The 922,746-nt window shown below is 63.7% G+C and carries 810 protein-coding genes, 10 tRNA genes, 3 rRNA genes, 2 other RNA genes, 10 pseudogenes and 1 riboswitch (2 of these 836 cut by a window edge); of the genes and pseudogenes, 491 read left to right on the top strand and 344 right to left on the bottom strand.

Features of this window, described 5'->3' with window-relative positions:
* A protein-coding gene (locus J3485_RS13870) for a LysR substrate-binding domain-containing protein (protein WP_206953265.1) crosses the window boundary here: on the bottom strand, window positions 1-341 show its beginning. It extends 574 nt beyond the left edge of the window; 341 of the gene's 915 nt are visible here — the first part of the coding sequence; the start codon lies at window positions 339-341; the stop codon falls past the left edge of the window.
* 173 nt (window positions 342-514) lie between these two features.
* Here J3485_RS13870 and J3485_RS13865 point away from each other — a divergent pair, with 173 nt between their 5' ends.
* The 8 genes from J3485_RS13865 to J3485_RS13830 all read left to right on the top strand — a co-directional run bounded on the left by J3485_RS13865 (window position 515) and on the right by J3485_RS13830 (window position 8,671).
* Window positions 515-1,843 carry an MFS transporter gene (locus J3485_RS13865; protein WP_206953264.1) on the top strand — a complete coding sequence of 443 codons (1,329 nt, stop codon included), beginning with the start codon at window positions 515-517 and terminating at the stop codon, window positions 1,841-1,843.
* A 60-nt stretch (window positions 1,844-1,903) separates the two neighbouring features.
* Window positions 1,904-3,163, top strand: coding sequence for a CaiB/BaiF CoA transferase family protein (locus tag J3485_RS13860; RefSeq protein ID WP_206953262.1), 1,260 nt, complete (start codon window positions 1,904-1,906; stop codon window positions 3,161-3,163).
* Between the two features lie 40 nt (window positions 3,164-3,203).
* Window positions 3,204-4,004 carry a methylmalonyl-CoA decarboxylase gene (gene scpB / locus J3485_RS13855; protein WP_206953260.1) on the top strand — a complete coding sequence of 267 codons (801 nt, stop codon included), beginning with the start codon at window positions 3,204-3,206 and terminating at the stop codon, window positions 4,002-4,004.
* A 168-nt stretch (window positions 4,005-4,172) separates the two neighbouring features.
* A complete protein-coding gene (locus J3485_RS13850) occupies window positions 4,173-4,310 on the top strand; it encodes an entericidin A/B family lipoprotein (protein WP_206953258.1) in 138 nt (45 codons plus the stop codon).
* A 118-nt stretch (window positions 4,311-4,428) separates the two neighbouring features.
* The gene (locus tag J3485_RS13845) at window positions 4,429-5,403 is read left to right on the top strand and encodes a class I SAM-dependent methyltransferase (RefSeq protein ID WP_206953256.1); all 975 of its coding nucleotides are present in this window, start codon (window positions 4,429-4,431) and stop codon (window positions 5,401-5,403) included.
* A 238-nt stretch (window positions 5,404-5,641) separates the two neighbouring features.
* On the top strand, window positions 5,642-5,884 hold the full coding sequence (locus J3485_RS13840; protein ID WP_206953255.1) for a DUF3311 domain-containing protein: 243 nt from the start codon (window positions 5,642-5,644) through the stop codon (window positions 5,882-5,884).
* Complete coding sequence (gene mctP / locus J3485_RS13835) at window positions 5,881-7,431, top strand: monocarboxylate uptake permease MctP (protein ID WP_206953248.1); 1,551 nt, start codon at window positions 5,881-5,883, stop codon at window positions 7,429-7,431. The genes J3485_RS13840 and mctP overlap by 4 nt, the downstream gene beginning before the upstream one ends.
* A 121-nt stretch (window positions 7,432-7,552) precedes the next feature.
* Window positions 7,553-8,671 (top strand): FUSC family protein, encoded by a 1,119-nt coding sequence (locus tag J3485_RS13830; RefSeq protein ID WP_309477015.1) that lies wholly within the window; start codon window positions 7,553-7,555, stop codon window positions 8,669-8,671.
* A 26-nt stretch (window positions 8,672-8,697) separates the two neighbouring features.
* Here J3485_RS13830 and yjdN read toward each other — a convergent pair whose 3' ends face one another.
* The 6 genes from yjdN to J3485_RS13800 form a co-directional block, all read right to left on the bottom strand.
* Window positions 8,698-9,117 carry a VOC family metalloprotein YjdN gene (gene yjdN / locus J3485_RS13825; protein WP_206953247.1) on the bottom strand — a complete coding sequence of 140 codons (420 nt, stop codon included), beginning with the start codon at window positions 9,115-9,117 and terminating at the stop codon, window positions 8,698-8,700.
* Between the two features lie 31 nt (window positions 9,118-9,148).
* Window positions 9,149-10,099: a transaldolase gene (gene tal / locus J3485_RS13820; protein ID WP_206953245.1), complete on the bottom strand. Its 951-nt coding sequence runs from the start codon at window positions 10,097-10,099 to the stop codon at window positions 9,149-9,151.
* 167 nt (window positions 10,100-10,266) lie between these two features.
* A complete protein-coding gene (locus J3485_RS13815; protein WP_206953243.1) occupies window positions 10,267-11,490 on the bottom strand; it encodes a benzoate/H(+) symporter BenE family transporter in 1,224 nt (407 codons plus the stop codon).
* Between the two features lie 5 nt (window positions 11,491-11,495).
* Window positions 11,496-12,671: a vWA domain-containing protein gene (locus J3485_RS13810; RefSeq protein ID WP_206953241.1), complete on the bottom strand. Its 1,176-nt coding sequence runs from the start codon at window positions 12,669-12,671 to the stop codon at window positions 11,496-11,498.
* 34 nt (window positions 12,672-12,705) lie between these two features.
* A complete protein-coding gene (locus J3485_RS13805) occupies window positions 12,706-13,296 on the bottom strand; it encodes a GNAT family N-acetyltransferase (RefSeq protein WP_206953239.1) in 591 nt (196 codons plus the stop codon).
* 62 nt (window positions 13,297-13,358) lie between these two features.
* Window positions 13,359-14,201, bottom strand: coding sequence for an AAA family ATPase (locus tag J3485_RS13800; RefSeq protein ID WP_206953237.1), 843 nt, complete (start codon window positions 14,199-14,201; stop codon window positions 13,359-13,361).
* Between the two features lie 256 nt (window positions 14,202-14,457).
* Between J3485_RS13800 and J3485_RS13795 the strand changes: the two genes are divergently transcribed.
* Window positions 14,458-14,826 carry a c-type cytochrome gene (locus J3485_RS13795; protein WP_206953235.1) on the top strand — a complete coding sequence of 123 codons (369 nt, stop codon included), beginning with the start codon at window positions 14,458-14,460 and terminating at the stop codon, window positions 14,824-14,826.
* A 51-nt stretch (window positions 14,827-14,877) separates the two neighbouring features.
* On the top strand, window positions 14,878-15,258 hold the full coding sequence (locus tag J3485_RS13790) for a c-type cytochrome (protein WP_206953234.1): 381 nt from the start codon (window positions 14,878-14,880) through the stop codon (window positions 15,256-15,258).
* A 183-nt stretch (window positions 15,259-15,441) separates the two neighbouring features.
* Here the strand turns inward: J3485_RS13790 and J3485_RS13785 are convergent, their stop codons facing one another.
* Complete coding sequence (locus J3485_RS13785) at window positions 15,442-15,873, bottom strand: DUF1841 family protein (RefSeq protein ID WP_206953232.1); 432 nt, start codon at window positions 15,871-15,873, stop codon at window positions 15,442-15,444.
* A gap of 229 nt (window positions 15,874-16,102) precedes the next feature.
* Between J3485_RS13785 and J3485_RS13780 the strand changes: the two genes are divergently transcribed.
* On the top strand, window positions 16,103-17,035 hold the full coding sequence (locus J3485_RS13780) for a DMT family transporter (protein ID WP_206953230.1): 933 nt from the start codon (window positions 16,103-16,105) through the stop codon (window positions 17,033-17,035).
* Between the two features lie 85 nt (window positions 17,036-17,120).
* On the opposite strand, the gene nth is transcribed toward J3485_RS13780, so the two are convergent.
* Both nth and rsxB read right to left on the bottom strand, forming a co-directional pair.
* A complete protein-coding gene (gene nth, locus J3485_RS13775; protein ID WP_206953228.1) occupies window positions 17,121-17,765 on the bottom strand; it encodes an endonuclease III in 645 nt (214 codons plus the stop codon).
* 28 nt (window positions 17,766-17,793) lie between these two features.
* Window positions 17,794-18,729, bottom strand: a complete 936-nt coding sequence (gene rsxB, locus J3485_RS13770; protein WP_206953226.1) for an electron transport complex subunit RsxB — start codon at window positions 18,727-18,729, stop codon at window positions 17,794-17,796.
* 269 nt (window positions 18,730-18,998) lie between these two features.
* Between rsxB and J3485_RS13765 the strand changes: the two genes are divergently transcribed.
* On the top strand, window positions 18,999-19,631 hold the full coding sequence (locus tag J3485_RS13765) for a TetR/AcrR family transcriptional regulator (protein ID WP_206953224.1): 633 nt from the start codon (window positions 18,999-19,001) through the stop codon (window positions 19,629-19,631).
* 40 nt (window positions 19,632-19,671) lie between these two features.
* On the opposite strand, the gene J3485_RS13760 is transcribed toward J3485_RS13765, so the two are convergent.
* Complete coding sequence (locus J3485_RS13760) at window positions 19,672-20,949, bottom strand: polyhydroxyalkanoate depolymerase (RefSeq protein ID WP_206953222.1); 1,278 nt, start codon at window positions 20,947-20,949, stop codon at window positions 19,672-19,674.
* 242 nt (window positions 20,950-21,191) lie between these two features.
* Window positions 21,192-23,069 carry a glycoside hydrolase family 15 protein gene (locus J3485_RS13755; RefSeq protein ID WP_206953220.1) on the bottom strand — a complete coding sequence of 626 codons (1,878 nt, stop codon included), beginning with the start codon at window positions 23,067-23,069 and terminating at the stop codon, window positions 21,192-21,194.
* A gap of 285 nt (window positions 23,070-23,354) precedes the next feature.
* Between J3485_RS13755 and J3485_RS13750 the strand changes: the two genes are divergently transcribed.
* The gene (locus J3485_RS13750; RefSeq protein ID WP_206953218.1) at window positions 23,355-23,600 is read left to right on the top strand and encodes a hypothetical protein; all 246 of its coding nucleotides are present in this window, start codon (window positions 23,355-23,357) and stop codon (window positions 23,598-23,600) included.
* 25 nt (window positions 23,601-23,625) lie between these two features.
* Here J3485_RS13750 and J3485_RS13745 read toward each other — a convergent pair whose 3' ends face one another.
* The 3 genes from J3485_RS13745 to J3485_RS13735 all read right to left on the bottom strand — a co-directional run bounded on the left by J3485_RS13745 (window position 23,626) and on the right by J3485_RS13735 (window position 28,250).
* Complete coding sequence (locus J3485_RS13745) at window positions 23,626-23,784, bottom strand: DUF3096 domain-containing protein (RefSeq protein ID WP_206953216.1); 159 nt, start codon at window positions 23,782-23,784, stop codon at window positions 23,626-23,628.
* A 515-nt stretch (window positions 23,785-24,299) separates the two neighbouring features.
* Entirely contained in the window at window positions 24,300-27,668 is a 3,369-nt protein-coding gene (locus J3485_RS29690) for a DNA translocase FtsK (RefSeq protein WP_242538568.1), read from the bottom strand.
* 42 nt (window positions 27,669-27,710) lie between these two features.
* On the bottom strand, window positions 27,711-28,250 hold the full coding sequence (locus tag J3485_RS13735; RefSeq protein WP_206953214.1) for an META domain-containing protein: 540 nt from the start codon (window positions 28,248-28,250) through the stop codon (window positions 27,711-27,713).
* A gap of 172 nt (window positions 28,251-28,422) precedes the next feature.
* Here J3485_RS13735 and purT point away from each other — a divergent pair, with 172 nt between their 5' ends.
* Entirely contained in the window at window positions 28,423-29,643 is a 1,221-nt protein-coding gene (gene purT, locus J3485_RS13730) for a formate-dependent phosphoribosylglycinamide formyltransferase (protein WP_206953212.1), read from the top strand.
* A 323-nt stretch (window positions 29,644-29,966) separates the two neighbouring features.
* Entirely contained in the window at window positions 29,967-31,406 is a 1,440-nt protein-coding gene (locus J3485_RS13725; protein ID WP_206953205.1) for a DEAD/DEAH box helicase, read from the top strand.
* A gap of 118 nt (window positions 31,407-31,524) precedes the next feature.
* Here the strand turns inward: J3485_RS13725 and J3485_RS13720 are convergent, their stop codons facing one another.
* Window positions 31,525-32,052 carry a hypothetical protein gene (locus tag J3485_RS13720; protein WP_206953196.1) on the bottom strand — a complete coding sequence of 176 codons (528 nt, stop codon included), beginning with the start codon at window positions 32,050-32,052 and terminating at the stop codon, window positions 31,525-31,527.
* Window positions 32,053-32,511: 459 nt separating this feature from the next.
* Window positions 32,512-33,093, bottom strand: coding sequence for an Lrp/AsnC family transcriptional regulator (locus J3485_RS13715; protein WP_206953193.1), 582 nt, complete (start codon window positions 33,091-33,093; stop codon window positions 32,512-32,514).
* Between the two features lie 192 nt (window positions 33,094-33,285).
* On the opposite strand from J3485_RS13715, the gene J3485_RS13710 reads away from it, so the two are divergent.
* Window positions 33,286-34,302: a 1-aminocyclopropane-1-carboxylate deaminase gene (locus J3485_RS13710; protein ID WP_206953191.1), complete on the top strand. Its 1,017-nt coding sequence runs from the start codon at window positions 33,286-33,288 to the stop codon at window positions 34,300-34,302.
* A 96-nt stretch (window positions 34,303-34,398) separates the two neighbouring features.
* Here J3485_RS13710 and gluQRS read toward each other — a convergent pair whose 3' ends face one another.
* On the bottom strand, window positions 34,399-35,418 hold the full coding sequence (gluQRS, locus tag J3485_RS13705; protein WP_242538567.1) for a tRNA glutamyl-Q(34) synthetase GluQRS: 1,020 nt from the start codon (window positions 35,416-35,418) through the stop codon (window positions 34,399-34,401).
* On the bottom strand, window positions 35,382-36,245 hold the full coding sequence (locus J3485_RS13700; protein ID WP_206953187.1) for a sulfurtransferase: 864 nt from the start codon (window positions 36,243-36,245) through the stop codon (window positions 35,382-35,384). Before J3485_RS13700 ends, gluQRS begins: the two co-directional genes overlap by 37 nt.
* Before the next feature lie 341 nt (window positions 36,246-36,586).
* Between J3485_RS13700 and dnaE the strand changes: the two genes are divergently transcribed.
* From dnaE to J3485_RS13675, 5 genes are all read left to right on the top strand, one after another.
* Entirely contained in the window at window positions 36,587-40,159 is a 3,573-nt protein-coding gene (dnaE, locus tag J3485_RS13695) for a DNA polymerase III subunit alpha (protein WP_206955808.1), read from the top strand.
* A 71-nt stretch (window positions 40,160-40,230) separates the two neighbouring features.
* Window positions 40,231-41,226, top strand: a complete 996-nt coding sequence (locus J3485_RS13690; protein WP_206953185.1) for a glycosyltransferase family 2 protein — start codon at window positions 40,231-40,233, stop codon at window positions 41,224-41,226.
* Window positions 41,223-41,621, top strand: coding sequence for a GtrA family protein (locus J3485_RS13685; protein WP_206953183.1), 399 nt, complete (start codon window positions 41,223-41,225; stop codon window positions 41,619-41,621). Before J3485_RS13690 ends, J3485_RS13685 begins: the two co-directional genes overlap by 4 nt.
* A gap of 94 nt (window positions 41,622-41,715) precedes the next feature.
* Entirely contained in the window at window positions 41,716-43,137 is a 1,422-nt protein-coding gene (locus J3485_RS13680; protein WP_206953181.1) for an ArnT family glycosyltransferase, read from the top strand.
* 39 nt (window positions 43,138-43,176) lie between these two features.
* Window positions 43,177-44,382, top strand: coding sequence for a glycosyltransferase family 9 protein (locus J3485_RS13675; protein WP_206953179.1), 1,206 nt, complete (start codon window positions 43,177-43,179; stop codon window positions 44,380-44,382).
* Between the two features lie 18 nt (window positions 44,383-44,400).
* Here J3485_RS13675 and J3485_RS13670 read toward each other — a convergent pair whose 3' ends face one another.
* From J3485_RS13670 to J3485_RS13660, 3 genes are all read right to left on the bottom strand, one after another.
* On the bottom strand, window positions 44,401-45,693 hold the full coding sequence (locus tag J3485_RS13670; RefSeq protein WP_242538565.1) for an O-antigen ligase family protein: 1,293 nt from the start codon (window positions 45,691-45,693) through the stop codon (window positions 44,401-44,403).
* 118 nt (window positions 45,694-45,811) lie between these two features.
* A complete protein-coding gene (locus tag J3485_RS13665) occupies window positions 45,812-46,645 on the bottom strand; it encodes a glycosyltransferase family 2 protein (protein ID WP_206953172.1) in 834 nt (277 codons plus the stop codon).
* Entirely contained in the window at window positions 46,635-47,468 is an 834-nt protein-coding gene (locus J3485_RS13660) for a glycosyltransferase family 2 protein (RefSeq protein ID WP_206953170.1), read from the bottom strand. The genes J3485_RS13665 and J3485_RS13660 overlap by 11 nt, the downstream gene beginning before the upstream one ends.
* 330 nt (window positions 47,469-47,798) lie before the next feature.
* Here J3485_RS13660 and msbA point away from each other — a divergent pair, with 330 nt between their 5' ends.
* Window positions 47,799-49,580, top strand: coding sequence for a lipid A export permease/ATP-binding protein MsbA (msbA, locus tag J3485_RS13655; protein ID WP_206953163.1), 1,782 nt, complete (start codon window positions 47,799-47,801; stop codon window positions 49,578-49,580).
* A 156-nt stretch (window positions 49,581-49,736) separates the two neighbouring features.
* Here msbA and J3485_RS13650 read toward each other — a convergent pair whose 3' ends face one another.
* Both J3485_RS13650 and J3485_RS13645 read right to left on the bottom strand, forming a co-directional pair.
* Entirely contained in the window at window positions 49,737-50,051 is a 315-nt protein-coding gene (locus J3485_RS13650) for a hypothetical protein (RefSeq protein ID WP_206953161.1), read from the bottom strand.
* Window positions 50,052-50,130: 79 nt separating this feature from the next.
* Window positions 50,131-50,289: a hypothetical protein gene (locus J3485_RS13645; RefSeq protein ID WP_206953160.1), complete on the bottom strand. Its 159-nt coding sequence runs from the start codon at window positions 50,287-50,289 to the stop codon at window positions 50,131-50,133.
* Window positions 50,290-50,524: 235 nt separating this feature from the next.
* Here J3485_RS13645 and J3485_RS13640 point away from each other — a divergent pair, with 235 nt between their 5' ends.
* A complete protein-coding gene (locus tag J3485_RS13640) occupies window positions 50,525-50,740 on the top strand; it encodes a hypothetical protein (protein WP_206953158.1) in 216 nt (71 codons plus the stop codon).
* A gap of 88 nt (window positions 50,741-50,828) precedes the next feature.
* On the opposite strand, the gene rng is transcribed toward J3485_RS13640, so the two are convergent.
* The 10 genes from rng to upp form a co-directional block, all read right to left on the bottom strand.
* Window positions 50,829-52,292: a ribonuclease G gene (gene rng / locus J3485_RS13635; protein ID WP_206953155.1), complete on the bottom strand. Its 1,464-nt coding sequence runs from the start codon at window positions 52,290-52,292 to the stop codon at window positions 50,829-50,831.
* Window positions 52,293-52,310: 18 nt separating this feature from the next.
* A complete protein-coding gene (locus J3485_RS13630; protein WP_206953153.1) occupies window positions 52,311-52,946 on the bottom strand; it encodes a Maf family protein in 636 nt (211 codons plus the stop codon).
* Between the two features lie 50 nt (window positions 52,947-52,996).
* Window positions 52,997-53,467 carry a 23S rRNA (pseudouridine(1915)-N(3))-methyltransferase RlmH gene (gene rlmH / locus J3485_RS13625; protein ID WP_206953151.1) on the bottom strand — a complete coding sequence of 157 codons (471 nt, stop codon included), beginning with the start codon at window positions 53,465-53,467 and terminating at the stop codon, window positions 52,997-52,999.
* 206 nt (window positions 53,468-53,673) lie between these two features.
* Complete coding sequence (gene rsfS / locus J3485_RS13620; protein ID WP_206953149.1) at window positions 53,674-54,156, bottom strand: ribosome silencing factor; 483 nt, start codon at window positions 54,154-54,156, stop codon at window positions 53,674-53,676.
* Window positions 54,157-54,159: 3 nt separating this feature from the next.
* On the bottom strand, window positions 54,160-54,864 hold the full coding sequence (locus tag J3485_RS13615) for a nicotinate-nucleotide adenylyltransferase (protein ID WP_206953140.1): 705 nt from the start codon (window positions 54,862-54,864) through the stop codon (window positions 54,160-54,162).
* Window positions 54,865-54,947: 83 nt separating this feature from the next.
* Complete coding sequence (gene hemF / locus J3485_RS13610; protein ID WP_206953138.1) at window positions 54,948-55,871, bottom strand: oxygen-dependent coproporphyrinogen oxidase; 924 nt, start codon at window positions 55,869-55,871, stop codon at window positions 54,948-54,950.
* Between the two features lie 98 nt (window positions 55,872-55,969).
* Entirely contained in the window at window positions 55,970-57,244 is a 1,275-nt protein-coding gene (gene purD, locus J3485_RS13605) for a phosphoribosylamine--glycine ligase (protein WP_206953137.1), read from the bottom strand.
* A 117-nt stretch (window positions 57,245-57,361) separates the two neighbouring features.
* Complete coding sequence (locus J3485_RS13600) at window positions 57,362-58,090, bottom strand: YebC/PmpR family DNA-binding transcriptional regulator (protein WP_206953135.1); 729 nt, start codon at window positions 58,088-58,090, stop codon at window positions 57,362-57,364.
* Between the two features lie 249 nt (window positions 58,091-58,339).
* Entirely contained in the window at window positions 58,340-60,466 is a 2,127-nt protein-coding gene (locus J3485_RS13595; protein WP_206953133.1) for a putative bifunctional diguanylate cyclase/phosphodiesterase, read from the bottom strand.
* Between the two features lie 198 nt (window positions 60,467-60,664).
* Window positions 60,665-61,315, bottom strand: coding sequence for a uracil phosphoribosyltransferase (gene upp, locus J3485_RS13590; protein ID WP_206953117.1), 651 nt, complete (start codon window positions 61,313-61,315; stop codon window positions 60,665-60,667).
* A 133-nt stretch (window positions 61,316-61,448) separates the two neighbouring features.
* Here upp and J3485_RS13585 point away from each other — a divergent pair, with 133 nt between their 5' ends.
* From J3485_RS13585 to J3485_RS13545, 9 genes are all read left to right on the top strand, one after another.
* Complete coding sequence (locus tag J3485_RS13585) at window positions 61,449-62,228, top strand: SDR family oxidoreductase (protein WP_206953114.1); 780 nt, start codon at window positions 61,449-61,451, stop codon at window positions 62,226-62,228.
* Between the two features lie 109 nt (window positions 62,229-62,337).
* Window positions 62,338-62,724 carry a methylglyoxal synthase gene (locus J3485_RS13580; RefSeq protein ID WP_206953112.1) on the top strand — a complete coding sequence of 129 codons (387 nt, stop codon included), beginning with the start codon at window positions 62,338-62,340 and terminating at the stop codon, window positions 62,722-62,724.
* Window positions 62,725-62,857: 133 nt separating this feature from the next.
* Window positions 62,858-63,832, top strand: coding sequence for a quinone oxidoreductase family protein (locus J3485_RS13575; protein ID WP_206953110.1), 975 nt, complete (start codon window positions 62,858-62,860; stop codon window positions 63,830-63,832).
* A gap of 37 nt (window positions 63,833-63,869) precedes the next feature.
* The gene (gene kdpE / locus J3485_RS13570; protein WP_206953109.1) at window positions 63,870-64,568 is read left to right on the top strand and encodes a two-component system response regulator KdpE; all 699 of its coding nucleotides are present in this window, start codon (window positions 63,870-63,872) and stop codon (window positions 64,566-64,568) included.
* A gap of 153 nt (window positions 64,569-64,721) precedes the next feature.
* Entirely contained in the window at window positions 64,722-65,339 is a 618-nt protein-coding gene (locus tag J3485_RS13565; protein ID WP_206953107.1) for a DUF4126 domain-containing protein, read from the top strand.
* 71 nt (window positions 65,340-65,410) lie between these two features.
* Window positions 65,411-67,930: an ABC transporter permease gene (locus J3485_RS13560; RefSeq protein WP_206955806.1), complete on the top strand. Its 2,520-nt coding sequence runs from the start codon at window positions 65,411-65,413 to the stop codon at window positions 67,928-67,930.
* A gap of 96 nt (window positions 67,931-68,026) precedes the next feature.
* Window positions 68,027-68,494, top strand: coding sequence for a group II truncated hemoglobin (locus J3485_RS13555; RefSeq protein ID WP_206953104.1), 468 nt, complete (start codon window positions 68,027-68,029; stop codon window positions 68,492-68,494).
* Window positions 68,495-68,672: 178 nt separating this feature from the next.
* Window positions 68,673-69,404 (top strand): alanyl-tRNA editing protein, encoded by a 732-nt coding sequence (locus tag J3485_RS13550; RefSeq protein ID WP_206953102.1) that lies wholly within the window; start codon window positions 68,673-68,675, stop codon window positions 69,402-69,404.
* Window positions 69,404-70,099, top strand: a complete 696-nt coding sequence (locus tag J3485_RS13545) for a DUF924 family protein (RefSeq protein ID WP_206953100.1) — start codon at window positions 69,404-69,406, stop codon at window positions 70,097-70,099. The genes J3485_RS13550 and J3485_RS13545 overlap by 1 nt, the downstream gene beginning before the upstream one ends.
* On the opposite strand, the gene J3485_RS13540 is transcribed toward J3485_RS13545, so the two are convergent.
* From J3485_RS13540 to J3485_RS13495, 10 genes and pseudogenes are all read right to left on the bottom strand, one after another.
* Complete coding sequence (locus J3485_RS13540) at window positions 70,100-70,855, bottom strand: SDR family oxidoreductase (RefSeq protein ID WP_206953098.1); 756 nt, start codon at window positions 70,853-70,855, stop codon at window positions 70,100-70,102.
* Between the two features lie 79 nt (window positions 70,856-70,934).
* Complete coding sequence (locus tag J3485_RS13535) at window positions 70,935-71,519, bottom strand: LOG family protein (protein WP_206953096.1); 585 nt, start codon at window positions 71,517-71,519, stop codon at window positions 70,935-70,937.
* A gap of 50 nt (window positions 71,520-71,569) precedes the next feature.
* Window positions 71,570-72,298 (bottom strand): TetR/AcrR family transcriptional regulator, encoded by a 729-nt coding sequence (locus tag J3485_RS13530; protein ID WP_206953094.1) that lies wholly within the window; start codon window positions 72,296-72,298, stop codon window positions 71,570-71,572.
* A 156-nt stretch (window positions 72,299-72,454) separates the two neighbouring features.
* Window positions 72,455-72,970, bottom strand: a complete 516-nt coding sequence (locus J3485_RS13525) for a diacylglycerol kinase (RefSeq protein ID WP_206953092.1) — start codon at window positions 72,968-72,970, stop codon at window positions 72,455-72,457.
* Entirely contained in the window at window positions 72,967-73,998 is a 1,032-nt protein-coding gene (locus J3485_RS13520; protein WP_206953090.1) for a glycosyltransferase family 4 protein, read from the bottom strand. The genes J3485_RS13525 and J3485_RS13520 overlap by 4 nt, the downstream gene beginning before the upstream one ends.
* A 26-nt stretch (window positions 73,999-74,024) precedes the next feature.
* Window positions 74,025-74,801: pseudogene (locus J3485_RS13515) on the bottom strand (UDP-2,3-diacylglucosamine diphosphatase); the annotation flags it as partial.
* 286 nt (window positions 74,802-75,087) lie between these two features.
* Window positions 75,088-75,627 (bottom strand): RDD family protein, encoded by a 540-nt coding sequence (locus tag J3485_RS13510; protein WP_242538564.1) that lies wholly within the window; start codon window positions 75,625-75,627, stop codon window positions 75,088-75,090.
* A gap of 99 nt (window positions 75,628-75,726) precedes the next feature.
* Window positions 75,727-76,470 carry a DUF3106 domain-containing protein gene (locus J3485_RS13505; protein WP_206953086.1) on the bottom strand — a complete coding sequence of 248 codons (744 nt, stop codon included), beginning with the start codon at window positions 76,468-76,470 and terminating at the stop codon, window positions 75,727-75,729.
* A gap of 20 nt (window positions 76,471-76,490) precedes the next feature.
* Window positions 76,491-76,919, bottom strand: coding sequence for a DUF3619 family protein (locus tag J3485_RS13500; protein WP_206953084.1), 429 nt, complete (start codon window positions 76,917-76,919; stop codon window positions 76,491-76,493).
* A complete protein-coding gene (locus tag J3485_RS13495) occupies window positions 76,916-77,479 on the bottom strand; it encodes an RNA polymerase sigma factor (RefSeq protein WP_206955804.1) in 564 nt (187 codons plus the stop codon). The genes J3485_RS13500 and J3485_RS13495 overlap by 4 nt, the downstream gene beginning before the upstream one ends.
* Window positions 77,480-77,847: 368 nt before the next feature.
* Here J3485_RS13495 and J3485_RS13490 point away from each other — a divergent pair, with 368 nt between their 5' ends.
* The 6 genes from J3485_RS13490 to J3485_RS13465 all read left to right on the top strand — a co-directional run bounded on the left by J3485_RS13490 (window position 77,848) and on the right by J3485_RS13465 (window position 84,923).
* Entirely contained in the window at window positions 77,848-79,611 is a 1,764-nt protein-coding gene (locus J3485_RS13490; protein WP_206955803.1) for an acetolactate synthase 3 catalytic subunit, read from the top strand.
* A gap of 120 nt (window positions 79,612-79,731) precedes the next feature.
* On the top strand, window positions 79,732-80,223 hold the full coding sequence (ilvN, locus tag J3485_RS13485; RefSeq protein WP_102611725.1) for an acetolactate synthase small subunit: 492 nt from the start codon (window positions 79,732-79,734) through the stop codon (window positions 80,221-80,223).
* An 89-nt stretch (window positions 80,224-80,312) separates the two neighbouring features.
* Entirely contained in the window at window positions 80,313-81,329 is a 1,017-nt protein-coding gene (gene ilvC / locus J3485_RS13480) for a ketol-acid reductoisomerase (protein ID WP_206953082.1), read from the top strand.
* A gap of 178 nt (window positions 81,330-81,507) precedes the next feature.
* The gene (locus J3485_RS13475; protein ID WP_206953080.1) at window positions 81,508-82,146 is read left to right on the top strand and encodes a phosphatidylserine decarboxylase; all 639 of its coding nucleotides are present in this window, start codon (window positions 81,508-81,510) and stop codon (window positions 82,144-82,146) included.
* Between the two features lie 20 nt (window positions 82,147-82,166).
* Entirely contained in the window at window positions 82,167-83,054 is an 888-nt protein-coding gene (gene pssA / locus J3485_RS13470; RefSeq protein ID WP_206953079.1) for a CDP-diacylglycerol--serine O-phosphatidyltransferase, read from the top strand.
* A 324-nt stretch (window positions 83,055-83,378) separates the two neighbouring features.
* Window positions 83,379-84,923, top strand: coding sequence for a 2-isopropylmalate synthase (locus tag J3485_RS13465; RefSeq protein WP_206953077.1), 1,545 nt, complete (start codon window positions 83,379-83,381; stop codon window positions 84,921-84,923).
* A gap of 135 nt (window positions 84,924-85,058) precedes the next feature.
* Here the strand turns inward: J3485_RS13465 and J3485_RS13460 are convergent, their stop codons facing one another.
* Window positions 85,059-85,562 carry a hypothetical protein gene (locus J3485_RS13460; protein ID WP_206953075.1) on the bottom strand — a complete coding sequence of 168 codons (504 nt, stop codon included), beginning with the start codon at window positions 85,560-85,562 and terminating at the stop codon, window positions 85,059-85,061.
* A gap of 188 nt (window positions 85,563-85,750) precedes the next feature.
* Between J3485_RS13460 and J3485_RS13455 the strand changes: the two genes are divergently transcribed.
* The 28 genes and pseudogenes from J3485_RS13455 (at window position 85,751) to J3485_RS13320 (ending at window position 111,489) form a co-directional block, all read left to right on the top strand.
* Window positions 85,751-87,076, top strand: coding sequence for a branched-chain amino acid ABC transporter substrate-binding protein (locus J3485_RS13455; RefSeq protein WP_206953073.1), 1,326 nt, complete (start codon window positions 85,751-85,753; stop codon window positions 87,074-87,076).
* Between the two features lie 138 nt (window positions 87,077-87,214).
* The gene (rpsO, locus tag J3485_RS13450) at window positions 87,215-87,484 is read left to right on the top strand and encodes a 30S ribosomal protein S15 (RefSeq protein ID WP_206953072.1); all 270 of its coding nucleotides are present in this window, start codon (window positions 87,215-87,217) and stop codon (window positions 87,482-87,484) included.
* 381 nt (window positions 87,485-87,865) lie between these two features.
* Complete coding sequence (gene pnp, locus J3485_RS13445; protein ID WP_206953070.1) at window positions 87,866-90,016, top strand: polyribonucleotide nucleotidyltransferase; 2,151 nt, start codon at window positions 87,866-87,868, stop codon at window positions 90,014-90,016.
* Window positions 90,017-90,116: 100 nt separating this feature from the next.
* Window positions 90,117-91,127: an NAD(P)H-quinone oxidoreductase gene (locus J3485_RS13440; RefSeq protein WP_206953068.1), complete on the top strand. Its 1,011-nt coding sequence runs from the start codon at window positions 90,117-90,119 to the stop codon at window positions 91,125-91,127.
* Between the two features lie 37 nt (window positions 91,128-91,164).
* Window positions 91,165-92,009, top strand: a pseudogene (locus tag J3485_RS13435) (FAD-binding oxidoreductase); the annotation flags it as partial.
* Window positions 92,010-92,028: 19 nt separating this feature from the next.
* Window positions 92,029-92,175, top strand: a pseudogene (locus tag J3485_RS28930) (DUF1059 domain-containing protein); the annotation flags it as partial.
* A gap of 166 nt (window positions 92,176-92,341) precedes the next feature.
* Window positions 92,342-93,121 carry a triose-phosphate isomerase gene (gene tpiA / locus J3485_RS13425; RefSeq protein WP_206953064.1) on the top strand — a complete coding sequence of 260 codons (780 nt, stop codon included), beginning with the start codon at window positions 92,342-92,344 and terminating at the stop codon, window positions 93,119-93,121.
* A 74-nt stretch (window positions 93,122-93,195) separates the two neighbouring features.
* Entirely contained in the window at window positions 93,196-93,564 is a 369-nt protein-coding gene (gene secG / locus J3485_RS13420; protein WP_206953062.1) for a preprotein translocase subunit SecG, read from the top strand.
* A gap of 115 nt (window positions 93,565-93,679) precedes the next feature.
* Window positions 93,680-93,764: transfer RNA gene (locus tag J3485_RS13415), tRNA-Leu, on the top strand.
* A 168-nt stretch (window positions 93,765-93,932) separates the two neighbouring features.
* Complete coding sequence (locus J3485_RS13410; protein WP_206953060.1) at window positions 93,933-94,292, top strand: NADH-quinone oxidoreductase subunit A; 360 nt, start codon at window positions 93,933-93,935, stop codon at window positions 94,290-94,292.
* A gap of 65 nt (window positions 94,293-94,357) precedes the next feature.
* Window positions 94,358-94,837 (top strand): NuoB/complex I 20 kDa subunit family protein, encoded by a 480-nt coding sequence (locus tag J3485_RS13405; RefSeq protein ID WP_006052903.1) that lies wholly within the window; start codon window positions 94,358-94,360, stop codon window positions 94,835-94,837.
* 19 nt (window positions 94,838-94,856) lie between these two features.
* Window positions 94,857-95,459: an NADH-quinone oxidoreductase subunit C gene (locus tag J3485_RS13400; RefSeq protein ID WP_206953058.1), complete on the top strand. Its 603-nt coding sequence runs from the start codon at window positions 94,857-94,859 to the stop codon at window positions 95,457-95,459.
* Between the two features lie 9 nt (window positions 95,460-95,468).
* The gene (locus J3485_RS13395) at window positions 95,469-96,722 is read left to right on the top strand and encodes an NADH-quinone oxidoreductase subunit D (protein ID WP_206953056.1); all 1,254 of its coding nucleotides are present in this window, start codon (window positions 95,469-95,471) and stop codon (window positions 96,720-96,722) included.
* Window positions 96,723-96,844: 122 nt separating this feature from the next.
* Entirely contained in the window at window positions 96,845-97,330 is a 486-nt protein-coding gene (gene nuoE, locus J3485_RS13390) for an NADH-quinone oxidoreductase subunit NuoE (RefSeq protein ID WP_206953054.1), read from the top strand.
* Window positions 97,327-98,655, top strand: a complete 1,329-nt coding sequence (nuoF, locus tag J3485_RS13385; RefSeq protein ID WP_206953052.1) for an NADH-quinone oxidoreductase subunit NuoF — start codon at window positions 97,327-97,329, stop codon at window positions 98,653-98,655. Before nuoE ends, nuoF begins: the two co-directional genes overlap by 4 nt.
* A 112-nt stretch (window positions 98,656-98,767) precedes the next feature.
* Window positions 98,768-101,098 carry an NADH-quinone oxidoreductase subunit NuoG gene (nuoG, locus tag J3485_RS13380; RefSeq protein ID WP_206953050.1) on the top strand — a complete coding sequence of 777 codons (2,331 nt, stop codon included), beginning with the start codon at window positions 98,768-98,770 and terminating at the stop codon, window positions 101,096-101,098.
* On the top strand, window positions 101,099-102,163 hold the full coding sequence (nuoH, locus tag J3485_RS13375; protein WP_206953048.1) for an NADH-quinone oxidoreductase subunit NuoH: 1,065 nt from the start codon (window positions 101,099-101,101) through the stop codon (window positions 102,161-102,163).
* 12 nt (window positions 102,164-102,175) lie between these two features.
* A complete protein-coding gene (gene nuoI / locus J3485_RS13370; protein WP_206953046.1) occupies window positions 102,176-102,664 on the top strand; it encodes an NADH-quinone oxidoreductase subunit NuoI in 489 nt (162 codons plus the stop codon).
* A 126-nt stretch (window positions 102,665-102,790) separates the two neighbouring features.
* Window positions 102,791-103,477, top strand: a complete 687-nt coding sequence (locus J3485_RS13365) for an NADH-quinone oxidoreductase subunit J (RefSeq protein ID WP_206953044.1) — start codon at window positions 102,791-102,793, stop codon at window positions 103,475-103,477.
* 17 nt (window positions 103,478-103,494) lie between these two features.
* Window positions 103,495-103,800 carry an NADH-quinone oxidoreductase subunit NuoK gene (nuoK, locus tag J3485_RS13360; protein WP_102646422.1) on the top strand — a complete coding sequence of 102 codons (306 nt, stop codon included), beginning with the start codon at window positions 103,495-103,497 and terminating at the stop codon, window positions 103,798-103,800.
* A 17-nt stretch (window positions 103,801-103,817) separates the two neighbouring features.
* On the top strand, window positions 103,818-105,881 hold the full coding sequence (nuoL, locus tag J3485_RS13355) for an NADH-quinone oxidoreductase subunit L (protein WP_206953042.1): 2,064 nt from the start codon (window positions 103,818-103,820) through the stop codon (window positions 105,879-105,881).
* A 15-nt stretch (window positions 105,882-105,896) separates the two neighbouring features.
* Window positions 105,897-107,387 carry an NADH-quinone oxidoreductase subunit M gene (locus J3485_RS13350; RefSeq protein ID WP_206953040.1) on the top strand — a complete coding sequence of 497 codons (1,491 nt, stop codon included), beginning with the start codon at window positions 105,897-105,899 and terminating at the stop codon, window positions 107,385-107,387.
* A gap of 25 nt (window positions 107,388-107,412) precedes the next feature.
* On the top strand, window positions 107,413-108,891 hold the full coding sequence (gene nuoN, locus J3485_RS13345) for an NADH-quinone oxidoreductase subunit NuoN (RefSeq protein WP_206953038.1): 1,479 nt from the start codon (window positions 107,413-107,415) through the stop codon (window positions 108,889-108,891).
* Window positions 108,892-108,893: 2 nt separating this feature from the next.
* Window positions 108,894-109,190 (top strand): DUF2818 family protein, encoded by a 297-nt coding sequence (locus J3485_RS13340; protein ID WP_206953037.1) that lies wholly within the window; start codon window positions 108,894-108,896, stop codon window positions 109,188-109,190.
* A 41-nt stretch (window positions 109,191-109,231) separates the two neighbouring features.
* The gene (locus J3485_RS13335) at window positions 109,232-109,864 is read left to right on the top strand and encodes an NUDIX domain-containing protein (RefSeq protein WP_206953036.1); all 633 of its coding nucleotides are present in this window, start codon (window positions 109,232-109,234) and stop codon (window positions 109,862-109,864) included.
* An 87-nt stretch (window positions 109,865-109,951) separates the two neighbouring features.
* Window positions 109,952-110,452, top strand: a complete 501-nt coding sequence (locus J3485_RS13330; RefSeq protein ID WP_206953035.1) for a DUF1178 family protein — start codon at window positions 109,952-109,954, stop codon at window positions 110,450-110,452.
* 75 nt (window positions 110,453-110,527) lie between these two features.
* A complete protein-coding gene (locus tag J3485_RS13325; protein ID WP_206953034.1) occupies window positions 110,528-110,998 on the top strand; it encodes a MaoC family dehydratase in 471 nt (156 codons plus the stop codon).
* Window positions 110,999-111,009: 11 nt separating this feature from the next.
* A complete protein-coding gene (locus tag J3485_RS13320; RefSeq protein WP_206955802.1) occupies window positions 111,010-111,489 on the top strand; it encodes a MaoC family dehydratase in 480 nt (159 codons plus the stop codon).
* A 153-nt stretch (window positions 111,490-111,642) separates the two neighbouring features.
* Here J3485_RS13320 and J3485_RS13315 read toward each other — a convergent pair whose 3' ends face one another.
* The 5 genes from J3485_RS13315 to J3485_RS13295 all read right to left on the bottom strand — a co-directional run bounded on the left by J3485_RS13315 (window position 111,643) and on the right by J3485_RS13295 (window position 116,561).
* Window positions 111,643-112,335: a glutathione binding-like protein gene (locus tag J3485_RS13315; protein ID WP_206953033.1), complete on the bottom strand. Its 693-nt coding sequence runs from the start codon at window positions 112,333-112,335 to the stop codon at window positions 111,643-111,645.
* A gap of 193 nt (window positions 112,336-112,528) precedes the next feature.
* Window positions 112,529-113,755 carry an acyl-CoA dehydrogenase family protein gene (locus J3485_RS13310; protein ID WP_206955801.1) on the bottom strand — a complete coding sequence of 409 codons (1,227 nt, stop codon included), beginning with the start codon at window positions 113,753-113,755 and terminating at the stop codon, window positions 112,529-112,531.
* Window positions 113,756-113,824: 69 nt separating this feature from the next.
* Window positions 113,825-114,952 carry a phosphotransferase gene (locus J3485_RS13305; RefSeq protein ID WP_242538563.1) on the bottom strand — a complete coding sequence of 376 codons (1,128 nt, stop codon included), beginning with the start codon at window positions 114,950-114,952 and terminating at the stop codon, window positions 113,825-113,827.
* A gap of 95 nt (window positions 114,953-115,047) precedes the next feature.
* Entirely contained in the window at window positions 115,048-115,764 is a 717-nt protein-coding gene (locus tag J3485_RS13300) for a histidine phosphatase family protein (protein WP_206953031.1), read from the bottom strand.
* A gap of 8 nt (window positions 115,765-115,772) precedes the next feature.
* Window positions 115,773-116,561: an oxepin-CoA hydrolase, alternative type gene (locus J3485_RS13295; protein ID WP_206953029.1), complete on the bottom strand. Its 789-nt coding sequence runs from the start codon at window positions 116,559-116,561 to the stop codon at window positions 115,773-115,775.
* A gap of 175 nt (window positions 116,562-116,736) precedes the next feature.
* Between J3485_RS13295 and J3485_RS13290 the strand changes: the two genes are divergently transcribed.
* Entirely contained in the window at window positions 116,737-117,399 is a 663-nt protein-coding gene (locus J3485_RS13290; RefSeq protein WP_206953027.1) for a glutathione S-transferase family protein, read from the top strand.
* A gap of 99 nt (window positions 117,400-117,498) precedes the next feature.
* Here J3485_RS13290 and J3485_RS13285 read toward each other — a convergent pair whose 3' ends face one another.
* Together J3485_RS13285 and J3485_RS13280 are read right to left on the bottom strand one after the other, a co-directional pair.
* The gene (locus J3485_RS13285; protein WP_206953026.1) at window positions 117,499-118,674 is read right to left on the bottom strand and encodes a pyridoxal phosphate-dependent aminotransferase; all 1,176 of its coding nucleotides are present in this window, start codon (window positions 118,672-118,674) and stop codon (window positions 117,499-117,501) included.
* 133 nt (window positions 118,675-118,807) lie between these two features.
* Window positions 118,808-119,332 carry a putative toxin-antitoxin system toxin component, PIN family gene (locus J3485_RS13280; RefSeq protein WP_206953024.1) on the bottom strand — a complete coding sequence of 175 codons (525 nt, stop codon included), beginning with the start codon at window positions 119,330-119,332 and terminating at the stop codon, window positions 118,808-118,810.
* A gap of 56 nt (window positions 119,333-119,388) precedes the next feature.
* Between J3485_RS13280 and yaaA the strand changes: the two genes are divergently transcribed.
* Together yaaA and J3485_RS13270 are read left to right on the top strand one after the other, a co-directional pair.
* Window positions 119,389-120,171: a peroxide stress protein YaaA gene (gene yaaA / locus J3485_RS13275; RefSeq protein WP_206953022.1), complete on the top strand. Its 783-nt coding sequence runs from the start codon at window positions 119,389-119,391 to the stop codon at window positions 120,169-120,171.
* A 72-nt stretch (window positions 120,172-120,243) separates the two neighbouring features.
* Complete coding sequence (locus tag J3485_RS13270) at window positions 120,244-121,401, top strand: M14 family metallopeptidase (RefSeq protein WP_206953020.1); 1,158 nt, start codon at window positions 120,244-120,246, stop codon at window positions 121,399-121,401.
* A gap of 143 nt (window positions 121,402-121,544) precedes the next feature.
* On the opposite strand, the gene J3485_RS13265 is transcribed toward J3485_RS13270, so the two are convergent.
* The 4 genes from J3485_RS13265 to J3485_RS13250 form a co-directional block, all read right to left on the bottom strand.
* A complete protein-coding gene (locus J3485_RS13265; RefSeq protein WP_206953018.1) occupies window positions 121,545-122,120 on the bottom strand; it encodes a BspC domain-containing protein in 576 nt (191 codons plus the stop codon).
* Window positions 122,121-122,315: 195 nt separating this feature from the next.
* Entirely contained in the window at window positions 122,316-122,990 is a 675-nt protein-coding gene (locus tag J3485_RS13260) for an energy-coupling factor ABC transporter permease (protein WP_206955799.1), read from the bottom strand.
* A gap of 108 nt (window positions 122,991-123,098) precedes the next feature.
* Complete coding sequence (locus J3485_RS13255; RefSeq protein ID WP_206953016.1) at window positions 123,099-123,953, bottom strand: helix-turn-helix transcriptional regulator; 855 nt, start codon at window positions 123,951-123,953, stop codon at window positions 123,099-123,101.
* A 186-nt stretch (window positions 123,954-124,139) separates the two neighbouring features.
* On the bottom strand, window positions 124,140-125,345 hold the full coding sequence (locus tag J3485_RS13250; RefSeq protein ID WP_206953015.1) for a DUF2863 family protein: 1,206 nt from the start codon (window positions 125,343-125,345) through the stop codon (window positions 124,140-124,142).
* A 728-nt stretch (window positions 125,346-126,073) separates the two neighbouring features.
* Here J3485_RS13250 and J3485_RS13245 point away from each other — a divergent pair.
* The 6 genes from J3485_RS13245 (at window position 126,074) to J3485_RS13220 (ending at window position 132,947) form a co-directional block, all read left to right on the top strand.
* Window positions 126,074-127,604 (top strand): 16S ribosomal RNA (locus J3485_RS13245).
* Window positions 127,605-127,668: 64 nt separating this feature from the next.
* A tRNA-Ile gene (locus tag J3485_RS13240) sits at window positions 127,669-127,745 on the top strand.
* Window positions 127,746-127,806: 61 nt separating this feature from the next.
* Window positions 127,807-127,882: transfer RNA gene (locus J3485_RS13235), tRNA-Ala, on the top strand.
* A 366-nt stretch (window positions 127,883-128,248) separates the two neighbouring features.
* A 23S ribosomal RNA gene (locus tag J3485_RS13230) occupies window positions 128,249-131,131 on the top strand.
* Between the two features lie 227 nt (window positions 131,132-131,358).
* Window positions 131,359-131,472: ribosomal RNA gene (gene rrf, locus J3485_RS13225) — 5S ribosomal RNA — on the top strand.
* The 16S, 23S and 5S rRNA genes sit together here with 2 tRNA genes alongside, the layout of an rRNA operon.
* Before the next feature lie 359 nt (window positions 131,473-131,831).
* A complete protein-coding gene (locus J3485_RS13220; RefSeq protein WP_206955798.1) occupies window positions 131,832-132,947 on the top strand; it encodes a PA0069 family radical SAM protein in 1,116 nt (371 codons plus the stop codon).
* Between the two features lie 17 nt (window positions 132,948-132,964).
* Here J3485_RS13220 and J3485_RS13215 read toward each other — a convergent pair whose 3' ends face one another.
* Window positions 132,965-133,435: an NINE protein gene (locus J3485_RS13215; RefSeq protein WP_206953013.1), complete on the bottom strand. Its 471-nt coding sequence runs from the start codon at window positions 133,433-133,435 to the stop codon at window positions 132,965-132,967.
* Window positions 133,436-133,649: 214 nt separating this feature from the next.
* On the opposite strand from J3485_RS13215, the gene rpsP reads away from it, so the two are divergent.
* From rpsP to J3485_RS13185, 6 genes are all read left to right on the top strand, one after another.
* Window positions 133,650-133,904 (top strand): 30S ribosomal protein S16, encoded by a 255-nt coding sequence (rpsP, locus tag J3485_RS13210; protein ID WP_010091769.1) that lies wholly within the window; start codon window positions 133,650-133,652, stop codon window positions 133,902-133,904.
* 110 nt (window positions 133,905-134,014) lie between these two features.
* Complete coding sequence (gene rimM / locus J3485_RS13205; protein WP_206953011.1) at window positions 134,015-134,704, top strand: ribosome maturation factor RimM; 690 nt, start codon at window positions 134,015-134,017, stop codon at window positions 134,702-134,704.
* A gap of 2 nt (window positions 134,705-134,706) precedes the next feature.
* Window positions 134,707-135,498, top strand: a complete 792-nt coding sequence (gene trmD / locus J3485_RS13200) for a tRNA (guanosine(37)-N1)-methyltransferase TrmD (protein WP_206953009.1) — start codon at window positions 134,707-134,709, stop codon at window positions 135,496-135,498.
* 143 nt (window positions 135,499-135,641) lie between these two features.
* Complete coding sequence (rplS, locus tag J3485_RS13195; RefSeq protein WP_206953006.1) at window positions 135,642-136,022, top strand: 50S ribosomal protein L19; 381 nt, start codon at window positions 135,642-135,644, stop codon at window positions 136,020-136,022.
* A 112-nt stretch (window positions 136,023-136,134) separates the two neighbouring features.
* Complete coding sequence (locus J3485_RS13190; protein ID WP_206953005.1) at window positions 136,135-136,815, top strand: CoA pyrophosphatase; 681 nt, start codon at window positions 136,135-136,137, stop codon at window positions 136,813-136,815.
* A gap of 119 nt (window positions 136,816-136,934) precedes the next feature.
* Complete coding sequence (locus J3485_RS13185; protein WP_206953003.1) at window positions 136,935-137,873, top strand: CobD/CbiB family protein; 939 nt, start codon at window positions 136,935-136,937, stop codon at window positions 137,871-137,873.
* A gap of 33 nt (window positions 137,874-137,906) precedes the next feature.
* Here the strand turns inward: J3485_RS13185 and J3485_RS13180 are convergent, their stop codons facing one another.
* Genes J3485_RS13180 through J3485_RS13170 form a run of 3 tightly spaced genes read right to left on the bottom strand, consistent with a single transcriptional unit; the run spans window position 137,907 to window position 140,452 of the window.
* Window positions 137,907-138,221, bottom strand: coding sequence for a putative signal transducing protein (locus J3485_RS13180; RefSeq protein ID WP_206955797.1), 315 nt, complete (start codon window positions 138,219-138,221; stop codon window positions 137,907-137,909).
* A 36-nt stretch (window positions 138,222-138,257) separates the two neighbouring features.
* On the bottom strand, window positions 138,258-139,196 hold the full coding sequence (rsgA, locus tag J3485_RS13175) for a ribosome small subunit-dependent GTPase A (RefSeq protein ID WP_206953000.1): 939 nt from the start codon (window positions 139,194-139,196) through the stop codon (window positions 138,258-138,260).
* The gene (locus J3485_RS13170) at window positions 139,193-140,452 is read right to left on the bottom strand and encodes a M48 family metallopeptidase (protein WP_206952998.1); all 1,260 of its coding nucleotides are present in this window, start codon (window positions 140,450-140,452) and stop codon (window positions 139,193-139,195) included. Before J3485_RS13170 ends, rsgA begins: the two co-directional genes overlap by 4 nt.
* A 63-nt stretch (window positions 140,453-140,515) precedes the next feature.
* Here J3485_RS13170 and orn point away from each other — a divergent pair, with 63 nt between their 5' ends.
* Window positions 140,516-141,124, top strand: coding sequence for an oligoribonuclease (gene orn, locus J3485_RS13165; RefSeq protein WP_206952996.1), 609 nt, complete (start codon window positions 140,516-140,518; stop codon window positions 141,122-141,124).
* Window positions 141,125-141,152: 28 nt separating this feature from the next.
* Here the strand turns inward: orn and mog are convergent, their stop codons facing one another.
* Together mog and yjgA are read right to left on the bottom strand one after the other, a co-directional pair.
* Window positions 141,153-141,776 (bottom strand): molybdopterin adenylyltransferase, encoded by a 624-nt coding sequence (mog, locus tag J3485_RS13160; RefSeq protein WP_206952994.1) that lies wholly within the window; start codon window positions 141,774-141,776, stop codon window positions 141,153-141,155.
* Window positions 141,757-142,365: a ribosome biogenesis factor YjgA gene (gene yjgA, locus J3485_RS13155; protein WP_206952992.1), complete on the bottom strand. Its 609-nt coding sequence runs from the start codon at window positions 142,363-142,365 to the stop codon at window positions 141,757-141,759. The genes mog and yjgA overlap by 20 nt, the downstream gene beginning before the upstream one ends.
* Window positions 142,366-142,588: 223 nt before the next feature.
* Between yjgA and pmbA the strand changes: the two genes are divergently transcribed.
* Window positions 142,589-143,959, top strand: coding sequence for a metalloprotease PmbA (gene pmbA / locus J3485_RS13150; RefSeq protein WP_206952990.1), 1,371 nt, complete (start codon window positions 142,589-142,591; stop codon window positions 143,957-143,959).
* Between the two features lie 99 nt (window positions 143,960-144,058).
* Here the strand turns inward: pmbA and J3485_RS13145 are convergent, their stop codons facing one another.
* The 9 genes from J3485_RS13145 to J3485_RS13105 form a co-directional block, all read right to left on the bottom strand.
* Complete coding sequence (locus J3485_RS13145) at window positions 144,059-144,547, bottom strand: dihydrofolate reductase (protein ID WP_206952988.1); 489 nt, start codon at window positions 144,545-144,547, stop codon at window positions 144,059-144,061.
* A gap of 138 nt (window positions 144,548-144,685) precedes the next feature.
* Window positions 144,686-146,176, bottom strand: a complete 1,491-nt coding sequence (locus J3485_RS13140; protein ID WP_309477014.1) for a sigma-54 dependent transcriptional regulator — start codon at window positions 146,174-146,176, stop codon at window positions 144,686-144,688.
* A gap of 22 nt (window positions 146,177-146,198) precedes the next feature.
* Window positions 146,199-147,659 carry a hypothetical protein gene (locus tag J3485_RS13135; protein WP_206952986.1) on the bottom strand — a complete coding sequence of 487 codons (1,461 nt, stop codon included), beginning with the start codon at window positions 147,657-147,659 and terminating at the stop codon, window positions 146,199-146,201.
* 132 nt (window positions 147,660-147,791) lie between these two features.
* Entirely contained in the window at window positions 147,792-148,652 is an 861-nt protein-coding gene (locus J3485_RS13130) for a peptidase C39 (RefSeq protein WP_206952984.1), read from the bottom strand.
* A gap of 6 nt (window positions 148,653-148,658) precedes the next feature.
* Window positions 148,659-149,309, bottom strand: coding sequence for a C39 family peptidase (locus J3485_RS13125; protein ID WP_242538768.1), 651 nt, complete (start codon window positions 149,307-149,309; stop codon window positions 148,659-148,661).
* Window positions 149,310-149,482: 173 nt separating this feature from the next.
* The gene (locus J3485_RS13120; RefSeq protein ID WP_206952980.1) at window positions 149,483-150,895 is read right to left on the bottom strand and encodes a FapB/FapC family functional amyloid domain-containing protein; all 1,413 of its coding nucleotides are present in this window, start codon (window positions 150,893-150,895) and stop codon (window positions 149,483-149,485) included.
* Between the two features lie 30 nt (window positions 150,896-150,925).
* Window positions 150,926-151,555 carry a FapB/FapC family functional amyloid domain-containing protein gene (locus J3485_RS13115; protein ID WP_206952978.1) on the bottom strand — a complete coding sequence of 210 codons (630 nt, stop codon included), beginning with the start codon at window positions 151,553-151,555 and terminating at the stop codon, window positions 150,926-150,928.
* Window positions 151,552-152,058 (bottom strand): FapA family amyloid fibril periplasmic chaperone, encoded by a 507-nt coding sequence (locus tag J3485_RS13110; protein WP_206952975.1) that lies wholly within the window; start codon window positions 152,056-152,058, stop codon window positions 151,552-151,554. Before J3485_RS13110 ends, J3485_RS13115 begins: the two co-directional genes overlap by 4 nt.
* A gap of 40 nt (window positions 152,059-152,098) precedes the next feature.
* Window positions 152,099-152,464, bottom strand: coding sequence for a hypothetical protein (locus J3485_RS13105; protein ID WP_206952973.1), 366 nt, complete (start codon window positions 152,462-152,464; stop codon window positions 152,099-152,101).
* A 522-nt stretch (window positions 152,465-152,986) separates the two neighbouring features.
* Between J3485_RS13105 and J3485_RS13100 the strand changes: the two genes are divergently transcribed.
* The gene (locus J3485_RS13100; RefSeq protein ID WP_206952971.1) at window positions 152,987-154,357 is read left to right on the top strand and encodes a sigma-54 dependent transcriptional regulator; all 1,371 of its coding nucleotides are present in this window, start codon (window positions 152,987-152,989) and stop codon (window positions 154,355-154,357) included.
* Between the two features lie 122 nt (window positions 154,358-154,479).
* Window positions 154,480-155,451 carry a thymidylate synthase gene (locus tag J3485_RS13095; protein ID WP_206952970.1) on the top strand — a complete coding sequence of 324 codons (972 nt, stop codon included), beginning with the start codon at window positions 154,480-154,482 and terminating at the stop codon, window positions 155,449-155,451.
* Between the two features lie 143 nt (window positions 155,452-155,594).
* On the opposite strand, the gene J3485_RS13090 is transcribed toward J3485_RS13095, so the two are convergent.
* Together J3485_RS13090 and J3485_RS13085 are read right to left on the bottom strand one after the other, a co-directional pair.
* On the bottom strand, window positions 155,595-157,901 hold the full coding sequence (locus tag J3485_RS13090) for a DUF6600 domain-containing protein (RefSeq protein ID WP_206952969.1): 2,307 nt from the start codon (window positions 157,899-157,901) through the stop codon (window positions 155,595-155,597).
* Window positions 157,902-158,035: 134 nt separating this feature from the next.
* Complete coding sequence (locus J3485_RS13085) at window positions 158,036-158,758, bottom strand: ArsR/SmtB family transcription factor (protein ID WP_206952968.1); 723 nt, start codon at window positions 158,756-158,758, stop codon at window positions 158,036-158,038.
* A gap of 440 nt (window positions 158,759-159,198) precedes the next feature.
* Between J3485_RS13085 and J3485_RS13080 the strand changes: the two genes are divergently transcribed.
* The 3 genes from J3485_RS13080 (at window position 159,199) to J3485_RS13070 (ending at window position 162,192) form a co-directional block, all read left to right on the top strand.
* The gene (locus J3485_RS13080) at window positions 159,199-160,464 is read left to right on the top strand and encodes an MFS transporter (protein ID WP_206952967.1); all 1,266 of its coding nucleotides are present in this window, start codon (window positions 159,199-159,201) and stop codon (window positions 160,462-160,464) included.
* A 107-nt stretch (window positions 160,465-160,571) separates the two neighbouring features.
* A complete protein-coding gene (locus J3485_RS13075; protein WP_374192422.1) occupies window positions 160,572-161,633 on the top strand; it encodes a GlxA family transcriptional regulator in 1,062 nt (353 codons plus the stop codon).
* Window positions 161,634-161,688: 55 nt separating this feature from the next.
* Complete coding sequence (locus tag J3485_RS13070; RefSeq protein ID WP_206952966.1) at window positions 161,689-162,192, top strand: acyl-CoA thioesterase; 504 nt, start codon at window positions 161,689-161,691, stop codon at window positions 162,190-162,192.
* A 63-nt stretch (window positions 162,193-162,255) separates the two neighbouring features.
* Here J3485_RS13070 and fumC read toward each other — a convergent pair whose 3' ends face one another.
* The 12 genes from fumC to fdxA (J3485_RS13010) all read right to left on the bottom strand — a co-directional run bounded on the left by fumC (window position 162,256) and on the right by fdxA (J3485_RS13010) (window position 172,347).
* Complete coding sequence (fumC, locus tag J3485_RS13065; protein ID WP_206952965.1) at window positions 162,256-163,653, bottom strand: class II fumarate hydratase; 1,398 nt, start codon at window positions 163,651-163,653, stop codon at window positions 162,256-162,258.
* 71 nt (window positions 163,654-163,724) lie between these two features.
* Window positions 163,725-165,356: a phospholipase D family protein gene (locus tag J3485_RS13060; RefSeq protein ID WP_206952964.1), complete on the bottom strand. Its 1,632-nt coding sequence runs from the start codon at window positions 165,354-165,356 to the stop codon at window positions 163,725-163,727.
* Window positions 165,357-165,718: 362 nt separating this feature from the next.
* On the bottom strand, window positions 165,719-167,107 hold the full coding sequence (locus tag J3485_RS13055) for an MATE family efflux transporter (protein ID WP_206952962.1): 1,389 nt from the start codon (window positions 167,105-167,107) through the stop codon (window positions 165,719-165,721).
* Between the two features lie 143 nt (window positions 167,108-167,250).
* On the bottom strand, window positions 167,251-167,472 hold the full coding sequence (locus J3485_RS13050; protein ID WP_206952960.1) for an RNA-binding S4 domain-containing protein: 222 nt from the start codon (window positions 167,470-167,472) through the stop codon (window positions 167,251-167,253).
* A gap of 276 nt (window positions 167,473-167,748) precedes the next feature.
* Window positions 167,749-168,522: a DUF4088 family protein gene (locus J3485_RS13045; protein ID WP_206952958.1), complete on the bottom strand. Its 774-nt coding sequence runs from the start codon at window positions 168,520-168,522 to the stop codon at window positions 167,749-167,751.
* 270 nt (window positions 168,523-168,792) lie between these two features.
* Entirely contained in the window at window positions 168,793-169,116 is a 324-nt protein-coding gene (locus J3485_RS13040; protein ID WP_206952956.1) for an AzlD domain-containing protein, read from the bottom strand.
* Window positions 169,113-169,856, bottom strand: a complete 744-nt coding sequence (locus J3485_RS13035; protein ID WP_206955794.1) for an AzlC family ABC transporter permease — start codon at window positions 169,854-169,856, stop codon at window positions 169,113-169,115. The genes J3485_RS13040 and J3485_RS13035 overlap by 4 nt, the downstream gene beginning before the upstream one ends.
* Before the next feature lie 137 nt (window positions 169,857-169,993).
* A complete protein-coding gene (locus J3485_RS13030; RefSeq protein ID WP_206952954.1) occupies window positions 169,994-170,884 on the bottom strand; it encodes a helix-turn-helix transcriptional regulator in 891 nt (296 codons plus the stop codon).
* Window positions 170,885-170,934: 50 nt separating this feature from the next.
* On the bottom strand, window positions 170,935-171,426 hold the full coding sequence (locus J3485_RS13025; RefSeq protein ID WP_206952952.1) for a CreA family protein: 492 nt from the start codon (window positions 171,424-171,426) through the stop codon (window positions 170,935-170,937).
* Between the two features lie 222 nt (window positions 171,427-171,648).
* Window positions 171,649-171,724 (bottom strand) — tRNA-Asn (locus J3485_RS13020).
* A gap of 85 nt (window positions 171,725-171,809) precedes the next feature.
* Window positions 171,810-171,885: transfer RNA gene (locus tag J3485_RS13015), tRNA-Asn, on the bottom strand.
* A gap of 138 nt (window positions 171,886-172,023) precedes the next feature.
* The gene (fdxA, locus tag J3485_RS13010) at window positions 172,024-172,347 is read right to left on the bottom strand and encodes a ferredoxin FdxA (protein WP_206952951.1); all 324 of its coding nucleotides are present in this window, start codon (window positions 172,345-172,347) and stop codon (window positions 172,024-172,026) included.
* Between the two features lie 244 nt (window positions 172,348-172,591).
* Here fdxA (J3485_RS13010) and pncB point away from each other — a divergent pair, with 244 nt between their 5' ends.
* The 5 genes from pncB to J3485_RS12985 all read left to right on the top strand — a co-directional run bounded on the left by pncB (window position 172,592) and on the right by J3485_RS12985 (window position 178,668).
* The gene (pncB, locus tag J3485_RS13005; protein WP_206952950.1) at window positions 172,592-173,788 is read left to right on the top strand and encodes a nicotinate phosphoribosyltransferase; all 1,197 of its coding nucleotides are present in this window, start codon (window positions 172,592-172,594) and stop codon (window positions 173,786-173,788) included.
* Window positions 173,789-173,889: 101 nt separating this feature from the next.
* Window positions 173,890-174,561 carry a LutC/YkgG family protein gene (locus J3485_RS13000; protein WP_206952949.1) on the top strand — a complete coding sequence of 224 codons (672 nt, stop codon included), beginning with the start codon at window positions 173,890-173,892 and terminating at the stop codon, window positions 174,559-174,561.
* Between the two features lie 165 nt (window positions 174,562-174,726).
* Window positions 174,727-176,172, top strand: coding sequence for a sodium:proton antiporter (locus J3485_RS12995; protein WP_309477042.1), 1,446 nt, complete (start codon window positions 174,727-174,729; stop codon window positions 176,170-176,172).
* A 19-nt stretch (window positions 176,173-176,191) separates the two neighbouring features.
* Window positions 176,192-177,181 carry a 2-hydroxyacid dehydrogenase gene (locus J3485_RS12990; RefSeq protein ID WP_206952947.1) on the top strand — a complete coding sequence of 330 codons (990 nt, stop codon included), beginning with the start codon at window positions 176,192-176,194 and terminating at the stop codon, window positions 177,179-177,181.
* Window positions 177,178-178,668, top strand: coding sequence for a DNA recombination protein RmuC (locus J3485_RS12985; protein WP_206952946.1), 1,491 nt, complete (start codon window positions 177,178-177,180; stop codon window positions 178,666-178,668). Before J3485_RS12990 ends, J3485_RS12985 begins: the two co-directional genes overlap by 4 nt.
* A gap of 107 nt (window positions 178,669-178,775) precedes the next feature.
* Here J3485_RS12985 and J3485_RS12980 read toward each other — a convergent pair whose 3' ends face one another.
* The 6 genes from J3485_RS12980 to J3485_RS12955 form a co-directional block, all read right to left on the bottom strand.
* Window positions 178,776-179,258: a GNAT family N-acetyltransferase gene (locus J3485_RS12980; protein WP_206952945.1), complete on the bottom strand. Its 483-nt coding sequence runs from the start codon at window positions 179,256-179,258 to the stop codon at window positions 178,776-178,778.
* A complete protein-coding gene (locus J3485_RS12975; RefSeq protein ID WP_206952942.1) occupies window positions 179,258-179,536 on the bottom strand; it encodes a hypothetical protein in 279 nt (92 codons plus the stop codon). Before J3485_RS12975 ends, J3485_RS12980 begins: the two co-directional genes overlap by 1 nt.
* Before the next feature lie 70 nt (window positions 179,537-179,606).
* On the bottom strand, window positions 179,607-180,914 hold the full coding sequence (gene moeA / locus J3485_RS12970) for a molybdopterin molybdotransferase MoeA (RefSeq protein WP_206952941.1): 1,308 nt from the start codon (window positions 180,912-180,914) through the stop codon (window positions 179,607-179,609).
* An 81-nt stretch (window positions 180,915-180,995) separates the two neighbouring features.
* Window positions 180,996-181,640, bottom strand: coding sequence for a molybdenum cofactor guanylyltransferase MobA (gene mobA / locus J3485_RS12965; RefSeq protein ID WP_206952939.1), 645 nt, complete (start codon window positions 181,638-181,640; stop codon window positions 180,996-180,998).
* Window positions 181,641-181,656: 16 nt separating this feature from the next.
* Window positions 181,657-182,766 carry a GTP 3',8-cyclase MoaA gene (moaA, locus tag J3485_RS12960; RefSeq protein WP_206952937.1) on the bottom strand — a complete coding sequence of 370 codons (1,110 nt, stop codon included), beginning with the start codon at window positions 182,764-182,766 and terminating at the stop codon, window positions 181,657-181,659.
* 189 nt (window positions 182,767-182,955) lie between these two features.
* Complete coding sequence (locus J3485_RS12955; protein WP_206952935.1) at window positions 182,956-186,078, bottom strand: Rne/Rng family ribonuclease; 3,123 nt, start codon at window positions 186,076-186,078, stop codon at window positions 182,956-182,958.
* A 724-nt stretch (window positions 186,079-186,802) separates the two neighbouring features.
* Between J3485_RS12955 and J3485_RS12950 the strand changes: the two genes are divergently transcribed.
* The 4 genes from J3485_RS12950 to J3485_RS12935 are packed head-to-tail and all read left to right on the top strand — an operon-like array spanning window position 186,803 to window position 189,931.
* Entirely contained in the window at window positions 186,803-187,834 is a 1,032-nt protein-coding gene (locus tag J3485_RS12950) for an RluA family pseudouridine synthase (protein ID WP_206952933.1), read from the top strand.
* Window positions 187,815-188,474 (top strand): HAD family hydrolase, encoded by a 660-nt coding sequence (locus tag J3485_RS12945; RefSeq protein WP_206952931.1) that lies wholly within the window; start codon window positions 187,815-187,817, stop codon window positions 188,472-188,474. Before J3485_RS12950 ends, J3485_RS12945 begins: the two co-directional genes overlap by 20 nt.
* Window positions 188,471-188,872 (top strand): Rieske (2Fe-2S) protein, encoded by a 402-nt coding sequence (locus J3485_RS12940; protein WP_206952929.1) that lies wholly within the window; start codon window positions 188,471-188,473, stop codon window positions 188,870-188,872. Before J3485_RS12945 ends, J3485_RS12940 begins: the two co-directional genes overlap by 4 nt.
* A 54-nt stretch (window positions 188,873-188,926) precedes the next feature.
* Complete coding sequence (locus J3485_RS12935) at window positions 188,927-189,931, top strand: S49 family peptidase (RefSeq protein WP_206952927.1); 1,005 nt, start codon at window positions 188,927-188,929, stop codon at window positions 189,929-189,931.
* A gap of 117 nt (window positions 189,932-190,048) precedes the next feature.
* Here J3485_RS12935 and J3485_RS12930 read toward each other — a convergent pair whose 3' ends face one another.
* Both J3485_RS12930 and J3485_RS12925 read right to left on the bottom strand, forming a co-directional pair.
* Complete coding sequence (locus tag J3485_RS12930) at window positions 190,049-190,771, bottom strand: SAM-dependent methyltransferase (protein ID WP_206952925.1); 723 nt, start codon at window positions 190,769-190,771, stop codon at window positions 190,049-190,051.
* The gene (locus J3485_RS12925) at window positions 190,768-191,400 is read right to left on the bottom strand and encodes a Maf-like protein (RefSeq protein WP_206952923.1); all 633 of its coding nucleotides are present in this window, start codon (window positions 191,398-191,400) and stop codon (window positions 190,768-190,770) included. Before J3485_RS12925 ends, J3485_RS12930 begins: the two co-directional genes overlap by 4 nt.
* A 324-nt stretch (window positions 191,401-191,724) precedes the next feature.
* Between J3485_RS12925 and J3485_RS12920 the strand changes: the two genes are divergently transcribed.
* The 22 genes from J3485_RS12920 (at window position 191,725) to nagZ (ending at window position 211,765) form a co-directional block, all read left to right on the top strand.
* Window positions 191,725-192,387: a YceD family protein gene (locus J3485_RS12920; protein ID WP_206952921.1), complete on the top strand. Its 663-nt coding sequence runs from the start codon at window positions 191,725-191,727 to the stop codon at window positions 192,385-192,387.
* Between the two features lie 99 nt (window positions 192,388-192,486).
* Window positions 192,487-192,666, top strand: a complete 180-nt coding sequence (rpmF, locus tag J3485_RS12915) for a 50S ribosomal protein L32 (RefSeq protein ID WP_206952919.1) — start codon at window positions 192,487-192,489, stop codon at window positions 192,664-192,666.
* Window positions 192,667-192,944: 278 nt separating this feature from the next.
* The gene (plsX, locus tag J3485_RS12910; protein ID WP_206952917.1) at window positions 192,945-194,048 is read left to right on the top strand and encodes a phosphate acyltransferase PlsX; all 1,104 of its coding nucleotides are present in this window, start codon (window positions 192,945-192,947) and stop codon (window positions 194,046-194,048) included.
* Window positions 194,049-195,038 carry a beta-ketoacyl-ACP synthase III gene (locus J3485_RS12905; RefSeq protein WP_206952915.1) on the top strand — a complete coding sequence of 330 codons (990 nt, stop codon included), beginning with the start codon at window positions 194,049-194,051 and terminating at the stop codon, window positions 195,036-195,038. It abuts the gene before it with no gap.
* Window positions 195,039-195,127: 89 nt separating this feature from the next.
* Window positions 195,128-196,066: an ACP S-malonyltransferase gene (fabD, locus tag J3485_RS12900; RefSeq protein WP_206952913.1), complete on the top strand. Its 939-nt coding sequence runs from the start codon at window positions 195,128-195,130 to the stop codon at window positions 196,064-196,066.
* Between the two features lie 107 nt (window positions 196,067-196,173).
* Entirely contained in the window at window positions 196,174-196,923 is a 750-nt protein-coding gene (gene fabG, locus J3485_RS12895) for a 3-oxoacyl-ACP reductase FabG (RefSeq protein ID WP_206952911.1), read from the top strand.
* Window positions 196,924-197,067: 144 nt separating this feature from the next.
* Window positions 197,068-197,307, top strand: a complete 240-nt coding sequence (gene acpP / locus J3485_RS12890; protein ID WP_004197638.1) for an acyl carrier protein — start codon at window positions 197,068-197,070, stop codon at window positions 197,305-197,307.
* A 156-nt stretch (window positions 197,308-197,463) separates the two neighbouring features.
* Complete coding sequence (gene fabF, locus J3485_RS12885) at window positions 197,464-198,702, top strand: beta-ketoacyl-ACP synthase II (protein WP_206952910.1); 1,239 nt, start codon at window positions 197,464-197,466, stop codon at window positions 198,700-198,702.
* A gap of 14 nt (window positions 198,703-198,716) precedes the next feature.
* On the top strand, window positions 198,717-199,172 hold the full coding sequence (locus tag J3485_RS12880) for a hypothetical protein (RefSeq protein ID WP_206952909.1): 456 nt from the start codon (window positions 198,717-198,719) through the stop codon (window positions 199,170-199,172).
* Between the two features lie 168 nt (window positions 199,173-199,340).
* The gene (gene rpoE, locus J3485_RS12875) at window positions 199,341-199,940 is read left to right on the top strand and encodes an RNA polymerase sigma factor RpoE (protein ID WP_206952908.1); all 600 of its coding nucleotides are present in this window, start codon (window positions 199,341-199,343) and stop codon (window positions 199,938-199,940) included.
* A 96-nt stretch (window positions 199,941-200,036) separates the two neighbouring features.
* Complete coding sequence (locus tag J3485_RS12870) at window positions 200,037-200,645, top strand: sigma-E factor negative regulatory protein (RefSeq protein WP_206952907.1); 609 nt, start codon at window positions 200,037-200,039, stop codon at window positions 200,643-200,645.
* Window positions 200,646-200,649: 4 nt separating this feature from the next.
* A complete protein-coding gene (locus tag J3485_RS12865; RefSeq protein WP_206952906.1) occupies window positions 200,650-201,690 on the top strand; it encodes a MucB/RseB C-terminal domain-containing protein in 1,041 nt (346 codons plus the stop codon).
* Window positions 201,691-201,709: 19 nt separating this feature from the next.
* The gene (locus J3485_RS12860; protein ID WP_206952905.1) at window positions 201,710-203,209 is read left to right on the top strand and encodes a DegQ family serine endoprotease; all 1,500 of its coding nucleotides are present in this window, start codon (window positions 201,710-201,712) and stop codon (window positions 203,207-203,209) included.
* Complete coding sequence (locus J3485_RS12855; protein ID WP_206952903.1) at window positions 203,206-203,466, top strand: glutaredoxin family protein; 261 nt, start codon at window positions 203,206-203,208, stop codon at window positions 203,464-203,466. Before J3485_RS12860 ends, J3485_RS12855 begins: the two co-directional genes overlap by 4 nt.
* Window positions 203,467-203,660: 194 nt before the next feature.
* On the top strand, window positions 203,661-205,454 hold the full coding sequence (gene lepA, locus J3485_RS12850; protein ID WP_206952901.1) for a translation elongation factor 4: 1,794 nt from the start codon (window positions 203,661-203,663) through the stop codon (window positions 205,452-205,454).
* Window positions 205,455-205,469: 15 nt separating this feature from the next.
* Entirely contained in the window at window positions 205,470-206,363 is an 894-nt protein-coding gene (gene lepB, locus J3485_RS12845; RefSeq protein WP_206952899.1) for a signal peptidase I, read from the top strand.
* A 140-nt stretch (window positions 206,364-206,503) separates the two neighbouring features.
* The gene (rnc, locus tag J3485_RS12840; RefSeq protein ID WP_206952897.1) at window positions 206,504-207,604 is read left to right on the top strand and encodes a ribonuclease III; all 1,101 of its coding nucleotides are present in this window, start codon (window positions 206,504-206,506) and stop codon (window positions 207,602-207,604) included.
* Between the two features lie 103 nt (window positions 207,605-207,707).
* Window positions 207,708-208,571 carry a GTPase Era gene (gene era, locus J3485_RS12835; protein ID WP_206955793.1) on the top strand — a complete coding sequence of 288 codons (864 nt, stop codon included), beginning with the start codon at window positions 207,708-207,710 and terminating at the stop codon, window positions 208,569-208,571.
* A complete protein-coding gene (recO, locus tag J3485_RS12830; RefSeq protein ID WP_206952895.1) occupies window positions 208,558-209,460 on the top strand; it encodes a DNA repair protein RecO in 903 nt (300 codons plus the stop codon). Before era ends, recO begins: the two co-directional genes overlap by 14 nt.
* Complete coding sequence (gene pdxJ / locus J3485_RS12825) at window positions 209,457-210,221, top strand: pyridoxine 5'-phosphate synthase (protein WP_206952893.1); 765 nt, start codon at window positions 209,457-209,459, stop codon at window positions 210,219-210,221. The genes recO and pdxJ overlap by 4 nt, the downstream gene beginning before the upstream one ends.
* Window positions 210,222-210,241: 20 nt before the next feature.
* Entirely contained in the window at window positions 210,242-210,655 is a 414-nt protein-coding gene (gene acpS / locus J3485_RS12820; RefSeq protein ID WP_206952891.1) for a holo-ACP synthase, read from the top strand.
* 81 nt (window positions 210,656-210,736) lie between these two features.
* Window positions 210,737-211,765 carry a beta-N-acetylhexosaminidase gene (nagZ, locus tag J3485_RS12815; protein ID WP_206952888.1) on the top strand — a complete coding sequence of 343 codons (1,029 nt, stop codon included), beginning with the start codon at window positions 210,737-210,739 and terminating at the stop codon, window positions 211,763-211,765.
* A gap of 97 nt (window positions 211,766-211,862) precedes the next feature.
* Here nagZ and J3485_RS12810 read toward each other — a convergent pair whose 3' ends face one another.
* The 3 genes from J3485_RS12810 to earP form a co-directional block, all read right to left on the bottom strand.
* Window positions 211,863-213,242 carry a sigma-54-dependent transcriptional regulator gene (locus J3485_RS12810; RefSeq protein WP_206952887.1) on the bottom strand — a complete coding sequence of 460 codons (1,380 nt, stop codon included), beginning with the start codon at window positions 213,240-213,242 and terminating at the stop codon, window positions 211,863-211,865.
* Between the two features lie 335 nt (window positions 213,243-213,577).
* On the bottom strand, window positions 213,578-214,135 hold the full coding sequence (gene efp / locus J3485_RS12805) for an elongation factor P (RefSeq protein WP_206952885.1): 558 nt from the start codon (window positions 214,133-214,135) through the stop codon (window positions 213,578-213,580).
* A gap of 156 nt (window positions 214,136-214,291) precedes the next feature.
* Window positions 214,292-215,491 carry an elongation factor P maturation arginine rhamnosyltransferase EarP gene (gene earP / locus J3485_RS12800; RefSeq protein WP_206952883.1) on the bottom strand — a complete coding sequence of 400 codons (1,200 nt, stop codon included), beginning with the start codon at window positions 215,489-215,491 and terminating at the stop codon, window positions 214,292-214,294.
* A 353-nt stretch (window positions 215,492-215,844) separates the two neighbouring features.
* Here earP and uvrC point away from each other — a divergent pair, with 353 nt between their 5' ends.
* From uvrC to J3485_RS12785, 3 genes are all read left to right on the top strand, one after another.
* On the top strand, window positions 215,845-217,962 hold the full coding sequence (gene uvrC / locus J3485_RS12795) for an excinuclease ABC subunit UvrC (RefSeq protein ID WP_206952882.1): 2,118 nt from the start codon (window positions 215,845-215,847) through the stop codon (window positions 217,960-217,962).
* Window positions 217,963-218,121: 159 nt separating this feature from the next.
* A complete protein-coding gene (gene pgsA / locus J3485_RS12790) occupies window positions 218,122-218,715 on the top strand; it encodes a CDP-diacylglycerol--glycerol-3-phosphate 3-phosphatidyltransferase (protein ID WP_206952881.1) in 594 nt (197 codons plus the stop codon).
* A gap of 115 nt (window positions 218,716-218,830) precedes the next feature.
* A complete protein-coding gene (locus tag J3485_RS12785; protein ID WP_206952880.1) occupies window positions 218,831-220,126 on the top strand; it encodes an MFS transporter in 1,296 nt (431 codons plus the stop codon).
* Between the two features lie 27 nt (window positions 220,127-220,153).
* Here the strand turns inward: J3485_RS12785 and J3485_RS12780 are convergent, their stop codons facing one another.
* Window positions 220,154-222,028, bottom strand: a complete 1,875-nt coding sequence (locus J3485_RS12780) for a tetratricopeptide repeat protein (protein WP_206955792.1) — start codon at window positions 222,026-222,028, stop codon at window positions 220,154-220,156.
* Between the two features lie 193 nt (window positions 222,029-222,221).
* On the opposite strand from J3485_RS12780, the gene J3485_RS12775 reads away from it, so the two are divergent.
* Window positions 222,222-224,039: an FAD-dependent monooxygenase gene (locus tag J3485_RS12775; RefSeq protein WP_206952879.1), complete on the top strand. Its 1,818-nt coding sequence runs from the start codon at window positions 222,222-222,224 to the stop codon at window positions 224,037-224,039.
* 75 nt (window positions 224,040-224,114) lie between these two features.
* On the opposite strand, the gene J3485_RS12770 is transcribed toward J3485_RS12775, so the two are convergent.
* From J3485_RS12770 to J3485_RS12755, 4 genes are all read right to left on the bottom strand, one after another.
* A complete protein-coding gene (locus tag J3485_RS12770; protein ID WP_206952878.1) occupies window positions 224,115-224,357 on the bottom strand; it encodes a formate dehydrogenase subunit delta in 243 nt (80 codons plus the stop codon).
* Window positions 224,358-224,433: 76 nt separating this feature from the next.
* Window positions 224,434-227,382 (bottom strand): formate dehydrogenase subunit alpha, encoded by a 2,949-nt coding sequence (fdhF, locus tag J3485_RS12765; RefSeq protein WP_206952877.1) that lies wholly within the window; start codon window positions 227,380-227,382, stop codon window positions 224,434-224,436.
* Between the two features lie 15 nt (window positions 227,383-227,397).
* The gene (locus J3485_RS12760; RefSeq protein WP_206952875.1) at window positions 227,398-228,960 is read right to left on the bottom strand and encodes a formate dehydrogenase beta subunit; all 1,563 of its coding nucleotides are present in this window, start codon (window positions 228,958-228,960) and stop codon (window positions 227,398-227,400) included.
* Window positions 228,957-229,523 carry an NAD(P)H-dependent oxidoreductase subunit E gene (locus J3485_RS12755; protein WP_374192421.1) on the bottom strand — a complete coding sequence of 189 codons (567 nt, stop codon included), beginning with the start codon at window positions 229,521-229,523 and terminating at the stop codon, window positions 228,957-228,959. The genes J3485_RS12760 and J3485_RS12755 overlap by 4 nt, the downstream gene beginning before the upstream one ends.
* A gap of 89 nt (window positions 229,524-229,612) precedes the next feature.
* Between J3485_RS12755 and J3485_RS12750 the strand changes: the two genes are divergently transcribed.
* Window positions 229,613-230,716: a substrate-binding domain-containing protein gene (locus J3485_RS12750; RefSeq protein ID WP_206952871.1), complete on the top strand. Its 1,104-nt coding sequence runs from the start codon at window positions 229,613-229,615 to the stop codon at window positions 230,714-230,716.
* A 141-nt stretch (window positions 230,717-230,857) separates the two neighbouring features.
* Window positions 230,858-231,124, top strand: a complete 267-nt coding sequence (locus tag J3485_RS12745) for a hypothetical protein (protein WP_206952869.1) — start codon at window positions 230,858-230,860, stop codon at window positions 231,122-231,124.
* A gap of 170 nt (window positions 231,125-231,294) precedes the next feature.
* Here the strand turns inward: J3485_RS12745 and ssrA are convergent.
* The 4 genes from ssrA to ompA form a co-directional block, all read right to left on the bottom strand.
* Window positions 231,295-231,651, bottom strand: a transfer-messenger RNA (tmRNA) gene (gene ssrA / locus J3485_RS12740).
* Between the two features lie 130 nt (window positions 231,652-231,781).
* Window positions 231,782-232,495, bottom strand: a complete 714-nt coding sequence (locus J3485_RS12735) for an HAD-IA family hydrolase (RefSeq protein ID WP_206952867.1) — start codon at window positions 232,493-232,495, stop codon at window positions 231,782-231,784.
* A gap of 20 nt (window positions 232,496-232,515) precedes the next feature.
* Complete coding sequence (ubiG, locus tag J3485_RS12730; protein ID WP_206952865.1) at window positions 232,516-233,214, bottom strand: bifunctional 2-polyprenyl-6-hydroxyphenol methylase/3-demethylubiquinol 3-O-methyltransferase UbiG; 699 nt, start codon at window positions 233,212-233,214, stop codon at window positions 232,516-232,518.
* Between the two features lie 153 nt (window positions 233,215-233,367).
* Complete coding sequence (ompA, locus tag J3485_RS12725) at window positions 233,368-234,021, bottom strand: outer membrane protein OmpA (protein ID WP_206952864.1); 654 nt, start codon at window positions 234,019-234,021, stop codon at window positions 233,368-233,370.
* Between the two features lie 501 nt (window positions 234,022-234,522).
* Between ompA and gyrA the strand changes: the two genes are divergently transcribed.
* The 17 genes from gyrA to cysM all read left to right on the top strand — a co-directional run bounded on the left by gyrA (window position 234,523) and on the right by cysM (window position 253,958).
* Window positions 234,523-237,156 carry a DNA gyrase subunit A gene (gene gyrA, locus J3485_RS12720; RefSeq protein WP_206952862.1) on the top strand — a complete coding sequence of 878 codons (2,634 nt, stop codon included), beginning with the start codon at window positions 234,523-234,525 and terminating at the stop codon, window positions 237,154-237,156.
* Between the two features lie 185 nt (window positions 237,157-237,341).
* Window positions 237,342-237,947 (top strand): DUF2059 domain-containing protein, encoded by a 606-nt coding sequence (locus tag J3485_RS12715; protein WP_206952860.1) that lies wholly within the window; start codon window positions 237,342-237,344, stop codon window positions 237,945-237,947.
* A gap of 234 nt (window positions 237,948-238,181) precedes the next feature.
* The gene (serC, locus tag J3485_RS12710; RefSeq protein WP_206952858.1) at window positions 238,182-239,264 is read left to right on the top strand and encodes a 3-phosphoserine/phosphohydroxythreonine transaminase; all 1,083 of its coding nucleotides are present in this window, start codon (window positions 238,182-238,184) and stop codon (window positions 239,262-239,264) included.
* Window positions 239,265-239,321: 57 nt separating this feature from the next.
* On the top strand, window positions 239,322-240,404 hold the full coding sequence (gene pheA / locus J3485_RS12705) for a prephenate dehydratase (RefSeq protein WP_206955791.1): 1,083 nt from the start codon (window positions 239,322-239,324) through the stop codon (window positions 240,402-240,404).
* A gap of 106 nt (window positions 240,405-240,510) precedes the next feature.
* The gene (gene hisC / locus J3485_RS12700; RefSeq protein WP_206952856.1) at window positions 240,511-241,623 is read left to right on the top strand and encodes a histidinol-phosphate transaminase; all 1,113 of its coding nucleotides are present in this window, start codon (window positions 240,511-240,513) and stop codon (window positions 241,621-241,623) included.
* Window positions 241,624-241,687: 64 nt separating this feature from the next.
* Window positions 241,688-242,602 carry a prephenate dehydrogenase gene (locus tag J3485_RS28925; RefSeq protein WP_309477013.1) on the top strand — a complete coding sequence of 305 codons (915 nt, stop codon included), beginning with the start codon at window positions 241,688-241,690 and terminating at the stop codon, window positions 242,600-242,602.
* Between the two features lie 12 nt (window positions 242,603-242,614).
* Window positions 242,615-243,919: a 3-phosphoshikimate 1-carboxyvinyltransferase gene (gene aroA / locus J3485_RS28920; RefSeq protein ID WP_242538562.1), complete on the top strand. Its 1,305-nt coding sequence runs from the start codon at window positions 242,615-242,617 to the stop codon at window positions 243,917-243,919.
* Between the two features lie 13 nt (window positions 243,920-243,932).
* On the top strand, window positions 243,933-244,607 hold the full coding sequence (cmk, locus tag J3485_RS12690; RefSeq protein WP_206952854.1) for a (d)CMP kinase: 675 nt from the start codon (window positions 243,933-243,935) through the stop codon (window positions 244,605-244,607).
* A 146-nt stretch (window positions 244,608-244,753) separates the two neighbouring features.
* Complete coding sequence (rpsA, locus tag J3485_RS12685; RefSeq protein ID WP_206952852.1) at window positions 244,754-246,466, top strand: 30S ribosomal protein S1; 1,713 nt, start codon at window positions 244,754-244,756, stop codon at window positions 246,464-246,466.
* Window positions 246,467-246,488: 22 nt separating this feature from the next.
* Complete coding sequence (locus J3485_RS12680; protein WP_206952849.1) at window positions 246,489-246,812, top strand: integration host factor subunit beta; 324 nt, start codon at window positions 246,489-246,491, stop codon at window positions 246,810-246,812.
* Window positions 246,813-247,226: 414 nt separating this feature from the next.
* On the top strand, window positions 247,227-247,520 hold the full coding sequence (locus tag J3485_RS12675; protein WP_206952847.1) for a lipopolysaccharide assembly protein LapA domain-containing protein: 294 nt from the start codon (window positions 247,227-247,229) through the stop codon (window positions 247,518-247,520).
* A 47-nt stretch (window positions 247,521-247,567) separates the two neighbouring features.
* Window positions 247,568-248,746: a lipopolysaccharide assembly protein LapB gene (lapB, locus tag J3485_RS12670; RefSeq protein ID WP_206952845.1), complete on the top strand. Its 1,179-nt coding sequence runs from the start codon at window positions 247,568-247,570 to the stop codon at window positions 248,744-248,746.
* 145 nt (window positions 248,747-248,891) lie between these two features.
* Window positions 248,892-250,298 (top strand): UDP-glucose dehydrogenase family protein, encoded by a 1,407-nt coding sequence (locus J3485_RS12665; RefSeq protein ID WP_206952843.1) that lies wholly within the window; start codon window positions 248,892-248,894, stop codon window positions 250,296-250,298.
* A complete protein-coding gene (gene rfaE1 / locus J3485_RS12660) occupies window positions 250,285-251,328 on the top strand; it encodes a D-glycero-beta-D-manno-heptose-7-phosphate kinase (protein ID WP_206952841.1) in 1,044 nt (347 codons plus the stop codon). The genes J3485_RS12665 and rfaE1 overlap by 14 nt, the downstream gene beginning before the upstream one ends.
* A 69-nt stretch (window positions 251,329-251,397) precedes the next feature.
* Entirely contained in the window at window positions 251,398-252,390 is a 993-nt protein-coding gene (rfaD, locus tag J3485_RS12655; protein ID WP_206952839.1) for an ADP-glyceromanno-heptose 6-epimerase, read from the top strand.
* A gap of 77 nt (window positions 252,391-252,467) precedes the next feature.
* Window positions 252,468-252,833, top strand: a complete 366-nt coding sequence (locus J3485_RS12650; RefSeq protein WP_206952837.1) for a ComEA family DNA-binding protein — start codon at window positions 252,468-252,470, stop codon at window positions 252,831-252,833.
* A 222-nt stretch (window positions 252,834-253,055) separates the two neighbouring features.
* On the top strand, window positions 253,056-253,958 hold the full coding sequence (cysM, locus tag J3485_RS12645) for a cysteine synthase CysM (RefSeq protein WP_206955790.1): 903 nt from the start codon (window positions 253,056-253,058) through the stop codon (window positions 253,956-253,958).
* Between the two features lie 201 nt (window positions 253,959-254,159).
* Here the strand turns inward: cysM and mltB are convergent, their stop codons facing one another.
* Window positions 254,160-255,491, bottom strand: a complete 1,332-nt coding sequence (gene mltB / locus J3485_RS12640; RefSeq protein WP_206952835.1) for a lytic murein transglycosylase B — start codon at window positions 255,489-255,491, stop codon at window positions 254,160-254,162.
* A gap of 268 nt (window positions 255,492-255,759) precedes the next feature.
* Between mltB and J3485_RS12635 the strand changes: the two genes are divergently transcribed.
* Both J3485_RS12635 and J3485_RS12630 read left to right on the top strand, forming a co-directional pair.
* Complete coding sequence (locus J3485_RS12635; protein WP_206952833.1) at window positions 255,760-256,683, top strand: histone deacetylase family protein; 924 nt, start codon at window positions 255,760-255,762, stop codon at window positions 256,681-256,683.
* Between the two features lie 105 nt (window positions 256,684-256,788).
* Window positions 256,789-257,604, top strand: coding sequence for an enoyl-CoA hydratase (locus J3485_RS12630; protein ID WP_206952831.1), 816 nt, complete (start codon window positions 256,789-256,791; stop codon window positions 257,602-257,604).
* 48 nt (window positions 257,605-257,652) lie between these two features.
* On the opposite strand, the gene J3485_RS12625 is transcribed toward J3485_RS12630, so the two are convergent.
* The gene (locus J3485_RS12625; RefSeq protein ID WP_206952829.1) at window positions 257,653-258,564 is read right to left on the bottom strand and encodes an alpha/beta hydrolase; all 912 of its coding nucleotides are present in this window, start codon (window positions 258,562-258,564) and stop codon (window positions 257,653-257,655) included.
* A 244-nt stretch (window positions 258,565-258,808) separates the two neighbouring features.
* Here J3485_RS12625 and J3485_RS12620 point away from each other — a divergent pair, with 244 nt between their 5' ends.
* From J3485_RS12620 to J3485_RS12605, 4 genes are all read left to right on the top strand, one after another.
* On the top strand, window positions 258,809-259,843 hold the full coding sequence (locus J3485_RS12620; RefSeq protein WP_206955789.1) for a methionine ABC transporter ATP-binding protein: 1,035 nt from the start codon (window positions 258,809-258,811) through the stop codon (window positions 259,841-259,843).
* The gene (locus J3485_RS12615) at window positions 259,833-260,486 is read left to right on the top strand and encodes a methionine ABC transporter permease (RefSeq protein ID WP_206952827.1); all 654 of its coding nucleotides are present in this window, start codon (window positions 259,833-259,835) and stop codon (window positions 260,484-260,486) included. Before J3485_RS12620 ends, J3485_RS12615 begins: the two co-directional genes overlap by 11 nt.
* Before the next feature lie 316 nt (window positions 260,487-260,802).
* The gene (locus J3485_RS12610; RefSeq protein WP_206952825.1) at window positions 260,803-261,564 is read left to right on the top strand and encodes an electron transfer flavoprotein subunit beta/FixA family protein; all 762 of its coding nucleotides are present in this window, start codon (window positions 260,803-260,805) and stop codon (window positions 261,562-261,564) included.
* 14 nt (window positions 261,565-261,578) lie between these two features.
* Complete coding sequence (locus J3485_RS12605) at window positions 261,579-262,514, top strand: electron transfer flavoprotein subunit alpha/FixB family protein (protein WP_206952823.1); 936 nt, start codon at window positions 261,579-261,581, stop codon at window positions 262,512-262,514.
* Window positions 262,515-262,717: 203 nt separating this feature from the next.
* Here J3485_RS12605 and J3485_RS12600 read toward each other — a convergent pair whose 3' ends face one another.
* Window positions 262,718-264,004 carry a D-amino acid dehydrogenase gene (locus tag J3485_RS12600; RefSeq protein ID WP_206952822.1) on the bottom strand — a complete coding sequence of 429 codons (1,287 nt, stop codon included), beginning with the start codon at window positions 264,002-264,004 and terminating at the stop codon, window positions 262,718-262,720.
* 100 nt (window positions 264,005-264,104) lie between these two features.
* Between J3485_RS12600 and J3485_RS12595 the strand changes: the two genes are divergently transcribed.
* Together J3485_RS12595 and J3485_RS12590 are read left to right on the top strand one after the other, a co-directional pair.
* The gene (locus tag J3485_RS12595; RefSeq protein WP_206952820.1) at window positions 264,105-264,593 is read left to right on the top strand and encodes an Lrp/AsnC ligand binding domain-containing protein; all 489 of its coding nucleotides are present in this window, start codon (window positions 264,105-264,107) and stop codon (window positions 264,591-264,593) included.
* Window positions 264,594-264,710: 117 nt separating this feature from the next.
* Window positions 264,711-265,580 (top strand): helix-turn-helix domain-containing protein, encoded by an 870-nt coding sequence (locus tag J3485_RS12590; protein ID WP_242538561.1) that lies wholly within the window; start codon window positions 264,711-264,713, stop codon window positions 265,578-265,580.
* Here the strand turns inward: J3485_RS12590 and J3485_RS12585 are convergent.
* Genes J3485_RS12585 through J3485_RS12575 form a run of 3 tightly spaced genes read right to left on the bottom strand, consistent with a single transcriptional unit; the run spans window position 265,577 to window position 270,096 of the window.
* Window positions 265,577-266,725, bottom strand: coding sequence for an acyl-CoA dehydrogenase family protein (locus J3485_RS12585; protein WP_206952815.1), 1,149 nt, complete (start codon window positions 266,723-266,725; stop codon window positions 265,577-265,579). The genes J3485_RS12590 and J3485_RS12585 overlap by 4 nt on opposite strands.
* Window positions 266,726-266,737: 12 nt before the next feature.
* On the bottom strand, window positions 266,738-267,946 hold the full coding sequence (locus J3485_RS12580) for an acyl-CoA dehydrogenase family protein (protein ID WP_206952813.1): 1,209 nt from the start codon (window positions 267,944-267,946) through the stop codon (window positions 266,738-266,740).
* A gap of 26 nt (window positions 267,947-267,972) precedes the next feature.
* Window positions 267,973-270,096: a 3-hydroxyacyl-CoA dehydrogenase NAD-binding domain-containing protein gene (locus J3485_RS12575; protein ID WP_206952812.1), complete on the bottom strand. Its 2,124-nt coding sequence runs from the start codon at window positions 270,094-270,096 to the stop codon at window positions 267,973-267,975.
* Window positions 270,097-270,222: 126 nt separating this feature from the next.
* Here J3485_RS12575 and J3485_RS12570 point away from each other — a divergent pair, with 126 nt between their 5' ends.
* The gene (locus J3485_RS12570) at window positions 270,223-271,125 is read left to right on the top strand and encodes a LysR family transcriptional regulator (RefSeq protein ID WP_206952810.1); all 903 of its coding nucleotides are present in this window, start codon (window positions 270,223-270,225) and stop codon (window positions 271,123-271,125) included.
* A gap of 52 nt (window positions 271,126-271,177) precedes the next feature.
* On the opposite strand, the gene J3485_RS12565 is transcribed toward J3485_RS12570, so the two are convergent.
* Window positions 271,178-271,384: a CsbD family protein gene (locus J3485_RS12565; RefSeq protein WP_206952807.1), complete on the bottom strand. Its 207-nt coding sequence runs from the start codon at window positions 271,382-271,384 to the stop codon at window positions 271,178-271,180.
* A gap of 151 nt (window positions 271,385-271,535) precedes the next feature.
* Window positions 271,536-274,652, bottom strand: a complete 3,117-nt coding sequence (locus tag J3485_RS12560; protein WP_206952805.1) for a transglycosylase domain-containing protein — start codon at window positions 274,650-274,652, stop codon at window positions 271,536-271,538.
* A gap of 698 nt (window positions 274,653-275,350) precedes the next feature.
* Here J3485_RS12560 and J3485_RS12555 point away from each other — a divergent pair.
* Window positions 275,351-276,064, top strand: coding sequence for an autoinducer binding domain-containing protein (locus J3485_RS12555; RefSeq protein WP_206952803.1), 714 nt, complete (start codon window positions 275,351-275,353; stop codon window positions 276,062-276,064).
* A 288-nt stretch (window positions 276,065-276,352) separates the two neighbouring features.
* Here the strand turns inward: J3485_RS12555 and J3485_RS12550 are convergent, their stop codons facing one another.
* The 3 genes from J3485_RS12550 to J3485_RS12540 form a co-directional block, all read right to left on the bottom strand.
* Window positions 276,353-277,057: an ABC transporter ATP-binding protein gene (locus J3485_RS12550; RefSeq protein WP_206952801.1), complete on the bottom strand. Its 705-nt coding sequence runs from the start codon at window positions 277,055-277,057 to the stop codon at window positions 276,353-276,355.
* Between the two features lie 129 nt (window positions 277,058-277,186).
* Complete coding sequence (locus J3485_RS12545) at window positions 277,187-278,038, bottom strand: LysR family transcriptional regulator (protein WP_206952799.1); 852 nt, start codon at window positions 278,036-278,038, stop codon at window positions 277,187-277,189.
* A gap of 435 nt (window positions 278,039-278,473) precedes the next feature.
* Window positions 278,474-278,677 carry a hypothetical protein gene (locus J3485_RS12540; RefSeq protein ID WP_206955883.1) on the bottom strand — a complete coding sequence of 68 codons (204 nt, stop codon included), beginning with the start codon at window positions 278,675-278,677 and terminating at the stop codon, window positions 278,474-278,476.
* Window positions 278,678-279,280: 603 nt separating this feature from the next.
* Between J3485_RS12540 and hutH the strand changes: the two genes are divergently transcribed.
* The 7 genes from hutH to J3485_RS12505 all read left to right on the top strand — a co-directional run bounded on the left by hutH (window position 279,281) and on the right by J3485_RS12505 (window position 287,265).
* Window positions 279,281-280,816, top strand: coding sequence for a histidine ammonia-lyase (gene hutH, locus J3485_RS12535; protein WP_206952797.1), 1,536 nt, complete (start codon window positions 279,281-279,283; stop codon window positions 280,814-280,816).
* A gap of 27 nt (window positions 280,817-280,843) precedes the next feature.
* Window positions 280,844-281,539: a histidine utilization transcriptional repressor HutC gene (hutC, locus tag J3485_RS12530; RefSeq protein ID WP_206955788.1), complete on the top strand. Its 696-nt coding sequence runs from the start codon at window positions 280,844-280,846 to the stop codon at window positions 281,537-281,539.
* 50 nt (window positions 281,540-281,589) lie between these two features.
* The gene (hutU, locus tag J3485_RS12525; RefSeq protein ID WP_206952795.1) at window positions 281,590-283,278 is read left to right on the top strand and encodes a urocanate hydratase; all 1,689 of its coding nucleotides are present in this window, start codon (window positions 281,590-281,592) and stop codon (window positions 283,276-283,278) included.
* 18 nt (window positions 283,279-283,296) lie between these two features.
* A complete protein-coding gene (locus tag J3485_RS12520) occupies window positions 283,297-283,959 on the top strand; it encodes a HutD/Ves family protein (RefSeq protein ID WP_206952793.1) in 663 nt (220 codons plus the stop codon).
* A 30-nt stretch (window positions 283,960-283,989) separates the two neighbouring features.
* Complete coding sequence (hutI, locus tag J3485_RS12515) at window positions 283,990-285,276, top strand: imidazolonepropionase (RefSeq protein WP_206952791.1); 1,287 nt, start codon at window positions 283,990-283,992, stop codon at window positions 285,274-285,276.
* 1 nt (window position 285,277) lies between these two features.
* Complete coding sequence (locus J3485_RS12510) at window positions 285,278-286,669, top strand: formimidoylglutamate deiminase (protein WP_206952789.1); 1,392 nt, start codon at window positions 285,278-285,280, stop codon at window positions 286,667-286,669.
* A gap of 290 nt (window positions 286,670-286,959) precedes the next feature.
* The gene (locus J3485_RS12505; RefSeq protein ID WP_206952787.1) at window positions 286,960-287,265 is read left to right on the top strand and encodes a HigA family addiction module antitoxin; all 306 of its coding nucleotides are present in this window, start codon (window positions 286,960-286,962) and stop codon (window positions 287,263-287,265) included.
* A 64-nt stretch (window positions 287,266-287,329) separates the two neighbouring features.
* Here J3485_RS12505 and J3485_RS12500 read toward each other — a convergent pair whose 3' ends face one another.
* Window positions 287,330-288,181 carry a LysR substrate-binding domain-containing protein gene (locus J3485_RS12500; protein ID WP_206952785.1) on the bottom strand — a complete coding sequence of 284 codons (852 nt, stop codon included), beginning with the start codon at window positions 288,179-288,181 and terminating at the stop codon, window positions 287,330-287,332.
* Between the two features lie 123 nt (window positions 288,182-288,304).
* On the opposite strand from J3485_RS12500, the gene J3485_RS12495 reads away from it, so the two are divergent.
* The gene (locus tag J3485_RS12495) at window positions 288,305-289,531 is read left to right on the top strand and encodes an aspartate aminotransferase type Ic (protein ID WP_206952783.1); all 1,227 of its coding nucleotides are present in this window, start codon (window positions 288,305-288,307) and stop codon (window positions 289,529-289,531) included.
* A 9-nt stretch (window positions 289,532-289,540) separates the two neighbouring features.
* On the opposite strand, the gene J3485_RS12490 is transcribed toward J3485_RS12495, so the two are convergent.
* A complete protein-coding gene (locus J3485_RS12490; protein WP_206952781.1) occupies window positions 289,541-290,101 on the bottom strand; it encodes a hypothetical protein in 561 nt (186 codons plus the stop codon).
* A gap of 96 nt (window positions 290,102-290,197) precedes the next feature.
* Here J3485_RS12490 and J3485_RS12485 point away from each other — a divergent pair, with 96 nt between their 5' ends.
* Window positions 290,198-291,100, top strand: coding sequence for a helix-turn-helix transcriptional regulator (locus J3485_RS12485; protein ID WP_206952779.1), 903 nt, complete (start codon window positions 290,198-290,200; stop codon window positions 291,098-291,100).
* A gap of 2 nt (window positions 291,101-291,102) precedes the next feature.
* On the top strand, window positions 291,103-292,998 hold the full coding sequence (locus J3485_RS12480; RefSeq protein WP_374192420.1) for a DUF3857 domain-containing transglutaminase family protein: 1,896 nt from the start codon (window positions 291,103-291,105) through the stop codon (window positions 292,996-292,998).
* A gap of 66 nt (window positions 292,999-293,064) precedes the next feature.
* On the opposite strand, the gene J3485_RS12475 is transcribed toward J3485_RS12480, so the two are convergent.
* Both J3485_RS12475 and J3485_RS12470 read right to left on the bottom strand, forming a co-directional pair.
* Window positions 293,065-293,364, bottom strand: a complete 300-nt coding sequence (locus J3485_RS12475; protein WP_206952778.1) for an addiction module antidote protein — start codon at window positions 293,362-293,364, stop codon at window positions 293,065-293,067.
* A 206-nt stretch (window positions 293,365-293,570) separates the two neighbouring features.
* Entirely contained in the window at window positions 293,571-294,221 is a 651-nt protein-coding gene (locus J3485_RS12470) for a glutathione S-transferase family protein (protein ID WP_206952776.1), read from the bottom strand.
* A gap of 108 nt (window positions 294,222-294,329) precedes the next feature.
* Between J3485_RS12470 and J3485_RS12465 the strand changes: the two genes are divergently transcribed.
* The gene (locus J3485_RS12465; protein ID WP_206952774.1) at window positions 294,330-295,256 is read left to right on the top strand and encodes a LysR substrate-binding domain-containing protein; all 927 of its coding nucleotides are present in this window, start codon (window positions 294,330-294,332) and stop codon (window positions 295,254-295,256) included.
* Window positions 295,257-295,299: 43 nt separating this feature from the next.
* Here the strand turns inward: J3485_RS12465 and J3485_RS12460 are convergent, their stop codons facing one another.
* From J3485_RS12460 to J3485_RS12450, 3 genes are all read right to left on the bottom strand, one after another.
* Window positions 295,300-295,875 (bottom strand): hypothetical protein, encoded by a 576-nt coding sequence (locus J3485_RS12460; protein WP_206952772.1) that lies wholly within the window; start codon window positions 295,873-295,875, stop codon window positions 295,300-295,302.
* 281 nt (window positions 295,876-296,156) lie between these two features.
* Window positions 296,157-297,329: an NAD(P)/FAD-dependent oxidoreductase gene (locus J3485_RS12455; protein WP_206952770.1), complete on the bottom strand. Its 1,173-nt coding sequence runs from the start codon at window positions 297,327-297,329 to the stop codon at window positions 296,157-296,159.
* Between the two features lie 97 nt (window positions 297,330-297,426).
* Window positions 297,427-298,578 (bottom strand): branched-chain amino acid ABC transporter substrate-binding protein, encoded by a 1,152-nt coding sequence (locus tag J3485_RS12450; protein WP_206952768.1) that lies wholly within the window; start codon window positions 298,576-298,578, stop codon window positions 297,427-297,429.
* Window positions 298,579-299,069: 491 nt separating this feature from the next.
* Here J3485_RS12450 and J3485_RS12445 point away from each other — a divergent pair, with 491 nt between their 5' ends.
* A complete protein-coding gene (locus tag J3485_RS12445; RefSeq protein ID WP_206952766.1) occupies window positions 299,070-300,878 on the top strand; it encodes a methyl-accepting chemotaxis protein in 1,809 nt (602 codons plus the stop codon).
* 18 nt (window positions 300,879-300,896) lie between these two features.
* Here J3485_RS12445 and pdxY read toward each other — a convergent pair whose 3' ends face one another.
* Window positions 300,897-301,748, bottom strand: a complete 852-nt coding sequence (pdxY, locus tag J3485_RS12440; protein ID WP_206952764.1) for a pyridoxal kinase PdxY — start codon at window positions 301,746-301,748, stop codon at window positions 300,897-300,899.
* A 652-nt stretch (window positions 301,749-302,400) separates the two neighbouring features.
* On the opposite strand from pdxY, the gene hpnI reads away from it, so the two are divergent.
* From hpnI to astE, 14 genes are all read left to right on the top strand, one after another.
* Window positions 302,401-303,579 (top strand): bacteriohopanetetrol glucosamine biosynthesis glycosyltransferase HpnI, encoded by a 1,179-nt coding sequence (gene hpnI / locus J3485_RS12435; RefSeq protein WP_206955786.1) that lies wholly within the window; start codon window positions 302,401-302,403, stop codon window positions 303,577-303,579.
* A 91-nt stretch (window positions 303,580-303,670) separates the two neighbouring features.
* Entirely contained in the window at window positions 303,671-305,092 is a 1,422-nt protein-coding gene (gene hpnJ, locus J3485_RS12430) for a hopanoid biosynthesis associated radical SAM protein HpnJ (RefSeq protein ID WP_206952762.1), read from the top strand.
* A gap of 4 nt (window positions 305,093-305,096) precedes the next feature.
* Window positions 305,097-306,017 (top strand): hopanoid biosynthesis-associated protein HpnK, encoded by a 921-nt coding sequence (gene hpnK / locus J3485_RS12425; protein ID WP_206952760.1) that lies wholly within the window; start codon window positions 305,097-305,099, stop codon window positions 306,015-306,017.
* A complete protein-coding gene (locus J3485_RS12420) occupies window positions 306,014-307,120 on the top strand; it encodes a lysylphosphatidylglycerol synthase domain-containing protein (protein WP_206952758.1) in 1,107 nt (368 codons plus the stop codon). Before hpnK ends, J3485_RS12420 begins: the two co-directional genes overlap by 4 nt.
* 751 nt (window positions 307,121-307,871) lie before the next feature.
* On the top strand, window positions 307,872-308,561 hold the full coding sequence (locus J3485_RS12415) for an ABC transporter permease (protein WP_206955785.1): 690 nt from the start codon (window positions 307,872-307,874) through the stop codon (window positions 308,559-308,561).
* A gap of 14 nt (window positions 308,562-308,575) precedes the next feature.
* Window positions 308,576-309,286: an ABC transporter permease gene (locus J3485_RS12410; protein ID WP_206952756.1), complete on the top strand. Its 711-nt coding sequence runs from the start codon at window positions 308,576-308,578 to the stop codon at window positions 309,284-309,286.
* A gap of 30 nt (window positions 309,287-309,316) precedes the next feature.
* Window positions 309,317-310,114, top strand: coding sequence for an ABC transporter ATP-binding protein (locus J3485_RS12405; RefSeq protein ID WP_206952755.1), 798 nt, complete (start codon window positions 309,317-309,319; stop codon window positions 310,112-310,114).
* 79 nt (window positions 310,115-310,193) lie between these two features.
* The gene (locus tag J3485_RS12400; RefSeq protein ID WP_206952753.1) at window positions 310,194-311,255 is read left to right on the top strand and encodes a GlxA family transcriptional regulator; all 1,062 of its coding nucleotides are present in this window, start codon (window positions 310,194-310,196) and stop codon (window positions 311,253-311,255) included.
* Window positions 311,256-311,433: 178 nt separating this feature from the next.
* Window positions 311,434-312,669 (top strand): aspartate aminotransferase family protein, encoded by a 1,236-nt coding sequence (locus tag J3485_RS12395; RefSeq protein WP_206952751.1) that lies wholly within the window; start codon window positions 311,434-311,436, stop codon window positions 312,667-312,669.
* Window positions 312,670-312,693: 24 nt separating this feature from the next.
* Window positions 312,694-313,815, top strand: coding sequence for an arginine/ornithine succinyltransferase subunit alpha (gene aruF / locus J3485_RS12390; protein WP_206952749.1), 1,122 nt, complete (start codon window positions 312,694-312,696; stop codon window positions 313,813-313,815).
* A complete protein-coding gene (gene astA, locus J3485_RS12385) occupies window positions 313,812-314,840 on the top strand; it encodes an arginine N-succinyltransferase (RefSeq protein WP_206952747.1) in 1,029 nt (342 codons plus the stop codon). The genes aruF and astA overlap by 4 nt, the downstream gene beginning before the upstream one ends.
* Window positions 314,841-314,853: 13 nt before the next feature.
* Window positions 314,854-316,317 carry a succinylglutamate-semialdehyde dehydrogenase gene (astD, locus tag J3485_RS12380; protein WP_206952746.1) on the top strand — a complete coding sequence of 488 codons (1,464 nt, stop codon included), beginning with the start codon at window positions 314,854-314,856 and terminating at the stop codon, window positions 316,315-316,317.
* A gap of 20 nt (window positions 316,318-316,337) precedes the next feature.
* The gene (astB, locus tag J3485_RS12375; protein ID WP_206952744.1) at window positions 316,338-317,678 is read left to right on the top strand and encodes an N-succinylarginine dihydrolase; all 1,341 of its coding nucleotides are present in this window, start codon (window positions 316,338-316,340) and stop codon (window positions 317,676-317,678) included.
* Window positions 317,662-318,723, top strand: coding sequence for a succinylglutamate desuccinylase (gene astE / locus J3485_RS12370; RefSeq protein WP_206952742.1), 1,062 nt, complete (start codon window positions 317,662-317,664; stop codon window positions 318,721-318,723). The genes astB and astE overlap by 17 nt, the downstream gene beginning before the upstream one ends.
* Before the next feature lie 79 nt (window positions 318,724-318,802).
* Here the strand turns inward: astE and J3485_RS12365 are convergent, their stop codons facing one another.
* Window positions 318,803-319,543 (bottom strand): hypothetical protein, encoded by a 741-nt coding sequence (locus J3485_RS12365; protein WP_206955882.1) that lies wholly within the window; start codon window positions 319,541-319,543, stop codon window positions 318,803-318,805.
* Between the two features lie 192 nt (window positions 319,544-319,735).
* Window positions 319,736-320,575 carry a LysR family transcriptional regulator gene (locus tag J3485_RS12360; protein WP_206952740.1) on the bottom strand — a complete coding sequence of 280 codons (840 nt, stop codon included), beginning with the start codon at window positions 320,573-320,575 and terminating at the stop codon, window positions 319,736-319,738.
* A gap of 125 nt (window positions 320,576-320,700) precedes the next feature.
* On the opposite strand from J3485_RS12360, the gene J3485_RS12355 reads away from it, so the two are divergent.
* The 3 genes from J3485_RS12355 (at window position 320,701) to J3485_RS12345 (ending at window position 323,994) form a co-directional block, all read left to right on the top strand.
* A complete protein-coding gene (locus J3485_RS12355) occupies window positions 320,701-321,333 on the top strand; it encodes an FMN-dependent NADH-azoreductase (RefSeq protein ID WP_206952738.1) in 633 nt (210 codons plus the stop codon).
* A 330-nt stretch (window positions 321,334-321,663) separates the two neighbouring features.
* On the top strand, window positions 321,664-322,437 hold the full coding sequence (locus tag J3485_RS12350; protein WP_374192440.1) for an ABC transporter substrate-binding protein: 774 nt from the start codon (window positions 321,664-321,666) through the stop codon (window positions 322,435-322,437).
* 189 nt (window positions 322,438-322,626) lie between these two features.
* Window positions 322,627-323,994, top strand: coding sequence for an EAL and HDOD domain-containing protein (locus J3485_RS12345; protein WP_242538559.1), 1,368 nt, complete (start codon window positions 322,627-322,629; stop codon window positions 323,992-323,994).
* Window positions 323,995-324,001: 7 nt separating this feature from the next.
* Here J3485_RS12345 and J3485_RS12340 read toward each other — a convergent pair whose 3' ends face one another.
* On the bottom strand, window positions 324,002-325,456 hold the full coding sequence (locus tag J3485_RS12340; protein WP_206952734.1) for an HDOD domain-containing protein: 1,455 nt from the start codon (window positions 325,454-325,456) through the stop codon (window positions 324,002-324,004).
* Window positions 325,457-325,535: 79 nt separating this feature from the next.
* Window positions 325,536-327,368, bottom strand: a complete 1,833-nt coding sequence (locus J3485_RS12335) for a putative bifunctional diguanylate cyclase/phosphodiesterase (protein WP_206952733.1) — start codon at window positions 327,366-327,368, stop codon at window positions 325,536-325,538.
* 296 nt (window positions 327,369-327,664) lie between these two features.
* Here J3485_RS12335 and J3485_RS12330 point away from each other — a divergent pair, with 296 nt between their 5' ends.
* A complete protein-coding gene (locus tag J3485_RS12330; RefSeq protein ID WP_242538558.1) occupies window positions 327,665-329,059 on the top strand; it encodes an EAL and HDOD domain-containing protein in 1,395 nt (464 codons plus the stop codon).
* A gap of 195 nt (window positions 329,060-329,254) precedes the next feature.
* Entirely contained in the window at window positions 329,255-329,818 is a 564-nt protein-coding gene (locus J3485_RS12325; RefSeq protein ID WP_206952731.1) for a peroxiredoxin, read from the top strand.
* A gap of 67 nt (window positions 329,819-329,885) precedes the next feature.
* On the opposite strand, the gene J3485_RS12320 is transcribed toward J3485_RS12325, so the two are convergent.
* From J3485_RS12320 to J3485_RS12295, 6 genes are all read right to left on the bottom strand, one after another.
* The gene (locus tag J3485_RS12320; protein WP_206952729.1) at window positions 329,886-330,401 is read right to left on the bottom strand and encodes a hypothetical protein; all 516 of its coding nucleotides are present in this window, start codon (window positions 330,399-330,401) and stop codon (window positions 329,886-329,888) included.
* Window positions 330,402-330,405: 4 nt separating this feature from the next.
* Window positions 330,406-330,786, bottom strand: a complete 381-nt coding sequence (locus J3485_RS12315) for a hypothetical protein (RefSeq protein ID WP_206952728.1) — start codon at window positions 330,784-330,786, stop codon at window positions 330,406-330,408.
* Between the two features lie 131 nt (window positions 330,787-330,917).
* Window positions 330,918-334,205, bottom strand: a complete 3,288-nt coding sequence (locus J3485_RS12310) for an efflux RND transporter permease subunit (RefSeq protein ID WP_206952727.1) — start codon at window positions 334,203-334,205, stop codon at window positions 330,918-330,920.
* Window positions 334,206-337,334 carry an MdtB/MuxB family multidrug efflux RND transporter permease subunit gene (locus J3485_RS12305; RefSeq protein WP_206952726.1) on the bottom strand — a complete coding sequence of 1,043 codons (3,129 nt, stop codon included), beginning with the start codon at window positions 337,332-337,334 and terminating at the stop codon, window positions 334,206-334,208. It lies immediately after the preceding gene.
* Between the two features lie 18 nt (window positions 337,335-337,352).
* Window positions 337,353-338,750, bottom strand: coding sequence for an MdtA/MuxA family multidrug efflux RND transporter periplasmic adaptor subunit (locus J3485_RS12300; protein WP_206952725.1), 1,398 nt, complete (start codon window positions 338,748-338,750; stop codon window positions 337,353-337,355).
* Between the two features lie 276 nt (window positions 338,751-339,026).
* Entirely contained in the window at window positions 339,027-339,866 is an 840-nt protein-coding gene (locus tag J3485_RS12295; protein WP_206952724.1) for an IclR family transcriptional regulator, read from the bottom strand.
* 611 nt (window positions 339,867-340,477) lie between these two features.
* Between J3485_RS12295 and J3485_RS12290 the strand changes: the two genes are divergently transcribed.
* The 5 genes from J3485_RS12290 (at window position 340,478) to J3485_RS12270 (ending at window position 346,017) form a co-directional block, all read left to right on the top strand.
* Complete coding sequence (locus tag J3485_RS12290; protein WP_206952723.1) at window positions 340,478-341,407, top strand: ABC transporter ATP-binding protein; 930 nt, start codon at window positions 340,478-340,480, stop codon at window positions 341,405-341,407.
* Entirely contained in the window at window positions 341,404-342,165 is a 762-nt protein-coding gene (locus J3485_RS12285; protein ID WP_206952722.1) for an ABC transporter permease, read from the top strand. The genes J3485_RS12290 and J3485_RS12285 overlap by 4 nt, the downstream gene beginning before the upstream one ends.
* A gap of 90 nt (window positions 342,166-342,255) precedes the next feature.
* Window positions 342,256-343,860 (top strand): sensor histidine kinase, encoded by a 1,605-nt coding sequence (locus tag J3485_RS12280; RefSeq protein WP_206952721.1) that lies wholly within the window; start codon window positions 342,256-342,258, stop codon window positions 343,858-343,860.
* Window positions 343,861-343,879: 19 nt separating this feature from the next.
* A complete protein-coding gene (locus J3485_RS12275; protein WP_242538557.1) occupies window positions 343,880-344,371 on the top strand; it encodes a response regulator in 492 nt (163 codons plus the stop codon).
* Entirely contained in the window at window positions 344,368-346,017 is a 1,650-nt protein-coding gene (locus J3485_RS12270; protein ID WP_206952720.1) for an ATP-binding response regulator, read from the top strand. The genes J3485_RS12275 and J3485_RS12270 overlap by 4 nt, the downstream gene beginning before the upstream one ends.
* A gap of 12 nt (window positions 346,018-346,029) precedes the next feature.
* Here J3485_RS12270 and J3485_RS12265 read toward each other — a convergent pair whose 3' ends face one another.
* Window positions 346,030-346,611, bottom strand: coding sequence for a DJ-1/PfpI family protein (locus J3485_RS12265; protein ID WP_206952719.1), 582 nt, complete (start codon window positions 346,609-346,611; stop codon window positions 346,030-346,032).
* A 202-nt stretch (window positions 346,612-346,813) separates the two neighbouring features.
* Between J3485_RS12265 and J3485_RS12260 the strand changes: the two genes are divergently transcribed.
* Window positions 346,814-347,263, top strand: a complete 450-nt coding sequence (locus J3485_RS12260; protein ID WP_206952718.1) for an Rrf2 family transcriptional regulator — start codon at window positions 346,814-346,816, stop codon at window positions 347,261-347,263.
* A gap of 154 nt (window positions 347,264-347,417) precedes the next feature.
* On the top strand, window positions 347,418-348,062 hold the full coding sequence (locus tag J3485_RS12255) for an NAD(P)-dependent oxidoreductase (RefSeq protein ID WP_206952717.1): 645 nt from the start codon (window positions 347,418-347,420) through the stop codon (window positions 348,060-348,062).
* 46 nt (window positions 348,063-348,108) lie between these two features.
* On the opposite strand, the gene J3485_RS12250 is transcribed toward J3485_RS12255, so the two are convergent.
* Window positions 348,109-348,783 carry a cysteine dioxygenase family protein gene (locus J3485_RS12250; RefSeq protein ID WP_206952716.1) on the bottom strand — a complete coding sequence of 225 codons (675 nt, stop codon included), beginning with the start codon at window positions 348,781-348,783 and terminating at the stop codon, window positions 348,109-348,111.
* A 149-nt stretch (window positions 348,784-348,932) separates the two neighbouring features.
* Here J3485_RS12250 and J3485_RS12245 point away from each other — a divergent pair, with 149 nt between their 5' ends.
* Both J3485_RS12245 and J3485_RS12240 read left to right on the top strand, forming a co-directional pair.
* Entirely contained in the window at window positions 348,933-349,385 is a 453-nt protein-coding gene (locus J3485_RS12245; protein WP_508616729.1) for an Lrp/AsnC family transcriptional regulator, read from the top strand.
* 93 nt (window positions 349,386-349,478) lie between these two features.
* On the top strand, window positions 349,479-349,694 hold the full coding sequence (locus tag J3485_RS12240; protein WP_206952714.1) for a hypothetical protein: 216 nt from the start codon (window positions 349,479-349,481) through the stop codon (window positions 349,692-349,694).
* 40 nt (window positions 349,695-349,734) lie between these two features.
* On the opposite strand, the gene J3485_RS12235 is transcribed toward J3485_RS12240, so the two are convergent.
* On the bottom strand, window positions 349,735-352,026 hold the full coding sequence (locus tag J3485_RS12235) for an FUSC family protein (RefSeq protein ID WP_206952713.1): 2,292 nt from the start codon (window positions 352,024-352,026) through the stop codon (window positions 349,735-349,737).
* Between the two features lie 231 nt (window positions 352,027-352,257).
* On the opposite strand from J3485_RS12235, the gene recC reads away from it, so the two are divergent.
* Genes recC through arfB form a run of 4 tightly spaced genes read left to right on the top strand, consistent with a single transcriptional unit; the run spans window position 352,258 to window position 362,126 of the window.
* Entirely contained in the window at window positions 352,258-355,758 is a 3,501-nt protein-coding gene (gene recC / locus J3485_RS12230) for an exodeoxyribonuclease V subunit gamma (protein ID WP_206952712.1), read from the top strand.
* A complete protein-coding gene (recB, locus tag J3485_RS12225; RefSeq protein WP_206952711.1) occupies window positions 355,755-359,552 on the top strand; it encodes an exodeoxyribonuclease V subunit beta in 3,798 nt (1,265 codons plus the stop codon). The genes recC and recB overlap by 4 nt, the downstream gene beginning before the upstream one ends.
* Before the next feature lie 25 nt (window positions 359,553-359,577).
* A complete protein-coding gene (locus tag J3485_RS12220; protein ID WP_206952710.1) occupies window positions 359,578-361,725 on the top strand; it encodes an AAA family ATPase in 2,148 nt (715 codons plus the stop codon).
* Complete coding sequence (arfB, locus tag J3485_RS12215; RefSeq protein ID WP_206952709.1) at window positions 361,722-362,126, top strand: alternative ribosome rescue aminoacyl-tRNA hydrolase ArfB; 405 nt, start codon at window positions 361,722-361,724, stop codon at window positions 362,124-362,126. The genes J3485_RS12220 and arfB overlap by 4 nt, the downstream gene beginning before the upstream one ends.
* A gap of 100 nt (window positions 362,127-362,226) precedes the next feature.
* On the opposite strand, the gene J3485_RS12210 is transcribed toward arfB, so the two are convergent.
* The 3 genes from J3485_RS12210 to thiC all read right to left on the bottom strand — a co-directional run bounded on the left by J3485_RS12210 (window position 362,227) and on the right by thiC (window position 366,959).
* Window positions 362,227-363,501: a sensor domain-containing phosphodiesterase gene (locus tag J3485_RS12210; protein WP_206952708.1), complete on the bottom strand. Its 1,275-nt coding sequence runs from the start codon at window positions 363,499-363,501 to the stop codon at window positions 362,227-362,229.
* Window positions 363,502-363,863: 362 nt separating this feature from the next.
* Entirely contained in the window at window positions 363,864-364,787 is a 924-nt protein-coding gene (locus J3485_RS12205) for a DMT family transporter (protein ID WP_206952707.1), read from the bottom strand.
* A gap of 240 nt (window positions 364,788-365,027) precedes the next feature.
* Window positions 365,028-366,959 (bottom strand): phosphomethylpyrimidine synthase ThiC, encoded by a 1,932-nt coding sequence (gene thiC / locus J3485_RS12200; protein ID WP_206952706.1) that lies wholly within the window; start codon window positions 366,957-366,959, stop codon window positions 365,028-365,030.
* 65 nt (window positions 366,960-367,024) lie between these two features.
* A riboswitch (TPP riboswitch) is annotated at window positions 367,025-367,138 on the bottom strand.
* Between the two features lie 354 nt (window positions 367,139-367,492).
* On the opposite strand from thiC, the gene J3485_RS12195 reads away from it, so the two are divergent.
* Window positions 367,493-368,416: an EamA family transporter gene (locus J3485_RS12195; RefSeq protein ID WP_206955781.1), complete on the top strand. Its 924-nt coding sequence runs from the start codon at window positions 367,493-367,495 to the stop codon at window positions 368,414-368,416.
* A 49-nt stretch (window positions 368,417-368,465) separates the two neighbouring features.
* Here the strand turns inward: J3485_RS12195 and J3485_RS12190 are convergent, their stop codons facing one another.
* The 7 genes from J3485_RS12190 to J3485_RS12160 form a co-directional block, all read right to left on the bottom strand.
* Window positions 368,466-370,490: an NADPH-dependent 2,4-dienoyl-CoA reductase gene (locus J3485_RS12190; RefSeq protein ID WP_206952705.1), complete on the bottom strand. Its 2,025-nt coding sequence runs from the start codon at window positions 370,488-370,490 to the stop codon at window positions 368,466-368,468.
* Window positions 370,491-370,622: 132 nt separating this feature from the next.
* Complete coding sequence (locus tag J3485_RS12185; RefSeq protein WP_206952704.1) at window positions 370,623-371,450, bottom strand: phosphodiesterase; 828 nt, start codon at window positions 371,448-371,450, stop codon at window positions 370,623-370,625.
* Window positions 371,451-371,488: 38 nt separating this feature from the next.
* Window positions 371,489-372,532, bottom strand: coding sequence for an ABC transporter ATP-binding protein (locus J3485_RS12180; RefSeq protein ID WP_206952703.1), 1,044 nt, complete (start codon window positions 372,530-372,532; stop codon window positions 371,489-371,491).
* Window positions 372,533-372,586: 54 nt separating this feature from the next.
* On the bottom strand, window positions 372,587-373,489 hold the full coding sequence (locus tag J3485_RS12175) for an ABC transporter permease (protein WP_206952702.1): 903 nt from the start codon (window positions 373,487-373,489) through the stop codon (window positions 372,587-372,589).
* Window positions 373,490-373,496: 7 nt separating this feature from the next.
* On the bottom strand, window positions 373,497-374,321 hold the full coding sequence (locus tag J3485_RS12170) for an ABC transporter permease (protein WP_206952701.1): 825 nt from the start codon (window positions 374,319-374,321) through the stop codon (window positions 373,497-373,499).
* Window positions 374,322-374,413: 92 nt separating this feature from the next.
* Window positions 374,414-375,457 (bottom strand): ABC transporter substrate-binding protein, encoded by a 1,044-nt coding sequence (locus J3485_RS12165; RefSeq protein ID WP_206952700.1) that lies wholly within the window; start codon window positions 375,455-375,457, stop codon window positions 374,414-374,416.
* Window positions 375,458-375,566: 109 nt separating this feature from the next.
* Window positions 375,567-376,610: a substrate-binding domain-containing protein gene (locus J3485_RS12160; protein WP_206952699.1), complete on the bottom strand. Its 1,044-nt coding sequence runs from the start codon at window positions 376,608-376,610 to the stop codon at window positions 375,567-375,569.
* Window positions 376,611-376,850: 240 nt separating this feature from the next.
* Between J3485_RS12160 and J3485_RS12155 the strand changes: the two genes are divergently transcribed.
* The 11 genes from J3485_RS12155 to J3485_RS12105 all read left to right on the top strand — a co-directional run bounded on the left by J3485_RS12155 (window position 376,851) and on the right by J3485_RS12105 (window position 388,619).
* On the top strand, window positions 376,851-377,681 hold the full coding sequence (locus tag J3485_RS12155) for an undecaprenyl-diphosphate phosphatase (RefSeq protein ID WP_206952698.1): 831 nt from the start codon (window positions 376,851-376,853) through the stop codon (window positions 377,679-377,681).
* Between the two features lie 102 nt (window positions 377,682-377,783).
* A tRNA-Arg gene (locus tag J3485_RS12150) sits at window positions 377,784-377,858 on the top strand.
* Window positions 377,859-378,005: 147 nt separating this feature from the next.
* Window positions 378,006-378,650, top strand: a complete 645-nt coding sequence (locus J3485_RS12145; protein WP_206952697.1) for a hypothetical protein — start codon at window positions 378,006-378,008, stop codon at window positions 378,648-378,650.
* A 355-nt stretch (window positions 378,651-379,005) separates the two neighbouring features.
* Window positions 379,006-379,173 carry a hypothetical protein gene (locus J3485_RS12140; protein WP_206955881.1) on the top strand — a complete coding sequence of 56 codons (168 nt, stop codon included), beginning with the start codon at window positions 379,006-379,008 and terminating at the stop codon, window positions 379,171-379,173.
* 571 nt (window positions 379,174-379,744) lie between these two features.
* Entirely contained in the window at window positions 379,745-380,407 is a 663-nt protein-coding gene (locus J3485_RS12135) for a response regulator (protein WP_206952696.1), read from the top strand.
* 84 nt (window positions 380,408-380,491) lie between these two features.
* Entirely contained in the window at window positions 380,492-383,026 is a 2,535-nt protein-coding gene (locus tag J3485_RS12130) for an ATP-binding protein (protein WP_206952695.1), read from the top strand.
* Entirely contained in the window at window positions 383,004-383,402 is a 399-nt protein-coding gene (locus J3485_RS12125) for a hypothetical protein (protein WP_206952694.1), read from the top strand. The genes J3485_RS12130 and J3485_RS12125 overlap by 23 nt, the downstream gene beginning before the upstream one ends.
* Before the next feature lie 249 nt (window positions 383,403-383,651).
* Complete coding sequence (locus tag J3485_RS12120) at window positions 383,652-384,146, top strand: type VI secretion system protein TssA (protein ID WP_206952693.1); 495 nt, start codon at window positions 383,652-383,654, stop codon at window positions 384,144-384,146.
* Window positions 384,147-384,178: 32 nt separating this feature from the next.
* Window positions 384,179-384,385, top strand: coding sequence for a hypothetical protein (locus J3485_RS12115; RefSeq protein WP_206952692.1), 207 nt, complete (start codon window positions 384,179-384,181; stop codon window positions 384,383-384,385).
* Window positions 384,386-384,394: 9 nt separating this feature from the next.
* Entirely contained in the window at window positions 384,395-386,287 is a 1,893-nt protein-coding gene (gene tssM, locus J3485_RS12110) for a type VI secretion system membrane subunit TssM (protein ID WP_206952691.1), read from the top strand.
* Window positions 386,288-386,411: 124 nt separating this feature from the next.
* Window positions 386,412-388,619, top strand: coding sequence for a flagellar biosynthesis protein FlhA (locus J3485_RS12105; RefSeq protein ID WP_206952690.1), 2,208 nt, complete (start codon window positions 386,412-386,414; stop codon window positions 388,617-388,619).
* Between the two features lie 27 nt (window positions 388,620-388,646).
* Here the strand turns inward: J3485_RS12105 and J3485_RS12100 are convergent, their stop codons facing one another.
* The 8 genes from J3485_RS12100 to J3485_RS12065 form a co-directional block, all read right to left on the bottom strand.
* On the bottom strand, window positions 388,647-389,744 hold the full coding sequence (locus J3485_RS12100) for an EscU/YscU/HrcU family type III secretion system export apparatus switch protein (RefSeq protein WP_206952689.1): 1,098 nt from the start codon (window positions 389,742-389,744) through the stop codon (window positions 388,647-388,649).
* Window positions 389,734-390,588, bottom strand: a complete 855-nt coding sequence (gene sctT, locus J3485_RS12095) for a type III secretion system export apparatus subunit SctT (protein WP_206952688.1) — start codon at window positions 390,586-390,588, stop codon at window positions 389,734-389,736. The genes J3485_RS12100 and sctT overlap by 11 nt, the downstream gene beginning before the upstream one ends.
* An 11-nt stretch (window positions 390,589-390,599) precedes the next feature.
* Window positions 390,600-390,863: an EscS/YscS/HrcS family type III secretion system export apparatus protein gene (locus tag J3485_RS12090; RefSeq protein ID WP_206952687.1), complete on the bottom strand. Its 264-nt coding sequence runs from the start codon at window positions 390,861-390,863 to the stop codon at window positions 390,600-390,602.
* 4 nt (window positions 390,864-390,867) lie between these two features.
* Window positions 390,868-391,521 carry a type III secretion system export apparatus subunit SctR gene (gene sctR / locus J3485_RS12085; RefSeq protein ID WP_206952686.1) on the bottom strand — a complete coding sequence of 218 codons (654 nt, stop codon included), beginning with the start codon at window positions 391,519-391,521 and terminating at the stop codon, window positions 390,868-390,870.
* Window positions 391,522-391,576: 55 nt separating this feature from the next.
* Window positions 391,577-392,323, bottom strand: a complete 747-nt coding sequence (locus J3485_RS12080) for an FHA domain-containing protein (RefSeq protein WP_206952685.1) — start codon at window positions 392,321-392,323, stop codon at window positions 391,577-391,579.
* 21 nt (window positions 392,324-392,344) lie between these two features.
* Window positions 392,345-393,898 carry a secretin N-terminal domain-containing protein gene (locus J3485_RS12075; protein WP_206952684.1) on the bottom strand — a complete coding sequence of 518 codons (1,554 nt, stop codon included), beginning with the start codon at window positions 393,896-393,898 and terminating at the stop codon, window positions 392,345-392,347.
* Between the two features lie 5 nt (window positions 393,899-393,903).
* Window positions 393,904-394,110 (bottom strand): hypothetical protein, encoded by a 207-nt coding sequence (locus tag J3485_RS12070; protein WP_206952683.1) that lies wholly within the window; start codon window positions 394,108-394,110, stop codon window positions 393,904-393,906.
* A gap of 75 nt (window positions 394,111-394,185) precedes the next feature.
* Window positions 394,186-394,743 carry an RNA polymerase sigma factor gene (locus J3485_RS12065; protein WP_206952682.1) on the bottom strand — a complete coding sequence of 186 codons (558 nt, stop codon included), beginning with the start codon at window positions 394,741-394,743 and terminating at the stop codon, window positions 394,186-394,188.
* Window positions 394,744-395,004: 261 nt separating this feature from the next.
* On the opposite strand from J3485_RS12065, the gene J3485_RS12060 reads away from it, so the two are divergent.
* The 7 genes from J3485_RS12060 (at window position 395,005) to J3485_RS12030 (ending at window position 401,612) form a co-directional block, all read left to right on the top strand.
* Window positions 395,005-395,316 carry a type III secretion system major pilin HrpA gene (locus J3485_RS12060; RefSeq protein ID WP_206952681.1) on the top strand — a complete coding sequence of 104 codons (312 nt, stop codon included), beginning with the start codon at window positions 395,005-395,007 and terminating at the stop codon, window positions 395,314-395,316.
* A gap of 60 nt (window positions 395,317-395,376) precedes the next feature.
* Window positions 395,377-395,577: a hypothetical protein gene (locus J3485_RS12055; protein WP_206952680.1), complete on the top strand. Its 201-nt coding sequence runs from the start codon at window positions 395,377-395,379 to the stop codon at window positions 395,575-395,577.
* Window positions 395,578-395,825: 248 nt separating this feature from the next.
* A complete protein-coding gene (locus J3485_RS12050) occupies window positions 395,826-396,002 on the top strand; it encodes a hypothetical protein (RefSeq protein WP_206952679.1) in 177 nt (58 codons plus the stop codon).
* Between the two features lie 10 nt (window positions 396,003-396,012).
* Window positions 396,013-396,795 (top strand): hypothetical protein, encoded by a 783-nt coding sequence (locus tag J3485_RS12045; RefSeq protein ID WP_206952678.1) that lies wholly within the window; start codon window positions 396,013-396,015, stop codon window positions 396,793-396,795.
* Window positions 396,796-397,034: 239 nt separating this feature from the next.
* Complete coding sequence (locus J3485_RS12040; protein ID WP_206952677.1) at window positions 397,035-397,691, top strand: response regulator; 657 nt, start codon at window positions 397,035-397,037, stop codon at window positions 397,689-397,691.
* A 53-nt stretch (window positions 397,692-397,744) separates the two neighbouring features.
* On the top strand, window positions 397,745-400,960 hold the full coding sequence (locus J3485_RS12035; protein ID WP_206952676.1) for an ATP-binding protein: 3,216 nt from the start codon (window positions 397,745-397,747) through the stop codon (window positions 400,958-400,960).
* Between the two features lie 202 nt (window positions 400,961-401,162).
* The gene (locus J3485_RS12030) at window positions 401,163-401,612 is read left to right on the top strand and encodes an NUDIX hydrolase (RefSeq protein WP_206952675.1); all 450 of its coding nucleotides are present in this window, start codon (window positions 401,163-401,165) and stop codon (window positions 401,610-401,612) included.
* A 12-nt stretch (window positions 401,613-401,624) separates the two neighbouring features.
* Here the strand turns inward: J3485_RS12030 and J3485_RS12025 are convergent, their stop codons facing one another.
* Window positions 401,625-403,334: a glutamine--tRNA ligase/YqeY domain fusion protein gene (locus J3485_RS12025; protein ID WP_206952674.1), complete on the bottom strand. Its 1,710-nt coding sequence runs from the start codon at window positions 403,332-403,334 to the stop codon at window positions 401,625-401,627.
* Window positions 403,335-403,462: 128 nt separating this feature from the next.
* Window positions 403,463-404,131, bottom strand: coding sequence for an O-methyltransferase (locus tag J3485_RS12020; RefSeq protein ID WP_206952673.1), 669 nt, complete (start codon window positions 404,129-404,131; stop codon window positions 403,463-403,465).
* 139 nt (window positions 404,132-404,270) lie between these two features.
* Between J3485_RS12020 and J3485_RS12015 the strand changes: the two genes are divergently transcribed.
* Window positions 404,271-404,822 carry an RBBP9/YdeN family alpha/beta hydrolase gene (locus J3485_RS12015; RefSeq protein WP_206952672.1) on the top strand — a complete coding sequence of 184 codons (552 nt, stop codon included), beginning with the start codon at window positions 404,271-404,273 and terminating at the stop codon, window positions 404,820-404,822.
* A 73-nt stretch (window positions 404,823-404,895) separates the two neighbouring features.
* Here J3485_RS12015 and J3485_RS12010 read toward each other — a convergent pair whose 3' ends face one another.
* Complete coding sequence (locus tag J3485_RS12010) at window positions 404,896-406,116, bottom strand: CaiB/BaiF CoA transferase family protein (RefSeq protein ID WP_206952671.1); 1,221 nt, start codon at window positions 406,114-406,116, stop codon at window positions 404,896-404,898.
* Window positions 406,117-406,365: 249 nt separating this feature from the next.
* Here J3485_RS12010 and alaS point away from each other — a divergent pair, with 249 nt between their 5' ends.
* From alaS to J3485_RS11985, 5 genes are all read left to right on the top strand, one after another.
* Window positions 406,366-408,990, top strand: coding sequence for an alanine--tRNA ligase (gene alaS, locus J3485_RS12005; protein WP_206952670.1), 2,625 nt, complete (start codon window positions 406,366-406,368; stop codon window positions 408,988-408,990).
* Window positions 408,991-409,315: 325 nt separating this feature from the next.
* Window positions 409,316-411,703 carry an ATP-binding protein gene (locus tag J3485_RS12000; RefSeq protein ID WP_206952669.1) on the top strand — a complete coding sequence of 796 codons (2,388 nt, stop codon included), beginning with the start codon at window positions 409,316-409,318 and terminating at the stop codon, window positions 411,701-411,703.
* Window positions 411,704-411,782: 79 nt separating this feature from the next.
* Window positions 411,783-412,508 carry a methyl-accepting chemotaxis protein gene (locus J3485_RS11995; RefSeq protein ID WP_206955780.1) on the top strand — a complete coding sequence of 242 codons (726 nt, stop codon included), beginning with the start codon at window positions 411,783-411,785 and terminating at the stop codon, window positions 412,506-412,508.
* Window positions 412,505-413,047 carry a hypothetical protein gene (locus J3485_RS11990; protein WP_206952668.1) on the top strand — a complete coding sequence of 181 codons (543 nt, stop codon included), beginning with the start codon at window positions 412,505-412,507 and terminating at the stop codon, window positions 413,045-413,047. Before J3485_RS11995 ends, J3485_RS11990 begins: the two co-directional genes overlap by 4 nt.
* Window positions 413,048-413,075: 28 nt before the next feature.
* Window positions 413,076-413,441: a response regulator gene (locus tag J3485_RS11985; RefSeq protein WP_206952667.1), complete on the top strand. Its 366-nt coding sequence runs from the start codon at window positions 413,076-413,078 to the stop codon at window positions 413,439-413,441.
* 6 nt (window positions 413,442-413,447) lie between these two features.
* On the opposite strand, the gene J3485_RS11980 is transcribed toward J3485_RS11985, so the two are convergent.
* On the bottom strand, window positions 413,448-414,410 hold the full coding sequence (locus J3485_RS11980) for a LysR substrate-binding domain-containing protein (protein WP_206952666.1): 963 nt from the start codon (window positions 414,408-414,410) through the stop codon (window positions 413,448-413,450).
* Window positions 414,411-414,553: 143 nt separating this feature from the next.
* On the opposite strand from J3485_RS11980, the gene J3485_RS11975 reads away from it, so the two are divergent.
* The 7 genes from J3485_RS11975 to J3485_RS11945 all read left to right on the top strand — a co-directional run bounded on the left by J3485_RS11975 (window position 414,554) and on the right by J3485_RS11945 (window position 420,683).
* Window positions 414,554-415,840 carry a YbfB/YjiJ family MFS transporter gene (locus J3485_RS11975; protein ID WP_242538556.1) on the top strand — a complete coding sequence of 429 codons (1,287 nt, stop codon included), beginning with the start codon at window positions 414,554-414,556 and terminating at the stop codon, window positions 415,838-415,840.
* A 131-nt stretch (window positions 415,841-415,971) separates the two neighbouring features.
* Window positions 415,972-416,502 (top strand): NUDIX domain-containing protein, encoded by a 531-nt coding sequence (locus J3485_RS11970; RefSeq protein WP_206952665.1) that lies wholly within the window; start codon window positions 415,972-415,974, stop codon window positions 416,500-416,502.
* Window positions 416,503-416,516: 14 nt separating this feature from the next.
* On the top strand, window positions 416,517-416,972 hold the full coding sequence (locus J3485_RS11965) for an acyl-CoA thioesterase (protein ID WP_206952664.1): 456 nt from the start codon (window positions 416,517-416,519) through the stop codon (window positions 416,970-416,972).
* A 1-nt stretch (window position 416,973) separates the two neighbouring features.
* On the top strand, window positions 416,974-417,912 hold the full coding sequence (locus J3485_RS11960) for a branched-chain amino acid ABC transporter permease (protein WP_206952663.1): 939 nt from the start codon (window positions 416,974-416,976) through the stop codon (window positions 417,910-417,912).
* Window positions 417,905-419,191 (top strand): branched-chain amino acid ABC transporter permease, encoded by a 1,287-nt coding sequence (locus J3485_RS11955; protein ID WP_242538555.1) that lies wholly within the window; start codon window positions 417,905-417,907, stop codon window positions 419,189-419,191. Before J3485_RS11960 ends, J3485_RS11955 begins: the two co-directional genes overlap by 8 nt.
* Window positions 419,188-419,973, top strand: coding sequence for an ABC transporter ATP-binding protein (locus J3485_RS11950; protein WP_242538554.1), 786 nt, complete (start codon window positions 419,188-419,190; stop codon window positions 419,971-419,973). Before J3485_RS11955 ends, J3485_RS11950 begins: the two co-directional genes overlap by 4 nt.
* The gene (locus J3485_RS11945; RefSeq protein ID WP_206952662.1) at window positions 419,970-420,683 is read left to right on the top strand and encodes an ABC transporter ATP-binding protein; all 714 of its coding nucleotides are present in this window, start codon (window positions 419,970-419,972) and stop codon (window positions 420,681-420,683) included. The genes J3485_RS11950 and J3485_RS11945 overlap by 4 nt, the downstream gene beginning before the upstream one ends.
* 29 nt (window positions 420,684-420,712) lie before the next feature.
* Here the strand turns inward: J3485_RS11945 and iolB are convergent, their stop codons facing one another.
* The 7 genes from iolB to J3485_RS11910 form a co-directional block, all read right to left on the bottom strand.
* The gene (iolB, locus tag J3485_RS11940; RefSeq protein WP_206952661.1) at window positions 420,713-421,516 is read right to left on the bottom strand and encodes a 5-deoxy-glucuronate isomerase; all 804 of its coding nucleotides are present in this window, start codon (window positions 421,514-421,516) and stop codon (window positions 420,713-420,715) included.
* Window positions 421,513-422,433 (bottom strand): myo-inosose-2 dehydratase, encoded by a 921-nt coding sequence (iolE, locus tag J3485_RS11935; RefSeq protein ID WP_206952660.1) that lies wholly within the window; start codon window positions 422,431-422,433, stop codon window positions 421,513-421,515. Before iolE ends, iolB begins: the two co-directional genes overlap by 4 nt.
* A 45-nt stretch (window positions 422,434-422,478) precedes the next feature.
* On the bottom strand, window positions 422,479-424,452 hold the full coding sequence (iolD, locus tag J3485_RS11930) for a 3D-(3,5/4)-trihydroxycyclohexane-1,2-dione acylhydrolase (decyclizing) (RefSeq protein ID WP_206955776.1): 1,974 nt from the start codon (window positions 424,450-424,452) through the stop codon (window positions 422,479-422,481).
* Between the two features lie 53 nt (window positions 424,453-424,505).
* Window positions 424,506-426,521, bottom strand: a complete 2,016-nt coding sequence (locus J3485_RS11925; RefSeq protein ID WP_206952659.1) for a bifunctional 5-dehydro-2-deoxygluconokinase/5-dehydro-2-deoxyphosphogluconate aldolase — start codon at window positions 426,519-426,521, stop codon at window positions 424,506-424,508.
* A gap of 33 nt (window positions 426,522-426,554) precedes the next feature.
* A complete protein-coding gene (locus J3485_RS11920) occupies window positions 426,555-427,370 on the bottom strand; it encodes an ATP-binding cassette domain-containing protein (protein ID WP_206952658.1) in 816 nt (271 codons plus the stop codon).
* A gap of 15 nt (window positions 427,371-427,385) precedes the next feature.
* Window positions 427,386-428,609, bottom strand: a complete 1,224-nt coding sequence (locus J3485_RS11915; protein ID WP_206952657.1) for an ABC transporter permease — start codon at window positions 428,607-428,609, stop codon at window positions 427,386-427,388.
* 124 nt (window positions 428,610-428,733) lie between these two features.
* Entirely contained in the window at window positions 428,734-429,792 is a 1,059-nt protein-coding gene (locus J3485_RS11910; protein WP_206952656.1) for a sugar ABC transporter substrate-binding protein, read from the bottom strand.
* Between the two features lie 258 nt (window positions 429,793-430,050).
* Between J3485_RS11910 and J3485_RS11905 the strand changes: the two genes are divergently transcribed.
* The 3 genes from J3485_RS11905 to J3485_RS11895 are packed head-to-tail and all read left to right on the top strand — an operon-like array spanning window position 430,051 to window position 433,036.
* Window positions 430,051-430,932, top strand: a complete 882-nt coding sequence (locus J3485_RS11905; protein WP_206952655.1) for a MurR/RpiR family transcriptional regulator — start codon at window positions 430,051-430,053, stop codon at window positions 430,930-430,932.
* On the top strand, window positions 430,925-431,944 hold the full coding sequence (iolG, locus tag J3485_RS11900) for an inositol 2-dehydrogenase (protein ID WP_206952654.1): 1,020 nt from the start codon (window positions 430,925-430,927) through the stop codon (window positions 431,942-431,944). Before J3485_RS11905 ends, iolG begins: the two co-directional genes overlap by 8 nt.
* Window positions 431,945-431,989: 45 nt before the next feature.
* Entirely contained in the window at window positions 431,990-433,036 is a 1,047-nt protein-coding gene (locus J3485_RS11895; protein WP_206955775.1) for a Gfo/Idh/MocA family oxidoreductase, read from the top strand.
* 73 nt (window positions 433,037-433,109) lie between these two features.
* On the opposite strand, the gene J3485_RS11890 is transcribed toward J3485_RS11895, so the two are convergent.
* On the bottom strand, window positions 433,110-436,229 hold the full coding sequence (locus tag J3485_RS11890) for a type IV pilus assembly protein FimV (protein ID WP_206952653.1): 3,120 nt from the start codon (window positions 436,227-436,229) through the stop codon (window positions 433,110-433,112).
* A 335-nt stretch (window positions 436,230-436,564) separates the two neighbouring features.
* On the opposite strand from J3485_RS11890, the gene J3485_RS11885 reads away from it, so the two are divergent.
* Window positions 436,565-436,792, top strand: a complete 228-nt coding sequence (locus J3485_RS11885) for a sulfurtransferase TusA family protein (RefSeq protein WP_206955774.1) — start codon at window positions 436,565-436,567, stop codon at window positions 436,790-436,792.
* A gap of 395 nt (window positions 436,793-437,187) precedes the next feature.
* Complete coding sequence (locus tag J3485_RS11880; RefSeq protein WP_206952652.1) at window positions 437,188-437,367, top strand: hypothetical protein; 180 nt, start codon at window positions 437,188-437,190, stop codon at window positions 437,365-437,367.
* Between the two features lie 88 nt (window positions 437,368-437,455).
* Here J3485_RS11880 and galU read toward each other — a convergent pair whose 3' ends face one another.
* Both galU and J3485_RS11870 read right to left on the bottom strand, forming a co-directional pair.
* Window positions 437,456-438,337 (bottom strand): UTP--glucose-1-phosphate uridylyltransferase GalU, encoded by an 882-nt coding sequence (gene galU / locus J3485_RS11875; RefSeq protein ID WP_206952651.1) that lies wholly within the window; start codon window positions 438,335-438,337, stop codon window positions 437,456-437,458.
* Between the two features lie 51 nt (window positions 438,338-438,388).
* Window positions 438,389-441,289, bottom strand: coding sequence for a valine--tRNA ligase (locus tag J3485_RS11870; RefSeq protein ID WP_206952650.1), 2,901 nt, complete (start codon window positions 441,287-441,289; stop codon window positions 438,389-438,391).
* 216 nt (window positions 441,290-441,505) lie between these two features.
* Here J3485_RS11870 and J3485_RS11865 point away from each other — a divergent pair, with 216 nt between their 5' ends.
* The gene (locus J3485_RS11865) at window positions 441,506-443,866 is read left to right on the top strand and encodes a UvrD-helicase domain-containing protein (protein ID WP_206952649.1); all 2,361 of its coding nucleotides are present in this window, start codon (window positions 441,506-441,508) and stop codon (window positions 443,864-443,866) included.
* A 129-nt stretch (window positions 443,867-443,995) separates the two neighbouring features.
* Window positions 443,996-444,802: a 5'-methylthioadenosine/adenosylhomocysteine nucleosidase gene (locus J3485_RS11860; protein ID WP_374192419.1), complete on the top strand. Its 807-nt coding sequence runs from the start codon at window positions 443,996-443,998 to the stop codon at window positions 444,800-444,802.
* Window positions 444,803-444,923: 121 nt separating this feature from the next.
* Here the strand turns inward: J3485_RS11860 and J3485_RS11855 are convergent, their stop codons facing one another.
* On the bottom strand, window positions 444,924-446,183 hold the full coding sequence (locus tag J3485_RS11855) for an MFS transporter (RefSeq protein ID WP_206952648.1): 1,260 nt from the start codon (window positions 446,181-446,183) through the stop codon (window positions 444,924-444,926).
* Between the two features lie 408 nt (window positions 446,184-446,591).
* Here J3485_RS11855 and J3485_RS11850 point away from each other — a divergent pair, with 408 nt between their 5' ends.
* Window positions 446,592-448,262 carry a methyl-accepting chemotaxis protein gene (locus J3485_RS11850; RefSeq protein WP_206952647.1) on the top strand — a complete coding sequence of 557 codons (1,671 nt, stop codon included), beginning with the start codon at window positions 446,592-446,594 and terminating at the stop codon, window positions 448,260-448,262.
* Between the two features lie 134 nt (window positions 448,263-448,396).
* Here J3485_RS11850 and J3485_RS11845 read toward each other — a convergent pair whose 3' ends face one another.
* From J3485_RS11845 to J3485_RS11830, 4 genes are read right to left on the bottom strand one after another with little or no spacing between them, the layout of a single operon-like run.
* Window positions 448,397-449,260, bottom strand: coding sequence for an efflux RND transporter periplasmic adaptor subunit (locus tag J3485_RS11845; RefSeq protein WP_206952646.1), 864 nt, complete (start codon window positions 449,258-449,260; stop codon window positions 448,397-448,399).
* A gap of 34 nt (window positions 449,261-449,294) precedes the next feature.
* Window positions 449,295-449,495 carry a DUF1656 domain-containing protein gene (locus J3485_RS11840; RefSeq protein WP_206952645.1) on the bottom strand — a complete coding sequence of 67 codons (201 nt, stop codon included), beginning with the start codon at window positions 449,493-449,495 and terminating at the stop codon, window positions 449,295-449,297.
* 11 nt (window positions 449,496-449,506) lie between these two features.
* Complete coding sequence (locus J3485_RS11835; RefSeq protein WP_242538553.1) at window positions 449,507-451,693, bottom strand: FUSC family protein; 2,187 nt, start codon at window positions 451,691-451,693, stop codon at window positions 449,507-449,509.
* A 10-nt stretch (window positions 451,694-451,703) separates the two neighbouring features.
* Window positions 451,704-453,260: an efflux transporter outer membrane subunit gene (locus J3485_RS11830; RefSeq protein ID WP_309477012.1), complete on the bottom strand. Its 1,557-nt coding sequence runs from the start codon at window positions 453,258-453,260 to the stop codon at window positions 451,704-451,706.
* Between the two features lie 158 nt (window positions 453,261-453,418).
* Here J3485_RS11830 and J3485_RS11825 point away from each other — a divergent pair, with 158 nt between their 5' ends.
* Window positions 453,419-454,357 carry a LysR family transcriptional regulator gene (locus J3485_RS11825; RefSeq protein WP_206952643.1) on the top strand — a complete coding sequence of 313 codons (939 nt, stop codon included), beginning with the start codon at window positions 453,419-453,421 and terminating at the stop codon, window positions 454,355-454,357.
* A gap of 81 nt (window positions 454,358-454,438) precedes the next feature.
* Here the strand turns inward: J3485_RS11825 and J3485_RS11820 are convergent, their stop codons facing one another.
* Together J3485_RS11820 and J3485_RS11815 are read right to left on the bottom strand one after the other, a co-directional pair.
* Complete coding sequence (locus tag J3485_RS11820; protein WP_206952642.1) at window positions 454,439-454,612, bottom strand: hypothetical protein; 174 nt, start codon at window positions 454,610-454,612, stop codon at window positions 454,439-454,441.
* Between the two features lie 103 nt (window positions 454,613-454,715).
* On the bottom strand, window positions 454,716-455,039 hold the full coding sequence (locus J3485_RS11815; protein WP_206952641.1) for a DUF2288 domain-containing protein: 324 nt from the start codon (window positions 455,037-455,039) through the stop codon (window positions 454,716-454,718).
* A 74-nt stretch (window positions 455,040-455,113) separates the two neighbouring features.
* Between J3485_RS11815 and J3485_RS11810 the strand changes: the two genes are divergently transcribed.
* Window positions 455,114-455,644 (top strand): cytochrome b, encoded by a 531-nt coding sequence (locus J3485_RS11810; protein ID WP_206952640.1) that lies wholly within the window; start codon window positions 455,114-455,116, stop codon window positions 455,642-455,644.
* Between the two features lie 31 nt (window positions 455,645-455,675).
* Here the strand turns inward: J3485_RS11810 and J3485_RS11805 are convergent, their stop codons facing one another.
* From J3485_RS11805 to J3485_RS11790, 4 genes are all read right to left on the bottom strand, one after another.
* Entirely contained in the window at window positions 455,676-457,304 is a 1,629-nt protein-coding gene (locus J3485_RS11805; protein WP_206952639.1) for an acyl-CoA synthetase, read from the bottom strand.
* A 437-nt stretch (window positions 457,305-457,741) separates the two neighbouring features.
* On the bottom strand, window positions 457,742-458,449 hold the full coding sequence (locus J3485_RS11800) for a peptidoglycan DD-metalloendopeptidase family protein (RefSeq protein ID WP_206952638.1): 708 nt from the start codon (window positions 458,447-458,449) through the stop codon (window positions 457,742-457,744).
* Window positions 458,450-458,660: 211 nt separating this feature from the next.
* Complete coding sequence (locus tag J3485_RS11795; protein WP_206952637.1) at window positions 458,661-459,569, bottom strand: aldose epimerase family protein; 909 nt, start codon at window positions 459,567-459,569, stop codon at window positions 458,661-458,663.
* 408 nt (window positions 459,570-459,977) lie between these two features.
* Window positions 459,978-461,192, bottom strand: coding sequence for a serine hydrolase domain-containing protein (locus J3485_RS11790; protein WP_206952636.1), 1,215 nt, complete (start codon window positions 461,190-461,192; stop codon window positions 459,978-459,980).
* A gap of 82 nt (window positions 461,193-461,274) precedes the next feature.
* On the opposite strand from J3485_RS11790, the gene J3485_RS11785 reads away from it, so the two are divergent.
* Window positions 461,275-462,270: a LysR family transcriptional regulator gene (locus J3485_RS11785; RefSeq protein WP_206952635.1), complete on the top strand. Its 996-nt coding sequence runs from the start codon at window positions 461,275-461,277 to the stop codon at window positions 462,268-462,270.
* A 39-nt stretch (window positions 462,271-462,309) separates the two neighbouring features.
* Here J3485_RS11785 and ilvA read toward each other — a convergent pair whose 3' ends face one another.
* Both ilvA and aqpZ read right to left on the bottom strand, forming a co-directional pair.
* Window positions 462,310-463,869, bottom strand: a complete 1,560-nt coding sequence (gene ilvA, locus J3485_RS11780) for a threonine ammonia-lyase, biosynthetic (protein WP_206955771.1) — start codon at window positions 463,867-463,869, stop codon at window positions 462,310-462,312.
* Between the two features lie 294 nt (window positions 463,870-464,163).
* Window positions 464,164-464,943, bottom strand: a complete 780-nt coding sequence (gene aqpZ, locus J3485_RS11775) for an aquaporin Z (protein ID WP_206952634.1) — start codon at window positions 464,941-464,943, stop codon at window positions 464,164-464,166.
* Between the two features lie 256 nt (window positions 464,944-465,199).
* Between aqpZ and J3485_RS11770 the strand changes: the two are divergent.
* The 6 genes and pseudogenes from J3485_RS11770 to J3485_RS11745 form a co-directional block, all read left to right on the top strand.
* Window positions 465,200-465,652, top strand: a pseudogene (locus J3485_RS11770) (GNAT family N-acetyltransferase); the annotation flags it as partial.
* Between the two features lie 547 nt (window positions 465,653-466,199).
* Complete coding sequence (locus tag J3485_RS11765; protein WP_206952632.1) at window positions 466,200-468,044, top strand: S10 family serine carboxypeptidase-like protein; 1,845 nt, start codon at window positions 466,200-466,202, stop codon at window positions 468,042-468,044.
* Between the two features lie 47 nt (window positions 468,045-468,091).
* Window positions 468,092-468,487: a 2-oxoglutarate dehydrogenase gene (locus J3485_RS11760; protein ID WP_206952631.1), complete on the top strand. Its 396-nt coding sequence runs from the start codon at window positions 468,092-468,094 to the stop codon at window positions 468,485-468,487.
* A 450-nt stretch (window positions 468,488-468,937) separates the two neighbouring features.
* Window positions 468,938-470,173: a Crp/Fnr family transcriptional regulator gene (locus J3485_RS11755; RefSeq protein ID WP_206952630.1), complete on the top strand. Its 1,236-nt coding sequence runs from the start codon at window positions 468,938-468,940 to the stop codon at window positions 470,171-470,173.
* Window positions 470,174-470,264: 91 nt separating this feature from the next.
* Complete coding sequence (locus J3485_RS11750; protein ID WP_206952629.1) at window positions 470,265-471,029, top strand: flagellar motor protein; 765 nt, start codon at window positions 470,265-470,267, stop codon at window positions 471,027-471,029.
* Between the two features lie 102 nt (window positions 471,030-471,131).
* Window positions 471,132-471,821 carry an OmpA family protein gene (locus J3485_RS11745; RefSeq protein ID WP_206952628.1) on the top strand — a complete coding sequence of 230 codons (690 nt, stop codon included), beginning with the start codon at window positions 471,132-471,134 and terminating at the stop codon, window positions 471,819-471,821.
* Between the two features lie 13 nt (window positions 471,822-471,834).
* Here J3485_RS11745 and J3485_RS11740 read toward each other — a convergent pair whose 3' ends face one another.
* On the bottom strand, window positions 471,835-472,725 hold the full coding sequence (locus J3485_RS11740; RefSeq protein ID WP_206952627.1) for a LysR substrate-binding domain-containing protein: 891 nt from the start codon (window positions 472,723-472,725) through the stop codon (window positions 471,835-471,837).
* 107 nt (window positions 472,726-472,832) lie between these two features.
* Here J3485_RS11740 and J3485_RS11735 point away from each other — a divergent pair, with 107 nt between their 5' ends.
* Window positions 472,833-474,101, top strand: a complete 1,269-nt coding sequence (locus J3485_RS11735; RefSeq protein WP_206952626.1) for an MFS transporter — start codon at window positions 472,833-472,835, stop codon at window positions 474,099-474,101.
* Between the two features lie 65 nt (window positions 474,102-474,166).
* Here J3485_RS11735 and J3485_RS11730 read toward each other — a convergent pair whose 3' ends face one another.
* The 5 genes from J3485_RS11730 to J3485_RS11710 form a co-directional block, all read right to left on the bottom strand.
* The gene (locus J3485_RS11730; RefSeq protein WP_206952625.1) at window positions 474,167-474,568 is read right to left on the bottom strand and encodes a type II toxin-antitoxin system MqsA family antitoxin; all 402 of its coding nucleotides are present in this window, start codon (window positions 474,566-474,568) and stop codon (window positions 474,167-474,169) included.
* On the bottom strand, window positions 474,565-474,867 hold the full coding sequence (locus J3485_RS11725) for a type II toxin-antitoxin system MqsR family toxin (RefSeq protein ID WP_206952624.1): 303 nt from the start codon (window positions 474,865-474,867) through the stop codon (window positions 474,565-474,567). Before J3485_RS11725 ends, J3485_RS11730 begins: the two co-directional genes overlap by 4 nt.
* 413 nt (window positions 474,868-475,280) lie before the next feature.
* The gene (locus J3485_RS11720) at window positions 475,281-475,694 is read right to left on the bottom strand and encodes a glutathione S-transferase family protein (RefSeq protein ID WP_309477011.1); all 414 of its coding nucleotides are present in this window, start codon (window positions 475,692-475,694) and stop codon (window positions 475,281-475,283) included.
* On the bottom strand, window positions 475,652-476,062 hold the full coding sequence (locus J3485_RS11715; RefSeq protein WP_206952623.1) for an SRPBCC domain-containing protein: 411 nt from the start codon (window positions 476,060-476,062) through the stop codon (window positions 475,652-475,654). Before J3485_RS11715 ends, J3485_RS11720 begins: the two co-directional genes overlap by 43 nt.
* Window positions 476,063-476,126: 64 nt before the next feature.
* Window positions 476,127-476,414 carry a hypothetical protein gene (locus J3485_RS11710; RefSeq protein WP_206952622.1) on the bottom strand — a complete coding sequence of 96 codons (288 nt, stop codon included), beginning with the start codon at window positions 476,412-476,414 and terminating at the stop codon, window positions 476,127-476,129.
* A gap of 202 nt (window positions 476,415-476,616) precedes the next feature.
* Between J3485_RS11710 and J3485_RS11705 the strand changes: the two genes are divergently transcribed.
* Complete coding sequence (locus J3485_RS11705; RefSeq protein WP_206952621.1) at window positions 476,617-477,387, top strand: tetratricopeptide repeat protein; 771 nt, start codon at window positions 476,617-476,619, stop codon at window positions 477,385-477,387.
* On the opposite strand, the gene J3485_RS11700 is transcribed toward J3485_RS11705, so the two are convergent.
* Window positions 477,380-478,123 (bottom strand): sulfite exporter TauE/SafE family protein, encoded by a 744-nt coding sequence (locus J3485_RS11700; protein WP_374192418.1) that lies wholly within the window; start codon window positions 478,121-478,123, stop codon window positions 477,380-477,382. The genes J3485_RS11705 and J3485_RS11700 overlap by 8 nt on opposite strands.
* Before the next feature lie 639 nt (window positions 478,124-478,762).
* Here J3485_RS11700 and J3485_RS11695 point away from each other — a divergent pair.
* The 3 genes from J3485_RS11695 to bamC all read left to right on the top strand — a co-directional run bounded on the left by J3485_RS11695 (window position 478,763) and on the right by bamC (window position 480,805).
* Window positions 478,763-479,146 carry a hypothetical protein gene (locus tag J3485_RS11695; protein WP_206952620.1) on the top strand — a complete coding sequence of 128 codons (384 nt, stop codon included), beginning with the start codon at window positions 478,763-478,765 and terminating at the stop codon, window positions 479,144-479,146.
* A 62-nt stretch (window positions 479,147-479,208) separates the two neighbouring features.
* Complete coding sequence (locus J3485_RS11690) at window positions 479,209-479,448, top strand: hypothetical protein (RefSeq protein ID WP_206952619.1); 240 nt, start codon at window positions 479,209-479,211, stop codon at window positions 479,446-479,448.
* 136 nt (window positions 479,449-479,584) lie between these two features.
* The gene (bamC, locus tag J3485_RS11685; protein WP_206952618.1) at window positions 479,585-480,805 is read left to right on the top strand and encodes an NlpB/DapX family lipoprotein; all 1,221 of its coding nucleotides are present in this window, start codon (window positions 479,585-479,587) and stop codon (window positions 480,803-480,805) included.
* A gap of 168 nt (window positions 480,806-480,973) precedes the next feature.
* On the opposite strand, the gene J3485_RS11680 is transcribed toward bamC, so the two are convergent.
* From J3485_RS11680 to J3485_RS11670, 3 genes are all read right to left on the bottom strand, one after another.
* A complete protein-coding gene (locus J3485_RS11680) occupies window positions 480,974-481,231 on the bottom strand; it encodes a DNA-binding protein (RefSeq protein WP_206952617.1) in 258 nt (85 codons plus the stop codon).
* A gap of 159 nt (window positions 481,232-481,390) precedes the next feature.
* On the bottom strand, window positions 481,391-481,687 hold the full coding sequence (locus tag J3485_RS11675) for a hypothetical protein (protein ID WP_206952616.1): 297 nt from the start codon (window positions 481,685-481,687) through the stop codon (window positions 481,391-481,393).
* 154 nt (window positions 481,688-481,841) lie between these two features.
* Window positions 481,842-482,561: a YdcF family protein gene (locus J3485_RS11670; RefSeq protein WP_206952615.1), complete on the bottom strand. Its 720-nt coding sequence runs from the start codon at window positions 482,559-482,561 to the stop codon at window positions 481,842-481,844.
* A 247-nt stretch (window positions 482,562-482,808) separates the two neighbouring features.
* Between J3485_RS11670 and J3485_RS11665 the strand changes: the two genes are divergently transcribed.
* Window positions 482,809-483,120 carry a hypothetical protein gene (locus J3485_RS11665; RefSeq protein ID WP_206952614.1) on the top strand — a complete coding sequence of 104 codons (312 nt, stop codon included), beginning with the start codon at window positions 482,809-482,811 and terminating at the stop codon, window positions 483,118-483,120.
* Window positions 483,121-483,879: 759 nt separating this feature from the next.
* Here J3485_RS11665 and J3485_RS11660 read toward each other — a convergent pair.
* Window positions 483,880-484,278 carry a transposase gene (locus J3485_RS11660; protein ID WP_206952613.1) on the bottom strand — a complete coding sequence of 133 codons (399 nt, stop codon included), beginning with the start codon at window positions 484,276-484,278 and terminating at the stop codon, window positions 483,880-483,882.
* A gap of 742 nt (window positions 484,279-485,020) precedes the next feature.
* Between J3485_RS11660 and scpB (J3485_RS11655) the strand changes: the two genes are divergently transcribed.
* Window positions 485,021-485,950 carry an SMC-Scp complex subunit ScpB gene (scpB, locus tag J3485_RS11655; protein WP_206952612.1) on the top strand — a complete coding sequence of 310 codons (930 nt, stop codon included), beginning with the start codon at window positions 485,021-485,023 and terminating at the stop codon, window positions 485,948-485,950.
* A gap of 59 nt (window positions 485,951-486,009) precedes the next feature.
* Entirely contained in the window at window positions 486,010-487,767 is a 1,758-nt protein-coding gene (rluB, locus tag J3485_RS11650) for a 23S rRNA pseudouridine(2605) synthase RluB (RefSeq protein WP_206952611.1), read from the top strand.
* A gap of 187 nt (window positions 487,768-487,954) precedes the next feature.
* Here the strand turns inward: rluB and J3485_RS11645 are convergent, their stop codons facing one another.
* Window positions 487,955-488,167, bottom strand: a complete 213-nt coding sequence (locus J3485_RS11645; protein ID WP_206955880.1) for a hypothetical protein — start codon at window positions 488,165-488,167, stop codon at window positions 487,955-487,957.
* On the opposite strand from J3485_RS11645, the gene rimP reads away from it, so the two are divergent.
* The 5 genes from rimP to truB all read left to right on the top strand — a co-directional run bounded on the left by rimP (window position 488,127) and on the right by truB (window position 494,607).
* Window positions 488,127-488,585 carry a ribosome maturation factor RimP gene (gene rimP / locus J3485_RS11640; RefSeq protein ID WP_206952610.1) on the top strand — a complete coding sequence of 153 codons (459 nt, stop codon included), beginning with the start codon at window positions 488,127-488,129 and terminating at the stop codon, window positions 488,583-488,585. The two genes, J3485_RS11645 and rimP, sit on opposite strands and share 41 nt — an antisense overlap.
* A complete protein-coding gene (gene nusA, locus J3485_RS11635; RefSeq protein ID WP_206952609.1) occupies window positions 488,582-490,057 on the top strand; it encodes a transcription termination factor NusA in 1,476 nt (491 codons plus the stop codon). The genes rimP and nusA overlap by 4 nt, the downstream gene beginning before the upstream one ends.
* A gap of 95 nt (window positions 490,058-490,152) precedes the next feature.
* Complete coding sequence (infB, locus tag J3485_RS11630) at window positions 490,153-493,092, top strand: translation initiation factor IF-2 (protein ID WP_206952608.1); 2,940 nt, start codon at window positions 490,153-490,155, stop codon at window positions 493,090-493,092.
* 157 nt (window positions 493,093-493,249) lie between these two features.
* A complete protein-coding gene (rbfA, locus tag J3485_RS11625) occupies window positions 493,250-493,618 on the top strand; it encodes a 30S ribosome-binding factor RbfA (RefSeq protein ID WP_206952607.1) in 369 nt (122 codons plus the stop codon).
* 23 nt (window positions 493,619-493,641) lie between these two features.
* Entirely contained in the window at window positions 493,642-494,607 is a 966-nt protein-coding gene (gene truB / locus J3485_RS11620) for a tRNA pseudouridine(55) synthase TruB (RefSeq protein WP_206952606.1), read from the top strand.
* 114 nt (window positions 494,608-494,721) lie between these two features.
* On the opposite strand, the gene J3485_RS11615 is transcribed toward truB, so the two are convergent.
* From J3485_RS11615 to J3485_RS11600, 4 genes are all read right to left on the bottom strand, one after another.
* Window positions 494,722-496,281: a DHA2 family efflux MFS transporter permease subunit gene (locus tag J3485_RS11615; protein WP_206952605.1), complete on the bottom strand. Its 1,560-nt coding sequence runs from the start codon at window positions 496,279-496,281 to the stop codon at window positions 494,722-494,724.
* A gap of 54 nt (window positions 496,282-496,335) precedes the next feature.
* Window positions 496,336-497,598 carry an HlyD family secretion protein gene (locus J3485_RS11610; RefSeq protein WP_206952604.1) on the bottom strand — a complete coding sequence of 421 codons (1,263 nt, stop codon included), beginning with the start codon at window positions 497,596-497,598 and terminating at the stop codon, window positions 496,336-496,338.
* 86 nt (window positions 497,599-497,684) lie between these two features.
* Window positions 497,685-499,187 carry an efflux transporter outer membrane subunit gene (locus J3485_RS11605; protein WP_206952603.1) on the bottom strand — a complete coding sequence of 501 codons (1,503 nt, stop codon included), beginning with the start codon at window positions 499,185-499,187 and terminating at the stop codon, window positions 497,685-497,687.
* Window positions 499,188-499,304: 117 nt separating this feature from the next.
* Window positions 499,305-499,784 carry a MarR family winged helix-turn-helix transcriptional regulator gene (locus J3485_RS11600; RefSeq protein ID WP_206952602.1) on the bottom strand — a complete coding sequence of 160 codons (480 nt, stop codon included), beginning with the start codon at window positions 499,782-499,784 and terminating at the stop codon, window positions 499,305-499,307.
* A 331-nt stretch (window positions 499,785-500,115) separates the two neighbouring features.
* Between J3485_RS11600 and typA the strand changes: the two genes are divergently transcribed.
* The 6 genes from typA to J3485_RS11570 all read left to right on the top strand — a co-directional run bounded on the left by typA (window position 500,116) and on the right by J3485_RS11570 (window position 509,680).
* Window positions 500,116-501,942, top strand: coding sequence for a translational GTPase TypA (gene typA, locus J3485_RS11595; protein ID WP_206952601.1), 1,827 nt, complete (start codon window positions 500,116-500,118; stop codon window positions 501,940-501,942).
* Window positions 501,943-502,198: 256 nt separating this feature from the next.
* Window positions 502,199-505,054, top strand: a complete 2,856-nt coding sequence (locus J3485_RS11590; protein ID WP_206952600.1) for a 2-oxoglutarate dehydrogenase E1 component — start codon at window positions 502,199-502,201, stop codon at window positions 505,052-505,054.
* Window positions 505,055-505,188: 134 nt separating this feature from the next.
* Window positions 505,189-506,445: a 2-oxoglutarate dehydrogenase complex dihydrolipoyllysine-residue succinyltransferase gene (odhB, locus tag J3485_RS11585; protein WP_206952599.1), complete on the top strand. Its 1,257-nt coding sequence runs from the start codon at window positions 505,189-505,191 to the stop codon at window positions 506,443-506,445.
* A 102-nt stretch (window positions 506,446-506,547) separates the two neighbouring features.
* The gene (gene lpdA, locus J3485_RS11580) at window positions 506,548-507,978 is read left to right on the top strand and encodes a dihydrolipoyl dehydrogenase (RefSeq protein ID WP_206952598.1); all 1,431 of its coding nucleotides are present in this window, start codon (window positions 506,548-506,550) and stop codon (window positions 507,976-507,978) included.
* A 94-nt stretch (window positions 507,979-508,072) separates the two neighbouring features.
* On the top strand, window positions 508,073-509,170 hold the full coding sequence (zapE, locus tag J3485_RS11575) for a cell division protein ZapE (RefSeq protein ID WP_206952597.1): 1,098 nt from the start codon (window positions 508,073-508,075) through the stop codon (window positions 509,168-509,170).
* A gap of 99 nt (window positions 509,171-509,269) precedes the next feature.
* Window positions 509,270-509,680 (top strand): transposase, encoded by a 411-nt coding sequence (locus tag J3485_RS11570; RefSeq protein ID WP_206952596.1) that lies wholly within the window; start codon window positions 509,270-509,272, stop codon window positions 509,678-509,680.
* Window positions 509,681-509,815: 135 nt separating this feature from the next.
* On the opposite strand, the gene J3485_RS11565 is transcribed toward J3485_RS11570, so the two are convergent.
* Window positions 509,816-510,325 (bottom strand): DUF2147 domain-containing protein, encoded by a 510-nt coding sequence (locus J3485_RS11565; RefSeq protein ID WP_206952595.1) that lies wholly within the window; start codon window positions 510,323-510,325, stop codon window positions 509,816-509,818.
* Window positions 510,326-510,663: 338 nt separating this feature from the next.
* Between J3485_RS11565 and J3485_RS11560 the strand changes: the two genes are divergently transcribed.
* Window positions 510,664-511,449 carry a DUF2968 domain-containing protein gene (locus J3485_RS11560; protein ID WP_206952594.1) on the top strand — a complete coding sequence of 262 codons (786 nt, stop codon included), beginning with the start codon at window positions 510,664-510,666 and terminating at the stop codon, window positions 511,447-511,449.
* 151 nt (window positions 511,450-511,600) lie between these two features.
* Here the strand turns inward: J3485_RS11560 and hfq (J3485_RS11555) are convergent, their stop codons facing one another.
* Complete coding sequence (hfq, locus tag J3485_RS11555) at window positions 511,601-512,080, bottom strand: RNA chaperone Hfq (protein ID WP_206952593.1); 480 nt, start codon at window positions 512,078-512,080, stop codon at window positions 511,601-511,603.
* Between the two features lie 352 nt (window positions 512,081-512,432).
* Here hfq (J3485_RS11555) and J3485_RS11550 point away from each other — a divergent pair, with 352 nt between their 5' ends.
* Window positions 512,433-514,013, top strand: a complete 1,581-nt coding sequence (locus J3485_RS11550; RefSeq protein WP_206952592.1) for an FAD-binding oxidoreductase — start codon at window positions 512,433-512,435, stop codon at window positions 514,011-514,013.
* 50 nt (window positions 514,014-514,063) lie between these two features.
* On the top strand, window positions 514,064-514,561 hold the full coding sequence (locus J3485_RS11545; RefSeq protein ID WP_206952591.1) for a hypothetical protein: 498 nt from the start codon (window positions 514,064-514,066) through the stop codon (window positions 514,559-514,561).
* On the opposite strand, the gene J3485_RS11540 is transcribed toward J3485_RS11545, so the two are convergent.
* From J3485_RS11540 to J3485_RS11520, 5 genes are all read right to left on the bottom strand, one after another.
* Window positions 514,558-516,426, bottom strand: a complete 1,869-nt coding sequence (locus tag J3485_RS11540; protein ID WP_206952590.1) for an AMP-binding protein — start codon at window positions 516,424-516,426, stop codon at window positions 514,558-514,560. The two genes, J3485_RS11545 and J3485_RS11540, sit on opposite strands and share 4 nt — an antisense overlap.
* A gap of 84 nt (window positions 516,427-516,510) precedes the next feature.
* Window positions 516,511-519,075, bottom strand: a complete 2,565-nt coding sequence (locus tag J3485_RS11535; protein ID WP_206952589.1) for an acyl-CoA dehydrogenase — start codon at window positions 519,073-519,075, stop codon at window positions 516,511-516,513.
* 42 nt (window positions 519,076-519,117) lie between these two features.
* Entirely contained in the window at window positions 519,118-520,020 is a 903-nt protein-coding gene (locus tag J3485_RS11530) for a TetR/AcrR family transcriptional regulator (RefSeq protein ID WP_206952588.1), read from the bottom strand.
* A gap of 292 nt (window positions 520,021-520,312) precedes the next feature.
* Window positions 520,313-521,545 carry an MFS transporter gene (locus J3485_RS11525; RefSeq protein ID WP_206952587.1) on the bottom strand — a complete coding sequence of 411 codons (1,233 nt, stop codon included), beginning with the start codon at window positions 521,543-521,545 and terminating at the stop codon, window positions 520,313-520,315.
* 244 nt (window positions 521,546-521,789) lie between these two features.
* Window positions 521,790-522,545 (bottom strand): LuxR family transcriptional regulator, encoded by a 756-nt coding sequence (locus J3485_RS11520; protein ID WP_206952586.1) that lies wholly within the window; start codon window positions 522,543-522,545, stop codon window positions 521,790-521,792.
* Between the two features lie 553 nt (window positions 522,546-523,098).
* Between J3485_RS11520 and J3485_RS11515 the strand changes: the two genes are divergently transcribed.
* The 5 genes from J3485_RS11515 to J3485_RS11495 all read left to right on the top strand — a co-directional run bounded on the left by J3485_RS11515 (window position 523,099) and on the right by J3485_RS11495 (window position 526,094).
* Window positions 523,099-523,653 (top strand): hypothetical protein, encoded by a 555-nt coding sequence (locus tag J3485_RS11515; RefSeq protein ID WP_206952585.1) that lies wholly within the window; start codon window positions 523,099-523,101, stop codon window positions 523,651-523,653.
* Window positions 523,654-523,741: 88 nt separating this feature from the next.
* On the top strand, window positions 523,742-524,200 hold the full coding sequence (locus J3485_RS11510; RefSeq protein ID WP_206952584.1) for a hypothetical protein: 459 nt from the start codon (window positions 523,742-523,744) through the stop codon (window positions 524,198-524,200).
* A gap of 31 nt (window positions 524,201-524,231) precedes the next feature.
* Entirely contained in the window at window positions 524,232-524,738 is a 507-nt protein-coding gene (locus tag J3485_RS11505) for a hypothetical protein (RefSeq protein ID WP_206952583.1), read from the top strand.
* A 16-nt stretch (window positions 524,739-524,754) separates the two neighbouring features.
* Window positions 524,755-525,597 carry a hypothetical protein gene (locus tag J3485_RS11500; protein WP_206952582.1) on the top strand — a complete coding sequence of 281 codons (843 nt, stop codon included), beginning with the start codon at window positions 524,755-524,757 and terminating at the stop codon, window positions 525,595-525,597.
* Entirely contained in the window at window positions 525,594-526,094 is a 501-nt protein-coding gene (locus J3485_RS11495; RefSeq protein WP_206952581.1) for a Pvc16 family protein, read from the top strand. The genes J3485_RS11500 and J3485_RS11495 overlap by 4 nt, the downstream gene beginning before the upstream one ends.
* A gap of 17 nt (window positions 526,095-526,111) precedes the next feature.
* Here the strand turns inward: J3485_RS11495 and J3485_RS11490 are convergent, their stop codons facing one another.
* A complete protein-coding gene (locus J3485_RS11490) occupies window positions 526,112-527,146 on the bottom strand; it encodes an IS630 family transposase (protein WP_206952580.1) in 1,035 nt (344 codons plus the stop codon).
* A 351-nt stretch (window positions 527,147-527,497) separates the two neighbouring features.
* Here J3485_RS11490 and J3485_RS11485 point away from each other — a divergent pair, with 351 nt between their 5' ends.
* The 16 genes from J3485_RS11485 (at window position 527,498) to J3485_RS11415 (ending at window position 546,269) form a co-directional block, all read left to right on the top strand.
* Complete coding sequence (locus J3485_RS11485; RefSeq protein WP_206952579.1) at window positions 527,498-529,189, top strand: phage tail sheath family protein; 1,692 nt, start codon at window positions 527,498-527,500, stop codon at window positions 529,187-529,189.
* Window positions 529,190-529,201: 12 nt separating this feature from the next.
* A complete protein-coding gene (locus J3485_RS11480; protein WP_206952578.1) occupies window positions 529,202-529,651 on the top strand; it encodes a phage tail protein in 450 nt (149 codons plus the stop codon).
* Between the two features lie 19 nt (window positions 529,652-529,670).
* The gene (locus J3485_RS11475) at window positions 529,671-530,069 is read left to right on the top strand and encodes a hypothetical protein (protein ID WP_206952577.1); all 399 of its coding nucleotides are present in this window, start codon (window positions 529,671-529,673) and stop codon (window positions 530,067-530,069) included.
* A 38-nt stretch (window positions 530,070-530,107) separates the two neighbouring features.
* Window positions 530,108-530,233 carry a DUF6760 family protein gene (locus tag J3485_RS29420; protein WP_309477010.1) on the top strand — a complete coding sequence of 42 codons (126 nt, stop codon included), beginning with the start codon at window positions 530,108-530,110 and terminating at the stop codon, window positions 530,231-530,233.
* A 47-nt stretch (window positions 530,234-530,280) separates the two neighbouring features.
* Window positions 530,281-530,853 (top strand): phage tail protein, encoded by a 573-nt coding sequence (locus J3485_RS11470; protein ID WP_206952576.1) that lies wholly within the window; start codon window positions 530,281-530,283, stop codon window positions 530,851-530,853.
* A gap of 1,435 nt (window positions 530,854-532,288) precedes the next feature.
* Window positions 532,289-533,017: a CIS tube protein gene (locus J3485_RS11465; protein ID WP_242538552.1), complete on the top strand. Its 729-nt coding sequence runs from the start codon at window positions 532,289-532,291 to the stop codon at window positions 533,015-533,017.
* Window positions 533,010-534,161 (top strand): phage late control D family protein, encoded by a 1,152-nt coding sequence (locus J3485_RS11460; protein WP_206952575.1) that lies wholly within the window; start codon window positions 533,010-533,012, stop codon window positions 534,159-534,161. Before J3485_RS11465 ends, J3485_RS11460 begins: the two co-directional genes overlap by 8 nt.
* Window positions 534,158-534,664 carry a phage baseplate assembly protein V gene (locus J3485_RS11455; protein WP_206952574.1) on the top strand — a complete coding sequence of 169 codons (507 nt, stop codon included), beginning with the start codon at window positions 534,158-534,160 and terminating at the stop codon, window positions 534,662-534,664. Before J3485_RS11460 ends, J3485_RS11455 begins: the two co-directional genes overlap by 4 nt.
* Window positions 534,665-534,695: 31 nt before the next feature.
* The gene (locus tag J3485_RS11450) at window positions 534,696-535,118 is read left to right on the top strand and encodes a PAAR domain-containing protein (protein ID WP_206952573.1); all 423 of its coding nucleotides are present in this window, start codon (window positions 534,696-534,698) and stop codon (window positions 535,116-535,118) included.
* Window positions 535,118-535,510 (top strand): GPW/gp25 family protein, encoded by a 393-nt coding sequence (locus J3485_RS11445; RefSeq protein WP_206952572.1) that lies wholly within the window; start codon window positions 535,118-535,120, stop codon window positions 535,508-535,510. The genes J3485_RS11450 and J3485_RS11445 overlap by 1 nt, the downstream gene beginning before the upstream one ends.
* 7 nt (window positions 535,511-535,517) lie before the next feature.
* The gene (locus J3485_RS11440) at window positions 535,518-538,550 is read left to right on the top strand and encodes a baseplate J/gp47 family protein (RefSeq protein WP_206952571.1); all 3,033 of its coding nucleotides are present in this window, start codon (window positions 535,518-535,520) and stop codon (window positions 538,548-538,550) included.
* A complete protein-coding gene (locus tag J3485_RS11435) occupies window positions 538,547-539,638 on the top strand; it encodes a baseplate J/gp47 family protein (protein ID WP_206952570.1) in 1,092 nt (363 codons plus the stop codon). Before J3485_RS11440 ends, J3485_RS11435 begins: the two co-directional genes overlap by 4 nt.
* On the top strand, window positions 539,631-540,638 hold the full coding sequence (locus tag J3485_RS11430; RefSeq protein WP_206952569.1) for a hypothetical protein: 1,008 nt from the start codon (window positions 539,631-539,633) through the stop codon (window positions 540,636-540,638). Before J3485_RS11435 ends, J3485_RS11430 begins: the two co-directional genes overlap by 8 nt.
* A gap of 55 nt (window positions 540,639-540,693) precedes the next feature.
* A complete protein-coding gene (locus tag J3485_RS11425; protein ID WP_206952568.1) occupies window positions 540,694-543,435 on the top strand; it encodes a bactofilin family protein in 2,742 nt (913 codons plus the stop codon).
* Window positions 543,436-543,522: 87 nt separating this feature from the next.
* Window positions 543,523-545,655 (top strand): ATP-binding protein, encoded by a 2,133-nt coding sequence (locus J3485_RS11420; RefSeq protein WP_206952567.1) that lies wholly within the window; start codon window positions 543,523-543,525, stop codon window positions 545,653-545,655.
* Between the two features lie 89 nt (window positions 545,656-545,744).
* A complete protein-coding gene (locus J3485_RS11415) occupies window positions 545,745-546,269 on the top strand; it encodes a GNAT family N-acetyltransferase (RefSeq protein WP_206952566.1) in 525 nt (174 codons plus the stop codon).
* Here J3485_RS11415 and J3485_RS11410 read toward each other — a convergent pair whose 3' ends face one another.
* From J3485_RS11410 to J3485_RS11390, 5 genes are all read right to left on the bottom strand, one after another.
* Window positions 546,270-547,559 carry an HlyD family secretion protein gene (locus J3485_RS11410; RefSeq protein ID WP_206952565.1) on the bottom strand — a complete coding sequence of 430 codons (1,290 nt, stop codon included), beginning with the start codon at window positions 547,557-547,559 and terminating at the stop codon, window positions 546,270-546,272.
* A gap of 34 nt (window positions 547,560-547,593) precedes the next feature.
* Complete coding sequence (locus J3485_RS11405) at window positions 547,594-549,102, bottom strand: efflux transporter outer membrane subunit (RefSeq protein WP_206952564.1); 1,509 nt, start codon at window positions 549,100-549,102, stop codon at window positions 547,594-547,596.
* Between the two features lie 51 nt (window positions 549,103-549,153).
* Window positions 549,154-549,591, bottom strand: a complete 438-nt coding sequence (locus J3485_RS11400; RefSeq protein ID WP_206952563.1) for a MarR family winged helix-turn-helix transcriptional regulator — start codon at window positions 549,589-549,591, stop codon at window positions 549,154-549,156.
* Window positions 549,592-549,689: 98 nt separating this feature from the next.
* Window positions 549,690-551,252, bottom strand: a complete 1,563-nt coding sequence (locus J3485_RS11395) for a DHA2 family efflux MFS transporter permease subunit (protein ID WP_206952562.1) — start codon at window positions 551,250-551,252, stop codon at window positions 549,690-549,692.
* 85 nt (window positions 551,253-551,337) lie between these two features.
* Window positions 551,338-551,775, bottom strand: a complete 438-nt coding sequence (locus tag J3485_RS11390) for a MarR family winged helix-turn-helix transcriptional regulator (RefSeq protein ID WP_206952561.1) — start codon at window positions 551,773-551,775, stop codon at window positions 551,338-551,340.
* 235 nt (window positions 551,776-552,010) lie between these two features.
* Between J3485_RS11390 and J3485_RS11385 the strand changes: the two genes are divergently transcribed.
* Genes J3485_RS11385 through J3485_RS11375 form a run of 3 tightly spaced genes read left to right on the top strand, consistent with a single transcriptional unit; the run spans window position 552,011 to window position 553,074 of the window.
* Window positions 552,011-552,265, top strand: a complete 255-nt coding sequence (locus J3485_RS11385) for a type II toxin-antitoxin system Phd/YefM family antitoxin (protein ID WP_206952560.1) — start codon at window positions 552,011-552,013, stop codon at window positions 552,263-552,265.
* The gene (locus tag J3485_RS11380) at window positions 552,253-552,675 is read left to right on the top strand and encodes a type II toxin-antitoxin system VapC family toxin (protein WP_206952559.1); all 423 of its coding nucleotides are present in this window, start codon (window positions 552,253-552,255) and stop codon (window positions 552,673-552,675) included. The genes J3485_RS11385 and J3485_RS11380 overlap by 13 nt, the downstream gene beginning before the upstream one ends.
* Window positions 552,676-552,681: 6 nt before the next feature.
* The gene (locus J3485_RS11375) at window positions 552,682-553,074 is read left to right on the top strand and encodes a putative PEP-binding protein (protein ID WP_309477009.1); all 393 of its coding nucleotides are present in this window, start codon (window positions 552,682-552,684) and stop codon (window positions 553,072-553,074) included.
* A gap of 98 nt (window positions 553,075-553,172) precedes the next feature.
* On the opposite strand, the gene J3485_RS11370 is transcribed toward J3485_RS11375, so the two are convergent.
* Complete coding sequence (locus J3485_RS11370) at window positions 553,173-554,270, bottom strand: hypothetical protein (protein ID WP_206952557.1); 1,098 nt, start codon at window positions 554,268-554,270, stop codon at window positions 553,173-553,175.
* Window positions 554,271-554,951: 681 nt separating this feature from the next.
* On the opposite strand from J3485_RS11370, the gene J3485_RS11365 reads away from it, so the two are divergent.
* Together J3485_RS11365 and J3485_RS11360 are read left to right on the top strand one after the other, a co-directional pair.
* Window positions 554,952-556,034, top strand: coding sequence for a type IV toxin-antitoxin system AbiEi family antitoxin (locus J3485_RS11365; RefSeq protein ID WP_206952556.1), 1,083 nt, complete (start codon window positions 554,952-554,954; stop codon window positions 556,032-556,034).
* Window positions 556,031-556,894 (top strand): nucleotidyl transferase AbiEii/AbiGii toxin family protein, encoded by an 864-nt coding sequence (locus tag J3485_RS11360; RefSeq protein WP_206952555.1) that lies wholly within the window; start codon window positions 556,031-556,033, stop codon window positions 556,892-556,894. Before J3485_RS11365 ends, J3485_RS11360 begins: the two co-directional genes overlap by 4 nt.
* 293 nt (window positions 556,895-557,187) lie before the next feature.
* Here J3485_RS11360 and J3485_RS11355 read toward each other — a convergent pair.
* From J3485_RS11355 to J3485_RS11340, 4 genes are all read right to left on the bottom strand, one after another.
* Window positions 557,188-557,274 (bottom strand) — tRNA-Leu (locus tag J3485_RS11355).
* A 98-nt stretch (window positions 557,275-557,372) separates the two neighbouring features.
* Window positions 557,373-559,130 (bottom strand): ShlB/FhaC/HecB family hemolysin secretion/activation protein, encoded by a 1,758-nt coding sequence (locus J3485_RS11350; RefSeq protein WP_206952554.1) that lies wholly within the window; start codon window positions 559,128-559,130, stop codon window positions 557,373-557,375.
* 56 nt (window positions 559,131-559,186) lie between these two features.
* Window positions 559,187-559,720: an acyltransferase gene (locus tag J3485_RS29275; protein ID WP_277991605.1), complete on the bottom strand. Its 534-nt coding sequence runs from the start codon at window positions 559,718-559,720 to the stop codon at window positions 559,187-559,189.
* 128 nt (window positions 559,721-559,848) lie between these two features.
* A complete protein-coding gene (locus J3485_RS11340; RefSeq protein WP_206952553.1) occupies window positions 559,849-561,816 on the bottom strand; it encodes a hypothetical protein in 1,968 nt (655 codons plus the stop codon).
* A gap of 784 nt (window positions 561,817-562,600) precedes the next feature.
* Between J3485_RS11340 and J3485_RS11335 the strand changes: the two genes are divergently transcribed.
* The gene (locus tag J3485_RS11335) at window positions 562,601-564,184 is read left to right on the top strand and encodes a hypothetical protein (RefSeq protein WP_206955767.1); all 1,584 of its coding nucleotides are present in this window, start codon (window positions 562,601-562,603) and stop codon (window positions 564,182-564,184) included.
* Window positions 564,185-564,296: 112 nt separating this feature from the next.
* On the opposite strand, the gene J3485_RS11330 is transcribed toward J3485_RS11335, so the two are convergent.
* Genes J3485_RS11330 through J3485_RS11315 form a run of 4 tightly spaced genes read right to left on the bottom strand, consistent with a single transcriptional unit; the run spans window position 564,297 to window position 569,163 of the window.
* Complete coding sequence (locus J3485_RS11330) at window positions 564,297-565,616, bottom strand: O-antigen ligase family protein (RefSeq protein ID WP_206952552.1); 1,320 nt, start codon at window positions 565,614-565,616, stop codon at window positions 564,297-564,299.
* Between the two features lie 17 nt (window positions 565,617-565,633).
* Entirely contained in the window at window positions 565,634-566,809 is a 1,176-nt protein-coding gene (locus J3485_RS11325) for a polysaccharide biosynthesis/export family protein (RefSeq protein ID WP_242538550.1), read from the bottom strand.
* 17 nt (window positions 566,810-566,826) lie between these two features.
* A complete protein-coding gene (locus J3485_RS11320) occupies window positions 566,827-568,209 on the bottom strand; it encodes an undecaprenyl-phosphate glucose phosphotransferase (protein WP_206952551.1) in 1,383 nt (460 codons plus the stop codon).
* Between the two features lie 42 nt (window positions 568,210-568,251).
* Window positions 568,252-569,163 carry a helix-turn-helix domain-containing protein gene (locus J3485_RS11315; RefSeq protein ID WP_206952550.1) on the bottom strand — a complete coding sequence of 304 codons (912 nt, stop codon included), beginning with the start codon at window positions 569,161-569,163 and terminating at the stop codon, window positions 568,252-568,254.
* A gap of 579 nt (window positions 569,164-569,742) precedes the next feature.
* Between J3485_RS11315 and J3485_RS11310 the strand changes: the two genes are divergently transcribed.
* The 9 genes from J3485_RS11310 to J3485_RS11270 all read left to right on the top strand — a co-directional run bounded on the left by J3485_RS11310 (window position 569,743) and on the right by J3485_RS11270 (window position 581,326).
* Window positions 569,743-571,278: a mannose-1-phosphate guanylyltransferase/mannose-6-phosphate isomerase gene (locus J3485_RS11310; protein WP_206952549.1), complete on the top strand. Its 1,536-nt coding sequence runs from the start codon at window positions 569,743-569,745 to the stop codon at window positions 571,276-571,278.
* Window positions 571,279-571,365: 87 nt separating this feature from the next.
* Window positions 571,366-571,536 carry a hypothetical protein gene (locus J3485_RS11305; RefSeq protein WP_206952548.1) on the top strand — a complete coding sequence of 57 codons (171 nt, stop codon included), beginning with the start codon at window positions 571,366-571,368 and terminating at the stop codon, window positions 571,534-571,536.
* A 47-nt stretch (window positions 571,537-571,583) separates the two neighbouring features.
* Window positions 571,584-573,905, top strand: coding sequence for a polysaccharide biosynthesis tyrosine autokinase (locus J3485_RS11300; protein WP_309477008.1), 2,322 nt, complete (start codon window positions 571,584-571,586; stop codon window positions 573,903-573,905).
* A gap of 54 nt (window positions 573,906-573,959) precedes the next feature.
* Window positions 573,960-575,087, top strand: a complete 1,128-nt coding sequence (locus tag J3485_RS11295; protein WP_206952547.1) for a glycosyltransferase family 4 protein — start codon at window positions 573,960-573,962, stop codon at window positions 575,085-575,087.
* A 27-nt stretch (window positions 575,088-575,114) separates the two neighbouring features.
* Window positions 575,115-576,557: a hypothetical protein gene (locus J3485_RS11290; protein WP_242538549.1), complete on the top strand. Its 1,443-nt coding sequence runs from the start codon at window positions 575,115-575,117 to the stop codon at window positions 576,555-576,557.
* Window positions 576,558-576,615: 58 nt separating this feature from the next.
* A complete protein-coding gene (locus J3485_RS11285) occupies window positions 576,616-577,653 on the top strand; it encodes an ATP-grasp fold amidoligase family protein (protein WP_309477007.1) in 1,038 nt (345 codons plus the stop codon).
* Window positions 577,654-578,193: 540 nt separating this feature from the next.
* Entirely contained in the window at window positions 578,194-578,646 is a 453-nt protein-coding gene (locus J3485_RS11280) for a response regulator (protein ID WP_206952546.1), read from the top strand.
* A gap of 283 nt (window positions 578,647-578,929) precedes the next feature.
* Window positions 578,930-579,940 (top strand): glycosyltransferase family 2 protein, encoded by a 1,011-nt coding sequence (locus tag J3485_RS11275; RefSeq protein ID WP_206952545.1) that lies wholly within the window; start codon window positions 578,930-578,932, stop codon window positions 579,938-579,940.
* A 66-nt stretch (window positions 579,941-580,006) separates the two neighbouring features.
* Complete coding sequence (locus J3485_RS11270) at window positions 580,007-581,326, top strand: lipopolysaccharide biosynthesis protein (RefSeq protein ID WP_206952544.1); 1,320 nt, start codon at window positions 580,007-580,009, stop codon at window positions 581,324-581,326.
* A 17-nt stretch (window positions 581,327-581,343) separates the two neighbouring features.
* Here the strand turns inward: J3485_RS11270 and J3485_RS11265 are convergent, their stop codons facing one another.
* Window positions 581,344-583,002 (bottom strand): IclR family transcriptional regulator, encoded by a 1,659-nt coding sequence (locus J3485_RS11265; protein WP_206952543.1) that lies wholly within the window; start codon window positions 583,000-583,002, stop codon window positions 581,344-581,346.
* Between the two features lie 301 nt (window positions 583,003-583,303).
* On the opposite strand from J3485_RS11265, the gene J3485_RS11260 reads away from it, so the two are divergent.
* The 4 genes from J3485_RS11260 to J3485_RS11245 all read left to right on the top strand — a co-directional run bounded on the left by J3485_RS11260 (window position 583,304) and on the right by J3485_RS11245 (window position 587,746).
* Window positions 583,304-584,263, top strand: coding sequence for an MBL fold metallo-hydrolase (locus tag J3485_RS11260; RefSeq protein ID WP_206952542.1), 960 nt, complete (start codon window positions 583,304-583,306; stop codon window positions 584,261-584,263).
* A gap of 22 nt (window positions 584,264-584,285) precedes the next feature.
* Window positions 584,286-586,028, top strand: coding sequence for an FAD-dependent oxidoreductase (locus J3485_RS11255; RefSeq protein ID WP_206952541.1), 1,743 nt, complete (start codon window positions 584,286-584,288; stop codon window positions 586,026-586,028).
* Between the two features lie 81 nt (window positions 586,029-586,109).
* A complete protein-coding gene (locus J3485_RS11250; RefSeq protein ID WP_206952540.1) occupies window positions 586,110-586,340 on the top strand; it encodes a DUF2783 domain-containing protein in 231 nt (76 codons plus the stop codon).
* A gap of 83 nt (window positions 586,341-586,423) precedes the next feature.
* Window positions 586,424-587,746, top strand: coding sequence for an MFS transporter (locus J3485_RS11245; RefSeq protein WP_206952539.1), 1,323 nt, complete (start codon window positions 586,424-586,426; stop codon window positions 587,744-587,746).
* A gap of 54 nt (window positions 587,747-587,800) precedes the next feature.
* Here the strand turns inward: J3485_RS11245 and J3485_RS11240 are convergent, their stop codons facing one another.
* The 6 genes from J3485_RS11240 to J3485_RS11215 all read right to left on the bottom strand — a co-directional run bounded on the left by J3485_RS11240 (window position 587,801) and on the right by J3485_RS11215 (window position 593,259).
* The gene (locus J3485_RS11240) at window positions 587,801-588,436 is read right to left on the bottom strand and encodes an ABC transporter permease subunit (protein ID WP_206952538.1); all 636 of its coding nucleotides are present in this window, start codon (window positions 588,434-588,436) and stop codon (window positions 587,801-587,803) included.
* The gene (locus J3485_RS11235) at window positions 588,423-590,057 is read right to left on the bottom strand and encodes a transporter substrate-binding domain-containing protein (protein ID WP_206952537.1); all 1,635 of its coding nucleotides are present in this window, start codon (window positions 590,055-590,057) and stop codon (window positions 588,423-588,425) included. The genes J3485_RS11240 and J3485_RS11235 overlap by 14 nt, the downstream gene beginning before the upstream one ends.
* Window positions 590,054-590,854, bottom strand: coding sequence for a class I SAM-dependent methyltransferase (locus J3485_RS11230; protein WP_206952536.1), 801 nt, complete (start codon window positions 590,852-590,854; stop codon window positions 590,054-590,056). Before J3485_RS11230 ends, J3485_RS11235 begins: the two co-directional genes overlap by 4 nt.
* Before the next feature lie 57 nt (window positions 590,855-590,911).
* Entirely contained in the window at window positions 590,912-592,171 is a 1,260-nt protein-coding gene (locus tag J3485_RS11225; protein ID WP_206952535.1) for a TAXI family TRAP transporter solute-binding subunit, read from the bottom strand.
* Window positions 592,172-592,692: 521 nt separating this feature from the next.
* Complete coding sequence (locus tag J3485_RS11220) at window positions 592,693-592,980, bottom strand: hypothetical protein (protein ID WP_206952534.1); 288 nt, start codon at window positions 592,978-592,980, stop codon at window positions 592,693-592,695.
* Window positions 592,981-593,067: 87 nt separating this feature from the next.
* Window positions 593,068-593,259, bottom strand: coding sequence for a hypothetical protein (locus tag J3485_RS11215; RefSeq protein WP_206952533.1), 192 nt, complete (start codon window positions 593,257-593,259; stop codon window positions 593,068-593,070).
* Window positions 593,260-593,460: 201 nt separating this feature from the next.
* Here J3485_RS11215 and tssE point away from each other — a divergent pair, with 201 nt between their 5' ends.
* From tssE to J3485_RS11165, 10 genes are all read left to right on the top strand, one after another.
* Window positions 593,461-593,943: a type VI secretion system baseplate subunit TssE gene (tssE, locus tag J3485_RS11210; protein ID WP_206952532.1), complete on the top strand. Its 483-nt coding sequence runs from the start codon at window positions 593,461-593,463 to the stop codon at window positions 593,941-593,943.
* Between the two features lie 75 nt (window positions 593,944-594,018).
* Window positions 594,019-595,863 (top strand): type VI secretion system baseplate subunit TssF, encoded by a 1,845-nt coding sequence (gene tssF, locus J3485_RS11205; protein WP_206952531.1) that lies wholly within the window; start codon window positions 594,019-594,021, stop codon window positions 595,861-595,863.
* A 22-nt stretch (window positions 595,864-595,885) separates the two neighbouring features.
* Window positions 595,886-597,727 carry a type VI secretion system baseplate subunit TssF gene (tssF, locus tag J3485_RS11200; RefSeq protein ID WP_206952530.1) on the top strand — a complete coding sequence of 614 codons (1,842 nt, stop codon included), beginning with the start codon at window positions 595,886-595,888 and terminating at the stop codon, window positions 597,725-597,727.
* A gap of 169 nt (window positions 597,728-597,896) precedes the next feature.
* Window positions 597,897-600,365, top strand: a complete 2,469-nt coding sequence (locus J3485_RS11195; protein WP_206952529.1) for a type VI secretion system Vgr family protein — start codon at window positions 597,897-597,899, stop codon at window positions 600,363-600,365.
* Between the two features lie 18 nt (window positions 600,366-600,383).
* Window positions 600,384-602,738 carry a M23 family metallopeptidase gene (locus tag J3485_RS11190; protein ID WP_206952528.1) on the top strand — a complete coding sequence of 785 codons (2,355 nt, stop codon included), beginning with the start codon at window positions 600,384-600,386 and terminating at the stop codon, window positions 602,736-602,738.
* 16 nt (window positions 602,739-602,754) lie between these two features.
* Entirely contained in the window at window positions 602,755-603,420 is a 666-nt protein-coding gene (locus tag J3485_RS11185) for a hypothetical protein (RefSeq protein ID WP_206952527.1), read from the top strand.
* 378 nt (window positions 603,421-603,798) lie between these two features.
* Window positions 603,799-604,425 carry a hypothetical protein gene (locus tag J3485_RS11180; protein WP_206952526.1) on the top strand — a complete coding sequence of 209 codons (627 nt, stop codon included), beginning with the start codon at window positions 603,799-603,801 and terminating at the stop codon, window positions 604,423-604,425.
* A gap of 165 nt (window positions 604,426-604,590) precedes the next feature.
* The gene (locus J3485_RS11175; RefSeq protein WP_206952525.1) at window positions 604,591-605,211 is read left to right on the top strand and encodes a hypothetical protein; all 621 of its coding nucleotides are present in this window, start codon (window positions 604,591-604,593) and stop codon (window positions 605,209-605,211) included.
* Window positions 605,212-605,321: 110 nt separating this feature from the next.
* Window positions 605,322-605,597 (top strand): PAAR domain-containing protein, encoded by a 276-nt coding sequence (locus J3485_RS11170; protein ID WP_102644560.1) that lies wholly within the window; start codon window positions 605,322-605,324, stop codon window positions 605,595-605,597.
* A 53-nt stretch (window positions 605,598-605,650) separates the two neighbouring features.
* Window positions 605,651-606,313, top strand: coding sequence for a T6SS immunity protein Tli4 family protein (locus tag J3485_RS11165; protein ID WP_242538548.1), 663 nt, complete (start codon window positions 605,651-605,653; stop codon window positions 606,311-606,313).
* 83 nt (window positions 606,314-606,396) lie between these two features.
* Here J3485_RS11165 and J3485_RS11160 read toward each other — a convergent pair whose 3' ends face one another.
* Entirely contained in the window at window positions 606,397-607,911 is a 1,515-nt protein-coding gene (locus tag J3485_RS11160; RefSeq protein ID WP_206952523.1) for a trypsin-like peptidase domain-containing protein, read from the bottom strand.
* 338 nt (window positions 607,912-608,249) lie between these two features.
* Here J3485_RS11160 and J3485_RS11155 point away from each other — a divergent pair, with 338 nt between their 5' ends.
* Window positions 608,250-609,254: a flagellar brake protein gene (locus J3485_RS11155; RefSeq protein ID WP_206952522.1), complete on the top strand. Its 1,005-nt coding sequence runs from the start codon at window positions 608,250-608,252 to the stop codon at window positions 609,252-609,254.
* Between the two features lie 48 nt (window positions 609,255-609,302).
* Here J3485_RS11155 and J3485_RS11150 read toward each other — a convergent pair whose 3' ends face one another.
* Entirely contained in the window at window positions 609,303-611,123 is a 1,821-nt protein-coding gene (locus J3485_RS11150) for a sensor domain-containing diguanylate cyclase (RefSeq protein ID WP_206952521.1), read from the bottom strand.
* 286 nt (window positions 611,124-611,409) lie between these two features.
* Window positions 611,410-612,105 (bottom strand): cytochrome b/b6 domain-containing protein, encoded by a 696-nt coding sequence (locus J3485_RS11145; RefSeq protein WP_206952520.1) that lies wholly within the window; start codon window positions 612,103-612,105, stop codon window positions 611,410-611,412.
* 358 nt (window positions 612,106-612,463) lie between these two features.
* On the opposite strand from J3485_RS11145, the gene J3485_RS11140 reads away from it, so the two are divergent.
* Together J3485_RS11140 and J3485_RS11135 are read left to right on the top strand one after the other, a co-directional pair.
* Window positions 612,464-613,849: an NCS2 family permease gene (locus tag J3485_RS11140; protein ID WP_206952519.1), complete on the top strand. Its 1,386-nt coding sequence runs from the start codon at window positions 612,464-612,466 to the stop codon at window positions 613,847-613,849.
* Between the two features lie 503 nt (window positions 613,850-614,352).
* Complete coding sequence (locus tag J3485_RS11135; RefSeq protein ID WP_206952518.1) at window positions 614,353-615,681, top strand: MFS transporter; 1,329 nt, start codon at window positions 614,353-614,355, stop codon at window positions 615,679-615,681.
* An 86-nt stretch (window positions 615,682-615,767) separates the two neighbouring features.
* Here J3485_RS11135 and J3485_RS11130 read toward each other — a convergent pair whose 3' ends face one another.
* Window positions 615,768-616,532 carry an IclR family transcriptional regulator gene (locus tag J3485_RS11130; RefSeq protein ID WP_206952517.1) on the bottom strand — a complete coding sequence of 255 codons (765 nt, stop codon included), beginning with the start codon at window positions 616,530-616,532 and terminating at the stop codon, window positions 615,768-615,770.
* Window positions 616,533-616,741: 209 nt separating this feature from the next.
* Here J3485_RS11130 and sauS point away from each other — a divergent pair, with 209 nt between their 5' ends.
* The 3 genes from sauS (at window position 616,742) to J3485_RS11115 (ending at window position 621,265) form a co-directional block, all read left to right on the top strand.
* On the top strand, window positions 616,742-618,187 hold the full coding sequence (gene sauS, locus J3485_RS11125; protein ID WP_206952516.1) for an acylating sulfoacetaldehyde dehydrogenase: 1,446 nt from the start codon (window positions 616,742-616,744) through the stop codon (window positions 618,185-618,187).
* On the top strand, window positions 618,184-619,803 hold the full coding sequence (locus J3485_RS11120; RefSeq protein ID WP_206952515.1) for an AMP-binding protein: 1,620 nt from the start codon (window positions 618,184-618,186) through the stop codon (window positions 619,801-619,803). The genes sauS and J3485_RS11120 overlap by 4 nt, the downstream gene beginning before the upstream one ends.
* Before the next feature lie 79 nt (window positions 619,804-619,882).
* Complete coding sequence (locus J3485_RS11115; RefSeq protein ID WP_206952514.1) at window positions 619,883-621,265, top strand: MFS transporter; 1,383 nt, start codon at window positions 619,883-619,885, stop codon at window positions 621,263-621,265.
* A 66-nt stretch (window positions 621,266-621,331) separates the two neighbouring features.
* Here the strand turns inward: J3485_RS11115 and J3485_RS11110 are convergent, their stop codons facing one another.
* The gene (locus J3485_RS11110; protein WP_206955762.1) at window positions 621,332-622,969 is read right to left on the bottom strand and encodes a GMC family oxidoreductase; all 1,638 of its coding nucleotides are present in this window, start codon (window positions 622,967-622,969) and stop codon (window positions 621,332-621,334) included.
* Between the two features lie 284 nt (window positions 622,970-623,253).
* On the opposite strand from J3485_RS11110, the gene J3485_RS11105 reads away from it, so the two are divergent.
* A complete protein-coding gene (locus J3485_RS11105; RefSeq protein WP_206955761.1) occupies window positions 623,254-624,255 on the top strand; it encodes an AAA family ATPase in 1,002 nt (333 codons plus the stop codon).
* Complete coding sequence (locus tag J3485_RS11100; protein WP_206952513.1) at window positions 624,252-625,985, top strand: cobaltochelatase CobT-related protein; 1,734 nt, start codon at window positions 624,252-624,254, stop codon at window positions 625,983-625,985. The genes J3485_RS11105 and J3485_RS11100 overlap by 4 nt, the downstream gene beginning before the upstream one ends.
* A gap of 37 nt (window positions 625,986-626,022) precedes the next feature.
* On the opposite strand, the gene J3485_RS11095 is transcribed toward J3485_RS11100, so the two are convergent.
* The 4 genes from J3485_RS11095 to J3485_RS11080 form a co-directional block, all read right to left on the bottom strand.
* Window positions 626,023-626,784 (bottom strand): sulfite exporter TauE/SafE family protein, encoded by a 762-nt coding sequence (locus J3485_RS11095; protein ID WP_206952512.1) that lies wholly within the window; start codon window positions 626,782-626,784, stop codon window positions 626,023-626,025.
* Window positions 626,781-627,821, bottom strand: coding sequence for a phosphate acetyltransferase (pta, locus tag J3485_RS11090; RefSeq protein WP_206952511.1), 1,041 nt, complete (start codon window positions 627,819-627,821; stop codon window positions 626,781-626,783). Before pta ends, J3485_RS11095 begins: the two co-directional genes overlap by 4 nt.
* Window positions 627,822-627,828: 7 nt before the next feature.
* Complete coding sequence (xsc, locus tag J3485_RS11085) at window positions 627,829-629,646, bottom strand: sulfoacetaldehyde acetyltransferase (RefSeq protein ID WP_206952510.1); 1,818 nt, start codon at window positions 629,644-629,646, stop codon at window positions 627,829-627,831.
* Between the two features lie 163 nt (window positions 629,647-629,809).
* Complete coding sequence (locus tag J3485_RS11080; protein WP_206952509.1) at window positions 629,810-630,214, bottom strand: nuclear transport factor 2 family protein; 405 nt, start codon at window positions 630,212-630,214, stop codon at window positions 629,810-629,812.
* A gap of 499 nt (window positions 630,215-630,713) precedes the next feature.
* On the opposite strand from J3485_RS11080, the gene J3485_RS11075 reads away from it, so the two are divergent.
* From J3485_RS11075 to J3485_RS11065, 3 genes are read left to right on the top strand one after another with little or no spacing between them, the layout of a single operon-like run.
* Entirely contained in the window at window positions 630,714-631,565 is an 852-nt protein-coding gene (locus J3485_RS11075; RefSeq protein ID WP_309477006.1) for an ABC transporter permease, read from the top strand.
* A 25-nt stretch (window positions 631,566-631,590) separates the two neighbouring features.
* On the top strand, window positions 631,591-632,610 hold the full coding sequence (locus tag J3485_RS11070; RefSeq protein WP_206952508.1) for a taurine ABC transporter substrate-binding protein: 1,020 nt from the start codon (window positions 631,591-631,593) through the stop codon (window positions 632,608-632,610).
* A gap of 36 nt (window positions 632,611-632,646) precedes the next feature.
* Complete coding sequence (locus J3485_RS11065) at window positions 632,647-633,384, top strand: ABC transporter ATP-binding protein (RefSeq protein ID WP_206952507.1); 738 nt, start codon at window positions 632,647-632,649, stop codon at window positions 633,382-633,384.
* A gap of 68 nt (window positions 633,385-633,452) precedes the next feature.
* On the opposite strand, the gene J3485_RS11060 is transcribed toward J3485_RS11065, so the two are convergent.
* Window positions 633,453-634,265: an IclR family transcriptional regulator gene (locus tag J3485_RS11060; RefSeq protein WP_206952506.1), complete on the bottom strand. Its 813-nt coding sequence runs from the start codon at window positions 634,263-634,265 to the stop codon at window positions 633,453-633,455.
* A gap of 291 nt (window positions 634,266-634,556) precedes the next feature.
* Between J3485_RS11060 and J3485_RS11055 the strand changes: the two genes are divergently transcribed.
* The 5 genes from J3485_RS11055 (at window position 634,557) to J3485_RS11035 (ending at window position 642,458) form a co-directional block, all read left to right on the top strand.
* On the top strand, window positions 634,557-635,972 hold the full coding sequence (locus J3485_RS11055; RefSeq protein WP_206952505.1) for an NAD(P)/FAD-dependent oxidoreductase: 1,416 nt from the start codon (window positions 634,557-634,559) through the stop codon (window positions 635,970-635,972).
* A gap of 211 nt (window positions 635,973-636,183) precedes the next feature.
* Window positions 636,184-637,611 carry an amino acid permease gene (locus J3485_RS11050; RefSeq protein ID WP_206952504.1) on the top strand — a complete coding sequence of 476 codons (1,428 nt, stop codon included), beginning with the start codon at window positions 636,184-636,186 and terminating at the stop codon, window positions 637,609-637,611.
* Window positions 637,612-637,766: 155 nt separating this feature from the next.
* On the top strand, window positions 637,767-640,724 hold the full coding sequence (locus J3485_RS11045; RefSeq protein WP_206952503.1) for a molybdopterin oxidoreductase family protein: 2,958 nt from the start codon (window positions 637,767-637,769) through the stop codon (window positions 640,722-640,724).
* Window positions 640,721-641,461: a 4Fe-4S dicluster domain-containing protein gene (locus J3485_RS11040; RefSeq protein WP_206952502.1), complete on the top strand. Its 741-nt coding sequence runs from the start codon at window positions 640,721-640,723 to the stop codon at window positions 641,459-641,461. Before J3485_RS11045 ends, J3485_RS11040 begins: the two co-directional genes overlap by 4 nt.
* 43 nt (window positions 641,462-641,504) lie before the next feature.
* Complete coding sequence (locus J3485_RS11035; protein WP_206952501.1) at window positions 641,505-642,458, top strand: dimethyl sulfoxide reductase anchor subunit family protein; 954 nt, start codon at window positions 641,505-641,507, stop codon at window positions 642,456-642,458.
* Between the two features lie 36 nt (window positions 642,459-642,494).
* On the opposite strand, the gene J3485_RS11030 is transcribed toward J3485_RS11035, so the two are convergent.
* The 3 genes from J3485_RS11030 to J3485_RS11020 form a co-directional block, all read right to left on the bottom strand.
* Entirely contained in the window at window positions 642,495-643,247 is a 753-nt protein-coding gene (locus tag J3485_RS11030) for an IclR family transcriptional regulator (RefSeq protein WP_206952500.1), read from the bottom strand.
* Window positions 643,248-643,330: 83 nt separating this feature from the next.
* Window positions 643,331-644,881 (bottom strand): MocR-like pyridoxine biosynthesis transcription factor PdxR, encoded by a 1,551-nt coding sequence (gene pdxR, locus J3485_RS11025; RefSeq protein WP_206952499.1) that lies wholly within the window; start codon window positions 644,879-644,881, stop codon window positions 643,331-643,333.
* A 94-nt stretch (window positions 644,882-644,975) separates the two neighbouring features.
* Window positions 644,976-645,959, bottom strand: a complete 984-nt coding sequence (locus J3485_RS11020) for a LysR substrate-binding domain-containing protein (RefSeq protein ID WP_206952498.1) — start codon at window positions 645,957-645,959, stop codon at window positions 644,976-644,978.
* Window positions 645,960-646,163: 204 nt separating this feature from the next.
* Here J3485_RS11020 and J3485_RS11015 point away from each other — a divergent pair, with 204 nt between their 5' ends.
* Both J3485_RS11015 and J3485_RS11010 read left to right on the top strand, forming a co-directional pair.
* Window positions 646,164-647,495, top strand: coding sequence for an MFS transporter (locus tag J3485_RS11015; protein WP_206952497.1), 1,332 nt, complete (start codon window positions 646,164-646,166; stop codon window positions 647,493-647,495).
* A 39-nt stretch (window positions 647,496-647,534) separates the two neighbouring features.
* The gene (locus tag J3485_RS11010; RefSeq protein ID WP_206952496.1) at window positions 647,535-649,100 is read left to right on the top strand and encodes a sulfatase-like hydrolase/transferase; all 1,566 of its coding nucleotides are present in this window, start codon (window positions 647,535-647,537) and stop codon (window positions 649,098-649,100) included.
* A 77-nt stretch (window positions 649,101-649,177) separates the two neighbouring features.
* On the opposite strand, the gene J3485_RS29270 is transcribed toward J3485_RS11010, so the two are convergent.
* Window positions 649,178-649,303, bottom strand: coding sequence for a hypothetical protein (locus tag J3485_RS29270; RefSeq protein ID WP_277991604.1), 126 nt, complete (start codon window positions 649,301-649,303; stop codon window positions 649,178-649,180).
* Between the two features lie 637 nt (window positions 649,304-649,940).
* Here J3485_RS29270 and J3485_RS11005 point away from each other — a divergent pair.
* The 17 genes and pseudogenes from J3485_RS11005 to J3485_RS10930 all read left to right on the top strand — a co-directional run.
* Window positions 649,941-650,492 carry a sigma-70 family RNA polymerase sigma factor gene (locus tag J3485_RS11005; protein WP_206952495.1) on the top strand — a complete coding sequence of 184 codons (552 nt, stop codon included), beginning with the start codon at window positions 649,941-649,943 and terminating at the stop codon, window positions 650,490-650,492.
* Window positions 650,474-651,457 (top strand): FecR family protein, encoded by a 984-nt coding sequence (locus tag J3485_RS11000; RefSeq protein WP_206952494.1) that lies wholly within the window; start codon window positions 650,474-650,476, stop codon window positions 651,455-651,457. The genes J3485_RS11005 and J3485_RS11000 overlap by 19 nt, the downstream gene beginning before the upstream one ends.
* A gap of 136 nt (window positions 651,458-651,593) precedes the next feature.
* The gene (locus tag J3485_RS10995) at window positions 651,594-652,058 is read left to right on the top strand and encodes an Lrp/AsnC family transcriptional regulator (RefSeq protein ID WP_206952493.1); all 465 of its coding nucleotides are present in this window, start codon (window positions 651,594-651,596) and stop codon (window positions 652,056-652,058) included.
* 247 nt (window positions 652,059-652,305) lie between these two features.
* Window positions 652,306-653,298 carry an IS5 family transposase gene (locus tag J3485_RS10990; protein ID WP_206952492.1) on the top strand — a complete coding sequence of 331 codons (993 nt, stop codon included), beginning with the start codon at window positions 652,306-652,308 and terminating at the stop codon, window positions 653,296-653,298.
* Window positions 653,299-653,521: 223 nt separating this feature from the next.
* The gene (locus J3485_RS10985) at window positions 653,522-655,882 is read left to right on the top strand and encodes a TonB-dependent siderophore receptor (protein WP_206955759.1); all 2,361 of its coding nucleotides are present in this window, start codon (window positions 653,522-653,524) and stop codon (window positions 655,880-655,882) included.
* Window positions 655,883-656,015: 133 nt separating this feature from the next.
* Window positions 656,016-656,666, top strand: a complete 651-nt coding sequence (locus J3485_RS10980) for an energy transducer TonB (RefSeq protein WP_309477004.1) — start codon at window positions 656,016-656,018, stop codon at window positions 656,664-656,666.
* 23 nt (window positions 656,667-656,689) lie between these two features.
* A complete protein-coding gene (locus tag J3485_RS10975; protein WP_206952490.1) occupies window positions 656,690-657,430 on the top strand; it encodes a MotA/TolQ/ExbB proton channel family protein in 741 nt (246 codons plus the stop codon).
* Between the two features lie 13 nt (window positions 657,431-657,443).
* A complete protein-coding gene (locus J3485_RS10970; RefSeq protein ID WP_206952489.1) occupies window positions 657,444-657,866 on the top strand; it encodes an ExbD/TolR family protein in 423 nt (140 codons plus the stop codon).
* On the top strand, window positions 657,863-659,635 hold the full coding sequence (locus J3485_RS10965; RefSeq protein ID WP_206952488.1) for an ABC transporter ATP-binding protein/permease: 1,773 nt from the start codon (window positions 657,863-657,865) through the stop codon (window positions 659,633-659,635). Before J3485_RS10970 ends, J3485_RS10965 begins: the two co-directional genes overlap by 4 nt.
* 103 nt (window positions 659,636-659,738) lie before the next feature.
* Window positions 659,739-660,059: pseudogene (gene trxA, locus J3485_RS29415) on the top strand (thioredoxin); the annotation flags it as partial.
* A gap of 966 nt (window positions 660,060-661,025) precedes the next feature.
* Window positions 661,026-661,709: pseudogene (locus tag J3485_RS29265) on the top strand (PmbA/TldA family metallopeptidase); the annotation flags it as partial.
* 9 nt (window positions 661,710-661,718) lie between these two features.
* Window positions 661,719-662,384 carry a metallopeptidase TldD-related protein gene (locus J3485_RS28905; protein WP_242538746.1) on the top strand — a complete coding sequence of 222 codons (666 nt, stop codon included), beginning with the start codon at window positions 661,719-661,721 and terminating at the stop codon, window positions 662,382-662,384.
* Between the two features lie 3 nt (window positions 662,385-662,387).
* A complete protein-coding gene (gene tldD, locus J3485_RS10950; protein WP_206952485.1) occupies window positions 662,388-663,866 on the top strand; it encodes a metalloprotease TldD in 1,479 nt (492 codons plus the stop codon).
* Between the two features lie 36 nt (window positions 663,867-663,902).
* Window positions 663,903-664,331, top strand: a complete 429-nt coding sequence (locus J3485_RS10945) for a Fis family transcriptional regulator (protein ID WP_206952484.1) — start codon at window positions 663,903-663,905, stop codon at window positions 664,329-664,331.
* A 25-nt stretch (window positions 664,332-664,356) separates the two neighbouring features.
* The gene (locus tag J3485_RS10940; protein WP_206952483.1) at window positions 664,357-664,881 is read left to right on the top strand and encodes a cysteine dioxygenase family protein; all 525 of its coding nucleotides are present in this window, start codon (window positions 664,357-664,359) and stop codon (window positions 664,879-664,881) included.
* Window positions 664,882-664,943: 62 nt separating this feature from the next.
* Window positions 664,944-667,634, top strand: coding sequence for an aminopeptidase N (gene pepN / locus J3485_RS10935; RefSeq protein ID WP_206952482.1), 2,691 nt, complete (start codon window positions 664,944-664,946; stop codon window positions 667,632-667,634).
* A gap of 148 nt (window positions 667,635-667,782) precedes the next feature.
* Window positions 667,783-668,109: pseudogene (locus J3485_RS10930) on the top strand (M24 family metallopeptidase C-terminal domain-containing protein); the annotation flags it as partial.
* Window positions 668,110-668,184: 75 nt separating this feature from the next.
* Here J3485_RS10930 and J3485_RS10925 read toward each other — a convergent pair.
* The 3 genes from J3485_RS10925 to J3485_RS10915 form a co-directional block, all read right to left on the bottom strand.
* Window positions 668,185-672,336, bottom strand: a complete 4,152-nt coding sequence (locus J3485_RS10925; RefSeq protein ID WP_206952481.1) for a S53 family peptidase — start codon at window positions 672,334-672,336, stop codon at window positions 668,185-668,187.
* Window positions 672,337-672,590: 254 nt separating this feature from the next.
* Window positions 672,591-675,017, bottom strand: a complete 2,427-nt coding sequence (locus J3485_RS10920) for a hypothetical protein (RefSeq protein WP_206952480.1) — start codon at window positions 675,015-675,017, stop codon at window positions 672,591-672,593.
* 38 nt (window positions 675,018-675,055) lie between these two features.
* Complete coding sequence (locus J3485_RS10915; RefSeq protein WP_309477003.1) at window positions 675,056-676,639, bottom strand: SLC13 family permease; 1,584 nt, start codon at window positions 676,637-676,639, stop codon at window positions 675,056-675,058.
* Window positions 676,640-676,797: 158 nt separating this feature from the next.
* On the opposite strand from J3485_RS10915, the gene J3485_RS10910 reads away from it, so the two are divergent.
* Window positions 676,798-677,571: a GntR family transcriptional regulator gene (locus tag J3485_RS10910; RefSeq protein WP_206952479.1), complete on the top strand. Its 774-nt coding sequence runs from the start codon at window positions 676,798-676,800 to the stop codon at window positions 677,569-677,571.
* On the opposite strand, the gene J3485_RS10905 is transcribed toward J3485_RS10910, so the two are convergent.
* Window positions 677,560-678,384: a phosphate/phosphite/phosphonate ABC transporter substrate-binding protein gene (locus J3485_RS10905; protein ID WP_206952478.1), complete on the bottom strand. Its 825-nt coding sequence runs from the start codon at window positions 678,382-678,384 to the stop codon at window positions 677,560-677,562. The genes J3485_RS10910 and J3485_RS10905 overlap by 12 nt on opposite strands.
* Before the next feature lie 191 nt (window positions 678,385-678,575).
* On the opposite strand from J3485_RS10905, the gene J3485_RS10900 reads away from it, so the two are divergent.
* The 6 genes from J3485_RS10900 to J3485_RS10875 all read left to right on the top strand — a co-directional run bounded on the left by J3485_RS10900 (window position 678,576) and on the right by J3485_RS10875 (window position 684,115).
* A complete protein-coding gene (locus J3485_RS10900) occupies window positions 678,576-679,526 on the top strand; it encodes a fatty acid desaturase (protein WP_206952477.1) in 951 nt (316 codons plus the stop codon).
* A gap of 233 nt (window positions 679,527-679,759) precedes the next feature.
* Window positions 679,760-680,068, top strand: coding sequence for an EF-hand domain-containing protein (locus J3485_RS10895; RefSeq protein ID WP_206952476.1), 309 nt, complete (start codon window positions 679,760-679,762; stop codon window positions 680,066-680,068).
* A gap of 103 nt (window positions 680,069-680,171) precedes the next feature.
* A complete protein-coding gene (locus tag J3485_RS10890) occupies window positions 680,172-680,888 on the top strand; it encodes a response regulator (RefSeq protein WP_206952475.1) in 717 nt (238 codons plus the stop codon).
* Window positions 680,885-682,216: an ATP-binding protein gene (locus J3485_RS10885; RefSeq protein ID WP_206952474.1), complete on the top strand. Its 1,332-nt coding sequence runs from the start codon at window positions 680,885-680,887 to the stop codon at window positions 682,214-682,216. Before J3485_RS10890 ends, J3485_RS10885 begins: the two co-directional genes overlap by 4 nt.
* A 202-nt stretch (window positions 682,217-682,418) precedes the next feature.
* On the top strand, window positions 682,419-683,144 hold the full coding sequence (locus J3485_RS10880) for a DUF4410 domain-containing protein (protein WP_206952473.1): 726 nt from the start codon (window positions 682,419-682,421) through the stop codon (window positions 683,142-683,144).
* Window positions 683,145-683,203: 59 nt separating this feature from the next.
* The gene (locus J3485_RS10875) at window positions 683,204-684,115 is read left to right on the top strand and encodes a sterol desaturase family protein (protein ID WP_206952472.1); all 912 of its coding nucleotides are present in this window, start codon (window positions 683,204-683,206) and stop codon (window positions 684,113-684,115) included.
* A 77-nt stretch (window positions 684,116-684,192) separates the two neighbouring features.
* On the opposite strand, the gene J3485_RS10870 is transcribed toward J3485_RS10875, so the two are convergent.
* Entirely contained in the window at window positions 684,193-685,212 is a 1,020-nt protein-coding gene (locus tag J3485_RS10870) for an alpha/beta fold hydrolase (protein WP_206952471.1), read from the bottom strand.
* A gap of 442 nt (window positions 685,213-685,654) precedes the next feature.
* On the opposite strand from J3485_RS10870, the gene J3485_RS10865 reads away from it, so the two are divergent.
* On the top strand, window positions 685,655-686,395 hold the full coding sequence (locus J3485_RS10865; protein ID WP_206952470.1) for a response regulator: 741 nt from the start codon (window positions 685,655-685,657) through the stop codon (window positions 686,393-686,395).
* Window positions 686,396-686,400: 5 nt separating this feature from the next.
* Window positions 686,401-687,714 (top strand): sensor histidine kinase, encoded by a 1,314-nt coding sequence (locus J3485_RS10860; RefSeq protein ID WP_242538745.1) that lies wholly within the window; start codon window positions 686,401-686,403, stop codon window positions 687,712-687,714.
* On the opposite strand, the gene fdxA (J3485_RS10855) is transcribed toward J3485_RS10860, so the two are convergent.
* On the bottom strand, window positions 687,715-688,071 hold the full coding sequence (gene fdxA, locus J3485_RS10855) for a ferredoxin FdxA (protein ID WP_206952469.1): 357 nt from the start codon (window positions 688,069-688,071) through the stop codon (window positions 687,715-687,717).
* 79 nt (window positions 688,072-688,150) lie between these two features.
* Window positions 688,151-689,545: a KamA family radical SAM protein gene (locus J3485_RS10850; protein WP_206952468.1), complete on the bottom strand. Its 1,395-nt coding sequence runs from the start codon at window positions 689,543-689,545 to the stop codon at window positions 688,151-688,153.
* Window positions 689,546-689,869: 324 nt separating this feature from the next.
* Between J3485_RS10850 and J3485_RS10845 the strand changes: the two genes are divergently transcribed.
* Window positions 689,870-690,781 carry a LysR family transcriptional regulator gene (locus J3485_RS10845; RefSeq protein ID WP_206952467.1) on the top strand — a complete coding sequence of 304 codons (912 nt, stop codon included), beginning with the start codon at window positions 689,870-689,872 and terminating at the stop codon, window positions 690,779-690,781.
* A 57-nt stretch (window positions 690,782-690,838) separates the two neighbouring features.
* The gene (trhA, locus tag J3485_RS10840) at window positions 690,839-691,459 is read left to right on the top strand and encodes a PAQR family membrane homeostasis protein TrhA (protein WP_206952466.1); all 621 of its coding nucleotides are present in this window, start codon (window positions 690,839-690,841) and stop codon (window positions 691,457-691,459) included.
* A gap of 45 nt (window positions 691,460-691,504) precedes the next feature.
* Here the strand turns inward: trhA and J3485_RS10835 are convergent, their stop codons facing one another.
* Window positions 691,505-692,419 (bottom strand): AraC family transcriptional regulator, encoded by a 915-nt coding sequence (locus tag J3485_RS10835; RefSeq protein WP_206952465.1) that lies wholly within the window; start codon window positions 692,417-692,419, stop codon window positions 691,505-691,507.
* A gap of 101 nt (window positions 692,420-692,520) precedes the next feature.
* Here J3485_RS10835 and J3485_RS10830 point away from each other — a divergent pair, with 101 nt between their 5' ends.
* The gene (locus J3485_RS10830) at window positions 692,521-693,267 is read left to right on the top strand and encodes an SDR family oxidoreductase (RefSeq protein WP_206952464.1); all 747 of its coding nucleotides are present in this window, start codon (window positions 692,521-692,523) and stop codon (window positions 693,265-693,267) included.
* Window positions 693,268-693,499: 232 nt separating this feature from the next.
* Complete coding sequence (locus tag J3485_RS10825; protein ID WP_309477002.1) at window positions 693,500-694,708, top strand: aminotransferase class V-fold PLP-dependent enzyme; 1,209 nt, start codon at window positions 693,500-693,502, stop codon at window positions 694,706-694,708.
* A 15-nt stretch (window positions 694,709-694,723) separates the two neighbouring features.
* On the opposite strand, the gene J3485_RS10820 is transcribed toward J3485_RS10825, so the two are convergent.
* Window positions 694,724-695,413 carry a LysR substrate-binding domain-containing protein gene (locus J3485_RS10820; RefSeq protein WP_445267850.1) on the bottom strand — a complete coding sequence of 230 codons (690 nt, stop codon included), beginning with the start codon at window positions 695,411-695,413 and terminating at the stop codon, window positions 694,724-694,726.
* A 39-nt stretch (window positions 695,414-695,452) separates the two neighbouring features.
* Window positions 695,453-695,626, bottom strand: a pseudogene (locus J3485_RS29640) (LysR family transcriptional regulator); the annotation flags it as partial.
* A gap of 148 nt (window positions 695,627-695,774) precedes the next feature.
* Between J3485_RS29640 and J3485_RS10815 the strand changes: the two are divergent.
* The 6 genes from J3485_RS10815 to J3485_RS10790 all read left to right on the top strand — a co-directional run bounded on the left by J3485_RS10815 (window position 695,775) and on the right by J3485_RS10790 (window position 702,918).
* Window positions 695,775-697,091 (top strand): alpha-methylserine aldolase, encoded by a 1,317-nt coding sequence (locus J3485_RS10815; RefSeq protein ID WP_206952461.1) that lies wholly within the window; start codon window positions 695,775-695,777, stop codon window positions 697,089-697,091.
* Window positions 697,092-697,491: 400 nt separating this feature from the next.
* Window positions 697,492-698,547 carry a transporter substrate-binding domain-containing protein gene (locus tag J3485_RS10810; RefSeq protein ID WP_206952460.1) on the top strand — a complete coding sequence of 352 codons (1,056 nt, stop codon included), beginning with the start codon at window positions 697,492-697,494 and terminating at the stop codon, window positions 698,545-698,547.
* Window positions 698,548-698,607: 60 nt separating this feature from the next.
* A complete protein-coding gene (locus J3485_RS10805; protein ID WP_206952459.1) occupies window positions 698,608-699,894 on the top strand; it encodes an amino acid ABC transporter permease in 1,287 nt (428 codons plus the stop codon).
* Window positions 699,894-701,030, top strand: coding sequence for an amino acid ABC transporter permease (locus J3485_RS10800; protein WP_206952458.1), 1,137 nt, complete (start codon window positions 699,894-699,896; stop codon window positions 701,028-701,030). Before J3485_RS10805 ends, J3485_RS10800 begins: the two co-directional genes overlap by 1 nt.
* Before the next feature lie 81 nt (window positions 701,031-701,111).
* Window positions 701,112-701,870, top strand: a complete 759-nt coding sequence (locus tag J3485_RS10795) for an amino acid ABC transporter ATP-binding protein (protein ID WP_277991601.1) — start codon at window positions 701,112-701,114, stop codon at window positions 701,868-701,870.
* 46 nt (window positions 701,871-701,916) lie between these two features.
* On the top strand, window positions 701,917-702,918 hold the full coding sequence (locus tag J3485_RS10790; protein WP_206952457.1) for an asparaginase: 1,002 nt from the start codon (window positions 701,917-701,919) through the stop codon (window positions 702,916-702,918).
* 32 nt (window positions 702,919-702,950) lie between these two features.
* On the opposite strand, the gene J3485_RS10785 is transcribed toward J3485_RS10790, so the two are convergent.
* From J3485_RS10785 to J3485_RS10760, 6 genes are all read right to left on the bottom strand, one after another.
* Window positions 702,951-703,808 carry an IclR family transcriptional regulator gene (locus tag J3485_RS10785; RefSeq protein ID WP_206952456.1) on the bottom strand — a complete coding sequence of 286 codons (858 nt, stop codon included), beginning with the start codon at window positions 703,806-703,808 and terminating at the stop codon, window positions 702,951-702,953.
* Window positions 703,809-703,924: 116 nt separating this feature from the next.
* Window positions 703,925-704,932: a glutamate cyclase domain-containing protein gene (locus J3485_RS10780; protein ID WP_206952455.1), complete on the bottom strand. Its 1,008-nt coding sequence runs from the start codon at window positions 704,930-704,932 to the stop codon at window positions 703,925-703,927.
* 2 nt (window positions 704,933-704,934) lie between these two features.
* Window positions 704,935-706,254 carry a PLP-dependent aminotransferase family protein gene (locus tag J3485_RS10775; RefSeq protein ID WP_242538546.1) on the bottom strand — a complete coding sequence of 440 codons (1,320 nt, stop codon included), beginning with the start codon at window positions 706,252-706,254 and terminating at the stop codon, window positions 704,935-704,937.
* A gap of 60 nt (window positions 706,255-706,314) precedes the next feature.
* Window positions 706,315-707,319, bottom strand: coding sequence for a glutamate cyclase domain-containing protein (locus tag J3485_RS10770; RefSeq protein WP_206952454.1), 1,005 nt, complete (start codon window positions 707,317-707,319; stop codon window positions 706,315-706,317).
* A 141-nt stretch (window positions 707,320-707,460) separates the two neighbouring features.
* Window positions 707,461-708,960, bottom strand: a complete 1,500-nt coding sequence (locus J3485_RS10765) for an aldehyde dehydrogenase family protein (protein ID WP_206952453.1) — start codon at window positions 708,958-708,960, stop codon at window positions 707,461-707,463.
* A 26-nt stretch (window positions 708,961-708,986) separates the two neighbouring features.
* Entirely contained in the window at window positions 708,987-709,877 is an 891-nt protein-coding gene (locus tag J3485_RS10760) for an NAD(P)-dependent oxidoreductase (RefSeq protein WP_206952452.1), read from the bottom strand.
* 200 nt (window positions 709,878-710,077) lie between these two features.
* On the opposite strand from J3485_RS10760, the gene J3485_RS10755 reads away from it, so the two are divergent.
* Window positions 710,078-710,983 (top strand): LysR family transcriptional regulator, encoded by a 906-nt coding sequence (locus J3485_RS10755; RefSeq protein WP_206952451.1) that lies wholly within the window; start codon window positions 710,078-710,080, stop codon window positions 710,981-710,983.
* Window positions 710,984-711,008: 25 nt separating this feature from the next.
* On the opposite strand, the gene J3485_RS10750 is transcribed toward J3485_RS10755, so the two are convergent.
* Complete coding sequence (locus tag J3485_RS10750; RefSeq protein ID WP_206952450.1) at window positions 711,009-711,488, bottom strand: SRPBCC family protein; 480 nt, start codon at window positions 711,486-711,488, stop codon at window positions 711,009-711,011.
* 124 nt (window positions 711,489-711,612) lie between these two features.
* Here J3485_RS10750 and J3485_RS10745 point away from each other — a divergent pair, with 124 nt between their 5' ends.
* The 5 genes from J3485_RS10745 to J3485_RS10725 all read left to right on the top strand — a co-directional run bounded on the left by J3485_RS10745 (window position 711,613) and on the right by J3485_RS10725 (window position 715,823).
* Window positions 711,613-712,218: a DUF1571 domain-containing protein gene (locus J3485_RS10745; protein ID WP_206952449.1), complete on the top strand. Its 606-nt coding sequence runs from the start codon at window positions 711,613-711,615 to the stop codon at window positions 712,216-712,218.
* A 99-nt stretch (window positions 712,219-712,317) separates the two neighbouring features.
* Window positions 712,318-712,875 carry a carboxymuconolactone decarboxylase family protein gene (locus J3485_RS10740; RefSeq protein ID WP_206952448.1) on the top strand — a complete coding sequence of 186 codons (558 nt, stop codon included), beginning with the start codon at window positions 712,318-712,320 and terminating at the stop codon, window positions 712,873-712,875.
* A 37-nt stretch (window positions 712,876-712,912) separates the two neighbouring features.
* Entirely contained in the window at window positions 712,913-713,758 is an 846-nt protein-coding gene (locus tag J3485_RS10735) for a helix-turn-helix domain-containing protein (protein ID WP_206952447.1), read from the top strand.
* A 158-nt stretch (window positions 713,759-713,916) separates the two neighbouring features.
* Window positions 713,917-714,348: a VOC family protein gene (locus J3485_RS10730; RefSeq protein WP_206952446.1), complete on the top strand. Its 432-nt coding sequence runs from the start codon at window positions 713,917-713,919 to the stop codon at window positions 714,346-714,348.
* 155 nt (window positions 714,349-714,503) lie between these two features.
* Window positions 714,504-715,823, top strand: coding sequence for an MFS transporter (locus tag J3485_RS10725; protein ID WP_206952445.1), 1,320 nt, complete (start codon window positions 714,504-714,506; stop codon window positions 715,821-715,823).
* Window positions 715,824-715,900: 77 nt separating this feature from the next.
* On the opposite strand, the gene J3485_RS10720 is transcribed toward J3485_RS10725, so the two are convergent.
* Both J3485_RS10720 and J3485_RS10715 read right to left on the bottom strand, forming a co-directional pair.
* Window positions 715,901-717,286, bottom strand: a complete 1,386-nt coding sequence (locus J3485_RS10720) for an MmgE/PrpD family protein (RefSeq protein WP_206952444.1) — start codon at window positions 717,284-717,286, stop codon at window positions 715,901-715,903.
* A 105-nt stretch (window positions 717,287-717,391) separates the two neighbouring features.
* Entirely contained in the window at window positions 717,392-718,129 is a 738-nt protein-coding gene (locus J3485_RS10715) for an FCD domain-containing protein (protein WP_206952443.1), read from the bottom strand.
* Window positions 718,130-718,341: 212 nt separating this feature from the next.
* Between J3485_RS10715 and J3485_RS10710 the strand changes: the two genes are divergently transcribed.
* From J3485_RS10710 to J3485_RS10690, 5 genes are all read left to right on the top strand, one after another.
* Window positions 718,342-719,637: an MFS transporter gene (locus J3485_RS10710; protein ID WP_206952442.1), complete on the top strand. Its 1,296-nt coding sequence runs from the start codon at window positions 718,342-718,344 to the stop codon at window positions 719,635-719,637.
* Complete coding sequence (locus tag J3485_RS10705) at window positions 719,634-720,389, top strand: SDR family NAD(P)-dependent oxidoreductase (RefSeq protein ID WP_206952441.1); 756 nt, start codon at window positions 719,634-719,636, stop codon at window positions 720,387-720,389. The genes J3485_RS10710 and J3485_RS10705 overlap by 4 nt, the downstream gene beginning before the upstream one ends.
* 124 nt (window positions 720,390-720,513) lie before the next feature.
* Window positions 720,514-721,683: a porin gene (locus tag J3485_RS10700; protein WP_206952440.1), complete on the top strand. Its 1,170-nt coding sequence runs from the start codon at window positions 720,514-720,516 to the stop codon at window positions 721,681-721,683.
* 129 nt (window positions 721,684-721,812) lie between these two features.
* Window positions 721,813-723,168: an MmgE/PrpD family protein gene (locus J3485_RS10695; RefSeq protein ID WP_206952439.1), complete on the top strand. Its 1,356-nt coding sequence runs from the start codon at window positions 721,813-721,815 to the stop codon at window positions 723,166-723,168.
* Window positions 723,161-723,883: an MmgE/PrpD family protein gene (locus J3485_RS10690; RefSeq protein WP_206952438.1), complete on the top strand. Its 723-nt coding sequence runs from the start codon at window positions 723,161-723,163 to the stop codon at window positions 723,881-723,883. The genes J3485_RS10695 and J3485_RS10690 overlap by 8 nt, the downstream gene beginning before the upstream one ends.
* Before the next feature lie 67 nt (window positions 723,884-723,950).
* Here J3485_RS10690 and J3485_RS10685 read toward each other — a convergent pair whose 3' ends face one another.
* Window positions 723,951-724,802 (bottom strand): GntR family transcriptional regulator, encoded by an 852-nt coding sequence (locus J3485_RS10685; RefSeq protein ID WP_242538545.1) that lies wholly within the window; start codon window positions 724,800-724,802, stop codon window positions 723,951-723,953.
* Entirely contained in the window at window positions 724,799-725,983 is a 1,185-nt protein-coding gene (gene pobA / locus J3485_RS10680) for a 4-hydroxybenzoate 3-monooxygenase (RefSeq protein WP_206952437.1), read from the bottom strand. Before pobA ends, J3485_RS10685 begins: the two co-directional genes overlap by 4 nt.
* Before the next feature lie 153 nt (window positions 725,984-726,136).
* On the opposite strand from pobA, the gene J3485_RS10675 reads away from it, so the two are divergent.
* Window positions 726,137-727,042 carry a helix-turn-helix domain-containing protein gene (locus J3485_RS10675; RefSeq protein WP_206952436.1) on the top strand — a complete coding sequence of 302 codons (906 nt, stop codon included), beginning with the start codon at window positions 726,137-726,139 and terminating at the stop codon, window positions 727,040-727,042.
* A gap of 62 nt (window positions 727,043-727,104) precedes the next feature.
* Here J3485_RS10675 and ehuA read toward each other — a convergent pair whose 3' ends face one another.
* The 4 genes from ehuA to ehuB all read right to left on the bottom strand — a co-directional run bounded on the left by ehuA (window position 727,105) and on the right by ehuB (window position 730,249).
* Window positions 727,105-727,929, bottom strand: coding sequence for an ectoine/hydroxyectoine ABC transporter ATP-binding protein EhuA (ehuA, locus tag J3485_RS10670; protein ID WP_277991600.1), 825 nt, complete (start codon window positions 727,927-727,929; stop codon window positions 727,105-727,107).
* Window positions 727,930-728,002: 73 nt separating this feature from the next.
* The gene (gene ehuD, locus J3485_RS10665; RefSeq protein WP_206952435.1) at window positions 728,003-728,662 is read right to left on the bottom strand and encodes an ectoine/hydroxyectoine ABC transporter permease subunit EhuD; all 660 of its coding nucleotides are present in this window, start codon (window positions 728,660-728,662) and stop codon (window positions 728,003-728,005) included.
* Window positions 728,659-729,327, bottom strand: a complete 669-nt coding sequence (gene ehuC, locus J3485_RS10660) for an ectoine/hydroxyectoine ABC transporter permease subunit EhuC (RefSeq protein ID WP_206952434.1) — start codon at window positions 729,325-729,327, stop codon at window positions 728,659-728,661. The genes ehuD and ehuC overlap by 4 nt, the downstream gene beginning before the upstream one ends.
* Window positions 729,328-729,397: 70 nt before the next feature.
* Complete coding sequence (gene ehuB, locus J3485_RS10655; protein ID WP_206952433.1) at window positions 729,398-730,249, bottom strand: ectoine/hydroxyectoine ABC transporter substrate-binding protein EhuB; 852 nt, start codon at window positions 730,247-730,249, stop codon at window positions 729,398-729,400.
* A gap of 222 nt (window positions 730,250-730,471) precedes the next feature.
* Between ehuB and ehuR the strand changes: the two genes are divergently transcribed.
* The 8 genes from ehuR to J3485_RS10615 all read left to right on the top strand — a co-directional run bounded on the left by ehuR (window position 730,472) and on the right by J3485_RS10615 (window position 739,709).
* On the top strand, window positions 730,472-731,881 hold the full coding sequence (gene ehuR, locus J3485_RS10650; protein ID WP_206952432.1) for a MocR-like ectoine utilization transcription factor EhuR: 1,410 nt from the start codon (window positions 730,472-730,474) through the stop codon (window positions 731,879-731,881).
* 75 nt (window positions 731,882-731,956) lie between these two features.
* Entirely contained in the window at window positions 731,957-732,931 is a 975-nt protein-coding gene (eutB, locus tag J3485_RS10645; protein ID WP_206952431.1) for a hydroxyectoine utilization dehydratase EutB, read from the top strand.
* The gene (locus J3485_RS10640) at window positions 732,924-733,925 is read left to right on the top strand and encodes a cyclodeaminase (protein ID WP_206952430.1); all 1,002 of its coding nucleotides are present in this window, start codon (window positions 732,924-732,926) and stop codon (window positions 733,923-733,925) included. The genes eutB and J3485_RS10640 overlap by 8 nt, the downstream gene beginning before the upstream one ends.
* 9 nt (window positions 733,926-733,934) lie before the next feature.
* Entirely contained in the window at window positions 733,935-735,155 is a 1,221-nt protein-coding gene (gene doeA / locus J3485_RS10635; RefSeq protein WP_206952429.1) for an ectoine hydrolase DoeA, read from the top strand.
* A 4-nt stretch (window positions 735,156-735,159) separates the two neighbouring features.
* Complete coding sequence (gene doeB / locus J3485_RS10630) at window positions 735,160-736,185, top strand: N(2)-acetyl-L-2,4-diaminobutanoate deacetylase DoeB (RefSeq protein ID WP_206952428.1); 1,026 nt, start codon at window positions 735,160-735,162, stop codon at window positions 736,183-736,185.
* A gap of 12 nt (window positions 736,186-736,197) precedes the next feature.
* Window positions 736,198-736,689, top strand: coding sequence for an Lrp/AsnC family transcriptional regulator (locus J3485_RS10625; protein ID WP_206952427.1), 492 nt, complete (start codon window positions 736,198-736,200; stop codon window positions 736,687-736,689).
* Between the two features lie 125 nt (window positions 736,690-736,814).
* Window positions 736,815-738,302 (top strand): NAD-dependent succinate-semialdehyde dehydrogenase, encoded by a 1,488-nt coding sequence (locus tag J3485_RS10620; RefSeq protein ID WP_206952426.1) that lies wholly within the window; start codon window positions 736,815-736,817, stop codon window positions 738,300-738,302.
* An 18-nt stretch (window positions 738,303-738,320) separates the two neighbouring features.
* On the top strand, window positions 738,321-739,709 hold the full coding sequence (locus tag J3485_RS10615; protein ID WP_206952425.1) for an aspartate aminotransferase family protein: 1,389 nt from the start codon (window positions 738,321-738,323) through the stop codon (window positions 739,707-739,709).
* Window positions 739,710-739,743: 34 nt separating this feature from the next.
* On the opposite strand, the gene J3485_RS10610 is transcribed toward J3485_RS10615, so the two are convergent.
* From J3485_RS10610 to dapA, 4 genes are all read right to left on the bottom strand, one after another.
* Complete coding sequence (locus J3485_RS10610) at window positions 739,744-740,772, bottom strand: LysR family transcriptional regulator (RefSeq protein ID WP_206952424.1); 1,029 nt, start codon at window positions 740,770-740,772, stop codon at window positions 739,744-739,746.
* 40 nt (window positions 740,773-740,812) lie between these two features.
* Window positions 740,813-741,583 carry a pyrroline-5-carboxylate reductase gene (locus J3485_RS10605; RefSeq protein WP_206952423.1) on the bottom strand — a complete coding sequence of 257 codons (771 nt, stop codon included), beginning with the start codon at window positions 741,581-741,583 and terminating at the stop codon, window positions 740,813-740,815.
* Window positions 741,584-741,675: 92 nt separating this feature from the next.
* The gene (locus J3485_RS10600) at window positions 741,676-743,106 is read right to left on the bottom strand and encodes an FAD-binding oxidoreductase (RefSeq protein ID WP_206952422.1); all 1,431 of its coding nucleotides are present in this window, start codon (window positions 743,104-743,106) and stop codon (window positions 741,676-741,678) included.
* A 111-nt stretch (window positions 743,107-743,217) separates the two neighbouring features.
* Complete coding sequence (gene dapA / locus J3485_RS10595; protein WP_206952421.1) at window positions 743,218-744,111, bottom strand: 4-hydroxy-tetrahydrodipicolinate synthase; 894 nt, start codon at window positions 744,109-744,111, stop codon at window positions 743,218-743,220.
* A 397-nt stretch (window positions 744,112-744,508) separates the two neighbouring features.
* On the opposite strand from dapA, the gene J3485_RS10590 reads away from it, so the two are divergent.
* The 5 genes from J3485_RS10590 to J3485_RS10570 all read left to right on the top strand — a co-directional run bounded on the left by J3485_RS10590 (window position 744,509) and on the right by J3485_RS10570 (window position 749,049).
* Window positions 744,509-745,660: a porin gene (locus J3485_RS10590; protein WP_206952420.1), complete on the top strand. Its 1,152-nt coding sequence runs from the start codon at window positions 744,509-744,511 to the stop codon at window positions 745,658-745,660.
* Between the two features lie 128 nt (window positions 745,661-745,788).
* Window positions 745,789-746,568, top strand: coding sequence for a substrate-binding periplasmic protein (locus J3485_RS10585; RefSeq protein WP_206952419.1), 780 nt, complete (start codon window positions 745,789-745,791; stop codon window positions 746,566-746,568).
* Between the two features lie 54 nt (window positions 746,569-746,622).
* Window positions 746,623-747,525: a dihydrodipicolinate synthase family protein gene (locus J3485_RS10580; protein ID WP_206952418.1), complete on the top strand. Its 903-nt coding sequence runs from the start codon at window positions 746,623-746,625 to the stop codon at window positions 747,523-747,525.
* Between the two features lie 13 nt (window positions 747,526-747,538).
* On the top strand, window positions 747,539-748,258 hold the full coding sequence (locus J3485_RS10575) for an amino acid ABC transporter permease (RefSeq protein WP_206952417.1): 720 nt from the start codon (window positions 747,539-747,541) through the stop codon (window positions 748,256-748,258).
* Window positions 748,255-749,049: an amino acid ABC transporter ATP-binding protein gene (locus J3485_RS10570; protein WP_206952416.1), complete on the top strand. Its 795-nt coding sequence runs from the start codon at window positions 748,255-748,257 to the stop codon at window positions 749,047-749,049. The genes J3485_RS10575 and J3485_RS10570 overlap by 4 nt, the downstream gene beginning before the upstream one ends.
* A gap of 188 nt (window positions 749,050-749,237) precedes the next feature.
* Here the strand turns inward: J3485_RS10570 and gfa are convergent, their stop codons facing one another.
* Window positions 749,238-749,813, bottom strand: coding sequence for an S-(hydroxymethyl)glutathione synthase (gfa, locus tag J3485_RS10565; protein WP_206952415.1), 576 nt, complete (start codon window positions 749,811-749,813; stop codon window positions 749,238-749,240).
* A 129-nt stretch (window positions 749,814-749,942) separates the two neighbouring features.
* Complete coding sequence (locus J3485_RS10560; RefSeq protein ID WP_206952414.1) at window positions 749,943-751,454, bottom strand: CoA-acylating methylmalonate-semialdehyde dehydrogenase; 1,512 nt, start codon at window positions 751,452-751,454, stop codon at window positions 749,943-749,945.
* Window positions 751,455-751,637: 183 nt separating this feature from the next.
* On the opposite strand from J3485_RS10560, the gene J3485_RS10555 reads away from it, so the two are divergent.
* The gene (locus J3485_RS10555; protein ID WP_206952413.1) at window positions 751,638-752,579 is read left to right on the top strand and encodes a LysR family transcriptional regulator; all 942 of its coding nucleotides are present in this window, start codon (window positions 751,638-751,640) and stop codon (window positions 752,577-752,579) included.
* A gap of 121 nt (window positions 752,580-752,700) precedes the next feature.
* The gene (locus J3485_RS10550; RefSeq protein ID WP_206952412.1) at window positions 752,701-754,002 is read left to right on the top strand and encodes an autotransporter strand-loop-strand O-heptosyltransferase; all 1,302 of its coding nucleotides are present in this window, start codon (window positions 752,701-752,703) and stop codon (window positions 754,000-754,002) included.
* A 16-nt stretch (window positions 754,003-754,018) separates the two neighbouring features.
* Here the strand turns inward: J3485_RS10550 and J3485_RS10545 are convergent, their stop codons facing one another.
* The gene (locus J3485_RS10545) at window positions 754,019-757,105 is read right to left on the bottom strand and encodes an autotransporter domain-containing protein (protein WP_206952411.1); all 3,087 of its coding nucleotides are present in this window, start codon (window positions 757,103-757,105) and stop codon (window positions 754,019-754,021) included.
* Between the two features lie 124 nt (window positions 757,106-757,229).
* Here J3485_RS10545 and J3485_RS10540 point away from each other — a divergent pair, with 124 nt between their 5' ends.
* A complete protein-coding gene (locus J3485_RS10540; protein ID WP_206952410.1) occupies window positions 757,230-758,267 on the top strand; it encodes a TorF family putative porin in 1,038 nt (345 codons plus the stop codon).
* 130 nt (window positions 758,268-758,397) lie between these two features.
* Here the strand turns inward: J3485_RS10540 and J3485_RS10535 are convergent.
* Window positions 758,398-758,484: transfer RNA gene (locus J3485_RS10535), tRNA-Leu, on the bottom strand.
* 252 nt (window positions 758,485-758,736) lie between these two features.
* Here J3485_RS10535 and rnr point away from each other — a divergent pair.
* A complete protein-coding gene (gene rnr, locus J3485_RS10530) occupies window positions 758,737-761,205 on the top strand; it encodes a ribonuclease R (protein WP_242538543.1) in 2,469 nt (822 codons plus the stop codon).
* Window positions 761,206-761,336: 131 nt separating this feature from the next.
* A complete protein-coding gene (gene rlmB / locus J3485_RS10525; protein ID WP_206952408.1) occupies window positions 761,337-762,080 on the top strand; it encodes a 23S rRNA (guanosine(2251)-2'-O)-methyltransferase RlmB in 744 nt (247 codons plus the stop codon).
* A gap of 54 nt (window positions 762,081-762,134) precedes the next feature.
* Here the strand turns inward: rlmB and J3485_RS10520 are convergent, their stop codons facing one another.
* The 7 genes from J3485_RS10520 to J3485_RS10490 are packed head-to-tail and all read right to left on the bottom strand — an operon-like array spanning window position 762,135 to window position 769,027.
* Window positions 762,135-763,181, bottom strand: coding sequence for an ABC transporter substrate-binding protein (locus J3485_RS10520; RefSeq protein ID WP_206952407.1), 1,047 nt, complete (start codon window positions 763,179-763,181; stop codon window positions 762,135-762,137).
* Window positions 763,182-763,212: 31 nt separating this feature from the next.
* On the bottom strand, window positions 763,213-764,331 hold the full coding sequence (locus J3485_RS10515) for an NAD(P)/FAD-dependent oxidoreductase (RefSeq protein ID WP_206952406.1): 1,119 nt from the start codon (window positions 764,329-764,331) through the stop codon (window positions 763,213-763,215).
* Window positions 764,324-765,844: an FAD/NAD(P)-dependent oxidoreductase gene (locus tag J3485_RS10510; protein WP_206952405.1), complete on the bottom strand. Its 1,521-nt coding sequence runs from the start codon at window positions 765,842-765,844 to the stop codon at window positions 764,324-764,326. The genes J3485_RS10515 and J3485_RS10510 overlap by 8 nt, the downstream gene beginning before the upstream one ends.
* Complete coding sequence (locus J3485_RS10505) at window positions 765,841-766,173, bottom strand: (2Fe-2S)-binding protein (RefSeq protein ID WP_206952404.1); 333 nt, start codon at window positions 766,171-766,173, stop codon at window positions 765,841-765,843. The genes J3485_RS10510 and J3485_RS10505 overlap by 4 nt, the downstream gene beginning before the upstream one ends.
* 36 nt (window positions 766,174-766,209) lie before the next feature.
* Window positions 766,210-767,004 carry an ABC transporter permease gene (locus tag J3485_RS10500; RefSeq protein WP_206952403.1) on the bottom strand — a complete coding sequence of 265 codons (795 nt, stop codon included), beginning with the start codon at window positions 767,002-767,004 and terminating at the stop codon, window positions 766,210-766,212.
* A 15-nt stretch (window positions 767,005-767,019) separates the two neighbouring features.
* Window positions 767,020-767,898, bottom strand: a complete 879-nt coding sequence (locus J3485_RS10495) for an ABC transporter permease (RefSeq protein ID WP_242538737.1) — start codon at window positions 767,896-767,898, stop codon at window positions 767,020-767,022.
* 40 nt (window positions 767,899-767,938) lie between these two features.
* The gene (locus J3485_RS10490; RefSeq protein ID WP_206952401.1) at window positions 767,939-769,027 is read right to left on the bottom strand and encodes an ABC transporter ATP-binding protein; all 1,089 of its coding nucleotides are present in this window, start codon (window positions 769,025-769,027) and stop codon (window positions 767,939-767,941) included.
* Between the two features lie 328 nt (window positions 769,028-769,355).
* Between J3485_RS10490 and J3485_RS10485 the strand changes: the two genes are divergently transcribed.
* Window positions 769,356-770,225 carry an IclR family transcriptional regulator gene (locus tag J3485_RS10485; RefSeq protein WP_206952400.1) on the top strand — a complete coding sequence of 290 codons (870 nt, stop codon included), beginning with the start codon at window positions 769,356-769,358 and terminating at the stop codon, window positions 770,223-770,225.
* Window positions 770,226-770,324: 99 nt separating this feature from the next.
* Complete coding sequence (rpiA, locus tag J3485_RS10480; protein ID WP_206952399.1) at window positions 770,325-771,023, top strand: ribose-5-phosphate isomerase RpiA; 699 nt, start codon at window positions 770,325-770,327, stop codon at window positions 771,021-771,023.
* 105 nt (window positions 771,024-771,128) lie between these two features.
* On the opposite strand, the gene J3485_RS10475 is transcribed toward rpiA, so the two are convergent.
* Window positions 771,129-771,863, bottom strand: a complete 735-nt coding sequence (locus tag J3485_RS10475; protein WP_206952398.1) for a Crp/Fnr family transcriptional regulator — start codon at window positions 771,861-771,863, stop codon at window positions 771,129-771,131.
* Between the two features lie 1,128 nt (window positions 771,864-772,991).
* Between J3485_RS10475 and J3485_RS10470 the strand changes: the two genes are divergently transcribed.
* The 3 genes from J3485_RS10470 to lepB (J3485_RS10460) all read left to right on the top strand — a co-directional run bounded on the left by J3485_RS10470 (window position 772,992) and on the right by lepB (J3485_RS10460) (window position 775,706).
* On the top strand, window positions 772,992-773,708 hold the full coding sequence (locus J3485_RS10470; protein ID WP_206952397.1) for a FadR/GntR family transcriptional regulator: 717 nt from the start codon (window positions 772,992-772,994) through the stop codon (window positions 773,706-773,708).
* A gap of 215 nt (window positions 773,709-773,923) precedes the next feature.
* A complete protein-coding gene (locus J3485_RS10465) occupies window positions 773,924-774,901 on the top strand; it encodes a Gfo/Idh/MocA family protein (protein ID WP_206952396.1) in 978 nt (325 codons plus the stop codon).
* A 109-nt stretch (window positions 774,902-775,010) separates the two neighbouring features.
* The gene (gene lepB / locus J3485_RS10460) at window positions 775,011-775,706 is read left to right on the top strand and encodes a signal peptidase I (protein WP_206952395.1); all 696 of its coding nucleotides are present in this window, start codon (window positions 775,011-775,013) and stop codon (window positions 775,704-775,706) included.
* A gap of 36 nt (window positions 775,707-775,742) precedes the next feature.
* On the opposite strand, the gene J3485_RS10455 is transcribed toward lepB (J3485_RS10460), so the two are convergent.
* From J3485_RS10455 to J3485_RS10410, 10 genes are all read right to left on the bottom strand, one after another.
* Window positions 775,743-776,402, bottom strand: coding sequence for an amino acid ABC transporter permease (locus J3485_RS10455; RefSeq protein WP_206952394.1), 660 nt, complete (start codon window positions 776,400-776,402; stop codon window positions 775,743-775,745).
* Window positions 776,403-776,542: 140 nt separating this feature from the next.
* Window positions 776,543-777,340 (bottom strand): cystine ABC transporter substrate-binding protein, encoded by a 798-nt coding sequence (locus J3485_RS10450; RefSeq protein ID WP_206952393.1) that lies wholly within the window; start codon window positions 777,338-777,340, stop codon window positions 776,543-776,545.
* Window positions 777,341-777,512: 172 nt separating this feature from the next.
* Window positions 777,513-778,460, bottom strand: a complete 948-nt coding sequence (locus J3485_RS10445; protein ID WP_206952392.1) for an IS5 family transposase — start codon at window positions 778,458-778,460, stop codon at window positions 777,513-777,515.
* A gap of 166 nt (window positions 778,461-778,626) precedes the next feature.
* Window positions 778,627-779,670, bottom strand: coding sequence for a quinone-dependent dihydroorotate dehydrogenase (locus tag J3485_RS10440; protein ID WP_206952391.1), 1,044 nt, complete (start codon window positions 779,668-779,670; stop codon window positions 778,627-778,629).
* 140 nt (window positions 779,671-779,810) lie between these two features.
* Window positions 779,811-780,590: an arginyltransferase gene (locus J3485_RS10435; protein ID WP_206952390.1), complete on the bottom strand. Its 780-nt coding sequence runs from the start codon at window positions 780,588-780,590 to the stop codon at window positions 779,811-779,813.
* A gap of 73 nt (window positions 780,591-780,663) precedes the next feature.
* Window positions 780,664-781,401 carry a leucyl/phenylalanyl-tRNA--protein transferase gene (gene aat, locus J3485_RS10430; RefSeq protein ID WP_206952389.1) on the bottom strand — a complete coding sequence of 246 codons (738 nt, stop codon included), beginning with the start codon at window positions 781,399-781,401 and terminating at the stop codon, window positions 780,664-780,666.
* A gap of 4 nt (window positions 781,402-781,405) precedes the next feature.
* Window positions 781,406-781,951 (bottom strand): NUDIX hydrolase, encoded by a 546-nt coding sequence (locus J3485_RS10425; RefSeq protein WP_206952388.1) that lies wholly within the window; start codon window positions 781,949-781,951, stop codon window positions 781,406-781,408.
* 148 nt (window positions 781,952-782,099) lie between these two features.
* On the bottom strand, window positions 782,100-782,231 hold the full coding sequence (locus J3485_RS10420; protein ID WP_206952387.1) for an MFS transporter small subunit: 132 nt from the start codon (window positions 782,229-782,231) through the stop codon (window positions 782,100-782,102).
* A gap of 13 nt (window positions 782,232-782,244) precedes the next feature.
* Window positions 782,245-783,645, bottom strand: a complete 1,401-nt coding sequence (locus J3485_RS10415; protein WP_206952386.1) for an L-lactate MFS transporter — start codon at window positions 783,643-783,645, stop codon at window positions 782,245-782,247.
* 341 nt (window positions 783,646-783,986) lie between these two features.
* Window positions 783,987-784,063 (bottom strand) — tRNA-Met (locus J3485_RS10410).
* 168 nt (window positions 784,064-784,231) lie between these two features.
* Here J3485_RS10410 and J3485_RS10405 point away from each other — a divergent pair.
* On the top strand, window positions 784,232-784,729 hold the full coding sequence (locus J3485_RS10405; protein WP_206952385.1) for a heme-degrading domain-containing protein: 498 nt from the start codon (window positions 784,232-784,234) through the stop codon (window positions 784,727-784,729).
* 3 nt (window positions 784,730-784,732) lie between these two features.
* A complete protein-coding gene (locus J3485_RS10400; RefSeq protein WP_206952384.1) occupies window positions 784,733-785,071 on the top strand; it encodes a DMT family transporter in 339 nt (112 codons plus the stop codon).
* Window positions 785,072-785,089: 18 nt separating this feature from the next.
* On the opposite strand, the gene J3485_RS10395 is transcribed toward J3485_RS10400, so the two are convergent.
* The gene (locus J3485_RS10395; protein WP_206952383.1) at window positions 785,090-785,302 is read right to left on the bottom strand and encodes a hypothetical protein; all 213 of its coding nucleotides are present in this window, start codon (window positions 785,300-785,302) and stop codon (window positions 785,090-785,092) included.
* A 158-nt stretch (window positions 785,303-785,460) separates the two neighbouring features.
* Here J3485_RS10395 and J3485_RS10390 point away from each other — a divergent pair, with 158 nt between their 5' ends.
* Complete coding sequence (locus J3485_RS10390) at window positions 785,461-786,612, top strand: enoyl-CoA hydratase/isomerase family protein (RefSeq protein WP_206952382.1); 1,152 nt, start codon at window positions 785,461-785,463, stop codon at window positions 786,610-786,612.
* 89 nt (window positions 786,613-786,701) lie between these two features.
* Here J3485_RS10390 and J3485_RS10385 read toward each other — a convergent pair whose 3' ends face one another.
* Window positions 786,702-787,130 (bottom strand): hypothetical protein, encoded by a 429-nt coding sequence (locus J3485_RS10385; RefSeq protein ID WP_206952381.1) that lies wholly within the window; start codon window positions 787,128-787,130, stop codon window positions 786,702-786,704.
* 192 nt (window positions 787,131-787,322) lie between these two features.
* Between J3485_RS10385 and J3485_RS10380 the strand changes: the two genes are divergently transcribed.
* Window positions 787,323-787,520, top strand: a complete 198-nt coding sequence (locus J3485_RS10380; protein ID WP_206952380.1) for a hypothetical protein — start codon at window positions 787,323-787,325, stop codon at window positions 787,518-787,520.
* A gap of 35 nt (window positions 787,521-787,555) precedes the next feature.
* Here the strand turns inward: J3485_RS10380 and J3485_RS10375 are convergent, their stop codons facing one another.
* A complete protein-coding gene (locus tag J3485_RS10375) occupies window positions 787,556-788,818 on the bottom strand; it encodes an MFS transporter (protein ID WP_206952379.1) in 1,263 nt (420 codons plus the stop codon).
* Between the two features lie 11 nt (window positions 788,819-788,829).
* The gene (locus tag J3485_RS29260; protein ID WP_206952378.1) at window positions 788,830-789,807 is read right to left on the bottom strand and encodes a PRC-barrel domain containing protein; all 978 of its coding nucleotides are present in this window, start codon (window positions 789,805-789,807) and stop codon (window positions 788,830-788,832) included.
* Window positions 789,808-790,114: 307 nt separating this feature from the next.
* On the opposite strand from J3485_RS29260, the gene dusA reads away from it, so the two are divergent.
* From dusA to J3485_RS10345, 5 genes are all read left to right on the top strand, one after another.
* Window positions 790,115-791,113: a tRNA dihydrouridine(20/20a) synthase DusA gene (dusA, locus tag J3485_RS10365; protein ID WP_206952377.1), complete on the top strand. Its 999-nt coding sequence runs from the start codon at window positions 790,115-790,117 to the stop codon at window positions 791,111-791,113.
* Between the two features lie 82 nt (window positions 791,114-791,195).
* Window positions 791,196-791,271 (top strand) — tRNA-His (locus tag J3485_RS10360).
* 175 nt (window positions 791,272-791,446) lie between these two features.
* Window positions 791,447-792,661, top strand: coding sequence for a tyrosine-type recombinase/integrase (locus tag J3485_RS10355; protein ID WP_206952376.1), 1,215 nt, complete (start codon window positions 791,447-791,449; stop codon window positions 792,659-792,661).
* 96 nt (window positions 792,662-792,757) lie between these two features.
* A complete protein-coding gene (locus J3485_RS10350; protein WP_206952375.1) occupies window positions 792,758-792,940 on the top strand; it encodes a hypothetical protein in 183 nt (60 codons plus the stop codon).
* A 99-nt stretch (window positions 792,941-793,039) separates the two neighbouring features.
* Window positions 793,040-793,342, top strand: a complete 303-nt coding sequence (locus tag J3485_RS10345) for a type II toxin-antitoxin system death-on-curing family toxin (protein ID WP_242538542.1) — start codon at window positions 793,040-793,042, stop codon at window positions 793,340-793,342.
* 143 nt (window positions 793,343-793,485) lie between these two features.
* On the opposite strand, the gene J3485_RS10340 is transcribed toward J3485_RS10345, so the two are convergent.
* From J3485_RS10340 to J3485_RS10330, 3 genes are all read right to left on the bottom strand, one after another.
* Window positions 793,486-793,818, bottom strand: a complete 333-nt coding sequence (locus tag J3485_RS10340) for a type II toxin-antitoxin system HicB family antitoxin (protein WP_206952374.1) — start codon at window positions 793,816-793,818, stop codon at window positions 793,486-793,488.
* Window positions 793,815-794,069, bottom strand: coding sequence for a type II toxin-antitoxin system HicA family toxin (locus tag J3485_RS10335; RefSeq protein WP_206952373.1), 255 nt, complete (start codon window positions 794,067-794,069; stop codon window positions 793,815-793,817). Before J3485_RS10335 ends, J3485_RS10340 begins: the two co-directional genes overlap by 4 nt.
* Before the next feature lie 130 nt (window positions 794,070-794,199).
* Window positions 794,200-794,478 carry a hypothetical protein gene (locus J3485_RS10330; protein ID WP_206952372.1) on the bottom strand — a complete coding sequence of 93 codons (279 nt, stop codon included), beginning with the start codon at window positions 794,476-794,478 and terminating at the stop codon, window positions 794,200-794,202.
* A gap of 282 nt (window positions 794,479-794,760) precedes the next feature.
* Between J3485_RS10330 and J3485_RS10325 the strand changes: the two genes are divergently transcribed.
* The 4 genes from J3485_RS10325 (at window position 794,761) to J3485_RS10310 (ending at window position 797,966) form a co-directional block, all read left to right on the top strand.
* Complete coding sequence (locus tag J3485_RS10325; RefSeq protein WP_206952371.1) at window positions 794,761-795,273, top strand: hypothetical protein; 513 nt, start codon at window positions 794,761-794,763, stop codon at window positions 795,271-795,273.
* A gap of 255 nt (window positions 795,274-795,528) precedes the next feature.
* Window positions 795,529-795,894 carry a helix-turn-helix transcriptional regulator gene (locus J3485_RS10320; protein ID WP_206952370.1) on the top strand — a complete coding sequence of 122 codons (366 nt, stop codon included), beginning with the start codon at window positions 795,529-795,531 and terminating at the stop codon, window positions 795,892-795,894.
* A gap of 593 nt (window positions 795,895-796,487) precedes the next feature.
* The gene (locus J3485_RS10315; RefSeq protein ID WP_206952369.1) at window positions 796,488-797,405 is read left to right on the top strand and encodes a hypothetical protein; all 918 of its coding nucleotides are present in this window, start codon (window positions 796,488-796,490) and stop codon (window positions 797,403-797,405) included.
* A gap of 138 nt (window positions 797,406-797,543) precedes the next feature.
* Window positions 797,544-797,966: a hypothetical protein gene (locus J3485_RS10310; protein WP_206952368.1), complete on the top strand. Its 423-nt coding sequence runs from the start codon at window positions 797,544-797,546 to the stop codon at window positions 797,964-797,966.
* Window positions 797,967-798,053: 87 nt separating this feature from the next.
* Here the strand turns inward: J3485_RS10310 and nodJ are convergent, their stop codons facing one another.
* On the bottom strand, window positions 798,054-798,899 hold the full coding sequence (nodJ, locus tag J3485_RS10305; RefSeq protein ID WP_206952367.1) for an ABC transporter permease: 846 nt from the start codon (window positions 798,897-798,899) through the stop codon (window positions 798,054-798,056).
* A 118-nt stretch (window positions 798,900-799,017) separates the two neighbouring features.
* The gene (nodI, locus tag J3485_RS10300; protein ID WP_206952366.1) at window positions 799,018-799,932 is read right to left on the bottom strand and encodes a nodulation factor ABC transporter ATP-binding protein NodI; all 915 of its coding nucleotides are present in this window, start codon (window positions 799,930-799,932) and stop codon (window positions 799,018-799,020) included.
* 260 nt (window positions 799,933-800,192) lie between these two features.
* Here nodI and J3485_RS10295 point away from each other — a divergent pair, with 260 nt between their 5' ends.
* Window positions 800,193-800,693, top strand: a complete 501-nt coding sequence (locus tag J3485_RS10295) for a universal stress protein (RefSeq protein ID WP_206952365.1) — start codon at window positions 800,193-800,195, stop codon at window positions 800,691-800,693.
* Between the two features lie 113 nt (window positions 800,694-800,806).
* On the opposite strand, the gene J3485_RS10290 is transcribed toward J3485_RS10295, so the two are convergent.
* From J3485_RS10290 to lexA, 3 genes are all read right to left on the bottom strand, one after another.
* Window positions 800,807-801,439: a DUF2939 domain-containing protein gene (locus J3485_RS10290; protein WP_206952364.1), complete on the bottom strand. Its 633-nt coding sequence runs from the start codon at window positions 801,437-801,439 to the stop codon at window positions 800,807-800,809.
* A 208-nt stretch (window positions 801,440-801,647) separates the two neighbouring features.
* Window positions 801,648-801,989, bottom strand: coding sequence for a hypothetical protein (locus J3485_RS10285; RefSeq protein ID WP_206952363.1), 342 nt, complete (start codon window positions 801,987-801,989; stop codon window positions 801,648-801,650).
* A gap of 35 nt (window positions 801,990-802,024) precedes the next feature.
* The gene (lexA, locus tag J3485_RS10280) at window positions 802,025-802,672 is read right to left on the bottom strand and encodes a transcriptional repressor LexA (RefSeq protein ID WP_206952362.1); all 648 of its coding nucleotides are present in this window, start codon (window positions 802,670-802,672) and stop codon (window positions 802,025-802,027) included.
* A gap of 335 nt (window positions 802,673-803,007) precedes the next feature.
* On the opposite strand from lexA, the gene J3485_RS10275 reads away from it, so the two are divergent.
* The 3 genes from J3485_RS10275 to J3485_RS10265 all read left to right on the top strand — a co-directional run bounded on the left by J3485_RS10275 (window position 803,008) and on the right by J3485_RS10265 (window position 805,386).
* Complete coding sequence (locus tag J3485_RS10275) at window positions 803,008-803,934, top strand: CysB family HTH-type transcriptional regulator (RefSeq protein ID WP_206955752.1); 927 nt, start codon at window positions 803,008-803,010, stop codon at window positions 803,932-803,934.
* 60 nt (window positions 803,935-803,994) lie between these two features.
* Window positions 803,995-805,026, top strand: coding sequence for an asparaginase (locus J3485_RS10270; RefSeq protein ID WP_206952361.1), 1,032 nt, complete (start codon window positions 803,995-803,997; stop codon window positions 805,024-805,026).
* A gap of 192 nt (window positions 805,027-805,218) precedes the next feature.
* Window positions 805,219-805,386: a hypothetical protein gene (locus tag J3485_RS10265; RefSeq protein ID WP_206952360.1), complete on the top strand. Its 168-nt coding sequence runs from the start codon at window positions 805,219-805,221 to the stop codon at window positions 805,384-805,386.
* 27 nt (window positions 805,387-805,413) lie between these two features.
* Here J3485_RS10265 and J3485_RS10260 read toward each other — a convergent pair whose 3' ends face one another.
* From J3485_RS10260 to gcl, 3 genes are all read right to left on the bottom strand, one after another.
* A complete protein-coding gene (locus J3485_RS10260; protein ID WP_206952359.1) occupies window positions 805,414-806,331 on the bottom strand; it encodes a 2-hydroxy-3-oxopropionate reductase in 918 nt (305 codons plus the stop codon).
* A gap of 80 nt (window positions 806,332-806,411) precedes the next feature.
* Window positions 806,412-807,206 carry a hydroxypyruvate isomerase gene (gene hyi, locus J3485_RS10255; protein WP_206952358.1) on the bottom strand — a complete coding sequence of 265 codons (795 nt, stop codon included), beginning with the start codon at window positions 807,204-807,206 and terminating at the stop codon, window positions 806,412-806,414.
* 102 nt (window positions 807,207-807,308) lie between these two features.
* Entirely contained in the window at window positions 807,309-809,084 is a 1,776-nt protein-coding gene (gene gcl / locus J3485_RS10250; RefSeq protein ID WP_206952357.1) for a glyoxylate carboligase, read from the bottom strand.
* Between the two features lie 250 nt (window positions 809,085-809,334).
* Here gcl and J3485_RS10245 point away from each other — a divergent pair, with 250 nt between their 5' ends.
* From J3485_RS10245 to J3485_RS10210, 8 genes are all read left to right on the top strand, one after another.
* Window positions 809,335-810,267: a LysR family transcriptional regulator gene (locus tag J3485_RS10245; RefSeq protein ID WP_206952356.1), complete on the top strand. Its 933-nt coding sequence runs from the start codon at window positions 809,335-809,337 to the stop codon at window positions 810,265-810,267.
* Window positions 810,268-810,394: 127 nt separating this feature from the next.
* A complete protein-coding gene (gene rpsF / locus J3485_RS10240; protein WP_206952355.1) occupies window positions 810,395-810,772 on the top strand; it encodes a 30S ribosomal protein S6 in 378 nt (125 codons plus the stop codon).
* A 51-nt stretch (window positions 810,773-810,823) separates the two neighbouring features.
* A complete protein-coding gene (gene priB, locus J3485_RS10235) occupies window positions 810,824-811,123 on the top strand; it encodes a primosomal replication protein N (protein WP_206952354.1) in 300 nt (99 codons plus the stop codon).
* Between the two features lie 2 nt (window positions 811,124-811,125).
* Entirely contained in the window at window positions 811,126-811,401 is a 276-nt protein-coding gene (gene rpsR, locus J3485_RS10230) for a 30S ribosomal protein S18 (RefSeq protein ID WP_206952353.1), read from the top strand.
* A 27-nt stretch (window positions 811,402-811,428) separates the two neighbouring features.
* Window positions 811,429-811,881, top strand: a complete 453-nt coding sequence (gene rplI, locus J3485_RS10225) for a 50S ribosomal protein L9 (protein WP_206952352.1) — start codon at window positions 811,429-811,431, stop codon at window positions 811,879-811,881.
* Window positions 811,882-812,037: 156 nt separating this feature from the next.
* The gene (locus J3485_RS10220; protein WP_206952351.1) at window positions 812,038-813,426 is read left to right on the top strand and encodes a replicative DNA helicase; all 1,389 of its coding nucleotides are present in this window, start codon (window positions 812,038-812,040) and stop codon (window positions 813,424-813,426) included.
* A 232-nt stretch (window positions 813,427-813,658) separates the two neighbouring features.
* Window positions 813,659-814,285, top strand: a complete 627-nt coding sequence (locus tag J3485_RS10215) for a DUF47 domain-containing protein (RefSeq protein ID WP_206952350.1) — start codon at window positions 813,659-813,661, stop codon at window positions 814,283-814,285.
* An 18-nt stretch (window positions 814,286-814,303) separates the two neighbouring features.
* Window positions 814,304-815,314, top strand: coding sequence for an inorganic phosphate transporter (locus tag J3485_RS10210; protein ID WP_206952349.1), 1,011 nt, complete (start codon window positions 814,304-814,306; stop codon window positions 815,312-815,314).
* A gap of 41 nt (window positions 815,315-815,355) precedes the next feature.
* Here J3485_RS10210 and J3485_RS10205 read toward each other — a convergent pair whose 3' ends face one another.
* The 11 genes from J3485_RS10205 to J3485_RS10155 all read right to left on the bottom strand — a co-directional run bounded on the left by J3485_RS10205 (window position 815,356) and on the right by J3485_RS10155 (window position 827,230).
* Entirely contained in the window at window positions 815,356-816,363 is a 1,008-nt protein-coding gene (locus J3485_RS10205) for a C40 family peptidase (RefSeq protein WP_206952348.1), read from the bottom strand.
* 300 nt (window positions 816,364-816,663) lie between these two features.
* A complete protein-coding gene (locus tag J3485_RS10200; protein ID WP_206952347.1) occupies window positions 816,664-818,469 on the bottom strand; it encodes a PhoH family protein in 1,806 nt (601 codons plus the stop codon).
* A gap of 332 nt (window positions 818,470-818,801) precedes the next feature.
* Window positions 818,802-819,263 (bottom strand): peroxiredoxin, encoded by a 462-nt coding sequence (locus J3485_RS10195; RefSeq protein ID WP_206952346.1) that lies wholly within the window; start codon window positions 819,261-819,263, stop codon window positions 818,802-818,804.
* A gap of 85 nt (window positions 819,264-819,348) precedes the next feature.
* A complete protein-coding gene (locus J3485_RS10190) occupies window positions 819,349-820,245 on the bottom strand; it encodes a polysaccharide deacetylase family protein (protein WP_206952345.1) in 897 nt (298 codons plus the stop codon).
* Between the two features lie 42 nt (window positions 820,246-820,287).
* Window positions 820,288-821,355 carry a bifunctional UDP-4-keto-pentose/UDP-xylose synthase gene (locus J3485_RS10185; protein WP_206952344.1) on the bottom strand — a complete coding sequence of 356 codons (1,068 nt, stop codon included), beginning with the start codon at window positions 821,353-821,355 and terminating at the stop codon, window positions 820,288-820,290.
* A complete protein-coding gene (locus J3485_RS10180) occupies window positions 821,352-822,299 on the bottom strand; it encodes a formyltransferase (protein ID WP_206952343.1) in 948 nt (315 codons plus the stop codon). Before J3485_RS10180 ends, J3485_RS10185 begins: the two co-directional genes overlap by 4 nt.
* Complete coding sequence (locus tag J3485_RS10175; protein ID WP_242538541.1) at window positions 822,296-823,342, bottom strand: glycosyltransferase; 1,047 nt, start codon at window positions 823,340-823,342, stop codon at window positions 822,296-822,298. Before J3485_RS10175 ends, J3485_RS10180 begins: the two co-directional genes overlap by 4 nt.
* A gap of 6 nt (window positions 823,343-823,348) precedes the next feature.
* On the bottom strand, window positions 823,349-824,503 hold the full coding sequence (locus J3485_RS10170) for a DegT/DnrJ/EryC1/StrS family aminotransferase (protein WP_206952342.1): 1,155 nt from the start codon (window positions 824,501-824,503) through the stop codon (window positions 823,349-823,351).
* 108 nt (window positions 824,504-824,611) lie between these two features.
* The gene (locus J3485_RS10165; RefSeq protein ID WP_206955751.1) at window positions 824,612-824,983 is read right to left on the bottom strand and encodes an SMR family transporter; all 372 of its coding nucleotides are present in this window, start codon (window positions 824,981-824,983) and stop codon (window positions 824,612-824,614) included.
* Window positions 824,984-825,018: 35 nt separating this feature from the next.
* Window positions 825,019-826,755, bottom strand: coding sequence for a glycosyltransferase family 39 protein (locus J3485_RS10160; RefSeq protein ID WP_206952341.1), 1,737 nt, complete (start codon window positions 826,753-826,755; stop codon window positions 825,019-825,021).
* Between the two features lie 100 nt (window positions 826,756-826,855).
* On the bottom strand, window positions 826,856-827,230 hold the full coding sequence (locus J3485_RS10155; RefSeq protein WP_242538540.1) for an Mth938-like domain-containing protein: 375 nt from the start codon (window positions 827,228-827,230) through the stop codon (window positions 826,856-826,858).
* Window positions 827,231-827,586: 356 nt separating this feature from the next.
* On the opposite strand from J3485_RS10155, the gene J3485_RS10150 reads away from it, so the two are divergent.
* The 6 genes from J3485_RS10150 (at window position 827,587) to moaE (ending at window position 833,940) form a co-directional block, all read left to right on the top strand.
* The gene (locus tag J3485_RS10150; RefSeq protein ID WP_309477001.1) at window positions 827,587-828,837 is read left to right on the top strand and encodes a pyridoxal phosphate-dependent aminotransferase; all 1,251 of its coding nucleotides are present in this window, start codon (window positions 827,587-827,589) and stop codon (window positions 828,835-828,837) included.
* Window positions 828,838-828,903: 66 nt separating this feature from the next.
* Window positions 828,904-830,229 carry a homoserine dehydrogenase gene (locus tag J3485_RS10145; protein WP_206952339.1) on the top strand — a complete coding sequence of 442 codons (1,326 nt, stop codon included), beginning with the start codon at window positions 828,904-828,906 and terminating at the stop codon, window positions 830,227-830,229.
* 34 nt (window positions 830,230-830,263) lie between these two features.
* Window positions 830,264-831,715: a threonine synthase gene (gene thrC, locus J3485_RS10140; protein WP_206952338.1), complete on the top strand. Its 1,452-nt coding sequence runs from the start codon at window positions 830,264-830,266 to the stop codon at window positions 831,713-831,715.
* A 144-nt stretch (window positions 831,716-831,859) separates the two neighbouring features.
* Window positions 831,860-833,116 carry a molybdopterin molybdotransferase MoeA gene (locus J3485_RS10135; protein ID WP_206952337.1) on the top strand — a complete coding sequence of 419 codons (1,257 nt, stop codon included), beginning with the start codon at window positions 831,860-831,862 and terminating at the stop codon, window positions 833,114-833,116.
* Between the two features lie 39 nt (window positions 833,117-833,155).
* Window positions 833,156-833,413 (top strand): molybdopterin converting factor subunit 1, encoded by a 258-nt coding sequence (moaD, locus tag J3485_RS10130; RefSeq protein WP_206952336.1) that lies wholly within the window; start codon window positions 833,156-833,158, stop codon window positions 833,411-833,413.
* 35 nt (window positions 833,414-833,448) lie between these two features.
* The gene (gene moaE / locus J3485_RS10125; protein WP_206952335.1) at window positions 833,449-833,940 is read left to right on the top strand and encodes a molybdopterin synthase catalytic subunit MoaE; all 492 of its coding nucleotides are present in this window, start codon (window positions 833,449-833,451) and stop codon (window positions 833,938-833,940) included.
* A 131-nt stretch (window positions 833,941-834,071) separates the two neighbouring features.
* Here the strand turns inward: moaE and J3485_RS10120 are convergent, their stop codons facing one another.
* Window positions 834,072-834,644 carry a group III truncated hemoglobin gene (locus tag J3485_RS10120; RefSeq protein ID WP_242538539.1) on the bottom strand — a complete coding sequence of 191 codons (573 nt, stop codon included), beginning with the start codon at window positions 834,642-834,644 and terminating at the stop codon, window positions 834,072-834,074.
* 233 nt (window positions 834,645-834,877) lie between these two features.
* Between J3485_RS10120 and J3485_RS10115 the strand changes: the two genes are divergently transcribed.
* The 4 genes from J3485_RS10115 to J3485_RS10100 all read left to right on the top strand — a co-directional run bounded on the left by J3485_RS10115 (window position 834,878) and on the right by J3485_RS10100 (window position 839,167).
* Window positions 834,878-835,396: an Rrf2 family transcriptional regulator gene (locus tag J3485_RS10115; protein WP_206952334.1), complete on the top strand. Its 519-nt coding sequence runs from the start codon at window positions 834,878-834,880 to the stop codon at window positions 835,394-835,396.
* Window positions 835,397-835,558: 162 nt separating this feature from the next.
* A complete protein-coding gene (gene clpB, locus J3485_RS10110) occupies window positions 835,559-838,156 on the top strand; it encodes an ATP-dependent chaperone ClpB (protein ID WP_206952333.1) in 2,598 nt (865 codons plus the stop codon).
* Between the two features lie 151 nt (window positions 838,157-838,307).
* Window positions 838,308-838,802 (top strand): MerR family transcriptional regulator, encoded by a 495-nt coding sequence (locus J3485_RS10105; RefSeq protein ID WP_206952332.1) that lies wholly within the window; start codon window positions 838,308-838,310, stop codon window positions 838,800-838,802.
* Window positions 838,745-839,167 (top strand): carboxymuconolactone decarboxylase family protein, encoded by a 423-nt coding sequence (locus tag J3485_RS10100; protein WP_206952331.1) that lies wholly within the window; start codon window positions 838,745-838,747, stop codon window positions 839,165-839,167. Before J3485_RS10105 ends, J3485_RS10100 begins: the two co-directional genes overlap by 58 nt.
* A 9-nt stretch (window positions 839,168-839,176) precedes the next feature.
* On the opposite strand, the gene J3485_RS10095 is transcribed toward J3485_RS10100, so the two are convergent.
* From J3485_RS10095 to trxA (J3485_RS10070), 6 genes are all read right to left on the bottom strand, one after another.
* The gene (locus J3485_RS10095) at window positions 839,177-840,553 is read right to left on the bottom strand and encodes an MATE family efflux transporter (RefSeq protein WP_206952330.1); all 1,377 of its coding nucleotides are present in this window, start codon (window positions 840,551-840,553) and stop codon (window positions 839,177-839,179) included.
* Window positions 840,554-840,559: 6 nt separating this feature from the next.
* Complete coding sequence (locus J3485_RS10090) at window positions 840,560-842,320, bottom strand: ArnT family glycosyltransferase (protein WP_206952329.1); 1,761 nt, start codon at window positions 842,318-842,320, stop codon at window positions 840,560-840,562.
* 204 nt (window positions 842,321-842,524) lie between these two features.
* Entirely contained in the window at window positions 842,525-842,788 is a 264-nt protein-coding gene (locus J3485_RS10085; RefSeq protein WP_206952328.1) for a type B 50S ribosomal protein L31, read from the bottom strand.
* Between the two features lie 254 nt (window positions 842,789-843,042).
* The gene (locus J3485_RS10080) at window positions 843,043-843,894 is read right to left on the bottom strand and encodes a M90 family metallopeptidase (RefSeq protein ID WP_206952327.1); all 852 of its coding nucleotides are present in this window, start codon (window positions 843,892-843,894) and stop codon (window positions 843,043-843,045) included.
* A 62-nt stretch (window positions 843,895-843,956) separates the two neighbouring features.
* Window positions 843,957-845,219, bottom strand: coding sequence for a transcription termination factor Rho (gene rho / locus J3485_RS10075; protein WP_206952326.1), 1,263 nt, complete (start codon window positions 845,217-845,219; stop codon window positions 843,957-843,959).
* Window positions 845,220-845,406: 187 nt separating this feature from the next.
* On the bottom strand, window positions 845,407-845,733 hold the full coding sequence (gene trxA / locus J3485_RS10070; protein ID WP_102647006.1) for a thioredoxin TrxA: 327 nt from the start codon (window positions 845,731-845,733) through the stop codon (window positions 845,407-845,409).
* 365 nt (window positions 845,734-846,098) lie between these two features.
* Between trxA (J3485_RS10070) and ffs the strand changes: the two genes are divergently transcribed.
* Window positions 846,099-846,197: signal recognition particle sRNA small type (gene ffs, locus J3485_RS10065), an RNA gene on the top strand.
* On the opposite strand, the gene J3485_RS10060 is transcribed toward ffs, so the two are convergent.
* A complete protein-coding gene (locus J3485_RS10060) occupies window positions 846,193-846,414 on the bottom strand; it encodes a hypothetical protein (RefSeq protein WP_206952325.1) in 222 nt (73 codons plus the stop codon). The genes ffs and J3485_RS10060 overlap by 5 nt on opposite strands.
* A 7-nt stretch (window positions 846,415-846,421) precedes the next feature.
* Here J3485_RS10060 and dnaX point away from each other — a divergent pair, with 7 nt between their 5' ends.
* The 4 genes from dnaX (at window position 846,422) to J3485_RS10040 (ending at window position 851,353) form a co-directional block, all read left to right on the top strand.
* The gene (gene dnaX / locus J3485_RS10055) at window positions 846,422-849,013 is read left to right on the top strand and encodes a DNA polymerase III subunit gamma/tau (RefSeq protein ID WP_206952324.1); all 2,592 of its coding nucleotides are present in this window, start codon (window positions 846,422-846,424) and stop codon (window positions 849,011-849,013) included.
* 124 nt (window positions 849,014-849,137) lie between these two features.
* Window positions 849,138-849,464 carry a YbaB/EbfC family nucleoid-associated protein gene (locus tag J3485_RS10050; protein WP_206952323.1) on the top strand — a complete coding sequence of 109 codons (327 nt, stop codon included), beginning with the start codon at window positions 849,138-849,140 and terminating at the stop codon, window positions 849,462-849,464.
* A 23-nt stretch (window positions 849,465-849,487) separates the two neighbouring features.
* Window positions 849,488-850,084 carry a recombination mediator RecR gene (gene recR, locus J3485_RS10045; RefSeq protein WP_206952322.1) on the top strand — a complete coding sequence of 199 codons (597 nt, stop codon included), beginning with the start codon at window positions 849,488-849,490 and terminating at the stop codon, window positions 850,082-850,084.
* Window positions 850,085-850,147: 63 nt separating this feature from the next.
* Entirely contained in the window at window positions 850,148-851,353 is a 1,206-nt protein-coding gene (locus J3485_RS10040) for a CaiB/BaiF CoA transferase family protein (RefSeq protein WP_206952321.1), read from the top strand.
* Window positions 851,354-851,420: 67 nt separating this feature from the next.
* Here the strand turns inward: J3485_RS10040 and J3485_RS10035 are convergent, their stop codons facing one another.
* Window positions 851,421-852,395 carry an NADPH:quinone oxidoreductase family protein gene (locus tag J3485_RS10035; protein ID WP_206952320.1) on the bottom strand — a complete coding sequence of 325 codons (975 nt, stop codon included), beginning with the start codon at window positions 852,393-852,395 and terminating at the stop codon, window positions 851,421-851,423.
* A 136-nt stretch (window positions 852,396-852,531) separates the two neighbouring features.
* Between J3485_RS10035 and surE the strand changes: the two genes are divergently transcribed.
* From surE to J3485_RS10010, 5 genes are read left to right on the top strand one after another with little or no spacing between them, the layout of a single operon-like run.
* Window positions 852,532-853,290 (top strand): 5'/3'-nucleotidase SurE, encoded by a 759-nt coding sequence (surE, locus tag J3485_RS10030; protein WP_206952319.1) that lies wholly within the window; start codon window positions 852,532-852,534, stop codon window positions 853,288-853,290.
* Window positions 853,287-854,129 (top strand): protein-L-isoaspartate(D-aspartate) O-methyltransferase, encoded by an 843-nt coding sequence (locus J3485_RS10025; RefSeq protein WP_206952318.1) that lies wholly within the window; start codon window positions 853,287-853,289, stop codon window positions 854,127-854,129. The genes surE and J3485_RS10025 overlap by 4 nt, the downstream gene beginning before the upstream one ends.
* Window positions 854,130-854,134: 5 nt before the next feature.
* A complete protein-coding gene (locus J3485_RS10020; protein ID WP_206955748.1) occupies window positions 854,135-855,097 on the top strand; it encodes a peptidoglycan DD-metalloendopeptidase family protein in 963 nt (320 codons plus the stop codon).
* A gap of 11 nt (window positions 855,098-855,108) precedes the next feature.
* Window positions 855,109-856,206 (top strand): RNA polymerase sigma factor RpoS, encoded by a 1,098-nt coding sequence (rpoS, locus tag J3485_RS10015; RefSeq protein WP_206952317.1) that lies wholly within the window; start codon window positions 855,109-855,111, stop codon window positions 856,204-856,206.
* Window positions 856,207-857,010, top strand: coding sequence for a 3'-5' exonuclease (locus tag J3485_RS10010; protein WP_206952316.1), 804 nt, complete (start codon window positions 856,207-856,209; stop codon window positions 857,008-857,010).
* A 47-nt stretch (window positions 857,011-857,057) separates the two neighbouring features.
* On the opposite strand, the gene J3485_RS10005 is transcribed toward J3485_RS10010, so the two are convergent.
* On the bottom strand, window positions 857,058-857,912 hold the full coding sequence (locus tag J3485_RS10005) for an endonuclease/exonuclease/phosphatase family protein (RefSeq protein WP_206952315.1): 855 nt from the start codon (window positions 857,910-857,912) through the stop codon (window positions 857,058-857,060).
* A gap of 172 nt (window positions 857,913-858,084) precedes the next feature.
* Here J3485_RS10005 and rlmD point away from each other — a divergent pair, with 172 nt between their 5' ends.
* A complete protein-coding gene (gene rlmD / locus J3485_RS10000) occupies window positions 858,085-859,389 on the top strand; it encodes a 23S rRNA (uracil(1939)-C(5))-methyltransferase RlmD (protein ID WP_242538731.1) in 1,305 nt (434 codons plus the stop codon).
* A gap of 141 nt (window positions 859,390-859,530) precedes the next feature.
* Here the strand turns inward: rlmD and J3485_RS09995 are convergent, their stop codons facing one another.
* Entirely contained in the window at window positions 859,531-860,232 is a 702-nt protein-coding gene (locus J3485_RS09995) for a Bax inhibitor-1/YccA family protein (protein WP_206952313.1), read from the bottom strand.
* A 233-nt stretch (window positions 860,233-860,465) separates the two neighbouring features.
* On the opposite strand from J3485_RS09995, the gene ndk reads away from it, so the two are divergent.
* From ndk to J3485_RS09910, 17 genes are all read left to right on the top strand, one after another.
* On the top strand, window positions 860,466-860,891 hold the full coding sequence (ndk, locus tag J3485_RS09990) for a nucleoside-diphosphate kinase (RefSeq protein WP_206952312.1): 426 nt from the start codon (window positions 860,466-860,468) through the stop codon (window positions 860,889-860,891).
* A 69-nt stretch (window positions 860,892-860,960) separates the two neighbouring features.
* Window positions 860,961-862,133 carry a dual-specificity RNA methyltransferase RlmN gene (gene rlmN, locus J3485_RS09985; RefSeq protein ID WP_206952311.1) on the top strand — a complete coding sequence of 391 codons (1,173 nt, stop codon included), beginning with the start codon at window positions 860,961-860,963 and terminating at the stop codon, window positions 862,131-862,133.
* 191 nt (window positions 862,134-862,324) lie between these two features.
* Window positions 862,325-863,485 (top strand): helix-turn-helix domain-containing protein, encoded by a 1,161-nt coding sequence (locus J3485_RS09980; protein WP_206952310.1) that lies wholly within the window; start codon window positions 862,325-862,327, stop codon window positions 863,483-863,485.
* Between the two features lie 91 nt (window positions 863,486-863,576).
* The gene (gene ispG / locus J3485_RS09975) at window positions 863,577-864,881 is read left to right on the top strand and encodes a flavodoxin-dependent (E)-4-hydroxy-3-methylbut-2-enyl-diphosphate synthase (protein ID WP_206952309.1); all 1,305 of its coding nucleotides are present in this window, start codon (window positions 863,577-863,579) and stop codon (window positions 864,879-864,881) included.
* Between the two features lie 18 nt (window positions 864,882-864,899).
* Window positions 864,900-866,240 (top strand): histidine--tRNA ligase, encoded by a 1,341-nt coding sequence (hisS, locus tag J3485_RS09970; RefSeq protein ID WP_206952308.1) that lies wholly within the window; start codon window positions 864,900-864,902, stop codon window positions 866,238-866,240.
* A 57-nt stretch (window positions 866,241-866,297) separates the two neighbouring features.
* The gene (locus J3485_RS09965) at window positions 866,298-866,927 is read left to right on the top strand and encodes a tetratricopeptide repeat protein (protein ID WP_206952307.1); all 630 of its coding nucleotides are present in this window, start codon (window positions 866,298-866,300) and stop codon (window positions 866,925-866,927) included.
* Window positions 866,928-866,992: 65 nt separating this feature from the next.
* Window positions 866,993-868,138, top strand: a complete 1,146-nt coding sequence (gene bamB / locus J3485_RS09960; RefSeq protein WP_206952306.1) for an outer membrane protein assembly factor BamB — start codon at window positions 866,993-866,995, stop codon at window positions 868,136-868,138.
* 326 nt (window positions 868,139-868,464) lie between these two features.
* Entirely contained in the window at window positions 868,465-869,802 is a 1,338-nt protein-coding gene (gene der, locus J3485_RS09955; RefSeq protein ID WP_206952305.1) for a ribosome biogenesis GTPase Der, read from the top strand.
* A gap of 142 nt (window positions 869,803-869,944) precedes the next feature.
* Complete coding sequence (hfq, locus tag J3485_RS09950; protein ID WP_102608263.1) at window positions 869,945-870,181, top strand: RNA chaperone Hfq; 237 nt, start codon at window positions 869,945-869,947, stop codon at window positions 870,179-870,181.
* A gap of 77 nt (window positions 870,182-870,258) precedes the next feature.
* A complete protein-coding gene (gene hflX, locus J3485_RS09945) occupies window positions 870,259-871,485 on the top strand; it encodes a GTPase HflX (protein WP_242538538.1) in 1,227 nt (408 codons plus the stop codon).
* Window positions 871,486-871,517: 32 nt separating this feature from the next.
* Complete coding sequence (gene hflK / locus J3485_RS09940; RefSeq protein ID WP_206952304.1) at window positions 871,518-872,858, top strand: FtsH protease activity modulator HflK; 1,341 nt, start codon at window positions 871,518-871,520, stop codon at window positions 872,856-872,858.
* Window positions 872,859-872,870: 12 nt separating this feature from the next.
* On the top strand, window positions 872,871-873,779 hold the full coding sequence (gene hflC / locus J3485_RS09935) for a protease modulator HflC (protein WP_206952303.1): 909 nt from the start codon (window positions 872,871-872,873) through the stop codon (window positions 873,777-873,779).
* Window positions 873,780-873,820: 41 nt separating this feature from the next.
* Window positions 873,821-874,012, top strand: a complete 192-nt coding sequence (locus J3485_RS09930) for a DUF2065 domain-containing protein (RefSeq protein ID WP_206952302.1) — start codon at window positions 873,821-873,823, stop codon at window positions 874,010-874,012.
* A gap of 111 nt (window positions 874,013-874,123) precedes the next feature.
* Window positions 874,124-875,290: an ATP phosphoribosyltransferase regulatory subunit gene (locus J3485_RS09925; RefSeq protein WP_206952301.1), complete on the top strand. Its 1,167-nt coding sequence runs from the start codon at window positions 874,124-874,126 to the stop codon at window positions 875,288-875,290.
* A 126-nt stretch (window positions 875,291-875,416) separates the two neighbouring features.
* Window positions 875,417-876,763, top strand: coding sequence for an adenylosuccinate synthase (locus tag J3485_RS09920; RefSeq protein ID WP_206952300.1), 1,347 nt, complete (start codon window positions 875,417-875,419; stop codon window positions 876,761-876,763).
* A 3-nt stretch (window positions 876,764-876,766) separates the two neighbouring features.
* Entirely contained in the window at window positions 876,767-877,354 is a 588-nt protein-coding gene (locus tag J3485_RS09915; RefSeq protein WP_206952299.1) for a phosphoribosyltransferase, read from the top strand.
* A 148-nt stretch (window positions 877,355-877,502) separates the two neighbouring features.
* Window positions 877,503-879,395 (top strand): potassium transporter Kup, encoded by a 1,893-nt coding sequence (locus tag J3485_RS09910; protein WP_206952298.1) that lies wholly within the window; start codon window positions 877,503-877,505, stop codon window positions 879,393-879,395.
* Window positions 879,396-879,574: 179 nt separating this feature from the next.
* Here J3485_RS09910 and J3485_RS09905 read toward each other — a convergent pair whose 3' ends face one another.
* Window positions 879,575-881,908, bottom strand: a complete 2,334-nt coding sequence (locus J3485_RS09905; protein ID WP_206952297.1) for a Tex family protein — start codon at window positions 881,906-881,908, stop codon at window positions 879,575-879,577.
* Between the two features lie 141 nt (window positions 881,909-882,049).
* On the opposite strand from J3485_RS09905, the gene J3485_RS09900 reads away from it, so the two are divergent.
* The 3 genes from J3485_RS09900 to yoaA all read left to right on the top strand — a co-directional run bounded on the left by J3485_RS09900 (window position 882,050) and on the right by yoaA (window position 885,547).
* Complete coding sequence (locus tag J3485_RS09900; protein ID WP_206952296.1) at window positions 882,050-882,850, top strand: colicin transporter; 801 nt, start codon at window positions 882,050-882,052, stop codon at window positions 882,848-882,850.
* Window positions 882,851-882,933: 83 nt separating this feature from the next.
* A complete protein-coding gene (locus J3485_RS09895; protein ID WP_206952295.1) occupies window positions 882,934-883,149 on the top strand; it encodes a DUF465 domain-containing protein in 216 nt (71 codons plus the stop codon).
* A 64-nt stretch (window positions 883,150-883,213) separates the two neighbouring features.
* Window positions 883,214-885,547 carry a DNA repair helicase YoaA gene (yoaA, locus tag J3485_RS09890; RefSeq protein WP_206952294.1) on the top strand — a complete coding sequence of 778 codons (2,334 nt, stop codon included), beginning with the start codon at window positions 883,214-883,216 and terminating at the stop codon, window positions 885,545-885,547.
* Window positions 885,548-885,697: 150 nt separating this feature from the next.
* Here yoaA and J3485_RS09885 read toward each other — a convergent pair whose 3' ends face one another.
* Entirely contained in the window at window positions 885,698-886,543 is an 846-nt protein-coding gene (locus J3485_RS09885; protein WP_206955747.1) for an outer membrane protein assembly factor BamD, read from the bottom strand.
* A gap of 71 nt (window positions 886,544-886,614) precedes the next feature.
* Between J3485_RS09885 and J3485_RS09880 the strand changes: the two genes are divergently transcribed.
* The 11 genes and pseudogenes from J3485_RS09880 (at window position 886,615) to J3485_RS09830 (ending at window position 898,143) form a co-directional block, all read left to right on the top strand.
* A complete protein-coding gene (locus tag J3485_RS09880) occupies window positions 886,615-887,820 on the top strand; it encodes an RluA family pseudouridine synthase (RefSeq protein ID WP_206952293.1) in 1,206 nt (401 codons plus the stop codon).
* Window positions 887,821-887,957: 137 nt separating this feature from the next.
* Window positions 887,958-888,788, top strand: coding sequence for a peptidoglycan editing factor PgeF (gene pgeF / locus J3485_RS09875; protein ID WP_206952292.1), 831 nt, complete (start codon window positions 887,958-887,960; stop codon window positions 888,786-888,788).
* Between the two features lie 438 nt (window positions 888,789-889,226).
* Window positions 889,227-891,062: a class I poly(R)-hydroxyalkanoic acid synthase gene (phaC, locus tag J3485_RS09870; protein ID WP_242538729.1), complete on the top strand. Its 1,836-nt coding sequence runs from the start codon at window positions 889,227-889,229 to the stop codon at window positions 891,060-891,062.
* An 84-nt stretch (window positions 891,063-891,146) separates the two neighbouring features.
* Window positions 891,147-892,328 carry an acetyl-CoA C-acetyltransferase gene (locus J3485_RS09865; RefSeq protein WP_206952290.1) on the top strand — a complete coding sequence of 394 codons (1,182 nt, stop codon included), beginning with the start codon at window positions 891,147-891,149 and terminating at the stop codon, window positions 892,326-892,328.
* Window positions 892,329-892,423: 95 nt separating this feature from the next.
* Window positions 892,424-893,164 (top strand): 3-ketoacyl-ACP reductase, encoded by a 741-nt coding sequence (locus J3485_RS09860; protein WP_206952289.1) that lies wholly within the window; start codon window positions 892,424-892,426, stop codon window positions 893,162-893,164.
* A gap of 147 nt (window positions 893,165-893,311) precedes the next feature.
* A complete protein-coding gene (gene phaR / locus J3485_RS09855; RefSeq protein WP_206952288.1) occupies window positions 893,312-893,881 on the top strand; it encodes a polyhydroxyalkanoate synthesis repressor PhaR in 570 nt (189 codons plus the stop codon).
* Window positions 893,882-894,132: 251 nt separating this feature from the next.
* On the top strand, window positions 894,133-894,405 hold the full coding sequence (locus J3485_RS09850; protein WP_206952287.1) for an AbrB/MazE/SpoVT family DNA-binding domain-containing protein: 273 nt from the start codon (window positions 894,133-894,135) through the stop codon (window positions 894,403-894,405).
* Window positions 894,406-894,425: 20 nt separating this feature from the next.
* A pseudogene (locus tag J3485_RS28895) lies at window positions 894,426-894,614 on the top strand (type II toxin-antitoxin system PemK/MazF family toxin); the annotation flags it as partial.
* A 353-nt stretch (window positions 894,615-894,967) separates the two neighbouring features.
* Window positions 894,968-896,374: a 30S ribosomal protein S12 methylthiotransferase RimO gene (rimO, locus tag J3485_RS09840; protein ID WP_206952286.1), complete on the top strand. Its 1,407-nt coding sequence runs from the start codon at window positions 894,968-894,970 to the stop codon at window positions 896,372-896,374.
* A gap of 90 nt (window positions 896,375-896,464) precedes the next feature.
* Window positions 896,465-896,944 (top strand): annotated as a pseudogene (locus J3485_RS09835) (hypothetical protein); the annotation flags it as partial.
* Between the two features lie 11 nt (window positions 896,945-896,955).
* On the top strand, window positions 896,956-898,143 hold the full coding sequence (locus J3485_RS09830; protein ID WP_206952285.1) for a cystathionine beta-lyase: 1,188 nt from the start codon (window positions 896,956-896,958) through the stop codon (window positions 898,141-898,143).
* 66 nt (window positions 898,144-898,209) lie between these two features.
* On the opposite strand, the gene serB is transcribed toward J3485_RS09830, so the two are convergent.
* Window positions 898,210-899,049: a phosphoserine phosphatase SerB gene (serB, locus tag J3485_RS09825; RefSeq protein ID WP_206955746.1), complete on the bottom strand. Its 840-nt coding sequence runs from the start codon at window positions 899,047-899,049 to the stop codon at window positions 898,210-898,212.
* Window positions 899,050-899,327: 278 nt separating this feature from the next.
* Here serB and J3485_RS09820 point away from each other — a divergent pair, with 278 nt between their 5' ends.
* Window positions 899,328-899,888 (top strand): DUF6013 family protein, encoded by a 561-nt coding sequence (locus J3485_RS09820; protein ID WP_206952284.1) that lies wholly within the window; start codon window positions 899,328-899,330, stop codon window positions 899,886-899,888.
* A gap of 33 nt (window positions 899,889-899,921) precedes the next feature.
* Here J3485_RS09820 and J3485_RS09815 read toward each other — a convergent pair whose 3' ends face one another.
* Together J3485_RS09815 and J3485_RS09810 are read right to left on the bottom strand one after the other, a co-directional pair.
* The gene (locus tag J3485_RS09815) at window positions 899,922-900,731 is read right to left on the bottom strand and encodes an ABC transporter permease (protein ID WP_206952283.1); all 810 of its coding nucleotides are present in this window, start codon (window positions 900,729-900,731) and stop codon (window positions 899,922-899,924) included.
* The gene (locus tag J3485_RS09810) at window positions 900,728-901,420 is read right to left on the bottom strand and encodes an ABC transporter ATP-binding protein (RefSeq protein ID WP_206952282.1); all 693 of its coding nucleotides are present in this window, start codon (window positions 901,418-901,420) and stop codon (window positions 900,728-900,730) included. The genes J3485_RS09815 and J3485_RS09810 overlap by 4 nt, the downstream gene beginning before the upstream one ends.
* Window positions 901,421-901,654: 234 nt before the next feature.
* Between J3485_RS09810 and J3485_RS09805 the strand changes: the two genes are divergently transcribed.
* Both J3485_RS09805 and J3485_RS09800 read left to right on the top strand, forming a co-directional pair.
* Window positions 901,655-903,979: an AsmA family protein gene (locus tag J3485_RS09805; RefSeq protein ID WP_206952281.1), complete on the top strand. Its 2,325-nt coding sequence runs from the start codon at window positions 901,655-901,657 to the stop codon at window positions 903,977-903,979.
* Between the two features lie 134 nt (window positions 903,980-904,113).
* Window positions 904,114-905,706: an ABC-F family ATPase gene (locus J3485_RS09800; RefSeq protein WP_206952280.1), complete on the top strand. Its 1,593-nt coding sequence runs from the start codon at window positions 904,114-904,116 to the stop codon at window positions 905,704-905,706.
* Window positions 905,707-905,820: 114 nt separating this feature from the next.
* Here the strand turns inward: J3485_RS09800 and J3485_RS09795 are convergent, their stop codons facing one another.
* Entirely contained in the window at window positions 905,821-906,024 is a 204-nt protein-coding gene (locus J3485_RS09795) for a DUF1289 domain-containing protein (protein WP_206952279.1), read from the bottom strand.
* A 396-nt stretch (window positions 906,025-906,420) separates the two neighbouring features.
* On the opposite strand from J3485_RS09795, the gene J3485_RS09790 reads away from it, so the two are divergent.
* The 4 genes from J3485_RS09790 to J3485_RS09775 all read left to right on the top strand — a co-directional run bounded on the left by J3485_RS09790 (window position 906,421) and on the right by J3485_RS09775 (window position 910,518).
* Window positions 906,421-907,518, top strand: a complete 1,098-nt coding sequence (locus tag J3485_RS09790; RefSeq protein ID WP_206952278.1) for a polyamine ABC transporter substrate-binding protein — start codon at window positions 906,421-906,423, stop codon at window positions 907,516-907,518.
* A gap of 92 nt (window positions 907,519-907,610) precedes the next feature.
* A complete protein-coding gene (locus J3485_RS09785; protein WP_206952277.1) occupies window positions 907,611-908,774 on the top strand; it encodes an ABC transporter ATP-binding protein in 1,164 nt (387 codons plus the stop codon).
* Window positions 908,771-909,700, top strand: coding sequence for an ABC transporter permease subunit (locus J3485_RS09780; protein ID WP_206952276.1), 930 nt, complete (start codon window positions 908,771-908,773; stop codon window positions 909,698-909,700). The genes J3485_RS09785 and J3485_RS09780 overlap by 4 nt, the downstream gene beginning before the upstream one ends.
* Entirely contained in the window at window positions 909,700-910,518 is an 819-nt protein-coding gene (locus J3485_RS09775; RefSeq protein WP_206955745.1) for an ABC transporter permease subunit, read from the top strand. Before J3485_RS09780 ends, J3485_RS09775 begins: the two co-directional genes overlap by 1 nt.
* 25 nt (window positions 910,519-910,543) lie before the next feature.
* Here the strand turns inward: J3485_RS09775 and J3485_RS09770 are convergent, their stop codons facing one another.
* From J3485_RS09770 to J3485_RS09755, 4 genes are all read right to left on the bottom strand, one after another.
* Complete coding sequence (locus tag J3485_RS09770) at window positions 910,544-911,077, bottom strand: hypothetical protein (protein WP_206952275.1); 534 nt, start codon at window positions 911,075-911,077, stop codon at window positions 910,544-910,546.
* Window positions 911,078-911,578: 501 nt separating this feature from the next.
* The gene (locus tag J3485_RS09765; RefSeq protein ID WP_206952274.1) at window positions 911,579-913,030 is read right to left on the bottom strand and encodes an efflux transporter outer membrane subunit; all 1,452 of its coding nucleotides are present in this window, start codon (window positions 913,028-913,030) and stop codon (window positions 911,579-911,581) included.
* A gap of 2 nt (window positions 913,031-913,032) precedes the next feature.
* Window positions 913,033-916,194, bottom strand: coding sequence for an efflux RND transporter permease subunit (locus tag J3485_RS09760; protein WP_206955744.1), 3,162 nt, complete (start codon window positions 916,192-916,194; stop codon window positions 913,033-913,035).
* A 53-nt stretch (window positions 916,195-916,247) separates the two neighbouring features.
* Complete coding sequence (locus J3485_RS09755) at window positions 916,248-917,339, bottom strand: efflux RND transporter periplasmic adaptor subunit (protein WP_309477041.1); 1,092 nt, start codon at window positions 917,337-917,339, stop codon at window positions 916,248-916,250.
* Window positions 917,340-917,632: 293 nt separating this feature from the next.
* Here J3485_RS09755 and J3485_RS09750 point away from each other — a divergent pair, with 293 nt between their 5' ends.
* Entirely contained in the window at window positions 917,633-918,256 is a 624-nt protein-coding gene (locus tag J3485_RS09750; protein WP_206952273.1) for a TetR/AcrR family transcriptional regulator, read from the top strand.
* 55 nt (window positions 918,257-918,311) lie between these two features.
* Here the strand turns inward: J3485_RS09750 and J3485_RS09745 are convergent, their stop codons facing one another.
* The 5 genes from J3485_RS09745 to J3485_RS09725 form a co-directional block, all read right to left on the bottom strand.
* Window positions 918,312-918,536 (bottom strand): DUF2795 domain-containing protein, encoded by a 225-nt coding sequence (locus J3485_RS09745; RefSeq protein ID WP_206955742.1) that lies wholly within the window; start codon window positions 918,534-918,536, stop codon window positions 918,312-918,314.
* Between the two features lie 74 nt (window positions 918,537-918,610).
* Window positions 918,611-918,874 carry a hypothetical protein gene (locus tag J3485_RS09740; RefSeq protein WP_206952272.1) on the bottom strand — a complete coding sequence of 88 codons (264 nt, stop codon included), beginning with the start codon at window positions 918,872-918,874 and terminating at the stop codon, window positions 918,611-918,613.
* A 124-nt stretch (window positions 918,875-918,998) separates the two neighbouring features.
* Entirely contained in the window at window positions 918,999-920,336 is a 1,338-nt protein-coding gene (locus J3485_RS09735; protein ID WP_206952271.1) for a C45 family autoproteolytic acyltransferase/hydrolase, read from the bottom strand.
* 152 nt (window positions 920,337-920,488) lie between these two features.
* On the bottom strand, window positions 920,489-922,222 hold the full coding sequence (locus J3485_RS09730) for a ClcB-like voltage-gated chloride channel protein (RefSeq protein ID WP_206952270.1): 1,734 nt from the start codon (window positions 922,220-922,222) through the stop codon (window positions 920,489-920,491).
* Window positions 922,223-922,370: 148 nt separating this feature from the next.
* Window positions 922,371-922,746, bottom strand: partial view of a glutathione S-transferase gene (locus tag J3485_RS09725; RefSeq protein WP_206952269.1) — the 3' portion only. Its footprint extends 365 nt past the window's final position; the window shows 376 of its 741 coding nt (coding positions 366-741); the start codon falls outside the window, past its right edge; the stop codon is at window positions 922,371-922,373.

Genomic DNA, 922,746 nt, shown 5'->3' with positions numbered 1-922,746 from the left:
CGAATCATGCGTGCGAGCGGAATCGCCACCATCCGCGCCGTGCTCGACGGCATGGCAACCGACACTCTGCCTTGCGGAAGCTCGTCATCCTGACGCAGCAGTTCGCGCGTGCTGTCGGCTTGCCGCAGCAATTCGACAGCGTGCCGATAAAGCGTTTGCCCGGCCGCGGTGGGTGCCACGCCCTGCACGCTGCGCTCGAGCAATTGCATGCCCAGATCGCGCTCCAGATTGCGCATCTGCTGGCTGATCGCAGGCTGCGCGATATGCAGCGCCTCGGCTGCTCGCGTGACGTTGCCGCACTCCACCACCTTCACGAAATACCGCAATTGCCGCAGGTCCATGCGCGCTCCGTGCCTCTTCATTTCATAACGAAATCAGCTTGAATCAGAGGAATATCATATTTTTCCTTTATCGATCACGTTTTTATACTGGCTCCACAAAAACCGAAGCGTGCCCGGCCTGACTGGTTGGCGCTGCTTCAGAACGGTCGGCGCAGGCTGGCCAGGAGACAAGGATGTCCAAAGTGATCGCTGCACCGGCGCAGGGGATCAAGCCCCGGCGCACGCCCCTTACCCGCGAGCAGATAGGCGGCTTCTGGGCGGTTTACGCGGGATGGGTGCTGGACGGTGTGGATTCGGTGATTTACGCGCTGGTGCTGATCCCGGCGCTGACCGAGTTGCTGCCCGTCTCGGGCATTGCCGCGACGCCGGGCAATCTGGGTATGTACGGCTCGATCCTGTTCGCACTGTTTCTGATCGGCTGGGGCCTGTCGTTCATCTGGGGGCCGCTCGCGGACCGCTTCGGCCGCGCCAAAACGCTGGCCGCGAGCATTCTGATCTACTCGGTGTTCACCGGCGCCGCGGCGCTCTCGCACAACGTCTGGGAACTGGCGGCATTCCGGCTGATTGCGGGCATCGGCGTGGGCGGCGAATGGGCGCTGGCCGGTACCTATGTCGCCGAGGGCTGGCCGGAAGATCGCCGCAAGATGGGCGCGGGCTATCTGCAGACCGGTTATTACCTCGGCTTCTTTCTCGCCGCTTTCCTGAACTATACGGTTGGCGCGACGTACGGTTGGCGCGCGATGTTCCTGTGCGGTCTCGCCCCCGCGTTGCTGGCGATCTTTACGGTGCTCAAGGTGAAGGAGCCGAACCGATGGCGCAAGGCCGCGCATGGCGTCGGTCATACGAATACGCCGACTGCGCCGGGCCGCGGGCCGTTGCTGGAGATCTTCGCACCGGCTTATCGACGCCGGACGCTGACCAGCGCCAGCCTCGTGGGTGTCGCGATCATCGGCTTGTGGGCCGGGTCGGTCTACGAAGCGAGCGCGGTCGTGACCCTAGCGAGGCGCGCCGGTATCGACACAATCGGCGCCGTGCATCTCGCATCGATCGGCGCGGCGCTGTTGTCGGTCGCGACGATTCTCGGCTGCCTGGCGGCGCCGTGGCTAGCGGAACGGCTCGGACGGCGGCTCGCGCTCGGCGCGTACTTCGCCGGCATGGCCGTGTCGATCGTGTTCGCGTTTGGCTGGGTCTTCTACCTACCGAATGGACTTGATGCCTTCATGGTGTCGCTGCTGTTCCTCGGGTTCTTCGGCGGCAATTTCGCGATCTTTTCGCTATGGCTGCCCGAGCAATATCCGACCAGGATCCGCGCGACCGCGTTTGCCTTCAATGCATCGGTGGGCCGCCTGCTTGGCGCGGGCGTGAATTTTCTGCTGGCTGCAGCGATTCATTGGCAAGGTTCGCTCGGACTGCCGGTTGCCTGGACAGCGGTGGCTTTTGCGATCGGCATGCTGATCTTGCCGTTCGCTGTCGAGACTCGTCATCAGACGCTGCCGGAATAGCGCCGCGTCGAGCGCATGCCGCGGACTATTCGCCGCGTTATCCATTCGTTGAGGAACGAAATGCAAGCGTTACAAGGAATCAAGGTCGTGGAGCTGAGCCGAGCGCTATCGGGGCCGTTCTGCTCGATGGTGCTGGCCGACCTCGGCGCGGACGTCGTCAAGGTCGAGCCGGGCCCGCGCGGTGACATGAGCCGAACTTGGGGGCCGTTCGACCGCGGCGTCAGTACCTACTATCTCTCCTGCAACCGCAACAAGCGCGGCGTGTGCATCGACTTTCGCCACCCGGAAGGATTGGCCGCGATCCACCGGCTGGTCGACGATGCCGACGTGGTGATCGAGAACTTCAAGCCCGGCACCATCGACAGCATGGGACTCGGCTACGACGTCCTCAGCGCACGCAATCCGCGGCTGGTGATGGGCAGCATCAACGCGTTCGGCGCCGATGGTCCGATGAGCGGCTGGCCGGGTTTCGATCAGATCGCGCAAGGCTATTCCGGGTTGATGAGCCTGACGGGTTTCGCCGATGGCGACCCCACGCGCACCGGCACCGCGATCGGCGACCTGAGCTCCGGCATGTGGCTCACGATGGCGATACTGTCCGCGTTATTGGAGCGTGAGCGAACCGGGCGCGGCCAGCATGTGACCACGTCGTTGCTCGCGAGTCTGGTGGGGCTGCTGAGCGTGCATGGTCAGCGCTACCTGAGCCTTGGCGATGTTGCACGTCGTACCGGCAACGCGCACGCGGTGATCGCGCCTTACGGCGTGTTCGACACCGCTGACGGCCCGCTCAACATTGCGCCGATCACGTCGGATATGTGGTTGCGCCTGTGCCAATTGCTCGATTTGCCGACGTTGCCGGACGATCCGCGCTTCGCGACCAACGAAGCCCGAGTGGCGCATCGCGATGAGTTGAAGATTGCGTTGGAAGGGCGCTTGAAGACGCGCGGCAAACGGGAGTGGACTGAACTTTTTATCGACGCTGGGCTGCCCGCCGGCCCGATCAATACGGTGGATGAAGTGTTCGACGATCCACAGGTGCAGCATTGCCGGTTGGTGGAAACGCTCGAGCACCCAACGCTCGGCGCGCTGCGTCAGGTCGTGACGCCTTTGTCGAGTTCAGGGGCGGCGGGCGATGCTCCGCGTCACGTCAGCCGGCATGCGCCGCCGGGCCTCGGCGAACATACGGTCGACGTATTGCGCGAGGCGGGTTTCGATGAGGTGTCGATTCAGGCACTGCTCGCCGCTAAAGCGATACATCAACAGGGCGAGTATTCACCGCTGGAGAGGGCCGTGGAACGCGCGGCCGGAGTAACGCAATGATGAGACCGAAAAACTTGGAACATGCTGTCGAGGGCACACAATGAGCACACCGAACGCTACGCCGTTTACGGTAACGGTCGATATCGTGGATGAACGGATCGCACGCTTGACGTTCGGCCATCCTACGCGCCGCAATGCCCTTAGCGCGGCGTTGTTGCGCGAGCTCGACGCGCAGCTCGTCGATCTTGCGACCCGGCGAATACCGGTCGTGATACTGGGCAGCGGCGTTGGGCAGGACGTTTGGAGCGCGGGCCACGACCTCGGAGAGTTGGTGCACGATCGCGACCCCATCGCCCACGGCAAGCCGTTGGAGCAGGTGTTGCGTCGCGTCCGCGCGTACCCTGGCGTGGTGATCGCGATGGTGTCGGGCTCCGCGTGGGGTGGCGCGGTCGATCTGGCGATGAGTTGCGACCTCGTCGTTGCCGACGATAGCGCGCGTTTCACGATGACCCCGGCGACCATCGGCTTGCCCTACACGATGAGCGGCCTGCTGCGCTTCTTCAACAACATGCCGATTCACGTATTGAAGGAGATGTTCTTCAGTGCGCAGCCACTCGATGCGGCGCGTGCGGAACGCTTCGGCGTGATCAATCGTTTGGTCGACGCTGACAAACTGGAAGCAACGGCCCTTGAATTGGCGCGCGCAATCGCAAGCAAAGCGCCGCTCGCGATCCGGGCCGTGAAGGAACAACTGCGGATACTCGAAGATCTGCAACCGATGCCCGTTCAGGCGATGGAACAGATTGCCGAGCTGCGCCGGCAGGCATGCGAAAGCGCGGATTTCAGCGAAGGGTTGATTGCGTTTTCGGAGAGGCGACCGGCGGCGTTTGGCGGGAGGTAGAAGATTGGCGATCGGGCACGCCGATTGCTGCCCTTACTGCGTGGCGCAAGCGCGCCGCTTCCTACTCCAGGCATGGAGTGAAACACAATCCGCGGCGAGCGTCGATGCAGCGGAGCGAGCCGCTGCACGCCCACGCCCAACCGCTCGTCTTGCCAAGGGAGAACTCTCATGACACGACTCATTGCACTCCTGTTGCTTGCTTGCACTGTTTCGCTGACGGCCTGCAATACCGTGGCCGGCGCGGGTCAGGACATTTCGAACGGCGGTCATGCCATCACCAGATCGGCCGAGAGTCATTCCGACTAGCCGCGGCCAAAGTGGCTAGCGGTGCTGTCGAGCGCAAGCTGCGCGAGGGTCCGGACGTTCGTCAGTGCTATCCTCTCGTCCGATTCAACCCAGCGCTTCGACGCGCACCATTCTTTCCATGACCGATCTCATCAAGCGCGCTTCGGCCGAAGCGCGCGCGTTCGCACGCAGCCAACGCGACGAGGAGCGGGGCTTGCGCACGCGCCGTGCGCAAGCCGCTTCCTCTTCTTCCAAACGCCACTCGCGGTCATCGCGCGCCGAGGCTTCCGACGATTTCCAACACGACGCACCGCGCATCGAGCTGCCGCGCAAGCCGCGTTTTGCGCCCGTTACGTTCTCGGAGGAACGCGGCGTGCGCTATCTGCACTTCGGCACGGAGTGGGTGCAAGGCGCGATGCGCATCAACAAGCCCGATCGGATCGAGCTCGAATATGCGCAGCAAATGATGGCGTGGCTGCTTTTTCTCGAAACGCCGAAGCGTGTCGTGCAACTTGGCCTCGGCGCGGCCGCCCTGACGAAGTTCGCCTACCGTTTCCTGCCGCGCGCGCGGGTGGAAGCGGTCGAACTCAATCCCGCCGTCGTTGTCGCGGCACGCACGATGTTCGCGCTGTCGCCCGACGATGCGCGTCTGACTGTGCATGAGACCGACGCCTGGGATTTCGTCAACGACCGCGCGAACCACGGCACGGTCGGCGCGCTGCAGGTCGATCTTTACGATGCGACGGCCCGCGGCCCGGTGCACGACACCGTCGCGTTCTATCGCGCCGTGCGCGCATGCTTGAGCGGAGCGGGCATCGCCACGATCAACTTGTTCGGCGATCATCCGAGCTTCGTGCGCAACATGAAGCACTTGAACGCGGCCTTCGACGGCCGCGTGATCGCGCTGCCCGAAGTGCACGAGGGCAATCGCATCGCGCTCGCGTTCTCGGGCCCGGCGATCGAGCTGCCGTACGCCGCGCTCGTGGGCCGCGCCAAGCTGATCGAGGACAAGCTCGGCTTGCCGGCACGGCGTTGGGTGAAGGCGCTGCGCGAAGTGGACGCATTGCGCACCCCTTATGCACCGTCGCTCGCAGCCGATATCTTCACTATTTGATCGACGAGCGCGCCTCGCCCAGCCTTCCTCGCGCCGGGCGCGTCTTGCCGGCGATTCGCGCCCCCGGGGTCTGCCCGGCTTGACCGCTCCCACAACGCTCTTATACTCTTCCCAGGCTTAATAAGCTGAAGGATGCTGGCCGGTCGCGCTCCATGCGGGTTTCGAGCCGGTCGAGATTCGGGCCATCCCCCCCAAGGGGATGTCTCGCGGGGTGATAAAGAGTAAAAGAGGAGACGTCATGGCTCACAATGCCGACGCCAATCGAGCCTCCAAGCACTGGCTCTGGCTGCTGGTAGTGCCCTGGATCGCCATGATCTGGGTGCCGTCGTACAACAAGGTCGACCCGCAACTGTGGGGCTTCCCATTCTTCTATTGGTACCAGTTGTTCTGGGTGTTAGCGAGCGCTGTCATCACGGCCGTCGTCTATTTCAAGACAAAAACGCGTTCGAAGCCGGGCGCCTCTGCCGGAGACGCTCGATGAACGCCACAGCAACATTCGTTTTCGTTCTATTTTTCGTCGGGGTGACGATCCTCGGCTTCGTCGCCGCTCACTGGCGGCGCGGTGATCTCAACCACTTGGAAGAGTGGGGCCTCGGCGGCCGCCGCTTCGGCACGATCGTCACGTGGTTCCTGCTCGGTGGAGACTTGTACACGGCCTATACGTTCGTGGCCGTGCCGGCCCTCGTGTTCGGCGCCGGCGCGACGGGCTTTTTCGCGTTGCCCTACACGATCCTCATCTATCCGTTCGCGTTCGTCGTGTTTCCGAAGTTGTGGACGGTCGCCAAGCGTCACGGCTACGTGACGTCGGCCGACTTCGTCAGCGCCCGCTACGGCAGCCGCACGTTGGCGCTGGCCGTGGCCGTGACGGGTATCGTCGCGACGATGCCTTATATCGCGCTGCAGCTCCTCGGGATCGAAGTGGTGATCGGTGGCCTCGGCTTCGACACGTCGGGCTTCGTCGGCGATTTGCCGCTCATCATCGCCTTTGCGATTCTCGCCGCCTATACCTACACGTCGGGTCTGCGCGCCCCGGCCATGATCGCGGTCGTCAAGGACTTGCTGATCTACATCACGATCATCGCGGCGATCATCGTCATTCCGGCGCAGCTCGGCGGCTTCGGCCACATCTTCAGCGCCGTGCCGCATGCGAAGCTGCTGCTCAAGGCGCCCGACGCCGCGAGCCTGAACGGCTATAGCGCTTACGCGACACTGGCCGTCGGGTCGGCGCTCGCGCTGTTCCTGTACCCGCACTCGATCACGGCGATCCTGTCTTCGTCCTCGAGCAACTCGATTCGCCGCAACATGGCGATGTTGCCCGCGTACTCGCTCGTGCTCGGCTTGCTTGCGCTGCTCGGCTACATGGCGCTCGCATCGGGGGTGAAGGACATGCCCGAGTTCGCGCCGTACTTCAAGGCGTTCGGTCCGAACTTTGCCGTGCCGGCCCTGTTCCTGCACTTCTTCCCGTCATGGTTCGTCGGGGTGGCGTTCGCGGCGATCGCGATCGGTGCACTCGTTCCCGCCGCGATCATGTCGATTGCCGCGTCGAACCTGTACACGCGCAACATCCATCGCGAGTTCGTCAACCGCAATATGACGCACGAGCAGGAAACGAGCGTTGCCAAGCTCGTGTCGCTGATCGTCAAGGTTGGCGCCGTCGCCTTCATTCTGGGCCTGCCGCTCACCTACGCGATTCAGCTTCAACTGCTCGGCGGGATCTGGATCATCCAGACGCTGCCTGCGATCGTGCTCGGCCTCTATACGCGCAAGCTCGATTCGCGCGGTCTGCTGGCCGGCTGGGCGGCGGGCATCGCGGTGGGCACCTGGATGGCGGGGTCGCTGGGGCTCAAGAGTTCGATCTACGCGATCCATATCGGCGGCCACGCGATTCCAGGGTATGCGGCCGTGTGGTCGCTCGTCGTGAACCTCGTCGTGGCGATCGTCGTCAGCGCCGCGGTACGCGTGATCGGCATGAGCCGTGCCGAAGATCGTACGCGTCCGGAGGACTACCTCGACGCAGTGGAAGGCTGATGCGCGGCACGCGTCGTTCGCTCATGACGAGCGGCGCGTATGCGGCGATTCGAAACGAGGGCGGCCGCGTGCTGCCCTTTTTCGTATCCGTCGCGCCGCCGCGCTGCCAGGAAATTCCATCGTGAGCCACCGTTTTCGTCCTTTCCGATGGCTGACGACGTTGCTTCCGCGCGCCGTCGTCTCGCCGTACTGCCGGTTCCGGCATGCGGGCGTGCTGCATGGCGTTCGCGTCGGGCTCGCGATGCTCGTCTCGATCCTCGTCACGACGGGCATTCATGTCCCGAACGGCATTTGGGCTTCGGTGACGGTGCTCGTCGTCATCGGCGGCTTGCAGCATCACGGCAACATTCGCAAGAAGGCTGCCGATCGCGCGCTCGGGACGACGCTCGGCGCCTTCGTCGGGCTCGTGTTGATCGCTCAACTGCACGTGATCGGTTCGATGCCGCTCACTTACGTGCTGATGGCGATCGCGGCCGGCGTCTGCGGTTATTACGCGATCGGTGAAGCCGGCTATATCGCGCTCTTGACGGCCATCACGATCTGCATCGTGGCAGGGCATGGCGGCAGCACGATCGAAACGGGCCTGTGGCGTACGCTGAACGTGCTGATCGGCATTGCGATCGCGCTTGCGTTTTCATTCGCCTTGCCGCTGTACGCGACCTACTCTTGGCGCTATCTGCTCGCACGCAATCTGCGCGATTGCGCGCGCATCCGCGAACGCATCGCGTGCGGTCGTCCGCTCGACGTCGAGGCACACGTCGCGGCCTTCGCCGCCTTGAACGGCCGGCTGGTCAAGCTGCGCTCGCTGATGCCCTCCGTGGCGAAAGAGGTCGATATTCCCTTGAAGCGGCTGGAGGCCATCCAACGCTTGCATCGCTCAACGCTGAGCGCGCTCGAAATGATGTCGACGAGCGCGGCGATGCATCCGGCGGCGGCGGGAGAGACCGACGATCACGCCCGCGCCGAACGGGCTTGCTTGTTGACGATGGCGCGGGCGTTGCGCTTCGGCTCCGAATCGCGCGCGGGGCAGCGCTTGGCCGCGACGCCGTCCGGGGCGGAAGGCGCGCACGTTGGTCCGGCGAGGGGGGCGCCCGACGAAACGCTGCCGGGGCCGCGCTGGATCGCTCAATGGTTTGCGGAGCAAGTCGATGCGCTCAGAGGGCTGCTCGCCGAGACGGAGCCGCACTGGCACATCGAAGGGGACATTGCGGCCAGCGCGCAGATGCGCCGCCCGCGCTGAGTCGAGCAAGCGGAACAACTGCGCGCTCAAGGCTCCTTGTTTTCGACGTTGACCATCCACGGCACGCCGAATTTGTCGGTGACCGTGCCGAAACCCTTGGCCCAGAACGTCGGCTGCCAGGCAAAGCGCACTTGGCCGCCCTGCGCGAGCGCATCGAAAATCTTTTCCCCCTTGGCCACGCTGTCGAGCGACACCGAAATGCTGAAGCCGGAATAGGCGGGCGGCGTGGTGTCGGTCGGCATGCCGTCGGTGGCCATCAGCGTGGTCTGCCCGACCTTGAACGATGCGTGCATGATGCGCTCGCCCGCTTCGCCCTCGGCCGCATACTCGGCGGGCGCGTCCTTGTTGCGCATCTTGAACGTGACCTCGGCGCCGAGCGCCTGCTCGTAGAACGCGAGCGCTTCGTCGCAGCGGCCGTAGAAGTACAGATAAGGTTGAACCACCATCATCGTCTCCTTCTGGCGGGGGAAATGCACCTCAACGCAGCGAGTCGATCAACTTTTCGAGCTTGATCGCGTCGGCCGCGAATGTGCGGATGCCTTCGGCAAGCTTTTCGGTTCCCATGGCATCGTCGTTGAGTTGGAAACGGAACGACGACTCGTCGACGGCAATGCGCTCGATCGCTTCGCCGGACGCCTTGTCCGAGAGCTTGCGCTCGACCGGGTCATTGCTGTCGTGCAGCTTTTGCAGCAGATCGGGGCTGATCGTCAGCAAGTCGCAGCCCGCCAACTCGACGATCTGGCTCGTCGTGCGGAAGCTCGCGCCCATCACCTCGGTGTCGTAGCCGAAGTGCTTGTAGTAGGCGTAGATGCGACGCACCGATTGCACGCCCGGATCGTTGGCGCCGCCCATTTTTGCCTCATCCCAGTCGCTGCCTGCCTGCTTCTTGTACCAATCGTAGATGCGGCCGACGAACGGCGAGATCAGCTTCGCGCCAGCCTCCGCGCAGGCCGCCGCCTGCACCGGGGAGAACAGCAACGTCATGTTGCAGTTCACGCCTTCCTTTTGCAGCGCCTCGGCAGCGCGCACCCCTTCCCAGGTCGACGCGAGCTTGATCAGCACACGCTCGCGCTCGATGCCCGCCGCTTTGTAGAGCTTGATGATCTCGTGCGCTTTGTCGATCGAGCGTTGGGCGTCGAACGAGAGCCGCGCGTCGACTTCGGTTGACACGCGCCCAGGAATGATCTTGAGGATTTCGCAGCCGAAGGCGATCAGCAAGTGATCGATGATCGCGGTGGCCGGTTTGCTCGCGTGCTCGCGCACCGTTTTCTCGAGCAGCGGCTTGTAGGCGTCTTTTTGGACCGCTTTGAGGATCAGCGAGGGGTTCGTGGTGGCATCGCGCGGTTTGTATTGCGCGAGCTGCTGGAAGTCGCCGGTGTCCGCGACGACGATCGTGTACTGCTTTAGTTGGTCGAGAGCATTGGTCATGGCTGGTTCTCTGACGCTAAGCGCCTGCGGGATGGTTGGGATAAGGGTCGAACCGCCAAAAACGGTTCGCGGTTCGACCCGGTACGAATAAGCCTATTTTAGGCCTGCTGCGCGCGAGTGGGCGCGGCGGGCGCAATCGGTGCCGGGCGGTAGCGGTTGGCTCATGCCTAGGTACGCCGCGCATTGAGCACGACTTGCGTGATGATGCCTGCGGTGAGCCCCCAAAAAGCCGAGCCGATCGAGAGCAGCGTGAGCCCCGAGGCCGTCACCATGAACGTCACGAGCGCCGCTTCGCGCTCGCGGACGTTGCTCATCGCGTTCGTGAGGCCGCTCATGATCGAGCCGAACAGCGCGAGCGCGGCCACTGAAACGACGAGCGCTTTGGGCAAGGCCGCGAACAGGGCGGCGATTGTCGCGCCGAAGATGCCGGCGACGAGGTAGAACAAGCCGCACCAGATCGCGGCCGTGTAGCGCTTGGTCCGGTCCTCGTGCGCTTCGGGGCCGGTGCAGATGGCGGCGGTGATCGCCGCGAGCGTGATGCCGTGCGAGCCGAACGGAGCCAGCACGAGCGAGGCGATGCCGGTCGTCGAAATGAGCGGCGCCGACGGCGGGGTGTAGCCGTCGGCGCGCAGCACGGCGAGCCCCGGCATGTTTTGCGACGCCATGGCGACGACGAACAGGGGCACGCCAAGGCTCACGGCGGCCGACAGCGTGAAGTGCGGCATCGTGAACACCGGATGCGCGAGCGCGACGTGAAAATGGCTGAAGTCGATGAGCCCGAGCACGGCCGCTGTCGCGGTGCCGACGACGAGCGTCGTCAAGATCGCATAGCGCGGCGCAAGGCGTTTCACGAACAGGTAGACGAAGAACATCGTCAGTACGAGCGTCGTTTGATACTGAGCCGCATGGAAGATCTCGATGCCGATTTCGAACAGAATGCCCGCGAGCAGCGCTGCCGCGATGCCGGCCGGCACACGCTTCATGAGTGCGTCGAACCAGCCCGTGAGCCCGACGGCCGTGATCAGGACCGCGCAGACGATGAAGGCGCCGATCGCGTCGGCATACGGCACGTGCGGCAGCGCCGCGATCAAGAGCGCGGCGCCCGGAGTCGAGTAGGCGACCACGACGGGCGTGCGAAAGCGCAGCGAGAGCAGGATCGTCGAGAACGCCATGCCGATCGAGAGCGCCCAGATCCACGACGAGACCTGCGCGTCCGACAACTGCGCGGCGCGGCCGGCCTGGAAGACGAGCACGAGCGAGCTCGTATAGCCCGTCATCATCGCGACGAAGCCCGCGACGATCGAATGCAGCGACGTATCGGCGAACGGTTGCAAAAGCGCGCGGCGGATCGTGGGCGGGCCGGGCAGATCGGGGGTGGAAGGGGAAGTCATCGGGGCTATTTGCTGAGCCTGCGCATCGCGGTTTCGAGCCCGGCGAGCGTCAGCGGATACATGCGCTCGCCGAGCAACTGACGGATGACCGCCACGGATTGGCGATATTCCCACAACGCTTCCGGCTCGGGGTTGAGCCACGCATGGTGCGGGAATCGATCGGCGAGCCGCCGCAGCCAGACCGCGCCGGCCTCGGGATTGTTGTATTCGACGGAACCGCCCGCTTGCAGCACTTCGTACGGGCTCATCGTGGCGTCGCCGACGAAGATGAGCTTGTAGTCGGGCGTGTACTTGTGCAGCAGGTCCCAGGTCGGCATGCGCTCGACGTGCCGGCGCCGGTTGTTTTTCCACAAGTGGTCGTAGACGCAGTTGTGGAAGTAATAGAACTCGAGATGCTTGAACTGCGCTTTCGCCGCGGAGAACAGTTCCTCGGTGCGCTTGATGTGATCGTCCATCGAGCCGCCGACGTCGAGCAGCATCAGCACTTTCACGGTGTTGTGCCGCTCGGGCACCATCTTCAGATCGAGCCAGCCCGCGTTCGCCGCCGTGCTGCGAATCGTATTGGGCAGATCGAGTTCGTCGGCCGCGCCTTCGCGCGCGAAGCGGCGCAGCCGCCGCAGGGCGACCTTGATGTTACGCGTGCCGATTTCGACTTGATCGTCGTAATCGCGATAGGCGCGCGTTTCCCAAACCTTGACGGCGGTTCGGTTGCCGGCGGATTGTCCGCCCATGCGAATGCCTTCGGGGTTGTAGCCGCCGTTGCCGAACGGCGACGTGCCGCCCGTGCCGATCCATTTATTGCCGCCCTCGTGACGTCCCTTTTGCTCGTCGAACAGCGCTTTGAGCCGCTCCATCAGCTTGTCGATTCCGCCCATCGCGTCGATTTGCGCTTTCTCTTCGGCCGTGAGCTCGCGGCGTAGGCGCTGCTCGAGCCAGTCGAGCGGCAACGCGAAGGCCGCATCGGTTAGCTGCTGTACGCCGCGAAAGTAGGCGCCGAACGCTTGATCGAATTTGTCGAAGTAGCGTTCGTCCTTGATCAGCACGAGGCGCGCGAGGTAGTAGAACTCGTCGAGCGAAGGCCCGATCACGCGCTCGCGCAGCGCCTCGAGGAGCGTCAAGTATTCTTTGACCGACACCGGCAACCGAGCCGCGCGCAGCGTGTAGAAAAAGTCGATCAGCATGCCGATGCCTTCGAATAGCGATGCGCCTGACGCCCTAGCGCCCGAGCTTGAACAGCAGGTTCTGCCGCACGGCCGGCCATTCCGATTCGATGATCGAAAAGACCACGGTATCGCGATAGATGCCGTCGCGGCCGATCTGATGGTTGCGCAAGATGCCGTCCTGCTTGGCGCCGAGCCGCGCGATGGCGGCGCGCGAGCGATGATTCATGACGTGCGTGCGAAACTCGACGGCGATGGCGCGCAACACGTCGAACGAATGGCGCAGCAGTAGATACTTCGCCTCGGTATTGAGCGGCGAGCGCTGGCATCGCTTCGCATACCAGGTGGCGCCGATCTCGAGCCGGCGATGCGTGGCCTCGACGTTCAACAGCCGCGTGGTGCCGACGACTTCGCTCGTTCTCGCTTCGCGCACCGCGAACGGCGTCGCGCTGCCGCGCTCGGCCAAGTCGAGCGCCGTTTCGACGTACTCGCGCTCGTTGCCCGGCGCAGGCACGCTCGTGAACCACAGCTTCCACAACTCCCCGTCCGCGGCGGCTTGCGCGAGTGCGGGCGCGTGCTCGAGCGTGAGGGGTTCCAGCACGACATGTTCGCCCTGCAGCGTGACGGGCTCGATCCAGCGGGGCATGCGACGGTCTCCTCGTAGCTCGTACGGCAGCGCTGCCGCGGCGCGGCTTGCCGCCCTTGGGGTTAGCGGTTGTGCCGATTCATGTAGACCAGGCGCTCGAAGAGGCTGAGGTCTTGCTCGTTTTTCAACAGCGCGCCCGCGAGCGGCGGCACGATTTGCTTCTGATCGGGCGAGCGCAGCGCCTCGGGCGGAATGTCTTCGGCGAGCAGAAGCTTGAGCCAATCGAGCAGTTCGGACGTCGACGGCTTCTTTTTCAGGCCCGATACGCCACGCAGTTCGAAGAAGCTCGCCATCGCCGCCCGCAGCAGGTCCTCGCGGATGCCGGGGTAATGGACGTCGACGATCCGCTGCATCGTCGACGGATCCGGGAATTGGATGTAATGGAAGAAGCAGCGGCGCAGGAACGCGTCGGGCAGCTCCTTCTCGTTGTTCGAGGTGATGACGACGAGCGGCCGGTGCTTGGCGCGCACGATCTCGCGCGTTTCGTAGACGTGAAATTCCATGCGATCGAGCTCGCGCAGCAAGTCGTTCGGGAATTCGATGTCGGCCTTGTCGATTTCGTCGATGAGCAGCACGGCCGGCACGTCCGATTCGAACGCCTGCCAGAGTACGCCCTTGACGATGTAGTTCGCGATATCCTGCACGCGCGCATCGCCGAGCTGCGAATCGCGCAGACGCGAAACGGCGTCGTACTCGTACAGGCCCTGCTGCGCTTTGGTCGTCGATTTGATGTGCCACTGATAGAGCGGCATGCCGAGCGAGGCCGCGACTTCTTCGGCGAGCATCGTCTTGCCGGTGCCGGGCTCGCCCTTGATCAAGAGCGGGCGCTTGAGCGTGATCGCGGCGTTGACGGCGAGTTTGAGATCGTCGGTGGCGACGTACTGCGACGAGCCTTCGAAGCGCATGGCGGCCTGCTCTTTGGAAAAAAATCCCAGTATAAGTCAGAAGGGCTTGGCGCTTTTCCCGCGCGGCCTTATCGTGTCGGACGGCTCGCGCGCGGCGAAGGCCGGCGCAGCCGGGTGGACGCCCGGTCGAGCCGCGCGGTACAATTGCCGCGATTTTTTTGGCCGCTCGTTGCGATTTCGACAACAAGAACGGCGCAGCGCCATTGCCCGCAGGCTTTTAGCGGGCGCTCGTTTCCCCTTAAGCCAGGTAGAACCTATGAACTCTTTCGTCGGCAAACATGTCGTGACCGCAGCGCTCGCCGTGCTCGCGGGGTTTGCGGTGAGCGCGCAGGCGGCCGATGTGGTCGGCAATGCGAAGGCGGGCCAGGGCAAGGTCGCGATGTGCATCGGCTGTCACGGCATTCCCGACTACCGCACGGCGTTCCCCGAGGTCTATCGCGTGCCGAAGCTCGGCGGGCAGAATCAGCAATACCTCGAAAACGCGCTGCACGAGTACAAGAAGGGCGATCGCCACTTCCAGACGATGCACGCCGTTGCGTCATCGCTGTCGGATCAAGACATCGCCGATATCGCGGCGTACTACGCCTCGCAAACGCCGGCGTCGACGAACAATCCCGACAAGTGACCGTCCTCTCGGCCGCTTTCAGCTACCTCATTTCGCGGGATAGGAGAATTCATGAACAAGCCTGATCAGGCACTCGCCATCGTCGCCAAGGCTGCAGGGGCAGCGCTCGTCGCGCTCGGCGGCACGATCGGTTCGGCCCACGCGGCCAGTATCGACAACGGCAAGGCGCTCGTCGAAGCCCACAACTGCGCGGCCTGCCACGGGGCCACGTTCACGAACCCCGTCAGCAACGATTACCCGAAGCTGGCCGGCCAGCATGCCGACTATATCTACTGGGCGCTGCGCGCGTACCAGACGGGTACGGGCAACCCGAACTTCGGCCGCAGCAACGCGATCATGCAGGCGCAGGTGCAAAGCTTGTCGCTGAGCGACATGAAGGACATCGGAGCCTACCTCGAGTCGCTGCCGAGCAATCTGGTCGACAAAAAGTAAGACGCCGACGGCGTTGGGCATCGTGCCGCATTCGGCACTCGCATGACCGGCATCGATATGCAAGCACCCCGCTCCGGCGGGGTGTTTTTTTACAACGAATGCCCCTGCGACCCCTCCCGCGACAACATGTCGCAGTCTCGCTCGATCTCGTCTTAATCCGCCTTAACCCGTCTTAAGCGGGCCTCAATCGCGTGATGCTCGCCGCTCGATTCGGGCGAGATACGCGTCGGTATCGGGCGGCGTGTTGCTGCGTTGCGCCTCCCAAATCGTCTCGCCGAGGCATTCCATGATCGCGTGCTGCGCCTCGTGCGTCGAGCCAAGCCGTGCCGCGAGCCGCTCGTGGGCGGCGCGGATCCCCGGCGGCTGGTCGATCGAGAGCTGTTCGCTGATTGCGAGATGCATCGACAAATGCAGGAACGGATTCGTGCGGCCGGCCTCGGGGGCATAGTCGGCCGCTGCCGTCGCTTCGTCGGCCAACTCGGCTTGGTACTCGGGATGCTCGACGATCCAATCGGCCGCTATCGCCTCGAGCGGGGTGAGAATCTCGCCCGTGCGCTGCTTGCGCCAGGTGTCGATGAAAAAGCGTCGGACTTCGTCGCGGCTCGGATTGAACATCGTATGGATCGACCTTTGCTTTGAATAGCGCCGCGCTGCGCGACGCCCAGCAGCGCCGCCGTTCACGGCCAATCCGCCATTTTACGCCGCGCGGTGCTGGGCGTCGGGCTGCGAATCATGCCGGACGGGTAGAATCGCCGGGCATGGCCCATCTCGTGCCGGGGTCGGCCCGGTACGGCCGCGGCCGTGCACAGCTTTGCCGACCACGACGATAACAACGATGTCCCCGATGCGTTCTCCCGATACTCACCCGCGCGCCGATACGGTGCGCGGCGCTCTGCTCGTGGCGTTATCCGCCAGTGCTTTCGGCGCGATGCCGATCTTCGGCCGTTATGCCTACGCAGGCGGCACCGACGTGCTCGGTCTGCTCACGCTTCGTTTCCTGATCGGCGGGACGCTGCTCGCGGCCGTCGCATGCCGGCGAGGCGTTGCCTGGCCGCGCGGGCGCACGCTTTGGGGCATCGTCGCGATGGGTGCGCTCGGCTACGTCGGCCAGTCGCTCTGCTATTTCACTGCGCTGCAGCACGCACAGGCGAGTCTCGTTGCGCTTTTGCTGTACCTCTATCCGGCGTTCGTCACGCTGCTGGCGGCGCTTTGGCTCGGAGAGCGTCTGACGCGCGTGAAAGCCGCCGCGCTCGTCCTGTGCTTGGCAGGCTCGGCGTTGATGGTCGGAGGCGGCCGAGGCGATCCGCTCGGCATTGCGCTCGCGCTCGCGGCGGCCGTCGTCTATTCGCTCTACATCGTGGCCGGCGCGCGCGTGACGCGCGACGTCGATCCGCTCGCGACGACGGCCATCGTCTGCTTGTCGGCGGCTGCCGTGTTCTGCACGGTGTCGATCGCGCGCACGTTGGCAGGTGCGCCGCCGCATCTGCCTGCTACCGCGCCCGCATGGGCCGCGATCATCGCGATCGCGCTCGTCTCGACGGTGACGGCGATGCTCTCGTTCTTCGCAGGGCTTGCGCGGCTCGGCGCGGCGCGCACGTCGATGCTCTCGACGCTCGAGCCCGTCGTCACGGTGTTGCTCGCTGCGATCTTGCTTGGCGAACGGTTGGCGCCGCTGCAATGGGTCGGGGGTGTTGGCGTGCTCGCGGCGGTGTTGTGGCTCGTGCGTGCCGGCGGCGGCGCTCACGACGAGGCCGTGTCGCTCGAAGCCAATCAATGAGTCGGCGGCAAGCCGCCGTCGCAACCGGTTGTCACGACATCGTGTGCGGCGCGTCGCGCGAAGCGGCGGCGGCCGCCGCATGTGTTCAAAGCTCGGGTGGCGGCGTCTTCGGCTTGTACTCGCATATCGGCTCGATGGCGCAGTGCCAGCATTCGGGCCGGCGCGCCTTGCAGACATAGCGGCCGTGCAGGATCAGCCAATGGTGAGCGTCGTGACGAAACTCGGGCGGCGTGAACTTCTCGAGCGAGGCTTCGACGGCGCGTACGTCCTTGCCCGGCGCGAGGCCCGTCCGATTGGCCACGCGAAAGATATGCGTGTCGACGGCAATGGTAGGCTGCCCGAACGCCGTATTGAGCACGACGTTCGCCGTCTTGCGGCCGACGCCGGGCAGGCTTTCGAGCGCCTCGCGCTCGGCCGGCACTTCGCCGCCGTACTGCTCGAGCACGATGCGGCTCGTGGCGATGACGTTCTTCGCTTTGGTCCGATAAAGCCCAATCGTCTTGATGTAGTCGGATACGCCGGCTTCGCCGAGCGCGAGCAGGGTCTGCGGGGTATTCGCCACGGGGAACATCTTGCGCGTCGCCTTGTTGACGGAGACGTCCGTCGCCTGCGCGGACAGCATCACGGCGATCAGCAATTCGAACGGCGTCTTGTATTCGAGTTCGGTGGTCGGATGCGGATTGAGGCTTTGCAACGTCTCGTAGATGGCGCGTCGTTTTTGTGCGTTCATGCAGCGCTCGCGGGTGGCAAGGAAAGGCTCAGCGATCGTCGTCGGCGGGCCGACGCGGCATGGTTAAGTCATTCGGATCGTCAGCTCGATTCCCGTTCGACGTGTCGGTTGCCCCCGCGCGATCGGGTGCGGCGGGGCGGGCGGAACGATCGGAGGCGGGTGCGGCGTCGTTCGCCGGAGACGAGGCGCTGAGCCGCTGCCGGCGTGCTTCCGCGGCGTCGATTTGCGCTTGGACATCCGCGCTGACGTTTGCGACGTTCTTCGGGGCGATGCCCTGGGCCGCCAGCGCGTCCTTCTTCTGGCGTGCGCGTTCGAGCGCGGCTTGGATGATCGCGCGTTTTTCCGCGGCTGCGTCTTCCACCGGAGGGCTCGCGTCGGACGCATTCGCGCTGGGTATACCCGCGCCGGCGGCCGCCTCGGCACGGCGAGCCGCGGCACGGGCCTCTGCCGCTTGGCGCTCGCGCGCAAGCCTTGCCATGCGCCGGTCATGGCGCACCCGGGCCGCGTCGGCTTGCGCTTGGCTCCAGGCGTCCCAGCCTGTTCGCTCGCCTGTCGCGGGCATCATCGCGATGCAATCGACGGGGCATGGCGCGACGCAAAGGTCGCAGCCCGTGCACAGTTCGGCCACGACCGTATGCATGAGCTTGGGCGCGCCGACGATCGCATCGACCGGGCATGCCTGCATGCAGAGCGTGCAGCCGATGCACAGCGTTTCGTCGATGACGGCGAGCGGCCGGGCCCGCTCCTCGCCGTTGGCGGGGTTCAAAGGCATCGCGCGCCGGCCGAGCAGGGCGGCCAGGCGCGCGATGCCTTGCGCGCCGCCGGGCGGACATTGGTTATAGCCGGCCTCGCCGCGCGCCACGGCTTCGGCATAGGGCCGGCAGCCGGCATAGCCGCACTTCGTGCATTGCGTTTGCGGGAGCAGATCCTCGATGCGGTCTGCGAGAGTCACACGATCGGTCACGTTCGGTACGTCTTGAGCACGCGGGCGGTGCGTTGCGCCGCGCTGGCATTGGGCGGCCGCGGATGCGTTTCGCGTGCGGGAAAAGAGCGCATTATCGCCGATTTCCCGGATTGCCATCGGTCAACCATGTGCCATAATCGAAGCGCTTTTTCGCACGAGACGCACGGTGTTCCCCAAAAAAATGGCGCGCTCGTCCATGTTGCCGGCGTAGGTCGAGGAGGGCCGGCTGCATGACGGGGCAACGCGGCTCACGAAGCAAAAAGGCCACCATGAATCAATCGAAAATCAAAAGAGATCCAGAAGGGACCCGGCGTCGTATTCTGCTTGCGGCGGCCGAAGAGTTCGCAAATGGGGGTTTGTTCGGCGCGCGCGTCGATCAAATTGCCCGGCGCGCGGAGACGAACGAGCGGATGCTCTATTACTACTTCGGTAGCAAAGAGCAGCTTTTCACGGCTGTGCTCGAACACGCTTTCGGCGCATTGACGGAGGCGGAAAAAACACTCGATTTGAACGGCGTCGCGCCCATCGAAGCGATTACGCGGCTCGCGCATTTCGTGTGGGACTACTATCGCGATCATCCGGATCTGCTGCGTCTCATCAATAACGAAAATCTGCACGAAGCGCGTTATATCCAGAAATCGCCGCGCATTCGAGAAATGATTTCGCCGATGGTGGCGACGCTCTCTTCAATTCTCGAGCGGGGGCAACGCGCGGGCCTGTTTCGCACGAACGTCGATCCATTGCGCTTCTACGTTGCGCTTTCGGGGCTCGGCTATTACAGCGTGTCCAATCGATTCACGCTCGAAGCCACGCTGGGCCGGGACTTCAGTTCGCCGGCCGAGCGTGCCGAGATGATGCGTATGAATACCGAGTTGCTGCTCGCCTATCTCATGCGCAAGTAAGCCGCGGTAGGGCGGCGCCGGCACGGGCCGGCGCCCGCGATCATGCTTCCACGGGTTCGCTCGTGCGTTTCGTTTCCTTGTTGTGCTCGAGGATGAAGTCGCGCAGTTGCGGATAGATGATCGTGCGCCAGCGACGGCCGGAGAAAATACCGTAATGGCCGCATTTTTCGGCGGTGAAGTGGTGCTTGTGCTTCTCGGGAATGCCCGTGCAGAGATCGTGCGCGGCGCGCGTTTGCCCGCAGCCCGAGATGTCGTCGAGCTCGCCCTCGATCGTAAACAACGCCGTCTTCTTGATGTCTTGCGGCCGAACGAGTTCGCCGTCGACTTCCCACGTGCCCTCGGCGAGGCTGAATTCCTGAAAGACGATGCGGATCGTATCGAGGTAGTACTCGGCGGCCATGTCGAGCACCGCGTTGTACTCGTCGTAGAAGCGGCGGTGCGCCTCGGCGTCGTCCTCATCGCCGCGCAGCATGCTTTGATAGAAGTCCCAATGCGAGGCCGCGTGGCGTTCGGGGTTCATCGCGACGAAGCCCGCATGTTGCAAGAAGCCCGGATAGACGTGGCGACCGACGCCCGGATAGTTCGGGGGCACGGTGTGAATCACGTTGTTCTCGAACCACTGATACGAGTGCTGCATCGCGAGCGAGTTGACCGACGTGGGGCTGCGCCGTGCGTCGATCGGGCCGCCCATCATCGTCATCGTGCGCGGCGTGTCCTCGCCGCGGCTCGCCATTAGCGAAATCGCGGCGAGCACGGGCACCGTCGGCTGACAGACGGACAGCACGTGCAGGTTCTTCGCGCCGATGTGGCGGATGAATTCCTGGATGTAGGCGACGTAGTCGTCGAGATGGAACGGGCCGTCCTCCAGCGGGACCATGCGCGCATCCATCCAGTCGGTGATGTAGACCTTGTGATCCTGCAGCAGCGTGCGCACGGTATCGCGCAGCAGCGTCGAATGGTGTCCCGACAGCGGCGCGCAGACGAGCACGACGGGCTCGTCCTTCAATTGCGCGACGGCATCGGAGTCGTCGGCGAAACGCTTGAAGCGAAGCAGACGGCAGAACGGCTTTTCGACGATCGTCTGCTCGATGATCGGGATATTGTGGCCTTCTTTGACGATTTGATGAATATCGAATTCGGGCTTCTCGTAATCCTTGCCGAGCCGGTAAAGCAATTCATAGCCGGCGGACAAGCGCGTCGCGCCGGGCACGTAGGCGAACGGGCTCGCGGGATTGGCGAAGGATTTCGAGGCGGCCTGGGCCCAGGCCGTCAGCGGATTCAAGAGCGCGCGCTGAAACTCGTAAAACTGGTAAAGCATGATGTAGGGCTCCCGCGGGGGGTAGGGACGGGGCAATAAAAGGCGGCGCTCGGCGTCGCGGCTGGATGGACCGAACGGATACTCGTGGCGGTGTTATTCAGTTGATGATAAAGGACAAACGTTCTTGGTGCAACGCAGCAATTCCACCAGCCGGCCGGGTATTTTCCCGAATACTGCTTCGCAGCATTCGTGCCGATATCAAGCTTTGCGCATCGACGTGCCCATTATTTAATGGGGCCGTATCATGGCGCCTCGGCTCCCAAATCCGGCCGAGCCGGCCGAGCCGGCTGAGCCGGCTGAGTCGGGTCGTGCGCCTCGGACGGATGCCCCGTCGCGCCCGCGATCGATTGTTCATGCCGCATGAGGTTCAAACCGGTATGGACGAGTGCGACGTGCGAAAACGCCTGCGGAAAATTGCCGGTGAATCGCTTGCTTTGCGGGTCGTACTCCTCGGACAGCAAGCCGACGTCGTTGACGAGCCCCACCAGGCGTTCGTACATCGCGTGCGCTTCGTCCATGCGACCTTGCAGGGCCAGGTTGTCGACCATCCAAAAGCTGCAGGCGAGGAACGTGCCTTCGCCCGGCGGTAGGCCGTCGTCGACTTTGTGCGTGTGGTAGCGGCGCACGAACCCCTCGAACGTGAGATCGCGCTCGATCGCCGCCGTCGTCGATGCGATGCGCGGATCGGTCGGCGGCAAGAAACCGACCAGCGGAAGCAGCAGGAGGCTCGCGTCGAGTTCGTCGCCGCCGTACACCTGCGTGAACGTACCGCGCTCGTTGCTCCAGCCTTTGTTGCAGACGTCGGCGTGGATGCGATCGCGCAGCGTGCGCCAGCGGTCGATCGGCCCGGACAGCTTGAACTTCTCCGCCGAGCGGATCGCACGGTCGAACGCCACCCATGCCATCACCTTCGAGAACGTGAACTGGCGCGGGCCGCTGCGCACTTCCCAGAGCCCTTCGTCGGGCTCGGCCCAGATCGACTCGAGGTGCTCGAGCATCAGGCATTGCAGCGTCCATACCGCCTCGTCCGCGTGCAGGCCGCCGACGCGCGCGAGATGCAGTGCATTCATCACTTCGCCGTAGACGTCGAGCTGCAACTGACCGACCGCTTGGTTGCCGATGCGCACGGGGCTCGCGCCTTCATAGCCGGGCAGCCAGCCGATCTCCGTTTCGGGCAGCCGCCGCTCGCCGGCCACGCCGTACATGATTTGCGCCTGCGCGGGCGAGCCCGCGAGCGCGCGCTCGAGCCACACGCGCCAAGCGCGGGCTTCGTCGTAGAAGCCGCAACGCATCAGCGCGAGCAGCGTGATCGTCGCATCGCGCAGCCAGCAGTAGCGGTAATCCCAGTTGCGCGAGCCCCCCAGCCGTTCGGGCAGCGAGGTGGTGGGCGCGGCGACGATGCCGCCGGTCGGATCGTAAGCGAGCGCTTTGAGCGTGATCAGCGAACGGCGTATCGGTTCGGCGTACCGGCCTTGCACGCTGCATTGCGCGATCCAGCCGCGCCAATGCTGCTCGGTGTGTTCGAGGGAGACGAAGGGATCTTTTGCGGGCGGCAGCCGCTCGTGCGAGACCGAGTAGCCGAGCACGAACGGAATTCGTTCGCCCTCGGACACAGTGAACTCGGCCACCGTGTGCATGTTCTCGCCGCGCAGCGCCACCGGCGTGCGCAATACGACCGTGTTGGGACCCACCACGGCCTTGATGCCGTTTCCATGTGTGAGCCGTGTGACCCACGGTACCGACAGCCCATAGTCGAAGCGCAAGGTCAGCGACATGCGCATCGGAACCGTGCCGCGCTTGCCCACGACGATGCGCACGAGCTCCGAGCGCCCGTTGCCCGGCGGCATGAAGTCGATCACGGTGACGGCGCCGTCGGGCGTTTCGTGATCCGTTTCGAGGACCAAGGTGCCGTCGCGGTAGCGGCGGGTATGTGTCACGGGGGCTTCGAGCGCCGGTTCGATGCGCCATGCGCCGTGCTCCGCCGTGCCGAGCAGTGCGGCGAAGCAGGCGCCCGAATCGAAGCGCGGCCAGCACAGCCAGTCGACCGAGCCGTCTCGCGAAATGAGCGCGGCCGTATGGCCGTCGCCGACGAGTGCGTAATCTTCGATATGCGCAGGCATGGTGTCGGGATTTCTCCTGCTATCCGTGCGAATGCCGATACGAATGTGGCGCCGAATGCGCGTCAATGTACGCGTTCGCGTGTAGAGGCTATGCAAAGCTTACGCCTCGCATTAGGACGATCGGGGTGGAAACGATTTCGCGTTGGCGCGGTGCAAATTCGCTCGCTACAATCGGGCTTCGGGGATTCCGGCCGGGCGCGTCCCATATAACGAGCCACGCACAGCGTGTCGCGCATTCGGCCCTCAATGCGCTTGTCATCAACCCTCATAGCGAGAATTGACGCCATGCAGAATCCGTCGAAGGTCGATTGCATCACGATCCTCTCCGCAGCACGCGAACTGGGCGACGACGCCTTGCTTCATCTCGATGCCCGCACCCTCGGCCTCACGCGCAACGCCATGGAAACGGCCGCCGCGTTCTTGATCGAGCGGGCCTGCTTCAAGCGTCACCGCGACGGTGACGGTCATTACGCGGTTGGCGGCTTGTCGTTGCAGGGCAAGTTGCGGCTCGACCAGTTCGTCAACGGCTGAGCGTATCCGCGTCCGGCGCGCTCGCTCAGAGATGCAGCGAGTGGGCGCCCGGGCCCAGCAGTCCCAGCAAACCGATGATGATGAGGTAGAGCGCGACGATGTAGTTCAAGAGTCGCGGCACCACCAGAATCAAAATGCCGGCGATCAGTGCGGCAAGCGGTCCCAAGCTGACGAAGATATTCATAGCGGCTCCTTGATTGAACTGGGGGAAGGGCGTAGCCCTTGTTCGGGCCCCGCATGCTCTGACCCTAGCCGGCGCGCGAGTGCCACTCAGACCCTATGCAAAGCGCTGGCCCGATATCGGCTCGCCGCGAAATGTCGCGTCGCGCACATATTGGGACGTAGCCCGCAGCCCATTTGCGAAAATACGCTCCGCGAAAACAAAGAGAGCCTACGCGTCAGAGCAAGCGCGTAGGCCCGAAGCTACCGCCTCACGGGGGCGAGCGGCAGGGGATGAGTATGACGATTGCACCCGAGCGTCGGGTGCACACGCGGCCCGTCGATGCGTGGCGCCGCCGCGTTCGGTTCTACAGCGTGCTGCAACTGTCGTGCCGGCGGCAGCGCATGCCGATTGTCCAAAGCCGCGGGGCGGGATTGCCGTGCCTCTGCCCATCTCGGTGCGCGTCGCGGCGAAGCTGAGCCGCGACCGGCTAGTTCTTGCAAGTGCCGCGCACGTTTTACGCGGGCGGCTACTCGTCCTCAAGGCTCCGCGCCCGGCGGCGCGAGCACCTCGCGGCTGCCGCCCGTGCTCATCGACGAAACGAGCCCCGCCGCTTCCATCTGCTCGACCAGACGCGCCGCGCGGTTGTAGCCGATCCGAAGCTGCCGCTGCACGGCTGAGATCGACGCGCGGCGCGTGCGAACGACGAACGCCACGGCTTCGTCGTAGAGCGGATCGGCCTCGGCGTCGGGCGCGTCGCCGAACAAGTCTTGCGGCGCTCCGTCCGTTGCCGGGCCGTCGAGAATGCCTTCCTCGTACTGCGGCTCGCCGAACTGCTTCAAGTGCTCGACGACGCGGTGAACCTCTTCGTCGGCCACGAACGCGCCGTGCACGCGCTGTGGGTAGCCGGTGCCGGGCGGCAGGAACAGCATGTCGCCCTGGCCCAGCAGCGATTCGGCGCCCATCTGATCGAGGATCGTGCGCGAATCGATCTTCGAGGAGACTTGGAACGCGACGCGTGTCGGAATGTTCGCCTTGATGAGCCCCGTGATGACGTCGACGGACGGACGTTGCGTCGCGAGGATCAAATGGATGCCGGCCGCGCGCGCCTTCTGGGCCAGCCGCGCGATCAGCTCTTCGATTTTCTTGCCCGCCACCATCATCAGATCGGCGAGCTCGTCGATGACGACGACGATCAACGGCAACGGCGACAGCGGCTCGGGGGCCTCCGGCGTCAGCGAAAACGGATTGCCGATCTTCTTGCCCGCGGCCTGGGCGTCGCGCAGCTTTTGATTGAAGCCGGCAAGATTGCGCACGCCGACGGCCGACATGAGCCGGTAGCGCTTCTCCATCTCGCCGACGCACCAGTTGAGCGCGTTTGCGGCGAGCTTCATGTCCGTGACGACGGGCGCAAGCAGGTGCGCAATGCCCTCGTAGACCGACAACTCGAGCATCTTCGGGTCGATCATGATGAGCCGCACTTCCTCGGGCGTCGCCTTGAAGAGCAGCGAGACGATCATGGCGTTGATCGCGACTGACTTGCCCGAGCCCGTCGTGCCCGCGACGAGCATGTGCGGCGCTTTGGCGAGATCGGCGACGACGGGATGGCCCGTGATGTCCTTGCCCATCGCGAGCGTCAGTTTCGAGGCTGAATGGCGATAGACGTCGGCCGCTATGATCTCGGACAGCCGGATCGTGTGCCGCTTCGCGTTCGGCAGTTCGAGCCCCATGCAGGTCTTGCCGGGGATCGTTTCGACGACGCGGATCGACGTAAGGCCCAGCCCGCGCGAGAGGTCCTTCATCAAACCGACGATCTGGCTGCCGCGCACGCCGAGCGCCGGCTCGATCTCGAAGCGCGTGATGACGGGGCCCGCCGATGCGCCGACGACGGTCACCGGTACTTTGAATTCCTGCAGGCGTTGCTCGATCAACTGCCCCGTTTGGGAGAGGCGTTCCGCCGGGATCTCTTCCGTTTCAGCCGACGCGGGCTCGAGCAGATCGAGCGTCGGCAGTTCGACCGCCGAGGCGGCAGGCGCATGGAACGTGAACTCGGCCGGAGTATGGCCGCGGACCGGGGTGAGTTCGGCGGCCGCCGGCGCGGCAGGGGCCGCCGCCAGCGTTGACGACTGTGATCCCGGCGCCGCGGCCGGGAGGGGCGAGACGGGTGTTGCCGTGCCGGCAACCGCGGCCGTTGGCATTGCCGCGGCGGCGGGTTGCGCATTGACCTTCGAAGACGATGCGAGTTCGATGAGCACCGGTGTCGCCGGCGTTGGTCCGTCCGTGGCGTCCGTGCGCTGCGTCGCGTTCTCGGAGGGCATCGCGCCCGCGGGAGGCGCGACACGCTCGGGTGAATCGAGCGGTTCGTCGTCGTCCGCCCACGGCGGCACGTCGTTCGATTCGCTTGCCGTCATGCCCACGTGCGGGTCCTCGCCCTGCGCGTCGGGCTCGCCTCCCGCGCGTCGCGTCGATTCAGCGCCCGCGGATGCGGTGGCGGCGGATGCGGGGGTGGGAACGGCCGAGGTGTCGTCCACGGCATGGCGCGCAAACGAATCTGACGCCGTGGTCGGCTGCTGCGTTGGCGTTGGCGGCAGTATGGGCGCAGGCGAATCGGCGGCGGCGTTGCTCGGTGCGGATTCGACATTGGCCGATGGCGCTGGGCTAGACGTTGCGACCGTGCCCGCGTTGGCGTGGGTGGGCACCCCGGCTCCCGAGGCTGCGTCGCGCGGCGCCGGTCCTGCCCCGCGCCGGGCGAGGCTCGAACTTGCGAGCGCAGTCCACTGCGCAGCGTTCGCCTCGATCGCGCGCAGTGTCTCGAGCACACCGGGCGGCGCCTCGCCCGGCGCGGCCGAGCGAGGCGCCATGGCCACCTGCGGAACATGCGGCCGCGAGAGCGGCCGGGCAGGCTGGCCGGCTGCCGCCTGCGTCGACGAAGGCTCTGTGGATGCAGGCCGTGTCGACGCAGGTTTCGCTGGCGAAGGTTGTGCGGGCGAAGCGAGCGGCGGCGCGCTCGGAGCCGTCGGCGACCCGCCGGCCGTGGCGTACGCAGCGCGGCTGCCGGCGAAGCCGATCGCGGCCGCGGCGGCACCGGAGCGTGGCTGAGCCGGCGCGGCGGCAGGGTGGGGGTTCGCAGCCGAACCCGTCGGTGGACGAGGCCGCACGTTCGCCGTGTTTGGAATGGTCGACATGTTCGGCATAGGGCGCGCACCGCGTCCCGTGCCTGACTTGTCGTTTGCGCTCCATCCCGCGCCTTGTTGCGCGGCCCGAACCGGTGTGGTCGGCTCGAACGGTTTGGCGCCGGCGCCGCGTGCGTCGCGCAGGCTGCCGCGCGGCATGCCGGGCTCGACAGACGTGGTGGTCCGTGCCTTCGTGTTCGAAATCGGAGGCGGTTGCCAGACCGTGGGCCGGGCATAGCGGCCTGTCGATTTCGGCGCCATGGCGTTGGACGTGTTCGCGCGGAACGTGGAGCCGGAAAGGCCGCCGCGCGCCGCCCGCGGCTCGTTGTCGCGCGCGGCGGCCGCCGGGCCCGACGAGGATGCGCTTGGCCCGATGTTCAAGCCGAGGCCGAAGGCACGATCGGCCCAACGTAACGTATCGCGCCAAGAAAAGCCGATGAGCCAAGGCAGGCCCGCGAAGACGAGCGCGGGCGCCACGAAGAAGGCGCCTCGTCCTAGCGCGCGCAGCGCGAGGCCGAGCACCGCGTGCCCAAGCGCATTGCCCGTATGGGGTGCGAGCGCCGCTTCGAGCGCGCCGCTGCCCACGAAGACGCCGACGAAGCCGAGCCAAAGCCGGATCGTGCCGCGTCCGCGCGCTGGGGTGTCGCGCGTGAATGCCGCAATTGCGAGACGCAAGGCCAAGGGCACGAGCCAGATGACCGAGACGCCGAACCAGCCGAAAACCACCGTATGCATGCTAGAGGGTAGAACGTTCCAGAGGGGCGAGCGCCATGTCGATCACCGGTTTTCGCGCGTGAAGGTCAGCGTGATGCCGGTCGTTGCGATGATACGCATCTGCTGCTGCGGCCGCATTTGCACGAGTGTCGAGCCGACGTGAGCGAGCGCGTCGAGATACGCTTGCTCGAGACGATCGGCGTTGGCGCCGCACGTTTTGCGCGTCGTCGCGAGCGGGCCGAGCCCCAACGCGCCGCTGCGCAGCGCATACGGCCCGGAAAACCGATTGCAGCCCGCAAAGCCGCTCGCCCGTCGCTCGCCCGAGGCGGTATCGAGCGTCAGCGTGGGCGCTGCCGCTTGGTTGGCGGGAACGTCGAGCGCCGCATGTCCGTCGCTCGTTTGCGCGCTTTGCAGTATCCAACTCGTGTCGTCGAGCAATTGAACGGCGGCCGGATTGAGCGGATTGCTGGACCCGGCGGCGGAATCGGGATGCGTCGGCATCGTGCAGCCCGCGATCGCGAGCACGGCTGCGAGCGCGCCGGCGCACGACGGCAAGCGTCGGCGCGCGGCGCCTCGCGCGGGCGCAATGAATGGATTCGACATGACCCCGAACCTTCTTGTAGAACTGACGAAGGCGTAAGGGTAACGCACTCCCGATGTACCGCGCGAGCGAGGCGCGCATGGCGGGTATGCCGACCGATCGGCGAACGTCGGAACGCCTCCGATGCGCGTGTTAACATCGCCGTCTTTCCTTCATTCGCATACGGGATTTGCCATGCAGATCGGACAACGGATCGGCACGCCGCTCTCGCCTTCGGCCACGCGCGTCATGCTGCTCGGCGCGGGCGAACTCGGCAAGGAAGTCATCATCGCGCTGCAGCGGCTCGGCGTCGAAGTCATCGCGGTCGACCGTTATCCGAACGCGCCCGGTCATCAAGTCGCGCACCGCGCCCATACGATCGACATGACCGACGCGCAAGCGATCAAGGCGCTCGTGCAAGCCGAGCGGCCGCATCTGATCGTGCCCGAGATCGAGGCGATCGCCACCGATGCGCTCGCCGATATCGAAGCGCAGGGACTTGCCGAGGTCATTCCGACCGCGCGCGCCACCCAGTTGACGATGAATCGCGAGGGCATTCGCCGCCTGGCGGCCGAAACGCTCGGTTTGCCGACCTCGCCCTACGCATTTGCCGATTCGCTCGAATCGTTCAAGGCGGCGATCGCGCGGATCGGCTACCCGTGCGTCGTCAAGCCGGTGATGTCGTCCTCGGGCAAGGGGCAGTCGGTCGTGCGCGGCGAGGCCGACATCGACCGCGCCTGGCAGTATGCGACGGCCGGCGCGCGCGTGAACGTCGGGCGCGTCATCGTCGAAGGGTTCGTCTCGTTCGACTACGAAATCACGTTGTTGACGGTGCGCGCGGTCGATCCGGCGAGCGGCACCGTGCAGACGTCGTTTTGCGAGCCGATCGGCCATTTGCAGGTCGACGGCGATTACGTGCAATCGTGGCAGCCTCAGCCGATGTCGCCCGTCGCGCTTGCGCGCTCCAAGGAGATCGCCGAGCGCGTCACGAGCGCCCTGGGCGGGCGCGGCGTATTCGGCGTCGAGCTGTTCGTGCGCGGCGACGAAGTCTGGTTCTCCGAAGTCAGCCCGCGTCCGCACGATACCGGACTCGTGACGCTGCGCTCGCAGCGCTTGTCCGAGTTCGAGTTGCATGCGCGCGCGATTCTGGGCTTGCCTGTCGACACGTCGTTGCTGGCGCCGGGCGCCTCGGCCGTCGTCTACGGCGGTCTCGAAGAAGCCGGCATCGCTTTCGAAGGCGTGCGCGAGGCGCTGGCCGTACCGTGCGCCGATTTGCGACTCTTCGGCAAGCCCGAGAGCTTCGAGACGCGGCGGATGGGCGTGGCCGTCGCAACGGGCTCGAGTGTCGACGAGGCGCGCGAGCGCGCGCTGGCAGCCGCGGGCGCCGTACGGCCCGTCTCCGCCAACGCTCGCTGAAGCGTCCGGGGCGGCGAGCGGCGCAGCGGCGGCCGAGGCAGGGCGCGCGCCGCGTGACGGGGCGCGATCGGTCGCTTCTTGGGGCGCGCCGGGGCGGGCACGGCTCCTGCAACCTCGCGGTGCTACAATACCGGCCTTTCCGGCGGTATGTCCGCCGGCTGGAGCCGGCCAAGCGCGAAGCATGGCCTAACGGGCGTCCTCTGCGTGAGCGCGCGAGACCTGCCGTGGCTCCTTCTTCACGTCGATCATCGAGCGGCTGTGCGGCCGCCGCCGCGCGCTCGAACGACGCAGCGCCTCGCGGCGCATTTTTAGCGAACGCCACAATGTCCGATCCCGCTGTCACGCCTATCACGGCGACTTTCGACCAATTCGGTCTCGCTCCCGAGATTCTCCGAGCCGTTGCCGATCAGGGCTATTCCACGCCCACGCCGATCCAGGCCGAGGCGATTCCGGTCGTGCTGGCCGGCCGCGACGTCATGGGCGCCGCGCAAACCGGTACCGGCAAGACGGCGAGCTTTTCGCTGCCGATCATCGCGCGCCTGCTGCCGGCCGCGAGCACGAGCGCTTCGCCGGCACGGCACCCTGTGCGGGCGCTGATTTTGACGCCAACGCGCGAACTGGCCGATCAAGTCGCCGCAAACGTGCAGTCGTATGCGAAGCACACGCCGCTGCGCAGCGCGGTCGTGTTTGGCGGCGTCGACATGAACCCGCAGTCGGCGGAGCTGCGGCGCGGTGTGGAAATCCTGATCGCGACGCCGGGGCGCTTGCTCGATCACGTTCAGCAGAAGACGGCCAATCTGGGGCAGGTGCAGATCCTCGTGCTCGACGAGGCCGACCGCATGCTCGACATGGGTTTCTTGCCCGATTTGCAGCGCATCCTGAATCTGTTGCCGAAGGAGCGGCAGACGCTGCTGTTCTCGGCGACGTTCTCGCCCGAGATCAAGAAGCTGGCGTCGACGTATCTGCGCAATCCGCAAACGATCGAGGTGGCGCGCAGCAACTCGACGGCCACGAACGTGACGCAGCTCGTCTTCGAGGTGGCGGAGGGCGACAAGACGAGCGCCGTCGTGCAGTTGATACGCGAACGCCAATTGAAGCAAGTGATCGTGTTCTGCAACAGCAAGATCGGCGCGAGCCGGCTGGCGCGACAACTCGAGCGCGACGGCGTAGTGGCTTCGGCGATCCACGGCGACAAGACGCAAAACGAACGGATGCAGGCGCTCGACGCGTTCAAACGCGGCGAAATCGAGGCGCTCGTCGCGACCGACGTGGCCGCGCGCGGGCTCGACATCGTGGAGCTACCGGCCGTCATCAATTTCGACTTGCCGTTCAGTGCGGAGGACTACGTGCACCGGATCGGCCGCACGGGGCGTGCGGGCGCGTCGGGCGATGCGTTGTCGCTTTGCAGTCCTAACGAACGCAAGCAGCTTGCCGAGATCGAGAAGCTGATCAAGAAGCCGCTGCAGGTGCAATCGCTTACGGTGGACGCACCCGTGCGCCACGGACGTGAAGAGCATGGCAAGCGCGATCGCGACGAGCGCTCGGGCCGTCGCCGCACGGGTGCGCATGAGCGCACGACGTATCGCGTCAACCACGCGCCGATCGACGAATTCTTCCTGAAGCCGTACGAGCCTTCGCCGTCGGCGCGCAAGGACGAGGATGCGAAAAACGCCGAGGCGCCGCAGGCGAAAGCGCCGAAGCAGCCGCTGGCTGCGCTGCTCGGCGGGTTTGGGATGCCGCGGCGAAATAGTTCGTCGTCCTAACGAATTGCGCTTTTGCTTGGATGGACGCTGATGGGGCTGTCGAGCAGCGATATTCCAAGCGGGCGACGCGCTCTCGGCGTGCCGTCGAATGAACGATGACGAACGCTGTGCAGGCCGATTAGAAGATCGCCGCCAAGCCGCCGAGCACGGCCGTAGCGATGCCGGCTGGGATCTCGATGGGGGCGAGCGCCGCAACCACGGCCACTGCGCCTGCGGCAATGGCGGTGTCCTCCACTAGTGGAAGCACATTGCCGTTGTGGGTGATCGCCGTAAAGGGGTTCTGGTTCGGAAGAAATTTGTCGAGCCCGGACTTGTGATCGCCGGTCTCTCTCGCTTTCGTGCCCTGTGCATCTGCTGCGTCGCGCGCTTCCTTCGCTTTAGCATCCGCCGCGTCACGCGCTTCCTGCCCCTTAGCGTCCGCTGCGTCGCGTGCTTCCTTCCCTTTATTGTCCGCTGTGGTTCTCGCTGCTTCGCCCGGATCGCGTCTGCTAAACGCCATCAACTGTTCGGTCGAGTCGTTCGACGATGCGGCACTCGCGGCCGTAGCGCTCTTAGCTGCCAAGGGCGGGAGCGGTGCTGGGGCGCTCGGTGGCAGCATAAACGATTGCAACGATATCGCTGGACGGCCGACGTCATTGAGGTACACGAGAGGTTTCCTCCTAGGAAGATATGGGGATCGCCGGGTCGATCACGCTTTCGCTGTCGAATGTCGTCGGTCCGGCGGAACGGCGAATGAGTCACGACTTTTCTGGCGTTGCGTCTGATGCGAACCGGCAACGTCTACCCATTTGCTTCGGAGGAGTCTAGGGATAGCTTCCCAGGCCGTCTATCCGCCCGGTTCGTAGTGGAAACGATATTGGTCCTTCGAACGTTTTTTATTGACGTTCGAGCCGATCACCCGCGGGGTCGTACCGAGCGACAGTAACGCGGCATAAACGACCACCTCGGGGCGGGGGCGGGCACTCGGCGTAACGTATGGGCTCCCATGCAGGCGACTGCGCTGATCATCGGTGGCCTCAATCAGTTAGTTATCCTAATTTATTTCGAATACTTGATAGCGAGCGTGTGGGTCCCTCGGCACACTGCTTTGGAGGTTTGCGTTGCTTCATCCGATCGGAAACTGAGTCGTCGACAAAATCTCCTTGAGCACCATGAACGAGCGAACCTGCCGTACGCCCGGCAGATAAAGCAATTGCTCGGCATGTAGCCGATTGAAGCTCTCGCTGTCGCGCGTGCGCACGAGCATGAAGTAATCGAACTCGCCCGTCACGACGTGGCATTCCATACACCCGGACACAGTGCGCGCCGCTTGCTCGAACGCCGCGAAGGCCTCCGGCGTCGATCGATCGAGCACGATGCCGATGACGACGAGCATGCCGGCGCCGACAGCCTTCGGCTCCAGCAGCGCGACGATGCCGCGGATCAAGCCGAGCGTCTTGAGCCGCTCGACGCGCCGCAAGCACGCGGGCGCGCTGAGCTTGATCTTGTCGGCGAGCGCGACGTTCGAGATCGAGGCATCGCGCTGCAGTTGCTTGAGAATCGCGCGATCGATGCGATCGAGTTGAGTGAGCGCACCCGGCTCGGCAGCGGGCGTAGCGGTGCCTGCCGCGGTACGGGACGCTCGGGCCGCTCGGGGAGTGGGGCGCGAGCCGCGAGGCGAAGCACTACGCAATTTAGTTGCGCACATTCGTATGGATACCTATCTTCGTTAAAGGCTATAAATAAATAACGTATTGAAAGTAGGCCAAGAGGAAAGACTTCGCAAGCTCATTTCGTCTTTACTTGCCTATCATTTTCCGGTGTATGACCTGGTGCCGTCCGCGAGTTGGCTTCACCCTGCGAGCTCGTCGACGCGTTCTCGACCTATCCGGAGCCTCACATGAATCTGCAGCGATTTCCCCGTTATCCGTTGACGTTCGGCCCCACCCCGATCCAGCCGCTCAAGCGCTTGAGCGATCATTTGGGCGGCAAGGTGGAGCTGTACGCGAAGCGCGAGGACTGCAACAGCGGCCTCGCATTCGGCGGCAACAAGACCCGCAAGCTCGAATACCTCGTGCCCGAAGCCATCGCGCAGGGCTGCGATACGCTCGTTTCGATCGGTGGCATTCAATCGAACCAGACGCGGCAAGTCGCGGCGGTGGCCGCGCATCTGGGCATGAAGTGCGTGCTCGTCCAGGAGAACTGGGTCAACTACTCCGACGCCGTCTACGACCGCGTTGGCAACATCGAACTGTCGCGCATTCTCGGTGCCGACGTTCGTCTCGTACCGGACGGATTCGACATCGGTATTCGCAAGAGCTGGGAAGAGGCACTCGACAGCGTGCGTGCAGCGGGCGGTAAGCCGTACGCGATTCCCGCGGGCTGCTCGGAGCACCCGCTCGGTGGGCTCGGCTTCGTCGGTTTCGCCGAGGAAGTGCGCGAGCAGGAGGCCGCGCTCGGATTCAAATTCGATTACATCGTGGTCTGCTCGGTCACGGGCAGCACACAAGCGGGGATGATCGTCGGCTTCGCGGCCGACGGGCGCAGCGATCGCGTCGTCGGCATCGATGCGTCGGCCAAGCCCGAGGCCACGCGTGCGCAAATCACCCGAATCGCCGAGCACACGGGCGAACTCGTCGGCCTCGGGCGTCCGATTCGTTCGGACGACGTCGTGCTCGATATGCGCTACGGCGGTCCCGAATACGGATTGCCGAACGAGGGCACGCTCGAGGCGATTCGGATGTGCGCGCGACTCGAAGGGATGCTGACCGATCCCGTCTACGAGGGTAAGTCGATGCACGGCATGATCGACAAAGTGCGTCGCGGCGAATTCCCGCCGGGCTCGCGCGTGCTGTATGCGCACTTGGGCGGCGCCCCCGCGTTGAACGCCTACAGTTTTATCTTCCGCGAAGGCTGAGCGCGGGCCGGTCCAAAGCGGTGATCGGCGCAAGCGAGGCAGCCGCCGGTACGCATTCGTTGCGCGTGCCGGCGGTTGTCTCGATCGTGTTCGACTTCAGCCGCGCGTGTGCGAATCGGTATCGACGAATCGTCTCGTCCACGCCGCGACGGCATCGGCGTAAAACGCGTCGAGCGATCGATAGGGCCGCGCAGCATGCTCGCTGCCCGCGGCGGCGCGATGCGCGTCGCACGCGAGTGCGAGGCCCAAGTGTCTAGCGGCAGCAACGAGCGCAGGCAACGGATCGTCGGCGTCGAGTTCGCGTGCGCCCGTTTGCTTGCTGAGCTTTTCCCCTTGCGCGGTGACGACGACGGGCACGTGCAGATAAGACGGCGTCGGCACGCCGAGGCAGCGTTGCAGATAGATTTGCCGTGCCGTCGAATCGAGCAGATCGGCGCCGCGCACGACGTGCGTGATGTCTTGCTCGGCATCGTCGACGACGACGGCGAGCTGATAGGCCCACTGACCGTCGGCGCGTTTGAGCACGAAATCGCCGACTTCCAGCGCGAGATCTTGGATCTGCCTGCCTTGCCAGCGATCTTCGAACGCGACGACGGCATCGGGCCCTTCGGGCACGCGCACACGCCACGCGCGTGCGGCTTTCCCCTCCAAGCCGTGCCGGCAAGTGCCGGGGTAGGCGAGCGTCGTATGGCGCGCATGGGCATTCGCCAGGGAATCGGCGATTTCCTTACGGGTGCAGGCGCACGGATAGATGAGCCCGGCGTGTTCGAGGTGTTCGAACGCTTGTACGTAGCGGGCCGTGCGCGCGCTTTGCCAGACAGGCGGCTCGTCGCTTTCCATGCCGAAGTGTGCGAGCGTCTGAAGAATCGCGAGATCGGCGCCGGGCACCGTACGAGGACCGTCGATATCTTCGATCCGAACGAGCCAGATGCCGCCGTGCGCGCGGGCATCCAGATAGCTCGCGAGGGCGCCGACGAGCGAGCCGGCGTGAAGTCGGCCCGTCGGCGAGGGGGCGAAGCGGCCGCGGTAGGGCCCGTGAGGCGCCGCCGCGAGCGCCTTGTTCGATGGAGGCGCGCTGGTCACGCCGCGCGTGCCGCGCCCTTGTCCGGATGGCATGCGGGGCATGTCTTGCCGGCCGCGTAGAGCGGGGAGCGTTGTGCCTCGGGCGTCACGATGGCGCGGCAGCCGAAGCATTGAAGCGTCTCGGTCGGCTCGAGCTGCGGATTGAGGGCCGTGCGATAGTCGAACACGAAGCACTCGCCGCGATAATGCGCGCCGCCGACTTCCTCGAAGTATTTGAGGATGCCGCCTTCGAGCTGATAGACGTGGTCGATGCCGACTTCCTTCATATGAATCGCGGCTTTCTCGCAGCGAATGCCTCCCGTGCAGAACGAGACGATGGTCTTGCCCTCGAACGTGTCGCGATTCGTCTCGACGACGCTCGGGAATTCGCTGAACTTGGCGATTCGGTAATCGACGGCATCCTCGAACGTGCCTACGTCGACCTCGAACGCATTGCGCGTATCGAGCATGACGACGGGCCGGCCTTCATCGTCGTGACCGCAGTCGAGCCAGCGCTTGAGCGTGGGGGCGTCGACGGACGGCGCGCGCCCGAGTTCGGGCTGGATTGCGGGCTTCTTCATCGTGATGATCTCGCGCTTGCGCTTGACGAGCATGCGGCGAAACGGCTGCGCGTCCGAGAAGCTCTCTTTGAACGGTAGGTCGGCGAACTTGCCTTCGAAGAGCGGATCGCCGCGCAGATAGTCGACGAATTCGCGTGCGGCCTCGGGCGTGCCGGCGATGAACAGGTTGATGCCTTCGGGCGCGAGCAAGATCGTGCCGCGCAGGCCGAGCGCTTCGCACCGCTGCGCGAGGAGCGGGCGCCAGATGTCGATGGCGTCGATGGTGACGAAGCGGTAGGCGGCGAGATTGACGATGCTCATAGCGGTGGTGCAGAAATGGGAGCCGCGATGGCCGTGGCGACGGCGCGCGAAGCGGTGAAACCGTTATTATCCCGCAAACGGCGAATCGTTTGCCTCAGTGCGCGCCGGGCCGCCCCAAGCGCACTGAGCGCCCCCTCGGGGGGCAGCGAACGCAGTGAGCGGGGGGCTCTCTTCAGTGCGCGCCGGGCCGCCCCAAGCGCACTGAGCGCCCCCTCGGGGGGCAGCGAACGCAGTGAGCGGGGGGCTCTTCAGTGCGCGCCGGGCCGCCCCAAGCGCACTGAGCGGGGGAGCCCCCACCCTAGGCCATTCGACACTCGGTCGGGATCGAGGCCGGATGTACAATACGGCCCATGTCAGATCCCCGCTTCGTCCATCTCCGCGTCCACTCCGAATTCTCGATTGCCGACGGCATCGTGCGCCTCGACGACATCGTCAAGGCCGCCGCCGACGACGGCCAGGGCGCGCTCGCATTGACCGACCTCGCGAACGCGTTCGGTCTCGTCCGGTTCTACAAGGAAGCACGCGCCAACGGCGTGAAGCCGATCGCGGGCTGCGACGTTTGGATCATGAATCCCGACGATCGCGACAAGCCCTCGCGCTTGCTGCTGCTCGTGAAGGACCGGCGCGGCTATCTGAATCTGTGCGAGCTGCTGACGAAGGCGTGGCTCACGAATCAATATCGCGGGCGCGCCGAAGTCGACGCTGCCTGGCTCGATTCGCCGCTCAGCGAGGGCCTGATCGCGCTGTCGGGCGCGCAGCAGGGCGATATCGGCCTTGCGCTCGCAGCCGGTAACGAGCCGTCGGCCAAGCGCCACGCCGAGCGCTGGGCCGCGTGCTTTCCGAACGCGTTTTACGTCGAACTGCAGCGTTTTGGTCAGCCCGGCGGTGAAGCGTACGTGCAGCAGGCGGTGGCGCTTGCCTCGGCCTTGAAGCTGCCGGTCGTGGCAACGCATCCGCTCCAATTCATGTCGGCCGACGACTACACGGCGCATGAAGCGCGCGTGTGCATTTCCGAAGGCGACATCCTCGCGAACCCGCGGCGTCAAAAACGCTTCACGACCGAGCAGCGTTTTTGCACGCAAGCGGAAATGGTCGAGTTGTTTGCCGATATTCCTTCGGCGATTGCCAACACCGTCGAGATCGCCAAGCGGTGCAACCTGACGCTCGAGCTCGGCAAGCCGAAGCTGCCGCTGTTTCCGACGCCCGACGGCATGTCGCTCGACGATTACCTCGTGCAGTTGTCGAAAGAGGGGCTCGAGAAGCGCCTCGTGGAACTCTATCCCGATGAGGCCGAGCGCACGCGCGAGCGCGAGACGTACTATCAGCGGCTCGACTTCGAGTGCGGCACGATCATCAAGATGGGCTTTCCCGGCTACTTCCTGATCGTGGCCGACTTCATCAACTGGGCCAAGAACAACGGCGTGCCCGTGGGGCCTGGCCGCGGTTCGGGCGCGGGCTCGCTCGTCGCCTACGCGCTCGGCATCACCGATCTCGACCCGCTGCGCTACAACCTGCTGTTCGAGCGCTTCCTGAACCCCGAGCGCGTGTCGATGCCCGACTTCGACATCGATTTCTGCCAGGAAGGGCGCGATCGCGTCATTCAATACGTGAAGGGCAAGTACGGGGCCGATGCGGTCTCGCAGATCGCGACGTTCGGCACGATGGCGGCCAAGGCGGCGGTGCGCGATATCGGCCGGGTGCTCGACCTCGGCTACAACTTCACCGACGGCGTGGCGAAGCTGATCCCGTTCAAACCGGGCAAGCACGTGACGATCGCCGACGCGATGAAGGAAGAGCCGCTCTTGCAGGAGCGCAACGACAACGAAGACGAAGTGCGGCAATTGCTCGAACTCGCGCAGCGCGTGGAAGGCTTGACGCGCAACGTCGGCATGCATGCCGGCGGCGTGCTGATCGCGCCGGGCAAGCTGACGGATTTTTGCCCGCTCTACACGCAAGGCGATGACGGCGGCGTCGTGAGCCAGTACGACAAGGACGACGTCGAAGCTGTCGGCCTCGTCAAGTTCGACTTCTTGGGCTTGACGACGCTGACGATCCTCGATTGGGCCGAGCGCTACATCCGCCGGCTCGACCCGTCCAAGGCCGATTGGTCGCTCGCCCAGGTGCCGCTCGACGATCCGGCCTCGTTCTCGATCCTCAAGAAAGCGAATACGGTCGCCGTGTTCCAGCTTGAAAGCCGCGGCATGCAAGGCATGCTCAAGGACGCGCAGCCGGACCGCTTCGAAGACATCATCGCGCTCGTGGCGCTTTACCGTCCCGGTCCGATGGACCTGATCCCGAGCTTCTGCGCGCGTAAGCACGGGCGCGAAATGGTGGAGTTTCCCGATCCGCGCGTCGAGCCCATCCTGAAAGAGACCTACGGCATCATGGTCTATCAGGAGCAGGTGATGCAGATGGCGCAGATCATCGGCGGCTACTCGCTCGGCGGCGCGGATTTGCTGCGCCGCGCGATGGGTAAGAAAAAAGCCGAGGAGATGGCCAAGCATCGCGAGTTGTTCCGCGAGGGCGCTGCGAAAAACGGCCTGACGGCCGAGAAAGCCGACGAGATCTTCGACTTGATGGAGAAGTTCGCGGGTTACGGTTTCAACAAGTCGCACGCGGCCGCCTATGCGCTGCTCGCGTACTACACGGCCTGGCTCAAGGCGCATCATCCCGCGGAATTCATGGCAGCCAACATGAGCTTGGCCATGGACGACACGGACAAGGTCAAGATCCTCTATGAGGACTGCAGGACGAACGGCATGGCCGTGCTGCCGCCCGACGTCAACCGCTCGGCGTATCGCTTCGAGCCGGTTGCGCAGGCCGACGGCAAGCGTTCGCGCACGATTCGCTACGGCCTCGGGGCGGTGAAGGGTAGCGGCCAGAACGCGATCGAGGAGATTCTGCGCGCGCGCGAAGCGGGGCCGTTTTCGGATCTGTTCGACTTTTGCTCGCGCATCGACCGGCGCGTCGTCAACCGCCGCACGGTCGAAGCATTGATACGCGCCGGCGCGTTCGATTCGATCCACGCCAATCGGGCGCAACTGATCGCATCGGTGCCGCTGGCGATGGAAGCGGCCGACCAGGCGAGCGCGAATGCGATGCAGGCGGGCTTGTTCGACATGGGCGATGCGCCGTCGCAAGGGCATGAACTCGTCGACGAGCCGGCGTGGCACGAGAAGCGCAAGCTGCAGGAAGAAAAGACGGCGCTCGGGTTTTATCTGTCGGGGCATTTGTTCGACGCTTACAAGGATGAGGTGCGGCGTTTCGCACGCATGAAGCTCGCCGATCTCAAGGAAGGGCGCGACAAGCTCGTCGCCGGCATCATTGCGTCGCTGCGCACGCAAATGACCCAGCGCGGCAAGATGCTGATCGCGCTCGTCGACGACGGCACCGGTCAATGCGAAGTAACCGTCTTCAACGAGCAATACGAGGCGAACAAGGCGTTGTTCAAGGAAGACGAACTGCTCGTCGTGCAGGGGCAGGCGCGTAACGATGCGTTCACGGGCGGCATTCGCTTCACCGTCGATACGGTGATGGACCTCGAGCGTGCGCGTAGTCGCTACGCGCAGGCCGTGAAGGTGCGGATGAACGGCAATGCCGATGCGGCCGTGCTCAAGCGGGTGCTCGAAGCGCATTGCGCGCCGCGCGAGGAGGCAGCGGCGCCGGTCGCGGCTTCCGCTGCGCCCGCGCGAGGCGGACGCGGGGGGGCGGGCAGAGGCCAGGGCGGCGCCGGCGAAAACGGCCGGCAGCGCGTGTCCGCACCGGCGGGATTGGCCGTTCGGATCGCCTACAGTACCGCGCGCGCGCAGGGCGAGGTCACGCTCGGCGACGCCTGGCGGGTGCGCCCGACGGACGATCTGCTTGCTGCGCTGCGCAGCGAGTTCGACGGAACGTCGGTCGACGTCGTGTATTAGCGCTGGCTTGCCGCTATCCGCGGCTGTCGGGATAATCGTTTCTTTTCAGGCAATTAACGCGATATTCGACCATGGTGGAGCTTACCGGGGGCCTGCGCGCCGATGCCAAGACGCGGCCGGATGGGGCGCTGGACGTGGTGTCGCTCGTCGTGCCGTTCTACAACGAAGCGGACGGCGTAGAGACGTTCTTCCGCGAAGTCACGAGCGTGCTCGAACGCATTCCGGGCATCGATTACGAAATCGTCTGCGTCAACGACGGCAGCACCGATGCGACGCTCGAGCAGTTGCTTGCCGTGTGCGCGGAAAACGCCAGAGTGCGCGTGGTCGATCTGTCGCGCAATTTCGGCAAGGAGGCGGCGCTGACGGCTGGGATCGACGAAGCGGCGGGGGCGGCGGTCATCCCGTTCGACGCGGATCTTCAAGACCCGCCCGAGGCGATCGCGCGGCTCATCGAGCGCTGGCGTGAGGGCTTCGACGTCGTGCTGGCCAAGCGGGCCGAGCGCAGCACGGATACCTACATGAAGCGCGGAACCGCCGCGCTCTTCTATCGCGTGCACAACGCCATCAGCGAGACGGTTATTCCCGAGAACGCCGGTGATTTTCGCTTGATGTCGCGGCAAGTCGTCGATGCGCTCAAGCTGTTGCCCGAGAATCGCCGGTTCATGAAAGGATTGTTCTCGTGGGTCGGCTTTCGTACGGCCCAGATCGAATACGAGCGGCAGCCGCGTGCCGCGGGCGAAACGAAATTTTCGGCGTGGAAGCTCTGGAATTTCGCGCTGGAAGGGCTCACGAGCTTCGGCACGTGGCCGCTGCGCGTGTGGACGTACATCGGCGGCGGCACGGCGCTGTTCGCCATCGTCTATGCAATCTATCTCGCTTTGCGCACCGTGATCCGCGGCGTCGACGTGCCCGGCTATGCCTCGATCATTACGGCTGTCTTGTTCCTCGGCGGCACGCAATTGATCGGCATCGGCGTGATCGGCGAGTACATCGGGCGCATTTACATGGAATCGAAGCGCCGTCCCGTTTATATCGTGCGGCAAGTGTATCGGCGAGACGCTGCGTGAGGGGCCGGCAATTTGCGCGCTTCGTCGCCTACGCTTGTGTCGGCGCCACGGGGACGGCGGTGCAGTACGTCGTGCTGGCCATGCTCGTGTCGACGGCAACGCTCGGCGCGGTGGCGGCCTCCTGTGTGGGGGCGGCGGCCGGTGCGATCGTCAACTACCTGCTCAATTACCGCTTCACGTTTCGTAGCGATAATGCGCATCGCGTCGCGGCGCCTCGATTCTTCGTCGTCGCGGCCGTGAGCATCGCGTTGACGAGCGTGCTGATGACCGTCTTCACCCACACTCTGCGGATGCCCTGGCTCGCCGCGCAATGCGTGACCACCGCGTGCGTACTTGCGTTGACGTACACGATCAATTCGGCGTGGGCATTTCGATCGGCCGAACGCGACGTTTGACGCGCTCGATTGCGGTGCGCTCCGCTGTTCGCGAGCGTGCCGTCACGGAAGATAACAATCGCAGAACCGGCGAAACCGCTTTGGAAAGCAAAAGATGAAACGAGAAGTTCCTGCTCTTTGGCGTTGGCTCGTCGTGGCCGCGGCACTCACGTTTGTGCCGAGCTTGTTCTTTCCGTACATCGGGGAAGAGGGGGGGTACACGATTACGACGCTGGAGATGTGGCATAGCCATTTCTGGCTGAACACGTTCCTGCACGGGCAGCCGTACGGCCGCCCGCCGTTCCTGAACTGGGTCATGATGCCGTTCGCAATGGCCTTCGGTCCCGCGCACGTACTCGTGGCGAGCCGGCTCGTTACAGCCCTTGCAACGCTGGGTACGGCGCTCGTGCTGCATTGGGCCGCGCGCGGCGTCGGCGTGGGTGCCCGTCAAGCATGGCTCGTAGTCCTCGTCTTCCTCGGTTCCGATGCGCTGTTGTATCACGGGTGGCTCGCCTATGCGGATCCGTTGTTCTCGCTGCTCGCGTTCGCTGCGATGGCGTGCGTGATCCTGGCTGCGAGGCAGGATCGCGTGGTCTTATTGTGGGCGGCGGCTGCGTGCGTCTTCGCAGCATTTCTCACCAAAGCGTTGACTGCCTACGTGTTCGTCGGGGTCGCGTGGCTCATCGTCATCGCGCGGCACCCGCATACCCGTGCCACGTTGCTCAAGCCTTCCGCCGTGCTTAGCTACGTCGTTGCGCTCGGCGCACCCCTCGCGTGGTTCCACTTCAATCATAGTGCGGGATTTGCGGGACACGAGGGCGGGTCGATGATGGGGGACATCGTGCAAAAGCTGCTGCCGCCGAGCCTGACAGCTTGGCTCAAGCAACTCGTCGCGTTTCCACTCGAGGCGTTCTGCCGGTTTTTACCGATTTCGGCCCTCGCTGCCTACGCCGTCTTGCGCGGGCGATCGTCCGGCGTATCGTCAGGACGTTCATGGGAATCGACGTTGGGCTGGATCGCGCTTGTCAATTTCCTGCCCTACTGGTTCGCACCGCAGAGCAGCATTCGATACATCCTGCCGTTGTATCCGTTGATCGCCTTTTACCTCGCTAGCTGTTTGACTCGTTGCGATGCCCGCATGGAGCGGGTGGCCGGGTATGCCGTAGCGGCCGTGATCGCGCTCAAGTGTATTGGGCTGATCGTCTTTCCGATCTATCAAGCGAAGTATCGCGGCGACGCGCGGGCGGTGGCGAAGGAACTCGTATCGCTGGCGGTCAACGATCCTGTCTATACCGACGATTCCACCTCGGCGGAATTGTGCATCGTTGGCAATATGGACGGATTGAGATGGCCTGCTGCGCCCGTCACGATGCTGCCGAGCGCCGGGGTCACCGAAGGTTGGATCCTCTCGCGCGACTCGAACAAACCGCAAACGCGCGTCGTCAAGCAAATCCAACTCGGCAAAGAGCACTTCGTGTTCCTCTGCGTCGGCCGCACGTGCGCCACGGCAAGGGGGGCGGGCGCTCCCAAGGATTGAAGTAGACTGTCGTCCTACAACCGCTTCCCCGTTCGATTCGTGACCGCGCGATTTTTCTCCTCCCGCCCGCCCCGCAGCATTCTCGTCGTTTGCACGCGGCGCATCGGCGACGTGTTGCTGACAACGCCACTCGTTCGTTCGCTCAAGTTGCGTTGGCCGGACACGCCGATCGACATGCTCGTGTTTCGCGGCACGGAGGGCGTGCTCGAACACAACCCCGACGTGCGCCGCGTCATCGTTGTCGCGCAGCGCGCAAAACCGCGCGAGCGGTTGGCGGATGCGGCGCGCATTTGGCGCCGATACGATCTGGCATGCGCGGCCACGAGTGCCGATCGGCCGCGTTTCTATAGCTGGTTTGCCGGCAAGAAGCGGGTTGGGCTCGTCGATCCCGATCGCGTCACGCTGCTCAATCGTTTCATCCTCGACGGCATCGCACTGAGCCATCACGACTCGGTTCATACCGTCGAAAGCAGCCTCGAAGTCGCGCGAGTACTGGGCATCGAACCGATCGCCGAAGTCGTGCCCCCCGGCATCGGCGACGACCCGACGCGCCGCGCAGCATTCGATGCGCGCTTCGATGCGCCGCCGGCCGTGTCTCCGGGGCAGCCGCTGGCCGTGCTGCATCCCGCGCCGATGTTCGTCTACAAACGTTGGCACATCGGGGGCTGGGCCGAACTCATTCGCTGGCTGCGGGCGCGTGGATTCGCCGTCGTATTGACCGGTGGTCCAGCCGCGTCGGAGCGCGAGTATGCGCAGCAGGTTATTGCTGCCGGCGGCGAACCCGTGCTGAACCTCGTCGGTCAGCTTACGCTTGGAGAGAGCGCGGAGGTGTTTCGGCGAGCGAAGATCTACATTGGGCCAGATACCAGTGCCACGCATATCGCGGCCGCTACCGGCACACCGACGGTGGCACTTTTCGGTCCGACCCAAACGGTTCGTTGGGGCCCTTGGCCGAAGGGCTGGCGAGCCGGCACGGATCTTTGGTCGCTCGTGGGTTCCGGGCGCCGCGGCAACGTGTACCTCGTGCAAGGCGAAGCCCCGTGCGTGCCCTGCCACAAGGAGGGGTGCGAGCGGCATTTGGAAAGTCGGAGCGAATGCCTCGTGACGCTCCCCGCTAGTCGGGTGATCGGCGCCGCCGCCGAGATGCTTGGATTGGAGGCGCCGCATGCTTCGCGCGGCGTCGCCGTGGGCGATGACGTTGCGATCGTCGATACGTCGGCGCTCGAGCACCGCCCTCGCGCTTAGGGCGGCGGCCCAGGCCGCTTACGCGCGCGCCGGAGCGAGACGCGCGGTTTCGCGTGCGCTGCCGCGATAGCCGCAGCCGAGCAGGATGCCGCTCAGCAGCACGAACACGTGGCCTTCGGTGAAGTCGATCAACAGTGAGTTGGCGAGGCTTCCGATGGCGAACGTGGCCAGCCAGGCGAGGAGAAACTGGCGCGAGCGCGGTTCTAGCCGCATCCCATAGCGGCCGACCTGAACGAGCAGATTGACGAACAGCAGCACGCCGGGCACGCCCAATTGAACGGCCATCAGCAGATATTCGTCGTGCGGGTTCATCGTCATCGTGCCTTCCGCGCCTGTTTCGCCCTTCGTCATTTGGGCGAACTCGGCACCGAGGCCTCCCACGCCATAGCCCGTCAACGGCTGCGCGCGCACGAGCTCCAGGCTCTTGCGATACCACTCCAGACGCAGCCCCGTCGAGGTCGCCGCATCGCTGTGGCGATAGGCTTGCACTTCACTCGCGACTTCTCCGATACGGCTGCCGTGTACGGTGCATGCGACGACGACGAGTGCGACAGCCGCCGCCAGCAGCGCGAGGCCGCACAGTATCGGGCGCAGCAGCGATCCGCCGCGCATTTGCCAAATGAAACGGGCGGCGATGACGAGCGCGAACAACACGGCGATGGCTTGCCCCGTGCGGCCTTGCAGCATGATGAGCACGTTGGCCAGCGAGAGCAACGCAATCGCCGCGAACACGATGCGCGCGCGATTCGTCCGAGCGGCGAGCGCGAAATCGGCGGCTTGGTAGAACAACAGCGCGCCGAGCATGCCGGCGGCGATGCGATTCTTGAACACCCACGCCCGCGTGCTGGGGTCGGCCGCCACATGCGCGGGCCCGAGCGACGTGAGGCCCAGGTAGTTCGTCGTCGACAGCACGAGCACCACGCACAACGTGATGAACAGGCCCCAACGCGCGATGCGATCCCAGTTCGAATCGTCGAAGGCAATGACGGCGAACGGCAACAGCAGCAGCTTGTAGTACTTGCCGACCCAAGACCACGCCTCGTGTGTGCCCGCACTGCTGTAGGCGACGCTTGCGGTCAGCGCGGCGAGCAGCAGCAAGGCGGACCATACCGCGCCGTGGCGCAGCATCGTCGGCAGCTTGCGCCAGAATTCGGGGGCGCTCAGCAGGGCTAGGGCGAACAGGCCGCAGGCGATGTTCGTGAGCGCGGTCGATAGCGGCACGAAACAGAGGGCCGCGATCGCGAACGTTCGGGCGGCCGTCAGCCGGTGCGATGGATTGGGCGCGATCGGCGCCGTCGAAACGTATTGCAAGTCTGAACTCCGTTGATGGGTGACGTCGTTGCTGCCGAACGCTTTGGGGCCTCACGGGCCTCTTCAGTCTCATTGCCGCCATCGGCGAACGAATGCCGGCGCTTGGCGGACGGGCCGTCTAGGTGAGAACCGATCGATCCTCGAGCCCTTTGTCGGCGCGCGTCGTGCCATCGGCCAGGCGCGCGAGCACTTTAGCGTAGTTCGGGCCTTCGCGATCCCGTGCCGCCTCCGGGTGCCACAGATGCAGCACCTCGGTGGCCAGGAAGCCGTTCTTCCGGCCGACTCCGGCGTTGTGGAGCCGAACGACGAGGTCGGCATCTTCGTGCCCCCAGCCGACGAACGTTTCGTCGAAGCCGTTCGCGGCCGCGATGTCGCTACGCCACGCGCCCAGGTTGCACGTCTTGATGCCGCGCCAAACGAAGCCGTCGACACGCCGCCCCGCGAAATCGGGCAACCGAAGAAAAAGCGGCAATACCTTATTGACCTGGCCGGCTGCGCGCTGTCGCAGCCAAAACGAGGCTGGCTGCTCGGCGAGCGCCAGCCGTCGTTCCAGCGCGTGCGCCGTCAGCCGCTGTCTGAGCAGAATGCGGCTGCCCGTCACGAGCATGCGGGATTCCGCGAGCGCGCGATGGCATGCGATGAAATTGCGCTGCGGGACGCAATCCCCGTCGAGGAAGATCAGATACTCGCCGCGCGCGAGCGCGATGGCCCCGTTGCGGCTTGCTGCCGCACGAAAGCCCTCGTCGGGCTGCCACGCGTGCATGATCGGAATCGGCGAGCGCCGGGCGGTGCGCTCGATGAGTTCGCCGGTCGGCGCACCGGAGCCGTCGTCGGCGATGACGATCTCGAAATGGCGATCGGTTTGCGCGAGGCAAGCGTCGAGCACCAACTCGAGGGCATCCGGGCGATTGTAGGTCGTGACGATGACCGTGACGAGCGTGTCAGGCTTCATGGGGCTGCCGCTGTGTGCTTGCCTGACGTTCGCCCAGCAACGCGAGCTTCGCGTACCGATAGTAGGTGCCCTCGGCGTTCGCGACGGCGAGCATGAACCCCATCCGGCCATCCAAAAAGCCGCGCCGCAAGACGTACGTGCGCACGAACGCCCACAGGCCTTTGCCGATCGCTTTGCCGAGCGAAGAATGCTTGCCGTTTTCCGCCATCGTCAGCGCCCCGGAGGTCGAATACGAATTGGCCTTGTCGAGCGCCTCGTGCAGATCGCCGATCGCGATGTGAATGATGGGGCCATCGAAGCGGCCCGTCGTTCCGTCGACGACGAGATGCGTATGCGTGCGAACGTCGGTGAACCGTGCGCTGCCGCGGCGGAACAGCCGCTCGATGCGGTCGGGCCACCATCCCGAGTGCCGCATGAAGCGGCCGCAGAAACTCGAGCGGCGCGGCGTCGAAAATACCGCGTGCGTGCTGCCTTCTTCGAGCAGGCGCTCGATCTCGCGCCGCAGTTCGTCGCCGACGCGTTCGTCGGCGTCGAGGCAAAGTACCCAGTCGCCCGTGGCTTGCGCGAGTGCGCGATTCTTTTGCGGCCCGTCGCCCGGCCAGTCGGTCTCGAACACGCGGGCGCCGAGTTCGCGGCAAATGTCCGGTGTGCCGTCCGTGCTACCGGAATCGAAGACGATCGTTTCCCGCGCGAGGCCGCGTACGGATTCGAGGCAATCGCGAATGTCGTGTGCCTCGTTCATGGCGACGACGATCACGGAAAGCGTGGCGCGATTCGCGTGCGATGCGCGTCTTTCGTTGGATTGCGGACGTGGAATGGACATGGAGAGTAAGCCTTGGTATCGAGGGCGGCCGGTTTTTGACCTTTTCCGGTTTCAAAAAGCGACGCCTGCGGTCGCCGGGCGTACGGCCGGCGCAGCCCGTCATTGTAGTGCAATGTGCTGTAGCACCGATATTCGGGCGCCTTGCCGGCGACAAACGCACGCGCGCCGTCCGCGCGGGCTCGGGCGCTGGCCGCATTCGTTCGCCGGCTTATAATGCTTCGATTTTGCGCGAGCGCGAACGAGCGAGCAGCGAGCACGGCGAGCGGGCGCGGGAGTACTGCGGCGTACCGCGGAGGTGCCCCGATCGCGCGCGGGAACATAAGGAGCGTCTTGGAACCCCAGGCAACTTTGAGAAAACCGGTCGGCGGCGGGCAAACGTCGACGCCGGCCGTCATGCGGCGGTTGTGGCCCTATCTGAAGCCCATCGTTTGGGTGCTGGTGCTGGCCGTCGCCACGATGGGCCTCTCCGCCGCCACCGACGCGGGTATTCCGGCACTGCTCAAGCCGCTGCTCGATCACGGCTTCGGCCAGAACGCCAGCGATAACGCGAAGTGGTATGTCCCGCTCGCGGTGATCGGTCTTGCGATCGTGCGCGGCGTGTCGCAGTACGCTTCGCAATACTTGCTGTCGTACGTCTCGAACCGCATCTTGCTGCAACTGCGGCTCGACATGTTCCAGCGCATGATTCACACGAGCGCAACGTTCTTCCAGCGCGAGACGGCGAGCACCGTCATCAATGCGATCGTCTTCGAAGTCAATCAGATATTGGGCGTCCTCACGAGCGTGATGGTGACGCTCGTGCGCGATTCGCTATCGGTCGTCTTTTTGCTCGGCTATTTGTTTTATCTGAATTGGCGCCTGACGCTGATCGTCGCCGTGATTCTGCCCGGCATCGGTTGGCTCGTGAGCAAGATCAACCGGCGGCTGCGTCGGCTCGGCCGCGAGCAGCAGGACCTCACGAACGAGCTGTCGTATATCGTCGAGGAAACGGTTGCCGGCTATAAGGTCGTCAAGATCCACAACGGCGAGGCGTACGAGATGGGTCGCTTTACCGCGATGAGTCAGCGCCTGCGCGGCTACGCCATGCGGATGACCGTCGCGGGCGGGCTCGCACAGCCGCTCACGCAGATTCTCGCCTCGGTCGCCCTCGCGATCGTCATCACGATTGCCGTCGTCCAGTCGGCGCACAGCCAAACGACGGTCGGCGGCTTCGTCGCGTTCGTCACCTCGATGCTGCTCGTGATCTCGCCGCTCAAGCATCTGATCGACGTGAACCAGCCGTTGCAGCGCGGCGTGACGGCCGCCGAATTCATCCTTGGCCTCATCGACGAGCCGCTCGAGCCGGCCGGCGGCACGCGCAAGCTGGAACACGCGCGCGGCGAGATCGAGTTCAGCGATGTCACGTTCAGCTATGGCCAGCCCGATCGACTGACGCTCGATCACGTATCGTTCACGGCGAAACCGGGCGAGATGATCGCGCTGGCGGGCCCCTCGGGCAGCGGCAAGACGACGCTCGTGAACCTGCTTCCTCGCTTTTTCGCGCCGACGAGCGGGCGCATTCTCGTCGACGGCGTGCCGGTCGACGAGTACGACCTGCACGATCTGCGCAGCCAGATCGCGATGGTGAGCCAAGACGTCGTGCTGTTCAACGACACGATCGCCGCCAACGTCGCCTACGGCGGCACGCCCGATCACGCGCGCGTGCAAGCCGCCCTCGTGGCGGCGAACTTGTGGGATACCGTCCAGGCCATGCCGCAGGGCATGGACACGCATGTCGGCGGTAACGGCATGCGCTTGTCGGGCGGGCAGCGTCAGCGTTTGGCGATCGCGCGCGCGCTCTACAAAAACGCGCCGATTCTCATTCTGGACGAGGCGACGTCGGCGCTCGACTCCGAATCCGAACGGCACGTGCAGGCGGCGCTCGAGACGCTGATGAAGGGGCGCACGACGCTCGTCATCGCCCACCGGCTCTCGACGATCGAGCGGGCCGACCGCATCCTCGTCATGGAAGCGGGCTGCATCGCCGAACAAGGCAGCCACGAGGCGCTACTGCGGCAAAACGGCCTCTACGCACATTTGCATCGGATTCAGTATCAGCAGCAGGCGGCATAAGAGGCTGTCCATCATCATGCGGCGTTGGCCGCCGCTCGCGATCGCAGAGGCGTCTCGCGGATGAGACGCTGTCGCGAGGACGACGTCGAGCGAGCGTTCGCGTCGCTCGTTGCCGCGCCGAGCTGAAGCGGCGCGCGGGGCGAGGGCTGTTCGGGTTCAGACGCCGCCGGTGACGAGCGGCAGGACGGTCAAGTCGGGATGTGTGCCATCGACGATGGTGCGCCCGATGTGCATGCCTTCGTCGAGCGCATCGATGGCGCTCGCGAAGCCGACGTCGCCGTCGGCATGGAACGGCACGGCATGCCCTGGCAGCTTGGGATCGGCGCCGGGATGACAAACGTAGCCGATATACGTGTAATCCTCGCCGGCCGGCGGCCGCTCTTGCGCTTCATCCTCCCGAGCGAGCGGGGCGACGTGGATTTCGAACCCTTCGTATTCGGTCATCTGCCACAAGGCATCTTCTTCGGGCATGTCGTTTCTCCAGCGCGAGTCGTCCCGCGCAGCGCGCGTTTTCTCGAGCCCCATACAGCGTCAGCCGCCGACACGCGCGTCAATGGCGATGCCTGAGCCTGTCCCAAAGCCGGGTGTTGTCCATCCGGTGCAGCCATCGCGCCCTTTGGTGTTCGCGGTGGTAATGCGATGCCACGATGATGACAACTGCAATCAGCAGAATGATGCCGACGACGGAGTCTGCGATCGATTCGGCCATGACGCTCTCCTTGCAAACAACCTACTTGCAAAAATTCTAGGAGATTTCATCGAGGACGCACGAGATGTCTCGACTTTCGCTCGATCGCGATATGGCCCGTATTACGAGACGGGCCGAGCGCTGGGCAATCCGCATTCGTATTACAGAGGCCATTACACCTTTTACGCGCTGACACAACTCGCCGTCGAACGCGGCGCGGGTTGTGCTCATCTAAGGATGCAACAGGAGGAGAATCATGAAAAAGTCGTTCGTTGTCCTAACGTTTTCGCTGGCGGCCGTGGCGTTGATCGGTTCGCTCTCCGGATGTGTCGTTGCGCCGGCGCAACCGGTCTACGGATATGGCTACGCGCCGGGTTATTACAGCTACTATCCGGCGTATGCGGCGCCGTCGATCGGCGTTGGTATCGGCTTCGGTGGCGGCTGGCACGGCGGTGGTGGGTGGCACCACTGAAGGCTAGTTGAGCGCGCGGGGCGGCGAGGCCGCCCTTTTCGCGTGAGTAATGACGTGCCCTATTTCTCTGTGCTGCGCGCGCCGTCGCTTACATCAGCACAATGTCGTACTGCTCCTGACTGAGATTCGACTCCACCTGCAGCGACACAGGCTTGCCGATAAAGTCGATCAGCATGGCCAAATGCTGGGATTCCTCGTCGAGGAACAAATCGATGACCTGCTGCGAGGCGACGATGCGAAACTCGCGCGGATTGAACTGCCGCGACTCGCGCAGGATTTCGCGCAGCACGTCGTAGCAGACGGTGCGCGACGTTTTGACTTGGCCTTTGCCCTCGCATACGGGGCAGGGCTCGCACAGCACGTGTGCAAGCGATTCGCGCGTGCGCTTGCGCGTCATCTCGACGAGCCCGAGCTGCGAAAAGCCGTTCACGGTCGAGCGTGTGCGATCGCGCGAGAGCGCTTTCTTCAGTTCGCCCAGCACGGCGTCGCGGTGCTCGGCGTTCTCCATGTCGATGAAGTCGATGATGATGATGCCGCCGAGGTTGCGCAGGCGTAGCTGACGCGCGATCGTGTGCGCGGCTTCGAGGTTCGTCTTGAAGATCGTATCGTCGAAATTGCGCGCGCCGACATAGCCGCCCGTGTTGACGTCGATCGTCGTCATCGCCTCGGTTTGATCGATCATCAAATAGCCGCCCGATTTCAAATCGACGCGGCGCGAGAGCGCACGTTGGATTTCCGTTTCGATGTTGTACAGGTCGAACAGTGGTCGCTCGCCCGTGTAGTGGTGAAGCTTCGAACTCACGGCCGGCGTGAACTCGGCGGCGAACTCGGTCAGCATTTGATAGGTTTCGCGCGAATCCACTTGAATGCGCGTCGTTTCGTCCGTCACGAAATCGCGCAGCACGCGTTGCGCCAAGTTCAAATCTTGATAGAGCAGGCTCGTCGGCGGCAGACGCTGCGCCAGCGCGACGACCGTCGCCCATGTCTTGCGCAGATAGGCGACGTCGCTGGCAAGTTCTTCGCTCGTTGCATCTTCGGCGATCGTGCGCACGATGTAGCCGCCTTTCTCATCCGCAGGCAAAACCGCCGTCAGGCGCGCGCGAATCGCTTCGCGTTCGGCCTCGCTCTCGATCTTCTGCGAAATCCCGATGTGCGGCTCTTGCGGCAGATAGACGAGCGTGCGTCCGGCGATGCTGATCTGCGTCGACAGCCGCGCGCCTTTCGTGCCGATCGGGTCCTTGATGACCTGTACCGTCAGCGTCTGGCCCTCGAAGACGATCTTCTCGATCGGCTGCTGCGGAACCGCGTGCTCTCCGGCCAGGCGCGGGTGCCAGATGTCGGCGACGTGCAAGAACGCGGCGCGCTCGAGTCCGATGTCGATGAACGCCGACTGCATGCCGGGCAGCACGCGCACGACCTTGCCGAGATAGACGTTTCCGACGCGGCCGCGCGAGAGCGTGCGCTCTACATGCAACTCTTGCACGGCGCCTTGCTGTACCAGTGCGACCCGCGTCTCCTGCGGCGTGACATTGATGAGGATTTCTTCGTTCATGTCGGCTTTCGAAGCGCTTCAGAAGTCGACGCGCGCCAAGCGCAGCAGCGCGGCCGTCTCAAATAGGGGCAGACCCATGATACCCGAATAGGATCCGTCGATCCGCTCGATGAATTCGGCGGCACGGCCTTGAATGCCGTAGGCTCCGGCTTTGCCGAGCGGCTCGCCCGTCATCGCATAGCGGGTTAGTGCGGTAAGCGGTGCCGGCGCGAAGCGCACGCACGAGCGTGATAATGCCGGAGGCAGCAGCGTACCGTCGGCATCGATGACGGCCAGCGCCGTCAGCACTTCATGCTCGCGGCCCGCGAGGCGCGCGAGCATCTGGACAGCATGCTCGACGTCGTTCGGCTTGCCGAGAATCGCGTCGTCGATCGTCACCGTCGTGTCGGCCACGAGGATCGGCGCTGCGCGATGGCCGCTCGCCACGAGCCGCGCGCGCGCCGCTTCAGCCTTGGCCACGCAGACGCGCTCGACATAGGTGCTGGCCGCCTCGCCGGCACGCTCGGCTTCGAGCGCTTCGGCGTCTTCGTCGGGCCGCGGCAGCAGCAGTTCGAATCGGACGCCCAGTTGGGCCAGCAACTCCTGCCGGCGCGGGCTTTGCGAAGCGAGGTAGACGAAAGGGTAAAGGGGCAGGCGGGGGTTCGGCTGCGGCATGTGTCCGTTCTCGTTGGGCGTAGGCGCCCGATCGGAGAACGGACGCCGCATCAGACGCGATGATAGGGGTGATTCTGCGTGATGCTCCACGCGCGGTAAAGCTGTTCCGCAAGCAGCACGCGCACCATGCCGTGCGGCAGGGTCAGACTGGAGATGCGCAACAGGAGTTCGGCGCGGGCTTTGAGCTCGGGGTCGAGCCCGTCGGCTCCGCCGATCACGAAGGCGACGTCGCGGCCGTCGCGCTGCCAATCGGGCAGGGCGCTCGCGAGTTGCATCGTGGTCCAGTCGCGGCCGCGCTCGTCGAGCGCCACGACGCGCGCCGTCTTCGGCAACGCGGCTTCGATGCGTTGGCGCTCCGCCGCCATTACGCTTTGCGCCGAGCGACCGCCGGTTCTTGGCTCAGGCTTGATTTCGCGCAACTCGATGCGCAGCTCGGGCGGCATCCGCTTCGCGTATTCGTCGAAGCCGGTCGAGATCCAATCGGGCATCTTATGACCGACTGCCAAGATATGGAGCTTCATCCGAGCCTCCGGCAGGGCCGTCCCAAGCGAAGCTGTCGCTCGCTCGGGGCGAGCTTTGCATGGGGCCGAAGTGAGCGCTGAAGCGCTAACTCCGGCCGACAGCGAGCGAAAGCGGTATGAGGGCGTTTCATTCGGGCAATGCGCCTGCGCGGCGCCGCTCCAGTATCGAAGCCGACCCCGGCGCCGGGCGCGCGATGCATGCGCTGTTACTTCGCGCTCGTTTTGCGCGCGGGGCTTTTGCGGGCCGCGCTCTTGCGCGCGGGTTTGGCCGCAGGCGGGTCCGCCTCGTCGTCTTCGTCGCCGTCTTCCGCCTCGCTCGCATGAGCGCCCGAGAACGGGCTCGTGCTCGTGAGCTTCACGCGCACGGGCTTGTCGCCCCAAATTTCCTCGAGGTTGTAGTACTGGCGCAGCGCGGGCTGGAGGATGTGCACGATGGCATCGCCGCAGTCGACGAGCACCCATTCGCCGATGTCCTCGCCTTCGGTGCTGATGACGTCGCCGCCCGCTTCCTTGACCTTTTCGCGCACGCTGGAGGCGAGCGCCTTCGTTTGCCGGTTCGAGGTGCCGCTCGCGACGATGACGCGGTCGAAGAGTTCGGTCAAATGGGTCGTGTTGAAGACGCGGATGTCCTGTGCCTTGACGTCTTCGAGACCGTCTACGATCAGGCGCTGTAGTTTGCGAATGTCCATGGTTTACCGGTGGTACAGATGATGTTGAAGGATGTAGTCCCAGACGGCCTCAGGGATCGGTTCAGGCGTCGGTGTGTGCGTCGCGGCTAGCGCGGTGGTGCCCGTAGCCGCGGTGTTTTGCGCGAGCCTCGCCTTCAAATGCGCACGAATGTCGGTGGCCGAAACGTCGAGCGCGAGCGTGTCGTCCACGAGCAGGCATCCCGCGCTCGTGCCGCGCAGCGTCGCCGGGTCGGCGCGGCGCGGACCGAGTTCGGCGGCGAGCGCGGGCGGCAGGCTCGACAGGTCGAAGCCGGGCCGCGTGGCGGCGCCTACGTGCGCGAACTCGAACAGCCGCCGCCAATCGCGCCAAGTGTCGAGTCGCAAAAGTTGATCCGCGCCGATCAGTAGCGCGAGCGAGGTGTCCTGACCCTCGCTCGCACGCCAGCGCGCAAGCGTCTCCACGGTGTAGGTGGGGCCTGCTTGCTCGATTTCGTCGGTGGCCACCGTCACGGCGACGCCGGGCAGTACGAGCGAGGCGGCGGCCGCGCGCGTCATCGCCAAGCGGTGCTGCGCCGCCGACACACCCGACTTTTGATACGGCTGGCCGGCCGGCAGCAGCACGAGCTCCGTCAGCTTCAACAGTTCGGCGAAGCGGCGCGCAAGCGCCAGATGGCCGTTGTGAATCGGATCGAACGTGCCGCCGAGCAAGCCGACGCGGCGCGGCAGCATTGGCCTGGCATCGGGGGCGAGGGCGGACGGGGCGGGGGCGGTCGAATTCAGATGTCGGTCCTTCTCGAGCAGTGGGCGCTCTATCAAATCCAGTCGCGCGGCTTGAGGAAGTCGCTGTAGAGCCGTGCCTCGGGCGTGCCGGGCTCGGGCTGCCAGTCGTAGCGCCAGTTCGCAACGGGCGGCATCGACAGCAGGATCGACTCCGTGCGGCCGCCGCTTTGCAGTCCGAACAGTGTGCCACGGTCGTAGACGAGGTTGAATTCGACATAACGGCCGCGCCGGTACCCTTGGAACGCGCGCTCGCGCTCGCCGTAAGGGGTTGCATGCCGTTTTTCGAGCAACGGGAGGTAGGCGTCGACGAAGGCGTCGCCGACGCTCTGCATCATCGCGAACGAACGCTCGAAGCCCAACTCGTCGAAATCGTCGAAGAACACGCCGCCCACGCCGCGTGTCTCGTTGCGGTGCTTGAGGAAGAAGTAGTCGTCGCACCAGCGCTTGAAGCGCGGGTAGAGATCCGCGCCGAACGGCGCGAGGGCGTCGCGGCAGACACCGTGAAAATGTGCCGCGTCTTCCTCGAAGCCGTAATAGGGCGTCAGATCCATCCCGCCGCCGAACCAAAAGACGGGGGCCTCGCCTTCCTTCGTGGCTGCCAGCATACGCACGTTCATGTGCGCGGTCGGGCAATACGGGTTGCGCGGGTGCATGACGAGCGAGACGCCCATCGCCTCGAAGCCGCGCCCGGCGAGGTGCGGCCGAAGCGCGGTGGCCGACGGCGGCAGTTTATCGCCCGCCACGTCCGAGAACCCGACGCCGCCGCGTTCGATCAGCGCGCCGCCCTCGAGGATGCGCGTTACGCCGCCGCCGCGCAGACGGTCCCCCGCCGGGCGCTGCCAGGCGTCGACGCCGAACGGCGCGCCGTCGAGCGCGCCGAGCGCGTCGGCGATGCGTGCTTGCAGCCCTTGCAGATAGCTGCGCACTTGAGAGACGTCGTAGGTCGTATCAGGCATGGTGTGTTACGCACGCAAAGGTCACGAAATCCGGATCATGAGAAGCCGGGGCGAGCGAGGCCGGGTAAGAAGCGAGGCGCCTCGCCCGGCCCGAGCCTTCAGTGCTTGCGGTTCAACGCGCGGTAGCCGATGTCGCGGCGGTATTGCATGCCGTCGAACGAAATCTGATTGATCGCTTCGTAGGCGGCCGATTGCGCGCCGCGCACGGAATCGGACAATCCGACGACGCACAGTACGCGCCCGCCCGCGGTTACGAGCTTGCCGTCGACGAGCGTCGTGCCCGCATGGAACGTCACGGCGTTCTCGGTCTCGGCCGGGATGCTGCTGATGCGATCACCCTTGCGCGGCGTGTCGGGGTAGTGGTGCGCGGCGAGCACCACGCCGAGCGCCGTGCGGCGGTCCCACGTGAGTTCCACCGTGTCGAGCGTCCCGGCGATCGCGCTTTCGAGCACCTTCGAAAAATCGCCCTTCAGACGCGCCATGATCGGCTGCGTTTCGGGGTCGCCCATGCGGCAATTGAACTCGAGCGTTTTCGGATTGCCTTGCTCGTCGATCATGAGGCCCGCATAGAGGAAGCCCGTGTAGCGGATGCCTTCCTTTTCCATGCCGCGCACGGTCGGCAAGATGATCTCGCGCATCACGCGCGCATGGAGTTGCGGCGTTACGATCGGCGCCGGCGAGTACGCACCCATGCCGCCCGTGTTCGGGCCTTGATCGTCGTCGAGCAGCCGCTTGTGATCTTGGCTCGAGGCGAGCGGCAGCACGTGCTTGCCGTCGACCATGACGATGAAGCTCGCTTCCTCGCCCGCGAGAAATTCTTCGACGACGACGCGCGCGCCCGCATCGCCGAGCTTGTTGTCGGCGAGCATCATGTCGACGGCGCCATGCGCCTCTTCGAGCGTTTGCGCGACGACCACGCCCTTGCCCGCGGCCAAGCCGTCGGCCTTGACGACGATCGGCGCACCCTTGCGATCGACGTAGGCGTGCGCAAGCGCGGCATCGGAGAACGTTTCGTACTCGGCCGTCGGAATGCCGTGACGCTTCATGAACGCCTTGGCGAAATCTTTCGAGCTTTCGAGCTGGGCCGCTTCCTTGGTCGGCCCGAACACCTTCAGGCCGCGCTGGCGGAACAGGTTGACGATGCCTGCCGCGAGCGGCGCCTCGGGGCCGACGACGGTCAGCGCGATCTGCTCTCTTTCCGCGAAATCGGCGAGCGCGTCGAGATCGGTGACGGGCACGTTGCGCAGACGCTCGTCTTGCGCCGTGCCGCCGTTGCCGGGCGCAACGTAGACGAGCTGCACGCGCGGCGATTGCGCGAGCTTCCAGGCGAGCGCATGTTCGCGACCGCCGGAACCGACGACGAGTAGTTTCATATGATTCTTCCCCGAAGACCTAAAAGAGGGGCGGCCGGCGCATGGGGGCCGGCCGCGGTGTCTTTGCCCGTGCGCGGCGCGCCCGCTTCATGGCGGATGCGGCGCGCGACGCATCGCTTACTCGTCCGCGATCGACGCGTTCGTGTAGACCTCTTGCACGTCGTCGAGGTTTTCGAGCGCGTCGAGGAGTTTTTGCATCTTCACGGCGTCTTCGCCCGCGAACTCGACTTCCGTTTGCGGCTTCATCGTCACTTCCGCGAGTTCGGCCTTGAAGCCGGCCGCCTCGAGCGCTTCCTTCACCTTCGAGAAGTCGTTCGGGCCACACAGCACTTCGATGCTGCCGTCTTCGTTCGTGACGACATCGTTCGCGCCCGCTTCGAGCGCCGCATCCATCAGCTTGTCCTCGGACGTGCCGGGGGCGAACAGGAACTGGCCGACGTGATCGAAGAGGAACGACACCGAGCCGTCCGTGCCCATGTTGCCGCCGAACTTCGAGAACGCGTGCCGGACTTCGGCGACGGTGCGCGTGCGGTTGTCGGTCATCGTGTCGACGATGACGGCCGCGCCGCTGATGCCATAGCCTTCGTAGCGGATTTCTTCGTAGCTCGCGCCGTCGACGCCGCCCACGCCGCGCTGAATCGCGCGGTTGACGTTGTCCTTCGGCATGTTGGCGTCGTAAGCCTTTTCGACGGCGAGCCGCAGGCGCGGGTTCGAGTCGATGTCGCCGCCGCCCATGCGGGCCGCGACTTGGATTTCCTTGATGAGGCGCGTCCACACCTTGCCGCGCTTGGCGTCCGCAGCGGCCTTCTTATGTTTGATGTTGGCCCATTTGGAATGACCAGCCATACGTTTCTCCGTGGCGCATGCCGACCCGGCACACGCATGATGCGTTTTTGTCGATTGCGAATCGTCTGAACCGTGCGAGTCCTGCCTGTAGTTCGGGTGTCGGGCGGCGCGTCGCGCGCTTCTCCGTACGCTTCTCCGTACGTTTCTCCGTGAATGCGGGCTGCGATGCGCGTAGCGCTGGCCGTCCGAAGAGCAGACCGTGATTTTATCATGCCGGGCCGGCGCGCGAGGCGCAGCCGGCCCGCACGCTCAGCGCGGCAGCGGCGGTGCGCCGAGCGGAGCGGCGCGCGACGCCGTAGCCTCGCGCGGCACCCGTTGGTTCTGGTCGCCGAGCAGGACGCCGAAAGCCTCGGGCGTCAGCGGCCTGCCGAGCAGGTAGCCTTGCAGTTCGTCGCAGCGCAGTGCCTCGAGTTTTTTGCGCTGCGATTCCGTCTCGACGCCCTCGGCCACGACGTTCATCCCGAGCGAATGGGCGAGTTCGATGATCGCCGAGACGATCGCCGTGCCCTCGTCGCTATTTGCGTCGAGCCCGTCGACGAAGAAGCGATCGATTTTCAATTGACGCACGCGAAAGCGCTGAAGGTAGGCGAGGCTCGAATAGCCGGTGCCGAAATCGTCGATGGCAACCTCGAAGCCGCATTTCTGGAACGCGTGCACGGTCTCGGCCATGCGGCGCACGTCGTGCATCGCCGCCGTTTCCGTGATCTCGAACATGATCTGGTCCGCGCTCATGTGCTCGGCGTGCACGATCTCCTGGATCGTCGCGAGCAGATCGGGTTGCGCGAGCTGGCGCGGCGAGAGATTGATCGCCACCTTCGTGGGGCGCAGGTTCTGCGCCTGCCAGCGGCGGATCTGCCGGCACGCCTCGCGCACCACCCAATAGCCGATCGGCACGATCTGCCCGTTGCGCTCGGCGATCGAGATGAATTCGGCCGGCGAGAGCAGGCCGAGCGTCGGATGATTGAGCCGCAACAGTGCCTCGGCGCCCGCCAGCGCGCCGTCGCGGCCGAAGAACTTCGGCTGGAAGTGCAGCGAGAAGTAGCCTTTGTCGAGCGCTTCGTGCAGCGCATGCTGGATCTGCAGCGTTCGCGTCGCCGCTTCGTTCATGTCCGCTTCGAAGAAGCGACAGGTGCCGCGGCCCGCGCGCTTGGCGGCATACATTGCCGCATCGGCGTTTTTCAGCAATGTCTCGACGGTGTCGCCGTCGCGCGGGAACAGGGCGATACCGATGCTCGGCGCGACCTGCAACGACCGCGCGTCGACCCAGATGGGCTCGCGCATACGCTCGAGCACGGCCTCGGCGACGCGCTGCGCCTCCTCCGCCAAACCGAGGTGGCGCATCAGTATGACGAATTCGTCGCCGCCTAGGCGTGCCACGGTGTCGCCGGCGCTCACGCAATCGACGAGACGCTGCGCGAACGCCTTGAGCACTTCGTCGCCGACCGTGTGCCCGAGCGAGTCGTTGATCGTCTTGAAGCCGTCGAGGTCCATGAACAGGACCGCGAAGAGGCCTGGGCCGCGCTTGCCGAACTCGAGCGCGCGCTCGATGTGCTCGGTGAGCGTGCGGCGATTGGGCAGGTCGGTCAACGAATCGAACGCGGCCATGTGCATGATCCGGCCGTTCAATTGCGAGACCGAGTTCACGAGCGAAGCCGTGCGCGCGTCGAAGCGCGAGAGCATCAACGTCACGATCAGGATCGCGAACGTGAAGATCGCGATCGTCGTGCCGAGCCAGCGTAGATCGACGCCGTTGGCGGCGCCGCAGATCGCGCCCGGCGGGAAATTCGCGGCCGCCTCCGCCGTGTAGTGCATGCCCGTGATCGCTAGCCCCATCACGAGCGACGCGGCCATGCGTTTGGCCAGCACGTGGCCTTGATCTTCGGCACGCAGCGCGTGCGCCATATACAGCGCGGCGCCCGAGGCGACGATGGCGATGACGATCGATGCGGCGACGAGCGTGGGATCGTAGACGATGGCGGGTTGCATGCGCATCGCGGCATCGCCCGTGTAGTGCATGCCGACGATGCCGAGGCCCATGAGGACGGCGGCGCAGACAAGGCGCTTCGGTCCGAGCGTTTCGTGCGTGATCACGCGCAGCGCGAAGTACGATACGAGGATCGCGATCAGCAGCGAGCAAGCCGTGATCGTGAAGTCGTAGCCGAGCGGGATCGGCAGCGAAAAGGCGAGCACGCCGATGAAGTGCATCGACCAAATGCCGACGCCCATCGCCCCGGCGCCGCCGGCCAGCCAGGCGTGACGCTGCCCGCGCTTCGAGAGCGAGGCGATGCGGCCGGAGAGATCGAGCGCGGTATACGAGGCGAGCGTCGCGACGACGAGCGACAGCCCGACGAGCCAAAAGTTATAAGTGCCGTGCATGGCGGACTTGCGATGACGGGAGTGGTCTCACGTCGTTTATCGGCACGCCGGGCGTTTTTCTGATGCGTGACAAACCCGAATGCGGTTCCGCGATTTTGAGCGGCCGGCGTGTAGTGTGGTGTGCGGCATTGTACAGACGATAAATCGCGCGCCGCTTTCGCACGGTGCGCGCTCCGGTTGTGGATGCGGGTCCCCTGTTTAGTTCTTCGTGCCGAATAGGCGGTCGCCGGCGTCGCCGAGCCCCGGCACGATGTACGCGTGCTCGTTCAGATGCGAATCGAGCGAGGCGACGTAGAGCTTAACGTCCGGGTGCGCGTCTTGGAATACCTGCACACCCTCGGGCGCCGCCACGAGCGCCACGAACGAAATATGCTCGCCGGCCACGCCGCGCCGCTTCAAGACGTCGACGGCATGAACGGCCGAGTAGCCCGTCGCCACCATCGGATCGCACAGGATGAAGGTGCGGTCTTCGAGATCGGGTAGCCGCACGAGATATTCGACGGGGCGATGCTCGGCGTCGCGGTACACGCCGATATGCCCGACGCGCGCCGACGGAATGAGTTCGAGCAAGCCATCGGACATGCCGATGCCCGCGCGCAGCACCGGCACGATCGCGAGCTTTCGGCCCGCGATGACAGGCGCGTCGATCTCGACGAGCGGGGTTTCGACGCGCCGCGTCGTGATCGGCAGATTGCGCGTGATTTCGTAACCCATCAGCAGCGTGATCTCGCGCAAAAGCTCGCGGAACGTGCGCGTCGACGTGTCTTTGTCGCGCATGTGCGTGAGTTTGTGCTGGATCAGCGGATGGTCGAGGATGAATAGCTTGGGGAAGCGGCTGTCTTGTTTCATGGCGGGGGCGCGGGCTGAGTGAGTGGGGCAAGTTTACCCAAAGAAGCGGGCGCGTCCGATTTTCCGCGCTCGGCGCGGTTGCGGCGATTCTTCTACAATCGCCCCCATCGCCCATCTTCGTCGGGACATACGCATGGATCTTGGAATCGCAGGACGCACCGCGCTTGTTTGCGCGGCCAGCAAGGGGCTCGGTCGCGGCTGCGCCGAGGCGCTCGCCTTCGAAGGCGTCGAACTCGTCATCGTCGCGCGCACGCGGGAAACGCTCGAGGCCACCGCGGCCGACATCCGTGCGAAGACCGGCGTGTCGGTGCGCACGGTCGCTTGCGACATCACGACGCCCGAAGGCCGCGAGGCTGCCCTTGCAGCCTGTCCCGCGCCCGACATCTTGATCAACAATGCCGGCGGTCCGCCGCCCGGCGATTTTCGCCAGTTCACGCACGACGACTGGATTCGCGCGCTCGAGGCGAACATGCTCACGCCGATCGCGCTCCTGCAAGCGACGATCGACGGCATGATCGAGCGTGGTTTCGGCCGTATCGTCAATATCACGAGTTCGTCCGTGAAGGCGCCGATCGACGTCCTTGGGTTGTCCAACGGCGCTCGCTCGGGGCTGACGGGCTTCGTCGCCGGTGTCGCGCGCAAGGTTGCCCGACACAACGTGACGATCAACAATCTGCTGCCCGGCGTATTCGATACCGACCGCATCGCCGCCACGCTCAATGCCCAGGCGCAGGCCAAGGGGATCAGCCTCGACGAGGCGCGGCGCGAGCGCTCGGCCGGCATCCCCGCGCAGCGGCTCGGACAGCGCGACGAATTCGGCAAGGCATGCGCGTTCCTGTGCAGCGCGCATGCGAGCTACATTACCGGCCAGAACTGGCTCATCGATGGCGGTGCCTATCCCGGCACGTTCTGAGGTCGGCGCAGTTTCGATGAATTTGGATGGGCTCGGCGCACCGTTCGCGCCGAGCGGATCGAGTCGATAAAGATTTTTCCACCTGGCTTGAACACGAAGGAGCTGCACCATGACCGCCTGCGTTGCGTTGATCGCGCACGATCATAAAAAAGACGACATCGTCGCCCTCGCAGGCGAGTACGGCGCGACGCTGCGCCACTGCAAGCTCATCGCGACGGGCACGACGGGCGGGCGCATCGCCGATACCCATGGCCTCACGGTCGAGCGTATGCTCTCGGGCCCGTACGGCGGCGATTTGCAGATCGGGGCGCTCTTGGCCGAAGGGAAAGTGGACCTCGTGATTTTCCTGCGCGATCCGATGACGCCGCAGCCGCACGAACCCGACATCAATGCGCTCGTGCGCGCCTGCGACGTGCACGACGTACCGTGCGCGACGAACGTCGCCACCGCGCGCATGCTGCTCGACACGCTGGCGGCGCGCACGGCCGCCGCCTGAGGCCTCAGGTTTGAGACCGGATGCTTGACGCTCGGCGCGCGCGACCGATGCGAACGAACCCCGCATGCGGCGGCCACGAGCCCGACCGCATGAATCGGACCAATCGAGCCTCGTGCTCGGCAAGGAGAACGGTATGGCGAAGGCAATTCGAATCGAGCGGACGGGCGGCCCCGAGGTCATGCAGTGGGTCGACGTCGACGTGGGCGCGCCCGGCGCCGGGCAAGTGCGCATCAAGCAGCATGCGGTCGGGCTCAATTACATCGACGTCTATTTCCGTACCGGCCAGTATCCGCAGCCCCTGCCTGCCGGGCTCGGAATGGAGGCGGCCGGCGTCGTGACCGAGGTGGGCGCGGGCGTTACGCGCTTCAAGGAAGGAGACCGCGTTGCCTACGTCGCGCGTCCGCCCGGCGCTTACGCCGAGGAGCGGGTCCTGCCGGCCGACGCGCTCGTGAAGTTGCCCGACGCGATCGGCTTCGACGATGCAGCCTCGGCGATGCTGCAAGGGCTCACCGCCCAGTACCTGCTGCGGCGCACGTATCGTGTCGAACCCGGTCAGACGATTCTCATTCATGCCGCGGCGGGCGGCGTGGGCCTGTTCGTTTGCCAATGGGCGAAGGCGCTGGGGGCGACCGTGATCGGCACGGTCGGCTCGGACGAAAAGGCCGAGCTCGTGAAGGCGCACGGCTGCGACCATGCAATCGTCTACACGCGCGAGAATTTCACCGAGCGCGTGAAGGACATCACGAACGGCGCGCTCGTGCCCGTGGTCTACGATTCGATCGGCAAGGACACCTACAAGGGATCGCTCGATTGCCTTGCGCCGCTCGGCTATTTCGTCAGCTTCGGCAGCGCGTCGGGGCCGCTGCCGCCGATCGAAGCGTCCGAGTTCGCGAGCCGCGGGTCGCTGTTCTTCACGCGGCCGACGCTGTTCACCCACATTGCCAAGCGCGAATGGCTCGATGCAATGGCTGCGGATCTGTTCGACGTCATCGCGTCGGGCAAGGTCAAGACGAGCGTGCGGCAGCGCTACGCGCTCAAGGACGTGGCCGAGGCTCATCGCGCGCTCGAAGCGCGCAAGACGACAGGCTCGACGGTCCTGATTCCCTGACCCATCCGTTTCATGTCGCCTGCCGCCGCTAACTAGTATGACGGACTCGGCCGTCAACATCGTCCTGATCGAGGACGAGCGCCAGATTCTGCGCTTCGTGCGCGCCTCGCTCGAGGCCGAAGGCGTGACCGTCTACGACGCGCAGACGGGCAAGGCCGGCTTGATCGAGGCGGCGACGCGCAAGCCCGATCTCGTCATCGTCGATCTGGGCTTGCCCGACGCCGACGGCATCGACGTGATCCGCGAACTGCGCGGATGGGCCGATGTGCCCGTCATCGTCTTGTCCGCGCGCACGCAAGAAGCCGAGAAGGTGGCCGCGCTCGATGCGGGCGCGGACGACTACTTGACCAAGCCGTTCGGTGTGCCGGAACTGCTCGCCCGCATGCGCGCCCATTTGCGGCGGCGCGCCCGCGGCGGGGCGGGCGAGGGCGCCGTCGTGTGCTTCGGCGACGTCAGCGTCGATCTCACGCAGCGCAGCGTCACGCGCGCCGGCGAGGCGGTGCATCTGACACCGATCGAATATCGCCTGCTCGTTGCGCTGGTGCGGCATGCGGGCCGCGTGCTCACGCATCGGCAACTGCTCAGCGAGGTATGGGGGCCGTCGCACGTCGAAAGCCAGCACTACCTGCGCATCTATATGGCCCATCTGCGGCGCAAGCTCGAGCACGACGCGGCGCAGCCCGAACACATCGTGACGGAAACCGGCATCGGCTATCGGCTCGTCGGCGCGGTTTGAGGCGTGCCGCCCACGCGCCGGGCGCCGCGCGCGACGCGACCCGGCACGCCTGTCTATAATGGGACATCGGCGCGCCTTGCGGGCGCGCCCAACGCAAGTCCGGCGAACGGGTACTGCCCGCAGCGGGAGCCGCCCAGACGGTAGGGAGGGGCAATGATCGACGCACTTTCGCTCGGCGCGGGGCTGTCATGGGCCAGCGGCTTGCGTCTTTATCTGACCGTCTTCCTGGTGGGCGTGTTCGCAAGGCTCGGCATCGTTCATCTGCCCGATACGTTGTCGGCGCTCGCGTCGGGCTGGGTCATCGGCACGGCGGCCGTGCTGGCCGTCGTCGAATTCCTGGCCGATCACATTCCCGCCTTCGATTCGCTCTGGGACGCCATTCACACATTCATCCGCATTCCCGCGGGCGCACTGCTCGCCGCGGGTTCGCTCGGCCACGCCGATCCGGCACTGTTGACCGTTGCCGCGCTTCTGGGCGGAGCAATCGCCGGCTCGGCGCATTTGACGAAGGCCGGCACGCGCGCGCTCATCAATCTCTCGCCCGAGCCGTTCTCGAACTGGGTCGCATCGTCGACGGAGGACGTGCTCGTCTGTGTCGGGCTCGCGCTCGCGATCTTCGTGCCGCTCGTCTTTCTCTTGCTGATGGCCGGCTTTCTGGCGTTCGCGGCCTGGGCGCTGCCGCGTCTATGGCGCGGCGTACAAGGCGGTTTTCGCGGAATGGCCTCGCACATGGTGTCGCGCTTAGGCTCGATCGGGGGCAAGCACGATTGAACGAAGCGCCGCCCGTGACTGAGCCGCGCCCGCCGCTCGGTCGCCTCGAACTCGTCAAGCAGGCCGCGCGCATGACGGCGCGTGATTGGCGCGCCGGCGAACTGACGATGCTCGTCGTCGCGCTCGTGCTGGCGGTCGCGGCGCTCGCCAGTGTCGGTTTTCTAGCCGACCGCTTGCAGCAAGGGCTCGAGCGGGACGCGCGGCGCATGATCGCCGCCGATTTCGTCGTGCGGGCCGATCATCCTGTCGATGCCCAGTTTTTCGACGAGGCGCATGCCCTCGGGCTGCACACGGCGACGACGGCCATTTTCCCGAGCATGGTGGCGCGCGTGACGGCGGGCGATGCCGGCAACCAGGGGCTGTCGAACGCTCGGCTGGCCGCGGTCAAGGCCGTATCGTCGGCGTATCCGTTGCGAGGCGCGCTGCGGATCGCCCCGGGAGCCGATGCGCCGGATCGCCGCGCCGACGGCATTCCGGCCAAAGGCACGGTCTGGGTCGACGCGGAACTGCTCGACACGCTGCACGTGAAAGTGGGCGACGCCGTGCAGCTCGGCGATCGCCGCTTCACGATCGGCGCTGTCATCACGCGCGAGCTCGATCGCGGCTTCGCGTTCATCAATTTTTCCCCCCGCGTCATGGTGCGCGCCGACGAGCTTGCGGCGACGGGGCTCATCGGCTATGGCAGCCGCGTGACCTACCGGCTGCTCGTGGCCGGTGACGACGCGGCCGTCGCGCGTTTCGCCGCGTTCGCGCACGCGCGCGTCGACGGCGGCAAGCTGCGCGGCGTCGCGCTCGAATCATTGAAGGACGGCCAGCCGCAAGTGCGCGAGACGCTCGATCGCGCCGGACACTTCCTGCGGCTCGTCGCGCTGCTCACGGCGTTGCTCGCGGCCGTTGCGATCGCGATGGCCGCGCATCGCTACACGCGGCGTCATCTCGACGGCTGTGCCGTCATGCGCTGTCTCGGGCTCGGCGCGCGCGAACTGCGCATGCTCGTCGTGCTCGAGTTCGCATTCGTCGGGCTGACCGGCGGCCTGCTCGGCGCCGCGCTCGGCTACGCGGGACACTTTGCGCTGCTCGCCTGGCTCGGCAGCTTGATCGCGGTTGCGCTGCCGCAGCCGAGTGTTCTGCCCGCGCTGGAGGGGATCGGCGCGGGGCTCGTGCTGCTGTTCGGTTTTGCGCTGCCGCCGTTGTTGCCGCTCACGCGCGTGCCGCCGCTGCGCGTGCTGCGCCGCGAGTGGAACGGCCAGCCGAGCGCGACCTGGTGGGCGTACGCGGTCGGCATTGCGCTGTTCGCGGCGCTGCTCGTGCTCGCGGCCGGCGAGCTCGAGCTGGGCGCGATCGTCGCCGGCGGTTTCGCGCTCGGCCTCGTCGCCTTCACGATCGTGGCGCGCGCGGCGCTCTGGCTCAGCGCGCGCGTTGCCCGCAGCGAGGGCGGGCGGCGCATCGCGGCGGCCGTCGGCTGGCGCTACGCATTGGCCTCGCTCGAGCGGCGCGGCTGGATCAGCGCCCTGCAGATCACGGCGCTGGCGATTGGGCTGATGTGTCTGCTGCTGATCGCGATGACACGCAACGATCTCGTGCAAGGGTGGCGGCAGTCGACGCCTCCTGACGCGCCCAACGAGTTCCTGATCGACATTCAGCCCGAAGAGCGTCAGGCGATCGTCGACTACCTGAGCGCGCATGCCGTCGCGGACGTGACGCTCGAGCCGATGGTGCGCGGGCGCCTCGTCTCGATCGACGGCAAGCGCGTCGTGCCGCAGTCGTACAAGAACGACGATGCCCGGCGGCTCGTCGATCGCGAGTTCAACCTGTCTTATCGGAGCACGCTGCCCGACGACAATCGCATTGCGGCCGGCACGTGGTATGGCGACACGAAGCGGCCCGAAATTTCGATCGAGGCGGGGCTGGCCAAGCTCATCGGGGTCAAGGTCGGGGACGTGCTGCGCTTCGACGTGACGGGGATTCCGGTCGAAGCGCCGATCACGAGCGTGCGCAAGCTCGATTGGGGGACGTTCAAGGTCAACTTCTTCGTGCTGATGCCGCCGGCGGCGCTCGAGGGCTTGCCGACGATGTTCATCACGAGCTTTCACCTTCCGGCCGCGCGCCATGCGGTGCTCGACGGCTTGATCGCGGCCCACCCGAACGTGACGGCGATCGACATGGCGCCGATCCTCGCTCAAGTGCAGCACGTGCTCGATCAGGTGATCAGCGCAGTGCAGTTCCTGTTTGCGTTCACGCTCGCGGCCGGCTTGCTCGTGCTGTACTCGGCGCTGGCCGGCACGCGCGATGAGCGCGTGCGAGAATCGGCGCTGTTGCGCTCGCTCGGTGCCTCGCACCGGCAGGTGCGCTCGGTGCATGCGGCCGAATTCGCCGTCGTTGGCGCGCTGGCAGGCGCGATGGGGGCGATTGGCGCGCAGGCGCTCGGCATCGTGCTTGCCACGCGCGTCTTCGATTTTCATCTCGACGTCGACCCGTGGCTGCTGCCGGTCGGCGTTGCCGCCGGCGTGGCGTGCGCGGGCGTCGGCGGTTGGCTGAGCCTGCGGCGCGTGCTGCGGCGCCCGGCCGCGCAATCGTTGCGCGATGCGTGAAGCGCCACGCGGTGTCCCGTCGTTCGCGCAAGATAGGCATGGTGCGCACGAGCGACGCATTTATTTTTCGATTTGCAAGACGTATCGATTGACCGTATGACCAATGATTTGACCGACGACTCGAACCCCGACTCGAACCCCGACTCGAACCACGACTCGAACCACGACGAAGCGCAGGCGAAGCAGCCGAGCGCATTCGACCTCGTAGGCGGCGAAGCGCGCGTGCGCGTGCTCGTCGACCGCTTCTACGATCTCATGGATCTCGAGCCTGAATTCGCGGGCCTGCGCGCGCTGCACCCGGCCGCGCTCGACGGCTCGCGCGACAAGCTGTTCTGGTTTCTTTGCGGCTGGCTCGGCGGCCCCGATCACTACGTCGAACGCTTCGGTCATCCGCGGCTGCGCGCGCGCCATTTGCCGTTCGCGATCGCATCGGATGAACGCGACCAATGGGTGCGCTGCATGGCATGGGCGATGGAAGACGTCGGGCTGCCGCAGGCTTTGCGCGAACGGCTCGTCGCGTCGTTTTTCGATACGGCCGACTGGATGCGCAACCGGCCCGGTTGATCGACCGGTACGGTGCTGCCGCGATTTCTTGCGGCACGCTCTGTTCGGGCCGATCGGACGGTTTCCATAATGACCGTTCGCTGCGCCGCATGGCGATTTCACGCGAAGCATCGGCCCGCCGCCGGTGCGGATCGACGAACGACGGCGCCGTACTCATGATCGACGAGGATTTCGCACGATGACGACGCAAGCCCTGTTCCGCGAAGATGCCTATCTCACCCGCTGCGACGCGACGCTCGCCGCCGTCATGCCCGAGGGCATTCTGCTCGACCGAACCGTGTTCTACCCGCTCGGCGGCGGCCAGGCCGGCGATACCGGCACGCTGACGCTGTCCGACGGCACGGCAATCGCGATCGCCGATACGCGCAAGGCAAAATTCGAAGGGGCGAGCCCCGACGATGCGCTGCATGTGCCGGCACCAGGCCAAGAGGCGCAGCTCGCGCGTTTGCACGAAGGCTTGGGCGTCGTGGCCGAAATCGATTGGGCGCGCCGCTACCGGCATATGCGGCTGCATACGGCGACGCACCTGCTCTGCGCCGTGCTGCCCTATGCCGTGGACGGTTGCAGCATCACGGCCGACTACGCGCGCATGGATCTCGTCACGAGCGAGCCGATCGAGCGCGAGCAGGTCGATGCGCGACTTACCGAACTCGTCGGCGGTGCGCACGGCGTCTTCACCGAATGGATCACCGACGAGGAAATGGCGGCGCGCCCCGAACTCGTGCGGACGATGAGCGTGAAGCCCCCCGCGGGCTTCGGGCGCGTGCGGCTGCTGCGAATCGAACAGGTCGATTTGCAGCCGTGCGGCGGCACGCACGTGCGCAACACGTCGGAGATCGGCGCGGTGCACATCGCGAAAATCGAAAAGAAGACGGCGCGAACGCGCCGTCTCGTATTGGAGTTGGGGTGATGCGATCGAACGACGCGCACGGTGCCGCAAGCGAGGGCCGGGGCAGCCGTGCGGAAAAGGACGGCGATCAGGCGGATGCCGGCGCCGAAGCCGACTACGCGACGCTCGATCCGAGCGCGCGGGCCGTCCTCGACTTTTGGTTCGGCGAACCGGGCACAGCGGCGTTCGGGCAGCCGTCCGAGCGTTGGTTCAAGGGAGACGAAGCGTTCGATGCCCTGATCCTCGAGCGTTTCGGCACGACGCTCGCGCAAGCGCGGCGAGGCGGGTGCGACGCTTGGCAGCGCACGCCGCTCGGCGCGCTCGCGCTCATCGTCGTGCTCGATCAGTTCTCGCGCAACACGTGCCGCGGCCGCCCCGAGGCGTTTGCCGGCGACGCCCAGGCGCTGGCAGTGGCCCGCCGGCTCGTCGAAAGCGGCGCCGATCGCGATTTGCCGTCGGCCGAGCACCGGGCGTTCGCGTATCTGCCGTTCGAGCATTGCGAGTCGCTCGCCGTTCAGCACGAATCGGTGCGGCTGTTCGAAGCGCTCGTGCGCGAGACGGGGGCAGCGGGGGAAGGCAACTATTTCGATTATGCGCGCCAGCATGCCGCCATTATCGAGCGATTCGGTCGCTTCCCTCATCGCAATAAGGCGCTCGGCCGCGTATCGACCGACGAGGAGCGCGCGTTTTTGCGCGAGCCCGGCTCCTCGTTCTGATCAGCGGCCGCCGCTCACGTCGAGTAGAGCGCCGTTCACGTACGAGGCTGCGTCGCTGAGGAGCCAAACGATGGCCTGCGCCACTTCCTCGGCACTGCCGGGTCGGCCGAGCGGCGTTTGGGCGCCGAGCGTAGCGGCGCGCTGCGGCTGGCCGCCGCTGGCATGGATGTCGGTCTCGATCAAGCCGGGGCGTACGGCGTTGACGCGCACGCCGCGCGGCGCGAGTTCTTTCGCCAAACCGATCGTCATCGTATCGACGGCGCCTTTCGAACCCGCGTAGTCGACGTATTCGTTCGGCGAGCCGAGCCGCGATGCCGCCGACGATACGTTGACGATCACGCCGCCGCGTCCACCACGATCGGTCGACATCCGCCGCGCCGCCTCGCGTGCGCAGAGATAGGCGCCAAGCACGTTGACGTCGAACATGCGCTTCAACCGTGCGACGTCCATTTCGGCAAGCGGCTGCGACGGCGCAACGATACCCGCGTTGTTCACCAGCGCATCGACGCTGCCGAAAGCGGTTTCGAGCTCATCGAACATGGCAACGACGGCCGTTTCTTCGGCGACGTCGCCAGGCAGCAGGACGGCGCGGCCACCGGCGCGTTCGACGTCGTCGGCCGTTTGTTGGGCCGCGGCGAGGTCGCGCACGTAGTTCACGCCGACGGCCGCGCCTTGCGCACCGAGCATGCAGGCCGTGGTGCGGCCGATTCCGCGGCCGGCGCCGGTGATGAGGACGACGCGGCGTTCGGCGTTCATCGGGCGTTTGGCGAAAGGATCGCGGGATGGCATGGGCACGTGGCGGGCACCGCCGTCATCGTCATTGTCGTCATGGCGCTCATACGACCTCCCGTTGCGTGGCCCATTTGTCGCGGCCGGGCGGGTGATAGCGGCGCAGCTTCTCGATGAGCGCGCGCGCATCGGCATCGATCTGGAGGATGTTCAGATAGGCTTGCTGCATGAAGCCTTCGCGCACCGTGTGCTCGAGCATCGCGACGAGCGGCGCGTAATAGCCGCCGATGTCGTACAGCCCGATTGCCTTCTTGTGATAGCCGAGCTGGGCCCAGGTGTAGACCTCGAACAGTTCCTCGAGCGTGCCGGCGCCGCCGGGCAGTGCGACGAACGCATCGGACAGGTCGGCCATCATGCGCTTGCGCTGATGCATGTCGGGCACGACGTGCAGCTCGGACAAGCCGCCGTGACCGACCTCCTTGTCGACGAGCAACTCGGGAATGACGCCGACGACGCGCCCGCCCGCCGCCAGCACTTCGTCGGCGATGACGCCCATGAGCCCGACGCGCCCGCCGCCGTACACGAGCGAGCAGCCCGCGTCGACGAGCGCGCGGCCGAACGTCTGCGCCGCTTGCGCATAAATAGGTTTGGCTCCGATCGACGAGCCGCAATAGACGCAGATCGATTTCATCTCAGTACGCACCGGGCAGCGAATGTCTGTGAGCGTGGGAGTGTTTCACCTCAGCCTCCCGTCGGACCGCCGTTCGGACGGCCGCCGGCATCGCGCGGAGGCAGGTAATCGTGGAATTCGCGCTTGGGCAGCTTGCCGGAGACGAGGTCGTCGAACAATTGCCGCGAGCGGCCGCGCAGGTACGGCGCCATCATGGAGATCACATGCACGCTCACTTGATGGAGCTCGTCGCGAATCGCGCCCTGATCGTTGTACTTGCGCGGATTCATGACGAACTGATACGAAAGCCAGTACGTGGCGGTCACGCCCATGTTCGTCGCGATCACTTGAATTTCCGCGGGCGAGGCAACCATTTCCTCGTCGGCGACGAGCAACTCGCACATCTCCTTCGCGAAGCGCACCTTGTGGCTGATGATCTGCTTGAAGTGCGTCTCGAGCGTGCGGTTGCGCGCAAGCAAATCGTTCAGGTCGCGATAGAGGAACCGATAGGTCCACATGAAATCGGCCATGTACTGCAAGTACGACCAGGTCTCGTCGATCGTCGGACGATGGTCTTCGGGAAACCGCAGCCGCTTCTCGATCGCTTGCTCGAACTGCGCAAAGATGCTGTTGATGATGTCGTCTTTGTTGCGGAAATGGTAGTAGAGATTGCCTGGGCTGATCTCCATTTCCTCCGCGATTGTCGTCGTGGTGACGTTCGGCTCGCCGATCTCGTTGAACAGCTTCAACGACAACTCGAGGATCCGTTCGCGGGTGCGGCGGGGAGTTTTGGCTTCCATGTCGTCCGGCCCTGTGCTGCCGGGCCCGCGCGGCGCTCGCGCGACGCTGCGGTGATGCGCCCGGCTAGGTTGGTATCTTTGGCACTGCGTCGGGCGATTATAAACCGGTCGTTCTGTTCCCCGAGATTTGAGATAGGGTTTTCTGGGCGCGCCGTACTATGCGCCGACCCAGCGTACGACGATCGGGCCGACGATGAGCGCCCAGGTGAGCACGCAGGTCGAGAGGGCGACGGTGACGGCTGCGCTGCCGAGGTCCTTCGCGCGACGCGACAATTCGTGGCGTTCGAGGGAGATGCGGTCGATTGCCGCTTCGACGCTCGAGTTCAAGAGTTCGACGATCAGCACGAGCAGCACCGAGCCGATCAACAGCACATGCGAGACCGCGTCGACGGGCACGAGCGCGCCGCACGGCACGAGGATGGCCGCGAGCGTGAGCTCCTGGCGGAACGCGCTTTCCTCTTGGATCGCGACGCGAAAGCCCGCGATCGAGTTCTTCAGCGCATGCCACGCCCGCGTGAAACCGCGGTTGCCCTTGTACGGATTGAACGGCAACGGCGCGAGCGGATCGTCGGTCGAGAGCGGCTCGTGCGTGACGCTCTCGTGTGAAGCGCTCTCGTGCATATCGAATTGCTCGGTTTGCTCGTCGTGCACTAGCGGCTCGTCGCGTTTCATGCGGTGGCGTTGGCCTCGCGCGTTGCCTCGCGCGTCAGCGGCTTCAGATGCGCGGCGAATTGCTCGGACGCGGCTTGCCACGAGAAGCGCTCGGCCCAGGCGCGGGCGTGCGCGCGGTCGATCTTGAGCGCGTCGAGGCAGGCCTCGCGCAAGTCCTCGTGCATCGCTCCGGCGTTACCGTTGCCGAGCACGTCGATGGGGCCCGTGACCGGGTAAGCCGCGACGGGCGTGCCGCACGCGAGCGCTTCGAGCAGGACGAGGCCGAAGGTGTCGGTGCGGCTCGGGAACACGAAGACGTCGGCGGCCGCGTACACCTTCGCGAGCTCGGCTTGGGTCAGCACGCCGAGGTAATTGGCTTCGGGATAACGCGATTTGAGTTCCGCGAGCGCGGGCCCTTCGCCGGCAACCCACTTCGAGCCCGGCAAATCAAGCTTCAGAAAGGCTTCGACGTTCTTTTCGATTGCCACGCGGCCGACATACAGAAAAATCGGCCGCACCGTGTTGAGCACCTTCGAGTCCATCGGATGGAAGATGTCGAGATCGACGCCGCGGGTCCACAGCACGACGTTGTCGAAGCCATGTTTCTCGAGGTCGCTCTTGACGACGGGCGTCGGCGCCATGACGGCGAGCGAGGGTCCGTGGAACCAGCGCAAGAAGCGGTAAGTGACCGAGGTCGGCATGCCGAAGCGCGCTTGTACGTACTCGGGAAAGCGCGTGTGGTAGGCCGTCGTGAACGGCAGGCCGCGGCGCAGCGCATAGGCGCGCGCGGCCATCCCGAGCGGCCCTTCGGTGGCGATATGCAGCGCGTCCGGTGCGAACTCCTCGATCCGGGCATGCACGCGACGGCGCGGCATCAGCGAGAGACGAATCTCGGGATAGGTCGGGCAGGGAATCGTACGGAATTCGAGCGGCGTCAGAAGCTCGACGCGATGACCGAGCGCCGTCAGCTCGCGCGTGGTGTTCTTCAGGGTGCGCACGACGCCGTTGACCTGCGGTTCCCAGGCGTCGGTGACGATCATGATTTTCATGCGGGCGGGTCCGGTTCTCGAAGCGGTTAGGCCGTGGCCTTGGATTTGCGCGGTTGAGCCTCCGGCGAGCGCATGACGGTCCAGTAGACCACCTCGAGCTCGCCGTCGAGCGTTTCGACGAGCGCCGACAGGCTTTCGACCCAGTCGCCGTCGTTGCAGTAGAGCAAGCCGTCGACGTCGCGGATTTCGGCTTTGTGGATGTGGCCGCAGACGACGCCGTCGCAGCCGCGCCGCCGCGCCTCGTCGACCATCACGTGCTCGAACGAGGAGATGAAGTTGACCGCGTTCTTGACCTGGTGCTTGAGGTACTGCGAGAGCGACCAATAGTGCAGGCCGAACCGGCTGCGGACGCGGTTGAACCAGCGGTTCAGGATCAGAATCGCGGTGTAGGCCGTATCGCCGAGATAGGCGAGCCACTTCGCATGCTGGATGACGCCGTCGAACAGATCGCCGTGCACGATCCACAGGCGCTTGCCCGCGAGCGTCGTATGAAATGCCTCGCCGCGCACGTGGATGTCGCCGAACGCGAGATCGCAGAATTGGCGTGCCGCCTCGTCGTGGTTGCCGGGGATGTAGACGACCTGCGTGCCCTTGCGTGCCTTGCGCAGAATCTTTTGCACGACGTCGTTGTGCGCCTGCGGCCAGTACCAGCCCTTCTTGAGCTGCCAGCCGTCGATGATGTCGCCGACGAGATAGAGATATTCCGACTCGTTGTGCCGCAGAAAGTCGAGCAGATACGGCGCTTGGCAGCCGCTCGAGCCGAGGTGGATGTCCGACAGCCAGATCGTGCGATAGCGCAGCGGGTCGCCGACGTCATCGTCGTGCCGGTGGCCCGACGCGTCGACGGCGGCGGAGCCGGGCCCAGGCGCGGGGTTGCCGGTGGGCAGGGCAGGCGCAAAGGGGACGCCGTCGACGCTTGCGTCGAGTTGCCTGAGGAGGGAAGTCGCGGACGTCGTGCGGTCCATGGCTTCTCGCGTCGAGTTGAACATGGCGCCCATTGCGCCATGCGCCCGTGACTGCCACATGACAGTCACGAGAAGTTCTTATTACGGTCCTCGTTGCGATTTATAAGGGCGCGATCAGCGCGTGTCAGCTCGGCTCGGCAGCGACGATGCGCGTGCCCGCGAGGCGGTCGTGCGGGAACTGGCGGGTGGGGTCGAGGCGGGCTGCCGCGGCCCAGAGGACGATCCAGACGGCGGTCACGCCGAGCGTGGCGGGTACGGATAGGTGCGCAAGCGGGTGCAGCGCGAGCGGCGGAAGGAACCAGAGCCAGGCGGCGACGTAGCGTGCGAGCGCGCGCAAAGCCGTCGGCGGCCGGCCCGTTTGCACGGCGACGAGCCGCAACTGCCATGTCTTCATCGGCAGCGTCTGTCCGCCGCGCGTCCAGCACCAGATGAAATACGCGCCGACGACGAGCGCGACCCAGGCCGTCAGCAGATTGTGGTGCGTGAGGCCGTTGCGCTGCTGCGTCAACGTGCCGAACAGGTAGCCTGCGATGAACACGACGCCGAACAGCAGCACGCCTTCGTAGACGAGCGCCGCGAGGCGGCGCCGGATCGTCGGCACCGGAGCGGCGGAGGGGGCCGGCGCTTCGGCAATGGGCGGCGTGCTCGGTGCTGGCGTGGACATTTTGACCTCAGTACGCGCCGGGTCGTCCCAAGCGCATCGAGTGCCCTCGCGGCCGACAGCGAACGAAGCGAGCATGGGGGTGGTTCTGGGGGCGGCTCATTACGCGCCGCGGAAGATGGACGGCGCGTCCGACGGCGACATCGGCGTCGGCGGCACCGGCACGGTCGAATTGACGGCGCCGGAGGCCGGCGCGGCGCCCGAGGCCGAGCTGGCAGCGGCTGCCGGGGCGGAGGCCGAGCCGCTCGCGGCGAGCGGCGGATTGACGAGGCGGTTCAGCCCGCGAATTTCACTGCGTTCGCCCGACGGCGGTGCGCTGACGATGGTCGGCCGGCGCTTGCGCCCGATGGCCGCGAGTTTCGCCTTTTGCTCGGGCGAGAGTTCTTGATAGGCCTGCCAAGCCTTTTTGCGGGCCTGCGGCGGCAATGCTTTCGACACCTGATAATTTTCGCGCGCGACGCGTCGCTGTTCAGGTGTCATGCGCGCCCATTCGCTCATCCGCTCATGCAGCCGTTTCTGTGCTTCCGGCGACATCTTCGCGAAACGGGCTGCGATCTTGAGCCAATTTCGTTTGCGTTCGTCGCTGAACGTGTTCCACTCCGAGGCGAACGGCGCCAGAGCCGTATGCTGCGCCGCGGAGAGGTGCGCCCACGACATCGGATTGTTGTCGGCGGCGAGCGGCGGAAATACGGCGAGCGGCGCCGGCGATGGCGACGCGACGCCTTGCGCGCCGACCGCTTGATGCGCGGGCGCCCCTTCGAAGAATCGAGGATAGGTAGCGGCGAACGCGACCGCTACGGCGATCGCGCACCCGAACACAACGGCCAAGCCGCGCTTGTAGCTCACCCCGTTACTCTCCGCTTGCCTTAGCGCGTCCGCGACAAATACGCATTGAAACCGTGGTCGAGATAGGCGTTGAGCGGCAAATCGTCGCTGAGCATGGCCGCATCGATGTCGGCGAGTTCGGTGGCTCGTTGCAGGTTTTCCCAATAGGCGATGAACGCGACGCCGCCGATCAGCGCGACGACGGGCCACACGCGCAGCAGGCGCCCAAGCGGCGAGAGCCGGCGTGACTTGCCGGGCCGCGGCGCATCGAGCGTCGCGCCGGCGTGCGCGAGCACCGGCACGAAAGCGGGCACGGCAACGGTTTCGGGCTTCTTGCGCGCGAGGGCGAGGCGACGCGCGCCGGCGAGCCGGTCGAGCGCGGCGGCGGGTAGATCGGCTGCACTTTCGTCGAGCGCCCGGCGGATCTTGCCCGCGAACTCGAATTCTTTGGTATCCGGAGCGGAGCTCATAGCGTAATTCCTTTGGCCTTGAGCGCGACTGCCAGCGTGTGCGTCGCTCGGGAGCAGTGCGTCTTCACGCTGCCCTCGGAGCAGCCCATCGCGGCGGCGGTTTCGGCGACATCCATATCTTCCCAATAACGCATGAGAAACGCCTCCCGTTGACGCGCCGGCAACTTTTGGATTTCTGCGTCGATCAGGGCAAGCACCTGATTGCGCTCGAGTTGTTGCTCGCTGCTTTGGCCGGCGCTCGAACTCTCATCGGCTTCGATCGTTTCCAGCGGGTCGAATTCCTCATCATCGCCGCTGCCGAGCGACGAGAACAAGCTGACCCACGTATTGCGCACTTTCTGGCGACGAAAGTAGTCGTGCGTCACATTCTGCAAGATACGCTGAAACAGGAGCGGAAGCTCGGCGGGCGAACGATCGCCATACTTTTCGGCGAGCTTGATCATCGCGTCCTGGACGATGTCGAGGGCGGCATCGTCATCGCGCACGGCGTAGACGGTCTGCTTGAACGCGCGCCTTTCGACGCCCGCCAGAAAATCGGCGAGTTCCTTGTCTGATGCCATCCGAGGGGGGCGGCGCGAAATTTCGGCGCGCGCCGTAATCGATTGAAAAATGTCGTAAAACTCGCGGATGCTAGCAAATTTTCGAGATGCTGGGGATGGCAAACGCCTCGATTGGCGCAGGATGCGTTGTTTTTGCGCGCAAATCGGCGGATTCCCGGGAGGGAGGGCGTGGTGCGGCGCAGAATTTTTGCTTGACCTGCATGCACGCAACCGATAAGGTTTCCGGTTCGCGACATAAGTGATTTGTCTCTTTTTGGGCGGGCCCATGAAGCTCGCCTGTCAAAATGGACGCGCCGCTTGAACCCGAGCCATAAGCCCGGTAGAGAGCACCCGATCAATTTTTTGCCGAAAATTCGAAAGGTTGAATGATGAACATGCCCAGCGCGGAATTCTCCACGTCGGATACCACCCCTTCCCACGAGGCCGGCTCGATCGGCGCCACCGTGCTCATGCGCGCACTGGCCGACGAAGGCGTCGAGGTGCTCTGGGGCTATCCCGGCGGCGCGGTACTGTATATCTACGACGAACTCTACAAGCAGGACAAAGTCCAGCATGTGCTCGTGCGCCACGAGCAGGCGGCTGTGCACGCAGCCGACGCCTACTCGCGTTCGACGGGCAAAGTCGGTGTTTGTCTCGTGACGTCCGGCCCGGGCGTGACCAATGCCGTCACCGGCATCGCCACGGCGTACATGGATTCCATCCCGATGGTGATCATCAGCGGACAGGTACCGACGGCCGCGATCGGCCAGGATGCCTTCCAAGAGTGCGATACCGTCGGCATCACGCGCCCCTGCGTGAAGCACAACTTCCTCGTGAAGGACGTGCGCGAACTGGCCGCAACGGTCAAGAAGGCTTTCTTCATCGCGCGCACGGGGCGTCCGGGCCCGGTGCTGATCGACATCCCGAAAGACATTTCCAAGACGCCGTGCCAGTACGAGCCCGTCAAGAACGTGACGCTGCGCTCGTATAACCCCGTCACGAAAGGCCATTCGGGCCAGATCCGCAAAGCCGTCTCGCTGCTGCTGTCGGCCAAGCGCCCGTACATCTACACGGGCGGCGGCATCATTCTCGCCGATGCCTCACGCGAGTTGAATCAGTTCGCCGATCTGCTCGGCTATCCCGTCACGAGCACGTTGATGGGCCTCGGCGGCTATCGCGCGAGCGATAGGAAGTTCCTCGGCATGCTCGGCATGCACGGCACGTACGAAGCCAACATGGCGATGCAGAACTGCGACGTGCTGATCGCCATTGGCGCGCGCTTCGACGATCGCGTGATCGGCGATCCGCAGCATTTCTCGTCGCGTCCGCGCAAGATCGTCCACATCGACATCGATCCGTCGTCGATCAGCAAGCGCGTGAAGGTCGACATTCCGATCGTCGGCGACGTCAAAGAAGTGCTCAAGGAACTGATCGAGCAGCTTCAGCACGCCGAGCATGGCCCGGATACCGAAGCGCTGGGCCAATGGTGGAAAGAGATCGAAGACTGGCGCGCGAAGAATTGCCTCAAGTACGACCGCAAGAGCGAGATCATCAAGCCGCAGTACGTCATCGAGAAGCTCTGGGAGCTCACCGACGGCAACGCATACGTCTGCTCCGACGTCGGCCAGCACCAGATGTGGGCCGCGCAGTTCTACCGCTTCGACAAGCCGCGCCGCTGGATCAATTCGGGCGGCCTCGGCACGATGGGCTTCGGCCTGCCGGCGGCAATGGGCGTGAAGATGGCGCACCCCGATTCCGAGGTCGTCTGCATCACGGGCGAAGGCTCGATCCAGATGTGCATCCAGGAACTGTCCACCTGCAAGCAGTACGACACGCCCGTCAAGATCATCTCGCTGAACAACCGCTATCTGGGCATGGTGCGCCAGTGGCAGCAGATCGAATACAGCAAGCGCTACTCCCATTCCTATATGGACGCGCTGCCCGACTTCGTGAAGCTCGCCGAAGCGTACGGCCACGTCGGCATCCGAGTTGAAAAGACGTCCGAAGTCGAGCCGGCGCTGAAGGAGGCGCTGCGTTTGAAGGATCGCACCGTATTTCTCGATTTCCAGACCGATCCGACCGAAAACGTCTGGCCGATGGTTCAAGCCGGCAAGGGCATCACCGAGATGCTGCTCGGCTCGGAAGACCTCTAAAGACGAAGAACGGGCGGCGGCCGCTCGCTCGCGCACGCGTCCTCACGAAGGGCGCATCGAAGCGCGACGAAGCGGGCCGGCGCCGTTGGCAATCGACATCTGGATAAACGGGAAAGCAACATGAGACATATCATCTCCGTCTTGCTGGAGAACGAACCGGGCGCGCTCTCGCGCGTGGTCGGTCTGTTTTCGGCTCGCGGCTACAACATCGAAACCTTGACGGTGGCGCCGACGGAAGACCACTCGCTGTCGCGCCTGACCATCGTCTCCATTGGCTCGGACGACGTGATCGAACAGATCACGAAGCACTTGAACCGCCTGATCGAGGTGGTGAAGGTGGTCGACTTGACCGAAGGCGCCCACATCGAGCGCGAGCTGATGCTGATCAAGGTGCGGGCCGTCGGCAAGGAACGTGAAGAAATGAAACGGATGGCGGATATTTTCCGCGGTCGTATCATCGACGTGACCGAAAAAACCTACACGATCGAGCTGACGGGGGCAAGCGACAAGCTCGACGCTTTCATCGAAGCGCTCGACGCCGCGGTGATTCTCGAAACGGTCCGTACGGGCAGCTCGGGCATCGGGCGCGGCGAGCGGATCTTGAAGGTCTGAGGCTAGGCCCAAGCAAGCGATCGGCGCTCGCCGCAAGGCGGGCGATTTTGACGAATTTGACGAATACGATTTAACGCGAAGGAATCGACATGAAAGTTTTCTACGATAAAGACGCCGACCTGTCCCTCATCAAAGGCAAGGACATCACGATCATCGGCTATGGCTCGCAAGGCCATGCTCACGCGCTGAACCTGAAGGACAGCGGCGTGCGCGTGACGGTCGGCTTGCGCAAGGACGGCGCGTCGTGGAAGAAGGCCGAAGGCGCTGGCCTGACGGTCAAGGAAGTGGCGCAAGCCGTGAAGGGCGCCGACGTCGTCATGATGCTGTTGCCCGACGAGCAGATCGCCGAGGTCTACAAGAGCGAAGTGCACGCGAACATCAAGGAAGGCGCGGCGCTCGCATTTGCGCACGGCTTCAACGTTCACTACGGCCAAGTGATTCCGCGCGCCGATCTGGACGTCATCATGATCGCGCCGAAGGCGCCGGGCCACACCGTGCGCGGCACCTACTCGCAAGGCGGCGGCGTGCCGCACCTGATCGCCGTGGCGCAAGACAAGTCGGGCGCGGCGCGCGACATCGCGCTGTCGTACGCGGCGGCCAACGGCGGCGGCCGTGCCGGCATCATCGAGACGAACTTTCGCGAAGAAACCGAAACGGACCTCTTCGGCGAACAGGCCGTGCTGTGCGGCGGTACCGTCGAACTCATCAAGGCCGGTTTCGAAACGCTCGTGGAAGCGGGCTATGCCCCGGAAATGGCTTACTTCGAATGCCTGCACGAGCTCAAGCTCATCGTGGATCTGATCTACGAAGGCGGCATCGCGAACATGAACTACTCGATCTCGAACAACGCCGAGTACGGCGAGTACGTCACGGGCCCGCGCGTCGTGACGGAAGAGACGAAGAAGGTCATGAAGGACGTCCTCAAGGACATCCAGACGGGCGAATACGCGAAGAGCTTCATTCTGGAAAACCGCGCCGGCGCGCCGACGCTGCAATCGCGCCGCCGCTTGATGGCCGAGCATCAGATCGAGCAAGTCGGCGGCAAGTTGCGCGCGATGATGCCTTGGATCGCCAAGAACAAGCTCGTCGACCAGTCGAAGAACTAAGCCACGCTCGCGCGTCGCGCGAGGCCGGCCGGTGCGGGGGAAAGGGCGCCCGCGCCTTGTCGTGCGGTGTGATGCCGCAACCGGCAGCCGAGAATCGACCCTTCCAAGCCGTCCCGTGCGTCTCGTGCGGGACGGCTTTTGCTATCCTAGTGGTTTTACAAAAAGTTCGAAACAATCCATGAGTTACCCACATCCGATCATCGCGCGAGAAGGCTGGCCGTTTATCGCGATTGCCGCCGTCGTCGCGCTGTTGATCCATGCGGTCGCGGGGTTCGGTTTTGCCTGGCCGTTCTGGCTGCTCCTGATCTTCGTCGTGCAGTTCTTTCGCGATCCGCAGCGTACGATTCCGACTCAGGCGAACGCCGTGCTGTGTCCGGCCGATGGCCGCATCGTCGCCGTCGAAACCACGCGTGACCCCTACGCCGATCGCGAGGCGCTCAAGATCAGCGTGTTCATGAACGTCTTTAACGTGCACTCGCAGCGCTCGCCCGTCGACGGCGCGATCACGAAGGTCGAATACTTCCCGGGCGCCTATCTGAACGCCGCTGTCGATAAGGCGTCGCTCGAGAACGAGCGCAACGCGATCGTGATTCAGACGGCGAGCGACCACACGGTCACGTCGGTGCAGATCGCCGGCCTCATCGCGCGGCGCATTCTCTGCTACGTACGCGCCGGCGAGCCGCTCTCGCGCGGCCAGCGCTACGGCTTCATCCGCTTCGGCTCGCGCGTCGACGTCTATTTGCCGCTCGGCAGTCGCGCGAAGGTGTCGATCGGCGAAAAGGTCTTCGCCTCGTCAACGATACTCGCCGAGCTTTGAAGCGGCGGCAGGAGGGTTCGATGGCCGCATTCAAACCGCGTCGCCCGCGCACCGGCACGACGCCGATGCCGCGCCCGTTTCGGCGTAATCCGTTCCGGCGCAACAAGACGCTCGGCGCCGATTCGACGCCGGCGGAGAGCCGGCGCGCCGCGCGCCAGCAGTTTCTGCGCACGCGCGGCATCTATTTGTTGCCGAACGCTTTTACCACGGCGGCGCTGTTTTGCGGGTTTTTCGCCGTCGTGCAGGCGATGAACGTGCGCTTCGAGATTGCGGCGATCGCGATTTTCGTGGCGATGGTGCTCGACGGCATGGACGGGCGCGTCGCGCGCATGACCCACACGCAAAGCGCGTTCGGCGAGCAGTTCGATAGCTTGTCCGACATGGTGTCGTTCGGCGTGGCGCCCGCGCTCGTCATGTACGAATGGGTGCTCAAGGATCTCGGGCGCTGGGGGTGGCTCGCCGCCTTCGTCTACTGCTCGGGCGCGGCGTTGCGGCTCGCACGCTTCAACGCGAACATCGGCGTCGTCGACAAGCGCTTTTTCCAAGGCTTGCCGAGCCCGGCCGCGGCCGCGCTGATCGCGGGCTTCGTCTGGCTCGCAACCGACAACCGAGTGCCGCTCAAGCTCGTCTGGCTGCCTTGGGTCGCGTTCGCGCTGACCGTCTACGCGGGCGTGACGATGGTGTCGAACGCGCCGTTCTATAGCGGCAAGGCGCTCGACGTGCGGCATCGGGTGCCGTTCGCGGCGATCCTGCTCGTGGTCGTCGCGTTCGTGCTCGTGTCGTCGGACCCGCCGCTGATGCTGTTCGGCTTGTTCGTGCTTTACGGGCTCTCCGGGTACGCGTTCTGGGGCTACACGGCCGCGCGCGGTCGCGACAACCCCGCCCGCTCGATCCCGCACAGCCGCTGAGATGGCCGTATTGGGTACGGTGTCGATTCCGGAAGGGGCATCGTCCCCGGGTCGGCGCTGCTGCCTGGCCGGCGCGCGGCCGATTGCGCGATTTCTGGAATGCCGCTATAGTCGGCGACATGTCGATTTTGACCTTCCCCCGCCTATCCCCCCTCGCCGGTGCGCCGCTACGCGCGCTAGCGCTAGCGCGCCTGCCGCGCTGATCGTTTTCGCCCCCGTCTGCCTCGTTCGTTGTTCGGCGTCGCCTGCGGTGGCGAACACCCGAATTCCGTTTTTCGTATCGCTACCCGAACTCCGAAAGCAAACGTCCCCTGGAGACATGACATGGCAGACAAGCTGATTATTTTCGACACGACGTTGCGTGACGGCGAGCAGTCGCCCGGCGCGTCGATGACGAAGGAAGAGAAGATCCGCATCGCGAAGCAGCTCGAGCGGATGAAGGTCGACATCATCGAGGCCGGTTTCGCGGCCAGTTCGAACGGCGACTTCGACGCCATCAATACGATTGCAGCGCTGATCAAGGACAGCACGGTCTGCTCGCTCGCGCGCGCGAACGACAAGGACATCCAGCGGGCCGCCGACGCGCTCGCGCCAGCCGATCACTTCCGCATCCATACGTTCATCGCGACGTCTCCGTTGCACATGGAGAAGAAGCTGCGCATGACGCCGGAGCAGGTCTACGAGCAGGCGCGCTTGGCCGTGCGCTTCGCGCGCAAGTTCACGGACGACGTGGAGTTCTCGCCCGAGGACGGCAGCCGCTCGGACATGGACTTCCTCTGCCGCGTGCTCGAAGCGGTCATCGACGAAGGCGCGACGACGATCAACATCGCCGATACGGTCGGCTACGGGGTGCCGGAACTCTACGGCCACCTCGTCAAGACGTTGCGCGAGCGCATCCCGAACTCCGACAAGGCCGTCTTCTCCGTGCATTGCCACAACGATCTCGGCATGGCGGTCGCGAACTCGCTGGCCGGCGTGAAGATCGGCGGCGCGCGCCAAGTCGAATGCACGATCAACGGTCTGGGCGAGCGCGCGGGCAATACCGCCCTCGAAGAGATCGTGATGTCGGTGAAAACGCGCAAAGATTACTTCGGGCTCGACGTCGGCATCGACACGACGCAGATCGTGCCGGCATCGAAGCTCGTGTCGCAAATCACTGGCTTCGTGGTTCAGCCGAACAAGGCCGTCGTCGGTGCGAACGCGTTCGCGCACGCGTCGGGCATCCACCAGGACGGCGTGCTCAAGGCGCGCGACACTTACGAGATCATGCGCGCCGAAGACGTGGGTTGGTCGGCCAACAAGATCGTCCTCGGCAAGCTGTCGGGCCGCAACGCGTTCAAGCAGCGTCTGCAAGAGCTCGGCATCGCGCTCGAGAGCGAAACCGAGCTGAACCAGGCATTTGCGCGCTTCAAGGAGCTCGCCGACCGCAAGGCGGAGATCTTCGACGAGGACATCATCGCGATCGTCTCCGAAGAGTCGGCCGCGGCGCAGGCGCGCGAGCACTACAAGTTCGTCTCGCTGGCGCAGCATTCGGAAACGGGCGAGCGCCCGCACGCGCGCGTCGTGTTCTCGGTGGACGGCAAGGAGACGGTGGGCGAAGCGCGCGGCAACGGGCCCGTCGATGCGACGCTCAACGCGATCGAAGGCGAAGTCGGCAGCGGCTCGGAGCTGTTGCTCTACTCCGTCAACGCGATTACGACAGGCACCCAGGCGCAGGGCGAAGTGACGGTGCGCCTGTCCAAGAGCGGACGCATCGTGAACGGCGTCGGCACCGACCCCGACATCGTCGCGGCTTCGGCGAAAGCTTACATCTCTGCGCTGAACAAGCTCTCCGCGAACGTCGACAAGGTCAACGCGCAAGGCGTTTGAACGGACGCGGACGACGCGTCGGCCGCGTCGGAAAACCCTCGTTCGGCTTCGGCCGGCGAGGGTTTTTCGTTTTTATTGCGCGGGTGCACGAAAGCACAAAACCGCGGGATGCCCGCGGCGGGCACTGGCGCGGCCTCAGAACGGCCGATCGCGCTCCGGTTCGTGCAGCGGGTCCGGTGTCTTTTGCGTGAGCCGCAGGATGCCTTGAGGATCGAAGTAGAAGTTATAGAGCTGATACCAGACGTTGTCTTCCTGATAGCGATACGTCCACACCTGGCGCTTCATCAACGGAAAATACGACGTCTCGACGGGACGGCCGAAGTTGACGAGCACGTCCTTTTTCGTCCATGTGCCGATCTGCGCCTTGTAGAACTCGCTGGGCTGCAGGACTTGGCGCACGGTCACGACCTTGCCGGACGCGTCGATGTCGGCCGCTGTCGTGACTTCGCCCATCGGTTGGGTCGGCCACATGAGCCGCTTGCCGCCGTCGGGCAGATCGTAGCTTTCGCGCGGCGGCCCGAGGCGCGCGACGAGCGCCGACTGATCCTCGCCGGGCGTGAAGCGCTGCCACGGCTGCGCGCATCCGGCGAGCGCGAACGCTGCGGCGCAGGCCAGTGCGACGGAAAGACGCTTGGACATGAATTCCTCCGATGACTTCCACGAGCGGCGTTTTATCACGAGCTCGCCTTCTTTGGACAGAGGAAGTGCCCAAAGATTTGCGCACGGGCGTAGCGCAAGGGCGTAGCGCTCGACCGTGCCGCCGCTTGCGGGCGGACACGCTTGCGGCCTATGATCCGCGCACTTCGAATATTGCAAGGAAACGAGCGATGATGGGTAAATGGACGAAATGGGCGGCGATTGCCGGTGCGGTATGCGTGCTGGCAGCGCCGATGGCGGGCGCGAGCGAGCAGTCGGCGCGTGCGTCGGCTGCCCCGATCCGGCTGGCGCTGATCGAAGGTATGTCGGGGCCCTTTGCAGACGCGGGCGCGGCGGTCGAGCGCAACGTGCGGTTCGCGATCGAGCGGGTCAATGCGCGCGGCGGTGTGAAGCTACCGGACGGCGCGCATCCGCTCGAGCTCGTCGTGCTCGACAGCCAAGGCAGCGTCGAGCAGGCGCTCGTTCAATTGCGCGCCGCGGCGGATCGCCACATTCCGTTCGTGCTGCAGGGCAACGGCTCGGCCGTCGCGGCGGCGCTCATTGCGGCGATCGACAAGCAAAACGCGCGCGATCCCGACAACCGCGAGCTGTTTCTGAACTACTCGGCCGACGACCCCGCGCTGACCGGAGCGTCGTGCAGCTTTTGGCATTTCCGTTTCGACGCCCATGCCGGCATGCGGATGAACGCGCTGGCCGACGTGATCGCGCGCGACCAATCGGTCAAGCGCGTGTATCTGCTCAACCAGGACTACAGCTTCGGACATGATGTGAGCACGCTCGCGCGGGCCTCGCTCGCGGCGCGGCGGCCCGACATCGCGATCGTCGGCGACGAGTTCCATCCGATCGGCCGAGTCAAGGATTTCACGCCCTATATCGCCAAGTTGCGCGCGAGCGGCGCCGATGCCGTCGTCACGGGCAACTGGGGGGACGATCTGGCGCTGCTCGTGAAGGCCGCGCGTGAGCAGGGCTTTACCGGCAAGTTCTATACGTTCTACGGCAACAGCCTCGACGCGCCGGCCGCGATCGGCGACGCGGGTGTGGGGCGCGTGCTGGCCGTTGCCGACTGGCACCCGAACGCGGGCACGGCCACGCCTGCCGACAAGCGTTTGCCGCGGGCGAACGCGGCGGCCTCGGACGCCTATTACGCGGCGTTTCGCGCGCGCTTTCCGGCCGCGCACGACGACTACGCGCTGGCTCGTATCGACGTGATGATCGAGATGCTGGCCGATGCGGTCGCGCAGGCGCACGGTATCGACGCCGCCGCCGTCGCGCATGCGCTCGAAGGGATGAAATACGACAACGGCTTCGATCGAGCGTGGATGCGTGCCGACGACCATCAGTTGATCCAACCCCTTTATGTGATCGAAATGGAGAAGACGGGCACGCCGGGCGTGCGTTTCGACAACGAAGGTTCGGGCTTCGGCTTTCGCACCGTGCTGGCATTGCCGCCCGAGCGCACCGAAACGCCGAGTGAATGCCGCATGAAGCGCCCGTAGGGGGAGTGGAAGACCCAAGCGCGGCGGCGAGCCGGCAGGCCGCGCCGCCGCTTACGGTTGTGCTACAATGCGCCCTTCGTCGTAACCCACGGCACGGCCTTTCTTCCGTGACCGCTTGTTTGCTTTAAAGGAAATCAAATGTCTGTTGCTGATATCAAGAAGTCCGACATCGTCGCGCAATTCGCACGCGGCACGAACGACACGGGCTCGCCCGAAGTCCAAGTTGCGTTGCTTACGACGCGTATCAACGAGCTGACCTCGCACTTCAAGTCGCATTCGAAGGATCACCACAGCCGCCGCGGTCTGCTGCGCATGGTGAGCCGTCGTCGCAAGCTGCTCGATTACCTGAAGGGCAAGGATGCCGATCGTTACCGTTCGCTGATCGAAAAGCTGGGTCTGCGCAAGTAACCGGCCTCCGTCGCTTTATGCAAGATGCCTGTGTCAGTGCGCTGATGCAGGCATTTTGTTTTTGTCGACTGCACTTGGCGTTTTGATACCTGGTGTGGTCGTTCCACGCAAAGCTGAACGGCACGCACCGTGCGTGCACGTGACTTAAAAGCCAGGCGCGCAATGTCTCGCGCGTTTCGGGCTGCATGACAGCAGCCGGTAAAGGCGGGTAGAGCTTTGTGTCATTCCAGCGCGGCGCCTATGCCGCGATCGCCGAGCGCGGCGCTGGAATGGCATAACACTCCTCTTCCCGTAGGTGTGCCGGCTGTCGGCGCCGTCAGGCGATGCTTCGCGCATCGAGGCGGCGAACCCAAATAGATGAGAAGAGAGAAGGAGTGACTCATGTCCATGTTCAATAAAGTCGTCAAAGAATTCAAATGGGGACAGCATAACGTTCGTCTCGAAACGGGCGAAATCGCCCGCCAGGCGTCGGGTGCCGTCCTCGTCGACGTGGAAGACACCGTCGTGCTCGCGACCGTCGTCGGCGCGAAGACTGCCAAGCCCGGTCAAGACTTTTTCCCGTTGACCGTCGATTACATCGAAAAAACCTATTCGGCCGGCAAGATTCCGGGCGGCTTTTTCCGTCGCGAGGGCCGTCCCTCGGAGCACGAGACGCTGACGTCGCGCCTGATCGACCGTCCGCTGCGCCCGCTCTTTCCCGAAGGCTATTACAACGAAGTCCAAGTCGTCATTCACGTGCTGTCGATCAACCCGGAAGTGCCGGCCGATATCGCCGCGCTGATCGGCGCGTCGGCTGCGCTCGCCGTGTCGGGCCTGCCGTTCAACGGCCCCGTCGGCGCTGCCCGCGTCGGCTACATCAACAACGAATACGTATTGAACCCCACGCGCAGCCAGCAGAAGGAATCGAGCCTGGATCTCGTGGTCGCCGGTACCGAGCGCGCCGTGTTGATGGTCGAGTCGGAAGCCGATCAGTTGCCCGAGGACGTGATGCTCGGCGCGGTGGTGTTCGGCCATGAGCAGATGCAAACGGCGATCGACGCGATTCACGAACTCGTGCGCGAAGGCGGCAAGCCCGAATGGGATTGGCAGCCGGCGCCGAAGGACGAAGCGCTGATCGCACGCGTGACCGAGATCGCGCACGGCGAACTCGTTGCCGCCTACCAACTGCGCAACAAGCAGCAGCGTTCGGCGAAGCTCAAGGAAGTTTACGCCGCAACGAACGCCAAGCTCGACGAAGCGGCCGTGGCTGCAGGCCAGTCGCCCGCTGACAAAACGGCCGTTGGCAACATCCTGTTCGACATCGAAGCGAAGATCGTTCGCAGCCAGATTCTGAACGGCGAGCCGCGCATCGATGGCCGCGACACGCGCACGGTGCGTCCGATCGAAATCCGCACGGGCGCGTTGCCGCGTACGCACGGCTCGGCGCTGTTCACGCGCGGCGAGACGCAAGCGCTCGTCGTGGCGACGCTCGGCACGAAGGGCGACGAGCAGATCATCGACGCGCTCGAAGGCGAATACCGTGAGCGCTTCATGCTCCACTACAACATGCCGCCGTTCGCGACGGGCGAAACGGGCCGCGTCGGCACGCCCAAGCGCCGCGAAATCGGCCACGGGCGTCTGGCCAAGCGCGCACTCGTCGCGTGCTTGCCGAGCGCCGAAGAGTTCGGCTACTCGATCCGCGTCGTATCGGAAATCACCGAATCGAACGGCTCGTCGTCGATGGCTTCGGTCTGCGGCGGCTGCCTCGCGCTGATGGATGCGGGCGTGCCGATGAAGGCGCACGTTGCGGGCATCGCGATGGGCCTCATCCTCGACGGCAACAAGTTCGCCGTGCTGACCGACATCCTCGGCGACGAAGACCACCTCGGCGACATGGACTTCAAGGTGGCCGGTACGGCCGACGGCGTAACGGCGCTGCAGATGGACATCAAGATCCAAGGGATCACGAAGGAAATCATGCAGGTCGCGCTCGCGCAAGCGAAGGAAGGCCGCATGCACATCCTCGGCAAGATGAAGGATGCCGTGGCCGGTGCCAACACGGAGCTGTCGGAGTTCGCGCCGCGCATGATCACGGTCAAGATCAATCCGGAGAAGATCCGCGACGTGATCGGCAAGGGCGGCTCGGTGATCCGCGCGTTGACCGAAGAAACGGGCACGACGATCGACATCTCCGACGACGGCGTCGTGACGATCGCGAGCACGAGCAGCGAAGGGATGGCCGAAGCCAAGCGCCGTATTGAAAACATCACGGCCGAAATCGAAGTCGGTCAAGTCTACGAAGGCACCGTGCTCAAGCTGCTCGAGTTCGGCGCGATCGTGAACATTTTGCCGGGCAAGGATGGGTTGCTGCACATCTCCGAGATCGCGAACGAGCGCATCAAGGACATCAAGGACTACCTCAGCGACGGTCAGCATGTGAAGGTCAAGGTCATCCAAACGGATGAAAAGGGCCGTGTGCGCTTGTCGGCGAAGGCGCTGCTGAACGAAGGCGGCGCGGGTGCCGCGCAACCGGATCAGGCGCCGCAGCAGTAACGCGTCGCTATCTGCGAAAACGGCCGGCCGCCTTCCAAGCGCGCCGGCCGTTTTTTTATGAGAATGGTGCCCATCCCTGTGCGACTGCCCCGGAGGCGATGTGAAAGCGATCGAAATTACCGAGTTCGGCGGCCCTGAAGTGCTCGCCCTCGCCGAGCGGCCAGAACCCGTGCCCGGCAACGGCGAGGTGCTGATCAAAGTCTCGGCGTCGGGTGTGAACCGGCCCGATGTGTTTCAGCGCAAGGGCGCCTATGCGCCCCCGCCGGGCGCCTCCGATTTGCCGGGGCTCGAGATCGCGGGAGAAATCGTCGGCGGCAACCTAGACGAAAGGCACAACCCGTTCGGGCTCGCGATCGGCGATCGCGTTTGCGCGCTGCTGGCGGGCGGCGGCTATGCGCAATACGCGAACGTGCCGCTCGCGCAGTGCTTGCCGGTGCCGGCCGGGCTCAGCGACGTCGAAGCCGCGTCGCTGCCGGAAACGTTCTTCACCGTCTGGAGCAACGTGTTCGACCGCGCGCAACTCGGAGCGGGCGAAGGCGGAGCGAACGAGACGCTGCTCGTGCAGGGCGGCTCGAGCGGGATTGGCGTGGCGGCCATCCAAATCGCGTCCGCGCTCGGCTTTCGCGTGTTCGCGACGGCTGGAACCGCTGACAAGTGCAAGGCCTGCGAGGCGCTTGGGGCGGAGCGCGCGATCGACTACAAGTCGGAGGATTTCGTCGAAGTCGTGAAATCGTTGACGAACGACCGCGGCGTCGACGTGATCCTCGACATGGTGGCGGGCGGCTACGTGCCGCGCGAGCTGTCGGCGCTCGCCGACGGCGGCCGGCTCGTCATCATCGCGCTGCTCGGCGGCGCGAAAGCCGAGTTGAATCTCGGCGAAGTGCTGCGTCGCCGCCTGACGGTGACGGGCTCCACGCTGCGGCCCCGCCCGATCGACTTCAAGGCGAAGATCGCTGCGCAACTGAAAGCGCGCCTCTGGCCGCTGATCGAAGCGGGCCGCATCAAGCCCGTCGTCTATCGCGTGCTGCCCGCCCACGAGGCGAGCGCTGCGCATGCGCTGATGGAAAGCGGCGAGCATATCGGCAAAATCGTCTTGAGTTGGAATGTCTGATTAATTCCAAGAAACGCGCCGTTTGCGCGCGATGCATGACGCGGATCTGTTCTGGGCGATCCGCGGCGGCGGCAACTTCGGCGTCGTAACGATGCTCGAGTTCGCGTTGCATCGAGTGGGTCCCGAAATCTATGGCGGACTGATCGTGTTGCCGCTCGAACAAGCCGCGGATGCGTTGCGAAAATATCGAGCGGCGACCGGACGATGCCCGACGAGCTCGCAGTCTGGACCGTCATGCGGCTCGCGCCGCCGCTACCGTTCCTGCCGCCCGAAGTCCATGGCAAACCGGTTATCGTATTCGCGATCTGCTATGCGGGGCCGGTCGAGGCAGGCGCCCGCGCGGTGGAGGTCGTGCGCGGGTTTGGCGAGCCTTACGGAATACATCTCGGTTCGCTGCCTTATGTCGCTTGGCAAAAGGCATTCGATCCGCTGTTGGCTCCGGGATCGCGAAATTACTGGGAATCGCGCGATTTCGCCGAGTTGCCGGACGGATTGCTCGATGCGGTCATGGCTGCGATGGCGCGCCTGCCATCGCCTCAATGCGAGATTTTCTTCGGACAGATCGGCGGCGCGACATGCCGTGTGCCGCTCGATGCGACAGCCTACAGCAGCCGTGACGCGAACTACGTCATGAACGTGCATGCGAGGTGGGACGATCCGACCGAGGACGCCCGTTGCATCGAATGGGCGCGCGACTTCTTCGAAGCGGCAGCGCCGTTCGCGCTCGGCAGCGTCTAAGTCAACTTCCTAACTCAGGACGAAGGCGCACGCGTGGGCGCGGCCTATGGCTCGAACTACGAGCGCCTCGGCGCAGTCAAGGCGCGCTACGACCCGAGCAACGTGTTTCGTCACAACCAGAACATCAGGCCGTCGGCCGCGTAGTGCGAGGGGCGCGCGCGTGGCGGACAGCGAGAAGGAATTGATCGAGGCGGCCGTCCAGCACGCCGTCGCGGTCCATCATCATGTCGATTCACCTGAGCTGCGTTCGCAATTGACGTCGCTCTTTCGTGACGGTACGCCGCCGCTCGACGCGCCGCGCTCGAAGTGAGCGCACGCTTGGCGCATGCGTCCGACCCCGCGGGCGGTTTGACCGCGTCCCGCCAAGCGCAGTAAAATCGAGCGTTTTGCGTGCGCCTTAGCGTGTGCGCGTGGCACGAAACGCCATCGATGCGTCGGTATCATCGGCGCGGGGACATAACACACGGGCGAGACACATGTCGGAACAGCGGGTGAAGTGGGTGGTTGGCAATTGGAAGATGCACGGGCGGCTGGCGGAGAACGCCGCGCTCCTGCAAGCGGTTGCCGACGGTGCGGGCGCGCTCGTCGATGTGATTCGCATCGGCGTTTGCGTGCCGACGCCTTACCTCGCGCAAGTGCAGGCGCTGCTCGCCGATCGGCCGGTGGCGTGGGGCGTACAGGACGTTTCGACCTACACGCACGGCGCTTATACCGGCGAAGTTGCAGCCGGGATGGCTGCTGAATTCGGGGCGACACTCGCGCTCGTCGGCCATTCCGAGCGGCGTGCCTATCATGCCGAAAGCTCGGATCTGGTCGCGGCCAAGGCGCGGCGCGCGCTCGAGTCGGGCCTCACGCCGGTCGTCTGTATCGGTGAAACGCTGGCCGAGCGCGAGGCAGGAACGACCGAGGCGGTCGTGGGTGCGCAGCTCGATGCGGTTCTGAGCCTGCTGTCGGTAGAGGAAGCGGCGCGCATCGTCATCGCCTATGAGCCCGTCTGGGCCATCGGCACCGGCCGCAGCGCCACGGTCGAGCAGGCGCAGGAAGTTCATGCGTTCCTGCGGGCGCGTCTTGTGCAAAAAGAGGCGTCGCTTGCGCGCGTGGCCTTGTTGTATGGCGGCAGCGTGAAGCCCGAGAATGCGCAGGCGCTGTTCGGCCAGGCGGATATCGACGGCGGCCTGATCGGCGGCGCGTCGCTGAAGAGTCAAGATTTCCTAGCGATCTGCGCGGCGGCGAAAGCGGCGAGCCTAGCTCGCTAACCGTCGCGCGCAACGCGAAGCGGTGTCCGGCGCAAACCGAGCCGGATGCTCAAACCTCAAATTAGGTGAGTTAGATGCTGCTTTTTAAAACGTTGATCATCGTCGTGCAGTTGCTGTCGGCACTGGGCATCATCGGCCTTGTGCTGCTGCAGCATGGCAAGGGCGCCGACATGGGTGCGGCATTCGGTAGCGGGGCGTCCGGCAGCTTGTTCGGCGCGACTGGCTCGGCCAATTTCTTGTCCCGTACGACGGCCGTTCTCGCCACGATTTTCTTCGTGAGCACCCTCGCGCTCACCTACATCGGCTCGTACAAGTCCCGTCCGTCCGCGGGCGTGCTCGGTGAAATGATGGCTCCGGCCGCGTCGAGCGTGGTCGCTTCGGCGCCCGCCGCATCCGCGCCTGTCGCGGCACCGGCGCCGTCGAGCAGTGCCGTGCCGAAGTAACAAATTTCACATAAAGTGGCGTTTGTGCGTTGAACAATTCTAGGGAACACGTTAGAATTTAAGTCTTGAAGCGATTCGCGGGTTCCAACGAGTTGTGTCCCGGATTGCAGGCAGTGCCGACGTGGTGAAATTGGTAGACACGCTATCTTGAGGGGGTAGTGGCGAAAGCTGTGCGAGTTCGAGTCTCGCCGTCGGCACCAAAGTTATTCAATGCCAGCCGCGTGCTTCGCTACGGCTGGCATTGTCACTTCTGGGGTTTTGCTTACGTCTTCCATGCGGTGCATGACAAGACGAATAGAACGAAGTGATTTTCTGTAGGGGTGGGACCGATCCCTACGGTACTCAGAACCAACCGAAAGAGGATAGTCTTGAACCTCGCAGCCTACTTCCCCGTATTGCTCTTCCTTCTCGTGGGCGCCGGTTTAGGCATTGCACTTGTCAGTATTGGCAAGATCCTCGCCCCAAGCCGCCCCGACAATCAAAAGAACGCGCCGTACGAGTGCGGCTTCGAGGCATTCGAAGACGCGCGCATGAAGTTCGACGTGCGCTACTACCTCGTCGCCATCCTGTTCATCATTTTCGATCTCGAGACCGCGTTCCTGTTTCCGTGGGGTGTGGCCCTGCGCGACATCGGCTGGCTCGGCTTCATGGCGATGATGATTTTCCTGCTCGAACTGCTGCTCGGCTTCGCCTACATCTGGCGCAAGGGCGGGCTCGATTGGGAATGATGGGTTAATCGCCGGTTTCTTGCGGGCGACGCGAAGCTCGCCGTCCCGTCTGGAGTGCAAAGCAAATGAGTATCGAAGGGGTCTTGAAGGAAGGGTTTGTCACCACCACGGCCGACAAACTGATCAACTGGACGCGCACGGGTTCGCTTTGGCCGATGACGTTCGGCCTTGCCTGCTGCGCGGTCGAGATGATGCATGCGGGCGCGGCACGTTATGACCTCGACCGGTTCGGGGTTGTTTTCCGTCCGAGTCCGCGGCAGTCCGACGTCATGATCGTGGCCGGCACCCTATGCAACAAGATGGCGCCCGCGCTGCGCAAGGTCTACGACCAAATGGCCGAGCCGCGCTGGGTGATCTCCATGGGTTCGTGCGCGAACGGTGGCGGTTACTACCACTATTCGTACTCGGTCGTACGCGGCTGCGATCGCATCGTGCCGGTTGACGTCTATGTGCCCGGTTGCCCGCCGACGGCGGAAGCGCTGGTCTATGGCGTGATCCAGCTCCAGGCGAAGATCCGCCGCACCAACACCATCGCCCGTCAATAAGCGCAAGCTTCCCCACTCTATGGCAAGCAAACTCGAGACCCTCAAAGCGAACCTCGAAGCGGCCTTTAGCGGCCGCCTGACGAGCATCACCGAATCGGTCGGCGAGCTGACGATCGTCGTGAAAGCCGGTGACTATCTCGATGTCGCCAAACGCTTGCGCGACGACCGCACGCTCGGCTTCGAACAGTTGATCGACCTGTGCGGCGTCGACTACCAATCGTATGGCGACGGCGCCTACGACGGCCCTCGTTTCGCAGCCGTCTCGCACTTGCTGTCGGTGTCGAACAATTGGCGCGTGCGCCTGCGCGTGTTCGCACCCGACGACAGTATGCCGCTCGTCCCGTCCGTCGTTGACGTTTGGAATTCGGCCAACTGGTACGAGCGCGAAGCGTTCGATCTGTACGGCATCGTGTTCGACGGCCACCCCGATCTGCGCCGCATCCTGACCGACTACGGCTTCATCGGCCATCCGTTCCGCAAGGACTTCCCGGTGTCGGGTTATGTCGAAATGCGCTACGACCCGGAAGAAAAGCGCGTCGTCTACCAGCCGGTGACGATCGAGCCGCGCGAAATCACGCCGCGCGTGATTCGCGAGGATCGCTACGGCGGTCTGAAACACTAAGAGGGCGTCATGGCAGAGATCAAGAACTACACCCTCAATTTCGGCCCGCAGCACCCGGCAGCGCACGGCGTGCTGCGCCTCGTGCTCGAGCTCGACGGCGAAGTGATTCAGCGCGCCGATCCGCATATCGGCCTGCTGCATCGCGCGACCGAAAAGCTCGCCGAGAACAAGACCTACATCCAATCCGTGCCGTACATGGATCGTCTCGACTACGTGTCGATGATGGTCAACGAGCACGGGTACGTACTCGCGATCGAAAAGCTGCTCGGCATCGACGTGCCGATCCGCGCCAAGTACATCCGCGTGCTGTTCGACGAAATCACGCGTTGCTTGAACCACTTGATGTGGATCGGCGCGCATGCCCTCGACGTCGGCGCGATGGCCGTGTTCCTCTACGCGTTCCGCGAGCGCGAGGATTTGATGGACGTCTACGAGGCGGTGTCGGGTGCGCGCATGCACGCGGCCTACTATCGCCCGGGTGGCGTCTATCGCGATCTGCCTGACGCGATGCCGCAATACAAAGCGTCGAAAATTCGCAATGCGAAGGCGCTCGCGAGGATGAACGAAGTGCGGCAAGGTTCGCTGCTCGACTTCATCGACGATTTCTTCACGCGTTTCCCCGGTTGTGTCGACGAGTACGAAACGCTGCTCACCGACAACCGGATCTGGAAACAACGCCTGGTTGGGATTGGCGTCGTGAGCCCGGAGCGTGCGTTGCAGCTCGGCATGACGGGTGCGATGCTGCGCGGGTCGGGCGTGGAGTGGGATTTGCGCAAGAAGCAGCCGTACGAGGTGTACGATCGGCTCGATTTCGACATCCCCGTGGGCGTCAACGGCGATTGCTACGACCGTTACCTCGTGCGTGTCGAGGAAATGCGTCAAGCCACGCGCATTGCCAAGCAGTGCATCGAATGGCTGCGCAAGAATCCGGGGCCGGTGATGACCGACAACCATAAGGTCGCGCCGCCCTCGCGCGTGGGCATGAAGTCGAACATGGAAGAGCTGATTCACCACTTCAAGCTCTTCACGGAAGGGTTTCACGTGCCGGAAGGCGAAGCGTACGCTGCGGTCGAGCATCCGAAGGGTGAATTCGGCATCTATTTGGTGTCGGACGGCGCGAACAAGCCGTATCGCCTGAAGATCCGCGCACCTGGCTATGCGCATCTGTCCGCGCTCGACGAAATGGCGCGCGGTCACATGATCGCGGACGCCGTGACCATCATCGGTACGCAGGACATCGTGTTCGGCGAAGTCGACCGGTAAGCGCCGCACGGCGCGCCGGAAACGAGGGCGATTCGATTCGCCCCGTGGCGCGCCGGGTCTGCCGCAACGAACTTAGGCGGCAGGTTTTCGTTCGGTAGGAATTGAAAGAGTCGTGTCTGAAAATGATCTCAGCTGAAGGCCTGAAAGAAATCGATCGCGCGGTGGCGAAGTATCCCGCCGATCAAAAGCAGTCCGCCGTGATGTCGGCGTTGGCCGTCGCTCAGGAAGAGCACGGCTGGCTATCGCCCGAACTGATGCAGTTCGTTGCCAACTACCTCGGCATGCCGGCTGTCGCCGTGCAGGAAGTAGCGACGTTCTACACGATGTACGAGACGGCGCCTGTCGGCAAACACAAGATCACGCTCTGCACGAACTTGCCGTGCCAGCTCGGTCCGCATGGCGGCGCCGAGGCTACGGCCGATTATTTGAAACAGAAGCTCGGCATCGACTTCGGCGAAACGACGCCCGATGGCAAGTTCACGCTCAAGGAAGGCGAGTGCTTCGGCTCGTGCGGCGACGCACCGGTGCTGCTCGTGAACAACCATCGCATGTGCAGCTTCATGAGCCGCGAGAAGATCGACGCTTTGCTCGAGGAGCTTTCGAAATGACGTCTTTGCACGACCGTCACATCAAACCGCTGATTCTCGCGGGCCTCAATGGCGAGAACTGGCATCTCGCCGATTACGTCGCGCGCGGCGGCTACAAGCAGTTGCGCCGAATCCTCGAAGAGAAGATTCCTCCCGAGCAAGTCATCGCCGACGTCAAGGCCTCGGGCCTGCGCGGCCGCGGCGGCGCAGGCTTTCCGACGGGCTTGAAGTGGAGCTTCATGCCGCGCCAGTTTCCGGGGCAGAAGTATCTCGTTTGCAACTCGGACGAAGGCGAGCCCGGTACGTTCAAAGACCGCGACATCCTGCGCTGGAACCCGCACTCTTTGATCGAAGGGATGGCGATCGGCGCCTATGCGATGGGTATCACGGTCGGCTACAACTACATCCACGGCGAGATCTGGGAAGTCTATCAGCGCTTCGAAGAGGCGCTCGAAGAGGCGCGCCGCGCCGGCTTGCTTGGCGACAACATTCTCGGTTCGGGCTTCTCGTTCGAGCTCCACGCGCATCACGGCTACGGCGCCTATATTTGCGGCGAAGAAACCGCGCTGCTGGAGTCGCTCGAGGGCAAGAAGGGCCAGCCGCGCTTCAAGCCGCCTTTCCCGGCGAGCTTCGGTGTTTACGGCAAGCCCACGACGATCAACAACACGGAAACGTTCGCCGCGGTGCCGTTCCTGCTCGAGATCGGGCCGCAGCAGTATCTCGAACTCGGCAAGCCGAACAACGGCGGCACGAAGATTTTCTCGGTGTCGGGTGACGTCGAGCGTCCGGGCAACTACGAAGTTCCGCTCGGTACGCCGTTCTCGACGCTGATGGATCTGGCCGGCGGCATGCGCGGCGGCAAGAAGCTGAAAGCCGTGATTCCCGGTGGCTCGTCGGCGCCCGTCGTGCCCGGCGACCTCATGATGCAAACGGACATGGACTACGATTCGATCGCCAAGGCTGGATCGATGCTTGGTTCGGGCGCCGTGATCGTCATGGACGAAACGCGCTGCATGGTGCGCTCGCTGCTGCGTCTGTCGTACTTCTATTTCGAAGAGTCGTGCGGCCAGTGCACGCCGTGCCGCGAAGGCACGGGCTGGCTCTACCGCGTCGTGAACCGGATCGAGCATGGCGAGGGGCGCAAGGAAGATCTCGACCTGCTCAACTCGGTGGCCGACAACATCATGGGCCGCACGATTTGCGCGCTCGGCGATGCGGCGGCGATGCCGGTGCGCGGCATGCTCAAGCATTACTGGGACGAATTCGAATATCACGTGGAGCACAAGCGTTGCCTCGTTGGCGGCCACGCGAATGCACCAAGCGCTGCGGACACGGTGCTCGCGTAACAACGCGCCGCGCGAATCCATCGCCTCATTCCGACTGCCTACCGAACGACCTTCGGCGGGCGGTACAGCGAGCAAAGATTGAGCGGTAATAGGTTAAGGACCATTCACCATCATGGTTGAACTTGAAATAGACGGGAAGAAGGTCGAGGTGCCCGAAGGCAGCATGGTGATCCAGGCTGCGCATAAGGTCGACACGTACATTCCTCACTTCTGCTATCACAAGAAGCTTTCGATCGCGGCCAACTGCCGCATGTGTCTCGTCGAAGTCGAGAAGATGCCGAAGGCCGTGCCCGCTTGTGCGACGCCCGTGTCGCCCGGCATGGTCGTGCGCACGACGTCCGACAAGGCCGTCAAGGCGCAGCAATCAGTGATGGAATTCCTGCTGATCAACCACCCGCTCGATTGCCCGATCTGCGATCAAGGCGGCGAATGCCAGTTGCAGGACTTGGCCGTCGGCTACGGCAAGTCGGGCTCGCGCTACAACGAAGAGAAGCGGGTCGTCTTCCATAAGAACGTGGGTCCGCTGATCTCGATGGAAGAGATGACACGGTGCATTCACTGCACGCGCTGCGTTCGCTTCGGTCAGGAAATCGCCGGCGTCATGGAACTCGGCATGCTCGGCCGTGGCGAACATTCGGAGATCACGACGTTCGTCGGCAAGACGGTCGACTCCGAGCTCTCGGGCAACATGATCGACCTGTGTCCGGTCGGCGCGCTCACGAGCAAGCCGTTCCGCTACAGCGCCCGTACGTGGGAGCTCTCGCGCCGCAAGTCGGTCAGCCCGCATGATTCGGTCGGCGCCAACCTCGTCGTGCAGAGCAAGAACAATCGCGTCATGCGCGTGCTGCCGCTCGAGAACGAAGCGATCAACGAGTGCTGGATCTCCGATAAGGACCGCTTCTCGTACGAAGGCTTGAACAGCGAAGAGCGTTTGACGCAGCCGATGATCAAGCAGGGCGGCCAGTGGATCGAAACCGACTGGCAAACGGCGCTGGAATATGTCGCGAAGAGCGTGAAGGGCGTAACCGCCGATCACGGTGCGAACGCGCTCGCGTTGCTCGGTAGCGCTCACAGCACGGTCGAAGAACTGTTTCTGCTCAAGCAGCTTGCACAAGCGCTCGGTACGCCGAACGTCGACTTCCGTCTGCGCCAATCGGATTTCGCCTCGAACATCGAAGGCGCGCCGTGGCTCGGCATGCCGCTCGCCGATCTCTCGACGCTCGATGCGGCGTTCGTGATCGGCTCGTTCCTGCGCCGCGACCATCCGCTGCCGGCCTCGCGTCTGCGCCAGGCCGCCCGCGGCGGCGCGAAGCTGCATCTGCTGCATGCCACCGGCGACAATTCGCTGATCCCGACCGCGAAGGCGATCGTGGCCGCGCCGTCGGCTTGGGTCGACACGCTGGCCGGTGTCGCCGCCGCCGTCGCGCAAGCGCGCGGCGTCGCGCTGCCCGAAGGGGCGGTCGGTGTCGAAGCGACGGCCGCCGCGCAAGAAGTGGCCGCCGCGCTCGCGAACGGCGAGCGCCGTGCGGTGCTGATCGGCAACAGCGCCGTTCAGCATCCCGAGTTCTCGCGCATCCACGCGCTGGCGCAATGGATTGCAGAGCAAACGGGCGCGACGCTCGGCTTCCTCACGGAAGCGGCGAACACGGTCGGCGCACACCTCGTCGGCGCGTTGCCCGGCGCGCAAGGCCTCGATGCTCGCGCCGCGTTCGAGCAGCCGCGCAAGGGCTACGTGCTGCTGAACCTCGAACCCGAATTCGATACGGTCAATCCTGCGCAGGCGCGCGCCGCGCTGGGTCAGGCCGAAACGGTCGTCGTACTCTCGCCGTTCAAGACGGGCACCGACTACGCCGACGTGCTGCTGCCGATCGCGCCGTTCACGGAAACGGCCGGCGCGTTCGTCAACGCCGAAGGTACGCTGCAAGCGTTCGGCGGCGTCGTGCGTCCGCTCGGCGAAACGCGTCCGGGCTGGAAGGTGCTGCGCGTGCTCGGCAACGTGCTCGGCTTGCCGGGCTTCGAATACGACACGGTCGAAGACGTGCGTGCCGCGGCGCTGCCCAGCGGTGTGGACGCTTCGCGCTTGAACAACCGCACGAATACGGCAGTGGCGCGCAGCGCGCAAGCCAAGGCGAACGGCACGCTCGAGCGCATCGCCGACGTGGCGATCTACCACGCCGACGCGCTCGTGCGTCGCGCACCCTCGCTGCATCTGACGGCGGCAAGCCGCGCCGCGAACGCGATCGGTCTGCCGGCCGCGCTGTTCGACAAGCTCGGCTTGAAGGAAGGCGACGCGGTGCGTGTGCGCCAGGGCGATCGGGAGGTCAAGGCCGCGGCGACGCTCGATGCGCTGCTCGCGGACACGGCCGTGCGCGTATCGGCGGGCACGCAGCTTGGCGCGGCGCTCGGCGGCTTGTTCGGTGAACTCGTGGTGGAGAAGGCGTAAATGAGCTTGTTCGATACGATCAACGCAGGCGGCACCCAGGCGCTTGGCGCGGCGTGGCCCACGGTGTGGGCGCTCGTGCGCATCGTCGTCGTCTCCGTCGCGATTCTGCTGTGCGTGGCGTACCTGATTCTCTGGGAACGCAAGCTCATCGGCTGGATGCACGTGCGTCTCGGCCCGAACCGCGTCGGCCCCGCCGGCCTGCTGCAGCCGATTGCCGACGTGCTCAAGCTGCTGCTCAAGGAAGTGATTCAGCCGACGGCCGCCAATCGCTGGTTCTATTTGATCGCGCCGATCATGACGGTGGTGCCGGCGTTTGCCGTTTGGGCCGTCATTCCGTTCCAAGCGAAAGCGGTGCTCGGCGACATCAACGCCGGCCTGTTGTACGTCATCGCGATTTCGTCGATCGGCGTGTATGGGGTGATTCTCGCCGGCTGGGCCTCGAACTCGAAGTACGCTTTCCTCGGCGCGATGCGCGCCGCGGCGCAGATGGTTTCGTACGAAGTGTCGATGGGTTTTGCGCTCGTCGTCGTGCTGATGACCTCGGGCAGCTTGAACCTGTCGGACATCGTCGTCTCGCAAGAGCGCGGCTGGTTCGCCACGCACGGCATCACGTTCCTGTCGTGGAACTGGCTCCCGCTCTTGCCCGTGTTCGTCGTCTACTTCATCTCGGGCATCGCCGAAACGAACCGCCACCCGTTCGACGTGGTGGAAGGGGAGTCGGAAATCGTGGCGGGCCACATGATCGATTACTCGGGGATGGCGTTCGCGCTGTTCTTCCTCGCCGAGTACATCAACATGATCGTGATCTCGGCATTGGCCGCGACGCTGTTCCTCGGTGGTTGGAGCGCGCCGTTCGGATTCCTGTCGTTCATCCCGGGCATCTTCTGGCTCGTGCTGAAGGTGTTCCTGCTGTTGTCGGTGTTCATCTGGGCCCGCGCGACGTTCCCGCGCTATCGCTATGACCAGATCATGCGTCTGGGCTGGAAGATTTTCCTGCCCGTGTGCATTCTCTGGGTGGTCGTGGTCGGCTTCTGGATCATGTCGCCGCTGAACATCTGGAAATAAAGGGCGAGCGAAATGAACGCTATTCAAAATTTCTTCAAGACGTTTTTCCTGACCGAGCTGCTCAAGGGGCTCGCGCTGACGGGTCGCTATACGTTCAAGCGCAAGTTCACGGTGCAGTTCCCCGAGGAAAAGACGCCGTTGTCGCCGCGCTTTCGCGGCTTGCACGCCCTGCGCCGCTATGAAAACGGCGAAGAGCGCTGCATCGCCTGCAAGCTCTGCGAAGCGGTGTGCCCGGCACTTGCCATCACGATCGAGTCGGAAGTGCGCGCGGACAACACGCGCCGCACGACGCGCTACGACATCGATTTGACCAAGTGCATCTTCTGCGGCTTCTGCGAGGAAAGTTGCCCCGTCGATTCGATCGTCGAGACGAGCATCCTCGAGTACCACGGCGAAAAGCGCGGCGACTTGTACTTCACGAAGGACATGCTGCTTGCGGTGGGCGATCGCTATGAGGCCGAGATTGCGGCATCGAAAGCGGCCGACGCGCCGTATCGTTGAAAAGCATTGACGCATTTGCTCGACGCGTAGTTGGGTGACGCGGCGGTATCCGCCGCCGCGGCTAGGCGCGGCGTGCTGCCAGTGTCCCCCACGCCCGATTGATGAGCTAACGATGAACCGGTAATCATGGAATTCACGACCGTACTGTTTTACATCTTCGCGCTGCTCCTGACGGTGTCGGGCCTGAAGGTGGTCACGTCGCGCAACCCGGTCGGGTCGGCGCTCTTTCTCGTGCTCGCGTTCTTCAACGCGGCGGCCATCTGGATGCTGCTCGGGGCCGAATTCCTCGCGATCCTGCTCGTGCTGCTCTACGTCGGCGCGGTGATGGTGCTGTTCCTGTTCGTCGTGATGATGCTCGACATCAATCTCGACGAGCTGCGGCGCGACTTCAAGCGCTTCGTACCGACGGCCACCATCGTCGGCGCGATCATCATCGTCGAGACGGCGCTGATCCTCTGGCACGGCTACGGCGGCACGACGACGCCGGTGCGCGACGCGACGCTCGCCGGTGCCAGCGCCATGCCGAACACCTACCTGATCGGCAAGGTGATCTACACCGATTACGTCTTCGCCTTCGAAGTGGCGGGTCTCGTGCTGCTCGTCGCGATCATCGCGGCGATCGCGCTGACGGCGCGCAAGGGCAAGGACAGCAAGCGCCAGCGCGTGTCCGAACAAGTGAAGGTGCGCGCGAAGGATCGCGTGCGCATCGTGAAGATGCCGTCCGAGACGTCGACGCTGCCGGCGACGGCCGAAGGCGCGGCAGGTGAGCCGAGTGCCAATGTCGGCGCCGGCACGGTCGGCAGCAATCGTTGAGCGTCGAGGAGATAAACATGTTGACCCTGGCTCATTACCTCGTGCTCGGCGCGATCCTGTTTGCGATCGGCGTCGTCGGCATTTTCCTGAATCGTCGTAACGTCATCATCATCCTGATGGCGATCGAACTGATCCTGCTCGCGGTGAACACGAATTTCGTCGCGTTCTCGCATTACCTCGGCGACGTGCACGGGCAGATCTTCGTGTTCTTCGTGCTGACGGTTGCGGCGGCGGAAGCGGCGATCGGCCTCGCGATTCTCGTGACTCTGTTCCGTACCCTCGACACGATCAACGTCGAGGATCTCGATCAGCTCAAAGGTTAAATTCAGGCACTGCGGTTATGTCCATGACACTCAATGAAAACCTGCTGCTGGCGGTTCCGCTCGCACCGCTCGCCGGCTCGCTGATTGCAGGTCTTGGCGGGAAGGTGGTCGGGCGCAAGGGTAGCCACCGGGTCACGATTCTCGGCGTGCTGATCTCCTTCATCCTCTCGGCGATCGTGTTCGTCGACGTCATGAACGGCGCGAGCTACAACGCGACGGTCTACGACTGGATGCAGGTGGGCTCGCTGAAGCTCGAAGTCGGCTTCCTCGTCGATTCGCTCACGGCGATGATGATGTGCGTCGTCACCTTCGTATCGCTGATGGTGCACATCTACACGATCGGCTACATGGCGGAGGACGACGGCTACGAGCGCTTCTTCTCGTACATCTCGCTGTTCACGTTCTCGATGCTGATGCTCGTCATGAGCAACAACTTCTTGCAGCTCTTCTTCGGCTGGGAAGCGGTGGGCCTCGTGTCGTACCTGCTGATCGGGTTCTACTTCACGCGTGAGAGCGCCATCTACGCGAACATGAAGGCGTTCCTCGTGAATCGCGTCGGCGACTTCGGCTTCCTGCTCGGCATCGGCCTCATCCTCGCGTACGCAGGCTCGATGAACTACGGCGAAGTGTTCGCCAAGCGTGAAGCGCTCGTTGCGCTGACGCTCCCGGGCACGCATTGGGGCCTCCTGACCGTCGCTTGCATCTGCTTGTTCATCGGCGCGATGGGTAAGTCGGCGCAGTTTCCGCTGCACGTGTGGCTGCCCGACTCGATGGAAGGCCCGACGCCGATCTCGGCGCTGATCCATGCGGCGACGATGGTGACGGCCGGCATCTTCATGGTGACGCGGATGTCGCCGCTGTTCGAACTGTCCGATGCGGCGCTCTCGTTCATCATGGTGATCGGCGCGATCACGACGTTGTTCATGGGCTTGCTCGGGATCGTCCAAAACGACATCAAGCGCGTCGTCGCCTACTCGACGCTGTCGCAGCTCGGCTATATGACGGTCGCACTGGGTGCCTCGGCCTACTCGGTGTCGGTGTTCCACCTGATGACGCATGCGTTCTTCAAGGCGCTGTTGTTCCTCGGCGCCGGTTCGGTCATCATCGGCATGCATCACGATCAGGACATGCGCAACATGGGCGGTTTGGCCAAGTACATGCCGATCACCTGGTTCACGTCCCTGATGGGTACGCTCGCGCTGTGCGGCACGCCGTTCTTCGCGGGTTTCTACTCTAAGGATTCGATCATCGACGCCGTGGGCCTCTCGCATCTGCCGGGCTCGGGCTTCGCATACTTCTCGGTCGTGGCGAGCGTATTCGTGACCGCGCTGTATTCGTTCCGTATGTACTTCATGGTGTTCCACGGCGAAGAGCGCTTCCGCCATCCGAAGGATTACGGTAACGGTCACGGCGCCGAATCGGCGGCGCATGGCAGCCACGGCGACGATCATGGGCACGGTCACGACGATCACGCCCATGCGCACGAGCCGCACGAAACGCCTTGGGTCGTGTGGGTGCCGCTGGTTCTGCTGGCGATTCCGTCGGTCATCATCGGTGCGATCGCGATCGGCCCGATGATCTACGGCGATTTCTTCACGCACGGCGTGGCGTTCAGCAAGGTCATCTTCATCGGCGAGAACCACACGGCGCTCGAAGAGATGAGCAAGGAATTCCACGGCTGGCTGCCGATGGCGCTGCACTCGGTGTCGTCGCTGCCGCTGTGGCTCGCGCTGGCCGGCTTCGTGACGGCGTGGTTCCTGTACTTGAAGCGGCCCGATCTGCCGCCGGTGATTCGTCGCGCGTTCGGCCCGATCTACACGCTGCTCGACAACAAGTACTACATGGACAAGATCAACGAAGTCGTCTTCGCCCGCGGTGCGGTGGCCATCGGCCGCGGCCTCTGGAAGGAAGGCGACGTCGTGGTCATCGACGGTGTCGTCAACGGCAGCGCACGCTTCATCGGCTGGTTCGCGAGCGTGATCCGCTTCCTGCAATCCGGTTACATCTACCACTACGCGTTCGCCATGATCATCGGCATGCTGGGGCTCCTTACCCTGTTTGTAACGCTCGGCGGCAAATAAGGCGGGGGACACTTAATGCACTCTTTTCCGATTCTTAGTACCGCGATTTGGCTGCCGATCGTTTTCGGTCTCGCCGTTCTCGCCATCGGTTCCGACAAGAACCCCGCTCCCGCGCGCTGGCTGGCGCTGATCGGCTCGATTCTCGGCTTGCTCGTCACGCTGCCGCTCATCAGCGGCTTCGACTCGACGAGCGGCGCGCTGCAGTTCGTCGAGCAGGCGAACTGGATCGAACGCTTCCACATCACGTATCACCTCGGGGTCGACGGGATCTCGATGTGGTTCGTCGTGCTGACTGCCCTTATCACCGTGATCGTCGTGATCGCCGGCTGGGAAGTCATCACCGAGCACGTGTCGCAATACATGGCCTCGTTCCTGATCCTCTCGGGGATCATGATCGGCGTGTTTTCCGCCGCGGACGGCCTGCTGTTCTACGTGTTCTTCGAAGCGACGCTGATCCCGATGTATCTGATCATCGGCGTGTGGGGTGGCCCGAACCGGATCTACGCCGCGTTCAAGTTTTTCCTCTATACGCTGGCCGGTTCGCTGCTGATGCTGGTCGCGTTGATCTACCTGTACGTCCAGACCGGCACGTTCGATCTGGCGACCTGGCAGAACGCCCAGATCGCGATGACGCCGCAGATACTGCTGTTCATCGCGTTCTTCCTCGCCTTCGCGGTGAAGGTGCCGATGTGGCCGGTGCACACGTGGTTGCCTGACGCTCACGTGGAAGCGCCGACGGGCGGCTCGGTCGTGCTGGCCGCGATCATGCTGAAGCTCGGTGCGTACGGTTTCCTGCGCTTCTCGCTGCCGATCGCGCCCGACGCGAGCCACGCACTGGCACCCGTCGTCATTACGCTGTCGCTGATCGCCGTCATCTACATCGGCTTGGTGGCGATGGTGCAGGCGGACATGAAGAAGCTCGTCGCGTATTCGTCGATCGCGCACATGGGCTTCGTCACGCTCGGCTTCTTCATCTTCAATCAGCTCGGCGTCGAAGGCGGGATCGTGCAGATGATTTCGCATGGCTTCGTCTCGGGCGCAATGTTCCTTTGCATCGGGGTGCTCTACGACCGGATGCACTCGCGCCAGATCGCCGATTACGGCGGCGTCGTCAACGTGATGCCGAAGTTCGCGGCGCTCGTGATGCTGTTCTCGATGGCGAACTGCGGCCTGCCCGGTACCTCGGGTTTCGTCGGCGAGTTCATGGTGATCCTCGCATCGGTCCAGTTCAATTTCTGGATCGCGTTCGGTGCGGCGTTCACGCTGATTCTCGGCGCTGCCTACACGCTGTGGATGTACAAGCGGGTGTATTTCGGCGCGGTGACGAACGATCACGTGAAGGCGCTGAAAGACATCAACTGCCGCGAATATCTGATTCTCGGCGTGCTGGCCGCGCTGACGTTGTTCATGGGGCTGTATCCGAAGCCCTTCACCGATGTGATGCACGTCTCCGTGGAAAACCTCCTCTCCCACGTCGCGCAGTCGAAGCTGCCGGTGTCACAGTAACGCCGAGCGGAGGAACGAAAAGATCATGCAAAACGCCCCTATGTCTCTCTTGCTGCCCGATGGGCTGCTGATGGTAGCCACCGTGCTTGCGTGGCTGAACGAAACGTTCGTCGGCGATTCCGGCCGGCGCGTGACCTACTTGATCGCCGTGTTGGCGTCGCTCGTGTCGGGCATCTGGTTCGTCGCGCTCGTGTTCGATCCGCAGCCGCATTACTTCTTCTCGCACATGTACGTCGTCGATGGCTTCGCGAGTGCGATGAAAGCCGTGGTGTCGATCGGCTACGCGGTGACGATGATCTATTCGCGCAAGTACCTCGAAGACCGCAATCTGTTCCGCGGGGATTTCTTCCTGCTCGGCATGTTCGCGCTGCTCGGCCAGCTCGTCATGATCTCGGGCGCGAACTTCCTCACGCTGTATCTGGGCCTCGAGCTGATGTCGTTGTCGCTCTACGCGGCGATCGCGCTGCGCCGTGACGCGTCGCAGTCGAACGAAGCGGCGATGAAGTACTACGTCCTCGGCGCGTTGGCCTCTGGCTTCCTGCTCTACGGTATGTCGATGCTTTACGGCGCGACGGGCTCGCTCGATCTGAACGAAGTGCTGAAGGCGGTCGCATCAGGCCACATCAACAACGCGGTGCTGCTGTTCGGCGTGATCTTCATCGTGGCCGGTATCGCGTTCAAGATGGGGGCGGTCCCGTTCCACATGTGGGTGCCCGACGTCTATCACGGCGCACCGACGGCCATGACGTTGCTCGTCGGCGGCGGCCCGAAGGTCGCGGCGTTCGCATGGGGGCTGCGTCTGCTCGTCATGGGTGTGCTGCCGCTCGCCGGCGATTGGCAGCAGATGCTGGTGATCCTCGCGGCACTGTCGCTGATCGTGGGCAACATCACCGGTATCGTGCAGCGCAACGTCAAGCGGATGCTCGCGTACTCGGCGATTTCGAACATGGGCTTCGTGCTGCTCGGATTGCTCTCGGGCGTCGTGGACGGCAAGGCTGAAGGCATGGCCGGCGCCTATAGCTCGGCGATGTTCTACAGCATCATTTATCTGCTGACGACGCTCGGCTCGTTCGGCATCATCATGCTGCTCGCGCGTCGCGATTTCGAGGCCGAGACGCTGGACGATTTCAAGGGCTTGAACAAGCGCAGCCCGGTGTTCGCGTTCGTGATGATGGCGATGATGTTCTCGCTCGCCGGCATTCCGCCGACGGTCGGCTTCTACGCGAAGCTTGCCGTGCTCGAGGCGACAGTGAACGCCGGCCTGACCTGGCTCGCCGTGCTGGCCGTGATCACGTCGCTGTTCGGCGCGTTCTACTACCTGCGCATCGTCAAGCTCATGTACTTCGACGCGCCGCAGGATACCTCGCCGATCGTGAGCGATGCGTCGAGCCGCTGGCTGCTCGTGCTGAACGGCGTCGCGGTGGTCGCGCTCGGCATCGTGCCGGGTCCGCTGATGACGCTCTGCTTGAACGCCGTCACGCACACGCTGCCCGTGGTCCTTTAATAATGTCCGCAGCAGGTTGGTTCATCGTTCTGTTGGCGCTCGTCGGCGCCAACGTACCGTTTCTCAACCAACGGTTGTTCGCCGTGGTGCCGTTGCCCATGGCGAAAAAGAGCGTGTGGATTCGGATTGCCGAGTTGATCGTGTTGTATTTCGTGGTCGGCATGATCGGCTTTTACCTCGAGGCACGCGCCGGCAACCGGTTCGAACAAGGCTGGCAATTCTACGCGATCACGTTCTGCCTGTTCATCGTGTTCGCGTTTCCGACCTTTACGTTTCAATATCTCGTCAAACGTCGCTGACGGCCGGTCGGCCGTCGCGGCGCCTCCTTCGGAGAGTGCAGATGGCCCAACCGTCCGATCCCAAGCACCCGCATCACCACGCGTCGCTCACCGAGACGCGCCTTCACGGCGAATCCGTCTACGACGGCGGGTTTCTCAAAGTCAAACGCGACACGGTTCGTCTGCCGGACGGCAAGTCCACGACGCGAGAATACGTCGTGCATCCCGGCGCCGTCATGGTCATTCCGCTGCTCGACGATGGGCGCGTGCTGCTCGAGCGGCAGTATCGCTACCCGATCGGCAAGGTGATGACCGAGTTTCCGGCCGGCAAGCTCGATCCGAACGAGGGCGCGCTTGCGTGTGCCGAGCGCGAGCTGCGCGAAGAGACGGGATACGTCGCGCGCGAATACGCGTTTCTCACGCGCATCCATCCGATCATTTCGTATTCGACCGAATTCATCGACATCTTCCTCGCGCGCGGCTTGACCGAAGGCGAGCGTAAGCTCGACGACGGCGAGTTCCTCGAAACGTTCGTTGCCGATGCGGCGCAGGTCGGCGAATGGATTCGCACGGGTGAGATCACGGACGTGAAAACGATCATCGGCCACTTTTGGCTCGAAAAAGTGCTGTCGGGCGAGTGGCGGCCCGATCGCACGGAGCCGCCGTTTCCCGTCCTGCCGGGTTCGGCGGCGTAGGCAACGAAGGCGTAGAATGCGCGCTGGGGCGAACGATCGTTCAGTCCAATTGCGCTACACTTGGGCGCACATCCGCTTCCGTTCAGCATGAAGGTTCTCGATCTGCAGTGTCCGCATGGTCATCGATTCGAAGGGTGGTTTGGCTCGAACGATGATTTCGAATCTCAGTTGTCGCGCAAATTGATCGAATGTCCGGTCTGCGCGGCTACCGAGGTCAGTCGTATGCCGTCTGCGCCGCGCCTGAATTTGTCGGGTGCGACGAAGGCTCGGCAGGACAGCGCGCAGCCGCGCGACGCGCAAGGCGCCGGGCCGGCCGAGTACAGTGCCGAGGTGCGCGGCACCGGCGTGTCGGAACGTGCGCGCGAGTTCGAGGCGATGGCGCTGCGCATGCTGCGCGAAGTCGTGAACAAGGCCGAGAACGTCGGCGATCGTTTCGCCGAGGAAGCGCGCCGCATCCACTACAACGAAGCACCCGCGCGCAGTATCCGCGGCGTGACGACGCCGGACGATGCGCGTGCCCTGGTCGATGAGGGCATCGAGGTCATGGCGCTGCCCAGCGCTTGCGTACCGAAAGAGTCGCTGCAATAACGGACGGCGGCTCGCCGTATCGCAGGCATGCCGGGCGCGTCGGCACACCGGTCCGATACAGGAGGAAAGCGCAGCATGGGGATGAGTTACGAAGATTGGGAGGTCGGCTCGCGCAACGAAGTCGGCACCCACACATTCACCGTCGAGGAAATCGTCGAGTTCGCTGGGCACTTCGATCCGCAGCCGTTCCATATCGACGGTGCGGCCGCGCAAGCTTCGCCGTTCGGCGGCCTCATCGCGAGCGGTTGGCACACGTGCTCGGTGATGATGGGGATGCTCGTGCGCAACGTCCTGAACGGGTCGACGTCGCTGGGTTCGCCCGGCGTCGAGGAAATTCGCTGGCTCAGGCCCGTGCGCCCCGGTGACCGCCTGCACATGTTCAACTCCGTGCTGGCCAAGCGCGTGTCGGGTAGCCGCCCTGATCGCGGCATCGTCACGACGCTGTGGGAGGGCGTCAACCAAGCGGGCGAAACCGTCATCACGGTGCGCTCGAACGTGTTGTTCGGGCTGCGGCACCCGCCGGCGCCCGCCGGAGCGCAAGCTTGACAACCGGCGCAATGCCCGAGCGCGAGCGCGCCGCCTCCGTTGAGATTGCCGATGCCGCGGCGCTTCGCGCGCGGGTTGGCGGCGAGCCGCTCGTCAGCGATTGGATCGAAATCGATCAGGCGCGCGTCGGTCGATTCGCGGAGGCCACGGGCGACCACCAATGGATTCACGTCGATCCTGAGCGGGCGCGTCGCGAGTCGCCGTTCGGCGGACCCATCGCGCATGGGTTCCTCACGCTGTCTTTGATCCCGGCGCTCCTGACACAGGTGGCGAAGATCAAGCATCGCATGGGCGTGAATTACGGGCTCAACCGCGTGCGCTTTCCGGCGCCCGTCCCTGTCGGCGCGCACGTGCGGGCGCGCTTCGCCGTCGCCGAAACGAACGAGTTGGCCGACGGCGCGTTGCAAGTCACGTGGGATGTCACCGTCGAAGCCGACGGCGCGCCCAAACCGTCTTGTGTCGCTCAATTCGTCACGCTGCATTATTTTTAGCGAGACGAACGGCGCAACACACGCCTCTCGACGAAGCGAGCTTGGTTTCCGTGGGCGCGGCGCGTAGCGGCATCGCCGTTATTGCGATCGCCGCGCGACGCAATGGCGGCGTTCGGTTCCGCTTCTACTCAGCAACCGGCGGCACAGGCCGTTTCAGTGCTTACTGTACTGCGTCGCGCCGAACAGCACTTCCTTGGCTTTATCGTCCATCAGCGGCCGGCGTGCCGCCGCGAGCACCTCGACGCCGCGCTGCACGGCCGGACGCTCGGCGATCGCTTCATGCCAGCGTTTGACGTTCGGGTAGTCGGCCAAGTCGATGCCTTGGTTCTTCCAAGAGCGCGTCCACGGGAAGGCTGCGATGTCGGCGATCGTGTAGTCGTCGCCGGCCAGATGGGCCGATTTGCCGAGCTGTTTGTCCATGACGCCGTAGAGGCGTTTCGCTTCGTTCGTGTAGCGATTGACCGCGTATTCGATTTGCTGCGGGGCGTAGATGCGAAAGTGGTGCGTCTGGCCCAGCATCGGCCCGAGTCCCCCCATCTGGAACATCACCCACTGCAGCGTCGCATAGCGGGCCGCAGGATGGGCCGGCAGCAGTTTGCCCGTCTTTTCGGCCAAATAGATCAGAATGGCCCCCGATTCGAACAACGACAGCGGACGGCCGTCGGGGCCGTCGGCGTCGACGATCGCCGGAATCTTGTTGTTCGGGCTGATGGCGAGAAATTCCGGCGTGAATTGATCGCCCGCGCCGATGTCGATCGGATGAATGCGGTACTCGAGGCCGGCTTCCTCGAGCATGATGTGAACCTTGTGTCCGTTCGGCGTAGCCCAGCTATAGACATCGATCATGACTGCTCCTCGTTCTCGCCGACGTCGCGACGAGCGGCGCCGATGCACGCGGAAATTAGCATAGATCGATCTGTCTCGCTGACGGCCCGTCAAGGCCCTGTCGAGGGTGAGGGCATCGGGTCCGGCTTCACTCCAGCGCGATGATCAACCCGCGCGACCCTGCATCCCACGCGAAGCCGCAGCGATTCAACACTCAACTCGATGCCGTGCTGTAACGAGCGAGTTCCAGCTTGGCAATCGCATTGCGATGCACCTCGTCGGGACCGTCGGCGAAGCGCAGCGTGCGTGCGCACGTGTAAGCGTAGGCGAGCGGGAAGTCGTCGCACATGCCGCCGCCGCCGTGTGCCTGGATTGCCCAGTCGATGACCTCACAGGCCATGTTCGGGGCGATGACCTTGATCATCGCGATCTCGCCGCGTGCGGCCTTGTTGCCGACCGTATCCATCATGTAGGCCGTCTTTAGCGTCAGCAGACGCGCCTGCTCGATCATGCAGCGCGCCTGCCCGATCCGCTCCTGCGTGACGGTTTGCGCCGCGATCGGCTTGCCGAATGCGATGCGCGCCGACGTGCGCTTGCACATGAACTCGAGCGCGCGTTCGGCGAGGCCGACGAGGCGCATGCAGTGATGAATACGCCCCGGCCCCAGCCGGCCCTGTGCGATTTCGAAGCCGCGTCCCTCGCCGAGCAGCATGTTGGACGCCGGCACGCGCACGTTCTCGAGCGTGATCTCCATGTGGCCGTGCGGCGCATCGTCATAACCGAACACGGTGAGCGGACGATGGATGGTCACGCCCGGCGCGCCGGCCGGCACGAGGATCATCGACTGCTGGATATGCCTGGGTGCAGTGGGATCGGTCTTACCCATCACGATGTAGACCTTGCAGCGCGGATCGCCCGCGCCCGAGGACCACCATTTGCGCCCGTTGATGACATAGGCATCGCCGTCGCGCTCGATGCGCGTTTCGATGTTCGTCGCATCGGAGGACGCCACGTCGGGCTCGGTCATCAAGAACGCCGAGCGGATCTTGCCTTCGAGCAGCGGCTCGAGCCATGCGTGCTTTTGTTCGTCGGTACCGTAGCGCTCGAGCGTTTCCATGTTGCCCGTGTCGGGCGCGTTGCAGTTGAAGACCTCCGGAGCCCAAGGCACGCGCCCCATGATCTCGGCAAGCGGCGCATATTCGAGATTCGTGAGCCCCGCGCCGCGCGTCGAGTCGGGCAGAAACAAGTTCCAGAGGCTGGCTTCCCGGGCACGCGTCTTCAACGTTTCGACGAGTTCGGTCGGTAGCCACGCATTGCCTGCGGCCCGGTTGCGCGCGACTTCCTCGTTGAACGCGCGCTCGTTCGGATAGATGTGCGCGTCGAAGAAATCGAGCAGTTTCGCGCGCAGCGCTTGAACCTTCGGGGTGTAGTCGAAATTCATCGTTTCCTCGCGATTGACGTCGGCATCCGGCTCGATGCGCACTTGTCTGCCGTTGAATGAACGTTGCCGCTACCGCACCTTCTGCGCATATGACCAAGCGAGTTCGGCCATCGGCCGCGCGCGCCGGCCGGCGTCGAGTGCTTGGGCACTCGCGGCCGTGCCGGTCGTTACTCGCTTCATGATGCCTTGTAGGATCGCCGCGATGCGGAACATGTTGAAGGCGAGATAGAAGTTCCAGTCGCCAGGGATCGAAAAGCCCGTGCGCTCGCGATAGCGCTCGACGTAGCCGCGTTCGTCGGGAATACCTAGCGTCGCCCAACTCAAGCCAGCAATGCCGCGAAACTGCACCGGGTCGACGTGCCAGGCCATGCAGTGATAAGCGAAGTCGACGATCGGATCGCCCAGCGTCGACAGCTCCCAGTCGAGCACGGCGAGAATGCGCGGCTCGCTCGGATGAAAGATGAGGTTGTCCAACCGATAGTCGCCGTGCACGATCGCCACGCGCTCGCCGGCGTCCAACGTCGCGCTCTGCACGTGCGAGGGCAGCCAATCGATCAAACGACGCATCGCTTCGATCGGTTCCGTCTCCGACGCCTCGTACTGCTTGCTCCAGCGGGCGATTTGCCGCGCGAGATAGTTACCGGGCCTGCCGTAGCCGGCGAGGCCGACGCTCGCCGGATCGACCGAATGCAGCGCGGCGATGACGCGATTCGTCTCGTCGTAGATCGCGGCGCGCTCAAAGGGGGTCATGCCGGGCAGCGATGGGTCCCACAGCACACGCCCCTCGACATACTCCATCACGTAAAAGGCGCGGCCGATCACCGTTTCGTCTTCGCACAGCGCGAGCATTTTCGCGACGGGCACCTCGGTGCTCGACAGCGCGTCCATGACGCGAAACTCGCGTTCGATCGCATGGGCCGATGGCAACAGTTTGGCGACGGGCCCTGGCTTGGCGCGCATGACGTAGCTGCGCGACGGCGTAACGAGCTTGAACGTCGGATTCGATTGGCCGCCCGCGAATTGCTCGACGGTCAACGGGCCCTCGAAGCCGGCGACGCGCTCGCGCAACCATGCGGCGATCGCGTCGTTGTCGAAGCGCTGCCGCTCCGATACGGCGCGCGTGCCAACGAACGCCGAGTAATCCTGCTGCTCGCCCGGTGTTCCTGCCGACTCGTTCGGTGCCATGTTCGTTGCCATGTAAAGGCTCCCGCTTACGGTGTGGTTCGATGACGGATCGCGAAGATGTGGCGGCGAAGACGCAAGGCCAAGGACGAAAGACGCCGAAAGAAGCGCTACTCGCGTCGGTAGCGCAGATATTGCGCGTAGAGCATCTCCATCGTCGTATGCCGGACGTCTCGAAAGAGCGGCATCGGCGGCGCGTAGTTGAGCGCGCGCACGACCCAGTCCCCCGGCTTCGCGCCGACGTCGAGCGCGTTGATGCAGCCCGTTGCCTGTGCGAGATGGCCGAAGAACGCGCGGCCGCCGGCCGTGATTGCGTGCGAGAGCAGGGCGCGGTTGACGCCGCCGTGCAAGACGAGCAGTGCCGTGTCCCATGCGTCGTCGGTGCGCAGGCGCGCGAGCGGCGGCAGCACGCGATCGAGCAACTCGCCGATCGTCTCGCCGCCGAGAAAGCGCGTCGTTTCCGGCACCACGCCGTCGAATGCGCCGAGAAACGCCGCCTCGATTTGGCCCGGTGGTAGATCGGCGAGCCGCCCGCCCCGGATCTCCTGCCACTCGGGCCAGGTTTCGATCTCGCTGTGCTGCCCCGTCGCCGCGAGCACCTGCTGCGCGGTTTGCAACGTGCGCGGCAGCCCGCTCACGATGACACGGTCGAACCGTACGCCGTCCGCCGCGAACGCCTCGCCCGCGGCTCTTGCTTGTGCGAGGCCATGCACGTTGAGCGGCACCGTTTCGGGATCGATGGCGCGGCCCGATTCATCGAAATACGTCACGTCGCCGTGACGCATCAGAAAGATGCGGCGGCGCGCGGGGATCTTGAACTCGGTCATGAATGTCCTCAGCGATAGCGAGCGGGGCGCTTGTCGAGGAACGCTGTCATGCCTTCGAGCGCGTCCGGGTGATGCAGCGAAGCGACGAAGTCGTCGCGCTCGAGCGTCAGATGATCAGGGAGCGCGCGGGCGCCGGCGCTCGCCACGAGCGCCTTGATGCGTGCCTGCGCGTTCGGCGAACCGCACCCGAGTTCGTCGGCCCAGGCAATCGCGGCGTCGCGCAGTTGCGCCGTCTTGACGAGCCGATTGACGACGCCGAGCGCATGGAGCCGCTCGGCCGACACTGGCTTCGCTTCGACCAGAATTTCCGTGGCCAGCGCGCGCGGCAGGGCTTGCGCGAGAAACCACGAGCCGCCCCCGTCGGGCGTCAGGCCGACGCGCGCATACGACATGACGAACTTGGCATCGTCCGCCGCGATGATGAGATCGCAGGCGAGCGCGAGCGAGAATCCCGCACCTGCGGCGGCGCCGGCGACGGCTGCGACGACGATCTTGCGCGACGTGCGTAATGCGAGAATCCACTGCGCGAGCAGATCGATGCTTTCCGCCTGCACGGACGGATCTTTCGTGCGGTTCTCGAGTAGCCGGTTGAGATTGCCGCCCGCGCAGAAGAAGTCGTCGGCGCCTATGAGGACAATGGCGCGGATGGAGGCATCGCGTTCGGCAGTCTCCAGTGCCTGGATGCCGGCCGCGTACATGTCGGGATGCAATGCGTTGCGCGCGCCGGGATTCGACAGTGTCAAGACGAGGGTCGACTCGCTCTCGGGCGGTCGGGAGGCGAGTAGCTCAGCGCTCATGGATGTCTCCTTATTCGGTGGTTTCGGGTGTTCGTCGATGCCGATCGTCCGAATCGAGTCGAACCGTGAGCCCATCGCCGACTTCCGATTTCAATAAGTGCGGTTAGAATAGCACGGTCGTTTTATTCGAGACGGCCATCAGGGCCCCCTCATCGCCCCTTGCACGGAGAGACGCATGATTGAACTTCACGGCATTGCGTTTTCGAATTACTACAACAAGGTCAAGTTCGTTCTGCTCGAATATGACATCGCGTTCGAAGAGGTGCGGGTGATCTTGCCGATCACGGACGAGGCCACCCTCGCGCATACGCCTGTCGGCAAGGTCCCGTTCATTCGTACCGACGAAGGCGATCTGAGCGAGTCGCAAGTCATCGTCGAGTACTTGGCCGCGCGCTATCCCGAGAAACCGATTTTCCCGGCCGATCCGTTCGAAGCGGCGAAGGTGCGCGAGCTGGCGGCCGTGCTCGAACTGAGCATCGAACTCGTTGCTCGCGACCTTTACCCGAAGTGGGTGCCCGGCCCCGCGGCGAGTGACGAGACGAAGGCGCGCGTTCAGCGCGTGCTCGAGCGCAACGTCGAGGGATTCAAGCGGATCGCGAAGTTCGCGCCGTATCTTCGCGGCGAGACGTTCACGTTCGCGGACATCTGCGCCTACGTGAGCCTGCCGCTCATCGGCCTGATGACCAAGACCGTGCTCGGCCGCGACATCGTGTTCGATGCGGGCATCGACTGGAAAGCGTACGTCAAGCGCATCGAGCAAGAGAAGCCGGCCGCGCAGCGTATCGCGGCCGACCGCAAGGCGCAAACGGCTGCATTTCTCGCCGCCAAGACCGCTTGATGCCGGACGAGGCCGTGCGGTTCGGAGCGCCCGGAGCGCCCGGAGCGTGCGGATGCGATGCGCGCGCGAGGGTGTCGGACGCTCGCGCATCGCCGTGGCTCAAAGACGCGCGAGCCGCTCGAGCGCGGTCGCGAGCGTGGGTTCGCGCTTGGCGAAGCAAAACCGGACGACGCTCGACTCGTGCGGCTCATGATAAAACGCCGAGACAGGGATGGCCGCTACCCCGATCTCGGTCGTCAGCCATTTCGCGAACTCCGCTTCGGGCAGGTCGCTGATCGCCGAATAGTCGACGCACTGGAAGTACGTGCCTTCGCAAGGCAGTAGATTGAAGCGCGTCCCGGCCAGCCCCGCGCGGAAAAAGTCGCGCTTGCGCTGGTAGAACGCCGGCAATTCGAGGTACGGCGCCGGATCGGCGAGATAGTCGGCTAAACCGACCTGCATCGGCGTGTTCACGGTAAAGACGTTGAACTGATGGACCTTGCGGAACTCCGCCGTCAATGCGGCGGGAGCAGCTACGTAGCCGACTTTCCAGCCCGTGACGTGGAACGTCTTGCCGAAGCTCGAGACGACGAAGCTACGGCGGGCCAGTTCGGGGTAGCGCGCGACGCTTTCGTGCGGGGCGCCGTCGAACACCATGTGTTCGTAGACTTCATCGGAGAGAATCAACACGTTCGTGTTGCGCACGATCTCTTCGAGGCGCCGCATGTCGTCGGCATGCCAGACTCTGCCGGTTGGGTTGTGCGGCGTGTTGATGAGCAACAGGCGCGTGCGCGGCGTGATCGCTCGCGCGAGCTTGTCGAAGTCGATTGCGTAGTGGGGCGCCTCGAGCGCCACGAACATGGGTTTGCCGCCCGCGAGCTCGATCGACGGGACATAGCTGTCGTAAGTCGGCTCGATCACGACGACCTCGTCGCCCGGGTGGACGGTGGCGAGGATCGCCGTGAGCAGCGCCTGGGTGGCGCCGGCCGTGACGGTGATTTCCGTTTGCGGATCGTAGGCGCGGCCGTGGATCGCTTCGATCTTGCGCGCGATCGCTTCGCGCAGCGGCGCGACGCCGGCCATCGGCGGATATTGGTTATGGCCTTCGCGCATCGCGTGCGACACGGCTTCGACGATCCGCGCATCGCAATCGAAGTCGGGGAAACCTTGGCCGAGGTTGACCGCGCCGCGCTGCGCGGCAAGCGCGCTCATGACCGTGAAGATCGTCGTGCCGACGTTCGGCAGACGCGAGGCGAGGGCGAAGGGCGGGCGAGTCGGTTCGTGCGGTGCATTCATGGTGCGATGCTCAGGCAAGGTCGATGGCAAAGGGAAAACGATTGGAGACGAAATCCGCGGGCAATGGCTCGGCTTGCTCCCGACGCTCGGTGCAGCCATGACGATACGCGAAGCTGCGCCATGCTGCTCGCGCTCAAGCCGATGCTGCTTCGGTGGCTGCGCGGTGCGCGCCGGCCGCGGGATCGCCAGGCAGCGAGCACGCCGACACGAACGGCGCCGGTTCGGCGATCCGAAACCCGAAATCGCGAGTCGTGCGCTTGTTCAGCTTGAGCAGCGCGCGGTCTTTCGAGACGAGCCAATCGGCCTTGGCCGCCTGCGCGAGCTCGAGAAATTTTTGATCGTCGCGATCCTTGCATTTAGGCAGCGGCGCGAGCTCGCCGAGCACCGCTTGCGGCTGCGCAAGCGCGGCGAGCCGCGTGACGGTGGCGAGCGCGGCCGCTTTGTCGACGGCGCGCGCGACGAACTGCGGATAGTCGAGCACGTGGGCGAGCTCGGCCAAGCACCGCGCGTCGATGACGGCATCGAGATCGCCGCGCTCGAGGGCGGCATGGATCGGGCGTGTCGCGCCGTCGTCGAACACGAGAATGTCGATCCAGACGTTGGAATCGAGCACCACGCGCGGCACGGTCTTCAAGCCTTCGGCATCGGTATGAGGCATTCGCTACAATCGGGTTTTCGTTTCCACCGCTCGGCACGGCGTGCCGGCGAGCCTTTATGATAATTGTTTTGTCTCCGGCCAAGTCGCTCGACTACGAAACCCCGCCGCACGTCTCGAAGCACACGATTCCCGATTTCGTCGCCGATGCGGCGCAGCTCATCGGCGAATTGCGCCGCTATTCGCCCCAGCAGATTGCTTCGCTGATGGATATTTCGGACGCGCTCGCGCATCTGAATTTTCAACGCTATGCCGATTGGTCACCGCAATTTCGCGCGGACAACGCCAAGCAGGCCGTGCTCGCGTTCAACGGCGACGTCTACGAAGGCTTCGACGCGAAGACCCTTTCGGCCGCCGATCTCGATTATGCCCAGCATCACGTGCGCGTCCTGTCGGGGCTCTACGGCTTGCTGCGCCCGCTCGACCTGCTGCAACCCTACCGCCTCGAAATGGGCACGCGGCTGCCGAATGCGCGCGGCAAGGATCTATACGCGTTCTGGGGCGAGCGCATCACCGACGCCCTCAATGCACAGTTGCGCCGTGGCAAAGGCGCGGCGCGCGTACTGGTGAACTGCGCGTCGGCCGAGTACTTCAAGTCGGTCCGGCCCAAACGGCTCGACGCGCGCGTCGTGACGCCCGTCTTCGAGGACTGGAAAGGCGGCCGCTACAAGATCGTCAGTTTTCATGCGAAGCGAGCGCGTGGCTTGATGGCGCGGTTCGCGGTCGAGCACCGGATCGATTCGCCCGAGAAACTGAAAGATTTCGCCGCCGAAGGCTACGCGTTCGACCCCACTGCGTCGAATGACACGACGTTCATGTTTCGGCGCCGCGTCGGCGACTGAGCTACACCTACTCTTACAGCCGTTCCCGGGCACGTGCTTGAGGCGAGCGCCCGCTTTTGCCGAGGAAACTTCATGAACATTTCGATCACCAGCAACTTCGACGCCGGCGCGATCGACGTCGTGTCTTGCGAGCAAGCCGACGATATTCGCCTGCGCATCCGCCGCGACAGTCATGCCGATTTCGCGCAATGGTTCTACTTTCGGCTTTCGGGCGCGCGCGGGCAGCGTTGCGTGATGACATTCGACAATGCCGCGCAATGCGCATTCGCGCAAGGCTGGCGCGGCTATCGGGCGATGGCGAGCTACGATCGCGTCAACTGGTTTCGCGTGCCGGCATCGTATGACGGGCGGACGTTGACGATCGACCACACACCCGACTTCGATTCCATCTACTACGCTTATTTCGAGCCCTACAGCGAAGAGCGGCACGCCGAGTTTCTCGGGGCCGTTCAGCAGATGCCGCATGCGACGCTCGTCGAGCTCGGGCGCACGGTGGAAGGGCGGCCGATGTCGCTGCTCGCGCTCGGCGCGCCCGATGCGGGCGAGGGGCGGCCGAAGAAGAAAGTGTGGATCGTCGCGCGTCAACATCCCGGGGAATCGATGGCCGAATGGTTCGTCGAAGGGCTCGTCAAGCGCTTGGCCGGCTGGGGCGATTGGGCCGGTGACCCGGTCGCGCGCAAGCTCTACGAACACGCCGTGTTTTACATTGTCCCGAACATGAATCCGGACGGCAGCGTGCGCGGCAATCTGCGCACGAACGCGGCCGGCGCGAACCTGAACCGCGAGTGGCTGGCACCCGATGCCGAGCGCAGCCCCGAGGTGTTCGTCGTACGCGAGGCGATTCACGCCACCGGCTGCGACATGTTCTTCGACATCCACGGCGACGAGGCGCTCCCCTACGTGTTCGTCGCGGGCAGCGAGATGTTGCCGAGCTTCACCGAGCGGCAATTGCAAGAACAGCAGGCATTCATCGAAGCGTTCAAGCAAGCGAGCCCCGACTTCCAAGACGAGCACGGTTACGAGGCGTCGAAGTATCAGGAAGACGCGCTCAAGCTCGCCTCGAAGTACATCGGCCATACGTTCGGGTGCTTGTCGCTGACGCTCGAAATGCCGTTCAAGGACAACGCCAACCTGCCCGACGAACGGGTCGGCTGGAACGGCGAGCGCAGTGCGGCCCTCGGCGCGGCGATGCTAGGGGCGATATTGCGCCACCTCGAAGCGTTCGCCTGAGCGGGGGCTGCATCGCCCGAGCGGCAGGCAAGCGTTGGACGACCGAGCCGGCGTGCTGCCGGCTCGGTCGCACTGCCACGAAAACGTCCCGCGCCGCAGGTCGAAGCGGCGCGGTGCCGATGGCCGGCTGTGCCGAGTGCGGCTTAGTGCTTGGCCGACGATTTCTTTTTCTTCGTCGAATGTTTGACCGCGCTCTTGCTGGTGTGGCCTGTGTGGTGGCGCGTGAACTTCTTCTTCGTCGTACGCTCCGCGTGCGGCTTCAAAGGGGGCACGGGGTCGTTCCAACTGAAGGCGAGCATCTGCGTGCCCACGTAGCCGCAGCGAAACTTCAGCGGATAGGGCGCGTGGGATGCATCGCGTGCGATACCCTGGCCCTCGACGGTGACGATGTTGTCGACCGTGACGCGCTGCTTGCCCTCGTCGAACGGCTGATTCCACGGCGTAATCTCCGCATGGGCGGAATCGAACGCCTCGGGCGGGAAGTCGACGTGGTCGACGACGGTCGACGTACTGGCGACGAAGTTGCCATGCGCGGCGCAATCCGCAACGAGCGGGTCCGCATGCATATCGTTGATGAAGTGGGCGATCATTTCGTTGCGCTGATCGATGGTATCGGCGCGGGCGGGGGCTGTTGCGAGCAACGGCGGAACCAACGCCGCTACAATCGCCAACTGCCCTGCGAGCTGTCGCAGGCGGCGTGAAAACGTGGAGCTATCCATCCGGTAGGCACTATTGAGACACAGGCACGTAAGATGCCCCACTCGGAGACGGAGTTCAATGTCGAGATGAATAAATTTTGACAGCCTGCGGCGAAAGGCGGGTAGCGCCGCGCGTCGGGATGGCCGACACGCGGTCGATCGATGCCTTTCCGGTTCGGCACTGGCGAGGAGTTGGCCTTTCAGATGCAGAGGTTTTCAGGTGCGCGGGCCGCCGAGGCGATAGCGGCGCACGTCGTTCGTCGTGACCCAGGTGGGCTTATAGACGGCGATGAGGGCCGTTGACATCCCTGTGAACCACGCTTCGCCGATAGCCAAGAGAAATAAGCTGAATGCGTAGCCGATCGGGACAGCGGCCGGTGAGCCGTGCGCGAGCGCGACATGGGCAGCGGCGGCCACGACGCCTGCGACGGTAACGGCGATCGCCGGCGACACGAATCCTTGCGCGCAGATGAACACGAACAGATTGCGCGGCAACCAGGCCGTGCAGGCGCGTTGGATCAAGGCGGAGACACAGACGGGCATCGCGCCGTAAATGAGGAACGTCAGCGCGATACCTTGCCATGCGGTATCGAAGATTACGCCTGCGATGCCCGTGACGGCAGCCATCGCGACGAGCGCGAGCGCCCAGTCGAACAGCGTGACGAGAAGGGTCGCGCCGAGCAAGTGCATGACCGGGCCGTCGTCCAGCCATGCGTTCGTGGCCCAAAGTACCGAAATGGCAACGATGAGCGCGAGCCATACGTGCTGGAGCGTCCCATCCTGCAGCCTGCGAAACGGCTTGCGCGCGAGGGCGAGCGCAAGCAGACCCGCCGCGGCGGCCCAGCCACCGACGGCGACCCATAGCGGAAGCGGCGTATACAGGAAGCCCATGGCGTTCATATTACTCGTTGGGCTGCAAAACGGGGGAGAGAGTGCGCGATGGCCCCCACTCCTTTCGATACCACCTTAGCAAGCTAGCAAGCGCCGCACCTCATCGCGTCAGACGATGCCCGGCGTAGTGCCGCCGAACGGCACGTCGGGTTCGGCGGCGAGGGGCAGATCGAGCGGGCAATCGCGCCGCGGCAGCGGATATTTGAACGGCGCGGACCGACGCAGCGGTACGGGGCCGCCCTGGCCCAGCACCGGCTTGGGCGCGCCTTGCACCTCGGCGCGCAGCACTTCGAGCTGCGGCGTCAGCCAGCCGTTATAGATCGCCACGGCGGCGGCTCGGTTCGGGGCTCCTAACTGCTGGAATATGCTGGCCAGATGAATCTTGACCGTGCCCTCGCTGATCCCAAGCGTGCGCGCGATCATCTTGTTCGTACTGCCCATATGGATGCAGCGCATGATTTGCTCTTGCCGCGGCGAAAGTGTCGGCACGAAGCGTTTGCGCCTCGGCATGTCGGCCAGATCGCTTGGCGGCACGGCGGCAGGGACCGACGAGACGGCAGGGATGGTGCCGCGCGAGGCCGGCTCGGCGAGGAACGGCGCGTAGAGCCCGCCGGCTAGCACGAGTTCGAGCAGACGGACGATGAGCCGCGGATTGGTCGCGCGCGGAATGATGCCGTGGACGCCGGCATCGACGAGCGTGCGCACGCGTGCCGGGGCGATGTCGTCGACGAACGCGGCCACGCGCAGACGTGGATATTCGGCCAATAGCGCGCGCACGGAGCAAGCGCGCATCGGATCTTGCCAGTCGACGACGAGCAACTCGGTCGGCACGCGCCGCATCGCGCGGCTTGCATGCGTCCAGTCGCGCGCCTCGCAAAACCGTGCCTGCCGATCGATCTGCCGCAACAGCGCCTTGAGCCCGTCGCGCCGTTCGGCTGCCGAGCTGAGAACTGCGAACCGCATGTTTTTGCCTCCTATAGTCGGTACGGAAAGCGCGGTGGCAAGGCGCCGGAGACAGGCCGGCGGCCACGATGCGCCGTCGCGCAATCATGACAAATTCCTTACGGCAAGGCGGCTATCCGAACGGCATAGGACACCCCTGACCGCCGCGTGAAGCGGCGACCGGGCGTGCGGAGGGAGGCGGGAGGACTAGTGGAAGTGCGGCTGAGCGGGTTCGGCGTCTTCGGGCATTTCGGCGTGGACGATCTCGCCGAGCGGATCGGCGTAGAGGGGAACGCCACAGTCATCGCAGTATTCGGGCTCGAAGCGCCCCGCGTGGCGGCGAATGTCGGTTACGCCCGCTTCCTTGAGCAGCGCGATGATTTCCTCGAGGGGGCCACCCGTTTCTTCTGCTTCTTCGTCGATCGCGAGTTCGCCGTTTTCGCGACCGTAGAGCGGCCAGACCACGCCGTAGATGACGTCGTTGCTGCCGCGGCGCGTGAAGCCGACCCGGTATTCGTCGATGCGCCGCTCGCCGAAGCCGGCGACGACGGCGCGCAAGTCCTGCGGCGTCGCGCCGATGGTGTCGAATAGATAGCGGATCGCCGTGCGAACGGTGTGTGGCCGGACGCGCTCGTCGGCGTCGCGGCATGCGGAGTAATAAGCATCGGGCAACAAGCACTCGAACTCGCAGCCGGGTAGGACGAGGCCCAGGTTGGCGCCGCCTTGCGTGGCCCATTGCTCGAGACACTGGCCGCGTTCGATACGCACGCTGTTTTCTTCCTCCTGCCACCGGAAGAGCGGCGCGCCGACCGGAGCGGCGACCACTGCGAGCAGGAAGCGAGGATCGGCCAAAATCGGCGACGTTTCGGGCAGGTCGCCAAAGTTCATCTTTACCGCGGTGCCGTTGAGGGCGGCTTGGATCAATTGCTGCGCGAGGCGGTACGTTTCGACGTGATGCCGCGGCAATTGGTCGATGCTGTAGAGAAACGGCGCGAGCGCGACGCGGGTTCCACCCGCCAGCACGTGCGCTTGAAGATGCGCGCGCAGCGCATCGACGGCATCGCCCTTGAGCGGGCCGGACGGAATCATGTAGCGCGTCCAAGCCAATACGGGCGCCGCGATCAGCAACGCCTCGTAGGGCGTGCCTTCGTGCTCGACGACGAACGATTCGCTATGCGTTTCCGCCATGTCGGCCAGTGCGCCGTACGCGTCGGGGTGATTTTGCTGAAGGTGATCGAGCGCCGCGTCGAGCGTTGTCTGATTGCCGTTGCGGACTATTTTCGCGAGCAGGCCGTCGAGCTTGGCTTCCCAGAAGCGGTCTTCGATTCGGCTGCCGGATGCGAACAGCGCGAGAGATAGGCCGACGAGCTTGTCGGCATCGGGAGGAAGGCGTTTGGCGATTCGCGAGCGCATAGGGGCTGACTTAGTCGGATTCAATGAACCCACCATTCTAGTCGTTTCCGTAGCGCAGTAAGCTGAGCTGCGCCTTCGTGCGGGTCGTCGGCGAAATGGAGCCGCCGAGCGTTGCAACGGCGTTGCCGTCCGGGCCTCGAAGCACATCGTTGCGCGCGTGTGAGTGCGTGGGCGGACTGGGGGGGGATGGCTCGATCACATTGAAGAGACGCGCTGAGGCGAAGGTTTTTTTACTGCTCGCAATTTCCGCTTGCGCGGCTCGCGGAAGGTGCATAGAATTGCGCCCTTCGCGTCAGTCGATAGACGGCGCGAAAGAGAAGCGAGAGGTGGATGGAGTCTTGCTGCGCGAGGGTTTGCGCCAGGCTCCGACGGCGACGGTTCGATAGCGCGGGTGCTAAAAAACAGTTGACGGTATGTGCAAGGTTCTGCATAATCTCGTTTCTCTGCTGCTGACGCAGCAACGCAAGACGGTCGGTGCTGGAAGGGTGGTTGTTCTGGTGCTGCTGGTTGAGCGACGCGATCTTTAAAAATTTACAGCCGATAAGTGTGGGCGCTTGATGGCGAACGCGAGGTTGGGTCTTCGGGCCTGGCCGAAAGCGAAAGTATCAAGTCTCACACAGTATTGAGGTAGGGTTCATCGAGAGATGGATTCGACCTGTCAGTACGTTGAGTGAGCGACCGATTCAAGACGTAGGCAACTACGTGAATCGAAAACAGTAACAGGCATTGAACTGAAGAGTTTGATCCTGGCTCAGATTGAACGCTGGCGGCATGCCTTACACATGCAAGTCGAACGGCAGCACGGGGGCAACCCTGGTGGCGAGTGGCGAACGGGTGAGTAATACATCGGAACGTGTCCTGGAGTGGGGGATAGCCCGGCGAAAGCCGGATTAATACCGCATACGCTCTATGGAGGAAAGCGGGGGATCTTCGGACCTCGCGCTCAAGGGGCGGCCGATGGCGGATTAGCTAGTTGGTGGGGTAAAGGCCTACCAAGGCGACGATCCGTAGCTGGTCTGAGAGGACGACCAGCCACACTGGGACTGAGACACGGCCCAGACTCCTACGGGAGGCAGCAGTGGGGAATTTTGGACAATGGGCGCAAGCCTGATCCAGCAATGCCGCGTGTGTGAAGAAGGCCTTCGGGTTGTAAAGCACTTTTGTCCGGAAAGAAATCTTCCTCGCTAATATCGAGGGGGGATGACGGTACCGGAAGAATAAGCACCGGCTAACTACGTGCCAGCAGCCGCGGTAATACGTAGGGTGCGAGCGTTAATCGGAATTACTGGGCGTAAAGCGTGCGCAGGCGGTTCGCTAAGACCGATGTGAAATCCCCGGGCTTAACCTGGGAACTGCATTGGTGACTGGCGAGCTAGAGTGTGGCAGAGGGGGGTAGAATTCCACGTGTAGCAGTGAAATGCGTAGAGATGTGGAGGAATACCGATGGCGAAGGCAGCCCCCTGGGCTAACACTGACGCTCATGCACGAAAGCGTGGGGAGCAAACAGGATTAGATACCCTGGTAGTCCACGCCCTAAACGATGTCAACTAGTTGTTGGGGATTCATTTCCTTAGTAACGAAGCTAACGCGTGAAGTTGACCGCCTGGGGAGTACGGTCGCAAGATTAAAACTCAAAGGAATTGACGGGGACCCGCACAAGCGGTGGATGATGTGGATTAATTCGATGCAACGCGAAAAACCTTACCTACCCTTGACATGGACGGAATCTTGCTGAGAGGTGAGAGTGCTCGAAAGAGAACCGTCACACAGGTGCTGCATGGCTGTCGTCAGCTCGTGTCGTGAGATGTTGGGTTAAGTCCCGCAACGAGCGCAACCCTTGTCCTTAGTTGCTACGCAAGAGCACTCTAAGGAGACTGCCGGTGACAAACCGGAGGAAGGTGGGGATGACGTCAAGTCCTCATGGCCCTTATGGGTAGGGCTTCACACGTCATACAATGGTCGGAACAGAGGGTTGCCAACCCGCGAGGGGGAGCTAATCCCAGAAAACCGATCGTAGTCCGGATTGCACTCTGCAACTCGAGTGCATGAAGCTGGAATCGCTAGTAATCGCGGATCAGCATGCCGCGGTGAATACGTTCCCGGGTCTTGTACACACCGCCCGTCACACCATGGGAGTGGGTTTTACCAGAAGTGGCTAGTCTAACCGCAAGGAGGACGGTCACCACGGTAGGATTCATGACTGGGGTGAAGTCGTAACAAGGTAGCCGTATCGGAAGGTGCGGCTGGATCACCTCCTTTCTCGAGCTGACGTGTTCAAGGTTGAGCGCTCACGCTTATCGGCTGTAGATCAAGACAGACTCAGGGGTCTGTAGCTCAGTTGGTTAGAGCACCGTCTTGATAAGGCGGGGGTCGTTGGTTCGAATCCAACCAGACCCACCATATGTCTGCGCCCCTGGGGAGCTCATCGAAGAGGTGGGCTGTCTGTGTCTGTACTGAGTGAGGGGGCATAGCTCAGCTGGGAGAGCACCTGCTTTGCAAGCAGGGGGTCGTCGGTTCGATCCCGTCTGCCTCCACCAACCACCAATGACAAGGGTTCGGCGCAAGGCGTTGCGCAGGAAGAGTCTTTGTCATTGGCGATTGAGCCAGTCAGAGCGACTGAAGTAGTCCGAGTCGGCTGTCGATCTTTAACAATCTGGAAGAAGTAGTAATGGATATTGGAAGCGTCTATGAGATGGACGTGGAAGATATCGATGGGTAGTGATTGTATCAAGTATGAAAAGTGATCGAAAGATGACTTGGAATACGGCACAACGCGAGAACTCAAACCTGTAGTGCGAGTGGTTCTAACCCCGTAGGTGGTACCTTCTAGGTGCCCCGCAAGGGGGCGAGCCCAGAGTAAGCGCTAAAGCGCTAACTCTGGCCGCGAGACGCTCTCGTTATAGGGTCAAGCGAACAAGTGCATGTGGTGGATGCCTTGGCGATCACAGGCGATGAAGGACGCGGTAGCCTGCGAAAAGCCCCGGGGAGCTGGCAAACGAGCTTTGATCCGGGGATGTCCGAATGGGGAAACCCACTCCGAATGGAGTATCGGTAGCTGAATACATAGGCTACGCGAAGCGAACGCGGCGAACTGAAACATCTAAGTAGCCGCAGGAAAAGAAATCAACCGAGATTCCCAAAGTAGTGGCGAGCGAAATGGGAAGAGCCTGTACGTGTTATCGATGTTGTTAGCTGAACGCTCTGGAAAGTGCGGCCATAGCAGGTGATAGCCCTGTAAGCGAAAACAGTGTTGAAGGACTAAGCGTACGAGAAGTAGGGCGGGACACGTGAAATCCTGTCTGAAGATGGGGGGACCATCCTCCAAGGCTAAATACTCGTGATCGACCGATAGTGAACCAGTACCGTGAGGGAAAGGCGAAAAGAACCCCGGGAGGGGAGTGAAATAGATCCTGAAACCGCATGCATACAAACAGTCGGAGCCTCGTAAGGGGTGACGGCGTACCTTTTGTATAATGGGTCAGCGACTTACGTTCAGTAGCAAGCTTAACTGATTAAGGCAGGCGTAGCGAAAGCGAGTCCGAATAGGGCGTTCAGTTGCTGGGCGTAGACCCGAAACCAGATGATCTATCCATGGCCAGGTTGAAGGTGCGGTAACACGTACTGGAGGACCGAACCCACTAACGTTGAAAAGTTAGGGGATGAGCTGTGGATAGGGGTGAAAGGCTAAACAAATCTGGAAATAGCTGGTTCTCTCCGAAAACTATTTAGGTAGTGCCTCGTGTATCACCTTCGGGGGTAGAGCACTGTCATGGTTGAAGGGTCCATTGCGGATTACTTCGCCATAGCAAACTCCGAATACCGAAGAGTGCAATCACGGGAGACAGACATCGGGTGCTAACGTCCGGTGTCAAGAGGGAAACAACCCAGACCGCCAGCTAAGGTCCCCAAGATTGGCTAAGTGGGAAACGAAGTGGGAAGGCTAAAACAGTCAGGAGGTTGGCTTAGAAGCAGCCACCCTTTAAAGAAAGCGTAATAGCTCACTGATCGAGTCGTCCTGCGCGGAAGATGTAACGGGGCTAAGCCAGTCACCGAAGCTGCGGATGCGTACGCAAGTGCGCATGGTAGGAGAGCGTTCCGTAAGCCTGCGAAGGTGCACCGTAAGGTGTGCTGGAGGTATCGGAAGTGCGAATGCTGACATGAGTAGCGATAAAGGGGGTGAAAGGCCCCCTCGCCGTAAGCCCAAGGTTTCCTACGCAACGTTCATCGGCGTAGGGTGAGTCGGCCCCTAAGGCGAGGCAGAAATGCGTAGCTGATGGGAAGCAGGTCAATATTCCTGCACCGTCGTGAGATGCGATGGGGGGACGGATCGCGGAAGGTTGTCCGGGTGTTGGAAGTCCCGGTCGCTGCATTGGAGAAGGCGCTTAGGCAAATCCGGGCGCGTAATTCAAGGGTGTGGCGCGAGCGGCCTAGTGCTGCGAAGCAATCGGAAGGGGTCCCAAGAAAAGCCTCTAAGCTTCAGTCTCATGATGACCGTACCGCAAACCGACACAGGTGGGCGAGATGAGTATTCTAAGGCGCTTGAGAGAACTCGGGAGAAGGAACTCGGCAAATTGGTACCGTAACTTCGGGATAAGGTACGCCCCTGTAGCTTGACTGGCCTGCGCCAGAAGGGTGAAGGGGTTGCAATAAACTGGTGGCTGCGACTGTTTAATAAAAACACAGCACTCTGCAAACACGAAAGTGGACGTATAGGGTGTGACGCCTGCCCGGTGCCGGAAGATTAAATGATGGGGTGCAAGCTCTTGATTGAAGTCCCGGTAAACGGCGGCCGTAACTATAACGGTCCTAAGGTAGCGAAATTCCTTGTCGGGTAAGTTCCGACCTGCACGAATGGCGTAACGATGGCCACACTGTCTCCTCCCGAGACTCAGCGAAGTTGAAGTGTTTGTGATGATGCAATCTACCCGCGGCTAGACGGAAAGACCCCATGAACCTTTACTGTAGCTTTGCATTGGACTTTGAACCGATCTGTGTAGGATAGGTGGGAGGCTATGAAGCGTGAACGCTAGTTTGCGTGGAGCCGTCCTTGAAATACCACCCTGGTTTGTTTGAGGTTCTAACCTTGGCCCGTGATCCGGGTCGGGGACAGTGCATGGTAGGCAGTTTGACTGGGGCGGTCTCCTCCCAAAGCGTAACGGAGGAGTACGAAGGTACGCTAGGTACGGTCGGAAATCGTGCTGATAGTGCAATGGCATAAGCGTGCTTAACTGCGAGACCGACAAGTCGAGCAGGTGCGAAAGCAGGTCATAGTGATCCGGTGGTTCTGTATGGAAGGGCCATCGCTCAACGGATAAAAGGTACTCTGGGGATAACAGGCTGATACCGCCCAAGAGTTCATATCGACGGCGGTGTTTGGCACCTCGATGTCGGCTCATCTCATCCTGGGGCTGTAGCCGGTCCCAAGGGTATGGCTGTTCGCCATTTAAAGAGGTACGTGAGCTGGGTTTAAAACGTCGTGAGACAGTTTGGTCCCTATCTGCCGTGGGCGTTGGATATTTGAAGGGGGCTGCTCCTAGTACGAGAGGACCGGAGTGGACGAACCTCTGGTGTACCGGTTGTCACGCCAGTGGCATCGCCGGGTAGCTATGTTCGGAAGAGATAACCGCTGAAAGCATCTAAGCGGGAAACTCGCCTTAAGATGAGATATCCCCGGGGCTTTAAGCCCCTTGAAGGGTCGTTCAAGACCAGGACGTTGATAGGTCGGGTGTGTACGTGCAGTAATGCACTTAGCTAACCGATACTAATTGCCCGTACGGCTTGATCCTATAACCGGAGCGTTTCGCCTTCAGTGTGTGTGCCTCAGCACCGACTGAAGAGCACCCCCGAACGGGGGCTCAGCGCTCAAGGTTTGACTCGCGTATCCGTGCCACGCAATCACCCCCCATCGATCACCCCCCATTACACCGAAACACCGAGCCCGCCCACACCGCGCGCTCAATACTTCTTCCCAGATTGGCTATGCGGCCCACAAGCCTCGTAGCAACAAGTCATGCCTGATGATCATAGCGAGTTGGTACCACCCCTTCCCATCCCGAACAGGACCGTGAAACGACTCCACGCCAATGATAGTGCGGATTGCCCGTGTGAAAGTAGGTCATCGTCAGGCTCCCTACCCTACAAACCCCCGTTAGCGCGCCCGCTACCGGGGGTTTGTGCTTTATGCTCGAACAAAAAGTCTCGTTGTATTCCGGAAAGCAGGCTCCGGAAAGCCTCGCTCGACAATTCGCACCGCGCTCGATCGTTACCCCCTCGCGCCGACTCATCCCCCTTTCCCTGTCGGCGTCGCGCTCGCATCGATACGCGTCCAGCTTTGACGTAGTGCCCCCCGCGGCACCGGCGGCTCCAATGCGATACTGTACAAATATACAGTATCGGCGTAGCATGGACGGATCTTGTACCGGCATGCTGCCGCTGGCGTCTCTCGTCGGGAGACAGGCCAAGCTCCGTGTACCGCGAGCACGTATGATGGACGACCGCGACGCCGAATACCCCATTGCTCCGCCTACGCCTCTCAAGGGCCGGGGCGCTGTTACGAATCTGCAGGGGCGCTATGAACTCGACCAGCGAGAAGCGGTGGATGACGGCTGGGTGTCGGCGAGCGAAGACGGCGCTCGGCCGTCTTTCAAGACGCAGGTATTCGAGGAGCGGGCCAGAAGCATCTTGACCCGCAACACGTCGCCCGACATTCCGTTCAGCGTTTCGCTCAACCCCTATCGTGGCTGCGAGCACGGCTGTATCTATTGTTTCGCCCGTCCGACTCACAGCTATCTCGGACTTTCTCCGGGGCTCGATTTCGAGAGCCGCATCTACGCGAAGGTCAATGCGCCGGAGTTGCTGCAACGCGAGCTGTCCAAAAGAAGCTATCTACCCGAGCCGATCGCGCTCGGCGTGAACACGGACGCATATCAGCCCATCGAACGTGAATTGCGCCTAACCCGGCGTGTCATCGAGGTTCTCCACGACTACGGTCACCCGTTCGCCGCGATAACGAAGTCGTCGCTGATCGAGCGCGACATCGATTTGCTCGCGCCGATGGCGCAACAGGGGCAGGTGATGGCCGCCGTCACGATCACGACGCTCGATGTCGAGATTGCTCGTACGCTGGAGCCGCGCGCGGCTACGCCGATGCGGCGGCTACGCACGATTCGCACACTCAGCGAAGCGGGCATTCCGGTTGGGGTCAGCGTGGCACCAGTGATCCCTTTCGTCACCGAGCCGGATCTCGAGCGCGTGCTCGAAGCATGCGCGGAAGCCGGCGCTACGAGCGCGAGTTACATCGTGCTGCGTTTGCCTTGGGAGGTGGCGCCCCTCTTCAAAGATTGGCTGGCCGCGCATTTTCCGCAGCGCGCGGAGCGCGTGATGGCTCGCGTGCGCGACATGCGCGGCGGCAAGGACTACGACTCGTCCTTTGCGCATCGCATGAAGGGAGAGGGGGCCTGGGCCGAATTGCTCAAGCAGCGGTTTGCGAAGGCAGTCAAACGACTTGGCCTCAACGCACGGCAACACGGCATCCTCGATATGTCGCATTTCCAGAAGCCGGCCACGGCCGAGCCCCTGAATCCGCAACTGAGCTTGTTTTGACCGGCCCCCGGTCGTGTTTATTGGGAAAGCGAGCCGACCACGTTGCTCTGCGACTCGAAGTACGTTTGAAACGTCAAGGCGAGTCCGCTCATGAGCAGCAGCGCACCGATGAACAACGAAAAGATCACAACGAAGACGACGCCCCAGCCGGAACGGCTCCGGGCCGTATGGCCCGCATTGAATTGCGCGTCCCATTTTTCGTCGGGGCGCAGCCCGTAGACGATTGCCGCAAGGAAGGCCGCCAATACCGATATTGCGCCAAGAATAGCCAGCAGCCACCCGAGCGTCGACGTTCGCTCCGAAGCGACGAGCAGCAGCACCCCGGGGATGCCCAAGGCTGTGCCGATCACGTGGGCCCATCCAAACAGGTCGCGAGAACCATACAGGTAGAAACGATGAGCGCCGACGCTGCCGAACAGAAAAGCGAGCAGGGCGGTGAGCGTCTTGGAGCGAAAGCGTGTGGGAGCAGAAGAAACGCGAGTGGACATGTCCGTGAAGGCGAGCTGCGGGAGTTCATCGAGGTAACACGTCCGCTCGCGCGGACGCCCGAGCGCGCATTGTACGTCCCCGCTCCGGTTCCGGGCCCGTCCCGAGTTGCCAATGCCGTACGGTCGAATCGGTAAGTGTTTGTTATGGTTTCAGTTTCCCGCTATAATCGATCGTTTCAGTAGTTCCGAACCCCCGGTTTTCAAGGATTACAGCATGGTCATCATCCGCTTGGCACGTGGCGGCTCGAAGAAGCGCCCGTTCTACAACATCGTCGCCACCGATTCGCGTAATCGCCGCGATGGCCGTTTCATCGAGCGCGTCGGTTTTTACAACCCAGTCGCGACGAAGGGCGAGTCGCTGCGCATTGCGCAGGATCGCCTGACGTACTGGCAAGGCGTTGGCGCGCAACTGTCGCCGACGGTCGAGCGTCTCGTGAAGCAAGCGCAAAAGGCGCAACCGGCTGCTTAATCGCACTGGCGGCGGCATGGGCCACGGCAGTTTGCACCCTGCGCGATGCGCACCGTGCTGACGCCGCTTGGTCAATGGCGCGCGTGATTGAGCAACTGTGAGGTTTGTCGATGTCCGTTCGTGATTCGAGCGGCTCGGGGCGAGCGAAAACGACTTCCCGGGCGTCTGTGTCGTTTGGCGCGTTCGCGCGCAAGCCGGTCGAGCGCAATGAGGCGAGTGCAGCCGTCGGTCAAGCGTCGGGCATCGAGCCGGTCGATACGTTGCCGGACGATGCCGTCGAAGTGGGTGCCATCGTCGACGCATACGGCCTGAAGGGTTGGGTCAAAGTTGCGGCGCATGCAAGCGCGCGCCAAGGCGGCGATGCCTTGACGAGCGCGAAATGCTGGTGGCTCGTCAAGGGGCGCGAAATCAAATCGGCGCCCGTGGTGGTGGCAAAGGTGCATGGCGATAGCGTCGTCGCACAGTTGAGCGGCCCCGGCGATCGCGATCAAGCGCTGGCGTGGCGCGGTTGGTGTGTCCATGTATGCCGCAGCGATTTCCCCGCACTCGGGACAGATGAGTTTTATTGGGTCGATCTGATCGGCCTCGAAGTCGTCAACGAGGCGGGCATCGCGCTCGGCGTCGTTATCGACCTCATCGACAACGGTGCGCATTCGGTGCTTCGCATCGAGTACCCGTCGCAAGACAAGGACGGGCAGCCGGTTACCGGCGAGCGGTTGATTCCGTTCGTCGGCGTGTACGTGAAAACGGTGGATCAGGCGGCGAGGCGTATCGTCGTCGATTGGGAAGCCGATTACTGAGCATGGTCGACACCAGGGAGCGCGCGATGCAGTTCGATGTCGTCACGCTCTTTCCCGAGATGTTCCGCGCGATTACCGAGTGGGGCATCACGAGCCGGGCGGCGAAGCAAGGGCGGTTCGGCTTGAGGACATGGAATCCGCGCGATTTCACGTCGGACAACTACCGTACCGTCGACGATCGGCCGTACGGCGGCGGGCCCGGCATGGTGATGCTGGCCAAGCCGCTCGAGGCAGCCATCGGCGCAGCGAAGGCCGCGCAGGCTGCCCTCGGCGTGAGCGGTACCCGCGTCGTGATGATGTCGCCGCAAGGTGCGCCCCTCGATCACGAACGCGTGATGCGCTTCGCGTGCGAGCCAGGACTCGTTTTGCTCTGCGGGCGGTATGAAGCGATCGATCAGCGTCTCATCGATCGCTGTGTCGACGAAGAAGTGAGCCTCGGCGATTTCGTGCTCTCCGGCGGGGAGTTGCCTGCGATGGCATTGATGGATGCGGTGGTGCGGCAGTTGCCGGGTGTGCTCGGCGATGCGCAGTCGGCGGTGCAGGACAGTTTCGTCGACGGGTTGCTCGATTGCCCGCATTACACGCGTCCCGAGGAATACGAGGGCGTGCGCGTGCCCGATGTGCTGCTCGGCGGCCATCACGCCGAAATCGGGCAGTGGCGACGCAAAGAGGCACTGAGAAACACGTTCGCCAAGCGGCCCGATCTGATCGAGCGCGCTAGGCGGAACAAAATGCTGAGCCGTGCCGACGAGGCATGGCTCGCAAGTCTTGCGAAGGCGGCATCGGAGTCCTGAAGGTCTTCGGTTCGCGCGCAAGGCGCAGGCGGTGCCGCGGATGCGGTGCCAGATGTGAACCCATCCTCTATCGGGGCCAAGCCAAACTGCCCATGCGGCACGCGGCAGGCATAACGCCGACAAGATGGCACAAGGAGTCAGTGATGAATCTGATTGAAAAACTCGAGCAGGAAGAAATCGAGCGCGTGCTCGCCGGCAAGTCGATCCCCGAATTCGCTCCCGGCGATACGGTGATCGTGAACGTGAACGTGGTCGAAGGTACCCGCAAGCGCGTCCAGGCCTATGAAGGCGTGGTGATCGCCAAGCGCAACCGCGGCCTGAACTCGTCGTTCATCGTCCGTAAGATTTCGTCGGGCGAAGGCGTCGAACGTACGTTCCAAACGTACTCGCCGCTGCTGGCCAGCATCGTCGTGAAGCGTCGCGGCGATGTGCGTCGTGCAAAGCTCTACTACCTGCGCGAGCGTTCGGGCAAGTCGGCGCGCATCAAGGAAAAGCTGGTCTCGAAGGACCGCGCGGCTTCCTAAGCGTGCAAGCTGGAAGAAAAAGCACCCGCAGCATCCGCTTCGGGTGCTTTTTTCTTTTTTGTTTGCCGAGTCACAATGGCGGATATCCGTCCACGACTTCACGAGCCCTACGTTGATTCGCCCCGTCTTCGAACCCGAGGTACTCCCGATCGAGTCGACCGGTGCCGGTTTGCCCGGCGTGGCCGCGTATCGGTTGACGCCCGCAGGCTTGCGCGAGCGATTCGCCCAACGTTTGGCATGGGCGCCCGAGCCGTTCGAGACGCTCGCCTCTGAGGCCGGCGATCCACGCGCCGCGGCTGTCCTCGTGCCGCTCGTCGTGCGCGAAGGCGGGCTGTCCGTGCTGCTCACGCAGCGGGCCGATCATCTGAGCGATCATGCCGGGCAGATCAGCTTCCCGGGCGGCCGCCGGGAGCCGTCCGATCCGGACGCGGTCGCGACGGCCCTGCGCGAAGCGCAGGAAGAGGTCGCGCTTGCTCCCGAATGTGTCGAGGTTTTGGGAGCACTGCCCGATTACCTGACGGGTACCGGGTTTCGGGTGACGCCCGTCGTCGGGCTCGTTCATCCGCCTTTTACGGTGCACGCCGATACGCTCGAAGTCGCGGAAATCTTCGAGGTGCCGCTGCGCTTTCTGATGAACCCCGCCAATCACGAGGTGCGGTTGCTGCGTTGGGAAGGCGGAGAGCGTCGCTTTTTCGCCATGCCCTATCCCCGCGCGGGCACGGGCGGTCAGCATTTCATCTGGGGCGCGACAGCCGGCATGCTGCGCAATTTCTATCGCTTTCTGGCTGCTTGAATGCGCAAGCTGCGTGTTGTATTGGGTGTCGTTGAACCGGGACGAGCGCATGCGGACATGGCACGCTGTGCTATCGTTATGCGATAAATGAACAAACTCGAATTGCCACGGCCCCTCGCATGACCTTTTTCTCCGTATTGTTGGCCCTTGTCATCGAACAACTGCGCGCGCTCTCGCAGAGCAACCCGATCTTTGCGCTGCTGCAGTATCACGCGGAATCGGCTGCGCAAGGTTTCGACGCAGGCAAGAGAAAACACGGGATGCTGGCTTGGCTCGTCGTTGCGCTGCCTTGGACGCTCGCCGTCGCCGCGATCTATTACGTCCTTTATCGAATCAGTTTCGTGCTGGCGTTCCTTTGGAACGTCGTCATCGTTTATTTCACGCTCGGTTTTCGGCAGTTCAGTCATTACTTCACCGATATTCACCTCGCGCTCAATAACGACGATGTCCCGCGCGCGCGTGAAATCCTCGCCGAATGGACGGGCATGGATACAGTCGATATGCCCGTCGGCGAGATCGTGCGCCATACGTTGATTCACGCCGTCGTCGCGTCGCATCGGCACGTGTTCGGCGTGTTCTTTTGGTTTCTCGTGCCGATCGGTCCCGCCGGCGCCGTGCTCTATCGCATCTCGGAATATCTGGCGCGCAATTGGAGCGTGTCCGCGGGCGAGCGCACAGCCGCCTTCGGCACGTTCGCGCGCAACGCGTTTTTGGTTATCGACTGGCTACCGGCGCGATTGACGGCGCTCGGTTTTGCGATCGTCGGCAACTTCGAGGACGCGATCTACGCGTGGCGCAATCACGCGCGCCAATGGCCCGACACCAACGAGGGCGTACTGCTCGCTGCCGGCAGCGGGGCGCTCGGCGCACGCCTTGCCGGCCCGCTGGCCGAGCCGTCGAGCCTCGACGCACTCGGCGCGTCCGACGGTGGCCCGATGACCGTCGGCGACGATTGCACGCCGCGTACGCTGCAATCGGCGGTCGGCCTCGTCTGGCGAGCCGTCATCCTGTGGATGATCTTGTTGCTCATGTTGACCATCGCCGTTTGGGTCGGCTGAACGGGCTTCATCCGCCGATTCTCCAAACCCGCTTCAGAGCGCTTCGCGCACTGCGCCGCAGCGCCAGCATGCCGTGAATTGCGGCTCCAGTGTTTCGCCGCAGCTATGGCACCGCCACGAGGCAGCGCCGGGCGGCGGGCCGCTTTGCGCACGCTCCAGGATGCGCCTTGCGAGCATCTCGTCGCGTTCGTCGACGAGCCACAGCTCAGGCGCGCATTGATCGGCGGGGATTTCGCCAAGCGCGCCGTTCAGATAGCGGTTGTGTAGTTCACACTCGATACCCGCCGTAGCCAACAAGTTCACCCAGTGTTGGCCGATGACGAAGTTCGGTGCACGGGTCAGCTTCAGCATGCCTGCGTCCTAATGGGGCGGAACGTTTGTTCGCTATCTGACGATCTGACTCGCTTCGTGGACGAGTTGAGCGTAAAGCGCGTGCCGCTCGCGCGCGACGCGGCCGTCGGTCAGCGCGTCGAGAATCGCGCAGCCCGGCTCGTGCAGATGATGGCAATTGTAGAACCGGCAGTGCGCGAGCAGCGGGCGGAACTCGGGAAACGCGCGCTCGAGCCGGCCTTCGGTCAGATGATGGAGGCCGAATTCCTGGAAGCCGGGCGAATCGATCAGTGCGCCGCCGCCCTCCAGCGGATAGAGCCGCGTGAACGTCGTCGTGTGACGGCCGCTGTTCAGTGCCGTCGAGATCTCGCGCGTGGCGACGTCGGCGTCGGGCACGATCAGGTTGACGAGCGTCGACTTGCCCATGCCCGATTGGCCGAGCAATAGCGTGGCATGGCCCCGCAGGCGTTCGCTCAGCGCAGCGCGCGCCTCGTCGGGGCGCGTCTTGATCGACAGTTCGAGCACGTCGTAGCCGAGCGCGCGATAGGGCGCCAGCCGCTCGCGGGTCGCGGGTAGCGACGCCGCAACGTCGGTCTTGTTCAGGACGACCAGCGGCCTCAGTTCGTTGGTCTCGGCGGCGACGAGCGCTCGGCCGAGCAAGTCTTCGCTGAAATGCGGCTCGGTGGCCAGCACGATCAGCAACTGGTCGAGGTTGGCCGCGAACAGCTTGGACTTGTATTGATCGGAACGATAGAGCAGGTTGCGGCGGTCGGCGATTTCGACGATGACGCCTTGGTCGGCGGAGCTCTGCTCGTAGACGACCCGATCGCCCACGGCCACCTCGCTCTTCTTGCCGCGCGGGAAGCACTGCAACAGCGTATGCGGCGCGTGTTCCGGCGCAACGAGGTAGTGACGGCCGTGCGCGGCGATCACGAGGCCACGCCAGCGCGCGGCGCCGGCGCGCGGGCCGGCTTTGGGCTCGCGTGCGCTCATGCGTGGCGCAGCAGCCGTTCGATCCGCTGCGACGCGGGCGGGTGCGAGTAGTAGAAAGCGGTATAGATCGGATCGGGCGTCAACGTGGCCGCATTGTCTTCGTAGAGCTTGACGAGCGCTTTCACGAGTTCGTGCGCGTCGGTTTGGCTGGCCGCGAAGGCGTCGGCTTCGAACTCGTGCTTACGCGAGGTCAAGCTGCCGAGCGGCGTGACGAAGAACATGAACACGGGCAGCGCGAGGAAGAACAGCACGAGTGCGATGCCGTCGTTGCTGCCGGTCATCGAAGGGCGCACGCCGAGCCCTTCGTAGAACCAGGTGCGCTGGGTCAGCCAGCCGAGCAGCGCGAACAGCCCCAGGCTGATGATGAACGTGACGAGCATCCGCTTGATGACGTGGCGGCGCTTGAAATGTCCGAGTTCGTGGGCGAGCACGGCTTCGATTTCGCTGCCCGTCAGCCGCGCGAGCAGCGTATCGAAAAAGACGATGCGCTTCGCGGCCCCGAAGCCCGTGAAGTAGGCGTTTCCATGTGCGGAACGTCGGCTGCCGTCCATGACGAACAGGCCCTTGGCCGCGAACCCGCAGCGTTTCATCAGCGCTTCGATCCGTTGCTTGAGCACTTCGTCGGTCAGCGGTTCGAACTTGTTGAACAGCGGCGCGATCAGCTTCGGATACAGCACGAGCACGAGCACCTGAAACCCGACCACGACGGCCCACGCCCACAGCCACCACAGGCTGCCGGCGCGACCCATGAGCCAAAGCACGACGAATAGGAGCGGCAGCCCGAACGCCGCGCCGAGCGCGACACCCTTGGCGAGATCCGCGAAGAAAATGGCGCGCGTCATGCGGTTGAAGCCGAACCGTTCCTCGACGACGAATTGCCGGTAATAGTCGAACGGCAGATCGATGATGCTCGTCACGACGACCACTGCGGCGACGAGTACGATCTGTCCCGTATAACCTTCGCCGAGCCAGCCGCCGATCGCGCGATCGAGCGCTTCTACGCCGCCAAGCAGCGTGAGCCCGACCAGCACGGCGGCGCCGACGATGATCTCGAGCATCGACAAGCGCGTGCGCACGACGGTGTAATCGGCCGCGCGCCGATGCGCCGCGAGCGGGATCGTATCGGCGAACTGCCTCGGCACTGCGTCCCGCCGTGCCGCGACGAAGCGGATTTGTCGGGAGGCGAGCCACAATTTCGTGGCGACCATCGCGACCACCATGACGGCGAACAGAACGGTGAAGTCGAGAGCAGGCATCGGGAAGTCCAAGTTATCTATGCGAGAATTATAAAGTTTGCACCCATCAACGGATTGCCTTTCATGACTGACTTACTCGAACCCGTCGGCGAGCCGACACTCGCGCGCAGCGAGATGAACCTCGTCTGGCTCGACATGGAGATGACGGGGCTCGAGCCCGACACCGACCGCATCATCGAAATCGCGGTCGTGGTGACGAACTCGACGCTCGAGCGGCTCGTCGAGGGTCCCGTGCTCGCCATCCACCAGAGCGACGAGACGCTCGACAAGATGGACGATTGGAACAAGAACACGCACGGCCGCTCGGGGCTCATCGACCGCGTCCGCGCGTCTACCGTTACCGAGGCGGATGCCACGGAGCAAATCCGCGCGTTCCTCGGCAACTACGTACCGCCCGGCAAATCGCCGATGTGCGGGAATTCGATCTGCCAGGACCGCCGCTTCATGGCACGCTGGATGCCCGAGCTCGAGCGGTTCTTCCACTATCGCAATCTCGATGTGAGCACGCTCAAGGAACTGTGCCGGCGTTGGCAGCCCGTCATCTACAAGGGATTCCAAAAGCGCGCCATGCATACCGCGCTGGCCGACATCCATGAGTCGATCGACGAACTCAAGTACTACCGCCAGCATTTCCTCGTCGCATCGGCTTCGGCACCCGTCGCGAGCAACTGACGGCTCGCCCCGCCCGCGCGAGCGGGCTTCATGCGGACGGTGCGCGTCGGGCGCTCTTGGGCCGGAAGGCCGCAACGATCGGGTCGTTCGTCGTGACATAAGGGCCGCCGATCAAGTCGATGCAATACGGCACCGCCGCGAAAATGCCGGGCACTTTCACGGCGCCCGCATCATCGCGCAGCCCTTCGAGCGTTTCCTGGATCGATTTCGGCTGGCCCGGCAGATTGATGATCAGTGCCGCGTGGTCGGCCGTTTCGCGGATCACGGCCACTTGGCGCGACAGAATCGCCGTCGGCACGAAATTGAGGCTGATTTGCCGCATTTGCTCGCCGAAGCCGGGCATTTCCTTCGTTCCCACCGCGAGCGTGGCCTCCGGCGTAACATCGCGCCGCGCGGGGCCCGTGCCGCCCGTCGTGAGCACCAGATCGCAGCCGAGCGCGTCGACGAGCTCGATCAACGTCGCCGAAATCTGTCCCGGCTCGTCGGCGATGAGCCGCTTTTCGACGCGCCAGGGCGAGGCCAGTGCCTGGCCCAGCCACGCTTCGAGCGCGGGCAGCCCTTTGTCCTCGTAGACGCCGCTCGATGCGCGGTCGCTGATCGAGACGAGCCCGATGAGAATTTCGTCGGGGTGGCTACGCGTCGGTCGAGTCATTGTCGTCTTCCGTCGAATCAGGGTGGTCGGAATCGTCTTGCGCGCCGCCGGCCGCTGCCTTGATCCACTGGAACAGTTCGCGGAAATAGCGCGGCGGCTTGCCCTGCTGCGCTTCCTTGCGCGCGTTGCGGATCAGCGTGCGGCCTTCCTGGGCGTCGGCGGCGGGATGCGCGCGCAAGAACGCCGTGAACGCGTCGTCGTGGGCGATGAGCTGCTCGCGCGTCTGCTCGATCCAATGCAGTCGCGCCGTTTCGGCTTTGTTCACGCCGCGATGCGTGTCGAGCGCCGCCCGCAGCGCGCTGATCTGGTCTTCCGCCAGCGTGCGCATGACGCGCCCGACGTATTGGACTTGCCGGCGTTTGCCTTCGTGATCGGTGATGCGGCGCGCCGCGCGTACGGCGTCGGCCAGGTCCTCGGGCATCGGCATGCGCTTGAGCGCGTCTTTCGGCAGTTCGATGAGATCGACGCCCAAGGCTTGCAGCGCGTGCATTTCGCGCTTGAGCTGTGATTTGCTGGGGCGCTCGTCGGAGAATTCGTGATCGGCCGAATCGTCGTGCTCGATCGGTTGGATGCGGGTTTTGCGTGTCATGGCCGGTATTGTAGCGCGCGCCGGCTGCGCGTCCGGCCGATAGGGCGGGCCGCTCGAGGCGCCGGCCGCTGCTTTTTTGCCGCATTGCGCCCGTGCGCGCGACCATCCGCGCAAGCCTTGCTATGATCGCGGGATGCGAACGATCGGGCATCCGCCGAGCAGTACGTCGGCCGGCGGCCCGAGTCGCGCTCAACAGACAGTTCTAAACCGGACGGCAATCACGATGGCAGCGGACACGGAAACCTCACAACGCTTTTTCCCGCATACCCAAGACGAATTGAAGGAAATCGCGTCGGACATTCTCAAGCACGCGAAGTCGCTGGGTGCTACGGATGCCGCCACGGAAATCTCCGAAGGCGACGGGCTGTCGGTGTCCGTGCGGCGCGGCGAAGTCGAAACGATCGAGCACAACCGTGACAAGATGGTCGGCGTGACGGTTTTCATCGGCGCCAAGCGCGGCAATGCGAGCACGTCGGACTTCTCGAAGGAGGCGCTGCGCGATACGGTGGCCGCGGCCTACAACATCGCGCGCTTCACGGCCGAGGACGACTGCGCCGGGCTTGCCGAAGCCGAGTTGCTCGAAACCGACCCGCGAGATCTCGATCTGTATCACCCGTGGCACTTGTCGGCCGACGAGGCCGTCGAGCTTGCCCGCCGCGCCGAGGATGCCGCGTTCGCCGTCGATTCGCAGATCCGCAATTCCGAGGGGGCGAGCGTGTCGGCCCAGCACTCGCAATTCGTGCTCGCTACGACGCGCGGCTTCTTGGCCGGGTATCCGTATTCGCGCCATTACGTCGCCTGCGCACCGATCGCCGGCAGCGGACGCAACATGCAGCGCGACGATTGGTATTCCTCCAAACGCAGCGCTCAGGCGCTGGCGCAGCCCGAGGCGATCGGCCGTTATGCCGCCGAGCGCGCGCTCGCGCGGCTCAGCGCGCGCCGGCTCGATACGCGCAAGGTGCCGGTGCTGTTCGAGGCGCCGCTCGCGGCCGGTCTACTCGGCGCGTTCGTGCAAGCGACGAGCGGCGGGGCGCTTTATCGGAAGACGTCGTTTCTCGTCGACAGCCTCGGCAACCGCGTTTTCGCGCCGCACGTGCAGATCGTCGAAGATCCGCACGTGCCGCGCGCGATGGGCAGCGCGCCGTTCGACGAGGAAGGCGTGCGCACGAAGCAGCGCTCGGTGGTGAAGGACGGCGTCGTCGAGGGCTACTTCCTGTCGACCTACTCGGCGCGCAAGCTCGGCATGCGGACGACGGGCAACGCCGGCGGGTCGCACAATCTCACGCTCGCGAGCAGCGAGACGCGTCCCGACGACGATTTCAAGGCGATGTTGAAAAAGCTCGGGACGGGGCTCTTGCTGACCGAACTGATGGGGCAGGGCGTCAACTACGTGACGGGCGATTACTCGCGCGGCGCTTCGGGTTTTTGGGTCGAAAACGGCGAGATTCAATATCCGGTCGAGGAGATCACCGTTGCGGGCACGCTGCAGGAGATGTTCCACCATATCGTCGCGATCGGTGCCGATACGATCGTGCGCGGCACGAAGCAAACGGGCTCGGTGCTGATCGAGCGGATGACGATCGCGGGGCAGTGAGCGCGACGATGCGGCGGGGCGCAATGCCCCGCGAGCGTGCCGGCCGGCCAGCTTGCCGCACCTAAAGGGCGCCTCGCATGCGCGGCGGCAGCGATCCGCCTAGCCGATGCGCCGATACACGACGCGCGCATACGCGAACGCTTCCGCTCGATGCTGCTCGCGCGAAACGGCTTCCCAATGCGTCGGATCGGGCGCGGGAAACGTCGCATCGCCTTCCACGTCGGCATCGATCTCCGTGATGACGAGCTTGTCCGCGAAGCCGATGCCTTCTTCGTAAAGCTGCGTGCCGCCGATCAGGAACGCTTCGATCGCACCGTCTTTGGCCGCCAGCGCGAGTGCCTCGGCCATGCTCGCGGCCGTCTCGCAGCCTTCGAAGCGGCGCGCGGCGTCGCGCGTCACGACGATGTTGCGGCGGCCCGGCAGCGGACGGCCGATCGATTCGTGCGTCTTGCGGCCCATGATGATGGGCGCGCCCATCGTCGTGCGCTTGAAGAAGGCGAGATCCTCGGGCAGATGCCAAGGCAGTTGATTGTCGCGGCCGATCACGCCGTTGCGGGCGCGAGCGACGATGATGGTCAGTGTCGTCATTCGAAAAAAAGGAAAAGCGCAAACAAGCACGGAAGTCGAAGCGCCGATTTTACGCGACGGCGCGCGTTTGCCATGCGCTTCACATGCCGGCGCGCCGAACGACTGCCGAGCTAGCTTACGTGCGCCTCGTTGTTCGCGTCACTCCGTTGCCGTGTGCCCGTCATCGCGCTCGCCCGCCTTTTCGTCGGATACGGCCGGGTCTCTGAGCCCGTGCGCACCCATCAGTCGATAAAGCGTCACGCGCGAGATGCCGAGATCGATCGCGGCTTCGTTGAGCCGGTGCCGATGGCGCAGCAGCGCCGCTTCGATCGCCCGCTTTTCCGCTGCTTCGCGCGCTTGGGCGAGCGTCGTCGTCTCTTGTTCCGTGAACTGCCCGAGATCGAGATCGTCGGCGTCGATCAACCGGCCCTCGGCCATCACGATCGCGCGCCGCACGCGGTTGATCAGTTCGCGCACGTTGCCGGGCCAGGTGTATTTGTGCATCGCTTCGATCGCCGACGGCGCGAAGCCGCGAATCTTGCGCGCGCTGTCGGTCTTGAACTTGTGCAAGATGTGATGCGCCAAGATTTCAATGTCCTTGCCGCGCGCGCGCAGCGGCGGCTCGTCGATGCGTAGTACGCAGAGGCGATGAAACAGGTCGGCCCGAAACCGGCCATCGCGCATCGCGCCTTCGAGATCGACGTGCGTCGCCGAGATCACGCGCACGTCGACGGGTATCGATTCGCGCCCGCCGAGCCGCTCGATCTTGCCTTCTTGCAGGAAGCGCAGCAGGCTCGCTTGACTCTCGAGCGGCAGATCGCCGATCTCGTCGAGGAACAAGGTGCCGCCGCTCGCCGCTTCGACACGTCCGATCTTGCGTTGATTGGCGCCCGTGAACGCACCGCGCTCGTAGCCGAACAACTCCGATTGCAACAAGTGATGCGGGATCGCGCCGCAGTTGATCGCGACGAACGGCTCTTTGCGGCGCGGCGAGCGTTCGTGGATCGCGACGGCGGTCAGCTCTTTGCCTGTGCCCGATTCGCCGGCGATGAACACGGCCGCGTCGGTGTTCGCGACCTTGCGGATCGTGCGAAATAGTTGTTGCATTGCGTCGCAGGTGCCGACCATCTCGTCGTCGTCGCCGACGCTCGCTACGCCCGCGACGAGATCGAGATCGGTCAACGTCACCATGCCGAACGCGTGGCCGAGCAGATAATCGACGGTCGGTGCGGCGACGGGCAGCTTCAGGTAGTCGAAGCAATAGCTGCGAATCAAGTGGCGCACGTCGGGCTCATCGAACCGGTCGGGACTCGCGAGCGCGACCCAGCCGACGAGCGGCTGGCGCAAGCTCGTCTCGAGCACACCGAGCTCGCGTGCCGTGAAGCGCGATAGGTCGACGATGCCCGCGTACGGTACGTCGGGGCGGATCGCGCGCGCGCAATCGCTCGGCGTGCGTGCGATGGCTACGCTCCAGCCGCGGCTTTTCAGGTGATCGACGAGTGCTTCCTCGGGCGAGCGCGACAGATAGACGAGCATGCGCTCGGCGGCGTCGCCTTCGTGCTCGCCGCTGCGTTTGTCCGGCGTGAGCGATAAGGCCGGCCTGCTTGCGCCGACCGGGCCGACCGATGTCAAGTGAGATGTATCGCGCACGATGCCCTCGTATGGTCACGCATCAGAAGGTGTACGGAAACCGCACGCCGACGACGAAGTTCGGCGCGTCGGGCGTGAGCCCGATCGATACCGATCCGTTGATCGTCAAGTGCTTGTTCACCACGTGGTTCAACCCGAAATTCACCGCGGCGGCGACCGTCTCGCTGCCCGGCACCTTTTGCCAACCTTGCCCGGGCGCCTGCGTCTCGCTCTCGGGCTCGATCGCCATCGTGTAGGAGACGCTCGCCGAATCTTTCTCGGAGAAGGCGAGGGCGACGCCCGCACCCCACTGAATAATGTCGCCGAGCTTGACCTTGGCAGGCTCCGTTTGGCCTTCCACGGACGAGATGTCCGAGAACGAGCGGGCGAGGTTGTAGGTATAGGACAAGCTGCCGAATAGCACGACCGGGTCGTACGTCTTCAGCACGGATACGCCGGCCGTGAAGTTCCAGAAGCCCGTGCCGGTCGGCAGCGTCGTGGGGGCGACGAGGCTCGTGTTGTTCGGATCGACTTGCACGAGCTTGATGCCGAACGGCGAGGAGCCCGTGGGTGCCTTCACGCGCAAGCTGCCGACCACGTCGGGCAATTCCCCGCTTTCTTTGAGGAACTGGTAGTAGATGCCGAAGTTGACGTCGCCGATGCCCGTCGAATTGCCCGATGCATCGGAGAGCGTGCTCGCCGCGCCGCCCGCGCCGCCGACGATGAAGTCGCTGTGACGATAGACGTAAGGCACGTCGACGTCGAAGCTGATGCGATCGGTGAGGCCGTAGCGCGCGTCGAGATCGGCCATCACTTGATGCGACTTCGTCTCGCCGAGATTGATGTTGCCGAGGAAAATCGCATCGAGCGCGAGGAAGCCCGAGAGCTGCAGTTGCCGCCGGTCGTAATAGGTGTCGCTGATACCCCAGTCGAGCGTGAGCTTGCGATCGAACAGCGGCGCGTGCTCGCGCTCCACCACGGCGTTTTCCGCTTCGGTGCGCGTGGGTTGCGCGGCCTTTTGCGTCGTGCCGATCGCGCTGCCGTCCGCACCTTGCGTCCCGGTCGCCGCCGCGCCGCTCGCCGATCCGGGGATGGCCGGTGTGGTCGGCACGCCCGTTGCCGTCGAGGCGCCGCTCGTCGGGCCCGAGGAGCCGGGCGCTATTTGCGCGAGCGGCGGCAGCGTGACGGGCAGGCCGTCGGCACCCGGCGGCGGTACCGTCGAGGCATCCCCATCGGTGCTGCCGGGATTGCCGGAAAGGCCCCGGCCGCGCTCGGCCATTTCGAGCTGCGTGACTTGCGCTTCGAGCGATTGGATCTGCCGTTGCTGTTCGTCGACGACGCGCATGAGCGTCGTGAGTCGTTCGTCGACCGATTGCCCCTGCAGCGCCTGGGCCGATGCGGCGTGCGGCAGGCCGATCACGAGGATCGCCGCCGGAATGGCCGCGAGCCTCGCGCGGCCGGCCTTCTGCGCACGCGGTGCGCCCCTCGATGACATCTTGGACATTGTTGTTCCCCCGGTCTTGCATCGGCGCGAGAGTCGACGTACTCCCCGTTGCATCCCTCGCCGGTTTATATCGCTTGCCTCTTGTTTACTCCCCGATCCCTTGAGTTATTGCGCGGCCGTTCGCCTGCCGCGTCAGTGTCTGAGCAGTGCCGAGTTCTGCATGGCCTGCAACACGCCGAGCTGCCGCAACAACGTGCTCGACATCGCTTGCGTCTGGATGCTCAACTGCAGTTGATTGACGACGGCTTGCGCATTGCCCGCTACCTGCACCAATTGCGCGATGGAGCCGCTGCCTTGCGCGAGCGTGGGCGAGATCGTCTGCGTCGCGACGCCGGCCGGCGTTTGCAACGTGAGCGCCACGCCGCCGTTGCCGAACGTCACGGCAGCCTTGACGTTGCCCGACGCGCTCGTCGCCGATGCGCTCGCACTGTTCGTGCTGTTCGTGTTGGCCGCGCCGAGCGCGGCCAACGTCGTCGAGCCCGATCCGTTGAAGTCGATGACGGCCGAGTTCGTGCTGGCATTACCATCACCCGCCACTTGCGTGACTTGCGAGACGCCGTTGATCGATATGTTTTGGCCGCCCGTGGCGCTCGCCTGTGGGTTTGCGCCGTTGTCGGAGTGCTTGCCGTGCACGGTGCCGTCGCTCGCTTGCGCGGACGTCGATACCTGGGCGGAAAGCGAGTCGTTCGCGTTGGTGGTGACCGTCAGCGTGCCCCGCGCGGCAGCCGAGCCGCCGTTCGGCATCTGCCATTGCGACATGAGCTCGAGCACGAGGCCCGAGACGATCGTTGCGCCCGGCGCCTTGCCGGTCTGATGCGACAGCACGTCGTCGTCGACGGCTTGCCATTGCGCGCCTCCGGTCGCGCCGCCTGCTTGAAGCGAAAGAAACTCGGGTGCGGCGGCGAGCCGCTCGGTGGCGTGCGTGCCGCCCGCGATCCCGCACGCGGCGAGCGCGAGCGCGATTTTGAGCGGTGCAGCGATAAAGTGCTTCATGGGGTTTCAGAACCAATCTGCCTTAGACAATCCGTAATCCACGAAGGGCGTCGCGGCGGAGCTGGTGTCGAGCGCTCGCTCGCGCAGCTTCAAAGCCAGCGACACGTTGTCCTGCAACAGCGGGGAGTCCTCCCTGAATGGCTTGCCGAGGACTGCGAACACGAGCCCGTTCCAGCTCGCGACGAAATCCTTGTCGAGCACGATGCGATTGCCGAGCGCCGGGTCCGCGATGAACACGCGTCCGTTCTCGGCATGCTTGACGATGACGAAGTGCTCGTAGCCGCCGATGTTCATCAGCACGAGCACGGGGATGCGCAAGTGATAGAGCGCGTCGAGATTGACGCGAAAGCCCCGCCCGCGCAGTCCGATCGTTTCGACGAAATGCTTCATGTCGAGCATCGAAAAGCCGTTCTTGACGACGATTTGCGGGGTCGAGAAGGCCATCATGCGGCGAATCAGTTCGGGCTCGGGAATATCGATGCCGTAGCCGTACTTGAGCAGCGTCGCGAGCGCGGCCGAGCCGCAACTGTAGTCGTAGCGCTGGCCGACGATATGGCTGTACCGGATGTCCCGCATGGAGTGCACCGTCTTGATGAGTGGCACGCCAGCAAGGTTAGACGTATCGATGGTCGACTGCGCGTTGCTTGGCGCACACATCGCGGTGCAAACGAGCGCAGCGAAATAGCGGATCGCGTACAGAGCATGTCTTGACATGCTGCTCTCCCCCTTGAAAGGCGCATACCGACCGCTTGTAGGCGGCCGGTATGCGTGAGCGCTGCTACCGACGACGGGCTAGCCGTGCGCGTACTGCTAGCCGTCGATGGCGACGCTCAATGGCCCGTGATGTTCGTCGCCGCGATGGCGAGGCCGTTGTGTTGCAGGTTGCCGGCGCCGCCCGCGATGTTCACGCCGATGTTGCCCGTGGAGTTTTGCAACGCGTTGCTGCCGACCATGGCCGTGCCGCTGATCGAGCCTTGGAACTGCAGGTTCGCTTGTTGGCTGTTGTCGTCGGTGGCGGCCATCGCGACGGCGAGCGGGATTGCGCCGTTCGACAGATTCGTCGTCGACGCGGCCAGGCTGTTGTTCTGCACGTTGGCCACGCCCGCGGCGATGTTCACCCCCACGTTGCCGGACACGCCGCTGAGCGAGCCGTCGCCGAGCGACGCGTTGAGCATGAAGTTGTTGATCGTGGCTTGGCCGCCGGACGATTGCGCGCTGAAGATCTGTGCGTTGCCGAACACATTGCCCTGATCGACGGAAGCGAGCGACGCGTCGTTGCTTTGCGCGTTGTCGACGCCTTCGGCGATGTTGATGCCGATGTTGCCCGAGGAGCCGCTGCCGGCGCCGGTGCCCGTGGTGGCCGTCAAGTTACCCGGCTTTTGCGTGTCGATGTAGTTCGTCACCGAACCCGTGACCGTTACGTCGGTCGAGTCTTTCGAGTTGGAGTAAGACCACGAGGCCGAATGGCTCTTGGAGCTCGACGCGCTCCACGCGACGGCACCCGCCGATTGTTCTGCGAACGCCTGCCCGCCCGAGCCTTGATCGGCTTTGAATCCCCATGCTGCGCCTTGGCCGGAGCCGCTGTTGGCGCTCATGCTGTCCGCCGACATGGACGAGTTCGAGGAGGTCGCTTCATAGCCGTTCAGGCCGAGGGTGGCGCCCGCGTTGAGCTGACCGGAGCTGAACTGAGCGCCGTGGTGATGAGAGTGATCCGAGCTGGCGGTATAGCCGGCCGTGAGCGAGCCGCTGACGGTCAGCGTGCCGCTGGCGTTTTGCGAGTCGTGCGAATCGCTGCTCGAGCTGCTCGATTTTTGGTTGCTGTACTCATAGCCGCCGCCTGCGATCGCGCTGCTTTGGTTCTTGTAGGCATAGCCCGACGATTCTTCGAAGGCTTGCGCGAACGCTGCCGAGCCCGATGCGCTGCTCGTGCTTGATCCCATCGAGGAGCCGCTGCCCTTCACCGAGCTGTAGTTGTTGTCGAGCGTCGTCGTGATCGCGCCCGACGAGTAGCTTTGGGCGGTCGGATCGAGCGTCGCGTTCGACCAGACGGCCTGGCTGTTGTTGACGACGGCGCCGACCGTGCTCGACACCGAGACGCAGCCGAACAGGCGCACGAAGCCTTCGATGCCGACGTTTTCTTCGACGGCCGTGGCATTGAAGATGTAGGGGTCTTTGACGTCGTGTGCGAAGACGGTGCCCGACGTTGCTGCAAGCACGGCCGCTGCGATGAGTGTGCGCTTCATGATGTCGCTCCGATACGAAGAGGTGCTGCGTTAGAAAAAAGTGCCCGCCGGGGGACGGAGCACAAAACTGTTCGCCGTGGTATTACCGGCGCCGGCCGTTTGGTTGATTTGCGCGATGCCGCTCGCGTTTTTGAGCACATCGTTGCCGATGCGCACCGCGCGCTCGCCTTGACCCATCGCCGATACATCCACCCGTCCTTGCTTGGGAGAGGCCGCGGACAGTTCGCTGTCCGAAACGCTCTCCACTCCTATCGCGGCAGCGCCTAGCACGACGCTGTTGCGTTGGAGATTGGCCGCGCCCGCCGCTTGGTTCACCATCGCCACGCCGGACACGTTCGATAAGGCACCGTCCTCGATGCTCGTTTGCGCGCTCGGTACGCGCGCATGGGCCTGGGCGCTTTGGGCGACGTTCGTATCGACGCCGCCGCTGGGCGCCGCGACGATCGCCGCTTGATTGCTTTGGGCGTTGTCGAGGCCCGCGGCTTCGTTCACGCTCAGGACGCCTTTCGAGCCCGCGAGTGCGCCGCTCGATATCGTCGCGTCGCCGGTGACAACGGGTGTCGTTTGCGCCCAAGCGGATGCCGGTGCGGCGAGCGCCGCGAAGCAGGCGGCGAGGGCCGTGGCCGCGCAGGCGCGGCGAGGAGCGAGACGCGCGTTCATTTGAGCCCCCCAAGGCCGGCCAGCGCCGAGCTCAGCGGCGCGAGGGCGCCCGTGACCGACATCGAGATCGTGCCGCCGACACCGGTCGTCGTCGGGGCGAGTCCGCCCGGGCCCATCGCCACGTTGCTGCCGGTGCTCGAGCCGCCCAAGATCTTCGTCAGTGCTTGCAGGCTGGCCGTGCTGCCGCTCGTGCCCGCGTTCGATACGCCTTGCGAGCCGTGGGCCTGCGTCAGGTCCGCGTCGGATACGAGGGTGCCGAGCGCCGAATCGAACGCGGGGGCGGGGAACGTCGTCGCGCGCACTGCAACCGGGTTTTCGTCTCGCGGAAGCGCTTGGAACGCATCGCGCGGCATGACTTCACGTTCGACGATGATGTCGCCGGGATCGCCGCTCGACTGAGCGAATGCGCCTGGTGCGGCGGCCGCGAGGGCGGCGGCGACGACGCTCGGTAGCAGTGCCGCTTGTGCGAGGCGCCGCGTCGAGACGGGAAGAGCGAAGGTCATGTTTGAGGGCTCCGGCGGAGACGAGCAGTAGGTCGTTGCGTTACTTGCGGAAATAACTGACGGTGTTGCTCTGGGCCACGTGAGCCGAGTCGGCCGGTACGGGTACCGGCGCCGGCGGCGCGATTTCGTCCCAGAGGGTGACCGACTGCGCCCCCAACACTTGCGTCGACGCCGCCACGGTCATAAGGCCGGGGCCCGTGCCGCGTGCGCGCGAGAGCGCGCGATCGTCGAGCACCGTGGCGTTGGCGACGAGCGCTTCGTCGGACGCGTTGGTTTCGCCGATCGCACGCGCGTCGCCGAACGAGCCGGCTTGGGCTTGGCAGGGCGCCGCGAGTGCCGCGAGCACGATGCCGAGCGCAGCGACGACTGCGCGCGAGCGAAACGAAATGGGGTGAACGAATTGCATGGCGTCTCTCCGTGGTGCGCTTCAATACGCGAAAGCTGTGCCATCGGCGCGAAACCGTTGCCGCAATTGGCTTTTCGCTTAATTGGCAATGCCGAATCGGGCGTAAACGCAAAAAACCGTTTCAGCACTGAAACGGCGCGTAGGAAAGCGAATCGGGAGACGATTCGTCGTCAGAAAAATCAATGTCGCAAAACCGCCACGCATACGCATTTAAGATTGCGATGCAGCATCGGCGCGAAGCGGTATGGGGTCTTGCTGCGGGCGCCTTGTTTCAATTCTTACGGCAAGCGCGGCTGCCCCAAAGACGGGTCGTATAGTAAGCTGTGAGAACAGTTTCACGTCGCAAAAAAAAGCCGATCAGACAGTAATTGCTATTAATAATTTGTTTGCGGGGCGCAGTGGTTTAGGCAAAGGACTGTGAGCGGGGGCTTTCACGTTGTCGAGGAAGCCACGGTAAGCGTGCACTGGTGCATCGTCGGGTGCGTCGCCTTGCTTCACGTTCGTTGATAAGAGGTCTGAACAATGGAACCCGCAAATCGGCACCTGATTTACGTCACTCGCGACGTCAATGCGCAATTGAGCGCGCAATTCGATGCACGCGGCTGGCATGTCGAAGTGGCGGCGAGCGCGCGCGATGCGTGCAAGGCATTGCGTAGCGATGCGGCGGCCGGTGGCCTGCTCGATCTCTCCAGTCGATTCGATTCGCAGGAAATCGTCGCGCTCGAGCCGTGTTTGACGAGGCCGAACGTCGGTTGGGTTGCCGCGACGGCACCGGGGCAGATGCAGGAGCGTATGTTGCGCCGGCTCGTGCGCGACTACTGCTACGACTACGTCACGATGCCTTACGAAGTGCCGCGCATCGTCGATTCCGTTGGGCACGCGTACGGCATGGTCGTGCTCGGTGCGAGCGACGACGAGGCCCCCACACGCACGGGGGAAGGGGAGATGGTGGGCTCGTGCGACGCCATGCGCGCCCTGTTTCGCGCGATCTGCAAGGTGGCGATGACCGATGCGCCGGTGTTCGTATCGGGCGAATCGGGCACGGGCAAAGAGCTCACCGCCGTCGCGATTCACGAGCGTTCGCTGCGCCGGGGCGCGCATTTCGTCGCGATCAACTGCGGCGCTATTCCGCCGCACCTGCTGCAGTCGGAGTTGTTCGGCTACGAACGCGGCGCGTTCACCGGCGCGAACCAGCGCAAGATCGGCCGTATCGAGGCCGCGCATGGCGGCACGCTCTTTCTCGACGAAATCGGCGATCTGCCGCTCGAAAGCCAAGCGAGCCTGCTGCGTTTCCTGCAAGAGGGCCGTATCGAGCGACTCGGCGGTCAGGAATCGATCGAGGTCGACGTGCGTGTGATTTCGGCGACGCACGTCGACATGCATCGCGCAATGGACGAGGGACGCTTTCGCGCCGATCTCTATCACCGGCTGTGCGTGCTGCAAATCGAGGAGCCGCCGCTGCGCGCACGCGGCAAGGACATCGAGCTGCTCGCTCGCCATATGCTCGAGCGCTTTCGCAAGGATGGCGCACGCCGGTTGCGCGGCTTTTCGGCCGACGCGATCGCCGCGCTCCACAACTACGCCTGGCCCGGCAACGTGCGCGAGCTGATCAATCGCGTGCGGCGTGCGATCGTGATGTCGGAGGGGCGGCTCATCACGGCGCACGATCTCGAATTGGCCGATTACGTCGAGATCGCGCCCGTCTCGCTCGCGCACGCGCGGGAAGTGGCCGAACGGCAGGTGATCGAACTGGCGCTGCTGCGCCATCGCGGGCGGCTCGGCGACGCCGCGCAGGAGCTCGGTGTTTCGCGCGTAACGCTCTACCGGCTGTTGAGCTCGCATGGCATGCGCCACATCCACGTCGAGCCGGGCGGTCACTCAATGACGAACTGACGCGGCTAGCGCGCGCTGCGCCGGCCGCGCGTCGGGCGGAAATCCTGCCGCTTGGTAAAATCGCGATTTGCGCGGCGAGAAGCGGCCGCGCGCCACGCGCTACCAGCCGAAGGATCTCGCGCATGAAACAGTACCTCGACCTTGTCCGCACCATTCTCGAGACGGGCAGTTGGCAGGAAAACCGCACCGGCATCCGCACGATCACGATGCCGGGCGCGATGCTGCGTTTCGATCTGCAAGAAGGCTTTCCGGCCGTCACCACGAAGAAGCTCGCGTTCAAGTCGGCGATCGGCGAGATGATCGGATTTCTGCGCGCCTCGCGCAGCGCGGCCGATTTCCGTGCGCTCGGATGCAAGGTGTGGGACGCGAACGCGAACGAAAACGCGCAGTGGCTCGCCAATCCCTATCGCGAGGGCACGGACGATCTAGGCGACGTCTACGGGGTGCAATGGCGCCAGTGGCCCGGCTACAAGGTGGTCGACGCGTCCGCGAGCGCACGCGTGGCCGACGCGACGGCGCGCGGCTACCGGATCGTCACGCAGTTCGAAGAGAATGGCGTGCGCAAGGTGCTGCTCTACAAGGCCATCGACCAGTTGCGGCAATGTCTCGATACGATCATGAGCAACCCGGGCGACCGCCGCATTCTCTTTCACGGCTGGAATCCCGCGCTGCTCGACCAGATCGCGCTGCCCGCGTGCCACTTGCTCTATCAATTCCTGCCGAACGTCGCGCGCCGTGAAATCTCGCTGTGCCTCTACATCCGCAGCAACGACGTGGGGCTCGGCACGCCGTTCAATCTAGCCGAGGGCGCGGCGCTGCTGTCGCTCGTCGGCCGGCTGACGGGCTATACGCCGCGCTGGTTCAGTTACTTCATCGGCGACGCTCACATCTACGAAAACCAGCTCGACATGCTCGAGCGCCAGGTCGAGCGCGAGCCGTACGAGAGCCCGCGGCTCGTCATCGCCGATCGCGTGCCGGCTTATGCCGAGACGGGCATGTACGCGCCCGAGTGGCTCGAGCAAGTCGAGCCGAGCGATTTCTCGCTCGTCGGCTACCGACATCACGAGCCGTTGACGGCACCGATGGCCGTTTAGGCGCGCATCGAACAAAGCGCCTCAAAAAAACCGACAAAAAGCCCGTGGTACCGCGTACGCGGCGCACCGAGTCGAATCGTTGTTCGATCACGGTGCGCCGCGTGTCGCGGCCCGCGGGCTTCGTCGTTTACCGGCTCGTCCCGTCAGCCTTGGTGGTGTTCGCGGTCGGTGTGCGAGGGCGCGGCGGCATGTTGTTGCTCATGCGGCTGCTCGTGCTCCGGGTGCGGTGCGGGCTGCGGATGCGGTGCGGGCTGTGGGTGGGCTTGCGGCTGCGGGCGCGGCTGTTCGACGTGAGGCTGCGGCTGCGGGCGCGGCTGCTCGACGTGGGGCTGCGGTTGCGGGCGCGGCTGCTCGACATGGGGCTGCGGCTGCGGGCGCGGCTGCTCGACATGGGGCTGCGGTTGCGGGCGCGGCTGCTCGACGTGGGGCTGCGGTTGCGGACGCGGCTGCTCGACATGGGGCTGCGGTTGCGGGCGCGGCTGCTCGACGTGGGGCTGCGGTTGCGGACGCGGCTCTTCGACGCGAGGTTGCGGTTGCGGCCGGGGCTGTTCGACATGCGGCTGCGGTTGCGCGTGCTGCTCGTTCATCGGCCCGTGTTGCTCCGTGTTCGGTGCATGCGGTTGCGGTGCCCTGGGTTCGACGCCGCGCTGTGCCGGCTGGGCCGCCTCCGGGGGATGGGGCACGCCGTTGTTCGGCTGCCCGTGTTCCATTGCCGTCGGCGCATGCGGCACCGCTTCGGGCCGCGGCTGCGCACCGGGTTGCGCAGCGTGCGGCACGGCGTTCGCGGGGCCGTGCGTCGGGGTGATGACGGGCGAGTGCGTGCCGACCACGCGCACGTCGCGCGCGGCCATCTGCGGTGCGCGGCCGGCGATCGGACCTGGCGTCGCGGGCCGAACGACGGGCTCTCCCGCACCCGGCACTCGACCGCCCGCTTGCGCGAGATGCTGAGCCAATGGGTCGTGATAAACCGCCGGCGTCCCCGCCGCGCGCGTGGCGACGACGGAGCGCGTGGCAAGCGCCTGCGGCGGGCGGTGGTTCGCCGTCCGCAGGCCCGACGCATAGCTTTGGCTGACCGGTGCAACGCCTGCCGCGCCCGGGTTGAACTTGACGTTGTGCCACTGCTGCGGATCAACGTGCTGCGCGAAATGCGCGACGGGCTGGCCGTGCACGAACGCCGTCGCCGGCACGGCCGTGATGGCGCCCGGCGCGCGGTAATTGATATACGTGTTGTGGATGTTGTTGATGTTGACGTTGCGGTTGACGATCACCGTTTCATTCACGCGCTGGTAATAGCGCGGGCTCCAGCCGCCCCATCCCGGGTGCCACACTTCGCCGGGGCCGAGCGGAAACCAGGCAAGGCCGGCCGCCGCCGCGCCGCCGATCGCGAGGCTCACGCCCCAGTTCACCCCACCGCCGCCGCCGCCGACGAACGCGACGAGCGCGGGCGCATAGACGGGCGGTGCGCTGGCGACGAGCGGCCCCGGTACCCAGCACCACGACGAGTGCACGTAGGCCCAACGCCCGTAGTGGTAGGGCGCGAAGCCCCACGGAGCATCGTCGATCCAGGTCCAGCCCCACGGCGCGATCCACGCCCAGTGGCCATCGTGGTAGGGCGCCCAGCCCGCGGGCTCCTGATTCGGGATCCAAATCGCGCCGTACTGCGGATCGTTGCTCCAGGTGCCGTTCGCATCGAGATCTTCGTAGCCCGGGACGTCGCGCGACACGTAGCGGGCCGAAGTCGAACGGTCTTCGGCGGCATCGCGAGTCGCCGCCCATTGATCGAATGCGTCGAGCTCCGGTGCCTGGGTGACCGATGCCTCCTGCAGGTTCGTCCCCGTGAACGTCACCTGCTGGCCGGCTTGGACGGGCACTTGCCCGTTGTCGCCGTATGCCGTGAGCGCGCCGCTGCGCACGGTCACCGTGGTCGTGCTGCCGTCGGGCGCGACGTCGACGCGGTAATCGCCGGGGCGGGTCACGCCCAGCGCCACGTTGGGCGTATCGATTTCATAGGACGTCCCGTTCGGCACCTCCCGGACGCGCGTCGAGAGCGTACCTTGCGCGACCTTGAGCTGCGCGGTGGAGTCGTCGAGATTCATGACGTCGAGGCTCGTCGAAGAACTGAGCCGTACGGCCGTCGAGCCGATATGCAACTCCGAGCGCGCGTTCGCGTCGTCCCAAAGCTGATCGCCCGTCGTCAGCGGCCGGTTGACCGCCGCGTACGACCAGTCCGTCGCGCCAGCCGGTTCCGTCGTTACCGTGCCGGCCATGTAGTCCAAGCGCGCGACGCGGTCGGGCGGATCGGCCGATTGCGCGGCAGGCGCGGCATTCGGGCTGGGCGGCGTTTGCGCGAAAGCGGTGCGCGCGGCGAGCGTGAGCGGCGCGAGGGCGAGGAGGGTGTAACCGGCCAAGCGACGGAAGGTCATAGGCGAAGAGGTAGTGGCGATGGTCATGGAGGATCTCGATTTGGTGACAGATCGTACTACGGTCCGTGACAGCACTGTAGCCCCACCGCGTGTATCAATGCGCTCTCTTTTGTAGCCGTCCGTACCGGCCTGTAACGAAAAATATCGAGCGTCATTCCCGCTTATGCGCAAAGGAGCGCGTCGAACTGCTGCCGCCCGGCAGGCGTGATGCGCAGGACGCGTGGCTTGTCGGCGTGTTCGACCCAGCGGTGCTGTGTCCAATGATCGAGCAGCGCCGCGCCGAGTGCGCCGCCCAGATGGGCGCGACGCTCGCTCCAATCGAGGCAGGTGCAGGCGAACCGGCGCTTGCGGGCGCGCTGCGCGCTCACGTCGATGCCCCAGCGCGCGAGCACGATGGCACCTTCGTCCGTCGCCTCGACGCTACCGCTGTCGTCGACGAGCCAGCCGCGTACGAGCAGATGATCGAATACGCGCACGGCCAGCTCTCCAGCCATGTGGTCGTAGCAGGTGCGGGCGTAGCGCATGTCGATCGGGACCGTCCGCGCGGGAACGGGCACCGGCCGCGCGGGTGCGCTCGCCTGTGCGAGATGGGCGAGCGCTTCGATTGCGGCAGCAATCTCAGGCGTGGCGATTCGGTAGTAGCGGTGCCGCCCGCGCACTTCGAGCGCCAACATGCCGCCTTCGGCGAGTTTGGCGAGATGGCCGCTCGCTGCCGAAGGCGATAGCCCCGCGATCATCGTCAATTCGCCGGCAGGCCTCGCGCTGCCGTCCATCAGCGACCACAGCATGGCGGCGCGCCCCGGATCGGCGAGCAGCGCGCCGATGCGCGAAAGACCGGGGAAATGGGCCGCGTCGCGCTCGGAATCGGAGGGTAGGATCGTCATGGCGGTGGCTCGTGTCGTGTCGATGTCGAAAGCATGGTTCCACTGTAACCGGTCGATGCATTCGATGCTTCCGCGTTACGTGAAATGTCGAATGCACGAGCGTCGCGGGCCCGCGCAAGGCCGAGCTAGAATGGCAACTTAAGCTGTTTCGCGGCGAGGATAGGGATGAAAGCGTGGGTGGCGGCCGTTTTGGCTGCATGGCTATGCCTCGGATGTGCGCAAAACGGGGCGCCGAGTGCAAACGACGGCAGCAGCATCACCATGTACGGCACGATCGACGAAGGGGTCACGTTCCATAAATAGCGCGACGGCGGTGCCCGGGATAGACGGCGGCGCGCGGTCGCCCGACACGAATGGCAGAAATTGATGCATCATTGGCATTTCTGCCATCTCGGCTCAGGTGAAGATGACGTCTATCCTCATCACTCGAAGGCTCGCCGATGCCTGCTTCCTCGCCCGTCAGATTAGGCCTCGCCCACAGTGGCGGCCGCAACGCACGCGTGCTGGCGCTGTGCCAGGCGCTCTACACGTCTTCGGTCTCGATCGATCTCACGTTGACGGGACTCGTCGGCTACACGCTCGCCGACGACAAGGGCCTCGCTACGCTGCCGTTTTCGCTGATTACCGTTGCCGCCGCGCTCACGACGATCTTCGCGTCCTTCCTGATGGCGCGGATCGGCCGCCGCGCCGGCTTCGCGCTCGGCGCGGCCGTCGGTGCGGCGGGCGGCGCGATGTCCGTCCATGCGATCTTCGCGCACAGCTTCTGGATGTTCTGCTGCGGGACGGCTACGGTTGGCGTCTTTCAGGCATTCGCACAGTACTACCGGCTCGCCGCTGCCGACGCTGTCAATGCGCAGTCGAAAAGCCGGGCGATCTCGACGGTGATGACGGGCGGCGTCGTTGCTGCCGTACTCGGGCCCGCGCTCGCCGCATGGAGCCGCGATTGGCTCGCGCCGGTCACGTTCGCCGGGTCGTATGCGCTCGTGACGCTGCTTGGCCTCGCGTCGATGGCGCTCGTACTCATCGGCTATCGCGATGCTGCGCCTGTCGCGTCGACGGCCGTTTCGACAGGCGCTTCGACGCATGCAGACGATCTGCGCCCGCGCCCGCTTGCGCAGATCGTCACGCAACCGATTTTCGTTGCAGCACTCGCCAACAACGCGCTCGGCTATATGGTCATGATGTTCGTGATGACGGCCACGCCGATCGCCGCAGTCGAATGCGGCCACACCATCGGCGACGGGGCGCGCATCATTCAATGGCATCTCGTCGGCATGTTCGCGCCTTCGTTTTTCGCCGCGCGTTTGATCGCGCGCTACGGCGTGCTGCGCGTCATCGGCGCGGGCATCGCGCTGTCTGCCGCTTGCGGCGCAATTGCGTTATCGGCGACGAGCTTGCCGCACTTTTACGCGGCGCTCGCGTGCCTCGGCGTGGGCTGGAACTTCATGTTCGTCGGCGGCACGACACTGCTCGCACAGTCGTATCGCCCGAGCGAGCGAGCCAAGACGCAGGCGACGAGCGAGTTCACGACGTTCGCCTGCACCGCGCTGGCCTCGCTCTCAGCCGGGCAGTTGCTTGCGCACTTCGGCTGGAGCGCCGTGAACGTCGCGATTTTTCCGGCGCTTGGACTGGCCGCGTGCACCACGCTCGTCTATGCGTGGTCGCGAAGGCGCACGAGTTCGGCTGCGATAGCGGGCACGTCGTGATGCGAACGAGATCGAGCCGTTGCCCGAGTTTGCGCCAACCGGCGCCGCGCGTCGCGATGCTTGCCGTTGCAACGGATGATTTCCCAATTCATAAGGAGTCCTAACCGATGATGCCGGCCGCCTCGCCTGTCCGCCAAATCGTGTTTGCCGTTGCACCGCATCTCGTGCTGCTCGACGCGTGCGGTCCGCTCGAGGCGTTTTGGCGAGCCGAACTCGAGATGCGCCAGGCGTGCAGAAGCGCGGACGGCGAACCTGTCGCCTATCGAACGCGTGTCGCGTCGATCGAAGGCGGAACGTTGCCGACACACGTCGGGCTGCCGGTGGTCGTCGAGCGGCTCGATGCGCTGGACGATGAGCCGATCGACACGGTCATCGTTGCCGGCACGTTCGAGTGCGATCGGATGGTGCTCGACCCGAAGCTCGTTCAATGGCTCGAGCATGCGGCACCGCGCATCCGCCGCGTGTGTTCCGTTTGTGTCGGCGCGTTCTATCTGGCCGCCGCGGGCCTGCTCGACGGCCGCCGTGCGACGACGCATTGGCGCAGTGCCGACGAGCTCGCGCGCAACTTCCCCTCCATCGAAGTGGATGCCGACCCGATCTTCATCCGCGACGTGCATGACGGTCGAGCCGTCTGGACGTCGGCGGGCGTGACGGCCGGCATCGACCTCGCGCTCGCGTTGATCGAAGAGGACTTCGGCCATGCGATCGCGATGCAAGCGGCGCGCCGTCTCGTGGTCTTCATGAAGCGTCCCGGCGGACAATCGCAGTTCAGCGCGACGCTCGATGTGCAGCACGGCGCGGCCGGCGAGTTCGATGCGCTGCATGCGTGGATGGCGACGAACCTGCGCGACGATCTTTCCGTCGATCGGCTGGCCGATCACGCTCGCATGTCGGCGCGCACGTTTGCGCGGCGCTATGTCGAGGCGGTGGGGCGCACGCCGGGGAAGACCGTCGAGGCGCTGCGGCTCGAGGCAGCCGCGCGCGCCCTCGCGCAATCGCGTCGGCCCATGAAGCGGATCGCGCTCGATTGCGGCTTCGGTACCGAGCAGAATTTGCGACGAGCATTCGTCCGACGCTTCGGCGTGCCGCCGCTCAGCTATCGAGATCGGTTCGCGCCCCTGACGGCGGGGGGAGAGCAGGGTAAGCGAGATCGCGCCGGGCCGACGTAGCGCCCTTATAATCGGCTCCTTCACAGCCGCGCGAACGCGCACCACCGGAGCCACGATGAGCACGCCCTCGACCCCCTTGGACCGTTCGGAAACGACATTCCGTTTTCTTGCCGAGCCCACATCCGTCAACTTCGGCGGCAAGGTGCACGGCGGTGCGCTGATGAAATGGATCGACGAGACGGCCTATGCTTGCGCGGCCGTTTGGACGGGCCGGTATTGCGTGACGGTCAGCGTCGGCAATATCCGCTTTCGCCGGCCGATTCTCGTCGGTAATCTGGTCGAGTTGCGGGCGCGCGTCGTCGCGACGGGCCGCACGAGCATCCACATCCACGTGACCGTGCATGCGGGCGATCCGAAGAGCGGACAGCTTCGCTTGACGACCGATTGCCTCGTGGTGTTCGTTGCCGTCGACGAGAACGGCACGCCGATTCCCGTTCCGACGTTCGAGCCGCAGACGGAAGAGCAAAAGCGCGTCGCGAAGTATGCGATGGACGTCAAGGCCGCGCTCGATGCGATCGTCGAACTCAAGCCGGAAGAGATGGCGAAGGGCAGTATTTGATCGCCGCGCTCGCTTGGTCGGCAGCAAAGACGAGCGAGCCTAATCGATCTCGAGCGGTCCCCCTCACTCCCGCCGCCCCGTCATCGCCTCAGGCCGCACCCATTCGTCGAATTGCGCCTCGGTCACATACCCGAGCGCCAGCGCCGCCGCTTTCAGTGTCGTCCCTTCCTTGTGCGCCTTCTTCGCGATCTGCGCGGCCTTGTCGTAGCCGATGTGGGGATTGAGCGCCGTCACGAGCATCAGCGATTCGTTCAACAGCGTTTCGATGCGCGCGTGATTCGGCTCGATGCCGACCGCGCAATGATCGTTGAAGCTTTGCGCGCCGTCCGCGAGCAGGCGAATCGATTGCAGCACGTTGTGCGCGATCATCGGGCGGAACACGTTGAGTTCGAAATTGCCGCTCGCGCCGCCGAGATTGATCGCGACGTCGTTGCCGAATACTTGGCAGCAGAGCATCGTGACCGCTTCCGATTGCGTCGGGTTGACCTTGCCCGGCATGATCGAACTGCCCGGCTCGTTCTCGGGAATCGCGATTTCACCCAAGCCGCAGCGTGGCCCGCTCGCGAGCCAGCGCACGTCGTTGGCGATTTTCATCAAGCTCGCCGCCACCGTCTTCAGCGCGCCATGCGCGAAGACGAGCGCATCGGCCGCCGCCATCACTTCGAATTTGTTAGGAGCACTAACGAACGGCAGGCCCGTCAAGCGGCCGATCGCCGCCGCCACGCGCTCGGCGAATTGCGGGTGAGCGTTGAGCCCCGTGCCGACGGCCGTGCCGCCCTGCGCCAGCTCGTACAAATGCGGTAGCGCGGATTCGACATGCGCGATGCCGTGCGCGAGTTGCGCCGCGTAGCCCGAGAACTCTTGGCCGAGCGTCAGCGGCGTCGCATCCTGCAAGTGCGTGCGACCGATTTTGACGATGTCGGCGAACGCCCGCGATTTCGCTTCGAGCGTCGCGCGTAACGTGGACAGCGCCGGCAGCAAGTGCTTGACGATGGCATTCGCGGTGGCAACGTGCATGGCCGTCGGAAAGACATCGTTCGACGACTGCCCGCGATTGACGTCGTCGTTCGGGTGCACTTTGCGCGCTTCGCCGCGCTCGCCGCCGAGCAGCTCGCTCGCACGATTGGCGACGACTTCGTTCAGGTTCATGTTCGTCTGCGTGCCCGAACCCGTTTGCCAGACCGCAAGCGGAAATTCGTCCGCATGGCGGCCGTCGATGATCTCGTCGGCCGCTTGCATGATCGCGCGTGCCTTGTCCTCCGCCAATACGCCCAGTTCGAGATTGACCTCGGCGGCGGCGCGCTTGATGAGGGCGAGCGCGGTGACGAGTTCGGGCGGTTGTTTCTCGGTCGAGATCTTGAAATTGAGCAGCGAGCGTTGCGTTTGCGCGCCCCATAAGCGCGCAGCCGGCACGGCGATTTCGCCGAACGTGTCGCGCTCCATGCGATGGTCTGCTGTCATGGTGCTTCGGCTCCGGTACGTAAAAGCTACGTGAAGGGTAAGTCGGATGATTGCGGCTCGCCGCGGTGCCGCTAGAGCTGCGAGTCGATCGGCAACAACAAGAATAGACCCGTGAGCGCATTGCGGACGAGGCCTGCTTCGGGGTCGAGCGTCCAGGTGCGCAAATAAGGGCCGGCGTCGCCTTGTTCGTCGCCGGTCCAGACGAGGCCCGAGACAGGCGCGCCGAACGCGCGCAGCCGAGCTTGTTCTTCCGGCGTGGCGAGCCGGACGCGATAGCTGACGCTCGGCGACATCGACTGATCGATCAGCTTGGCCACTTCGCCCGCGATGATCGGACTGTCGATGACGAGCGCGAGTTCGCTGTTCAAGTGGGCCGAGCGCGGATCGAAGTTCATCGAACCGATCACGAGCGTGCGGCGATCGATCACGTATGCCTTGGCATGCAGGCTCGCGCGCGATTCGGAGCCGGCGAAAAAGCGCGAGTAAAAGCGCGAGTGTGCGCGCTGCAGTGGCTGAAACTCGTAGAGTTCGACGCCGTTTTTCAGCAACGGAATTCGATAGGGGCTGTAGCCGGCTTGCACGGCGACGGCATCGGTCGAGGCCATCGAGTTGGTTACGACGGCCACGCGCACGCCGCGGTGCGTAAGCTCCGAGAGCAGCTTGACGCCGGCATCGTGCGGAACGAAATACGGCGAGAGCAACAGCACCTCGTGCTGCGCGCCGCGCAGCAGTTCGGCTAGACGGTGCATCGGCGGGCTGCGGTAATCGTCGTCGGGGGCGGTGATCTTGCTCGGTGGGTCGACGCTGAGCGTTGCGCTCGCCCACACGAGTCCCATTTGCTCGTGCGCGATCTGCTGCCACAGCGGCGCGGCGCGCAACGGCTTGGCGCCGACGGCCTGCGCTTGCGCGTTCCAATGTGCGCGCAGTGCCGCCCGGGCGGCCCGTAGATCGGCGGCAGCGTAGCTTTCCTTGTCGACGACCTTCAACGGATAGGCCCCCGCGCTGTTCCAAAACGCATCGAAGCTCTTCGATACGTCCGCGACGATCGGGCCCGCCGCGAACACGTCCAGGTCGCGGAACTGTAGCTTCGGGCTGGCGCTGAAGTACTCGTCGCCGAGATTGCGGCCGCCGACGATCGCGACTTCGCCGTCGGCAATCATCGCCTTGTTGTGCATGCGGTGCGTGAAGCGATCGATGCGCGTGACGAACGTTTCGGTGCGCGCGAACAGGCTCGAGCGCGTGCTGCCGTAAGGATTGAAGATGCGCACTTCGATGTTCGGATGCGTCGAGAGGCCAGCCATCAAATGATGGGTGTCGTCGAAGTTCAGGTCGTCGACGAGCATGCGCACGCGCACGCCGCGATCGGCCGCATAGAGCGCCGCGGCGAGCAGCAACCGGCCCGTCGTGTCTTCGTCCGCGATGTAGTACTGCAGATCGAGCGTTTTGGTGGCCGCGCGCGCGAGGGCAATCCGCATTTGCAGCGCGTCGGTGCCATCGGTCAGCAGCCGAAAGCCCGATTGCCCTTCGTGTGCCGCGACGAGCGGGGCCAGCGCGCGGCCGAGCTGGGTCGCGCCGGGGTCCGTCAGCGCGTAGGTGGTGGGGCGGTTGAGCGACGTCGCCGACGGCAGCGTGGTACAAGCGGCCATGAGGCCCGTGAGGCAGGTGATGAGGACGAGGGCAATCCGGCGCGCAACGTCGAGCATGTCAAGGCGCGCGACGCTCGACGCGCGCCCGGAATGCGAGCGCACCGCGCCGCGGCACGGAGGCTGATGCAAGGCGGCGCGGGGCCGCGGCCATGGCTCTCGGAACACGTCGGACTCTTCCTTGCTGACGGACTGGCCGGACGCAACAGAGGCTCGTACCGGCACCAATAACCGCATTTTATTGGAAGTGAACGCATGACACGTGCCAAGCATACGCGTGCGCCGACGCGAGTGAGCCGAACCTTTAGCGGATAAAAAAATGGCCCGCCGATTGGGCGAGCCGAATACCCTGTCAGAAGAGTCGGTGCTAATCGTAGGGCGATTGCGGGCGCTGGCCAACCAACAAAGAATGCTTTGCTTATCTAGGCGTCGGGCCGGTGGCGTGTGCGGCGCGCGAAGCGCAGCGTCATCAGTACCGCGACGCTCGTGAGGCCAGCCGCGAGCCCCCACCAGAGGCCGCGCGGGCCGAGCCCCGCATGAAACGCGAGCACGTAGCCGGTGGGAAAGCCGACGCCCCAGTAGCCGAACGCGGCCGCCAGCATCGGCACGCGCGTATCTTTGAGCCCGCGCAGGCAGCCGGAGGCGATGGTTTGCATGCCGTCGACGATCTGAAAAACCGCCGCGACGCCGAGCAGCGAAGCGGCGATCGAGACCGTCTGCGCGTTGGCGGGGTCGTCGAGCTTCAGGTAAAGGCCGATGATGGCGCGTGGCGCGACGATGAACAGCAGCCCCGTCATCGACATATAGGCGACGCCGAGCCCGAGTGCGACGAAGCCCGCATGGCGCGCGGCGACGCGATTGCCGGTGCCCATCCAGTAGCCGACGCGCACGTTGGCCGCTTGACCGATCGCGAGCGGCACCATGAACGTGACCGAGGCGACGCTCATCGCAACCTGGTGTGCGGCGAGCGGCTTCTCGCCGATCAGGCCGATCAGTAGGCCCGTGCAGAGAAACAGCATGGACTCCACGCCGTACGTGATGGCCACGGGCCAGCCGATCGCGAACAACTCGCTCATGAGCGGCATCGTCGGCCGTTTTGCTACGACGAAATGCTTGAATCTCGACCGCCCGTGCAGCAGCGCGACGAGCGTGATCGCGCTGAGCCAGACGGTGATCGTCGTCGCCGTGGCCGAGCCGAGCATGCCGAGCCTCGGCAAGCCGTATGCGCCGTGAATGAGCCCGTAGTTGAGCACGCCGTTGAAGACGACGCCGGCCAGCGCGACCCACAGCAGGCGCTTGGCCGCGCCGATGGCCGGCAGGAACGCGCGCATCATGCCGACGCCGATCAGGCTGCCGAGCGATGCGAAGCGCAGCACGCCCGTGTAGGCACCGACGTCGCGCGCGAGCGCGGCCGGCTCTCCGAATGCGAGCAGGATCGGCTGCGCGAACGAAAGCAGCACGAAGGCGGGTATGGCCAGCAGTACCGATAGCGCAAGCCCGGTCCAGTAGATGTGCGGCACGCGGTGCTCGGCTTGCGCGCCGCGCGCGTTGGCCACCGTGACGCTCACGGAGCTGAGCACGCCTTGCAGCAGCGTGACGATGACGAAGAAGATCCCCGCGCCAAGGCCGCCCGCCGCGAGCGCGTCGGCGCTGAGCGAGCCGAGCAGGATCGTATCGGTGACGCCCATCGCCATCTGCGACAACTGCGCGATCGCGAGCGGGGCGGCCAGGCGCGCGGTGTCGGCCGCGTGGCGCGAAAGCGGTGGCGGGGCCGGCGTGGCGGCGGCCCGTGTGAACGTGGACTCGGACATGGCTAAGCGAGCGAGGCGCGGCGGGCGCTCGCGCATGGCGCGCGCCCATATTGTTTTCGTCGGAAAGAAAGAGCTTATTGCTTCGGCGCTCGCCTGTCGATGGCGCGGGGCCGTCGTTCGGGCAAAGGTGCGTGCCGCGGGCGTCAGCCGGGCTCGTGAACCGCGATGCGCGTGTCGCCGAGCATCACGACTTGGCCCGCGCGGATCTTGCACGTTTTGCGCAACTCGACACGGCCGTCGACCTTCACCTCGCCCGATGCGACGAGCATCTTGGCCACGCCGCCGGTGTCGGCCAGGCCCATCAGCTTGAGCAGATTGTGCAATTCGACGTGGTCGCCCGTGAGCGTGAAATTGAGATTGGCCATGGCGAACGCCGGCGGGCGACGAAAAGCGATTAGGGCACGCATCATAAGTCACTCGAGCGGCCGAGTGAACCGTCTCGCGCATTTTTTGCCCCGGCGCTCGCGGGCCGATGCTGTGTGTTTATACAGTACGCATGGTCGCCATTCGGCCTCGCCAGCCGGGTCGGCGCTTCTCAGTGTTTTCTCGTTCCCTAGTTCGTCCGATCGATCGTCGCGCCGTGTTTCCATGTGATCGGCGGTGTGTCCGTGCCGCGCCGACCGGGCCGAGACTCGTGCCGCTCAGCGGGGGCGGCGCGGCTCGATGCGAGGCTGGGCGGGCCGGGCCGGCGGCATGAAGAAGTTGCGCATCCAAGCTGCCATGCGCGAAAAGATGTCGTATGGCTCTTCGACGAAGATCTCGGGCTTGAGCAGCCGCAGATATTCCATGATCTGCTGCGCCTCCTGCTTTTGGAACGAGCCGTGCGCCAGCCCGAGCCTGAGCAGGCCGCGCAACTCGCCGAGCTTTTCGCGCGCCGTGCTGCCAACGGTCGTCTCGCACGCGATCTTCGCCTCGTAGACACGCTGACGCAGCGATTCGGCCAGCCGCCAAGCGGGCGTCTGCATCTTTTCCTCGAGCGATTGGATGTCGCGCGCCGTCGATTTGATCTGCGCCGCCAGCGGGTCCACGAGCGTGGCGTCGCCGCCGGCTTCCTTGACGATGGCCGTCGCCCAGTCGCGCGCGGCTTTGGCGATCTCGTCGGGCGTCCATTCGGAGCGCACCGCGAAGCTGAATCCGAACTCCTCGGCCTGGCGCATGAGGATCGCCACGACGTCGGGGAACTCCTTCTCCAACGTGCGCTTGGCCCAGGCGTATTGGCCGCCTTGAAGCATCCGCTGCACCGCGTGCTCGGTCAGCGGCATCATGTTGTCGAGCAGCTTCGCGCGCAGGAAGTCTTCGAACGAAGGCGTCGCGAACTGCGGGTCGAGCTTGAGCGATACGCGCACGAAGGCTTCGAAGTCCTTGTGCAGCGTAGAAATCGTCTCTTCGCGAAGAGAAAGGGTGATTTGACCCATGGCTTGTCCTGATCGCGCGCGCCCCGGCCGGGACGGCGCCGCGGCGTTTCGCGCAGAGGCGCCCTACGGGCGGAGCCGGCGCGACGCCCAAACGAGCGGCCCGGCACGACGCCCGGCACACCTCACGGTTTTTTGCATAGCGCGTCGCCTGCCGCTACCGACGCCGAGCGTCGGTGCGCCCCTTCGCCGCACGGCCAAGAAACGCGCTTCGTCTGATTAACGGCGAATACGCGCGGAACTTGAGGCTTGGCCGAGGGTGTCTTCGAAGAATTAGTGCACGACCAGTGCTTGCCAGGCGAAAAACACCGCGAGGCCGACCGCGATGGTCAATAGCGGCCGGCGTGTCAGGGCGGAGACGGCGCAAGCGATGAGCGCGCCGACGAGCTGAGGGTTGCGCCAGGTGATTTCCGGCGCACCGCCATGGGGCGTGACGGCCATCGGCACGATGATGGCCGTCAGCACGGTGACCGGGACAAATCCGAGCGCGGTGCGCACGAGCGGCGGGAATGCGACACGTTCGCCGAGCAAGAATACGGTCGAGCGAATCAGGAACGTGACGACGGCCATGCCGAGGATGAGAACGGCGTAGTTCATGATGCGGCCTCGGCGGCGCGCTCGACCCCTTTGGTCTGTCCGGTGCGATCGGCGTTGCCGGCGTGAGGCGGTTGCCGGCCGCGACCCGTGCCGCCGCTGGCTGCCCGCGGCCGCGAGAGCGCCACGCCAACGGCGACGCCCGCCGCTACTGCCGCCAACAAGCCGAGCTTGTAGGGCAAGGCGGCGCACGCGAGGGCGACGATGCCCGCTGTCGCGGCGGACGCGATGTAGCGCAGCGAAACGAGTTGCGGCACGACGATCGCGATAAACGTGGCGACCATCGCGAAATCGAGCCCCAGCGACTGCAGCCGAGGGAAGGCCGCGCCGAACAGGAGCCCGGCCAGCGTCCAGAGTTGCCAATTGACGTACATCGCGAGGCCCGAGCCGAGGAAGTAGTGCGGACCGATTTGCCCGGGTGGCGCGTGCCGATAGTGCGAATAGGAGACGGCGAACACTTCGTCGGTGAGCAGGCCGCCCAGCGCGAGCCGCCAGCGTACGGGCAGGCGTGCGACATACGGAGCCAGCGTCGCACTGTAAAGCACGTGACGCAGATTGACGACGAGCGTCGTCGCCCAGACGACGGCGAAGCCGGCATGCCCCGCGATCAACCCGAGCGCGATGAATTGCGATGAGCCGGCAAAGACGGCAAGCGACATGAACTGGCCGTGCCAGAGGTGGAGCGGGCCGGCGGTGACGAGCGTGCCGAAGATGACGCCGAACGGGGCGGCGCCGATCATCATCGGGATCGTGTCGCGGGCGCCGTCGATGAATTCGTTGAGCGGGGTGCGCGGTTTCAAGGGACGTTCCTCCTACTGCGCGCAGGATAGCGTTGGCGCGATAGGCGGCGCTTGTACGTTCTTGCTTTGGAGGGCGCGGCTCAGCGCGCGGCGGCGTCGCCCGCTTGCCAGCGGCCCGGCGGCACACCAAACATGCGCCTAAAGTGCCGCGTGAAGTGGCTTTGATCGGTGAAGCCGCAGGCGGCAGCCACGTCGGCAACGGTCACGCCTTCGCGCAGCGGCGCGAGCGCGCGCTGTAGCCGCAATTGGTTGCGCCAAGCGTGCGGCGGCATGCGCGTCGCCTGCGTGAACAGGCGCGCAGCGTGAAACGGGGACAGGCCGACATCCGCCGCAAGCTCGCTCAGGCTGAGCGGAGCGGTGAGGTCGGCCGCGAGCCGTTCCTTCATCAGCGCGACGCGCGGCGGATCGATGTTCGGCCTGCGCACCGCCGGGTGATGGAGCGCGTGCCGTGCGATGAGCGTCGACATCGCATCGACGAAGGCCGTCTCGGCCGCGAGCGGATCGCCGCCTAGCGGATTGCCGCCGGCAGCGCCGCCGGCCGTAGTCGAAGCGCTGAGCCCTTCCAGCAGTCGATGCGCTCGGGCGACGCGTGCCGCGAGATCGGCATCGCGGATGACGTCGACGGGAAACCAAGGCATCGGCTGCGGCGCCGATGCGATTTCGCTGGCGAGCTGCCCGATGAAATCGACGGGAAGGTAGAACACGCGATAGCGCCAGCCGCCCTCCATCGCGCGCGATCCCGTGTGGACTTCTCCGGGGTTGATGACGGGTACGGTTCCCGCCTCGGCCACATGGTGCGCGCCCTGATAGGCGTACATCTCGGCGCCGGCCTCGATGACGGGCACGGCGTATGCCTCGTGCCAGTGCGGCGAGAACTCGTGCTCGCGATACTCGGCCGTGAGCATGTCCGCGCCGGGCACGAGCGGCGAGCGCCAATAGCGGGCGTGATCGTCGAAGCGGGGCTCGTCCATGGCTGTTCTCTCGGCGGCGGGCGGTCGGCGGCGGAGGCGATGTGCGCGCGTCAGCGCAGCGGGACCGTCGTCCCCGCCGGCAATGGAACGGCGCTGACGCTGTTTTTCGCGCTGCCCGAGACGATGCGGTCGCTGTACGTTAGGTAGACGAGTGCGTTGCGCTTGGCGTCGACGATCCGTACGACGTGCAGCGTCTTGAAGATCAGCGACATGCGCTCGGTGAAGACGTCGGCTTGCCGCTTCACAGGGCCCGCGAATTTGATCGGGCCGACTTGGCGGCAGGCGATCGACGCTTCGGTGGGATCTTCGGCGATACCGAGCGTGCCCTTGATGCCGCCCTTGCGCGCGCGGGAAACGTAGCAGGTGATGCCGGTGACGTCCGGATCGTCGTAGGCCTCGACGACGACGCGATCGGAGCCCGTGATATGGAAATTCGTGTTGACGCTGCCGACTTCCTCGCCGTGCGCAGGCAGCGCGGCGCAGGCGAGCGCGGCGCAAGCGCCCGTGATGATCGGAAGCAGTAAAGGGATGAAGCGATTCATGGTGAGCGGGGCGAGCTGGCGATTTTGCAACCGATTTTGCGGCGATTCACCGCGCGAGCGGGCGGCGCGAAGTAAAGCAAACGGTATCATATCGGGCAGACGCCCGTGTCTAGGCCGTATGGCCGACGCCCAGCCGACCTCGATCGGTGCCGTTAAAAATCGGTGCCGTCAAAAGCAAAAGGGCCCGTCGACGATACGACGGGCCCTTTTGCATGAAGCTCTTGGCTCCCCGACCTGGGCTCGAACCAGGGACCTACGGATTAACAGTCCGGCGCTCTACCGACTGAGCTATCGGGGAACAACGTGCTACGGTGAAAGCGTTTGCGGCGTGGCCACCGCGTAAAAAAGCCCGTTATGGCGAACGGGCTTTTCCATTCATTCTTTGGCTCCCCGACCTGGGCTCGAACCAGGGACCTACGGATTAACAGTCCGGCGCTCTACCGACTGAGCTATCGGGGAACAACAACAGCACAGAAGCGAGATTTTATGGACCGGTTCTCGCCCTGTCAATACCCAGAGACATCTTCATGATGGCGAGCGCACCGGACGCGACCGCAGCAGCAGGGCGTCGCACCGGCGCGCCGCAGCGGCATCCCGTTATCGCTCGAGGTACTGGAGCTTCTCTTGCAGGTCTTTGAACTGGTCGGCCTCGGGCAGCGGCGCCTTCGTCTTCGTGATGCTCGGCCAGACTTTCGCCAGTTCGGCGTTCAGCGGCGTGAATTGCTGCTGATCGCCGGGCACGTCTTCCTCGGCGTAGATCGCATTTACCGGGCATTCAGCGACGCACACGGCGCAGTCGATGCATTCATCGGGGTCGATCGCGAGGAAGTTGGGACCTTCGCGAAAGCAGTCCACCGGGCAGACGTCGACGCAGTCGGTATAGCGGCATTTGATGCAGCTTTCGGTCACAACGTGAGTCATTCAAAAGCTCCTGCAGGATATCTGGGGGAAATGCCGAATTAGCAAAACGTGTATTGTAACGTAATGCCCTGGCCCCGATGCACCAAGGGGATTGGCGCCGCTTAGATCGATTCGTGATTAGTTTATGGGGGAGGCGGGCCTCGATCCGGGCCGGCCTGCACGCCTCGGGCCGCCCGTTGGGGTAACATGCGGCGATCCCTCGGAGGCGGGCGCCGCGCCGCCTGACCGCGCTTCGGTTGAAACCATGATCATCACCTCGCTGCTCGACACCGATCTCTACAAGTTCACGATGATGCAGGTGGTCCTGCATCAGTTTCCCGCGGCCCACGTGGAATATCGCTTCCGCTGCCGCACGCCGAACGTGAATCTAACGCCCTACGTCGAGGAGATTCGCGACGAGGTACGCAAGCTCTGTCAGTTGCGCTTCACCGACGACGAACTCGACTATCTGCGGCGGATGCGCTTCATCAAGAGCGACTTTGTCGATTTCCTGGCGTTGTTCCATCTGAACGAGAAGTACATCTCGATCGAGGCGTCGGCCAAAAGGAACGGCGAAATCGAGATTGCGATCGAGGGCCCGTGGCTGCACACGATCCTGTTCGAAATCCCCGTGCTCGCCATCGTCAACGAAGTCTATTTCCGCAACACGCAGCGCCAGCCCGATTACGTGGTCGGGCGCGAGCGTCTCGGCGAAAAGGTCGCGCTGCTCGGCGCGCGCCCCGAATTCGCCGATTGCAAGATCGCTGATTACGGCACGCGCCGGCGCTTCTCGAAACGCTGGCACGAGGAAGTGATCCTCACCCTGATGGCCGGCATTGGCGAGCAGTTCGCGGGCACGAGCAACGTGTTCTACGCGAAGAAGCACGACTTGACGCCGCTCGGCACGATGGCTCACGAGTATCTGCAGGCGTGCCAGGCGCTGGGCCCCCGGCTGCGCGATTCGCAGACGTACGGCTTCGAAGTCTGGGCGAAGGAGTACCGCGGCGATTTGGGCATCGCGCTGTCGGACGTCTACGGCATGAAGGCGTTCCTGCGCGACTTCGACATGTACTTTTGCAAGCTGTTCGACGGCGCGCGCCACGATTCGGGCGATCCGTTCGAATGGGGCGAGCAGCTTCTGCGCCATTACGAGGAGAACCGCTGCGATCCGCGCACGAAGGTACTCGTCTTCTCCGACGCGCTCGATATCCCGAAAGTGCTGCAGCTCTACGAACGTTTTCGCGGCCGTTGCAGGCTCGCTTTCGGCGTCGGCACGAATCTCACGAACGACCTCGGCTACAGCCCGCTGCAGATCGTGATCAAGATGGTTCGCTGCAACGGGCAGCCCGTCGCCAAGCTCTCCGATACGCCCGGCAAGAACATGTGCGACGACAAGGCCTATCTGGCCTACCTGCGGCAAGTCTTCGGGATCGAAACGGCGGTCGACGACGGCGGGAATTGAGGCGTCGCGTCGAGGCGTCGTTCAGGCCGTTCGGCCGATGTATCCCAAAAAAGAAGGCCCGTATAATCGTCCATTCATTCGGCTTCATGATGGAGAGTGCGATGGATACATCGGCGGCACGACGCAACATTCTGGCGCGAATCCGCGCGGCGTCGGGCCGTTCGGCCGTGCCCGAGCGAAGCGAGCACGAGGCGGTCGCCGATTACCTCGCGCGGCATCCGCCGGGGCCGCGTCCGGAGTTGCCGGCCGATCGGGAGGGGCTCACCACGCGCTTCGTCGAAGAAGCGCGGCTCATGGCGAGCACGGTCGAACTCGTGGAATCGCTCGACGAGGTACCTGCCGCCGCCGCACGCTATTTGGCGCAGCTCGGCGTTACGCCGCGCGTCGTCGCCTGGGCCGTGCTGCAAGCGCTACCGTGGGAGCCGGCGGGCCTCGCGGTCGAATTCCGCAAACCCGAGAACGGCGATCTCGTCGGCATCACGGGGTGCTTTTGCGCGACGGCTGAGACAGGCTCGCTCGTGCTGCTGTCGGGGCCTGAAACAGAAGCATCGATGGCACTGTTGCCCGAGACGCACATTGCAGTCGTACCCGCGTCGCGTATCGTGGCCGGGCACGAGGAGGCATTCGCGCTGATGCGCGCTGAGCGCGGCGAGTTGCCACGGGCCGTGAATTTCGTTTCGGGGCCTTCGCGCACGGGCGATATCGAGCAAACCATCGTGCTCGGTGCACACGGTCCGTACCGCGTGCACGCGATCGTCGTGCGTGGCGGTTGAGCGGAGCGCCGGCGCCGTTGCGTCGCGGGGTGCAAGCTACCCTATAGCCCGCTCAGCGCCCGTTTTACAACCTGCTTCGCCGTTCCGCTTCACAACGCCGGCTCATCGTTCCGGCTCATCGTTCCGGTTCATCACGCCGGTTCGTCACCCAAGAGGGATTTCATGATTCAACGAGGGGCCGCTTGCGTACGCAAGGCGGCGGCGAGTGCTTTTGTATCGACGATCGTGCTCTGGTCCTCGGGCGCGTCCGCGGCGACGGCTGCAATACCCGACGGTGCGGCGCTGGGGCCGCACTGGGCTGCGCCGTTCGCGGGTATCTTGCTCTCGATCGCGCTGCTGCCGCTCGTCGCGCCCGCGTTCTGGCATCGCCATTTCGGGAAGATCGCGGCCGCATGGGCGATCGCATTTCTCGCGCCGTTCGCATACGCATTCGGTCTAGGCGCCGCCGCGCTGGCGTTCGTCCACGCGATCGTTGCCGAATACGCCCCGTTCATCGTCTTGCTGACAGCGCTCTATACGGTGGCGGGCGGTATCTGCGTGCGCGGCAGCCTGCATGGTTCGCCGCGCGTCAATACGGCGCTGCTCGCACTCGGCACGGCGCTCGCGAGCATCATGGGCACGACCGGCGCCGCGATGTTGCTGATCCGGCCGTTGCTGCGCGCGAACGACGACCGCAAGCACATCGTGCACGTGTTCGTCTTCTTCATCTTTCTCGTGGCGAACGTCGGCGGCTCGCTGTCGCCGCTCGGTGATCCGCCACTGTTTCTCGGTTTCTTGAACGGGGTGGGTTTCTTCTGGACGACGTCCCATCTGGCTTTGCCGATGTCGTTCATCTGCGCGCTGCTGCTCGTGATGTTCTATGCGCTCGATGCCTACTTCTACCGTCGCGCGGGCGAAAAGCGCGCCCCCAACCTCGACCCGACGCCCGATTCGGTTCGCATCGTCATCGAGGGCAAGCGCAACTTCGTGCTGCTGGCGCTCGTGATTGGGCTCGTTTTGATGAGTGGGCTCTGGAAGCCAGGCATCGTATTCGACGTGCCGGGGGCGCATCTCGCGCTGCAAGACGTCGTGCGCGATGCCGCGCTCGTGCTGTTGACGCTCGTCTCGCTCGTGATCACGCCGCGCACGGCGCGCACGGGCAATGCGTTCAACTGGGCGCCCATCGAGGAGGTGGCGAAGCTCTTCGCGGCGATCTTCATCACGATCGCCCCGGTAGTGATGATGTTGCGCGCGGGCGAGCGCGGCGCGTTCGCACCCCTGCTGCAACTCGTGACGGATGCGCACGGGCGGCCGATCGATGCCATGTATTTCTGGGCGACGGGTATCCTGTCGTCGTTTCTCGACAACGCGCCGACGTACCTCGTGTTTTTCAACCTCGTGGGCGGCGATGCGCACGCGTTGATGACCACGGGGGCCTCGACGCTCACGGCCATTTCGGCGGGCGCCGTGTTCATGGGCGCGAACAGTTACATCGGCAATGCGCCGAACTTCATGGTCAAAGCAATCGCCGAGTCGCGCGGCGTGCGCATGCCGAGCTTTTTCGGCTACCTCGGATGGTCGGCCGCCGTGCTCATTCCGGTGTTTCTGTTGACGACGTGGCTGTTTTTTTGATTGCGGAAGGAGACACTCCATGCAAAAGATTCTCGTTGCGCGTCCGATTTTTCCCGATGTCGTCGAGCGCCTCGCGCAGTACTTCGACGTCGATTGGAACGACGGGCCCGCGCTGCCGCCCGACGAGCTCGCGCGCCGGCTCGCCGACAAGGACGGCGCGCTGACCGCCGGCGATCCCATCGGCGCCGCAATTTTCGCGGCGGCGCCGCGGTTGCGTGCGGTTGCGAACATGGCCGTCGGCTACAACAATTTCGATATCGAAGCGTTCAATGCCGCCAACGTGATCGCGACGAACACGCCCGACGTTCTCAACGAAGCGACGGCCGATTTCGGCTGGGCGCTGATGATGGCGGCGGCGCGGCGCATGACCGAGAGCGAACACTGGCTGCGCGCGGGCAAGTGGGGCGCCTGGCGCTACGACGGTTTTCTCGGCACAGACATATACGGCTCGACGCTCGGCATCATCGGCATGGGGCGAATCGGTCAGGCGCTCGCACGCCGTGCGCTCGGTTTTTCGATGCGCGTCGTCTATCACAACCGCTCGCGCGTCGCGCCGCAGATCGAAGCCGAAACCGGCGCGCAGTACCTGTCGAAAGAAGATTTGCTGCGGCAGGCCGATCACGTCGTGATCGTGGTGCCGTACAGCGCTCAAAGCCACCATACGATCGGCGCGGCCGAACTTGCGTTGATGAAGCGCACGGCCACGTTGACCAATATTGCGCGCGGCGGCATCGTCGACGACGCGGCGCTGGCGGATGCGCTGCATGAGCGGCGCATTGCCGCCGCTGCCCTCGACGTTTTCGAAGGCGAGCCGAATGTGCACCCGCGGCTGCTGTCCGCGCCGAGCGTCGTGCTCACGCCGCATATCGCGAGTGCGACCGAAGCCACGCGACGGTCGATGGCGAATCTCGCGGCCGACAATCTCATCGCCGCGCTTGGCATGGGGCCGCGCGCGGGCCAGCCGCCTAATCCGATCAACCCCGCAGTCTTGGGACGTACGCGTTCATGACGACGATCCTCCTTACGGCGCTGGCCATTGCCGTCATCCTGTTGGCGATCGCCCTGGCGTTGGCGATCAGAAGCGCCGGCCGCGCGAACGTCGGTGCGACGCTCGCCGAGCTGGGCGAGCGCATCGAGACGGGGGGGCAAACGCAGGCCCGCGCTTATGAGCGGCTCGAACGCGAGTTGCGGGGCGAGCTCGCTGAAACCTCGCGCCTCTCGCGCGCCGAGCTTGGGGGCGGTTTCGCGCAGTTCCAGCAGACGCTCGCCGCGCAATTGACGAGCGTGGCCGCCGTGCAGAATCAGCAAATCGAGGGCTTTGCCAAGCGCCTTGCGCAACTCACGGAAACGAACGCGACCCAACTCGACGCGATGCGCGACAGCTTGCAACGGCACGCGCACGAATCGCGCGACGAACAGGCGTCTGCCCTCAAGCGCTTCGGCGATACGCTCTCGCAGCAACTGGCGCAACTCGTCGAAGCGAACGACCGGCGTTTCGCCGAAGTGCGCGCGACGCTCGAGGCGCGGCTCAAGGACATCGAGGCGAACAATGCGACCAAGCTCGATGAAATGCGCCGCACCGTCGACGAAAAGCTGCATGCGACGCTCGAGCAGCGGCTCGGCGAGTCGTTCAAACTCGTCTCGGATAGGCTCGAGCAAGTGCATCGGGGGCTCGGCGAAATGCAGTCGCTCGCGGCCGGTGTCGGCGATCTGAAGAAGGTTTTGTCGAACGTGAAGACACGTGGCACCTGGGGAGAAGTGCAGCTCGAGGCGCTGCTCGAGCAGATGCTGACACCCGATCAGTACGCGAAGAACGTCGCGACGGTGCCCAAGAGCGGGGAGCGCGTCGAATTCGCCATCAAGCTTCCGGGGCGCAACGAGGGCAGCGGCGGGCAGGGTACGACGGCGCCCGTCTGGCTGCCGATCGACGCGAAGTTTCCGCGCGAGGATTACGAACGCTTGATCGATGCGCAGGATCGCGCCGATCCGGCGGCCGTCGACGAAGCGTCGCGCGCTTTGGAAACGCGCGTGCGCAACGAGGCACGCACGATTGCCGAAAAGTACGTGGCGCCGCCCCATACGACGGATTTCGCGCTGCTGTTCTTGCCGACCGAGGGGCTGTATGCCGAGGTACTGCGCCGCCCGGGGCTGACCGATCAATTACAGCGCGAGTACCGCGTGACGATTGCGGGGCCCACGACATTGACGGCGCTTTTGAACAGCTTGCAGATGGGTTTTCGCACCCTCGCGATCGAAAAGCGTTCGAGCGAGGTTTGGCAGGTGCTCGGTGCGGTCAAAACGGAGTTCGGCAAATTCGGCGATGTTTTGGCAAAGACGAAATCGCAGCTCGAGACGGTGACGCGTTCGATCGAAGCGGCCGAACGGCGCACTCGGGTCATGAGCACGAAACTACGCGAAGTCGAAGCGCTGCCCGGCGAGCAAACGGAAGGCTTGCTGGGCGACGCCTATGCGGGGCTCCAAGAGCCCGATGCCTGAACGTATGGGCGTGCGCGGGTGCGGCACGACGGCTGGCCTGCGCGTGGGGCCAATGCCTCGAGGGTGGAGCCCACGCCTGCCCGCGCTTGCGCCCGGTGGTAACTGCCTCAGGCTGCGCCGGCCAATCGGCTCAACGCGTCGTCGGTGACGCGCACGATCCGCCAATCGGGCAACACGGTCGCGCCCATCTTCGTGTAGAAATCGATAGCGCTCTGATTCCAGTCGAGTACCGACCATTCGAAGCGCCCGCATCGGCGCTCGACGGCGATCGCCGCGACGCGGCGCAGCAGCGCCTTGCCGAGCCCACCGCCGCGCAGTGCGGGTTGCACGTACAGGTCTTCGAGATAGAGGCCGCGCCGGCTCAGGAACGTCGAAAAATTATGGAAGTAGAGCGCATAACCGACGATACGGCCGTCGCGCTCGGCGACGAGCGCTTCGACGGCCGGACGCGCGCCGAACAGGGCTTCGCTCAGCGAGTCTTCGGTCGCGACGAACAAATGCGTGAGCTTTTCGTACTCGGCCAACTCGAGCATCAGGCCGAGTATTGCGCTCGCGTCGAGCGGTGTTGCGCTGCGAATGATGTCTGTCATCACGCTTCCTCGGGCACGTCGGACAGGACGATTTCGATGCCGCCGAAGCGTCCGGCCACCCAGTTGTAGACGTGACAGGCGATCCAGAGCAGCACGAACCCGAGGATCGCGTTGAGCAGCAGTGCACTGAAGAAGATCGTGCCGATCTCGACCGATCCTTGGCGCAGGTACGTGACGAGCGTGCCGAGCAAGACGATCGGCGTACTGAAAATGACGTAGACGAGGATGAGCGCCTTGGCGGTCTGGCCGGGAGCGATCGATAGGATTTGTTTTTTCATGTTTTGAAGCCTCGTTGAGAGACGATGTGCTGTGCTATTCGAAAAATCGGCGGCTGACGTCGCGCATTGATCACATGAGCCCTTCGAAGGGGATGACGTCGACGGGGGCGCCGGCTACGACGTCGGCTTGGTCGTGCTCGAGCACGATGAAGCAGTTGGCTTCGCTCATCGAACTCAACACGCCCGATCCTTGCGACCGGGTAAGCGTCACGGTCCATTTGCCGGCCGCGTCGCGCGTGGCGACGCCGCGCAGAAACTCGGTGCGCCCCGGGCGCTTTTTGATCGGCGCGCTGCTCGCGGCCGCAAACTGCAGCGGTCCCGCGGTGATTGCGCCCGACATCGCGACGAGCGCTTCGCGCACGATCTGATAAAACGTGACCATGACCGCAACGGGGTTGCCCGGCAGCCCGAAGAACAGTGCGCTGCGCTCGCTCGCACCGCGCCCGGCAGGCCATAGGCGGCCGAACGCGAGCGGGCGCCCGGGCCGCATCGCGAGCTGCCAGAATGCGACGTCGCCGAACGTCGCTGTCATGCGAGCGGTGAAGTCGGCGTCGCCGACCGATACGCCGCCCGACGTGAGCACGACGTCGGCGCTCGCGGCGGCTGAACGCAGTGCGGCCTCGATGGCGTCAGGCTTATCGCGCACGACACCCAAGTCGAGCACCTCGACGTTCAAACGCGTGAGCATCGAGTACAACGTGTAGCGATTGCTGTCGTACACGCAGCCGGTGTCGAGCGTCTCTCCGACCGAACGCAATTCGTCGCCCGTCGAGAAGAACGCAACGCGCAGGCGTCGTCGGACCGCCACTTCCGCGACGCCGAGCGACGCGAGCAGACCGAGGTCGGCGGCACGCACGATGCGCCCGGCGGCCAGCGCGGCGCGTCCGCGCGCGAGGTCCTCTCCGGCGCGGCGACAGTTGGCGCCGCGGGCGATTTGCTCGGCATCGAACGCGACATTCTGGCCGGTGCGCGCGACGAACTCTTGCGGCACGACCGTATCGCAACCGGCCGGCATCGGCGCGCCGGTCATGATTCGGATGCACTCGCCCGCACGGCAACCTCGCTCGAACGGATGGCCTGCGCGCGCTTCGCCCGCGACGACCAGCGTCAGCGGGGCGCGGCCGTTCGCGAGGCCCTGCGCGAGCACCGCACCGTCGAACGCGTAACCGTCCATCGCGGCGTTGTCGTGAGCGGGCACGTCGATGGGGGAGACGACGTCGGCGGCCAGCACCCGGTCGAGTGCCGCGCGCAAGGCGACGCGCTCGACCATCTCCACAGGCTCGATCGCACGCCGGATGATGGCGCGTGCAGCGTCGACGGGAAGCGGATTCGGGGCGGGCGAGGCAGCGTGGCCGGAAGTGTCGTGGGAAATCGTCATCGAAGATTGGGCGCGGCGCGCCGACGAACCGTGCGAATGCCGCGCACGCCGGGCAGCCGGACGCCTTGCGTCGTGGCCGATTTATCTGCCGCGCTCGGGGCGAGCGTCGAGCGTTCGTTCGAGATCGGCGAGCTCATGCAAGGAGTTGGCATTGTAAAACGCGCGCTCGTCCCGAAACGCGACTTCGACGTGCATGTGGCGTGCGTACCACGTACGGACTTTGCGTTCGCCGGCCTCGAGATAGGCGGCCAGATCGTCGGCGAGCGTTGCGCGCACCACTGCCACGACGGGGTGTATCGCCATGCATCCGGCTGCGTCGACGGTGGCCGCGACGGCGATATCGGCGCGCTGCGCGTCGAGTGCGGCGACGAGCTTGGCGGCGAGATCGGTCGGCAGGCCGGGCGTATCGCAGGGCACGCAAAGGAGCAGTTCGGTCGATGTCGCGCGCAGTCCCGCAAGCAGGCCGCCCAGCGGGCCAGGGTAATCGTCGGTGTCGTCTTCGATGATGCGGGCGCCGAACGTCGTGCCCAACCGTTCGTATTCGTCCAGGTGACGATTCGCGCTGATCATTAGCGCGGCGACTTGCCCTGCGACGCGTTTGGCGACGTGTAGTGCGAGCGGCTCGCCCGCAAGCGGCTGTAGACCTTTGTCGAGCCCGCCCATACGCGTGCCTCGACCTCCAGCTAAAACGAGCCCCGTGATGCGTGAGCGCGTAGGCGAATCCATCTGCGCGCGCCCTGGGCTAGCCGCCGATGTACGACATCTCGACCCGCGCGAGGCCGTTCGATGCCGTATCGGCCGCGGCACTGCCGCGCAACTGAGAATAACGGTCTTCGCGCGCTTGCCAGATCCGGCCGATAGCGGTGGCGATCTCGTCGTCGGTGGCACCGCTACGCAGCAGCGCACGCAAATCGTGCCCGGCCGAGGCGAATAGGCACAAATAGAGCTTGCCTTCCGTCGAGAGACGAGCGCGCGTGCAGGTGCCGCAGAATGCGCGCGTGACGCTCGAGATGACGCCGATTTCGCCGGTGCCGTCGGCATAGCCCCAGCGCTGCGCTGTTTCCGAGGGGGTATGGGCTTCGAGCGGGACGAGCGGGAAGTGCTCGGCGATGCGGGCGACGACGTCGGCCGACGGCAGCACTTCCGTCATGTTCCAGCCGTTCGACGTGCCGACGTCCATATATTCGATGAACCGGAGTACGGTACCCGAGCCTTTGAAGTGCCGTGCCATCGGCACGATCTCTGCGTCGTTCGTGCCGTGCTTGACGACCATGTTGATCTTGACTGGAGCCAGTCCGGCTGCCTGCGCGGCCGCGATGCCGTCGAGCACGGCGCTGGGGGCGAAGTCGGCGTCGTTCATGCGCTTGAAGAGCGCGTTGTCGAGTGCATCGAGACTGACGGTGACGCGCGTCAAGCCGGCGTTCTTCAGGCTCTGCGCCTTGCGAGCGAGCAGCGAGCCGTTCGTGGTCAATGTGAGGTCGAGCGAGCGCCCGTCCGGTGTGGTCAAGGTTGCAAGCCGCTCGACGAGCCGCTCGATGTCCTTGCGCAGCAGCGGTTCCCCGCCCGTGAGACGAATCTTGTCGACGCCGTGCGCGACGAACAGCCGGGCGGCCCGCTCGATTTCCTCGAACGTCAGCAATGCGCCGTGGGGCAGGAACGAATAATCCTTGCCGAAGACGGCGCGCGGCATGCAATAGACGCAGCGGAAGTTGCAGCGATCGGTCACTGAAATGCGCAGATCGCGCAGCGGTCTGACGAGCGCATCGACGAGCGTCCCGCGCGGAGTGAGCGGCGCGCCGGCAATATCGGGCATCGCGCTGACATCGGCGACGGGAATGATGCGACGAGACATGATGAAGCAAAAAGCGGGCAGACAACCATTCTAGCCGAACGCTTCGCAAGCGGCGGACATGGCCCGCCTGATGGTACGGATAACGCTCATCACGTGACGTAGGTCAAAAATACGATAAAAAAGCCCGCCTCGAAGGGCGGGCTCGTTGCATGCCAGGACGCCTTGGCGCCCTTGGCCGCGGATGTGGACCTAAGCGTCCTTGTGTGTTTCGATCTGCTGCATCGGCGTGTGATCGACGGGCGGCAGCGGTTTGCGTTCACGCGGCGCGCGCACGGCGGCCGGCGCTTGCGCAGCGGCTTCCTGCGCGGCGCGCAGTTTGCCGGCGTCGGTGCTGACCCAGACGAGGCCGGCCGATTCGAGCATCGGTTGCAAGTCAGCAGCAGACAACCCGTTTGCCCGTGGACTCGGCGTTGCGGGCCGCTGCACGACCTCGGTCACGGCGCTGGCTGCTTCGATCGGAGCCAATGCCGCGCTCGCGACCGGCTCGGCCGAAATTACCGGCGCGGCTTCGGCGATCGGCGCGGCAGCGGGGGCTGTCTCGATAGCGTGCGCGATAGGCGCTTCGGGCTCTGCGACAACCGGCGCGGGTGCGGCGGTTGCAACCGGAATCGCCGAAGCATGCTCGACTGGCGCTGCAACGGCTTCGCTCGGGGTCGGCGCAACGGTGGCGGCCGGCGCCGTGGCTGGGGCCGGGGCCTCGGGCAGCGGTGTCGCGATCGACGAAGGTGTCGCCACTGGCGTCACGACCACTTCCTCGGCGTGCGCTTCAACCTGCGGCACGGGGGCCGCTTCGGCTTCCACTGCGCGGGCATGCGGTTCGGCAGCCACGTCGGCTTCTGCCGCGTGAGCATGCGGCACGGCAGCCGCTTCGACAGCCGCTTCGGCTTCTACCACGCGAGCATGCGCCTCGACAGCGGGCGCGGCCTGCGCCGGTACGGCGGCTACGGCGCCTTCGGCTTCGGCCACGTCGGCGGCTAGCGTCGCGTTCACGCCTTCTTCCTCACGCTCGCGGCGACCGCCACGACGGCCGCGGCGGCGGCGGCGACGTTCTTCGCCGTCGCGCGCTGCCGTTTCCTGATCGGGTGCGAGCACGCCGGCACCCAGTACAGCCTCGTCGGCCTGTGGCTCGGCACGTACGGCCGGATCCGCTGCGACGTCAGCTTGCGGCTTGCGGCGCTCGCCGCGCTCTGGGCGTTCCTGGCGCTCGGCACGTTCGCCGCGCTCCACGCGCTCGCCGCGCTCGGGGCGTTCGCCACGTTCGCGTCGTTCTTGGCGCTCGCCGCGCGTTGCGGTTTCGAGTGCTTCGGCGCGCTCTTGCCCGCGCTCGCGGGCTTCACCGCGACCCTCGCGTCCTTCACGACCTTCCCGGGGCTCGCGCTGCTCGCGCGCCGTGCGTTGCGACGGTTGTTGGCCGGCGCGGCCGCCGACGGCCGATTCGGTTCGAGCCGTACCTTCGCGGCCGGCGCCTGCACCGCGGCGATTGCGATTGCCGCTGCGCTCGGCGCGTTCGCTACGCTCACCGCGCGCCGGGCGTGCCGGCTGGGCCGGTTGTTCGGCGGCCGGTGCCGGCGTTTGAGGCTGGGCACCGAACAAGCTCTTGATCCAGCCGAACAAGCCGCCGGCGCGCGGCGCGGCAGCGGCCGCGGCCGGCGTGGGAGCCGGTTGCGGGCGTACCGGTGCGCTCGGGGCGGGCCGCTCGGGCGTGATGCCCTTGACGGCGGCTTCCTGCTTCGGCTTCACCTCTTCGGTGCGCTTGCTGTAGGCGGTTTCCGATTCGAGCTCGCGAGCGGCTTCCTCGGCCATCTTCCACGAGGCGCGCGGCTCGTCCAGACGCGCGTCGTCGTGGCGCAGGCGCTCGAGCTTGTAGTGCGGCGTATCGAGATGCTTGTTCGGAATGAGGATCACGCCCACCTTGAAGCGCGACTCGATCTTGTTGATTTCCTGGCGCTTTTCGTTGAGCAGGAAGGCGGTTACCTCGACCGGCACCTGGCAGTGGATCGCCGCGGTGTTTTCCTTCATCGCTTCTTCTTGAATGATCCGCAGCACTTGCAGGGCGGACGATTCGGTGTCGCGAATGTGGCCGGTGCCGTTGCAGCGCGGGCAGGTCACGTGGCTGCCTTCGGACAGGGCGGGACGCAGGCGTTGGCGCGACAACTCCATCAGGCCGAAACGCGAGATCTTGCCCATCTGGACGCGCGCGCGGTCGTGCTTGAGCGCGTCTTTCAGGCGCTGCTCGACTTCGCGCTGGCTCTTGGCCGATTCCATGTCGATGAAATCGATCACGATCAGGCCGCCGAGGTCGCGCAGGCGCAGTTGGCGGGCCACTTCATCGGCAGCCTCGAGGTTCGTGCGTGTGGCCGTCTCCTCGATGTCGGCGCCTTTGGTGGCGCGCGCCGAGTTCACGTCGATCGCGACGAGCGCTTCGGTGTGATCGATGACGATCGCGCCGCCCGAGGGCAGCGGCACCGTCCGCGAATACGCGGTTTCGATCTGGTGCTCGATCTGAAAGCGCGAGAAGAGCGGAACGTCGTCGTGGTAGCGCTTCACCTTGCCGACGTTGTCGGGCATGACGATATCCATGAAGGCGCGGGCCTGATCATGGATTTCGGTGGTATCGATGAGGATTTCGCCGATATCGGGCTGGAAGTAGTCGCGAATCGCTCGGATGACGAGACTCGATTCCAGGTAGATCAGCATCGGCTGGCCGGTTTGGCCGCTTTGCGAGGCGGCTTCGATCGCGCGCCACAGTTGCATCAGATAGTTCAAGTCCCACTGCAGCTCTTCGGCGCTGCGGCCGATGCCGGCCGTGCGCGCGATGATGCTCATGCCGTCGGGCAGTTGCAGTTGCGACATCGTCTCGCGCAGCTCTTGGCGGTCGTCGCCCTCGATGCGTCGCGATACGCCGCCGCCGCGCGGATTGTTCGGCATCAGGACGAGGTAGCGGCCGGCGAGCGAAATGAACGTCGTGAGCGCCGCGCCCTTGTTGCCGCGCTCTTCCTTCTCGACCTGGACGATGAGTTCCTGACCCTCGCGCAGCGCGTCCTGGATGCGCGCCGAGCGCATGTCGACGCCTTCCTTGAAGTACTGGCGGGCGACTTCCTTGAACGGCAGGAAACCGTGGCGGTCTTCCCCGTAGTTGACGAAGCACGCTTCGAGCGACGGCTCGATGCGAGTCACGATCCCCTTGTAGATATTGCCTTTGCGTTGTTCGCGCCCGGCGGTTTCGATATCGATGTCGATGAGTTTTTGCCCATCGACGATGGCAACGCGCAGTTCTTCCTGCTGCGTTGCGTTGAACAGCATGCGTTTCATTGAACGGCTCCAGAGCGGCGTCGCCGCGCGCTCTGCCGGCATGAAGCCGGCAAAGCGACGCGAGTCGTGCGCGCCGCGTCCTTATTGTGTTTTCACAAGCACGCTGGAGCGGGAACGATGGCGGGGAGAATTGCCTGAGAGGACTCGATATGGCCGAACTGGGCCGCGAGCCGCATGGGCGCATGCGAACACGGCTTCAAATAACGGCGTGACACGGGGCGCGCGCCGAGCGCTCGGGTGACCCACACTGGGCCCGGCGCATCGTTCGATGCCCATACCGGACCGGGGGAAGCCGCGCCGCGTTACGACGGCGCTAAACCCGATGCATGCTCGACCGCCGCGCGGCATGTCTCGCCGATTTTTTGACGTCGCCGAAAGTCCCGCTTCACGCGGAACGAACAGGGGCGCTCGCCGTAGGTTTCGCAATCGGGAGCCCGGCTGCTCGACATCGCTCGACACCGAGGCTCCCTGATGAATTCTTTTTTACCAAAATTCCGTTACCGTCGGCATCGACCGGACCGAACGCGCCTATGGGCGACGTCCCTGCCGCGATGGATGCCGTGCGTGCAACTCGTTGCTTCTCGATTCAGGGCGAGCAACCGACCCTTGGGTGCAGCCAAGCAAGTAAAATAACAGGTTCTTGCTTCACCCTGCGCAATCCGGGCGGGGGGCCGCGAAAAAAACGGCGGTACGCACGGTTGGCTAAGGGCAAATTATATTCAGAATGAATGAGTTAGGCAAAATATCCCAGAAATCGGTCGCACCTGACCAGGTCTCGATGATACAGGTGGACGATGGCGTCGCCGGGCAGCGCATCGACAATTTTTTGCTGCGCGTTTGCAAAGGCGTGCCAAAAAGTCATATTTATCGGATCTTGCGTAGCGGGGAAGTGCGCGTCAACAAGCGCCGCGTCGACGCCAAATACCGGCTCGTGACGGGCGATGTCGTGCGGGTGCCGCCCGTGCGCGTCGCGCAGTCCGAGGTGTTCGAGGCCGGCATGGCGATGACTGCGCCGCCCGCTCATTTCGACGTCCTGTTCGAAGACGAGCACATGCTCGCGATCAACAAGCCGGCCGGCGTGGCGGTGCACGGCGGCAGCGGAATCGCCTTCGGCGTGATCGAGCAAATGCGCGAGGCGCGTCCGCTCGGCAAGTTCCTGGAACTCGTGCATCGGCTCGACCGCGAAACGTCGGGCATCTTGTTGCTCGCGAAGAAGCGGGCCGCGCTCGTCGGGTTGCACGAGCAAATCCGCGACAGCCGGATGGACAAACGCTACTACGCTTGCGTGCACGGACAATGGCCGAGCGACTGGGGGCGGCGGCGCGCGGTCAAGGAGCCGCTTTACAAATACCTGACACCCGAGGGCGAGCGGCGCGTGCGCGTGCAGCCGGATGGCTCGCCGTCGCACACGGTGTTCAATCTCGTCGAACGCTGGCCCGGCTACGCGCTCGTCGAGGCGGAGCTGAAAACGGGCCGCACGCACCAGATCCGCGTCCATTTGGCGCATCTGGGGTTGCCGATCGTCGGCGACGCGAAGTATGGCGATTTCGCGCTGAACAAGGCGCTCGCGCGCGCGAACGCGCGGCCGTCGTTCAAACGCATGTTCTTGCATGCGTATCGCTTGCGCCTGACGCATCCGATCACGGGCGAGCCGCTGGAATTGAACGCCCCGCTGCCGGACGAGTGCCGGCGCTTCCTCGATCAACTGACCGCCTTGCGCAACGAGACGCAACCCGATGCCCCGACAGCAATTTGATCTCATCGTCTTCGACTGGGACGGCACGCTGATGGATTCGACGGCGCATATCGCGCGCAGCATCCAGGCCGCTTGCCGCGATCTCGAGTTGCCCGTGCCCGCCGACGACGCCGCGCGCTACGTGATCGGCCTCGGCCTGCGCGATGCGCTGCAGATCGCCGCGCCGTCGCTCGATCCCGCCGACTACCCGCGCTTGGCTGAACGTTATCGCTATCACTATCTCATCAAGGACGCGCATACCGAGTTGTTCGCCGGCGTGCGCGAGTTGCTCGGCGAACTGCGCTCGGCCGGCTATCTGCTCGGCGTGGCCACGGGCAAGAGCCGTGTCGGCCTGAATCGGGCGCTCGACGAGGTGCGGCTCACGAGCGTGTTCGACGGCACGCGCTGCGCCGACGAGACGTTCTCGAAGCCCCATCCGGCGATGCTGCAGGAGCTCACGCGCGAGCTGGGGCAGGATCTCGAGCGGACGGTCATGATCGGCGACACCACCCACGATCTCCAGATGGCGACCAACGCGGGCGCTGCGGGAATCGCCGTCACCTACGGGGCGCATCCTGCCGACGCGCTCGTCAAGCTCGAGCCGCGTTTCGTCGCCGGGAGCGTCGGAGCGCTCGGCGATTGGCTGCGGGAGCACGCATGAGCGCCGATGAGCGGCTGGCCGTGCGCGTGTGCGCGGCCGAGGAACTCGTCGACGGCGGCATGGGCGTTCGCCGAGCGGCGCGCTATCTCGACGGCGACGCCGTGGTCTTCTTCGTCCGCTACGACGGGCGCGTCTACGGCTATCTCAACCGGTGCGCGCACGTACCGATGGAGCTCGATTGGGCCGAGGGCCAGTTTTTCGAATCGTCGGGCTTATACTTGATGTGCGCGACGCATGGCGCGATTTATGCTCCCGAGAGCGGGCGCTGCGTCGGCGGTCCGTGTCGCGGCGCGCGGCTGCGGCCGGTCGAAGTGGAGGAGCGCGACACCCCCGAGGGCCGCGCGGTCTTTTGGTTGCCCGATGACGCCTTACAGCCGGCGCCGGCCGACGCGCAATGATGTCGAACGATTTTTCCGAATAACAACGAACTGACAACGACCGACCGAGAGCACATGGCCGACCAATACACGCCCGAATCGCAGCAACCTTCCGAGCCCCAACCGAAGACAAACGCCGGCGCGCGCGAACCGAATTGGGAGCGCGCGGCGCTCGAGCGGATTGCGCTCGCGGCGATCAACGAGCAGAGGTCCGCCCGCCGCTGGAAGATCTTTTTCCGGTTCGCGTTCCTCGCGGTATTGCTGCTGCTGGTCTTCAGCGTGTTCCACGCATCGCACAAGAAGGTCGCCGCGACGGGCCGTCATACGGCGCTCGTCTCCCTCGAAGGCGAAATCGCCGCGGATACGAACGCGAACGCCAAAGACGTCGACCGCTCGTTGCGGCGCGCGTTTGCCGACCCCGATACGGCAGGCGTCATCCTCTATATCAATAGCCCTGGCGGATCGCCCGTGCAGGCCGGGATCATGAATGCGGAGATCCGCCGCCTTCGCCAGAAGTATCCGGCCAAGCCGCTTTATGTCGTCGTCGGCGATATGTGTGCGTCGGGCGGCTATTACGTCGCCGCCGCGGCCGACAAAATCTTCGTCGACCGCGCGAGCATCGTTGGCTCGATCGGCGTGCTGATGGACGGTTTCGGCTTCACGGGGCTCATGGACAAGCTCGGCATCGAGCGCCGCCTGCATACGTCGGGGGCGAATAAGGGTTTCTTCGATCCGTTCTCGCCCGACACGCCCGCGATGGACGCGCACGCGCAAGCGATGCTCGATCAGATCCATCAGCAGTTCATCGACGCGGTGCGGCAAGGGCGCGGCAAGCGCTTGCACGAAACGCCCGACATTTTCTCCGGGCTCTTCTGGACCGGCGAGAAGAGTGTCGAGCTCGGGCTCGCCGACGGCTACGGCGATACGGGTTATGTGGCGCGCGAGGTCATCAAGGCGCCGAATATCGTCGATTACACCGAGAGAGAAAGCATTTCCGATCGCATCGCGCGCAAGTTCGGCGCGGCGGTTGGCGCGGGCGCCGTCAATGCGCTCGTGCTCGGCGGGGTGAAGCTGCGCTGAGCCGCGTTCGAGCGGCGCGGCCGGGTCCGTGCGGCACAGTCCGCCGCGCGCGGTTTGCGAGGCGGCGCGAGGTTGCCGTTGAGCCGCCGTCGAAGCGCGCCGCCGCGCGTCGCGCGCTCAGTTCGCCAGCATCAGAAAGATCGCCGGCCGTTTGTGCATCTCGAATGCGCCGGCGTGCTTTTTCCAGTCGCTCGCCGCGCGCGTTGCGATCCGTTCGGATTCGAGCGTGAGATCGACGGCGACGGTAATCAGTGTCGACGGCGCGCAGCTCGCGACGAGCGCATCGAGCAGCGCGCGGTTCCGATAAGGCGTTTCGATGAAGATCTGCGTTTCTCGCCCCTTGCGCGAGCGTTGTTCGAGCTCGCGCAGCGTTTTCGCGCGCTCTGCGGCGTCCACGGGTAGATAGCCATGGAACGCGAAGCGCTGGCCATCGAGCCCGGAGGCCATCAGCGCCAGCAGGATCGAGCTCGGGCCGACGAGCGGCACGACCTTGACGCCACGTGCATGAGCACGGCGCACGAGCAGCGCGCCGGGATCGGCTACGGCCGGGCAGCCCGCCTCCGAGACGAGCCCGCCGTCGGTCCCAGCCAGAATCGGCGCGAGCAGTCGATCGATTTCGGCGGCCGGCGTGTTGACGTTGAGCTCCCGAATCTCGATTTCCTGGATCGGTCGCGAGACGCCGACGCGCTTGAGGAACGCGCGCGTGCTCTTGGCGTTCTCACCGACGAAATATTCGAGCGAGGCGGCGCGCGCGACGACGCTTGCCGGCAGAACGGTAGCCAGCGCGTCGGCGTCGCCTTCGCCGAGCGCGTTCGGGATCAAATAGAGGACGCCGCTCATTGCGCACCCGCGAAGAGCGGATAGCCGGCCTCGCGCAGCATCCGCGTGAGCGCAATCAGCGGCAGACCGACGAGGGCCGTCGGGTCGTTCGAGTCGATCGATTCCAACAGGGCGATGCCGAGCCCCTCGGACTTCGCGCTGCCGGCCACGTCGTACGGCGTCTCCGCGCGCAGGTAGGCGTCGAGTTCGGCATCGGGCAGGTCGCGAAAGCGCACGCGCGTGACGACGTCCTCCGTTTGTGCGATGTCGCGCGCGCCGTCGAACAGGCATAGCGCGCTGTGAAACTCGACGACGCGATTGCGCATGGCGCGCAGTTGCTCGAGCGCTTTTTCGTGGGTGCCCGGCTTGCCGATTTGCAGCCCGTCGAAGGTTGCGACTTGATCGGAGCCGATGACGAGCACAGGGCGCGGATCGGGCCCGGCCCCCGCCTCGCGGGCCGCCACGGCGCGCGCCTTGGCCTGAGCCAGCCGCAACGCCGTGGCGGCGGGTGTTTCCCCGGCCATCGGCGTTTCGTCGAGGTCCGGAACGCAGACGTCGAAAGGCAGACGTAGGCGCTCGAGCAAGGCGCGGCGATAGGGCGAGCTGGACGCGAGAATCAAATGGTGTGGCGAGGCGCTGGGGTCGAACATGGTCGTAAGCGGAAGTTGGGGCGGCGGGCCGACGGTGTGCGTCGGCGTGCACGCTGGATTGTTTAAGTGATTGACTGCAAAAGGTAAACCAAATACACTTTCCGGCTTTTCACGGTGTGCGCCCGAGGTGTGCGGCGCGCGCTGTGTAGTGTAGAAGTAGGGTAGAAGTAGAAAGTTCGGTAATGAAAACCCGTGGAAAACCCGTGAAAAACCCGCGGGAGCGCGAGATTTCAGCGGGCAGTGAGTGATCGGGGTAGGCGAGTGATACTCAGGTCGAACTCAGGTCGAACTCCGGCCGAACCCACGCTGAGCGAGGAGTGAATCATGTCCCAACATTCCGGAAAGGCTGGCGGGCTCATCGATCCGCACGCGTTCGATGTCTTCGAATTCGCCCGCAGCGGCCGTCAGGCCGCCGGCGCGGTGCGCGTCTCGCAATTGCCGCGCATGTTAAACGAAGTACCGGTGGACGCGCCAGATCGCGACACGCTGTTTACTTGGCAGGCCGAAGGTTCGACGCAGCCCGAACTCCAAGACGACGGAACGGAAGCCGCGCAGCCGTACCTGCGGCTCGCGCTGCACGGGGCGGCGTGGATCGAGTGTCAGCGGTGCCTCGCGCCGTACGAGCAGGCCTTCGACCTCGAGGCCGCGTATCGGCTCGTGGCCACCGAGGAAGAGGCCGAGGAGTTTCCGCTCGAGGAGGATGAACTCGACGTGATCGTGGGTTCGCACCAATTCGATCTCATCGATCTCATCGAAGAAGAATTGCTGCTGTCGTTGCCGCTCGTGCCGAAACACGACGTTTGCCCGCAGGTACACGAGAGTCTCGTCTCGGGTGCGGCCGGCGAGCATGCGAGCGATCCGGGTGACGACGACGGCGAGGATTGCGCTTCCGGCGCTGCCGAGGAAGGCGGCGAAGCGGGCAAGCCGAATCCTTTCGCCGTACTCGAGGCGCTCAAGGGTGGCGGCGAGGGCGGCAAGAAGCATTGACCGTTGCATGAGTCGCACGATGCGGCGCGCCGGCCGTTTGGCGAGTGGCGTTACGCCGATCGGGCTGTGTTAGAATCCACAAAATTTTTAGGAGTTACCATGGCAGTCCAACAAAACAAGAAGTCGCCGTCGAAGCGCGGCATGCACCGCTCGCACGATTTCCTGGCGGGTGCGCCGATTGCGGTCGAGCCGAGCACGGGCGAAGTGCATCTGCGTCACCACATCAGCCCGAACGGCTACTATCGCGGCAAGAAAGTCGTCAAGACGAAGAACGACTAATCGCGTCGGCGCGCGGCGTCCGCCGAATCCGGTGGTTTTGTGCGCGGCGAGCGGCTTGTCTGGTTTTTCCCGGCTCGAGCAAAAGGCGGCATTCAACTGCCGCTTTTTTGCGTCGATCAGAGTTAGCGTTTTAGCTATCGGACGGCGTTCGTGCTTCCGCACTTGCTTCGGCTTCGAGCAGAGCATCGACTCTGATCTCATGCTTCGCGGTCGACCCCAGTGAGCGCTTCGGCACTTGCCGCGGTCCCACGCACAGCGCCTGAAATTCGTCGCAGTCCATGACTATAAAGCTCACGATAGATTGCATGGGAGGCGACCACGGCCCGTCCGTGACCGTTCCCGCTGCCGTCAGCTTCGTTCGTTCGCATGCCGACGCCGAACTGATGCTGGTCGGTCTCGAAGCTCCGATTCGTGCTCAACTGAAGAAATGCAAGGCGCTCGATAATCGGGCGCTGACGGTCGTGCCCGCGTCCGAGGTTGTCGCGATGGACGACCCTGTCGAAGTCGCGTTGCGCAAGAAGAAGGATTCGTCGATGCGCGTCGCGCTCAATCTCGTCAAAGACGAGGCGGCGCAAGCCTGCATTTCCGCGGGCAACACCGGTGCGCTGATGGCCGTGTCGCGCTACGTGCTCAAGACGCTCGCCGGCATCGAACGCCCCGCGATCGCGTCGGCGTTGCCGAACTCGCATGGCTACACGATGATGCTCGACCTCGGCGCGAACGTCGATTGCGAGCCGCAGCATCTGCTGCAGTTCGCGGAGATGGGGCACGCGCTCGTGTCCGCGCTCGAAGGCAAGGAGCGTCCGACGATCGGTCTCTTGAACATCGGCGAAGAGGTCATCAAGGGCAACGAGACGATCAAGCGCGCCGGTGAGTTGCTGCGCGCGAGCACGCTCAATTTCCGCGGCAACGTCGAAGGCAACGACATCTATAAAGGCACGACCGACGTCATCGTATGCGACGGTTTCGTCGGCAACGTCGCACTCAAAACGTCCGAAGGATTGGCGCAGATGCTCTCCGAGATCATCCGCGAGGAATTCGGCCGTTCGCTGCTCACGAAGGCGATGGCGCTGCTGGCGCTGCCGGTGCTCATGCGCTTCAAGAAGCGTGTCGATCATCGGCAATACAACGGTGCGGCGTTGCTCGGCTTGCGTGGGCTCGTCATCAAGAGTCACGGCTCGGCGGATGCCTACGCGTTTGAGTGGGCCATCAAACGCGGGTATGATGCGGTCAAAAATGGCGTCCTCGAACGCCTGGCGCGAGCGATGGAAGAGAACGCGGATCCGCTCGCGCAAGCAACGCGCGACGCGGGCGGCGCCGGTCACGCGAATCTCGCCGGCCGTCCGGCCGAGCCTTACGCCGCGGTATCTTCGAAAGCATAAATGGCTCAATCGAATATCTACTCCCGCGTGCTCGGCACCGGCAGCTATTTGCCGCCCGGCCGTGTCACGAATCAAGAGCTTGCCGATCGCCTCGCCAAGCGGGGCGTCGAGACGAGCGACGAATGGATCGTTGCTCGCACGGGCATCCACGCGCGTCATTTCGCGCAAGCCGATGTAACGACGAGCGACCTCGCGCTCGCCGCGGCGCAGCGCGCGATCGAGGCGGCGGACATCGACCCGCAGACGATCGATCTGATCGTCGTGGCTACGTCCACGCCCGATTTCGTGTTTCCGAGCACGGCATGCCTGCTGCAACACAAACTGCAGATCAAGAACGGCGGCGCGGCGTTCGACGTGCAAGCCGTCTGCTCCGGCTTCGCCTATGCCGTTGCGACCGTCGACGCGCTGATCCGCAGCGGGCAGCACCGCACGGCGCTGATCGTCGGCGCCGAAACGTTTTCGCGCATTCTCGATTTCAACGATCGCACGACCTGCGTGTTGTTCGGCGACGGCGCGGGCGCCGTGATCCTGCAAGCGTCCGACGAACCGGGCGTGCTCGCGAGCGCCCTTCACGCCGACGGCAGCTACGCCAACATTCTCTGCACGCCGGGTCATGTCAACGGCGGCGTCGTGGCGGGCAGCGCTTTTCTCCATATGGATGGGCAAGCGGTCTTCAAGCTGGCCGTCAACGTGCTCGAGAAAGTGGCCGTCGAGGCCCTCCAGAAGGCCGATCTGTCGCCCGACCTGGTCGATTGGCTGATTCCGCACCAGGCCAATATCCGTATCATGACGCACACCTGCCGCAAGCTCGGCCTGCCGCAAGAGCGCATGGTCGTCACGGTCGGCGAGCACGGCAATACGTCGGCGGCGTCGATTCCGCTTGCGCTCGACGTCGCCGTGCGCGATGGCCGCATCAAGCGCGGCCAGAACGTGCTCATCGAAGGCGTCGGCGGCGGCTTCACCTGGGGCGCATCCGTCATCCGTTATTGATCGGTCATCGGCGAGCGATGCGGCCGGCCGTGTGTCGGCCGGCAAGCACGCGCCCCCGGCGCGTATAAGGCTCAACATTTGGGGACGATATGAAATTTGCGTTCGTTTTTCCTGGGCAAGGATCGCAAGCGGTCGGCATGCTCAATGCCTTCGCCGATCGCGCGGTCGTGCGTGAAACACTCCAGGAAGCGTCCGACGCGCTCGGGCAAGATCTCGGCAAGCTCATCGCCGAAGGTCCTGCCGAGGATCTGAATCTCACCGCGAACACGCAGCCCGTCATGCTCGCGGCCGCCTACGCGATCTATCGCGCCTGGGTTGAAGCCGGCGGCGCCGAGCCCGAGATCGTCGCGGGGCACAGCCTCGGCGAATATACGGCGCTCGTCGTCGGCGGCGCGCTGGCCTTTCGCGATGCCTTGCCGCTCGTGCGCTTTCGGGCGCAGGCGATGCAAACGGCGGTGCCGGTCGGCGTTGGCGGCATGGCGGCTATCCTCGGCCTCGACGACGATACGGTGCGCGCCGTCTGCAGCGAAGCGGCGCGCGAAAGCGGTGGCGTCGTCGAAGCCGTCAACTTCAACGCGCCGGCGCAAGTCGTGATCGCCGGGCACAAGGCAGCCGTCGAAAAGGCGTGCGAGCTCGCGAAGGCGAAGGGCGCCAAGCGCGCGTTGCCGCTGCCCGTCTCGGCGCCGTTCCATGCGTCGCTGCTCAAGCCGGCCTCCGATCAGCTTCGCGAATATCTCGCGAGCGTCGACATCAAAGTGCCGCAGATTCGCGTCATCAACAACGTCGACGTGGCGGTGGTTGCCGAACCGGCCGCGATCAAGGACGCGCTCGTGCGTCAGGCAGCGGGTCCCGTGCGTTGGGTCGAGTGCGTGCAGGCCATCGCGAAGGAAGGCGTGACGCACGTGATCGAGTGCGGGCCGGGCAAGGTGCTGACGGGTTTGACCAAGCGGATCGACGGCAGCCTCGTCGGCGTGGCGCTCGCCGATCCGGCTTCGCTCGACGAAACGTTGAAGCTGCTCGGTGCATAACCCACGCGTAGCGCGAGCCATACGAGCGTCCGGGCAGGTTGGCCGATGCACAACGCGCATCGGCGCTTACCGCGAACTCACCGCGTATTAAACGGATCATTCAAATCATGGAAAAAGCTCTCGAGAAACAAGTCGCGCTCGTGACGGGCGCCTCGCGCGGCATCGGCAGAGCGATCGCGCTCGTGCTGGCGCGGCAAGGCGCGACGGTCATCGGCACGGCGACGAGCGAAGTCGGCGCCGCCGGCATCACCGAGGCGCTCGCGGCCGAGGATCTGGCAGGGCGCGGCGTCGTCCTCGAGGTCAACGACGCCCAAGCGATCGACGCGCTCGTCGAGTCGCTGGTGAAGGAATTCGGCGCGTTGAACATCCTCGTCAACAATGCCGGCATCACGCGCGATCAACTCGCGATGCGCATGAAGGACGACGAGTGGGATGCCGTCATCGACACGAATCTGAAGGCCGTGTTCCGCCTCTCGCGCGCCGTGCTGCGCCCGATGATGAAGGCGCGCGGTGGCCGCATCATCAACATCACGTCGGTCGTCGGCTCGGCCGGCAATCCGGGGCAGCTCAACTACGCGGCGGCGAAGGCCGGCGTGGCGGGCATGACGCGTGCGCTCGCGCGCGAAATCGGCAGCCGCGGCATTACCGTCAATTGCGTGGCGCCGGGTTTCATCGATACCGACATGACGAAGGTGTTGCCCGAAGAGCAGCAGGCGGCGCTCAAGACGCAAATTCCGCTCGGCCGGCTCGGCAGCCCCGAGGATATCGGCCATGCCGTCGCATTCCTTGCTTCGCCGCAGGCCGGGTACATCACCGGCACGACGATGCATGTGAACGGCGGGATGTACATGTCGTAACGAAATTCGTTTACCATCCGCGCCGGCGGCAGCCGAATGCTTTCAGCCGGGCGCGAAGCCTTTGCCTTGGGCGCGTTTTTTGAGCGGGCAAACCTGATAAAATGCGCGCACTCGGATTTTTGAACTTTTTCCCTCGGAGGGGTAATGGACAACATCGAACAGCGCGTCAAGAAGATCGTCGCGGAACAACTGGGCGTCGCCGAAGCTGAAATCAAGAACGAAGCTTCGTTCGTGAACGACCTCGGTGCGGACTCGCTCGACACGGTCGAGCTCGTGATGGCGCTGGAAGACGAGTTCGGCATGGAAATTCCGGATGAGGAAGCCGAAAAGATCACGACGGTCCAGCAAGCGATCGACTACGCACGCGCAAACGTCAAGGCATAACGCCTGGCTCGCCTCGCGCGGTGCGCTGGCCGCGTTTGACGCGTCTTCATGTCGGATGCCGATGCTGGTGCTGAATTCTAGCCACAGGGCTCACAGGGGTGGTTACCTGTGGCCGCTGTGGCTTTTGCTTTGGTCATTTATGGAAAAGGGGTTACCGTGAGCCGTCGCCGTGTTGTTGTTACAGGCTTGGGGCTGGTGTCGCCTGTCGGCAATCATGTTGCCGACGGGTGGGCCAATCTTGTCGCCGGAAAGTCCGGTATCGCGACTATCACGAAGTTCGATGCGACGAACTTCTCGACGCGCTTCGCCGGAGAGGTGAAGGGTTTCAACGTCGAAGACTACATGCCCGCCAAGGAAGCCCGCCATATGGATACGTTCATCCATTACGGCATGGCGGCCGGCATGCAAGCGATGCAGGACAGCGGGCTCGACGTCACCGATGCCAATGCCGAGCGCGTCGGCGTTATCGTCGGCTCGGGCATTGGCGGCTTGCCGATGATCGAAATCACGCAGACGGAACTGCTCAATCGCGGTCCGCGGCGCATTTCGCCGTTCTTCGTCCCCGCGTCGATCATCAACATGATTTCCGGCCACCTGTCCATGAAGTTCGGCTTGAAAGGTCCGAATCTCGCGATCGTGACGGCCTGTACAACGGGCCTGCACTGCATCGGTGAGGCATCGCGCTTGATCGAGTACGGCGATGCCGACGTGATGCTGGCGGGCGGTGCCGAGGCGACGGTGTCGCCGCTCGGCATCGGCGGCTTTGCCGCGGCGCGCGCGCTGTCGCAGCGCAATGACGATCCGGCCACGGCCAGCCGTCCCTGGGACAAGGATCGCGACGGTTTCGTGCTCGGCGAGGGCGCGGGCGTCATGGTGCTCGAAGAGTACGAACACGCCAAGGCGCGCGGCGCGAAGATCTACGCCGAAGTAGCAGGCTACGGGATGAGCGCCGATGCGTATCACATGACGGCGCCGCTCGAAGACGGCGACGGTGCGCGCCGCTGCATGGCCGCGGCGCTGCGCAACGCCGGCGTCAACGCCGACGAGGTCAACTACGTCAATGCGCATGGCACCTCGACACCGCTCGGCGATCTTGCTGAAACGATAGGGATCAAGCGTGCGCTCGGCGAGCATGCGAAGAAGGTCGTCGTGAACTCGACGAAGTCGATGACGGGGCACTTGCTCGGCGGCTCGGGCGGCCTCGAATCGGTGTTCACGGTATTGGCCATCCATAACCAAGTGTCGCCGCCGACGATCAACCTCTTCAACCAAGACCCCGAGTGCGATCTCGACTACTGTGCGAATCAGGCGCGGGAGATGAAGATCGACGTCGCGCTGAAGAACTCGTTCGGGTTCGGCGGCACGAACGGCACGCTCGTCTTCAAGCGCGCCTGACCGCGGGCGGTCCGTTGACGCAGGTGGCCGGCCTAGAGATCGAACCGGGCGTGCCGCGGCGTATGGCGCTGCGGCGCTCGCTAACGGTGCGCGTCGCATCGTTGGCGTTCTCGCTCGTGTGTGCGGTGGCGGTTCATGTCACCGCAGCGGCGCATCTGGGCGCGATCGATGCGCTCTGGCTCGCGGGTGCCGCACTGATGGGGCTCGGTGCGGCATTCATGCGTTACGAGCGCAGGCAGCCGGCCCTGCTCGAATTGACGTCCGAAGGCCTCGCGGCATTCGACGATGCGGGACATCCTTTGTTTCAAGGGCGGATCGTCGGTTTTGCCCAGTGGGCCGGGCGGTTGCTCGTCTTGGCTGTCGCCTGCGAGGGTGTCCGCCGGCCCGGCGCATTGATCGTCGCGGCGGACGCCATCGACGCCGCGGCCTTTCGGGAATTGGCGGTGCGCGGGCGACACTCGGCGTACTGAGCCGCGTTAGGTGAGACCCCGCGAAGCGGGAGGCGATGCGCGCAGGCCCCGCCTGTAACAGATCCAAATCTGTAACGGCCGTTACGGCGGTTACACATGGCGCGTGGGGCCGTGATGGGGACGCTACAATAGCGGTCCCCGACGCACCCCTTCAGTGGACCCCAACAGGTGAGCGAAAAAGAAATCGACCAGGTTCTGGTCGAGCGTGTGCAGCAGGGCGACAAGGCCGCGTTCGAACTCCTGGTCTCGAAATACCATCGCAAGATCATTCGGCTGATCTCGCGGCTCGTGCGCGACCCGGCCGAGGTCGAGGACGTCGCGCAGGACGCGTTCATCAAGGCGTACCGCGCGTTGCCGCAGTTTCGCGGCGAGTCGGCGTTCTACACCTGGCTGTACCGGATTGCCGTGAATACGGCGAAGAACTATCTCGCGACGCAAAGCCGGCGCGCGCCCACGTCGACCGAAGCAAACGCCGAGGAGGCGGAAACTTTCTCGGACGCCGATCAACTAAGGGATATCAACACGCCCGAGTCGATGTTGATGAGCAAGCAAATCGCCCAGACGGTCAATGCCGCGATGGCGCTTTTGCCGGAAGAGCTTCGGATGGCCATTACCCTTCGCGAGATCGAAGGTCTAAGCTACGAGGAAATCGCCGAGATGATGGGGTGCCCCATCGGGACGGTTCGGTCGCGTATTTTTCGCGCTCGAGAGGCGATTGCGGCAAAATTGCGTCCGCTGCTGGACACGCCTGAAGGCAAACGCTGGTAGCGCTATCGGGCGATGACGGAGCGTTGCTCGGCGGCGCATATTAGAAAGCATTGGGTCAAGTGGTGTCACTACGGGGTGTGTAAGATGGGGAGCGTCATGGGGTCGGTCTCGATGCAATCGCAAGGGAGCTCGCTAGGCGAGCGTTTGTCCGCGTTCGTCGACGGGGAAGGGCTCGACGCCCGCGAGTCGTTCGATGACGTGCTGTCCGAGTTCGGTCACGGCGACCGCACCACGTGGTCGGCCTACCATTTGATCGGCGACGCCTTGCGTTCCGACGACCTGGCCGTCCATCCGGCGACGAGCCACGCATTCCTAGCGGGCTTCGCCGCACGGCTCGAAGCCGAGCCGCACATCCTGGTTCCGGTTCACGCCCTCTCGCAACGCGCCGGCTTGGTGCTGCGCCGGCGCGTCGCTCCGGCGCTCGCGGTGGCGGCCGCGGCCGCCATGCTGAGTTGGATCGTCCTGCCGCAGTGGCACGGCGGCGCGGGGCAGGGCAGCGCGCAAATGGCTTCGACGAACAGCCGCGCCGACGACGTGCAATCGGTCGCCATGACGAGCGTGCCGGGTGCGCAAGAGGGCAACATCATTCGCGATGCGCGCCTGGATCAATATCTGGAAGCGCACCAGCAATTCGCGCAGCAGCCGATCATGTCGGGTTCGATGCCGCTCATCCGCGCCGCTGTTCAGACTTCGCAAGGCCAATAAGCCGATGCAGACATTGCGCTCGATGCGCGCCGCCGCCCCGCGGCAATGGGCGGCGTGGTTGCTGTGCGCGGCCGCGCTGTTGTCGGTGTCCCCGCGTGCGGCGTTTGCGCAGGCCGATGCCGCGGCTCGTCAGCAGGCGGCGGGTTGGCTCGATCGAATCCAAGAGGCGGCGCGGCGCGAGAACTACGAAGGCGTGTTCGTCTATCAGCGCGGCAACTTCGTGCAGTCCTCGCGGATCGAGCACTACGCCGTGCATGCAGACGGGGAATTCGAATCGCTCGAAAGCCTCGATGGCCAGCCGCGCAAGATTTTGCGGCACGATGACGACCTCTATACGTTCGTGCCGGAGCGGCACCTTTGCGTCGTCGAAAAGCGGTTCAACAAGGATTCGTTTCCCGCGCTGACGAGCGAAAGCGGCGCGCAGGTATTGTCCGTGTACGACCCGAAGCTGCTTGGCAGCGATCGCGTCGCCGGCCTCGACGCCCAAGTGATCGAACTCGATCCGAAAGACGCTTATCGCTTCGCCTACAAGCTGTGGGCCGATGCCAGAACGGGTCTGCTGCTGCGCGTGCAAACGCTCGACGCCTCGGGCCAGGTGCTCGAGCAGGTCGCATTCACCCAGGTCCGCGTCGGCGTGCCCCCCGAGAAGGCGAGCATCGCGGCCGGTATGCGCAACACGAGCGGTTGGACGCTCGTGCGCCCGCCGGTGTCGCCGGTGGACATGGAGGCGCAGGGCTGGCGCATCGCGCCCGATGTGCCGGGCTTCCATGAAATCCGCGAGTTGCGCCGGCCGATGGAGGCGCGCGATCCCAAAGCGCCTCCGATTCCCGTCGATCAGGCCGTGTTTTCCGACGGGCTCTCCACCATCTCGGTGTTCGTCGAGCCGGCCGAGGGTAATTCGCGCAAGGCAGGTGCCGGTAGCACGGGTGCCACCCATGTGCTCGTTACGCGTTATCGCGATTATTGGATAACGTTGCTCGGGGAAGTGCCCCAAGCAACGCTGCAGCGCTTCGCGTCTGCCATAGAATACAAAGCTACCCAGTAACGCTTCGGCTCCCCTTGTTATGACGAATCTTTCGGTGCGCAAATTCCTCGCGGCCGCCGCAGCCGTGGCTTGCCTGTCGTTTGCGCCGCATTCGGCGTCGGCCATGCCGGCGGCGAACCTGCCCGACTTCACCGATCTCGTCGACAAGGTCGGGCCGGCTGTCGTCAACATTCGCACGACGACGCGCGTGTCGGGCTCGACCAGCCAGCACGCGACCCCGCCGGGAATGGGCGATGGGGACATGTCGGAATTCTTCCGGCGCTTTTTCGGCATCCCGCTGCCGCAGGCACCCCACGGCAACGGGGGCGACCGCGGCGACCACGGTGGCAGTCCCGATCAATCGGACAACGGCGACGGCGAGGCGAACAACGGCGTTGGCTCCGGCTTTATCCTGTCGGCCGACGGCTACGTGATGACGAACGCCCACGTCGTGGACGACGCCGACAATATTTACGTCACGCTGACCGACAAGCGCGAGTTCAAGGCCAAGCTGATCGGTGTCGACGATCGGACGGACATCGCGGTCGTCAAGATCGACGCCACGAATCTGCCGACCGTCACGATCGGCGATTCGAACAAGGTTCGCGTCGGCGAGTGGGTCGTTGCGATCGGCTCGCCGTTCGGGCTCGACAATACGGTCACCGCCGGCATCGTCAGCGCCAAAGGGCGCGAGACCGGCGATTATCTGCCGTTCATTCAGACCGATGCGGCCGTCAACCCCGGCAATTCTGGCGGCCCGCTCATCAACATGCAGGGCGAGGTGATCGGCATCAATTCGCAGATCTACAGCCGCACAGGCGGCTTCATGGGGATCGCGTTCGCGATTCCGATCGACGATGCGATGCGCGTGGCCGATCAGCTCGAGACGACGGGCAAGGTCGTGCGCGGCCGCATCGCCGTTTCGATCGGCGAGGTGACGAAGGACGTGGCCGATTCGCTCGGCCTGCCGCATGCCGAAGGCGCGCTCGTGAGCAGCGTGGAGCCCGGCGGCCCGGCCGACAAAGCCGGCTTGCAGCCCGGCGACATCATCCTCAAGTTCAACGGCGTGCCCGTCGATGCCGATACGGATTTGCCGCGTATGGTCGGCGACACGAAACCCGGCACGCGTTCGACGGTGACGATCTGGCGCAAGGGCCAGTCGCGCGAGGTGCCGATCACGGTGGAGCAGACGCAGCCCGAGAGGACGGCGAAGGCCGACGACGAGCACGCATCGCCCGTGATGCCGCGTCCGTCGAACGCGCTGGGCGTGACGGTGTCGGACTTGTCGCCCGATCAGATCAAATCGCTCAAGCTGCGCAGCGGCGGCGTACAGGTCGAGGCCGTCGACGGCCCGGCCGCGCGAGTCGGGCTGCAAAAGGGCGACATCATCTTGCGCGTCGGCGATACCGACGTGTCGAGCGCGAAGCAGTTCGAGCAGGTCACTGCCCATCTCGATTCGCAAAAGATGGTGGCCGTGCTCGTGCGCCGCGGCGAGAACACGCAATTCGTGCCGATCAGGCCGCGTGCCCAAGGGAAATGACCGTTTTTCTCGCGGCGCATCTGACCCTCTACTCGCGAGCCTGGTGCCATTTGTGCGAGGAGATGCGCATCGCGCTCGAGCCGTTGGCCCACGCGTTCGGGGCCACGGTCGAGGTCGTCGATGTCGATGCCGATCCGGCGCTCGTCGCGCGCTACGATGAACTCGTGCCGGTGCTCGTCTACGAAGGCCGCGAGCTGTGCCACTATCGGCTCGATGCCGAGCGCGTGCGTGCCGCGCTGGCGGCGCACCGGGCGTGAACGCGAGCATCGCGCAGGCGCGCAGGCTCGAACAACCGCGCGCCGCATGGGGCGGCGTAAGGCGCGTCGGCGGTCGTCACCGCGAAATGCGCCGTGGGAGGGCCATTTCGGCTAAAATAGACCGTTTTTTCACGTACTTACAAGGCGTGCTCCGCAGTTGTTCGAGCGCGCCTTTTTCGCTTGATCGGCCCTGAATGGATCATATTCGTAATTTCTCGATCATTGCGCACATCGACCACGGCAAGTCGACCCTCGCCGATCGCATTATTCAACTGTGCGGTGGCCTGTCCGACCGCGAAATGGAATCGCAAGTGCTCGACTCGATGGATCTCGAGCGCGAGCGCGGCATCACGATCAAGGCTCAGACCGCCGCGCTCCACTATCGGGCGCGCGACGGCCAGGTCTATAACCTGAACCTCATCGATACGCCCGGTCACGTCGACTTCTCCTACGAGGTCAGCCGTTCGCTGTCGGCTTGCGAAGGGGCGCTGCTCGTCGTCGACGCGAGCCAAGGCGTCGAGGCGCAGACGGTGGCCAATTGCTACACGGCGATCGAGCTCGGCGTCGAAGTCGTGCCCGTGCTCAACAAGATCGATCTGCCCGCGGCCAACCCCGAGAGCGCGATCGAGGAAATCGAAGACGTCATCGGTATCGACGCCACCGACGCCGCGCGCTGCAGCGCGAAGACGGGGCTCGGCGTAGAAGACGTCCTCGAATCGTTGATCGCCAAAGTGCCGCCGCCGAAGGGCGACCCCGAGGCGCCATTGCAGGCGCTCATGATCGATTCGTGGTTCGACAACTATGTCGGCGTCGTCATGCTCGTGCGCATCGTCAACGGCACGCTGCGTCCGAAGGACAAGATCAAGCTGATGGCCACGGGCGCGCAGTACCCCGTCGAGCACATCGGCGTCTTCACGCCGAAGTCGAAGAATCTCGAGACGCTCTCGGCCGGGCAGGTGGGTTTCATCATCGCCGGCATCAAGGAGCTGACGGCCGCCAAGGTCGGCGATACGGTCACGCTCGCCACGCGGCCCGCGCAAGCGCCGCTGCCCGGTTTCAAGGAAGTCAAGCCGCAGGTGTTCGCCGGCCTTTATCCCGTCGAAGCCAATCAGTACGACGCGCTGCGCGAATCGCTCGAAAAGCTCAAGCTCAACGACGCGTCGCTGCAGTACGAGCCCGAAGTCTCGCAGGCGCTCGGCTTCGGCTTTCGCTGCGGCTTCCTGGGCCTCTTGCACATGGAGATCGTGCAGGAGCGGCTCGAGCGCGAATTCGATATGGATCTCATCACCACCGCCCCGACCGTGGTCTATGAAGTCGTGCAGCGCGACGGCACGACGGTCGTGGTCGAGAATCCGGCGAAGTTGCCCGATCCGTCGAGGACCGAAGAGATTCGCGAGCCGATCGTCACCGTGAACCTCTACATGCCGCAGGATTACGTCGGCTCGGTCATCACGCTGTGCACGCAAAAGCGCGGCAACCAGATCAACATGCAGTATCACGGCCGCCAAGTGCAGCTCACGTATGAGATCCCGATGGCCGAGATCGTCCTCGATTTCTTCGACCGGCTCAAATCGGTTTCGCGCGGCTACGCGTCGATGGATTACGAGTTCAAGGAATATCGCGCGTCCGACGTCGTCAAGGTCGACATGCTGATCAACGGCGACAAGGTCGATGCGCTGTCCGTGATCGTTCACCGGTCGCAGTCGCAGTATCGCGGCCGCGAAGTCGCGGCCAAGATGCGTGAGATCATTCCGCGCCAGATGTACGACGTCGCGATTCAAGCGGCCATCGGTGCGCACATCATCGCGCGCGAAAACATCAAGGCGCTGCGCAAGAACGTGCTCGCGAAGTGTTACGGCGGCGACATCACACGTAAAAAGAAGCTGTTGGAAAAGCAAAAAGAAGGCAAGAAGCGAATGAAGCAAGTCGGGTCCGTGGAGATCCCGCAAGAGGCTTTCCTCGCGATCTTGCGAGTCGAAGACAAATAACAGGACCTCTCTTACATGGACTTTGCGCTGATTCTTTTTGTGCTCGTGATCTTGACGGGCATCGCGTGGGTTGCCGACAAGCTCGTGTTTCTGCCTCAGCGGCGACGGGCGGCCGATGCCGCCGTCGCCGATTTCGACCAACAGCAGGCCCGCATCGGCGAGCGCTTCGCCGACGAGAACGCGCCGCAAACGCGTGCTCGCCTGCGCGACGAAAAGCTGCGCCAGCCGTGGTGGCTCGAGTACACGGCGAGCTTTTTCCCCGTCATCCTCGTCGTCTTCCTCGTGCGCTCGTTCGTGGTCGAGCCGTTCAAGATTCCCTCGGGATCGATGGTGCCGACGCTGCTCGTCGGCGATTTCATCCTCGTGAACAAGTTCGAATACGGCCTGCGCTTGCCGATCGTCAATACCAAGATCACGCAAGGCGGCCCGCTTCACCGCGGCGACGTCGTGGTTTTCCGCTATCCGAAGGACGAATCGGTCGATTACATCAAGCGCGTGGTCGGCTTGCCCGGCGACGTCGTCTCGTACGAGAACAAGCGCCTCACGATCAACGGCAAGCTGATTGCCGAGACGCCGCTGCCCGACTACTTCGATGAAGAGCGCATCGGCTACGCGAAGCAGTTCGAGGAAAATCTCGACGGGCGCGAGCACGGGATCTTGAACAATCCCGCCGTGCCGCCGTTCATCATCGGCGCGGAAGACTACCCCTATCGCGACAATTGCACGTACAACGCCGAGGGTGTCGTCTGCAAAGTGCCGCCCGGCCATTACTTCATGATGGGCGACAACCGCGACAACAGCGCGGATAGCCGCTACTGGGGCTTCGTGCCCGACGGCAACGTCGTGGGCCGCGCGTTTTTCGTTTGGATGAACTTCAGCAACCTGAAACGCATCGGCACGTTCCACTGAACGTGCTGCTCGCGATGTTCGCGGTGCTCGCATGACGGCCGCGACGCTCGCGAGCGTCGCGATCCTCGCTCGCATCGCCGTTTTTTTCGCGCCTCGCCCAGCCGGACCGTCGGGCGAGGCGCGCGCGTTATACTCTGCTCATGCCGCTATCTCCGCTGGAAAGCCGGTTGCGCTACGAATTTCGCAATGCGGAATTGTTGCGCCAGGCTTTAACTCACCGCAGTCACAGTGCCTCGCACAACGAACGGCTCGAATTTCTGGGCGATTCCGTTCTAAATTGCGCGGTGGCCGCGCTTTTGTTCCAGAGATTCAGCAAATTGGACGAAGGCGACTTGTCGCGCGTGCGCGCCAACCTCGTCAAACAACAATCGCTGTATGAAATTGCTCAGGCCCTCAATATTTCAGAGGGGCTGCGGCTCGGCGAAGGCGAACTGCGCAGCGGCGGGTTTCGGCGGCCGTCGATTCTCGCCGATGCCTTCGAAGCCATCCTTGGCGCGATTTTTATCGACGGCGGCTTCGATGCGGCGCAAACGGTCATCAAGCGCCTGTACGTGCCGATCCTCGATCACATCGACCCGCGTACGCTCGGCAAGGATTCCAAGACGTTGCTGCAGGAGTACTTGCAGGGCCACAAGATCGCACTGCCTACCTATACGGTTGTCGCGACGCACGGCGCCGCCCACAACCAGCAGTTCGAAGTTGAATGCACGGTGCCCAAGCTCGACGTGAAGGTGTCGGGCTCGGGGGCCAGCCGGCGCGCCGCTGAACAGGCGGCGGCCAAGAAGGCGCTCGAAGAAGTGATGACGCTGCAGCCGGCGCTCGAAGTCAAGCCGAAGCGCTCGCGTAGCGCGCGCGCCGCCAAGCATGGCGAGCAGGAAGTCGTGCCGGGTGTGAAGGGCGTGCAAGCGGCGCTCGATCTGCGCGCGCCCGAGCGCCGTGGCGACAAAGCCGCGCGCGGCGAAGGCGCCAAAACGGCCGGCGCGGCTGGAGCGGGCGAAGGCGGCGAGCGGGCGGCAAGCGTCGTGCCGCCGGCGATGATACGAGCGGCGCACGTCGAGCATAAGGTGCCCACGCCCACGCTCGCGCCGAAGCCGGATACGGCGGTCAAATCCGAGCCGAGTGCGGCGAAGACGGACGGGTCGTCGAGCGCGGAGCAATCCGTGCGAAGCGGCGAAGCCGAACTCGTCTCCGACATCGCCGGCGCCGCACGCGCCGGTGCGCCCGAGCCCGACCATTCATGATCCCGTGCGTGTTTCCGGCGCTTGCCGTGCGCCGCGCCGCCTCTTTTCGAATCGCCAGCCACGCATGATCGACACTCCCACTTCCCCCAGCTTTCGCTGCGGCATGATCGCCATCGTCGGCCGACCCAACGTCGGCAAATCGACGTTGATGAACGCGCTCGTCGGCCAAAAAGTCAGCATCACGTCGCGCAAGGCGCAGACGACGCGCCATCGCATCACGGGCATCCATACGTTCGACGATGCGCAGTTCATCTTCGTCGACACACCGGGCTTCCAAACTCAACACAGCGGGGCGCTGAACCGCTCGCTGAACCGCGCCGTCACCTCGACGCTGACAGCCGTCGACGCCGTGCTGTTCGTGATCGAGGCGGGTCGCTTCGGGCCCGACGATCAAAAGGTGCTCGATTTGATTCCGCCGTCGGCGCCGCTGCTGCTCGTTCCGAACAAGCTCGACCGCGTCAGCGACAAAAAAACGCTTTACCCATTCCTGCAAAAGATGGGCGCGCTGCGCGAGTTCAAGGAAATCGTGCCGTTGTCGGCGAAGCATCCCGACGACGTCAAGCATCTGCTCGAGACGATCAAGCCCTATCTGCCCGAAGGTCAGCCGATCTACGGCGAGGACGATCTGACCGACCGCAGCGAGCGTTTTCTCGCGGCCGAAATCTTGCGCGAGAAGGTGTTTCGATGGACCGGCGACGAACTGCCGTACACGAGCACCGTGCTCATCGAGAAGTTCGAGACGGAAGGGCGGTTGCGCCGCGTATTCGCGACGATCCTTGTCGACCGTGACGCCCACAAGGCCATGATCATCGGCCACAAGGGCGCCAAGCTCAAGCAGATCAGCACGGAAGCGCGGCTCGATATGGAGAAGCTCTTCGACGGTCCCGTTTATCTCGAAACCTTCATCAAGGTGAAGAGCGGCTGGGCCGATAACGAAGCCGGGCTGCGTGCCTATGGGTACGAATGACGAGATCCACGACGGGGCGGTGACGCTTCCCGCGCCTGCATCGTCGCAGCCCGACGCTGCGACGGGGGCCAAGGGGCGCCGCCGCACGCGACGGGCGGATCCCGGAGAGGGGGGGGCGCCCCTTGCCGACGACGGCGGTTTGCCTACTGCCGCGCGCCGCGTGCCGCGCGAGCCGTCGCATCGCATCGCGGAGCAGCCGGCGTTCGTTCTCCACAGCTATCCGTATAGCGAGACGAGCCTCGTCATCGACGTCTTTTCGCGCGATCACGGACGCCTCGCGCTCGTCGCCAAAGGCGCGAAGCGCCCGCACTCGGCGCTGCGCGGCGTGCTGCAGACGTTTCAGCCGCTCGCGATGTCGTGGTCGGGCAAATCGGAGATGCGCACGCTCACCGGCGCGGAGTGGGTCGGCGGCATGTTGCCGTTGCGCGGCGACGCATTGCTGTGCGGCTTCTACGTCAATGAACTGCTCGTGAAGTTTTGTGCGCGCGAGGACCCGCATCCGCCGCTGTTCCATCACTACGTCGTCACGCTGACGCGGCTCGCTCACGACGAGGCGCCCGTACAGGTGCTGCGCTCGTTCGAGCGCGTGTTGCTGCGCGAGACCGGCTATGCGATGGCGCTCGATCGTACCGTCGCACGCAAGGCAGTGATACCCGAGGGCCGCTACGTCTTCGATCCCGAGCGCGGCGTGCGCGAGGCGACGAGCGAGTTTCCATCGCACTGGCCCGTCATATCGGGCCAGACGTTGCTCGACATGGAGCACGACGATTACCATCGTGCGCAGACGGTCGCGCAAAGCAAGACGCTGATGCGCTTTCTGCTCAATACCTACCTTGGCGGCACGCCGCTCGCGACGCGCCAGATACTTCTCGACCTGCAGAACTTATGAGCTTCTTTCTGACGTCGCCGAGCGTCATCGAACTCGGCGTCAACATCGATCACGTCGCGACGCTGCGCAACGCGCGCGGCACGCACTATCCGGACCCGATCCGCGCCGCGCTTCAGGCGGAGGCGGCCGGGGCCGACGCCATTACGCTGCACTTGCGCGAGGACCGGCGCCATATCGTCGATGCCGACGTGCGCGCGCTGCGGCCGCAATTGGCGACGCGGATGAATCTCGAATGCGCGGTCACGCAGGAGATGCTCGACATCGCTTGCGACGTGCGCCCCCATGACGTTTGCCTCGTCCCGGAAAAGCGAGAGGAGCTGACGACCGAAGGCGGGCTCGACGTCGCCGGCCATTTCGAGGCCGTGCGCGCCGCGTGCCGGCAACTGGCCGATGCCGGTTCGCGCGTCTCGCTGTTCATCGACGCCGATGAAACACAAATCCGCGCCGCGCACGAAGCGGGCGCGCCCGTCATCGAGTTGCACACGGGGCGCTATGCCGATGCGCACGACGAGGGCGAGCAGGGGCGCGAGTACGAGCGTATCGTGCGCGGCGTCGAGCTTGGCGCGTCGCTCGGCCTGAAGGTCAATGCCGGGCACGGCTTGCATTACACGAACGTGCAGCAGATCGCGGCGATCGAGGGCATCGTCGAGCTCAACATCGGGCATGCGATCGTCGCGCACGCGATCTTCGCCGGCTGGGACAACGCGGTGCGCGAGATGAAGGCCATCATGGTGGCCGCGCGTCTCGCCGCGACGCGCTGATCGACGCGAACGGCGCGCATATGGCCATCTACGGTATCGGCACCGACATCATCCAAGTGAGCCGCGTCGCGGCGGTCATGACGCGCACGAACGGGCGTTTCGCCGAGAAGGTGCTCGGGCCCGACGAGCTACGCGTCTATCACGCCCGCAAAGCGCGTTCCGAGACACGCGGGCTCGCGTTTCTCGCGACGCGTTTTTCGGCCAAGGAGGCCTTCTCCAAGGCGATCGGGCTCGGCATGCACTGGCCGATGACCTGGCGCGCGCTGCAAACGCTGAACGAGGCGAGCGGCAAGCCCGTCGTCAAGGCGTCGGGCGAACTGGCCGAATGGCTCATCGCGCGCGGCATCACGGCGCAAGTGACCGTCAGCGACGAGCGCGATTACGCGGTGGCGTTCGTCATCGCCGAATCGGACACGGCGAGCGCCACGAGCTGAGCCGACGCGCCTCGCTCTTTAAGATCCGGCTGTTTTCATCCGACATTCACCTTCGCTTTCTCATCCATGCTGCTCGATTCGATGAACAATCCTCCCGGCCCGGTCATGCTCGACGTCAAAGGCCTCGTGCTGACCGACGACGACGTGCGACGCCTTTCGCACCCGATGACGGGCGGCGTCATTCTGTTCGCTCGCCATTACGAGAACCGCGGGCAGCTCATTGCGTTGACCGATGCCATTCGCGACGTACGCGACGATCTGCTGATCGCCGTCGATCACGAGGGCGGCCGCGTGCAGCGGTTCCGCACGGACGGCTTTACGGTATTGCCCGCGATGGCGCGGCTTGGCGAGCTGTGGGATCGCGACGTCCTTTACGCGACGAAGGTCGCGACGGCGACGGGCTACGTGCTCGCCGCCGAGCTGCGCGCCTGCGGCATCGACATGAGCTTCACGCCCGTGCTCGATCTCGATTACGGACGCTCGTCGGTGATCGGCGATCGCGCGTTCCATCGCGATCCGCGCGTCGTGACGTTGCTCGCCAAGAGCTTGAACCACGGGCTGGCGCTGGCCGGCATGAGCAACTGCGGCAAGCACTTTCCGGGGCATGGCTTCGCCGCTGCAGATTCGCACGTGGCGCTGCCTGTGGACGAGCGCTCGCTCGACGAAATCCTGAGCGAGGATGCCGCGCCTTACGACTGGCTCGGCATGGCGCTCGCCTCGGTGATTCCCGCTCACGTCATCTACTCGAAGGTCGATGAGAAACCGGCCGGGTTCTCGCGTATCTGGCTGCAAGACATTCTGCGCAATCGACTCGGCTTTACGGGGGCGATTTTCAGCGACGACTTGTCGATGGAGGCGGCGCGTGCCGGCGGCACGCTCACGCAAGCGGCACAAGCCGCGCTCGAGGCGGGATGCGACATGGTGCTCGTTTGCAATCAACCGGAGGCGGCCGAAGTCGTCTTGCGTGAGCTCGAGTACGTAACGTCGAAGGAGCGCGCGCGGCGCTTGAAGCAATTGCGTGGGCGCGGCAAGGCGCCGACCTGGCGCAAGCTTGTCGAACGGCCGGCGTATCGCGACGCGAAAGCGCTGCTCGCGAGCGCCTTCGCCTGACGCCGAACGGGAAGGCCATCCGGACGCGGCCGCATCGCCGCACACAGCGCCGAGCGCCGAGCGCGAGGCGATCGCCGCCGCGCTCGGCTATTCGGCGTCACGCCATCTTCATCCGCTGCAGTTTGTTGTAAAGCGTCTTCGGGCTGATGCCGAGCAGCGTAGCGGCCCGATGGCGCGTACCGCCGACGGCGTCGAGCGTCGCCCGAATCAGCAAGTCTTCCACGTCGGACAGCGGCGTGCCGACCGTCACCTGCACGCTGCCGCCGTTCAGCCGCCGTCCGCTCGAGCCGTTCGCTTCGTCGGCGCGCAGCGAGTCGACGATTTCTCCCGATGCGTTGTAGGCGCGCCGCACGCGCTCGTGCAGTTCGCGCACGTTGCCGGGCCAATCGTACGTGAGGCACTCGCGCACGAGATTGGGCCCGATGCGCTTGTTGACGGTGGCCAGGCCGCTCGCGTTGATTTCGCGATTCAGTTCGTCAACGAGCGCCTCGGCGAGCAGCACGGCGTCGTCGTCGCGCTCGCGCAGCGGCGGCAGGGCGATCGACGCCGCGTCGAGCCGCAGCCAGAGGTCCTCGCGCAAGACGCCCTGCGCGACGGCGTCGCGGGCGGGCTTGCGCGTGGCCGCGACGATGCGGCAATCGACGCTGACTTGGTTGCTGCCGCCGACGCGCATGTACGTTTGCGAATCGAGCGCGCGCAGCAGCGCCTCTTGCTGCGGCAACGGCAAGTCGGCGATTTCGTCGAGAAAGAGGGTGCCGCCCGCCGCTTGCTCGAATAGCCCCGGCTCGCGCCGCTCGAGCGACGGTATCGCGCTTTCTTGGCCGAACAGCATGCTGTCGAGCCCGCGTTCTGCACCGCCCTCGCGCGCGAACGCGCGGCAGTCGAACACGACGAACGGGCCCTTGCGGCGCCGGCTCATTTCGTGCAGCGTGCGCGCGGCGATTTCCTTGCCCGTGCCCGCTTCGCCGCAAATGAGCACGGCCGATTCGGTCGGCGCGAGGCGCTCGATCGCATCGTAGACGTGCTGGATCGCGTCGCTGCGCCCGATGATGGGGCCGAATCGGCCGAGCTGCCGCAACGTCGCGCGCAGCGCCTGCACTTCTTCCGTCAACTCGTAGGGACGCGGAATGCGCGCGAGCAGGCTGCGCAGCCGCGGAATGTTGACGGGCTTGAGCAAGTAATCCCAAATCCCATGGCGCAATCCCTCGATGGCGCTTTCCACCGTTGCGTTGCCCGTCATCACGATCACGGGCACGACGCCGTCCGGCTGGGCCGGAAGGTTGTGCAGCAGATCGAGCCCGCTGCCGTCGGGTAGATTCAGGTCGATCAGCACGACGTCGGGGATGAAACGCGTCAGCGCGGCGCGCGCCTCGGCGAGCGTCGCAGCCGTGTCGACGGAAAAGCCGTCGGCGGCGACGATTGCGTTGAGGCCGGACAGGCTATTGGGATCGTCTTCGACAATCAGAGCGTGTGGCATGGCTGGCGTAATCAAATTAGAAGTCGAGAGCCCGCGGGCGCCGGGGACGAACGACGCCATGCACGAACATCGTGTTGCGACGGCGGACGGGCAACCGATGAGGAAAGCATTTGGCGTGCCAGATCGTTCTCCTTTATAGAACAAAGACTTGCAATTGCCACCCGGCAAGAGCGGCAGTTTCGGCCACGTTAGCGTGAAAAAACGACCGGTAAAGATTGCTTAACCATACACCACTCATACGAAAAAAAAAGCGCCCCGTGGGGCGCTATCAGTCGGCATAACATTCCGCATATGGCGCCGGCGGCGCCTTATGCCCGGAATGTGCCTGGAATGTATCAGGCGCGGCTGCGGTATTCGTGCGTACGCGTATCGATTTCGATCTTGTCGCCGATGTTGCAGAAGAGCGGCACTTGCAGCTCGAAGCCCGTGGTGAGCTTGGCCGTCTTGAGCACCTTGCCCGACGACGTATCGCCCTTCACCGCAGGCTCCGTGTACGTGATTTCGCGCACGAGCGTCGTCGGCAATTCGACCGAGATCGCTTTCTCGTTGTAGAACACGACCTCGCAAGGCATGCCGTCTTCGAGGTAATGGAGTGCATCGCCCATCATCTCGGCTTCGACTTCGTACTGGTTGTAGTCGGCATCCATGAAGACGTACATCGGATCGGCGAAGTACGAGTACGTGACTTCGCGGCGCTCGAGCACGACGACGTCGAACTTGTCGTCCGCCTTGTAGACCGACTCCATGCCGGCGCCCGTCAAGAGATTCTTCAGCTTCATCTTGACGACGGCGGAGTTACGGCCCGATTTGTTGTATTCGGCCCTTTGCACGACCATCGCGTCGTTGCCGATCATCACGACGTTACCGGTGCGCAGTTCCTGTGCAATCTTCATAAAAACGATCCTGTGCGAATAAAGTGACTGATTTGTGTTGCTCAACGGCATCGACAGCGATCGCGTCAATCGTCGCCTCATGGGGCGCGCCGCCTTCCTGCGATTTCGCTGTTCCGCAGTATGCTTAAATGCCGCGCGGCGCCGTTGGATAACCGTTTATTTTAACTGAGATTTTGCGAATTGAGCTAGGTTCGCGGCGAGATCGCCGATGGTGAAGAGTTCGTCCGCCCAGGTCACAGCCCTGGCTTCGAGCGCATGGCGGTGAGACCAAAAATCGGCCCAATCGGGCGTGCCCGCTCCGTTCCAGGCGTGCCAAAAGCGCGCGAGCGCGGCGCGCGCGGCCGGGGGCAGCGCGCGCGCATAGTGTGCGAGCGCGGCATCGAGCTTGGGCAGGTGCGCGGCGTCGGCCTGTGGGTAGATATGCCAAACGAATGGCCGGCGAGCCCATTGGGCACGGACGAAGGAATCCTCCCCGCGCACGAAGTTCAGATGGCTCGCCCAGAGCAGCGCATCGAATTCGGGCTGCGGGCGAAACGCGAGCGAGTGGGCGCGCAGGTTGCCGCGTTCGGCATGCGCGCCGGCGCCGAATGCGCTGTGACCGAAAAAGCGCGCGAGCGCGCCCGAGACGCGGCCCTCGGGCGCGAGTACCACGATCGGCTCCGCGGCATCGCGCCACTGCTCGAGTAAGCCGTCGACAGCCGGGTTTTCGTACGAGAACAGCGAGACGACGGTCGCGGCGGGCTCGGGTGCGGCGGCGCCGGTCGTCTGTCGCCACCAGGCCTCGCGTGCCGAAGCGGACATCTCGAAGGCGCGGCGCGCGTCGTCGAGCATGCGCTCCTTGATGACGCCGCCCGTGCCGGGGCCGAGCCCCGGGAAAAAGAAGGCCTTCGTCAGTGGGTAGCGCGCATGCGGCGACGGTTTCAGGTGGCATTCGGCCACCCAATCTTCGGCGCTCAGATATTCGAGGTTCAGCCAGACGGGGGGGCGGTGGCGTCGGGCCATTGCGGCCACGTAGGGCGGCGGCAGCTCGCAGGCGAATGCTTCGATGACGATGTCGGCCACCGCGAGCACTTCCCCGGCGTGCGTGCGCTCGTGCCAATGCTCGACGACGATGCCCTCGACGCGCTGGCGGGCGAGCGTGACGTCGAGCGTCGGGCACAGGCGCCCGAACGTATGCAGATCGTCCACGAGCAAACGCATCTGCCAGCCGTATTCGGACGAGAGTTGACGAGCCAGGCGCCAGCAGACGCCGATATCGCCGAAGTTGTCGATGACGGTGCAAAAGAGGTCGCAGGCAATCGCGTCAGCGGATGCGGGTGCCGCGCGCGGCTCGGACGTTCCGTGTTCGGCCGGCATGCCGTGTATCGCGGGCAGGCGGGGCGGTTCCGACGCATCGGCGGCTGCCGGGCCGCTCGCATCGCGCGAGGCGTTCCGAGCGGCGTCAGCGCCTTCGATGGATAGAGTGGCAGGACGAGACGAGCGTGTGGCGGACATGGCGGGACGCGGACGTGGTTCGGGCCCGAATCGGGCCCGATTCAGACGTGAAGCGGCCTGAAGCGGGCGAGGGGCACGGTGCGCCGGGCGGCGGCGTGGCGCGAGCGGGCGGCGCGGGCGCGGTGCCGACGGCGCGAACGCGTGCGCAAATGGTCTAAACTGGCGATTCTAAAGCACGCCGCCCCTTGCCGCGCGGCGTTTCGCACCTGACGCGCATGACCGATTCCGACGCTCCGAACCCGCCTTTCGAACCGAAGAAGTTTCTGGCCCAATTGCCGCATTTACCCGGCGTGTATCGCTATTACGATGCGCACGAGAACGTGCTCTACGTCGGCAAGGCGCGCGACCTGAAGAAGCGCGTGTCGAGCTACTTCACGAAGACGCAACTCTCGCCACGCATCGCGATGATGATCACGCGAATCGCCCGGATCGAAACGACGGTGACGCGGTCGGAGGCCGAGGCGCTGCTGCTCGAGAACAATCTCATCAAAGCGCTCGCGCCGCGCTACAACATTCTTTTTCGCGACGACAAGTCGTATCCGTATCTGAAGCTGACGGGCCATGCCTTTCCGCGCATGGCGTACTACCGCGGCTCGGTCGACAAGAAGAACCAGTACTTCGGCCCATTCCCGAGTGCTTGGGCCGTACGCGAGAGCATTCAGATCCTGCAGCGCGTGTTTCAACTGCGCACTTGCGAGGATTCGGTCTTCAACAATCGGACGCGGCCCTGTCTGCTGCATCAGATCGGCCGTTGCACGGCGCCGTGCGTCGGCGCCATCGGCGAAGAAGATTACGCGCGCGACGTCGCCAACGCATCGCGCTTCTTGCTCGGCCGGCAAAGCGAGGTCATGAGCGAGCTCGAAGCCAAGATGCATGCGTTCGCGGCTGAGCTCAAGTTCGAGCAAGCCGCGGCCGTGCGCAATCAGATGAGCTCGCTGTCCACCGTGTTGCATCAGCAGGCGATCGAAGTCGGCGGCGACAGCGACGTCGATATCCTCGCCGTCGTCGCGCTGGGCGGCCGTGTTTGCGTGAATCTCGCGATGGTGCGCGGCGGCCGGCATCTCGGCGACAAGGCCTATTTCCCGGCGCACGTCGAAAGCGGGTTCGGCGGCGACGAGTCAGAGCAAGCCGAAGGCGCGGGGTTGCAAACCGATGCGGAGTCGGAGCGCGGCGCGGACGTAGCGCAAGCCATCGCGGGCGAAGCGCGAGCGCCTGCCGGATCGGACCGAGTCGACAGTGCCGAGTCCCCGGCCGAAGCCGTCGAGGCAATCGACGAGCCGGCGGCCCGTTTCGAAGCCGGCATCGAAACCGAAGTGCTCGAGGCGTTCATCGCGCAGCACTACCTCGGCCACCGCATTCCGCCCGTGCTCGTCGTCAGCCACGCGAGCGCCAGCCGCGGTCTCGCCGATTTGTTGACCGAGCAGGCGGGGCATAAGGTCGTGTTCGTGCGCCAGCCGCAGGGGCAGCGGCGCGTTTGGCTCGCGATGGCAGAGCAAAACGCGCGTCTGGCGCTCGCGCGGCTGTTGTCCGAGCGCGGATCTCAGCAAGCGCGCACGCGGGCGCTGGCCGAGGTGCTGAGCATGGAGTGCGACGACCTCGCGCATCTGCGCATCGAGTGCTTCGACATCAGCCATACGATGGGCGAGGCGACGCAGGCATCGTGCGTCGTCTATCGCGATCACAAGATGCAGTCGGCCGAATACCGCCGCTACAACATCACGGGTATCACACCAGGCGACGACTATGCCGCCATGCGGCAGGTGCTCACGCGTCGGTATGAGCGGCTCGTCGAACTGGCCGCCGAAAATGCGGACGAGGCCGACGATCGCACTGCCGCGCCGGGGGCGGATTCTGCGACTGATTCGGCGGAGCCCGCGGCCGGCGGCGTCTTGCCGAACATCGTGCTCATCGACGGCGGCAAAGGTCAGGTCGAAGTCGCCCGGCAAGTGTTTACCGAACTCGGGCTCGATCGGTCGATGCTCGTCGGAGTGGCCAAGGGCGAGGGCCGCAAAGTCGGGCTCGAGACGCTCGTGTTCGCCGACGGCCGCGGCCCGCTCGAGCTCGGCAAGGAAAGCGCCGCGCTGATGCTCGTCGCGCAGATTCGCGACGAGGCACACCGTTTCGCGATCACCGGCATGCGCGCGAAGCGCGCGAAAGCGCGCCAGACGTCGCGGCTCGAAGAGCTCGACGGCATCGGCGCGAAACGGCGCCAGCGGCTGCTCGCGCGCTTCGGCGGGCTGCGCGGCGTCGTGGCGGCGAGCGTCGAAGACCTGGCGAGCGTCGAAGGCATTTCGCACGCCTTGGCCGAGCAGATCTACCGGCAGTTGCACTAGGGCCTGCCCGCGCTGACAAGGGGCAGGCGGCGGCAACCGGCACATGAACACGCCCTATTCCGGGGCCCTAGGCGGGCGCTCGGCTTGTGGCGGGTCCGTCGACGCGGCACAATGGCGTCTCCCTGGCCCGCCCCTTACTCCAACGCCTGCCATTCGCCCATGCCATTCAACTTTCCGATTTTTCTGACATGGCTGCGGATCGTGCTGATTCCGCTCGTCGTCGGCGTCTTCTACATGCCCGATTCGATGATGAGCGCCGTCGATCGCAACGTCGCTGCGGCGACGATCTTCGTGTTGGCTGCGCTGACCGATTGGTTCGACGGCTATCTCGCGCGCAAATGGAATCAGACGTCGGCGTTCGGCGCGTTTCTCGATCCCGTTGCCGATAAGCTCATGGTCACGGCCGCGCTGCTCGTGCTCGTGCAGCTCGGGCGCATCGAGTCGGCGATCGCGCTCGTGATCGTCGGCCGCGAGATCGCCATTTCGGCGCTGCGCGAATGGATGGCGCAGATCGGCGCGTCCAAGAGCGTCGCCGTCAACCGGCTCGGCAAGTTCAAGACGGCTTGCCAGATGGTCGCCATCCCGATGCTGCTCTACTACGGCAGCGTGCCGATCGGCGGCACGCTCGCGATCGATGCGCGCGTGTGGGGGCTCTGGCTCATCTACCTCGCCGCCGTGCTGACGATCTGGTCGATGCTCTATTACATGAAACTCGCGTGGCCGCAGATCCGCGAACGCGGCGGCGCGCTTTGATGCCATGGCGCCGCTCGCAGCCCCGGTTGCGTTTCAATGCTGTTGAACCCTTCGTTTTGCGCTGTTCGGCGCCGCGGCTCGTTTGCCCGCGCTGAACGGTTTCGTAGAGAGAGTCATGTCCAGCGTTTCTCCCGCTTCGCCCGCCGAGTCCAAAGTCCGCACCGTTTTTCGCGTCGTCAGCGGCAACTTCCTCGAGATGTACGATTTCATGGTCTATGGCTACTACGCTCATGCGATCGCCAAGACCTATTTTCCGAGCGGCAACGACTTCATCTCACTGATGCTGTCGCTGTCCGTGTTCGGTGCCGGTTTTATGATGCGCCCGCTCGGCGCGCTCGTGCTCGGCGCCTACATCGACCACCACGGCCGTCGCAAGGGCTTGATTCTCACGCTGATATTGATGGCATTCGGCACGCTGGCCGTGGCCGCGGTGCCGAGCTATGCCACCATCGGTATGCTCGCGCCCGTGTTGGTGTTGCTCGGGCGGTTACTGCAGGGCTTTTCGGCCGGCGTGGAACTCGGCGGCGTGTCGGTCTATCTGTCCGAGATCGCGACGAAGGGGCACAAGGGTTTTTATTGCTCGTGGCAGTCGGGTAGCCAGCAGGTCGCGGTGGTTTTCGCGGCGCTGCTCGGCGTGATCCTGCACGATGTGCTGCCGGCCGAGCAAATGGGCGCATGGGGCTGGCGCGTGCCGTTCCTGATCGGTTGCCTGATCGTGCCGTTCTTGTTCCTGATTCGGCGCTCGCTCAAGGAAACCGAGGAATTCCTGGCGATGCATCACAGGCCGTCGGTCGGCGAAGTGTTCGCCTCGCTCGTGGAGAATTGGGGCGTCGTGCTCGGCGGCATGGGCATGGTGCTGATGACGACGGTTTCGTTCTATTTGATCACGGCCTATACGCCGACGTTCGGCAGGGATGTGCTCAAGCTCTCGGCGGTCGACACGCTCGTCGTGACGGTCTGCATCGGCCTGTCGAATCTCGTCTGGCTGCCGCTCATGGGTGCGGTTTCGGATCGCGTCGGCCGCCGGCCCGTCTTGCTCGTCTTCACCGTGCTGACGATCTTGACGGCCTATCCGGCCGTGCAGTGGCTCGTGGCCGAGCCTTCGTTCCTACGCCTGCTCGCGGTCGAACTCTGGCTCTCGTTCCTCTACGGCAGCTATAACGGGGCGATGGTCGTCGCGCTGACCGAGGTCATGCCGCGCGAAGTGCGCACGGCCGGCTTCTCGCTCGCATACAGTCTCGCGACGACGATCGGCGGGTTCACGCCGGCCATTTCGATGATGCTCATTCATCAAACCGGCAACAAGGCGGCACCGGGCCTGTGGATGGGCGCGGCGGCCGTTTGCGGACTGATTGCCACGCTCTTCCTGTATCGCTCGCCGGAGGCGCGCAACCAGTACAAGGCGGTTTGACGTCGGTTTTCGGGCGGCCTAGGCGCCTTACTCGAGCAGCTCGCGCGCGAGCATGCGCGCGACTTCTTCGACCACCGGGCCCCATTGCCCCGGCGAAGGCTGCCGCACGAGTCGTGCGCTCGGGTACCAAGGGCTGCGATCGGTATTCGTGAACCAGCGCCAGTCGGCCGCGAACGGCAGCATGAGCCAAAGCGGCTTGCCGAACGCGCCGGCCAGGTGGGCGACCGACGTGTCGATCGAAACGACCGCGTCGAGCCTGTCGACGATGGCGGCCGTATCGGCGAAATTGCCGATACGTTCGTCGAAGCGATGAATCGACGTCGTGCGCGCATGCGTGTCGAGCGCGCGCTTGTCGTCGTCGCTCAAATTGGGCTGCAGCACGAGCCAATCGATACCGGCCAACGCGAACAGCGGCGCGAGCTGCGCGATGGGCATTGCGCGGTTCTCGTGCGCCTGGATGCGGCCCGACCAGGCGAGGCCCACCTTGATCTTCGCATGGCCGCCGAGCGAGCCGCGCCAGCGCCGGCGGTAGGCAGCCGGGACGTCGAGGTAGCGGCGCACGTAGGGCAGCGTGTCGAGCGTCGTGCCGAGTGCGAGCGGCAAGCTCAGCAGGGGGCAGCGCAAATCGGCTTTCGGCGGCGCTTCGCCGGCAACGGCGAGTGCAACGCGCCACGCTTTCGCCAATGGCGCGACGAGCGGCTCGAGTTCGCGTTGCACGGTTAGCACGATGCGGCCGGCGCGCTCGTCCGCTTGGGGCACGAAGCGCAGGAATTGCAGCGTGTCGCCGAAGCCTTGCTCGGCTTCGATCAACAGCGTGCGCTCGCCGATCGGTTCGCCGCGCCAGCGCCGCAAGGCAGACATACCGGCGTTGCCGGGCGAATCGGTCGTCGCGGCGATCGCGAGCCGCGATTCGTAAGCGGGCAGGCCGCGCGCGAGATCGCCGAGCGTGAGCAACGTCAGCGCCCGATTGAGCTGCGCCGACGCCAGATCGGGACGCAACCGCAGCGCTTGGTCGAATGCGCGCAACGCCGCATCGTGCGCGCCGAGTGCGTGGTGCGCGTTACCGAGACCGAGCCAGGCGAGCGCGAGTTGCGGATCGAGGCCGACCGCGCGCTCGAAGCGCGCGATCGCCTCCGCATGCCGCCCCAGCGCCGCGAGTGCGTTGCCCGAGCCCAACAGCGCCGGGGGGAAGCCGTTTTGCAACGCAAGCGCAGCTTCGAATGCGGTGCTTGCCTCTTCGTGGCGTCCTACCGCGTCGAGCGTGTTGCCGAGGTTGAAGTAAGCGGCGACGTAGCGCGGCTGCGCGGCCAGCGCTGCGCGAAATTGATCGATCGCTTCGTCGGTGCGGCCCAGCGCCGCGAGCGCCATGCCGAGATTGTTGTGCGCACCCGCGTGGCCGGGGCGCAGCGCGAGGGCGCGCGAGAATGCAGCGATCGCTTCTTCGCTGCGGCCGAGCGCGTGCAGCGCATTGCCGAGATTGTTGTGGGCCGAGGCGTCGTCCGGCTGCAGGCGCAGCGATTTCTCGAAAGCGTAGACCGCGTCTTCATGGCGACCCGCCTGTGCGTAAGCGTTGCCGAGGTTGTACTGCGCAAGCGGAAATTCGGGCGCGAGCGTGAGCGCATTGCGAAAGCGTTCGATGGCACCGTCGAGGCGGCCCAGCGCCTTCAAGGCGTTGCCGAGGTTCAATTGCAGCGCTGCATCGTTGGGCCGCAATGCAACGGCCCGCCCGACGAGCTCGGCCGCTTCTTCGTGGCGGCCTTGCTGGTGACGAAGCACCCCCAGAAGATGGAGGGCATCGGTATGGACGGGGTCGGCGTCGAGCGCCGCGCGGTAATCGCGCTCGGCATCGGCGAGTCGTCCGTCACGATGCGCCGCATAGGCGCGCGCGAAAAAGGGTTCCATGACGGCAGGCAATGGCGCAAACGCCGCATTGTCCCACACTCGGCGGGCCGGGCCTACGACGGCTCGGCCCGCGCCATTACGGTAGCCGCCTGGGCCGAATGCCTGCGACATTTACCGGGCCCCGATGCGAGCCCCGATGAGAAACGCGCCGGCGTACACTTGGCAGGATCTCGTGGTTCCCCGGAGGACGAGCATGGCCGCCGTCGACGTCAACGCGCTGCCGGTGCTGATCGTGGGGGCCGGGCCGACCGGGCTGGCCGCCGCGATGAGTTTGGCGCGCACGCATACGAGCGTGCGCCTGATCGATCGTGCGCCGCAGCCGGCGGTGCATACGCGCGCGATCGGCATTCAAGCGCGCACGCTCGAACTATTCGAGCAGCACCGGGTCGTCGAGCCCTTTTTGGCGTCGGGGCACCGCTTGCGCGCCGCGAATCTCTACTCGAACGGCAATCGGCTCGCGCGCCTCGATTTCGACCCTCTGCAAACGCGCTACCCCTACCTGCTCTGCCTGGACCAATCCGTCACGGAGCGGCTGTTGACCGAGCATCTCGCGAGCCTCGGGGTTCAGATCGAGCGCGGCGTGACACTCGTCGGGCTCAAGCAAGACGCCGCGCTGGTCGAGGCGCAGCTGTTGCACGCCGACGGCCGCCAAGAGACGTGTCGCGCAGCCTACCTCATCGGCGCTGACGGCGCGCACAGCACCGTGCGTCATTTGCTTGGTTTGAGTTTTGCCGGCAAGACGTTCCTGCAGACGTTCATGCTCGCGGACCTGCAAGTCGATTCCGATTTGTCCGACGACGAGTTTCATTTGTTTGCATCGAGCGATGGGCTGGCCGCCGTCATTCCAATGGGAGGCGGGCGCCACAGGCTCATTGCCGACCATCCGTCGACATTAGCCGATCCCGCGGCGACATTGTCTTCCAGCCAGTATGCGGATGCGCCTGCCGATGCTTCGCACGAGCACGAGCGTCAGGATGAGCACGAGCATGAAGACGACGAGCAAGCGCAGACGCCCGCGCATCCAGCCGCCGCCGGCGACGATCCGCCCGCCCCGTCGCTCGAGCTATGCCGCGCCATCGTGGCGCAGCGCGCGCATCATCCGTTGATGCTGTCGGGGCTTGCTTGGTCTGCCTATTTCCGCCTCAATAGCCGGATGGTCGAGCGGCTGTGGACACAGCGCGTCTTCCTGGCCGGCGACGCCGCGCACGTCCATAGTCCGGCCGGCGCGCAAGGGATGAACACGGGCATCCAAGAGGCGCTCAATCTGAGCTGGAAGCTTGCGCGGACCCTAGCCGGCCGCGAGAGCGGGCCGTTGCTCGACACTTACCAGCTCGAACGTCACCCGATCGAGCGCGACGTTTTGCGTCAAACCGCTTTCGTCACGCAGTTGGCCGGAGCCGAGCGCGGACCATTGAAATTGCTGCGCGAGCGGGTGATGCCGGTGTTGGCGGCGTTCGGGCCGTTGCGCGACGCGGCGCGGCTGATGGTCAGCGAACTGGCGATTCAATATCGGCGCAGCCCGCTCACGCTCGAGCGCGTGCTCGATGGCGGCCCGCGCGCCGGCGAACGCGCACCGGATGCGCTCGTGCGTGTCGTCGACGGTCCGCTCGGGCAGGCGCCCGGCACCGGGCGTCTCTACGATTTGCACGATCCCGGCTTTTTCTCGCTGTTCATCCTAGAGGCACTGCCGGGTGGTGTCGACGCCGCGGTCGATGCGAAGGGGGCGAAGGGGGGGGCGGCGACGCCCGCCGTCAAGCCCGACCCCGAACTCGACCGGCTGATTTCGGCGATCGAGGCGGCGCTGCCCGATGCGGTGCGAATTTGGCGCGTGACCGATGCGAGCGAGGACGCAACCTGGTCGCTGACGCATGCTTACGGCCGGACGCGACCGGCCTTCTACCTGATTCGGCCCGATGGCTACATTGGTGCGCGGGGGCGGCCCACTTCGGATACGAGCGCGCTCGCGCGGCACTGCGAAACGTGGTTCTCCGGCGTGCGCCGCGCGAGTTGAGTCGAAGGTGACTGGCTCAGCGCGTCCGTCCCGTCACTTCGGAATCGGGACGCGGCGCCGAACGCCGCCGCGGGATCACGCGATCGCTTGCGGCGTCAGCCTCTCGCGTGCGCGTGTCAGTGCCTCGAGCACGATCGGCGACATCGTTCCGCTTGCGGCCGGATCGTCGAGCGACGCGAGGATCGCTCGACGCATCCGGGGTTCCCAGAAGTGGTGAATGTGATCGGCGATATCGACCAGTGCTTTCTCGCGATCGGGCATCGACGCGAAAAACTCACCGATCTGATTCGCCATTTCAATCAAATGCTCGACCTTCATCGCAGCTTGCCTTCATTCGTCCGTTGTCGTGTTCGTTTCCGTGTTCGCACCCGCGTCCTCGTTCCGAGCGCCATGCTCACTTGCCGCTCGTCGCGCTGGCCAGCGAGCGCTCGCGCAGCAGTTCGAGCTGTGTTTCGTTGAAGCGTTCGTAGTGCTGCTGCCATTCGGACGGCTGCTGCACCGGCTGCACCTGCACGGCCGTGACCTTGTACTCGGGGCAGTTCGTGGCCCAATCGGAACTGTCGGTCGTAATGACGTTCGCGCCCGATTCAGGGAAGTGGAATGTCGTATAGACAACGCCGGGCTGCATCCGCTCGCTGACGAGCGCACGCAACACCGTATGCCCCGCGCGCGATTCGATCCCGACCCAATCGCCTGTCTTGATGCCACGGTCCTCGGCGTCCTGCGGATGAACCTCGAGTCGATCCTCCTCGTGCCAGCGGGAATTCTCCGTGCGGCGCGTTTGCGCGCCGACGTTGTACTGGGAGAGGATGCGTCCCGTCGTCAGCAAAAGCGGGTAGCGGCGCGTCACCTTCTCGCGCGAGGCGATGAATTGCGTGATGACGAAGTGGCCCTTGCCGCGCACGAATTCGTCGATGTGCATCGTCGGCGTGCCTTCGGGCGCCTGCTCGTTGCAAGGCCATTGCACGCTGCCGAGCCGGTCGATCAGCGCGTGCGAGACGCCGCGGAACGTCGGCGTGAGCCGCGCGATTTCGTCCATGATTTCCGACGGATTCGCGTAATCCATTTCATAGCCGAGCGCGCGGGAGAGCAGCAGCGTCACTTCCCAATCGGCGTAGCCGGCGAGCGGCGGCATGACGCGGCGCACGCGCGAGACGCGGCGCTCGGCGTTCGTGAACGTGCCGTCCTTCTCGAGGAACGAGGAGCCCGGCAGGAACACGTGCGCGTATTTCGCCGTCTCGTTCAGGAAAATATCCTGCACGACGATGCATTTCATCGACGAGAGCGCGGCTGCGACGTGTTGCGTGTCGGGATCGGATTGGACGATGTCCTCGCCCTGGCAATAGAGCCCCTTGAAGCTGCCGTCGAGCGCGGCGTCGAACATGTTCGGGATACGTAGGCCTGGCTCGGGTTGCAGTTGCACGCCCCAAGCCGCCTCGAACTGATGACGCACCTCGTCGCCGCCGATATGGCGGTAGCCGGGCAGCTCGTGCGGGAACGAACCCATGTCGCACGAGCCTTGGACGTTGTTCTGGCCGCGCAGCGGATTGACGCCGACGCCTTCGCGACCGATGTTGCCCGTCGCCATCGCGAGATTCGCGATGCCCATGACCGTCGTCGAGCCTTGTGCATGCTCGGTCACGCCGAGGCCGTAGTAGATCGCGGCGTTGCCGCCCGTCGCGTACAGACGCGCGGCTTCGCGCACGAGCGCGGCGGGAACGCCCGTTATGTCGGCCATCGCTTCGGGGGCGTTTTCGGGCTGCGCGACGAATGCGCGCCATTGCTCGAATGCGGGCGCCTCGCAGCGCTTCGCGATGAACGCTTCGTTCAAGAGGCCTTCGGTCACGATCGTATGCGCGAGCGCGTTGATGAGCGCGACGTTCGTGCCGGGACGCAACGGCAGATGGTAGATCGCCTTGACGTGCGGACCGTCGACGAGATCGATGCGGCGCGGATCGACGACGATGAGCTTGGCGCCTTCACGCAGACGGCGTTTCAGCCGCGAGCCGAAGACCGGGTGGCCGTCGGTCGGGTTCGCGCCCATGACCATGATGACATCGGCCTTGTCGACGGACGCGAATGTCTGCGTGCCGGCCGATTCGCCGATCGTTGTTTTCAGGCCGTATCCGGTCGGCGAATGGCAGACGCGCGCGCAGGTGTCGACGTTATTGTTGCCGAAGGCGGCGCGTACGAGCTTCTGCACGAGATACGTTTCTTCGTTCGTACAGCGCGAGGACGTAATACCGCCGATCGATTCGCGGCCGTGCTTCGCCTGAATGCGGCGAAATTCCGAGGCCGCGTACGAGATCGCTTCGTCCCACGTCACTTCGCGCCACGGGTCGGTGATCTTGGCGCGGATCATCGGCTTCGTGATGCGATCTTTGTGCGTTGCGTAGCCCCACGCGAAGCGCCCTTTGACGCAGGCGTGGCCTTCGTTGGCCTGCCCGTTCTTGTACGGCGTCATGCGCACGACCTCCGTGCCCTTCATCTCGGCCTTGAACGAGCAGCCGACGCCGCAATAGGCGCACGTGGTGATGACCGAATGCTCGGGCTGGCCCAAGAACGTGACGGTTTTTTCAACGAGCGTGGCCGTCGGGCACGCGGCGACGCAGGCGCCGCACGAGACGCACTCCGATTCCATGAACGGCTCGCTCTGGCTTGCCGCGACACGCGATTCGAACCCGCGCGCGGCGATCGTCAGCGCGAACGTGCCTTGCGTCTCTTCGCACGCGCGCACGCAGCGATTGCAGACGATGCACTTGGACGGATCGTAGGTGAAGTAGGGATTCGATTCGTCCTTGACGTCCTTCAGATGATTCGCGCCGTCAAAGCCGTAACGCACTTCACGCAGGCCGACCACGCCCGCCATGTCTTGCAACTCGCAGTCGCCGTTGGCGGAGCAGGTCAGGCAATCGAGCGGGTGATCGGAGATGTAGAGCTCCATCACGTTGCGCCGCAGCGTTTGCAGGCGCTCGCTTTGCGTCCGCACGCGCATGCCCGCCTCGACGGGCGTCGTGCACGAAGCAGGATAGCCGCGCTTGCCTTCGATTTCGACGAGGCACAGACGGCACGAGCCGAACGCCTCCAGAGAATCGGTCGCGCATAGCTTGGGGACGTTCACGCCGGCTTCGATCGCGGCGCGCATGACCGACGTGCCGGCCGGCACCGTGATATCGCGGCCATCGATCTCTAGCGTGACGTCGGTATCGGCGTGCCGGCGGGGCGTGCCGTAATCGGTATCGTCGAGGAGCGCAGTCGCGTTCGATCGACATGCGCAGTTTGCTGAACCGCAGCCGCCCGAGGTCGTCGGGGCGGAAGGGGTACGGGCGGGCGCATCGGACATGTGAGGCTCCGTCAATCAAGCCGCAGCCGCATTCGGCGCAGCGGGACGAAGACCGAAGTCTTCGGGGAAATGGTCGAGGGCGGACAGCACCGGGTAGGGCGTCATGCCGCCCATCGCGCAGAGCGAGCCCGCCACCATCGTGTCGCAGAGTTCGCGCAGCAATTGGACCTGCTTCGGCGACGTATCGCCTTCGCGGATGCGCGCGATGACTTCCACGCCGCGCGTCGAGCCGATGCGGCAAGGCGTGCATTTGCCGCACGATTCGATGGCGCAGAAATGCATCGCATATTGCGCGAGTTCGGCGAGGTTCGACGTGTCGTCGTGAACGACGAGCCCGCCGTGTCCGACGACGGCGCCCACGGCTGCATAGGCTTCGTAATCCAGCGGGATGTCCCACTGGCTTTCGGGCAAGTAGGTGCCGAGCGGGCCGCCCACTTGGATCGCGCGCACGGGGCGGCCGCTCGCGGTGCCGCCGCCGAAGGTCTCGACGAGTTCGCGCAGCGTCACGCCGAAGGCAAGCTCGACGAGCCCGCCTTGCTTGATGTTGCCGGCCAACTGGAACGGCAGCGTGCCGCGCGAGCGGCCCATGCCGAAGTCACGATAGAACGCGGCTCCGCGCGCGAAGATGATCGGCACCGTCGCGAGCGTGATGACGTTGTTGACGACCGTGGGCTGACCGAACAATCCGGCCAACGCGGGGACGGGAGGCTTCGCGCGAACGATCCCGCGCTTGCCCTCGAGCGATTCGAGCAACGCGGTTTCCTCGCCGCAGACATACGATCCCGCGCCCTTGGCCACTTCGAGTTCGAAGGCGTGGGCCGAACCGAGCACGCGCTCGCCGAGCCAGCCGGTCGCGCGAGCTTGATCGATGGCCGCGGCGAGCATCGCGATCGAATGCGGGTATTCGCTGCGCACGTAGATGTAGCCGCGCGTCGCGCCTGTCGCAATACCGGCAATGATCATGCCTTCGATCAGCGAGAACGGGTCGCCCTCCATGGCGAGACGATCGGAGAACGTGCCCGAGTCGCCTTCGTCCGCATTGCAAACGACGTACTTTTGGTCGGCTTTCGCTTCGCGCACCGTGCGCCATTTGATGCCTGCCGGAAACGCGGCGCCGCCGCGGCCGCGCAGGCCCGATTCCAGCACCGTTTCGCAAGCGGCCTCGGCGCTCATGCCGAGGGCGGCCGTCAGCCCCGCGAGGCCGCCGTGCGCGACGTAGTCGTCGATCGAGAGCGGATCGGTGATGCCTAGACGTGCGAACGTCAGGCGTTGCTGCCGCTTGAGATAGGGAATCTCGTCGACGACGCCGACCGAGCGTGCGTGCGTGCCGCCCGTCAGAAAGTCCGCATCGAACAACGAGGCGACCTCAGCCGGCTCGACATTGCCGTAGCCGACACGGCCGTCGTGCCCTTGGACTTCGACGAGCGGCTCGAGCCAAAGCAGGCCGCGCGAGCCATTGCGCACGAGTTCGATGGCGATGCCGCGGCGCGCAGCCTCTTGCACGATCGCGTCGGCGATTGCATCGGCGCCGAGGGCGAGCGCCGACGAGTCGCGAGGAACGAAAACACGCGTGGTCATACGCTCTCCTTCGTGTTCGCGATGCGCGCCGCCGCATTGGCGCGGGCCTGTTCGAGCAACGCATCGAATTTCCGGGGCGTGACCTTCACGTGCAGCGTGCCGTTGATCGTCATCGAGGGCGACAGGGCGCATTGGCCAAGGCAGTAGACCGATTCGAGCTCGACTTCGGCGTCGTGCCCGGCATTGGCGCCGGCATTGTGCGCCTCATCGAAGCGGCAACCGGTGCGGCCTTCGATGTGCTGGGCCAGCGCTTCAGTGCCCATGCTGCGGCAGGCTTCGGCGCGACACAGCGCGACTGTGACCGGCGCGCTCGGGCGCGTGCGGAAGTGGTGGTAATACGTGATCACGCCGTGGACTTCGGCGCGCGACAGATTGAAGGCGCGCGCGAGCGGCGCGACGACCTCGGGCGGGACGAAGCCCGCATCGTCCTGAATGGCGTGCAGCACCGCGATCAGCGATGCGCCCGGCGAGGCGTGCCGGCGGACGAGTTCGTCCGGCGCCGTGGCGCTGGCGTGTTCCAAGGTGGGGCTCCTCCTAGACTTCAATATGCACTTGCTGATCATATAGTGTGCATATATGCTCGGCTATGGCCGTTATTCCGGAACAATAGGCGCGGGTCAGGCGACGCGCAATAGGAAGTTGAACTACATAAATGATTGAAATCAAATGCGTCGCGGAATTGGTCGTGCGCGACAGCGCCGGCCGGGAAGCGAGCCTCTCGGACATCGTGCCGCTGCTTGCGCTCGTCGACGAGACGGGCAGCATCGCGCAGGCCGCGGGCGAGCGGCATCTGTCGTATCGGCATGCATGGGGGCTGCTGCGCGCGCTCGAGGCAAAGCTCGGGGGCGAGCTGATTTCGAAGGAGCGGGGCAAGGGATCGGCACTGTCGGCGCTCGGGCGAGCCGTCGTACAGGCGCAGCGCGCCTGCGCCGAGCGGCTCGACGGGCCGTTGAAGCAGCTCGCGGGCGAAGTGGCGGCGGAATTGAACCGCCAGCTTGGCGCCGGCGCGACCACGCGCATTCACGCGTCGCACGGTTATGCGGTTGCGGCGCTGGCGGCGCAATTGAACGCTCGCGAGGCAAGCGCGGTGGACATCAAGTATCGGGAGAGCGCTGAGGCGGTGGCGGCGCTGGCGCGCGGCGAATGCGATTTCGCCGGCTTTCACTTGCCGCGCGGCGTGTTTCGCGAACTCTGCGCCGATATCTATCGACGCTGGCTCGATCCCCGGCGACACGTGCTCGTCTATTTGACGGCGCGTAAGCAAGGGTTGTTTCTGGGTAAGGGCAATCCGAAGGGAATACGCGGTCTCGACGATCTGGCGCGGCCCGATGTGCGATTCGTCAACCGCCAGCCGGGCTCCGGCACGCGGCTGCTGCTCGATCTCGCGTTGAACAGCATCGGCATCGATCCCGAGCGGATCGACGGGTACGCGTCGACGGAGCTGACGCACACGGCGATCGCGGCGTTCGTCGCGAGCGGCATGGCCGACGCCGGCTTCGGCGTGGCGCCGGCCGCGCATCATTTTGGGCTCGATTTCGTGCCGATCGTCGATGAGGATTACTACTTCGCTTGCGATCGGGCGAGACTGTCGGCGCAGCCGCTCGCGTCGGCGCTCGCCGTGCTGCGCAGCAGCGATTTCCGCGCGAGCGTGGCGGCGCTCGAGGGCTACGACCCGACCCACTGCGGCGAACTCGTCGACGTGTCGGCGGGCCTGCGCGGCGCGGCCATGTCGGGGGCGGCCGACGCGGCGCGATGAGCGCGAGCGAAGCGCCCCGCGCGGGTCCGGTTTCCGTTACGACCGTAACAGTTTCGGCTGCATGGTGCGCCAGTTCTGCGTTACGCTTACGATTCTCCAGTCAGACTGATTCGGACCGCGCCGCCCGGCGCGGTAATCGCTATGAAATCGCTTTTCAATCTCTGCGCCGGCGTGGCGGCGGCCGGCGTGCTGTCCGCGGTTGCATCGCTCGCTTTTGCGCAGAACGCACCCGGCGTGCCGGGAGGCATCCTGCAGGACGAATTCCAGCTCCAGGCGCATCCGCAATTGGAGTTTGCGGCGTCGGCGCCGTCGAAAAAGTACCAAACGCACACCACGAAGCTGCGCAAGAAGGGCGATGACGGCGATCCGGACGGCTGCAATCTGCAATGTCCTGACGACAGTAATTGATGCGGGCTTGCGGTCGGTCCTTGGGTCGGGGAGGTTGCGCTTGCGGAGATTGGCGCGGGTAATCTGCGCATGAACTTCGAGGTGCCGCTCCCGCAAAACAAAACACCCCGCGAGCGCTGAACTCGTCGGGGTGTTGGGCTGACCTCGAGGGCATCGAAGGCAACAAGTGTTGGTGGAGCCGGCGGGAATCGAACCCGCGTCCGCAAATAGTCCACAGCCAGTTCTACATACTTAGTTCAGTCATTTGATTTAACCGCACCGACGCGGACGAACACGCTTCGTTACGGCGAGTCACTCAATTTTCGGCCCCGATGTCGTGACACCATCGAGGATTATCTGACGTGAATGACCTCGCTAGTCTTGCGACCCTAGCCCGTCAGCGAGCTAGTGCGAGGTTGGCGGGGTTAAGCCGCCAATGCGAAAGTGTTGTCGTTCGCAGTTACTTAAGTCCCATTGATTTACGAGGTGACGGGTCCTCGGTATGCCCTGAACTGCTTCATTACCCACGTCGAAACCAGGTCGGCCCCTGTGTGCAAGCTTTCATTATCCCACAGAACGCAAGACGGTGCGCTTCGCTGGGTATTGAAGCGGAGCGCCGCCCATACGAACCCCATACGCATTAAAGCCGGCGGCCGCCGCTGTGGCGCTCGCGCGCCGTCAGTTCAGGGCGCCGAGCAGATGTTGGAGCTGCAGCGGCGAGTCGACGATGTGCTGCGCGTGCCACATGGCGGGCGGCAAATCGTTGCCGCAATAGCCGTAGGCGGCGGCGACGGTGGCCATCCCGGCCGCGAAACCCGCTTGGACATCGCGTAAATCATCACCGATGTAGACGATTTTCTCCGGCGGCAGCGCGAGCGCCGCGGCGGCATGCAGCAGCGGGGCAGGATGCGGCTTCGAGTGCGGTGTCGTGTCGCCGCTCACCACGCAGCCGGCGCGTGCCGCTAGCCCGAGTTGCTCGACGAGCGGCATCGTGAGACGGCCGACCTTGTTCGTGACGATACCCCAGGGGATGCCGTGTGCATCGAGCGCATCGAGCAATTGCGCGATACCGGGGAACAGCGTCGTTTCGATGCACAAGTCGGCTTCGTAATTGGCGAGGAACTCCTCGCGCATCGAGGCGTAATCGTGATCGTCCGGCCCGAGGCCGAAGGCGCCGCCGATCAGGCCGCGTGCGCCGGCCGATGCCAGCGGGCGCAACTGCTCGATCGGGACGCGTTCGAGCCCGCGGTCGCGGCGCATCTTATTGACGGCGGCGACAAGGTCGGGCGCCGTATCCGCGAGCGTGCCGTCGAGGTCGAACAGGGCGGCGCGGCATCGCGCGAGCTGCGGCGCGCCGTCGTGCCGCGCGGGTTGCGAGATAGGTTGGCTCATGATTCTAGAGGCGGTGCCATTCAGCCGTCGCGGCGGCATGCGAACAGATAGTTGACGCTCGTATCGTCGGAGAGGGCGAAATGCTTGCCGAGCGGACGGTACGTGATGCCCTTGACTTCGACCGCCCGCAGGCTAGCCTCGCGCGCGAACGCGGCGAGTTCCGAGGGGCGGATGAAGCGTGCGTAGTCGTGTGTGCCCTTGGGCAGCATCTGGGCGATGTATTCGGCGCCGATAACCGCGAGCAGATACGACTTCACGTTTCGATTGAGCGTCGAAAAGAACACCCAGCCGCCCGGTTTGACGAGCGTGGCGCAGGCTTTGACGATCGCTGCAGGATCGGGCACGTGCTCGAGCATTTCCATGCAGGTGACGGCGTCGTAGCTGCCGGGCTCGCGCGCGGCAAGCGCTTCGGCCGCGATTTCCTCGTATTCGACCGTGATGCCGCTTTCGAGGCTGTGCAGATCGGCCACGCCGAGCGCCTGATTCGACAGATCGATGCCTTTCACTTGAGCGCCGAGGCTGGCCATCGATTCGGACAAGATGCCACCGCCGCAGCCGATGTCGAGCACGCGTTTGCCCGGCAAGTGGGCATGAGCGTCGATCCAGCCGAGGCGAATGGGGTTCAGCTCATGCAGCGGTTTGAATTCGGCATTCGGATCCCACCAGCGATGCGCAAGGTCGCTAAATTTCCGTAGCTCGTGGGGATCGGCATTCGTCATAACGTTGCAAAGGGTGGAGAGGCCGGGATTAGGCTGAGTATAACGGGGTTGCGCGCTGCGGCAAAAGCCGCTCCGACCGACGTGACGGCCGCGCGGGCGCAGGCAGAAAAAAACCCCGCCGAAGCGGGGTTTTTCGCGATGCCGAGGGGCAGCTTACTGCTGTTGCTGCGTACCGACGACTTCGACTTCCACGCGGCGGTTCGGTGCCAGGCACGCGATGAGCGCCTTGCGGTTCTTCTGCGCGCAGTCCGTCTTGACCGGGTTGCGCTTGCCCTTGCCTTCCGTGTAGATCTTGCTGGCAGGCACGCCCTTGCTGACCAGGTAAGCCTTGACAGCTTGCGCACGACGCAGCGACAGACGGTCGTTGTACTTGTCCGAACCGATCTTGTCCGTGTAGCCCGTCGCAACGGCAACTTCGAGGTTCATGCCTTCGAGCTTGGCGGCGAGGCCGTCGAGCGCTTCGCGGCCAGCCGGCTTCAGCGTAGCCTTGTCGAAGTCGAACAGCGTGTCGGCGCTGTACGTTACCTTTTGGCTCGTGACCTGCGGAGCGACCGGAGCGACCGGAGCCGGCGGCGTCGGGGCTTGCGCGACGAGCGCGCCGTCACACTTGGCGTTGGCCGTGGCCGGCGTCCAGAACGCATCGCGCCAGCAAAGCTCGTTCGTGCCGTTCATCCACACGTATTCGCCGGTGCCGTTCACCCAGTTGTCGTTCGTAGCTTGTCGCGACGCCGGCACCGACTGTGCCGATGCGGATGCAGCCATGACTGCGGTAGCTGCAATGCACGCGAGCTTTGAAAATTTATTCATATTTCTCCTCTCGAAATTGAGATTACCGCAGGTTTACTGCGAGCTTGGATGACGAAGACAAGTCATACATTGCTCGAAGTATAACATTGGTGCGGCACAAAAAACGCGGTACCCTGTGGACACTTCGAGCAGCGTCTAACCAAGTGCGTTGGCATTTTGCCATATCGTTCCCTTCTTACGAAAAAAAAATCCTACCACCTGTTACCGCTCGTTTCGAATGTGGTGCTTCAGCAACAGGGGCGTCCGGCGGGCTTTTCGGGGCGATCGCCGGTCGCAGGATGCGTGCCAGCGCATCTGAAAGAATCGCTTTCTGTGGCGGCAAGAATCCAAGGTGTCACAGCGGCTGCGGCGCGCGCACGTGGGGGAGTACGTGCCGGGGGTGTCGGGCGCGGATGGCGGGCATGTTAGAATCGCGTGATGCCCGGCGCCTCCTGCCGGGCCAACGGGAGTGGGCGGTCCGCTTCGTTTTCGTTCCGTTCGCGCCCGATAAAGATACCGATAATGGATCAATTCGCCAAAGAGACTCTGCCGATCTCCCTCGAGGAGGAAATGCGCCGTTCGTATCTCGATTACGCGATGAGCGTGATCGTGGGGCGGGCGCTCCCCGATGTCCGCGATGGCCTGAAGCCGGTCCACCGCCGCGTGCTCTACGCGATGCACGAACTGAACAACGACTGGAACCGCGCCTATAAGAAGTCGGCGCGTATCGTCGGCGATGTCATCGGTAAATACCATCCGCACGGCGACACCGCGGTCTATGACACGATCGTGCGCATGGCGCAGGATTTCTCGCTGCGCTACATGCTCGTCGACGGCCAGGGCAACTTCGGCTCGATCGACGGCGACAACGCCGCGGCCATGCGGTACACCGAAATCCGCATGGCGAAGATCGGCCACGAATTGCTGGCCGACATCGACAAGGAAACCGTCGATTTCGGGCCGAACTACGACGGCAGCGAAAGCGAGCCGCTGATTCTGCCGGCGCGCATCCCGAATCTGCTGATCAATGGCTCCTCGGGCATCGCCGTCGGGATGGCGACGAACATCCCGCCGCACAACCTGAACGAAGTGGTCGATGCCTGCCATCATCTGCTGAAGAATCCGCAGGCGAGCATCGACGAACTGATCGAAATCATTCCCGCGCCCGATTTCCCGACGGCCGGCATCATCTACGGCGTCGCCGGCGTGCGCGACGGCTATCGCACGGGGCGCGGCCGCGTCGTCATGCGCGCGGCCACGCACTTCGAGGAGATCGATCGCGGCCAGCGCATGGCGATCATCGTCGATGAATTGCCGTACCAGGTGAACAAGCGCTCGCTGCTCGAGCGCATTGCGGAGCTCGTCAACGAGAAGAAGCTCGAGGGCATCTCCGACATTCGCGACGAGTCGGACAAGAGCGGGATGCGCGTCGTCATCGAGCTCAAGCGCGGCGAAGTGCCCGAGGTCGTGCTGAACAATCTTTACAAGGCGACGCAACTGCAGGACACGTTCGGCATGAACATGGTCGCGCTCGTCGACGGCCAGCCCAAGCTCCTGAATCTGAAGGAGATGCTCGACGCGTTCCTCTCGCATCGCCGGGAAGTGCTGACGCGGCGCACCGTGTACGAATTGCGTAAAGCGCGCGAACGCGGTCACGTGCTCGAGGGCCTCGCCGTCGCGCTGGCGAACATCGACGACTTCATCGCCATCATCAAGGCCGCGCCGACACCGCCGATCGCCAAGCAGGACTTGATGGCGCGCGCGTGGGATTCGTCGCTCGTGCGCGAAATGCTGGCCCGCGCCGAAGCCGAGAACGCTTCGGCCGGCGGCCGCGAAGCCTACCGCCCCGAGGGCCTCAACCCCGCGTTCGGCATGCAGGGCGACGGCCTCTACAAGCTGTCCGACACGCAGGCGCAGGAAATCCTGCAAATGCGCCTGCAGCGCCTGACGGGCCTCGAGCAAGACAAAATCATCGGCGAATACCGCGAAGTCATGGCTCAGATCGCCGATTTGCTCGACATCCTCGCGCGGCCGGAGCGCATCACGGCCGTCATCGGCGACGAACTCACGGCCGTGAAGACCGAGTTCGGCGACGCGCGCCGCTCGAAGATCGAGTTGAACGCCACGGAGCTCAATACCGAGGATCTGATCACGCCGCAGGACATGGTCGTGACGATGTCTCACACGGGCTACGTGAAGTCGCAGCCGCTTTCCGAATATCGTGCGCAAAAGCGCGGCGGGCGCGGCAAGCAGGCCACGCAGATGAAAGAGGACGATTGGATCGACACGCTGTTCATCGCGAACACGCACGACCACATCCTCTGCTTCTCGAACCGCGGCCGCGTTTACTGGGTCAAGGTGTACGAGGTGCCGCAAGGCTCGCGGAACTCGCGCGGCCGCCCCATCGTCAATATGTTCCCGCTGCAGGAAGGCGAGAAGATCAACGTCGTCCTGCCGGTGAAGGAGTTCTCGGCCGATAAGTTCGTCTTCATGGGCACCGCGCTCGGCACCGTCAAGAAGACGCCGCTGGAGGCTTTCAGCAGGCCGTTGCGCAAAGGTATCATTGCCGTCGGTCTCGACGATGGCGATTACCTGATCGGCGCAGCCATCACCGATGGACAGCACGATGTCATGCTGTTCTCCGATGCGGGCAAGGCCGTTCGCTTCGACGAGAACGACGTCCGCCCGATGGGCCGCGAGGCGCGCGGCGTGCGCGGCATGCAGCTCGACGAGGGGCAGCAGGTCATTGCCATGCTGGTTGCCGGCAGCGAGACGCAGTCGGTGCTGACGGCCACCGAGAACGGCTACGGCAAGCGTACGCCGATCACCGAATACACGCGGCACGGGCGCGGCACGAAGGGTATGATCGCGATCCAGACGTCCGAGCGCAACGGCAGAGTGGTGGCCGCAACGCTCGTGGACACGGAAGATCAAATCATGCTGATCACGACGACGGGCGTGCTCATTCGCACGCGTGTTTCCGAGATTCGTGAGATGGGCCGGGCGACGCAGGGTGTTACACTCATCAGCCTTGACGAAGGTACGAAGCTCTCGGGCCTGCAGCAAATCGCGGAAGCCGATCCCGATGTCGATGTCGACGTCGAAGTCGACGGCGCGGTAGCCGATGACGAAGCGGGCGAGGACGACGCGCAGTAGTCGGTGCGAGAGCGGTTGACCATATCGAAGTGGTGCCGCTCTGTCCTGGGTTTGAGGAAAGACAACGAAGCGCGCGAGCGATCGCGGCATAGGCCAAGCGTGCCCGTCGCGGCTGACGACGGCGGGGCGCGAGCCGGGCCGAACGGCTTCGCGCGCGAACGATTCATTTTTTACAGGGAGTGATGATGCAACGACGATTCACGCAATGGATGCTGCTGGCTGCTTTCGTGCCGACTTTCGCGATGGCGCAGGCGCTCCAGAGTCAAACGGCGGCTGCTCCGTCCGCCGCTGCCGCCGCGCCGGTCGATGCGGCCAAGCAAGCTGCGATCAAGGATCTGCTCGAGGCGATCGACGCGCAAAAGCTCGTCGGTGCGATCGGCAACAGCGCTCAGATGCAAGCGAAGCAGTACGTGCCGGAAATCCTGTCGGAAGCGCTTTCGGAGAACAAGACGCTGAACGACAAGCAAAAGCAAGCGGCCGTGCCGGCGCTGCAAAAGAACGCGGTGCCCAAGCTCGTGGATTCGGCAGGTCAAGTGTTCGCGACGGACTCCTTCCGCCAAGATGCGATGCAAGCGCAGTACGACGCTTACGCGAAGTACTACTCGACGCAGGAAATCAAGGACCTGACGACGTTCTACAAGAGCCCGACGGGTCGTAAGTTCATTCAAGTGCAAGACCAGGTTGGCCGTGATGTCGTCGGCGGCTTGATGCAGAAGTACATGCCGCAGTCGATCCAGGCCACGCGCGCACAAGCCGACAAGGAAGTCGCCGCGGTCAAGCCCGGCAAGTAAGCCGTACCCAGTCCGCGCAGACCGGCTCGTTCGGGCTGGTCCGGCGGCACCGCGCCGTGGTGCCCGTGCGCCGGGCCTGCGCGAGCGGTTTTCGATCGGCGGTGCGATAATGGCCGTTTGCGCGGAATGCGCGAACGGCCATTATCTATTTCTGGTTCGTGCCCGGCGTATTCGCCGGCGATGAGCGCGGTTAGCGTTCATCCATCCGTTTATCCATTCTCGGGGGGTCTCACGATGCGCGTCTTCAATTTCTCGGCCGGCCCCGCAGCGTTGCCCGAAGAGGTACTGCGTCAAGCGGCCGACGAAATGCTCGATTGGCATGGCAGCGGCATGAGCGTGATGGAGATGAGCCACCGCGGGCGCGAGTTCATGTCGATCCACGAAGAGGCGCTGACCGATCTGCGCGAGCTGCTGCAAGCGCCGGCGAGCCATCGGGTCTTGTTTCTGCAGGGCGGCGGCCTCGGCGAGAACGCGATCGTACCGATGAACATGCTCGGCAAGCGAGACGTCGCCGACTTCGTCCTCACGGGCTCCTGGTCGCAAAAGACATTCAAGGAAGCCGCCAAGTACTGCAAGCCGCACGTCGCGGCCAGCGGCGAGACGGCAAACGGCTTCACGCGCGCACCCAAGCGCGGCGAATGGCAATTGTCCGACGATCCGGCCTACGTGCATCTTTGCACGAACGAAACGATTCACGGTGTCGAGACGTTCGATATTCCCGAACTCGGCGATGTTCCGCTCGTCGCGGACGTCTCCTCGCACGTGCTGTCGCGGCCGCTCGACGTGGCCAAGTACGGGGTCATGTACGGCGGCGCGCAAAAGAACATCGGCATGGCCGGCTTGACGATCGTCGTCGTACGCGAGGACCTGCTCGACCGGGCGCTGGCGATTTGCCCGTCCGCATTCGAGTGGCGGATCGTCGCCGAGAACAACTCGATGTTCAACACGCCGCCCACGTATGCGATCTACATCGCCGGGCTCGTCTTCAAGTGGCTGAAGCGGCAGGGCGGATTGAAGGAAATCGAGGCGCGCAACCTCGAAAAGTCGAAGCTGCTCTACGACACGATCGATGCGAGCAGCTTCTATCTCAACAAAGTGGAGCGCGAATCGCGTTCGCGGATGAACGTACCGTTCTTCCTCGCCGACGAATCGCGCAACGAAGATTTCCTGGCCGGCGCGAAGGCGCGCGGGCTGATGCAGCTCAAGGGCCACAAGTCCGTCGGCGGCATGCGGGCGTCGATCTACAACGCGGTGCCGCTCGAAGGCGTCAAAGCGCTTGTCGAGTACATGAAGGAATTCGAACGGACTCGCGCCTAAACCGCGTGGGAGAGGGCGCGCTTGACGCCGCCTGTTTTCGATACGGCCGTTTTACGCATGGACGACGAACTCAACTCAAAGCTGAAGCCGCTGCGCGATCGGATCGATGCGATCGACGCGCAGCTCATCGCGCTGCTCAATCAGCGCGCCGCGATCGCGCTCGAAGTGGGCGAGGTCAAGAAGCATTTCAACGCGCCCGTGTTCAGGCCCGAGCGCGAGCAGCAAGTCATTTCGCGCCTGCAGGCCATGAGCGCGGGCCCGCTTGCGGGCGATCACATCAGCGCGATATGGCGCGAGATCATGGCGGCGAGCCGCTCGCTCGAGCAGACCGTCACGGCGGCTTATCTCGGTCCGGCCGGCACCTACAGCGAAGAGGCCATGTACGAGTACTTCGGTCATTCGATCGAGGGGTTGCCGTGCTTGTCCATCGACGAGGTGTTTCGTTCCGTCGAATCGGGGAGCGCCCAATTCGGCGTTGCGCCGGTCGAGAACTCGAGCGAAGGGGCGGTTTCGCGCACACTCGATTTGCTGCTGCAGTCGCAACTGTTGATCGGCGGCGAGCTTGCGCTGCCGATTCGGCACAATCTGCTCACGCAAAGCGGAGCCCTGACGGGCATTACGCGCGTTTGCGCTCATGCACAGGCGCTCGCGCAGTGCCAGCGCTGGCTTGCGACGCACATGCCGCACATCGAGCGGCAAGCCGTGTCGAGCAACGCCGAGGCCGCGCGCATGGCCTCCGTCGACCCGACCGTGGCCGCGATCGCGAGCGACCGGGCGGCGTCGTTCTATGGACTTAGAACCGCCTATCCGCTGATTCAGGACGATCCGCACAACCGGACTCGTTTCGTGATGGTCGGCCACACGCCGGCGGGCCGCAGCGGGCACGACCAGACGTCGTTGATCGTTTCGGTGAAGAACGAGCCGGGCGCCGTGTTCAAGCTGCTCGAGCCGCTTGCGCGGCACGGCGTGTCGATGACGCGTTTCGAGTCTCGTCCGGCGCGCGTCGGCACTTGGGAGTACTACTTCTATATCGACGTCGAAGGCCATCGCGAGGACCCGGCGGTTGCCGATGCGCTCGCCGCGCTCGAGAAGAAGGCTGCGTTTCTCAAGATCCTCGGCTCGTACCCGCGCGCGCGCTAGTGCCGCCCATGCTCGCGATCGACTCGATCTCAACGAGCGTCGGCGACGGATATGCTCGCGCATCGATGAGTCCAACGAATTCGCACCGTCCGCTTTGGAGATATTCATGACAATGCAATACGGCCCTTCCTACGTGCGCCAAATCGCCCCGTACGTCGCCGGCAAGCCGATCTCGGAGGTTGCGCGCGAGTTCGGGCTCGACGAGGCGCGCATCGTGAAGCTCGCGTCGAACGAAAACCCGCTCGGCATGCCCGAGTCGGCCAAGGCCGCGATGGTGCGCGCGGCGGCCGACCTTGGCCGCTACCCCGACGCGAACGCGTTCGAACTCAAGGCCGCGCTCGCGGCGCGCTACGGCGTGCCGGCCGAGTGGATCACGCTCGGCAACGGCAGCAACGATATTCTCGAAATCGCCGCGCATGCATTCGTCGAAAAGGGACAGTCGGTCGTCTATTCGCAGTACTCGTTCGCGGTCTACGCATTGGCGACGCAAGGGCTCGGCGCGCGCGCGATCGTCGTGCCTGCCGTCGAGCACGGCCATGATCTGAACGCGATGCTCGCGGCGATCGAAGAAGATACGCGCCTCGTCTTCATCGCCAACCCGAACAATCCGACCGGTACGTTCATCGAAGGTGCGGCCCTCGAGGCGTTGCTCGAGCGAGTGCCCCGGCGTGTCGTCGTCGTGCTCGACGAGGCCTATACCGAGTACCTCGCGGCCGAGCATCGCTACGATTCCATCGCCTGGGTGCGTCGCTATCCGAATCTCGTCGTCTCGCGCACGTTCTCGAAGGCGTTCGGCCTTGCCGGGCTGCGCGTCGGTTTCGCGATCGCTCAGCCGGAGTTGACCGATCTCTTGAACCGGCTGCGCCAGCCTTTCAACGTCAATACGATGGCGCAGGCCGCCGCGATTGCCGCGCTCGGCGATACCGCCTTCCTCGAAAAGACGGCCGCGCTCAATGCCGCCGGCTATCGCGTGCTGACGCAAGCGTTCGACAAGCTCGGCCTTGAGTACGTCCCCTCGTTCGGCAATTTCGTGCTCGTGCGCGTCGGCAACGACGACGGCGCCGGCGCGCGCGTCAATCTCGGGCTGCTCAAGCAGGGCGTGATCGTGCGTCCGGTCGGCAGTTACGGGCTGCCGCAATGGCTGCGCGTGACGATCGGCTTGCCCGAGGAGAACGAGGTGTTCGTCGCCGCACTCGAAAAGACGCTCGCGCAGCCGTGAACGCCGCGCGACGAACCTTGCGCGCGCCGAATGCGCGCGCTTCCCTTCCGCTTGTGAGCCATTCGTGACCACGTTCACTTTCGACAAACTCGTGATTTTCGGCGTGGGGCTCATCGGCGGTTCGCTGGCGCGCGCCTTGCGCGAGCGGGACGGCGCGGCCCGCGGCGGGCGCATCGTCGGCGTCGGCCGTTCGCGTGCGTCGGCGCAGCGCGCGCGCGAACTCGGCATCGTCGATGACGTCGCGGGGCTCGACGACGACGCCGAACTGTCGGCCGCGCTCGCGGGCGCGGATCTGGTGCTGCTCGCGGCGCCCGTCGCGCAGACGCAGTCGCTGCTCGAGCGCATCGTGCCGTTTCTGGATGCCGAGACGATCGTGACGGACGCCGGCAGCACGAAATCGGACGTCGTTGCCGCCGCGCGCTCGGCGCTCGGCGCGCGTATTGCCCAATTCGTGCCTGGCCACCCGATCGCGGGGCGCGAGTCGAGCGGCGTCGAAGCTGCGCTGCCCGATCTGTACGTCGGGCGCAATGTCGTGCTGTGTCCGCTGCCCGAGAATCGGCCGGACGACGTCGCGCGCATCGAGGCGATGTGGCGGGCAACGGGCGCGCTGCTGAGCGCGATGAGCCACGAGCAGCACGACCAGGTGTTTGCCTCGGTCAGCCACTTGCCGCATCTGTTGTCATTTGCGCTCGTCGAGCGCATCTTGAGCGCACCCGATGCGGCGTTGAAATTTTCTTTCGCAGCCGGTGGTTTTCGCGATTTCACGCGCATCGCGGCGTCGAGTCCCGAAATGTGGCGCGATGTCTGCTTGGCGAACCGGGATGCGCTCGTCGACGAACTGGACGGCTATACGGCGGTGCTCGCGCGCTTGCGAGCGGCGATCGTGGCAGGCGACGGCGCGACGCTCGAGGCCGTGTTCGCCCGCTCGCGCGAAGCGCGCAGCGAATGGCAGGAACGCGGCGGTCGCGCCCCGAAATAAAAAGGACTGTTCATGGATTACCTCGATCTCGGACCCTATTCCCGGGCACAAGGCACGATCCGCCTGCCCGGCTCGAAGAGCATTTCGAACCGCGTGCTCTTGCTGGCGGCATTGGCCGAAGGCGAGACGACCATCTCGAATCTGCTCGATTCGGACGACACGCGCGTCATGCTCGATGCGCTCGAGAAGCTCGGCGTGAAATTCACGCGCGAAGGCGAGCGCTGCGTCGTGCAGGGCACGCGCGGCGCGTTCACGGCGAAAACGGCCGATCTCTTCCTCGGCAATGCCGGCACGGCGATTCGTCCGCTCACGGCCGCGCTCGCCGTCAACGGCGGCGACTACCGCGTGCACGGCGTGCCGCGAATGCACGAGCGGCCGATCGGCGATCTCGTCGATGGGCTGCGCCAAATCGGTGCGCGCATCGACTACGAGGCGAACGAAGGTTATCCGCCGCTGCGTATCCGCGCCGGAACGATCGCGGTCGATGAGCCGATTCGCGTGCGCGGTGATGTGTCGAGCCAGTTCCTGACGGCACTTTTGATGACGCTGCCGCTCGTGCGTGCGAAAAACGGCGAAACCGTCGTCGAAGTCGAGGGCGAGCTGATCTCCAAGCCGTACATCGAGATCACGATGAAGCTGATGGAACGGTTCGGCGTGACGGTTGTGCGAGAAGACTGGCAGCGGTTCACGGTGCCGGCCGGTGTGCGTTACCAGTCGCCGGGCGCGATCATGGTCGAAGGCGATGCCTCGTCGGCCTCCTATTTCCTTGCCGCCGGCGCGCTCGCGGGCGGGCCCGTGCGCGTCGTCGGCGTAGGGCGCGCAAGCATCCAGGGCGACGTGGCGTTCGCCGACGCACTGACCGCGATGGGCGCGAACGTCACGATGGCGGAGGATTGGATCGAAGTGCGCGGTGTCGGCCACGATCACGGCCGGCTCGAAGCGGTCGATCTGGACTTCAACCTGATTCCCGACGCTGCAATGACGATCGCCGTCTGCGCGCTGTTCGCGAGCGGCACGACGACGTTGCGCAACATCGGCAGTTGGCGCGTGAAGGAGACGGATCGGATCGCGGCAATGGCCACGGAGCTGCGCAAGGTCGGCGCGACGGTGCAGGAGGGCGAAGACTTTCTCGTCGTGACACCGCCCGCGCGGCTCACCCCGAACGCCGCGATCGACACCTACGACGATCACCGCATGGCGATGTGCTTCTCGCTCGTTTCGCTGGGCGGCGTGCCCGTGCGGATCAACGATCCGAAGTGCGTCGGCAAGACGTTTCCCGATTATTTCGACCGCTTCAAGACGCTCGTTGGCGTTTGACCTTTTTGCCTAGATGAAACCGACTCGCCCGTTTCACCAGACTCCCGTCATTGCCATCGACGGCCCGACCGCTTCCGGCAAGGGCACCGTCGCGGCGCTCGTCGCCGCCCAGCTCGGCTTCCATTTGCTCGATAGCGGCGCGCTGTATCGTCTCGCCGCGCTCGCGAGCGTGCGCTACGAGATCGCGGCAACCGACGAGCAGGCGCTCGCCGCGCTCGTGAACGACCTGCACATCACGTTTCGCGAGGGCTGTGCGCAACTCGACGGCATCGACGTTTCGAGCGAGATCCGCGCCGAGGCGGTCGGCAACCGAGCCTCGGCGATCGCCGTCCACCAGGACGTGCGCGCGGCGCTCGTGGCGCGCCAGCGGGCGTTCCGCAAGGAGCCGGGGCTCGTGGCCGACGGCCGCGACATGGGCACCGTGATCTTTCCCGACGCCATCTTGAAGGTGTTTCTGACGGCCAGTGTCGAGGCTCGCGCGGCCAGACGGTATAAGCAATTGATCCAAAAAGGGTTTTCTGCTAATATGGATGACTTGCTCCGGGATTTGCGCGAGCGCGACGAACGCGACAGCAATCGCGCCGCCGCGCCGCTTAAGCCCGCGGCAGACGCGAAGCTGCTCGATACCTCGGCACTCTCGATCGACCAGGCGGTCGATGAAGTGGTGAAGTGGTATCGGGAGCAGTAGGCGCTTGGCCAGCCAAGGTGGCGGTCAAGCTTGGTATCAACCCTTAACCCCGTATGGCGCTCGCATCGACGTCGCTGTGTGACCAGCCTTTCGCAGCTTTTTGCCGCTGGCACTGACACCCGCGAAGCCATGCAATTACGATTTTTATGTCCGACCTGCAAACCTCCAACCCGAACACCGAATCTTTCGCGGCCCTCTTCGAAGAGTCGCTCACCAAGCAAGATATGCGCGCCGGCGAAGTGATTTCCGCCGAAGTCGTGCGTGTCGACCACAACTTCGTGGTCGTCAATGCGGGTCTCAAGTCCGAAGCCTACATTCCGCTCGAAGAGTTCCTGAACGACGCGGGCGAGGTCGAAGTGCAGGCGGGCGACTTCGTTTCGGTCGCGATCGACGCGCTCGAAAACGGTTATGGCGACACGATCCTGTCGCGCGACAAGGCCAAGCGTCTCGCTTCGTGGCTGTCGCTGGAAAAAGCGCTCGACAACAACGAACTCGTGACCGGCACGATCACGGGCAAGGTCAAGGGCGGCATGACCGTCATGGTCAACGGCATTCGCGCGTTCCTGCCGGGTTCGCTCGTCGACACGCGTCCCGTCAAGGACACGACGCCGTACGAAGGCAAGACGCTCGAATTCCGCGTCATCAAGCTCGATCGCAAGCGTAACAACGTCGTGCTGTCGCGCCGCGCCGTCATCGAGGCGACGCAAGGCGAAGAGCGCGCGAAGCTGCTCGAGACGCTCAAGGAAGGCGCGATCGTCAACGGCGTGGTCAAGAACATCACCGATTACGGCGCGTTCGTCGACCTCGGCGGCATCGACGGTCTGCTGCACATCACCGACATCGCGTGGCGTCGCGTGCGTCACCCGAGCGAAGTGCTGTCGGTCGGCCAAGAAGTCACGGCCAAGATCCTCAAGTTCGACCAAGAGAAGAACCGCGTCTCGCTCGGCATCAAGCAACTGGGCGACGATCCGTGGGAAGGCATCTCGCGCCGCTACCCGTCGGGCACGCGCCTGTTCGGCAAGGTTACGAACATCACCGACTACGGCGCGTTCGTCGAAGTCGAATCGGGCATCGAAGGTCTGGTGCACGTTTCGGAAATGGATTGGACGAACAAGAACGTCGCTCCGTCGAAGGTCGTTCAGCTCGGCGACGAAGTCGAAGTCATGGTGCTCGAGATCGACGAAGACCGTCGTCGTATCAGCCTCGGCATGAAGCAGTGCAAGCCGAACCCGTGGGATGACTTCAGCCGCAACTTCAAGAAGGGCGACAAGATCAGCGGCGCCATCAAGTCGATCACCGACTTCGGCGTGTTCATCGGTCTGCCCGGCGGCATCGACGGTCTCGTTCACCTGTCGGATCTGTCGTGGAGCGAAACCGGCGAAGAAGCCGTCCGCAAGTACAAGAAGGGCGACGAAGTGGAAGCGGTCGTGCTCGGCATCGACGTCGAGAAGGAACGCATTTCGCTCGGCATCAAGCAGCTCGAAGGCGATCCGTTCAGCAACTTCGTGGCGATGAACGACAAGGGTTCGATCGTCGACGGCATCGTGAAGTCGGTCGACGCCAAGGGCGCCGTCATTGCGCTCACGGCCGACGTCGAAGGCTACCTGCGTGCGTCGGAAATCGCGCAAGACCGTGTCGAAGACGCGCGCAACGTGCTGAAGGACGGCGACAAGGTCAACGCGATGATCATCAACATCGATCGCAAGTCGCGCGGCATCAACCTGTCGATCAAGGCCAAGGATTCGGCCGAGCAGCAAGAAGCGATGCGCGGCCTCGCGGCCGACACGAGCTCGGCGGCATCGGGCACGACGAATCTTGGCGCATTGCTCAAGGCCAAGCTCGACGGCCAGAATCAGTAAGCCTTAAGAGGTCTGCCGCAGCATGACCAAATCGGAATTGGTCGCCCAGTTGGCAACGCGATTTTCGCAACTTGTTCTCAAGGATGCGGATTTCGCGGTCAAGACGATGCTCGATGCGATGTCCGAGGCGTTGGCCAAAGGGCATCGCATTGAAATTCGCGGCTTCGGCAGCTTCGGTCTGAACCGTCGCCCGTCTCGTGTCGGGCGCAATCCGAAATCGGGTGAGAAGGTGCACGTGCCCGAAAAGCACGTGCCGCACTTCAAGCCCGGTAAGGAACTGCGCGAACGGGTGGATGGCCGGGCCGGCGAGCCGCTCGAGCTCAGCCAGGCGGACGACGATCTGTGAGCGCAGCGAGCGGTGCCCCGTGCGGGTGTCGCGCGGTGCGTTGTGGGCTTGCCGTCGGTCCCGTCGTCGGCGCCCACGCCGACAGTGAAGAACCGGCAAAACGATTCGAAAAAGCGCCTTCGGGCGCTTTTTTATTGGTGCGCGTGCTACACAGCGCTACGGGATGCAATGCGCGCATGCGTCGGCGCGAGCCACGAGCCACGAGCCACGAGCAGTCGACCTAGCCGTACACGGGGCCGTCTGCACGCCATCGACGCGGCGGCCCGGCGCCGCGGCCTTAGCGCCATCCTTTCCATTACAATACGGGCACTTTTGCTTGGGCGCCGCTGCGTCGGGCGGTGCAGCGAAGGCAGCAGCATCGACAGGCGCGGCGCCGCCCGCACGACAACCGCAGTCGCCGCCGAGAGAGTCTTTATGAAATTTATCGTCTGGTTGATCCGTGTGCTCGTGTTCGTGGTGCTGCTCGTTCTCGCGCTGGCCAATACGCAGAGTGCGACGGTGAAGTTCGCCGGTTATGAATGGCAAGCACCGCTGATCCTGATCGGGCTGGCGTTTTTCGCGGTGGGTCTGCTCGCGGGGCTCGTTTCCGCGTTCCCGGCTGTCGTGCGCCTCAAGCTCGAGAACGCTCGCTTGAGGCGCGATCTGCGCGCCGCGCGCGAGGACACGCCGCCGGTCGCGGTCGAGCCGCCGATGCCGCCTGTCATTTGAGCGCACGGCTTTGCGCACATTCTTCCCCTCGCTCTTTCGACCTTCGCATGGATCTCGATTTTTGGTGGCTGCTCGTCATTCCCGTCGCGTTCGCGCTCGGATGGATGGCATCGCGCTACGACTTGAAGACGCTGCTGTCCGAAAGCGCCAATTTGCCGCGGTCGTACTTTCGCGGCTTGAACTTCCTGCTCAACGAACAGCCCGACCAGGCGATCGACGCGTTCATCGAGGTCGTCAAGCTCGACCCTGAGACGATCGAATTGCACTTCGCGCTCGGCAATCTGTTCCGCCGGCGCGGGGAAACCGATCGGGCGATCCGCATCCATCAAAACCTGCTGAGCCGCGCCGATCTGCCGGTGAACGAACGCGATCATGCGCTGTTCGAACTCGGCCAGGACTTTCTCAAAGCGGGGCTGCTCGATCGTGCCGAGGAGGCGTTGGGTCGGCTCGATGCCGGCGAGTACGCCCGCGACGCACAGCGTGCGCTGCTGACGATCTACGAGATCGAAAAGGAATGGGCCAAGGCAATCGACGCAGCGCGACGGCTCGAGACGATGGGTGCCGATCCGCTGGCCAAGGAGATCGCGCAGTTTTACTGTGAGCTCGCGCAAGAGGCGTTGCAGCGCAAGGACGTCGTTGACGCCGACGCGCAACTCGAGCGCGCGCTGAAGGCCAATTCCGGCAACGTGCGCGCGACGATTCTGGCGGGCGACGTGGCAGCGGCGCGTGGCGATCAAGCCACGGCGATCGAGGCGTGGCGGCGCGTCGAGTCGCAGAATCCGTCTTACCTGCCGCTCGTCGCCGACAAGTTGATGAAGGCGTACGCTGCACTGTCGCGCCCACAGGAAGGCGCCGCGCTACTCACGGGCTATGTCGAGCGATATGGTTCGAGCGATTTGCTCGACGTCGCCTATCCGCATGTCGCGCAATTATGCGGGGCGGACGCGGCGCATGCGTTGGCCCGCGCCCAAATGCGAGCGGCGCCGAACCTCTCCGGCATGACGCGCCTGCTCGACGCGCAGATCGAGTCGGCCGAAGAGCCGCGCCGCGGCGAGTTGGATCTGATGCGCACGCTGATTAAGCAGCGCACCAAAAATTTGCCACGTTACACGTGCCAAAATTGCGGTTTCCGGGCGCGCTTGTTCTATTGGCAGTGTCCGGGCTGCAGCGGCTGGGAAACGTATGCGCCGCGCCGTATCGAGCCGATCGCGGCGGCGCAGGCCTGATGCCTCGCGCTCGCGCCACCTCGAACGGCGGACGCGTGAGGCCTCATGATGACCGCCGGTGGCGGCGCGGCGCACGCGTGAAGGCGCGTGAAGCTGCCCGCTACCGAGCGCCGGCTGTTGGGCCGGCACCAACTACGGAACGCGTATGAAAATCACCATCATCGGCACGGGTTACGTCGGTCTCGTCACGGGTGCGTGCCTGGCCGAAATCGGCAACGACGTTTTCTGCCTCGACGTCGATCCGCGCAAGATCGATATCCTGAACAACGGCGGCGTACCGATTCACGAGCCCGGGTTGCAGGAGATCATCGCGCGCACGCGTGCTCACGGACGCATTACGTTTTCGACCGATGTGAAGGCCAGCGTCGAGCACGGCGACGTGCAATTCATCGCGGTGGGCACGCCGCCCGACGAGGACGGTTCGGCCGATTTGCAATACGTGCTCGAAGCGGCGCGCAACATCGGCCGCTACTCGAACGGCTTCAAGGTCGTCGTCGACAAATCGACGGTACCCGTCGGCACGGCTGAACGCGTGCGCGCCGTCATGGCTGCGGAGCTCGAAGGACGTGGGCTTGCCGGCAGCGCGGCGCATCGGTTCTCGATCGTCTCGAACCCCGAGTTCCTGAAGGAGGGGGCGGCGGTCGACGATTTCATGCGGCCCGACCGCATCGTGATCGGTATCGACGACGACGAGGCGGGGCTCATTGCACGCGAGAAGATGAAACGCCTGTATGGGCCATTCAATCGGAATCACGAACGCACGCTCTATATGGACGTGCGCTCGGCCGAGTTCACGAAATATGCGGCCAATGCGATGCTCGCCACACGCATTTCCTTCATGAACGAAATGTCGAATCTGGCCGATCGCGTCGGGGCCGATATCGAACAAGTGCGCCGAGGTATCGGCTCCGATCCGCGCATCGGCTATCACTTCCTGTACGCGGGCGTCGGGTACGGCGGCTCGTGTTTCCCGAAGGACGTGCAGGCGCTCGTGCGCACGGCCGGCGAGAACGGGCAGCGCCTGCGCATTCTCGAAGCCGTCGAAGACGTCAATCGAGAGCAAAAGGAAGTGCTCGTCGACAAGATCGTCGAGCGTCTCGGCGCAGATCTGACGGGGCGCACGTTTGCCGTCTGGGGGCTCGCGTTCAAGCCGAATACCGACGATATGCGCGAGGCCCCTAGCCGGCCCCTGATCGCGGCATTGCTTTCGCGCGGCGCGCGCGTACGGGCCTACGACCCCGTGGCGCTCGACGAGGCGCGTCGCGTCTTCGCGCTCGATCTGGCCGACGCGCCGGACGCGCTCTCGCGGCTGACGTTCGGCACGGCGCAAGACGAGACGGTCGCGGGCGCCGATGCGCTCGTGATCGTCACCGAATGGAAGGAATTCAAGAGCCCCGATTTCGCGCACTTGAAGTCGGTGCTGAAGGCGCCCGTGATTTTCGACGGGCGCAATCTCTACGAACCGCTGGCGATGGCCGAACTCGGCATTGACTACTACGCGATCGGGCGTCCCTATGTCCAACTCGATACCGCAACCCATGCGCGCACCTGAAGTCTCGCAAGCGCCGGCGCCGCAAACGGGCAGCAGCGTGAAGAGCGCGGCGGGCGTACCCGCTACAACGTGTTCGGCCGAAGTGCCGGCCGTGCCGCGCGAGCGCCTCGGCAACGCGCGGGTGTTGATCGTCGGCGACGTCATGCTCGATCGCTACTGGTTTGGCGACGTCAATCGTATTTCGCCCGAAGCGCCCGTACCGGTCGTGCACGTGCAACGGCAGGAAGACCGCCTCGGCGGTGCCGCGAACGTCGCGCGCAATGCGGCGGCGCTCGGTGCCGAGGCGGGGCTGCTCTGCGTCGTCGGCGGCGACGAGCCGGGCGAGCGCATCGTCGAGTTGCTCAAAGACAGCGGCGTGGCACCGCATTTGGAGCGCGATCCCGACCTGTCGACGACGATCAAGCTGCGCGTGCTCTCGCGCCAGCAGCAATTGCTGCGTGTCGATTTCGAGAACACGCCGGCCCATGAGGCGCTGCTCGCCGGCTTGGCGCGCTTCGACGCGCTGCTGGCCTCGCACGACGTCATCCTGATGTCGGACTACGCGAAGGGCGGCCTCACGCATGTCACGCAGATGATCGCGAAGGCCCGAGCCGCCGGTAAGAACGTATTGGTCGATCCGAAGGGCGACGACTGGGAGCGTTATCGCGGCGCTACGCTGATCACGCCGAACCGGGCGGAGTTGCGCGAGGTGGTGGGGCAGTGGAAGTCGGAGGAAGATTTGCGTGCGCGCGTCGCTGCGCTGCGTGCATCGCTCGAGATCGAATCGCTTTTGCTCACGCGCTCCGAGGAAGGCATGACGCTGTTTGCCGCAGACGGAAGCGTGCTCACGGCGCCTGCCGTTGCGCGGGAGGTGTATGACGTCTCCGGCGCCGGCGACACCGTGATCGCCACGTTGGCCGTCATGCTCGCCGCGAAGGTGCCGCTCGTGGACGCCGTTGCACTGGCCAACCGCGCGGCGGGGATCGTCGTCGGTAAGCTCGGTACGGCCACCGTCGACTACGACGAACTGTTTCCGCAGGATGCACGGTAAAGCGCGCCGCGCGAAACGCCGCCGGCGTCAAGCGCCTATCATCGTTATCGAACAACCGTTATCACGATCATGACTCTCATCGTCACCGGAGCCGCGGGCTTCATCGGCGCCAACCTCGTCAAGGCGCTCAACGCGCGCGGCGAGACGCGCATCATTGCCGTCGACAACCTTACGCGCGCCGACAAGTTCAAGAACCTCGTCGATTGCGAGATCGACGACTACCTGGATAAAACGGAATTCGTCGAACGTTTCGCGCGCGGCGATTTCGGCAAGGTGCGAGCCGTATTCCACGAGGGCGCCTGCTCGGACACGATGGAAACCGACGGCCGCTACATGATGGAGAACAATTTCCGCTACAGCCGCGCCGTGCTCGACGCGTGCCTCGCGCAAGGCGCTCAGTGCCTCTACGCTTCGTCGGCCGCGATCTACGGCGGCTCGACCCGCTTCGTGGAGGAGCGCGAAGTCGAGGCGCCGCTGAACGTCTACGGCTACTCGAAGTTCCTGTTCGACCAAATCGTTCGCCGCGTCATGCCGAGCGCGAAAAGCCAGATCGTGGGCTTTCGCTATTTCAACGTCTACGGGCCACGCGAAGCGCACAAAGGCCGCATGGCGTCGGTTGCGTTCCACAACTTCAATCAATTCCGCGCCGAGGGCAAGGTCAAGCTGTTCGGCGAGTACAACGGCTATGCGGCCGGCGAGCAGACGCGCGACTTTGTGTCGGTCGAAGACGTCGCGAAAGTGAACTTGTTCTTCTTCGATCACCCGGAAAAATCGGGCATCTTCAACCTAGGAACGGGGCGCGCGCAACCGTTCAACGATATCGCCACGTCCGTGGTCAACACGCTGCGCGCCCTCGAGAATCAGCCGGCCCTCTCGCTGGCGGAGATGGTCCAGCGCGGGCTCATCGAGTACATACCGTTCCCGGATGCGCTGCGCGGCAAGTATCAGTGCTTCACGCAGGCCGATCCCGCGCGCTTGCGCGCGGCCGGCTACGATGCGCCGTTTCTGACCGTGCAGGAAGGCGTCGATCGATACGTGCGTTGGCTATCCGGCCAACTGTGACGCGCGGGGTGCACTGCTTAGACTGAGGCCTCACGGTCGGCGCTCGCCGGCCGGCTTTTTTCTGCTGGAGGCCTCACATGTTCAAGCGCTTCGTCTTGCTAGCGGCGGTGCTTATCGCCGCGTTTCCCGCTTTCTTCGCTCATGCCGTCGACGTCAACACTGCCGACGAGGCAGCGCTGCGCGGCATCAAAGGCATCGGTCCCGCGAAGGCCAAGGCGATCGTCGACGAACGTGCCGCGGGCGGCCTTTTCAAAGATGCCGACGATCTCGGGCAACGGGTCAAGGGTTTGGGTGGGCAGGCCATCGAACGTTTGGAGGCCGAAGGACTCACGGTGGGCGCCGTTCGACATACGGTGCCGTCGCGGCCGAGTACGGTCGTCGTAGGGCCGAAGCCGCTCGCACCCATCGAACCTTTCCCCGGTATGTCGGCGCGCTCGTCGTAGCACGCCGGGCGCGTGCGGTGCGCGTGCGGTGCGCGTTTCTCGCAGGCTCCTTCAGCCGTCATGTTTCACCGGCGGTTTCCCGCGATTTACCGCGGGTTTTTTGCTTGGTGCGCGCCCTGTTGGGGTTGCCGAAAGACCCTACCGGGCGATGACCGGCCCGGTGCTTTACAATCGGACCGATTCCCATTGCTCAAGATCACGGCGCACCGCGCGCATACGCCCATGCCCTACAAGACCATCGAAGACACGATCGGCAATACGCCGCTCGTCCAGCTCGTCCGCTTGACCGACGACGACATTCGCAGCCGAAACAACGTTGTCCTAGCGAAGCTGGAAGGCAACAACCCCGCGGGCTCGGTGAAGGACCGGCCGGCCCTGTCGATGATCAAGAAAGCGGAGGCGCGTGGTCGCATCAAGCCCGGCGACACGCTGATCGAGGCCACGAGCGGCAATACCGGCATCGCGCTCGCGATGGCCGCTGCGGTTCGCGGCTACAAGATGGTGCTGCTCCTACCCGAGGATTTGTCGGTCGAGCGGCGCCAAAGCATGGCCGCGTACGGTGCGGAAATCGTGCTGACCCCGGTAAAGGGCGGCATGGAATACGCACGCGACCTGGCCGAGCAGATGCAGCGCGACGGGCGCGGCGTCATCCTCGATCAATTCGCCAACCCCGACAATCCGGTCGCGCATTACGAAGCGACGGGCCCTGAAATCTGGCGCGACACGGAAGGTCGCGTCACGCATTTCGTTTCGTCGATGGGGACGACCGGCACGATCATGGGTGTCTCTCGTTACCTGAAGGAGCAGAACCCGGCGATCGAGATCGTCGGTGCGCAGCCCGAAGAGGGCTCGCGTATCCCGGGCATCCGCAAATGGCCCGAGGCCTATCTGCCGAAAATTTTCGATCGCGCGCGCGTCGATCGCACCGAAAACGTCTCGCAGGCTGCGGCCGAGGCAACGGCGCGTCGCTTGGCGGCGGTCGAAGGGATTTTTTGCGGTATCTCGTCGGGCGGTGCCTGCGAGGTGGCATTGCGCCTCGCACGGCAAGTCGAGAATGCGACGATTGTTTTCATCGTGTGCGATCGTGGCGATCGCTATTTGTCGACGGGTGTGTTCCCGGCTTGATCCGGCGCGCGTGTTCGATCGGTATCTCGTTCGACGCGAAGCGCGTGTCGCGCTGTTGCAAGCCGCGTGCGCGCTCGCTCTGGAATCGTCCTAGCGACTTGAACAGCTACGCCCCGCGCGGGGCGGCGCGTATATTTTCGGTCGATGGTCGCAGCCCACAAGTTAGCGGCATCCTCGACACAGCAGCGCGCCGGCTTGCAACTACTGCGGCATTTGCGGCTGCTGGCGGGCCGTCGGTGCTGGGGGCTGTGCAGGCTGCCCAAGCAACGCCGCCGGCGAAGGCGAGGCTGTCGGCGCGGGCGCCGAAATGCCTGGCGCCGATGCCGTCATGCCCGGCGCTTCCTCTTCGACGCGCGCCTTGACCCGCAGGCCGAGTTCGTAGACCGCCAGCGCGTAGAAGAAGCTGCGGTTGTAACGCGTCAACACGTAGAAGTTCTGCAGGCCGAGCATGTACGCGGTCGGCTGCCCCGGCGTAGGCAAGTCGATGACGGTGACGGGCGTGCTGTCTTCGGATGCCATGTCGAGCCCCGGCTCGTCGAGCAGCATCCCCGCGCGCAGCAGTTGCGCGAGCGGCCAGTGCGGCTCGGGTTGCCCGTCCGCCGCCGCCTGCGCGATGCCGAGACTGCCCGCGTCCGGTGCGATGTGCCAGATCACGGGGCGCCCGTTTTCCCAGCCGTTCTGCGCGAGATAGTTCGCCACGCTGCCGATCGCGTCCGCCGGGCTCGTGCGCAGGTCGATGTGGCTATTGCCGTCGTAGTTGACGGCGTACTTCACGATGCTGCTCGGCAGGAACTGCGGAATGCCGATGGCGCCCGTGTACGAACCGAGCACGGTCGTCGGGTCGAGCTGGGCGTCGCGTGTCCAGACGAGGTAATCCTCGAGGTTCTTGCGAAACGTCATCTCGCGTTCGGCCCGGTTCGGCGTGTTCGGGTAGTCGAACGCGAGCGTCGTCAGCGCGTCGAGCACGCGGAAGTTGCCCATGTAGTGTCCGTACATCGTCTCGACGCCGATGATGCCGACGACGACTTCGGGCGGCACGCCGTACTGCTCGTAGGCGCGTTGCAGCGTCGCGCGGTTTTCGCGCCAGAACTTCGCGCCTGCGTTGATGCGTACGGGATCGAGGAAGCGCGCCTGATAGATGCGCCAGTTCTTGGCGAACGGCTTGGGCGCCGGCGTGACGAGCTTGACCGCCGTGGCCGAGTAGCTGACGCCGGCGAACAACGTGTGCAGCGCCGTCGGATCGAAGTCGTAGCGGGCGACCATGTCGTCGATGAATGCGTTGACGTCCGCGTTGTCGGCGTAGCGCTGCGGAATGATCTCTTCTTCGAACGTGGATCCGGATTGGGCTGACTCCGGCGGCTGACCTTGCGCGAGGCGGGCGGTGCGCTTGGCTGGCGCAGCGACTGACGAGGCGGTCGGGGCGGTGCTTTGGGCGTAAGCGCCTTGCCAGGAAACGGCGGCGCCGAGCGTGAGGGCGACGAGCACGGCGAGGCGTCGCCGGTTTGCTGCGGATGATGCGGGTTGACCGGTCATATGAGGGCAAGGGCAAGGGTTCGGCGCAGTATAGCGAACGGCCGCCGCAGGCGGAACAGCCGCGGCCCGAGTCGACGCATGACGTCCACATGGCGGGCACCGGCAGGCTAGCATCGGCGATGCCCGCCGCGTGTCCGTGCGTCTACGTGGCGCGTCGTGCATGAGAGCGCGGCCGCCCGCCTGTGGTAACGTTGTCCGATCGCAGGCCCGATCGGCGGCCGACGAAGCAACCTTGGAGACATGCCGCGCCGGCGGCGGACGAACGATCATGGCGACCGCTTTCTACTCACATCCCGATTGCCTGCTGCACGAGATGGGGCCGGGGCATCCGGAATGCCCGGAGCGTCTCGTCGCGATCGAGGACCAATTGATCGCGAGCCGAATCGCCGAGTTGATCGAGCGCGAGAGCGGACCGCTTGCCGAGATCGCCGATCTCGCACGCGTGCATACGCGCGCCCATATCGATTTCGTCGAACGCAGCGCGCCGCACGAAGGCCGCGCGTGGATCGATCCCGACACGGCCATGAATCCGTACACGTGGCGAGCGGCGTTGCGTGCGGCCGGCGCTGCCGTGGCCGCGACCGACGCGGTCATCGACGCGCGCTACGACAACGCGTTCTGCAGCGTGCGCCCGCCCGGCCATCATGCGGAGCCCGCGCGCGCGATGGGCTTTTGCTTCTTCAACAACGTGGCGATCGCCGCGCGCCATGCGCTCGACGTGCGCGGTCTCGCGCGCGTCGCCATCGTCGATTTCGACGTGCACCACGGCAACGGGACCGAGGCGGCGTTCGCCGGCGATGAGCGGGTGCTGATGTGCAGCTTCTTTCAGCATCCGTTCTATCCGTTCAGCGGCGCGGACAACCAGGCGTCCAACATGGTCAACTTGCCGATGCCGGCTCGAACGCCGGGCGCGTCGGTGCGCGAGGCGGTCGATCTCGTGTGGCTGCCGCGGCTCGAGGCATTCAAGCCCGAGATGATTTTCGTGTCGGCCGGGTTCGATGCGCATCGCGAAGACGATCTCGGCAACATGGGGCTCGTCGAAAGCGACTACACCTGGATCACGGATCAAATCCGCCGCGTGGCCGAGCGCCACGCGCGCGGGCGGATCGTTAGCTGCCTCGAAGGCGGCTATAACTTGTCGGCGCTCGGACGCAGCGTCGTCGCGCACGTGCGCGCGCTGGCCGGACTTTGACGTTCGGTAGCGGGCGGCGTGCACGTCTTGCGCCTGCGCGTTTGCCGGACCCATGCATGAAAGGGCCGCCGCTCGCCGTTCATCGCTCCTAGGAGGCAACTCAACATGGAACGCCCTGCATCGTCTTCCGCTTCTCCTTCGTCCGGTGCGCTGCTCATCGAACACGATGCGTACGAACTGCCTGGTGTCGTACGCGTCACACTCAATCGGCCCGAGGCCTTCAACGCGCTGTCGGAGCAGGTGATTGCCGAACTGCAAGCGGCGCTGTCGGCGATCGCGCAATCGGATGCGCGCGTCGTCGTGCTCGCGGCGCAAGGGCGGGCCTACTGCGCGGGGCACGATTTGAAGGAATTGCGCGCCGCGCCGTCGCTCGAGTTCTATCAAACGCTGTTCGCGCGCTGCTCGACGCTGATGATGACGATTCAGCGGATGCCGCAGCCCGTCATCGCGCGCGTGCAAGGGATCGCAACGGCGGCGGGCTGCCAGCTCGTCGCGATGTGCGATCTTGCCGTGGCTGCCGATACGGCGCGCTTCGCCACCTCGGGCATTCACTACGGCTTGTTCTGCGCCACGCCGGCCGTGCCGCTCTCGCGCAACATCCCGCGCAAGGCGGCATTCGAGATGCTCGTGACGGGCGATTTCATCGATGCGGCCAAAGCGCGCGAGCTTGGCCTCATCAACCATATGACGCCGCTCGACGCGCTCGATGCCGACGTCGCGGCGCTCGCCAAGCGGATTTGCGACAAACCGGCCGCCGCGGTGCGCATGGGCAAGTCGCTGTTCTACCGTCAACTCGAGACGGGGATCGAGGCGGCCTACCAGATGGCGGGCCAAACGATCGCTTGCAACGCGATCGACCCCGCTGCGCAGGAAGGTATGCAAGCGTTCATCGAAAAGCGCAAGCCGAACTGGAACGCGTGACGCAGCGTGGCCAGCGATACCGGCCCGTGCACCGGCATCGCTAAGACGTCAGACATGCGCCAGAATCCAGTGGACCAACGCATCGATGACGCGGTCGCGATCGAAATCGTTCATCGTCTCGTGATAGGCGTCGTCGTACAGCGTCAGCGTGCGATCGGGCGAGCCGACGTGCGCGGCGAACGTCCGGCTGCCGTCGGGCTCGGTCAACTTGTCGGCCGTGCCGTGATAGACGAGCATCGGCAGATGCAACGCGGCGCGGCCTCGTTCGATGCGCGCCATCGCGACGAGAAGCTCGGCGCCCGTGCGCGCCGGGACGGCCGCATGGTGCACGAGCGGATCGGCGCGGTTGGCCTCGACCGCGCGAGAGTCGCGCGACAGCAACGCCGGCTCGATCTTCATCGCCTTGTAGCGCGGCCATAGGCGGCTGACGACGCGGCTTGCCACCAGCATCCAGCGCGGCACGTCCTTGCCCGGCGCGAGTGCGGGGCTCGAGAGGATGAGACCCGCTAGGGGGTGCGCCGCGCCCGCGAACGCATCGAGCCGCTCGATCGCAAACAGTGCCGCGATCGTGCCGCCCATGCTGTGCCCCATCAAGAAAAGCGGCGTTCCGGGACGCGCCGCGGCTTCCAGCAAGGCACACGCATCGTCGAGATATTCATCGAAACGTGCGACCCAAGTGCGCTCGCCGGGCGAACGCCCATGGCCGCGCAAGTCGACGGCGATGAGTTCGATGCCTGCCGCGGTAAGCCGTTCGGCGAGCGCCGCGTAGCGGCCCGCATGCTCGGCCAATCCGTGCAGCAGCGCGACCGTCGCACGTGCCGGGGTGGGGCAAGGCCAGCGGTACAGCACGAGTTCATAGCCGTCGGCCGTGCGAACCGTCCCGGCAGGCGTCGGTGCCGCACGAGTATGTGCGTTCGTTGCCGCTGCCACGGAGGTGTTTTGTGACGCAGTCGCCGACATCGCTCGTCTCCCTTTACGCGTTGTTTGCGCAGGATCATAGCTGCCTGCACGCGTCGCTACGGCGGGGCGGACGCGGTGTGCTCCTCTAATTTCAAAATGTAATTAAGACGTGGCGATTAATTATTAAAACCTATTTGTGCCGCGCGATAAAATCGTCCGTCGCCGCTTTCCGTATCCCGCTACGGCGGCCGACGATCCGGTGCGCGCCGCGCAGCCGGGCGAACTTCGCCGTTCCGGCTTCTTCATGATCGAACTACGTCAAATCTCGCAGCGCTTTGCCGGCCCGAACGGTTGGATCGACGCGTTGCACGATATCAATCTCACGATTCCGGCGGGCCAGATTTTCGGCATCATCGGCCGTAGCGGCGCGGGCAAGAGTACGCTCGTGCGCACGATCAACCTGCTCACGCGGCCCAGTGCCGGCGAGGTGGTCGTCGACGGCAAGCGCCTGAACAGCTTGCCGACGCAAGCGTTGCGCGAGGCGCGCCGCGAAATCGGCATGATCTTCCAGCACTTCAATCTGCTCAGCTCGCGTACGGTGTTCGAGAATGTCGCGCTGCCACTCGAGCTCGCGGGCATGAAGCGCGCCGAGATCGAGGCCGCGGTGTTGCCGCTGCTCGAACTCGTCGGCCTGACCGCGCTCAAGGACCGCTACCCCGCACGCATCAGCGGCGGGCAGAAGCAGCGCGTCGGCATCGCCCGCGCACTGGCGAGCCGGCCGAAAGTGCTGCTCTCGGACGAGGCCACCTCGGCGCTCGACCCGGAAACGACGCGCTCGATCCTCGAGCTGCTCAAGCGCATCAATCGCGAACTCGGCCTCACGATCGTCCTCATCACGCACCAGATGGAAGTCATCAAGGACGTGTGCGACCGTGTGGCCGTGCTCGATGCGGGGCGCGTCGTGGAAGAGGGCAATGTCGTCGAGGTCTTTCTCAAGCCGCGTCATGCGGTCACACGCGCGCTGCTCGGCGACGTCATCGCGCACGAACTGCCGAGCGCAGTCAAAGCGCGCGTTGCGGCGCAAATCGAGGCAGGGGAAGGGCAGCTTCTGCGGTTCGCGTTCGCGGGTGGCGGGGTGGATCGGCCGATTCTGTCGGAGACCATCCGACGTTACGCGCTCGATTTCAATATCCTGCACGGCCAGGTCGACGAGATTCAAGGCCACGCGTTCGGCTCGCTCGCCGTGCTCGCCGACGGCGAGCCGCAGCAGTTGGCCGCCGCTCTGGGCTTTCTGCGCGAGCAGGGCGTCGTCGTCGAGGAACTGTCGCATGTTCAGTGAAATGTCTTCGATGTTCGTTCAGTCGTTTTGGGAAACGCTCGTCATGGTCGGCATCTCGGGCGCCGTCGGCGCGCTCGTCGGCTTGCCGCTCGGCGTGCTGCTGTTTCTGACCGACCGCGGCGGCGTGCTGCAAAGCGTATCCGCGAACCGCGTGATGGGCTTCACCGTCAATGCCGTGCGCTCGACGCCGTTCATCATCCTGCTCGTCGCCGTCATTCCGCTGACGCGCTTGATCGTCGGGACGTCGATCGGCACCGCTGCCGCCGTCGTGCCGCTGACGATCGCCGCCGCGCCGTTCATCGGGCGGCTCGTCGAAACGGCGCTGCGTGAGGTCGATCGCGGGCTCATCGAGACCGCCGAAGCGCTCGGTGCGACGACGCGCCAAATCGTCTTCAAGGTTTTGCTGCCCGAAGCGTTGCCGGGCATCGTCGCCGGTCTCACGATCACGTTCGTTTCGCTCGTCGGCTACTCGGCGATGGCCGGCGCGATCGGCGGCGGCGGCCTGGGCGATCTCGGCATTCGCTATGGCTACCAGCGGTTTTTGCCCGAGGTGATGGTGGCGGTCGTCGTCATCCTCATCGTCTTCGTGCAACTCGTGCAATCGTTCGGGGACTGGCTCGTGCGCCGCTTGAGCCACCGATGAACACGTGCGTTAGAGGCGTGGGTCGAAACCCGGGCTTGGCGCCCGGGCTGCTTTCTCATTAAAATAAAACGATCGTTCGTTATTCTAAAGCGCGCCACCGAGGGGCATCCGTGTCAGCCGGGGCTTGACGTTTCGGCGGCCGATTCGGTGTTGCTGCGCGGGCTAAACGTGGCCAACCCGGCGCGGGCTAGCCCCACATGGGCCGGCCGATTTTGCCCATAGGGGCTTTGCCGAACCTTTGGTGAGTGCGGTCGCAGCATGCGCTGTCGCTATAATGGCCGCTGGGTTGACGTATTCGTAACTTTGGAGCGTGTGCATGAAAATTTTGGTGCCTGTCAAGCGCGTGGTCGACTACAACGTCAAAGTCCGAGTGAAGTCGGACGGCACGGGGGTCGACATTGCGAATGTGAAGATGTCGATGAATCCGTTCGACGAGATCGCCGTGGAAGAGGCGGTGCGCCTGAAGGAAGCGGGCGTGGCCACCGAGGTCATCGCGGTGTCGGCCGGTGTGGCGCAATCGCAGGAGACGCTGCGCACGGCGCTGGCGATCGGCGCGGACCGCGCGATCCTGATCGAGTCGAACGAAGATCTGCAGCCGCTGGCGGTGGCGAAGTTGCTGAAGGCGCTGGTGGATAAAGAGCAGCCGCAACTCGTGATCCTGGGCAAGCAGGCGATCGACGACGACTCGAACCAAACGGGTCAAATGCTCGCCGCGCTGGCGAACTTGCCGCAGGCGACGTTCGCCTCGAAGGTGACGATTGCCGACGAGGGTGGACAAAAGCGGGCCACGGTCGCACGCGAAGTGGACGGTGGCGCGGAAACGCTCACGTTGACGCTGCCGGCGGTGGTGACGACGGACCTTCGCTTGAATGAGCCGCGCTACGTGACGCTGCCCAACATCATGAAGGCGAAGAAGAAGCCGCTGGAGACGCTCAAGCCCGAAGACCTCGGCGTGGACGTTGCGCCGCGCTTGAAGACGCTGAAGGTGGCCGAGCCGCCCAAGCGCAGTGCCGGGGTGATGGTGCCGGACGTGCAGACGCTGGTCGAGAAGCTGAAGACCGAAGCCAAGGTGTTGTGAGGGGAGCAAGAGAAATGACGATTCTGGTTATTGCCGAACATGACAACGCGTCGATCAAGGGCGCGACGCTGAACACCGTTGCCGCTGCGCAGAAGATCGGTGGCGACATTCACGTGCTGGTGGCGGGCCACAACGCGCAGAGCGCGGCCGATGCGGCGGCGAAGATTGCTGGCGTGACGAAGGTACTGCTGGCCGATGCGCCGCAACTGGCCGCGGGTCTTGCCGAGAACGTCGAAGCAACGGTCCTGCAAATTGCCAAGGACTACTCACATATCCTTGCGCCGGCCACGGCCTACGGCAAGAACGTGGCGCCGCGCGTGGCCGCGAAGCTCGACGTCGCGCAGATCAGCGAGATCACGGCCGTCGTGTCGGCCGATACGTTCGAGCGTCCGATCTACGCGGGCAACGCGATCGCCACGGTGCAATCGGGCGATGCGATCAAGGTGATCACGGTGCGCGCGACGGGCTTCGACGCGGTGGCGGCGGAAGGCGGTAGCGCCGCGGTTGAGAAGATCGAAGCGGCGCTTGACCGCGGCGTGTCGCAGTTCGTGAGCCGCGAAGTGACGAAGCTCGATCGTCCCGAATTGACGAGCGCGAACGTCATCGTGTCGGGCGGTCGCGGCCTGGGCAGCGGCGAGAACTACACCAAGGTGCTCGAGCCGTTGGCGGACAAGCTTAACGCGGCGCTGGGCGCTTCGCGCGCGGCCGTGGACGCGGGCTACGTGCCGAACGATTATCAAGTGGGACAGACGGGCAAGATCGTCGCGCCGCAACTGTACGTGGCGGTCGGCATCTCGGGTGCGATTCAGCACTTGGCCGGGATGAAGGATTCGAAGGTGATCGTGGCGATCAACAAGGATCCCGAAGCACCGATCTTCAGCGTGGCCGATTATGGCCTCGTCGGTGACTTGTTCACGCTCGTGCCTGAACTCGTGAACGCACTGGGCTAAGCACGAGCAGCGCCGCGCAAGTAGGCGCCTGCCGGTAAAAGCAAGGGGCGCGCGGCGCCCCTTGTTCATCTCTCGCCACGCGTTATTTCGAGGTCGACGCCCGGAATCGAGCAAGCCGCTCGATGACTCGACACCAAAACGAACGGCGCCCGGTTAGGGCGCCGTTCTTCCTGCTTCCGGCTACTGGGGGTATGCGCGAGCCGTTACGCGTAAGCGGGTTGCGGGGTCCTGCCGAACTCGCCAAGATAGCGATGAACGGAGAGGTCGTCCGCTTGGATGGCCGGCCGGCGGCCCGAGATGAGGTCGGCGAGCAACTGGCCCGAACCACAGGACATGGTCCAACCGAGCGTGCCGTGTCCCGTATTGAGGAATAGATTCGACACCGGCGTGCGGCCGACCACCGGCGTGCCGTCGGGTGTCATCGGGCGCAGGCCCGTCCAGAACGACGCTTGCGACGTATCGCCGCCGCCGGGGAACAAATCGTTGACGCACATTTCGAGCGTGTCGCGGCGAGCCTCGCGCAGCTTCTTGTCGAAGCCGACGATTTCGGCCATGCCGCCCACGCGGATGCGATCGTCGAAGCGCGTGATCGCGATCTTGTACGTTTCGTCGAGCACCGTCGATACGGGCGCCTTGGCTGCATCGACGATCGGTGCCGTGATCGAATAGCCCTTGAGCGGGTAGACGGGGATTTTCGCGATGCCCGACAGCAATGGGGTCGAGTACGAACCGAGCGCGACGACATAAGCATCTGCCCGCAGCGTTTCGCCGCCGCAGCGCACGCCTGCGATACGGCTGCCGGCCATTTCCAGCGCGTCGATCGACATACCGAAGCGGAACTTCACGCCGAGCGATTCGGCGAGCGCGGCCAAGCGCGTCGTGAACAATTGGCAATCGCCCGTTTCGTCGCCGGGCAGACGCAGCCCGCCCGTCAGCTTGTGCGAGACGGCGGCGAGCGCCGGTTCGGCGCGCGCGAGCTCGGTGGGGCTCAAGAGCTCGTACGGCACGTTGGCGTCCTTCAGCACGGCGATGTCTTTTTGTGCGCCGTCGAGCTGCTGCTGCGTGCGAAACACCTGCAGCGTACCGCCCGTGCGGCCTTCGTATTGAATGCCGGTATCGGCGCGCAACGCCTGCAAACAGTCGCGACTGTATTCGGCGAGGCGCACCATCCGGCCTTTATTGACGGCATAGCGCTCGGCGGTGCAGTTTTGCAGCATCTGCCACATCCAGCGCAATTGGAACTGCGTGCCGTCCAGACGGATTGCGAGAGGCGCGTGCTTCTGGAACATCCACTTCACTGCTTTGATCGGTACGCCGGGAGCAGCCCACGGCGCCGCGTAGCCGGGCGAGATCTGACCGGCGTTCGCGAAGCTCGTTTCGAGTGCCGGAGCGGTTTCGCGATCGACCACCGTCACCGCGTGACCGGCGCGCGCCAAGTAATACGCACTCGTTACGCCGACAACGCCACTGCCCAGAACGACGACTCGCATAGTTGCTCCCAAATACCGATCAAGCCAGTTGATGCCGCTATACTATTGCGACAAAAGCAGTTTTTGTTTCTGTATTTTTCAGTTTTTTGGTTGAAACACTATGAGAATAGAACGCCAGCCGATCCGCAAGCTCGACAAGCTCGATCGCAAGATACTCAAGGTGTTGCAGGAAGACGGTCGCATCGCCATGAAGGATCTCGCCGAGCGGGTCGGGCTGACCGTCACGCCCTGCATCGAGCGCGTCAAGCGGATGGAGCGGGATCAGGTGATCCTGGGCTACTACGCGCGCGTCGACCCGGCGCAGCTCGGCGCCGCGCTACTCGTGTTCGTCGAGATCACGCTCGGCAACAAGAGCGGCAATATGTTCGATCAGTTCCGGCGCGAGGTGCAGAAGATTCCCGAGGTACTCGAATGCCATCTCGTCTCCGGCGATTTCGACTATCTCATCAAGGCGCGTATCGGCGAGATGGCCGATTACCGCAAACTGCTCGGCGACATCCTGCTGCAACTGCCGGGGGCGGTGCAGTCCAAGAGCTATGTCGTCATGGAGGAGATCAAGGAGATGCTGACGATCGCCGTGGGCGATTGAAGCCTGCTTTCATCCGAATCGCTTGGCGCCTGGACCGAAGCTTCCGCCAAAGCACGACGCCCGTCGATTACGCAACAGGTAATGGAAACGGCCCCGCACTTCGCTATGATCGCCGTCATGAACTCGACCCTCATCTCTTCGCGCGCCGTCTCCCAACGTTCGAATCGCCCAGTCGGCGATTTGCTGCGTGAATGGCGCCAGCGCCGCCGCATGAGCCAGCTCGTGCTTGCCACCGAGGCGCAGATTTCGACACGCCATCTGAGCTTCGTCGAATCGGGCCGCGCGCAGCCGAGCCGAGAGATGCTCATGCATCTGGCCGAACAACTCGATGTTCCGCTGCGCGCGCGTAATGCACTGCTCGCCGCCGCGGGCTTCGCGCCGCTCTATGGCGAGCGCGCGCTGACCGATCCGCAGCTCGATGCGGTACGCGAGGCGGTTCGGCTTGTCTTGCGAGGGCATGAGCCCTATCCGGCGCTTGCGATCGACCGACACTGGACGATGATGGCCGCCAATGGCGCACTCGCGCCGCTCATCGCGCGTGCCGATCCCCGGTTGCTCGAGCCGCCCGTCAACGTACTGCGCTTGTCGCTGCACCCCGATGGGCTCGCGCCGCACATCGTCGATTGGGCCGGTTGGCGCGCGCATGCATTGCAACGTGTCGAGCGGCAGGCGCAAGCGAGCGGCGATGCGGCGCTCGCGGTGCTCCTCGAGGAGCTCGCCGCCTATCCGGCGCCGCCCGGCGCCAATCTAGAACCCAGCCGCGAGCCGGCGCCGCTCGCGGACGTGGTCGTGCCGTTTCGTCTGCGCACCGACATCGGTATGTTGTCGTTCTTCAGTACGACAACGGTATTCGGGTCGCCCGTCGATGTGACGTTGTCGGAACTCGCGATCGAGGCGTTTTTCCCGGCTGATGCGGCCACGGGCGATGCTTTGCGCGCCTATCACGCAAGCCAGCCGCAAGCGTCGACGGCGAGCAACGCAGGCTAGGCGCTCTCGGTACCCGGAGCACGGCCAAGCGAGATGTACCGCACCAAATGATGATCCTCATCGCCGAGTTGATGATCGATCATGACGAGTCGCTTCGCATAGTGTGCGAGCGGGAGTTCCCACGTCATGCCGATGCCCCCGTGCAACTGCACGGCTTCGCGGGCGAGCCGTGAGCCCACTTGTCCGATCGTGTACTTGGCCGCCGATAGCGCGCGCTCGCGTGCAAGGCGCGGCGCGGCAAGCGCGGCTGCTGCATTGATGACCGCAGAGCGCGCTTGTTCGAGGTCGATCGCAAGATCGGCCATGCGGTGCTGCAACGCCTGAAAGCTGCCGATCGGCACGCCGAATTGACGGCGCGTGCGCAGATACTCGAGCGTCGCGGCGAATGCCGTTTCCATCGCCCCCAACGCTTCGGCCGAGAGCGCCAGCACGCCACAGCCGAGCGCTGCTTCGAGTACGCCGTACCCTTTGTCTTGCGGGCCGAGCAGCGCATCGGCAGGCAGTGTCGATTCGCGTAGGAAGAGTTCTGCGCCACGGCCGCCGTCGATCAGCGCATAGCCGCGCAGCGCAAGCCCCGGCGTGTCGCGCCGCACCCAGAACAATGAAATGCCGTCCTCCATGTCGACCGGTCCGCTCGTGCGTGCCGAGACGACGAAGCCGTCGGCCCCCTCGCCGCAAAGCACGACCGCTTTCGTTCCATTCAAGCGCCAGCCGTCGTCGGTTCGTGTCGCCGTTGTCGCGATACGGGCCAGCTCGTCGCGCGAGTCGGGCTCGCCGTGCGCAAATGCCAGCACGGCGTCGCCGTCGATGAGCCGTGCCAGCCATGCGCGTTGCACCGCGTTGCCCGCCAGCGCGATCGCGCGCCCGGCGACGAGTGCGCCCAAGAACGGCTCGACCACGAGAGCTCGCCCCAAGTGCTCGAACACGACGGCGATGTCGTCGCCCGTGCCGCCGAAGCCGCCGTGCTCGGGCGCGAACAGTGCCCCGATCGCACCGAGTTCGCCGAAGCGCCGCCATGTCGCGCGATCGAAGCCTTCAGGCGAGCGCGCGATGCGCTCGCGCGCGGCGAAGCCATACTGCTCGGCGACAAAGCGCGCGAGCGTGTCCCCGAGCATGCGCTGCTCATCGGTCAACTCGAAGTTCATCGTCGAGCCCTCTCAGAGTTCAAGGATCGCTTTCGCGATGATGTTCTTTTGAATCTCGTTCGATCCGCCGAAGATCGAGAGCTTGTAGTTGTTGAAGTCGCTTTTGGCGGCATCGGGCGCATCGAATGGGCCGAGCGGCGCGCCCTCGTAGCCCTCGTCGAATGCTTCGTCGACGAACGGCTGCGCGTAAGGGCCCAATGCACGCCGCATCAACGCCGCGATTTCCTGGCGAATCTGCGTGCCGCGCACTTTCAGCATCGAGCTTTGCGCACCGGGCGCGCCGCCGCCCGCGGCAGCCGCGATCGTGCGCAGGTTCGTCGTCTTCATGTTGTCCAGGTCGATGGAGACGCGCGCCAGGCGGGCTGCGAAAAGCGCATCTTCGGCGAGCGGCCGCCCGCGATGCATGATTTTTGCCGCCGCATGCTCGAGCCGCTCGAGGGCCGCCACCGAGAAGCCCACGCCCGCGATATTCGTGCGCTCGTACGTGAGCAGGTACTTGGCGTAGGTCCAGCCGCGATTCTCTTCGCCGACGAGATTCTCGGCGGGCACGCGCACGTTCGTGAAAAACACTTCGTTCACTTCGTGCTCGCCGTCGAGCGTCACGATGGGGCGTACGTCGATGCCGGGCGTGCGCATGTCGATCAGCAAGAAGCTGATGCCTTCTTGCTTGCGCACGTCGGTAGCCGTGCGCACGAGGCAGAACATCATGTTCGCGTAGTGGCCGAGCGTGGTCCATGTCTTCTGGCCGTTTACCACGTAATGTTCGCCGTCGGCGTCGCGCGCGCGTACGGCACGTGTGGCGAGCGATGCGAGGTCGGAACCCGCACCGGGCTCGGAGTAGCCCTGGCACCACCAGTCGGAGCCATCGAGAATGCGCGGCAGCCAGCATCGCTTTTGCGCTTCGTTGCCGTACTTGATCAGCACGGGGCCGAGCATGTTCACGCCGAACGGTACGATGCGCGGCGCGCCGGCGAGCGCGCATTCGTTGTCGAAGATGAAACGTTCGACGGGACTCCAGCCCGTACCGCCGTATTCGCGCGGCCAGTGGCTCGCGAGCCAGCCGCGCGCGTGGAGAAGCGCATGCCATTGGGCCATGTCCTCGCGCGCGAGCCGTAGCCCGTGCTTGACCTTGCGCGCTGTGCGAGCCGGCAGCCTTTCGTCGAGAAAGCGCCGTACTTCGCTGCGAAATGCCTCTTCTTCGACAGTGAAACTCAAGTCCATCGCTTAGCCCTCGCGGCTGATCGAATTTATGCCGGCGCGTCGTTCAAGCTCGAAAAATCGGCCCCGCGTTCGACGAGTTCGACGATGAGCGGCGACGGCCGCCAAAAGAACGCGTCTTCTTTCGACAAGCGCTCGAGCTCGGTCAGTATGTTCGGCAGCCCTAGCATGTCGGCGTACTTCATCGGGCCGCCGCGGTAGCGCGGAAAGCCGTAGCCGTAGATCAACGTGACGTCGACGTCGAGCGGACGCAGCGCGATGCCTTCGCGCACGATGTTCGCGGCTTCGTTGACGACGGCGCACATGAGGCGGCGCACGATCTCGTCGTCGGCGAAACCGCGCGGCGAGACGCCGGCACGCACGCGTTCGGCTGCGACGATCGCTTCGACTTCCGGGTCGGGCGTGCCTGTCCGCGCGCCTTGCTCGTAGCGATAGAAGCCGCGGCTCGTCTTCTGCCCGAACCAGCCGCGCTCGCAGAGACGGTCGGCGATTTCGACGTAGCGCAGGCGCGGATCGCGGGTCGGCGCGCGTCGCTTGCGTGCGGCCCAGCCGATGTCGCCGCCGGCCAGATCGACGACTTGATACGGGCCCATCGGATAGCCGAACTCGCGCATGGCGCGATCGATCTGATAGGGCGAAGCGCCGTCTTCCATCAGGTAATCGGCGGCCATGCGATAGACGGCAAGCAGGCGATTGCCGATGAAGCCGTCGCAGACCCCGGCACGGACGGGCACCTTGCGTAGCTGTTTGGCGAGTTCGAATGCCGTGGCGACGACGGCTGCGCTCACGCGGGCGGGCACGACGATTTCGAGCAGCTTCATGACGTTGGCCGGCGAAAAGAAGTGCAGACCGACAACGTCGGCCGGACGCGACGTCGTGCCGGCGATTTCGTCGATGTCGAGATACGAGGTGTTCGTCGCGAGAATGGCGCCACGCTTGCAGACGCGGTCGAGTTCGGCGAAGACGGCTTGCTTGACGGCCATGTCCTCGAACACCGCTTCGATGACGAGATCGACGCCCGCAAGCGCATCGTACGACGTGCTGCCCGTGAAGCGTGCGAGGGCGGCGTTTTTGGCCTCGGCTTTGATGCGGCCTTTGGCCACGAGGCCGTCGTAGACGCGCTCGACGTGTCCGCGCCCGCGTGCGAGTGCTTCGTCGTCGCGCTCGATCATCGTGACGGGCAGCCCCGCATCGAGCACGGCCACCGCGATGCCGGCGCCCATCGTGCCGCCGCCGACGATGCCGATCGTCGAGATCGGGCGTGGCGTGGCGGCCTTCGTCTCGGGTGCCTTCCCGACTTCGCGTTCGGCGAAGAACGCGTGGATGAGGCCCGCGCGCTGCGGGCTCTCGAGGCATTCGACGAACAGTTTGCGCTCGAGGACGAGGCCTTCGTCGAACGGTAGCGTCAGCGCCGCCTCGACCGCATCGACGATCTTCATCGGCGAAAAGAGTCCGCGCGCGCGCTTGGCCGTTTCCTTGCGGGCGGTGTCCACTGCGACGCGGCCCGCGCCCCTATCGGCCAGTGCCTTGGCGGCGCGCGTCGGCCGCACGCCGGCTTTGGCCGCGAGCAGTTCGCGCGCATAGGCGAGCCCTTCGCCGAGCACGTCGTCGGTCGCGCCGAGGCGGTCGACGAGACCGAGCGAGAGCGCCTCTTCGGCCCGCGCATGGCGGCCCGAGAGCATCAAGTCGAGGGCGGGAGCCACGCCGATGAGACGCGGCGCGCGCTGCGTGCCCCCAGCGCCGGGCAGCAACCCGAGCTGGACTTCGGGTAACCCGAGTTTCGCGCCGCGTACCGCGAGCCGATAGTGTGCCGCGAGCGCGACTTCGAGCCCGCCGCCGAGTGCTGCGCCGTGAATGGCGGCGACGACGGGTTTGGCGCACGCCTCGATGCGGTTGCAGACCGTCGGCAGCAAGGGCAGCAATGGCGGTTTGCCGAATTCGCGGATGTCGGCGCCGGCGATGAAGTTGCGCCCCGCACCGACGATCAGCACGGCTTGCGCGGCGGCATCGGCGTCGGCGGCGTCGATCGCCTCGATGAGCCCGCGCCGCACGTCGACGCTCAAGGCGTTCACGGGCGGGTGATCGATGGTGACGACGAGCACGTTGCCGTGCAGGGTGCGGGAGACGACGGAGGCGTGGGTCGGGGCGGTCATGGATGGGCGTCGAACGAGGGTGATCGATCGTGCGATTGTCGATGGGATAGCGGAAATTGACAATCCAAGCATGAATTGACAGACTGTAAAAATTTCCTTGACAGTGAGCGGCAGGCCGCCCCATCCATGGATTTGAATTCCCTCTCGCTGCTCGTCGAGATCTTGGAGGCCGGCAACCTCAGCGAAGCCGCTCGCCGGCTCAAGATGACGCGGGCCAACGTCAGTTATCACCTCAATCAGTTCGAACGCGCGCTCGGGCTGCAACTCGTGCGGCGCACGACGCGGCGCGTCGAGCCGACCGAGGCGGGGTTGCGTCTCGTCGAGCACGGCCGCGCGATTCGGCGGGCGCTCGAAGCGGCGCAGGAGACCGTCGAGACGCTCGGCCGCACGCCGCTGGGGCGCGTGCGGCTGTCGGTGCCGAGCGGCTATGGGCAGCTCGTGATGGCCGACTGGCTGCTCGAGTTCAAGCGCCTGCATCCGGGCATCGTGCTCGACGTCATGTTTGAAAATCGCGTCGAAGATTTGCTGCGGGACGAAGTCGACATCGCCGTGCGCGTCATGTCCGAGCCCCCGCAGAATCTCGTCGCGCGCGACATGGGGGCCGTGCGCTATGTCGCCTGTGCCTCGAAGCAATACGCAAACGAGCATGGGTTGCCGACGGCACTCGACGCTTTACGGACGACGCCGCTCATCACGGCCACCGTCGTCGGCCGTCAGTTGCGCGTCGCGGCGTACCTTGGCGGCGAGCGGCACGAAGTCCTGCTCGAGCCCACGTTGATTTCGGAGAATTTTCTGTTTTTGCGCCAAGCGGTGCTGGCGGGGTTGGGGGTGGGCATCGTGCCCGACTACGTGGTGCAAGACGATATTCGCAGCGGGGCGGTCGTGACGACGCTCGATGCGTGGCGGCTCAGCATTTTCGGCACGCACATGTACCTGCTTTACATGCCCGATCGCCATCAAACGCGCGCTGCCGCATCGTTCATCGATTTCGTGCTCGAGAAGGCAAGAAAAGCGGGGCGGACCCTCTGAGCCAGCCAGGTCCGCCCCGCATCGACGCGCATTGCTACGGTGCGTTTTCGGGTCAGTGATGCTTCTTCACGTCACGGTCGTGCTTGAGCTCGTCCTTCAAGTCTTCCTTGGCGTCGCCGTAGCCCTTGCGGATTTCTCCCGCGGCTTCCTGAAGGTCGCCCTTGGCTTGACGCGCCGGATCGTTCGTCACGCTTCCGACCGCTTGATTGACCTTACCCTTCGCCTTTTCCGCTACGCCCTTCACTTGATCCTTGTTCATGTGAGCTCCTTTTAGGTGTGCCGCACGTGCGACAACGATCCATCCGCAACGGGCGTGCCCGCGCGCCCGAGGGCGCGGGGATGGATGCGAAATTCAGACGTGCGACGGTGCGCTTCGAATGCACAGCGTCGAAGGCGGGTTCGCCATTCGGCTATGGAGTGGCTTGCGCGTCGGTGTGCGAGGCGGTGGCCTGCGTTTGCGGGTCGTGCGCGTCGTTCGCCTCGAGCACCGGTGCGAGCGAGGGGCCGAGCGTTTTGAGCAACTGCACGGCCATCGCGCTCGTGTAGTCGTAGCGCGCCGCATACGGTTCGTGCGTGTACGCCGTCAGCGTGCCGTAGAAGCGATTGCCGATGACGAACACGAACACGGCCGTGCGATTGACTTTGCGCGATTCGATGAGCCGTCCGCCGCGTGCATAGACGTCGTAGCGCTGATCGCCGGTACCGGTCTTGCCGTAGACGTCTAGCGCGTGCCCGTCGCCGAGCGGTAGTCCCGTCGAAAGACGCGCGCCCGTGCCGCCGAGCACGACGTCGCGCAGCAGGCTGCGCGCGACCGCGACGATGTCGGGCGAGATGGCCTGGTGCTGAGGATTCGGCGCATGGGCGAAGTGCGTTTCGAACGGCGTCCCGGCCGCAAACGCGAGCGTATCGACGCTGCTCGCATGGATCGTGTTGCCGCCGTTGGCGATGATGCCGATCAGATGCGCGAGCGCATCGGGCCGATCGCCGGAAGCGCCGATTGCGGCGGCGAACGAAGGCGTGATCGTCTCGAACGGATAACCGAGCGCGCGCCAGGATTGGCCGATGGCGTCGTAGGCCTTCAATTCGACCATGTGCCGGATGCGGCGATCTTGCGTCAGATGATGGTGCGTCTTGAAGAGCCATGCATACGACGTGAGGCGTGCGGCGCGGCTCGCTTTGCGCAGCTCGTCCTCGGTCGCGTTCGGATGCTTGCGCAGATAGGCGAGCATCCATAACGCGATCGGATGCACCCCCGAGATATAGCCGCGATCGTTCAGATTGAACTTGTCGATCGCGTACTTCGCATAGAGCTTGGCGAGATCGTCATCGGAGAGCGACGCGCTCGGCGTGTTTTTGAGGGCTGCGCGCATGCGCTGCGCGAACCACGGGAGAGGTTCGTCGGGGGCGATGCTGCGCAGTGCCGTGGCGAGCTTGGGCGGGCTCTTGCGCATGTCGGCGACGAGCATGTCGAGCGCTTCGTCGGCCGTCTTGCCGTGGTACCTCACGAAGAACCGATGCAAGTAGACGAGGCTCTCCTGATCGGCGAACGCTTCGAGATAGCGCTGACGCAGTGCGGGGTCGTCGAGCCAATGCGCCGAGGAGCCGGTTGTCTGCACCATCTCGTAGTGGACGATGTCGCGCATGAGCCGCACGAACACGAGGTTCACCGAATGCTGGAACGCATCGCGCACGGTGAGGATGCGTCCGTTGTCGGACTTGTCGAAGTTCGAGAAGGCCTGCGCGCCGCCGCCCGTGTAGAACGTTTCGCCCGGGCTCGCCGAATATTTGCGCTCGACGGCCGCATCGAGCATCGCGGGCAGTGAGCGATCGTTTGCATGGATAAGGTAGTCCACGGCCCAGCGCGAGAGCCCATCGATCGGGTCGAGCCGCACATGCTTGAGTTCGGCCGCGCTCATGGACGCATAGCGCGCATGCAAGGTCGAGACGATTTGCAGGTACGTGATCACCGTGCGCAGCTTAGCGGTCGAGCCGAGATTGAGCCGTGCGCCCCCGTTGATGTCGAACGGCTGGTTCACGCTGTCCGTTTGCACGCGCACGACGTCTTGACCGTTTCGATGCTCGAACAGCGCGAAGCTGAAGGAAATCTTCGACGGATCGTCGCCTGGGCGCAGCATCTCGAAGCCGTAAAGGCCGGCCGCCTTCGCGCCTTCGACGGTGCCGGCCTGCGCAAGCCGCTCGGCGACGGCGCGCTCCACGGCGTCGTTCAATGTCGAATGCACGGTGAGGTCGAGCCGGTCGAGATCGTAGAAGCCGTCCACGCCGAGCGCTTGTTGCAGACGCGAGCGCACGAGCGTGATGGCCTTGCGCGCGACGAACGACGTCGCCGGCCGCGGCGGGGCGCCCTTATGCAACTCGAGCGATTGCTCGAGCGCCGCGTCGCGCAACGGCGCGGAGATGACGCCGTTCGCGGCGAGCACGCGGATGTAGCTGTCGGTGAGCCGGTCGAGCGCGGGGCGATTGCGCACGAGGTAATACGAGGGCGCGCGCTGCGCGATCAACAACGAGAGTGCCTGCTTGAACGCCAGCGCTTCGCTGGCGAGCACACCGGGCGCCGCCGGGCCGTTGCCCGTTTCGGCCGTGATTTGCGACAGCAGTTGGTTGACGTCGACGAAGTCGCACCCGTACCAAGCCGTCAGCCCGTCGCCGAGGCCTTGGATCTCGCCGATGCCGGGCCGCGCCGCCAGCGGCACCGTATTCAGGTAGTGCACGACGATCGATTGACGCACGGCCATCGTATTTTCGCCGCCAAGGTAGGCGCGGACCGATGCCGAGGCGATCTGGCGCAATTTTTCAGGGGGCGTGGCGGTGCGGCCGCCGGGCGAATGGCGAAATTTCTCGGTTTGCGTGGCGAGCGTGCTGCCGCCGGGCGTCGATTGATGACGGTCGACGAGCCGCACCGCCTGATCCGACAGCGCCCGGGCAAATCGGCCCCAATCGATGGCCGGGTTCCGATCCGGTTCGCTCGGATCGAGCAAATAGCGGTCTTCGATGAACGTCAGCGCACTGACGATGATGGGGGGAATCGAATCGAAGTCGGTGTAGGCGAGAGCGGGGTAGCGGGCGCTATAGAGCGGCGTACCCTGCTCGTCGAACAAGCGCAGCCCCGCCTGGTCTTTTTCCACGTACGGTATGAACAGGCCGCGATCGGCCAGCGACATCATCATCGACGAATCGCGCGCTTGGCTCGTGACGATGTAGCCGCGCGCGCGCAGTCGCGCCGCGAAATCGGGCAAGCGCGCATAACCGAGGCGCCAGTCGTACGGGCCGCCCGGCGACGGGAAGCGGATGTCGTCGCTGGCGCCCGCTTCGACTGAAAACGATACCTGTCGCCCTAAACCCGCGAAGTAGCGCGCTTGCAAACGCGAAGTCTGCATCTCGAGCGAGACGAAGTAGGCGAGCAGGCCGACGAGCGCGGCAACCCCGGCGAGCATGAGCCATTTCCATCGCGCGCCCGGCGACATCGTTGAGATGTAGCGCAAGGGTAGGCGGGCGAGCGGGCGATTCATGATGAGGCTCCGTTAGCGGCGTCGCACCGCGCTGACGACGCTCGTACTAGTTTAATCATGCGCCGAACGCCTGTGCAGTATGGTTCGTGTGCTTCGCCGCACGAAAGATTTCGCGGCGTGACGGGCGCCGGACCACGCCGGCGTTCTCCCGTTCCCTGGCAGCGCAACGCGCACGCCAGCCGGTGTTCCGACGGCCTGCGCGGTTTTCCAAGTTGGCGCGGAAACGATATCGAGGGGATGCCCGCATTATCGGTACCGCTATTGCACGTAAATATGACGCCTATGTTGACAGGTCGAATAATCGTTTCGGTATTAATTTCTCTGTCGGAAGTAATTTGCGGTTAAACGAGCTTTGCCTCGATTTTCTCGAGCCGGAAATGTGCGATGATTGCGTTCGTTTAAATCGGCACGCGGGCGAGCGTGCCGGTTAAACCACAGTGAAGCTTAGGTAGTCGGTGCATCGCTGCCCGCGGAAACGCGCATTGTGAAATGACGGGAATCACGCCGTCGTCAATCGAAGTTACACCGCAGAAATAAAGAAGAGCCTTGGGCGTGCGTCTCATTCGAGAGCCGCGGCTCGGTGCGTGCCGAGCCGGGGAAGACGTATGCCGAGATGTCGATGCTCCGGCCGCCGGGCGCGGCCGTTTCGGTATCACGCAGGTCGCTCGCGTGACTGGCGCGACGGCAAGGAGGCATAAATGAAAAGCTGGGCCGAGGAACTGTTGCACGAGTTGAATCACACGAACTCCGATATGGAGATCTTCAGCAAGATCGAGGCCGCCGCAAAGGGCTTGGGCTTCGAGTTTTGCGCGTATGGCTTGCGGGCGCCGTGGCCGCTGTCCAAGCCGAAGACGCGCTTGCTGAGCAATTACCCGGAAGCGTGGAAAAAGCGGTATCAGGAAGCGCACTATTTCGAGATCGATCCGTCCGTGCAGCATGCACGTCGTTCGCAGTCGCCGGTCGTTTGGAGCGACGCGCTCTTTAGCGGCGTGCCCGAATTGTGGCGCGAAGCGCGATCGCACGGGTTGTGCTATGGCTGGGCGCAGTCGGCGTTCGATAGCTGCGGCGTGGGCGGTATGCTGACGCTGGCGCGTTCGAGCAGTCCCCTCACGGCGGATGAACTCGGCGAGAACGAAGTCAAAATGCGCTGGCTCGTGAGCACTGCGCATCTGTCGCTCAAGCGTGTGCTGATGCCGACGTTGATGGCCGATCCGGAGCGCGGGCTCACCGATCGCGAAGTGGAGGTGCTCAAGTGGGCCGCCGACGGCAAGACTTCCGGCGAAATTTCGAAGATCCTCGTGATTTCGGTCGATACCGTCAATTTCCACGTCAAGAATGCGGTGACGAAATTGAAGACGACGAACAAGACGGCAGCAGTCGTGCGTGCCGCGATGCTCGGCTTGCTTCAGTGACTGCCGGTATGGCGAGCGCCGTTTTGGCGCTCGCCGGGGCGAAGCGAATTGCCGTTTTAGATACGCCGTGCGCCAATTTACCGAGTCGGAATTGCGGTTTTTCGATTTTCTTGTCGTCGGAGAAAGGTGATCTCATTCGCACTTATTTCCAACCGCGATAATAAATTTAGAAGGCTTTCGGAAATATGATCGGATGTGCGCATCGATTATCGATGCGCTTTGAATTGCATGTGGCGCACTCCTACCGGAGCGCAATGTCGCGTGCGGTGCGACGTGAGCGAACTGCCTTCAAGACGACACGGGTACCCCCGGCCAGGACGAAGCGACCGACGCCTCCGAGCGGCAAAGGCGCCCTTGGTCGAGCAGATAGGCCTGCTCGCCTAGGCAGGCCGCCGGTGTGGCGTTTCGTTGCGCGATTACCACAGCCGTGCCGTCACTCGCCAACTCGGCGCCGAGTCCCGCCACTTGTTCGGCCTCGGCGGGCGCTAGGGCGTCGAACGGATCGTCGAGCAACAGCAGGCGCGGCTCCGACATCAAGGCGCGCGCGATGGCGAGCAATTGCCGCTCGCCGTTCGTCAGTCGGCTGGCGCTTTGATGTCCGCAGGCTTTCAGAAACGGAAACCGTTGCACCAAGCGATCAGCCTGCGCTTCGATGCGTGGCCGGTCCGTATCGCGCCACACGCCCGCAAGCAGATTGTCACGGACCGATAGCGAGCTGAAAAGCAGGCGGTTGTGCGGCACGTAGGCGATGCCGCGCGCAAGCAATTCGGTCGGCCGCTTGCGGCGGGTGTCCTCGCCGTCGAGGCGGATCACGCCACGCTTGGGGCGCACGAGCCCCGCGATCGCCATGAACAGCGTCGTCTTGCCAGCGCCGTGCGGTCCGAGCACGTAGGCGAGGCTACCCGCGAACAGCGCGAACGAGATGTCGTCGAGAACGTCGCTCTTGCCGTAGCCGGCGACGAGCGATTCGATTTGCAGCAACGGCATTCGCATCGGGTGTTACCTCCGGGACGGGGGAGCGGCGCACTTTTGTGCACCGCACTCGAACGCCGTCGATTTCACCCGCCGCGCCCCTTGGCGACAACTACCACAAATAGGAGGGGGCGAATCCCGATTCGCCCGCTACGACAACGCAACGCGTTCGCCGGTGGCGCCCGCTGCCTCCACCGCAAGCGCGCCGCCCCCGGCGTACCCTTCCGGCTGCTTGGCCGAATGGATCATCAGGACGTTCTCCGGCGGTGTGGCGGGCCGTGCGGCGTGACCGGCGACCGTAACGGCTTCGCCCCCCGACGTGCGCGCTTGCTCGGCGATCCACCGTGCCACGTCGTGCACGTCTTGCCGAGCGGCCGCGTCGGCCTGCACGAGCCAATACGCGTGTCCGTTCGCACGACCCTTTCCGGAGCCGAGCGCGACGAGCTTGCCTTCGGTATCGACCCCGGTCACGCCGAGCGACGGGCTCGCAACCGGCACGATCGTTTCGTCGAATAGGCGCGTCGCACCGGATGGCGGGTTCGCGATGCTCGCATAGCGGATGGCGAGGTCGATGCCTTCGGTGTGCAAGTCGAGCAGCTTGTCGTTGGCCGCCACGCGAACGTCGAGCGCGGGGTAACGGCGCTGCAGCTCCGGCAGCCGCGGCAATAGCCAGAGCGTCGCCACGCCGATACTGGCGGTGACCGTCACGGGTTGGCGCTCGGCAGGACGCGTGATCGCCTCGAACACGTCCTGCAACTGACGCACGACGCCGTCGGCCGTGCGGAACAGGCGCTCGCCGGCTTGCGTGAATGTGATCGACCGGTAGCCGCGATGAAACAGCGACACGCCGAGCGCATCCTCGAGCGAGTGAATTTGCCGGCTGACGGCAGATTGCGTCAGACAAAGGTCCTCCGCCGCGAGCGTTACGCTCATGCGGCGGCCGACGGCCACGAAGCCGCGGATCAAATCGAGCGGCGCAAGTCGAACCAGAGGCGTTGCCATGCGTCTACCTCATGCGAAAGTGACGGGAAGGTAAATTGAGCCGAAGCGAGGCGTCGGTTCAAATGGGAACTTCGTGGCGATGGGCGCGACGGCGCGTCCATGCGCGAGTACTTCGACGTTGGAATGCGCTCGCGTCGAGCGCATTGGACCGTGCCGGATTTAAGCCATTCCTATGCGAAACCGTAACTGACACATTTGGTAGGCGAATGCTGCCGCCGTGTTCGTGAAGCGAAGCGGAGCGCCGGTGGAGAGGGGGTGACGCGGTTCGTTGGGCGTTGCGAAGCAGCGTTCGAGGAGGCGTAGCAGGCGCGCGATCGATGCGGGCCGCATTGCGTGTCGGAAGAGGGTGGTCGGCCGCGCGCGGCGTTGCGACGGCGCGTGGCGAGGTCAGGCGCACGGCCGCGTATCGGCCGCTGCGCGTCTATCCGCGGTGCGTCAATAGACCTTGTCGTCGTCGGCGCCGTCGGCCTCGGATTCGCTGCGCACCGCATCCGCGAAGCGCGCGAGCGCCGCGAGCGATCCGCTCACGCTCACGTATTGCTCGCGGCCGATCTTTGCATCGAGCAATACCGCCATACCCGATTCGCGTGCGAGTTCGATGAGGTCCATTCGCTGTGCCTGCCCTTGCGTCTTGTTCATGGTCGTCGAAAGAGTCGCCTCGATGATGCCGGGATCTGCGCCCGTTCCGCGTTTTCATTCCGCACGTCCTGCCGCGGTTCGCTCGCTGGGCGAAAAACGATTCGCCCGATCCCGCTCTTGTTGAAGCACGACTCGTACCTACCGCCGGCGGCGGCATCGATGCCCCCTCATGATGCGTTCGGGGGCGTCCGAGACCGCGTTTGCCCCGGTATGGCGCAATCATTGGCACTCGCACGGTGCAGCGGTATGTCTCGCATTGCAAAAGCCGCGCGCACTAGCCGCATGGATCGATTTGTATAGACAAGAATGAATGTGAATCGCGATGCTGAATAGCCGCTGGCGGTTGCGGCGTCGCTCTGGAAGCGCGGTGCGCACCGCCTAGGGGTGGCCTGGCGGCCGTATAGGTAAGCTGCGCTTCGCCCGTGTCCGATGTCTAGTCGTCTAATGGAAATCCCTAGCTCTGTGCTTGTAAAAACGACTTGTCTATACAAGACGACAGCACTAGACTCGCTGTCAGATCTGGCATGCGCACGCGCGGGCGATCGCCCGCGGCGACTCGCCGCTAGAACGAAATAGGCAGATGAAATAGACAGGACGCTCTCCATGATGATTCTCACGCCGGGCCATTTGACGCTTCCTCAACTGCGCCGTATCGCACGCGAGCGTGTGCCGCTCGCGCTCGATCCCGCGAGCCGCGCCGTGATCGACGCGGGTGCGAAAGCCGTAGCCGACATTGCCGCGAAAGGCGAGCCGGCCTACGGCATCAATACCGGCTTCGGCCGCCTGGCCAGCACGCACATCGCACACGACCAGCTCGAACTGCTGCAGCGCAACCTCGTGCTTTCGCACGCCGTGGGCGTCGGCGAGCCGATGACGGCACCCGTCGTGCGGCTCTTGATCGCGCTCAAGCTGTCGAGTCTCGGCCGCGGCCACTCGGGCATTCGTGGCGAAGTGATGAATGCACTCGTGACGCTGTTCAACGCTGACGTTCTGCCGATCATTCCCGTCAAGGGCTCGGTCGGCGCCTCGGGCGATCTGTCGCCGCTCGCGCATATGTCGGCCGTGCTGCTCGGTATCGGCGAAGTGAGCGCGCGCGGCGAACGCATGAGCGCGCTCGAGGGGCTGAAGCTCGCGGGTCTCGCGCCGCTTTCGCTGCAGGCGAAGGAAGGGCTCGCGCTGCTCAACGGCACGCAAGCGTCGACGGCGCTCGCGCTGTACAACCTGTTCGCGATCGAAGACCTCTTTCGCACGGCGCTCGTTGCCGGGGCGCTGTCGGTCGATGCGGCCGCGGGCTCGGTCAAACCCTTCGATGCTCGCATTCATGCGCTGCGCGGCCATCGCGGCCAGATCGACGCGGCCGCGGCCTATCGCGCGTTGCTCGACGGCTCGGGCATCAATCTTTCGCATCGCGATTGCGGCAAGGTGCAGGACCCGTACAGCTTGCGCTGCCAGCCGCAAGTGATGGGGGCGTGCCTCGATCAGATGCGCCATGCGGCCGACGTGCTGCTCATCGAAGCGAACGCCGTCTCGGACAATCCGCTCGTCTTCCCCGATACGGGCGAAGTGCTGTCGGGCGGCAACTTCCACGCCGAACCCGTGGCGTTCGCAGCCGACAACCTCGCATTGGCCGTGGCTGAGATCGGCGCGCTCGCCGAACGCCGCATCGCCCTGCTCATCGACGCGACGCTGTCTGGATTGCCACCGTTTCTCGTGAAGGATGGCGGCGTCAACTCCGGGTTCATGATCGCGCACGTCACGGCGGCCGCGCTCGCGTCGGAGAACAAGACGCTTGCGCATCCGGCGTCGGTCGATTCGTTGCCGACGTCGGCGAATCAGGAAGACCACGTGTCGATGGCCACCTTCGCCGCGCGCAAGCTCGCCGACATCGCCGAGAACACGGCGAACATCCTGGCGATCGAGTTGCTCGCCGCCGCGCAAGGTGTCGACCTGCGTGCGCCGCATCGCACGAGCGGCGCGCTGCAGCGTGTGGTTGACTTGCTCCGCGCCCACGTCCCGCATTACGACCTCGATCGCTATTTCGCGCCCGACATCGCTTCTGTCGCGCGGCTCGTCGTAGGCGGTGCGATCGCGCAAGCAAGCCCGCTGTCGTTCGCCTCGGAAGCGGCCTCGGCCGCCTGAAACATGGACGACGTCAACGTCAAAGCGATGAATGCTCCCGCGTATCAGGGCATCAAAGACTACATTCTCGCGCGCATCCACTCGGGCGAGTGGGCCGAGGGCGATCAGGTGCCGTCCGAAAACGAGTTGGCGCGCGAGTTCAAGGTGGCGCGCATGACGGTCAACCGCGCGCTGCGCGAACTGACGGCCGAGCAGGTGCTCACGCGCGTGCAAGGGGCGGGAACGTTCGTCGCGCGGCCCAAGTACGAATCGACGCTCGTGGCGATCCGCAGCATCTCCGACGAGATCGCCGCCCGCGGTCATCGGCACCACGCTCATGTGCTGGAACTCGGCGCGACGGTCGCGAGCGACGCGCTCGCCGACGAAATGCAGGTCAAGCCGGGCAGCCCCGTGTTTCATTCGCGCGTGCTGCATTTCGAGAACGACGAGCCGGTGCAGTTCGAGGCGCGCTGGGTCAACCCGGCCATCGCCCCCGAGTATGCGCTGCAGGACTTTGCGCGCGTCACGCCGAATCAATACCTGACGCGCGTGGCGCCGCTGCAGCGCGTCGAATACCGGATCGAAGCCGCACACCCCGAGCCCGCCACGAGCAACCATCTGCGGATGGACGAGGGCGAGCCGTGCCTCGTGCTGCATCGACGCACGTGGTCGCGCGAGCAGGTCGCGTCGGTCGCCGATCTGTGGCATCCGGGCAGCCGCTATCGCTTTACCGGACATTTTTGAGCGCCGTGCCGGCGCATCGAACGCAACGCATGCCGAAGGAGATGACTCGCATGAACGATCCGAAACGATTCGACCCGAGGCTCGACACGACGCGCACGATCCGCGCGCCGCGCGGCGCCGAGAAGACGTGCAAGAGTTGGTTGACCGAAGCCGCGTACCGGATGATCCAAAACAATCTCGACGCCGAAGTGGCCGAGCATCCGCACGCGCTCGTCGTCTACGGCGGCATCGGGCGGGCCGCGCGCAACTGGGATTGCTTCGACCAGATTCTCGCATCGCTGAAGGATCTCGAAGACGACGAAACGCTGCTGATCCAATCGGGCAAGCCCGTGGGCGTGTTTCGTACGCACGCCGACGCGCCGCGCGTTCTGCTTGCGAACTCGAACCTCGTGCCGCACTGGGCGACCTGGGAGCATTTCCACGAGCTCGATCGCAAGGGTCTAATGATGTACGGCCAGATGACGGCGGGCAGTTGGATCTACATCGGCAGCCAAGGCATCGTGCAAGGCACGTACGAAACGTTCTACGCGGTGGCGAACCAGCACTTCAACGGCGATGCGACAGGCCGTTGGATTCTGACGGGCGGCCTCGGCGGCATGGGCGGCGCGCAGCCGCTCGCGGCGACGATGGCGGGTTTCTCGATGATCGCGGTCGAATGCGACGAGACGCGGATCGATCTTCGACTGAAAACGCGTTACCTCGACCGGAAAGCGAAGACGCTCGACGAAGCGCTCGCGATCGTCGATGCGGCCAAGGCGAGCGGCAAGTCGGTCTCCGTCGGTCTCGTCGGCAATGCGGTTGATGTGTTCGAAGCCTGTGTCGCGCGTGGCATCACACCCGAGTGCGTCACCGATCAGACGAGTGCGCACGATCCGATCAACGGCTATTTGCCGCAGGGATGGAACGTCGAGCAATGGCGCGAGCGGCAAAAGACCGATCCGCAAAGCATCGTCACGCCCGCGAAACAGTCGATGGCGCGACAGGTGCAGGCGATGTTGACGCTGCAGGCACGCGGCGCGGCGACGCTCGATTACGGCAACAACATCCGTCAAATGGCGCATGACATGGGCGTTGCGAACGCGTTCGATTTTCCGGGCTTCGTGCCGGCCTATATCCGGCCGCTGTTTTGCGAAGGGAAGGGGCCGTTCCGCTGGGTGGCGCTCTCGGGCGACCCCGAGGACATCTACAAGACCGATGCGAAGGTCAAGGAACTGATTCCCGACGACGCGCATCTGCACAACTGGCTCGACATGGCGCGCGAGCGCATCGCGTTTCAAGGGTTGCCCGCGCGCATCTGCTGGGTGGGCGTGAAGGACCGCTACCGCTTGGGCCTCGCGTTCAACGAGATGGTCAAGCGCGGCGAGTTGAGGGCGCCGATCGTGATCGGCCGCGATCACCTCGATACGGGCTCGGTCGCCAGCCCCAATCGCGAGACCGAATCGATGAAGGACGGTTCCGACGCCGTGTCCGATTGGCCGCTGCTCAATGCGCTGCTCAATACGGCCGGCGGCGCGACCTGGGTGTCGCTCCATCACGGCGGCGGCGTCGGCATGGGCTTTAGCCAGCATGCGGGCGTCGTGATCGTCTGCGACGGCACCGATGCGGCGGCGCGGCGCATCGAGCGCGTGCTGTTCAACGATCCGGCCACGGGCATCATGCGCCATGCCGATGCCGGCTACGATCTGGCGCGCGAAACGGCGCGCGAAGTCGGCCTGAAGCTGCCGATGCTCGGCCGTTGATACAGGATGCAAATGCAGATGAGCAAGCAGTCCCATGCGGTGGAGCCCGTCACCTCGCCCGAGCCGCGCATCGTTCGCGCGAGCGCGTTGAAGGCCGCGCCATGGAAGAACGGCGGCGGCGTGACGCGCGAGATCGCTGCCTATCCGGTGGGGGCGAGCCTCGAGACGTTCGTCTGGCGCGTGAGCGTGGCCGACGTCGAGCAAGCGGGCCCATTCTCGCGATTTCTCGGCATCGACCGGACGCTGGTGCTGCTGGCCGGCGTGGGGATGGATTTGATCGAGGCGGCTGGTGCCGTGCATGCGTTGAGGGAGCCGCTGTCGATCGCACGATTCGATGGAGAGGCGGCGCTCGAGGCGCGGCTCGTCGGCGGCGCGACGCGCGACTTCAATCTGATGGTGCGGCGCGATCGGGCGAGCGCCGTGCTCGAAGTGTGGCGCGGGGCGGGCCGGCATACGCTCGATGCGGACGCCGCGCTCGTGTTTTGCGCGCGTGGCTCGCTCGACCTTCGTTTTGCGAGCACGGCGCAAAGTCTTGGGCGTGTCGTGGGTGTTGCAAGCGCGCCGCATGGGCCGGCGACGTTGTCGGCGATGGATACGCTCGTGCTCGACGCCCCGCGCCAACTCGCGTGCGACGTGACGGGGGACGGCGCCGCGCTTGCCGTGCTCATTCGTTACGTGTGATGCAACCGTTGCCGATGCTTCGAGGCTTTCATGACCGATTTGGTTTGGCAGCATCTGAATCTGTGCCCGAACGGCGACCCCGGAGAGACGATCGCAGATGCCGCGCTCGTCGTGCGCAACGGCACGATCGCGTGGCTCGGCGCCGCGCGCGATCTGCCGCGCGAGTTCGATGCCTGGCCGCGCGAAGGCCTCGGCGGCGCGTGGGTCACGCCGAGTCTCGTCGATTGCCACACGCATCTCGTCTACGGCGGCAATCGAGCCGACGAATTCGCATTGCGGCTCGCGGGTGCGAGCTACGAAGAGATCGCGCGGCGCGGCGGGGGCATCGTGTCGACGGTGAGCGCGACGCGCGCGGCCGATGAAGCCGCGTTGATCGCGTCGGCCGCGGCGCGGCTCGAGCCGCTGCTTGCCGAAGGTGTCGGCGCGATCGAGATCAAATCGGGCTATGGGCTCGAGCTGGCGAGTGAGCGCAAGACGTTGCGCGTGGCGCGCTCGCTCGGGCAGCGCTACCCCGTGTCCGTCTATACGACGTTTCTCGGCGCCCACGCGTTGCCGCCCGAATACGCGGGACGTGCCGATGCCTATATCGACGAGGTGTGCGAACGGATGTTGCCGGCGTTGGCCGACGAAGGACTCGTCGATGCCGTCGATGTTTTCTGCGAGCGCATCGGGTTCACGCTCGCGCAGAGCGAGCGTGTGTTCGAGGCCGCCGTGCGCTGCGGTTTGCCCGTGAAGATCCACGCCGAACAGTTGAGTCTTGCCGGCGGCGCGGCGCTCGCGGCACGCTATCGCGCGTTGTCGGCCGATCATCTCGAGTTTCTCGACGAAGCCGGCGTTCAAGCGATGAAAGAGGCGGGGACGGTCGCCGTGCTGCTGCCCGGCGCTTACTATTTCGTCCGTGAGACGCAATTGCCGCCGATCGATTTGCTGCGCCGCTACGATGTGCCGATCGCGCTGGCGACCGACAGCAACCCCGGCACGTCGCCGGCCACGTCGCTATTGGCGATGCTCAATCTCGGCTGCACGCTGTTTCGTCTGACGGTGCCCGAAGTGCTGCAGGGCGTCACGCGTCATGCGGCGCGCGCGTTGGGCCGCGGCGAGCGCCACGGCGAGCTTGCGCCGGGCCGTGCAGCCGATTTCGTCGTATGGTCCGTTGCTACGCTGGCCGAGCTGGCATATTGGATCGGCCGCCCGCTGGCGGCGCGCGTCGTGCGCGCGGGGTCAACGGTCTACATCGCGCCCGCCTCGCCGTGGGTGGCATGCATCGACGCGCGGCGCGACGGATGCGTTGGGCGCGATCGGCGCCAAGGAGCGTGAAGTGACGACCGATCGCCACGCACTCTTTGCCGCGCACGCTTACCTGCCCCAGGGCTGGCGGCGCGACGTGCTGCTCGAATGGAACGACGCGGGCGTCCTGACCGCCGTCGTTCCCGATGCGCCGGCAAGCGCGGGCATCGCGCGCGCGAGCGGGCCGGTCATGCCCGGGATGCCGAACTTGCACTCGCATGCGTTTCAGCGCGCGATGGCGGGACTGACCGAGTATCGCGCGCAGGCGAGCGACAACTTTTGGAGCTGGCGTGATCTGATGTACCGATTCGCCGCGCGCATTACGCCTGAACGGCTTGAAGCGATCGCGCGATGGCTTTACGTCGAAATGCTCAAGGCCGGTTATACGTCGGTCTGCGAGTTTCATTACGTGCACCATGCGCCAAACGGCAGTCGCTACGCGAACGAGGCCGAACTCGGGCAGCGCGTCGTCGACGCCGCGTCGCAAGCCGGTATCGGAATGACGATGCTGCCTGTGCTCTATCAATACAGCGGTTTTGACATGCGCGCGCCACGGCCCGATCAGCGGCGCTTCATCAACACGCCGGAGTCGTTGCTCGATCTGTTGTCGACGTTGCGTCGCGCTCGGCCCGAGCATGGCGCGTTGACGTACGGCGTAGCGCCGCATTCGCTGCGCGCGGTATCGGCGGCGTCGTTGCGCACGTTGTTGGAAGGGCTCGACGCCGATTTGCCGGGCGCACCGATTCACGTTCATATCGCCGAGCAGACGGGCGAAGTGGAGGAGTGTCTCGCGGCAACCGGCGCTCGGCCTGTCGCGTGGCTGCTCGACCATTTCGACGTCGGCGCGCGCTGGTGTCTCGTGCATGCGACGCACGTCGACGAAGCCGAGACGGCCGCGCTGGCGGCGAGCGGCGCCGTGGCGGGTCTTTGTTTGACCACGGAGGCGAATCTCGGCGACGGCGTCTTTCCCGCGCAGCGATACCTCGAAGCGAACGGACGCATCGGCGTAGGCTCGGACAGCCATGTCGCCGTCGATTGGCGGGCGGAGCTGCGGCTGCTCGAATACGGGCAGCGTCTCGTGCGGCGGCAGCGCAATGTGCTTGCCTGCCCGACCCGGCCGCAGGTGGCCGAGCGTTTGTTCGACGCGGCCCTGGCGGGCGGTGCGCAAGCGAGCGGCCGCGCAGTCGGCGCGTTGGCGCCGGGCTGCCGCGCCGATTGGCTCGTGCTCGATGCGGAGCATCCGAGTCTTTACGGGCGTGAGCCGGACGACTGGCTCGCCGGCGTCGTATTTTGCGAACACGGCGGCTCGCCGATCGCCGAAGTTCATACGGGTGGGCGCCGCGTCGTGCACGGTGGTCGGCACGAGGACGAGGCGCGCGCCTATGAGGCGTATTGCGAGGCGCTCGCGCATCTGCTGGCGTAGAGCGGGTATGAGCGCGAAAGGGTGTTGCACGGCCGCACATGACGCGCTGGCGTCACGGATCGAGCCTTTGCTCGACGCACTGATCGATGTGGGGCTCGCACGCTTGACCGGTGCTTGAACCACATCAGCCGCCCTTGTTTCGGCATGGCTGGCGCTCGCGCCGGCGCCGGCGACGCCGGAACGGCAGAGCGGGCATCTGTCAACTGCCCGCCCACCTTGGCGATGCGCAGATTAGACAATCGGCACTTGTCGATTGACGGATCGAAGCTTCGCCGCTATGGTTTCGGCCCATGGCCGATACCGACAACATCCATCCCGGCGCGATCGTGCGCCAGCTCTGCCTAGAGCGATTCAATTTGAGCGTGACCGAAGGCGCGGCGGTGCTCGGCGTGAGCCGCCAGGCACTGACGAACCTGCTCAGCGGCAAGGCCGGCATTTCGCCCGAGATGGCGCTGCGCCTGGACAAAGCCTTCGGCGGCAGTGCCGAAACCTGGTTGCAACGGCAGTTGGTGCACGATCTCGCCAAAGCGCGCAAGCGCCTCGACGACCTCGACGTCGTTTCGATGGCTCAGCAGCGTCAACGGGCGTTGTTCTGACTTTTGACTGCCGCCGATGCTTCGCCGCGCGTGCGGAGTCGGGCCGTGCCGGCGCGGGCGTCGCTCACATTCTCAGCTCTTCCAATAGCTGCTCGGCGAGAAAGTCGCATTCGGGCCGGCTCGAGCGTGCGCTGCGCGCCAGCACGATCTCGAGCGGCGGCAGCGCGGGCAGCCCGTGTGCGCGCCCAAGCTCGACGAAGCGCTCGGGCATGGCGCAGCGCGCGATCGGCGCGATCGCGAGGCCGGCCTCGACCATGCTGAACAGGCCGAGTAGGCTCGGACTTTCGTAGGACGTCCGATAGGCGATCCGCGCACGCTTGAGCGCGCGAATCGCGTTCTCTCTCGCCACGCTGCCGGCCGCGAATACGGCGATCGGCAACGGGCGTTCGCGCCATACGGCCGGAGCGCGTGGAGCGCCGGCCCAGATGATCGGTTCGAGCCGCACGCGCTCGCCGCGCACGCCCTTGACGCGCGTCATGCAAGCCAGATCGACTTTGTTTTCGTGGACGAGCGGGGCGAGCGCGTGACTCGGCAGCCCGATCACCTGTATCTCGACTTTCGGATACGTTGCCGAGAACTTGCGCAGCACGGGCGGCAGCAGCGACGACGCGTAGTCGTCGGGCACGCCGATGACGACGCGCCCCTTGACCTCCGGATGCACGAGCGCGGCCCAGGCTTCGTCGCGCAGCGCGAGCATGCGCCGAGCGTAATCGGCGAGCACGAACCCTTCCTGCGTCGGCACGACGCTGCGCGCGCGCCGCTCGAAGATCGGCTTGCCGAGCGCTTGCTCGAGCGCCTTGATCTGCATGCTCACGGCCGACTGCGAGCGGTGCACGAGGGCGGCGCCGCGCACGAAGCTGCCTGCATCGGCGATGGCGACGACCATCGACAGCACGTCCATATCGAGCGTTTTCATTGCGTGCGGATGTATCAGAAAAACTGAAGATAAAGTTCAATATAACGCGTTTGCCTGAAGTCATGCGTGCCGGCATACTCGATCGCGCACGACAGATTTCCTTACCCGGAGAGAAGACGAACGATGACGATGACTTACGAGGCGTTCAAGGCGCTAGGCCTTGCGATCGACATGACGCGCGGCAAGCCGGCGCCTGAGCAGCTCGACCTTTCGCAGGCTTTGATCGACGATGCGGCGCGTGTGGGACACGTCTCGCGCGACGGCATCGATTGCCGCAACTACGGTCACCTACTCGGCTTGCCCGAAGCGCGCGAACTCGGTGCGCAACTGCTTGGGTTGCCTGCTAGTCACGTCGTCGCGGCGGGCAATTCGAGTCTCGAGCTCATGCACGACGTGCTCGCCTTCGCGATGCTGCATGGGATGGGGCAAGGCGAGCCGTGGCGGCGCGCCGGCGAGGTCGCATTCCTGTGTCCCGTCCCCGGCTACGATCGCCACTTCGCGATCTGCGAAGCGCTCGGCATTCGGATGATCGCCGTGCCGATGAACGACGACGGCCCCGACATGGAGCGCGTCGAAGCGCTCGTCGCGACGGACCCTGCCATCAAGGGCATCTGGTGCACGCCGCTCTACAGCAACCCGACGGGCACGATCTACTCGCCCGAAACCGTGCAGCGCCTTGCGCGCATGCCGGCGGCGGCAGCCGATTTTCGCTTGTTCTGGGACGATGCCTACCGTTTTCATCATCTGACGGACGAGCGCTGTCGAAGTCCCGATATCGTCGGTGCGTGCGCCGACGCGGGCCATCCCGATCGAGCGATCGTGTTCGCGTCGACTTCGAAGGTCACGATCGCGAGCGGCGGAGTGGCGTTGCTCGCATCGTCGCCGCGCAATATCGATTGGTGGCAGCGTTGTGTGTCGATCCGCACGATCGGCCCCGACAAGCTGAACCAGTTGCGGCACGTGCACTATCTGCGCGATCTGCCGACGCTCGAGCGGCTGATGGAGGGGCATCGCGCCGTCTTGCAGCCGAAGTTCGAGGCGCTCGATGCAACGCTGCGCTCCTTGCTCGGCGATGTACCGGGCGTGTCGTGGACGAAGCCGAAAGGCGGCTATTTCGTGAGCTTGTATACGCCTGACGGATACGCGAAGCGGACCGTCGAACTCGCGGCGCAAGCGGGCATCGTGCTGACGCCGGCCGGCGCCGCGTTTCCGTATCGTATCGATCCGCGCGACCGGCACCTGCGCCTCGCGCCGAGCTGCCCGAATCCGGCTCAGATCGAACAGGCGGCGCTGGCGATCGCGCTGTCGGTGCGCCGCGCCTTGGATGAAGGCGCGCGGCGCGTGGCGTGAGGCGCGAAGTCAAACGCCGGCGCGCGTGGCGATGAATTCGCCTTCGCGCCGCCATGTATGGCCGTCCGCGTCGAGCGCTTCGCCGATCCAATGAAAGCCGTCGGGCGTGATCTCGGTGAAGCGCCAGCGCGTCGCTTGGCCGTCGGCGCGCGCACCCGTTTGAACGATGTCCGCGCCGATGCGCCGCCCGATCTGCATTTCGCGATGGCCGCGCGCCGGGTTGTTCCAAGCGATGCGCCAGGCTCGCAGCGCCGGGTCCCAACTGCGCAGCGTCGAGCCGTACATGTCGTTTAGCGGATCGCGGGCCATGCGCCCCGCGCGGCGATCCTCGCGAACGGGCATAATCCACGCATCCTGTATCGCACGTCCCTCGAGCACCCAGCCGGCGTGCACTTCGCCGGTCAAACCCTCGCCACGCAAGTCGAATCCACGGTAATGGAGCACTTGCAGCGACCAACTGCCGACGAGCCAGCCGTAGACGTCGTCGGCTTCGTCGATGTCGGCTGCACGACCGGGACAGGCGAGGGCGGATAGGAAGGCTTGGGGCGCGCAGCTTTCGGTGAGGTTCATCGTCGATCTCCTGGGTCAAATGTCGTCGCGAGGCATCGCGCGCTGCGAAGCGTTCGCGATCGTCCGTTCACAATAGGCCGTGAAGCGAGGCAAATCTTGGCAAAAATTGCGCTGGATCTGGAGCGTGCGCTTGCGCGGCGCGCGCGCGACGCGGCAGTCGGGGCGCCCGAGCGGCGCATCGTCGCGCGCGGACGCGGCTGGACCGTGTCCGACGTGCTCTGCACGTGCGGCCCCGGCGATCGCGCATTCGAGGAGCGCCATGACGCGTTTTGTATCGCGCTAGTGGCGGCCGGCGCATTCGAATACCGCTCGGACGCCGGGCGTGCGCTGATGACGCCCGGCGCCGTCATGCTCGGCAACGCCGGCGAGTGTTTCGAGTGTGGGCACCGTCACCGTGCCGGCGATCGCTGCATTGCGTTTCACTACCGGCCCGAGTATTTCGAGCGCCTATTTGCCGATGCGGGAGGCGCGTGCCGCGCGGCGTCGTTCGCTGCCGCGCGCATCGAGCCGTCGCGCGCGCTCGCTCCGTTCGTGGCCGCCGCGGGCACGGGCGTGAGCGCTCCGTTCGGCGTGGCTTGGGATGAGATGGCCCTGGCCTTGGCCGTGTGCGTCGTGCAGCACATCGACGGCGTGCCGTCGTCCGATGCGAAGCGTGTGCCGTGTCTGCCGCGTGCGGCGCTGGCGCGCGTCGTCGATACCGCGAGATGGATCGATGAAGCGCCCGATGCCGATCTCGGCGTCCAAAGGCTGGCCGAGCATGCGGGGCTCAGTCCTTACCATTTCCTGCGAACGTTCGAGCGCGCGACGGGCGTGACGCCGCATCAGTACGTCCTGCGCGTGCGCCTGCGTATTGCCGCGCAACGTCTGGCCGACGCACCCGACAAGATCGTCGACGTCGCGCTCGATTGCGGCTTTGCCGATCTATCGAATTTCAATCGGGCGTTCCGCGCTGAATTCGGCGTTACGCCGCGCGCCTACCGCGGGCGCTGGCAATTGTGACGATGACGATGCTCAGCCGTTGCCGCTGGCTGCCGGCTATGGTTCGCTTCGTCGCGCCGCTATTGCTTTTCGTTGCGGCGGGCGCAAGTAGGGCCGCCGACGCGGGGGCCGCGCCGGCGACGATCGAATCCGACGTTCACCGCTTTATCGTTGCGCACGACGGTTCCGTCGTCGAGGACGACGATGCGACGCTGCGAGTCGACACCGTTGCGGGTGTCGACGCTATCGCGCAGCGCTATGTCTGGTTCAACAAAGATATCGAGCATATCGATGCGCTGTCGGCCGAGTCGATCGATCCGCAAGGCGGCGTGCATCCGGTCGGCCCCGACGCGATTCGCGACGTGGAGGAGCCGCGTGCGGCCGGCGCGCCGACGTTCGAAGACGGCGTACTGCGCACGGTCATCTTTCCGGGCATCGAGCCGGGCTGGCGCGAGCGCCTGACGTTTCGTAAGTCGCGCAAAGCGGCGCAGCCCGGGATGTTCGAATATTTTGCCGTCCCTGATCGCGAGCCGGTGCTCGATCAGCGGCTCATCTTCGATCTGCCGGCCAATATGCCGCTCTATGCCGATGCGCGCGGCTATGTGGCGCGTGCGCCCGTCACGGATCACGGGCGCACGCGATACGAGTTCGATTACCGGCACGGGCCGTTCGCGCGGATCGAGCACGGGGCCGTCGGCTATGCGGACGAGGGCGATCGGTTGATGGTGACGACGGTGCCGAGCTACGCGGCGTTCGCCGAGCGGTATCGGGAGGATGCCGTCGATCCGACGGCGAACGACCCCGAAGTGATCGCGCTCGCGCAAGCATTGACGCGCGATGCGCCCGACGACTGGACCCGTGCCGAGCGCCTCTACGATTGGACGCGCACGAACATCCGCTACGTGGCGCTGTTTCTCGGCGAGACGGCGGCGAAACCGCATCGCGTCGTCGACATCCTGCGCGACCGCTACGGCGACTGCAAGGATCACGTGGCGCTGTACGGTGCGCTGCTCGCCGCAGTCGGCATTCGCAGCGAGCCTGCGCTGATCGGCCTCGGTTCGGTCTATACGCTGCCTTCCGTGCCCGGATACGGCGCGGCTGCGATCAACCACGCGATCACATGGCTTCCCGAGCTTGGACGGTTTGCCGACACGACGGCCGGCGGAGGTATCGCGTTCGGTTTTCTGCCGCCGAGCGTGATGGACCGGCCGGTGCTGCTCGTCGACGACGGCGTGCTCACGCGTACGCCGCCCACGCAGGAGCGCACGCGCGACGCCCGATTCGACGTCGACATCGATGAAAGCGGCAACGCGCAATACGGTTACCGCGTGCAGGACGACGGCTACGCGGCGGAACTCGAGCGCAACGTGTTTCGCCGCGCCACGCATGCGCGGGCCATTGAAATTGCCTATGAGCGGCTGCGGCAAGCGGGGCTGCGCGGCACGGCTTCGATCGAGACCGAGCCCGTGAATGCGACGAGCGGTCCGTTCGCGGTCTCGATGACGGGAACGTTGGAACACGTCGTCTGGCCGGATGGGATGACGGCGCTGCCGGCTCTATCGAGTCTCGGGGGCGGCATCGCCTCGCAAGTTGGAACGTGGCTGTCCAACGCCGAGCGGACCCAGCCATATGTTTGTCTTGGCGGCACCTTCGTCGAACATGGGACGGTGACGCTGCCGCGCAACGTGAAGCTCGTCTACGTGCCGTCCGACTTGACGATCGAAGCGGGATCGATCGATTACACGGCGCACTACGTGTTCGATCCTGTTTCGCGGGTGGTTCAGGTGTCGCGCCGGTTGCAGGCCGACTTCGGCAAACAAGTTTGCAGTCCTAAGCAATTCGATGCGATGCGCGACACGCTCGTGCGCATCGAGCGCGATCTATCGGCGCAAATCATCGTGCGGGCGAGCGGCGCGTGATCGGCGTGCGAATGGACGAAGCGGCCGCCACGCGGGTGCGGCGGCTTGCGGTGATAGTGCGCCGAATTAGGCGTGCGCCGTATCCGGTGCGGCGGTCAGTTTGACGCCGAGTGCGCGCATTAGTTTGAACACGGTTTCGAGCTTGGGTTGGGAGCCTGGTGCGAGCGTTTTATATAAGCTTTCGCGTCCGACACCCGCGTCGGATGCCACCTTCGCGATACCGCGAGCCTTCGCAACGTCGGCGATCGCGGCCATGAGGAGATCGGCGTCCCCTTCCTCCAGCGCCGCATTGATGTACGCTGCGATCGCTTCCTCGCTGTCGAGATAGTCGGCTGCATCGAATCGTGCAATCTTGACCGGTTTCATGACTCACCTCACTGAGATCGACCTACCGCCCTTGTATTTGCTTCCACGTCGCCTTCGCAAGCTTGATGTCGGTTTTTGGGGTCGACTTGTCGCCGCCACACAGCAACAGATCGTCGAATGAGTCAGTCCTGTTGAGCGTATTCACACGGGCCCCGCAGTACTCATTATGCATCTTTGTATCTTATTAGATACAAAGATGCAAACTCTTATTCAATCGCGACCCCCTCACGCTCGAGCACGCGCTGCACCGCAGAGCGTTCGAGGATTCGTCCGGTCAGCGCGGTCCACGCCGCGTAGTGCGTGCGCATCGGTAAGCCGATTCGATTGCCCCATCGATAGAGCACGAGCAGGAACGGATCGACGATCGAATAGCCGCTCGCCGCGGCCCACGTACGCCCATCGGCGAGTGTGTGTTCGATCTTCGCGTAAGCCTCCTGCACGACGCGGCGACCGTTCGCGCCAAGCGCTTCGTGCGGCGAGGTATCTTGCGCGCTGAATCGTTCAGGCCGCCAGATTTCGCCATACCCGACGCCGTGCACCCATCCCACGAGCCACACGAGCCATTCGAGGACGCGCGCTTCGTCGATCGCGCTCGAGTGCGGCAACAACCCTGCCTCGGGGTACCGCCTGGCAAGGTAGACGAGAATCGCCGGCAACTCGGTCAGAATTTTCGGCTCGCCCGAGATTTCGAGCGCCGGCACGAAGCCTTTCGGATTGATCGCGAGATAGTCGGCTCGACGATTTTCGCCGCGTGCGACCGACACCTCTCGCACCGCGAACGGCACGCCGATTTCTTCGAGCACGATGTGAACGGCCATCGAGCAAGCGCCGGCCGAGTAATAGAGTCGATAGTCCATAGAGAGAACGAAGTTTGGGTTGAGGTCGAATAGGAAGTCTAGCGACGGCGCGTACGCGAACACAAACGAGGAATTGTCGAGGCGAGCCATTAGTGGTACTAATGCTCGATGCAAAAACGCTCTCATCTCCCGCCACTTCAGACGTTGCGTGCGTTCGAGACGGCGGTGCGCTTGGCAAGCTTCACGCGCGCAGCCGATGAACTCGCGCTGACCCAAGGCGCTGTCAGTCAGCACGTGCGCGCATTGGAGGCGAAGCTAGGCGTGTCGCTGTTCGTGCGCGAGCGCGGCGGCGCGGTGCCGACACAGCAAGCGCACGCCCTCGCGTTGCAAATCCGCCAAGGGTTGAATGTGCTCGAGCGTGCGTTCGATGCGCCGATGCGTAAGCACAAGAACGCCGGCATGCGCGACCGTGCGCGCGAACCCGTGCAACTGACCATCAGCGTGCTGCCGCCGTTTGCCGATCGCTGGCTTGCGCCTCGGCTGGGACGGTTCGCGCGGAAACATCCGCATATCGAACTGTCGCTTCGCAAGGAAACGACGCTCGCGCGGTTGAACGGGCACGACGGCGTTGACGTGGCGCTGCGCTATGGTCCCGGCACGTGGCCGGGCGTGCAAGCCGAGCGTTTCATGGAAGAGGAGATTTTTCCGGTGATGAGCCCACGCTATCGCGACGGCGCGCGTCCTCGCCGGTTCGCCGATCTCGCGCATTGCACGCTGCTCAAGCATCGGTATCAACCGTGGGAGCCTTGGTTTCAGGCGGTCGGCCTCGACTTGACGGAGCCGCGCGGCGCCCCGGTGTTCGACGACGCGGGCAAGCTGCTCGACGCCGCATCGGATGGCCGCGGAATCGCGCTCGCTCGCGCATCGCTCGTCGAGCGAGAATTGGCTGAAGGGCGCCTCGTGCGTCTTTGGAAGCGCCGCGTCACCGACATCTACGCGCATTTCGTCGTGTGGCGCGCGGACAGTCCGAAACACGAAGCCATCGACGCATTACGTCGATGGCTGCGCGAAGAGGTTATTCGTCGTGCCGGCTGAACGCGCGGCGTCCTCGCCGAGTCTCGGGTATGAGCGCCGCGGCTTAATCAAGCATTCGAGAATGGAGCGACGTCATGCGCTCGAGCTCCTGGCCGACCTGTCCGATCGCTTCGCCGATCTTCTTGAGTTCGTCGCCGCCGCTCTGGGCTGGCGGGTGCTCCATGTGCTGGAGCGCCGGCCCGTTGGTGCTCGGCGGATTCGAGCTCGGCAGAAAATCCTGCAAGGCTTGCGATACGCCCAACTGTCCCGGCTGCAGTGAATTCAGGACGGCGTCGAGCCCGTCGATCTGCTCGGTATCGCTGTTCGAGTTGGCTTTCGCCATCGTATTCGCGATTTCCGTTTCCAGTTGCGCGGCAACTTGCGCCTTGGCCTCGCTGTAGTGCGGGTCCTTGACGTCCACGCTCGTTTTGCCGGTATCGGCCTTGTAGTAAGCATCGACGGCGTTCGACACACTATCGATCAGTGCCGCGCGCGATTTATCGGTTGCGCTCGGCGAGGGCGGTTGGGCCGTCGTTGCCGAGCTATACGCTTGCAGTGCTTGATAGGCGGCGTTGGTGGCCGCCGCGGGTGGCGTGGGCTGCTGGGGCAGCATGCCCCCTGGGAGCGAAATTCTCGTCATGGCGCAACTCTCCTCGTGCGACGGCACGGAAATGACTCGCGTTATCGTGACCGAGAATCGGCAACGGCGCGCGGATGTTTTCCGTAAATGCGAGGCGAAAAATCGGCAACCGGAAGCGGGGAGTCGAGTTCGAAACTACGAGATTCTGGCTTGCAAATCGTACGTAAATCGCCGGGGGCATGAGCTACCCCTCATCAAGACGCATCCCGCGTCGCAGGACGGTCCGGAGCCCTTGCCCGGTGCGCGGACCGGGCAAGAGTGGTCCGATCGTGGCCCGATCGCTAAACGACGTTGCGCTCGACCACCGGCCGATTCTCCAGCACGCGCTCGAAGCCGAGCGCCGACAGATCGAGCGAAACGAAGCGGCCTTGCAAGATCAGCTCGGCAACGCCGCGGCCCGTCGCAGGACCCTGTTGCAGGCCGTGGCCGCTGAATCCGTTCGCGAACACGCAGTTCTCGACGTCGGGGTGATAGCCGATGATCGCGTTGTGGTCGAACACGTTGTACTCGTAATAGCCGGACCACGCATGCTCGACGCGCAGCGCCTCGAATTGCGGCACGCGGTGGGCGAGCGTCGGCCAGATCACATCGTCGAATAGCGCGTGATCGACTTCGTCGAGCGGCAGATCGTCGGGATCGCGGTCGGCGCCGGGCGAGGTCCCGCAGATGTAAGTGGTTCCTTCGGGCCGGAAGTAGACGCCCGTCGGATCGATCAGCAGCGGGCAGCGCTCGAGTTTGGCCGGCGAACTCACGTTGAAGACGCTGCGCCGGCGCGCGTAGACGGGCAACTCGACCTCGAGCATCTGCGCGACGCGACGCGCCCACGGCCCCGTCGCGTTGACCATCACGTCGCAGTCGAGCGCGTCGCCAGCGGCAGTCAGCACTTGCCGTACGCGCCGGCCTTGGCGCCGCACGCCCGTCGCCTCCGTCGCCACATACCGGGCGCCCAGCGATTGCGCCTTTTTGCGCAGCGCCTGCACGAGCCCATAGCCGTCGAACCAACCTTCGCCCGACACGCCGTACGTGCCGGCGACGAGATCCTCGGTGTTCAGCCAAGGGAAGGTCGCTCGCAGTTCGTCGTGCGGCAAGTAGCGAATCTGCGCGCCGAGCGACGTTTGCAGCGCGTGATTTTCGCGCAGGATCGTTTCGCCGGCCGGCGTCGCGAGAAAGAGGTAGCCGCCCTCGTGCAGATCGATCGACGGAGCCTCGCCGGCGACGGCCAGCCGCTCGCCGATCGAGCGCAGAAACTCGATGCCGTAGAGCGACATTTGCACCGATAGCGGCGTCGAAAACTGCTGGCGGATCGAGGCCGCCGACAGCGCCGAGGATGCACGAGCGTAGGTTGGGTCGCGTTCGAGCACGGTGACTTCCACGCTCGGGTCCGCGCTGCGCAGAAAATACGCCACGGCGCTGCCGATGACGCCGCCGCCCACGACCACGATCTTCGAAACCATTAGGACTCCAAAACAAATTGCGAAAAAGCGCGGCGCCCGAAGGCGCCGCGCCGCACGGCCCGATCGATCCCACGGGCGAGAGCGCCCGCGAGGGCGATCAGGCGCCGCCGCCTTTCGTCACGACCGTCACGAACTGCCCGTTCTTGACTTTGTACATCGTGGACGAGCCGTTCTTCAGCGAGCCGTCGGCATTGAATGCGATGTGGCCCGTGATGCCGTCGAAACTGATGCTTTGCAGTTTCGGCCGATAATCGTCGGGCTTGGTCGACTTCGCGGCCTGCATCGCCTTGATCGCGGCCCACGCGGCGTCATAGCCGAACGGCGCATACGAGAGCACGTCGACGCCGAACTTCTGCTTGAAGCGCTCGGCAAACTTCGAGCCGACCGGCGTGCTGTCGAGCGGGCGCCCGTACTCCCACGCCAGCGCGCCATCCGCGCTGTCGCCGGCGAGCTTGATGAAGTCGACGTCCTTCACGCCGCCGCCGCCGACGAACTGCGCCTTGATGCCAAGCTGCGTCATCTGTTTCATGATGCCCGCGGCCTGCGGATTGAGCGCGCCCACGAAGATGAGGTCGGGATTCTTGGCCTTGATGTTCGTGAGCTGCGTCTTGAAGTCCGTCGCTTGGTTCGTCGTGTATTCGCGATCGACGATGTCGCCGCCGTGCGCCTTGACGGCCTTCACGAACTCGTCCGCTTCGCCCTGGCCGAACGCCGTGCGATCGTCGATGACGGCGATGCGTTTCGCCTTCGTCGTCTCGACGGCATACACGCCCGCGGTGCCCGCGTTCTGCGCATCGCTCGAAATCACCATGAACACGTTCTTGTAGCCGCGTCCGCTGATGATCGGGTTCGTGGCGGCCGGGTCGATGTCGGGAATGCCGGCCTTTTCGTAGAGCTCGGAAGCCGGGATCGTCGTGCCCGAGTTGAAGTGGCCGACGACGACCGATACGCCTTCGTCCACGAGCTTTTGCGCGACTTGCACGCCCACGCGCGGGTCCGCTTGGTCGTCTTCGGCGACGAGTTCGAACGACACCGGCTGGCCGTTGATTTTGACGCCCTGCGCCTTGGCGTCGTCGAGTGCCATTTGGACGCCGTTTTCCAAATCTTTGCCGTAATTGGCATTCGGGCCCGTGAGCGGAGCGGCAAAGCCGATTTTCACGACGGTGTCCGCGCGAGAGGCGAGCGGGGCGAGCGCGAGAAGTGCTCCAACTGCAACTGCGATAGGGGTGAGAGTCTTCGCAAAACGCATGTTGTTTCCTTTGTCGGCAAGCATGAGTTCATTGCTATGGCGTGCGTGCCGGCTTGTGCGCGCTCATCTCGTTGCGCTTGGCGCGATCGAGGCGGCGGCCGGTGCACGGCTCTTGTTCGTCTTTACAGCGCGTGGGGGGAACCTCCTGCAAGGGCGTGTGTTGATCGAACCGCTCGACGTGAGAAACGCCGCCGCGATCGTTCGGAAGACTATAGGAAGCCAATATGGCCCCGTCTTGACCTTTCGCGACGTTTCCTATGCGCATTTCGGCACAGCCGGGCAAGCCGAATCAATCGGGACTAATACGCCCGCGCGCCCATGGGTAGTTGCCTTATTAGTCGCACTTTTGCAGTGCAACGCGAAATGCGTAATGAATAGCACTCCGCACAATCCCTAGGGCGGTGAGCGTCAAGTTTGCAGTGCGGTATGCCGTTTACGCATTCGAGGATCACGAGTCCTCACCGCTAATTCGTCTGAAGGAATCCGTCTGAATGTTTGCGTCAATTCGCGCACGTGTGCTCGCAGCTTGTCTCGCCATCGTCGTAGCCTCCCTGGTCGTCAACGCAGCATTGAACTTCTTCGTAGTCAATTCCCACGAAAACGACTCCATCAATAACAATCTCGTCGCGCTCGCGAACGGCCACGATGCCGGTATCGGCGAATGGGTCGAGTCGAAAACGGCCGCCGTCGCGGCGCTGCAAGACGTCACGCTTAACGCGGCCACGGCCGACCCGATTCCGACCTTCAAGCAGATCATGGCCTCGGGCGGGTTCGTCAATGTCTATGCGGGCTATGCCGACAAAACCGCCAAGTTCGGCGACCCGACGGGCGTGCCGCCCACCTACGATCCCACCGCGCGCCCGTGGTACGAGCAAGCGCAGGCCGCAGGCAAGCCCATCGTCACGGCGCCTTATGTCGATGCGGGTTCGGGCAAGCTCGTCGTCACGTTTGCGGTGCCGATCATTCGCGACGGCGCGCTCAAGGCCGTCGTGGCCGGCGACGTCAACATGGACAGCGTCATCGCGAACGTGAAGTCGATCCATCCGACGCCGGCGAGCTTCGGCTTGCTCGTGGACGGAGCGGGCGACATCGTGGCGCATCCCGACGCGAAGCTCACGCTCAAGCCCATCTCCGCGTTGATGCCGGACATGACGGCCGCGACGATCGGCGCGCTCGCCGGCGCGTCCGAACCGCTCGAAACCGATGCCGGCGGCCGCTCGGTGCTGCTGCGCGGCGCGAACGTGCCCGGCACGGATTGGACCGTCATCGTGGCGCTCGACGAGGGCGAGGCGAAGGCCGGCGTCCGCTCGTTCCTGACGACTTCGGCAATCGCGCTCGTCCTCATCGTGGCGCTCGCCGCGGCCATCGTGTCGGCCGTCACCTCGAAGGCGTTCAAGCGTCTGTCGCTCGTGCGCGATGCGATGGATGCGATCGGTTCGGGCACCGGCGATCTGACTCAGCGTCTGCCGTCCGACGGCCGTGACGAAGTGGCGCAGATCGCACGCTCGTTCAACACGTTCGTCGACAAGCTGCGCGACGTGATGCGGCAGATTCGCGACACGAGCGGGTCGGTGCGCACGGCGGCCGACGAGATCGCCGCAGGCAACCTCGATCTGTCGGGCCGGACTGAATCGGCGGCGGCGAGTCTGCAGGAAACAGCGGCGTCGATGGAGCAGATCACGTCGACCGTCACGCAGTCGGCCAGCTCGGCGCGGCAGGCCAACGATATGGCCGCGTCGGCCTCGAGCGTGGCGTCGCGCGGCGGGCAGGTCGTCTCGGAGGTGGTCTCGACGATGGGAACGATCGAATCGGCATCGGGCAAGATCGGCGACATCATCGGCGTGATCGACGGCATCGCGTTCCAGACGAACATCCTGGCGCTGAATGCGGCCGTCGAAGCGGCGCGTGCCGGCGAGCAGGGCCGCGGCTTCGCGGTGGTGGCGGGCGAGGTGCGCAGCCTGGCGCAACGTAGCGCGCAGGCCGCCAAGGAAATCAAGTCACTGATCGAATCGACGATCGACAGCGTGTCGTCGGGTTCGAGCCAGGTCAAGCGCGCGGGCGATACGATGACCGAGATCGTCTCGAACGTCTCGAGCGTCACGACGATCATGGCCGAGATCACGCATGCCGCCGACGAGCAGACGCGTGGGATTCAGGAGGTCAACCGCGCCGTGTCGCAGCTCGACGAAATGGTTCAACAGAACGCGGCGCTCGTCGAACAGTCGGCGGCAGCGGCGGCGGCGTTGCAAACGCAGGCGGTCGATCTCGCGAGCGCCGTCGGGCAGTTCAGGCTCGATTGAGCATCGGGTCGATCCGCTTCACGCGGCATCGATCGACCAGGCGCCGAGCCAATCGCGCGGCTTGGCGATGTCGTCCTGCGCGGCGATGAGCTCGAGCTCGTAGCGGCCGGCGTCGTACGTCGCCTTCAACACCGCATGCACGGCCGATACCGCGTGTTCGAACGCGGTGCGCAGCGAGTCGCCGCTCAAGCGCCGCGCGACGAACGTCGCGCTCGTGAGCTCCCCGACGCCGACCGGTTGGCGCGCGAACGGATAGCGCGGGTGCTGCGTCATCCATGCCTCGCGTTCGGTGACGACGAGCAGGTTGACGCGGTCGGCGGGGCTGTTGCGGTCGATCAACTGCTTGACGAGCACGACTTGCGGGCCGCTGCGGATGATCTCACGGCAGGCGAAGACAGCTTCGTCTACCGTTTCGATCGTGCGGCCGACGAGCTTTTGCAGCGTGTCGTGCGTCGGCGACAGGCCGTCGGCGAGGGCGGGCATCGTTTCGAGCAGATAGGCGTCGACGTTCGCGCCGGCGCCCGCGCCGATGACGGGCGTGCAAAAGTGCCAGGCTTCGGGGTTCGTTGCCTTGACGGCGCGCACGATGTCGATGACGGCTTGCGCGTGCGCCTTGGAGCCGAGATAGCCGGAGATGATCGCGTCGCAGCGCCTGAGCATGCCGATCGCGCCGATTCCTTCCACGAGTTCGCTCATCTGCGGGGCATCGATCGCGCTGCCGGCCCAATGGCCGTACTGCATGTGATTCGAGAACTGCATCGTGTCGAGCGACCAGACGTTCACGCCCAGCCGCTGCATCGGAAAGACCGACGCGCTATTGCCCGCGTGGCCGAACACGACGTGCGGTTGAATGCTCAAGACGTTTTTCATGATGAGTTCGCTCGCGTGAAGCGCGTTTCGGCGCGAATCGGCGGTACAACCGGTTGCGGCGCTTCGACGCCCCGCCGCGCGCCGCTTGCGCGGCGGCAGTCTGACATTTGCAAGATACATGAGTTGTTGCGTCGCGTCATCGGGCACCGCGCGTCGCCCGCCGTTGTGTGCGCCCGACGAAATGGCGGTGCCCGGTGCGGGCCTTAAGCGTTTTCCCGCACGCGCTGCTACAATTGCCCGTTTCCAAAGATTACAAAGCGAGCTGACGGCTTTTCCCGAGCCGATTCGACGGCGCCCACGGCGTATCGTCTCAGCGCGGTCTCAGCGCGCTTCGTGTTCGTTTAGCCTCGCATCAGACAATTAGAACGCGCGTCGCGCACGGTCCTCGAGCCGGCCCCGTGGCCCTTTGCGCGCCGTCCCCCGGCGTGCCGGCGTTTCGTTGTCTTCTTGCGCGACGCGCGAGCATCCAAGCGACACGAAGGTAGGTGGCAAGCGAGCCGCGGCAGGGCGTCGCGCCGCCCGCCGAGAAGAACGAAGGAGTAGCGAACGTGCCAGCAAGCGTTTCATCGAACGGGTTGCCCAAGCACCGCCGGCGCGCGGCGGCCGCTGGCGCGCTCGTGGCGCGTTCGACCGGCAAAGGCGGTGTGCGATGATGCTTTCGCCCGCCTCGCTTTGGGATTGGCTGCTCGTGGCGCTGTGCTGCGTGGCAACGGCGTATATCGTCATCGCGGCACTCGCGTTGCCGTCCGCGCGCAAGCTTGCCAACCGTACGCCGAGCATGGGGATGCGCCGCTGCGGCGAGCCAGTGAGCGTGCTCAAGCCGTTGTGCGGGGCCGAGCCTCGGCTTTACGAAAACCTTGCGACGTTCTGCGAGCAGACGCATGCTTGCTACCAATTGCTGTTCGGCGTGTCTTCGTCCGCCGATCCGGCCATTGCGGTCGTGCGCCGGTTGCAGGCGGCGTTCCCCGAGCGCGACATCGAACTCGTCGTCGATGCGCGCGTGCACGGGCACAACTTGAAGGTCAGCAATCTCATCAATCTCGCGGCGCGGGCGAAGTACCCGCTCATCGTGCTGGCCGATAGCGACATCGCCGTCGCACCCGATTACCTCGAAGCCGTCACGGCGCCGCTGGCCGATCCGCAAGTGGGCATCGTCACGTGCCTCTATCACGCGCAGAGCGTGGGTGGTTTCTGGACGCGCATCGGTGCGCAGTTCATCAACGAATGGTTCGCGCCGTCGGTGCGCATTGCGCATGCGGGCGGTTCGCGCAGCTTCGGATTCGGTGCGACGCTCGCGCTGCGCGGCCAGGTGCTGGCCGAGATCGGCGGTTTCGCCGTGCTCAAGGATTGCCTGGCCGACGACTACTGGCTTGCCGAATACACGCGCCAGCGCGGTATGGCGACCGTGCTCTCGGAAGTCGTCGTCGCCACGGACGTCATCGAAGCCGATTTCGGCTCGCTATGGCTGCGCGAGACGCGCTGGCTGCGCACGATCCGCTCGATCAATCCGCTCGGCTTCGCGTTCTTGTTCATCACGTTCACGTCGCCGTGGCTGCTGGCCGGTGCGCTGCTGGCCGCGCACGGCGGGGCGCCGCTGCGCGAGGCGGTGCTGGTCGCGTCGACGGCCCTCGGCGTGCTCGCGCGCGCCAGATTGCATGCCCGCGCGTCGCGCCGGCGCGGCGAGTTCTGGCGCGACCTGCCGCTCGTGCCGCTGCGCGATGCGCTCTTGGCCGCCCAATGGTTCGTCGCGGCGTTCGGCTCGCACGTGGTTTGGCGCGGCGCACGCATGCCCGTCGTGGTGCGCGTGGCCGAAGGATCGGACGGGCCTTGAGCGAACCGTATTCGTATTTCGGCGGCCGTCTCGGCGCGGCCGTCATCCTCACAACATCTGCTTCACATTACAGGTTGCCGGAGCATCATCCATGAAAACGCTGTTCTTGCAGGCCCCGTCCTATGACGGCTTCGATGGCGGAGCCGGTTCGCGCTATCAAGCCAAGCGCGAAATCCGCTCGTTCTGGTACCCGACGTGGCTTGCGCAGCCCGCGGCCCTCGTGCCCGGCAGCCGCGTGCTCGACGCGCCGGCCGATGGCCTGTCCGTGCCGGCGTCGCTCGACATCGCCAGCGAGTACGACCTCGTCATCATCCATACGAGCACGCCGTCGTTTCCGACCGACGCCCTGTTCGCGCAAGACCTGAAAAAGCGCAAGCCGTCGGTGCTGATCGGCTTGGTCGGCGCCAAGGTGGCCGTCGATCCGCACAACTCGCTCACGGCGACCGAGGCGATCGATTTCGTCTGCCGCGAAGAATTCGACTTCACCTGCAAGGAAATCGCCGAAGGCAAGCCGTTCCCGGAGATCAAGGGGTTGAGCTGGCGCGCGAAGGACGGCTCGATCGAGCACAACGAAGCGCGTCCGATCTTGGAAAACATGGACGAGTTGCCGTTCGTCGCGCCCGTCTACAAGCGCGATCTGAAGATCGACAACTACTTCATCGGCTACCTGAACTACCCGTACGTGTCGATCTATACCGGGCGCGGCTGCAAGTCGCGCTGCACGTTCTGCTTGTGGCCGCAGACGGTTAGCGGCCACCGCTATCGCACGCGCTCGGTCGCGAACGTGCTCGAGGAAGTGAAGTGGATTCGCGACAACATGCCGGAAGTGAAGGAGATCATGTTCGATGACGACACCTTCACCGACGACACGCCGCGCGCCGAGGAGATCGCGCGCGGGCTCGGCAAGCTCGGCATCACGTGGTCGTGCAACGCGAAGGCGAACGTCCCGTACGCAACGCTCAAGATCATGAAGGAAAACGGCCTGCGTCTGCTGCTGGTCGGCTATGAATCGGGCGACGACCAGATCCTCGTCAACATCAAGAAGGGCGTGCGCACGGATTTCGCACGCCGTTTCAACGCGGACTGCAAGAAGCTCGGCATCAAGATCCACGGCACGTTCATCCTCGGCTTGCCCGGCGAGACCGAGGAGACGATACGCAAGACGATCGAGTACGCGAAAGAGATCAATCCACACACGATCCAGGTTTCGCTCGCCGCGCCTTATCCCGGCACGACGCTCTACAAGCAAGCCGTCGAAAACGGCTGGCTCGAAGAGAACAAGGTCATCAACCTCGTCAGCAAGGAAGGCGTGCAGCTCGCGGCGATCGGCTACCCGCATCTGTCGCGCGAGCAGATCTATCACAACCTCGAGGCGTTCTATAAGGAGTTCTACTTCCGTCCCTCGAAGATCTGGGAGATCGTGCGCGAGATGCTGACGAGCTGGGACATGATGAAGCGGCGCCTGCGCGAAGGCGTCGAGTTCTTCCGCTTCCTGCGCGCGCACGAGGCCTAAGAACGTGAAGCCCCCGGGCCGTCGTGGCCTCATCGTCACCGCGGACGATTTTGGTTTGCATCCGCGTGTGAACGCGGGTATCGAGCGCGCGCATCGGGACGGGGTGCTCAAGGCGGCGAGCTTGATGGTCGGCGCGCCGGCGGCGCAAGACGCCGTCGAGCGCGCGCGTGCGCTGCCGAACCTGCGTGTGGGGCTGCATCTCGTGCTGGCCGATGGGCCGGCGACGCTGCCGGCTGAACGGATTCCCGCTCTCGTCGGTGCCGACGGCCGTTTCGGCGATGCGATGGTGCGCGACGGTTTTCGTTTCTTCTTCCTGCCGGCCGTGCGCGAAGCGCTCGCGCGCGAGATCCGCGCTCAGTTCGAGGCGTTCGCCCAAACGCGCTTGCCGCTCGATCACGTCAACGCCCACAAACACTTCCATCTGCATCCGACCGTTCTCTCGCTCGTGCTGTCGATCGGTCGCGAGTTTGGGTTGCGCGCCGTGCGGCTGCCGTTCGAGGCGCATGCGCCGTGGTGGCTCAGGCCTTGGATCGGGCTCATGCGGGCGCGGCTCGCGCGCGCCGGCATCGCTTACAACGACTACGTCGTCGGTATCGAGCATACGGGCGGCATGGACGAAGCTGCGATGCTCGATGCGCTCGCGCGGATGCCGGCCGACGGGGTCGGGGAGATTTATTGCCATCCGGCCGTGGCGGGCGCAGCGGGCGAGGGGCCGATCACGGCCTCGATGCATGCCTATCGCCACGCCGACGAACTCGACGCGCTGCTTTCGCCGCGCGTGGCTGCGGCGATTGCGGCGGCGGGGCGCCCGTGCGGCGGGTTCTGCGATGTGTTCGCCGATCGCTTCCGCGACGACGCCGACGTGCGCGGCCCAGCCGATGCGCACCATCAACGCGACGCCGCGCGAGGCGGGGCGCCGCTATGACGAAATGGCTCAAGTGGGCCGGCTGGCCACTCGGCATTGCGATCTTCATTGCGCTCGTCGTGCGCGATGGGGCGGGCGATGTCGTCCACGTCATCGGCCAGGCCGGTTTCGCGCTGCTCTGGCTCGTGCCGTTCCATGCGCTCCCGCTCTTGCTCGACGCCTGCGGTTGGCGCACGCTGCTGCGTGGGCGCGCACCGCTCGCGTTCCTCTGGTGGGTCGCCACCGTGCGGGAGGCCGTGAGCCGCCTGCTGCCTGTGCTCGCAGTGGGGGGCGAGATCGTCGGCATTCGGCTCGCGCGCTGGCGCGTGCGCGATGCAAGCCGCGTGAGCGCGTCGGTGATCGTCGAGGTGCTCGTCACGATTGCCGTGCAATACGCGTTTTCCGCACTCGGCGTCGTCCTGATCCTCGCGGCGACGGGGGGCGACCACGCGAAGACGATTGCGCTCGCACTCGTGCTGTCGCTGCCGCTGCCCGTGATTACCGCGCTGCTGCTACGGCGCGGCGGCGTGTTCCGAGCGATCGAGCGATTCGCGGCGCGCGCGCTCGGCAGCGAGCACCGCTTTTTGCAAGGCATCGACGGCGCGCGGCTCGATGCCGAAATCGATGCGCTGATGACGCGCACAGGTGTGCTTCTCCAAGCATTCGTCTGGCAGTTCGCCGGCTACCTCGTCGGAGCACTCGAGACCTACTGGGCGTTGGCGCTGCTCGGTCATCCCGTGTCCGCCGGCGGCGCCATTGCCATCGAAGCGCTGACACAAGCCGTGCGGCATGCGGCGTTCATGGTGCCCGCGGGTCTGGGCGTGCAGGAAGCCGCCGTCGTCCTGCTCGCGCAGATGTTCGGTGTCGATCGCGAGGTAGGGCTCTCGCTCGCGCTCGTCAAGCGGATGCGCGAGGTCCTCTTCGGATGCATGGCGCTCGGCTCTTGGCAGCTTGCCGAGATGGTGCGCGCACGCCGGCACGCTCATGCGCCGGCCGTGTCGTCGTTGCAGCCGGCGCAAGCCGCGGGTGCGCGAGGGCAGCGCGCGAGCGCATTCGACGAAATGCGGGACGAGGCACAGGACGCAGCGCATAACGAAGCGCATCACGCCGATCTGGTTCGGTGAAAATTGCGCGTCCGTGCGGCCGCGCACGCACGCATCCGGCTTGATCCCTGGGCGTTCCCTATGGGTGTAAACACGCTTTGTCGCCCGGCGGTATCTCGTCCTACATTACAAGCACCGGACACGTCATATCGAATTAGACCGACACGGATTGAAGGCCAGACGACGCAGCGCAGCGCCGGCTACGGGGGGCGATCGAACGCTTAAGTGCATGGCACGAGCGGGCGGACGCAAGCCAAAGACGCAGCGCGAGGGACGGACGTCGTTCTGCCCGTGCCCGGCTTGTTTTGCCGACGCTTCTTGCGTCGCGCGCCATGATGGTTGCCGGCCGTTCACTGCGAGTGACGGCCGGTTCTGTTTTTGGGGGCCTCGATTTCTGGTTGCCCCGACTCCAGCGGTCTCATCAAATCCCAATACGCCGGCGCGGGTCCGAATATCGAAAAAGCGACGCGAAATGTGCGCAATCGCCCCACCGCGCCCGCGTCGCTAGCCCATGCTCGTTTTCCTGCGGTGCCGCATCCGAGCGCGTCTGCTGCACGGCGTGTGTAATGTTGCATCGCAACAATAAAACTCCGAATATTTGAACAAAACAATTTCGCTTGCGACTATCCGCGCCAGGCGAAAAACCGGCGAGTTGCGCGACAAGACGCGGCGGCCGGCGGGCCGTGCGGCGGGGGCTCGGCTCGCGCTTTCGCCTTGAACCGTCGCTCGCCGCCGCGACGGCAAGCAATCCCATTCAAAGATGGAGACGCCCGTGTTCCTCTACGGCTTCGGCCCGATTCTTCTCGCCGGCACGATCCAAACGATCGAGCTGTCGGTGCTCTCGCTTGCGGTCTCGGTGCTGCTCGGGCTCATCGGCGCAGTGGCAAAGCTCTCGCGCAATCGCGCTGTTGCCGGCGCGGCGACGCTCTATACCACGCTGATCCGCTCGGTGCCCGATCTCGTGCTGATGCTGCTGCTGTTCTACAGCATTCAGATCGCCGTCAATCAAATGACCGATGCGCTCGGCATCGATCAGATCGACATCGATCCATTTGCGGCGGGCGTGCTGACGCTCGGGTTCATCTACGGTGCCTATTTCACGGAGACGTTTCGCGGCGCGTTTCTCGCGGTGCCACGCGGTCAACTGGAAGCGGGCAGTGCTTACGGCATGAGCAGCAAGCGGGTGTTCATGCGCATCCTGTTTCCGCAGATGATGCGCTTCGCGCTGCCCGGCATCGGCAACAACTGGCAGGTGCTCGTGAAGGCGACGGCGCTCGTGTCGATCATCGGTCTCGCCGACGTCGTCAAGGCCGCGCAAGATGCCGGCAAGAGCACGTTCAACATGTTTTTCTTCATTCTCGTCGCGGCGTTGATCTATCTGGCGATCACGAGCGCATCGAACGTCGTCCTGATCTGGCTGGACAAGCGCTATTCCATCGGCGTGCGGCACGCGGAACTCTGACGGGAGCCTGGGCAATGATCGAAATCCTCTCGCAATACGGCCGCGCGTTTCTCTACTACGACGGGCAGGGGCTCTCGGGGCTCGCCGTGACGCTGTGGCTGCTCGTGGTTTCGCTAGCGATCGGCTTGTGCATGGCCGTGCCGCTCGCCGTGGCCCGCGTGTCGAAAAACCGCTGGCTGTCCACGCCCGTGCGCTGCTACACCTACGTGTTTCGCGGCACGCCGCTCTACGTGCAGTTGCTGCTGATCTATAGCGGCGTCTACAGCCTCGAGTTCGTGCGTGCGCACGCCGTGCTGAACGAGTTCTTCCGCAGCGGCCTGCATTGCGCGATCCTCGCTTTCGGGCTCAATACGGGGGCTTACACGACGGAGATCTTCGCCGGGGCGATTCGCGCCATCTCGCACGGCGAGGTCGAGGCGGCACGCGCGTACGGCATGAGCAAATGGACGATGTACCGCCGCGTCATTCTGCCCTCGGCGCTGCGCCGGGCGTTGCCGTTGTACAGTAACGAGGTCATTCTGATGCTGCATGCGACGACGGTTGCCTTCACGGCGACGGTGCCCGACGTGCTGAAAGTCGCCCGCGACGCCAATTCGGCCACCTACATGTCGTTCCAAGCCTTCGGCGTGGCCGCGCTCATCTATCTTGCGGTATCGTTCGCACTCGTCGCGGCGTTCAGGCGTGCCGAGAAACACTGGCTTGCGTACCTGGCCGTGGGCCGCTGATTCAAACGCCATCGATTCATACGGGAGAGCATGGTGCTCCAAGCGACTTCTCAATCCGCCGCCGTCAAGCTCGCGGCGCTCGACATCCACAAGCGCTACGGCGACAACGAGGTGCTCAAGGGCGTCACGCTCACGGCGAAGGCCGGCGACGTGATCAGCATCATCGGCGCGAGCGGCTCGGGCAAGAGCACGTTCCTGCGCTGCATCAACTTTCTCGAACGGCCCAACGCGGGCAGCATCGTCGTCGACGGCGAAACGGTGCGCACGAAAGCCGATCGCGCCGGCAATCTCGAAGTGGCCGATCACAAGCAACTGCAGCGCATCCGCACGAAGCTGTCGATGGTGTTCCAGCACTTCAATCTCTGGGCGCACATGAACGTGCTCGAGAACGTCGTCGAGGCGCCCGTGCACGTGCTCGGGTTGTCCAAGCGGGAAGGCGAGGAGCGGGCCCGCATGTACTTGGAGAAGGTCGGCCTCGCGCCGCGGCTCGAGAAGCAGTATCCGTCGCATCTGTCGGGCGGGCAGCAGCAGCGCGTCGCCATTGCCCGCGCATTGTCCATGAACCCCGACGTGATGCTCTTCGACGAGCCCACCTCCGCGCTCGATCCCGAACTCGTCGGCGAGGTGCTCAAGGTCATGCAGAAGCTGGCCGAAGAGGGGCGCACGATGGTCGTCGTCACGCACGAGATGGGATTCGCGCGCAATGTCTCCAATCACGTGATGTTTCTGCATCAAGGGCGTACCGAGGAAGAGGGCGATCCGGCCGTCGTGCTGGCGCAGCCAAACAGCGAGCGCCTGAAGCAGTTTCTCTCGGGCAGCTTGAAGTAACGGCATGCAAGGCAGGGCGAACGAAGGGCTTGGACTTGGCCCGCCGGGCGAGCGCGCCGCAGGGTGCGGGGGCTGACCGATGGCACGCGTGCAAGCGGGGCAAGGGGGGCAAGCGGGGCCGGCCAAGACGACGCAGGTGGCGATCGTCGTGCTGCCGCCCGTCTCGATGTCGGGCGTCGCCCCGATCGTCGACGCGCTGCGGCTCGCGAACGACATCGACGGGCGCGCGCTCTATCGTTGGCAGATCCTTTCGTGGGACGGCCGCGCCGTGCCGCTCGCCGGCGGCGCGACGCTGCCGGCCGACGACGCGTTCGGCGACGGCATCGCGTGCGACTGGCTCATCGTGGTGGCCGAGCGCTTTCAGCAGTTCGCCGATTACCGCTTGTTCCTGGCGAGTCTTGCGCGCGTCGGGCCGCGCACGCCGCTCGTCACGGGCATCCATCATGGCGTGTGGTGGCTTGCAATGGCAGGGCAGCTCTCGGGCTACCGCGTGAGCGTCAATTGGGAGACCTATCAGCAATTTGCCGAGCAGTTCGAGCGTTCGATCGTCACCCAACAGATTTTCGAAATCGATCGCGATCGCGCCACATGCGCGGGCGGCATGGCCAGCGTCGACTTCATGTTGGCGATGATCGCGCGCGAGCATGGCCCCGAACTGGCCGAGCGCATCGCGGACGCGTTTGGCGTGGGGGCGCTGCGTCCCGGCGAAGCGCGTCAGCGCATTCCGTACGTGACGGCGCCCGGCGAACGGCATCCGCGGCTGAACGACGCGCTGCTGCTGATGGAGGCGAACATCGAAGACCCGTTGACGACCGACGAGATCGCCAATCTCGTCGGCATATCGCGCCGGCAACTCGAGCGGCTCTTCCGTCAGTATCTTGGCTCGATGCCGTCGAAGTATTACCTCGGCCTGCGGCTCTCCAAAGCGCGCATGCAACTGCAGCGCACGAGCAAATCGATCGTACAGGTGAGCCTTGCATGCGGTTTTTCGTCGGCGGCTCATTTCTCGAACGCGTACCGCGAGCGCTTCGGCGTGACGCCGCGCGAGGAACGCCGCAACTGGATCGCCAAGCAGCACGGGGCAGGCGTGGCTTATGCGGGCGAGCCGCGTGCGGGGGCCATGATCGAGCCGCCCGATTGACCGATGGGCATCCGCTGGATGCCTGACGATCTCACGCCCGACGAACGCGATAGATCGCGTCGCGCTCAAGCAAGACGCCGCGACGATCGTTTTCTACACTAATGGTTATTGCCCCCTGACGGGGCCTGGCGCTAAGCGACGGGTCCTGGGGTGCCCACCTACTCGACGAGGACCCGCCATGAACGATTTCGCTGTGAACCGCCAGACTTTCGACGAAGTCATGGTGCCGGTATTCTCGCCCGCGCCCTTCGTGCCGGTGCGCGGCGAAGGTTCGCGCATCTGGGATACCGAGGGCCGTGACTATGTCGATTTCACGGGCGGCATCGCCGTGACGGGCCTGGGCCACGCGCACCCCGAGCTCGTGCGGGTGCTGCGCGAGCAGGGCGAAACGCTTTGGCACGTGAGCAACGCCTATACGAACGAGCCCGTGTTGCGCCTGGCCAAGCGGCTCGAATCGCTGACGTTTGCCGATCGCGCGTTCTTCGCCAATTCGGGCGCGGAGGCGAACGAAGCCGCGCTCAAGCTCGCGCGCCGCGTCGCGATCGAGCGGCACGGCCCGGAAAAGATCGAAATCGTCTCGTTCAAGCAATCGTTCCACGGCCGCACGTTCTTCACGGTCAGCGTGGGCGGTCAGCCCAAGTACGCCGAGGGCTTCGGCCCCGTGCCCGCCGGTGTCGTGCACCTGCCCTACAACGACATCGAGGCGGCACGCGCCGCGATCGGTCCCAAGACCTGCGCCGTCATCGTCGAGCCGATGCAGGGCGAGGGCGGCGTCATTCCCGGCGATCCGGCGTTCTTACGTGCGCTGCGCGAGGCGTGCGACGCCCACGGCGCACTGCTGATCTTCGACGAAGTGCAGACGGGCGTCGGCCGCACGGGCTTCTTCTACGCCTACATGGACACGGGCGTGACGCCCGACATCCTGACGAGCGCCAAAGCGCTCGGCAACGGCTTCCCGATCGGTGCGATGCTGACGCGAGCGGACATCGCCGCTCACTTCAAAGTCGGCGTGCACGGCACGACCTACGGCGGCAATCCGCTCGGCGCGGCCGTGGCCGACAAGGTCGTCGAGCTCGTCAGCGACCCGGCGCTGCTCGAAGGCGTCAAGCGCCGCGGCGCGCAGATCACGGCCAAGCTCGGCGAGCTCGACCAACGTTTCAATTTGTTCAAGGAAGTACGGGGCAAGGGGCTTTTGATCGGCGCCGAACTGACGGCCTCCTACGAAGGCCGCGCTAAGGATTTCGTCAATGCCGCGGCCGCGCACGGCGTCATGCTGCTGATCGCGGGGCCGAACGTGCTGCGCTTCGCGCCTTCGCTCGTGATTCCCGAGGCCGATCTGAACGAGGGGTTCGCGCGTCTGACGAAGGCGATCGAAGCCGTCATCGGCGCGGCGGCTGATGAACACGCTCGCTAAGCGCACATCGTAGAAGGAACGACCATGCTCTTCGTCCGTCCAGGAAGGCTTTCCGATCTCGACACGCTCGCGCGAATGGCGCATGCGGCGCGCCCCGTGCTGCATTCGCTGCCGCACGACAGGCGCGAACTCGAAGCGCGCGTCGCGCTGTCGGAGGATTCGTTTCGTGCCGATGTCGATTTTCCGGGCGAGGAGTTCTATCTCTTCGTGCTCGAGGACAGCGCGACGGGCAAGCTGCTCGGCACGGCCAGCATCGTGGCCGCCGCCGGTTACGCCGAGCCGTTCCACGTGTTCCGCAACGACGCGTTGATTCACGCGTCGCGCGAGCTGCACGTCAATCGCAAGATTCACGCGTTGACGATGTCGCACGAGTTGACGGGCAAGAGTCGGCTCGCGGGCTTTTACATCGATCGCTCGGCGAGCGGGGTGGGCGACGCCGCGGCGCAATTGCTCTCGCGCGCGCGGATGATGTACATCGCGGCGAATCGGCGGCGCTTCACGCCCGAAGTGTTTTCGCTGCTGCTCGGCGTGACGGACGAAGCTGGTACGTCGCCGTTCTGGGAGGCCGTGGGCCGCAAGTTCTTCGGCCGCGATTTCGCGCAGATCGAAATCGCCTCGGGGGGGCGCAGCCGAACCTTTATCGCCGAAGTCATGCCGACCTATCCGCTGTACGTGCCGCTGCTGCCCGAACAGGCGCAGCGCGTGATCGGCGAGCCGAACGAGAAGGCGCTGCTTTCGTACGACATTCATCTCGAGGAAGGCTTCGAGCCCGATCGTTTCGTCGACATCTTCGATGCGGGGCCGGTGCTGGCGGCTCAGGTCGACCGCAGCGCTTGCGTCACGTTCAACGAGACGCGCACGGTGCGCGAATCGAGCGCGAGCGCGGCGGCGGCCGAGGGCGCTCGGGCCTACCTCGTGTCGAGCCACCGCGACGGCGAGTTCCGCTGCGTGCTGGCCGAGCTGCCGAGCGAGCGCTCGCTCGCGGCGCCGCTCGACGGTTCTGCGCGCGCGGCGCTAGACGTCGTGCATGGCGACACGGTGCGCTGCGTGCCGCTGCATCGCGGCGCCTTTCACGCGGAAGAGGGGGAGGCGGACGATGCCTACCTTCGATCGATTTCGACTCATCAATCGGGAGATCGGCGATGATCGTCGTTCGCGCCGTCAAGACGGACGACCTCGACGCGCTCGAGTCGCTCGCGCAGGAAACGGGCCCCGGGCTCACGACGTTCAAACCCGATCGCGACGCGCTGTGCGCGCGAATCGAGCGGGCCAAGCGGACGATGGAAGGGCGCGCGGCGCCGCACGAGGCCGGCTACTTCTTCGTGATGGAAGACACCGCGACGCACGACGTGGCAGGCGTATGCGGCATCGAGGCGCAGGTCGGGCTCGCGCAGCCGTTCTACAACTATCGCGTGAGCACGGTCGTGCATGCGAGCCAGGAGCTCGGCGTTTGGACCAAGATGTCGCTGCTCAACATCTCGCACGACCTGACGGGCTATGCCGAGGTCTGCTCGCTGTTCTTGTCCCCGCGTTATCGGGCGCATGGCGTGGGCGGTTTGCTGTCGCGCTCGCGCTTCATGTTCATGGCGCAGTTTCGCGAGTGCTTTCCCGAGCGGCTTTGCGCCGAGCTGCGGGGCCACTTCGATGCCGACGGCACCTCGCCGTTCTGGCGCGCGGTCGGTTCGCACTTCTACCAGATCGATTTCAACGCGGCCGACTATCTCAGCGCGCACGGACGCAAGTCGTTCCTCGCCGAGCTGATGCCGCGCTATCCCGTCTACGCCGATTTGCTGCCGAGCGAGGCGCAAGCCGTGATCGGGCTCACGCACCACGACACGGCGCCTGCGCGCAAGATGCTCGAAGCCGAAGGGCTCCGGTATCAGAACCACGTCGACATCTTCGACGCGGGCCCCGTGCTCGAATGCCACATCAACGACCTGCGCACCGTGCGCGAGAGCGTGCTCGCACCGGTGGTGATCGGCGGGGCCGGCAGCATAGACGGCGCACGCTCGCTCGTCTCGAACACGTCGTTGGCGGGTTTTCGCGTCGGCGTTGCGCCGGGTGTCGTCCTGGACGGCGCGATGCGCCTGTCGGCCGACGATGCCGCGGCGCTCGAGGTACGCGAAGGCGATCTCGTGCGCGTGCTGGCGCTGAGCAAACGGAATCAGTAACCAACGAGCAAACATGAGCGAACTCTTTATCGACGGGCAATGGTGCGAGGCCGGCGGTCCGGCCTTCGTTTCGCGCAACCCGGGCACGGGCGCGGTCGTGTGGGAAGGCAAGAGCGCGTCGATGCCCGACGTCGAGCGCGCGGTTGCGAGTGCGCGCCGCGCGTTCGTCGAGTGGTCGGCGCTGCCGTTCGACGCACGCATCGAGATCGTGCGCCGTTTCGCGGCGTTGCTGATCGAGCGCAAGGAACTGCTCGCGCACGCGATCGGGCGCGAAACGGGCAAGCCGCTCTGGGAGGCGCGCACCGAAGTTGCAGCGATGGCGGCGAAAGTCGAGATCTCGATCACGGCTTATCACGAGCGCACGGGCGAGCGGCGCATGCCGATGGCGGACGGCACGGCCGTGCTGCGGCATCGTCCGCACGGTGTCGTGGCCGTTTTCGGGCCATACAATTTTCCGGGCCACTTGCCGAACGGCCACATCGTGCCAGCACTGATCGCGGGCAATACTGTCGTGTTCAAGCCGTCCGAGCTCGCGCCCGACGTGGCACGCGCGACCGTCCAAGCGTGGCGCGAGGCCGGCTTGCCGGCGGGCGTGCTCAATCTCGTGCAGGGCGAAAAGGACACGGGCGTCGCGCTGGCCAATCATCGCTTGATCGACGGGCTCTTCTTCACCGGTAGTTCGGATACCGGCACGCTGCTGCACAAACAGTTCGGCGGCCGGCCCGAGATCGTCCTCGCGCTCGAGATGGGCGGCAACAATCCGCTCATCGTGGCTGACGTCGAAGATGTCGATGCGGCCGTTCATCACACGATTCAATCGGCGTATCTGTCGGCAGGGCAGCGCTGCACCTGCGCGCGCCGGATCTTCGTGCCGAGCGACGCGTTCGGCGATCGCTTCCTTGCGCGCTTGACCGAAGTCACGTCGCGCATCGCCTATGGGCTTTACGACGCCGATCCGCAGCCGTTCATGGGTGCGGTCGTCTCGGCGCGGGCGGCATCGCGGCTGGTTGCCGCGCAGGAACGGCTCGCCGCCGCGGGCGCGCGCGCGTTGTTGCCGATGGCGCAGCGCGACGAGCGCCTCGGCTTCGTGAGCCCGGCGATCCTCGATGTGACCGACGTGCACGATGTGCCCGACGAGGAGCACTTTGGGCCGCTTGCGCAGGTCGTTCGCTATACCGATTTCGACGAAGCGATCGCACGCGCGAACGATACCGCCTACGGTTTGTCGGCGGGCCTGCTTGCCGACGACGAGGCACGATGGACGCAGTTTCATCGCACGATACGCGCGGGTATCGTCAACTGGAATCGTCCGACGAACGGGGCATCCTCGGCGGCGCCGTTCGGCGGCACGGGCCGCTCGGGCAATCATCGGCCGAGCGCGTACTACGCCGCCGACTATTGCGCTTATCCGATGGCCTCGGTCGAAAGCGCGCAACTCACGATGCCCGCGAGCGTCTCGCCGGGTCTTCAATTCTAACGATCGGGCAGGGATCGACGATGCAAGCACGAGAAGCCAATTTCGATGGACTCGTAGGTCCGACGCACAACTACGCGGGGCTGTCGTTCGGCAACGTGGCGTCGCAGACGAACGAGAAAGCGATCGCCAATCCGCTCGCCGCCGCCAAGCAAGGTCTGCGCAAAATGAAGCAATTGGCCGATCTCGGTTTCCTGCAAGGCGTGCTGCCGCCGCAGGAGCGGCCGTCGCTGCGGCTGCTGCGCGAGCTCGGCTTTTCAGGCTCGGAATCGAAGGTGATCGAGCGCGCGGCGAAGGAAGCGCCCGAGCTTTTGGCAGCGGCAAGTTCCGCTTCGGCGATGTGGACGGCCAACGCGGCGACGGTCAGCCCGTCTTTCGATACGCAGGACGGGCGCGTGCATTTCACGCCGGCCAACCTGACGAGCAAGCTGCACCGCGCGATCGAGCATGAGGCGACACGCCGCACGCTCTCGGCGATCTTTGCCGATCCGGCTTGCTTCGTCGTGCACGAGGCACTGCCCGGCACGCCGGCGCTCGGCGACGAAGGGGCCGCCAACCACACGCGGTTCTGCGGGCAGTATGGCGAGCGCGGCGTCGAGTTCTTCGTCTACGGGCGCAGCGAGTATCGGCGCGGCCCCGAGCCCGTGCGCTATCCGGCGCGCCAAACGTTCGAGGCGAGCCGCGCCGTCGCGCAGCGGCATGGGCTGAGCGAAGCGGGCACCGTCTACGCGCAGCAATGCCCCGACATCATCGACGCCGGCGTATTTCACAACGACGTCATCGCGGTGGGCAATCGGCAAACGCTGTTTTGCCATGAGCGTGCGTTCGTCGAGCAAAGCACCGTCTACGATCAGTTGCGCACGCAACTATCGGAGACGGGAGCGCAACTGAGCGTCATCGAAGTGCCCGACGCGCGCGTGAGCGTGGCCGACGCCGTCTCCTCCTATCTGTTCAACAGTCAGTTGCTCACGCGCCCGGACGGCCGCGACGTGCTCGTCGTGCCGCAGGAGTGTCGCGAGAATCCACGCGTGTCGGCCTATCTCGACGATCTCATGGACAGCGCGGGGCCGATCGGCGAGGTGCTCGTTTTCGATCTGCGCGAAAGCATGAAGAACGGCGGCGGGCCCGCCTGCTTGCGTCTGCGCGTGGTGCTGAACGAAACCGAGCGCGCGGCCGTGACACCGGGCGTGTGGATCGACGACGCGCTGTTTGCGCGGCTCGACGCCTGGATCGGCAAGCATTATCGCGATCGGCTCGCACCGAGCGATCTCGCCGATCCGCGGCTGCTCGACGAATCGCGCACGGCGCTCGACGAACTCACGCAGATCCTCGGTCTGGGCTCGCTCTATGACTTCCAGCGCTGATAGCCCTGCCTCGGCGGCGCCGGCGCTGCTCGCCGATTTTCTGGCGTTCACGTTGGCGGGGGAGCGTCCCGCTCGAGCCGATGCGCGAGGCGAGTGCGCGAACGGCGTGCGTTATGCGTGGCTCGACGAGGGGCTGCTCGAATTGACGCCGGCTGTGCGGTCTTTGCGCAGCGTGCTCGTCTCCGCTGGCGTCCACGGCGACGAGACGGCGCCGATCGAGCTGTTGTCGCGAATGGTGGCAGATATCGCTTGCGGCAACGTGCGGCTTGCTTGCCGTGTCGGCATCGTACTCGGCAACGTGGCCGCGATGCGCGCGGGCTGTCGTTACGTCGACGATGACTTGAACCGGCTCTTTTGCGGGCGGTACGCCCAGTTGCCGCACAGCCGCGAGGCGCCGCGCGCACGCGCGCTCGAAGCGGCGGCGGCGAACTTCTTCGCGGGTGCCGTAGACGATGAAGACGCGCACGCGCGCTGGCATCTGGACCTGCACACGGCGATTCGCGCGTCGGTGTTCGAGCGCTTCGCATTGCTGCCGCACACGGGCGCGCCGCTCTCGCGCGCAATGTTCGAGTGGCTCGCCGACGCACGCATCGAAGCCGTCCTTTTGCATACGGCCAAAGGCAATACGTATACGCATTTCACGGCCGAGACGTTCTGTGCGACTGCGTGCACGCTCGAACTCGGCAAGGTGCGGCCGTTCGGCGAGAACGATCTGGCCCGCTTCAGCGGCGCCGACGAGGCTGTGCGCGCGCTCGTCTCGGGCGGATCACCGTCGGCGGGCCGGCCGATGCCGCGCGTCTTCACGGTCATCGGTCAAATCACGAAGCGCAGCGATGCGTTCGAGCTTTATATGGCGGACGATGTCGCTAATTTCACGCCGTTTGAAAAAGGTGCCGTCCTGGCCCGCGACGGCGACTATCGCTATGTCGTCACGCACGACGAAGAGCGGATCGTATTCCCGAATCGCACGGTCAAGCCGGGATTGCGCGCCGGGCTGACCGTCGTCGACACGACGGCCGACACGCTGGCGGCATTGGCGACGTGACAGACGCGGCCCGCGCGCCGGTTGCCTTCAATCCCCGATCGCGCGGCCTCTTCGACGAGGCCCGCGACTCGACGAACGCTCATTGATCGGGGACGACCGCTTGCCATCCTTCCGGGCAGTACGTCACGTACGGATAGTATTGGCCCGCCGACTGGCAGTAGTACCAATATTGGCCCGTGCCGGCGACATCTCCCGGTACCAACGGATTCGGGTACGGGTAGACCGGCTGCGGATAAAAGTACCAGAGCCCACCGACCACCCACCACCAGCCGAAACGCCCGCCGTGGTGTGAATGATGCCATCGGCCGCCGCGCCAGACGTGCGCGTCCTGGTCATTGAAACGGTGGATGTCTCCGCGATAAACGCCGGGGACGGCGCCGTGGGCGGCTGGTGCGTGGTCGATGGGGGCTCGTGCGGCGTGCGGGGCCATGTTGGGTGCGCGATGCTCTCCGACGTTCGGCGCGTTCGAAGGCCCTTGGTGCGGCCGCATCGCCGGCCCGGGCGCCTGCCGTACCGCTGGTCCAGGCGCGGGCCGCATCGCTGGCCCGGGTGCCGGCCGTACCGCTGGCCCGGGCGCGGGCCGCATCGCTGGCCCGGGCGCCTGCCGTACCGCTGGTCCAGGCGCAGGCCGCATCGCCGGCCCCTGCGGGCCGTGCGCAGGCACGCCGCCGGGATGGGCCGGGCCATGCGCTTCCCGGTTTTCGCCCCCGGCATGCTGATTTCCTTCGGACCCGGGCGGGTGCTCCTGCGCGAACGCGGCGGCCGTCGACATGCCGGCGAAGGCGGCGATGGCCAGCGTAAGGGTCATTCTTGTGATCATGGCGTTCTCCCTGAGTGCATCGTTTATGACTTTCAGCATAGACGCTGGTGGACAAATGGCTTGCGCCGACGATCGCCTTTCCCGCGCGCGTCCTTCGCCCCGGTCGCATGAGCGGTAATCGTGCCCGCTACGTTTGCATCGAGCGGCGCACGCGTACCTGCGCCGCCAGCACGCGGGGTGGTACGCCGCTCGCTAGGCCAAATCGCGTCGAGCCGCCTCGCACAGTTCGTCGGCAAGCGCGGTGGAACTCGGGGCCCCGAACAGCGCGAATTCGACGTCAGGAAGCGCGGGTAGGCCCGCACTGTCGCCGGCGATCGCGAGCACGCCGTCGACGCGGCTCTTGGGCATGGGCGTGATGCCGAGCCCAGCTTGTACCGCCGCGTGCACGCCGCCGCTGCTCGGACAGACGACGGCGATGCGGTAGTCGATGCCCGCCTGCGCAAGCGCGGCCAGGGCCGCCTCGCGGTAAGGGCAGGGCTCGGGAAAGACGGCGAGCGGCAGGGGCAGCGTCAGATCGATCGTCAGCCAAGACGCGGTGGCCCAAACCAATGGTTCTCGCCAGAGTGCGCGCCCGGGCCGCTCGTCGTGACACCGCCCCGCCATGACGAAATCGAGTTCGCCGCGATCCATCGCGGGCAACAACGTGGCGGGGATGCCGATCGTCAGGTCGATCGTGAGGTTGGGCTGTCGCAGCCCGAATGCATGCAGCCGCTCCATGACGCGCGGCTGCGCGAAATCGTCGGACAGGCCGATGCGCACGAGACCATCGCTCATGCGGCGATGCAGGCGGGCCCGTGCGTCGCGATTCAAGGCGAGGATCGCACGGGCGTAACCGAGCAGCACTTCGCCGTCGGGCGTGAGCGAGAGCGAGCGCGTCGTGCGCATGACGAGCGGCGCGCCCGCTTGTTCCTCGAGCCTGCGCAGATGCGCGCTGACGGCCGACTGCGTCAGATGCAGGCGCATGGCGGCGCGCGTAAAGCTGCCTTCTTGCGCCACGGTGACGAACGAACGGAGCAGGATCGTATCGAACACGCTATTCAGTGAGATTTGAATTGAATAGCAGAAGAATACTTCGTTTCAATTTCTAATTCGAATATGTTCAGATGTAGACCATCCCACGCCGCCGTGCGTGCCTGACCGACTCAGAAGGGGAGAACATGGCCGATCTGCTGCATATCGAGGCGTCGCCGCGCAAAACGCGGTCTGCTTCCCTCGAAGCCGCCCGCGCGTTCATCGACGCTTATCGCCTCTCGCACCCGAGTGCGTCGATCGACACGCTCGATCTGTGGCGTGTGCCACTGCTGGAGTTCGACGGCGACGCGCTCGACGCCAAGTACGCGGGGCTCAGCGGTACCCCGCTGTCGCCGTCGCAGCGGACGGCGTGGGACCACATCCACGCGCTCGCGAAACCGCTGCACGACGCGAGCACGCTACTGTTCTCGGTGCCGCTCTGGAATTTTTCGATTCCGTACAAGCTCAAGCACTTCATCGATGCCGTATCTCAAAAGGACGTGCTGTTTTCGTTCGATCCGCAGACCGGCTTTGGCGGGTTGCTCGCGGGTAAGCGCGCGGTGGTCGTTTATGCGCGCGGGCTCGACTACGGCAAACATTCGCACACGCCGGCGCAGGCGTTCGATTTTCAACGGCCGTACTTCGAAGCCTGGTTGCGCTTCGTCGGCATCGACGATATCGCGTCGATCATCGTCGAAAAGACATTACTGGGACCGCAAGTCGATGCGACGGCGCGCGATGAAGCGTGCTCGGCGGCAGCGGCGCTCGGGCGGCAATAAGCCCCCTCACTCATCGCTACCGGGGCGCAAGCGGCGATCAACGTATTCGCCGGAAGTGACTTGCCGTTCCGCGACACGCAATTGCATCTTCGCGCGGCCGCGCGTGGCCTGCGCTTCCAATCGAGAACCGGCGGGCGCTTGCACAGCGACGCGCGTCGCGCCGCTCAATGCCCTTACAATGCCGCTCCCGCACGCCTTGTGCGCTGCATCAAGCGCACGGTGTGCGTTTGAACGGCATTTTTGGTGCGGCCACGATGCGCGTCGGGTGCTGTACTCGATATCAATTCTGTGTGGGAGCACAACTTGACGAAACTGAACTTGCGAAGGAAGGTGGCGCTCGCGCTTGTCGCGGCGTCGACCATCGCGGCGGCCGGCAGCACGTCGGCGGCGGATCTGAAGGAACTGCGTTTCGGTGTAGAGGCGTCATATGCGCCGTTCGAATCGAAAACGGCATCCGGCCAATTGCAAGGCTTCGACATCGACGTCGGCAACGCCGTCTGCGCGAAGCTGAAGGTCAAATGCCTCTGGGTCGAGAACGATTTCGACGGCCTCATTCCGGCGCTGCAAGCCCGCAAGTTCGATGCGATCAACTCCGATATGACGATCACCGATCAGCGCAAGCGGGTGATCGATTTCACCGTCCCGATCTACACGATCCCGAACCAACTGATCGCGAAGAAGGGCAGCGCGCTGCAGCCAAGCGTCGCCTCGCTCAAGGGCAAGCACGTCGGCGTGCTGCAAGGCACGATTCAGGAAACCTACGCAAAAGCGAAATGGGCGCCGGCCGGCATCGACGTCGTCTCGTATCAGACGCAAGATCAGGTCTATGCCGACCTCGCTGCGGGCCGGCTCGATGCGGCTTTCCAGGATTCCGAAGCGGCCTCCAAGGGCTTTCTGAAGCGTCCGCAGGGCGCCGGCTTCGACTTTGCGGGCCCGACCGTCTCGGATGCGAAGGTGCTCGGCTCGGGCGTCGGCTACGGCGTGCGCAAGGGCGACAAGGCGCTGCTCGATAAGCTCAACGGCGCGCTCGAATCGCTCAAGGCCGACGGCACGATCGAGAAGATCGCCGCCAAGTATTTCGACGTCGACGTTGTCCTGAAGTAAGCGAGCTGCGACGTCGCGCGGCGCAGGCTAATTCGCGTCGCGCGACGGTTGCGCTTGTTGCCAAACCGGGGGCCCGCGCCTCGATTTTCAGCTTTGCTTTGCGGTTATAATCGCCCCAACTTATTGCGCGCAAAAAGACGTCGAGACCAACGTCGCGCCGCTAATCGTAAGAAGAAAAAGGAGGGGGCGATGGGTACGATGACCGACTCGGCACAGCGCCTGGCGTGTGCCGAAGGCCAATCGGAACCGGCCCACGCTAGCCACGTGCGCTATCCCGCGAGGGCGCCGATCGTCAATGCGGACGGTTTGCTGTGCGGCTTCGAATTGCACCTGCGCGCATTGCCCGTTGCCGAAAGCGGCGAACCCGGTGAGCACGGTGAGCCCGACAAACACGAGATCCAGAAGCAAACCGCCGCCGCGGCGGCGCATCTGCTCGGCGCATTGGGCGCGAGCGAGGTGCGCACGGCGCTCGCGGGTCACCCCGGGTATTTGAACCTGAGCCGGCAACTGCTTTTCTCCGATGCGATCGCCCGTCTCGCCCCCGATCGTTTTTTTCTCGAAATCTCGCCGCAACTCACGGTCGATGGCGAATTGATCGCTCGCCTCGTGACGTTGCATGCGAAGCGTTACCGCTTCGTTCTCGACGATGTGCAACAGCCCGACGAAGCGTTCGCCAAGCTGCTGCCTTATGCTCACGCCATCAAGATCGATCCGGCGCGCTTCGATTCCGAGTTGCTGCCGCGGTTGGCGAAAGCGCTCAAGTCAGCCGGCAAGCTGCTGATCGCGCTCAATATCGAGACGCACGAGGCGTTCGAGCAGGCAAAGGCGCTGCATTTCGATTTGTTCCAAGGCTACTTCTTCGCGCGCGGTAGCAAGCACAGCGCGCGTCGAGTCAATGCGCCGCGTCAAGCGCTACTCAATTTGCTGCGCCTGCTGTCGTCGGACCCGAGCGTCGCGCAACTCGAAGCCGAACTCAAGCTCAACCCGGTGCTCGTCATGCATCTGATGCGCTTGGCCAATTCGGGCGAGGCGAGCATCGGTCGCAATGTCGGGACGCTGCGCGATGCCATTAACGCCACGGGTACGAACCGCATCGCACGTTGGACACAACTGCTGCTTTATGCGGACGGCCGCAAAGTCAGCCTCGAGGAAGATCCGCTCGTTCAGCTCGCGGCCACGCGCGCGCGGTTCATGGAGCTTGCGTCGACGCGGCTTGCACATACGAACCGCAAGGTCGTCGACGGCGCGTTCTTGACGGGCGTGTTCTCGCTCGTCGACGCCGTGTTCGGCGATACGCTGGAAAACACCCTGGAGGCGCTGACGCTGGCCTCGCACATCCGTGCGGCGATCCTGCGCCGAGAGGGGGCGCTCGGGACCTTGCTCGGGGCGATCGAGGCGCTGGAGCACGGCGATTGGGACGCGCTCGACCGAGCGAGCGTCGCGCTTGCGCCGCTGACGTCGTGCGAACTCGCGCAACTCGCGATCTCGGCGGCCGCGTGGGCCAGCACGGCCGATCAAAGCAAGGATAACGAAGGGCTCGAGCGAATCGAGGAATGAGCCTGCTTTAAAGCGTTTCCAACTCGCGCGCCGGCGCGTGCGCGAAGAACCGTCCCAACTCGCGCGCGAGCTCGTTCAGCGCACCCATCTGCGTCTGCGAGATTTTGCGCGGCTCCTGCGAGAGCGACCAATCCCCATAGAGCACCGCGACGGTCGATTGATGCGCGATGACGGGCAGCAGCACGAACGAGCGCGCATCGTCGAACGCTTGCCGGTACCACAGCGGGAGCCGCGCGATCATCTTCGGATCGTGCGCATTCTCGATGAAGATGCCGACCGGATTGGCGATCGCCAGATGAAAGACGTCGGGCTCGAAGGCTTCCTTGAAAAAGAGCGAGGGCAGAGCGCGTTCCACGTCGCGGCCGAACCCGAGGCGAGCTTTGTAGAAGCCCGATCCCTGGCGCACGAATATGATCGTGCGCGTGAAGTTGAGCCCCGCCAGCACCGTTTCCGACGCGAGCGCGAGCACAGGGGCCAGCGCGTTTTCGGAGGGCAGCGCACGCAAATCCTCGAGTCCGGCGGCAATCCGCGCTTCGGGGTTGACGCTCGCGCGGGCGATGGCATCCGCATTGGCCCGCAGCTCGTCGATTTCGCGCATGAAGCCTTCACCCGCCTCTTCGCGCGCGAGCGATACCGTCATCTCGGCGAGTTCGTCGGCATCGGTCGCGAGCGCGCGGCTGTAGCGGCGAGCCAGATCGGCGATGCGCGCCTCGCGGGCGTGCTCGGACACGTCGGCCGCGCTCAGCGCAGCGGCCACTTCGGTCGAGTAGGTGGTGACGGCGCGCAGCCATTGCACTTGCGGCAGTTCCTTGGCCTCGGGCTCGTACGTGCCCATGCCCGCGCGGATCGCGTCGGGCAGGCGCCAGCGCGTGGCCGCCTCTTGCCCGAGCTCTTCGAAGCTGACGCCGAGTATGGCGGCACAGGCGGTTGTTTCATCGAGTTCGCCGGTACCCGCTTGCTGCCGGATCTGCTCCCACTCGGCTTCGAGATAGAAGACGACGAGCAGCTTGCCCACTTGCCGCATCAGCGTGCAGACGACGGCTTCCTCGCCGGCGCGCAGATCGCCGCGCTCGGTGAGCTTGCGGGCCACGCAGCCCGAGAGCATGGTGCGATTGAGTTCGAGCTTGGCGTCGATGCGATGCGGCACGCTGTGATTGAAGTGATCGACGAGCTTGAGTCCGACGACGAGATGGCCGACGGCATCCATGCCGAGCACCATCAGGGCACGCGTCACCGTCGTGATGTTGCCGCCGAACGCCATGTACATGGCCGAGTTTGCGAGCCTCAGCACCTTTTGCGTCAGGGCGAAATCTGATAGGACGACCTGCACGAGCGCCGTGAAATCGAGGTCGTCGTTCGTCATGGCGGCCATCGTGGTGCGCAGCGCCTGCGACAGCATCGGGAAGTCGCCGCGCTCGCTCATGCGCGCCCACAGCTTATCGAGCAGCGCCGCCTTTACCATGTGAATCCCGTTCGAACCATACGCATGTCTGTTTGTAATTGCGGCGCTCCGTGCGCGCATTCGCTCGACGAAGGCCGGCTCATACCGGCTCGTGCAGACGAAGCACGCGGTCCTCGAAGCGTTGTGCGAGCTCGTCGGACGGCAGCGCCTTGCAGACCAGCCAACCCTGAATGTGATCGCATCCCATCGCCGTGAGCAATTCGCGCTGTGCCTCGGTCTCGACGCCTTCCGCCACGAGTTCGAGTTCGAGCGTTTGTGCGAGGCCGACCACCGCGGATACGATTGCTTGATCGTTGCGAGAGGTTAGCAGGTTCTCGACGAAGCTGCGGTCGATCTTTAATTTCGCAAGCGGAAACCGTTGCAGATAGGCCAGCGACGAGTAGCCCGTGCCGAAATCGTCGACGGCGAAGCGGATGCCGATCGCCGTCAACTCTTCGAGCAACACTTTCGCGTGAGCCGGGTCCTGCATCAGTAGCGATTCGGTGATCTCGAACACGAGCCGGTCGGCGTTGACGCCCGTCAAGACCAGCGCGTCGCGGACGTTTTGCGTGAAGCGCGGGTCGCGAAACTGCTGCGGCGAGACGTTGACGGCCACGTATTGCAGCGCAATGCCCTGCGCATCCCACTGCATGAGCTGCATGCAGGCGATCTTGAGCACCCAGTTGCCGAGGTAATTGATGAGACCGATCGACTCGGCAAGCGGAATGAACGTCGAGGGCGGCACGAAGCCGTGGACGGGATGGTGCCAGCGGATCAGCGCTTCGACGCCGACCACGCCGCCCGTCTGGCTGCTCGTGATCGGCTGGAAATGCAGCGAGAACTCGCCGTTTCGCACGCCGTCGTAGAGGTCCGCTTCTAGCTTCAACCGCTCGGCGTCGGCCGGATCGGCATGCGCCGTGTGAGACGCGAGCGTGTTGCTGCCCGACGCCTTGGCTTGGGCGAGCGCCTGATCGGCGCGGCGCAGCAACTGATCGTAATAGCCGGGGGCGCCGCTGTCCTGCGCGGGGTCGGGGTACAGCGCCATCCCGACGCTCGCCGACAAGTGCACGGGCTGGCCGTCCACGGTATAGGGTTGCTGCACCGCGGTCATGAAGCGGCGGCCGAGGGCTTCGGCCGCGGCGGCCGCTTCCTCGCGCGTGCTCGCGCGCACGAGCAGGGCGAACTCGTCGCTCGTCACGCGGGCGAGCGTGTCGTCGGCCGTGACGTGCGCCTCGAGCCGCCGCGCCGTTTCGCGCAAGAGGGTGTCGCCGGCGTCATAGCCGAGCGCACGGTTCACCCGTTGGTAATCGTCGAGATCGACGAGCAAGAGGGCGGCGCCGGTGCCGTTCGCATCGGCGTCCTCCTGGGCGCGCTTGACGGCGGCCGCGAGCGCCAGGCCGTTCGCGAGGCCCGTCATGCGGTCGCTGTGCAACTCGTAGGTGAGACGCTCTTCGTTGGCGCGCCAGACCGACACGTCGAACGCGCTGATCGCGAAGCCCGGCGTTCCCGTGTGCGCGCTTGCGACCACGCGCAGCTCGACGGCGATCGGGTACGTCAGCGATTTCATCAAATGCAGCGTGGCCCGCTCGACGCGGCCCGTGTCGATGGCCCGCGCGATCAGCGCGTCGAGCGCCGCCACTTCGCCGCTCGGCACGAGCTCGTGCAGCGTGACGGTTTGCAGGTACTCGCGCCGGTAGCCGATGAAACGCAGGCTCGCGTCGGACACATAGAGAAAGCGCAGATTGCCGTCGACGTGCGCAAGGAAATCGACCGCGCCCAACGTATTCTCGAGCTGCCGGGTGAACGCGTCGTGCTCGCCGCCCGAATCGGATACGCCGGCGTGCGTGCGCAGGCTGCCTGCGCGTCCGCGCAACAGGTCGAGGGCCGCGCGCCAGGCGCTGCGGCGCGGTGCGCCGGTTGGTTTTGCTTGCATGCGTTCTCGATGGCGACTGAAGTCGATTGGGCGGCCGGCTCCGCGCCTTGCGTGCCGATCTGCTCGGCGAGCAGCGCGCGTCCGTCGCCATGCCACCCATCAGGGCTAGTTATCGGCACGGCTTCGGAATTCTTTAGGGGCGCCGGGTGCAATTCGACCAAAACTTGCCTCGGGATTGGCCCGGACATGCGTTCGGGGCTATTTTTGTGGACAATGGGTGAAAACTGCGTGAGCGACCGCATGACCGTACGCGACCCTATGGCATCCCACGGTGCGTCCGGGGGCGCTTGCCGGGCATGGCCGCGGATCGTGCGCTGCGGCATCGCGGCCCGTTCTATCCGGGCGATGCTCGTTCGTTCTACACCAAGCTGGATCCATTCATGGCCGAAACATCGATCGTACGCACGGAGGGGGTGCCCGTTTGCGAGGCGCCGTCCCAATGCGAAGTCGACTGCCTCTACCTCGGGCGTCAGCCGATCTTGGCGCGGGGCGGCGCCCTCGAGGCCTATGAGTTGCTGTTTCGCGGCGACAGCGTGAATCGCGCGCTCATCGACAACGATGCGCAAGCGACGGCACGCGTCGTTGCCAACACGATGTGCGGCATGGGCGTGTCCGCGACGCTCGGGCCGTATCTCGGCTACGTCAACGTCTGCCGCGACATGCTGTTCGACGACGCAGTCAGGCTGCTGCCACCCGAGCGCTTCGTGCTCGAGGTACTCGAAACGGTCTGCGTCGATGCGCCGCTGATCGAGCGTATCGACAAGCTGCGACGCGTCGGTTTCAACATCGCGCTCGATGATATTTGCGACTTATCGGATGATCTGCTCGCGCTGCTGCCGCACATCGACATCGTGAAGGTCGATTTTCTCTGCGCGGACCGCGTGCGGCTGCCGGAGTTGGCCGGGGCGGTCAAGGGGCGAGGCAAGACGCTCATCGCGGAAAAAGTCGAGACGCGCGAGGACTATGCGCTCGCGCAAGCGCTCGGCTTCGATCTGTTCCAAGGCTATTTCTTTGCGCGCCCGCAAGTGCTGAGCGCGCGTCGCGGCGATCCGTCGCGGCAATCGCTGCTGCGCATGCTCGCGCTGATCGCATCGGACGCACCTTTGATCGAGCTCGAGCAGGAGCTCAAGCGCAGCCCCGACGTCGTCATGCAACTGCTGCGGCTCGTGAATTCGAGCGCCTATGGGCTCGGGCGGCGTATTGCATCGGTGCGCGAAGCCATTTTGGCCGCCGGCACGCGTCAAATCGCGCGTTGGGCGCAACTGCTGCTCTACGCGTCGAACGGAGACTTGTCGTGGCGCTCCGATCCGCTCGCGCAACTCGTGGGTACGCGCTCGCGTTTCATGGAGCTGGCGGCGGCCCGCGTGCAGCCCGACAGCGAACGCTTCGGCGACGCCGCGTTCATGACCGGCGTGTTTTCGCTCGTGCACGTGCTGCTCGGCGAGGCTGCGCCGGGCGACGTCCTCGCGCAGATCGGGCTCGTGCCGGAGATCGGCGACGCGATCGTGCATCGGAGCGGGCCGCTCGGCGCGATGCTCGCGATCGCGGAGGCGGCCGAGGCCGGCATGCCCGACGAGGCCGCACGCGCGCTGAGCGACGCGCACCCCGAGCTGGCCGCCTTGACGCCGCCCGTATTGGCCGAGATCAATTTCGAAGCCGCCATGTGGGCGCAGGCGCACGAGTCGGCCTGACGGCGCCGCAGCAGGCGGCGCGTCGCGGGCGCTTTCCTGCGCCGAATGCGCACCCGTGTTTCAATACGCGAAAGCGCGCCTCGATCGGGGTGCGCGGTGCACGGATGCCTTTGCGCGGCGCCGCATCCTTGCCTGCCGCGTGCGTGCTAGCGCGGTTGCCCATGCGCGCCCGTCCCGACATTCCGAGGCACTCTGATGAAGCGAAGCCTGAGCCGCGCTGCGCGCGCGGCGGCCGTTTGCGCGGCCTTTTCCGTTTTTTCGCTCGATGCGTCGGCCGTCCTCAAAGCTGGGGACAAAGCCCCCGATTTCACGACCGAAGCGTCGCTCGGCGGTAACGCCTATCCTTATTCGCTCGCCGACGCCTTGAAGAAAGGGCCGGTCGTGCTCTATTTCTATCCGGCCGCCTTCACGAAAGGATGCACGATCGAGGCACACGAGTTTGCCGATGCGGTCGACCAATACAAACGCTATGGCGCGAGCGTGATCGGCGTGTCGCACGACGACATCGCCACGCTCAAGAAGTTTTCCGTCAGCGAGTGCCGCAGCAAATTCCCCGTTGCGGCGGACCCGCAGCGGCACATCATCGATGCCTATGATGCGGCGATGCCGCTCGTGAAGACGATGGCCAACCGCGTGTCGTACGTTATCGCGCCGGACGGCACGATCCTCTACGAGTACACGAGCCTGTCGCCCGACAAGCACGTGCAGAACACGCTCAATGTCGTGAAGGAGTGGGCGAAGCAGCATCCGCAGCGCTAGTCTCGATTCGGTTCGCCCCGGCGGTTGACGATCGGGGCGATTCGCTCGTCGTCGCCCTTCGCGGGCCTCAATAGCCGGGCGGCGGCGGAGGCGGCGGGGTGTAGTAGCGGCGCGGCGCGTTGTCCGTCGCACCGGCCGCCATCGGCACGCGCTCGCCGGCCGCGTACATGCACTGCACGTAGGCGAAATCGTAGCGCCGCTGGATGTCGTAGGCCGAGCCTTGTGCGGCGCCCATGCCGATCGCGCTGCCCGTGAGAAGCCCCGCGCCGGCGCCGACCGCCGCCCCGCGGCCGCCGCCGATGGCCGCGCCCGCGGCCGCGCCGACGGCTGTGCCGAGCACCGCGCTGCCGACGCCGGCCGCCGTGGCGCCTTGGCTTGCACTGACCCCGCCGACTTGACCCAGCGCGTATTGACGGCAGTTGTAGTCGTCCGTCCGGAATTGGTCGAACGTTTTGCCGGTACCCGGAAGCGCCATGACGCTGGGCCCGGTGGGTATGACGGTGCAGGCGCCAAGACCGGTGAGCGCTGCGAGCGGCAGCCATATCGCGCGCCGCTTGGCGCGCGTCAGGATGGAATCGTTCATGTCGTTAGCGACTCGGTGCGGGCGGATTGGCCGGCACTTCACGCCAGCCGCTCACGCATTGTTTGACGTACGGGTAGTAGGTCTTCGTCTTGTCGCAGTACCACCACGTGCCTTGCGGCGGTTCGTCTTGCGACTGACCTTCCGCCCCTGGTTGCGGACGTTCGACGTAGGTCGTGTCCGGTCCGTCGTCGGGCGTGACGACCACGGGCGGCGGATAGGGCGCGTAATAGTAGGGCGCCGGTACGACGGGCGCGGCGTAGGGGTAGTAATAGGGACCGGGCGCGCCCCAATAGACGCCGACGCGCCAATGCGCCGCTTGGGCTGCGCCGCTGATGCCGAGACAAGCTACGGCCGCGAGTGCGAGGGAAGCGTTGAGCCGCCGCACGATGGACTCCTTTTTGTCGGTTTGATGCGCCGCCGCCGCGGCGGCGCAATACCTACAAGGCTAGGCCATCGTGGGTGCCAGTGCTATAACGGGCCCGTTCACAATTGTTTCAACTGCTTACCTGACGCGCTTTACCTGCTACCCGCGGCCGTGGCAGGCCCCGCCCGGCGTTTTTCGCGCCAGACGCGCAGACGGTCCATGTAGAGGTAGACGACGGGCGTCGTATAAAGCGTCAGCACTTGGCTCACGAGCAGCCCGCCGACGATCGAGATGCCGAGCGGCGAGCGCAGTTCGGCGCCGTCGCCGTTGCCGAACGCAAGCGGCAGCGCGCCGAGCATGGCCGCGCACGTCGTCATCATGATCGGGCGAAAACGCAGCAGGCACGCGCGGTGAATCGCCTCGAACGAGGACGCCCCTTGCCGCGATGCCTCGATCGCGAAGTCGACCATCATGATCGCGTTCTTCTTCACGATGCCGATCAGCAAGATCACGCCGATGAGCGCGATGATGCTGAATTCCGAATGAAACAGCAGCAGCGCGAGCAGCGCGCCGACGCCGGCCGAGGGCAGCGTCGAGAGGATCGTGACGGGATGGATGTAGCTCTCGTAGAGGATGCCGAGCACGATATAGACGGCTGCGAGCGCGGCCAGAATCAGCAGCGGCATGTCCCGCGTCGACTGCTGGAATGCCTGCGCCGTGCCCGAGAAGTTGCCGTGTATCGTCGAGGGCATGCCGATCTCGGCGGCCGTTTCGTCGATTGCGCGCGTCGCGTCCGACAGCGATTTCCCGACGGGCAGATTGAACGAGATCGTCGAGGCGACGAACGGGCCTTGGTGATTGACCGCGATGGGCGTGCTGCCGGGGCCGAACGAGGCGATGGCAGAAAGCGGGATCATCGTCTCCTGCGAGGTCGAGACCGCCGAGCCCGTCGAAGCGCTCGTTTTGCCGCTCGCGGCGATCGAGTTCGTTGCCAGGTTGCGCGCGGAATCGGCCGCGATCGCGGCGGCGCTCGCATTGGCGCTGCTCGTCGTCGTTGTCGTCGGTACCGTGAACGTGCCGGCCACCGCGTTCGTCGATTGCGAGCCGCTCGCGGTGCCGCCGGACGTGCTCACGTAGATCTGATTGAGCATCGCCGGGTCTTGCCAATAGCGCGGCGCCACTTCCATGACGACGTGATACTGGTTCAGCGGGTTGTAGATCGTCGAGACCTGCCGTTGCCCGAACGCATCGTAGAGGGTGTTGTCGATCTGCGATGGAGTGATGCCGAGCCGCGCGGCGCTCTGGCGATTGATCGTCACGAACGACTCGAGGCCGCCTTGCTGCTGATCGGAGTTGACGTCGGCCAGCTCGGGGCGGCGTTTGAGCGCCTCGGTGAGAATCGGCGCCCACTTGTAGACATCGGCGCTCGAGTCGCCCAGCAGCGTGTACTGGTATTGCGCGTTCGACTGCCGCCCGCCCACGCGGATGTCCTGTACGGCCTGCAGGAACGTTTGCGCGCCGGCAACGTGCCCGAGCGGCTTGCGTAGTTGCGCGATGACCTGGTCCGCCGAGGTCTTGCGCCCGGGCTTGGGCTTGAGCGTCACGAACATGAAGCCCGAGTTCGTCTGCCGGCCGCCTGTGAAACCGATGACGTTCGACACATTCGGGTTGTGCTGCACGATCGACATCATTTCCGTGAACTTGATCTTCATCGCCTGGAACGACGTGGCCTCATCGGCTTGAATGCCGCCGACGAGACGCCCCGTGTCCTGCTGCGGGAAGAAGCCCTTCGGGACGACGACATACAAAAAGACGTTCAGCGCGATCGTCGCGAACAGGATCGTCAGGACGAGCAGCGGGTGCGACAGCGCCCAGCCGAGCGTGCGCGCGTAGCCGCCCTGGAGCCGCGTGAATGCGCGCTCGAGCCGTCGCGCGAGCGGACCGTCCTTGGGCTTGTGCGCGGCGTCGGTGAGCAAGCGCGAGCACATCATCGGCGTGACCGTCAGCGAAACGACGAGCGAAACGCCGATCGCGAGCGACAGCGTGACGGCGAACTCGCGAAAGAGGCGCCCGACGATGCCGCCCATCAGCAGGATCGGCAGGAACACGGCGACGAGCGAGATGCTGATCGAGGTGACGGTGAAGCCGACTTCGCGGGCGCCTAGATAGGCTGCCCGCATGCGCGGCACGCCTTCCTCGATGTGACGCGAGATGTTTTCCAACACGACGATCGCGTCGTCGACGACGAACCCCGTTGCGACGATCAACGCCATCAGCGAGAGATTGTCGATCGAGTAGTTCAGCAGATACATCGCTGCGAACGTGCCGACGATCGAGATCGGGACGGCCACGCTCGGAATCAGCGTTGCGCGCCAGTTGCGCAGAAACAGAAAGACGACGGTGACGACGAGCAGCACGGCGATGATCAGCGTGCGTTCGGTGTCCCTTAGCGACGCGCGGATCGTCGTCGAGCGGTCGGCAACCGGGGTGATGTCGATCGACGCCGCCACCGACGCTTGCAACTGCGGCAGCATCGCCATCACGCGATCGATCGTCGAAACGATGTTGGCGCCGGGCTGCCGGTAAAGGATGACGAGCACCGAGCGCTGGCCGTTCATGAGGCCGAGATTGCGCAGATCCTCGACCGAATCCTCGACGTCGGCGACGTCGGACAGCTTGACCGCCGCCCCGTTGCGATAGGCGATGACGAGATCCTTGTACTGCGCGGCGGCATTGGCCTGATCGTTCGTATAAATCTGGACGCGGTTTTCGCCGAAGTCGATGGAGCCTTTCGGGCTGTTCGCGTTCGCCGCCGCGAGCGCGGCGCGGACATCCTCGAGCCCGATGCCGTAGTGGAACAGCGCCTGCGGCTGGAGCTCGACGCGCACGGCGGGGTTCGCCGAGCCGCTCACGTCGACTTCGCCGATACCGTCGACTTGCGAAAGCGCTTGCTGCAGGACGGTCGAAGCGGCGTCGTAGAGCTGCCCGGCCCGCATCGTCTTGGACGTCAGCGAGAGCACGAGGATCGGCGCGTCGGCCGGATTGACCTTGTGATAGGTCGGATTGCTGCGCAAGCTCGTCGGCAGATCGGCGCGGGCCGCGTTGATGGCGGCTTGGACGTCGCGCGCGGCGCCGTCGATGTCGCGGTTCAGGCCGAATTGGAGCGTGATCCGCGTCTGCCCGACCCCGCTCATCGACGTCATTTCGGTGACGTCGGCGATCTGCCCTAGATGACGCTCGAGTGGGCTTGCGACGCTCGTCGCGACGGTTTCCGGGCTGGCGCCGGGCAGTTGAGCCTGCACCGAGATCGTCGGAAAGTCGACCTGCGGCAGCGGCGCGACGGGCAGCTTGACGAAAGCGAACGCGCCGGCGAGCGCGACGCCGATCGCGAGCAGCGTCGTCGCGACGGGGCGCGAGATGAATGGGCGCGAGAGGTTCATCTATGCTCCCGCGTCGCCGGCCTCTGTATGGCCGTGCCCGAAGCGTGTCCTCACGCGCCGCGCGAGCGAGTCGAAGCCAAGGTAGATGACGGGGGTTGTAAACAGCGTCAGCATTTGGCTCACGACAAGCCCACCGGCGATCGCGATGCCGAGCGGATGCCGCAACTCCGAACCCACACCCGTTCCCAGCATCAGCGGCAACGCGCCGAGCAGCGCCGCCATCGTCGTCATCAGGATCGGCCTGAAGCGCAGCAGGCACGCCTGATAGATCGCCTCGCGCGCACTCTTGCCTTGCTCGCGCTCGGCCTCGAGCGCGAAGTCGATCATCATGATCGCGTTCTTTTTCACGATACCGATCAAGAGCACGATGCCGATGATGCCGATGACGTCGAGGTCGTGCCCGGAGACGATTAACGCAAGCAGCGCGCCGACGCCGGCCGACGGCAGCGTCGAGAGAATCGTGATTGGGTGGATGAAGCTCTCGTAGAGCACGCCCAGCACGATGTACATCGTCACGATGGCCGCGAGGATCAGGAACAGCTCGTTCGACAGCGAAGCCTGGAACGCGAGGGCCGCGCCTTGGAAGCGCGTCTGGAACGAGGCGGGTAGGCCGACGTCGTGCTCGGCTTGCTCGATGGCCTTCACCGCCGCGCCGAGCGACGCGCCCGGTGCGAGGTTGAACGAAACGGTCGTGGCCGGGAATTGGCCGAGATGCGAGACGAGCAGCGGCGCCGGACGCTCGGTGAACTTCGCGATCGCGCTCAAAGGCACTTGTTGGCCCGTGCCTTCCGAAGAGGGCAGATAGATCGACTTCAAAGCGTCGGTGTAATGCTGCATGCGCGGATCGGTTTCGAGAATCACACGGTACTGGTTCGACTGCGTGAAAATCGTCGAAATGATGCGTTGGCCGAACGCGTCGTACAGCGCGTTGTCGACCGTGGCCGGCGTGATCCCGAAGCGCGCGGCCGTCGCGCGATCGATCTGAACGTAGACCGATTCGCCGCTTTGCTGCAGGTCGGTCGCGACGTCGGCGAGCTCGGGCGCTTGCTCGAGCCGGTCGACGAGCTTGGGCACCCAAGTGGCGAATTCGTCGGGGTTCGGATCTGTCAGCATGAACTGATACTGCGTCGCGCTGACGGTCGAATTGATCGTCAAGTCCTGCACGGGCTGCAAGTAGAGTGCGATGCCGGCCACGTGCGCCGTTTCGCTTTCGAGGTCGCGAATGATCTCGGTGGCGTTTTTCGAGCGGTCGCCGTGCGGCTTCAGATTGATCAGCATGCGGCCGCTGTTGAGCGTGATGTTCGTGCCGTCGACGCCGATGAACGAGGTCAGGCTCTCGACGTTCGGGTCCTTGAGGATCGCATTCGCGAGCGTCTCTTGGCGCTCGGCCATCGCGCCGTAGGAAATCGACTGCGGAGCTTGCGTGATCGCTTGAATGACCCCCGTGTCCTGCACCGGGAAAAAGCCCTTCGGGATCAGCACGTAGAGCAGGGCCGTCAAAACGAGTGTCAGGACGGCCACGACGAGCGTCGCGCTCTGGCGCTCGAGCACCCAGCGCAAGGCCACGGCGTAGCGCGCGATGACGGCGTCGATGACGGCGTGCGCCTTGGCTTCGAAACGATGGCTCTCGGGCGGGGGCGTGTGCCGCAAGAGCTTCGCGCACATCATCGGCACGAGCGTGAGCGAGACGACGGCCGAGATGACGATCGTCACGGCGAGGGTGATCGCGAATTCGTGAAAGAGCCGGCCGACCACGTCGCCCATGAACAACAGCGGAATCAACACGGCGATCAGCGAGACCGTCAGCGAAATGATCGTGAAGCCGATCTGCTTGGAGCCTTTGAGTGCCGCTTCGATCGCCGTGTCGCCTTGCTCGACGTAGCGTGAGATGTTCTCGATCATGACGATGGCGTCGTCGACGACGAAGCCGGTCGCGATGGTCAGCGCCATCAGCGAGAGGTTGTCGAGCGAAAACCCGCACAGATACATGACGGCGAGCGTGCCGATCAGCGAGAGCGGCACCGACAAGCTGGGGATGATCGTCGCATAGATGTTCGCGAGAAACAGATACATCACGAGCACGACGAGCACGACCGACACCGCGAGTTCGAATTGCACGTCGCGCACCGAGGCGCGGATCGTCGTCGTGCGGTCGGTGACCACGGCGACGTTCACCGCTGCCGGCAGCGACGCCTGCAGTTGCGGCAGCAGCGCTTTGATGCTGTCGACGACCTGGATCACGTTCGCGCCGGGCTGACGCTGGATGTTGAGCAAAATCGCGGGCGTCACGCCGCGGCCCTGGCTGACCCATGCGCCGAGCTTCGTGTTTTCGGCTGCGTCGACGATCTTCGCGACGTCGGTCAGCATGACGGGACGGCCGTTCTTGTAGGCGACGATGGCGCTTTGATAGGCGCCGGCGTCGGTCAACTGGTCGTTGGCGTTGATCGTGAAATTGCGCGTCGGGCCGTCGAAATTGCCTTTCGGCGTGTTGACGTTCAGATTCGAGATGGTCGTGCGCAGGTCGTCGATGTTCAAGCCGTACGAGGCGAGCGCGAGCGGATTGGCTTGAATGCGCACCGCGGGCCGCTGGCCGCCGCTGATGCTGACGAGGCCGACGCCGGCCACCTGCGAGATCTTCTCGGCGAGCCGCGTATCGGCGAGGTCTTCGATGTCGGTGAGCGGCGTCGTTTTCGACGTGATCGCGAGCGTCAGGATCGGCGCGTCGGCCGGATTGACCTTCGCATAGATCGGCGGGGCGGGTAGATCGGACGGCAGCAGGTTCCCGGCTGCGTTGATGGCTGCCTGCACCTCTTGCTCGGCGATGTCGAGCGACAGATCGAGGCTGAACTGCAGCGTGATGACGGAGGAGCCCGCCGAGCTTTGCGACGACATTTGATTCAGCGAGGGCATCTCGCCGAACTGCCGCTCGAGCGGCGCGGTGACCGACGAGGTCATGACCTCGGGGCTCGCGCCGGGGTAGAACGTCTGGACTTGGATCGTCGGGTAGTCGACCTCGGGCAGGGCCGAGATCGGCAGGAAGCGCAGCGCGACCAGGCCGACGAGCATGATGGCTGCCATCAGCAAGGCGGTGCCGACGGGGCGCAGGATAAAGGCGCGAGACGGATTCATGCGAGTGAGGGTCCGTCGTTACTGTGCACTGGCGCCGGCGCTGTCGGAAGCGGCCTTGTGCCGATGGCCGCGCGCGCCCGATGCACCCGATGCGCCCCACGCGTGCGCACCCGAGGCGGCGTGGGCCCCCGAAGCATGCGTGCCCGAGGCGGCGCGCGCCATGACGGTTGCCGCGTCGGGGGCGACCGTGATCTTGGCGCCCTCGCGCAGCCGGTCGGAGCCGTCGATCACGACGCGTTCGCCGAGGGCGAGCCCCGAGACGATGCTCGTGCGTTCCCCGTCGACGGGGCCGGCCTTGACTTGGCGCACGGTGACGGTGCTGTCGGGCTTGACGACGTAGACGAACGGCCCGTTGGCGCCGTTGAGCACGGCCGAGCTCGGCACGATCACGGCGTTGTGGATCGTGTCGATCAACAGGCGCGCATTGACGAACTGATTCGGGAACAGCATTTGCCCAGTATTCGGGAACATGGCGCGCATCTTGACGGTGCCGGTCGACGTATCGATTTGGTTGTCGATCGTGTCGAGATAGCCTGTCTCGAGCGGTGTCGTGTTGTTGCGGTCGTAAGCCGTCGTCGACAGCTTCGCCCCGCCGTGCATCTGCTTGAGGATGGCGGGCAGATTGTCTTCGGAGGTCGTGAAGATGACGCTGATCGGCTGCAGTTGCGTGATGACGACGACGCCGTTCGTATCGGACGGCGTCACGTAGTTGCCGGGATCGATCTGGCGCAGGCCGACGCGGCCCGACACCGGCGCAGTAATGCGCGCGTAGACGAGATCGAGCTTGTAGGTGTCGATGTTCGCGCGATCCGATTGCACTTGGCCCTCGTACTGCTTCACGAGCGAGGCTTGCGTGTCGACCTGCTGCGAGGCGATCGAATCCTGCGCGAGCAGGGTCTGGTAGCGCTTCAGATCGAGCCGCGCCGTCTGCAGCAGCGCTGCGTCCTTCGCGAGCGCGCCCTGGGCGTTCTCGAGCGAGATCTGATAGGGCCGCGGGTCGATCTGCGCGAGCACTTCGCCTGCTTTGACGAGTTGACCTTCCTTGAACGCGACGCTCTGCAGCGTGCCCGCTAGCTGCGTCTTGACCGTCACGGTGGCGAGCGGGGTGACGGTGCCCAAGGCGGTCAGCACGATCGGCATGTCGCCGGCCGTGGCGGTGGCGACGTGCACGGGCTGCGGCGCGTTCGCGAACCCGCCGCGGCCGTGGCGTCCCGTCGCCGCGGGAGTGGCGCTGCTCGGGTTCGTCGGGCTCGTGCGGCGCCAGGGGTGCCACCAGAGCAACGCGGCCACGGCGATCACGACGACGGCGATCGCGCCGCGGCGTCGTGTGCGCGTCCGGCGGGCCACGGAGTCGGCATCGACGCCAGCCGGCGTGCCTTTATCGTGCGAAGGAGAGCGGTGTTCTTGTTCGGCCATCGATGTGTTTTGAGCGGCAATGCCAATACGGCGTGGGGTAGAGGGCGCAGCGTTCGTGCCACGGCGGTTGTCGGCACGGCGCGAAGCCGGGCGTGCGCCCGAAGCGGCTCGCGCCGCCTGCGCGTCGAGGCAAGATGCTACGTCCCGGCGTCGCAGCCAGTCTAGTCATGCATCTTTCGGTTTTTTACGGGCGTTACAGTATAGAGGGCGCATGCACCTGCCGTGTCGGCGTCGCGTATTGCGCCCGCGCAAGCGCCGGGCACGGCGGATGCGCAGTCAATCGTCGAGCCGTTGGCGCGGGGCACCCCCGATTTCGCGGACGATGCGCTCGATGCATTCGCCGAGCACCGGCGCGGCATGCTCGATCAGCCATTCGCGCGGACACAGGTGCGCGGCGCCCCCGCAATTGACGGCGTAGCGCTCCCCCGACGGGCCCACAAAGCCCGCCGCGATCGCGTTGAGCTCGGTGTACCACTCGCCGGCGGCGATGGTGAAGTCGAGTGCGCGCGCGTCCTCCAACGACGTCGCAAGGCGCGCATGAATATGCGGCCAGTCGTCGCCGGAGGCGGCTTGCAGAGCGGCCATCAACGCGGCGCGCTCGGGCTCGGGCAGCACGGCCAGATAGGCGGGGCCGACCGCCGTGCGCGTGAGGTCCATGCGCGAGCCGACCTCGAGCCGCGACACGAGGACCGCCGATCGCGGACGGATCGTGTCGATGACCACCATATCGAGCCGGTCGCGTGCGGCCAGATGGACGGACAGCGACGTCCGTTCGGCGAGCTCGATCAGGAACGGCCGCGCGCGGGCGCGGATGTCGAAGTTGCGCAGGAAGCCGTTGCCGAGTTCGAGGACGGATGCCGTCAGCACGAACCGTTCGCTGTCGGGCAACTGGAAGAGAAACCCGGCGCCGACGAGCGTGGCGGTGATGCGCGAGACGGTTGGCTTCGGGATGCCCGTGAGTTCGGCCAACTCGCGGTTGCTGATGGGCGCGTCGGCCGATGCCACGCGCCGCAGCAGCGTCAGGCCGCGCGAGAGCGCGATGATTTCGTCGCCGGAGCTTTCTTTGGCTTTCGGCGGCTGGGGGCGTGCGAGAGGGGTGCGCGATGATGTCGCCACGGCGTGCCTGTGACAGTTTTTTGAAATTCGATTTCACGTCTGACTTTTCCGTCAGTCTACGCCAGCCGAGATGGCGCGGGAATGAGGTAGTTTTTACCTATTCCTCATTATGAAAACGATTCCGATTCGGGGGTACCTGTTAACTTTTCGGAAAAAATTATCTTGACTTCGTCAGTGGAAAGAGAAAGAATGGAATCTCATTTCGGAACGACACATCTTGATCGATGTGGAAGTCGAACTGGTGAAATGCCCCGGCAGAGATCTCAGTTCTGAAATACCGTCTCTCAGGTTCTAGCACGGCCCTCGGAATGGCTAGAACTTCTTCAAGGCGCCACGGCAACGTGGCGCCTTTTTTTTTCGTGCGCCCGGCAGGGCGCACCGACTTCGCGCGGTGTATCCGTTTTGCCCATTGGATCCGCCAAGCCGGGCGGTTCGTTCCCCGGCCGCCACGCGAGGTGCCTGCCGGCGTCGCGATGCGTTTGAGGTGATCGGCGGCAGCCCTGCCGCGCTTCTGCTATCGTCGCTGTCGCTTTAGCGCTTCTTCCGGTCCGACGCGGGGTATCGATCCGCAGTAGCCTTTTGCGCCACGCCGGCCTCATGCACAGCGAACCATGCAAACCATCCTCTCTATTGCGAATCTATCGAAGACGTACGCGTCGGGCTTCCAGGCGCTCAAGCACGTCGATCTCGAGATCCGGCGCGGCGAGATTTTCGCGCTGCTCGGACCCAACGGCGCGGGCAAGACCACGCTGATCGCCACCGTCTGCGGTCTCGTCAATCCGACCGAAGGCAAGGTGCTCGTCGACGGGCACGACATCATCAAGGACTATCGGCACGCGCGGTCGATGATCGGCCTCGTGCCGCAGGAATTGACGACGAATGCATTCGAGACGGTTTGGGCGACCATTTCGTTCAGCCGCGGCCTGTTCGGCAAATCGCCCGACCCGGCGCATCTGGAGAAGGTGTTGCGGGCGCTTTCGCTGTGGGATAAGCGCAATAACCCGATCATGACGCTTTCCGGCGGGATGAAGCGGCGTGTGCTGATTGCCAAGGCGCTCGCGCACGAGCCTCAGGTGCTGTTCCTCGACGAACCGACGGCCGGCGTCGACGTCGAGTTGCGGCGCGATATGTGGCAACTGATGCGCACGCTCAAGGAAACGGGCGTGACGATTATTCTTACGACGCATTACATCGACGAAGCCGAGGAGATGGCCGACCGGATCGGCATCATCAACCGCGGCGAAATCGTCCTCGTCGAGGAAAAGACCCAGCTTTTGCGCAAGCTCGGCAAAAAGCAGTTGACGCTGCAGCTCGAGGCGCCGCTCGAGCAGGTGCCGGCGCAGTTGGCCGGCTATGGGCTCGAGCTGTCGACCGAGGGCGGCTCGCTCACCTACACCTACGACGACACGCAATCGGAACGCGCCGGCATCGTCACGCTGCTCAAGGATCTCGACGACGCGCGCGTTCGTTTCAAGGATTTGCAGACGACGCAAAGCTCGCTCGAAGACATCTTCGTCGATCTCGTCAAGGAGCGTTCATGAACTTTTATGCAATGCGCGCAATATATCGCTACGAAATGGCGCGCACCTGGCGCACGCTGATGCAAAGCGTGATTTCGCCCGTCATTTCCACCTCGCTTTACTTCATCGTGTTCGGTGCGGCGATCGGCTCGCGTATTCGCGAGATCGACGGCATCAGCTACGGCGCGTTCATCGTGCCGGGGCTCGTGATGCTGTCGCTGCTCACGCAAAGCGTCAGTAACGCGTCGTTCGCCATTTATTTTCCGAAATTCACGGGAACGATTTACGAGTTGCTGACGGCCCCCGTGTCGTACTTCGAGCTCGTCGTGAGCTACGTCGGCGCGGCCGCGACGAAGTCGATCGTGCTCGGGCTCATCATCATGGCGACGGCGGCGTGCTTCGTGCCGCTGCGCATCGAGCATCCGCTGTGGATGGTGTTGTTTCTCGTGCTGACGTCGGTCACGTTCAGCTTGTTCGGATTCGTCATTGGAATTTGGGCCGACGGTTTCGAAAAGCTGCAAGTGATTCCGTTGCTCATCATCACGCCACTCACGTTTCTCGGCGGAAGTTTCTATTCAATCGGCATTTTGCCGCCGATTTGGCGCACGATCGCGCTCGCGAACCCCGTCGTCTATCTGATCAGCGGTTTCCGTTGGAGCTTTTATGGCGTCTCCGACGTGCATGTGGGCGTCAGCCTCGCCATGACGGCCGTATTTCTGGCGATTTTCACGGGCATCGTGGCATGGATTTTTAAAACGGGCTACCGTCTCAAAAACTAACGACTGCTTTGTCATTATCGAAAAACGCCGACATAATGCGTCAATTGCCGGCGATCGACCGGCCGGGCTCCCGAACCGCTTCGACCGCGCATGAGACTGACGACCAAAGGCCTATTGTTGATCGCTATCCCGACCGTGGTCGAGCTCGCGTTGCTCTCCGGGCTCGTGAAAGCGCAGAACGACGCCGAGCAGGCCGAACAGTGGGCGCTCCATAGCAAGGACGTGCTGCGCCAAACGAGCGCGATTCTCGAGCCGGTCCTGATCGAGTCAGTGCGCATGCGCGGCGCCGTGCTCAAGAACGAGCGGGCGTCGGCGACGCCCGTCACGCTGTGGATCGACCTGGACCGCAGCATCGATCGGCTCGTCGACCTCGTCGCGGACAACCCGGTCCAGGTCGAGCGCGCCGCCCAGATCCGTCAGACCGTGCAGGCATACCGGCAATGGTCCGATCGCGTGCAAGACTTGCTGCGCACCGGCCGGCGCGACGACGTGCTCGAGCGCTTCCGCAATCAGGCGAACGTCGACGTGGTCGATCGCTTTCGCGCGGAGCTCGCCGCGTTCCAGAGCGAAGAGTTGCGGATGGACGCGATGCGCTCGGCGCGAGCGGCCGACGCGCTCGCGCAGCAGCAGCAACTGACGGCGGCCGTCGTCATCGGCTCCCTCGTCATGACGGCGCTCGCGGTGTTCCTGTTCACGCGCGGCCTGCGCGGGCGGCTCGCGCGGCTGTCCGACAACGCGGCGCGCCTCGCGGAGAGCGCGCCGCTCGGCCCGCCGTCTTCGGGCGACGATGAAATCGCGGAGCTCGACGAGATCCTGCACGATACGAGTCGGCGGCTGCTCGAATCCGAACGGCTGCAGGCGCGTTTTCAAAGTGACCTGGCGCGCCGCGCCGACGAACTCGCGCGGACGAACGAAACGCTGCATCAGCAGACGCAGGAAAACGAGATGTTCATCTACAGCGTGTCGCACGACTTGCGTGCGCCGCTCGTGAACCTGCAAGGCTTTTCGAAGGAGCTGACGCACGCGTGCGACGATTTGCGCCAGGCGGTGCGCGCGTCTTCGCTCGAGCCGGCCGAGCGCGAACGCATCGAGCGGCTCATCGACGAAGACATCGGCGAGGCGCTGCGCTATCTGCAGAGCGCCGTGCTGCGCGCCGCGCATATCATCGATTCGCTGCTGCGCCTCTCGCGCGTCGGGCGTGTCGAATACCGGCGTCAAGAGGTCGACGTTACGTCGGTCGTGCGTCACGTGCTCGATGCGATGCAGGCGTCGATCCGGGCTTGCCGCGCCGAGATCGTCGTGGAGGAGCTGCCGCCCGTCTGGGGCGACCCGACCGCGCTCGAGCAGATTTTCGCCAACCTGGTCGGCAATGCAATCAATTACCTCGATGCGGATCGTTCGGGCCGCATCGAGATCGGCGCGCTGCCGGCACCGCCCGGCGGCGTGCGTTCGTTGCGCATCTTCTATGTGAAGGACAACGGCCTGGGTATCCCGGCCGGCGCGATGCCCCGGCTGTTCAACGCCTTCCAGCGGATGCACGGCAATATTGCCGCCGGCGAAGGGATCGGGCTCGCGCTCGTGCGCCGCATGGTCGAGCGCCACGGCGGTCGCGTATGGGCGGAGTCGACGGAAGGCGAGGGCACCACGTTCTATCTATCGCTACCGGAGGCGGCCAAGCAGGTCGTCGCCGCATAACGAACAAAGGAAGCACACCATGCATACCCCAACAGGGCCCTCGGGCCAGCCTGGTATGGGCCTGCCTACTGTCGGGCAATCGGTCGGCATCATCTTGATCGAAGACGACGACGGCCACGCGACGCTGATCGAGCGCAACTTGAGACGCGCGGGCCTGACGAACGGCTTTACGCGTTTCGCCGACGGCCAGGAGGCGCTCGATTACTTCTTCAGCGAGCCCTCGCAGTTCCTGCGCGACGAGATTCCGCCGTCGGTGATCCTGCTCGATCTGAAAATGCCGCGCATCGACGGGCTCGAAGTGCTGCGGCGACTGAAGGCGGACCGGCGCACGGCGTCGCTGCCCGTCATCGTGTTGACGACGACCGACGATCCGCGTGAAATCGAGCGCTGCTACGAGCTCGGCTGCAACGTCTACGTCACCAAGCCCGTCGAGTACGACGCGTTCATCGAGGCGGTGCGCCGCCTGGGGTTCTTCTTGCAGGTGGTCAAATTGCCCGCGGGCACTAGATGAGCGCGTACGCGCTGCTCGTCGACGACGACGAAGGGTTGCTGCGGCTTGCCGCTCGCTCGCTCCGGCGCGCGGGCTACCGCGTCGGTACCGCCGCGAGCACTTCGTCCGCCCGTCAGGCGATCGACGTCGAACCACCCGATGTGATCGTCGTCGACTATGCGCTCGGTGCGGCCGAGACGGGGCTCGATTTCCTGCGTGCGCTGCGCTCGCAAGGGCTCGTACTGCCCGCCATCCTCTGCACGGGGTTCGCCGACGAAGCGCGCGTGATCGAAGCGCTGCGCTCGGGCGTGGCCGACGTCGTGCCCAAGAGCGAAGGCTATCTCGACTACCTGCCCGAAGCGATCGAGCGCGTCTTGCGCGAGCGGCGCATCGAGCGCGAACTGGCGCTGGCGCAACGCGCCCAGGAGCGCGAGGCGCATTTTCGGGCGTTGGCGGAGGAGCGCGAGGCGCTGCTCGCCGCCGAACGCACGGCGCGCGCGGAAGCCGAGCGTGCGTCGCGGATGAAGGACGAGTTCGTGGCCACGCTCTCGCACGAGCTGCGCACGCCGCTCAATGCGATCGTCGGTTGGACGCAATTCCTGCTGCGCGACGCGAGCGTGTCGGAGTCGTTGCGCAAGGGGCTCGACGTCATCGATCGCAATGCCCGCGCGCAGGCGCGCATGGTCGACGACCTGCTCGATTTTTCTCGCATCCTCGCCGGCAAATTGCGGCTCGAGACCGAGCGCGTCGATTTGGTCGACGTCGTGGAGTATGTCATTCGGTCGGTCGGGCCGGCGGCCCAGGCCAAGGATATCCGCATCGTTTCGTCGCTCGATGCGGCGGGCGCCGTCATGGGCGATCCGTCGCGTCTGCAGCAGATCGTCTGGAATCTGCTCTCGAACGCCGTCAAGTTCACGGGCAAGGGCGGGCTCGTCGAGGTCAAGTTGCGGCGGGGTGCGAGCGAGGTCGAGCTGATCGTCGCGGATACCGGGCAGGGCATCACGTCCGAATTCTTGCCGCACGTGTTCGAGCGCTTCTGTCAGGAAGACGCCGGCATCGCGCGCCAGCATGGGGGGCTCGGGCTCGGTCTGTCGATCGCGCGGCAGCTCGTCGATTTGCACGGCGGGCGGATCGCGGCGGCGAGCGACGGCGCCGGCTGCGGTGCGACGTTCGTCGTCACGCTGCCCGCGACGGGCGCGGAGTTCACGCGCGAGCGCGACGGCGAGCGCGATACGCTCGCGCTCGACAGGCGGCCCGCGCTCGCGGGTTTGCGCGTGCTGGTACTCGAGGACGAGCCCGATGCGCGCGAGCTCGTCGAGCGCGTGCTGCAAGAGCGTGGCGCGACGACGCTTGCGTTCGCGTCCGCGTTGGACGCATTGGTCGCCTGCACGGCCGAGGCGCCCGACGTCATCGTCAGCGACATCGGCTTGCCCGGCGTCGACGGCTACGAGTTCATTCGGCGCTTGCGGACGTCGGAGGGGCAGCGTGGGCGTACCACGCCGGCTGCGGCACTGACGGCCTTCGCGCGCAGCGAAGATCGGCGCCGCGCGCTGCTGGCCGGATTCCAAACCCATTTGGCCAAACCGATCGATCCGCTCGAACTCGTCGTGGTCGTGGCGGCGCTGGCGGGCCGCACGACCTCGTTCATCGGCGACGCAGCGAGTTGAGCTGCGGCACGCTCAAAGCTCGATGCGCGTGCCGAGCAAGACGAGAAATTGGCGCAGCCACTCGGGATGGGCGGGCCAAGCGGGCGCCGTGACGAACGGCGCATCGGTCACCGCCGCGTCGACAGGGATATCGGCATACTCGCCGCCCGCGAGCCGAACCTCGGGCGCACAGGCCGGATAGGACGAAATGCGCTTGCCGCGGATCACGTCGGCGGCGGCGAGCAGTTGCGCCGCATGGCAGATGGCCGCGATCGGCTTGTTGTTCTGCGCGAAATGGCGCACGAGTTCGATCACTTTCGGATCGAGGCGTAGATACTCGGGGGCGCGGCCGCCGGCGATCGCCAGCGCGTCGTAGCTACCGGCGTCGACCTCGTCGAACGTCGCATTCAGGGCGAATTGGTGGCCCGGCTTTTCCGTATAGGTCTGATCGCCCTCGAAATCGTGAATCGCCGTCTTCACTTTCTGGCCGGCTCGCTTGCCGGGGCACACGGCGTCGACCGTGTGTCCGATCGCCTGCAATGCCTGGAACGGCACCATCGTCTCGTAATCTTCTGCGAAATCGCCCGTCAGAAACAGAATCTTCTTTGCGGCCATGACCTTCTCCTTCTCGGGTGAGGGGAATAAACGTCGATAGATCCTAGGACGAAGCGGGCAGTGTACTCCTCGCGCATGATCTTTATTCGAACGGCATGAGCGAGCGCCGCCGGTGTCGCAACGCGCTCGCCGTTCATGGGTTGGGGTTGCGGACGAGGTGAAATGTAATTATGATAGTTACAGTTTTGGTCGACCTTCAGCGATGAACACGAGCAGCCGATTCGCCTATGCGGTTCACATCCTGGCGCTGCTGTCGTTGCAGCAGGGTGAGCCGCTATCGTCCGAGATCGTCGCGGGCAGCGTCAACACGAATCCGGCGCTGATCCGCCGGTTGCTGTCGATGCTTGCGCAGGCCGGGCTGACGACGTCGCAACTGGGCGCAGGCGGGGGAGCGTTGCTGGCGCGCGCACCCGGCGCGATCAGGCTCGTCGATGTCTATCGCGCCGTCGACGAAGCGCGCTTGTTCGGGCTGCACCGCGAGGCGCCGAACCCGGCGTGCCTCGTGGGGCGCCATATTCAGCAGGTGCTCGTCGGTATCGTCGACGACGCGCAGCGGGCCATGGAGGCTTCGCTCGGTTCGCGTACGCTCGCCGACGTGACAGCCGGCTTGATCGAGGCTGAAGGTGCAATGAGTGCGGGAGAAGCAGGGTAGTTGCGATGGTTCGGTTAGCGCACGGTGCAACGAATCGTCGGGTTGGCTGACGAGCGTTACTGAAGTGGGTTGACGTAAGCGAGAGGCACGGCCTCTCTTTTTTGATCACAAAGTGTAACTGAAAGAGTTACATAAAACACGATAGGAGTTTTCGATGCAACGACGTTTGAAGATTGCGCTGTTCGGCGCGACGGGCACGATCGGGTCGCGTATCGCCGCAGAGGCGCTCGCGCGCGGGCATGAAGTTACGGCGATCGTTCGCCGTCCGCGGCCGGTCGAAGGGGCGCCGCAGTTGACCGTCGTCCCCGGCGATCTGTTCGACGCGGCCGCGAGTGCGGCGCGAGTGGCGGGCTTCGACGTCATCGCGAGCGCCTATGGTCCGTCGCACGACAATGCGTCGAAGGTCGTCGAGGCGACGCGCTCGCTCGTGGCGCTCGCACGTGCCGCCGGCATCAAGCGGCTCGTCGTTGTCGGCGGCGCGGGCTCGTTGGAGGTGGCGCCGGGCAAGCAACTCGTCGATACCGAAGGGTTTCCCGACGCCTACAGGGCGGTTGCGCTCGCGCATCGCGAGGCGCTTGCGCTCTATCGGACGGCGGACGACCTCGACTGGACGTTCTTTGCACCGGCCGCGATGATTGCCCCGGGCGCGAAGACAGGCACGTTCCGCACCGGCGCCGACGCGCTGATCGTCGACTCCGACGGCAACAGCAAGATTTCCGCCGAAGACTACGCGATCGCGTTCGTCGACGAGATCGAGGCAGGCCGCTTCGTGCACCGCATCGCTACCGTCGCGTACTGACCGGGCTTACGTGCGCGGCCGGGCGTGCGACGTGCGCGCAATCGAGTCAGTGGCGCCCCGCGCTTGCCGCGGATTCCAGATCGGTCGGCACGAGGCGATTGACGTGCGTGGTGATGCGCTCACTCGGCACGCCGTAGACATGCAAGGACACAGCGGGCCGAGTGCCGCCGTTGGCGAGCCGATGGATGGCGCTCAGGCCTGCACGCACGTACGAAACGGCGCCGGCCTCGCGCGCTTGCGTGCGCATGGGGGCCGCGCGGTCGGCCGCCTCGCTCCAACCGTAGAGCGTCTCGTGAAGCACGCCGTCGAGCACGGCATAGCCGCACCAGGTGTGATGGCCGTGTACCGGGCTCGCTTGGCCGGGCTGCCAAACGAGCGCGGCTACCGTATAGCGATCGCGAGGGTCGGCGATCAAGAGATGGCGTCGATAGCTGCTGGCTGCGCCTTCGCGTTGCGCGGGCGTGAGCAGGTCGTCTTCGGCCGCCGCTTGGGCAAGCGCGGCGCGCATGAGGCGAGCAAATTCGGGGCAGGGCGATCGCGCAGGGTCGAGCCCCCGCGGCACGGCCGCGAACGCTTCGTCGAACGCGTCGCGTAACCGATCGACTGCCGACGCCGCGGCGTCGAGTGTGGCAATGGTGCGCGTTGCGGCGTGCTCGTGCGTGTGCAGCGGTGCCGCGGCATGCGCCGGGTCGAGCGAAACGGATTCGAAGTTGTGGGTCATGGCCGTTGGCGGGGACGGCCTGAGCGGGGCTGGCCGTCGAGTTCTATCGATGGCTATTTATATCGTTTTGTCGGTAAAAAGAGTTTCCCTATAATTCCTCGATCTGACTAAAAAATAGAAAAAATTTCTATGAGAGGAATGTGATGGGAATGGATGCTATCGATCGAAAGCTCGTCGAGCTGTTGCAGGCCGATGCAACGCTGCCGATCGCCGAACTCGCCAGCCGCGTGAATCTCTCGCAAACGCCCTGCTGGAAGCGTGTGCAGCGGCTCAAGGAAGAAGGGGTCATTCGTGCGCAAGTGGCGTTGTGCGACGCGCGTAAGCTCGGTGTCGGCACCACGGTGTTCGTCGCCGTGCGCACGAACCAGCATACGGAGGAATGGGCGCGCCAGTTCGTGCAGGCCGCGCGCGACATTCCGGAGATCGTCGAAGCGTACCGGATGAGCGGCGAGACGGACTATCTGCTGCGCGTGGTCGTGTCCGACATCGACGATTACGATCGCGTCTACAAGCAATTGATCCGGGCGGTGCCGTTGTTCGACGTCAGTTCGAGCTTTGCGATGGAGCAGCTCAAGTACTCGACGGCGCTGCCGGTCAGGTGACAGGTGACGTGCGCGCCGATGCGCGTAGAATGCCGGCTTTCATCCCGTCTTTTTTTGCTCTGCCGCGCTTTCGCGTGCTGCGAGCCTTCATCCATGAACGATCCGCAACAATCGAACAAATCGAATCCCACGACACGCGTTGCCGTGCTTATCGTCGTCATCGTTCTGATCGTGATCGCCACGTTCGTTTTCAATGCGATCAAGGGCAAGCGCGCCTACGACGAGCAAAACGCGGCTGCTGCGTCGTCGGCCGCGGCCCTGACGGCCAGCGGCGCGGCTGCCGTGAGTCCTTCCGGCGCGTCGCAGTAAGTCAGGCCGGCGCGCGGCGAGCGCGCTTCGTTCGCCCGCGTCATGCCTGCGGCAGGTGAATCGCGCCCGCATCCTTGCGTATCAGAAACGAGGCGGCCAGCATTTGCTTGCATTGCAGCGCGAGCAGCTTGATTTCGCCGACGAACTCCACCGGCTGCGTGCCGGCGCGTTCGACGTCCACCACCATTGCATCGAGTTCGCGCGTGAGTTGCTTCGTCGTCTCGGGCTGATCCGCGGGCGGGGCCTCGCCGGCTTGCGCGCGCGTCAGATTCTCGCGTACGGCCGTGAGCGCGCGCTGTAGCGCTTGCGAGCCGTCGGGTTCGCGCTGCGCCATGCTACGCAGCAACGGCGCGGCCGCCGTGATATGGGCGGCCAGCACGTGGCTTTGCACGAGCAAGTCGTTGAGCTCGGGCACGAACCGCTGCTGCGCCTTGGGCTCGAGCATCATGCGCCGGAACGCCTGCGCCAGATTCGCGAACGCGATGTGAACGTTCTTGCGCGCGAGCCGATAGCGGAAGTCGCGCTCGTCCGGGCCGGCCGATTCGGGCGCCGACGGCGTCGCGCCCACATCCCCCACCGCCGAGGCGGCACCTGCGCCTTGGGCGGCGGCACGCGGCGCGTTGCCCCACCACCAAGCGCTTTCGAGGTATTGACGCGTCGCGGCGAGCACGTCCGTCACGAGCTTGCCCATCAGCCGATACTCCCAGTACGGGAACAGATGGCTCGCCGCAACGGCGAGTGCGCAGCCGATGGCGGTGTCGATCGCCCGCTCGCCGATGATGCGCATGCTGCCCGGCGCCAGCAGGTGGAACAGCAGCAGCACGTACGACGAAGTGAACACGACGCTCGCCGCGTAGTTGAACAGCAGCAGGCTGTAGCTCATCACCATCGATGCGAACATGAAGACGAGCAGCACCGGCGGCGCCTTCACGAACCAGATCAGTGCGAGGCTCGCCGCGCAGCCGATCGCCGTGCCGACGATCCGCTGCGTATTGCGTTGCTTCGTGAGCGAATAGCCGGGCTTCATGATGATGAGCGTCGTCATCACGATCCAATACGCGTTGGTGAGCGGGAGCAGGCGCCCGAGCCAAAAGCCGATGGCCACGGCGATCGTCACGCGCAGCGCATGGCGAAAGCTCGGTGACGCCATCGTCAGATTCGAGAAGATTTGCCGCAGCGGCACACGCCGGCCCGACAAGAATCGCATGAGCGTATGGTCGATGCGCATCTCGGTGCGCACGCTCGGCGTTTCGCTCGCGAGGCTCTTTTTCATCTTGTCGATGAGGCGCACGGCGCTCCAGAGGCGTCGGAACGTGGCCGATGCCGCCGCATAAGCCTCGGGATTGCGCTCGGACAGCCCTTGCTTGCGCATGAGCTCGATCTCGTATTCGATCGCGCGCATTTCGGCCTTCATGTTGATGCGCGAGGCGGGCCGCCTATTTTGCAGCACGGCGAGGCCGATTTCCTCGAGATCGCCCGCCGCTTTGCGGATCAGGTCGCGGAAGAACAGCATCAGATCGGCATTGCCGAACGTGCTGCGCATGAGCGGGTAGTCGGTGTGCGCACCGACGAACAGTTCATGTAGATCGACCGTGTTGATGAACAGGTTGAACAGCGTCACGCGGTTCGGGTCGAGTTTGCCGCGCCTGAGTTTGGGCAGGTTGCGCAAGACGATCGCGCGCGCGGCGTCCTGTATTTCGACGGCCGTCGTCTGTTTTTCAACGAGATGGCGGTAGCAGTCGTCCAGGTTTGCATCGATCTCGTAGAAATCGGCGCGCGCGAGCAGGTAGTCGGCGCTCGCGAAGACGTTCTCGGCCAACGCCTGTTTTTCGATCCGGTGCGCCTGCCATTGCGAGACCAGCGTCGCCCAGTACGTGTACCACAGGCCGCCTAGCGCAATCCACCCCGCGTTGGTCAGCGCCTCGAGCGGCGTGAAGTGGTCCTCGAGCGTCATCACCATCATGAACAGCGTCGCGAAGCTGATTTGCGGCCAGCGGTTGCCATAGGCGACCGCCAGCGATAGCGCGAACGTCAGCGCGACGACGGTGGCCCACAACGCGACGACGTTGAACGTCGCCAGCCCCGTTGCGAGCGCCGACGCGAAGCCGAGCACGCTGCACACGAGCATTTCGTTGTGCTTGTACTTGAGCGGTCCGGGCATGTCGACGACGCAGGCGCCGAGCGCGCCCGTCGCGATCGTGAAGCCCAGGTCAGCCTGGTGGAATACGACGAGACACAAGACGGCCGGCAGCGAAACGCCGATGGCCATGCGCAGTCCACCGAAGAAATATTGGCTGTAGAGAAATTTTTCGATTTCTTTCGAGTAGCGCATCGATCTCGAGGCGGGCAGCGGAAAGCGGACGGCATGAGGGGATTGGCGTGGAAGTCTAACGTATTTCATGTACGCCGGACATGGCCGCTCGGGGCCGCGTCTTGCGCCACGCGGCCGCGCGCGTGGCCGCGCCGCCAAGCCGCGCGCGGAGCGCCCGGCGCCTTTGCTATGCTGACGCTTTTCGTTGCCCGCCTGCGCGCGCTTCGGGTCGCGCCCAACTGCAAAGGGTTCATGCTTCAGCTCATTTATTCGAACCGCTACGAAACGCTCGTTCAAGCGCTCGTCGATGACCTCGACGCGATGCCGGCCGATCCGTGGACGAGCGAGGCGATCGTCGTGCCGAGCGCCGCCGTGCGCCGCCGGCTCGAACTCGAGCTGGCTTCGCGCCGAGGCATCTGCGCGAACGTCGATTTCAGCTACCTCGCGCAGTGGCTCTGGACGCAGATCGGCGGCGTCATCGACGTGCCCGCGCATTCGCCGCTCGGGACGGAGCGCCTTGCCTGGCGCTGCTATCGCCTGTTCGCGCAAGGCGTGCACGGTCAAGGCGGCGCGCGCGAAGCCGAAGCCGCCGCGCCGGCCGCGTGGCTCGACTCGCCGCGCCTGCGCAGCTATCTGGACGCGGCCGACGCACCGATGCGCTACGAGCTTGCGCGGCGCGTGGCGACCGTCTTCGATCACTACCTGACCTATCGCCCCGAGTGGCTTGCGCGCTGGCAGCGCGGGCAGTCGATCTTCGAGGCCGGCCCCGGCGAGGTGGCGCCGTCGCGGCTGTCGAGCGCTACGGTTGCCGCGCGCGAAGACGAGCGCTGGCAGGCTGCGCTCTGGCGCACCGTGCTGGCCGAGCTCGCGCAGGGGAACGGCGCGGGGAGCGCGGCCGAGGCGGCACCGCCCGCTCACCGGTTTCTCGAACTTGCGCGCACGCTGGATCTCGACGCCGTCATGCGCGCACGTTGGCCCGCGTCGGTCAGCGTGTTCGCCTTGCCGACGATCGCGCCGCTCCACATCGCCTTGTTGCGCGAGCTGTCGCGCTGGATCGACGTGCGGCTCTACGTCATGAACCCGTGCCGGCAGTTCTGGTTCGACATCGTCACCGAAAAGACAGCGCTCGCGCTCGAGGCCGCCGACGTGCTCGACTATCACGAGGTCGGCCATCCGCTGCTGGCCGAGTGGGGCCGGCAGACGCAGGCGCAGTTGCATTTGCTGCATGAATTGACGGAAAGCGCTGCCTCGGGCGAGGCGACGCGTTTTGCGCCGAACGAAGCGACAAACTGGCTCGCGCGCGTGCAAAACGCCATGCTCGACTTAGTGCCGGAAGTGCTCGGCGAAGCGCCCGGCGGCGGGGGCGACATCGGCTGCGATCTCGACGCGGCGGCCGACGACAGCGAGCGAGGCATCGAAGTCCATGTTTGTCACAGCTTGTCGCGTCAGCTCGAAGTGCTGCACGACCGGCTGCTCGGCTGGTTCGACGACGCGCGCTCGGGCGGCGGCGACGCGCTGCCGGGGTTGCGCCCGTCGGACGTGCTCGTCGTTTGTCCCGATCTCGCGACGGCCGCGCCGCTCATCGATGCGGTTTTCGGCACGACGCAAAGCGACGAGCGCGGACGCATTCCCTATCGCATCACGGGCCTGCCTCCGTCGCAGGCCAATCCGATCGCTCGCGTACTGCTCGACTGGCTGGCGCTCGCCGAGCGCGGCGTGTCGGCGCCGGAGTTGGTCGAGTGGTTGCGCGTCGATGCGGTCGCGGCGCGTTACGGCATCGACGCCGTGGCGCTCGACACGGTTCAAGGGTGGCTCGCGGCGGCCGGTGCCCGGCGCGGGCTCGCGAACGAGGTGCCCGCGGGCGACGAATCGCGCGTCGCGCAGGCCGCGGCACCCGCGCGCCATACGTTCGCCGATGCGCTCACGCGGCTCTTTCTCGGCTATGCGATGCCCGACGACGGCGCGCCCGTCGATGCATGGCTGCCGGTCGCGGGCGCGCGCGGGGCCGATGCCGAGCTGCTCGGGCGGCTCGCGTGCTTCGTCGACGATTTATACGGCTTCGTTAAGCGCTCGCGCGAGACGCTGACAGGCGACGAATGGGGCGCGCTGTTGGCCGATCTACTCGTGCGCTCGTTCGATGGATCGCCGCCTTTCGCCGATGCGCTGGCGAACGTGCGCGATGCCGTCGAGAAGGCGCTCGAAGCCATGCGCGACGGCGCGTATGACACGCAGGCGCCGGCCGCGGTGTTGCGCGCGGCGCTGACCGTTGCGCTCGACGATGCGGCGCATGGCGGTGTGCCGTGGGGCGGCGTGACGTTTTCGTCGCTGACGAGCTTGCGCGGCTTACCGTATCGCGCGATCTGCTTGATCGGGATGGACGATGGCGTCTTGCCGAGCCTCGCGCGCGCCGACGAGTTCGATTTGATGGCGGCGCTGCCGCAACTGGGCGACCGCCAGCGTCGCGCCGATGAGCGCAACTTGTTCCTCGATCTGTTGCTCGCCGCGCGCGAGCGCTTCTTCGTCAGCTACACGGGGCGCAGCATTCGGGACAACGCGCCGCTGCCGCCCGCGGCGCTCGTCGACGAACTGCTCGATCACCTGGCGCGGGCGAAGGCGGGCGAGGGCGCGGCGCCCGAGGTGCTTCAGGCGGCGCGCCGCTCGTTCATCGTCGAGCATCCGCTGCAGCCGTTTTCGTCGGCCTACTTCGACGGCGCGCGCGCGCTGTTCACCTACGACGCCGAACGCGCGCGTCTTGCTTCGCGGCTGGCCGCCGACGCGGAACCCCTCGCCGTGCCGTTCTTTGCCGCGCCGTTGCCGATCGAGCCGGTCGGGCCCGTTTCGTTCGTCGATTTTCAGCGATTCTGGCAACACCCCGCGCGCGCGCTGCTGCGCGAGCGGCTCGGCGTCGTGCTCGAGAAGGCGCAAGGCGAGCTGCTCGAGGTCGAACCGTTCGAACTCGATTACGCGGGCCGCGATGCGCTTGCCGACCGGTTGCTGCCGCGGCTGATCGAGCGTGACGACGACGCGGCGCACGCACGCGCGTGGCGGGTCGCGCAAACGAGCCCCGAGTTGCCCGCCGGGGCGACGGGCGACGTGCTCAAGCGGAGCGAACTCGGTGCGCTCACCCGCCTCGCGGGCGACGTGCGCAAGGCGCTGGCGGCGGGCGCATCGCGGTTGCCGTTCGCGCTGCACGTCACTGCGCGCTGGCCCGATACCGACGGTGCCGCACTCTTCGGCGAGCACGACGCGGCGCTGCGCGACGCGCTGCTCGATGCGGCGCCCGTGCATCTGCAGGGCACATTGAACCGCGTGACCGATGCCGGCCAGGTGCTCTATCGCTATGCGAGCCCGAATGCGCGCGAGTATTTGAACGCTTGGCTCGCGCATCTCGCCTATTGCGCCGCGCAGCCTCAGGGGCCGTGCCGCACGATCTGGTACGGCGCTGCCGATCGCTTCGCGTTCGCGCGCGTCGAGGCGCCGCTCGATCACCTTGCGCCGCTCGTCGCGCTGTTCGTCGCGGGGCGCCGGCTGCCGTTGCGCTTCTTTCCGAGGAGCGCGTGGGCCAAAGCGAACGGCGCGGATTCGGACGCGCTCGGCGTGTGGATCAGCGACCGCGTGCGCGGCGAATCGGACGACGCGGCGCTCGCGATCGCTTGGCGCGGCGTCGAGTTGACGCTCGACGAGCCCTTCGGCGCGCTTTCGCGCATCGTGTTCGAACCTTTGATCGCGCATCTGAGCGGAGGCGACGCATGAGCGAGCACGATTGCCTCGCCGCCGAACCGCCGCCGCCGGAGCCGCTCGACGTCTTCACGTGCGCGCTTGCCGGCGTCAATCAGATCGAGGCCTCGGCCGGTACGGGCAAGACGTGGAACATCTGCGCGCTCTACGTACGGTTACTGCTCGAGCGCGACCTGAACGCCGATCAGATTCTCGTCGTCACGTTCACGAAAGCGGCGACGGCCGAGTTGCACGAGCGGATTCGCGGCCGTCTCGCTGAACTCGCTCGCGCCATCGAGCTCGACGACGACGGTGGCGACCCCTTCGTCGCGCAACTGCTCGCGACGACGCTGGGCCCCGAAGGGCTCGATCGAGACTTGGCGGGTAAGCGCATCCGGCGCGCGTTGTCGACCTTCGATCAGGCTGCCGTCCACACGATCCACGCCTTCTGCCAGCGCGCGCTGCAAGAGGCGCCGTTCGCTGCCGCAATGCCGTTCGCGTTCGAGATGGAGGCCGACGACGCATCGCTTCGATTCGAGCTGGCCGCCGAGTTTTGGCGCGAGCGTGTCGAACCGGTCGCGGGCGCTTATCCGGCCTTCGCGGCATGGCTCGTCGCACGCGGCGCGAACCCGTTGGAACTCGATGCGCAGCTCGCTCGCCGCTTGAAAAAGCCGCTCGCACAGTTGCGCTGGGGGCATTCGGGTACGACGCCGCCGACCCTCGAGCCCGAGGGCGCGGTCGGCGAGGACGATGGGGACGATGCGCGGACGCGTTTCGATGCCGCATGCGCGCTGTGGCGCGACGAGCGCGAGTTCATCGAGCGCGTGCTCGACGACGCGCAGGCCGCACTCAAGCAGACGACGCACAAACGCGAAGCGGTCCGTACGGCGCTCGATGCGTGGAGCCGGTATTTCGCCGAAGGCGACTGCCACGCGCCGCCGCCGCGCGAGGCGCTGAAGCTGACGGCGACGGCGCTTGCAAAGGCGGCCAAGGTCAAGTTCGCGCCACCCGAGCATCCGTTCTTCGCGTTGGCCGACACGCTTGCCGCGGCCGCCGAGGCGGCCGAGGCGGCGCATCGGCTGCGCTGGCTCGCGTTGCTCGCGCTCTGGCTCGAACAAGCGCCGCCGGCGCTGGCCGCCATGAAGCGCACGCGACGGCTCGCATCGTTCGACGACTTGCTCGCGAACCTGCACGGCGCGCTCATTGCACACCCGTGGCTTGCCCAGACGCTGAGGGCGCGATACCCCGCCGCGCTCATCGACGAATTCCAAGATACGGACCCGCTGCAGTTCGCGATCTTCGAGCGCATCTTCGCGAGGCCGGGCAACGACGGGCAGGCAGGGCCGCTTTTTCTCGTCGGCGATCCGAAGCAAGCGATCTACAGCTTCCGGGCAGCCGATCTGCACACTTACTTAGCCGCACGCCATGCGGCGACGGCGCGCTACACGCTCGCCGTCAACCAACGCTCGACGGCGTCGCTCGTCGCCGCGTGCAATCGCATCTTCGGCGCCAATCCGCGCGCGTTCGTGCTCGAGGGGCTCGACTACACGCCCGTGCACGCGGCCGAGCGCCCACGCGCGCCGTTCGTCGACGCCGCCGATCCCGCGCGTTCGCACCATGCCGACGGCGCGCTGCGCGTCTGGATGCTGCCCTCGGGCGAGGCGGCGCTGCTCAAGCGCGAGGCGCACCGGCAGGCGGCCGAGGCGTGCGCGGCCGAGATCGCCCGGTTGTTGCGCGGCACGCGTGAGGGCAGCGTTGCGCTCGGCGCGGCGGTGCTGGCGCCGGCCGACATCGCCGTGCTCGTGCGCACGCACAAGCAGGGCAGCTTGATGAAACGCGTACTCGCCGCTTGGGGCGTGGGCAGCGTGGAGCTCGCGCAGTCGTCGGTATTCGCGACGCTCGACGCCGAGCAGCTCGAACGCGTGCTGGCGGCGGTCGATGCGCCCGGTGATTTAAGGCGCCTGCGGGCGGCGCTCGCGGCCGATTGGTTCGGGCTCGATGCGCACGCGCTCGCGCGGCTTGCGCAGCTCGCCGATGCGCCGGCGTTGGCGCATGCCGACGAGGCGACGGCTTGGGTCGAGCGATTCTCGCGCTACCGGTCGCTCTGGCTCGATCGCGGTTTCGCGACGATGTGGCGCACGATGACGCGCGAAAACGGCATCGGCGAGCGCCTCATCGCGGGCCGCGACGGCGAGCGGCGGCTCACGGACGTCAACCATCTGGCCGAGCTCGCCTCCGCCCGCGCGGCCGTGCACCACGGCATCGCGCCGACGTTGCGCTGGCTCGCGGCCGAGCGCGCGCGCGGCGGCGGCGAGGAAGCGCAATTGCGGCTCGAATCGGATCGCGATCTCGTGCAGATCGTGACCGTCCACAAGTCGAAGGGGCTCGAATATGCCGTCGTCTTCTGTCCGTTTCTAGGAGATGGCGCACGTAGGGTCGGAGCGAGCACTGGCCTGCCCGATGCGAGCGAGTATCACGACGATGCGCAAGCGGGCTCGCGCGCCGTGCTTCATTACGGCTGCGAAGGCGACGATGCCGAGCGTGCCGACCGCGAGGCCGCGCGCGAGGAGGCGGCCGAGCGGGCACGGCTGGTCTACGTTGCGCTCACACGGGCGGTTCACCGCTGCTACCTTGTCGCCGGCGCTTATGTCTCGTCGCGCTCCACCAAAGAGTCGCGTCGCAGCGTGCTGAACTGGCTCGTCGCCGGCGACGGCCGCGCGTTCGACGCGTGGTCCGACGATCCGCCGGAGGAAGGCGCGATCGAGGCGGCATGGGCGTCGCTGGCCGACGGCGCGATCACGCACGCGCCGCTGCCTTCGCCGCAGCGGCGCGTGCCGCTCTCGCGCGAGGCCGCATCGAGTCGCCGCTTCGAGGCGCGCACGTTGCGCCGCGCGTTGAAGGAGAGCTGGCGCATTGCGAGCTTCAGCTCGCTTGCAGCCGCCGGCGCGCGGCACGCGAGCGAGTCGCTCGACGACGAACCGAGGCCCGATCACGACGCGCTCGCCGCCGCCCAGCAGGAGGCGAGCGCGGCGGCCGAAGCGGCTTGGCTGCCGCCGCAGCCTGCGCTCACGGCCGCCGAATTGCTCGTGGCCGACGACATCCTCGCTTTTCCACGCGGCGCGGCAGCGGGCGAATGCTTGCATCGGATGTTCGAATTGGCCGATTTTTCCGACGCCGCGACGTGGCCTGCCGCTATCGAGCGCGCGCTCGTCGAGCGGCCCGTCGCCGCTGATGCAGAAACGGCCGCGCGTCTGCCGGCGATGATGGCGCGGCTGATCGCCGACGTTACGGCCACCGAGGTTGCTGCGGGCCTCACGCTCGCGGCGCTCGATCCGGCGCGTAGGCTGACCGAATGGCCATTCCTGTTCGCGTCGCCGGCGCTCGATTTGTCGGCGTTGCGAGGCTTGCTCGTGTGTCACGGTTATCCTGACGTCGCGCTCGAAGCGGGGACGCTGGCCGGCTACGTCAAAGGGTTCATCGACATGGTGATCGAGCACGACGGCCGTTTTTGGATCGTCGATTGGAAGTCGAATCATCTCGGCGCGAGTTCGGCCGACTACGGCGCGGCGCCACTCGAAGCCGCGATGGCGCACCATGCATACCACTTGCAGGCGCTGCTTTACACGGTCGCGCTGCATCGCTACTTGAAGACGCGTCGCCCGGGCTACGACTACGACGCGCATATCGGCGGCTATGCCTATCTGTTCGTACGCGGTGTGCGTCCGTCGTGGCGCGACGGTGCGGTGCCGGCGGGCGTGCATGTGCGCCGGCCCATGCGCGAGCTGATCGAGGCGCTCGATGCAATGATGCGCGCCGGGCGGACATCATGAGCGCAACGTATTTCAGGAGGCCCGCATGACCGCTGCCGCTCCACCGTCGCGGCCGGCGCGCGCACGCGCGCGCGGCGACTTCGGCACGGCGTTGGCCGAGGGATTCGCGCGCCGCATCGGTGTGCTGGCTCAGCATCTGGGTGCGAACGCCGTCGCCGTGCGCTGGGCCCGTCGCGCCGCATTTGCGGTCAGCCGTGCGACGAGCGCCGGGCACGTCTGCGTATCGCTCGCGCGGCTCGCGCGGCGTTACGGCGAAACGCTCGGCGTTGCGGCCGCGGCATTGCGCGCGAGCGGCGTGGTCTCGGACGGCGCGCTGGATGCAGCCGCATTGGGGCCGCTCGTCGTCGATGCGGCGGGTCGGCTCTACCTCGCGCGCTACTACGACGACGAGCGCCGGCTCGCGATGGCCGTTGTCGATCACGCAACGGCGCGCGCAGCGTCAAGCGCGTTTGACGCCGATGCCGCTTTCGTGGCGCGACTCGAGCGCTTCTTCGGTCCGCCCGACGCGAGCGAGGTCGATTGGCAGCGCGCAGCGGCAGCCCTGTCGTTGTCGAGCCGGCTAACCGTCGTCAGCGGCGGGCCCGGCACGGGTAAGACGACGACCGTCGTCGGTATGCTCGCCTGCCTGATCGACTCCGATCCCTCGCTGGCGATTGCCCTCGCTGCGCCGACGGGCAAGGCGGCGCAGCGGATGCAGGAGGCGTTGCTCGCGCGCGCGGCGAGCTTGCCGGAAGAGATCGCCGCGCGCTTGCCACGCTCGTCGCAGACGTTGCATCGGCTGCTCGGTCTCGGACAGGGCCTGCGTGCGCGCCACGGAGCCGACAATCCGCTGCCCTACGACGTGCTCGTCGTCGACGAGGCGTCGATGATCGACGTCGCGCTGGCGGCGCAGCTATTCGATGCGCTCGCGCCCGAGACGCGTCTCGTGCTGCTCGGCGATAAAGACCAGCTTGCGGCCGTCGAGGCGGGTGCCGTCTTTGCCGAGCTGAGCGCGCGCCCATCGTTCAGCGAGGCCGGCATCGCGCGCATCGTGCGGGCCGCGGGGGTCGACGCGGCACGCGTCCGAGCGGCGCTGCCCCGCCCCGAGCAGGACGACGCGGCGAGCGACGATGCAGCGGCCTTCGATACGTTCTCGAACGAGGACGATGCGTTGGACTTGTTCGATGAACTCGATTTGCCGGGGAGCATCGAGTCCGTCGACTCGGATGGATCGATCAACGCGGCTTGGCCTTGGGTGGGACTCGACGAATCGGCCGTTGCCTACGCGGGTGACGGCGCGCCGTCGCCTAACACATCACCCCAGGCGGCGCCGCTCGTCGATTGCGTGATTTGGCTCGAGCGTAACTATCGATTTGGGCTCGACTCCGCGATCGGCCGCTTGTCGCTCGCGATCCGCCGCGGCGACGCGCGGGCCGCGTTCGATGCGCTCGGCGTGGACGCGAGTGTCGGTAGAGACGTGCCGCGCGAACTCGATTTGTTCGACGCCCCGGTCGACGGCGCCCCGGCTCAGCTCGACGAGGACGCCGGCCCATCGCTGGCACCCCGTACACTGGAACGCCTGGCGCAAGGCTTCGCGCCGTACGTCCAGGCATTGGCGACAGCGCTCGCGCAGCCGCAGCCCGATTGCGGGCCGCTCTTCGATGCGTTGAACGCGTTTCGCGTGCTTTGCGCGACGCGGCTCGGCGCGCGCGGCGTCGAAGCGCTGAACGCGCAGATGGCCGAGCACGTGCGACGGGCCGCGCGCGTGCCGCTCGCGGTCGGTACGAGCTGGTTCGCGGGGCGCGCGGTGATGGTGGCACGCAACGATTACGCGCTGGGCCTGTTCAACGGCGATATCGGCATTGCGCTGCCCACGCGCGAAGGCGCGCTGCGTGTGTACTTCCGCACGGCCGACGGCGGCGTGCGGGCCGTGACGCCCGCGGCGCTGCCGCCGCACGATACCGCGTTCGCATTGACGGTCCACAAATCCCAGGGTTCCGAGTTCGATCACGCGGCGCTCGTGCTGCCTGCGTCGACGAGCCGCGTGCTGACGCGCGAGCTCGTCTACACAGCCGTCACGCGCGCGCGCAAGACCGTGCGCGTCGTCGGCGCGCGCGAGGTGCTCGCCGAGGCAATTGCCACGCCTACGCGGCGCGAATCGGGCTTGTTCGCCCGCATGCAGGAGGCACGATGACGCTACGCCATCACGTACTGCCCGACGAGGTCGAGTTGACGGCGGTCCGCGCGCAAGGGGCGGGCGGACAGAACGTCAACAAAGTGTCGAGCGCCATTCATCTGCGTTTCGACATTCGCGCGTCGTCGCTGCCCGAGGCATTGAAGATGCGACTGCTCGCGCTCGAGGATCGCCGCATCACGCGCGAGGGTGTCGTCGTCATTAAGGCGCAGGAATACCGAACGCAGGAGATGAACCGAACGGCGGCGCTCGCGCGGCTCGAGGAATTGATCTCGAGCGTCAGCGTCACGCGTCGGCCGCGCATTCCGACGCGGCCGACGCGCGCCTCGACGGTGCGCCGCCTCGACGGCAAGACGCACCGCTCGAGCGTAAAAGCGGGGCGTGGGCGCGTCGACGAATAACGGCGGTGCACCGCCGGCCGCTAGGGCAAGCGTGCGATCGGTACGCTCAGTGCGCTCAGTGCGCTCAGTGCGACTGGCGTGATCGGTGTGCTTGGGGCGATCAGTCGATGCCGGCGGACGGCCCTGACACGCTGGCCACGAAGTCGACGCAAAACACTTCGAGTTCGCCGCCTCGGTCGACGGTGACGGCGGCCGTGTAGCAGTCCTTGCCTTCGGTCAGCGAGTAGTGCGGCCCCATGACGGCGATGCGTCCCGGCGCGGCCAGCGCGCGCTTGAAGTAAGCGCGCCGCGACCAGTTGCTCGCCGTGTCGGGAAAGAGCGGAGCGAGGCGGGCCAATTGCCCCTGCGACTCCGACGCGATGGACGGCCGATGTTGATCGCCATGCCGGTCGACGATGAAGACGCGCCGCGCCCAGGGGCTGCGAAACGTCCGCTGCGCGGCGAGCGCGAGATCGTCGGTGGCCTTGTAGGCGTGCGCTCCGCCGAGCACGGCTTCTTCAACGCTCGCGAATTCGACGGGTACTCCGGGCGAGGTGGCGGAATTTGCGCGAAAGCGCTGCCACATCGATGCGATCCGGGCGGGCGCCTTGCCGCTTGCCTCCGCGATCGACGCGTGCGGCTTGCCGAGCCAGAAGCCCTGAACGAAGTCGACGTCGGCTTCCATGAGCGTCATCAGTTCGTCCTCCGATTCGACGCCTTCGCCGAGCACCATCGTGCCTGCCCGGTGCAGCATCGTCACGAGCTGCGTGGCGAACTGATGATCGGTGCTCGGCGCGGCGATGCGGGCGACGAGCGAGCGGTCGAGCTTGACGATGTCGGGGCGCATGCGCCAAATGCGATCGAAGTTCGAAAACCCCGTGCCGAAATCGTCGATCGCGATCAGCAGGTCGCGTTCGCGCAGCACCTCGACCATTCGATCGAAATTGGATTCGTCGGCGCTCGGCTGTTCGATGATCTCGACGACGATGCGGTGATGCGGGATGCCGAAGTAGTCGCACAGCTCGTCGGTGAATGCGCGCGAGTTCGGGCCGACGCGCAGCAATTGCGGCAAGGCGTTGACGAACAGCCAGCCTGTTTCGACGTCTTGCTCGGCGAAGTTCGCGAAATGCACGCAGCGCGCAAGCCGCTCGAGCGTGAGCGCCGGGCCCGTGGCTCGCGCGCGGGCGAACAAATGATCGGGCGCGATCCTTTGCCCGTTTGCCTGCGTGGCGCGTAGCAGCGCCTCGTAGCCGACGACGCGTTTGTGCGTAATCGAGACGACGGGCTGAAAGGCGCTGCGCAGCGTCACGCCTTGATAGACGACATGCCACCCGCCATCGTCGCGGGCGAGATGCGGCAGGATGCCGGCGAGCGTCAGATCGCGTTTGGACGACATGGCGAGCGAGGCGCGGCCCCGCGCCCTGGCCGATCGCGGCGGCCGGCGTGCCAGACGCGGAAAGAGATCGTGCCTGTCGCGCACGGCAAGCCGCGCGACCGGAAGCGAACGAAATGACCGGGCATGTCGGACGGAGTCCATATGATGAAAGGGCAGTGTAACAAAGAGTGGGCACAAGAAATGGGCTCAGCGTAAAACCCGGCCCGCATGGGCCTTTGTGCGGCGGCAGACGGTCAGAGGGAGATGGGGCGGAAAGACGCGTGGCGGGCGTGGTGCGCGCCACGCTTTGAGAGGGGGGAAGCGCGCCAGGTGCGCACGGGCCATCCCAGGCGCGGGCGCGTGCCTGGGGGAGCGGGGCGCTGCTATGCCTGCCGCTGACGCAGGCCGGGAATGCGCTTGATGACGCCCGTCGCGAGGGCGGTGCCGACAAGCACGATGGCGCAGCCTTCGACCATGCTGGCGCTCACCTGCTCGTTCAGGAACAGGGCGCCCCAGAGGATGCCGAAGACGGGGATCACGAACGTGACCGTGATCGCACGCGCCGGCCCGGCGGCATTGATCAGATGGAAGAAGATGAGATAGGCAATGCCCGTGCATGCCACGCCGAGGCTCAGCACCGCGCCCCATGCATGCATCGAGATAGCGCCATGGGGCCAGGTTGCGATCGCGAACGGAATCAGTGCGAGGCTGCCGCCGATCATGCTGCCGGTTGCAATCGTCAGCGAATCGACGCCGGCCAGGTAGCGCTTCGTGTAATTGGCGGCGATGCCGTAGAGCAGCGCGGCGCAAGTCGCGGCAAGTGCGGCGAGGGTCATCGTCGAGGCCGAAGGGGCGAGGGCGCCATGCGGGGCCGCGATTTGGCCCCAGACGAGCGAGACGACGCCGGAAAAACCGATGAGCATGCCCAGCGTGCGCAGCGGCGTCAGGCGATCCCTGAGCCAGACGAATGCGACGAGCGCACCCCACAGCGGCGTCGTGGCGTTGATGACGGACGTCGTGCCGGCCGAGAGCGTCAACTCGGCGAACGCGAACAGGCAAAACGGCGCGGCGGAATTGAGCACGCCGACGACGAACAGCGGCAGCGCGCGCGAGCGTAGCGTCGCGAACGATACGCGTGGCGTGCCGCGCAACGCCAGCATCGAGATCAGGACGAGCGCGCCGATCGACACGCGCAGCGCCATGAGCGGCGCAACGCCGAATTCAGCCACGCCTACGCGGATGAACAAGAAGGACGCGCCCCATAACGCGGCGAGCACGAGCAATTGAACGGCGTGGCTGGGCTTCATGGAGGGTCTCGAGGTGTTTCGCAAGCTTATTGTCGGATAACCGAAACGCATGGTAGCACCGGGACGGCGGCCTATATTTCAGCCCGAGATGAAACAGCAAGAAACGGAGCACGAATGGTGGGATCCACCCGCCCATAAACGAAAAGGGGCGCGAGCGCCCCTTGCATACCCAGTGAACCGTGAACTGAAGCCGCGAGCCGAATCGCATCGCTCGCGGCAAGGTATCACGACGTCACGACATTACTGCCGCTGATAGATCTGCGCCCCGCTCTTGACGAACTCGACGGCCTTTTCTTCCATGCCCTTCTTGAGTGCCGCATCGTCGGAGACGCCTTGGGCCGCAGCAAAATCGCGCACGTCTTGCGTGATCTTCATCGAGCAGAAGTGGGGGCCGCACATCGAGCAGAAGTGAGCGACCTTCGCCGAATCCTTCGGCAGCGTCTCGTCGTGGAACTCGCGCGCCTTGTCGGGATCGAGGCCGAGGTTGAACTGGTCTTCCCAGCGGAACTCGAAGCGCGCCTTCGACAGCGCGTTGTCGCGCACCTGCGCGCCCGGATGGCCCTTGGCCAGATCGGCCGCGTGCGCAGCGAGCTTGTAGGTGATGATGCCTTCCTTGACGTCGTCCTTGTTCGGCAGGCCGAGGTGCTCCTTGGGCGTGACGTAGCAGAGCATTGCCGTGCCGAACCAGCCGATCATCGCCGCGCCGATACCCGACGTGATGTGGTCGTAGCCGGGCGCGATGTCGGTCGTGAGCGGTCCGAGCGTATAGAACGGCGCTTCGTCGCACCATTCGAGCTGCAGGTCCATGTTCTCTTTGATGAGCTGCATCGGCACGTGGCCGGGGCCCTCGATCATCACCTGCACGTCGTGCTTCCACGCGATCTGCGTGAGTTCGCCGAGCGTCTTGAGCTCGCCGAGCTGCGCTTCGTCGTTGGCGTCGTAGATCGAACCGGGACGCAGGCCGTCGCCGAGCGAGAAGCTCACGTCATAGGCCTTCATGATTTCGCAGATGTCTTCGAAGTGCTCGTAGAGGAAGCTTTCCTTGTGGTGCGCGAGACACCACTTCGCCATGATCGAGCCGCCGCGCGAGACGATGCCCGTCATCCGGTTGGCCGTGAGCGGCACGTAGCGCAGCAGCACACCCGCGTGGATCGTGAAGTAGTCGACGCCTTGCTCGGCCTGCTCGATGAGCGTGTCGCGAAAAATCTCCCACGTGAGATCTTCGGCTTTGCCGTTGACCTTTTCGAGTGCTTGGTAGATCGGCACCGTGCCGATCGGCACCGGGCTGTTGCGGATGATCCACTCGCGCGTTTCATGGATGTGCTTGCCCGTCGACAAATCCATGACCGTGTCGCCGCCCCAGCGGATGGCCCACGTCATCTTGTCGACTTCCTCGCCGATCGACGACGTCACGGCCGAGTTGCCGATGTTCGCGTTGATTTTCACGAGGAAATTGCGGCCGATGATCATCGGCTCGCTCTCGGGGTGGTTGATGTTTGCCGGGATGATCGCGCGGCCGCGTGCGATTTCTTCGCGCACGAATTCGGGCGTGATCTCGGGCGCGGCATTCGCGCCGAACGCCGCGGCACCGAACGCCTGGCCCGGGTGCTGGCGGCCCATCATCGCGGCGAGCTTGGCGCCGTTCGGGCCGCTCGCGCGCAGGTTCTCGAGGTACTCGGCGCGGCGCTGGTTCTCGCGGATCGCGATGAACTCCATTTCGGGCGTGATGATGCCGCGGCGCGCGTAGTGCATCTGCGTGACGTTCGCGCCGGCCTTGGCGCGGCGCGGCGTGCGGTGCAGGTCCGGGAAACGCAGCGAGGACGTAGCCGGATCGGCGGCGCGCTCGCGGCCGTACTGGCTCGAGAGCCCCGACAGCGCTTCGGTGTCGCCGCGCTCCTCGATCCAGCCTTGGCGCAGCGCCGGCAGGCCCGAGCGAATGTCGATCTTCGCTTGCGGATCGGTGTAGGGGCCAGAGGTATCGTAGACGTAGATCGGCGGATTTTTCTCGCCGCCGAAGCCCGTCGGCGTGTCGGCCTGCGTGATTTCGCGCATCGGCACGCGCAGGTCGGGGCGTGAGCCCGTCACGTAAATCTTCTGCGAATTGGGCAGCGGGGCGACCGCGGCGGCGTCGACGCGCGCTTCGGACGAGATGAATTTCGGGTTGGCACTCATGCATTTCTCCTGACTTGGGGTGCTAATGCAGGAGACGAGAGGGCGGATGAGAGAAATGCGCCGGGCGGCAAGGCCCGTACGCTTCCCTGCGCTGGCATTATCCAGATCAGGTTCAAAGGGTATTTCTCACCCGCGCGTACCGAGTGCGACGGTACGACGCAGGACCCCCGCGTTAGCATCGCAGAAGATACACCGGGCGGCCGGGCTTTGGCAACCGGCGTTCGCGGTGTTCGCATCGCTCGGTTCGGTGCCGGACCAGGCTCGTAGGGTCTCGCGGCAATGCGGCGCCGGTTCGGCGGCCGCTCGCAAGGAGTGTCCGCGCGCCGTTTTCGTCTCCGACCGTTGCATAATGACGACGTTTGCGCGAAGCCTCGCCGCGCGCTCGTTCTCGAAGCCCCGTCGATCGACATGTCGCTTTGCTTCGCCCGCTTTGCACGCGCATCCCTGCGCGGCTCGCGCCCCGCGCCGAGCCCGCCGAGTTTGCCGTGTACCGCATCCGGCCGCTCGGCGAACTCGCCCCGAGGCGTCGGCTGATGCCTTCCGCGCCGCTTCGCATCCTCACGCGCATCCGTCTGCCGCGCACGCATGGCGGACGCATCGCACTCGCGCTCGCCGTCGTCTATTTCGCCTGGGGCTCCGCCTATCTCGCCGTGCATGTTGCGCTCGAAGCGTTTCCGCCGTTGTTGCTCTCGGGCTTGCGCAACCTGATCGCGGGCATTGGCCTATTCATCTTCGCAATTCGCCGCGCGACCGTCTGGCCGACCTTCGTCGAAACGCGCAACGCCGGCATCGTCGGCACGCTGCTCGTCGGCTTCTCGAGCGGCCTGCTCGCATTCGGCATGCGCAGTGTCGGGACGGGCACGGCAGCGGTGATGGTTGCGACAGTGCCCTTGTTCGCAACCGTCATCTCCGCCGTGGCGGGCCGGCCCATCGCAAAGGGCGAGTGGGTGGCCGTGGCGCTCGGGCTCATCGGCATCTTCATCCTCAGCCACGGCGACACGTCGAACTCGTCGAACTCGTCGACGAGCGGCAGCATCGTCATCCTTTGCGCCGCGCTGTTCTGGGCGGTCGGTGCCCATCTTGCGAGCCGGCTTGCGCTGCCCGCCGATCTGTTCCTGTCGACGGCCCTGCAGATCGGTCTCGGCGGCGGGATCTCCACCCTGATCGCCGTGGTCGGCGGCGAGCATGTGACCTCGCTCGGGTTCGGCTCGCTGTTCGCGTTTCTGTATCTGATGTTCGTCGCGACGATGGCGGCGTACGTCGCCTACGGTTTCTTGATTCGGCACACGAGCCCGATCGTCGCCAGTAGCTGCATGTACGTCAATCCGATCGTGGCCGTGGCGCTCGGCGCCCTGACGCTTGGTGAGCCCGTGACCGGTGCGACGCTCGTGTCGACAGGCGTGATCCTCGCCAGCGTCGCGCTTTCGTTCTGGTTCGATCGGCGACGCGCTGCCTAGGGACTTGCCCATCCGCTCAAATAGGCTCGAATGTGGCCCGCCATGCTTCTTACAGCTTTGCCGCCAGTTCCGCGCCTTCTCGAATTGCCCGTTCCGCGTCGAGTTCGCCGGCGAGCGCGGCGCCGCCGATCACATGGAAGCGCGGACCGTCCGCGCGCGGCGATGCGGGCACGAGTTCGCGCAACGATTCCTGGCCGGCGCAGACGACGATCGTCTCCACGTCGAGCCATTGCGCTTGCCCGTCTCGTTCGATCTTGAGCCCCCGCGGGCCGATCTCGAGATACGCGACGCCGTCGAGCATGTGCACGCCGTGTCGCGTGAGCGTCGCGCGATGCACCCACCCCGAGGTCTTGCCCAGGCCCGCGCCGAGCTTGCCCTTCTTGCGTTGCAGGAGCCAGATGCGCCGCTTGGGCTCTCCTGCGTCCCGTGAGGCGGCGAGGCCGCCAGGCGTTGCCACGGCCAGATCGACGCTCCACTCATCGAGCCACTTGCCGGCAGGCTGTGGCAGCGGGTCGCCCAAGCGATGCAGCAAGAACTCGCTGACGTCGAACCCGATGCCGCCCGCGCCGATGACGGCCACCGTTCGCCCGACCGGTGCGCCTTGCAGCACGTCGACGTACGAGAGCACGTTGGCCCCGTCGATACCGGGAATCGCCGGACGACGCGGCACGATGCCCGTCGCGACGACGATTTCGTCGTATTGCGACTGCGCGAGCAGCGCGGGATCCACGCGCGTGCCGAGCCGCACGTCGACGCCGTGCTTGCGCAACTGCGCGCCGAAGTAGCGCAGCGTTTCGGCGAATTCCTCTTTGCCCGGAATGCGCTTGGCGAGGTTGAATTGCCCGCCGATCGTCTCGCTCGCATCGAACAGCGTCACCCGGTGGCCGCGCGAGGCTGCCACGCAGGCGGCCGACAGCCCGGCCGGCCCCGCGCCGACGACCGCGAGCGAAAGTGCGCGGGCCGCGGGCCGGTAGACGAGCGCCGTTTCGCGCGCGGCGCGCGGATTGACTAGACAGCTTGCGCGTTCGTTGCGGAACGTATGGTCGAGACACGCTTGATTGCAGGCGATACAGGTGTTGATCTCATCGGCCCGGTCCTCGCCGGCTTTGACGACGAACTGCGGATCGGCAAGCAGCGGCCGCGCCATCGAGACGAGATCGGCGCTGCCCTGCGCGATCAGCGATTCGGCGAGCTCGGGCGTATTGATCCGATTCGAGGCGATGACGGGCACCGAGACGGCCGCGCGCAAGCGGGCGGTGAGCGGCGCGAACGCGGCGCGCGGCACCGACGTGACAATGGTCGGCACGCGCGCTTCGTGCCAGCCGATACCGGTGTTGATCAGCGTGACACCGGCCGCTTCGAGCGCGCGCGCGACTTGCACGGTCTCGTCCCACGTGTTGCCGTCCGCGACGAGATCGATCAGCGAGAGCCGGTAGATGACGATGAACCGCGTGCCGCAGGTCTCGCGCACGCGCCGCACGATGTCGAGCGCGAGACGCACCCGATTCTCGAGGCTGCCGCCGTAGCGATCGGTGCGACGGTTCGTTCGGTGGCAGAGGAATTGATTGAGCAGATAGCCTTCGCTGCCCATGATCTCGACGCCGTCATAGCCAGCGCGCTGCGCGAGCCGCGCGCAGCGTGCATAGGCGCGCACCGTGCGCTCGATCCCGGCCTCGGTCAGCGCGCGCGGCGTGAACTTCGAGATAGGCGAGCGGATCGCGGAAGCGGACACGACCAACGGGTGATAGCCGTAGCGGCCCGCATGCAGGATCTGCAAGGCGATTTTGCCGCCTTCGTCGTGCACCGCACGCGTCAGTTTTCGGTGATTGGGCAGGTCGAGCACGGTGTTCAGCGTGCCGCCGAACGGCAGCAGCCAGCCCTCGCGATTGGGCGAGATGCCGCCCGTGATGATGAGGCCGACGCCGCCCCTGGCGCGCTCGCGATAGTACGCGGCGAGCGCCGGGTAATGCCAGAAGCGGTCCTCCAAACCCGTGTGCATCGAGCCCATGACGACGCGATTCTTGAGCTTCGTGAAGCCGAGGTCCAGCTCGGACAGCAAATGTGGATAGGGCATGGGCGGGCTTCGCAAGAGTGAATGCGTGCGAACGATAGCGCGCCGCGCGTGCCCGACGCTGGAGGTTTGTCTCTAATCGCACCCCTCACGCGTCAGGGCTAAGCGCTCGGTCGGCGTCGCGCGATGGCGAGATCAATCGATCAGCGTGCCGTCCGTCTCGTAGAACGGATACGGTCCTTCGCCTTCGTCGACATAGGCGTGATGCGTGACGACACCTGTTTCAGGCGTGTATCGATGCAGGGCGAAGGCGGGCGGCTCGAGCCGGAACGCTGACGGCGCGCCCTCGCGCAGATCGAGCGCGACTTGATGTGCCGGCGCGGGCACGGCGGCGGCGATCGTGCCGGCGAAGCGCGTGTAAATGGGCCGATGCACGTGGCCGCAAATGACGCGCTCGACGTTCGGGTAGCGGCGCACGATCGTGGCCAGCCGCTCGGCCGACTCGGGGTCGAGGCGCTGCCGGTCCATATGGCCGATGCCGGAGACGAACGGCGGATGATGTAGCGCGAGCACGATCGGCTTGCCGTGCGCGAGCGCGAGCTGCGCATCGAGCCAGGCGAGGCGCGCTTCGCACAAGTGGCCGCCGCTTTGCCTCGGCATCAGCGAATCGAGCGCGACGAGCCGCAGCGGGCCGATGTCCACGGCGTAATGGACGAATTCGCCGCCGGTGCGCAAATACGCGTGATCGTCGAACACTTCGCGCAGCGCGGCGCGATCGTCGTGATTGCCGACGAGCAGGTAGACGGGCATCGCGAGCGGCGCGAGCAGCCGCTTGAGCGTTTCGTACTCTACGAGACTGCCCAAATCGGCGAGATCGCCCGTGACGACGACGGCGTCCGGTCTCGGCTCGAGCGCGTTCAGGCGCGCGACGCAGCGCTCGAGATAGGCCGCCGTGTCGACACGCCGGTAGGCGAGCGCACCGGGGCGCTTGATGTGCAGATCGCTGATTTGGGCCAGTAGCATGTGGGGTCCTATCGTTTTTGTTTGTCGGTGAGGCATCGTCAAGGTAGCGCGATTAGCCCCTCCGGCGCAATTTCGATACCGACCGGCGCGCCGGGTGCCCACTCGCTGCGTCCGGCGATGTCGATCACGAGCGGTTCCGGCGCGGCGGCCGTGACCGTCACGCGCGTGCGTTCGCCGAGAAACGAAACCGCTTCGACGATGCCGCGCAGCGAGGCGCCGTCCGGATCGACGAGCCGACCGTCTTCGGGGCGGAAGAACAGCTCGGGCGGTCCCCCGTTGCCGAGTCCGGCGGGCAGCGCGATGCTGCCGCCGGCCGTCGCGAGCGTGCCGCCGTGCCATTGTCCCGCGAGTCGATTGATCGTGCCGACGAACTGCGCGACGGCGCGATTGGCGGGCCGATAGTAAATGTCGCGCGGCGTGCCGATTTGCTCGATGCGGCCCGCGCTCATGACGACGATGCGATCGCCGAGCTCCATCGCTTCGGCTTGATCGTGCGTTACATAGACCGTCGTCACGCCGAGCGCGCGCAGCAGCGTATTCATTTCGCTGCGCAGCGCGTCGCGCAGACGCGCATCGAGCGCGGTCAGCGGCTCGTCGAGCAGCAACACGCGCGGCTCGCGCGCCAGCGCGCGCGCCAATGCCACGCGTTGCCGCTGCCCTCCCGAGAGCTGATCGATCGGCTTGTCGGCATGCGCCTCGAGCCGCATCATCGCGAGCAACTCATCCACGCGCCTGCGCGCGAGCGCGGGCTCGACCTTCGCGATCTTGAGGCCGTAGCCGACGTTGCCGCGTACCGTCAGGTTGGGGAACAGCGCATAGCTTTGGAACACCATGCCGACCTGCCGCCGCTCGATCGGCAAGCGCGTGACGTCGTCGTCGCCGAAGCGCACGGTCCCGCCCGCATCGGGCGATTCGAGGCCGGCGATGATGCGCAGTGTCGTCGTTTTGCCGCAGCCCGACGGCCCGAGCAGAACGAGCGTCTCGCCCGCGCCGATCGCGAGATCGAGCGGTTCGAGCACGCGCGTGCCGTGAAATGTCTTCGCGCACTGCGCGAGGGCGATGGGAACGGGGGTGAATTTCATCGTAGCGAGTGGAGCGAAAATGAGTCCGCGTTTAAGTGCGCGTTTAGTCCGTGTTCAATCCGCGCCGGGCTTGCCGAGATGCGCCGCGTCGGCTCGGCGCATGAGTTCGACTTGTCCGCCGCCCAGGCGCTGCATCGCGACGAGCAACGGCATCGTCATCGCGAAAAAGAGAATCGTGTAGGCACTGCCGACCTCGATGCGCAGCGACGCATAGGTATCGGCGAGTCCGACGGGCAGCGTCTTGGTTTCGGGCGTGTGCAGCATCCATGTCAGATTGAATTCGCCGACCGACAGCGTGACGACGGCGAGCGCGCCGGCGACGATGCCGGGCCGCAGATTCGGCAGCACGACCGTGAAAAAGCGCTGCATGAACGTGGCGCCAAGGCTCGCCGCGCCTTCCTCGAGCGTGCGCAGGTTCGCGCTCGCGGCGACGGCCGCAACGGCGCGCACCATGAACGGCAGCGTGAAGACGATGTGGCCGACGACGATGAAGGCGGCGCTCATGCGAAACGCCGTGATGCCGCCGTAGACGACGATGAGCGCGAGCGCCGACGCGAGCCCGGGCAGCGCGATCGGCAGCACGAGCAGTTCTTCGACGATGCGCGCTACGCGCGTCTTGCTGCGCGCGAGCGCGTAGGCGGCGGGCACGCCGGTGAGAAGCGTGACGGCGAGCGTCGCCGCGGCGACTTCGAGCGAAAGAAACACGGAGCCGTGATACTGCTCCCAGACTTGCGCGAGCCAGCGCAGCGTCAGGCCGCTCGAGATGCCGCGAAAGTAATTGACGGTGAGCCCCGCCATGATCGACATGACGACGGGCACGACGAGAAACGCGCAGAGTGCGAACGTGACGAGCCACTGCCCGAGCGCGAGCAGCTTGCGCGGCGCGAGACGCTCGGCCGGCCACGGCGTGCGGTGGCGCGCGGCCGCTGCGGTGTCGGTATCGGCGAATAGATTCATCTCGACCTCACGCGGTGGCTGCAACGGCGGCGCCCGTTGCGCTGCGTGCGACTGCGAGCACGAGCCAGGTGACGATGCCGAGGATCACGGAGAGCCCCGCGGCCGTGATCATGTTCGCGTTCAACGTGAACTCCGTATAGATCGTCATCGGCAGCACGTCGATATCGGTGGCGAGCGTAAACGCGGTGCCGAACGCGCCCATCGACGTGGCGAAGCAAATCGCACCCGCCGCGACGAGCCCCGGCATGAGCCCTGGCAATACGACGTCGCGCATGATCTGCCACGGCGAGGCGCCGAGCGAGCGGGCTGCCTCTTCGAGCGAAGGATCGAGCTTCGACGCCGACGCCATCACAGTGACGATCACGCGCGGAATCGAAAAGTACAGGTAGCCGAGAAAGAGCCCTGTCATCGAATAGGCGAACACCAAACGATCGCCCGTGAGCTTTTGCGTGAGCGTGCCGATGAGTCCTTGCCGGCCGGCGAGCATGATGACCATGAAGCCGACGACGACGCCCGGAAACGCGAGCGGAAACGTCAGCAGCGCGACGAGCGTGCGCTTGCCGGGAAACTCGCGGCGAGCCAATAGCAAGCCGGAGATAATCGATAAGACGAGGGTGGCGAGCGTGACGGAGGCCGAGAGGACGACCGTTGCGACGAGGCTGTCCATATAGCGCACGTTGGTGAGCAGCGCGCGATAGGTTGCCACGGCGTGACCGTTGGCGCTCACCTGAACGAGCACGCCCATCGGCAACAGCCAGAAGGCGATGAAGACGGCGAGCGCCGGCGCGATCAAGGCGATGCGCCAGCGTAGCGGAAAGGTGATGTCGTGCATGGCGATGACCGCCCGTCGAGAGGCCGTGTCGGGAACGACCGGTTGCGCGCCGATGCGCAACCGGGTGGTGCGGATCGAGGCCGGTGGCCTACCTAGTGCATGACCTGCAGATATTGTTCGCCGAACGCTTGCTGTTTTTCCGCCATCTTGGCGAAATCGACAGGTTTGGCGCGTGCATAGTCGCTCGCGGGCAGGAACTTGGCGGCCGCCTCCTTGGTCATCGCGCTTGCGCGCACCGGTCTCAGATAAGCGTTGGCCCAAATCCGCTGGCCTTCGTCGGACAGCACGAAATCGAGTACCTTCTTGCCGTTCGCTTCGTGCGGCGCGCCCTTGACGAGGCTCATCACGTACGGCACGGAAATCGTGCCCTCGGCCGGGATCACGAACGCGACGTTCGCGTGATCCTTGTATTCGGCGCGATAGGCGTCGAAGTCATAGTCGAGCAGGATCGGAATCTCGCCCGAGAGGACGCGCGCGTAGGCCGTTTGTTTCGGCACGATGGGCTGATTGGCCTTGAGCTTGGCGAACCAGTCGAGGGCCGGTTTGAAGTTGTCGAACGAACCGCCGAGCGCCTGGTTCACGGCGACGGCGCCCGCATAACCGACGAACGCGCTCGACGGATCGAGGTAGCCGATCATCCCTTTGTATTCGGGTTTGAGCAGGTCGGCCCACGATCGGGGCACCGGCTTGCCTTCGAGCGCGTCCTTGTTGACGAAGAAACCGAGCGTGCCGGAATGGATCGCAAACCAATAGCCCTGCGGGTCCTTCAGGCCAGCGGGGATGTCGTCCCAATGGGCGGGCTTGTAGGGCTGAATCACGCCCTTGTCCTTGGCTTGGAACGCCGAGGATACGCCGAGATAGACGACGTCGGCGACGGGGCTCTTTTGCTCGGCAATGAGCTGGGCGATCGCTTGCCCCGAATTCTTGTTGTCCGACGGCACGTGAATGCCGGTCTTGTCTTGGATAGCCTTCAGTTCGCTGGCCCAGTCTGCCCATTCGGGCGGACAGTTGTAGCAGATGGCCGTTTGCTGTGCGTGTGCGGCGGGCGCGAACGCGCAGCCGAGTGCGACGAGCGCGGCGGCGGTGCCGGCGAATCGCGCCAGGCGTGCACGAAGGCTAATTGAGCGACGTATCACTTAAGGTCTCCTTGCGGGACGAGAAAGAGAAGGATGGGGACGTCGTGGGAATGCGGCGCCGGCCCCGAAGGGCCGGCGCGGGAACAGCAAGCAGCAGCGGCCGCGCCGCTTACACGGCAGGATGCGCGGGCAGGACGGTGCCCGACGCGCCCGAGAGCGCGGCGATCGTCGCGCCTTGGCGCAACGTGTGGGGCAGCGTGAGGGAGAGCGATTCGCCGTCGTCTGCGCCTTCGATCCGCGCCATCAGGCGGCGCCAGGCCGCGCAGCCGATTTCTCGGTTCGGCGTGCTGATGCTGGCGAGCGCCGGCGAGAGCAGCTCGCCCATCGCGAGCCCGTCGAAGCCGAGGATCGACATATCTTCGGGCACGCTGTATCGCGCCCGGCGCAGGCCGCGCATGACGACCATCGCGAGCAGATCGTTGCTGCAAAAGAGGGCCGTGGGGCGGGTGGGGCCCGAGGTGAGGTGTGCGAGTACCGACGGCGCGAGTTGATCGGCGTTGAAATCGACCTCGAGTGCCGGCGCCGGCGCAAGCCCCGCCTGCTGCATCGCCTCGGAGTAGCCGCGATAGCGCAGGCGCGCGCGGTCGGACTCGGCGAGCGTGCCAGCGAGCATCATCACACGCTCGTGGCCGTGCTCGATCAGCATGCGCACGCCGTCATAGGCCGCGCGGCGGTTGTCCACCGACACCGACGGACGCCGCACCGTGTCGTTGTGCATGAGCACGTAGAGTTTGCCGTCGCGGTCGAGCTCGTCGAGCAGCGGATGCGTGTCGGCGTCGGCCACCGTGAGGATCAGCCCCTCGACGCGTTGAGCGAGCAACGTCTCGATCGCATGACGCTCGCGAGCGGCGTCATATTGGGTCGTCATCAGCATGAGACGATAGCCCTGGGCGGCCGCGAACTCGTCGATGCCTTGCAGGCATTCGGCGAACACCGGGTTGGCGAGGGTCGGCAGCACGACGCCGACGAGGCGCGTGCGTTCCCCGCGCAGTTGCCGCCCGAGCGGACTGGGGCTGAATTGCAGCGCCTCGATGGCCTCGCGAATCTTGGCGAGCGTGACGCGGTTCACCGTATGAGGCGCGTTGATCGCGCGAGACACCGTCGCGATGGAAAAGCCGGCGTAGGCGGCTACATCCTTGATGGTATGTTTCATTGCTGTGTGTGCAGTCCGGTAGTGCTGGGCCTGAAAACGTTTACGCCGCAACGATTATCCGGTTCGATTATGACTGACCTATGACGTTTTTGCGCGATATTTGGGCGGAAAAAAATGTTTTGTCGGCTTGGCTGCGCCCTCGTCGCTAGGCATAATCGGTCGCGATCGGGCGTCGGCCGGCAGGCGGACGTTCGAAACATTCCTCGCAACCCGCATCTTGAGAAAAGAAAGGATCGACGCGTGAGCCTTTGGTTTTTGTTTTTTTTGAGCGTCCTGCAGGGCGTCACCGAACTCTTCCCCGTCAGCAGCCTCGGGCATACGTTGCTTGCCCCCGCGCTACTCGGGATTCATATCGATAAGCATGCGCCCCAACTGATCCCGTTCCTGGTCGCGCTGCACTTGGGTACGGCGCTCGCGTTGCTCTGGTACTTCCGCAAGCGTTGGATCGCGCTCGTCGGCGGGTGGTTCGGCTCGTTGGCGGGGCGTCGTAGCGAAGAGGGCCACATGATGTGGGCGCTCATTATCGGCACGATTCCTGCCGGCATCGTCGGTCTTGTGCTCGAAAAGCGGCTCGAACGGCTTTTTCACGATTTGCGCATTGTCGCGCTGGCGCTGGTGGTGAACGGCTTGTTGCTCTGGCTCGGCGATCGGTTGCAGCGCTCGCGGGCACATCGTCCGCCTGAGAAGCTGACGTTCAAACAAGCGTTTCTCGTTGGGCTTGCGCAGATCGGCGCGCTGATTCCGGGATTCTCGCGCAGCGGTTTGACGATGATTGCCGGCAACGCGGCGGGGCTGACGGCCGAGAGCGCGGCGGAATTTGCGTTTTTGCTCGGTACGCCGATTATTTTCGCGGCCGGGCTGCTGGAGATTCCGAAGCTCTTTCACGTGCCGGGGCAACTGGGCACCGCATTCGTCGGCGGTGTGCTGACCGCCGTGGCGGCCTATCTGAGCGTGCGCTTCCTGATGCGCTACTTCGAAGGACGCGGCCGCCTGGCCTCGTTCGGTATCTACTGCGTGCTCGCGGGCCTGGCCTGCTTCGCCTGGTTCGTGACGCACGGCCAGCCTGTGTAACGGCGTGACGCGGTAACGCGGTTGTTCGGGCAAGCGGGGGATCGAGTATAATTTCGGCCCCCGGCCTGGCGTTGCCGGCGCGTCGTACAATCACGCCTTCGCCTCCCCATAGTTCAACGGATAGAACACGGGTCTTCTAAACCTGAAATCGAGGTTCGATTCCTCGTGGGGGGGCCAAATTATGCTCCTGGCGTCTACCATTGCCGCCGCCCAAAATTCCACAGCGTTTCGCCTTCCACGGTCCATCCGTCAAAGCGCGCTCGCGCGCCGATCGTTGGCGAATTTGGGCGTATATTGACGCCGTTCTCGTAGTGAGGAAAACGGATGCCGAAAGCGAAACCGAAATTGACCCGCACCGATGCCGAGCGTCTTTTTGAAGGCCTGGATAGCACGAAGCCCAGCTTGGCGAGTCGGCCCGCGAATCCGTTTGACGAAGGGATGTTCGAGGAAGTCGAGCGCGTCGACGAAGAATCCAAGCTCTGGAAAGACAACCTCGTGACGCTGCCCTTGGCGGTCGAGTTGCCACCTGGCTATGAGTCGGTGCCTCATGTGCGCAAAGCGATGGAGCGCGCGTGGCGGGTGAGGTGGGTGAGAGAAGGCAAGCATGAGGTCGTCGCCGAATTTCCAGAAGGCTGGGCAGCCACGCGACCCGAAAGCGGGCCGGTCGAGTTGCGCGACCGGTTGGGTGTCGTGCGGGCCGTGTATGGCTGGGCCGATGATGCCGAAGTCAGGATCCTGCCGAGGTATCGCCTCGAGCCGCAACAAAACAGCTCGAATGGTCTTGGTAGCCTGGTTGTTCGTGACCGCGAGCACGGAAGGATCCTTGAGCGATCGTCGATCTGGTCCGCCCAGACTGGCACCAATCATCCGGATTGGGCCAGACTGTCGGCGTGGCTCGACAAGGAATATCCGCGGCACCGCGACCCACTGCGGTACTGGGAAGACTGCGAGAAAAACCTCGAAAACTGATCGTCTGTCTTTTAGCTAATAGGTCAGTCGTCGTGTCGAACAACCATGCCTAATCCGACGGGGCGAAAGCGCAGCCTTCCTTATCCTGTTGGCGTGGTTCCGAACCGCGTAGCCGTTCGGCCGACTTCGCGATTCGTTTCCCATACCCGATGATGTTCGCACGCGCGCCGTCCGCCAGCGGTGCAAGTTTTACCGTGCCACATATCATCACGGAGCGAATCGAACGATGTCGAATGTGCGAGCCCAGCGTCGCCCTCAGAAACCAGTCCTATTTCCCGCCTCCCCTGTGTCCCCTCATGCTGCTTCAGGCGATCATCCGGCCAATCAAGCACGTCTCATCGAATTGGAACAAATGATGACTGATATCCGCGAGCGCATGGCGCGCGTCGAAGCCGGGTTGCTTCACCTCGCCACCAAGAATGACGTCACGACGCTCGAATCAACGCTCCTGAAGTGGTTCATCGGAACGGCCATCGCCCTGACAGGCTTTGTGTTCGCAGCGGCTAAGCTAGCTAGGCACTGAACCGCTTCTGCCGGGTCGAAGCGCGATGAGCACCATCCGCCGCCGCGCATCGCGTCGGCGGTGTGAAATCGGTATGACGAACGCCGGGCGCATCTCTTACGGGCACTTGGTCTGCTTTTTTCATCGCTCGGTCGCTGTGGCGAGGCGAATCATTCACGGCGCATTTCTATGCGTGCGCGGCTATAACATAAATCTTATTAAATTTTTCGTAGATCCGAATTTATAGGACCAAGAGAAATCACGTCTATCGGTTCCATAAAATTCCGATAAAATGCGCCAAATTTAGCGTTGTTGCCTCGATGCGCTTGGGCTAGAATCGGGCGCATCCTAGCGGTGCTAGCGGTCACCGGCTCTGCAAGCGGTATGGCTGGAGAGGCGTTCAATCCGTTAGAAATTGATTAAGAATTTTCCAGTAGACAAATTGCAAGCCATATGACAATTGCTAATCATCGAATGGTGCAATAATTGTTATACCGGTTTCGTGCATTATTTCGTCGCCGCTCAATGATGTTTATTACATGGCAGCGGCAGTCATTTCACGTCGCAATGGCAATAGCGAGGATGAAAACGCATGACCTTCCGGCAAGTCCTATTGTTGTCTCGCCCTCGGCATCGAATCCGTATCGCGGTGCTCGACGACCATCCGATCGTCGCGCTCGGCGTCACAACGTACCTGCATGATTATGCCGACTTCGAACTCGTGGCGAACGTCGCGACGATCGACGACTTGTTTGCGGTGATCGACCAAGGCCGGTGCGATGTCGCGATCGTCGATTTCTACCTGCCGGAGGACCGCCTCGACGGCGCCACGTTCGTCAAGCGCTTGCGCGTTCACGCGCCGCGGCTCGGCATCGTCGTCCTATCCGCGGCGCGAGCCAGCGACGCCGAATGTATTTGCCACCGCGCGGGCGCCAATGCGTTTCTCGAAAAATCGACGCCGCTTTCTTTGATCGCCGAAACGATCCGCAGCGCCGTCGCCTCGCCGCGCAAGTTCTTCGTCATACGGGAGGGCAAGATCGACGCGCTGGTTCCGCATCCGCGTGAAGACACGCTGTCTGCCGCCGAAGTCGAGATATTGCGGCACATCGCAGAAGGGTTGTCGGTCACGCAGACAGCCGAGCGGCTGCGGCGCAGCAAGAAAACGGTCAGCACGCACAAGCGGAGCGCCATGCGCAAGCTGCGCGTGTCGGATGATTTTGGACTCGCGCTGTTTCTCAAAGAGAAGTTCCGATAATTGAAAGCGAAGAGGGCGGCAACGGATCGAGGGCTACATTCGAGGCGTCTGTTCGCGCACCAGCGCTTTCGATCGTCAAGGCTGATGCGGTGGCTCGTCGTCTGCATCATTGCAGCCGGCTTCCCGCCGGTCGTGCCCTTCATGCCGAGCGCGGCGGGTGCGGGCGAGCGCGAACCCGCCGCGCTGCGCGCAGCCATCTCGCCATCGGCGTTCAGCGAGCTTGGGATTCGGCCGGCACTGGGGATGCTTAGCGGTTCTGAGTCCGCTGTGTTTCCGATGACCGACGTCGAGCGCGATTGGGTTCGCCTGCATCCGGTCGTGCGCGTCGGCGTTCAGCGGCTCTCTCGCCCATACGATTTCATCGACGCCCAAGGCCGATGGCATGGGTTCGGCGCAACCCTGCTCAAGCAGTTCGCGCAGCCGGCAGGGCTTCGCTTCGAGCCGGTGCTGCTCGATTCCACGCGCGAGCCACTCGACGCGCTGCGTAGCGGCACCGTCGATCTCGTTTCCTCGTTTCCATTGGGTTCGAGCGAATCTTGGGGCGAATCGACGCGCTCGCTTGTCACGACGCGCGCATACGATAGCGTCCCTTGGTCGTTCGTTCGGGCCGAGCGCGATGATGCCAACTCGAGCCGGGTTGCAACGACGCCGTGGCGGATGCGGCGGGTGGTACCCGATTCGATGCTGGCCGATGCCGAGTTGGTGCCTAGCGCGAATGCAGCCGACGCGTTGCGTGCCGTGCTGGCCGGCCACGCCGACGTTGCACTCATCAACGTGATCGCGGCCGAAGATCTAGGCGACCACTACGCACATCGCGGGCTCACGATCGATCCGACGGTGGCAGGCATCGAACGCATTGCCTTTGCGGCAACGCAGGCCAATCATCCACTCGCGACGATGCTCGACCGCTACGTGGCCTCGTACGATTCGCGCGAGCTTGCGCGGATCGCCAGCCGTGCGCGGCCGCTGACGATCGTGCTTGGCTACGAGAAGCGTGCCGTGATCGGCTTGGCGTTGCTTGCCGCCGCCGTCGCGTCGGCCGTCATCGCGACGCTCGCCTGGGCCTACCGGCGAACGCAAGCGGCGGGCGCTGCGGCGGTGGCCGCGCGCGCGGAGGCCATCGCCGCACGCGAACAAGCGCTCGCGGCCGATCGCGCGAAGTCGGCGTTCGTTGCGATGATGAGTCACGAGATCCGCACGCCGATGAACGGCGTGGTCGGCGTGCTCGACCTGCTCGATACGATGGCGTTGACTCCCGAGCCGCGACGCTATCTCGACATTGCGCAGTATTCGGCGCGACTGATGCTGCGCGTCGTCGACGATACGCTCGACTACCTGAAGATCGAGCAGGGTGCCTTGACGCTGGAGGCGGCGCCGTTCGATATCTGCGCATTGACTGCGGCGGCAGCGGAACTGCACGCGCCACTTGCCGCGCGCAAGGGGCTCGCGTTGTATTTGGCGGCCATGCCGCACTTCGACCGGCGGCTCGTTGGCGACGAAGTGCGAGTCAATCAAATCGTCACGAACTTGCTCAGCAACGCGATTCGCTTTACCGATCGCGGTCACGTGCTGTTCGAGGTCCGGCGCAAGTCTGCGCGAGGCCGTGCGTGGCTCATTCTGTCCGTCGCCGATACGGGCGCGGGCATCTCGGAAGCGTACCGCGCTCGCCTGTTCGAGCCGTTCACGCAGCAAGACGGCACGACGACGCGCCGCCACGGGGGGACGGGCCTCGGGTTGTCGATCGTCAAGCGCCTCGTCGATCTCATGGGCGGCACGATCGATATCGAGAGCCGGCTCGGTAAAGGCACGCGCGTGCGTGTTCGCCTGCCGATCCAATGGGGCGGCGATTCGCGCGTTTGGCCGTGCGTCGCCCCGGCGCGCGCGGCCGTCAGTCTCCCGTTGCCCGCCATCGACGGTACCACGCGCGCCGTTCTGACGAAGATGGGCGTTCGGTGCTTCCCGTCCCGAAAGAGCGCCGATATCGCGGTGACGGCCGACGCCACGGGGGCCATCGTCGTCGCTTCGCGCCATGGCGCGAAGCGGGCCGTGCGCGCGGTCGACGATCTGGCGGACGCGGTGGTCGCGGCGCTGCACTGCTCGAGCACGACGGACGACGACGCGGGCCGCAGCAGCTTTGACGCGCGTGGCATATGCGAGCCCGATAGCGAAGATCGCTCGAGCGGCACGGTTGAGCCGTGCCGCGGCAGCGCATCGCCGTTCGCCCGCTACGTTGTGCTCGTCATCGAGGACAACGGCATCAATCGCGACATCATGGTGCGGCAACTGCAGGCGCTCGGCGTGCGTGCTGATGAGGCGAGCGACGGCATCGAGGGCTATGCGAGCTGGCACCGCGTGCGGCCGGCGCTCGTGCTGCTCGACTGTCATATGCCGGGCATGGACGGTTACACGCTCGCGCGCAAGATTCGCCGGACGGAAGCCGACCGTTCGGCGCGCACGACCATCGTTGCCATCAGCGCGAACGCGACTCAAGACGACGTGCGCGCGTGTCGCGAAGCGGGTATGGACGACTATCTCGCCAAGCCGATCACGCGGATCAAGCTTGTCGCATTACTCGAAAAATGGGCGGAGAAGGACAATGCCGACGCAGAATCGGCGTGAAGCCGAAATGCGCGAAGCGCATGGCGCCTGTTCGTTCGATTTGTCCGAACTGTCGATGCTCTACGGCGAGCAAGGCCTGCGCACGCTGCTTGGCGTCGCGCTCGACGAGTTCGACTGCCAGCATCTCGTATTCGATGTCGCGCATGTGCGCCGGCAATGGGCCCGGGCTGCGCAGGCCATGCATCGGCTGACGGGCACGGCGGCATTTTTTGTGCGGGACGAATGGACGCTCGAGCCGCTCAATCGCGCCGAGCGGGCACTCCGTCTTGCTGACGCCGCTCTGATCGACCGAGCTGTCCCGCGCGCTCGAGCGGCGCTCGCCGCGCTCAGGATCGCATTCGCCGACGAACTCGCCAAATTGCGCGACGCACGCTAGGCCGGCGGCCTTCGAGCGACGCGGCCACGCACGCTCAACGGCTCGCGCACCCGACGTCGGCGATGCGTTGCCCCCGGGCCGAAAGTCTTTATTCGACGCTCGACTAGATGAGTGCGCACTCTGAGAATTTTCAGGAGGAGCGCCGACGCCGGAGCGGGAACAATCAAGTCGTTGTTTGAAGCCCCGTGTATACGCTTTTTCACACAGCAGTCGCGGCGCACTTCGATCTCTTGAACGAATCGACTGGACATGACCTTTCTCGACGTCTCGACGCTGCTGCAACCGATCGGTGCCGAATCGCCGTGCGGCCCGGATCTCGAGTATTCGCCGCTTTACCTCGAGGCCGCGCGGGCGCTCGAGGGGTGCCCCGAGGTTCAGTACGGCAGCATGCGCATCGAGGCCGTCGAGCCTGATTGGAAGCGCGTGAAGGCCGCAACGCTCGAACTGCTCGGGCAAAGCCGCGACTTGCGGCTCGCGGTCTGGCTGACGCGAGCGCTCGTGGCGCTACATGGCGCGGCCGCCATCGCAGACGGCTTCGCATTGATCGAAGGTCTGCTCGCGCAGTACTGGGCCGACCTTCATCCGCAATTGGATGCCGACGACGGCGGCGACCCGACCGCGCGCATCAACACGCTGCTCTCGCTCGATGACAAGGCCGGCTTCGTGCGCGAACTCGGATTGGCACCCCTCGTGGCTTCGCCGCGTCGTGCGCGATACTCGCGACCTGCGCCGCTGCCGGGCTGATCACGGCGTACTGGCGTGGTAGTGCGTCGGTCGTGGCCACCGGGCCGTCGGCGCTCGCGCTCGCGCGGGCGGCCCAAAACGGCGTCGACCTGCAAGCGCCGCGCGCGATGCTGACGTTGCTCGATGCCGCGCATGGCCTGCCGTGCGGAAAGGCCTGGCAAGACCCTAACGGATCTTGGCTCGTCGGCCTGGGGCTCGTGCGCGAGATGCATTTGGAGGCCGCATGCCGATCCGCCTAGAGAACGATCTTGCGAGAGACGCTGCAACTCTATGTCGTCGCCCGCATGATCGAAGCATTGCGCGCAGCAAGCGGAACGTCGTCGGCGCAATACAGGGCGCTGCGTGCCTATTCGATGCTCGGCGAGAAAACTCGCTACGATCGAATGACCGTCCTGGCATGGGTCGACGACGATGCCTCGCGCATGAATCTCTCCGAGCGTGAGCGTGCGGCGTGGCTGGCCCATGCCGCTGCGTGGGCTGCCCCGGACGCTTTGGCGCCACACGTGGCGCTCGATGCGGAACTCGTCGCGGCTGCACGGGAGCAGCTTCGCGCGCAACCCGAAGCGCAGCGCGTGTTCGACGCCATACTGCCGCGCCTGAGCGCTGCGATGCCGGAGCCGTTATCGCTTGCCGACATGGCCGGTCCCGGAGCGCCGCTGGTTTTCAGTCGAAAGAGCGGAGCGCGGCTCAGCGACGGTGTCCCGGGCCCCTACACGCTGGCGGCCATCAACCGTTACCTCGTGCTGCGAGATGCGGCGTTGGCGCAGGAGGGCCGCGATGCCTGGGTGCTCGATGGGGCGCATGCCGGGCCGGCATACTCGCGGACGCTGGCGGATGACGTGGACCATCTTTATTTCACGGCATATGTTCAAGCATGGGATGCGATGATCGGCGATATCGCCCTGCGGCCGCTGCCACTGCCGCGCGCTGGCGACGATGTCGCATTCGTGGCGCTGCTCGCGGGGCCCGAATCGCCGCTGCGCCTGTTTCTCGTGCGCGCCGCGAAGGAGACGACGCTCGAGCATACCGCGCGCGCGCCGGTCGCGGCGCGCGCGGCGTCGGGCGCTTGGGACGCCGTTGGGCGCAAGGTACGAGCATGGTTTCGCACGCCAAAGACGTTGACCCCCACACCGGGCGAATACAGCCGGAAGACGGCCGCGCTCGTCGATCGCCATTTCGATGCGCTGCACCGTCTCGTGAGCGGCGCGAGTGCAAGCGTCGCAAGCGGCGCGGGCGCGCTGGACCGAGTCCAAGCGCAATTGAGGGAGGTGGCCGTCTATCTGCGAGCGGCCGGCATTGCCCGCGCGAGCGGATTGCCGGCACCGCCCGGCGACGCGCTAGAAGGCCTCGAACAAAGCCCGGCCGCGGCGCCTGCGCCGCTCGGCGATATGCTCGATGCGCTCGCACGCGACGGAACCGCCACGGCGAAATCGGCACAGCGCACGCGTATCGATGAGCGTTGGCGTGCCGATATCGGTCCGTTCTGCCGCACCGCGACCGACGGCCGATACCCGTTCGTTTCGAGCGGCGACGCGGACGTCACGCCCGACGACTTCACTCGGTTGTTCGCATCCGGCGGGCTTCTCGACACGTTTTTCCGGACGTATCTGCAGCCCTATGTCGACACCGCGACCGTTCCCTGGACTTGGCGAGTACAGCTCGCGCCGCCAGGTATGTCGAACGCCGCGCTGCACGAGTTCGAGCGTGCGGCACGTATTCGAGAGGCGTTTTTTCCGGGGCAAGGCAAGACGATGGAGGTGCGCTTCACGGTGATGCCGCGCGATATGGACGCCGGGTTGACGCGCTTCGCCTTGTCGTACGGTGGGCAGTCATTGGATTACACGCACGGTCCGCCGCAGGCGGCGACGTTCGACTGGCCCGATCGCACCGGACCGCAGGTCGCCAGCATCGACTACGCGCCGGTGCGTACGGACGGTCGTCATGGCGTCGAGACACACGGAGCGTGGTCGCTGTTCCGCTTGCTCGACCGAGGCCAACTCGACGCGCGAGCAGCCGATCGCTTCGAGTTGACCTTTGCGCTCGACGGCCGTGGCGTGACGCTCGATCTCTTGGCATCGAGCGTGACCAATCCGTTCGCGCTGCCAGCGGTGCGCGCGTTTCGCTGCCCTTCAGGCATCTAGCCTCCGTCGGCCTGAGTATGTCGACGTTCGACGTTTGACGTTCGATGCGGGTGAGTCGCTCGTCTGCGGAACCGCCGTCGAGGATTACGTTACTCAAACCATTCCTTCGTTCTCTGCCCGCTCTATGATCGATATTTCGTCGGCGATGGCATCGTCGCCGTTTCTGTGGTTGCGCAACGCGGTGAACGGTCGCCTCGCGCGCTGGCTAATGAGCGCCGGCGCGCGCGCGGATACCGTCGCGGCGGTGTTGATCGCGCTCGTGATGGCGATGATGATCTTGCCGCTGCCCACGCTCGTCATCGATGCGCTGATCGGCGTCAACATCGGCGCTGCCATATTGCTGATTGCGCTTGCGCTCTATCTGCCAAGCGCCGTTTCGTTTTCGAGCTTCCCGGTGGTGTTGCTGCTGACGACGTTGTTTCGGCTCGGCATCGAGGTCGGTACGAGCCGTTCGATTCTGCTGCGCGCAGACGCGGGCGAGATCGTCGACACGTTTGGCCGTTTCGTCGCCGGCGACAATCTGGTAGTGGGCCTGATCGTCTTTTCGGTCATCGCGATCGTGCAGTTTCTCGTCGTCACGAAAGGGGCGGAACGCGTGGCCGAGGTGGCGGCGCGCTTCACGCTCGACGCGATTCCCGGCAAGCAGATGGCCATCGACGCCGATTTGCGCGCGGGCTTCACGCGTCCTGAGATGGCGCAACATCTGCGGGCGGAGTTGGCGCGCGAGAGCCGGATGCACGGCGCGATGGATGGCGCCATGCGCTTCGTCAAAGGCGATGCGATCGCCGGGCTCGTCATCGTCGTCGTCAATCTGACAGCGGGCATCGCGATCGGCGTCGCCCAGCGTGGGCTGTCGTTCGAGCAGGCGCTCGAACGCTATTCGATTCTGACCATCGGCAACGCCTTGATCGCGCAAATTCCCGCGCTGTTGATCGCTATTGCTGCGGCGATACTGATTACGCGCGGTGCCGACGCGGCCGAGCGCGGCTCGACGGTGGGCGCCCAGATTGCGGGGCAACTGCGCGGCGCCCCGGCGGCTTGGTTGATGGCTGCTTGCCTGATGGCGATATTCGCCGCGATGCCCGGCATGCCGTGGCTCGTCTTTTTGACGGTCGGCGGCTCGATGCTCGCTGTCGCGGTATCGGGGTTACGCGAGCAGGCGCGTGCGCAAGCGCGATCTCAAGCGATGGCACAAACACCCACGCTCGACGTGGTGCCGGACGATGCGGACGTGCGTCAGATCGTGCCGATGCGGGCAATTGTCGTGTCTCTTTCGTCGCGCGAGGCGAGCGACGGAGCGACCGAGCGGGCCGATCAGGTCGCAGCGCTGACCCGCACGGTCCGGCGCGTGCGCAACGAGATCGTCCTGCGCTATGGGGTGACCGTGCCCGTCGTGGAACTCGATCGCGTCGATCGGCTCGATCTCGATTCGTATGAAATCTCCATTCACGAAGTGATAGTCGCCTCGGGCCGGTTTCATTGGGATCGGGTCTGCATCACGGTCGCAAGCGACATCGAGGCCGTTGCGGCCGAACACGGAGCGGCGCAATCGTTTCCGCTGATCGAAGGTGCGGTGTGGATCGACCCCCAACGATTGGCCCGACCTGACGATGAGGCGGGGCTCGACGCGCACGGCTATTTCGCGCTGCTGCTGCGGCGATTGTTGCATCGGCACGCGCGGCGATTCGTCGGCATACACGAAGCCCAACTCGTCTTCAATTGGCTGCAACGGGAAATGCCGGCCACCGCGAAGGAGCTCTCCCAAGCGCTGACGCTACCCCGCTTCGCCGAGGTCATGAAGTTGCTCGTCAGCGAACGGGTTTCCTTGCGCAATGTACGCGAGATCGCCGAGACGCTCGTGCTCTGGGCGCCGCGCGAGAAAGAGGCGGCGACGCTGGCCGACCACGTGCGCGTCGCACTCGGCGCGCAGATCTGTCAGGAATTCTCGGCTGACGCCGTGCTGCATGTGTGGCTCATCGAGCGCGCGCTGGAAACGCAACTGAGCGCAGCGTTGCAGCAGACGCCGCTTGGCGCCATACTCGCGACCGGCCACGATGTCGCGCAAGAGATCGTGCGGCGCATTCGGGCGCTGAACGCAATGCGTGCGGCCGGCGCGGTCGTGCCTGTCGTGCTCACCACGCACGCATTGCGGCGGCCGTTACGGCAACTGCTGGCCGACGATCTGTTCGAGACGCACGTGTTGTCGTATGCCGAGCTGCCGTCGACGCAACGGGTACGGGTGCAGGGCAGCATCGCGCTCGACGCTCGGACGGGCGATATGGCACGGCTCGATGCGAAGGCGGATGTCGCGCGGCAAGACGAGTGTCCTTAGGCATGGTGTGCTTTTAGGAATCGAATTTTAGGAATCGAATGCGAGATCGTCGATTTCGATCGGCACGCTGGGGTGTTCGTCGAGCGTTTCGATTTCTTCGACGATTCGAAAAACGATCGCGACGGCGCGATAGCAATCGGGCGGAATGGCGGCTTGGCGCTCGCCGTGGTGATAGAGATGGCGCGCGAGTCGTCGAAAGCGGAAGACGAGCACGCGTGCTAGGAGGGCGCCGTTCGTCAGGTGCAATGCATCGTCGTCGATGGCTTTCTCGACGACGATCGGCGGCTCGGATGCGTCGCTCGTGTAATGAAGCAGGACGGCGAAGTGCTCCGGGTTGGTGATGACGACGCGTTTGCCGGGCGTGTTGCGCGTGCGCGGCGCTACGATGGTTTCGGTGAACAACGCACGCTGGCGGGCCCGCACATGGGGATCGCCGCTCGTTTGCTTCGACTCGTCCTTGAGATCGCGGTGCGACATGCATAGCGCGCGCCGATGCTGCTGCTTCGCGATGATCGCGGACAAAAGCGCCGGCACCAGCAACGCGATCAGCACGATCCGAACGAACGCATGCAGGCTGGCGATACCCGCATGCCGATCGAACGCGAGCGATTGCCACTCGATCATGGCGCCGATGACCGGAAGCCGATCGCATAGCTGCCAAAAGGCGGTGGCCCCCACGATGCCGGCCGTCGCCAGCGCGAGCGCGATACCCGCGAGATGCTTTGCGCTGAAGAGTCCCTTGATATGTTGGACGGCGTTTAGCTGCTTGAGAGACGGCCTGATCGCTTTCGGCGCGAACGACACGCCGCCGCACGCCCACGAGGCGACGAGGGTGCCGAGAATGGCTGCCGCGGCTACGAGACCCGATGCGACGGCGATCAGGCGAATGCTCTGCCCGATCAGACGCACGCAAGCTGCGATGCGGTCGGGCGATTCCAATTGCGCAAGTGCCGCATTATGCAGAGCGAGCCCGCGCTCGATGCCGGCATCGACGCAAGCAAAGGCGACTTCCGTTGCCGCCGCAAGCGCCGCGAGCCCTGCGAGGATTTCGCTTCGCGCGACTTGGCCTTCGGCACGCGCATCGCGCAGACGCTTGTCGGTCGGCGGCAGCGGCTTATCGCTCATCGGCGATCGATGATTGCTTGGACGCTGCTTGCGCTTCGGTTGCTACGCGCTGCGCCGCGGTTGCGATTTCTTGCATGAGCCGTCGGACGTCGACGGCGTGTCGAGCGACGATGTCCCCCGCTGCGTCGAGCAGACGAGGCATCGAGATGGCGATGATCAACAGTAGCATCACGCTCTTGAATGGCAGCGCCGCGACATAGGCGGGAAACTTCGAGTTGACGCGCGAGAGCACCGCGAAGCACGACTCGATCGCACCGAGGGCAAGCAGGTACGGAAATGCGAGCGACAGCGCGAACCGCATCGTCGACACGACCAGCGCGCCTATCGGTTCCCACGCTTGAAGGCCGAGTGGTGGCAGCGCGTCGAGCGCCGGCCATAACGCGTAGCTCGACCCAATGACGTCGAACAGGGCATGCAGCCCACCCGTATGAATGAGATAGACGACGAGTGCTTGCTGCAGCATGGCGCCGAGGACAGATGCGTCCACCGACGCCGCGGGATCGAGTGCTTGCGGGTTGCCGCCGCGTTGGTAGTCGAGATAGGTGCCGGCCGCCTGTATCGCCCAAAACGGCGCGGCGATGAGGCTGGCGAGCACGATACCGAGTGCCGCCTCCTTCGTGGCCAAGCCGGCCCAGTGCGCGAGCGGTAGCGGCGCACGAGCGAGCGCGGCGGCGACACTTGGGGCGACCGGCAACGCGAACGCCAGTGCGACGGCGGTGCGGGCAAGACCGCTGAGCGCGTGTCCGGCAAACGCGGGCACGAGCATGATCGTCGGAAGCCATCGAAGCGCGCAGAGCGCAAGTGCGGCCGCGAACGGCATAGCGAAATGAATCGGGCCAGCCATCGAGCGACCCGTCAAGCGAGCGGAACGCTTGCCAACTCGAATACTTGATCGACCATCCTCACGAGTTCGAGGCCGACGGCGCGACCCGTGATCACGACGGCGAGGCCGACGACGACGAGCTTGACCGCGAACGGCAGTGTTTGATCTTGAATTTGAAAGACCGATAGGGCGAGCGAGATCGCGATGCCGGCGCACGAGGCGGCAAGTGCGAGAGCGACCGAAACTTTGAATGCGAACAGAAGCGCTTGCTGAAACAGGACGAGGGATTCAGGCATGACGTCATCCGTGATAGGAGAGGACCAGCGCGTGCAGCAGCTTGCCCCAACCGTCGGCGACCACGAATAGCAAGAGCTTGATCGGCAGTGCGACGATCATCGGCGGAACCATTTGCATCCCCATGGCGAGCAGCACGTTGGACACGAGGAGGTCGACGGCGACGAACGGCACGAACAGCAGCAAGCCGATTTCGAATGCGGCCTGCAGTTCCGATACGACGAACGCGGGGACGGCGATGCTCCAGTCGTCGGCATGGGCGGACGCGCGTGCAGTCTCGGGCCAGCTCGTTCGTGCCAATTCGAGGAACCGCTCGCGTTCGTCCGGTTTTCCGTTGCGAAGCACGAATTGCTTAAGGGGTTCGACGACCTCGAGGGCCGCTTCGATTTGCGACGCACCCGATGCCGGCGCGAACGTAACCGTGCGCGCTCGGTCCATGCAGGCGGAAAGCGTCGGCGACATAATGAACAGCGTCGCGACGAGTGCAATCGCATTGAGAGCAAGCGTCGTGGGCGCTTGTTGTACGCCGAGCGCGTTGCGAACCAGTACGAGGACGATCGATAGCTTGAGGTAGGAGGTGGTGGTGATCGCCGCGAGCGGCAGCAACGAAAGCAAGGCGAGCAGCGCAAGCAGCGCGAACGGATGCTGGTCGAGGATCATGGCAGCGGCGACGGGGTGCCGGCGCGCGGCGTGGCGATTACCCCGCTTTTATCCATCACCATGTCAACTCCGCGGTGTGCGGGCCCGCAAAGGTGGCACGGCCCGGTTCGATCCGCTCGAGCGTGAATGCCTGCCAACGACTGCCAGGGGTAAGGACGCGGCCGTCATCGGTTACCACGAAGGCGTATGGGCCGGCGCTCGCGCTGCGAATCGAGAAGGGAGGCCGCGCGATTGGGCCGCTCGGATAGACGGTTCCCTTCACGGTACGTACGGATGGCTCGGGCTTCGGCGTCATGGCCTCGACGGGCCCGATTGCGGAGCGAGATTCGCTGGCGGCGACGTTTCTGCCTGGCGTTGCACCGCTTGACGTGAAGAGCAAGGCGACGATCGTGCAGGCAGCGATCCCTGCAATGGCGGCCGCGGTCCGCTTCGTTCTCAATGCGATGGCGCGCTTGTGGGGCGACCGCGCCTCCGGTGGCACGGGTTTGGCGTGCCAGGGCGTACTTTCGTCGTCACAGCCGATCAACACGGGGCCGGCGAACCATCGGGAACCAGAGACGATTGCCTTGCCTTCCGCCAACGTCGCGCTCACGATGGCATCGCCGCACGACTCCGACGATGCGCACGTGCGATACCGCCAGGCACTGTCTCCCGATCGCTCGAGGACGCCCGCGTGCTGCGGCATGCCAGGATCGAGCAGAACGATGTCGTTCTCGGCGCCGCTGCCGAAGCGGATCGTCTCGCCTTCGAGCGGAAGTGCCGCTCCGCGATTCAGGCCGGTAAGGATGCGAAGTTCGAGCATGTCGGCGTCGGTCGATTCGTCCTATAGCGCTTTGGCGCTGATGAAAATAGCACGTTGCTGGCTACGCGTCGTGGCGATGGGGTAGCTGGCGATCAAGCGCGGTGGCGCGCCGCTTTCGAGCGTGACGGCGGTATCCAATTGGATGCTGCTCGAATTCGCCCAGGTTTGCCCCGGCAAGCCGGTCGGTTGCGCCATCAGCAAGTCGATATCGACGGCGATGGCAGTTGTGCCGGCTTTTTCAGACGGTACGATGCGGGCGGTTAGATCGAGACGATCGCCGCGCTGGCCGCTGCGGCCGCTGACTTGCACGTCGCCCTGCTGTTCGAGCGTCGCGTCGGCGTGAGACACCTCGCCTCCGATCGAGAGCGTCGTACGCCTATTCATGCGCCCGACGAGCGTTTGACGATTGAGCAGGCGAGCTCGGTGATCGGCAATGGCTTCGGTGACGAGGTGTTCGAACGGGGGGGAAGACGCCGGGGCGGTGCCATAGACGCTTTCGCTAGCAGCGCTGAGCGTCGCGACCGTGGATAAATCTGATTCGATGACGAGGATGTCCATCGAGACGAGCGAAGACGGACGATCGAGCGTATTGACCAACTGCTGGATGGCGCTGCGCCAACCGCGATCGGCCCACACGATGATGGAGTTCGTCGCGGCGTCGGCGACGATGCCGACCGGCGCGACGTCAGGTGAGCCGATCGCGCTGGCGGCTCCCAAACGGGGTACTGCAAGCGCGGGCATGGTGGCGGGTGCGGGACCGCCGATCCGCTGCGCTAGCGGAAACGTCGTACCGGGCAGCGGAGGAGGCGGATCGGAGGGCGCCGGTAAGATGAACGACGGCTGTGTGGCCGGGATTTCGCGCGCGAGCAATTGCCGCAGCAACGTGGCGATGCCGGGACGAACGGCGGGCGCTCCGGTTGGCGGTGATGTGTCTGCTGCCTGAGCGAAACGCAGTGGAAAGATCATCGGTTCCGCCGAGGGCCGCCGGTCATCCGGTGCCGCGTGACTCGCGAGGTAGCGGCGTACGAGCGCCCGATATGCGCGCGGACCGTTGACGAGCACGGCGTCTTGACCGGCGAGTTCTCCCCAGCCGAAGCGAGGATCGTAAATTCCAACCGCCGCAAGTGCGGTGCGCGCACTGTCAGCCGGGATGCCGTTTAGTGCGATCCGCTCAACCGACGAATCGAGTGAGTCGTTGAGGTACAGGGTGCGGTCGGCGATGAACCACGAGAAATGATAGGCATGCGCAAGCTGTTCGAGAAACGCACGGCCCGTGGGCGCACGCGTCCATCCATCGAGCTTGGCCGTTTGCCACCGGTGCCCTGTCTCGACGCGAAGCGCCAGGCCGTGATCGGTCGCGAATCGACGAAGGACGTCGAGCACGGCTTGCTCCGATGCTTGGAACGCATAGGGCGCATCGAGCTCTGCGTTCGCGTTCGCGTTGGCGCGCGCGCTGCCGATGCAGCCTAGCGAGCAAAGCAAGGCCAGCAACAAGGCCTGCAACAAGGCCTGCAACAAGCGGAGCGAGTACGTGCGGCATGAGTACATGCGGCGCACGTATGCGTGTTGCAACATGCAGATCATCGAATTTCGTTGATGACCGTACGCAGCAACGCGAATCTCATCTGGAGATCCATCGTTGCGCCCCAGTTCGCCAGCGACACGCCACGCAGCGATTCGACATAGTCTTGCCACTGGGCGGGATTGGACGGTGACATGCTTTGCCGCACCTGTTCGGTATGGCGGAGTGCGTTGAGCAGTTGCGTTTCGTAAAATTGTGGAGTCATGAGGCGACAACGGTTGATTCGATGAATGGGGCGAACGCGCTTCGCCGGCGCCGCGACGGATCGGCAAAGCGGGCGTCACGGCCCTCCTGTTCGCTCGAAGTGCTTCTCCAGCTTCGCGCGCAAACGCGATAAGCGAGACCGAACGGTACCGACAGGAATGCCAAGTGCGGTTGCGGCCTCGATATAGCTGACGTTGTCGACGAACAGCAGCTCCAGTAGCCGCTGCTGCTCGGCAGACAAGGACTGCGCGAACTCGAGAAATCGCACGAGGGTTTGCTTGACCGACAGACAGCGTTCGGGCGCGCGCGTATCGACGAGTTCACCGGCGTGATCTTCAATGGGCTCGATCACGAAGCGGTAGTCGGACGTGCGGCCGATGTGATTGCGCACGATGTTCAGCGCAATGGCCGTCAGCCACGTCTTGGGTTGTGCGGTGCCGCGATACGCCGCGCGATTCTCCCAAGCGCCCAGGTAGGTCGATTGCAGAATGTCCTCCGCATCCTCGGCACTGCGTACCCGACGGGCGATGAATCGGTAGATCGCACGGCCGTGGGCGCGGTACCAGTCGTCGAATTCGACGGACCGATCCGCGGCGGCGAGCGAGCTTGCCGTGTTCGAGCGCGTCGGCATCATCTTCGGATCGAATACTCATGGCAGTGGCAACAGCCGGATGATCGCGGCGGCGGCGATCGATCACTCATGGCGAGGCTGAAAATCAGACGATGTAACGCGAGGCCCGCGTGCGAGCCGCGCTGTGCCGAGCGAATGCGTCCGATTTCGTCGCGCCGCGGAACCGCATAGAGGCCGCCGTTACTAAGCCCCTAATTCCGTCGTTCGAGGGATTGATCCACGGGAGAGCGGTAGCGCGAATTCAGCGGAAAGGGAGTCCTAGTCATGACCATAGCAGCCGTAGTCCCCGCAATGCATGCGGTAGGTGCGCTCGCAACGCTTGCTTCCTCGGTCGTTTCGGCGCTGTCCGATTCGTCGGGCGCAGCAGGCTCGCCGCGCAGCGAGGGCTTGAATCAGATGGAGAACGTCCTGAAGCGGCAGGAAGCGATGCAGTTGAAGGCAATGGAGATGCAAGCGGAGGCGAACATTCAAAAGATGATGGCGGACACGGCGAACAGCATCGCGAGCGGCCACCTGGATTCCGGGGCGAAAGTGCAGAACGCCAGCATTAAAGCAGCACACGGTATTCACTTTTAACGTTTCGAGGGAAGTCGATGGGCGTGGCTGTGCTATGCCCGTCGGCAAGGGGCAGAGAACATGAACGAGGTTTTGGAACGCTTCGCCGCGCGAGCGGCGGATCACGCGCGTATGGCGCAGTCGGCGGCACACGCCGGCACCGCGTTTGCGATCGAGAAGCGGAACGTGGATGCCGAACATGCACTCACCTATGTGCAAGGACACGCGAAGACGGAACTCATCAATGCGCTGCGCAGCATCGGGCAGCAACTCCGACCATGATCGTTGGGCGCACGGAGGCGGGTGGCGACGGCATTGAAGCGTCGCTTGAAGCGTCGCATATGGCGCCGCGTTACGCGGTTTCGTCCATCGGCGATGGATCGTTTGCAGCGGCGATGGCGGACGTTGACGTTAAGCGAGCGTTGCCGGCGGTGGCGGTTCGCGACGTCGCGGCGTCCTCCCGCAGTTCGGCACTTGGGGCCCTGGCGCGGCATTTGGATGACATTGGGCGTCATCGCGTCGAGGCGCAGATGTTGTCCGATGATCTGGCCGGCGCATGGGCGTCGAGGATGGACGTGCGAACGCTGGCGATGACGATGCATCGACAGGCGCGCGCCATGGCGTCGTACAACATGAGCGTTATGTGGGGCGCCAAGCTTGTCGGCATGACTGCGGGGGCGCTCAAGCAGTTGACGGCGGCGACATGAACGCCCCGACATGATTGCTGCCGTGTGGGCCGCATCGCTGCGCGTGGCGTTGAGTTACCTGCCATTGGTCGTGGCAGTGCTCGGTTTATCGGGGTGTGAACGGAAGGTCGAACTAGAGTTGGCGCCGGACGTCCGCAAGGCTAGCGAGATCGCCGCGGTTCTGGGCACGCATGGGATCGAGGTCGAGCGTAAAGCCGAAAAATCGGGTGTGATGCTCTCCGTGGCACATGCCGATTTTTTTCGGGCGATGCGGGCCCTGCGCGAAGCCGGCTTGTTGCGACCTGATCGCCCGAGCATCGACGAGAAGTTGGGAAAGCGCGGGGTCGCGCCGAGCCCGGCCGAGGAACGAGCAAGGCGCGTCCATGCTATCGAACGCGGGCTGGAAGAGACGCTCATGGACATCGACGGCGTGATCGCCGCGCGTGTGCGCATCGTCCCGTCCGAGCGCCCGGCACCTGGCGCACCGCTCGCTTCGGCGTCCGCGGCGGTGCTCGTCAAGCATCGCGCCGACGTCGATCTATCGTCGCTCGTGCCAGGCATTGCAAGCCTCGTCAAGAACGGCACGCCGGGTTTAGCGGGCGCGGACGACCACCGCGTCGCCGTTCTGCTCGTCCCTGAGCAGCCGATCGCCAACGCGCCCGCTGTCGCCGCGGACCGAGCTATTGATCGCTCAGCGTCGCGATTGGTTGCCCTGGCCTGTGGCTCGATGGCGTTCGGCTATTTTGCCGACCGGTTGCTGCGCCGTGTGCGTTGGCGAGCGTCGAAACGCAAGCGGGAAATACGCCGGAAATAAGCACAATCGCCCCTATGTTCCACTATTCGAGAATTTTCTGACCGCCTATCGGCGTCACGTCCCTACAATTCGGCAATTGGCCGGCCGCAACGACGATCTTTCGATCAGTGCCAGGAGCGGGACCGCTCGTTTGGCCGCGAAGTATAAGGCGCCGAAGGCCGCGATTGCTGCACTCCCTCCGGCCGGGTGAAACGGCATCCGCGTTGGGATCGCGGTCGTTGATAGAGGCATAAAACGTCGTGAACAAACTTTTGCAGATCGTATTGGCGGAAGACCATGCGCTGGTCCGCTATGGCATTCGGCTGGCCATCGAGGCAGGCCATGTCGCACAGGTTGTCGCCGAAGCCGCCAATTCCGACGAGTTGATTGCGGTCGTACAAGCGCAGGCTTGCGATGTGATCGTAACGGACCTGTCGATGCCAGGTACGCGCACGCGCGATGGCATTGCGTTGATCGATCGGCTAGGGCGCATCCGCCCCGGGGTGCCGATCGTCGTCGTTACCGCTATGCGAAACGCGGCGATTTTGAACAAGCTGATCGAGAAGGGCGTGGCCGCCATCGTCGAGAAGGCTGGCGGCGTCAACGAGTTGCATTGCGCGGTCGTCGCGGCCGGGCAGGGGCGCACCTACGTGAGCCCTGGGGTAGAAGCGCTGCTGGCGCACGCGAGTCTCGTGGGCGCGCGGGTCGGCAAGGAAGCTGCGCTGACGACCGCCGAGTTGGAAGTCGTTCGCCTGTTTGCCGCCGATGGACTGACTGCAAGTCAAATCGCGCAGCGGCTCAATCGCAGCGTAAAAACCGTCAGCGCGCACAAGAGGCGGGCGCAGCACAAGCTCGGGCTTTCGACCAACAAAGAATTGTTCGAGTACTGTCGAGCCCACGATCTCGGTTCGCCGTGAAGGCGCGTCGGCGGTTTCGCGCCGCTCGCCTAGCGTATCTTTGCGCGGGATGTATGCTTGCCGCGATGGCGCTCGTTGCCTGTTCGCGCCGGGACGGCAGCGGCGAGCCGCCGCGCACGGCCTGGGACCTGCGGCTACCGTTGTCTCAAGCCGATCGCACTTATCTCGAATCGCTGCCGCCGTTGCGAGTTGGCGTTGATCCGAAGTGGGCGCCGATGGCGTTCGTCGACGCGCAGGGCAAAATCGACGGCATCTCGGCGGATTATCTCGATTTCCTACGCGATACGCTGCATATTCGCTTTCGCGTCGTGCCGACACACTCTTGGGCCGAAACGATCCGGCTCGCCAACGATGGCCGTATCGACGTCGTCGTCGCTGCCTCGAAGTTCGACGGGCTGGTGCCTGCGTTCGGCCTATCGACACCGTATGTTCGTTATCCGCTCGTCATCGTCACGCGCGAGACTGCGCCGTTCATCGGTGGTTTGGAAGATCTCGAAGGTGCCGAGGTGGCGGTCGTCGGCGACTTGCAGACCGCGCGCGCGGGGCTCTCCGGCTTGTCGGGCATCCATACGGCGACGGTCGGCTCGGCGGAGGATGGGCTCAAAGCGGTCGCGCAGGGGCATGCGTTTGCGTATATCGGCGATCTCGGCGTCATTGATCGGATCGTGCGCGAGCGCTACGCGGGCACGCTGCGCGTGGCTGCGCCGGCCGATCGTATTCAGGACCTGTCGTTTGGCGTCGCGCCGCAATTTGCTCCGCTGCTGCCGCTGATCGATCGTGTGCTGCAGGCCATCCCCGAAGTCGAACGCGAACACATCCAAAATAGCTGGCTGTCCACGCGCTTCACGTTCGGTGTGGCGCGTCGCACGCTCTGGCTCGTGCTGACGCCCGTCGGTGCGCTGACACTCGTTTTCCTGGTGTTGTTGTCGCTCAATCTATTGCGTTTGCGAAAGGAGGTGCGTCAGCGGCGCCGGACCGAGCGCGAGCTCGTTTTCGAGACGCGCTTCAAGACGTTGCTGATGAACACCGTGCCGATCCCGATATGCGTCAAAGACGCGCATGGCCGGTATCTAGCGGTCAATCCGGCCTACGAGCAAGCCACGGGTGTACGAGCCGAAGATGTCGTCGGTAAAGCGCCGCCAGCGCCATACTTAGCGGCGGGGATCGATACCGACGTGCTCGGCGACGTGGCGCTGGCCGTGATCGAGACGGGCCGTCCGGCACAAGGCGAGATTCGCTACCGTGGGCCCGATGAAGCGATGCACGAAGCCGTCTATTGGGTGCGTCCGTGTGGCAACGAAAACGACGATCGGGCGGCGGCCCTCTGTGCATTCGTCGATGTGTCCGATCTGCGACGCATGGAGCGGCGCGAGCTCGAGCACAAACGGCGCCTCGCCGAATTGACGCAGGCGTTGCCGTCGGTCGTGTTTCAATTGCGCTTCGCGCGCGCGGGGCGCCCGCGGTTCGAGCTCGTCTTCGCGAATCGTCGCGCCGATGAACTGCTGCAATCGCACGGGGCCGCCGCGCTTGATGTCTTCGGCGCGTTCGCGCGTGCGCTCGAGCCGCTGCAGCGGCGCCGTTTGACGAAGATGTTCCTGCGGTCCGCGCGCGGATTGGACAGCGTGAGGGACGAGTTCATGCTCCAACGGCCGAACCGCGATCAGGCGTGGTTTCACGTCGAGGCCGCGCCGCAGGCGCGCGAGGACGGCAGCATCGAATGGAACGGCTATCTGCACGACGTCACCGAAGCCAAGCAAGCGCATGCCGCGCTGATCGCGGCCAAGGTCGATGCCGAGGCGGCGGCGCAGCTTCGCGACTCGTTCATCGCGACCGTCAGCCACGAAATTCGTACGCCGATGAGCGGTATCGTCGGCATTTTGCAGTTGCTCGACCATGACGGGCTGTCGGTCGACGATCGGCATCTGGTCGAGATGGCCGGCAAGGCCGCCGAGCTGTCGCTCGGAATCCTCAACGATATCCTCGATTTCGCGAAGAGCGAAAATGGCGAGCTGTCGCTCGAATCGGCGCCGATGAGCCTCGCTGAAATCGTGCACCGGTCTGCCGGCTTGGTTGCGCCGGACATCGAGCGCAAGGGGCTGCGTTTGCACGTCGATATTTCGCCCGCTGTCGCGCAGCGTCACGTCGGCGACGTGCAGCGGCTCGGCCAAGTGCTGCTCAACTTGCTCGGCAACGCGGTGAAGTTTACCGATCGAGGCGCCGTGTCGATCGCCGTCGGTGTGGTGAGCGACACGTCCGAATACCAAACGCTGTCCGTGCAAATTGCCGATACCGGCATCGGAATCTCGCTCGACGATCAGGCGCGCTTGTTCTCTCCGTTCGCGCAAGCTCGCGGCATGCTCGCGAGCCGTTATGGCGGAACGGGCCTGGGGCTTGCCATCTGCAAACGATTGATCGAACAAATGGGAGGCTCGATCGCGCTCGAGAGCGAGCTCGGTCGCGGTACGACGATTTCGCTGACGCTGAACCTATTGGTCGATCGCGGTTTGCCCCCCGGCGGACCGGATGCTCGCATGGTTCGCGAGATGCGCGAGGGCGCGTCCGACGCGTCCGACGTATTCGATGCGTCCGCGCGATCGGCGCCGCGCATCCTGCTCGCGGAGGATCAGGCCATCAATCGCGAGGTGCTGCGCCGGCAACTCGCGAGCCTGAACGTCGCCGACTGCGACTTGACCGAGGACGGCGCACAAGCGCTAAGCGCGTACGCGCAAGGCAACTACGCGATGATCATCACCGATTGCGCGATGCCTTTGCTCGGCGGCGCCGCGCTGATCGCGAGCATTCGCGAGCGCGAGCGCGGCACCGGGCGCCACACGGTACTGATTGCCTTGACGGCGGATGCCACGCCGGCGCAGCGCGAGGCGTGCATCCAGGCGGGGGCCGACGAGGTGTGTGTGAAGCCGCTGTCGCTCGAACAGCTACGAACGCTGCTCGCGCGATACCGCCTGCTTGCCGCGCCGAGCGGCGGCATCGTCGAAGTCGACGGACATAGCGCGCTGCGACGACAATTGGAGGAAGCGCTCGCGGCGGATATGAATGCGCTGCTCGCGGCGTCCGCGGACAACGACCGCAATCAGGTGCGCGACGTTGCACACTCGATTGCGGGCACGGCCGCCTGGTTTCAGCTTCGGGAACTAGCGGCGACGGCGATGCGGCTCCAACAGGATCTCGAAGAAGAAGGATGGCCGCAGGCATCGGTGCTTGCATTGAAATCGGCGATCGAGCGCACGACGACCCACGAAGATGTTTGATTGCCGGATGCGACCGTCTCCGGTCGTCACGCGCGTAACGGCATCAAGGAAAGATCGCGCGCGGCGCCTCGCTGCCGATCGCGCGGTTCACAGCGCTGCGCTTATCGTTATCATCCGGGCATGGCGTTGCGATCGGAGAAAGCATGCAACCGAAGGTAAGGGCGGGTGGTCAGCCGGAGCAGCCCAAACGTGGGTGGCGCCGATGAGCGAGCGGACGATTTCATGCGGCGTGATCCTGCTCGATGCTGGCGGTCGCGTCCTCCTCGCCCATGCAACCGAGACTACGCATTGGGACATTCCGAAAGGCCAGCCCGATCCGGGCGAGATGCCCATCGACGCCGCGTTGCGCGAGCTTCGCGAGGAAACGGGTATCACGCTGGCACCGCCGCGGCTCAAGGAGCTTGGCCGCTTTGCCTATCGCCGTGACAAAGACCTGCATTTGTTTGCGGCGCGTGTGGAAGACGGGGAGGTCGATCTGGCACGCTGCGTCTGCACGTCCCTGTTTCCCAGTCGCAGGGACGGCACGCCGATTCCCGAAATGGATGCCTTTCGATGGGCGGCGCCCGATGCCGTCGGCCGGTATGCAAGCGGCAGCCTCGCGCGCTTATTTGCGACGACGCTTTCGCTGACCGAATTGCACCGAACGTTATAGGGCGCCGCGCGCTTACTTGCCCCAGCTATCGCGCAAACCGACGATGCGATTGAACACGGGCTTGCCCGGCTTCGAATCGTAGCGATCGGCGACGAAATAGCCGTGTCGCTCGAACTGGCAGCGATCCTCGGGCTGGAGCGCTTCCGTGCCGGGCTCCGCATATGCCTGCACGATGCGCTTCGAATCGGGATTGAGCGCTTCGAGAAAGTTGCGGCCACCGGCGTCGGGCTGGGGTTCCTTGAACAAGCGGTCGTAGAGGCGCACTTCGGCCGGCACGGCGTGCGCCGCGCTCACCCAATGGATGTTGCCCTTCACCTTGTAGTTGTTCGCGCCGTCCGTGCCCGATTTGCTGTCGGGGAAGTAGTTGCAATGGACGGCAACGATATTGCCGTGCGCGTCCTTCTCCGCGCCCGTGCATTCGATCACATAGCCGTAGCGCAGGCGCACCTTGTTGCCGGGGAAGAGCCGGAAGTAACCCTTGGGCGGCGTTTCCGTGAAATCGTCGCGCTCGATCCACAGCTCGCGCGTGATCGGGAAATTGCGCTGGCCACGCTCGGGGTGGTGCGGATGGACGGGTGCCGAGCAGGGCTCGGACAGGTCGGCCGGGAAGTTGTCGATGACGAGCTTGAGCGGATCGAGCACCGCCACCGTGCGCGGCGCCTTGGCGTCGAGATCGTCGCGCAGGGCGCCCTCGAACACGCTCATGTCGATCCAGGAATCGACCTTCGTCACGCCGACGCGATCGCAGAACAACTTGACCCCTTCGGCCGTGAAGCCACGCCGGCGCACGCCGACGATCGTGGGCATGCGCGGATCGTCCCAGCCGTCGACGTGGCCTTCCGTCACGAGCTGCAGCAGTTTGCGCTTGCTCGTGATTGCGTAGGTGAGATTGAGCCGCGAAAACTCGATTTGCTGCGGCAGCGGCCGCGTGAAGACGCCGGCGTCGGAAAGCTCGTTCAGCACCCAGTCGTAAAGCGGCCGGTGATCCTCGAATTCGAGCGTGCAGAGCGAATGCGTGATGTTTTCGAGCGCATCCGAGATGCAATGCGCGTAGTCGTACATCGGGTAGACGCACCAGATATCGCCCGTGCGGTAGTGGTGTGCGAAGCGGATGCGATAGAGCACCGGGTCGCGCATCGTCATGTTCGGCGAGCCCATGTCGATCTTGGCGCGCAGCACGTGCTCGCCGTCTTTGAACTCGCCCGCCTTCATGCGGCGGAAAAGATCGAGGTTCTCCTCGGGCGTGCGGTCGCGATCGGGCGAGTTCTTGCCCGGCTCGGTCAGCGAGCCGCGGTTCGCGCGCATCTCGTCAGCCGTTTGGCTGTCGACGTAGGCTTTGCCGCGCTCGATCAGCAGTTCGGCGTATTGATAGAGCTTGCCGTAGTAGTCGCTCGCGAAGTACTGGTGCGAGGCGCCGTCTTTCTCCCAGTCGAAGCCGAGCCAGCGCACGGCGTCGATGATCGACTCGGCGTACTCCATGCTTTCCTTCTCGGGGTTCGTGTCGTCGAAGCGCAGGTGGCATACGCCGCCGTAGTCGCGCGCGACGCCGAAGTTCAGGCAGATGCTTTTCGCATGGCCGATGTGCAGATAGCCGTTCGGTTCGGGCGGAAAGCGCGTTTCCACGCGGCCGCCCCATTTGCCCGTGCGGTTGTCTTCATCGATGATGTTGCGAATGAAATTGGACGGCGAAGCCGCCGCAGCGTCGTTGCGTTCGTTGTTCATGCGAAAGTCGGAAATCGGCGGAAAGTACACGGGGCGGGCCCGCGGCGATTCGACCATTCTACCTAAAGCACGCGCTGCCGGGCTTGGCGCGGCAATTGCGCTCCAATTGCGCGGCATCGGCAGCCCATTTAACCCGACACGATCGAGATCGCAAAGCCGTCCCATCCTTTGCTGCCGACCGTTTGGATGGCCGTCGTCGTCAGACGCGGATCGGCAGCCGCCATCTCGAAGTAGCGGCGCACGCCGGTCACGTCGGCGTCGCGGCTGCCGGCTTGGGCAACGCGGCCTTCGCGGACGACGTTGTCGCAGATGATCACCGTGCCGGGACGCGAGAGCGCGAGCGCGCCCGTCAGGTAGGCGGGGCAGCCGTCCTTGTTGGCGTCGATGAAGATCAGATCGAACGGCGCGACTTGCTCGGCGGCGAGTGCCGTCAGTGACGAGGCCGCGTCGCCGACGCGCACCGTCACGCGTGCGGTCAGGCCCGCTCGCTCGAGGTTTTTGCCGGCGAGCGCGGCGTAATCGGGATTGACTTCGAGCGTCGTGAGCGAGCCGTCGGCCGGCAGCGCGCGGGCGAGCCAAATCGTGCTGTAGCCGCCCAGCGTGCCGATTTCGAGGATGCGCCGCGCACCGTGAATCCGCGCGATCAACTGCAGCAGCATGCCTTGATTCGGCGATACGTTGATCGCCGGCAGTCCCGCTTGCGCGCTCGCGGCGAGCGCCGAGTCGAGCGCGGGATCGGCGGGGACGAGCGTGCCGCAAAGGTATTCATCGACGGCGGTCCATTTGGCTTGATCCATGGGTAGTCTCCCGAGGAGCGGAGCCGGCGTCGCACCCCGGTTCCGCGTGTGGCGATCAAAAAGGGGCGAGCGCTTATACTACGCGCGAACCCTCGAACCGTTTGCGCAAGCGCGCAAACGCCATCACACGCGACACCCCATGACTCAGACGAAGACTTATGTGCTGCCCGGATACGGGAACTCGGGCCTCGGCCATTGGCAAACGCAATGGGAAGCGCGCGATCCGTCGTTCGTTCGCGTGGCGATGCCCGATTGGGAGCGCCCGGTGCAGGAGGCCTGGTGCGAGACGCTCGACGCGACGGTCGCGACCGCGCCACGCGGGCCGCTTTGCTTTGCGGCGCATAGTCTCGGCTGTTTGACCGCCGTGTATTGGGCGCTGCGCTGCGCCGATGCCGTGCAACTCGATAAGATCGCCGGCGCGCTGCTCGTGGCGCCGCCCGATCCGCGCGGGCCGGCCTTTCCGCTTGACGCGAGCGGTTATGAAGACGTCGCGCTCGCGCCGCTGCCGTTTCCGTCGATCGTCGTCGCGAGCAGCGACGATCCGTATGGTTCGCTCGATTTCGCGCAGCGCTGCGCGCGCGCGTGGGGCAGCCGCCTGATCGAGATCGGCCCGCGCGGCCATATCAATGCGGACAGCGGGCTCGGTGAGTGGGAAGAAGGGCGGCGGCTGCTCGCGTCGTTGTCCGCCTGACCGATTTTCTCCTCCGCCTCGCCTTGAGCAGACCTGGCGCGGTGCCGGACAACACCGGCGCACCCGCCCCGGCTCAGATCACCGACTTGCCGCGCAGCGCGGCGATAGCCGCTTCGTCGTAGCCGAGCACCTCGCGCAACACGGCGTCCGTATGCTCGCCGAGCGTCGGCGGCGCGCTGCGCACCTCGGGCGGTGTCGCGCTCATGCGGATAGGGTTGCGCACGAGCGGAGCCATCGCACCGCTCGGATGCGGCACCTCGACGCGCATGCCGCGCGCGCGCACCTGCGCATCGTCGAACACTTCGTCCAGATCGTTGATCGGCCCGCACGGCACGCCGGCCGCTTCCAACGCCCCGATCCATTCGCGCTTGCCGCGCGTCTTGACCATCTCGGCGACGATCGGCACGAGCACGTCGCGGTGGCGCACGCGTTCGGGGTTCGTCGCGAAACGTACGTCGTCCGCGAGCGCGGGCCGGCCGCCGATTTCGACGAACTTGCGGAATTGCCCGTCGTTGCCGACGGCGACGATGATCCAACCGTCGCTCGTCTGGAACGCCTGATACGGCACGATGTTCTGATGCGCGTTGCCCCAGCGTGGCGGCGCTTTGCCGCTTGCCAGATAGTTGGAGCCGACGTTGGCCAGCATGGCAACCTGCACGTCGAGCAGGGCCATGTCGATGGCTTGGCCCTCGCCCGTGCGGTCGCGGTGCGCGAGCGCCGCGAGCACGGCGACGGTTGCGTACATACCCGTCATGAGGTCGGCGATCGCGACGCCGGCCTTTTGCGGGCCGCCGCCAGGCAACGCCTCGCGCTCGCCCGTGATGCTCATGAATCCGCCCATGCCTTGCACGATGAAGTCGTAGCCGGCGCGCTCGGCGAGCGGCCCCGTTTGGCCGAAGCCCGTGACGGAGCAGTAGACGAGATCGGGCTTGACCGCTTTGAGCGATTCATAGTCGAGCCCGTACTTCGCGAGCTGTCCGACCTTGTAGTTCTCGAGCACGACGTCGCTCGTGCGCGCGAACTCGCGCACGATCTCTTGGCCTTCGGGCGTGGCGATGTCGACCGTGACCGAGCGCTTATTGCGGTTCGCGCACAGGTAATAGGCTGCCTCGCGCGTGTCGGCGCCGTCGGGCATCTTCAGGTACGGGGGCCCCCAGTGGCGCGTGTCGTCGCCGGCGCCGGGGCGCTCGACCTTGATGACGTCGGCGCCGAGATCGGCGAGCGTTTGCGCGCACCACGGGCCCGCGAGCACGCGGGTCAAGTCGAGCACGCGGATATGGCTGAGCGCTCCCATTCGATCAGTGTCTCCTCGATTTGATCGGCGCCGGCCGGGCGGCGGGCGTCGCAAGCATGTTAAGCGCTTTTCGGCGGGCCTCCCAAGCTGGCCGTACGGCATAGCCCATATGCAGACGGCAGAAACGGGGCCGGCAGCGGCGATCGCGCGACAATTCCGTATAATGAGCCGTTTAGGGGAAAACGGCCCGGCGCCATGTGCGGTCAGGCGCGGCCGGTTTCCAGTCGAGACCGTCCCCCTCAGTTTTCTATGAAAGCCGCCGAAATCCGCGAGAAATTCCTCAAGTTCTTCGAATCGAAGGGCCATACGATCGTCCGCTCGTCGAGCCTCGTGCCCGGCAACGACCCGACGCTGCTCTTCACCAATTCGGGAATGGTGCAGTTCAAAGACGTGTTCCTCGGCGCGGAGTCGCGTCCGTACTCGCGCGCCACGACGGCCCAGCGCAGCGTGCGCGCCGGCGGCAAGCACAACGACCTCGAAAACGTCGGCTACACGGCGCGGCACCATACGTTTTTCGAGATGCTCGGCAATTTCTCGTTCGGCGATTACTTCAAGCGCGACGCGATTCATTACGCGTGGGAGTTGCTGACGAGCGTCTACAAGCTGCCGAAGGAAAAGCTCTGGGTGACCGTCTATCAGGAAGACGACGAAGCCTACGACCTCTGGGCCAAGGAAATCGGCGTGCCGACCGAGCGCATCATCCGCATCGGCGACAACAAAGGCGCGCGCTACGCGTCCGACAACTTCTGGCAGATGGCCGATACGGGCCCCTGCGGTCCTTGCTCCGAAATCTTCTACGACCACGGCCCCGACGTTTGGGGCGGGCCCCCGGGCTCGCCGGAGGAAGACGGCGATCGCTACATCGAGATCTGGAATCTCGTGTTCATGCAGTTCAATCGCGATGCCCAAGGCAACATGACGCCGTTGCCCAAGCCCTGCGTCGACACGGGCATGGGTTTGGAGCGTATCGCGGCGGTGCTGCAGCACGTGCACAGCAACTACGAGATCGACCTGTTCCAGGCGCTCATCCAAGCGGCGTCGCGCGAAACGGGCGTGGCCGATCTTACGAACAACTCGCTGAAGGTGATCGCCGATCACATCCGCGCGTGCTCGTTCCTCATCGTCGACGGCGTCATTCCCGGCAACGAAGGGCGCGGCTACGTGCTGCGCCGGATCGTGCGTCGCGCGATTCGCCACGGCTACAAGCTCGGTTGCAAGCATTCGTTCTTCCATCAGCTCGTGGCCGACCTCGTCGCGCAAATGGGCTCGGCCTATCCCGAGCTCACCGATGCGCAGGCGCGCGTGACCGACGTGCTGCGTCAGGAAGAGGAGCGTTTCTTCGAAACGATCGAGCACGGCATGTCGATCCTCGACGAGGCGCTGGCCGCGCTCGATGCCAAGGGCGGCAAGACGCTATCGGGCGATCTCGCGTTCAAGCTGCACGACACCTACGGTTTCCCGCTCGACCTTACGGCCGACGTTTGCCGCGAGCGCGACATGACCGTCGACGAGCCGGCGTTCGACGAGGCGATGACGCGTCAGCGCGAGCAAGCGCGCGCGGCGGGTAAGTTCAAGGCGGCCCAGGGGCTCGAATACTCGGGCGCGAAAACGACATTTCACGGTTACGAAGAGTCGATCTTCGACGATGCGAAGGTCATCGCGCTTTATGTCGAGGGCACGGCTGTCGATGAAGTGAAACACGGCCAGCACGCCGTCGTCGTGCTCGATCACACGCCGTTCTATGCGGAGTCGGGCGGTCAAGTCGGCGATACGGGTGTGCTCGCGAACGCGAGCGTGCGCTTTGCCGTGGCCGATACGCTGAAGGTGCAGGCCGACGTCATCGGCCATCACGGCTCGCTCGAGCAAGGCACGTTGAAGGTGGGCGACGTCGTCAAGGCGGAAATCGATGCAATTCGCCGCGCCCGCACGGCGCGTAACCACTCCGCGACGCACTTGATGCACAAGGCGCTGCGCGAAGTGCTCGGCGGCCACGTGCAGCAGAAGGGCTCGCTCGTCGACGACGAAAAGACGCGCTTCGACTTCGCGCACAACGCGCCGATGACGGACGAGCAAGTGCGCCGCGTAGAGGACATCGTCAACGCCGAGGTGCTCGCCAATGCGCCGGGTGTCGTGCGCGTGCTGCCGTACGACGAGGCCGTGAAGGGCGGCGCGATGGCGCTGTTCGGCGAGAAATACGGCGACGAAGTGCGCGTGCTCGATCTCGGTTTTTCGCGCGAGTTGTGCGGCGGGACCCACGTGCACCGCACGGGCGACATCGGCCTGTTCAAGATCGTCGGCGAAACGGGTGTGGCCGCGGGCATTCGCCGTGTCGAGGCGATCACGGGCGATAACGCCGTGCGCTACGTGCAAGGGCTCGAGAGCCGCGTCAATGCCGTGGCGGCCGCGCTGAAGGCGCAGCCGTCGGAACTCACGCAGCGCGTCGCGCAGGTGCAGGATCAGGTCAAGTCGCTCGAGAAGGAATTGGCGGCGCTCAAGTCGAAGCTCGCGTCGAGCCAAGGCGATGAGCTCGCGGCGCAGGCCGTCGACGTGGCGGGCGTGCAAGTGCTCGCCGCGACGCTCGAAGGCGCCGACGTCAAGACGCTGCGCGAGACCGTGGACAAGCTCAAGGACAAGCTCAAGCACGCGGCGATCGTTCTGGCGGCTGTCGATGGCGGCAAGGTCAGCCTCATCGCCGGCGTTACGGCCGATGCGAGCAAGAAGGTCAAAGCGGGCGAGCTCGTCAACTTCGTCGCGCAGCAAGTGGGCGGCAAGGGCGGCGGCCGGCCCGACATGGCCCAGGCCGGCGGCACCGAGCCCGAAAAACTGCCCGCCGCGCTCGCGGGCGTGACGGGGTGGGTGCAGGCGCAGCTTTGATCGGAGCGAGGTGAAGCGCGCGCCGAGCGCATCAAAAGCACGCGCTTGCCGTTCGCACCGTTCGTTCACCGCCCCATACCCTTGTCGAAAGAACTAGAAGGCCGCGCGCAGCGAGACTGCGGGCGGCCTTTTTCACGTCCAGCGTGCCGGTGCGACGCTTTGCATGGGCGCTAACGTGCATGGCGCCGCCGTCCTATGTGCCAGTCATCAAGTCGTCATCAGCGTGCCTCGATAATCGCGTCCATAACGAAGTAAAGATTCACTAAAAACATACGTTTCGCGCGGCGAGGAGACACGCGCGACAAACCACGCATCGGGGCTCTCCATGACGATTCGTCATCGCATCACGTTGTTGGTGCTGCTCATGTTCGTCGCGCTCGCGGCGATCGGCGGCTATGCGACCTATCAAGCGCGCCGCAGTGCCGGGCAAGTGCGGCAAGTCACGCAAGGTGTCGTGCCGAGCGCGCTCGCATCGGCCGATCTCGTGTCCGAAGTGAAGGACGTTCAGCTCGCGACGATGACGCTCGTCTATGCGCCCGACGCCAACATGGTGGCGCAAGCGCAAGAGCAGTTGAAGACGAAGGAGGCCGCGCTGCGTCAGGCGCTCGACGTACAGGCGAAGGCCGCGGCGAGTCATGCGCAAAAGGGACTCGTCGCGCAGGCGCGCGAGAGCCTTGCGAACTACTTCTCCGCCATCGACCAAACCGAACAGATGAAGGCCACGGGCAAGGACGCACTCGCTCAAGCGTTCTTGTTCGCGGACGTCGGCGAATATCGCAACGAGCTCGAAGGGATCGTCGAGACGATGCGGATCGAGAAGAACCGTCAGAAAGACGACGCGATCGGCGCGCTCAACGGCATGCTCGCCACGACGACGACTGCGATCGGCGGAGCCACGGCCGCCGCCATCGCGCTCTTGACCGTCATCGGCATGCTGCTCTATCGCCAGATCACGCGGCCGCTCACGCGCATGCAAGCGGAGATGAGCGAGATCGCATCGAGCCAGGATTTCACGCGGCGCGTGCCCGTTGCGCGCATGGACGAGATCGGTCGCTCGATCGTCGCGTTCAACGACATGATCGAGAAGATCGAGCAGAGCGCGTTGCAACTCAAACAAAAGACGGCCGACATCCAGGCGATGCTGCAGAACATGCAGCAGGGCATCTTGACCGTCGTCGGCGACAGCGTGGTCCACGGCGAATATTCGGCGTATCTCGAGGCGATCTTCGAGACTGAGGACATCGCGGGCCGCGACGTGATGGCGCTCGTTTTCGACGGTACGAGCCTCGATGCCGACACGCGTTCGCAGGTCGAAGCCGCGATTCACGCCTGTATCGGTGAAGACGCCATCAACTTCGCGTTCAACGAGCATCTGCTCGTCAATGAAGTGGCGAAGACGATGCCGGACGGGCGCGTGAAGACGCTCGACCTGAGCTGGTCGGCCATTACCGATGAAACCGACACGGTCATGCGCCTCATGCTGTGCGTGCGGGACGTGACCGAGCTGCGGCGCTTGACGGCCGAATCGACCGAGCAAAAGCGGCAGCTCGAGATGATCGGCGAGATTTTGGCCGTGAGCCAAGACAAGTTTCATCAATTCGTCGAGAGCGCGAAGGGCTTCATCCACGAGAACGAGCGCATCATCGGCCAGCACGAGCATGCCGACGAATCGGCTTTGGCTGAACTATTCCGGAACATGCACACGATCAAGGGCAATGCACGCACCTACGGCCTGCGCCATTTGACGAGCATCGTGCACGAGGCCGAGCAGCGTTACGACGAGATGCGTCGCCTCGGCGTGGGCGAGGTGTGGGACCGCGAAGCGTCGATCGCTGAGCTTGCGCGCGTGAAGCAGGCCGTCGAGCACTACGCGACGATCAACGAGGTCAATCTCGGCCGCAAAGGTCCGCATGAGTTCGCCCAGCGCGCGCAGAGCGGCCGTTACATGGTGGTCGATCGCTCGCACATCGACGACAGCCTGCATCAGGTCGAATCGGTCGACGAAACCGACGTTGCGGGGCTCGTCGCCATGCGCGATGCCGTGCGCCGCACGCTGCGTCTGCTCGATACGGAGAGCTTCGGCCAAGCGCTGTCGGGTCCGCTCGAATCGCTACCGTCGCTTGCCAAGGAACTCGGCAAGCGCGCGCCGAGCGTCACGATCGACGACAACGGCTACCGTCTGCGCAGGCATGCGAGTGCCGCGCTGCGCGACGTCTTCATGCATCTGCTGCGCAACAGCGTCGATCACGGCATCGAGCCGGCCGACGACCGCGCGTCGATGGGCAAGCGCGAGGCCGGGATGATCGACATCGAAGTCGGCGTCGATGCCGGCGCGCTGCAGGTGACGCTCAGCGACGACGGCCGCGGCCTGGCGCTAGCGCGGATTCGCGCGATCGCGTTCGAGCGCGGCTGGATCGCACCGAATGAGGAGGTCGGCGATGAAACCATCGCGGGTTTCATCTTCCGTGCGGGCTTTTCCACGGCCAAGGCCGTGACGGAAGTGTCCGGGCGCGGCGTCGGCATGGACGCCGTCAAGGAGATGCTGGAGCGCGAACACGGTCGCATCGAACTGCGTTTCACCGATGAGCGTCGCGGCGCCGATTTCCGGCGCTTTCAGACGATCGTGCATCTGCCCGAATCGTGGGTGGTCGATAGTCTCGGCGCACCGGTCGGTCAGGCTGCGAAAGCGGCGCGCGACGATGCGCTCGCATGAGCGGCGTGCAGGCATGGGCAATGGGATCGAGTAGATATAGCGGGTCGAGTCGGGGAAAGCTGTGGTTCTAACGAATGGGATGGTGGCTGCGGCGGCGACGGCCGTCGCGGCACTCGCGGCGTGTGCCGCATGGGCCGCACACAAACGCGCGAGCGTGCGAGCGGCGCGGCGGTACGACGACGCGCTTGCGCGTTTGACCGATGCGCACGATGAAGAAATGGCGCATCGTGTCGCGGTTGTCGCGACGCACGAGGCGCGCGTGAGCGAACTGTCGGCCGAGATCGAACGGCTGACGGATGCGCTCGGGCACGAATCGGGCGACCTCGGCGAGGCCCGCACTGCGCTCGGCGCGGCATTGGCGCACCACGACGATCTGCTTGCGCATGCAAAGAAAATCGAGGGCGAGGCCGCGCGGCTCAAGCAGTTTTCGGCGACGTTCGAGCGTTGGCACGAGCAGATGATCTCGCTGATGGCGCAGAACCAGGACATGCACCGCAAGAACCACGAGCTCGCGCATATCGTCAATCACGTGCTGATGGTGTCGCTCAACGCGTCGATCGAGGCGGCGCGCGCCGGTGCCGCGGGCCGCGGCTTCTCGATCGTGGCGGGCGAAGTGCGTGCGCTCGCGACGCGCTCGCAGGAGCTCTCGAAGAGCTATCGCGACAGTCTCGATCGCAACGATCTCGTCACGACGGCAACATTCCAGGACATTCAAGCCGGCGGCAAGATGATCACCGCGGCGCTCGGCGGCGTCGAGGCGCTCGTCCACCAATTCCAAACGAAGCTCGAACGGAATCCGACGTGATCAGCCAAGCCGCTAAGGACAGCCTCGAGCGCATTTTCTTTCAAGCCGCGCGCACACGTTTGACTGCCGAGCCGACGCACGCGTGCGACATCGTTCGCGCGGCGACGCACAGCGACACCGAGCGAGGGCCGCGCGCCGAGATGCTCGTGCTGACGATCGCATCGATCGCGTTTCGCATCGTGCTCTTGCTGCAGTTCGCCGACGACGAGGCCACGCGCGACTACTACGTGGGCCCGGGAGCGGACCGTACGCTGCGTGACGCGGCGATGGAAGTGGGCAACCTCTGCTGCGGCGCCATCAATCAGCAGCTCATCGAGCATTTCCGAGACCTCGGCATGTCGACGCCTTATGCGCTGTCGAGCGACTGCATGGGCTATCTCGATGAGCTCGCGCCGGGCTACGTCGCGGCCTACGACGTTACGATCGAGCATGCCGTGCGGCTACGCGCGACGTTGTGCGTGTGCGCGAGCGCGCCGCTCGATTTCGTCGCTCAAGTGGCCGACGTACACGAGAGCGCCGGCGAGCTCGAGCTGTTTTGACTTACGACATCAACGCGAGAGATGAGATATGGCAAAGATTCTGGTGGTGGACGATTCGAGCACCGTGCGCGATGAAGTGGCCGGGTTTCTCCGCAAGAATGGTCTCGACGTCGATACGGCCGTGGACGGCAAGGATGGGCTCGCCAAAGTGAAGACGAACCCCGGCGTGCGGCTCGTGATCAGCGACGTGAACATGCCCAACATGGACGGCTTGACGATGGCCGAGAAGATTCGCGGCGAACTCGCGAACGGCGCGGTCAACATCATCATGCTGACGACCGAAAGCAGCCCCGCCATGAAAGAGCGCGGCAAGGCGGCAGGTGTCAAGGGCTGGATCGTCAAGCCTTTCAAGGGCGAGGCGGTGCTCGACACCTTCAGGAAGCTTGCGGGCTGAATTGAATCAACCGGCGGCGATGGAGGTGGATTGACGTTCGCCGTCGCCGTCCGGCGTAGCCGTGCGCCCGTTCGGTTCGACGGGTGCGCTCGTTCCGCCCACTTCGGCCAGTAGCGCTTCACGCAACGCATGGAGCGCGGCCGAGTCGTGTCCGCGACGCCAGATCAGCAGCGTCGGAACGGCGCCGAGCGGCCCGAGCGGATGAACGGCGACTTCCTGCGCGCCGCCCGGCAGCATGTCGAGCACGGAGCGCGGCGCGACGGCCACGCCCGCGCCCGCCGCCACGCAGGCGATGATGGCGTGGTACGAACCGAGTTCGAGCACGCGCACCGGCCGGATGCCGTGCTCGGCGTACCAGCGCTCGACATAGCTCCGATAAGCGCAGCCACGCTCGAACGCGATCAGCGTCGACAGGGCAACGTCGTTCGCGGCAAGAATGGCGCGGTGGCCGCGCGGCGTTACCATCACCAATTCCTCGTCGAAGATCGCCACCGATTCGAATTCGTTCGTCAGTACCGATGCATCCGGCGGCGTGGCGACGAGCGCCGCGTCGATTTCGAATTCGCGCACGCGCTCGATCAGGCAGCCCGTCGTGCCCGTGACGAGTTCGAGTTCGACCTCGGGCCAGCGCTGATGGTAGGCGGCGAGCACACGCGGCAAGCGGCTGGCCGCCGCGCTTTCCATCGCGCCGAGCGCGAGCCGGCCGCGCGGCCGATCTTCGCGTAGCGCGTGGCGAGCCTCGTCGGCCAGCGCCAGCAGCCGCTCCGCGTACGGCAGCAGCGTCCGCCCGGCCGGCGTCAGCACGAGCCGGCGCCCATCGCGGACGAACAGCTCGGTGCCCAACTGCTGCTCGAGCTGCTTGATGCGCATCGTGACGTTCGACTGAACGCGGTTGAGCTTCGCGGCGGCGCGCGTCACGCCGTTCTCCCGCACCACGGCGCGGAAAATCGTCAGTGCAGCTAGATCCATGATTCTCTCCAGAGGATGGATTCCATCAATATTAATCATTTTTCTAGATTGATGCTGCGAGCTAGTATGTGTGGGTAGAGGCGTAGGCGCTGTCGGTTGCGGCATTGCGTAGGCTCGTCTCATTGGCGCTTGCGAGGATTTCGATGGAGCACTCCGATTCGATAGGCGATACCGCGTTGCGTCGCGGCGGGGACGCCGCAGGCGCCGGGCACGTTGCGCTCGCGTGTATGGTTGCGCTCGCCGTTGCGCTCGGTGTCGGACGTTTCGCGTTCACCCCGTTGTTGCCGCTGATGCTGCATGCCGGTGCGCTCGATCTGCGCTCCGGCGGGTTGCTCGCGTCGGCCAACTACGCGGGCTATTTCATCGGTGCGCTGACCTGCGCGCTCCTGCCCATCGAGCATGCGCGGATGGTGCGTGTGGGGCTGGCGACGACCGCGGTGCTTACGCTTGCGATGGGCGTGACGCACAGCCTTCCGATTTGGATCGCCGTCCGGTTCGTGGCCGGCGTCGTCAGCGCCTGGACCTTCGTGTTCGCCTCTCAGTGGGGGCTCGCGCGGCTGGCTCGGCTCGGCGCGCCGGCGTGGGGCGGCGTGATTTATACGGGGCCCGGCATCGGCATCGTCGCGACGGGGCTCATGGCCGGGGCGGCGGCGCACCAAGGGGCGCCGTTCGGCTGGGTCTTGTTCGGCGTTTTGTGCGTGGTGTCGACGGCTTGCGTGTGGCGCACGTTTGCGCCGTCGACGGGGCAAGCTTGGCGGTCGTGGCGATCCGGGCGGGCGGCGCCGGCGGTGAATCCATCTGCTGCCGCGCGGGTGGCTCCCGCATCGAGCATTCGGCCGCATGCCGATGCGGGGGGCGTTTCGTCGCTGAGCGAGGCCGAGCGGCGCAGGCAGGGGATCTGGCTCGTGGTGCTCTACGGCATGCCCGGCTTCGGCTACATCATCACCGCCACGTTCTTACCCGTCATCGCCCGCCATGCGCTGCCGGGATCGAACTGGCCCGATCTGTTCTGGCCGATGTTCGGCGCGGCCTTGATCCCCGGCTCGCTGTTCGCCGCGCGTTTGCCGGCGCGGTGGGACAACCGGCTGCTGCTCGCGGCGTGTTATGTCGTGCAGGCCGTCGGAATCGCACTCGGGATCGTATTTCCGACGGCCGCGGGCTTCGCGATCGGCAGCGTGCTGATCGGCCTGCCGTTCACGGCGATCACGCTGTTCGCAATGCGCGAGGCAAGGCGGTTGCGGGGCGAGCATGCAGCCGGGCTGATGGGCTATGCAACGGCCGCCTATGGCGTCGGCCAGATCGTGGGGCCGCTCGTGGCCGCGCCGATCGCCGCGCGTGTCGGCTCGTTTGCGCCATCGCTCTGGCTGGCGGCGCTCGTGCTGATGGCCGGCGCGGCGGGGCTCGTCGTGCTGGCGAGCAAGTCGCGCTAGATGCTGCGATAAGCACTGCGGCAAGCGCTATCGCTCATGCTGCGCGGGTGATCGCTCGGGCAGAGGCAAAGCCGCTAGAATGGGCGCGTTTCGCGCCATCCGGCGCCGCTTGTCTGCATCCTCCACGACCTATGAGCGACTATCGATTCTGTCCGCGCTGCGCGAGCGCGCTCGTCGAGCGGGCCGATTCCGCCGCGGACGGCGGCCGCATGCGCCACCTTTGCCCCGACGACGTCTGCGGCTACGTCCATTGGAACAATCCGCTGCCCGTCGTTGCGGCCATCGTCGAGTACGAGGGCAAAATCCTGCTCGCGCGCAACGCGGCGTGGCCCGAGGGGACGTTCGCGCTGATCACGGGTTTTCTCGAGCAAGGCGAGACGCCTGAGCAAGGGATTGCGCGCGAGGTGCTCGAGGAAACGTCGCTGCACGTGCGCGAGACCGAACTCGTCGGCGTGTACGAGTTCATTCGCAAGAACGAACTCATCATCGCCTACCACGTGAAGGCCGAAGGCACCGTTGCGCTATCGCCGGAGTTGCTCGAATATCGGCTCGTCGAGCCGGCCAAGCTGCGTCCGTGGCGAGCCGGCACGGGACCCGCGCTCGGCGATTGGATGCGCCGCCGCGGCTTGCCGTTCGAGTTCGTCGAGCGCGCGGGGCAGTAGGGCTTATCCGCACCATGAGCAAACCGACTCCCGCCTTGCGCGACGATTACCGCCATTTCTTGCCGATCACGACGCGCTGGATGGACAACGACGTTTACGGGCACGTCAACAACGTCGTCTACTACAGCTACTTCGATACGGTCGTCAACGAGTACCTGATTCGCTCTGACGTACTTGACGTCGAGCACGGCACGACGATCGGCCTCGTCGTCGAGACGCAGTGCAACTATTTTGCGCCGCTCGTTTTTCCGGAGCGCGTCGATGCGGGGCTGCGCGTGGCGCGCATCGGCGGGTCGAGCGTGCGCTACGAAGTCGGCTTGTTCAAGGAAGGCGAGCGGCAAGCTGCCGCGCAGGGGCATTTCGTGCACGTCTACGTCGATCGGGCGACGCGTCGCCCCGTCGCGCTGCCCGAGCCGCTGCGCGCCGCGCTCGTGCCGCTCATTGCCGCGGCGAGCGAGGAGCGCGCTTAAGGTGCAGGCATTCGCCGTCGCGACGCTGAACGGCATCAGCTACGGGCTGCTGCTATTCATGCTGTCGGCAGGGCTCACGCTGATCTTCAGCATGCTCGGCGTGCTGAACTTCGCGCATGCGAGCTTCTACATGCTCGGGGCCTATCTCGGCTACAGCATCGCTGCGCACGAAGGGTTCGGATCGGCGCTCGTCATGGCGCCGCTCGCCGTCGGCATCGCGGGCGCCGCGGTCGAGCGCACGCTGCTGCGGCGCGCTCGGGCGAACGGCCCACTGCACGAGCTCTTGCTGACGTTCGGCTTGGCCTATCTGCTCGCGGAACTCGTCAAGCTCGTCTGGGGGCTCGGCAGCGTGTCGCTGGCGTTGCCGTCCGCGCTCGACGGGCCATTGATCGCGCTCGGCGACGTCACCTTTTCGCGCTATCGCGCATTCATGATGGTCGTATCGGTCGCCACGCTCGCGGCGTTGTACGCCCTGCTGCGCATGTCGCGCACCGGCCTCGTGCTGCGCGCGGCATTGACGCATGCGCGCGCCGTCGAAGCGCTCGGCCACGACGTCGCGCGTATCGGCACGCTCGTCTTCGCGATCGGCACGGCGCTCGCGGCGCTGGCCGGCGTGATCGGCGCGCCGCTCGCCGTCGTCGAGCCCGGCATGGCCGAGGCTGTCGGCTCGATCGTGTTCGTCGTCGTCATCGTCGGCGGGCTCGGATCGCTCGGCGGGGCGTTCGTCGCTTCGCTGCTCATCGGGTGCATGCAGACATGGGCCGTGGGCAGCACGGCGTCGCTCGGCACGTTCGCGCGGATGGCCGGGGTGCGGCTACCGGCGGTCTGGGACGCGCTCGCGCTCTCGCAGGTCGCACCGCTCTTGCCGTACGTTCTGCTCGTCGCGATGTTGGCCTGCCGTCCACGGGGGCTTTTCGGAAGACGAGAAGACGATGCGTGAGTCTATGCCGGAGTCCGTGCCCGAGCCTGCACGCGATCGACGCGAAACGCGCGCACCGCACGCCCGCTCGATCGCCCGCGGCATACCGTGGATCGTCTTGGCCGCGTTGCTCGCGGGGCCGCTGTTCGTCGTGCGCGAGGCTTCGCTGTTCGCCTATCTCGCGCAAGCGTCCGCCATGATCGTGTTCGCGCTCTCGTACAACCTGCTGCTCGGGGAAACGGGGCTGCTTTCGTTCGGTCACGCAGCCTATGCGGGGCTAGGGGCGTTCGTCGCGGCGCATCTGTTCAATCACGGCGCAATTGCGCTGCCATGGCTGCCGCTCGTGGGGGGCGCGGGCGGCGCGGCGTTCGGCGCGCTGTTCGGTTCGATCGCCACGCGGCGTGCCGGTACGGCGTTCGCCATGATTACGCTCGGCATCGGCGAACTCGTCGCCGCCGCCGCGTGGACGCTGCCCGAAGGGTTCGGCGGGGCGGCCGGCGTGGCGATCGATCGCGGCAGCGGCCCGGCGTGGGGTAGCCTGACGTTCGGTGCGGATCGCCAAGCCTATGCGGTCATCGCTTGCTGGACGGCGCTGTCGGTCGTCGCGATATTCGCAGTGACGCGCACGCCGCTCGCGCGGATGGCCAACGCCGTGCGCGACAACGCCACGCGCGTGGCGGCGCTCGGCGTCGATCCTCGACGCGTTCGCCATGCGATGTATGTCTTCGCCGCCTTCTTTGCGGGAGTGGCAGGCACGTTGACGTTGATCGACGTCGAGCTCGCGTCGCCCGAAAGCGTGTCGATGGCGCACTCGGGCGCCGTGCTGATCGCGACCGTGATCGGCGGCTCGTCGACGTTTTTCGGGCCGGTGGTCGGGGCGTTCGTGCTGACGGGCCTCAGCGTCGCGCTGGCCAGCGTTACGCGGGCGTGGCCGGTGTATTTGGGCTTGTTGTTCGTCGGCGTCGTCTTACGCTTTCCCGAAGGCATCGCGGGATCGTGGTCCGAGCATCGTTCGCGCGTCGAACGATATGGCGCGCGGCGGCTTCCGCTCGTTTATGCGCTCGGTGCCGTCGCCGGTGCGGCGTGGTTCGCCGCGCTCGTCATCGGCGTCGAATCGCTCTACGCGCGCCGGTTCGCCGCCGATGCGGGCGGGGTCTGGCGCATCGGATCGTTCGGGTTCGATCTCGGCTCGTCGGCGACTTGGTCGACGCTCGCCATGCTCGTTCTAAGCGGCGCCGTGGCGTGCTATGCGATGCGCGCCTGTCTGCGCGTGACGGCACGCCGGGAGGCGCGATCATGACGGTGCGCTATGCGCTCCGGCTCGAAGGCATTGCGCGGGGGTTTCGTGCGACGCGCGTGCTGAACGGCGTCGATCTATCGGTTGCAAAGGGCGAGCGCCACGCATTGATCGGGCCCAACGGTGCCGGGAAGTCGACGTTGTTCAACGTAATCGGCGGGATGTTGCAGCCCGATGCGGGAACGGTATGGCTCGACGGCGTCGACGTGACTGGGCGCAGCCCCCATGTCCTGGCGCGCTCGGGGCTCGGCCGCAGCTTTCAGACGACGTGTGTATTCGCGCGGTTGACCGTGCTCGAGAATCTGCGTTGTGCCGTGTGGTGCGGCGTCGGCGCCGCGCATGATAGCGCTCGAGCGCTGAAATGGACGCGCTGGTGGCGGCGCTCGCACGAGATCGACGAGCGTGCGTGGGGCATGCTCGTCGAGCTCGAGCTCGAGCACGCGGCGCAGATGCCGGCGGGTGCGCTCGAATACGGCGCACAGCGTAGGCTCGATCTGGGTATCGCACTGGCAAGCGGCGCGCGCACGCTGTTGCTCGACGAACCTACGGCCGGCATGAACCGCGACGAGGCGGCGCGCACGATCGAGCGGCTGCGCAGCATGAGCGGCGGCAAGACGCTGCTCGTGATCGAGCACGACATGGATGCCGTATTCGCGCTTGCCGATCGCGTTTCGGTGCTCGTGCAAGGTCGCATCATCGCGACCGGGACGCCGGCGCAGATCCGCGCCGACGAGCGCGTACGCGAAGCCTATCTCGGCGCGCCGCCGGAGGGGGAGGCTCGATGACGGCGTTGCTCGACGCGCGTTCGGTCCGTGCCTGGTACGGCGAGGCCCAAGTGCTGCACGGCGTGGATTTGCGCATCGATGCGGGCGAACTCGTGTTGCTGTGCGGACGTAATGGTTCCGGACGCTCGACGTTCGCGAAGGCGCTCGTCGGTCTCGTGCGTCGCGCGGGCTCGATTCGGTTCGCGGGCGAAGAATTGGCGGCGCGGCCCACGTTCGAGATCGCGCGGCGCGGCGTCGGCTACGTGGCCGAGCAGCGCGAGGTTTTTCCGATGCTGTCGGTCGAAGACAATCTGCGGCTTGGCATCAAGCCAGGAGCGGGGCGTCAAGCGATGCGAGCGCTCGCCGACGCGTTCGAGCGCTTTCCGATGCTGGCCCAGCGACGCAAGACCGCTGCGGGCGTGCTCTCGGGCGGCGAGCAGCAAATGCTCGTGCTGGCACGCACGCTGATGGGCGCGCCGCGTTTGCTCATCGTCGACGAGCCAACGGAGGGGCTGGCCCCGCAGGCGGTCGAATCCGTGGCCGAATGCTTGAGGGGCCTATGTAAGCAAGGCGGCGCGGTCCTATTGATCGAGCAGCGGTTGACGATGGCACATCGTTTGGCTGATCGCGCGGCGGTGATGGGCCACGGGCGCATCGTCTTCGACGGCGCGGTCGGGATGCTCGATGCGCATACCGTCGACGAATGGATTGCAGTGGGCGGCGAGCGCTGAACGTCGAAATGTTGGACTGAACGCGCGTTTCACCCCGCATCCCGCTTCACGATCCACTCGTGCGCCGGATCGTTCTTGAAATGCCAAACGCGCTGCGGGCCGGCCATCACGTTCAGGTAGTACGAGTCGTATCCGTACGGCACGACGACGGGGTGATAGCCGCGCGGCACCATGACGACGTCGTGGTCCTCGACAGCCATCGATTCGTCGATGTCGCGCGCATCGGTATAGACGCGCTGGAACGCGAAGCCTTGGGGCGGATCGAGCCGATGGTAGTACGTCTCTTCGAGCGCGCTTTCGAGTGGAATCCGATCGGCGTCGTGCTTGTGCGGCGGATAGCTCGACGCGTGGCCGCTCGGCGTGCGCACTTCGACGACGAGCAGGGATTCGGCCGGATCGGCCTGTGGAAGAATGTCGCAGACGTAGCGCGTATTTGCGCCTTTGCCTCGCACCGAGCGCTTCATCTGCGACGGCTCGATGAGACGAGTCGGGTAGCGGCCTTGCGCCGGCGCGCTCGCGACGCCGAGTTCGGCATCGCGCTCCGCGCGTACGGTCGCCCGGACGTTCGGCGGCACGTAGAGCGCGTACGGGGCGGTGTCCTCGAAGACGCTGTCGCGCGAGCCGATGCTCGTATAGCGCGCGCCGTCGGCCTCGATCGTCACGGCGCCCGACAGCACGACGATGCACGACTCGCGTGTGCCTTCATGAACATAGAGCACTTCGTCTTGCTCGAGCCGATAGGCGGCGAAGCCGACGTAACGCCACGCGGCCGTCTCCGGGGTCACGCGCGCGATCGTCATGCCCTCGCGCTGGGCTTTTACGAGTAGGCTCATGCGATTTCCTTCGCGCCCGCGGGCGCAATCGCCGCGTCGACGAGCGAGCGCAGCGTCCGATAGCCGAGCTGCGCATACTCGAAGCTCGGCGCGACGGCCGGATCTTGTTCGGCTTCGACGACGAGCCAGCCGCGATACCCGTGGCGCTTCAAGCCTGCGATTACGGCCGGGAAGTCCACCGCGCCGTCGCCGGGCACCGTGAACGCACCATTGATCACGGCTTCGAGGAAGCTCCAATCGCGATTGCGCGCGAGCTTGACGACGTGGGGCCGCACGTCCTTGCAATGTACGTGACAGATACGCGGCGCATAGGCTTCGAGTGTGACCAGCGGGTCGCCGCCCGCGAACGTAATATGGCCCGTGTCGAGCAGCAGCCCCACCGCATCGCTCGTGCGTCGCATCAGATTGTCGAGGTCGGCCGGCGTCTCGACGTAGGCGCCCATGTGGTGATGGTAGGCCACGCGCACGCCCCGCGAGAGCGTGTAGCGCGCGAAGCGGTCGAGGCGTTCTGCATAGGCGTCCCATTGCGCTTCCGTGAAAAAGCGGGGGCGCTGATAGAGCGGCACGGGCGAGCCTTGGATCGTTTGGGCGACTTCGCCGTACACCATGACGTTCGCGCCGTTTTTCGCGAGCAGTTCGAGATGGGGGCCGACGGCCTCGATCTCCTGCTCGGCGCTGCGCTCGGCCAGGCGCCCCGAGTACCAGCCCGAGACGAGCGCCAGCTCGTATTGCGCGAGCAGCGCCTTGAGCGCTTGCGGTTCGCGCGGAAATTTGTTGCCGAGCTCGAACCCTTCGTAGCCGATCGCACGGCCCTCGGTCAGCGCGGTGGCGAGCGGCGTTTCCCCGCCGAGCGAGGGCAGGTCGTCGTTCATCCACGAGAGCGGGTTGACGCCGATGCGCACTTGAAAATCGGTCATGCTGCGTTCCTTTGTTCGCTTGGGTATTGCGATTCGATGTTGGCGTCAGCGGCCGTGGCCGTCGTTGTCGCTTTCGTTGCCGTTGCCTATGGGTCGGCCGCTGCGTTCGGCGAGCCGCGCTTCATAGGCGGCGCGCGCATTGCGCACGGCCTCGCGCGTCGACACTTCGGGTATGGCCACCTCCCACCACCAGCCGCCGTCGTCGGTGGTACGGGCCGGGTCCGTGTCGATGACGATCACCGACGTGCGCTCGGCCGCGCGTGCGCGCACGAGCGCCGCTTCGAGCGCGCCGACGTCGGCCGCGTGCTCGGCATGGGCGCCGAGCGAACGGGCATGCGCGGCGAAATCGATCTTCGGTGCGCCGAGCGGGCCTTGCAGGCAATCGTCGAGCAGATTGTTGAACGGGGCGCCGCCGCAGGCTTGCTGCAGGCGATTGATGCAGCCGTAGCCGCGATTGTCGAGGACGACGACGATGAGTTTCGCGCCGAGCATGACTGACGTTGCGATCTCGCTGTTCAGCATCAGGTAGCTGCCGTCGCCGACGAACACGATCACCTCGCGCTCGGGCCGCGCGAGTTTCGCGCCTAGGCCGCCCGCGATCTCATAGCCCATGCAGGAATAGCCGTACTCGACGTGATAGCCGCCGGGACGCCCCGCGCGCCAAAGCTTGTGCAACTCCGCCGGTAGCGTGCCGGCCGCGCAGACGGCGATGTCGGTGTCGGGCGAGCGCGCGCCCGAGCGCTGCACGGCGCCGATGACGTCAGCGTCGTAGGGCAGGGCCCCAGCCGGTTGCGTCGCCGGCTCGCCGTGCGCGTGCGTGCGCGCCAGTGTCGTTTCGCGCCAGGCACCGCAGAGCGTGCGGGCGCGCTGCGTCCAAGCAGGGCTCGCCTGCCATCCGCCGAGCCGCTCGCTCAGCGCGTCAAGCGCGGCGCGTGCGTCACCGAGGATCGTCGTCGCGTGAAGCTTGAGCGCGTCGAAAGCATTGGCGTTGATGCCGATGACGTGCGCTTGCGCAAACAGCGTGTTGGAGCCCGTCGTGAAGTCTTGCAGGCGCGTGCCGACGGCGATCACGCAGTCGGCTTCGTGCGCCAGCGCATTGGCCGCGCTCGCGCCCGTTACGCCGACGGCACCCGCATTGAGCGGATGATCCCACGGCAACGCGCCTTTGCCCGCTTGCGTTTCGCCGACGGCGATGCCGTGCCGCTCGGCGAACCTGCGCAGCGCATCGAAGCCGCCGCCGCTGTACAGGACGCCGCCGCCCGCGATGACGACGGGCCGCGAGGCGCGGCGCAGCGCCTCGAGCGCGGCGTCGAGTTCGTCCTCGCTCGGGGGCGGCGCATGAAAGCGCACGATGCGTGGTTCGAAGAAGGCGCGCGGATAATCGTAGGCCATCGCTTGCACGTCCTGCGGCAGCGCGAGCGTAACGGGGCCGGCCAGTGCCGCATCGGTCAGCACGCGAATGGCGCGCGGCAACGCGCTGAGCAATTGCGCCGGATGCACGATGCGATCGAAGTAGCGCGAGACGGGCTTGAGCGTATCGTTCGCCGAGACCCCGCCGTCATGGAAGTCTTCGACTTGCTGCAGGACCGGGTCGGGCGCGCGCGAAACGAAGATGTCGCCGGGCAGAAGCAGCACGGGCAGGCGATTGACGTGCGCGAGCGCCGCGGCCGTGACGAGATTGGTCGCGCCGGGCCCGATCGAGGTCGTCACGGCCATCATGCGGCGCCGAAAGTGCGCTTTCGCGTAGGCGATCGCGCTGTGCGCCATGGCCTGCTCGTTGTGGGCGCGATACGTGGGCAGCACGTCGCGATGCTGATAGAGCGCCTCGCCGAGGCCTGCGACGTTGCCGTGGCCGAAGATCGCAAATACGCCGCCGAACAGCGGCACCGTCGATACGCCGTCTTCGTCCACGACATGCTGCGCGGCCAGATAGCGCACGAGCGCTTGTGCGGCGGTCAATCGAATCGTCGACGCTTCCGTCTCGCCGGCATTGCCGGCATCGCGCACGGCCGGGTTCATCGTCGTTGCCTCGGCGCCGACGTTCGTCAGGTTCGTTACATTCACCACGTTCATCAAGCCGCCTCCCGCCGCGTCGAGCGCGGCTGCGTCGCGGCGCCGCCGTCGGCCCGCGCCGCTCGCCAGGCGACGATCAACGTCTCGAACGTCGCCCGCACGTTCGCGATGAGCCCAGCGTTATCGATCTCGCCGGCAAGCCAAGCGCGGCTCGGTTCGTGGAAGATCGTGCGGCCGACGGTGAAGCCTTTGCACGTGCGCGATGCGGCCGCCGCGCGAAAGCCTTCGCTGAGCACGTCGACGCCGGCCGACAGCCCCAGCAGCACGACGCCGCGGCAGTAGGGATCGCGCTCGGCGATGAGCGCGTCGATCGTTTGCCACTGCTCGGCCTGCATCGGCGCGAGTTTCCACCATTCCGGCTGGATGCCGAGGTTGTAGAGTCGTTTGAGCGCGCGCAAGACGGTGTCGGGCGCCGCGCTTTGCGTGTCCCGCTTGGGCGGGATGACTTCGAGCAGCAGCGCGTGCCCGCTTGCCTGCACGGCGTCGTAGAGGGCGCGCAGCTGGGCTTCCTGTTCGACGCGTTCGTCGATCGGCGCATCGGGGTGATAGTGCACGAGACATTTGACGACATGCTCGCGCGGCCAAGCGACCAGCGCCGTGCCGACCGAGCGCCCGTGCTGAAACACGAGCGGCAGCGAACCCGGCAGTTCGACAGGCCGCCCGATCCACCAGCCGCGGCCGGTGGCCGCATTGAGGGCGTCTTGGCCGTAGCGATCGTCGATGAGCACGCCGACGCGCCCTTGCAACGATAGCGCCTCTTCGGTCTGCGCAACGGCATCGACGAATAGCCGCTTGAGTTCGGCGATGCGCGTCTCGCTCGCGCCGGTTTGCTGGGCGAGTTCGAAGAATTGATTGCGGTGATCGAACGCGAACCCGAGCACTTCGTCGTGCTCGGAGCGCTTGACGCTCACGCGATGCAGCCGCGCGAGCTGGGTGTCGAGATCGGGCCGCCGCATCCGCGCCGGATCGGTCGCGAGCGCAGCACGCAGGTAGTCGAGCTCGGCCGGCGTCGGCATCGCCGGTGCGCAGCCGTGACGCGACACCACGAGCGCACCGCAGAGATTGGCCGTCTGTGCGCAGCGCCCGAGCGGCGCGTCGCGCAGCCATTCGGAGAGGAAGCCCGAGGCGAACGCATCGCCCGCGCCGAGCACGTTCAATACGTCGACCTCCATGCCGTGCTCGGTCGGCGCTTCGTCGATCGAGGCCGGTACCTTGCCTTCGATGATCGTGCAGCCGAGCGGGCCGCGCTTGACGACGAGCGTGGCCGGCGTGACGGCACGCACCATCGCGAGCGCATCGATGAGTTCGTGCTTGCCGCCGGCGATGCGAAATTCTTCCTCCGTGCCGATGACGAGATCGAACAGCGGCATGATACGTTGCAGATGCGCGGTTACGCTTTCGTTGGCGATGAAGCGCGTCTCGCCGTCGGCCTTGCCCGTGAGCCCCCACAGCACGGGGCGATAATCGATGTCGAGCACGGTTCGCACTTGATTGCGCCGCGCATATTCGAGCGCGCGACGGCTCGCGCGGTTCACGCGCTCGGTCGAAAAATGCGTGCCCGTGATCAAGAGCGCCTTGCTCGACGCGATGAACGCTTCGTCGAAGTCGTTTTCGTCGATCGCCATGTCGGCGCAGTTCTCGCGATGGAACACGAGCGGGAACGTGTCGCGGTCTTTGATGCCGAGCAGCACGAGCGCGGTGAGGCGGTCGACGTCGATGCGCGTGTGACTGACGTCGCAGCCTTCGCGCTCGAGCGTTTCGGTCAGAAAGCGCCCCATGTGGTCGTTGCCGACGCGCGCGAGCATGGCCGACGCGAGCCCGAGGCGCGCGCAGCCGAACGCAATGTTCGCCGACGAGCCGCCGAGATACTTGGCGAAGCTCGTGACGTCTTCCAGACGCGCGCCGATTTGCTGCGCGTAGAGGTCGGCCGCGAGGCGGCCGAGGCAAATGATGTCGCGCACGCGCCCCGGCGCGAAGCGGCTGGCGGTGAGGTTCGAAGTGGGAGAGGCAGCCATGAAAGGAATCCTGAATGAGCGTCGTGAACTGCGTTAGATCGTTGCACCGTCGAGCTCGGCAATCATCTTTTGCATCTCCGCACCGCCGGCCATCATGTCGAGCACGGCGTCCTTGCTGATCGTGTCTTTCGTGAACGTGCCCATCGAGCGGCCGCGATTGAGCAGCGTGAACGAATCGCCGATCGGGTAGGCGTGGTGCACGTTGTGCGTGATGAAGATGACGGAGATGCCGCGCTCGCGCGCTTTGTGGATGAGCTTGAGCACGTTGAAGCTTTGCTTGACGCCGAGCGCGGCCGTCGGCTCGTCGAGGATCAATACGCGCGCGCCGAAATGAATCGCGCGTGCGATCGCCAGGCACTGGCGCTCGCCGCCCGACATCGTGCCGATCGGCTGATGCGCATCGCGCACGTGAATCCCCATTTCGGCGAGCTTTTCGCGGGCCGTCGTCGCAGCCGTCTCGATATCGAGAACGTTTAGGAGTCCGAATAATTTGCGATTGGGCTCGCGACCCATGAAGAAGTTGCGCGCGACCGAGAGCAACGGCACGAGCGCAAGATCCTGATAGACGGTGGCGATGCCCAGATCGAGCGCATCCTTGGGTGAGGCGAATTGCACCGGTTGGCCATCGACCAAGTACTGGCCTTCGCTTGGCTGATGCACGCCGGCCAGCGTCTTGATCAGCGTCGACTTGCCGGCACCGTTGTCGCCGAGCAGGCAATGCACCTCGCCGCGCCGCAGCCGCAGCGTGACGTCTTTGAGGGCGATCACGCTGCCGAAATAGCGGCTCACGTTTTCGAGCGCGAGGATGTAATCGGCGTTCTGGTCTTGCGTGGGGGGAGTGGAATTCATCGTGTCCTCCGTCGATCAGCGCGACGCCGCAACTCGGCTGCGCACGTAGTGGTTGAAGAGCACGGCGAACAGCAGCATCAGGCCGAGGAAGACGCGGAACCAGTCGGAATCGATGCTCGTGTACGTGATGCCGATCTGCACGACACCGAAGATCAGCGAGCCGAAGCAAGCGCCGATGACCGAGCCGTAGCCGCCCGTGAGCAGCGTGCCGCCGATGACGGCCGCGATGATCGCTTCGAATTCCTTTTGCAGGCCGCGGTCGGCGGCGGCCGAGCCGATGTCACACACTTGCAGCACGGCGAAGAGGCACGCGCAGAACGCGGTGAGCACGAACAGGCGGATCTTCACGCGCCGCACGGGCACGCCGACGTTCTTGGCGGCGTTCGCATCGCCGCCGACGGCGAAGATCCAGTTGCCGAAACGCGTCTTGGCGAGTGTGAATGCGCAGACGGCCGCCAGCACGAGCCACCAGACGATCACTTTCGGCACGCCCGGCACGAGCGGCTCGCCCGAGTCGAGCATTTTGAGCAGGCCCACGTGCCCGAACCAGCGGAACAGGCCATGGAACGCCACGCCTTGAAAGAGCACGTGCGCGAAGGCGCTTTTCGCGGCGACGTCGCCCACGCCCGAGATGATCGTGCGGTCGGCGAACATGACCGATAGCGCCAGTGTCAAGCCGCGCAGGATGAACATGAACGCGAGCGTGACGATGAACGAGGGCAGCTTCGTGCGGATGACGAGGTAGCCGTTGATCGCGCCGAGCAGCATCGAGCCCACGAACGCGAATACGATCGCGAGCGCGATGGGCCAGTGAAAGTACATCGTCGGCAGCGCGACCATCATGCCCGCGAAGCCGATCATCGAACCGATCGACAGATCGAACTCGCCGGCAATCATCAGCAGACAGGCGCCGACTGAGATGAGGCCGAGATAGGCCGCCACCTGCGACCAGTTCATGATGCCGTCGAGATTGAACATGCCGGAGTCGCCGGCTCCGATCGCAAAGACGAGGAACACCATGACGGTGCCCGCGAGCGAGGCGAACTCCGGGCGGCTCAAGAACTGCTTGAGCCGCGATTCGCGGCGCACGCGCTCGTCGGACGAGATGGCTGAGCTCGCCGAGCTGTTCGAACTGGCCGAGGTAGCCGAGTCGGCCAGTTCGGTCGGGTTGGTCTCGCGCGGGTTCGCTTGCCCGTGCTTGCGTAAGTTGTTGGCGTGGAAGTGATCGGCGACGCCCATCGAATGTCTCCTTGGGGCGCGGCGCGAACCGTCAGGGGAAAGCGGTTCGCGCCGCGCTGTCATGCTGGATAGCTGGATTGCAAAAGCCGCTGGCTAACGCGCGAGCGATGGGCGCTCGCGAGAATCAGCGGTACTGCCCCGCGTATTTCACGACTTTGTCGACGTTGGCCTTGGTGATGAAACCCGGACCGGACAGGATCGTGTCGGGCTGGTAGACGGGCTGGAGGCCGTAGGTTTCAAGCCGTTTTTGGAACTTCGGATTGTGTTGCAGCGCTTTCTCGATCTTCAAAGGATCGCGCGTGTGGTCCTGCGTGACGATCGCGAGGACGGCAACGGCCAAATAGCCTTGCAGATACGGCTGCTGATCGATCGCGAATTGGATCGTGCCGTCTTTGATCGCTTTGGCGATGTCGTTGTCGAAATCGAACGTCGCGAACCAGATCTTGCCGGCGAGGCCCATGCCCTTCAACGCGGCGATCGTGGGATCGGCCGACAGCGGCCCCAGCGCGAGCACCGCCTGCGTATTCGGGTGGTTGCGCAGATAGGCTTCCACCTTCGCTTTGACGCCGGTCGGGTCTTGACCCGCATCGAGCGTCGACGACTTGAAGTCGACGCCGAGCGCCTCGGCAAAGCCGCGGCAGCGTTCGAACGAAGCCGGGTTGGTCGCATAGTGGTTCACGCACAGGAACGACTTGATGCCTGCGGCCTTGGCCTTTTCGCCGGCCGCGTGGCCCGCCACGTATTCGGGCTGGCCGATGTGCATGATCGCGCCGAGCTGCTTGCTCTGCTCGAGCGTGCCCGAGTTGATCGTCACGAGCGGGATCTTCTTGTCCGTGACTTTCTGGATCGAGCTCTTGAGCACGTCGAAATCGGCGATCGTCGTGGCCACGCCGTCATAGTTGTGCGCCGCCGCCTGTTCGATGAGCCGAGCCATGTCCGACAAATCGCCGTTCGGCGGATTGCGGTAGTCGGTCTGAACGTTGAAATCTTCGTCGGCCTGCTTGATCGCGTTCTTGATCGTGTTCCACCAGGAATCGGAATCGGGCGCGTGGCTGATCAGCACGAAGTGGGGTTCGGCCGCATGGGCCGACGTGACCGCGAACGGACCGAACGCGAATGCGAGCGCGGAAGTGACCGCCGCGGCGAACGTCCTCAGGGCGGCCTTGCGGGTGCAAAGTCTCATGTGTCTCCACCTATTCGAAGTTATGTCGTTGGGAGCGACGCACAAGACCGGCGGCGCCGCTCACGAAACAGAGTAGGCGAAGTCGCTCGTGATTGCAAAGAAAATTTCATTGCAAATAGAAATGGAAAATTCATTCCATTTTGATTCTGGCGTGCCTATAATCGCCATCGTCGGGACGGGCTGCCGATGCCCCCGTTGCGCCCTGCGGCGACGGCCGGCGCAGCGGCGCCCCGTACCCGTTTAAAAAGGACAAGAGCCATGCAGGAAGACACCACCGACGAGCTGCCGAGCGTCGACGAGCTCATGCAGCGCGTCGCCGACGCCTACGATTCGCTGCCGCGGCAATTGAAGAGCGTTGCGTCGTATCTCGAGCAGCATCGTTCGAGCGTGATGATGGATCGCACGAGCGACATCGCCGCCAGTTGCGGCGTGCATCCGTCGGCCGTCGTGCGGTTCGCGCAGCGCTTCGGGTTCTCGGGGTTTTCGGATCTGCAGGAGGTGTTCAAGCAGGCGTACGCCGGCCAGAGCCCGTCGGGGCAGACCTATAAGCAGCGCATTCGCAAGCTGATCGACGAAAAGCCGGGACGCTTGTCGGGCGGCAACGTCGCCCGTGAATTCGTCGCAGCCTGCCGCAACGGCCTCGACGAGCTCGAAACCACGCTCGACGACGAGCAGTTCGAGGCGGCCGTCTCGATGCTCCAGCATGCGGAGAACATCTACGTGATCGGCGTGCGGCGCTCGTTCGCGGTGGCGAGCTACATCGTCTATGCCTTGCAGCACACGGCCAAGCGCGTCCATCTCATCTCGGGCTTCGGCGGCATGTTCCGCGAGCAGATCCGCAGCGTGAAGAAGGGCGACGTCGTCATCGCCATCAGCTTCGAGCCGTACGGGCGCGAGACGCAATACTGCTTGCGCATCGCCCATCATCATCAAGCGCAGACGCTCGTCATCACCGACAGCCGTCTGTCGCCGCTCGCGCGGTACGCCACCGCGCAATTGTTCGTCAAGGAAGGCAGCGCGTTCGCGTTTCGCGCGCTGACCAGCACGATTTGCCTGTGCCAGGCGCTGTTCGTCGCGCTTGCGTACCGGCTCGAGTTGACCGTTGAAGAATCCAAGGACACCGGAGGATACGATGACTAGCAATAACAGCAAAACCGGCGCGATCGACGTTGCCGTATTCGGCGCGGGCCGCATCGGCCGCATTCACGCGGGCAATCTCGCCCGCCATCCCGGCGCGCGGCTCAAGTACGTCGTCGACGTCGATCGCGTTGCGGCCGCCGAGCTGGCGGCGCAGTACGGCGCGATGGTGGTCGAGGCCGACGTGGCGCTGGCCGACAAAACCGTCGGCGCCAGCGTGATCTGCTCGAGCACCGATACGCATGCCGATCTCATCGAACGCTCGGCCGCCGCCGGCAAGCATATCTTCTGCGAGAAGCCTGTCGATCTCGCACTCGAACGCGCACGGGCATGCGCGCGCGCCGTCGAGGCTGCGGGCGTCGTCTGCATGATCGGCTTCCAGCGTCGCTTCGATCCGACCTTCGCCGCCGTCAAGGCGCGGCTCGATGCGGGCGAGATCGGCACGCCGGAGATGCTCGTCGTCACGAGCCGCGATCCCGGTGCGCCGCCCGTGGAGTACATCCGCCGCTCGGGCGGCATCTTCAAGGACATGCTGATACACGACTTCGACATCTTCCGCTGGATTCTCGACGACGAAGCGCAAACCGTCCACGCGAGCGGCAGTTGCTTGACGGACCCGGCCATTCTCGATGCCGGCGACATCGATTCGACGGCCGTCACGATCCGCACGAAGCGCGGACGCCTGTGCCAAATCAACACCTCGCGCCGTGCCGCCTATGGCTACGACCAACGCTTCGAAGTGCTCGGCAGCGGCGGTATGTTGCAGGCGGGCAACGTGCGGCCGACCGAAGTCGTCGCCTATACCGCGGGCGCGGTGTCGAGCGATCTGCCCGAGGCGTTCTTCCTCGAACGCTATCGCGCCGCCTATGCGAGCGAGGTCGCGCATTTCTTCGATGCCGTGACGCAGAACGCGCCGATCCGCACGACGATCGCCGACGGCGTGAAGGCGCTCGAGTTGGCCGAAGCCGCGACGCGCTCATGGCACGAAGGGCGGGTCGTCAGTTTGGGCGAGTAGGGCGAGTCTGGCGGATAAACGTCAAGGAGCGAGACAGTGACTGCAATGGCAAAGCGCGGGCCGGTCAGGATCGGCATCGCCGGATTGGGCCGCCTCGGCAAGCGGCATGCGACGAATTTGGCGTACAGGGTGCCGGGCGCGGTGTTGGCGGCGGCATGCAGCCCTGTCGACGAAGAACTCGAATGGGCTCGCGAGACATTGCCGGAGCCGCGGCTCTATTCGGACTACGAAGCATTGCTGGCCGATCGCGAGCTCGATGCGCTCTGGCTCGTCACGCCGTCATCGCTGCATGCCGAGCAGATCGCCCAGGCATTGCGCGCGGGCAAGCACGTCTTCTGCGAAAAACCGCTCTCGCTCGACGTGGCCGAATGCGAGCGCGTGCTAGGCGTGGCGCGCGAGTATCCGCATTTGGAGGCGACGATCGGCTTCATGCGCCGCTTCGATCCGAGCTATCGCGACGCCTACGAACAGGCGGCGGCGGGCAGGATCGGCAGGCCGTTCATGGTGCGCTCGCAAACGACCGACCAGAACGATCCCGACGGCTTCTTCGTGCGTTTCGCGCCGACCTCGGGCGGTATCTTTCTCGATTGCACCGTGCACGACATCGACGTTGCGCGCTGGTTCTTCGGCGGTGCACGTGCCACGCGCGCGTTTGCGACGGGCACGATCGCCATGCATGAAGGGTTGCGCGAGTTTGGCGATGTCGACAACGGCGTGGGCGTCGTCGAATTCGAGGGTGGGCGGCTTGCGGTTTTCTATGCCTCGCGCACGATGGCGCATGGCAACGACACGCATAGCGAAGTGATCGGCACGGGCGGGGCGCTCACGATCGGCCACAACCCGCGCAAGAATCGGGTCGAGATCTACGAGGCGGGCGGGGTGCGCAGCGAAAGCACGCCGACGTTCTTCGATCGTTTCGAAGACGCGTTTCTGCACGAGGCGCGAGCGTTCGTGCAGGCCGTGGCGGCCCGCATGGCCGGCGCATCGCCCGCGACGGCGGTCGGGGCGACGTTGGCCGATGCGCTCGAGGCGACGCGCATCGGCAAGGCGCTGCGCGAGGCGTGCACGAGCGGATTGCCGGTGACGCTGTAGGTGTTGGCACGTGCGGAGCCGGTCGCACGCTCGACCGGCTTCGCGCGTTATCGTAGCCAGCGAACGCATGAGCTCACGGGTGGACCTGCGCGCCCGCTTTAAAGCCACTCGGGCCGACGTCGTCGTCCAAGAACGCATCGATGCCGGCGATCTGGTCCGGCGTGAGTTCGGCATTGCCGTTCTTGTCGTGATGATAGATGTCGAGCTCTTTGAAGTAGGTGGCGATGTAGTCCGCGACACTGCCGTTCTTGACCGTCTTCATCCAGTCGATCATGTCGGCGTTCGTCTTGCCTTTCGCGCGAAAATAAGCGGTTATGGCGGGCCCTGCGCTCGTTGCGCCGAGCGTGCCGTTCATCATATGCCGCGCGAATGGCTCGGCGAGATTGGATGGCACGCCCTGCACCTCGAGATACTTCGTCACCGAATCGCCTTGATGAACGATGTCGTCCTGGTTCGCGAGAAACTGGATGCTCGCGGCGCCGATGTTGATGACGAAGCCCGCGCCGGTCCAGCCGTCGGCCGTCAGGTTCGCGAACGTTGCGCCGGCGATGTCGTCGAGGCCGGTCGTGCCGGCCCCTTGGATCATCGAGCGCGCGAAGTAGGTGCCCAGGTCTGCCGTGCCGGCCAGTCCGTAAGCAACGTCGTGCGCGGGGTTGGTCGTGCTGTCGTTCATGATCTGCGGGATGAGCCCCAACCATGCGACGGCAGCACCGGCCAGGTCGCCGGTGCCGCTCAGTGCCGTCTTGAGGGCCGCTGACGTCATTTGCTTGCCCGCGTCGGACATGCTCGATGCCATCACCTTTTCGAGCGCCGCTTCGAGTATTCTGCGCTGGGGCGTCGCGGCCGCGTGGGTGGCCGTCAAACCGAACAGGCTCGACTTCCAACTGGGCGCGACGAAATTCATCAACTGCGAGACGCTGAATATGCTGTAGAGCGCGGCGAAGCCGTCGTTGTCGTACGTCGAGAGTCTGGCCGCCCACTTGCTTCCGGTCGACTGCTGCGCCGCGCTCGCGGCCACGAGGGAGTTGCCGTAAAAAAGCCCCGCCATGAAGCCGGACACGGCGCGCGGCACGAGGCCGGCTCCCCCCGTCTCGGCCGTGCCGAATAGGGTGTTCAGCAGGCTCGATCCGCTGCTGGACGCCTCCGAACTCGACGCCTCCGACTCAGCCTCGCTCAGCACAGCCGATGGGTCGTTGGGCGTCGCCGAACTCGGCAACCCCGACTTAGCCAATTGTTGCGAGAAGAATTTGACCGAGCCCGTGGCTACGCGCGACTGCCACCAGAACTGTGTGATCGGAACCTGCGATGCCTGGGTTTTCGCCGTGTCGAAGCCCGCGGCTTTGGCGAACGAGTCGACCGTGCTCGTCACGCTGTTCGAATTGGACGTCCACCAGCTATTGAGGCCGATCGGAGAGTCGAAACCTTGGCCGCTGAGGGCTTTGCCATAGCGGCTCAACACGCCCTCGAACTTGGCGTAGTACTGAAGGGCCTTCGCCTGGCTGTTGGCGATATCGGTCAGGTCACCGGCGAGGGGTCCCTTTTCAAGCGCTTGTACGGTCGTATTCTTTTGGTTCGCGTTTTGCAAGCCGCCCCATTCGGTCGGGCCCAGCACGACCGGTACGAACGCCTTCGCCGCCTTCGTTTGCAGCGGCTGCAGATTCGTGCCGGTGTAGGCATCGATGCCGCCGGCCAGCGCCGCGTCGCCGGCTTTCGCGAAGAGCACGTTGCCGGTGGCGTTGCCTTGTGCCGCGAGCGCGGCGGGCAGCGCCGCGCTGCCGTCCATCCCTAGGCCATCCACGAGCCAATCGACGAGCAGCGAGCCGTGCTCGACCATCGTGTCGCCGGGCATTGAATCGCCCTTGTCGATCGCGTCTATCAAGTAGCCGGCCATCTTGTCGACGGTGTTTTTGCCCTCCGACATACCGAGCGAGGGATTGTCGCTGTCGAACGTGCTCTGCATCGCAAACGAAAAATCGATCACTGTTTTGCCCAGCGAGGTCGTGTTCTTGCCATATTGATGCAGCTCATCGCCGATCGCGCTGGTGATCTTGCGCATGATGTCCTGCACCTGCGGGGAAGCCGCGATTTGCGCGACGCTCGCCGGCAGCTTCGTGCTCGGGTCCAGCTCGACGCGCAGTTGATGGGCGGCGGCTGCCGCCGCAGTCGCCGCGGCGTTGTTGCCGCCTTTGGCGTAGGCGTTGTTATAGGCGCTGACAATGCGTTGCTCGGGTTCGCTCACGAGAAGCTGCTGCTCGGCGGCATTCATGGCCTTCGTGACGAGCGACGCGTTCTGCGTGCCGAGATAAGTGACATAGACGCCGACCCGTCCGCGGATCGCCGTGTCCGCTTGTGCCGCGTCGCCGCCCGTGCTGCTGAGCGTTGCTTGGCCCACGCCCACCAGTTGTTTCTGCATGTCGGCCGTCAACTGCTGCACGTTGCCCGACTTCGCATCGCTGATGATCTGCCCGAGTTGATCGGGCGTGCGTCCCCACGTTGTGAGTTCCGCATTCACATTGTCGACTGCCGTGGCGACTGCGCTTGCGAATTGAGAATCGTTGGGCGCGCGCTGCTCGATGATGCCGGCGATCCGATTGAGATCGGCTTGCGTGGGCGCCGGCGTGCCGAGCGTCGCATACTCGATTTCGCTTTGCACGGGCGCCACGACGGCATCGAACGCCGCTTCGCGGTCCTCCGGGGTGTACAGCTTCAGCAGGGGCCCGCGTATCGAATCGTAGTTTTGCAATGCGGTGCGTTCCGCGGAGAGGAAGTCGAGCCGCTTGCCGTCGAGCACGGTGACCGTCGAACCTGGCTGGATGTCGTTGACCGCGTTCGCCGGATTGGCAGGGCGATTGCCGAATGCGCTCGGATCCAGCCACGGCGTTGCGGGCAAGTTTTTCGCGACGGTCGTATTGGGGTTGGTCGCGTTCGCGAATAGGCCCAGTTGCTGATAGATGGACCAAATCGTATCGCCGGGCTGAACCGTGACTTGGTTGTCGGACGTCGCATCGTTCGACGGCAGCGGGGCGATTGCGGGAGCCTTGGGCGATGGGGGCGATGCGGCCGAGGTTGCCGGCGCCGTCTTATCGCTCGCCGTACCGGCCGACGCAGGCTTGGCCGGTGGCGGTGGCGTTTGCGGGGACGTGACCGGCTGCAGCGGCGCAAAGCCGCCGTCGGCAAGTTCGATTCTTTGCATGGGATACTCCACGAGCATGGCGTTTGACGGAGCCATTCGACGAGCCGGGCCGGGCCGTGAGATTTCTGTCGGCTTACCGAAAGCGCAAGTTCATGAAGTATTCATCGCCGATTCGGCGTGAGGTGAGGTTGCACTCGTAGTGCAACCAGAATCGAACGCGCATTTTCTGTGCGGCGACTAGTCAATGTCCGTATTGCGTGCGTGGCGGGAGGAGGGCGGTCGGCGCGCTGCGGTAAAATTCGTTTCTTTGCGCTCGAAGTGGTCGAGCGGCGCCGCGTTTTCGAATGCGAGACGTCGACGGCCGGCCGGGCGCTTCACAGGAAGGCCAATTGCCGATGGACATTCATAAGGAAGTCGATGCACGCGGATTGAACTGTCCGCTGCCGATTCTGCGAGCGAAGAAGGCGCTGGCCGATATGCAAAGCGGCCAGATTCTGAAAGTGCTGGCGACGGATCCAGGCTCGCAGCGCGATTTTGCCGCGTTCGCCAAGCAAACGGGCAACGAAATCGTCGAAAGCTCGACGCAAGACAAGACGTTCGTCTTTCTGATGCGTCGCCGCTAAGCCACGTCTATTAAGCCCCCTCGATAAGCCACGCCGCTACCGCGGCACGGCGCATGCTCGACCGCTGCTTGGTCGGTCGATGCACGGCGCCATTCTCTTCCCTCCGAGTCCCCATCCAGCGCGGTGGTTTCGTCCGACCAACGCGCTCGATCCGATGAGGCTTAAGCGCCGGTTCGAATGTTTCGCACGCACGGCTCAAGTGCGCGCCGCGCATGTCGCAGACCTGCCTGTGCACGTGCGCGCCGCCGCGCGGGTTGGTAGCGAATCGACCGCGAGCATGCGCGACTGCGCAAACGTGTGCGCAACCGGGTAGCCGTTTCGTTCTCGTCGCGAAACGGACGCTCGGCCCCGATCGACAAGAGGACATTAGACAATGAAGAATTGGATTGGCGCCGTTGCCGCGGGTTTCGTCCTGGCGGCAGGTTCGCCCGCATCTGGACTTCGACGTGCCGCCGGCGATCGTGGCCGAAGCCGGCCAAGCGAACGTCGACGCCGAAGAGCAGCAACTACAGAGCAAGATCGATCGCTACCGCGTCTACCCGAGCGTGAAGGTGGGTGTGACCTACCGCTTCTGATTCGACGATCGCGCGCAACGGAGCCGACGTAGACGTATACGTCGGTGCCGACGCAGAGGTAGACGGACTGCGTCGGCTATCGTCCTCGTCAGCTATCCATCACCGGCGCGCGCGTGCGCAGATAGTGCTCGAAGTCTTCGGCCACTTCCGCATGGCGCAGCGCGAACTCGACGGTCGCCTTCAGATAGCCGAGCTTGCTGCCGCAGTCGAAACGGGTGCCGTGATACTTGTAGGCGAGCACTTGCTCGTCGCCGAGCAGCGACTGGATGCCGTCCGTGAGCTGAATCTCGCCGCCCGCGCCCGGCTTGAGCGCGCGCAGATGATCGAAGATGCGCGGCTTGAGCACATAGCGGCCCACGACGCCGAGGTTCGACGGCGCCACTTCGGGTGCCGGCTTTTCGACGATGCCCGACATCTTGATGATGGCGTCTTCCCACTCCTTGCCGTCGACGATGCCGTACGAACGCGTCTCTTGCCGCGGAATCTCTTCGACCCCGATCACCGAGCTGTGATAGTGATCGAAGACGTCGATCATCTGCTTCATGACGGGCGGCTCGGCATAGAGCAAGTCGTCCGCGAGGATGACCGCGAACGGATTGTCGCCGACGAGCTTCTCCGCGCACAGCACGGCATGGCCTAGCCCGAGCGCCTCGGGCTGACGCACGTAGAAGCAATCGACGTGGCTCGGCTTGATGCTGCGTACGAGCTCGAGCAGCTTCTCCTTGCCGCGCGCCTCGAGCTCCGCTTCGATCTCATAGGACTTATCGAAGTGATCTTCGATCGCGCGCTTGCTGCGGCCCGTGACGAAGATCATTTCGGTGATGCCGGCGGCCATCGCTTCTTCGACGGCGTATTGAATCAACGGCTTGTCGACGATCGGCAGCATCTCCTTGGGGCTGGCCTTCGTGGCAGGAAGAAAGCGCGTGCCGAGGCCCGCAACGGGAAAGACTGCCTTAGTGACTTTTAGCATGGCATTACCCTAATTCTCGAGTACTGTGGGACCACGTGCCCATCGACGCTGTCAAACCGGCAGACGCGCGAGCTGTGCGCTGAGCTTGGCAATGGTGTCGCGATATTGTGACAGCCTTTTCTGCTCTTGCTCTACAACGGCAGCCGGTGCTTTTGCGACAAAAGCCTCGTTTCCGAGCTTCGCCGAACACTTGGCAATTTCCGCGTCGAGCCGAGCAATTTCCTTGCCCAACCGCTCACGCTCGGCCGCTACGTCGATTTCGACGAGCAGCGCGAGCTTGTCGCCGCCGACGATCGCGATCGGCGCGCCTTGCGACTGCGCGTCGAGCGTGGCTTCGTCGGCCATGACCCGCACCTCCGACAAACGCGCGAGCGCTTGGGCGTACGGTGCGAACGTCTGCCATTGGCTTGCGTTGCCGTGCACCAGCAGAGGGACCTTCGTGGCGGGCGATAGGTTCATTTCGCCGCGCAAATTTCTGCAAGCATCGATTGCGGTTTTCAAGTCCGCGGCCCAGCGCTCGGCATTTTCGTCGATTTTTTTCTCCTCGACGCGCGGGTAACGTTGCACCATGATCGATGCTTCGCCGCTCGCCGCGCCTTGCGGGTACGCGTCCGTCAGCGGCGCGACTTTTTGCCAGAGCGCTTCCGTGATGAACGGAATGATCGGGTGCGCGAGCCGCAGCACCGTTTCGAGCACACGCAGCAGCGTGCGGCGTGTTGCGCGCTGCTGCTCCGGCGTGCCGTTCTGGATCTGCACCTTCGCGAGTTCGACGTACCAATCGCAATACTCGTCCCACACGAACTTGTAGATCGCATTCGCGACGTTGTCGAAGCGGTAGTCGGCAAAGCCCTTTTCGACTTCGGCTTCCACGCGCTGAAGCAGCGAGACGATCCAACGGTCCGCTTGCGAGAACTCGGTATAGCCGCCGGGGGCGCAGTCGCCGGGCGCGCAGGGGCCGGGCTTCGAAAAACCGCAGTCGTGCCCTTCGCAATTCATCAGCACGAAGCGCGTGGCATTCCACAGCTTGTTGCAGAAATTGCGATAGCCTTCGCAGCGTGCCAGATCGAAGTTGACGTTGCGCCCGAGCGTCGCCATCGAGGCCATCGTGAAGCGCAAGGCATCGGTGCCGAAGGCGGGAATGCCTTCGGGAAATTCCTTGCGCGTTTTCTTCTCGATCGACGCGGCCTGCTTCGGATTCATGAGGCCCGTCGTGCGCTTGGCGACGAGCGTCTCGAGATCGATGCCGTCGACGATGTCGATCGGGTCGAGCGTGTTGCCTTTGCTCTTCGACATCTTCTGGCCTTCGTGATCGCGAACGAGCCCGTGCACGTAGACGGTGTGAAACGGCACCTTCCCCGTGAAGTGCGTCGTCATCATGATCATCCGCGCAACCCAGAAGAAAATGATGTCGAAGCCCGTGACGAGCACCGAGGAGGGCAGGAACGCGGCCAGCTCCTTCGTGTCTTGCGGCCAGCCGAGCGAGGAAAACGGCACGAGCGCCGACGAGAACCACGTGTCGAGCACGTCGTCGTCGCGCTCGAGCGCGCCCGTGTAGCCGCGTGCGGCCGCTTGTTCGCGCGCTTCCTGCTCGGTGCGGGCGACGAATACCTCGCCGTTCTCGCCGTACCAAGCCGGGATCTGATGGCCCCACCAGAGCTGACGCGAGATGCACCAGTCCTGGATGTTTTCGAGCCACTGGTAGTAGGTCGTCGTCCAGTTTTCGGGGACGAACTGGATCTCGCCGCTGCGCACGACGTCGAGCGCGGCTTGCGCGATCGACTTGCCCGGATTGAACGTGCCTTCGGGCGCCGGCTTGCTCATCGCGACGAACCATTGATCGGTCAGCATCGGCTCGAGCACGACGCTCGTGCGGTCGCCGCGCGGCACCATCAGCTTGTGCTGCTTGACCGATTCCAGCAGGCCCTGGGCATCGAGATCGGCGACGACGCGCTTGCGGGCCTCGAAGCGATCGAGGCCGCGATAGGCGGCGGGGGCGTTGTCGTTGATCTTCGCTTCGAGCGTGAGGATTTCGATTTGCGGCAGCGCGTGGCGCTGGCCCACTTGGTAGTCATTGAAATCGTGTGCCGGCGTGACTTTGACGACGCCCGTGCCGAATTCGCGATCGACGTAGTCGTCGGCGATGATGGGGATCTCGCGATCGCAGAGCGGCAGCTTGACCGCTTTGCCGATCAGGTGCGCGTAGCGCTCGTCCTCGGGGTGGACCATCACGGCGACGTCGCCGAGCATCGTCTCGGGACGCGTCGTGGCGACGGTCAAGTGGCCGCCGCCGTCGGCGAGCGGATAGCGGATGTGCCACAGATGGCCGTTTTCCTCCTCGCTCGCGACTTCGAGGTCGGAGACGGCCGTCATCAAGACCGGGTCCCAATTGACGAGCCGCTTGCCGCGATAGATCAAGCCTTGCTCGTAAAGCCGCACGAACACTTCGCTGACGACTTTCGACATTTTGTCGTCCATCGTGAAGTATTCGCGCGACCAGTCGATCGACGCGCCGAGGCGCCGCACCTGATTCGTGATCGTCGAGCCCGAGCGTTCCTTCCACTCCCATACGCGCTCGACGAATTTTTCGCGGCCGAGATCGTGGCGCGACACGCCTTGCTGATCGAGCTGGCGCTCGACGACGATCTGCGTCGCGATGCCCGCGTGGTCGGTACCCGGCAGCCATAGCGTGTTCGCGCCGAGCATGCGGTGATAGCGCGTGAGACCGTCCATGATCGTCTGGTTGAACGCGTGCCCCATGTGCAGCGTGCCCGTGACGTTCGGCGGCGGCAGTTGTATCGAGAAATGGGCTGGGGCCGCGGTAGGTGCGTCCGGCACGCCTGGTGCGTTCGGCGCGAAGGCCGGCTGCGCATATCCGCGTTTTTCCCATTCGGGGCCCCATTGGGCCTCGATCGTCTGGGGCTCGAAACTCTTCGCCAGCGTGGTGTCGGTCATGGTGGAAATCCGCCGAAAAATGCCTGAGGTGATGTGGAGTGTCCGCTGTCAAGAACCCGTGCGAAGCCGAAGCCGGTTCGGCGTTTCAGGTTCGAAACCGTCGATTATAAAGGGACGGCCGATGCGTTCGGCGCACGGCCTTATAATGGCGGGCTCGCAAAGCGTTGCCGCATACGGCATTGCCCGCTCCTTCCGTCGTAGAGAATCGCTCCCTCCATGCCAGAACTGCTCGCCCACCTCAATCCCGAACAATACGCTGCCGTCACGCTGCCGAACGAACCGGCGCTGATCCTGGCGGGCGCGGGCAGCGGTAAGACGCGCGTGCTGATCACGCGCATCGCGTGGCTGATCCAGCAGGGGTTCGCGTCGCCGCCGACGGTGCTCGGCGTCACCTTCACGAACAAGGCGGCGCGCGAGATGATGGGGCGGCTGTCGGCGCTGTTGCCGATCGACACGCGCGGCATGTGGATCGGCACGTTCCACGGCCTGTGCAATCGCATGCTGCGCGCGCATCACCGCGATGCCGGGTTGCCCGCGACGTTTCAGATCCTCGACACCGCCGATCAGCTCTCGGCGATCAAGCGCCTGATGAAGGGCCTGAACGTCGACGACGAAAAGTACCCGCCGAAGAATCTGCAGTACTTCATCAACAATGCGAAGGAACAAGGGCTGCGCCCCGATCAGGTGGACGCGACCGATAGCTTCAACTTGAAGTTCGTGGAGCTTTTCCGCGCGTACGAGCAGCAGTGCCAGCGCGAGGGCGTCGTCGATTTTCCCGAGCTGCTGCTGCGCTGTTACGAACTGCTCGCGCACAACGCACCGCTGCGCGCTCACTATCAAGCACGCTTCAAGCACATTCTCGTCGACGAATTCCAAGACACGAACAAGCTCCAATACGCGTGGCTCAAGTTGCTGGCGGGGCAGTCCAATGCGATTTTCGCTGTCGGCGACGACGACCAATCGATCTACGCGTTTCGCGGCGCGAACGTAGGCAACATGCTCGACTTCGAGCGCGAGTTCAACGTCCGCCATCTGATCAAGCTCGAGCAGAACTATCGTTCGCACGGGTACATCCTCGATACGGCCAACGCGCTCATCGAGCACAACGCGCGGCGCCTGGGCAAGAACTTGCGGACCGATGCGGGGCACGGCGAGCCCGTGCGCGTCTACGAGGCGGCCACCGATTCGCAGGAGGCCGGCTGGATCGTCGAGGAAATCCGGGCGCTGATCAACAACGGCATGTCGCGCAGCGAGATCGCCGTGCTCTATCGCAGCAACGCGCAGTCGCGCACGATCGAGCACACGCTCGTGAACGCGGGCATCGCCTATCGCGTCTACGGCGGCCTGCGCTTTTTCGAGCGGCAGGAAGTCAAGCACGCGCTCGCCTATCTGCGCCTGATCGACAACCCGAACGACGATACGGCGTTTGCGCGCGTCGTGAACTTCCCCACGCGCGGCATCGGCGCGCGCTCGATCGAGCAACTGGCGGATGCGGCGCGCCTTTACGGCTGTTCGATGGCCACGGCCATTGCCTATGTGACGGGCAAAGCCGGCACGAGCCTCGGCTCGTTCGCGAATCTCGTCGCGAAGATGCGCGCCGAGACGGAGCGGATGAGCTTGCCCGAAACGGTCGAGTACGTCGTGCGCGTCAGTGGTTTGGCCGAGTTCTATCAAAACGAGCGCGAGGGGCAGGATCGGCTCGAGAACTTGCAGGAACTCGTCAACGCCGCCACGGCGTTCGTCAGCGAAGAAGGCTACGGGCTCGATACGCCCGCGCGGTCGATCCGTCTCGCGCCGGGGGCGACGTCGGCGCCCGAGCTGGCCGTCTCGTCGGAGGCGGACGACACGGTCGTGCTCGACGCGGCCAGCCTGATCGATCCGGCGCAAAATCCCGATACGATGACGCCGCTCGCCGGCTTTTTGTCGCACGCGTCGCTCGAGGCCGGCGAAAACCAGGCGCAAGCGGGGCAGGATGCCATCCAATTGATGACAGTGCACGCGGCGAAGGGGCTCGAATTCACGGCCGTGTTCATCACGGGGCTCGAAGAGGGGCTGTTTCCGCACGAGAACAGCGCGAAGGAGACGGACGGGCTCGAGGAAGAGCGCCGGCTCATGTACGTCGCGATTACGCGCGCGAAGGAGCGGCTTTATCTGTCGCTCGCGCAAAGCCGCATGCTGCACGGGCAAACGCGCTACAACGTGCGCTCGCGGTTCTTCGACGAGTTGCCCGAAACGACGCTGAAATGGCTGACGCCGAAAGCCGAGGCGGGATCGCGCTGGGGCGGGCGCGCCGATCAATCGGGCTCGGGCTGGGGCCGCGACTGGTTCGCGCGGCCCGATCGCGGCGGTCCGGCGGCCGCCTTCGAAGCGGCGCCGCTGCCCGCGTTCGCCAACGAGCAGCGCGCGGCCGAGACGGGTTTTCGCGTCGGTCAGCAAGTTTTTCACACGAAATTCGGAGAAGGCGCGATCACGGCGCTCGAAGGCACCGGCGCCGATGCGCGCGCGCAAGTTCGCTTCAAGCGGCACGGCGAAAAATGGCTCGCGCTATCGGTGGCCAAGCTGCAAGTCGTCGATTGATGTCCTCTCGCGGCGCCATCCGCTTGGCTGCACACTGAAGGCAGTCCCGCGCTCGGATAGAAGCCCCTGAGAGATCGGGGCACTGCATGGGCGAGGGTCCAAAATGACTTTGAATACGATCCGATTCCGATGAGCATGGATAGCCATCACGACGATAGCGATAACGGTAGCGGCGCCGTGCGCCGGCTCGGCATATTGGCGGCGCTGCCGCAAGAGCTCGGCGATCTCGTCGAGGCGATGCGCGCGGAAGGCGACATGCGCACGGTCACGCTGGGCCGGCGCGATTATCACGTGGGCACGGCGCACGGCGTGCCTTGCGTCGTCACGCTCGCGCGTGTGGGCAAGGTCGCGGCGGCGGCGAGCGCGAGCGCGCTCATTCATGTCTTCGGTGTCGATGCGGTGGTGTTTACCGGCGTGGCCGGCGGTGTCGGCCAAGGCGTGCGCGTGGGCGACATCGTCGTTGCCGATTCGCTGCTGCAGCACGATCTCGACGCCTCGCCGCTGTTTCCGCGCTACGAGGTGCCGCTGCTCGATCGCGCCCGCTTTCCGGCGCACGCGCCGCTGGCCGACGCGCTCGCCGCCGCCTGCGAGCGTTTCGTGACCGACGAAGGTAAGACGCTCGCCGAGCGCTTTGCGTTTCAAGCGCCGCGCGTCCATCGAGGATTGATCATCAGCGGCGATCGCTTCGTCTCGAGCGCGAGCGAGGTGCGCGCGTTGGCGCAGGCGTTGCCCGAAGCGATGGCGGTCGAGATGGAAGGGGCGGCGATGGCGCAGGTTTGCTACGAGCACGACGTGCCATGCGCAATCGTGCGAACGATCTCCGACACGGCGGATGATCACGCGACGGCTTCGTTTACGACATTCCTGACCGATATCGCCAGCGCTTATTCGTCAGGGATTTTGCGGCGGTTCCTGGCGGCGTATGCCATCGCCTAGCCTCACGTAGCGGCCACGCCGGCTTCGACGGCGCTCACCGAACTGAGCGGATGTCTCGCATAAAACAAAGCGCCGCGGAATTGACGTCCCGCGGCGCTTTGTTTTGTCGGCGACCAGCGCGCTACGCCTTGGCGCGTTTGCTCTCGATATTCGGCAGGAACATCGTCAGGATGCCGATCAGCGGCAAGAACGAGCACACCTTGTAGACGAAGCCGATGCTCGTCGCGTCGGCCAGATTGCCGAGCACGGCCGCGCCCACGCCGCCCAGGCCGAACGCGAAGCCGAAGAACAGGCCCGCGACCATGCCGACGTTGCCGGGAATCAATTCCTGCGCGTAGACGATGATGGCCGAGAACGCGGAGGCGAGCACGATGCCGATGATGACCGTGAGCGCGCCGGTCCAGAACAGGTTCGCGTAGGGCAGCAACAGCGTGAACGGCGCGACGCCGAGAATCGATACCCAGATGACGTACTTGCGGCCGATCCGATCGCCGATCGGGCCGCCGATGATCGTGCCCGCGGCCACGGCGGCGAGGAACACGAACAGGTGAATCTGCGCGGCCTGCACCGACAAGTGGAATTTGTCGATGAGATAGAACGTGAAGTAGCTGTTCAGGCTCGCGAGGTAGAAATATTTCGAGAACACGAGCAGCACGAGCACGCCGATGGCGAGCTTGACGCGCGCTTTCGACAGCGACGGATGCAGCGCGCGGGCACCGGCTTTCTTCTTCGTTGCCGGATGGCGGCTGTACCAGCGGCCGATGTTGGCGAGCACCACCATGGCGACGAGCGCGGCCACCGAGAACCAAGCGATGCTGCGTTGGCCGTGCGGGATGACGATGAGCGCGGCCAGCAGGGGCCCGAGCGCCGAACCGGCGTTGCCGCCCACCTGGAACAGCGACTGTGCGAGCCCGTATCGCCCGCCCGAGGCCATGCGCGCGACGCGCGACGATTCCGGATGAAAGACGGACGAGCCGCATCCCACGAGCGCCGCGGCGATGAGCAGCACGCCGAAGTTCGGCGCCATCGACATCAGCACGAGCCCCGTCAGCGTGAAACCCATCCCGACCGGCAGCGAGTACGGCTGGGGACGCTTGTCGGTGTACAAGCCGACGAGCGGCTGCAACAGCGAGGCCGTGATTTGGTAGGTCAGCGTGATGAGGCCGATCTGGGCGAACGACAACGAAAAGTTCTGCTTCAGCATCGGATAGATGGCGAGGATCAACGACTGGATCATGTCGTTGAGCAGATGCGAGAAGCTGATCGCACCGAGCACCGAGTACACGGTGCGCGAAACGGGGCCTGCCGGCGCTTGCGTCGGCGCCGGCTCGGTCGTTGCCGCGGCCGCGGCAAGGGTATTTTTCGGAATACTCGTTTGCATCGTGGGCACTTTGGGAAAAGAGAAAACGGCGCGCGCCGCAGGAGTGCGGCGCGCAAAGTTCGATGCGTCGGGTTCGACGATGAGTTGAGTGTAGTGTGTCCTATAAAGAATAATCGGACAAAGTTTGTCGTAAATGGGACATGCCGTGGCCGCGCCGTCGAGCGAGTCGGCCATCGGCGAACGGAAAGCGGGGCCGGGACCTATCGCCGCGTTGTTGCGGCGTTGTCACCGCGCAGCCTTTTTGTCGGGGTATAAAGCGGTCGGCGCGCCACGAGCCGCTGGATACCGGGTTTACATGGGGCGCTCCGCACTAAAGAACGACAGCGACGCTGCCGTTGACCCGTAAAGGTAATCAAAGGATTGCGTCGCCCAACCCACGGCGGCGGAGTGATAAGAAGGGGGATTCATATGAAGGCAGTTTCGCTGGGCGGGCGTTCGGAGCCAGGTTTCGTTCCGGGCGGCACGGGGGCCGGCGGTAGGTCGCAAAAGCGCGGGGCGAAGTCGAAGCTGCACGGGCTGTCGGTGAAAGCCTCGCTGCGCTTGGCGTTTGCGATCGTGCTCATCGGCACGCTCGTGATCGGCGTGTTTTCGTTGACGCAGATCGAGCGTTTGAACGGCTCGGCGAAATCGATTTACGCCCAAGGTCACGTCGCGAGCCGAGCCGCCGAGGAAGTGCGTGCCAACGTGCTGCGCGCGAGCCGTGCCCAGAAGATGCTGCTGACGGCGACCACGGCCAAGGAGCGCGACGATCTCGGCGCCGACATCGAGAAGGGGCTCACGGCCATCAACGGCGAGCTCGATATCCTGCAGAAATACACCGACGCTTCCGATTCCGAAAGCATTGCCAAGCAGAAGGCGTTGGCGGCCGGCATCAATGCTTGGGCCGGCCACTTGCGCACGTTCGTGACGCTCGTGAAGGAGCAGTCGCTCGACCTGTCGCAAATGAACTGGCAGGTCGGCATGCAAGACGTCTCGCTGCTCGTCGAGACAGGCAAGCTCGAAAAGGCCGTCGACGAACTCGTGGACCTGCGCGGCACCGAAGCGAAAGCCACGATCAAAGAGTCCGCCTTTATCTTCCAGTCGTCGTTCGTGATGATCGCGGGGATGACCATCGCGCTGATCGTCGTGGCGTTCGTTGTCAGCGAATGGGTCGTGCGGCGCCTCGCGCGCCAGCTCGGCGGCGAGCCCGGTTACGCCAAGGAGATTGCGAGCCATATCGCGGCGGGCGATCTGTCGAACCGTATTCGGCTCGCGAAGAAGGACGACTCGAGCGTGCTTTTCGCGCTGACGGAGATGCAAACCGGGCTGGCCGGTACCGTCGGCGAAATCACGGCGAGTGCCGAGGCGATTTCGTCGGCCGCCGGCGAAATCTCGATGGGCAACCTCGATCTGTCGCAACGCACGGAGCAGCAGGCGGTTTCGCTCGAGCGCACCGCGACGAGCATGGAGCAGCTCACGTCGACCGTGAAGCAAAACGCCGACAACGCAAAGCAGGCCAGCGCGCTCGCCAACAATGCGTCGGAAATCGCGTCGACCTGCGGCGGCGTCGTCTCGCGCGTCGTCACGACGATGGGCGAGATCAACGATAGCGCCAAGAGCATCGGCGACATCATCGGCGTGATCGACGGCATCGCGTTCCAGACCAACATCCTCGCCTTGAACGCGGCCGTCGAAGCGGCGCGCGCGGGCGAGCAGGGCCGCGGCTTCGCGGTCGTTGCCGGCGAAGTGCGCAGCCTCGCGCAGCGCAGCGCGGCGGCAGCAAAGGAAATCAAGACGCTCATCAACACGTCGCTCGAGCGCGTCGCCAACGGCTCCAGCCTCGCCCAGGACGCCGGGCAGACGATGGATGAAGTGGTCAAGGCGGTCAGGCGCGTGACCGACATCATGGGTGAGATTTCCGCGGCTTCGTCCGAGCAAAGCGCCGGCATCGAGGAGGTCAACCGCGCCGTGACGCAGATGGATTCCGGCACGCAGCAGAACGCCGCGCTCGTCGAAGAAGCGACGGCCGCCGCGCGCTCGCTCGACGATCAGGCCCAGGCGCTCAAGCGTCTCGTCGGCAAGTTCAAGCTGCACGCATGACATCGATGGGGCTGACGACCTGAGCGGCAGCCTCAGCGGTGACCTAAGCGTCTACCCGGAAACGGGCCGGTTCTCCGGCCCGTTTTCGTTTGTGCCGGATGGTGTGGCTTATCGCATCCGATCAGCGTTCCCAATCAACGCGCCGGCGACACGATCACCGTGCAGGTCGTGCCCGCGGCGAGCATGACGCCGTCGGGGACCTTGTCGAGGTGAATCCGCACGGGCACGCGCTGCGCGAGCCGCACCCAGTTGAAGGTCGGATTGACGTCGGCGACGAGTTCGCGGCTTTGCGGATTGTCGCGATCGTAGATGCCGCGCGAGATGCTCTCCACATGGCCTTGCAGCACGCCGCCGCTCATGAGGCGGATTTCCGCCTTGTCGCCGATCTTCACGCGCGGCAGCTTCGTTTCCTCGAAATACCCGTAGACCCAGAACGAGTGACTGTCGACGATCGCGAGCTTGGGCGTGCCCGCCGTCGCATAGTCGCCGCGGAACACCGAAAGATTGGTGACGTAGCCGTCGACGGGCGAGACGAGCGTCGTGCGCGAGAGATTGAGCTTGGCGGCGTCGAGCGCGGCCACGGCCTGTTGATATTGCGCTTGCGCGCTCACCGCGGCGCTCGAGGCGTTCTCGCGGTTTTCCTTCGACACGACGAGGCTGTCCATGTCGGCGCGCCGCGCGGCATCGGCCCGGCGCATCTGCCACTCGGCCCGGCGCGCGGCCACGGCCGCCTCGGCTTGCTCGACGGCCACCTGATAGTGCGCCGGATCGATTCGCATCAGCACTTGGCCTTTCTTGACGAACATGTTGTCCGTGATCGGCAGATCCACGACGGCGCCCGAGACGTCGGGCGCCACGTTGACGATCTGCGCGCGCACGCGGCCGTCGCGAGTCCACGGTTCGTCCATGTAATGAACCCAGAGCCGATGGCCGATCGCCAGCGCGAGCACGAGCAGCAGTGCCGTGGCGATGAAACCGATGAGTTGTCGAAGCGTCATGATGAGGAGTCGAAAAGAAGCGGGGCCTGTGTGCCTAACGATAGACAGCGAGCCCGAGCACGCCGCAGATGCAGGCGAGCAGGCTCGCGCGAAAGAGCGCGGGATGCCAGACGAAGCGATAAAGGCCGATCTGCGCGAGCAGGCGGTCGACGAACCAGGTCAGCACTGCGCCGCCGATGCAAAGCGGCACGAGCGAGGGAATGTAGGCGCCGAGGATGGCGATTTCGCGATGCATGGGCGGCTCCTTCATGCCGGCGCCGCGGCGTCGCGGCGCGTCCCGCCCGCGTAGTGCGCGAGCGGCGATTGAGGATCGATGAGCGCCGTGCGCACGAAGTGCAGGTAGCTCAAGATACGTTGCAGACGGTGCCGGTCTTCGCGCGGCGGAGCGAATGCGGCAAGCGCTTGCTGCACGGCTGCGATCGCGTCGAAATTCGCGGCGAGGGCGGCGTCCAGGCGCGCATCGGTCGGGCGCGCGAACAGCGCGGTGAGCGTCTTGGCCGACTGCGCGATGCTGCGCCGCCACGGCATCGTTCGTGCATAGCGCGCGTCGTTCGGCAGCGCGGCTAGCTCGCGGCGCAGATCGATGACGGCTTGGCCGACTTCGAGCACCGCAATCAGCCAAGCGAGCGCGTCGCGCTGGCCGGCCGCATCGTGCTCCATCAGCGCGTGGGCCTGGAAGGCGAGGTCGCGCGCACGGCTCTCGAAGCGCGAACGCACGCGCGCGAGCGGTGCTGTGCAGGCCAGCACGACTTGGCGGCGCAAGTCGCCGAGCAGATGGCGGCGCAGCCAGGGTGTCGAGGGCGGCAGCAGCACGGCAAAGGCGATCGCGCTGACCACCATCGACAACACGAGCGCGAGCGCGTCGTTCGCATAGCCGGCCGGATCGTAGCGCACGAGGTTGTCGGGGCCCGCCAGCACGCAAAAGAAGATGCAATAGCCGGCGCCATAGCCCGCGAGCTTCGGGCGCGTCGTCATCCAGATGCCGAGCGCGAGTGCCGGCGTTAGCGCGACGCACAGCAGCGGGAAACCGTCGATGTGGGGATAGATGCCGAACACGACGAGAAACCCGAGGAGCGTTGCGAGCACCGTGCCGGCCGCCATCTGGTAGGCCATGCGCGTCGGCCGCGGCGACGAGGACGCCAGCGCGCAGACCGCGGCGGCGTTGAGCACGAGCATCGAGCCGTTCGGCCAGGCCGACGCGATCCAAAACGCGCTGAGCACGGCCATGATGATGGCGCCGCGCACGCCGGCCACGAGCGTGAGGGCCACGTTCGTCTTCGGTTCGTAGCGCTCGGGCGAACGTTCGCGTTCGTGCGTCGAGGCCGCGAGCGACGCGTAGGTCAGCGTATAGGCGTGCATGTCTTCGACGAATCGGTAGAGCAGTTCGGAGGCGGTGTCGAAGTCGAGCAGCGGAAAGTCGTGCCGCCGCGCGAGCGCCGCGCGCTTTTCGCGCACGCGGCGCGGTAGCGCGGCTTTGAACGCTTCGAGCTTGCGTGCCGAGCCGGCGGCATCCAGGGCGGTCAGTACCGGCTCGCCCGGCATGTGCAGCAGCGGCGCCAGTTCTTCGAAGTAAGGCTCGAGCGCGGCGACGGCCTGCGTCGCGCCGGCGCCGCGCAGGCGGTTCATCAGTTGATGAAGAGCGTGAAAGCGCGTCGAGGCCGTCATGAACTCGCTGTTCAAGCGCGCGAGACGGCCGCTGCGGCCACGCGTTTCCGGCCCTTCGAACACGGCGACGCTGCGCATCGCTTCGAAGCCGACGATCTCCGCCAAAAAGCGGGCATTCGTGCGTTCGATCTGCGTGCGTTCGACGCGCCCCGACAACGTGGCCGCGACGTATTCGACGAAAGCGGAAAAGCGCGCGCGCACCGTCGTGCGCATTTGCAGGCTCGCGTGTTGAGGGAACACGAGTGCGCCGACGACGCCCGCGCAGAGGACGCCGAGCGTCACCTCCGCCGCGCGCGTGAGCGCGGATAAGAACGCGCCGTCCGGATGCTGAGCGGCGGGAATGCCGATCAGCGCGGCCGTGTACCCCGCGAGCAGGAAGCCGTATGAGCGGAAGTTGCGGTTGCGCGCGGCGCCGGCCGTGCAGATGCCGGTCCACAGCGCGAGCGCGCCGAGAAACAGCTCACGCTGCGGCGCGAAAACGGCGATCAAGCACAGCGTCGCGACGAGGCCCACGAGCGTGCCGCCGATCCGATAGAAGCTTTTGGCGAGGATGGCGCCGCTTTGCGGCTGCATGACGATGAAGACCGTCGTCATCGCGGTGCGCGGCCCCGGCAGATCGAGCCGCATCGCGATGCCGAGCGCGAGAAACGCGGCCGTCAGCGCCTTGAGCAGATAGACCCACGTGAGCCCGTCCGTACGTGCCCAGTCGACGAAGGCGGTTTGCAGCGCATTGAACGAGCGTGGTTCGCGAAGCAGGGGATCGGCCATGACGTTCGTCCTATCGCGGCTCGCCGGCGCCGTGTGCGGCGACGCTCGCATGGCGGCCGAGCGCATCGATTCCGAGCGTGCCGTGCGGCGAGGGCTGCATCGTGCCGGCGTTCGGGCCGTCGGCCGGCGCGGCGAGTCCACCGCCCAGCGCACCCATCAGCGACGCGTAGGCGGCAAGTCGCGCGGCGTGCACCTGGGCCACGCTCTGCTGCGCGCCGAGCCATTGCGTTTCGCTGACGACGACGTTGACGTAGTCGCTCAGCCCGCGCTTGAAGCCGACTTGGGCGAGCCGATAGCTGCGCTCGGCAAAGCTGGCCGAGCGCTCGGCGTCGCCTTGCTGCGCGGCGAGCGAGTGCAACTGCACGATCTGATCGGCGATTTGCTTGAGCGCGGCGACGACCGTCGCGTTGTAATGCTCGACGGCCTCGTCGTAGCCCGCGTCCGCCGCGCCGAGCCGGCTGCGCAGCGCGCCGCCTTCGAAGATCGGCAGCGAGAGCGCCGGCCCGGCGGTCCAACTGCCGTTGGCCGCGTGCAGAAACTGAAACAGCGGGCCCCCGGCCGCGAAGCCGCCCAGCGATGCCATCAGATTGATATTGGGGTAGAAGGCCGCATGGGCGACATCGATGCCGCGTGCGGCGCCCGCCACGGCCCAGCGCGCGGCGACGACGTCGGGGCGGTGGCCGATCAATTCGGCAGGCAGCGCCGAGGGCAGGGCGACGCTCGCGTCGAGCGACAGCGCGGGTCGCGTCAAGGCAGCGCCCGCGCCGGGGCCTTGCCCGGTCAATGCCGCGAGCTGGTTGCGGTCGAGTTCGATCGCTTCGTTCAGCGCCTCGATCCGACGCTCGTACTCGGGCAACGGGGCCTGCGCTTGGCTCACCTCGAGTTGCGTGCCGACCCCGCCCGCAAGACGCCGCTGCGCCAGCGCCACGAGTTCTCGCTGGCGTGCGAGCGTATCGGTGGCGATGTCGCGTAGCGCGTATTGTTTCGAAAAGTCGACGTAAGCGCGCACGAGATTGACCTCGAGCTCGAGCTGTGCGGCGCGCGCATTCGCTGCACGTTCATGCGCGGCATCGAGCGCTCGTTCGTGTGCGTGCGCATCGCCGCCCCATAGATCGAGATGGTAGGAAAATCCGAGCGTGCCGGTGTTGTTCCAGGTGGTTTGATCGGCGAGTTCGCCGGGCCCGTAATAAAGGGGATTGTCGGCCCAGTGCTCGCGTGTGATCGACAGGTTGCCCTCGACGTGCGGCGCGAGCGCCGCGGCAGCCACGCCCGCGAGCGATTGCGCTTCGCGCACGCGCGCATCGGCGGCCGCGAGTGTCGGATTGCCGGCGACGGCGGCGGATACGAGCGAGTCGAGCTGCGTGTCGCCATAGGTGCGCCACCAGTCGGCATCGGGCCAGCGAGCACTGCGAGCAGCCGCGCGCACGGCGGCGCCGGTATCGAGCGCCGCCGCATCGAGCGCCGTTTGTTGCGGCGCAATGCCGCCCGTGCTCGCGCATCCGGACATTATTATCGACAGTGCAAGAAATGCGGATGCGACACGCACTTTGCCGCTCGGCAAGCGCACGATTTTCTCCCTTGGCGACGTTATTGAACGCAATCGATTATATTTTTCAGCCTATTGTCGAATAAGCCGTAAGGATGCAATGGATTCTTACGGTTTTTGAGCTAATCGATGTTGCGGAACATGTAACAATCGCGACGCAGGAACACATGGGGGTGGGTATGGATACGCTTCAAAACATGCGCGTTTTCGTGCGCGTCGTCGAATCGGGCAGCTTCACCGCGGCAGCGCAGCACTTGAATACGACGACCGCCTATGCCTCGCGCGCCGTCTCCGATCTCGAAGCGCATTTGCACACGCGCCTGCTCAATCGTACGACGCGGCGCATCGCGCTGACCGAAGCGGGCGAGCGTTATCTACAGCGCTGCCAGCAGATTCTCGCGTACGTCGAGGAAGCCGAGGCCGAGGCGAGCGACGCGCACGCGCGGCCGTCGGGCAAGCTGCGCGTGCATGCGATGGCCAGCTTCGGTGCGCACTACATCGTGCCCGCGGTCGGCCGGTATCAGCGGCGCTACCCCGACGTATCCGTCGACATGACGCTCGCCCAGCGAATTCCGGACTTGCTCGACGAAGGCTACGACGTGTCGGTCGTGGTCGGCTACGATCTGCCCGATTCGGGCTTGATCTCCCAGCGGCTCGGCAGCGTGTTCAGCATCGCGTGCGCGTCCCCGTCATACCTCGAGCGCCGCGGCGTGCCGCGTACGCCGGCCGATCTGGCCAATCACACGTGTCTGCGCATCGTCACCCCGGCATCGGTCTTCGACAAATGGAATTTCGACGGCCCCACCGGTACCGAGACCTACACCGTCGCGGCGCCGACGTTCCAAGTGAACGGCGCGGACTCGATGGCCGTCGCCGTGCGCGAAGGGATGGGCATCGCCGTCTTGCCGACCTACGCGGCGATGCGCTGGCTCGAAAGCGGCGAATTGGTCTGGATATTGCCCGAGTACACGTCGATGCCGTTGAACGTCTACGCGCTGTACCCGTCGCGGCAATATCTCGACGCGAAAATCCGCACGTGGGTTGATTTTCTGCGCGACGAATTGCCGGCGACGCTCGCCGCCGAGCAGGCCGCGCTGCGGAAATTCGCGCGCACATAGCCGCCGCGCCGCGCGCGACTCATGCGGGAGCCGCGCAGGCCGACGCGTCGAACCGACTTTTCCCGCCGCCGAGGCGTTCGTTCAGTGCTTCGTGTGACGCCAGTCGAGCATGTGATGCTCGGCCAGCCAGTGATGAATCATGCCTTCGCCGTTGTGCTCGCGCTTGTAGGACCGCGATTCGAATATCGTCAGCGCCAGCAGCACCAGCAGTCCGGCGGCTAGCCCGGTCAGGCCGGCGATCGATTCAGCGTCCATGGCAGCCTCCTTTCGCGATAGGGGTCGCGTAGCTACATACTAGAACACGCTGCGCGAAATGGAGCATGCGGGCGTGTGCGGGGCTGCCGCCGGCGTGCACTGGCTAGGAGCGCTCTTGCACGCATACCCACGGCGAGACGACGACGGCCCACAGTTCGGGATCGCGCGCGGCGAAGTCGGCGGCGGTCTTAGCTTGCATGCGTTCGACAAGCCCCGACGACAACCATTGCGCGACCTGCGCCGTGTCGTCCTCGGCGACGGCGGCGGCCACGGTCACGAGATCGAGGTCACGCGCGACGCGCAGCAGCATGCCGCGCGCGAAAAAGCGTTCGAGCTCGGGCCATGCGATCTTCGCGGTCTCGGCGAGCAGCTTCAGGTAAAGCGGACTGTGGCCGGTATCGGCGGCGGGGCGCTCGGAGGAGGTCATGTCATTGACGGCGGTTATGCTAGAGGGGCGTTACTATAAACCACGATTTCATCCCTTCCCCTCACGAGGTACGCATGTCCGGCGCTTTTGCTGTTTCGAAATACGACCCGTTCGCCCGCTTGCTTCACTGGCTCATCGTGCTGCTGCTCACCGCTCAGTACGTCGTCGCATGGACGATGCCGGGCATTCATCGCGGCACGCAGCCGGTCGGACTCATCGTCGTGCACCTCGATCTGGGCGCTTTCATCCTCGGCATCATGATCGTTCGCCTGCTGTGGCGCTTCGTGCGCACGGGGCCCGATGCGGTCGAGGGTACGCCGTTCACGCGGGGCGTGGCTTCCCTTACGCATGGCTTGCTCTATCTGCTGCTGATCGTACAGCCGGCGATGGGGTGGGCCAATGCGTCTTCGCGCGGCTGGCAGGTGACGCTGTTCGGCGTGAACCTGCCGTCGCTCCTGCCGAAGGGCGCGGCGATCGGGCATACGCTCGGCGACGCCCACCGGCTGCTCGCCTGGGTCATGCTCGCGCTGATCGGCCTACACGTGCTCGCCGCGCTCTACCATCACTTTGTGCTGCGCGATCGCGTCCTGCGCCGGATGGCGTAGCGCCGCGCGCGCAGTGCCGTCGGCCAACTCGTCAGCCGAGCGTGCGCAGGTCGCGCCGCACGATCTTGCCCGTCGCCGTCATCGGCAAGCTCTCGACGAATGCGATCGCACGCGGGTACTCATGGGCGGCCAGACGCGTGCGCACATGCTGCTGGATCTCTTGGACGAGCGCATCGCTGGGCGCGAAGCCCGGGTTCAGGACGATGAACGCTTTCACGATCTCGGTGCGCGCGGCATCGGGCACGCCGACGACGGCGGCCATGCGCACGGCCGGGTGCCCCAGCAGACAGTCCTCGATCGGTCCGGGGCCGATGCGGTAGCCCGCGCTCGTGATGACGTCGTCGTTGCGCCCGACGAAGCGGATGAAGCCGTCCGCATCCATGACGCCGACGTCGCCCGTCACGAGATACTCGCCCGCGAACTTCTCCCGCGTGGCTTCGTCGTTGCGCCAATAGCCGAGGAACATGACGGGATCGGGCGCATGGATGCCGATGTTGCCCTCGGTGCCGACCGGCAGCACTTGCCCGGCATCGTCGACGATCTCGACGCGATGGCCCGGCACGGCCTTGCCGATCGAACCGATGCGCGGCTCGAACAGCGCGCCGCACGAACTGACGACGACGTTGCATTCGGTCTGGCCGTAGAACTCGTTGAGCGTGACGCCAAGTGACGCGCGGCCCCATTCGATGAGTTCCTCGCCGAGCGATTCGCCGCCGCTCGAGACGGCGACCAGCGATAGCGCGTAACGTTCGCGCGGGCGCTCGACGGTGCGCAGCATCTTGAGCGCGGTCGGCGGCAGGAACGCGTGCGTGACCTGGTGGCGCGCCATCAGATCGAACGCGGCGTCGGCATCGAACTTTTCGAACCGGCGGGCGAGCACGGGCACGCCGTGATGCCACGCAGGCAGGAGCACGTCGAGCAGGCCGCCGATCCAAGCCCAGTCCGCCGGCGTCCACATGAGCCGCGCGTTGTCGGGGAAGAACGCCAGCGGCATCTCGACGCCCGGCAGATGCCCGAGCAGCACACGATGCGCGTGCAGCGCGCCCTTCGGCTTGCCCGTGGTGCCGGACGTGTAGATGATGACGGCCGGGTCGTCGGCACGCGTGTCGATGGGTTCGAGCACGCGTCCTTCATGCTCGAGCGACGACCAAAACGGCAACACGCCGGCCGCCTCGAGCGCTTGCGTATCGCCGTCGATGCAATAGATCGTCTTCAGTTCCGGCAGCGCGCCGCGAATCTGCTCGATCTTTTGCAGCCCGGCCGTATCGGTGACGAGCGCGACGGCGCCGCTGTTGGAGAGGCGGTACTGCAATGCCTCCACGCCGAACAGCGCGAACAACGGCACGGCGATCGCGCCGAGCTTGTAGGCGGCCAGATGGGCGAGCGCCGTCTCGGGCGCTTGCGGCAAGAAGATACCGACGCGTTCCCCGCGGGCCACGCCGTGCCGCGCAAAGCTGTGCGCAAGCTGATTGGACAGCGCCTTGAGTTCGTCGAAGCTGTAGCGCAGCACGGTGCCGTCGCGCCGTTCGTAGACGAGGGCCGGACGGTTGCTGCCGTCGGCCCACTTGTCGCAGACATCGACGCCGATGTTGTAGCGTTCGGGGATGCGCCACGCAAAACCGTCGGCGAGCGTTTCGTAGCTGTTGGTTCGGGTAAGCATGCTGCGTCTCCTCCAATCCTCTTATCTTCGGTCGGCTTCGATTAATTCGTCGATAAAAAAATCGACAAAAATACAGAACAATTGCCGTTCGGCCGATTAAGTCAGGCGATTGCCGATTAATCGAGCGGCAATCGGCGATTGCAGATGTTGTCGGTCGCACCTTGCCTGTGGCGCGTCACACGGACGCCACGGGTTTTCACTGACGGCATGGCACCCAATTTGCGGCGACACGCCGTATTTCTATGACATTATCTCGGTACTATGTGCCAACTACCGCTTTTTCCTCAATAAATCGATTGTAGATATATTGCAGAATCGTTAAATTTGTAATTGGCGCACGGCGAACCGGTCCTTTGCCTCACTGCGCCGAACCCCCGTTGGCCCGGCCTCGAGTCGGGCCTCTTTTTTTGTCCGACGCCCGCCCTGTAGCCTGCACTTTAACGCGGCGGCAGGTAGCGTGAAGGATCGATCGAGCGCCCGCCGTAGCGCAGCTCGAAGTGCAGGGCGACGCGATCGTTGTCGGTGTCGCCCATTTCCGCGATCTGCTGACCTTGGGCGACGTGCTCGCCTTCTTTCACGAGCAGCTTCCGATTGTGCGCGTAGGCCGTGAGGAAATCGGCGTCGTGCTTGACGATCAGCAGGTTGCCGTAGCCGCGCAAGCCGTTGCCTGCGTAGACGACGGTGCCTGGCGCCGCCGCGACGACGGGTGTGCCGGCCGTATTGGCGATGTCGATGCCCTTGAAGTCGACGCCGTCGAAACCGTGCACGACCTTGCCGGCGGCCGGCCAGACGAGCGAGATGCCGTTGACGGGCGCCGCCGCCTCGGGGGCCGCGCGCGCTACGGCGGCGTTGCCCGCCGGCGCTTGCGCGGTGCCGGCGTTCGAGCGGATGGGCGCGCCTGCCGTTGTGCTGGCGCCCGGAGGGACGACGCGCAGTAACTGACCGACTTCGATCGAATTGGGATTCGTCAGGTTGTTCCACCGGACGATGCTTTGAACCGATTCGCGGTGGCCGCGCGCGATCTTGGTGATCGTGTCGCCGCGCTCGACCCGATAGTATCCGGGCGCGACGGGTGCCGAACCGCATGCGGCAAGCGCCGCCGCCAGCGGCACGCACGCGAGCCGCATCATCGTTTTCCGCAACATTGAACCTCGCTTGACAGCTTCGAAACGCGCCGCTGCGCCCGTGTGCGGCGCGGCGGACAAAACGTCCGATTGTAGCGAAGCCATGCGGGCAGAGGGGCGGTAGGCCGACGAATCAGACGGGCGGCAGCGCGCTGTCAGCCGAACTTGGCAGTATGTGGCCGAGGTCCGCCCAGATCCGCTTAGGTCCGCTTAGGTCCGCGGTCGGCCTGGGTCAGCCGAGTTCGGACACGCGGATACGTAGCGACGCCGTCTCGGTGCGGCCCGGCTCGAGCCAGCGCAGGCCGAGCCCGTTGTGGATCGCATCGGGCAGGCCGAGCCAGGGCTCGACGCAATAGAAGTCGGACGTGTCGGCTTCGGTCCAGGTCGTCACCGCATACCAGGGCGCCGAATCGGGGCGGTCCAGGTCGATGTCGATGCGTCGGCGCAGCGACGGGCATTCGAGCCGCACCGGCTGCGCAGGCGCGCCGCGCAGGCAGTGGAAGCGGTCGTGGATGAGCGGGTCGTCGAGCGTGTAGCGCGGCGCGCCCGGTTCGGGCGCGCTGATCGATCCGTCCGCGAGTTGGCGGCGGCGCTCCGTCGGCGGCAGCGCGAGCGTCGTCTCGCCGCGCAGCGTGTGCGGCAAGGCGAAATAGAAGTGATGTCCCGCATAGTAGGGCAGCGGCGCATCGCCCAGATTCGAGGTGGTCAGCGTCACGTCGAGCGTGTGGGCGTCGGCCAGCCGGTAAGCGGCCTGAAAGCGGAAGGCGAACGGATATTGTTCGCGCGTGGCCGCGGTATCGGTCAGCGTCATGCGTACGCCTTGCGCATCGGCGTCCAACTCGTGCGAGAACGGCAGATCGCGCGCGAAGCCGTGCATCGGCAGCACGCGCACGGCGCCTTGCTCGTCGCGCCACTCGCCGATGCGGCCGTCCACGCGGTGCCGGCCGAGAAACGGGAACAGCAATGGGTTGCCGCCGCGTAGGCGAGCCACGTTGCTCCAGTCGGGGTGCTCGGGCCAATAGATGACGGTTTCGTCGCCGATGCGCCAACTGAGCAGCCGCGCACCGAATTGCGGGGCGAGCTGGAGGTGCGACGCGCCATGCGCGATGTCGACGAGAGCCTGCTGCGGGGAGTCGGTCATGATGGGACGATGCTCGAGGATGAAGTTGAGAGTAGGGCGGCCGATGCTCGGGACGATGTCCGAAGTATCCGCGCCGTCGCGGCGGGCGACATGCGATTGTGCCTCGGGTTCGCCTCGGGAAAAACCCTGCTGGGGAAATTGCCCGGTTCCGAGGCCGCCACGGTCACCCCATAATGGCCTCGCCTGCGGATATTTCGTCTTTTTGTGCCGTGCCCGTGCCTGTAGCGTGGCATCGTTCGGCCGCTTCTGTCCGCGCCCGTTTCAACTGCAAACCGTTCCGGAGCCAGCATGGATCTCGCCATGGCAATGGGCCTTGCGCTGTTCGGCATCTTCGCCGGCAGCACGGTCTTCTTCTTTTACCGCCTCCCGCGCTGATCGGCGTACCGATGGCGCTCGATGCAAGCGGCGCTACGCGCCGTAGACCGCATCGCGCACGTCGGTCGTGAACGGTCCGCGCATGCCTTCGAAGGCGCCATTCGTCAGTGCGACGACGGTCAGTTCGGCCGTCGGATCGACGAACCACGCGTGTCCGTACACGCCGCCCCACTGGATCGTCCCCGCGCTTTGCGCGCCGCCTGCCAGCGCTGCGTCGTCGAGCACGGCCCAACCGTAGCCGAAACCCCAGCCGGGACCCAGCGTTTGCGCCTGTCCGCCGACGTGAGCACGCGTCATTCGCGCGACCGTCGCGCGCGCGACGATCGGTGCGCCGCCGGTCCGAATCGCTTCGAAGAGCGTCAAGATGTCGGGGGCGCTGCCGATCATGCCGGCGCCGCCCGAAGCGAATGCCTGGGCCGAGAACGCGCGCGCCGGCGAGAACTTCACGCAGTGTCCGATCTCCGGCGGCAGTTGCGCGGTGGTGTCGCCGTTCATGCGCTCGGGCTGCGGCATGGCGTCGACGTACGGGACGACGAGCGGTGTGCCGGGCGGCACGTGAAACGCCGTGCCGCGCATGCCGAGCGGCCCCGTGACGAGCGCTTCGATGGCGTCGGGCAGCGACTGTCCGGTTGCGTGTTCGATCACGGCGCCGAGTACGTCGTAGGCGACCGAGTATCGATGCGCACTCCCCGGCGTGAACCCCAGCGGCGCTTGCGCGATGCGGCGCAGGTTCTCGTCGAGGTCGAAATCGACGAGATCGAGCCCGTCCGAAATGCCGAGCCGGTGGTAGAGACCGTCGGGTGCGTCGGGGGCCGTTTGAAAGCCGTAGCCGAGTCCGGCCGTATGCGTCAGCAAATGGTGAAGCGTGATGCGTGCCGGCGAGCCGTCCTCCAGGCGGGGCGCGAAGGCCGGCAGCCATCGCGTGACCGCGTCGTCGAGCGAGAGCACGCCGCGCTCGGCGAGCGCGAGCGTCGCGAGCGCAACGATGGGTTTCGTCACCGACGAAAGCCGGAAGCGGCTATCGATTTGCATCGCCACGCCGGCCTCGCGATCGGCAAGGCCCGCCGCGCGCGCATAAACGAGCTCGCCGCGGTGAGCGACGAGCACCACGCCGCCCACGATGCGGTGCTCGCCGAGCGCACGGTCGATCGCATGGTCGAGCCGCGCAACCATGGCGCGGCGATCGAAGGCGGGTGCGCGGTCGACGTGAGCGGCAGTAGGGCGGATGGGGGTGAAGACGGATGACATGGCTGGGCCTCGGAGCGTCGTTGAATGCGGTCAATGTAACGAATCGTCCGCATAAGAAAAAGTCTGCTATGGTTCATGAACCATGAAGAAAAACTTAACGACGAAGCCCGAGCCGCTCGGCGGGCTGAGCGCATTTCGCGCGGTTGCCGAAGCCGGCAGCTTTCGCAGTGCCTCGGACGTGCTCGGCATCAGTGCGTCTGCCGTTTCGCAGAGCGTGCACGCACTCGAGGCGCGGCTCGGCGTTGCGCTGTTCAATCGAACGAGCCGCACCGTGTCGCTCAGCGAAGCGGGGCGCTTTTTGCTCGAACACGTGGACCCCTCGCTCGCGCGTATCGAAGCGGCCATGCAGCGGTTACGCGAGGGCGACGGCGAACCCTCAGGACTCCTAAGGATCAATTTGTCCCGACTCGCGAATACGCTGTTCGTGAAACCGCGCCTCGGCGAATTCCTCGAGCGCTATCCGCGCGTCGACCTCGATCTGTACACCGACGACACGTTGGCCGACATCGTGGGAGGTGGCTTCGACGCGGGCATTCGGCCCGGCCATCACCTCGCACAAGACATGATCGCGCTGCCGCTCGATCGTGGGCAACGGCGCGCGGTGGTGGCGACGCCGTCATACCTTAAGCGGCACGGGGTGCCGCACACGCTCGCCGATCTCGCACAGCACGATTGCATTCGATTTCGGCTACCGGGCACGGGACGCCTATATCCGTGGCAATTCACCGAGCGCGGCAAGGCGTTGCAAATCGACGTGACGGGCCGGCTCGTTTTTGTCGACGACGACCTATGCCGTGACGCGGTGCGAGCGGGGTTCGGGCTGGCGCAGCAATTCGAGGCGGCCATTGCCGAGGATCTGGCCGCGCGCCGGCTCGTCCCGGTGTTGGAAACGCACGCCGCGCCGCTCATCGGTTTCTACATCTATTTCCCCAAACGCGACTACTTGCCGCTCAAGCTGCGCGCGTTCATCGATTTCCTGCGCGAACCGCTCATCGCCTCCACGGGCGACGGGCGGGTGCGCGCGAAGACGGCGAAGACGGCCAGCACGCACGCCCGCACGCCCGCACGCACCCGATAGACGCGCACGCGCGCCCGCATCGATCGGCACGTGTGCGCATTACGACAGAAACATGCGATAAGCGCGGTTGTCCGTTTCCTCGCGGTGCGGATAGCCGAGCGACGAGAGAAAGCGGTCGAACGCATCGTGCTCCTTGGGCGGCGCTTGCATGCCGACGAGAATCGAACTGTAATCGGCGCCTTGGTTGCGATAGTGAAAGAGGCTGATGTTCCAGTTCGGCGCCATTGCCAATAGGAACTTCATCAGTGCGCCGGGGCGCTCGGGAAATGCGAAGCGAAACAGCCGCTCGTGCTGCGCGAGCGGCGTGCGGCCACCCACCATATAGCGCACGTGCTGCTTGGCGAGTTCGTCGCCGGTCAGGTCGACCGTGGCGAATCCACCCGCTTCGAACGCATTCGCGAGTTGTGCCGACTCGCCGCGATGCGCGATTTGCACGCCGACGAACAGGTGCGCACGGTCGGCATCGGCGATGCGGTAGTTGAACTCGGTGACGCTGCGCTCGCCGACGAGCGCGCAAAAGCGCTTGAAGCTGCCGTGCCGCTCGGGCAGCGTGACCGCGAACAGCGCTTCGCGTGCTTCGCCGACGTCGGCGCGTTCGGCGACGAAACGCATCCGATCGAAATTCATGTTGGCGCCCGAGGTGACGGCGATGAGCGTCTCGCCGGCAATGCCCGTACGAGCGGCATAGCGCTTGGCGCCGGCGACGGCCAGGGCGCCGGCCGGCTCGAGCAGGCTGCGCGTGTCCTGAAAGACGTCCTTGATCGCCGCGCAGAGCGCATCGGTATCGACGGTGATCACTTCATCGACATAAGCGTTGCACAGGCGAAACGTTTCCTCGCCGACGAGCTTGACGGCTGTGCCGTCCGAGAACAGTCCCACTTCGTCGAGTTCGACGCGAGTGCCGGCCGCAAGCGATTGCGCCATCGCGCACGAGTCTTCGGTTTGCACGCCGACGATGCGGATCTCCGGCCGCACGGCCTTCGCATAGGTGGCGATGCCCGCCGCGAGGCTGCCGCCGCCGATCGGCACGCAGATCGCGTGGATCGGCCCTTGATGTTGCCGTAGGATTTCCATCGCGACGGTGCCTTGGCCCGCGATCACGTAGGGATCGTCGAACGCGGGGATAAACGTGAGATCGTGCCGGTGCTGCAGGTGCCGCGCGTGCGCGTAGGCTTCGCTGTACGACTCGCCCACGAGCACGACTTCGACGGTGGGGCCGCCGTGGGCGCGCACGGCGTCGACTTTCACGCGCGGGGCCGTTTGCGGGACCACGATGACGGCGCGCACGCCGAGCTTGGCCGCGGCGAGGGCGACCCCTTGCGCGTGATTGCCGGCCGAAGCCGTGACGACGCCGCGCGCGAGCGCCTCGGGCGAGAGATGCGCCATTTTGTTGTAGGCGCCGCGCAGCTTGAACGAGAAGACGCTTTGCTGATCCTCGCGCTTGAAGTAGACATCGTTGCGCAGCCGGGCCGATAGCTGCGGCGCGCGCTGCAAATCGGTTTGCCGCGCGACGTCGTACACGCGCGCGGTCAAGATCTTTTGAAGGTAGTCGGCTTGGTCGTCTCGGTGCTGGGTGTCGTCCGCGGTGTCGTCCGTCATGAGCGGGGCGAGCGACGTTTGCATAAAGGCTCCGTGTAAAGCGGTGCATTGCAAGAGAGCCCAGAAGGCGGAAACAAAAAACCCGCCTATTGGGCGGGTTTTCGTGTTTGCTGCCGATGCGCGCTAACCCACCATTCTTGGAATGGTGCGAATAATAGCGGCGATGTGCGATTGGCGGCAGTTCATGCGGCTAAGGATCGCGTATTGGCACGCGGATGTCAATCGCGGATGCATCGCAGATGCAAGCCGCAGATGCAAGCCGCAGATGCAAGCCGCAGATGCAAGCCGCGGACATCAATCGCCGCGCGCGGCGAGCTTTTCGCTTTCGAGGATGACCTCTCGCTCTCGCTGCGTGGCATCGTCGCGGCCCGCGATGAGCGGGTAGATCACGCCGGCGAGGACGGCGCCCACGATCGGTGCCGCCCAAAAGAGCCACAATTGATCGATCGCCGTTTGGCCGGCGAAGAGCGCGGGGCCCGTCGAGCGGGCGGGATTGACCGACGTGTTCGTGACCGGAATCGACACGAGATGGATCAACGTGAGGCACAGGCCGATGGCGATCGGCGCGAAGCCGGCCGGTGCGCGTTTGTCGGTGGCGCCCAAGATGACGAACACGAAGAATGCCGTCATGACCGCTTCGCAAATGAATGCCGCTTGCGCCGAATAACCGCCGGGCGAGAATGGGCCGAACCCGTTCGCCGCGAACCGGCTCGTCGCGGGATCGAACCCAGCCTTGCCGGCGAGGATGAGCGACAAGATGAAGACAGCGGCGATGGCGCCGATCACTTGTGCAACGACGTAGGGCGCGATGTGTCGTGCCGGGAATCGGCCCGCAACGGTCAGCCCGATCGTGACGGCCGGATTCATATGTCCGCCCGAGATGGGACCGATGGCGTAGATCATCGTCAAGACGGTGAGGCCGAACGCGAGCGCCACGCCGAGCAAGCCGATGCCGAGGCTGCTGCCGTCGGGTGCGTGGAAATTGGCCGCGACGAGCGCGCTGCCGCAACCGCCGAAGACGAGCCAGAACGTGCCCACGAACTCGGCGCCGTAGCTTCGAATCGATATCTTCATAGTTAGGACTCCGAATGAAATGGCGAGAGTGGCGCAAGCGGAGCGTTTCGGCTCGCTTGGCCCGCTTCGGCGCGCTTCGCCTGGAAAACGATGGGAGCATCTTATGGGCCGATGCGCAATCCAGATCAAAACTATTGTGAAGAGAGCGTAGTGCATGAAGCGGCTAACGGTAGTGACCGGAGATCATTTCCCACGCGCCGATTCTTTGAATTTGAGACTGAGAGAGAAAACGGGTGAAGAGCGGATTTCCGTCAACAAGGGATCGCTCGAGCAGCACACGGCCTATCTCGAAGCGCAATGCGCCGACGCGCACGTGCATCCGCTGATCGGCTGCTTCGACGATCGGCCGTTTGCGTACTTCGAAATCTACTGGGCGAAAGAGGACCGCATTGCACCGTTTTACGACGCGCACGATTTCGATCGCGGGCTGCATCTGCTTGTCGGCGAGTGCGGTGCGCACAGCACCGGCAAGCTGAACGCTTGGTTCAATGCGGTCTTGCACGACATGTTCATCGACGATCCGCGCACGCAACGCATCGTTGGCGAGCCGCGCATCGACAATGCACGCAACATCGCCTACATGCATCGGCTCGGGCGCTACACGTTGAAGGAGTTCGATTTTCCGCGCAAGCGGGCGGCGCTCATCGTGCTCGAACCACGGCCCGTGAAAGCACGAGGGCATGGCTCGCTCCTCGTAGACGATGAATAGACGAACGGCATGGCGCAATCTTTGTGCCGCGAACGCTAAGAAATACCCTCGGGTGCATCCGGGGAGCTTTTAAACGTTTAAGTATCGCCACCCGCTATCGCTTTCATATCGATAAAGCGGATAGAACGACCTTTATATTTTTGAATCGAATATTGCTATACGATTCGTAAAAAAATTAAATCGCACGGTAGTTTAATTGACAATAAAAAAATTCCCGTGTCGATTCTTGGCAGGCCGGGGCCATCGGTGGACTGCGCGCTGCTAGTGCCGTAGTGTGCCTTGACAAGCCACGCGTTCGCGCCTAGTTTTTTAGCGCCGATGTGATCGGCATATCTGCTCCACCCTCCGAAATTCTGTAGTAAAAGCGCTCCAAAGACGTTTCGCATCACGCAGTATTTATTTCGTGCGGTTCGATAGTAAGGCTCTTGGTCGTGATCGAGAAGAGGGCTGAATGTCGGCCGTCGTCGGATATTGCGCGCTGCAATAAAACGGCGCGGAAAAACGGCGCGGCCCTCGAGAAACGGCAACTCAACTACCAAGGACAAAAATGAAGAAGCGAGATAGGAGTGGTACCCCAGGCCTCGAGCGCCGCGTACGCGGCGGGTTCTGGCTCAGTGCAATCGCCGCGGCGACGCTAGCGTTGACGGGCTGCGGCGGTGGCGACGGCGGCTCGTCGGCGGCGACGAGCGCGAACGCGCAGCAGGTGGTGGCCGCGCAATCGGCACTCGCCAATCAGCAGCCACAAAGCGCGACCGATCAACCTTACACAGACCCGGTCGCCTATTCGACGAACGCGGGCGACAGCCTCGACCCGACCCAGGTCAGCGAAAAGGCTGCCGTCATGCATCACACGTGGACGTCGGGCAACCAGACGATCAACTACACGACGACGACCGGGCACTTGACGGCATCCGATCTCGGCGGCAACGCCGAGGCGACCATGTCGTACGTCGCCTATACGGCGCCGAGCACGAACGGCAAGCCACGTCCCGTGACGTTCTTCTACAACGGCGGCCCCGGTTCGTCGTCGATCTGGCTGCGGCTCGGCTCGTTCGCGCCCACGCGCGTTTCCACGCCCGACCCTTTGATGACGAATTGGCCGAACTTCCCGCTCGTGAACAACGTGCAGAGCTTGATCGATACGACCGACATGGTCTTCATCGATCCGCCCGGCACCGGCCTCTCGGAAGCGATCGCGCCGAACACGAACCAGACGTACTGGGGCAGCGATCCCGACGTCGTCGTCATGCGTGATTTCATCCGGCGCTATATCGCGGTCAACAGCCGGACGAACTCGCCGCTCTATTTGTACGGCGAATCGTACGGCACGCCGCGCACGGACATGCTCGCGCTCTCGCTGGAATCGGCCGGCGTCCATCTGACGGGGATCACGCTGCAATCGTCGATCCTCAACTACTTCGCCGATGCGATCGAAGCCGTCGCCATTCTGAGCGGCAACACGATCGACATGAACGCGTTGAAGCTCGACACGGATACCGTGAGCGGCTACTACCCCGGCTACGCCGAGGTCTCGGCTTACTTCAATCAACTGGCGGTGCCGGGCGTCCAGGTCGATCCGGCGTTGTTCGCGTTCCAGTCGGAATTGTTCTCGTCCACCCACTATCCCGCTTTCAAGCAATACGCGCAGTCGTGGGTGCTGAGCCAGCTCGGCGTGCCCGACTTCCTCGGCACACCAGTGTTCCCGAGCGCGCCGACACTGGCTTCGTGGACGTGGTCATCGGGCTTGTCGATGCAATCGCTGACCGGCTACTTCAACGCCAACCCGTTCAATACCTCGCTGCTGCCGGGTTACACGATCGGCCGTTACGACGGGCGCGTGTCGTTGCCGGATTCCGATCCGCGTTTGCAAAGCGACGGCGATCCGTCGGACATCTTGATCTCGCAGCCGTTCACGACGGCGCTAGCGACACAGATGCCGACGTACCTCGGCTACACGGCACCGAATGCGACGTACATGCCGCTGAACGACAACATCATCGACGTATGGGACTTCTCGCACGAGGGGCAGCCTTTGCCCGATACGATCCCCGATCTGTTGGCGGCGATCGAGCTCAATCCGCAGTTGAAGGTGCTTTCGCTGAACGGCTACCACGATCTCGCCACGCCGTTCTTCAATACGGAGAAGCAACTCGCGCGTCTGCAAACGGTTCAGGGCTTCAATCCGAATCTTCAAGTGACGTTCTACCCCGGCGGCCACATGATCTATCTCGACGATCAGGCTCGCCCGAAGATGAAATCGGATTTGCGCGACTTCTATGCGGATCAGCCTGCACCGGGTGCGCTCGGCTTGTGGATGCTGCCGCCGCCGTGGCGCGACGAAAGCCCCGCGGGCACCCCGACGTTGGCGGCGACGCAGTCCACGACTCAGTAACTGGCGATTGCTAGTTGCTTCGGCTACCTTTTACTTGTGAGCGGATCATGTCACTAATCGATATGCTGCGACGACTCTCTCCTTGGATCGCGTTCGGCCTGCTGGCCGGCGCTGCCCACGCCGCGACACTGCAGTCCGTGGCGCCTGTTCAATTGCCGAACCGCGGCAGCGGGGTGGACGGCCCGTACTTCCCGCGTACGCGCGCGGCCGCCGTGATACCGAGTACCGGCAACGACCTGGCGCAGCAGGCGCAACAGCGGCTCGACGAACACCTGGGGGCGAACACGGTGCTCGGCAATGGGGCAGCGATCACGAAGGCTCAGGCGCAAGCGAACGGGCTCGGCTATATCGCCAAGCACTTCGACGAAATCGATACGGCACATAGCGGGCGCGTCACGATGAGCGACGTCAGGCAGTACCTACAGCAGCGTCAGCGTGAGTAACTGCGCCGATCGCGGCCGATAAGGGTTTCGATAACGGTTCGATCGTAGTGGTTTTGCTGCCCGCGCGCGGTTCTCGCGCGCGGGCGGTTTTTTTTGTTAGTGGGCACTTGTAGTACTTTTGACGTTTGAAGTGCAAGGCCCAGCATTCGGCGAGCGAGCGCCACTCAGCAGCACCACCACCCATCGCGCACCTCCGGTTTGATCGACATCAACGGGAGGTGCGCGCTTGCGTTGATCGATCCGTCAGATGATTACATCGACTCGCACGAGGCGTCGATGCGCGTTTACCTGATCGAAAAAACCGGCTCGATTCGAGGCTGCAATCTAAAGAAATCTCAACGACGAGTCGTAAACCGGTGCATGAGCGGCGTCATTCCGCGGCTCGGTGTCTCGTCCGCCTGCTGCGCGGCGCGCTCGAGAGCAATAAAAGAATTGAACGGGGAAAGCATCTTGAACCAGCAACGATCGTCTTGGACGCGTACGGCCGCGCCCGGAGAAGTGATCTATTCCGAAGGTTTCGCCGGGGAGGCCGTCCTCTACGTCATCACCGAGGGCAAGGTCGAACTCTCGACACGCTGCGACGACAAGAAGGTCGTCATCGCCACGCTCGCCAAGGGCGAGTTCTTCGGCGAGGCCGTGCTGCTTCAGGCCGAACCGCGCGCGCATACGGCCAAGGCCCTCTCGTTTTGCCAGTTGACGGTCGTGCACGTGAGCATGGTGGAGGAGGAGCTCGAACGCGCGTCGCCACTGCTGCGCCATATCGTGCGCACGACGATCCGCCGCAGCCGCAAGAAGGACGATCTGCTCGCCACCTATACGCATGCCGATTTCCTGCCCGGCGTCGTGTCGTACGCGCACGTGCTCGCGCTGATGGCGGGCAGCGAGGCCGCCGACTCGATGGACGGACGCATGCGTCGCGGCCAGCCCGACGAGGTGTCGGTACCGCTGCCCGAAGTCATCAAGAAATGCCGCGCGATCGCGGGCCACTCGCGTCCGCACGTGATGACGATGCTCGGGCGTATGGAAAAGCTGAACCTGGTGTCGTTGGGTACCGGCCGGGCCGAGCATCTGAGCGGCAATTCGCGCTACGCGGGCCAAGACGCCGCATCGAACCGCCAAGTCGTCACGTTCGACCCCTTTCGTATTACCGAGCGTGCCCAGCAAGTGGCCGATCAGGATCTCGACATCGCGATCAACAGCGAGCTCGAGCTGATCGAGCTTGCCGATCTCGAAGCGCTGATCGGCGTCGAGCGCAAGATGCTGCTCAACAAGCTGTCGCACGACGAGATCGCCGACGACGTGTTCGCCTTCCGCAAGACGAAGGTGCTTCACTACGTGGAAGAGAAGGGCGTGAGCTACTTCTCGAAGCGCGCACGCGGTGGTGAATTCAAATCGCTCGAAGACATCGGTTTCGTCGACCATCGCACGCTGTTCGATGCCGTCAGCACGACCGATACCTACGATCTGGCGAAATTGGCGGCGTCGTCCGGCGACCAGGCCGTCGTCGACAAGCTGTTCTCCGTGATGACGGAAGCACGCAAGAAGGAAGTGTCGTGGGTCATGCGGCGCGATCTCAAGATCGACCAAGCCGAAGTGGACGACATCGAGCAGCGCTTCGTCGACACCATTCGCTCCATCAAAGCGGCCAGCGGCCAAGCGCCGGCGCCCATGAGCCGCGAAGCATGATGCGCTGACGCGCAGCGGCCTCGATGGCCGTACCGGCGTCATCGATCATCGATTCGGACTGCTAAGCAAATCGTATTAGTTAGGAGTACTTATGGATCTGCTAACCGTCATCGGCGCGCTGTTCGGCACCGCGGCTATCGGCGTGGGCTTTTGGCTCGAAGGCGGGCACTTCACGACGCTGATTCAAGGCGAAGCGTTCGTGATCGTGTTCGGCGGCACGTTGAGCGCGGTCATGATTCAAAACACGTGGGCGCGCTTCTTCGACGGCATCAAACAGCTTCACCTCGCGTTCATGAAGGCGCGGCACGTCGATCGGGACAGCTTGACGATGCTGCTCGAATGGGGCGATCAGGCGAAGCTCAACGGTATGCTCGCATTCGAATCGATCGACGCGACGGGCATCAGCGCCTTTGCCAAGCGCGGCTTGGAACTGCTCGCGAACGGCGTGACGACGGCAGTGCTCGAGGACTCGCTGCATCGCGAGATCGCGGCATACGAGCGCAACCGCATGGCTGCCGCGCGCATCTGGCAGCAGGCTGGCGGCTATGCCCCGACGTTCGGTATTCTCGGCGCCGTGCTCGGCTTGATCCAAGTGACAGGGCACGTGCTCGAGCCGGCGCAGCTCGGCAGCGGCATCGCGACGGCGTTCACGGCGACGCTGTACGGTCTTGCGCTGGCCAACCTCGTGTTTCTGCCGCTATACGGCAAGATCAAGGCGCAAGTCGACAGCGAGTTGCGCTTCCGCAAACTCTATATGGACGGCCTTCTCGCGATTTCGCGCAAGGAGTCGCCGCAGACGATCGAGACGCGCCTCGCGGCCGAGGTGCGCGAGCGCGCGGCCGAGTCGCTCGCCTGAACGGCGCGGCGATGCAGCGATGAGCGAATAGGGTTCGAAGGTCGGTCGGGGCCGCATTGCGCGGCCCGGTCGATCCGGCACAGTAGAAAGGAGCGAACGCCGATGAGTATTCTGGCGGACGGCAAACGCCTCGTCTCGAGCGAGGCTGGGTACGACGCGCACGATCAAGCCGAAGAGCACGCTGAGCGCTGGCTGATTTCGTACGCGGATCTCATCACGACGTTGATGGTGTTCTTCCTCGCGCTGTATGTGCTCGAGCTCGCGAAGGACCACGATCTGCAGACGAAGGCGTTGGAAGCGCAGGTCGCGAGTACGCGTGCGCAGGCTGCGACGACAACCAAGGTCGACGCGCGCCGCACCGCCCAAGCGGCGCTCGTCGCCTTGCTCAAGCCGCTCAGCGACGCGCACGCGATCACGGTCGACCCGTCGCCGCAAGGCGTCGAGATCGCGATCAACGCGAAGGTCCTCTTCAACTCGGGCGACGCGCGCTTGCTGCCCGATTCGATCGGCGTCCTCGATCAAGTGGCGCAGGTGCTGGCGACGCATTCGGCGAAGAACATCCTCGTCGAAGGTCACAGCGACAGCGTGCCGATCTCGAACGCGAAGTATGCGTCCAATTGGGAGCTGTCGGCCGCGCGGGCGGGTGCCGTCGTTCGATTCTTCGTCGACAAGGGGATCGAGCCGCATCGGCTCTCGGCGATCGGCCGCGCGGACAACGAGCCGCTCGTGCTCGGCGACGACGCAGCCGCGCGCGCGGCCAACCGCCGCGTCACGATTCTCGTGCAGTATTGAGTCGCGCGCGAGCTCAGCCGCTGAGTTGCCCCTTGAGCCAGCGATAAAACTGCAAGATCGCCGCTTCGCGCGGATGCCCTTCGCGCCAGGTGAAGAAATAGTCGAGCGAGGCCGGAATCCGCACGTGCCCGAGTTGTACCAGTTCGCCGCGGGCCAAGTATCCGCGCGCCAGTTGCAGTCGTGCCGTTGCGGCGCCTTGTCCGTTGACGGTCGCCTGCAACATCATGCCGGCGTCGTCGAAGACGGGCCCGCGTTCGGGCTCCCCCGCTTGCAGGCCGGCCGCTTCGAAGAAATCGCGCCAAGACCGGCGAGAAAAGTGCAGCAGCGGCATCGACGGAAGATCCTCGATCCGGAAATTCGGATATCGCGCGAGCAACGAGGGACTACAGACGGCGATCACCTGATCGTCGAGCAGCTTGCGGATTTCGAAGCCCGGTTCGTCGACGCGGCGGTGCCAGATGCCGATATCGACCGAGTACGGATCGGGCGGTATGACATCGGCATGCATGCGCAGCGACAGATCGATGAGCGGATGTCGATCGTAGAAGTCGCCAAGCCGAGGGATCAGCCAAATAGAGAGAAAGTCCGACATCGCGCTCAGTTCGAGCCTCGTCGCACCGCGAGCGCCCTGCGCGCCGCGGCGGGTGGCGTCGAGCGCGTCGCGTAGGTCGTCGAGGCTGTGACGCACGCGCTCAGCCAACTGCGCGCCCGCCGCCGTGGGGATCATGCGTGCGCCCGCGCGGCGGAACAACTCGACGCCGAGCTGTTCCTCGAGCCCGCGCAAATGGTGGCTGACCGCGCTGTGCGTCAAATGAAGTTCTTCGGCGGCGCGGCTGAAACTACGCCGGCGCGCGGCGGCTTCGAGGGCACGCAATGCCTGAAGCGGAGGAAGTGAGGTGGCCATGGCGTCAAATTCTACTCACATTACATGATGAAATCTCTCGCTGGCATGGGCGTGGATCGTCGCGAATAATCGAGCCACATCTTCGACGACGGTATTGTGATTTCGTGATGACTTCGACTCAATTGCGCCTGCTGGCCGTCTTCTCGATCGGGTACTTCGTTTCCTACCTGTTCCGCGGCGTCAATCTTGGGTTCGCTCCGTTCCTGATTCATGACCTGCGCCTGTCGGCTACCGATTTGGGGACGTTGACGAGCCTGTATTTTCTCGGCTTCGCGGGGGCCCAGATTCCGGTCGGCGTGTTGCTCGACCGCTTCGGCGCGCGCCGTGTGACCGCGTGCACCATGCTGATCGCCGCGGCGGGCGCGCTGATCTTCAGTTCGGCCGGTAGCCTCGGCGCCATGATGGTGGGGCGCTTTCTGATCGGCGTGGGCGTGTCGGCGTGCCTCGGCGGCGCATTCAAGGCGACCGCGCAGCATTTCGCGGTCGGTCAACTCACGTTTGTCAACGGCATCGTGATGGCGGCCGGCGGGCTGGGCGGCGTTGCCGTGGGAGCGCCGCTGTCGTGGCTGTTGTCGATCGCCGGTTGGCGTTCGGTAGGGGCTGGCCTGGCCGTGCTCACGGCCGTGGCCGCGGCGGCGATTTGGATCGGGGCGCCGTCTGCGCGCGAGGCGCATCCGCAAACCAGCCTGGTGGACCAGTTCAAGGGTACGTGGCATGTGCTGAGCAGCCGGGCATTCTGGAAACTAGCGGCGTTTTCCGGCCTCACGCAAAGCGTGTTTTATGCGATGCAATCGCTTTGGGTCGGGGCCTTTCTGCGTGACGTCTCCTTGCGCAATTTCTCTTTGGCCGGTGCCGACGCCGCCGCAGCGGGAGCACGTGCGGCAACGCTCGTGTCGCTGCTGGGGGCGGCCTTCATCGCGGGCAATCTCGGCTTTGGGGCATTGGCGCGGGCGTTGGAGCGACGGGGTGTGAGCGTTTATTTGTCGTCGGGCGTGACGATGCTGCTGTTCGTTGCGGTGCAGGCGATGATTGCCGCGCGCGTGCCGTTGCCCGACGCGGTGCTGTGGGCGGCATACGGCGCGCTGGGCGGAACGGGCATTCTCACTTACGCGGTGCTGGCCGAGCATTTCCCGGCACGGCTGCTCGGGCGCGTGAACACCTCCTTTACGCTCGTCATCTTCCTTGCGATCTTCGCACTGCAAATCGCCATCGGGGCGGCGCTCGGCCGCTGGCCGGTGCGCGACGGCCATTACCCTGCGGCGGCGCATCAAACCGTATGGGCGGTGTTGGTTGCCATGCAGATTGCCGCCGCGGTGTGGTACTTCGTGCCGGCCGTGCGGATGCGTGCCGCGGCCGCTGCGAATATGAAGGTGTAGATGGGTGATGGCGCCGGGGCCCGTACGGCGACGAACCAGCCGCGATGGCAACGATCCATCGAATTTCAGGCCGCTCGCACTTCCGCCAGCAAGTCGGGATGACGGTCCAGTACCTTCAATAGCTTCACAAGTGCAAGCGGTGGCTTCGTCTTACCGGTCTCGTATCGGGAAAAGGCATTGACTCCACCCCCAAAAATCTCCGCCGCTTCACGTTGATCCAGCGATAGCTTTTTACGCACGGTCGCGATGAATTTGGGGTCGACGATCGCGGCGTTCACCTGCTTGTTGAATGCAGTTACTGCCTCGCCGAAGCGCATCGACGCTGCCATCTCTAACACCGCTTCGCCGCATGCCGGGCAGAAATCGCCGGTCACGTCGGGAATCACTGTTGACTCTCCCTTGTATGTGTAGGGGACGTCTCGCGTGTCGCGATTTAGTTTTGCCGCACCACATGCCGGGCATTTCATATCCATAACTCCTTGAACGACACGATCAACACGTCGTCGATCACCGTCAATTTCAGATACACCTCGCCGTACACGGTGCTCGGTCGGTACACATCCTGCCAAACCGTGTGATCAGCGTATGTCGTCATGCTCTTGTAGAAATCAGCTTTCGTGAGAGACATGGCCACTGCCAGCATTGCCGATTCCGTGAAACCAAGCTGGCGCGCACCAATCACCGCGCTCGTGGTCATGCGCACTTTGCCTGCTTCGATGAGCGCCTTTACGCTAGGCAGCTTACTGTGTGGTGTGTTCTTTTCCACTAGGAAGTTTAACCAAGAAGGTTAATTTGTCAAGTTGATCAATTTCGGAGCGCATGATGTCGTCTCGTCAGCGGGGCGGTTCGCACGCTCTGTCCAAGCGACGATGCTGGGCCGCGGTCACCGATCCTATGCTTCAGCTTTCTCGTGAGGTGCGTGATCGCACGAATTTCAGACAAAGAGCCTGCGACGGTGCTGAGCCGATTCCGATTGCAGCTTGGCGCGATCAACGAGGAGCGTGAGTAGCTTCGCGTTCTCGGGCACATGACTTTTCAGCCGGCACCGTGAGATGGGGGCGCAGCCGTAAAGGTCGTAGGCGGAACTCCGTGCCGACGCCTTTGATGGCTTAGCGCAGAGGACTCGCTGCGGGCGTTGGATGACTGCCGCGACTTTAGATGGTTGTCGCGAATGCGAAGTCAGTCTCTATCCGGCGCACCCAGCGGAAAGAAACGTCGATAAGGACGAGCCTCGTCGACGACCCTCGCCACAGACGGGCGGGACAAGAGTCGCGCTCGATATGCGGCGAGTGCCGCGCGGCGCTCGGTAATCGGATGAACCCAGTCGGCGTAGAAAAGCGCCGGCGCCGCGGCGCAATCGGCAATCGTGAATTGCCCGCAGGCTGCCCATTCGTTCCCCTTCAGACGCGCGTTCAGCCAGTCATAGCTTCGATCGAGCACCGCATGCGCATCGGCGACGCCGCGCGGATCGTGCTCGTCTTGGCTACGTAAAGCGTCGGCGACGATACGCTGCATCGGCGCGCTGACATAATCGTCGAACACGTCGGCCATCATGCGTGCATCGAGCGCCTCACGCGGATCTTGCGGCACCATCGGGCTCCCGTGTCCATGGAACAGGTCGAGATACTCGATGACGTCACCGAATGGAAGCGTTCCGCGTGATGGAGATCGTAGTCGTAGACGAGGCGCCGGGCAGGTTCTATCACGTGAAAGCGGGCTTCGTACAGCGTTCCCATGCCGCTCTCGTTGAATCGGACTTCCAGTACCTCCACGCCGCCCACGCGAAAATCCATCGACCGACGAACCAACGACCGACGAACCAACGACCGACGTTGCGCCGGGCCCGCAAACCACTGGGCTTCCAGCAGCGGGTCCGGCCATGCGGCGAATACCCGCTCGGGCCGGGCGGCCCACACCCGGTTCGGCGTGAACGTACCGAGGAAAAGGGGGACGTCCGTCATCGCTCCTCTCCGTTGAATTCGCCGCTTTCGAGCAGTTGGCCGAGGCGAAGCCAACGAGCGGCGGCTAAATCCCGCTTCGAAGCGCGTGCAGCAAGCAGTGAGCGGATTGGTGCGTGTTCACGGCGTTCACGAAGTCAGTCAGAAACCAAGGCAGGTTCAGCTTCGTGTTGGGATCGCTGACACCTATGCTGAGCACCGGCGGTTTCGGCGCCGCAGCGGACCGATCGGCAACTACCGTGCACTCGTTGGCATCGGCCGCGGTTTGCTGAGTCGCCGCAGGGTTGGCGTAGCATGACGTGGTCGACACGACACCCATGACGATGGACGCGATAACGTAACGAAAGCCCTTCATTTCAATTCTCCGGCGGTGTGCTGTTCGACACCGTCGATGCCGAGGAGTTCGGCAATGCGGCGGCCGTTCAGACGTTGCTTTGCAGGTGGGTGCCTTTTGTCAGAGGTCCCTTAAGTGTGGCTTAAGCGGCTCGCGCCACATTACGAAAAGCGGGCGTGTTTTGCGCGCCACGGGTTCCGACTCGAGAGTTGAACGAACACACATGTCTTACTTTGGAATTGGTCTTGACGTCATCGTCGCGATTTACTTCGCCGTGCATGTCGTGCGTCACCAGCAGAACGTCTATTGGCTGTTCGTGCTCTTTGCATTCCCGATGCTCGGCAGCCTCGTGTATTTCTTCGCGGTCTATCTGCCGAGCCTGCGTCGGTCGCGCGGTGCGCACGTTGCCGCGCGGGCGATCACGCAGTTCGTCGACCCAAACCGCGCGGTGCGCGAGAGCCGTGCCGAGTTCGATCGCGCGCCCACGGTGGCGAACCGCCTGCGGCTCGGCACTGCGCTGCTGGAGGCCGGCAACGCGCAGGAGGCGATGGAGCATTATCAGGCGGCTGCGAATGGCCCCTTCGCCAACGATCCCGCGCTCTTGTTCGGCTTGGCGCGGGCGCAGTTCGCACTGAGCCGTTACGCTGCAGCCGATACGACGTTGACCCGTCTATTCGAGGCCGATCCGCAGAAGCGTAACCAAGCCGAGCCGGCCTTGCTTTATGCGCGCACGCTCGCGGCGCTTGACGCGCCGGGCACGCGTGCGGCGTTCGAAGCGGCATTGGCATGCGCGAGCGACGCCGCACCTCGGTGCTTGTTCGCCGATTGGCTCGCGGCGCAGCCTGATGAAGCGGATCGCCGGCGTGCCGCTGCGTTGTTCGCGGAGATTTTGCAGGACGGTAAGCACTGGCCGCGATACGCGCGTGAGCATAACCGCGAGTGGCTGCAGCGTGCGCAGGCGGGGCTGGCGTCGACGGCAGGACCAATCAGCTAATCGGCTTGAGGAAGAGGCCAATCGTCAGCGCAACGCCGATGCAGATGATGGCGATGCGCAGCACGCGTTCATTGACGCGGTGCAGGGCCCATACGCCGGCCAGGCCGCCGACGAAGGCGCCGATGCCGAGCGCGATCGCTTCGCGCCAGTGAAGCAGCGAAGACGTCACGAAAATCGCCACGGCTGCCGCGTTCATGACGCCGGCCAGCGCGTTTTTGGTGGCGCCCGCATTGCGCGTGGGCAACCCCGCCATCGTCAGCGCCGCCATCATCAGGAAGCCGATTCCGCCGCCGAAATAGCCGCCATAAATCGCAATCAGAAATTGGACGAACGCGGCGGTGCGCGGCGAGAGATGCGAAGTCGTCTCCTTCGCTCGGCGAAAAAAGCTACCCCAGGCGAAGACGGCGGTGGCGAACAGCACGAGCCACGGAATGAGCCGCGCGAACACCGACGATGGCGTGACGAGCAGAAGACCCCCGCCGAGCGCGCCGCCAATCACGCTCACGCCGAACAGCACGGAGAACGGTAGCCGGTTCGCGCCGCTGACGAGGCGCCGACCCGCGACGCCCGACATCACCTGACCGGGAAACAACGCAACGGTTGACGTGATATTCGCTGCGAGCGGCGTCATGCCGGTGAGGATCAACGCAGGCAGCGTGACGAACGAGCCGCCGCCGGCTAGTGCATTTTGCAGCCCGGCCCACAGGCCGGCTACGACGACGAGGGCAATCAGCATGAACGAGAGCGGAAAAGGGTTGGGGCGTCGCGGATGCCCGCGCGTCGAGGCTGTGAACGGCGCTCGAACCGCCGCACGAAACCACCTCGAAACCAAACAAGGCTTGACGCCGTGCAATCAGTCGTTGGTGCCCGGGACCGGACTCGAACCGGCAAGCCGCGAGGCGGCGGATTTTCGTCACACTGCATCTTTCGATGCCGGCGATGCGTGCATTGCCGTTCGTGCGCTGGACTATGCCTTCGCCATCTCGGTGCGCTCGAAGCTCGTTCGTGCGCGCCGCATTAGGCGCCCCCCGTCTAGTCTCTACACCTTCCGCGAAACGGCCTTGCGTGACGGACCGCGTTTTCGGGCTTGGCTCGGCGTTGCCTCGGCGCCGCTGCCGCGCTTACGCGAACACGGGGGCCAGGGGGTTCACCGAATTTGAAGGGTTCTGCATCGGCCGTTTCCAGCCGGGCACTCAATTGCTTAAGTCCGCTATGTTTACCAATTTCATCACCCGGGCAGGGCGGACGCGATTCTACCACCGGTCGCGCCCAATTCAGCTAGGCCCGCGGTGCCCAGCGCCGTATCCGCGCGTGGCCGGGCGCGGATACGGCTATCCTCGGCTAAAATGGCGCCCTTCGGAAATCAGGATCGCCGATGAACAAGCTCTCGCTCCCTGTGTTCGCGTTGCTCTCGATCGCGTCGCTCCTGGCCGGCGGCTGCACGCTGTACTCGAATCCGAGCGCGTGTAAGGCGCAAATGCGCCAAGCGGCCGGCAAGGCCGTACCGCCGGAAACGCTGTCGGTCTCGCATGTCGGCGTAGGCATCGACGGTACGCGCGTCGTCGTCGAGGGCACGCTTGCAACCGCGGCAGCTTCCGCCGGCGCATCGGGTGCAACGGCACCCCGGCCCGCCGCCAAGCCCGCCGTCAAAATCGCCGCGGCCGAATGCACGTTCGACGGCAACAAGCTCACGGCACTGCACTGGCTCGCGCCGCCCGAGCTCGCCAATCCGCCGGTGCCGGCAGCCGCGAAGGACTGAGTGTGCGCCGCGCGGTGCTAGCATGTCCGCTGCGTCCGTTCGAAAACGACGAGGAGGCGGCCATGGATGGCTTCGTACGGCATCAGATGGAAGGCGTTTCGGTCGACATTCAGGTCGTACCCGCGGCGCCGAGCGGATATGCGGCTCGCTTCCGGATCTCGGGCGAGCCGGGCGACGAAGCCGATTGGCCGATCGTCCATGTTGCCAAAGGCCCGTTTGCGACCGCACAACAAGCCGAGGAAGCGGCGAAATCCGCAGCCTTGGAACACATCCTCGAGCAAGGCGGCTCTCCGGGGCATTGAAGTCGCCGGGCCGCGCTTGGACGAGCAATATCGAACCGCGGTGGGGTGTGTTTTTACACATGCCCCGCCGGGCCCGGTAAAATGCTCGGCTGTTCCATTCACATACTGGCGGCGAAAGCGCAAGGATTTCCCGAACATGACCGATCTTCGTTTTACTTCGCGGTTCGCCGCTTTGGTTTTGGCCGGCGGCCTCGTTGCCGGTTGCAGTACCCCGTCGCCCACCAAGGTCGACTACAAGAGCGATTCGAAATCGAAGGAGGTTTCGCTCGCGGTTCCACCGAATTTCCTCGATGAGGCGGCCGATCAACGCTCGCTGCCGCCCCAAGGCGGCGAGACATCCGCCTTGGCGCTGGCACAGGTGCAAAAGGCGGCTCCGCCCGACAATGCCGTGATGCCGCCGGTCAAGGGCATGCATATCCAGCGTGACGGCACGGAAAGCTGGCTCGTCATCGACAACCGCACGCCCGATGAGGAGTGGCCGCGTATCCGCCGTTTCTGGCAAGAGCAGGGGTTCCTGCTCGTCGTCGATCAGCGCGACAAGCACGTGCTCGAGACCGACTGGAACGAAACGCGCCCGCAAATCAACCTGGGCATCTTGCGCAATACGCTCTCGAAGGCGATGGGTAACGCCTACGTTGCGGCCGAGCGCAACAAGTTCCGCACGCGTCTCGAATCGGCGCCCGACGGCGGCACTTACGTGTTCATCAGCCAAAAGGGCATGCGCGAAGCGCTGGCGGACACCAATAACGATACGACCCAATGGGAAGCGAAGCCGAATGACCCGGCGCTCGAACTCGAGTACTTGAAGCGCTTGATGGCGGCACTCGCGCTGGCCGACGCGCGCGGCGATATGGCCGGCCCGGTCGTGGCCGACGTGGCGCCCACTGCGGCGAGCGCTACCGCGGCAACCAAGGCTGGCAAGCCCGATGCCGCCGCTGCCGCGATCGCGGCCCGTAACGCCACGCTTGCCGGGCAATCGTCGGCGACGCAAAGCGGAAGCACGAGCGCGCAATATACGTCGACCGAACTGACGTTGGGCGAGTCGTACGATCAGGCGTGGTCGCGCGTGGGTATCGCGCTCGATCGTTCGAACTTCACCGTCGACGACCAAGATCGCCTCAAAGGCCTTTATTTCATCCGCTATGTCGATCCGGAAGACAAGAGCTCCGACGAGCAAGGCTTCTGGAGCCAAGTCTTCCACGGTCGCAAGGAAAAGGTCGCGAAGCAGTACCGGGTCAACGTGAAGGCGGTGACCGAAGACCAAACGCGCGTCTCGGTCGTCGACGACAAGGGCAATGTCGAGAGTACGCGACCGGCAAAGGAGATCATGTCGTTACTCGTCGATCAATTGCGCTAATCGCGTTCGACACACTTGCACCTGATGCATCCACAGAAACCCGCCGCGGCGGGTTTCTTTTTTGGCTTGCGTGTGCGCTTTGCGATGCCGCACAAACTGCCGTTGAAGCGGTGTCGGAAAAAATGCAGGGACGCTGAGGCGCCCTTCGAACGAAAAACAATCGGCCGCTCAGTGAGCCGCTTGCGGTACGTCCAGAATCAAGACGATGGTCCAATCGGCGTCGCCGTCGTGATGGTATTGGCGTTCGACGACGATGAACGGTTGCTGTTTGCCGGTGGGCCCAAGGAATAGGACGTCGCCTTCCATCGGTAGGCATTCGACAGGCGGCAATGCGAGAAATGCTTCTTGCGAGCCGCGCGGCATCAGTTTTTCAATCTTGCGCGATGCCGCTTCGGTCCATTCGATATCCAACTGGATGTTGCTCATGCTGTCCTCTCCGCACCAGGGGGCGCGCGGTTGCGAAATGTTTCGGTGCGGGACTTTAGCACACCGGCCTAAGCGTTTCGCCAATGAAAAAGCCGAAGCCGGCAGGACCGGTTTCGGCTCGTCGTGCGCCGGCGGCCGCGCGCCGCTCGAGCGATGCGGTTATTGGCTTGCGCCCTTCGCCGGCGCCGCGTTTTCGTCTTTCTTCGACATGGGTTTCATATGATGCATGGCTTTGTGATGCATGGCCTTGTGCTTCATGGCCTTGTGCTCGTGCTCGTGCATCGGCATTTGCTGTTGTTCTTGTTGTTGCTGCTGCAGCGTCTGCGCCCGTTGTTCGACGTCGGCGGCCTTGGCTGGATCGGTGCTCATCATGACACCGCCCTCATCGGTTTGCGCGTAAGCCGCGCCGGCCAGCAGCGACAGGGAAAACAAGACAGTCAGGGACGCTTTCTTCATTATTGCCTCCGTGCGAAAAGTGGATGGATTGTGGTCCAGATGCTGCCCGTCCGGCTGGACATTGCAAATTCTAGCCAGCATAAGCCCAAGTACGCGATTCGTGTGGAGCAAATGCGACGCTCCGTTACGTCTCGTTACATGTCGGGACTTCCGGTTAGAACCAGCCCAACGCGCGGTAGACGTGGAACTGGACCATACCGATCAGTTCATGCAGTGCGATGTTGGCGGCCACGAGATTCGACCAGCGCGGCAACCAGCCGCGTCGAGCGACTCGGCCGCTCGACGCAACCGGGTCCGGCGCAAGCGCGAATCGGCGGAAATCCATCAGTGCGCGCGGCATATGGTACGCCGACGTCACGAGCATCAACGAATCGTAATGTTCCCTGCGCAAAATACGTGCGACGTGCTCGGCATTTTCATAGGTCGTACGGCTCGTGTTTTCGAGAACGAGATCGTCGCGCGCGACATGCGCTCCGAGCAGATAAGGCGCGTAGGTATCCGCTTCGGAGGCGATATGTCGCTGCGGGTTGCCGCCGCTCACGATGACTTCGCAGTACTGCGCCTGCTGCTTGCATTGCGCATACAGCGACGCCGTCGTTGCAATGCGCGGCAACACATCGCGCTTGGGCACGAGCGCGCCGTGGCGATCGTATCTCGTACCGCCGCCGAGCATGACAATGACCGTGCGCCGGCCGAACCGAGGGGGCGGGGAATGCAAGGCGTCGTGCTGCACGGCGGCGAGTAACGGAGCGGTCAGCCAACCGGACGACAGGAGCCAAAACACGACGAGCGCCGCGACGGCGATCGCCTTCCGCGCACGGCGCCACAGCACGAAAATCGCCGAAAAAAGCGCGAATAAAGTGAATATGATCAATTGAGATAGGGTAACGTATGGTTTCGGGGATCGCGTCGCACACAGCGGCGATGCACTGAATGGACCACGGGCAATCGCGCATTCCAATGCGCGGCAAAGGGCCCGATTATAGGCAGTACGTATAATTTGACGGCACCGGTACACCCGGCCGCCGCCCCGGCGCAGCGGCCGGCGCTCATCTGTACCGGTCGCCGCAAGGCAAACGTCGTCACGCGTGGCGGCGGCCGCACTTTAAGAAAGAATCGAGATGACCACGTATTCCAACGAAGCGGTGCTCGAAGCGCTTAGGCGAGTGCAATATCGTCAGGTTCCATGGGCCAAGCGTCCTGGAGTGTTCGAATATCTGCGACGGCTCGGTTTGATGGAAACCGTGCGTCAGCGGACGGTTGCGCCCGGTGCGGGCTTTCATGCGCCTGTCGATATTGCTGTCCTGACCGAGAAAGGGCGCGCCGAATTCAATCGCCTTGCCCGTGAAGAACGTGCGCTGACCTGGGTGGACGCGCGAGCGAGCGAGTACGCCCCGAGCGAAGCTGCCGCCGCGATCGAACTGCGGCAGTAGGTAGCTTAGGTAGCGTAGGTAGCGCTCATTTGTGGCGTCGCAGGCTACTGCATCCATTCCGCCACCGCGAATAGCCCCAAAAAAAACCCGTATCGCGAGGATACGGGTACCGGATATTTCTGCTGCCACGCTGTGCTCATGGCATTCACTCCGACTATGCCGAACCGCTAGTGGTTCCCTTCGATTCAATTCAAATTGCATGCGTGGCGTGAAGCGAGCGACTCAGCGCCGTGGGGGCGAGCGTGGGCGGGTGCCGTTATCGTTCCAGCGCGCATTGCTTTCGATGTCACCGCGCAGGTTTCCACGCGGGGCCGATGCGGCGGCAGGTGGATTTGCGGGTGCAGCAGTACGCCACCCCGCGGAGAACGCCGGCGGGTTGGGGGGAGGGGGGCGAGGAGGCTGAGCGTGGGCGAGCGCGGTATGCGCCGCGACGGCGCCGCACACGAGCAAACTCGCTGTGTGAATCGCTGCCTTCATTATCGAGGTCCGGCACGGATGCCGGAGGCGTGTCCGCATGAAGACACGATAGGCGTGTGAATGAAAGGCTGCTGTAAATATTAGTAAATGGATGTTTCGGAAGCGCTCGGCCGCAACGTTGCCGTGCAGTGCGAAACGCAGGGGCAGGCGCGATGGCCTGTATTTGACGCTGCCGCCGATGCAAGGGTGCGCGGCTCGCGCATCGGGGTGGTGTATTCGACGAACCGCGCGTCCGTCAGAAGCAATCGCGCGGTGTCGTCTCGTCGTTCGATGCTCTAGCGGTCAAGCCACTTTGGCCGGCGCGCGCCACGATTCAGGGGTTGTCCAGAAGGCGCCGATCAAGCGGTCCGAAGTACGCGGTGCGGGCGGCTTGACCGCGGTCGTGCCGATGCGCCCACGCAGCGAGATCTGGCGGCCGCAGGTGCCCAGCCGCTTGACGATTTCAACGAGCGTGCCGTCGGCCTGCCATTCGTCGAAGCGGCGCCGGCACGTCGGCGGCGACGGGTAGCGGCCCGGCAACTTCGACCATCCCTCACCTGTCGACAACACCCAAAGAACGGCATTGACGACCGCACGCGCTTCGACGCGCGGACGTCCACGCCGTTCGCTGCGCGCAGGCTCGGCACAGAACAGAGCTTCGACCAGCGCCCATTCGTTATCTCTCAAATCGTCGAACACCATATGTCCTCACCCTCAGCGAAACTGACCCCGGTGCGCTGCCCCGTGCCGCGCACTCTGCAGACACCCTCATGGGGTGTCGAGCGAGGCGGAGGGCGCCGCGAACGATGTCGAACATCGAGCGACGCGCCCACCGCAGCGCGCCAGGCCGTGCATTAAGCGTGCCATGCCGGTGGCGAATGCCTGGAAGCCCCGTCATAACGGGGTTGCGGGGACGTCAGCTAGGGGCGTATAAGACGCCAAAACGACGGGGCCGGAAATCAGGGCAATCACCAATCTAGTGCAGGGCCGCGCTTCGGAAGTGCGCTTGCGCTCGGTTATTGCAATGCGATAAATGAGCTGCGAATACGCGCTCGCGAATACGCCCGGCTCACTTGTGACAGGTGCATGCGACTTATGCGGTTTGTTTTGCGATTGCAGCAAGACAGCTCGTTCCGTCTATCGGTCCGAGCCCCGGCGAGACGGTTCAATATTTGGGCGGCAGTGCGCTCGACGCCACGGTGCGCGGCTTCATTCGTTGTTTACGCTCTCCGGCTTTTTGCGTAAGATGGCGTTCAGTCACGCGGCGCCTTCTCCGGAAAACCGCCGCTTTGTCCGGCTGGATTTGGCTCGAGCGCTGCTCGATTCGCCACCCCCCGGTCCGTGCTCCCATCAATATGACCGATCAAAATCGGGCGAGCGCGTCTTTCAGTTCCATATCGTCTGTTTGATCCGGTTCGTTGACCACAGGGTCTGACCTAGCTGCATGAATACCCAAGAGGCGAAGATCGTCCTCGAGACTGCTTTGATTTGCGCGCAGGAACCGCTCAAGGTCGGTGACCTGCGTAAGCTTTTCGCCGATGCCGTTACGGCGGATACAGTCCGTGCGTTACTTGAGGATTTGAGAAAAGAATGGTCCGGGCGGGGCGTCGAGCTCGTCGGGCTCGCGACCGGCTGGCGCTTTCAAAGCAAGCCGGCGATGCGCAGCTATCTCGATCGCTTGCACCCGGAAAAGCCACCGAAGTATTCGCGCGCCGTACTCGAGACATTGGCGATCATCGCGTACCGGCAACCGGTCACGCGCGGCGATATCGAAGAGATCCGCGGCGTCACCGTCAACACGCAAGTGATCAAGCAGCTCGAGGACCGCAACTGGATCGAAGTGATCGGGCATCGCGATGTGCCGGGTCGCCCCGCGCTTTATGCGACGACCAAGCAGTTCCTTGACGATCTCGGGCTGAAGGCGCTCGACGAATTGCCGCCGCTAGCCGATCCGACGACGCAGAGCGCGGTCGATCTGCTCGCTCAGCATGCGATCGAGTTTCCCGAGGATGCGGCGCTGGCCGAAGCCGCGGCGGGCGAGGCCGAGATGGCGCGGGTCGATGCCGACGACGAAGGCGCGCACGATGCGATGGACGGCGAGCGGGCCGATGACTTGCTCGATGCTGAGCGCATCGTTGACGACGGCGGCACGGTACACGCCGCAAACGGCAGCCGAGACGAAGGTCGCGGCTCGCGAGACGCCATTTCGAACGAGACCGGCATCGAGCCGCAACGGCGCGCGCAAGAAGGCGCTTCACCCACCGTCGATTCGCAGTCGACGGACGCGGTGTCTGAGCGCGCACCGGCTCGCGAAGAATTGGCCGACGACACGGGGGCGTTGACGGACGACGAACCCGCGTCGCGAAGTGCCTGACGAAACCGAACGCACGCTGCACCTGCAACGGGTGTACGCGATTGACATCTGAGGTTGTTTTGACGAATACCCACGATACCGATTTGTCCGCATCCGGGCATGCCGTAGACGCCGCGGGCCGCGACGAGGCGCAAGCTGCGCAGGCGGGCGAATCCGAACATGGCGCTCATGCCGCGGAAGCGGGCGATCAAGAGCGTCCCCGCCGCGGCTTGCGGCGCGGTCCGCGCAGCTTGATCGCGCGGCGGCGCGCCGCGGCCAAGACCAAAAGCGAAGCCGGCGCGCAAGCGCAGGGCGAACGCGCGCCGGACGATGCCGACGTCGAGCCGTCGGCTACCGCGCCTGCGGACGCCACTGCGCCCGCACCGGCGCGTGCGCCGCGCAAGGGCGCGCAAAAGGGCGGCCGGCAACAAACGGCCAACCGTCGGGACGAGACGGGCGGCCAAGCGGCGGCGCAGGATAAGCCCAAGCAGAGCAAGCGCGGCGAACCCGCACCGGGCGCACAGGACGACTTGTTCTCTTACGTGACTTCGCCTGCGTTCGATGCGGACAACAGTACCGAGGGTGGCGTGCGTGCGCCGATGCTGCGGCGTGGCCGTCCGGCGCCGCAAAAGCGCGTGCTCGCGCCGGACGACGATGCGCCCAAGCTGCACAAGGTGCTGGCCGAAGCCGGAATGGGCTCGCGGCGCGAGATGGAGGAGCTCATCGTGGCGGGCCGCGTCTCGGTCAACGGCGAGCCTGCGCACATCGGCCAGCGGATCATGCCGACCGATCAGGTGCGCATCAACGGCAAGCCCGTCAAGCGCCGAGTGCAAACGAAGCCGCCGCGCGTGCTGCTCTATCACAAGCCGACCGGCGAGATCGTCAGTCATGCCGATCCGGAGGGGCGGCCGTCCGTCTTCGACAAGCTGCCGCCGATGAAAACGGCGAAATGGCTGGCCGTCGGCCGGCTCGACTTCAATACCGAGGGTCTGCTCATGTTGACGACCTCGGGCGACTTGGCCAATCGATTCATGCACCCGCGCTACAGCGTCGAGCGAGAGTACGCGGTGCGTGTGGTGGGCGAATTGACGGAAGGCTCACGGCAAAAGCTGTTGCACGGCGTCGAGCTCGACGATGGTCCCGCGAACTTCCTGCGTATCCGCGATGGCGGCGGCGAGGGTACCAATCACTGGTATCACGTTGCGCTCGCCGAGGGGCGGAACCGCGAGGTGCGGCGCATGTTCGAGGCCGTCGGCCTCATGGTCAGCCGGCTCATCCGTACGCGCCACGGCCCGATCTCGCTGCCGCGCGGTTTGCACCGCGGCCGCTGGGAAGAGCTCGAGGAAAACCAGGTGCGCAGCCTGATGGCGGCTGTCGGCCTCAAAGCGCCCACCGAGGAAAAGGGCGGTCGCCGCCCGAGCCCCGAGCGTCGTCAACCCGATCCAATGCAGACGTCGATGGGCTTTATCAATCGCGAGCCGGTGCTGACCGCGCACGGGCGCTTCGATCAGCCCGGACGCGGCGGCGGCCGGCGTGGCCCGGGCGGGTTCGGGGCGGGCACGGGCGGTTTCGGCGACAGTACAGGCGGTAGCGGCTACGGTAATCGTAGCGGCGGCGGTCAGAAGGGGCGGCAGCCGCGCGGCGACGTCGACGGCAATCGCGCACCGACGTCGGGCGGTGCGGGCAAGCGTGCGTTCGGCGGCGGCAATGCGGCCGGTAATCCGGCCGGCAATCGCGGACCGGGCAGCAACCGCGGGCCGGGCGGCAACCGTGCGGGCGGTGGCAATCGCAGCGGCGGCCAGGGCCCGGCTGCGCGCGGTCGTTCGCGCGGTCGTTGATACGGGCGCGCAGGGACTGCGTGGGCTTGCATGGGCCGGCGCGTCTTCGCGCGAGTGCCCGGCCAATTGCATTGCGCTCGCCCGCCGCGTGTGAGGCTCCGTTGCGGGGAGCCTCACACGCGGCGGGCAGCTTTGCAACGCGCCGTGAAAAATGCTAAACTCACAAAGTCGCTGGGCGTGCGGCTTTTTAGTGCGGCTCAGGTGCGACCACCGGTAAGAAGATGATGGGCGTGAAGCCCATTTTTTTTTGGCGGTAACGGTTCTGCATCTCGGGTAGCGCTCCTTTTCGCGCGTCGGCATGGCGCGGCGCGCGGCCCCGGAGGTGCTCGTGCGCATGCGCGAACACCTTAGAGGGCAATGTGCAACTGACGGAACTGATAGAAACCACGGTCTCGGGCATGGGTTACGAGCTCGTGGACCTCGAGCGAACCGGGCGCGGCATGCTGTGCGTGTATATCGACCAGCCCGCCGGCATCGCGATCGAGGATTGCGAAAAAGTCACGCGTCAGCTCCAGCACGTTCTGACGGTTGAGAACATCGACTACGAACGGCTCGAAGTATCGTCGCCGGGGCTTGATCGTCCGCTGAAGAAGTTGGCGGATTTCTTGCGCTTCGCGGGCAGCGAGGCCGTCGTGACATTGAAAAAACCGCTGAACGGACGCAAGACGTACCGGGGCATCCTGCATGCACCGAACGGCGAGACGCTTGGTTTGGAAATTGAAGGAAAAGAAGGCGCCGCGATGCTCGATTTCACGCTCGCGGACATGGACCGCGCACGCCTGGTCCCGCACGTTGACTTTAGGAGCCGTAAACAATGAGTCGCGAAGTACTGATGCTGGTCGATGCACTAGCGCGCGAAAAGAACGTCAATAAAGATGTGGTGTTCGCTGCGCTCGAAGCCGCTCTTGCTTCGGCCACCAAGAAGCTCTTCGAAGAAGACGTGGACATTCGCGTGCATATCGATCGCGAATCGGGTGAACACGAAACATATCGCCGTTGGCGAGTCGTACCGGACGAAGCCGGCCTGCAAGAGCCTGATCAGGAAATCCTGCTGTTCGAAGCGCGCGAGCAAAAGCCCGAGATCGAAATCGACGAACATATCGAAGAGCCGATTCCGTCGATCGAATTCGGCCGCATCGGCGCGCAGGCCGCCAAGCAAGTCATCTTGCAGAAGGTGCGCGATGCCGAACGCGAGCAAATCCTCAACGATTTTCTCGAGCGCGGCGAAAAGATCATGACCGGCACGGTCAAGCGTCTGGACAAGGGCAACTTCATCGTCGAATCGGGACGCGTCGAAGCGCTGTTGCGCCGGGATCAGCTCATTCCGAAGGAAAACCTGCGCGTGGGCGACCGTGTGCGTGCGTATATCGCCAAGGTCGATCGCACCGCGCGCGGCCCGCAGATCGAGCTCTCGCGCACGGCGCCCGAGTTTCTGATGAAGCTGTTCGAGATGGAAGTGCCCGAGATCGAGCAAGGCCTGCTCGAGATCAAGGCGGCGGCGCGCGACCCCGGCGTGCGCGCGAAAATCGGCGTGGTGGCCTACGACAAGCGAATCGATCCGATCGGCACCTGCGTCGGCATTCGCGGCTCGCGCGTTCAGGCCGTTCGCAACGAGCTTGGCGGCGAGAACGTCGACATCGTGCTGTGGTCCGAAGACCCCGCCCAGTTCGTGATCGGCGCGCTCGCCCCGGCTGCGGTCCAATCGATCGTCGTCGATGAAGAGAAGCACTCGATGGACGTCGTCGTGGACGAAAGCGAACTCGCGGTCGCCATCGGCCGCAGCGGCCAGAACGTGCGCCTCGCCGGCGAACTGACCGGCTGGCAGATCAACATCATGACGCCCGACGAGTCGGCGCAGAAGCAGAATCAGGAGCGCGGCGTTCTGCGCGATCTGTTCATGGCGCGGCTCGACGTCGACGAGGAAGTTGCCGACATCCTCATCGACGAAGGTTTCACGAGCCTCGAAGAGATCGCCTACGTGCCGCTCAACGAAATGCTCGAAATCGAAGCGTTCGACGAAGATACCGTTCACGAACTGCGCAACCGTTCGCGCGACGCGTTGCTGACGATGGCGATCGCGAACGAGGAGAAGGTCGAGGGCATCGCCCTCGATCTTAAGAGCCTGGAAGGGATGGATGCCGATCTGCTGGCGAAGCTCGCTGAACATCAGATCCAGACACGCGACGAGCTGGCTGAGTTGGCCGTCGATGAATTGGTCGAAATGACCGCAATGCAAGAGGAAGCCGCGAAGGCGTTGATCATGAAAGCACGTGAACACTGGTTCCAGTGAGTGAATGACCATGGCGCACTGACCCCACAGCGATCGGACGATCGCACGACCCGATGCTAACCGCAAGGAATCGGTCCTTGCACTAAGAGGAATGAATGGCGAGTAACAACGTAGCCCAATTTGCCGCGGAACTGAAAATGCCGGCCGGGGTGCTGCTCGAGCAGCTCCAGGCGGCGGGTGTCCAGAAAGCGAGCGAGGACGATGCTTTGTCCGAAACGGACAAGGCGCGCCTGCTCGATCATTTGCGCAAGTCGCACGGCTCGTCCGATACCGACAAGCGCAAGATCACGCTGACTCGCCGGCACACGTCGGAGATCAAGCAATCCGACGCGACGGGCAAGGCTCGCACCATTCAGGTCGAAGTGCGCAAGAAACGTGTGTTCGTGAAACGCGACGAGACGAGCGACGGGGCCGCTACGGCCGAGGCTGCAGCAGACCAAGCGGCCGACGTCGACGAGAGCATCGAGTTGCAGCGTCGCGAGGAAGAAGCGCGCCGCGAGGCGGAGTTGCTCGAGCAACAAGCGCAGGAGTTGCGCGAGCGCCAAGAGCGGCTCGAGCGCGAGGAACTCGAGCGCCAGGCGCGTGAGAAGGCCGCTGAGGCCGAACGTCGCCGCGCCGAGGAAGAGGCTGCGAAGACGCATGCCGAGGCAGCCGCTGCAAAGACGCACGCCGAGGCGGCAAAGACGAATGCCGAGGCCGTGGCTCGCGAGCAGGCCGAGCGCAACGCTGCCGAGGACGAGCGCGCCGCAGCCGAGCGCGCCGCACAGCGGGAAGCGGCCAAGAAGGCCGAGGATGCGGCTCGTGAGGCTGCCGAGAAGGCACGCGCCGAGCAGGAAGAAATTCGCAAGCGCCGCGAAGCGGCCGAGGCCGAGGCGCGCGCTATCCGCGAAATGATGAACACGCCGCGCAAGGCGCAGGTGAAGGCGCCGGAGCCGGCGCCCGTCGCGAAGCCGGTCGAAGCTGCCAAGGCGGCCGAGGCGAAGGGTACGCTGCACAAGCCGGTGCGTCCGGAAGGCGCGGCACCGCGCCCCGCGGCGGCACGCAAGCCGGCCGCAGGCGCGGCGGCACCTTCCACGACGGCGCAGCCCGCGGCGGCGCCCGGTGCGGACAAAAAGAAGCAAGGCGGCAAGGGCGGCTGGCAGGACGACGCCGCGAAGCGTCGCGGTATCAAGACGCGCGGCGATTCGAGCGGCGGCGTCGACCGCGGCTGGCGCGGCGGTCCGAAGGGCCGCGGCAAGCATCAGGATGCGGCCACGTCGTTCCAAGCGCCCACCGAGCCGATCGTGCGCGAAGTGCACGTGCCCGAGACGATCACCGTGGCCGACCTCGCCCACAAGATGTCCGTGAAGGCGTCGGAAGCCATCAAGGTGATGATGAAGCTCGGCCAGATGGTCACGATCAACCAGATGCTCGATCAGGAAACGGCGATGATCATCGTCGAGGAGCTCGGCCACCATGCGGTTGCGGCCAAGCTCGACGATCCTGAAGCGCTGCTCGTCGAAGGCGAAGCGACCGACGCCGAGCAACTGCCGCGTCCGCCGGTCGTCACGGTCATGGGCCACGTCGACCACGGCAAGACGTCGCTGCTCGACTACATTCGCCGCGCGAAGGTGGCGGCGGGCGAGGCGGGCGGCATTACGCAGCACATCGGCGCCTATCACGTCGAAACGCCGCGTGGGGTCATCACGTTCCTCGATACGCCGGGTCACGAGGCGTTCACGGCGATGCGGGCGCGCGGTGCGAAGGCGACCGACATCGTCATTCTCGTGGTGGCGGCCGACGACGGCGTGATGCCGCAGACGAAGGAAGCAATCGCTCACGCGAAGGCCGGCGGCGTGCCGATCGTCGTCGCGATCAACAAGATCGACAAGCCCGAGGCGAACCCCGATCGCGTCAAGCAAGAGCTCGTCACCGAAGGCGTCGTGCCGGAAGAATACGGCGGCGATTCGCCGTTCGTCCCGGTCTCGGCGAAAACGGGCGCGGGCATCGACGATCTGCTCGAGAATCTGCTGCTGCAAGCCGAAGTGCTCGAGTTGACGGCACCGGTGGCGGCGCCGGCCAAGGGTCTCGTCATCGAAGCGAAGCTCGACAAGGGTAAGGGCCCGGTTGCGACCGTGCTCGTCCAGTCGGGTACGCTTTCGCGCGGCGACGTCGTGCTCGCGGGCAGCGCCTACGGCCGCGTGCGAGCGATGCTCGACGAAACGGGCAAGGCCACGAAGGAGGCCGGCCCGTCGATTCCGGTCGAGATTCAAGGTTTGTCGGAAGTGCCGGCCGCGGGCGAGGAAGTGATGGTGCTGCCCGACGAGCGCAAGGCACGCGAAATCGCGATGTTCCGTCAAGGCAAGTTCCGCGACGTCAAGCTCGCGAAGCAGCAGGCCGCCAAGCTCGAAAGCATGCTCGAGCAGATGGGCGAAGGCGAAGTGCAAACGCTACCGCTCATCGTCAAGGCCGACGTGCAAGGCTCGCAAGAAGCGCTCGTGCAGTCGTTGCAGAAACTGTCGACCGACGAAGTGCGCGTGCAGATCGTGCATGGCGCCGTCGGCGGCATCAGCGAATCGGACGTCAACCTCGCGACGGCGTCGAAGGCGGTCATCATCGGCTTCAACACGCGTGCCGATGCACAGGCCCGCAAGTTGGCCGAGACGAACGGTATCGATATCCGCTACTACAACATCATCTACGACGCCGTGGATGAGGTGAAGGCAGCGATGTCGGGCATGCTCGCGCCCGAAAAGCGCGAAGTCATCACGGGCATGGTCGAGGTGCGTCAAGTCTTCAAGGTACCGAAGATCGGCGCGGTGGCCGGCTGTATGGTCACGGACGGCATCGTCAAGCGTTCGTCGTCGGTGCGTGTGCTGCGCAACAACGTCGTCATCTTCCAGGGCGAACTCGATTCGCTCAAGCGCTTCAAGGACGACGTGAAGGAAGTGAAGCAAGGCTTCGAGTGCGGGATGTCGATCAAGAACTTCAACGATATCGTCGAAGGCGATCAGTTCGAGGTGTTCGAAGTCACGGAAGTCGCGCGTACGCTCTGATCGCAAGCGCGCGGCTCGGGGCGGAGCAGGCGGTAAGCCTCCTCCGCCCCGTTGTTTTTATGGCGGCGCATCGGCGCGCGGGCCGGTTGGCCTTCACTCGCGTCGTGCCCTCGCCGGGCCGCGCGCTCGCGCGCCCTAACCGCTAAGCGGGTTCATCATGCCGAAGAAACGCACGTCTCCCAATCGCAACGTTCAGATCGCCGATCAAATTCAACGCGATCTGTCCGAACTCATCGCACGCGAGGTCAAAGACCCGCGCATCGGGCTCGTCACGATCCAAAGCGTAGAGCTCACGCCCGACTACGCGCATGCGAAGGTCTACTTCACGACGCTGACTGGCGATGCGCAGGCTACCCAAACCGCGCTCAATCATGCGGCCGGGCATTTGCACAATCTGCTGTTCAAGCGCTTGCACATCCATACGGTGCCCACGCTGCATTTCCACTACGACAAGACGATCGAGAAAGCCGTCGAGATGTCGCGTCTGATCGACGAAGCGAACGCCACGCGCGCGAAGGACGATTGAACACGCTCGCGCGAGACAGGCCAATGAAACAACCCCAACGTCCGCGCGTGCCGCGTCGCGCGCTCGACGGCGTTTTGCTGCTCGACAAGGGCATCGGATTGTCGAGCAACGATGCGCTAGTCCGCGCCAAGCGGCTGTTGCTTGCCCAGAAGGCGGGCCATACCGGTACGCTCGATCCGCTCGCGTCGGGCTTGCTGCCGCTTTGCTTCGGTGAGGCGACGAAGTTTTCGCAAGACTTGCTCGAAGCCGATAAGACCTACGAAGCGACGATGCGTTTAGGTGCGCGCACGAGCACGGGTGATGCCGAGGGCGAAGTGCTGGAAACGCGCCGGGTCGAAGCCGGCATGCCTGAGATCGAGGCGGCGCTCGCGCGATTTCGCGGACCGATTTCGCAAGTGCCGCCGATGCATTCGGCGCTCAAGCGCGACGGCAAGCCGCTGTATGAGTACGCGCGGGCGGGCCAGGTCGTCGAACGCGCGGCGCGCGCGGTGACGATCCACGCGCTCGACTTGCTGCATGCCGCATTGCCCGACGTGACGTTTCGCGTCACCTGCAGCAAGGGCACCTATGTACGGACGCTGGCCGAGGACATCGGTGCGGTGCTCGGCTGCGGGGCGCATCTCGTCGCCTTGAGGCGCACGGGGGTCGGGGCGCTGACGCTCGATCATGCCGTGACGCTCGAGGCGCTCGAGCAGATGGACGGCGCCGCGCGCGATGCATGTTTGCGGCCGATCGATGCGCTGCTCTCGACGTTCCCGGTAGTGCGTCTCGGTCCTGCGCAAGCGCAGCGTTTTTTGCACGGCCAACGGTTGCGCTTGGCGGATTTGCCGCCCGCGCCGGCGTTGGAGTCGGCGGACCAAAACACGACCGCGGAGACGCGAGTGCGTGTGTACCGCGATGAAGACGGTGCGCTGCTCGGTGTGGCGAGAGCGGCGAACGGCGTGCTCGCACCCGAGCGGCTGATCGTGACCGCGCCGTCGCCGACCTAGCCCGGCAGACCGGCGATCCACGATCCGCAATTCGCGATCGGATCGACGCGAAGATGAACAAACGCCCGGCAGACCGGGCGTTTGCATATGCGAGGTAGGCGGTAGCGCGCGCCGCTAGTGCGCCGCCGACGCCGCGGCGCTCGAATCGCCGCCGCCGCTGCGTTCGGGCCGCGTGATCCAGATCAGCGCGATCAGCACGAGGAAGATGACCGACGAGATATAAAACAGGTCGTTCACGCCGAGTTGCGCTGCTTGCTGCGTCACGAGTCGATCGAACATCCCATAGCCCTGCGAGGGATCGAGGCCGAGCGAACCGAGTTGCGACATCGATTGACCAAAGGTCGGATCGAACGCGCTGGCGCGCTCGGTCAACTGTGCATGGTGAAAGCTCGTGCGGTGATCCCATGCCGTGGTGAAGATCGACGTGCCAATGCCGCCGCACATGATCCGCACGAAGTTCGAGAGCCCCGATGCCGCGGCGATCCGATGGCCGGGCAAGCCGGACAACGTGATCGAGACGAGCGGGATGAAGAATCCCGCCATCGCGATCCCCTGCACGAGCGTCGGCAGCGCGAGCGACCAGGTATCGACGCCTGTCGTATAGCGTGAGCGCATCCAGAAGCACAGCGCGAACACGACGAACGCGGCCGTGGCGATCTTGCGCGGGTCCGTGCGCGGCAGAAATTTACCTGTGACGGGCGAGAGCAGAATCGCAAACACGCCGACGGGCGCCATGACGAGCCCCGCGTCGGTTGCCGTGTAGCCGATGTCGGTTTGCAGCCAAAGCGGCAGCAGCACGAGATTGCCGAAGTAGAGCCCGTAGCCGATGGACAGCGCGACGGTGCCCCCCGTGAAGTTGCGCTTCTTGAACAGCGATAAATCGACGACGGGGTGATCGGCGGTCAATTCCCATACGACGAAGAACGCGAACCCGATGAGGGCCGTGAGCGCGAGCGCGACGACCGTCGCGGACGAGAACCAATCGAGGTCCTTGCCCTTGTCGAGCATCACTTGCAGCGAGCCGACCCAGATCACGAGCAGCGCGAGGCCGACCCTATCGATCGGCGCTTTCTTGATGACGGAATCGCGCGTACGGAAAATGGCCCAGGTGGCGAGCGCCGCCACGATGCCGACGGGGATGTTGACGTAGAAGATCCACGGCCACGAGATGTTGTCGGAGATCCATCCGCCGAGAATCGGCCCGGCGACGGGCGCGATCAGTGTCGTCATCGACCACATCGACAGCGCCAGCGGCGCTTTCGCGCGCGGATAACTCGCGAGCAGCAGCGTTTGCGACAGCGGAATCATCGGGCCTGCCACGGCGCCCTGGATCACGCGCGAGAAGAGCAGAAACGGCAGCGTCGGCGAGAGCCCGCACATCCACGACGAGAGCACGAACAGCACGATCGACGCGAGAAACAGACGCACCTGCCCGAGCCGCTCCGTGAGCCAGCCGGTCAGCGGCACCGAGATCGCGTTGGCGACGGCGAACGACGTGATGACCCAGGTGCCCTGATCCGAGGATACGCCGAGGTCGCCCGAAATCGTGGGAATCGACACGTTCGCGATCGATGTGTCGAGCACGTTCATGAACACGGCGAGCGATACGGCGATCGTGCCGATCACGAGCGGGACGCCGCTGAGCGGCGGGTGAGAGGCTTGGGGCTGAGCCATTACGCGAGTGACCTCGGAACCTTCCTAGTTTTCGTCAATGGGGCGCGGCGCCGCTTACATCATCGAGCTGCCGCTCGCGACCTTCGTGGCGCGACCGGCCTGCGCACGCGGGGTGCCGGCCGATTGCTTTTGCTGCGCGAGACCGCTGTTTCCGCCGGCGTTTTCGGCGATGATGCGCGCGATCTCCGCATTGGCCTCGTCGCCGTACTTGTCGAACACGTTCGTCTGATAGACGGTGTTCTGCGCGGTGCTGAGCTGGCTGCCGGTGTCGTTCTTGATGTCGACGTCGACTTGCATCGACAGGCCGATGCGCAGCGGATGTGTACGCAGTTCCGCGGGATCGAGCGCGACGCGCACGGGCAGGCGTTGCACGACCTTGATCCAGTTGCCCGTTGCGTTTTGCGCCGGCAGCAGCGAGAACGCGGAACCCGTGCCGGCCGAGAAGCCGACGACCTTACCGTGATAGACGACCGACGAACCGTAGATGTCGGCGGTCAACTCTACGGGCTGGCCGATGCGCATGTGCTTGAGCTGTACTTCCTTGAAGTTGGCGTCGACCCACACCGATTCGAGCGGGACGATCGCCATCAGCGGCGTGCCCGGCGAGACGCGTTGGCCCACTTGCACCGCGCGCTTGGCGACGTAGCCGGTGACGGGCGCGGGCAGCACGTTGCGCGCGTTGTTCAGGTAGGCATCGCGCACCTTCGCTGCGGCGGCGAGCACGTTCGGGTGCGTCGCGATCGTGGTGTTCGACGTCAGAGCGCGGTTCGACGCGAGTTGTTGGTCGGCGGCGTCGAGCGCGGCCTGCGCGGCCTTGACAGCATCGCGTGCGTGCGAGATCTCTTCCTGCGAGACTGCGCCCGTTTGTGCGACGGCCATGCGCCTGCGCAGGTCGTCTTGTGCGCGCGACAGATCGGCTTGACGCTGGGCGATTTGCGCTTGGTATTCGTCGTTGTTGACGAACAGGCCACGCACTTGCCGCACCGTTTGCGCAAGATTGGCTTCGGCCTGTTGCAGCGAGACGTGCGCGTCGGCGCCGTCGAGCACGACGAGCGGATCGCCGGCCTTGACGGTTTGCGTGTCGTCGGCGTTGACGGCGATGACCGTACCGGTCACCTGCGGCGTGATCTGCACGACGTTGCCGTTGACGTAGGCGTCGTCGGTGTCCTCATGGAAACGCGCGTCGAGGAAGTAATACAAGCCGTACGCGACGGCCGCGATGAGAATGACGCCGATGAGCAGTGTCATCAGGCGCTTGCGCCTGCTGTTATTGTTCTGCGACTGCGCGCTCGCGGCGGTTTGTTGAGTGTCGCTCATGGAAATGCTCTCCGTTTCTCGAGTCTCGATCTATCGAAGCTCTATCGTTGAATCTTGCTGGGTATTCGTTCGTTGCGTACTGTCGCTCAGCTTGCCGACGGCGCCGCAGCGGCCGCGCCGCCCGACGCCGGCTCGGCCAGGCCCGCGGCCCGCGCATCGAAGCCGCCGCCGAGCGCCTGGATCAGCGCGAACTGCAGATCGCGGCGCTTCATCTTCAGGTTCGTCACCGTCTGCTCGGCTGCAAGGCGGTCGTTGTCGGCCGTCAGGACCTGCAGTTGCGGCGACAGCCCCGCTTTGTAGCGAATGACCGCGAGGCGGTAGGCCTCGCTCGACGCGTCGAGCGCGCGCTGGGCGTCGCTCATTTCGTTGTCGATGGCGCGGATCGAAGCCACTTGCGTCGCGACGTCGGACATCGCGTTGATCAGCGTCTGGTTGTAGTTCGCCACGTCGAGGTCGAAATCGGCATAGCGGCCCTTGAGCTGAGCGCGCAGCGCGCCGGCGTCGAAGATCGGCAGATGAATGGCCGGGCCGGCTTGGAGCTGGCGGCTCGCCGCCGTCAAGAAGCGGCCCCACCCGAACGCGTCGAAGCCGATCCCGGCTGCGAGATTGATGTCGGGGAAGAACTCGGCTTTCGCCTCCTTCACGTTCGCGAGCGCGGCCTGAACCTGCCAGCGCGCCGCGACGATGTCGGCGCGGCGCGAGACGAGATCGGCCGGCAAGTTGGACGGCAGCGTAACGGCGCCGCCGGGTGCGAGCACGGGATCGGCGATGGCGAGCCCGCGATCGGGGCCTTTGCCGAGCAGCGCGGCCAACTGAAAGCGGACCGATTTGATCTGCCCGTCGAGGTCGGACACGGTCGCCTGGCTCGTAGCGATGTTGCCGCGCGCCGTTTCCTTTTCGACGTTCGTGTCGAGCCCCGCCGCGACGCGCCCATTCGTGATCGTGCCGACTTCCTGGCGATTGTGGATCTCGCGCGCCGCGATGTCGCGCAGGGCGTAGAGCTGCGCGAGTTGGTTATAGGTGCGCGCGACCGACGAAGCGAGCGACATGCGCGCTTCCTGCATGTCGGCCTCGGCCGCCTTCTCCTGCGAAACCGACGCGTTCAAGCGCGCGCGGTTCTTGCCCCAGAGGTCGAGGTCCCAAGACGCGCTCGCAAGCACGTTGTGCTCGGTAAACCAGCCCCCGCCAAAGGGCGCCGGGTAGAGGCCGTTGGCGGAGAAGCGCTCGCGCGTGATGGCGTAGCTGCCGTTGACCTTGGGCAGCAGATCCGAGTGCGCACTTTCAATGTACGACTGCGCCTTGGCGATACGCGCCTGCGCTTGGGCGATCGAGGGATTGCCTTGGAGCGCTTCGTCGATGAGCTTGGGCAGTTGCGGGTCGCCGAACTCGCTCGCCCAGTCGAGCGACGGCCACGTGCCGCCTTCGTTCGGGAGGCTGCGCGTCGCCTCGAGCGCGGTGGCCGACGCGAGCTGCTTGTCGCTCTTGATGCCGGCGTAGTTGGCGCATCCAGCCATCACGAGCGCGGCAACGGCGATTGCGATCGCGCTGCGACAAGCGTGAGCGCTAGCCGATGCGGAGGAGAAGGTCATCGCGCGGCCTTTCGATGTGAGTGTAATCATGGACTTTGCAACTTATTTTTGACGAATGAAGTTCGAAACTCGTTGCCGTGTCAGCCAACTTGCGCCGACGAAAACGCCCCGGTGCCGTCAATCCGCGGCGGGGTCTCCGGTATTGGCGAGAATCCGCCGAAGCATGCTTTTCAAGAACCCGACTTCCTCCGGCGTGAAGCCCGCGAGCGCCTTGTCGACGACGCCGCCGAAGATATCGGGCATCCGCGCGGCGAGCTTGCTGCCTTCGTCGGTCACGGCCAGATGAACGGCGCGGCGATCCTCGGAACTGCGCACGCGCGACAGCAGATTACGCTTTTCTAGCCGATCGATCAGCCGAGTCACCGCGCTTGCGTCAATTCCGTAGTCGCGCGCGAGCTCTGCGGCCAGCGAGCACCGCCCGCTCGCGATCATGAACAACATGCTCGCTTGCGTGCTCGTGATGCCCAGCTCGTTGAGCGTGCGTTGCGTCACCTGGTTCGACAGGCTCGACTTCACTCGAGCGATCAGATAGCCGACGCTTTCGTCCAACTGGTAGCTGCATACCTCAGGCGGCAGCGGCGAAGGCGATTTGGTCATGGCGATTTCCGTGCGATTGCAATAGTTGACTAGGCATGATTGTAGGCGCAAAGCCACTGTCCGGCAACCATCGGCTATTTGCGGCAAGCAAGTAGCCGTAGTATTTAAGCAATTCCTTAAAGCGAGTCGCCTATTATGAGCCTTTCCGAGCAACCTTGCTTGCGATGAGGCGGCGAGCCGCGACGGCATGCCAAAGAGGGAGGCATATGTCATGCGGCGGCAGGCGAGCGTCACGCCCGCGTGCTAGAATCTTCAGTTACCCAGAAAGTGCGCGCACCCGTTTTTGGCTTCGTCGCATTCTGTTTCGCGCACGCAACCGCCCCTTATTTCTATGACTCGCGCTATCCGCAACATTGCCATCATTGCCCACGTCGACCACGGCAAGACCACGCTCGTCGACCAACTGCTTCGTCAGTCGGGCACGTTCCGAGAAAATCAGCAGATCGCGGAACGCGTGATGGATTCGAACGACATCGAAAAAGAGCGCGGCATCACGATTTTGGCGAAGAACTGCGCCGTCGAATACGAAGGCACGCACGTCAACATCGTCGATACGCCGGGCCACGCCGACTTCGGCGGCGAGGTCGAGCGCGTGCTGTCGATGGTCGACTCGGTGCTGCTGCTCGTCGATGCCGTCGAAGGCCCGATGCCGCAAACGCGCTTCGTGACGAAAAAGGCGCTCGCGCTCGGCCTGAAGCCGATCGTCGTCGTCAACAAGATCGATCGTCCGGGCGCGCGCATCGACTGGGTCATCAACCAGACGTTCGACTTGTTCGACAAGCTCGGCGCGACCGAAGAACAGCTCGATTTCCCGATCGTCTACGCGTCGGGGCTGAACGGCTACGCGTCGCTCGATGCGAGCGCACGCGAGGGCGACATGCGCCCGCTGTTCGAGGCGATTCTCGCGCACGTGCCCGTGCGCGCCGCCGACCCGGACGGCCCGCTCCAATTGCAGATCACCTCGCTCGATTACTCGACATACGTCGGACGCATCGGGGTGGGGCGCGTCGCTCGCGGCCGCATCAAGCCCGGCCAGGCGGTCGCGCTGCGTTTCGGGCCCGAGGGTGAAGTCTTCAATCGCAAGATCAATCAAGTGCTCTCGTTCGAAGGGCTCGACCGGGTGCAGGTCGACGAAGCGCAAGCCGGCGACATCGTTCTCATCAACGGCATCGAAGACATCGGCATCGGCGCGACGATCTGCGCGCAGGACGCGCCCGAGGCGCTGCCGATGATCACCGTCGACGAGCCGACGCTGACGATGAACTTCCTCGTGAACTCGTCGCCGCTCGCGGGCAAGGAAGGCAAGTTCGTGACGAGCCGTCAGATCCGCGATCGTCTGATGCGTGAACTGAATCACAACGTGGCGTTGCGCGTGCGCGACACCGGCGACGAAACAGTGTTCGAAGTGTCGGGCCGGGGCGAGTTGCACTTGACGATCCTAATCGAGAACATGCGCCGCGAAGGCTACGAGCTGGCGGTGTCGCGTCCGCGCGTCGTGCTGCACGAAATCGACGGCGTCAAGCACGAGCCGTACGAGCAGTTGACGGTCGACGTCGAAGACGGCCACCAAGGCGGCGTCATGGAAGAGCTGGGCCGCCGCAAGGGCGAGCTGCTCGACATGGCGTCGGACGGCCGCGGTCGCACGCGCCTCGAGTACAAGATTCCGGCGCGCGGGCTGATCGGCTTCCAGGGCGAATTCATGACGCTCACGCGCGGCACGGGCTTGATGAGCCACGTGTTCGACGAGTATTCGCCCGTGAAGGAAGGGACGCTCGGCGAGCGCCGCAACGGCGTGTTGATCTCGCAAGACGACGGCGCGGCCGTCGCTTACGCGCTATGGAAGCTGCAGGATCGCGGCCGCATGTTCGTGAAGCCCGGCGATGCGCTCTACGAAGGGATGATCATCGGCATTCACAGCCGCGACAACGATCTCGTGGTAAATCCGATCAAGGGTAAGCAGTTGACGAACGTTCGCGCGTCGGGCACCGATGAAGCCGTCCGCCTCGTGCCGGCGATTCAAATGTCGCTCGAATACGCGGTCGAATTCATCGACGACGACGAACTCGTCGAAGTCACGCCGCACTCGATTCGTCTGCGCAAGCGCCATCTGAAGGAACACGAGCGCCGTCGCGCAAGCCGTGAGGCTTCGCTCGATTAAATCGCGCGAAGCGATCGCCCGACGCGCCGCATGGCGTCCAAGCATCCGACAAGCCGCCTTTCAGGGCGGCTTTTTCGTTGATGGACGGGCTTGCAGCGATCTAGACTATTCGTTCTGTGATATGCTCCGCGAAGCTAGTTTTAGGTCCTTCCAAGCAAGACTTGATTCGCGCAATCCGCTAAACGGTCAGGCCGTGTCGCGGAAGGTTGAGTAACCCGCTATTTCTCGAGAAGCTCGAAGAAAGGTGAGCGTAAACATGATGAAGCAATTCCAGCTGAACTCGTATTTGTTCGGCGGCAATGCTCCGTACGTTGAAGAAATGTACGAGCAATACCTAGATAATCCGGCGTCGGTCCCCGATAACTGGCGCGAATACTTCGATGCGTTGCAAAACGTGCCTGCCTCGGACGGCAGCGCGGCGAGCGACGTGGCCCACGGCCCCATCGTCGAATCGTTCGCCCAACGCGCGAAGGCCAATGCCTTCGTTCCGCGCGAAGCCGGCGAAAATCTTGCCACCGCGCGAAAGCAAGTCCACGTTCAGTCTCTGATCAGCGCTTACCGGTTCCTCGGCTCGCAATGGGCGAATCTGGATCCGCTCAAGCGCCGTGAGCGTCCCGCCATTCCCGAGCTCGAACCTGCGTTCTACGACTTCACCGAAGCCGACATGGACCAGACGTTCAGCGCGAGCAACCTTTATTTCGGGTTCGAACAAGCGTCGCTGCGCGACATCGTCAAGGGGCTGCGCGACACGTATTGCGGCACGATCGGCGCCGAGTTCATGTATATCAGCGATCCCGAGCAAAAGCGCTGGTGGCAGGAGCGGCTCGAGTCGATCCGCGCCACGCCGAGCTTCTCGGCCGACAAGAAGAAGCACATCCTCAATCGCCTGACGGCCGGGGAAGGGCTCGAACGCTATCTGCACACGAAATACGTCGGTCAGAAGCGCTTCTCGCTCGAAGGCGGTGAAAGCTTCATCGCCTCGATGGACGAAGTCGTTCGCCACGCGGGCGCCCAAGGCGTGCAGGAAATCGTGATCGGCATGGCCCACCGCGGTCGCCTGAACGTGCTCGTCAATACGCTCGGCAAGATGCCGTCGGACCTGTTCGCCGAATTCGAAGGCAAGCACGTCGACGACCTGCCGGCCGGCGACGTCAAGTACCACAAGGGCTTCTCGTCGGACGTCGCGACCGAAGGCGGTCCGGTGCATCTGTCGCTCGCGTTCAACCCGTCGCACCTCGAAATCGTGAATCCCGTCGTCGAGGGTTCGGCGAAGGCGCGGATGGATCGCCGCGGCGACGACTCGGGCTTGCAAGTGCTGCCCGTGCAGATTCACGGCGATGCCGCATTCGCCGGCCAGGGCGTCGTGATGGAAACGCTGAACCTCGCGCAAACGCGCGGTTACGGCACGCACGGCACGCTGCACATCGTCATCAACAATCAGATCGGCTTCACCACGTCCGATCCGCGCGATGCACGCTCGACGCTCTACTGCTCGGACGTCGTCAAGATGATCGAAGCGCCCGTGCTGCACGTGAACGGCGACGACCCCGAAGCCGTCGTGCTCGCCACGCAAATCGCGATCGACTACCGGATGCAGTTCCATCAAGACGTCGTGCTCGACATCGTCTGCTTCCGTAAGCTCGGCCACAACGAGCAGGACACGCCGGCCGTCACGCAACCGCTGATGTACAAGAAGATCGCGCAGCACCCGGGTACCCGCGCGCTCTACGCGGAAAAGCTTGTGCAGCAGAGCATCATCACGGCGGAAGACGGGGAAAATTACGTCAAGGCGTTCCGCCAGGCCATGGACGAAGGCCACCATACGATCGATCCCGTGCTCTCGAACTACAAGAGCAAGTATGCCGTCGATTGGGTGCCGTTCCTGAACCGCAAGTGGACCGACGCGGCCGACACGGCCGTGCCGCTCGCCGAACTCAAGCGTCTGTCCGAGCGCCTCACGACGGTTCCGGCGAACTTCAAGGTGCACCCGCTCGTCGAGCGCGTCGTCAACGACCGCCGTGCGATGGGCCGCGGCGAAGCCCCGCTCGATTGGGGGATGGGCGAGCATCTGGCCTACGCGTCGCTCGTCGCCTCGGGTTACGCCGTGCGTCTGACGGGCCAGGATTCGGGCCGCGGTACGTTCACGCACCGGCACGCGGTGTTGCACGATCAAAACCGTGAACGCTGGAACGACGGCACGTATATCCCGTTGCAAAACGTCGCTGATGGCCAAGCCAAGTTCACGGTCATCGATTCGGTGCTGTCCGAAGAAGCCGTGCTCGGCTTCGAATACGGCTACTCGACGGCCGAGCCCAATACGCTCGTCGCCTGGGAAGCGCAGTTCGGCGATTTCGCGAACGGCGCGCAAGTCGTGATCGATCAGTTCATCTCGTCGGGCGAAGTGAAGTGGGGCCGCGTTTCCGGTCTGACGATGCTGCTGCCGCACGGTTACGAGGGTCAAGGCCCCGAGCACTCGTCGGCGCGTATCGAGCGCTACTTGCAACTGTGCGCGGAGCACAACATGCAAGTCGTGCAGCCCACGACGCCCGCGCAGATCTTCCACTTGCTGCGTCGCCAGATGATCCGCTTGTTCCGCAAGCCGCTCATCGTCGCTACGCCGAAGTCGCTGCTGCGCCACAAGGAAGCGGTGTCGGATCTGTCTGAACTCGCGAACGGCTCGTTCCAGCCGGTGCTCGGCGAAGTGGACGGCGCGATCGATGCGAAGAAGGTCAAGCGTGTGGTCGCCTGCTCGGGCCGGGTGTACTACGACCTCGTCGCACACCGCCGCGAAGCGAAGGTGAACGACGTCGCGATCGTCCGTATCGAGCAGCTCTATCCGTTCGCGCACAAGCAGTTCGAAGCGGAGATGAAGAAGTACGACAACGCGACGGAAGTGGTGTGGGTGCAGGACGAGCCGCAAAACCAAGGGCCGTGGTTCTACATCGAGCACCATTTGAAGGAAGGCATGAAGGAAGGGCAGAAGCTGGCATACAGCGGACGTCCGGCTTCGGCCTCGCCCGCGGTCGGCTACTACGCGAAGCACTACGAGCAACAGAAGGCGCTGATCGAAGGCGCATTCGGCCGGCTCAAGAGCGCGCAGATCGCTAAATAACTAGATTGAGGGCGAACCGGGAAAGCGTAAGTGCGCTTTCCCGCGTCGTCTCAAGCGCGCAATGAGCGCGCATCGCGACGCGACGAGGCCTGGTTCGCCTCCCACACCAGATAAAAGAGTTCAGGAAAGATCAAATGGCTATTGTTGAGGTCAAGGTTCCGCAGTTTTCGGAGTCGGTTTCGGAAGGCACGATGCTTCAGTGGAAGAAGAAGCCCGGTGAAGCGGTGACGCGCGACGAAACCCTCGTCGAGATCGAGACGGATAAGGTGGTGCTCGAAGTGCCGGCACCGGATTCGGGCGTGCTGGCCGAACTTCTCGTCAACGACGGCGACGTGGTTGCGTCCGAGCAACTGCTCGCGAAGATCGACACGGAAGGCAAGGCAGGCGCCGCCGCCCCGGCGGCCGCTGCCGCTCCCGCCGCAGCGCCTGCTGCGGCTGCAGTGCCCGCCGCGGCAAGCACCGCTGCCGCAGGCGTGGCCTCGCCCGCCGCCGGCAAGCTGATGGCCGAGAAGAACCTCGCTGCCGATCAAGTGCAAGGCACGGGTCGCGATGGCCGCATCACGAAGGGCGACGTGCTCTCCGCCGGCGCGCCCGCTGCGCGCGCTCCGGTTGCCGCGCCCGCCGCGAAGCCGGCCAGGCCGTCGCTGCCGGACGTCAAGGCACCCGCATCGGCGGACGCATGGCTGCAAAACCGCCCGGAGCAGCGCGTGCCGATGTCGCGTCTGCGCGCTCGTATTGCCGAGCGTCTGCTCGAATCGCAGCAAACGAACGCCATCCTCACGACGTTCAACGAAGTGAACATGGCGCCCGTCATGGACCTGCGCAACAAGTACAAGGACAAGTTCGAGAAGGAGCACGGCGTCAAGCTCGGCTTCATGTCGTTCTTCGTCAAGGCCGCCGTGCACGCGCTGAAGAAATTCCCGCTCGTGAACGCATCGATCGACGGTAACGACATCGTCTACCACGGCTACTTCGACATCGGTATCGCCGTCGGGTCGCCGCGCGGCCTCGTGGTGCCGATCCTGCGCAACGCCGATCAATTGTCGCTCGCCGACATCGAGAAGAAGATCGCCGAGTTCGGCCAAAAGGCGAAGGACGGCAAGCTGTCGATCGAGGAAATGACGGGTGGTACGTTCTCGATTTCGAACGGCGGCGTGTTCGGCTCGATGCTGTCGACGCCGATCATCAACCCCCCGCAATCGGCCATCCTCGGCGTGCACGCGACGAAGGAACGCGCCGTCGTCGAGAACGGCCAGATCGTCATCCGCCCGATGAACTATCTCGCGCTCTCGTACGATCACCGGATCATCGACGGTCGCGAAGCCGTCCTCTCGCTCGTCGCGATGAAGGATGCGCTCGAAGATCCGGCCCGCCTGCTGCTCGACCTGTAATGTGCGCGCCCGCGTTTCGCGCGGGCGTTTCAATCGCAATGACCGAAACCGCAGCGGCCCGCGTGCTAGATCGCGCGCCGCTGCGCCAGTAAAAGGATCGTCATGTCCCAAGAATTTGACGTCGTCGTGATCGGCGCGGGCCCGGGCGGCTACGTTGCCGCGATCCGTGCCGCACAGCTCGGCAAGAGCGTCGCCTGTATCGAAAAATGGAAGAACCCGGCCGGCGCGCTCAAGCTCGGCGGCACCTGCTTGAATGTCGGCTGCATTCCGTCGAAGGCGTTGCTCGCCTCGTCGGAAGAGTTCGAAAACGCATCGCACCATCTCGAAGCGCATGGCATCAGCGTTGGCGACGTGAAGATGGACGTCACGAAGATGATGGCGCGCAAGGACGGCATCGTCGAGAAGATGACGGGCGGCATCGAGTACCTGTTCAAGAAGAACAAGATCACCTGGCTCAAAGGCCACGGCAAGTTCGTCGGCAAGAACGACGGCGGCGTACAGATCGAAGTCAGCGGCGAAGGCGAAACCGCAGTCGTCACGGCCAAGAACGTCATCATCGCGACAGGCTCGAAAGCGCGCCACTTGCCGAACGTGCCGGTCGACAACAAGATCGTCGCCGACAACGAAGGCGCGCTCGCGTTCGAAGTCACGCCGAAGAAGCTCGCCGTCATCGGCGCGGGTGTGATCGGCCTCGAACTCGGTTCCGTATGGCGCCGCCTGGGCGCCGACGTCACGGTGCTCGAAGCGTTGCCCCAGTTCCTCGGCGCAGCCGACGAAGCGCTCGCCAAGGAAGCGGCGAAGCTTTTCAAGAAGCAAGGGCTCGACATTCACCTCGGCGTGAGCATCGGTGAAGTGAAGACGTCGAAGAGCGGCGTGACGATCGCCTACACGGACAAGGACGGCAACGCACAAACGCTCGAAGCCGATCGCTTGATCGTGTCGGTCGGCCGCGTGCCGAATACCGACAACCTCGGCCTCGAATCGATCGGGCTGAAGGCGAACGAGCGCGGCTTCATCGACGTCGACGACCACTGCCGCACGAGCGTGCCGAACGTTTACGCGATCGGCGATGTCGTGCGTGGGCCGATGCTCGCGCATAAGGCCGAAGACGAAGCCGTGCTCGTGGCCGAAGTCATCGACGGCCAAAAGCCGCATATCGACTACAACTGCATTCCGTGGGTCATCTACACGGAACCCGAAATCGCATGGGTCGGCAAGACGGAGCAGCAATTGAAGGCCGAAGGCCGCGAGATCAAGAAAGGGCAGTTCCCGTTCTCGATCAACGGCCGTGCGCTCGGCATCGCGAAGCCGGATGGCTTCGTCAAGATGATCGCCGATGCGAAGACGGACGAATTGCTCGGCGTGCACATCATTGCGGCCAACGCGTCGGATTTGATCGCCGAAGCCGTCGTCGCGATGGAGTTCAAGGCTGCGTCGGAAGACATCGGCCGCATCTGCCATCCGCACCCGTCGTTGTCGGAAGTGATGCGCGAAGCGGCGCTCGACGTCGACAAACGCTCGCTCAATAAGTAACGCGCTTGCGCCTGGCCTCAGCCGGCGCGCAAGACGCCACGGCAAAGGCGGGCGGGGTACACCCCTCCCGCCTTTGTCTTTTTGTATTTGCACGATGAACGTCATCGAATACTACGAGCGCGAGCTCGAGACGCGGGGATATGCGGCCGATGCGGCCCAGCGCATGGCCGTCGACCGCCTGCAGCAATGCTACGAAGCGTGGGTCGCCTACAAGGCGCGCCGCTCGACGGCGTTGCGCAAGCTGATCCTTCATCCGCAGTTGCCGCGCGGCGTCTATATGTGGGGCGGCGTGGGGCGCGGCAAGAGCTTCCTGATGGACAGCTTCTATGCCGTCGCGCCGGTGCAGCGCAAGACGCGCATCCATTTCCACGAATTCATGCGTGAAGTGCACCGCGTGCTCGACGAACTGAAGGGGCAGGCCGACCCGCTCGACGAACTTGCGCGGCGTATCGCGAAGCGCTACCGGCTGATTTGCTTCGACGAATTTCACGTCTCCGATATCGCCGACGCGATGATTCTTTATCGCCTGCTCGATCGGCTCTTTACGAACGGTGTGCAGTTCGTGATGACGTCCAACTACGATCCCGACACGCTGTATCCGGACGGCCTACATCGGGATCGCCTGCTGCCGGCGATCGAACTCATCAAGTCGCAACTCGACGTGCTGAACGTCGATGCCGGTATCGACTACCGGCAGCGCACGCTTGCGCAGGTCAGCGTCTACCACACGCCGCTCGGCGCACAGGCCGATCGCGCGCTGCGCGCGGCATTCGCCCAATTGGCGGCCGTGCCCGACGAAAGCCCGATCCTCCACATCGAGAAGCGCGAGATCAAGGCATTGCGGCGTGCCGATGGCGTCGTCTGGTTCGACTTCGCCACGCTATGCGGCGGCCCGCGTTCGCAAAACGACTACCTCGAACTCGCGACCCGCTTTCATACGGTGATCCTGTCGGACGTGCCGCAAATGTCGCCGCGCATGGCGTCCGAGGCGCGCCGTTTCACATGGCTCGTCGACGTGTTCTACGATCATAAGGTCAAGCTCTTGATGTCCGCGGCAGTCAGCGCCGAGGCGCTCTATGTCGAAGGGCCGATGGCGAACGAGTTCAGCCGGACCGTCTCGCGCATCGTCGAAATGCAGTCGAAGGAATACCTCGAGACGCCGCGCAGGATGGTCGACGCCACGTTGACGTAGCGGCGTCGCGCCACGCGATGCATTTTCGGAGTATTCCGATAGTCATCGCGCGGCTCGGGGCATATCGTGCTTTCTCCTTTTATCGAGAAGGAGGCGCCTATGACCCCTTATAGCGACATGACAGACGAACAATGGCAGCGGGTCGTGCCGCTCTTGCCGGAACTCTGCGCTCTCCGGCGGGTTCGCGGCCGCCCCGTGACCGATACACGCTCGGTGCTCAACGGCGTGCTCTGGGTGATCTACAGCAACGCCGCTTGGGCCTCGATGCCCAAGCGCTACCCGGCCTACCAAACGTGCCATCGGCGCTTCATGGCGTGGTACACGACAGGCATATTCAAGCAGGTGCTCGCGCGCTTGTACGGCGAGGCTGGTGTCGCGCTTTGCGAGACAATCAAAGCACGCGTGCGCGCGAGGAGTCCGGCCAAGCCGCATGCGTCACCGTCGCCGGCATTCGTCACCGTCGATGTGCCGAAACTTGCTTACCTCGCTTCGCTGCGTCGCGCAGCTTAGAGAAATCAGCACGGCTGGCACACGTCATATCCGCTAGATCCTGCTGCGCGCGCGACGGCGTTGCGCGGGCCACCGATGCGTTGTCGGCTTGAGCATTGGCGCGTCCGGTCGGTGTTCCCGGCCCAGCGCATCGTGTTAGTTCTTCGCTTGCGCCGCTGCGTCCTGCCGAAGCCACGTTTGCGAACGGCCGAGCAGCGAAAAGCCGATGTAGCCGCGTACGATGAGTTTCTGTCCGCCGTCCTCGAGGTGCATGTTGCACTTGTAGACCTTGCCGTTCTCGGGGTCGAGGATGTTGCCGCCGTCCCACTTGTCGCCATCGTGCTTCATGCTTTTGATGATCGTCATGCCGAGGACCGGTTTGTCCTTGCGCTCGTCGGTGCAGGCCGTGCACAGCTTGCCCGGCTTGTCGTGCGGGTCGAGCCCCTTGATGACTTTGCCGCTTAACGTACCGTCGTCGTTTTGCGCGATCTGCACGAGTGCTTTCGGTTGATGCGTATTGTCGTCGATCGTCTGCCATACACCCACCGGCGAGTCGGTGCCTTGTGCGAACGCCGTGCCGGCGGCCGTCAGCAGTGCGCCCGCCACCGCCGCGCATTTGACGGCGCTCCATATCTTCGTCTTGGCGTGATGCGAGAAGTGCGTCATGTTTTCCTCCTGTTGGTCAATCGTCTGTCGTTCGAAATGCGCGGTGGCGAAACGGGTCGGTCGCGTCTTCTATTGATCGGCGCAGGATACGCGCGAAACGCGCCACTCACTTAATAGTGGTACCTCTAATCGGCCAGGTGGGTGACGAGGGCACTCGCCTCGGACGCCTGACCAAGGCGGGACACGGCACACGATCTCGGAATCCGCCGCGAGATCTTGTGCGAAAAACCGAAGTACCAGATATTCGATGAGGAGCCCGAAACGCGAGAAAGTGAGGGATAATGGCGCGCTTGAGTCAAGCTGTCTCAAAAGTAGAACTAATATCGCAGGAAACGACAATGAGCCACTATTCGCGTATGCGGGGGACCGCGCTTGCAGCGCTTATCGCAATCGGGGGATTGGGTATCAATGGTTGTGCCACGGCGCAGTCCGCTGCGGACGGCGCCGCAAACGTTGCACCGGCGGTTACGGTTGCTTCGGCGCCTGCCGCCCCTGTCGTAGCCGCCGTGCCGCCCGCCTCGACGCAACTGTCGACGCCGGTTACGGCACCGGACCAGGCGCCGGCAGCAGACGAAGCGACGGATGGCCAAGGCGATGTTGCCGAATTACAACGGCTGATGCACGGCACCGAACTCTCGGAGTTGCGCACCGCATACAACGGCACCTACGGCGCGAGCTTGCTGCTGCATGGGAAGGACATGACGTACTACGTCGTGCTCTTTCAGCAGAAGAATTTCTGGCGCGTGATCAAGACGACGAACGAAGACTACGCGGAAGCCGTCTACGGCGATTTCGTGCGTCGGAGCGCGCAGTTGGCGGACGTCGAGATCAACCGTACGATCCTCGCGGCCCAGAAGGTCTATACGGACGAGCTGATCGCCAAGGCGCAAGCGCGCGCCGATCGCCTGCAAGCGGATTTAGACGTCGCGCATAAGCAGCAGGCGCTGGCGGTAAGCCGCCAGAAGCAGGCGCGCGAGGAAGCCGCGGCGTTGCAGACACAAAAGCTCGCCGCTCAGGAGCAGTTGAACTCGGTGCAGCAACAGATTCATCTGTTGCAGCGTGAGACGGACCAGGGCTTGCCGGGTTCGCACGCGCATACGCATCAGCGTCGTCGCAAACATTGATGCCGCCGGGGCATCCGAAGCGCGCACCGCGCCGACGATGCCTCGCGATCGAGTGCCTTTGCGCATCTGCAAGAATCGCGTGCGACCAAGCATCCAAGAAGGCGTGATTGCGTCGTTGCGGCCGGTGTGGCGAGCAACGGCGCTCGCGCGTTTACTCGTCGTCGTTATGCTCCGGCCCGCTCGTATCGGTAGGCGAGCTGTTCTGCAGCGTGCTGAACGGGCGGCGCCGGCGCGTCACGACAACCGGGCCGTCCGACGAGGAACGATGCTCGGGCGCCGAAGACGCGCCGTAATTCTCACGCGGCTCACGCGGTTCGCGCGGCTCACGTCCCTCGCGCGATTCGCGCGGGCCCGACCCTTCGCGCGAACCATGCCGCTCGCCATATCCGCCCGTGCGCGGGCCGCGCGGGCCAGGGCGCGTGCCTGTGTCGAGCTGGATCGTCGAGATGGCGCGCTTGTAAATCCCTTGCAGCCCGACAGGCGTGCGCAGCATAACGAGATATTGATCGAACGATTCGATGCAGCCCGTCAGGCGGATGCCGTTAACGAGATAGATCTCGACACGCTTGCGCTCTTTGCGAGCGGCGTTCATGAAGTCGTTCTGCGGATGCGATTCGGACGGATTCGGCATTGCTAGGACAGCAGCGTGGGCTGCTCCACGGTTGGTTGGCGGCTGCGCGACTTCGTTACGCGCACGATTTGGCGGGATTTTACCCCGGGTGCGCGAAGCGCGTAACGATTTGGCTGAGATCGACTGCCCGCAAACGTCGCGAAGTCGTTTTTCGACGATGTTCTGCATTGTCTCGGCGCGCGATATATCCCACCGGCGCCGGAATGTCCGCTTCGCGGCGTAAAAGTTGTATGCGGTGGGCACGTTTCCCTGATGCCCGCCGCGCTGTCTATCATGAATGAGGAAAAATCGAACGGCATCGCGTCAATCGCGCGCCGTGAAGCCGGTCTCACCTCATGCGGACGGCAACCGAATGACGAACGTGCGCCCCCCGAACTTGTCCGATGCCCGCTTTTCGCAGGCGTTGCGTGAACTGACTTCGATCGTCGGAGCACCGAACGTGCAGACGTCGGCTGATCGCTTGAGCGATTACGCCGATCCTTTCACGCCTCAGCCGATGGCGCGCGCTTTTGCCGCTTCCGCGGTCGTACTGCCCGGATCTGCCGACGAAATCCGCGAAGTGCTGGCGATCGCGCGCGCCTACCGGCTGCCGCTGTGGCCCGTTTCGACGGGCCGGAACTTCGCCTACGGTGGCGGGGCACCGCGCTTGACGGGCTCGGTCGTGCTCGATTTGCGGCGCATGAATCGGATCTTGGAAGTCGACGAGACCTTGGCGTACGCACTCGTGGAACCAGGCGTGACCTATTTCGACCTTTATTCGTACTTGCGCGGCCGCGACTCGCATCTATGGATCGACCCGGCCGCGGCGGGGTGGGGCAGTGTGATCGGCAACACGCTCGAGCGCGGGTTCGGCTACACGGCCTACGGCGATCACGCGGCGCACCAGTGCGGTATGGAGGTCATGCTCGCGAGCGGAGAGCTCGTGCGCACGGGCATGGGTGCGATCGAGATCGGGCGCGCCTGGCAGCTCTATAAGGCCGGGTTCGGGCCGTCCTACGACACGATGTTCATGCAATCGAATTTCGGCATCGTGACGAAGATGGGCCTATGGCTGATGCCGCGGCCTGACGCCTATCTGATTGCGCACGTAAAGCTGCCGCGCGAAGGGGATTTGGACGCGGCCGTCGAAACGCTCAGGCCGCTCAAGCTCGATGAAACAATTCGTAATCACGCCGTTATCGAAGGCGCGATACGCCATGCGGCCGGCGTATCGGCACGCAGCGATTGGTACGACGGCGCGGGGCCGCTGCCCGACTCCGTCGTCGACGAGATCGTCGCGCGGCTCGATATCGGGCGCTGGAACGTGCACTTCGCCATTTATGGCGAACCCAATCTCGTCGAGGCGCGCTTTGCCATTGCCCGGCGCGCGTTTGCCCGGTTGCCCGGCGCGAGAATCGAAGCGAATCGCTATGGGCCCCATACCGAGCCGGCGGGGGGCGGCGAAGGCAATATGGCCGGCATTCCCGCAATGAGCGCGTTTCGCATGCTCGACTGGCGCGGCGGGACTGGGGCACACGTCGATTTCTCCCCTATCTGTCCGTTCAAAGGGGGCGATGCAATGCGCCAATACTCGGTCGCGAAGGCGCGTCTTGCCGAATACGGCTTCGATTATTACGGCGGCTTCACGGCCGGCGAGCGACATCTGCATCACATCGTCGCCACGATCTTCGATCGCACCGACCCCAAGCAAACGGATGCGGCGGCCGATTTGCAGCGCGTCTTGATGAGCGATGCGCGTTCGGAGGGTTACGGTGTGTACCGCACGCATCTGGCGACGATGGATTTCGCTGCTTCGCAATACGACTTCAACGACGGTGTGCTACTGCGGATGTCCGAGACGATCAAAGACGCGCTCGATCCCGACGGCATTCTCGCACCGGGCAAATCGGGTGTTTGGCCGCGTGTCTGGCGCGGCAGGCGCGGCGATATTTGAGGACGCTAGGACACTATTCGAGGACATGCCGTCCGGCACGGAGATCGACGATGGACCGACGCACGTTCATGACCGTGAGCCTAGGGGTTGCCGCGATGGGGTGCGCGATGCCGTGGTTCGATTGTTACGGTGTCCTAATCGATTCGCCGGCCCTCTTGCTCGTCGATTCGACGCTGTTTCACGGGAGTGATTACGGCCGTGGTCGCCGCATCGATTACGGCCGCGAGGTGGCGGCCGTTCTAGGCGAGGTGGGTGCGCGTCGCATCGAGGTGGGCGTCGAAGTCGGCAACGACGTCGGCACCGTGTGGCACGAGCAATTGCGTGGTTGGCCAGGAGCGATAAAGGGTGCGCTGCGTCCGTCGGATTGTTTCGTTCTCCGAAACTGTTCGATGGCAGATGGCCGCGCCTTTCGTTCGATGACGATCGGCTCGCGCACTGATGGACGTCTCATGAGGGGACGGGCGATCGCATTCGCGATCGATGCCGCCTTGCCGGCGCGCGAAGCAAACGTCTCTCGGGGCGCTGGCACGCACCGGCATGCGGGCTAGTGAGCGGCAGGGCGGTTACCGTCGCGGCCGGCTGCTGCCATTGCCGCTGCCGCGGTGCCGGCAGCATTGCGCAGTGCACCGAGCTTCGCGAGTTCTTCGTCGCGCAGCGCCCGGCGCAAGATTTTGCCCACGTTCGTTTGCGGCAGTTCATCGCGAAACTCGATCAGCTTCGGCACCTTGTAGCCCGTTAGATGCTGACGGCAATGCTGAAGGATTTCGTCGCGCGTGAGCCCTGGCTCGCGCGGCACGATGAACACCTTCACGCGCTCGCCCTGCTCGTCGTCGGGGACGCCGATAGCCGCCACCTCGCGCACGCTCGGATGCATCGCGATGACGTCCTCGATTTCGCTCGGATAGACGTTGAAGCCCGACACGAGAATCATGTCCTTCTTCCGATCGATGAGCTTGACGAACCCGGCCGAATTCATGATGCCGATATCGCCCGTCGCGAGCCAGCCTTGCTCGTCGAGTACCGTGGCTGTCTCGTCGGGCCGCATCCAGTAGCCCTTCATGACCTGCGGGCCCTTGACGCACAATTCGCCCGCTTCGCCGACGTTGGCCCAACTGCCGTCGTCCTTGCGAAAGCGCACGATCGTCGACGGCGCGGGCAGTCCGACCGAACCGTCGAATTCGCGCAGATGCTGCAAGTCGATGGGCGTCAACGTGACGATCGGCGAGCATTCGGTGAGTCCGTATCCTTCGACGATCGGCTTACCCGTGACGGCCTTGAAGCGCTCGGCGACGGTGCGCTGGGTTGCCATCCCGCCCGCCATCGCGAGCTTCAGGTTCGAGAAATCGCGCTTGCAGAATTCCTCATTGCCGAGAAATGCCTTGTAGAGCGTATTGATCGCAAGAATGCTCGTGAACGTTTGATGGCGCAGAACGTGCATGACGCGCTTCGTGTCGCGCGGATTGGCGATCAAAATGTTGCGCCCGCCCAGGCCGAGGAAAATCAGCGCGCTCACGGTGAGCGAGAGGATGTGGTAAAGCGGCAACGGGGTGAGCACTGTCTCGACGTCTCCGCCCAATTGGCTCTCGGCCCATGCCTTCGCCTGCAGCAGATTGGCGATGATGTTCCGATGCGTGAGCATCGCGCCCTTGGCGACGCCGGTCGTGCCGCCCGTGTACTGCAGAAAGGCGATCTCGTCGTGCGAGAGGATCGTCGGTGCGAGGGGCGACTTCGCACCCAACGCAAGGGCCCGGCGCATCCGTACCGCGTTGGGCAGCCGATAGGACGGCACCATCTTTTGTACGCGCTTGACGACGAAGTTGAGTAGACGCCCCTTGGCATTGAGTCCATCGGTGAGCAGGTCGCCGAGCGCCGTGACGACGATGTGCTCCACCGCGGTGCCCGGTAGCGCCTCTTCGAGCGTCTTGGCGAAGTTCTCGAATACGACGATTGCCGTCGCGCCGCTGTCTTTCAATTGATGCGCGAGTTCGCGCGGCGTGTAGAGCGGGTTGACGTTGACGACGACGGCGCCGGCTTTGAGGACGCCGAACAACGAAACCGGATATTGAAACGTATTGGGTAGCATGATCGCGACGCGATCGCCGCGTTTGATACCGACGCTTTGCAGATAGGCCGCGAACGCCTTCGCTTTGCGCGCGAGCGTGTCGTACGACATGTCCGAGCCGACGCTGACGAAGGCCGTCCGGCCGCGGAAGCGCGACGTGCAGTCGTCGAAGAAATGGACGACCGATTGATACTGCGCGACGTCGATTTCGCGAGGTACGCCGTTCGGATACGAGGCGTACCAAATGCCGTCGGTATTGGGCGCGTCGAGCGGCGCCGGGCGTTCGTCCCCGGCGGGGCTTACGGGGCCTAAGGCATCGGGCGCCCCCTGTGGGGTGATGGGTTGATCCATGTCGTCTTCTCCCTGAGTTGTCTTCGCCGTAGCAATCAATGCGTCATATCGACGATGCAACGATGTCGATGTCGACCGAATCGCTCAATGTCGATCAACGTTGATCGAAAGATCGGCGGATGTCGAGACCCCCGCCGATCCTTCGCCGTCGCTGCGCGCCGCCTGCGGTGCGGCGTCGTCCGGTCGAACCTGCGAGGCTGCCGAATGGTCGAAATCGGCCGGAAAGTCATCGACTCGGACGAGCACCGCGCCGTCGCGGGCAAAGCGCTCGAGCAACTCGCGTTCGCGGTTGTCGATCCAGCCCCGTTCTTCGGCCATCAGCGCCCAGCCGGGCAGCGCTGCGAGACTTTGCGGCATCGGCACGGCGCGCCGCGAGCGCACCGCGTCGTGCAGCTTCGCTTCGATCTCGGCCACGTGCTGACACAGCTCGAGCAGACGCTCGCCGCAGGCGATCGGATCGTCCGCTTCGGCCTGCGCCGGCACGTGCGAATCGGCGAGTAGCCGCGCGCGTGCGTCGCACGGTGTTTGAATCAGCAATGCAATCGTGCTGACGAGCGCATCGGAAGGCGGGCGCCGACGCAAGCCGAACGGAAAGGCGAGGGCACGCATGATCGTGGCGGCAAACCGGTTCGGAAAGTTCGCGAAGAGCCCTTCGAATGCTTGCTCGGCCGCGAACATTGCATCCTTGACGCCCCAGCGCACGAATGGGAGGTCTTCGGCATGCGCCCCTTCGTCTTCGAAGCGCTTGAGCGTGGCCGACATCAGCACGAGCTGCGAGAGCACGTCGCCCAAACGCGCGGACAATCGCTCGCGCCGCTTCAGCGCGCCGCCGAGCAGCAGCATCGATACGTCGGCAACGAAGGCGAAGGCGATGCAATAGCGCGTGACGGCGCGGTAATAGCCGGCTAGAACCGGGCTGGCCCCACCGGGTTTCTTGATCAGTGCACCGCACGTCATACCGTGCACGACGCTGCGCACTACGTTCGAGGCGAGAAACGCGGCGTGACGAAAGAGGGCATGGTCGAACGCGATCAGCGCGCGCTCATCGTCGTCATCGCGCGCGGCCGTCATTTCCTTGAGCAGATACGGATGGCACCGAATCGATCCTTGCCCGAAGATGATGAGCGAGCGTGTGAGAATGTTCGCGCCTTCCACCGTGATCGAAATCGGCAACTGCTGGTAGGCGCGCGCCAGAAAATTCGAAGGTCCGAGACAGATACCCTTACCGCCGGCGACGTCCATGGCATCGTTGACGATGCGGCGCGAGCGCTCCGTCACGTGATATTTGGCGATGGCCGAGAGCACGGCGGGCTTCTCACCGAGATCGACGGCCTGCGCGCAAAACCGCCGCATCGCGTCGATCACATAGAGGTTGCCGCCCATGCGGCCGAGCGCTTCATGGATGCCTTCGAACTTGCCGATCGGCGTCTTGAACTGCCGGCGTAGTGCCGCATAGGCGCTCGTGCCGCGCACGGCGAGTTTCGCCGTGCCCACTCCAGCCGACGGTAACGAAATCGCGCGGCCGGCCGCGAGACATTCCATCAACATGCGCCAGCCGTTGCCGACTTGCGCGGGGCCGCCGATGACCCAATCGATGGGAATGAAGACGTCCTTGCCCGAATTCGGACCGTTCTGAAAGACGGCATTGAGCGGCCAATGGCGGCGGCCGATCGATACGCCGGGGTGCGAGGTCGGGATCAACGCGCATGTGATGCCGGGCTCGTCATCGGTACCGAGCAAGTGATCGGGATCGTGCACGCGAAACGCGAGACCGAGCACGGTGGCGATCGGCCCCAGCGTGATATAGCGCTTATCCCACGTCACGCGAAAGCCCAACGTCTCACGGCCCTCATAGCTGCCTTTGCAGACGATGCCGATGTCGGGAAGCGCGGCCGCATCCGAACCGGCATAGGGGCTCGTCAACGCGAAACAAGGAATTTCTTCGCCGTGCGCGAGACGAGGCAGATAGTTCGCCTTTTGCGCGTCGGTGCCGTAATGCAGCAACAATTCGGCGGGACCGAGCGAATTGGGCACCATGACGGACACGGCTGCAGCCGAGCACCGCGACGCGAGCTTCATGACGACCTGCGAATGTGCGTAGGCGCTGAACCCTTTGCCGCCGTTGCGCTTGTCGATGATCATGCCGAGAAAGCCTTGCTGCTTGATGTATTGCCAGGCTTGCGGCGACAGATCTTGCCAACGCGCGGTCGTCTCCCAATCGTTCGCGAGGTCGGCCAGCTTCGCACACTCGTTATCGACGAACGCGCGTTCCTCGTCGGTCAGCACGGGTGGCCCATGCGCGAGCAAAGCATCCCAATCGGGCCGACCGGTAAAGAGCTCGGCGTCCCACCAGACGGTGCCCGCTTCGATGGCGTCGCGTTCGGTGGGCGACATGTCCGGCAACGCTCGGCGAAAGAGCGTCAACACGCGTTTGCTGACGAGCGCGCGACGCAACGGCGTGAGCGTGACGATCAATGCCGGCACGATGAGCACGATACCGAGCACGAGCGAACCGGCGAAGCCGGCCGCATCGGTCAGCGACGCGAGCCCGATCCATACGCAAAGCGTAACGAGCCACCAGAGCGCGGCGGCTTCGTTGAAGATCAAGATCGCACCCGCGACGGCGAGCGCCACGACGAGCCATGCCATGATCGTTCCTTTCCGAGGCGCGCGGGCGCGCGCCGTCCGTCGTTAGAGTGCGGGGCGCGAGCCGTCTTGCAGTTGCGCGGGCAACGAGCCGGCCGCTTGCAACGCGGAAGCGGCCACATGCGGCGGCGATTCGCGCTCGTCGAGCTTATCGGCCACGTCGTGGCTGCTGTGTTCGCTAGCGTGGTGCGCTGGGGCATCGAGCGGACCGCATGCGCTGATGCCTGCGGCGGCGTCGCAACTGTCGCCGGCATCGCCGAGCACAGCCGCAAACGCGGCGAGCTGCGCGCTGTCGGGCAGCGGTGCTTTGAGCGCCGCAACCATGAGCGACGCAAGCCGTGCGATCAAATGCAGATCGCTGATCGCTTGCCCCTTGGAGAATTCTGCGATGAGGTTGTCGGTATCGGCACCCGCGAGCACACCCGAGAGTGCGCCGATCGCGAAATGTAGACGCCAGCCGAGTTCTTCGCGCGGCAGATGCGGCAATGCGCGCTGAAACGCGGTGAAGAAGCGCTCGGCCACATCGGCGTAATGCCCGTTGAGGAAATCGTGAATAAAGGCGGACGGGTCGGTATAAGCGCGGCCGAGCAGCCGTAGGAAAGCGGGGCCGCCCGCGCGTGGATCGCGCGAAAGCCGCAGTGCCGGAATGAACATGGCGCCGAGCACGTGCTCGCAGGTCAAGCGCTTGCCAAGCTGCGCGTCGAAACGCTCGAGCAGCTTCAAACGCTCGACATTGAGCTTGTCGAGGCGGCGAGAAAGCATGGCATGAATCAGGGCCTCTTTGCTGCCGAAATGATAGTTGACGGCGGCAAGATTGACGTCGGCGCGCGAAGTGATTTGCCGCAGCGACATGGCCTCGTAGCCGTATTCGATGAAGATGTCTTCGGCTGCATCGAGAATGCGTGCCTTGGTATCGCCGGTGCTCCGGCTAGATGTTCGAACTGTCATGTACGCCTCCCATGCCGGTAGCCCGGCCGCGAACAAGCGATTCAAGCCTCTGATTGAAGTTTGTTATTTTTAGCACGATAAAAACGCTCAGAAATCGCGGCAAGCGTTGTTTATCGATGGACTCCTCTAGAGCGAGTGTGGTGGCTGCATTGCGCTGCATCGCAGCATGTACTGATTGGATTGGGCGTTTAAGCACTTAGTCCAATCCTATGCGGAACTCGAGCGGTTGCGTGCGACGGGAGAAAAAAGAAAGGCGCATGGAGCGCCTTTCTTTGTTGAGCGAGCGAAGGTATCACACGGTCGAAGAGGACGCGACTTGCTCTGCCGACCGCGTCATATCGATGCCGCGCCGTTCGGGGCCGAACAGGATCAACACGGCGATGACCACGCAGGAGATACCCGCGACGACGGCCAACGCGAAGGCATAGTTGTTGCCGTTGGCGACGGCCACCGATGCTTGCATCGTCGCGTTGACCGACGCGATGAGATTGCCGAGTTGATAGACGAGACCGGGGAACGTCGCACGCACTTCGTCGGGCGAGATCTCGTTCAGGTGAACGGGGATCACGCCCCAAGCGCCCTGCACCGAGATTTGCATCAGGAACGCGCCGGCCGCGAGCAGAACGGCGCCGCTCGAGAAGGCCCACAAGGGCAGCACGGGTAGGGCGATCAATGCCGCGATGCAGATCGCGCGGCGGCGGCCGATCTTTTCAGAGAGCGAACCGAAGAACAGGCCGCCGACGATCGCGCCGATGTTCAGCACGATCGCGATGAGCGACACCGTATGCGGATCGAAGTGATGTTGTTCGCGCAGGAACGTCGGATAGAGATCTTGCGTGCCGTGCGAGAAGAAGTTGAACGCCGTCATGAGGATGATCGAGTACAGCGCGAGCGTCCAATTCTTCTTGAAGGTTTGGAGCAAACCTATGCGATTGTGTTGCTTCTTCTCCATGGCCTTCCAGGCCGGCGATTCCTGGACGTTGCCGCGGATGTAGAGCACGAGCAGCGCCGGGACGACGCCGACGAAGAACATGCCGCGCCAGCCGATGTATTGATAGAGCACGCCGAAGACGATCGACGCGATCAGATACCCGCTGGGGTAGCCCGCTTGCAGGAGGCCGGAGACGATTCCGCGCGAGCGCGGCGGAATGGTTTCCATGGTGAGCGCCGAGCCGACGCCCCATTCGCCCCCCATGGCGATGCCGAACAGCGCGCGCAGCACGAGCAGCGTGGCCAGGTTCGGCGAGAAGCCGGACAGTAATTCGAGCAGCGAATAGATGGCGACGTTGACCATCAGCGTTGGACGGCGGCCGAATTTATCGGCGAAACGGCCGAAGATGAGCGCGCCGATGGGGCGCATGGCCAGCGTGATCGTGATGCCGAAAGCGACGGCGGGGATCTTCGTATGAAATTCGGTTGCGATGTCCTTGAGTACGAACACCATGAGGAAAAAATCGAATGCGTCGAGCGTCCAGCCCAGGTAGGCGGCGATCGTCACGTTCCGTTGTTCCTTTGTCCACTTCATTTGATTGGTTCTCCTTCTGGCTTGTGACCTTGAGCGCCGTGGACTTCCCGTTCGTGTGCGAGTTGCGAGGGAAGGCAGCGCAGCGACACCCCGTGGGTAGCTGAAGTGTACGCGGTCTTTAAGTGGACGCAGGGTTGGGTGGGGGCGTTTACGGGGTAATACCTAGGCGAGAGGCGGGAGTGAGCGCACGTTTCATTTGAGTGGGTTGTTGGTTAATTGAAAGAATTGGAATGTGGCATGAATTTCAGAGCAGGCCGTAGGCCGTTGCGCGCGCAACCGCTTGGTGGCGATTGTGGACACTGAGCTTCCATAGAAGCTTGCGCACGTAGTACACCACCCCATGCTCGGTCATCCCGAAGATCATCGCGATTTCCCAGTTCGATTTGCCGACGGCGATCCACCGGAGGCATTCGAGTTCGCGACTGGTGAGCGGTGCCTGCAGGACGTTGCGCTCTTTGTCGACGATTCGTCGCATGGCGTCGTGGGCGTACGCCGCAGTGAGGCTACCTTCCGCCAGCGTGCGGACCACGATCTCGTCGGTGTCACTTCTGCTGATGTGATTGGCGAAGCTAAGTATGGCGTTGTCGCCGTTCTTTGTTTGAATGGGGAAGCTGACGCCATCTCCGATTTCGTGGTTGCGTGCGTCGCTCAAATATTCTTGTTGCTCCGCTGACACTTCTCGTACGCAAACGCTCGACCAAATCGCCGGCGTGACATGAGTGAGTGCGTGCCGAAATGCCGGATCCACGCTTTCGTATCGAGAAGCGGTATACCGCGCAACCCACTCGGTGGGAAAGTTGGAAAGCGATTTACGAATGCTCCCATGCCTGTCGAGCATGAAATCGCCCACATACTGGAAATAGTCGAATCCCGTAGAACTGATGACGTCGGATAGTGCACGCGTTAGTTCGGCTTCGCTCTTGCAATCGCTTATCCGTAATATGCGCTGCATCGGCGTGCTGGTAGATACCGAGCGTTCACATGTTGCATTCACGGTCATGACAGCCCCGAATCGAAGATCGAATGTTGTGAGCCTGCGCTGACAGGTAGCGATCGGCTGCGGAGCTTGCCTGCCCCACCATTACCGCATCGCCGAGCCTCAGGATACTTACTCTTATGCGGCTGCGGCGTTATGAAGTCCACTTGTTGTGCAGCTTGTAGAGAGTCGGCTCATATATTGGCATTCGAGGGGACTAAAGTGCCGGCGCTTAGTCGATCGCTTGGCGCGAGGCGGGCGAGAACGTAGGTTCCTACCTCGTCGTACCTTCGCCACCTCGCGCAGGGCTTCAGTTTTCGCGAGTTGGGCACCGACGTGTCAGTATCTGCACAATACGTTGGCATGCCGCGATCAAGCACTACAAGGGCGTGCACTTTTTGTTGTCGATGGTTTACCCATAATGCAACGAAGGCTTGGATCGCTACCAACGTTTACGTGGCGAGAGCGATGGCGTGCCGTTGCCATTAAATGACGGCTAATGTTCGTAACTTTCGTACTCATATTCATTGCTTTTTATGTGATGAGGTAAGTGCGAAAGACCTATTTGGAGAAGAGCATGTCAACTCAAGCTGAAAATCAGCGCGATACGACCGCTGCGGCAACGATGCCCTGGGTGGACGGGATAGGCTTCGTTCTCAAGATGGAGTCTCTCAAAAAAGGCGAGGTAATCAACTTGCTGCTCGAGAATACGTCGTCTGGTAGCAAGGATGATAAAAGTGCTGATTCGGTTGTATTTGGACCGTACCGCCCAAATGGTGGGGCGCCTTGGACCTCGAGTGTTGGGCCCATCGCTTTCCAGTTGTGGGGGTCGTCAACGGGCGATGCCACGCTTCAAGATATCAGCGTGCCAATTTTTCAGTTTGACGTTAAGCCTAGATCAATACAAATCGTCCTGGCAAGCAATTTTTCCACATCGAATACCAATGCTTACTTCCTGACATTTTACGTCTGGTATAAGAAATTGGTTACCGATCTTACAATGAAGCGTAATGGCGGGAAGACCAACTCAAGTGTCTTGGCGTGGTGGGTGGATGCGAATGGAGATTACAACACGACGTCAACGAATTTCAATGAAGGGGTCGGCACCGTAGAGTATCCGATTTCGTCGTAACAGCTAATTAATTGAGCGATGCTTCAATTTGATTTCATCTTGAGGTGTGGAATAAATTGCTGCGAATATTGAAATATTAGGAGCGATCATGAGTGCCAATGGTCTTCGTATCAAGAATTTCTCAAAATTACCTTATGATAAATCGGCGCCAATTACTTTTATTATTCATAGCGCCGTAGCTGATGATCAAAGCACGATTACTTTGCTGACCCAAGATGGCGACGGAGATCCAGGGACATTTGCGTATGGACTGTATCCATTGACCTTTGATGCAAATAAGCAATTTTCGATGAAGTATGGTAGCGACGCTACCAAGGGTTTGGATGCGTGCCAATTGCTGGTGGAGTGGGACACCATTACGCTCCAGTTTCCCGATACGATCACTTCGCCGCAGTCGATCGGTCTCGCCTTGAATATTTGGTGGGCAACCGGGGTGAAGAACATCGGTATTCAGGGATCGGCGGACGTGTATGCTAGCGCGACTTTCAACGGAAGCACCAAAGTCATAAAAGACGCGAATCTAATCTATTTTTCCGTGCCGTCATGAATGACTGTCGGTCGTTATGCGAGGATAAGACATGACTGCTGAGGTCAAATCCTCGCGAGCCACCTGTTGGACGTTTTGGGCTAAGGCGTCGAAGGAGTCGGTTATGCAACGAGTAGCGGGCGAGGACTCGGCGTGGACGGAAGATACGGGGGCAGATGCGGCAAGAGTGGATGTTCATCCTGTCACCCTTACTTTTTATGCCCTCCGGGCCAATGAACAGGTGCAAGTTCGCTTGGATGACACCTCGCCCGCCTTTTGGGGGGATGCGTTCGCCGGGAATCGTCGTGTGGGCATCTCCCTGACGGCATCGCCGCCCGGCGCCCTCTTGTGTGTGAATCGATTTGTTATAAATAGAAAAGCGATTTCAATCTCCAACAATCAGGATTGCGCTGAGATACGTGTTCGCTTATACGTTCATGACTCTGATGCTCGTATCGCTGGAACGATCAGCTTGCCGCCTGGTGCTCGCATGGAGATGGAGTCTCTGATTGATCGAGTGGTAAATGTCCGGGGATCTTTTAGTCTGAATTTGCGCTGAAAAAAGGGAAAATCCGATGGGCGGCCAAGCGACACTCGTACCGATCGTGCTGGAGTTTAGCAGCGTTGCGCGCGACGAGAATTTGAGCATCGAACTGAATACGCCGGGCATCACGTGGTCAATGGGAGATGCCACGGATAGTGAGGTCGGGCTTTCATTGAATCCGATGGCACTGGGCGGATCGCAATCTTCGTGCATACAGCGCGTTGAATTGGCTGAGTCGGTGTTTGCAATACAAACGGGTGAAAAAGCCGCGAGTGGTTCGTTTACACTTAGCGCCTTCTTGCGGTGCCAAAATGACTTGAAAAACGTAGATGGCTACTGCTCGCTCAATATTGAAGGAAAGATACTGGCAACCCTTCCGGGCCAGCAACCTGTTGAGTGGCGTCGCGGCCCTATTAGCATCGCATTGATGGAGAAAAGTGAGAATTTCACAGCAGTCAGGCTTATTTTACGCGGATTGAAGGCGGGAAAGTCAGTTGTCGTGAGGCTTCAACCTCAGTCGTTTCTGGGGCGAAGCGTGAGATGGTCTCTCGGGCCACCGCTCGTATTGGGGCGAGGTTTGGGCATGCGAATGTCGGACGGGAGTTCTCCGGGGGTGTCGCAACTCCTCATGAGTGAGTCGGCGATAGAGCTGGTATGCGGCCCCTCGATGACTGCTGCGAGTACGCGTGAATTAGCGCTGGAGCTTTGCGTGCAAATGGGCGACTCGTCGACTCGGGGCGGCAATGATGCGGGAAATCAGCCGGATTGGTTGTCGTTGATGGTGGAGCGCGATCCCGAAGTTACTGCGATCGCGCAGATTGGAATTCAATCGCCGAAATACGTGGTTGATGCCTTTACGCCATTCGCTCTATGATCGACACTGGCGATTCCGCACTCATCATCCCTTCGATCAGCGAGGCGTTGCGTAAATTTATCTGCGAAAACGTTCCTCTGCTGTCGGAAGGTGGGATTTCGTTCGATTCCCCGGCCGATTGGGATGGAGCCAAGCAAAACAGTTTGCTGATCTACCTTTATCAGACGGAGGTAAATCCATATTTGCGTAATTTGCCGCCAACGATACTTGCGAAGGAATCGATCGACAATCAAGCGCCGGCGCTAATGTCTGTCCCGGCGCCGCTCGTGGTGGATCTGACCTACATGATGGTTGCATATGGAAGTTCCGGCGAGAATGAGCAAATTATCGCCAATGGGCTGATTAATATGCTGGATACGTGCGGCTATATACCGGATACCTACCTTACTCGCGGGCTCAAGTTAAGCGGGAATGATGCCCTTGCTGTGGTACCCCAGACCACGTCGTTTCACGAGCTTCGTGATTTATGGGCCCCTTTTTCTCAAAAGAGCTACTAAGTTTTTAGAAAGTAGCCTCACTCGCTAGCGTATTGACACTCGGGCTGACGGAAGAACGATTTGACGAGGTCGGGCAGTTTTTGAATGCGTCGCAACGCACCGAGGGCGAGCGACTTCATGTCGTCCAGGCTTTGCACAAGCTGCCGGCTGACTCGCCGTTTGACGTGTGCCCACACTTGTTCATCGGGGTTCAACTGCGGCGCGTAGGGCGGCAGGTAGAACAACGTGAGCTGCCCATCGAGCGATGCGACGTAGTCTTTGACGAGCTTGGATTTATGGATCGGATGACCATCGACGATCAAGAAGATTGGCTTGCTTGCACCGACCATCAGACGAGCGAGAAATTCCTTGAAGGTCGTCGCCCTCACCGATCCCTCGTGAATCATGAAGCGAAATTCGCCACCAGGACTGACCGCCGAGATCATGTTGAACGAGAAGCGTCGCCCAGTTACCTCGACGACGGGCGTTTGGCCGACCGGAGCCCAGGTCGTGCCGGTATGGTAGTCGGAGCGAATGCCCGCTTCATCGGCAAAATAGATCACCGCGCCTTGCGCGCGGGCTTGCGCCTTGATCGCCGGATACGTCTTGGTTTCCCACTCGTGCACGAGTTGGGTGTCTTGCTGCCAAGCTTGATACAGCGGCTTTTGGACGGAAAAGCCAAGCAGCTTCATGACACGGCTGACCGAGGCCAACGCCAAAGATTTGCCGAACTGGCGCTTGATCAGTTCGCTGATCAACGACAGTGTCCACAGACCGAATTCGAACTTGAACTGTTGGGGAGAGTTGTCGCGAACCGCCTGGGCAATCCAACGCATTTCGTCGGCACTGATCTTCGGTGGCCGCCCCGGAATCGGCTTGGCCAAAAGTGCATTCTGTCCGCCTTCGGCGAACTGGGCGAGCCAGTTAAAAACCGTGCGAGTGCTCACACCGAACGCAGCCGCTATCGATGCCACCGTTGTGCCTTCGTGCGCCGCCTTAACCGCTTGTTGGCGCATGACCTGGAGCGTGTGGTGATCCAGCTTGCGGCCGTCTGATGAACGTTTGCATTTCATCCAGCCATTGTCTCACGGATGTGAAATTACTTTCTAAAAACTTAGTATCACTTTACGAAGCTCTATAAAGTGCCGGCGGTGCGCATTCCGTCGCCGATCGCAACGCCAGTGGACGTGGTGGCGCAAGTCGACGTCAACGCGCATCCATTGGCAAATAAGATTGGCGATGTCGAACCCTAACGCTGTACTTGGAGAGCTTGTGCCGCGCCGGTGGTACTTGAATGCTTCGCCGAAAGCGGAGGCTGCGACTCCGTAGCGCCAGATGCCGGCGGCGTAGACGTGTTGCGATCAACGAGAACGGTTGTGCCACGCATTGAGTCGTGGCCAGCGAACGCGGAAGGAGATGCAAGCATGGCAGATGGCAACAGTTATTCGCATCCCGGCGTCTACATACAAGAACTTCCGGGCATTCCGTCGATTCAGGGCGTGTCGACGTCGATTCCGGTAATCATTGGGGCGACGGAAAAGCTCGACTCGTCGGACCGCAACGTAGCTCGAAGGGTTAGCAGTTGGGCGGAATATCAAAGCAGGTATGGCGGGTTCGTTTGGGGGGCGTGCGCCTGCGCGGCGGCCTACGAATTCTTTGCTGAAGGTGGGGCGGTGTGCTATGTCATAGGCATTTGCCCAGACACCCCGCCAAAGCTTGCCCTAGCGACTGTGACGGATGGTAATGGAAACTATCAAGTCACTGCGGCAAGTCAGGGCGATTGGCCTAACAGCCTTTTACAAGTCACGGTGACGGACGTTGGGCCCATCCCGAAGGGCGCGCAAGCTTCCAACTACTTCAGCGTCAATGTCGTGATCGGCAATGCCGATCTCCAGTCCACTGATCAGGACGGCACCATATGGCGCAAGCTTTTCGCCCTATACATCGCCAATAACTCGATAAGGGCGACGACGCTCAGCGGTCAGGACGGCACGTGGTACGTCCTGGAATCGTTCGGGCCATTTACCGCAATGAGTTTGACGCCAGCCGGCGACGGCGGACCTTGTCCCCTGCAGGCGCAGATCAACGCCAAATCAATGTTCATTCGCGTATTGTCGACGCCGCAGCCGGGCGACGTGGGCCAGCAAACTCGTGCGGGAACACCCGTGAAGCTCGATGGCGGCGATCCAGTCACGTACGACAGTTCGATCTATGACGGTGCGCTACCCGCGCTTGCATCGATTCCCGACGCGAGCCTACTGGCGACGCCAGATGCGGCTGTAGTTGAACTAACAAGCGATTCAACATCGGCGCAATCGCTCACATCCGTGATCACGGATGTGATGACACACTGCCAAAAACTACCCAATCTGTTCTATGTGATCGATGCGCCCTACGTCGACGACTCGACTGACACCGATAACATCGTCGCATTCGTTGCCGGCGGAGCGACAAACAACACCGCGCTGATCTATGAAAACGCCGCGCTCTATTACCCGTGGACGTTCGTTTTGAACCCAGTCACCGGCACCAGCGTGCCGATTCCCCCGAGTGGTCCCGTGCTCGGCCGCTATGCGACCACGGACCTCACTGCTGGCGTGCACGTTTCTCCGGCGGGCGTGCGCACGGGGCGAATCGCAACGGCGACGGCCCTAACGGGATGGTTGACTGAGAGCGATCAAGACGACCTCAACCCTCACGGCATCAATGCGATCCGCAACATTGCGGGGTACGGCGTCACGATTTACGGGGCACGCACCCTTGCTGGGCCGGGCCAATGGCAATACATCGCGGTCCGCCGTTTCGTCACGTTCGTGGAGCTGAGCCTGAAGACGAGTCTGCAATGGGTTGTCTTCCAACCCAATAGCGAACTGCTTTGGGCAACCGTCGTGCGCGAAATTACGGCGTTCTTGACCTTGGTATGGCACCAAGGCGCATTGTTTGGTTCGACGGCCGACGAGGCTTTCTTCGTCACCTGCGACTCCACGAACAACCCTCCCGCGTTGCGTGCGCAAGGCGTGCTCAATATCGACGTGGGCTTGGCTGTTCTCTACCCCGCGGAATTCGTGGTGATACGCATCGCACAAATGACCTCGTCGCAAAGTTCGGGATCTTGATGGAGTGATTTCATGGCTACTCAGCAGCAGCGTGACCCCTATCGCGGTTTTCGTTTTCGTGTCGAGATCACCGGCATCATCGTCGCGGCATTTTCAGAAGTGAACGTTCCGGACGTCACGGTCGATGCCGTCGATTACCGCGAAGGTACCGATCCCGCCTTTCGCCGAACGCTCTCGGGCTTGACCTCTTACGGGCGGGTGACGTTGAAGAAGGGCATGACGTACTCGCTGGATCTGTACAACTGGCACTACCAGGTCGTGCAAAAAGGCACGTCCACGTCGAACGCGCGACGCAATGCTTCCATCACGCTGCTCGATAGCGACGGCTCGACGGCCGCGCAGTGGTCGCTGTTCAACGCATGGCCCACGACCTATCAGACGAGCGGCCTGAATGCGAGCAGCGCGGAGGTCATGATCGAGACGCTCGAACTCTCGATCGAATACATGAAGCGGATGAAGTAGCGGTCCTTTGGAGGAAGCGATGGATCCGATCAGTATCGAGTATGCGTTCACGTTGCCGATTGGCTATCGGGGTTCCGACGGCTATCTCTATCGCGAGGGCATCATGCGCCTGGCCACGGCGGGCGATGAAATCTATGCGATGCGGGATCACCGCGTGCAAGCCAATGCGGCGTACCTCGCCGTCGTGACGCTTGCGCGCGTCGTCAAGCTCGACCAGCTCGAAGCGATGTCGACGGCCGTTATCGAGGAGTTGTTTCTTCGTGACTTTACGTATCTGCAGAAGCTTTATAACGAAATCAACGGAGTCGATGATGCCGACGCTTCCGCCGATTCGCCTCATTCGTCGCTCGAATCGGCAGGAGCGTTCCCGGGAAACGTCGAAGCGCTGCCGGTTCAAGCGAACTTTACGAAGAGATAGCGTTCATCGCCTATCACTTTCACTGGTCGCTTGCGGAGGTGATGGCGTTGGCGCATAGAGACCGGTGGCGCTGGTGCGAAGAGATCAGCAGGATCAACGACAAAATCAATGCGGCGGAGCAGCCGGAACGGCCGATCGGAATCGATATTCGCGAGTTGGGTTGACGAAATGGGGTGGGGCGATCGGCGTAAATATCTCTCAGTGGTGAGGCATGAGTCTTTCTGTCGGCGGGGCAATGAAGGCGCTCGAAGGCGCAGCATTCGATCCGTTCAAGGCCTACAACTTTCGCGTCATGCTGAGTCCCGACTTCAGCACGAGCGGCGTGTTGGGTGCCGTTGGCGCAGGTGCGTTGGCGAGTGTCGCGCTCGGCAGTTTCACTTCGGTGGCAGGTATCGGTTGGAAGACGGAAGTGCGCACGGTGCGTGAAGGTGGCGTCAATGATCGCGAGCATAAGCTACCCGGTCAAACGACGTGTAACGAGCTGCTATTCACGAAGGGCCTCACGCTTTTGGATCCGATGTGGGAGTGGTACCGCTTTACGCTTACCGGCCGTGTAAAGCGCATGAACGGCACGATCGTGTTGATGTCGGATACCCACACGCCGAACATCGGTGCCGTACCTGCGGTTGGGGTGCCGGTTGCGGCGTGGAATTTCTATCATGCATGGCCGACTGCGCTCGAGGGGGCGCGTCTCGATGCGTCGCAAAGCCTGATTGCCGTTCAACAACTCACGCTCGCGGTTGATCGGATAGAAAAGACGATCAGTCTCGGTTCGCTACTTTAGCCATGGCACGAAACTTCGAACGACGGTCGATTGCACCTTTGCAAACGGGACTCGCGTTTCGGTGGAAGGCGAGCGGGTGGGAGCGTTGGCGCATGGGTGCGCTGTCACGTTACCCGTGGCCGCGACAATTCGCGCCACGATTCGTATTCGCGCTGCCTACGCGATGGCGCACGCATCGAGCGGCGCAGGAGAGGGCGCGGTGCTATGGCGGCCCGGTGCTGCGCAGCGTGTCGAGCCGGCGGGAGGCTGTGATCAAAGTCGTGCGCATGGCCGCTTCGATGGGCCGTTTTCCGGCCAGGTCCAAACAAATGTCGATACACGCAACGACCGTGCAAGTCATTGCTTCCGCGCTTGCTACTCCGCGCGTGTTTCGTATCGTTCGCGTGCAGACTGTGTCCGATGACCAACGCCTCGCGCGTGCGAGTGATCGTGCGGTGCGGGATGGGCTTGGTTTAGCTCGCATGTCGATGGGGCAGGCGCCTCGCATTGCGCAGATGCCGCGTGACCGAATACCAGCACGAGAGATCGTTGAAGCGACGATACGTGCATACTCGCGCGTCAGACGCATCAGTGAGTATTCCGTTGACAGCAGGACCGGCGCAGTGCGTGTTTCGATCGGGCGGCTACGTCGCATATCGTCCGTACCGGATTTGCATTTGTCGCGTGGCCGAACGCGAGCATCGCAAGTTGCGCGTCAGGTCGAGCGTCGAGGGCTGACGGTAACGGCTCGGTTGCGCACTGTCGCCCAAAATCGACAAGCATGGCGCGATCTACGCTCACTCGATCGGTCGATACCATCGGATCACAACAGCGAGCGTAGGCGCTTTTACGCGCGGCTGCATCGAGCCGGCGAGCGCTCGAATCGCGAGCGTGTTCGGATATTCGATCTTCCTCGCATCGATATGCATGCATCGACTGCGCGAGTAGCATGCGTGCGGTTTGCTGCCCACGCAGCCATGAGTCGGTCGCCAAGCCTCGGATCGATGTTACGGCGGATCGATCGGAACGATATCGCTGCATTGGTGCGCATTCCCGCCGCGCGCAGTCTGTCGTTTGTAGCGGTGCCACTTCGGCGGATGCGGCGCCCGAGCGATGTTCTTACCTCGTCCGAGTCTCCGCGCCCCCCCGCCACGGCGCGATTGATCCTGCAACGACGCGCTATGGCGGCGGCCTCGCCTCGGCAGCGTACGGCCGCGGCGAGGCATGCTTACCCAATGAGCGACACGCATCGCTCCTCTCTCCCGCGAGAAGACGAACAGGCAAGAGACCACCCGCTGAATGAGTTGGCTATAGCGGCAGCTCGTCGGATTCTGATTCCGCTCGTACAGGAAGCGCTATTTTCCGAGCGGACGATAGGCGGCCTGGCAAGCGGCGTGGCAACGGCGATCGATCGGCGCGATCGCTCCGAGCAGTATCGCAAATCGGGAGGACGCTGATGCTCGAGCGAAACAGCAAATCAAGCGCGCTGTTGGCTATTTTGCCGAGCGGCTTGCAGCATGCCTACATTCATGTCGAGAACTCCAATTGGGCTGCGATGGGGCTCAGCGGCAAATCGATCGACGTCATGTACAACCCCGCGGAGTTGTCGCTCAATCAACGCGCGGTGGTGCAGGGCGAGGGCAACAACGTATGGTTCTCGCGAACCGAGCCTGACGATTTGGTGGTGACGCTCCTTTTCGACACCTACGAAAAGCGGACCGACGTTCGCAAGAAAACCAATGAGATTCTCGCGTTGACCGAGCCTTGGCCCGCGAAAGCGGGAGCGAAGGTACCGCCGACGGTGCGTTTCTTATGGGCGGATCGCTTGTTCACCGGCATCGTGACTCACGTTGCACAAAAGTTCACGATGTTTTTGCCGTCGGGGGTGCCCGTACGGGCCGACCTCACCGTAACGCTGAAGGAGGTGTTGACCGATGCGGAGGAGATCAAGGCGCAAGGTCTCGATAATTGCCGCCGGTTATGGACCGTATCGGCTAGCGATCGCCTGGACTTGATCGCCTACGACGTTCTGGGAGACCGGAGCCAGTGGCGTCTGATTGCGGATGCAAACGGTATCTATGATCCGATCGGTTTCCCGGGACGTCGTTGGACTGGCGTCACGATCGCCATCCCCGATACGAGGAACGAGACGTTCGAGCCGCTAGGAGCATCGGACTATGTCTGAATCGATAGGCGGCAGCGATACGCCTACCGCACACAATGCCGCCGAAGGGGCCGGGGCATCGAAGACGCGCGATTCCGGTTCGACGTATGGCGTTGCGCGCAACGCAAACGAATTGCGCAACCTTACCTGTGACGGCAATGCGATCGCAGGCGTGGCGAAAGCTGCCGTGGCTTCGATCGTCGTCGTGCAAGAGATCAACGTGCCGGCCATGTGCCAGATCGTCTTCGACATCGGCGAGCGGTGGGCACAAGAGGACTTCGACAAGTTCAAGCCCGGCGCGAAGCTGGAGCTTCCGAGCGAGGGGGCGAAAGACGCGTTGCTAGCGCCGATGTATGTGAGCGGGATGACGCTCGACGCCAGCGCTGGGCGCGTAATGTTGACGGTAACCGCCTTCGACAAAATGCATTTCCTGCGGTTTGGCGCATACACGACGCCATTTGCGAAGAAGAGCGACGCGGCCATCTTTGAATGGGTGGCCAATTCGGTAACAGGCTTGACGCTTTCCGTGAGTGAGTTGAGGGCCGAACCTTATCCCTATGTTCTTCAGGACAACGAAACCCGCTACGACTTTCTTTTGCGGCGCTGCAAACAGGCGAATTACGAGTGCATGATCGAGACGCAGGGAGGCAAGGAAATGCTGATCGTGCGCTCGAATCATCAGGGTGGAAGCACGTTCATGACGCTGGCTTATAAGAAAGACGTGGAAGCGATCAACCTCGACATGCGTGTGCCGACGCTCGGATCGACGGTTACGTCACTGGGGTACAACGTTTCGAGCGGCGAGACGGATGCTGGGTCTTGCAGCTCGGATTCGCGGCGAGACAAAGCAATGGGGAATCAGACCGGGTTCGACGTGGCGAGTCCGTTTGGCTCGTCGCCGATCACGCTGAGGCGTCCCGATCTGAATGATGCGAGTTCGCTCGACTATGTGTCCGCGGCAGAGCGCGCCCATCATCAGCATGCCTTTATCGAGGGGACGGCGACGCTCAGAGGTGTCAATCTTCAAGCAAGAGCTGGGATCAATATCAGGCTCGTCGGGACGAGCACGAGTTTCGACGGCCCGTATTACGTCGTGAAAAGCACGCATAGATTCGATCGCAATAACGATGTCACCGCCTTGGATTTGAAACGGAGCGCGATGTGAGCGCGCACCTGAGACTCGAACTCGCACAAGTGGCGAACGCGGACGATGAAGAAGACGCCGACGACAGGGCAAACCTCGGTTGCGTCAAAGTGAGGTTCGCGGACGGCTTGATTTCGGATTGGCTGCAGGTAGCCAGTCCGTTTGCAGGGCCCGAATACGGCATGTTCGCGTTGCCGCGGGAGGGCACGCCGGCATTGGTTGCTTTCGCTACGGACGACCGCACTTGCGGATACGTCATCGGCTTTCTATGGAGCGGCAAGTCGAAGCCGCCTATCGCCGACCAGGCAAAGCAACAGCAGGTGTGGATCGTCAAAGACAAGAATGGAAACGCACTGACGATCGATAGCGAAAAGAATTCGATTTCGATCGAAAGCAAAGGAGACCTATCGATCAACGCGGAGGGAAAGATCACGATCGAAAGCAAAGATGCTTTGTCGATCAAGGCAGCGAGAACGATCACGATCGAGGGAAACGAGATCGACCTCAACGCGCAAGAGGGTTGATGGACGGTCAAAGCATCGAGCGGAGCCGAGGATGAAACAACGCATTGCAAAGGCGGGCGACGGGATAGGACCGGTGATCGATACCCACACCGTAGTCAACGGTGCGACCGGCGAAACGCAACAGCAGCCGTTCCCGTTCGACGGGGTGTTCTATCCTTCGACGCTCGAAGCGAATGTTCGAATCAACGGAATGGCGGTAGCGACGATCGAGTCGGAGGTTCATAACGATCCTCCGCACATACCGCCGCCGTCTTACTCGTTCGTCGAGCCGCCCACGAACTTGGGCGAGATCGCGACATGCAACATCAAAGTACGAGTCAACGGCAAAAAAGCAGCAAGAGCGACGGATCTATGCCGGACGTGCACTGAGATTCCGCAGGCGCCGCCCCCGCAAGTGCAGGTTCGGCAGCCTGTTCGCGTGTACGTCGGTACGCCAAGCCCCGGCGACGCCTAATGCTCGTCAATGGCGATTTCCTGGGAAGGGGCTGGTCGTTTCCGATCGGGCTATCGACTTCCGGTCGGCTGCAATGGAGCACCGGCGACGAAAAGATTCGCGAGTCGATCTTGATCATCCTGCGCACCGTACCAGGCGAGCGTGTGCTGATGCCGGCGTTCGGTTGCCGCATCGGCGAATTGGTGTTTGCACCGAACGACGGTCCTACGCGTGCGCTGGCACAAACCTACGTCAAAGAGGCGCTGCAAGTCTGGGAGCCGCGCATCGACCCGCCGAATGTCGCGGTCAAAGTCGATCCCACAGTACCGAGCGCCTTGCTGATCGGCATCGACTACGTTGTCAGAGAGACGAACAAGGCAGGCAATCTCGTCTATCCCTTTTACCTCAAATGAGGCGGGAATGAGCGCGCCGATTTTCGATCAACGCACGGCCGCGACATTCTTTGCCGACGCGATTGCGTTGGCAAAGTTGTATTGCCCGCAATGGGGGCTGCCTGCCGACGATGCGTTGACGGCGAACGCCATTGCGCAAGATCCGGGTTTGGTCCTGCTGCAGCTTTTTTCGCTGTTGGGGCAAGACCTCGCGAACGTCCAGAATGCGATTCCGATGCAGCGTCAGCTTGCCTTGTATCGCTTCTTGGATATGAGGTTGCGCCCCGCCGCATGCGCGTCGGCGCCGCTTTGCTTTTCGCTCGCGCCGAAGCATGCATCCGTTTTCTTGCCAAGGGGTACGGTAGTTGTCGATGCGTCTACCCGTCGCTTGCGTTTCGAAACCGATAGCGACTTACAGGTACTGCCGGCGACGCTGCGTACTGTATTGACGGTAGAGCCCCGGCTCGATCGATATTTCGACGTTCAATCGTCATGGGCAGCCGGCGAGCCCGCACCGGCCTTTCCAGGGCGAGCCAACGGCGAGGTCGAACATCGCTTCGCTCATGCTTTGCTACTTGGCGACGCTGCGCTTTTCAAGCCAAGTTCCGCGGCGCGTGGCATGACGTTGACGCTGCATGGTGAGCGACTCGACCCCGACTACTTCCGATGTTGGTATGACGCAGCCCTGAATCCACTGCATCCCACTGTAGTTGGCTCGTCCAATGGGACGTCGTGCACGGTAGCGTTCGGTGCGTTACCTGTCGCCGCGACACAGACCGTTGCGGCGTTGCACGTTTCGTTGGCAGCGAGTGCGGGCCGTCGGTTGGATGCCACGGATCCATCGCTTGCGCTTTGTCCGTCTACACCGATGTATTGGCTCGTTTGCAAGCCAATCGACTCCGCGCGCGTGGTCCCTGCGCTAAATGGGTACCTTCCAAAGATCGACGCGATTTGGTGTGATTTCGGCACGCTATCGGTGGCGCCGCAGCAAGCGATCGCAAACGGGTTAGGGGTCGATCTGAGAAACGGCGCGTACCCGTTCGGACAAACGCCGACGCTCGATGCCAGCTTTTGCATCCGCTGCGATGCGGCGTTTTCACGTCCGGGTGTGCCGATCAAGATGACGTTCGACCTTCGGCCGTTGGCGAACGATCCCGACGCGCAAGTCGAATGGCAATACTGGAGCGGCGCTAGCTGGTCTACGTTGACCGCTGCGAACGACCCATATCAGTTCGTGGATGGGACCGTTAATCTCACGATCGCTTCGGGCTCGGTTTCGTTCATTTGTCCGGTGGTCGTGCAAACGTCGGTGACGGGCACCCAGGGCATGTGGATACGCGCTGTGCTCAACACAGGTGGATACGGTGACGTCAAAAACGGCTTCGAGCCGCCGTTCGTGCGCTCGCTCGTGATCGAGTACGCATGCGGTGGTGCGCCGTCTGCTGTTTGGGCGCACAACGCGTTCGAGTTGATTGCGTTGCCGGCTCGGCCTTACGAGCCATACCGCTCACTCGCGGAAGGGGGCGCCGCTCTTTACTTGAGCTTTGCTGCCTCCGATCTTCTGACCTACGGTCTTGATCAACAACTGACTCTGTATATCGACGTCGACCCGGCCGATGAGCATCTTGGCCACAGTAGCCCCGGCGAATGGCAATGGTTCGATGCGACGAGGTCGGTATGGCGGCCGCTCGCAATCGATGTTTCCGAAGTAGGTTTGGCGCGAAGCAGAGTCATTCGTTTTACGGTGCCCAGTCAATTGCAAGCTGCTGCTTTATTTTCCGAGACCGCATGTTGGTTTCGCGTACTGTGTCCGCATCGGAAGCATGCGCTCAAGGTACGCGGCATCTATCCGAATACCGTCAACGCGTGTAACCGTGCGACTTACGGCAACGAGGTGCTCGGCTCGAGCAATGGCCAACCCGGGCAGCGGTTTTCGTTGAGTGCAATAGCGGCAACACCCTCCGGAACGGATCAGGTGCTGCTTGCTATCAGCGCCGATCCGCACTCCGCGGTTCAAGTACAAGTCGTCGAGCCGGTGACTTCCGAGCCGATAGCGATCGCAATGAGCGGGAGCCAGACACAGCAGACTGCAGTTTTTGCTTGGACACGCGTGGATAGCTTCGTCGGTCATGGCCCGAATGACCGCGTTTTTATGGTCGATGTCGTCACAGGAACGATCGTCTTCGGCGACGGCAGCCACGGTGCCGTTCCTCCACCGGGCCGCAACAACATCATTGCGACATGCTATGCCACGACGCGTGGTGCGGTAGGAAACCTTGCCGCAGGCGCGCTTTCGGTGTTGTACAGCGCAGTGCCGGGCATTACGCAAGTGACGAACCCGATTCCCGCGCGCGGCGGCGCCGATGCCGATCGAGTCGACGATTTGATCGAAAGCGGGCCCGCGCTCGTGCGTGCAAACGATCGCGCGGTCAGTGCCGCGGATATCGAGGCGCTGGCTCGCGTGGCGAACGCGGGCGTATGCCGCGTTCGAGCGATCGAGTACGCTGCGGCGCCAATGCTTCATGAACCGGACCCGTTGCCGATTGAATGGTCGGCTCTCCATAGCGCGCAAATATTGCCCGATATGCGTCGCTGGCCGCGGCTCGAACTGATCGTATTGGCGAAATCGAGTGACGCACAACCGCTGACACCTATGTCGATGCTGGACGATGTCGTGAGCTACGTCCGCGCGCGGAGCATGCCGTGGTTAGCCGCGCGCACAACGGCGCGGCGGCCTTCATTCAAGCCGATCGACGTGACTGTATTGCTGCAAACCAATGCACCTAAATCGCAATGGGCTGCCCTGCGGGCGAACATCACCGCGCAGTTGACGCGGTTTCTTCATCCGACGCTAGGCGGGACGGCAGCGAATGGTTGGCCGATAGGCGAGCCGATGCGCTATGTGGCGATTCATCTGTTTTTGCTTGGATCCAGTGCGATGGTAACGGCGGTCGTGGCAATGACGCTATGCGGAAAGACGGGGGACGTCTCGCTCGATCCCGATCAGGTGAGCGCAGTCGGGGCAATCGATATACGGTTGACGGAGGCATCGCAATCATGACATTCGAGTTGCCCAATCTCGATGTTTTGCAGGCCGGTCCCGTCCTCGATCGACTGGTGCGCCGCATTCCCGGCTATGCGCCCGGGTGGACCGATCACAATCCATCGGACCCCGGCATCGCGCTGCTGCAAATGTTGGTCTGGCTATGCGAGGGAACGGCATACACGGCGAACGCGGTGCCGTTCGAAACATACCGAAACATGCTGCGGTGGGTTGTGGGGCTATCGTCGGCTTTGGCGCTGCCACAAGAACAGGATTACGCTACCGCGTTTCCCTACGCGGCATATGCCGACACCGGATCGCAAGACCCCGCATACGAAGTTTTGAAAGAAACGCTCGAGCAAGTGGAATTGGGCGCAGTGCTCGACTATGGCGCATTGCAGGAGGCTTTGGTTGCGTTACGTCGCGCGCCTTTCCTTGCGGTTACCCCCGCCGATCTATCGGCGCTGACGGTTGAGCTCAGCGGCTTCGTCGACGCACAAGCTCAAGGAGGAACGGCACCACTGCACGTCGCCCGATTGTGTTTGCAGCAACGCGACGAGGTGACCGAACTCATGCTCGTGAACGACGCCGCCAGTACGTATTCAGCGCCGACCGACGAGGGAGGCGGAACGTTTTCGACTTCGCTCGCATCGCCGGTCGGCGATGCGCAGTTCATGAAGCGCGAGGCGACACTGCTCGATCAAGTACGGCAGTACTTCGCCGCTCGCACGTTGTTGGGTAGTGCGATGTCGATCGAACACGCTTGTTTGCACGATGTCTACGTGCAATGCGAGGTCCGCTGCTTTGCGCGAGAGCGTGTCGACGAAGTGGCGACGGCGGTGTTGGGCGAGCTCGATCGGGCATTGCAGCCTATTCGTTCGGACGGCGGGCGCGATTGGGCGTACGGTGCGGGCATCGATGCCGCGACGGTACTACCGATTATTGCTGCCGCGCCCGGTGTGGATCGGGTTCAAAATCTCAACGTCAGCTTCATTGGCCATCCGATCGTGGCGTTGGGGCGTCCATTGCCGCCGGACGGCGTGACGGCCGGATTGCCGCGTCTTTATTGCGCACGCGTGACCGCGCTTGAGGCGAGTGATGGCTAACGGGAAAAACGACGAAATGCCGCTGAACGCGGCATCCGGCTATCTGAGCTACCTGCCTGCTTGTTTGGCCGATGCGGATGCTGCCGGTGCGCCGCCATTCATCGCGGCCTACCTGAAAGCATTCGAGAAGTTGCTCTCGGGTATTGCGGACGGCGATGAACTCGAGGGCGCCGGCCTGGATGCCCTCGTTGCGTATCGCGCGGGCATTCGAGACCTGCTCGATGCAGGCGTTATGGGAGAGTTGTTCTATCCGCGCTGGAGCTTTCTGTTCGAGGGCGAAGCCTTTGCGAAAGAAGCCACGTTGTTCATGCCGCCGTTGTCGAGCGCCGACGACACGGACAAAGCAACGTTGTTCAATCTGCTTGCCACTTATTTCGGCTTGCCGCAGTACGAAGACCTCGAGGGTTCACTTTCCCCGGTGGAGCGTTGGGCCCGCACGTTTTTCGAGTGGCTCGGCGCAACGATCGGGCTCGACGTCGACAAGAATTGGCCGATCGACGCCTCGCGCGAGATCATTGGAAAAACCTTCGCATTCGATCGTGCACGGGGCACGTCGATGGGAATGGAGTGGTTGATCAACGCTTATCTCACCGCAAACCCATCGCCAGTCGATGGCGTGACATTCACGAAAGCGACGGTTGGGGACTGCGTACAACCCGCATTGATCGTGCGTGATACCGATTCGATCGAGCAACCCGCCTTTCATCTCTTCAATGCCTATCCCGGCCCGGAAAACGTGGTGATCCTTTCGAACGATGTTCGCCCGGCGATCGAGCGCGACGGCATTACCTTCACGGTGGACGATTCCACGCTCATGGCCCATGTGCCGGCGCGATTCGAGATCGACGTCACGCTTTCCATCGGCGAAGGGGTAGCGATAAGCGACGAGAAGGCTGCCGTGCAGGGGTACTACCGGCTCATGCGAACCATATTGGACGCCGTGAAGCCGGCGCTGACGACATACGTCGTGCGAATCGCGTTGGAGCAACAGAGCACCTAGCGTTGATCCGCTACGGCAGCGCGCGAATGAGTTTTCACAACGTTGACGAGGGCATATGAGTACGAACCCGATTTCCCGTGTCGCGTATTTCTCCGGCGAGGCATTGCTGACCGCTGATTTCCAGGACGAGCAGAAATATCACAAGGAGATGCGGGAGCGGTTGAGCCAGGGGCTACTCACGCCGGGGATATTGAAGGGGCTCGACATCGAGTGGAGCCACGGCGATAGCCAGGTCACGGTGCGGGCCGGCACGGCGCTCGACTCACAAGGCCAGCTCATCGCCCTCACGGAAGACACGCCTTACGCTCCGTCGCCACTCGTCGACGGAAAGCAAAACTTTTTAACGATCAGTTATGACGAGGTGCAGGATCGATTGGTGCAGAACACCTACGGGCAGGGCTACAAGCGCTGGGTCGAAACGAATCGAATCGAGTGCACGCAAGACTACGATCCGAACGGGCCGGCGATCTTGCTCGCCGTGATCGGCGCTTCGGGCGGGGCGATCCAGAGTATCTATTACTGCTACGGTCAGTACATGCGGCGCCATGTGAGCGCGGTGCTGCGGTCGGTCGAATTTGTCGGCCCGAACGCCGACGGTGTGCAGTCCCTGCCGTTGTCCGATGTGCCGCCCCCATCGATGTCGATCGGTGCGACGGAGCAAGGCACGCTCGAGATCGAAGCACCCGTGATTGAGTTGAGCGGCGCGGTGACAGCGGATTCAATGACGGCTGCGGGGAGTTTCATGGGAACGTTCGACGGATCGTTCAAGGGAACGTTCGAAGGCGACGGCTCCCAACTGAACCTACCCTCGACTAACTACTGGACTCGGAACAATGCGGACGACAGTCTGTTTTATATGGGCGGCAATGTCGGCGTAAACGACAACCAACCTTCGGCGGTGCTTAGCGTGGGGCAGCCGATGCATTCGCTAATAGGTATCGGGCTAGTGACGGCGGTGTCGGCGGAAAACGGCGTGGTTACGTTGCAGGGCTATCAGACGAACTTTACACAAGATTTGGCGGGCAAGATTCTGCAGTTCGGGGTCGTGCTCAAGCAAGAGGCGAAGATCGCATCGGTTGAGAGCGACGATGGCTTGACGTTGGAGGCGTCGTTCCCGCTGGGGCTCGGTCCGACGAAGTATGGCTATGTCAGCGTGAGCAGCGGCGCGAAGGATGAAGCACCGGGCACGGGCTTGATTACACCGGATGGCAATACCGTGAGAGGGAGCGGTGGTACGCAGTTCCAGAGCCAAGCGAAGCTTCAAAGCGGCGATGTACTGGTGATAGATCGGTTCGTGCCGCAGCAAAAAGTAATCGAATCAAAAATCGCACCGCCGGTCACGAGCGATACGGCACTGACGTTGACGCAGGCGTTTTCGGAGAACGTGACCAACAGCGGATACATGTACAGCACCGAGCCGGGGCGATGGACCACCGGGGCTGGCACGATAACGTCGAACGGTACGCAGGTCACGGGCGCCGGGACGACGTTTACAAAATTGCCCGATGGCGCAACCCTGCGAGCGGAAATCGCGCTCGACGTGGCCAGCGCGCCGCAGACGTGGCGGGTGGATTCGGTTACGGATCCGACGCATTTGACGATGCATAAGATTTCGATCGATGACGGCACGCCGTTGCTGCCGATGATGTCGTCGTTCGTGCAGACATCGTGGCCGCTGATGCAAGTGGGCGGAGGGACGCAGCCGAGCCTACCGCCGGCGCTGACAGTGGTGCAAAACAACGGCAATGTGCCTAATACCGTGGCGATCAATGTCGATGACAGCGCGGTGAAGATCGATAGCAATTACGCGCTGCAGGTTAATGGGCCAATCAGTTTCGCGGGGGCACTTGATGTTGATGGTGCACTCGACGTTAAGGGCGATGTGACGATTGAGGGGCGCCTGGATGTCAAGCGCGATTCGATGTTTGAAGGGGAGCTAGAGGTCAAAGGCGATTCCACGCTGGATGGGGCGCTGAATGTCAAAGGCGACTCGACGCTTCAGGGACAATTGGAAGTGAAAGGCAACGTGACGCTCGACGGCACGCTGGATGGTGGCGGGCAAAAGGTGGTGGTCGCTCATGATTTGGAGGTCAAGGGCGCATCGACGCTCGACGGGACGCTGGAGGTCAAGGGTGCCTCGACACTCGATGGGACGCTGGGGGTCAAGGGTGCCTCGACACTCGATGGAACACTGGAGGTCAAGGGCACCTCGACGCTTGACGGAACGCTAGAGGTCAAGGGTGCCTCGACGCTCGACGGAACGTTGGACGTCAAGGGCGACTCGACCCTGGAGGGAGCGCTTCAGGTAAAAGGGCAGACCGCTACGTTCGGTCACGATGTGGTGGTTGAGGGCAACCTGACGGTACAAGGTCAAATTATCTCGACAAAATCAGGCAGTGTCTTCGGTGCGCCGGAAACGATATACAACAGTGCGGTAGGGACTGCGCAAAATCAGGGCGGTCCCATACCTTGTTTTTCACATAGCGCTTCAAGTGATGGGATGTTTATATTGACAACGGATAATGTGAATAGCGGGGATTATATTTCCGGAGGAAGTCATAACTTCTTTTATTATACGTTTGAAGTAAAGGTCAATGGATCTGCTGGCGTCGCATCTTACTATTCAAGTGCATTCGAGACGAGCTATCACACTAAGGGAGGGCCGGGTGCCGCTGGTTCAGCGTTTATTTCGGTACCGGTTTCCGAGGGTGATGCGATCGATGTTCAGTACTACCAGCAAGGTGTGGTAAATAAATCTTTTAATCTAATTGTGCGTTTTACGCCGTTTGCAGGGTAGCCTGCTTCCTTGACGTGTGTTGTTCGTTTTGTCATCGGCGGGATGCGTTGATGGGTTTGAGTCAGCGAGACCCCGCAAGGACGTGAGATGAGCGATCTTTCTGCAGACCTAGCACTGCCGTACAACGACAACGCTGCTTTCCTCGACGACTTGCGGCGCTTCGTCGAATCCCTGCTCGCGCAGGCGCATGGTGACATGGCTGACCCCGCCATTGCATCCCGGTACGATGCCTCATATACCTGGCGCACCATCGCCGCACGAATGGCTGCGACGGTCACATCGGAGATTTTCATCCCACTTGCCCATGTCGCGCTCGCGTTCCAACTCGATGCACGCGAGGTTCAACTATTGACGCTTGCGCTGATGGTAGAAACCGATCGATCGATCAATGAGGCATTCGCATCGCTGACACGCTCCCTGCAAGAGACCGACGACGATGACACCAACGGACGATCGACGGCCGATACTGCCGAACACACATCGCTTAGGACTGCTACCTATCTCCTAGGCGACATGCGCGCTTGCCTATTCTCCGATAGCGCCTTGTGCGCTCGTCAACTGATCGATCTCGTCGACGTCAACGTCGCGACGCTCGACGGCGGTTATCGCTTGGCCCACGCGCTCACCGCATACCTGCTCGGCCTTGCGGCGCCGCAACCTCGGATCGGCGACCATCTGGCGATCGACGTGACCGCCGAGGAGGGGCTGGACGAACTGATCGTCGACCAAAACGTGAAACGTCAATGGCGACGCTTCGTCGATATCTGCGCGGAGTCGAGCGCTCGGTCCGGCTCCATCGTGCTTCACATCGAGACCGACGACGTCACGCTTGCCGGTGCATTGGCGGCCGCCGCGTTCGCGGATCTCGGCTATGGCATCGCGCAATTGGATGCCCGCTTTCTTCGCTGGGCGCATCAAAGCGCCGATCAACGGCTCGCGACGTTGCTGCAGCAACTGCGCATGGCTTGCCGCGATGCCGCGCTATGCACGCAAGTGCTGATGCTGACCCAGAGCGAGGCATTGATCGGCAACGAGGAGCGCGAACAGATCGATTTGTTCGACAGCACGCTCCAATTGTTGCTGAAGACGTCGACGTATGTCGTTATCCTGAACGGCCCCGCACGGCGCGTGGTCGATATCGTCGCGAGTGCGCGCCAACAGGGCGTGCGATTGTTCCAAGTGCGCGTACCGCCGCCCACGGCCGAATTACGCAGACAGGCATGGCAAAAGCACGCGACCTATCACGATCTGCCGCTCGACGACACGCTATCGACCGCGATCGCCGGCGCCTATGCGTTCACGGAAGCACGTATTGCCTCCGTTGTCGACGCCGTCGCGGGGCGACAGGCATTGAACGGCGACGGTAACTTCGAGCCGTTGTTGTGGGACGCGTGCCGCGCCGCGGCCGAAGATCAGCCGATCGGCGTGGCAAAGCGCGTGGATGCACCGTATCGGCTCTCTGATCTCGTCGCGCCTGAGCGAACGATGGGACTCCTGCAAGAGACGCTGGGGCAAATGCGTTGCCGGTCGCACGTGATCGATGCCTGGGGATTCGGGGCCAAGTATCCGGGCATCACCAATTTATGCGTGCTGTTCTATGGCCCGCCGGGCACGGGTAAGACAATGGCTTCGTCGATTCTTGCGAACGAACTTTCATTGCCCCTATACCGCGTCGATCTGTCGGCCGTGCTCAGCAAATATATCGGCGAGACAGAGCGCAACATCGAGCAGTTGTTTGCTCGTGCCGAGTTGCTGAACGTTGTACTGCTGTTCGACGAAGCGGAAGGGCTCTTCAGCAAGCGCACCGAGACAAAGGATTCTCACGATCGTTTCGCGAACTTGCAGGTGGGCTTCTTATTGCAGCGGATCGAGTCGTACCCGGGGCTCGTGATCTTGTCCACGAACTTGATGAGTAATTTGGACAAGGCGTTTTTGCGGCGCTTTCGCTTTATCATCGAATTTCCGTTTCCAACGAGCGATGAGCGGCTACGCCTATGGCGGCAGATCTTTCCGGCGCAGGTGCGGTTGGACGCCGACGTCGATCTGGGATTGTTGGCCCAGAAGGCATCGCTTGCGGGCGGACATATCCGCAACGCGGCGATCAGCGCGGCGTTTCTCGCTGCGCGGGATGGCACGAACGTGAAGATGATGCACTTGGTGAAGTCGGTTGGCCGTGAATACGAGAAGCTCGGAAAACTTTTTTCGGAATCGGAGTTTTGAGGGACGAGGAGGGCCGATGAACTCACGCTTCGAAGGCTAGCTCGCTGCCCCGGCATAATGTCGATTCGTTGCGATCCTCGCCACCTACCATGCTTCCTGCGCTCGACACTGCCCGGCTATTGATACGCGAGCGTACGCTCGCCGATCTGGAATCGTGCCTCGCAATGGACCGCGACCCCGAGGTGACGCGTCACATTGTCGGCCCTTGGCGCGACCCCATCGCTCACCGGCAATTCGTCGAGCACCGGATCGTGCGCCGATACCCCTCGGGCCTCGGTTACTGGAGCCTGTACGAGCGCAGCGATCCCGAGCGCTTCGTCGGCTGGGTTTTGTTGATCCCCGATCACGGCGCGGGGCCCGACGTCGAAATTGGATGGCGACTCATTCGTTCGGCGTGGGGGCGAGGCATCGCGAGCGAAGCGGCGAGGGCGCTCGTGGCGCATGCGTTCGGCGCGGTTCGACTGCCGCGCGTGATTGCCGATATCGCTGCGGAAAATCAGGCTTCGCTGCGCGTGGCCCAGAAACTGGGCATGCAGTGGGTGGGCCATGACGAGAGCGACGGCATGCGATACGGGCGTTATCGTCTCGTGCGCGAGGATTTGCGCGGCGGTTGATCAATTCGCTGCCATCGCTACTTTCGTCTCGGCCGGCTTTGCAATTTTTGCCTGTGCCGTCATCTCGTTCTGCTCGATGATCTTCGCGATATCCGCATCGGCTTGTTCGCCGTACCGCGCAAACACATTCGTGCGATAGGTCGTGTTGACAGCCGCACCGAGCTGCGTGCCGGAATCATGATGCGTGTCGACGTCGACCTGCATCGAGAGCCCGATGCGAAGCGGATGCACCTCCAGCTCCTTCTGGTCGAGCTCGATACGCACCGGCAGGCGCTGCACGATCTTGATCCAGTTGCCGGTCGCGTTCTGCGCCGGCAACGTTGCGAACGCACTGCCCGTGCCGGCCGAGAAGCCGATTACCCGTCCGTGGTATTTGACGCTCGAACCGTAGACATCCGACGTCATCGTAACCGGCTCACCGATGCGCATCCGGCGCAGTTGTCCTTCCTTGAAGTTCGCATCGACCCATACGCCGTCGAGCGGCACGATCGACATCAGCGGCGTGCCCGGGGCGACGCGCTCTCCCACTTGCACCGAGCGCTGCGCGACATATCCCGTCACCGGCGCAGGCAGCGTATTGCGTGCGTACTCGAGGTAGGCGTCGCGCAGCCTTGCGGCGGCCGCTCGCACGTCCGGATGCTGTTCGATGGACGTGCGGGCGGTCAGCGCGCGATTCGAGCGCGCCTGCTGACGAGCCGCGTCGAGCGCTGCCTGAGCGGCGGCCACGGCATCGCGAGCGTGCGCGACGTCTTCCGCCGACACCGCACCGGTGTTGGCCACCGCGACACGGCGTTGCAAATCGTCCTGCGCGCGGGCCAAGTCCGACGCGCGTTGTGCGACGTCGGCTGCGTAGTAATCGTTGTTCACGTAGAGCGCGCTCACCTTTCGCACGGCCTCGCCGAGCGCCGCTTCGGCGTTCAAAAGTGCGATCTTCGAATCGGCCGGGTCCAGCGTGACGACCGGGGCGCCCGCTTTCACGATCTGTGTGTCGTCCGCATCGACGGCGTCGACTGTGCCCGTCACTTGCGGCGTGATTTGAACGAGGTTGCCGTTGACGTACGCGTCGTCGGTCGCCTCGTGATACTGCCCATACGTGAAGTCGTAGGCGCCATACGCTGCACCCGCGATCGCGACCCCAATGCCCAGGAGGGCGAGCCACAGCTTGCGCTTGCCTGAGGCGCCGGGCGGTGTCGCGTTCGGCAAGGTTCCGGTGGGCGCGTCGTGTGCATCGTTGCGGTTCGATTGCGCCGGGGCCGCGCTCGTGCGGTTGGTCGTGATGGTATCGCTCATGTCAATTCTCTAGGGAGTTTGCGAACGTGCCGATTCAATGCGCGGCGACGACGGAGTTGGAAGGTGCAGCACACTTCGCGCTGCGTGTCGTATTGGCCGACGTATCGACGTAGCCGCCGCCGAGCGCCGATGCAAGGGCAATTTGCTGGTCGCGCCGGTCCATCTGCAAGTTGGCGACGGCCTGATCCGCCCGCAGCGCGTTCATGTCGGCGTTGAGTACGGTCAGTTGATTCGTCAGGCCGGCCTTGTATTGCGTGATTGCCAGATCGTCGGCTTCGCGCGCGGCTCGTTGCGCTGTTTGCGCATCGCTAAGCTGGACGTCGCTCGAACGGATATGGGCGAGTTGCGTCGCCACGTTGCTCAAGGCGTTGATCAGCGTCTGGTTGTAGGTTGCGACGGCGTCGTCAAAATCGGCGTAACGGCCCTTCAATTGCGCTCGCAGCGCACCCGCGTCGAAAATCGGCAGATGGATCGCCGAACCCAGGCCGGCGGTGCGGCTCGCCGCGGTCAGGAAGCGGCCGAAGCCGAACGCGTCTAGGCCGATCGCGGCGCTCAGGTTGATGTCGGGATAGAACTCGGCCTTGACTTCTTTCACTTCGTGCGTGAATGCATCGACGCGCCAACGGGCCGCGACGATGTCCGGGCGGCGGCTCACGAGGTCGGCGGGCAGGTTGTTCGGTAGTTGCACCGCGTTGCCAACGCCCAGCGCAGGCCGTGCGATCGCGAGCCCTCGGTCCGGGCCTGCGCCCATGAGCGCGGCCAATTGGTAGCGCGTCGTCAGGATGCTGCCGTCGATCGCGGCGAGCGCCGAGCGGGCGGTCGCGAGATTCGCCTGCGCCGTCTTACGCTCGACTTCGGTATCGAGCCCGGTTGCGATGCGATCGGCCGTGATGCGATCGATCTGTTCGCGACGCTCGACTTCGCGTTGCGCGATGTCGTGCAGCACGTAAAGTCGCGCAAGCTGGTTATAGGTGCGGGCGACTGCGGTCGTGAGCGTGAGTTTGACGACTTGCGCATCGGCTTCGCTTGCCTGCACCCGAGAGAGCGCGGCCTTCATCGCCTCGCGATTCTTGCCCCACAGATCCAGATCGTACGAAGCGGACAACAATCCGTTGTTTTGGGTTTGCCAACTGCCGGCGTAGGGCGGCGGCACTTGCGCCGTGCCGCTGAACTGCTGGTGCGTCAGTGAGTAATCGGCATTGACGCTCGGCATCGTGCTGGCCTTCGCGGTTTCCGAATAGGCTTGCGCCGCTCCGATGCGGGCGCGCGCCTGCGCAATCGTCGGGCTACCCTTGAGCGCTGCTTCGATCAAGGTCTTCAATTGCGCGTCGCCGAACTGGTCGGCCCAATCGGCCGTCGGCCAGTGACCGCTTTCGGCCGGCAGGCTTTGCGTCGTCGCGAACTCTTGCGGCTGGGCCATCCGTTGGTCGCTATGAATGCCTGCATAGTTGGCGCATGCCGAGAGCACCGCCACCAAGATCGCCGACAGTCCAACCTTCATCGCACGGACACCGCTGCCGGATCCAGTAATCTGCAATTTCATTTTCTGACCTGTCAGATTAATAATTAAAAAAAAGGGGGAGCACCGCGGTGCTCATTCTCCGATGAACTTATTGAGCAGACGGCACAGTTCTTCGAACTCCACTTTCGTGAACTTCCTCAACCGCGCGTTCAGCACGTGCGGCGCAACATTCGGAATCTCGGCCGCAATGACTTCGCCCTTCTTCGTTAGCATCAGGTTAACCACCCGGCGATCATCCGCGCTGCGCGAGCGCTCCAGCAATCCTTTCGTTTCCAGTTTGTCCAGCATTCGCGTCATCAGCCCGGTATCGATGGACAACATTTTCGAGAGCTCGAATGGTGTGGAGGCCAGGCCGCGCTGCATCGCGAGGAGGATGCCCATCTGCGGCCCAGTGATGTCGAGGTCCTCGAGGGCCGCATCCATTTCCGCCGTGATCAGGTTGCGAGCTTTGGTCAGCAAGAACCCGACGCTTTGCGTCAGCGAGAAATTTTCGGACGTGTAGTGCTTCATGGCAAATCCTCGGGATGTGTGACTCACACAATAACTGCAAAGTCAGATTTATGCAAGAACAATTTTTGGGATTTTCCCCTGCCCAGGCGGCGCGTTGCTCAGTGACCACCCGCGCCCGCTGCGCTCGTCGCGCCGTCCTTGCTGGGCTTTGTGATCCAAATGAGCGGAATGATCACGACAAAGATCACGGCGGATAGCCAGAACACATCGTTCAGACCGAGCATCGACGCCTGCGCGCTCAATTGCGTTTCGAAAAAGGTCTGGGCTTTGAATAGGCTCGCGTGCAGCATCGTCTGAATACCGGCGAGCGCATGCATGTAGTTCGGGTTATTCACGCTAGTCTGCTCGGCGAGCCGAGCATGGTGCAGGATCGTCCGGTCGTTCCAGATGGTGCTCATGAGCGAGGTGCCCGCCGCGCCGGCGAAGATCCGCGCGAAGTTCGACAGGCCCGCGGCTGCCGGGATCTTCTCCGGCGGCAAGCCGGACAGGATGATCGCCGTGAGTGGTGTGAAGAATAGCGCCATCGGGATGCCCTGCAGCAGTGTCGGCAGAACGAGCGTGTAAGAGTCGATGCCCGTCGTGTACCACGAGCGCATCAGGAATACGCCCGCAAAGCCGAGGAAGGCGAGCGTCGCCAGTACCCGCATGTCCGATTTCGGCATGATCTTGCCCATCACCGGCGCGAGAAGCACGGCGAAGATGCCGAGCGGCGCTGTCACGAGCCCCGCATCGACGGCCCGGTAGCCCAGGTATTCCTGAATCCACGTCGGCAGGATCACGAGGTTGGCGAAGAACACCGCGTACGCGATCGATATCGCAATGGTGCCGCCCAGGAAGTTACGTCCTTTGAACAGGCGCAAGTCGACGATCGGCTTGGCTGCGGTCAGCTCCCAGATCAAGAAGAACAGGAACCCCACCAGCGCGACGCTCGCGAGCGTCCAGATGACCGGTGAATTGAACCAGTCGAGATCCTTCCCCTTGTCGAGTGTGATCTGCAACGCACCCACCCAGACGATCAGCGACATGAGCCCCACTTTGTCGATCGGTAGTTTGCGCGACGGCGTTTCGCGCTTTCGATAGAGTGCCCAGATCACCGCGGCGGCGAAGAGGCCTACAGGCACGTTGATGTAGAAGATCCACGACCAGTTGTAGTTGTCGGTGATCCAGCCGCCCAAGGCCGGCCCGGCGATCGGACCGACCGTTGCGGTCATTGCCCATAGCGACAGCGCGCTCGCGCTTTTTTTCCGCGGAAACGACGAAAGCAGGAGCGATTGCGACAATGGCACCAGCGGCCCCGCCACCGCGCCCTGCACGATGCGCGCCAAGAGCAGGACCGGCAGGTTGGGCGCGAGCCCGCATGCAGCGGACGCCATCACGAACAGCACGATCGCGGCCACGAAAAGTTTGACCTGCCCGACACGCTGCGTGAGCCAGCCGGTCAGCGGAATCGATACCGCGTTGGCCGCCGCGAACAGCGTGATGACCCACGTGCCTTCGTCGACCGACACGCCAAGGTCGCCCGAGAGCGTCGGGATCGCGACATTGGCGATCGACGAGTCCAGCACGTTCATGAAGGTGGCGAGGGCCACGGCGAACGTACCCAGTGCGAACTGCCAGCCGGTCAATGGGGCAGGCGCGCTCGCGGTGGTTGAAGGGTTCATGTTGCGTCCTTTAAGAGGCTTGGTGGCCGGCTGTTCTCAAGTTGCCGTCATGTATCTGATATGTCAGATATTTGATCAAAAAAACTCATTCATCCTGCAACCTACCGAGGAGGCGGCATAAGGTTGCAAATTCGCGCGAGGTAAAGCCCGATAGACGCCGGTTCAACACCGCCGGCGCGATCTCCGCTATCCGCGCGGCAAGATTCCGACCGGCTTCGGTCAACGTCAGGTTGACCACGCGCCGGTCCGAACGGTTGCGTTCCCGGCGCACGAAGCCGCGCATTTCCAGGCGGTCGACCATTCGCGTGACAAATCCCGAATTGATGCCCAGCAGTTTGGACAACCCAGCCGACGAGCACGCAATGCCCGGAGAAAGGAGCAGCAGCGCGCCGACGTACGAACTACTGACGCCCGTGCCCGCAAGCGCCACGTCCATTTCCACGGTGAGTAGGTGGCGGGCTTTGTCCAGCGCAAAGATGATGCGCTGGACCGGGAAAAAGCAGTCTTCGTGGGTGTGACTCATAGCTGATACCTCCATTTCTGATGCAGACTATATCTGACTAATCAGATATATGCAAAGATTTTTTTGCACCGAGGGTGGAGGGTGGCCGTGGGAGCGCAAGGCAGGATTGATCGTGCCCAGACTTGTCGCGCAAACGCGACGCTGGGAGCGGCGCAGAAGCCTGCTAGGTAGGCATGGCGGTGGACAAATTACGCAAATTACGTAAAATGCGTACTATCCTGTGCCAAAGGCCCTTATGACCACAGTAACCGCCACCGATCTCGCCCGCCGCACGAACCAGGTGCTCGACGCCTTGGCGCGCGGGGAATCGGTCACCATCACCCGCAATAACACCGTGCTTGGCACGATCAGCCCGCCTGAGCGGGCTGTCACACTTCGCGATGCCTTCGAGCGCATCCCAAAGATGCCGCCCGACGTTGCCGATCGGTACATGGCTGATATCCGAAATGCCGATTTCGACGACGAGGTGCGTGATCCGTGGCAGAAGTAATCGTCGATACATGTGTTTGGATCGATCTCAGTAAAGGTGCTCTCGACGCTGAAGCAATCTACAACGTCGCTGGGTCCCAATTGGTCCATGTCTCCGCGATCTCGCTTGGCGAATTGGAACTCGGCGCGCAACTTCCAAGCGACGCCCGCGAGCGAGCACAGCGCACTGCATTTCTGCGTGCCATCGAACGGATGTCGGTGCTCGCAGTGACGCGAGAGACCGCTCGTTCATTCGGGCTGCTCGCGATCATGATGAAGGCGGCGGGTCGTAGCCCGCGTCCGCGTTATAACGATCTCTGGATCGCTGCTCAGGCTCATGAACATCATCTGCCGCTTCTCACCAGCAACCCTGATGATTTCCGCGCGCTAGACGTCATCGAAATCATCGAAGCCCCGAAGACGGCTCATTGAGCGCGAGTGTCGCACCTCGGCAGCGCGGCCCTTCAAGTCCTCACGCAATTGCCATGCGTGAGCGGATCACTGCTCGGCCTTCTAAATTTCGTCGCCGCGAGTCACCGTAAAAATCTTAGTGACGCGCAGCGCATGCTCTCGCCATTTGCGATGGCATCGGGTCCCGCCCGCACGGAATTGCTCTTTGCGGATGAATTCGCGCAGCCGATCGAAGATTTTCAGTACGACGTGTATCGCCGCATGCTGAATTGGGCCACTGGGCGGCCGGTCATCGTGCGCACGCTCGATGCAGGCGGGGACAAGCCGATCGCGGGGCTGACCATCGACGGCGAGCGAAATCCGTTTTTCGGCTTGCGTCTGTCGCTTGTCCGTCCGGAACCGTTCCGTATTTCGGGCTAAGCCATTGGCCTGCCCCACGTTGCATGCTCCACATGCATCGAGAAATCGCACACCGTAGCCGCCGCGCTATGAGGATGGGGAAGCTTGCGCCAGATATTCTAAGCTGCAGGTTGCGAGCTATCGGCTACGGTAACCAGCGCCCATTTTCGCATCAAATGATTTAAGAAGATTTCCAACACGAGTAGCTCGCAAACCTGATGAAATAGGCGGGCACACTTTAATAAGTAGTCGATATATTGTATTTTCTGTATGGAGCCGGTGCCGCCTGAACGATATTCGATAGTCATATTGTCGTCGAGTATGCGAAACCAGTTGTGGAATGATGCGTTCCGGATTTGATGGTCGAATTCTTTGGTTGCGTCGGTGAATGTCGTATTGTTCGAGAGATTATTTCGACGAGTGGCTTTGTCTGTTATTACGAATTTCGCGAGATCGATATTTTGAAGCTTATCGTATGGACGATCAAGTAAGATGTTATTTATCTCTGTAATTATCTCAATGGCGCTGGCGTAAAACTCGTACGCGCTTGCGTAGAATTTTTTTGCCTTCTCGAAGTTCGTGGATGTGATCTTTGCGTTTTTGGGAAGCGTTATACCCTCGCTCGTGTAACTCAGGATTTGTGCGAATTGATCGAAGCAATCAAAAAATTGAGAAAATATATCGAAATGACTTCGATAGTGGTGCTCCTTCAGGTTGCGTGCGTAATAATGAAGGAAGCGTTTGAATTCCGCTTCATTTTTCGATATTGCTAACTTAGCCTCTGGGATAAGGGGTCCGGCGTCCTTGAAAAGCTTTCTGATGAACCAGTAAATGATGTCATCCAGGTTCGATTCGTCCATGCGATAGCTGTGCGCGAATGCAGATTTCAGCTTGCTTGAAACAGCGAACTTCTTCGAATTGTCGAGTCGCCATATTTTCTTCAAATCCTCCCATACCTCAGCCATGGCGACGGGGGCAATAGGTGGGTGCGGAATATTATCTGGGCTGTCGGAATTTGCCTGGCGAGCTGCCCATGCTCCTTTCATAAAATCGAACGAGCCGAAGTAGAGCGGATTGTTGACCTTGTCTCCGTCGGCCACGAAATCGGACGACATATAGATTGGTTTTCCACTTTGATCGTCGGTGAGAGATACATTGTCGCATTTGCCAAGCTTGATGCCGGCATTTTCTTGATCAAGATCGAGTCGAATGATCATTGGCTCATTGCAATGATCACAATTGAGCACGTGTTCTTGATTGCTGCCGTAGCCTATTTGAATCCGTGCGACATATGAAGCGTCGCACGTGCAGCATTTGAATGGTTGTCTTACGATCATCTTTTTCCCCGAGGCAGAAATGTTGTGTGTTCCGATGCGGCGTCGCGTGATCTCGACGCGTCGCGCGATAGTTGATATGAAAGTATTCTTCAATTTGTCTGATTATATCGTTATCTGATGATGCCGCAGCAACGCGATATCCGACGGAGGGCGTGCGTGGTATGGCCCGCGCGTCCATGGCCGGCGACGAGCTATGCGAGCTGGCCCAGATGGAGGTTTTTGCCGAGTTGGGCGATTCGCCGAGAAGAGCGGCGGCCACGCATGCCGGTCCGTGGCATGGCCACGAACATCACGGATGTACTCATTTGCAGACCCCTCAGAAATGGCGGTTTCGTTTCGTGGGCGCAACGTGTGCGCCATTGACAGGCCTTGTGCCCGCTGCGAAGCGGCCGCTAGGGCACGGAGCGTTGAGTAGGCGGCGGTCCCCGGCACCCATGGGGCGAAGGCGTTTGTTCATCAGTCGCTGTTGTTCGACATATATGAACGGAAGGAAAAGTTGAACGCCCCGCCGTTCCTGTTCATAATGTTTGTGTGCTCATCTTTTTTGAACAAGCAGGATTTATGAACAACGACAACCAGTCCGGGCTCCCGAACTTTGACCGCCCAACCGAAACGCTGCTCAGACAACTCGTTAATGCGGCCACCGGACGTCTCAGCGTTCCGTTGCATGTCATCGATCTCCGTCCGGCAGGGCGAAGCGTTGCGTCGGCAAGGGAGGGGAGGGTCACGCTGGAAGTGAACGGTATTGCCCAGCCATACACGCTTGCGGCCTGCGGCCGGATCAAATCGCGGGAGGATGTGAGGGCTATCGTTGCCAAAGGCGCCATCGCGGACTTTCCGATCCTTCTAGCCACTCCCTACCTGACACCGGCATTAGCGGATGAATGTGTCGAACAAGGTCTACAGTTCATCGACCTTGCCGGTAATCTGTATGTGCATGCGCCTGGTCAGTACATCTTCGTGACAGGCAGGCCGGCGAACTCAGAGATCAAGCATCTCGCCTCGAGATCGGGAAAACCTGCCAGCTCCGCGAGTGCCTCCGCGCTCCGAATGATTTTTGTGTTGTTATCCGCCCAGGAACTGGTCAACCGTCCGTACCGAGAAATCGCGTCGTCCGCAGGTGTGGCGCTTGGTACTGTTGGCAGTGTATTCGACGATCTACGTGAACGCGGTCTTCTGGCAGGCGCGGACGACCGGCGATTGCTCGACCCGGCCGCCCTGAGGGATGAGTGGGCGATCAATTACCCGCTTCGCCTGTTGCCGAAGCTCAACGTGCAACGGTTCGCCGTGGGCGATCCGTCGTGGTGGCAGCATGCAGAACTTCCTGCGCGGCAAGCGTGGTGGAGCGGGGAGGTTGCTGCTGCAAAACTGGCTGGGCAGCTTCGGCCGGCTTCGCAAACGCTCTATGTCGAACCTGCGGCAAGAGGGGCTGTAATGATGGCTCTGGCGAAGCGACACCGCTTGCGCGCCGATCCCGCCGGCACGCTAGAAATCATCGATGCGTTCTGGCGTCTCGACGAGACGCGGGCGAAACAACTGACGGCGCCACCTTTGCTCGTGTACGCAGATCTCCAGCGTACGAGGGACCCTCGCAACGCGGAGGCGGCGGCGTTGATTCGCGACCAGATGGAGCAGGACGAATGACGGCGATACATCTCAAGACGCCGCTGCCGGAAGGAAAGCGGGCTGTGCTCATAATCATGGACCGCGTTGCACGGCTGACGAACCTACAGTACTTCGTTGTCGGCGCGACGGCGCGAGATATTCTGATGTACCACCTTCATGGCTTCCCTCTCAACCGCGCCAGTCCTGACATCGATTTCGCGATGGCCATCGGGAGTTGGCCGGCATTCGAAGCGCTCAGAGCCGCGCTTCTTCAGGAGCCCACCTTCCGACCGGACGCGAAGATTTTGCATCGGCTTCACTATTCGCCGGCGGTCGGGGACGGCTTTCCGGTCGATCTAGTGCCGTTCGGCGGTATCGAGACTTTCCCCTCGCAGGTGGCGTGGCCACCGGATATGGCAATCGTGATGAATGTAGCGGGCTACGCCGAAGCGCTGGATAGTGCGGTGACTATACACATTGCAGATCATTGCGAAATCCCCGTTGCGTCGATACCGGGTCTCGTGATGACGAAGTTGATCGCATGGCTGGACCGCGGACAGTCCAATCCGAAAGACGCGGTGGATTTCCGATTTCTGCTGGAGAACTATGCTGCTGCGGGCAACGTCGATAGGCTTTATGGAGAAGAGTTGCCGTTGCTGGCGGCATGCGATTATGTGTTCGAGCGCGCCGGTTCAAGATTGCTCGGACTGGATATAGCGTCTGTCGCTTCTGCGCAGAGCAAGCAACAGATCGTCCACATCCTGGCTGATCCCCAACTGCATGGTCGGCTGGTAATGCATATGCTGCGGGGCGAGTCTCGCCCCGGCGATCCGGTAGGAGCAGTTGAGAATCTGCTGGCTGAATTCAGGATCGGGCTGATAGATTGGCCCGGGCCGTGATTTTCCTAATTGCGGGAGAACCGTTGTATCGGGCTGAACGCGCTGTTCTCGATGTACTGTGTCGATGGACAAGGCTCGCCGTCCCAAACATGACTTTGAGCGCTACGTCGATGCGACGCGTGCGGTGAGTACATTTCCAAGACCCGAACTTTCATGTACTCAAAAACGTGCTCATTCGACCTTGGCTTATTGCAGAACGCGAGCACGTTTCGGTGCGCCCCAAAAGCAAAAAGCCTGCAAAAGCAGGCTTTTTCACGAACATCAAATCCAGCGCTGATCTGGATTTATTTTTCTGGTGCCCAAGAGAGGACTCGAACCTCCACGATGTTGCCACCGCTAGGACCTGAACCTAGTGCGTCTACCAATTCCGCCACCTGGGCTCGCTTTGCAAGCGAAGGCGCTATTCTAGCCACTCCGGCGCAACTGTCAACGCCAGCCGCAATAAAATCGCACACCGCCAATCATCGGGCCAAGATCATCAGCTCCCGATCACGAGGAATACCTGTGCCATCGGCGCTCTCGATCCACCTGGCACTACGGCCCGCAACGGCTGCCCGAACGTCAGCCGCGCATTGACGAATCTCGACCACTGAAACCGTACGCCCACGCCGACGCTCGCCAACATCCCCGCTTGCACCTCGCCCGGCTGATCGATCTTGTTCCAAACATGCCCCGCATCGGCGAACGCAAATGGCTGAAAAGCGGGGCCACTGTTGCCGAAGAACGCAAACGCCGACGTGCGCAACTCGGTCTGTACGTTCCACCCGCGATCCCCTTGTACGCTATATACCTCGTAGCCGCGCAAGGTATCGTCGCCGCCCAATCCCATCTCCTCGCTCGGCAACAACGTATTGGGCGTCCATTGAAAGTGCCCGCGGGCAGAAATGCTGAAGCCCGCCGCAATCGACTGACTGCGCTCGGCAAGCAACTGCAAATAGGTGTAGCGTGCCGTCGCGCCGTTGCGCGTTTCCTGAAACGACGTGTCGTCGTTGTCGCCGTCCAAATGTCCGGGACTACCGACGAATGCGACGTTCGCATGCGTCTGGCCCAACGCATCGGCTTTCGTCGCGTCGTAGGTCAAGAGGAACTGATGCACGTGCGTATTGGCGTTGAAGACTTGCACCCCGCCAAACTCCAAGTCGTTGTTCGACCGCTTGAAGTCGTAGCCCACCTGTACTTGTTGCTGCCAGCCGTCGACGAAGGGCAAGTGCCGGTCGTAGCGGAAACTGAACTGCGAGGAAATCCCGGATTGATTGAAGCTGTTGTCGAGCCGCGGCGTGCTCTGCGCATAGACGCCGAAGAGTTCGATGCGATCGAACCACGGCAGCGGTGCCGAATAGTTGAATGAATGCGCTTCGAAGCGAGGCCGATCCGGTCGGCCCTCGATCGAGGGGTTGCCGCCGAACACATCGTTGCTCGCCGTGTATTGATAGGCGATCTGCTGATCGAGGCCGAATAGGTTGCCGTAGTCGAAACCCGCAAAAAAACGGTCTCGCCCCAACTGCGCAACGCCGCCGTTGTCGTAGCCCGCGCTCACGCGCAGCGGCAGGCGATCTTGCGTTTGCAGAACGACGTCGGTTGCGTCCGTTCCTTGGCCCGGCGCATAGACCACGTCGACACTTCGATAAGGGTTGGCGTTCAGCAATGCAAGCCCTGTCGATACGTCGGATTCCTCGATCGGCCCGCCGTGGTGCAGGGGCATTTCTCGAACGAGCTGCGCTTGCGAGAAGTAGCGATTGCCGCGCGCGGTAACTTGGCCTACGTGAAACTCGGCCACGGCGATGCGCACGACGCCGTCGTTGACGTCCTGTTCCGGCACGTACACGTCGACGAGCGGTTGGCCGGCCGCGCGAAACCGCTCGATGACGGTGCGGCGTATCTCGGCGAGTCGCGCGAACGTCAAGGGCTGGCCGATGTCGTGCGCGAAGCCGGAAAGGAACGCGTCGTCGAGCGCGGGCAAGCCCTGTTCGGCGATCTGTTTGCCGGCGGGCAATGACTGAGAACGCACGAGGGTGCGCCCATCGTCCCTGACGAACAGCAGGCCGTTCAATCGTGTAACCGCCACTTGTTGCGAGCTGCTCGCCGGGGCCGGCGGGACGGGGGGCGAAGTAGCGCGGCTCGGCGCCGGGGGCGGTGTGGGGGCCACGTCGCGATACGACTGAGCCGAGGCGGCTGTGCTCCACAGGATGAGCGTGAGCCTCGCGCATTTCAGCGCTGCTCCCAAAGTGCGCTTCATGCGCATGCTTGCTGCGTCATGTCGGTCGCCCCCGTCATCTCGTACAAGCGTGCGTATCACGCCTGCGCGATGTCTTTGATTTTGCGGGCCGGCACGCCGCCCACGAGCGTATAGGCCGGCACGTTTTTCGTCACGACGGCACCCGCGGCGACGACTGCCGCCTCATGGATGGTCACGCCGGGCAGAATCGTTGCGCCCGCACCGATCCATACTTTGTCTTCGACGTGGATTTCATGATGGTCGAGCCCACGCCCAACCTCGGGTGCGAACACGAGACCGTGCGTGGCGGTTTCGAACGATACCCGCGGCCCGATCTGCACGTCGGCGCCGATCGAAATTCTGCTGTTGCGGCAGGCCATCCGCGTATCGGCGTTCAGGTACGCGCGGTCTCCGATCGAGATGCCGCGGATCGTCTCCTCATTGAGGCTCAGCTCGACGCTCAACGGTCCGATGATCGTGACGTCTTTGCCGATTGCCATCCCAGCCCTGCGATAGAACGCAGGGCGTATACGGTTGAAAGGGCCGTACGTCGGCATCGCATTGCCGAGGCTCATGAAGAAGTGTCGTGTGAATGCCGTCAGTAGCTTCATCGTCTCGTCTGCTTGTCGGCGCCGCGCGCCGCAATGCTCAACGATAAGGCCGCGGGCTCGTTCGGGCCCTTATGTGGCGCATAGAGCGGGGGTTTTGGCGTAAATCCTGGCTTCCCCACGCCCTGTCGCTATTTGTGAGGCGGGCCTTCCGAAAAGAATCGTTGGAGCTGCACGAAGTCCGGGGCGATCGCCGACGAATTTTTCGGTGTCGGTTGCGGCGTTGGCGAAAAAGGAGGGGTGCTGTCTTTCGATCCGCTCGAAACCGCACGGGTCGCGTCGCGGACCGAGAGGAGCGACAGCGCAGGTTGAGTAAGCAAGTGGTCGGCGAGGAAGCCGATTTGATCGAGTTCTCGCTTTGTCAGAAAGCTTTTCTTGATTTGGCTTTTGATCACTTCGCGAAACGTGTTGGATGCTTCTGGCGAGACGTAATGGGTCTTCTCTTCAAAAATTTTCTTCGAATGCTCAAGCTTGGATCTAAGCGTTTTGTACTGACTCATTTCGTTCGTTCGATATAGCTGGTCGTCAAAATCCATTGGCCTATCTTGGAATTTTTGGAGTGATCGCGCAATGTCATTGATTTCGTTATCTTTGTTTGAACGTTCGATGCTGTCTTCTCCTGCAGCGTGATCGCCGTTGCCGCGGTACTGATCGATTGCATTCAGGAGTTTATTGAGGAAGGCGACGCGTTCGCCCGCGGTGCTTCCCACTTCCGCTTCGCTGACGCCCAGTAGATTGCGGGTGCCGACTCGTTTGTAGTTGGACAGTGGGGTGCGCGTTGCTCGCTCGCGGGCGTGCACCTCACCGGAATATCGTTTGGCTAGAACGTCCCGAACCGCAGCGTGCTCCCCGGCAAACATTTCCATTCGCGGCGCTGCGCTACTGCCGCGGTCGTCGAGATAAATCGTGTTGACGCCGAGTATGGCCGCTGCCTCCAAGCTGCCGCTGCGCATGCCAATCGACAGTGCGTCGCTCTCCTCGCTCAGGAGGGAAATCAAATAGTTCTGGTGCTTGCGGGATTTGAGGGGCGCCGACGTGTCCTTCCAAAATTCATTGAGTGCGACGATGTCGATGGGTTTGCTGTGGTTCAACTCGTTCGTTGTGTAGTGTTTCACGTCGGCCTCGACGTCCGTGCGATCGCCGAGCAGGACGAACTTCCTATCCGGATACTTCTTGAAGAGCAACTTGATGATCTGCTTGAGTACCTTGGGATGCGAGTCCAATTCCGGGTGCGCGCCGCCAGCTACGCCGCTGAGCCGCTGCCAGATCAAAATGCAGGGTTTCGCACCAAACGTCTCGTCTTTATAGCGCTTGATCTGATCTTTGATAGCGGGATCGCGCGGCAAGAACAGGCCGCTGATTTCGTCTCTCCTGTGCGGCAGGTTGGCGGCGACGATGTCAGTGGCACGATACGTCTCTTTGTTCCATGGCTTCACTTTGTTCGAGGTGTGCGGATTGTAGTTCGTCCGGTATAAGTCGGCGGTGCCTTTGCGTTTGCGCTTCTCAGCCGTGGTGGCGAGAAATTGGCCGCGGCCTTCTGCTTCGCCGAGCAGGCTCTTCAGTCCTTCGTCATCGTGAAGCGTGCGGACCGTCTTCGTGGGCGTTTTCGGCCCATTCAATATCTTGATGGTTAGCTTCGGGTCATACTTGGCGGCTGCGGCCAAGGTGGGGACGTCGCCGGTCATATAGGAGGCAAGCCCTATCGTGCTCCAGCGCAGCGCCTCGTCTTCGTATAGAAAATACTTGGTGGCGTCTTTGATCAGCTTTCTAATATCGCGGTCGTTTCTGTCGTCGTAGTCTTGGTGGGGCCATTTTTCGATCCACTGGTTCACCCATCGCACGAGTTCGTCGCGTGTCGGGCCCCCCGGAAGTCTATCCTCCATCCACCTTCGGACCTCGTGCGGCTTGTTGGCGATCGCTTCGTTGTAGTGGCCGGCGAAATTTATCGACGCCAGTCTTTCGGCGAATCGGCCGACATCGAATTCTTTCGCTGCGGCCTTCGTCAGCTTCCCTTGACGCGACGCATGAGCCAGTTTGGGCCTTCGATCTTTCGGCTTAGCTTTCTTCGGGGGCTCTTGTTGTTGGGCAGCCTGCATCAAACATGACCTCGCTAGCGTTGGTATTCGATGCCTGCGGGAGTATCCGGCCATTCTATGTGCCTTTTGCCGGCACGGCCGCGGTGCTGCGGGTGAGAGCATGGCACGTAGCGTGGCGAGCGGCACCGCTGCTTACAATGTGGGCTCTGTGCGTTCGATCACATAAGCCCGTACCCCAAAAAAATCACCCACGCGCTTCAAAGCGACTGAAATCGTCATTCCTCCCGAGAATATTTGCCGTATATAGGGTCGTTATCTTTTAATTCGACCTGCATAAGCAGGCGCGATAGACGAAATAATTTCCGAAATTCCTACAAACAATAATCGAAAAGTAGGGCATACCCCGTGTGGTATCGGTAAGAAATCGCCGCCAAAACGTAACAAAATGATACGAAAATACCCACTCCGGCAAATTTGACTTCATGGGGGTTCATGGGGTCGTAATGTCGGATGAATCCTACACATTTTGCGAACGACCTACGTGATGTTCCTCCTACGCTGATTTCGCCAGTCTGTGCGCTCGCCCATACTGCGCATCAACAAGTTGCAGCTTTGACCCATCGAGACATTTCGGACGTGTTGAAGAAGGGTCGAACGTAGCGGGTCTTCCCACGAAGCGATGCACCAGGCTGTGGCTTGCAGGTTCGGGGTTTAGTTAGGACACCTAAATATATTCGTTGTTCGTGCATTAGCTGGGAAAGCTTGGTTTCGCTTCGCAAAGCCGCTGGCTGACCCGTTTACCACACGTTCGGCTCGAGTTCGCCCTCGACGCTGTAGAGAGACCTGCATCATGAAACGACGTCAATTTCTCGGCTGCCTGACGGCAGCGGCAAGCAGCTACGTTCTGGTCGCCTGCGGGGGCGGCGGGAGTGGCGGTTCCAATCCTGGCAGCAGCGCGAACGCGGCAAGCGGCATGGGCGCTATCGCGAACGCGAGCAGTGCGGCGACGTCGACGGCCTCGCCGAACGGCACTACCGTGCCCTCGGCCACCTCGATCGTGGACAACAGCGCAAACGTTTGGACACTGTCGAACGGCTACCCTTACAAGAACGGCGTCAAGGATCCGAACTCGTACAACGTCGTCATGCTGTTGTGGTACGGCGGTTCGGTCTACCAGGAAAACACGAGCAAGGCGTTTTATCAGTACACCGGCACGACCTGGATCCAGTGCCTCGATCCGCGTCTGGGCGGTACATCGGCCGACGGCACGGCCATTCCTCCGGCCTCGTACATCATCGACAAGCAAAGCAACGAGTGGACGATGACGGGCGGATACATCTATAAGAACGGCGTCAAGGATCCGTACTCGTACAACGTGAGCATGCTGCTCTGGTACGGCGGCATGATTTATCAAGAGGGCACGGGTGGCCAGTTCTACGTATTGACGTGGATGAACACCTGGAAGCCTTGCAGCGATCCGCGCATCAATTTGGCCGCGACGCCCGGTTCGTTCTACGGCATGAACGGTCACTACGATTACACGTTCACGCCGACGCAGGTCGTGGCGGCGCTGCAAGCGATCGGCTGCACGACATATCGCGTCGGGTGCATCAATACGTCTTCGCAGTTGAACCCGGTCATCGCGCTCGCCAAGGCATTCCAAACCGCGGGCATGACGCTGTTTACGCTCGTCAACTACGGCTTGCGCGATTCGACCAACACGCTTTACACGAGCGAATCGGCTGCCTACAGCGCCAACTATGCGGGCGCGGCGGCGGTTGCCACGGCGCTCGCGCCGTATGGCGTGACGATGTACGAATGCGGCAACGAGCTCTCGCGCGATGCGGCCATCATCCTCAATTCGGCGACAGCCGGCACGAACAACGCGGACTTCAACGTCACGAACTGGCCGATTCTGCGTGGGGCGATTCGCGGGATGATCGCCGGCATCAAATCGGTGCAGCCTAGCGCGAAGTGCGGCGTGAACTTTTGCGTGGCCGACATCGCGGCATCGGACATGCTCTGGGACGGCATCGCGCCGGACGGCTCGGGCGGCTACCCGACCGTGCGCTGGGACATCACGACGTGGCACAACTATGAGCCGTACGGCGATATCTTCGACATCGGCACGGACGGCGCGGGCCCCGGCTTCAACTTGCCGGCGTATTGCAAGGCGCGTTACGGTGTTCCGTTCATGATCACGGAATGGAACGCGAGCCCCACGCAGACCGAAACGTTCCGTTCGAGCTACGTGACGGAGCAACTCGGCGAATTCTACGCGGCGCGCAAGACGCAGGGCCTTCAGTCCGTGATGTACTACGAACTGACGAGCGGCGACGATACGTATGGGATCGTGACGAACGCCCTCGTGCCGATTCAGCCGACGTACGGCTCGTTCCAATCGTTCGTGCAAAGCAATCCGGACGACTGATCAACGGATCGATTCGTTCGACGGCGATCGAAAGCGAAAAAAGCCCGAGGCCAAGGCGCATTGCGCACAGGCCTCGGGCTGTTCCGTTGGAAGGGTGACCTCGTCTGTCGCGTCAGCGGCCCGTGGTCGGTGTCGGGACCGGGCTAGGGCCCGGCGCTGGAGCGACACGCGGGCCACGTTTGTGAATCGGCACGCGCGCCGGCGCGGCCGGCACGGGCCGCTGCATGAAAGCGGGGAACGTTACACGGGCGCGCGATGCGAGCAGCAACGAGATGACGAGCGCAATCGGCAACATATTGGACGGGGTCGTCAGACGATGCTCGGTAGCCGACATCGCGAGCAAACAGACCGAGCCCAATTCGATGAAGCGGAACGCGATGAAATTGCGGCCGTTCTCACGCATCGCGGCCCGAGCGCCTTGCTGACACCACGCAACGAGGCGCCAATAGAACATCATCATCAGCGTCAGGCCCACGATGCCCAATTCGGCAAGTATGTTCAGATACGAATTGTGCGCATGCGAATCGGTATGTGCTGCGGTGACGCCGACTGCCCGCCCGAACAGCCCGAAATAATTGACCACGAGCGCGATCTGGTCGTCGAACGACCCGAACCCGATGCCGAAGATCGGACTTTGACGGAAGTAGGCGAGGGCACGCGGCCATAACCATTCGTATCGGATGTCGAGATTGGCAACCTTCTCGTCGGCATTTTCGATGCTGAACTGGTAGCCCATGTAATCGACCGAGCTATGCGTGTGATAGGCCGCGATCGCGAGCGACGCGAGGATGAGGCCGGCAACCATCGTCGCCAGCATCCAACGCTTCCGGCCGAATATCACATATGGCGCGAGTACGAGAATGCCGAACATCGATCCGCGGCTGTAGGTCGAAAACAACATCAGCGCGTTTAGCGCCATCAAAGCAAGCATGCCGCGGCTGCGTTTCATCGAATAGCAGGCAAGGCCTAGGCACAGCAAGATTGCCAAGAACCCGCCCGCGGCGTTGCGCGCGATGAAGTAGCTGCCGTACGTGTCGGCCGGATGGCGAAGAATCGTCAACAGGCCGTTTTGCGCCATATACCAGAGGTAGAACGGCCCGTTGGCGAGCACGGCGAAGCAATAAAAGCGCCGCAGCACCTTGTTCAAATCCCAGCGGTGCATATAGACGCAGCCCGCCAGGATCGGCGCGTACGAAACGAAGAAATTCCCGTCGTGCCGGTAGAAGTCGAATTCGAGGAACGACTCCGGGTCGTAATAGAGGGTCGAAAGGATCGCGAACGCGCCGAACATCACGAGCGGCGTCATGAAGGCGGGATAGCGGCGTCCGAAGAACCGCCACCCGCACAACAGGATCGGCGCGAAGCCGATCGCGCTGACCGGGATGAAATTCGTGACGCTGAAAATCAGCGCGATCAAGGAGACGTAAGCCACGCTCGCTCGCCCTCGACTTATTTGGTGACGATTGCCGCGGTCAAGCCGGCATTGATCGCGGGCAACAGCAAATTCAGCACGCGGTTGAAGCGGACGAGCGGGCCGTTGTCGACGTAGACGACGTCCTTCGGCTGCAGATCGAATTGATTGGCGAGCAGCATCGAGACGGGTGACGTGGAATCCAGGTGGTACACCTGCGGCTTGCCGTTCTCCTCGCGAATCACATAGAGCTGTCTCGCGTTCGACGTGCCCTGGTTGATGAAGCCGGCTTGGCTCAGCGCTTCGCTGAGCGTGAGCTTGCCGTCCGTGGTCGGCGTCGCCGCGATCGGCTTGTTCACTTCGCCCATCACGTAGGCCGTGTTTTCATCGCGGCCGGTGATGCGCAGCATGTCGCCAGGCTTGAGCATGATGTCTTGCGGGTTCTTGCCGAGCGCGATCATTTGCGTGAGATCGATCGGATAGGACGTGCCGTTGCGCGTCAACGTGAGATGGGCGCGATCGGCATTAGCCGTAAATCCGCCTGCGCGATTGATCGCTTCGGTCAGCGTCATCGGAATGTCGTTGATCGATTGGCCGCCGGGTGCGCGCACTTCGCCGTCGACATAGACCTGAGCCGAACGGTACGAGGCGACGCGAACCGTGACCTGCGGGTCGCGGAATTCCTTGCCCAGATCCGTGCGCACTTCACGCTGAACCTGTTCGAGCGTTTGACCGGCGGCGTGGATCGGATGCGACAGGTAAGGGAAATTGAGGTTGCCTTGACCGTCGATCACGAAGCCTTGGGTCGGGTCGCTCGGCTTGCCTGTTTGCACCTGCTGGCCGAGCGCGGCCGCGAGTTCGGGGTGATCCCAAACCGTGATCTGCAGCACGTCGCCGCTGCCGAGCTTGTACGGGCCGGCCTTGGCGAACAAGTCGAGCTGGTTGGCGATCTTCATCTGTTCGGTGCCGGCACGCAACTGCTTGATGAGGTCGAGGTCGATCGGTTGGATGGGAATCTGCTCGGCGGTTTGCACCGCGCCGTCGGGCGTCGACGAAACGGGCAGCGAGGCGGGTGTCTCCATATGCTGGCCTGGAACGACCGAGCACGCGGTGAGCAGCGTCGAGAGCACGGCGAATGCCGTCGTGCACGTCTTGGCGGCAAGGCCGCGCGTCATCGTACCGTTCGGGGCGAGCAGTTTTAAAGTCGTTTTCATTGTCGGCACTCCATGCATCAATAAGCGTTCGTGTTGCGCAGGCCCTTGAAGATCGTCGCGAGGATGATCCGCATATCGAGCCGGAACGACCAGTTGCGCAGGTAATAGAGATCGTGGGCAACGCGCTGCTCCATTTTTTCCACACGTTCCGTTTCACCGCGGAAGCCGTTGACTTGCGCCCAGCCCGTGATGCCCGGTTTGATGCGGTAGCGATGGATGTAGCCCTGAACGATCTGCTGATAGAGGTCGTCGTGCTCGATTGCGTGCGGGCGCGGCCCGACGACCGACATCTCGCCGCGTAACACGTTCAAAAATTGCGGCAGTTCGTCGAGACTCGTGCGGCGCAGGAATGCGCCGACACGCGTCACGCGCGGGTCGCTGCGCTTGGCCTGCTCGAGTACGCCGGCCTTTTGCTCGTGCATGCGCATCGAGCGGAACTTGTAAATCGTGAACACGTGTCCATCCACGCCCTTGCGGCGCTGCTTGAAGAAGACGGGGCCGTGCGAGCTCAGCTTGACCGCGATGGCGATCGCGAACATCAGCGGCGCCAGCGCCAGTAGCGCGGCGGCGGCGAACAACCGATCGAATAGGTCTTTCTTGATCAGCGCGCTCGGCGGCAGCGGCGAGGCGATCAGGTTGATCGTCGGCAGTCCTAACAAATTCGTCACGCTGCCTTCGAATAGCGAAAGCATGCGCACGTCGGGCATGAACCGGATATTGACGAGGTCGTTGCGAAACTCGTTGGCGAGCTCGAGGATCGCCGTTTCCTCGGCCAACGGCAGCGCGAGCCACACCTCGTCGAGGTCGCGCTCGCGCACGAACGCCGCGAAGGCCTTGCGTCCTTCGAAGACGGGAATTTCGGGGTGCGCGAGCGGCGCGGCGCCGGGATTGACGTTATAGATCGCGGCGGCGCGAAAGCCCGTCGTCGGCGATGTTTCGATCTTGCGGATGATGTCGTCGCAATGATGCCCGCATCCGGCGATGGCCACTTGATGCAAGTTCATGCCGGCGGTGCGCATGCGGCCGAGCACCGCGTGCATCCAAAGCCGGCCGGCGATCATCGCAACGCACGACAGCGCGCTCCAGTAAGCGAACCAGAGGCGCGAGACGAGATTGACCATGTGCAGGGAAAACATCAACGCCATCGCGCCGACCTGCACGAGTACCCAGGCGAACGCGACTTGTTGCACGAGCGCGCGTTTGGAGCGCCCGCGCCACGATTCGTAGACGCCGAACGTGGGGAACAGGAGCAGTGCCAACGTGGCCGAGAAGGCGACGAACGCCCAGTAGAGCCGGCCATCGGCGACGTCTTCGAATCGCAGTCGCGATGCGATCAGCGCGCCCAGCACGATCATGCCGACGTCAAATACGCGCGCCCAAAGGTCTTGCAGTCCTCGCATTTGTTCACTCCCAACCGGTATGTGTCCGACCGCTGCGCCGGCTTACTGGCTCAGCGCATGCTTGCGATAGACCGTGGGCGATACGCCGTATCGCTTACGGAACAGCCGCCCAAGGCGATCGCCGTTGCCCATGCCGCAGCGTCGCGCAATTTTGTCGACGGGCAGCTTGGTGCCCACGAGCATTGCGCAGATCGCTTCGAATCTGAGCTGCATGAGGTACTCGAGCGGCGTGACGTTGAATTCGCTCTTGAAGCGCCGCAGATAGTTGCGAACGCTCATGGCGGCTACCGCGGCCGCATCGGACACCGAAATATCGCCGCCGAAGTTCTCGCGCATCCAGCGCGTGGACTCGTGAATTTTGTCGACGGTGGTGTTCAGGCTCGGCGTTTCGCTGCGCGATTTGACGACTTCGCCCACGGACGGGGGCAAGCTGCTCGCGATTCGCAGCGACATGTCTTCGCCGTGATCGGACGCGATTTGCGTCAACGCCATCTGCGCGGCTTTTTGATTGAGCGCCCAAGAGGGCATCGAGCCGGAGCCGATCCAGAAGACAGGCACGCTCGGGCGAACGTGCACACCCATGTCGACGCCGAACGCCGAAGCGTGGCGGCCGGCGGCGGCATGCACGGAGGCGTTGGACCCGGAGAGCCAGCGCGCGAGTTGCACGTCGAAGCCCGATGTCACACGCACGTCGTTGCTCGCGACGTACAACGCATGGAAATCGCCGACCGAGTAGGCGTCGAGCCGCTGCGTCATGACGGCGATGGACGAGGAACTGGTGACGGGGCCGCCGAGCTTCGAGAGCAACGACACTCGGTACGGGGGCTGACCGCTCGAGAAGCGCATCAGTGCGTTGGCCAATTGAAAGACCTCGCTGATCACGCCCGTAGTGAATAGGCAGTGACCATCGAAGATGAGGATTCCGATATGGCGCGCGTCCGCGAGAGAGGTCATCTCCCGTCTCATGACGTGCGGTGAAGTGAGAACAGTGGCGCGATCCACGAAGCATTCCTCCGCATGGTGAGCACACAGTGAGTGTTGCGGTGCATCATCGTAATCATCATGATGCCACGACGATTTTTGTAGAAAAAGCTGTCCGAAATCGACGTGCATTTGGCGCGGGTCGTCGTGTCGTCGAAATATATTCGCTGAAGTATTTTTTATATTTTTGTTATAAATTTTTACAATCGCGAATTTTTTTTGTGCACCCCTTCGGCATACCTAGGGCCAGGGCGGGAGGCCTTGTGTGACTGCGTCCGGTAAAAAATATCGGCTATTAATCGGAAATATTGTCGGCGAGAGTAATTGCGGCGGTCTGCCATTTACCGATCTTAAGCGTTAGGTCATTCGTAATGTTTGTTCTGCTTCAACTAAATGCGCCAACACTTCGGGCTTTTGCGACCTTGGGGATTTCGCATCAAGTTGACTCGCTATGCTTCACAGCAACATGAACCGAAGCGGCTGGTGGGGCGGATTATTTGCACGCTGCCCGCTGCCTTTTCATGCTTTCGGACCCATTAGGAGAACAAGCTGATGAGTACTCCTGTTGAAACGAGGGAGCGACCACGTGCGGTCGGTGCCGCGACACAATTGCGCGCCCCCCATACGCTCGCCCCGCAATCGGCCCTTCGCACGCGTGCCGTCGTGCTCGCGGGCGGCTCGGGCACGCGGCTCTGGCCGCTCTCGCGCAAGCATTTTCCCAAACAGCTCGTCGATGTGCTCGGGGCGGGATCGCTTCTGCAGATGACGGTGCGGCGGCTGCAGCGCCTTGCCGATGTCGAGTTGGCGATCGACGAGTCGCCCATCATCGTTTGCGGCGCCGAACATCGTGCCGTCAGCGCCCAGCAGTTGGAGCAGCTTGGCGTCGGTGCCCGCTTCATCATTGAGCCCAGCGGGCGCAATACGGCCCCCGCGCTGTCGCTGGCCGCGCTGCATGCGCTGGAGGACGGCGGCGACGCCGTGCTCGTCGTGATGCCGGCCGATCACATGATCGGCGACGTGGCGGCGTTTCAGCGCGCCGTAGTAGTTGCCACGCGTCACGCCGAGCGCGGTGCGATCGTCACGCTCGGCATTCGGCCGACGCGTGCCGAAACCGGCTACGGCTATATCGAACCCGGCGACGAGATCGACGGCACGGCGCGCAAGATCTCGCGCTTCGTCGAAAAGCCGCCGCTCGAAGTGGCGCGCTCTTACCTGGCCTCGGGCAAATACTTCTGGAACAGCGGCATTTTCGTCATGCGCGCGAGTGTTTGGCTCTCGACCTTGCAGCAGATGCAACCCGAGACCTACTCGGCTTGCTCGGCCGCGTACGAAGCGGGGCAGGACAGTGCGACGGGCTATAAGCCGCACGAGCAGTTGTTCGCCAATGTGCCGTCCGATTCGATCGACTACGCCGTGATGGAAAACCTCGCACGCGGCGGCGACGTCGAAGGCGTCGTCGTGCCGCTCGATGCGGCATGGTCCGATCTGGGTTCGTGGGATTCGGTGTGGGATGCGCTCGGCAAGGATGCGAGCGGCAACGTCGCAGCGGGCCGCGTGTTGATGGAAGACGCGAACTCTTGCTATGTGCGCGCCGAAAGCCGGCTCGTGACGTGCGTGGGCGTGTCCGATCTCGTCGTCGTCGAAACGGCGGATGCCGTGCTCGTCGTCGATCGCTCGCGCGTGCAGGACGTCAAGCGTATCGTCGGACGCATCGCCGATCAGCAGGGCCCGGAGGTCGACGCGCATCGAAAAGTGCAACGGCCGTGGGGATGTTACGACTCGATCGACAAGGGCGAGCGTTTCCAGGTCAAGCACATCGTCGTGGAAGCCGGTGCGCAACTCTCGCTGCAGCTTCATCATCATCGCGCCGAGCATTGGATCGTCGTTCGCGGCACAGCCCTCGTGACGCGCGGCGAGGAACAGTTCCTGCTCGGAGAAAATCAATCGACGTACATTCCGCTCGGCGTCAAGCATCGGCTCGAAAACCCGGGGAAGGTGCCCCTCGAACTGATCGAGGTTCAATCGGGTGCCTATCTCGGCGAGGACGACATCGTTCGCTTCGAGGATGTCTATGGACGCGCGAACTGAAGCGCGCGGCCGCTGGCGAAATTTTGCGAGCGGTCGCGATGCGTTTGCCGGCGGAGCATACGTGGCAACCGTTTTTGAACTCGATCCATGAACGTTTATGACGCTGCGTTGGAGCATGTCCGCAATTCGATCGGGACGGCGGAAGTGCTGGGGCTGAAGTCCTGCGCGATCCTAGTCTCCGATCTGAAGATCCTGCTCGAGATGCTGGAAGACGCGTCGCGCGACCAGCAGAGCGGCACGCAACAGAAGGCGCGATAAAAGTCGGACGCGATCCACACCACGCTACATTTTCGAGGACGACGCCAGTGAACGACTTGGCTCTCAACTCCCTTTACGTGCAGACAGGAGGCGAACGCGGCCAACTGTCGGCACGCGACATGTTCAAGCTCTTGCGCGACCACATCCTCGAGGTGTTGGGCGTAGCGTTGTTCGTTACGGCGCTTGCGCTTGCCTATGTGTTTCTCGCCACGCCGGTGTACGACGCGGACGTGCTTGTGCGCGTCGATCCGCCGGAGCCCAATGCACTCGGCATTTCGTCGGACGGGCAGCAATACGTGCCGCCGGCGCCGTCTCCGTCGGCGGAGATGGCCGTGATGCAAAGCCGCTCGGTGCTGGAGCCCATCATCGACAAGTACCGGTTCGACGTGACGATTACGCCGAAGACGATGCCGCTGCTCGGCAACCTCTCGCGCAAGTTCGCCACGCCGGGACAGCCGTCGTCGGCTTGGTTCGGCATGAGCTCGTATGCGTGGGGCGGCGAGAAAGTACACATCGGCCAGCTCGACGTGCCGCATTCGCTCGAAGAACGCAAGATGACGCTCACCGTGCTCGACGGCGGCCGCTATGAATTGCGCGGCCCCGACGGTGCGTCGATCCTGACGGGCAAGGAGGGCGAGCTTGCGCACTCGGCAAACGGCGTTTCGATGCTCGTGACTCAGCTCGTTGCGCGGCCCGGGACGCAATTCGAAGTCGAACACTGGGCGATGCTCGATGCGATCAAGCGCTTCAGCAAAGATCTGAAGGTCAGCGACAAGGTCAAGGACACGGGGCTCGTGGAGATCACGTATTCCGATACGCAGCCCGCGAAGGCCGCGGAAGTGGCGAATGCGATCTCCGCGCAGTACATGGCGACCGCGATCGCGGCGAAGCAGCGCAACGACAGCGCTACGCTGTCCTTCATCAATCGAGAACTGCCGCGTTTGCACACCGAGCTCGAAAAGGCCGAGCAAGCACTGTCCTCCTATCAGACGAGCGCTCAATCGATGCAGCCGACCACGGAGGCGCAAGCCTACTTGCAGGGGGGCATCGACTTCGACCGGCGCATCGCCGATTTGCAAATTCAGCGTACGCAGTTGCTCGATCGCTATACGCCCGATAGCCGCTGGGTACGCAACATCGACGAGCAGTTGAGTCAATTGCAGGCGCAAAAAGATCAGTTCAATTCGCGCTTCAATGCGATGCCGGTGTCCGAGCGCAAGAACGTGGATCTGACGCGCGATGCGAAGGTGGCCGAGCAGGTTTATCTCGGCATGATGCAAAAGGCCGAAGAGTTGTCCGTGCGGCGCGCGAGCACGACAGGCGGTGCGCATATCGTCGACGATGCCGAGGTGCCGTTCCGTCCGGTCAAACCCGAGCCGTTGCTGATTCTGCCCGGTGGGGTCGTACTGGGTCTGCTGCTGGGCGTGACGTCGGTCTTCGTGCGCCGTCACGTGATGACGGGTGTCACCGATCCGCTGTTCGTCGAGGCGCGTCTTGGCGTGCCGTTGATGGGCGAGGTGTTCTATAGCCAACAGCAGGTGCGTTTGAACCAGGAAATCGGCGCGTTGCAGCGGCGCTCGCTGGCCTCGCGCGGCGGTGGACCGGGCGTGCCTGCGCGTTTGGGCCAGCAGGCTCGGGTCGACGGGCGGGTTGCCGCAACGGGTGCGGGCGTATCGAAGGTGCTGGCGGACCGCTACCCCGACGATCCCTCGATCGAGGCATTGCGAGGCGTGCGTACGGCGCTCTCGCTCGATCTCGCGCACGCGCCGAACAACATCGTCATGATGGCGGGCCCGACGCCGTCCGCCGGCAAGAGCTTTGTCGCGGCGAACATGGCGGTCTTGCACGCCGAGGTGGGATCGCGAGTACTCCTAATCGATGCCGACATGCGCAACGGTCATCTCGCCTACTACTTCGGCCAGCCGAATCGTGGCGGTTTGTCCGAGGTGCTCAAGGGCGCGATGCAGCCGCACGAGGCGCTACGGCGTACGAGCGTGGAAGGCCTGACGCTGATGTCGTGCGGCAGCCGCATCACGAATCCGGCGGCACTCTTGATGCGCCAGAACTTCCGCAACGTTCTGCAGCGCTTCTCGCAGGAGTTCGACCTCGTCATCGTCGATACGCCGCCGTTCCTCGTCGTGACGGACGCTGCGATCATCGCGGGCGACGCCGGCGCAACGGTGCTCGTGCTGCGCTCGGGCATGCAAAGCGAGGAGGAGATCGCCGAGACCGTCAGGAAGCTGGAGCGGTCCGAGGCGCGCGTCACGGGTGCGGTGTTCAACGCCATTCCGCCCAGCCGCAGCTATCGCTACTACGGCTACTACGGCTCGAGCGACGACACCGAGCCGATGTTCGACGCGACGGCATGACGTGTGCGGCCGCGTGCGTACGCGGCCGCATCGTTTCACCTATTCGGGAGAACTATGCGTCTCGTAGTCAACGGCAAGTTCACCGCGCAGCGTCTGACAGGCGTGCAGCGAGTGGCTTACGAGCTGCTGCGCGCTGTCCGGTCGACCTGCGCAGCGGCGAACGAGATCGAAATGGCTGTACCCAAGAATGCACTCGAAGCGGCATCGCCGCTCGAGCGGCAACGGCGGGTGCCGTGGTTGAAGGGCGATTTGTGGGAGCAGATTGCATTGCCGCTGGCCACGCGCGGCGAGTTGTTGCTCAGCTTGTGCAATAGCGGGCCCATCTTCAAGCGGCGCCATGTCGTGATGGTTCACGATATGGCCGTCTACGACACGCCCCTCACGTTTTCTTGGATGTTTCGCACGTGGTATCGCGTGAAGTTCGCGATGCTGATTCGCCATGCGCCGATCTTGCTGACTGTGTCGGCGTTTTCGAAAGCGCGTATCTGCGCGCTGCTCGGCGTCGATGAATCGCGCGTGCGCGTCGTGCGGCCAGGCACCGATCATTTCGGTCGGATCGAATCGGACCCGTCGATCGTCGATCGTCTCGCGCTCGCGAACGTGAAGTACTGCGTGATCGTCGGCAGCCTCGATCCGCGCAAGAACTTGGCGCGCGTACTAGCGGCTGTCGGGCGTCTCGGCTATCTGCGCGGCGTGAAGTTCGTCGTCGTGGGCGGCGCGAACTCGCGCGTGTTCGCGCAGTCCGGCGAGGCGCCCGATAGCGCGGCTGCGCATGAGTCGAACGCGCAGATCGTGCGTGCCGGCTATGTATCGGACGGCCAGTTGAAGGCGCTTTACGAGCATGCCGCTTGTCTCGCATTTCCTTCGTTGTACGAAGGATTCGGGCTGCCGCCGCTTGAAGCGATGTTTTGCGGATGCCCGGCGATCGTGTCGCAACATCCGGCGCTGGCCGAAGCGTGCGGCGACGCGGCGATGTACTGCGATGCGGAGTCGGTCGAGGATATCGCGGACAAGATCGAGCGCATGTTGACCAACGACGCGCTGCGCGCGAGCTATAAGGAAAAAGGTTTGCTCCATGCTCATGCGCACGGTTGGGATCGATCGGCGTGCGAGTTGATGAAGATATTGAGGGGGGAGACGTATGAAATCGAGCCGGCGATTGCCGTGCGTTCGGTTGCGTGACGATTGCGCGACGAAGGAGCGTGAGGCATGACGGAGCGTTTCGAATTTTCGCGGCGGCGGCGAGCGCTGCTGGCTGCGATGGCCGCCGCGGGCGCTGCAGCGAGCGTGGGTGCGCCGGCCGCGCAGGCTGTGCGATCTGTGCGCCGTGCGAGCGCATCCAGCACCGGCGAGCGCCGTATCGCGCAGTTGATCGGCGCCAACGGCTGGCCGGTAACGTCAGCCGACATCGCCATGTGGAAGGCGATGGGCTTGAGCTGGGGCCGCGATTCCGTCGGGCCCGGCCAGCGCAATTCGCCGAACGATCCGATCGAGGTGGACAAGACCGGGTCCGCGTTCGATCACGATCTGCCGCCGGCCATCTTGCAGAACAATCGGAACGGCATTCAGTCGCTGCTGCTGCTCGGCTATACGCCGAAGTGGAACGCGAGCGTTTCCGGCGACGGCCGTTCGGCACCCAAGGACGACAGCGTTTGGCAACGCTATGTCGAAACGGTCGTGCGCACCTATATCGCGCCGCCTTATAACGTGCGCTATTTCCAAATCTGGAATGAGGCGGCCGGCCGGTTATCGGGCGGCGCTCCGCAAGCGAGCTTCTGGCACGGCAAGAACTTCAATCGGCAGCGAGCGTTGGCCAAGCCCTATGACCGGGCGATGCAGGATTACGTCGAACTCGTGCACGTGCCGGCTGCGCGCATCGTGCGCAAGTACGGCGGATATGTCGTCTATGGCGGCTGGCCCGATCAGGGTGGGCTCGACACCTACATGAAGTGGCTCGAGTATCGGAGCCCCGTCGTCAATGCACGCATGCTCGATTGGGTCGACTATCTCGACACGCATTACCTAGGCGTCGATGCGCTGACGCCGCTCTATGAGCGTTATGTCGCCAACGGCTCTGTGCGCGGCGTGTGGCAGACCGAAATCGGCGATCGCTACATGATCGATCCGCATTACCTGCCGATGTATTTCTTCAAGTTCGCGGTATGGGCGCTCGACCATGCATGGGACGACCCCAACAAATATGTCTCGATGGTGTACCACTGGGACGGTTTCGAATCGTTCCGTCTCACGCATCGCGGCAATCCGCGCACGTACAACGTCTCGGGCACGTCGCTCGTCGTGTTGAACAAGACGGTCGGCGGGGCGCTCTCGCGTTTCGACGGCCGCCTTGGATTCGGTCAGAGCGCATCGGGACTCGCGTTGCGCTCGGGCTCCGATCTCGTCCTCCAAGTGCGGGCGAGTCCCGGGCCGAGAACGGCAACCATCAGCGGCGGGTCCGGGATGCAGCCGGAGCGTCTGGGCGTATCCATGATCGATGCGTTGACGGGCGAGGCCGCCGATGCGAGCGCCGTGTCGGTTCGCTCGAGCGACGGCGTTTTGTCGATCGATTTCAGCGTTCCGGAAGCAGTCAACGGAGGCGAGGGGGCGACGCCCGAGCATCTCGCCTACCTCGTCGTGACTCAGAGAGCGTGAAGGCAGCCGCGCGCAGCCGGGCGATGCGCGCTGGTTAGGACTACTAAGGAGGATCGACGTGAACGAGGTCGAAGTACGACGGCGCCCGCTCGCCGCCACAGGCCGGTCGACGCCGGGCGCGGCGTCGCCTGCGTATGAACGGTCGGCGCCGCCGTTGGCTCATGCGACAGCGCACGATTCCGAGGGCCTTCGCGGCGCGGTCAAGGCAGCTTGGCACGGCGCGAAGCGGCTGTTGCCCGATTATGCGTTCATGCAGATTCAGCATCGTCGCCTGCTTGGCCGGTGGCCGAATATGCGGCATCCGGAGGCATTCAACGAGGCGATCTTGCTGCGATGTCTGCATCCGGAGATGCGATGGGTCGACTTGACCGACAAGCTCGCCGTGCGCGAGTACGTGCGAGAAAAAATCGGCGATGAACATTTGATTCCGCTGATCGCGGCGCCTGAGACATTCACGCGCGAAGTCTTCGACGCGTTGCCGTCATCGTTCGTCATGAAGGCCAATCATGGCTGTGCATTCGTCGAGGTCGTGCGCGACAAATCGGCGACGTCGTTCGACACGCTGAGCAAGCTCGCCGACAAATGGTTGTCGATCGATTTCTATCGTTCGTCGCGCGAGCGGCACTACCGTTACATCAAGCCGCGGATTTACTTCGAGCAGTTGCTGGTCGATGGCTCCGGCATGATCCCGTCCGACCTGAAGCTTCATATATTCGGGGGTCGCCCTGGAGGGCCGTGTATCCACACGATGGTGATCGCGGATCGCTTCGGCGATGTGCGCGGCGATCTTTACGACGAGCATTGGCACCGGATCGACGTCTCGTTCGGCGATTATCGGCCCAGCGACGCACCGATACCGCGGCCGGCGAACTGGGGCGAGCTCGAGCGGCTCGGCTTGCGGCTGGCCGAAGGGTTCGACTATGTGCGTGTCGATCTTTATTCGCTGGAAAGCGAAGTTTATTTCGGCGAACTGACCTTCACGCCGGGCGCCGGCCTGCTGCGCTTCATGCCCGAGAGCCATGATTACAGGTGGGGACGCATGCTGAAGGAATCGGCCGAGGGGTTCGAGCGCATGCGGCGCACCGGCTGCTTTTGAGGTTGCATTTCGGCATCGGGGAAATGCGACAACTGTTCGTGCTTTCGCGACCGCAGGAAAAATGATGCGAAATTGACTCGCTAATCTCGCCGAGGCATGTCGTGAAATTTTGCCGAATCAAAGGGCGCACGCGCTGAGATTTTGGTGCGTGAGCCGGAAATATGCGTGGATGCAGCGTTACCAAGCAACTGATTAATTAATCGATGTAATGGAGGTGAGCGATGCCGCTGTTGGTCTACTTTGTTGCAGCCGTGCTTGGAATTGGCGCTTTGACCGCTTCGCTGTCCGGTGGGTCGGTGGCCCCCGCGCATTTCATGTGTGTTGCACACTGATAGGCGCTGGGGCGGCGCGCCACGTGTCGTTCAAGCCGGTTTCGTAGCCGGCGTGAGCGCGCACGTGGCGCGTTTTTATTTTTTCGAGCGACGACGCGAGACATAGGCGATCGATGTAATGCGACCTTGTCAAAGTAGGACCATCTGCTAGTATCCGCAGCAAAGGCACGCATCGATACAAGGGACGTGCCGGCGAAGGAGACCTGCGATGACTACCGGCATTGGCGGCGAGATCGTCGAGATTTTGCTCGTCGAAGACAGTCCCACCGACGTCATGATGACGCGTGAGGCGTTCGCGTATCACAAGGTACTCAACCCATTGCGTGTCGCCGAGGACGGCGTCGAGGCGCTCGCTTATTTGCACCGTGAGGGCGCGTATGCCGATTGCCGGCTTCCGGGCCTTATCATTCTCGATCTCAATCTGCCGCGCAAGAACGGCCGTGAAGTGCTGACCGAGATCAAAAGAGATCCCGTGCTCCAGTGCATTCCTGTCGTGATTCTGACGACATCGACCGCCGAAGAGGACGTTCTCGGCACCTACGCGCATTACGCCAATTGCTACGTGACGAAGCCTGTCGACTTCGAAAAATTCGTGCAGGTCGTGTGCTCGATACGCGAATTTTGGTGTGGCGTCGTCACGCTGCCGCCGAGTGCGGGGTAGACCGCCGATAGGCTGTGCAAACGAAGCGGTGCACACGAAAGCGGTGGCACACGAATTGCTGCTCGCTTGGATGCACCGCATGTTTATGCTCAACCTATTCGGTCAAGACCTCGGGATTTTCAGCCCCGTTCGTATCGCACCTTTTTCTGTCGATTATTCTGCAATGCAACACAAGAGGGCTGCCGAATTATCCGCTTGGCGAGGATAGGGAGCGTGGCGACGCGGAGACTGCCGACGAATGATGATCCTTCAGTGAGTGGTTGCCAAGAGGAGTAGGGTTCAGATGAAGTCTGTCACGATCGCGATCTGTAACTATAACTACGAGCGGTTTCTTGTCGACGCCATCGATTCGGCGCTGGAACAAGACTATGCCGCGACGAAAGTGCTCGTCGTCGACGATGGTTCGACCGACGGGTCGCGCGCGATCATTGCAAGCTATGGCTCCCGTATTCGAGCGGTGTTGAAGCCGAACGGCGGGCAGGTGTCCGCATACAACCGCGCGCTCGATGAGATCGACACCGAGTACGCGATCTTGCTCGATGCCGACGACTTGTTGTACCCGAACGCCGTGACCGAGGTCATGCGGCGTTTCGATTCCGGCGATTACGCGAAGGTGCAGTTTCGGCTCGACGTCATTTCCCAGGACGGCACCGGCACCGGTGTGACGGTGCCGCATTCGGATGCGCCGTCCGATTGCGGAACGTTGCTGCGCGAGGGCTGGCTCTATCCGTCGCCGCCCGCATCGGGCAACGCTTACAAGGCAAGCGCGCTGCGCCGGTTCTTCCCGATTCCCGAAACGTCGGAAAGCCGCTACGGCGCCGATTTTTTTGCGATTTACGGCGTTGCGCTCGTCGGTCGAGTTGCCTCGATTGGTCGGTCGCTCGGCGCGTATCGTGTCCATAATTCCGCGCCCCAGGACGTATCGTTCGCCAATTCGGAAAAGAACAATAAAGCACCCAAGGCTTATGCGGCGCGTTGGAGCGCGCTGCGCTACGTGGTGCGTGACCGCCTCGACGTGGAATTGCCACCGTCGTTTCATGACTTCTCGCACGAGAAGGCCATTTTTTGCAGCGAGGTCTACGGTGCGCCGCTGATCGACCGCTGGCGCTGGTTCGCATTCGAGTCCCGCGATTACTTGCACTCGATCGTAGCCAATCCGTTCTGGGGCGTGGCAAAAAAGGTCGGTACGATCGGCTTGTCGTGCCTGTGTCTCGTTCCCTACGCGCCGCTGTCGAACTATGTGGTGCGCTTCATTTCCAATCCACTAGCGCGTCGGAGCACCGCGGCACACTGAAGAGAGTGCGCAAGCGAAGCTCGGCGTTCTCGTCGCTTCAAGGGCGGCGGCCTATGAAATATTGCTATGGACAAGAAAGAGAACACGCGCGTACTCGTTTTCGTGTACGTCGGCTACATCATGAGGTACTTGTACCTCCTGGTGGTCATCCCGTTCTATGGGCGTGTGCTCGGCGTGACCGAGTACGGCCGCGTGCTCGCGGCCATGTCGTTGATGAACGTCATATGGATGCTCGTAAGCTTCGGCTTCACGTTCGTCGGCATGCGCGACGCGTCGAGAGTGCATGAGAAGCACGAACACAACCATATCTTTTCGTTGCATCTGAGCGCGCGCATGTCGATGGGCTGCGGCGTCGGCCTTATCGGGCTGATTGCGACGTTTTGCTCGCCCGTGCTGTCGCAGCATCCGCTCATCGGTATCTTCGCGACGTTGCTCGGGGTGCTCAACGGATGCAACGTGAGCTGGCTGTTTCAAGGACGGCAGCACTTTCGCACGCCCATCATCATCGAGGTGATCGGCTTCGTGATGAGCCTCGTGCTCGTGCTCTTGCTCGTTCATGGGCCGTCCGATTCGACGATGGTGCTTGCGAGCCTGCTAGCGGCCGGCGTTTGCTCGACGGCGATCGCGTACCGCCTGACGGTGAAGGACATCGGTTGGCCGCGCCTGCAATTGCGCGGTGTGCCGGGTCTCATGCGCGATTCGACGATGTTGTTTCTCTATTCGACCGGTTCGGTCGTGCTGACGTCCGCGTCGACGTATTTGCTGACGCTGCTCTCGACGCCCACGCAAGTGGGGTATTACGGTGCCGCCGAGCGTTTCGCATCGATCGGCTTGAGTCTCATGGGGCCCGCATCGCAGGTGTTCATTCCGACGATCTCGCGGCAGATCTCGCAAAACGATCACCATGGCGCGCGCGTGACGACGCGGCGCGGTGCCGCACTGCTGCTCGGCTACGGGTTTCTCGCATTGGGCGGTGCGCTCGTGCTCTCGCCGTACGTGCTGCCGCTGATCTTGGGCAAGGCGTTTGCCCCGAGTGCGCACGTCTTGCAGCGTTTTGCCTGGATGTTCCCGTTCTCGGCGTTCAACCAGTTCGTCGGCTTTTACGTCTTGCTGCCGCGCAAGAAGGATCGCCTGATGGCCATCGCGGGATTGATGTCCGCCGCGGCCAATCTCACGTCGGCGCTTTTACTCGCGCCGCATTACGGTGCCCTGGGGATGGCGCTTGCGCGTGTTATCGGCGAAGGGACGCTATCGACGACGCTGCTCGTCTTCGCTTGGCGTACCGGCTTGCTGGGCGCGATCTTCGGCCGCGCCGTGCCAGGTGAGGAAGCCAAGCGTCAACCGCCGGCAAGCGCGACGCGCGACGCGGTCGCGTCTGCACGTTGACGCATTCAGCCGCGACGTTAAGTTGCCACATCGGTATCAACGATGGGTGCCCATCCGAGCCGCCATGACAATTGCCGCGTTGCGTGCAGCAGCCGCTGTGCCGGCATCGCCGAATCGGCGTTGTCGAAGCTGCCCGTCGATCCGATGAGCGCGACGACGAGGCGCACGGTGTTCGTATGGTCGAACACAGGCGCGGCAAGGGCATCGATGCTTGGAATAGGTAAGCTCAGCGCGCGATCGAGGCCTTCGCGGCGAATGCGTGCGAGCTGCGATTCGTCAGGACTACTGAGCAATTTTCCCGACGCGTTTCCCTTTCCTTGGCGCTTGGCGGACGAATCGGACGGTACCCCCGCAAGACGCAGCGGTTCGAGCGCGAGCATGTCGGCGAGCGCGTCGCTGCCTAGGTAGGCGGCGAACACGCGTCCGATCGCAGTATGCAGAAGCGAGAGGACCGTGCCCACGCGCAAGCTGATATGGATCGGGTGCGTCGATTCCTCGAGCCGGATGACGGTAGGCCCAAGCGGGCCGAGCACGGCTGCCGCGACGGTCAGCCCCGTATCCGCGGCGAGGCGGGCGATTTCGCGCTCCGCGTCGCGTTCGGGTGCTTGCCGTTGCAGTGCCGTCAATCCGAGTTGCAAGCCGAGCGGTCCGGTATCGAAGGCACCTGCTTCGTCGCGCGAGAGCAGGCCCGCGCCGACGAGGCTGACCAAATGAGGAAACGCCTTCGCGGCCGGCATGCCCGCTGCCGTGGCGAGATCGCGCAGGATCAGCGGGCGCCCCGCGCGCACGAGCGCGACGAGTAGCTCCCCGGTCGTATCGAGCGTGCGGATGCCGCGCTGCCCCGTGTCTTCGACGCCCGGCTCGACGTCCCATACACGCGCGCGTTCGCGACGATCGTCCGGCAACTGCGCGCGCAGCGCGCGTTCGATGCGCTGGGCCGATGCGCGCAATGCCTCGGCGACGCCTCCGTTCCATTCGACATCCGTCGTACTCGACGGCCCGATCGCCGTCAGTGTCAATTGCAATGTGCCCGATGCATCGAGGACGGGCACGCTCATGCTGCTGACCGCCGGGGTTGGTGCATCGATGCCGCGCTCGATGCCGCGCGCGCGAATCGCTTCGAGTTCGCGCTCGAACGCCTCGCCTTCTTTGCGCTTTCCCTCGGCGCGCGGCTGCATCGCGCGTCGTTGCGCTTTGTCCAAGAACGCGGAGAACACGCGGCCCGTTGCGGTGGCCGTCAACGACATGACCGAGCCCACGTGAAGGTTGACGTGAAGCGATGCACCCGCGTGCTCGTAACGAACGATCGTCGGACCGTGCGGCCCGGACGTGCAGACGGCGATGCAACATCCCGAGCGTTCGGCGAGCGACGCGACTTCGGCCGCCGCGGCGCGGTAAGCGGGGCGATGCTCGAGGTGATGCAAGGCGAGGCGTAGCGATAACGGTCCGGGCTCGTAGTCGCCGAGCACGGCATCGCGCTTGACGAGGCCGAGCCGCGCCAGGCTCACGAGGTAGGTATGCACCTGAGCCGGCGCAATGCCGGCTACCGCCGCAAGCTCCGCCAAGCCGACGCAGCCGCGGCGCGCCAGTACGTCGAGCAACCTGCCGGTCACTTCGACGCTTTGCACGCCGCGTGACGCTTTGCTCTCGGTGGGGGGAAGGGAACGCGTGGCCAAGCCGACCTCTCGGGAATCGAAACCGGTGATCTTATCCGACGAAACGCATGATGCCGGGCGGATTCGCGATTTCTGCGATTTTTATGATTTGCGTATAGCAAATGTATTTGCTGTTGACAAAGCGATAACGCGAAGCCTACTATGGTCTTCACTCGGCGCACAACCGAGGCAAATAAGTAAGCAGTCCTGACAAAACATGGAGGCGAGACGCAGTTCCGGCCGCGCGGCATGTCGCCGTGCGCGCATCGTGCCGCGCTCGCGCATTCGTCGCTCGACGTTCTCAACCAGCGAGACAAGCAACATGGCAAAGGCATTCGCATCGCAGGCCGATCTCGAACAGAAGAAGATCACGTTCACGCAGCTCTCGGAAAACGCCTATGCCTATACGGCGGAAGGCGATCCGAATTCGGGTGTCGTGATTGGCGACGACAGCGTGCTGATCGTCGATACGACGGCCACGCCGGCAATGGCGCGCGACTTGATCGCGAAGATTCGCTCGATCACGGACAAACCGATCAAGCACGTGGTGCTGTCGCACTATCACGCCGTGCGCGTGCTCGGCGCATCGGCCTACTTCGACGAAGGCGCGCAAAACGTCATTGCGAGCCGCGGTACCTACGAGATGATCGTCGAGCGCGGCGAAGCCGACATGAAGTCGGAAATCGAGCGCTTTCCGCGTCTTTTCGCGGGCGTGGAGACGGTGCCGGGCCTGACGTGGCCGACGCTCGTGTTCGAGCGCGAGATCACGCTCTATCTCGGCAAGCTCGAGGTCAAGATCATGCATCTTGGCGCGGGCCATACGAAAGGCGACACGATTGTTTGGCTGCCGTCGCAGAAGGTGCTGTTTTCCGGCGACCTCGTCGAATACGACGCCGCCTGCTATTGCGGCGATGCACAGCTTGCGGCATGGCCATCGACGCTCGATGCGCTCGATGCGATGAACGCCGAAAAGCTCGTGCCGGGCCGCGGCCCCGCGCTACTCGATCCGGCGCAAGTGAAGGCCGGTATCGGCTATACGCGCGATTTCGTCACGACGCTGCTCGCGCAGGGCCGCGAAGCGGTGGCGCGCGGGCTCGACCTCAAAGGTGCCATGGCGCTCACGCGCGAAGCGATGGATCCGAAGTTCGGACAGGTCTTCATCTACGAGCACTGCCTGCCGTTCGACGTCACGCGGGCCTACGACGAAGCGAGCGGCATCGTTCATCCGCGCATTTGGACGGCGGAGCGCGATCAAGCGATGTGGGCCGCGCTGCAAAGCTGAGCGGGCGATGGGGGAGACTCACATGACAATCGACTACCAGCGCATGCGCTTCGACTATCGGCCTGCCGTGGAGCAGGCGAGCGGCACGCCTAGACGGACCCATCCCGTGGTCGTCGTCGGTGCGGGGCCCGTAGGACTGGCGACGGCGATCGATTTGGCGCAGCGCTCGATCGACGTCGTGCTCGTCGATGATGACGACTGTCTCTCGACGGGCTCGCGTGCGATCTGCTTTTCCAAGCGCTCGCTCGACATCTTCGATCGGCTCGGCTGCGGCGAAGCGATGGTCGAAAAGGGCGTGCGCTGGCACGTCGGCAAGGTGTTTCTGCAAAGCGAGCTCGTCTACTCGTTCGACTTGCTGCCCGAGAGCGGGCATCGCCGGCCGGCGTTCATCAATCTTCAGCAGTACTACGTCGAAGGTTTTTTGATCGAGCGCGCGCAGCAACTGCCGAATCTTGAGATTCGCTGGAAAAGCAAAGTGGTTGGCATCGAGCGGGTACCGCATGTGCGTAAAGCAGAGGCGGACGGAGAGGCAGATGCGGGCGTGACGCTGACGATCGACGCGCCCGGCGGCGAATACGCGCTGCATGCACGCTATGTCGTGGCGGCCGACGGGTCGCGCAGCCCGATGCGTCGTCTGCTCGGGCTCGAAAGCCACGGCCGCACGTTCAAGGATCGCTTCTTGATCGCGGACATCAAGATGGAAGCGGATTTTCCGTCGGAACGATGGTTCTGGTTCGATCCGCCGTTTCACCCGAATCAGTCGGTGCTGCTGCATCGGCAACCCGACAATGTATGGCGTATCGATTTCCAGCTCGGATGGGATGCCGACCCCGTGCTCGAGAAATCGCCCGAGCGTGTCGTTCCGCGCGTGCGCGCGCTGCTGGGGCCAGACGTGAAGTTCGAGATCGAGTGGGTCAGCGTCTATACGTTCTCGTGCCTGCGCATGGACAGCTTTCGCCACGGCAACGTGCTTTTTGCCGGCGATGCGGCGCATGGCGTCTCGCCGTTCGGGGCGCGCGGCGCGAACAGCGGCATTCAGGATGCGGAAAACCTCGCATGGAAGTTCGAGATGGTCCTGACGGGCCGCGCGCCCGACAGTTTGCTCGACACCTACGCGCAGGAGCGGGAATACGCGGCCGACGAGAACATCCTGAACTCCACGCGCTCGACCGATTTCATCACGCCGAAAAGCCCCGTGAGCCACGTGTTTCGCGATGCCGTGCTGAGCCTTGCGCGCCATTACGATTTTGCGCGGCGTCTCGTCAATAGCGGGCGGCTTTCGCTGCCGGCCGTGCTGCGCGAGTCGACGCTCAATACGTCCGATCGAGATCGGTTCGACGGCGGCCTCGTACCCGGCACGGCTTGCGTCGATGCACCGGTGCTGTGCAACGGTTCGCCGAATTGGCTGCTTGCGCATCTCAGTGGACGATTCACGGTATTGCTGTTCGGCGCCACAGGCGAAATACGCGCGGACGAGCAAGCCGCGATCGATCGCGTCCGTTCGCTGGGTGTGCCCGTCGATGTCGTTGTGGTCGTACCTGGTCGCGCGTCGCAGCACAGCGCGGATGCGGCGGTGGACGCGCAAGCCCAGGGTCGGGTTCTCGCCGACGTCGAAGGCCTTGCGGCGCAGCGCTACGACGCGGCACCGGGAACGGCGTACCTGATTCGCCCCGATCAGCATGTTTGTGCGCGCTGGCGCCAACTGCAGCCGGAGGATTTGGTGCTAGGGCTCGCGCGGGCGTTGGACGTGAGCGGCACGGCGTAGCTGGCGGCAATGCATATGAACGAATGAGTCTCGGTTCATTTGTTTAGGAATCCTAATTAATTTAAAAAAGGCGAATCCTGCATGACACTCAATCTACAGCCCAATCTCACGCGGGCCGACGACTTCTATGAAGCGCTGATCGACATGCATCGCGATCTGAGCGATGCGCAAAGCCTAAGCGCGAACGCGCAGTTCATTTTATTGCTTGCTAATCACATCGGCGATCAGGCAGTGCTTGCCGAGGCGATGCGCATCGCGCGCGATGGCGTGTTCGGCATTTCCCCGTACGAGGCGCTGCCCGCAGCCGCCTGAGACAGGTTCATCACGTTGTTCCGCCAATCGGCGCGTGAGACGTCGAGGCAAATTTTTCATTTTCTGGATCTGGAGCGAGACACATGACTCATTCAATCGATGCTGCCGTCGATGCGGCAGACAGCGCTTTGCCCGCCGACGATGCGCTTTACCGCAAGATTTCCCTGCGCGTCGTGCCGTTTCTATTCCTTTGTTACGTCATATCGTTTCTCGATCGGATCAATATCGGTTTCGCGCAGCTTCAGATGAAGCACGATCTGGGTTTCAACGACGCGATGTACGGGCTCGGAGCGGCTGTGTTCTACGTCGGCTACGTGCTCTGCGAGGTACCGAGCAACATGCTGCTTGCCCGCTTCGGCGCAAGACGCACGTTCGCACGCATCATGTTGCTGTGGGGCATCGCTTCGGTGGGCACGATGCTCGTGAAGACGCCGGGCCATTTCTATCTGCTCCGATTCGCGCTCGGCGTATTCGAGGCAGGCTTCTTTCCCGGCATCGTCTTGTACCTGACGTATTGGTTTCCCGCGCCGCGGCGGGCGGCGATCCTGTCGATCTTTTTCGCCGGCGTTGCCGTGGCCGGCGTGTTGGGCGGCCTGTTTTCCGGCTGGCTCATGCGCGACTTGGCCGGCACGCTCGGGCTGGCCGGGTGGCAATGGATGTTCGCGATCGAAGGGATGCCGGCAATCGTGCTGGGCTTGTTCGCACTGATGCGGCTCGTCGACAGCCCCGCACAGGCCACTTGGCTCAGCGCACGGGAAAAAGCGCGCGTGGCGCAGGCGTTGGCTGACGACGACGGCGGCACGCCGCGGCATGCGCATTCGGCGGGCGCACTGCGTCAGGCGCTTCGTACACCGCGCGTTTATCTACTGGCATTCATCTACTTTTCCTTGACGTGCGCGTCGTTGACGTTGAACTTTTGGATGCCGTTGATGATTCGCGATTTCGGCATCACCGACGTTGTGTCGATCAGCCTCTATACGACAATTCCGAATGCGTTGGGCGTGATCGGTCTCGTTGCTATCGCGCGTCATTCCGACCGGACGGGTGAACGCCGCGGGCACTTCGCCTTCTGTACGATCGCGGGCGCGGTGGCGTTGCTCTTGTTGACCGTACATTTGCCGAGTTTTGCCGCGATGCTGGCCATGCTCTCGTGTGCGACGATCTTGATCTTCGCGGCGCTGCCGATCTTTTGGACGATGCCCTCGCGCTGCCTGTCGAAAGCCGCGGCGGCGCCCGGCATTGCGCTCGTCAGCAGCATCGGCATCACGAGCGGCATCGTGAGCCCGTGGGTGATCGGCCAGATCAAGGTGCACACGGGCAGCATGAACGATGCGCTCTATGTGTTGGCGATCTTGCTCGTGGCAAGCGGTTGCGCAGTACTCCTAACGATGCGCGAGCACGATTGATCGAAGGTGCGGCGATAGCTATCGTCGGAGTCTATCGCCGTATCGTTCGGTATCCTAATGATTCACCAAACGACGGAAGAGCTTCGGAAGCAGCACCGCTGTGATCAGGCTAAAGACGCAGAACCAGGCCATGCCGTAGAGGTATATCCAGAGCATGGCGTCGGTGCGCCCCAGGGCATTGATGACGGTGTTGCAACGGCTGACGATCTCGGCGACGCCGATGACGGAGGCGGTGGACGACGCCATGACGATGACGACGAAGAAATTGACCAGATGCGAGATGAACAGCAGCGCGCCGCGCCGCGATCCGGCGCGCCACTCGCGCAGCGGAACAAGCACGTTGTCGGAGACGAAGCCGGTGACGGCAAGCGCGAGGGCGAGCGCCGCTTTCACCCAGGACGGCAAGGGCATCGCGAGATTGACGAACGGTAACGACACCGAGTTCGGCAACATGAATATCAAGTAATACTGGAAGACGAACGTTGGAATGTTGCGCGTCAAGCTCGTGATGCATTCGCTTGCTTTCGATACGGTTCGACGAGAAGACAACCGCAGCCGGGCAAGCGCATATCCGCACGGTAGGCCGATCGCGAGCGCGACGACGGAGATGACGATATTCCAGACGAAGCCGCCGGCCAAATACGGCGTCCATGTATAGAGCACCTTGCTTGCTGCCTCAATCTCGTGCATCGACCCATCTCCGCTCGACCGCTCGAAGCAGACGCAATACGGCCCACACCAAGGACGCGAATAGAATCATCAACGTATTCATCATCGTCGCGACGTTGCCATGGTCTGCAATGATGGACGTCGACACCGACAACAGTTCAGGCACCGCGACGGCGCTTGCCATCATCGTTGCTTTCGTCACGTTCACGAGCAGCGATCGGATCGACGGCGACGTGTGACGCAGCAGCAAGCCCAGTGTCGATGGGCGAACGGCGAATTCGGTATTGCGCATGCGTTCGTGCCGCGCGGCGTCTTCGAGCGTGCGCATGATGCCGGCGCCGGTATAGATGCTCAGCGATGCGACGACGATCCAGAACGCGTTCGGACGCAGGTGCCAGCGTGCAGCCAGCACGCTGCCGACACCGAACGTCAAGACGTAGATTTGAAGCAAGGGCGGTGTCGTGCGCGCGAGCAGCGCGACCGTGCGCAGTGCGGGTCCCACCATGGGAGGCGGCGTTGCCGCGAGCAATGCCAGCACGATGCCGCAAGCGAGGCTGCCCAATACGCAGCAAACGGTGAGCGCCAACGAGAGGGCGATGGCCTGAAGGAATTGGCACCGCTCGTAGTCGTCGTAAACATAGGTCAAATCGATGCCCGTGCGCTCGGCAAAGCGAAGACCCCAGCGACGCAAGCCGGTGACGTCGGTCGACGTGACGAAGGCGGGATTGCGGCATGCAACGGGCCACTGCCCATCGGCGTGGCGCGAACAGAGATAGCGCCCGTCTGCATCTCGCGCTGTCCAGAGCCGATGCATATCGGCGAGAAACGGCGAGGGCGGCAGCCCCCATTTGCGTTCGAGTGCAATCAGGAAGCCTGTTCGATGCCAGTCGGCGACGGCATCGCCGATGAAGCGTTCCAGGGCGCTGCCTCGCTCGCTGCGTGCGACGGCGATGGCCCACGGCGTCGATAACTGCGGCGGTAGCGTGATCCGGTAGTCGCGCCATTCGCTCGTTTGCAAGTCGCCTTCGATGGCGGTGTTGTCGAACAGCCAGCCGATACAGCGGCTGTCACGCACCGCGAGCTTGGCATCGCGACCGTTCGCGTAGATCTGCAGGTGCAGCAAGTAGCGCGTCGCCATCTCGCGGTTGAAATAGCTGCCTTGTGTCGCGCATACGGTTGCGCCGCGTACGTCGGCCCACGCACCGATCTTTGCATCGGCTCTCGTCATCAACGTGACGCCCGACGCATAGTAGTCGGGTTCGATCAGTGTGGCGATTTTTCGGCGCTCGGCGGTGTCGCCGAGCGTGGCGATCGTGACGTCGATGCGCCCCTCGTCGAGCGCTTGCAAACGATTAGTACTACTGACGGATAGGGTGCGCAGCGTGACGCCGAGACGACGCGCCAGGTCGGCGGCCAGATCGTCTTCGAAACCTTCATGGCTCGCGTCGCTCGCCAGCATGCCGAACGGCGGATAGTCGGTTTTGACGCCGACGATGAGTACGCCGCGCGCTTTGATCGCGTCGAGACGGTCGTCGGCATGGGCCATGCCGACGATGAGCGGCAGCACGCACGAGACGAGCGTAGTGCAACGTCGCCATCGCGGCGTGCAGCGGCGCTCGAGGGTGCGAACGTCGATTGTCATACGGGTACCGCGAGGACGCGGATGCCGTAGCCGAGCGCGGGCGGTAAAAGATGCGAGGCCATCCGATCGAGCCCGGACAGCGTGCGCGATTGTGCGATCCACCATTCCGGCAACAGACTCTCGGCTTCGCACGCTTCGAGGGCGAAGCCCGCTGCTCGGAGTTCGGCGCGCAATCCTTTGGGCGAATAGAGATGGTAGAAGAACGTCAACGATTGGCCGTCTACGTGACGCGTGAAATAGATGTTGCCCTGCTCGCTCAGGGGCGGCAGCGCGACGCCCAGGCGGCGAGCGATCGACCATTTCATCAACTCGCGAGGACGCCTGCGCAGGGCGGACGGCACCGATAACACGAGGCGTCCGTTCGGGTTGATCAAGGCGCGCAGCCGCGACAGTGCGCCGATGCGGGTGGCACGATCGCCCAAATGCGAGAGCACGCCGAACAGCATCAGAATCATGTCGTATCGCGGTGTTCGACCGAGTCGAGACCAATTGCCGTGGACGAGCCGCACGCGTGCGGCGTCGGGCGTGTGATCCAAGTGATGCTCGAAATCCGCCAGCGATGCCGCGGAAATATCGTAGCCCGTGATGTCGGCTCGGCTATGAGCGAGTAGGGCGAGCGCATAGCGGCCGTTGCCGCAGCCGAAGTCGAGGATGTGTTTGGCTTCGCTCGCCCCGTTGCGCAGCAGATAATCGAGCGTCGACGGGTTGGGCTGCGGATAGCGGGCGCGATAGCCGTCACTTTGAAAATATCGGTCGTAGGTATGAGCCATTTCATCGGCGATAGGATTGCGTTTCACGTCTTCGATCCCCGTGGTGGAAAGATTCGATCGTTCGCGGCTGGGTGTCGCGTGCGGCTAATGTCCAAGCTCATGTCCGATGGCTCGACGTAGTTCGGCGAGCATGCGCGCGGCGCCTCGCTCGTCGGGTGTGAGAACGGCTGCCAGCTTGCGGGCGAGTGCGAGCAGCGCATGCGGCGGCGGTACGCCTTTGCGTCGGCGGCGTCGTATCCACCAAAGCGCGAGATGCGCGAGCGCGAGACAAAGCAGAAGACGCACGCGCTCGACCTCATAGACCACGTTGAGCGCGCCGGTTGCGACCCAAAGTGCGAGCAGCGGCCCCAGGTAGGCATCGACGACACTGGCGATCGCGACTGGCAGGTGCGCAAAAATCCAGGGCGTGCCATTGCGATAGAAGTCGTCGACGAGGTGCTCCGGTTGCGCGGCGTCGTCCGAATCGCGAGGAAAGGCGTCGGCATCGTTGACGTAAGTGCGGCGGCGATGCACGTCGCGCAAGGCTTCGAGTACCGCATAGACTGTTGCCGGGGGCAGATCGCGCCGCGCGACGACGGAAATCGTGGCGGCTAGTAGCTTCACGTCGTGCGCAGGCACGTCGCGCGAGACGTCGTAGACGCCTTCCGGCAACTTCACTTCGCTCAGATACGCCAGCTTGGCGGCGATCGCGTCTTGCTGCGCGATTTGAACCATGACGAGATCGTCGTCCTTGGCGAGGTTGGCCACGAGATCGCTGTCCGCACCGAGAATGAATAGGCCCGCGTCGAATTCGCCTCGCTCAAGGCCCGCAATACCGTCCTTGAGCGGCAGGAACGTAATGCCGGTATTGGCCGTATCGATTCCGCTCAGAGCGAACACGCGCAGCAGCGTTTCGCTCGTCAGACTGTTTCGAGGCGGCAGTACGAGCGATAAGCCGCGTAGGTCCGAAAACGAGCGAACGGCGTGGGCCGTTGCTGCGTGACGGTTTTCGAAGATGAAGATCGGTTGCAGTTGAATATCGCCGAGCGACATCAGCTTGGCGCTGCCTGCCGAGCCGCGGCTATCGGCGACGAAGCCCAGGTCTAGGTGCGCGCGATCGTCGGCCACGTGCGCTTCGATTTCGTTGGTGTTTTCGAACGGCACGACGTCGACGCGGTAGCCCTTGCGTTCGATCAACGCCTTGTATTGCAGTGCGGTTGCGTAAAAGCTGCCGTCGACCGGGCCTGCCGCAATACGAATGTGTCGAGACGGTTGCACATGAAATGCCGCATAGAGAAGGACACCGAGCGCGGAAGCGGTGATCCATGCGCGCGCGTGTTTTACTTTGGGCAGTATTCGACGCATATCGGTGTTTCGAACGAACCTGCGCTTTCGGCGCCGATCCCGTTTTGGTTTCATCGTTGAATGGCGGATGCGGCGATGCGGTCAGTTCGGTAGGTGATCGAATTGGCTGCTCGCTCGCGATTGGGATCGATTCTGCGAGGTGGCGGGGGGTGTTGCTATGGGGGGGAAGTTGGGGGGAGGATGGCCTGGGGGGATTTGAAGGTGACGCATGGAGGGGAGAAGTAGGATCAACATTATTCAATGTCGACTCGGGCTCGACCCGCGGCAAGCGGGCTATGCACGATGAGGCGCGTAAATGCATTCCATTACACACAAGTGTGCTGCTCAAGCTCGCGTGCGTAACGGAATGCCTTATGGCGGCACGACTACGAGTTGGCTGTCGGTGCTGCCGAGCGTGTACTAGGAATTTTAGCGGCGCCGTCGTTGCGCGGGTATCGGGCTTTGTGGAATTGTCTTGCGGGCGCAGCAAGTTACCAGGGGGCACGGCAGGGCATAGCGTCGCTCGAATCGAAGGCCAGACACTACTTCCGGGAGGCATACAAATGCGCACCCGATATCAGCTGGTTGATCGAGTTCGCTCGGCGAGAAGCAAAGGATGTGTGGTGAGTGATGCCGCCGAGCTTGCCCTGCGCCGGCAAGTCGAACGAATCGGCGCGGAACTGACGCGTCTCGGGACGACGCACGATTTTGAGCAGGGCGACCTTGCATGGCAAGCCGAGGCTGCGGGGCTGATTAAGGAGCGAGGGGTAGATTTCGAGTCGCTCTGGGAATATCCAAGCGCCAACGCGGCCGTTGATTGCCTTACCCACGTATAGTCCGCTCGATAGCCGAACCTCCCTCGTCTACGCAGATCTGGTCGACGAGGCGAGGGCTCGCAGCACGCTGCCTCGACGTCGCTACAAGATCCGCAAATTCCGAATTTTTCCAATCTGGGGCGAGCGGCTCAGGATCAATTCGGTGATGTACTCGGGAAGCAGCGCACGCGGAACACTCACTGGTACGTCTTCGACAACTTGCGACGAAACCTTCACGACAAAGTCATCGGGGGCGATTTTCAGGCTGTGCTCGTAGGCGACGTGGTAATTCATTTCTTAGGAAATCCGACGACATGGTCAATGCTGGGCGCCATCGCGCGCCGTGGCTGTATGGCCATTATAGGCGGGCAGTCCTGGGCGGCTTCGCCTGGGACTCGTTGCGAGTGACGAGCATTTCGGGATGAGATGTAGTCCTGTATCATACGGCTCGCACTTGAGAGGGTGCATCACCTACCGATTCTTTCAAAAAAATAGATGAGCCGTTTCGAACCCAGTCTGCTCGATAAATTATTCGGCGACGGCCCGAATCAGGCGGCGCCGGCCGTCGTGCGGCAGTTATCGCTGGATGAACTCAAAGGCACGGTCGCGCGCCACATCGAGTCGCTCCTGAACGCCCGAATCACCTTTACCGACGATCGCCTCGTTGGGTTCGACGAATGCCAGCGGTCGGTGCTGACTTACGGGCTGAATGATTTCGCGGGGCTCAGCCTTGCAAGCCATGACGACCGTACGACCATCTGCACTTCGATTCAACGCGCGATCGAGCGCCACGAACGCAGGCTCAAGCAGGTCGACGTGAAGCTCGAGGTGAACGCGCAGTCGACGAACGTGCTGTGCTTCGCCATCAAGGCGATGCTCGTTGTGCATCCGGCTGCGGAGCCGGTCAACTTCGACGCCATGCTGCAACCGTCCACATTGCAATATTCGGTCACCCGCGCGCGCCCCAAAAGGTCCTAACAAAAGGCTCTAACAAAAGGCCACGAACACGAGAGCGGCGCTCGGGCCGAGTAACAAATGAATCCTGAGACCTAGATGGAAGAATTGCTGCCGTACTACGAGCGCGAGCTATCGCACTTGCGACATTATTCCGGGGACTTCGCGCAGCGCTATCCCAAGATTGCGGGGCAGCTTTTGCCGGCGGATGAGCGCAGCGACAATCCGTACGTCGAGCAATTGGTCCAGGCGATAGCGATGCTCGATGCACGCATTGGCAAGAAGCTCAAGGATGACTATCCGCAGTGTGTCGAAGCGCTCTTGGATGTGATGCAGCCGCACTATCTGCGACCATTCCCGGCATGCTCGATCGCGCAATTTTCCGTCACGACTGCCACAGACGGTAAGCCTAACACCCACAAGTTGGCACGGGGCACTGAATTGCTCAGCCGGTCGATCAACGGTGTCCAATGTCGATTCAAGACCGCCTACGACGTGACCCTTGCACCGCTTGCGCTTAGCGAGGCGCGCTATGTGCCGGCCGCTGCCGCCCCCGTGGTTTTGCCCGTGAACGCGGCTGGCATCGTGTCGATGACATTCGAATCGACAGCGTCAGACTTGGATTTGAGAGCGCTGGCCCTGCGTACCGTTCGCACGCATTTGAATGGCGAATCCTCGTTCATTGCCGCGCTCGCCGATGGCTTGTTCATCCATGCGCTGGCAAGCTATGTGGAAGCTGATGGAGATGGCCGCTGGAAGCCGCTGCGGACAGTACCCGTCGTGCATGCCGGTTTCGATGAGAACGATGCGCTGCTCGACTATCCGTGGAAGTCGCACCCGGCATTCCGCCCCCTGGCGGAATATTTCGGCTTCCCGGAGAAACACGATTTCGCCGACATCGATCTTGGCGCGATGCTCGATACGGCAGGGGCGCGCCGGCGCGTAACCCTCCACGTGGTACTCAAGGAGGGCCACGGTAATCCGCACGCGGCAAGCCTGCTGGACTCGTTGTCGGCCACGCATTTTCGGCTGTTCTCGACGCCTGTCATCAACGTCTTTCGCCGGCCCGGCGAACCGATCCGCGTCACCCACCGCGAGGTCGCGTATCCGGTCGTGGCGGATGCAAGTCACGCGGCTTCTTACGACGTCTATTCGATCGATTCAGTGCACCTCGTGCGCCAAACGCCATCGCTTAGCCGCGTCATCGAGTTCCGACCGATTTTCTCGCAGCGCTATGGCGACGATCCAAGGTCCTTGCGCTACTGGTTCGTTCGTCGCGACCGGGCGGTGGCGTTGGCAAGTCCCGGCTACGAAACGGAGATTTCGGTGATCGACACCGATTTCGATCCGATGGCCTCGCAGACCGATACGTTAAGTCTCGAGCTGACATGCACGAATCGGGATCTGCCGTCGAGACTCGCCATCGGCCTTGAGGGCGGCGATTTGTTCTTACGGGACAGCGACCACGACGGCGGCCTGTCGATCGGTGCCGCGATGCTGCGTCGGCCCACGCAGACGCTGCGCTTCGAGGCTAACGATGCGTTGCGTTTGCGGCTCGCGACGCACCTTGCACTCGATCATCTCTCGCTTGCAGATATGAATGTCGAAGCGCTCAAGGCGGCGCTGGTGTTGTACGACCTACGGCGCTCCGCGGTGTCGTCCCGGCATATCGAAGGCATCGTAGGCGTCGAGGTGCGCGATGCTGCAATCGAGTTGCCGGGCAACCCGTTCATGACGGTAGTGCAAGGAATTGAATTGCGCATGACCATCGACGAGAAGCATTTCGTCGGTGCCAGCATTGCAACGTTCGCGGGCGCGATTAATACGTTTCTCGGTTACTACGTTCAACTCAATAGCTTTGTTCAGTTGGTCGTCGTCTCGATGCATACGGACGAACAGATCGTGCGATGCAAGCAGCGCAGCAGCGACTTGATTCTCTGGTAATGGAAGAAGGAGACCTGTGCCGATGACGACCCACCACGATGAGTTCGACGACGATCTGCTTCGACATTTTTACGAGCGCGAACTCGAGATCTTGCGCCGGGATTTGCGCGCGTTCGCACAGCGAAATCCGGAAGCGGCCACGCGATTGTCGATCAACAGCGACGGACGTTCGGATGACGCGGGCGTGGAACGCATAGTGCAATCGACAGCCATTTTGCACGCCCGCCACAGCGCAAAAATCGATGACGACTATCCCGAGTTGTCCGAGGCGCTGATCGAACGCACTTTTCCGCAGTACCTTCGATCCTTCCCTTCGTGCTCGGTTGCGCAATTCGACATGGCAGGGAGGTTCGACAGCTTGACCGAATCCGTCCGGATTGAGCGTGGGACGCAGTTGAAGACGACGGAAGGCGGGTGCTTGTTTCGGACCACGTATGACGTCGTGCTGGCGCCGGTGGAAATCGCGAGTGCCCAGTATGCGACCACGCCAACGGCCCCGCTAAGCGTCAAGCTGCCGCCCGATGCCAGCGGCATGCTCTCCGTGACCTTCCGCTCGGTTAAGGTCGGCAGCGGCCTCGATGTGACTGCCCCCGCCACGCTACGCGTCCATCTCGCCGGCCAACCATCAGTGGTCGCGGCGCTAATGGATACCATGTTGCTGCACACGGCGAGGGCTTATGTTGAAGACAACGAGGGACGCTGGACCCGCTTGCCGACGATTGCAGTTGCCCCGGTGGGATTCGGTCCGCAAGATTGGCTCGTCACCGACGCAAAAGAGCCCGGCCAGCCGTTCGGGCTGCTAGGCGAATACTTCGCGTATGCCGAGCGCTTTCATTTCGTCGACATCGATTTTGCGTCGGTGTGTGCCGCTGCACCAGGCGAACCGCTGGGCGAACAACTGACGCTGCATTGGGTGGTGACGGGCGTGCCGCCGAATTCGCGCGCCGCTCAGGAGCTCGCGCATCTTTCCGCGGATCACCTCAAGCTCCTTTGCACGCCGATCGTCAATTTATTTGAAAGGAAGGGTGTCTCGCTCAGGTACGATCGGAAAAGTGGTGTGTGGCCGATCCACGCGCAGGCCAAGAACGACGCACACACCGAGGTTTGGTCGGTCGATCAGGTGCGCACCGAGCAAGGCAATCCGCTGCGCTCATCGGCCGCGCTGATGACCAGTCACGCACACCCGACATGGACATTCATACAGCGTAGTAGTCACGCATCGCCTGAGGCCGGGTTCGCTGCGGCGCTGCGTCTTGACGGAGCCGATGGTCCGATGAGGACGGGGCCCGAGATGGACACACTGGTGGCCGACGTGACGTGCACCAATGGGGATCTGCCGCGTTCGTTGCCGTTCGGCGCATCGGGCGGGGACATGCGGCTGGCCGCCAAGAAATCGGCCACTCAGAAGATCGCGTTGCTCCGCGCGCCGACGGCGGTCGTTCAGCTTTCTCGTACCAACGGTGCGCTGTGGCGACTCATCGGTCAGCAGACACCCCACGCACTACGGTTGACTCAGGCCGGGTTGCCGGCCCTCAAGCAACTGTTTCAGCAATTCGCCCAACTCTCGCCTGCACAGGCGCAGCACATCGACGGCATCGCGGGCCTAAAGCACCGATCGGTCATGACGCTTATGGCCAGAGCCCCGCAGCCGGCGATGGTTCGCGGGATCGAAATCACGCTGGAAATCGACGAGCAACGCTTCGTCACTCATAGCGTCGCCGTCTTCGCGCGCGTCATGGAGCGCTTCTTTGCGCCGTACGCGCCGTCCAACAGCTTCGTTCAATTGGTTATCGAATCCGTCAGTAGAAGGGGCATCGTTTTATGGCGGGGCGAGCCGGTGCGCGGCGGAACTGCGCTGTTGTGAAGATGGGGGGCGTTGGCTAGCAATAATTGCCGCGCATTCTAAATGCGTCGGGAATATTTGCTTTCCGAGCTTCGATCAATCCTAACAATGCTTCGAGGTATTCGGGTTTGAAGAAAATCTCTGTAAAATCGCCCGCCTCTGAATGCCGACTACTCCGTCAGGCTTGCCAATGAATACGAACTTGTCTGTCCAAGATCTTCGAAAGATCGCCGCGGGGATGCAGCACAATCGATTGTTGACGCTGTCGTTCCCGCAGGGCAATGCCCCGTACGAGATCCTGTTGGTGAATCGCCTTGAAGGCGAGGAATCGCTCTCACGCGATTTCCGATTCGTGATCGAAATCCTGTCGGATAACGCAAAGCTCGACCCCAACGACTTCGTCGGCAAGCTCATTGCGGTGAAATTGCTGCGCGACGACGGCAGCTACCGGCATTTCAACGGCCACATCTTCTCATTCCGCCTGGTGCGAACCGACGGGGGCATCGTTTTTTACGAAGCGGAGATGGGCCCGTGGACGCGATACCTGACGCTGCGCCAGAACAACCGGCTGTTCTTGGATCAGAGTATCCGTGGCCAAACCGCCACGATCTTCTCGGATTACGGCACGCTGGCGGTCTGGCAGTGGAAGGTCTATCAGAAGGACCCGTCGATGACGATGGCGTGCCAGTTCGGCGAGCACGACCATAACTACGTCCACCGCCGCTGGGAGCACATGGGGCTGTGCTACTGGTACGAGCACACGGCGACGGAGCACAAGTTGATCATCTCCGATCCGGGGCGCCAGGAGCCGGTCATCGACGGTGACAGTCCCAAGATTCCTTATCAGGACAAAGCCGGTTCACAGGAAGCGGACGGGATCCGATCGTGGTCATTCATTCAACAAGTCACGTCCACGCACATTGGTGAGTCGACCACCGACTTCAAGGCCATGCCCCATCTGAACGCGCGTACCGGCGGTTTCGTCGACGCGCGTACCGATGCATGGGCAAGTGATCGCGGGCAGAAGCTGGAATGGTACGACTATGCGGGCCAGTATGCGCACCGCGACCTGGAAGATGGGGAGTGGCAAACGAGCCGCCGCATCGAAGCCATCGAGGCGATGGCACGGCAGTGGGAGGCCACCGGCAACAACCGCTTCGTCATGCCGGGGCGGTGGTTTCAACTGACCGATCACTTCGGATATTCGATCAGCGCCAGCTTCTACGACGATGAATATCTGATTACCTTCGCGCATCACGTCGCGACGAACAACTACCTTCAGGGTGTCGGCGCGCAGGCGACGTACAGCAACCGGTTTACGTGCGTGAGCAAACGCACGCCGTGGCGGCCGATGCGAGGATTCAACAGCGTCGATACCCGCATCTTGGCGCCGCAGACGGCGATTGTGGTCGGCCCCGAGGGCGAGAGCCTCTATACCGACGAGTACGGGCGTGTGCTACTGCAATTCCATTGGGATCGAGAGGGCAAGTACACGACGTGGGTGCGTGTGTCGAGCGGCTGGGCGGGCGGCAGTCAAGGCATGAGTGCGCTACCCCGGATAGGGTCCGAGGTGGTCGTTCAATGGATTGACGGGAACCCTGACCATCCCCTTGTAACGGGTCGCGTGGGGAGCGCGATGAACCTGCCGGCATGGCGGTTGCCGCATCAGCGGGCACTGACGGGCATTCGCAGCCGTGAACTCGTGGGCGATACCGGCAATCGCGGTGGCGGGCGCAGCAATCACCTGGTTTTTGACGATACGGCCAACGCCATTCAGACCCAGCTACGGAGCGACCATCAGGCAAGTCAATTGTCGCTGGGGAGCATTACGCGGATCGAAGATTGGCAGGGCCGGCAGGACGCGCGTGGCGAAGGGTTCGAGTTGCGGACGGATGCAGTCGGGGCAATTCGCTCTGGCAAAGGCATGTTGGTTAGTACCGAGGCTCGCCCGAAGGGCAATTCGCATGTCGCAGACGTGAGTGAGCCGGCGTCGCGTCTCACACAAGCGCAAAGACAGCACAACGAGCTGGGCAAACTGGCCCAACAGCATCAGGCACAGGACAGCGGAGGCGACCAGAGCGGCGTGGCCGATGCGTTACAGACCCAGGTCGAAGGCATCAAGGGACGCACGGCTCGCGGCGGCGACGGGTCGTTTCCCGAACTGAACGAACCGCATTTGCTGCTTGCTGGAGCGGGCGGACTGCAAGCAACGACGCCGGCGACCGTCCATATCAATGGCGAGGAGCATATCGCGCTTACGGCGGGCCGCAATGTGTCGGTTACCGCCAGAAAATCGTTGTTAGTGAGCGTGCTCGATAAGATCAGCCTCTTCGCACAAAGCCTCGGAATCAAGCTGTTCGCGGCAAAAGGAGCGGTCGAAATCCAGGCCCAGAGTGACAAGATGGCGCTCGCGGCCCTCAAGGACCTCTCGATTTCCAGTACGGACGGACGGGTCGTTATCACGGCAGCAAAGGAAGTTTGGATCGGTGCGGGCGGCTCCTATATCCAAATAAACGGCAACGGGATCGTCAACGGCTCGTCGGGGCCGATCGTCGAAAAGACCCCGAAGTGGAGCAAACAAGGCGCCGACGCACAGATGCCCAGTTTTCCGCCGTTCGGAACGGGCAAACCCACCGACGATTACTCGCATTCACTCTAATCAGCTTGCAAGCGTTCCATGATTATCAGTCCTCCCTTTCTTTCGGCGGCACAGCCGCAGCAGAACGATGCCATGTCCACGGCAGACGCAGGCAATACGGTTGTGCCGGATGGCGATGTGTGCGCGGCGAACATGCTCGAATGCTCACCCGGCAACGGAGCCTATCCCGTCAGCTTTAACCTCGGCTGGCATGGCGGCGCGCACCTGATCGCGCCGACTGACGGCAACCAGCCCGCGTCGGTGCGTGCCATTGCAGACGGGAAGGTCGTGCATATGCGCGCAACGGATACGACCAAGAGCCCAGCACTTCAATACCGTGGCGTGCGCACCGATGACGGGTGCGTCGTCATCCGGCACGACACCGAAATTGGCGAGGGCGACAATGCGAAGATCACCTTCTATTCGGTGTACATGCATCTGCAAAACGTCATGCCAACGCTGGCGGTGGGCAAAAAAATCTATCGAAAGGACATTCTGGGCACTCCCGGCCAGATCTACGGACAGTTTCCGCAGATCCACTTCGAGATCGTGTGCGACGAGGCGAATCTGAAGAAGATCATAGGTCGCGAGCCCGGTCCGGTTGGACAAACAGGGCGGACCGATGCGGTCTATGGGGACATCTGGTTCTTCGTGCCGCGAGGCGCGAAGCTGTTCGCCAAGGAGCCCCACCCTTACCGTGATGACGACAGTGCTCCGGCCGTGGGAGGACTTCACTCGCAGGCATCTCTTATCGAGGCGGGAACCAGCTGCGATCTTGTGATCCGCATGCATTACGAAAAGGACTGTGCGTTGACGGCCTATGTTCAGGACGCAGGCGGGAACTGGTCGGCTTCCGGCGCACTGGAAACAGAAGGCGATGCGGAATACAACCTATACAAACGGGCTACCGATCTGCAAGGCCGTTATAACGACGGCAGTCTCAGAGGTGTTAACGGGTTGACCACACCCTCACCAAGCGCGATTTTTGAAATGATCCGCTTTGGACGCTGCATTGGTGAGCAGATCCCCAACGGCGCGCGCTTTAACCACTGGAGAAAGGTCAATACGCCGGATGGCGAGGGGTGGGTCAATCTATCTATAGCCGGCGTGCGGGTTTATAGCGATGCCGATTTCCCTGAGTGGGCGGGATGGAGCTTTATCAAGGATGACCCGACACCCGATAGCTTGTGCGACTCGCCCACGATAAAACAATGGCTGGATGTCAATCAGTCGGGGCATGTCACTCACGCCGACGCAGTAGGAGCACTAAGAACTGACGCTGTCAGGCAGCGTCTTGCGTACGCTATCTGCAAATTCCCGACTGAATGGAGCAGGATTGGGCGATTCGATCGGTATATGTGGTTAAAGAGTCCGCATGAAGCATTGAAAAATCCGCTGTCCGATCAGGATTTCCTCACGTTGATGGAGCACGCGCGTGTTCTGGGTTTCTGGGAAGATATTGTCGATCCCGATCTTCCGCCAGCCAATGAATGCTGGCACTTTCCACCGACAGCGTTTTTAAGTCACCTCAAAACGTGCGAATGGCTGAGCCTTGATGAGCTCACGCAACTCCTGCCGCGCCATTACGGATTGAATCAGGCTCGTAGCACCTTGGATTGGCATGTCGCTCAAGGGAGGCTAAGCGGAAATCCGATTTCATATGCGGATATAAGTAAGGCATTCAGGAAGTACCGCATTTCCACTGCGAATCGCCGGATCGCATACCTTTCGCAAGCATACATTGAGACTGGGTTGTTGCGTACGACTGCGGAGGATGGCCGTGGTACGGGGTCAGGCGGGAATGCAAAATACTACCGGGCGTTTTATGGTCGAGGGTTGATGCAGCTCACTTGGCCAGTCCTCTATGATGACTATGGGAAATTCAGGGGCTTTCAGAACAATAATTCCGGACATTACACCGATGAGCGAATTACCTCGACGTCGCTACATGATTGGTCCGGACCTCCAAGTATCGATAAGGAGGGACGGGTCAGCGAGGACAAGCGGGTTTGGTATCCTCGGTATGACCCAGATCTGGTCGCTTCAGACGGAATGAGTGCATGCGACAGTGCAGGATTTTTTCTTTTCTGGAAGCACTACATGGGGACCACTAACATTCTTCGCATCGCGGATGAGGGGATTACGACAACGACGGTCGGTCGGATTTCGGTTCTCGTAAACGGCGGTGGGTCCGGCTATGACGATCGGCAGCAATATGCCGCATTTCTTTTGCGATATCTCAGCGATTCAACGGACGCAGAAGCAAGTGCAATGTTGTCATATCGAAAGCAGAGGATCACTTCCGTCTCTCATCCGCATAGGCACGTTGAATGGGGTGAATATCCAGATATCGCTCACGTTTACGTTGATTTTACTCCTCAGCGTGGATCTTAAGGATTGGTGATCAAAAATGAAATTTTCCATTGTTGCGTTGATTTTGGTGGTAATGTTGCCGTTTCCTGTGAGTGCGGCGGACGGCCTAATACAAATCGGGAGCATTCCGGTAGTTGCCGATGCATCTCCGGCCCTCGTGAAAACGCTCCATGCTTTGCGCCAGCATATTGATGCTGATGCGCGAGACTGCATCGAGGCTGCCGAGGGCATGGATGCTACTGGAAACTATAAAGCATCGATAAAAAAAGACGTAGAGACGCCTCAGTTGGTTTCCTTGGAGATTTCCGGTGTAATGATTTGCGATGGTGTACATTCTTCGAGCTATCGCTATGGAATTGCCATTGATAAAAAAACTGGGGGGCGGATCGATTTGAGTCGAATTTATGACATTGTGGATCGCAAGGATGCCCATCTTTTTCTTCGGTCGGATCTTGTTGAGTCCGTTGGGAGCAGTTACAAGCAAGAGAACGCAAACAATGCTTCATGCCTCAATAACCCAGACTGGAAGGAAGGATTGGCGAATTTTCCGTTGACCTTTTTGCCTGAATCCGATGGTTCGCTTGTCTTGTATTATGCTGTCCCTGACGTTTCAAGTGCGTGTTTTCCTCCGCTGCATTTGAGTCGACATGATGTTGCACCCTTTCGCAATGCAGTTCAGGCCGATCGATATAGGCTTCCTTGATAGGTTGCTTGAGAAATCGGAAGTGTTGATCGCGGCTTAACAATGGGTCATTGATGAAATGATGGCTTTCTACTACTAAGTTTTCAGTTAGTGGCTTCACTTAAAGCGCGCGATAACGCATTGATTTTTCAGCGGTTCTTATGTCATCGTATTGGCACTGCAAACCGAAATCTTAGTGACTCGAGCGCAATTTTCGGATTCTCTAGGATGAGTAAAGCGTCTGTCTGCCACGACGATCCGACCACCACGGGTGGGCAAGGTTAGGCCCACTGTGTGGAATTTGCCCAGACATTGGCAGTGGTGGGCGAGCCATGGTTTTTAGATGCGCATGCGGCCACTCTTTCCTTCCCGAAGGTCGACAACCAAGAGGGTTGAATAATGAAGAAAAAGATAATGACGGCAATGCTGCTTGTCATTCTGCAGTGTTGTTGCGCGCATGTCGCATTCAGTCAATCGAGCATCGAGGCGAAGCATCATATTTTATCGGTGGATATGGGGGCGCCGGGGTGTGCAATTGATATTGCCGATCTTTATGGTGGATATTTAAAAAGTGGCATGCCGAAAAATGCTTCTTACTCGACTGACGTGCCGCCGGTCCGCAGTACTCTTGAAAGGTTTGGAATTAATTTTGAGTGTCAAACTGATCAAGATTTTATTGATGCATCGCATAATTTTGGGGCTCAGTGGAATGAGGGTAAGAAAAGATGGGATTTGTATTACGAGGATGCGAACGACAGTAAAATATTGCCGCCTGTCTCTCGGATCTATCAGCTAAAATCGCGCAATGCCTCTGGTTTTATGAGGACGACAGATCAAATTAGTGGTGAGGAGGATCAACGTGTCCGCTTTTATTCATTTTGTCTGTTTCATGATAAAGCCGCCGTTTGCGGGACCGGCCAATCGATGCGACTTGAGGAGCCGAAAGGGGATTATCTGCCTTTCATTATGCGCGTCCTTCGGAGCGTAAATTTTGTCGATGATAAAAAGAGCGACCCTGACCAATGAGCATCTTTACTCCGATTTTGAGTTCGTATTGTGGCACTCGTTAGTATGTCGAATGTCGCTAGTGTGAGATTCCTCGTGAGGGCGATGCCGACAGAGAGTGGGGCGACGAGGCACCTTCGTTGGAACGTGTCATTTCCTCGATCTTTAGTCGGTTTGTATTGAAAGATGAGACGAAAACTGCCAGTCGTTGCTCTATTCCTTGCTCAGATTTTCTCAGATCAGATCGCATTTGGGCAATCGACGATTACGGTAAAGCATGAGGTTTTGTCTGTGGACATGGGGCAGCCCGGTTGCGCAATCAGTGTCATCGACTATTTTGATGGGCATCTAGCAAGTCGAATGAAGATGACGGCTGGCTATTGGACTGATGTGCCCCCGGTGCAGAGTGCGCTTGGCGATTTTGGAATTCGATTTAAATGCCGAGTTGATCAACAATTTGATGGTGCGGCGCAAACGCATGGGGCTCAGTGGGATGAGGGTAAGAGAACTTGGAAATTGTATGACGAAGATGCGAGCGATAGAAAGCTGTTGTCGCCTGTCTCTCGAATTTATCAGTTAAAATCACCTAATGCAGCCGGCTTTTTGAGAACGACCGATGAAATTAGTGGTGACGAGGATCAGCGCGTTCGCTTCTATTCGTTTTGTCTTTTTCATGAAAAAGCGGCGGTTTGTGGTGAGGGTCAATCGATGAAGCTTGAGGAGCCAAAGGGGAATTACTTGCCAGCTATTTTGCCCATCCTTCGAAGTGTAAGCTTTGTTGAGGATCGCAAGGGAGGTGATCAATGATCGATTTTATCCGGGAAAAATGTGGGAATATAGAGGGCTGTTATTAGTCATTTTAGAACCGAGTGATTATTTTTATTGTTGATTAAAAAGTTATATTCAGGTTTTCTTAGATGAGTAAAGCATCTGTTTGCCACGACGATCCCACCACCACAGGTGGCAAGGTCATCGCAACTGCGTCGACCATGTTCGATGGTGATCGGCGTATCGCACTCGATGGAGAGATGGCCACCTGTGGTAATTGTCCTGGAGAACACCCAATCCAAGGGACAGGCATGGACATGGACGAAGATGGGCGAGCCAGCGTGCTTGACAACGATCCCGTACAGTGTCCATGCGGTCAAAACCATGTCAAGGCGGGATCGGATGCCGGGTGCTCGACTGGCTGACACTAGATGGCACCTCACCTCAATGCGTTCCATTACACACATGCATGTGTGTAATGGAATGGGGTGAACCCACCGTGCTTCAGCGTATCGATAGCGGTGGGGTGCCAGACGCTTTCAAGGATCTGGTGAGCCAGATTCAATTATTGCGACGCGGACAACGCACGATCAGCGGGTGCGCCGGCGAAGAGATTCTGGCGACCCTCCCGACGGACGGCGGCTATCGTCTGCACCAATACGAGTGGGAGGCGCAGGGCACGGAGCTTGGCAATGGGATGAAGCCGACCATTACGGTCGAGCTTGAAAGCGGAATGACGCGAGAAAACGGCGTGCCGGTTCGCCCGCGACTGACGGATGAGCAAGCGATTGCGCTCTTCAACGCCGTAGCTAACTCCGTTCGGTTGAGGCCAGTGAGTGCCTCGAAGGTTTCGGGGAGCGAGGCTTCGCCCAGGGCACCACTAGGCACGCTTGCGCAAACCGGCACCCCATGTCCGCAGACGGGGTGGTGGACCTGTCCCGAGGCGGTTGGCAATGAGATCGAGGGCGGAGGCCGTCAACGCTTCGAGGCGGGCACCGCAATGCCGATCGTGCAAGTGCTTGGCAAGCAGTCCTTCGTGGAGCGGATGACGGGCCGACAGCAAAAGCACAGCGTCAACACGATCTGGAAGCTCGTAGCGTATGACCCGAGCGCAGATAACGGTCAGGGCAACGGTGGTTAGTCTGTTGCCCCCAATCACTGAGCGGCATCGCAAATTTCGTGGCAGGCATTCGTCAAAGAGCCGCGCATGCGCGCGGCCCGCGACTACCTAACCGCAAGCGAAACGAAGCTGCGTGCGTTATCACGCTGAATCAGCAGCGCCACCTCCTTGCCGCCGCGCGCGATCGACGCATTCAACGCTTCGCGCGTGTCGATCGATTCGCTATCGACGGAGAGCACGATGTCGCCCGCGGCGATGCCGGCGCTTGCCGCTGCGCCCGTGGCGGCATCGACCACGACGCCGTACGGCAAGCCGGACGCTCGCCGCTCCGCATCGCTAAGCGCATGCACGGTCAAGCCTAGATGCTCGAGCACGCTGCCTTCGGTCGGCGCCGGCGCGACGCCATCCGCGTGCGAGGCAACCACCGTGGTCGTCAATATCATCGGCCGTTTGTTGCGAACGAGTGTCAGTGCCACTTTCGATCCCGGCTGCAGCGCCGACACATATTCGGTCAAATCGGCTTGATGCTCGATGGTTTTGCCGTTGATCCGTGTGATGACGTCGCCGGGTTTGAGGCCGCCCGCGACGCTGCCGTGCGCGGCCGGAGCGATGGCGGCGGCGGCATTGACAGCGGTGACGAGTGCGCCCGTCGCGCGCGGCAAGCCGAACGCTGCGGCTAGGCCGGGGTCGACGTCCTGCGTTTGCACGCCCAAGCTGCCGCCGGCCAGCTTGCCTTGTTCCTGGAGTTGCGCACGAAGTTTGATGGCCGCGTCGATCGGGATCGCGAGCGTCATGCTGCGGGATCGGCCGTCGTCCGCGTAGATCTGAATGCTGACGCCGATCACCGTGCCGTTGCGATCGAGCAGCGGACCGCCGGAGTTGTCGGGGTCTGCGGCAATGTCGGTCTCGAGGAAGGAGAAAGCGCTGCCATCGGGCAACACGTGCGGCGTGACGCTGATGAGCCCCGACGTCACCGCGTTTTGCGGGCCGTCGGGAGCGCCGATCGCGAGCACGCGCTCGCCAACGCGCGCACGAGACGAATCACCGAGTCGCACGACCGGTAGCTTGCTCGGGTGTTCGATCTGAAGCAAGGCGATATCGGTTTGCGGATCGACGCCCAGCACGTCGGCTTTGAATTGACGCTTATCGGTCAACGTCACCGTGACTTGCTCGGCCTGATTGACGATGTGGGCCGTCGTCACGACGATGCCGTCCGCGCTGATGATGAAGCCGGACCCGATGCCCCAGACGACGCGCGGAGGATCGGGAACGCCCGGCTGCTTTGGCGGTTGGGCCGCCGTCGCGCGGAACAGCCCGAACACCGGATCGTCCGGATTGAGATTGTCGAGTCCCGGCGCACCGGCCGACGGGTCGCTCGGATCGCCTGGGTCGGATGCGTTGGGCGGATCGGCCGGCGCCGCGGTGCTGACGTTGACGACCGCGGGTCCGTAGCGCGCGACCATGGCGGAAAAGTCCATCGGTGCGGGACTGAGCATCGGTGGCGGTGCATGCAGGGCTCGCACCGGCGGCGCTCCCTTTTGCACGGCGGATGCCGCGAGTGGAAGAAACAGAAAGGCCGCGCCGCCGAGCAATACGATTGTCGCTGCGGTGCGGCGCACAGTTAGGGCATCGACCCTCGGAGTCTGGCTACGCACGGCTCACCCCCAGCAAAGTTGTCATGCGGGCGACCTCGTTGACGAGTTATTGAATGAACTTATGGACGTCGGTCACCAGCGCACCCATTGTCATGCGGTTGGCATGGCGCGGCTGTGAGGCAGCGCACGATACCGGTGTAACAGGCGGACGGAAGCCGACGCAAGCGGACGCAAGCCGACCCGTGATGCAGGCGAATCGATGCGGCGCAGCGAAACGCCGAGCGCGGGATACCGAGTTCGTTCGGTTGCGCTGACGTCGAGCATCGACCCAAGCAAACGGATACGAGGGTGTCGCGATTGACATGGATCAATCGACGCGCAATACGGCTGCCGTGCACGCGATCGCGAACCGCAATTGGAGTAGCATCGGAGCCATGTCTTTTTTAGCCGCGGTGCGGCGCAAACCGATGAGCGATTCGCCCGAACCCAAGCAGCACGAGCAGAGCGGTGAAGTACAAATCCCCGTAGGCGTCGCGCTTGCCTGGCCGCTATTGGATCAGGAAGGCAGGTTATTGTTACGCGCGGGCATGGTGATCGAGAGTGAAGAGGAACGCCGCTTTCTCCTCGAGCACTTCACGTTCTATACCGGCGCGGCCAAAGCGGGAACGCCTCAAGGTGCAGGCTCGAGCGAAGGCCAAGGCCAAGGCTCGGTGTTCACGTTGACCGACATGCGGCTCGCGATCGGTGCGCAGGTCGGGATTCGTAGCTTCTTTGCGACGAGCAGCCCCATGCGGCGAAGCAGAGTGATCGGCTTCAGCCCCGACCACGCATTGTTCGTCACGGCCCCCAGGGTAGGCAAGCTGCCGCTCGTGTTGGGAGCGGGCGAGAACGTGCAAGCGGTCGCGATCGGCGCGCATGCGGTTTTTTCGTTCTCTTGCACGGTGCTGGCCGCATGCAATCAGCCTTTCCACTACTTCGTGCTGTCCGAACCCGGCAATATCCACATATTGCGCGAGCGCAAGTCCGCGAGAGTGCAGACCCGGCTTGCGGTCAGGTATCGCGCATCGCTCGCGGACGGCGAAGTACAAGGGCTCGGCCTCGGTCGCGATTTGAGCGTGCAAGGCATGTCGCTCGTCAGTCCGCGCATGCTCGGCGAGGTTGGCGCGCGCGTTCACGTGTCGTTCCCGATCAGCACGGCACAGGTCAATATCGAGTTCGAAGCCTCGGCCGTGGTGCGCAACGTGAAGGACGATCGGAGCACCGACGGGGTGGTCGCGCATGGCCTCGAATTCGAGACCGTCAGCGCCGAGACCCAATTCGCGCTGCGTTCGTTCTTGTTCGATTGCTTGAGTTCGAACGCGCTGTAGACGCATCGGCCGAAACGACGCTCGATCCGATGTTCGAGCGGGTTGTCCCTAAGCCGTATCTGTCGATTGTTCCTCGTACAACTCGATCCGATTGCGCCCGCGCGCCTTCGCGAGATAGAGCGCTTTGTCGCAACGCGAGAGCGCTTGGTAGGCGCCGACATCGGTTGAACGCATGCAGTCGATCCCGATGCTGACCGTCAGCGCGACGTGTTGGTCGCCGTCGATCAAAGGCATTTCATCGATGCGCCGCTGCACACGCCGCGCAAAGGCGATGGCATCGTCGATCGTCGCGTCGGGCAACACGACGGCAAACTCTTCGCCGCCGATTCGGCCGACGAGGTCGTTTGTACGCGCTTCGATACGCAGCAATCGAGCGAAGTGACTCAGTACGCGATCGCCGAGCGCGTGGCCCCATCGATCGTTCAATGCCTTGAAATGATCGAGGTCGAGCATCAGCATCGCGGCGGTGCCGTCGTCGTGCCGCAGCCGGGCGAGTTCCGCTTCGCTTTGCATCGTGAAGTGGCGGCGATTCGACAACTGCGTCAGGTGGTCGATCGTAGCCAGTTCATGCAGTTCCGACTCGATGCGTTTGTGCTCGGTGGCGTCCGTGATGAAGCCGTGCCATAGCGTGCCGCCGTCGGGCATGCGTTGCGGGCGAGCGTCGCCTTGGCGCCAGCGCAGGCCTTGCTGCGGCAGATTCACGCGATATTCGAGGTGCCACGGCGTCAAATGGGTCGCCGAATCGCGCAGCGATTGCCTAAAGCGCGCAAGGTCGCGTGGATCGATCCGCGATTCGATCGCGTCAGCGCTGCGAAACACGTCCTCGGGCGTCAACTCGTAAATGTCGCAGATGCCGTCGCTCGCGTAGGGAATAGCTGCTTCTCCGTCGGCTGACTGTCGATATTGAAAGACGAGGCCCGGCACTTCGTTGGTCAGGTTCGTCACGAGGTCGATCGTGCGCTGCAGGTTCGCCGCCGTCTCGCGCAACGCGGTAATGTCGGTGCTCGTACCGACCATGCGCTGCGCGCGGCCGGTGCGGTCGCGGCTGACCACCTTGCCGCGGCTGCAAATCCACTTGTACGACCCATCCTTGCAGCGAATGCGGTGCTCGACCGCGTAGCTATCGGTCTTGCTCTCGAAGTGGGCCTGCATCGTCGCCTTCACATACGTGAGATCGTCGGGGTGCACGCGCAGGTAGGCGTCTTCGACGCGGTTGCTGAGCTCGTGCGGCGCATAGCCGAGCATTGCTTTCCACGCCGGCGAATAGTGGATTTCGCCGGTGACGACGTTGCGGTCCCACAAGCCTGTTCCGCTGCCCGTCAGCGCGAGCGTCACGAGCTCGGCGTTTCCTTCGAATCTCGGGGCGCGATTGCAGGGTGCCGGTTCGACGCCGGCGCGCTCGAGCGCGTGCGCGGCCAAGGTCGACAACTCGCGCAAGAATTCGCATTGCTCGTTGTCGAAGGGGCGCGGCGTTTCATCGAATAGGCAGAGGGTACCTAGGCGACGTCCATCCGTACTCGTCAATGCGCACGCCACGAAAAAGCGCGGCCATTGCGCCGTGGCGGTGCCTTCGACGACAAAGCGCGAATCTTGGTGCGTGTCGGCGACGAGAATCAGCGTTGGCGTGTCGGTACCGGCGGAGTCGGAAAGCAGGTCGGCGGGCGGAAGACGGCAAGGCTTACCGTCGGCGGCCAGCAGACGCTGCCCTTGCGCGCTTGCGGTAGCGATCAACGCAGCGGCGACGCTGAAGTGCATCCGCGCAAGACGGGCTATTGCCTCGCATTCGGTATGGGTTGGCGGCAGCGTCGTGTCGTCGGTTGAGTGGCCGGCTGGCTCCGCTGTGCCGTGATCGAAATCAGTTGTCTGCATAAAAGCCGCTCGTCAGAGGGCCGAAACAAGCATAGTCAACAGGATATAACGGCGCAAATGACGGCAAATTTAGGGGGCAGCAGCGAAAAATCGCCGGATTCGTGGCGATTTTCAGTTGCGAACGTGCGAGCGGCAGAGGTCGACGCAGGCGTCACGATCCCGCGGTCAGCCGGCCGCACAAGACAGCCGACATCGGGCCGCCGGTGCCGGACGAGTACCGAGTACCTTTACCGGGTGGTGGACGCGCTCGAAGCGCAATCCGTCGCCGGTGTGACAGCGGTTCAGTTCATAGGTACGTCGCGAGCGCCGTCGCCGCGGCGGCTGCGACGATCAGGCATAGCAGCGCCAGCCCCGCCGATGTCCGCCGAGGAGGAAGGATAGGGCCGGGCAGCGTTTTGCGTCCCGTCACCATCGGCCGCAATAGGTTGTGACCTTTGGCGATGGCGTAGAGCGCGATCGCGAGCACATGCAGCACGACAGCGGCGACGATCACATCCCACAGGAGCGAGTCGTGCAGCACCGAGATCGCGTAGGCGATCGGCGCGGGCACCCAAGCGGTCAGCGGCCCGACGTCCGAGACGTCGTTGTAGTCGTAGAGTCCGCTCAACGTCTCGCCGAGCAGTAACGCCAACAACAGCAGCACCATCCAGCCGCCGGCCGGATTGTGGCCCACCTGCAGGTCGGGTTCGCGCTGAAACAGATGCCGCAGATGGCGCAGCGCGGCCGCCGGCGAGGCGACGAAGCTGCGAAAGCGCGCGGTCTCGCTGCCGACGCAACCCCACAGCAGCCGGAACAGCACGAGTGCGAGCAACGTCTCGCCGATCCGCACGTGCCAATCGAGCAGGTTCAATCGGATGGTCACGTAGGCTGCCAAAACCAGCGCTACGGCGAGCCAGTGAAATAGCCGCGTCGGCAGATCCCATACGAGCACGGGGCGAGAACGCCGATTGGCCGACGTCGGGTTTTCGTCGTTAGTGTTCATGCGTGCGCATCCAAATAGTTGTCATCACGGTTTCACACTAGGCGTAAACACCCGGTGACCGAAGAGAAAGGTCGGTTTCAAGCGGATATAAGCGTTGTGACATGTGCTGCATGTTCCCCGTCTGATGGGACGAGATAGCGTGTTCAACTAACCTTCGCTACGGCAAAGCGCAAGTGACGGGGCTGACAGAACAGCGCGTCGTATCGCGTGAGAACAACGAGCCCACGGTTCCGAAGCGAGAAGACAGTCGACGACTCGCCCGTTCCCAAGACGTTGCTGACAAGCCTAAACCAATTCGAGACAAACCTGACGACGGCCGGCCGCGGCTGTTTCAGCATGCTGATAAAGGAGCTAGCTCATGAGTGATACCCCAGCGCAGCCGGTGGTCGGCGTCCGCGCAACGGACGACTTCGGCAACAAGGGAGTCATCGATCAATACTTCGGCATTTCCGCGCTAGGCAGCACGCAGCGCCGCGAAATCGTCGCGGGTGTCACGACCTTCCTGGCGATGGTCTATTCCGTGTTCGTCGTGCCCGGCATGCTCGGCAAGGCCGGGTTCGACACGAGCGCGGTGTTCGTCGCCGTCTGTCTTACCACGGCGTTCGGTTCGCTGTTGATGGGATTGTGGGCAAAACTGCCGATCGCGATCGGTTGCGCAATCTCGCTCACGGCATTTACCGCGTTCGGTCTCGTGCTCGGCAAGGGCATTTCACCGACGGTGGCGCTCGGCGCCGTCTTCTTGATGGGTCTGGTGTTCACCGCCATTTCCGTTACCGGTGTGCGTTCGTGGATCCTGCGCAATTTGCCTACGGGCGTTGCGCACGGCACCGGGATCGGCATCGGCCTGTTTCTTCTGCTGATTGCGTCGAACGACGTCGGCCTCGTCATCAAGAATCCGGGCGGTGGTTTGCCGCTCGCGCTCGGCCATATCTCCGCCTTTCCGGTGATCATGTCGGTGATCGGTCTGGCTGCGATTTTCGGGCTGGAAAAGCGTCGTGTGCCGGGCGGAATCCTGCTCGTCGTCGTGGCGATTTCGGCGATCGGCCTCGTGCTCGATCCGAGCGTGAAGTTCCAAGGTATCTTTGCACTGCCTTCGCTGAGTGCGCCGGGACACACGTCGTTGATCGGCGCGATGGACATCAAAGGGGCGCTGTCGGTTTCCGTGCTGCCCAGCGTGTTCGCCCTCGTGATGACGGCCGTGTTCGATGCGACCGGCACGATTCGCGCCGTGGCGGGGCAGGCGGGCCAACTCGATGAGACGGGCCGCATCATCAACGGCGGCCGCGCTTTGACCGCCGATTCGCTGAGCTCGATCTTCTCCGGTTTCCTCGGCGGCGCGCCGGCGGCGGCTTACATCGAATCGAGCGTCGGCGTGGCCGCAGGCGCGAAGACGGGGCTTGCCGCGGCGGTGGTCGGCGTGCTGTTCCTGATCGTGATGTTCTTCTCGCCGCTCGCGGGTCTCGTGCCGTCGTATGCGACCGCACCGGCGCTGATGTACGTGGGCTTGCTGATGCTGTCCAACGTGAGCAAGTTGCACATGGACGACATGGTCGACTCGATGTCCGGCCTCGTGACTGCCGTGTTCATCGTACTGACGGCCAACATCGTCACGGGCATCATGCTCGGTTTCACGACGCTCGTGATCGGCCGTGTGGTGAGCGGCGAGTTCCGCAAGCTCAATGTCGGCGTGGTGGCGATTGCCGTGGTGCTGGCCGCCTTCTACCTCGGCGGCTGGGCCATCTAAGGATTATTCCGGCTCGACGCCGCCGCGTTTGATGCGGCGTCGAGCCGAGAGAACGTTGTCTCCTCCGCCATCTTTGTCGTTGGTGGATTCAAGCCTGGGAACCCCGTGTTTCCGGGCTTTTTTTATGGGTGTCAGCGTTACTTGTAAACGAGAATAAACGCGGCCCTGCGAGCGTATCGGTTAGAGCATCCACTGAGCAAAGCGTAGCAGTTTCGTCAGCAGCGGGCCGTGAGTGTATTGACGCACTCACGGCCCGCGCTTCGTTTACGTCGCTCATCCCCCCGCACACCCCTCGAATTGAAACGAATTTCCCTCTTTCGTCCCAGAACGGTTCGCCTTGCCCAAATTCGCTTGAACTGCCGATTTCGGATCAGTAAATAGAAACGACCGACCGATTCGTGCATGGCACGCGGTACAACAAACGCCCCGGAGGAGACGACCAAGGGGCCCCCAATCCGGTCGCGCGAGCGCGCGGCGCGGGCATCCACTGGAGGAGCCGTTTCATGACATCTGATCCACGTATCGATTCCCGCATGATTCGCCGCGTCGCACTGGCTAGTGTGATCGGCGCGACGGTCGAATGGTACGACTTCTTTCTCTATGGCGTAGTCGCCGGCATCATCTTCAACAAGCTCTATTTTCCCTCCGGCGATCCGCTCGTTTCCACGCTGCTCGCCTATACGACATTCGCGGTCGGATTCGTCACACGGCCCATCGGTGGCGTGCTGTTCGGGCACTTCGGCGATCGCGTCGGACGCAAGTCGGCGCTTATCCTCACACTTTTCATCATGGGCATCTCGACCGCGGGCGTCGCGCTGGTGCCGACGTATGCGCAGATCGGTGTCTGGGCGCCGATTCTGCTGCTCTCGTTGCGCGTGCTGCAGGGCATCGGGCTCGGCGGCGAGTGGGGCGGCGCCGTGCTGATGGCCTATGAGTTCGCACCGCCGCATCGGCGCGGGCTTTATGCGAGCTTGCCGCAGATCGGTTTGTCGATCGGGCTGTGCCTCGCTTCCGGGATGGTCGCGGCCGTCTCGCATCTGCTGTCGGAACAAGCATTTTTCGCTTGGGGGTGGCGCATTGCCTTCGGTGCGTCGCTCGCGCTCGTCATGATCGGCCTGTACATCCGCCTCAAGGTCATGGAAACCCCTGAGTTCACGGCACTCAAGCGCAAGCGCCGCGAAGCGCGGCTGCCGTTCGTCGAGATGATGGCGAACTATCGGCGCGAGTTGCTGATCGGTATGGGCGCGCGTTACATCGACGGCGTGTTCTTCAACATATTCGCCGTGTTTTCGATCGGATATCTGACGCAGCACATCAAGATGGATCGCACCGACGCGTTGCTGGGCGTGATGATCGCGGCGCTCGTCATGTGCTTCTTCATTCCGCTGTTCGGTAGTCTCTCCGATCGCATCGGTCGTGCACGCGTGTACATGTGGGGCTCGCTGATCTGCGGCGCATCGGCCTATCCGGCGTTCTGGCTCATCGAGAGCCAGCCCGGCAACACGTTGCTGATTTGGCTGGCGATCGTGATCCCGTTCGGCATCTTCTACGCAATGGTGTATGGGCCCGAGGCCGCGCTCTTTGCCGAGTTGTTCGACGCCAACGTGCGCTATACGGGCATCTCGTTCGTCTATCAGTTCTCGGGCATCTTCGCGAGCGGTTTGACGCCGATCATCGCTACGGCACTGTGGAAATTCAGCGGCGGCAAGTGGTGGACCGTGTGCGCATACGTGTTGTTTTCGGCGCTCGTGTCGGCCTACTCGGCGCGTGCGATCGAACGAGGGCGAAGCGACCGTTTGCCGTCCGGCGACAAACCCGTCGTGAGTGCGTAGTAACGGATGACAAGGCACGCGTTGCGTGCCGCGCGCAATCGATGCCCGGGGCTAGGGATGAATCCCATCCGGTACGCGCGGTGCGGTCACGTGCGGAACGTTTTCGCGGTTTCGTCGGCGGCGTATCGCAGATCGGGCTCGAAGGCGAGCAAATCGTCGAGCGTCAAGCGCCCGACAGGTGCTTGCACGGCGATCGCCGCGCAAGCGCGATTGCGGTCGAGCATCACCGGCACTGCTATTGCGATCAGGCCCTGCAGATGCTCCTGGTCGTTGATCGCGAGCCGGCGCCGGCGCGTTGCCGCGAGCTCTTTGCGCAAGGCCTCGCGATCGGTGATCGTTCGCTCCGAATAGGCTCGCAGCGGCAGCGTCTCGATCATGCGTTCGCGCCTATCCTTCGGCAGGAAACTGATCAGCAGTTTGCCGCTTGCCGAGCAGTGCAGCGGCACATGCGAGCCCGGTTGCAAATGCATCCGCAGCGGCCATTCGGTCTCGACGCGGTCCACGTAGACGACGTCGTTGCCGGACAGCATGGTCAGGTTGCACGTCTCGCCGATTTTCGCGACGAGCTGCTCGAGCAACACGTGGCGCGCGGCGGCAGGGCCCGCATGCATGAGTACGTTGACGGCCAGCATGCGCACGCGCGGCGAGCATTCGTAGCGCTTGTCGCCGGCGCCGCGCGTGACGAGCCACGCATCCGTCAATTGCACGAGGATGCGATGCACGGTCTGCTTGGGTAGGCCGAGCGTGTTTACGAGTTCCATCATGGACAGCGGGCAGCCTGCTTCCGCCAAGGTTTCCAGCACGCGAAACGCCCGTACTGCCGCCGCGTTCGATTGATTCGACGTCGACATCGTGTCTCCTATCCATGGCGGTCGCACCGCTGTCGGATTCATTGTGCATCTCATTGCACGGTTTTCGGGACTCGGGGAAGTCCCGAAATTCACGGTTTCCGTTACCCGCATCGGTGCAATCGACGAATTGTCGGGAAACGGGACTCGCAGCGAATGGCGCCTGAATACATTGGTTGTATTGCCAATGCTTTCGATCGGGAGTGCAGCATATGAATGTCAGGGCTACAGCAGCCGAAGCCGTCGGTGCGCCGGAACAAGAGGAGGCGAAGCAGCGGGTCGCCGCGCTCGTTGCCCGCGCACGCGACGCGCAGCGAGCATTCGAGCTCGCCGGTCAGGAGGTGCTCGATACGGCTGCCTGCGCAGCGGCATGGGCCATCATGGAGCCCGGCCGCAATCGCCGGCTTGCCGAGCTGGCGGTGCGCGATACGGGGCTCGGCAACGCCGACGACAAGTTCCGCAAGAACTTCCGTAAGACACTTGGGCTGTTGCGCGATCTGCACGGCCGGAAGACCTGCGGTGTGATCGCGCGCGATCCGGCACAAGGCATCGTGGAGATCGCGCGCGCCGTGGGTGTGGTGGCTGCGGTTACGCCATCCACCAACCCGGCAGCCACGCCCGCCAACAAGATCGTCAACGCGCTCAAATGCGGCAATGCGGTGATCGTCGCGCCCTCGCCGAAGGGACATTCATCGTGTGCGTTGCTGGTCGAGTTCATCCACGAGCAGTTCGATAAGGCCGCGCTCGATACCGCGCTCGTGCAGGTGCTGCCCGAGCCGGTGAGCAAGGCCGCGACCGCCGCGCTGATGCGCGAGGCCGATCTCGTCGTGGCGACGGGCTCGCAGGCGAACGTGCGGATGGCTTACGCGAGCGGTACGCCGGCCTTCGGCGTTGGCGCGGGCAACGTCGCGTCGATCATCGAGCGATCGGCCGATCTGAGCGATGCGGCGCACAAGATCGCACTGTCGAAGACCTTCGACAATGCGACGAGTTGTTCATCGGAAAACAGCGTCGTGATCGAGGACGCCGTGTACGACGCCATGCTCGGCGAGTTACAGCGCAGCGGCGGTGTATTGCTCGATGCCACGCAGAAGGCGCAACTGCAGGCCGCGATGTGGCAAGACGGCAAGCTCGCCGAACGCTGCACCGCAAAATCGGCGGCGCGAATCGCGCAAACGGCCGGTCTTGACGAAGTGGCCGCGCGCGAGCCGACATTCTTGATGGTCGAGGAAAACGGCTTCGGCGCCGATCATCCATTCTCGGGCGAAAAGCTCTCGCCGGTGCTTGCGGTTTATCGCGCGCGCGATTTCGCCGATGCCGCGCGCACCGTGCGCGAGATCTACGCATATATGGGCGCGGGCCATTCGGTCGGCCTGCATACGGGGGACACGAATCTCGCGCTCGAGTTGGGCGAGCGGCTGCCGGTTGCACGCGTGATCGTCAATCAGGCGCACTGCCTCGCGACGGGCGGCAACTTCGATAACGGCTTGCCCTTCTCGCTATCGATGGGCTGCGGTACCTGGGGGCGCAACAACTTCTCGGGCAACCTCGATTTTCGTTATTACCTCAACGTAACCCGCGTCGCGTATCCGATCGCGGAGCAGGTGCCGGAACTCGATGCGCTGCTCGGTGATTACTTCAGGAGAATCGGCCGATGAGCACGCTCATGACACTGCGTGCGTTGATCGACGCGCGCGCCGCGCACTATCCAGAGAAACCTTTTTTGCTGGCTGCTTCCGCGGACGACGATGCCGCAGTCGGCGCCGTCATGACCTTCGGCATGCTGCGCGAGCGCTGCCGCGTACTCGAGACGCGCTTTCGCCAAGCGGGCTTGCGGCCCGGCGATACCGTCTCCGTGTTCATGGGCAACGGGCCCCAAACAGCGACGCTGCTGCTCGGCGCGATGTACAGCGGGCTCGTTGCGCATCCGCTCAATCTGCTGTGCCAGCCGTCGCAATTGCGCTATATCGTCGAGCATTCGGATACGCGCATGATCTTCGCGTGCAACGAGACGATCGATGCGCTCACCGCCGTGTGCACCGAACTGCGCGAGCAGGGCGCGCAGCGAGAGATCACGCTCGTTCGTACGGCGTCCGATGCGGTGGAGTTGCCCGCGCTGCCGGTGCTCGATGTCGCGCTTGCCGAAGAAACACCCATGGCGGCGCATGCCGACACTTGCGAGGATGTTTTATCGGGCGACGATGCGGACGCGAACGCGAACGCTATCGCCCTGCTGATGTATACCTCGGGCACGACGGGTGCACCGAAGGGCGTACTGCTGAGCCATCGCAACCTGCTCGCGAATGCTCGCAACATCAGCGTCGAGCATCAGCTCGGCACACAAGACCGCGTGCTCGCGTCGCTCCCGCTTTATCACATCAACGGCCTCGTCGTGACGCTGCTCGCGCCGCTTTATCACGCCGGGTCGGTGGGCATGGTGCCGCGCTTCTCGGCGCGCACGTTTTGGCATGACGTCGCACGCTTCGGTTGCACCTGGATCAACGTTGTGCCGACCATCGTCGCGTATTTGCTCAACGGCGAGGAATCGCGCGGCTTGGATCTCTCGGCGCTCAAGTTTTGCCGCAGTGCATCGGCTGCGTTACCGAGCGACCATCATCGCGCGTTCGAAGCACGGTTCGGCATCGGCATCATCGAGACGATGGGGATGACCGAGACCGCCGCGCCGATATTTAGTAATCCTTACGAACCGGCCAGGCGGCGCATCGGCAGCATCGGTCTGCCCTCGGGCGGCGAGGCCAAGGTGATCGATCGCGAAGGCGGCGAGTGCGCGCCGAACGAGCCCGGCGAAATCGTGCTGCGCGGCGAGCAGGTGATGCAGGGCTACTACAAACGTCCCGAGGAAACCGCGAAGGCCTTCACGGCCGACGGCTGGCTGCGTACGGGCGATCTCGGCTATCGCGACGATGAAGGCTACTTCTACATCAGCGGCCGCACGAAGGAATTGATCATCAAGGGCGGCGAAAACATTGCGCCGCGCGAGATCGACGAAGCGCTGCTGCGCCATCCGGGCGTGCTCGACGCCGCCGCGGTCGGTGTGCCCGATCCCGCCTACGGTCAGGAAATCGTGGCGTTCGTCGTGCCGCGCGAGACGCATTGGGTCGGACCGCCCGATCCCGACGAACTGCGCGCGCACTGCCTGCGCGAACTCGGCCGATACAAGACGCCGAAGGAAATCCGCTTCGTCGGTGAGCTGCCGCGCGGCCCGTCGGGCAAGGTGCAGCGTCTGAAGCTGGTGGCCCCGAAGCCCGATTGACGTGCACCTTCGCCGTCGCGTCGCGCGGCTCGCCGCGGACATCGCAGTCATCACAAAAGAGACAGTAGGAGACAACAGCATGAAACAGCGTGCGCAGCGCGTGAAGACGCGCCACATCATTTTGGCGGTCATGTGCCTCATGTATTTCATCTCTTACATCGACCGCGTGAATATCGCGGTGGCCGGACCGCTGATCCGCCACGAGATGGGGCTCTCGACCGTGCAACTCGGTCTCGTGTTTTCGGCGTTCGCCTATCCGTATGCGGCGATGCAGATCATCGGCGGTTGGCTATCGGACAAATACGGCCCGAAGCTCGTGCTGACGGTGCTCTCGCTGATTTGGGGCGCGGCCACGCTCGCGACGGGCTTCGCCGGCAGCGTCATGATTCTAGTGATGTTGCGCTTCGCGCTGGGTATCGGCGAGGGCGGCGCGTTCCCTACCGCCACGCGTGCGTTTACCTATTGGATGCCGGTGCGCGAGCGCGGCTTCGCGCAGGGCATCACGCACAGCTTCGCGCGCCTGGGCGGCGCGGTGACACCACCGCTCGTGCTCGCGGTCGTACTCGCGGGCGGCTGGCGCGATGCGTTCATCGCGCTCGGCATCGTGAGCTTGGCGTGGACGATGCTCTATCTGTGCGTATTCACGAACTCGCCGGAGCAGAATCATCGCGTCACACCGGAGGAAACCGCCGAGATCGGCTATTGCGTCGGCGACTGCGAACGTGCGAAACGCTCGGCGACACCATGGCGCAAGCTGATCCACCGCATGTGGCTCGTCACCTTCGTCGACTTTTGCTACGGCTGGCTGCTGTGGGTTTACCTGACGTGGTTGCCGTCTTATCTGAAGGAGTCGCGCGGCTTCGATCTCAAGCAGCTTGCACTTTTCACCGCGTTGCCGCTACTTGCCGGCGTGGTGGGCGATACGCTCGGCGGCGTGGTGTCGGATCGGATCTTCAAAGTCACGGGGCGGCTGCGCTTTGCACGCTGTGCGGTGCTCGTGGTTGGCATGGGCGGCTCGCTCGCGTTCCTGCTGCCGATGATCTCGGTGGGGAATCCGTTGACGGCGGTGTGGTTGCTGACCGGTTCGTTCTTCTTCCTGGAAATCACGAACCCGGTCCTGTGGACGTTGCCGCTCGATATCGCCGGCAAGTATGCGGGCACGGCGGGCGGGATGATGAACACGGGATTCGGCATTGCCGGAATGGTCTCGCCCGTTGCGTTCGGCTATCTGATCCAACATACCGGCAGCTATAACGTGCCGTTTGCGGTTTCGGCGGGCTTGCTCGCGTGCGGTATCGTCGCGGCGCTGTTCATCAATACCAGTCGCACGGTCGAGGCCGACGAAGAGCGCGAGCGGCGCGAGGGCAGTGCGCAAGGCGGTGCGTTCGCCTTTCTCGATGCGGTGCCGGCTGTGCGGATCGAGCGGCATACGCTGCGCCGGCCGCTTCGGTGGTGGCGTTGAGTCGTGGCGGTATTGCGTGTGCGGCGTCGAGCGCGTGCGGTGCGCTACGCCGCGTCGTGCATCGAATCAAAGGCCGGCTTCCGCGTGTTCATGCCGGGCGACGGTCGGCTCGGTCCGGTCTTCGAGAATCATGTCCGCGGCCTTCTCGGCGATCATGATGACGGGGGCGTTCGTATTGCCCGATACGAGTTCCGGCATGATCGACGCATCGACCACGCGCAGCCGTGCGATACCGTGCACGCGCAACCGGTCGTCCACGACCGCGAGCGGATCGTGGCCCATCTTGCAGGTGCCCGCCGGGTGATAGATGGACTGGCTGAATTGGCGTGCCGCATCGAGCAGTTCGGCGTCGGTTCGATAGTGCGCGCCGGGCACGAATTCCGACACGATGTGCGGCGCGAGCGAGGGGGCGGCGGCGATACGTCGAGCCACCTTGATCCCGCCGATCACGACCGGATGATCGCGTTCGTCGGACAAATAGTTGGCGTGGATCTGCGGATACTGCAGCGGATCGGGCGATTGGATCTCGATGCAGCCGCGGCTGAACGGCCGCAGTTGGCAGACGGACGCGGTAAATGCGGAGAACGGATGAGCGCCTTGTCCGGGCTTGTCGGCGCTGAGCGGTTGCATATGGAATTGGATGTCGGGGCGATCGACGTTGGGGCCGGAACGCGTGAAGATCGCGACCTGGCTCGCGGCCAGCGTCAGCGGTCCCGTCCGCCAAAGTGCGTATTGCATGCCGATCCACGCTTTGCGAAGCGGATGGTTGACCTCGTCGTTGAGCGTGCGCTCGCGCGTGCGGAAGACGAGTCGAACCTGCAAGTGATCCTGCAGGTTGCGGCCGACGCCGGGCAGATCGTGGCGCACCGGCACGCCGGCGCTTTGCAGCAGTGTCGCGGGGCCGATGCCGGAATGCTGAAGGATTTGCGGCGAGCCGATCGCACCGGACGCGAGGATGACCTCGGCGCGCGCGCGTGCTGTCTTGCGCTCTCCGTCCTGCAGATATTCGACGCCGACGGCCGCATTGCCTTCGAACAGCACGCGACACGCTTGTGCGCGCGTTTCGACGCGCAAGTTGCCGCGCGATCGTGCCGGTTTCAGAAAGCCCTTCGCGGTGCTCCAGCGAAAGCCCTTGTGCGCGGTCTGCTGGAAGTAGCCGACGCCTTCTTGATTCGCCCCGTTGTAGTCGGGGTTGAGCGGAATGCCGATATCCTGCGCCGCCGCGATGAAGTGATCGGCGATCGGCCGGCGCAACCGCAAGTCGGAGACTTTCAGGGGGCCGCCCACGCCGTGGTAAGCATCGGCGCCGCGCTCCTGATCTTCGGATTTCATGAAGTAGGGCAGCACATCCGCATAGCGCCAGCCGCGGTTGCCGAGTTCGGCCCATCGATCGTAGTCTTCGCGCTGCCCGCGTACGTAGAGCAAGCCGTTCAGCGAGCTGGAGCCGCCCAGCACTTTGCCGCGCGGCCAATCGATCCGGCGGCCGGCGACGTTCTCGTCCGGCTCCGTGCGATAGCACCAGTCGAACTCGGGATCGTGCATGGTCTTGAAATAGCCCACGGGAACGTGGATCCAGGGGTTGGTGTCGGCGCCGCCGGCTTCGAGCAGCAGGACCGTATTGCGCGGATCGGCGCTCAAGCGATTGGCCAGCACGCATCCGGCCGATCCCGCGCCGACGATCAGATAATCGACTTCCAGTTCCATGAACAGCGTCTCCTGACGACTGATGCGAAACATCGCACCGTCGCGTTGCAAGCGTTTCGCTTCAATGTCGCGGATGGCGAAAGCGTTCGCAAGCCAATCCCCGTTCGCGCAATGAAACTGAAACGGAAATCATCGATTCAGGATCAAAACGTGGCTGTACCAGTAAAAATCCGAACACTGGTCCTATCTGAGGGTAAAAATAGAACGATACAATTTGTACCGTTATTTGGATGTTGATGCGATGAACGAATCGCGAGGAGAAGAAGGTCGTGACGACGGATTTCATGCAGGATGCGCCGGATCGCATGGTGTCCGTGCGCGAGCACTTCGGCATCGACTCGAGCCTGACGGTGCCGGCGTTCAGCGAGCGTGACGATCACGTCCCGGATGTCGATCCCGCCTACCGCTTCAACGCGGAAGTGACGCTTGCGATCCTTGCCGGCTTCACCCGTAATCGACGCGTGATGGTTCAGGGCCTGCACGGCACCGGCAAGTCGACGCACGTCGAACAGGTGGCCGCGCGGCTGAACTGGCCCTGCGTGCGCGTGAACCTCGACGGTCACATCAGCCGGCTCGAACTCGTCGGCAAGGACGCGATCGTCGTGCGCGACGAGCGCCAGATCACCGAGTTTCAGGAAGGCATCGTGCCGTGGGCACTGCAGCGCCCCGTCGCGCTGATCTTCGACGAATACGATGCGGGGCGGCCCGATGTGATGTTCGTGATTCAACGCATTCTGGAGCGAGACGGCAGCTTCACGCTGCTCGATCAGAACCGCGTGATTCGCCCGCATCGGTTTTTCAGGCTGTTCGCGACGACGAACACGATTGGCCTCGGCAATCTGAACGGCCTCTATCACGGCACGCAGATGCTCAATCATGCGCAGATGGATCGCTGGAACGTGGTGGCGACGCTCAATTATCTGCCGCGCGAGGAGGAAATGGGCATTGTGCTCGCGCGCGTGCCCGAGATGGCCGACGATGCGGGGCGCGCGCTCGTTGAGTCGATGATTGCCATGGCCGCGCTGACGCGCAAGGGTTTCGCCGCCGGCGATCTTTCCACGCTGATGTCGCCGCGCACCGTGATCAACTGGGCGGAGAATTGTCAGATCTTTCACGACCCTGCGCTTGCGTTCCGGCTGACGTTCCTGAACAAATGCGACGAGGCCGAGCGGCCGATCGTCGCCGAGTATTATCAGCGCTGCTTCGGTATCGAGCTTTGCGGATCGGCGCCTGGCAACGAATCCGGTAGCGAATCGGGCAGCGGTGAGCCGCTGCCGCGCCGATGACCGCGTCGCATGAAACGACGTGCGCGGCGCTGCGCCGCGAGGCGCTGTGCGCGGCGGCCGTGCGCGCGCTCACGGGCGACGCCGCGCTGCACTATCGTGGCGGGCGTCTGTGCAAGCAGTTCCGGCCGCTGCCGCTCCACGCCCCGCATCTGCGTAGCGATGCCTACGAGGACGATTTGGCTTCGTTGCGCGGCGCGGCCGACGGCGCAGCGCTGCGGCTTGTGCATTCCGACGCGGTGTTGCATCGGCGGTTGTCGCCGAAGCATCCTGTCGAGCGTCTCTTGTTCGAATTGTTCGAGCAGGTGCGCTGCGAGGCATTGGCGCCGCCCGGCATGCACGGGCTTGCACAGAATCTGCGCGACCGCTTCGAAACGTGGTCGCGAGCCTACTGCCGCACGGGGCTCGTCGACGCTCATCTCGGCATTCTCATCTACACGGTCGTGCAGATCGTATGGTCGCGCGTGACAGGTTGGCCCGTGCTTGCCGAAAGCGAGGATCTGATCGAGGCCACGCGCGCCGGCATCGTGCCGACGATCGGCGTGCATCTCGTGGGCCTGCGCAGGCATCGGCACGACCAGCGCGTCTACGCCCACGACGCGCGCAGGCTGGCGCGGCAAGTGGCGTCGATGCTCGACCACGAGCGTGCCGCGTTTGCCGCCGACGTCGCCGACAAAGCGCGTGACCCCGACGACGCTTTGACGTCGTTCTCGCTCTGGGTCGATTTCGATTTGGACTTCGACGAGTCGGACGAAGTGCGGTCGGCCGGCGCGATGACGAGCAACAGCGGCGAACCATGCATCGATACGCATCGGTATCGTGCGTACACGGCGCGGTTCGACCGTGAGGTCCGGGCCGGCACGCTCGTGCGCAAGCCATTGCTGCGCGAGTACCGCGAGCAACTCGACGAGCGCATTGCCGCGCGCGGCATTCATGTCGCGCGGATCGCGCGTGCGTTGCAGGCCGCGCTCGCCGTACCGCAGCGAGACGGCTGGTCGTTCGGCGAGGAGGATGGGCGCATCGACGGGCGACGTCTCGCGCAGATCATCAGCTCGCCCGCCGAGCGGCGCGTGTTCAGGCAAGAGCGGGTGCGACCGCGCGTCGATTGCGTGGTCGGTTTCTTAGCTGACTGCTCGGCGTCGGTGAAAGCGCATATCGAACCGATCGCGATGCTGATCGATACGCTCGCACGTGCAGGCGAACAGGCCGGGCTTGCAACCGAAGTGCTCGGCTTCACGACGGGCGCGTGGAATGGCGGCCGTGCGCGGCTCGAATGGCTTGCGCAGGGACGGCCGCCCTATCCGGGGCGCTTGAACGAGCTCTGCCACATGGTGTTCAAGGGGGCCGACGATAGCTGGCGCCGCGCACGTACCGACATCGCTGCACTCTTCAAGGCCGACCTGTTTCGAGAGGGCGTGGATGGCGAGGCGATCGAGTGGGCATGCGCGCGGCTCGGCGCGCATACGCTCGCGCGGCGCATCCTCGTCGTGATTTCGGACGGCAGCCCGATGGATGCGGCGACCGTGCAGGCCAACGATGCGGCTTATCTCGACAATCATCTGAAGGATGTGCTCGCGCGGCACGAAGCGCTGGGCGATGTGGAAGTGATCGGATTAGGCATCGGGCGAGATTTGAGCGCGTGTTACCGGCACTGCATGACGTTCGATCCGACGGCGCCGATCGACATGAAGCGGCTCGTCGAGCTTGCCCGATGGATCGGGGCGCGCCGTTAGCGGGCCACGCCCCGCGTCACACCTCACGCATCGCCCATCACGCAAGCAGCATCTTGACCGCGCAGACGATCAAATAGCTGCCGATCGCGACCAGCACGCCGAATGCGAGACGCCGCATCGCATGCGAGGAGAGCGGCGGCGGAAAATGGCGTGCCGCGACCGTCATCAGCATCACGACCGGTGCGGCGAGCGCGGCTTCAAGGCAAATCTGTGCGCCGAGCTGCCCCTCATAGACGTTGAACGACACACGTATGGCCGCCGTCACGGCGAAAAGCAGGATGAGCGCACAGCGTATCTCGATCAATGCGAGCGGCTGGCGATAGAACTGGAAGATGAGGGGTGGCCCCGAGACGCCGAACAGGCCGCTCAACAGCCCACCGAATACGCCGCTCACGAAGAAGCTGCGGTTGCCCGAACGCGCTTCTAGCGGCTTGGGGTGCAGCGCGGCGCTGAGCCCACCATAGAGCACGGCCAAGCCGAGCAACAATTGCAGCATGCTAGATGCCGATGCGCTCAGATAGTCGAGCAGAATCACGCCCGCGACGACGGCCGGCAGCACGCCGAGCGTCGCCGCGCCGACGGCGCGCCAGTCGATGTGATGGAGCTTGCCGGGCAGCGCGGTTGCGCTGTTGGCGAGCGTGACGAGGCTGAGCAGAGTGGCGGTGCCGGCGACAGGCGCGAGACCGAAGCCGCTCGCCGCGCCCATGACGATCATGCCGAGGCCGAAGCCGGTAACCGTTTGAAAATAACTGGCCGCGCCGATCAACGCGATCAGCAGGAGCAACTTCTCATGCGTCATGCAGCGTGGGGTTCCTTCGAATGATGCGCGGCGCGTTCGCGTGCCGCTTGCGCCTGAACCGCCGTCACCGCGATCACGTAATAGATGTCTTCGGCGCTGCAGCCGCGCGATAGGTCGTTGGCGGGATGGTTCAGCCCTTGCAGTAGCGGACCGATCGCCTTCGCGCCGCCGATGCGTTCCGCGAGCTTGTAGCCGATGTTGCCGGCGTCGAGGTTCGGGAAGACTAGCACGTTCGCGTGTCCGCCCACCTGCGAGTGCTCGATCTTGCGTTCGGCGATCTCGGCCACGATCGCCGCGTCGAGCTGGACGTCGCCGTCGATGGCAAGGCTTGGGCGCAGCGACTTCACCCGCTGCGTCGCCTCGATCACCTTGTCGACATGTGCGTGATGAGCACTGCCGCTCGTCGAGAACGACAGCATCGCGACGCGCGGCTCTTCCATCAACAGGTTGCGCGCGCTGTCGGCGGCCGCCATCGCGATCTCGGCAAGCTGCGCCGAATCGGGATCGACGACGAGCGCGCAATCGGAAAAGATGAGCCCGCCCTTGTATCGGTGAAACGGCTCGCACAGCATCATCAAGAAGAAGCTCGATACGAGCTTGAACGACGGCTCGATACCGATCAGTTGAATCGCCGTGCGCACAACGTCGGCTGTCGTGTGAACGGCGCCGCCCACCGATCCGTCCGCGTGGGCGCGCCGCACCATCAACGCGGCGAATACGAGCGGCTTGAGCACTTCGCTTTGCGCGAGCTCGCGCGTCATGCCTTTGCTGCCTCGCAGCGCGACGAGCTCGTCGGCAAAGGGCTCGCGCCACTCGGATACGGCCGGATCGATGAGTGCGACGTCGTCGAGCACGAGCGCCTCGCGCGCGGCGACATGGCGAATCGCATCGGGGTTGCCGACCAGCATGATGCGGGCGACGCCCTCGCGGCTGGCGCGCACGGCGGCGGCCAACACGCGCGGGTCCTCGCCCTCGCAGAGCACGATGCGCATCGGCGAGCCGCGCGCCGCTTCGATGATACGGTTCAGGGCTTTCATGGAACCCTCAGACGTAATCCCTGTACTTGTCGAGCAGGCGCACGGGCTTGGACAGCGCATCGCGGCGGAACGGATCGCCGAGTTCGCGCGTGCACATGATTTCGATGATCGTCGTCTTGCCCTCGTTCATCTGCATGTCGATCGCACGCTTGAGCGCCGGGCCGACGTCCTCGAGTTTGTCGACGACGATGCCTTCGGCCCCCATCGCACGCGCGATCGCCGCGAAGCTCTGGTTGTCGAGTTCGCCCGCGACGAAGCGGCGGTTGTAGAAGTCGACCTGGTTCTTCTTTTCCGCACCCCATTGCCGGTTATGGAAGACGACGGCCGTGACGGGGATTTGATGGCGCACGCACGTCATCGTTTCCATGAGGCTCATCCCCCACGCGCCGTCGCCCGCGTACGACACGGCCGGCCGATGCGGCGCCGCCACCTTCGCGCCGATGATCGTCGGGAACGCATAGCCGCAATTGCCCCAGCTCATCGCCGCGAAGAAGCTGCGCGGTTTATTGAAGCGCAGGTAGCTGTTCGCGACCGAGTTGATGTTGCCGATGTCGGTCGACACCATCACGTCCTCCGGCATCGCCTTCTCGAGTTCGCGCAGCACTTGGCGCGGATGCAGGTAATGGCCGCCGTTGAACGTGCGCTCTTGATTCTGCTCTTCGATCATGTCGAGGCTGTACGCGTCCAGTTCGTGCGTCCATCCGTCGAGCTCCTTCTCCCACGCGGCTTTTTCGGTCGCGATTTGGTCGGCACGCTCGCTGCGCGTGGCATCGCACGCTAGCGTGCGGTTCGCCAGACGCTGGGTGAGCGCGGTCGCCGAGGCTTTCGCGTCGCCGCAGATGCCCACCGAGATTTTCTTCACGAGGCCGAGCATCTTGTGATCGGCGTCGATCTGGATGATCTTCGCGTCCTTCGGCCAATAATCCATCCCATGCTGCGGCAGCGTGCCGAACGGCCCGAGCCGCGAGCCGAGCGCAATCACGACGTCAGCACGCGAGAGCAGCTTCATTCCCGCCTTCGAGCCCTGGTAGCCGAGCGGGCCGCACCATAGCGGATGATTGGCCGGAAAAGAATCGTTGTGCAGGTAGCTGTTGACGACCGGCGCGCCGAGCCGTTCGGCGAGCGCTTTGCATTCGTCGATGGCGTCGGCCATCACGACGCCGCCGCCCGAGATGATCACCGGGAATTTCGCCTGGGCGATCAGGTCGGCCGCTTCGTTCAGGCTTTGGTCGCCGCCGGGGCCACGATCGAGCTTACGCGGCTGCGGAATCTCGACCTTGATCTTGCCGTAGAAGTAGTCGCGCGGGATGTTGAGCTGGGTCGGGCCCATCTCGGCTTGTGCTCGATCGAAACAGCGCGCGGTGAACTCGGCCATCCGGGCGGGGTGCGTGACATGGCCCTGATATTTCGTGAATTCCTGGAACATCGGCAATTGGTTCGCTTCTTGGAAGCCGCCGAGGCCGATGCCCATCGTGCCGGCCTCGGGCGTCACCATCACGACCGGGCTGTGGGCCCAATAGGCGGCCGCGATCGCGGTCACGCAATTGCTGATGCCAGGGCCGTTCTGGCCGATCACGACACCGTGGCGGCCCGACACGCGCGCATAGCCGTCGGCCATATGACCGGCGCCTTGTTCGTGGACCACGGGGATGAGGCGGATGCCGGCCGGCGCGAAGATGTCCATCGCGTCCATGAACGCGGAGCCCATGATGCCGAACATGTCGGTCACACCGTTGGCGGCGAGGGTCTCGACGAAAGCTTCGGACGGCGTCATGTCTTGCGGGCCGCTGGCGGTCGCGTGCTTGGAAGTGGATTGGTCGCTCATAGGGTGTCTCCAGACCTCATTTAACGGAATACATTGTTCCAGATACTATGCAATGTCGAAGTTGGGTCAAGTCATTCCGTTTCCCGGTAGCGAATTTGGAATGAAATGAAATGATTCGTTTCAAAACGGCGTAGCTCGTGGAAGGCCGTCTACGCGATTACGTTTACGCGGCTTGCTTCGGCCGGTCCTTGCGGAATGCGCGTTTGACGGCGATCAGTCCGTCGCGGAACTCGAACAGGTCGCAGCCTTCGGCTTCGATGCGCCAGCCTTCCGCATGCGTGCCGGTGAATACCCACTCCGATACGCCGCGTTCGCCGGCCACGTAATGACGGCCATGGCCCCAATGCGCATCGGGGAACGTCTTGAACACGGCTTCGAACGCGGCGCGCACGGCGGCGCGGCCGACGAAGCGTGTGCCATGTATCTCGGGGCCGCCTGCCGCGTCGAACACGCAGTCCTCGGTCATGAAACCCATCAGCGCGTTCGCGTCGTGGCGGTTGAACGCGTCGGAAAACGCGGCGAGCGTGTCGGCCGTGACGGCGGAAGAGGCGAGGGGCGTGTTTGTCATGCGTGTCTCCATGCAAAGCTTTGGGATGGTGTCAGGCCGCGGATCGCCCGAATGCGCGGCGCGGCACAGTATCTATACGTTAATCGGCGCACGCTCGATGAGGTAGCGCCAGTTCGGCGGTTTCGCTTGGGCCAGCGGGAAGGTAGAAGGGCAAGCGCGCGGCTTACGAGAGGGGGAGAGAGAGGCTTACGGGCTGGACCCATAGGATCCTTTCGCCTGGCACTACCCTGTCCTTTATTGATTGACAATGCTTGACTAAACGGGCGAGCTTGCAAGCGAGTGCTAGGTGCAAGACCGAAGTCGGACATTGACAGCGCTGACTATACTTTCAGTCATAACTTTCAGTCGGCGGCGTGAAGCCGTGCGCTATTCGTCGATATCTTTTGTTAGTCGTATCAGTACCAAGCGACCTGCGCGATCCACGTGTTAATGCGATCCATGACATCGCAAAGCGCATTCGGAGCCGCGGGCACTGTATCTGGAACTTCAGGAGACGGCAGTGAGAGCACTTCCCCACGGCAAGACGATCAAGCATCGCATGGTGCCGCCGAGAGATCCGAGGATCAAGCTGCGCCGCGTTCGCGCGAGCATGAATTCATACGGATTGACGGCCGCGGTGCTGGTGATCTCGGTCGCAATATGGCAGGCGGTGTCGATGGCGGGGATCTTTCCCGCGTTCGCGCTGCCTTCGCCGGTTGCGGTATGGGTGTCCTTCATCGATATCCTGCGCAACGGGTACGGCGGACAGACATTGATCAGCGACGTCCTGATCAGTTGCTTTCGCATTGTCATCGGCTTTGTCGGCGCCATCGCGATCGGGGTACCGATCGGTCTCATGATGTCGCGCAACAAGATCATATTCGACCTCATCGACCCGTTGCTGCAGTTCGTCAGGCCGGTTCCGCCGCTCGCTTACATCCCGCTGCTCGTGGTTTGGTTCGGTATCGGCGAATTGCCCAAGGCGATCCTGATCCTCGTCGGCACGATTCCGGTCATCATCATCGGGACCATGTCGGGCGTGAAGAGCACACCGCCGCTGCGCATCGCGGTCGCCCGCACCTTGGGTGCCACCAACGCGCAAATCTTTCGCAAAATCGTCTTGCCTTCCGCGCTGCCCGAGATTTTCACCGCCATGCGCGTGGGGATCGGCGTGGCTTGGACCTGCTTGGTCGCAGCCGAGCTGATCGCGGCCAGCAGCGGGCTGGGTTGGCTCGTGCAGTTCGCGGGGCAAGCGCTGCAGGTTGCCGTCGTGATCGTGGGCATCGTCATCATCGGGGTGATCGGCTATGCCATGGAGTTGGTCATTCGCAAGCTCGAGAATTGGATCGTGCCCTGGCGTGGACATGATTGAGTTGAACCATCAGAGGAGACGAGTCGTGAAAACGAAATATGGGATTCAAGCCGCCACGGCGGTGCTGCTGGTAACGGGGTATTTCATCGCGGGCATGGCTCATGCCCAGAGCAAGCCTCAAGTCATCATCGGCTATGAGGACAACGGTGCCGATCCGTACATGGTGTCGATGGCGGAGCATTTGTTCGAACACCATATGAATGCCGACGTCGAGTACAAGCTCTTCAGCTCGGGGCCCGCGGCAATGAGCGCGTTGGCGTCGAACAGCCTGTCGTTCATGTGCGGTCTCGGCGTCCCCCCGCTCGTGACGGCGATCGCGCAGGGCTTGCCGATGACGATCGTATACAACCAGGAACGCTATACGAACGCGGCCGGGATCGTGGTCAAGCCTAACAGCGGTATCCACGACGTGGCCGGCCTGCAAGGCAAGAAGATCGCGATCGTGGCGGGCTCGCAGGCATCGTTCGAATTGGCTACGTTTCTCGCCCAGGCGCACGTGCCGTATTCGTCGGTGACGCAAATCAACATGGCGCCGCCGCAGATGCGCACCTCCTGGGTGACCGGCGCGATCGACGCGGCCATCGTTTGGGACCCGGTGTTTTCGGCACTGCGCGCGGCCGGCGGCAACGCGATCAAGACCGATGGCGATTTACCGCGCGGTGCGTCGAGCTACAACGTGTGCATCGCCAACGCCGACTGGGCGAAGAGCCATCCGGATCTCGTGCGTGGCTTCGTCGCCGCCCTCGACGACGGCTATCAGGTGACGCAGAAGGATCGCGATAAGGCGATCGCCGAGATGGCGCGCCAAACGGGTGTCACGGTACCCGTCGCGCAAAGCGAGCTTGCCGGCTACGAGCTTTTCTCCGGCGCGGACCAAACGACGCCGAAAGTCATGGGCAGCGGCGCGGGCGTGAAAACGTCGGCGACGTACGAAACCTTGGTCAATACCGCTAAGGTGCTCAACACGATCGGGCGGATTCAGTCGGTGCCGGCGAGTTTCGACAACAACGTCGCGCCGCAATATTCGCAATCGCTGGCTCATTGAGTCATTGAAAGACTATCCCCCAAGTTGGAGACGGACTTGAATATCGTCATCGATTCCCTGTACAAGACGTTCGGCGCCACTTCCGCGCTCGAGAACATCAATCTGCAATTCCAGGGCGGCGAATTCGTCACCGTGCTTGGGGCATCCGGCTGCGGCAAGACCACCTTGCTGCACTTGCTGGCCGGTCTGACGCAGCCCTCGCGAGGCGCCATCTATATCGACGGCGAGGTCAAGGACCAGCCCGGGGAAGACCGTGTCGTCGTGTTCCAGCAAGCCGGATTGTTTCCTTGGCTCAGCGTGGAGGAGAACATCGAGTTCGGTCTGTCGCTGCATTCGGTGCCCAAGGCTCAACGCCGGCTGGCATCGGCCGACATTCTGCGCACGATCGGGCTCGAGGCGTTCGCGCAGCACAAAACCTATGAGCTATCGGGCGGCATGCAGCAACGCGTGGCGATTGCGCGGGCGCTCGTCATGAAGCCCAAAGTCTTGCTGATGGATGAGCCCTTCGGGGCATTGGACGCGCAAACCCGCAGCGCGATGCAGACGTTTCTGACCGAGCTGTGGGACCAACTGCGGTGCACCATCGTGTTCATCACGCACGACATCGACGAAGCGGTTTTTCTCGGCACGCGTCTTGTCGTGCTCTCGTCACGGCCGGGGCGCGTGGCGCTCGATGTGCCGATCGAGTTGGAGCGCCCGCGTACGCCTGAAGTCGCGTTCGAGCCGCATTTTCTGGAGTTGAAGAAGCGCGCGATGGACATCCTCGCGCATTGAGCGGGCGCGCCGCGAAGCGATCCGTGCGCGTCGTTCGCGAGGCGCACGGGCTACCGTTGTAGCCAGCGCTACGCTTCGTTCATATGCAGCAGCGGTGCGAGGCGGGTGGCGGCTTGCTTCATCTGCGGCACGGCCTTCAGCAGATCGTCCAGCGTCGCGCGCGCGGTCGGCGCGTGCACCGCCAGCGCCGCGAGCACGTGTCCGTCGGCGGCTGCTCGAACCGGCACCGCCACGGCCACCATGCCGCGCACGAACTCCTCGTTGTCGATCCCGACGCCGCGCGCGCCGAGGCGATCGAGTTCGGCGGCAAGCAGTTGCGGCTCGGTCAGCGTTCGATACGTCATCTTCTTGAGCGTCAACTGCGCGAGCATCGCGTTGCGCTCGAGTGCCGTCATTTGCGACAGGAATAGCTTGCCGCTCGCCGTACAGTGCAGCGGCACGCGCATACCGGGCCGCATTTCGAGCCGCAACGGCTCGGTCGTCTCGACGCGCTCCACGTAGAGCACCGAATCGTTGTCGAGCGCGGTCAGGTTGCAGGTTTCGCCGAGCACGTCCACGAGCGCGCGCAGCACCGAGCGGCACGCGCGCGTGAACGTATTGTTCGCGAGCGCAGCCAGCGCGAATTGCGCGGCGCGCGGGCCGAGCGCGATGGCCCGATCATGGCCGCGCGAGTCCGGCATGTGCGTTACGTAACCGCGAGTTTCCAGCGATTCGATCATCCGCAGCAGCGTGGCCTTGGGAATATGCAGACGCGCGGACAACTGCGACAGCGTGTAGGGCTGTCCCGCCGCCGCCAGGGCATCGAGCACGGCCAGCGCGCGCAGGACGCGCGCATCGTCGGCCGGCGCGGCATCGGGCGGCACGGAAGCAGTGGCGTGCATGGATCTCCTCCGTTCCGAAATTGCCGTGTGAAAAAAATGAACCATTCTGTACCACATTGAAAGCGTGATCCCATTGGATCGGCTTGAATATGCTGGTTTATGCCTATAAAGATGGGACGAAACGTACAGGATTTTTAGTGTTCGCTTTCCCGGCGAGGCCAAGTCGCGCGCCGCACCGCGCGGCCGTGCCGCATGTCGCCGTGCTGGTCCAAGCGAATGCACGCCACTGGTTCTACCTGCGTGAAATTGGCCTACCTACACTTTCTTCGACAGATCTTAGGAGTCCTCATCATGGAATACAGCTCAGTCGAGCGGGCGACGAGCGGCTTCGCTACCGGTGCGTCGGCCGATCGACGCTACGATCCGACTTACGATCCGCTCGTTTCCCCTGGCCCCGGGCAAGGCAGGGAATATGCGCCGACGTATTGGGTCGCGACCGCTGGCACGCCGCCGCCCGACGACGGCCCGATCGTGAAAGACATCGACGTCGACGTCGCGATCATCGGCAGCGGTTACACGGGGCTCGCGACGGCGCTATGCCTCGCGCGCGAGCACGGCATCAAGGCGGTCGTGCTCGAGGCGAATCGTACGAGTTGGGGCTGCAGCAGCCGCAACGGCGGGCAGGCGCAGAACGCGTCGGGGCGCCTCACGCGTTCGCAGTGGGTCGAACGCTGGGGCAAGGACGTCGCGCTCAAGATGCACGACGAAATCCTCGAAGGATTCAATCACTTCAAATCGTTCTTGACCGAGATCGATTGCGACCCGCAGCCGGGTGGCCACTTTCTGATCGCGCATCGTCCTCGCATCATGGAGAAACTCGCCGCCGAGGCGAAGGTCTGGAAGGACGTGTTCGGCTACCCGTCCGAACTGCTCAGCGCGGAAACGTTCCGCCGCGAATTTTTGAACGATCACGAGGCGGCCGGCGCGCTGCACGAACCCGAAGGCATCGGCATTCATGCGGCGAAGCTTGCGTTCGGCTATCTGCGCCTCGCGCGCGCGGCCGGTGCCCGGGTTCATACGAGCAGCCCGGTGATCGGATGGGAAACCATCAACGGCGTTCATCATCTGCATACGCCCGGTGGCATCGTTCGCGCTCGGGCGGTAGGCATCGCGACCGGCGCGTATACGGCGCAGACGCTGCATCCGTTGCTGCGCAGCAAGGTGATGCCGATCCTGTCCAACTCGATGGTGACGCGTGTGCTCACCGAGGAGGAGATCAGCGCGTGCAATTTCCGCACGACGCAGGTGCTGACGGACACGCGCACGCTGCGTTTCTATTACCGCTTCCTGCCCGACCGGCGTCTGCAGATCGGCAGCCGTAGCGCGATCACCGGCCAAGACGCACCGAACCCGCGCCACTTGGATCTGCTGAAGGAAGGCATGGCGCGTAAATTCCCGGTGCTGCGCGGCGTGGACATCGACTACTCGTGGTGGGGCTGGGTGGATGTGAGTCACGACATGATGCCGCGGGTTTGCCAGCCCGATCCGAATCAATCGGTGTACTACGCGCTCGGCTACGGCGGCAACGGCGTCTCGTACTCGCAGCAGGCGGGCCGTAGGCTGGCCGAACGCATCGCGGGCAAGAGTGCGCATCTGACCTTGCCGATCTTCACGAGCCCGCTGCCGGGGCATCCGTTTGCGCCGTTCCGCCGGATCGGACAGCGCTTGCTTTACCTCGAGTACTTCAGGCGCGACGAAAAAGCTTGAGGCCAACGCCGGCCTGCCGCGCCGGCTCATTCATGCACGCCCGTCGCACAACGACTCGGGCGTCGCATCATCGATTACAAAACCAATAAGCCAATCCATGCGGTAAGGGCGCGGATGCCCTTGCACGCGCCGTCACAGGCGACGTTCGTATTCGCGCACGCATTTTCGTGCCGCGCGGACGGCGCACGAATTATTACGATATGGAGAAGACATGCAACCTTCGATGGATAGCAGCAAACTGAAGTGCGGGCTCAAGCAGCGGCACATGACGATGATCGCGCTCGGCGGCGTGATCGGCGCGGGGCTGTTCGTCGGCAGCGGTGTGGTCATTCAGCAGACCGGCCCCGCCGCCATCCTGTCATTCCTGATCACGGGCGGCTTGGTCGTGCTCGTGATGCGGATGCTCGGCGAGATGGCGTGTGCGATGCCTGCCGTCGGATCGTTCTACGAATATGCGCGGCTCGCCTTTGCAACCTGGCGCGGGCCGGGGCGGCTCGCCGGCTTTCTGACCGGGTGGATGTACTGGTATTTCTGGGTGATCGTGGTCGCGCTCGAAGCAGTTGCGGGTGCGAAACTCGTAGAGTTTTGGCTACCTGATGCCCCTGGGTGGCTCATCAGCCTCGTGCTGCTGGTTTTGCTCACAGCGACGAACCTGATTTCGGTTAGTAGCTACGGGGAGTTCGAGTTCTGGTTCTCGTCGATCAAGGTCGGCGCGATCATCGTATTTTTATTCCTTGGCGGCCTTTATGTATTGGGCCTTTGGCCCGCATCGATGCACACGACCGCGGTATTGCCGACGCTGCTCGGCCACGGCGGATTCATGCCGCGCGGCATCGGGCCGGTGATGAGCGGGGCGGTGGCGGCGACGGGCTTTTACTTCGGCGCCGAGATCGTAACGATCGCGGCAGCCGAGGCGCGCGAACCCGCGAAAGCCGTGGCCAAGGCGACGAACTCGGTGATCACCCGCGTGCTCGTGTTCTACGTCGGTTCGGTCGCGCTCGTCGTGGCGCTCGTGCCGTGGAATTCGGCGGCGATGTCCACCCCGTACGTCAGCGCGCTGCAAGTGATGGGTTTGCCAGCCGCGGCGAACATCATGAACGCAATCGTGTTGACCGCCGTGCTGTCGGCGCTCAATTCGGGCCTTTATGCCGCGTCGCGGATGTTGTTCGCGCTGACGCGCAACGGCGATGCGCCGGCCTCGCTGGCCAAGGTCAACAAGCGGGGCGTGCCCGTTCGGGCGATCCTGCTCGGCACGTTGTTCGGGTACGCATCGATCGTCATGTCATACGTGTCGCCCGATACGGTGTTCGCCTTCCTCGTCGATTCGTACGGCACCGTCGCGATTTTCGTCTACGTGTTGATCGCGTTTTCGCAACTGCGCTTGCGCAGCCGGCTCGAGCGTACGACCGAGCACGAACTGCGCGTGAAGATGTGGTGCTTTCCGTATTTAACGTGGCTCTCGATCGTCGGCATGATCGGCATCCTGGTGGCGATGGCGTTCATCCCCGAGCAGCGCAAGCCGCTATGGCTCGGCGTCGCGAGCTTGGGGCTGCTGTTCGTCGCGTACATGCTGTTCGTGCGTCGCCGCCAAGAACGGTTCGTCGACGAGCACGAACTCGCTACGTATCCGCCGCGTTGAATCGGCGCTGTGTGAACTATCGCACCGGCCGATAGTTTCGATCATCGAAAACGACTTTTTGCCGGCACCGGCTGCACGTAGCATAGACATACCGACGGGTCGGCTCCGTCCTCATCGAGGTTCGGCCGCCGCGCTCTCGCGAACGAGGAAGGACGATGGACCATCACGCGCGTACGCAGAACGAAAAGCTCGAGATCAAGACGACCACCTGTTATATGTGTGCGTGCCGATGCGGGATTCGCGTGCATCTGCGCGACGGCGAAGTGCGCTACATCGACGGCAATCCCGAGCATCCGCTGAACCAGGGCGTAATCTGTGCGAAAGGCTCGTCGGGAATCATGAAGCAGTACTCGCCCGCGCGGCTCACGCGGCCGCTCGTGCGCAAGCCGGGCACGGAGCGGGGCGAGGCGCAGTTCGAGCCGGTGTCGTGGGAGGTGGCGTTCGACATGCTCGAGAAGCGTCTTTCGCATCTGCGCGCGACCGATCCGAAAAAATTCGCGCTCTTCACGGGCCGCGATCAGATGCAGGCGCTGACGGGTTTGTTCGCCAAGCAATACGGCACCCCGAACTACGCGGCGCACGGCGGCTTCTGTTCGTCGAACATGGCGGCCGGGATGATCTATACGATCGGCGGCTCGTTCTGGGAGTTCGGCGGCCCCGATCTCGACCAAGCGAAGCTGTTCTTCATGATCGGCACGGCGGAAGATCATCACTCGAATCCGCTGAAGATATCGCTGTCGAAATTCAAGCGCGCGGGTGGGCGCTTCATCGCGATCAATCCCGTTCGCACGGGCTACGCGGCGATCGCCGACGAATGGATTGCGATCCGCCCCGGCACGGACGGCGCGCTGTTCATGGCGTTGATTCGCGAGTTGATCGAGCAGAACGCATACGATCGCGCTTTTGTCGAGCGCTTCACGAACGCGGGCGAGCTCGTCGATCTGCGCGAGGAGCGCGACACATTCGGGCTGTTCGTGCGCGATCCCGATGCACCCGAAGTCAATGCGCTGTTTCCGCAGAATCATCTATGGTGGGATACGCATACGAATCGCGCGGTACTGAATCACGCGGATGGCGCGGAGCCCGCGCTCGATGGGCGGTATGTGCTCGAAGACGGCACGCCCGTTACGCCGTCGTTCGCGCTGCTACGCGAGCAAGTCGCGCACTGCACGCCGCAATGGGCGGCGGAAATCACCGGCATCGCGGCCGATACCATTGCGGGGATCGCGCGCGAGATGGCGGCGGTCGCACGCGAGCAGCGAATCGTGCTGCCGATTCAGTGGACCGACTCTTGGGGTAAAACGCACGATACGGTCGAAGGCGCGCCGATCGCGTTCCATGCGATGCGAGGGCTCGCCGCCCATTCGAACGGCTTCCAGACGATCCGCGCAATGGCCGTGTTGATGTCGCTGCTCGGCACGATCGATCGGCCGGGCGGTTTCCGTCACAAAGCGCCGTATCCGCGCGCAGCGCCGCCGTCGGCCAAACCGCCGAACGATCCCACCGTGATCAAGCCGAACACGCCGCTCGCGTCGGGCCCGCTCGGCTGGCCCGCGGCACCCGGCGATCTGTTCGTGCACGAGGACGGCTCGCCGGCGCGCATCGACAAGGCGTTCTCATGGGAGTATCCGCTCGCGGTGCACGGGCTCATGCATTCGGTCATCACGAACGCTTGGCGCGGCGATCCCTATCCGATCGACACGCTGCTCATCTTCATGGCGAATATGGCGTGGAATTCGTCGATGAATCCGGGGCAGGTGCGCAAGATGCTCGTCGACAAGCGCGAGGACGGCGAATACAAGATTCCGTTCCTCGTCGTATGCGACGCGTTCGAATCGGAGATGACGGCATTTGCCGATCTGATCCTGCCCGACACGACCTATCTCGAGCGGCATGACGTGATGTCGATGCTCGACCGCCCGATCTCCGAATTCGACGGCCCTGTCGACTCGGTGCGCGTGCCGGTGGTGCCGCCGACGGGCGAATGCAAGCCGTTCCAGGAAGTGCTGATCGAGCTCGCGAGCCGGCTCAAGTTTCCGGCTTTCACGACGGCGGACGGCAAGCGCAAGTTCCGCGATTATCCGGACTTCGTCGTCAACTTCCAGACTTCGCCCAATTCGGGCACGGGCTTTCTGATCGGCTGGCGCGGCAAGGACGGAACGAAGGCCGTCGTCGGCGAGCCCAATCCGAAGCAATGGGAGCAGTACGCGAACAACAACTGCGTGTATCACCACCGGTTGCCGGAGTCGCTGCAATACATGCGCAACTGCAATGGCCCGTACATGCAGTGGGCTGTCGACAACGGGATGCGCAAGTTCGGCGTGCCCGTCGTCATTCAACTCTATTCGGAAGTGATGCAAACGTTCCGCCTCGCCGCGCAAGGCAAGACGAAAGGGCGCCAGCCGCCCGATCATTTGCGCGCGCGCATCGAACGTTATTTCGATCCGCTGCCGTTTTGGTACGCGCCGCTCGAGCAAGACGTGACCGATGTCGGCCACTATCCGCTGGCGGCGATCACGCAGCGGCCGATGGCGATGTATCACTCATGGGATTCGCAGAATGCCTGGCTGCGGCAGATTCACGGCGAGAACTATCTGTTCGTGAATCCCGCGATGGCGTCGAAGCAGGGCATCGAGGACGGCGGCTGGATCTATGTCGAATCGCCGTGGGGCAAGGTGCGCTGCCGCGCGCGCTACAGCGAGGCGGTCGAGCCCGGTACGGTCTGGACTTGGAACGCGATCGGCAAGGCAGCCGGCGCGTGGAATCTGGGCCCAGGCGCGGGTGAATCGCAGCGCGGCTTTTTGCTGAACCACGTGATTACCGACGAACTCCCGAGCGATATGCGCGCCGGCGAGCGGATGTCCAATTCCGATCCGATTACGGGCCAGGCCGGCTGGTACGACGTGCGCGTGCGGATCTATCCGGCCGAGGCCGATGCGACGACGACGCTGCCTCAATTCGCACCGATGCAGCCGATGCCAGGCTCGACGAGCGTGCTGCAGCGCGTACAGGCCTATTTCGCAGGCAAGGGCGAGTTCGCGGCGCGGTTGCGCCGGGCGAGCGGGTTTGACGGGACGCATGGCGGCTCGACGCTGAAGGGAGACGAACAATGACTCAGATGGCCCTCGTCATCGACTTGAACGTCTGTGTGGGATGCCATGCATGCGTGACGAGTTGCAAAGAATGGAACACTTCGGGTGAGGCGGGCAGCCTCTCGGATGTTCGCCCGTACGACGACGATCCGTCCGGCACGTTTTTCAATCGCGTGCAGACTTACGAAGCGGGCGTGTTTCCGATGACCGACACGATCCATTTCCCGAAGTCTTGCCTGCACTGCGAGGATCCACCCTGCGTGCCCGTATGCCCGACCGGCGCGAGTTATAAGCGCAAGTCGGACGGCATCGTGCTCGTCGATTACGACAAGTGCATCGGTTGCAAGTACTGCGCTTGGGCGTGTCCATACGGCGCGCGCGAACTCGACGAAGGCCGCAAGGAGATGACGAAGTGCACGCTCTGCGCCGATCGGATCGACAACGAAGCGCTGCCGGAACGCGATCGCAAGCCCGCGTGCGTGCTGGCGTGCCCCACGTCCGCGCGGATCTTCGGCGACATCCATGATCCGGAATCGGACGTGTCGCGTGCGATCCGCGAACGCGGCGGTTATCAGTTGATGCCGGAGTGGGACACGAAGCCGTCGAATCACTACCTGCCGCGCGTGAAGACCGAGCCGTCGTGCGGCTGCGGCAAAAGCGGCGGGTGCGGCAGCACCGCGGTAGCGGCGGACGAGTCGCTCGAAGCGCGGTTCGAGCGCGGCGAAATCGGTCTCGCCGCGTTGGCCGTGCAGCGCTGAGTCGTGGGACTCGGATCAATTCATCAGCATTGACGGAGCACTCATGCGGCCCGCTTTCTCAGTCGTTTTTCTCACCACGCTATGCGGCGCGGCGCAGGGCCTGCTGCTCACGCTCGTCGCGATCGAAGCGATATCGCGCGCGGCGAGCCTTGACGTGCCCTCGGCGTTCTACGTGCTCGGTGCCGCGCTGGCAGTCGCATTCGGCTCGCTTGGCCTGTTCGCGTCGTTTTTCCATCTCGGACATCCCGAGCGCGCGTGGCGTGCAATCGCGATGTGGCGCACGTCTTGGCTATCGCGCGAATGCATCGCACTGCCGGTGTTCTTGGCGCTCGCGACGGCATACGGCGTCGCGCACTGGGCTGGCGTTGGCGCCGGCGATACGCTCGCGATCGGTGCGCTCGGCGCGGCGGCGAGCCTCGCGCTATTCGTCTGTACAGCGATGATCTACGCGTGCCTGCGCTTTCTGCAGGAATGGGCGAGCCCGCTCACGCTCGTCAATTTCGTGCTGCTCGGCTGCGCCTCCGGCTGTACGCTCGCCACCGCGTGCGCGGCGTGGCTCGCGCCGGCGCTCGTCGGCCTGCTCGCACCGTGCGCATGCGTGTTGACGCTCGCGGGTTGCGCGACGCGCCTCGCATCGCTTGCTCGCAACGCGCGCCTCAAGCCGAAATCGACCGTGCAGAGCGCGACAGGGATACGCAACGCGAAGGTCGAGCAAAAGTCGCGCGGCTTCACGGCGAGCGCCTTCAACACGCGCGAGTTCTTTCACGGACAAAGCGGCGGCACGCTGCGCACGATCAAGGTCGGTTTCTTGATCGCCGCGTTCGCGGTGCCGTTCGTGCTGACGGGCGCGGGCGCACTCGCGCCGCAGTCGGTTGCCGCAGCGCTCGCGCTGGGCGCCGCGTTCGTTATTCAGTATGTGGGCCTGCTTGCCGAGCGCTGGTTCTTCTTCGCGGACGCGCGGCATCCGCAGAACATCTACTACCAGCGCGCATCGTGAGGATCGGCGAATAACGGCCCGCGCACGCAACGTGCGCTAAAACGTCTTCGCCAGCTTGCGTGCGGCGTCCTGCAGGCGCGGCACGTTTTCGAGCAGGCGCGATAGCGGCATGCGCGATACGGGTGCATGGACGGCGACCGCGGCGACGCAGGCACCGTTCGCCGCGACGATCGGTGCGGCCACGCAGACGATGCCGGCGACGAATTCCTCGTTGTCGATGGCAAGGCCCTTGTGTGCGGTGCGATCGAGTTCGGCTTCGAGCAGTTCGGGGTCGGAGATCGTGTTCGGCGTATGGCGGGTGAGCGGTATCGCTCGCACGAGCGCGGTACGTTCCTCGCGCGGCAACTGGGCGAGCAGCAGCTTACCGCTCGCGCTGCAATACGCGGGTACCCGTGAGCCGGGCTTCAAATCGAGCCGCAGCGGCCACGCTGCTTCGACGCGGTCGAGATAGACCACCTCGGTCTCGTGCAGCATCGTGAGGTTGCACGTTTCCCCGAGATCGGCCACGAGACGCTCGAGAATCGCATGGCGCAGCCGTCGCGTGCCGGCATGCATCATCACGGCGACGCCGAGCCGCGCAAGCCGGGGGCCGACCGCGTACGCATTCTTCTGGCCGGGCTCGCGGATGACGAGCCCACCGGCTTCGAGCGACGCAAGCATGCGATGCAGCGATGCCTTCGGGATGTCGACGTCGCGCGCGAGGTCGGCGAGCGATATGGCATCGCCTGCGTTGACGAGATATTCGAGCAGCGCGAAGGAGCGCAGGGTGGGCGTATCCGCGGGGAGCATGACGGCCGTGTCAAAAGAGTGGACTGCGGCCATTGTACCGAACGGCCTTGCGCACGGCCGGTCGCCGCCGGTGTCTGTCGGTGTTAAGCAGCGCTCTGCTGCGCATGCACGCATTGCGCGAGCGCGCGTACGCCGGGCTCGATTCGCTCCGGTGCGATGGCGGAGAAGCCCATGCGAAAGTGGCGTCGTGCGTCGCTGTCGTCGTTCATGAAGAACACGCTGCCCGGCTCGATCAACACGCCGACTGCCTGCGCATCGGCGGCCAGTCGCTCGGCATCGAGCCACGTCGGACCTTCGACCCATGACGACGCGCCGCCCGCGATCGGCACGTAGCGCGCTTCCGGCAGATGGGTATCCAGTGCCGACATCAGCGCCTGCGAGCGCTCGCGGTATGCATGCGCGAGCCGCCGCAGCAGCGCATCGTGGTGCCCTAATGCAAGGAAGGTTGCGAACGCGCGTTGAATGTAGCCGACCGGGTGCCGCACCATCAGACGCCGCAGCGCGCGCAACTCGCGAATCAGCTCGCGCGGGCCCACCACGTAGCCGAGCCGCAGGCCGGGCGCGAAGGTCTTGGAGAGACTACCGACGTAGATCACGCGATCGGCCGTATCGAGGCTTTTGAGCGCCGGGTGCGGCGTGCCGGAGAACGTGTTCTCACTCTCGTAGTCGTCTTCGACGATGACGAAGTCGTGCTGCTGGGCGCATTCGAGCAGCGCGCGGCGGCGCTCGATCGGCATCGTCGACGTGGTGGGGCATTGGTGACTCGGCGTGACGTACACGTAGTCGCAGCGCGCGAGCGAATCGCCGAGCGCCTCGGGCGCGATGCCGTTGCTGTCGACGGGCAGCGGCAGCAGCCGGGCATGGCGATTCTGGAAGATGTTGCGTGCATCGGGATAGCCGGGATTCTCGAAGCCGACCGTCGTGTCTTCGTCGCACAGCAGGTCGGCGATCAAGTAGAGCGCCTGCTGGCAGCCATTCGTGATGATGATCTCGTCCGGTGCCGCGAATACGCCACGCCGCGGCAGCACACGCGTGCGGATCTGCTGGATCAGCGATTCGTCGTCGCGCTCGATGAGATCGGGTGCCCAGTTGCGGATCTCCATGATCGACAGTGCTTTCATGCAGCACTCGCGCCAATCGTTGGTCGGAAACAGCGATTGGTCGAACTGACCGTAAATGAAGGGAAATTCGTAGTGCTGCCAGTTCGCGGGCTTGACGATGTTGCGCTGTTGCGAGGGCGGATGCGCGATGCGTTGTTGCCAGACGGGGCGGCCCGCAGCGTCGGCATCGATGTCGCTTTCGGTGGCGACGGGCGCCGCGGCGCTCTTTTGTGCGGCGCCGGGGCCGGGCAGGCCGCGGAGCATCTCCGGATTCACGAAGTGTCCGCTGCGTTCGCGCGAGATCAGGTAACCCTCTTCGACGAGCATCTGATAGGCGAGCACGACCGTATTGCGCGCGACGCCGAGCTGATCGGCGAGCTCGCGGCTCGAGGGCAGCGCCGCGTCGGGCGGCAACTGGCCGTCGAGGATCGCGGCGACGAGCATTTGCCGGATCTGATCCTGCAGACTCGTCTTCGATGCCGACGACCGCCTGAACTGCTGGGCCCATAAAGCGGTCGGGGTGCGGCTCGGCATGCTGGCTCCTATCGTTGATCGAGATCGCGAACGTTGTGCGTTCCTGCATGATACGACGCGTGACGGACTCAAACGCACGCCTCAAATGAGTGCCTCAAATGCGCGCCGCCTTGGCCGCTTCGCTCAAGCAGGCGCGAAACTGCGCCGCGGCCGGCGTGTCGTCGGCATCTGCCCGCCACGTGGTGCTGACCGGGCCGAGTGCAGCGCCCAGGCTCAAGGGCAGAATCGTCAATGTGCCCGCTTCCTCGTGATGCCGTGCGAGCGAACGCGGCAGCAGGCCGAGCATCGGGTACGCCTGCAACATGCCTACATTGGCGTCGATCACGACGGACTCGACGGTATTGATCGGCGTGCCGACACCATGCGTTTCCAGCACCGACAACAGATGCCGAAGCATCGGCGCGCCGGCGCTCGGTACGATCCACGCCAAGCCGGCCAAGTCGCTCCACTTGATGCGCTTGCGGCGCGCGAGCGGATGCGTGCGCGCCACCACGATCACCGTCGGGTCGTCGAACAGCGATTCGCTCGTGAATTCCGGCGCGGCGAGCCCGCGCGCGAGGCGCCCCACGATCATGTCGAGCTGGCCCGCACGCAGAGCAGGGACGAGTTGGTCGAGCGTGCCTTCGTGCAAACACACCGTAGCGGTTGGCGAGCGCTGCTTGAACAACGCCACGGCCGCGGGGATCAAGATCGGCGCGGCCACCGACAGCACGCCCACCTCGACGCGGCCGCCCGTGCCGCTCGACATCGCCTGCAATTCCTCACTGGCACGCTGCGCGTGCAGCAACAGTTCGCGCGCGTGGCGGATCAAGCACTCGCCATAGGCGGTGGGCCGAATGCGGCGGCCGTCGCGTTCGAACAGCGGCACGCCGATGCCTTTTTCCATCTCGCCTAGCATCTTCGAAACGGCGGGTTGGGTGACGTTCAGTGCGCTTGCCACCTTGCCGACCGTTTGACGATCGGCGAGCGCCACCAGCAATTGCAAGTGCCGCAGCTTCAGCTGACGGGAAAAATAGCTCTCGATCGTAGCGCGATCGAGCGGCGCGTCGGGGGAGGGGCCGGAAGATACCGAGGCCATTGATTCATAACCTTCATTTTATAGGTAGAAGGCAATATCTCATTGGACGGTAACGATGTAAAGCCGCAGAATCGGCGTTGCATCTTGCTGGACGAACGTAACGGGTAACCCCGAATCACCCCGCGGATGACAACGAGACCAACACGAACACGAGACACACGCAGCGCCCCTATTTGCGGGGGTAGCCGCCAGGAGGACTTCCCCATGCCAGCCAGCCCAGTGCTGCCCCGCGCCAACCGCCGCGCGATCGTTGCCAGTACCATCGGCAACGCATTCGAGTGGTACGACTTCATCGTTTTCGGCTTTCTGTCGGTCATCATTGCGCGGCAGTTCTTTCCGTCGTCGAATCCGACGGTTTCGTTGCTGCTGACCACGGCCACCTTCGGCAGCGCATTCTTGATGCGGCCTATCGGCGGCATCCTGCTCGGCATCTACGCCGACCGCGCCGGGCGCAAGTCGGCGCTTGCGCTGGTCATTCTGCTGATGACGTTGTCCTCGGCGATGATGGCATTCACGCCCAACTACGCGACGATCGGCATTGCCGCGCCGATCATCGTGGTGGCGGCGCGATTGCTGCAGGGCCTCTCGGCCGGCGGCGAGTTCGGCAGCGCCACGGCCATGTTGATCGAATACGCGCCGCCGCATCGGCGCGGTTTCTATGGAAGCTGGCAGAACTTCGGCCAATTCGTCGCCGCGGTGACCGCTGCGTTGATGGGGGCGCTCGTGACGCGCGGCCTGAGCGCTAGCGCGCTCGATGCGTGGGGGTGGCGCGTACCGTTCCTGTTCGGCGTGCTGATCGGCCCGGTCGGTTTCTATATCCGCACCCGGCTGCACGAACCGCCGGTCTATGAGGAGGCCGCTGCCGACGCGCGCACGGCTATCCCCGGCAAGGCGGGATCGATGCTCGCCACGGTTTGGCGCGAACATCAGGCGGCGTTGTGGATCGCGTTCGGCTTGGTTGTCGCCAGCTCCGTCGCGCAATACGTGCTCAACGTTTACCTTCCGGTGTATGCGGTGCGGCAACTGAAGTTGCCGGTGTCGGCACCGTTCATCGTGCTGGTGGCCACCGGCACGCTGCGCATGATATTGACGCCGCTTTTCGGTCTGCTGTCCGATCGTATCGGGCGCAAACCCGTGATGGGTGCGTCGATGGCGCTGTACGTGCTGACCATCTATCCGTTGTTCGTCTGGCTGATCGCCGCACCGAGCCTGTCGAGGCTGCTCGGTACCGAAGTGGTTTTCGCGCTTCTGATGGCCGCGGCGCTGGGGCCGGCATCGACCGCGCTTGCCGAGTTGTTTCCCACGCAAGTACGCGCCACGGGTCTATCGATTTCGTACAACGTGGCCACCACGCTGTTCGGCGGCTTCTCGCCGTTTCTCGTCACCTGGCTCATCAACGTCACGGGCAACAAAATGATGCCGGCCTACTTCGTGACGGCGGCGATGATCGTCGGGCTCATCGCGTTGTGGCCGATGCCCGATGCGGCGAGACGAACGACCGCCACGCGGCTGGGTGCCGGCAGCGGCGCGCTGTAACGCCGGCCTTCCTTCACGTTTTCAATTCGAATACCTACGATGTCGTCGATTCGCAATGTGCTGTTCGTGATGTGCGACCAACTGCGGGCGGACCACCTGTCGTGCTATGGGCATCCGTACTTGGCCACGCCGCATATCGACCACTTGGCGCAGCGCGGCGTGAAATTCGACCGCGCGTTCGTGCAGTCGGGCGTGTGCGGCCCGTCGCGCATGTCGTTCTACACGGGGCGCTACGTCGCGAGCCATGGGGCGACGTGGAACCGCGTGCCGCTCTCGATCGACGAGATCACGCTCGGCGAATACCTGGCCGAACGCGACATGAAGCTCGCGCTGGTCGGCAAGACGCACGTGATGCCGGACCACCGGGGGCTCAAGCGCCTCGATCTTGACGGCGGCAATGCGTTGGGCGCGTTGTTGCGCGAGGGACATTTCACGCTCGTCGATCGCTACGACGGCCATCATGCCGAGCCCGCCGGCGGGTACGCCGAGTATCTGCGCAGTCGCGGTTACCTAGGCAACGATCCGTGGACCGACTACGTCATCTCGGCCGAAGACGAACGCGGCCATATTGTCAGCGGCTGGCACATGCGCAACGTGCATTTGCCCGCGCGGGTACGCGAAGCCGATTCCGAGACGGCGTACACGACCGATCAAGCCATCCGCTTCATCGAGCACCAGGGCGAGCGGCCGTGGGCGATGCACTTGTCCTACGTGAAGCCGCATTGGCCATACATGGCGCCCGCGCCTTATCACGACAAGTACACGCTCGACCAATGCTTGCCCGTGCGGCGCGCGCAACGAGAGCGTGACGCACCGCATCCGGTGACGAGCGCCTACTTCCAACAGGAGGAGTGCGCCAATTTCATGCGCGATGAAGTGGTCGCGAAAGTGCGGCCCGCTTACCAAGGGTTGATCAGTCAACTCGACGATCATCTGGGCCGACTGTGGGAAACGCTGGACAAGCTCGGGCGCTGGAAGGACACGCTGATCGTTTTCACGGCCGATCACGGCGATTTTTTGGGCGATCACTGGCTCGGCGAGAAGGAGTTGTTCTACGACACCGTGCAGCGCGTGCCGTATATCGTCTACGATCCATCGCCCGAGGCTGACGCCACGCGCGGGCGCAGCGACGCACGCTTCGTCGAGGCGATCGATACCGTGCCGACGATCCTCGACGCGCTGGACATGCCGATTCCCGGGCATCGCATCGAAGGCCGTTCGCTGCTGACGCTGACACGCGAGCGCAATGCGCAAACGCCGTGGCGCGACGCGGTTTTCTCCGAACTCGATTACGCGTACCGGCAGGCGCGTCAAATCCTTGGCCGCGGGCCCGATGCATGCCGCGGCTGGATGGTGCGCACGGACGCGTGGAAATACATCCACTGGGACGGCTACGCGCCGCAGCTTTTCGATCTACGCAGCGACCCCGATGAATTCGTCGATCTCGGCACGGACCCGGCGTTCGACAACGTACGGCAGGCTATGCGTGAACGCTTGTTCGCATGGTCGATCGGCTTGCGCAACCGCACGACGGTGACGCTCGACGATGTCGAGCGCGGCACTCACCAATACAAGAAAGCGGGGGTGTTCTACGGCGTGTGGTAGGGCGGTGCTCGCGTAGAGCGTGTTTCGCCAAGTTCCGTCTGCCTAGGCCGTTTCTATACTGCGCAGACCTCGATTCTTCAGCCCGTCAGGTGCTGCACCAGGTAGCGCAGAACTTGCGCGAACGCATCCTGCATTTCCACAGGCTTCAACTCATAGGCCACCAGCACGGGGCTGCTCAATAGAGCAATCAATAGATATTTCATTTAGGTCTCCTCACGGACGGGGGAGATATCGTGAGGCTGCCGTTCCGCATGAACTCATACTGAGCAGGTCCTATGCCATTGGCGCGACGGCCCTATGCACCGTGCCGTTGCCCCCGTTGCAAAGATGAGATCGAGCGATTCCCGAGCGAAGACGTTTCTGACGCGAAACGTTAGCGGTGATAGCGAAGATGAACTCGAAGACGCGGGACGGTTGCGGTGTGGCGAAGCGAGCCCAACTTCTTTGCGGACCCACTTCCATCGAGGTGTGACGCAGATTTTCGAGTCGCGTGGCCGCGGAGTGGCTGTGGTCGCCAGCGCACAAAAGCGTCTCAGGAATGAAACGTCCGTGTCGATCGAGATGGTTCTCGATGAAAAGGTTACTTCCCCAAGAAAATTCAAACTCGGCCTAAGCTGCGGGCGTTCATCGATATCGTGAGGGGCGGATCCAACGCCGACTGTATGGCCGATTCCGTGTATCGGCCCACCCTTGCGTTGGATTGAAACTACGCCACGACGCACCAATTCTGAAATGGCATACTAGGGCTTCCGCGCTTCGTAGGCGCGACGTCATGTACGGACGCAGGCGGCCCGAAGCCGGCAGGCTTGCCATCGGCTCCAAAGCTTTAGAAATCATCAGATGAGGAATGGCCCGACAATTCAGCGGGTGGCGAAGCTAGATATGGGGGAAGATCCTGCCCATTCGCGCGCGGCATGGCTTGCCAACGAGTTTCGGTCCAGCTATGGTTGGCTGAAATCGAAGCTGCAGCGGCGCGTCGGATCGCCGGCCGACGCTGAAGATCTTGCGTCGTCTTCGTTTGTGGAACTGGCCGGCGTTCAAGATTTGCGTACGGTACGCGAGCCGCGAGCGTTTCTGACGGTCATCGCTCAACGTCTTACCTTCGAGATGTGGCGTCGGCGCGATCTGGAGCGCGCGTATTTGGATGCACTGCTTGCTGCGGACGATACGCCGGTCGCGCCTTCTCCGGAATCGATCGTCGAAATTTCGCAGGCGCTATTGCTTGCCGATCAGGCGCTCAATGGATTGCCGCCCAAGGCCAAAAGCGCGTTCATCTACAGTCAGATCGACGGTTTGACGTACGCGGAAATTGCCGCGCGGCTTGGCGTGTCGACCAGCATGGTCCGCAAATACATTGCTCAGGCACTCACCCAATGCTTTTTGACGAGTTGACAACCATGAACGGTGCTGCCGCGATTCATCCTGCCGCGCAGGAGGCCATCGAATGGGAAGTCAGATTGCGCGGGGAGGCGGTCTCGCAACGGGAGCGCGATCAGTTCGAGACATGGCGCCGCGCCGATCCCGCTCACGAGGACGCGTGGGCCCGGCTGCAGGAGCGGCTCACGAGATTAGGGGCATTGCGAAGCGCGTCTTCGGTGGCGGTTCGGCGCGCGCTGGACGAACCATCACACGCGAGGCGCCGCATGTTGAAAGCAGGCGCCGGTTTCGCTGCGCTCGCGCTGGCCGGTATCGGAACACGCGAACTGGTCAAGGTCTACTCGCTCGATGCCGATTACCACAACGGCAGTACCGCACCGGAGAAGCTCGCGTTGAGCGACGGCACGCCGATGACCTTGGGTGCGGCGGCGCGTGTCTATGCGGCCGGAGACGGGTCTGGAGCTACCCGGGACAACATCTATCTTGCTGCCGGCCAAATCGCGGCGCGTGGCACGGCCGCAAAGCGTCAGCCGTTGATCGTGAAGACCCGCGACGGTATCGTTCAGACAAATGAAGCGCGGCTCAGTGTCGACGCCTTGCGGCTTCATACCGTAGTGGCGGTGCAGGGCGGCGATGCGATGCTCTCGGCACACGCGGGCAGTCGGATCCATGCGCCCGACGGTTCGGCTTGGTCCATCTCGTCCGGACGCATCGCGCGCATGCCAGAAACCTCCGCCGATATCTTCGCGTGGACTCACGGGACGCTGGTTGTTCTCGACCGTGCCGTGCCCGACGTCGTCGAGACGCTTGGGCGCTACTACAGGGGCTATATCCGCTTCCCTGAGGCAGCCCTTGCCCGCAAAGTGAGCGGTGTTTTCCCGCTCAATGACGTCGACGCGGCGTTGCGGCAGCTCGCCGAAGGATTGGGGCTTTCCCTCAAGCTCTACGGGAAAGTCCTGGCTGTCGCTTCCGAAGGCTAACCCTCCGCTCGAAGCCGTTCCGGCTCGACGAAAATTCTTTTGCTTTGCCGGTGTCACTTTTCTCCGCTCGTTGCACAAGGTAAATGCGAGGCATCTAAGCACCTCGACATTCAGTGTGCGCACGAACGGAGGAAGTGTGATCGACCACATCGATAAAGCCATTCTGTCAGTCCTGCAGCAAGACAGCACGCTCTCGGTTGCGGAGATTGCCGACCGCGTGCACTTGTCGACGACCCCGTGCTGGCGACGCATACAGAAGCTCGAGCAGGACGGCGTCATCTCTCGCCGCGTCGTTCTCTTGGACGCGCAGAAGCTCAACGTCGGCGTCACCGTGCTCGTGGAAATCAAGACGGCTCAGCACACGGCGACTTGGCTCAAACGCTTCTGCGAGGTCGTCGCCGGTATTCCCGAGGTCGTCGAAGTTCACCGGATGAGCGGCAATATCGACTACATGCTCAAGGTCGTCGTTCCGCACATCGCTGCGTACGACGGCGTCTATAAGCGCTTGATCAGCGAGATGGACATCTTCGACGTCAGCTCCAGCTTCTCGATGGAGACCATCAAGCACACGACGATCTTGCCTTTGGACTACGTGTCCTGATTGCCTTGCTCGGTGAGCGTCACGCAGCGGACGAAATTTTCAAGGAAGGGGCATGTGGCAGAAATCAAATTCCGGAATGCTTGCGAAAGCCGAATTGTTTCAAAAAAGCATTTCAGTGCCGATCGTTAGACTTTCTGTGTGGGTGATGCGAGCGCACTAGGGAAACACTGATTTATTCGACTCGACGGTCATCGCATCGGCCGCCGAGGACGTTGTAGAAAGAGGCACGCGGAACGGATCCCTGAACATGAAGCGACAGATCGGTTTTGCAGAAGCGGAAAGCCGTGGCGCGAAGCGCGTAACCAAGCGGCAACGCTTTCTGGCGGAGATGGACAAGCTTGTCCCATGGCCACGTTTGCTGTCGGCGATCGAGCCGTACTACCCGAAGGGCAAGCGAGGCCGACCGCCGATTGGCTTGGAACGTATGCTGAGGATCTACTTCCTGCAACAGTGGTACGGGCTGTCGGACGAAGGGTTGGAAGACGCGCTGTACGACAGCATTGCGATGCGTGCGTTTGCCGGCATCGATCTGGCGGTCGAGGACGTGCCGGATGCGACGACGCTGTTGAAGTTCCGCCGCCTGCTGGTCGAGCATGACTTGACGCGCAAGCTGTTCGACGAGATCGGCATTTCGCTGTGCGAACGCGGGTTGCTGATGAAGGAAGGCACCTTGGTGGATGCGACGATTATTGAGGCGCCACCGTCGACCAAGAATGCCGAGAACAGCCGTGATCCTGAGATGCATCAAACGAAGAAGGGCAATCAGTGGCACTTCGGCATGAAAGCGCACATCGGCGTCGATGCCGACTCGGGTCTGGTGCACAGCCTGGTGGGTACATCGGCCAACGTAACGGACGTATCGCAAGCGCACGCTCTGTTGCACGGGCACGAGCGGGAAGCGTTTGGTGATGCTGGCTACACGGGCGTTGAAAAGCGCGACGAGATGCGCGGCAAAGCGGTGCAATGGCGCGTGGCTGTCAAGCGCGGAAAGATTAAGGCAATGCGAGACGGGGCGCTGAAGGATTTGCTGATCCAGGTGGAGCGAACCAAAGCGCAAATTCGCGCCCGGGTCGAGCATCCGTTTCATGTCGTCAAGAATTTGTTCCGCCACCGCAAGGTCCGCTATAAAGGCCTAGCCAAGAACACGGCGCAACTGTTCAGCCTCTTCGCCTTGGCCAATCTGGTGATCGCAAAGAGCCAGTTGAACTCGATACATGGGCAAAGTCCGTCATGTGTATGAAAAACGCGAGCGATCGGCCCGCATTCGAGCAAAACTCAGCCCGATCGCAACGAAATTCGTTCGCCGTTCTGACACTTGCAAACTGACTCGTGCAAAACGCCGCCGGCGAACTCATTGATCAGCGTTTCCCTAGGTGGTTCACCACAATACATCCGACAAGGGGAAGGGTTTGAACGTGAAGATCAAGATCGGCACCAGGGGTATCGTCAGCCGCGTAACGGGAATGGCTATCGCGGTAGCCGTATCCCAGGTTTTTATGAGCGCCTCGGTATGCGCGCAGCAAGCGGCCGCACAGACGTATCACATTGCGAGTGGTCCGTTGGACCGCACGTTGGTTGAGATTGCGAGGACCGCAAACGTTCGATTGAGTTACGACGCTTCGCTCGTGCAATCGCTCAAGTCGTCGCCGGTGGATGGAACTTACTCGGCGGAAGATGCCATTCGCAAGGCGTTGGCGGGCACAGGCCTCGCATTGGTCCCGACGGCGAACGGCGGATACACGCTGGCTCACACGAAGCAAGAGGCGCATGGCGGCCCATCGGCCGCGGCACCCGCATCGGGCACGGCAGCCATCGCGGGTTCGAACGGCTCACAAGTCGATACGACGCTGCCGCTGATCAGCGTTGCGGCAAGCAAGGATTCCGGCGGAACGGGCTTCGTGGCGGAGTCGTCTTCCTCTTATGCGCGCTCCGATGTGCCGTTGAGCGAAACGCCCAAGTCGATTAGCGTGATCGACGCGGCCGTGATTCAAAGTCAGAGCGACCAATCTCTTTCCGACATCCTTCGCAATGCCTCCGGCGTCGTGACGCGGCCAGGGCCGTTAGGCGTGCCGCAGTACGTCATCCGCGGTTTTACGGCGGAAAACGTCACATCGGATGGGCTCGCCACCGTGGGGCCGGCGCCGAACGTGACACCGACGATCGCGATTTCGAGCGTCGAGGTGATCAAGGGGCCATCGGCCATTCTCAACGGCGAAAGCCCTCCCGGCGGCGTGATCAATCTGGTCAAGAAGACGCCGCAAGCCGATCCGTTCCATGAAGTGCAACTCGGATACGGTACGTTTGGCGACGCACAGGTCGCGCTGGATAGCACAGGGGCGATCACGGACGACAAGGAACTGCGGTATCGCTTCATCGTTTCGGGCGAAAGAGCCGGCCAGAATGCAATGGGGTATGACGGAAAGCGGAATTTCTATTTCGCGCCGACGCTGGAGTGGAAAGACGCGAGCACCGATCTGACGGTGGGGTACGAGCGTACCGTCGACCGCGAGCCGATTCCTCAATATACGCTCGGCTATCTCGCGGGCGATATCTATCGAAACTATATCGATCAGCCGCTTGGGCAACCTTCGGATCACTTTGGCGCGCAGACGGACAACGTCTTTTTTCACCTCGAACAGAAGCTGAACAATTCGCTGACGTTCGTGAGCAAGGGATCGTACACGCGGTCGCAGACCGTGCAGCAAGCCTGGACACCCGTCATGCCGCTGGATTCGAACAACGGCACGTCGTTGTTCAACTTCGATTCGCTTTCGGATTTCTATAGCTGGAGCTTGCAGAACTATCTGCGAGGAAAGTTCGATATCGGGCAAACGAAGAACACGGTGATCGCAGGTTGGGATTTTCTTCGCTACAACCAGTACCAGATGGATACCCAAACGCCGGGGTTCATCACCGACCCGAACATATTCGGCGCCTTCACTTTTCCGTCGTCGGATACGGGAAACTTAGCGCCGACCTTTGCCAGTACGTACACACAAGCCGGCGTGTATCTGCAGGACCAGTTCACGTATAAGAATTTTCACGCGCTGGCGTCTATTCGGCGCGACAACTATCTGACGATTACCGATACGCCGGGCGCCGAGAATAGCGCCGGGACGCACCAGAACGCTTATAGCCCCAGCATCGGCTTGCTTTACGAACTGACCCCCGACATCGCTGCGTATGCAAGCTACAACAGGGGATTTCAGCCGGGTACGGCACCGATATTCGGTGGGGGCCTTCTTCCGCCGCAGGTCAGCCAGCAGGCGGAGGCGGGCATGAAGTTCAACCTTCTGGACGACAAGCTAGCCATCACGACTTCGGCTTACCGCACGTCATTTAGCAACTACAACGTCAGCGATCCCGTGCATCAGGGCTTTTACATCCCGACGGGCGGTGCAGTGAGTCGCGGATTCGAAGCCGAAATTACCGGGCAGCCCATGCGTGGCGTCAACGTCGTCGGAAGCTATACGTATAACGACTTCGTGCAGCCGGCCGTTGCGAAGATTCCGGTCAATCTGCCTAAAAACAGCGCGAGCTTGTGGGCAACCTATAACTTCCAAACTCAGATGCTTCAAGGGTTCGGCGTCGGCGCAGGGTTGTTTTTCGCAAGCGGGCAGTACATTGATTCGGGTTCCGCTTACCGCATCCCGAGCCAGGTCGAAACGGATCTCGGCGTTTTCTATCGGAAGAAGGGCTACGGCCTGAATCTTTCGGTCAAGAACGTGTTCAACCGGAAGCTCTACTACAGCAGTACGTCTGCGACACTGATTCCGATGGGACCGGAACGTACTGTGATGCTCACTGGCACCTATGATTTCTGAATCTCTCAACGCGCAGTCGTGGGGTGGTCCCATGCCGGATCGGGAGCAGCACACAGCATTGCGTTCACGTATCCGCGGCGGTGCGGTCGCCGCCGCGGTTGTGCTCGCGCACGCTGTTGGATTGTATGTGCTGGTGCATGAAAGTTCCGTCGCACTCAAATTGGAAGCCGGCCGGCCCGCGGGCGGCTCGATACAGGTGCGGCTCATTGCTGCTCCGACACCGCAGCCGCTTGCGCAGCAGGTGGTTAAACCAGAACCGAAGCCGGAGCCCAAGCCAAAGGTCGTCGAAAAGCCCGTGATCAAGCCGACGATTCGTAAGCATGCCCCCGTTCTTTCTTCTACGGCACCTAGTGCGCGCACGACTCAGGCGCCGCAATCCGAGCCGACAAAGCCGGTCGAGCAGGCACCGCCACCGCCCGCGCCGGTCGCGGCTGCCGCGCCTACGACAGCGCCGGCGCCGGCCGCGCCAGGACCGAATCTGCTCGATACGCCGAAGCAGATCAGCGCGGGAGAACTCAAGCAACTCGGTTGTCAGATACCTCGGCCGGAATATCCCGCAAAGGCTAAGCGACTCGAACAAGAGGGCACCGTGGTGGTGAGGCTGACCATCGGTACGGATGGCGCGGTCAAGGCGGCGCATGTCGTCCAAAGCAGCGGCTATCCGTTGCTCGACGATGCCGCCCTCGCCTCGATCAGAGCCGGCCGCTGTCAGCCGTATATGGCGGGGGGCTTACCTCGCGCCGTAGAGGCTACTCAGCCCATCGCTTTCAACCTGAACGACTGACCTTGCACTCATCGGAGCAACAGATGGAACAGTACGGCATCGCCAATGTATGGCAACAGGGTGACTTCGTTACCCGATTCATTTTCGTTTTCCTTTTCGGCATGTCGATCGCGTCGTGGTTCGTCATCTTGACCAAGGGTTTCGCGAATCGGCGCCTCGAAACGATGGGCAAGCGCGCCCAGACGCGATTCTGGTCGACGCAATCGCTCAATGAAGGTATCGAGGCGTTGGGCAACGGTACGGACAATCCGTATCGCGCGATCGCGCTTGCCGGGCGCGAGGCGAACGAACAGCAGGTGGGTAACGAGCCGTCTTTGCAAGGCAGCATCAGCACAGGCGATTGGGTGGCGCGAGGTCTGCGCAATGCGTTCGATGAGGAAGTCGCCCGTTTGCAGAACGGTTTGGCGATCCTCGGCTCCATCGGCAGTACCGCACCGTTCGTCGGTTTGTTCGGAACGGTCTGGGGCATTTACCACGCGCTCATGGCCATTGGCGCATCGGGCCAGGCAAGTCTCGATCACGTCGCGGGACCGGTAGGCGAATCGCTGATCATGACGGCGATCGGTCTGTTCGTCGCAATTCCGGCCGTGCTCGGATTCAACTACGTCAATCGTGGCAACAAGCGCGTGAGCCACCGTCTGAACCGGTTTGCGCACGAGCTCCATGTCTACTTCGTCACCGGCGCCAAAGCGCGCGGCGATGCGCGCCATGCACCTGCCGCGCCGGTCGCGAACAAGCGTGCGAGCGTAAACGTCATCGCCTGAACGGGAGCAGCCCATGTCGATTCTTATGGATGGCAACGGCGACGAAGGCGTCATGAACGACATCAACATGACGCCGCTCATCGACGTCATGCTGGTGCTGCTGATCATCTTCATCGTGACCTTGCCGGTCATCAACAAGGCGGTGAAGGTCGACCTTCCGCAGGCGGCGGCAAAGCCGGCCGAATCGAAAACCAGGGACATCGATTTGTCGATTACGGCCGACAAAACGGTGTTGTGGAACAAGGAAGTCGTGGATGAAGCCGCGCTCAAACAACGCGTGGAGACGGCAGCCGAACAGAGCGATCCGCCCGCCGTCAACATCGATGCCGACCAACATGTGGAGTACGGCAAGGTCGCGACGATACTGGCCGATCTTCAGGGCGGCGGGTTGAACAAGATCAATTTCGTCATGCAACCGCCTAAGAGGCAGCAATGAGCGTGAACCACGCGTTCCCGATGGATCGCGCTGAAGATCAGGAAGCGAGACGGCGATTCCCATCTGTTTGGAAGCTGGTCGTGCCTTACTGGAAAACCCGGGATGGCTTGCTCTCGCTGCTGATGCTCGCCTACGTGCTCGCTGCCGGCTGGGGCCATACCTACGTCGCAGTGTGGCTCAATCGTTGGACGGGCACGTTCTACGACGCGATCGGAGCAGGGAAGTTTCAGTTGCTTCCGCACCTTCTGTTCGTATTCCTGATGGTTGCGATGATTGCATCGGCCTTTACGATGTCGACGGTCATCTTGCAGTCGATCGTCGAGATTCGCTGGAGGCGATGGCTGACCACGTGGCTCGTCGATGAATGGATGGCACGGCACACTTACTATCGCATCGAGAGAGATCGATCGCTCGAAAACGTCGACCAGCGTATTGCCGAAGACGCGCGACAGTTCGTCAAAGACACACTGCTTCTCGTCATGGGGGGGCTTCAGGTACCGGTCAGTATCGTCAGCTTCAGCGTGATCCTCTGGAATATCGGCGGACCTTTGAAATTCAGCCTTGGCGGGGCGAGCCATACCGTCCGCGGCTATTTGGTTATGGCGGCATTTCTGTATCAGGGCGTGATCTTTGCCGGAACTCACTACCTGGGGCGTCGTTTGATCACGCTCAATGCAAAGCAGAATCGTGTCGAGGGTGATTTCCGGGTGCTGATGGTGCGCGTGCGGGAATTTGCCGAGCAGATCGCCTTCTTCAAAGGGCAATCGGCCGAGGGCAATAGATTGGGGGAGGCTTTCCGTCACGTCGTTTCCAATCTCTATTCGCTGCTTTGGGTGAATACGCGCGTTGGCCTGTTCACCAATATCGTCGGGCAAGTCAGTCCCGTCATTCCCACGCTGTTGGTCTTGCCGCAATTGCTGTCCGGCGGACTGTCGCTAGGGGGGCTGATGCGATCCAACGGCGCTTTCGGCTCCGTGACGAGCGCGCTTTCGTTCTTTCCCCAGGCATACCTTGGATTCGCCAGTTGGCGCGCCGAGGCGAATCGTCTTCGCGAGTTTCTCTATGTCAACGATATCGAGCAGAGGGCAGGCATCGTCACGAATCTCGAGATGAAGGGCCTGGTTGCCGCAAGCAGCCTGGTTCTGCGCGATGCGGATTCGGCCACCATTGCCTTCGTGCCTGATTTCATGCTGACGCCGGGCGCGCGATGCATCGTACGAGGACGATCGGGTAGCGGGAAAAGCACTTTGCTGAGAGCGCTTGCCGGACTTTGGCCATACGGCGAAGGCACGGTCAACCGCTCTGCCGACGGCGGGATGTTCGTGCCGCAGCGTAGCTACATTCCACCCGGCACGTTGAAGGGCGCGATTGCCTACCCCTGCGAAGAGTCCGCGTATTCGGACAGTCAGTGCGCTGACGTTTTACGCGCGTGTGGGCTCGGCGCTTACGTTGCGTCGATGCATGAGACCGATCGATGGAGTAGCCGTCTTTCCGGTGGAGAGCAGCAACGTGTGGCATTCGCTCGCGTGTTGCTTGCGAATCCTTCCACCGTCTTTCTCGACGAATGCACTTCGGCGCTCGACACGGAAAGCGAGCGGGAACTGTATCAATTGTTGATCGAACGCCTGCCTCGGGCTACGGTCGTCAGCGTCGCACATAGAAAGGAATTGTCAGCGTTTCATAGCTCGACGCTCGATTTCCCGCCTAGAGAAACGACCGACTCCGGCGATCGCACGGTACTCCCGTTACATCGCGTGTTTCCCGCATAAAGAATCGTATTAGATCCCACGCCGCCACCGTCCACACGGATGTGAGGCGCGACGGTGCGGGCGGCATCGAATCAATCCAGAGACAACCTTGAAAGGACAATCAATGAGTAATTTGAGGAGCGTGACCGAAGCGAGTTTCGACGCGGATGTGATCGCGAACAGTCGCCCTGTGCTGGTCGACTTCTGGGCCGAATGGTGTGGACCGTGCAAGGCCCTCGCTCCGACGCTCGAAAAAGTGAGCGAGAGCTTCAAGGGAGAGGTCGATTTCGTGAAGATCAACGTCGACGAGCACGCATCGGCGCGCGACCGATTCGGCGTGAGAGGTATTCCGACGTTGATTCTTCTGAAAGACGGTCACGAACTGGGGCGGGTTGTCGGCAATCGTTCCGCTGCCCAACTCGCGGGATTTCTCGATGCTCACCTAGGGACGGTAACGGAATTGGCCCGTCCCGCCATCAAGCTCAGCGCGTTCGGCGGCAATCCGCAAGCGAAGGCGACCGACCTCGATCGTTTGCGTGGGTACCTTACGCGAAAGCAGGCAGCGCCGAACGAGAACATGTGGGACGGGCAGATCAATAGCGCGCTCGGTTTCGTGACGGGCGAGGCCTATCCCGATGACTGCGCGCGCAAGCTCGGTATGCCGGCTGAAGTCGTGTCGATCGTCGAAACGCTGTCGACTTACCGCGAGACTCGTATCAACGGCGCGCTATTTGTAGCCGAATGGCTGGAGAGCGTACCTGTCGGAGCCGACTTGTCCAAGCTTCCCGGCCAACTTCTCGTTCATCTGCTCGAGAGCCCGATGGTCGCCGATTTGTTGGGTGGCGACTCAGCGTTGCTCGAGATTCGTGACGAGTTGGTTGCTTTGCATCGTGCTGAAACCGCTGACGCCGGCGGCGTGGAATCAAGCTGGGCGAAGGTTAAGAAAGCATGTGCGGATATTGCCTCCGATGCCAGTGATAAAAGCCGCGGAAGACTCGCGCATATGTTGGAGAGTGCATCGTCGGTGTTGTCCAAAGATCCGGACATGTTGGGCGACCTGGTTTTCGCCGTTAGTTCATTTGTGTGGAAGCGGCTTCAAGATAGCTGCAACTGGACCTCGATGGATGACGCACGGGTTGCGCAATTAGCCGGAGAAATCGCGGCGCGGGCGACTGAGCAAGGCACGGAATCGCCGCGCGGCGAGGCGATGATGCAGGCGATCGAAGCAGTCGATCCTGATCTCGTGCACCGTTTCCACGCTCACTATCGCGAAGGGAATCGAGCGATGAAGGAGATGGGCCAAGCGATCGGGGATCTGTTGATCGACCTGACCCGCCAATTCGCTTGAGATCTTCCCGCAGCGCGCTCATAGGGGCGCTGCGATCGATTGCTTAAATAGTGGAGCGAATTTATGCAGGCTGGCGGTATGCAGTTGCGCGCCGTGACGTCGGAGTTGAGCGATGCCGCGGCATGCGCGCTCGAACTCGCACGCGGCGCTGGCGCGGAAGGTGCGCGTGTCGAGGCGGCGCACTCCGAATCGCGCGCCGCAATGGTAAGAAATCGGGTGCCGACCGAAAGGAGTTTCCGTCTCGCTTCTGAAATTACGATTACTGTCTATCGAGCGGGCAAGCGCGCTTCGACGAGTTCGTCGGATTTGTCGCGAGAAGGGCTGGCGAAAGCGGTCCGAGCCGCGCTGGAGATTACGAATGTGACGGCAGTCGATTCGGCGGCAGGACTCGCGGACGCGTTGCAGTTGGCGAATACCTTCCCCGATCTCGATTCATACCATCCGCTGGAATCGACACTCGACGATATGGCCTCCTATGCGCAACGCGCGGAGTGTGCCGCGTTTGCGCATGATGCGTCGATTCAAACATCGAATGGCGCAAGCGTGCAAACGGTTTCGGGGGTATCGCTGCTTGCCACCTCGGTTGGATTCTCCGGGAGTGCCCCGTGGTCTGCGCATTCGATCTCCTGCGCGCCCGTTGCTTCCGGCGTCGGAGAAAAGCAGATTGGATTTTGGAGTCACTCTGCTCGTGCGTTCGATGACCTTCCAAGGCCCGAAGAGATTGGCGTAGTCGCAGCCGAGCGTGCGACGAGTGCCTTGAACGCCAGGCAAATTCCGACGCAGCAATGCGCCGTTTTATTCGAACCGACGGCTGCGCTAGCGCTTCTCAATGAGTTTGTCGCGGCGTCGTCGGGTGACGCGCTTTATCGAACGGGTTCATTTCTGAAAGATCGTCTTGGGGCGGCGCTGTTTCCCAAGCACGTTCGAGTTCGTGAAGATCCATTCTTGAAACGTGCAATGGGAAGCCGCTGCTTCGACAGCGACGGTATTCCTGGATCTCGGCGAATGGTGGTGAAAGACGGTTGCCTGCAAGGGTACTTCTTGGGTCTTTATGCCGCGCGTCGCTTAGGGGTGCAACCGACAGGCAATGGCTACGGGCCGCATAACCTCGAGGTTGGAAGCACGTTGACTGCGAACGGCGACGATTTCACCGGCATGCTCAAAAAGCTGAGCCGCGGGCTCGTCGTGACGGAGATGGTCGGTGGCGGCGTGAATCGTTTGACCGGCGATTTCTCGCGTGCGGCGAAAGGCTTCTGGGTAGAAAACGGAGTGATTCAGTTTCCGGTGGCCGGCATCACACTCGCATCGAATCTGAGGGAGATGTTTAGCGGGTTGCAGGCAATCGGCAACGATACGATCACTCGAGGATCATCGACGTCGGGATCCTGGCTGATCGAAACCATGAAGGTGGGGGGAGCCTGAGATATGAAGTACGGTTTAGACCTGAGCACGCAGCCGGCTGCAATCGGAGGTGTTCGCTCTCTGGCTCGCGTCGCACTGCTGGAAAGGCACGGGATCGACGAAGCGCAGCTTGCTTCGGCATTGACGCTTGCGATGGGTGCAGGCGGGAATTTCGCGGACATTTTTCTGCAAGAGACGAGTGCGGAATCGTGGTCGTTGGAGGGCGGGGCCGTTCGTGGCGGTTCGTTCCGCTGCGATTCCGGATTCGGCGTTCGCGTGATGAGGGGCGAAGAGGCGACGTTTGCCAGCGCGCAGCGGATCGACGCGGATTCGCTTCGACGCGTTTCCATGCAGGTCCGCGGCGCGGAGGCGCCATCGAACATCGCTTTCGCTCATCAGGCTACGCAATCCCCGTTTGCGCATTCCTTTTACGAGGCACGCGATCCTTTGGGGGCGATCGAAGCGGCCGAGAAGATCGCGCTTCTGAAAAAGGTCGATCAGTGGGCTCGGTCTCGCGACTCACGGGTTATCGAAGTGAATGCGATGCTCAGCGCCACGTATGAAACGATCTGGATTGCCCGGTGCGATGGACTCAGTTCGGGAGACGTGCGCCCGCTTCTCGTCCTCTCGATCAATGTCCGCGTCAAATCGGGCACGCGGCTGGAGAGTGCGAGTGGAGGGATCGGCGGGCGATACAGCGTGCAAACTTGGACTGACGAGGCGTTGCGCACGTTTATCGATGGTCGAGTGGATGCGGCGCTGATGAAACTCGAGTCGCGGCCGGCTCCTGCCGGAAAAATGACCGTTGTCGTCGGTCCCGGCTGGAATGGCGTGCTGCTACACGAAGCCGTGGGGCACGGGCTGGAAGCGGATGGGATTCGTCGGGGTACATCGGCGTTTGCTGGGCGCCTCGGCGAGAGAGTTGCCCCCGAAAGCGTCACGATCGTCGACGACGGAACGCTTCACGGCAGGCGCGGTTCGTTGAATATCGACGATGAAGGGTGTCCGACGCAGCGCACCGCGTTGATCGAGAACGGCGTGTTGTGCGGCTATATGCAAGACTCGTTGAGTGCACGGCTGATGGGGATGAAGGCAACGGGCAACGGCCGCCGCGAAGGGTATGCCGTGCTGCCGATGCCGCGAATGACGAACACTTTCATGTTGAACGGCGAGCGTGACCCGAAGGAAATCGTCGAGTCGGTAAGAAGCGGAATTTACGTCGCCGGTCTTGAAGGCGGGCAAGTCGATATCACGAGCGGCCAGTTCGTTTTCGAAGCGTCCGAAGCCTATCTCATCGAAAACGGGAAGATCACGGTGCCTGTCAAAGGGGCGACGATTACCGGCAATGGGCCCGAAACCATCCGGAAAATTAGCCTGGTCGGAAATGACCTCGAACTCGACACCGGCAGGGCAACCTGCGGTAAGGCGGGGCAATCGGTGCCGGTGGGCGTTGGTCAACCGACTGTGCGGGTCGATGAAATGACCGTCGGCGGGACGGCGTAGCCGCTATCGAATCTGCGACGCATCGGTAGTGAGAAAGTGAAAAATTGGACTTATCGCCTCAGCCAATCCAATCGTGAGCAAAGAGCGATCAAAACGGAGTTGTTGCCTTTGCCGAAGCCGATTCGGGACGTGCTGTCGTTGGAGTATCACCTTCAACTGGAGGCGTTGCGTGCCGGTGCCGGGTCTTTGATGGCACTTCAGATTCTGATGAGAGTCGCGATGGCCGCGGGGATGTTGAGCGAACTCGGGTACGGCAAGCCGGGACTCGATTCGCTCGACGACTACGAACATGTCGCGAACGAGGCCTTCTTTGCCGGACAGGATGGGCGGTTCGGCCTCGACAACAAGGCGTTCCGGCTTTTCGCGGGACTGCTGACGAATCACGATGCTCAACTGGAAGTTGCTCCGGTAAGGGTGATCGACGGCATAGCAAAATATTTGGAACAGCATGGTGGGGCAGCATGACACAGGCGCGGAGCGAAATCAGCGTATGACAATAATTGAAACTTTTCCGACTCAGTGTTCCGATTTTTCCGACAAGATTCGATCTCTTGTGGGGCTACCGACAGACAAACTGCTGAGTGGGTTGTCCTCGGTACTTGGCAGCATTCGCGAAAAATATCGACTTGCGGACGATGATCTGCCCCATGTCTCCGGACAGGGGTATAGCCGGCATCTTCTGCATTCGGATGAAGACGGGTTGTTTTCCGTCATGCTGCTGATTTGGCGGCCGGGCGGATTCAGTCCCGTTCACTCGCACTGGACGTGGTGTGGTTACGTCGTGCTCGACGGCATGCTGCATGAGGACCGTCTGCGTTGGGACATAGCCAGCAAGCAGGCCGTGGTTCGCGACTGCATCGAGCGGGTGCCGGGCGACGTCGTGGTATCGAGCCCGGGTCTCCACGACATTCATCGATTGGGGAACACATGTCAGGAAATAGCCGTTTCACTTCACGTCTATGGCGTGAATCGGGATGCCACGATGACTCACGTGAATCGCGTGCTGCCCGGCTAGTATGACTAGCCGGCCCTTGCAAGCGCGCGTGTATGTCCCAGCAACGATTTGATCGATCATCCATGTCTATTAGCGCTACGCCTCCGGCCACTCGGCGCGCCGACTATACGCCGCCCGCCTTCCTGATCGACACCGTCGACCTCGAATTCGATCTCACGCCGGAGCGCACCGTCGTCCGGAACACGATGCGTGTGCGCCGTAATCCCACTGTCGTACGCGCATCGAACCTCGAACTGGCAGGGGAACAACTCGAATTCATTCGCGCGGCGGTTGATGGTCATCCAAACGTGAACGTGCGTGTACACGAGCGCGGACTCACGGTGTACGACGTACCGGATTGTTTCGAGCTTACTGTCACCGGCACGTGTCATCCGGCAGCCAACACGACGCTGATGGGCCTTTACGTGTCGGGTGGCAATTTCTTCACGCAGTGCGAAGCGCAGGGTTTTCGGCGCATTACGTGGTTCCTCGATCGCCCAGACGTCATGTCCGTCTATACCGTCACGCTGCGGGCGGAGAAGAGCGCCTATCCGGTACTGCTATCGAACGGGAACTTACTCGATCAGGGGGATCTCCCCGAAGGCCGGCATTACGCAAAATGGGAAGACCCGTTCAAGAAGCCGAGTTATCTCTTCGCGCTCGTTGCGGGCAAACTCGTTGCACGCGAGGCACGCATCAAGACGGGCTCCGGAAAGGAAAAATTGTTGCAGGTGTGGGTGGAGCCGCAGGACTTGGACAAGACGGGCCACGCGATGGATTCCTTGATTCGCGCAATCCGTTGGGACGAAGTGTGTTTCGGTCTAGAGCTCGATCTCGATCGCTTCATGATCGTCGCCGTGAGCGACTTCAACATGGGTGCGATGGAGAACAAAGGGCTGAACATCTTCAACACGAAGTGCGTTTTGGCGAACCCGGAAACCGCGACCGACACCGATTTCGCCAACATCGAGTCCATTGTCGGTCATGAGTATTTCCACAATTGGACCGGCAATCGCGTGACTTGCCGCGACTGGTTCCAATTGAGTCTCAAGGAAGGTTTGACGGTATTTCGCGATCAAGCGTTTTCCGCCGCGGTGGCGGGCGGAAATGAGAGCGAGGCCGCGCGCGCGACGAAGCGCATCGAGGACGTGTGCATCTTGCGCCAGATGCAGTTCGGCGAGGATGCCGGGCCGATGGCGCATCCGGTACGTCCCGAGCGTTATGTCGAGATCAACAACTTCTACACGGCGACGGTCTATAGAAAGGGCGCGGAAGTCGTTCGCATGTATCAGACGTTGGTCGGCGAGGGTGGCTTTCGCAAGGGCATGGATCTTTACTTCCAACGGCATGACGGCCAGGCCGTGACTTGTGACGACTTCCGGCTCGCGATGGCCGATGCCAACGGGCGCGACTTCTCGCAATTCGAGCGTTGGTATAGTCAAGCGGGCACACCACGCGTACGCGTGACGACGCACTATGACGATGCCACCCGGCTCTACGGCGTCACGCTCGCCCAGGAATACGGCGATGCTTCACCGGCTGCGCGCGCAACGCAACGTGAGCCGCTGCTCATTCCATTTTCCATTGGTCTCGTTGGGCGAGACGGTGCGGATGTCCCGCTGCGACTCGAGGGCGAGACGGAAGCGCGCGGGACGACGCGCGTGTTGGAACTCGCGCAGGCCGAACAGTGCTTCACGTTTGTCGATATACCCGAGAAGCCGCTGCCGTCGCTACTGCGCAATTTCTCGGCGCCGGTGATCGTCGAATACGACTACGGCAACGATGAACTGGCATTCCTGCTCGCTCACGATAGCGATCCGTTCAATCGTTGGGAAGCGGGACAGCGCCTGGCGACGCGCGAACTGCTCGCGCTTGCGGAACAAGTGAGGCAGGCACGATCGCTCGAGATGAGCGACACGCTGATCAATGCATTCCGTAGCGTGCTGACCGACGAATCGCTCTCGCCGTCGTTTCGTGCGTTGTCATTGACGTTGCCCACGGAGATCTACCTCGCGGAACGGATGGCGGTGTCCGACCCGGCTGCCGTGCACGCGGCGCGGCGATATGTGCGTCAGCGCTTGGGGCAGGCGCTGAGGGAAGCGTGGCTCGCAACCTACGAGCGGCACCTGACGCCTGGCGTCTACGAGGCTACGGCCGAAGCCGCGGGTCGCCGTGCGCTGAAGTGTTCCGCGCTTGCGTACCTTTCGGAACTCGACGATCCCGCGGATGCGGTGCGGCTTGCAACGAGGCAATACGACATGGCGAACAACATGACGGATCGAATCGGTGCGCTGTCCGCTTTGCTGAACGCCGCAGCCGGCACAGGCGATGACGTTGCGAATCGACCGCTCGATGACTTTTACACGCGCTTCGAACACGATCCGCTCGTGATCGATAAGTGGTTTGCGCTTCAAGCCACGCAGCGTGGCCACGCTCAATGCCCCGTCATCGACGTCGTACGCGCGCTGACGCACCATCGCGCATTCACGCTCAAGAACCCCAATCGTGCTCGCGCGCTGATCTCGAGTTTCTGTGGGGCCAATCCGTCGCAATTCCACGCAACGGACGGGTCGGGCTACGCCTTCTGGGTCGAACAGGTACTCGCGCTCGACGCGATCAATCCGCAGGTTGCGGCGCGCCTCGCACGGACGCTCGAATTATGGCGCCGCTTTACGCCGGTGCTGAGTGCCCAGATGCGCACTGCGCTCGAACAAGTGGAGCTGAACGCCAGGTCCCTCGACGTTCGTGAAATCGTTCAAAAGGCATTGGTTTAATTAACGAACCTCGACAGGTTATCGATGATGCACTCGTACAAGGAGCGGCAATTGAGTCCCGTCTGTTATCGCGAATGGAGCGTTCGCTGATGAACGTGCGACTGCCTGAAACGTCTTCCATTGCGGACCGGCTAGCGCAGCTACGTAGCATGCCGCGGCCGAGCCTTGGACTGCGATGGAAGAGGGGATGGTGACGTCGATCGAGCCTGGTGTTTGCCGCCCGAACAAGTGGGGGATCAGAATAGAAAATCTGGTTCTGAATCGCGCGGCAGCCAAAACTGAGTTCGGTGATTTTCTCGAATTCGAAACCTTGACGCTGTGTCCGATCGACATCCGTCGCATTGCCACGAATTTGCTGCGCGATGACGAGCGAGCGTGGCTGAATGCTTATCACGACATGGTGCGCGCGCGTGTCAGTCCGCATGTATCGGGTGCGGGGAAGGCATGGCTCGAGGCGTGCACTCGGCCCATCTAGCAGTGCTGTGCCGATCATGCGGTCTTCGGAGTTCATCGACGACGAGCCGCGGCCCGTCGTCGATGAACGCACCTCTCAATGCACCCGCATCGCCCGCCGCGTCACGATCGATATCGGAACCCGCGGCGCCGCATGCCTTGCAATGACGACGATCAAATAGCGCTCGAGCCACGCGCGCCGAACCAGATCTTCGATCGCGCGTTCCTCGCAGCGGAAGTGCTCCTCGGTGCCGCTTTCACTCTCCAGCGCGAAGCCGTCGAAATCGCCAAAACGATCGTAGATGAGGCCGGTCACCTTCCCGCAGAACTCGAGGTCGTTCGCCCCGGTCCCTCCTTTCCCGCCCTGGGTGCCCCCTTGCGTGCCTTGTACAGGATAGCCCTGGGGCGACGCCGGAATCGAGGGAGCATTGCCGCCGAGCGCGTCGACCCGACCGGTAATTTGACGCAGATAGCGCTCGAGCACCGGATGCCAGCGATTGTCGAAGGGTAAATTCTCGAGCTTCCACTTGAACACGGCGAGCAGGCTCTCCTCCTTGGGCAGCAGTGCCGATGCCTTGCTCACGGGCACGTTGATCTGAAACGCACCCACCACGTAACGCCAGTTTGGCCCTCGCTTACTCTGCGCGGCCAGCGGCGACGACTGCGCGCTGGTGATGCGCTTGACGACGATTTCGAACTGCTGCCCGCTGCGAACGGTCGAGGGCAGATCGATGGTGATCAGCCCGGCGAAGCGCTGGCTGCTGCCCGACGGGATCGGCACATACGTGACGTCGCCGGTCTTGCAGATGATCGTGTGCGCATCCTGTTGCTTCAATCGGTGCGTCAGATAGAGTTCATCGGCGAGGGCCACGACATCGTTGGCGGCTACCTGTGGCCAATAAATCGCGGCCGTCGATCCCATCGGCGTATTGCCCCAGTCGATCATCAGTTCGTCCGGCGGTTGTTGGCGCGAAGGGTGCACCGCCGCGCTCGGGCGCAGATCGAATAGCGTGGGAACGCGATGCGAGGCGAGCGCGCCCGGATTGTCGGACCCCACCCAAGAGAGATTGCGCTGGCCGAGTTTGTCCGAAGTGGCCGCGTTCGCGCCGGAGGGGATCGGATCGGGATCGTAGGCAACCTCGGCTACGAGGCAGGCGTGGTTGCTCATGATGATCTGGTTGATCGAACTGAGACTGGCCGCCGGCCACGGGCCGTTAGCGTTCGCCTCGGTCGTCGGATCGAGCGGGAAAGCAGGCGTCGTTTGATTGATGTCGAGATAGCAGCCGAAATAGGCGATCACCTGCGCGCCCGTCGGTGGCGTGGGCGCGAGCGGGCTCGGGATCTGCTGCACATTCGCGGCATCGGTCTGGTACGTCTGTGGATGAGCGGTCGGGTCGATCCGTGCGGCAGCGAAGAATGGGATCGTCGCAGTCATGTCGTTCGACGGGAAACCGATCAGCGGGATCAGCGTTCCCGCAATCGGCGCGTTGCTCGCATCGGTCTGGACCGCCTCGCGGAACGTGGTCGACGTATTGAAATCGGTGTCCGGCGACGGGCTGATGAACAGGCGGAAGAACGTGCGCACGTTCATGGCCGTATCGCCTTGCAAATGCACGCGCGCGAGGCCGAAGTTATAGACCGCATTGCCGCTGACGCTACCGTTCAATTGCAACTGCGATTGATCCTCTTGCGGCGAGATACCGGTAAACGGCGTGTTCGGCAGCGTCGGATCGGTAAAGCTCGTGTTCAGCTCCGTCAGCAGGTTGGCGATGTAGGTGTTCGGGCTACCGTCGCTCGGCCAGGGCGTCGTCGAATAAGCGAGCGGTGACTGGCCTTGCAATGTCGCCGGCGTAACACTGAACACCCGCATGTCGTCGCTGAGCCACCAGGTTTCGCCCGCATTCATGAACGGATCGGCTTGCAGCACCAGTTCGAGCTCAGCCGTGCCGCTCGTGGCGCTGACCGACGGGACACCGCCGCTTGCGATCGTGCTGACCGTCGCGGACAGCGTGAAGTCCATGTAGCCGGGTGGCGTCGTAATGTTGGCGAATGCCTGTTGCGAGGTGAATTGAACGTTGAACGGGAACGTGATCCGCTGCGGCCCCTGAAAATCGTTCGGGCTCTCCAACTGCACGCCCGTGGTGTCGTCGAACACCAGTGCAACCCCTTGGCCGCTCAGTGCGGCGAATGTGCCGGCGAAGGCCAACGTTTGCCCGAGAGGCGGGTTGTCGAGGTTGCCGCTGTTCAGCCCGAGTTGCTGCGCACTGAAGCCGTCGGCCACGACATATACGGCATCGGGGAAGTTCGCGGTACTGCCCTGCGCGTTCACTTCGTCTCGGCCGAACGTGCTGCGGTCGAGAATCAGCGTTGTTGCACGCTGATAGATCGGCCGAAGCGCACCCAGCAGCGCGGTGCCGTCGACGCTCCCCCAACCCGTGCACGCGTCCCATCCCGCCGTCGAGGTATAGCCCGGCGAGGTCGTGTCGCTCGCCGTGGTGACGGCGTTGCTGATGCCGTCGTTGATGTCGCGAAACACGCTGCTTCCACCGAGCGCATAAAGCGTGGGGTTCAGATAGCCGATGCGCGTGTCGAGGATCGCGTTGATTTGCGCGGCCAGCGATGCATAGAGTGGTCCCACCGCGCTCGTGCCGCCGACCGGGCCGAGATCCTCTCCGGCCAGGAACGGCGGCGCGGTGAACGCGAGCTGATCGGAGCGCGTGCCATAGAGCCAGAGGAGGTAGCCGCTCTGCGGGCTCGCATTGCCGGCAATATCCGGCAGGCCGCGTCCGTGATGCCCGTCGTTGTTGGCCGATGCCGGTACGTTAGCGTTTGCCTGCCACGATTGCGTGCCGACGAGATAACTGACGCCGCCGCCCGTGGCGCCGCCGCCGAGCGCATTATCGTTCCAGGTGCCCTCCGTCAGCGGGGAGAGGCTATTCACGATGGTGCCGCCGCAACAGGTCACCCATGGATCGGAGCCGGGGTAGAGCACGTGTGCCTTGCCGTCGTCCTCTTGGCAATCGGAGCCTTGGTCGCCGCTCGAAACGAACACGGTCATGCCGATGTTGGCGGCTGCCTGGAACGCCTGCGTCAGTTGCTGATACGCCTGCTGCGTCCACTCGAACGGCCAGTTGCCGGGGATACTGTCGATACCCGCTTGCGCTTCGAGTTCGGACCATCCCCAACTGATCGAAAGCACGTCGGGATCGTGCGTGGTATCGGCGACGATCGCCGTGATCGCATCCACCCAACCTTGCTCGGTCTGTGGCGCGAAGTAAGCGACGACCTTCGCGCCTTGGGCGACCGATGCAATCACCTCGAGGTCGAGCGCGACTTCCACGTCGGCGTCGGTGAGTGCATTGAAGTTGGTTGCGCTGCCGCCGGGTACGTTGCCCGGCGCATCCGTCGAGTGGTCGACCGCAACCGCGGTGACCGTGGCCGATTGCAAATGAGTGCCCGTCGTGGTGTTGAGGAAGTTGATGTAGCCGTCGATGTCGCTCTGTGCAAAGCCGCATGTCGGCAAGCTCTGCGAGAGGGGCCCGCTGAACTCGAGCACGGCAACCGTTTGGCCTACCGCCCCCGCTGTTGGCGAGGGAAAGTTGTACGCCTGTGCGACTTGCGGCGGTGTAATCGTGCCGGCGCCGCCGCCACCTCCTTCAGGCAAACGCACGGTACGCCTGACTTTTTTCGGCGGTGTCGCGACGGCAACCCCTGAATCGACGTTGGCGACGCTGGCGACGCGGCGCGCCATGCGGCGATTGTCGAGACCGAACACACCCACCACCACGTCGGCGATCTCCGCCGGAAGCTTGATCGTGCCTTCGTGTCCGCGATACGTTTCGTGGTCGGTTTTGTATTGAAACAATTGCACGGCGAAGGCGTTGCCGAGCGTTTCCACGTTGCCTGCCAAGCGGACGAGACGTCGTTTCGGATCAGCGCTGATCACGCTCAACTTATTCGCTTGAGCGAATTTCGTTACTGCCTGGAGGTCGTCTGCCGTTGCGGCATAGCGACGATTCAACTCCTCGCGAGACATATGTTCCCGCGGGCCGAACGCGTTCGCCGCGAAGTAGTCCATGTCGTGTAACGGCGCCGCGCCGGGTGGGTGGCGAAGATATACGCTGATTTCGATGGGTGTCGCCGGATCCTCGGGCCGCATACGGTTGGCGCCTTTGCGTATGCGCTTGGCACTGCCTTGAAGTTCGCGACGGCCTGACGGGGCTGCAGCAGGTGCGACGGTATTGGCCATACTCACCTCCACACGAGATAGGGATTGCGCGACGGCGAAGCGATGCGGTAGCAGATGGCGTACTCAGCTTAATACACTTTTTTAATTCCGTTCGGGTGAGATGCGTATATCTCGATGGATATAGATAGAAATGACAGGTGGAGGAGTATTTTTTAAAATTCACTTATATAAATGTAGTTTTATCGTTCAACGGCGGCACGCTTATTGATTTTAATTTTGCATCGCGAGCGCGAACGTACCGAAGCCGCCGCATGTCAGCCGAACGTGATGAATTGTGCCGATGACCATACCTTGCTGTCGTCGCGCTGCCGTCCGAAGAAGTAGACCGGTCGGAAGCCGAACGGCGCGTTTTGCGGTGCGATCTCGATGCTACCTGCGAGATCCACCGGGAGGGGGCGGTCAGTAAGCCGCTCGAGCGCAACGAACAACTCGGTGCCGCCTAGCGCATGCGTCGCGCTGCCGCGCGCGAGCAGTTCGGTGCCGCTGATTTCGTAGCGAAACCTCGGCGCATGCTCGAATGGATTGCCCTGCAACGGATCGCCGACCTTGACGAAACCGTCGACGGTGCCTTCGACGATGAGGGTTGCGGCGGCCAGGTTGCCGACGTCGATCTCGATGGTGTCGGCGTCGCCGTAGGTGTCGCTCCTAAATCCGATGCCGGTGGCGCCGGTGCGCCATGCCGATTCCTCGACGTGCTCGAAGCCGTTCGAACCGAAGTTGTGGATCGTGCCGTTGAGAATCGTGATCTGTCCGCGCCAGGCCGCCCAGCGATAGCGATCGCGAATTCGCGCGCCGCCCCAGCGGACCCGGATCAGGCGATCGGCGTAGCCCAATTCCTCGTGCAGATTTCGCTCCCAGATGAGGCCGCTGTGATCGTAGGCCGCGACATACTCCCAGCCGGCGCGACCCAACAGCCGATAGTCGAGCGTGGCGGGCCCGCGGTGCGCGAACGCGTCGCCTTGCCAGTGCTCCCCGCTGCGGACCAGCAGCGCGCTATGTTCGCCGGTGGTAGCCCACGTGCGGCGCCTGCGCAGCGCTTGTCCGACCGTGCGCCGATCGAGCGTCGCGGCGAGCACGCCCGTCAGGCCGCCGTGTACCCCGAACACCTGCACGCCGGGCGCGCCGCCGCCGGGTCGTCCGCGGTGTTCGTCGCCGCTCGCCGCAACGCCGAGCTGATAGCCGCGCGCGATGACATCCTGATAGAGCCAACCGAAGTGGCCCCACGATGAGGCGATTTCGACGAGCCGTTCGAGTTTCGGGTGGTGCCAATCGGGAATGTAGCGGCGCCCGCCTACATGGGGTATCACGAGATGTTCGTCCGCATCGTCCGCATAGGCATCCCACAGTTCTTCCACCGGCCAGCGACCCAACTCGACCGTGTGGCCCTTCATGTCTTCGTTCCAGATCAACGTGCGATTGTGCTCGCCCTGGGCGTTGTACGGAAAGCCGGGGCGAGCGTCGCCGAGGAACACGACGTTATGGTCTCCGCCCGCCGTCGAACTGCCGCACCATTCCTGCACCGGGTAGGCCACGAAGCGGCCGGGCTCGTTGATGAGTTCGACGGCTTGCAAGCCGAGCTGCCAGTTTGCATCGGTGATTTGGAAGTCGTTCGCGGTGTAGCCGAGCACGTCGATGCCGCCGATGTCGCGCGCGTACTGCGCGTTGTATGCGGGGCTGTTGGTGCCCACGGTATCGTGCGCATGGACGTGCAGGTCGGCATACAGCGATCGCGGCGCGGGCAATGCCGCATCCACCGCGAGGTACGCGACGGCCGCGCGTATCTCCGGGCGGCCGGGCACGTCGGCCACGATACGCAATGCACCGGCCGTGATGGGCAGATCGTCGACCGCGCAGGTGGCGAAATCCGTGGCAGGCAGCACGTGGTTGCGATGGTAGACGGTCTCGCCGCGCTCGTCGTATGCGACGACGCGGGCCAGCATGGCGCTGCCATTGCTGCCATTCATGGCCGAGTCGAGTTCGCGGCAGGCGTTGCCCCAGCGGTCCTGCAGCGACAGCCTGAATGGTGCTCGCTCGCCGGGCCGAACGAAGCGCGGCCCGGCAAGCAGTACATCGGCGGGCGCGCCGGCGTGAATGTCGATCGAGATATCGCCGGGCACGGCGACGAAACGTGAGGTGCCGAGCGGGTCGAGGTACAGGCGAAACCGGAAGGCGTCTTCGGCAAAGGTCTGGACGCGCGTGCCGGGGCCGCGCCGCCGGTCGCCGAGCCGAATCACGATATGATCGCCGGCGTTCAGATAGCCATCCACGACGTCCACGATCACGGCCTTCTGATAGGGCCGTTCGTGGCCTTTCTGGTCGAAACGCACGTTCAGCGCTTGCACGGTGGCCGGGCTCTGGCCCGGCAGCAGCGGCGCGGCATGGTATTCGGCACTGACGTAGTTCGCCGCGCTCGGATCGCTGGTCTGGAACAGCGCCCAGTCGGAGTAGAACTTGAAGGTTGCCTTGAGCCAGCCGCCGTCCGCGATGCCCGATGAGCCGACTTGATAGTCCAATACGATCTCAGCCCAATTGCCGGCCTCGAGCCTTTTGACGTTGCAGCTCACGCTGCCCGCAAAAGGGCGCTGTTTGAGCCGTTCATAGAGCCCTTTGGGGGCGACGTGCGGGCCAAGGCGCTCGCGTAGCGCATGCGCCTGCTGGGACGCTTCGTGTGCTTTGCTCATAGGTGCTTCGGTGTGGGGCATCGAAATGAAAGAGGGCGTCAATGCGCGAACGGCCAGGGCGCGGCGGGATTCCAGACGGGAACGCCGAGGTGGGCGTACCACGGCGCGATCACGCAGAGCCCGTAGACGATGGCGATCAGCACGGACACTGCGCCGACCTTCGCGTAGTCGGCGGTCGTGAACGCGCCGCTGCTGTACGCGATCACACCCGCCGTGATCTGCGTGGGCAGCAGATAGGCAAAGCTGTCGGTGTCGCTTACGAGCATCGTGAAGGCGACCGGGTGCAGCCCGAGGTGCGGGGCGAGCGCCAGCGCGATCGGCGAGATCATCGTGACGGCCGCGACATTCGAAAGCATCCCGATGCGGATGATGTGTGTAGCGAGCATGACGATGCCGATGGTGAGCCACCATCCATGACCCCGCGCGAGGACGTAGATGTGATCGGCTGCCCACTGAGCGAGCCCCGACGTACTGATTGCGGACGCAAGCGATAGCGCCCCCCCGAGCAGAAACACGGTTCCCCAAATGGTGTGCCGTTCCACCTCGGTCCAGCCGAACCGAAGCACGCCCGGCGTGAAAAGCAGCGCCAGCGCGACCAGCGCAACGACCTCCGACGAAACGTGGTGCATGCCTTCCGTGGCCCATGCGGTCGCGACGCCGGCAAACACGGCAAGCACCGCCCAGTCGCTGCGGGTGGAGCGGGGCAGCTTCTCGCGCATCGTCGCGATCGCAACGCGGCCGCCGGGAATCGGGACACGGCGCGAGCGGAAGTAATACTGCACCCAGCATTGCGTGATCGCGAACATGCCGAGATACGGCCACTGCAGTTCGAACCACGTGAAATAGGAGATGTGAATGCCGAGTTGCTTCTCCAATAGGCCGGAGACGACCATGTTCGGCAAATGCGCGGTGAGGATGCACATACCGCTGATCATCGAGCCGTAGACGAGCGTCTGGATGACGATGGCCTTTTTTGCCGCTCGTTCTCGCGACGATTGGCCGAACAGCCGCACGATACCGTTGGTCACCGGTAGGAGTGCAGCCGCACGGGCGTTGGCGGCGGGCATCACCATCGACATCACGAAGTTCACGGCGAACATGGCCCAGATCACGCCGTTTGCGGTGCGTACCCTCAAGCGGTCCAGCAGCGCCAGCGCGATGCGGCGGTCGAGCCCGCTCGCGTGCATGATCGACGAAAACAGGAAGGCGGCCAGACATAGAAAAACGACTGGCGCGGCGAAGCCGTTCGCGGCCTTGGGAAACGATGGGCTCGCGTGAGAGAGCACCAGCAGTGCGGGCAGCAGCACGCCGCTCACGCCGACGGGAATCGCTTCCGTCATCCAGACGATCGCCACCCACACGACCACGGCGAGCGTGGCTTTACCCTGTACAGTGAGCCCGACTGGCAAAGGGGCAAGCCAGGTAATGGCAAAGAAGGCGAGCCACGCAACCAGGAAGCCGAGCAGCGCGCGGACGATCGCATAGGGGCTGTTCCGTTGCGCCTGTCCTTCGTGCTGCCCGTGCGTCGTCGCCTGAGAGGTTTCGATGCACGGGCGCGCGCTGCCTGCAACCCGAGGCACGTGTTCGTGTCGTGGCGCGACGATGGTTTCTTCTTCGGTCACTGCTGTTCTCCTCGCGCGGGCCTGAAGCCGCCGTCGAACCTGGATGGCGTAGTCGGAAGGCATAATACGTATTAATACAAGTTGACTATCCAATTCCTTCTCATATCGATATCGGCAGTTGTGCAAATGGCGAATCGAACCACAGGACGGGAAAATTCATGGCATTGGTACGTGAGGACGTAACGTCGCTTTACGAGCAGATCGCAAGGACGCTCCAAGAGGAAATCGAGCGCGGGGTCTATGAGCCTTCGGGCAAGCTGCCTTCGGAAGCGCAATTGAGCGAGCGCTTCGCCGTGAGCCGCGTGACGGTGCGGCTCGCGCTCGGCGGGCTGACCGATGCGCACGTCGTGGAGCGCAAGCAGGGCAAGGGCACGTTTACGACAAAGCGGCGATTGCGGCACCGGCTCGATTTGTTGCGCGGTTTTTATGATTCGTTAGCGGCCCAGGGTGTGAGTGCGCGCATGGAGTTGCTGCGCATCGAAGAGTGCGAGGTGCCGCCGGGCTTGCGAGCGGCTTTCGCTGTCGATGTCGCGCGCTGCGTCTATCTGGAGCGATTGCATAGCGTCGATGACGTTCCGGTGGCGCTTGCGCAAACGTGCTTGCTGCCCGAGGCCGGTGCGATTGCGCGCGAAGAAGCGGCCTCACTGCCGTCCTATGAGATTCTCGAGCGGGTGCCTGGGTGGCGTATCGTCGATGCGGATATGTCGGTGACGGCTGTCGCGGCGGCGCACGACGTCGCGGCTTACCTCGATACGCCGCCGCACGCGCCGTTGCTGGTGTTGCGCCGTACTTCCCGGCTCGCGGATGGTCGCACTTGCGAAGCGACGGTTTTCCATATTCGGCCGCATCGCTTCGAGTTGCTCATGCGCAGCGGAATGGAGGCAAGCTTGGTGGAGTCGGGCCATTCACAGCGGGGGTATTCAGCGCAATAGAGGGTATCCGAGCGCACGGGCTTCGTTCGCCATGTCTTCGATATCTGCGTAATCCTCGGCCGGCAGCCGCGCGAAACCCCGTAGCCGCAGCGCATGCGCGCGTCCAGCGTCGGCCGCGAGGGCCTGGTCCAGCGCATCGCGCAGCACGGGCATGTGCGCTTCGTCCAATGTGCGTGACGCGATGAAAGGGAGGCCTGGTGCGGAGGCGGTCATGCCGATCACGCGCGCACCACGCAGCAGTTCGGGACTGCCGTCGCGCAGTAGCGCAAGTGTGACGCAGTCGATCGCGGCCACGTCGGCTCGCGTCTCGATCAAGGCCCGCAATGACGCCGAATGAGCGCCGGTCCAGCGAACCGATGCAAAGAAGCGTCCATCACGCGCGAGCGGAGCGACGGCGTGACGCAATGCATTCATGCCGCTATGCGAATCCCCGCTGTTGCACGCCGCGCGCAGCCCGAAACAATCGGCCAACGTCGTCGCACCGCGCTTCCAGGCCGCGGCGGAGACGACGAGCGCACTGCGATAGCGCGGCCCATCGCACCCCTCGGCATCGAAGATGGGCGTGGCGACCAGATGGACTGCCTCGCGAAGCCCAAGCATGCGGTAGGGGAAGCCGCAGGTCTGCGAAAGCAGCAGATCGTCGCGGCGCCAGAGCGGCATCAGCGGGCCGTGCGGCTTGTCGAGCAGAGCGACATGTTCGGGGCCGCCGGCGCGGGCGAACGCCGCGAGCGTGTCGTTCAGCAGCGCGCGCCATAACCGGCCGTGTCCTGGCGTCACGTTGTACATCGGCAGGGCGGCGATCCAGTGGGTCATGGGCGCATTCTAGATCCTCGACGGCGACGGTGCAGGCGCGCTGAGCGGGCTCGCGGTGCGTGGCCGTCGAGTCTTTGCTGCCGCGCGGATAAGCAAATGCAAATCCATTGGTTCGCCCCGCTAGGCGCTTTCGCTATGGTAGGGCTGCAGCGTCCCACGCGATTTGCCGTTCACGCCCAGCACCGACGAACATGGCTGAATACATCGACGCCGACCACGCACGCGAAATCGCTTCGCTCGAGGCACATTTCGTTACGCGCACCGAGTGGCCCACATGGATGCTGATCGCCGCGATCTACGGTGGGTGGTTCGGCATGTTGACGGTGGTGCGTGTCGGGTATCTGCCGCTTGCCGTCGCCACGCCGTTATTCATCCTGTTGTGCGCGTGGCACATGTCGCTGCAGCACGAACTGCTGCACGGGCATCCGACGCGCCACGCATGGTTGAACATGTTGCTCGGCTGGCCGCCGCTTGCGGTGTGGTACCCGTACTCGCTGTATCGAGAGAGCCATCTCGCGCATCATCGCGACGAAGTGCTGACCGTACCGGGCATCGATCCGGAAACGAACTACGTACACGCCGAACGCTGGGCCCGCCTGCCGGGCTGGCAACGGGCGCTATGGCTTACGCGCAAGACTTTGATTGGGCGCATCGTGATCGGCCCGCCTATGAGCGTTGCCGCCATGATCGTCGGCGCGGCGAAGGCGTTCGCGCGCGGCGATTGGCGTCACGCGCCCATGTGGTTCCGGCACGGCGCCGTTGTGGCGCTGCTACTGAACTGGGTTCAGCACTACGCGGGCATATCGTGGTGGTACTACCTGCTCGCGATCACATGGCCGGCACTCGGGCTCGCGATGGTGCGCTCGCTGTATGAGCATCGCGCGGCGGCACATCCGAAGGCGCGCATCGCCATCAACGAAGCGGGGCTCGCGATGCGGCTTTTGTTTCTGAACAACAACTTCCACCTCGTTCATCACGATCTGCCGGCGCTGCCGTGGTTTCACCTGCCGCGCGCGTATCGGATGCGCCGCGAGGCCTACCGGCAGAAATGCGGCGGTTTCGTCATCGGCGGGTATGGCGTGCTGCTCAGGCATTACGCCTGGCGCACAACCGACACGCCCGAACACCCGGCTACCGGTTGACGGTAACGGGTATGCATTGGTCTTCAGCGAAGCGATCGGCTGATGCTTAGGCTCGATACTCCCCTGCGCAGGGCCTACGTCGAACAGAATTAACGAACGAACGACATACGGCGACATGATTTTTCGGTCGCCTATCACGGCTTGCATCCATAACATTCCGGCTGTCGCTGCTTCAAGCCGGAGCATGGTGCGCCGGCTCGCAGCGATTCATTCTTGAAGTCGGAGATTAGTGAATGAAACGCATGCTTATCACGGTCGCGATCTTTGCCGTCTCGGCGGGCGCAACGGCGCAGACCATTACACCGGCAACCGCAATGCCGCCTGCGAGTGGTGCGGCACGTCTCGAACGAGGCTTGCAAACGCTGCGCGATCGCTTTGCCAGTGCCAACACGACGCACGACGGGAAACTGACACGGCAGCAAGCGGCTGCCGGTATGCCGATGGTCGCGCGCCACTTCGACGAAATCGATACGCAGCATGCGGGCTTCCTCACCCTCGCTCAAATCGAAGCGTATTTCGGGAAAAAGGCACTGTCGCGCTGATCCGTGGATACGCGGATACGGCCCCAGTTCGAATCCACACCGCCTATGATGTTGTCATCGCCGCGCGCGGCGATGGTCTATACGTCATTGCCGGAGATACGCAATGGATGATCGGCCCGAAAAAATCATTTTGCTCGATGACGACGCGGAACTGCGCAACATGCAGCAGCGCTTTCTCACCAGCCAGGGCTTCCACGTGCGCTGCGTAGCAGATAGCAAGCGGCTCGACCGCTACTTGCAGCGTGAGCCTTTCGACTTGCTCGTGCTCGATCTGATGATGGAGCCCGAGGACGGCCTATCGGTATGTCACCGGCTGCGTAAGGAAGGCCATACGCTGCCGATACTCATGTTGACGGCGAAGGGCGATCCGGTCGATCGCGTCGTCGGGCTCGAGGCCGGCGCCGACGATTACTTGCCGAAGCCGTTTCTTCCGAATGAACTCGTTGCTCGGATTCGTGCGCTGTTGAGACGTCAGAAGATTGCCTCGGGCGCAGCGTCGTTGACCTCCGAACTTTTGCGATTCGGCGAGTTTCGCTTCGATTTGCCGAAACAGACGCTGATGCGGGGGGCGGAGCCGGTCGAATTGAACTCGGCGCAGATGCGGCTGCTGCAGGCGCTCGGCTCGTCGCCGAACCGCCCGGTGAGCCGCGAGAACCTGCTCGCGCGCGCGCGTGGGCGAGAGCACGAGGCACTCGATCGCAGCATCGACGTGCAGGTGCTCCGGCTCAGGCAAGTGATCGAAGACGATCCGTCGAAGCCGCGTTTCATCAAGACGGTCTGGGGAATGGGATACATGCTGGTGGCGGATGTCGAGCGATGAGCCGCGCTCTCGTGCCGCGCTCGCTGCTCGCACGCAACATCGCGTTGCTGGTGGTGCTCGTGATGCTGACGCAAGTCTGCTCTCTGACCTTTCTCATCTATTACGTTCAGCGCCCGCGCGTCCAGCGCGCGGCGATCGTGTTCGCTCAATACGTGCAGACGCTCGATCGCGCACTCGCGGCGCTGCCTCCCGACGAAGGTCGGGCGGTGGTTGCCCGACTCGATGCGAAGCCGCAGCCGCCCCCCGATGCCGTGGCGGCGATGCCGCCGAGTTTCGTCCACTTCTTTCGTACCTATCAGCGCGATGTTTTTGCGCAGACCTTGCAGCAAAACATGCCGGCGGGCACGCTCGTGCTCTGGCAGCCTGCTTATCTGCAAAGGCTCTGGATCCGCATCCATATCGCGGGCTCACCGTACTGGATCGCGCCGGTCATTACCACCGACGTACGAGAGAATCCGATCGTGGCCGCTATCGCGCTCTCGATGGGGCTCGCGCTCATTGCCGCGCTGACGGGCTACTTGATTCAGTTGCATATCAATCGACCGCTGCGGCATCTGGCGCATGCGGCACGCAAGATCACCGCAGGTGCGACGCCTCCGGCATTGTCGGTTTCGGGCCCCACCGAAGTGGCGGACGTGAGCCGTGCATTCAACGAGATGGCGGGCGCATTGCGTCACGCGGAGGCCACGCGTTCGCTGATGCTGGCCGGCGTTTCCCACGACATCCGCACACCGCTCACGAAGCTTCGGCTTGCGCTCGCCCTTGCGATTCCGCCCGATAAAGACCGTGCTTTGGCCGCTTCGGCGGAAGGCTATCTCGAGCGGATCGACGCCATCGTTCAGCAATTCATGGATTACGCGGGCAGCGGCGAGCGCGAGCCGATGGAAGTCGGCGACTTGAATGGGTTGCTCAGCCAACTCGCGGCGGATTTCGCCGGGCTGGGGCATGAATTCGAGTTGACGCTCGGCGATATTCCGCCTTTTCGTTTTCGTCCGACGAACGTGATGCGTCTGCTGATGAATCTCATGCAGAACGCGGTTGCCTATGGCGGCAGCGGATTGGCCGTCCGGAGTTGGTCCACCGAAGGATATGCCTATGTCGCGGTCTGCGATCGCGGCAAGGGCATGACGGCTGACGAACTCGAGCGACTGAAAGCACCGTTCGCGCGAGGCTCGAATGCGAGCCGCCAGGCGGCGGGTACCGGGCTCGGTCTTGCCATCGTCGAACGAATCGCACGCTCGCATGGCGGCACGATCAGCTTTCGCGCAAGAGAAGGCGGCGGCCTCGAGGCACGTGTCGCTTTATCGCTGCAATCTCCGACCGCCTGATAGCGAAGCCACGTCGAATCGGCGGCGTACAAGCGCACTTCGCGGTGACATGTCTCGACATAATTCATCGATGGCCTTCGCGCGGCGCACCCGCGATACTCGCATCCATGCTTTCGGAAGACGAAGAGTCGACCGATCGAATGAACCGAAACAGGGAGGCACAGAGGTCCTGATGAGTGCGCAGACATTATCGAAACGCTTGATGCAAATCGGAACGCGCGGCGCCAGCGCAGCGCTCGCGCTGAGCGTTCTTCTGGCGACGGGATGCGCGTCATCTCTGACGAATGGAACACCAAAGCCGGTTGTCGCTCGCGCAACGCCCGAGATCGTTTATGTACGGGCGTTCGACGTTGCACCGGGTCAATGCGCGCAGGGCGGCCGCTATGCGCAACCGCAGGCGTTCCCGGCAACGGAAATACCGAGCGCTGCCGGGACGGCGTGTGCGACACGGTTGCGCAATGACGTTGCCGACGAAATCGTTCGTCAGTTGCAAGCGAAGGGGTGGGCGGCGCTGCGAGCGGACTCCGATGTGCCGCCCGGCAAAAACGTATTGCTCGTCGATGGCAGTTTCGAAACGGTCGATGCAGGCAATGCGCGTCGGCGCATGCTGATCGGACTTGGCGCCGGCAAGCGCGAACTGGCGGCGTCGGTGAGGCTGACGTATCGGCCGGTTGCGGGCGCGAGCGTGCCGGTTCAGAGCTTTGCGGTCACGGAGCAAAGCGGTAAGGCGCCCGGCATGGCGGAAAGCGGTGTCGTCGGTGCGATGACACACCGGCTACCGGTTGCGCTTGCCGCGAGCGCGGCACTGCATGTGGTTTCGCAAGCCAAGCACTCGACGGTCGATACCGATGCGAAAAAGCTGGCTACGTCGATCGTCAAACAGATGGATGCGGTGGGTGCGGCCAACCATTGGGGACCTCACGGTTGATCGGGAAGTGAAAGATTTGCAACGATCGGCAATGCATTGAGATTATTTAGGACGACTTAATGAAGGAAATTTCACTCATCGTTACGGCGCTCGTTATCGGTGTGTCGCTGATTGAAGCATGCTGGCTCACCGGGAAGACGCGGCGTACCGATACACCGTTTCAGTGGTATGAAGTTTGGCTATCGCTGACGGATCTGACAGGCCGAAAACTGCTCGCGTGGCTGCCGTTATCGTTGGCAACGCCGGCCTTTGCATTCGCGTGGGCGCATCGGATCCATACCGTGGCGCTCGACAACGTACTGACCTTGCTACTGCTCTTCGTCGGCCAGGAGTTCTGCTATTACTGGTACCACCGTGCATCGCACCGCATTCGCTTTTTTTGGGCGACGCATGCGGTCCATCACTCGCCGAATCAGTTGACGTTGTCGTCCGCTTATCGCCTGGGTTGGACCGCGAAGTTGACCGGTAGCGCGGTGTTCTTTACCCCACTGATCTGGCTCGGGGTGCGGCCCGAAGTCGTGCTCGCCGTGCTTTCGCTGAACCTGCTGTACCAATTCTGGCTTCACAATACGTGGATGCCAAAACTCGGTTGGCTCGAATACGTGATCAATACGCCTTCATCGCATCGTGTCCATCATGCGTCGAACGCGACTTACCTCGACGCCAATTACGGCGGCGTACTGATCGTATTCGATCGACTCTTCGGCACGTATGTCGAAGAGCGAAAGGAGGAGCCGTGCCGCTACGGGCTGACCACGCCGATGCTCTCCCGTAACCCGTTCGTCGTCGAACTCTCTCAGTGGGTGCAGGTCGTGCGAGATATCAAGTCGGCTCGCACTATTCGGACGGCGTTGGGCTATCTGCTGTTGCCGCCCGGATGGCGCCCCGACGGCTCCGGCGATACGACGGAAGCGTTGCGCCGGCGAGCGAAGGCGACCGAGGTGGCCGAAGCGGCCAAGGTGACAGTTTGACGGCGCTAGCTCACTTGGCCGAGGCTGCGTTCTCGAATTGAAATCCGATCGACGAGAAGCAGCCCGTCCAATCTCTATCAGAGGTGACCGGCGTCGATCACGGCCTGAGTGAACGCTTGTGGCGCTTCTTCCGGTAGGTCGTGGCCGATGCCGCCGGTAATCAGCCGAAACTGATACTTGCCTGTGAATCTCTTGGCATAGGCTGCCGGCTGCGGGTGCGGCGCGCCGTTGGCATCGCCCTCCAGGGTGATCGTCGGCACGGTGATGGCAGGGAATTGAGCCAGTCTCTTCTCCAGCGCGGCATATTTCGCTTCACCCTTGACGAGGTCCAACCGCCAGCGATAGTTGAAGATCGTAATGGCAACTTGGTCGGGATTGTTCAACGCGGCCGCACTGCGCTCGAATGTGGCGTCGTCGAAATTCCATTTCGGCGAGGCCAACTGCCAAATCAACTTGGCGAAGTCATCACGGTATTTTTCATAGCCGATGCGGCCGCGATCGGTGGCGAAGTAATACTGGTACCACCATTGCAACTCGTTCTGGGGGGGCAGCGGCTTCGTGCCGGATTCTTGACTACCGATGAGGTAGCCGCTCACGGACACCAACGCTTTCACCCGTTGCGGCCAGAGCGTCGCGACGATGTCCGCCGTGCGTGCACCCCAGTCGAAGCCGCCCAGTTCCGCCTGCTTGATATGCAGCGCATCCATGAAGTCGATGACGTCTTCGGCCAATGCGACGGGCTCGCCATTTCGCGCGGTGCTTGCAGACAGGAAGCGAGTCTCGCCGAATCCGCGCGCATATGGAACGAGCACCCGATAGCCCTTCGCTGCCAGTGCCGGTGCGACTTGTTCATAGCTGTGAATGTCATAGGGCCATCCGTGCAGCAGAATCACCACGGGCCCATTAGCAGGTCCCATCTCGGCATAAGCGACGTCCAGCACGCCGGCGTGGATATGTTTCAATGGCCCCCAAGGATCGTGCGATGCGGCCTGTGCCGCGGGCGATTGCGCCGGTTCGGTTTCGGCGTGTGCGACCGAAGCAAAACAAGCAAGGCTAAGGGCAAAGGCTCCGGCGAGTGCGGCGTGCGTGCGCTTCATGGTGTTCTCCTGCAATACGGGTGTGAGAAGGTGACTGGGTTCGGGGCTTAGCGTGAACAGGTCCTAGCGCACGTGGGGCGACAACGTGATGTCGAGGCTAGGGTCGTCGCTGTGCGCTTGGCCGGTGTGCATATGAAACCGCGGCGACGTATCCCGGTTGTATCTGCGCAAGCGCCAAACGGCATCGGAATGTGTAACGGCCGGGCTTTGATACGTTTCGATACAAAACGCAGCGCTCGAGGCGGGCTGTTCGAGATCCGTTTGTACAAACAGATACAAAAGGCCGTCGAAGTCGACACGTTCGAGATAAGTCAGGCATGTCCAATACGCGTCATGGCGGCGCGTCGGTACTGCCGCCTACCCGAACCGGTCGCGGTGGATAATAGCGATCGCACCGAGCTCGGAGCACGTAACGGCAACGCAACCTTGAGGACTCGTGAACATGGACCACATCGACAACATCCTCGTCGTCGATGACGATCGCGATATACGTACGGGTGTCGCGGACTACCTTCGCAAGAACGGTTTGCGCGCGAGTGCGGCCGCGGATGGCCGCGACATGTTCGCGCAATTGGATACCTCGGCGTTCGACCTCGTCGTGCTGGACATCATGATGCCCGGCGATGACGGTCTGGTGCTTTGCCGAACGTTGCGCAGCGGCAAGCATCGCGCGCTGCCGATATTGCTGCTGACCGCACGCGACGACGAAACCGATCGCATCATCGGCCTCGAGATGGGCGCGGACGACTACGTGGTCAAGCCGTTCTCGCCGCGTGAACTGCTTGCGCGCATCAAGGCGGTGATACGCCGCACGCGCATGTTGCCCCCGAATCTGCGCATCACCGAAGCCATCGATATCGTGTCGTTCGGGCGTTGGCGACTCGATACCGCGGCACGCCATCTGCTGAACCAGGACGGAACGATCGTGCCGCTGAGCGGTGCGGAGTTCAGGTTGCTGCGCGTATTTCTCGATCACCCGCAGCGCGTGCTATCGCGTGACCAGTTGCTTAATTTGACACAGGGCAGGGACGCGGAGCTTTTCGATCGTTCCATCGATCTTTTGGTCAGCCGCCTGCGGACTCGCCTGGAAGACAACGCCAAGGACCAGTCGTATATCAAGACCGTACGCAGCGAAGGTTATGTGTTCAGCGCGCCGATTACCACGCACGGAGATGACGCGTGAGCCGCCTGGCATTCGCCGCACCGAGGCGCTGGTTGCCGCGCAGCATGGCATCGCGGGTCTACCTGATTATCTTCGTCGGTCTGATGTTGGCGCAGGGCCTTTCCTTTGCGCTGATGTTTTATGAGCGCAACGAGAGCGCCACCACGACCATGTTCGACACGGTCGAGCATGAAGTAGGCGCCTCGGTTGCCATACTCGATCGGTTGCCCTCGGCCGAACGCGCGAGTTGGCTGGGCCGCCTGCAACGTGACAATTACCGTTTCATGCTAGGGCCCGGTCAGCCGGGCATACCGCTCGCGACGCAAAGCGCGCGGGAAGTCACGCGGCGGATCGAAAAGGAGGTCGGCCCCGGTTATCGCGTGCAGGGCGACACGATCTCGACCGCTCCCCAGCGTTACCAAGTGCATTTCACCCTGCATGACGGTTCGCCGCTCACGTTGGAAATCGACCCACGAGGCGTGCCGCCGATCGCGCAATGGCTGCCGATCGTGCTGGTCTTGCAGTTGCTCCTGCTGCTCGTATGCACCTGGCTGGCGGTGCGCTTGGTCGCACGCCCTCTGGCACAACTTGCTCAGGCGGCGGAAGCGATGACGCCGACGGCGGATGGTCCGCGCATGAGCGAGGAAGGCCCTGTCGAAGTGGCACGCGCCGCGATCGCCTTCAACACGATGCAGGAACGCATCGTTCGCCATCTCAAGGAGCGCTTGCATATCTTGGCCTCGATCTCGCATGACTTGCAGACGCCCATCACACGCATGCTCCTGCGTGCGGAATCTTTGGAGGAGGGCGAAGAGCGGCAAAAGATTCTTGGCGATCTGCATGAGATGGAGCATTTGGTGCGCGAAGGCGTCGCCTACGCACGCAGCGCGCACGGTGGCGCGGAGGTACCGGTACGCATGGATGTGAAGGCATTCTTGGAAAGCCTCGTATTCGACTACCAGGACATCGGCAAAGACGTCACGTTGGTGGAATCCATCGGCGGTGCGGCCACGATTCGCCGGCAAGCGCTGCGGCGCGTGCTGGGGAACTTGATCGATAACGCCATCAAATACGGTGGCGCTGCCGAAGTCAGCGCCTGGCGCAGCGAGGAGGGAGCGATGTGCGTGGCGGTGTGCGATCGCGGGCCAGGCATTCCCGACAATCAGTTGGATCAGGTTCTGCAACCGTTCTACCGAATGGAAGGTTCGCGCAACCGCGACACAGGCGGTGCGGGTTTGGGGTTGGCCATTGCGACACAATTGACGCGGGCCATTGGCGGTAGCCTTCGCCTTTCCAATCGCCAAGGCGGGGGGCTCACGGCGATCGTGACTTTGCCTTGATCACGCAGTTTCCTTGGGTGAGCCGGCAAGTGGCTCCGTGATGAGGTGTTGCAGTTTGTCCGGCACCGCTTTCCAATGGTCCGCATCAGGGAGCGGCGGCTGCCGGCTGATGATCGCGGCCCATTGTTTCGACAGCGAAGCGTTCAACTCGACGAAGGCGCGCTGGCCGTCGGTCACGTCTTCCGCCGAGACGATCGCATCGGCCGGGCACTCCGGAACACAAACGGCGCAATCGATGCATTCGTCCGGGTCGATGACGAGAAAGTTAGGCCCTTCGCGAAAACAATCGGTCGGGCATACTTCAACGCAATCCGTGTAGCGACACCGGATGCAGCTTTCGGTCACGACATAAGGCATCCAACCTCCCGAGAAAACGAAGTGTGAATTAGGGTGCGGGCCGCCGAAGCGACGGCCCGGCCATCAAAGGAAGCCTCTGTCATGCATTCGATGCGGCAGCCAGGGCGGGGGTGTCCGACGGATCGGAAACGTGGCGGTCGGCATGGCGCAGGATGGCAACGCTCGCGATACTTTCTTCTTCGAAGAAGAACTTCTTTTCGCCGAACGCCGGTTTGAGATCGTGCAGCCAAGTTGCCGTCGGATCGAATTTTGCGTAGAACGGCCTGCGCACCCAATTGGGATTGCGTGCTTGCAAGAACTGAAGGGCGAATACTTTCTCGCCGCCGATCGTGACGATACCGTCGATCACCACCTTGCCGGGGAACGCACTCATCGAAGGCCCGCGCACCGTGCGCGCGAGCCCCGATACGGTTTGATAGGCCGCCTGAAAAATCTCATACGCCTTTGCCAACGGCAACTGGAAGTAATGACTGGGGCCGGTATCGCGTTCGACGAACATGTAGTAGGGAATCGCACCGAGCCGCACGCCCGTCGTCCAAAGCTCCGCCCATCCTTTCGGATCTTCGTTGATATGGCGAATGAGCGGCGCTTGCATACGAAGCGTCGCGCCTGATGAGACGATGCGCTTGACCGCGCGTTGTGCGATGGCCGGACGCAATTCCGCCGGGTGATTGTAGTGGCCCATGATCGCCAGATTCTTGCCGGCCGCCACGACCTTTTCGAACAGGCGCATGAGATCGTCCGAATCCTTATCCGTCACGAAGCGCTGAGGCCAGTACGCTACCGACTTCGTGCCGATGCGGATGTTCTGGATATGGGCGAGCTCGGGGGCGAGCAGAGGTTCGATATAGCCGGCGAGCGAGCGCGTGTTCATGATGAGCGGATCGCCGCCGGTGATCAGCACGTCGGTCACCTCGTGGTGTTGCTTCAGATAGGCAACGAGCTCATTGGATTCCCTCGCATCGAACTTGAGATCGTCCATGCCGACGAATTGAGGCCAACGAAAGCAGAACGTGCAATAGGCATGGCAGGTTTGTCCGGAACTCGGAAAGAACAGCACCGTCTCTTTGTATTTGTGCTGCAGGCCACTGACCGGTTGACCGTCCATGAACGGCACGTTGTGCGTCATTTGTCCCGCCGGATGCGGATTCATACGCATGCGGATCGCACGGACGGCCTCTTCGATCGCGGCTTCATCCTTTTTCTCGAGTACGAGCGCTCTTAGATGCGCATACTCGGACGGAGAGAGCATGTCCTGATGGGGAAACGTCAGGCGATAGATCGGATCGTCGGGGATGTTGTTCCAATCGATTAGCTCGTCCATAACGTACTGGTTCGTACGGAATGGCAAGACGCGTGATACGACCTGTACGGCTTCGCGCAGCTCCGTTGAAAGCAGTTGCCATTGAGGCGATTGGCCGATCGTTTGGCGGGTGTAGGGTTTGAACTTCGCCGGAACCTGATCGTGGGACATGATTCTCCTTCAAGATTGACTTTGTTGGAGCTTCTAAGTTTTTAGATGTCAATTAAGAAATAAGGACACCTAACTAATATGAACTGAACGGTGAGCTGAACGAATTCGATGAGGCGGGGCGTTCGACGGCCCCTTCACACAGTAGCGGCGCCATCGATGCCGTGAAACAGAGCGAGGTTTATCCGCCCGCTCTGACGATAGGCCGGCGATACGTGCAGCGATTCGAGTGCGCTCACCTAGAGGTGGCGTGAGCCATTGTTGCGGTATGGTTCGGCACTGGCAAACGATATAAACTCGCGACGTTGTGCGTTTGAGGAAGGATCTGTGAGACGAAAGATTCCGAGTATCGAAGCGCTGATTGCATTCGAGGCGGCGGCCCGTCACTTGAGTTTCACGCGCAGCGCCGATGAACTGGCGCTGACTCAAAGTGCCGTCGGAAGGCAAGTTGCGATGTTGGAGGAATACCTAGGCGTAGCGCTGTTCAACCGCGTGAAGAAGCGGCTCAGTCTGACCGAGGTCGGACAGCTCTATGCGAAGCAGGTGCGAGAAAACCTCGAGAGGATGGAGCGGGACACGCTGGCTGCGATGTCGCATCGGAATGCGGGCGGTATCCTCGAACTGGCGGCTATCCCCACGTTCGCCACGCGATGGTTGATTCCGCGCCTTCCGCAGTTCTATGAGGCACACGAATCCATTACCGTCAATCTGACGACGCGGGCCGAGCCGTTCTTGTTCACCGACACGCAGTTCGATGCCGCGATTCATTTCGGCGATCCCGTCTGGCCGGGGTCGATCGCCAAATATCTGTTTGGCGAGGAGATGACGGCCGTATGCAGTCCGCGGTTGATGAACGGGCGGGCTAACCTAGCGCCTCACGACGTGTCGGGTTTCACGTTGCTGCATCAGTCGGCGCGCCCCGACGCGTGGCGGCAATGGCTGGCGCAGGTGGGTATCCACGATATCGACTGCATGAAAGGGCAGCGGTACGAACTCTTTTCGATGCTCGTGGAAGCCGCGCGCGCGGGGTTGGGCATTGCGCTCGTGCCTCGTTTCCTCGCTTCGCATGAATTGGCGACCGGTGAACTCATCTGTCCGTGCGACCTGGCTTTACGGAGTGACAAAGGCTATTACCTCGTCTACCCGGAGCACAAACAGAATTCGCCGGGGTTGCAGGCGTTCGAGTCGTGGCTGCTGTCGGCGGCAAGCCGGTATGTCGAACATGGCGGGGAGGGTTAGCGGATTTGGTTACACTTCGCTATTTGTCTTCGCGAGGCCGCGCAGGAGAGTCGTGTCATGCATGTCGGTGAGCGCTTCAACAGCATTACCCATCTCGTCGGTGCGGTGTTGTCGGTAGCTGGGCTTTCAGCGCTGGTAACGATGGGCGCCCTGGAAGGCAATGCGTACAAAGTAGTGAGTTTGAGCGTGTACGGCGCGATGCTGTGCGTGCTCTACGCGGTCTCGACGCTTTACCATAGCGTGCGCAGCCCGCGACTGAAAGCCATCCTTCAGAAGTGCGATCATTCCGCGATCTATTTGCTGATTGCCGGTAGCTACACCCCGTTTACGCTTGTCACGCTGCGCGGCCCGTGGGGCTGGTCCCTGTTCGGCGTGAGTTGGGGACTCGCCGCATTCGGCATCGCGCAAGAGCTCACGCTCGGACGGCGGACTCGCGCCGTCTCGATGACGCTATACGTGCTGATGGGCTGGCTCGCGCTCGTTGCCATTCTCCCGCTGATTCACGCGCTGCCTGCTGCGGGAACTGCCTGGCTCCTCGCGGGCGGCGTCATTTACAGCGCCGGCATCTACTTTTTCGTCAATGATGAGCGCATCCGCCATGGGCACGGTATCTGGCATCTGTTCGTGCTCGCCGGCAGCTTATGCCAGTTCGTCAGCGTGGCGCGATACGTTGCGTGACGCGCAAAGGGTCGTGAGTTGCGTCGAGGCATCGGCTCCTCGGCCTTAACGGCCTGCGGCCCTCTGTTCATCGCGCGCATATTGCGTAGGGGGCCGGCCGACGTGCCGCGTGAAGGCGACACTGAAGGTGCTGGCGGAACTGTAGCCCACGCGCTGCGCGATTTCGGCGACACGGCCTTCATTGCGGCGCAGGAGGTCCTTGGCGAGCGCCATGCGCCAGGCGAGTAGATACGCCATCGGTGCGACGCCGACCGCGCGGTTAAAGCGCTCGAAAAAGGTCGAGCGCGAGAGTGCCGCCTCCTTGGCGAGCTCGGCAACCGTCCACCCGTGCGTCGGGTGTTCGTGCATCCCGCGGATCGCGACGGCAAGGCGGCCGTCGGAAAGCCCGCGAACCAGGCCCGGCGACGCGTTCGTTCCTGCCATGGACCGCAACGCCTCGATGAGCAGCACTTCCAGTAGGCGTGAGAGCACGACCTCGCGCGCGGGCCGCTGTTCGCGCGATTCCTCTCGTATCAGGTCCACGAGCGTGGCCAGCCGCTGTTCGCCGCGGACATGCACGAATTGCGGCAGTAGCGAGACCAACAGGGATGCATCCGGCGAACCGAAGCTGCAATGGCCCGCCATCATTCGCACGTCGATCGGGCCGTCTGGGGCGCCGATTCTGTATTCACCGTTGCCCAGCGCGATGGGTGCGGGCGTTTCGATGCCCGGCGGTGGCGGCTCGAGGCTGGACATCGCGACGCCATAGGCCGCGGGAATCAGGACGAAGTCACTCGGCAGGAGTTCGAGTGATTCATGTCCGTCGATCGCGATGCGGCACCGGCCCTCGAGGACCACGCAGTAGAACGGCTGGCCGGCATTCGAGCGACTGATGCGCCAAGGACTGGCGCCTAGGACGAATTTGGAGAACCGGGCGCCCGGCTGCAGCAACGTCACGACTTCGGCCAGCGGATCAATCATCGCCGGACTCCTGCAAATGAAATTCGGATCTGTGATTGTAGCAGGTCCGGTCCCAGCGATCTATCGTAGGTGCTCACACGAACCCCCTCACAGGAATTCCCATGCAAACCGTCCTGATCACCGGCTGCTCTTCCGGTTTCGGCCTCGAGATTGCACGCTATTTTCTGGCCCGCGACTGGCAGGTCGTCGCCACGATGCGCACGCCGCGCACCGATGTGCTGCCGCCGTCAGTGCACCTGCGCGTGTTGGCGCTCGACGTCGCGAATCCGCAGAGCATTCGCGAGGCGGTCGAGGCCGCGGGGCCGATCGACGTGCTCGTGAACAACGCGGGCTTCGGCGCGGCTTCCCCGGCCGAACTCGTGCCGCTTGCGACGGTGCGCGAGCTCTTCGAGACCAACACCTTCGGCACGATCGCATTGACGCAAGCGGTGCTGCCTCAGTTTCGGCGGCGCAAGGCCGGCGTTGTCGTGAACGTCACGTCGAGCGTCACGTTGAAGGCACTCCCCCTGCTCGCCGCGTACCGTGCGAGCAAGGTGGCGGTGAATGCATTCACCGAGTCGATGGCAATGGAACTCGCGCAGTTCGGCGTGCGGGCGCACCTGGTGCTGCCAGGCCGTGCGCCCGACACTCGCTTCGGCGAGAACGCGCGCGCCCATATGCACGGCTTTGATCACGAGGCCTATGCCGATCTCGCCAAGCAGGTCGTCGCACGGCTGCAGGATGCGTCTTCCCCGATTACCCATGCACAGGACGTCGCCGAGGCCGTGTGGCGTGCGGCGACCGATCCGTCATCGCCGATGCGCATCCCGGCCGGCGCCGACGCCGTAGCATGGGCGGCCGAGTCGTGACGGAATCGTCAGATAGGTAAGACAAAGTTCAATAAATGGAATGTCAAATTTTCCGCATTCATCGTGTTCCATCTAAGTGTTTACGCTAAGAATCGCCGCTTGAATTCTCGCTCAAAGGCGCACACGGACCCTGTGCGATGAGACGCTCCGGGTAACCGTCGTCCCCGATTATGGGGAGATGTTTTCGTGAAAAGTTCTTGACATTGGAATTTTAATAACCAAAAAATGGAACATGTCTAGAGCGAGGCCCAACATGAACGTGTCTGAAAGAATCGCTGCGGTGCGCATCCAATTTCCAGTGACGGAGCGCATGCTCTACCTGGATTCGGCACATCAGACACCGCTAGCTAGGTGCGTTCGTGCGGCACTCGAGGCGTTTTACGAGCAAGGGTTCGAGCTGGCAGGTCCGAAGCCCGCTTGGCTGAGACGAGCCGAGGACGTGCGCCGGCAGGTAGCCCGGTTTTTGAACGCGTCGCCCAATGAGGTCGCTTTTACGAAGAACACGTCGGAGGGCTTGAACGTCGCCGCCAACGCAGTGCCTTTGACCGCGGGCGACAACGTCGTGCTCATAGAAGGAGACCACCCGAACAATGCGTACGCATGGCTCAATCTGAAGCGCAAGGGCGTGCAGGTGCGCTTTGTCAAACTTCAGGACAACGAAGTCGCGACTGCGCAGACATTCGCCCCTCACATCGACGAGCGTACGAAAGTCATCACGCTGTCTCACGTCACTTTTCATGCCGGTCAGATACACGACCTCGCCAGCATCGGCAAGCTTTGCAAGGAGCATGGGATTCTTCTCGTCGTCGATGCCATGCAATCGGTCGGGGTCGTCCCGGTGGACGTGAAGGCGCTCGGCATTTCCGTGCTTGCGGCGGGGACGCATAAGGGAATGTTGGTGCCGCAGGGTCTCGGTATTCTCTACGTTCGCGATGGATTGGATGAATTGCAGCCCGCTTATGTTGCGATGTCGAGCGTGGCCCGTCCGCCGGCCGATTACGTTGCGCGGCCCGATGACCTCGAACTGCGCGCGGATGCCGGCCGTTTCGAATATGGAAACCTCAACCTGCCGGACCTGCACGCCTTGGCGGCTTCGATCGACCTTATTCAGAGTATTGGCGTGCCGGAAATCTCGAGGCACGTGACAGCGCTAGGGGATCGCCTAATTGCCCACCTCGACGAGCTAGGCGTCGAACTGGTCGGTCCGCGCGATCGCAGCCAGCGCTCGCATATCTACGTGCTCAAGCTTCCGGTTCAGAAATGGGCAGACCATTTCGCCCGCCACCAGGTTCGCGTCTCGCCGGAGCGCGGAGGCATCCGTGTTTCGTTCGGAATGTTCAACAATCCGGAGGACGTCGACCAGCTCGCCGAAGTCATCCGGCGTGGGCTCACGGATGGGCTGGCGGACGGAGTTTCAGATACCACGACAGAGGTGGATTGACGCTGCGCGAGGCAATTAACCGAGGAGTCGTGATGTTGTCCGGACGATTTCCTCGACGAACGCCTTGACGGCCGGATGGTTGCGCTCGCCGAGGCGAAAGGCGACGTAGATCTTGCGGCGAACCTCCGGCCTCAGCTTGACCCATGCGATGCCGGCGAGAGGGCGCGTCCGCCTGAGACCGGGGACGATCGACACTGAACAGGCGGAAGCCACCATGGCGCCCACCATCTCGAATCCGCGGCATTTGGCGTTGATCCGTGGTTCGTATCCGGCACGACGGCACAAGTTGGTGATGAAATCGCCAAAGACGCTCGACGTCGAATCGATCGCCCAGGTTTCGTGTTTGAGGTCGGCCACGCTCAATGAGGCTTTTTTGCTCAGCGCATGGTCTGCGGCGAGTACGACGTGCAGCACATCCTCGGCCAGAGGCACGAGGCCGACGCTTTCCTCTCTTTTTCTCAGCACGATCGACAGATCGTCGATCAACGCGATGTCCGTTCTCCAGGACCGCAGCGCCGCGAGTCCGTCGATGGGTTCCATTTCTTCCAGCACGATCTCCAAACGCGGAAATACCGGCTGCAGCGCTTTGACTGTGTCGGGCAATACGGCGGATGCGATCGATGGAAATGCGGCAACGCGCAACTCACCGGCTATTTCCCGCTTCAACTGCGCCATTTCCGAGCGCGCCTCGTCCAGCACGACCATGATGCGCTCGGTGTGTGTCACGAGGGCTTGGCCCGCGGGCGTGAGCCGCACGCCGCGGCCGACGCGCTCGGTGAGTTTGACGCCGGCCTCTTCCTCGAGCTGCGCAATCTGCTGCGAAACGGCCGAAGGCGTTAGGAATAGGGCCTGCCCGGCGGCGGCTATCGTACCGCACTGTGCCAGCTCGCGCAGTGCTCGCAAACGTCCGACGTCCATCGCATCGCTCCCTTCGCAATTGGACAGAATAGTTAACGTGTTACGTCAAAAAACATAAATATACATAAGCATATGCGCCTCCTAGGATTGATTGCGAAGGCTAGTCAACCACTGGGCCCGATGCGGCCCGATCACGAAGGAAATCGCTATGTTGGAAGCGCGCACTTGGGTCCCGCGGGATTCGGAAAGCTATGTCCAAGCGCTGGCAAAACGCTTTGCCGCGCAGACGCCCGAGCAGAACGAGAGAGACCTGCTGGCGTTCGTCGAAGAAAACCGTGTCATTCACGAGCGTGACTGCTTCAATCTCAATCCCGCCACCAACGCCATCAACCCGAAGGCCGAGGCGCTGTTGGCCGCGGGAGTCGGCTCGCGACCGTCCCTCGGCTACCCTGGCGACAAGTACGAGATGGGATTGGAGGGCGTCGAGAAGATCGAGGTGTTGGCCGCGGAACTGGTCGCTCAGGTATTCAAGGCGCGCTACGCGGAAATACGCGTAGCGTCCGGTGCCCTCGCGAATCTCTATGCTTATATCGCAGCGGCTAAACCGGGCGATACCGTGTTTGTTCCGCCCGCCACGGTCGGCGGTCACTTCAGTCATCACGTGAACGGTGCCGCCGGGATGTACGGGGTCAAGCCATACCTCATGGCGTTCGATGCGCGCGGCTACACCGTCGATCTCGATGCACTGCGTGAAGACGCATTGCGGTTGCGGCCCAAGGTCATCACGCTAGGCCAGAGCCTCAACCTATTTCCGCATCCTATCGGGGAGGTTCGAGCCATTGCCGACGAGATCGGCGCAACGGTGCTCTACGACGCGGCGCACCTGTGCGGGCTCATCGCCGGTCATGCTTGGCAGCAGCCCTTGGACGAAGGCGCGCATCTGGTGACGATGAGCACGTACAAGAGCCTGGCCGGTGCCCCAGGCGGATTGATCGTTACCAACGACGAGCCGATCGCCCAAAAGCTCGATGCCATCGCCTATCCGGGCATGACGGCCAACTTCGATGCGTCCAAGTCGGCATCGATCGCCATGACGATGCTCGATTGGCAAGCGTTCGGCCATGCCTATGCGGCGGAGATGGTGAGGACGGCCAAGGCGCTTGCCGAGGCCCTCGTCGACGAGGGCTTGCCCGTGTTCGCCCGGGACCGCGGCGTCACGACGTCGCACCAATTCGCAATCGAAGCACATCGATTCGGCGGAGGCCACGCCATGGCCAAGCGCCTCCGGAAAGCCAACATTCTTGCGTGCGGCATCGGTTTGCCGCTCTCCGAGATCGAGGGGGACGTCAACGGGTTGCGGCTCGGTACGCCGGAAATCGCTCGCTGGGGGATGACCGCGGACGACATGCCGCGACTCGCGTCTTTCATCGCCGACGTTTTGTTGCGCCGTCATGCGCCCGAGGACGTTGCGCCGGCCGTGAGCGAGTATCGCCGGCGGTTTTCCAAGCTGCATTACCTGCGTTGAACCGGGTGCCTCCGTTCGCAGAGTATGTCTTAGCGACACGTAAGCGAAACTTTCGATTGATGTAAGAGCGTGTCGTCTTTTTTTTCTAGTCGGTTCGCCATATCGTGGATATGGGCGTACGGCGCGCTCGCTCGATGCTCGTGTTTATGAGTTGTTCCAAAAAACGATAGGGAAAGCACCGATTTTAGGAATTATTTTGAAACATAGAATTCAATCATCCCGATACTCCGTGAAGATTTGAGTGCGGCGGTACGCGCGGAATTGTCAGGAGAGTCAGCGATGGCGGTGTGCAGGTACAGGCGCCAAGCAAGTTAGTAGTACTAAGTAAATTGGAACGCGTCGCGCCGACCGTGCCCGGAACAGGCGTAGGGACGATAGCTCTCCGGGCGGGAGACCATTTATGAAATTTCGCTTTTCTTCGAGTCGGTTGCTCACGGCCTTGGCATTGAGCTGCGGCATGTTCTGCATCGGCATGGGGGCAGCGCGCGCCGAAGGACATCTCGACACGGTCAAACAGCGCGGCACGCTGCTCTGCGGTACGGACAACACGACGCCGGGCTTTGGTTACCTCAATCCCAAAACCGGGAAGATGGAGGGCATGGATGTCGATCTATGCCGGGCTGTCGCAGCCGCCGTAGTGGGGGATCCGGAAAAGGTGAGGTTCGTCATCGTGACCGACAAGAGCCGCTTCAACGCGCTGCGCACCGGCCAGGTGGACGTCGTATTCGCACATTCGACGGTGACGACGACGCGCGAATCGGCAGTCGGCGTGACGTTTCTCCCGGTCAGCTTCTACGATGGCACGGGCATGCTCGTTAAAACGTCCCTCAAGGCCAAGCATGCCAGCGATCTGAACGGCGCGACGATCTGCACCACGCAGGGATCTGGCACGGAAGTGATGTGGGCCAACTACATTAAAGCGCATAACTGGAAGCCATCGACCAAGGTATTGACGTACCAGGATACGGACAAGCTGTTCGCCGCATTGAATTCGGGGCGATGCGACGTCATGAGCACCGACAAATCCGCGCTTGCCGGCTGGAAGGGTAATGCGCCGGATCCCGCTGCGCTCACGATCCTGCCCGAAACGCTCGATAAATCGCCGCTGGCCGGATTTACATCGCAAGACGATCCGCGTTGGAACGCCGCCTTGCGGTGGGTGATCTATGCAACCTTCGAGGCGGAGGAGGATGGAATCACATCGAAGAATCTATCGACGTTTCTGAAAACGTCCAACCCGTACATCTCGAAGTTCCTCGGCATCACGGGCACCTTCGGCCAGGACTTGGGCATCAGGCCCGATTTCGTGCAAAAGGTGATCGCGTCGGTCGGCAATTACGGGGAGATCTACGACAGGAACCTCGGCCCGAAGACGGCATACGCAATCGAACGCGAAGGGTCGTTGAACGCTTTGTGGAACAAGGGTGGCCTGATTTATTCGCCGCCCTGGTACTGAGAGTGATCTCACGCCGGCCGCTAACGAAGCGGGCCGGCGTTGCGGGCCGCGGAGTCGACCATGACCGATTCGCCTGATCGGAGCGGGCAAATTGACGACAGTGGGGAGCGTGTGGTGAGGCATATCAACCTGTCCGGATCGCAGGACGCGCAGTTTGGATCTATTCCGCCGGCGGCCCGCCCGCCACGGCTCTCGCGTCGGCGCTTGGCGCGCTTGCGCGCGGCGCTCGTGCAGGCGTTGATATTCGGTGCGATCGTCGCGGTGTTCGGCACGTTTCTCGGCATGGTGTGGGCGGGGCTGCGCAGCCACGGCATCGGCTTCAGCCTGGACTTCCTGCGCCAGCAGGCGGGATTCGACATCAGCGAAGGGTTCACTTTCACCCATGGCCCCAATGGCCTGACGCTGTCGCCGTTCAACGCACAAATGACCAATGCCCAGGCGTTGGTCACCGGGCTCTACAACACGCTGGTCGTGGCACTGATCTCGATCGCGCTGTCGACCGTGCTGGGCGTGCTGCTCGGCGTGACGCGGATGTCGAAGAACTGGGTCGCTAAAAATTGGGTCTGGGGATTCATCGAACTCATTCGCAACACGCCGCTGCTGATTCAGATCCTATTCTGGTACTTCGCGGTGGTTCTACAACTGCCGAGCCTATCGCAAGCATCGCTGCTACACGGTGCGCTCATCGCTAGCCGGCAGGGTGTCTATATTCCGTGGCTGATTGCGACGCCCGCTGCGAAAACGTTCATGGCGTTCCTCGGCGTGGCGTTGGCCTTGGCCGCGGTCGGCTGTATGTCGCGTGCCCGCAAGCTGCGCCAAGGTGCGTTTGCCGCAAGTACTCTGATCCTCGTCGCGGGTTTCTTCGTGGGCGGGCGGCCATTCTCGCTGGACTATCCGGTGGCGAGTCTGTTCTCGGTGTCCGGCGGCATCGGATGTTCTCCCGAGATGGCGAGCCTGATCGCCGCATTGAGCGTGAATACCGCCGCGTACATTGCCGAGATCGTGCGCGGTGCCGTGGAGGCGATCGACAAAGGCCAGTGGGAAGCGGCGTCGGCGTTGGGGCTCAGCGGACGCGAATCGCTGTGGGTCATCGTTTTACCGCAAGCGCTGCGCGTGATGTTGCCTTCGCTCGGCAACCAGTACATCAGCTTGACGAAAAGCACGTCTTTTGCGATCGCGATCGGGTTTCCGGATTTGTTCAATGTCTATGGGACCGTGGCGAACCAGAGCGGGCGATCTCTTGAAGGCATCCTCATCATCATGGTCGTTTATCTGCTGATCAGCGTATCGATCAGCGCGCTCATGAATCTATACAACCGGCGCGTGATCAAGAAGGGAGCGCGATGATGGCGACGACGATCGGCCGCTGGACGCGTTACAACCTGTTTGCCACGCCCGCCAGCGCATTGCTTTCGGTGGTGTCCATTCCGTTGACGCTTTATGTGGCGTATCTGGCTGCCCACTGGGCGTTGACGGTCGCGCAGTGGCCGGTCGTGTTCGACAATCTGACGGTGTTGCTGGTAGGGACGTTTCCGCGCGATCAGATGTGGCGCGCTCTTGCAGCGGGTGGGATCCTCTGCGCATTGGTCGGTATTACGCTGGGCGTCGTGCTGATGTCGCGTCGCTGGCGCGGCACGGCAATGATCGCCGCCGCGCTCGCGATCGTGTCCGCCGCGGCCTTTGGCCTGCATCTGCGCTGGGTTGCGGGCACGGGCTGCTACGTTGCAATCTTCCTTGCGGCGCGCGCAGCGACGGTGCGCTGGCCGCAACTCGGGCGCGGCGTCGGCTTTTTATGGGCAGCCGGGCTGGGCGCGATCTGCGCGCTTCTCGCGCCCGCTGGGGTCGATCATTGGGGCGGCTTGCTCGTGAGCGTTCTGGTTACCGCGATCGCTACGCTCCTGAGCCTGCCGCTCGGCATTGCGCTCGCGTTCGGCCGCAATAGCCGCTTTGCCAGCCTGCGCCTGGCCTGCGCAGGGTATATCGAACTGGTGCGATCGGTACCGCTGATCTGCATCGTCTACTGGCTGTGGATCATCGTTCCGCTCGTCTTCCCTCCACAGGTCTATATATCCGACCTCGCTAGAGGCGTCGCAGGCTTCGTCTTTTTCTATGCCGCATACGCCGCCGAATATGTGCGGGGCGGCATCCAGGGCGTAGCGAAGGGGCAGATGGAGGCAGCTCAGTCGCTTGGCTTCAGCAAGCGCGACGAGTGCTTCGTCATTGTCCTTCCGCAGGCAATGAAGGCCGTGATTCCCGCGCTCGTCGGGAATGTGCTCGACCTCTTCAACAATGTGCCTGCACTGTTCATCATTGGTCTGACCGATTTTCTCAAGTCAGGTCAGCTCATTCTGTCCAACCCGCAGTACAGCGCTCACCAATACGAGGTGTATTGCTTTCTTTTCGCCACCTATCTGGCGATCGGCTCGTTGATTTCCTATGTGGCGCGCAGGCTCGAACGGAAGATGGGGCAGGGTACGCGCTGAGCGTTGCTTTGCCCATCGGAGTCGGATGGAGTCGGATTTTTTCCGCTTGATGCGGATAGATTAGCGAACGAAGGAGTGGGTATGTCTGCGATGGTCGAGATGCACAAGCTCAACAAGTCCTATGGAGATTTCCACGTCTTGAAGGACATCGACTTGGAAGTCAAGAGCGGTGAAGTTGTCGTACTGATCGGCGCCAGCGGTTCGGGGAAATCGACGCTGATTCGCTGTGTCAACGGCCTCGAGCATTTTGGCCATGGCCATCTGTCGGTGGACGGCATCGAACTGGCGCCGTCGATCGACGGTTTCGGGACCTCTCGCAAGGAACTTGCAGGAATTCGCCGCGAAGTCGGCATGGTGTTCCAGCATTTCAATCTATTTCCGCATAAGACAGCGCTGGAGAACGTCATGCTGGCGCCCATCCGCGTGCGCAAATGGCCGCGCGCGAAGGCTGAGGAAAGCGCGCTGAAATTGTTGGCGCGCGTTGGACTCGGCGAGCACGTCAATAAATATCCGGCGCAATTGTCGGGCGGACAGCAGCAGCGCGTTGCGATCGCCCGTTCGTTGGCGATGGAGCCGAAGTTGATGTTGTTCGACGAGCCCACCTCGGCGCTCGATCCGGAAATGGTCGGCGAGGTGCTCGAAGCGATGCGGGAACTGGCGCGATCCGGTATGACGATGATGATCGTGACGCACGAGATGGGTTTCGCGCGCGAGGTTGCCGACCGGGTTATTTATATCGACCACGGCCGTGTACTCGAAGAAGGTCCGCCGTCGGCCATCTTCGACCATCCTCGGCATGAGAGGACCCAACTGTTTTTGTCTCGCGTGCTCAAGCACTGAAGGTGGACGAGTGCCTGCGCTGGACGATGACGAGGATCGCCCCGACATGACGAATATGTGCAAGGTTGCGGTGATCGGCACAGGCGGCACCATTGCCGCCGTCGGCCGCGACGCCTTCGACCTGATCGACTACGACGCGGGTGGAAAGATGCTCGACACCGCGCAATTGCTTGGGCTGCTGCCCGCCGTGCCGGCCCATGTCGAAGTCGTCGAGATACCGTTTCGGACGATGAGCAGCACGGCCGTCTTTTTCGACGAGTGGCGCGAATTGATGGCCATGTGTCGTGAGCTGGAGGCGTCGACGCCGGATCTTGCCGGTATTGTCATCTTGCACGGCACGGCCACCCTCGAGGAAACGGCATATTTTCTGCAACTCACGCTCGACGTTGCCGTGCCGGTCGTGTTGGCCGGCGCACAGCGGCCGTCGAATGCGTTGTCTTCCGACGCTGCGCTCAACTTGTACAACGCGGTCCGCGTTGCCGCTGATCCCGCCGCGCGCGGCCTGGGCGTGCTCGTTGTGTTGAACGACGAAATTCATGCGGCACGGGATGTGACGAAAACGTCGACGTACCGCCTGCATGCCTTTCAATCGCGCGATACCGGCGTACTCGGTTATTGCGACGCGGACCGAATAGCGTTTTATCGCCGCCCGGTGCGTATTGAGCCCCCGCACAGTGAGTTCGACGTCGCCCATCTAGACCATTTGCCGCTAGTAGGTATCACTTATTCGTATGCGGGTGCGGACGGCAGCGTGATCGCCGCGCTGGCTGAAGCCGGCGCACGCGGCATCGTCGCGGCTGGCTTTGCGCCGGGCTGTTGCACGCCGGCTGAAACGACGGCGTTGCGGGAGGTTGCCCGCGCGGGCGTTGCCGTGGTGGTGTCGACCCGTGCCGGCGGTGGACGGGTTGGCGACGGTATTGAATTGCGCAGCAACGGCTTTATCGGCGCCGATAACCTCAATCCGCAGAAAGCCCGTATCTTGCTCGCCCTGGCGCTAACTCGTACCGATGCACTCGATGAAATCGCGAAGATGTTCAACACCTACTGACGCCGACACGACGAGCCGGCGCGAACATCGGCTCAGCCTTTGCGGGGGCGCCCAGCCTTGGATACCGTGTCGCTCTGCGTGGCTTGCGCTTCGGCGCTGTCTCCTTGCAAGGTCAGGATTCGCGTAATCCGTTGTGCCACGCTTTGCAGCAGCGGCACGTGCAGCGTCATGTCTTCGAGCGACTTGCGCGCTTTGGGCGCGGACAGGCTCAGGCATGCAACCGCGCGATCGTTCTGCCCGAACACCGGCACGGCCGCGCCAACAACGCCGACTGCAAACTCGGAATCGTTTGTCGCATAGCCCCTCTTGCGCACAAGCGCGATTTCCTGGCGCAGACGATCGGGGTCGACGATGGTGTACGGCGTAATCGGCTCCCATGGCCCACTCAGCAGATACGCTTCGAGCTGTTTTTTTTCCATGTGCGCGAGAAAGATTCGGCCGCTCGATGTGCAGTGCAGGGGCGCACGTTGGCCTTGTTGAAACTGAAGCGTGAGCGGCGAATTGCCGCTCACGCTGTCGATATAGACCACTTCCGCGCCTCGCATGACGCCCAGGCTGCATGTCTCCGCCGTGCGACGCGACAATTCCATGAGCAGCGCGTGAATCGGGCCGTGCGACGCCGTGCCGGAGAGGATGTGCGTTGCGAGTTCCAGCAGCCGCGGGCCGACGTGATATCTGCCTCGTTCTATGCCGTGCTGCAGGAACCCCAGTTCCTCCAGATTGCCTATTAGCCGGTGCGCAGTCGTTTTGGGAATCCCGAGCGCGGACATCAGGTCGACCGTCGAGATGCTGAGCGAGCGTGCAACGAGTTCGATGACGTGGAAGGCGCGTTCGGTCGGCGATACTTCGTTGTCCGAACCAATTTCATGGTCGGGGGTGGAGGCGGACATAGGCGTGACGTTGCACCGCAGATTGAATGTCGCCTCAGTCTATACGCAAAATAGTTCCAAAAACAAGCATCTTCACTGGTAAAAAATGGTATGAGCGGTTGCCTTGTCGCTCCGGATTACTTGAAGGCGGGCGCGATGATCGTCGAGATGAGTTGTACTACTGCGATATGGGTAGCGAAGGGAATCCCGTCGACATTCGCGTCGACGACGTTCGCCACGGAGTTGATAAGGCCGACATCTACACCGCGTCGCAGCAGGGCTTCTTCGAGTGCCGGCGTGTGGGCGAGCGATGCCTTGCCCATCCGTGCGGCGAATGCACCCGCAATGGCATAGCATCCCCAATTCGAGCATGCGGCGGTGACGAGGACGTCTGCGCGGGTCACCGCGCCTATACCTGCGTTGCCGTCCGGTCGCTTGTCGCCGAATTTGACATACTTCCGAACGGCTTCGCTGACCACGCCCATCCCAATCTCATTGCCGCCGTCGCCTACGGCGACGGTCGCGATGCCCTGCTCGATCGCTTCGTCGAATAAAAAATCGATGCGTGCTCGCCCCATGCCGTAGTCGATGCCGCGCATGCTGCAGTAGATGCCTTCGATATTGCGGCCCACGCGTTCGGTCGAGAAGAACAACGATGGCTCGTATTGCTCGATGAGCTTTTTACAAGCAGCCTTGGCCTCGACATCTTCGACCGGGAACGGCTCGATACACACGACGGCGAGACTGCCGTCGTCACGCGCGATTTTTGCCTGCTCGTATGGCAGCACGGTCAGCCCGGCAGTCGTCAGGATTGCCGAGGTGGTCTCAATCAGCGTTTCCTCCACGAATGCGATGCACAAAGCCTTCTTTGCGAGCGACAGGGTTCTCACCACGGCAGCGAGTCCCGCGGGGCCGTCGTTTTCCCCTATGGACGGTGAAATCCATGCGCGCGACACCGACCCTGTCGTCACGAATACATTCGCTTTTTCGGGCAGTGCTGCGAGGGCATCGGCGGCCGCGCCAACCAGTGCGCGTCCCTGCCGCTCGCGCGCTGCGCGATAGAGCTGTTCGACGCCGCGCCATCCGAGGTCGAGTGAAACGAGCGCATCGAGGCGGTCGTCGATCGGGCCGAAGTCTGTGGTCATGATCACCTGCCAACGATAAGTCGAGCGATTGCGTTACGGTCGTCGATGACGTTTGCCACTTTCTCGAGCGATTGCCCGACTGCGGAGACAACAGCATCGAACCCGCCCGTTCGCCGGAGTGCGTCGAGCGTCGGTTTCAGCCGTAAAGACACGCGGGCGCCAGGTTGTCCGTGCGTATTGACCGTGAGAATGCCGTGGTCCTCGAGCAGAACCATACCGAGCGCGGAAGTCGCTTCGCAGGGTACGACCACTGGCTTGCAATTTTCGCGGCCCGCGATTTTCAGCAGCACCCGCAGCACGGAATCTTCATCGACCATCGGCCCGAGATCGCTTCGTTGGACTAGGTCCTTGCCCATTTTCCGCTCGAGCGCCTCGGCCAGCTTTTGACCCGCGGCTGATTCCTCGCGCAGGTCGTCGGGCCGGTACTTTTCGAGCGAACGCATAACTGCCGCGGTAATCGGCGCACGCGCTTCCATGCCGAACTCGGCACCCTTGGCGGCTGCGGCGGTCACGAATTCGTTTCTTCCCACCAGGACGCCGGCACGCGGGCCGGACAGGCCCGCTTTGTCGCAATTCGTGATGGAGATGTCCGCACCGAGTTGCAGACTTATCTGCCCACCGTGCAGCACGGTCCGCAAACGAGCGCCGTAGGCTTCGTCGAGAAACACGGTTAAGCCGAGTGCGTGCGCGTACTGAATCACTTCTTTCGTGATCCGGTCTTCGAGACGCTCTAAGCTACTTGTCACTGTCGTCACGACAACGAGCGCTGGGCGATGGATCCCGATGATCTGGAGCCACGCCTCATCGCCTTGGATCTCATGCATGGCGACGCCCGCGATTTTCGAGCCGCGAACGACGGAAGCATGCGAGCGGCCGCCGGGCGGCACGATCGACACAACCGGTTTTCCATCTGATAGCGCCGCAATGGTTGCGATGATGCCCGCGCTGGTGCGATTGAAGATGGCGACAGCGTCGTCGCCGCGCCCGCCCATATGTCCGATAGCGACCTGACGAAGTTCTTCGGCGGCAAGGCCCGGCCCGACCCATTCTTCGCAGAGCGTCGAAATGTCCTCGGGCTGAATAGGAAAGTCACGCTGGTTTCCGGTAAAAACACCAATCGATTCCGCGCCGAGCATCTGCACGCGCCGGGCCGCGACGGCCTGGGCGTGACGAAGCCTTAGCGCTTCCTCGAGGCTCGAGCGGATGATGGACCCGCGAGCAAATCCGACCGTCGGGTCGATCGGATTGCCGAAACTGTCCGTCTTGACAGTACTCGTGCCTGCGGGCGTCGCTGCCTTGTCGATTTCCTTCCTGTCATTCATGTCCTACACCTTTAATTTCAAGAGGGCGCCGCGAGAGCGTTGTTTCGATGTCCCACGCGCTCAAAGCGATACGGCGACAATGCTTCGCAATAGTTCGACGAACGACGTATGCCCTTCCCAGTTGATTCCGTCGACCGCCACGTCGGCCCTCGATGTCGCACCGTCTCGCGCACCTGCTCGCACCGTCGCTTCAATGAGCGCGTATTCCAGCTTCGGTGTATGGAGGATGTTCAAGTCACCGATCCTCGCTGCCAGCGCCGCAGCGACGGCATGTGCGCCCCAATTGGAAACCGAAGCACTGATCACGACATCGGTCGCGATCACACTCACAACACCCGACCGGTGGCCTGCCAGTGATTTGCCGCCCAGCGGGTGTACCGCAGTGATGGCATCGCGAACCGCGCCGAAGCCCACCTCATTGCCGCCATCCCCGATTCCGATCGTCAGCAGCCTGCGCTGGCGCGCCAGTTCGGCAAGCAAATACACATGGCCGACATCCTCAGGGTTCCGGCAATCGCCGCGGACACCGTGGAAGAAACCTTCTTCGTTCGGGCCGTCTCGTTCGACAAAGATGACTGCGCTCGGCCGGTACTCGTCCATTAGCGCTTGTGCAATGTGATGTCCCCGCTCGACGCCCAGCGGAAAGCAAACGGTCGACACGGCGCCGGCTTTCCCGCGTTCGGAGAGCTCACCGTTGATCATGGCGGCGACTGCCATGACAGGCGCTGCATGCGCGTCTTCAGTGACCAATACCACCCGGGCATCGAACGCGAGCACGAGCGCCCGGGCCAGCGCAGCCGCGCCGACCGGCCCGTCCGTTTCGCCCTGCGGCAGCTTGGGGGCAGCGCCCGCTCCCGTTGCGATAAAAACCGTGTCGCCGCGAGAGAGGGTATCGGCCAGCCTGCGCGCTGCCAGCGAGCTCAACGGTTCACCGTGATGTGCGCGGCATACGTCGTACATGGGTACGACAAATCCAGCCGGTACCCCGCCCGTCAGAGGGCGGATTTCAACGGTCATCAGCCGGTCGATGCGTTCGCCGGTAATCCGGTCATTCAACGGCTTCATCGCAGGATGTCCCCTTTCAACGGTCGATCGGTTGATCGATGCGTCTCGTCGACGAGCAGGGCGCATACGAGCGTAACGAGCGCAACGAACGCTGCGGCGACGACGAACCACGACACCGCCCCACTTCTTGTGCGGCGTTCGTCAAACGTTGATCGTCACGCTCTTGCGCGAGGTATAGGCCTCGAGCGCTCCCTCGATGGAGTACTCGGCTCCGATCCCGCTTTGCTTGGCGCCACCATAAGACATGCCGGGAATTTGGCCGCCCGCGCGATTGACCTGCAGCCAGCCCGCATCGATTCGTTCCGTTGCTTTGAGCGCCGTCGCGATATCGTTGGTGAAGACATAAGCGGCAAGGCCGTATACGGTGTCGTTTGCCCACTGGATCACTTCGTCTTCATCCGACCACGGGATGGCGACGAGCACCGGGCCGAACACCTCCTCGCGAGCCACGCGCCAGTTGTTGTCCACCTGTGCGAAGATGACCGGTTCAGGGAAGAAGCCTTTGGCATCGTCGAGCGCAGGCGGGAGCGAGCCCGTGAGCATATGCGCCCCGGCGTCGACGGCTTCCTTGATGAACGCGCGCACTTCCGAATAGCGTTCCGCATTGATGATTGCGCCGATGTCGCTGGACTCATCCAGTGCGTCGCCAATCTTCAACTCCTTGACCCTAGCCACCAATCTATTCATCACGCCATCCCACACGTCCTTGTGGACATATAGGCGGGAGCCCGCCGTGCACGATTGCCCCTGACGAGCGAAACGCATTGCATTGATGATTCCCGTTACGGTCGCATCGATGTAGGCGGGCGTAGCCGCATCGGGATAAACGATGCACGGGCTCTTGCCGCCAAGTTCAAGCGTCGCATGACCGATGCGGTCCGCGACGGCATGCCCGACCAACTTGCCGACTTCGAGCGATCCCGTGAACGATACTTTCGCGACGCGACGGTGCGCGGCGAGCGGTGCGCCGGCGTCGATGCCGGTACCGGTCACGACGTTGAATACGCCCGTCGGAAAAAGGCCGGTTGCGAGTTCGGCAATCTTGATGACGGCCAGCGGGGCGTCTTCGGCAGGTTTCAGCACGAGGGTATTGCCCGTGCCCAGCGCCATACCGATTTTTACGGCCGCCAGCACGACGGGTGAGTTCCAGGGAATGATTGCACCGACGACACCGAGCGGCTCACGTGTCGAGTAACTGAAAAGACCTGGGCCTAGCGGCAAGGTCTCGCCCTTTTGCTCGGCAATCACGCCTCCGTAATAGCGCAGCACTTCGGCAGCGCCCAGTACTTCCGGCCGGCTTTGCGTACGTAGCGCGTTGCCGCTTTCCGCGGCGAGAACGCGAGCGATTTCCTCGGCATTGGTGGTCACGCGATTGCCGAGTTCGGTCAGCAGCGCGCCGCGAGCACGAGATGCGAGGCGGCGCCATTTCGGGAATGCCGCAACAGCCGCGGCGACGGCAGCATTCACGTCGTCGGCGTCGCTCGCGCCAATCGTGGCCAACGTTTCGCGTCGCGATGGATTCTCGACGTCGAGTGTCTTGCCGTTGGCTGGCGTGCGCCATTCGTTGTTGATGAGAAGGCCAGTGATTCCCGCCTTCGGCAGGACGACTTCGGCGTTGAGATTATCGGTACGGATATTCACGGTGTTTCCTTCAGTGTCCTGAGCAGTTACTGGGCAGCCGGCAAGCTCAACCGAACGCCGAGCAACTCTTCATAGATCTCGTTGACGCTCGTGGAATCCTTGCAGCCCAACCCCTTGGCGCGCGCGGCGTTGTAGGTCTGGAGAACGAGTTGGCCGAGGGGCATCGGCAGATTCGAGAACTCGTCGAGGCACAGCTTGATGTCCTTATGCATGAGGTCGATCGCAAAGTTGGCAGGACGCTCGGCCGTGAAGAGCGTCTTGGGCAGATAGTCGAGCATCTTGCTGCCCGCAAGGCCGGCAGTGAGCACGTCGCACAGCACGTCGAGTTTCGCGCCTGCCTTCACGCTTGCAGTCAGTACTTCACCCAGCGCTACGGTATTGATTGCGGTGAGCAGGTTGTGGCTGAGCTTGGTCAACTGCCCAGCGCCGATGCCGCCGCAATGAACGACGCGGCCCGCCAATACGTCGAAGATCGGCTTCAGTTGTTCGAGGACGGCAGCTTGACCGCCGACCATCAAGACCAGCTTGCCGTTCTCCGCGCCGGCAATGCCGCCACTAACAGGCGAGTCGACGAAAGACACCTTCCTTTCCGTCGCAGCCGAGGCGATTTCCTTCGTGGTCGCGGGATCGACCGTGCTGAAGTCCACGATGATTGCGCCTTCCGATGCGGTTTCGAGTACGCCGTCCGTACCCGTCACTGCATCGCGCAGCGTCTTCGGACTCGGAAGGCTGAGCAGGATGCGCTTCGCGTCGAGCGCCGCGTCGGCCGGACTCTTTGCCGCGAATGCACCTTTCGATACGAGCGCGTCGACTGCCGCTTGGCTGGGGTCGAACACGCGTACCTGATGGCCCGCTGCGACGAGGCGGGCAGCCATCCTGCCGCCCATGCGACCTACACCGATAAATGCAACCTTCATTTGAGCTTTCCTCCAACCCATTCCAATGAGTCGACCTGCACGCTCGAGCGGCAGGCCGAGCGGCCAATCATCTGTCGGGCAGCGATTTGCGTCCCTGTGATGTGACTATAGGGAGCTGGCTTGGGGAAAAAAAGACGACAGTTTGTGACGGTATGCGTAAATTTTGATTACCATTTGCGCACATAGATGAGGAGCTCGTCATGCTTAACCTCAGTCGCCTTCGTTTGCTGCATGAGCTGTCTGTCCTTGGCACTATTTCAGCCGTTGCCGAGGCTGTACATCTCACGCGTCCGGCTGTCTCGCAGCAGCTCGGACTGCTGGAAGAGGAGCTCGAAACGGCACTGATCGAGCGCTCGGGCAGAGGCGTGCAGCTCACGCCGGCGGGGCGCCGGCTCGTTGTGCGAGCGACGGATTTGTTTGCGATCGTGGAGGACATCGAGGCGGAGGTGGCCGCCGCGAACGCCGAAGTCAGCGGCGAAGTGCGAATGTCGGCGTTTGGGTCGCTAGCCAGCAGCGTTGTACCGATCGCTGTCAAGCAACTGCTCGACGAACATCCTCAACTGAGCGTCGTATTCACGGAACTGGAGCCGTCGGAAGGGTTGCGTGCCGCTGCTGCGAAGCAGACGGACATCGCGATCGTCGATGATCTGGTCAGTGCGGAAGCGCTAGCCAACGTGCTGGAGTTTCGCCCTTTGTGCGTCGATCACTTCGACGCGGTAGTTTCCGTCCAGCATAAACTCGCCGGACGGAAGTCCATCGAACTATCCGATCTCGCGCACGAGCGTTGGGCGTTGAATCAGTCCGCGGCAACGTACCATACGTTTCTTCTAAACGCATGCTTTGCAGGCGGCTTCACGCCCAAGGTGACGACGAGTAGCCGCAACACGGCGGTGACGCTCGAGATGGTCAGAACGGGATGCGCAGTCGCGGTGCTTCCTCGGCTGGCATTGCGACACGTGGAGAATGACCGCGACTTCGCGATCATTCCGATCGATCCGGTGCTGAACCGGCGGGTCTTCGTCGCGCTGCCCAATGGGACCGCGAAGCGACCCGCGGTGGCAGCCGTACTCGATGCACTCGCCGTCGCCGCCGGCGAGTGCACGTAGTAGGTGTGTCTTGCGACCATCCTTGCTATTCGATATCGACAAGCCGCGCATCGAGCAGGCGCGCGAGCGCCGCGCCGCCTTCGCGCATGATCGAATCGTGATTCCAGCGGAATGCCAACCGCGCGAGCGGCACGAGCGCCACCACGTTCATCCAGGCAGTGGCCGTCTTGACATGCCAGTCGTAGCGCACTACGGTTCGCCCGCCGTCGGCTTCGAAATGCCAGCGGCCCACGCCTTCCAGCGCGCCGCGGGCCTCTCCCTCCAGTGCAACGAGCGGCGCGACGCGTGTGACGCGCACGTCGATGACCACACGGTAGGGCAGCACACCCTTCCACGTATAGCGATGCACGGCGCCCAGACCATCGATCGCGCCCGCCTGCAACTCCCGCACCGTTTCGACATTCGTCCACCACGTCGGCCAATGAACGGAATCGTGGATCGCGTCCCACACGGCCTGCACCGGCGCCTCGATGCACCACAAGGTGGTCAAACGGAAATCCGCCATTGTTCTTTTCCTCCTTATAACGGCCCCGTGTATGCGTACCGTTCGCGCACGCATTGCGCGGTACGAAGCGGTGCGCCAGAATCACGCATCATTCACGTCCGATGTTGTTCGAGTATAGGAGGCGATGACGGATACGCCATTTCCGGGCCGGGATTTCGTTGCCGATGCGCAGGCACGTTTCGATGCGCTCGCAAACTATCAGGTCACGCTGAAATCGACATCGGCGGGAGCCGAACCGGTCGAGGTGCTTTATGCCTACCGTAAGCCGGGCTTCGTGCGGATGGATTTCATCCGTCCACATGCCGGCGCGACACTCGTCTACAGCCCTGAGACGCGGAAAGTCACGCTCTGGCCATTCGGTGTCGACACATTTCCGAGGCTCGTGCTGAGCCCCGATAGCCGCCTGATCCAAGGTCCGCAGGGGCGTCGCGTCGACAGATCCGATATTGGCGCATTGCTCGTCAATGTCCGCGAGCTTCAACGGCATGGCGACACGCAGATCGTCGGCGTTGAGACCATCGGCATGCGCCGAGCATCTCATGTGGTCGTGACGCGCCAGTCCGCGCACGAAGTGATCGGCGTGTTCCGCTATGAGTTGTGGTTCGATGCGAGCCATGGGTTGCCCGTCAAGGTCGTGAGCGAGGGCGCGTCGCGCGAGCCGATCGAAACGGTGCTGATGGAGGACTTGCGCATCGACGTGCCGGGGTTGCAGCTCGAGCCGTTTGGCTAGCGATGATTACATGGGATGTAATTGGCGCGAGAAACGAGCGCCTCTAATCTTCGGTTGTCGCGCCGCCATCCCGGTAGCGCTCACCGCCACGGAGACACCATGTCTACCTATCCCATTCACACGATCGAATCCGCCCCCACGCAATCGAAGGCAGTGCTCCAACAACTGCAACTCACGTTCGGCATGATCCCGAACATCGCGGCCAAGATGGCTTCATCGCCGGTGCTGATCAACGGTTTCATCGGGCTGTTCGAGCAGGCGCATGCGAGCAGTCTGACCGAGCCGCAGATTCAGACGCTATTGCTGACCAACGCGGTCACGAACGCCAGCGTATGGCCGGCCGCGTTTCATACGGCACTCGCGTTGAACGCGGGCGTGCATTCGGCCGACGTCGACGCGATCCGCGCCGGCCGCCTGCCCAATGATGCCGAACTGGCCGCACTATCGTTGTTGGCGCGCACGCTGATAGAAAAGCGTGGCCGTCTGGCTGAATCCGACCAAAAGCGCTTCTTGGACGCAGGGTTCAGCGCCGAGCAAGTGCTCGAGGTCATTGCGGTCGTTGCTGCATCGGCGATCACGAACTACACGAGCAGCGTGACCCAGCCGCCGCTCGAAGCGCAGTTCGAAGAGTTCGCCTGGCATGCGCCTACCCCCTGAGTCTTTTGTTTTAGCTCACTTCGATTAGGAAAATTTGATGAACGCCACCCGTCCCGATCCGAAAGCGCTGCCGAGCGAACTCGGTGATTTGCTGCGTTATTGGCGCGACGTGCGTGGCGTGAGTCAACTCGATCTGTCGCTCGAGGCCGGCGTTTCGCAGCGTCAGATCAGCTTCATTGAAAGCGGGCGCAGCGTGCCCGGCCGGGATACGCTGCTGACCCTTGCGCAGACGCTCGACGTACCGCTGCGCGAGCGCAATGCCTTGCTGCTCGCCGCGGGCTATGCGCCTATGTATTCCGAGGCGCCGTGGAACGCACAGGAGATGCATAGCGTCATCCGCGCGCTCGAACGCGTCGTTCGCCAGCATGAGCCGTTTCCGGCGATCGTGATGGATCGGCACTGGAACGTTCTGATGACCAATGAGGCGGCGCCGCGCTTCTTCGACTGTTTCATCGACATGGCTGCGCGCGAAGGCCCGCGCAACATGCTGCATCTGATCTTCGATCCACAGGGGATGCGCCCGTTCGTGGCCGACTGGGACGTGGTGTCGCGAAGCTTGCTGCAACGTGTGTATCGCGAATCGGTCGGTCGTGTGGCTGATGCGGGTACCGAGCGCCTGCTCGACGAACTGCTTGCTTATCCCGACGTGCCGCACGATTGGAAGGCGCATCCTGTACCGTCCGGAGCCGCCACGATGCCCGTCATTCCACTGGGTTTCGTCAGCGAGGGCGTCGTGCTTCGCTATTTTTCGATGATCACGACCGTTGGCGCACCGCAAAACGTTGCGGCGCAGGAACTCCGCCTGGAATGCATGTTCCCCGCCGATGACGAAACCGAAGTACGCCATCAGCGGTTGCTGACCGCACATTCACGACATCGCTGAGCCGTTTGCATTGCGGTCTCTCTTCACGATGCGTTCGTTTTGCGTTCATGCAGTCAATCGAATCATTCGAATGATTCGATTGACATGGGTGAGGCACGGTTCTAGACTGCCTCCATCGCCGGACCTCATCCCGCGCGCTACCCATAGGAGAGATATCGATGCCGAATTTCATCAAGCACATCGCGTTCAAGGTCGAAGACGTCGAGGCGGAGCGTGCGTTCTACGAGAACGTGTTTGGCTACAACCACGTCAACACCGTCCGCCGCAAGGGCGTGCACGGCGACCACATCTCGCATCACCTCACCGACGGTTACATGGATCTGACCTTGATCCACTACGAGTCCGCGAATTCGGATGAAGCCGATTTCGCCGGCCCGGCGCCGTGCATTCATCACATCGGCATGGAGGTGGAGGATCTCGATGCCTTCGTCGAGCAGATCAAAGCGAACGGGGGCCAAATCCTCACCGAGCCCGGGCATCTGCCGGTGAAGTTTCGCTCGCCGAGTGGTCCCGTCGTCGAGGTCGTGCCGATGAAGCGCTGGGAGAAGGGCACGCTGGCGGCCGGCGTACATGGGGAAGTGCTCGAATAAAAGCGGGTTCTCCGCACGCTGGCTCGCGTCACAATCACACCGAAAACAGCACGCAGCCAGCCGTAATGACGCGCTTCACGAAGTGGCGCGCACGCCTTGGATGGGATGGGACTTGAGCACCGAAGTGCGTAAGTTCCCTCGACAGGAGACAGACGATGGCAGCCACTCGCTCCGCGAGACGGTTGAGCGCCACGAACGGCGTCTTGATCGTGCTTTGTATGATGTCGTTCCTGATGTACGTGGACCGCACGAATATTTCCACGGCCGCACTCGCGATTCGGCGCGATCTGAAACTGAGCGACGCCCAACTCGGGCTCGTGTTTTCGGCATTCGCCTTCACCTACGCATTGGCAATGATTCCGGGCGGCTTCATTGGCGACCGGCTCGGCGCGCGCAGAATGCTCGCGATCTGCGGTGTGCTCTGGGGCGTCGGCACGCTGCTCACGGGCCTCGCGGGCGGTTTTTTCACGCTGGTGTTGGCGCGCTTCGTCGTCGGTCTCGGCGAAAGCCCGATCGTGCCAACATCGGCGCGGGCGCTCACGGCGTGGATGAAACCTGAGCAACGCGGCTTCGCGCAAGGCATCACGCATGCGTGCGCGCGTTTGGGCAACGCCTCGACGCCCATTCTTATCGCGGCCCTTATCGGTGCGTTGTCTTGGCACGCCGCGTTCGTCATTCTCGGCGTAGCGAGTCTCGCGTGGGTCGTGCTTTGGAGTTGGTATTACCGAGACGATCCCGCCGATCATCCCGCCATGACGGCCGAGGAAATCGCGCGGCTGCCCGCGAAGGTCGGCAAAGCAAGCGTACCGATGCGCTGGAAGCCGCTCTTGCGTGCGCTCTGGCCCGCGACTGTCGTGAGTTTCTGCCACGGCTGGATTCTGTGGTTCTTCCTGAACTGGATGCCGTTGTTTTTCGCTCAGGCCTATCATCTGAACATCCGCCATTCGGCGCTCTTCAGCTCGGGCATTTTTCTGGGCGGCGTGGTGGGAACGACGCTCGGCGGTTCGCTGAGCGATTTGCTGCTCAAGCGCACCGGCAATATTCGACGCTCGCGTCAGACTTTGATCACGGTGGGATTTCTCGCGCCGATCCTGTTCTTCGCGCCGATGTTCTTGCACCCTTCGGCGACTGCCGCGGGTGGCCTGCTCGCCGCTGCGCTGTTTCTCTCCGAATTCGTGACGGCGCCACTGTGGGCCGTGGCGATGGACCTCGCACCCAATCACGCGGCAACCTCCAGCAGCATCATGAATACGGGCCTCGGTATCGCGGCGTCGGTGTCGCCGCCGCTGGTTGGCTGGCTCGTCGATCTCACGCATTCGTGGCACCCGGTATTCGCGCTGTCGATCTTCTTTCTCGTACTCGGGCCGATCGCCGCGCATTGGATTCGCCCCGACCGTCCGTACCTCGGCGAGCCGGAAAGCGCCGGTGCGCAGCACCCATCGAGCGCACTGGCACCGCGGTTGGACGCTTCATAAGCGGTGGCGTGCGGGCGGCGGTTGCGCCCGCGCCCGCGATGGGAAGCGCCGCCGCCCGAAGGCAGCGCATGACGCGCTTATTGTCGGAACTGCGTGAGCTTGTCGAACGTCGCTTCGTTGAAAGCGTCTTCGCACCAGATCCTCGCGGTCTCGGCGCGAACAGTGTCCCAGCCGCCGTAACGCATGTTGTCGAGGAATTTCGCGCTCAGTTCGTCTTTGGAGAGCGGCTCGTGTGCGCCGCCGCGCATGTGCGGTTGATGAAGTTCATGCACGCTGCCGTCAAAAAGCGTCGCACACAGGTGCCCGGTGAAGTTCGTCGGATACGCGTTGTCCGGGTCGATCCGATAGCGGATCTTCGCCGCGAGCGAGAGCACGGCGGCATCGCGAATACGTGCTTCCGTGAACTGACCAAATCCCGCTTTGCCGTCGAAGAAGCCGACGGCCATGCAGAACGGCGTGCTGAACTTCGCGGCGTACGCCGTGGGAGGCCGATGTTTTACCGCGAGATCTTCCCACAGCCGATGCACGGTGCCTTCGCCCACGTCGCAAACGATCTCGCGAATCTGCTCGGCCCGCACTCCGCGCTCGGCGAGGGCGATTGCGCAGTCGATGTAAGGCTGCGTCATGGTCCCGCAGGCATAGGGCTTGAACGCGATCGTCTCCATGATCCAAGTCTTACCGAGCGTGTCGAGCACGGGCGCGAAGTCGGGCGCGCGCGAAGGGGCGAACGCCTTGAAGAAGCCGTGCTTGCCTTCGAGCACGGTGCGCGGGCCATCGAAGCCGCCCCGGGCCATCCGCGCGGCGCGAATGCCGGATTGCGCCGCCCAGCCCGCGTGCATGCGCTTGGTGGACGTGCCTTCTGCGAGGTATTCGATGATGCCCGACGCCATGCTGCCCGCAATGCCGAGCGCCGAAGTGGCCGTGTGCGCGTCGAGCCGCAGCGCCGCCGATACGCCGGCCGCCGCGGCGAGCGCACCGATCACGGCGGTCGGATGAAAGCCCGCCGAGTGGATTGCGCGCGGCGCCACGAGGCTCAGCCGGCACATCAACTCGGCGCCGACCGCGATGCCCCGCAGCAGCGCGTCGCCGCCCAGTCCTTCGCGTTCGCATGCCGCGAGCACGGCGGGCACGACCACCGCGCCCGAATGCACGGGGCCGCCTTCGAACGTGTCGTCGTAATCCTCGCCGTGCGCGGCCGTGCCGTTGACGAGCGCCGCGTCGTAAGCATTGAAGCTGCCGACATGGCCGAGCGCCGTGCAGGCACCGCCATGATCGGTAGCGCTCAGCGTGGCGCGGATGTAGGGCTCGCCACGCCCGGCGATACACAAGCCCATTACGTCGAGCAGCAAACGGCGCGCTGTCTCGACGGCCGCGGGCGGTAGGGCGGGGGCCTCTATCGAGGCGATCCATCGGCCAATTTGATTAGCAGTACTGATTATTTCTGGGGGACGACTCGTGTTCATCAGCTATCTCACTCCGGTAGGCGTCTACGAAGAAAACGGCCCGCTACGCCGCGATGCGGCCAACGGGCGGCGTTGTGCGCGACGCGCGTTGCGCCGGCGCGTGATTCAGCGGGGCTGCCCTGAACTGTCGGGCGTGGTGTTGGCGAGCGCGGCGGGCGGCTCGACCGCCTCGTGCCCCCTACCAGCCGTGCGTGCGCGGTGATAACCGGCCTCGATATGCTCGCGCATCGTGCGCGCGACCGCTTCGGGGTCGCGCGCGGCGAGCGCTTCGAGAATCTTGCGGTGCTCGTCGTGCGAAGCGTGCGAGCTGCCCGCGAGCGAAAAGCCGCGCCGGCGCAGCAAATGCATGCGGTTGATGACCTGACGATAGAGCGCGAGCATCGTCGCGTTGCCAGCCAGTTCGACGAGCCGGTCGTGAAAGGCGATGTTCAGCGAGAAGTAGTCGTTGAGCTCGCCTTCCTTCGAGCTTGCCTCGAGTCTATCGAGCATGCCGCGCAACTCGTCGAGTTCTTCGTCTGTGATGACGGGAGCCAGGCGCCGGCCCGCCATTTCGTCGAGGCCCGCCCGCACTTCATAGAGTTCGGCGGCTTCCGCCTCGGAAATCTCGCGGATATAGACGCCTCGGTTCTTCTCGAGCCAGACGAGTCCCGCTTCCTCCAGCGCGCGAAACGCTTCGCGAACAGGGCTGCGGCTGATCTTGAGGTGCTCCGCGAGGTCCATTTCGTTCAGCTTCATCCCGGCTTGAAGCTCGCCTGCTTTGATGCGGCGCAGGATTTCCTCCTGGACGAGGCCCGACAAGGTGACGGAGCGGAGCAGTTCAAGCGAGTTGGCAGCGCGTTGCATGGCGGTCGGGTCAGTGAGGGAGGCGATGAAAAGAATTTTACACGAGCGCTTGCGTATTGAGTATTGTCGACAATATACTTCCTCGCAGGGCAGAACGCAAGGCAAGGGTCATCGCGAGTCGCGAAATCTTGCGTATTGTCGACAATATTCATAATACGGTTCGCTTCATGGAGACAATCAATGCAGTGTCGTATTCGCAGTGAAGGAGCGCGATGAAAGCTACGCTTTTTCGAGGTGCGCCGGGCCGCGTCTTCATGCTCCTTTGCCTGATGTACTTCATCGAGTACATCGATCGCGTGAATCTCTCGATTGCCGCGCCGGTGTTGAAACGGACATTGCATCTGAGCAATACCGAACTTGGCGTTGCGTTGTCCGCGTTCGGCTACTGTTATGCGACATTCCAAATCATCAACGGCTACCTCGGCGACCGCATCGGGCCGCGGCGCATGCTGGCGATATCGGGGTTGCTCTGGGCGATCGGCTCCATCGCAACCGGCGTCGTCGGTGGTCTAGGTTCGCTGGTGTTTGCGCGGATGTGCGTGGGGCTGGGCGAGGCAGGCACGATCCCCAACGCCACGCGAGCCATGGCCAATTGGGTACCGGGCGGGCAGCGCGGCTTCGCGCAGGGCTTCACGCATTCGTCGGCGCGCGCGGCCGCCGCGATCACACCGCCCCTCGTCGTCGCGATGATTCCGCTGCTGGGCTGGCGCGGGACGTTCATTACGCTGGGCTGCGTAAGCCTCGGGTGGGTCGCCGCCTGGTGGCTCTATTTCCGTGACGATCCGCGCACGCACAAAGGCGTGACGCCTGAGCAGATCGCCACGCTGCTGCGCTACGCGGGGCCGCGCCATCGCACGGGGGTGCCGTGGTGGCCGCTCGTGCGCCGCATCATGCCCGTGACGCTCGTGTTCTTCTGCCATGCGTGGACGCTCTGGCTCTATCTGAGTTGGCTGCCGAGCTTCTTCGTCGGTCAGTACGGCATCGATTTGAAGCATTCGGCGCTGTTCACGTCGGGCGTGTTTCTCGCGGGCGTGATCGGCGATGCGGCGGGAGGCGTGCTGACCGACGCGATCTATCGCCGTACCGGCAATCTGAATCGCGCGCGTCGCAATGTGATCATTTGCGGCTTTTTCGGTTCGCTCCTGTTCCTCTCCGGCGTGTTCTTCATCAAGAACCCGACGATCATCTCGCTATGCCTCGCCGCCGCGCTGTTCTGCCTCGAATCGACCGAAGGGCCGATCTGGGCCGTGCCGATGGATATCGCACCGGCCTTCGCAGGCGTCGCGAGCGGTTTCGTGAGCACGGCAGCGGGGCTCGCCGCCATCGTCTCGCCGCTCGCGTTCGGCATCGTCACCGACCTGACCGGCAGCTATCGTCTGCCGTTCATGATATCGATCGGCCTCCTGCTGATCGGCATCGGGCTTGCGTTCTGGATCCGGCCCGACCGGCCGCTCGACGTTAGCCGAGACACCTCCGCTCGCACTGACACCCTAGGGGCACACTCATGAATTCAGGATCGCTCGAACGCGTCGCCGTCGTTACCGGTGCGGCGCGCAACATCGGACGAGCCATCGCGCTCGAACTGGCTGGCGCCGGCACCACGGTCGTCGTGAACGCTCGAAGTTCCTTCGACGAGGCCGCCGGCGTCGTCCACGAGATCGAGGCCGCGGGTGGCCGCGCCGCGGTCGAGCTTGCCGACGTGAGCACGCCCGAGGGGGCGCAGGCGCTGATGGACGCCGCGGTGCGCCGCTTTGGCCGCATCGATCTGCTCGTGAACAACGCCGCGCTGCGGCGCGAGGTGTCGTTCGACGAACTCGATTGGACACAGTGGCGCGAAGTCATGGCCGTCATTCTCGATGGCGCTTATCTCTGCGCGCATGCGGCGTTGCCGCATTTGCGCGCGGCCGGTGCGGGCGCGATCGTCAACATCGGCGGCATGTCGGCGCACGCGGGATCGAGCGGGCGGGCGCACGTGATTGCCGCGAAGGCCGGACTCGTGGGCCTCACGCGCGCGCTCGCGTGCGATCTCGCGCCCGATGGCATCACCGTGAATTGCGTCGTGCCCGGCCTCATCGACACGCAGCGCGGCGGGGCGGCCGGCACTCGCGAGCCGGCGCACCACGCGCATCGCACGACGCTGCTCGGCCGGCGCGGCCAGCCCGAAGAGGTGGCTGCGCTCGTGGGTTTCCTCTGCAGTGACAAGGCGCGCTACATGACGGGCCAGGTCATTCACGCGAACGGGGGCGCCTTCCTAGGTTGACGCTCGCGCGGCGGCTCGCTCGATAGCCATAGCCAATTGCATACGGACGCTGCGGTCTTCATTTGTTTAGTTGTCCTAATCAATAGAAGTTGAATCCATTCGTCAACTCATAACGGAGACATCGATGAAAAAAGCACTGTGGACATTGCCCGCGTTGGGCCTGATAGCGGGGTCGGCTTATGCGCAGAGCAGCGTAACGCTGTACGGCATCGTCGACGAAGGCGTCATGATCAACACCAACGCGAAGAACACGGTCAACGGGCACAACGTCGGCGGCAGGCAGTTCTCTATCGATTCGAACGCGGGCACGCAAGGCAGCCGCTGGGGGATCAAGGGCGACGAGGACCTCGGAGGCGGTCTTTCTACGATCTTCCGGCTCGAATCGGGATTCAACGTGAGCACGGGCCAGTTCGGCCAGGGCGGCACCGCGTTCGGACGCCAGGCCTACGTGGGACTCGCGAGCCGCCAGTTCGGAACCGTCACGCTCGGACGCCAGTACGACAGCATCAACGATTACGTGGGCCTATACGGTTTCGCGGCGGCTTATGGCGGTTCGACGACCGAGCATCCCGGCGATCTCGACAACGTCAATCACACGTACCGCACGAACAGCACCATCAAGTACGCGAGCGTGAATCTAAGCGGACTGACGTTCGGCGGCACCGTTACGCTTGGCGGCGTGCCTGGTCAAATCTCTCAGAGCAGCGGCTATTCGCTGGGCGCGAATTATGCGCGAGGGCCGCTCGGCGTCGGCGCGGCGTATGAGTTCTTCAAGAATCCTGCGGCGACGGGTGCGATTCTCAATAGCAATGCCTCCGCCGCGACGTTCGGCTCCTTGAATTCGGGCTACCTCGGCACCGATCCGGCAAACTCGCTGCAGATCTTCACCGTGGGCGGCAACTACAAGATCGGCGCGGCGGTGCTGGGTGCCGTGTATTCGAATACGCGCTATCAGAACATCGGCGCATTCGACGGCGCGACCGCGGTATTCAACAGCTATGAGGTCAACGCGCTCTACCAGTTCACGACCGCGCTTTCGGCCGGTATCGAATACAACTATACGAAGGGCAACGCCGTGCGAGGCGAGCTTGGCGATCAGCGCTACAACCAAGTATCGATGCTGTTCGACTATGCGCTTTCGAAGCGCACCGACGTTTATCTGCTCGGCACGGTTCAGAGCGCGAGCGGCACGAGTTCGACCGGCGCGCAGGCGGTGGCCGACATCGGGGGGATTGGCGATTCGTCGAACAACCATCAGGCCGTCGTGCGCATCGCGATCCACCACAAGTTCTGATTGGCATTCGGTCGAAGGAGAACCGTCGGGCATTCTTCTTTGTGCCGGGCTAGTGAATGTCTTTTATCGCCGTCGTCAGCCGAGGAATGGGTCTTCGGCGCGGCGGCATCTGTCTAGAGGATCGACCCAATGAGTTCCATCGCCGCAGCGTTCGCGCACGGCCTGCAAACCCTGGCGAGCCGGCCACTGCCTCCGGAGGTTGCCGACGAGGCCCGACGCTCCCTCATCAACGTGATCGGTACGTCGATCGGGGCATCGCGACATCCAGGCGTCGAGGCCATTCTTGCGGCCGCGCGTGAGATCGGCGTAGAGCCGGCCGCGCCGGTGCCGGGGCGCAGCGAGCGCATCGACGTGCATTTCTCCGCGCTTGCCACGGGCTTCGCCGGTCATCTCGACGATTTCGACGACACGCACCTTGCCACCGTGATTCATCCCGCGGCGTCGGTGTTCGCCGTGCTGACCGCACTCGCGCCCGCTACCCGGCCCAACGGCGCGCAGGCGCTCACGGCTTTTGCGCTCGGCTGCGAGGCGCAGTTGCGCGTTGGCGTGTCGATTTCGCCCGAGCATTACGAGCGCGGCTGGCACATCACGGGCACGTGCGGCGTGATCGGCTGCGCCGTAACGGCCGCGCTGCTGCTCGGACTGGACGGCGATGGCCTCGCGCGTGCAGCAAGCATTGCCGCGTCGATGTTCGTCGGCCAGCGTGAAGCGTTCGGTACGATGACCAAGCCCTATCACCCAGGCAAAGCGGCGGCCAACGGCATCGCCGCCGCACGGCTCGCGCAACAGGGGCAGTTAGCCGAGGAGGACATCTTCGAGGCGCCGGGCGGCTATTCGCACGCGCTCTCGACGAAGGTCGACTTCGAGCGCATGAACGGCCAGATGGGCGAGCGCTGGGAGCTCCTTTCGAATACCTATAAGCCGTATCCCTGCGGGATCGTCGCGCATCCGGCCATCGATGCCGGGCTGGCGCTTTCGACGAGGATCGCCGACGCCCGCGAGATCGCGTCGATCACGCTGCGGTGCCATCCCCTCGTGCCGGAGCTGATGGGCAATCCGCAGCCGACCGACGGCTTGCAGGCGCGTTTCAGCGCGATTCACGGGGTAGCAGCGGCGCTGTGCGATCGCCGCGTGGGGCTCGCGCAGTACGACGATGCACGCGTCGTGCAGCAAGACGTGACGGCGCTACGCGCGAAAACGAAGCTCGTGCCGGACGCGTCGGTCAATCGCGACGAGGTGTTCATCGAAGCTCGGCTCAAGGACGGCAGCGTGGTCGCCCATCACGTCGAACACGCGCGCGGCAGTCTTGCGCGTCCGCTCACGAGCGACGAGCTGCGCGAAAAAATCGAGCTGCTGATCGATCCGATTCTCGGTAGCGGCGCCACGCAGCGCATTGCCGATGCGGTTCGCGATCTGACGTCGTTGCCTACGCTCGGCCCGTTCTTCGAACTTTGTCTTCCCATCAAGGAACAGGATCATGCATAACGCCGCAGTTCATTCCGCCGTGTCCGAGGCATTGGTGATGCTCGCGCTCGCGCCGCTGCCGGGGGAAGGGCAGCGCGCCGTCGAGGCGGCGCGCCGCGCGTTGCGCGAGGCGCGTGAAGCGCGTCAAGCGGGAGAGGCCGCCGATCGGCTGCAAACGCAAAAGGGGGCCCCGGGCGATCTGCGCGTGCGCGCGTGGACGCTCGGCGCGCAGTTCGCCACGCACGCGGCGCCTTCGCTCGCGATGCCGGTGCTCGCCGCGGCGCTTGCCGCGGGCGAGCGCTTCGGCGCGTCCGACGAGGAGATCGCCGAGGCCGTCGCGATCGGCACCGAAGCATCGACACGCGTGCTTGCGGCGCTCGACAGCGATGAATATCGCGCGCGCTGGAACGTGGTTTCATCGATCGGCGTGTTAGGTGCGACGCTGGCCGTGGCTCGGCTGGTCAAGCTCGATGGCGTGCGGACGCAGCATGCGCTCGGTGTCGCGGCGGTGCAGTCGGCTGGGCTTGCGTGCAATGCCGGCAAGGCGATGGAGGTCATCGAAATCGGCAAAGCGGCTGCCGATGCGATCGAGTCGGCGCTGATCGCGAAGCATGGCTTCACGAGCGCGGTGGCTTCGATCGACGGTCGTCGCGGTCTCGCGGCGCTGATGGCGTACCGCTTCGACGCCGCGCAGATCGTCAGCCAGCCCGGTGCCGGGTGGATGACGGCGGGGTAAGACCGGCGGGACCGGCGACGTTCGTGCGCGCGTGAGGGCGGGTGAGCGCGTGAGGGCCGAACGCCGCTTAGTCCTGCAATCCGCGCGTGTTGCGATAGACGCACTGGCTCGATTCGACGAAGCGCACGCGGTACTCGACGGGCTTGTCCTTGAACGTGTAGGCGGTGCGCTCGATGCGCAGCACGGGCGTGCCCACGGACACGTCGAGCGCGCTCGCTACCGCTTCGTCGGCTATCGCGCCGCCCAAGTCTTCTACCACGCGCACGACGGAGACGCCGAAATGCTCCTGATAAAAGCCGTAGATCGAGCCATGACGCGCGGCGAAGGTTTCGGCGCTGAGGCTTGGGAAAACATCGAGCGGAATCCACAGATGATCGAGCATCACGGGCATGCCGTCGCGTAGGCGCAGATTCTCGGCGCTGACGAGCCGCGCGCCGCGCTCGAGCTTCAGGATCGACGCCAGCGCGGGCGTTGCGCGCTCCTTGCGAAAGCGCAGCAGTTGGGCGGTGACATGGACAGCCTGGCCATCGCGATCGACGAAGTTGAAGTACTGATCGAATGCGTGTTCGTCGGCGAATTTCGCGACGATCGTGCCGCGCCCCGCGCGCCGGATCAACAGCCGCTCGGCCACCAGTTCCTCGACCGCCCGCCTGATGGTTCCGATGCCGACCCCGAACGCCTCGGCCAACTGCGGCTCGGTGGGGATTTTGTCCCCGGCCACCCATTCGCCTGTGCGCAGCCGCTCGAGGATGCCTGCGCGGACAATTTCGTAGAGCGGCTGTTCGCCTGAGTTGCGAATTCCTTGCATGGGTTCAGCGGGAGAGGGCTTGAGTCGATGGATGCGCAGCGGGCCGGTGCGCGCGTAAATGTCCGAAGGATACAGGATTGATGATTCCCTGCGATATTCGAAGTGCTTCATTCGATGGTTGCGTAGGGCAGGCCCACGTAGTTTTCCGCAATCGTCTTTAGGCCCGCCTCGGAAGTCGTGAAATAGTCTCGCTCCGTTTCTTGCATACGCCGGCTAAATGCATCGTTATCCGGAAACTCGTGCAGCAGCGACGTCATGAACCACGAGAAGCGTTCGGCCTTCCAGACCCGGCTCAGCGCCGCGTCCGAATAGCGCCCGAGTAGATCGGTCCGGCCTTCGCGATACACCTTGCATAGGATTCTATAGAGCGTGTTGACGTCGCTGGCCGCGAGGTTGAGTCCTTTCGCGCCGGTGGGGGGAACGATGTGGGCGGCGTCGCCCACGAGGAACATGCGCCCGTACTGCATGGGTTCGACAACGAAGCTGCGCAGCGGTGCGATGCTCTTCTCGAGCGACGGCCCGGTTTCGAGGCGATCGCCGAGATGATCGGGCAGGCGACGCTCGAGCGCTTGCCAGAAGCGATCGTCGCTCCATGCCTCGACTTGTTCGGTTAGCGGAACTTGGAGGTAATAGCGGCTCCGTGTATTGGAGCGCTGGCTGCACAGCGCGAAGCCGTCGGGATGATGGGCGTAGATCAATTCATGATTGATCGGGCGAGTATCGGACAGTATGCCGAGCCAACCGAACGGATAGACGCGTTCGTAGGCCTTCAGCACATGGGCGGGAATGGTCTTGCGCGCAACGCCATGAAACCCATCGCAGCCGGCGATGTAATCGCATTCGATTCGGTGGCGCTTCCCGTCCGTCGTATAGGTGACGCTCGGTGTTTCGCTATCGACGTCATGAAGTTCGACCTGATCGACTTGATAGAGGCTCGTTGCCCCCGATTGCTCGCGCGCATGCATCAGGTCGCGCGTGACTTCGGTCTGTCCGTAGACCATGACCGTTTTGCCGCCGGTGAGCGCCTTGAGATCGATGCGCACGCGTCGGCCGTGGAAGGCGAGTTCCACCCCTTCGTGCACGAGTCCTTCGCGGTCCATGCGCGCGCCCACTTGGGCTTCGCGTAGAAGGTCGACCGTACCCTGCTCGAGCACGCCGGCACGAATGCGCCTGAGCACGTATTCAGGGGTCTGGCGTTCGAGAATGACGTTGTCGATGCCCGCGAGCGTCAATAACTGTCCCAGCAGCAGGCCAGACGGCCCCGCTCCTATGATGGCGACCGATGTTTTCATGCTGTGCTCCTCCGTCTCTGCCTGCGCGCAAGCCTCGCTTGGCGCGGCTGGATTGATATGTAGGCGTACTGGTATTTTTCTGCTTGGAACGCCGGCGAGGAAGGCATGAATCGGTGTTAAATTTGGACTTTTGAAAAATAATGAGGAGACGCGATGAAGCGTGCCGCTGCCGGGCGAGAGCATGGCGTGCCTGTGTTCAAGCTCTACGGAGAACGCACCGCGTGGCCCACGCCGGACCTTCTTCACTGCGAGTCGATTCCAGAGCGCAGCCATCTGCATGACTGGGAAATCTCATTGCATCGCCATATGGACCTGGGCCAGTTGCTCTACGTCCAAGGGGGGCGCGCCATCCTCGATGTCGAAGGTGAGATTCGTGAGATCGAGGAGCCGTCGATCCAAGTCGTTCCGCCGATGAGCGTGCATGGATTTCGCTTCAGCCACGACATCGCCGGCTACGTGGTGACGCTGGCCATGCCGCTGTTCGACTGGTTGCAGGACAGTCTCGCCGATGCCGCGCCTTCGCTGCTGCAGGCGGGGTGCTATCCGGTTGGCGAGGACAAGGCGTGGGTCGATCTTCTGTGTGAACGCATCAACCACGAATATGCGGTTCCGGCGCCGGGCCGCGATTTTCTGCTGCGCTCGCTGATCGGCGCGTTGGCAAGCTGGGTCGGGCGCCGGCAGCTCGAGCGGCGTGCAAAGCAATGGCGCCCGGAGCGCGGGCAATTACATGTGGCGGCGTTCAGCCGGCTCGTCGAGCAGCACTATCGCGAGCACTGGGCCGTGGTCGAGTATGCCCAAGCGCTTGCGATTACGAGTGCGCAACTCAACAACGTGAGCCGCCGCTTCCTCGGGCAGAGTGCGCTCGAGCACCTGCACCAACGGCTGTTGCTCGAGGCAAAGCGCAACCTCGTGTATACGACGATGACGGTTGCGCAGATCTCCGATTTGCTTGGATTTTCCGAAGTCGCGTATTTCTCGCGTTTCTTCCGCCGCCTCGAAGGCGTGAGCCCGCGCGAATTCAGGCAGCGGCAGTCGCATTACGCGCGCGACGCCGTTTGATCGACGTTGCGTTGCCGTGAGATTTGATGCGATGCCTCGATCAGCCGCTCACATTCAATCACTCACATCGCCTCGCGCACCGCTCGCAGAAACTGCTGGGTGCGCTCGTGCTGCGGTGACGAGAAGAACTGCGCAGGCGGTGCCTGTTCGATGATCTTGCCCTGCGAAAAGAAGCAGACGCGATCGGCGAATTCTTTCGCGAATCCCATTTGATGCGTCACCATCAGCATCGTCAAATCGTGCTCCTCGCCGAGGCGCCGAATCACGTTCAGTACTTCGCCGCATAGCTCGGGGTCGAGTGCCGACGTGACTTCATCGAACAGCATGACCTTGGGACGCATCGCGAGTGCACGCGCGATCGCAACGCGTTGCTGCTGGCCGCCCGACAATTGCGATGGGTAGTGGTCGCACTTTTCCGCTAGTCCGACCATGGACAGCAGTTCCCGCCCGCGTTCGATGGCCTCGCGTCGCGACATGCCGAGCGTATGGATCGGCGCCTCGATCGTGTTCTGCAGTGCGCTCATGTGCGGAAACAGGTTGAAGCTCTGGAACACCATGCCGATCTTGCTGCGCACGCGGCGTATATGGCGGTCGTTCGCCGGGACGAGCTTGCCGTTGCGCAGCATATGCGTGAGCGGTTCGCCGTCCACCTCGATCGAGCCGTCCGAGACGGGATCGAGCGTCATGAGCACGCGCAATAGCGTCGACTTGCCGGAGCCGCTTGGTCCGATGATCGCCACCTTCTCGTTGGCGGCGACGTTAAGGTCGAGACCGTCGAGCACAGTGAGCGCGCCGTAACGCTTGGTGACGCCGGCGAAGCGGACCATCGGCCGTTCGCCATACGGGTCGGTGGCCGTGTCCGGCGCCGGATGAAGGTCGCGTTTCATCTGCTGCTCCTGAAGTCCTGCTTGTGTAAGCTGCCCCATGTTCATACTCCCGCGGCTGGGCGTCACGAATCGCTCAGGGCAGACGCACGCGCCGTTCGAGATGGCGCACGCCGGCCGCGAAGGTCAGGCTGATGACGAGGAAGAACGCGCCCGTCATCGTGATCGGCTCCAGGTACCGGAACGTTTCGGAGCCGATGTCCTTTGCCTGCTGCATCAGCTCGACCACCGTGATGGCGGACAGTACCGGCGTGTCCTTGAACATCGCGACGAGATAGTTGCCGAGCGCTGGGATGACCTGCCTGATCGCCTGCGGCAAGATCACGCCGACGTACGTGCGCCGGCGCGACAGCGACAGCGCGCACGCCGCTTCCCACTGCCCGCGCGCCACGCAATTGAGGCCGGCGCGGTAGACCTCCGATACGTAGCACGCGTAGTGCACCGCGATGCCGATCGTCCCGGCCGTGAGGGCGCTGACGTTCAGGCCGTACAACGGGCCGACGTAGAAGATCACGTACACCTGGATCAAGAGCGGCGTGCTGCGGATGAACTCGACCACGAAGCCGACCGTGCGCGCAATCGATGCGATCGGGCTGCGGCGCAGCAGAGCGAGCGCGAGCCCGAGCACGAGTGCGATCGCGAAGCCGACCAGCGTGATCCCGATCGTATAGAGGCTGGCACGAGCGAGCGCCGGCAGGATGTGCACGGCGTAATAAATATCGAAGAAGGTATTCACCGTGCAGTCCCCCGGGCGGTGCCGTGGCTGAAGCGAAGCTCGACGCGGCGCATCAGCGCAACGAGGCATTGCGCCAGCACGAAGTAGATGATGAGCGTCAGTGCGAAAATTTTCGCGGTCTCGAGCGTTGCTTCATCGAGCTGCCGCGCACGGAACGTCAGATCGGACAGCGTGATCAGCGAGACGAGCGACGTGCCCTTGATGAGCTCGATCATGAGATTGGTTGCGGGCGGCAGCGCATTGATCATCGCCTGGGGCAGGATGATCCGGCGCATGCGCATCGCCGGCGACATGTTGAGCGCGAGCGCTGCCTCGTACTGGCCATGCGGAACGGAGCGCAGTGCGCCACGCAGGATCTCCGATCCGTACGCGCCGTAGTGCAGCCCGAGCCCGACGATCGCGACGGTGAACGGCGTGAGCGCGAGATTGAACGGCGGAAGCGGCAGAACGAAGAAAAACCAGAAGAGCTGCACGAGCAGCGACGTGCCGCGGAACACCTCGACGTACCCATTGCCGAGCCAGCGGACGACGCGCCATGGGGCGGCGCGCAGCACGTTGGCCAAGCAGGCCATGAAGACGGCGAGCACGATCGCGCAGGCGGCGATTTCGACCGTCACGACGGCGCCTTTCGCGAGCAGGGGAATCAATTGGTCCAGATCATGCATGACGGTTCCTGGCAAGAGAGCGTCGAGGGCATCGAAGCCGATTCCCCGCGCCGCGGGCGCGGGTCCCGATTTACTGGCGGCAGAGCTCGGCCGCGGTCTTGTCGGTCAGATTGGACTTGTCGAAGCCGAACGGGGCAACCGTTTTCAAATGATCCGGCGTACCGAGCCAAGCGTGCAACTGCTTGTCGACGGCGTCGCGCAGGTCGGTGTCGCTCTTGCGAAAGGCGAGCGCCCCGTAGCCCATATGCTTCGGATCGTCGACGAACTTGTCGACGACGGCCACCTGTCCCGGCATTTTCGCCGCGAGATCCTTCATCGTCAGCGCCGTGCCGATCGCCGCGTCCGCCCGGTGAGAGCGCACGGCCTGAAGCTGCGCGGTGGTATCGGGAACCTGAAGGATCTGTCCATCCTTGATGCCTGCTGCGCGTGCATAGCCGAGTTCGACGGTGCCGGCCATGACCGCGAGCTTCAGGTCGGGTTGCTTGGCGACGTCGGCATAGCTGACGAGGTGTTTCGGGTTGCCGGGCGGCGTCAGCAGCGTGTCGCCGATTTGGTATTGCGGATCGGCAAACGCGACCTGCGTGCAGCGCTGCGGCGTAATGTACATGCCCGCGGCAATCACGTCGAAGCGGCCCGCCTGCAAGCCCGGAATGAGCGAACCCCATTCGGTCAGCACGGCGTCGACCTTCTTCACGCCGAGCTTTGCAAAGATCTTCTTCGCGATTTCGGGCGACTCGCCCGTCACGGTTCCGTCGGGCTGCGTGTACGCGAATGGCTTCTCGTTGGCGTAGCCGATGCGCACGACGCCCGTGCGCTGGATACGCTGCAGTGTGGTTTCCGCGTGAGCGGCCGACGTCAGGCCGATTAGCCCGACGATTGCGCACAGCACACCGAATGTGCCAGTCAGTCTGTTCAGTTTCATGTCGATGCGTTCCCGTTGGTTGACTGATTTACCGCGATCGCCGGTGCCCGCCTGCTGTCGTGATCTAGTGGAAAACCCTTGCAGAACAATATCCTGGCGTATCGCAACACCGGTTGAATGCCAGCATACAAAGCCATATTTTTCTTTTGATTGCTCTAGGACAATTATTTTCCGGACGCGATTGGAGCGACCATTGGCGCACAGCGACGAAAGAGAACGAGCATGATCCAACGAACGAGCAAGGCCTGGCGCGAGGCCGTCGATGCGGTACATGGGGCCGAATCGAAGTACAAGCGTCTCGTCAAGGCGATCGCGGGCGAAATCGAGAGCGCGGTGCTGGTCTCGGGTGCCCGCTTGCCCCCGCAACGCGACGTCGCCGCCGAACTCGGCATCAGCGTGCAGACCGTCACGAATGCGTACAAGGAACTCGAGCGGCAGGGACTGATTCGCTGTGAGGTCGGGCGCGGCAGCTTCGTCGCCGGCCGCATGACGGAGCGCGTGTCCAACTACATCCTCGATACGGCCGAGCGGGAAGTCGTCGATTTTTCGATTGCGCGCATGGTTCACACGTCCGAGCACGACGAGGCGTGGCGCAAAGTTTGCGCCACGCTCGCCACCGTCGAGGACCAACCGTGGATACGCGCGTTTCGGCCGATTGCGGGGTTCGAATACCACCGGCAAGCGGGCGTTGCCTGGCTCGCGTCGCTCAACATGCCGGCGCACGCCGATTCGCTGCTCGTCACCAATGGCGCCGCGCACGGCATCTTTCTCGCACTGGCCTCGCTGGTCGGACCGGGCGACACCGTGCTTTGCGAAAGCCTCACCGATCACGGCGTGATCGGCTCCGCGAACGTGCTCGGCTTCACGCTGAAAGGGCTCGAGATCGATGAGTACGGGATTCGGCCCGAGCATTTCGAGGAGATGTGCGACGGCGAGCGTGTCTCCGCGCTCGTCTGCACCCCGACGCTGAATAACCCAACCGTGTCGGTGATGACCGATGCACGGCGGCGCGCGATCGCCCGTATCGCCGAGCGCTACGGTGTTTACGTGATCGAAGACGACGTTTATGGCGCGCTGCCGGAGAAAACGTACACGCCGATCGCGAGCCTCGTTCCGGAACTCGCGTTCTACTGCACGAGCATGACGAAATCCGTGTTGACCGGCCTGCGTACGGGCTATCTCGCGATGCCGAGACGTCTTGCACTGCGTTGCGAGAGCGTGCTGCGCGTCAGTTCTTGGATGGCGACGACCGCCGTTGCCGAGGTAGCGACGAGATGGATTGCGGACGGCACCGCCCGGCGCCTCGTCGAGTTGCAGCGCACGCGGCTGGCGGCGCGTCATGCGGTGCTTTCGTCGATTCTGGGCAAGTACTTGCTGGGAAGTCATCCGAACGCGGTGTCCGCATGGCTGCGCGTGCCCGATCATTGGCAAGCCGACCGCGTCGTGCGCGAACTGCGCAATCGCCAGATTGCGCTAACGTCGCCGGACCCCTTTCTCGTGCACGGCACCGAGCGGCCGAATGCGGTGCGCCTTTGTCTCGGCGCCGACGTGACGGAAAACACGTTCGAAGCGGCGCTCGGCGTGATCGCCGAGGTCTTCGAGCAATATCCGCACGTTCACGATTTCATTTGATGTCCTAGGACATTCGGGAAGCATTTTCCGCGACATTAGACTTGGCCGCATCGACACTGTGTGCGGTAGCGGTCCATGTCCATTCTGTCTCTTGCGGATGTCTTTCGAGCGCGGCTGCGCCTGGCAGGGCGCGTGGCGCGCACGCCCCTCGTCGAATCGGCATCGCTGTCGCAGCGCGTTGGCGTGCCCGTCTATTTGAAGCTCGAGATCGTCCAGCCCACCGGCAGCTTCAAGGTGCGCGGCGCGACGAACACGCTTGCCGAGATGGCCGCCGAGGGCGTGACGAAAGTCGTCACCGCGTCGACGGGCAATCACGGGCGCGCGATCGCTTATGCCGCGCACGCGCTCGGCATCGAGGCTGTCGTTTGCATGTCCTCGCTGGTGCCGAGGAACAAGGTCGACGCCGTTGCCGCGCTCGGCGCGGGCGTCGTGATCGCGGGCTGCAGCCAGGATGAGGCACAGGTCGAGGCGCAACGACTGGCCGAAGACGAGGGATATGCGTTCGTGCCGCCGTTCGATGACCTACGCGTGATCGCCGGCCAAGCAACCATCGGTCTCGAGATTCTGGAAGAACTTCCTGATGTCGCGACGCTCGTCGTACCGCTCTCGGGCGGGGGACTCTTCAGCGGCATCGCGTTTGCGGCCAAGGCCATCCGTCCGGCACTCTGCGCGATCGGCGTGTCGATGGCGCGCGGTGCCGCGATGCACGCAAGTCTTGCGGCCGGCAAACCGGTCGTCGTCGAAGAGGTCGCGACGCTCGCCGATTCGCTCGGCGGCGGTATCGGGCTCGACAACCGCTACACGTTCGCAATGACGCACGACCTGGCCGACGACATCGTGCTGCTCGACGAGCGCTCGATCGCACGCGGCATCGTGCATACCTATGAGGCGGAACGTCTCGTTGTCGAAGGGGCCGCGGCCGTGGGCATCGCGGCGCTGCTCGACGAGCGCATCCCTGCGCGGAACGGGCCGATTGCCGTCGTGGTGAGCGGCGCCAATATCGATATCGATGCGCATCGTCGCATCGTCTTGGAGAACGCAGATGCCTGACATCACGATCCTCGGCGAAGCGCAGCTACGCTCGCTCGTTCCGCTCGACCTCGACGCCGTCGGACAGATCGAGCGTGCATTTCTCTCGCTCGCGACCGAGCCTGTCGTGATGCCGCCGGTACTCAACCTCGCGCTGCATGGGCGGCACGGCGAGGTCGACGTCAAGACGGCGTATATACCGCGCTTCGACAGTTTTGCCATCAAGGTGAGCCCCGGGTTTTTCGGCAATGCGGCACTCGGGTTGCCGAGTCTGAACGGCCTGATGCTCGTCCTGTCCGCGCACACTGGGCTCACGGAAGCGGTGTTGCTCGACAACGGTTACTTGACTGCCGTACGCACGGCGGCGGCGGGGGCTGTCGCCGCGCGCTGGCTCGCACGTCCCGATGCGCGTCGCGTGGCGATCATCGGCGCGGGCGAACAGGCCCGCTTGCAATTGCAGGCACTGATGCTCGTTCGCCGCGTAGAACACGTGGCGGTGTGGGCACGCGATGCCGAACGGGCGGCTATCTATGCGGCCGACGTCGAGCAGCGATTCGACGTTCGTTGCTCGGTGGCCAGCTCCGTACCCGAGGCGCTCGACCAAGCGGACATCGCCGTCACGACGACACCGAGCCGGGTCCCGCTCATTCACGCGCATGACCTTCACCGCGGACTGCACATCACCGCGATGGGCTCGGACGCCGATTACAAGACCGAGCTCGAGCCATCTGTGTTCGATGCGGTCCGTTACGTCTGCGATCGCTTGCAGCAAGTGCGCACGAGCGGAGAACTCGCGCATGCGATTCGGGCCGGCGTGCTGCCGGCCGACGCGACGTTTCCCGAGCTCGGCGAGATCATCGCCGGCCGGGCGCAAGGCAGAACGGGTCCCGACGACATCACCGCCTGCGACCTCACGGGTACCGGCGCCCAGGATACGGCGATCGCCGTGCTCGCACTCGAGCGTGCGCGCGCGGCGGGCGCGGGGATGATTTTCCACAACGACATGACACGCTGAGAGGACAAGATGTCTGTACAGATGGAGCAGCGGGCGGGTTCGGCCCACCCGGAACCTCGGCTCGCGTTCGAGCGCAGCGAGTACGCCGCGCGGATCCTGAGAACGCGCCGCGCGATGGAGCAGGCCGGTATCGATCTATTGATCGTGTCCGACCCGACGAACATGGCCTGGCTCACGGGTTACGACGGCTGGTCGTTTTACGTGCATCAGTGCGTGCTATTGCCGATGGATGGCGATCCGGTGTGGTTTGGCCGCGGGCAGGACGCGAACGGTGCGAAGCGCACGGTTTTCATGCAACACGACCGCATCGTCGGTTACCCCGATCATTACGTTCAGTCGCCGCTTCGGCATCCGATGGACTTCCTGTCGCAAGAAGTCATCTCGGCCTTCGGCTGGGGGCCGCTGCGCATCGGCGTCGAACTCGACAACTACTACTTCAGCGCGGCGGCATTCCGTTCGCTGCAGCAGCATCTGCCCGGTGCCAAGTGGGTCGATGCGACGGGCCTCGTCAATTGGCAGCGCGCGGTGAAGTCGCCGCGCGAGATCGAATACATGCGCATCGCCGCGAAAATCGTCGAGAAGATGCACGCGCGTATCGTCGACGTGGTCGAGCCCGGAATGAAGAAGAACGATCTCGTGGCCGAGATCTATTCGGCCGGCATTACCGGTGTCGAAGGCTATGGCGGTGACTATCCGGCGATCGTGCCGCTGCTTCCGACGGGCTCGGATGCCGCGGCGCCGCACCTGACCTGGGACGACTCCCCGTTTACCACGAATGCGGGCACGTTCTTCGAGATTGCCGGGTGCTTCAAGCGCTATCACTGCCCGCAATCGCGCACGGTTTATCTCGGTAAGCCGCCAAAGCATTTTATCGATGCGGAGCGGGCGGTCGTCGAAGGCATCGAGGCGGGGCTCGCGGCCGCGAAGCCGGGCAATCACTGCGAGGACATCGCCAACGCATTCTTCGCGGTGCTGCGCAAATCGGGCATCGAGAAGGACAGCCGCTGCGGCTACCCGATCGGCGCGAGCTATCCGCCTGATTGGGGCGAGCGAACCATGAGCCTGCGCCCGGGGGACAAGACCGTCCTCGAACCCGGCATGACCTTCCACTTCATGCCGGGCTTGTGGCTCGACGACTGGGGCCTCGAAATCACGGAGAGCATTCTGATCACGGAAACGGGCGTCGAGACCTTCTGCAACACGCCGCGCAAGCTGTTCGTCAAGGAGTGACGCGATGCGCGCTTCCCCAATCACGCCAACCGTCGACTTCGACGCGGATGGAGAGCAGCACGGGTTCCTGAAGCTGCCGTACTCACGCGACGATTCCGCGTGGGGCGCGATCATGATCCCGATCACGGTCGTCAAGTGTGGCGCAGGTCCCACCGTGCTGCTCACGGGCGGCAACCACGGCGACGAGTACGAGGGCCCCGTCGCACTCTCGAAGCTCGCGTGCAGCTTGAAGGCGCGCGACGTTCGCGGGCGCGTGATCGTCGTGCCGTTCATGAACTACCCGGCATTTCGGGCGGGCACGCGCACGTCGCCGATCGATGCGGGCAACCTCAACCGCAGCTTCCCTGGCAAGCCCGACGGCACCGTGACCGAGAAAATCGCCGATTACTTCCATCGGCACTTGCTGCCGCTCGCCGACTACGTGCTCGACATCCACGCCGGCGGACGCACGCTCGACTTCGTCCCGTTTGCCGCCGTCCATCTGCTGCCCGACGCAGGTCAGCAGGCGCGCTGCGAAGGCGCGATGCTCGCGTTCGGCGCACCGTACTCGATGCGGATGTTCGAACTCGACAGCGTGGGGCTGTTCGACAGCGCGGTCGAGGAGGCGGGCAAAGTGTTCGTTACGACCGAGCTCGGCGGCGGCGGCACGTCGACGGCGCAAAGCGTTGCGATCGCCGAACGAGGGGTGCGCAGCTTCCTACGCTTTGCGGGTGTGTTGGAAGACGAGGGGCAGGCCGAGCCGGGTCCGCGCACGACGACGCTGCTCGATATGCCCGACGGATCATGCTTCACGACGAGCGAGCACGAGGGGTTGCTCGAGATGTGCCGCGATCTCGGCGAGACGGTCGCGCGAGGCGACTTGCTCGCGCGCGTTTATGACACCGTGCATCTGGGCACGCCCGGTATCGAATATCGAGCGAAGCGCGAGGGCATCGTCGCCGCTCGGCATTTCCCAGGGCTCGTGAAAGCCGGCGACACGATTGCCGTCGTTGCCGATGTCGTCGAGCGCGCAATTGCCGCCGCGGCGTGAATCGAGGCTGACGTGATCAAGCTCGACCGCTACGACCTCGCGATCCTGCGCATCCTTGCGCGTGACGGCCGGATCACGAAGTCGAAGCTCGCCGAAGAGGTGAATCTATCGATTTCGCCCGCGTGGGAACGGGTGCGCAAGCTCGAGGAGAGCGGTGTGATCCGAGGCTACCGTGCCGACGTCGATTGGGTGGGCGCGTTCAACGGAAGCCGGATCATCGTCGAGGTGACGCTCGCGCGCCATACCGCGCACGACATGAGCCGTTTCGAGGCGCGCGTGCTTGCTGCGAAAGAGGTCGTCCAGTGCCACGCGACGGGCGGTGGGGTCGACTACGTGATGCATGTGATCGCGCGCGACATCGACCGGTATCAACGTTTCATCGACACGCTGCTCGCCGAGGATCTCGGCATCGAACGCTACTTCACGTACGTCGTGACGAAGGTCGTCAAGGACGCGCCGACTCAGGAACTCGACGCCTTCGATCCGTTGCCGCACGGCGATTGAGCGTTCGTGTCGCGACTCGCAAACACAGAAAAAACCGGCGGCCGGCACCCCGCAAAACGGAAATTTCCGCGGACGCAGCCGAGACAGAATGAACGTTATCCCAATGCTACCGAGGAGTGCGTGACATGATGCTCGGACATCCCGTTCTGTTCAAATCGCTGTGCTACGTCGATGGTCACTGGACGCATAGCGACAGCGCGTCGACGATCGCCGTTCAAAACCCCGCCGACCAAACCGTTATCGGCCACGTTCCTATGCTTGAACGCGCGCAGATCGTCGCGGCGATCGGTGCGGCCGAGCGCGCGTTCGCGACGTGGCGATGGGTGCCGCAGGCACAACGCAGCGCGGTGCTCCTGCGCTGGCACGCGCTGATCGTTCGGCACTGCGACGATCTTGCGGCGCTGCTGTCGCTCGAGCAGGGCAAACCGCTCACGGAGGCGCGCGGCGAGGTTCGCTACGCGGCGAGCTTCGTCGATTGGTTCGCGAGCGAAGCCAAGCGCCTCGCGGGCCGCACGATCCCGACGCACATCGAGGGCGCGCATCTCGGCACGATGATGGAGCCGGTCGGCGTCGCGGCGCTCATTACGCCCTGGAATTTCCCCGTTGCGATGATCACGCGCAAGGCAGCGGCCGCACTTGCTGCCGGCTGCACCGTGGTGGTCAAGCCTGCGCACGAAACACCGTTCACGGCGCTTGCCCTCGCGCAGCTCGCGGAAGAAGCCGGTTTTCCCGCGGGCGTCTTCAACGTGGTGCTCGGCGAGCCGCAGATGGCGATGGAAACGCTCGTATCCGACGCACGCGTGCGCTCCGTCAGCTTCACGGGCTCGACGCGCGTGGGCAAGCTCGTCGCGCAGACGGCCGCACAGGCGGGCATCAAGAAGCTCGCGCTGGAGCTTGGCGGCAACGCGCCCTTCATCGTGACCGAGGACGCCGACCTCGATGCTTCGGTGCGGATCGCGGTCGCCGCGAAATTCCAGACGTCGGGGCAGGACTGCTGCGCGGCGAACCGCATCCTCGTTGCACGGCCGCTCTATGAACGGTTCGTCGCCCGATATGCCGAGGCCGTACGCGCCCTCAAGGTCGGCGGTGCGTTCGAGCCCGATGTCGAGGTTGGCCCGCTCATGCACCAAAACGCATTCGACAGCACGCTCGCGCGCATCGACGACGCACGCGCGAAGGGCGCACGCATCGTGGCGGGCGGCGGTGCGCACGAGCGAGGCGGCTGGTTCGTCGAGCCGACCGTCGTTGCCGACGCGCGGCCCGGCATGCGCATCTATGACGAAGAGAACTTCGCGCCGATCTCCGCGATTTCGCCGTTCGATACACTCGACGAAGCGCTCGCGCGCGCGAACGACACCGAGTACGGCCTCGCGGCCTACGTGTGCGCGACGAGGGTGGACACGATCTTCCAACTCGTGCATCGCCTCGATTTCGCCATGGTGTCGGTCAACGGCGTGAAGTTCACGGGCGCGCCGATCCCGTTCGGCGGGATGAAGGCATCGGGCCTTGGCCGCGAAGGCGGCTTCGAAGGCTTCGAGCCGTTCGTCGAAACCAAATACTTTTGCCTCGGCAATCTCGGCCTGCCGATCTCAGCGATCGCGGCCATCGCCTAACGCACCACAGGAGCCATCATGACGCAATCATTCGAACAACTTTTTCAGCAGGATCGTGCGCACTTCATGCATCCGTCGACGCACGCCCACGACCATGCGTCGGGCGCACTGGCGGGCAAGATCATTCGCGGCGCGAAGGGTATTCGCATCGAAGACCACCAAGGCAAGCAGTACATCGATGCATTCGCGGGCCTTTACTGCGTGAACATCGGCTACGGCCGCACCGAGGTTGCCGATGCGATGTACGCGCAAGCGAAGCAGCTCGCCTATTACCACACGTACGTCGGGCATTCGAGCGACGCGATCATCGAGTTGTCCTCGCGCATCATCGACTGGGCGCCGGCCGGCATGAAGAAGGTCTATTACGGAATGTCGGGATCCGATGCCAACGAGACGCAGGTGAAGATCGTCTGGTACTACAACAACGTACTCGGCCGGCCCAGCAAAAAGAAAATCATCTCGCGCGAGCGCGGCTATCACGGTTCCGGCATCGTGACGGGCAGCCTCACCGGGCTGGCGAGTTTTCATCAACACTTCGACTTGCCGATCGAGCGCGTCAAGCACACGGTGTGTCCGCACTGGTACCGCAACGCGCCGGCCGGCATGAATGAAGCGCAATTCGTGGCCCATTGCGTCGACGAACTCGAAAAACTCATCGCCCGTGAGGGCGCGGACACGATCGGTGCGTTCATCGCCGAGCCCGTGATGGGCACGGGCGGCATCATCGTCCCGCCGAAAGGCTACTGGGCGGCAATCCAGCAGGTGCTGCGCAAGCACGATATTTTGTTGATCGCCGACGAGGTCGTGTGCGGTTTCGGTCGGCTCGGCTCGAAGATGGGTTCGCAACATTTCGACATCGAGCCCGATCTGATTACGATCGCAAAGGGTTTGACGAGTGCCTATGCGCCGCTCTCGGGCGTTATCGTCGGCGAGAAAGTGTGGAGCGTCGTCGATCGCGCCTCGCAAGAGCACGGCCCGATGGGGCATGGCTGGACTTACTCGGGCCACCCGGTTTGCGCGGCGGCCGCGCTCGCGAACCTGGGCATTCTCGAGCGCGAGAACCTCGTGGGTCATGCAGCGGATGTTGGCGGCTACTTGCTCGAGCGGCTTCACGCGACGTTCGACGCGCACCCGCTCGTCGGCGAAGTGCGCGGTGCCGGCATGTTGGCGGCGCTCGAGTTCATGGCCGACCGCGATGCGCGCACACCGTTCGACGCCACGCTCAAGGTGGGGCCGCGTGTATCGGCGGCCGCGCTGCAACGGGGCGTGATCGCGCGCGCGATGCCGCACGGCGACATCCTGGGCTTTGCGCCGCCGCTCGTCACGACGCGCGTGGAAGCGGACGAGATCGTCGCGATCGTGAAAGAGGCGGTCGACGAGGTTGCCGATCAGGTGCTGGCGGGTTGAGTGCGAGGGAAGGGCGGAGCCGTCCGGCTCCGCATCACGCTTGTATGTTGGCGGGTTTGTCGTCGTCGCCATCCAGCGAGAAGACTGTCTTCGGATCGAGGGACAGCGCGCCGGCAATGTCGTGTGCCACTTGCCGCTCGAAGGTATTGCGGAAGAGCTCGTACAGACTGGCGGGCAGGCTGCCGAGTTCGTTTTCGCGATAAGCGATGTAGAACGATCGATGCAACTCGCTCGACGGCCGTCCAAATCGGGAAAACGAGCTGAGCGGGACGACACGCACATCGGGAACGTAGTGTCTCGACTGCCATAGGCACAACGGCGTGGTCAGTGCGAACCCCAAGCCGGCAGCGACCAAGCTCAGCAAAGGGTCGGTCGCATCGAATTCGCAGGTCCGTTCGATGTATTCGGCCTGCGAGCTCAGATAGGCATCGACCTGCTGCCCATTGATGGACCGCGCGCTGTAGCGAACGAATTGCAGATGCTTGCTCAAGTCGGTCAACGTGGTGAATCGGTCCATGTCGAACGCCTTGGGCAACACCACGAAATAGGGCTCCGAGAATAAGCGCAGCCGCCGAATCTCGGGCACGCGCGAATAACCGTTCATGGTCACTGCCACGTCGAGTTGCCTCGCTTCGAGCTGCGCGTCGAGGTTTGGCGTAATGCCTGACCATAGACGGATTTGGTGTGCGGATCCGGCCAGCGCGCGGGTGAGAATGGGGCCGATCATCGCGGCAAACGAATCGATCGCGCCAAGGCGGACGACCGTGCGCTTGGCTCGGGTGACGTTGCGCACGCTCTCCACCATTTGATCCACGTTGCGCAGCAGTTCGGTGGAGCGCTCGAAAAGCCGCCTGCCCGCCGCCGTCGGGCGGGCAGGGCGCGACGCGCGATCGAGCAGTGTCGTGTCGAGTAGATTCTCGAGCGCCTTGATTCGTTGCGAAACGCCACCTTGGGTAATCCCCAGGCGATTCGCGGCATCGGACATCGACCCCGACTCGACCACGCAAACCCAACTGATCACCAGATCCCAGTCGGGATAGTGCTCCGCCGATAAAGATTCCATGCCGCGCTGTGCCCCGATTGTTTGCAAATTCAGCATCACGCTATCGCCGGCCCTCGATTCGGTCGAGTACGCCAGTCAACGCATACTGATAGTGCTCGTAGTTCGCTTTTGCGGTCAACTCGCGATGCACCTGTTCGTTGATGCCGCCCGGTGTCATCGATTGATCGACGAGATCCGAGAACGGCGTGTCGACGGCTTTCGCGCCATGCGCGAGGCCAAGCGAATAGGCCGCGAGAAACGAGCGGGCTTTACCGTAGTCGAGCCCTTCGCTGACCAGCCACTGCGCCTGGCTCTCCAGCACAGCGTAGAAACTCGCCATCGTCGCGGTGGCCGCCGACAGGCAGTCGAACTGATGCTCGTTCTCGACTTCCACCGCCACGCCGACATGACTGAATAGCTGGCGCGCCACGCTGTCCTGCGGATACAAGGTTGTGCTGCCGAGCGCATCGGCTACGGCTGGAAGAGGAATCGCGCGTACGATCGTGCCGACGGCGCCGATCTGCTTGCGCAGCTCGCTCATCTTCATGCCGGCAACGAAGCTGATGACATGATGGGACGGGCGAAACGTGAGCTCCGCCAATACCTCGGCTGCAATCTGCGGACGAATCGCAAGGCAGATGACATCCGAGGCGCCGAGCACGTCCTGATTGCGCTCAAAAACACGGATACGCGGGTCCATTGCGGCGAGCATCGCGGCCGTTTTAGCATTGCGGTTCGACAGGGCAATCGAATCGAACGGCGCACCGACTCGCACGAGTCCCGTGACGACGGCTTGGGTGATCGCACCCGTTCCAACAAATCCTAGTCGCATATCTCATTCCAATAAACAATAAACGGCACACCGAAAGAAGGCCGATCCGTATGACAGGCGTTCAACCAAAAAGCGTTTACGCTCGATGCCTGTCAAGACCGTGGTAAAACCCGGCCGGGGTTCATCGTGTCGCGTGGGTCGAGCAATGTCTTGATCGACTGCATTAAATCCAACTCCACAGGATCCTTGTATATCGACATCTCAGGCACGTGCAGCGAGCCGATGCCATGCTCCGCACTGAACGTACCGCCCATTGCGGCCGCGATGTCGTACAGCAAATGACTGAGCGCGAGTTGCGTCTTCCGCTTGTCGGCAAGCGAACCCCAGTACGCATGGCTGAACATCGCGATGTAATGCAGGTTGCCGTCGCCCATATGGCCGACGACGACCGGCTCGGCTTCGGGGAAGTGCTCCGCGAGCGTCTTGCCCGCCTGATCGATGAAATCCGGAATACGGTAGGTCGGCACGGCAATGTCGTGAGTGATGCCCATTCCCTGCCGAACGTTCGATTCCGTCACGCTATGACGGATCTTCCACAGATCGGCCCGCTGTTGCTCGGTGGTTGCGGCAATGGCCTCGCCAACGACGCCTTTCTCAAAGGCATCGCGCAGATAATCGGTTAGTCGATCGGTCCACACTTCGCTCGTATCCGTCGTGGCTGCCAGTTCGACCAGCACGATCCAGTTAGGCGTGGCTTGAAACGGATTGCGCGTTTGCGCCGCATGGCGAAGCGAAATATCGAATTCGCTTTTGGAAATCAGCTCCAGCGCGACGAGTTCGCCGGGGAAACGAGCCTGTAGCTTGAGGCCTTCATCGACGGCCGCATCGATCCGCGCGAATCCGAGCATCGCCGTTGCGCGCGCACGCGGCCGCGGAAAGAGTTTGAGACTGGCGGCCGTGACGATGCCCAGCGTTCCCTCGGCGCCCACGAACAGGTTCTTCAGGTCATAGCCGCTATTGTTCTTGCGCAAGGTACGAATACCGTTCCATATGCGTCCATCCGGAAGGACGACTTCCACGCCAAGCACTAGGTCGCGCGTGTTCCCGAAACGGACCACGTTCGATCCACCGGCATTCGTGCTCAGGTTTCCGCCGATCTGGCAGGATCCTTCGGCGCCAAGCGACAATGGGAACAAGCGATCGACCTGGTCGGCAGCCGCTTGAATGTCCGCGAGAATGCATCCGGCCTCGACCGTGATTGAATTGTCTCCCGCGTTTAAGTCGATGATGCGGTTCATTTTCGCGAGATTCAGCACAATGCTGTTGCCTTCCTCATCCGGAACCGACCCACCGCATGTACTCGTGTTGCCGCCTTGAGGAAACACCTTGATCGCGTGATCGTTGCAATAGGCCAGGACCTTGGCGACATGATCCGTGTTGCGCGGAAATACGATGCAAGCGGCAATACCCGTATGCCGCTTGCGCCAGTCGATCAGATGAGGCGCCATGTCTTCGGAAACGCTCGCGATGGCGGATACGCCGACGATGGACTGCATCGCATCGACAATCTGTTGACGATTCATTGCTGGTTCTCTCGTATTGCGGGTGTACAGGATTCTTGCAGGCTAGCCATCGCATCGCATAGCGTGCTCAACGAGCGCCCACTCCTTGATAAGGGAGCTTCAGATCGCGCTTTATTCGTTTTCCAGCAGCGCGGGCAAGACCTGAGCGATGCGCTGGCGCAGCGCTTCGGAGGTAGAGAAGAGCGGTGGCAGCACGCCGCCGAAATCCAGACCCGTCAAACCGAGCGCCGTTTTGAGCGGCGCGGGGTTGGGTTCGGCGAATAGCGCGTCGATGAGGGGACGGAAGGTGGCGTGCAGTGCGATCGCTTCGCTCAGTTGGCCGTTCATCGCTAGCGTGAGCACACGCTTCCATTGGCGCGGGATCAAATTCGAACTGGAAATGATGCCCCCGACCGCGCCCATGGCGACATGAAGCGGTAGTACATCCTCTTCGCCGCTGAGAATCGCCATTTTCGACGCCGAGTGCTCGGCCACGCGCATCTGTTGCGCCAGATCGGGGTTGCACGCTTTGATGCCGACAACGCGGGTCATCTCGGCGAGTCGGTTGACCGTGTCGAAATGCAGCGACACGCCCGTGCGATAAGGAATTTCGTACAGGATGATGTCCGCATCGATCTTGTCGGACAAACGCTTGTAATAGTCGAGGACGCCTTCCTGGGTCGGTCGGTAGTAGTACGGCGTAACGACCATGATGGCCTTTGCGCCCGCGGCCACGTAGGCGCGCGCGTTCTCGACCGCGTCGTTGAAGCCGGCTGAAATGACGCCGGGGATCACGGGACAACGACCGCCCACGGCTTCGAGCGTCGATTCGACGACGTCGAGCCGTTCGCGGAACGTCAGCGAAATGTATTCGCCGGTGCCGCCGACGGGAACGATCGCGTCGGCCTCGGCTTTGATCAGACGTTCGATGAGCTTGCGTAGCTCGCTCGCGCTGAACCGACCTTCGCTGTCGAATGGCGTTGGGACGGACGTCATGATGCCCGCATACTGGTGACTCTTGCTCATGCTCTACCCTCATGGTTGCCGTCGAGCGAACCGCCGCTCGATGTCGCTGGGCAGACAATAGATAACCAGAAGCTCGCCGCACATGAGCATCGCTCGCGCTAATACATTCCTTAAGCGTGGCTAAAGTGAGCGGTCCTTTTTGTCAGCGCGTATCGCATCGGCGCGCGGCCTGACCCGGTCCAACCCGGCCTAACCGGGCGGATGGCGAAAGCCTCCGTGCTTAAATTTTTCTAATCCTGTTATTTAGAGCGGGCGCCGTTTGCGCGAGCCGCAATTTTGATTTGTCTACGCTGAGCGCGGTTTCGGGCCGAATGCCTATTCGTCCGGAACTGTTGAGCGCCGCGTCGGATACCGTTCGGGCGGCGCGCTCTCTCACCTCCCGCACGGATTCATCCATATGAAGAAAAAGCTCGTATTTCTGGCTACGGTCGCGAGTATTCCGGCGCTTGCGCACGCGCAGAACTCAGTTACGTTGTATGGCCTGATCGATGTCGGCATGGTCTATGCCAATAACGCGGGCGGTCACAGTCAAGTGCAGATGTCGAGCGGCAACATCAACGGCAGTCGCTGGGGTCTGAAGGGAACCGAAGACTTGGGCGGCGGTCTGCAATCGTTGTTCGTGTTGGAAAGCGGTTATAGCCTGAATAACGGCAAGCTTGGACAGGGCGGCGACCTGCTCGGTCGCCAGGCCTACGTGGGTCTCGCGTCATCGTCACTCGGAACGATACTGCTCGGCCGCCAGTACGATTCGATCACCGATTATCCCGGTCCGTTCGAAGCCGCCAACCAGTGGTCGCCATACTTCGGCGCGCACCCGGGCGATCTCGACAACGTCAATGGCACGAATCGCATCAACAACACCATCAAATACAAGAGTTTGTCGTACGGCGGCTTCACGTTCGGCGGCATGTATAGCCTCGGCGGAATCTCGGGGCAATACACGCGCAATCAGATCTACGCCATGGGTGCCGCGTACCAGCAAGGGCCGCTCGCGCTCGGGCTCGCCTATGAAAACATCCGGGACCCGAACTACTCCCTGTATGGGAACAATGCGTCATCCAGCACGACTGGCTTGAACGTCACCAACCGGATATTTTCCGGCTATGCGTCGGCCCATGTGCAGCAGATCATCGCGGCGGGCGGTGCCTACACGATCGGGCGAGCCACGATCGGCGGCACTTACAGCTACACGCAATTCGGGAACCTGGGCTCGGAGCCGGGGCTCGCAGCGACCAACGTGGGTCGCTCGGCAATGTTCGACAACGCCGAGTTGAATTTCAAGTACCAACTGACTCCCGCGCTGCTGCTTGGTACGGCCTACGACTATACGAAGGGTTTCGGCATCAACCGGGTGACCTATCAGCAGGGCGTGGCCGGCGCGGTGTATCTGCTGTCGAAGCGCACGGATCTGTACGCCGATGTGATGTATCAGCACGCGTCGGGAACCGATTCGACCGGTGCTCCCGCGGTGGCCGCTCTCAATGGCTTGACCGCTTCGACGACGCCCAATCAGATGCTCGCCATCGTCGGCATGCGTCATCGCTTTTGACGTTCGATGCGCGAGTGTTCGTATTAGCGGGCGCTAAGTTAAGTTGAAGTGCGAGTCGAGCCTGCAGCGGTCGAATCGCGGGCGCCGATCATTGATGTGCAAAAAAATAGCGGAGAAGGAGAGGGGCAATGCGCTTTAAGAAAGTCGTCAGCATCGGTCTTGCGGTAGGTTTGTGTTTCGCCCAAGCCTCATACGCGGAAAGCCAACCCGGTCATCTAAGAATCGGTACGTCGTTGACGCAGATGCCGTGGGGATTCTTCGATCAGGGAAAGCCGACCGGCGTGGACGTAGCGATGTGCGGCGCATTGGCGAAGCAACTCGGCGATTCGTCGGAATTCGTCAACCTCGACTTCAAAGGCCTGATTCCCGCGTTGCAGGCCGACCGTTTCGACATTGTCTGCGCGGCGATGTACATCACGCCCGAACGGCAAAGCGTGATCCGGATGGTTCCTTATATCCAGGCATCGCAAACCATCATTGCCAAACAGAACGGCCCACTCGCGAGCGCGGCGGATCTTTGCGGTCACTCGGTGAGCGTGCTTCAAGGATCCGGCTCGCAGCAAGTGCTGCAAAGCGAGAGTCAGAAGTGCGATGCGGCCGGCAAGCCGGACATCGGCATCCGGGCGTTCGACACGCAGCCGATCGCGATCCGGGCGCTCGAGAACCATAGCGTCGATGCGTTCATCGCAACCGACTCGCTGGTGTCTTACTTCATGAGCCACAACAGCGGCTACAAGAAGATTGCCACCGGGATCAGCCCGATGATGCTCGGCATTGGCGTGCCGAAAAACGACGAAGCGCTTGCCGACAAGGTTCGGAAAGGCCTCGAACAGATGAAGGCAAACGGAACGTATCTGTCGATTCTCAAGACGTGGGGTATCGAAGGTGCCGCGGTGCCTTCGCTCTGACGCGATTGGAAGTCCAACCGCTTGACCCATGCGAACCCAAGCAAGGAGTGTTATATGAAGCAGGCATTGAAAGGCATCCTCAGCGCGATCCTTACGCCGTTCAGCGAAGACGGAAGCAAGATCGATGAATTCGCGTACGTCAAACTGATCAAGTCGCAAATTGCTGCCGGTATTCACGGCGTCGTGCTGTGCGGATCGACGGGCGAGCACCCTGCGCTGACGGTTGCCGAACGCAAGCGCCTGTTCGAGATCGGCAGCGAGACGGCAAAGGGCAAGACAGACGTGATCGCGCACGTCGGCTCCAGCAACGTGCGCGATACCCTCGATCTCACGCGTCACGCGAAAGGGCTCGGCGTCGATCAGATGCTCGTGGTCACGCCTTATTTCGATCGGCTGAAGTTCGCGGACGTACAACGGTTTCTCGAGAAAGTGGTCGACATCGCAGGCGGTCCGATCATCTACTACGACACGCCGGGCATTACCGGCCTCGACATCAGCGAAGCGCAAATGGTGACGTTGCGCAAGGAGGGGCTGGTCTCGCACATCAAGGACAGCCCGGCCAGCTTCACGCGCACGATGCGCATGCTGAGCAATCCGGACGCGCCGATCGTGCTGGCCGGTTCAGATCCGGCGTTGCTGGCGGTGCTCGCTCACGGCGCGCCCGGCACGATCATCGGTGCGTCGACGTTCATCCCCGAACTGTGCGTGCAGTTGTATGAGGCCGTGTCTGTCGAGCGGGACTTGCCGCGCGCACTAGCGGTGTGGGAGAAGCTCTGGCCGATCATCGATTTCATGCTGCTCAACGGCTATGTCGCGTTGGCCAAGGCCGGTTCGGCGTTGCGCGGCCTGCCGCTCGGCGAACCGCGCGAACCGCTTGCGGCGTCCCCGGAAGCATCGCTCAAGCAACTCAAGTCGCTTCTGGCACAAGCGAGTGTCGGGCCGTTGTCGGCTCTGTAAACGGAGGCGGGTGATGACTGTTTGGGATTGGTCGGTGTTCTTTAGCGATCTCGTCGAGCCTTCCATTTTGTCGGGCTTGTGGACGACGATTTGGCTCACGCTCGTTACGCTGATGCTCGCCATCGTGCTCGGCACTTGGGTCGCGCTCGTCGGTGGTGTCAACCATCGCGTCACCCGTGGCTTCTACCAGGGCTACGTCGCGTTCTTTCGCGCGACGCCGCTTCTGGTTCAACTCGTGTTTCTATATAGCGCGATGCCGCAGTTGGGCGTGCGGCTATCGGTGATGGAAGCAGCGCTGATCGGACTCATGTTCTCCGAAAGCCCTTACGTTGCCGAGATCGTGCGCTCGTCGCTGTCTGCGGTGCCGGTGGCGCAGTGGGAGGCCGCGCGTGCGATTGGCATGCGGCCGGTCACCATCATGCGCGCGATCGTTTTACCTCAGGCTTTGCGCATCGCCATTCCGCCGTTGGGCAACGAGTTCGTGCGTCAGTTGAAGAACACGTCGCTCGTATCGGTGATCTCGATGACCGAGTTGTTCCGGGCGACTGACAATCTCACGCAGGCGAACTTCCGTGTGCTGGAGGCATTGACCGTTGCGACGATCTATTACCTTGCGGTGACGGCCATCTGGACGCTTTTGCAAGCCGCATTTGAGCGGCGCAATTCGCGATGGTTTGCGGACGTGCGACGCCGTACGTCATCGGTCAAGACTTCTCTCGCGGAGCAGCAATGAAAAGCGTGACCTCCAACACCGGCCGGTTTCTACGTGTTAACGGCGTGGTCAAACACTACGGCGATTATGTCGCGCTGCAATCGGTCTCGCTTGACGTTGCAAAGGGCAGTGCGGTGGCGCTGATCGGCCCGAGCGGATCGGGGAAGAGCACGCTGCTGCGCTGTATCAATTCACTCGAAGAGATTGCCTCCGGAACGATCGAGGTGGGCGAGTGGGAAGTGGGCTACCAACGCGCGGGCACGACGAGGCGCCGGCTTGGCGCTGGTGCGCTCGCGGCGCAGCGCGAGCATATCGGGATGGTCTTCCAGAGCTTCAACCTGTTCCCTCATATGACCGCGCTCGAGAATGTCACGTCGGGCCCGCGGCTGGTGCGAGGCGAGCGTGCCGAGAGCGCGCGCAAGAAAGGGATTGCGTTGCTCGAACGGGTAGGGCTGGGCAGCAAGGCGGCGCATTTCCCACGGCAACTATCCGGGGGGCAGCAGCAGCGCGTGGCGATCGCACGCGCGCTCGCGATGGATCCGCAGATCATGCTGTTCGACGAGCCGACCTCCGCGCTCGATCCCGAGACCGTGCAGGAAGTGCTGAACGTGATTCGCGATGTGCGTGAGTCAGGCATGACCATGCTCATTGCCACTCACGAGATGGAGTTCGCACGCCACGTATCGGATACGACGATCTTCATGGAAGCGGGGCAGATCGTTGAGCGTGGCGCGTCGCGCGATGTGCTGTTCTCGCCGCAAACCGAACGTTGCCAACGCTTTCTCGCGGGGCTGACGGGGCAAAGAGAGTGAGTTTCGAGCCGCTCCGTGAACAGACAGCAGTGGCGGCACTTCATGGCGGAGGCGGAAGCAAGAGGCGCCGACGGGATCGCCGGCGCAGTTCGGCCACCGGAATGCTCTCCCCAACTCGCGCCCGCCACGGAATTGATGGTGTGCGCGCTCGCAGGGGAGGGTAGGGAAGGTGCGTAGGCCGCACGCAATCAGCCCTCCCGATAAGTGCCTTTGGCTTTGGCCGCATGGGCGGCAAGAATGTCCATCAGCGCCGGGCTGAGGCAATCGTAGGGCTCAAGCCCGCGGTCTCGCAGCGTTTGGCGCACGTCTGCCATTGCGGACGGCGGGGTGCCGTTCTCGATGATCGACGAGACGAACGCAGCAAAGCCAGGGCCATCCCAACCCGTGTCCTTCGACAGTTCGGTATGGATGAAGTCCAACCCGTAGAACGCGTGCGCTTTGTTCTCGATACGTCCGAACAAATGCGTGCCGCAGCCTGTGCAGGCATGGCGCTGAATGAGCGCCGTGTCGTCCACGATCTTGAGCTTCTCGCCGTGCGCCGTCACCGTCACCTTGTCGCGCGGCACGACACCCACGACGGAAAATAGCGCGCCCGCGGGCTTCCAGCACTTCGTGCAGCCGCATGCATGATTGAACAGGACCTGCGCGTCGATACGCACCTCGACGGGCTCGCTCGCGCAGGAACAGCGCAACGTACCGCCCTTGAAATCGCTCGCGCCTTTTTGAATGCCGTGGTCGACACTCGGATGAATTGCCGTGGTCATGATCTGTCTCCTAATGGGGGCAGCGTGAAAATTTCTTGTCACGCCCCCGAGACGCCGATGATGACCGCTTTACTGCAGCCGCGATGTGCGCATCCGAGCGCTGCGCGCATGATGCTGCCGATGCAGTTCTTACTTCGCGACGGGCATCGAGAATTCAGCGCCTTTTTCAGTGCTTTCCGGCCAGCGCTGCATGATCGACTTCTGCTTCGTGTAGAAACGGACCCCTTCCTCACCATAGGCGTGCATGTCGCCGAACAGGCTTCGCTTCCAACCGCCGAAGCTGTGCCAGGCCATCGGCACGGGAATCGGCACGTTGATGCCCACCATGCCCACTTCGATCTGCCGGCCGAATTCACGGGCCACGTTGCCATCGCGCGTGAAGCACGCCACGCCGTTGCCGAACTCATGGTCGTTGATCAACTGCACGGCTTGCGCGAAGTCATTCACGCGCACGCATGCCAGTACCGGCCCGAAGATCTCCTCGCGGTAGATACGCATCTCGGGCGTGACATGGTCGAACAGCGTGCCGCCCGTGAAGAAGCCGTTTTCGTGGCCCGGCACCTTGAGGCCGCGTCCGTCGACCACGAGCGTCGCGCCTTCCTCGATGCCCGTCGCGACGTAGCCGTCAATGCGCTCGAGCGCCTGCCGCGTGACGATCGGCCCCATTTCCGCATCGGCCTCCATGCCGTTCTTCACGACGAGCTTGCGCGTACGTTCAGCCAGGCGCGGCACGATCTTGTCGGCCACGTTGCCCACCAGCACCGCCACCGAGATCGCCATGCAACGCTCGCCGGCCGAGCCGTAGCCTGCGCCGATCAGCGCGTCCACGGTTTGGTCGATGTCGGCGTCCGGCATCACGACCATGTGGTTCTTCGCGCCGCCCAACGCCTGGACGCGCTTGCCATGCTTGGCACCCGTTTCGTAGATGTAATTGGCGATCGGCGTCGAGCCGACGAAGCTCACGGCCTTCACGTCCCGGTGCGCGAGCAGCGCATCCACGACGACCTTGTCGCCCTGCACGACGCTGAACACGCCGTCCGGAAGGCCCGCTTCCTTGAGAAGCCGCGCCATGAACAGCGACGCCGACGGATCGCGCTCGCTCGGCTTGAGGATGAACGTGCAGCCTGCGGCGAGGGCGACAGGGAACATCCAGCACGGCACCATGCAGGGGAAATTGAACGGCGTGATGCCGGCAACGACGCCGAGCGGCTGGCGCACCGTCCAGTTATCCATGCCGCGGGAGACCTGCTCGGTGTAGTCGCCCTTGAGCAGTTGCGGAATACCGCAGGCGAATTCGATGACGTCGATGCCGCGTGCGACTTCACCTTGCGAATCGGAGAATACCTTTCCGTGTTCGGCGGTGATGATCGCGGCGAGTTCGTCCTTGTGGCGATTCATCAGTTCGAGAAAACGAAGCATGACGCGCGCGCGGCGGATCGGCGGCGTGTCGCGCCATGCGGGGAACGCGGCTTTCGCGCTCGCCACGGCGGCGTCGACGTCGGCCGCATCGCCGAGCACGAGGCGGCGCGCCACGGCGCCGGTCGCCGGATTGAACACCGGCTGCGTCCGCTCGCCAACGCCACGCTCGGTTTTGCCGCCGATGAAGTGAATCACGTCTGCGGAATCCGTATAGGCTTGCATGTCATCTCCTCTCGGTTAGTCGATGCCGGTCAGTGTACGAACGCGGCTACGGCATGCAAAGCGCCTATCATTGAATTGATTGTTTTCATGGGTGAACAATCAATGAATCGTTCACTGAAATATCGCCCAGCGTGCTGCTATCATTCAAACGCTCTATGAGGGTTTGCCGCGGGGATAGGATTCATGGATACGCAGAAAATCGAAGCACTCTGGACTCACTTGCATTGGCTCAATGTGCTGGCCGCGCAGGGCAGCTACACGGCCGCGGCGGCACGGCTCGGGGTCAGCAAGGCGGCGGTGAGCCAACGCATCGCCGAACTCGAACGCGTCGCGGGGATCGTGCTGGTGCAGCGCACCACGCGGAGCGTACGTTTTACTGAAGCCGGTATACGACTCGTAGACGATACGCGCCAGAACTTCGAGCGCATCGCGGCGAGCTTTGCGAGCGTGCGGGAAATGGCCGACGTCGTGCGCGGAACGGTCCGGGTCACGGCACCGGTCGCGTTCGCGCGTCAACAACTCGTGCCGCGTCTTGCCGAGTTCGCGCACGCGAATCCCGAGGTACGCGTACAACTCGAGCTCTCCGACCGGCTGACTTCGATCGCGAGCGAGGGCTTCGACCTCGCCATCCGCCATAGCACGCACGTGCCGGAGACGCACGTGGCTTGGAAGCTTTGCGATACCCGCTCCGTGATCGTTGCGACGCGTGGGTACCTGAAGCAGCGCGGTACGCCGCAGACACCGGCCGATCTGGCGCAGCACGATTGTCTCTACTATCCGCGTCCGGTGGGCTCGGGGGTGTGGTCTTTCGAGAAGGTTGGCCGCCGCAGTGCGAATTCGCGAATGAACGTGACGGTGAACGGTCCGGTTTCGGCGAACAACAGCGAAGCATTGCGGGACGCCGCGCTCGAACATCTCGGCATCACGCTATTGCCGGATTTCACCGCGCAATCGGCGTTGCAAGCGGGAAAGCTCGCCGTCCTATTGGACAAGTGGCGCCCGGTGGGTGCGTTCGCTTCGCATCTGCACGTGGTCCGTCCATACGGCGTGCAGGTTCCACGCGCGGTGAAGTGCTTTACGGACTTCTTGCGGCACACGTTCAAAGATGGATTTCCGTTGGATTGAGGACGCGATAGTCGTTGTTCGACAGCTTGAACTGAAACATCCCCGATGGAATGGACCGCGCCGAATCGCGGATAATCCGTCTACTGCTTCGGCCCATTTCGCTTCTTCCAAACGTCAGGCGATGCTCGATACTCAGCCCTCCCAACCTGTCCCGCCGGCGGAGCCGGTTGCGATCTCACACGATGCGCCCGCTATGTCACCCGCGCCACCCGCATCCGGGCCCAGCATCCGGCCCCCCAAGCCCGCTTTCCCTCCGCCTGCGCCCGTCGCTACGCAGTCAGGGCCTGACGCAATCCGCTTCGATTTCAACGACGGTTGCCGCGTCATGCTGCCGGAGGGCGGCTGGCGCGTACGGCTGCGCGATGCCGATACCGACAACATTCTGTTCGAGACGGAGCTGGATGCAGGCCTCGTACTGAGCACGAAGAAGTACTACGTGCGCTTCTGCGTCGAGATTTGGCGCCGCGACGCCGCACCCTCGGCGCAGCCTTCGTTCGTCCATCACTATCGCGCCGAGCAACAGCCGGTGTTGATTCAATTTCCGGTCGGTACGATCGGCGACATCGTCGGTTGGCTTCCCTATGCCGTGAAGTTCCAGCGCAAGCATGGCTGCCGCCTCACCTGCGCGATGTCGGATAAGCTCATTGCGCTATTTGCCGCGGCTTATCCGCAGATCGAATTCATCACGCACGAACAGGTGCGCCCTGAGCGCTATTACGCCACCTACAACCTCGGGCTGTTCTTCGATGATCCCGACTTTGCGCGGCAACCCTGCGACTTTCGGCTCGTCGGCCTGCATCGAACCGCGGGGTACATCCTCGGCATCGATCCTGCCGAGGAGGCGCCTCGCTTGGCGTTGGCCGACGAGAGCCGGCCGATCGAGGCGCCCTACGTCGCGATTGCCGTCCAAAGCTCTACGCAGGCGAAATACTGGAACCACCCCACGGGCTGGCGCGAGATCGTCGCTTTTTTGAAGGAGCACGGCTATCGTGTCGTGTGCATCGACCAGAAACCGACGCACGGGGCCGGCTTCGTTTGGAATCACATTCCCTATGGCGCCGAGGACGAGACGGGCGACCGGCCGCTGCAGGAGCGCGCACGGTGGCTGCGTCACGCGAGCTTGTTCATCGGCCTATCGAGCGGGCTTTCGTGGCTCGCGTGGGCGGCAGGCACACCCACGGTCCTCATCAGCGGGTTCACGCATGAGATCAATGAGTTTGCGACGCCTTTTCGGGTCATCAACTATCACGCCTGCAACAGTTGCTGGAACGACGTTCGGCAGCGCTTCGATCATCAGGATTTCTTTTGGTGTCCCCGTCATAAGGACACGCCGCGACAGTTCGAGTGCACGAGGCTTATCACGCCCGAGCAGGTGAAGGCGGCGGTGAGGCGCATTCCCGGCTTCGGGCAGTTGCAGCGATAGCGCTGCAACGGGCCATTCAGAATCGGTAAGCCAATTGCAGATGGACCATCGAGCCTTCGCGCAATTGCGTGGAGGCATCGCCGGAAACGGACCATGACGGGCTGATCTGCGCATGCACGCCCGCACCGAGCGACACGACGTCCCGCGCGAGCGGGGCGCCTGGGGCCGCGAAGGCCGTGCCGTCTTGAGCGAAGACGGTGAGCGTGCGTGTCCGATTCGCCAACTCGCGCGCGTATTCCAAATCCAGATGCACGTTCACGGGCTTGTCCGCCGTACCGAGCGCGTGCATGAGCGTGAGCCCGACATAGGGCTGCGCGCTGTGTACCGTATCGGCGCCGACCGCGAGATCTTGTCCGCCGCCGCCCGACTCGGCGAAGCCCTGGCCGTGCAACCAGGCCCAGTGCAATCCCGCACGTGGCTCCAAGATCGTATTGCTGCCGAGTTCGAGCGGTAGCCCCGCTTGTGCGGTGCCGCTCAACGCTTGCAGTAATGAGTCGCTTTCGGGCGTACTGTTCGCGCCGGCGCCGAACGGTCGCTTTTCGCTGGCCCAGTCGAAGCCGTAGCCGAACACGGCCGATATTTCGATCCGGCCGAGCATGCGGCTGCCATAGGCGGCCAGGCGTATGGCATCGAGTCTGCCGCTGTCCGGCGTCGCGCTTTCGCTGATCTCGTCGTGCTCGTAGCCCATTGCGCCACCGACGAGCGCACGATCGCTACGATGATCGAAACCGGCCGAAAAACCTGAGCGATGTGCGCCGAACGAGGAAGCCGCATTGCTGCCGTCCGCGCGTGCGTAGCCGTCGGTGAGCGTGGCCCAAGTCTCGTCGTGTACGCCAGCGCTGGCATTGGCCGGTGCAGTGACGATGTGGTCCAGAATCGCCGCATCGAATGCCTGCGCGCTCAGCGCCGCGGTCGAGCCGAGCGCGGTGTAGATGCTGGTATCGATGGGGGCGATCGTTGTCGTAGTGGCCGTTGCACTTTGCGCGAGCACCAGATCGATCTCGCTGGCGCCCTCGGTCACCGACTGCGTGAGCCCATCCAGATTCGCACCGGTCGAGGTCTCGGAAGATAGTGCGCCGAATTGGCCGCTGATCGCGTTCGCGGTGAGGATCGCGTAGCTGCGCGCCGAATAGCTGCCCGGATCGTAGAGCACCCGCAGCGTGCCACCGAGCGTGGCGGTGCCGTTCACCTTCAACTGCGAGCCGGAGGTCGGGTTCACCTCGATGACGAGCGCGCCGTTTGCGCTCTGGGTGTAATTGCCGGTAACGGTCAGCGTGCCGATGGTGCCGCCAGGCATCACCGTTCCGTTGTTGACGACGTTGCCGCCGATCGCGCCGTGCCCGCGCAGCATGCCTGCCGAGGCAACGGCGACATCGCCGCCCAGCGAGGCACTGTCGTTGCCAAAGTCGCCGACGATCAGCGTACCCGAGGTCACCGTCGTCACGCCGGTGAACGCATGGCTATCGCTCGTCAGAATCGTTGTGCCGGCACCTTGTTGGAGCACCGTGCCGCTGCCTGTGATGGTACCGTCGACGTTCGACGTGCCGGTCGCATTGAAGACGAGGGTCCCGTTGTTGGCAACCGTACCGCCCTGGCTCACGATGGTGGCTTGCGTGATGCCGCCGCTCGAAACGGTCTGGATACCGCCGCTCGACACGACGGTACCGGCCGCCACACCGCCCGACGCGATGTTCTGCGTACCTCCGTTCGAGACGACGGTGCCCGAAACGAGGCCGCCGCTGTTCACGGTTTGCGCGGCGCCCGAGTTGACGGTCGTTCCAATCGAACGACCGCCGCTGCTGACGAATTGGTTCGCGCCGTTGCCGAGTATCGTTGCGCTTGCGATTCCGCCCGAAGAGACATATTGAGCGCCGCCGCTTCCCACGCTCGTGTCGAAGGTCGAGCCCCCGAGGAGGATCTGGGTGCCGCCACTGCCGACAACGGTGCCGCTCGCCGTGCCGCCCGCAAAGACTCGCTGATCGCCTCCATCGACGACCGTGCCGAAGGCGCTACCGCCGCTGCTGACGTACTGATTGGCGCCGGCGCCGAGCGTCGTCGCGCTCGCCACGCCACCCGAGGAAACGTATTGCGCGCCGCCGCTTGCGACGTTCGTCGCGAAAGCCGAGCCTGCGAAGAGGAACTGCGCGCCGCCGCTGCCGACGTCGGTGCCGCTGACGACACCGCCGGCCCAGACGTTCTGCAGTCCGCTGCTGATGGTGGTGCCGCTCGCCGCGCCGCCGGAAAACACGCTCTGAAAACCGCCTTCGACGACTGCGCCAACAGCCGTGCCGCCACTGCTGACGTATTGATCGGCGCCGGCGCCGAGGATTGTCGCGCTCGCCATGCCCCCCGAGGAAACGGCTTGCACTCCGCCGCTGTCGACCGTGGTCGAAGTGGAGATCCCCCCGGCCGAGACGTTCTGCTGTCCGCTGCTGATCGTAGTGCCGCTCGCCACGCCGCCTGAAAAAACAGTCTGATAGCCGCCTTCGACGACGGTGCCGGCGGCCATGCCACCGCTGCTGACGTATTGGTTGGCGCCTGAGGCGACAGTGGCCGCGCTCGCCGTGCCGCCGGAGGAAACGTACTGCGCGCCGCCGCTTGCGACGTCGGTGGCGAGAGCCGCGCCCCCGAAGAGGAACTGCGCACCGCCACTGTTGACGATGGCGCCGCCGGCGACGCCGCCGGAGAAGACGTTTTGCTGTCCGCTGCTGATAGTGGTGCCGCTCGCCACGCCGCCTGAAAAGACGCTCTGATAGCCGCCCTCGTCGACCGTTGCGACGGCCACGCCGCCGCTGCTGACGTATTGATTGCCACCGGCGTCGAGGGTGGTCGCACTCGCTGTACCGCCCGAATTGACTTTTTGCGTCCCGCCGTTGAGCGTCGTGTTAGTGGCCGTTCCGCCCGCGTCGATTGCTTGAACTTGCCCGCCCGAAACAGTCAAGCCCGCGCACGAGGATGGGCACGTGTACTGCGCGAAGACAGGGCGAACGAGCCCGCCGCCGGCAATGGCGGCAAGCAGTACGGCCAGCAGCCTCGACCAAGACGCGCGGCGCTTGCCGAATCGACGTATGCTGTACTTGCGCCGATGGGCTAGCGATGTCACGAGCGCGGCCCTTTCCGATTGCGAACCGTTCCGTCGCGGCGCGTCAACGAAGGCGTGACCAATGTGATAGGGAAGACGCGCATGGCTCGGACCTCATCGTTTGTTAGAAACTCGTCAAATGTGAGTGCGCCATATCGGTCATTGGGTTGCAACGCATGCGAAGGAAAATGACGAGGCGAGACTTGTGCGCAGCTTTCGTGGCGGCTATGTGCCGCGGGCATTAAGGATTTCCTTACTCGATTTTCGGAATGTGATTACTGTTTTAAAAGTTGTTATGTCGCTATCGCGGATAGCACGATCTCCGCCCAGGATGCATCCGCAACGGCGCTTTCGGGAGCCTGTCATTCCATTGGCGGCGAGGGAGTATGTTGTACGCGCGAACGACGCGGATCTCGAGAAGGGACATTTCGCAAGTGATCGCTACGCGGCTGTGTCGCGCGGCATCGATAAGACGAGGTCTACACGATTAGCCTTATTGGCTACGTTATGTCTGCTGCTGGCATGGGCTCCGCCAGCGCTTGCTCTCGACGATTGGGTTTTCGAAGTGGGTACGGTGACCGATAACACCACGCGCGGCGTCGATTTCAGCGACCACCGTCCATCCGTCTATGCGGGCGCGACCTGGTATTCAGGTAACGGTCCTTTCGCTGGACTGTCTGTTTCATCGGTTCGCTTCCCTGGCAGTTCTCAGGGCCTGGGGACGGTGACAAATGTCGGCTATGAGTGGCGCTTCGAGCAAGATTGGGCTGCGCGCGTCATGCTCGCGGATTATCGTTTTGCGCACGTGCCGCTTGCAAACCGCCTCGATTACGACGAATTTGTGCTGACCACCGGATGGCGCGAGGCGCTTTACGCGTCGATTTCCTTATCTCCCAACACCGGATTTGGCACGACGCCGAAGTCTCGGGCGATCGCCTACGACTTAGTGGGACGCTTCCCCATGAGGTATGGATTCTCCGCAATTGCCGGTATCGGCTACGGCGATGTTCGGGCCGAGCTTGGCTCCGCGGTTATCTACGGCGATGCTGGATTGTCGTATCAGTACCGCTCTCTGCAGCTGAGCTTGCTCTATATCGCGACACGAACCTCGGCTCAAGCGGAGGCGCAGAGCGGCAGCCTTCTCGTCAATCGGTGGGTCGCGGGTGCAACGTGGCACTTTTGAATCGACGGTAAAGACGATGACGCCAATACATGACGGCTATCCGCGAAAACAAAAAACCCCGTAAGACGTTGATCTTACGGGGTTTCTCGAACTACTTCGGCTCACGTTGGAACTAAGCCGGAACAACTCTTGGTGCCCAGGAGAGGACTCGAACCTCCACGATGTTGCCACCGCTAGGACCTGAACCTAGTGCGTCTACCAATTCCGCCACCTGGGCAGGTGTGCGTCGTGCAACAAAGACCGCTATTTTAGCGACCCAAAGTTTGCTGTCAAGCACTTTGCGCGACTTTCTTCGTACGACGCCGTTCGAGCCCCATTCGCCTCGGTTCGGCGGCCGTCGACCAAACCGCGAGCGAACACGCGCCAGCCGGCGCGCCCGCGGCGTCCGTCCTGTCAGCGGCGGGTGTTAGAATGGCGCGCATTGCCGTGTCCGACATATCGAGCCAGAACAATCATCGACAAGCGCCCCTTGAGCAAATATCCGTACCCGATTCCCAGCCGCGAGGAAATCCTCGGTGTGCTGCGCACGAGCGAAACCCCGCTTGCCGCCAACGACATCGCCGAGACGCTGTCGATCAAGCGCCAGGAGCGCGAAGGATTCTTCAAGCGCTTAGGCGCCATGGAACGCGACGGCCAAATCCGGCTCGACAAGCGCGGCTACTATCAGCTCACGCATCCGTCCAATTTCGTCGCCGGCCGCGTGCAAGGCCATCGCGACGGCTACGGCTTCATCATTCGCGACGACGGGCAAGACGATCTGTTCCTGCCGAACGCGGAAATGCAAAAGGTCATGCACGGCGATCGCGTGCTTGCGCGCATCGTCGGCTACGATCGCCGCGGCCGTCCCGAAGGGCACATCGTCGAAGTGACAGACCGTGCCAACAAGCGCGTGATCGGGCGGTTGCTCAACGAAAACGGCGCACTGATCGTCGCCCCCGAAGACAAGCGCATCGGGCATGACATCCTCGTCACCCAGAACACGAAGAAGGCCAAGGTCGGCCAAATCGTCGTCGTCGAATTGACCGATTTCCCGAGCCGGCATTCGCAGCCGCTAGGGCGCGTGGCCGAAGTGCTCGGCGATATCGACGATCCGGGCATGGAGATCGAAATCGCCGTGCGCAAGTACGGCGTCCCGCACGAATTCAGCGACGCCGCGCTCGCCGAAGCCGCCGCGCTGCCCGACGAAGTGCGTCCGATCGACCTTCGCCATCGCGTCGATCTGCGCGACGTGCCGCTCGTCACGATCGACGGCGAGGACGCGCGCGACTTCGACGACGCCGTTTATTGCGAGCCGGCCAAGGTCGGACGCGGCGATGGCTTCCGGCTGATCGTGGCCATTGCCGACGTGTCGCACTACGTGCGGCCCGATGCGTCGCTCGATACCGATGCGATCGAACGCAGCACGTCGGTCTACTTTCCGCGCCGCGTCATTCCGATGCTGCCGGAAAAGCTCTCGAACGGTTTGTGCTCGCTCAATCCCGAGGTCGATCGCTGCGTGCTCGTCTGCGACATGCTGATCACCACGCGCGGCGAGATCAAGGCCTATCAGTTCTATCCCGGCGTCATGCACTCGGCGGCGCGTCTCACCTATACGGAAGTCGCCGCCGTGCTCACGAATACCAAGGGCCCGGAGGCGGCGCGCCGCGCGGCGATCGTGCCGCAATTGCAAAATCTCTACGGCGTATACAAGTCGCTGTTCGCCGCGCGCCAGAAACGCGGCGCGATCGATTTCGAAACGACCGAAACGTATATCGTCTGCAACGCGCAGGGCAAGATCGAACAGATCTTGCCGCGCCAGCGCAACGAGGCGCACAAGCTCATCGAAGAATGCATGCTTGCGGCGAACGTCTGCGCGGCCGATTTCATGAAGCGCAACAAGCATCCGGGGCTTTATCGCATCCATGCGGGCCCGACCGCGGAGAAGCTCGAGAATCTGCGCACGTTCCTGCGCGGCATGGGCTTGACGCTCGGTGGCGGTAACACGCCACATGCGAGCGACTACGCGGCGCTGATGGCACAAATTCGCGATCGGCCCGATGCGCAAATGCTGCAAACGATGTTGCTGCGCTCGATGCAGCAAGCCGTCTACAGCCCCGACAACATCGGCCACTTCGGCCTCGCATACGATGCCTATGCGCATTTCACGAGTCCGATTCGACGCTACCCCGACTTGCTCACTCACCGAGCCATTTACGCGGTTTTGTCGGGTGGGAAGTATCGCCCCGCGGCACCGGATGGCGTGATGTTGAACACGGCGCTGTCGCCGCGCGCTCGCGCGCTACAGCAAGCGGACGAAGAAACGCGTCCGCGCGCGAGAGAGAACACGGCGATCTGGGAAGAGCTCGGCTTGCACTGTTCGGCCAACGAGCGACGTGCCGATGAAGCGTCGCGTGACGTCGAGACCTGGCTCAAGTGCTACTTCATGCGTGACAAGCTCGGCGAGGAATACGGCGGGATGGTGAGCGGCGTCACGTCGTTCGGCATCTTCGTGCAGCTCGACTCGCTGTTCATCGAAGGGCTCGTGCACGTGACGGAGCTCGGGTCGGATTATTTTCAATACGACGAAATCAAGAACGAGTTGCGCGGCGAGCGCACGGGCATTCGCTATCGACTATCCGATCGCGTACGGGTGCAAGTCAGCCGCGTCGATCTCGACGCGCGCAAGATCGATTTCCGCCTCGTGCGCGATACGCCGGTGAAGCCGGCAGCGGCGCCGCGTGCGGCCGTTGCGGCGCGTCCCGTCGGCGAGCCCGTTGCAGCGGGACGTGGGCCTCGTGTGCGTACGTTGACGCCGCCCGACGGCGCTCGGCGCAAGCAAGCCGCGCCCGCCAAATCGGCCGCCGTCGTCGAAGCGCGCACTGCGCGCGCGCAAGCGGCTAAGAAACGCAGCGGGCCGCCCAAGGGGGCACCGAAAGCGCGCCCGCGCAAGAAGGGTTGATCTTCGCCCGGCGGCGTGAGGCTTGCGCTGCCGCGGGCCGCGCCGCGATGGTTTTTCAGCACAGCGAGCGCATGACGCGCCGCTGTGCTTTCGCCTTTTTAGGCTCGACGTAATACCGATTTCATTCAGCTATGGCACGTCTCAAAGTTTTATATGGCTTTCATGCGGTGACTGCGCGCTTGCGGCACGATGCATCGACGGTCGAAGAAGTGTTTTACGATGCCACGCGACGCGATGGCCGCATGCAGGATTTTTTGCAAACGGCGAAGGAAGCCGGAGTGCGCTTGATCGCCGCCGACGAGACGCGTTTGTGGGGGCTCGCACATACCGAGCGTCACCAAGGGGTCGTTGCGCGCGCAACCGATTTGCCGCTCGCGCAAAATCTTGCCGAATTGCTCGACGGGATCAACGGCCCCGCGCTGTTGCTCGTGCTCGACGGTGTGACTGATCCGCACAACCTCGGCGCGTGCCTGCGGGTGGCGGATGGGGCCGGCGCGCATGCCGTCATTGCCCCGCGCGATCGTGCCGTCGGCCTGAACGCAACGGCGGCCAAAGTCGCCAGCGGTGCGGCCGATACCGTGCCTTACATCACGGTGACGAACTTGGCTCGCGCACTGCGTGAATTGAAGGATGCCGGCGTATGGATCGTCGGCACGGCCGGCGATGCGCCAGCGGGCCTCTATGAAACGAAGCTCGACGGTCCGGTTGCCATCGTCATGGGCGCGGAAGGCGAGGGCATGCGCCGGCTCACGCGCGATACGTGCGATGAAGTCATGCGCATTCCGATGGTCGGCACTGTCGAGAGCTTGAACGTATCGGTCGCGAGCGGCGTGTGCTTGTTCGAAGCCGTGCGGCAACGCGCCGTCGCGCGTTGAGGTCTAGGTTTCCCACGGGGCGGCGTGCGAGCCGCCCGTGCTTACGACGAGCGCTCAACGCTCGATCTGCTGATTCCAGCGCGTATCCCACTGGGCGCGATGTGCGTTGATCGCGTCCCAGTCGACGACGGTCACCTTATGCACGAGGTCGTCGACGTTCCCGAGGCTTTGCTGCATTGCCGGCGGCATCTTCGCCAGGTGATTCGTGGGGATCTGTTTGCCGGCTTGCGCGGCCTTCTCTTGCGCGGGTGCCGACAGCAGGAATTGCGCGAGCTTTTGCGCGAGCTGATCGTCGGGATTGTTCTTGACGACGCACACGTCGACGAGCAGCAGCACCGGGCCTTCCTTCGGATTGACGTACGCGACCGGTAAGCCCTTGTCCTGCAAGTCGGCAACACCCGTCGGCGTTAGCGGGAAGATAGCCGCTTCGCCCGTCTGCACCATCTCGGAGATCTTCGCCGAGTTCGGGATGTACTCGACGACGTTTGGCCCCACTGTGCTCGCCCACTTCGTAAATGCCGGCTCGACGTTCTGCTCGCTGCCGCCCCAGATGCGGTTCAGCGCGAGGAAGCCGTGCAAGCCGAATGTGCTGCTCGATGCCGATTGGAAGACGACCTTGCCTTTATATTTCGGATCGGCGAAGTCGAGCCACGAGGTGGGGGGTGCCCAGCCTTTTTCCGTAAACAATTTCTTGTTGTAGGCGATGCCCGTCATGCCGAGCTGTACGCCGGCGCCGACGTCGTTCTTCATTCGCGCGAACGGATACAGTTGCTTGAGCACAGCGGAGTCGTCGAGCTTCTCGCACAGGCCGAGACTCACGGCGCGCGCCATCACGCCGTCGTCGAGAAACGCGACATGCACTTGCGGGTGGTCGCGATTGGCGAGCAGCTTGGCCAGAATATCCGACGAGGTGCCGGGCACGACGGTGACCTGCACGTTGTTCTCTGTCTCGAACGCCGGCAGCACTTGCGTCGTATAGGCCTTCTCCATGGGCCCGCCGTTCATGCCGATATAGATCGTTTTCGACTGCGACCAAGCGGGTGTCGCGGCGACGATCGCGCAGGCCGTCACGGTAGCCGAGAAGGTTCGGAAAGCTTTCATTTAGGTCTCCTAATGATTGACGCGCGAGGCGTCATGCGGGCACGGCCGAGAAGCGATTGATGTCGAATGCGTCGAGCGGCGTCTCGGTGGCGCCGTCGATCACGAGGTCGGCTAACACTTCACCGACGCCAGGCGCGAGCAGGAACCCGCCGCCGGAAAAGCCGAATGCATGGATGAGCCGCGGCACCTTTGAACTCGCGCCGATGATCGGGTTGTGGTCGGGCGTGCAGCCCTCGACGCCGCTCCACGTTCGAATCAGCAATGCCTCGCGCAGCGCGGGCAAGAGCGCGCAAGCGTCGCGCATCACGGCACGCGTCGTGTCGGACGACGGCTGCGCGAAGTCGCCGTCGCCATGACCGCGTCCGCCGCCGATGACGCAGTTGCCGCGCGCGACCTGCCGTGCGTAGATGCCGCCCCCGAAGACACCCAGGTTGTGATCGAGAAAATGCGGCAGCGGTTCGGTCACCCACATGTTCGGATAGATAGGCTTCATCGGGACCGCGTCGCCGAAGCGCTCGGCAAGTGTGCCGGCCCAAGCGCCGGCCGCGTTGACGAACCAATCGGCCTCGAACGTTTCTCCGCCCGCACGCAGCGAGAAGCGTTTGCCGTCGTAGTCGGCATGTGTCAGCTCGGTGAGTTCGCGCACGAGCGCACCGGCCTCCCGCGCCGCGCGTGCGAACGCGGGCGAGACGAGGCGCGGGTTCGCATGGCCGTCGCTCGCGCAGAGCGAGCCGCCGACGGCGGCTGTACCGAGCCACGGATAGCGGCGTCTGAACGCCGTGCCCGACATCAGTTGCAGCGGCAATCCGTGCTCCGCGGCCATGTGCGCATAGGCTTCGAGGCCGGCGAGATCGGCCGCGCTGCGCGCCAAGCGCAAGTGGCCCGACACGATGAACTCGCCGTCGATACCGATGCGTTCGACGAGTCGATCCCACACGCGTCGGGCGCGCATCGCGAGCGGGAGTTGCTCGGCGGGACGTCCTTGGCAGCGCACGCCGCCGTAGTTCACGCCGCTTGCTTGCGCGCCGCAGTAGCGTCGCTCGATCAGCAGCACGCGCATGCCTTTGCGCGCGAGGGCGAGTGCCGCCGACGAGCCGACGAGCCCGCCGCCGACGATGGCCACGTCGTAATGCCGCATCGACTTATTCATCGCGTGCATCCTCGGGCACCGCCGGTGCGCATTCGTCGCAGAGCGCGGCGGCAAGCGGGATCGGTTTGATCGGCGCTTGAGCGCGCAGGCGACCGAGCGTCTCAGGCGGCAGGCGCGTTTCATCGGCGAGTAGCGCGAGCGCAGCTTCGCCGCACATGCGGCCCTGGCACCGGCCCATGCCGACGCGCGTCAATGCCTTGAGGCGATTGATCTCGCTTGCCGCACCGGAGCGAATGCAGCAACGAATCGTGCCGGCATCGACCTCCTCGCAGCGACATACCGTCATCGCATCGGGCCAAGTGCCAGCGTGCTCGAACGGTGCGGGGAACGCCGCTTCGAGTCCGGCGCGAAACGTGCCGATACGTTGCAGCGCGCGGTGCGTCGACGCGGCGGCGTCGACGCGTGAAGTGGGGCGCCCTGAAGATGGTTCGTACTCCGAATCATCGAGCACGGCGAGTGCGGCAAGGTGTCCGGCGCGCTCGGCGGCGTCGGCCCCCGCGATGCCCGCGCCGTCGCCGGCCACATAGATGCCGCCGATCGACGTGCGTCCGGCTTCGTCCCGCTCGGGCAGCCAGCAGCGATTGAGGGCGTCGTAGCGGAATCGGCATCCGGCAATGTCGGCAAGCTGCGTTTCAGGGCGCAGGCCGAAGCTGAATCCGATCGCGTCGCACTCGAGCGTGCGCGCAGCGGCGGTATGGGAGTCAGACGTCGGTGCCTTCGTGCCGGAGCGCCATGCGATGCCCGTCACATGCCGTTCACCGAGCGCACCTTCTAGCGATACGCCACGCTCGATCCGGATGCCGTGGGCACGAAGCCAGCCGACGTAGTACAAGCCTTTGGCCAACACGGACGGTTGCGCGGCGAGCTGGGGTAGGGCCGTGGCTTGCGTGCCGGCGCGGCTCGTATCGAGCACGGCCAACACGTTGGCGCCGGCCTTCGCGTATTGATAGGCCACGAGATAGAGCAGCGGGCCGGTGCCGGCGAAGACGATGCGCCGCCCGATCGCGCAGCCTTGTGCTTTTAGCGCTGTTTGCGCGGCACCCAGCGTATAAACGCCAGGCAAGGTCCAGCCCGGCATCGGCAGCACGCGATCCGTGGCGCCGCTTGCAATGATCAAATGCGTGAACGGCACCGCTTGCTCACGCGTGCCGCACAGCGTTGCGAGATGGCCGGCGATTCCATCGTGTTCGTCGTCATTGCTCGTCGCCGCTTGTGCGCCCCCCGCATGCGTTTCGCACGCCCAAGCGAGGGTGTGCGGCCGATAGTCGAGCCGCGGCAGCAAAGCGGCCATCGTTGCGTGCAATGCCCTCGCTTTGCGTGCCTCGAAGCCGTAAAGCGCGCGTGCTTCACGTAGAAAGCCGGCACCGTCGGGCGGTTGACGATAGATTTGGCCGCCCCAGCGCGCGTTTTCGTCGAGCACGATCGGGCGCATGCCGGCTGCAACGAGCGTTTCGGCTGCACGTACCCCCGCGGGGCCGGCGCCGACGATCGCGATCTTCGCGGGTTTCGTCATCGCACCTGTCCTCCGTGTTGCCGATCGGCATAGGCTGCGTGCGTGATGAGCCGCATGCCGGCCTCGATCACCGTCGAACACGCGCGCAGCCGCTGGCCGTCCTCGGTGCGAATCCAGCAATCTTGGCACGCGCCGATGAGGCAAAACCCGGCGCGCGGCTCGCCTTTGAACTCCGAGATACGCAGTGCACGACGCTGCATCAGAATGGCGGTGAGCACGGTATCGCCTTCGAGCGCGCTCGACGCGGCACCGTCGAGCGTGAAGAAAACAGGCGCGCGGTCGGCTTCGGCCAGTCGCACGAACTGCCCTTGCGCTTCGTCATAAGACATGATTCGTAGTCCTAATTACCGGTGATGGCGAGGGCGTCAATGCTGGCCGATAAGAATGCGGTTCAAGCCGTAAGTGCGATCGAGCAGCAGCATGGCGGCGGCGGTGATGAGGATCACGAGCGTCGATACCGAGGCCATCATGGGATCGATCGATTCCGTCGCGTACATATACATCCGCACCGGTAGCGTGACTGTTTGCGGCGAAGTGACGAAGATCGACATCGTCAACTCGTCGAAGCTGTTGATGAAAGCGAGCAGCCATCCGCCGGTGATGCCGGGCACGATCAGCGGCAGCGTGATGCGTCGAAACGTCGTCCAGGCGCTGGCGCCGAGCGCTTGCGCGGCATGCTCGACGCTGCGATCGAGCCCCGTTGCCGCGGCGAGCACGAGCCGCAGCACGAACGGCGTCACGATCACGGTGTGAGCGAGGACGAGCCATGCGAACGAGCCCGTCGCGCCGATCATCGCGAAGAAACGCAAAAGCGCAATGCCGAGCACGAGCCCTGGAATCACGAGCGGCGAGAGCAGCAGCGCGTTCAAGAAGTCACGGCCCGGGAAACGCGCGCGTGCGATCGCAAGGCCCGCCGGCAGCGCGAGGGCGAGCGACAGTGTGGCCGAGATGAAAGCCAGTTTGACGCTCGTGAAGAACGCGGAAATGAAGTCGGGGTAATTCAAGATCGCGCGAAACCACCGCAACGACAGGCCGTGCGTGGGTAGCGTCAGCGTTTCGTCGGGCGTGAACGCCACGAGCACGACGATGATGAGCGGGGCCAGCACGAACGCGATGACGAGCGTGTGGAAAGCGAGGGCGAAGGGGCCGTTGCGTCGCATGTCGATCTCCTTGGTTCAGCCCATGCCGCGGCCGTAACGGCGCTCGAGCACACGGTAGTAGGTGAGCATGATGACGAGGTTGGCGGCGAGCAGCAGTAGCGCGATCGTCGCGCCGAGCGGCCAGTTCAGCGAGCCGAGAAATTCGTCGTAGACGGCCGTGGCGGCGACCTTCAAGCGGCGTCCGCCGAGCAGGCCCGGAATCGCGAACGCGCTGGCCGACAACCCGAACACCATCAAGCTGCCCGACAGCATGCCCGGCATGATCTGCGGCAACACGATGCGGCGCAGCGTCGTCGCGGGCGAGGCCATCAGCGAGAGCGCGGCTTGCTCGGTCTGCGGATCGAGCTTTTGCAACGCCGTCCAGACCGGAATCACCATGAACGGCAGCATGACGTGCACGAGCGCGATGACGATCGCAAAGTCCGTGTATTCGAGCTTGTACGGCCCGAGGCCGAGCACGCCGAGGGCTTGATTGACGACGCCGGCCGGCCCGAGCAGCATGCTCCAGCCGAATGCGCGGACGACGACCGAGACCAGCAGCGGTGCAAGGATCACGAGCAGAAACGTCGAACGCCACGGATCGCGCATCTTCGACAGGACGTAGGCTTCAGGCGTGCCGATCGCGGCGCACAGTACGGTGGTAATCGCCGCGATGCCGAACGTGCGCAAGAAGATCGTTTGGTAGTACGAAGAACTCAAAACGTTGACGTAGTTGCCGAACTGGAACGCGGCGATCGGTCCGCTCGTGGGATCGAACCGATAGAACGTCAAGACGAACGTCATCGCGAGCGGGACGAGCACGAGCGCGGAGAATAGCGCGAACGCGGGGGCGCACAGCGCCCACATCGGCAGATAAGCGCGCCAAGGCGCACGGGTACCTGCGCGCAGCGCCATAGGCGTCGAGGTGCGACGAGTGCCTGCTTCGAGCGTTGCATCAGTCATGTCGTGCTCCCGCGGAGACGAAGCGCACCGCTTCGCGCTTCCAATCGATGCCGACCGCTTCGCCCTCGGCGATGGGCTCGTCGCCTTCGTTCTGGCAGCAAACGAGCACTTCGCCAAGCCTGCAATCGACGCGATAGAGCCACTGGCTGCCCAAGAAGAAACGGCTCGTCACGGTGGCGGGCAAGCGGCCGGACCCCGATGCGTTCAGATGCACCTTCTCCGGCCGAATGCACACCGTCACGGCATCGCCGATACGCGGAGCATCGCTTTGCCGCCCGTGCGGGGCGTGGCCGACTTCGATGCGATCGGCACCGACGTCCACATGCGTGTGCGCGTCGTCGGTCGCGACGACGGTGCCCGAAAACAGATTGGCTTTGCCGATGAACTCCGAGACGAAGCGATTCTCCGGGCGCTCGTAAGCCCGATACGGCGTGTCCACTTGCGTGATGCGGCCCGCTTCCATGACGACGACGCGGTCGCTGATCGAGAGCGCCTCCGACTGATCGTGCGTGACCATGATCGTCGTCGTGCCGATTCGGCGCTGGATGGTCCGCAATTCGAACTGCATCTCTTCGCGTAGTTTGGCGTCGAGGTTCGACATCGGCTCATCGAGCAGCAAGACGGGCGGGGCGATCACGATTGCGCGCGCTATCGCGACGCGCTGACGCTGGCCACCCGACAACTCGCGCGGAAAGCGATCGGCCAGCGCATCGAGACGCACGAGCGAGAGCGCGTCGCGCACGCGCGCTTCGCTTTCGGCTTTGCCGACGCGGCGCATTTCGAGGCCGAAGCGCACGTTTTGCGCGACCGTCATATGCGGAAACAACGCATAGCTTTGGAAGACGATGCCGAGCCCGCGCTGATTCGGCTTCATGTCGGTGATGTCGCGGCCGTCGAGAACGATGCGGCCGCTCGTCGTTTCGACGAAGCCGGCGATCATCTGCAACGTCGTTGTCTTGCCGCAACCCGAGGGGCCGAGCAGCGACACGAATTCGCCTTTTTCTACCGACAAATTCAAATCGGTGACCGCGTGCAGATTGCCGAACGACTTCGAAACATCGGCAAGCGTGAGGAACGACATGATTCGGCTCCCTATAAGCGAGGCCCTTGCGATGTTATTACGAAGTGCTTACGAGGTACTCGGGCATCGGGGCATCAGGCACAGCCGATTCTGTCCAGCCATATAGGTCGCGTCAATTTAGAATTCCGTTCATCGATAGGAAAAGCAGAAATATTCCGATAAACGGAACACGAGAGCGCTTGAGAGGTAGACGAATTTCACGGCGTGCAGTGAGGGTTTCCCCTTGCACGTCAAGAGCCCAAAGCGAGCAACGCCAAAAAGCTGCGATACTGCGCGGGCGAACGAATTGCAGAAAAGCATTCCATTGAGTGAAACGGAGGATTGCCCTATGAGCGATAAGGCAACGCGAGACGATGCGAGCAAAGGCGGCGACGAAAGCACGGATACGCCCGGTGTTGGAATGCTGCCGCGCGCGTTCGCGCTCGTGCGTGCGCTGGCGTCGCTGCAAGCGAGCGGCGCACGTGTGACACAGCTTGCGAAGGCCGTGGGGCTGACGCAGGGAACGACGCATCGAATTCTGCGCGCGCTGATCGCGGAGGGCATCGTCGAGCAGGACGAGCGCTCGAAGCTCTATCGGCTCGGCGTCGATTTTTTTGCGCTCGCGGCGCAGGCCGGCAATCCCGGCGGCATCCGCGCACTGTGCCGGCCCGCATTGTTGCGGCTGTGCGCGAGCCTGGGCGAGACGATCTTCTTGCTGGCCAAGAGCGGCTTCGATGCGGTATGCCTCGATCTTTGCGAGGGCCCATTCCCGATTCGCTCGTTTACGAACGACGTGGGCGGCCGGATCGCTCTCGGCGTCGGGCAAGGGAGTCTCGCGATCCTCGCGTTTCTGCCCGAGGCCGAGCGTGAAGAGATCATCCGCTTCAACGTGCCGCGCATCCGCGGCTATGGCGTGCTCGATGAGGTATATCTGCGCACGGAGATCGAGCGCGTGCGGCAGCTCGGCTATGCCGCGCGCAACAGCGGCGTGCTCGAAGGCATGGCGGGCGTCGCCGTGCCGATTCTCGATCAGACGGGTTGCGCCGTGGCCGCTTTGAGCGTGGGCACGCTGGCGTCGCGGCTCGGCGACGACCGTCTGCCGATGGTGGTCGAACTGTTGAAACGTCAGGCCGACTCGATCGGCCCGCTGACCAATCCCTTCGACGTCGCGCTCAAGCGGCGTCCCGCACATGGTCTCGCCGCGACGACCGATGCTTGACGCGTTGCGTGACGATATGACTCTATCGGCGGCAACGGGCGTGCCCAACTCCAACTCCGGTAAACTCACGCCTTTCGCTCGTATTTCTCCGCTCAGATCATGACTCAAGACGAACTCAAACGATTGGTTGGCCAAGCCGCCGCCGACTATGTCAATGCCAACGTGGCCGACGGCGCCGTGATCGGCGTCGGCACCGGCTCGACCGCGAACTGTTTCATCGATGCGATTGCGACCCACAAGCACCGCTACCGCGGCGCGGTGTCGAGCTCGATCGCCACGACTGCGCGGCTGCAGCAGCACGGCATCAAGGTGTTCGATCTGAACGAAATCGAATCGCTGCCGGTGTATGTCGACGGCGCCGACGAAATCGACCCGAAAGGCGCCATGATCAAAGGCGGCGGCGGGGCGCTGACGCGCGAGAAGATCGTCGCTTCGGTGTCCGAGGTATTCGTTTGCATCGCCGACGCGTCCAAGCGCGTGCCGGTGCTCGGCGGCTATCCGCTGCCGGTCGAGGTCGTGCCGATGGCCCGCACCGCGATCGGGCGCCGGCTGATGGCGCTCGGCGGCGTGCCTGTGCTGCGCGTGACGCAAGACGGTGCGCCTTACGTCACTGACAACGGCAACGAAATCCTCGACGTCAAACGGTTGACGATCAGCGACCCCTGCGCGCTCGAAGCCGAGATCAACGCGTGGCCGGGCGTCGTCACCGTCGGCTTGTTCGCGAGCCGCGGCGCCGATTTCTGCCTACTCGGCACGGACCAAGGCGTCGAGGCGATCGACTACCGCTCGATTCGCTAAATCAAAAAGCGAATCCAACCCGCGCTGAAAGTCGTTCGAGCGATTATTTAGGGATCCGAAGCATTCGCCTCGATCCCTGCCGCTCGACGGCCCTCGTTGTACAGCTCAGATCACCGTATCCGTTTGCTGAAGACTGGGCAGCAAGCGGTCGAACTCGCGCTTCACGAGCCCATAGCATTCGCAGGCGCGCGTTTCGAGGCCTTTCCGGTCGAGCACTTTGATGTGCCCGCGGCTGTGATGGATCAAACCTTGATCATGCAGCTTGCCGGCAGCTTCCGTAATGCCTTCGCGCCGCACGCCGAGCATATCGGCGATCAACTGCTGCGTCACGGCCAGCTCGTTCGTTGCGGCGCGGTCGATCTCGATCAGCAGCCAACGACATAGTTGCTTGCTCAACGAATGATGCCGATTGCAGGCGGCTGTCTGCGCAACCTGCGTCAGCAGCGCTTGCATGTAGAGCAGCATCAGCCGGCGCAGCAAATCGGAACGCGCGATTTCCTGCTTGAGCTGTTGCGCGCTCATCCGATAGGCGAAGCCGGAGCATTGCACTTGTACGCGGCTCGGCATCGTTTCGCCGCCCGTGAGCACTTGTACGCCCGTCATGCCCTCGCGGCCGACGGCGGCGAGCTCGACCGAGCCGCCGTCTTCCATCATCGAGAGGATCGAGATGATGGCCGTCGTCGGGAAATAAACGTGATGGATCTTATGCCCGCAGTCGCAAAGCAATTGTTCCGTACGGAGATGGACCAATTCAAGATGTGGCGTCAGCGCTTGCCATTCTTGCGACGGCAGTGCGCCGAGTAGGTGATTGCCGTGGAGGTCGGATTGTAGCGTCAACATGATCGGTCCTCGGTGGTTTGCCGCGGCGTGCGCCCTGTGCGCACGTGCTCTTGCGGCTTCTTGTTGCTGGGCCGGCGATTTTCGCGAGCAACGTTAAAAGCGAACCGTCATCGGTTCGGTGCTCGCAGGTCCGGCGTGTTTGGCCTGTCTCCCTGGCCGTGGCGCCGTCTGTGCGGCAGCGCTCGGTTTGCGAGCCGAGTTCAGCGAGGATCATGCCAAGCCCTGTGGCAGCGGGGCTTGACGTGCGACGGTCGATGCCGCATCGCTGCCAATGTGGGCTACCCCCGCTTTTTGTTTCAAATCTGCACAATCGCCTCGACGCCGGCACTCCTATCGAGGCGCTTTCAAATTGATGGCTTAAGTCGTTGATCGGCTTGAGCTTTGACGGAGCGCTCGCGCGGCGTGCGTATCCGCATCCGCGCGCGGCGGCATGGCGCGAGCGTGCGGTGCCCTCGCGATTTGATTCAGTTGTGTTGCACGACGCACGCAGTGCGTTGCGATGCCTCCTTTCGTCGGACCTGGCTCACGCCTGATGCGCTAGGGTCCTCGGGCCGGGCCGTTTCAAACGCTTGGCGGCGGCGCGCGGCCCAAGGCTTCAACAGCGCCGCGGCAAGGCTGCGGCGCGGCGATGCGACGTTGCTCGTTCGGATAAAAAGCGGCGCGTCGTAAATGACTCATTGTTGAGACACGGCGGAAATACGGTGTCGTTGCGTAAATGCCCCAATGGCCAATGAAGTCCTCGATGTGAGTGCGATGGCGAACGGTAGTACGAGTTCACGCGACGTACCGTGCAGCCATGACGATTCGTCTTACATTGTTTCGGACAACGAAATGTTTCGCCCGCGGTCGAATGTATGGCAGACGTAGAGCGCGCAGGGCAGCGTGGCGCGTTGGCGAAAAATTATGCAGGTGTCCGAAATAAATGGGAGCGCGTGAGCGCGATGCCCTGGTGCGACGACGAATCGGTGTGCGGTCGCACCATTTCGTCAGAGGGATAACCCTGTTCAGGCGTTTCCCAATGGCGCGCCGCGACGGATCGAAGCACCGTATCGCTTACCGGCCGCGGTTTTGCGAAAGGTGCGCAATGAAACAGGCAAAGAAGCGTCGCATGGCGCATCGGGGGGAATTATGGAGCAGGGCAAAGACCGTTCGCTGGTGAGCAAGGTCATGGACGGGCTCGTCAGCGGGATCGTCGAGGAAAAGTACGGCGCGATTCTGCCGCCGCAGGACGTGCTGTCGAAAGAGTTCGACGTGAGCCGCACGGTCATGCGCGAAGCGCTGTCGATGTTGCTAGCGCGCGATATGCTCGACGTCCGGCCGAAGGTGGGCACGCGTATCCGGCCGATGCGCGATTGGCGCATGATCGACGAGGACGTCGTGAATTGGCGGTTTCGCGCGAAGCCCGATCCGCAATTCATGCGCGACGTCATCGAGTTTCGGATGCTGATCGAGCCGCGTGCCGCGGGGCAAGCGGCCTCGCGCGCAAGCGTGGCGGAAGTGGCGGCGATCCGCGAGGCGTTCGAGGTGTTTAAAACGCTCGCGCCGGGCGACGCCGGCTATCAAGCGGCCGACGAACTGTTGCATACGCGCATCGTCCATGCGAGCGGCAATCAGTTTTTCCAACAGATGGCGGCCATTATTCGCGGCGCGCTGTCGGCCACGCATCCGATGCTGAGCCAGAAGCCGGGTGCATGGGAGATTTCGGTGCGCACGCACGAGCGCCTCGTCGAAGCGATCGAACGTCGAGATCCCAAGGAAGCCGAAGCGGCGGCGCTTGCCGTCATCGACTTTGCAGCCGACGAAATCAGCCGCGAATTTTCGGTGGAAATGCCGAACCGTCGATAGCGAAATATGCATGATATGAAAAGACCGGCGACAGAATGCGCCGGTCTTTTCATTTAAAGAAAGAAGTGATCGTTCTTCTCATTTCGCGGGAATAGAACATATCGCGTCGCGCAGCGTCTTATCATGGCGGGCACTATTGGCCATTGGCCTATACCGCGAATACCGCGGACGGATGGAGCAATCGATCCGTCGTGCAACGAAGAAGGGATTAGACGATGAGCGAAATTCGAACGATCAAATGGGGCGTTGTGGGCGCAGGGCACATCGCGCGCCGCTTCGCTCAAGGGCTCGCGCATGTTCGCGATGCGCGAATTGCGCGCGTATGGTCGCGTCGCGGCGAAAGCGTGGCGGCGTTCGTCGAGCGATACGGGGGAGATGCATGCGACAGCTTGGATGCGCTGCTCGCGAGCGACGTCGACGCTGTCTACATCGCCACGCTCAACGACAGCCACGCGCAATACGCGCGCGCGGCGCTTTTGGCCGGCAAGCACGTGCTCTGCGAAAAGCCCGCGACGCTCAACAGGCGTCAGCTCGAAACCGTGCTAGAGACAGCGCGTGCCTCGCAACGCCTTTTCATGGAGGCGATGAAGCCGCCGTTCTTTCCGCTCTATCGCAAGTTGCGCGCGCATCTACAAGACGATCCGATCGGGCCCGTGGGTCTTGTTCGCGCCGGTTGTTCGATGGCCAACGTGCCGCCCGATCATCCGTCGTTCTCGCTGGCCGAAGGGGGCGGTGCGCTGCTCGATATCGGCATCTACGAAATGTTCCTCGCCGTCGATTGGCTCGGCGCGCCGCTCGACGTGCATACGTTAGGGCGGCTCGGGCGCTCGGGCGTCGATACGTTCGCGAGCGTGCACAGCCGGCATGAAGCCGGCGTTGCGCAACTCTTTTGCGGGCTCGATTTGGACGGTAAGGGCGATGCGCTGCTCGCGGGGCCGCATGGCCATGTCTGGATTCACGAGAAGTGGTGGAATCCCGTACGTGCCACCGTCAGTTATGTCGACGGTCGCGTGGTCGAACTGAACGTGCCTTTCGAAGGCGGCGGCCTCAACTACGAGACGGAGCATTTTTGCGAGCTGATTCGCGCGGGTGTGCTCGAGAGCCCCGTCATGACGCACGCAAAGTCGCTACAGATGGTGTCGATGACCGATGCGGCGCGTGCGGCGCTCGGGCTGGTTTTTCCGGGCGAGTAGCGCCGGCAGTGCTACGATGCGGCCTCGTGTTCGCCGTATCGTCCACCTCTTTGCCCTGGGGCGGCCGGCGGCGCGAAGTTCAAGATCGTTCAACGAGGAGCGGCTTTTCATGTCCAAGCATTTCGCCAATCTGTGGCGCTCGAACAAGAATCTGATCGCCTTTCTGTTTCTGATGGTGCTGTTTCGCAGTGCGATTGCGGATTGGAATGTCGTGCCGAGCGGCTCGATGCTGCCGACGATTCGCATCGGCGATCGCATCTTCGTGGACAAGATGGCGTACGACCTGCGCGTGCCGCTCACGCATATCTCGCTCGTGCATTTGGGCGACCCACGGCGCGGCGACATCGTCACGATCGATTCAAAGGCCGCTCACGAGTTGCTCGTCAAGCGCGTGATCGGGGTGCCGGGCGATGTCGTCGCGCTGCGCGACAACGTGCTCTACGTGAACGGCGTGCGTGCCGACTATCGGCCGCTCGCCAAGCCGCCGATGCATGACGTGCCGCCGGGCGCGGGCGTCTATTTGACGGAGCGATTCGACGGCGTCTCGCACGTCGTGCGCCTTTCGCCAATGGCACCGAGCCCCATGAGCTCGTTCGGGCCCGTGACGGTGCCGGCGGGCGAGTACCTGATGCTTGGCGATAATCGCGACGACAGCGCCGATTCCCGCTATTTCGGTTTCATGCCGCGCAAGGAGGTCATGGGGCGCGCGCGCAACGTGGCATTTTCGCTCGATCCGTCGCACTTCTTTTTACCGCGCTTGAGCCGGTTCGGTGCCCCGCTCGACCAGCCGCTCGCTTCGAACTGATCGAACCGATCCAACCGATCCAACCGATCCAACCGCTCAATGGCGCGTCGGCAAGGCGAGCCGGCGCTCGTAGCGGTGCTGCACCCATTCGAGCACTTGGCACAGCACCCAGTAGACGCCCGCCGCGGCGAGGTAGAGCGGTAGCGGCTGATAGGTCGATGCGATGATCTCCTGCGCGCTGCGTAAGAGTTCGGTGACCGTAATGACCGAGACGAGCGACGTGTCCTTGATGAGGCTGATCAGGCTGTTCGACAGGCTGGGCACGGCGATACGCAGCGCCTGCGGCCCGATCACGTAGCGCAGGGTTTGGCGGCGCGAGAGCCCGAGACTATAGGCGGCGAGCCATTGGCCTCGCTGGATGCCGTTGATCGCGCCGCGCATGCTTTCCGATAGATACGCCGCGACGTTCGCCGATAGCGCGATGACGCCGGCCGGCGTGGGATCGAGCGAGATCCCGATACTTGGCAGTCCGTAATAAATGACGAAGATCTGCACGAGCAGCGGTGTACCGCGCATGATGCTCACGTAGATCCGCGCGATCCAATTGAGCGGCTTGCTGTGGCTGATGCCCATCAGCGCAAGGAAGACGGCTGCGACGAGCCCGAAGATCATCGACAGAACCGCGAACTTGACCGTCAAGACGGCGCCCTGCGCGAGCACGGGCATCGATTGAACGAGCAGGGTGGTGGTGGACATGGCGTTTATTGTTAAGGACCGCTAACGAGTTTTGCCGGTAAGCGCTGCGTACGCGAGCGCACATGATATACGCGCCACAAAAGCGAAGGGCGGCATCTATGTGATGCCGCCCTCGTGCGCTTAACTGTCCGGCTTGCCGTTTATTTGGCTGTCGGCTTCGTCACGTCGATACCAAACCACTTGTCGGAAATCTTCGCGAACGTCCCATCGGCTTCGAGTTGCGCCATCGCATCGTCGATCGCCTTCGCAAATTTCGGATTGTCCTTCTTGAACGGAATCCCCGAAGGATTGGCCGAGCCGACCATCGCACCGGGGCGCAGCGGCAACTGCGAGTTCTTGAGCAGGTAAGCCACCATCAAGCGGTCGTTCAGCGCTGCGTCGATGCGCCCGGCCGAAAGATCGCTCAGGTACTCGGGCGCGCCCGGATACGTCTTGACGTCGATGCCCGGCACCGACTTCGCCATGTCCATGTAGTTCGTGCCTAGACCGACGCCGAGCTTATGTCCCTTCAAGTCTTCGAGCGACTTGAATTGGCGATCGTCGTTCTTGCGCTGAATCAGCTCGGCACCCGAGAACGTGTAGCCGGGTGAAAAATCGAGCGCCTTTTGGCGTTCGGGGGTGATGCCGACCTGATTGACGATCACGTCGAACTTGCCCGCTTGCAACCCGGCGATGATCCCGCTCCACTCGGTCGTGATGAACTCGGGCTTCACGCCGAGCTTCGCGGCGACGGCCTTGGCGATGTCGACGTCGAACCCGACGAGCTCGCCGTTCGCCGCCTTCGAGTCGAACGGCGGGAACGTCCCTTCGCAGCCGATGCGCAGCGTGCCGCGCGCTTTGACTTGATCGAGCAGATCCTCGGCGTGCGCCGTGGCCGCTACGAAGGTCATGCCGATCAACCCGGCCGTCAGGATGTGCTTGAGCTTCGTTAGTTTCATCGTCTTCGTCTCCTTGGGAACCTCTGAACAGGTTCTGCTGATGCGTTGCCGATCGGCCGGAAGGGCCGATTTTTTTGGGGTGGGTCTGAAATACGCCCGATTTCCCGCTGATCCCGTGGCTTTTCGCCCCGGTGTGCGCCCGCTGGGCGTGCAGCGGACGCATCTTCCCCGCTTACGTCAGCATCGCTCGCCTCGCCAGATAGAGATTGGTCAGCCCGATCAAGGTGAACACTTGGGCCGCGTTCTTCGCCAGTCCCTTGTAGCGCACCTTGCTATAGCCGAATTGCCGCTTGATAACGCGAAACACATGCTCGACTCGGCTGCGAATCGACGACATCTTCCGGTTGAACCGCTTGTTCGCCCCGGACAGCTTGTGCTGCGCGCTCGCTTTGAGCGACACGCCCCAGAACACGCCTGCCTGACGCGCCGCGCGCTTGATGCGATTATCGACGTAGCCTTTGTCGCCGAATACGGCCCGGTCGTCTTCGCGCAGCAGTTTGGGCAACTGGCTCACATCCGGCGCGTTGGCCGGCGTCACCGAGACCGTATGGACCAGTCCGCTGTCCACGTCTGCTCCCACATGAATCTTCATGCCGAAGAACCAGTTGTTGCCCTTTTTCGTCTGGTGCATCTGGGGATCGCGTTGCTTGCTCTCGTTCTTGGTCGACGGCGGTGCATGAATGATCGTCGCATCGACCATCGTGCCGCCCTTGAGCAGCAGGCCCTTGCCCTCCAGCACCTCGTTGATCGTGTTCATGATCGCTGCCATCAACCGGTGCTGCTCCAGCAGGCGCCGAAACTTCAGGATCGTCGTTTCGTCCGGCATCGACTCGTCGAACAGGTCCAGCTTCGCGAACGCCCGCATGCACGGCACGTCATAGAGCGTGTCTTCCATGCCCGGATCGGACAAGTTGAACCATTGCTGCATGAAGTAAATGCGCAGCATCGTTTCCAAGCCGCGCGGCCGGCGACCTCGGCCCGCTTTCGGGTAGTGCGGTTCGATCAATGCAATCAGCTTCGCCCACGGCACCACCTGCTCCATCTCTTCGAGGAACCGCTCGCGCTTGGTCCTGCGTTTCTTGCCCGTCTCGGCCAGCGTTGCAAAGCTGATCTGCTTCATCGTCCTTCTTGTTCTTGGTTCGTTCGTGTCGGCGAGCATCTTACCCACAAGCCCCCGGGTCGTCACTTGATCAGAGGTTCCCTTGGCAAAGCGCACCAGCGCGCCTTCGCGAGTGCAGCCATGATAGCGAAATTGCAATCAGGCCATAAATATCGTTTGTTTATGTCTATATACGTGCCGTATGCATGTGAGCGATCGCGTCGACGCATTCGCCGACGAGCGCCGGGCCGCGATAGATGAACCCGGTATAGACCTGCACGAGCGACGCCCCTGCGGCGAGTTTCGCCACGGCGTCCTCGCCCGAGGCGATGCCGCCCACGCCGATGATGGCGACTGCATCGCCCACTTGCGCGCGCAGCTTGCGGATGACGGCGTTCGATGCATCGAAGACGGGCTTGCCCGATAGCCCGCCGGTTTCGTCCGCATGCGCCATGCCTGTGACGGCTGCGCGAGAGAGCGTGGTATTGGTGGCGATGACGCCTTCGATGCCGTGGCGCAGCAGCGTGTCGGCGATCGCCTCGATCTGCTCGTCGTCGAGATCGGGCGCGATCTTCAGCGCGAGCGGCACGAGCTTGCCGTGCAGGTCGGCGAGACGCTGCTGCTTGTCCTTCAGCGCGCCAATGAGCGCGTCGAGTTCGTTCGCGCCTTGCAGTTGCCGCAAGTTCTTCGTGTTCGGCGACGAGATGTTGATCGTCACATAGCTCGCAAACGGATAGACGCGTTCGAGGCAGTACAAATAATCTTCGGCGGCGCGCTCGATCGGCGTATCGGCGTTCTTGCCGATGTTCAGGCCGAGCGGCCCGCGATAGCGCGCGGCCTGCACGTTCTTGACGAACTGATCGACGCCGTCGTTGTTGAAGCCCATTCGGTTGATGAGCGCGCCCGCTTCGGGAAGCCGGAAGATGCGCGGGCGGGGATTGCCGGGCTGCGCGCGCGGCGTGACGGTGCCGACCTCGATGAAACCGAAGCCGAGTGCGGCGAGCCCGTCGATGCAGGCGCCTTCCTTGTCGAGCCCGGCCGCGAGGCCGACCGGATTGCGGAAGGCAATGCCCATCACGGTACGCGGCAAATCGGGCACGTGCGGCGCGAGTAGGCGCGCAAGCCCGGTGCGGCCGGCGGCGCCGAGCATGCCTAGCGTGAGGTGGTGGGCATCTTCCGCATCCATGCGAAAGAGACGGCTGCGAACGAGCGGGTAAAGGGAGCTGAGCACGGAAGGGTCGGTGGGAAAAAGAAAACCGGCTATTTTAGCGGTTTCGGTCAGGGTGCCGGACACTGGCGTGGTAATTCGCGCGACCGCGTGGCGCGGCCGCCGCCACTTGCCGGATTGCCGAGCGCGCGTCGACCCCTGCGTCAGGTGCGAGCGGCATCGGTAGCCGTGGTGCCGAGCGGCGCCCAGCATCCGTCCACGAGCCCTTCGAGCGGCCGGAAATTCGCCTTGTAAGCCATCTTCGGGCTCTCACGTATCCAGTAGCCGAGATAGACGTATGGCAGCCCCAGGCTCCGCGCTTGCTCGATTTGCCAAAGGATGTTGTAGGTGCCGTAGCTCGCGTGCGGCGCGTCCGGTTCGAAGAACGTATAGACCGACGAGAGGCCGTCGCCGAGGATATCGATCATGCTGACCATGCGTAGTGCGCCGGCATCGCTTGGCGAATCGGGCGGCTCACGGAACTCGACGAGGCGCGAGTTGATCCGGCTGTGCAGCAGGAATTGCTCGTACTGGTCCCGGCTGTCGCGATCCATCCCGCCGCCCGCATGACGCGCGGCCTGGTAGCGCATGTAGAGCACATAGTGCTCTTCTTCGTAGTGCAGCGGCGCGACCGAGGCGACGAGTGTCCCATGCCGCTTCCAGATGCGCCGCTGCGTGCGGTTCGGCGCAAACGCGGCCACCGGTACGCGCACGGGCACGCAGGCGCGGCAGCCTTCGCAATAGGGCCGGTAGGTGAACACGCCCGAGCGCCGGAATCCAGCCTTGACAAGCTCGGTGTAGACATCGGAGTTGATCAGGTGGCTCGGCGTTGCGACTTGCGAGCGCGCGATGCGGCCTTCCAGATAGCTGCAGGGATAGGGCGCGGTCGCGTAAAACTGCAGTGCGGAAAGCGGTGAAAGCGGCAGCTCATTCGGGTGAGTCATCGGCGGCTCTCAATGCATCGTCCGTTGTTCTAGCGTGCCGCCTCGACCATCGGCGGGCGGCGCGAGCGTCAACCTACACCGCATGCGGCAGGACTTCGAGCAGCGCCGTTTTATCGAAGCACCACGGTATCGGTGCCTCGGCCACGGCGGTGCCGACATGGGCGACGAACGTCTTGCGCGCGATTTCGCGCCCGCCAAGGGACGCCAAATGCGGCGTGTTCTGCTGGCAGTCTATCATTTCTATTTCGTGACGGCGCAGGTGCCCGACGAGCGCTGCTAGCGCGATCTTCGACGCGTCGCTCACGTGCGCGAACATCGATTCGCCGAAGAACATCCTGCCGAGCGAGACGCCGTAGAGGCCGCCCACGCGCTGGCCGTCGAGCCACGCTTCGATACTGTGCGCATTGCCGATGCGATGCAGCGACGCGTACGCATCGATGATCTCGGCAGTGATCCAAGTGCCGCGCTGGCCGCGGCGCGGCGCTTGCGCGCAACTGCGCATGACGGCGGGGAAGTCGGCATCGACGCGCACGTCCCAGCGCGGATCGTGCAGCACGCGCTTGAGCGTTTTGCGCAGCGACGGCGAGACTTTGAATTCGCGCGGCAGCAGCACCATCCGCGGATCGGGGCTCCACCACAGAACGGGCTGGCCGTCCGAGTACCACGGAAAGATGCCTTGGCGGTAGGCTTCGACAACCCGCCATGGCAGCAGATCGGAACTGGCGGCAAGCAAGCCGGGCGCGCCGCTCGCGTGGCCGAGCGCGCGCTCGACGGGCGGAAAGGGATCGTCGGGGCCGAGCCAAGGAACCATGCGCTCAGCCGTCGCGCAGCGAGCGGAAGATGTCGCCGGTATGCAGCCCGTAGCTGCCGGCCGAACGGTCAGCGAAGAAAAAGCGTAGCGTTTGTCCCACCGTCGGGAAGGCGATGTCGTCCCACGGGATGTCCGCCTCGTCGAACAGGCGTACTTCCAGGCTCTCCTCGCCGGCCTCGACGTTGATATCGAGCAGACGGGCGAGATAGAACATATGCACTTGATGGACGTGCGGGACGTTCAGCAGCGAGAACAAATGCTGCACCTCCACACGCGCGCCGGCTTCCTCGAGCGTTTCGCGCGAGGCGGCTTCGGCCGTCGTCTCGCCCATTTCCATGAAGCCCGCCGGCAGGGTCCAATAGCCGTAGCGCGGCTCGATTGCGCGACGGCACAGCAGCACCTTGTCTTCCCAGACGGGAACGGTGCCCACGACGTTGCGGGGATTCTGATAATGCACGGTGCCGCAGCTTTCGCAGACGAAACGCTCGCGATTGTCACCGGGTGGAATGCGTAAGCTGACTGCGTGGCCGCAGACTGAGCAGAATTTCATAGGGGGCGCGCGGAACAGAGTGATGCGAGTGTATCACCGGGCGCGCGGCGTGCTGCACGCCGCCGTTATGTTCGGACCCCGTGCCGCCCGATGCAAAAAAAGAGCCGGGCATTGCCCGGCTCGGTGCGTATGCGGCGCGTCGGTGCGATCAGCCGAAGAGCTTCATGGCCTGGGTCAGGGTATTGACGACGCCCCAGATCAGCGGGATGAGCACGTAGGCCCAAAACACGATGAGACTGAGGGCGCTCGTTTGCTGGGTGGTTTGCGTAGCGTTTTCCATTGCCCGGATCTCCTTAGCCTTCCGCCGCGAGTTGTGCGTCGCTCATGTGATGCTTGGCGTCGACGCGCTTGACGAGCAAGTTGCAGATAAAGCCGACGACGAGCAGCGCGGCCATGATGTGGACCGTCATCGTGTAGGCATCGGCCTTGGCAACGCCGTGTGCGACCTCATAGGCGCGGATGTAGTTCACGAGTACCGGGCCTGCCACGCCGGCGGCGGCCCATGCCGTCAGCAGGCGTCCGTGAATGCCGCCGACGAAGGCCGTGCCGAACAGATCGGCCAGATACGCCGGAACGGTGGAGAACCCGCCGCCGTACATCGACAGAATCACGCAATACGAGAGCACGAACAAAGCGATGTTGCCCGTCGTCGCGAAGTTGGGCACGAAGTAATAGAGCACGGCGCCGAGCACGAAGAACACGGAGTAGGTGTTCTTGCGCCCGAGCTTGTCCGAGGACGAGGCCCAAACGAATCGCCCGCCCATGTTGAACAGCGAGAGCAGACCGACGAAACCGGCCGCGGCGGCCGGCGTCACCGTGTTCTTGAAGCTTTCCTGAATCATGACGGACGCCTGGCCGAGAATGCCGATGCCGGCCGTCACGTTCAGGAACAGCACGAGCCAGACGAGGTAGAACTGCGGCGTCGTCAGGGCTTGATCGATGTGCACGTGATTGCGCGTGATCATCTTGTGCGCCGTGTCGGGAGGCACCCAGCCGGCCGGCTTCCAATCGGCCGGCGGCACGCGGATCGCCAGTGCGCCGATCGTCATCGAGATGAAGTAGACGATGCCGAGCACGACGAACGTTTCTGCCACGCCCACGCTCGTCGCGCTTTTGAAGTGCTTCATCAGCGCTACCGAGAGCGGCGCGGCAATCATCGCGCCGCCGCCGAAGCCCATGATGGCCATGCCCGTCGCCATGCCGCGGCGGTCGGGGAACCAGCGGATCAGCGTGGACACGGGCGAGACGTAGCCGAGGCCGAGCCCGATCCCGCCGATCACGCCGTAGCCGAGATACAGCAGCACGATCTGATGCAGCCATACCCCAATCGCGGAAATCAGGAAGCCGCCACCGAAACAGCACGCAGCCGTCAACATCGTGCGGCGCGGCCCGACGTGTTCGAGCCACTTGCCCGCGAACGCGGCCGACAGCCCGAGGAAGACGATCGCCAACGAGAAGATCCAGCCGAGCGTGGTCAGCGACCAGTCATTGGGTGCCGATTGCGTGATGCCGATGACTTTCGTCAATGGCCCGTTGAACACGGAGAAGGCATAGGCCTGGCCGATGCACAGGTGCACCGCGAGGGCGGCGGGAGGCACCATCCAGCGCGAAAAACCGGGCTTGGCAACGGTCGCTTGCTTCGAAAAAAATGGGGGTGCGCCGGCGAGGCCGGTCGGGTCGGTCATGCTGTTCACAGGGGGTCTCCATAACTATCGTTGTTGTTAGGCTGTCGGCGAGCATGCGGCGCTTGTCATACAGCTTTGGTTGTTGCCTACTCAACGATAGGAGCCGCGATTACCGTGCGCAATAGGAAACCGGAATGCATAAAGGGTTGCGACGGATGCCGCGCGGAAGCGAGGGAACGAGGAGGCATCTAGGGGTTGGAGAAACAAAAAAGCCTGATCCAGGGATCAGGCTTCGATGTTTTCGCGGTGCATTTGCGTTTGAAAGGGCGCTTTGGCGTACACCTTCCGTTTTATTTCGCGTTTGCAGCGTGTCGACGAGCGTTTTGGGAGCGTTTTGGTTTTGGCGTTTTTGGTTGCGGGGGTAGGATTTGAACCTACGACCTTCGGGTTATGAGCCCGACGAGCTGCCAGACTGCTCCACCCCGCGTCCGTCGAAAGATGAGATTATAGGGGAAACCATGTTGCCGTGCAACAGCAATCGACAGCGCATGGCATTGGCGGGAAGCCGATGAAGCCGACGAACTCGACGGGACACGCCAAACACGCGACGCGTTTGCGAACGCGGGGATCGATGCCGCTGCGCTAGAATCGGCTCATGAACCTCGATCACGACCTCCAAGCGATTGCAAAGCAGGAACGGGTGCTCGTCTTTCCGCGATTCGACGCAACCCGCGCGTGGGCGCTCGGCGCTTTCCTGCGCGAGCTGGCTATCGCGCGAAACCACGTGCTCGCCATCGACGTCCGCACGTTCGGCTTGCCGCTTTTTTTCAGCGTGCTCGATGGGACCGCACCCGACAATGCTGCGTGGGTGCGGCGCAAGAGCAACGTCGTCGCGCACTTTCGTCGCAGTTCCTACGCAATTGCGCTGCGCTTGCAGCAGTCGGGCGCGACGCTCGCCGACAAGTACGGCCTGCCCGCGGCCGAGTATGCCGCGGCTGGCGGCTCGTTCCCGATTACGCTCGCGGGCGTCGGCGCGATCGGCGCCGTCACCGTGTCGGGGCTCTCGCAGCGGGCCGATCACGAACTCGTCGTCGAAGCGCTGTGCGCCGAGCTCGATCACGATTTCGCCGAGCTCGCGCTCGATGAGGTTTGATCGATGCGCGGCTCTGGATATGTTTGGTTGGCGATCGCGATCGTCGCCGAAGTGATCGGCACGTCGGCTTTGCGCGCATCGGAGGGTTTCACGCGGCTGGCGCCGGCGCTCGTCGTCGTCGCCGGGTACGCGCTCGCCTTCTATTGCTTGTCGATGACACTCAAGACGATGCCCGTCGGTATCGTCTATGCGATTTGGTCCGGGGTCGGCATCGTGCTCATCACGCTGGTGGCGATGGTGCTCTATCGTCAGGTGCCGGATTTCGCCGCCATGGCCGGACTATCGTTGATCGTGGCCGGTGTCGTCGTGCTCAATCTCTTCTCGAAGATGCAGGCGCATTGACGGGGCGGGCGATCCGAGTCACGTCTTACGGTTGCGTCCTTGATCGACCAGCACGCGGATGCCCGCCTGCGCGACGGCGTGTCTGCCGGTTTCGCCCTCCGGCGTGGCGGCGTCTTCCCACAGACTGATGGCGCGTGACACGTCGATGCCGTTGCGCTCGGCGTAGTCGAACCACACGGTGGACGCGTCGGGTTCCGGAACGGGGCGGTCGTCTAAAAAGTATTTGTCCATGAAGGCAGTCGCTCGAAATCTTGCTGTTGTCTTACCGACACTGAGGTAGTAGGAATCGCAGCAAGAATCGGGCAAGAATCGGGCTTGACGGACCGGCTCCCGCACGACGTGTGCTCATGCTACCTTGTGCGTTTTTGACCGTATCTATTTTGCCGCCCATGTCTACGCCTGAATCGATTCTTACCGCATGCGACGAGGTGCGCACCCGTGTCGACAACCGCATCGGTTACATCGAGTTGAATCGGCCGCAGGCGCTCAACGCGCTGTCTCTTCCGATGATTCGCGCGATGCATGCGGCGCTCGACGCCTGGCGCAATGATCCGCGCGTGCTCGCCGTCGTCGCCTACAGCGTGCATCCGCGAGCGTTCTGCGCCGGTGGCGACGTTCGCTACTTCTATGAGGCGGGACGGCGCGGCGATGTCGCGGCGCGCGATGCATTCTTCACCGAGGAATACGCGCTCGATCACGCGATTTTTACTTACGGCAAACCGTACATCGCGCTCATGCAAGGCGTCGTCATGGGCGGGGGCATGGGTATTTCGCAAGGCGCGCATCGCACGGGCGGACTGCGTATCGTCAGCGAGACGACGAAGATGGCCATGCCCGAGACGCGCATTGGCCTATTTCCCGACGTCGGCGCGGGCTGGTTCCTCGCACGTACACCAGGCGCGATCGGGCGTTACCTGGCCGTCACGGGGGCGACGGTCGATGCGGCCGACGCGCTCTATGCGGGGCTGGCCGATGCCTATCTCGACACCTCGGCCATCCCGGCGCTGATGGAGGCGCTTGCCGCGGCGCAGCTTGCCGACACGCCCGACGTCCTCGCCTGCGTCGAGCGATTCGCGAGCCGATCGGCGCCGGTCGGCCAGCCGGGCGCAGGTGGCCGAGACGGTGCGCTTTCGCTCGCCGCCACGCGGCCGTGGATCGACCGGCACTTCGCGCAGCCCGACGTTGCCAGTATCGTTGCGTCGCTCGAGGCAGAGACGGAGCCCGGCGCGCGCGAATGGGCGCAGGAGACGATTCGCGTGATGCGCGAGCGCTCGCCGCTGTCGATGGCCGTGTCGCTCGAGGTGGTTGCGCGCGCGGAAGGGCCGATGTCCGATTGCCTGCGGCGCGATCTAGATCTGACGCGCTCGATTTTCGATCATGGAGATGTCGTGGAGGGCGTGCGCGCACGCATCATCGACAAGGACGATCGCCCCGTGTGGCGAATTGCGCACATCGAGGATGTGACGCGCGCCGAGGTGGAACACATGTTCGTCAGCCCGTGGACACCCGACACGCATCCGTTGCGAGATTTGGCCGGGTAGGAAGGCCGGCTTATCCATTCGGTCCGTTTTCCCCGGGGCGCGACGCGCTTCTTCATGGTCGGGCCGAGGCCGGGATGGTCAGGAGATCGTCAGGACTGCTCTTCCGAAGGGCTCATGAATGCGCGCATGAACACGAGTGCGCCCCAGCCCCAAACGGCGTTTGCCGCGAACCCGACGGCGAGGCGCGGCAGCATGTTGCCGCTTGGCCAGATACCGCGCGCCGGATCGACGACGAAGATGCGCGCCGCCGTGAGGACGATGCCGCCGAACACGAACGCTTGCACCCACGGCGCCGCGCGCTCGGGCGCGACGCGCAGCAACCACGCCATCAGCACAGCCCAGGCCGCGCTCCAGATTGCATTCGCAATGAATTCGGGCATGCCGAGTGGCGTGAACGGGTCCGTCGAAAAGCCGGTCGCGCCGATCAAGCCCGCCGCGTGAAGCAAGCCGAGCGTGCCTTCGCGAAAAAACAGCGCTGCGAGAAATCCCGAGACAAAAGGCAGAATGATTTTTTGCATGGAGTGCGGGGCGAACGGACGTAGGCGGCCGGCGCGGCGTGCAACCGGCGCCCGTGCCGGCTCGCGAAATCGGAACGAGCGACATTATAGGCGGGCTTGCTGCAAACGCCCGTTCAGTGCGGCGCCGCAATCGGCGAATCGCTCCGAAAGTGCTACATTGAATCAGCGATTGCACGCGAAAAGGAGAGGGCCATGTCCAAATCCTTGAGTCCCGAGGCGGTCGAGGCGCTGCGGCGCCTGAACGACGTCGGCATCGGCCAGGCGCCGCCGCTCGTCTCGACATCGATTGCCGCCGAGTTGCTCGGTGCGGGCCTGGCCGACGAGAACGGCAACGGCGTCATCGAAATCACCTGCGACGGTCGCAAGTACTTGTCCGGAGATTGCGATTAGGCGGCAAGCGCTGGGCTCGCGTTGCGTGCGGCGCGTTATGTCGTCGACGGCTCGTGGGCCTGCTCGGGCGAATCGGCCTCGCCCGCGTCACGCGTTTCGGGCAGCGCGGCCCATACGAGCAGGACCGCGAGGGCGCCGGCCGCGGCCAACGCCATGAAGCTGATCGTGTTGCCGAAACGGTCCGAGATGAACCCCGCGGCGAGCGTGCTCAGCGTTGCGCCGATACCCGCAGTGAGCCCGAATACCCCGATGCAAAGGTTGTAGTGCCCTTTCCCGCCTGCGACGTCGGCTGCGATCAGCGGCAGCATGACGCCGAAGACGGCCGCGCTGATGCCGTCTAAAAGCTGCACCGGCACGAGCAGATAAGGGCTCGAAACACCGGCAAACAGCAGCGCGCGCACGGGTAACGCGGCAAACCCGAACACCAGCAGCGGGCGGCGCCCCCAGCGCTCGGCCGATCGTCCGACCCAAGGCGACATCGCCGCTACCACCATTTGCGGGACGATGATGCAAGCGGCGATGACGAGTTGGACGTTATCGCTCATATGCGCGGTTACTTCGCCTGCCGCGAGGTTGAGCATTGCCGCATTCGACAGATGGAACAGGGCGATACACGCGGCGAAGATGAGCACGCGCCGATCGCGCAGCAGCGAGCCGATGCTTTCGCGATGCTCGGACGTTGCTGGCAGACTTGCGCGTGGTGTCTCCGGCGCGGCGGGTTTCCGCAAGGCGCCGAACGCGGTGCGGCCCGTATCCTCGATCATCGACAGCGCGATCAGCGCCGGCACCGTCAAGGCCGCTGTCAGCCAGAACACGGCGCGCGCCGACGAATATTCGCCGAACGCTCCCATCGCCGCGGCCGCGAAGGCGCTCCCTATCGAGGCGAAGCGCGCGTTGCGGCCGAGCCGGTCGCCCAATGCGTGGCGTCCGACGAGCGCTAAGGAAATGGCGGCGATCGCAGGCGTCAGCATGCAGCTCGCGAATCCGTGGAAGAGTTCGGCGGCGAGCACGGGGAGCAGCGTAGGACTTGCCGCGAGCAGCAGCGCGCACGCCGCGATCGCAACGATCGCGGCGGCTCCCGCGCCCTTCTTGTTGCGCAGTGCGTCGATGAGCGCGCCGGCCGGCACTTGGCTCACCATCGCCGTGGCGGTGCCGACGCTCAACGCGACGCCGATCTCGCCTTGCGTCCACTTATTGGCGGTCAGGTACGACGCGATGAACGGTCCGAACCCCGTCTGTACGTTGGCGAGAAAGAAGTTCAGCCAGTCGAGCGCGCGAAGACTCCGGGAAATTGCCATCTGCGCGTTCGTCACCTTGTGGGATGGCCAGCCGAAGCCGCGGCGTCGGCTGCCGCCGGCGCGACGGCCCGAACCGGTTGATTCGGCGCATAGGGCGGCGCCGCATTCACTTGCGCGTCGGACAGATCGGTTTGCAGTGAAAGCGCGTTGTCTTTCGGCACGAACCGCAGCGCCGACCAATCGGCGGCGATGCTGCGCCGCTCATGGATGAGACTGCCCACGTCAACGACGGCAGCCTGCGGCTCGCCGCGATTGTCGATCAACACGTCCACCACTCGGCCGACGCGTGCGCCGTTGCCACGCTCGGCGGTGGCATCGATCACGCCGAGCAGACGAGCATCGTTCGCGCCCGCTCCGCCGGAATTGCCGGTGGCCTTGTCCTTAGCGTGGGACGAAGCCGCCGCGGGCGGCTCGCCGGGCGGGATCGCGAGCGTGATCGGCGCCTTGCGCTGGGTGGCATCGAAGCGGAAGTCGGTCCACGGAAAGCGCATCTTGCGATCGCCGATTCCCATGAAGCCAGCGAGATTGACGAGCATCTCGCGCGGTTTGCCTGCCGCATCGACGAACATGTCGATGGCGCGGCCGATGACTTTGCCGTCCGGGCGCTGCACGCGCGCGTCGAGCAGGCCGTGCGCGTCGTTGGGTGCGAGCGCGCGCGTGGTGATCAGCGGCGGCGGGGCAGCGGGCCGCGCCGCCGCGGGCGGCGGGGCGGGGTGAGGTTTGGGCGGCGGCCGATAGATAGGCCTGGGCGTCACGTGCTTATGCTCGGGCGCTTCCTGCGGCGGTGCGGCGGCAATGGGCGCCGACGCTAGCGGCTCCGACGCGGGCGCCGGCGGTGCCTCTTCGGCAGGCGCCGGCTCGGGGGGCGGTTGTTCGGGCTGCGGTGCGGGCGGTCGCGCAAACCACGTGCTGCACCCGGCGAGCATCGACAGCAGTAAAACGAGAAGAACGCGCCCGGCGAGGCGCTGACGGGATATTCCGTCGCTCATTGACCAAAGCTCCTTATAGCAGGCACGGCAGGCACGGCAGCCCATTCTCACGCGCCGCTGGGTTTCGCGCGGCCTCCATTCTATCCGCTGACCTACTTGCCGAGCGATCGCTCGACTTCGATTGACGTCGCGGCCGGCGTGCCGGCAGTGCCGAGCGTGCGGCGGGGTGGGCCGGCGATTCGGGCTGCGACCTGGCTGCTCCGCCGCACCGACAGTTCGAATGCCTGGGACAGGCGCGGATTGCTCGCGTCGTCGCGGACCTTGGCATTGCGGTAAAATTGCGAGCTTGCCGTTTGTCCTTTCCGCTATGCCGCTACATCCCCAAGCCAGTCCTCGCCGCGTGTCGGTCGCGCCTATGATGGACTGGACCGATCGCCACTGTCGCTATTTCCATCGGCTCATCTCGCGCCACACATGGCTTTATACGGAGATGGTGACGACGGGTGCGTTGCTGTTCGGCGACGTCGCGCGCCACCTCGCATTCACCGCCGAGGAGGCGCCCGTCGCGCTGCAGCTTGGCGGCAGCGAGCCCGGCGATCTTGCACGCGCCGCCAAGCTCGGCGAGCAGTGGGGCTACGACGAAATCAACCTCAACTGCGGGTGCCCGTCCGAGCGTGTGCAGCGTGGGGCGTTCGGCGCCTGCCTGATGAACGAGCCGCAACTCGTCGCCGACTGCGTGCGCGCGATGCGCGACGCAGTCTCTGTGCCTGTGACGGTCAAGCATCGCATTGGCGTCGATGCCGTCGAAGACTACTCATTCGTGCGGGATTTCGTCGGGACGATCGCGGAAGCGGGGTGCGAGGTTTTCATCGTTCACGCGCGCAATGCGATTTTGAAGGGCTTGTCGCCGAAGGAAAATCGCGAGATTCCGCCTTTGAAGTACGACTACGCCTATCGACTCAAGCGAGACTTTCCGTCGCTCGAGATCATCATCAACGGCGGAATCAAGACGCTCGACGAAGTGGAACTGCACCTGCAGCACGTCGATGGCGTGATGCTGGGCCGCGAGGCTTACCACAATCCTTTCGTGCTGGCGGAAGTCGACGCTCGCTTCTACGGTGGCGATCCCGCCAAGTCGCGCGAGGAGATGGAGGCGGCGCTCATCGACTATTGCGCGACGGAGCTTGCGCGAGGGACGTTCCTTGGAGCCGTCACGCGTCATGCGTTGGGCTTGTATCGCGGCGTGTCCGGTGCACGCGGCTGGCGGCGTGTGCTCTCGGATAGCAAGCGGCTCGCCGCCGGCGACCTGGCGATTTTCGACGAGGCACGCAGCCATCTGCGCGAGTCGTCGGAAATTATCGGCTGAGGGGCTAGGCAAGCGGGGAATCTGTTCGTATAATCTCGCTTCTTCGTTGGCGGCGCCAACGTGAGAGCAAGCAGTATCAATGGTGGCTGTAGCTCAGTTGGTAGAGTCCAGGATTGTGATTCCTGTCGTCGTGGGTTCGAGTCCCATCAGCCACCCCAAATAACGTCCCAACGTTTCCCATCGTCTGCCAAAAATCCCCGCTAGTCAAGCACTTGCGGCGGTTCTAGTTACCATCTTTGCCCAAGTTTTCCCATTGACACCCAGTTAATCTGGGGGCATCGTTGGTGGCACTTTTCACAGCGCTGCGGGCATTTCTGCCCCCTCGATGCCCCCATGCCCCTTACTGATGTCGCAGTGCGCGCCGCGAAGCCGCGGGAGCGATCTTATAAGCTGGCCGACGGCCAAGGCATGTACCTCGAGGTCATGCCGAGTGGATCGAAGTACTGGCGCCTGAAGTATCGCATCGACGGCAAAGAGAAACGCATCGCCCTTGGCGTCTATCCTGCCGTTTCGTTGCTCGAAGCTCGGAAGGCCCGTGAATCGATCAAAGACACGCTGCGTGCTGGCTTGGACCCGTCTCACGAGAAGAAACGCGAGAAGTTGCAGCGCTCCTTAGAGCGAACCAACTCGTTCGAGGCGATCGCGCGCGAATGGCATGGGAATAAGAAGGACGGTTGGTCCGAAGGGCATGCGGATAAGGTACTCAAGCTGCTTGAGCGAGAGTTCTTTTCGTCGCTTGGTGCCCGTCCGGTGAAGGACGTGTCTGCGCCGGAGTTGCTAGCCGTCCTTCGAAAGATCGAGAGCCGCGGCGCACTCGAGCTTGCACGAAAGGCCATGCAGGCGGCGAGTCAGGTGTTTCGATACGCGATCGCCACGGGGCGCGCGGAGCGTGATCCCGTCCCCGACTTGCGCGGAGCGCTCAAGAGTCGCGCCGTGACGCACATGAAGCGTGTCGGCGAGGCCGAAGTGCCGGAGTTGATGCGCAAGATCGCAGCGTACGACGGTGACCTGCAGACTCGGCTCGCGCTGCAACTGCTGGCCTTGACGTTCGTGCGCACTGGCGAGCTGCGCAATGCCGAGTGGTCCGAGATCGACGAAGCGAAGGCTGAGTGGCGTATCCCGCCCGAGAAGATGAAGATGCGCGCGCAGCATATCGTGCCGCTGTCGACACAAGCTCTTGCTGTGATCAAGCAGCTTCGCGACTTGAATGGCAACTGGCCGCTGCTGTTTCCTAGCCGCTCGAACGCGAAGAAACCGATCAGTGAAAACACCGTGCTCTACGCCCTGTACCGCATGGGGTACCACTCTCGGATGACGGGGCACGGCTTCCGCGGGCTCGCATCGACAATCCTCAACGAGAACGGGTTCGAAAGCGACTGGATCAAGCGTCAGCTCGCGCACACGGAGCAGAACAGCGTGCGGGCCGCCTACAACCATGCCCAGTACCTGCCGGAGCGGCGGAGAATGATGCAGTGGTGGGGGACCTATCTCAGTGGTGCGGCCGATGTCGCGGCGAGCGAAGATGTGTCACAACATACGAATCATTGACATACGTCACCTTTTGTCACGCAATGCGGCCTAAACTTTGCCTGTAGAATGCCGTCAACGATGTTGTATATTTAACAACCCCGAAGGAGATCCCGTATGGTCACGAAAGGCAAGACCGGGAACATCCACGGAGTCGAAGTCAAGGCCCGGGCCCAAGTTCAGCAGCCCACAGTGAAGGTCAATGCAAGCTCCGCGGATGGCCGAAGGCAGATCGTCAACGCTGCCAAGCGCGTCTATGAACAGCATCACGCCGTTATCCAGGCCCTAGCCAAACGATGATCCTGGATGCGGACATGGTCGTGCTTGTGCACGATTTCATCCTGTCCAGAGAGCCTGGGTTATCTGGAAAAGCGAACCGGGGCACCTTGGAGGGTGCCCTTGGTCGTATTGAGAACCGCATCCATTATGATGGCCTCGCTGACGTGTTTGAGATCGCGGGGCTATATGCGGGCGATTGCTCGCGGCCATGCATTCTCCGATGCAAATAAGCGGACCGCGCTCGTATCGGCGCTCACCTATCTCTTAATCGAAGGGTATGAGGTAGCGCGAACTCAAGCGCTCGAAGAGATTATGGTCGATGTTGCCGAGGGTAAGCTGAACTACTTGGACATTGCCAATATCTTCTCGTCGCTTGCAAAGCCAATAGACCCCCCTGGGGGCACGTTTTCAAAAGCGCGGTAAGTTCAAAGCAGCAAGGAATGCGTCGAGCTCAGCCCGCCCCGCGCGGGCTTTGTCACGTCTGCGCAGTCTCCGCCCTCGCTACGGCGATCGGCACCCCAATCATCTCCCCCACCCACAGCACCGGCCAGTTGCTCGAGCTTGTCTTACGCGTGTGCGGCCCTTTCTAGTACCTCGTCGGCCCACTGGTTGATGCTCTTGCCGCTGGCCTGGGCGGCGACGCTGACGGCAGCGTGAACTTCGGGCCGGATGCGCAGCATCAGCTTTCCTGAGGCTGGCTTTTCAGGCGCGACGCCGCGTTCCTCGCAGTCGGCCAAAAAATCGTCGACGGCGACCTTAAATTCCTTCTGCAACTGCTTCACGGTCTCGCCGTGAAAGCTGATGATCGAACTCACGCCAAGCACGCGCCCGACGAAGATGTTGTCTCGATCATCGAAATCGATACGGGCTGTATAGCCCTTGTAGATCATCGTGTTCATGGTTTCACTCCAGCACGTTCGAAAAATTCGCGCGCTTCTTCGACCTGATATTTGCGGGCTTCTTTGCCAGGATGCGGCCGGTGGCAGCGCCATTCCTGACCATTCAGGGCGATCTTGACGCGTGATCCTTCGCGCTCCAGCACCTCACCGCCAAGCGCCCGAACAAGCGATTCGATGTCGGTGAACACGATGCCGCCTTGAGTCGGCTTCGCGAAGATCGCTCCGAGCGTTTTGCGTTGTTTGCTGTTCATGCTGAGAATGATAGCAGATAGTGCTATCAGATGTGACGTGATGGACGTTTCGCTCGATGGCGCGCGAGCCGGCGCCCCGACGCCGGCACCCATCACGCGATCGTCGCTAAGAGCTTGGCGGCGTCTTCCGTCACCCGGCCACGCAAGAGAACGTCAGATCGGCTTCTTGCGGGGTCCATCCGCGGACGCCGTGCGTTTGCATGTCGACCTGATGCATCTGCTTGCCTTGCTGCCGGCAATACTCGTCGGCGCGCTTCAAGCTCGACGCTTTGACTTCGCCCCAGGGCGTCATTCCGCCGCGCACCTGCGTCGTCACCGTGTAATTGCCGTCGCCGGCCGGAGTGACGTCAGAGATCGTCGTGCATCCGGCGACAAGCGCGATGGCGGCCGCTGCATATATGGCTCGCATGTGGTCCCTCGTTGTTGTTTGCGCCATGTTATCAGCCGGCGCCCCGACGCCGGCTAACCATCACGCCATCGTCGCGAATAGCTTCGCTGCTGCGAGCTTCATCAGGCATGCCTGAACCTGCGACGTCTCGCCCTCGGTAAGTGACGACTCGATGGCCCCGTCGCGCATCAGTACGAGGCCGCCGTCGCCCGTTATGGCGCATGCAAACCTCGATGCCTGGCGGACGACAGATACCGATTTTTCTGATTGCGGTGCCCGAGTATTCGTCTTCACCTTTGAAGCATGCGGGACGTCGAAGACGCTGTTTCTCGCTTGGGGGGACTTGACTGCCGGGACCGCATCGGACGCGTCGACAATGCGCTGTGTGATTCGCTCGACGGCATCGGGCGGCACATGGTCTGCCATGTAGTGCCTATTCATCCATCGACCCTCGATCTCGGCGCGCTCGGTGACGATCTTTTGGTTGCGAACGTATTGCCACAGTGCTGTTGTAACCTTACTTGCGCCGTTGATGCCAACGCGTTGCGCGAGCTCGGCGGACGAGATGCCGGGATGCATCTTGATAAGTTCGATCATCTCCGCGCGCTTGCTAAGGATCTGCCTTTTCGTTGCCATCCTGCCTATCTCCTGGTTGTAAAGGAAAGCCCGGATCGAATGGATCGAGCGGGCGACAGGATATTTTTTGGCGAGCGGCGTGTGATGGATTATTTTGACGATACCTGCGTTTTAATCGAGAGAATCAATTTGCAAGTGAATGTCTCTCGTAGCGGGTCGCCACGAGAGGGAGAAGTTTAGTCAACTATACACGCCGCGTTTAGCGTACTTAACCATCAGGCGCCAATGGACGCGTTGCAGAAAATAGGCATTGCCGTATCGATCTGACCATGCCAATCACAACTACGTTTAACAAGAAAAGGTTGTAGGTCAGCGCTGCGAGACTGGCGTGGCGTCGCGAGCGTCGACGAGCTCGCGCCGCACGATAGGTCACGATTCAACGATCGTGTCTTGCCCCAGAGTGCGCGACATCGTCGTTTCTTCTTGGAGTCGGCAATGAACGCCATCGAAATCGGGCAGGTCGCATCAAAGGTGAACCTAAGCCAAGCCACCATCTACCGGATGATTGTTGAGGGCGCCTTCCCGCGGCCATTTCCTTTTGGCGTGGGCGGCACCGCATGGAGTGAGGGCGATATCGATGCATGGCTCCAAGCGCGCAAGGACGAGCAACCCGCGCCCGCTCCAACTCGAGCGTCACGTGCAGACCACGGCAACGCAATCGAAGCGGTATCGCCCGTCATCGATCAATCAATTTCCGTCGACGCTATCGCGGAAAGGCTATTCGCACAATTCGAGGCGCGGATGCAAAGGACGGTTCCCTTCGAGCACGCCCTTTGGTCGACAAAGGAGATCGGCGAGTAGCCGCCATAGACCGTATAGGCGTGCTGCCGGAAGGTATCGCGATAGGTCAGGCCGCCGACGAGCCACTGGCCGTGCCATGCGTCGCCGCGGTATTCCAAACCGCCGCCCCAGTTGTACTGATTCACGTCGTAGCCGGCTTGGCCGGCTGGCACAGCATGGCCGAAGTGCCAGGACTTGCCCATGAGCAGCAGGTCGGTTTCGGCGTGCGCCGTGTGACCAGAAAACAACAGAATCCCCAACAGCAACACAGTTATGATTTTCACGGCCGTCCTCACATTGAGTTAGGCCGCCTTTTTTCCCGATCACGGTCCTGTTTTCCCACAAAAAGGGACCAGGGGCATCTGTGGGGGCATCTAACTCTACATAAACACTCCCTGCGTAGGAGTGACAACGGTTAGGACGGAAAATTTGGGTCCCATCAGCCCCAAGAATTTCGTAAAAGCCCAGTTCTTCGGACTGGGCTTTTTGTTTCCCGCCATGCACTTGGTCGGCGACACGAGCTTCGATAAAGTGAACGTGTTCTCGCGTTTTAGCTTTGCTGGTCCCGTTGTCGCCGAATTGCCCTGTCGTAAAGCCTTTGGGAGGAGCGGACGATGTTTGCATTTGCAGCACACGCTCAGCGGCACGCCCACGCGATGCGCAATCCGAAGTCTTCCACGTCCGTAAGCCGAGAACATGCCGTCACGCATTCGACTAGTCCTGGGACGTCGATGCGTTCGCTCGGCGCGCTGTTCGGCCGCCGCGGCAGCTACACGTTATCGCCGCTGCATCCGCCCGACGCGCTATTGCAGCGCGATCAAGACTTCGCGAGCAAAGGACTGCATCCGAAAGAGGCCACGGCCATTCAGCGGTGTGCCAATGAGTTGCGGTGGTGCATCTACGTGCGGGCAGGCAATCCCGCCCGGCTGTTGCACGTCACGGACACGGGCGAACCCTTGCGAGAGCCCGTGCGTCCCAAGCCGGCTGGTCTTTATCAGAAGACGGACAAGAAAGACGGGCGCGTGTTCGTCGATGGCCGATTGTTTCGAGACGCGGCGGGCAATGCCTTTTGTGGCGATATCGATCTTCATGGCGTCTACAGAAAGAATGAATTCGGTGAATTCGAAGAAATCGACCCGGAATTGTTCGTACCGGCTATGAATACCGCCCTCGAAACAACTGGGCTGCATGTGCCTTGGCGGCTCGCGCCTCGTACGCCAATGATATGTGGGCCCTACGATGTCTTTCCGCATTCGCCGATCCAGCACGGTGCGCACGACGGATGGTCGGAACGCAACAACGCTTCATACGCCGGCGGCGTCAATATGGGTCCGCAACCCGGGGTCATCCGTTTCGCGCCCGACGAAATGCCGCGTTATTTCGTCTCGACGCAGCGCTACCACGATGATCTGGCTGTGCACGGAAAGGCAGTCGCTTATACGTCCGAGGCTTGGACGATGGGACGCAACCGTCGTGCGCAGGAGCATTACAAGCGCCGGCATTCGTCGCCGTCGTTGCGCGATCCCGCGTGAACGCCCCGTGCAAGTGTCCGATATCGTCGTCGTGCGCGGGCCGGCACGGCGCAAATGGTAGGATTCGTCCATTGGGCGGCGCGTTGACGCGCCGCCGGCGATGAATCACCCGAGAACCAAGCGAGCTACGACACCATCATGGGCACACACAAGACCCACCCCAAACTCGAGCAGGCATTGACGCGCGGCGACCTCGCGATCCGACATGCCAATTCCATGCGTGCCACGGCGGTTTTGCAGGCGCTCGGCAAGATGGTCGTCGATGCCTGCGCCACGATCGGCGTCGAGGCGTTCACGTCGATTCCCGACGGCGAGCGCATCTACGACCCTGACGGCGGCCTTTGGCCCCAGACGCTCCTGATCTCGCTCGATGGCCCTGTCGAAGAGGCCGACCCGGACGAGATTCGCACGGTGTGGCTGCTTGCGGATACTCCGTCAGTCGTTTTTCGCGTCGAATGGCAACGTGCGGACGGCAAGATCGGCCGGCACGAGGCACGTCCGTTTGCGACCGTCGCTTTTATCAGCGACGTCGAGATCCCGTGGAGCGACGACGAAGCGTGAGCCGTTGCGGCGCCGTTGGGCCGCCGCGAATCGCGGCATGCGCGCCGGGCCGATACGCCGGTATGCCGCACGCCGACATCCCACATGTCATCGCATCAATCTGCGCCTAAACAGTACGGCGCAGACGAAGAACGGTACGATCGAATAAGCGGCCAGCACCGCCAGATGTACCGCGATTTCGTCGATGGGACGTCCCAGCATGGCCGCGCGGATCAATTCGACCGCATGTTCGAGCGGCAGGATCGCGGCGACGCGACGGACGGCCTGGGGCAATTGCGCGAGCGGAAAGAACACCCCTGAGAGCAACAGCATCGGCGTAAGCACGAGCGTCTGGTAAAACATGAAGAAGTCGTACGACGGGGCAAGCGCCGTCACGATCATCGCGAGGCTTGCGAACGAGAGCCCGGCGAGCGCGACGACAGGCAGCGCGAGCAGCATCGACGGAAACCGCGCATAGCCGAGCACGCCGGCGACGAGCATGATGGCCGCCCCCGACAACACCGCCTTGCTCGCCGCCCAAATGATTTCTCCGACGACGATGTCCCCGAGCGTGAGCGGCGTATGCATGATCGCTTCCCACGTTCGTTGCACGTGCATGCGCGAAAAGCCCGAATACATCGACTCGAATGTGGCCGACATCATCACGCTCGAGCCGACCGTGCCTGCGGCCAAGAATGCAATGTAGGAGACCCCGTCGACGTGGCCCACCATCAAGCCGAGTCCGAAGCCTAAGCCGAACAGGTAGATCATCGGATCGGCCAGATTGCCTAGCATCGACGCCGCCGCCAGCTTGCGCCAAACGAGATAGTTGCGTCGCCAAACCGCGATCCAGTTCGTTGCGTTGGCCGGCAGCGCAAGCCGCCAGCGGCTCGCGCGCTCGGTTTTGGCGGTGTCGCGCGCCCGCCCGCGCGTATCGTAAGGAGGGGCATCCATCTTTCGTTCTCTCAACCGTCGTGCGCATCGTACTTTGATGCGGTAAGCATCGTCTTTGGCACCTGCCTGCTTTCGAAGCGGCGGCGGTGCAACGTCCGTTGCATCGGGGTGGAGCGGGTCAATCCTGCATTTCACGTCCCGTCAGCCGCAGAAACACGTCTTCGAGATTGGCCGGGCGGTGCACGTACCGCAAGCCCGAGCGGCCCGCCAGACGCTCGTTGACCGGCGCCGGGTCCCGGACGTAACAAAATAGCGTTTCGCCGCTGATCTCGGTACGGGTCGCGAACGGCGCGAGTTCGTCGCGCAACGTCGCCGGATCGGGACCGTAGACTTCGATGACGTCGCAGCCGATTTCCTTCGCCACCAATGCGCTCGGCGCCCCCTCGGCGATTTTGCGCCCCTCCTCGATGATGCACAGCCGATCGCAGAGCCGCTCCGCTTCTTCCATGAAATGCGTTGTCAGCAGGATCGTCTTGCCCCGCGCGAGCAGCGACCGCAATCGATCCCAGATCAAATGGCGCGCCTGTGGGTCGAGGCCGGTCGTCGGCTCGTCGAGAATCAGCGCGTCGGGATCGTTGATCAACGCGCGAGCGAGCGTCAGACGGCGTCTCATGCCGCCGGAAAGCTCGCCGACGCGCGCGTCGGCTTTGCTTTCCAGGCGTGCGAATTCAAGCAGATCCGGAACCATGGCGCGGGTTTTGCTCGGCGATAAACCGTAGTAGCGGCCGAACACGAGCAGATTTTCTCGTACGCTGAAATCGGGGTCGAGATTGTCGAACTGTGGGACGACCCCGACTCGCTGGCGCGCGAAGCGGGCGCCGGACGGAATGCTTTGCCCGCATAGCGCGATCGCTCCGCAGTCGGGCTCGACGAGGCCGAGCAGCATCTTCAGCGTGGTGGTTTTGCCCGCGCCATTGGGGCCGAGTAGGCCGAAGCATTCGCCGGCACGGACGTGAAACGACAAGCCGTCGACGACGGCTTTATCGCCATAGTGCTTCACCACGTCGCGAAATTCGATGGCGTTATTGGACATGAGGACGAACGAGACGCACCGCACCAAGGTTCTAGGCCGAAGGCGATCATTCTATTGCATCGCGCGTTCGCGCTTCGTGCCGGCGTGGTGCTAGTGTGGCGCCGCCCGGTGGTGCAACGCAGCGACGCACGCTTTCGCCGCCGTGGTGCATGCGCATAGAGACGAGGGCGGGCTAGGCGTTTTCCTAGCCTTGTCAGTCCAACTGCGGCGCACCATGATTGAAATGAAGAACCGCGATTCGCGCGGGCTGGGAGGCCATGATGGCAAGCTACAAAAAAATCCTATTGTGCTATGACGGCTCGCGCGAGGGCCGCAAAGCGTTGCGATGCGGTGCCGACCTCGCGCTCGACCTGAAGGCGGAAACGCACTTGCTGTCCGTCGTCGACATGCGTACGAGCATTGCCCAAAGCGCTGGGCTCCTGACGGACGTTGCGTGCGGCCGTTTCGAGGACGCCGCGCGGGAAATCCTGCAGGAAGGCGTCGATTGGCTGACGGAGCGTGGCGTACAAGCGCACGGGCACTTTGCGTTCGGCCATCCGATCGACGAAATTACCAATCTTGCCGATCAGCTAAAAGTCGACCTCATTGTCGTCGGCCATCGCGCACGCAGCGGGCTGTCGCGATGGTGGATGGGGGCCGGCAACACGCAGCTTCTCGACCGCGTTTCGTGCAGCATCCTCGTTGCGGTTTCGGCACCGCACGAGCAAGAGGACGCCAGCATGGCTGCGGCCATGGCGCATGCCGGCGGTCCAGGCGGCTAAGCGCGCGGAAGGACCGGCTTCGCCGCGCTGCACGCAGCTATGCCTTGCCTTCGCCTCGCTCTCGGCCGGTCAAGTCGACGCTCTCGACTGCGCGCGGGTGGGCTGACCGCGCGCTATGGCGCGAGTTCGACGGCATCGAGTTGCCACGAGAACCACCCGCGGCGATGAAAGACGATGCTGTAGGGCGGGGTGTCGGTGTCGCGCGTATAGGTGACGGCAAACGTGCTCATGTCTCGATAGCCGGCGCTGCCCTTGGCGGGCGCCGCAGCCGTTTGTTCCGAAGCCGAAGCAGGTGCCGAGGGCGCTTCTTGCGCCGGCTGCACTGGCTGTGGTTGCTCCTCGCCGACAGGCGGCGGCGTCTCGCCTGGTTTCCCTTGCGGCGGCAGCCCTTCGAGCAAGGCTGCGACGCCATCGGGCGTGGCATACGCATCGACGAGCGGATTGACGAGCGCCATGCCGACGAGCGCGCCGAGCGCGGCAAGCGGATGCTGGAGCTTTTCCGTATCGACTCGCTGACTCAACATCTGGGTCACTTGTTGCTTGAGGCTCGTTCGCAGCGCCGGATAGTCGACGTAGCGATCGATCGTTTGCGCGTCGCGTGCCTGCACGGCATCGCGCAGCTTGCTCAACACGAGGTAGGGCGATGCGTAAGCGAAGACGGCCAGGGCGACCACAATGATCACGGCGCCCACCACGACGGCGGCTGCCAGCGGTTTTCGGGCGTTGGAGCGGTTTTCAGTTGTCATGAGACGGAGGCCTTTGTCGATGTCCAATGCTAATCGACAGAGACTACGCGAAAACGATCCCTACCAAAAATGGCGATCTCGCGAGGATAGGCAACGTTGGCCGCGCATTCGACACACATTCGTCGACACACATTCGACGCCTCGAGCCGTCGCTATCGTGTGTGCAGCGTTGCCGGTGCAAGCAGCGCGCTTACCACGCGAAAAACGATTAACCCCACCGTGGGGCCGGTGCGCCGGCACGTTCGTCGTCGATGCATCGATCGATCATTTTGCATACTGCGTCGATCGTGCCGACGAGGATGACGCGCGACGCGCCATGATAGACGCGCACGGGTGCTCGTCGCGCCGGCTCCGCATGCAACGCGCTATTGAGCGACACGCGAGCGAATGCGGGCAGCGCGGCAGGCTGCATGCCCGCAAGCGACGCGTTGTCGTTTTGCCGCGCAGGGCTCGGGGCGACTGCCTCGAGCGGTGGGCAGGCAACGAGACCGCGCAAGTGGCGCAGGCGGCCGAAGGTGCGAAAAGGCATGAGGCGGGCAAGGCGATCCATGGCGTCTCCCAAACGTGTTCAGACGGTGTTCAGAGTCAGAATTCGGTCGAGCGAATCAGGCCGACCGCAATGCCTTCGAGCGCGAAGTCGGCGCTGTCGGCCGCAACGAAGATGTTCTCGTAATCGGGGTTCTCGGCGATGAGCTCGATCCCGTTCGGGCGCCGCTTTAGGCGCTTGACCGTGACGTCGTCGCCGAGCCGCGCAACGATGATTTGCCCGTCGTTCGCTTCGCTGCGTCGTTGCACGGCGAGCAAATCGCCGTCGAGAATGCCGGCGTCGCGCATCGACAGGCCGCGTACCTTCAACAGGTAGTCGGGCTTGCTCGAAAAGAGCGCCGGGTCGCACGCATAGTGCTGCGAGATGTGCTCCTGCGCGAGGATGGGGCTACCGGCCGCGACGCGGCCCACGAGCGGCAGAGACAACTGCATCAATGCCGGATGTGGCAACGTGAACTGATGCGGCATGTCGTCGGACGCCACCAGCCGGATGCCCCGCGATGCGCCGGCCGCCAACTCGATCACGCCCTTGCGCGCCAGCGCTCGCAGATGTTCCTCGGCCGAATTGGCCGAGGAAAAGCCGAGCCCCGCCGCGATTTCGGCGCGCGTGGGCGGAAAGCCGCTGTGCTCGATCGAATGGCGGATCAAATCGTAAACCTGCTGCTGCCGGGCGGTGAGTTTGGTCATGGGCGTCACTGTATGGATAGACAGGTGCCTGTATTTTTATACAGTATCGAGAGAATTTCAACCCTGTTGTTGCGACCCCACGTCGCCTTTAGCAGAAATCGGCATTAAAAAATGAGGATTTATTTGTTCATGGAATAAGCGGCATCGCCTAGACTGGGCCGGCCCTAACAAAAAGACATCGGACGAGGCGGGTGCCGGAAGCCATGTTCGGACGCGCGCGGGACGTGCGTGCCGGCAGTCGGCAGATCCGCCCAGCGCGAACCTCGAGCGGCAGCGTGGCCCATGCCGCATCGCGACGATCGATGACCCAACCCCTGTCGAAGAGAGACGCTCGCATGAACTTCCAGCAGTTGCGCTTCGTGCGCGAAGCGGTGCGCCGCAATTTGAATCTGACCGAGGTGGCCAATGCGTTGTTTACCTCGCAGTCGGGCGTGTCCAAGCAGATCAAAGATCTCGAGGACGAACTCGGCGTCGACATCTTCGTGCGTCGCGGCAAGCGGCTCACGGGGTTGACGGAGCCTGGCAAGGCCGTGCATCAACTGATCGAGCGCATGTTGCTCGACGCGGAGAACATGCGCCGCGTCGCCAGGCAATATGCCGACGAGGACACGGGCCATCTCGTGGTCGCGACGACGCATACGCAGGCGCGTTATGCGCTGCCCAAAGTGGTGCGTGAGTTCACGCGAGCGTTTCCGAAGGTGCAGCTCGCGCTGCGGCAAGGCAATCCGCAGCAGATCGCGCAGATGCTCATCGACGGCGAGGCCGACATCGCGATCTCGACCGAAGCGCTCGATCGCTTCCCCGACATCCTCACGTTTCCGTGCTATTCGTGGCACCACGTCGTCGTCGTGCCGAAGCACCATCCGCTCGCCAGCCGCGCGCGCGTCACGCTCGAGGATGTCGCCGACTATCCGATCGTGACCTACGATCGCGATTTCACGGGGCGCTCGCATATCGACGCGTCGTTCGCCAAGGTGGGCACGCTGCCCGACGTCGTGCTGACCGCGATCGATGCGGACGTCATCAAGACTTACGTCGAGCTCGGGATGGGCGTCGGCATCGTCGCCGCGATGGCCTACGATCCGAAGCGCGATGCCGAACTCGTCGCGCTCGATACGCAGCATTTATTCGAAGGCAGCACGACGCGCGTGGGCTTGCGCAAGGGCGCGTTCATGCGCGCGTACGCTTATCGCTTCATCGAAATGTTCGCCCCGCAGTTGTCCGAAGCGGGCATGGCAGGGCAGTTGCGCGAGGCCGCATAGCGAAAGCGCGGGCGAGGGCGAGCGTTCGCCCGCTCGATCGCCACGATCGGCGCGGTTAGAATGGCGCCCATGACCACGACTCATTTTTCCAATTCCCCCGCGGCGCTGCCGCGTATTGCCGTGCTCGCGACCGGCGGCACGATCGCCGGCTCCGCCGCCGATGCCGCCCAGACGTCCGGCTATCAAGCCGGCGTCGTCGGCGTCGATCGGTTGCTGGCGGCCGTGCCGGCACTCGCGCAGATTGCCCGCATCGAAGCCGAACAAGTCGCGAGCATCGACAGCAAGGATCTCGACCTCGCGCTGTGGACGACGCTTGCCGAGCGCATTGCGGCGTTGGCCGCACGCGAGGACATCGACGGCATCGTCGTCACGCATGGCACCGACACGCTCGAGGAAACGGCGTATGCGCTGCATCTGACGGTCAAGACCGACAAGCCGGTCGTGATGACCGCGGCGATGCGGCCGTCGTCGGCGCTTTCGGCCGACGGGCCGCTGAATCTGCTCGGCGCGGTCACTGTCGCCGGCTCGCGCGCCGCGCGCGGACAAGGTGTGCTCGTCGCATTCAACAATCGAATCCATAGCGCGCGCGACGTCGTCAAGACGAGCACCTATGCCGTGGATGCGTTCCACTCGCCGGAGATCGGTGCGCTCGGCTGGGTGCAAGACGGCCGCGTCGAGTTCCAACGCGCCGCCGTGCGGCCGCACACGAGCGCGACGCCGTTCGTCGTCGCCGCTACTTGGCCGCTCGTCGACGTCGTCGCGAGCTACGCGGGCGCGTCGCGCATCGCCGTCGATGCGCTCGCCGCCGCGGGCGCGCGCGGTATCGTCGTGGCCGGCACCGGCAACGGTTCTATCCACGCGTCCATGCAGGCGGCGCTCGGAGAAGCGCGCGCCCGCGGCGTTGCCGTCGTGCGGGCTTCGCGCGTAGGCTCGGGTCACGTGATGCGCAACGGGGCCGCGCCCGACGATGCGCTCGGCTTCGTCAGCGCCGGCACGCTCAATCCCTATAAGGCGCGGGTGCTCCTGATGCTCGCGCTGGTCGCAGGCGAGCACGAACCGGCCGCGCTGCAGCAGGTTTTCGATACGTATTGACTGGGGATGCGGGCATCGGGCGCGTGCGGTCCCGATACATGGCGACAGGAAAGTTTGCGCTCCTGCCCGTTTGAAAGAATGGCAATCCGACAGACGGACACCCGACGACGACGTCTGACCGACCAAGGCTTCCCCGGCGTCGTCGGGTGCCGCTGCGGACCCCACTGCCGCTCTCAGCCCGAAAGCGGCTTTTTGCCTACCTTGCGCGCGCTTGGCTTGCCTGTCGCGGGTGCCGCGCATCTTGCGATGCGCGGGCTGCGCGTCAGTCTTGCCTTGCGCACGCAAGGCGAGGCGCCCCACGTGCTGGCCGTTCGATTGGTGTCGAACGGCCGAATTCTCGCTACTGGATTCGATGCGTAGGCGGCGCTTGGCGCCGCCCGGACATCGTCAGCCCGCAACCGCCGCAGCGCCTTTTTCAGCAGGCGCTTCGGCAATCTCGAAACCGGACATGATTTCGAGCGCGCGCAACAGCGCCGAGTGATCCCAGCTACCGCCGTCGTGTGCCGCGCAGACGCTGAACAGTTGCTGCGCGCTGGCGGTGTGGGGCAGTGCAATGCCGAGCTTGCGCGCGCCGTCGAGTGCCAGGTTCAGATCCTTGCGGTGCAGGTCGATCCGGAAACCGGGCTTGAACGTGCGCTTCGTCATGCGTTCACCGTGCACTTCGAGAATGCGCGACGATGCGAAACCACCCATCAGCGCACGGCGCACGCGCTCGGGATCGGCGCCCGAGCGCGCCGCGAACAGCAGCGCTTCGGCGACGGCCTCGATGTTCAGCGCGACGATGATCTGGTTGGCGACCTTGCAGGTCTGTCCAGCGCCGTTGTCGCCGACGAGCGTGATGTTCTTGCCCATCAGATCGAGCAGCGGCTTCGCACGCTCGAACGCTTGCTCGGGGCCGCCGACCATGATCGAAAGCGTCGCTTCGCGGGCGCCGACTTCGCCGCCCGAGACGGGCGCATCGAGGTAGTCGCAGCCGAGCGCGTTGATGCGCTTGGCGAAATCCTGCGTGTCGAGCGGCGAGATCGAGCTCATGTCGATCACGAGCTTGCCGGCCGAAAGGCCTTTCGCCACACCGTCGTCGGCGAACAGGACGTTCGCGACGTCGGGCGTGTCGGGCACCATCACGATCACGATGTCCGATTCACGTGCGACGGCCGTGGAGTCGGCCACGACGTGCGCCTGTTTGCGCAGATCGTCGGGTACCGGATAGGAGCCGGTGACGGAAAGCGAGTGTCCGCCCTTGAGCAGATTGCGCGCCATGTGCGCGCCCATGATGCCGAGTCCGATGAAACCGATCTTTGCCATGTCGAGATGTTCCGTTTAGCGGTTTGTCGTGTTTGGGTGGAGCGGGGAGCGCGCGACGCGTCTTCCCGCGGATAGCCGTGTCAGCGCGTGCTGTGCGGCCCGGCGATCTCGCGGACCCACGAGAGGCCTTCGAGCGTCGTCGTGCGCGGCTTGTACTCGCAGCCGATGTAGCCGCTGTAGCCGAGCCGATCGAGCCAGTCGAACAAGAAGGCGTAGTTGATTTCGCCGGTGCCCGGCTCGTGCCGGCCCGGGTTATCGGCCAGTTGGATGTGCGCGATGCGCGGCAAATGCTTTTGCAGCGTCGCGGCAAGCTCGCCCTCCATCCGCTGCATGTGATAGATGTCGTACTGCAGATAGAGATTGCTCGATGCGACGTCGCGAATGACCTCGAGTGCCTCGCTCGATCGATTCAATGCGAAGCCCGGGATGTCGTACGAATTGCACGGCTCGACGAGCAGCTTGATGCCTTCCTTTTCGAGTGCGGCGGCCGCGAAGCGCAGGTTCTCGACGATCGTCGAGCGCGCGCGTTCGGGCGTGACGTCCCCGCTCGGGATGCCGACGAGGCAGTTGAGTTGCGGTACGCGCAACGCTTTCGCATATTCGATCGCGCGGCCGACACCATCGCGGAACTCGGCGATGCGATCGGGCAGGCACGCGATACCGCGCTCGCCCGCTTCCCAATTGCCGGCAGGCAGGTTGTGCAGCACGAGACGCAACCGATTCGTCTCGAGCCGTTCGGCCAGCTCGGCGGGCGTGTACGGGTAGGGAAACAGGAATTCGACGGCATTGAAGCCCGCGCGTGCCGCTGCCTCGAAACGCTCGAGAAACGGCACTTCGTTGAACAGCATGGTCAGGTTGGCTGCGAATTTCGGCATGTTGCTGTAGCTCTTCGGTCGGTCAAGGTACCGACGATCGCCATGGGAGCGGCGATCGTCGGGTCGTTCGATGTGTCTCGTAAGCAGCACGTCTTGCGCGCGTCAGTCGAGCAGCGAGATCGCGGTCGGTGCGTCGTTGCGCGAATCGGCAAGCGGCTCGAACTCGTTGATGGCGTTGATGTCGTTGCCCATTGCGATGTTCGTCACGCGCTCGAGAATCACTTCGACCACGACGGGCACGCTGAACTCGGCGGCCAACGCTTGCGCCTTTTGCAGGGCGGGTGCGATCTCGCTCGGTTCGAACACACGCAGCGCTTTACAGCCGAGGCCCTCGGCCACGGCTACGTGGTCGACGCCATAGCCGTTCAGCTCCGGCGCGTTGACGTTGTCGAACGCGAGCTGCACGCAGTAGTCCATGTCGAACCCGCGCTGGGCCTGGCGGATCAGCCCGAGGTACGAGTTGTTGACGACGACGTGCACGTACGGCAGCTTGAACTGCGCGCCGGCGGCCAGCTCTTCGATCATGAACTGGAAGTCGTAGTCGCCGGAGAGCGCGACGATCGGACGGCTCGGATCGGCGGCGCGCACGCCGAGCGCGGCCGGAATCGTCCAGCCGAGCGGGCCGGCTTGCCCGCAATTGATCCAGTTGCGCGCCTTGTAGACATGCAGGAACTGCGCGGCGGCGATCTGCGACAGCCCGATCGTGCTGACGTAGCACGTATCGCGGCCGAACACCTTGTTCATCTCTTCATAAACGCGCTGCGGCTTGACCGGCACTTCGTCGAAGTGCGTCTTGCGCTGCATCGTGCGCTTGCGTGCGCGGCAGGATTCGGCCCAAGCCGAGCGGTCTGCGAGCTTGCCGGCCGTTTTCCATTCGCTCGCCACCTCGACGAACAGTTCGAGCGCCGCCTTCGCGTCGGACACGATCCCGAGATCGGGCCCGAACACACGGCCGATTTGCGTCGGCTCGATGTCGACGTGCACGAACTTGCGTCCCTTCGTGTAGACCTCGATGCTGCCCGTGTGCCGGTTGGCCCAGCGGTTGCCGATGCCGAGCACGAAGTCCGATTCGAGCATCGTCGCGTTGCCGTAGCGATGCGACGTCTGCAGGCCGACCATGCCGGCCATCAGCGGGTGATCGTCGGCGATCGCGCCCCACGACATCAGCGTCGGCACGACAGGCACACCGACCGTTTCGGCGAATTGCACGAGCAGCGCTTCGGCGTTGGCGTTCAGAACGCCGCCGCCCGAGACGATGAGCGGGCGCTCGGCCGCATTGAGCATTTCAAGCGCGGCTTCGATCTGCTTGCGCGTTGCCTTCGGCTTGTAGACGGGCAGCGGCTCGTACGTGTCGATGTCGAACTCGATCTCCGCCATCTGGACGTCGATCGGCAAATCGATCAGCACGGGGCCGGGCCGGCCCGAGCGCATCAAATGGAAGGCTTGCTGGAACACGCGCGGCACGAGCGCCGGTTCACGCACGGTGACGGCCCACTTCGTGACCGGCTTGGCGATCGACTCGATGTCGACGGCTTGGAAGTCTTCCTTGTAGAGCCGGGCGCGAGGTGCTTGCCCCGTGATAGCGAGAATAGGAATCGAGTCGGCCCAAGCCGAGTAAAGTCCGGTAATCATATCGGTGCCGGCGGGGCCTGATGTGCCGATGCACACGCCGATATTGCCGGGTACGGCGCGCGTGTAGCCCTCGGCCATGTGCGAAGCGCCTTCGACGTGACGGGCCAGCACGTGGCTGATTCCGCCCGCAACGCGCAGCGCGGAGTAGAGCGGGTTGATGGCGGCGCCGGGCACCCCGAACGCCGTGTCGATGCCCTCCCTCTCAAGCACGAGCACTGCGGCGTCGACTGCTCTCATTTTCGGCATGGGGTGTCTCCTTTTCCAGTTCGTCCAATGTGCAAAAAGCGGGTTAGTTGCACTGTAGGGCGACGAGAAAGGTTTGATAAGATCGCTGGCGGTTCATTATTTCAATACAAAAAGTATTGAATGTGATGCAGGCAGAACCAGTCAGAGGCGGGGAGCCCGCGTGGGCTAGGGAAGAAATGGGGTCGATCCGTGCGCGACAGGCGCGGCGAGACGAGCGGCGACAGAGACAAGCGGCAGAAGGACCTTGAGGATGGACCGTTTCAAGCAGATCGAAACATTCGTACGTGTGGCCGAGGCGGGCAGCTTGGCGTCAGCGGCGTTGGAGGAGGGTGTCTCGCCCGTCATTCTCGGTCGTCGGATCGACGCGCTCGAGAAACGGCTCGGCGTGAAGCTGATGTACCGTTCGACGCGGCGGCTCGTCGTCAGCGAGGCCGGCGCCGCATTTCTCGAACGCTGCAAGGGGCTGCTCGCCGATTGGGACCAGGCGGAGAACGAGCTGGCCGCGGGGCGGCGCGCCGTCAGCGGGCATCTGATCGTGTCGGCCCCGGCCGCCTTCGGCCGCAAGCACGTCGCGCCCCTCGCGCCGGCATTCCTCACCGACAAGCCGGGGTTGCAGATGTCGTTCAACCTGACCGATCGCGTCGTCGACCTGGTCCGCGAGGGTTACGATTTGTCGATTCGCATCGGCGGGGCGGTGGATCCGAATTTCGTCGCCGTGAAGCTTGCGACGAATCGCCGCGTCGTCTGCGGCACGCCCGCCTATTTTGCGCGGCACGGCCGCCCGCGCTCGCTCGAAGATTTGCTCGGTCACAATTGCCTCGCCTTCAATCTGCAAGGCGGCCAGAACCGCGGCTGGTACTTCCAGCGCGGCGGCAAGCGCGTCACGATGCGCGTGGCCGGCTCGCTCGACTGCAACGACGGCGAGTTGTTGCACCGCTGGGCTACCGAAGGGCTCGGACTCGGCTGGCGCTCGACGTGGGAGATTGCCGAGCAGCTCGCGCGCGGCGAGCTCGAGACCGTCCTCGACGAGTTTGCGCTGCCCGAGTACGACATCCTGGCCGTCTACCCGCAGCAGCGCTATGTGCCGGCCAAAGTGAGGTATTTCATCGACTACCTGAAGGAAGTCTACGCACGGCCCGCATATTGGGGCGCGGTCGACGCCGATCAGCCGGCGGAGGATTAAGGGGCATCGAATTGCGCCCCGGCGGCCGTTGGGTTATACTTTCTGGCTTCTCACTTGCCACACCGGTTGGTCCGATCAACGAATCGGCCATCGACGCCCGGGTGGCTTCAATCCACAAGGAGTGTGTATGCGTCATTACGAAATCGTCTTTGTCGTACACCCCGATCAAAGCGAGCAAGTGCCCGCCATGATCGAGCGGTACAAATCCACGATTACCGCGCACGGTGGCAGCATCCACCGTATCGAAGACTGGGGCCGTCGCCAACTGGCCTACATGATCGAGAAACTCGCGAAGGCTCACTACGTCTGCATGAACATCGAATGCGACCAAGCTACGCTCGAAGAACTCGAGCACGCATTCAAGTTCAACGACGCCGTGCTGCGTCACCTGATCGTCAAGATGAAGAAGGCCGAAACGGCCCCGTCGCCGATGATGAAGGAAGTGCAGCGCGAAGAAGCCAAGAAGGCGGCTGCCTCGTCGCAACCGTCCGAAGCGCAGGCTTAACGGTATTCACGGTTTAAGCCACCTGGGTTCCATCGGTTTTTCGCCGCTCACGTGAATAGGCTGCAACTCACGGCCAGCGTGATCGAGCGCGAGCCGCTGCGCTATACGCCGGCGGGCGTGCCGATCGCGAGTTGTACGCTGCGGCACCGCGGGGAAGTCGTCGAAGCCGGCATCGCCCGGCAAATCGAATTGACGATGCCCGCGCTGGCGGCAGGCGTCGCGAGCGGGAGGCTCGAAACGTGTGAGATGGGCGTAGAGACGCTCTTCACCGGCTTCCTGGCGAAGAAAAGCCGCAATGCGAGAACCTTGGTGTTTCACATCACAGAATTGCAGGACATTGGAAAGGACTGAACATGCCCCGCCCGACTGGTAAGAAATTCGACAAGCGCCGTCAGCAACAAAACCCGCTTTTCAAGCGCAAGAAGTTTTGCCGCTTCACGGCAGCCAACGTCGATCATATCGACTACAAGGATCTCGATACGCTGAAGGACTTCATCGGCGAAAACGGCAAGATCACGCCGGCTCGTCTGACCGGTACGAAGTCGCACTATCAACGTCAGCTCGATACGGCGATCAAGCGTGCGCGTTTCCTCGCGCTCTTGCCGTACACCGACCTGCACAAGGCCTGATCAGGCGACGCGATAAGGAGAATCCGAATGCAAATCATTCTTTTGGAAAAAGTCGTCAACGTGGGCAACCTCGGCGACGTGGTCAAGGTCAAGGACGGCTATGCCCGTAACTTCCTGATCCCGCAAAAGCTGGCACGTCGTGCAACGAAGGCAACGATCGCCGAATTCGAAGTGCGTCGCGCCGAGCTCGAAAAGACCGCGGCCGAGAAGCTCGCTAGCGCGCAAGCGCAGGGCGAGAAGATGTCGGGCCTCACGGTCCAGATCGCACAGAAGGCCGGCGTCGACGGCCGCCTGTTCGGTTCGGTCACGAACGCCGACATCGCCGCAGCGCTGACGAAGCAAGGCTTCGCGGCGGAAAAGGCGCAAGTGCGCATGCCGCAAGGGCCGCTGAAGACGGTGGGCGACCACCCCGTGCAAGTTTCGCTGCACACCGACGTCCTGGTGGACGTGACGGTGTCGGTGCTCGGCGAGCACGCGTAAGTATCGCGAAGCGGTACCGGCCGAACCGGGCGTCGTTCCCGGTTTGGCTCACAGACTGAAGAGGGCAGGAGCCGGGGTGCCGGTTCCTGCCTTTTTTGTTTTGGCCTCGTTTTGCCTGCTGGCTAAGGCACGGCCATTTCGCGATAATGCCTCCCCATGAACGCACTGTCGAACGATCCGCAACTCGAATCGCTGAAAGTCCCGCCGCATTCGATCGAGGCCGAGCAATCGGTGCTCGGCGGCTTGCTGCTCGATAACGCCGCCTGGGATCGCATCGCCGATTTCCTGTCGCAGGGCGACTTCTACCGGTACGACCACCGCATTATTTACGATCACATCGGGCGGCTCATCGCGTCGACGCGGCCGGCCGACGTCGTGACGGTGTACGAAGCGCTGACCACGTCGGGCAAGGCGGAGGAGGTCGGGGGGCTCGCTTATCTGAACGCGCTCGCGCAAAACACGCCGAGCGCCGCGAATATCCGGCGCTATGCCGAGATCGTTCGTGACCGCGCCGTGTTGCGCCGGCTCGTTTCGGTCGCCGACGAGATCTCTGCCGATGCCTTCAACCCGCAGGGCAAGGAGGTGCGGCAACTGCTCGACGAGGCCGAATCGAAAGTATTTTCGATCGCCGAAGACGGCGCGCGCGGCACGCAAGGCTTCCTGGAAGTCGGCCCGCTGCTGACGCAGGTCGTCGAGCGCATCGACACGCTCTATCACACGGCCAATCCGAGCGACGTGACGGGCACGCCGACGGGCTTCGTCGATCTCGATCGGATGACCTCGGGCATGCACGGGGGCGAGTTGATCATCGTCGCCGGACGGCCGTCGATGGGCAAAACGGCCCTTTCCATGAACATCGGCGAATACGTCGCCGTGGAGTACGGGCTGCCGGTCGCCGTGTTTTCGATGGAAATGCCGGGTACGCAGCTCGTCATGCGGATGCTCGGCTCCGTCGGCCGGCTCGATCAGCATCGCATGCGCACGGGGCGCCTGACCGACGAAGATTGGCCCAAGCTCACGCATGCCGTGCAGAAAATGAGCGAAGCGCAGTTGTTCATCGACGAGACGGGCGGCCTGAACCCCATGGAGCTGCGCTCGCGGGCGCGACGCTTGGCGCGTCAATGCGGCAAGCTTGGGCTCATCATCGTCGATTACCTGCAACTGATGTCGGGCTCGTCGCAGGGCGAAAACCGTGCTACGGAAATTTCGGAAATTTCTCGATCGCTCAAGGGCCTCGCGAAGGAGCTCGACGTGCCGGTCATCGCGCTGTCGCAGCTCAATCGCGGCCTCGAACAGCGGCCGAACAAGCGGCCCGTGATGTCCGATCTGCGCGAGTCGGGTGCTATCGAACAGGACGCGGACGTCATTCTCTTCATTTACCGCGACGAAGTGTACAACCCCGACAGCCCTGACAAAGGCACGGCGGAGATCATCATCGGCAAGCAGCGTAATGGTCCGATCGGTCCCGTTCGGCTCACGTTCATGGGGCAATACACGAAGTTCGACAACTTCGCCGGGCCGCAGTCGTTCCACGGCGGCGAGTAGGCCAGCCGCGCGATCGTCGCCGCATCCCTGTTGCATTCTTGTTCGCGGGTACAACCGGGCGTTGGGCCCGATCGCATGACCCGGTACAATGTTGCAGTTTTATGTCAGCCCCAAAGAGCCGCTGCGCGCGGGTTCATTCTTTGAACCCACGCGCAGCGGGTTCTTTCTCGGCCCGGCGGTCATCGCCGCGTTGGCGTTGGGGCGCCCAATATGACCACCTATCGGGATCTCAATGTTCGGTCGCTTCATGCCCACCGAGGGCAAGTTCTTTGAAATGTTCAACGAGCACGCAAAGTGCATCGTCTCCGCGAGTGAGGAGCTTGAACGCCTCGTCGACAACCTCAGCGATGCCGAAGTGCACAAGCAGCGTGTGCAGGCCAACGAGAAAGCCGCGGATAAGCTGACGCACGAAACGATCGATCTGCTGCACAAGACGTTCATCACGCCGCTCGATCGCGACGAGATCCACAAGCTGATCACGACGATGGACGACATCCTCGATCTGATGGAGGACGTCGCGACGGCCGTCTCGCTCTACGACGTGCAGGCGATGACATCGGAAGCGAGCCAGCTCGCGCACATTTGCACGCAGACGGCCAAACATGTGCAAAGGGCCGTCAACATGCTGTCGGACATGAGCCAAGCGCGCCAGATCCTGGCGGCTTGCGAAGACATCGACCGCCTGGAATCGGAAGCCGATCGCGTGCTGCGCGCCGCCATGTCGAAGCTGTTCCGCGAAGAGGACGACGTCAAGACGCTGATCAAGCTCAAAGCCGTCTACGAGCTGCTCGAATCGATCACGGACAAGTGCGAGGATGTCGCGAACATCATCGAAGGCATCGTGTTGGAAAACGCTTAAGGCGGCCGGACCGAACCGATGCAATCGATCCAAGTCGCCATTTGGGTGCTCGTGACGCTGATCGCCGTCGCACTCCTCTTCGATTTCATGAACGGCTTTCACGACGCCGCGAACTCGATCGCGACCGTCGTCTCGACGGGTGTCCTCAAGCCGCAGCAGGCCGTCGCGTTTGCGGCCGCCTGCAATGTCATCGCCTATTTCATCTTTCACCTGAAGGTCGCGCAGATGGTCGGCAAGGGCACGATCGACCCGAAGATCGTCGACCATTACGTCATCTTCGGCGCGCTGGCCGGTGCGATCGTCTGGAACATCCTGACCTGGCGCTTCGGCATTCCGGCCAGTTCCTCGCATGCGCTAATCGGCGGGCTCGTCGGTGCGGCGCTCGCGAAGTCGGGCTGGTGGGCGTTGAACATCGACGGCATCATGAAGACGGTCGCGTTCATCTTCATCTCGCCGCTGCTCGGCTTCGTGCTGGGGTCGTTCTTCATGACGGCCGTGTCGTGGATCTACTTTCGAACGCCGCCAAGCAAGGTCGATCGCCGTTTCCGGCGTCTGCAGCTCATTTCGGCCGGCTTGTATAGCCTCGGGCACGGCGGCAACGATGCGCAGAAAACCATCGGCATCATCTGGATGCTGCTGATCGCCACCGGTTTTGCCTCGGCTACGGCTTCCGCGCCGCCGGTCTGGGTCATCGGCGCCTGCTATCTGTCGATGGGGTTCGGTACGCTCTTCGGCGGCTGGCGCATCGTGCGCACGATGGGGCAAAAGATCACGAAGCTCAAGCCTGTCGGTGGCTTTTGCGCCGAGGCGGGCGGCGCCATTACGCTGTTCGTGGCATCGTCGTTGGGCGTGCCCGTCTCGACAACCCACACGATCACGGGTGCGATCGTCGGCGTGGGTGCGACGCGCAAGCTGTCGGCCGTGCGCTGGGGCGTGGCCGGCAGCATCGTGTGGGCGTGGATATTGACGATTCCGGCCTCGGCGCTGCTCTCGGCGGCCGCCTGGTGGCTCGCGCATCGGTTTCTTTGAGTGGTGCCTAGGGCCGGGTATCCGAGTGAACCCGCCCTAGGTCATTGCGCGCCGTTGGCGAATCGCGCGATCGGATCGTCCGTGGTGGAACTCGGTGCGCGTTGAACGCTCGGTATCGTCGAAGCGCGCATGATTTGGAGGTGCGATTCCGTCGGCATCGGCTGAATCTGAACCCGCGGTGCACCGGCTTGCAGAGCCTGTTGTGCGGCCTGCGCGGCGGCGGGCGGGGGCGGCTCGAACGCGTCGGCTGCCGCATCGATTGGATCCTCGGCGCCCGTCGCGGCACCAGGCGCCGTCGAGGCGACCGGTGCGGCTGACTGGTTTGGCATCGGCGATGCGGCGGTTTGATCGGGTGTCGAGTTAGAACTGTTCGCTAGCGGCGGCGTCGATGAAATCGGCGCGCGAGCAGCCGCGACTGTCGCTTGCATCGGCGGTTCGGCGGGCGTTTGGGGTATCGCCGGCGGGGGCTGCGCCGCCAGTTCAGTCGGTGCATCGAACGGAGATGGGCGTTCGAGCGGCGGCGCCACACGCCGAATGCCGTCGAAGTGTCTCGCCCAGTACGGGTTCGTCAGATAGTCCAGCCGCACGGTACCCCCGGTCGACGGCGCATTCACGAAGCGCAGCTTCCCGACATAGATGCCGACATGCGAATGCGGCCTGCCTTCCGTGTTGAAGAAAATGAGATCGCCTGGCGCGATCTCGTCGGGCTCGATCGATTCGCCTCGGCGGCTCATCTCGGCCGTCGTTCGCGGAAGGTCGATATCGGCTGCGCGCGCGACGACGTATTTCACGAGGCCGCTGCAATCGAACCCGCTCTCTGGGGTATTGCCGCCCCAGCGATAGGGAATGCCGATGAGGCTCATCGCCTCGATCGAGATCTCTTCGCGGCCGATGCTGTGATCGACGAATCGCGGGGCGCCGGGCGGCATCGTCCGGAATGCGTTTTCCCCGGAGTTCGACACGCCGCCCGAGCGCATAGCCCGAGGCGGCGCGCTCGAGCACGCAGCCAACGACAGCACGACGAGAACGACAAGCCAAAGTCGCAGCATGGGATTGAAACCGAACGCATGGGGCGCGTGGCGCAGAGCGCGCCGTTAGGCGGCGAGCGGTATCAGTCATGCTCGCATGCGCCGTTGCGGGCGATAGTAGCCCTGCCGGCGGGCCTTCCGCAAGGATTCCTCATAAATTACTTGAAGTTGCGGGCGCAAGCGTTGCCGCGCCGATACGGTCAGAACACCTCGGAAGCGATGTTGCGGTCCCAAAATAAACGCCCGGCAAGCCGGGCGCTGAAGTATCGAGCATTCAAAGCGCGTTGAAAACCAGGGCAGCCGCGCCGCCCCGGCGAGCGCTCAGAGGATCTCGGACGCGTAATCTGCGAGCCGCGAACGTTCGCCGCGCGCAAGCGTGACGTGCCCACTGTGCGCCCACCCCTTGAAGCGATCGACGACGTAGGTGAGCCCCGAGCTGCCTTCGGTCAGGTACGGCGTGTCGATCTGCGCGATGTTGCCGAGGCAGACGATCTTCGTGCCCGGGCCCGCCCGCGTGACGAGCGTCTTCATCTGCTTGGGCGTCAGGTTTTGTGCTTCATCGATGATGAGGTACTTGTCGACGAAGGTACGCCCGCGCATGAAGTTCATGCTCTTGACCTTCAAGCGCGAGCGAATCAATTCCTGCGTGGCCGCGCGGCCCCATTCGCCGGCGCTGTCGTCGGTCCTTTGCAGCACTTCGAGGTTGTCATCGAATGCGCCCATCCACGGCTGCATCTTCTCTTCCTCGGTGCCGGGCAAAAAGCCGATGTCCTCGCCGACGGGGACGGTCGCCCGCGTGACGATGATCTCGTTGTAGCGCTTTTCGTCGAGCACTTGCGCGAGACCGGCCGCCAGCGCGACGAGCGTCTTGCCCGTGCCGGCTTGGCCCAGCAGCGTCACGAAGTCGATGTCGGGGTTCATGAGCAGGTTCAGTGCGAAGTTCTGCTCGCGATTTCTCGCCGTGATGCCCCAGACATTGTTCTTGTTATGGCTATAGTCGCGCAGCGTTTGCAGCACGGCCGTCTTGCCGTTCAATTCGCGCACGATCGCCTGGAACGGCGGCTCCCCCGTTTGCGGCTCGAGATAGAGGAACTCGTTGACGAGCAACGATGGGCACAGTGGCCCCGTCACGCGGTAATAGGTGGTGCCCGTCTTGTTGTCCTGCCAGCTCTCCATGCCTTTCGCATGCTTCGTCCAGAAATCGGCGGGCAGGGCGCGTACGCCCGAGAACAGCAGGTCCTTGTCCTCGAGCACTTGGTCATTGAAGTAATCCTCGGCCGGCAGGCCCAGCGCGTGGGCCTTGATCCGCATGTTGATGTCTTTCGACACCAGCACGACCTGGCGGTCCTCGCGATCGCGCTGCAGCGCACGGACGACGCCAAGGATCTGGTTGTCGGCTTTGCCTTGCGGCAGCCCTTCGACGGGTTCGATGTCGGCGAGCTTGGTCTGGAAATACAGCCGCCCCAGCGCCTCGCGGCTGCCCAGCCGAGAGAGCGGCAGCCCCTCGCCGATCGGGCCGGCATTGGCCACGAGCGAATCGAGCGTGCGGCTCACTTGACGTGCGTTGCGCGCGACTTCGGACATGCCCTTCTTGTGATTGTCGAGTTCCTCGAGCGTCATCATCGGCAGATAGACGTCGTGTTCCTCGAAGCGGAAAAGGCAGGTCGGATCGTGCATCAGCACGTTCGTATCGAGCACGAACAGCTTGTGCAACTCGGTTTCCGCAGAGGCTGTCTTACGCGAGCGTGGATTGACGACGCCACGCGCAACGGGTGCTTCCGACGGCTGCTTGGCGGCGGCGGGCGTGTCCTTGCGGGCCTGCACGGGGGCGACGGCAGGCGGCGGGCTCTGCAGCAGGGCGGCAGTTTGCTTTGGCTTGCGACCGCGTGTAGCGGCAGCCTGCTCGGCGACGGCGGGCGAAGACGGCAGCGGACGCAGTGTCGCTTCCGCGTTGGCGGCGGAGCCCATCGGGGCGGCGACGTGCGCGGTTGCGCCATACTCGGCCGCCTCTGCTTGCTCCCCAGTCGTTCCCTGTTTTTTTGCGCTTCGCGCCGGCCTGGCTTTGGCCTTGAATTCATCGGGCGGCAGTAGGCTGCCGAGCTTGCTGGGCGGGGTAGGCAAAGGCATGGTTTCCCTCAAAGAATCGGGTCGCATCTCATGCGCGGCCGAACGCTCGGTCCTCGTTCGCAGGGCGAGCCTTCAAGCTGCGCGTTTCAGGTTTCGGTTCGCCGGTTCGCCTAGATTTCGATCAGCTCCTTCGCTAAAAAGCCGGCGGCGGGGCAATGCCTGGCCGCCGAAAAACAAAAAAGCCGCCGCTCCTGTTGCGATGGAGCAAGCGGCTCGATTTCGAGCATCGCGCAGCGCCTGACGGATGAAACGTCGACCGGATCGACGAAACCGGCGCTCGAGCGAACAAAACGAAGTGAACGGGAACTCATTGCAACGCAATATAACGCGCGTCAAAGTCCTTGTACAGCCTCGAGCGTGTCGTCCACATGGCCCGGTACTTTTACCCCGCGCCATTCGCGCCGCAAGACGCCGTTCGCATCGATCAGGAACGTCGAACGTTCGATGCCGCGTACTTCCTTGCCATACATCTTTTTCATCTTGATGACGTCGAACAGCGAGCAGAGCACCTCGTCGGCGTCCGAAATCAACGGAAACGGCAATTCGAGTTTCGCCCTGAAGTTTTCGTGCGACCGCAGACTGTCGCGCGAGACGCCGACGATTTCGGCGCCCGCCTTCTTGAATTTCGGGTACAGGTCGCGAAATTGCAAGCCCTCGGTGGTGCAACCCGGCGTGTTGTCCTTCGGATAGAAGTACAGCACCACCTTTTTCCCGCGCAGGCCGGACAGCGTGATCTCGCCGCCCGTCGCAGGGGCTGAAAAATCGGGGACGGGTTGGTCGACTGCAATGGGCACGTGGTTCTCCTGTTTTTATCGCGCAAGTGGTCGAGTGGGCCGACGCGGGCGGCGAAGCCGCCAGAGCGCCCGAGCGGCGGGGCGGTCAGTCCGGCTGGACGATCAGCTCGCCCGAGCGGCCGGGAATCGCACCCCATGTGACAGGGTACGATGGCAGCAGATCGCGGTCCAGCGCGGCATGGTAATCGCCCATCGTCGCAAACGTGTGACCTTGCGCGTGCCAGCCCGCGAGCAGACGCTCGAAGAGGGGCGCGAGCTTCTGGCCTTCGAGTTCGGCGTGCAGCGTGAAGACTTGATCCCGCGGGCTGCGTTCCGTGGCGGCGAGCAGGCGTTCGGCGACGTTCGTTTCGTCGCAGCCGTCCACGCCGAGGAGTTCGTCGAGCGTCGGCAGCGTGGTCGGCAACTGTACGTGCGCGAGCGTTTTGCCTTGGACAACGGGCCGGTACGGCGAGTGTCCGCGGCCATCCGAAGCGTAGCTCATGCCCCAAGCGTCGATTTGTTCGAAGGCATGCTCGTTCATTTGCCATCCGGCCGAGCCGTGCGTGGCAGGGGGCGCACCGAAAATTTCGACGAAACGGGCAAAGCTTTTCTGCATCTCGCCGGTGGTCCAATCACGACTGCGCGCACGCACGTTGTCTTGCCAATAGACGTGATCCCACGTGTGGATGCCGCACTCGAAGCCGGCTTCGTGGATCGCACGCATCTCGGCGGCGCCGCGCCGGCCGATGTCGGGGCCTGGCAGCAGCACACCGTACATCAGTTGCTTGATGCCGTAGTGTTCGACCACCGAGGTGCGCGACACCTTCTTCAAGAATCCGGGCCGCAAGACACGCCGCAGCGCCCAGCCCGTATGGTCCGGGCCAAGACTGAACAGGAAGGTCGCGCGCGCTTTGAAGCGGTCGAGCATGCGCGCGAGATTGGGCACGCCCTCGCGCGTACCGCGCAGCGTGTCGACGTCGATTTTTAGAACGATACGGGGCAAAGAAAAACCTCGGGGCGTGACGGCTGCGCGGCGAAGCCGCGGTTATTGTTGCTCGACGAGTGCGCGGGCGTCGGCAACGTGGCCGCGGTACGCTTCGAAGATTTTGCGCAGCGCGTCGTCGAACGTCGCCAGCGGCGCCCAGTCGAGTTCGGCCATCGTGTTATCGATCTTCGGCACGCGGTTTTGGACGTCTTGATAGCCCTTGCCGTAATAGGCGCCCGACGACGTTTCGACGAGCTGAACGGCCTTGGCCGACTCGGCGTATTCGGGGTACTCGGCCGCCAGCGCGAGCATCTTGTGCGCGAGCTCGCGCACCGAGAAGTTGTTCGTCGGATTGCCGATGTTGTAGATCTTGCCCGAGGCGATGCCGTTCGCATTGTCGATGATCTTCATCAACGCGCTGATGCCGTCGTCGATATCCGTGAACGCGCGCTTTTGCGAGCCGCCGTCCACGAGACTGATGTTCTCGCCGCGCACGATGTGGCCGAGGAACTGCGTGACCACGCGCGAGCTGCCTTCCTTGGGCGTGTAAATCGAATCGAGGCCCGGCCCGATCCAGTTGAACGGGCGGAACAGCGTGAAATTCAGGCCTTCCTGCATGCCGTAGCCCCAGATCACGCGATCCATGAGTTGCTTCGAGCAGGCGTAGATCCAGCGCGGCTTGTTGATCGGGCCGTAAGTGAGCGCCGAGGCTTCCGGATCGAACGCTTCGTCGGCGCACATGCCGTAGACCTCGGACGTCGACGGAAACACGAGATGCTTGCGGTACTTCACGGCCGAACGCACGATCGGCAGGTTCGCTTCGAAGTCGAGCTCGAATACGCGCAGCGGCTGTTGCACGTACGTGGCGGGCGTGGCGATTGCCACGAGCGGCAGGATCACGTCGCACTTCTTCACGTGATATTCGACCCACTCCTTGTTGATCGTGATGTCGCCTTCGAAGAAGTGCATCCGCTCGTGCTGCGTCAGATCGCCGAGCCGGTCCGTTTGCATGTCCATGCCGAACACTTCCCAGTCGGTCGTCTCGAGGATGCGCTTGGACAGATGATGGCCGATGAAGCCATTGACGCCGAGAATGAGGACTTTTTTAGCGGAACCTTCGGTTTTCATGGATGACTGGAACGGTGAGTGAGCTGGACGAACTGCGCAGGGGTGACGACGGTTTCTTGCCCGTCGCGCTGATGCCGCAGTTCGGAAATGAGGATGGCGCGGCCATCGCCGCACACGCCAAAGCACGCATTATCGCTCACGTGCAGACCGAGGGGCAAATTGGCCAGGCCGGCGCGGCCTACGGCTTCGAGGCTCGCCGGGCGCGCGCACGCGATGACGAAGCGCTCGCCGCCCACCTCGGTGAATGCGCCCGGGTATGGCGGGGCGACGGCACGCACGAGGTTGTACACCTGTTGCGCCGGCTTGGACCAGTCGATGCGGCCGTCTTCGGGCTTGCGTCCACCGAAATAACTACCCCGCGCGAGGTCGTTCGGCAAATGCGGTGCCTCGCCGGCCAGCAGCGCGGGCAGCACGCGCCAGAGCGACTGCTCGGCGGCCACCGTCACTTTGTCGAATACGTCCTGGGCCGTGTCGTCGGGCAGGATCGGTACGCTCGTTTGCGCGACGATCGCACCGGCGTCGGGCTTGGCCGCCATTTCATGCAGCGTCGCGCCCGTCTCGGTCTCGCCATTGAGAACGGCCCAATTCGTCGGTACGCGCCCCCGATACTTGGGCAGCAGCGAGCCGTGCATGTTGTAGGCGCCGCGCGGCGCGAGCGCGAGCAAGCCGGCCGGCAGCATGTGCCGGTAGTAGAACGAGAAGACGAAATCGGGCTGGGCACGCGCGACGGCGTCGCGCAGCGAGGTGCTCATCGGATCGGCGGGCGTGATCGTCTCGATACCATGCTCGGCCGCGACTTGCGCGACGCTGCCGAACCAGATGCGCTCGGCCGGGTTGTCCTCGTGCGTGACGACGAGCGCGACGTCGACGCCGCGCGCGAGCAGCACCCGCAGGCAGCGGACGCCGACGTTGTGGTAAGCGAAGACGACGGCGCGCGGCTTCATCGGTTGCGCTCCTCGGGATGGGCGTGCCGCATGGCGTCGACGCCGCCGGCGACGGCCGGGGCTGTGGCAGCCGGCGGCACGTCGCCCGGTCGTGCTTCGAGCACCGTTTGCACGAGGTAGCGAGGCCGTGCGCGCACTTGTTGATAGATGCGGCCGATATATTCGCCGAGCAGTCCGAGCGCGAAGATGATCACGCCGAGCATGAAAAACGTGATGGCGAACAGCGTGAACACGCCTTGCACTTCGGCGCCGATCACGAAGCGGCGCACCACGAGCAGCAGGAACAAGCCCGCCGAGCCCATCGACAAGATCACGCCGATGAACGAAAGCCATTGCAGCGGCACGACGGAGAAGCCCGTCACGAGGTCGAAATTCAGGCGGATGAGGCTGTAGAGCGAGTACTTCGACTCCCCTGCGAACCGTTCCTCGTGCGCGACCTCGACTTCGATCGGCTTTTGCGCGAACGTGTAGGCGAGGGCCGGGATGAACGTATTGACTTCGCCGCAACGGTTGATCGTGTCGATGATTTGACGGCTGTATGCACGCAGCATGCAGCCTTGGTCGGTCATCTTGATGTGCGTGATGCGCTCGCGCAGACGATTCATCGCGCGCGAGGCCTTGCGGCGCCAGAGCGTGTCCTGCCGCTGCATACGGATCGAGCCGACGTAGTCGTAGCCTTCGCGCATCTTCGCGACGAGCTTGCCGATCTCCTCGGGCGGATTTTGCAGATCGGCGTCGAGCGTGATGACGATCTCGCCGCGCACGGCTTCGAAGCCGGCGAGGATCGCCATGTGCTGCCCGTAGTTGCCGTTGAGCAGCACCACGCGCGTCGTGTCGGGGCGCGCGCGGAACTGCTCGGCGAGCAGCGCGGCCGATTTGTCGCGGCTGCCGTCGTTGATGAAGATGACTTCGTAGGTGCCGCCCATCTCGTCGAGCGCCGGATAGAGGCGCGCAAATAGCGCGTGCAGCCCCGCCTCTTCGTTGTAGACGGGGATGATGATGGAGACTTCCGGCAGCGCCGATCGGTGTTCCGTGTAACTCATATCCGCTTATTTCCCATATTGTTCGCAGATCTCGTTGACGGCCCCGCACACGCGCGCCACGTCACGCTCGGTCATCAGCGTAAACATCGGCAGCGTGAGCGTCGTCGCGCCGAAGCGCTCGGCGTGCGGGAACATGCCGGGCGCGAAACCGCGCGCACGGTAGAGCGTGAACAGATGCATCGCCGGGTAGTGCACGCCCGAGCCGATCCGATAATCTTCGTGCAGCTTTTGCATGAAGCCGGCGCGATCGATCGTCAGTCGCTCCGCGGGCAGCGTGATCTGGAACATGTGCCAATTGCCGTTGTCGAAATCCGCCTTCGGCAGCCCGATGCCGAGCGCGAGCGCGGTGCCGCCTTCGAACCCCGCGAAGTAGGCGCGCGCGAGCTTCTTGCGCTGAGCCAGGAACCGCTCCATGTGGGCAAGCTGACCCAGCCCGACGCGCGCCGCCACGTCGGTCAGATTGTACTTGCCGCCGAGCACGTCGCAGTCCATGCCGTCGTAGCCTTGACGCGTAACGCCCTGCAGCCGGTACTTGCGCGCCAGTTCGGCTTCGTCTTCGTTATTGAGCACGAGTGCGCCGCCTTCGATCGACGTCAGGTTCTTGTTCGCGTGGAAGCTGAACGAGACGATGTCGCCGAGCTTGCCGACGCGCTCTCCGCGCCAGCTCGAGCCGAATGCCTGCGCGGCATCCTCGATCACGCGCAGCTTGTAGGCGCGCGCAATGTCGTAGAGGCGATCCATATCGACGGGCAACCCGGCCAGATGGACCGGGATGATTGCCTTCGTGCGCGGCGTGATGGCCTTTTCGAGCAGGTTCAGGTCGATGTTGCGCGTTACGGGGTCGATGTCGACGAAAACGGGCGTCGCGCCGACCTCGAGAATCACGTTGGCCGTGGCCACCCACGACGCCGGCGTCGTGATCACTTCGTTGCCTGCGCCCACGCCGGCGATGCGCAATCCCACCTCGAGCGTTGCCGTGCCGGAGTTGAACGTGCGTACCGGGCGGCCGCCGCAAAACGCCGAGAGCTGCTGTTCGAACGCCTGGTTTTGCGGGCCCGTCGTGATCCAGCCCGAGCGCAGCACCTCGGCGACGCCGGCGATCGTTTCCTCGTCGATCTCGGGACGCACGAAAGGCAGGAAAGGAAGAGAGTCTTGGGTCATGGGTGTTGCTCGAATACGGAGTAATTAGGGTTATAGCGGCGCTCGTGATGGCGCCGCGTGCTTGTTCGTCTTTGCATCGCGAAGCGCGATCGTCGCTTCGCCGCGCGCTCAGCTTCGCGCCAGCACGACCACGCCGAGCAAGATGATGCCGATGCCGACGAGACGCTGCAGGCTCAGCACTTCGCCGAACAAATACCAGGCCGCGAAGGCGTTGACCACGTAGCCGAGCGAAAGCATCGGATAGGCGATCGACACGTCGACGCGCGAGAGGCCGACGATCCAGACGACGACGCTGACGACGTAGCAACCGAGGCCGCAGAGGATCGGGAGCTGCATCGCGAGCTTCAGGCCGATCGGCAGAATGTTCGCACGGGTGAATTCGAAGTGTCCAACGGCATTCACGCCGGCCTTCAGCAACAGTTGCGCGCCGGCGTTCAGCGCGACGCCCGTCAGGATGCAGAAAAGAGATATCGGGTTCATCGAATAGGCGGTGGGTTGTGCCGGCTGGGTGGTGGTCATGGCTTTTCGACGACGACGCGTCGGGTATCGCGCGCGATCACGCGCATCGGCACGTGCTGGGCAACGAGCGTGTCGTAGACGTCGGGCGGCATCAGGGCAAGCGCATGCGGGTCGGCCTTCCAGCGCACGATCCACTCGGCGACGGTCGGCACCCACTTGGACGGCTCTTGCGTGACGCCGAAGCGCAACTCGTCGGGGCTGGCGACCATGATCATCGTGTGGCCGACGTAGAACGGCATCGTATGGTCGAGCACGTCGACCGAATAGAACGGCGTGTCGGCCGGCTGCTGCGCGAGCGCCGCCTTGACGGCCGGCGCGAGCAACACCCCCGAGCTTTGGCGGCCGAACACTTCGTGCCCGGCGCCGGCGATCGTGCAAAGCATCACCCAGGCCGCGCCGAAAGCGATGGCCGAGGGCAGCACGCCACGCTCGGCGCGGCGCAGCACGACGAGGGCGGCCAGCGTCAGAGCGAAGGCAACGCCGATCGCCGCGAACACCCAGACGCGAAATTCGCGGTACAGCGCATTCGGCGTACGCGCGTCGCCGAAGCGCGCGATGAAGACGGCGGCGATCGCCGCAACGACGAGAAACGCGCCATAACCGAGCAGATGGCGATGCCAGGCTCGGCGCGAGACGTGCGGGAGGTACGCGCCGATGACGAGTGCGAGCGCCGGTGCGATCGGCAGCACGTACGACACCAGCTTCGAGTGGGACGCGCTGAAGAACAGAAAGATGAACACGCACCAGATCACGAGCAGCTTGTCCGGCGCGAATCCGTTCCGCTGCCTGGGCTGCGCGAGCGCGCGGCGAATGCTCTGCCAAGCGAGCGACAACCAGGGCAGGAAGCCCACGAGCATGACCCATACGAAGTAGTAGACGGGGCCCGGCCGGTTTTGCTCGGGTGTCAGATATCGGTCGAATTGCTGGACGATGAAGAAGAACTTGAAGAACTCGGGGTTACGCGCTTGCACGAGCACGAACCAGGGGGTTGCGATCGCGAAGAAGACGACGAGGCCGCTTGGCAGATAGAGGCGCTTCCAGAGCGCCCAGTCGCGCTCGATCAGCGTGTAGAGGACGAGTACCGCCCCCGGCAGCAGAACGCCGATGAGGCCCTTGGACAGTACGGCGAGCGCCATCGCCGCCCAGCACAGCCACATCCAGAGCCGAGCTTCGCGCGCGCCGATGCCGACACGCTGCGCGAGCAACATCGCGCACAGCGTGACCTCCATCCAAAACGCAAGCCCCATGTCGAGCGTGTTGAAGTGGCCCATCAATTGCCAGTACGGCGCACTCGCGAGCACGAGCGCGGTGGCGATGCCGGCTGTCCGATTCACGAGGCGAGCGCTCGTGTAGCCGGCGAAGAGCATGCCGGCAAAACCCGTGAGCGCGGTGTAGAGCCGCGCCTGCCACTCGCCGATGCCGAACCAGGCGAACGTCAGGGCGTTCATCCAGGTTTGCAGCGGCGGCTTTTCGAAGTACTTGTAGCCGTTGTAGCGCGGCGTGATCCAGTCACCGGTCAAAAACATTTCTCGCGCCATCTCGGCGTAGCGGCCCTCGTCGCTCGGCACGAGGTGTCGCCAGCCCAAGGGGACGAACCAGAGGAGCGCGAGGGCAACGATCAGCAATACGACGGCGACAGGGCCGACGGGCCAGGGCGTCGTCGCGCCGCTCGGTGGCGCGGTGCGGTCGGATTGAACGGCGCCGTTGGCGCGGGAATAACGTTGAAGCGGCATGGAGGCGGCGTGATTCTCTATCGGTGTCGGCCAAAGGCGGTGGGCGTGCGCATGCTCGCGCGCGAGCGGTCCGGCGCGGGCCAGCGGGGCGCTCGCGCGTTCATTGCTCGATGAGCAGGGCCGCGGCTACGCGCCGGCCTTCGGCCATCAGGATGTTGTACGTGCGGCAGGCCGCCATGAAGTCCATCGTCTCGATGCCGATGCGGCGGGCCGCGAGCGGCGCCGTGAGCCGAGGGTGAGGAAAGCGCAGGCGCGCGCCGCTGCCGAATACGACGACTTCGGGCGCCTGCTCGAGCAGAAGCGCGAAATGCTCGGGCGCGAGCGCGTCGAACGACGACACGGGCCATGTGAGCACCGGCGCGTCGGGCAGCAGCAAGATGCTGCTTTCATGGCGCACGAGATTGACGTCCACGTAATGGGCGCCATAACCGGTCACCGTGTTGAGGGCGCCGCTTGGGTCCGGATGTAATTTCAAATCGGTTTCCGTAGTTCTGTCGGGCGGGCCGAGGCCTGCATCGAGGCCCGCATCGAGGCCCGCATCGAGGCCAAAAGGGGCTCTCGCGATAAATGGTGCATTGCGAAAGTCGGCCGAAATCCGCTAAATTATAACTTTTTAGCCGCCCTGCGGCGCCCAGCATCGTGCTCGCGCGCGAGCGAATCCCCGCCTCGCCCCGTTCGTGCGCCACAAGCGCGTCGTCAGCCAGGGCTGGCCAGCCGCGCGCATTTCACCCGGCGAAATCGTCGCCGCCCGGGCGCAGCAACGCTTTCGCGCACGCCGATCGCCCTTTTTCGATCGGCCGGCGCCCCGTCTTTCGGCCCTCCCCAGGAACTGTGTCCGCCGTGAAACCGATTCTGAAATCGAACAAGCTGCTCAACGTCTGCTACGACATCCGCGGACCCGTGCTCGAACACGCGAAGCGCCTGGAGGAAGACGGGCATCGCATCATCAAGCTCAACATCGGCAATCTGGCGCCGTTCGGGTTCGATGCGCCCGACGAGATCATCCAGGACATGATCCGCAATCTGTCGGCCTCCTCGGGCTATTCGGATTCGAAAGGCGTATTCGCCGCGCGCAAGGCGATCATGCATTACTCGCAGCAAAAGGGCGTGGCCGGGGTCGAACTCGACGACATCTACATCGGCAACGGCGCATCCGAACTGATCGTGATGTCGATGCAGGCGCTGCTCAACGATGGCGACGAAGTGCTGCTGCCGGCGCCCGACTATCCGCTCTGGACGGCCGCGGTCAGCCTCTCGGGCGGCACGCCCGTCCACTATTTGTGCGACGAGTCGAACGCGTGGATGCCCGACCTCGACGATCTGCGCGCCAAGATCACGCCGCGCACTCGCGCGCTTGTCGTCATCAATCCGAACAACCCGACCGGCGCGCTGTATTCGGACGAGCTTTTGCTCGATCTGCTCGAAATCGCCCGCCAGCATGGGCTCGTCGTGTTTGCCGACGAGGTCTACGACAAGATCGTCTACGACGGCAAAAAGCACACGTCGCTTGCGGCGCTGTCGGAAGACGTGCTGACCGTGACGTTCAACAGCCTGTCCAAGAGCTACCGCTCGTGCGGCTATCGCGCGGGTTGGATGTACGTCTCGGGCCTGACGGGCGAGAATCGCCGCCACGCCAAGGATTATTTCGAGGGGCTCGGCATCCTCGCGTCGATGCGGCTGTGCCCGAACGTGCCGGGACAGTATGCGATCCAGACGGCGCTCGGCGGCTATCAGAGCATCAACGATCTCATTGCGCCGCCGAACGGGCGTCTTTACCGGCAGCGCCAGGTCGCCTACGAGATGCTCAACGCGATTCCCGGCGTGAGCTGCGTCAAGCCCGAAGCGGCCTTGTACATGTTCCCGCGGCTCGACCCGAAGATCTACCCGATCGAGAACGATCAACAATTCATTCTCGATCTGCTGCTCGAAGAACGCGTGCTGCTCGTACAGGGTACAGGCTTCAATTGGCCGCGGCCCGATCATTTCCGGGTCGTGTTTTTGCCGAACGTCGACGATCTGACCGACTCGATCAACCGCATCGGGCGCTTTCTCGAAGGCTATCGCAAGCGCTACGGCACCTAGCCGCACACGGCCGGCAGGGCCGGGCGCTTCCCCTTTTCAACGTTTCATCTAACTAGAAAACGCTGCATGGAACCGATCAAAGTTGGCTTGTTGGGCTTCGGCACGGTCGGCAGCGGCACCTTCACGGTGCTGCGCCGCAACCAGGAAGAGATCAAACGCCGCGCCGGCCGTGGGATCGAGGTGGCGCGCATTGCCGTGCGCAATCCCGCCAAGGCGCTCGCCGCGCTCGGCGACGCCGTGGGCGAAGTGCAGGTCGGCAACGACTTCGATGCCGTGATCGACGATCCGGCCGTCGGCATCGTTGCCGAAATGATCGGCGGCACCGGCATCGCGCGCGAACTCGTGCTGCGGGCGATCGCGCATGGCAAGCATGTCGTCACGGCGAACAAGGCGCTGCTCGCCGTGCACGGCACCGAGATCTTCGAGGCGGCGCGCGCCAAGGGCGTGATGGTGGCGTTCGAGGCGGCCGTGGCCGGCGGAATTCCGATCATCAAGGCGTTGCGCGAAGGGCTGACGGCCAATCGCATTCAGTCGATCGCGGGCATCATCAACGGCACGACGAACTACATCCTCTCCGAAATGCGCGAGCGCGGCCTCGATTTCGCGACGGCGCTCGAGGCCGCGCAGGCGCTCGGTTATGCCGAAGCCGACCCGACGTTCGACATCGAGGGCGTGGACGCGGCGCACAAGCTCACGATCATGAGCGCGATCGCGTTCGGCATTCCGGTGCAGTTCGATCGCGCCTATGTCGAAGGCATCAGCAAGCTCGCCTCGATCGACATCAAATACGCGGAAGATCTCGGCTACCGTATCAAGCTGCTCGGCATCACGCGCCGCACCACGCATGGGATCGAGTTGCGCGTGCACCCGACGCTGATCTCCGCCAAGCGCCTGCTGGCGAACGTCGAGGGCGCGATGAACGCCGTCGAGGTACATGGCGATGCCGTCGGCACGACGCTGTACTACGGCAAAGGCGCCGGGGCCGAGCCGACGGCGTCGGCCGTCGTCGCCGACCTCGTCGACGTGACGCGCCTCGATACGGCCGATCCGGGCCATCGCGTGCCGCACCTCGCATTCCAGCCGCAAAGCTTGGCCGATACGCCGGTGCTGCCGATCGAAGAAGTGACGAGCGGTTATTACTTGCGTTTGCGCGTGGCGGACGTAACGGGCGTGCTGGCCGACATCACGCGCATCCTGGCCGATGCCGGTATCTCGATCGACGCCTTGCTGCAAAAGGAGGCGGAGCAGATCGCCGACAACGGCGAGACCGATGTCGTCATCATCACGCACGATACGCTCGAGAAGAACGTCAACGCGGCCATCGCACGCATCGAAGCGCTTTCGACAGTCGTCTCGAACGTCACGCGGCTTCGGATCGAAGCGCAAAGCTGAGCCTGTCACTGAAATCGAAGTCACGAAGCCGACCATGAACTACATCTCTACGCGCGGCGCCGGCATCGGCGAGCGCCATACGTTCTCCGACATCTTGCTCGCGGGCCTTGCCAAGGACGGCGGGCTTTATCTGCCGGCCGAGTACCCGCGCGTGACGGCCGAGGAGTTCGCGCGCTGGCGCGCGCTGCCGTACGCCGATCTCGCGTTCGAGGTGCTCGGCAAGTTCTGCGACGACATTCCCGCCGCCGATTTGCATGCGCTCACGCGCCGCACCTACCGGGCCGACGTCTACGGCAACGTGCGCGCCGGCGAGGACGCGAACGCGATCACGCCGCTCGTGCCGCTCGGCGTCGAGCATGGCGCGCCGCTCTCGCTGCTCGCCCTGTCGAACGGGCCGACGCTGGCGTTCAAGGACATGGCGATGCAATTGCTCGGCAATTTGTTCGAGTACACGCTGGCCAAGCACGGGCAGACGCTCAATATTCTTGGCGCGACCTCCGGCGATACGGGCAGCGCGGCCGAGTACGCCATGCGCGGCAAGGCCGGCCTTCGCGTTTTCATGCTCTCGCCGCATTGCAAGATGAGTGCGTTCCAGACGGCCCAGATGTACAGCTTGCAGGAGCCGAACATCTTCAACTTGGCGATCGAAGGGGTTTTCGACGATTGCCAGGACATCGTGAAGGCCGTCTCGAACGATCACGCGTTCAAGGCGCGGCAACGGATCGGCACCGTCAATTCGATCAACTGGGCCCGTGTCGTGGCGCAGGTCGTCTACTACTTCAAGGGGTATTTCGCGGCGACGCAATCGAACGACGAGCGCGTCTCGTTCACCGTGCCGTCGGGCAATTTCGGCAACGTGTGCGCGGGGCACATCGCCCGGATGATGGGGCTGCCGATCGAAAAGCTCGTCGTCGCCACGAACGAAAACGACGTGCTCGACGAGTTCTTCCGCACGGGTGCCTATCGCGTGCGCGGGGCGGCTCAGACTTACCACACGAGCAGCCCCAGCATGGACATTTCGAAGGCGTCGAACTTCGAGCGCTTCGTGTTCGATCTGCTCGGCCGCGATCCGGCGCGCGTGTTGCAACTGTTCCGCGACGTTGAGGAAAAGGGCGGGTTCGATCTGAACGCGAGCGGCGATTTTGCTCGCGTGCGCGAGTTCGGCTTCGTTTCGGGCAGCAGCACGCACGACGATCGTGTCGCGACCATCCGCGACGTCGAGTCGCGCTATGGCCAAGTCATCGACACCCATACGGCCGACGGGCTCAAGGTCGCGCGCGAGCACTTGGATGCCGGCGTGCCGATGGTCGTGCTGGAGACGGCGCAGCCGATCAAGTTCGGCGAGACGATACGCGAGGCGCTGGGGCGCGATCCGCAACGGCCCGCGGCGTTCGCCGGCCTGGAATCGCTGCCGCAACGCTTCGAGGTGCTACCCGCCGATGCCACGGGCGTGAAGGCGTTCATCGCGGCGCATACGGGCGATTGAGCGTCCGACGAGCGGCTCGGGGTGGCGCGAAGTGGTGTGCGTCACCCGTTGCAGCTTGCGCATGCGCGAGTTGCCGTTCGGCATATGCCCTATTGGCGGGAGCGTCGCTACAATGAGGGTTTTCGCCGCGAGAATCGCTTGCCGATGTCCACGCCGACCCATGCCGCCCCGCGCGGCCCGCTCTTGTCGACGGCCGAAGCGCTTGCCACGCTGCTTGCCGCCGCAAATCCCATCGCCGAAACCGAAACGGTCGCGACGCTCGATGCGCTAGGGCGCGTTCTGGCCGCCGACGTCGTATCCGAACTCGATGTGCCGCCCGTGCATACGAGCGCGATGGACGGCTATGCCGTGCGCGTAGCCGATCTTTTCCACGGCGAGCGCCGCCTGCCGGTTTCGCAGCGGGTACCCGCGGGCCAATCGCCGCAACCGTTGGCCGTGGGCACGGCCGCGCGCATTTTTACGGGCGCGCCGGTGCCGCCCGGCGCGGATGCTGTCGTGATGCAAGAGCAAACCGAAGCGGACGGCGATGCCGTGACGATCCTGCACACGCCCAAAGCGGGCGAATGGATCACGGCGCAAGGCGCCGACATTCGCCGCGGCGCAATCATTTTGCCGGCCGGCACGCGCCTGACGCCGCAAGCGCTCGGACTCGCAGCATCAATCGGCTCGGCGACGCTCGAGGTCACGCGCCGCTTGAAAGTCGCCGTATTCTTCACGGGCGACGAGTTGACGATGCCGGGCGAGCCGCTCGCGCCGGGCGGCATCTATAACTCGAACCGCTTTACGCTACGCGGCCTATTGACGCGCCTTAATTGCGAGGTGACCGACCTCGGCATCGTGCCCGACCGCTTCGATGCGACGCGCGACGCGCTGGCCGCCGCCGCGCGCGAGCACGATTTGATCTTGACCTCGGGGGGCGTGTCGGTCGGCGAAGAGGATCACGTGAAGCCGGCCGTCGAATCGCTGGGGCGCCTCGCTCTCTGGCAGATCGCGATGAAGCCTGGCAAGCCGCTTGCATTCGGTGCGGTGCGTCGCGCTGCCGCGGGCGAACAGGCCGGCGAAACGCATTTCATCGGCTTGCCGGGCAACCCCGTTTCCAGCTTCGTCACATTCTTGCTGTTCGTTCGCCCATTCCTGCTGCGTCTCGCAGGGGTTCGCGAGGTCGCACCGCGTGCCGTTTCGCTGCGTGCCGACTTCACGCAATCCAAGGGCGACCGCCGCAACGAGTTCGTGCGTGCTCGCGTGAATGCCGCGGGCGGGCTCGATCTGTTCCCGAACCAGAGCTCCGCGGTGTTGACGTCGACGGTATGGGGAGACGGGTTGATCGATAACCCGCCGCATCATACGATCAGCGCTGGCGAGACGGTGCGTTTCCTTCCTTTTTCCGAATTGCTCGGTTGACGGCGCAGTCGATCGCGCGGCATCTTGGTGCGGCATCCCATGAAAATTGAGTTGAGGTATTTTGCAGGCGTGCGCGAGGCGTTGGGTCTTGCCGAGGAAACGGTCGACGTGCCCGATGGCGTCGCGACCGTCGGTGATGTCCGCATATGGCTGCGCACGCGCGGCGGCGCGTGGGCGGACACGCTAGCCGAAGGGCGCGCACTGCGCATGGCCTGCAACCACACGATGACGGACGCCGGAGCGCGCTTGACGGACGGCTGCGAAGTCGCGTTTTTCCCACCGGTCACGGGCGGCTGAATGCGTATCGGCGATACAAGCTGGGGCCAGATGACATGACTGTTCGCGTTCAAATCGAAGACTTCGATCTATCGACCGAAATCGCCGCGCTGCGTGCCGAAAACCCGCGGGTCGGGGCCGTCGTGGCCTTCGTCGGAACCGTGCGCGATTTGAGCGACGGCGAAGACGTCGCCGCAATGGAACTCGAGCATTACCCCGGCATGACCGAAAAAGCACTCGAAGCGATCGTGCAAGAGGCGAGACGGCGCTGGCCGGGGTCGGAAGTGTTGATCGTGCACCGGGTCGGCAAGCTCTACCCGCGCGACCAGATCGTTCTGGCGGCGGCGACGTCGGCGCATCGGCACGACGCGTTCGACGCCTGCGCGTTCGTCATGGACTACTTGAAGACGCAAGCACCGTTCTGGAAAAAAGAGACGACGCCTAGCGGCGAACGCTGGGTCGACGCGCGCGTCTCCGACGACGCCGCGCTCGAACGCTGGGGAATCGCGGCGGCGAACGCCACGCCCGGCGACGAAGCGCCTGATTGATGCAGCGTCACGCCAGCGAGGCTGGCGCGGGAGGTGGCGGCACTGCGATACAGCGCGAGATAGCGCGGTGCGGTCCGCCGCCGGGGCCAGCCGTTGCCGTGCGGGCGGAACTGCCGGCAAGCTTAGTCGCTTCAGTCGACGTCGGGCTCGGGCTCGGCCGAGCGGCCGATGATTTTGGTCGGGAACGGCTCGCGGGGGCGCGCTGTGCTGGCATGCGTCACATCGTCGCGGGGGCCGCGCTTCGGCGCGATGCGCGCGAGTAGGGCTTGCTGCTCGGGCGGGACGGTGTAATCCCAGCCGAATCGGCTCAGTTGCAGGCTTTGCGCGATGCGCAGCGCGGGTTCGATGAAGCGTACGGCCGCGGCCGGCTCGTAACGATCGCAGACAGTATCGAGAAACAGATGAAGCCAGCGGCTGAAATGACGGGGCTCGATGCCCTCGAGCGGCTGATGCGCTTGCTGAACGTTGCCGCGGTATCGCTTGTCGCCGAGCACGAGACTGCCCCAGAACGTGCACATCTTCGGTAAATGGCTGTCCCATCGGCCTTCGAGCACCGCGTCGAAAACGGGGCCGAGCAGCGAGTCGGCCCGGACGCGATCGTAAAACGCATAAACGAGTTCGCGGATGTTCGCTTCCGTAGGCGCGTGATAGCGCACGGGAGTCGCGTCGGCGCCGGTATTGCCTGGATGAGTAGAGGTAGACATCGAATTGCGGTATCGCGCACACGATTTGGGGCCGGATTTGGCGCAAACCGCACGCAAAGCAAGCTAAATTATCGGAAACCAAGTATCGGCACGAGACTCATGATAGCTGCGCGCCCGATGCATGTTATGGTCAAGTTGCCGCTTAAACAACCCTTTGCACCGTGCGGTTTTGCCGTAGGACGACGTCCGTCGTGCCGAATCGCTCCGTGCCCCAATCGAGCCGTTGCCCGCCGATGAGACTTACCGACTACACCGATTACGCCTTGCGCGTGCTGCTGTTCTTGGCCGTTCGCGACGAGGGGCTCACGACGATCCAAGATATCTCCGAGGCCTACGACATTTCCAAGAATCATCTGATGAAGGTCGTGCAGCGGCTTGGCGAGCTTGGCTGGATCGAGACCGTCCGGGGCCGAAACGGCGGGCTGCGGCTCAACGCCCGCTCGCTTGGCCTGACCATCGGCGAGGTGGTGCGCGGCACCGAAAGCGACTTCGCGATCGTCGGCTGCTTCCCGCGCGAGGGTGCGGAGCCGCGCAGTTGCGTCATCGAGCCGCAGTGTCGCCTCAAGCACGTATTCGAAGCGGCTCGCGGCGCCTTCCTTGCGGAACTCGACCGGCATACGCTCGGCGAGCTTGCAGGCCCGGGTGCGGCGCTTGCCGAGCTGCTTGGCCTTCCGGTCGCCGCTGGAGAGCGAACGCGGCCGGTGGTGCCGATCACCGACGTAGGCCGCCGCGAGGGCCGTAGCGAGCCATAAAGAGGGGCGACGCCGGAAGCGGTCGGGGGCTCCACGGGCATCGCCTCCAGAGCGGCATCACTCGTCTATCGACCCCGCTCGCCTACCGGCACTGCAAAAAATCGCTTGAAACGAGCCGAGAGCGCCTCATTTTGGTGATAGTCAAAAATTGGAGGTCTCTTCATGAGAATCGACAAGCTCACCACCAAGTTCCAAGAAGCGCTCGCCGATGCCCAGAGCCTCGCGATCGGTCGCGGTCAGCAATACATCGAACCCGTGCACGTGTTGGCGGCGCTCGTTGCCCAACAGGACGGCTCGGCCCGCTCGCTGATGTCGCGTGCCGGCGTGCACGTGCAGGCGTTGCAAACGGCGCTGAGCGAGGCTGTCTCGCGCTTGCCGCAAGTGCAGGGTACCGACGGCAACGTACAGATCAGCCGCGAGTTGAGCGGCTTGCTCAATCAAGCCGATAAAGAAGCCCAGCAGTTGAACGACACGTTCATCGCGAGCGAAATGTTCCTGCTCGCCGTTGCCGATGACAAGGGCGAAGCGGGGCGGCTCGCGCGCCAGTACGGCCTCGCGCGCAAGTCGCTCGAAGCGGCGATCGCTGCCGTGCGAGGCGGCGCGCAGGTCCATAGTGCCGACGCCGAGAGCCAGCGCGAAGCGCTCAAGAAGTACACGATCGATCTGACCGAACGCGCGCGTTCCGGCAAGCTCGACCCCGTCATCGGCCGCGACGATGAGATTCGCCGTTCGATCCAGATCTTGCAGCGCCGCACGAAGAACAATCCCGTGCTCATCGGCGAGCCGGGTGTCGGCAAGACGGCGATCGTCGAAGGGCTTGCGCAGCGTATCGTCAACGGCGAGGTGCCCGAGTCGCTCAAGAGCAAGCGCGTTTTGTCGCTCGACATGGCGGGGCTGCTCGCGGGCGCGAAGTATCGCGGCGAGTTCGAAGAGCGGCTCAAGGCCGTCTTGCATGACATCGCGCGCGACGAAGGCCAGACGATCGTTTTCATCGACGAAATCCATACGATGGTCGGTGCGGGCAAGGCGGAGGGTGCAATAGATGCCGGCAACATGCTCAAGCCGGCGCTCGCACGCGGCGAGTTGCATTGCATCGGGGCGACGACCCTCGACGAATATCGCAAATACATCGAAAAAGACGCAGCGCTCGAGCGCCGCTTCCAAAAGGTGCTCGTCGATGAACCGTCGGTCGAGGCGACGATCGCGATCCTGCGCGGTCTGCAGGAAAAATACGAACTGCACCACGGCGTCGAGATCACCGATCCGGCCATTGTTGCGGCGGCCGAGCTCTCGCATCGCTATATCACCGATCGCTTTCTGCCGGACAAGGCGATCGATCTGATCGACGAGGCAGCGTCCAAGATCAAGATGGAGATCGATTCGAAGCCCGAGGAGATGGACCGGCTCGATCGCCGCTTGATCCAACTCAAGATCGAGCGCGAGGCGGTGAAGAAGGAGAAAGACGAAGCGTCGCAAAAGCGGCTGCAATTGATCGAAGAGGAAATCGATCGGCTCAACCGCGAGTACTCGGATCTCGAAGAGATTTGGACGGCCGAGAAAGCTGCCGTGCAGGGCAGCGCGCAGTTGAAGGAAGAGATCGAGAAGACGCGCGCGGAAATCACGCGGTTGCAGCGCGCAGGCAAGCTCGAGAAGGTGGCCGAGCTTCAATACGGCAAGCTGCCCGAGCTCGAAACGCGTCTGAAGCAAGTGACGCAGGCGGAGGCCAAGGAGCAGCACAACCCGACGCATCGACGGCTGCTGCGCACGCACGTCGGCGCCGAGGAAATTGCCGAGGTGGTCTCGCGCGCGACGGGCATCCCGGTGTCGCGAATGATGCAAGGCGAGCGCGAGAAGCTGTTGCAGATCGAGTCGAAGCTGCACGAGCGCGTCGTCGGACAAGACGAGGCGATCGTTGCCGTGGCCGATGCGATTCGTCGCTCGCGCGCGGGCTTGGCCGATCCCAACCGGCCGTATGGCTCGTTCCTTTTTCTCGGCCCCACCGGCGTCGGCAAGACCGAGCTGTGCAAGGCGCTGGCCTCGTTCTTGTTCGATTCCGAGGAGCATCTGATCCGGATCGACATGAGCGAATTCATGGAAAAGCACAGTGTCGCGCGGCTGATCGGCGCGCCGCCGGGTTATATCGGCTACGAGGAAGGCGGCTATCTGACGGAAGCCGTCCGCCGCAAGCCATACAGCGTGATTTTGCTCGACGAAATCGAGAAGGCGCACCCCGACGTCTTCAACGTGCTGCTGCAGGTGCTCGACGACGGGCGTATGACCGACGGTCAGGGCCGCACGGTCGACTTCAAGAACACGGTCATCGTCATGACGTCGAACCTCGGCTCGCAGATGATCCAGTCGATGGCCGGCGAACCGCAGGAAGCGGTGCACGATGCGGTTTGGACGGAGGTCAAGCAGCATTTCCGCCCCGAGTTCTTGAACCGGATCGATGAAGTCGTGGTCTTCCACTCGCTCGACCGCAGCAACATCGAATCGATCGCGAAGATTCAACTGCAGCGGTTGCACGAGCGGCTCGCGAAGCTCGAGATGCAGCTCGTGATATCGGATGCCGCGCTCGAGCAAATCGCGAAGGTCGGCTACGATCCGCTGTTCGGCGCCCGGCCGCTGAAGCGGGCGATCCAGCAGGAGATCGAGAACCCGGTCGCCAAGCTGATTCTCTCGGGGCGGTTCGGCCCGAAGGACGTGATTCCGGTCGGGGTGGAGGGGGGCAAGTTCGTGTTCGAGCGCGTCGTGCATTGACGTCTCTTGGCCGGGCGCGTGCCCGGCGCCGGGACAGTCTCGAACCCAGCCTCGAACGGCCGAGTGCGCGTACGCTCGGCCGTTTTTTTTCGAACCTGCGCGAAAGGCGCTTGACTTCGAGTGCGCTCGAAGTCTTAACGTTGAGGTCGTTATGTCGGAAGCACTCACGATTGGTCGCATGGCCGAAGCGCTCGGCGTTTCGACGCACACGCTGCGCTATTACGAGCAAGCCGGGCTGATTCGGTCCGTGTCTCGCTCGGGCGCGGGGCATCGCCTCTACTCGCCGGCCGATATCGAATGGCTGCGGTTCGTGATGCGGCTCAAAGCAACGGGGATGCCGATCGCGGGGATGCAAGCGATCGCCGCGCTGCGAGCCCAAGGCCCTGCGACGGCCGCCGAGCGGCGCGCGCTGCTCCTCGAACACCGCGACGCGGTGCAGGAGGAACTGCGGCAGTGGCAGGCGAACCTAGCGGCGATCGAGCAGAAGATCTGCGCTTACGACGCGATGGTGCAGGGCCTGCTCACGCCGGAACAGGCTCCCGACATGACGGATAGCAAGCACAATCCTCAACCGTCAAAGGATCAACCATGGCAATCGACACGAACGCAAACAACGACCGCTACACGCTCGGATGGGCAAAGCTGAAGGAGGTCGACGGCCAAGCCGGAGAGCGCGTCGTCGAATCGTTGGCGCCGATCGCGCCGGATTTCGCGCGGTTGCTGATCGAATTCGCCTTCGGCGACGTCTACAGCCGGCCGGGGCTCGACCTCAAATCCCGCGAGATCGCGACGATTGCCGCACTGGCCGCGCTCGGCAATGCCCAGCCGCAACTCAAGGTGCATATCGAAGGTGCGCTCAACGTCGGCTGCACGCGCGAGGAAATCGTCGAAATATTCATGCAGATGGCGGTCTACGCCGGTTTTCCGGCTGCACTGAACGCGCTTTTCGCTGCGCGTGAGGTGTTCGCGGCGCGAGACGCACACGATGCGGCCACTGCCGCTGCTGCCTGAACGTCTTTCTCAAGCGACGTCGGCGTGTGCGGCCTGCGTTTCGTTTGCGCGGCGCCGGCTGATCGCTCGCCAATGCAGGAATAGGCCGGTGCCGGCTACAGCCAGACTGGCGGCGCTCGCGGCCCAAAATCCGCGTGCGCCGATCAGCCAGGTCGGCACGGCGCCGCCGACGTCGAAGCCGAGCAGATAGCCGCCGCCGAGGCCCACGCCCCACAGCGCGAACGCATAGATGACAGTGGGTACGACGGCGACCTTGTAGGCGCGCAGGACGAAGGCCGTGACTGTCTGGAACGTATCGAAGAGGTGATAGACGAGCATGATCGGCAGTAGCGGCATCGCGGCCGCGACGACGGCTGCATTCGTCGTGTAGCCCGCAAGAATCTCCGGTCGCAGCACGATTCCCAGCGAGGCATAGCAGAGGCCGATCGTACATGCCATGACGATGCCCCGCAGCGCCAGCGTGCGCGCGGCCTCATGCCGCCCGGCGCCGAGCGCTTGCGCGACGAGCGTCGACGTGGCGATGCCGATCGACATCGGCGTCATATAGAGCACGGCGCCGAAGTTGCCGGTGATCTGATGGCCGGCCAGCGTCGTCGTGCCGAAGCGCGCGATGAACAGCGCCATGAACGTGTACGACGTCACCTCGATCAGAAACGAGAGCCCCATCGGCACCCCGAGTTTGAGCAAGGCCATCTGCCGGTGCCGCTCGGGCCAGCAAAAGTGCTTGAAGATCTCGAACGGCTTGAAAAAGTCGAGCTTCGCGAGCAACGCGAGGCCGGTCGCGGCGAGCACGTAGTTGATGACGGTGCTGGCGAGCGCACAGCCTGGGCCGCCGAGTGCGGGGACGCTGAGCCCGCCGAAGATGAACCACAAATTGAGCGGAATCTTGACAAGCAGCGCACCGACTTGCAGCAGCATCACGAGCCGCGGTTTTCCGACGCCGTTCGCGAGTGCCGTATACACGCGAAAAGCGAGACTCGCGGGCAAGCCGAGCGCCGCGATGCGCAGATACGCTTCCGTGCGCTCGTGCAGCACGGGCGGCACACGCGCAATCGCGAGCAGCGGCTCCGGGAAAAACATCACGGCGAAACCGAGCACGGTCAGCCCCGCCGACAACCACAGCCCCTGGCGGACTTCTTCGCCGATTTCGCTGTAGCGCCGCGCGCCGAAGAGTTGCCCGCTGATCGGCTGCAAAGCGAGCACGACACCCGTCAAGCCAACGAACACCGAGACGTAGACGGACGAGCCGAGCCCGAGCGCGGCCAGGTCGACGGCCGAGTAGCGGCCCACCATGACCGTGTCCATGACGCCGAACGCGATGATGGCCAGTTGGCCGATCAGCACCGGCCATGCGAGGCCGGCGATTTTGCGTATGTCAGCGAACATGGGGCGTCAAGGTTGGCGCTTGCGCACGATGTGGCGATGTCGGGCGATCGTCGGCACCGGCCGATCGACGCGCACGTAGAGCCGGAACCGTTCGTCGCGATCGGCTGCGCGCCGGCCTTCCCAGACGAGCTTCCACGCGTAATTGAGCATCGGGCTCGGTGCGCTGAAGTCGGCGGCGTCTTGCCGCAGCAACACATCGCAGTCCTGACTGAACGAGAACTGCATATCCGCGAAGTAGGCGAACGACGCGAGCTGCGCATCGCCGAGCCTGACGGGCGAGATGCAGGTGTAATCGTCGGGCAGGTGTGCGGCGATTTGCAGCGCGACGTCGCGATAGGTCCGGCTGTAGTTGACCATCGGCAGCCAGAGGGTCATCAGCAGCACCCACATCAGCGTTGTTCCCGCACTCGAGAGGACGACGCTTCGCCAGAGCACCTTGGGATGACGGGCAATTCGCCAGCGCACGAGCATGAGCCAGCAAGCGGTCGCGGCCACCGCGCAGACGAACGACAGGAGGCTCAATTGCGGCACGAAGCCCGGCACGAGACGCGTGAGATTGCGCGCGAGCGGGTGTGGAAAACCGGTTTGCGCCGCGAGCCACACGAGCCAGACGAAGATGCCGAGGATCGAGAAGCTCAGCACGGCGAACCAATCGAACGCGTTGATCGCGCCGCGCTTGAGCGTTGGTAGCGCGAACGCGGCCAGCGTGGCGAGCGGCGGCAGCAGCAGGATATAGAGCCGGTTCGTTTGATGGCTTTGCAGTACGGCGAGGAACAGCAGCGGCAGCGCGACGGACACGGGAATCGCGATGTGCGGTTTGCGGCGCAGGCCGCCCCAACTGACCCACGACCAAAGTGCCAGCGGCCAAGCGGGCCACGTGAACAGCGGCAGGTTCTTGAGCGCGTAGAGCCAGACGTGCCCCGGTGGCGCGGAGAAGCGGTTGATGCTGCTGTTGATCCATTGCTCGATGAACCAGCGCGCGTCGTCGGGATAGGCGTGCAAGACGACGAGCGGCCACGTGAGCGATAGCGCAACCGCGAGCGGCAGCCCGACGAGCGGCAGCCACGGCGAGCGCAGTTCGGGCACGATGACGATCATCGCCAACGTGCTGACGAGCAGCGCGACGACGAGCATGGGATTGCCCGACGCCGCGAGCAGTGCGAGGGCGAACGCCCACCAAAGCGAGCCTTGTACCGGTTTGTCGGCGCCGCGCACGAGTCCGTAGACGAGCATGGCGACGCCCATGAATTGCGAGAGTTGCGGGGTGGTTTCGTGCCCGCGCTCGGCAAGCCCGAAGCAAGCGACGAGAATCAGCAGTGCGCCGTCCGCCAGTGTGCGTCCGTAGTCGCGCGGCTCCGGCTCGCCGCCGAAAGCGTACTTGAACGGCTGCACTTCGGCTCGACGGCCGAGAAGATAGGCGGCATACCAGACGAACGCGCACGTCGCGCAAAACAGCAAGCCCGTGGCGACTCGCGAGGCGTCGGCGGCATCGACCCACGGCGCGAGCGCGCGGATCGCAAGCGCGCCGAACCAGTAGCCGAGCGGCCCGTCATCGGTGATGAACTTGCCGACGAGATTGGGCAGCAGCCAATCGTGCGTGTGGCCGCCGGCCATCGTCCACATGACGCCGAAGCCCGCGGCATCCTCGTTCTTCCACGGATCGCGGCCGAAGAGGCCGAATGCCGCATAGACGATGCAAAGCGTGAGCAACAGCCAGCGCGGAAGCGCGCGCGTGGCGGAAGCGGTGAGGCGAACGACGGGTCTCATGCAGGCTTCGGATCTCGGACGGCGGTTGTTTTGCTCATGGAGCCGGGCGCCTCGGCGCGGACGATCCGGCATTGTAGTCGCGGCGAGCATTGCCCGCCATGCGATGCGCGCTGACGTCGATCGCACCAATAAAAAAGGGCAGCTTGCGGCTGCCCTTCGGTTCGATCCGGCGTGACGGCCGGGCGCATGGCTCGCGGCGCGTACTTACTTCGCGGCCTTGCCGGCTGCGCGCGCACCGAACTTCTTGTTGAACTTCTCGACACGGCCGGCCGTGTCCATGATCTTTTGCTGACCCGTGTAGAACGGGTGCGATTCCGACGAAACTTCGATCTTGGCAAGCGGATACGTCTTGCCGTCGAACTCGACCGTCTCGCGCGTTTGGATCGTCGAGCGCGTCACGAACATGAAGCCGTTCGACAGGTCGTGGAAAACGACTTCGCGGTAATTGGGGTGAATGCCTTCTTTCATGGTGTTTCCTTTGGTCTGTCGGTAGCCAACCCACGCGGGACCGCTGTGCGACGCGCCTCTCGTGTGTTCCGAAGTGTCTCAGAGTGTCTTGAAGCAGGCGAGCGCGTAGCGAGCCGAAGGCGCAAGCCACTTGCCTAAGGTCGAAAAACGGCGATTATGCCAGAAAATCAGGCGGTTGACGAATGATTCGTGCTTCGCGATGCATCCTTCGTACCGCCATCGGCTCTCGCCGCGCCGTGTGGGCCCGCCCCATGTCAGCCGGTGTTCTCGGGCGTGCGCGTGTTGGCGAGGACGCCTTTGCGGGCCGGATCTTGGCGATAGTAGCGCGCGAGCAGCCGGTAAAGCTCGGGGTATTGTGCTTCGAACGCCAGCGGTTGCACGAATAGCGCTTCGCTGCACACGGCGAAGAACTCGGAAGGGTGATCGGCCGCGTATGGGTCGATCAACGATTCGTGCTCGAAGCGTGCCCAGCGCCGGCGCGGAACGGCGTCCACGCGGGCGCAAAAACGGTCATAGGCATGATCGAACACGTCGGCCCAGGCTTGGGCGTCGAGCGGAGCATGCCAGCGACGAAACAGCGGCGGGTGGCCATCCGTTTCGCCCGTCAGCATGTCGATCTTATGCGCGAATTCGTGGATGACGACGTTGTAAGCGTCGCGGCCGTCCGTCAATTGCGCGTCTTCCCACGACAGGATGACCGGGCCGCCTTCCCATGCTTCGCCGCTCGCGTCGTGCTCGACTTCATGCACGATTCCGTCTTCGTCCTCGACCGTTTTGCGGATCACGAACTCGCCCGGGTAGACTGTGATGCCGACCCATCCCCGGTAGAGATCGAGGCTTAGATTCAGAACCGGCAAACAGGCCTGCACGGCGATGCCGACGATCATTGCGTCGGTGAGCGCGAGTTCGTGCGCGGTGGAGAATTGCTTGCGAGCGATGAACAGGCTCGTCATCTCGCGCAGGCGCACGAGATCGCCCGTATCGAGATGGCTGAGAAAGGGCAAACCGTCGAGCGTGGCCTGCCAGAGCGTATCGTCGATGGCATGCGCGCGCAGCGCGCGTTCGCGACAACGCGTATCGAGCCAGCGCGTGAGCGTGGAGAGCATCGGGGCGAGACGATTGTCGGTGAGCGCCGCCTTCGTTGCTGGACGATGGCGGCGCGGGTGCGTTAGCCGCCGCGGCGCATCAGATCGAAGAACTCTGAGTTGCTCTTCGTCTGGCGGATCTTGTCGAGCAAGAACTCCATCGCTTCGACTTCATCCATGTCGTGGATGAATTTGCGCAGCACCCAGACTTTTTGAAGAATCTCGGGCTTGATCAGCAGCTCTTCGCGGCGCGTGCCCGACTTGTTCAAGTTGAGCGACGGGTACACGCGCTTCTCCGCGAGGCGTCGCTCGAGGTGCACTTCCATGTTGCCCGTGCCCTTGAACTCTTCGTAGATGACGTCGTCCATGCGGCTGCCCGTTTCGATGAGCGCCGTGCCGATGATCGTCAGCGAGCCGCCTTCCTCGATGTTGCGCGCCGCGCCGAAGAAGCGCTTCGGGCGTTGCAGCGCGTTGGCATCGACACCGCCCGTGAGCACCTTGCCCGAAGCGGGGATGACGGTGTTGTAGGCGCGTGCGAGACGCGTGATCGAATCGAGCAGAATGACCACGTCGTGCTTCATCTCGACGAGACGCTTGGCCTTTTCGATGACCATCTCGGCCACTTGCACGTGGCGCGTGGCAGGCTCGTCGAACGTGGAGGCGATCACTTCGCCGGCCACCGAGCGCTGCATTTCGGTCACTTCCTCGGGGCGTTCGTCGATCAGCAGCACGAACAGCACGACATCGGGGTGGTTCTGCTTGATCGCGTGCGCGATGTGCTGAAGCATGACCGTCTTGCCCGACTTCGGCGATGCCACGAGCAGGCCGCGCTGGCCCTTGCCGATCGGGGCGATCATGTCGATGATGCGGCCCGTGACGTTTTCCTCGCCGCGCATTTCGCGCTCGAGCAAGAGTGGCTTGTTCGGGTGCAGCGGCGTGAGGTTCTCGAACATGATCTTATGTTTCGAGGCCTCGGGAGGCTGCCCGTTGACCTTATCGACTTTCACGAGCGCGAAGTAGCGCTCGCCGTCCTTCGGCGTACGTACTTCCCCTTCGATCGTGTCACCCGTGTGCAGGTTGAAGCGACGGATTTGCGAAGGGCTGATGTAGATGTCGTCCGTGCTCGCGAGGTACGACATTTCTGGCGAGCGCAGGAAGCCGAAGCCGTCGGGCAGCACTTCGAGCGTGCCGTCGCCGAAAATGGTCTCGCCGGTCTTGGCGCGCTTTTTCAGAATCGCGAACATCAGTTCCTGCTTGCGCAGGCGGTTCGCGCTTTCGATCTCGAGGCCATTCGCCATCTCGATCAATTGAGACACGTGCTGAGACTTAAGCTCGGATAAATGCATACGGAAATCCCGCCGGGGAGAAGATGCGACGAAAAGAAATGTGGGAGGAGAGTTGAGCGGAACCGCTCAGAGACTTATACGTCTTGAAGTCTTATGATTCTAGCATAGCACAGGCCAGGCGCCGCCCGATTATTGCCGTGCCGTGTGCCGAGCCTGTTGTCCGGTTGCAACAGGCTCGGCCGTTCCGTCATAGATGGCTGTCGAGGAATGCCGTCAATTGCGACTTCGACAGTGCGCCGACCTTTTGGGCCGCCACAGCGCCATTCTTGAACAGGATCAGCGTCGGGATGCCGCGCACGCCGAACTTGGCCGGCGTGGATTGGTGCTCGTCGACATTGATCTTGGCGATCTGAAGGCGATCGCCGTAATCCTTCGCGACTTCATCGAGGATCGGGGCAATCATTTTGCACGGGCCACACCACTCGGCCCAAAAATCGAGAAGCACAGGCTTGTCGGATTTCACGACGTCCTGTTCGAACGATGCGTCGCTGATGTGCTTGATTTGTTCGCTCATGTAAAAGTACCTCTTCGGGTTCGGGGCCCGCGTCTGAAATTGCTCGCCACGATACACCAAAACGGGAAATCGTTCCGAGCGCGTGCGATCGGCCGGACATGCTGGGAACGGGGGCGCTGGCTTCGCAGGAAAACGTGCGAGCCACTCGATGCCGAAGGCTCGCGCGGTTGCGGGTCGTCTAACGGTCATATTAGCCCAAATTGCTATGCGTCGTGCGAAGCGATAGCCACGACAGGCGCGCTGCCGCACGTGGGGGGATGCACGTGGATGCAGCGCGCGGTCGACGTCGCCCGCGCGCTGCATCGCGAAAGAAATCCGCTGGCAGCAGTCGCGCGTCGCGCGAAAGCGATGATAGAATGCGACGTGACGGGCCTCCTCGCATGGAGGGGCGGTCAACCTGGTCAGGTCGGGAACGAAGCAGCCACAGCCGTTTTCCACCAGTGCCGAGGGTCAGGCTCGTCACCTTCGCTTTTCTTCCTTGTTTTTCTTCTCTGCGTTTTTCACCGCGCTTCTTCGCGCGCTTCTTCGTTTTGTCTCGCCGATGCTCGGCATCGTTTCCGCATTTCCCTTTGCCTTGTTTTCAAATTGCCGCTGGGCTTGCCGTTCCGTTTTCCGGGTGGCGCTTTGCCGTGCTTCGCGCACGCGCGCAGTTGCATTGACGCCGCAGCGTTGCTGATACAATTTCGCGATGACCTATCAAGTTCTCGCACGCAAGTGGCGACCGAGGGATTTCGCCTCGCTCGTCGGACAAGAACACGTCGTGCGCGCGCTCACGCACGCGCTCGACGGCGCGCGTCTGCACCACGCCTATCTGTTCACCGGAACGCGCGGCGTCGGCAAGACGACGCTGTCGCGCATCTTCGCCAAGGCGCTCAATTGCGAGACGGGCATCACGGCCGCGCCCTGCGGCGTTTGCCGCGCATGTCGTGAAATCGACGAAGGGCGTTTCATCGATTACGTCGAAATGGACGCGGCGAGCAATCGCGGCGTCGATGAAATGGCCGCCTTGCTCGAGCGTGCGGTCTACGCGCCTGTCGATGCGCGCTTCAAGGTCTATATGATCGACGAAGTGCACATGCTGACGAACCACGCCTTCAACGCGATGCTGAAGACGCTGGAGGAGCCGCCGCCGCACGTCAAATTCATCCTGGCGACGACTGACCCGCAAAAGATCCCGGTCACCGTGCTTTCGCGCTGTCTGCAATTCAATCTGAAGCAGATGCCGGCCGGCCATATCGTCGATCATCTCGAAAAAATTCTCGCGGCCGAGCAGATCGTTTTCGAGCCCCAAGCGCTGCGGCTGCTCGCGCGGGCGGCCGAGGGCAGCATGCGCGACGCACTGTCGCTGACCGATCAGGCAATTGCCTATTCCGCCAATCAAGTGACCGAGGAAGCCGTACGCGGCATGCTCGGCGCGCTCGATCAGAGCTATCTGGTTCGATTGCTCGATGCGATCGTCGCCGGCGACGGTTCGCTCGTCTTGTCGATCGCCGACGAAATGGCTTTGCGCAGCCTGTCGTTTTCCACGGCGCTGCAAGACTTGGCGGGTCTGCTCCATCGTGTGGCCTGGGCGCAGTTCGCGCCGGCTTCCGTGCTCGAGGAGTGGCCCGAGGCAAGCGATCTGCGTCGATTCGGCGAGGCGCTGACGCCTGAGCAGGTCCAGTTGTTCTATCAGATTGCCACGCTCGGGCGCGCGGAACTCGGGCTCGCGCCCGACGAATATGCGGGTTTCACGATGACGTTGTTGCGCATGCTCGCGTTCGAGCCGGCGTTGCCGCCCGGATCGGGCCCATCGGGACCAGCGCCGAAGCGTGCCGGCCCGGCTGCTACAGCCATCGGCGCAGCCGGCCACCGCGCCGCGGACGTGCCGACGCAAGCGAACCGAGGCGCCATCGTTCATGGCGCCGCCAGCCCCGCCGCTTCGCGCCCGATACCGTTGGAGGCACCGACCGGCGCGTCGTCGATGCAGCCGCCCCGCGCGGAGCCGTCTGCCGCGCAGGCGCAGGCCGCGGCGATCGATGCCGGCAGCGTGGCCGAACGGCGTGCGCTCAGCGGCACGGAGTCGATTCCTGTCGATGCGGCAGCAGCGCAGGCCGCCGCTTCGTCCGCATCGAGTGCAGTCCGCCCGAGCGGCGAAGCTGCCCCGATGCCGAGCGAGGGTGTCGCACCGATTGCGGAGGCAACCGAATCGGTCGAACAAACTGCCGAGTCGAGCAAGCAAGCGACCGACACGACTGAAACGACCCGGCAAGCAATCGAATCGGTCGAGCAAACGGCGGAGTCGCCGCGCGCCCCAGCCATTCAGGCGGCGGCGCGCGTGGTGCCAATGCGCGGACCTGAGTCGAACGCATTGCCCGCCGATATGCCCGATGCGCAGGCAAGTGCATCCGCACCGCCTCAGTCCATGGCGCAGCCGCAGCCCGAAGAGCGTTCGCGCGCGGGCGGTGCGAGTGCCGCGCTCGATGTCTTGCGCAACGCCGGCTTGCGCGTATCGACCGATCGCAACCGAGCTTCGTCCAAGCCCGTCGCTGCGGTACCGATCAAGCCGGCGGTGCCACGCGCACCCGTCGCGGTTCCGACACCGCGCGCGCGCGCCGCCGAGCCCGAACCGGAGTCGGCGCGCTCGGCGCCGCCCGATATGGCGTCATCGTCCGCTCCCGCTCCGTGGGACGACATGCCGCCGCTCGACGACTATCCGCCGCCGTCATCGGAAGACGACTACTTTGCCGGGTCGCCCGACGAGGGGTTCGCGCCGGCGTTCGGCGTCGGGCCCGACGACGTGCGCCTGGGCGCGCGCTTCGAAGCGCCGGCGGTACCGGCGACGCCGGCCGTCGATCTCAGCAAGCTGCCTGCGCCTATTGCCCTTAATGCCGTAGGGTTCTCGGGCGATTGGCCGGCGCTTGCGAGCAGCCTCGCTCTGACGGGCGTCGCACACCAGTTGGCGTTCAACAGCGAGTTGACCGGGCTCGACGGCCAGACGTTCGTGCTGAGCGTCCCGGTGCCGCAATACGCGGACGCCGTGCAAGTGGCGAAATTGAAGGCCGCGCTCGCCGAGAAACTCGGCCAAAGCGTCGACGTGCGTGTCGCAGTCGGCCCAGCGCATCGGACAGCCGCAGTGCTCGAGGCGGCTGCGCGTGCGGAGCGGCAGCGCGACGCCGAGCGCGAGATCGGCGCCGATCCTTTCGTGCAATCGCTGATACGCGAGTTCGGCGCGAGCATCGTGCCGGACTCGGTAAGACCGGTGTCGCCCGATGCCGAGGCGGGAGCCGCGGCGCGCTGAGCGTAAGTCCGACGGTGCGCTGCCGGCCGCGACGAACGAGCGCTATATTCCCGATAACCCATTCGCGGTGTCGCCTCGGTGCGATGGCCGCATGCAACGTCCATACGATCAAAGGAGCACAGTCATGATGAAAGGCCAAATCGCAGGGCTCATGAAGCAAGCCCAGCAGATGCAGGAAAACATGAAGAAGATGCAGGAGCAGCTTGCGCAGATCGAGGTCGAAGGCCAATCGGGCGCCGGCCTCGTGAAGGTGACGATGACCTGCAAGAACGACGTGCGCCGCGTATCGATCGACCCGAGCCTGCTCGCCGACGACAAAGACATGCTCGAAGACCTCGTCGCCGCCGCGTTCAACGACGCCGTGCGCAAGGCCGAAGCGACGGCGCAGGAGAAGATGAGCGGCATGACGTCAGGCTTGCCGCTGCCGCCGGGATTCAAGCTGCCGTTCTGATAGCCGGCCGGGCCTGTACCGAGATGAAACAGCCTTCCGCTCTCGTTGCCCTCGTCGACGCGCTGCGCGCGCTGCCGGGCGTCGGGCCCAAATCCGCGCAGCGCATGGCCTACCATCTGATGCAGCACGACCGCGAAGCCGCCGAACGGCTGGGCCGTTCGCTGCTGTTCGCGACCGAGCATCTTCGTCATTGCGAGAAGTGCAACACGTTCACGGAGGCGCGCGTATGCGACGTATGCAGCGATGAATCGCGCGACGCTACGCTGCTTTGCGTGGTCGAGACGCCGGCGGATCAAATCATGCTCGAGCAGACGATGACCTATCGCGGTCTCTATTTCGTCCTCATGGGGCGCTTGAGTCCGCTCGACGGCATCGGCCCGAAGGAAATCCATTTCGATCGCCTCGTCAAGCGCGCGTCGGATGGCGTCGTCAAGGAAGTCGTGCTCGCAACGAATTTCACGAATGAAGGCGAAGCGACGGCCCATTACCTCGCGCAAACTTTGAAAGCGCGCGATCTGTCGGTGACGCGTCTCGCGCGCGGCGTGCCGGTGGGCGGCGAACTCGAGTACGTCGATGCCGGCACCATCGCGCGCGCGATGCTCGATCGGCGTTCGCTCTAGCATCGCGCGATGTCATTCGCCGTCGTCCGAACGGTTCTTGAGATTGAGAAGGAGAAGATCGACATGAGCGCATCGGCCGGCCCGCTCGCGGGCGTCAAGGTGCTCGAACTCGGCACGCTGATCGCGGGGCCGTTCGCCGCGCGATTGTTCGGCGAGTTTGGTGCCGAGGTCATCAAGATCGAGGATCCGAACGGCGGCGATCCGCTGCGCAAGTGGCGCATGCTGTACCCGGAAGTCGGCGGCACGTCGCTTTGGTGGGCGGTGCAAGCTCGCAACAAGAAATCGGTGACGCTCAACCTGAAGGCGCAGGAAGGCAAGCAGATTTTGAAGCAGCTCGCGCGTGAAGCCGACATCGTCGTCGAGAATTTTCGGCCTGGATTGCTCGAAAAGCTCGGGCTTGGCTACGACGTGCTGAGTGCCGAAAATCCCGGCCTCGTCATGGTGCGGCTCTCGGGCTATGGTCAAACCGGGCCGTACCGCGATCGGCCCGGATTCGGCTCGATCGCCGAGGCGATGGGCGGCCTGCGCCATATCACCGGCTACCCCGAGTTGCCGCCGCCGCGAATCGGCATATCGATCGGCGATTCGATCGCGGCGCTGCACGCGGTGATCGGCGCGCTGATGGCGCTTCACCATCGGCAGGCGAACGGCGGAAAAGGGCAGGTGGTCGACGTCGCGCTCTATGAAGCCGTGTTCAACATGATGGAGAGCATCGTGCCCGAGTACGGCGTTTATGGGGCGGTGCGCGAACGCACCGGCGCATCGCTGCCGGGCATCGTGCCGTCGAACACCTACCCGTGCAAGGACGGCAGCATCGTGATCGGCGGCAACAGCGATCCGATCTTCAAGCGGTTGATGGTGGCGATTGAGCGTCCCGATCTCGCCGACGACCCGGCGCTCGCGCACAACGACGGCCGCGTGCCGCGCACACGTGAGATCGACGACGCGATCGCCGCATGGCTCTCCGAGCGCACGATCGACGAAGCACTCGATGTGCTCAACGCTGCCGACGTGCCCGTCGGCCGTATCTACAGCGCAGCGGACATGTTCGCCGATCCGCAGTTTGCGGCCCGCAAGATGATCGAGCAGTTCAAGTGGCAAGACGGGCTCGACATCGCATTACCCAACGTCACGCCGAAGTTTTCCGATACGCCGGGCGGCACGCGCTGGCTCGGGCCGGCGCTCGGTGAGCATACCGACGAAGTGCTCACCGCGCTCGGCTACGATGACGCGGCGATCGCGGATTTGCGCGAACGCAAGATCGTCTAGTTTCGCGCTGGTTTTCGCCGGGCGCGTACGTGCATGCACGTGGATGCGAGCGAATCCGCGTGAATCGTCACGGCGTGATGACGATCTTGCCCGTCACGCGCCGCTGCGCCATGTCGATCAGCGCGAGCGGCGTATCTTCGAGCCGATAGCGCGCGCTGATGAGCGGGCGCAGCTTGCCTTCTCGCAGCCAGCGCGCAAGCTCCGCGAACGCTTGCGCGTTGTGCTGCGGCTCGCGTTTGGCGAACTCCCCCCAAAAGACACCGACGATGCTCGCTCCCTTGAGCAAGGCGAGATTCAAAGGCAGCTTCGGAATCTCTCCAGCCGCGAAGCCGACGACGAGATATCGTCCGCGCCAGCCGATGCTGCGGAAAGCAGGCTCCGCGAACGCGCCGCCCACGGGGTCATAGACGACGTCGGGGCCGCGCCCGTCGGTGAGCGCGGCCACACGCTCGCGCAGGTCCTCGCTGTCGTAGCGTATCGTCGCATCCGCCCCGTGCTCGCGCGCGGCGGCGAGCTTTTCGTCGCTGGAAGCGGCCGCGATGACGCGTGCCCCAATCGCCTTGCCGATCTCGACGGCGGCCAACCCGACGCCGCCGGCCGCGCCGAGCACGAGCATCGTTTCGCCGGCGCGCAGCGCGCCGCGGTCGATCACGGCGTGATGCGACGTCCCATAAGCGAGCGTGAACGCGGCTGCGGTGGCGAAGTCGGCATCGTCCGGCAGCGGCATGCATGCGTCGGCGGGCGCGAGCGCCTGTTCAGCGAAGCCGCCGACGCGCGTGAAGGCCGCCACGCGCATGCCCACGCGGACGTTAGAAACGCCCGCGCCCACGGCGCGGACGAGCCCCGCGACTTCCGAACCCGGCGTGAACGGGAGCGGTGGCTTGAACTGGTATTTGTTCTCGATGACGAGCACGTCCGGGAAATTGACGCTGGCGGCTTTGACGTCGACGACGACTTCTCCGGGCCCGGGTTGAAGATCGGGCAGCGTTTCGACCGTGAGCGTGTCAGGCGGTCCGTAATGGTGGCATCGAATGGCGCGCATAAGCGTGTTCTCGCAGGGCAACGACGCAGTGTAGATCAAGTCGAACGATCGTGCCTTTTCTTGGCGCGGAACGATTCGATGCGCCGGCAGTCGCCCGACCGTTCAGGCGCGCCCGGTCCTCGGTTACAATCGGCGGATGCGAATCCTACTGAGCAACGACGACGGTTATCTCGCGCCCGGAATCGAGGCGCTCTATCACGCGCTCAAGCCGCTCGGCGACGTGACGGTGATGGCGCCGGAGCAAAACTGCAGCGGCGCATCCAATTCGTTGACGCTTTCGCGGCCGCTCTCGGTTTGGCGATCGGCGAGCGGCTTTTACTACGTGAACGGCACGCCGACCGATTCCGTCCACATCGCGTTGACGGGCATGCTCGATCACATACCCGACCTCGTCGTCTCAGGCATCAACAACGGCCAAAACGTTGGCGAGGACACGCTCTATTCGGGCACGGTCGCGGCTGCCACCGAAGGCGTCATGTTCGGCGTGCCGGCGATCGCGTTCTCACTTGTCGAAAAGGACTGGGTTCATCTGGACGACGCGGCGCGCGTCGCGGCCGACATCGTTCGCCATTTTCTGTCCCACCCGCTGCCGTCGCATCCGCTTCTGAACGTCAACATCCCGAACCTGCCGTACGATGAACTCGGCGAGTGGGAGGTGACGCGCTTGGGCAAGCGACACCCGTCCCAGCCCGTCATTCGCCAAACCAATCCGCGCGGCGAGCCGATCTACTGGATCGGGCCGTCGGGCGCGGCGCTCGACGCAAGCGAAGGCACCGATTTTCATGCCCTGGCACACGGGCGTGTATCGATCACGCCGCTACAGCTCGATCTCACCCATACGCAGATGATGACGGCCACGCGCGAGTGGGCTCACGCCGGGCGTCGCGATTCATGACGAGCGAGCGCGCGAAGCGTTTTCCGCTCGGGCTCGCCGATCTCGAGCGCAAGCCGCGCGGCGAGCAGGCACGAGCGCGCCCGGACGAGCGCGTTCGCTCGCGGGAACCGCTCGCTGCGCGCCGAATTGACACGCACGCGTCGCATGCCGCCGACAAAATGGGCGCGCCCAACGTCCCGCTGACGAGCGCGCTTGCGCTGACCTCGGAACGGGTGCGCGAGCGGATGGTCGAACGCCTGCGAGGAAACGGCATCGCCGATGCTCGGGTGCTCGACGCGATGGCTGCGGTTCCGCGCCACATGTTCGTCGACCCGGGCCTGGCGGCGCAGGCGTACGAAGATGCGGCGCTGCCGATCGGCCATCACCAGACGATTTCGAAGCCGTCGGTCGTCGCTCGCATGCTCGAGCTGGCTGCCGCGGGCCGGACCGTCGAGCGCGTGCTCGAGATCGGCACGGGTTGCGGGTATCAAGCGGCGGTGCTGAGTCGCATCGCGCGCGATGTCTATTCGATCGAAAGGATCAAGCCGCTTTACGAACGCGCCAAGCTCAATTTGAGGCCGTTGCGCGTGCCGAACATTCGATTGCATTACGGCGACGGCCGCGTGGGCTTGCCCGCCGCCGGCCCATTCGATGCGATCGTGATCGCGGCGGCGGGGCTGGATGTGCCGCACGCACTGCTCGAACAGTTGGCCGTAGGTGGCAGGCTCGTTGCGCCGGTGGGTTCGCAGAGTGAGCAGGCTCAGGTCCTGACGCTCGTCGAGCGCGTCGCGCCAAGCCAGTGGCGGGAGTCACGCCTTGATCGCGTTTTCTTTGTCCCTTTAAAAACCGGAGTGATTTGACACCGATGTTTACGTTGCGCGCGATGCAAACCAACAACGAACAGGCTCGGTTGACCGCCGCTCAGCGCGTCGTCTGTGCGCTTGCCCTCACTACGCTCGCCGCGTGCGCGACGCGGCTCGATCAGGCGCCTGTCGTCGACCGTTCGAGCACGCTGTCGACGAGCGCCGAGCCCGCGCTCGCGCAGGCCGCCCCGCAGCCGGCCGTGCCGCTCGGGCCGCCGCCTCCCGGATACTACCGAGTAAAGCCCGGCGATACGCTCTATCGCGTCGCGTTGGAAAACGGTCAGAACTATCGCGACATCGCCGCGTGGAACAATCTCGCGAATCCGAACCAAATCGAAGTCGATCAACTGCTGCGCGTGGTGCCGCCCGGCGCGAGCGCGGCTGCGGTAACGCCTGGGGTTGCGACCGCGCCCGTAACCGCCGGCGGCGCCGTGCAAGGTGCGCCGCTTGCGTCGTCGACGGCGGCCGGCGCACCGGGCACGCCGACTGCGAATGCGTCGGTGCCGCCGATCTACGGCGCAGGCCCGGGGTCGACGGCAACGACGATTCCGCCGCAACCGGCTGCGGGGGCGGTGGCCAGCACGCCCATGGCCGACGGTAGCGTCGCATTTGCGTGGCCGGTGCGCGGGCCGGTTCTCAACACGTTCGACGACAACAGCAACAAAGGCGTCAACATTGGCGGGACCGCGGGCGAGCCGGTGAAAGCCGCCGCGTCCGGGCGTGTCGTCTACGCAGGAAATGGGCTGCGCGGCTACGGCAATCTCATTATCATCAAACACAATGCGACGTATCTCACCGCCTATGCACACAACCGCACTTTGATGGTAAAAGAGGGGGACGCGGTAGCGAAGGGGCAGGAGATCGCCGAGATGGGCAACAGCGATTCCGACCGCGTGATGCTGCATTTTGAGATCCGCCGGCAGGGCAAACCTGTCGATCCGATGAAATACTTGCCGCCGCAATAAGCGATACGACCATGCCGACATCGAAGCGCCGCAAGCAGCAAGCCGAAACGGACACGCCCAACCGCGTGACGCACGACATGGTGCAGGACGTCGGCGCTTCGAAGAACGAGCCCGAGGACGATCCTGCCGAGTCGGAGGCCGAGCTCGAGCCTGACGCGGCGTCGGCGGAGGCCGAAGAGGGCGGCGAAGGGCGCGAGGAATCCAGGGAGCCTGGGCCCGATCCGGATGACTTCCGGGCGCTTTTGCAGGCCGAGTTGACGGCCGATACGATTCAGCACTACCTGAACCGCATCAGCGTGAAGCCGTTGTTGACGGTCGAGGAGGAGCAGCGCTATTCGAGGCTCGCCAAGGCGGGAGAGTTCGAGGCGAGGCAGGTGATGATCGAGCGCAACCTGCGGCTCGTCGTCAGTATCGCGAAGGGCTATCTGAATCGCGGGGTGCCGCTGCTCGATTTGATCGAAGAAGGCAATCTCGGCCTGATGCACGCGATCGAGAAGTTCGACCCGACGCGCGGTTTTCGTTTTTCGACCTACGCGACCTGGTGGATACGTCAGAGCATCGAGCGCGCGATCATGAATCAGGCGCGCACGGTTCGACTACCCGTGCACGTGATTCGCGAGCTCAATCAGGTGCTGCGTGCGAAGCGGCACCTGGAAAAGAATTCGATGAATTCGGGCGAGGCTGTCGAGCGGCGCGACGCGAGCATCGACGATATCGCCTACCTGACGGGCAAGACGACGGACGAAGTCACCGACATCCTCGCGCTGAACGAACATACGGCGTCGCTCGATGCACCGCTCGACCTCGACCCGGCAAGCAGCCTGCTCGATTTGCTGTCCGACGATCAAAGCCAGTCGCCCGACGCGGAGGTGCAGCACCGCGAACTGGAAACACTTACACGCGCTTGGCTTTCTCGGTTGTCCGACAAGCACCGGCACGTCATCGAGCGCCGCTTCGGGCTCAATCACATCGAACCGGCGACACTCGAGGAACTGGCCGATGAGATGGGCTTGACGCGCGAGCGGGTGAGGCAGATCCAACAAGAAGCGCTCGTGCGCTTGAAACGCTTTTTCGCGTCCAACGGCGTGCGCAAGGACGCGGTTCTATAGATGACTCCGATTCTCGTTTTCGACATCGAGACGATTCCCGATGTCGCCGGCATTCGCCGTCTCGACGATTTGCCCGATTCGATGAGCGATGCCGAAGTGGCCGACCATGCATTCGCCGCGCGCCGAGAAAAAACAGGCGGCGATTTTCTGCCGCACCATCTGCAACGCATCGCCGCGATCTCGTGCGTGTTCCGCGATCGCTCGGGATTGCGCGTGCGCTCGCTCGGCACCGTCGAGGACGGCGAAGCGGTGCTGATCCAATCGTTTTACCGTGTGATCGAAAAGTACACGCCGCAACTCGTCTCGTGGAACGGCGGCGGGTTCGATTTGCCCGTCCTGCACTACCGCGCACTCGTGCACGGCATCTCCGCCGCGCGCTATTGGGATTTGGGCGAGGACGATCGCGACTTCAAGTGGAACAACTACATCAGCCGGTATCATTCGCGCCACACCGACCTGATGGACGTTCTCGCCATGTATCAGGCGCGTGCCAATGCGCCGCTCGATGCGCTCGCCAAACTATGCGGATTCCCGGGCAAGCTCGGGATGGACGGCGGCCAGGTCTGGACTGCCTTTCGCGAAGGCCGCATCGACGAGATTCGCAACTATTGCGAAACGGACGTCGTCAACACCTACTTGCTCTACTGCCGGTTCCAACTTATGCGGGGCGCTTTTTCGGCGGACGAGTACGCGGATGAAATCACGTTCGTCAAGGATTCGCTCGCGCAAGAGCCGGCCGCGCATTGGGCCGAATATCTCGCCGCCTTCACGGAGCCGGCCATTACCGGTACTCTGCCGCGCTGAAAACGTTTCAATATTTCGCTCGGAGACGTGGCGGATATTCAGTCGATTCAGTCGAGTTCGAGCACGATCGGTTGATGATCGGAAGCCTGCGTCGCGCCGTCGATTTCGCAGCTTCGCAGCCGCCCGCGCAGATCTTCCGTGACGAACACGAAGTCGCAGGTGACCGGTCCCGAAGTCCATTGCGCGGTGTCGTAGACGCCGGCCGTCGGCGGTGGCGCGGCGTTCGGGTGCAACGTCGTCCACGCGTCGATGAAACCGGGAGCGCCCGCCAATGGCGCGACGAAAGATCGATAGGCTTGCGAACCAAACTCGCTGTTGAAGTCTCCGCAGACGATCGCGCTGACAGGGCGTGACGTCGCGGCGAACGGGCCGGTGGTGTTCTCGCCCGGCGCCGGGTGTGCGGCGTGGTCGGCGGCTTCCTGGTGCAAGCGTCGCAACTCGGCGACCTGCGCAAGGCGCTGCTTCAGTGAATAGAATTCGAGATGAGTGACGATGACGCGCAGCCGGTCGCTGCGCGTCTCGACGACCGCCTCGAGCGCGACGCGCTGCATCGACGGCGCGGCTGCGTCGGCCGGCCAGGGCAGCGCATGGCGGATCACCTGGGCAACCGGCAGGCGCGTGGCAATCGCGTTGCCGAACTGGCGGCGGCGAGGCGAGCCGTCGAGCGACGGCAGATCGGCGCCGACGGCTTCGAGCACCGTATATCCCGGTAGCGCCTGCGCGATCTGCGCGAACTGATCGGGGCCCGGCCCGCCTGGCAGAGCGCCGAACCCGCGCGTGATTTCCTGCATGCAGAGCACGTCGAAATCGGCAAGCCGCTTGGCCTCGGCTAAGGTCCGACCGAGATCGACGCGCCCGCCGGCGTCGCGCCCCCATTGCACATTCCAACTCACGAGCTTCACGATCGCTCCCCGTCCGATACCGCCGTTCGTCTACAATCTCGCCTTTCGTCCCACGTACGTCAGGAAACCGCAGGTGTCCGAATTTCCTCGTAGTATCGCGCGCCGAAGCCAAGGCAGCGCGCCGTCCGCAGAACCCGTCCCGGCCCCCATTATCGAGATCGATTCGCTCGATATGGACGCGCGCGGTGTGGGGCGCTTGACGACCGAGAACGGCGAGCCCGGCAAGGTCATTTTTGTCGAAGGCGCGTTGCCCGGGGAGCGCGTCACGTATTCGAGCTATCGCAAGAAGGCGAGCTTCGAGCAGGCGCAGGTCGTCGACGTCCTGCGAGCAAGCGTCATGCGCACGACGCCGCAATGCCAGTTTTTCGGCGTCTGCGGCGGGTGCTCGATGCAGCATCTCGACGAGCGCGCGCAGGTGGCGATCAAGCAGCGTGTGTTGGAGGACAGCCTCTGGCACCTATCGAAAGTTCGGCCGGAAACCGTGTTTCGGCCGATCCACGGGCCGTCGTGGGGATACCGCTATCGCGCGCGGCTGACCGTCCGCCATGTCGCCAAAAAGGGCGGCGTCCTAGTCGGCTTCCATGAGAAAAAGAGCAGCTACGTGGCCGACATGACGAGCTGCGAGGTGTTGCCGCCGCATGTGTCGGCGATGCTCGTGCCGCTGCGGCGGCTCGTCGAAAGCCTGTCGATTCGCGACCGCTTGCCGCAGATCGAACTCGCGGTCGGTTCGAGCGTGACGGCGCTCGTGCTACGCGTGCTCGAACCGATGACGCTCGATGATGAAGCGCACGTGCGCGCGTTTGCCGACGAGCACAGCGTGCAGTTCTGGGTTCAGCCGAAAGGGCCGGACACGGCGGTGCCGTTCTACCCGCTCGACATCGAGCTCGACTACACGTTGCCCGAGTTCGGCATTCGCATGCCGTTCAAGCCGACCGATTTCACGCAGGTCAACCACGCGATCAACCGCGTTCTCGTCGGCCGCGCGTTGCGGCTACTCGCACCTAAGCGCACCGATCGTGTGCTCGACCTCTTCTGCGGCCTAGGCAACTTCACACTGCCGCTCGCGCGCCTTGCCCATGAGGTGGTCGGGATCGAAGGCAGCGAAGCGCTGACGACGCGCGCACTGGCCAATGCGAAGGTCAATGGTGTCGATCGCCATACGTCTTTCGCGTGCCGGAACCTGTTCGACGTGACGGCCGATGACTTGCGCGCGCTCGGCTCGTTCGACAAATTCCTGGTCGATCCGCCGCGCGAAGGCGCGCTCGCCGTGTCGAAGGCGCTTGCGGAGATCGCACAAAGCGGGGAAGGATCGCTGCCGGGGCGCATCGTCTACGTGTCGTGCAATCCGGCCACGCTGGCGCGCGACGCGGGGTTGCTCGTGCATGAAGCCGGCTATCGACTGAAGGGTGCCGGCGTCGTCAATATGTTCCCGCATACGTCGCATGTGGAGTCGATCGCGCTGTTCGAGCGCGACTGACCCGGATCCTGCCCAGCCGGCGTGCCGGGCAAGAAAAAGCCCCCATTTGGCGCACGCGCCATGGGGGCTTCTTTTGTCTCTGGGCTCACGAGACTGTGCTCGTCGACCGAGGCGGGCAAGGGCGCAATCGCCCTCGCGCGATCAGTTGCGGTTGTTGCCGCCGAAAATGCCGAGCAGAGCCAGCAAGTTGACGAACACGTTGTACAGATCGAGATAGATCGCGAGCGTGGCCGTAATGTAATTCGTCTCGCCGCCGTTGACGACGCGCTGTACGTCGAACAGCATGAAGCCCGAGAAAATGACGATCGCGAGCACCGAGACCGTCAGCATCAGCGCCGGCAGATGCAGGAACATGTTCGCGACCATCGCGAGCAGGATGACGATCACGCCCATGAACAGCCACTGGCCGAGGCCCGAGAAATCCCGCTTGCTGACCGTGGCGATCGAGGCCATCGCCGCGAAAATGACGGCCGTGCCGCCGAACGCGAGCATGATCAACGATGGGCCGTTCGAGAAATGCAGGATCATCGTCAGCAGACGCGAGAGCATCAGGCCCATGAAGAACGTGAAGCCCAGCAGGAAGACCACGCCCAGCCCGCTTTCCTTCGTGCGCTCGATGGCGAACATGAAGCCGAACGCGATCGCGAAAAAGGCGAGCATGCTCATCATCGGGCTCGTCGCCGCGAATAGCGAAAAACCGCTTACGACGCCGAGCCAGGCGCCGATGACCGTCGGCACCATCGACAGCGCAAGCAGCCAGTATGTGTTCCGTAGCACCCGGTTGCGGATGGCCGCCGAGCCGACGGTACCGCCGCGGGCGACGTTGTACGGATAGTCGTTCATGCTTTCTCCTTGCGTAAAAACGCACTCGAACCGGGTTTTGCCGGCGCCGGCGGCATGCCGCGCGTTAGCGCACCTGTTTCTAAGATCGGTCCTGCGAGCGCGAGTTTCAAGCCCCTCTGGACATTTCGAACGAACTTTCGCCCGAGTCAGGGATCGATCGCAATCATACACTGGAACATGCTACAATTGCAGATTCGTTAGAATTCGTAACCCCTTAATTTTTTGGAGTTTTTATGGCGATCGAGCGTACCTTGTCGATTATCAAGCCCGATGCAGTGGCGAAGAACGTGATTGGCCAGATCTACAGCCGCTTCGAAAACGCGGGTCTGAAGATCATCGCCGCGCGTATGGCTCAGCTCTCGCGCGCAGATGCGGAGAAGTTCTATGCCGTGCACGCTGCCCGCCCGTTCTTCAAGGATCTCGTTGAATTCATGATCTCGGGCCCGGTGATGGTGCAAGCGCTCGAGGGCGAGAGCGCCATTCTGAAGAACCGTGATCTGATGGGTGCGACCGATCCGAAGAAGGCCGACAAGGGCACGATCCGCGCCGATTTCGCCGACAGCATCGACGCGAACGCCGTGCACGGTTCCGACGCGGCGGAAACGGCCGCTGTCGAAATCGCGTTCTTCTTTCCCGAAATCAACGTCTACTCGCGCTGATCGCCGGGCGAGACGTTAGCGAATCGACGCTTGGCGCGGGCGGGTCGCATTGAAACAGCAGGATCCGACATGACGAGCAGTACCTCCGTCAATCTTCTCGACCTCGATGCCGCGGGGCTCGTCGCCTATTGCGACAGCCTTGGCGAGAAGCCGTTTCGCGCCAAGCAGCTACAACGCTGGATCCACCAGTACAACGCCGCCGATTTCGACGGCATGACCGATCTCGCCAAGTCGCTGCGCACGAAGCTCAAGGATCGTGCCGCGATCGTGATGCCGCCCGTCCTCAGCGATCACGTGTCCGCCGACGGCACGCGCAAGTGGCTCGTCGATGTGGGTAACGGCAATGCCGTGGAAACGGTGTTCATCCCCGAAGAGACGCGCGGCACGCTGTGCGTGTCGTCGCAAGCCGGCTGCGCCGTCAATTGCCGGTTCTGTTCCACGGGCAAGCAAGGTTTTTCCCGCAATTTGACGACAGGCGAGATCATCGGCCAGTTGCGCATGGCCGAGTTCGCCCTGCGCGCCGCGCTTGGCCGCCCGCATGCGCCCGACAACAAGGGCGAGCGCGTCATCACGAACGTCGTGATGATGGGCATGGGCGAGCCGCTGCTCAATTACGATGCGCTCCTACCGGCGCTGAGGCTGATGCTCGACGACAACGCCTACGGGTTGTCGCGTCGGAGGGTGACGGTGTCGACGTCCGGCGTGGTGCCGATGATGGACCGGCTCGGCGCCGATCTGCCGGTGGCGCTGGCGGTGTCCTTGCATGCGCCTAACGATGCGCTGCGCGACATGTTGGTGCCGCTGAACAAGAAGTATCCTTTGCGCGAGTTGATGGCCGCGTGCCGGCGTTATCTCGAGGTGGCGCCGCGCGATTTCGTCACGTTCGAGTACTGCATGCTCGACGACGTCAACGATAGCGACGCGCATGCGCGCGAGTTGCTCGCGCTGACGGCCGATGTGCCGTGCAAGTTCAATTTGATTCCGTTCAATCCATTTCCGGAGTCGGGGCTTCTGCGTTCGAAGTCGGAGCGGATCAAGCGCTTCGCGCAGATACTCATCGATGCGGGCGTCGTGACGACGGTGCGCAAAACGCGCGGCGACGACATCGACGCCGCCTGCGGCCAGCTCGCGGGCGCGGTGAAGGACCGCACGCGCGTGGCCGAACGGATGGGGCGGGTCGCGAATGGCCGAGCCGCGAATGGCAGTGCTGGTAAGGTGATCGAGGTGCGGCCCGTGCGTTGAAGCTGGCACGGCACCGCCGATACACTGCCGATAGGAAGTCGCGTCGCGACGAGCGGCGCACGGCACGAAGCAAGCCGCGCCGCGTGTGAGCGGCCGGAGAGTAGTGAGACAGACGGTCCGCGCATCGAGGGCATCGGGTGAGCCCAACGGGGCGCGGAGAGGAAAAAAGAGAATCGACGCGAGGATCAGGGATGAGTGAGCCGCAGCATCCGCAAGCAGAAGGCACACAAACGAGCGCGGGCCGTTCGAGCCCCGGAGGAGGCGTCGCGCCACAGACGGCGCCGGGTGCCGCATACGCACCGCTCGACTCGCTGGCCGCGGTCGGGGGGCGTCTTGCCCAATTGCGGGAAGCGAAGGGCTGGTCCGTCGACGACGTGTCGGCGCGATTGAAGGTTTCCTCCAACAAGATGCGCGCACTCGAGGCGGGCGACATCAGCCAGTTGCCTGGCACCACGTTCGCGCTCGGGGTCATCCGCAGTTATGCCAAGATGCTCGGCACCGATCCGGAGCCGTTCGCGCAAGCGCTGCGGCGCGTCAAAGGCGAGTCCGAGCCCGATTTGTCGATGCCCGCTTCGACGGGGGCCGATTTGCCGCGAGGGCGCGTGTCCGTGTCGCTCGGGGGCACGCCAAAGCATCGCTCATGGTGGTGGGGCGTGGCAGCCGGCGTCGTCGTCATCATCGCGCTCGCGATGTGGCGGCAGGGGGGCGATTCGTCGGCTTGGCTCGCGCGGCTGAAGGCCAGCGCGGGCGGCATGGCAGCCAATTCTGGCGGTGCGGCATCGGGGGGCGCGGCGTCCGCCTCGGGCCCCGCCGTGAGTTCGACGGGTCTCGTCGCTGCACAATCGGGCGCGGCGTCGGATGCGGAGATGGCCTCCGAAGCGGCCGCAAGCGGGGCGGCCCCGGCGCATGCGAGCAGTCCGGCGATTACACCGCTCGAGACGGCAACGGCGCAGCCTGCGGCCTCGCAGCCGGCCGGTGCGCAGACGTCTACGGCCGAGCAGTCCGCACCGGCACCGGCGTCCGCGGCGGCTCAGGCTCAGGCGCGGGCTTCCACGCAGGCGTCGGAACCGGCGGCTCAAGCCGCGACCGGAGCGAGTGCGCCCGGCGCGTCGACGATCGCCGTCAAGGTCGCGCAAGATAGCTGGTTCAGCGTGCGCGACAAGAGCGGCAAGGAAGTGTTCTCGGGGCTCGTCCACGCCGGCGATACGAAGGAGGTGTCGGGCGTGCCACCGTTCAAGATCACCGCGGGCAACCGCGCGGGGCTCGAATCGATGACGCTCGACGGCCAGCCCGTTGACGCGGCGAAGTTCGGCCCGAACAAGGGCAACGTCGCGCGCTTCACGTTGCCGTAACGGTTCGATGCCGCGGCGGCGCGCCGCGGCTCGCTTTCTTTCGGGTGCGCAGCGGTTGGTCATTGCCGCGCACGCAGCGTAACCAGGATTCATGGGTCTTTCGATGCCGACCGACAGCAGCAGTCAGATTTGTTCTTCCGTGCCGATCTTCGGCGGTCCCGTGGAGCGTCGCGCCTCGCACGCGGTCGACGTCCGCTGGGGTGGTCAACTCGTGACGATCGGCGGCGACGCGCCCGTACGCGTGCAGTCGATGACGAATACGGATACGGCCGATGCGATCGGCACGGCTATCCAAGTCAAGGAGCTCGCGCAAGCGGGGTCGGAGCTCGTTCGCATCACGGTGAACACGCCCGAAGCGGCGCAAGCCGTGCCGGCGGTTCGCGAGCAGCTCGACCGCATGGGCGTGACCGTGCCGCTCGTGGGCGACTTCCATTACAACGGCCATTTGCTGCTGCGCGATTATCCCGCTTGCGCCGAGGCGCTTTCGAAGTACCGGATCAACCCGGGCAATGTTGGCCACGGAGCGAAGCGCGATACACAGTTCGCGCAGATGATCGAAGCCGCGATCCGCTACGACAAGCCCGTTCGCATCGGCGTGAACTGGGGCAGTCTCGATCAGGATCTGCTCGCGCGCATGATGGACGAGAATGCCGCGCGCAGCGAGCCGTGGGAAGCGCAAAGCGTGATGTACGAGGCGCTGATTCAATCGGCGATCGGCTCGGCCGAGCGTGCCGTCGAGATCGGTTTGTCGCGCGAGAAGATCATCCTGTCGTGCAAGGTCAGCGGCGTGCAGGATTTGATCGCCGTCTATCGCGAACTCGCGCGCCGTTGCCGGTTCGCGCTGCATTTGGGCTTGACCGAAGCCGGCATGGGTTCGAAAGGCATCGTCGCCTCGACGGCCGCGCTCAGCGTACTGCTGCAGGAAGGCATCGGCGACACGATCCGCATTTCGCTGACGCCCGAGCCCGGCGCATCGCGTACCGGAGAAGTCGTGGTCGGCCAGGAGATCTTGCAGACGATGGGGCTGCGCTCGTTTACGCCGATGGTCATCGCCTGCCCGGGCTGCGGCCGCACGACGAGCACGCTGTTCCAAGAACTCGCCTCGCAGATTCAACACTATCTGCGTGCGCAGATGCCCGTATGGCGCGATCAGTACCCCGGTGTGGAAAAAATGCACGTGGCGGTCATGGGCTGCATCGTCAATGGGCCGGGCGAATCGAAGCAGGCCAACATCGGCATCAGCCTGCCCGGCTCCGGGGAAAATCCGGCGGCGCCCGTCTTCATCGATGGCGAGAAGGTCAAGACGCTGCGCGGCGAGCGGATCGCCGAGGAATTTCAGCAAATCGTGAGCGATTACGTCGAGCGCCGTTATGGCCGCACGAGCGTCGCGAATTAACGAGTCAACCGAAGAACGATGACAGAACAGAAGAGAAAGCTCGAGAAGCTCGCCGGCGTCAAAGGCATGAACGATGTCCTGCCGCAGGATGCCGGGTTGTGGGACTTCTTCGAATCGACGGTCAAGTCGATGCTGCGCGCCTACGGCTATCAGAATATCCGCACGCCGATCGTCGAGCACACGCAGCTCTTTACGCGCGGGATCGGTGAAGTCACCGACATCGTCGAAAAGGAGATGTACAGCTTCGTCGATTCGCTCAACGGCGAGCATCTGACGCTGCGTCCCGAAAGTACGGCAGCCGTCGTGCGTTCGTCCATCGAACACAATCTGCTTTACGACGGCCCCAAGCGCCTTTGGTACATCGGGCCGATGTTCCGTCACGAGCGTCCGCAGCGCGGCCGCTACCGTCAGTTTCATCAGGTGGGCGTCGAGGCGCTCGGCTTCGCCGGGCCCGATACCGATGCCGAAATCATCCTGATGTGTCAGCGGCTTTGGGACGATCTCGGCTTGACCGGCATTCGCCTCGAGATCAACTCGCTCGGTCTCGCCGAAGAGCGCGCGGCACATCGGGTCGAGCTCATTGCGTATCTCGAAAAGCACGTCGACGCGCTCGATGAGGACGCGAAGCGCCGGCTCTACACGAATCCGCTGCGCGTGCTCGACACGAAGAACCCCGCGCTGCAGGAGATCGCGCAGAATGCGCCGAAGCTCATCGACTTTCTCGGCGACGCTTCGCGCGCGCACTTCGAGGGGCTGCAGCGCTTGCTGAAGGCGAACAACATTCCGTTCAAGATCAATCCTCGGCTCGTGCGCGGTCTCGACTACTACAACCTCACGGTATTCGAGTGGGTCACCGATAAGCTCGGCGCGCAAGGCACCGTCGCGGCCGGTGGCCGCTACGATCCGCTCATCGAGCAACTGGGCGGCAAGCCGACGGCCGCCTGCGGCTGGGCGATGGGTGTCGAGCGCATCCTCGAATTGCTGAAAGAGGAGTCGCTCGTGCCGCAAGAGGAGGGCTGCGACGTCTACGTCGTGCATCAGGGCGAGCGCGCGGCCGAGCAAGCGTTCATCATCGCCGAGCGTTTGCGCGACACGGGCTTGGACGTCGTTCTCCATTGCAGCGCCGACGGCGCGTCGGCCAGCTTCAAGTCGCAGATGAAGCGGGCCGATGCGAGCGGGGCGGCGTTTGCGGTCATCCTCGGCGAGGACGAAGTGGCGGGCGGCACGGTCGGCGTCAAGCCGCTGCGCGAGGCGGCCGCGGGCGGGGAAAAGAGCGAACAGCAAACCGTGCCGGTCGAAAACTTGACCGAATTTCTAATCAATGCGATGGTTGCAACCGCCGAAGACGGCGACGACTGACGCAGCCGCCGCCGCTCGCGACTAGAACGGCACGAGACAAGAAGGAATCGCTTGGCGATGAGTTATCACGACGAACAAGAATCGATTGAGAGTTTCAAGGCTTGGTGGGCGCAATGGGGTAATTCGACCACTTGGGTCGTGCTCGTGGCGCTCATGGCCGCGGCTGCATGGAACGGCTGGCACTTCTGGCAGCGGCGCGAGGCCGCGCAGGCCGCGGTGCTCTACGAACAGGTGCAGCAGTCCGCCGCGGCGCAGGACAAAGCTGCTGTCACGCGCGATGCAGGCGATATGGAGTCGCGCTTCGGCGGTACGGCATACGGCGAAATGACGGCGCTCACGGCCGCGAAGACGCTTTACGAAACAGGCGACGTCGCCGGGGCGAAAGCACAGCTCCAGTGGGCCATCGACCACGCGAAGGACGACGAGTACAAGCAGATCGCGAAACTGCGTCTCGCGGCGGTGCTACTCGACGAGAAGGCGTACGATGCGGGCCTTGCACTGCTCGACGGCACTCCTGTCGAAGGCTTCCAGGGCGCCGTGGCCGACCGGCGGGGCGATCTGCTCGCGGCCGAGGGCAAGCGCGCCGACGCACGCGCGGCCTACCAGCTCGCGCTTTCGTCGCTGGGCAAGAGTGATACGTCCGCGCGCCAGCTCGTTCAATTCAAGCTCGACGCGCTCGGCGGTTGATCTGCGCATGCTCGCATCGCAGTCAGCCGGCCTTACCTGAACAACCTTTGAAGCTTCGCTCACCGATGAATTTGCTGAAACGTTTCGCCGTGCCCGTCGCTTGTGCAATGACCGTCCTCGCGATGGCGGCTTGCTCCTCCACCAAGGACGAGCGCCGCAACCCGGTGCCGCTCACCGAGTTCAAGCCTGTCTTCACCGTCGAGCAGGCTTGGAAGACGAGCGTCGGCAAGGCTGGACGCTACTTCTTCTCGCCGGTCGTGATCGGCGATGCCGTGTACGCAGCCGGTTCGAACGGAACGGTCGCGAAAATCGACGGCAAGACGGGGCAGGAACTCTGGCACACGAAGCTGCATGCCGATTTGACTTCCGGCGTGGGGAGCGACGGCACGTACACGGCGGTCGGCGCCGAGAAGGGGGGCGTCGAGGTGCTGGGCGCCGACGGCAAGCTGCTCTGGCAAACCACGGTGCCGGGCGAAATCGTATCGCCGCCGCTCGTCGGCAACGGCTACGTGGTCGTGCGGACAATCGATGGCCAAATCAGCGCTTTTACCGCGGCCACTGGAGAATTGCGCTGGCAGTATCGCAACCGGACGGTGCCGCTCAATCTGCGCGTGTCGGCCGGGATGGCGTTTGCGGGCGATGCCGCGGTGCTGGCCGGTTTTCCCGGCGGCTCGCTCTCCGCGATCAATCTGAAGACCGGTGACGATTTTTGGCAAGCCCCCGTATCGTTCCCGAAGGGCGTGACCGAGGTCGAGCGGATCAACGACGTGACGGGCGCGCCGACACTCGTCGGCGCCGAGGCTTGCGCGGTGACGTTCCAAGGACGCATTAGCTGCTTCGACGCGAACAACGGCCAGCCGGTTTGGGACAAGCCGTTTTCGGGCGTGAGCGGTCTCGCCGCGGACCGCACCACCGTGGTCGCGCCCGACGATTGGTCGGTGATGCAGGCATTCGATGCGACGACGGGCAAACCGCTGTGGAAGAACGACCAGCTCAAGAATCGCGATTTGAGTACGCCGTACTTGCTTGGCCCCGACGTGGTGGTCGGCGATTACCAGGGCTATATCCATTTCCTCTCGCGTGACGACGGCAAGTTCCTCGCGCGGATCAAGACCGACGGCAGCGCTATCACGGCCGCGCCGGTCGCGGTGGGCAATACGCTGATCGTGCAAACCCACGACGGCCATCTGTACGGGTTCGTGTCGCACTGAGCGCGCGATCTCGTCCGGGTATCGACCGCGGGCCGGCTTAGCCGGCCGCGGGCGCATTAGAGTATCGGTACGCGCGGTGCTCGGCCCGTTGAATATGCGCGGTGCCTCCGGCGCCGCTGTATCGTGTAATTTTCGAGTAGCATTGCGCGACGCTAGTTCGTGCGCGGCTCGGGCGTGAGCCCGGCCCGCTCGCCAGCGCGGGTTGCCGACGGCCGGCGCGCCATGCCGGCTCGTGCCGCATGCGGCATATCGACACGCCGATGGCCCATCACTCGTCTCCGTGACGAGCCGGTGCGGCGGCGCGAGCCTCACTTAGACAACGTCAGATGAAACCCGTAATTGCCCTAGTTGGGCGCCCCAACGTGGGGAAATCCACCCTGTTCAACCGGCTCACACGCTCGCGCGACGCGCTCGTCGCCGATTTGCCCGGCTTGACGCGCGATCGCCACTACGGCGAGGGGCGCGCGGGCGACCGTGCATATCTCGTCGTGGACACGGGCGGCTTCGAGCCCGTCGCCAAGGACGGGATCCTGCACGAGATGGCCCGGCAAACACGGCAGGCGGTCGAAGAGTCGGACGTCGTCGTCTTCATCGTCGACGGGCGCAACGGACTGGCTCCCCAGGACAAATCGATCGCGGATTACCTGCGCAAGACCGGGCGGCCGATCATGCTCGTCGTGAACAAGGCCGAGGGGATGAAGTACACGGCCGTGGCGTCCGATTTCTACGAGCTCGGGCTCGGTGATCCGCGTGCCATTTCGTCCGCGCACGGCGACGGCGTGACCGAAATGATCAACGACGCGCTCGCGATCGCCTACGCCGGCCACCCGGAAGAGCCGGAGGAAGAAAGCACGGTGCGTGGCATCAAGATCGCGATCGTCGGGCGGCCGAACGTCGGCAAGTCGACGCTCGTCAACACGCTCATCGGCGAGGAGCGCGTCATCGCATTCGACATGCCCGGCACGACGCGCGATTCGATCTATGTCGATTTCGAGCGGCAGGGCAAGAAGTACACGCTCATCGATACGGCCGGATTGCGCCGACGAGGCAAGGTTTTCGAGGCGGTCGAGAAGTTCTCCGTCGTGAAGACGCTGCAGTCGATCTCAGATGCCAACGTCGTCATTTTGCTGCTCGACGCTCGGCAGGACATTTCGGATCAGGACGCCCACATCGCAGGATTCGTCGTCGAGCAAGGGCGTGCGCTCGTCGTCGGCGTCAATAAGTGGGATGGGCTCGACGCGCACGTGCGCGAACGCACGAAAGCCGACATGACGCGCAAGCTCAAGTTCCTGGAGTTCGCGAAGTTTCACTTCGTTTCGGCTACCGAAAAGACGGGGATCGGCCCGCTCATGCGCTCGGTCGACGATGCTTACGCGGCTGCGATGGCGAAGCTGCCGACACCGAAGCTCACGCGCGCGTTGATCGAGGCAGTCGAATTCCAGCAGCCGCGACGCCGAGGACCCGTGCGCCCGAAGCTGCGTTACGCGCACCAAGGCGGTCAAAACCCGCCGATCATCGTTATCCACGGCAATGCCCTCGACGCGGTGACGGAAACCTACAAACGCTATCTTGAAAATCGTTTTCGAGAAACTTTCTCGTTGACTGGAACTCCATTGCGCATAGAGTTCCGCTCGTCGGCGAACCCCTACGCGGACAAGGGCTGATTCAGGCGTCCAGGCTGGCTGGCCGGATGGCTAGGCGGCCCGTGCGATAACGAAAATCGGCTATAGTGTAGCGATTGGTGGCGGATCTCTTTTTCTTCGCCCCAATCCGGATCCAACCTGCAAAAAAATGACGGAGTTTGCTATGAGCAACAAAGGGCAACTGTTACAAGACCCGTTTCTGAACGCACTGCGCAAAGAGCACGTGCCGGTTTCCATCTACTTGGTCAACGGCATCAAGCTTCAAGGGAACATCGAATCGTTCGACCAGTACGTTGTGTTGCTCCGGAATACCGTGACCCAAATGGTCTACAAGCACGCCATCTCGACTGTTGTGCCGGCCCGTCCGGTCAATTTTCATCCGGATTCGGAAACGGCCTGATCTCATCCTAGCGGCCGGCACGGCGCCGACGGATCGGCGCGCCGTGCCGGCCGCTTCTCATTTAGACACCCATCAATTTGATCAACGCAGCGCTTGTCGGCATCGACTTCGGAAAAATCGACTTCGAAGCCAGTCTCGAAGAACTCAGTCTGCTCGCGCAAAGCGCGGGCGCACACCCCGCCGTGACCTTGACAGGGCGCCGTTCGAGCCCCGATGCCGCGTTGTTCGTCGGTAGCGGCAAGGCTGAGGAGTTGCGTCTCGCCTGCGAGGCAAACGACGTCGAAATCGTTATCTTCAATCATGCTTTGGCGCCGGCGCAGCAGCGCAATTTGGAGCGGACGCTTAACCGGCGCGTCGTCGATCGCACGAGCCTCATCCTCGATATTTTCGCGCAGCGTGCCCGCAGTCACGAAGGCAAGCTGCAGGTCGAACTCGCGCAGTTGCAGTACATCGCTACTCGCCTCGTGCGCGCATGGACCCACCTCGAGCGTCAAAAAGGCGGTATCGGCCTGCGCGGCCCAGGCGAGACACAGCTCGAAACCGACCGCCGCTTGATCGGCGAGCGCATCAAGATGCTCAAGGGGCGGCTCGACAAGCTGCGTCGCCAGCACGGCACCCAGCGGCGCCAGCGCGTGCGCAATCGTGCGATGTCGGTGTCGCTCGTCGGCTATACGAACGCCGGCAAGTCCACGCTGTTCAATGCGCTCACGAAGGCCCAAGCCTATGCGGCCGACCAGTTGTTCGCGACGCTCGATACAACGTCCCGTCGGCTCTACCTCGGCGACGAGGCGGGGCAAGTGATCGTCTCCGATACGGTCGGCTTCATTCGCGAATTGCCGCACCAACTCGTCGCGGCGTTTCGCGCAACGCTTGAAGAAACGATTCACGCCGATCTGCTGTTGCATGTCGTCGATGCGTCGAGCGCCGTGCGGCTCGACCAGATCGATCAGGTCAACGAAGTGCTGGACGAGATCGGCGCGCACACGGTGCGGCAGATTCTCGTCTTCAACAAGATCGATGCGGTGCCCGAATTGGCCGCGCGCGGCGACGCGGTCGAGCGGGACGAGTATGGTAATATTTCGCGCGTCTTTTTGAGCGCGCGCACGGGGCAGGGTTTGGATACGCTGCGCGCAGCCATCGCCGAAATCGCCACCTCAGAACATCTCCCAGATAACGGGCGGGCGCAGCCGGACGAGGCACCCCAGGCACCCCAGGCACCGCCTGTATCGCCGGAGCATGGGCGTGAAGATTCAGATGCATCGGCGTCGTCCGATGCACAGACTTGGCGCTCCGATTTGCATTGACCGGCCCTCCCAACTCGAGCGAACGAACACAGGTGAACGAATACAACGAGCGGAGTTTCTGGCTGCGTGCGCGCGCCATTCTTTCGATCAGCGATCCACGCTGGGGGCGTGGCGACGGCAACGGCAGCCGGCAACGGCCCAATGAGCCGAAGCGCGAGCCGGGCGACGGCGGCGGGCCGCCCGATCTCGACGAGATGTGGCGCGACTTCAATCGTCGTTTGTCGCGCTTTTTCGGCGGCAAAGGGCAGGGGTCCGGGCCCGGCGACCAGCGCCCGGACAACGGGCGGGCAGCGCGCATCGGCGTCGGCATCGTCATCGGCGTGCTCGTGGCGATCTACATCGGCAGCGGCGTGTTCGTCGTTCAAAACGGCCAAACAGGCGTGGTCCTCCAATTCGGCAAGTACCGAGGCACGGTGGACCCCGGCGTGCACCTGCGTCTGCCTTATCCGTTCGAGACGCACGAAATCGTCGACGTCGCGCAGATTCGTTCCGTCGAAATTGGTCGTGGCAATGCAATGAGCGATGCGAGCACGAAAGACGCTTCGGTTGTCACGCACGACGGGGACATCGTCGAAGTGCGCGTGGCCGTTCAGTATCAAGTGAAGTCGGTCACCGATTACCTGTTTCGCACCGCCGATCCCGACCTCAGCGTGACCGAGGCCGCGCAAGCGGCGGTGCGCGAGATCGTCGGCGCGCGCAGTACCGCGAGTCTGCTGGGCGGCAATCGCGACGCCATTCGCGAGCCGCTCGCGCAAGCGATCCAAAGCGCGCTCGACCGATACCGCACGGGTCTCGTGGTGACGAGCGTCACGGTCGAATCGATCGATGCGCCGGCGGCGGTGCAGAGCGCCTACGCCGATGCCGCGCGCGCGCAGCAGGAAAGTGCGCGCGCCAAAGCCGATGCCGACGCCTACGCGGGCCAAATCTTGCCGGGGGCGAAGGCGCAAGCGCAGCGCACGATCGACGACGCGAAGGCATACGCCGCCAACGTGGTTTCGGAAGCGCAGGGCGACGCGGAGCGCTTCAAAGAGGTCTACGCCCAATACGCGAAAGCGCCGGCGCTCGTGCGCGAACGGATGTACCTGGAAACGATGCGCGACATTTACGCCAATTCAACCAAAGTGTTCGTCGGCAGCAAGGCCGGCGGGAACGTCGTCAATCTGTCGCTCGACAAGCTGCTCGAGGCTAACCGGCGTGCGGCGCCCGAGGCGGGCGCGTCCGTGCCGGCCGCGGCTGCGAGCGCTGCGTCGGGCGCAGTGGCGCAGTCGCCGGCCGCGCCGAATCCGGCCAGCCAAGCGGCTGCCGCGAGTGACGCGCTGCGCTCGCGCGATACGCTGCGCAGCCGCGCGCGCGAAGACGATCTACCGCAATAAGGGGCGCTCGACATGAATCGTATCGTTGCGCTCGTGATCGTCGTCGTGGCCGTGTTGTTCGCGGGATCGACGACGTTGCTCGTGGTCGACCAACGGCATGTTGCCGTCGTCTATTCGCACGGGGGCGAGAATCCCTCGCTCGTGCCTCCCGGCCTGCACGTGAAGCTGCCGACGCCGCTGCAATCGGCGATGCTCGTGGATACGCGCGTGCGGACGTTAATGCCGTCCGATGCCGATCGGTTCGTCACGTCGGACAAAACGGATCTGCTCGTGACGCCGGTGCTGAAATATCGTGTGACCGACCCGCTCAAGCTGTTCAACGAAACAGACGGAGACCAGCAAAGCGCGATCGATCGGCTCGCCGCGCAAATGCATACCGCGCTCGGCGACGCATTCGGCAAGCGTGCGCTCGCCGACGTCCTCGCGCATGAGGGCGAGGTTGCTCAAGAAGCGCAAGCGGCCATGACCGGCGCGGCGAACGCGCTCGGCATCGATCTCATCGATCTACGTTTCGTGCGCGTCGATTTTCCGCAGACGGGCGCCGATGCCGTCTACAAACGGATGGCGGCTGCGCAGGAGCAGGTGGCCGGCGACGAGCGTGCGCAGAGTGCGACCGAGGTGGCCCAAATCAAGGCCGATGCCGAGCGCCAGCGCCAAGCCGTGCTCGCGGATGCCTACGCCACCGCGCAAGCGATCAAGGGCGAGGGCGACGCCAAGGCGGCCGGCATCGCCGCGGATGCATTCGGACGCGACCCGGGCTTCTATCAGTTCTACGAAAGCCTGCAAGCGTATCGAAGCGTATTCAAGCCGGGCGACGTCATCGTCGTCGATCCCGACAGCGAATTTTTCCGCTTCATGCGCAGCCCCGATGGGAGCAGCGCTTCAGCGACCCCGGCCGCCTCGGCTTCACGCAAACACTGATTCAGGGGCGCCGTCGATCGACAGGCGGCGCCGGCATTTCCATGGACATGGCCGGTTCGTTATTGCTTGCGATCGCACTGATGCTCATCATCGAGGGCATGTTTCCGTTCGTCTTCCCGACGGCGTGGCGCGACACGTTTCGTAGAATAGCGGAGCGTCCGGCGCATCACATCCGCATCGGCGGTTTGATCATCATGGCGCTCGGCTTGCTCTTGCTCGTCGTGGCCACCTGAGCCCAGGTTCGCCCGCTTCCGCGGAAGGCGTTCGTGCGCCGCTTCGCATTTCGCTTGATTCGCTTTCGGCTGCGCGCTGCGCGCCTCAATTAACGTCGTAGGACTCAACCGATGTCGACCTGGCTGCTTCCCGAAAATATCGCCGATGTGCTGCCCTCCGAGGCGCGCAAGATCGAAGAGTTGCGGCGCGCGCTGCTCGATCGCTTCCGCACCTACGGATACGAGATGGTGATGCCGCCGTTGCTCGAGTATCTCGAATCGCTGCTGACGGGCGGCGGCAGCGATCTCAATCTGCGTACCTTCAAACTCGTCGACCAGCTATCGGGCCGAACGCTCGGGTTGCGCGCCGATACCACGCCGCAGGTGGCGCGCATCGATGCGCATCTGCTCAATCGGCAGGGTGTCACGCGTTTGTGTTATGCCGGCAGCGTCCTGCACACGAGGCCGCGCGGCCTGCATGCTACGCGCGAGCAGATCCAGATCGGTGCGGAGATTTATGGTCACGCGGGCCTCGAAGCGGATCTCGAAATTCAGCAGTTGATGCTCGACGTGTTGCGTCTGGCTGGCATCGATAACGTGCGGCTCGATTTGTGTCACGCGGGCGTGTTGCTCGCGCTGTTCGAGCGCGACCCGCTCGCGGCCGCTCGGGGCGAGACGCTTTACGAGGCGCTGGCCGGCAAGGATGCGCCGCGCATCGTCGAACTGACGCAGGATCTGGATCCCGACGTGCGCGACGCGCTGCGTGCGCTGCCCTCGCTTTATGGCGACGCCACGGTGCTCGAACTGGCTCGGCAACGGCTACCGAAATGGCCCTCGATCGAGCGCGCACTCGACGATTTGACGTTTCTCGCGGCCCACGCCGAAGGCGCACAGGCCGCGATCGACCTCGCCGATCTGCGCGGTTACGCGTATCACAGCGGCGTCATGTTTTCGGCGTATGTCGACGGCGTGCCGAACGCGCTTGCGCGCGGCGGCCGTTATGATCACGTCGGCCAAGCGTATGGGCGTGCGCGCCCGGCGACAGGCTTCTCGCTCGATTTGCGCGAGATCGCGCGGATTTCACCGATCGAGGCGCGCACCAGTGCGATTCTGGCGCCTTGGAAGCACGACGATCTGTTGCGCGAACGCGTCGCCGCGCTGCGCGATGCGGGCGAGGTCGTGATCCAAGCGCTGCCGGGGCATGATCACGCGCTCGACGAGTTTGCATTCGATCGCGTGCTCATCGAGCGCGACGGCGCGTGGTGTGTCGAAGCGCGCCAGTCGAACGCGGGTGCTTGACCGAGTCGACCGGAGCGCGCCGCCGCGTGGCATGCGAATGGTCCATGCCGTTGAAGCGAAACGGAAAAATTCGGAAGCTTCGGCGAACATGGGTAGAATACGTTTTTAACCAGCTAACGAAACAACATGTCTGCCAGCGCAGTGAATGCAGCCCCGGGGCGCAACGTCGTGGTCGTCGGGACTCAATGGGGTGATGAAGGCAAGGGCAAGATCGTCGACTGGCTGACGGACCACGCGCAAGGCGTCGTACGTTTCCAGGGCGGCCACAATGCCGGCCACACGCTCATCATCGGCGGCAAGAAGACGATCTTGCGCCTCATTCCGTCGGGCATCATGCGCGCCGGCGTCGCCTGTTATATCGGCAATGGCGTCGTGCTCTCGCCCGAAGCGCTGTTCAAAGAAATCGAAGAGCTCGAAGCCGCGGGCCTCGACGTTCGCAAACGTCTGTTCATCTCCGAGGCAACTACGCTGATCCTGCCGTACCACGTCGCGATCGATCAAGCGCGCGAGGCGCGTCGCGGCGCGGGCAAGATCGGCACGACAGGGCGTGGCATCGGTCCGGCCTACGAGGACAAGGTTGGCCGCCGGGCGCTGCGCGTGCAGGATTTGTTCACGCCGCAAGCGTTCGCCGAACGGCTGCGTGAAAACCTCGACTTCCACAATTTCGTTCTGACCCAATACTTGGGCGCGGCTGCCGTCGATTTCCAGCAAACGCTCGACACGATGCTCGGATATGCCGAGCGTCTCGCGCCGATGGTCGCGGACGTCTCGCGGCGCCTGTATGAAGAAAACGAGGCCGGCCGCAATCTGCTGTTCGAAGGCGCGCAGGGTACGCTGCTCGATATCGATCACGGTACGTATCCGTTCGTTACGTCGAGCAATTGCGTGGCGGGCGCCGCCTCGGCGGGTGCGGGCGTCGGGCCTCAAAAGCTGCACTACATTCTCGGCATCACCAAAGCGTATTGCACGCGCGTCGGCGCGGGCCCGTTCCCGAGCGAGCTGTACGACGCCGACAACCCGCAGCGCCAGGAAGCGGTGGGCGTTACCCTCGCGAACGTCGGCAAGGAATTCGGTTCGGTGACGGGCCGTCCGCGCCGCACGGGCTGGCTCGATGCCGCGGCGCTGCGCCGGTCGATCCAAATCAACGGTGTATCGGGCCTGTGTATGACGAAGCTCGACGTGCTCGACGGCCTCGACGAAGTGAAGCTGTGCGTCGGCTACAAGGTCGACGGCAAAAGCGCCGATCTGCTGCCGCGCGGAGCGGGCGAGGTTGCGCGCTGCGAGCCCGTGTACGAGACGTTCGGCGGCTGGAAGGAAAGCACGATCGGCATCACCCAATGGAACGAGTTGCCGGCCAACGCGCAGGTCTACCTCTCGCGGGTGCAGGAAGTGGCCGGCGTCCCGATCGATATGGTTTCGACGGGGCCGGATCGAGACGAAACGATCTTGTTGCGCCATCCGTTCAAGGTTTGAGCGATGACGCAGAGCATGACGATGATCGCCATGACAGATCCGCGCAACGACGAGAAGAACCTCTGGGTGAGCTGGGACGAGTACCACCGGCTGATCGAGCTCTTGGCGCTGGCGGTACACGAATCGGGCTGGAAGTTCGACAAGATCCTTTGCCTGGCCCGTGGCGGGTTGCGGGTCGGAGATCAACTCTCGCGCATCTACGATCTGCCGCTGGCGATTCTCGCAACGAGTTCCTACCGCGAAGCAGCAGGCACGCAGCAAGGTGAACTCGATATCGCGCAGTACATCACGATGACGCGCGGCGAACTGTCCGGGAACGTGCTGCTCGTCGACGATCTCGTCGATTCGGGCGTCACGCTGGCGCGCGTGCAGCAGCATCTGAAGGAGCGCTATCCGGCCGTGACGGCCGTGCGCTCGGCCGTGCTGTGGTACAAGGGCTGCTCGAAGGTCAAGCCGGATTATGCCGTCCAGCATTTGCCCACGAACCCGTGGATTCACCAGCCGTTCGAAGAATGGGACACGGTTCGGCCCCATAATCTCGGCGCATGGATCAAGCGCGGCATCGCGCAAGATTCGTCGTCCGGCACGTAACTTGCAATTAGTTTGGTCGCGGCATTTGCACGCGCATCGGCAATCGAGCGGAGTCGACTGACTCCGCTCTTTTTGTGTGTATTCGACATCGATGCGCCGCTAGAATAGCGCTCGCTCTCGGCTTATCCGGTACGAACCGCTTGCGTTTATGACAAACAACAACCACGAGAACCTTCGTCAGCATTCCTTGCCGTCGCTCGCGCTAGCGGCGATCGGCGTCGTATTCGGCGACATCGGCACCAGCCCGCTGTATTCGCTCAAGGAAGCATTCAGTCCCGCTCACGGGATTGCGCTGACCGATCATTCGATCCTGGGCGTCATCTCGCTGCTGTTCTGGGCGATCATTGTCGTGGTGTCGATCAAGTATGTCTTGTTCGTGATGCGCGCGGACAACAACGGCGAGGGCGGCGTGCTCGCATTGATGGCGCTGTCGCTGCGGCCGTTCTCGATGAAGTCGCGCATCGCAGGCGTCTTGATGATGCTCGGTATCTTCGGCGCCTGCATGTTCTACGGCGACGCCGTGATCACGCCCGCCATCTCGGTCATCTCAGCCGTCGAAGGGCTCGAGATCGCGACGCCGCAGCTTGCGCATTTGGTCCTGCCGATCACGATGGTGATACTCGTCGCGCTCTTTTGGATCCAGCGCCACGGCACGTCGCTCGTCGGCAAGCTGTTCGGCCCGATCATGCTGGTCTGGTTCGCGACGATCGCGGTGCTCGGCGTCAGCCACATCGTACGTGCGCCGCAAGTCATTGCCGCGCTCAATCCGTATTACGCCTTCTCGTTCATGCACGCGCACATGCTGCAGGCGTATGTCGTGCTCGGATCCGTGTTCCTCGTGCTGACGGGGGCGGAAGCCCTTTACGCCGACATGGGACACTTCGGCGCGCGCCCGATTCGTCTCGCGTGGTATGTGCTCGTGATGCCGTCGCTCGTGCTCAACTACTTCGGGCAAGGCGCGTTGTTGATGCAAGATCCGAAGGCGATCGAGAACCCGTTTTTCCTGATGGCGCCGCAGTGGGCGCTGCTGCCCTTGGTCGTCCTATCGACCGTCGCAACCGTCATCGCGTCGCAAGCCGTGATTTCGGGCGCCTATTCGCTGACAAGCCAGGCGATCCAGCTCGGCTATGTGCCGCGCATGAAGGTGCTTCATACGTCGGAGTTGGCCATCGGGCAGATTTATGTGCCGGTCGTCAATTGGCTCTTGCTGTTCATCATCCTGTGCGTCGTGCTCGGCTTCAAGAGTTCGGATAATCTCGCTGCCGCGTACGGTATCGCCGTTACGACGACGATGGTCATGACGACCATATTGGCCTGCGTTGTCATGGTCAAGGTCTGGAACTGGAACAAGGCGCTGGTCGCCGTGATCATTGCCGCATTCATGACCGTGGATCTGGCCTTTTTCGGCGCCAACTTGCTCAAGGTCGCCGAGGGCGGATGGTTGCCGCTCGGCATCGGCGCGTTGTTGTTCTTCCTACTGATGACGTGGTACAAGGGCCGCATGCTCGTGAAGGAGCGCACGGCGGCCGATGGCATCCCGCTTGCGCCGTTCGTGCAGGGCCTGCTGGCGCACCCGCCGCACCGCGTATCCGGTACGGCCATTTACCTGACAGGCAGCGATTCGCTCGTACCGGTTAGCTTGCTGCACAATCTCAAGCACAACAAGGTGCTGCACGAGCGGACGATTTTCCTGACGTTCGAGACGCGCGACATTCCCTATATCAAAGAAGACGAGCGCATTACGCTGAAGGACGTCGGGGGCGGCTTGTATCTGGTCCGGGCGGTTTACGGCTTCAACGAAACGCCCGACGTGAAAGCGGTGCTGTTCGAACTCGAGCGGATATGCGGCATGCAGTTCGAACTGATGGATACGTCGTTCTTCCTCGCGCGCGAAACGGTCGTGCCGACACAATTGCCAGGCATGTCGATCCTGCGTGAGCGCGTGTTTGCTTGGATGCATCAAAACGCCGCGAAGCCAACTGATTTCTTCCGCATTCCGGCCAACCGCGTCGTCGAACTCGGAACGAAGATCGAAATTTGAGCAAGGTGCGGCGACCGCCTGGCGGTCGCCCGCCGGTCGCCGATAGCCGACGCGATAAAAAAGCCGCGCCTTCGATGAAGGACGCGGCTTTTTATTCACTTTTATCTGCCGACCGTTTTGCTCATCACGATAGATGGCCGCCGGCCGATTTTTGCGGCTGTGTTTGTTTGCCCGCTCACTCAGCGCTGCTTGAGCTTGGTAAATGCCGCTGCCATTGCGCCTGCCGCCTCCGGCTCGCGCGGACGTTGCGATCCACGGGACCCACCCCCAGCCCCACCACCGCTCGCGCGGCTCGGGCCGCGCTCGTCGCGCGAGGCTGGCGCGGCGTCGTCCGCCAGGCGCATCGTGAGCGCGATCCGTTGACGCTTGACGTCGACGTCGAGCACTTTGACCTTGACGACCTGGCCTGCCTTCACGACCTCGTGCGGATCTTTGATGAACTTGGTCGACATCGCCGAGACGTGAACGAGCCCGTCCTGGTGTACGCCGATGTCGACGAAGGCACCGAATGCCGCCACGTTGGTGACGACGCCCTCGAGGATCATGCCTGGCACGAGATCCGAAATTTTCTCGACGCCATCACGGAATGTTGCCGTCTTGAATTCGGGGCGTGGATCGCGCCCCGGCTTTTCGAGCTCGGAGAGAATGTCGCGAACGGTGGGCAGGCCGAAACGCTCGTCGACGAACTCGGCCGGCGACAGGCCCGCAAGCGCTTCGCGGCTGCCGAGCACATCGCCGATCTGCTTGCGGATTTTCGCGAGTATGCGTTCGACGACAGGGTACGCTTCGGGGTGCACCGACGAGCGATCGAGCGGATTTTCACCGCCATTGATGCGCAAGAAGCCGGCGGCTTGCTCGAACGTTTTATCGCCGAGGCGAGGCACCTTGCGCAGATGCGCGCGCGAGGGGAACGGGCCGTTCGCGTCGCGGTATTCGACGATGTTGCGCGCGAGCGTGCTATTGAGCCCCGACACGCGAGCGAGGAGGGCGACCGACGCGGTGTTGGCATCCACGCCGACGGCGTTCACGCAGTCTTCCACCACGGCGTCGAGCGAGCGCGCGAGCTCGCGTTGGTTCACGTCGTGCTGATACTGACCGACGCCGATCGCCTTTGGCTCGATCTTGACGAGTTCGGCGAGCGGGTCTTGGAGGCGTCGCGCGATCGACACGGCGCCGCGCAATGAAACGTCGAGCTCGGGGAACTCTTTCGCGGCGAGCTCCGATGCCGAATACACGGATGCCCCGGCTTCGGAGACGACGATCTTTTGGAGCTTCAGTTCGGGATGACGCGTGATCAGCTCGCTCGCGAGCTTGTCCGTCTCGCGCGACGCCGTGCCGTTGCCGATGCTGATCAAGTCGGCTTGCGTTTGCGCGGCGAGTCGCGCGAGTTTTGCGAGGGAGCCGTCCCAATCGCGGCGCGGCTCGTGCGGGTAGATCGTATCGGTCGCGAGCAGCTTGCCCGTGCGATCGACGACGGCTATCTTGACGCCCGTGCGCAAGCCCGGGTCGAGGCCGATGACGGCCTTCGGGCCGGCCGGCGCGGCGAGCAGCAAGTCCTTCAAATTGCGGGCGAAGACGCGAATCGCCTCATGCTCCGCCGTTTCTCGCAGTTGCGTCAGCATCTCGTTTTCGAGATGCGGCTGTACTTTCACGCGCCAGCACCAGCGGCAGACGTCCGAGAGCCATTTGTCGGCCGGACGGCCTTGGTTCGAGACGCCGGCGTAACGCGCGACGATCGCTTCGCACGGATGCGGCACTTGTGCATCGAGCTCTTCACCGAGGCCGAGCTTGATCATCAACACGCCGGCATTACGGCCGCGGAAAAGCGCGAGCGCGCGGTGCGAAGGCACCGTCTTCCAGGTTTCGGCGTAGTCGTAGTAATCGCGAAATTTCTCGCCTTCTTCCTTTTCCTTGCCCTCGACGACGGCAGAGGAAACGATGCCGCGCTCCGACAAATACTCGCGCAGCTTGCCGAGCAGCTCCGCCGTTTCGCCGAATTGCTCGGATAGGATGTCGCGAGCGCCATCGAGTGCCGCCTTGACGTCCGCCACGCCTTTCTCGGCATCGACATAGGCCGCCGCTTCCGTTTGCGGATCGAGGCGCGGATCGGCCAACAGCGCCTGCGCAAGCGGCTCGAGCCCTGCTTCGCGCGCGATTTGCGCGCGTGTGCGGCGCTTTGGCTTGTAGGGCAGGTAAAGATCTTCGAGTACTTGTTTGCTGTCCGCGGTGTCGATCGCCGCGCGCAGTTCGTCGGTCAGCTTGCCTTGCTCCTCGATGCTCGAGAGGATCGTCGCGCGCCGCTCTTCCATTTCGCGCAGGTAGAGCAGCCGCTCCTCGAGGTGGCGCAACTGCGTGTCATCGAGATTGTCGGTGACTTCCTTGCGGTAGCGCGCGATGAACGGAACGGTGGCGCCTTCGTCGAGCAATTGCACGGCCGCGGCGACTTGGCGCGGCTGCACGGTCAGTTCGGTGGCGATACGCTGTACGATCTTGAGTGCTACGGTGTCCGTCATAGAGAAAGAAGCGCTGGCTGCGAGGCCCCTGCGGTGCTGCCGGCGAACCACCGGAAACACCAGCCGGAGGCCGGGTTACTCAAGCGGCGCATTTTGCCATAAATGCCCGGGCGGTCGAGCGCGGGTGTTAGAATTTCGACCATGTTCCGATCCCCGCCTACGACGTTGCCGATCTCCCGTTTTTCCGTTGTTTCGTGTGCCGCGACCTTGGCCGCGGTGGCGCTCGCGTGCCCGCTCGCCGCGCAGGCGGCATCCGCACAAGACGTGCCGGCCGCTGCCTTGCCGGCAAGCGGTGCGGCGCCCTCGCAGGTTCGCGATTTCACCACGCGTCAGCAAGCGCTCGACGCCCGCACGGCAGCGAACGAGTACGAGTACGGCGTCGCCGTGCACAATTGTTACAGCAAGTTTTTCGTCAACGCCTGCTTAGGTCGCGCGCGCGACAAGATGCGCGCTGCACGCGGGCAGATTCACGCCGAGCAGCTTGCGCTGGACGACGAGCGGCGCGCCGTGCATGCGCAGCAGCGCGACGAGCAAGATGCGTTGCGCCGCGCGCAAGACGCCCAGGAGGCGCCGCAGCGCGCAGCCACAGCGGCCAGCAACGAGCAGGCGTTCGCGCAGAAGCAGCGTGAGCATGAGCTCCAGCAGGCACAGCGCGGAGCGCAAGCGCCGCAGCGTGCCGCCGATCAAGCCGCCTACGATAGCAAGCAGGCCGACTTCCAGCGCAAGCTCAACGACGCGCGGCAGAGCGCGGCGCAGGATGCGCAGGCGCGCGCCGAGCGCGCGCAGCACTACACACAGAAGCAGGCCGACGCGGCGCAGCACAAGGCCGACGTCGAAGCTCGCCAGAAACAGGCTGCGCAAAAGGCGCAGCAAAAGCAGCAGGAACAGATGCAGCAGCAGGAACAGCAAAAGCGTTCGCAGCAGGAGCAGGACAGCGACTGAGGCAGGGCGGTTTTGCTGGACGGCAACCTCAGGTGTGGCGCCCGCATGAGCGGCGTCTCGCCTAACGAACCGAGGAGGCGACCATGCGCGACCATCAGGCGATCCAACCGGAGATGCTCCGCGACCGCATCTTGCAATTGCAGTCGGAGCATAGCGAACTCGATCGCATGATCGACAAATTGGCGATCTCATCGGACATCACCGACCTCGAGCTGCGGCGTCTGAAAAAGCGCAAGCTCAAGGTCAAAGACGACATCTTGTTGCTGCAATTGCAACTCGAACCGGACAAGCACGCGTAAGCGGCGAGCGGGCAGGCGTTCGCGCCGCGCGCTTCGCGCCGGTCATTGCAGGGAAACGCTTGCCTTGAACTCATCGCTCGATGCCTCCACCCGGGCACCGCTTGCCGCGGCGCCGGATCTGCCCGAGGGGCAGGATGATCGTGCCGCTCAGCCGGCGCCTTCGACGCATTCCGTACGCGCGCCGCACGCGTTGGCGGCTGCGCTCGCCCCACGCAGGCGTTCCGAACTCGACGAGATTTTCGCGAACGACGGCCTGCTCGCCCGTGCTATCGATGGCTACCGTCCGCGGGCATCTCAGATCGAAATGGCATGTGCCGTGGCAGCGGCAATGGAGGCGTCGGGGCGTGCCATGCCCGAGCCCGCGATGTTCGAAGCGCAGCGCCGTCCGGCGCGGCGCCTGCGGAGCGACGCGGACGCACGCGCCGACACTGCGAGTCGCTCACCGGGCGACAGCGCGCAGGCCGATGCCGGCGATGCCGGCGAAAACACGCTGATCGTCGAGGCCGGCACGGGCACGGGTAAGACGTTCGCGTACCTCGTTCCCGCCATGCTTTGGGGCGGCAAGGTTGTTGTCTCGACCGGCACCAAACACCTACAGGATCAGCTCTTTCAGCGCGATATTCCCACGGTGCGCGATGCGCTTGCCGTACCGGTTTCGGTCGCCATGCTCAAGGGACGCGCGAACTATCTTTGTCACTACTATCTGCAACGCACGGCCGACAATGGGCGGTTGCCGTCGCGGCAGGACACCGCTTATCTGCAAGACATCGTGCGCTTCGCGAAAATCACGCGCACGGGCGATAAGGCCGAACTCGCGAGCGTGCCCGAGACCGCGGCCGTTTGGTCGATGGTGACCTCGACGCGCGAGAACTGTCTCGGACAAGAGTGTCCGCATTACAAGGATTGCTTCGTGATGCAGGCGAGGCGCGAGGCGCAGCAGGCCGACATCGTCGTCGTGAATCACCACCTATTTTTCGCGGACATCATGCTGCGCGACACGGGGATGGCCGAGCTGCTGCCGACGGCCAACACGATCGTCTTCGACGAAGCGCATCAACTGCCCGAGACGGCGACGTTGTTTTTCGGGGATACGCTTTCGACGGCGCAACTGCTCGAGCTTGCGCGCGATACGGTCGCAGAGGGGCTCGCGCATGCGCGCGATGCCGTGGAATGGGTCAAGCTGGGCGCGGCGCTCGAGCGTGCGGCCCGCGACGTCAGGCTCGCCTTCAAGGACGATACGATGCGGGTGTCGGCCGCGCAGCTCGGCGACGATCACGCACTGTACGGCGCGCTCGATGCGCTGGAGGCCGCGTTGGATGCCGTCGCCGGGGCGCTCGCCGGGCAAGCCGAGCGTGCCGAATCGCTCGGCGCCTGCTTGCGGCGCACGCGCGAATTGCAGGACCAGCTTGCGCGATGGACGTCGCTGCCTGAAGACAAAACGGACGATGCGGACAAAACCGTCGAAGCGCCGGCCGCTCCCCAAGCGGGGGGCTCGTCGCGGGCAGCGCCCGTGGATTTCAATGAGCGCATCCGTTGGGTCGAGGTGTTTGCCCACTCCGTGCAATTGCATGAAACGCCGCTGTCGGTGGCGCCGATCTTCGCGAAGCAGCGTGCCGGTGTGCCGCGGGCCTGGATCTTCACGTCGGCGACGTTGTCGGTGCGTGGCGACTTCACCCACTACGCGGCGCAGATGGGGCTCGATGCGCGCCGCTCGATGACGCTGCCGAGCCCGTTCGATTACGGCACACAGGGCTTGCTCTACGTGCCGCGCAATTTGCCGCAGCCGTCGTCGCCAGCATTCACCGACGCCGTATTCGAAGCCGCGCTGCCCGCGATCGAGGCGGCCGGCGGGGGCGTTTTCTTCCTGTGCACGACGCTGCGCGCGGTCGATCGGATCGCGGGCAAGCTGCGCGAGATCATCGAGGCGCGCGGATGGTCGACGCCGCTGCTGACACAAGGCGATGCGAGCCGCACCGAGTTGCTCGACCGTTTTCGCGCCTACGGCAATGCGATCCTCGTCGGTAGCCAAAGCTTTTGGGAAGGTGTGGACGTGCGCGGCGATGCGCTTTCGCTCGTCGTCATCGACAAGCTTCCGTTCGCTCCGCCCGATGATCCTGTCCTGTCGGCGCGGCTCGATGCGCTGACGAAAAAAGGGCTCAGCCCATTTGCCGTGCACCAGGTGCCGCAGGCGGTTATCACCCTGAAGCAGGGTGCCGGCCGCTTGATTCGTGCCGAAACCGATCGCGGGGTGCTGATGATTTGCGATACGCGTCTCGTCGATAAGCCGTACGGCCGACGCATTTGGCAGAGCCTGCCGCCGTTCAAGCGCACGCGCGAAATCGAGGTCGTGCGCGAATTCTTCGCCGACGGGGACCAGCAAACGACGACGCAGACTTAGGACGGCACGGCACAGGCCGGCGGTGCATAGGCCGGCCGCCGTCGGACGCATGCCTCGCCTGGCCTCGGCAAAAGAAAACCCGGCCGCACAGGGCCGGGTTTTCGCTTCGACGCCAAGCGCGGCGCGTGACCGCGAGCGCTTAAACGAGCGTCAGAATTGCCACCACGACTTCTTCTCGCCGGGGCGCGCATGGCCCGTGACGTACGGGCTGTCGGGGAACGTTCCGGCCAGCACCCGGCGCGTATCGTCGGCCAGCTTCGTTTCGTTGAGCTTGGTGTACGACAGCATCATGATGTGCAACGCATCTTCGATCGCCGGCGCGTTCTTGTATTCCTTGACGGCGAGCTGCGCGCGGTTGATCGCCGCCACGTAGGCGCCGCGACGATAGTAGTAATCGGCCGCGTGCACTTCATACGATGCGAGCGCGTTGACGATGTAGCGCATGCGGGCGGCTGCATCGGGGGCGTACTTGCTGTCCGGGTATTTGTCCACGACGATCTTGAACGCGTCGTACGATTCGCGCAGCGACTTGGGATCGCGCTCGCTCATGTCCTGGCCCGAGAAACGGCCGAACAAACCGAGATCGTCGTTGAAGTGGATCATCCCCTTCAGGTAATACGCGTAGGCGATGTCAGGATGATCGGGATGCAGCCGAATGAAGCGATCGATGGCTTCGTCGGCGGTGGCCGTCTCGCCGTCCTTCCAGTTGCAATAGGCGACGTTGATTTCCGCTTGCTGCGCGAAGTGGCCGAACGGATCGCGGCCTTCGAGCGATTCGAAGTACTTGGCGCACTTGCCCCAATCACGGTTCGTCAGCGCGTCTTGTGCCTCCGAGTATAATTTGCTGTTTGGCCAAGTGGCCGTCTCATCGGTCTTTTGGGGTAGGCCGTGGCAACCCGCCACGAGCACCGCGGCAGCCGCGAGGGCCAAGCCAGCCGAGGCGGATCGAACCGCGCGCTTCGCTGCGCGGCTTGCCGCGCACGAGACCGTGCGCATCATAGTGTTGAGGGCTCGCCGCATTTCTCCGTGCTTCCTAGCAATCAGTCTCACTCAGTGACCCAGTTTCAATGACCCGCACACGTCCTTTCGGCAACATGCTCGGCCCTATCGATAGAAGCGACGATTATAGCCGAAGCGCCAGTCCCGCCGATGCCCAAGTAGGGCAGCCCGTCGACGATCGTGTCGCGGCTCTCTCGGGCGACGCGGCGCGGCCGCTTGACGAGGCGCCGCGCGTCGCGCTCGTGCCCGCCGCGCTGGCTGGCGAGCGGCTCGACAAAGTGCTCGCGAAAGTGTTTCCCGAGTTTTCGCGCAGTCGCTTGCAGAGTTGGACCGAAGCCGGGCGCGTGCTGATGAACGGCGCGCCGGCCAAAGTGCGCCAGGCCGTGCCGCTTGGGGCGCGCATCGAGCTTACGCCTGATTATTTGCCGGAGCAGCTTGCGTTTACCCCTGAGCCGGTGCCGCTCGAAATCCTCTACGAGGACGATGCGCTCGTGGTCGTCAACAAGCCGGCCGGTCTCGTCGTGCATCCGGCCGCGGGTAACTGGAGCGGCACGCTGCTGAACGGGCTGTTGCACCGCTACCCCGATGCGGCCGGCTTGCCGCGGGCCGGCATCGTCCATCGGCTCGACAAAGAGACGTCGGGGTTGATGGTGGTCGCGCGCACGCTCGAAGCGCAAACCGATCTCGTGCGCCAGTTGCAAGCGCGGACGGTGAAGCGGCGCTACGTCGCGCTCGTGTGGGGGACGATGCCCGACGAAGGCATCATCGACGCCCCGATCGGTCGCGATCCGCGCGAGCGCACGCGCATGGCCGTCGTCGAGGGTGCTTCGGGCAAGAGCGCGCGCACGCGTTTTCGTCTTGTCGATCAAGCAACGTGGCAGCAGCAGAACGTCAGCGCGATTCATTGCGATCTGGAGACGGGGCGCACGCACCAAATTCGCGTTCATTGCGCTCACGTGGGACATCCGCTGCTCGGCGATCCCGTCTACGGCAGCGCGCGCGGCCGCCGCTCGAGCGCGCCGCTGCCCGGTGGCTTTGCGCGGCAGGCGCTGCATGCATGGCAACTCGGGCTCGTGCATCCGCGCTCGGGGCGATCGATGCGCTGGCGCGCCGACTTGCCGCCCGACATGGATGAGCTCGTGCATGCGCTTGGTTTCGGGAGCGATGCGGCGGCCTTCGAGCCCGAAGGTTTCGATGACGATGCGTATGACGAATTCGAAGACGGCGAGCTTGGCTGCGAGGGCGACCCGGACGAGGACGCAGACATCGAGTGATCGGGCGATACGTCACGGCGCGGCCGATGGGTTGACGGGTTGCGTGGAAGTGGCCGCATCCCGGTGGTATCGCCGCCCGGCGTTGCGCCAAAACGAAACCAAACATACGACGAACGATCGCAGCAGGACGACCGATCATGACGAAAGCCGACGAAGCCGCATTGACTGAGAACGATTGCCTGCGTCCCGCCTGGCGCGTGTCGCCGCGCGTGCGCGCGCTCGTCACGACGCGTGCGGGCGGCGTCAGCGCGCCGCCGTACGGCCGCTGGCTGGAAGGTCGCGAAGCGGAGGGCGGCCTGAACCTCGGCTTGCATACTGGCGATGACCCGGTGCACGTGGCGCAAAACCGGGCGCGTTTGCGCGCGCTTGCCGGCGTGCGTGCCGCATGGCTCGAACAGGTCCACGGCGATGCGATCGTCGCTGCCCATGAGGTGCCGCTCGACGGTCCCCCCGTGCGGGCCGATGCAAGCGTGACGACGGTGCCCGGCGTCGCTTGTCTCGTGATGGTGGCCGATTGCATGCCGGTCTTGCTGTGCGACGGCGAGGGGCACGCGGTGGGCGCCGCTCACGCGGGCTGGCGCGGTCTTGCAGCCGGTATCGTCGAGAAGACAGCCGCGCGCGTCGCCGAACAGGCGCAGTGCGCGCCGCAGATGCTGCACGCTTATCTGGGGCCCGCAATCGGTCCGCAGGCGTTCGAGGTCGGCGACGAGGTGCGCGCTGCGTTCCTAGCCGCAGCCGCTCCAGCGGAGCACGACGCGACCGCCCGCGCATTCGTCGCGCGTCCGCAAGCACCGGGCAAATATTGGGCCGACCTGTACGCACTGGCGCGCGTGCGCCTTGCACGGCTCGGCGTGACGCAGATCGCGGGCGGCGATGCCTGTACGGTGACGGACCAGGAACGGTTTTATTCCTATCGGCGCGATCGGGTGACGGGCCGTATGGCCGCGTTGATCTGGCTGGCGGATTGATTCGCCGACTAGATTGGCCGACTGCTCGTCGAGCGGCGTCCCTGCGGCGCACAAGAAGCGCAGCCGTGACCGCCCGACGAGCCGGCACGTACGCGCGTGCCGCCGGCTTTGTGACCTAGCGCACATGCCGATGGGGCTTGGCTGACGCGTTTCCGATCGATATCGGGAAAACGATAATAAAAAACCTGTCGCGCTGCGGCAAAATCGGTCCCAAGCATTGACACGCCTCAGGACGGGAGCAAGAATGACCGCTCGCAAGGGTGAGCGCAGCGAGTGTCGCAAGGGTTCTCCCGCGTGCGCTCGACGCCCGCCTCTCAATCAGTCTTCCAAGACTCAGGGCAAAAAGCGGGTATGACTGCATCAAAACGTCGATCGACTTCTTCTCACACCGAAACTTCTTCGAACCGCGAGCAGCAAGCCGAAGCAGGCACCGCGGACATGCAGCGGATGTTCGAGGCTTGGATGGGCGCGTGGCGTTCTTTCGCCGATCCGAGCAAATGGCCGTCCGCCGCGCAGGGCGGCGGCCCGGCCAGCGGGATGGCCGCGCAAGCGATGAACGGCCAAGCGGGCGGCGCGCCGTTCGCCTTCCCGTTCGCGATGCCGCAGATGCCATCGATGCCGTTGCCTTCGATGGCCGAGGCGCAGCAGGCGCTCGCGGGTATGACGCTGCCCGTCGCGTCCATTCCTCCCGATCGGCTGCAGGCGCTGCAGTCCGACTATTCGCGCGATTGCCTTGCATTGCTGCAGCAAGCGGGTACGGCCGACAAAGCGGCACCCGAGCTGCCGGATAGGCGTTTCAGTTCGGAAGCGTGGAAAGCGACGCCGGCGTTCGCCTACGTGGCGGCCTGGTATCTGCTGAATACGCGTTATCTACAAGCGCTTGCCGACGCCGTCGACACCGATGTGAAAACGCGCGAGCGAATTCGCTTCGCCGTGCAGCAATGGACGGCCGCCGCGTCGCCGAGCAACTTCCTCGCGCTCAACCCCGAGGCACAAAAGACACTGCTCGAGAGTCACGGCGAAAGCCTGCGCCAGGGGGTGATGAACCTGCTGGCCGACATGCGCCGTGGCAAGATTTCGCAGAGCGACGAGTCGCGCTTCGTCGTCGGCAAGAACATCGGTTCGACCGAGGGCGCCGTCGTCTTCGAAAACGAACTGATTCAACTGATTCAGTACAAGCCGCGCACGCCGAGCGTGTTCGAGCGGCCGCTGCTGATGGTTCCGCCTTGCATCAATAAGTTCTACATCCTCGATCTGCAGCCCGAGAGTTCGCTTGTCGCGCATGCGCTCGAATGCGGACATCAAGTCTTCATGATCTCGTGGCGCAATGCCGACGCCTCGCTGGCCGACAAGTCTTGGGACGATTACGTCAACGACGGTGTGCTTGCCGCGATCGACGTCGTCAAAAGCGTGAGCGGACGCGAGCAGATCAATACGTTCGGTTTTTGCATCGGCGGCACGATGATCGCGACGGCGCTGGCCGTGCTCGCGGCGCGCGGCGAGCACCCCGCCGCCTCGATGACATTGTTGACGGCGATGCTCGACTTCAGCGATACGGGTGTGCTCGACGTCTTCGTCGACGAAGCCCACGTGCGCATGCGCGAGCAAACGATCGGCGGCATCAACGGCGCGCCGCCGGGGCTCATGCGCGGCGTCGAGTTCGCGAATGCGTTCTCGTTCTTGCGGCCCAACGACTTAGTATGGAACTACGTCGTCGACAACTACCTCAAAGGGCGCACGCCCGCACCGTTCGACTTGCTGTACTGGAACGGCGATTCGACTAATTTGCCTGGGCCGATGTACGTTTGGTACCTGCGCAATACATACTTGGAGAACCGGATACGCGAGCCCGGGGCGTTGACCGTGTGCGGAGAAGCGCTCGATCTTTCGCGCATCGACGTGCCGACGTTCATCTATGGCTCGCGCGACGACCACATCGTGCCGTGGCGCACGGCGTACGCGTCGGCGCCGTTGCTGACGGGCCCACAGCGTTTCGTGCTCGGTGCATCGGGGCATATTGCGGGCGTCATCAATCCGCCGGCGAAGGGCAAGCGCAGCTATTGGTCGCACGAAAACGATGAGAAGGCGTTGCCCGAGAATCCGGACGACTGGTTCGAAGGCGCCGTCGAGAAACCCGGCAGTTGGTGGCCGGACTGGATGGCGTGGCTCGACCAATACGGCGGCAAGAAGGTGAAGGTTCGGGTGCAGCTCGGATCGGCCGAGTATCCGGTCATCGAGCCGGCGCCTGGGCGGTATGTGCAAGAGCGCGACTGAACCGAACGATTGACCGGGGCGCTCTAAGGTTTTTAACTACGATGTGCGGCCCAAGTGGCCGCCTCATCCGCAAGGAGTCACGAAATGACTGACGTAGTGATCGTATCGGCTGCTCGCACCGCCGTGGGCAAGTTCGGTGGTTCGCTCGCGAAGATTGCCGCGCCCGAGCTTGGTGCGGCCGTCGTTCGGGCGGTGCTCGAGCGCGCGGGCGTCAAACCCGAGCAAGTGAGCGAAGTCATCCTGGGGCAGGTGCTGACGGCGGGCTCCGGCCAGAATCCGGCGCGTCAAGCGTTGATCAAGGCCGGGCTGCCGAGCGCGGTGCCGGGCATGACGATCAACAAGGTGTGCGGCTCGGGTCTGAAGGCCGTCATGCTGGCCGCGAACGCCGTGATCTCGGGCGATGCCGACATCGTCGTCGCCGGTGGGCAAGAGAATATGAGCGCGGCGCCGCACGTACTGCCGGGCTCGCGCGACGGCTTCCGCATGGGCGATGCCAAGCTCGTCGACACGATGATCGTCGACGGCCTGTGGGACGTCTACAACCAGTACCACATGGGGGTCACGGCTGAAAACGTGGCCAAAGAATACGGCATCACGCGCGAGGAGCAGGACAAGTTCGCGGCGCTGTCGCAGAACAAGGCCGAGGCTGCGCAGAAGGCGGGGCGCTTCAACGACGAAATCGTTCCCATCGAGATTCCGCAGCGTAAGGGCGAGCCTGTTCGCTTCGTCACCGACGAGTTCGTGCGACATGGCGTGACGGCCGAGTCGCTCGCGGGCTTGAAGCCGGCCTTCTCGAAGGAAGGTACGGTCACGGCAGCGAACGCGTCGGGCCTGAACGACGGCGCGGCGGCCGTACTCGTGATGTCGGCCAAGAAGGCCGAGGCGCTTGGGCTGACGCCGCTCGCGCGGATCAAGGCATACGCCAATGCCGGCGTCGATCCGAGGGTCATGGGGATGGGGCCGGTGCCGGCGTCTCGCCGTTGTCTCGAGCGCGCGGGTTGGTCGATCGGCGACCTCGATCTGATGGAAATCAACGAGGCGTTTGCCGCGCAGGCGCTCGCGGTCCACCAGCAGATGGGCTGGGACACGTCGAAGATCAACGTGAACGGCGGCGCGATCGCGATCGGCCATCCGATCGGCGCATCGGGCTGCCGCATTCTCGTGACATTGCTCCACGAAATGCAGAAACGCGACGCGAAGCGTGGCTTGGCCTCGCTCTGTATTGGCGGCGGGATGGGCGTCGCGTTGGCGGTCGAGCGCGTCTGACGGGCGCGCAAGAGCCGTCGCCGAGGGCACGGTGCGGCGGCAAAGACGAGGGACGCCGGAAGGCGTCCCCGGAAAACGGGAATGGAGCGTGATTCATGACTCAGCGTATTGCGTACGTAACGGGCGGAATGGGGGGCATCGGTACTGGGATTTGCCAGCGCCTGCATCGCCAAGGGTTCAAAGTGGTGGCGGGCTGTGGGCCGAATTCGCCGCGGCGCGTCACTTGGCTGGAGCAACAGAAGGCGCTCGGCTACGACTTCGTTGCCTCTGAGGGCAACGTCGGCGATTGGGAGTCGACCAAAACCGCGTTCGACAAGGTGAAGGCCGAGGTCGGCGAGGTCGACGTGCTCGTCAACAATGCGGGCATTACGCGCGACGTCGTGTTTCGCAAGATGACGCACGAGGATTGGACGGCCGTCATCGACACGAACCTGACGAGCTTGTTCAACGTCACGAAGCAGGTGATCGACGGCATGGTGGAGCGCGGTTTCGGGCGCGTCATCAACATTTCGTCCGTGAATGGCCAGAAGGGGCAGTTCGGACAGACGAACTACTCGACGGCCAAAGCCGGCATTCACGGTTTCACGATGGCGCTCGCGCAGGAAGTGGCGACCAAAGGCGTGACCGTGAACACGGTGTCGCCCGGCTATATCGGTACGGACATGGTCAAATCGATTCGCGCAGACGTGCTCGAAAAAATCATCGCGACGATCCCGGTGCGCCGCTTGGGCACTCCGGATGAAATTGCGTCGATCGTCGCTTGGCTTGCGTCCGATGAGTCGGGTTTTTCGACGGGTGCCGATTTCTCGCTGAACGGCGGTTTGCACATGGGCTGATGTGGGCTGCACCGGCCGCGATTGCGATCGCGGCCGGTGCAAAAGGGGTTAAAGTGTAAGGGTTTCAGGGGGCCGGACAGCCGCGGGAGACGCGGTGGGCTCGAGGGCGCCGTCATTGCGCTGCGTTGCGTCTATAAAAGGCATTACATGTCGACTACAAAGAAAACAGCCGAGCGATTCATCAAGAAATACCCGAACCGTCGGCTCTACGACACGGAGACGAGCACGTACATCACGCTTAGCGACGTGAAGCAACTCGTGCTCGATCAGGAGGAGTTCAAGGTCATCGATGCGAAGAGCAACGAGGATCTCACGCGCAGCATCTTGCTGCAGATCATTCTCGAAGAAGAAAGCGGCGGCGTGCCGATGTTTTCCTCGTCGATGCTGTCGCAGATCATTCGTTTCTACGGGCATGCGATGCAAGGCATGATGGGCGTCTACTTGGAAAAGAATATTCAGGCGTTCATCGAAATTCAAAACAAGCTTGCGGAACAATCGAAGAATCTCTATGAAGGTAACGCGCTGAATCCGGAGGTGTGGTCGCAGTTCATGAACATGCAGGCGCCGATGATGCAAGGAATGATGACGAGCTACATCGAGCAGTCGAAAAACATGTTCGTGCAGATGCAAGAGCAGATGCAGAACCAGGCCAAGACGATGTTCAACTCGTTCACGTTCAACAAGCCGGGCTCGGGCTCCGAGCCGGAGAAGAAGTAACGGGGGCCGTTCGCCTGCCGATTGCATGCGCCGCGCAAGCCCGCGGCTTCACCGCGCATAAGTCACGGGGTGTCGCGGGCCCCCTTCTGAAGTCTTCCATGTAGATCACCGTTTCCACGGTCGGTCACTTCCCTTGTTTGATCGCCGCGCCGTCGCAATTCTTCGATCTCGATCAAAAGCGCGACGAACCTTTTGCGTGTGCCGCGCGCGCGGCGAAAGGCTCGCCCGCTGCACACTCATGGGGTGTCACGATGGCCGTTCAAACATTAAAGCGCTGGGGCAACAGTCTTGCTGTACGCATCCCGGCGAGCGTTGCCCAGGAGGCTCAACTGGTCGAGGGGCAGTCGATCGACGTGCAGGTCGTTGACGGCAAGGTACAGATTCTTGCTCACACGGCCATCAAGCGCTTTTCTCGCGAGCGCTATGTGCAGCAATTGTGGGGGCGAATACTGGAGCCGCATGCCGCCATCGATTTCGGCGCCCCGCAAGGCTCGGAGTTCGGCGGGCCCGACGAGCCCCGCTAAAACGGAACCGAGGGAAACACATGCTTAACGGGGTTCCGGAGGTGGGCGACGTCATTCGGCTGTATGTGGGGCCGAGCAAAGGCAACGAGCAAGACGGGTATCGATCTGTTGTCGTGCTTACGCCCGCCGAGGTCGACGAACTGACAGGGAGGGTAGTCGGACTGCCGATTACCTCGACGATTCGAGGCTGGGAATCCGAGATCGCTATCGCCAGTCTGGCTCGCCCAAGCGTTGCGCTCGTCGATCAAATCGTCAACCTTTCGTATCGGCACGCGAATTCAGCTACGACAGGGAGCGGGCGTCGGCAGAGGAAATCGACGCGATTCGGTATGCGGTGCGTATGTTTCTCGATTTATAACGCTGCTGGCTCCGTTGCCGAGGTGCGTTCCTCTTTCCTTCGTTTGCATCCCCGGTACGCGCTTCGCTTGGCGCGAGTAGCGCGTCACGGCAGCAGCCCCGCGCAGCATCACGGTACAATACGCGGTTCCTCCGGGAAGCCGTGCGCCGTAACGTCGCGCACGATTCGGTCGCCCGGGGTCATTGCCATTGCCCGGATCACCTCATGCCGCACACGTCTTCTCCCGCCGCGCCGACATCGGCCGCCGCCACACCAACCGCACCCAAGGTCGGTTTCGTATCGCTCGGCTGCCCCAAGGCACTCGTCGATTCCGAGCAAATCATCACGCAGTTGCGCGCCGAGGGCTACGAAATTTCGGGCACCTACGACGGTGCCGATCTCGTCGTCGTCAACACCTGCGGCTTCATCGACGAAGCGGTGCAGGAGAGCCTCGATGCCATTGGCGAAGCGCTGACCGAAAACGGGAAGGTGATCGTCACCGGCTGTCTGGGTGCAAAAAAAAGCGCCAGCGGCGAGGGTCTCATCGAGGAAGTGCACCCGAAGGTGCTCGCCGTCACGGGGCCGCACGCCGTCGGCGAAGTGATGCAAGCGGTGCACAACCATTTGCCGAAGCCGCATGATCCGTTCGTCGACCTCGTGCCGCCGGCCGGCATCAAGCTCACGCCGCGCCACTACGCCTATTTGAAGATTTCCGAGGGGTGTAACCACCGCTGCACGTTTTGCATCATCCCGTCGATGCGCGGCGATCTCGTCTCGCGGCCCATCGCCGAGGTCATGCTCGAGGCCGAGAATCTGTTCAAGTCGGGCGTGAAGGAACTGCTCGTCATCTCGCAAGACACGAGCGCCTATGGCGTTGACGTCAAGTACCGCACCGGTTTTTGGAACGGGCGACCGCTCAAGACGCGCATGACCGACCTCGTCGGCGCGCTTGGTGAACTCGCCGCGCAGTATGGCGCTTGGGTGCGGCTGCATTACGTCTATCCGTACCCGCACGTCGACGAAATCATTCCGATGATGGCCGAGGGGCCGTTCAAGGGGCACGTGCTGCCTTATCTCGACGTGCCGTTCCAGCACGCCGACCCTGAAGTGCTCAAGCGCATGAAGCGACCGGCCAACGCTGAGCGCACGCTCGAGCGCGTCGCCGCGTGGCGTCGCATGTGCCCCGAGCTGACGATACGCAGCACTTTCATTGCCGGCTTTCCGGGCGAGACGGAAGCTCAATTCGAAACGTTGCTCGAATTCATTCGCGCGGCTGAACTCGATCGCGTCGGCTGCTTCGCCTACTCTCCCGTCGAAGGCGCGAGTGCGAACGAGCTAGACGGCGCCTTGCCCGACGAAGTGCGCGAAGCGCGTCGAGCGCGTTTTATGGAAGTCGCCGAAGAGGTCTCTGCGCAGAGAATGAAGCGCAAGGTCGGCAAGATGCTCAAAGTGCTCATCGACGAGGTGAACGCGGACGGTGGAATCGGTCGGACGGCGGCCGATGCGCCGGAGATCGATGGCGTCGTTTATGTCGCGCCCGCGTCCAAAGCCTCCAAGCGGTACAAAGCCGGCGATTTCGTGTCGGTCAGGATAACCGGTGCCGATGGTCACGATCTTTGGGGAGAAGTCTGACGCCGTATGAATGACAAGGGGAACCGGAAGCGCGGGCGATTGAGCAGACGAGGCCCGCGGGCGTCCGAAGGTTTGTCGCTGCCGTGCGTAATGGTTCGGTTTTTTGCGGCCGCCATGGCCGTGCTAGTCGTTTTGTCGCCCGATTTGGCGCGAGCCCAACAGGCGACTCAACCGGGCGGCGCACTTGCGCAGCAAGCCGAAGCCGCGGCTGTCGAGACGGTGCCCCGTGCGCCGGCGCCACTCGCCCCCAATCCCGAGTTCGCTAATTTTCCCCGCTACACCGGCACGCTCGGCTCGCGCCGAATCATCTTGCGTCTCGGCAAAAAGACCGACGATCCGACCGGCGTGCACGGCGAATACCAGTTCGCCGATACCGGTGAAGTCGTCCTCGTGGCCGGCGACCGCGAAGGCGACGTACTCGAAATCGAAGAATCGAACGATGGGAGTACGATCACGGGCAACTGGGTCGGCCGCTTCGCGGCAGACGGCGCGCTTGCCGGCGATCGCATGAACGTCGACGATTCCGACCCGCAGTCATTCGACCTCCATCCGCTTGTAGGCTCCTCATCGACATTGTGACCATGACCGATTCCGCTTCCTCTCGCGCACGCCAGACTCGCATCGTCCACCCCGACATCGATCTCGCCCCGGGCTTCGAATCGTTTGCCACGCCTGTCATGCGCGCTTCGACTGTGGTGTTTCCCGATTTGGCGGCCGTGCGCGGGGCCGACTGGCGCAGCGACGCGCAGTGGCGCTACGGTCTACATGCGACGCCGACCTCGGCAGCGCTTGCGCAGCGGCTTGCCGAGATCGAGGGCGGCAAGCACGCGCTGTTGCAGCCGTCGGGGCTATCGGCGATTTCGAACGTCTACTTCGGTGTCGTGAAAGCCGGCGATGACGTTTTGATTCCCGACAACGTCTATTCGCCGAATCGAGAACACGGCAATTGGCTTGCGCACGATTTCGGCGTATCGGTGCGCTACTACGATCCGATGATCGGTGCCGGTATCGCGGAGCTGATCCGACCGAACACGCGTCTCATTTGGATCGAAGCACCGGGGTCGGTGACGATGGAAGTGCCCGACGTGCCCGCCATCGCGGCTGCCGCGCACGCGCGCAAGGTCGTGACGGCGATCGACAACACGTATTCCGCGGGCCTGGCGTTTCGTCCGCTCGAGCATGGCGTCGACATTTCCGTGCAGGCGCTCACGAAGTACCAGTCGGGCGGCAGCGACGTTCTGATGGGCGCGACGATCACGGCCGACGACGAGCTCCACCGCGCGCTGAAGCTCGCGCGCATGCGCATGGGAATCGGCGTGTCGGTCGATGACTGCTCGCTCGTGCTGCGCAGCTTGCCGAGCATGAAGGCCCGCTTCGAGGCGCATGACCGCAGCGCGCTCGCGCTCGCGCATTGGCTCAAGGCACGGCCCGAGATCTCGGCTGTGCTGCATCCCGCATTGCCGGACTGCGCGGGGCATGCCCATTTCATGCGCGATTTTTCAGGCGCGGGCGGGCTCTTTTCGGTTGTGTTCGACGAGCGCTTCAGTGCGTCGCAGGTCGATGCGTTCGTCGAAGCGCTCGAACTCTTTGCCATCGGTTGGAGCTGGGGCGGTGCGCATAGTTTGGCGATGCCGTACGAGGTGGGGGCGATGCGTTCGGCATCGCAGTGGCCGCACCGCGGCACGCTGGTGCGGTTTTACGTCGGGCTCGAGGAAGAGGCGGATCTGCGTGCCGACATCGAGCATGCCATGGCGGCGACGCTCGGTTGAGGCAGAAATCGCGAGCGCGGCTCGCCTGCGCTCGCGACGATGCGCAAACCGACTGCCGATCGAAGGTCAGAACAAACGCAGCAGGCCGTCGAGGCCGACGTGGTTGAACGCAACGTTGGCCGCTGCCCGCACCACGGGCTTGGCGCGAAATGCCACCGACAGGCCGGCTTCGGCCATCATCTCTAGATCGTTGGAGCCGTCGCCGAGCGCGATCGTTTGCGATGTCGCGATACCCAACTTGGCGCAGGTCTCGCGCACGGTGCGGGCCTTGACGCTCGCGTTGACGATTTCGCCCGTCACTTTGCCCGTCAGCTTGCCGTCGACGATCTCGAGCGTGTTGGCGCGCGTGAAATCGAGCCCTAGCTGTGCTTGCAGCCGCTCCGTAAAGAACGTGAAGCCGCCTGAGACGAGCAACGTCCGCAAGCCCGCGGCCTTCGCGGCGGCCAGCATCGTTTCGGCGCCGGGCGACAGCTTCAAGCGCTCCATGAAGACGTGCTCGAGTGCCGACGCGTCGAGCCCCTTGAGAAGAGCGACGCGCGCGCTCAGGCTTTCATTGAAATTTTTGATTTCGCCTCGCATCGAGGCCTCGGTGATGGCGGATACCTCGGCCTTCAATCCGCAAAAGTCGGCGATTTCGTCGATGCACTCGATCGTGATCAGCGTCGAATCCATGTCCATCGCCACGAGGCGGAAGTCGCGCAGCGTGCGGCCCGCGGGCACGTAAGCGTAGTCGAGCGCGTGGGTCGCGCAGTACGTTTCGATGTCGGGGCGCTGGGCGGGATCGGCGTCGGCGATACGCAGCGCGCAGGCGTCGATAGACTGTGCTTGGGCGCCGCGCGCGAGCGCGACGAGCGGCTTGACGTGGGCAGTGGCTAACGGCTCGGGGCTTTGTACGACGAGGTTCATGAACGATGCGCCAAGGAGTGCCGCCGGATTCGGCGGGCGGAAAATCCGGCTATTGTAGCCGGTCGAGCGCAGCGCGAAGCTTGCCGCCGAGTCATTGCCGGTCGGCGTGATCGCACCTTGTCCGGCATGGGCGCGCAACCCCATAACGGCGCCGTGCGCAAGCGGGGCAACCCCCGAGCGGGGGATGCAGTCTTTCAGGCGACTTGGGATTAGACTGACAGCGCGTCTTTGACCATTCGGCCGCGCGCCGCGAAGCGGAGCGCCCGCTTAGCCAGGAGGTGAGCATGAGGGTTCGTCTGAGTCCCGTAGCCGTTTTGGTTTCCGTTGCCGCGTGGGCGGCCGGTGGGTTTGCCGTCCTCGCCCAGGCGGCGCCACCGATCACCGTCACATCGAAAACGCCGGTCGACGGTCCGACCAAGTACACGGTCAAGGTTGCATCGAAAACGTACGGCAACGCGCAGGACACGCGCACGATTCGCTCAGGGCAAACCGACGATTATTCGTGGAAGACGACGCCGCCCGGCGGCGCCATGACGGCGCCGGATCGATGCCCGAACTACGGATCGTTGCCGCTCGATGCGAACGGTGCCGTGCAACGCGTCGTGCGTATTCGGCTTGCGCCGACGGTGGCGGCAGATGGTACCGCGACCGTGCAGATGAGCGTGCAGGCCAGCGCACCGCGCGGCAAGACGACCGTGAAAGTGGGCGGCAAATCGTTGCAGTGCCCGAGCGTCGCGACGCTCAGCCAGGTCGTGCGCTTCACGATGCCGACGAACGGCAGCGCAAAGACCGTGAATCTGAGCGACGGCTCGCAGGTGACGGTTTCCGGGCAGCGCTAACGGGCACGCTCCGATCGAGCCGGCCGGTGCCCATCATCGCGGCGAGGCGCGTTCGACGAGCTTTGCCGCGAGGAACATGTGATCGGCGCTGAATAGGCGCCGGTACGTCAGCAGCACCGCGCCGACCGTTCCGAGCGCCGACGACGCGGCGATGAGGAACATGATGACGATCTGGTAGCGCACGGCCTGCAGCGGCGACTGGCCTGCGAGCACTTGCCCCGTCATCATGCCCGGTAGGCTGACCACGCCGACAACGGCCATTTGATTGAGCGTCGGGATCATGCCCGCGCGCGCGGCATGGCGGGCGGGACCGCGTGCGGCCTCCCAGCGCGTGGCGCCGAGCGCGAGCGCCATTTCGACCCGGTCGCGCCGAGCGGTCAGCTCCTCGGTCATGCGCTCGATGGCGAGCGAGACGCCGGTCAGCGTATTGCCGAGGATCATGCCGAGGATCGGAATTGCATACTGCGGCGCGTACCAAGGGTGAATGCGCATGACGGCGAACAGCCCCACGGCCGCGACGATCCAGGCGCTGATCCAGATCGACACGAGGCTGTCGAGGCGCTGTCCCGCGTACGTATGCGCGCCGCGCGCCGCACCGGCGAAGCCGGCAATGACCGTCATCAACGCCATGAGCGGCAGGACGACGTACCAGCGATCGACGGAGAACACCCAGCCAAGCACGTAGCCGACGGCGAGCAGTTGCACGACGGTGCGCACGGCGGCGAGCGCGAGTTGGCGTCCGAGGCCCAGCGAGAGGACGATCGAGATGGCGCCGTTGACGATGATGAGCAGCGCCGCGATTGCGACGTCGACGAGACTCAGTTCGTGCAATGGCGCATTCATTCGATGATTTCCTGACGCGCGGCGAGGCAGCCGGCTCGCATCGTCAACCGACGCTGACCGACGCGCTCGGCTTGCGCGGGATCGTGCGACACCCAAATCGACGCGCGCACCGCCCGATCGGCTTCGAACCAATCCGCCACGAGCGTTTCGATTGCCCGGGCGGCTTCGGGGTCGAGCGAAGCGGTGGGTTCGTCGAGCAGCAGCACTTCGGGAGCGAGTTGCAACACGCGAATGAGCGCGGCCACTTGTGCTTCTCCGCCCGACAGATCGCTCGCGCGTTTGTCCAGAAAATCCTCGCCCCGACCGGCCGCGTGGGCGAGTCGCGCGGCGCGGTCGCGGTCGAAGCGCACGTCGCGGTAGGTGTGCAGCGAGTACGGGTAGCGCAAGTTGTCTTCGACGGTCCCTTCGACGAGCGCCGGGCGCTGGCGCACGTACGCCACGCTGCGCCGATAACGTGGGATAGCGTGCCGGTCGATGCCGTGCCCATGCCAGAGAATATGCCCGTCATCGATCGGATCGAGCAGCGCCAGCGCACGCAAGAACACGCTCTTGCCTGAACCCGATGGCCCCGCGATCACGACGCGCTCGCCGGCGCCGAGCGCGAAATCGGTCGCGCTGAGCAGCGTCGCCGCCGTACGTGCGTCGCGTCTGACGAGCGCGCGAGCTTCGAGCAGGAAAGGGGCGGTCATCTGGCAGGTCTGTCGTCGATGAGGCGGTAAAGCCGTACAGCCGCAAAGCGGTAGAGTGGTGGAGCGAGTCGGGCGCCCGGCGGGCAAGGCGCGTGGGCGCGATGCGACTCGACATGATAGGCGATCATGGCCGCGCGCGGCATGGTGATTGCTGCCCATGGGGCTATGAAGGCTGGCTTCGCCGCAGGCCGCAGCGCCGCACGGCGCCGCTCAACGAACGATCGAGACACATGCATGCCGCACCCCGCAACCGTAGCCCGCACCGCCGGCAAAATCCTTGCCTGGATCGTCATCGTCCTGTTCGTGCTTTGCGCGGCGCTGGCGCTATTCGTGGCGACCTTCGATTGGAGTCGCGCACGGCCTTGGGTCGACGACAAAGTTTCGCAAGCGATCGGGCGGCCGTTCGCGATCAACGGCGATTTGCGCGTCGGCTGGCAGCACCCCGCGGGTGAGCACGGCTGGCGAGCATGGGTGCCGTGGCCGCGATTTTCGGCTTACGACATTACGATCGGCAATCCCTCCTGGGCTACGTCGATGATCTTCGCCAGGCTCGACTCGATCAGCTTCGACGTCGAGGTGTTGCCGCTGTTGGCGCATGTCATCTCGATTCCGTCGATCGATCTCGTCAACCCGTCGATCGACCTCGAGCGGCTCAAGGACGGGCGCGATAACTGGTCGTTTCAATTGCCGAAGTCGCAAGGCCCGTCGCGCTGGACATTGCGTCTGGCCGATTTGGGTTTCGCGAAAGCGCACTTCGCACTGTCGGACGAGCTCGAGCGCGTCGATCTGCACGTCGACGTCGATACGCTCGGCCGGCCTTTGCCGATCGGCGAAGTCATGCAGCAGCAGGAAACCGCTTCGCGAGGCACGGCCGCGAGCGTGATCGGCGCGCGCGGCGCACGCCGGCTCGCGGCGCAGGTGCAGGTGCAGGTGCAGAAGGCGTCGGGCGCGCAAGCGGCGTCCGCGCAGACTGCGGCGTCGAGTCCGCAGCCGTCCTCGGGGGCGCGCGCTGCATCGGGCGCGTCATCGTCGCAAGCTCAAAGTGCCTCCGCGGCATCGCTCGCATCCGGCGCTTCGAGCGCATCCGCTACGTCGGGCGGCGGTGCGAACGAGCGCTCGTCGCTCGTCTACGCGCTCGGCTGGCGCGCCAAGGGCCGCTATCGCGGAACCGATGTCGCGGGCACGGGCAAGCTCGGGGACGTGCTGGCGCTGCGCGATGCGAGTCGTCCGTTTCCGATGCAAGCCGACGTGAAGATCGGCAATACGCGCCTTGCGCTCGTCGGCACGCTGACCGACCCCGTCCACTTGTCGGCGCTCGATTTGCGGCTCTGGCTGCAAGGCGAGAGCCTGTCGAATCTGTACGCGATTCTTGGCGTGACGCTGCCGCAAACGCCGCCGTACGCGACCGACGGCCGCCTCGTCGGGCGCCTGAGTACAGGAGCAAGTGTGTTCACCTATCGCAATTTCACGGGCCGTGTCGGTGGCAGCGACGTGGAAGGCACGCTGACGTACGAATCGCGTCAGCCGCGACCGTCGTTGACGGGACATGTGTCGTCGAATCTGCTGCAGTTCTCCGACCTCGCACCGATCGTCGGCGCCGATTCGAACGCGAGCAAGGCTCGCCGAGGAGAAACCGTCAAGCAGCCGGCCGACCGCGCATTGCCCGTCGAGCCGTTCAGCACGGACCGGTGGAAGGCAATCGATGCCGACGTCACGTTCGCGAGCCGGCGCATCGTCAAGGACCCGGCGCTGCCCATTACCGATCTCGACACGCACGTGGTGTTGAAGGACGGTGTGCTCACCTTCGTTCCGCTGCGCTTCGGCGTGGCCGGCGGGACGTTGTCGTCCGACTTCTATCTCGACGGCTCGACGGCACCGCTACGCGCGCGCATGAAGTTGTCGGCGCGCCATCTGAAGCTCAAGCAACTGTTCCCGACGCATAAGACGATGCAATCCGCGCTCGGAGAGGTGAACGGCGACGCGAGCCTGTCCGCGACGGGCAATTCGCCCGCAGCGCTAGGCGCTACGCTCGACGGCGAGGTCAAAGCGCTGATCACGCAAGGCAAAGTGAGCCGGCTCATCATGGAGGCGGCGGGGCTGAACGTCGCGAACGTCGTCTACGAAAAGCTATTCGGCACGCGCGATATCGAGATCAATTGCATGGCGGCCGATTTCACGGCATCCGACGGCGTGCTCGATACGCGGACGTTCGCGCTCGACACGGCCGATGCCTTGATCGGCATGGAAGGGAAGATCAACCTGCGCGACGAAACGATGGATTTGACGATTCATCCGCATACGAAAGGGTTTCGCATCTTCACGCTGCGCTCGCCGCTGTACGTCAAGGGCACGTTCAAGGATCCGGACGTCGGCGTGAACAAGACCTCGATCGCGTTGCGAGCCGGCGCGGCGGTGGGCCTCGGGTTGCTCAATCCGTTCGCGGCCCTGATTCCTTTGATCTCGCCGAGCCATGAAAAGCCGACCCCGTGCGATGCGCTAATCACACAAATGCGCTCTGCGCCGCATGCGTCGCCCCCCGGCGCGCACGCGGCCCACTGACGCTGCTCGATTGCGGCGCCGTTGCCGCGCGTGGGCCCGGCAGGTCCTTCGTTTGAGGCGGGGGGCGGGTGAGGTCGGTGAAAGCTTGGTAGAATATCGGGTTTTTCGCCGATCATCATTCGAAGGGACGCGCTGTGCTGTCTACCGCCAACATCACCATGCAATTCGGGCCGAAACCCTTGTTCGAGAATATCTCGGTCAAGTTCAGCGAGGGTAACCGCTACGGTCTCATCGGCGCGAACGGCTGCGGCAAGTCGACGTTCATGAAGATTCTCGGCGGCGACCTCGAACAAAGCTCGGGAACGGTCATGCTGGAGCCGAACGTTCGCCTCGGCAAGCTGCGTCAGGACCAATTCGCCTACGAAGACATGCGCGTGCTCGACGTCGTCATGATGGGCCACACCGAGATGTGGTCCGCGATGGCCGAGCGCGACGCGATCTACGCGAACGCCGATGCGACCGACGACGACTACATGCACGCCGCCGAACTCGAGGCGAAGTTCGCCGAGTACGGCGGATACACGGCCGAGGCCCGCGCGGGCGAGTTGCTGCTCGGCATCGGCATCGCCATCGAAGACCACAACGGCCCGATGAGTAACGTCGCCCCGGGCTGGAAGCTGCGCGTGCTGCTTGCGCAGGCGCTGTTCTCGAACCCCGACGTGCTGCTGCTCGACGAGCCGACGAACAATCTCGATATCAACTCGATCCGCTGGCTGGAGAACGTCCTCAACGAGTACAACTCGACGATGATCATCATCTCCCACGACCGGCACTTCCTGAACCAGGTCTGCACGCATATGGCGGACATGGATTACGGCACGCTGAAGATTTACCCCGGCAACTACGACGACTACATGCTCGCGTCGACGCAGGCGCGCGAGCGCCAGAACGCGGCCAATGCGAAGGCGAAAGAGCGCATCTCGGATCTGCAGGACTTCGTGCGCCGCTTCTCGGCGAACAAGTCGAAGGCCCGTCAGGCGACGAGCCGCCTCAAGCAGATCGACAAGATCAAGATCGAGGAATTCAAGCCGTCCTCGCGTCAAAACCCGTTCATCCGCTTCGAGTACGAAAAGAAGCTGCACAACATCGCCGTGGTGGCCACACGTATCACGAAGCGCTACGAGCGCACGATTTTCGAGAACTTCGATCTGAGCGTGCAGCCGGGCGAACGGATCGCGATCATCGGTGAGAATGGCGCGGGCAAGACGACGCTGCTGCGCTCGCTGCAGGGTAACCTGATGCTCGACGGCGGCTCGATCAAGTGGGCCGAGAACGCGAACGTTGGCTACATGCCCCAGGACACATACGAAGAGTTCCCCAACGACGCCACGCTGACCGACTGGATCGACACTTATCGCAAGGAAGGCGACGACGATCAGATGGTGCGCGGCACGCTGGGGCGGTTGCTCTTCAACGCCGACGACATCAAGAAATCGGTCAAGGTGCTCTCCGGCGGCGAGAAGGGCCGCATGATCTGGGGCAAGCTCATGCTGGGCCGTCACAACGTGCTGCTGATGGATGAGCCGACGAACCACATGGATATGGAGTCGATCGAGTCGCTGCAGATCGCGCTCGACAAGTACGAAGGCACGCTCATTTTCGTGTCGCACGATCGCGAGTTCGTGAGCGGCTTGGCGAACCGGATCATCGAGGTGCGCACGGACGGCACGCTGTACGACTTCGGCGGCAACTACGAGGAGTTCCTCGCGAGCCAGGGCGTGCAGTGACGCACCGGACGCGATTGTCGGCGTCGACCGACGATCGATCCATCCGAGGGCAATCTGAACGCCGGCATCGCCCGGCGTTTTTTATGCGTGTTTATGCGCGGCGCTTGCTCCGGCTCACAGTTTGTCGTGCTGGAACCGCATCGCCGTGCCTTCGCGCTCGATGCGCTCCCATACGATGCGTTTCTCGGCGTCGTTCATGAAGACCCAATTCGAGACTTCGATGGCCGTGCGGCCGCATCCTTTGCAGACGTCGTCGAACAGCGTCGAGCAGACGCCGATGCAGGGGCTGTCGGGCAGCGCGTGGAGGTTGGAAGCCATCTAAAGCGGTCTCGAATACGGGGGCTGCCCGTATGGTAGCCGACGCCGCGCGCGCTTGGCCAAACCCCTTGCGCGAAGCGGGTCGGCTCATGCTGCGTACCACAGCGCATCTGTAGGCTATCCGAAAGGCTAAAGAGGTTTTTTTCAGGTGGACAAGGGGCTATAACCCGATAAAATTGCGCCCGATTCGCCATTGACGCAGCGGCGGCAAGTGCATAAACGAAGGGGGCGGCTCGGCTGTGCCGTTTGTGCGACAGCCGGTCCGAACGGCGCGCATTTTTATGCCGCGGGCCAATGTTTGATGGTAGCTTTCGATTTTTTCAGAGGAGCCGCGAGCGTGGCGTCGCGGCATGGCGGGGTCGAGGCCGGGCAAACCGGTCCGCATCGGAGAACGGAATGAAGAAACAGGTGATGGGCGGGCTTGCCGCACTCTTTTTGTGCGCGGCGTCGTGGACGGCGTCGGCCAAGGATACGCAACTGAACGTCTATAACTGGTCCGACTACATCGCCAAGGACACCATTCCGAACTTCGAAAAGCAGACGGGCGTCAAGGTCCGCTACGACAATTACGATAGCGACGATACGCTGCAGGCCAAGCTGCTCACCGGTAGTTCGGGCTACGACATCGTCGTGCCGACCAGCAATTACGCGGGCAAGCAGATCGCCGCCGGCATTTTCTCGCCGCTGGACAAGTCGCAGCTTCCGAACCTGAAGTACCTCGATCCGCAACTGATGGCGCTCGTCGCCGGTGCGGATCCGGGCAACAAGTACGTCGTGCCCTGGGCATGGGGCACGACGGGTCTTGGCTACAACGTCACGAAAGTGCAGCAGATCCTCGGCAAGAACGTCCCGCTCGACAACTGGGACATTCTCTTCAAGCCCGAGAACATTTCGAAGTTGAAGGCATGCGGCGTGTCGGTGCTCGACGCGCCCGATCAGGTCTTCGCCGCGGCGCTTCACTACATCGGCAAAGATCCGATGAGCACGAACCCGGCCGATTACCAGGCCGCGCTCGCGATGATGAAGAAGATCCGCCCGTACATCACGCAGTTCAATTCGTCCGGCTACATCAACGACATGGTCGGCGGCGACATCTGCTTCGCCTACGGCTGGTCGGGCGACGTCGTGATCGCCAAGCATCGCGCGCAAGAAGCGAAGAAGCCTTTCAAGATCGAGTACTACATTCCGAAGGGCGGCGCGCCCGTATGGTTCGACGTGATGGCGATTCCGAAGGACGCTCCGCACGCGAGCGCCGCGCTCCAGTGGATCAACTACATCGAAACACCGCAGGTCAACGCCGCGATCACCGATGCCGTCTACTATCCGACGGCCAACGCCGCGGCGAAGAAGTTCGTCGATCCCAAGATCGCGAACGATCCGGCCGTCTATCCGCCGGAGAACGTCGTCAAGACACTGTTCCTCTTGAAGCCGCTGCCGCCTGAAATTCAGCGCTTGCAAACGCGGCTCTGGACCGAGTTCAAGACGGGACGGTAATCCCATTGCCCCTGGCGGCATGCAGTCATGAAGCCCCCGGCGCCATCGCCGGGGGCTTTGTACGTCAAACGAGTGGAGTCAAGTAGCAAATCATGAGCGATCAGTCGAGCTCGCAGCCGCCAGCCGGCGCGCGCCCCGCAGGTTCAACGTCGGCCGACCAAGCATCGGTCGACAACTTTGTGCAGATCGTCGACGTCGTCAAGAAGTTCGGGGAAACGGCAGCGGTCAAGAACGTCAGTTTGTCGGTGGCAAAAGGGGAGTTGTTCGCCCTGCTCGGCAGTTCCGGTTGCGGCAAGTCGACGCTGCTCCGGATGCTCGCGGGGCTTGAATCGGTTTCCGCGGGCAAGATCCTGATCGACGGGGAGGATCTTGCGCTGATGCCCCCGTACCGGCGCCCGGTCAATATGATGTTCCAGTCGTACGCGCTGTTTCCGCACATGACCGTCGAGGCGAACATTGCGTTTGGGCTGAAGCAGGAAGGCGTGCCCAAGGCCGAGCTCAAGGCGCGCGTGCACGATACGCTCGAGCTCGTACAGATGGGCCGCTTCGCGAAGCGCAAGCCGCACCAGCTCTCGGGCGGCCAGCAACAGCGCGTCGCGCTGGCGCGCTCGCTCGTGAAGCGCCCGAAGCTGCTGCTGCTCGACGAGCCGATGTCCGCGCTCGACAAGCAGATCCGGCAGCGCACGCAGATCGAGCTCGTCAACATTCTCGATCGCGTCGGCGTGACGTGCATCATGGTCACGCACGATCAGGAAGAAGCGATGACCATGGCCGATCGTCTGGCCGTGATGAGCGAAGGCGAGATCGTCCAGCTCGGCACGCCGCACGAAGTGTACGAATACCCGAACTCGCGCTTCTCGGCCGAGTTCATCGGCTCGACGAATCTGTTCGATGGGCACGTGGTGGAGGACGAGCCCGATCACGTGTTCGTCGAAACCACCGAGCTGCCTTGCCGTCTCTACGTCAATCACGGCATCACGGGCCCGCTCGGCATGCCGGTGACGATTTCGGTTCGCCCCGAGCGAATCGCGCTGACGCGCAAGCCGCCCGAAGGCGCCTATAACTGGGGGCGCGGCACGGTGGCGAATATCGCCTATATGGGCGGCTACTCGCTCTACCACGTCAAGCTCGATTCGGGTAAGACGGTGGTGGCGAACGTGTCGAGCCTCGCGCTCACGGAAATCGAATCGCCGACATGGGGCGACGAGATCTATGTGCGCTGGAGCGCATCGGCCGGCGTGGTGTTGACGGCATGAAATCTTTTCTGCTCTCGCTCGCTATGTGGCCCGCGCGGCGGTTCAGACTGACCGGCGGTACGGCCGTCGTGGCCGGGCCGTTCATTTGGCTGCTGATGTTCTTCTTCGTGCCGTTTCTGCTGGTCTTGAAGATCAGCTTCGCGGAGTTGCAGCTCGGCATTCCGCCGTACACCGAACTCGTCGCCTTCAAAGACGGCGTCATACAGCTCTCGCTGAACGTCGCGCACTACGCGTTCCTGTTCACGGATAGTCTTTATTTCGCCACGTACGTCAACTCCGTGCTCGTGGCGGCCGTCACCACGCTGCTCTGTTTGCTGCTCGGCTATCCGATGGCTTACTACATTGCGCGTGCGAATCCGAACTCGCGCAACATGTTGATGATGGCCGTGATGTTGCCGTTCTGGACGTCGTTTCTGATTCGCGTGTATGCGTGGATCGGTATCTTGAAGAACAACGGTCTGCTCAATAACTTCCTGATGACGATCGGGCTCATTCATACGCCGATCGAACTGTATCGAACGAATACGGCCGTCTATATCGGAATGGTTTACTCGTACCTGCCGTTTCTCGTCATGCCGCTTTACGCACACCTCGTGAAGATGGATTTGACGCTGCTCGAAGCGGCGTACGATCTTGGCGCGAAACCGTGGAAGGCGTTCGTGCAAATCACGTTGCCGCTCTCGAAAAACGGCATTATCGCCGGCTGTCTGCTCGTATTCATTCCGGCGGTGGGGGAGTACGTGATTCCCGAGTTGCTAGGCGGCGCCAATACGTTGATGATCGGACGCGTCATGTGGAACGAGTTCTTCAATAACGCCGACTGGCCCATGGCGTCCGCGGTCACTTGCGCAATGGTCTTGCTGCTGCTCGTGCCGATGGCGATGTTCCAGCACTTTCAGGCTAAACAACTCGAAGCGCGGCGATGATCAAACCGAACCGTACTTTGCAAGTGACGGCGCTTGGCGTCGGCTTCGCGTTTCTCTACATTCCGATCCTGAGCCTCGTCGTCTATTCGTTCAACGAGTCGCAGCTCGTGACGGTTTGGACGCATTTTTCCACGCGCTGGTACGAGGCGCTTGCGCAGGACGACGAGCTCATCACGGCGTTTTGGCTGTCGCTGCGCATCGCGTTGTTGACGGCATTTGCCTCGGTATTCATCGGTACGTGGGCCGGGTTCGTCCTCGCGCGGATGGGGCGCTTTCGAGGCGCCACGCTCTTTAGCGGGATGATCAATGCGCCGCTCGTCATCCCGGAAGTGATTCAGGGCATCTCGCTGCTGCTGCTGTTCATCGAGATGGGCAAGTGGCTCGGCTGGCCTGAGCGGCGCGGGCTCGTGACGATATGGATCGGGCACGTCATGCTCTGCATGTCGTATGTCGCCATCATCGTGCAGTCGCGCGTGCGCGAACTCAATCCGTCGCTGGAGGAAGCGGCGCTCGATCTCGGTGCGACGCCGTTCAAAGTATTCTTCGCGATCACGCTGCCGTTGATTTCGCAAGCGTTGATGGCGGGGTGGTTGTTGTCGTTCACGCTGTCGATCGACGATCTCGTGCTGTCGGCGTTCCTCTCGGGACCGGGGTCGACTACGCTGCCGCTCGTGGTGTTTTCGCGGGTGCGGCTCGGGCTGAATCCGGAAATGAATGCGCTTGCGACGTTGTTTATCGGCGTCGTGACGGTCGGCGTGATCGGGATCAATTACTTCATGTTGCGGGCCGAGAAGCGGAGGTTGGCGGGGGCGGTGTGATGCGCTGCGCCGCACGGCCTTGCGTTCAAGGATTCCGTTGCGGGCCTTCCTCCGGCGTGAGCGGGCCCGACGTGTCCGGTGGTTTTGGCTTTTTCGTGTACTCCGCCGCAAGACCGAATACGGTGCCGGCCAGCGCCAACCAACTCGAAATTCGCCCGAACCAGTTCGCGGCCTCATCGTTGCCGTTAATCGCTTCGTGGGCAGCATACCACCCGAAATAGGCGGAGCCGAGCGTCGCGCTGCTGCGAACCGCCAGCATGGCGCGATGAGCGGACGGTAACGCCCGGCCGGCCAAGGCAGACCCCAAGTCGGGTACCGCGCTTAGGGCTGTGCCGATGGCGCCCAGCTTGGAAATGTAGTTGGGGTCTTGGTTGGATTCGAATGCGGTCGACGCGGCCATGACACCGCTTGTGATACCCGCGCCCACCCCGATGCGTCCGAGAAAACTCTGTGCGGCGCCCTCAGCCAGCGCTCGCTCGCTGCTGACCAGATAGGCTGGTCCGACCATGTAATTCGCGGCGCGCGCGATTGCGCCAAGCGGCAGTGTCATAGCGGCCACAGCGCTGCTCGACGCCACAGATTCGGCGATCAACGCCCAGGGTGCTTCATTCCCAACGGCGAATTGATCCTTCAATCTGGACCACGAGCCCATCGTCGGTCGAGGCCGTCGTCGAGCATTCCCTCCGTGCGCCTCGTGATATGCGGTCGGTTCGATTGCGTTCGGTGGCGGGGACGGTGGCGGACATGTCGGATAGCGGGGCGGTAACTTGCGTAGACGTAGCTCGTTTAACCGCGGCTCGAGCCCCGGATCGGAATGTGGCGAGAGAAGTTCAGGGTGGAAATCGCTGTCGCTCCCGCTCCCACTGTGCAGACTTTGGGTGGCTCTTGCCGCGATTTTTCGAGCCTGCCGTTTCTGTTTTTTTCCGACGTGCTCGTGATGTTTGGGCATCGCTTGTCCCGGCTTGATGCGAGTCGGCGATAAGTGTCGACGTCGCAACGATTGTAGGATTCGGGCCAGGGGAGTGCATCAACAACGTCCCACATTCCGGAACTCGAAGGCTTATTCAGGCGTGGTCCCCATCGTTTGGAACAACAACGCCGTATCCGAAAGACGTTGCCCCACGGCGCGGATGCTGGCCAATTGCGCGTTCCGATACTGCTGCTCGCTGGTTCGGACTTCGGCGTCCGCCACTGCGCCGAGGCGCCCCCTTGCCGCCGTCTCGTCGAACGCCTGATGAGCGGCATCGCTTTGTCGCTGTGCCGCGTCCGCGGCCTGCGCGTCGTGTTCGAGCGCCGCCAGCGTATCGGCGACATTCGCGAACGCCGATAGCACCGTTGCCTTGTATTGATCGGCAGCCGCTTCATAGAGATCGATCGCGGCACGGCGCTGCGCGAACAACGCACCGCCGTGAAAGAGCGGCTGCGTCAGCGATCCGCCCATGCTCCACAGCGCGCCGGCGCCCGAGAGCGCTGTCGGCCAACTGAAGCCGCCTTGTCCCATCGACGCAGTCAGCGACAAGCTTGGGAACAGACGCGCCGTCGCCACGCCCACGTCGGCCGCGGCCGCTTTGAGCGACGCTTCGGCTGCCGCGATGTCGGGGCGCGTGTGCAATAGCGTCGTCGGCACGAGCACCGGCACATGCTCCGGCAGCGTGAGGCCTGCAAGCGTCGGCAGAACCGGGACGGCGTCGGGCGTGTGGCCGATGAGTACCGCCAAAGCATGACGCGCGGCTTGGCGCTGTTGCAGCAACGAGGGCAGGCTTGCTTCGAGTTCGGCCGCATTTTGCTGCGACGCCAGCACCTGCGCGTGGGGGACCGCGCCTAGCGCGAAACGCCGCGCGTCTTCTTGCGCCGTTTGTTGTGCGAGGACGATCAGCCGCTGCGTCGAGGTAACTTCGTTATCGAGCATCGCGGCGGTGATCGCCGTCGTCACGATATTCGCGGCCAACGCTCGCCGTGCCGCATCGAGTTCGAACGCTTGCACGTTCACACGCTCATGGAGCGCTGTGTTTGCATAGCGAACCGCGCCGAACAAGTCGAACGTGTACGACGCTTGAAGCTGACCCACGAAGACGTTGTAGCGCACCGTCTGCGGCCCAGCCTCGGGAATGCCCAAGGCGCGCTCGCGCGTCGCTTGTCCGCCGGCATCGACGGACGGCAGTAGCGACGATCCGATCTGTGCACGCAACTGCTCGTGGGCGCCGACGAGCGTTTTCTCGGTGGCGGCGAGTGTCGGGCTGTTCTTGAGCCCTTCGTCGACGAGCGCGTCGAGTTCAGGCGAGCGATAGAGGCGCCACCATTGCGGCACCGGCTGAGCGCCGACGTCGAAATGCTGGGCGACACCGTTGGCCGTGGCCGTTTGCCCGGGCAGCGCAGCTTGCCCGTAATGCGCGGGCGAGGGCATCGTTGGCGGTGCGCCGTTCGGCCCGAGCGCGCAGGCGGCGACAAGCAGCGTCGCGCCAAGCGAGAGCGCGAGCGCGCGGCGTTCGTGAGTGATGCGCAAGACGTTCATGGTCAATTCCCCGTATGCGCTTGCATGCCCGAGGCGTCCGCGGGCGGGTCGCGTTCGTCGCGCCGTACTCTGAACGACATCGCATAGAGCGCGGGCAGATAGAAGAGCGTCAACACGGTGGCGCTCGTAATTCCGCCCATCAGGGCCGTTGCCATTGGCCCGAAGAAGTTCGAACGCAGCAGCGGAATCAGCGCGAGCACGGCCGCGGCCGCGGTCAGGGTGATGGGCCGGAACCTGCGCACCGTCGCGCCGACGATCGCGTCGAATCGGCGGTGGCCAGCCGCGATGTCCTGCTCGATCTGATCGACGAGAATCACCGAGTTGCGCATGATGATGCCGAACATCGCGATCACGCCGAGCATGGCCACGAAGCCGAAGGGCTTGCCGAACACGAGCAGCGTCGCGACGACGCCGATCAGCCCGAGCGGCGCTGTCAACACGACCATCAGCACGCGCGCGAAACTTTGCAATTGGATCATCAGCAGGGTCAGCACGGCGATCGCCATCAGCGGAATCTGCGCATTGATCGAGCTCTGGCCTTTCGCGCTTTCCTCCACCGAGCCGCCCACCTCGATCCGATAGCCCAGCGGAAGCGTGGCGCGCACGCTCGTGAGCGCACGATCGAGATCGTGGGTGACGTCGATGCCTTGCGCGTTGCCGCGCACGTCGGCTTGGACGGTGATCGTCGGTTGCCGGTCGCGCTCCCAGATCACGCCGTATTCGAGCGTGTTGCGCATGTGTCCGAGCGAGCCGAGCGGCACGGGACCGTTCGGCGTCGGCATGGCCAGGCCCAGTAACCGTGCCGGATCGACGCGCTCGCGCTCGGGCGCGCGCAGATCGACGCTGATGAGCTTGTCGCGCTCGCGGAACTGCGTGACCGTATATCCCGAGAGCGTCATGGCGAGGAAATTCGATACGTCCTCGGAGGTCACGCCCAGTTGGCGGGCCTTGTTTTGATCGACCTCGAACGTCATGGAGCGCTCGGCCGGCTCGTCCCAGTCGAATTGCACGCCGCGCGTACGTGCATCGGCACGCATCGTGGCGGCGACTTTTTCGGAGATGGCGCGCACCGTGGCGATATCGTCGCCGCTCACGCGAAATTGCACGGGATAGCCGACGGGCGGACCGTTTTCGAGTCGCGAAATCCGCGTGCGGACCGCTGAAAAGTCGTTTTCGAGCCGTTTATCGAGCCAGCCCGCGAGCTTGTCGCGTTCTTCGACCGATTTCGCCGTGATGACGAACTGCGCGAAGTTCGGCTGCTGCAGTTGCTGATCGAGCGGCAGATAAAAGCGTGGCGCGCCCGTGCCGACGTAGTCGACGAAGTGGTCGATCTCGGGGCGGCCGTCGAGCGTTTGCTCGAGCCGTTTTGCTTGCCTGAGCGTTGCCTCGAACGACGCGCCTTCGGGCAGCCGCAGGTCGACGAGCAACTCCGGCCGGTCCGAGCTCGGAAAGAACTGCTGCGGCACGAGCGAGAACGCGGCGAGCGCGGCGACGAACAGCGCGGCGGTGATGCCGAGTACGATGAAGCGGCGCTCGACGCACCAACTGATCCAGCCGCCCAGCCGTCGATAAAAGCGCGTGTCGTAGATGTCGTGTTCGTGATCATGCGCCTCGTCGTGCGCACGCTTGCGCTCCGGCAGAAGGTGGTAGCCGAGCAGAGGAATCAGCACGACGGCCGCGAACCACGAAGCGATGAGCGCGATGGCCGATACTTCGAAGATCGAGCGCGTGTATTCGCCCGTGCTCGACTTGGCGAGCGCGATCGGCAGGAAGCCCGACACGGTGACGAGCGTGCCCGTGAGCATCGGGAATGCCGTGCTCGTATAAGCGAATGCCGCGGCGCGCGTGCGCTTCCAACCCTGTTCGAGCTTTACGGCCATCATTTCGACGGCGATGATCGCGTCGTCGACGAGCAGCCCCAACGCGAGCACGAGTGTGCCGAGCGACACCTTGTGCAGGCCGATGTCGAACAGGTACATCACGAGCGCGGTCACGGCGAGCACGATCGGGATCGAGATGACGACCACCATCCCCGTGCGCAGCCCGAGCGAGATGAGGCTGACGATCAGCACGATTGCGATGGCTTCGCCGACGGCTTCGAGAAAATCGTCGACCGAGTGCGACACCGCGTGCGGCATGCTCGAAACTTCTTCGAGCACGAGCCCTGCGGGAAGATGCGCGCGCAGTTGCGCCGCCGTGGCATCGAGCGCTTTGCCCAGGCGAATGACGTCGCCGCCCGGCTGCATCGTCACGCCGATGCCGAGGACGGCATGGCCGTGATCGCGCATCTGCGTGACGAGCGGGTCGTCGTAACCGCGCTTGATCGTGGCGATGTCGCCGAGCCGCACGCTACGCTTGCCGATCGGAATCAGCGTGTCCGCCAGCGCGTGCACGTCGGAGAACTGGCCGCTCGGATGAATGAACACGCGATCGTCGAAGGTCGTGACGGTGCCCGACGAGGCAACGGCGTTTTGCGATGCGATCGCTTGAGCCAACTGCTGCGGCGAGATGTTCAGGCGCGTGAGCTGCGCGTTCGTGATCTCGACGTAAATGTGCTGGTCGGGATCGCCGAAGTAGTCGACCTTGGCGACGCCGGGCACGCGCAAGAGCACCGTGCGCAGTTCGTCGGCATAGTCGTGAAGCTGGGCCGGGGAAAAGCCGTCGCCCGCGAGCGTGTAGATGTTGGTGTAGACGTCGCCGAACTCGTCGTTGAAGAACGGGCCGGCCACGCCGGGCGGCAGCGTCGCCGCGATATCGCCGACCTTCTTGCGGACCTGATACCAAGTCTGCGGCACGTCCTTGACGGGCGCCGAATCCTTCATCGAGAAGAAGATCATCGATTCGCCCGGACGCGAATAGCTGCGCTGGAAATCGATGTACGGCGTTTCCTGTAGCTTGCGCTCGATGCGATCGGTGACCTGTTCCTGCACCTGCCGGGCGGTCGCGCCTGGCCAAAGCGTGCGGATCACCATCACCCGGAACGTGAACGGAGGATCCTCGGATTGCGCGAGACGCGTATAGGCGAGGATGCCCGCGAGCGTTGCCAGCGCGATCAAGAAGACGACGAGCGCCTGGTGCCGCAGCGCCCAGGCCGACAGGTTGAAGCGCCCCTCGTCGTGCGCGTTCGTGAGCGCGGGCTGGCTCGTGGAGGCGTTGGTCGGCATCGACGCGGCGGGAGCACCCGGCAACGCAGCCGAATCGCGGTGATCTGCGCCGCTCATGATGCGAAGTCCTCGGGATGCAGCGGCGGCACGACGCGGACGTGCTCGCCGGCGCTGACCGTGTGCACGCCTTGGTAGACGACGCGATCGCCGTCCTGCAAGCCCTGCGTCACGGAGAACGTGCGCTCGTCATAGCGCCCGACGGCCACGCGCCGCAGCTCGAGCGTGTCGGTACCCGCGTGAACGACCCAAACGGCGGGCGAATCGCCGTCGTGAAACAGCGCCGTTACGGGGAGCGTGAACGGATGCTGACCTGCCTGCGCTTGGGCCTGCACCGATGCGAAGGCAATTTGCGCCGTCATGCCGAGGCGCACGGATGCCTTGGACGTATCGGGTACAGCGAGCGTCAGCTTCACGCGATACGTGCGGCTTTGCGGATCGGCGGCCGGCGAGATCTCGCGCACGCGGGCCGTGAATCGCTTGCCGGGCAGGGCGGGCAGCGTCACGTCGGCAACGCTGCCGACGGTCAGCGCGGCGAGAGCGCTTTCGGGTGCGTCGCAGACGACGTCGACATCTCCCGACCACGCCAGGCCGTACACAGCCTGACCGGCGGTGACGTTTTGTCCGGTATCGGCTTGTTCGGCTGTGATGACGCCGGCGTGGTCGGCGACGAGCGCCGCGTAGGAGAGTTGATTGCGCGCCAGCGCGAATTGCGCCTGCACGGCGTCGCGCTGGCCGGCGGCCGACGTGTAGGCATCCTGCGTTTGCTCGAGTTGCGCAGGCGCGATCAGCTTTTCGCTCGCTTGTGCACTGTCGCGGTCGAGTTGCTGCTTCGCGTAGACGAGCTTATGTTGCGCGGCGTCCAGTTGAGCTTGGGCGTTGGCCAGGTTCTTTTGCAAGTCGGCTGGATCGAGACGGGCGACCACTTGCCCGGCTTTGACGACGTCGCCGAGCCGGACGTCGCGCTCGACGATGTTGCCGCCGACTCTGAACGAGAGCGGCGTGTTGTAGCGCGCTTCGACGTCGCCCGGCAGGGTGGCCTCGGGCGGCACGCCGTCGGGATGAACGGCGACGGCGACGACCGGGCTCGGCGCCAACGCGGCTGGGGGGCGCCCGTGGCAGCCTGCGAGTGCGAGGATGCCGCAGATGGCCGCGACAACGCCGTAGCGGCTAACCGGGGACCGGGAGACAAGGAAGGAGAAGCCTTTGAACTGCGCGCGCGCCTCGGATGGCGCGTCAAGACCGGCACGAATCACAATGACCCCAAGCGGAAGAGGGACGGCGAAGCACGCAAGCGTCGGAGGCTTGCAGGGCGAGGCGTGCGGCGTACCCTGCCAGCGCCGCCACGCCTCGTTTCGTACTACAGGGGCGGATTCTAATACAGGTGTGTATTTGGATGCAAAGTCGGATAAAATTGAACGACAGTGCTAAACTTCCTCAAATGAAACGCAAACGCTTAACCCGCGAAGAGAGCAAGGAGCAGACGCGTCTGCGTCTGCTCGATGCCGCGCAAACGATTTTCATGAAAAAGGGCTTCGTGGCCGCGAGCGTCGAAGACATCGCGGAAGCCGCCGGCTATACGCGGGGGGCGTTCTATTCGAATTTCCGGAGCAAATCGGAACTGCTGATGGAGCTGTTGCGGGGCGACCATGATCGGATGCAGGCGGAGTTGCATGCGATCATCGCCAATGTGGCCACGCGCGAGGAGATAGAGCTACGCGCACTCAAGCTCTACAGCCAGTTTTTCCGCGAGGACGACTGTTTCCCGCTGTGGGCCGAGGCGAAGCTGCTCGCTTCGCGCGACGCGAAGTTCCGCGCGCGCTTCAATGCGTTTTCGCACGAGAAATGCGAGTTTCTCACCGGTTATATCCGCATGTTTTCGGAGCGTGTCGGCACGCCGCTGCAGTTGCCCGCGGAAATCCTGGCGCTCGGACTCATCAGCCTATGCGAGGGCGTGCAAGCCATGCGCATGTGCGACCCGCAGCACGTCACCGACGATCTGACGGAAGCCGTGCTTGCGGGCTTCTTCGCGAAAGTGGTTTTCGGCGGCGAAGCGGGCCGATGATCGTCGCACCCGGCTTCTCGACCTAATCCTCGGCTTAGTCCCTCGGCCGCCGCGCTTACAGCCCGAGGCCCGGGCCGTAATTGCTGCCGATGAGCTGCGTCACCGCATCGACGTCGGCATAGTCCTGTTCGGGTAACCCATCGAGAATCGCGAGCAATGCGTTGCTTGCACCGGCATCGCGCGCCGCGTCGACGATCCGATCCTTGTTGGCCGGATAGCGCACGGCGTGCAGCACGTCCGCGATTTGCAAATCGATCGCTTCCATCGGCACCGCCGACATATCGGGCGCCGTGCGCGGATCCGAACTCGCCGGCATCCCGGCAGTGGCTTGCGTGCGATGCTTGCCGGGCGCGCTCACGTGCGAGCCTGCCGTTCGTGGGCAGCGAAGCGGTTCGCCAGTTCGTGCGGTTTGGGCAGCGTGATGCGAACCCAGCGCCCTTTCGCCGCGGCGGGGTCCGCCGTCACATTGGGCGCGGGCGGCGCGACGGGAGCTGCATTCGCACGGGCCACCGCCAAGGCGGCGCGGGCGGTGGCGCTGTCGAATCTGCCGGTATGAATCGGTGCCGCGAAGCACGAAGCCGAGAGCAATGCCATGGTTGTCAGTGTCGAGACTTTCATCGCTCGACCTCCTTCTCGATAGAGCATGCCGCCGATGCCTTCGGACCTGTCCGTCTAACCCGACGACGCTTGCCGATTCACGTCGCAGCATGCCTCGTGCCTAGGCCGCGCTTGAATCGCGGCCCTAACGCAGCACCTCGAAGCGCGTCCATGGCCACGAGGGCCGGTCGCGCATGTAACCGTTGAGCCAATTCCACTGCGGATGGCGCTTCATGAACGCCTGGGCGTCGAACGGCTTGCCGCACGGGTGGCCCCAACGTGCCCAGAACGCCAGATCGCGCGCCATGTCGCTGTCGACGACCTTGCCGTCGTTTGCTCCCCACGGATTGAACGGGCCCTGATCCGACGCGCCGAAACGGGCGTCGTCGAGCTCCAAATGCCCGCAGATCGTGCGCGAGCACGGGTTGTCGTCGCGGTCCAAATAGACGTCGTGGTGGTCCGCGATCATTTGCTTGGCGAGTTCCAGATCGATCTTGCCGTGGTGCAGTTCCGCCAACTGCATGAAGCGCAGCCGGCGCGCACCGTTTTTGCGCACGTCGGTGTAATCCTCGCCCTCGCCGACGCATTCCTGATTGCGGATCTTCAAATCCGTGGCGGTGTTGTAGCCGCTATAGAACCCGTCTTTCGTGCTTTCGAATCCGGAGTAGTGCAGGCCGAGTTCGTACCGTGCGATTTCGCCCGTCTTGGTGTCGCCCAGCAGCCAACTGTTGGCGTAGCCGCCGTTGTTCGACATCGCGAACATCTCGCACCAGTCGCCGATGCTGTTCGCGTACTGCGTCGCGCGGCGCGAGCGGTAGAACTCCGGCGCGCCGGCGCTGTTGTAGCCGGCGAAGTTCGAGATCGTCGTCTCGGTGATCATGAGTCCTGCCGACGTCAGCCAGAAGTCGGTCAGGCTCGAAATGCAGCCCGGCAGCCCTTGCATCAAGATCCGATGGCCGGAGTCGGGCACGATGTCGAACACGACGTTGAAGGCGTCGCCCGCCGCGTAGCGATCCCAGGAGTTGTGCGCCATCACGATGCGCCCATCTCGTGTCGCGCTGCCCGTCGCGATGAATGCGCTGCAATGATGCCCGCGCCGGCCCGACCAAGGCTTCAAGCCGAGCCGCGGCTCGCGCGCGGCCACTTGCGACGGCCACCAGCTTTGCAGCAGGTCCATATAGCCGTTCCATGCGAGCACTTCGTCGAAACGCAGCTTCGCGCCATCGGCGATGCCCTGGATCTCGTCCGCGAATTCCGTGTCGAGCTTCGGCGCGAACTGCGAAACGGCCGCCTTCGTGAAGGTTTCGAAATCTTCTCCGGTGTCCCAGCGCGCAAGGTACTTCGCGGTATGGATCGCGTTTTTGATTTCAGCGGCGAGTAACTGACCGTGCTGTTCGCCACGATCGTACGGTTCGCCTTCGATATGCACGAAGGTCCAACCCGCGTGGTCGCGACGTACGGCGTCGAGGGACGGTTCGCTCATCTTCGCTCCGGATCGACTGATCGATCGAAAGGGCTGCGCTCGGCGCGCTTGGGTACAGCGCACGGCGGGCTCGGCGGCCTGCTTTTCATTGTAGAAAATATGCGGCGCTTTACCATTGGCGCAAGCGTGGGCCGCTCGCACAAGCGAAGATGTCAGATAGCGGGATTCATCCGACGGTAGGCGTCGAGCAGCGACGTCTTGTACACGGCGCCGACGAGCGTCGGCTGCTCGGCGCTCGCCACGACGGGCAGGCGCTCGCCGCGGAACGCCAAGAAGCGCTGCAAAGCGACGCTGATCGGCATATCGGGCGTGAGGACGGCGAACTCCGGTTGCAGGTAATCGGCGGCGGTGTGCGTCGAGGTATCGCGTTTTTCGAGCAAATCGGACGTGATGTCCTTCAAGGCGACGACGCCCCGGAAAAGCCCGGCCTCGTCGGTGACGTACAGGTACTTCACCGGGTATTCGAGAAATACGCGCGTCATGTCGCGCACGCTGGTGTCGAGACGCACGATCGTGTCGGCCGGCTTGACGAGCTCGCGCACCTGGGCCGCGCGAAGCCGCATTCGCTCTTGCTCGTCGGCATTGCGGCGCAGCGTGATTTCGTACATCGACGTCTTGTTGATCGCGCGCGAGACGAAATAAGCGACGACGCACGACAGCATCAGCGGCAGGACCACCTGATAGCTGAGCGTCATCTCGAAGATCATGAGGATCGCCATCAGCGGCGCTTGGGTGGCGCCGGCCAGGAACGCGCCCATGCCGACCATCGCGTAGGCGAACGCGCCTGACGTGCCATGCGGCCAAAGACCGTGCACGCCCAGGCCGAACAGCGATCCGAGTGTTGCGCCGACGAATAGGGTTGGCGTAAAGACGCCGCCGACGGCGCCTGAGCCGACCGTGGCGGCTGTCGCAATGATCTTGCACACGAGCACGACGACGAGTGCGCTCCAGGTCCACGGCGAGTGCAGGATCGAGTTGACGACGCTGTAGCCGTTGCCCCAGACCTCGGGCACCCAGACGGAAATGATGCCGACGACGAGCCCGCCGAGTGCGAGCCGCACGGGCAAGGGCACCGGCAGCCGCCGAAACCGGGCCCGCGACGACTCGATCAGGTGCAGGAACTGCGGCGCCACGGCGCCGCACAGAAGACCGAGCGCGACGAACAGCAGCACTTCGAGGCCGGCGATCGCGGGGAACACGGGCATCTCATACGGCGGTTTGTAGCCCGAAAATTCGCGCATGACGATGTTGGCCACCACGGACGAGACCAAGAGCGGCCCGAAGTTTTCCATGGCGATCGAGCCGAGCACGATCTCGGTGACGAAGAACGCGCCGGCGATCGGCGCGCTATAGGCCGAGGTGATCCCCGCCGCTGCGCCGCAGGCGACGAGCAGCCGCAGCCGTGGCGGATCGAAATGCACCACGCGGCCGACGATCGAGCCGGCCAGCGCGGCGAGCTGCACCATCGGCCCTTCGCGGCCGATCGACCCGCCAAAGCCGATCGTAAACAGCGACGAGACGCTGCGCCAGGCGCTTTCCCACACCGGCACGACGCCTTCGCCGATCCCGATGGCTTCCATGTAATCGGAACTCGCGTGCTTGTCGGCACGGCGGCGCGCCACGATCAAAAAGCCGCCGGCAAGCAGACCGCCGGCGGCGGGCAGCCAGAACCGGATGGTCCACGGCAGCGTGTGCGCCATGGCGACGAAGCTGCCGCTGTGCCCGGTGAACATCCATTGGAAGGCGTCGATCGCATGCCGGAACGCGACGGTGGCAAACGCGCCGAGCACGCCGACGATAACGGCCCAGACGAGCATCGTATGGGACTCGGACAGGCGAAAGAGCGATTGGGCGCGCGTGCGCAGTCGAAGCAGGAATGAAAGCACGGGAAAGCGTCAGCTCGGGGTTCGATGAACTTGGGACGAGCGCAAGCATAGCATCGGCCCTGGGCTGGCGAACGTCTCCGCTGCACCGGCAATCGGCTTACGTTTGCGTTGGCGTTTGCGTTTGCGTTGGCGTCTTGGCGTATTCACTTCAGTGGGCCGCCGCGTCGAGTTCCGGGTAGTGGCGGAAAATCCCGGTCTCGTTGAAGGGCAGGCGGCGCTCGGACGCCAAATACGCGGCGATGTAGGGGCGTGCTCCAACCGCTTTGCGCAAGGCCGCCAGACGCGGGTAGCGCGAGGCGAAGCGTGCGGTTGCGCGCGGAAACGCGTAATGCAGCCCTTCGATCAACTGGAACATCGATAAATCGACGTAAGTCAGCGAATCGCCGACGAGATGACGGTCGCCGTGCGGGTTTTGCGCCAGCACGCGCTCGAAGTAGCGCATGAACTTCGGCAAGCGGTGCTCGAGGAAATCGGTCGCGCGCGTTTTGGCCGGCACCTTTTGCTCCTCGTAATACTGGCCGCTC

Source organism: Trinickia acidisoli, from assembly GCF_017315725.1.
Taxonomy (GTDB): Bacteria; Pseudomonadota; Gammaproteobacteria; order Burkholderiales; family Burkholderiaceae; genus Trinickia; species Trinickia acidisoli.
The sequence above is the reverse complement of the archived record's forward strand: the minus strand, read 5'-3'. Positions and strand labels throughout refer to the sequence as shown.

Bases quoted from the DNA above. Each gene is read 5' to 3' on its own strand.
- J3485_RS11225 (WP_206952535.1), bottom strand. From the start codon at position 592,171: ATGCGTCGAATACTGCCCAAAGTAAAACACGCGCGCGCATGGATCACC.
- J3485_RS12990 (WP_206952947.1), top strand. From the start codon at position 176,192: ATGCAAAAGATTCTCGTTGCGCGTCCGATTTTTCCCGATGTCGTCGAG.
- fdxA (WP_206952469.1), bottom strand. From the start codon at position 688,071: ATGCCTTATGTCGTGACCGAAAGCTGCATCCGGTGTCGCTACACGGAT.
- J3485_RS11400 (WP_206952563.1), bottom strand. From the start codon at position 549,591: ATGAAGCACTACACGTCCGAAAATTTCTCGCTGACGCAAAGCGTCGGG.
- J3485_RS10420 (WP_206952387.1), bottom strand. From the start codon at position 782,231: ATGGAAAACGCTACGCAAACCACCCAGCAAACGAGCGCCCTCAGTCTC.
- J3485_RS11895 (WP_206955775.1), top strand. From the start codon at position 431,990: ATGGCAAAGCGCGGGCCGGTCAGGATCGGCATCGCCGGATTGGGCCGC.
- J3485_RS12935 (WP_206952927.1), top strand. From the start codon at position 188,927: ATGGCCGACCAATACACGCCCGAATCGCAGCAACCTTCCGAGCCCCAA.
- J3485_RS11290 (WP_242538549.1), top strand. From the start codon at position 575,115: ATGACGGAGCGTTTCGAATTTTCGCGGCGGCGGCGAGCGCTGCTGGCT.
- J3485_RS09905 (WP_206952297.1), bottom strand. From the start codon at position 881,908: ATGACGGACACCGTAGCACTCAAGATCGTACAGCGTATCGCCACCGAA.
- J3485_RS11505 (WP_206952583.1), top strand. From the start codon at position 524,232: ATGACTGCTGAGGTCAAATCCTCGCGAGCCACCTGTTGGACGTTTTGG.
- J3485_RS10830 (WP_206952464.1), top strand. From the start codon at position 692,521: ATGCAAACCGTCCTGATCACCGGCTGCTCTTCCGGTTTCGGCCTCGAG.
- J3485_RS10715 (WP_206952443.1), bottom strand. From the start codon at position 718,129: ATGCAACGCGCTGCCAACTCGCTTGAACTGCTCCGCTCCGTCACCTTG.
- tal (WP_206953245.1), bottom strand. From the start codon at position 10,099: ATGACCAATGCTCTCGACCAACTAAAGCAGTACACGATCGTCGTCGCG.
- J3485_RS11890 (WP_206952653.1), bottom strand. From the start codon at position 436,229: ATGCAAAGAATCGAACTTGCCGACGGCGGCTTTGCGCCGCTGCAGCCG.
- J3485_RS13630 (WP_206953153.1), bottom strand. From the start codon at position 52,946: ATGCCGCAGCCGAACCCCCGCCTGCCCCTTTACCCTTTCGTCTACCTC.
- J3485_RS11750 (WP_206952629.1), top strand. From the start codon at position 470,265: ATGGATCTGCTAACCGTCATCGGCGCGCTGTTCGGCACCGCGGCTATC.
- J3485_RS12465 (WP_206952774.1), top strand. From the start codon at position 294,330: ATGCAAAAACGCTCTCATCTCCCGCCACTTCAGACGTTGCGTGCGTTC.
- J3485_RS11805 (WP_206952639.1), bottom strand. From the start codon at position 457,304: ATGCTTACCCGAACCAACAGCTACGAAACGCTCGCCGACGGTTTTGCG.
- J3485_RS10550 (WP_206952412.1), top strand. From the start codon at position 752,701: ATGCTCGATACTCAGCCCTCCCAACCTGTCCCGCCGGCGGAGCCGGTT.
- J3485_RS13735 (WP_206953214.1), bottom strand. From the start codon at position 28,250: ATGTCGAATCCATTCATTGCGCCCGCGCGAGGCGCCGCGCGCCGACGC.
- J3485_RS12055 (WP_206952680.1), top strand. From the start codon at position 395,377: ATGAACGAGGTTTTGGAACGCTTCGCCGCGCGAGCGGCGGATCACGCG.
- nodI (WP_206952366.1), bottom strand. From the start codon at position 799,932: ATGTCCAATAACGCCATCGAATTTCGCGACGTGGTGAAGCACTATGGC.
- J3485_RS09910 (WP_206952298.1), top strand. From the start codon at position 877,503: ATGACAAACAACAACCACGAGAACCTTCGTCAGCATTCCTTGCCGTCG.
- J3485_RS10815 (WP_206952461.1), top strand. From the start codon at position 695,775: ATGTTGGAAGCGCGCACTTGGGTCCCGCGGGATTCGGAAAGCTATGTC.
- J3485_RS10465 (WP_206952396.1), top strand. From the start codon at position 773,924: ATGAGCGAAATTCGAACGATCAAATGGGGCGTTGTGGGCGCAGGGCAC.
- J3485_RS11060 (WP_206952506.1), bottom strand. From the start codon at position 634,265: ATGCACGCCACTGCTTCCGTGCCGCCCGATGCCGCGCCGGCCGACGAT.
- J3485_RS10515 (WP_206952406.1), bottom strand. From the start codon at position 764,331: ATGAATAAGTCGATGCGGCATTACGACGTGGCCATCGTCGGCGGCGGG.
- J3485_RS09980 (WP_206952310.1), top strand. From the start codon at position 862,325: ATGAGTGAGCCGCAGCATCCGCAAGCAGAAGGCACACAAACGAGCGCG.
- J3485_RS12570 (WP_206952810.1), top strand. From the start codon at position 270,223: ATGGATTTGAATTCCCTCTCGCTGCTCGTCGAGATCTTGGAGGCCGGC.
- J3485_RS13710 (WP_206953191.1), top strand. From the start codon at position 33,286: ATGAATCTGCAGCGATTTCCCCGTTATCCGTTGACGTTCGGCCCCACC.
- tssF (WP_206952530.1), top strand. From the start codon at position 595,886: ATGACGACCCACCACGATGAGTTCGACGACGATCTGCTTCGACATTTT.
- fabD (WP_206952913.1), top strand. From the start codon at position 195,128: ATGAAATTTGCGTTCGTTTTTCCTGGGCAAGGATCGCAAGCGGTCGGC.
- J3485_RS12405 (WP_206952755.1), top strand. From the start codon at position 309,317: ATGGTGCTCCAAGCGACTTCTCAATCCGCCGCCGTCAAGCTCGCGGCG.
- J3485_RS11760 (WP_206952631.1), top strand. From the start codon at position 468,092: ATGTCACTAATCGATATGCTGCGACGACTCTCTCCTTGGATCGCGTTC.
- thiC (WP_206952706.1), bottom strand. From the start codon at position 366,959: ATGAGTGCCAACCCGAAATTCATCTCGTCCGAAGCGCGCGTCGACGCC.
- J3485_RS13110 (WP_206952975.1), bottom strand. From the start codon at position 152,058: ATGACCTTCGCTCTTCCCGTCTCGACGCGGCGCCTCGCACAAGCGGCA.
- cmk (WP_206952854.1), top strand. From the start codon at position 243,933: ATGAAACCGACTCGCCCGTTTCACCAGACTCCCGTCATTGCCATCGAC.
- J3485_RS13810 (WP_206953241.1), bottom strand. From the start codon at position 12,671: ATGCTGATCGACTTTTTCTACACGCTGCGCGCGGCTCGGTTGCCGGTG.
- nuoL (WP_206953042.1), top strand. From the start codon at position 103,818: ATGTCCATGACACTCAATGAAAACCTGCTGCTGGCGGTTCCGCTCGCA.
- moaA (WP_206952937.1), bottom strand. From the start codon at position 182,766: ATGTCTCGTCGCATCATTCCCGTCGCCGATGTCAGCGCGATGCCCGAT.
- rlmB (WP_206952408.1), top strand. From the start codon at position 761,337: ATGGCACGTCTCAAAGTTTTATATGGCTTTCATGCGGTGACTGCGCGC.
- J3485_RS11245 (WP_206952539.1), top strand. From the start codon at position 586,424: ATGACTCATTCAATCGATGCTGCCGTCGATGCGGCAGACAGCGCTTTG.
- J3485_RS13765 (WP_206953224.1), top strand. From the start codon at position 18,999: ATGAATCAATCGAAAATCAAAAGAGATCCAGAAGGGACCCGGCGTCGT.
- J3485_RS13395 (WP_206953056.1), top strand. From the start codon at position 95,469: ATGGCAGAGATCAAGAACTACACCCTCAATTTCGGCCCGCAGCACCCG.
- J3485_RS13350 (WP_206953040.1), top strand. From the start codon at position 105,897: ATGCACTCTTTTCCGATTCTTAGTACCGCGATTTGGCTGCCGATCGTT.
- J3485_RS11970 (WP_206952665.1), top strand. From the start codon at position 415,972: ATGAGCGACTATCGATTCTGTCCGCGCTGCGCGAGCGCGCTCGTCGAG.
- lpdA (WP_206952598.1), top strand. From the start codon at position 506,548: ATGTCCCAAGAATTTGACGTCGTCGTGATCGGCGCGGGCCCGGGCGGC.
- dapA (WP_206952421.1), bottom strand. From the start codon at position 744,111: ATGAGCAAGAGTCACCAGTATGCGGGCATCATGACGTCCGTCCCAACG.
- J3485_RS12330 (WP_242538558.1), top strand. From the start codon at position 327,665: ATGGCCGCGGATCGTGCGCTGCGGCATCGCGGCCCGTTCTATCCGGGC.
- J3485_RS10790 (WP_206952457.1), top strand. From the start codon at position 701,917: ATGACGAATATGTGCAAGGTTGCGGTGATCGGCACAGGCGGCACCATT.
- J3485_RS12745 (WP_206952869.1), top strand. From the start codon at position 230,858: ATGAAATCGCTTTTCAATCTCTGCGCCGGCGTGGCGGCGGCCGGCGTG.
- J3485_RS13790 (WP_206953234.1), top strand. From the start codon at position 14,878: ATGAACAAGCCTGATCAGGCACTCGCCATCGTCGCCAAGGCTGCAGGG.
- J3485_RS11745 (WP_206952628.1), top strand. From the start codon at position 471,132: ATGAGTATTCTGGCGGACGGCAAACGCCTCGTCTCGAGCGAGGCTGGG.
- J3485_RS29260 (WP_206952378.1), bottom strand. From the start codon at position 789,807: ATGAGCGACGGAATATCCCGTCAGCGCCTCGCCGGGCGCGTTCTTCTC.
- J3485_RS11280 (WP_206952546.1), top strand. From the start codon at position 578,194: ATGACTACCGGCATTGGCGGCGAGATCGTCGAGATTTTGCTCGTCGAA.
- pdxY (WP_206952764.1), bottom strand. From the start codon at position 301,748: ATGAAAAACGTCTTGAGCATTCAACCGCACGTCGTGTTCGGCCACGCG.
- J3485_RS13725 (WP_206953205.1), top strand. From the start codon at position 29,967: ATGTCCGATCCCGCTGTCACGCCTATCACGGCGACTTTCGACCAATTC.
- J3485_RS11700 (WP_374192418.1), bottom strand. From the start codon at position 478,123: ATGCTGATTGCCCTCGTCGTCGTAGCCGGCCTGTGGGCCGGGCTGCAA.
- nth (WP_206953228.1), bottom strand. From the start codon at position 17,765: ATGAACGCACAAAAACGACGCGCCATCTACGAGACGTTGCAAAGCCTC.
- J3485_RS09795 (WP_206952279.1), bottom strand. From the start codon at position 906,024: ATGGCTTCCAACCTCCACGCGCTGCCCGACAGCCCCTGCATCGGCGTC.
- J3485_RS09815 (WP_206952283.1), bottom strand. From the start codon at position 900,731: ATGAATGCGCCATTGCACGAACTGAGTCTCGTCGACGTCGCAATCGCG.
- J3485_RS10355 (WP_206952376.1), top strand. From the start codon at position 791,447: ATGCCCCTTACTGATGTCGCAGTGCGCGCCGCGAAGCCGCGGGAGCGA.
- J3485_RS10215 (WP_206952350.1), top strand. From the start codon at position 813,659: ATGTTCGGTCGCTTCATGCCCACCGAGGGCAAGTTCTTTGAAATGTTC.
- J3485_RS10810 (WP_206952460.1), top strand. From the start codon at position 697,492: ATGAAATTTCGCTTTTCTTCGAGTCGGTTGCTCACGGCCTTGGCATTG.
- J3485_RS11810 (WP_206952640.1), top strand. From the start codon at position 455,114: ATGTCCGGCGCTTTTGCTGTTTCGAAATACGACCCGTTCGCCCGCTTG.
- hutH (WP_206952797.1), top strand. From the start codon at position 279,281: ATGATGATTCTCACGCCGGGCCATTTGACGCTTCCTCAACTGCGCCGT.
- J3485_RS09745 (WP_206955742.1), bottom strand. From the start codon at position 918,536: ATGTCGGCGGTGCCGATGGAAGCGATCGATTTGCAAATCGCGGACGTG.
- J3485_RS12020 (WP_206952673.1), bottom strand. From the start codon at position 404,131: ATGGATCAAGCCAAATGGACCGCCGTCGATGAATACCTTTGCGGCACG.
- J3485_RS10795 (WP_277991601.1), top strand. From the start codon at position 701,112: ATGTCTGCGATGGTCGAGATGCACAAGCTCAACAAGTCCTATGGAGAT.
- J3485_RS09930 (WP_206952302.1), top strand. From the start codon at position 873,821: ATGGACATGGCCGGTTCGTTATTGCTTGCGATCGCACTGATGCTCATC.
- J3485_RS10700 (WP_206952440.1), top strand. From the start codon at position 720,514: ATGAAAAAAGCACTGTGGACATTGCCCGCGTTGGGCCTGATAGCGGGG.
- J3485_RS12855 (WP_206952903.1), top strand. From the start codon at position 203,206: ATGACCGTTTTTCTCGCGGCGCATCTGACCCTCTACTCGCGAGCCTGG.
- J3485_RS11815 (WP_206952641.1), bottom strand. From the start codon at position 455,039: ATGACCTCCTCCGAGCGCCCCGCCGCCGATACCGGCCACAGTCCGCTT.
- recO (WP_206952895.1), top strand. From the start codon at position 208,558: ATGGGTACGAATGACGAGATCCACGACGGGGCGGTGACGCTTCCCGCG.
- J3485_RS11735 (WP_206952626.1), top strand. From the start codon at position 472,833: ATGACTTCGACTCAATTGCGCCTGCTGGCCGTCTTCTCGATCGGGTAC.
- J3485_RS11415 (WP_206952566.1), top strand. From the start codon at position 545,745: ATGCTTCCTGCGCTCGACACTGCCCGGCTATTGATACGCGAGCGTACG.
- rsfS (WP_206953149.1), bottom strand. From the start codon at position 54,156: ATGGACATTCGCAAACTACAGCGCCTGATCGTAGACGGTCTCGAAGAC.
- J3485_RS11185 (WP_206952527.1), top strand. From the start codon at position 602,755: ATGAAATTTTCCATTGTTGCGTTGATTTTGGTGGTAATGTTGCCGTTT.
- J3485_RS12160 (WP_206952699.1), bottom strand. From the start codon at position 376,610: ATGAAACATACCATCAAGGATGTAGCCGCCTACGCCGGCTTTTCCATC.
- J3485_RS12305 (WP_206952726.1), bottom strand. From the start codon at position 337,334: ATGAATCCGTCTCGCGCCTTTATCCTGCGCCCCGTCGGCACCGCCTTG.
- J3485_RS12035 (WP_206952676.1), top strand. From the start codon at position 397,745: ATGCTTGCCGCGATGGCGCTCGTTGCCTGTTCGCGCCGGGACGGCAGC.
- dusA (WP_206952377.1), top strand. From the start codon at position 790,115: ATGCCGCTACATCCCCAAGCCAGTCCTCGCCGCGTGTCGGTCGCGCCT.
- nuoG (WP_206953050.1), top strand. From the start codon at position 98,768: ATGGTTGAACTTGAAATAGACGGGAAGAAGGTCGAGGTGCCCGAAGGC.
- J3485_RS12255 (WP_206952717.1), top strand. From the start codon at position 347,418: ATGCAACGACGTTTGAAGATTGCGCTGTTCGGCGCGACGGGCACGATC.
- J3485_RS12420 (WP_206952758.1), top strand. From the start codon at position 306,014: ATGACGAAATGGCTCAAGTGGGCCGGCTGGCCACTCGGCATTGCGATC.
- J3485_RS13255 (WP_206953016.1), bottom strand. From the start codon at position 123,953: ATGCGGTTCGCAGTTCTCAGCTCGGCAGCCGAACGGCGCGACGGGCTC.
- J3485_RS13690 (WP_206953185.1), top strand. From the start codon at position 40,231: ATGGTGGAGCTTACCGGGGGCCTGCGCGCCGATGCCAAGACGCGGCCG.
- pobA (WP_206952437.1), bottom strand. From the start codon at position 725,983: ATGAAAACATCGGTCGCCATCATAGGAGCGGGGCCGTCTGGCCTGCTG.
- J3485_RS10385 (WP_206952381.1), bottom strand. From the start codon at position 787,130: ATGCAAAAAATCATTCTGCCTTTTGTCTCGGGATTTCTCGCAGCGCTG.
- J3485_RS10775 (WP_242538546.1), bottom strand. From the start codon at position 706,254: ATGAATGACAGGAAGGAAATCGACAAGGCAGCGACGCCCGCAGGCACG.
- J3485_RS12175 (WP_206952702.1), bottom strand. From the start codon at position 373,489: ATGAATCTATTCGCCGATACCGACACCGCAGCGGCCGCGCGCCACCGC.
- J3485_RS10455 (WP_206952394.1), bottom strand. From the start codon at position 776,402: ATGTCCACCACCACCCTGCTCGTTCAATCGATGCCCGTGCTCGCGCAG.
- J3485_RS11055 (WP_206952505.1), top strand. From the start codon at position 634,557: ATGGAATACAGCTCAGTCGAGCGGGCGACGAGCGGCTTCGCTACCGGT.
- J3485_RS12400 (WP_206952753.1), top strand. From the start codon at position 310,194: ATGGCACGCGTGCAAGCGGGGCAAGGGGGGCAAGCGGGGCCGGCCAAG.
- J3485_RS12010 (WP_206952671.1), bottom strand. From the start codon at position 406,116: ATGGGAGCGCTCAGCCATATCCGCGTGCTCGACTTGACCCGCGTGCTC.
- J3485_RS10160 (WP_206952341.1), bottom strand. From the start codon at position 826,755: ATGCCGCTTCAACGTTATTCCCGCGCCAACGGCGCCGTTCAATCCGAC.
- nuoN (WP_206953038.1), top strand. From the start codon at position 107,413: ATGCAAAACGCCCCTATGTCTCTCTTGCTGCCCGATGGGCTGCTGATG.
- J3485_RS11860 (WP_374192419.1), top strand. From the start codon at position 443,996: ATGAGCATGGATAGCCATCACGACGATAGCGATAACGGTAGCGGCGCC.
- ilvC (WP_206953082.1), top strand. From the start codon at position 80,313: ATGAAAGTTTTCTACGATAAAGACGCCGACCTGTCCCTCATCAAAGGC.
- J3485_RS11045 (WP_206952503.1), top strand. From the start codon at position 637,767: ATGGACCATCACGCGCGTACGCAGAACGAAAAGCTCGAGATCAAGACG.
- J3485_RS10695 (WP_206952439.1), top strand. From the start codon at position 721,813: ATGAGTTCCATCGCCGCAGCGTTCGCGCACGGCCTGCAAACCCTGGCG.
- J3485_RS12210 (WP_206952708.1), bottom strand. From the start codon at position 363,501: ATGTCGTCCAAACGCGATCTGACGCTCGCCGGCATCCTGCCGCATCTC.
- J3485_RS10485 (WP_206952400.1), top strand. From the start codon at position 769,356: ATGAGCGATAAGGCAACGCGAGACGATGCGAGCAAAGGCGGCGACGAA.
- plsX (WP_206952917.1), top strand. From the start codon at position 192,945: ATGACTATAAAGCTCACGATAGATTGCATGGGAGGCGACCACGGCCCG.
- J3485_RS13030 (WP_206952954.1), bottom strand. From the start codon at position 170,884: ATGGACGAGCCCCGCTTCGACGATCACGCCCGCTATTGGCGCTCGCCG.
- J3485_RS10405 (WP_206952385.1), top strand. From the start codon at position 784,232: ATGAACCTCGATCACGACCTCCAAGCGATTGCAAAGCAGGAACGGGTG.
- J3485_RS10105 (WP_206952332.1), top strand. From the start codon at position 838,308: ATGTCGGAAGCACTCACGATTGGTCGCATGGCCGAAGCGCTCGGCGTT.
- J3485_RS13815 (WP_206953243.1), bottom strand. From the start codon at position 11,490: ATGACTTCCCCTTCCACCCCCGATCTGCCCGGCCCGCCCACGATCCGC.
- trmD (WP_206953009.1), top strand. From the start codon at position 134,707: ATGGTCGACACCAGGGAGCGCGCGATGCAGTTCGATGTCGTCACGCTC.
- J3485_RS12140 (WP_206955881.1), top strand. From the start codon at position 379,006: ATGACTGATATCCGCGAGCGCATGGCGCGCGTCGAAGCCGGGTTGCTT.
- aat (WP_206952389.1), bottom strand. From the start codon at position 781,401: ATGGTTCCTTGGCTCGGCCCCGACGATCCCTTTCCGCCCGTCGAGCGC.
- J3485_RS10315 (WP_206952369.1), top strand. From the start codon at position 796,488: ATGTTTGCATTTGCAGCACACGCTCAGCGGCACGCCCACGCGATGCGC.
- J3485_RS12460 (WP_206952772.1), bottom strand. From the start codon at position 295,875: ATGACGAGAATTTCGCTCCCAGGGGGCATGCTGCCCCAGCAGCCCACG.
- J3485_RS10575 (WP_206952417.1), top strand. From the start codon at position 747,539: ATGACTGTTTGGGATTGGTCGGTGTTCTTTAGCGATCTCGTCGAGCCT.
- J3485_RS10985 (WP_206955759.1), top strand. From the start codon at position 653,522: ATGGCTATCGCGGTAGCCGTATCCCAGGTTTTTATGAGCGCCTCGGTA.
- J3485_RS11705 (WP_206952621.1), top strand. From the start codon at position 476,617: ATGTCTTACTTTGGAATTGGTCTTGACGTCATCGTCGCGATTTACTTC.
- recC (WP_206952712.1), top strand. From the start codon at position 352,258: ATGCTTCAGCTCATTTATTCGAACCGCTACGAAACGCTCGTTCAAGCG.
- J3485_RS13325 (WP_206953034.1), top strand. From the start codon at position 110,528: ATGGGGATGAGTTACGAAGATTGGGAGGTCGGCTCGCGCAACGAAGTC.
- J3485_RS12240 (WP_206952714.1), top strand. From the start codon at position 349,479: ATGAACGATCCGCAACAATCGAACAAATCGAATCCCACGACACGCGTT.
- J3485_RS11255 (WP_206952541.1), top strand. From the start codon at position 584,286: ATGACAATCGACTACCAGCGCATGCGCTTCGACTATCGGCCTGCCGTG.
- J3485_RS13530 (WP_206953094.1), bottom strand. From the start codon at position 72,298: ATGGAAGCCAAAACTCCCCGCCGCACCCGCGAACGGATCCTCGAGTTG.
- J3485_RS11540 (WP_206952590.1), bottom strand. From the start codon at position 516,426: ATGGATCAACCCATCACCCCACAGGGGGCGCCCGATGCCTTAGGCCCC.
- J3485_RS12590 (WP_242538561.1), top strand. From the start codon at position 264,711: ATGAACTCGACCCTCATCTCTTCGCGCGCCGTCTCCCAACGTTCGAAT.
- J3485_RS11795 (WP_206952637.1), bottom strand. From the start codon at position 459,569: ATGACCGACTCCCCGCAGCAGGCTCTCGTCGACATCGCGCATGGCGCG.
- hyi (WP_206952358.1), bottom strand. From the start codon at position 807,206: ATGCCGAAATTCGCAGCCAACCTGACCATGCTGTTCAACGAAGTGCCG.
- J3485_RS10390 (WP_206952382.1), top strand. From the start codon at position 785,461: ATGTCTACGCCTGAATCGATTCTTACCGCATGCGACGAGGTGCGCACC.
- J3485_RS10940 (WP_206952483.1), top strand. From the start codon at position 664,357: ATGACAATAATTGAAACTTTTCCGACTCAGTGTTCCGATTTTTCCGAC.
- J3485_RS11975 (WP_242538556.1), top strand. From the start codon at position 414,554: ATGGAGCACTCCGATTCGATAGGCGATACCGCGTTGCGTCGCGGCGGG.
- hfq (WP_102608263.1), top strand. From the start codon at position 869,945: ATGAGCAACAAAGGGCAACTGTTACAAGACCCGTTTCTGAACGCACTG.
- J3485_RS11820 (WP_206952642.1), bottom strand. From the start codon at position 454,612: ATGGACGCTGAATCGATCGCCGGCCTGACCGGGCTAGCCGCCGGACTG.
- J3485_RS11040 (WP_206952502.1), top strand. From the start codon at position 640,721: ATGACTCAGATGGCCCTCGTCATCGACTTGAACGTCTGTGTGGGATGC.
- J3485_RS10095 (WP_206952330.1), bottom strand. From the start codon at position 840,553: ATGTTCGCTGACATACGCAAAATCGCCGGCCTCGCATGGCCGGTGCTG.
- J3485_RS13600 (WP_206953135.1), bottom strand. From the start codon at position 58,090: ATGGCTGGTCATTCCAAATGGGCCAACATCAAACATAAGAAGGCCGCT.
- aroA (WP_242538562.1), top strand. From the start codon at position 242,615: ATGGATTACCTCGATCTCGGACCCTATTCCCGGGCACAAGGCACGATC.
- J3485_RS13650 (WP_206953161.1), bottom strand. From the start codon at position 50,051: ATGCCCGAAGAAGATGCCTTGTGGCAGATGACCGAATACGAAGGGTTC.
- J3485_RS11955 (WP_242538555.1), top strand. From the start codon at position 417,905: ATGCGTGAGTCTATGCCGGAGTCCGTGCCCGAGCCTGCACGCGATCGA.
- J3485_RS13665 (WP_206953172.1), bottom strand. From the start codon at position 46,645: ATGAAGCCTGACACGCTCGTCACGGTCATCGTCACGACCTACAATCGC.
- J3485_RS10905 (WP_206952478.1), bottom strand. From the start codon at position 678,384: ATGACCCACTGGATCGCCGCCCTGCCGATGTACAACGTGACGCCAGGA.
- J3485_RS11785 (WP_206952635.1), top strand. From the start codon at position 461,275: ATGAAGAAAAACTTAACGACGAAGCCCGAGCCGCTCGGCGGGCTGAGC.
- rpsR (WP_206952353.1), top strand. From the start codon at position 811,126: ATGCCCCGCCCGACTGGTAAGAAATTCGACAAGCGCCGTCAGCAACAA.
- J3485_RS13585 (WP_206953114.1), top strand. From the start codon at position 61,449: ATGGATCTTGGAATCGCAGGACGCACCGCGCTTGTTTGCGCGGCCAGC.
- J3485_RS13220 (WP_206955798.1), top strand. From the start codon at position 131,832: ATGGACGACCGCGACGCCGAATACCCCATTGCTCCGCCTACGCCTCTC.
- mobA (WP_206952939.1), bottom strand. From the start codon at position 181,640: ATGGATTCGCCTACGCGCTCACGCATCACGGGGCTCGTTTTAGCTGGA.
- kdpE (WP_206953109.1), top strand. From the start codon at position 63,870: ATGACGGACTCGGCCGTCAACATCGTCCTGATCGAGGACGAGCGCCAG.
- J3485_RS11050 (WP_206952504.1), top strand. From the start codon at position 636,184: ATGCAACCTTCGATGGATAGCAGCAAACTGAAGTGCGGGCTCAAGCAG.
- J3485_RS12135 (WP_206952696.1), top strand. From the start codon at position 379,745: ATGACCTTCCGGCAAGTCCTATTGTTGTCTCGCCCTCGGCATCGAATC.
- J3485_RS12220 (WP_206952710.1), top strand. From the start codon at position 359,578: ATGACCGCTGCCGCTCCACCGTCGCGGCCGGCGCGCGCACGCGCGCGC.
- J3485_RS12520 (WP_206952793.1), top strand. From the start codon at position 283,297: ATGAGCAAGCAGTCCCATGCGGTGGAGCCCGTCACCTCGCCCGAGCCG.
- hisC (WP_206952856.1), top strand. From the start codon at position 240,511: ATGACAATGCAATACGGCCCTTCCTACGTGCGCCAAATCGCCCCGTAC.
- J3485_RS10205 (WP_206952348.1), bottom strand. From the start codon at position 816,363: ATGCTGCGACTTTGGCTTGTCGTTCTCGTCGTGCTGTCGTTGGCTGCG.
- J3485_RS11470 (WP_206952576.1), top strand. From the start codon at position 530,281: ATGAGTCTTTCTGTCGGCGGGGCAATGAAGGCGCTCGAAGGCGCAGCA.
- J3485_RS12600 (WP_206952822.1), bottom strand. From the start codon at position 264,004: ATGCGAGTCGTCGTTCTGGGCAGTGGCGTTGTCGGCGTAACGAGTGCG.
- J3485_RS11515 (WP_206952585.1), top strand. From the start codon at position 523,099: ATGTCAACTCAAGCTGAAAATCAGCGCGATACGACCGCTGCGGCAACG.
- J3485_RS10555 (WP_206952413.1), top strand. From the start codon at position 751,638: ATGGATACGCAGAAAATCGAAGCACTCTGGACTCACTTGCATTGGCTC.
- J3485_RS13320 (WP_206955802.1), top strand. From the start codon at position 111,010: ATGCCCGAGCGCGAGCGCGCCGCCTCCGTTGAGATTGCCGATGCCGCG.
- J3485_RS13130 (WP_206952984.1), bottom strand. From the start codon at position 148,652: ATGAAGCACTTTATCGCTGCACCGCTCAAAATCGCGCTCGCGCTCGCC.
- rpmF (WP_206952919.1), top strand. From the start codon at position 192,487: ATGGCAGTCCAACAAAACAAGAAGTCGCCGTCGAAGCGCGGCATGCAC.
- J3485_RS11450 (WP_206952573.1), top strand. From the start codon at position 534,696: ATGAAACAACGCATTGCAAAGGCGGGCGACGGGATAGGACCGGTGATC.
- astB (WP_206952744.1), top strand. From the start codon at position 316,338: ATGCAAGCACGAGAAGCCAATTTCGATGGACTCGTAGGTCCGACGCAC.
- J3485_RS10785 (WP_206952456.1), bottom strand. From the start codon at position 703,808: ATGTCCGCCTCCACCCCCGACCATGAAATTGGTTCGGACAACGAAGTA.
- J3485_RS13025 (WP_206952952.1), bottom strand. From the start codon at position 171,426: ATGAATCGCTTCATCCCTTTACTGCTTCCGATCATCACGGGCGCTTGC.
- J3485_RS12760 (WP_206952875.1), bottom strand. From the start codon at position 228,960: ATGACCACGCGTGTTTTCGTTCCTCGCGACTCGTCGGCGCTCGCCCTC.
- serB (WP_206955746.1), bottom strand. From the start codon at position 899,049: ATGAACCTCGTCGTACAAAGCCCCGAGCCGTTAGCCACTGCCCACGTC.
- J3485_RS10710 (WP_206952442.1), top strand. From the start codon at position 718,342: ATGAAAGCTACGCTTTTTCGAGGTGCGCCGGGCCGCGTCTTCATGCTC.
- J3485_RS12170 (WP_206952701.1), bottom strand. From the start codon at position 374,321: ATGCACGACATCACCTTTCCGCTACGCTGGCGCATCGCCTTGATCGCG.
- nodJ (WP_206952367.1), bottom strand. From the start codon at position 798,899: ATGGATGCCCCTCCTTACGATACGCGCGGGCGGGCGCGCGACACCGCC.
- J3485_RS12120 (WP_206952693.1), top strand. From the start codon at position 383,652: ATGACCTTTCTCGACGTCTCGACGCTGCTGCAACCGATCGGTGCCGAA.
- J3485_RS13660 (WP_206953170.1), bottom strand. From the start codon at position 47,468: ATGTCCATTCCACGTCCGCAATCCAACGAAAGACGCGCATCGCACGCG.
- J3485_RS29270 (WP_277991604.1), bottom strand. From the start codon at position 649,303: ATGAAATATCTATTGATTGCTCTATTGAGCAGCCCCGTGCTGGTGGCC.
- J3485_RS11600 (WP_206952602.1), bottom strand. From the start codon at position 499,784: ATGACCAAATCGCCTTCGCCGCTGCCGCCTGAGGTATGCAGCTACCAG.
- J3485_RS12265 (WP_206952719.1), bottom strand. From the start codon at position 346,611: ATGGCCGCAAAGAAGATTCTGTTTCTGACGGGCGATTTCGCAGAAGAT.
- J3485_RS11175 (WP_206952525.1), top strand. From the start codon at position 604,591: ATGAGACGAAAACTGCCAGTCGTTGCTCTATTCCTTGCTCAGATTTTC.
- J3485_RS11135 (WP_206952518.1), top strand. From the start codon at position 614,353: ATGACATCTGATCCACGTATCGATTCCCGCATGATTCGCCGCGTCGCA.
- J3485_RS12630 (WP_206952831.1), top strand. From the start codon at position 256,789: ATGGAACGCCCTGCATCGTCTTCCGCTTCTCCTTCGTCCGGTGCGCTG.
- aruF (WP_206952749.1), top strand. From the start codon at position 312,694: ATGCTCTTCGTCCGTCCAGGAAGGCTTTCCGATCTCGACACGCTCGCG.
- J3485_RS13115 (WP_206952978.1), bottom strand. From the start codon at position 151,555: ATGAACGCGCGTCTCGCTCCTCGCCGCGCCTGCGCGGCCACGGCCCTC.
- J3485_RS12275 (WP_242538557.1), top strand. From the start codon at position 343,880: ATGCATACCCCAACAGGGCCCTCGGGCCAGCCTGGTATGGGCCTGCCT.
- J3485_RS11695 (WP_206952620.1), top strand. From the start codon at position 478,763: ATGAACAAGCTCTCGCTCCCTGTGTTCGCGTTGCTCTCGATCGCGTCG.
- pgsA (WP_206952881.1), top strand. From the start codon at position 218,122: ATGCCATTCAACTTTCCGATTTTTCTGACATGGCTGCGGATCGTGCTG.
- J3485_RS12555 (WP_206952803.1), top strand. From the start codon at position 275,351: ATGAAAAGCTGGGCCGAGGAACTGTTGCACGAGTTGAATCACACGAAC.
- J3485_RS10865 (WP_206952470.1), top strand. From the start codon at position 685,655: ATGGACCACATCGACAACATCCTCGTCGTCGATGACGATCGCGATATA.
- J3485_RS10570 (WP_206952416.1), top strand. From the start codon at position 748,255: ATGAAAAGCGTGACCTCCAACACCGGCCGGTTTCTACGTGTTAACGGC.
- J3485_RS12505 (WP_206952787.1), top strand. From the start codon at position 286,960: ATGGCCGATACCGACAACATCCATCCCGGCGCGATCGTGCGCCAGCTC.
- J3485_RS11730 (WP_206952625.1), bottom strand. From the start codon at position 474,568: ATGAAATGCCCGGCATGTGGTGCGGCAAAACTAAATCGCGACACGCGA.
- J3485_RS12320 (WP_206952729.1), bottom strand. From the start codon at position 330,401: ATGAACGATTCCATCCTGACGCGCGCCAAGCGGCGCGCGATATGGCTG.
- J3485_RS12245 (WP_508616729.1), top strand. From the start codon at position 348,933: ATGGATGCTATCGATCGAAAGCTCGTCGAGCTGTTGCAGGCCGATGCA.
- ehuA (WP_277991600.1), bottom strand. From the start codon at position 727,929: ATGAAACGCGACCTTCATCCGGCGCCGGACACGGCCACCGACCCGTAT.
- J3485_RS13465 (WP_206953077.1), top strand. From the start codon at position 83,379: ATGGCAGACAAGCTGATTATTTTCGACACGACGTTGCGTGACGGCGAG.
- J3485_RS10740 (WP_206952448.1), top strand. From the start codon at position 712,318: ATGTCTACCTATCCCATTCACACGATCGAATCCGCCCCCACGCAATCG.
- J3485_RS10290 (WP_206952364.1), bottom strand. From the start codon at position 801,439: ATGACAACTGAAAACCGCTCCAACGCCCGAAAACCGCTGGCAGCCGCC.
- J3485_RS12920 (WP_206952921.1), top strand. From the start codon at position 191,725: ATGTCCCAACATTCCGGAAAGGCTGGCGGGCTCATCGATCCGCACGCG.
- J3485_RS13100 (WP_206952971.1), top strand. From the start codon at position 152,987: ATGGAACCCGCAAATCGGCACCTGATTTACGTCACTCGCGACGTCAAT.
- J3485_RS13755 (WP_206953220.1), bottom strand. From the start codon at position 23,069: ATGCCTGCGCATATCGAAGATTACGCACTCGTCGGCGACGGCCATACG.
- J3485_RS10340 (WP_206952374.1), bottom strand. From the start codon at position 793,818: ATGAACACGATGATCTACAAGGGCTATACAGCCCGTATCGATTTCGAT.
- J3485_RS10920 (WP_206952480.1), bottom strand. From the start codon at position 675,017: ATGAGCAAAGCACACGAAGCGTCCCAGCAGGCGCATGCGCTACGCGAG.
- J3485_RS10220 (WP_206952351.1), top strand. From the start codon at position 812,038: ATGAACGCACTGTCGAACGATCCGCAACTCGAATCGCTGAAAGTCCCG.
- J3485_RS11410 (WP_206952565.1), bottom strand. From the start codon at position 547,559: ATGAGCGATACCATCACGACCAACCGCACGAGCGCGGCCCCGGCGCAA.
- J3485_RS11010 (WP_206952496.1), top strand. From the start codon at position 647,535: ATGTCGTCGATTCGCAATGTGCTGTTCGTGATGTGCGACCAACTGCGG.
- J3485_RS12680 (WP_206952849.1), top strand. From the start codon at position 246,489: ATGACCAAATCGGAATTGGTCGCCCAGTTGGCAACGCGATTTTCGCAA.
- J3485_RS11360 (WP_206952555.1), top strand. From the start codon at position 556,031: ATGACGGCGATACATCTCAAGACGCCGCTGCCGGAAGGAAAGCGGGCT.
- J3485_RS10605 (WP_206952423.1), bottom strand. From the start codon at position 741,583: ATGCGACTAGGATTTGTTGGAACGGGTGCGATCACCCAAGCCGTCGTC.
- J3485_RS11365 (WP_206952556.1), top strand. From the start codon at position 554,952: ATGAACAACGACAACCAGTCCGGGCTCCCGAACTTTGACCGCCCAACC.
- J3485_RS12340 (WP_206952734.1), bottom strand. From the start codon at position 325,456: ATGGTAAAGGCGGCGCTGCTCGATAAGCTGTGGGCGCGCATGAGCGAG.
- J3485_RS09750 (WP_206952273.1), top strand. From the start codon at position 917,633: ATGAAACGCAAACGCTTAACCCGCGAAGAGAGCAAGGAGCAGACGCGT.
- J3485_RS13540 (WP_206953098.1), bottom strand. From the start codon at position 70,855: ATGAACGCCGAACGCCGCGTCGTCCTCATCACCGGCGCCGGCCGCGGA.
- J3485_RS10260 (WP_206952359.1), bottom strand. From the start codon at position 806,331: ATGGCAAAGATCGGTTTCATCGGACTCGGCATCATGGGCGCGCACATG.
- J3485_RS10395 (WP_206952383.1), bottom strand. From the start codon at position 785,302: ATGGACAAATACTTTTTAGACGACCGCCCCGTTCCGGAACCCGACGCG.
- rpsO (WP_206953072.1), top strand. From the start codon at position 87,215: ATGTCTGTTGCTGATATCAAGAAGTCCGACATCGTCGCGCAATTCGCA.
- J3485_RS12545 (WP_206952799.1), bottom strand. From the start codon at position 278,038: ATGGCAACGCCTCTGGTTCGACTTGCGCCGCTCGATTTGATCCGCGGC.
- J3485_RS11270 (WP_206952544.1), top strand. From the start codon at position 580,007: ATGGACAAGAAAGAGAACACGCGCGTACTCGTTTTCGTGTACGTCGGC.
- J3485_RS11325 (WP_242538550.1), bottom strand. From the start codon at position 566,809: ATGAAAACGACTTTAAAACTGCTCGCCCCGAACGGTACGATGACGCGC.
- J3485_RS12280 (WP_206952721.1), top strand. From the start codon at position 342,256: ATGAGACTGACGACCAAAGGCCTATTGTTGATCGCTATCCCGACCGTG.
- J3485_RS11720 (WP_309477011.1), bottom strand. From the start codon at position 475,694: ATGGTGCCGCAAGATCCGCGTGAGGCGCTCGATGCACGCATGATGGCC.
- J3485_RS13645 (WP_206953160.1), bottom strand. From the start codon at position 50,289: ATGGCCGAATCGATCGCAGACTCCGTCGTCGGCATCATTCTGCTGATT.
- J3485_RS10180 (WP_206952343.1), bottom strand. From the start codon at position 822,299: ATGAAGCCGCGCGCCGTCGTCTTCGCTTACCACAACGTCGGCGTCCGC.
- J3485_RS12235 (WP_206952713.1), bottom strand. From the start codon at position 352,026: ATGCGCTACTCGAAAGAAATCGAAAAATTTCTCTACAGCCAATATTTC.
- J3485_RS10520 (WP_206952407.1), bottom strand. From the start codon at position 763,181: ATGAAAGCTTTCCGAACCTTCTCGGCTACCGTGACGGCCTGCGCGATC.
- J3485_RS12290 (WP_206952723.1), top strand. From the start codon at position 340,478: ATGCAAACCATCCTCTCTATTGCGAATCTATCGAAGACGTACGCGTCG.
- J3485_RS12030 (WP_206952675.1), top strand. From the start codon at position 401,163: ATGAGCGAGCGGACGATTTCATGCGGCGTGATCCTGCTCGATGCTGGC.
- J3485_RS11615 (WP_206952605.1), bottom strand. From the start codon at position 496,281: ATGGCTCAGCCCCAAGCCTCTCACCCGCCGCTCAGCGGCGTCCCGCTC.
- sctT (WP_206952688.1), bottom strand. From the start codon at position 390,588: ATGGCTGGCCCGATTCATTTCGCTATGCCGTTCGCGGCCGCACTTGCG.
- J3485_RS13560 (WP_206955806.1), top strand. From the start codon at position 65,411: ATGACGGCGCGTGATTGGCGCGCCGGCGAACTGACGATGCTCGTCGTC.
- astA (WP_206952747.1), top strand. From the start codon at position 313,812: ATGATCGTCGTTCGCGCCGTCAAGACGGACGACCTCGACGCGCTCGAG.
- J3485_RS12540 (WP_206955883.1), bottom strand. From the start codon at position 278,677: ATGAACAAGACGCAAGGGCAGGCACAGCGAATGGACCTCATCGAACTC.
- J3485_RS13500 (WP_206953084.1), bottom strand. From the start codon at position 76,919: ATGAGCTCCGCTCCGGATACCAAAGAATTCGAGTTCGCGGGCAAGATC.
- nuoH (WP_206953048.1), top strand. From the start codon at position 101,099: ATGAGCTTGTTCGATACGATCAACGCAGGCGGCACCCAGGCGCTTGGC.
- J3485_RS11350 (WP_206952554.1), bottom strand. From the start codon at position 559,130: ATGAAGCGCACTTTGGGAGCAGCGCTGAAATGCGCGAGGCTCACGCTC.
- J3485_RS11260 (WP_206952542.1), top strand. From the start codon at position 583,304: ATGGCAAAGGCATTCGCATCGCAGGCCGATCTCGAACAGAAGAAGATC.
- J3485_RS12905 (WP_206952915.1), top strand. From the start codon at position 194,049: ATGGCTCAATCGAATATCTACTCCCGCGTGCTCGGCACCGGCAGCTAT.
- truB (WP_206952606.1), top strand. From the start codon at position 493,642: ATGAAACAACCCCAACGTCCGCGCGTGCCGCGTCGCGCGCTCGACGGC.
- J3485_RS11105 (WP_206955761.1), top strand. From the start codon at position 623,254: ATGCAGGATGCGCCGGATCGCATGGTGTCCGTGCGCGAGCACTTCGGC.
- J3485_RS11885 (WP_206955774.1), top strand. From the start codon at position 436,565: ATGGACATTCATAAGGAAGTCGATGCACGCGGATTGAACTGTCCGCTG.
- J3485_RS11130 (WP_206952517.1), bottom strand. From the start codon at position 616,532: ATGTCGACGTCGAATCAATCGAACGCGGCGGCAGTACGGGCGTTTCGC.
- J3485_RS12550 (WP_206952801.1), bottom strand. From the start codon at position 277,057: ATGCGAATGCCGTTGCTGCAAATCGAATCGCTCGTCGCCGGCTACGGC.
- J3485_RS10900 (WP_206952477.1), top strand. From the start codon at position 678,576: ATGGCTGAATACATCGACGCCGACCACGCACGCGAAATCGCTTCGCTC.
- pta (WP_206952511.1), bottom strand. From the start codon at position 627,821: ATGAAAGCCCTGAACCGTATCATCGAAGCGGCGCGCGGCTCGCCGATG.
- J3485_RS12665 (WP_206952843.1), top strand. From the start codon at position 248,892: ATGAAAATCACCATCATCGGCACGGGTTACGTCGGTCTCGTCACGGGT.
- J3485_RS11545 (WP_206952591.1), top strand. From the start codon at position 514,064: ATGGACCGACGCACGTTCATGACCGTGAGCCTAGGGGTTGCCGCGATG.
- J3485_RS10990 (WP_206952492.1), top strand. From the start codon at position 652,306: ATGAAGCGACAGATCGGTTTTGCAGAAGCGGAAAGCCGTGGCGCGAAG.
- J3485_RS13295 (WP_206953029.1), bottom strand. From the start codon at position 116,561: ATGAGCGCTGAGCTACTCGCCTCCCGACCGCCCGAGAGCGAGTCGACC.
- J3485_RS09830 (WP_206952285.1), top strand. From the start codon at position 896,956: ATGACCGATTCCGCTTCCTCTCGCGCACGCCAGACTCGCATCGTCCAC.
- rfaD (WP_206952839.1), top strand. From the start codon at position 251,398: ATGACTCTCATCGTCACCGGAGCCGCGGGCTTCATCGGCGCCAACCTC.
- J3485_RS10590 (WP_206952420.1), top strand. From the start codon at position 744,509: ATGAAGAAAAAGCTCGTATTTCTGGCTACGGTCGCGAGTATTCCGGCG.
- J3485_RS10970 (WP_206952489.1), top strand. From the start codon at position 657,444: ATGTCGATTCTTATGGATGGCAACGGCGACGAAGGCGTCATGAACGAC.
- J3485_RS12585 (WP_206952815.1), bottom strand. From the start codon at position 266,725: ATGAACTTCGAGTTGACCGATGAGCAGCGCATGCTCGGGGACACGCTC.
- J3485_RS11490 (WP_206952580.1), bottom strand. From the start codon at position 527,146: ATGAAATGCAAACGTTCATCAGACGGCCGCAAGCTGGATCACCACACG.
- J3485_RS13535 (WP_206953096.1), bottom strand. From the start codon at position 71,519: ATGAAATCGATCTGCGTCTATTGCGGCTCGTCGATCGGAGCCAAACCT.
- pdxR (WP_206952499.1), bottom strand. From the start codon at position 644,881: ATGCCGAGCCGCACCCCGACCGCTTTATGGGCCCAGCAGTTCAGGCGG.
- J3485_RS12100 (WP_206952689.1), bottom strand. From the start codon at position 389,744: ATGAGCGATAAGCCGCTGCCGCCGACCGACAAGCGTCTGCGCGATGCG.
- doeA (WP_206952429.1), top strand. From the start codon at position 733,935: ATGTCTGTACAGATGGAGCAGCGGGCGGGTTCGGCCCACCCGGAACCT.
- J3485_RS13335 (WP_206953036.1), top strand. From the start codon at position 109,232: ATGGCCCAACCGTCCGATCCCAAGCACCCGCATCACCACGCGTCGCTC.
- pncB (WP_206952950.1), top strand. From the start codon at position 172,592: ATGATCATCACCTCGCTGCTCGACACCGATCTCTACAAGTTCACGATG.
- J3485_RS13040 (WP_206952956.1), bottom strand. From the start codon at position 169,116: ATGAACTACGCCGTTCTCATCCTCGGCATGGCCGTCGTCACGTTCCTG.
- J3485_RS12770 (WP_206952878.1), bottom strand. From the start codon at position 224,357: ATGAAGGTCGAGCATTTGATTGAAATGGCGAATCAGATCGGTGAGTTT.
- J3485_RS10910 (WP_206952479.1), top strand. From the start codon at position 676,798: ATGGCATTGGTACGTGAGGACGTAACGTCGCTTTACGAGCAGATCGCA.
- J3485_RS12075 (WP_206952684.1), bottom strand. From the start codon at position 393,898: ATGTTGCAACACGCATACGTGCGCCGCATGTACTCATGCCGCACGTAC.
- J3485_RS11395 (WP_206952562.1), bottom strand. From the start codon at position 551,252: ATGAACCCTTCAACCACCGCGAGCGCGCCTGCCCCATTGACCGGCTGG.
- J3485_RS13455 (WP_206953073.1), top strand. From the start codon at position 85,751: ATGATGGGTAAATGGACGAAATGGGCGGCGATTGCCGGTGCGGTATGC.
- J3485_RS13085 (WP_206952968.1), bottom strand. From the start codon at position 158,758: ATGACGATCCTACCCTCCGATTCCGAGCGCGACGCGGCCCATTTCCCC.
- J3485_RS12345 (WP_242538559.1), top strand. From the start codon at position 322,627: ATGGGTACGATGACCGACTCGGCACAGCGCCTGGCGTGTGCCGAAGGC.
- orn (WP_206952996.1), top strand. From the start codon at position 140,516: ATGACTGACTTACTCGAACCCGTCGGCGAGCCGACACTCGCGCGCAGC.
- scpB (WP_206952612.1), top strand. From the start codon at position 485,021: ATGAATACCCAAGAGGCGAAGATCGTCCTCGAGACTGCTTTGATTTGC.
- J3485_RS12185 (WP_206952704.1), bottom strand. From the start codon at position 371,450: ATGCTACTGGCCCAAATCAGCGATCTGCACATCAAGCGCCCCGGTGCG.
- J3485_RS13125 (WP_242538768.1), bottom strand. From the start codon at position 149,309: ATGTGTGCGCCAAGCAACGCGCAGTCGACCATCGATACGTCTAACCTT.
- scpB (WP_206953260.1), top strand. From the start codon at position 3,204: ATGAGCACACCGAACGCTACGCCGTTTACGGTAACGGTCGATATCGTG.
- J3485_RS10875 (WP_206952472.1), top strand. From the start codon at position 683,204: ATGAAGGAAATTTCACTCATCGTTACGGCGCTCGTTATCGGTGTGTCG.
- J3485_RS12930 (WP_206952925.1), bottom strand. From the start codon at position 190,771: ATGAGCGGCGTCCTCTATTTGATCCCGAACGCGCTCGGCGAAGGCGAC.
- J3485_RS12450 (WP_206952768.1), bottom strand. From the start codon at position 298,578: ATGCGTTTTGCGAAGACTCTCACCCCTATCGCAGTTGCAGTTGGAGCA.
- J3485_RS11145 (WP_206952520.1), bottom strand. From the start codon at position 612,105: ATGAACACTAACGACGAAAACCCGACGTCGGCCAATCGGCGTTCTCGC.
- nuoK (WP_102646422.1), top strand. From the start codon at position 103,495: ATGTTGACCCTGGCTCATTACCTCGTGCTCGGCGCGATCCTGTTTGCG.
- J3485_RS10375 (WP_206952379.1), bottom strand. From the start codon at position 788,818: ATGGCAATTTCCCGGAGTCTTCGCGCGCTCGACTGGCTGAACTTCTTT.
- tpiA (WP_206953064.1), top strand. From the start codon at position 92,342: ATGTCGGAACAGCGGGTGAAGTGGGTGGTTGGCAATTGGAAGATGCAC.
- J3485_RS10495 (WP_242538737.1), bottom strand. From the start codon at position 767,898: ATGGCGCTGCGCGCAGGTACCCGTGCGCCTTGGCGCGCTTATCTGCCG.
- J3485_RS10620 (WP_206952426.1), top strand. From the start codon at position 736,815: ATGATGCTCGGACATCCCGTTCTGTTCAAATCGCTGTGCTACGTCGAT.
- J3485_RS09765 (WP_206952274.1), bottom strand. From the start codon at position 913,030: ATGAACGTCTTGCGCATCACTCACGAACGCCGCGCGCTCGCGCTCTCG.
- J3485_RS10610 (WP_206952424.1), bottom strand. From the start codon at position 740,772: ATGGAATCTTTATCGGCGGAGCACTATCCCGACTGGGATCTGGTGATC.
- J3485_RS09740 (WP_206952272.1), bottom strand. From the start codon at position 918,874: ATGAAAGTCTCGACACTGACAACCATGGCATTGCTCTCGGCTTCGTGC.
- J3485_RS13285 (WP_206953026.1), bottom strand. From the start codon at position 118,674: ATGAATGCACCGCACGAACCGACTCGCCCGCCCTTCGCCCTCGCCTCG.
- typA (WP_206952601.1), top strand. From the start codon at position 500,116: ATGACTCGCGCTATCCGCAACATTGCCATCATTGCCCACGTCGACCAC.
- nuoE (WP_206953054.1), top strand. From the start codon at position 96,845: ATGATCTCAGCTGAAGGCCTGAAAGAAATCGATCGCGCGGTGGCGAAG.
- ubiG (WP_206952865.1), bottom strand. From the start codon at position 233,214: ATGACGAATGCCGATCCCCACGAGCTACGGAAATTTAGCGACCTTGCG.
- J3485_RS11000 (WP_206952494.1), top strand. From the start codon at position 650,474: ATGCTTTTTGACGAGTTGACAACCATGAACGGTGCTGCCGCGATTCAT.
- J3485_RS10170 (WP_206952342.1), bottom strand. From the start codon at position 824,503: ATGACCCAAGACTCTCTTCCTTTCCTGCCTTTCGTGCGTCCCGAGATC.
- J3485_RS13250 (WP_206953015.1), bottom strand. From the start codon at position 125,345: ATGCGCTCGCGAATCGCCAAACGCCTTCCTCCCGATGCCGACAAGCTC.
- J3485_RS11510 (WP_206952584.1), top strand. From the start codon at position 523,742: ATGAGTGCCAATGGTCTTCGTATCAAGAATTTCTCAAAATTACCTTAT.
- lepA (WP_206952901.1), top strand. From the start codon at position 203,661: ATGGATCATATTCGTAATTTCTCGATCATTGCGCACATCGACCACGGC.
- J3485_RS13640 (WP_206953158.1), top strand. From the start codon at position 50,525: ATGAAAAAGTCGTTCGTTGTCCTAACGTTTTCGCTGGCGGCCGTGGCG.
- era (WP_206955793.1), top strand. From the start codon at position 207,708: ATGATCGCCATCGTCGGCCGACCCAACGTCGGCAAATCGACGTTGATG.
- J3485_RS13105 (WP_206952973.1), bottom strand. From the start codon at position 152,464: ATGCAATTCGTTCACCCCATTTCGTTTCGCTCGCGCGCAGTCGTCGCT.
- J3485_RS12325 (WP_206952731.1), top strand. From the start codon at position 329,255: ATGAAGCGAAGCCTGAGCCGCGCTGCGCGCGCGGCGGCCGTTTGCGCG.
- J3485_RS09895 (WP_206952295.1), top strand. From the start codon at position 882,934: ATGCGCGACCATCAGGCGATCCAACCGGAGATGCTCCGCGACCGCATC.
- J3485_RS10505 (WP_206952404.1), bottom strand. From the start codon at position 766,173: ATGTCTTATGACGAAGCGCAAGGGCAGTTCGTGCGACTGGCCGAAGCC.
- J3485_RS12195 (WP_206955781.1), top strand. From the start codon at position 367,493: ATGCCTTCCGCGCCGCTTCGCATCCTCACGCGCATCCGTCTGCCGCGC.
- J3485_RS11120 (WP_206952515.1), top strand. From the start codon at position 618,184: ATGAGCACGCTCATGACACTGCGTGCGTTGATCGACGCGCGCGCCGCG.
- J3485_RS13090 (WP_206952969.1), bottom strand. From the start codon at position 157,901: ATGACCATCGCCACTACCTCTTCGCCTATGACCTTCCGTCGCTTGGCC.
- J3485_RS09735 (WP_206952271.1), bottom strand. From the start codon at position 920,336: ATGAGCGAACCGTCCCTCGACGCCGTACGTCGCGACCACGCGGGTTGG.
- nusA (WP_206952609.1), top strand. From the start codon at position 488,582: ATGAGTCGCGAAGTACTGATGCTGGTCGATGCACTAGCGCGCGAAAAG.
- J3485_RS11385 (WP_206952560.1), top strand. From the start codon at position 552,011: ATGACCACAGTAACCGCCACCGATCTCGCCCGCCGCACGAACCAGGTG.
- J3485_RS12105 (WP_206952690.1), top strand. From the start codon at position 386,412: ATGATCGATATTTCGTCGGCGATGGCATCGTCGCCGTTTCTGTGGTTG.
- bamC (WP_206952618.1), top strand. From the start codon at position 479,585: ATGACCGATCTTCGTTTTACTTCGCGGTTCGCCGCTTTGGTTTTGGCC.
- fdxA (WP_206952951.1), bottom strand. From the start codon at position 172,347: ATGACTCACGTTGTGACCGAAAGCTGCATCAAATGCCGCTATACCGAC.
- J3485_RS09805 (WP_206952281.1), top strand. From the start codon at position 901,655: ATGCCGCACCCCGCAACCGTAGCCCGCACCGCCGGCAAAATCCTTGCC.
- J3485_RS10120 (WP_242538539.1), bottom strand. From the start codon at position 834,644: ATGTCTACCTCTACTCATCCAGGCAATACCGGCGCCGACGCGACTCCC.
- J3485_RS12925 (WP_206952923.1), bottom strand. From the start codon at position 191,400: ATGTTCGACCCCAGCGCCTCGCCACACCATTTGATTCTCGCGTCCAGC.
- J3485_RS11560 (WP_206952594.1), top strand. From the start codon at position 510,664: ATGAGCCACTATTCGCGTATGCGGGGGACCGCGCTTGCAGCGCTTATC.
- J3485_RS13785 (WP_206953232.1), bottom strand. From the start codon at position 15,873: ATGTTCAATCCGAGCCGCGACGAAGTCCGACGCTTTTTCATCGACACC.
- J3485_RS13700 (WP_206953187.1), bottom strand. From the start codon at position 36,245: ATGAGCATCGTCAATCTCGCCGCCTACCGCTTCGTCACCATCGACGCC.
- J3485_RS11275 (WP_206952545.1), top strand. From the start codon at position 578,930: ATGAAGTCTGTCACGATCGCGATCTGTAACTATAACTACGAGCGGTTT.
- pnp (WP_206953070.1), top strand. From the start codon at position 87,866: ATGTCCATGTTCAATAAAGTCGTCAAAGAATTCAAATGGGGACAGCAT.
- J3485_RS13305 (WP_242538563.1), bottom strand. From the start codon at position 114,952: ATGGCAACGAACATGGCACCGAACGAGTCGGCAGGAACACCGGGCGAG.
- J3485_RS12205 (WP_206952707.1), bottom strand. From the start codon at position 364,787: ATGAAGCCCAGCCACGCCGTTCAATTGCTCGTGCTCGCCGCGTTATGG.
- pssA (WP_206953079.1), top strand. From the start codon at position 82,167: ATGGCCGCATTCAAACCGCGTCGCCCGCGCACCGGCACGACGCCGATG.
- J3485_RS11980 (WP_206952666.1), bottom strand. From the start codon at position 414,410: ATGGATCTAGCTGCACTGACGATTTTCCGCGCCGTGGTGCGGGAGAAC.
- J3485_RS10825 (WP_309477002.1), top strand. From the start codon at position 693,500: ATGTCTAGAGCGAGGCCCAACATGAACGTGTCTGAAAGAATCGCTGCG.
- J3485_RS11140 (WP_206952519.1), top strand. From the start codon at position 612,464: ATGAGTGATACCCCAGCGCAGCCGGTGGTCGGCGTCCGCGCAACGGAC.
- J3485_RS13520 (WP_206953090.1), bottom strand. From the start codon at position 73,998: ATGAAAATCATGATCGTCACCGACGCCTGGGAACCGCAGGTCAACGGC.
- sauS (WP_206952516.1), top strand. From the start codon at position 616,742: ATGAATGTCAGGGCTACAGCAGCCGAAGCCGTCGGTGCGCCGGAACAA.
- J3485_RS13365 (WP_206953044.1), top strand. From the start codon at position 102,791: ATGGAATTCACGACCGTACTGTTTTACATCTTCGCGCTGCTCCTGACG.
- rnc (WP_206952897.1), top strand. From the start codon at position 206,504: ATGCCGCTATCTCCGCTGGAAAGCCGGTTGCGCTACGAATTTCGCAAT.
- J3485_RS11240 (WP_206952538.1), bottom strand. From the start codon at position 588,436: ATGCACGAGATTGAGGCAGCAAGCAAGGTGCTCTATACATGGACGCCG.
- J3485_RS10965 (WP_206952488.1), top strand. From the start codon at position 657,863: ATGAGCGTGAACCACGCGTTCCCGATGGATCGCGCTGAAGATCAGGAA.
- J3485_RS29275 (WP_277991605.1), bottom strand. From the start codon at position 559,720: ATGAAGCTACTGACGGCATTCACACGACACTTCTTCATGAGCCTCGGC.
- lapB (WP_206952845.1), top strand. From the start codon at position 247,568: ATGGATCTCGATTTTTGGTGGCTGCTCGTCATTCCCGTCGCGTTCGCG.
- J3485_RS11645 (WP_206955880.1), bottom strand. From the start codon at position 488,167: ATGCCCGAGACCGTGGTTTCTATCAGTTCCGTCAGTTGCACATTGCCC.
- fdhF (WP_206952877.1), bottom strand. From the start codon at position 227,382: ATGTCCGATGCGCCCGCCCGTACCCCTTCCGCCCCGACGACCTCGGGC.
- J3485_RS12785 (WP_206952880.1), top strand. From the start codon at position 218,831: ATGTCCAGCGTTTCTCCCGCTTCGCCCGCCGAGTCCAAAGTCCGCACC.
- J3485_RS13265 (WP_206953018.1), bottom strand. From the start codon at position 122,120: ATGGATAGCTCCACGTTTTCACGCCGCCTGCGACAGCTCGCAGGGCAG.
- J3485_RS11035 (WP_206952501.1), top strand. From the start codon at position 641,505: ATGCGGCCCGCTTTCTCAGTCGTTTTTCTCACCACGCTATGCGGCGCG.
- upp (WP_206953117.1), bottom strand. From the start codon at position 61,315: ATGAAACAAGACAGCCGCTTCCCCAAGCTATTCATCCTCGACCATCCG.
- J3485_RS10115 (WP_206952334.1), top strand. From the start codon at position 834,878: ATGAGACTTACCGACTACACCGATTACGCCTTGCGCGTGCTGCTGTTC.
- J3485_RS13070 (WP_206952966.1), top strand. From the start codon at position 161,689: ATGAGCACGCCCTCGACCCCCTTGGACCGTTCGGAAACGACATTCCGT.
- J3485_RS11095 (WP_206952512.1), bottom strand. From the start codon at position 626,784: ATGACGCATGAGAAGTTGCTCCTGCTGATCGCGTTGATCGGCGCGGCC.
- J3485_RS10435 (WP_206952390.1), bottom strand. From the start codon at position 780,590: ATGACTCACCCGAATGAGCTGCCGCTTTCACCGCTTTCCGCACTGCAG.
- J3485_RS11370 (WP_206952557.1), bottom strand. From the start codon at position 554,270: ATGATCATTCGACTCGATCTTGATCAAGAAAATGCCGGCATCAAGCTT.
- J3485_RS12250 (WP_206952716.1), bottom strand. From the start codon at position 348,783: ATGACCCACAACTTCGAATCCGTTTCGCTCGACCCGGCGCATGCCGCG.
- J3485_RS12125 (WP_206952694.1), top strand. From the start codon at position 383,004: ATGCCGACGCAGAATCGGCGTGAAGCCGAAATGCGCGAAGCGCATGGC.
- J3485_RS12470 (WP_206952776.1), bottom strand. From the start codon at position 294,221: ATGGACTATCGACTCTATTACTCGGCCGGCGCTTGCTCGATGGCCGTT.
- J3485_RS12475 (WP_206952778.1), bottom strand. From the start codon at position 293,364: ATGAAACCGGTCAAGATTGCACGATTCGATGCAGCCGACTATCTCGAC.
- J3485_RS10750 (WP_206952450.1), bottom strand. From the start codon at position 711,488: ATGGCGGATTTCCGTTTGACCACCTTGTGGTGCATCGAGGCGCCGGTG.
- ehuB (WP_206952433.1), bottom strand. From the start codon at position 730,249: ATGAAACTGAACAGACTGACTGGCACATTCGGTGTGCTGTGCGCAATC.
- J3485_RS12620 (WP_206955789.1), top strand. From the start codon at position 258,809: ATGATCGAACTACGTCAAATCTCGCAGCGCTTTGCCGGCCCGAACGGT.
- rpsP (WP_010091769.1), top strand. From the start codon at position 133,650: ATGGTCATCATCCGCTTGGCACGTGGCGGCTCGAAGAAGCGCCCGTTC.
- rlmD (WP_242538731.1), top strand. From the start codon at position 858,085: ATGGACGCGCGCGGTGTGGGGCGCTTGACGACCGAGAACGGCGAGCCC.
- J3485_RS11605 (WP_206952603.1), bottom strand. From the start codon at position 499,187: ATGACCTTCTCCTCCGCATCGGCTAGCGCTCACGCTTGTCGCAGCGCG.
- J3485_RS12285 (WP_206952722.1), top strand. From the start codon at position 341,404: ATGAACTTTTATGCAATGCGCGCAATATATCGCTACGAAATGGCGCGC.
- J3485_RS11250 (WP_206952540.1), top strand. From the start codon at position 586,110: ATGACACTCAATCTACAGCCCAATCTCACGCGGGCCGACGACTTCTAT.
- J3485_RS11985 (WP_206952667.1), top strand. From the start codon at position 413,076: ATGGCAAAGATTCTGGTGGTGGACGATTCGAGCACCGTGCGCGATGAA.
- xsc (WP_206952510.1), bottom strand. From the start codon at position 629,646: ATGAGCGACCAATCCACTTCCAAGCACGCGACCGCCAGCGGCCCGCAA.
- mog (WP_206952994.1), bottom strand. From the start codon at position 141,776: ATGACTCGACCGACGCGTAGCCACCCCGACGAAATTCTCATCGGGCTC.
- J3485_RS13490 (WP_206955803.1), top strand. From the start codon at position 77,848: ATGAACATGCCCAGCGCGGAATTCTCCACGTCGGATACCACCCCTTCC.
- J3485_RS11665 (WP_206952614.1), top strand. From the start codon at position 482,809: ATGACCACGTATTCCAACGAAGCGGTGCTCGAAGCGCTTAGGCGAGTG.
- J3485_RS13580 (WP_206953112.1), top strand. From the start codon at position 62,338: ATGACCGCCTGCGTTGCGTTGATCGCGCACGATCATAAAAAAGACGAC.
- J3485_RS10135 (WP_206952337.1), top strand. From the start codon at position 831,860: ATGTCCACGCCGACCCATGCCGCCCCGCGCGGCCCGCTCTTGTCGACG.
- gcl (WP_206952357.1), bottom strand. From the start codon at position 809,084: ATGCCGAAAATGAGAGCAGTCGACGCCGCAGTGCTCGTGCTTGAGAGG.
- J3485_RS11165 (WP_242538548.1), top strand. From the start codon at position 605,651: ATGGAATGGGGTGAACCCACCGTGCTTCAGCGTATCGATAGCGGTGGG.
- J3485_RS10270 (WP_206952361.1), top strand. From the start codon at position 803,995: ATGGCGCCCATGACCACGACTCATTTTTCCAATTCCCCCGCGGCGCTG.
- uvrC (WP_206952882.1), top strand. From the start codon at position 215,845: ATGACCGATTCCGACGCTCCGAACCCGCCTTTCGAACCGAAGAAGTTT.
- rlmN (WP_206952311.1), top strand. From the start codon at position 860,961: ATGACGAGCAGTACCTCCGTCAATCTTCTCGACCTCGATGCCGCGGGG.
- J3485_RS12365 (WP_206955882.1), bottom strand. From the start codon at position 319,543: ATGATCACAAGAATGACCCTTACGCTGGCCATCGCCGCCTTCGCCGGC.
- pmbA (WP_206952990.1), top strand. From the start codon at position 142,589: ATGGCAGCGGACACGGAAACCTCACAACGCTTTTTCCCGCATACCCAA.
- J3485_RS09865 (WP_206952290.1), top strand. From the start codon at position 891,147: ATGACTGACGTAGTGATCGTATCGGCTGCTCGCACCGCCGTGGGCAAG.
- J3485_RS10185 (WP_206952344.1), bottom strand. From the start codon at position 821,355: ATGAAAACCGAAGGTTCCGCTAAAAAAGTCCTCATTCTCGGCGTCAAT.
- recR (WP_206952322.1), top strand. From the start codon at position 849,488: ATGAAACAGCCTTCCGCTCTCGTTGCCCTCGTCGACGCGCTGCGCGCG.
- J3485_RS10335 (WP_206952373.1), bottom strand. From the start codon at position 794,069: ATGAACAGCAAACAACGCAAAACGCTCGGAGCGATCTTCGCGAAGCCG.
- J3485_RS13550 (WP_206953102.1), top strand. From the start codon at position 68,673: ATGACGACGCAAGCCCTGTTCCGCGAAGATGCCTATCTCACCCGCTGC.
- J3485_RS12180 (WP_206952703.1), bottom strand. From the start codon at position 372,532: ATGAAATTCACCCCCGTTCCCATCGCCCTCGCGCAGTGCGCGAAGACA.
- J3485_RS10690 (WP_206952438.1), top strand. From the start codon at position 723,161: ATGCATAACGCCGCAGTTCATTCCGCCGTGTCCGAGGCATTGGTGATG.
- J3485_RS13865 (WP_206953264.1), top strand. From the start codon at position 515: ATGTCCAAAGTGATCGCTGCACCGGCGCAGGGGATCAAGCCCCGGCGC.
- J3485_RS10445 (WP_206952392.1), bottom strand. From the start codon at position 778,460: ATGAAGCAGATCAGCTTTGCAACGCTGGCCGAGACGGGCAAGAAACGC.
- ompA (WP_206952864.1), bottom strand. From the start codon at position 234,021: ATGAATAAATTTTCAAAGCTCGCGTGCATTGCAGCTACCGCAGTCATG.
- J3485_RS11480 (WP_206952578.1), top strand. From the start codon at position 529,202: ATGGCTACTCAGCAGCAGCGTGACCCCTATCGCGGTTTTCGTTTTCGT.
- clpB (WP_206952333.1), top strand. From the start codon at position 835,559: ATGAGAATCGACAAGCTCACCACCAAGTTCCAAGAAGCGCTCGCCGAT.
- J3485_RS13405 (WP_006052903.1), top strand. From the start codon at position 94,358: ATGAGTATCGAAGGGGTCTTGAAGGAAGGGTTTGTCACCACCACGGCC.
- ndk (WP_206952312.1), top strand. From the start codon at position 860,466: ATGGCGATCGAGCGTACCTTGTCGATTATCAAGCCCGATGCAGTGGCG.
- J3485_RS11195 (WP_206952529.1), top strand. From the start codon at position 597,897: ATGAATACGAACTTGTCTGTCCAAGATCTTCGAAAGATCGCCGCGGGG.
- recB (WP_206952711.1), top strand. From the start codon at position 355,755: ATGAGCGAGCACGATTGCCTCGCCGCCGAACCGCCGCCGCCGGAGCCG.
- J3485_RS13080 (WP_206952967.1), top strand. From the start codon at position 159,199: ATGCCTGCTTCCTCGCCCGTCAGATTAGGCCTCGCCCACAGTGGCGGC.
- J3485_RS11835 (WP_242538553.1), bottom strand. From the start codon at position 451,693: ATGGCCGATCCCCTGCTTCGCGAACCACGCTCGTTCAATGCGCTGCAA.
- J3485_RS10880 (WP_206952473.1), top strand. From the start codon at position 682,419: ATGCAAATCGGAACGCGCGGCGCCAGCGCAGCGCTCGCGCTGAGCGTT.
- J3485_RS11390 (WP_206952561.1), bottom strand. From the start codon at position 551,775: ATGAGTCACACCCACGAAGACTGCTTTTTCCCGGTCCAGCGCATCATC.
- J3485_RS12625 (WP_206952829.1), bottom strand. From the start codon at position 258,564: ATGTCGGCGACTGCGTCACAAAACACCTCCGTGGCAGCGGCAACGAAC.
- J3485_RS12270 (WP_206952720.1), top strand. From the start codon at position 344,368: ATGAGCGCGTACGCGCTGCTCGTCGACGACGACGAAGGGTTGCTGCGG.
- J3485_RS12955 (WP_206952935.1), bottom strand. From the start codon at position 186,078: ATGAAACGCATGCTGTTCAACGCAACGCAGCAGGAAGAACTGCGCGTT.
- J3485_RS11150 (WP_206952521.1), bottom strand. From the start codon at position 611,123: ATGCAGACAACTGATTTCGATCACGGCACAGCGGAGCCAGCCGGCCAC.
- J3485_RS13840 (WP_206953255.1), top strand. From the start codon at position 5,642: ATGGCTCACAATGCCGACGCCAATCGAGCCTCCAAGCACTGGCTCTGG.
- J3485_RS13715 (WP_206953193.1), bottom strand. From the start codon at position 33,093: ATGTGCGCAACTAAATTGCGTAGTGCTTCGCCTCGCGGCTCGCGCCCC.
- surE (WP_206952319.1), top strand. From the start codon at position 852,532: ATGCGAATCCTACTGAGCAACGACGACGGTTATCTCGCGCCCGGAATC.
- J3485_RS13215 (WP_206953013.1), bottom strand. From the start codon at position 133,435: ATGTCCACTCGCGTTTCTTCTGCTCCCACACGCTTTCGCTCCAAGACG.
- J3485_RS12480 (WP_374192420.1), top strand. From the start codon at position 291,103: ATGACGATGCTCAGCCGTTGCCGCTGGCTGCCGGCTATGGTTCGCTTC.
- J3485_RS11005 (WP_206952495.1), top strand. From the start codon at position 649,941: ATGAGGAATGGCCCGACAATTCAGCGGGTGGCGAAGCTAGATATGGGG.
- J3485_RS13120 (WP_206952980.1), bottom strand. From the start codon at position 150,895: ATGAAGCGCACACTCATCGCAGCGGCCGTGCTTGCAGCAACGTCGGGC.
- J3485_RS10040 (WP_206952321.1), top strand. From the start codon at position 850,148: ATGAGCGCATCGGCCGGCCCGCTCGCGGGCGTCAAGGTGCTCGAACTC.
- J3485_RS10050 (WP_206952323.1), top strand. From the start codon at position 849,138: ATGATGAAAGGCCAAATCGCAGGGCTCATGAAGCAAGCCCAGCAGATG.
- J3485_RS12445 (WP_206952766.1), top strand. From the start codon at position 299,070: ATGTTTGCGTCAATTCGCGCACGTGTGCTCGCAGCTTGTCTCGCCATC.
- J3485_RS13565 (WP_206953107.1), top strand. From the start codon at position 64,722: ATGATCGACGCACTTTCGCTCGGCGCGGGGCTGTCATGGGCCAGCGGC.
- iolG (WP_206952654.1), top strand. From the start codon at position 430,925: ATGACTAGCAATAACAGCAAAACCGGCGCGATCGACGTTGCCGTATTC.
- rplS (WP_206953006.1), top strand. From the start codon at position 135,642: ATGAATCTGATTGAAAAACTCGAGCAGGAAGAAATCGAGCGCGTGCTC.
- J3485_RS10090 (WP_206952329.1), bottom strand. From the start codon at position 842,320: ATGAGACCCGTCGTTCGCCTCACCGCTTCCGCCACGCGCGCGCTTCCG.
- J3485_RS11115 (WP_206952514.1), top strand. From the start codon at position 619,883: ATGAAACAGCGTGCGCAGCGCGTGAAGACGCGCCACATCATTTTGGCG.
- J3485_RS09995 (WP_206952313.1), bottom strand. From the start codon at position 860,232: ATGAACGACTATCCGTACAACGTCGCCCGCGGCGGTACCGTCGGCTCG.
- phaC (WP_242538729.1), top strand. From the start codon at position 889,227: ATGCAGCGGATGTTCGAGGCTTGGATGGGCGCGTGGCGTTCTTTCGCC.
- J3485_RS10310 (WP_206952368.1), top strand. From the start codon at position 797,544: ATGGGCACACACAAGACCCACCCCAAACTCGAGCAGGCATTGACGCGC.
- J3485_RS12950 (WP_206952933.1), top strand. From the start codon at position 186,803: ATGAATGAGTTAGGCAAAATATCCCAGAAATCGGTCGCACCTGACCAG.
- J3485_RS10165 (WP_206955751.1), bottom strand. From the start codon at position 824,983: ATGAACCCGATATCTCTTTTCTGCATCCTGACGGGCGTCGCGCTGAAC.
- J3485_RS09965 (WP_206952307.1), top strand. From the start codon at position 866,298: ATGAGTTATCACGACGAACAAGAATCGATTGAGAGTTTCAAGGCTTGG.
- der (WP_206952305.1), top strand. From the start codon at position 868,465: ATGAAACCCGTAATTGCCCTAGTTGGGCGCCCCAACGTGGGGAAATCC.
- pdxJ (WP_206952893.1), top strand. From the start codon at position 209,457: ATGAGCTTCTTTCTGACGTCGCCGAGCGTCATCGAACTCGGCGTCAAC.
- J3485_RS10025 (WP_206952318.1), top strand. From the start codon at position 853,287: ATGACGAGCGAGCGCGCGAAGCGTTTTCCGCTCGGGCTCGCCGATCTC.
- J3485_RS11315 (WP_206952550.1), bottom strand. From the start codon at position 569,163: ATGACCTCTCTCGCGGACGCGCGCCATATCGGAATCCTCATCTTCGAT.
- J3485_RS10330 (WP_206952372.1), bottom strand. From the start codon at position 794,478: ATGCGAGCCATATATGCAGCGGCCGCCATCGCGCTTGTCGCCGGATGC.
- J3485_RS10560 (WP_206952414.1), bottom strand. From the start codon at position 751,454: ATGCAAGCCTATACGGATTCCGCAGACGTGATTCACTTCATCGGCGGC.
- J3485_RS10500 (WP_206952403.1), bottom strand. From the start codon at position 767,004: ATGCGACGCAACGGCCCCTTCGCCCTCGCTTTCCACACGCTCGTCATC.
- J3485_RS12410 (WP_206952756.1), top strand. From the start codon at position 308,576: ATGATCGAAATCCTCTCGCAATACGGCCGCGCGTTTCTCTACTACGAC.
- secG (WP_206953062.1), top strand. From the start codon at position 93,196: ATGCTGCTTTTTAAAACGTTGATCATCGTCGTGCAGTTGCTGTCGGCA.
- iolB (WP_206952661.1), bottom strand. From the start codon at position 421,516: ATGAGCCTACTCGTAAAAGCCCAGCGCGAGGGCATGACGATCGCGCGC.
- J3485_RS10325 (WP_206952371.1), top strand. From the start codon at position 794,761: ATGCGGGACGTCGAAGACGCTGTTTCTCGCTTGGGGGGACTTGACTGC.
- J3485_RS11550 (WP_206952592.1), top strand. From the start codon at position 512,433: ATGACGAACGTGCGCCCCCCGAACTTGTCCGATGCCCGCTTTTCGCAG.
- J3485_RS12015 (WP_206952672.1), top strand. From the start codon at position 404,271: ATGACTCAGACGAAGACTTATGTGCTGCCCGGATACGGGAACTCGGGC.
- J3485_RS12335 (WP_206952733.1), bottom strand. From the start codon at position 327,368: ATGCAAGCAAAACCAACCGGCGCACCGCGCCGCAGCGCCTGGCGCGCG.
- J3485_RS09760 (WP_206955744.1), bottom strand. From the start codon at position 916,194: ATGCCGACCAACGCCTCCACGAGCCAGCCCGCGCTCACGAACGCGCAC.
- J3485_RS12605 (WP_206952823.1), top strand. From the start codon at position 261,579: ATGACGATTCTGGTTATTGCCGAACATGACAACGCGTCGATCAAGGGC.
- J3485_RS12000 (WP_206952669.1), top strand. From the start codon at position 409,316: ATGACGATTCGTCATCGCATCACGTTGTTGGTGCTGCTCATGTTCGTC.
- J3485_RS29690 (WP_242538568.1), bottom strand. From the start codon at position 27,668: ATGCATACGGTGGTTTTCGGCTGGTTCGGCGTCTCGGTCATCTGGCTC.
- ehuR (WP_206952432.1), top strand. From the start codon at position 730,472: ATGATCCAACGAACGAGCAAGGCCTGGCGCGAGGCCGTCGATGCGGTA.
- J3485_RS11420 (WP_206952567.1), top strand. From the start codon at position 543,523: ATGAGCGATCTTTCTGCAGACCTAGCACTGCCGTACAACGACAACGCT.
- lepB (WP_206952899.1), top strand. From the start codon at position 205,470: ATGGACTTTGCGCTGATTCTTTTTGTGCTCGTGATCTTGACGGGCATC.
- J3485_RS11845 (WP_206952646.1), bottom strand. From the start codon at position 449,260: ATGACGCTTCGACAACTCATCGGTTTCATCGCCACGGCACTGCTGCTC.
- J3485_RS11765 (WP_206952632.1), top strand. From the start codon at position 466,200: ATGAAGAAGCGAGATAGGAGTGGTACCCCAGGCCTCGAGCGCCGCGTA.
- J3485_RS09920 (WP_206952300.1), top strand. From the start codon at position 875,417: ATGTCTGCCAGCGCAGTGAATGCAGCCCCGGGGCGCAACGTCGTGGTC.
- J3485_RS10870 (WP_206952471.1), bottom strand. From the start codon at position 685,212: ATGAAGCGCACGCACGCCGCACTCGCCGGAGCCTTTGCCCTTAGCCTT.
- nuoI (WP_206953046.1), top strand. From the start codon at position 102,176: ATGAACGCTATTCAAAATTTCTTCAAGACGTTTTTCCTGACCGAGCTG.
- J3485_RS09925 (WP_206952301.1), top strand. From the start codon at position 874,124: ATGTCGACCTGGCTGCTTCCCGAAAATATCGCCGATGTGCTGCCCTCC.
- J3485_RS10720 (WP_206952444.1), bottom strand. From the start codon at position 717,286: ATGAACACGAGTCGTCCCCCAGAAATAATCAGTACTGCTAATCAAATT.
- rsgA (WP_206953000.1), bottom strand. From the start codon at position 139,196: ATGAGCGCACGCGAGCCCAAAGCCGGCCCGCGCGCCGGCGCCGCGCGC.
- rpoS (WP_206952317.1), top strand. From the start codon at position 855,109: ATGCCGACATCGAAGCGCCGCAAGCAGCAAGCCGAAACGGACACGCCC.
- J3485_RS13300 (WP_206953031.1), bottom strand. From the start codon at position 115,764: ATGACCGAGTTCAAGATCCCCGCGCGCCGCCGCATCTTTCTGATGCGT.
- J3485_RS09785 (WP_206952277.1), top strand. From the start codon at position 907,611: ATGAGCGATCAGTCGAGCTCGCAGCCGCCAGCCGGCGCGCGCCCCGCA.
- J3485_RS12975 (WP_206952942.1), bottom strand. From the start codon at position 179,536: ATGAAAAAACAAATCCTATCGATCGCTCCCGGCCAGACCGCCAAGGCG.
- J3485_RS12190 (WP_206952705.1), bottom strand. From the start codon at position 370,490: ATGCCCTATCCACATTTGCTGTCCGAGCTGGACCTCGGCTTCACGAAG.
- moaD (WP_206952336.1), top strand. From the start codon at position 833,156: ATGAAAATTGAGTTGAGGTATTTTGCAGGCGTGCGCGAGGCGTTGGGT.
- nuoF (WP_206953052.1), top strand. From the start codon at position 97,327: ATGACGTCTTTGCACGACCGTCACATCAAACCGCTGATTCTCGCGGGC.
- J3485_RS11855 (WP_206952648.1), bottom strand. From the start codon at position 446,183: ATGCAAACGAGTATTCCGAAAAATACCCTTGCCGCGGCCGCGGCAACG.
- ilvA (WP_206955771.1), bottom strand. From the start codon at position 463,869: ATGACGGACGACACCGCGGACGACACCCAGCACCGAGACGACCAAGCC.
- J3485_RS11710 (WP_206952622.1), bottom strand. From the start codon at position 476,414: ATGAAGGGCTTTCGTTACGTTATCGCGTCCATCGTCATGGGTGTCGTG.
- J3485_RS11425 (WP_206952568.1), top strand. From the start codon at position 540,694: ATGAGTACGAACCCGATTTCCCGTGTCGCGTATTTCTCCGGCGAGGCA.
- hpnJ (WP_206952762.1), top strand. From the start codon at position 303,671: ATGAAAACGCTGTTCTTGCAGGCCCCGTCCTATGACGGCTTCGATGGC.
- J3485_RS10925 (WP_206952481.1), bottom strand. From the start codon at position 672,336: ATGGCCAATACCGTCGCACCTGCTGCAGCCCCGTCAGGCCGTCGCGAA.
- doeB (WP_206952428.1), top strand. From the start codon at position 735,160: ATGCGCGCTTCCCCAATCACGCCAACCGTCGACTTCGACGCGGATGGA.
- J3485_RS13845 (WP_206953256.1), top strand. From the start codon at position 4,429: ATGACCGATCTCATCAAGCGCGCTTCGGCCGAAGCGCGCGCGTTCGCA.
- mltB (WP_206952835.1), bottom strand. From the start codon at position 255,491: ATGACCGGTCAACCCGCATCATCCGCAGCAAACCGGCGACGCCTCGCC.
- J3485_RS10210 (WP_206952349.1), top strand. From the start codon at position 814,304: ATGCAATCGATCCAAGTCGCCATTTGGGTGCTCGTGACGCTGATCGCC.
- lepB (WP_206952395.1), top strand. From the start codon at position 775,011: ATGTCCAAGCATTTCGCCAATCTGTGGCGCTCGAACAAGAATCTGATC.
- J3485_RS12650 (WP_206952837.1), top strand. From the start codon at position 252,468: ATGTTCAAGCGCTTCGTCTTGCTAGCGGCGGTGCTTATCGCCGCGTTT.
- J3485_RS11690 (WP_206952619.1), top strand. From the start codon at position 479,209: ATGGATGGCTTCGTACGGCATCAGATGGAAGGCGTTTCGGTCGACATT.
- J3485_RS10145 (WP_206952339.1), top strand. From the start codon at position 828,904: ATGGAACCGATCAAAGTTGGCTTGTTGGGCTTCGGCACGGTCGGCAGC.
- J3485_RS12940 (WP_206952929.1), top strand. From the start codon at position 188,471: ATGAGCGCCGATGAGCGGCTGGCCGTGCGCGTGTGCGCGGCCGAGGAA.
- J3485_RS13760 (WP_206953222.1), bottom strand. From the start codon at position 20,949: ATGCTTTACCAGTTTTACGAGTTTCAGCGCGCGCTCTTGAATCCGCTG.
- acpP (WP_004197638.1), top strand. From the start codon at position 197,068: ATGGACAACATCGAACAGCGCGTCAAGAAGATCGTCGCGGAACAACTG.
- J3485_RS10035 (WP_206952320.1), bottom strand. From the start codon at position 852,395: ATGCGCGCCATTCGATGCCACCATTACGGACCGCCTGACACGCTCACG.
- J3485_RS10245 (WP_206952356.1), top strand. From the start codon at position 809,335: ATGGACCGTTTCAAGCAGATCGAAACATTCGTACGTGTGGCCGAGGCG.
- eutB (WP_206952431.1), top strand. From the start codon at position 731,957: ATGTCCATTCTGTCTCTTGCGGATGTCTTTCGAGCGCGGCTGCGCCTG.
- iolE (WP_206952660.1), bottom strand. From the start codon at position 422,433: ATGACCGATTTTCAAGTGCGCATCGGCGTCAACCCGCTCTCGTGGATG.
- J3485_RS10295 (WP_206952365.1), top strand. From the start codon at position 800,193: ATGGCAAGCTACAAAAAAATCCTATTGTGCTATGACGGCTCGCGCGAG.
- J3485_RS12615 (WP_206952827.1), top strand. From the start codon at position 259,833: ATGTTCAGTGAAATGTCTTCGATGTTCGTTCAGTCGTTTTGGGAAACG.
- yjdN (WP_206953247.1), bottom strand. From the start codon at position 9,117: ATGGTGGTTCAACCTTATCTGTACTTCTACGGCCGCTGCGACGAAGCG.
- J3485_RS12860 (WP_206952905.1), top strand. From the start codon at position 201,710: ATGACGAATCTTTCGGTGCGCAAATTCCTCGCGGCCGCCGCAGCCGTG.
- J3485_RS11440 (WP_206952571.1), top strand. From the start codon at position 535,518: ATGAGCGCGCCGATTTTCGATCAACGCACGGCCGCGACATTCTTTGCC.
- J3485_RS11740 (WP_206952627.1), bottom strand. From the start codon at position 472,725: ATGGCCACCTCACTTCCTCCGCTTCAGGCATTGCGTGCCCTCGAAGCC.
- J3485_RS12045 (WP_206952678.1), top strand. From the start codon at position 396,013: ATGATTGCTGCCGTGTGGGCCGCATCGCTGCGCGTGGCGTTGAGTTAC.
- J3485_RS10685 (WP_242538545.1), bottom strand. From the start codon at position 724,802: ATGAAGCACTTCGAATATCGCAGGGAATCATCAATCCTGTATCCTTCG.
- J3485_RS10735 (WP_206952447.1), top strand. From the start codon at position 712,913: ATGAACGCCACCCGTCCCGATCCGAAAGCGCTGCCGAGCGAACTCGGT.
- hflC (WP_206952303.1), top strand. From the start codon at position 872,871: ATGAATCGTATCGTTGCGCTCGTGATCGTCGTCGTGGCCGTGTTGTTC.
- J3485_RS12395 (WP_206952751.1), top strand. From the start codon at position 311,434: ATGAACGATTTCGCTGTGAACCGCCAGACTTTCGACGAAGTCATGGTG.
- rimO (WP_206952286.1), top strand. From the start codon at position 894,968: ATGCCGCACACGTCTTCTCCCGCCGCGCCGACATCGGCCGCCGCCACA.
- J3485_RS12715 (WP_206952860.1), top strand. From the start codon at position 237,342: ATGCAACGACGATTCACGCAATGGATGCTGCTGGCTGCTTTCGTGCCG.
- efp (WP_206952885.1), bottom strand. From the start codon at position 214,135: ATGAAGATTGCACAGGAACTGCGCACCGGTAACGTCGTGATGATCGGC.
- yaaA (WP_206953022.1), top strand. From the start codon at position 119,389: ATGATAATTGTTTTGTCTCCGGCCAAGTCGCTCGACTACGAAACCCCG.
- J3485_RS13000 (WP_206952949.1), top strand. From the start codon at position 173,890: ATGGATACATCGGCGGCACGACGCAACATTCTGGCGCGAATCCGCGCG.
- J3485_RS13095 (WP_206952970.1), top strand. From the start codon at position 154,480: ATGAAACAGTACCTCGACCTTGTCCGCACCATTCTCGAGACGGGCAGT.
- J3485_RS11865 (WP_206952649.1), top strand. From the start codon at position 441,506: ATGCCAGAACTGCTCGCCCACCTCAATCCCGAACAATACGCTGCCGTC.
- J3485_RS12130 (WP_206952695.1), top strand. From the start codon at position 380,492: ATGCGGTGGCTCGTCGTCTGCATCATTGCAGCCGGCTTCCCGCCGGTC.
- J3485_RS11565 (WP_206952595.1), bottom strand. From the start codon at position 510,325: ATGACGCACTTCTCGCATCACGCCAAGACGAAGATATGGAGCGCCGTC.
- J3485_RS10820 (WP_445267850.1), bottom strand. From the start codon at position 695,413: ATGGTCGTGCTGGACGAGGCGCGCTCGGAAATGGCGCAGTTGAAGCGG.
- J3485_RS13400 (WP_206953058.1), top strand. From the start codon at position 94,857: ATGGCAAGCAAACTCGAGACCCTCAAAGCGAACCTCGAAGCGGCCTTT.
- lexA (WP_206952362.1), bottom strand. From the start codon at position 802,672: ATGACCAAACTCACCGCCCGGCAGCAGCAGGTTTACGATTTGATCCGC.
- J3485_RS11305 (WP_206952548.1), top strand. From the start codon at position 571,366: ATGAACGTTTATGACGCTGCGTTGGAGCATGTCCGCAATTCGATCGGG.
- J3485_RS12735 (WP_206952867.1), bottom strand. From the start codon at position 232,495: ATGAGCCAACCTATCTCGCAACCCGCGCGGCACGACGGCGCGCCGCAG.
- J3485_RS13495 (WP_206955804.1), bottom strand. From the start codon at position 77,479: ATGGCATCAGACAAGGAACTCGCCGATTTTCTGGCGGGCGTCGAAAGG.
- J3485_RS10275 (WP_206955752.1), top strand. From the start codon at position 803,008: ATGAACTTCCAGCAGTTGCGCTTCGTGCGCGAAGCGGTGCGCCGCAAT.
- J3485_RS11610 (WP_206952604.1), bottom strand. From the start codon at position 497,598: ATGAGCGACACTCAACAAACCGCCGCGAGCGCGCAGTCGCAGAACAAT.
- fumC (WP_206952965.1), bottom strand. From the start codon at position 163,653: ATGACAGCAGACCATCGCATGGAGCGCGACACGTTCGGCGAAATCGCC.
- J3485_RS11435 (WP_206952570.1), top strand. From the start codon at position 538,547: ATGACATTCGAGTTGCCCAATCTCGATGTTTTGCAGGCCGGTCCCGTC.
- J3485_RS10890 (WP_206952475.1), top strand. From the start codon at position 680,172: ATGGATGATCGGCCCGAAAAAATCATTTTGCTCGATGACGACGCGGAA.
- J3485_RS13780 (WP_206953230.1), top strand. From the start codon at position 16,103: ATGCGTTCTCCCGATACTCACCCGCGCGCCGATACGGTGCGCGGCGCT.
- J3485_RS12260 (WP_206952718.1), top strand. From the start codon at position 346,814: ATGAACACGAGCAGCCGATTCGCCTATGCGGTTCACATCCTGGCGCTG.
- zapE (WP_206952597.1), top strand. From the start codon at position 508,073: ATGAACGTCATCGAATACTACGAGCGCGAGCTCGAGACGCGGGGATAT.
- moaE (WP_206952335.1), top strand. From the start codon at position 833,449: ATGACTGTTCGCGTTCAAATCGAAGACTTCGATCTATCGACCGAAATC.
- nagZ (WP_206952888.1), top strand. From the start codon at position 210,737: ATGAACAATCCTCCCGGCCCGGTCATGCTCGACGTCAAAGGCCTCGTG.
- J3485_RS11100 (WP_206952513.1), top strand. From the start codon at position 624,252: ATGACCGCGTCGCATGAAACGACGTGCGCGGCGCTGCGCCGCGAGGCG.
- J3485_RS10640 (WP_206952430.1), top strand. From the start codon at position 732,924: ATGCCTGACATCACGATCCTCGGCGAAGCGCAGCTACGCTCGCTCGTT.
- J3485_RS11925 (WP_206952659.1), bottom strand. From the start codon at position 426,521: ATGGCTGCCTCTCCCACTTCGAACCTCACCGCCAGCCGCTTCGCGCCG.
- J3485_RS11015 (WP_206952497.1), top strand. From the start codon at position 646,164: ATGCCAGCCAGCCCAGTGCTGCCCCGCGCCAACCGCCGCGCGATCGTT.
- J3485_RS10200 (WP_206952347.1), bottom strand. From the start codon at position 818,469: ATGCCTTTGCCTACCCCGCCCAGCAAGCTCGGCAGCCTACTGCCGCCC.
- rpiA (WP_206952399.1), top strand. From the start codon at position 770,325: ATGACTCAAGACGAACTCAAACGATTGGTTGGCCAAGCCGCCGCCGAC.
- J3485_RS12310 (WP_206952727.1), bottom strand. From the start codon at position 334,205: ATGAACCTCTCGCGCCCATTCATCTCGCGCCCCGTCGCGACGACGCTG.
- J3485_RS11535 (WP_206952589.1), bottom strand. From the start codon at position 519,075: ATGGCATGGCTCGTCGTGGCGCTCGCCGTCGCGGGTGCGATCTTGATC.
- cysM (WP_206955790.1), top strand. From the start codon at position 253,056: ATGCCCTACAAGACCATCGAAGACACGATCGGCAATACGCCGCTCGTC.
- J3485_RS13260 (WP_206955799.1), bottom strand. From the start codon at position 122,990: ATGGGCTTCCTGTATACGCCGCTTCCGCTATGGGTCGCCGTCGGTGGC.
- J3485_RS09780 (WP_206952276.1), top strand. From the start codon at position 908,771: ATGAAATCTTTTCTGCTCTCGCTCGCTATGTGGCCCGCGCGGCGGTTC.
- J3485_RS11495 (WP_206952581.1), top strand. From the start codon at position 525,594: ATGATCGACACTGGCGATTCCGCACTCATCATCCCTTCGATCAGCGAG.
- astD (WP_206952746.1), top strand. From the start codon at position 314,854: ATGAGCGAACTCTTTATCGACGGGCAATGGTGCGAGGCCGGCGGTCCG.
- J3485_RS11965 (WP_206952664.1), top strand. From the start codon at position 416,517: ATGAGCAAACCGACTCCCGCCTTGCGCGACGATTACCGCCATTTCTTG.
- J3485_RS11180 (WP_206952526.1), top strand. From the start codon at position 603,799: ATGAAGAAAAAGATAATGACGGCAATGCTGCTTGTCATTCTGCAGTGT.
- J3485_RS11235 (WP_206952537.1), bottom strand. From the start codon at position 590,057: ATGACAATCGACGTTCGCACCCTCGAGCGCCGCTGCACGCCGCGATGG.
- J3485_RS09790 (WP_206952278.1), top strand. From the start codon at position 906,421: ATGAAGAAACAGGTGATGGGCGGGCTTGCCGCACTCTTTTTGTGCGCG.
- earP (WP_206952883.1), bottom strand. From the start codon at position 215,491: ATGCCGGCCGAACACGGAACGTCCGAGCCGCGCGCGGCACCCGCATCC.
- J3485_RS11190 (WP_206952528.1), top strand. From the start codon at position 600,384: ATGATTATCAGTCCTCCCTTTCTTTCGGCGGCACAGCCGCAGCAGAAC.
- J3485_RS11110 (WP_206955762.1), bottom strand. From the start codon at position 622,969: ATGGAACTGGAAGTCGATTATCTGATCGTCGGCGCGGGATCGGCCGGA.
- J3485_RS12610 (WP_206952825.1), top strand. From the start codon at position 260,803: ATGAAAATTTTGGTGCCTGTCAAGCGCGTGGTCGACTACAACGTCAAA.
- J3485_RS12810 (WP_206952887.1), bottom strand. From the start codon at position 213,242: ATGCCACACGCTCTGATTGTCGAAGACGATCCCAATAGCCTGTCCGGC.
- pheA (WP_206955791.1), top strand. From the start codon at position 239,322: ATGGACGACGAACTCAACTCAAAGCTGAAGCCGCTGCGCGATCGGATC.
- gfa (WP_206952415.1), bottom strand. From the start codon at position 749,813: ATGACCACGGCAATTCATCCGAGTGTCGACCACGGCATTCAAAAAGGC.
- J3485_RS11790 (WP_206952636.1), bottom strand. From the start codon at position 461,192: ATGTCATCCGTCTTCACCCCCATCCGCCCTACTGCCGCTCACGTCGAC.
- rplI (WP_206952352.1), top strand. From the start codon at position 811,429: ATGCAAATCATTCTTTTGGAAAAAGTCGTCAACGTGGGCAACCTCGGC.
- hutC (WP_206955788.1), top strand. From the start codon at position 280,844: ATGAATGCTCCCGCGTATCAGGGCATCAAAGACTACATTCTCGCGCGC.
- J3485_RS10450 (WP_206952393.1), bottom strand. From the start codon at position 777,340: ATGAAACTAACGAAGCTCAAGCACATCCTGACGGCCGGGTTGATCGGC.
- J3485_RS11870 (WP_206952650.1), bottom strand. From the start codon at position 441,289: ATGACCGACACCACGCTGGCGAAGAGTTTCGAGCCCCAGACGATCGAG.
- J3485_RS10770 (WP_206952454.1), bottom strand. From the start codon at position 707,319: ATGAAGCCGTTGAATGACCGGATTACCGGCGAACGCATCGACCGGCTG.
- J3485_RS12455 (WP_206952770.1), bottom strand. From the start codon at position 297,329: ATGGTTTCGAAGATCGTGGTCGTGGGCGGCGGCGTCATCGGCAGCGCC.
- J3485_RS10380 (WP_206952380.1), top strand. From the start codon at position 787,323: ATGTCCAAATCCTTGAGTCCCGAGGCGGTCGAGGCGCTGCGGCGCCTG.
- J3485_RS13340 (WP_206953037.1), top strand. From the start codon at position 108,894: ATGTCCGCAGCAGGTTGGTTCATCGTTCTGTTGGCGCTCGTCGGCGCC.
- J3485_RS12755 (WP_374192421.1), bottom strand. From the start codon at position 229,523: ATGATCAGCAAGTGCATATTGAAGTCTAGGAGGAGCCCCACCTTGGAA.
- J3485_RS12865 (WP_206952906.1), top strand. From the start codon at position 200,650: ATGCAGACATTGCGCTCGATGCGCGCCGCCGCCCCGCGGCAATGGGCG.
- J3485_RS12580 (WP_206952813.1), bottom strand. From the start codon at position 267,946: ATGGACTTGAGTTTCACTGTCGAAGAAGAGGCATTTCGCAGCGAAGTA.
- J3485_RS12490 (WP_206952781.1), bottom strand. From the start codon at position 290,101: ATGAACCTCACCGAAAGCTGCGCGCCCCAAGCCTTCCTATCCGCCCTC.
- J3485_RS10885 (WP_206952474.1), top strand. From the start codon at position 680,885: ATGAGCCGCGCTCTCGTGCCGCGCTCGCTGCTCGCACGCAACATCGCG.
- iolD (WP_206955776.1), bottom strand. From the start codon at position 424,452: ATGAACCCGGCCGTGCGCGATGCCGGCAATGCCGGCGAGACGGAAGCG.
- yjgA (WP_206952992.1), bottom strand. From the start codon at position 142,365: ATGACACGCAAAACCCGCATCCAACCGATCGAGCACGACGATTCGGCC.
- J3485_RS11675 (WP_206952616.1), bottom strand. From the start codon at position 481,687: ATGAAGAAAGCGTCCCTGACTGTCTTGTTTTCCCTGTCGCTGCTGGCC.
- J3485_RS10010 (WP_206952316.1), top strand. From the start codon at position 856,207: ATGACTCCGATTCTCGTTTTCGACATCGAGACGATTCCCGATGTCGCC.
- infB (WP_206952608.1), top strand. From the start codon at position 490,153: ATGGCGAGTAACAACGTAGCCCAATTTGCCGCGGAACTGAAAATGCCG.
- serC (WP_206952858.1), top strand. From the start codon at position 238,182: ATGCGCGTCTTCAATTTCTCGGCCGGCCCCGCAGCGTTGCCCGAAGAG.
- J3485_RS11945 (WP_206952662.1), top strand. From the start codon at position 419,970: ATGACGGCGTTGCTCGACGCGCGTTCGGTCCGTGCCTGGTACGGCGAG.
- moeA (WP_206952941.1), bottom strand. From the start codon at position 180,914: ATGACGATTTCCCACGACACTTCCGGCCACGCTGCCTCGCCCGCCCCG.
- J3485_RS10895 (WP_206952476.1), top strand. From the start codon at position 679,760: ATGAAACGCATGCTTATCACGGTCGCGATCTTTGCCGTCTCGGCGGGC.
- hutU (WP_206952795.1), top strand. From the start codon at position 281,590: ATGAACGATCCGAAACGATTCGACCCGAGGCTCGACACGACGCGCACG.
- hemF (WP_206953138.1), bottom strand. From the start codon at position 55,871: ATGCCTGATACGACCTACGACGTCTCTCAAGTGCGCAGCTATCTGCAA.
- J3485_RS10400 (WP_206952384.1), top strand. From the start codon at position 784,733: ATGCGCGGCTCTGGATATGTTTGGTTGGCGATCGCGATCGTCGCCGAA.
- J3485_RS10470 (WP_206952397.1), top strand. From the start codon at position 772,992: ATGGAGCAGGGCAAAGACCGTTCGCTGGTGAGCAAGGTCATGGACGGG.
- J3485_RS10675 (WP_206952436.1), top strand. From the start codon at position 726,137: ATGAAGCGTGCCGCTGCCGGGCGAGAGCATGGCGTGCCTGTGTTCAAG.
- J3485_RS12025 (WP_206952674.1), bottom strand. From the start codon at position 403,334: ATGAACAACGAACGCAACGACGCTGCGGCGGCTTCGCCGTCCAATTTC.
- rho (WP_206952326.1), bottom strand. From the start codon at position 845,219: ATGCATTTATCCGAGCTTAAGTCTCAGCACGTGTCTCAATTGATCGAG.
- J3485_RS13850 (WP_206953258.1), top strand. From the start codon at position 4,173: ATGACACGACTCATTGCACTCCTGTTGCTTGCTTGCACTGTTTCGCTG.
- J3485_RS12635 (WP_206952833.1), top strand. From the start codon at position 255,760: ATGGCGACCGCTTTCTACTCACATCCCGATTGCCTGCTGCACGAGATG.
- trhA (WP_206952466.1), top strand. From the start codon at position 690,839: ATGCATGTCGGTGAGCGCTTCAACAGCATTACCCATCTCGTCGGTGCG.
- J3485_RS10800 (WP_206952458.1), top strand. From the start codon at position 699,894: ATGGCGACGACGATCGGCCGCTGGACGCGTTACAACCTGTTTGCCACG.
- bamB (WP_206952306.1), top strand. From the start codon at position 866,993: ATGAATTTGCTGAAACGTTTCGCCGTGCCCGTCGCTTGTGCAATGACC.
- J3485_RS10085 (WP_206952328.1), bottom strand. From the start codon at position 842,788: ATGAAAGAAGGCATTCACCCCAATTACCGCGAAGTCGTTTTCCACGAC.
- J3485_RS11030 (WP_206952500.1), bottom strand. From the start codon at position 643,247: ATGCTCCCCGCGGATACGCCCACCCTGCGCTCCTTCGCGCTGCTCGAA.
- J3485_RS13145 (WP_206952988.1), bottom strand. From the start codon at position 144,547: ATGACGACACTGACCATCATCGTCGCTCGCGCCCGCAACGGCGTGATC.
- J3485_RS11445 (WP_206952572.1), top strand. From the start codon at position 535,118: ATGCTCGTCAATGGCGATTTCCTGGGAAGGGGCTGGTCGTTTCCGATC.
- rng (WP_206953155.1), bottom strand. From the start codon at position 52,292: ATGAACGAAGAAATCCTCATCAATGTCACGCCGCAGGAGACGCGGGTC.
- odhB (WP_206952599.1), top strand. From the start codon at position 505,189: ATGGCTATTGTTGAGGTCAAGGTTCCGCAGTTTTCGGAGTCGGTTTCG.
- J3485_RS11475 (WP_206952577.1), top strand. From the start codon at position 529,671: ATGGATCCGATCAGTATCGAGTATGCGTTCACGTTGCCGATTGGCTAT.
- J3485_RS09900 (WP_206952296.1), top strand. From the start codon at position 882,050: ATGTTCCGATCCCCGCCTACGACGTTGCCGATCTCCCGTTTTTCCGTT.
- J3485_RS13575 (WP_206953110.1), top strand. From the start codon at position 62,858: ATGGCGAAGGCAATTCGAATCGAGCGGACGGGCGGCCCCGAGGTCATG.
- J3485_RS09880 (WP_206952293.1), top strand. From the start codon at position 886,615: ATGACCCGCACACGTCCTTTCGGCAACATGCTCGGCCCTATCGATAGA.
- J3485_RS11950 (WP_242538554.1), top strand. From the start codon at position 419,188: ATGACGGTGCGCTATGCGCTCCGGCTCGAAGGCATTGCGCGGGGGTTT.
- J3485_RS11405 (WP_206952564.1), bottom strand. From the start codon at position 549,102: ATGAAATTGCAGATTACTGGATCCGGCAGCGGTGTCCGTGCGATGAAG.
- J3485_RS11465 (WP_242538552.1), top strand. From the start codon at position 532,289: ATGCTCGAGCGAAACAGCAAATCAAGCGCGCTGTTGGCTATTTTGCCG.
- purD (WP_206953137.1), bottom strand. From the start codon at position 57,244: ATGAAACTACTCGTCGTCGGTTCCGGCGGTCGCGAACATGCGCTCGCC.
- J3485_RS11915 (WP_206952657.1), bottom strand. From the start codon at position 428,609: ATGGGCGTCGCCGATCACTTCCACGCCAACAACTTACGCAAGCACGGG.
- J3485_RS11660 (WP_206952613.1), bottom strand. From the start codon at position 484,278: ATGGTGTTCGACGATTTGAGAGATAACGAATGGGCGCTGGTCGAAGCT.
- hutI (WP_206952791.1), top strand. From the start codon at position 283,990: ATGACCGATTTGGTTTGGCAGCATCTGAATCTGTGCCCGAACGGCGAC.
- J3485_RS10585 (WP_206952419.1), top strand. From the start codon at position 745,789: ATGCGCTTTAAGAAAGTCGTCAGCATCGGTCTTGCGGTAGGTTTGTGT.
- alaS (WP_206952670.1), top strand. From the start codon at position 406,366: ATGAAAGCCGCCGAAATCCGCGAGAAATTCCTCAAGTTCTTCGAATCG.
- J3485_RS12560 (WP_206952805.1), bottom strand. From the start codon at position 274,652: ATGAATCGCCCGCTCGCCCGCCTACCCTTGCGCTACATCTCAACGATG.
- J3485_RS10615 (WP_206952425.1), top strand. From the start codon at position 738,321: ATGACGCAATCATTCGAACAACTTTTTCAGCAGGATCGTGCGCACTTC.
- galU (WP_206952651.1), bottom strand. From the start codon at position 438,337: ATGCTAAAAGTCACTAAGGCAGTCTTTCCCGTTGCGGGCCTCGGCACG.
- J3485_RS13680 (WP_206953181.1), top strand. From the start codon at position 41,716: ATGAAACGAGAAGTTCCTGCTCTTTGGCGTTGGCTCGTCGTGGCCGCG.
- J3485_RS12500 (WP_206952785.1), bottom strand. From the start codon at position 288,181: ATGAAAACGCTCGATATGGACGTGCTGTCGATGGTCGTCGCCATCGCC.
- J3485_RS13135 (WP_206952986.1), bottom strand. From the start codon at position 147,659: ATGTCCAAGATGTCATCGAGGGGCGCACCGCGTGCGCAGAAGGCCGGC.
- hfq (WP_206952593.1), bottom strand. From the start codon at position 512,080: ATGCCGAATCCGTCCGAATCGCATCCGCAGAACGACTTCATGAACGCC.
- J3485_RS13745 (WP_206953216.1), bottom strand. From the start codon at position 23,784: ATGAATATCTTCGTCAGCTTGGGACCGCTTGCCGCACTGATCGCCGGC.
- J3485_RS11850 (WP_206952647.1), top strand. From the start codon at position 446,592: ATGAAGGCAGTTTCGCTGGGCGGGCGTTCGGAGCCAGGTTTCGTTCCG.
- J3485_RS10725 (WP_206952445.1), top strand. From the start codon at position 714,504: ATGGCAGCCACTCGCTCCGCGAGACGGTTGAGCGCCACGAACGGCGTC.
- J3485_RS11170 (WP_102644560.1), top strand. From the start codon at position 605,322: ATGAGTAAAGCATCTGTTTGCCACGACGATCCCACCACCACAGGTGGC.
- J3485_RS12565 (WP_206952807.1), bottom strand. From the start codon at position 271,384: ATGAACAAGGATCAAGTGAAGGGCGTAGCGGAAAAGGCGAAGGGTAAG.
- fabG (WP_206952911.1), top strand. From the start codon at position 196,174: ATGGAAAAAGCTCTCGAGAAACAAGTCGCGCTCGTGACGGGCGCCTCG.
- hisS (WP_206952308.1), top strand. From the start codon at position 864,900: ATGACAGAACAGAAGAGAAAGCTCGAGAAGCTCGCCGGCGTCAAAGGC.
- arfB (WP_206952709.1), top strand. From the start codon at position 361,722: ATGACGCTACGCCATCACGTACTGCCCGACGAGGTCGAGTTGACGGCG.
- J3485_RS11905 (WP_206952655.1), top strand. From the start codon at position 430,051: ATGCAGGAAGACACCACCGACGAGCTGCCGAGCGTCGACGAGCTCATG.
- J3485_RS11530 (WP_206952588.1), bottom strand. From the start codon at position 520,020: ATGACAGTTCGAACATCTAGCCGGAGCACCGGCGATACCAAGGCACGC.
- J3485_RS11155 (WP_206952522.1), top strand. From the start codon at position 608,250: ATGGATCAATCGACGCGCAATACGGCTGCCGTGCACGCGATCGCGAAC.
- J3485_RS10705 (WP_206952441.1), top strand. From the start codon at position 719,634: ATGAATTCAGGATCGCTCGAACGCGTCGCCGTCGTTACCGGTGCGGCG.
- J3485_RS13860 (WP_206953262.1), top strand. From the start codon at position 1,904: ATGCAAGCGTTACAAGGAATCAAGGTCGTGGAGCTGAGCCGAGCGCTA.
- J3485_RS12780 (WP_206955792.1), bottom strand. From the start codon at position 222,028: ATGGAACCCTTTTTCGCGCGCGCCTATGCGGCGCATCGTGACGGACGA.
- J3485_RS10475 (WP_206952398.1), bottom strand. From the start codon at position 771,863: ATGTTGACGCTACAATCCGACCTCCACGGCAATCACCTACTCGGCGCA.
- astE (WP_206952742.1), top strand. From the start codon at position 317,662: ATGACTTCCAGCGCTGATAGCCCTGCCTCGGCGGCGCCGGCGCTGCTC.
- J3485_RS11680 (WP_206952617.1), bottom strand. From the start codon at position 481,231: ATGAGCAACATCCAGTTGGATATCGAATGGACCGAAGCGGCATCGCGC.
- J3485_RS13270 (WP_206953020.1), top strand. From the start codon at position 120,244: ATGAACATTTCGATCACCAGCAACTTCGACGCCGGCGCGATCGACGTC.
- J3485_RS12675 (WP_206952847.1), top strand. From the start codon at position 247,227: ATGAAATTTATCGTCTGGTTGATCCGTGTGCTCGTGTTCGTGGTGCTG.
- J3485_RS11020 (WP_206952498.1), bottom strand. From the start codon at position 645,959: ATGGCCTCGGTATCTTCCGGCCCCTCCCCCGACGCGCCGCTCGATCGC.
- J3485_RS10780 (WP_206952455.1), bottom strand. From the start codon at position 704,932: ATGACCACAGACTTCGGCCCGATCGACGACCGCCTCGATGCGCTCGTT.
- hpnI (WP_206955786.1), top strand. From the start codon at position 302,401: ATGCTTTCGCCCGCCTCGCTTTGGGATTGGCTGCTCGTGGCGCTGTGC.
- thrC (WP_206952338.1), top strand. From the start codon at position 830,264: ATGAACTACATCTCTACGCGCGGCGCCGGCATCGGCGAGCGCCATACG.
- J3485_RS13075 (WP_374192422.1), top strand. From the start codon at position 160,572: ATGATGCCGGCCGCCTCGCCTGTCCGCCAAATCGTGTTTGCCGTTGCA.
- J3485_RS12355 (WP_206952738.1), top strand. From the start codon at position 320,701: ATGGCCGATCTGCTGCATATCGAGGCGTCGCCGCGCAAAACGCGGTCT.
- J3485_RS12750 (WP_206952871.1), top strand. From the start codon at position 229,613: ATGATTGAAATCAAATGCGTCGCGGAATTGGTCGTGCGCGACAGCGCC.
- J3485_RS12945 (WP_206952931.1), top strand. From the start codon at position 187,815: ATGCCCCGACAGCAATTTGATCTCATCGTCTTCGACTGGGACGGCACG.
- J3485_RS11800 (WP_206952638.1), bottom strand. From the start codon at position 458,449: ATGTTGCGGAAAACGATGATGCGGCTCGCGTGCGTGCCGCTGGCGGCG.
- aqpZ (WP_206952634.1), bottom strand. From the start codon at position 464,943: ATGAAGATATCGATTCGAAGCTACGGCGCCGAGTTCGTGGGCACGTTC.
- rpsF (WP_206952355.1), top strand. From the start codon at position 810,395: ATGCGTCATTACGAAATCGTCTTTGTCGTACACCCCGATCAAAGCGAG.
- J3485_RS13185 (WP_206953003.1), top strand. From the start codon at position 136,935: ATGACCTTTTTCTCCGTATTGTTGGCCCTTGTCATCGAACAACTGCGC.
- J3485_RS11295 (WP_206952547.1), top strand. From the start codon at position 573,960: ATGCGTCTCGTAGTCAACGGCAAGTTCACCGCGCAGCGTCTGACAGGC.
- J3485_RS13035 (WP_206955794.1), bottom strand. From the start codon at position 169,856: ATGATGATCGGCGCCGCCCCGTTCGGCGTCATCTTCGGCACGCTCGTC.
- J3485_RS13315 (WP_206953033.1), bottom strand. From the start codon at position 112,335: ATGATCGATGTCTATAGCTGGGCTACGCCGAACGGACACAAGGTTCAC.
- J3485_RS11840 (WP_206952645.1), bottom strand. From the start codon at position 449,495: ATGCATCGCGAAATCGCCATCCTCGGCGCCTACATTCCCTCGCTCGTG.
- pepN (WP_206952482.1), top strand. From the start codon at position 664,944: ATGTCTATTAGCGCTACGCCTCCGGCCACTCGGCGCGCCGACTATACG.
- phaR (WP_206952288.1), top strand. From the start codon at position 893,312: ATGTCGACTACAAAGAAAACAGCCGAGCGATTCATCAAGAAATACCCG.
- ehuC (WP_206952434.1), bottom strand. From the start codon at position 729,327: ATGCATGATCTGGACCAATTGATTCCCCTGCTCGCGAAAGGCGCCGTC.
- J3485_RS11525 (WP_206952587.1), bottom strand. From the start codon at position 521,545: ATGAAGTGGACAAAGGAACAACGGAACGTGACGATCGCCGCCTACCTG.
- J3485_RS13510 (WP_242538564.1), bottom strand. From the start codon at position 75,627: ATGTCCACGCCAGCACCGAGCACGCCGCCCATTGCCGAAGCGCCGGCC.
- J3485_RS11590 (WP_206952600.1), top strand. From the start codon at position 502,199: ATGATGAAGCAATTCCAGCTGAACTCGTATTTGTTCGGCGGCAATGCT.
- J3485_RS12495 (WP_206952783.1), top strand. From the start codon at position 288,305: ATGACGATGACTTACGAGGCGTTCAAGGCGCTAGGCCTTGCGATCGAC.
- J3485_RS12870 (WP_206952907.1), top strand. From the start codon at position 200,037: ATGGGGTCGGTCTCGATGCAATCGCAAGGGAGCTCGCTAGGCGAGCGT.
- J3485_RS09885 (WP_206955747.1), bottom strand. From the start codon at position 886,543: ATGCGCACGGTCTCGTGCGCGGCAAGCCGCGCAGCGAAGCGCGCGGTT.
- J3485_RS10350 (WP_206952375.1), top strand. From the start codon at position 792,758: ATGGTCACGAAAGGCAAGACCGGGAACATCCACGGAGTCGAAGTCAAG.
- J3485_RS12985 (WP_206952946.1), top strand. From the start codon at position 177,178: ATGACGACGATCCTCCTTACGGCGCTGGCCATTGCCGTCATCCTGTTG.
- J3485_RS11570 (WP_206952596.1), top strand. From the start codon at position 509,270: ATGACCCCTTATAGCGACATGACAGACGAACAATGGCAGCGGGTCGTG.
- J3485_RS13750 (WP_206953218.1), top strand. From the start codon at position 23,355: ATGCAGAATCCGTCGAAGGTCGATTGCATCACGATCCTCTCCGCAGCA.
- rpsA (WP_206952852.1), top strand. From the start codon at position 244,754: ATGTCCGACCTGCAAACCTCCAACCCGAACACCGAATCTTTCGCGGCC.
- J3485_RS11500 (WP_206952582.1), top strand. From the start codon at position 524,755: ATGGGCGGCCAAGCGACACTCGTACCGATCGTGCTGGAGTTTAGCAGC.
- J3485_RS12145 (WP_206952697.1), top strand. From the start codon at position 378,006: ATGCCGAAAGCGAAACCGAAATTGACCCGCACCGATGCCGAGCGTCTT.
- J3485_RS13280 (WP_206953024.1), bottom strand. From the start codon at position 119,332: ATGCCTCATACCGATGCCGAAGGCTTGAAGACCGTGCCGCGCGTGGTG.
- J3485_RS09810 (WP_206952282.1), bottom strand. From the start codon at position 901,420: ATGACCGCCCCTTTCCTGCTCGAAGCTCGCGCGCTCGTCAGACGCGAC.
- J3485_RS13460 (WP_206953075.1), bottom strand. From the start codon at position 85,562: ATGTCCAAGCGTCTTTCCGTCGCACTGGCCTGCGCCGCAGCGTTCGCG.
- J3485_RS11910 (WP_206952656.1), bottom strand. From the start codon at position 429,792: ATGAGACTTTGCACCCGCAAGGCCGCCCTGAGGACGTTCGCCGCGGCG.
- gyrA (WP_206952862.1), top strand. From the start codon at position 234,523: ATGGATCAATTCGCCAAAGAGACTCTGCCGATCTCCCTCGAGGAGGAA.
- rlmH (WP_206953151.1), bottom strand. From the start codon at position 53,467: ATGAAGCTCCATATCTTGGCAGTCGGTCATAAGATGCCCGATTGGATC.
- J3485_RS09915 (WP_206952299.1), top strand. From the start codon at position 876,767: ATGACGCAGAGCATGACGATGATCGCCATGACAGATCCGCGCAACGAC.
- J3485_RS11430 (WP_206952569.1), top strand. From the start codon at position 539,631: ATGGCTAACGGGAAAAACGACGAAATGCCGCTGAACGCGGCATCCGGC.
- tssF (WP_206952531.1), top strand. From the start codon at position 594,019: ATGGAAGAATTGCTGCCGTACTACGAGCGCGAGCTATCGCACTTGCGA.
- J3485_RS12575 (WP_206952812.1), bottom strand. From the start codon at position 270,096: ATGACCGCCCCGACCCACGCCTCCGTCGTCTCCCGCACCCTGCACGGC.
- J3485_RS11520 (WP_206952586.1), bottom strand. From the start codon at position 522,545: ATGACCGTGAATGCAACATGTGAACGCTCGGTATCTACCAGCACGCCG.
- pgeF (WP_206952292.1), top strand. From the start codon at position 887,958: ATGACGAAAGCCGACGAAGCCGCATTGACTGAGAACGATTGCCTGCGT.
- J3485_RS13330 (WP_206953035.1), top strand. From the start codon at position 109,952: ATGAAGGTTCTCGATCTGCAGTGTCCGCATGGTCATCGATTCGAAGGG.
- dnaX (WP_206952324.1), top strand. From the start codon at position 846,422: ATGACCTATCAAGTTCTCGCACGCAAGTGGCGACCGAGGGATTTCGCC.
- J3485_RS13290 (WP_206953027.1), top strand. From the start codon at position 116,737: ATGATTGAACTTCACGGCATTGCGTTTTCGAATTACTACAACAAGGTC.
- J3485_RS13805 (WP_206953239.1), bottom strand. From the start codon at position 13,296: ATGCCCCGCTGGATCGAGCCCGTCACGCTGCAGGGCGAACATGTCGTG.
- J3485_RS12065 (WP_206952682.1), bottom strand. From the start codon at position 394,743: ATGATGCCGACGCGCTCGAACACGGCAAGCTCGCTCGCCGCCGCGGAT.
- mctP (WP_206953248.1), top strand. From the start codon at position 5,881: ATGAACGCCACAGCAACATTCGTTTTCGTTCTATTTTTCGTCGGGGTG.
- ispG (WP_206952309.1), top strand. From the start codon at position 863,577: ATGGGTCTTTCGATGCCGACCGACAGCAGCAGTCAGATTTGTTCTTCC.
- tssE (WP_206952532.1), top strand. From the start codon at position 593,461: ATGAGCCGTTTCGAACCCAGTCTGCTCGATAAATTATTCGGCGACGGC.
- J3485_RS10755 (WP_206952451.1), top strand. From the start codon at position 710,078: ATGCTTAACCTCAGTCGCCTTCGTTTGCTGCATGAGCTGTCTGTCCTT.
- J3485_RS10080 (WP_206952327.1), bottom strand. From the start codon at position 843,894: ATGCTCTCCACGCTCACGCGCTGGCTCGATACGCGTTGTCGCGAACGC.
- J3485_RS11320 (WP_206952551.1), bottom strand. From the start codon at position 568,209: ATGCGAGGACTGCAAGACCTTTGGGCGCGCGTATTTGACGTCGGCATG.
- rbfA (WP_206952607.1), top strand. From the start codon at position 493,250: ATGCCGAAGAAACGCACGTCTCCCAATCGCAACGTTCAGATCGCCGAT.
- J3485_RS10850 (WP_206952468.1), bottom strand. From the start codon at position 689,545: ATGTCCCACGATCAGGTTCCGGCGAAGTTCAAACCCTACACCCGCCAA.
- rfaE1 (WP_206952841.1), top strand. From the start codon at position 250,285: ATGCGCGCACCTGAAGTCTCGCAAGCGCCGGCGCCGCAAACGGGCAGC.
- gluQRS (WP_242538567.1), bottom strand. From the start codon at position 35,418: ATGCCATCCGGACAAGGGCGCGGCACGCGCGGCGTGACCAGCGCGCCT.
- J3485_RS10285 (WP_206952363.1), bottom strand. From the start codon at position 801,989: ATGGATCGCCTTGCCCGCCTCATGCCTTTTCGCACCTTCGGCCGCCTG.
- J3485_RS13475 (WP_206953080.1), top strand. From the start codon at position 81,508: ATGAGTTACCCACATCCGATCATCGCGCGAGAAGGCTGGCCGTTTATC.
- J3485_RS11215 (WP_206952533.1), bottom strand. From the start codon at position 593,259: ATGAATTACCACGTCGCCTACGAGCACAGCCTGAAAATCGCCCCCGAT.
- J3485_RS12060 (WP_206952681.1), top strand. From the start codon at position 395,005: ATGACCATAGCAGCCGTAGTCCCCGCAATGCATGCGGTAGGTGCGCTC.
- J3485_RS11715 (WP_206952623.1), bottom strand. From the start codon at position 476,062: ATGACGGACGTCCCCCTTTTCCTCGGTACGTTCACGCCGAACCGGGTG.
- J3485_RS11485 (WP_206952579.1), top strand. From the start codon at position 527,498: ATGGCAGATGGCAACAGTTATTCGCATCCCGGCGTCTACATACAAGAA.
- J3485_RS10510 (WP_206952405.1), bottom strand. From the start codon at position 765,844: ATGACGAAACCCGCGAAGATCGCGATCGTCGGCGCCGGCCCCGCGGGG.
- J3485_RS10580 (WP_206952418.1), top strand. From the start codon at position 746,623: ATGAAGCAGGCATTGAAAGGCATCCTCAGCGCGATCCTTACGCCGTTC.
- J3485_RS13595 (WP_206953133.1), bottom strand. From the start codon at position 60,466: ATGCACGGCACTTATAACTTTTGGCTCGTCGGGCTGTCGCTCGTCGTC.
- J3485_RS12070 (WP_206952683.1), bottom strand. From the start codon at position 394,110: ATGACTCCACAATTTTACGAAACGCAACTGCTCAACGCACTCCGCCAT.
- J3485_RS10835 (WP_206952465.1), bottom strand. From the start codon at position 692,419: ATGATTGATCCGCTGGCCGAAGTCGTGACGTTGCTGCAGCCGGGCGCC.
- J3485_RS13045 (WP_206952958.1), bottom strand. From the start codon at position 168,522: ATGGGTCAAATCACCCTTTCTCTTCGCGAAGAGACGATTTCTACGCTG.
- J3485_RS10730 (WP_206952446.1), top strand. From the start codon at position 713,917: ATGCCGAATTTCATCAAGCACATCGCGTTCAAGGTCGAAGACGTCGAG.
- J3485_RS13060 (WP_206952964.1), bottom strand. From the start codon at position 165,356: ATGCTCGACGTTGCGCGCCGGATTGCCCTCGTCCTCATCACCTGCCTC.
- J3485_RS10490 (WP_206952401.1), bottom strand. From the start codon at position 769,027: ATGTCGTTCCTCACGCTTGCCGATGTTTCGAAGTCGTTCGGCAATCTG.
- trxA (WP_102647006.1), bottom strand. From the start codon at position 845,733: ATGAGCGAACAAATCAAGCACATCAGCGACGCATCGTTCGAACAGGAC.
- purT (WP_206953212.1), top strand. From the start codon at position 28,423: ATGCAGATCGGACAACGGATCGGCACGCCGCTCTCGCCTTCGGCCACG.
- J3485_RS10975 (WP_206952490.1), top strand. From the start codon at position 656,690: ATGGAACAGTACGGCATCGCCAATGTATGGCAACAGGGTGACTTCGTT.
- J3485_RS12300 (WP_206952725.1), bottom strand. From the start codon at position 338,750: ATGGCCGAACAAGAACACCGCTCTCCTTCGCACGATAAAGGCACGCCG.
- J3485_RS12080 (WP_206952685.1), bottom strand. From the start codon at position 392,323: ATGCTCGAACTTCGCATCCTTACCGGCCTGAATCGCGGAGCGGCACTT.
- J3485_RS12050 (WP_206952679.1), top strand. From the start codon at position 395,826: ATGTTGTCCGATGATCTGGCCGGCGCATGGGCGTCGAGGATGGACGTG.
- J3485_RS12980 (WP_206952945.1), bottom strand. From the start codon at position 179,258: ATGACAGACATCATTCGCAGCGCAACACCGCTCGACGCGAGCGCAATA.
- J3485_RS10760 (WP_206952452.1), bottom strand. From the start codon at position 709,877: ATGAAGGTTGCATTTATCGGTGTAGGTCGCATGGGCGGCAGGATGGCT.
- J3485_RS13800 (WP_206953237.1), bottom strand. From the start codon at position 14,201: ATGCGCTTCGAAGGCTCGTCGCAGTACGTCGCCACCGACGATCTCAAA.
- J3485_RS13795 (WP_206953235.1), top strand. From the start codon at position 14,458: ATGAACTCTTTCGTCGGCAAACATGTCGTGACCGCAGCGCTCGCCGTG.
- J3485_RS11995 (WP_206955780.1), top strand. From the start codon at position 411,783: ATGGTGGCTGCGGCGGCGACGGCCGTCGCGGCACTCGCGGCGTGTGCC.
- J3485_RS10175 (WP_242538541.1), bottom strand. From the start codon at position 823,342: ATGAGTTACACGGAACACCGATCGGCGCTGCCGGAAGTCTCCATCATC.
- J3485_RS10100 (WP_206952331.1), top strand. From the start codon at position 838,745: ATGGCAATCGACACGAACGCAAACAACGACCGCTACACGCTCGGATGG.
- J3485_RS10020 (WP_206955748.1), top strand. From the start codon at position 854,135: ATGTTTACGTTGCGCGCGATGCAAACCAACAACGAACAGGCTCGGTTG.
- J3485_RS13555 (WP_206953104.1), top strand. From the start codon at position 68,027: ATGACCAATGATTTGACCGACGACTCGAACCCCGACTCGAACCCCGAC.
- J3485_RS13170 (WP_206952998.1), bottom strand. From the start codon at position 140,452: ATGCCTGCTCTCGACTTCACCGTTCTGTTCGCCGTCATGGTGGTCGCG.
- tldD (WP_206952485.1), top strand. From the start codon at position 662,388: ATGAAGTACGGTTTAGACCTGAGCACGCAGCCGGCTGCAATCGGAGGT.
- J3485_RS11080 (WP_206952509.1), bottom strand. From the start codon at position 630,214: ATGACAAACACGCCCCTCGCCTCTTCCGCCGTCACGGCCGACACGCTC.
- J3485_RS10320 (WP_206952370.1), top strand. From the start codon at position 795,529: ATGAACGCCATCGAAATCGGGCAGGTCGCATCAAAGGTGAACCTAAGC.
- J3485_RS09860 (WP_206952289.1), top strand. From the start codon at position 892,424: ATGACTCAGCGTATTGCGTACGTAACGGGCGGAATGGGGGGCATCGGT.
- J3485_RS11460 (WP_206952575.1), top strand. From the start codon at position 533,010: ATGTCTGAATCGATAGGCGGCAGCGATACGCCTACCGCACACAATGCC.
- J3485_RS13525 (WP_206953092.1), bottom strand. From the start codon at position 72,970: ATGAAACGCGACGAGCCGCTAGTGCACGACGAGCAAACCGAGCAATTC.
- J3485_RS10600 (WP_206952422.1), bottom strand. From the start codon at position 743,106: ATGAATCGTCAACAGATTGTCGATGCGATGCAGTCCATCGTCGGCGTA.
- J3485_RS13055 (WP_206952962.1), bottom strand. From the start codon at position 167,107: ATGTCCGAGTCCACGTTCACACGGGCCGCCGCCACGCCGGCCCCGCCA.
- J3485_RS11310 (WP_206952549.1), top strand. From the start codon at position 569,743: ATGAGTACTCCTGTTGAAACGAGGGAGCGACCACGTGCGGTCGGTGCC.
- J3485_RS11920 (WP_206952658.1), bottom strand. From the start codon at position 427,370: ATGAATTCCACTCCCCCCACGCAAGACCAGAACGCCGATTACATCCTC.
- J3485_RS12090 (WP_206952687.1), bottom strand. From the start codon at position 390,863: ATGCCTGAATCCCTCGTCCTGTTTCAGCAAGCGCTTCTGTTCGCATTC.
- rimM (WP_206953011.1), top strand. From the start codon at position 134,015: ATGTCCGTTCGTGATTCGAGCGGCTCGGGGCGAGCGAAAACGACTTCC.
- J3485_RS10745 (WP_206952449.1), top strand. From the start codon at position 711,613: ATGACGGATACGCCATTTCCGGGCCGGGATTTCGTTGCCGATGCGCAG.
- sctR (WP_206952686.1), bottom strand. From the start codon at position 391,521: ATGATCCTCGACCAGCATCCGTTCGCGCTGCTTGCGCTGCTCGCCTTG.
- J3485_RS10425 (WP_206952388.1), bottom strand. From the start codon at position 781,951: ATGAAATTCTGCTCAGTCTGCGGCCACGCAGTCAGCTTACGCATTCCA.
- J3485_RS12595 (WP_206952820.1), top strand. From the start codon at position 264,105: ATGAGAATAGAACGCCAGCCGATCCGCAAGCTCGACAAGCTCGATCGC.
- J3485_RS12775 (WP_206952879.1), top strand. From the start codon at position 222,222: ATGGCCGCCGTCGACGTCAACGCGCTGCCGGTGCTGATCGTGGGGGCC.
- J3485_RS13545 (WP_206953100.1), top strand. From the start codon at position 69,404: ATGCGATCGAACGACGCGCACGGTGCCGCAAGCGAGGGCCGGGGCAGC.
- J3485_RS09850 (WP_206952287.1), top strand. From the start codon at position 894,133: ATGGCCGTTCAAACATTAAAGCGCTGGGGCAACAGTCTTGCTGTACGC.
- J3485_RS13615 (WP_206953140.1), bottom strand. From the start codon at position 54,864: ATGCTGCCGCGCCGCGTCGGCTTGCTCGGCGGCACGTTCGATCCGATT.
- J3485_RS10805 (WP_206952459.1), top strand. From the start codon at position 698,608: ATGACCGATTCGCCTGATCGGAGCGGGCAAATTGACGACAGTGGGGAG.
- J3485_RS11825 (WP_206952643.1), top strand. From the start codon at position 453,419: ATGGATACGCTTCAAAACATGCGCGTTTTCGTGCGCGTCGTCGAATCG.
- acpS (WP_206952891.1), top strand. From the start codon at position 210,242: ATGGCCATCTACGGTATCGGCACCGACATCATCCAAGTGAGCCGCGTC.
- ilvN (WP_102611725.1), top strand. From the start codon at position 79,732: ATGAGACATATCATCTCCGTCTTGCTGGAGAACGAACCGGGCGCGCTC.
- J3485_RS13050 (WP_206952960.1), bottom strand. From the start codon at position 167,472: ATGGCCAATCTCAATTTCACGCTCACGGGCGACCACGTCGAATTGCAC.
- J3485_RS13310 (WP_206955801.1), bottom strand. From the start codon at position 113,755: ATGAATTTCGACTACACCCCGAAGGTTCAAGCGCTGCGCGCGAAACTG.